The sequence below is a fragment of the Anaerobacillus sp. ABR4_321 genome, from assembly GCF_056158505.1.
In genome coordinates this window covers 283,496-1,206,241 of record NZ_JBSWTK010000001.1, presented here as the reverse complement: position 1 = coordinate 1,206,241, position 922,746 = coordinate 283,496, and the positions used below count along the sequence as shown (strand labels likewise).

Genomic DNA, 922,746 nt, shown 5'->3' with positions numbered 1-922,746 from the left:
TTCTTGAGGAACGACTCCAATCGCTCTTCTAAGCTCTTCAACCTGTATTTCGTTTAAATGGACTCCGTTCCATTTGATTTCACCTGAATCTGGTTCGTAAAGGCGTGGGATAAGCTGTATTAGCGAAGTCTTCCCAGTCCCTGTAGAACCTAAAATACCAATGAATTGCCCTCGCTTTAAACTAAAAGTAATATCCTTTAACACCTTTGTATCAGGGTATGAGAAATGGATGTTCGAAAATTCTAATGTGCGTAGAGGCAACGACAAAGGCTTGCTAGAGCCCTGAGTATCTGTCTCTGTCGCAAAGACCTCATCCATACGATGAACAGAAGCTCTAGCACGTGAAAGAATCATTAAGATGAAAGAAAACATCGAGAGCGCAACCGTTATCCGTGTGCCATAGGTAATGATAGCAGCAACATCTCCAACTCTCGTACTTCCACCGATAATTTTGACCCCTCCAAACCAAATAACAGCTACGATCGCAATGTTCATAATGATCAATAATACGGGTGTCGCTAGTTCGATCAGTCGTAAAGAAGCCACGTTTCGGTCAAACAGATCGTCATTCACTACTTTGAACCGATCTTGTTCGTATCTGCTTCGCCTTAGCGCTTTTATTAAACGAATGCCTACTAAATTCTCTCTCATCACGCCGTTCACTCGATCAAGCTTCTCCTGCACGAGTGCGAATAAAGCGATTCCTTTTTTCATGACATAAAAGAGAAAGGCGATAACGATCGGTATAGCGACCGTTAACAAAAGAGCAATTTGCCAATCTACAATAAGAGCCATCACAATCCCCCCTACAACAAGAAGAGGTGCTCTCACCATAATTCGAAGTCCCATAAAAATAACAAGCTGGACCTGGTTCACATCATTCGTAAGCCTTGTGATAAGAGAAGATGTTGGAAAACGATTGAAATCGATAAAAGAGAACGATTGAATCTTTTCAAACAGCGCCTCCCTCAAATCATACGCGAATTGCTGACTGACATAAGAGGCAAGGTACGTATTGATGATCGAGGTAATAAAAGAAAAAATCGTAAGACCGAGCATGAATAACCCGACTGATTTAATGACAGATAGGTCCCTCTCTATAATGCCGTTATCGATGATGTCGGCCATTAATAGAGGTAACCACAGTTCGACCGCTAGCTCCACAAGCATTAGTAAAGCAGCGATGATCGCAGCCTTACGATAAGGATAAATAAAAGAAAAAATTTTGCGCATGACCCCTCCAAAACACTCTGACATCTCTTACACTTTACCATATTTTTCAGAATATTTAGGGCTACGAAAATTATGACACCAAAAAAAAGAAACCGGCTAAAAAGCCGATCCCTTACCTATTACTTTTAGAAACCATCAGTTCGAGCTCACCCTCAAGTTCAAACTCATTCATAGTCGATGGGATGATAAAATGATCTCCTTGTTTTATAAAGTGTGAAGAACCTCCTGAAGAAATTTCACCTTCACCACTCAATACGCTTACTAATAAGTAGCGTGCATCCAGTTTATTCGTAAATACCCCATCGATCTCCCAATGATACACTGTAAAATAAGTAGAGTCGATCAGCTTTGTTTGCCTTAATCCTTCTTGATTTGAAACGATTGGTTCAAACTCAGGATCACGATGAGGGATTGTAGAAACTTCTTTGGATCTCTCGATATGAAGCTCGCGCTTATTGCCTTGATCATCCGTACGATCATAGTCATAAACACGATACGTCGTATCAGAACTCTGTTGCGTTTCAAGAATCATCGTTCCTGCTCCAATCGCATGGATCGTACCACTCGGAACAAAATAGAATTGCCCTGGCTCGATCGGAACACGTCGAAGCAAGCTATCCCACTCTCCATTATCGATCATCTCTGTAAACTCCGATTTTGTTTTAGCATGGTGACCAAAGATAAGCTCAGCACCAGGGTCACAATCGATGATATACCAGCATTCCGTCTTACCGTATGCTTCATTTTCAACGTTCCTCGCGTATGTATCGTCGGGATGAACCTGTACAGATAAATCACGATTTGCATCCAAAATTTTCACTAATAATGGAAAGTGATCTCCCTCTTCATCTCCGAATAAATTTCGATGTTCATCCCATATGTTGTTCAATGTTTGACCTTCGAGAGGTCCGTTCTTAATTTCACATGGTCCATTCTGATGAGCGGAAATCCCCCAGCATTCACCAGTTGTTTCAGACGGGATATCATAGCCAAAAATATCATTAAGCTTAGTGCCACCCCAGATTCGATCTTTGAATTCAGGTTTTAGAAAAAGCGGTTCATGTTGATACACAATTATTCCTCCTCATTTTGTTCTTAGTTCTTTTCGTTTATTCCAGCCATAGCAGCTCCAATCAATCCTGCATGATCTCCTAGGACCGCAGGCTCGATGACTACTTTTCCACGTAACCCTTCATATAGATAGCCGTCCACTTTTTTTCTAAGGAGCGAGAACAGCTCGTTTTGGGCATTCATTACGCCTCCACCAAGGATAAATACTGATGGGTCAAGTGTATGAACAAGGTTTGCGATTCCGATGGCAAGTGCATCCATCGCTTCACTTATGATCGCGATAGCAGCTTGGTTCCCTTCATCCGCCATGGCGAAGACCTCTTTTGCTCCGCCCTCAATTCCAAGCCTCGCCTTGCCCTCTCTACCGATTGCAGTTCCAGAAGCCAATGCTTCGAGGGAACCTGCATTCATATTAGCATGCTTCGGACCATTCAGCTTGATGATCATGTTTCCGATTTCTGCACCATAGCCATGTTCTCCTTGCACGATCTTATTCTGTAACACGTATCCTCCGCCTACTCCAGTACTGACCGTAATGTAAAAGGAACTTTGTTTGCCCTTTCCCGCTCCATACATCGCTTCACCTAGAGCAGCGGCGTCAGCATCATTTATTAGGAGAGTTGGAATACTCACTTCTTTCTGAACGATTTCCGTAATCGGAACATCCTTCCACCCTGGCAGGTTAGGTGGTGACATAACGATACCGTCGAAAGGATTTAACGGTCCAGGTGACCCAATCCCTATTGTTTCTACTTTATAAGTATCGGTCAACTCTTTTATCAAGTCGATCATTCTTGCGATAATAGAAGTGTAGCCAGACGTCGCGATCGTAGGGATTTGCCTGACTTGAAGTAAATGTCCTTGTTCATCTGTTACGCCAACTCGAAGGTTCGTTCCTCCTAAATCTATACCCATATAGTAGTTTCCCAAAATATCCCCTCCTGCCATTTCTTATTTTTATATGCTACCATGAATTGCGAAAAGATATAGCACGTATTTACAATTCTTTCAATAACCATCACACATCGTCATAAATTGCTAAATTTTGAAAAATTTCTAGGAATTTCGTTGACTACTAGTAGTGCTCTGATAAACTATTATTAAACTAACAAATTAGGTGACAAACATGGTATTTGACGGTATTTTACTAGCCATTCTCATTGGTTTCCTAAGAAAAGGGAGCTTAAAAGGCTTTGCGTATTTATCCTTCCGCGCTGGGTGGATATTCCCACTCTTACTTCTGATCGAGATAGGAGTTTTTGTCTATCAATCTTCCTATGCATGGATTGGAAAGTATAGTGGAGTACTATTTATGCTGATCTACGTCGTCGGCATGGCTTTTCTGTGGTTAAACCGCAAGATGAACATTGGTATTCCAATCCTATTGCTAGGTGTATTACTAAACTTTATCGTCATGGCACTGAATGGCGGTCGAATGCCAGTATCACTAGAAGCTGCTGCCATATTAGATCCTGCATATGCAAGCGCTATCCAAAACGGGTTATATGGAAAGCATGCAGTCCTTACCGATTCAACGTTATTAGGATTCCTTGGCGATGTGATACCAATAACCGACCCTTATCCAAAAGATCAGGTGATCAGCTTTGGCGACATCGTCATGAATATAGGTATTTTTATCTTTATACAGCGAGTCATGGTAAAGAATCGACATCCAGAAGGTTCATCTTCCGCGACTAAGACGCTGTCTACTTAAAGGAGGTGACAGCATGGAAAGAAAAGAAGGCATTAAGCTAACTGGTATCATCGTTAATATTGCTATTATTTCTACCGCCTTAATCGCACTAACTTCTGGATTTAAATTAGTTTAATTGATGAAGAGGAGCACCCCGTGCTCCTCCAACTTCAAACTAAATTTAAATGAGAGTGGTGGAAACATGAAGGGCATATTTCAAAATAACAACTACCTAGTGAACGTATACCTTAGCGCGGTATCTGTTGCTGGAATCTTATTATACATCTCAAGCTACTCTATGACGCCACTTAAATGGAGTCTGGCCTTCACGTTTATTACTGCGATTCTCCTCCTAAACCACTATACGATTTTGTTGCCTCCAAGCGGTAACTCCTTATCTATGGATTCAGCGATTTACCTGGCAATTCTGTTTGTATTTGGTTTAGATATGTCGCTTACAATCTTACTATTCACTTCTCTTATCTATGCTGTGTATCAAAAGCAGGTCGTTTGGTGGAAACACCTCTTTAACTTTTCGATCTACGTTATCATGATCGTCAGCACGTATCATTCTTTTTTATTAACCGGTGGAGAACTCAGTTCAATAACGGTTTTAAATATTTCTTCATACCTTGCGTCTTTTAGCGTTTACTTTCTCTTAAACGTATTATTTATCGGTCTATTTTTTCTTTTAACTCAAACTCAGAGCTTATTCATGGTGATTAAAGGAATGCTAAAAGAAACAATATCAAGCTATCTGATCACCCTCGTACTTTCATTGATACTTGTACTATTAATGAAGCAACAGGTGTTTCTGGGTATTTTTCTATTTACGCTCGTAGCGATCCTTTTATCTGTCTCATTTAAACAGTACTTTCAGCTTTACCAGGAAGTTTCAGAGAAGGCAGATATGGATCACTTAACGGAATTATATAACCATGGTTATTTTAAGAATTTATTAGAAAAAGAGATCGATAAAGCTAAACGATCAGGGGAGGCTCTTTCACTCGGCCTATTGGATTTAGATGATTTTAAGAAATACAATGATCTTCACGGTCACTTGCAGGGTGATCGTTTACTCAAGCATTTCGGTGCTGAAATGAAGAGGATGGCCAAGTCAGATTTCACTGTGGCAAGATATGGCGGCGAAGAATTCGCGGTGTTGATGCCTGGGCTATCTCAGCTAGAAGCTTATCGTTTTATTAATCAGCTGAGAAAACAAGTCAACGATATCTACTTTGAAGGAGTCGAGGTTCTCCCTCATGGCTGCCTATCTTTCTCAGCAGGCGTGATCGAATACAGCCTTGAGCTCTATAATTCAACTGAAATGATTGAAAAAGCCGATCAGGCGATGTACTTTGCGAAAACAAAAGGAAAGAATAACGTGTCCCTCTACGATACTGAAAATCTTCCTGTGGACACGTTTCAATATCAACAGGAAATGGACCACCTTGAACAGCAGCTACGTATCTTCTTATATAAAGATGTCTATACGTATCGTCACAGTAGACGAGTTTATGAGTATGCCATTCAATTCAGCAACAAGTTAAACCTGAATATGGCAGACCGCAAAACGCTCATTATGGGAGCTCTTATACATGATATAGGAAAGTTAGAAATCCCGAGAGATGTGATCAATAAAAAAGGGAAGCTTACAAAAGAAGAATGGGAAATGGTTCAAAAACACGTGATCTGGGGAAGAGAAATCGTTTCTACCGACCGAGAGCTTCACGACCTGCTGCCTCTTGTCGAACTGCATCATGAACGCTTCGATGGAAAGGGATATCCATATGGAATGAGCGGCTATGAGATTCCTAGACTCGTTCGTATGCTGACTGTAATCGACTCGTTCGATGCAATGACAACCGAACGACCTTATCAGGAAACGAAATCTTTCTCGGAAGCAATCGATGAATTAAAGAGTTGCTCAGGGTCTCAATTTGATCCACAGCTTGTTGAAGCTTTCATCGAAGTGATCGAAGAGTCTCCAACACTAGATACGGGTAAGATTGACCAAGAACAGCCTGTACAGGCAAACCCATAAAAAAAGCAGAGCATGAGCGCTCTGCTTTTTTTATATCTTTTAAACTTTTGCTTCTGCTATCGTATTGATCATGATTCGAATGGAATCTCGAATACTATTGAACGGAAACCCTGTATGAGCAGAATGGTGTAACGTCATTTCAAAAGTCGGTGGCACATGCACGAATCCTGCTGGCGTGTCGATGTTATTCTGTTCAAGAACATGAAGCACACTGTACATAACGTTATTACATAAGTACGTCCCTGCCGTATTAGAAATCTCTGCAGGTATTCCATTTTGCAAGAGAGCATCCGTCATTCGTTTGATAGGCAACGTTGAAAAGTATGCGGCTGGGCCGCCTTCTACAATTGGTTCATCTTCAGGAGCGTTCCCTGTGTTGTCCTCAACACTATCGTTCACATTGATCGCAATTCGTTCAGGTGTAATCTTTGTACGATCTGCGGCTAAACCAAGCATGATGATCGCACTTGGCTTACATTCTTCCACATACGTGAGCAATCTTTCAGAAGCCTGTTTAAAATCGACTGGCAATACACGCCCGATAATCTCAAATCCTCCAACCATTTCTTCATCCATCTCACGAACAATGGATTCAGTAGGATTATGTCGATGTTCAAGAAAAGGTTCAAACCCTGTTAATAATAACCTATCCATTCTATTCGCCCCTTTCATCTTGGGGTCAGGCACTTACCAGTCCCCCAATAAATAAAATTAAGAAAACAAGTGAAAGGCCTACAAGAAACGTAATTCCCAGCTTTCGTATAGCAGGCGGGAATCGTTCCGTCATCGGAACTCGAATAAGAAAGATTAAAATTGCTAAAGAAAGGATTAGTAGCAGAAAGTATCCCAATACTCTAACACCACCGTTTCATTCTTACTACTATACCTTCCTCTTCCCTATTACATTTAGTTTTAATCGGGTATAAAAAAAGTCATGCAAACCTACGCATGACCTTCGTACTATTATGTCAAACTCTACAATGAAACGTGATTTTTCTTATACCCTTGAGGGTGGTGCTGGTGCCAATTCCATGCATGCTCAACAATTTGTTGAAGCTCTGGATATACAGGCTGCCATCCGAGTTGCTCGATCGCTTTTTGAGACGATGCGATCAATATAGCGGGATCACCTGCACGACGAGGCGCTTCTTCTGCTACTATCGCTGTTTGGGTTACATTCCGGCATGTGTCGATCACTTCTTTTACAGTGAAGCCTTTTCCATTCCCTAGGTTAAAAATCGCACTCTCATCAGTTGTCTTCATTCGCTTCAACGCTAGGTAATGCGCTTGAGCAAGATCTAACACGTGAATGTAGTCTCTGACGCATGTGCCATCCTTTGTCGGATAGTCACTACCAAAGATTGAAACTTTCTCACGTTGTCCAAGAGCAGCTTGAAGAACGATCGGAATCAAGTGAGATTCAGGATCATGATCTTCTCCAATACGCCCTTCAGGATCAGCACCTGCTGCATTAAAATACCTAAGCGATGTAGATTTCAAACCATAAGCCTCATCACACCAGCGAAGCATGTTTTCAATGGCGAGTTTTGTTTCCCCATACGGATTCGTCGGAACCGTAGGATCACTCTCTTCGATCGGCGTTCTCTTAGGGTTTCCATAAGTTGCGGCAGTTGAAGAGAAAACGATGTACTTCACTTGATGCAGAACGAGCTTAGAAACAAGAGCATGAGATCCAGTCACATTGTTACGGTAGTATTCTAATGGATTTGCTACGCTCTCCCCGACAAGTGAACTCGCAGCAAAGTGAATCACAGAATCAATGTCGTGATCATTGAAAATTTGATCTAAAACTTTTCCATCCGTTAAATCTGCTTGGTAAAAAGGAACTTCTGTAAAAGCTTCTGTATGCCCCTTCGATAAATTGTCGAGTACAACGACTTCTTCTCCTTGCTCTTTTAAATACATAACAGTATGACTACCTATGTATCCTGCTCCCCCGGTTACTAAAATTGCCATTTTTTATCCCCTCCATCATCATAGTACCTGTTATCTCGCGTCGAATCTACACGTTATTTCCCGGAAAATATGTAACTTCACATTTTTTAGCTATTTTTAAATTATAAAGTTCTTACAAAAAGGGCTTTTCACAAGGGAGGTTAAAGTTGTAGAAGTTTTGACACTATAAATTCAACCAAAATTATAGTGTCTAGTGATTGGGCTATACTAACAAGAAAGTTTTTCACAACAAGTTAGTAATATTAAATTAAGTATAGAAGGAAAATAGAATATGTTGTCGAATTTCTTTTTGTATAATTACCTTTATATCATGAAATTCTCAGCGTATTTTTAGCATTGCAAAGAAGAAAATCTCAGAATATGTTAATATAAGTAAGTGATTGTTAGATAATACTGAAATTATTTGTTATTGGGAGGACTTCCACAATGAGAGTTAGAAAAGCGATTATACCAGCAGCTGGGCTAGGAACCCGATTTTTACCTGCTACAAAAGCACAACCTAAAGAAATGTTACCTATCGTTGATAAACCAACAATTCAATACATTGTTGAGGAAGCTGTTGCAGCGGGGATTGAAGATATCATTATTGTAAGTGGTCGTGGCAAACGTGCTATTGAAGACCATTTTGACAAATCTTATGAACTAGAAGAAACTCTTATTAAGAAACAGAAAAAACAAATGCTAAAGGAAGTCCAACAAATATCCAGCCTCGCAAATATACACTATATTCGTCAGAAGGAACCGAAGGGATTAGGACATGCTATTAATTGCGCAAGTCGCTTTATTGGAAATGAACCCTTTGCTGTACTTCTTGGGGATGACATTGTTAAATCAGAAAGACCGTGTATTGGTCAATTGATGGATAGCTATAACCGTTACCGAACTTCAATCGTTGGGGTACAACAAGTTCCCCAAAACGACGTATCTAAATACGGTGTCATTGCACCTAAAGGAGAGCAAATAGACAATGGGATTATTCCCATCCAATCACTAGTTGAAAAACCATCACTAGATGAAGCACCTTCAAATTATGCAATTTTAGGACGTTATATTCTCACCCCTGAAATTTTCTCAATCCTTGATACACAAGCAACAGGCGCCGGTGGTGAAATTCAGCTAACTGATGCGATCAAGCGTTTGAACGAACAACAAGCTGTTTTCGCTCATGAATTTGAAGGTGATCGTTACGACGTTGGAGATAAATTCGGTTTTATCAAGGCAACGATCGACTTCGCTTTATATCGTCCTGAACTTCGAGAGGATGTTATGAACTACTTGAAACAAGTAGTCGAACAAGAACTCGCTACAAAGAAATAATGAAATCCGCATTCCATTCTCGGAATGCGGATTTTTAAAACTTCGATAAGATTTGCACGCTTTGCAGGAATATTGCTAATTCATACGAAATTATAGTATTTATATACTTTCGTATGCAAAATTATTCAACGGGGCGTGATGATACATATGCTGGAAGATTTACCGAACGTTCAAAAGGGTTTTAACCCTTCTACATTCAGTCCGATTACGATTTCAAGAGAGAATGAAATCGACACTTTTCATAGATTATTAGTAGGAAAAAGCAGCGGAATCCTTTCGATACATGGTCACTCTGGGACAGGTAAGAGTGAATTACTTATGCACTTCCGTTTAAAAGCACGACGGAACGGAACACCTTTCTACCTCGTGAATGCCCAATACACAAGAGCTGACCCAACTTCATTTTCACACGCATTACTCGAGCAAATGGGGCCAGCTTCTCCTTCTGTTTCACCACTTGAGGCGATCTTCATGCACATTCAACACCTTGAGAAAGAGGGAATTCGCACGGTTATCGCTATTGACTCATATGAACATTATGAAAAGCTAGATGAATGGTTTCGACAGTCCTTTCTCCCCTCCCTACCTTCATCGATCATTTTCATTTTTTGTGGAAGAAAACCACTTAATACTTATTGGAAATCTTCTATATGGCACCCTTTTATTAACACGATCGAGCTTTGTTCGTTAACGTATGAGCAATTTCAACTTATGATCAAAACGTCAACAGATAGTTATTTACAGAAAATTTGGCACCACTCGAAAGGAAATCCTTTTGCCATCTCACACCTTGTCTATTCCTCTAATACAGCTCTTAAATTAGATGAAAAACTCGTACAAGAAACCTATCAGTATGTTGTGCGAGAATGGATGAGAGAAGTTACGGACGATAAGATGGTGCCTTATATAGAGGCAGCTGTATTTGGAATTCAGATTTACCAGGAAAAGATAGAAGCGATCCTTACAACCTCCTTATCTAGAAGAGAGTTCGAGCGGCTCACCTCATATTCTTTTGTTGAAGAAACCGCGGATGGTTGGAAACTTCAACCTCTTTTCCAAAGTGCTTTGAAAGCAGACCTAATGAAACGAAAACCAACGTATTATCATGAATTATGGAAAAACGCGCTGATGTATTGTCGAAAATTCATCGAACAAAACGACCACGTGATTAGAATTAATGAGGTCAATGACTTTTTCTATCTTTTAAAAGATCGGATGATTCATTCTTCGCCGTTCAACAATGAAAATATTTCGATGTATTCTCTCACCTCAGCTCAACAAGAGGACTGGAGTGACATTCATTCTTTCCTTGATAAAGATAAAGAGCGCTTCTCGAAAGGTTCTTACATAACAAAGGAATCACTTGATGACATTGGATTACAACACATTAAACTTCTTAGAAATGAAAAAGGAGTCGTGCGAGGGATGACCGTTACGATTCCGATTCAATCAACTACGATAGATTTATTAAAAGAAAGCTTCGTCACTCGAAGCTACTTTTCAAAGTTGTCAAATACTGAAGAAAAACGAATCCGCCATGCTAGTGAGCCATGCGGTTGGGTTATCCGATACCTCGATGTGAAAGATAAAAGCCAAGAAGACGAGCTGTACGCATTGCTTTATCATCTCCTTCCGCTTGTATTGACCGAAGGAATACTCGTTGCTTCTACCCCTGTCGTCTACTTTCAGAACCTTCTCGAACAATTTAACTTTGAAGAAATTCCTGAAGCATCTCACGATGATTATGGAATGCACGCACGTTCGAAAACGTACGAGCTCGACTTAAAAAACAAGCGTTTATCTCAGTATCTTGATAATTTCGCACGCGCGATCGGCGTGTCATTCAATCAGACGCCGTTGGATCGCTATGGATTCACTCCTCGTGAAAAAGAAGTAGCCAATCTCGTCATCGAAGGGAAATCAAATGCGAGAATTGCGAATGAACTATCTTTAACTGAAATCACGGTAAAAAAACACTTAACTCGAATTTATGCAAAGCTTCATGTAAAAAACCGAACAGAACTAACAAAACGAATATTAGGAGGTTAGTATGGAGCGCACAACAATCTATTTCGTGCGTCATGCACATTCTACCTACACGCCAGATGAGTATGGTCGTGGACTTTCACAAAAAGGAACTGCTGATGCGAATAAAGTAACGGAATTAATGACGGAACATCAAGTGGACGTGGTGCTTTCGAGCCCTTATCGTCGTGCGATTGCTACTGTTGAAGGAATCGCAAAAGAGATCGGTAAAGATGTGATCGTAGTTGAGAATTTAAAGGAGCGCCTTTTAGCTGGCAAGCCTGTAGAGGACTTTAATGAAGCGATCGATGCGGTTTGGAGCGACGAAACGTTCTCCTTCGATGGAGGAGAATCGAATGTGGATGCCCGTCAAAGAGGAGTACATGAATTAAAGAAAATTCTTCGTACGTATGAAGGTAAGAACGTGGTAATCGGTACTCACGGAAATATTATGGTGTTACTCATGAGTTATTTTGACGATCGTTATGATGTAACCTTCTGGAAGAGTCTTGATATGCCTGATATTTACAAACTATCATTTCACGCGGAAGACCTTGATCATGTAGAAAGAATATGGAGTGCACCACAAAAGCAAACAACCTTATAGTCGACACCAAACCCCCGTTTTGAAAGAGAGCATACTCTTTTAAAACGGGGGTTTCGATGTTAAACAAACGTTTGATTGAGGCTACTCCCATTCGCTCCTGAGTAAACCCATAATGACGGTATCATAGTACTTTCCATCAACGTACTCATTTTGGCGTAATCGACCTTCTACCTTGAATCCGCACTTTTCATATACTCTGATCGCACGAGCGTTTCCACTCCATGTGTCTAGCTGGATGCGCTGCATGTTTAATTGATGAAATAAATAACGAATCATAACCTTAATCGCATCACTTCCGTACCCTTTTCCCCAATAGGCTTTATCGCCAATCGTAATGCCCATCACGGCGGACCTCGTAATGATGTTCACATCACGGTAATCTGCAATCCCTATTATTCTACCTTCCAAATCGAGAATAGAAAATACGCCATTCTCCGCTCGATCCATTTTGACGATCGTTTCATACGTACTTTCTACTTGTTCACGAGATACGTGTGTTAAAAGAGGAGAATTGCCTACAGCGAAGAGACTCACCTCATCATCGTTTCTCCACTGATAGACATCTTCCATATCTTCAAGCGCAACAGCGCGTAGTTGAGTTAAGCTTCCATTCATAATTCCTTCATCCTTTTCTCTAAAAAAAGAGGCACTCTATTCCATCAGTCCCTCTTCGATTAATTTTGCTTCAAGCTTAGGTGTTAAATTTCGATTTGCAGGGGCTTGTGGTCCTCGACCTACAAAGTCTTCACTACAATGTGTTTCCGTGATGTAGAACGCATTATAAAGAAGTCGCCTGTCTTTGATCGTTATACCCCCGTTAGGAAAAAGATACGTACAATTCTCATCGATTTTCGTACGTTTGTCTTTACGATCTACATAGTAAAACTCATCTGTAACAGTTCCATATTCCATTTCTTCAGTAGAAGTTAGAAACATGCCATTCTTATCGTAACGAATGACGGTGAACCCTTTTTCCTTTTTTAACTTTGGTGCTCCCTCTACATTATAAACGGTGATCAATTGACCTTCGAAGCCTTCTGGAATCAAATGCAGCGTATCTGTTTTGTCATGGTTAGTAGAAGCTTTAGACGAACATGAAACCGTACTTACAACCACAAGTGTCAAAACAAGTAGCTTGCTCCATCTCATTTCTGCTTCGCCCCCATTATATAAACCAACTCTATGAATAGTTCGACACCTACAAGAAAGTTCCTTCAGTTCAAGAACGGTGCCTGTCACCCCCCGCTATTTGTCGAAGAAAATATCAGACTATGGACTGATACGAAACCATCCTCGTGACCGGTTTAATCCAACTAATTTCTGCGTACACTGGAAGTAGAAAGAAAGAGATAACACAGGAGAGAGCTACCGGAGAATCTTTAATAAACAGGCTGTTAAATGAATAAGATGAAAGATAAAAGGAGGGTATACTATGATATTTCTAATGAAGAATTTCTTCAAACCACAACCAAAACTCAAGGAAGCATTTAGAAAACATCGCGACCGTCACATCGACCGGCTTTCCGATCACCAATACCATATATAAACCCCTGGATCTTTGCTAAGATCCAGGGGTCTTTTTATCACTTCACTGTTTTCGTCATTTCTTCAAGCTTTAAAATCGCATGGAACAGTTCCTCTGGTGATACCTGCTTCGTAATATGAATCGTCTCTTCCTCTTTTGTTGCATATTTTGATACCGCTTTAGCCTGGACATTGCTAGTGATACCAAGTTCAGCGAGTGATAATGGTAACTCTACTAACTCATAGAAAGGGATCAACTCTTTGATCTCATCCCATCGCTCTTCTAAAGCGAGCTGGGCGAGTATCCCATATGCCACTTTTTCCCCATGGAGAAAAGAGTGTGTTTCAGGCTGATGCGTTAATGCGTTATGGATGGCATGCGCTCCAGCAACCCGCCCATACTGATCGCCGAAACCTCCTACCATTCCGCTTGTTAAGAGATTTGTTTCGATCACTTTTATAAACGATTCACTTAGATGGTTGTTTCTCTGATCGACCAATGCTCTCTCTCCATGTTCTAACAGCACATCACGACAGCTTTTCGCAGCAACATACGCAAAATGAATCGGTACTGGATGTGAAGGAAGCGTTTCGATGATGCTTCTCGCTTCATACCATTTTGCGAGTGTATCTCCAATCCCTGCACGTAGGAATTCAGGCGGTGAGTCGAGCAAGATTTCAGGTTCCACTAAAACAAGGTGCGTGCTCCGTGAGTAAACAATATGTTTTTGGAACTCTCCTTCCTCTGAATAAATCACACTGAGAGGCGTACACGCTGCACATGTTGAAGCGAGCGTAGGTATAAGTGCAGTTTCAATCAATAGTTCATTCGCAACTGCTTTTGCAACATCAAGAACCTTACCACCTCCCACACCGATGATAAGATCGGCACCATGAAGTCGAGCGAGCTCAGCTTGCCTTGTTATCTCAGCATTTGAGCACTCTCCTCTGTACCTCGAATACGCTGCTTTGAATCGGGAGAGATCAGGTAGATAAGGAGCAGCTGCTTCCCAAGATTTTTCTCCGTGAATAAGAAAAATGTTTTGGAACCCACCTTGCTCCAATCGATCTGGAAGTTCATCCAAAACACCTTGCTGACACTGATAGTGCCCCGGGGTTGCTCGAACATGAATTGGTTCCATAAGAAAACTCCTTTCGTGAGTCTAGTCCTTCTTAAGCCGTGCTGCCATTACATTACCGAGAGATTGAAGCCCCTGAACGAGTACGATCAGCAAGAACACCGTTACGTACATCACGTCGACTTCGTAACGAAGATGCCCATAGCGATAAGCAAGGTCACCTAACCCTCCTGCTCCGACAAGCCCTGCCATCGCGGTGGCTCCGATCAATCCAATCGTCGCAATCGTAAGTCCTAATACGATGGAAGATCGCGATTCTCTTACAAGTACATGCCAAATGATATGACGTGTCTTAATCCCCATCGCCTCATATGCTTCAACAACGCCTCGATCCACCTCAAGAAGAGCGGACTCCATCAACCTTGCTATGTATGGAGCAGTAAAGACGACGAGCGGCACGATCACGCCTTTCACTCCGATCGTAGTGCCTGCGATAAACTTTGTAAAAGGCAGGATGAAAAACAATAAGATGATGAACGGGATGGACCTGATCACATTGATCACAGCGTTTAACAAACGAAAAAGGATCTTGTTATCTAGCGCCTTCCCAGGTCTTGTTAGCACGAGAAGCACACCGAGTGGTAGTCCTAACAGCACTGAAATTAACAGCGAGATCCCTACCATCTGGAACGTTTCGATGATCGCACTCCAAATATCCGCGCCCCATAGATCGATAAATTCCGAAATCTTAGCTGACATGCGCGTTCACCTCCGGTACATACCCTTCTACAAAAATTCCTCGTTCTTCTAAAAACATAACCGCTCTCTTCGTTTCTGAATCTTCTCCTTCAAGATGAACGACTAATCTACCAAAAGGTTGATTCTTAAGCTGCGTGATATTCCCTGCAAGAATAGATGGATAAATATCAAAGTTTTTACTAAGGAGGGCAAGTGCAGGCTTTCCTGACGATTCTCCTACGAAGGAAAGCGTCACGATTTGTCCCTTCGACTCAAGCTTCTTCACGAGGGATTCAGGAACGTCATCTTGAAACAGCGATTGTACGAATCGTTTTGTCGTAGGCGTCATTGGTCTACTAAATAGATCAACAACTGGTCCTTGTTCAATGATGCGTCCGTTTTCCATCACGGCCACTTCATGACAAATCTTTTGAACCACGTGCATTTCATGTGTAATGAGTAAAATCGTTAGTCCGAACTCCTGGTTGATTTCCTCTAGTAAAGATAAAATCGACTCAGTTGTGTCAGGATCGAGCGCGCTCGTTGCTTCGTCACAAAGAAGAACTTCTGGCTCATGCGCTAGCGCGCGTGCAATCGCTACTCTTTGTTTCTGTCCACCTGAGAGCTGTCCAGGATACACGTCCCGCTTATCTTCTAGTCCTACAATCTGTAGATACTTTCTTACACGCGAATCGATTTCCTTTTTTGAAACGCCAGTGAGCTTAAGGGGGATGGCGATATTTTGATAAACCGTCCCCGTTTTTAATAGATTGAACGACTGAAAGATCATTCCGATTCGCTGACGTGTTTTCTTTAACTTGCCAGCTGATAGACCGGTTAACTCTACATCATTAATGAACACTTTCCCTTCTGTTGGTCTCTCTAACAGATTGACCGTTCGAACGAGGGTACTTTTACCAGCGCCACTATAACCGATCACACCATAGATCTTTCCTTTTTCAACGTTAAGGTCAACGCTATCCAGAGCCTTCGTAACAGTAGTTCCGGTTTGAAACGCTTTTGAGATATTTTCTAGTCGTATCATTTCCTTCTCTCCTTTACCGAAATTACCAGGATGCTATGACTGAGCCGTTGAATTCTTCTTTAATAAACTTCTTAACTTCATCTGACTGATAATAGTCCACTAGTTTATTGATTCTCTCGTCGTCTTTATTATCGGTTTTTGTTGCGATTACGTTCACCCAAGGAGAATCTTCCGGTTCCATTACGAGAGAATCTTCAGTTGGAACCCGACCGCTTTCCATCGCATAGTTCGTGTTGATCGCAGCGATGGCAAGCTCACCTAGCTGTCTTGGAATCTGCGATGCTTCAAGAGGAACAAACTCAAGATTCAACGGGTTCTTCTCAATATCCTTAATCGTTGCTTCAACACCTACACCGTCTTTTAATTCAATGATCCCTGCTTCTTCAAACAACATGAGAGCTCGGGGTTCTCCAGTAGAGTGATTCGGTAGTCCTACTTTGTCACCTTTCTTCAAATTATCAAGGTTCTCATATTGATCGGAATAGATGCCCATCGGAAAATTAATCGTCGTCGCAACCTTAGATAACTCCATCCCACGCTCTTCTACAAAATCATTTAAATACGGTTCGTGCTGAAAAACATTCGCATCGAGCTCCCCTTCATCAAGAGCCTTGTTTGGCATAACGTAATCGTTGAACGCCACGACATCGATCTCGAAACCATCTTTCTCAGCAACTTCTTTTACTTTCTTCATGACATCTTCATGCGGACCTGCTGTTACCCCTACCTTTAGCGGCCCTTCATTTGAATCACCTGACTCTGCACTGCCAGAACACCCAGCTGTGATGATTAATAATAATGCACCTACTAGTAGCGATAGTTTCTTCATTCTCCTAACTCCCTTTCTCTCCTATAGTCATTTAAAGCGTCTTTGCACTAAATTACGTAAGCGTACGATAACACTAGAGCGTCGGTTCCCTCCTTTGTTTCAAACCCCATAAACGAAAAAACTCTCTCTGATGAACAGAGAGAGTTGGGTGTTTTGCACTATGTAACTCTCTCTCATCTTTCAAACGATCGCTCGTTTGCTGGAATTAGCACCTTTCTCACGAACTGAGATGGTTGCCGGGCGTCAATGGGCCAGTCCCTCCGCCACTCTTGATAAGAGTTTGAATTATTCATATTGTTTAACTATTCTCAACAGTATAGTACCTCACTCACCGAACGTCAAGGGCTTTTTCGACGTGGTACCGACGTGGTACCGACGTGGTACCGATGCGGTGCCTGTCACCTCTCACATTATGTCGATTAATTTTTCTCGCTTTCGAGGTGTTCATCAAACCAGCCGACCAGATGGTTCAATCGCTCTACCCTTAACTCAGGATGTCCGTTTCTTGAAAGGTTGTGATCTGATTCTGGGAATCTCACAAACTTCGTCTTCTTCTCACGGTGCTTCAACGCAATGAATAACTGCTCACCTTGCTCGATCGGGCATCGGTAGTCCTGTTCGCTGTGGAGAATAAGAAGCGGTGTTTTGATTTGATCGACATATTTCAACGGTGAATGATCCCATAGCTTTGTTGGATCTTCATCGAGGTCAGCTCCCACTTCCCACTTTGTGAAGAAATACCCTATGTCGCTTACTCCGTAGAAACTTAACCAGTTCGAGATCGAGCGCTGCGTTACAGCCGCTTTGAACACATTTGTTTTGCCAACGATCCAGTTCGTCATGAACCCGCCATAGCTGCCGCCTGTAACGAACAATTTCTCAGAATCTATGAAGCTCGTTTGCGCGACAGCTGCTTCTATCCCTGCCATGACATCGTCATAGTCGCCGCCACCATAGTCGCCACGGCATCCATTCACGAACTCCTGACCATATCCTTGACTACCGCGAGGATTCGTATAGACTACTGCATATCCTCTTGATGCAAGAAGCTGAAATTCGTGCATGAATGAATTCCCATACATCATGTGGGGACCGCCATGAATTTCTAAAACTGTTGGATACTGCTTCCCTTCCTCGAAGGAAGTCGGTTTCATGATCCACCCCTGTATGTTCAGTCCATCTCTGCTTTCATAGGTGTACGGTTGTGGAGTGGAAAGCGAATCCGCACTCAACACCTCTTCATTACAGGAAGTGATTCTTTCTATCGAGCTTTCTCCTTCTAAGGATAGCGTATAGATATCACCAACATCCACCGGATCACTGATCGCTACCGCAGCTTCACCACCCGCTAAGTGAAGTGCGTAGTGGTGCCTGTCACCCCCCGCTATTTGTCGAAGGGTGCCATCTAGATGAATAGAATAAATTCCTGTGTTTCCATGTTCACTCGCAAGGAAATAGAGTGTCTTGCCGTCTTCGTTCCACACCGCTCCAGACGGCTCAATTCCCCAATGGAGATCTGAAATGAGAACATCTGAACACTCGAGGTCGATTGTTTCTGTAAGGCACGTAAAGGTTTTCGATTCAATCTTAACTGTCCAAACTTTATTTAGCGTCGCACTCTCATACTCAAAATTATGTCCAATGAAAGATAGTGATGAACCATCTGGAGACCATCGTGGAGCTATGAAACTACTTCCTTCAGAATTAAGCCGCTCAGCTTCACGTCCCTCTTCAAGATTCTGAATAAATAGATCCGATTGGACATATGAACCTTTCTCTTCCCGTCTACTTCTTACGTATGCAATCTGTTTACCATCAGGAGACCAGCTAGCGTCCGAGTGATTCAGGTCAGCATCCGTCACCCAGTTTTCGTCCCCAGTCTTTCGATCGATTACGACGATCTGTGTATGTTTCCCATTAAGAAAACCTTTTCCATCTGCTTTGTAATGCAATTCTTCGACGACGAGTGCTTTCTTGCTTTTTTCATCCTTCTCATCTTCACCTCTAGGGGTGCTCTCACTCATTACGAGAAGTTCAGTCCCGTCAGGTTTCCACACCGGACGACTTGCTCCATTTTTTAGAAAGGTTACCTGTTCGGCTTCACCTCCGAAAGCAGATATGGTCCATATTTGATTTTCTCCCGAACGGTTTGAAACAAACGCGATTTCCTTTCCATCAGGAGACCATCTTGGAGAAGAATCAAGATGCCGAGACCCGGGAGATGTCCAGGCCACTTCTTCACCACTCTCACGATCGATCATGACGAGATAAGAAGCATACTCTCGATCCTCAGTAATTTTTTTCTTCACATAGATCACTTTTTTACCGTCAGGAGAAAGCTGAGGGTCTCCTACAAATACCAGGTCATATAGTGACGTTGCCTGGAGATTCTCTTTCTCTATCTTTGTTTTCATCTAAACACCTCTCCTCATCGTTTCAAATAAATAGAAATACACCTGCTACTGACATTCCTGTAAGTCCGGTGCCTGCTCCGTAACATATAAGAATTCCACTTATGAGCACTCGTTCCTTCCAATCTGTAAAAATCGGGTCCCTCTTCACCTGCTCATCGACACGTTCCATGGAGCGTGACCGGGGCACGATCATTCGGTGGATCTTAGAATAACCTTCGAACAATAAGGTTAGGAAGCCACTTTTTAACACCACTAAAATCGTTCCAACCGTTAGCGCAATAATCCCCCAATAAAATGAACGATTAGCAAATTGAATAGCGTCGCCTTGAATAAACCAAAACATGATCGCCACTACGTAACAGCGTCCAAGCAGATGTGGAGGCTCGTGATTATCGCAATGACGGCAACAAGGTTCAGTGAATACATAACCTTTTGAAGGAGGGAGCACCTTTGTACATTTTTAACCTGATCACCCTGTCGTAAGAATCGAAAACTTGCTTCAAAGGGCTGTACTCGCAGTTAAGCATGGGATGGATCCGTCAGATGCATGGAAGTCCATCACCTTACAGGCTACCAAGCATTTAGGTGTAGCAGATAGGGTTGGATCACTAGAAGAAGGAAAAGATGTAGATTTGGTCATATGGAGTGGTGACCCTTTCGATACGAGGAATGAAGTTGAAGCAACATATGTAAATGGGGAAATCGTCTATCATCAGGAAAGTTAAGAAAAATAGTTTAACATAACGTTTAAGGTTGAAAAAGGCGGGTATATACCTAATAAGAGTAATGCTTACGTTTACTGTATAGTCGCATAATTGGTGGAAATGAGCTGGACAATTAGAGCTAGACATAAGCCAAAGAGGACTAGGAGACCCCTGGTTCTTTTTGGCTTTTTTTAATCCCCAAAATATCAAGAAAAGGAACGACGTTATGTTTGGAATTAGTGATTTTCTCAAGTTATTACTATCTGCTTTTATTATTCTACCTATGGTTTCAATCATTAGAGAAGGCGGCTACTTATTAACTAGCTACTTTCTAGGCGCTAAAAACTCGAAGGTCGTAATCGGATGCGGGCCCCGAATCTTCAACATAGGCATATTTGAATTTCGCAAATATTACTTTATGTATAGCTGGTGCAGCTACGATAATTTACGTTATAAAGAAAACTGGGCACAGATCCTTGTTTATGCTTCTCCAATCGTTGCGAACATCGCCGTTGCGCTAATTGTAAATTTTGCGCTTTCTTTTGGATGGCTCGACATGAAGGAATTCGGTAAACAATTCATTTATTACGCCTTTTACTTTGTACTGTTCGATCTATTGCCAATTTATTATCCAGATGGGCAGCCGAGCAATGGAAGAATCGTGTATGAACTCTTTCGATACGGTCAATTCCCAGAGTATGAAAAAGAATGAGTGAACGGCAAAGCACTAGACAGGTTTGCATGAAAGGGGAACGATGCCGCTCCCTCCTCCCGCCTAAACATGACTTTCGACTAGTTCAACAATCGCACTGCTCAACTTTTGTTTTGTTTCGGTAAGCTTCGTATCATCCTCGATACAAACTTCTCCGTTTTCTATGTAGAAGGTGGAGAATGCCTGACCTTCATACCTCGGCACGAGATGCATATGATAATGCGTTAACTCGTTAAATAGTCCACCGTTTTGACAAATCGTTATTCCGTCGGGAGCATACACTTTCTTGATCGCTTTTGACAAAAGAATCGATGCCTTCATCACTTCGGTTGCCGTTTTATCATCAAACTCCTCTACATCGTGAAAGTGGGATTTTGGCAAGATCATAACGTGACCTTCATTGAAAGGTTCATGATCTAGAAAACAAGTTAAGTATTCATTTTCATACACAACGTGAACGGGTTCACGTTTGTTGGCTAAACGACATCCTAAGCAATTCAATCGACCACTTCCTCTAGTTTGTTTTGGAAATTTCATAGATTTATTTTATCATTCGTCTTCAAGCTAGGCATGTTTTTATATTTAAGCACGTGACCTTCCAACCCAAGACTTTTTTACTACAAATACGAACATACAATCTTGTTTTAGAGGAAATTTCCTGAACGGTCCCTCACTTTAATCACAATTACACATCGGTTATATACGATATATCTCAAAACGGTATTGTATTGATCTCATTTTGAGATATATAATGATAGTAACAAATTGAAAGCGGTTACAGACGCTTAACCATACAAGGAGGATTTACAATGAGCCAGAAAGCAAGAAACCAATTTATTGAACGTTTGACGACGAAAACGACAATGAATAGGGACGACGTTCTGAAAATGTCCGATGCAGAAATCGAATACTTCCACTGGCTCTATTTCGATGAATCACCGATGGAATTGATGTAAATAAAAAATCCGCTGCAAATGCAGCGGATTTTTTATTTACATTAGGCCCGAACCCGATTCCACATTCTTGTTTTATCATTAACTGAAACAACTTCACCATTGTCCATTTCATAAACTATATCGCAGTTTTCAATAGTACTTAATCGGTGAGCGATAATGATTAGCGTTTTTTGACCCTTTAATAAATCTATCGCACGCATGATTTCTTTCTCTGTACCGTTATCTAACGCAGATGTGGCTTCGTCCATGAATAGAATTTCCGGGTTGGTATACAGAGCCCTAGCTATGCCAATCCGCTGCCTTTGACCACCTGAAAGCTTTACTCCTCGCTCTCCCACCATTGTGTCTATTGATTCTGGTAGAGTTTTAACATAATCTTTTAGCTGCGCTTGTTCCAAAGCTCGCCATACTTCCTCGTCATCTATATGCTCTTTTTTCAAACCAAATGCTACATTATTTCTAATTGTATCGTCAGACAAAAAAATTGATTGAGGGATATAACCAATTTTTTGCTGCAGGGTACATTGTTGTTCTTTGAGAGCCTTGCCGTCAATCAGTACTTCCCCCTTTTCAGGTGAAAGGATTCCTAAAATAATGTCTACGATGGTTGTTTTTCCAGCTCCTGATCTCCCAACAAAAGCTATAGCGTGACCAATTGGTATTGTTAAAGAAACATTGTTGATCGTCAACTTCTTGTCATTTGGATATTTAAAGCTGACGTTAATTAAACTTATTTCATCTTTGTACGTTTTTTCGCGTGCGTTTGTTCCATTAACTTGAGGAGTGATTGCTTCTTGCTTTTGAACCTTATGTTTTAAGTCAAGATCTTCAAACACCACTGCAAGAGCAGGGTAATTATAACGAATTGCTGTTATCATATTGAGGATTCGATTGATTGACGGCAGTAATCTGAAAGCGGCCATGCAGAAAAGAGCCATAGTTGATACGATTTTTGAGGTTTCTAAATTTTGATAAAAGATAATTAACATCGTGACTAGAACAACGGTGATAATAATAGTTTCAATAAAAGGTCGCGGAGCATACTCCAACATCTTTATATAGCGATTGTTAACAGAGATTATTTTACCTTGATCTGAATAGGCGTTGACAAAATAATCTTCCTTTCCAGTCACCCTAACTTCTTTTCCTGCGCCTAATCCTTGCTTCACCCATTTGATCATTGAACCATTTAAGTCTTGTTGCTCTTTGCCAAGAAATGATATCTTGGAACGATAAAATTTGTAGAATAATAATACACTTGTACTCAATATAGCTGAGGCTGTAAGAGTAGCTATAGGGGAAACGAGAAACAAAAGCATAAGGATACATAGAGCTACTAAGAACTCCGTAACTAGCTGGAAGGATGAAACAATCACTTTTCTATATATTTTTGGTACCTCAATTGTTATATTGCGGAGTAAATCTGCTGAATTCCGTTGCAAATGAAAAGTGTACGGCTTAGTTAAATAAGTCTGGAAGAGTTTTGCTGAAAGGTTAATTTCCTGGTTGAATATAAGTTTATACTGTGCATGCTGAAAGAGAATTAAATAAACGTTTTTCACAATAAAGATAGACAAAAACATGAGCACCGTAAAAATCACAAACGAGTTTGTCGACATAAACCCTAAATTGTTATAGATATATGAGAGAATCGCAATATCATGAATATTCTCAGGGTTTGTAATGATTCCTACAAAAGGGATGATTAACCCGATACCTAACGTTTCAAATAACGCTGCAATGATCATCATGAAAAATAAGATGGTCAATTTTTTCTTTTCTCTTCTCTCGAAGAGCCTCATCGTTTTTTTTATCGTATCAATCATACCTTCCCACCTTTACTATCGTAGATTATCTTTCTACGAATATCTTTGGTTTTCCTAAAGTCTCCAGTTCATAGCTTTCAAAAATTTTAATCCACTTCATCAAGTCAATCGGTTTATCACTATAAGTTAATATCTCTTGTAACCTTAAAAACAGAAACTCTAGATAAAATAAATAACGATAATTGTGATGAGGACTGAGTTCCTGTAAAAAATTTACTTTCTTTTGTAAGTATTCACTGAAGTGAGAGATATCCTCTTCAATTTCGGATGCTAGCTTCCGTCTATCGTCTCCTTTCGATCTTGATACTCGTATAAATAAAAGAAAATAGAGATCGAAGTAACAACTTCTTTTACCAAGGGTGCTCCAATCAATGATTTTGAACTCTCTATTATTTCTTAAGATATTAACATCACAGAAGTCGCCATGAGAGAATACCAATGGGAGGCGGTCAAGTCCATTCGAATCATAATGACTTTGGAGATAAGCAATAAAATCAAACAACCTATACAACGAATGATCATCATCTTTATAGTAGGTAGAGCCGTATTCATAGATTTGCTTGCATAGCTTCTGGAAATAAGACTCAAATGAAACTTCCTCCGGATCACTTGTTGTAAGGATATCTTTTAGAAGAGGAAACACCTCTATATACAGCTCTGAACGACCAATTTTTTGATAAGAAGGTGCTCGATAATTTATATAACTTTCAATAATATATCGATTATGTAGATCCCAGCTTTTAACCTCAGGAGCTAGTGCACACAATTGTGCCTCTATAAGATTATTAACCTGTCTCTCAACCTCGTTAAGCTGGATTTTCTCTGGAAAAATGGTCACAACTTCATTGTTTTTAAAGTTAATTATTTTGTATTCACCCTGTCTAAGGGTTAATAAACAGTGTCCGTTCACGTTTGTGGTCAGTTCTAGACATGTGTTAGATCTGGCTTCTAACCTCTTTTTTTTCTGGTAAAAAATTGTGGTATATTGTAAAACTCGAATTAGCCTAACGACTGGTAGGAACCTGTTGATATAATCAAGCTTTTGAAACCGATCAAGAAAATAGAACGACTTCGCCCCGAACAACAAATACCAAATGACCGTTACTACTTTTGCATTTGCGTTGAAGTATAATGTTTTGTGGATATGCAGATACTTAAATTCTTTATCCCCCATACCAGCTCTCCTTTATAATTGATATTCCCACACAGGAAATTCTTAATAAAGAACAAGTCGATAAGTTGATCCCTTCACTATAAAATTCACGTTCATATTTATTAAAAGGGATACTCCTTTTGGTTCATTCTATATAGTAATAGTTTAGTTCTATATAAAGAACAAGTCAACAAAGACTTATAATTTTATGTAAATTTTATTACAAAATAAAGAAAGAGCTCTTCCCCTTAGCATTAGAGCTCTTTTTCATAAGCTTTATCTTTTCTCCACATCTCTCATAACCTCTGCAAAGTTTCCATCCTTTTGATCAAGGATTGCACTTGCTTCTTTAGCTCCGAGCTTTAATAAAAGCATGATAATCGCAACACGAACATCTCCCTTGGCCTTTTGACAAGCCTCTAATGCTGCTTCTTTATCAAAACCAGTGATTTCTTGCACAATAGCAACAGACCTCAGTCTAAGTTTTTCATTCGAAGCTTGCACGTTAATCATCAGGTTTCGATACACTTTTCCAAGCTTGATCATCGATGCTGTGGTGATCATATTCAAAACCATCTTTTGGGCTGTTCCTGCCTTCAAGCGCGTGGAACCTGTGACCACTTCAGGTCCAACTGGGACTTCGATCGGGTAGATCACGTTTTGTGATAAGGGGGAACCTGTATTACATGCGATTCCCGCTGTCGGTATCCCGAGTTTCGTCGCAGCATGAACAGCTCCTAAAACATATGGCGTTCTTCCACTTGACGCGATTCCGATCACCATATCCTTTTTCGTCACATGTTTGTGAACATCTGCCGCTCCTGTCTCAGCACTATCTTCGGCCCCTTCGATCGGGATACGAAGTGCACGATCACCGCCTGCGATGATACCGTTTACTAGATCATGCGAGACACCAAAGGTGGGCGGGCATTCAGAAGCATCAAGGACTCCAAGACGCCCGCTCGTACCGGCTCCAAAATAAAAGAGTCGACCGCCACTCTTCATCACATCGACAGCCCGATCGATGACCTTCTCAATCTGGGGCAAAGCCTTCTTCACCACTGAAGGTACACTGTGATCTTCTTCATTCATCAATTCGATGATCTCTAACGTCGAGAATTGATGAAGTTGTTCTGATTTTGTATTTCGCATTTCTGTATTCAAGTTGTTCACATCCGTCATATCTGTACCTCCATCAGGTATAGCTGTCCTCACATCGAATGATAGGACGACGTTAGATTTTTTTTCATTTGTTCAGTCAGTGCCCCTTTTGTTAGGAAAGCACAAATACATGCTCCCGATGCAGGGGATAGATCTGGAACGACCAAACGGTGGTTCAGACCGTTACATTGCACGTTTCTTTCGAACATCTTCCTGAATAGATCTGATTGAAACAAGCCTCCACTTAGTACGATCGATTCTGCATCATGCACAGCTTCTACTAATTTCCTTAAACTATCACAAGCATCCTCAAGAATAAATAACGCAGTATGATTCCGTTTGTTTCCTAGCTTTATAACGTACGCTGCAAGTGACGCGATTTTCAATCGCGGATAGGTGTCTTCATAAATACTAGTAATGATGTCTCGAACATCGTTCAACGCTAATGACGATAATATTCCCTCAATAAACCGCTCATCTTTTTCTCGTATGCCGTCATGCATCTCGGAAACTACTTTCAGCGCTTGTCGTCCGATCGCATACCCACTTCCATCATCTCCGAATAGGTATCCCCAGCCTCCAGCACGTACAGGTGGCTGACCACGAGTGATCGAGTAGGCGATCGATCCGGTCCCTGCGATGAGGACAGTTCCTTCCATAGAATATGTTCCGCTAGCAAGTGCCCCGTAGGCATCGTTTGTCACCATTATCGTTCCATTGAATTCTGGTAAACTTTCAAGAAGCCACTTCTTCCAGCGCTTCTGATCTTCTGCTCTGTCTCCTCCAGCTGCTGAAACATAGATCACGTCTACATCACTCTTTACAAGGTTACGAGTTAGCGGTTCGATCACCTGCTGTATTTCCTTACGAACTTCTTCTTCAGAGCGAGATTTGATATTCGTTGATCCTGAACGACTTTTCGCTACGATCGTTCCGTCTTCATTGCATAGCAAGGCTTCCGTTTTCGTTCCACCACCATCAATTCCGATAACATACGTTTTATTTGATCGCACCTTGGGTGAGTCCCTCCATAAATTGTTTTGAAGCAATGAAGAAGAGGACGATCATCGGCAGTGAAGCAAGGGTGAGACCGGCGAATAGCGCCCCCCAATCTGCAGAATACTCTCCGAAAAGGGAAAGCATACCGACTGGAATTGTTCTTTTTAAATCATCCGTAATGAAGATCAACGGAAAGAAGAAGTCGTTCCATGATTGGATGAATTGAATGATCATCACAGTTCCTAGTGCTGGTCTCATAAGAGGTAAGACGACGTTCCATAGAATGCGAAGGTTACCAGCGCCATCAATTCTCGCAGCTTCTTCAAGCTCGCGAGGCATTGTTCGGAAGAAACCTGTCAATATAAGAACGGATAGCGGAATCCCCGTTGCAACATACATGAAGATTAATGACCATAGTGAGTTTAATAGCTGCAAATCTTTCATCAAGATAAACAATGGGACGATTCCAAGCTTGATGGGAAGCATCATTCCCATAAGGAAGAAGAAGAAGATCATGTTATTCCATACAAACGTAAAACGGGCGATATAAAATGCTGCAAGAGACGATGTCACGAGTATGAGCGTCACGGAAACAACACTAACGAGAACGCTGTTCATGAAGTATGTCATGAAAGGAACCTGGTCTAGTAAACTTTTATACGTATCGAGCGTGAACGTCTCAGGTAACGAGAGCGGATTTGTAAAGATTTCAGAACTCGACTTAAAAGAAGAGAGGATCATCAATAGAATCGGATAGATGCTGATCGATGCGACTAAAAAAGCAAAAACATAGTAAAACGGCTTTGTCCAGATTGTATGATTCATCATATCCCTCCTATAGATCCACTTGTCTTTTCTGCATATACTTCAGGTACAGTGCCGTAAAGAACGCGATGAAAATAAATAGTACGACTGCGAGAGCTGAGCCTAGACCGACCGCAGTAGTAGAGCCGCCTGCCGAACCGCCAAATGCCAGTCGATAAAAATAAACGGCGAGCGTATCCGTAGAGTGGTAAGGTTCTCCTTGTGACCCTTGCATCGCGTAGACGAGTTCGAACGCTTCAAACGACTGAATGAACGTTAACACCGTCATAATCATGATCGAAGGTACCATGAGCGGTAAAACGATTCGTCGAATCATCGCAAAACCACTTGCCCCATCAAGCTTTCCTGCCTCGAAAAGCTCTTTCGGAATCGATTGAAAACCGGCAAGAAAGATTAGGACTCCAAAGCCAAGTCCATACCAGCAGTTCACGAGAATGATTGAAATGAGCGCCGTATCGGGGTCTCCGAGCCATGCCTTCTGCAGGTGTTCAAGACCTACTTTTTCTAATACGACATTCAACGCACCATAGTTCGGATTGAGGATCAGCTTCCAAAGAAATCCTACTACGATGACGGAAAGCAGACGAGGTAAGAAGTACGCGATTTTTAGAAACTCAGAACCTCGCACTCTTTTATAAATGATATAAGCAAGAATGAAAGCAAGACCGTTTTGAAATATCATTTGAAGGACAAAATACAGGATGTTGTGACCAAACGCATTCCAAAACAAGTCTGAAAACGGTTGAAGGGTGAAGAGGTCCTTAAAGTTCTTAAACCCTACGAATTCTCCCCTCACGATCCCGTTCCAATCGAAGAAACTGTATGTAAGTGCTGCAAACAAAGGATACACAATAAACAATCCATAAATAATCAAGGCGGGAATAGGGAAAAGGTGAATGGTCCACCTTTTCCAGTTCCGTTGCTTTTTTATCGTCACAGGTGTATGCATTGCTGGCTTCATATTCTCCGCCCCTTATCGATTATTTTAAAGGTTCATACCAAGACTTCGCGCTATCTTGAACAGCATTTGCAACATCTTCAGGTGACCGCTCACCTAAATACATGCCTTGAAGTTCAGTTTCAATAACTGATTTTGTGGAAGGATTTCCTCCAGCAAAATGAACGAGCATCATGTAAGGCGTTGACCTCTCTTCTACGGCTTTTCCGAGATCATTCACAAGCTGATCATCAGATGAAATACCAGGAATGGCACTGATCATCTTAAATTCTTCTGTGAACATTTCACCGAATTCCTCTGTCGTCATAAATTGAAGGAATTTCTTTGCGGCCTCTGTGTTTTCTGAGTTAGCATTGATAGCATAAGATCCGTCTACCCATGTTGTGATGGTCGGTTCCTTTCCAACGGCAGATGGCATCGGGAAGAAGCCTAGCTCAAGGTCAGGATTCATTTCACGAAGCACTTCGATTTCCCAGCTTCCTAATGGGAACATCGCAGCGTCTCCTGTAAAGAACATCGTACGAATATCTTCCATTCCAAGACCTTCATAGTTTTCAGGGAAAAATTGCTTCAATTCATCCATCGCTTCGATCGAACGGTTGAACTCTTCACTTGAGAAGTCGGTCTCACCAGCCGTGACATTATCAACAAATTCGTTCGCCCCGTAGTGTGCCGGGCCAATAATACCGTGGGAAAGTGATAGGAGCCATCCTTCCTTCGTTCCAAGAGAAATAGGCGTGTAGCCTTCGTCTTGCAACGTCTTATTCAGCGTCATAAACTCTTCCCACGTTTGTGGCTCTTCAAGACCTAGCTCTTCGAAAATCTTCTTATTGTAAAACATTTGCGTTGTACTGATATTTAAAGGTACGCCATACTGCTTATCGTCTGTTCCTTTTGAAGCAGCAAGTGTTTCTTCTGGATACTGATCGAGTCCTTCTAATCCATCAAGCGGTTCGAGATACCCTGCATCAGCTAGCTCAATTCCGGGCGCATACGGACGAAGGTGGATGATGTCTGGACCTTCACCGCTTTGGAGAGCCGTGTTTAGAATCGTGTTATACTCCGTATTTTTAGAAGGGTTAAATTCTACCGTAATATCTGGGTACTCTTCGTTAAATTTCTCAATCACCTTTTCATAGCTTGCTTTGTCTTCCGTTCTCCAACTGCCGATCGTTAACGTTGTCCCGTCCTCACCGCCGCTTTCACTACCTGTATTCGAGCTGCTGCAGGCCGAAATGACTAGGATGATCGCCAAGAATACAAACGCTTTCATTTTCTTCATACCATTACTCCCCCTTAATAAAAGTTGAATGAATCAAGGAATGTAGATGAGGTCGAATCACCTTCATATTATGTTTTCTTCCATAGTGAACGATGTTCGTCAAAAACGTGACGACGAGGTATTCGACTGGATCAACCCATAAACTTGTTCCTGTAAAACCGGTATGGCCGAAGCTCCCGATCGACCACCTCCCTCCACACGAAAGGTTGGCTCCTTTCCCGCTCCACACTTCAAATCCTAACCCTCTGTTACCTACTACATGTTTCTGAGCTTGTCGTATTCTCTTCTCTGATAGCACAGTTTGCCGCTCTGGATAAAGAAATAGACTACCGAATTTCCCAACATCATTTGAAGTTGAAAACAGTCCAGCGCTTCCGCTTTCTCCACCTAGGTGTAAGGCTTTTTCATCATGAACGACTCCCTGAATGTAAGAGCCATCGTACGTTTCTGTAGATGCAATATTAGTTTGATCTGTAGGATGAAAGCCAGTGGACTCTAACCCCCACGGACGATACAGATACGTATCTGCGAATGTTGAGAGAGATAATCCGCTTATTCTTTCAATCACTTTTCCAAGCAAAATCATGCCTGAATCGCTATAAAGGACTTTTTCACCCGGCTTATGAAGAAGAGAGAGTGCAGTGATTTCTTCAAATACCGGACGCCACTCGCTTCTGTTCATACGTTTCAGATCAGCGGCAAGTCCGCTTGTGTGAGTAAGGGCGTGTGAAATTGTTACTTCTTTGTGTTTGAACTCTGGTATGTAAGTCTGGATGGAATGGTCTAGTTTTAGTGAGCTGTTGTCTAACAGCCAAAGAATTGAAGGTAGTGTCGCCATGACTTTTGTCAGAGAAGCGACATCGAATTGTGTGGTTTTCGTGATAGTAGATAAGTTGTTTTGACGGTCATGGTAGGTTCCATAAGCTTTGTGAAAAACGGTTCTACCGTGATGCTGAACGTGTAACGTGGCGCCTGGCAGTTCACCATTGTCGATCAGCTGTTGGAGATACTGATCAAACATGCTTCTTTGCATCCTCTAACGCTTTCCGAGTTCGCTCGAGTGCAGCGACACTATCACTATAGCTCCTGCTAGTAAGACCAACATAAAGGATGTCGATCACATTGAGTTGCGAAATACGTGAGCTCATTGCACCGCTTCGAATGCTCTTTTCAAGTGAGCTCGTAAAAAGTTTGATATCAGCAAGTTGAGACACAGGATTCGTTCCATACTTCGTAAGCGTAATGACAGTCGCACCATTTTCTTTCGCAATCGACAATGACTGAATAATATCGTTTGTTTGACCGGAATAAGAAATACCGAATACCACATCTTCTTCACTAAGGTTCGCGCTGATCGTTCCTTGTGTATCATAGTCGGTTGCGGCTTCACACCAGCGATTGATACGAGAAAGCTTTTGTTTAAAATCTTGTGCGATCAGTCCTGATGCTCCAATGCCGTATAACGCGATCTTCCTTGCTTTTCCAAGCACTTCGATCGCCTTCTCCACCTCGTCACGTGATAATACTGAAAGGGTATCATTGATGGATTGGATGTTATTGTTCGATATATTCGCGATGAAAGAATCGACAGTACCGTCGATTGAGATTTCTTGATAAGAGTTACTGCTGTGCTTCGTAGCAAGATCACCAGCGATGCGCAGCTTTAATTCCTGAAATCCCTTGTAGTTTAGCGTTCTAGAAAGCCGAATGATCGTCGCTTCACTAACTTCAGTCCGATGTGCAAGTTTTTGAATGGAAAGATTAATCACTTCCTCTGGGCGATTAACAATATATTCTGCTACTTTTCGTTCTGAAGGTTTAAGTGAGGCCATCGATTCTTGAATACTGATTAATCCCCCGTTCATCATTCACCCTCCTTTTTGATAGAATTTTCTAATAAGTTTATTCTAGTGTATCAAGTTTTATTTATTATTCAACTACTTTTTATGAAGTTTTATTACAAAATACAAGAAAAAGCACCCGCAAGTGCTTGCTGCGAGTGCCTTTCTACGTTATTTATACAGTAAATAATTCTTTCTAACTTTTTTAAAAGCTTTCAGATCATCTTCCCATTTCTCCTGCATCTCTTCTACACTTTCTCCTTGCTCGATCGCTTCACGTATCCATCCATTCCCAACAAGTAAGTCGAAGAATGAAATGCCGCTGCTGTTTTCTGCTCTGAACTCAAACTCTTCAGGGTATAAATCGTGAATCGTTTTTACGAGGCTAATACCAGTAATAACCGGTTCAAATTCTTCTTTATCCGTAACATGAAGTTGAACCCCGTGTGATAGGTTTCCAGCATGCTTCGAGAAAGAAGGTGTAAAGGACGCCGCTCTAAACTCTACTCCCGGTAAATCGAGACGGTTTAATTCAGAAGCGAGTTCTGTTGATTGAATAAAAGGTGCTCCGATCAGCTCAAATGGCTTTGTTGTTCCGCGTCCTTCCGATACGTTTGTTCCTTCAATCAATGCCGCTCCTGGGTAGACGAGTGCTGTGTCTAACGTCGGCATATTAGGCGATGGCAGTACCCACTCGAGTTCTGTATCATCATAGTACATATTCCGGTCCCAGCCTTCCATTTCAACGACAGTTAAATCTGCGCCGATGCCAAACTCATTGTTGAATAGCTTCGCAAGTTCTCCGACCGTCATACCGTGACGCAGTGGAATTTCATATTTGCCTACGAAAGAAGAATAGTCATCGTTTAGAACTGGTCCTTCAACCGCTTCTCCGCCAAGTGGATTCGGACGGTCTAGAACGATAAATTCAATGTTGTTTTCTTCTGCTGCTTCCATCGCATACGCCATCGTATAAATGTACGTATAGAAGCGAGTCCCCACATCTTGAATGTCAAAAAGCAACACATCGATGCCTTCTAGCATTTCTGGTGTAGGTTTTCGAGTCTTTCCATAAAGGCTATAAACAGGAAGTCCAGTCTGCTCATCCGTGTAAAATTCCACGTACTCGCCGGCCTGCGCACTTCCTCGAACCCCATGCTCAGGTCCATAAAGAGCAGTAAGGTTCACGTCTGCGTCATTATGAAGACGATCGACGATGCTAGTCAACTCTTGATCGACTCCAGTTGGATTCGTGATCAAGCCAACGTTTTTCCCTTCGATCAAATCTTTTTCTTCATCTAGAAGCACTTCTACTCCAAGTTTAAAATCGTTGTGCTTCTTTTTATGATGGCCATGTTTATTTCCTTTACCCTCGCTATCAGCTAAAGCAACCGAAATACTAGACATAACAAGAACAGACATCAAAAGCATGACAAACCATTTTTTCATACGTAAAACTCCTCCCCCGGGAGAGAGCGGAAGGCTCTCTCAGATTAGTTTAGTATGTTAAACCGTGGCCAAATGGATAGAGAACGTCATTTTCATTCGCTCCTGGAATCGTTACAGGAAGCTTTCCTGAAGGTGTGTTCTCACCAAAGATGGCTGCAGCCGTCGCTTCAAAACTTGCTGTTCTGAAACCGTATTGTGCAAGGTAACTATCGATTTCAGGATAAGCCATGATGTCATATGGATTACGTATTCCAACCCCAATTAGTTCTGCTTCTGATGTTTCCATCAAGTGATTGACGAGTTTCATTTGTGGATGGTCTTCTGAACGAGTTCCAACACTGTACGTATACGTCCCGACAATGATCTTATCAGCCGATTCAACGACTTCACGCTGTTCTTCTGTTAATTCGTAATTCGAAGCGAGGCTGATCACCGTTGCATTTGGCTGATGCTTTTTAACTGCCTCTCCTAGAGAATCAATAAAACTTCTCCCCAACACGACAACGTTTTCGTCACTTTGTTTTGTAAGAGGAAGGACGTTTTCATTCTTAATAAGTGTGATGGATTTTTCTGCTGCAGTTTTTTCAACAGCTTTGTGCGCATCTGATCCAACCGTTTCTTTAGCTTTTTGAATTTTTTCATCTACGTTTTCGGGATCCTCTGATTTAATGATCCCTCTATTTACTTTCAATGTTAAAATTCGTTCGACAGACGCTTCGATTCTTTCATTAGAAATTTCCCTAGATCGAACTGCTTCTAGTAACCCATCAGCCACTTCAGGTAAGCCAACCGGCATCAACACGATATCGGTGCCTGCTTTCACAGTACGAACTGCAGCATCGACAGCACCAAAATGTTCAACGATCGCACCCATGTTCATCGCATCTGTGATGATGACGCCTTCATGACCCATCTCTTCACGCATCAGTCCAGTCAACACTTTTTCGGATAACGTAGCTGGCAATGAGATCTCTTCACCATCTTTTTTGGATATCACTTTTGTGTCATCGATTTTCGGAAAAGTTACGTGTGCGGTCATAACGGCATCGATTCCTGCTTCCATCGCCTGCTGAAACGGATAAAGCTCTACCTTCTTTAGACGCTCCTTGTCATGAGGAACTTCAGGCAATCCGAGATGAGAGTCTACCGCTGTGTCCCCGTGACCAGGAAAATGCTTTGCTGTTGCTGCCACTCCAGTTTCCTGAAGTCCTTTTATATAAGCTATCCCTTGGTCCGCAACAAGCTCTGGATCTTCGCCATATGAACGTACGCCTATTACAGGGTTGTCAGGATTATTGTTCACATCGAGCACTGGAGCTAGGTTCATGTTAATGCCAAGAGAAGCAAGTTCCTCACCGATTACGCGCCCAACATCCTGTGTCACTTCTTCAGATCGTGCTGCGCCGAGAGCCATGTTTCCTGGCATATCAGTGCCAGATTGAAGGCGCGTTACAATTCCACCTTCCTGGTCGATCGTCATCAACAATCCATATTTCTCAGACGCTTCCTGGTAATCAGATACGAGCTTAGCTGTTTGCTCTGTCGTTACAACGTTTTCTCGAAACAAAATGACTCCACCAAGATGATAGTCCTTCACCTGCTGCTCGATCTCAGGCAGCATTTCCGTCACATTTTCACCGTTCCATTTTCGATAATCCGGCATCAACATCTGACCGACCTTTTCTTCTAGCGTCATCTTATTGATGGCATGTTGGATAATGTCGTACTTCATTCCTTTTTCTTTGATTAGCTTCGGAGACTTCGAACCATGAATGGCAATGCGATCGCGATCGTTACCATCTGAAACGTAAATAAACGTGCGACCAGGATGATCCTTCAGCGTCACCTTTCCAGTCTTATCAACAGACGCCACATTTTTATTTGAAGAGTGCCACGTGAGCTCGTCTGATGTTTTCATAAAATGACCGTCGTCATAAATGTGAAGAGCACCTAACTGAATTGTCTTCCCTTCAACGTTTGTTTCTACTTCAGGAACATTTTGCATAATGATCAAATCGGTCTGTCCTTCATCCTTCTTTGCTTGAGCTTCACTAGGATTCATCCAGCCTTGCGACACGATCAATGCGAATGCTAATAAAAAAACGAAGTTTCGCTTTAATTTCCTAGGCATGACTTCCCCTCCTATTTTATGAATATCAATATGAGCGTTTCATCCACTCATCACTTGTGAGATGGAGACGTTCTCCGTTCAGTTCTACCTCATCGACATACCATCCTCGTTTATTAACAGAGGAATCCGTATCATAAGAAAATCGGATATAGTTTGTTCCTTCTGGTACCATCAGCTGTTTCTTTTCCCACTGATCACTATTGCCAGTAAGCTCCGTTAAAGCTGTCCAATTTGCTCCATCATTGGAAACTTCAATTTTTCCTACATCATAGTTTGCTTCCAATTGATACCATGTATGAAACGATAATGTAGAATTTTTGTTCACATCGATATTTGCAATAAGGTGCTTTACTGCTTTGTCACCATAACCTGCAAACCACGGGTCAGCTTTCTTCGGCATGTCTACTGGGATGGCATCTGCCACCTGTCTTGCAAAAGCTCTCCTTGTGGGAGATGTTGATACCGTATCTCTCGTAGGGTGAACGCGGTTTGTTAAAAGAATCGCGATCGTTTGATTCGATGGACTGATGACAAGAGACGTACCTGTGTAGCCTGTATGTCCAAGGGTCGTGCTTTCAGTCAGCGCATCCATGAACCATCCTTGCTGAAGTTCAAACCCTAATCCATGATCGTCACCTGGAAACTGTGGTATGCGATTTTCGGTAAGTAGGGCTACTGTTTCCGGTTTCAGTATCCGTTCACCCCCGTAACGCCCATCCATCAAAAACATATGAGCGAACTTGGCAAGGTCTGTTGCCGTTGAAAAAACCCCAGCATGACCGGCTACTCCATCTAAAGACCAGGCATTCTCATCGTGTACCTCGCCCCAGACGAGTCCACGATTTGTCCATGGCTGGTATTCTGTTGCGGCAATGCGGTTCTTTAATTGTGGGTCAGGATTGTAAAACGTATCATTCATACGAAGGGGCTCTGTGATAGTCTTTTGCACATACTCATCAAGACGCATGCCAGATAACTTTTCAATTAGGGCACCGAGCGTAATCATGTTGAGGTCGCTATATGTATACTCTGTACCAGGCTCTGATCGAAGCGGGTATTCTAACACATACTGCATCCGTTCTTCCCGATTTCCATCGATGGTATACAAAGGAACCCAAGGTTTGAACCCAGAAGTATGTGTCATGAGTTGCTCGATGGTAACGCTCTCTTTTCCGTTCGCAGCAAACTCAGGGATATACTCAGCTACCGGATCATCGAGTTCGAACATTCCTTTTTCATAAAGCGTCATCGCAGCAGTTGTAGTGAAGATTTTACTGATTGAAGCGAGGTCAAAGATCGTATCTTTCTCCATCTTTAGAGGGTCATCCATTTCAGTAAACGAATCATCAGTATACCGAGCTTGATACCCGTAGGCTTCTTCTTTCACGATATGCCCTCGCCTTGCAACGAACGCTACCGCTCCTGGCATGACTTGCTCTTCGATCGCTGTCTCTAAAACATCATCGATCTCGTTCAATGGTTCAACACGCATGCCTGCTCCTCGAACTGATCCTTTGTGAAGTACTGCAGAAGTAGGTCCCGGCTCCCCCCAAGAAAAGACAGGGTGAACTTTCTCAGAAGACTGATGCTGATTATGTTTCCCTTTTGTTTCGATCGTCGGACCCTTCGCGTCTGCCTCTATACCAGGTAGTAATAAAGAGGTTCCAAGTACGGTGGATAAAACAATAGACATCGTCTTTTTTCTCATTTGCTCCTCCTTTTTACATAAATGAAATGCGTCAAAACCCCTAATAAGTAAAGAGTAACGCTCTTCCATTATAGTCGTCTATACCACCTTAGTACTGCATGGGAGGAAATAGGTGGTTTTTAGAGGACTATATATCTATGAGATTTGAATTATTTTTGAATATTGTGACATTTTAGAGCTAAACTGTATGAAACTTTATTACATGACAAAGATCGGGTGGTGCCAGGCACCACCCGATCTTTTCTATGCACGTAACGCACCAACTAGCAATCGCCAAAACCCTTCATAGTCAAGCTCCGTTGCAAACTTTACGTTCGGCTCTCTACCTGTCACATGCAAACGGTCAACGCACGTAGTTCCGTAGGTGTACGTTCCTTCCGTCTCTATATCAACTCGCACCTTCTCAAAATCAAAGATCGTTTCATCGATTAAGTACGCAACTGTACACGCGTCATGGATCGGTGCACCGTCAAACCCAAACACCTCTTTGTACGTGGTAGAGAAATAGGCTAATAGCTCACTTACAAGATTCGAAACAGGATTTCCGATTTCAGAGATTTGTTTCAAAATCTCTTCAGTTGCTATCGTTTGGTGCGTAATATCGAGACCGAACATCGTCACAGGTACCCCGCTATTAAATACGATCTCAGCAGCTTCCGCATCGACATAAATATTAAATTCAGCCGTTGGCGTCCAGTTTCCAAAAGTCCCTCCACCCATCACGACGATTTCTTTTATTTTTTCTGTGATGAGTGGTTCTTTCTGAATAGCTAAAGCGATGTTTGTAAGTGGTCCTGTCGGAACAAGGTAAAGGTCTCCATCTGAATCCATCACTTTTTCAACGATTAAATCTACTGCGTGTTGATCACTAACTTCTTTTCTCGGAACATTAGGAAAATGTGGCCCATCGAGACCTGTCTTACCGTGAATCGTAGGTGCGATTTCTCTTTCTCGAATGAGGGGCTCGGCTGCACCTTCCGCAACAGGAACATCTAACCCTAAGATGTCACACATTCTTAGAGCATTTAGCGTCGTTTTTTCCACTTCCACATTTCCGGCGACAGTCGTGATCGCTTCAAGTTGAATGTGCGGGTTGGAAGCGGCAAGGATCATCGCGATGGCATCATCGTGACCCGGGTCACAGTCTAGTATGATTTTCTTCGGGTTTAGCATCTGTATAGTTCCTCCTTTTTATAAAAAAAAGCAAACCCTGATCGCTCAAAAGAGATCAGGGTTTATTCATTATTTAATAGACTCATAAACTAGATTCGCGATATCCTTCGATAATCCTCCAGTGCTTGGGTAAGAACCACTTTCTAACGGACCGTTATTTTGTTTGTTGGTCAGTACGATAATTTGCAAATCGTATGCTGGATCGAAAATCACTTGCGTCCCAGTAAAGCCTGTATGACCAAATGCACGTTCAGAGTGCCCTTCACCCATGTACCAGCTTTTATTCAATTCAAATCCGTATCCTTGTCCAAATCGCTGAGGTTTCGTGAAAGTAGAAAGAGTAGATTCATTATACAATGTGGTTTTCCCGTAACTTCCACCATTCAGCATCGTTTGCCCAAGAACAGCGAGATCACGGGCCGTCGAGAATAGTCCCGCGTGCCCAGCTACTCCACCATTCGCATAAAAGCTATTACCATCGTTTACTTCTCCAACAAGCGTGTACTGACGCCAATCTGAAAAGTCATCTGCTTCTTCAGGGACGTAGTAACCGAAGTTCGGATCATCGATCATCTTATATTCAAAGGGATTTCCCCATGACGTAGCAGCAATCTTTTTATCAAGTTTATCAGGAGGAGTGAACATCGTATCCTTCATTTTAAGAGGGCCATATACCTCTTTCATAAGGTATTGGTCTAAACGCTGACCAGTTACGTGCTCAATAATAAATCCTAACGTCATGAAACTAAAATCACTATAGCGTCGATCTGTACCTGTTTCGTACTCTAAGGACATGTCCGAAATAGTCTCAAGAACGTCTTCAGAATCTTCAGCTTCTAAATAAGTAGGCTGCCAAGGTGTTAAACCAGATGTATGCGTTAATAGGTCAGCAACTGTGACGTCTTCCTTACCATTCTGTCCGAATTCAGGTATGTATTCCGTCACGCGATCATCAACAGAAATTTTCCGCTCGCTTACTAGCTTCATAATCCCTTGGGTCGTACCCATTACTTTCGTCAGGGAAGCAAGGTCGAACATCGTTTTTTTCTTCATCTGACGGGGGTGGTCGAGTAACGTCCCCATATCATACTTCTGTGCATAGCCATAGGCTGACTCTTTCACGATCGTTCCGTCCTTCGCGATTAAAACGACCGCCCCTGGCGTTACCTCATTTTCAATTGCGTCTTCGACAACGTTGTCGATCTCATCTAAGGCGTTCATATCAACACTTTTTGCACTCCCATGCCTAAGCTTATCACCGTATCCCTTTGCGTTAGCAGACTGAAAAGGAATACTGGTAATTAACGTAACGACCAGTAGCATCACAACTACCTTTCCTACTTTCACACTAGCCTCTCCTTTCCAAATGCACGATTTCTGGATTTTTCGAATGTAACCCTCGTACAAGTGCAACGTTCGCTCGAGTGACAAATACTTGCGTTCGAAAAGCATAAACGGCGGTATCCCCAACAGAAACCGGTGTTCCTCGCTCAAGCCTTCCATAATAATCGATATACTCGGATGGCATAGGCTTTTCTTTTAAAAAAGTACGAAAGATGGTTTCAGGGTTATGTCCTACATATGCGCCCGTCACTTTCCCCCGCTCATAAAACCCGCCTCCAAGAACGTAAACATTGTCATCATCTTGATGGGATACTTCTGAAAGATAGATGATCGCTGGCCTCTCAGGAAGAGTGCGAACCGCATGAAGGGGAGTTGTCCCCGTCAACGCATGGCCAGGCTCACCATGGGTGATGCCTGCTCGTTTCAGCATCGGGATGGTTTCCGTACTCGTCGCACTCGGTCCGTTTACCTGTGTGATCGTGAAACCCGCTGACTCTAATTTTTCCTTCGCGTTTAGAAGCGTTTCTAAGTTTTTCGTAAACGTCATCTCTCCTCGATCATCATCCATCAACAGTAGTGGAAATGACGTGATGCCGACGACCTCAATTCCAGGAAGATCTTGTAGAATTAAGATTTCTTCATCGAGTCGATCTAAATGAAACCCACCCCATTGACCTGGATAGATGGTATCACCATCTTGAACAACACGAAGGAGAACGTCCTGCTTCCTCCCTAACCTTACCGCAGCATCCGATACCTGTTTGGCTCGTTCTATTGTAAACACGGTCACAACTTCAGGGTTAAACGAAAGGACATCTTCCCACTGGTTCTTCCCAGGTTGCACGAGGTGCCCCACATTCCCAAGTGCAACCCCTGATTTGTGAAGTCTCCTCGCTTCTTCAAATTCAACCGCTACTGCTTTCTCGATTCCATGTTCAGCAATCCATTTCCCTAGCTCACCCATCCGACCGAGCTGCTTACTCATAAAATATAATGAGAACTCATTCTCTTCAGCTGCACGAGCCATCTGTTCCACGTTCTCCGCTACGGTATCGAGGTCGATGACATACGTATTGGGAGGAAGCTCTCCAGTTTGATGGAGGTTAACACCAGTCTTTATGAGCTCTGGATTCCTTTCCTTCGTAAGTGTTAGAAACAATCACAGCACCTCCCGTTTAATCTACTACAACTCCTCCATCACGTTGTTCAGAATTTCAACAACCGTATGCGCGCCTGCTTTCATCGGATTGATCCTCAACCCATAGTCTAAGAGATTCGGGTTATTCTCTAGAAAACTACCAGACACGCGATAGATCATCGGTACGAGCTCATATCGTGATTCCGCCCCGACCGGGTACGTCGCAGCTCCGAATGTTTTACTTCTCTCGATGACGTTTTTTGCAACAGGGTCGATCAACTCGACGATGACATTCTTTGATTGAGAGTTCGTGATGGTAGCATTCTTCACGCCTGAAACTGCCCCTCGATTTAACAGCTCGCATAAGTGATCGACTTGCTCACTTTGAATGGCAAAAGATACAGGAGCAAACGGAATGGCACGGAGCAGCTCCATCGCTTCAGGACCTTGCACCTGGCTTCCTCCTGAATAATTCCTTTGATGGACAATTTCGATCGCATCCTTTTTCCCTACGATGACACCCACACCTTCTGGACCTAGCAGCTTAAATCCTGAAAAGGTTGAATAATCTGCCCCAAGCTCAACGCCGATCTTTGGCATTTTTAACGCACAGTAATTATCATCGACCACAACATCGATCGTTGGATTCACTGATTTGACCGTTCGGATCACCGCTTCTAGTGAATACGTATCGTTCGGTTGCTGCCGCGCGTGCTGTACGTAAAAGACCTTTGCTTTTGTTGAAGAGGCTATTTCTTTAACAGCATCCAACTTATTGAAATCGACCTGTAGAGCTTGAAGCCCCAACATACGAAATGTTTCCTTTGTTGTCGTATATATTGGAGCCGAATGGACGATGATCTCGTCCCCCGGACCTAACAAAGCACTCAACAGAGAGCGAATGGCTCCCGTACCAGATCCCCTGACGAGTGCACCATGCTCAACGTTAAAAACATCGGCAAAAACACGTTCTACTTTTGCAGTAGTTTTCGGGCGTTTGTAGGTTGGATGGAGCCCACGATCGCCGTCCTGAAACATGTCGTTATCTGTAAATTCCTTTGTCATTCGATCGACGATTTTAAATTGATAGCGCTTGGCTTCCTCAATGGCCATTTGATCTAAAACGGATGCTACATCAATCATGAGCAAACCACCTTCTGACAAAAAGCACGTGCGGGATTTTCAATAAGAAGCATGTTCATGTCACGATCAGAAAAACCATGCTCTTTTAAAAGTGGCACAAACGAATTGAGCACGTAATAGTAGCCGATTCCTCCGTACTTATGCCAGTGAGATTTTCTAGTTAAGTCAGCAGATAGAAGAATACGAGATCCAAACCCTCGTTCGAACAAATATTGAAGCGATTGAAGACGCTCCGTGTCGGGACGATAATTGTTTTTTCCAATCGTATCGAACGCGACATACGCTCCTGCCTCTAAAACGGCAAGAATGCGAGCATCATCTGTATTGAGGTCCTGGTGTCCGATGATGAGCTGCTCCATATCGAGTCCAAGTTTTAAAAAGAGCTCAACCTGCTCGACACCCATCGTACCGAGGGTTGTATGGGTCGTGACTGGCAATCCACTTTCGATCGCCGCAACGCCAGCACCCATCAGCAGCTCCCTTTCAATCGGCTTAATTTCATTGTGACTGCTGCCGATCTCACCAATAACGCCAGGGTACACCTCTGTTCCATCGATGCCATAACGAATTTCATGAAGCATATGCGAAGCAAAATCATCACGGTTCCAAGACGACGACCGGGTCGGAAGAAATGGGTCTTTATAAAAACCAGTACTCGCGATAATGTGGACACCCGTCGCTTCACTAAGTTTCTTTAAAAGTGATGCATTTCTACCCATCCCCTCATTTGTGACTTCAACCATCGCTTGTCCCCCAGCGAGTTTGAAACGACGAAGTTCTTCTTCCATGCCTCCAACGTCGTCAAGGATGGTGTCGGGATCATTTTTTATTCGTGAGAGATCGATACAAAGATGTTCATGAGCCGCGCATACACCTAATTCTGACGAAGAAATCTTACCGGTTACAGTTTGAATCATCGTGAATCCACCTTCCTTTTTACAGCTGCATGATACCAAGTAACACGAGAATATTTGCAAGAATTCCTACAGCGATCGCTCCGATTGGGCCAACTGCCATCCTCACTATCGGACGACCTGCAATTTCATTCAATAAGTAAAAACCAGCGATAATGAAGAAACCGAGGCCAGGTGCAATCGCATTCGCCGCATTCGCTCCACCGATCAAGAGTGCCACTTCTAATAGACGCGTCATCGCCGTACGAATGTTTTCACCCGACTGGCGAACACCTGGATACTTATCGAGAAAACGCGCTACTTTGCTAAGTAGCATGACTTCTAGAAAGATCGTAATGGCTCCAGCTACTAAAGCGACCCACACATTTGGAACGAGTAAGCCTACGACAAAAACAATGGTAAATCCGACGGGACCATACACGCCCGTTGCGATCGCGGTACTCGCCACGAGAGGAATAAAACCAAGCGCACGAGCTCCTGCTGCAATCGCACCGTCCGTTACTTTTCCTTCAGCGATTAAATTAAGTGAAATCGGATCACCCGCCATGATCAATAGATTCGTAGCTGCAGCGATCAGTCCACCCATGATCATAAAATACACAACGTGTTTCTTAATACGGTTCACCCGTTCACTAAAAACGGAAGCAAGATCGATCCCACTTCCTTCTGAATCTGACTTCTGACGCACAGCATAGGTGATCAAGAAGATCATGCCTGCGATCAGCGCCATTCCTTCCTGGTTCAACGTGACGGCTGTGCCGCCAAACGTCAAGACACCGCTTTCATTTAACCAAACGGCTAGCTGTCTCACGATTGCCGAAACGATAAACGTGAGTACACCTTTTTTTACACTAAACTGTAAGGCAACAGCGAGGGCTGGGAACGCCATGAACGTTACGACTACGGGTGATCCTACCTGCCCCATCGCATCGAGAAAGTTCAGCGGCAGTTTTTCAAAGAGAGCTACAAATCCTTCTAACCCTACTAATAACCCTGCACCATAGGCACCACCAATAACTGCAGCCACTGGTGTACCCCACTTGTTTCTTGGTGTCATCAACCCAATGATGTCTGTTCCGAGGAGAATACTATGTATCAAAATAATGCTTGCTGTGATCGTAAATGGAATACCAAATCCGATAACGAGTCCAAAACTCATCGCAAAGGCTGTGACACCGAGCTCTTTACGCCCCATACGACCTTCCGTGTTTTCTGGTACGATCGGCCGCAAGCCATCATTGAAAACAGCCAGGTTCAAATTCGCCAAAACCGCCGCCATCGCACCGATCAGTATAATGAGCACCATTTCCATCATGCGATTCTCCTTTCAGATTATCGTGCTTTAATCGCCTTCATAATCATAGGTACGGCCGTTTCGATGTGATCGGATGTAAAACCGAAAGCTTTCTTCCCTGCTTTTACAGCTTCATTGATCTTCTCCTCATTTGGCTTACGTCCCGGCATAGATACTGTCACGCACTGTGGCTTCCCTACGATCGCGATCGCCATGGCTAACGCGCCGCCACCACCCGTATGACATGCTCCAACGTAATAATCTGCTTGCCCTGTCTTTACTGCCATCGCAGCTTCAACATCCGATTTGATCGATGTCTCGACTCCTTCTGGTCCATACTCTTTTACGAGTGCTTCTACCTCTTTTTTATCAACTTGACCACCGATTACAATTTTCATTGCGATTGATCCTCCTTCAATTCTTGAAAAATAGATACATAGTGAATCTTTAAAAATGCGATTTCTGCTGGAGGAAGCTTTTCCCCCCAAACTGTTTCCACCCACTTGATTTCATCTAAAGCCGACTGCACGTGCTCATTTTTGTCCACCTCTGAAACTAATACCTCAGCCGGTTGATCGATTTTTTCTCCTCTAGACATTCGGGTGAGCGCTGTGGCAAGATGCGTCACAAGCATTTCAAGCTTGTTCTGAGGAAGATCAGTAGACTTACTTATTAACCGTTGTACAGCTTTTTCCGCTATCAGCGCCGCTTCAGGGCTTATCACTTTTCCCTCTTCCAGAATGTTGAGTCGCTCATTAATCGTCGTCAATGCATATAACCTCCAATATACAATATTTAGTATATTTGTTCCGTGATTAAGTGACGTTCTACTCTTAATACCTTGGATAACGTTTTCTATCTTCAACCTGCTGTTGAATGCGAATAACATTACTCAATGAAAGCTCACTTAAAAACTCATAAAGTTCGCTTCGATCTCGGTGTAGGAGCAAGCAAGCCTCGTTTACTTTTCTACTGATCTCAACAGCTTTTTGTGAGCGAAAAGCTCTTTTTCCTAAGCCTTCAGAGAGTGCAGTTTCATCTTTATTCCATACAGCAGCATCGATCTCGTGGTTTTTGAGCATCTCCATCAACTGCATATAATTCACTTCGACGAGCTCAACATCTAACCCTTCGACTTCATATTGCGTCATCATATGCTGGTCCGCTGAAGAGTAGTCGATCCCAACTCTCATCCCAGGTTTGATTTCAGTAACCTTGCGATCTGCAAAAAGAATTTCATGACCAGAAACATAGGAATAATTCCCGAAGGATTTCACGATTTCAACAGCGTTTGTTTCTTCAATCGCAAACTCCGCTGCAAGGCGTGACACGATTACAAAATCATACCTGCCTTCCTTCAGTGCGTCGATTCTATTCGATGACCCTCTCATGAATGCCAAATTAAAAGGGATTTTCATATCCTCAAACACTTGCACGAGCCCTGTTGCTAACCCTTCATATTTTCGTGAATATGGTAGCGGCATCGCACCCATAACAGCGCCAAGACCCGCAACTTCCCAAAGCAATTTCTTGTTCGTCTTAACCAGAAATGTCCCGAGGTGCCCTCTTGCTTCTAGTTCGATCGCCCCTATCTCTTGTAGTAATCGAAATGCTCCTTGAATCGTCCCCCTTCCAAGAGATGTTTCTGTAACGAAATCACTGACCCGAGGAATTCTGCTTCCTGGCTCGATGGATAACAATCTTCCAGCAATTCTCCTCGCTGCCAGACCATTCTTGTTGTATAATTTCTCCCACTTGCCGTCCAACGTCTCCACCTCAATATACAGTATTTTGTATTTTATAACGTCAGTGTAACGTAACGCGACTTTTATTTCAATGAATTTTCTGATTATTTAAGCGCTGCGCCTAGAATAGGGACTTCCCACCTAAAGTAAACAATTCAAAATATTAGTGACTGCCCTTCTTATATGATAAAATTTAGTCAAATCTCGAAGTACGGTATACGGTCTTCATTAAGTGAAACACTTAATAAGATCAGCGCATACGTTTGATGTGAATGATAGAAGGGGCAACAAAATGGAAACAGATACGGTCATATTATTTAGTGCGTTATTTTTAATAGGTGGCGTGATGATGGCGAAGTTCTCATCACGAGTAGGTGTGCCAGCTCTTGTTCTTTTCATTATCGTCGGAATGCTCTTTGGAAGTGACGGGTTTGGGTTCATCTATTTCGATAACGCTTCATTAACCCAATCATTAGGGATCCTCGCACTTGTCCTCATTTTGTTCGATGGTGGTCTTCAGACTGAATGGCGAAGAACAAAAGCAGTCCTCCCTATTTCGTTATCGCTCGCAACGATAGGCGTTCTGATCACAGCAGGTCTCTTCGGGGTGGCAGCAAAGCTGCTTCTCGATGTCACGTGGAACGAAGCTCTTCTTTTAGGTGCAATCGTTGGTTCTACAGATGCGGCTGCTGTGTTCTCTGTATTGAAAGGAAAAAATATTAAGACTAAACTTCAATCAACACTCGAGGCGGAGTCTGGATCGAATGATCCGATGGCAATGTTCTTAACACTTTCTCTTCTTCAAGTGGCGATTGGAGAAAAAACGATCGGAGCTTCAGTCGTTCTTTCCTTCTTCTGGCAGATGGGTGTTGGACTCATATTCGGAGTTCTCCTAGGATACGCAGCATCCTGGGCCATGAAAAATATCGATCTTGGTTCGAACGGTTTATACCCTGTGTTCTCCATCGCCATCGCTCTGTTTACATACAGCGTGACAGACCTCATCAATGCAAGCGGGCTTTTAGCTGTTTACGCTGCTGCACTGGTACTCGGGAATACGAAGAGTCTTCCTTATGGTCAGTCGATCTTCCGTTTTCATGATGGCATCGCTTGGTTGATGCAGATCCTTATGTTTATCATGCTTGGTCTCCTCGTCTTTCCTGCTGAGTTATTCTCTACATGGATCGTATTAAAAGGACTAGCATTATCAGCTATACTCATTTTCATCGCACGGCCAGTTGCCGTTTTTATATCGAGTATACCTTTTAAATTCACTTTAAAAGAAAAGGTGTTTCTCTCATGGGCTGGCTTAAGAGGAGCTGTTCCAATCGTACTCGCAACGTTCCCATTGTTGGCTGGTCTCGAAAACAGTCAGCTGTTCTTTAACCTCATTTTTTCAATCGTATTGACGTCAGCCTTGTTTCAGGGAACTACCATTCCTTTTATCGCAAAGCGTCTTGGTCTTACAGGACCAGAAGTTCATGTTCCATCTCATTCACTTGAGCTTGTTTCATCGACCACGGTAAACGCAGAGATGATTCCTTACACCATCACATCGTCTTCAAATCTCGTTGGACGAGAGCTATCAAACATTTCTTTTCCAGAAAAGGTTCTAGTGAGTGCGATCATTCGAGCAGATGAACTGATTGCGCCTTCTGGTGAAACGAAGGTGCAAGTAAACGATGTTCTATACATCCTTGTTGAAAATCAAAAGCGATCAGAACTTGAAAAAGTTCTCGGTATTCGTAAAACGATAGGCGGATAAATAAAAGGGATCAAGTTGGACTACACCAACCTGATCCCTTTCTTTTATAGTTCGACGAGCTGCTTCTTACGCTCCTTAAAAATCGTCCAGTTCTTAAATCCAATCTCTTTCAGTGTTGCTCGAACTTCTTCAAATTCTTCTCCAACACGATCAGGCCAGTGCGCATCTGAGCCAAACGTAACGCCTACGCCGTAGTGGTGTGCCATCTCTAACATATCGTTAGCTGGATACCAGCCCCCACAGTCTTTATGCTTACCAGAAGTATTCACTTCGATCGTTGCTTCTACTTCGCCAAGTCGCTTCAACGCTTTTTCCACTTCAGGAGTATGAACGTTTGTGAAGTCTGGGTAAAAGCCCTTCATCGCATCGATATGTCCAAGAATATCGAACACACCACTTTCTGCAGATTCAACGATCAGTTGATAGTAATGCTCCTTTTCTTTTCTAACGTCCTCTGCCGTAACGTTTTCCCAACGCTTTTTATCAAAAATATTGACCTCGTTACTGTAGTGAACAGATCCGATGATGTAATCAAACGGGTATTGATCATAAATGCTCTTATATAACGAATAATGTTCCCTGAAGAAATCTGATTCCACACCTAACAATACGTCAATTTTACCGCTGTATTTTTCTTTTAGTTTCAACACTTCTTCAACGTAAGAAGAAAATTCACTTTTCGCCATCGCTATACGCGGCTTCGCTCGATCTTCCTCACTCGCAAAAAAAGGTGAATGATCAGAGATACCGATCATCTGCAGATCATTTTTTATCGCAGCTTGTATGTAATCCTCAATCGTTGCCTCTGCATGACCGCAGCGTTCATGGTGCGTATGAAAATCGAATTTCATATAGATTTCCCCTTTCCAAAATATAGGTCTTTTCATCATTATCCTATCACACAGCTAAATTAAGAGAGAGAGAAATGCACAATATTTATTATTTTCTAACTTATACACCCGTTTTACCACTAGGTGTGTGAAGGAATTATTAATTTTTTTGAGAGGTTTGATCTACCCACCTTACCTAAAAAGCCATTACCATCCACCTGCATAATTCCATATTTATCTATGAAACATGATTCGATCTAACCATTTCACATAGATTCTGTTGTGCGGATCAGGTGTCTGTGCTAAATTCCTGTTGTTCAAAACAGCCCTCCGTTCCCTGCGGTAAGGCGTTTTGTAAAGAACCATTTACATTGAGCACTTAGGAGGATGATTAGATTGAAGCGTCTATTTAATTTAGCAATACTGTCTCTTAGTCTACTATTAGTAGCTAGCATGATTCCTGGTACAATCGTATCGGCGGAGGAAGAAGCATCCCTTCTAGATCCAAATAAACGATTAAACGTAGCTCACAGAGGGGCTTCAGGTCATGCACCTGAACATACAATCCCTTCATACAAGCTTGGTGAACGAATGAATGGCGATTACATTGAAATCGATCTACAGATGACAAAAGATGGTGTCCTTGTTGCGATGCACGATGAACGTGTTGATCGCACGACTGACGGAACAGGTCTTGTAAAAGATTATACGCTTGAAGAATTAAAGAAACTTGATGCAGGAAGCTGGTTTAACGAAGAAAATCCTGAGAAGGCGAAACGTGCTTACCAAGGTCTTGAAGTTCCAACTCTTGAGGAAGTGATCCAGACGTTTGGAAACGACTCTCACTACTATATCGAAACGAAATCCCCTGAAGTCTATCCAGGCATGGAAAAAGAATTGCTTCGTGTACTAGAAAAGTATGAGCTTACTCCAAAATATGAGGAACGCGGAAAAGTTCTCGTGCAATCCTTCAGTAAAGCGAGTCTATTAAAAATGCATGACCTTGCACCTGACATGCCGCTAGTACAGCTAATTTCTTATAAAACGCCAGCTACGATTACGGAGCAAGAGCTAGCAGAACTCAACCGATACGCTGTTGGTGTAGGAATGTCACACACAAAAATTGATCAAGAATACGTTGAGAAAGTAAGAGAATCTGGCTTACTGATCCACCCTTACACAGTCAATGAAAAAGAAGACATGAAGCGCCTACTTGACTGGGGAGTAACTGGAATGTTTACGAATTATCCAGACCGTTTGGACGATGTTATGGATGATTTTGATGATGAAGATGAAAAAGGCGAAGATGATGATGAGAATGAAGAGGATGAAGATTGATCGATCATTCTATTCGTTTATAAAGTCCTGCATGAGTTCGCTTGTGCTGGGCTTTTTTTAGTTGGTTTTAAAAGCGAATTCTTTTTCGTCTCCTACTAGGATAATTGCTCTCTCAAGAAAGCACATCTAGCCTCTTCACTTTTTTACACTCACTTGCTCAATATTTCACATAAAATGATTCAACTGTGATATACTGAAACCGCTCCTAAATATTGGTTACGTGATTTCTGAAAGGATGCGTGTTTTATATGCTAAAAAAGAAAGCCTTGATCACTGGATTAACAGTCATTACTTACATATTGTTCTTAGTTATAACTGGATTCTTCCACTCTGATGGAGTGGCTACAACCTTTTTGTTCACCTTTTACGGCGTCCCCATCATGCTGATGATCGGTACTCCAGTGAATATATTGGCTGGTTTCATTACTAGAAATCTAGTTCCGTTCCGCTTTTGGGTAAATTTAATGATCCATATTATCCCCGCCTATATTGCGGGAATACTCCTTTTTAACGGATACCTCTTTCAAGGGGACGGCGGCTTTCTTCAACTTTTCCCGCTCGGCATCGCGTGTATTTATTTTATATACGATGAATTGATTTTCCATGACGGACGTCATAAAAAGAGTGCCCTTCTATTGCCGCTCGTACCAGTTGTCATATTAGGGACTGCTTACATGCCCATTTTGATTGAAATCTACGCGCAGGAAAAAACAGTCGATCGTATAGAGGAAAGCGGGCCACCTGTGGCGGAAGTCACGCTTCAAAACGACTCAAAAGAAATCAGTACAGATTATTGCACGGAAGGATATACATACAATAGTTGCCACGAAGAGACGAAGCCAACCATCTTACCACTGGCTGATATAGGTGATACGACATTCATTTATAATGGACCTGCACAATTGTCTTTTGAGGTAACCAATGCAAAGAGCGTTTCATTTGAATACGTTGTGACATACTACGTAAACAGCAAACAAAAGCAGCTGAAATCAAAGACGCTAGCTAGCAACACCGTGACGCTTCCAGCAGACATTCCAGAACAAATCATAAAAGTCGAAGGTTACGGAAACAAAGACGAAAAGATCACCTTCTTTGTAGGCTTACGGAACGGCGTTCGCTATAACCCAGAAAACGAGGGAATCGAAAACATCGACTAACCTTTCGACATAATAACAGAAAAAACGGGTGGTGCCAGGCACCACTCATTCTTTTGGCTCAGGTACTTATAGCTATTTTGAGTAATATTCTGAAAACTTATGTTTCCTGTGTTTACTGAGTTCGCTTCTTTCTGTATACTGAAAATCGAAACGTTTCACCAAAAATTAAAAGGATGTGTAGTGATGAAGAAAATCTTTTTTCTATTGCTCGTTTTTGGGTTGATCGTAGGCAGTTCTTTACCTTCCACTGCTGGTGCTCATGGCCCTTCTAAAGGGAAAGAGTATGCTTTCTCCAAACAATTGGAAGCGATTTCAAAGAAAACATATCGATATTTCGAAGACTTTACTGATGAAGAAACGGGACTTACTTATGATGCCGTTCGAATGAACGATGGTGAAATGGAAGTGCAAGATTTTACATCACCAACCAATATCGGAATGTACTTTATGAGCACCGTATCCGCTGAAGAGGTCGGCATTATCTCTAGAGAAGAAGCAGTATCTCGCATTCAAACGAGTTTAGACACGTTAGAAGGCCTTGAGAAATGGAATGGCCTCTATTATAACTGGTACTATACGAAAGATGGTTCATTGATGAAAGACTGGGGAGAGTTCATCTCTACTGTCGATAATGGTTGGCTTTCAGCTGGGCTGATCGTTGCCGGGCAAGCTTATCCAGAACTGAACGAACAAACGAGTGAACTGGTAGAAGCAATGGACTATTCAACGCTTTATGACCCAGAAGTTGGACAAATGCGCGGTGGCTATGATGTGAAAGCAGGAAGCGTTACAGAACACCATTATGGCGCTTTTTACACTGAACCCCGCGTTGCTAGCTACATCTCCATCGGAAAAGGTGATGTACCAAAAGAACACTGGTGGAAAATGCACCGTACGATGCCTGATAGCTGGGATTGGCAGTCTCAAAAACCTGAAGGATACACAGAAACATATGACGGTGTCGAGGTCTTTGAAGGGCACTATACGTACAACGATCAAAAGTATGTACCTAGCTGGGGCGGTAGCATGTTTGAAGCGCTCATGCCAGGACTTGTATTAAAAGAAAAAGAACTTGGGAAAAATGCTCTTGGTCTTAACAACAAGCGCCATGTTGATATTCAAATTGAGTATGCTACAGAGGAAATGGGCTTCGAAGCATGGGGATTATCTCCAGCAGCCACTCCAGAAAACTATTCTGAATTTGGAGCTACTCCTCTTGGAATGAGCGGCTACAGTGCTGAAGGGGCAATCGTGACACCACACGCTTCCTTCCTCGCACTTGAATATGCACCTAAAGAAGTGTACAAGAACCTGAAAACATTGAAAGAGTTTGGAGCTTACGGGAAATATGGATTCCTTGACTCCGTTAACGTAGAAACAGGTGAAGTAACGCAAGCTTACTTAGCTCTAGACCAGGGAATGTCTATGGTCGCAATGGCCAATTATCTTAAAGATGGTGTAATAAAGGACTATTTCCATCAAGATGAGATTGGAAAAGATCCTGAAAACTTATTGATCAAAGAAACATTCTCAATTAAATAGAGCATTACTAAAAGCCGCTGATCTCAATCAGCGGCTTTTTTTCGAAACGTTTTGATTTTCAAACTAACGCCAAATCTCGATAATGTTATCTTCTTCTTTTAACAACGTTTCAACCAAATCACGTTCAAGCATTTCACCGCCGTGTCGATACCTATTGATGGTTGTTTCAGTCTCCATGGCTGTACCGTTTACGAAGACTCGCCTTTCCCCTTTATTAAGGTGATAAATAAAGGTGATCGGTTTATTCCAAAATTTAAATTGAAACTGTAGTCCATCTAGCTTTTTCGGTAAAACAGGATCGATGACTAGCTTACCAGCTTCCTGTCTGACACCAAGTGTGTTCATAATCAATTGATTCATATAGATTCCAGGGCCACTAGAATAGATTCGCCAGCCGCCTTTTACTGGAACAGTTCCCTTTTTCAATTCACTGAAATGCTTTTCTGCTTCATAACGCGTTTTGAACTTTCCATCCGAGCTGCTGAAATAAGCGTTACTTTGACGTTTTTCAGCGTTCGGCACAACATCAGTTATGCCAACAGGGTTAATGACCTCTAACCCGTGCCAAACCTCATCCTCTTTTCCAATCTTCGCCATCGCCTCAACATAACGAATGTGAGCATGCACATATTGTAGACCGATCTCTCTACCGAAATTTGATGCTTGCTCAGCTCTCTTGAAATGAGTACTCACTCCCCCATGGTAATGAGCTGGCCGGTCCATCAACCGGACACCGTCAGGACAATACAGGTGATCTTTGATTATATTGTAGTGTGTTTCTACCTCTTCTGCCGACAATAATTCACTGATCATACCTCGAATCATAGGTAGCAATCGGTAAGAAATACCTGTTTTTGTATCATCAGGATGAAGCATTTTGTTAGGATCGTTTTTGTCCTCCATATACAAAAATCCTGGAAGTGCACTCGAGTTCAATAGGAATTTCTGATAGTCACGCTCAATACCTTGCGCAAGCTCCAGCAAATCACGACTTAATTCATTTCTACTACCAACTGCTTCAGATAATTTCTTCATTGCCTGATAAGTCAAAGCGACCGTCCAGCTACTGACCATGTACTTTTTTAATTGAGAGTTCGCGGGTTGTAGCGTATCATCCCAATCACCATCCCCATATGAGGAAAGATACGTGTTATGGAGAAAGTTGCTCTTAATATAGGCAAGCTGCTTCTCAATATGTTCTCTGAGAGTATACACGTTACGTGTGAATGAAAAATCTCCTTGCCTAGTAAAAGGGATTTTCTCTTCTAAAATGTCAACGTCGCCCGTTGAAGCTATATAATCTCCAACGACCTTCAACGGCCAAACGATGACGTCTCCATGGCTATGATCTTGCTGAACAGCAGCATACTCATCAAACATAAACCACTGCGGCCAATTGCCTTCTTTCTCGTATTGATGAGAGTACACTGTCTGGATGATCTTTTTAACAGTTTGATAGTTTTGGGTAGCAAGAAAATACTCCGTCGGTCCCTGGCAAACATCACGTGTTCCCCAAGCAGCACCAATGTATTGCTCAAGACCTCTTGGTACAGAGAAATGAACGAGCATATTATGGGTATACCACCACGCAAGTGCATTTACTTTTGCAAAGTCTTCCCCTGCCATTGTGACTTCAAAATCATTCATCACTCGTTTATAAAAAGCTCTGTATCGCTCGATCTCAACTTCGGCTTCGTTTTCTAATATCGAGCACTCTCCATCCCGTGAACCTTGTATGACGACTGACCACTTATCAGTAGCGCTAACTTCCATAACAGTAAGCGATGCTGAACCTGAAGGAATATGATCGCCAAGTAATCGTTCATCACCAACCTGCATTGAAGCGCCAAACAACTGCATATGATAAGAAAGATCAGGAGCAGACTTTCTACTCGGCCCATCTTCTCCCGCCTTAATTGTGAGTTTGTCTCCGTTGTGTTCCGTGATATAAGAGCTTTCATACTCGAGGTTGTTCATTGTAATCTGATTCGTAACGAGAAACCGGTACTCTTTTCCGCGTTTCGAACAAACGTCAAGCTGTACTTGTTGAGAATCTACCGTTGTAAAATTCGTAACGACAAGCACGTCGCCTTCCAATTTGTAATACCACCTCGCATAGTTAAAGCCCAACTCAAACATGGATGGCATCGCGAGCAGTCTGTACTCACAGTCTAGCTCGATATAAATTCGCTGTCCTGAAGTCTTCAATATATTAAGCGGGTTTCGAGCATTGCTAAGCATTTTATGGAACGAAGTGTTCCCTAGCGAAAGCTGCGAGTTGAATATCCCATACATATATGACGTTGTCGAAATTACATTCTCATTCAATCGATCGTTCTCACCTGACATGAGGATATGTCCATGTGGCCGTTCAACAAGGAGTTCCTTTTCCTTTAACACCACATGTTCGTAAGTATCTGTAAAGAAGGAGAGTAACTGATTGTCCTCCCGCTCCTCTTGCACGCGATTCGGGAACAACTGCTTTACATCACCCTCTGTCATCGGAAGCGATTGAAGCGGACGACCAGCACGAAGGTGTACTTTCTTCCTACAGGTATCTTTTCTTTCTATCGATCTCTGTACTTGTTCCCAGGCTTCTTTTACCTCTTCCTCATACTCGCGTTGAGTCACTGCTTCTTGATGATCTTCTTTATACAACCCATAAAAAACGAATCTCTCTACTCCTTGGATTTGAACACGTTCAGATTGAAGCGCCGTATATCCAAATTCGTATTGATAAACCTCGTTTGCAAGCGACCCTCGTTTCAACGCTTCGGGTTCATGCGTTTCTTTATATGATAATCCAAAGAATTGAAAGCCATCTGTTGAATAGCCTGTTAGGTTCCCGAGAGAACCTTGCTGCAGATATGGAAAAGAATCGTGCTGTGGTTGATTTTGTCGCGTACATACAGCATAGCCTTTTTCCGTTTTAAACACAGTGTGGTCCATATATTGTGACATATAAGCTTCGTTTGTCCTTACTGCACCCCGTTCAGCTAATCCGAGGTCTTGCCCATAGATGACGTCTACCTCGACGCCGCTTCCTTCTACTGTCACATCCCAAAACCAACTATTTCTTTCAGAAAGCATGAAGGTGACCTCGTATGTCAATCCTGAAACTTCACCCGTCCAACTTACACTAGAATCGCCAAAGCTTACGTTGCTGTTAGAGTGAACACCGATCAATGGATATGACAGAGTCTCATGACCTGTAAACACCCTTAGATAAAGGTTACTAAGCGCACCATCAATCGAATTTGACAGTACCTGATTAATCAGGATATTGTTCGAACTTAATTCATATAGATCGCCACTGTTCAAAAAGATCGCTTCAATTTCCCCTGCGCGCAAATGCGTCTTGTACTCATCTGTCGTTTTTAACACTCTGTCACAACCCCTCTATTCACTAATTGAAACGGCAATTCAATAACATCTCGACTGTTGGAGCCAATATACGCACTAAAGGCTCCAGCATCACTTTTATAGGTTAAATCCGCATGATGATAGCGAAGTTGTTTCTCATTCAGAACAAAGGTTACTGTCTGAACTTCTCCAGGTTGTAACAATACTTTCTTAAAATCTTTTAATTCTTTTATGGGCCGAACCACTTCCCCTGAAAGATCACGAACATAAAGCTGAACAACTTCTTCTCCTACGCACTCACCCGTATTTTCAACCGTTACACTGATCTCAACTTCCTCTTTCATCACATCATCTGAAACCATAGCATTACGATACGTAAATGAGGAATAACTTAAACCAAAGCCAAACGGAAACAACGGCTCATTCGGCACGTCAAGATACTGAGAAACATACCGTACTTGGGCATCAGGTGCACCTTTTGGACGCCCCGTATTAAAGTGATTATAATAAACGGGCACCTGACCAACGGAATACGGAAAAGACATCGCTAACCGACCTGAAGGATTCGCGTCACCAAACAATAGATCTGCAATCGCATTTCCTCCCTCTGTTCCTGGATACCACGCTTCAAGTACTGCATCAGCTTCTTCAATTACGCCGTGTAAATCGAGCGGCCTCCCATTGAATAAAACCACAACGACCGGCTTGTTCAGCTCTTTCATTCGTTCGACTAGCTTAAGCTGCGCATAAGGTAAGCGAATATCAGCTCGACATCCTGCTTCACCACTCATTTCTGAGTCCTCACCTAATGCAAGCACAATAACATCTGCTTCACTAGCTTTATTAACAGATGCTTCTATATCTTTCTCCGTCCAGCTCTCGATCTCACAACCTTTTGCTAAGTGAAGTTGTGTTTCTTTTAGCTTTGATAACATACCTGCCTTTAAAGTTACTGTTTCTTCACCAGATCCAAGCCAGGACCACGGCCCAAGGATATCCTCACTTTCAGCAAACGGTCCGATTAACGCTACCTTTTGGTCTTTATGTAATGGGAGAATCGAATCGTTCTTCAATAAAACGCTGGATTTCTGAGCTAGAACTCGTGCCGTTTCCCTGTGATCCTCACATAGAACAATCTCATTCTCCAGGGTAGGATCCGCTCCCCTATAAGGATTCTCGAACAACCCTAGCTTCTTCTTCAATTTCAAAATTCGAAGCACTGCTTCATCGATCATCTCTTCTGTAACGAGGTTTTCGGTCACTAGCTGCTGCAGGTTGTGAACATAGGTTGATGTCATCAGTTCAATATCGACGCCAGCCTGAATCGACTTTAATGCTGCTTCACGCTCGTCTTCAGCGACTCCATGTGGAATGAGTTCTTTTAATGCTCCCCAATCAGAAATGAGAACTCCATCGAAGCCCCACTCTTCCCGAAGCAAGTCCCTCATCAACCGTTTATTTCCACTCGCCGGAATCCCGTCTACCGTATTAAACGCAGTCATCACCATTTCACAGCCTTCGTCCAATGCTGCTTTGTATGCAGGTAAATACGTTTCACGCAGCTCACGCTCAGACATGTCGACCGTGTTATAATCACGTCCTCCTTCGACAGCTCCATAAGCAGCAAAATGCTTCACACATGCTGCAACTTTTTCCATATCATTCGTTAAGTCATTGCCCTGATAGCCTTTTACAAACGCGCGAGCAAACTCACTGTTTAAATAGGGATCTTCTCCAGTCGACTCCATCACACGACCCCATCTTGGATCACGCACGAGATCGACCATTGGGGAAAACGTTACATGAATCCCTGAAACCGCTGCTTCTCTGGCCGCTGCTTCAGCACTTTTTTCAGCAAGGTCTAAATCCCATGAACATCCGATGGCAAGAGGGATGGGAAAGATCGTTTTATACCCATGCACAATATCAGACATAAAGAGTAATGGAATACCAAGTCTGCTTTCGTCAAGGTAGGTTCTCTGGATATTCTTAATGTTTTCTGCGCCAGAAGCTCCGAGCACGGACCCGCTATTCCTTACATGTTCTTCTTCTATGTCCAACTGTTCTAACGGCCCAGTGATCTCTCCAGAATCCATCGCACCTTTGTAAAAAGGGGTTGCGAGTTGCATTAACTGTGCCGACTTTTCTTCAAACGTCATCTTCTCTACTAATACCGTTAAATCTGAATAAGCCATACATTCCCTCCTTCTACTTATCGAAACGTTTCGATGAGTCTTATACAAAAATAATAGACTACGACACAAACAACAGTCAAAGCTTAATTTATTATAAATTCCAGTAACACTAAGCTATCGGCACTCAATCGACAATATTTTAAATTTTTTAACAAAAGTATTGAAAGCGGATACACGTTTGATTATAATCGTGTTATCGAAACGTTTCAACGACTTATGTAAGTTTTTGATAAGAGATGAAAAACGCGGAACGAAAATACGTTTTAGAAGGAGTTGGAGTGAAATGAAGAAAACGTCCAAACTTTTAGGAGTTTGCATCCTCGCTTTCTCAATGATTCTTGGAGCGTGCTCAAATAGTGACAACAGTTCTTCGGATGGATCGAAGGAAATCACCGTCTGGGCAATGGGTGAAGAAGGGAAAAAGCTAAGTGAACTAAGTAAGAAATTTGAAGAAGAACATCCAGATATTAAAGTGAACGTTCAAGCAATCCCTTGGGAAAATGCACATGATAAGTTATTAACAGCTGTCGCATCACAAAAAGGACCGGACATTGTTCAACTAGGAACTACCTGGGTACCTGAATTTGCTGATGCAGGTGCGTTACTTGATTTATCTCCACATCTTGAAGATTATCCTGAATTTAAGCCTGATAATTATTTCGAAGGTGCCGCTGAATCTATGACCTTTAATGATGAAGTAATCGGCGTACCATGGTACGTAGAAACACGCGTACTGTACTATCGAACAGACTTATTAAAAGAAGTTGGGTACGAAGAACCGCCAGCTACGTGGGATGAACTAAAAGATGCTGCCACCACTCTTTCTGACCGCGGTGATGACCAGTTTGGGTTAGATATTGACCAAAATGATCAGATCACTCCGTTCATCTTCGCATGGCAAAACGGCTATGAAATGGATGTAGAAAATAAAGATCTCAATTTTGATAGTCCAGAATTCAGAGAAGCACTAGAATACTATCACAGCTACTTTGCAGAGGGAATTAGCCAAACAACAGAGGGTGTAGATATGGTACAAGCCTTCAAAGATGGCGTAAAGCCAATGTTTTTCAGTGGACCGTGGATGATCAACATCCTTAATGATCAAGCTCCAGACCTTGAAGGTAAATGGGACGTAGCTGTGATGCCTGAAAAAGAATCAAACACTTCGAGCATTGGAGGATCCAACCTATCGATCTTTCATAACTCTGAGAATGTCGATGAATCTCTTGAATTCCTTTCTTACATGAACGAAGTTGATACGCAGCTTGAATGGCTCGAGATTTCAAATACTCTCCCTTCACGAGTAAAGGCATGGGATGATCCTAAATTAAGTGAAAATAAAATGCTAGCTACATTTGGAGAACAACTTAAAGAAACTAAGGCTGCCCCACAACTAAAAGAGTTTGAAAAAATGGCTCAAGAACTTCTTTCATCTATTGAACGAATCAATGTTGGTGGCGCTGATCTTGATAAAGAGCTAGACGATTTTAGTAAAAAAGCGAACGAATTGATAGAAGAGTAATCACGACGGAGATACAGGCAGGCGCTGCCTGTTCTCCTTTTTTACAGAAAAGCGCTCTGAAGGTAGGTGGGGTTATCATGAAAGCTATTTACAATAGGGTTTTACAAGCTAGACACGGACTTATGTTTATTGCTCCTGCTGTTCTCATATTATTTGTTTTTAGTATTATCCCAATCATTATCGCTTTTTTCATCAGTTTCACAGATTTAAATCTAAAAGGACTTGCTGACTGGTCGAATATTAGTTTCATAGGTATTGAAAATTACGTTGACCTTTTCTCAGATGAACTGTTTCATAAATCTATTATCAATACCATTTTCTATGTAGTGATCGGGGTTCCACTCGTGATCCTTTTCTCTCTAGGTATCGCTCTTCTATTAAATTACGGGACTTCGAAACTGTTTACAGTCTTCAGGGCTGTATACTATATGCCTTCCATCACAAACATTATCGCAGTGGCGGTAGTGTGGGGATATCTTTATAACACCGAGTATGGTCTTTTCAACTACTTGCTATCACTGCTTTCAGTAGATAAAGTTCCATGGCTCACGGAACCAACCATTGCGAAATTGTCTCTTATCATTCTTGCTGTGTGGAAAGGAATCGGAATCAACATGATCATTTTCCTTGCTGCGCTTCAAGGTATTCCGCAGTCCTACTATGAAGCAGCAAAGATTGACGGAGCGAATCGTTTTCAAATGTTATTCTATGTAACGATTCCGCTACTGAGGTATGCGACTTTCTTCGTTACGGTTACGACGTTGATCGGTTGGATGCAATTCTTCGAGGAGCCATTTGTCATGACGAACGGCGGCCCACTAGATGGTACGATTTCGATTGCATTGTTCATCTATAAAAACGGCTTCCAGTTCAGCGAATTTGGCTATGCAGCAGCAGGATCATTTATTCTGTTCATTTTCATCATCATCACGACACTCGTTCAGTTCAAAGTGCGTAAGTCTGACACGGAATATTAAAGCGATCGGATCGGAGTGATACAGTTGCAATTAAAATCATTTTTACAAAAAATCGAAAGACCATTCGTCGCGCTCTTCCTCGTTGCTGGAGGTGTGATCGTTTCCGTTCCATTTCTATGGATGATCTCAAGTTCATTTAAGCAGGAGAGCGAAGTATTAAACATCCCACCACAGTTGTTTCCATCAAACCCAACATTTGAAAATTACATCAACCTCTTCCAAAGCTTAAACTTTGGAGTTTACTTAAAAAACACGTTGATCATCGTCTTGTTTTCATTTCTCGGCCTTCTATTGAATGCGATGGCTGGGTATGGGTTTGCGAAATTCGAATTCAAAGGAAAACAGAAGCTGTTTTACATCGTCCTTGCTACGATGATGATTCCAGCACAAGTAACAATGATACCAGTGTACCTTTTATTAAATGAAATGGGTCTTACCAATACGATGACAGGAATTGTCCTACCTGGCCTAGCAGTTGCGTTCAGTATTTTCCTTTTCAGGCAATTCATGACGACGATTCCAAACGACTTGATCGAAGCTGCAAGACTAGATGGGGCTGGAGAATTTTATATTTTCTTTAAGCTCATCATACCGATTGCAAAGCCGATCTTTGCTGTTCAGGGTATCCTAACCTTTATCGGTGCGTGGAATAGTTTTTTGTGGCCTTTGATTATCGCAAATGATGAAAGCCTTTATACTCTCTCTGTAGGTCTTTCTCTCTTGCAAGGTCAATATGCGAATAACTATGCGCTACAGATGGCTGGCGCAGCATTTATGGTCGTACCCATCGTCATTATCTTCTCATTTTTCCAGAAGTATATTGTTGAAGGGTTTACGATGTCTGGCTTGAAGTAATGCTTTATACTATAGGTAAGAGCTTTTTAAAAAACTTGAACGGATACAAACTTAACGATGGTAGACCTGTCTAGTTAGAGGATGTGAAATAGAATGGCGACAATAAAAGACGTAGCGAAATTAGCTGGCGTTGCAGTATCTACTGCTTCTTATGCGTTGAATAATATTAAAAAAGTGAGCCCTGCCACTGTAAAAAAAGTGCACGATGCCGCAAGAGAACTAAACTACCAGAAAAATGGCCTGGCATCTGACCTGAAACGAACGAAAACGAATACGATTGCACTTATTCTAAAGGACCTTTCTGGGCCCTATTATTCCGAACTGATCAAAGGCGTTCAGGAAGTGACGATGACGAACGGCTTCGACTTGATCGCATGTAGTTCAATCGGCGGTGAACAGTCAACAGCAGTTAAATTTTTGAAGGAAAAACGTGTGGATGGTGCGATTATTCTCGCTCAGAACATTACAGATGACATCATTGTTGAATCCGCTAGAGAAGGGTTTCCAATCGTTGTTCTCGATCGAGATATGGATAATGAACACATCATTCAAGTAGAAGTAGACAACATGCAAGGTGGGTATCAAGCGACCGAACACTTGATTAACATGGGGCATAACGAAATAGCGTACATTAGTGGACCTTATGACTCCCACGATAATGACATGCGATTCAAAGGCTACCAAAATGCATTAGATGCTCATAACATTCGGTATCAATCTCGTTGGAAGTTCTCCGGAGATTTTACCCGGGAAGGCGGTTACCGCGCTACCAAAATGCTAATCGCACAAGGAAACCTGCCAACAGCTGTGTTCTTCGCAAACGATGAAATGGCACTTGGTGGACTTCAAGCATTCAATGAGTATAACATCTCTGTTCCGAACGATATTTCAATGATCGGCTATGATGATATTCAACTTTCCGAATACATCTCTCCAGCACTGACAACGATTAGACAACCAAAATACGAGGCAGGCGCTCTCGCCGTCCATCTCATTTTCCAGCAGCTATCACTTGAGAAAGTAGAGCGCTATTACAAACTGCCAACTGAACTAATCGAAAGAAAGTCTATTAAGAAGCTAAATTGAGGAGGATGGTGCCTGGCACCACCCGCTTTTTGTCGAGGGATCTTGGTCTTGCAAAATCCTTTATCACACAATCACACAACCACTACCACCCGTAATTGACAAGGAGTTCCTCGATTTCTTTATTCTCTCCAGCTAGCTTCATTACTTCTTCTCTTTCCTCATCAGACTTAGCGAATGCTCCATAACTAAGAAGCACTTCTACTAATTCTGCTTGATTCCTTTCGATCGCTTTATGTAGTAAGGATTGGTCTTGAATGACACTATTTGGGTCTCCGCCCTTGGCTAGTAACATCGTTAACAAGTCCGCAGATCTTTCTGCAACTGCGATAGATAAAGCGTTATCCCCGTCTTCAACAGCAAAGTTAGGATTTGCTCCAGCATTAAGAAGCATCGTTATTAACGATTCGTCTCCTCCCTTAATCGCATGGTTAAGGAGAGTGGTGTCTTTGCCCTCACTCGTTACGAGCTGATTAGGATTATACCCATTATGTAAAAGAATGCGAATCAACTCACGATCAGTCTCTTCAAAAGCCTGAATCAACTTCGCTTCATTCCCAACTTCGAAGTGCGCTCCACTCTTCAACAAGGTATCTATAATTTCATAATGTTGTTTGGCTGCAGCCACCTCTAAAAGTTCATCAAGAGCGTGACTCGTATTTCCAGCTCCTGACTGTATTAACACTTGCACAAGATTGTTATCCGCTTTTTCTACCGCATAACCCAAAGGGGTTTGTCCATCGCTGTTCTTTTGATTCGGATCGACACCACCTTCTATTAAAGAAGCCACTTCGTTTAGAACATCGCTATTACCTTCAGAAGTAATTAGACTCCATAGTCGCTCTTGATCAGAAACCTCGCTCACTTCAAACTTCTTAGTTTCTTCCGCACTAGAAACCATTTGTGAATTAGGAGAGGACTCGATATACTCACATCCAACAATAAATGAAAGAAAAAGTATTCCCACCAGTCGTTTACAGTTCACCTTACTCTCCCCCTGCATCCTACTTTTTTACTATTCACCTTCTAGTATAACCTTAATTAATGATTAGATGGTTAAATAATCAGAAAAGAGAAACTACTTTGAATGGGACAACTCAAGTAGCTCATACACTTTATTAGTCAAGCCTCAAGGAGGGTAACTACCTTGTCGCACTTCAAAACTCGCCGTCAGCCTGGCGGAGGCGCAAAGTTCTTAATCATCGTCATTATCATTTTATTATTAGGCGGAAGCGTAACGATATGGATTCTGCAGCAACCGAGAGCGAGAGCTGCCGATGCTGTAAGGGAATTTTATAAATATGAGCAAAAAGGGAACTACACTCAATCCTGGAATTTATTCCATTCCGAAATGAAGAACCGCTTTTCAGACGAGCAATATAGCAAATTGCGCGCTCAGTTTTTAACACAAGATACATTCTCTAAGTCATTTACGTTTAAAGTTAGTAAAATGAAAGCAAAGAAAAACTGGAAGACGCCTGGAAGCGGGCTTGTGCTAAAAAAAGTCTACGTAACAACGGTCACACAAACCTTTAATAACGATTTTGGAAAGTTTAACATCGTGCAAGAGGTCATCATAGTAAAAGAGGATGGGAAGTATCGGATATTGTGGAATTACAACTAATTCCTTGGTCAATCAAACGTTTGTTTAATAGTGAGTGAGGTGCTTAATCAGTCACCTCACTCGGAATCTGAATTTTATGCCTGTTATAAAGTAGGATTTAGTAGATCTTTTCGTAACACATTCACATAGTTACGATACTCAGCTCTTTTCTCCCTTACCGTTCCTGGATACCCTTCTAATAGGACGGAAGTTTTGAGATAAGGAATGGCCCGATAACTATTGTAGTAATAGCGATAGCTTGACCAGCGGTAATCTTCAGGGCGAATACAAATGCCTGCTTTAACAGGATTTAAATGGATATATCGACTCACCTCCAACATATCGCCATTCGTTTCTAGGATCTCGCCAAAATATCGCTTTTCAAAAACATGCCCCGTTAATTCATAACGCAAATTAAAATAAGTCGCATAACGTTTGTTGATCAAAGCCATGATTTTGGAAACAGGAACATGCTTTGACCGAAGCTGAAGGTGATAATGATTGCTGAGTAAACAGTATGAAGAAATTTCAAAAGGGTGGGATTCGAAGACTTCTTCGAGGATATAGAAAAAAACACGGTAATCTTTATCGTCTTGAAACAATACCTCCTTACGGTTTCCTCTACTTACGATGTGATAAAAGTGATTGGGAAGCCAAACTCTGCGTTTCCTTACCATGGGGATGGAACGTTGGTTGTTCGATTGAGGGTAAAGGTGGAACGGGGATGATGCTTGCTTCTCACTTTCTTCTCTCCTTCGTGATTAGTGGTGGTTCAATGGATCCCTCCTTTCGTATTAGATTCAGATTACTTCGCTCTCACAATAAACGTCAACATAAACTCTCCGACACCGTTCGAGCTTGTTCGGGTGGTGCCTGTCACCCGACCTTGTTCGGCGGCTCTTCCCCTTCAAGAACAGCAAGTAAATTGGTTGCTGCAAGATCCGCCATCTTCATTCTCGTTTTTATGCTTGCACTCCCTATATGCGGCAGTGTAACAACGTTTGGAAGCGTAAGGAGAGGGTGATCTAAGCGTACCGGCTCTTCCTCGAACACATCTAGCCCCGCTGCCCAGATCGACTGTTCTTTTAACGCTTTGTACAGTGCCTTTTCGTTTACGATCCCTCCTCTTGCTGAATTAATGATAATCGCACTTTTCTTCATAAGATCTAGTTGTTCAGTATCGATCAGGTTGTTTGTCTCAGGCGTGAAAGGCGTTAACACACAAACATAATCACTTTCACGTAACAAGGTGTTTAATTCTTTAAAGTGAAGATCAAGCCTTCCTTCAGCCTCATGATTACGACTTCGATTGTGGTAGAGTACCTTCATATCAAACCCTTGAGCGCGTTTCGCAACAGCCTCGCCTATTCTGCCGAGCCCAATAATACCTAGTGTCGCTCCATGAATATCTTGCCCTGTTAGCTGCATCGGAGACCATGTGTTCCAATTTCCGTTCCGCAAGTACTCAGAAGCCTCTGGAATTCTCCTAGCTGTCGCCATCAACAAAGATAAGGTGAGGTCTGCAGTCGTTTCTGTGAGAACACCTGGCGTATTTGTAACGATAACGTTACGTTCCTTCGCAGCTTCAACATCGATGTTGTTATAGCCTACAGCCATATTTGAAACTACTTTAAGCTTCTCCGCACGGTCTAATAACGAAGCATCGACTTGTTCAGTTAGTAAACAATAAAGACCATCGACCTCTTTGATCTCCTCTTGAAGCACTTCTCGCGGTACAGGGGTTTCTTCCTCTTCCCACATTCTCACTTCGCAACCCTCGTTCAACCGTTGAACAATATGTTCTGGTAGTTTTCTAGTTACATATATTCTTGGTTTCATGAATGGTATGTCCACTCCTTTACATTTAGATAAGTACTAACATATACGTTAAGCTTTTATCATCTCTAATCCTGCTCATCACAAAAAGATTTCTATTTTTCAACGAACACTTCAAACAGGAAAAAGAGCGGATTAAACTGACCGCTCTTTCGACATATAACGGGTGGTGCCTGTGATTCCCCCATTATAATGGACACATGAGGTTTCCATAAAGATAGAAACAAGTGCGTTTAAGGGAAATGTTGATGGCAAGAAAACTACAATCCACATTGAATTAAGAAAAAAAGCTATTGATCAGATTCTATGAGAAAATAAAATCTTTCAGAGTAGCGGAAGACACCCAATTATCCTGTTCGACTACTTTGCCAAGTATTAATTGTATCGCTTAGTGTTTTCTATACGTCTTTATAGCAAACCAAAAAAGGATGTCACGTAAAGCAAACTGTTGTTCAGATAATGCCATAATAGAGAGCCATTTCTCTCATCTCAAGATTCAAATCCCGTTCTTATATTCCGATATAAAGGGGGTCACTTTATGAAGTAACTGCCAATCATAAATTCGTTATACAACACAAAGCGAATCCAACAATATTTTGGATTCGCTTCGCCATCTGATTTCAAGCAAGCACGCCGATCTGCCTCACTACCGCTTCATCAATCGACCAAACAGGTTCAATCTATCTTTCCCTGGTCCTAAAAAGTCAATCAATATTTTTTCTTTCTCTTCCTCGTCATGGATCATTGTCTTTTGATACTTTTCTTTGAACGTTGTGGAGGTGTTTTGAGCATGGACGATAATCGTGTAATTTCTTGGTTTGAGGATACGATGCGGCATTTCGATGATGGCCCGATGCCCTTTCATTTCGTATCTGAAGCCCTTTAGGAAATCTTCAGTTTTATATATTAATGTATAGAAGGGAGGTGATTTAAAGGATGTTGTGGCAAGACGGTCCTGAAGCGCATCATACACATAACCTTGCTGGTTGATCAATACTTGAATTTGTTCATCCCCATCATTCTTAAAATTATGGAGTTGTTGGATGAAAGAATGATGATAGAGGTCATCTGAATCTAGACGGACGAAATAGCCATACTCTGCGTCTCTTATATGATCTTCGAATTGTTGTTTCAATTCACTATGCCGGATCATCTTAATGTTTGCCGGAAGCTTTTTGTATTTCTTTAGTGCCTTCATAACGAGAGATTCGGTATGGTCATCGTATTGTACGAGTGCTGTAAAATCTTGATTCGTTTGATTCTCTAAACTTCTAGCCGTGAACTGCATGAACACTTCCATTCTTCTTTCGATCCACGCTTTCGTCCACCGCTCATTGTTCGTATCATTCAATGCCCAGTTATTAAAAGCGATATCTATAACAATAGATTTATGTTTCTTCGACATATTTTCCCCTCCAATGAACTAAAATTAGAACTCTCTCCTATTCATATAGCTATGTAAGAACCAAGAAATAACATTTCCAGCTCACATTATAACATTCCCACTCTTTCTATTGCTGCACAACATCCTCCAATACAGAGATATGCGTTCCAAACATTTCCTCACTTGTCAATCAACTGTGCCACAACATCCACTCTATATTCTTCTTTACTCCAGTATGCCTAAAAGCCATTATCAAACTCACGCTTATTTAATTGGAAGAATCATTAAAAGAAACACAAAAGAAACGAAATCTGAAAAGCTTATCTGGGGCTCTTCAAAGTAGTATCTATCGCTTTCTACGCTACTATCAGTTAATAAAAACAATGAGCTTCACACCAAGTGTGTCACATTTTGAAGAAACAGCCTATCATATTTTCGTTATTACAACACAAAGCGAATCCAACAAAAACTTGGATTCGCTTCATTATCAAACTCTATATAAACTCTAAAAACGCGAATTAACATTTTGGCATTTTCCTTTGTCCATATTTAATGGGTTTAATCACTGTCACCCAGTTTTCTCTGCAATCCTTAATGCCGTCTTATAAAGGAGGTTCACTCCTTTCTCGATATCATCCATTTCTGCAAACTCAAGCGGATTGTGACTGATGCCTTTCTCACATCGAACGAAGATCATGCCGTAGTCACTTATATAGGACATGAAAAGTGCATCATGAAACGGTCCACTCATTAGAACTAGCGAATCGAGATCAAGCTTTTCATCTTCCTCTGCCATGATTTCTTTAATCCAGTCCGCACAATACCTTGGATTACTTTTTGTATCTTCTCTTATGCTATACGAAAGCTCATAAGCAGTCGACGTATCTTCAATAATGGTATATAGCTCTTGTTCAAGCTTCGTGCGGTGCTCAAGGTCGATATCGCGTAAGTCGATCGTAAATTCTACTTTTTCAGGGATGATGTTTCGAGAGTTAGGAAAAACCTGTACACTCCCAACGGTTCCAACCGTCGTATCTTTTCCTTTTTCTTTAACCATCCGATCAAATTTAGAAATGATTTCACTTGCCCCTACCATCGCATCTTTTCTCAAATTCATTGGAACAGATCCAGCGTGACCAGCAAAACCTTCGAGCGTAACTGTGAGCCAGATCGGCCCTGAAATACCAGAAACGATGCCGACCGGCTTATTTTTTGATTCGAGCACAGGACCCTGCTCAATATGAAGTTCTAGGAACGCCTCGATGTCACCTTTTTGATAAACAGGACTCTCTTTCAGATCAGTTTCTACACCGAACTCTTTCAAAGCTTCTCTCCTTGAGACACCGCTTTTGTCCTCGCGCTCAAGTTCTCCTTCTTCAAGCATGCCAACAAGTGCACGAACACCGAAAACACCTTTATTAAATCTTGAGCCTTCTTCATCGGAAAAGCAGACCACTTCGATCGTTCGCTTCGGCTTAATCCCATTATCTTTCATCGTTTGAATGACTTCGATAGCACCTAGCGCTCCGGCTGTTCCATCAAACCTTCCTCCATACGGCTGAGAATCAATATGTGAGCCAAGCATTAATATAGGAAGCTCATGATTTTCTCCTTCGATTCTTCCTATCAAATTTCCGAAACCATCGATTTTAGCTGATAACCCAGCCTCCTCCATCCAACCCTTTACAACATCCACTGCCTGCCGATCTTCTTTCGAATGTGCGAGACGGCAAACGCCTGTATCTCCGATCTTCCCTATCTCTGCAAGTTCTTCTAAATGACGTCGTAGACGTGAGCGGTTAATGGACATAACCTCACCACTTTCATTGGTTTTAGTCCACTATAGCAAAGCAAGAGTAGCCTTACATTTTACACTTTGTTGGATTTTTAAACTCTCCATTTGATATTATGTCTAACTCAAATCCTATTAGGTTGGCATTTCGTTGTATGTAAGTCCCTTAGTTCAAATGACTCATTTCTAAGTAACTGCTTAATAAGCAGGTAGAAGACATCCTACTAGAAAAGCTTATTTTAATATAGCGCTTTCATATTTTCTTTCATTTTCATGAAACCCTATTTTAAATTTACAAAGATTTTAAATAGGTGAACTTTTACGATGAATCTTTAAATTGACTAATAATTTGCTAAAATGGGGAAGTGTTATAAAACAACATGGAGGTTACAACATGGACACCACAGCAGAAAGCAACGTTAAACCCCCTACGGGGAAAGGGAAACACCCTCCCGGTTTATACTTGCTATTCATCACAGAAATGTGGGAGCGTTACAGCTACTACGGGATGAGATCCATTCTAATCCTTTATTTGACGGCTGAATTAATCAGCGGTGGTCTCGGAATGGACAAGGCATCTGCACTACATCTTTACGGTATTTATACTGGTCTTGTATATTTCACTCCTCTTATTGGAGGTTATTTGACTGATAAACTTATCGGTCTCCGAACAGCCATCACTATTGGTGGGATTACGATGGCCCTGGGTGACTTTACCCTATTTGCTGTTCAAGAACAATGGGGCCTATATCTAGGTCTTCTATTATTGATCCTAGGTAATGGTTTTTTCAAACCCAACATCTCTACCCTTGTTGGTGAACTATACAGCAAGAACGACCCGCGTAAAGATTCAGCATTCACAATTTTTTATATGGGGATTAACCTTGGAGCACTAATTTCACCATTAGTCGCAGGTTTCCTTTATGCTGATCTTTTCCACTCCACTACTGGTGGGATTGAAACATTCGGATTTAAATATGCTTTCCTTGCTTCTTCAATCGGTATGATTATCGGTCAGCTTACATTTAACCTATTAGCGAAAAAATACCTTGGTGATGTTGGTACGAAACCATCAGCAACTCGTGTTTCCCCAACAGCGAAAGGAAAAGCAAGACCACTAACTAAGATTGAAAAGCAACGTACTGCAGTCATTCTGATTCTAGCAGTATTCGTTGTAACGTTCTGGGCTGGTTTTGAACAGGCTGGAGCATCATTTACACTCTATACACGTGATTTCATCGATCGAACTGTATTCGGATACGAAGTACCCGTATCTTGGTTCCAATCGCTGAATCCATTGTTTATTTTATTACTTGCACCAGTTATCTCTGCTCTATGGATCAAGCTTTCTAAGTCAAAGCGCGGCGACTTTGCAATACCGACTAAAATGGCATTTGGACTTATTTTACTCGGGTTAGGATTTATGGTAATGGTGCCTGCGGTTATTATGACAGGTAGTGACGATGGAAACATTGCAGTAAAAGCAAGCATGCTCTTTATGGTTTTCACCTACTTACTGCACACGCTTGGTGAGTTAGCACTATCACCAATCGGACTATCACTTGTAAGTAAAATGTCACCAGTTAAAATTGCATCTCTCCTAATGGGAGTATGGTTCTTAAGTAACGCAGCTGCAAATTACCTGGCTGGACACATTGCATCACTGACAACATCAGCAGGTTATCTCGAAATCTTCGCATACCTTGGAATCGCAGCACTTGGACTAGGAGTAATCCTCCTTCTACTTTCAAAGAAACTTCAGAAGTTGATGCATATTGATGAAGATGTAGATGGTAATCCAATTAAACAGGCAAGTTAACAAAGGTTTGTTAGAGGTCCTTCCATTTGGAAGGGCTTCTTTTATACCCACATTTATTCACCCTCTAGCGAAACTCTCTGATGCCTGCTAGGTTGACATTTTGGAAAATGAACTTGAATGTTTTTGAACACGATAGCAATCAGATGATAAAGAGTCCGTATTTACAGTTACGGTATTACACAGGAAAATCATTGGAAAATTAGAGATATTCCTGCTAACAATCTGTATAATAATTTTATGTGATTAAATGTTTTGGAGGAAAATTATGGTTTTCAGTAATCTGGTGTTTTTATTTGCATTTTTACCTATTGTTATTTTTTCTTATTTCTTTGCACGAAAGAACTTTAGAAATATCGTATTACTTATTGCTAGTTTAGTCTTTTACGCGTGGGGAGAACCACAATATGTATTCCTCATGTTATTTTCAATTTTGATGAACTATGGTTTTGGAAGAGGGATTCACTATTATCAAGGTAGATTAGTCCCAAAGAAAATATTGTTAACACTATCAATAATTGGAAACTTAGCAATATTAGGTTATTTCAAATATGCAGGGTTCCTATTTAGTAATATAAACAGCTCATTTGGAACGAATATACAATTTGCTGATCTTCCACTTCCAATTGGTATATCATTCTTTACTTTCCAAGCAATGAGTTATGTCATCGACGTATATCGAAAAGATGCTCCTGTCCAGAAAAACATTTTTTCTTTAGCTTTGTACATTGCTCTCTTTCCTCAATTAGTTGCTGGACCAATCGTACGCTATAATACAGTGGATCAACAAATCAACTCACGTACCATTACCGCGGACAAAGTTCATGAAGGCATCAAGCGATTTTTAATTGGCCTTTCTAAGAAAGTGCTTCTTGCAAACAGTTTTGCTGTGATTGCTGATCAGGCGTTTAGTACACCAGCTGGAGAAATGAGTGTCATGATGGCATGGATTGGGATAATTGCCTATACACTCCAAATTTATTTTGACTTCTCAGGATATAGTGACATGGCAATCGGATTAGGTAAAATGTTTGGGTTTGATTTCCTTGAGAACTTTCGGTATCCATACATTTCGAAAAGCATATCGGAGTTTTGGAGAAGGTGGCATATTTCTCTCGGTACATGGTTTAAAGATTATGTCTATATTCCTCTCGGAGGAAATCGTCATGGTAAGTTAAAACAAGTGCGCAACCTATTAATCGTTTGGACGATAACCGGATTTTGGCATGGGGCAAGCTGGACTTTTATGGCTTGGGGATTTTATTACGGGGCAATTATCGTTATTGAAAGCCTTGGATTTGGAAAATGGTTAAGTCGATTATGGTCTCCACTGCAGCACGCATATGTCTTATTCCTAGTTATGATTGGTTGGGTCTTTTTCCGTGCAGATAATTTCACATATTCATTTGAATACCTCCAAACAATGTTTGGCTTAAATCAAACAGCATTTACTGATTCAATGTTCCTGTTGCAATGGAATGATAACTGGTTGTTGTTCATTGCTGGAATTATTTTTAGTACACCATTCATTGCAAATATCGGGAACCTCTATCGAAAACTATCTGTCAAAGCAAAAGGGCTGCAGATTGTTTCGGTTTTCTCAGAACCCGCTATTTTTATGATGTTAATGATCTTCGCTATGATAAAATTGGTGAACTCTAGCTATAATCCATTTATTTATTTCAGATTTTAATGCATATAAAGGAGCTTTAATATGATTCAGCGACTCGAAAAAGTAAGAAAATGGGTTCTTATTATTTTCTTCTTTGCATTTATTTTTTCTGTTTTCTTTTACTTGAACGTATCTGCAGATATTGAAGAATCGCAAATTGAAAAGAGGGAACTTGCACAAAATCCTGATTTATCTGTTGAAAATATTTCAAACGGTGACTATATGAAGCACTATGAAGAGTATTTTCTTGATCAGTTTCCCGGTAGGGATCTATGGTTAAAGTCTTACCTTCAATATCAGAAGTTGACAAATAAAACGTATATATATGATTTTTATGTATCAGATACGGATTGGATTTTCCCCAAACCAAACTATAGCGACCCTTCTAAAAAAATTGACAGTGCCGTCCAGAATGTAAATCAGTTTGCGAGTGATTTGAAAAAAGAAGGGAAGGAAGTGTATTTTGCTTCCTTGCCACATAAGGTAAATACGCTCGATATCCTTCCCTCCTACATTGACGAAGGGAATGGGTTACAAAAAAAAGAACAATTCTTTGCAAATTTTGATCACGAGAATATTCCATTTGTTGACGTAGGAAAAGAATTTAAAGAAGAATACTCTAAAGAAGAGTTAAAAGAATTCTATTTTAAAACAGATCACCACTGGAACATTAAAGGGGCATTTAAGGGTTATCAAAAAATTAAGGAGCTACTTGCAGCCTCAGAACATTATACTGAAGCAAACGAAAATGAAGATGACTATGAATTAAACTGTCAAAATGATAAACAATTCAATGGGAGCTATAATATCCAGCTTTATTTAACGGTTGATTCATCTCAGGAGAAAATATGTCATATACTCCCAAAAGATTCTACGTTTAATGATTTCAAAATAACGTGGAGTGGTAAGAACCGTGAATTTAAGCAAGTATATGGTACAGACCTATTTAGAGATCTTAACCCAATAGATTATGGTGGCCTTTATATGAATAACACAGATAAAATTACGATTGATAATCCAGCTATAGAAAATGAAAGTAATTTATTAATCTTAAAAGACTCGTATGCTAATCCAATCGCATTCCATATTGCTCAGCATTTTTCAAATACAACTGTTTATGATATTCGCTACAATGATGATGAAGTCTTAACAGAGTATATGGAAAACAAAGATTTTGATGTTGTGTTGTTTTTATATAACGATACATTGCTACAGGGTGAACTCTACCGCTTTTCTGAACAAATGAAGTAACAATGGTGCCAGGCACCAGAACTTCTTGCCAAGTCAGGTAGAAGTGCATATAATAGGAGTAGATATCATAACGTAAAAAAAAGAACGCTGGTGCGTCAACACCAGCGTCCATACAGCTGCTCCGCAAGAAGAGCGGCGGCTCAAAAGGCAAATTAATGAAGTAACTCACCTTAAACCTTGGCCGGGGCAGGGTGGGTTACTTCTTTTTATTATTACCTGAAACCGTAATAATCGTGATCACAAGAGAAGCAAAGCTAATCATCAACACCAATGCCTCATATGTGGTCATCATTATAGGCAGCACCCCCTTTCGTTCTTGGGGTACCACCGCCCACCCTGCTTTACAGCTGATAAGGTTATTTTACCACAGACGGCAAGGTGAATAGCATGGGCAATTAGTCATCATGCATACAGTGCCTCTTCAAGTGATGCTTTTATCCTGCTACTTATTTATGTCTATAAAGGTGAGGTACTCTGCTATCAAAAATAGGGACGTCCTTTCGAACCTGCTTCACTTTTTCTAGATCCAATGAAACGGAGAACGATTTTTCTTCCTCTACTTCACCTTCTTCAAGAACATCCCCCCACGGGTCGATCGCCATCGAAGTTCCTGCAAATTCAACGCCATCATAGCTGCCAACTCGATTACAAGAAACAACATACATCTGATTCTCAATTGCTCTTGCAAGCTGCAGCGTACGCCAATGAGAGCGTCTAGCAAGCGGCCACTCGGCTACAACATGGAGAACTTGAGCACCTTCTAAAGCAAGGGTGCGAATGATTTCAGGGAAGCGAAGATCATAACAGATTATAACTCCCATCTTGATTCCATCAAGTTCAAAGATTGTGGGAGCTTTTGTGCCTCCTGAAAGATATGCTGGCTCATTTAACATCGGAACAAGATGAACTTTATCGTACTGATATACAAGCTCGCCTTTTCGATTAACGATCAATGAGGAGTTATAAAATTTGCCTTCGATTTTGTTCGCAACGGAGCCTCCGATGATGTTAATATCATGCTTCACAGCTAATTCACTTAAAAACCCCTTCGTCGGTTCAGCATTTTCATCTGCATAGAGGTTAAGGTCCGAAAGCGTATAAGCGGTTGTCCACATCTCTGGAAGAACAATCGTGTCAGGATTTGCACTCGCTACCTCTTTCTCTACCCACTCACTTACCTTCTGACGATTTCTTTCTGGATCACCTGCAATTATGTCCATCTGGTAAATTGAAAACTTCATTTCTTTCCCTCCTGTTTCTATAGTAAATACACTCTTCTTCATGATTAAGTCTGCCAAACGTTATCTCTTCCCACATCATACATCTAAATTTTCAGAAACATCAAATTGTTTGTACTAAAAATCGACAGGTACCAGATACCTGTCGACTACTTTACGCTTTCCACATGTTCTCTAACACGAGTGCCTGGGTTTCTTCATGCCGCTTCACTGTTAATAAGCTTACGAGCACATATGACACAAATGAGATTAAGACTGGCAGTACAACCGTATGCATGCCGAACGCATTAGGCAAGAAGGTGTTGAACAAGATATAGCTCCCTACACCCGTCAGCAGTGACGCCATCGCTCCGCTCGCATTCCCTTTCTTCCAGTATAGTCCCATCACAACTGGCCAAATAAAGGCTGCTTCTAAGCCGCCGAAAGAGAAAAGATTCAGCCAGATCAGAAGGTCAGGAGGGTTTACGGCCATCAGGAATACGAGAATACCGAGCACTGCCGTAACTCCGATACTAAATCGCTTGATCGTTCGATCGCTCGCATCAGGCTTCACGTAGTTTAAGTACACATCTTTCACCACTGCAGAGCTTACGAGTAAAAGCAACGAGTCCACCGTTGACATGATTGCTGCCATCGGTGCTGCAAGAACGATCCCAGCGACCCAAGCTGGAAGAACTTCCATTGCAATCCGAGGCATAACCGTATCACCCACTTCGATACCAGGTAAAACGGCTCTCGCAAAAACACCAGTGAGGTGCATGCCGAGCATGATAAATCCAACAACCACTGTTCCGATGATTAAAGCGCGGTGCATTCCTCTTGAGCTTTTATAAGACATCGCCCGCACGGCAACTTGTGGGAGACCTACCACTCCAACACCTACGAGCAGCCAGAACGATGACACGTAAAGCGGTGTTAAAGAGCGGTCAGGACCATAAGGCGAAATCAAATTTGGATTTTCAGCTGAAAGGTCTGACATAATGTTTTCGATTCCACCTCCAGCAATCACTGTCCCCACAAGGATGACGAGAGTTCCAAAAAACATGATGACACCTTGGATCGTATCTGTGATCGCGACAGCACGAAAGCCACCAATGATCACATAGACAAGAACGGATACAGCAAAAATAAACAGCGCTGCAGTATAAGAGAGCCCTGTTAACGATTCGATCAAGCGTGCTCCACCGACCCATTGAGCTGCCATTGCGGAAAATAGGAAGATGATGATGCTGAGTGCTGATAGAATCACCACTGCTTTACTTCGATACCGTTCTTTCAAAAAGTCGATCAGCGTAACGGCCTTGATTTTTCTTGCGACGATCGCAAATTTTTTACCGAGAACAGATAATACAAAATAACCTGTCGGCAACTGCGTCATTGCGAGTAACACCCAGCCCAAACCCATTTCATACGCTACGCCAGGACCTCCGATAAAACTGCTCGCACTTCCATAGGTTGCGACCATCGTCATCGCAAGAATAAATCCTCCGAGCTCTCGGCTGCCGAGAAAGTATTCATGAAGAAAGCTAGACGTAACAGAGAGATGTCTTGATGCATAAAAACCAACGACGAAAATACTACCTAGAAAAATGAGGAGTGGAATGACGACTTCCCAGTTCAATTGTTCTCCTCCTCATCAAGAGGCACTTCTTTATATAGATACTTTACCGAAAGGATGACTAATAAGAGTACCAAAAGCGTTACAACGATACAGCTATAGCAAAACCATGCGGGCAATCCCCATATGTAGTGATAGTCTTCTACAGGTTTAGACCCTAAACCGTAAGCAGTCCCATACCATAACGCAAAATTTAGTAATACAAGCCCAACCCCTATAAGGGCTTCACGATTCGCTATTCGAAAACGTGGATCCTCCCCACCTTTTCGCTTTCCTTTATTCATTCTTATCCCCCTCAACACTACCGCTTCTGCTTCTGTACGTGTCCTATTCTAAATAACATCACAACAGAAAGTCTATAGAGATGATCGTAATCCTATCTTTTGTCTTTTAAATTGATCCTATGAAGCATACAAAAAAAAGCTTTTGGCCGCAACTCCCGCCAAAAGCTTTTCTTGTTAAACAAACGTTTGATTGAAAGGGGGGTGTTATCCTTCAACCTCTACAGACGTCGCACCATCCACATTTCTTAGCAGCTCATAAATATCAGTTGTGTGGTGCTTTTCAAAAGTTAACAGCTTGAGCTCAATTTGACGGTTGTGATCTTTTGTATCACGAACGCGTACGTGCTTAATATCAAAATCATGTTTTAAAATAGCCTTCATAAATAATGTCACATCTTGATCTTCATGAAACGTAATTTTCGCACGCATTTCACGCTGCCTAAGCTGCTTCGGACCAATTTTCTTAATAATGATTGGTAGAACATTGACACTAAACAGGATGATGGCTGCACCAACAAATGCTTCATAGTAAAATCCAGCCCCTGCTGAAATCCCAAGACCAGATGCTCCCCAAATAATTGCGGCTGTTGTAAGGCCTGAGATCGCATCGTTGTTTCTTCTAAGTATAACACCTGCTCCTATAAAACCTATTCCTGACACGACTTGAGCAGCGAGTCGCATCGGATCTGTTCGAATGTTCGTTGAAAACTCAGCGAACTTAACAGAAGACTCAATTGAAACAATAGTTAATAAACAGCTGCTGACTGCAATTACCATACATGTCTTAAGGCCAAGTGGCTTATGCTTTAACTCCCGTTCAATCCCAATCATCAATCCTAATAGTGCTGAAATAGCTAGCTTTGCAAGTACAATCATTGTCATAGGAGTCATCTCCAACTCTTTTCTTTATCAATCAACATTCTTTAAAACCGTGTGAATTTCCTGCGATATACTTAATTTTTATGTGTATATACTCCATTTATGTATGACCAAAAGAACAAGTCTTTTGGCTGATTAATAAAAAACAAAGCAAAAGTCAGTATAGAAAAACCGTTGATCACGGTGGTAAAGATGGGTGATTTCACCCGAAGGCTCTCCCTGGATCATATTCTCTTAAGTCAAGCTCTGTTTCTTCTTTGGCTACCACTCTCGCTATCTCTGCTCCGAGAAATGGTCCACTCGTTAATCCAGATGCGCCAAGACCATTCACTACATAGAGCCCGTTCACATTAGGTACGGCACCCGCGACAGGAAGGTTTCCAGGGGTAAACGGACGAAAGCCAACTTTCGTTTCGACATACGTGCTAATTTCTAATCCTGGGGCAACTTTCAGTACTCGCTCAATAATATGGTTGATTCCGCCCATCGTCACACGCTCATCAAATCCAGCTTCATCTTCCTGCGTTGCACCAACAACGATTTTTCCATCTTCAAAAGGTAAGAAATATTGAACGAACGGCGGCATCACGATCGGCCAGTCACCGGTCTCTGTTCCTGGCAGCTGTAAATGAACGATCTGAGCCTTCTGAGGTGAAACATGAAATGTCATCCCGAGTGGCTCGATCAATTCTTTTGCCCACGCTCCACCGGTTACGATGACTTCGTCTGCTAGATACTCTTCATGATTCACAAAGACACCTTTGATCTGTGAACCTTCCCATTTCAGTGAAGCGTCTCCTCCTATCAAGCGTGCACCATTTTTTTCTGCCGCACGAATAAGAGCATCCCTGAGCGCAGCCCCATGGATTCTTGCCGCTCCTCCGACATACACCGCTCCAAACCGATCAGACAGCGGCGGAAACATCGCCTTCGTTTCTCCTTTCGATAGTTCCCTTACCTCGCCCATCTCTGGCGTATCTTTTCGCCTCTCGAGCGCCATATTCAATTTTTTCTCTAACTTCGTTTCACCAGAATAAATATTGATCGCTCCAACACGCTTATAACCTGTTTCACTCTCACCATCATTTTTTAGCGCTTCGATCAAATGCGGATAATACCTCGCCCCCGCTTCCACAAGTCTATAAAACGGACCGTTCTTTCGATTCGTAAGCCAAGGACAGACGATACCTGCCGCAGCTTCCGTTGCCTGTCCACGATCGTTTCGGTCGATCACGGTAACGGCAAACCCTTTTTTAGTGAGGTGATAGGCCGTAGATGCTCCAACAATACCTGCTCCGATGACAATAACTGATTTCATGACATACACCTTTTCTTCTTCTTTCTTTCTAGCTATTTTACAGGATAACCTTCATCCCCTCAATTCACCCTAATCACCCATAAATTGGTTCAATCAAACGTTTGATTAACAAAAATTCAGAAGGATTTACATTTTAATAGGCGTTTTGTAATCGCTTGTTAACACAGGATTTACACATGTTCGTTACAATGAGGCTGACTTCATAAAAGGAGGCAATACATTAGATGCACAAGCTAAAAGCAGTTTTTGCAATCATCATGATGCTAGTATTGATCGCACCATTTTCTGCTTTATCAGCAGCAGAAAGTTCAATAGATACAGTCGGAAAGCGTGACGGAGGGATTGGCAACACGACGAATTTTACCGACCTTGCACCGAACGTATCGGTTGATAAAAAGATCAACGATATCATCTATCCCCTTTTCGCTACACCCGCAATAAAGAAAAAGGGTCAGGTCTTAACGATGCAGATCGATACCCACGGGAAAGAAGCTGCTAGTTGGGATGTTATTTTAAAACCAAATAGTAATTCAGCGATAACAGAAACTCATAACCTACCAGTGAAAGATATCTCGATCGGGAAATCACATTGGAAGGATAGTGAGAAAATCTATGATGTGACTGTTACGATTCCTGAAGACATACCCGAAGAGCTCTATGATTTACAGGTTGAGTATACAGCGAATGGTCAGCGTCATTCCGATGAGCAGCCCCATTCAGTCAACGTTGTCGATGAGTTTGAGAAAGACTTTGAGTTTTTACACCTGACAGACACACATATCGGTTCGCCTCGTAATCTAGGTAACCAAGATGATGTTTCTACAGTAGACCCTGGTCGAACGAAGGAAGCTGGCATGTGGAGTCCTAAGGAAGAGGATCGCTGGCTTTACCTTCAAAAAGCGATTAAAGAAGTGAATCTGAAGAATCCAGATTTCGTAGTCGTGACGGGAGATTTGATGTATGGGCAGATGAACCCGCAAGAATACATCTATGAATATGAAGAAACGTACCGCATGCTTCAACAGCTGGAAGTCCCAGTGTACCTTGTTCCAGGTAATCACGATTACTACGCGCAAGATGCGACACTAGCAGACGGAGCGAAATATTGGGAACAGTATTTTGGACCACAATACTTCTCATTCGATTACGGTCCTTACGCTCACTTCATCGGATACAACTCATTCGACTGGCACAAGTTTGACCGTCAAGGACACGGAACGGTGTCGGTTCCAACTTGGGGCGGACAAATTCGTGAGAAGCAGCTCGATTGGGTAAAGCAAGATCTTGAGAAAAATGCTCAAACCGCACAGCCAAACCAAATTAGAGGGCTGTTCTCTCACCATAATCCGCTATGGCGAGACCGTGACATCTGGCCAAAAGAAGATCCTGATGTACAAAAGTACTGGGAGCAATATGACGCGAAACACAACCCTCAGTCGTTAGAAACACTAGTACTTGGAGAAAAGCTAGGCATTCAATATGATCAGCAGTGGCACGGTGAAAACGCCCATGAACTAATCGATGTGATGAAACAGCACAATGTGGACATTAGCTTACATGGTCATACTCACATCGATAACGTTACGAAAGAAGACGGCATCCTTTATACAACATCAACTTCTCTCGAGCTTAGCGGTAAGCCATACGTCGGCTTCCGTCCACTTGAAGTAAAAGATGGCGACATTGTGAATTATAACTACCAGGATCCTCATCACTCTGTACCGGTTTATGAAAATGGTGATACGGAGAGCGGTGTGATGTCTCTTGAATCCAGCTATAAAAATAGCAATGATGGGCATGCATCGGATCAAACAGCGACGATCACAAATCGTCTTGATAAAGCAATGACAGTAACGGTTCCATTTTATTTAGTAAAAGGAGACTACAGCGTTTCTGAAGGAACTGTAACGCAAAACACGGCATCTGGAGACAAACAGCACATTGAAGTTGAAATCACGGTACCTGCGAAGAGCTCAAAGGAGATCGTCGTAAAATAAGCAGAAAGAGCTTATAAGGCAATCGCCTATAAGCTCTTTTTCTTTGTACTATGATTTTTCGGAGCCGCAGCCCAAAGGACCCACCAGATCAAAAGCGGTTGAAAGAGAAGTCTGATCCACAGCAGTGTCTCGTTCGCTTCTTCCTGACCTGGAGCGGGTATCCCAGCGATGGCGGCATAAATATTCGCTGGAAAAATCGCCACCAGATAAACCGCTGTCCAAAAGCGTGCTTGTTTTCGAGTAGCGGGCAACAGAAGGAGAACCGCAAGAAGAATCTCGATGATCCCCGTTACATAGATGATTCCTAAGCGAAACGGCACCCACTCTGGCAACATGGAGGCGAACCCTTCCCCTTGAGAAAAGTGAGCAACACCTGCGAATATGAAAAAGAGTGCAAATAAGACAAGTGCGATGATGCGTATGATGTGCTTCATAATAATCTCCTTTTTTGGTGATACACCTATTGTAACGCTTGGAGATCTAGTAATCAGCTAATGCGGCTTGCCTATTCCCTCTCACGACTTATCCTGAGTTTCTGGAATACTATTAAAAAAATTTAACAGCTGATCAACGCATTCTTCACTCGTAAACTTTCCGTTCCCCGTCTTGACCATCTGCAGGTTAGCGTACGTAATCATGAGCGCACTCTTTGCATCTGATCCGTCTAACTCCGTAATCCGTTTTTTCATTTGTTCCAAACTTAGCATGTCGTTCTTCCTTCCTAACGTGTTGAAATGCATTCATCAAAAAACGTTAACACTTTTCGATAAACGCTCATCTCATTTTCTTTTTTCGAGAATCCGTGTCCTTCATCATCTAAAACGAGGTAATCTACCTTTCTACCTTTTTGCTTTAACGCCTCGACGATTTGATCGGATTCCGCTTTCACGACGCGTGGATCCATCGCTCCCTGAATGACGAGCATCGGTTTCGTCATCGTAGAAAGATACGTATGAGGGGATGCTTCGATTAGCCCATCTTTGTTTGTAATCGGATCACCGACTAGCTTCTTCGTCGCTGGTTTCCAGTGCTCAGGCACTGTATCGAGGAAACTGAACAAATTACTCGGCCCAAAAATATCGACGACTGCTTTAAAATAGTCTGGGTGTCTACCGTGTAAAAGAAGCGCCATGTAGCCACCGTAGCTACCGCCCATCAATAGAATCTTATCCCGGTCGACATGGCCTTCATTAAGTAACCATTCGATTCCATGAACATTATCAAGACGTGGACCATTGCCCCAATCGCCTTCGACCATTCGTTTAAAAGAGAGCCCGTACCCAGTTGAACCACGGAAGTTCGGCGCAAAAATACTATACCCTCTGTGGAGCAGGAATTGAAACAGTGAGCGGAAAGACGCTCGTTCAGCAACTTGAGGACCTCCGTGCGGCCAAAAGATCACATGACCGTTACTATTTTCTTCTTTTGCTTTAAAATACTGTGCTTCGATCTCAAGTCCATCAAACGAAGCATACTTGATGACGTTTGGTTCGACCATATCTTCTTTTGCTACACCAGGTACGGTGTAGTTCGTAAGGTTCGTCCACCCATTGGTGGTTCTTTTATAAATATTGGACGGAACCGTAGGAGAGCTTCCTTTAAGATAGACGCCTCCTTCACCACCGACGATTACCTTTTCAATTACGCTAACGGGCGTTTCGATTTTCTCGAGTTTTTCAGAATCAATCTGAAACTGGTAGAAAAAATCTTGAACACCTTTTTCGCTCGTGAGGTAGAGTGTGTGACTCTCACGGTCAAATACGATGTCCGTAAAACTTTCATTCTCTAGCTGAAGCACTTTTTGAAACGTCTTCGACTCAAGATCGAACTTCGCCAAGTACGAAAAATCTTCGCCATAGTTCGTTATCAAATACACAACGGTTTCTGAAGTGAAAACTGCACCATCAAAGGTATGCTCGGTGTCTTTGTCAGGCGTTAATAGAATGTGTTCATCTTCACGCTTCACGTAAGGAAGTGAGTATGTATTCGTATAAAATTCTCCATAGAGAAAGCTTTTCTCTTCGGGACTTTTATCGAAAAGAAATACCATGGCGTCCTTTCCCTCTAGAACCGTATCTTCTTCCCCTGTTTCAAGGTTATAAGAGTAAGTTTTCAAGAAGGTTTCGTTCTCTTTGTTCGACGTATAATAAAGGCGCTTGCTATCGTCGGATAGAAACGGCATATCATGGCGATGCCCTTCTGCTTCTCTTAAAGCTTTCACCTTTCCACCATATGTAGGAATCGCATAGATCTGTCCGTTCTCATCACCGTCTCGATCCATTACTGCCACGATAAAAGATCCGCTTTTATCATAAAAGACCTCCTGACAGCCCTGGTTCTCAAATGATATCGGGTAAGGAAAAGTGTGTGGAAGATCCATCGCCCATAAATTAAACGTTCCATTTAAGTTTGTACTGAAGACCATCTGCTTTTCATCTGGACTAACAGCAAATGTCTGAATGCCTAGCGTTTGAAAAAATTGTTCTACATCTGGCTTTTCGAATTCAATCATTTCGTGATCCCTCCAAGTATAATTGCTGCAACCTGTATACCTATTTCGAAACTGAGAGAGAAACTCCTTGTCCGTTAACAAATATATCCAAATAAAAGATGAACTTCCTAATGTGGAAGTTCACCTTCTAAGTGTTAGAACAAAGCTTCAGTTAATCTTTCGTGTAGAGGCAACTACCCCAATCCCTGCCTCCAGACAATAAACCAGGGGTTCGTTAAGTCCTTCTTGTTATATTCCAGGTGCCTGTCACCTGTCGAATTTGTCGAATGAACCACTTTGCCACCTGCACCCTGAACAACGGCATGACCTGCTGCGGTATCCCACTCCATGGTTGGAGCAAAGCGTGGATAGACATCTGCCGCTCCTTCAGCAACGAGACAAAGCTTCAATGAACTTCCTGCTGAAGTGACAGCAACTTTTCCATACTTCTCCTTCAAACCATCTAGGAACTCCTTCGTTTCAGGTGATGGATGAGAGCGGCTCGCTACTGCTGTGATCATCCCTTCCTTTCGAACGTGTAAAGGAAGGCGGTGACCACTATCACTTTCGATCAAAGACTTATAGGAAGAATAGCTCCCCTCTGAAACCTTCTCGATCTTATAAGACCCTCTATCTCCATCCCCAACGTACACTGTGTCACTTACAGGTACATAGACGACGCCAAAAACAGGATTCCCCTTATGAATAAGAGCGATGTTTACCGTGAATTCTCCGTTTCGCTTAATAAACTCCTTCGTGCCATCGAGCGGGTCGACAAGCCATAAACGTTCCCATTTCTTTCGCTCATCGTATCCTAGATGCCTTCCTTCTTCACTCAGAATCGGGTAATCTACGTTTAGCGCGTTCAATCCCTTCACGATCGTGTCATGCGACAACTTGTCAGCGACCGTTAAAGGCGATGCATCGCTCTTTTTCTCAATTTGAAAATCACTGCTTCCATAAACCTTCATAATCGCTTTTCCAGCATTCACTGAGGTATGAATAACGTTAAGTAAGTCCGTATCACTTACCAATGCGCCCACTCCTTTCCGAAATCATGGTGAGGCACACCTCATCCCTACTACTGTATGCAAAGGGGCTACGCGCGTTCTAACATGCGGTTCAATGCATCCTTTGCAAACTTCGCTGTCTTTTCGTCAACTGAGATTTGATTCGTTTTCCTACCTGCGTGAACTTCTTCAAGAGACCAAAGAAGGTGCGGTAGGTCGATCCGGTTCATCGTTAAACATGGGCACATATTCGGATTCAGTGACACGATGTTTTTATCAGGATGCTCCTGAATAATCCGATTCACGAGATTCATCTCTGTACCGATTGCCCATGACGAGCCTGATGGTGCTCGCTCAATCGTCTCGATGATCATCTTCGTAGATCCTGCAAAATCAGATTTCTGTACGACTTCAAATGTGCACTCAGGGTGAACGATAACGTTTACACCTGGCATGTCACGCCGTACTTGTGCAATATTATCGAGCGTGAACTTTTCATGAACAGAACAATGCCCTTTCCAAAGAATCACCTTCACATTCTCGTAATCTCCGTCGTACTCAAGACGATCTGAGATCGGATCCCACACCGCCATCGCTTCTAGTGGAATGCCAAGGTCGTACGCTGTATTTCGTCCTAAATGCTGGTCAGGCAAAAAGAGAATGCGCTCTTTTTGCGTGAACGCCCACTCGACCATAGCCGTGGCATTTGATGACGTTACAGTCGCTCCGCCGTTCTCCCCAACAAACGACTTGATCGCTGCGGTCGAATTCACGTACGTTAACGGAAGGATGGTCTCTCCCAATGAATCCGTCAACATTTTCCATGCCCGCTCCGTCTGATGAATGTCAGCCATATCCGCCATCGAACAGCCTGCTCTCATATCTGGAAGAATGACCGTTTGATGTTCCTCTGTTAAAATATCTGCCGTCTCCGCCATGAAGTGGACCCCGCAAAAGACGATCGTCTCTGCTTTCTTGTTTTTCGCGGCTAGCTGAGCAAGCTGCAGCGAATCCCCTGTATCATCAGCAAATTGAACGACCTCATCTTTTTGATAGTGATGAGCAGGCAAGTAAAGACGGTCACCGAGCTCCTTCTTGATCTCACGCACGCGCTGAACCATTTCTTCTTCTGATAGCGCGTGATACCTCTCTGGAATGCCAACCGGCTTCGTTAATGCATCGAGTATACTCATAGCTATTCCCCCTTCATTCGAAGACTAATATCTAGACTTTTAACAGAGTGCGTCAGACAACCGAGTGAAATCATATCGACACCACAATCCTTATAATCGATAAGGTTATCGAGCGTAATGCCACCCGACACTTCTGTCACGATCGACTTTGGCACGAGTCGATTATAAAAAGTCGCTTCATCTGGTGAACAGTTATCAAACATGATGATGTCTGCGTTCGCCTCAACAGCTTCCCTAACCTCTTCTTCGCTACTCGTCTCCACTTCGATCTTCGTCATATGACCGACCTTTTTTCGCACTGCTTCAACGGCGTGTTGAATACTTCCGCACTGTGCAATATGGTTATCTTTCAGCATGACGCCACCATCAAGCGTGATGCGATGATTCACCCCTCCGCCGCAGCGGACAGCATATTTCTCGAGCATTCGCAGCCCTGGCGTCGTTTTCCGAGTATCACAGACGCGCGTAGGTGAATCACCAAGCAAGTAAATGGCATGACTCGTCATCGTTGCGATCCCACTCATCCGCTGAATCAAGTTCAAAATGACGCGCTCACCCGTGAGAATCGCTTTTACCTGACCTTTAACCTGCGCGATTACATCTCCATTTTGTACGCGATCCCCATCTTGCACGTACACCTCAACAGAACAACCTCCGTCTAACATGTGAAAGCCTAGCTCGATCACATCTTGACCACAAAATACGCCATCTTCCTTTGCTATGAAATCTGCAACACCTTGTTCTGTTGAATCGAATAGCAGCTCACTCGATAGGTCTCCTACACCGATATCTTCATTAAAAAATTGCTCGAGATTTTTTCTCAGTAGTAATCCATTCATCTTTAAAGATCCCCCTGGTTATCCTTTTTTGCTGGAAATGCTGTTTTGGTAGAGGAAAATCAGTACGAAAATGTCCCCCACGACTTTCAGTCCGCATATATGCTGACGTCGCCATCAGCCAGCTTGTTTGCAGCATGTTGAACGTCGTTATCTCCTCAATACTCGAGGCAGGTTTCTTCCTGCTAGTTAGATAGAATTCGAACGCATCGATCGCTGCTGAGAGTCCATTTTCATGTCTCGTAATACCCACGTGATCATTCATTAAGTTCCGCAACATGCAGGGCTCTGGCAGGGACCATGGTATGTGAAGAGGTTGAAAACCGGTATCTAAATTCATCCGAACAGGCTTATGATTTCGTATCCAAGTCGCCGCCTCATTCGCAAAGACGACCGCTTCAAGAAGGGAGTTACTCGCGAGTCGATTCGCACCGTGAACACCAGTGTTCGCCACTTCCCCAATCGCAAAAAGGTTCTCGACCGTAGTTCTTCCGTAACGATCCGTTTCCACCCCACCCATCAAAAAATGTGTTCCTGGCTGGACAGGAACTTTTTTTGATGAAGCATCGTCTCGTGTTAGGTACGATGCGATCGTTGGAAAACGTTGATCAAAATTTGGGACTGGAGATAGATCGAGGTAAACCGGACTCTGCTCCGCATAAATGCCGCGTGCCACGATGTCTCTTGGCGCGAGATCGAGAAGTTCGTGCTTTCCTTCCATCAAACGCTCCCCTTTTGACGTGACCAAAACGCCGCCTTCGCCTCTTACTGCTTCAGATATGAGAAAAGAGTTTCCATCACCCGCATACATCGTTGGGTGAAACTGCATGAACTCAAGGTCAGAAACGCGCGCTCCTGCTCGGTAAGCCATCGCGATACCATCACCCGTCACCGACACATCGTTTGACGTAACGGGGTAAAGCTGTCCCGCGCCACCGGTAGCAAGGATGACGTGATCTGCTCTGACAGTCAGATGCTTTCCTTCATAATCCATAAACCAGGCACCTGTACAGGCTCCGTTTTCAACGATGAGATCGACCGCTGCATGATGTTCAATGATCGTACAGCTCTCTTTTACTCTTTTTAAAAGCGTTCCTACGAGCTCTTTACCAGTTGCATCTCCGCCGGCATGCAGGATTCTAGGCACACGATGTGCACCCTCACGACATCTCGAATAAGACCCATCACGATTTCGGTCAAACGTCACACCTAGGCCGATCAAATCTTGAATTCGCTCGCCGCCTTTTTTTACTAAAAGCTCTGTTAACTCCTCATTATTATGAAAAACACCCGCTTGAATGGTATCGAAAAAATGATCTTCCCAACGATCATCATCCGACGTGACCGCCGCGATGCCACCTTGCGCAAGCCTGGAATTGCTTTGTCCTAGCTTAGACTTTGTGATAACCGTCACATTCTTATCCGCAGAGAGAAGCTCAGCAGTCAACAAGCCTGCCACCCCACTACCAATAACAAGTACTTCTGTATAAAAGTTACCCATGTTACCTTCTCCTAAATTGATGTTGTCCTCTGTAAAGTTTACATGTGTCTTGACACTAATAGTTACATAGATTTAAATAAAGTACAAGACAGAACTTTATGAGGAGAGCGAAATGATTTATTTGGACTATGCAGCGACTACCCCGATGTCAGACCTCGCAATCGAGGTTTACACGAAGGTAGCACGTACGTATTTTGCGAATTCACAAAGCCTGCACGATGAAGGAACTTCTGCTGCTCAGGTACTAGAAGTAGCGAGGCAAACCATCGCTCAATCGATCAACGGACACCCTTCAGGCGTGTATTTTACATCTGGCGGCACTGAATCAAATATTCTAGCGATAAGAGGGCTAGCTAAAAAGCATACCTCAGGTCACATGATCACTGCGAAGGCTGAACACTCTTCCATCCTCCATACATTTCAACAGCTCGAAAAAGATGGATTCGACGTCACGTATCTCTCGTATGATGACAACGGTAGGCTCAAGTTTGATGACCTGATCGAAGCGATTCGAGACGATACGATTCTTGTATCGATCGCTCACGGAAACAGCGAAATCGGAACGCTCCAGCCAATCGAAGAAATCGGAAAGGAACTCATGGAAAGAGGCATTCCATTTCATACGGATGCGGTCCAAACGTTCGGAAAGCTACCGGTCGATGTCAAAGAGATGCACCTTACTGCTCTCTCCGTATCATCGCATAAACTATACGGACCTAAAGGCGTAGGAGTATGCTACATCGATCCGTCACAGTCATGGCAGGCAAGCTTACCTGGAGCCGTTCATGAAAAAGGATTTCGACCGGGTACAGTGGATGTACCAGGGATTTTCTCTTTTACAGCAGCGGTAGAAGAAGCGACCACAAATATGGAGCTCGCTCATCAACAAAGTAAGACGTTAAGAGACTATTTATTGAGTCAGTTGAACGGAACAGATGTGGTCATCGAAGGTGGAGATGATGAAGGGCTTCCTCATATCGTAGGACTTCGGCTCAAGGGGATTGAAGGACAGTACGTGATGAATGAACTGAACCAGAAGGGCATCGCCGTCTCAACAGGCTCCGCATGTTCCATCGGACAGCAAAACCCTTCCAAAACATTAAAAGCGATCGGACGAACCGATGACGAAGCAAGAGAACTCGTTCGAATCAGTTTTGGGAGGCACACGACGAAAGAAGAGTTAGAAAAGACAGCATTAGTGATTCACAGCATACTAAGCACACGGCATTACACTTCACAGGCACCACCCGGATAATGTCGAAAAAACACCGATCATCCTAACGATGATCGGTGTTTATCATACAGGTCTTATTTTCTCTACCCTCTACAAAACGGGCTACCGCAAATACTCCTCAAGCACAAGGTCATTATTTTTCATATACGTCGCGATGTTCTTTCCTACATAACGTAAGTGCCAAGGCTCATACTTGTAGCCTGTCACATGCTCTTCTCCTTCAGGGTAACGGATGATGAACCCATATTCATGTGCATGCGCATCGACCCATTTCCCTTCATCGGTGTATGCGAATTCTTCGACCAATCTATAATCTACATCCGGACTCGTCACATCCATCGCTAGACCGGTTTGGTGCTCACTATGGCCTGGCTTTGCACTTACTCGATTCGCATACTCTTCTCCATGTTCCTCAACATTTCGTTCATAGATTCGCTTTTGTCGTTCATACGAGCGATAGCCTGATTGAGCATAGAGGTCGAGTCCTGCTCTCTCTGCTCCATCAAACAATGCTTCCAAGTGAGCAACAGCAATTGTGTTCATCTTCCGCTTATTGTGTTCATAATCGAACGGAAACGGAACGTTCGGCTCCTCTAACTCTGCAGGAACATACGTTGATGGCAAATCACGCTGCTTGTTCACTAACAACAGTTGGATCGGTAACGAAACTTCCGTATCGACGTATTCATCGATCGCGTCATAGCCCCCAAGGACCGTAAACTTCGTTAATCCTTTATCAGCTATATAAAGCTTCGCAGGATTCGGTACGTAGTTTTTTTCGATCAACAGGAGAGAGTCATCCGTTTTTGCCGCTAAAACGGAACCCGCTAATGCATCTGCAAAATCCATACCAGTTGCTAAATAGGCTTCATCTGCACTGCCCTGTGGAAATGCGTCCGCAACAGCACGGGAAGTTTCATAACGATCACTTCCAGCAATTCGCATCGAATTTGGAATATCCTCCTCTACGTCATTCGGGATAACTCCAGTGCCTCCGATTACATAATTTCGTTCATTAGATTCAATGCGATTTTCTGTAACAGTTGGAAGGCTATCTTCTAACGTGAGTAAAATTGGATATCCTCTGTACGCTGCATAAGGTGCGATCGATAACGCATCTGGAAAATTCTCACCACTCACAACGGCCGCTCTTCCACTTGGATGCATCCGGTCAGCGATCAACGCTGCCGTTTCAAACCGATCGCTTCCTGAAATACGCTCTACTGTTATATTCATGTCATTTTTTATGTATGTTTCTACTTCATTTGAAACTGCAGTAGGTCCTCCAAGTATGATAATGACTTTCGGATTTAATCGCTGAATTTCACTCTTCGTCGCTTTTGGTAGTTTCGTAGATTTCGTCAGCAAAATTGGAGCATTTTCTTGGTAAGCAAGAGGCGTTCCTGCAAGCGCATCAGGGAAGTCGTTCGCTCTCGATAAAAGAATTGTTTCACTTCCATCTGGCCAACCGTTCTTAGAAACTTCAACAGCTGTTTCAATTCGATCGCTTCCTGAAATTCGATCAATGTCAATTGCCTCAGTGACACCTGGAAATAGTAACACTAGTACTATTAGACTAATGACAGACAATAATCCTAACCTGAAGTTGCGTATAAGCATAATTAATCACCCCATAGTCCCCGTTCCCGTAATAATTGTAATAAAACTCAAATGACAACAGAAAGCTAAATTTAGTAAATTGTTCTTAAGTCTTAATTACAAAACATAAAAAAAGAGCCTCTTTTAAAGGCTCTTCCTTCATACAATAATTGTTCGACAAAATATTTCAAATAACGGGTGGTGCCTGTCACTCAAATAGTTCTTCTTCCACACGTATTCCAACAGCACTATCGCCTCCTAAAATTGTGTAGTAAGAAGTATTCTGTTCTTTTAAGAATTGTTTCGTACTAGTAGGTAGACTATTTTTCTTTGTAAGAATCATTGGTTCACCGTACAACGCCGCAAGTACAGAGCCTGAGAGGGCATCAGCAAAGCCTTCACCTGTTGCCATAAAAACATCCGAAGTTGGCAAGTTGAGTGTTTTTGCAATTTCAATTGAAGTTTCATAACGATCATTTCCGTTTAAACGTGTTGCCAAAGGTAGCTGCCTTTCTACCGCTTCACTAATTGCAGCAGGCCCCCCTACTACATAGGTCTTGTTATAAGAAGATAGTGCCTTCTTCGTAGCGCTTGAAAGCTCATCCTTCTCAGTTAGAAAGATTGGAAGACCGTACATAGCTGCATATGGAGCTATTGATAGCGCATCAGGGAAGTTCCCTCCATAGGCTACGACAGCCTGTTTTGTAGGAAGGAGGTTTTCCGCAATCTTTGTTGCAGTTTCATAGCGGGTAGCGCCGCTCAAACGTCTAACTTCAAGTTTCATAGTATTCTTTAAGTAATTTTCAATCTCCGAAGAAATGGCACTTGTTCCTCCAAGAATGGTAACCTTTTTCACATCCAGGTCTACTAATAAATCTCTTACTCGACTATCAAGCTTCGTTTTAGGTGTTAGTAGAATTGGAGCATTTAATTGAAAAGCGAGAGGAGCGCCTGCAAGCGCGTCAGGAAACGTTAACCCAGTTGCAAGCACAGCATTATCCGTCCCTTCTGGCCAACCCGCTTCAGCTATTTTAATCGCTGTTTCATATCGATCGTCACCAGAAATTCGTTCGATGTACTCCATATTGTAGGCAGACAATGCATAAATATCATCTTCGCCACCGCCGTTTTCATCCGTCGCTTTTATGTAATAGATCCCTTCTGGAATTGTATAGACTTGAAACTGGGCACCTTCATAATAATCATAGTAATCAGGATCGATCCACTCTCCAAAAGCATCGGCTAATGCAAAATTTAGATCGATATTCTGCTGAGAAGAACCAGCAACAACAAGCTCGATAGGATTATTTATATCGATTTGATACATGTCTACATCATTCACATCGAAAGTACCATACACAACATCTTCCATAGGTAGAAAGTTAGCATGTGTAAAATCATTATTTGGTTCACTCTCTAAATAGTCAGCAAGAGTTTTGATACTGCTTCGATCTTCAGATAGCTTTTGTTTTAGTTGTTCTTCTATTATCTTTTTGTCTGCTTCAGAGAAAGAGCGCTTTTCCTTTTTCTCTTCCGTTATTTTTTCTTTTAAGCCGTTAGATTCACCACTAGCAGCAAATACATTTCCTGCCCCTAAAAACCCGCTAACAAGTAGCGTGACAAATACAAAATAAGTGATTACCTTCCTCACTTCATCCCCGCCTCTTTTAACATAGTGTGTAGCATAACTTTTATTATATAAGTATTAAGAACTAGAATCTATAAAAGATTCTGTCGAATTGTGTCATAAGTACTAGAATCATATCTTCTTCGACAAAAACCGGGTGGTGACAGGCACCGCATTCTTTATTTTCTGAAAATACTAGAAATTTAGAATAAAATGGGTTATCATGGCAATTAACAGCGAAGAAATTGTATACAATATATGAACACAATCGAGAGGGATCAATACAAATGAAAAAAAAACGAAACGAAGAACTCGCGTACGAGAAAGTAAAGCGAGCAATCATGCTCAAGAAGTTAAACCCAGACCAGCGCGTAACAGAGGAATGGCTAAGCCAGGAATTGAAAATGAGTCGGACTCCAATTCGCTCTGCCTTTAAACGCCTCGAGAGTGAAGGCCTTCTCACGCTGATCCCTCATCGAGGGGCATTCGTGTGCAATCCTTCTGACAAAGAGCTCGAGGATGTGTTTCGCCTGCGCGTCGTCATCGAACGGTATGCTGCTGAGCTAGCAATCGAAAACATGACAGATGAAGACGTTGTTGAGATGGAGAAGTTATTGAAGCGTGAGCTTGAGGCATACGAATCAAAGGATTTTGAGGCATTTCTAACCATCAACTCCCTCATTCACGCCTTCCCTGCTAAACTCTCAAACAACACGTTTCTACTTCAGGAAATCGAGCGTTTAAACCAATGGTCTGATTGCTACCTGATCTTGAAAGACGAATTTTACACCATACCAACTGAAGAAGCGAAGTCCATTCCTGAACATCATGCGATCTTAGAAGCTTTTCGAAACCGAGATGTAGACAAGATGTGCGATGCGATTGAAACTCACTTACTTTCAACGCTCGACGACTTGTCTGAACGCAAATCTATTTTTAGCTAAGGAGAGATTTTCTATGAGACATGCATCGATCAATACCCCTCTTCCAGGGCCAAAAGCTAGTGACCTATTAGAACGCAGGAAAAAAATCGTTCCTGACGCGGTTAGTTACGGCGTTCCAACTTTTGCTAGAGAAGCACATGGGGCAAAAGTTACGGACGTCGATGGCAATACGTTCATCGATTTTGCTGGGGCAATCGGTACGATCAACGTTGGCCACTGCCATCCAAAAGTGAAGGATGCGCTTCATGATCAAGTAGAAAAGTACATCCACACTGGTTTTAACGTCATGATGTACGAGCCATACATCGCCCTAGCTGAAAAGTTAGCTGAACTCGCACCTGGCGCGCACGATAAAAAAGTTCTTCTCCAAAACAGCGGAGCTGAAGCTGTAGAAAACGCAGTGAAAATCGCTAGAAAGTACACTGGTCGCCAGGCGATTGTCACATTTGCGAACGCTTTCCATGGTCGAACGCTTATGACGATGTCGATGACGAGCAAAGTTAAACCATACAAATTCGGCTTCGGACCGTTTGCTCCAGAAGTGTACAAAGCTCCTTTCCCTTATGCATATCGCCGACCTGCGACTATGACAGAAGAAGAATATAGTGCACACATGATCGAACAGTTCAAAGACTTTCTAATAAGAGAGGTCGCTCCAGAAACGATCGCAGCAGTTGTGATGGAGCCTATTCAAGGGGAAGGCGGATTCATCGTACCTGACAAAGCCTTTGTAAAAGCTGTTAAAGAAATATGCGCTGAGCACGGCATTATTTTTATAGCGGACGAAATTCAAACAGGCTTTGCAAGAACAGGTACCTACTTCGCGTCAGAGCATTTTGACATTACTCCTGATCTCATCACCGTATCAAAGTCACTTGGTGCAGGCATGCCGATCAGTGGCGTAATCGGCCGGCAAGAAGTGATGGATGCCGCGAACGGTGGTGAGCTCGGCGGAACATACAGTGGAAACCCATTAGCATGTCGCGCTGCTCTGGCTGCGATCGACGTGATTGAAGAAGAGAAACTGAACGATCGCGCAAACGAAGTCGGTCAAAAAGTAAAAGATACCTTCCAAACATTATCTAAAGAAGTAGGTTGTATCGGCGATATCCGCGGAATCGGAGCGATGGTTGCAGTGGAAATCGTGAGCGACTTAGAAAAGAAAACCCCTGCTAAAAGCTTAGCCGCTCAAATGATTTCTACCGCTCAACAGCAAGGACTTCTCGTACTTGGAGCAGGCGTCTATGGCAACGTCATCCGCTTCCTCATGCCACTTGTTATTACGGATGAGGAGCTTGACGAAGGCTTGTCCATCATTTCAGACGCAGTTCGAACGGTTTGGAATAGCACGTTAGTCACTTCAGAAGGATAGGAGGTTTCAAGCATGCAAGAAGGACAACAGTTAAAGAAAGTTCTGTCGAGGTTCGACCTCCTCTTCCTCGCACTAGGTGCGATGCTCGGTTGGGGATGGGTCGTGTTATCTGGTACTTGGATTACATCCGCTGGCTCGTTCGGGGCCGTTTTAGCATTCGTGATCGGAGGATTTCTAGTCGTCTGTGTGGGACTGAACTACGCTGAACTCGCCTCCGCCATGCCAAAGGCTGGTGGAGAGCATGAATATGTGCATAGAGCACTCGGCGAAAATATGTCTTTCATCGCGTCATGGGCAATCACACTCGGGTACGTGTCAGTCGCAACGTTTGAAGCCGTTGCGTTACCGACCGTCATCGACTACCTCATCCCTGATTACCAGTCTGGTTACTTATGGACCGTTGCAGGATGGGATGTTCATCTAAACTGGGTATTGATCGGCTCAGGCGGGGCGCTCATCATCACCGCGATCAATTACATAGGACTTAAGCAAGCAGCTGCCATGCAGACATTTTTCACGATCGTCATCATTGGCGTCGGACTTCTTTTAATATTCGGGTCAGGTATCCACGGGGATCCATCGAACCTCGCTCCCGCTTTCGTTGGAGGAGCCGGTGGTATCATGACCGTGCTCGTCATGGTCCCATTTTTATTCGTAGGATTCGATGTCATTCCTCAGGTTGCTGAAGAAGCGAACTTGCCGCAACGCCAGATCGGGATGTTCCTTGTCGTTTCCGTAGTCGGAGCGATCTTGTTCTACCTCGCGATTGCGCTTGGGGTTGGACTTGGGCTTAATCAAGAGCAGCTAGCCGTAACAGAACTCGCATCAGCAGACGCAATCGCAAGCTTATTCGGATCAGACCTATTTGCTCAGATCTTAATCATTGGTGGTGTAGCTGGGATCATCACGAGCTGGAACTCGTTCGTCATCGGAGGAAGTCGTGTTCTTTACGCGATGGCAAAGTCCGGTATGCTCCCAGCCTGGTTTGGACGACTGCATCCAAAGTTCAATACGCCTTCAAACGCCGTGTTGTTCATCGGAATCTTGTCTATGCTAGCACCGCTATTAGGACGATCTGCGCTCGTCTGGATCGTCGATGCTGGCGGACTTGGAATCGTTGTTGCATATTTCCTTGTCGCACTATCATTCATTGTCCTTCGTAAAAGAGAGCCGAATATGGAGCGTCCTTTCCGGGCTGCAAAATCGCCTGTTTACGGTTATCTTGCACTCATCCTTAGCTTCGGTTTCATCACACTCTACTTACCAGGTATGCCAGCGTCTCTCATCTGGCCATACGAATGGATTATGTTTGCCGGCTGGGCAATCGTCGGATTGTATTTCTTTATGAGGATGAGGAAAGGCGTTTATAAAGAAGTGAGCGCAGAACAAAACAAAACATTTTAGTGAGGGTGCCTGTCACCACCCGTTTCATGTCGAATAGCTTCAGCCAAGGCTGAAGCTATTTTTCTATTCATTTGAACAGCCTAAAGTTCATTCGACAAATACCGGGTGGTACCTGTCACTCGTCACCTTATCGCCGCATAGAACCCGTCAGAATAATCCCGATCACACTCCAGAAGTAGTGAAGCAAGCTCCTCGCTCTTCTCCCTTGTAATCTTACCCTTGTTCTCCTTCTTCACGTAATGAACAAAGTCTTGAATCCGAAAGATCGGACACTTAGCATCCTGTTTCCCCATCCAAACACCCCGTGAATTTGTCATAATAACGACCGGTTCGACTTGAAAATAATAGCCATTACGTCTCAAATACTTCCTGAGATGGTTCGCATGATAGATCGATTGCCCCTGTGGACTTTTTACGATCGTTTTCTTTATGACCTTCCCTCTACTGTTGTATGGATACCATAGCCACCCTTCTCGATGAGGATAGAATCTACCAGTAATGTCTTTGGTTTCGATACAATAGATTTTCTCTGGGCCAATCAAGACGTGATCGATTTGAGTTCCATTTCGACCATTCGGTACGACAAGGTCATTCATCAATGTAAATGAGTCAGGTAACCACCCCTCTATCACGTCAGACACCTTGCTTTCCCCTTCTTCACCAGGCTGCAGCTTGATATGTTTCCCTAAATTTTTAAGCTGATTTCTTCTATCTCCACACAACTTTCGTAAGAGCAGTTCACGACCTACGAACCATCCTAGAATAAATCCGATCGGGAAAATAAAAAACAATGCGATTCCAAGTGCAAACATCCATAGGATCGATAAAAAGAGGATGTCCTTTTTATTCTCTCGCTTAATCCGATCAATCTCGCCTTCTAACCTTCTCTTCATAAAGAGTGACTCTTCTCTCGTCTGCTGAAGAATCGTCTCCCTTTTTGCAACCCTCGCCATATCGTCACCTTTTCTACCCGTCTATTTTTACAGCAGTCTTAATTCTTCTTAAGTATACTTTTACATCCAACAACTGTATATATATTCCAGGACACACCTTTACGAAAAAATAAAAAGCGAGTCGCCCCCATGCAACTCGCTTTTCTCTACTGGATTGTATAAACCACGCCGAACGAATCCCCTCGTTTATTCCGCTCTATCAATCTTAGTTTCCATCACCTCCACCCGGCGTATGTTGTGGTGGAAGATCCTTATCGCTTAAAGGCGATGTACCGCTAAGCTCTATCGGTTCTCCACCGCTGCTTCCACCAGTGAAATCGATTAGAAAACCCCCTAATAGCAAACCTGTTACAAGAAAAACACTAACTATTATTTTCTTCACGCGATTATCCCCTCATTTTGAAGCTTTTATGTAGTATGTTTCATTAGTTTAACCGAACTAGGGACAAAGACGTGTTTCTGTTTAGAGACTATTACCTATATATAGTGGTGTTATTTCTTACAAATTCTTCATTATCCTTCATAAATATAACTTCAGGAATTTTTGGTGCAATACGTGAATATTGCCTCCTTTAAGACTAATCACCTCATACTCATGATAAACTATCATCAACCACACTCTCCCGGAGGTCACAGCCATGCAAATCCACGCAACAGATAAAATAGAAAAAGCAATCGAGCTATTTTCGAACGAAGACGTTCATGCGTTGGAAGTAGTCGATGAAAACGGCGCATCGCTTGGGCATATAGAAGTTGAGGAGCTGGTGCGCGCCCTGCAAGAAGACGATGTTAGTACGTCGATCGGACAGATTTTACGAACGATTGCAGATCGCCACCTCCCTATGCACGAACACACCATCAGTCAAAATGAGTACAGTGCGCTCCTTGAAGATCCAGTGTTCACGGACATCATCAACTCCCTATACGATGGGGTTTTCATCACAAACGGTGATGGCATTCCTGTGAAAGTAAACAAATCGTACGAACGAATTACAGGTCTAAAGGAAGAACAAGTCCTCGGCTACCATATGGAAGACCTCGTGAAAGCAGGATACATTTCAAAATCAGCTTCACTACAGGTTCTCAAAAATAAGAAGCCGATCACGCTCATGCAAACGCTCTCGAACGGTAGAAAGATCATCGTCTCCGGCACACCGATCTTCACACCTGATGACGAGATCTTATATATCGTCAATAGCGTAAGAGATATCACGGAGCTATTAAAATTAAAGCTCCAGATCGATGAACTTCAGGATTTGAAAAACCTTAGACAAAACACGAAACAAACGCTGAAACAGCCTGAGCAGTCTTCTCTCTTCTTCGGTGAAACGATGAACGAGCTGTTTTCCCTCATCAATCGTGCAGCGAAAACGGATACGAAAATCCTTCTACAAGGAGAGACCGGCGTCGGAAAAACGATGATTGCGAAATACATCCATGAACATTCTAAGCGCTCGAGCGGAAGCTTTTTAGAATTAAACTGTGGCGCATTTCCCTCGAACCTTATTGAAGCTGAATTGTTCGGTTACGAGGGTGGAGCGTTTACTGGTGCGCTATCGAAAGGAAAAAAGGGTCTGTTAGAAGTCGCTGACAACGGCACATTGTTTTTAGACGAAATCGGCGATCTTCCTCTCGAAGTTCAAATAAAACTTTTGAAAGTCATCGAGGACCAAGCATTCATTCCGATCGGTTCTTCTAAACTAAAACAGGTGAACGTACGCACCATCGCGGCTTCTCATAAGAACTTAAAGAAGTTAGTCGCTATGGGACAGTTTCGCGAAGACCTCTACTATCGCTTGAGCGTCGTACCACTAGAGATCCCTCCCCTACGTGCTCGTCGTGAAGAAATCATTCCGCTCGCTCAGCATTTCATGGACCTGTTTAATACTGAACACGACACAGAGCGATCATTTAGCATCGAAGCACTGGACGCGCTCCATGAATACGAGTGGCCAGGAAACATCCGTGAACTCAAGAACGTCATCGAGCGGTTAGTCATCTTGAGCCCTCAACCTAAGATTCAGCTGGCAGACTTACCTGGTGAGCTACTACACTTTAAGACCGACCCCTTAAAAACCGAACAAGATGAGATCATTCCACTAAAACAAGCACTCGAATGTGTTGAACGTGATTTGATTACGAGGGCGATGAAGAAATACAAAACGACGAGGAAAGCAGCGGAAGTACTCGAGGTGAGTCAATCGACCATCGTTCAAAAGATGAAGAAATGGGAGCGTTGATTAGGTTTTAAATCAATGCTCCTTTTTTGATCAGCATTTAACTCATATCACATATAGTTTTTAACAATATTGCGAACAGAAACGCTGTAAAACGCTTTCTTATAAGGATGAAGGAAAGTTGGCATGGGAATTGCAACAGTTATAGGCAAATGCTCGAAAGGAGAATGTCGTTTGGCTATTTCAACGTTCAAAATCGCTAACAAACTAATTACAGGAAAAGGGGCAACGGAAAAACTTACGGAAGAAATTAAGCGCTTACACATACATAACCCGCTTATCGTTACAGATGAGATCCTCCAAAAGATTGGAATGGTGGATCAAATCACTCCCCTCCTAGAAAACGTACGGTATGAAGTTTTTACAGGAGTAAAACCAGATCCTGAACTCACGATCGTAGAAGAATGCACCAAACGATTTACAGAAGGAAACCACGATGCCCTGATCGCGATCGGCGGCGGGAGCGCGATCGATATCGCAAAAAGTGTTTCTGCTTATTCCGGCTACGAAGGACCATTGTCCGATTTAATTGGGACTGATCTCGTTCCTGAGAAAGGGTCTCCGATTATCGCACTACCTACAACCGCTGGGACAGGCTCAGAAGTAACGAACATCTCCATCCTTTCAGATTCGGAGGCACAGCTGAAGAAAGGGATCGTAAGCGATCATCTACTCCCTGATGTCGCGATCGTAGCACCCGAGATGACGGTAAGCATGCCAAAGTCCGTGACTGCCGCAAGCGGCATCGATGCCCTCGTTCATGCGATCGAAGCCTATCTATCGGTCCACGCATCGCCGATCACAGATGCTCTCGCGATACAAGCCATGAAGATGATTTCGACCAACCTGCCAAAGGCTTATGCAAAAGCAGATAACGTGGAAGCACGGGAACAGATGGCAACGGCGAGCTTGATGGCCGGAATGGCATTTGGAAATGCAGGAGTCGGAGCCGTTCATGCGCTCGCATATCCGCTAGGCGGCCGCTATCACATTGCTCATGGTGTGAGTAACGCTCTACTTTTACCGTACGTGATGGAATGGAACAAGCTAGCGTGCGTCGAGCGATTCAGAGACATCGCGACCGCTTTAGGTGAAAAAGTTGAACATCTATCTGATTCGGATGCTGCCACGAAAGCAGTCGATGCGATGAAACGCCTCTGCTCTTCCGTCAATATCCCGACAGGACTCCGTTCATTCGATATTCCAGAAGAAGCGATTACGGCGATGGCAGAAGACGCAAGCAAAGTGGAGCGTTTGCTCAAAAATAACCCTCGCCAGCTTAGCAAAGATGACATTGAAGAAATCTATCGCTCTGCTTATTGATGCAATACCAAATAAGGGGGAATTAACATGTGGAAAAATCGTAAAGACGGTGAAGAATCACCATACATCCCGATGGGGCCTTTTAAATTAAGGCTTCCTTTCATTCACTACAAATTCGAGTGGCCGGATTATGTACAAGGGCTACTCATGTGTGCGGTCGACTTAGCTGCGATTCCTTTGATGATCGAGCTATTAGGAATGCCGTTCGAAGTTGCATTAGCAGTTGTTCTCTTGAACGGACTTCTGTATTTAACGCACCACCTTCTAGGTGATCCTGTTGTGCCAGGATGGATCACTCCTGCCATCCCGCTGATCATGGCGTACGTTTCAACGTTCCCTGAAGGAGCTGAACGTGTTCACGCACTCGTCGCCTTTCAGCTGACGCTAGGTTTGTTCTCGATTCTTCTTGGGTCTACAGGCCTTGCTAGAAAAGTTGTTACCTTCGTTCCGCCCGCGATTAAATCAGGCATCATACTAGGTGCTGGATTTGCAGCCGTCATCTCAGTATTCGAAGTAGGCGGTCGGTTTGAATCGTTTCCTTGGACGATTTCAATTGCCGTAGGAATCGCTTTTTATATCATTTTTTCAAAACACTTTAACAGACTTAAAACTCAGAGTTCTCTATGGGGCTTGATCGGAAAGCTCGGTATCTTTCCAATTATCATTTTAGCCGTTATTATCGGTCCACTTTTCGGCGAAGCACCATGGCCAACCATCGAATGGGGACTGATCAATCCGGACTTCGGAACACTTTGGAGTGAATACACGATCTTTGGGTTAGGATTCCCGCCACTTATGCTGTTTGTGACTGCAATCCCAACCGTACTTGCAGCGTATATCGTTCTCTTCGGTGATGTCCTGCAAAGTAAAGCGCTCGTTGAGGAAGCAGAAGATTATCGACGAGATGAAAAAATCGATTACAATCCGAACCGCGCTCATTTGATCTTCGGTGGCCGTAACTCGATTATGAGTATTCTTGGACCGGATGTTACGATGGCAGGTCCACTATGGGCGGCGATGCAGGTTGTCGTCATCGAACGGTTTAAAGAAGGAAAGAAAGCGATGAACTCGATTTTTGGAGGATCCGGTTCTTTCCGCTGGGGGACGAACACAGGTCTACTCCTCCTTCCAATCGTAAGTCTCGTACAGCCAATTCTCGGCATCGCATTGGCATTAACCCTATTGATTCAAGGTTATGTAAGTGTAAAAGTTGGAATCCTCGAATCACGCAGTAACCGTGATCTAGGAATTGCAGGAATTATTGGAGCTGTTCTCGCTACGAAAGGCGCAACATGGGCGTTCGCAGTTGGTATCCTCCTTACGTTCTTGATCTATGGAAAGAACTTCTTTAAAGGAGAGAACGATGAAATCTTTACGAAAGACCTTGAAAACGATAGCGAAAAGAAAATCTCGTAAGCAGGAGGATTATCATGAAACATTACTATATGAGAATCAATGACGAAGAAATAGGTGCAGATTTACCAACGATCGACATTACCGACCCTGCTACTTCAGACATTATTGGAACGATACCGAACGGAGGGAAAACGGAAGCTTCGATGGCGGTCGATGCCGCATCTGAAGCCTTTCGCCCCTGGTCTCAGCTATCCGCTTTTGAAAGAAGCGCTTATCTCACAAAGTGGCATCAGCTAATCAACGATCATAAAGAAGACCTCGCACGTTCGATGACGTTAGAACAAGGAAAGCCTTTAAAAGAAGCACGTGGGGAAATCGATTACGCGAACGGCTTCATCTCCTGGTATGCAGAAGAAGGTAAACGAGTGTACGGGGAACAGCTTCCTGCCATGCAACAAAACAAACGCCTTTTCGTAAACAAGCAGCCGGTTGGAGTCGTGGCAGTCATTACGCCGTGGAACTTCCCAGCCGCAATGATTACACGTAAAATCGCACCAGCTCTCGCGACAGGTTGTACAGTCGTCATCAAGCCAGCTGAACAAACGCCGATCACCGCACTGAAACTAGCAGCACTAGCTGAAGAAGCAGGTATTCCAAAAGGTGTGATCAACGTTGTGACAGGTGATGCAAAATCGATTGGAGAAGCCTGGTTATCTGATGAACGAGTGAGAAAATTAACGTTCACCGGTTCAACGGAAGTCGGTAAGCTACTCATGAAAGGATCTGCTGAAACGGTGAAGAAGGTTTCCCTTGAATTAGGGGGCCACGCTCCAGCGATCGTCATGGAAGACTGTGACCTCGACAAAGCAGTTGAAGGCGTCATCGCTTCGAAATTCCGAAACGCAGGTCAAACGTGTGTCTGCACGAACAGAGTGTATGTCCAAGAATCCATCGCGGGGCTTTTTACTGAACTGCTTGAAGAAAAAGTAAAAGAGCTCAAAACAGGGAATGGTTTTGAAGAAGACGTTGCCATCGGCCCATTGATCGATGAGCATGCAGTTGAAAAAGTGCAGAGCCATATCGATGACGCTCTTTCCAAAGGAGCCTCCCTTGTGACAGGCGGCGGAATGAAAGAAGGGTTGTTCTATGAACCAACGGTAATAAGAGACGCAACCGATGACATGCTTTGCATGCGAGATGAAACGTTCGGCCCTCTCGCACCCATCGCTACGTTTAAAACAGAAGAAGAAGTGATCGAACGTGCAAACAACTCCATCTATGGCCTTGCCGCTTACTTATTTACAGAGAACTTATCGAGAGGCATTCGAATCAGTGAACAGCTAGAGTACGGAATCGTCGGATTAAATGACGGTGCTCCTTCCACCCCACAAGCTCCGTTTGGAGGATTTAAGCAAAGCGGACTCGGGCGCGAAGGCGGGCATCATGGAATTGAGGAGTATTTGGAGGTTAAGTATATTTCGGTTGGGTTGTAACGAGAGCCTTCTAATTAACGATAGAACATAACAAAACAAGCCCTTAATCAAACGTTTGATTAAGGGCTTGTTTTTTGTTTCTCTTATAAACTTTGTTTAGTTCTCTCTTTCACGCGTATTATTTTGCTATAATAATCTAGTAATTACAAATTATTACATATTTAAAACTCAATAGAACGTTGGAGGTAAGAGAAATGTCTTTTATTAAAAATGTATTCAATATCTTAACAGATCATAGGGAATTGAAAGAACCTATCATCTATAAAGATATTGAAGAGATCTCTCATCAACAAAAACAATTACTAGATTTAAAAGAAAGCAATAAGCCAAACCTGGACATCAAGAAAATTGACGATCACCTAAAACTCTTTTCAATCGGACACGCCGGAGAAAAAAACGTGATGTTCGAACTTCAAAATTCCATGCTGCCCCTCCTTCTCCTCCATGACATTCACTTAGAGTTTGAAAACTATAAAGCTCAATTTGATTTTATCATCGTTACCCACAAATTCATTTTAATCCTTGAAGTTAAAAAGTTATTTGGAAATATCCGTATTACTGACAAGGGCGAGTTTCAGCGTATTATCACGAAAAGCAATCGAGTTGTTAACAAAGAAGGCATGTACAGCCCTATTAACCAAGTTGAACGACATATGAATATCCTAGAAAAATTTCTTATCTCAAAAGGCGTCATCACGAAGTGCCCAATTCGAGGTGCGGTTACATTTGCTAATCCTAAAACGATTATAGATGTGTCTCCAAATGCTCCATCAACCATACAAGATTCAGTGATTAGACATGATCAGATCATGCCGTTTATTAAAGAGGAATTAGATAAAAAATCACCCGTTAAGATGTTAGATCAGTCTCTTCATAATATTGCTCAAGTCATCCTTCAAAATAACGTAGAGCAAAAATTCGCCTTCGAACAGTACATTGTCCAAAAGCAAAAAGAGACTACGAAAAAGCCCAGCCAAAGTAAACCTCTACCTAAGAAAGTTTCTGTACGTACGAATGAGAATCTTAAATCAGCACTGATCAATTTTCGATCTCAGCGCTCAAAAGAACTCTCTATTAAACCGTACTTCATTTTCACAAACAAAGTACTAGATGAGCTCCTACAAAAGAAACCAATGACAGCTGAGCAACTCCTTAATATTGAAGGGTTTGGTCCAAAGAAAGTTGAAGATTACGGAGAGGGTATACTAGCTATCATAAAACAGAGTAATTCAGCACAAAAAGCGAACAATACCGGTTCTCTATCACAAAATGAGGACTCTAATGTGATAAACAATAAGATTTTAAAAGACTCCCTAACTGCATTCCGTACTATGAAATCTCAAGAATTAAATGTAAAGCCCTATTACATCTTCACAAACAAGTGTTTAGAGGAGCTTCTTATTAAGCAGCCTAAAACGGTAAAAGAGCTTCTCACAGTCGAGGGGTTTGGACCGAAGAAAACGGAAGAGTTTGGTGAGAAATTGATTAAACTTTTTACTCATAGTAAATAAAAAAGAATCCCTCTACTTTACTCAGAGGGATTCTTTTTTTGGAGATACATTTTTAAAAAACGATACCACTATCTGTACTTTGGCGGAATACTCTGCGGAAATTGGAAGACGTTTCGTGGATCATATTTAGCTTTCACTCTTTGGAGTCGATCAAAGTTCGTTCCATAGTAGGCTGGTCCAAAATTTCGAATAAACTGATCTGGTACGTTGACATAGGAACCTTCTACGAATGGTTTTAGTCTTAAACGGGTTTCTTCTACCAAGGCGAGGTTTCTTGCCTGGTCAGACCGATCTGTCCACGACGCGTTCCATTCCATATAGAACTTTGCGTTCCTCCAGTAAAATGCCGTTTCATTAGGAGACGGTTGATTCAGTGCTCCTCCAGCATTAAGGAAGAAAAAGTTTGTGTCTTCACTTTGCGATTCTTCTAAGAACTGACGCATCACTTTAATGGCTTCATCAGGAAGAAGATCTTGTGCCCAGTTTGAGGAGAATTTTTTGTTAGCATCTGCTCGTCCAGGTATTTTTTGAGTTGGGATCAAATAGTCCACTGCGTCTTGGTAGGTAAACATTTTTACAAATACCTTCGTTGGCGTACCTGCATTCTTTAACGGTTTTAAAAGTTTTTCAAGCTCATCCTTATGTCCAAGAAATAGACCTGTGGAACGAAGCGTGCCATTCTTTTTCGAGAAGAGTTCTAAGATCGTACCAAGCCGTGTATCAACATCCGGAGCCCAATTTTGCCATGCTTTAAAGACGGTTTCTAGTTGATCCCAAGGCCAATCAATTTCAAACACCGTGGCTTTTTCAGGAGCTTTGTGCAGCTTGTACACGTATTCGGTGTTCACGCCGAAGTTACCTCCGCCCCCGCCTCGTGAAGCCCAAAGCAGATCTTCATTTCTATGATGATCCGCTTGAATCAAATTACCATCGGCATCGACCATCTTCAATCCGATGAGGTTGTCGCTGATCAAACCAATCGATCGTTGAAGGAGTCCAATTCCTCCTCCCATCGTGATTCCACCGACTCCAACAGTCGGACTGTCTCCAAACGGAAGCATGTACCCCTCTCTTGCTAATGCTTTAACCGTAGGGCCTACGTTACTTCCTGTTTCAACAATCGCAATTCCTTTTTTTCGATTGAATCGAATCCTCTTCATTTCACTAACGTCGATGACAATCCCGTCTTTCACTTCATTAAGACCCTTATCTAATGCGTGACGACCGCTACGGAAACGAATCGGAATGTTATTCTCACATGCCCATGAAAGTGCATTTTGGATATCTCTCGTTTCTTGTGCAAACACGAATACTAACGGAAACGTATCCACGAACGGGTTCCAATTCTTCCGAGCTTTATCATAACCAGGGTCGCCCCTAAAAATCACTCTACCAGTTAATCGATGTCGAGATTTCATTCTTTCAACTCCTAAATCATAAAATAAGTTTATATAGTTTATTTCTAAAGAGTTGTGACTGGAACGGCAAAAGTGATAGGAAAATCGCACATTCGTCAACTAGAAGTAGAAAAAACTGATAGTTTAGAGGTTCATTCTAGTAATCTTGTCTATTGAAATTAGGAAATCAATAGAAGCTTTTTATGCAAAAAGGGAGCAATAAATTCTCCCTCTTTCCTGCTCAACGAAAAAATGATTTATTTTATAACGAGCAAGTTCTTCTCAACATACGCCCAGTTCTGTGGAAACGGAAACCGCAACCGCCAGTAGGTCGCTCCGAGCAAAGAATACACTTCCATCTGCTTATATTTCGCAATCATGCTTTTAATGTCCTCATACCAAACGATGTGGTCTTTGTTCAACAATTGATACCGGTAGTGAGGAGCCTGGGATCTTTCATCATATTGAATAGGAATCCATGAATCGATCGCTCTGTTTTGGAGCGTTTGAACGGGTAACATAGCGGCACCTACCCCTGCCTGAATCGGAACTGTCCAATCATACCCGTATAAACTCAACGCCATCATGATCTTCCGACGTTCAATCAGTCCAGTCGCATACATTAACACCTGTTCGATCCACCATACAGGTGTAATCGGATCAGGAGGTCCGATCGCATATCCATAGTCAATGGTCATAATTGAAACGATATCGACGATTTTTCCTGCTTCTTTGTAATCAAGAAACCCAACTAATCGATTTGTCGGCATGTCGCTGCTCTTTGCATGCGCGTTTAACTGAAGAACTAAATTGCCAAGACCCACTTTCAATTCTCGTAAAAAAGCTGTGAAATCATTCCTTCTCTCAGGAGGAACAAATTCAAAATCGATACTGACTCCTGCATACCCTTTTGCCTTTACGATGCGAACAAGATTTTGGACCAATACTTTTCTTTGATCCGGACTCTGAAGAACATCATTCGCTAAATCAGGACTGAACATGTTCGCTTCATAATTACTAATAACAAGCAGCGGCTTTATGTTCAGCTCTTTCGCTCGTTGTAAAACCTGAGCATCATCGACTCCAATTACAGTTCCATCTCGTGTGAAAGAGTAAGTGAATATCGCTAAATAGGAAATTGATCCTGCAATAGTATTGAGTGTATCTTGATAAGGCGTACCTGCTAACGCATCAAAAAAGACTAATGATTGCATCCGATATTTCTCTCTAGAAGGAATTCGTATACGGACCCCGACCTGTAGAGCATTTGGATTTGTGTTTGGGTTTGCTTCAATGATCGCTTGGGTGGAAGTATTAAACTGCTGAGACAGCTTCCAGTACGTATCGCCTGGCTTAATCTGATAATACTGTTCAGGAAGATTTTGATCAGGAATGTATAAGTTTAGCCCTGGAACGAGTCGATCTGAGACGAGTCCATTTACAGCTCGTATCGTTGGTATCGGTACACGATAAGTCATGGATATACGCCATAAGTTATCCCCAGCTGTTACCGTATGGATTGCCATTTGATCAGTCCTTCTCTTATAAGGTATTATTGAGAGTCTATTTTCAGATACCACTAATATGAGGGAATTTTAAATCTCTATTGATCCAAACTGTAAGAAATTGAATTGGAGGAGTTTCGAACATTTGACTTCACCCGTTTCCTAAACCTCACTCATCCAGATTTTAATTTAAGACTTATACTTGATTCCAAACATATCCATTAGCTTTTAATCGAATGATTGCCCTCTAATCTTAATTGAATAACTCTCTTCTTCACTCCTTCGAATAAATGAACTTCTTAACCATAATAAAAACACCTTCAAAGTTTTTTCTACAACTTTGAAGGTGTTTTATTTAGCCTAAGTTTATTTGAACAATCTAGTTTGATTAAGGGCTTTTAGTGTCTGACATGATAATCTTTTCACCTAATGAATAAAATTATTTTTCTTTCTTTTTTCCAAGCCCTGCTGTCAGAGCAAGAAAGATGTATGGAAATGCTAACAAGATCAACTCTAGAAATCCAATCTTCTGGAATACAAAATTACTAGGTGCTTCTTCATCAATATAATAGCCAGTTCCAATAATATAAAATCCAACAAGCAAATAGGAGAGCAGGGATATAACAAGTGTCACAATTGTTAATGCGTCTAGCTGAAGTCTAATTATAGTAAGAGCGAAGTAGACCAGATAAACAATTCCTAAAAAAACCAAAAATAATGAGATATATCCTGGCTCAAATAACGATTCATTAGAATTAACGAACATATGAAATCATCCTCTTATTATTGTTTGTAATTTTTCAAATGAGTTATTTCGGGTTACATAACGATGTATATGTTGACCAAAGCGATACATCTGGTCGCCAAGGCTCTAAATTCCACGAAGACTTGTATATTGTTGATGGGTTTACAGCGTGACAAATAAATTGATCTTTAACTCTTCCTTCTCTAGAACTTGATACATTTGGAGAGAAAGAAGCATCAGCTCGAACTTCACTCCACATATCATTCATTAACGAAGATTGAGAAAAAGCTGTTAAAAGACCTGGTCCTAAAGCCCAATTAGCAGTAATATATGCTTTCGTACATCCTCTTGTAACAACTGATAATGTCCCTTTTCCTCCAGCATAACTGCTATCCCATTTTGTAGCAGTATTATCGATAGTGTCAGAACAAAACAAAGGATCCGCAGTTAGTGGATAGTTACTACCTGTGTAATCAACCTTTTGATATAAAGAACTACCCCTTTGTTCAAAGGTACTTTCAACGAAATCGCCATTACTATCCACTGCCCAGGCCTTACCGATATTAAAAATCGTTTCACCTTTATTATTTTCAACGAAATATAGTCCATCTTTCTCTACTAATTTACTACCTTTGTTTAATTTAATATCTATTTTGAAAGTTTTAGGAGAAGACTCAGATTCAATAGTAAATAGCTGTCTGAATCCACCATCTAGAAGCTGATTATCAACTGTGTAACCAGCTTTTTCATTTTCGTAGACAATAGTACCGTCACGATTTTCAACATACTCCAAATTAGGATCGTCCAACGAAATTGATACTGTGTTATCTTTGGAATCTGTAAATGTAATCTCATTTTTTTCAAGGTCAACACTTGAAGTGAAATCTTCTGTTTCAACGATTGATTCATTGTTCTTTATTTGTGAATCCATTACTTCTACATCATTAATTAAATCATAAGATAACTGATCCATATTTGTTATTTTAACATCACTTTCTGCATAACCTTTCTCACCAAACCCAACTAAGCTTAAAGATACCATGCTAACTACCCCTAATACTTTCAAACCTTTAAAACTCATTTTCATCCCCCTAATATGCAATTTTTAACAACTCCTACATATTACCATTTGGTTATTTTGTTTGAATAGGTAGAATATTACTGTTTTACCTTCATCACAATACAGGGATTATGAACTATTTTACAATAGTAATTCATGACTTAAGTATCTTACTAGAGAATTTAATTTACGGGTAAAAAGTCACGGTTATATATAAAACACAAACCAATAGACATTAGTCCATGTTTATCAAGAGTGGATTATACAGATAAGAATGTTTATTGAAAGCGGTCTAATTACTGTCATACTCACCTATACCGGACCGTTTCATTTTAAAAATGGTGGGAATATAACAATAGATGGTTTAAAATAAGGCAAAGCTTCACAAAAAGGTAGTGATAAAGAAGAATGTTATATATATGGGATATAGAAAAGATTATTAAACATACATTAGAAAAACACCAATTAGACATTAATTACTTATTCAATAACGATCTGAAATCTCCAATGAGTTATAACGTATCAACAAATACGATCAAGTTTAACTACTTAGAAATAAACGGCTATATAGCAAAAGTGAAAGTTGGCTTAAAAGAAAATGAAGAAAACATCGCACTCATTCTTCTCTACCATGAGATCGGGTATTATTTAGACTTTAAGAAGCACCGACACGATTTAAGAATCCTAATGTATGAGGAAGAAGACGTGCAACAAAAGCTCATTGCTGAAATTGAAGAAAACGCCTGGGAGTTTGGACGGAAGTTAGTTCCAGAGCGTTTGAAGAAGTCTTACGATAAGGTGCGTGAGCTAGATCAACAGTTTCAAAATAGTTAATCCAATATAATAAAGCAGTGGTTAATCAAACGTTTGATTAACCACTGCTTTATTCTTTAAAATCTCAGTGAAACACCTCTGAAAATGCTTCTTCTGTTCTCCCTAATTCTATTAATAACGGATGATTGTAATCTGTTGAGACCTCAAGAAAAGCCTTAGAACACCCTACTATAGTGAAGTCTTCTTTCTTAATCTCACTCTTCGTGGAATTTTCCAATATATGCAGCGCTTTTATAAACCTCTTCTGAATTAATTCCATCATACTTGATGGGTTATCTGTGGACTCAGATTCAATAAAAGGAATGGTACGCATGACTTGTAGCTCTAGCTTTTTTAGCTTGATAGGATTCATTACTGCCTCCTTCATATTCATACGGGATCTTTTTACCATAATTTTAGTGAACATGGTGCTGTCCTAGTGTCTCTTTCCTGTGCTATACTCTTTAAATCTGGTTTTTTAACTTATTGTTGATAATTCGAAGATTTGAGCAGAGAAGGAGAGACACATCATGATATTATCACAAGCCCTCATTCAACAACCCATGGCAATTTTTGCTTATTTAATCGCAATTGTCGGAATTGTATTTATGCTTTCGACAGTTCAATATGGACCGATTAAAAAGTTCTTCGGCTATTTACCGCCGTTGATCTGGATGTATTTCTTGCCGATGCTCTCAACGACGTTCGGTATCATCCCTCAAAGTTCTGATCTGTACAGCTTCTTGAGCACTTATATGCTTCCAGCAGGTCTATTGCTGTTAATGATCAGTACGAACGTACCTGCCACGTTTAAACTTGGCGGAAAAGCCATCCTAGTTTTCTTAGCTGGTACACTTGGTGTCGTTGTAGGTGGACCAATCGCCTTTTTCCTTTTCCAAGGTATCCTTCCAGATGAAGCATGGCGTGGTGTCGGTGCCCTTGCCGGAAGCTGGATCGGTGGGTCAGGAAACATGGGTGCGATGATCGAAGCGTTTAAGACTCCTGATGATATTCTTAGTCCGATCATCTTAACAGACACGCTAGTTGGAATTGGCTGGATGGGTGTTATGATCTCACTTGCTAATTTCCAAGAACGATTTAACAAATGGAACAAGGCAGACAACTCAACGATCAAACGAGTAAATGCAGAGATTGCAACAGATGTAGAAAGAAACGCAAAACCTCTACAGCTGCCACAGCTTTTCGGTATTCTTGCAATTGGTTTTGCTGGATCTTACTTAATCCGTCTGTTTGCTGACCTGTCTTTCATTCCAAAATCAGACGTGATGAGCACGTCCACATGGACTTTTCTTATCATTACAGCCGTTGGTATTCTTCTATCATTTACAAAAGTTCGCAAACTTGAATACTACGGTGCTAGTAAATTCGGTTATATGGGAATCTACTTATTCCTAACAGCCATCGGTGCTCAGGCAAACTTGATGGACATCGTTCAAGCTCCTCAGTTTATCCTGATGGGAATGGTATGGCTCGCAATTCACGTACTGTTTATCTTTATCGCTGCCCGCTTACTGCGCGCACCATTGTTCTTTGTAGCCGTTGGTTCACAAGGAAATATCGGTGGAACAAGTTCCGCTCCAATCGTTGCTTCTGTCTTCCAACCAGCGCTTGCACCTGTTGGACTATTGATGGGGATACTCGGTAACGTCGTCGGAACGTATGCCGCTCTTATATGTGGTCAGTTGGCGCGGATGATTGCAGGGGGCTGATGGGAATCAGCAAATAGGTCATAGATTAAAACCAGGTATGCTAACGCTATCGTTTAGCGACCTGGTTTTTTAGTTGACTATTTCTAGAAACGAATTACAGAATCGCCACAGTAAGCCTTTAGATATTAAGCAAGATCTAATCGCTTAAGTAATAAAAACCATTCGTCCAAATGTGAGTTAGGTATTAGTACTTCATACTTCTCTCCAAAGGTATGGTTATGAATAAATTCTATAAAACCATTGGCGACTTTCAATAACTTTTGCTCATCTTTATAGAGATACACTGCTTCAGTTTCTTTATTTATAACTAACGGTTCATATAAGACCTGCCCTACTTCAATCCACTTCGCATGACCTCCTGAGATATCTGAGACACGATATTGATGTGAAGACAACTCTTCATATGACCAGATATCTATTCCTCCACACCTTGCACCATTTGATATCTCAAGAAAATACCAATAGCCTAAAGGTATTGTGGAATTTTCTTGAGTTTTTTCTATGCCTTTATTCAGCTCACCAAAGATGATACTGTTTGGATCTTTAAACAATTCGTTTTTAACTTTTTCAATGTTTACTTTTAATAGTTCCTCCATATAACTCGTTCCACCTCTGCAACGCTCTCTGGACCTATCAACCTATTAATAGCAGCATCCTCGCTAATAGAAAGCCATGTCCTATTTCATTTTAAAAAGTTTAATTCGTCTGGAGCCCTAATTCTCTACAAGCAATGATGCTCCTAAATCGCCTTCTACTCCTAATACATTAACTCCAACAGGTACCACTTGATCTGTATTTTCTAACCAATTCTTTGTACTGGTTTGGGAGTTTCACTTTTAACTCCTCTTCTTCTTTTACCAGTCCATAAAAATCTTTTAGATTTCTATCATCTTACCTATCATATAAGAAACGCTCAAACCATTATTAATGTATGTATTCCTTTATCTCTAATTAATAATTCTTCAAGAGATGGTGCAACAAACTCCGCTTCTTCTAAATCCAAACCACCAAAACCAATCAAATATAATCCATATCCTTTCTTTCCTTTAAGATAGATTAATGCTCTACCGCCTTCATCATCTCCTACAGCAAGCGAGTTAGGGATATATTGTTGAATATTATATGCTTCATTCATTTCAATAGCCCCTAAAGCCCCCCAAATTCTAATAGTCATGCTGTTGTCTACAATGAATTCGATTTCTGTAGCTTTACTTATTAACTCCATATAATCATCCGGCACATCTATTGGAGAGGTTTTTTTAAGGTTGTTTATATCTTCTTCTTCAGAAGGATTTTTTAAGGAAGCTATTCGGTAACTATCGCTAATATTTCTTAATATACTCATACCTAACGATCAATCCTTTCAGATCTGTCGAATATCAGAAGTCTAATTCTTTCTCATTCCCCTCATAGTCAACTAACATTGCTCCTTCCTCTAGACCATCCATTAACCATTCAATGAAACCAATCCAACTCCTAGGAATTTCACTCTTTTCAATATCCCATTGAACAATTTGCGCTTCATATTCATTATTCTTTGCTAAATCGATACAGATTACGTCACCATAATTGAGTTTGGCAATAGGAAGATATTGCTCTGACCAATTCACTACTTTATCACCCATGTTAAAATTTGGATTGAGATAAAAAACCCCTTTTACTCTTGGACTAACTTGAGGAATGTACACTTCAGCCAATACAGTTCCAGGAATAAAAATTTCTCCTCCATTACTAATTTGAAGAAAGTCTTTATAAACTCTGGGCAAATTAATTTGATGATTTCCTTCAAAGTGATGGATTTCTTTTAGAGATGCACCTTTATTTAAATGATGAATCCCCTCAGAATATTTGTTAATTTCATAATAAAAGGATTTTAAATCTTTATGATTAGTATGAAAATCAGACATTTATATGCCCCCTAAAAAATAGATTGCACGATTCTTCGTTTCCTATTTAATACCGCTTACTAGTATGCTGGATACCCTCGAGTGAGCACCCCAGTGTTTTCATCAATGACAAAATGCCAGTCATACCATCCATCTACTTTTCCTTCAGATGAAGAGCACACTACCAACATTTCATTGGTTGCACCTTCTGTTAAATAAGAATACATAAAGTGATCAGGGGCAGGCACTTCAAATAGAAATTCACCTTCAAGAGAATATCCTTTCAAGGTATCTGGAAAATCCTTTTCACCAGAAAGAGCAATGATTCTTTCCCACTCTATGTAAAAGTTTGCTAGGTCTAGTTTAGGTATTTCAATTTCCTTCTTTCTTCCATTTAGTTTATATTTAATCTTGTTAGTTTCTTTGTTTACGTTGAATCCTTTTACCGTTATTAAATTCAGTTCTTCTCTATTACTGGTCATCATACGCGTCTCCTAGTGAGTTGAAATTACTTCTCAACCAATACCAATACTGCCCCTTGTTTTCAATGAGCATCTCCAGTAATTCTGTAAAAGAAGTAGCTACAACGCTTGTCTCGCCTACAAGCCCGTGACGCTCAAAGTAACTATCATAACACCTTCCGAATCTCTTTTTATCAAGATCTATGGTTAGAAATTCATCCGCACCATCGTTACAAATGATATACCAGTTCGATGAAATATCTTCTTCACATAATTCACCTATAATAATTGGGTTTGCTAGTTTGAATTTTTCAGGTGGTACAATTTCTATGGTATAGTCTTCATTCTCAAACAAAACCGCTCCTCCACAAGTACTATAAAACTCTTTTACATCTTCAGGGAGTGTGTGCTTTGCCTCATCAATATCAGGAAGACCTACAGGTTCATAAACACGACATTGAGATAGCAGACTTATTTTAGTAACGTATTTGTTTACTTGAGTCATTTATTCTACTCCCTCAATTAAAGATTTTAGATTATAAGGACGGATCAGTTAATCAACATTTAATAAAACAGATAAAACCAGGTAAGCTATACAAACATAGTTAGCCCCCTGACTTATTAAGAAAACTACTATTTGTAGAACTTCTCTTAAAGAGTGAATCACATTAACCATTTTAAAAATACCTAAACTATTGTATTAAACTATAAAAATATTCTCCTTCTTCATCTATTTTCCTTAAGAACTCCTCCAACGAGTCAGCAATTTTAGTATCTACATAATAAACAGGGCTTTCCTTTTTGTTATTTAGTTCTATAGAAAAGTATAGACCTTCTATAGCTTCAAAGAATACTAACTTGGTAAAGTCCGAATAAATATCTAAATCCGGATCGGATTCATAAATATCTTCTCTATTTCTTATGTCTGCAACACTCTCAGGATCTAACAACCTATTGATAGCACTAGACCGCCGATTTAAGAAACCATAACCAATTTCTTTATAAAAAGCCTTTAGTTCATCTGGAAACTGTGTCTCCATTCTTTCCTCTGCACTTTTAATTGCAGTTCTTTCTAAGCTGAAAAATTTATGTTTTTCATTTGATTCATCATCCTCTAGAGAAACATACTTCGATAGAAAACGAAAACTTTTCATTCAGTTACTTACCTCCTTGGAAGTTATTTTGATGCAGGAAGTAAGAGTAGGTAAAGGTTTGCTAGATTTAAATTCGGAATATGAATTTCCTTCTTTCTGCCATCGAGTATATATTGAATTTTGTTATTTTCCTTGTCTATTTTCATTCCTAATCTTCATCGAAAGTGAATTTGTTTGATCTCTATTACTGGCCATCATACGCCTCTCCTAATGAATTAAAATCACTTTTTAACCAATACCAACACCTCAGAGACTCTACAGTATTTCTGTAAATACGTCGTATTTTATTATGATTAATAATTAATTTACTTTTGTTATCTATTACTATCTAGAACATCACCGAGTTATAACAATGTATCTTGATAACCAACTTCCGTAACTTTCTCATTTACAAATCTAACTCCTAGTCCATGTTCAATGTCCCATGAACAATCACAAATAAATCCTGCTTCCCTTTTATTATCATTAAATAATAACGGGAACATGATCTGTCTTGGAGTAACTAAATTACTTAACTCATCTTTTCTCGTAAGTTTCTCTCTATACTGAAGGCTTTCCGAATTGTAATAACTTAAAATAGCATTCTCAGCATCCCTTACCCTTTGGTCAATGGAACGGAAGAAGTTTTTATAAGTTTCAATCTGCAATTCTTCAAATTCACCGTCTTCTTCAGCATCAATGACAACTTCTATTTTTCTCCTAACCCCAAACATTTCTAGCTCTATTTCTTTTACAAAACCTGCTTTAAAAAAGATTTCTCCAAAAACCTCATGATTTAGTTTGTTTTTCATTACTATTCTTCCTTTTACAGTTATGTCTCTTAGTTTTATGCCGGGTTGTTGCTATCTCGTATCGGGTATCCATCCTTCTGAGGGACGCTGGGACAGGTACAGTGTCCCTCCCATCAATAGTCTATGTGGGACAAGGAACCTGTCCCTACGTCCCTCCCAGCCCGTCCAATCATCTATCAATCTACTGAATAAACTAGTAACACCTTATGAATATAGGAGGTGTTATCTATACAATGAACTATTTACCTGATCGTTTTATAATCGGGTTTTTACCTGGCGTTATACCAAGTACCGCCCTTCGTATCATTTCGCAAGTTGGTGGTCTTACTGTTATCGATACAATTCCAGTTCTGAATGTTTATGTTGTAAAAGTTGCTCCGTCTTTGTTAAATATTAAAATGACGATCATTTCTAACTTTTCGGGTGTTGATTATGTTGAGTATGAAGGCATTCTAAATGCTACACTTACACCTAATGATCCGCTCTTTTCTCAACAGTGGGGGCTTCTCAAAATAAATTCAGTACGAGCCTGGAATGTTACACGTGGTTCAACTCTAGTAAATATTGCAATATTGGATACCGGTGTTCAAACTAACCACCCTGACTTAGTGGACAAGATTATTTTAAGCCAAAACTTCTCAGCGTCTTCAACTGCAGAAGATTTGAATGGTCACGGTACACATGTAGCAGGAATTGCAGCAGCTACAACTAGAAATGACCTTGGTGTTGCTGGACTCGCCATCAATCCAAAGATTATGAACATCAAAGTATTAGATGACAGTGGAAGTGGTTCTTTTAGCGACGTGGCACAAGGAGTCATCTATGCAGCACAAAACGGTGCAAAGGTTATCAACTTAAGTCTTGGAGGACCTATGGCGAGCGCCACACTCCAAAATGCTCTTCAATACGCAAAAGATAATGGCGTGCTTAACGTCGCAGCGGCAGGAAACTTAAATTCAAATAACCTATTTTTCCCAGCTGCTTATGCCCAGTGCCTAAGTGTTGCAGCTTTAGATCAAAATGATAACAAGGCATCATTCTCAAACTACGGTGCTTCATGGGTGGATGTTGCTGCTCCAGGAGTCAATATCCTCTCCACACTTCCTACGTATGCAAACAGCCAAGGAGCAACTGATTACGGCTCATTATCTGGAACATCAATGGCAGCGCCATTCGTGGCTGGCCTCGCAGCACTCATGCTCTCTCTCAATTCTGATATAAATGCCGTTCAGAATGCAATTGAGACTACGACAGTACAACTAAATGGGACAGGTACTCTTTATCAGAGAGGTAGAATAAATACGTATGCGGCTCTGTTAAATATATAGATTTAACAAAAACGGAATCCTTTTAAGGTTCCGTTTTTTAGTTTGAACGACCACATCTGGTAACCACTAAAGAAGTACGAGACATTATAAAAAAAGAGAAAAGCACAAAGGGCTTTTCTCTCAAAAAGTATTACTATTCGTTCACTGGAACTTTCGCCATAAACTCATCGAGCATCTCACGCACTTCATCCGTCGTTTCTGTACTCATTAATTTATGCCTCAACTCACTCGCTCCGCGGAAGTCACGAACGTAAATTTTAAAGAAGCGGCGAAGTGGTTTGAAGAGACGTGGCTCCAACTCTTCGGAATACTTATCGTGAAGATCGAGCTGTAGACGTAGGAGGTCTAAAAGTTCTTCACTCGTATGCTCTTTCTTTTCTTTTTCGAAAGCAAATGGGTTGTGGAAGATTCCACGACCAATCATTACGCCATCTACGCCATATTTCTCAACAAGTTCAAGTCCCTTTTGACGGTCAGGGATATCACCATTGATCGTAAGAAGCGTATGAGGAGCAACTTCGTCACGAAGCTTCTTGATCTCTGGAATCAACTCCCAGTGCGCATCGACGTTACTCATTTCCTTTTTCGTACGAAGGTGGATGGATAGGTTGACGATATCCTGCTCAAGAAGGTGCTTAAGCCAATCGTGCCATTCGTCCACTTCCGTATAGCCAAGGCGCGTTTTCACACTTACAGGAAGGCCTCCTGCCTTCGCTGCCTGGATGATATCTGCCGCAACATCTGGGCGACGGATCAATCCGCATCCTTTCCCTTTTGCTGCAACGTTATGCACTGGGCAGCCCATATTGATATCTACCCCACGAAAGCCCATCTCTGCCATTCCAATACTCATCTCTCGGAAGTATTCGGGCTTATCTCCCCAAATGTGAGCAACGAGCGGCTGCTCATCTTCTGTGTACGTTAAACGTCCGCGAACGCTCTCTCTTCCATTTGGATGACAAAAGCTTTCTGTATTCGTAAACTCTGTAAAAAACACATCAGGTCTTGCTGCTTCACTTACGACATGACGGAAAACAACATCTGTGACGGCTTCCATCGGTGCCAAAATAAAAAACGGCTTCGGCAACTCATGCCAAAAATTTTGTTTCATATCTATCTGAACCCTTTCCTTAAGGAGAACGTAATCTCCAAATTAAAAAGTGACAAGTTAGTCTATCCATTACCATTTATGATGGATTTCAACCATTATATACTTTAAGACGATTTGACAAAAAGTGCAAGTGGTAATCGGGACAGAGGGACAGGTACATCGTCCCAGCAGGGATGGGAAGGGGGGACATGGGGACAAGTTCCTCGTCCCATTTAGGCTTATACTTCATTATCCGCTCGGATCATTTATCTCCGGAAGCGCCCCTTTAGTAACATGATGTTCTTCTTTTCCAATTTAGTGTCGCTGACCAGCTTCAGATGAAAGAGCAACTCGTGCTGACTCTCCAAGTTCTTGTGGCGAACGCGGGAAATATGATTTGGGTGTTGAATTACCCAACACACACCAGAAACCACAGCATAATAAAGCATCGGCCCAATTGTCATCAGAATAATTGTCCCTTCCTTTCCAACCATACCAACAACAGACGCAGCAGCAACAATTTTTTTTAAATTCTATACTGAATTGAGCAATGAATTAGCCTTCATTTTCTTATTTTGAAAAACAGTTGAGCTAACCATATGTATGGTTAGCTCAACTGGTATTTTACTGTTATAGTGGTTATTTGCTTAAGCGCTCCATGATTCTTTAAAGAGCAGAAATGATACCACTGCTAACACCGACTTTTCAATGGTAAATACACCTCTTGCACCCACCGCCTAAACTTCTCCTGTGCATCCTCATAATGAAATGCTTCAAAAAGCTACAGTTCCGAATCGTCATCCACTTCATACCCTATCGCAAGGAGCCTTTTCAGAACCTCCTCACTTTCTTCTACTACCATAAAATAGACTTCCCACCGATAATCATCATTTAGATAAGCCTGAGCAAACAGCTCTTGACCTGATTCTTTATTACGACAACAAATCTCATGTTGCTGCTGCTCATAAACAAGTTCAATCGGTGCAGAAATGAACTTATTATTCTAAAAGGCTCTTAACTCTTTCATTCATTCTTCTCCCCGCGTAATCTCAACTAGGGAGACAGGAACAGGTAGATCGCCCCGCTTAAAAACTTATTGAATACCTTACTAATAAAAGATGGGAGATTTAAACACCCCCAGGTACCAGTTTATTATGTAGGCTGTGATTGGTATGTTCATTTGCAGGCAGCCGAATAACAATCAGGGACCGCCATCTTGCATCACCGGATCGGCTTCACAGATTTATGAGAATATCATGCTCAAAAGTAAGGTGAAAGAATCAAACACATGATTTGTTCACCATAAAGTTATGACTTAATACAGTCGTTCCTTTATGTAGGCTCTGTGAAATTCACTGATTCATGTCGACAAGGAGATTAACAATAGCCATTTTAACCAGTTTGGGAGACATAGAACCTTCTCACCTTTGTCGCGCACCTGAATGGCCTAATGGATTACCTTCAGATATTCATATCAAATAAATGTATTAGTTCTTATTTCACCAATTACAATCTTCTCATTAAAATTATCCAATTCTTCTAATCCTGGGACCTCTTGATAATAATTCATCGAAACTCCTCCTCTATAAATTTCTTATCATCATGACCATAATAAGCAAAGATACTGTGATGTTTGTATATCCTCTTTTATTACACGCTTCTTTAATGGCAGAGAAATTAAAGCGAATTTCATTACGCGTACTACCTGATGATCGCTTATATGAAGGTAAAAGAACTCTCACTTCTTTTAGTTTTTCTTTCCCAGTAGTAATTAATAACTGATTAATCATCTCTTGCTCTTCTGTCTTACCATGTGACATCGTTTCAGAAAGTGACATTAATTTACTAATATTATTTGTATATACAGCTAAACCTAAGGACTTATATAGGAACTTACTTTCAAAAGCCATAAGTGTAACACAAACTTCTTCAATATCTTCTAGATTGTAATGAGAATGCTCTTTTTCTATAATCATGTCATTTCCTCCTACACCTATCCTGTAATAGCACCTGAAGTGCTCCATTTAGCCAGGGATCGAATCTTATTAATATTTGAAGTCCATTTGTTTTCTTTCTTAAGAATAGATTGAAATATACGTTCGTTAGCAAGTCGCATGCCATCTATATTTTTGGCAGCTGGTCCTAAGCTTAGTGCACTATGTGCGCTTGCAATAAATAGATTTTCTGCATCTTTGACTTCCAAGCTTTCATCGTTTAAAACTGGGAAACTCCCATACCGAACGATGCTAGGTGATATTAATGGAAGCTTACTAGGCTTTATTCCATTTGCCATAACAATCATATCGGCAGTTATTTCTGTTCCGCTACGCAAACGAAGTTTTCTGCTAGACACCTGTTCTATTATTTCGTCAAACTCGTGAATTTCTAGGAATCCTTGCTTGCAGAATTTCCTAAATAAATAAAAGTGCTCCGGCATTGCACTTCCGTGGTAAATGTCCGACAACTTCTCATTTCGTTTGTGAAGTGGTAGCTTTCCAAATTGGGATAGTCCCTCATAACGCCAGAATTCATTAGGAATATCTGCGCAGCGATAGTATTGTTCATTTCTGAGGATCCAATTAACTTTCTTTCCACTCTTTATCGCATTCAAAATTACATGAGCAGCTGTGTTTCCTGAACCTACTACACACACAGAGTTAATCGAATCTTTACAGTACGAAAGATGATTCGAATGTAGAGCGCTGACAGTCGGTATTTCTATGTTTTCTGGTAGATCAATAGTGTTAATGTCATTCCCAAGAGCCAAAATAACGTATTTCGCTTTAACGGTTCCATCGTTATCGGTTTTTATTTTCCAAAACTCATCACTTTTTTTAAGTTCAATAATATTCATCTGGAAAGCTAAGCTGTTTAAGTTATGCGTATAAATAACCTCTTTAGTATGGTTTAGAAACATATCCAGTGGAGGCAACCCTCTCTCACCCAACCGATCTAGCTTTAATTGCTTTTTTTCATCAGGGGTCAAATCGTTATGGTTTAGCCTAGCAAAATTGCTTAGTGAAATATCTTCCATTGGAGCTAAATGGTGTTTATAAGGACTCCTCATGATTTTCTGATTGATATTTTTTGTTCTAGACACAAAATTTTGAGCAAAAACGCTATTTGCGTCATAAATTGCCATATCTTCTTTTCTATAACCAAGATGCCATGCTCTAGAAGCTAGAGCGATTCCAGCCAAACCAGCTCCTATAATTGCGATTTCTACCTCTTTAGGACTCTCACTAGATGGCCTTAATGAGGGCATTTTAATATCCATGTTCCGACTTGGAGTATGAGTGATCAAACTTAGGTTTGTATTTAAACCTAAAACTGAATCACAATCATCAATAAGCTTCATTAGTCTATTCCTCCCGTTAGATCGTTTTTTCAAAAGGTTCTAATTCTGAAATAGGTAGGTTAACTGTTTTATAAAGAATCGTAATAATCACCGTGATTATCATAAGCACGAATCCAATTAGCAACGCAATTGAACTACTCGAGAACTCTGCAACAACACCTGCAATAAAACTTCCCAAGAGTGCTGCTGAACCAGAAATCACATATCGTGAGCTACTTACTCTAGAAAGGTAATGATCCTCGGTCACAGCTTGCGTCGTACTTCCATGCACAACAAAAGCAACAGATAATGCTCCGTCAAATAATAAAACACCAAAGAAAGCAACCCAAAAAGAAGTAGTAAGAGAAAAAATTAATACACCACTAGCAGAAAGCAATATTGTAAAGGATAATAACGTAATCCATGGTAGTCGATTAAATTTGGGAAGTAGTAGCACACCTAGGATATTTCCAACTCCAGCTGCTGTAATTAATAATCCTGTTTCTGTTACATTTAAACCCAGTGTTTCTTTTCCATGAATAATAACGAGTAGCATAATAAAAACCGTTGAGAAATTTAGGGTGAAATGATTAATAGTCAAGATTCTTTGAATCCTGTTACCAAATATATATGCAAACCCTTTTTTCGCTTCAAGGAGAAAAGGAGACTTTTTTTCTTTATTTATGATATCTTGCTCTTTAATGCGACCAAATAATTCGCTTTCTTTAATAGTAAGAATTGTGATCATCGAGATAAAAATAACGACTACATCTACAGAGAGAGCAATGCCTGCTCCAAAATGGGTAAATAGTAGTCCTGCTAAAACTGGACCGATTAATGTACCAACTGCGTCGGCACCTTCAATATAGTTATGAGCTCCAAGTATGTTTTTTCTTCCTGCTACAGAAGGAATCATAGCGTTAAATGAGATACTATAAGTCAATCCTGTGAATCCTGTAATTAGTAATACAAATGCAATTAAAGGAAGAGTTAAACTGCCCATAAATGCCGCTATAACTAAGATAAGCATAGTGCTTCCTCGTATGCATTCGGATATAGCTGCAATGTTTTTTTTATTTTTTCTTTCAATATATGTTCCTGCTGGAATAGAAAATATTAATGGTGATATCTGTGAGCAGATAGTAATGATACTAGTTTTTAATGGAGAGCTTGTTTGTTGTAGAACGATCCAAGGAATCACAAGTGCGCTAAAACGATTCCCAATTAATAACCACAACTTACCGATCCATAAAATGAAAAAATTCCGATTTTGAAGAAGAGTCATCCTTACTACAACTCCTTTATAAAAAAGGCTGCTATAGACTCCTCTATAACAGCCCTTTCAATTAAATGGATTTAGTTATTTTGTAATGTCTTAATTTCATCAGGTGCATTAATTTTACTTACAGGTACTTCCACTTCCACCTTTGGAAACTCCTTACCAAAAGAAGCATCTTCTAACATTTGATTGATTGCACCTTCATGACGTGGACATGCACGATTATGAGATAATACTACTTTATTGCTAATAACATTTAGTTTTGTATATTTAAGGATTGCGTCTCCTGGACGAATCTCAGCGTCCCCATAAAATACAACTGAGTTCTGTTCAGGGAAGTATTTACTATTTGCGAAGTGACGAGACATCAGTAAATCAGGTTTATCTCCATCAAGTGCTACTGTAGCACCTTCTCCAATATTGATCTGCCATCCAGTCCAAGGCTCATCTGTAATATTTACTTCTGCTTTAATAATTGTCCATTCGCCTTGGCTTGGTACTGGTATGCTTAGTACAATACTATGATCGTTTCTATCAATGCTCCCAGTTAAAAGAATAATTCTGTTCTCTTCATCAATTGCTGCTCCCATGTGAATATCGTGTGCTCTCATAATAAAAGTCCTCCTAAAAAATTTTTATATTCAAAGGCTAAGGCCTTTGGTAACTAGAATAATGTTTACTTAACTCTTTAAACCACGTCTTATCTTTTAATTGAAGGGCTAAATCTATTAAACAATTTAGATCTTCCTCTAAAAGCTCTGTGCTCAACTTAATAGCCTCTTCTTCTTTAATGGTCAAACATTTGTTAACCAAGTACTCTGGTTTGCTAAGACGTATAGAGAGTTTGTTTCCATCCGGATCGTTATAAACATTGATTACAAACCCTCTGAAATTTTCTCTATTCTTCAACTCCACCCAGTCTCCGGTAGATACTTTCACTATGTGACACTCCTTGGCCATTTAGATTTTCTGACCTGGTACTGGATCAGGGTAATCATCTTCTGCTGCATTTTGATCCCCAACAGGAACATTAGCTGCAAATAAACTGAGTACCAATAATAGTAATGAGATTTTTTTCTTCATATGAATTCCCCCAGAATAAAGAATATTGCCAAAATTAATAATGTTTTCTGGCTTAATTCCAATGTAGCACAGGACATTTCACTTGTGTATTGAGAAAGCAATCGCATCAATCGTAGTCTTACAATCGATTAGTTAGTACAACTTGCTTGCATAAAAAAAAGCCTTTCGGCTTTTTAAGAAAGTGTGTTTAAACTCTTAAAATTAGTTATTAGCTGTTTATAGAGCTTGTTAGCTTTCTTATAATGGAAATTCTCTTCATAATACTGTGCTAACATTTCTGTATATCTTACTACTTCTTCAAATGCATTTATTTCTTGAAAGTAAGGTATTACTTCATCACTCAAGTAACATTCCAAATCTTCAATACGTTCACCTAATAAGTGAGCTAATATAGTGAGGTGATATATATGGCTTTGTTTGTTATTCTCTTTTGCAAAGGTAAGGCCCAATTGGCACCATTTTATTCCTTGCTTTTTATTATTAAGATTCAAATACTCTTTAGCTATCGCATGATATGTTTGACACTTGCTTAAATCATTTTCATTCTTATTATTTAGGCTTTTTTTGTAATGTGTAATCGCTTCTTTGGATTTCCCTTCTAATGTGAATAAAAACCCCATATTGTGAAAAATTTTACCTAACAGAGCGTTATCACCGATAGATTGTGCTATTTTAAGAGCATTTTGGAGGTATTCATTGGCACCTTGGTGATTTCCTATACGCCTGAAATTAATTGATAATAAGATGTTGCAGTTAATACTACTATGAAAGTTATAAATCTTATTGTAAAAGTTCAGGGACTCTTTAACATAAAATATACTTTCGGATACCTTGAGCATCCTGCTTAAGGATAATGCAATATTATAATAGAGGTCATACTTTTCTCTATCTTCAAGTAATATCTCCTCAAGTATTTTCTCAGCCCTTCGAAACGAATCAAGAGACAACTCAAATTCATTAGTTAAATAATGATACTGCCCAGAGAACTTTTCAAAATAATAATTCATATTTAAATCAAACATATCTGAAAGTTGTTTTGATAAGTCGATAAACATCTTAGCTTGACTAAAATCTCTCAATAAAAGATAGTATCGAATGCTAAACAACTTAAAATAAATTGAGACTTGGGGATCTACTAAATGATTTCCTATTATTTCTTGTAATTGGTTATAACGTTTTTCGGCTTCATCCAAATTTTTGTCCTGCATGGAATGATAGAATTTCCATACATCTTCAATAACCTCGTTATTATTTAAGTATTTGGAATTAACATTAAGTTTTTCCATTAATAAATCCAAAACTTCCTCACTTGGAACAACCTTTAAATTCTCCATCTTACTTAAATATGGAACAGAACAAATCCCATGAGCTAGTTCTTCTTGTGATATATCCTTCTCCTTACGCAAGCTTTTTAGAATCTTTAACTTTTCTTCTATATTCAATTTACATCTCCCCTATGAAAGCAACTTATTACGTTAAATCTATTATCACCCTTCGTTTCTCCATCGTTGTTTCCCAATACAAATAAATCCAGTTGAGTGATATATTTCAATTAGCCCCTCATCGAGGCCTCAACAAGGGCAATGAAAATACAGGAGGAATTCTAATGGAAAACAAAAAAAATCAAACGATCGAAGAAAACATCAAGAAGTTTGCTGACAACCATTTCAAACCCGCACAAACAAATGCTTCTGTGGTAGTTCAGCGTATGCAACTGCATGAATCTGACAGTGAATAAAATTTCAAAGCGTGCAAAGAAACCCTTTGCACGCTTTATCTAAATAAAGGAGGAAAACCTATGGTTGCAGTTCTAGATAAAAAGAAAAGCATCAATCTCCCTTACTTAAATAAAGAAAATATACTTAATAATATGAAATCTATTATTAATTTTACCAAACCGGATAATGATTACAACTCACTTCTATTAAAGGAGAGTTTTTTTGAATCTCTACATACGCTACAGTATGCAAAAATACCTTTTAAAGAAGATAAGATATTAGTAGAGTATCGAAATGAGGAATTATGTAAACATCTTGTAAGCATGGGGATGCTGCTACCTGAAGAGGTTGAAGACGATAAACATCTCTTTTCATTAAAAGAACAGCAGGAAATCAGCAATAATATTGACAAAGCAATAGGATTATTAAAGGTTCTTCATCCAGAACTTAAAAACCTTATCGAAACCCTGATTGGTACAATCATTTGCTTCAAGGTTAAAGGGTTCGGTGGTGGCTCAGCCTCTGGAGCGTTAGGACTAATTTGGTTAAGCCCCAAGAAAAAATGGACGGTAATTGATTATGCGGATGCAATTTATCACGAATTCATTCATAACAGCATTTTTCTTGATGACATGATTAACGGAATTTTGCCTTCACAAGACGTATGTGAGCAAGAAGATGCATTGACCACTTCTGCTATCCTGAAGAAGAAACGCCCACTGGATAGAGCTTATCATTCAGCAGGTGTAGCTATCGGTTTAATGCACTACTACCACCTCTTAAACGATCACAAAAAAGCTATGTCTTTTTTAGAATCATTAAAGATTACAATAAATGACTTAAAGACGAAGGAGGAATTTATTAAACCCCATGGGCTTCAGACTTTAAGGGAGATGGAAACCTTTTTAGACTCACTTAATTATGAAGATATTACAAAATCTTTGAATTAAAGCACTCTATTCCTTACAGAGTGCTTTTTTTGAAATAGAAAGGAGAAAAAGAAATGGTTACTGCTGATAAACTCGCTATCCATTTTTTAAATACTGAAAAAGTAATAACGAACATGGAAGCTTTGGTAAATTATAAAAAATTTAATAATAAAGAATCATTAAAAGAAAATTATTTTGAGGTGCTAAACAACTTACAAAATATTGATATTCCATATCAAGAAAAAAGCCTCTCAATTAAATATGAAGATCAAGAGCTTTATCATCACTTTCTCAAAAAGAAATTCTTAGAAGATAGCGATTTAGAAAATAATAAACATATGTTTTCTTCATCTGAACAGAGAACGATAACATCTAAGATAAATCAAGCTTTAATGATTCTTTTAGAGATCAATCCAGGTCTACATTTTGCAATTCACCAGCTTCTAGGGACCATCATTTGCTTTAAGAAGTACGGACAAGGTGGAGGATCTACATCTTGTGCACTTGGTTTAATCTGGTTAAACCCTCAAAAAAGCTGGACAGCAGTCGATTATGCAGAAAACATCTATCATGAATTTATTCATAATAGTATTTTCGTTGATGATATGGTAAATAAAATTTTTGTTAATTTAGAGCAATGCCGTACAGTAGAAGCGTTAGTCACTTCAGCCATTCTAAAAGTAAAAAGACCTTACGACTTAGCTTATCATGCTGCAGGTGTAGCAATAGGACTCGTGCATTTTTACCTAAAGCTTAACGATACCCAAAAAGCTTTATCTTATGTTAAACCCTTAAAAGAATCTTTGTATGAACTGAAGAAGAAAGAATATTGTTTAACACAGCATGGTAAAGAAAGTTTAAACGGAATGATTTCCTTTGTTGACACATTAGACTGGGAATTGATTGATAATCACTTGGTCCTTAAGTAGAAGGTGATACTATTGAAAAATTATAATAAATCTTTTCACTATTTATGGATAGGCCAAGCATTAGCAAACGCTGGCGATGTATTTTATATCGTTGCACTGATGGACATTATTTATCGTGCTACTCAGTCGGCAACCTTCATGGCGTTAGTTCCCTTTACAATTACCTTCTCTCAATTCATTAGTGGTTTGTTAGCTCCACTTATGTTTGATAAATTCACATTAAAAAGAATTCTAGCCATTTCCCAATTTGCAAAAACAATAATACTAGGTATCGTTGGGTTGTTAATCTATTTATCGTTTGATGCTAGTTTTCTATTTATTATCTATATTGCAATCTCTTGTATTGCATTTTTAGATGGATGGGCTTTACCTTCTAGAAACTCTATGATTCCGAGATTAGTGCAAGAAAACCAGTTAACAAAAGCTAATGGTTTCCTATCTATAGTCGACCAAACTATCCGATTATCCGGTTGGGCTGTAGGCGGTATTTTCGTTGCGTTTCTAGGAGGAAATCTTTTGTTAAGCTTTGTGATTCTCCTGTTTGTTATATCAACCTTATTTATGCTTCTTATAAACGATCATCATAAGGAGACACCAAGCAAAAGTGATAAGAACAAAATGGACTCTCTAAAAGAAGGATGGTCGACAATATTAAATACGCCGAAATTAAAAACCATCAGTGTAATGAATGTTGCAGAAGGCGTAGCTAGTGGTGTTTGGATTGCAGCAATACTTTACATTTATATTGAACAAGCTTTACAAGTAGGTGAGCAATGGTGGGGGTTTATTAATTCAACTTTTTTCTTAGGACTAATGTTCGGTGGTATTGTAACTTTTAGATTTTCAAAAACAATAGACAATCATATAGGCAATACTATAATTATTGGTAGCTTCTTAAGCTTTTCAATTACGTTTGTTTTTGGAGTCATTTCACTCCCCTGGCTAGCTTTACTATTATCCCTATTATTTGGGGTCTTTAGCCAGATGAAAGACGTAGCACAAAACACGTTATTTCAAAAAAGTTGCACATTACAAACCCTTCCAAAAGTCTATTCTGCTCAGGGAGTAATTTTTTCACTAACTTTTGGCCTATCTACCCTATTACTAGGTAGCTTAACTGATCTATTTGGCGTTCGATTTACTTTCTTGTTCTCCTCATTATTATTACTAGTTTCTACTCTATATGCAATTTACAAAAGAGAAGAAATCAAAAATGCGAAGGGTGTTTACCATGTACATAAGCTAAGTAATTCCATTGATTAGCTACTTATATTTAACAGAACGGAATTGTCATTCTCATGATGATTCCGTTCTATTAATTAACGGGAGGGTTCTACGGATTCATCGCTTATAAATAGCAATAAATGATTTGAGATAACCAGTAAATTAGTCACCGATAACAACAAATTGGAACCTGGTTCTTGACAACTTCTAATTCCATTTTTATGAAGAAAAAGCTTCCCCTTCCTTAAGTAGGATGTGAATGTGTTTACTCATTTGCACCGGAAACATGACTCTTGTTAGATTTGATTTGTATTTCAAAACAGAAATAATTGAGCGGAAGATCCTAAGTAACTACACGGACATGGGGATTCATTGCAGCTATAAGTAATTCTAATACGCTGAGCAAGTTTATTGTATTCTAACGGGACTGAGGGACAGGTAAAATGTCCCTCAGTCCACAGATTTACTCCATAGTAGACGATGTTTAAGTGGGACGAGGAACCTGTCCCCATGTCCCCTTCCCCATTTTTAGCTATTTTGTACCTTCCCCCAATCATCAAGTAATTCTATGAATAAACTAGTAATGCCTTACAATGATAGGAGGTGTTACTTCAGTGAACTACTTTCCAGATAGATTTATAGTTCGATTTATCCCTGGTGTTTCAAGGCGACGTGCTTTAGAGATTATTCAACAAGTGGGTGGACTTACTCTTTTAGATGAGATACCAGTACTGAACGTCTATACGGTAGGAGTTGATCCACTTCTCTTAAATATCAAGATGACGATTCTCTCTAACTTTTCTGGAGTTGATTATACCGAGTATGATGGCATCTTAGCGACTCAGTTGACACCGAATGATCCGCTCTTACCTAACCAGTGGGGGCTTCTTAAAATAAATTCGACTAGAGGATGGAACGTCACACGTGGATCAACATTTGTGAAAATCGCAATTTTAGATACTGGTGTTCAAACAAATCATCCTGATTTAGTGGACAAGATCGTGTTAAATAAAAACTTCTCAAATTCTTCAACGTATGAAGACTTACAAGGTCACGGAACGCACGTAGCAGGAATCGCAGCTGCTACCACGAAAAATGACATTGGTGTCGCGGGACTGGCCATTAATCCAAGAATCATGAATGTGAAGGTGTTAGACGATACCGGAAGCGGAGCGTACAGCGATGTTGCTCAAGGAGTTGTTTATGCCACAGATAATGGAGCAAAAGTAATCAATATGAGCCTTGGCGGTACTTTTTTTAGTACAACGCTTCAAGATGCAATACAATATGCGAAAGACAACGGAGTGTTGGTCGTGGCTGCTGCCGGAAATTATAATTCAGACGACCTTTTCTACCCAGCCGCATATCCTCATTGCCTTAGCGTTGCAGCTTTAAACCGAAACGACACGAAAGCATCGTTCTCAAATTACGGCTCTTCCTGGGTCGATGTTGCCGCCCCTGGCGTCGACATCCTATCTACTCTTCCAACCTACGAGAATCAAACCGGTCAAACCAACTACGGTACGTTATCAGGTACATCGATGGCTTCACCATTTGTAGCTGGTTTAGCAGCCCTGATGCTTTCTCTTGACCCGAGCGTGAACAACGTTCAAAATGCGATTGAGACAACAACTGTTCCATTGAATGGGACAGGTTCTCTATATGAAAGAGGGCGTATTAATACGTATACTGCATTATTGAAAATTAAAGGATAGATAATAGATTCTGAAGGACGATGTTTAATCTAAAAAAGTGAGGCGAATCGATACGCTTCACTTTTTAGATTATAAGAAAGTTTTCTCATTAACTTGTTAAAATTATTCCAACCCAAGCACCTAGCTTTTTGGGGAGAGGCTTTTTAAGTTTGAAGGGGTCACGAGAACAATATCCATGATGCTTTTAGTTCCTCTTTTTCCAAAACACTGAATCAGCTTCAATTGTTAGTACATAAACATCATCACTCACATCTACTAGTACTAATCGTAGGATATTTTCCTCAACAACACTTATATGATTTATCTCAGCCCCAACCACCTTCTCGGTGGATTGAGTTTCGTCCAAATGGAATCGATTAACGTTGTTGAATACCACTTCTATAATACCTGTTTCTGGGTCTCCTTTACTGAAGAACGCTTGTTTCCAAAAGCAAAAATCAATAAACAATTTCACAGATTTGTCCGAAGAATGTAACTGGATGTTTTCTATCGTACTATCATGAAGATTAATCGTCGAAATAAATTCTTCGAGAGTCAATGTTTCTATTCTCCTTAATCACCTTATATATTCAAAACCTAAAGTCGAGAGGTTACTTTTAATATTTTCATCCAGGTCATGATGATCTTGAAAGACTACGTGGAATGGAGTGGGCTCTGTTGGAAACGAATCATACTCTCTTCCACCAATCCACTCACGTACAGTGTCTACTATGAATTCAACAAAAGTTGCTAACCCTTCTTTATCATTCGATAAAACCTTGGAGAAGTCTTGTACAAATACAACATAGCTCATTGCATCCAACCAATCTAAATCATTCATACATTCATCAAATGCAGCCCAATTCCCGCCAAAGTATGAGGGAAACTGAAATGAAGTTGCCCATTCACCAAATAAGTCTTCTACTGTTTCACAGTGACTACCGTTTATTAAGGCAACAAAAAGATCTGGATCATGGTGTTGCATGAATGTTTCAGCGAGTGTCGTTAGGTCTTTTTTTGTACCAATAAGAAAATGAAAATATGGTTTCTTATTAAGCGTTAATTTTTTTAACATCGGTTCATTCCTTTTTATTCAAACTCAATATATACTTTTTTAGCAGAGCTTCGTGTTGCACTATACGTATTGTGCGGTTTATCACATACTATTATCACCTAATTGTTTATTGTTATATACGGAATAGATAATACTCACTATACACAATAGGGTGATGAACATGAATGCTATAGAACTTTTAACCGCTTTAACACCTGTACTCGCTGTATTTATTCTTCTCGTTCTTTTGAAACTTCCGGCAATGAAAGCAATGCCGGTTAGCTTCTTGCTGACCGCCGTACTGTCGCATGTCGTATGGAAACTACCTCTTGTCCAAATTGCAGCGGCTTCCATTGAAGGACTAATCATATCAGTATCTATTCTTTGGATCGTATTTGGTGCAATCTTGTTATTGAACACCTTACGTAATAGTGGTGCCCTCGATGCAATCCGAACTGGGTTTATGGGGATCTCAACAGATAGAAGGGTACAACTCATTATTATTGCATGGTTGTTCGGGGCATTTATAGAAGGGGCCGCTGGTTTTGGAACTCCTGCAGCCATAGGAGCGCCACTTCTTGTTGCACTTGGCTTCCCACCGCTAGCTGCGGTGGCACTAGCGCTTATCGCAGACAGCAGTCCCGTATCATTTGGAGCTGTTGGAACGCCGATTATCGTAGGTGTTGACCAGGGACTTCGTCAGGGTCCTGCTGTTGCTGATCAAGTGGCAGCAACACTTGGAAACCAATCAATGGGGGACTATTTGCAATCAGTCACACAAAGCGCCGTGTTTATCGATTTATTCGTAGGTACCTTCATTCCATTAATTCTCGTCATGATGCTAACACGTTTTTTTGGAAAAAACCGTTCATGGAAAGAAGGACTCGTAATATGGAAGTTTGCGCTATTCACTGGACTGAGTTTTACCCTTCCTGCATTCATTGTTGCAAGTTTACTAGGACCGGAATTTCCTTCTATCATTGGAGGGCTAGTAGGCCTTGCCATCGTCATACCTGCCGCCAAACGAGGTTTTCTACTTCCTAAGGAGTCATGGGATTTTGAAGGAACTACAACAAGCATTCCGAATAAAAGTAGACCCCTTCCGCTCTGGCTTGCATGGATCCCTTACCTACTCGTAGCTGTTTTCTTAGTGTTAACACGGTTAGACGTTTTACCGATAAAAGGATGGTTGAAGTCAGTAAAGGTTGGTTGGCAACAAATTCTTGGTACAGAGATTAGCACATCATTTGAACCGCTCTACTTACCAGGCTCAATTTTCATCGTGGTGATTCTCATAACAATCGTCATCCATAAAATGACGTTGGAAGCAGTTAAAATCACCATAACGGATTCCCTAAAAACAATGGTAGGTACCATCATTGCGTTAAGTACAGCTGTACCAATGGTTCGAATCTTTATAAATTCAGAAGTGAACGGTGCGAATCTAATGAGCATGCCAATGGAACTTGCTACGATGGTTGCGAACTCCGTTGGAGATGCCTGGCCTCTCGTCTCGCCATTCATCGGTGCGCTCGGTTCATTTATCTCAGGAAGCGCCACCTTCAGTAACATGATGTTCTCACTCTTCCAATTCAGTGTTGCGGACCAGCTACAGATGAACGAGCAACTCGTCCTTTCTCTTCAGGTTCTAGGAGCAAATGCAGGTAACATGATCTGTGTGTTGAATGTTGTTGCTGCTGCCTCTGTGGTTGGAATGGTTGGAAAAGAAGGGACGATAATCAGGATGACGATTGGACCAATGCTTTTTTATGCGGTGGCTTCTGGAGTGTTGGGGTACTTTATGATTGTATTTCTTTAAATTCTTGATTCTATAAAAAATACAGCCGATCACTGAGGTGAGTGGCTGTATTCTTTGTTCAGAACCATCAAAATAGTTGGAACGATTTAAACGAACCGAGAACAGTAGTTGTATAAAAACACCCCTTCCATCAGTTATTCATTTAAGGGCAAGGAGCCTATCCAGAGACCACAACATTTTTACACCACACATCATTTTCCTTGTACCATTTAATCGTTTCGAGGATTCCTGTATCAAAATCATAATGAGGTTTCCAACCTAGCTTTTTTATTTTAGAGGGGTCAATCGCATATCGTTTATCATGTCCGAGTCGATCTTCTACATATGTGATGAGTTCCTCACTTTTCCCTAAGCTAGTTAGAATGCTTCGCACAACTTCCAAATTTGTTCGTTCATTATTACCGCCAATGTTGTATACTTCTCCCACCTCTCCACTGTGCAGGACAACATCCAGGGCTGAACAATGATCATACACATGAAGCCAATCCCGAACATTTTTCCCATCACCATAAACAGGAATCTTTTCATCGTTCAGTGCTTTAGTGATTACAAGAGGAATGAGCTTCTCTGTATATTGATAAGGGCCATAGTTGTTAGAACACCTCGTAATAACAACCGGCATGCCAAACGTTTCATGATAGGAACGAACGAGCAGATCTGATGAAGCTTTACTTGCGCTATAGGGGCTGTTTGGCTGAAGCGGTGTGTTTTCTTGAAAAAGCTCTGTTGAGTTAAGTTCCATTTCACCATACACTTCGTCTGTAGAAACGTGAAGAAATTTCGATACACCGTACGTTTTCGAGACATCCAGCAAGACCTGAGTTCCAAGTACGTTCGTTCGAACGAAAACTTCAGGGTCTATAATTGACCGATCAACATGACTTTCTGCAGCAAAATGAACGACGTAATCGAAACGATACTCTGAGAAAAGCGCCATTATTTCTTTTCGGTCTGCTATGTCCGCCTTAATAAAATGATAGTTTTCACTGCCCTTTAGATGGTTGTGCTTTAGTAAGTCACCAGCATAAGATAGAACGTCCACATTATAGATAGTATACTCTGGATAGTGCTTATGCATATATTGAACGAAGTTCCCTCCGATAAAGCCCGCTCCACCGGTTACTAAGAGATTTTTCCTCATGTTTTGCTCACGCTCCCACACAAACTACTTATTATTCTTCCACTTGATATAGGAAATGACTTCACGATACTCATATAAGTGGTCACTCTCAATACCAGCTTTCTTCGCTTCTTCAATAAATAGGTCCCAGCTTTGTGCCTCCACAGGTTGGCCCTTATCTTCCTTCATCGTGATAATATGGTTGATGTCTACATCTAACTCTTTCGCAAGGCGATTGATTACATTGATCGAGGGGTTACTCTTTATATTCCTTTCGAGACTATTAAGATATGATTTCGAAACACCTGCTTTCTTGGCTAGCTCTGTCAACGAAATCCCTTTTATCTGTCTATACTTTTTAATGTTTTGTCCGATCATCCATCACCCTCACTTTCTAACTTGTTGCCCCTCTCTCTTTACTTCATTGCGATCGAGCGATTAAGGGTCGACTTCCACGCCTCCAAAACGAGGCTCTCAGGAATATCCACGTTAGAAAACTCTAGCATTTCTCCTTCTTCAACCGGCTTCTTTATTCTGGCCTTCCTCACTAACCCGATTGGAAGATGGTTTGGGAAATCATCGATCAAAACTGCCTCCCCTCTAACATCAAAACTGCCAATTCCTTTTTCGATCACCTCACCTACTCGAAGCTTTCTTTTTGCAATCGTACAGACACTCACGTGTGGCATTTTGCTGTTGTTCAGCAATACTCCCTTTCCTTCCAACACTCTCCGGATTGTTTTTAGAATTTCAAGGTGGCACAAATGATAGTTTGTTAGTAAGTTATAATATGGACCAGTTCCCATTTTGAAATAGCGAAGAGCGTCATGCTGCTCGTCATCATGCGTAGCGGTGAGGAAGACGCCCGCAGGAAGTTTTGAACTCAAAACATAATCACTAATTGCGGTCTTATTCTGCTCTGCTATCCTCGCAAGCTGCGAACCGCCCTGAACAAGATCGTCGGTACGAGGCCCTATGAGACCCGATTTGGCTATCGATGCCCCAAGTCCGTTGGCGACAAGAGCTTGTTCGATTTGCAGCTTTGTACCGTCCGTAAATGAGGTCGTCATACCAATCGACGTTCGGTTTCTACTTGACCAGAACTCCATATCTTCTCTAGAAGGGTTTTTATTGAGGAAGCCCTTTATATTCCCATAAACAAGTGGTTTAAAGCCCATTTCCCGTGCGTTTTCATTGAGGGCTGCGAGGCATCCTGGCTGATCCCCCTCTGCTTCTGTGATAAAGCCCTTCCTTGCAAAATAGGAGCCTGTAGTCACCTGAAGCTCTGCGTTCATCGTAATAATAGGGAGCCCATCATTCATGCATTGATCAATGACTTCGCTGCCATACCGTACGTCACCGCTGCATTCGACAACAAGATCAGAGTGTTGAATGAAATCGTGAACTGAGTTGGTTAACCGATCGCTCATTGGAAAACCAGTCATCTCAGGAATTCTTCTTCTCGTCAACACACGTGAAACCGTCATATCATTCTGCCTACTTAAAAGCTTAACCAGCCCTCCCCCTATCAAACCAGTCCCGATTACCCCAATTCTTGCAGACTGCATTCCTTCCCCTCTCTTCTATCTGAATTTCCTTTGAACTAGCATAGCTATCACACATACTCTTATTAAACGTTCACCTCTTCGCTTTCAAAATTAATCTCTGCATCCTTCAGAAGTGGATGGAGTTGATCTTTGTTTGAAAGAATCGGAACTTGAACAGGCCAATCGATTTTGAGTTCAGGGTCATTCCAGATGATGCCCCGATCATGTTCAGAGGAATAATACTCATCTACTTTGTAACAGACGTTTGTTCCTCTTGTCAGCGTACAGAACCCATGTGCAAAACCTTTCGGAACAACCAGCATCCGGTGGTTGTACTGACTTAAGATATAACCCTTCCACTGCTTGAAAGTCGGCGATTCTCTGCGAAGATCCACCACAACATCGTAAATCGCGCCTGTTATAACACGAACTACTTTTTGCTGAGCTTTCGGATTCAACTGGTAATGAAGCCCTCGAAGTGTCCCAGCTTTCTCTGAGAGGGAATGGTTATCCTGTAAGTAGTTTGTATCTAAACCAAGCTCCTCAAAGCTACGCTCATTGAAGCTTTCCAAGAAAAAACCTCGTTGATCACCATACACCGTCGGCTGAAGAAGCTTAACACCGTTTAAAGATGATTCGATTATCTTCACGATTCTACTCCTTTCCTAAAGCGATTGCTTTTCTATGATCGACCACTAGTGTTCTATATTTCCATTATAACGTTCATTATTAAGAACACAAGAAAAATTTAAGCACTCTCTAACGAACAGTCTAGCAATCAATCAAGCTAACATATGAAGCCTGCCTTCCTTACAATGAACCATGGATTTAGTAGTTTCTCTTTGTTATATACTAGTGGGTTCTCTGCTTCCGATTGGACAACAACGCCCTTTGCACCTTCTACGATCGCATGTCCTGCAGCTGTATCCCACTCCATTGTCGGCGCAAACCGCGGATAAACATCTGCTCTTCCTTCTGCAATCAAACAAAATTTAAGTGAACTTCCAGCTGATAATAATTTAACTTCTCCATGTTTTCGCTGTAGTGATTGAATAAACTCCTCCGTTTCACCCGATAGATGAGACCGACTAGCAATCGCAATAAGATGATCTTTCTCATTAAGCAATGGTAGCTTACTAACCTTAGCCATCACCTCTTTATATGACTCATCCTTTAAAGCTGAAGCATGATCGAGTTTATATGCTCCATACACCTCACCTCCAAAGTAGAGGACGTCGTAGACTGGGGCGTAAATAATGCCGAATATAGCCTTTCCTTCATAGGTTAATGCAATATTGACCGTAAACTCTCCGTTTCGTTTAATAAATTCCTTTGTTCCATCCAGCGGATCAATGAGCCAGAGGTAAGGATAGTCCTTCCTATTATCGTAATGAATGTGACTACCTTCTTCACTTAAAATGGGGATGTTGCTCTCCAACATATCAAGCCCTTGCACTATTCGATCATGCGACACTTTATCTGCCATTGTGAGTGGTGAGTGATCCTCCTTCATTTCCACCTGAAAATCCTGTTTTTCATATACCTCCAAAATACCCTTTCCTGCTTCGATTGCTGTTCTGATTAAGATGCCAAGGTCACGCTTCAATTCTAGCAATTGCTTTACCTCCTTCAAATACGCTTAAGATATTTTTGTCTTCTTTGCCACGCTCTTCACCTGCGTACGCTTCCCCGTTGTTAATAGAGGTGCGAAACTTGGGAGCGGTGTATTCTTTAATGCAAGTGCCCTCTTCTCTACAAGGTTCCAGGAAAACATTGCACAGAGAATAGCGATTGGCATTGCAAAGATAAAGTTAAGTAAGGGTGTCATCCCTTCTCCATAAAGAAGAACGATCGTTTGTTGAATAGGAAAACCGAACAGAAAAACACCATAGGAATAATTACCAAGCTGATGGGAAAATGGAACTTTTAAACTTGGGACATAAATAAAATAAAACACCATGTATGTTCCAAAAAACACGAATAAGTCGGTGAAATGATTTGTAAGATAACCGATATACAATCCGACCACAGATAAAATAAAAAGTGAAAAATGGAGTGGAATCACCTTTTTGAATTGATAAACGATCATTCCTGCCATAAAAAATCTGAAATAATCAATGAACATTTCACCAAATGGAAAGTTTGTGAAATGAAGAATATGAATGACGATGAATAATCCCAGTACTACGTATTTTCTATTTAAAACTTTAGTAAAGCCCAGGATAGCGACCGCAATGTAATAGATGGCTTCAGGATAGATTGTCCAGATTGAACCGTTTACCGCACCTCCAAAAGGATTTTGCTCGAAGACACCTGGGAGGTCATACTGAATATTGTAAAGTAATATAGTTCTTAAATAATCATACGTTTCCCCATGAGTGAAGTACTCTCCCACCGATAACGTCGTGACCAACGGACCTAACAAAAAAACGGTTAGAAAAACAACCAGAATGAGCGCAGGTAATATTCTCAGCACCCTTGCTTTAAAGTATGTTCCAAGATTGTTCAACCGATTGTAACTAGCAGAAATAAAAAATCCACTGATGATAAAAAACATCATGACTCTAAATAATTCAGTGCTATCTTCTATTCCAACTAGCCAGTGCGAATGAGAGTAGACGACAAGAGTAGCAAGGGTAAACCGAAATAGATCTAAGTTGTTGTTCCTTCCTTTCCTGACCATATAATTCTCAATCGATTTGTGTTTCACATGCTTCCTCCCCTTTATCTATCTTGTTGTTAGCAATGATGAATAAAGGACATCGTCAGCAGTTTCGGTGGACTGTTAATAGTAAAAGATTAAGTAAGACCTCCTCACGTCTCGTTCTTACCTATGATTATTCTATATAACGAACGAAACTCCTTGTACAAATTTTACTACTTGTTCGTTAAAGTGTACAAACCGCTTCAATTAAGCAATAAATTTGCTAATTACGCAAAAAAACGCCCTTTATAGAGAGCAGGGCGTTCCATTAAACATTTTTATCGTGCAATATAAAGAACATCACAGCGTAGGTGTATAGCACGATCTACCAATCACTACTTGTATAATAGTGTTCACTAAATGGAAGGGTATTCTCCTTGATAAAGGCGATTTCACTTTCAGTAAGAATGCTCTTCCACCTCTTCGCATTCTCTTTACTATTTCTCTGAAGCACATGGGTTTTGTTGTTTTTAGGGTCTGTCGGATTAGTAGGACTCGTCCACTTCACGATGGATTCTTTGATCTCCTCTGTATACGGAATATCCAAACGTTGATACAGCCTTTCGAACTCTTCTAATGGAGACTCCGATATATCTTCATGTCTCACAACAATAAATTGAGGATTTCGCTTCACATATTGATCGAGAACGTAATAGATACAGTTCCATAAGATGACACCTTGTTCAAGCGGTGAGAGTTCATTTAGATCCTCAATCGTTCGATCAGCAGGAAGTACATTCCTCAAATAGGTGTCCATCAGCTCACGTTGATCCTGAAACGTTGAAAAATCAAACGTCCATCCCAGCCTCTTCAAGCTCCCGGCAAATGCCGCTGGATGTCTAAAGATGACAACCACATCTACGTTATACTCACTATGCAGCCATTCACTCGACATACATGCAATCGGATCCTTCAGCAAATACCGCTTCACGTTATGTTTGGTAAGCTGTGAGAAATCATAATTCGCTCGATTTCCGTAAAGCATACGTCCGATTAAATGAACAGGATCTAATTTTCCTTCAAATAGAGGAATTCGTTTAAAACGAGCTCGTCCATTCAACAGGTTCTCAATCGTTCGTGAATATTTCCTATTGTTCTGTCGATCGACAGAATCTGAAACATACATAAACCACCTATCAAACTGCTTCAATCCATTCCGATTATTAAACGGCTCTGACACATAACCAACAGAATTATGTAACGCCAAGACTTTTCCGATGAACGTAGAACCGCTTCTGTGTGCACCTGTCACAAGAATATGATTGCTCACTTCTTCACTCCACCTACTTTCCTATTGTGTTCCATCTGATAGCCTATAGTCTCAGTTTTATAAACGCTTCAGTGACATAACCTCTTTTCGGCTTGTTAACTTAGCGTTTAGTATAAGTTTCTTCAGTAATGTGGCTTTTCCTTTTTTATTCTCTTGGATGCCTTCAGAAAAACTCAAGCTCCTGTACTCCTAATATGAGCTTTAACTTGTAGCGGTTCACTATGTAACAGAAGATGTGAAAGGAATTTAAAATGGTTCAGCAATAAAGCTACTTACATCTCTATAAACTACCTCTTAAATTACTTATACTCAATTCGTATCATTATGCTTTATAAACAGTAATTCCTCTCCTTGCACCAATCATTTTGAGAGTATACAGTCCATGTGGAATAAAGTCATTGTTTGCTACATAGGTATTTAACTCTTTCTCTATAAAAGGTATAGCTTCTAGCTTTTCAATTTCTAGGACTTTATCTTTAGCTACTCGACCTTTTATATGCTCTTCAAACGTGCCATCTAAATCAACAGAACAAGTAAGTCCAATTTCAAAGTTTTCTCTCTCTAAGAAAAGGTCATGAAATTTAATATCTGCATTTAACTTATCTAATTCATATCCATCAAGACCAAGCTCTTCTTCGAGCCCTCTTCTTACACATAAATCCAACCTTATTTGTTTTGAGTAAGAATCATAATCCGTCTGAGAGAGTCCCTCATTTATTGAAACATGCATCTTTTGCCTATTTTTATGATAAGCTGCATGTTTTGACCTTTGGCTTAAAACCATTTCTTTTCCTTTGCCTGAATCAACTACAACCAAAGCATTGATACCAATAGAATTCGTAAACATATTATACTTTGATAATTCACTTATTCCCGTCTCGCCAATTGGATGACCTTTCCCTTTTAACTCTTGATAAATAGAGTGGAAGACTTTTTTAGTAAAATAATCTGTCTCATATAAGTCTAAATCTAGAGTAGCATCCTCATCTTTACCACTTCTATTGAAAGGATTATTAATCGAATACAACCCGAACTTCTGACCATTAAAATAAAATCCATCGCTTCTTTTTATTACTTGTTCAGCAATAATTTTTCTGTGTTTATCGATTAGTCTTGGCAAATCTGGTATATTAGCTCTTTCGGCAATGTCATTAAAATCACTAGATTTATTAAATGAACAATCTTCTTGAAAAGTTATTTCACTACCTTTTAAATTATTTGTCTCATTTAGTAATTCTTTCATCTCTTCAGGAAATCCAACAAACAGAGACTTATTGATCTTAGCAACTCGTAGATCTTTTTTCTCAAAATGAGGAACCGCATTTATTAAACTTTCTACATGTAGGTCGTCCTCTTCCATTATTTTTATAGCTTTCAACCTTTTCTTTATAGAACGCAGCTTTTTTTTACTTCCTAATACTTTAAATCCCCTGTCAAACATTACACCAATTAAGCCACCTAAAAATAATAAAATAACATCTGAAATCCCCATCTTCCCCTCCAAGTAAAAGCAATTCTATTAGATACTATTTTACCACCTAGACCATCTTTGGAAAAGATTAACATACATACATGCAAGTAAGCTTTATGAAGGCCATTTCAACTATCTAAACCCGAAAATTGGCACCCTAATATTTCATATATCTGCTATACTAATAGTACATTTTACAAAATATTACACATAAGGATGTGTAAACTTCCAAAATAGCTTATAGTATTATCATTAAAATTACATACTACGGTCTTTTTTAAAAGTTTTAGCATCAATGAGAATTGATCGGCCTTTGACCCCAAGTAATTTCGGTTAGATGAACATGACTTCAAAATTAAGGAGTGAATGGACCTGAACATTATAGATGATTCTGTAGTTATTCCTGATAATTCTTCTATTGGACATTTTTCATTAATAGAGAAAAACGTAATCATTGGAGAGCATGTGCAAATTGGAAATCGGGTTACGATTCATGAAGGGACTGTTATTGGAGCAGGTACTAAGGTTTCTGATGGGACTGTTTTAGGTAAATCACCTAAAGTTGCAAAGACAAGTACTTTAAAGCTTACATCAGAATTAGAGCCTCTTGTTATCGGCAGGGAGGTTACAGTTGGGGCGAATGTGGTTATTTATCGTGGAGTTCGTATCGCTTTTGGAGGGTTTGTAGCTGACCTTGCTTCAATTCGTGAACAAGTTGAGATTGATGAACAGGTTATTGTAGGCAGAGGTGTTTCAATCGAGAACAACTGCTACATTGGTGCAAAAACAAAGATACAAACCAACTCTTATATCACAGCTCACTCTCATTTGGAAGAGAACGTCTTTATTGCTCCATGTGTTACCCTATCGAATGATAATTACATGGGTCGGACTGAAGAACGTTTTGAAAAGATTAAAGGAGCTACAGTTAAAAAAGGCGCTCGAGTCGGTGCTGGTGCAATCCTCTTGCCGGGTGTAACTGTTTCAGAAGAGTGTTTCATCGCTGCAGGCTCTCTAGTAACAAAAGATACGGAGCAAAATATGGTATACAAAGGAATCCCTGCAAAATCGTATAAGAAGGTTCCAGTAAAAGAAATGCTTGAATGAGCTTATAATAATCAATTTAATCAAACGTTTGTTTAACTGCTCTCTCTTCATAAATACTGCCCTGAGAAACTTTTTTAATCGCCTTAAAACCAATAATATCCATTTTTTAAACGCTTCAAAAGTAGGTAGAAAGAAGCAGACTATCTTCAGACTCACTTTAAAAGGTCAGTCTATAGAGTTTCTAATAGTCCCAAAAACCAGGTGCGCTAATCCAAAGATTAGTCTCCTGGTTTTTTCAAACATCATTTTAAATGTAAGGAATTAATGAGAAATAACAAAAAAGAACCTTGTTTCTTTGGCATCATCATTGGAACGGTTATACTTCTTGTAAAAAAGTTGAGCTATTCAAATGAAGAATTAGCTCAACTGGTGTTTTAATATTATTATGGGTTACTTACTTAAATTTTTAATGAATAATAGGAACTGCCCATCTGATCCTTTAAAAACCAGAAAAGATTCCCCTAACACCGACTTTTCAATGGTAAATAGACCTCTTGCGCCCATCGACTAAACTTCTCCTCAGCATCAACATAATGAATTGCTTCAAAGAGATACAGATCTAAATCATCATCCACTTCATACCCCATTGCAAGGAGCTTTTTCACAACCTCCTCACTTTCTACTACCGTAAAGTAGACATCCCATTGATGATCATCATTCAAATAAACCTGTGCAAACAGCTCTTGACCTGATTGTTCATCACGATAACGAATTTCACGTTGCTGCTGCTCATACACATACTGAATAAACGCTTCATATTGTTCGAGAAATACATAATTACTCAACCAGAGAGTTAATCTGCCCATCATAGAATAATAGACGTTCTTAGGAATCAAGCTAGCTTCTACACTCAATTCTGTTCCATTATCCCGCTCTACTAACTGATAGCGAGTAAAGCTTGTGCCTTCTTTTGTTACAGTTTTCATCGCAATCTTATACGGAGGTTCGTGAATAAGCACTTCTACACCAAAAGTAACTATTTTTTTGCCTAGCTTCTGCTTCGAAATAAAAGTCGAGCCTGCTTTCATCTCATCTTCAGATCCCTCATAGATATGTTCTACAATCATGTTATTCCATTTCAGAACATGCTTGTCCTTATGTAGACATTCATAAACAAGATCAATCTGTGCTGAAATAAACTTATTATACTGAAATGCTGTTAACTCTTTCATTCATTCTTCTCCCTGCTTAATCCTACTAATGAGATTCATTTGATTACAACAAAAACGACTTAACCACTGAATACTTAGTAGAATTATTAACTCACATAGTAATACTGTGTAGGAATCAAGCTTATTTGGTAATCTTCTTTACAGGTCCTGTCGTATAATTTTTACACCTTGCTTCTTGCGCTGTTTGCATTGCTTTCTAAATTCTTTACTCGCTTCTTTATTCTCCATAATAGTTAGAGTGGTTGAAAATTCATTTTTATTTATAGAGCGATATAAGGCATTAATCTTTCGTTTAATATAGCTCGCAAAGTAAAAGGTAAGAATTGTTCGATCACACTCAAAGTCTTTATTGTTAACAAACCAATCAACTAACCGCTCAAGATGAATTTCATCGGGCATTAAAAACGCTCCGTCCAAATATTGAGCTGAGCCGATAATTGTATTAACAGTATTATTTACAGATACACCACAACTTTCTCCTAAATGATCATAGTGTTCTTGACCTTTATATTGGATAGCATGATGTTTAATTATATTGATTGCTTCGTACTTATCAGTTTTAAAATATTGGATATCTTTAGGAGTAAGTTTTATAGCTACACTCATTTTCTATCCCCCATCGTAAATTTTACCATTTTGATAATTTTACCATATTAACAGAACTGGTTATCTAAAAATAAACCAGTTCACACCAAGTAACGCTTATTAAAATGCTACTGATATCCTACCCTCTAGGTAAAAAATTCGGCTTGACGGCTCTACTGATAATTTTTCTGCACAACACCAAAACCAGGTTAACTACTCGGGTTAGCTAACCTGGTTTTCAATGGAATAATAACTTACTCTTTGAATCATCAGAACCGTCCCCGTGATGCTATAATACCTACAGATCCCTACTCTCAACTTCATCCGTTTTAATCAACTTCACTATCTTCGGTCCCTCCGATGTAACCCTCACCTCAAAATTGGTGCGGAACGATTTATATTTGCCTGACCCGTCGCTGTAGTAAATCTCGTACTCATCAAATGTTTTAACTGAGTATGTATTTTCTCCAATTTTGTCTACGGAAACCACCTCTATATTGATAAGATCTTCTGTAATCCCCTTCTCAGCAAGGTAGTCAATATAGTCGGAGAATTCCTTGCGATAGCTCTTTGAAGAAGAATCGATATGATTCGAAACGATTGAGAAATCCCTTAAATTTATCGCTTTAACAGAAGTAGTTACGAACGTTTCAACAAACGAGGAAATAACAGTTGTCGTACTCACCTCTTCTGAAGAGTCTGATTCTGGTACTACAGGCTCAATTTCCTTAGACTTATCAAACTGTTTCTTTAAATCAGCATAATCGATATCTAATGTCTTTAAATTCTCACTCGGATCTGTATAAGGCCTCAAGTCATCTACAATCCACCCCTCGTTTGAATCGTAAGTTAGTATGTAACCACTGTTATACACCGATTCTGAAAAGGGTGAAATGTTTCCATATTGATCGTAGTTATCCATCCATTTCTCAATAATTCCTACTCCTACTGTCAACTTACCATCAAATTCCTCTAACACGAACGTATCCCAATCCACCTGAACATCTGTCACGTATCCTTTATAGTTAGTATCAAGGTCCAACAAGTTATGGATAGAGGAGCGTATAGCTTCTGATACGGCTGAATGATTAGTTAGAAAATCGGGATCCCGATGAGCGATTGCAAGAGAAAAGTTCGTTATATGTTGCGCTAAGCTTTTTTGCACAAGTTTTTTTTGATCATCAGTCAAATTCGCTTCAATATGGAGGTGATTACTGTCAATTGCAACATTTTCACTTTTCACTTTGCCGAATGGCGTGTCTGCTTCAATACCTGCTTTCATAGAACCGTCTATGAGAACTGGCCCTACCTCAGCGTTTTTTCCATTAGCAAAGGAAATTCCAGTGTCTTTTCCGTCAATTGTAATGGTTCCATTTTCTAGATTTGACCCAATTGAAATGGTGTCTACGTCAAACATAAGCTCCGTATATTCATCACCATTAAAATGGCTAACTTGTGCCTCCTTCGTTAAATCTAGGAATTCAGATGCAAGCTTTCCTTCTACCTTGTATTCACCAGGTAAGTAACTTCCTAGATTGATAATATCGCTTTCGATAGAAAGAGGGGAAACCTTTTTTCCGTCAACATAATACGTAATGTCATTCATATTCGAAACAATGAGAAGAGGAATTGATTGTAGGACAAAAGTATAATTGTCATAAAGGAAATACTTTTTACCCTGCTGCTCCATTTTGATAAGCTGGCCATCTGAAGCAGCTGATTCTGCATTTACGGGCCTTACTATGCCAATTTCCTTCACATCTTCCTTCAAGCGGTTCAACAACATCTCTTTTTCTTCAGGGTATTCTTCAAAATATCTAAGCAAACTATTGATATGTTTGTCCGATATGTTCAGACTAGAATCCGATGAACTGAGTAACTTAGATAATTTATCAGCATCGCCTTTATTCAAATGCTCTTCAAATTTTGCTACTAAGTTATATTTATCTGTATAGTGATCACCCGTTTTATATAGTCCAATACTTATAATAATGAGAGCAAGGATACTAACAACAAGTAACTTCATTTTACGAGATAGAACAGGCAGCGATTGTTTCTCTGTATGGTGTTTATTAAGCTGATTGTTTTCCACTTTCGTTCCACAGTGTTGACAAAAAGTCTTAGACTCCTCCAGTTTTGCTCCGCATGACGGACAAAATTTCATTTCTCGTTCCCCTTCCAAAGGTTATATTATACCATTATGGATGAAGACCTTACTCACAATGGAGTAAGGTCCACCTTAACCTATTACACCTCTTTCTGGTGGGTAGTTAAGACAACGGCTACAGCACAAGTTGCGAAAGCAAGCAGCCCGCTTATAAAAAAGGTACTAAGTGTTGAGAAACTGTACGAAAACATAAAAGAATCGCCCAGACTTGATATCACCTCTAACCTTGAAATAGACACAAAGATGGCATTGACCAAACCGAACACGAAACCATAAACAGCAAGCTCATAAAGAAGATTTCCAGATGAACCTTTTCGGAGCTTCTTCCCTGCCCATATATGGAGTAGTATCGGCAGACAAATGAACAACCATATTATTATGCCGATTTCCTCTTCGATTAAAGCACCTATGCCTTCCCCTTCCATACTACTACCTCTGAGTATCGAGTAACTGGTTATTCCATCAAAACTACTCCTCTCCTCCAAGGTGCCAAACTGAGCGATATTCCAAAGGTGTCCCCCATATTGAACACCACTAACAGCCTTAATAAACACAGGCTCTGATTGCAGTTCTTCATTTGTACTAATATAGATCGTGCTAATCAGCATCATAATCATTAACCCAATCACAGAGTGTTTAAAAGCAGTGGATATGGATAGACCAAACTTATCGTTATTGTATCGCTGATAATCACGGGGCCCCATTGTAGATCCTATTGTGAGGAATAGAAAGCTAATAAAAAATGCATTTACGACACTTTCAAAAAAAGTAAAATCTTTATTAATAGTAATGTTTCCTATGATTTCATTAGGAGTGATCGTTGTAACGGGACCACTTGCAATTAAGCTTAGGATTCCGATCACGGCACCATAAGAACCTGCAAGAAAGAGATTGATGATAAGACGATCAGAAATTGAATTTTCTTTTCCTTTTCTACCCACATAGAAACCCACCACGGTAAACAAAATTGCAGGAACGAAGAGATGTAATAGGAAGCTACTAGTTGTCGTCAAGCTCCCTTCAAACCATTCTGATACGATACTATAATCAAAACTGCTCATATTAGCTAACATTAACAGATCAAGAGTTGATACAACCTTCAAACCTTCAATACGAAAACCAAGATAAGATTCGAGTTCTTCTATAATAAAGAGATTGACAGTCGAACTTGTTATAAGTGAAGCGATCAACATCAAAACGGAAGAAATCAATGTAAGCAGAGAGATCTGAATTAACCATTTCTTACTCATGAATTTCGCAACGGAGGAGTGGTTACTACTTTCTTGGGATACTCTGTTTTTAATAGTATATATACTTGAATCTTTAATCCTTACCTTCTCCATCGTTTGCCCGCAGGAATGGCAATATGTATCACCAGGCCCGATGCTATTACTGCACGATTTGCAGAAATGAACAGAATCTCTGTATAACTCCACCTCAGCATTCGATTGCTGTAGTGCGGCCCCATCGTGAATACAATATAGCGCCTGTTCATCATTACTTGCTCCACAGTTTTTACAGAACAAGTCACTCACCACCTTCCCTTATTGCTCAATGACCTTCATCCCACAGCATGGACAGAAGTTTGATCTCTTCGGAATTACTTCTTCACAGGTGTAACAAGGCATCATATCCACTTCTTCAGATAACTCCTTTATCTCAATCCTTTCTCCGCATCCTCCGCAAAAATTAGCATTCTCATCGTTTTCCATTTCACATTGCGGACAAATTCGCCCATTAAATGCTCCGCTTTTTGTACTCAGCTCTCTAATTCTTAAGGTAGCTTGATAGATTGTATGATCCAATGTAAGAATGCGGTTTGTTAACTCACTCAACTCCTCATCCTTCAAACCTCCATTCCGTATCTTTTTGTACGTCAGCTGACCAACTTCAAGTAGGATTCTTGACTTTGCTGCCGATGTCTCATTCACTTCTCTTTTCAGACGGTTTACCTCTTGATTCACTTGCAGCTTTTGCTTCCCTTGTTCAATTCCCCCTTGAACCTTATAAAGCCCTTCACCTAGTTTAGAGTGCAGTTGATTGGACAAGTTGTTCACTCCCCTTTAAGTTTTTAAATTTTATTTGCAAACAAAAAAATCACCAATGTATTTATAATGCATGAAGAGTAAAATTATTACTTTTTTATTAATGAAATGGAATTGGATAGGTGGATATTTTTAAATCATATACTTTGTAACATAAACTTTTACTTTTAAGACTTTATTTTTAAGACAAGAAGCTAAATTAGTCTTTGCGAATAATTCCAGTCAATTTACAAAAAGCCATTCCTCCACTCTATAAAACTTTTTGATATGTTTTAAAATAACTGATAATAATTCTTTATTAAGAACACTCAAGTGAAAATATTCCCATTTATCTGCTATCATTAGAAATTCGATACCATACTCATATACCCTTCATTTATACGAGAGTAAAAAATTTTATTAATAATCTAATATATGTTTCATCTTCCTCCGGAAAAATGTTTAAGAAGTAACCATTTTTAAAGTTTAATGCTGGTTGTAACCCAATTACTAAAAGAAAGATCTTTATCTTTTGACCACATACTCAGTGGTCAGAACAGCATATCTTGTACCCTTATTCAAATCACCAGTACTTTTATTCTTAGGACCTTCTCCTTCCTAACTTTTGCAGTTTTACCGTCACCGTATATGTCCCTCTGAATTACTACTACACTTCTGCAAGTCTTCAATGGACCGTGACATATGCTATTTCGATTTGAACAACAAATCATAGTAATTACCTCAAATTTTACAACTAATCTTAGAGAAGGACTTATATTGGCCTCACCTCTGCCATCATAATATGTGTATCGGTTATTTAAAGTAATATGCAACCCCAAAAATCATTCTAATTAAATGAACAGAAATCCTGTAATCAGGTATATTTATCAAGTTGCATTAACCTCGTTTATCAAAAATCTATTGTTCTTTAAAAAGAACAAATATATAATGAATAATAGGAATTAATTGGTATGTATAAACCTTTTAAAAATATAAGGGGGGATTTTGAACATAAAGTGGTGGGTTTTTTGTCTCTTCTTTTCGTTTACTGGAACATTGGGTTACTTCAGTTTTACTAATTTCTACGGGGGATCTACCTTAACAGCAGCAAAAGAGGGAGAGATTCAAACCTACTCTTAGAAGGACTGGAGACTGAAAGACAGCCACTGAAAAACACAAAAACACTTACTAACGGAAATGCCAACTTCGCAAACAGATTCAAAACTTTCGGTGTTAAACTTGGAGGCTTGGTGTTCGAGGTGAGTTTTTTGGTAGACAACCAGAATAACTTTATACACACTTTGAATCTTTCCCAAGACACCTTAAAACCAGATAGATCTGTACTATAGGTATGGGGAAAGATCCCCTTATTCTCAATAATTCAATACAAACCTTGTTAAAAAAACAGTTATTATTGATAACTGAACTATGTGGCTGGCAATGTTCACGGTATCATCTAGCAATATACAAAAATTGTAAAGGGTGTGGGTTCGTGAAATGTTATAACCATTATAGTCTTAATGCGGTCTCAACTTGTCAAGAGTGTGGAAAAGGACTTTGTCCTGAATGTACAAATCGTTTCAACAGTTTTTGTAGAAATTGTGTGGCGGGAACTATTAATAAAAAAACTGGAGACGTTGAAAAAGAGCTAGGTATTTTTATAGGATTATTCGCAGGAGCATTTACATTCATGCTTTTTTTTAACAGTGTCGGAGTTCCTATACTAAAAGGAGACAATTTTTTCCCCGATTTAAGTAAAATACTTTTTCTGTCTATTGTTTACGCCTACCAAATAGCTGTAATTCCAATAGGGTGGCGATTATTTAGCAATAAAAATACTCATTATTACTTTGTTCCCACTATCCCGTACTATTTAATAAGGTTAATCCTTTCAATCGTTATAGGTGTGGTTATTGCACCTTTTGTCCTTATTAGATTGATTAAGGAATATAGAACATTAAGAAAAAATAAACAAATTGTATCTTCTAGTTTGTAATGTGTAATGTATAATTTATTAATATTGTCAATAACGGTCTAAATTCCCTACCAGCATTTGCTTTTTCTCTTAATCTGTAAGAATCTCTCTTTACATTTAAGGTAGTAGAGTGAGATACAATACGATCTAACATTGCTGTTGCTATTGTGTTATCTCCAAAGATTTTTCCCATTTTAACATACTGTTTGAAGTTAGGATCAGGAGATGTTTTTATAAACTCCCAGTGATTCAATACAGTCAAAAATAGGCTTAAGATAGTAAGCTTTATCACCGAAAAATTCATTTATATGCAACCCTGACTTTCTTGTTTTTTCTAATTTTTCGTCAAACACTTTTCCATCTACGTGAGCTCCATGATCTACACAAACTTCGTAATAATGCATGCTTCGGTTGTCACCCTATACTCCATTTTGTAACCATAGAATCGTTTCGTTCCACTTTTGTGTCGTGTTTCTTGATAAACAATAGAACGTACTACTTTAAATTGAACCTCAACACCCTTGTAATCAGGTGTGCTTGGAATGTATGTGCGGCTGTATGAGTTGTACCGCAATTTAGCCCTGTATATTCAATGATCCCTGTCCACACAGAAGGTTAATCGTCTCCAAAATCTTATCAAGCAATGAATCTCCTAAACGGTGAACCCTTAACTTTGATAATAAACTCGGATCAGGCAACTCACCCTCTGGGTTTATACCTAAGAAGTATAAATACAGCAGTTAAAAGAAGCTTCTTCTATTAAGCGTTCATTGATAACTCATAAAATATTGTAGAACTATCAACTTCACCATTTGTTCAGGCTCTTTCGCTGGTCTGCCATAGTATTTAGAATAGGAATCTTTAAGTAATTCGTTAATAAAGCTAAAATCAATTATATGATATGTAATATAAACTAGCTTGCTTCCTGGGAGCGAGCATAAGAAAAAGCCTCCCATTTGGTAGATGGTTCCTAGTCTATCTCACCAAATTTAGGGGTTTTTTCTTTATCATTTAATTTCTCACTATTTTTAGAAGTCACTTCCATATCACAATAAAAAATACATATCAGATTGCGCTATGCGGTCTGATATGTATTTTGATTATTGTGCATCCTTCATGTTATAGACTTCCTTGGTTTCTTGATTAACAGCAAAGTACCCGTAAGTATTTGCGTGTCCAGCACCTGAATCAGGATCATCGATCACCATTTGGAAAGCCCAGAATACCCAATGTCCGTTTTCATTTGTATAGTTATACTCAAACTCTATACTTGAGCTGTCTGACACATCTAAATGTTCTTTTACTAAATCTATTGCTTGTTCTTTTGTTAGAGGAGAAGAAGCTTCTGGTTCAACAAGAATTTGATATGGACCTCTTTCAAAATCCCAACCACTATCCCCTGAAGGTGATACATATTCCCTTTGCTCTGCACTCGTATCAGCAATAATCCCAAATTTATTTCCCTGTGTATCTTGAAAAACATATATTTTTTTCTTTTCTTCACCTTCTACTAAAGGAAGATTCACCTCATTTACGTAGGTGTAACTTCCTCCCCCGTCATAATCGTATTTTACGAAATTTATAGCTTCCTGCTTGGTAAGATTGAGGTTCCCAGTTACATAGGTTAAATCACTAAAAAGCCATTTCCCGTCTTTGAAAGTTCCAGAAATGCTAATCGTTATTGGACCTAAATAAGTAGTACCTGCTGATACAGTATTAATTTTGAAATTGTTCAACGTGTTTTCTGTAATAGAAAATCTGGTGTTTGTATGAAGAAAACTTGGTAGATATGTTTCTTTACCTATAAAATAACCTGCTAGATCATTCTTTATATACTTATCGAAAAAACCTTCTGTTACAAGCCCTGAAAGAGCTTCCATCACTGGTGCGGCATCAATTTCAGGGTAAGATGAGCTGTTCCTGCTTTCTTTACTATATATATCAGCTCGCTCTTTAAGAATCCTAAAGATGTTTTTATAGTGACTCCTTACTAATGTTTTGATTTCTGATTCACTTAATTTTTCTGGTTTTTTAAAATCCATTATTTCAATTGGAACAACAACTTCCACCTTGCTCATATCTTTTCTGGTACCTAGAGCGGTTACACCAGTCAATGTATCAGGCACCTTGTACGTGATTTTCAACTTTGTTTTAGGCTTCATTGGTCTTTCAATCACCTTTACGTATAATCTAGTTGTTCCGTTTGAAGTAAGTTCTTGTACTTCAACAACATCTTTATCGGTTAGCTCCCAACTTACATCATTAAAATCTTTTAAAGATGTAATTACTTCGTCTAATGTAATGAGATCTGTATACCCAGCAGTAATTTGCAATTGTTTACTTTCACCATTGCGAAGGGAGACTTTATTCGGTGCCGCTTCGAAGACGTTGTAGTGATTGCAGTTCCCTAGCGTAAGCTTAGGTGGTAAATCTAAATCAGGGGATGATTTTTGAAACAGAATTTTTTCTCCCAACGTATCTACTATGACAGAAGCATTAACGAATAAGTTCGCTTCACCCTTGGCACAGGCATACAAACCATTCTCATAATCCAACCCAGCAGTTACTAGTCCCTTGGCTTTGCCCCCAGTAAGTCCCTCAACACCTGCGCCAAGAACCTCAAGTGCACTAATGCCGACAAATATAGCTGGTCCTGTTTTGAATTCTCCTATCCCATTTCCTTTGATACCCGCATTCACATCAAGATTATTATCAGAAGACATCGTTACATTTTTTCCCTTAATGTGTAATCCTGTTTCCTCGATATAATCAAACTCAAAAAACACTATTGGCTCCGCATCAATTCTCCATTCAACTACAAGATTAATGTCACCCTCAATGAAAACGCCTGGAGCACTTGTAGGAATGTTGATTCCACCTATTTTTTTTCGGACCACTTCCTTTTTCTTGAGTTTTCCTTTTCTGATATCGTATTTTTTTGTTGAGTCCTTATCCACTTTTTTTAGTTCTAAGATTGCTTCTGAATTCATGTGGTTTTGCACTAGCATCGTTCCTTTGATATAAGGAAGAATCCTCAAATCAACGTCAATATCCGTTCCAAAATCAAGTTCACCCGACAATACAAAATCTTTGCCTATTTCAAAGTCTTCAAATTCAATGTTTACACCGTTATCTCTGTGTTCTAACTCAAGACTTGGCCCTTTTTTCTTCTTGTTTTTCTTTATATACTCTTCGCGATTCTTGTCTTTTGTATTAGCAGCAGCTACTTTCCCTTTGCTATGATAAGAAGTATTTTCTGAAATACTTACACCTTCTAAACCATCGGTTAATTCAACGTTCTTAGTTGTAACTTCATAAGTTTTATGAATATCCAATTCATCAAACAATTCAAAGAACTCTGGTCGCTCGGTTTCAATCACATAGCGGTTCCGTTCTTTTTTAACCCCTTTTACTTTAAGAGCCTTTCCTACCGGATTTGAGTTAGTTGGAATAACAATAATATCGCCAACCTCTATTGCAGGTGAAACATTTTCAGAAACAACCAGAGATTCCTCATCGTGTGAAATCACATCTTCGGTTGAGGTGTTTATAATACTTTCTTTAAGTTTTATATCTTCTACTTCTTCTCGATCTATAACCAGCAGTTCTTCATAGGGTGAGGACACATCAGTACCATCTGTATACTTAATGTTCTCGATAGCTAATAGATATTCTTCTCCCTCTTTATAACCTTCTTCTGGGGGGGATATCCTGATTGTCTTGCCATCATCTACTAGAGATATCGATACTTTCATCTCTTCCTCTTCGTTATTAAGAACGATAATGTTTGCAGATACAACCGAATTAGGATCTAAGGCATTGGTAAACGAATACTCCCAATCCACTGTTGGACTCACATTGGTTGTTATTGGAATCATTTCATCTTCTGTTACAGTTACAATCTTTTTTTCAGTTTCACTATCGATCCTTTCACCTGGTTCTTCGGCTGCTGTGAATGTAGCTGTATCTATGCTGTTTCGATAAAATAAGAACGCTACAATAAGACATAGTAATACACCAATCAATGAATATATCCACTTTTTGTTTTTCAACCCCCGCAACTCCTCCTTAAAGTATTTTTATATAAATAGGGTGCCAACAAGCGCAAATTACTTAACAAATTATTTCGATTATTGATCCTTCACTTTTCAGTGTAATTCTAAGCGGATAGATTTTAAAATCCCCTTGGGGAATGAGTACCATTTTAAAACTATGTAGAATCAAAAAACATCGAAATAGTTTTCATGATCACCCTCCAATATTTGGTTATTAAATTAGTGAATTCTACTATGTCGACCGAAAATCCTTTTACTTTTATTTAAAAACAATAAGGGCATACTTCTACAAAACATAGAAACCAGGTGAACTAATCATAAGAACGATTAGCCTCCTGGTTTTTGTTTGAATCAGATTATGGGATACCTGTTTAATCTCTGATATGAATCACGAGAACCGTCCCCGTAATTCTTGAGAGTGAAGAGGCATACGGAAACGGGTTCTTCGAAACTACTTTTATCGATCCAAGCGATTATAACAAAATATTAATATACTTGAACAACATCCCAGCATCACAATAAATCGAACCTAACTAGTCATATTTGCTCGTTGTGATAAATTATCCATTCCTCTTTTGACCTGTTAAAGAATGAAGCATAGTTATGTATCTTCTTTTGAAGTGCTTTTTTGGTTCAGCGTAACCTTTGACGGTATTTCGCTTAATCAAACTATGATCCTGCAATAATTAATGAAGATATAAGAAACAGTCCGGCTCATAACGAGTACCGGACCGTTTTCATCAAATAGCGGACTCAAACGAGCCCTCTCCCGAATAGCCTAAAGAAATCCTATACTACCAAATAGATTTATCATTTTCTTTTCTGAGAATCACTTTGTTATATATTCCCAATATAACAAACAGTATCCCTAGTAGAGGCAAAATATATTTAAGCATAAATAATCCTGCATCGGGAAATGTTTCTATTAAAAAGGCATTTACTGATACACTAAGAAAAAGTAAAATCGTTACAACTTTAAAAATAAGAATCCCTCTGACTTTTTTTTTAAATAAATATGTCAAATAAATGGTGCTAATTAGCGTTAAGATTCCAAAGACATAAAATGGCGTATATTCAATTAAAGTATACACAGTTTTCACCTCTCATCTATTTAGATCTTAAAGATGCTGGTAAATAATTAGAAGGTCGCCATCCTGTAGAGTAATTAACAAAAGCGAAGGCACTGCTTACAACCACAGTAGCTCCTATTCCAATTAAGATGCCTGGCGCACCTATAAATGCCAGTATCCCCACAGTAACCACTGCTGCTACCAAATTATTAGTAATTCCTTCAGCAAAAGTGTCTCCGTTATGCATGTCTATAGCAGTTCCTAAAAACATTCCGGCTGGTCCAATTTTTGCAAGAGGTTTAAAAGGCTTTATTGTTTCTTTTCCAACTTGATTTACAGCTAAATAGTTGTTATTACCAATTTTAGAAACACTCTTAGTGGTTTTATCAGTAAACTTTTTGGGGTAATGACTTTCCGCTTTGGCATCCGCAACCGATCCACCTGCAGCAGCTCCAGAAGAAATCGCAGTCCCTTTTGCAGCCTGTTTATATTTATACTTCTCATAATCCTTCCTCCAATTCTCGTTCCCCCCAAGTCCAATATGGACTTGTTTATAACCGCTAGAATCAGAAAAGTTCACTGGGTTATTTATGGAATATGCAAATATATTATGTGATAATAGATCTCCAACCTCACCAATTAAAACATCCGCATTTAAAAACCTTCCCCATTCAGGATTATAGTAACGAGATTGAAGATAATATAACCCGGTCTCGGAATCATAACGATATCCTCTATAACGGTAAGGATTAGCGTCACCGACAGTATCTTTTAAACTACCGGTAATGGATACTACTTTCCCCCAGGTGTCATAAGTATAAGACACCACTTCTGTACCTTCTTGGTCTATCAGGCCTGTAATATCTCCTTGCGCATTTTTGATATAGTAATACTCTTCACCATTTCTATTCATGCTGAGCAGATGACCTGTTGAAGTGTAGGTATAATAGATTTCACTATGGCCATCGGTCTCATAAGTCACTCTATCACCATCCAGATGGTAAAAAGTGGTTCCGTATGTGGAAGATTTTTTTGTTCGAATTCCATCTGAGTTGTATTGGAAATTTACTGTTACATTACTATTCGTGATTCTAGATAATTGTCTTCCCATCTCCCATGAATAAGTATTCCCACCATATGTTAGCGGATTCCCGTTTCCATCATAGGTTATCGTTTTCCCATCAAAAGAAATCAACTTATCTTTCCAAACGGTATTGTATTCATACGATATTGTGTTTGTAGGAGAGGGTAAAGTGCCTGTTGTTGTATATTCATACTCTGTCTTGTCTTGGATATTCCCTCCTACATCGTAACTATACTCGATTGTTTTCCCTAATATTTGGTTGTTTTCTCGAGTTACTTCATTTAATTCATTATACTCATATGAAATAATTTTTCCGTCTGCATGAATAATCTCTTCAATATTTCCATTATCATCATACTTATAATTGATTTCTTTTCCATCGTTAGTGATGGATTCGACCATCTTGGTCGTTGCCCCTGTACCAATGGTGCTTGATTTGTATGCATATTCAGTTTGGTAGGATGACTTTCCAGTTTCAATTGTTTTATGTGTCATTCTACCAATTGCATCGTAATCATAGTCTATACTTGATCCTCTTCCTTTTTGATAAATATAAGAGATATCCTCATCGATTAAATCAAAAGGCGTATAACTGAATTGATCAAGGTGTCCATTTAAATGGCCTCTTCCAAAAATACTACTTCCGAGCGCTGACTTCGCTCCTGTAAAATCTTTAATGTCAGTAATCGATGCCGTGTATTTTTTATTATTTAAAAAGAGTGTAGTGTCTAAACTGGATCCATTATCTTTCCATTTTAAAGCTACAAAATACCATTTATCCGTCTGTATTACCTCATCTGTTATGAGATATCTCTTAACACTTCCTGCACTATTTCTTGTTGAAATCTTTACCTTATCGTCATCATCATCTATATAAATGTTGAATAACTCGCCATTTTCTCCTTCTGTTCCTATAATATGTCTAGCTGTTCCTAGCTCTTTGGTATTAAACCAAGTTGTAAATGTTCCAGATTCTTTATTTAACCCTAATTCGTAGACATTTTTAGAGTCATTTGACGTAGAAGTAGTAAAAGGAGTTGAAAATTTTTCCTCTTCAAGCTGAACTCCATCAAATCGTACCAAATCATTATCTTTAATAGAACTTCTTACTACTGCACGTATTTTTTTTGTACCGGAAGGACAAGAAAAAGTATGACTTACTTTTGTCCATTGGTTTTTTGGGATAGGTTTTTCATAGTTCTCATATGGGTCAATCAATCTACTTCCGTTGGAATCATAACATATTAAAGATAACTTAGGCTGTGATGCCCCAAGGCGTTTGGCATGTGCGCTTAAACTATAATTTTTAGTTGATGTCAATTCAGAAGGAAGTGTATACCAGTCATCTGCAACAACATTTTTTGACTCTCCATTCGGAGAGGAATCATAAGTTTCTATGCTGGTTGTTCCATGCACGCCATCATTTACAATCCTCCATGATCCTGAAGAATTTCCCCAATCACTTAGTGCCCATCCACTCGCATTATTTTCAAAAGAAGGGTCTTCAGAAAGTAAATTTGTACTTTCTTTAAACGCAGCAAGAGAGATTCTACCTTCGCTCTCTTTCTCGAAGGTTGCATTTGAGGAAACAGGTTTTGTTCCATTTGAACCAACCAAGTCGCCTTTCAAATTGAATATTTCTGTTTTTGGAAGGCTATTATTCCTTTGTGAATACGCAACATTATTAATTAGGTTATCTCTGGTGTAACCGTAATCCGTTTGATAATAATACCCATTTATGGATTCTTTGAGTTTACTAATATTACTATTTGCATCGTAATCATACGAAGTGCTATTTCCATTATTTTTAACAGTACTCACAAGTCTGTTAGATAAATCATAAATGTAACGGTAGCTAGCATTGTTTACTAAGTCATTGTGATATCCAAGATTACCACTTCCATCATACTTATTTTCGAACCTTGTTTCTCCATTATGTTTTATGGCTTTCACGCGATCTAAATCATCATAACTATAACTTATCTTCTGTCCATTACCGAAAACGGTTTCTTTTAATTTCCCGGTTTGTATCATAGTACCGTTCTTATCAAATTCTTCGTAGCTTTGAGAAAGTAAGCTTTTCCCCCCAACGGATACTCCAGTCTTATTGCCCATTTCGTTATAATCGAGTGAATAAGTAAATCCGTTGTGAGTGATTGATTTAATCTTGTCATTTTCATAACCATAGCTATTTTTGGCTGTTGCTTTATCTACCAATTTAGTGACTTCTTTCAAGCGGTTCAATTCATCATAGCTACTGTAATTCGTAGGGTTACCTTTTGCGTCGATTTCCTTATCCAGTTCATCTTCTGATTCATCCCACACAAAATTAACCTCTTTACCTGATGGTTGTGTCAACGTTTTTAAATAATTTTTACTATCAGTATAAGTAGCCGTTGCCTTCGCGAAGGTCCCTTCGTTCCCCACCTTTGCAAAATTAGGATTTCCGTGACTGTCATAATCAAAGGTGTAGATCACATTATTGGAAGAGGTGGCATTTAGTAAATTATGATTGGAGTCATAATCATAATTAATATCATAGCCTTTGGGGTCTACTGATTTAATAAGGTCATTGTTCTTATCATAATCAAAGCTTGATTTTTCTTCTGCCAATTTCTGAGTAGAAGTAACGTTTCCTTCATCGTCGTATTGATAGCTAGTGCTGAATTCTTCTTTATAAAGTTGGAACCCATCAAAGTAAGCACTATTCTCGTTAAGGTAATATAATCCAAATAATTGGACGCTTTTATAGTCACTGTCTGCTATGGCTACTTTTGAAAGATATTGCCAATCGGTAGAGTCCTTATTAAATTGAACAGGAACCCACTGCCAGGTACCGTCTAATCGTTCAATACCGATGTCAAGTGCAAAATATCGCTTTGACCCTGCAGTTAGTGGAACAGAGTCACCTTTCGCCCATCCCGCAAAGACAATGGGATCATCTTTTTTACCTGTTATGTTAACTGTTTGATAGATATTTTTGTTTTTAGAAGATTCACCAGTGAACTTAAAAACATTCTTATCTAAAGAAATTGGATTAGAAGAATCAGTGGTTAATTTATCGGAGCTAGTATTCGCACTACCCTGAGTCCAATTTTCTGTACCGTATTGAAAATCTGGATTCTCTAGTAGGTTATATCGATTAGCAATAGAACCTTCTTCTACTTGAAATGCATCAAAATATGCAACACCTGATTCCTCTACTAAGGCAGGTCTAATGTAAACTGTTTGGGAAGTGGCATCAGAAGGTAAAGTGAAAGTAGTTTCCAAACGCTTCCATGGTTTTGTGCCTGTCACGTAGTTAGAATAAGCTCGATGCCATGCACCACTACCATCTTTGTAGGATACAAATATAGCCGCACCCTTATTGTTTGAGTTTGATACCCCTTCAGTATTTACATAACCGGAAAACGTGTATGTTTTTCCTTTTTCTAGCGTTAATACTTGGTGATACAACTGAATGTCTTTTTTATTCGTTTTTTCTATTCTTAAAGACTTATCACCTACATAGCTTTTGTCTGTAGTATATTTATTGTTCCCCTCTGAAGCATCCAAACTCTGTGCATCCCAATGTTCTATTCTTTCTGCACTATGATTTTTCAATAAGTTTATAATTGTTTTTTGAAGTTTAGATTGAGAAGAAAGTTTATTCTGCTTACCATTATCGTCTAGATACTCGTAATATTGTGCGTATCCCTCTGAATCTTTTATGTTGAGGGTATTGCCTGCATTGTTAAACTGATAAACATTCTCCCTACCTTTATAATCCTTAAAAGACGTTGCATTGTTACCATAGTTAACCGTTAAGTCTTTACCTAAAGTACCATTAGCATGCTTTTCTTGAACACTCTTCACTCTGAAGGGACTGGAATTATAATAGGCGTACTTTATCTGGTATCCATCTACATCTTCAGCCACATTTAAGTTATTGTTGGAATAATAAGTGAATTTTGTAGTTTTATTATCAGGATAGGTGATACCAGTTAATCTTCCTGAGGTATACTTAAACGTCGTCTTTTTCCCATCTGGTTTTTCTATACTTTTCAAAAGCCCATTTTCGTATGTGAAATCTGTTAATCGCCCTGCCCCATCAATTACATAGTTTAGTGTAGTACCACTATATTTAAGTTGTATTTCATTTCCATTCTTGTCCTTAATACGTGCAAGGTAGCCTCCAGAAGTAAAGCTCAACTGATTATCTTTTTTATCTTTAATAATAAAATGTTCTATTGAGTTACTTTCATCAATGGTCATAGTAAGATCTAAACCAGATTCATCTTTAAAAGTATTGGTTGAGCCATCCTCTTTTAAATAATGAATAGTTCCATCTTCATCAGTATATAGATAATAATCTACTCCACTAATATTCTTTAATTCTATTTTTTGTTGAAGATTTAGCCTCCAACCCTTACCATATCCTATATCATTGTTTCTATCGTGACTGTTAAAGATGTGATTAATTGTAACTGGCATTCTACTTCCGTTCATTTGCACATCATTGTGCTCAAAGATTAAATTTCCATTGTAATCGTTAATATAACCTGTCCCTACTCTTCCAACCTTCTGAGAGTGGTAGGTCCAATAGTTCTCTAAACCATTATTATTAACGTACATAAAAGAAACCTGAGGTCTAGCAAGTTCATATTCATCATGAATATCAGCTGATGCAAAAGCAGTGTAGCTTCCATTCTCATTATGCGCTTTAAGCATTAAACCGTTATTACTTTCTGAAACATACCAGTTCTTAACTATATCTGTTATGTTCCATAAAAAGTTAGTACCACTGACTCCATTAACTTTTTGATAGTCTTCTATACTAGTTGAATTGTATTCCGGTTGATTACTCCAATCTATTGTTGAAGAGTTCCAACTCTCATTTACTTCATGAACATCTACCTGAGTAGTACTAGTTTTATCGCTAAACAGAGTCATATCTAAGTATGCATCTGTTATCATATCTGAAGGACCGATAGATGGTAAATCGAACGAAACATACGTTCTGTTTTTACCCGAAGTACTACCTTCTCCAACTTTAAGAATATGACTATTATCAAAATCACCAGAGACGTTACTGGAGACATGAACATCATCAATCGAGTTTCTCTCTACCGAAGTTTTTACAATGGGATCAATTGTTACTGGGAAAGCACGATTACCATCATCTAACCATTCTTCATTAGGTATGTAAGTTAATGTATAACCATCCTTTTGCTCCTTAAGTTTAATTTCGATTTCATAACTCATTTGCTGATTATCATCAAACATAAAAGGTGCAGGCATGTCGAATACTTCTTTTTCGTTCTTGGCATCAAGGAGAGCAATTGAATTATCTTCGCGAACTACTGGGATGAGGTTCTTTAATTTTAGATTAAACTTTAATGTGGGGTAATCCATTTTTTCTTTAATAATAATGTTTTCTTTGACGCTATCGGGTTTAACTGAATAGGAGAAGTCTACACCAGGGAAGACATTTTTATAATCAACCACAGAAGTAACATTAGGTAATATCTTTATTTTTTGATTATTACTCATGTTCTCAGGAAGTTGATCTTTAGAGCGGATTTCGGCTTTTGATTTCGAAGCATTCTCTATATTCCAAGAAATTTCGTATTTATCTTGTTTGATATTAACTAATTTGGATTTGTTAGCATGCTTAGCTAATTTAATTTTATACTTATTGTTTTTATTTTGAAGAACTTTCTCTGAATCCTGCTTAGAATTTTTATCAATCACTTCTGTTAAAGAGTTATCTATATCCTTCCACTTTCCATTATCCTTGTAATGTACACTTTCTGGATACACCACGGCTTCATAAGAATTGTTTTCTTTTAAAAAATGCTTAACATTTTTTTCTCTTTTACCAACATCTTCACCAACAATATCGTACTTTTTTTTCTTTTTTAAATTAGTTCCAGGCTTTACCTCAGTTTTGGTTTACTATTTGCATTGGCATACGCCAGCATTGAGAATTGAGGCATTATCAATGAAAACGCTAACAATAGTACTAATACTTTTTTAAAAAACAAAACTATATTCCCCCTAAAATTTTTATATTACATGTTCATTTCATCTATCCCCCTTTAATCTTTGCTACTATACAACATTACAATAATTTCAATTAGATTACATCAATAATTTGAAAAATAAAAATTCATTACTACCATGGGGGGGGACAGGTGACAGTCCCTCTATTTAAGTGGGACCCGGAACCTGTATCAACAACGGTTAAAAATTCCCTTTTTAAAATAGGAATAAATTACATAAAACTAATGTCTCTTAGCAGGCTGTATGCCAGCTTTTGCTTTTTCTCTAGTATGAACTATTCAATCTAACAAGGCTGTTGCTAGTATGTCATCTCCAAAGATCTTTCCCCATTCACCGTACGATTTGTTGGAAGTTAGGATCATAGCTTCATTTTCATATCTTTCAGATATAACCTGAAACAGTGTAAGTACACTTTAATTATCAAATGTGAAATAACCTATTTCGCCAATTATGAGAAAATCTGGGCGAAAATAACGCTTGATTTTTCTCTGAATTAGCCCAGTTTTTGTGCCTTCTGGCAATCAAAGATAAAGTGAATCGCAGTAATAAAAAGAGCTGTATTTCCTTGTGATAAAACTTCGTAGACCATTGATATTTCTAAATGACGCTTACCCACACCATGAGGTAAAAGAATAATGTCTCTTCCTATTAGTCCTTCGTTCACTCTTTTTTGATCTAAGCTTGGTTGGAAAAAAATCAAAATCGTGAATGATTTTGGCATTGTAAACGCTAGAATAAAGTTGACACTTTTTGCTCGATAGGAATTTACACTTTTGCTCAATCAACCTATTACTCTAGTAAAATAGATCGTAACGTTATTTTACTGGAGGTTGGGATTTTGGAGGAGAAGTTAGTGTTACATATTATATTCAGGAATTACATAAGAAAAAGTTTAAAGTGGCACAAATAGCTAAACGAATCACGGGGACGGTTCTCATGATTCATTACCTGGTACAACAATTAACCACACCTGTTATTGAATACATACTTAATCATTCAAGCCCTATAAATCAACGTCTGCGAAACTCCCAAGATCCTCACCATCTGCCTTTGCGATAACCCCTCTACACCTTTCAACCTTCGAAAAATCGTATCCCGGTTCTCTTTAGGCAAACTTTTCACCTGAGCGATTTCCACCTTTCCAAGTAATCCTTTAATCACAGCTCTCGCTTCATCATCGGTCAACCTTTTGCTGTCAGATTCGAAATCCTCTAAACACCGATCATCGTTTACTGTCTTGTTAAACGCCTTGAACCTCTCAATAGCCATCGCTCGGTCTTTTCCAAACATGTTTAATATCATATCACAATCTGCCAAACGCGTTATAGAAGTTAATTCATAATACTGCCGACAGCTACTCCACTCCCATTCCTCCACAGTCCTTACCATTCTAGCTTTTAGAGGGTTTTGATGAATGTAGCGAACGACGGTAGGGAGATAGTCCACTGTCTCGACATCCTCACTTTTAAATCGATCCTCGAATAGATGGCCGGTTGTGTTGTATTTAAAGTGATAGTATTTGACGAAGCTTACCTCGATGCGCTTGATGGTGATCGAGATGTCTTCGTTCCCTTCTTGCATTAGAAGATGAACGTGATTGCTCATTAAACACCACGCATAGATTTTTATATTGTACAGGCTTGAGTACTTTTTGAGGGTTTGGAGAAATTGGAGTCGGTCTTGTTCATCGTGAAAGATTTCTTGTCTGTTTGCTCCTCTATAGATAATATGATAGATTCCTGTATGGCTTTTTTGTCTCGCTTTACGTGGCATGACGAATGACAGTGACGTTTCTATTGGTAGTGCACATTATGGTTTTCTCCTGTGAGTGATTTTTTGTGGAAAGATTGGATTGAGCGAAGAGATAGTTTCCTTAATAGTAGGGCTTCTTCAATGGCTTCATCTGATATAATGTCATCGCCTTTCAAGTCAGCGATGGTCCTCGCTAGTCGAATAATTTTGATTTGGACGCGATTGCTGAATCCCTGTGCACTTGAGAGGGATTGGAGGTTCTGTTGCTGGAGTGTTGTTAGTGGGCTACTGCTTGTGAGCTGTTCAAATGAAACGCTCCCGTTGCAAACTTCTTTTCCATAACGATCATACTGACGTTCTCTTGCATGAATTACCCGCTTTTTCACTTCTTCTGATGATTCGATACCAATAACTTTAAATTAACGGGTTTTAACGAAAGTAAAATATCGATTCGATCCAAAACGGGACCAGATAAGCGACTTTTATATGCTTTGATTTGTTTTTCTGAACAGGTGCAGTAGTGGTCACTTGAGCCCCAATAGCCACAGGGACAGGGGTTCATGGCGGCGATAAAGATGAATTTCGCAGGATACGTAACGGTGGAATGCACACGGCTGATCGTCACCTTTTCATTCTCCATAGGTTGCCGCAACTTATCGAGCGTTTTCTTTGAGAATTCACCTAGTTCATCGAGAAACAACACACCTCGATGGGCTAGCGATACTTCCCCTGGCTTTGGATTGGTTCCTCCACCAATAATCGACACAGATGAAGCGGAATGATGGGGGGTGGCGATAGGATGGCAAAGTGAGCGAGTCGTAGGGTGCACCTGCTAATTGGTACAAACTGATTTTTTCAAGCTGTGCTTCTTTTGATAGTGGCGGGAGGATGGATGGATGGGAACGTTTCAGCTAAAAGACTTTTACCGCAACCTGGCGGTCCATCCATGAGAAGATAGTGCTCTCCGCTTGCGGCAATTTCTAAAGCTTTCTTAGCGAAGTTGTGTCCTATTACTTGATTTATATTTCGTTGAAAGTGAATGAGTTCATCTGTCGATTCTTTTGGCTTCGTCACTGGCATAATCTGTTGACCGGAGAGTAGATCAACTACATCCTGAATTGTCTGGATGTATACCAATTCCAGCTCGTCAATATCTACCAAAGGAATTGTGGGGTCAAAAGGAAGGAATAATGTTTGAAGTCGCAACTTTTTCGCGGCCAGAATCGCGGCAAACATCCCCTCAACCGGTAGTACCGTACCATCTAGAGATAGTGCACCAATAAATCCGGTGTTCGGAGGGATCTTCTCCTTAATCGCTTTAAGTTCTTTCAGAATAGCAATAGCGATAGGAAGATCAAATAACGGACCATTCTTTTTCTGTTCAGCTGGCGAGAGATTAATGACAACTTTTGAATCGACTAAAGGAAAACCGATACTATAAAGCGCAACTGACACTCGTTCTTTCGATTCCTTAACAGACGCATCTGGTAGACCAACAATCACAACGGACTCGATCCCTTCCGTTACCTGGACTTCTACCTGGACACGGTAACCTTCTAAGCCTTTTAATCCAATGCTTGTGACTTTTGCGGACATTGCTTGTCTCCTTTTTATTTAGTTTTTTGTTTTATTTTCAATAGTTGGTTTTATAAGGCATTTTGGGAGGGGTGCAATTCAAAGAAAGGAATGTGGAGTGGTTGTGATGTTGGGATATAGAATGAATTATGAGGGTTAGCAAATAATAGGATTGCTCTTATACTAGGGGTATTCGAAACATTATAATTGAGAGGATATAATAAATAGATTGATCTTTTTCACCTGGAAAAGGTTAGGAGGGATTAGTCACTTAGATGAATAGTTGATGAATTGTTAATATATTCTCTGTTTGTACAAGAAATCCTTCAATAAGATCATTACAAACGATTCTTTAATTTCAAGTTCCAATACTCAACATAAGCCACATACCTCTGCTTATCAGTAAAATAGGGTAAGAGTTGCTCTCCTTTTAGTTTATACGATTGGATTGTAGAGATATCTTCTCGATATGCTTTTTCAATTCGATGATTTCCATCAATGATTGCATACATACCAGGTCTAATTTCAGCTTGAATTATCGGTTTGTTGACGTCAACCGTTGGAAGATGTTCCTCGTTTATTCTGCTATGAAAGTGATGTTGGAACCACTCTTTTACGTCAATTTTAGCTGCTTCTACTTTAAGAATACCGGATTGGATGTGCTCTACTATTCGAGAAATATTAAAATGAAAGAATCCATTTCGAAAAACTTCATCTCCTATATCGCAAGGGAGCGGCAGATAGTTTTGGTTCAACTGAATTATTCTATGCACCATTCTTACTCTCCTTTCTGGTGTTGTTATTTACTTTTAGTTTATCACTCCTCCTACTAAATTGAGGAGTCATCTTTAGAAAAGTGGTTCAATCAAATGTTTGTTTCAAGGTGTGGTTGTTTGATTTCAGAGGGAATATGATAGTGGCTCAATAGTAGCACGAGTGGATCAAATAGATGGCAGGGGTGGATCTATCCTATGTCCTTTTCAAAAAGCCATTCAATCAAACGTTTGTTTAATAACCTGGTTGTTTCCAACGAGAGTAAATAGTTATAACCACTCTTTGATACATAACACTAAAATCTCCGATTTAATAGACTTGCAACTTGTTGTGTTAGTTTATTATATCGGAGATTAGTCCTTATAATGCCCTAGGCCGATCAATAATATGGCATTGCTACGTCTATAGTCTTTGTCTCTATTTAAGCTGTTATTGCAATATAGAATCATGAGAACCGTCCCCGTGATTCTGTATGAACAATTCCTTGTTGGAACCTCTTTTGTACTCCCCATTTCGTACCCCTTGATACCAGTTAGATAAAAAATCTAGGGATAGTCTTAGATAAAATTCAAAACGCTAAATATAGATAAAAATGGGCATTTTTTATCTAACCATAGTAACTATTCAGGACTTTTGAAGAGTAGTGAAAGAGTCGTGTTTAAAATGGACAATATAGCCGCCTGAAAATATACAAAATCGTCGTCATAAATTTCGACAAACTTCATAATTAGATTGAATCCTAAGAGGAGGAGATTTGATTCATGAAGTTGGAGGGAGAGCGACGAAGAGTGAAAGAATTTTTGGAACGAGGTATGTCACATACTGATATAGCAAAGATGTTGGGGATGCATAGGCATACTGTGAAAGCGTTAAGTGAACGAGAGAAAAATCATGTACAGAAACGTGTAAAAAGAAGATCTAAGCTAGATCCTTACAAAGACTACCTTATTAAGCGCGTGAAAGAAGATCAAGTGTTTAATTGTGAGAAGCTTATCCTGGAGATTAAACAACGAGGCTATACAGGAGGTAGTACGATATTAAAAGAGTTCGTACAACCCTATCGCAAGGCCTTTAAAGAAAATCATACCCGTCGGTATGAAACGGAACCAGGTGAACAAATGCAAGTTGATTGGAAGGAAGCTGGACTTTACCAGATCAATGGCGAAATCATACCCCTAATGATTTTCGTGGCTACACTTTCCTACTCTAGAATGAGTTATGCATGTTTTGCCGAAAGGCAAGATAGAGAACATTTATTGCATTGTCTGACGAATGCTTTTGAATACTTTGGTGGCGTTACTGAAAAAGTTATGTTCGATAACATGAAAACGATTATTAACCGAAGAAGTGGTCCAGAAGTCGAATGGAATGACAAGTTCTTAGACTATGTTGATCACTATGGCTTCAAGCCAACGGTACATCGTCCTTATCGTCCTCAAACCATAGGGAAAGTTGAACGGTTTATCGGTTATATGCATGGTTGGTTAGAGACTTCATCGTTCAAATCTTTACATGAATTGAATCTCAGGCTTATGAGGTGGGTAGAAGAAACAGCTACTCAGCGCACACACGCTACTACGGAACGAAAGCCGGTAGAGCTTTGGATGAATGAGTCCCTGCAGCCACTTAACTCCTCTAAAAAATACGATTCTAGTTACATTACCTATCGTAAGATCGGAAAAGATGGGGTTATGAATTATCATTCTAGAAAAATTCTGATGAGCTCAAAGTTTGCAGGACAAGAAGTCATGATTAAAGAAACGCTTGAGGGTAAGATCACCGTATATTATCGTGGAGAACCAATTTTAACCTATACAAGAGACGACAAGATTCTACCACTCTCCGAACAAATAAGAAAAAAGCAGCGTTCAAAGGCTGGCACCTTCCACGCTGCACAAGATGTAGAGGTCGCTATTCGCCCACTAAGCGTATACGACCAATTCCTTCAAGAAGGAGAGCGATAGAAGATGAATCAAGTTATTGATACATATTGCGAATCGCTCAAATTATCCACCATTCAGTCTGAATGGAGAACCCTTACTGAAGAAGCTTCTAAAAATAATATACCATATCACGCATTCTTAGAGCGAATACTGGAAGTAGAAAATCAAGCCAGGATAGCACGTAGTAGGCAGACGTTGTTAAAGCTCTCTAGACTACCTTTTAAGAAAACCTTAGATACCTTTGAATTCAATAAAGTGAAAGGCGTGTCCCGAAGGGACATTGAAGAATATATGAATCTTAGTTTCATAGAGCAAAATCAGAACCTGATTTTCCTTGGCCCACCTGGAGTGGGAAAAACCCATTTAGCAGTCTCTATTGCTTTGGAAGCCATACGTAAAGGTTTAAAGACGTACTTTATGACAGCACAGGAACTCGTTACTACCCTTCAAACAGCAGATTCTTTAGGTAAGTTAGATAAAAAAATGAGAGGGCTTGCCAAGCCTTCTCTCTTGATAATCGATGAAATGGGATACTTGAATTTATCCAATAACGGTGGACATTACTTGTTTCAAGTGATTAGTCGGAGGTATGAGAATAGCTCAATTATATTAACGTCAAATAAGACATTCAGCCAGTGGGGAGAAGTATTAGGAGATGGAATTATAGCAACGGCAATTTTAGATCGATTACTCCATCACTCTAGAGTATTTTCCATGGATGGACCGAGCTACCGAATGAATGAAAAAAGCACCAACTAAGGTGCCACTTTTGTATAATTTTAACCCGACGATTTTGTATAAGATTATACGTCCTTGACAGTAGGGCTGTTAGATAAATAAAAATGGCCAAAACAAAAAAGCTCATAACGATTAAAGTTATGAGCCAAATCAAACTGGTTTATATATTTAAACAACCTATAAAGGCGTAAAAGTGTTAAGCGTTTTATTACCAATACTAAAATTCCAATTCCACAATAATCTTCTTTGCTAATTTATTTATAGCAGACCTATTAGATCCCTCAACATAGATAACATCTTTATTATCTTCCCTAGATTTTTCATAGTCCATTTGGGACCAAGCAATTTTATCATTCAACTTTGAGAACTCTTTTATAAATAATTCTTTCAACTTTCTGTAATAGTCTTTTTCATCCTTGGATTCTTCAATTTCATGATCTGCTCTCATAAAGACCTTTTGAAAAACCTTTAATAACGCGCCAATTCCTAAGGTTTTAGATAGTTGAGACTTTTTAGTTTTCAAAACATATTTAGCTATTTCATCCCCATCAGAATTATCAGCTGGCACAGGCCAATCATTTGGGAAGACTTCTCTAACCGCATCAAAATAATTTAATAATATATTGAATTGAGCATTGACACTTAAATCGGAAAGAATACCATCGTAAAGTAATGGATAAATTTCTTCTACTAAAAATGCTTGCGAAATAGCTCCTTGGCCTGTCCCTAGCATTCTAATTTGCTTATAAAATGGAGATTTCTCATTATTATATAAGTTGACACAAATACGGTGACAATTTTGTATTATTTCAATTTCTCTATTTTTTAATTTCATGGACTGATTTGTATCTAACATCGGAGCTAAGTCATAAATCAATGATTTTTCTACTGCTTTTTGCGTTGAATTTATATCTACAAATACTTTTGCGGAGGTTGATAAAGATACACCAAATAAAAATACAACAGGTAGTTCCATATCATCAACTTCTTCATCTTTACTACTAAACAACCCTGCTAACCTATGCTGGCCATCGATCGCTGTTAATTCATAATCATCGTTAAGCTCTATGCTGTACACACTCAAATCTTTATCTACTGGTACTATAAAATCTTCATAACCTTCTTCTATGCTTCTATTCTCTATCTTTTTATTAAAGCCGCCTAGAATTAATGCATTAGGTAAAAAATTATCACTTTGTCTGATATACTTTGAAATCGATTCTAATTTAGCCAACTGTAACTTTCTTTGGACACTTTCATTACCAAAGGATACTTTCAAACCCTTTTTTTCCATACTCTTTAAATATTCTACAAATTTTTGTTGATCTTGATCTTTCAAAGTTTCTAAATATGGATAACGAAAATTTAATACTACAAATTTTTTCAAATCTTTGACTTTTAATTTTGATATGTATATGGATTCTTGTTTTTGAATTACTTTTATTAAAGGTACTTTCATAAATTTTATAACACCTCTTTTCTAAATAATCTCTATTTCTTCTTGCATATCCTCAACCGCTTGCTGCTGCCCTAGCATAAGTGAGTTATCAAAACTATCGATTACCCCTTGAATATTTCTAATTGATATCATATTTTTATCACTAGTTCTTCTTAATAGAAAGTAAATTAAATCGATTAGCAAAACTAATCCTGTTCCAGCTATTAAATTTACAATCAACGGTAAGTTAAATAAATACTCAACCTCATTATTATTTGAAGAAATATCTTCCCATTTAGAAAATAAATATGTGCTACTCACTAGAAAAAAGAACAGTGTAATTATATACTTTATACTTTCCGATTTAGATAAGAATGAATTTTTTTCTAAATCAGTCTCAATAACATAATTATCTCCATGGATATCCTTTGTTAAATAATCATATGCATAGATTTTACATTTAGACGGTATTAAGAATTGAAACTTTATTTGTTTTTTTACTTTCTTTTTTATTACTTCATAAACTGACGAAATTGAATTTTCGATTTGCTTACCTTGAGTCAAAATTATTATTGATAGTGTCTTACTCTCATTTCCTACTAATCCATCTTGGATATCTTTATATATAAAATATTCAAAGTCTTGTTTTTTGTCATATACTACAAGTTGTTTAATATCGTATAAAGACCTCATTTTTTCATTTAAATTATTCCAGCACTTTTTTAAAAGGTTATTATACTTTTGTTCGGTGAATTCATTATCTAATATACCTTGAGAACATTCATTGATGTATATTTCTTTCATCATAGTAGTTAATTCTTTTCTTTTCCCAAAAGAAATCTTTGGCTTACTAATTAAAGCCTTAAGTTCTATGACTAGCATTCATTATCGTCTCCTCAACCAAAATCTTCTATTTACTTCAATTATACATAAAAAAATCTCTGCGCAATATACAACAATTCTTTGCTATAATTATACTATCATTTACAAAATGTTACATATATTGGGGTTATAAAATATTCTAGTAATCTAGATAATAATAGGATAGCGAGGAGTAGTATGTCTTTTCTGAAAAATTTCTTCAATGTATTAACTGAAAAAAGAGAAATTAAAGAACCAGAAGTCTATAAAGAATTTAATGAGGATTCTACTTTGGTAGCACATTTAACTAAATTGGCAGAAAGTAATGATCCAAATTTAGATATTAAAAAAATTGGAAATCATTTAAAGTTATTTTCCATAGGTCAAGCAGGGGAAAAAAACGTACTATTTGAACTGCAACATTGGATGCTACCATTGGTTGTTCTACACGATGTATACCTTGAGTTTGAGGATTATAATGCTCAGTTAGATTTTGTAATTATCACACATAAGTTTATTATGGTTCTCGAAGTTAAAAAACTCTTTGGTAATATATACGTAACTGATAAAGGGGAATTTCAAAGGGTTATTACAAAGAATAATAGAGTTGTTAATAAAGAGGGGATGTATAGCCCAATAAACCAAGTGGAAAGACACGTAGCAATTCTTGAGAAACTCCTTAAAGATAAGGCAACTATAGAAAGTTGCCCAGTCAAATATGCTGTTACTTTTGCAAACCCTAAAACGATTTTAGACATTTCTAAAAATGCACCAGCAAATATACAAACGAGCGTTATTCGCCATGATCAAATCAAGACCTTTATAAAAAATGAATTAGAGAAAAAATCATCTGTATTAATGTCAGACAAACATCTGTATGAAATAGCTGATACAATTCTAAAATATAGTAAAGAAAAAACATTTAACATAGAGGATTACACGATAGACACACCACAAACATCACATAAAGATTTAGCAAGTGAAACACCTAATGAAAGTAAGGATAGTAGCAGTATTGATATTAATTTAAAGGCAACTCTTACAGATTTTCGCTTAAGACGTTCTAAAGAACTCAATGTCAAATCTTACTATATTTTTACTAATAAAATATTAGATAGCCTTCTAGAGAAAAAACCTATAACAATAGATCAACTTTTAGAGGTTGAAGGTGTTGAGCATAAAAAAGTAGAGGAATTTGGCAAGGATTTAATATCTATCATCCAAATCACTCTTACAAAAGAAAACTTGCCATTGAACAATGAAACCGCCCAAATAAATAAAAATAAACCCTCAAACAAAATGAAATCGAGTGTTCAATCTAATATTGATAGCATTAAAGATTTGAAATTAGCCTTAACAGCATTTAGAACTTAACGTTCAAAAGAACTAAATGTTAAGCCATACTAAATCTTTACCAATAACACTTTAGAATCTATTCTTGATAAAAAACCGGGTACAATAGATAACTTACTAAAAATAGAAGGTATTGGTCCCAAAAAGGCTGAGGAATTTGGACAAGAGATCTTAGATATTTTACTAAATAGCAATAAAATTTAACTACAAAAAACAAAAGAACATTTAGCAAAAAAAGCATCCCTCGAAGTAACAGTGTAATCTATACACACAAACTTGGCGGGTTGCTTTTTTATTTTCCTCATTCTTAAAACTGTTCCCGGTTAAATTCACATTATATTAGCAATCAATTCTTGAACCCTTTTTTTACTAAATTCCCACTCAACTGGAATTTGATCGGTTTGACCCTTGGCAACTCCACTATTCCAAGTATGTTTTACCCTTAAAATCGTGTTACCATGCCCACCCCTACTCTGTTTCATGTGCTCACCTATTTCTTCTGGTGTGGCCAAGTAGACTTTAGGCGATTGACCTTTTTCTAAGTCTACACCTTTAAATTGCACCAAACTTACCACAGTATTACCTGTATGCTTGTTAACCCATAAGTCTATCGCTTCAGGATAAGATTTATCTTTTTTAAGGCTTTGCGTTAAACCCCAGCCTCCATCTTTACTTCCTTTTACAGACACCTTGAGCATTTTCTCCCTACATACAACTACTAAGTCATATTCCGGTTGGTTTGCTCCATATTGCACTGAGATGTCAAATCCTGCCCATGCAAAAAGAGTAGCAGTATAAGACTCGGCTGCAACACTTACCTGGTGAGAATTCATTCTAAAACGCCCCTTTATGTCAGACACTTCTTAGTTAAAATGAATGCCATCATCTCTTAATAATTTACATCCAGTACCATACTTCGGTTTTAAGGCGCCTTTGAATTCCCGTTTATCAGCTCCTTTAAATGCCCCCTTCCACAAATCATAAACATTATGGTTTTCCGCTTTCCTTTCATGGTTCGTTAACTTAACAATATGAAATCCGTATTCATCATTACATCTAGACATCGGTCGTTGCTGTCTTAATGAAATGATTTCACCTGATTCTGTAATTTCATAAAGACCCTTGTAACTCTGTATCTCTTTTCTTTCTTCATTCATCTTTATACTGCTCCTAATTCATCTATTTCTTTTTCTAGCTTACTAATCATTCTCTTCACACCAATTTTAGGGTTATTCTCAATTGCACGTTATAAGTTTTCTAACGCATTTATATTATCATTAAATGTATGATAAATTTCGCCTAAGCGTCTATATACTATAGCCTTTTGATACGAAGATATATCTTTCTCTACTGCAGCAGCCAATAATTCAATAACAGGTTTATAATCGCTTAGTTGCAATTGGTTATTGAAGACTCTAAGCTATTTATCTTTTCTTCAGCTATATCTATTAACTGATAACCATTTAGTGTTCCCAACCATGCCTGGTCCCATTGTTCTTTATCTACTAGTTGACCCGAAAATGTATAGCGATATAGGCCTTTATCACCATAATGAAGGATAATTTTATTCTCTTTGGTATCAAAGGTATAGTAGTCAGCCCATCCTGTTTCAGGTATCCATCTATGTAATAATTCATTGGTTTTTGTATCAAAGATTAATAGGCTACCTCCATCTGGGTGATCAGAATTATTTGCATTTTGACAACAAACATACCTTCTATCCTCTGATATACCAAATGATTGTACGTTGGCATTTACTTTTTTCTTTATAACAGGCTTTCCATTTGGTCCGAAACAAAAAAACTCGTTAACTAACTCTTGTGAATTGCCAATATCTATAACTATAAAATAAAGGTCATCCGTGATGAGTAAATCAAATGAACTTAAATTACCTTTAAAGATATACTCATAAACTAGCTCATTTTTACGGTGATCAACTACTACTAAATCTTTCTTATTTGACGCAATAAGATATTTCCCACTAGGTGATGATATCGCTTTACCAAAAAAATCTTTCGAATCGATTGAAATAAAATAATCACCATGTGTATATCCTGAAATTCTAAGATCATTCTTCACCTTGGGCTTTTGAGTTGCCTTTACGCTACCTTTTTTAAACAAATTAAAAAGTCCTATTCTGCTCACCCCTTAATAAACGAATATAATGACAGCCCATCTATAAAATAGATTACGACATGTATGCACTAATATCTTTATTTTTACATAATTTAACTCCTTTGAATAATAGGACAAATTACACAAGTCATAAGATGTTCTAAGGGGGAACAACTATGACAACAAGAATTCACAACATACTCCTTTCCGAAATCAAGCCTATTGAAAATCTGCATGTTTCCAAAGCTTATATAGCTCGGATGAAAAAATATTATAAAGACTTGGATGAATATGATTTTTATCATCTTGTAGGGGGATTAGATCGGTATTATTTTTTGGTTAATCACACGAACAGAAATGCAGCTCCATGTATAGTTGAAGAGGACAGCGTTACTAATGGTGGTCGTAATTTGAAGTTGTTAAGAAGACTCTTTAATAGAGGAGGTACTGGAAAAGAAAATAAACAAACCTTATTAAATCTTTTAAGTAGGGCAAATGTAAAAATAGCGGAAATTGTAAGTAAAACAGGGTTTACAGACAGTAAGGTTCGAAATGAATATGAATTCCATGAAGATGTAGATTCAGAATTAATAACTGATCATACTGCGATTAAAACTGCCAATTGGATTATTGGACTAAAGCTCAAAAAAGAAACAGAAACATTTCTATTAGAACGGGCTGGATTACCTCAAAGAAATCCACAGCGTCTCACCTATGAAAGTATGAAACTTATAAACCAATACTTCAAAGAAGATCGTTTTCGATTTGACAGTTTAACTCCAAGCCAACAAAAGAAGGTTTTAAACCAAGCAATTATTTTTAAGGGTATAATGGTAAGTTGGTTAAAGGGAATCGTTGATGATTTTTACAAGGAATAGAAATTCAATTGCATACATTGCCAAAGCTTTTATAATTAAGAGCCGAATGCAACACAAAGAACCCACCAAGTATCCATCAAAAACCTAGACGCTTACTCGGTGGGTTGCTAGTTTTCCGCTATTTTCTTTTCTTCCTTCTTGGTCGCTTCACCTTCAACTTGTATGAGAGTTTGTCTTCTAGAAAACAATCCCATTCAATACCTGTGCTAAGTTTATAAACAATCCGGCCATCGGGATGAATGGTTCCACTTTCAACAAGTCGTTCAAAGATATCCTCTCGGAAAGCGATGCGGTGCTTCAGTGGATCAAACTCTGGTATGGCCTCTAGCTCATTCATAAGCCACTCTAATTCAGTTCGGTACTTTGCAGCTTGTTCTTGTCGTTCCTCAAATTCATCAAGTTCATTTTTCAACTCCACAATTTCATTCGTTAAGGCTTCGACCCGCTTTGTATCTTGTCTAGCTTGATTGAGCTCTTCATCTACAGCTTCGTATAATTCTTGGTTGAGTTGCTCCATCATTATCTCTATTTCTTCGATCTCGGTATGTTCTTTATTAGTTAGGTCTGTTCTTTCCGCTACAGCTTCTGCTTCAAGTTGAGGGAGATCATTTGATTTCATTTCTAGCAAAGCACTCATAAAGTTATGCCCCACATATTCTTCACGAAAACTGGGGGAAGTGCATGTACCGGAAAAGTTCTTACCATTGGCGACCCTACATCTCCAATAACGGCGAGCTTTCTTCTTGTTTGCATCCTTTTGTCTATCGTAATTTTCGTACTGACTGATAATCCCTCCATGAATCAGCGGGACGGTTCTACTGATTCATTTGTACACTAAATACAATTAAACCAGGTGAACTAATCAAGTAGATTAGTTCACCTGATTTTTCTTTTAGATTGAAGAGATTTAATAATCATGGAAGTGAATGACGAGAACCGTGCCTGTGATTCGTTAGTTGATCAATTTCTTGTCTTAAGTGGATCAAAAAGATGGCAGAGGTGGGTCTAACCCATGTCTTTCTTCAGTATACCGAAGGTATAGGGAGAGTGTATTATTGTGTTCATTTTTATTGAGCAGAAAGTGTTCACTTTATTCTAGCGTTTACACAGGGATGGTTCTACTAATTTATTTATACAATAAACACAAATAAACCAGGTAAACTAATTATACTAATTAGTTTACTCTGTTTTTCTGTGAGATTTAAAGTATTTTGTTTAACATGAAAATGAATCAGTAGAACCGTCCCCGTGCTTCTAAAATATTATAAGTGGATTTCTTTCTGTTTTCTTCGAAGCTAATACTAGACTTACTTTATTGGGGTTATACTTCGGGAGCATCTCTAAAATAGGTTCAGAGTTTCTTGTATGAGTATATGTAGTTAATTTGTAATGGCATAAGGGAGTTAATAAACCTTGTTCTTCATATATGTCGTAGTCTTCTTTAGTAATTGGATCATCAACTAATTCAAACCATGAAATTTTCATACCCCTTTTATTCACTTCATCTAATAAAGCCTCTAGCTTACCGTACTTCTCCAATGCCTCCCTGAAATCATGAAACTCGGAATCTGTAAGCTCCTTTATACCATGTAGATGTAAAATCAATTCATCTCCGTCAAGCACTAAGAAAAAACTGTTTCTATAATTTTTCATTAATTTTGAAGGCTCAAGCTTACTTAATAAATACAACTCATAATAACTAGGACTAGTTTTTTTATATCCATTTCTATATTTCATTTCACGACAATATGTAATTGAACTAAAATTAATATTTACACCCTCACCATTTTCAACCATATTATTTTTCAAATCAACTTCATAATTATCCTTTATACTTTCAACCATTTCAGAAAGACATTTACTTTGTGTGTTATTTTTAAGCTCTTTAATTAATTTTATTATGAAACCTACTCGGTTTTCTTTGAGTTGATCAATGTAACGTTGCCATTTAGCTGGTATCCATATTTCTTTGCAAGTCAGTTCAGCACCTGTCCGTAGCAAGTTTATAAGCCCTTCAACATGATCAGCATCTGCATGAGTACATACCATTAAATCCAATTGTTTAATTCCTGTATTTAAAAACTTCTTTGGAAATACGTTCCCACTGTCCTTTCCGCCATCTATTAATATAGTTTTATTATCTTTTTCAAGAAGGAAAGCATCTCCCTCTTTAACATCAAATGCCGTAAATTTCATCATTTTTATCTCTCCGTTTCACCTATTAATAATTCATTCCCGTAGATAAGATATTTCATGATAGGTAAAAAATAACTTAACAATTTTCTAGTAGAGATATGCTGCCCTAAACTATTAAGAGATTGGTATATTCCTTAGAAAAATTAAAAAAAGGGACACTATCTACTATTGTGATTGTGATGGGACGCATAACCTGTCCCTGTGTCCCTAGGTTCTTCTTTATCCTGACATATGTTCATGTTGCCCACGAGTGTCGTGACAAGGCAAGGAGTAAGAGAATCAGCGGGGCGGTTCTTTTGATTCAATATCGTTGTTATGAGAAAGAAAACTATTAATCAATGCCTATTTAGGATTGAATCGTGAGAACCGTCCCCGTGATTCCCAAAATCATTCGACTAGCGAGAATCATCGCGGACCTGAGAGGTGAAGCCATCGAAGAAGCCCTCCATCTACGCAATTTATCCTTCCCCTCATCTGCACATCGACCATAAAAAATCGTAAAAGGAGAAAAACAGGATGCTCGTTACTAATGATTATATAAGAATAATGGGGCAACGTCGCGCCACGTAAAGCCAGAACAAAGAGCCGAACAGGTATTTATCACATTATATGTAGAGGTGCAAACAGACAGGTGTAAACGCTAAACTAGAGTTAACAGTTTTCATCAGATAAGATTAAACAGATTTCCACAAATAAGAATCAACAGTTACTGGTCAATCTAGTAACACTTTCAATATACTTAAAGCAGTTTATTGAAGGTGGTGAGGACACAGGAGTGGAAAGATATATGATTTATCACGAGATTCATCAATTGAAAAAAGAAGGTTTCACTAATAGTGCAATTTCTAGGAAGTTAGGGGTATCAAGAAACACAGCCATCGAGTATTTAGGATTGTCAGTAGACGAGTTTATGGCATTCGTTCATTCCTTACAGACTAGAGAAAAGAAACTTGATCCCTATCGAGATCACATTCTGACCTGGTTAATTGAACACAATGATTTGAGTAGTGCCCAAATTCATGATTGGCTTCAGGAGAAACTAAACGTTAAGCATGTTTCAGAGGGCACCGTGAGGAAATATGTAAAAGAAATTACAGAGCTTTATCATATTCCTAAGCAGGTATCTACCAGAACATTTGGAGCGATACCAGAGCTGCCGATGGGCAAACAAATGCAAGCGGACTTTGGAGAAATGAGAGTTCCTAGTACAAACGGGGATTCAGTAAAGCTCTACTTTGTAGGCTTTGTGCTTTCACACTCTAGATTCAAATACGTTGAATGGTTGAACCGTCCTTTTCGAACAGAAGACTTAATACATATGTAAGAAAATGCTTTCCAGCATTTTGGGGGCACAACAGAAGAGATTGTTTATGATCAGGATCGTTTACTAGCTGTTAGTGAAAATGCAGGAGATATCATCTTCACAGCTGCTTTTACAAAGTATCACCAAACAAGACAATTCAAAGTATACCTCTGTAGGAAAGCCGATCCTCAATCAAAAGGAAAAGTAGAGCAGTTAGTTAAATACGTAAAACAAAACTTTGCCAAGAATCGTACATTTGATAATCTTCTAGACTGGCAATCTTCTTGTATGAAGTGGCTTGAAAGAACCGAAAATTATAAAAAACATCATAATACGAAAAAAAGACCAGTTGAAGTGCACGCCCTGGAAAAGCCGCATCTTCAAAAGGTCTCTGGTACCTACATTTTCAAAAATATATCTACAGACATTATAACAAGAAAGGTACACAAGGACAATGTCATTCGTTATGAGGGAAACCGTTATAGCGTACCGTTAGGTACTTTCAGAAATGACCATCATAACCATGTGTATCTACAAGTCGAAGCACCCTATTTAATCATTTGAGAAGAAAGAAACGGGCAATTGATTGCCACGCATACGATCTCTCCTGAGAAAGGTTTAGTCATTACGAGTCCAGAACATCGTGAACGCAATCGAACAAAACGTGACCTTCTCATTCAACAACTATATTAGAATCTACCTAACGAGGATCTGGTTACTTGGCTAGTAAAGGAATTACAAGAACAGTATCCACGCCATCTAACAGATCAATTAAATGTTGTTTTAGATATCTCCAAGCGTTATCCAGACTCAATCGAAGAAGCCATCATAAAAATGAAAAAACTTCAGATGAAAAGTTCTCATGAGCTCAGGGACATTGCGGTCTCACTTGAAGTTGAAAAGAAAAAACAAGTTAAACTTATAGGGACCGAAAATGAATAGTATAAAAGTCTAGCTGCGCCTGAACGGCATGAAGACATCTATCTTCATGTCTTACAAGGAGGGCTTAAGTAATGAGTGAATTATACGAGTCATTACAAGAAAAATGCAGAGCCTTACGACTCGCAGAAACGGCCAAAGAGCTGCCACGCTTTTTAAGAGAAGCAGAGGCGAAAAGCTGGACTTACCATGAGCTTATCTATGAGATCCTGACATATGAAACCCAGTGTAGAGAACGTAAAAACAGTGAGAAATTGATGAAATGGGCTGAGTTTCCTGAATACCTCACATTTGATCAATTTCGCCTTGAAGAACAGTCAGCAATTGCTGAAAAACAGCTTAATGTACTAAAAGAACTATCCTGGATTGAGGAATGTTTCACACTGATTATGATGGGTCCTACAGGAGCTGGCAAAACGCACCTCTCAACAGCACTCGGTATCCACGCCATTGAGAGTGGATACCAGGTATCGTTTGTTTCAATGGAGCGATTAATTTATGTATTAAAATCTAAAGAATATATCAGTAAATCAAAAACCAGATATAAACGCATTATGAATTCAGAATTAATTATTATTGATGATGTCATGTATATGGCTTATGAGCCTCAGGATGCCCGTTTATTCTTTCAATTTATTTACGAAATGTATGATAAAGCAGCGTTTATTCTTACATCAAAAAAAGGCCTAACGAATGGGGAAAGTTTTTAGGAGACCCTACACTTACAACAGCGATATTAGATCGTTTACTTCACCGAAGCGAAATTCTTACATTTAGTGAAAAACAACACAGCATACGTATGAAATACCGAAAGGTATTGTTCGAAAGCCAAGGGGTTGATTCTTAATTATTGGAAACTGTTAAATCTTATTTACTGAAAACTGTTGATTTTTAATTGACCGTTACATTCCTTCCAATCAACTTGCATTTGTTCACCTGGTTCCGTTTCATACCGACGGGTATGACTTTCTTTAAAGGCCTTGCGATAGGGTTGTACAAACTCTTTTAATATCGTACTACCTCCTGTATAGCCTCGTTGTTTAATCTCCAGGATAAGCTTCTCACAATTAAACACTTGATCTTCTTTCACGCACTTAATAAGGTAGTCTTTGTAAGGATCTAGCTTAGAGCCTCTTTTTACACGTTTCTGTACATGATTTTTCTCTCGTTCACTTAACGCTTTCACAGTATGCCTATGTATCCCCAACATCTTTGCTATATCAGTATGTGACATACCTCGTTCTAAAAATTCTTTCACTCTTCGTCGCTCTCCCTCCAACTTCATGAATCAAATCTCCTCCTCTTAGGATTCAATCTAATTATGAAGTTTGTCGAAATTTATGGCGACGATTTTGTATATTTTCAGGCGGCTATATTGTCCATTTTAAACACGACTCTTTCACTTATGGCACGAGTGGATCAATTCCTTGTCTTAAGTGGATCAAAAAGATGGCAGAGGTCGGTCTAACCCATGTCCTTCTTCATCTAAAGGGTTCAAACGTAAGATAGATGCGGCAGAGATGACACAGAGCATGTCACGAGTTGGTCGATGTATTGATAATGGACCAATGGAATCTTTTTTGGAACTCTGAAGTGTGAGAAATATTATTTGAACAAATGTAAGGAATTTGAGGAACTTTCTATTGCGATAAATGAGTACATTCATTTTTATAATCATGAAAGATACCAAAAACGATTAAGCGGCCTCAGCCCTATAGAATATAGAGCTAAAGCCGCTTAAATCATTTTTATTATTTCCACTGTCTACTTGACAGGGGGCAGTTCAATAGCTTAGCGGGGAATTTTACATTAACACGTTCTGAATTATAAACACTAATAAAAAAATTCAATTGTTATAAAGTTCAGTAATAACCAAATTGCCGAACTCTTTTGCACCTTTTTCATTTAAATGGTCTTCATCACTGAAAAGTTCTTGATTTTCAGCAAACACTCTTCTATAATCAAAAACCTCCAAATTATGATTTTTCTTTAGTTTTTCAATAATATTATTAACACGTTCGTCAACATTTTTATCAATTAATTCTAAATACTTATTTGATAAGGGATATCTAATTAATACAACTCTAACATTGTTGTCTTGAGCTAGTTTAATTATTTTTTCATAATAATCGACCATATGTTCATTCACTAAAAATTCATTATACACATGTTGATTTACCCTTTCTTTTGCAATATTTTCCCTTTCTTCAGCTGTCTTATCAATAAATTTTTCCTTACTATATAATGTACCATTTTTATTTATGACTGGTTTATTAATGTCTCCACTTAAATAGTCAATAAAGGTACGTATTACAATTGGTTTATAATTAACTTGTAATGAATATAGTGGAATATTAAACTTATTATCTACATTGGGATAGTATCCAAGTTCAGGGTTTACCTTTTCATCAATATAATCTTTATATTTAATAGTAATATGCTTTATATTATTAGTTCTGTAGGAAGAAAATATATGGTAGTCCATTTGTAAGAAAAGAGTATCCATGTTTTCGACATTTTCAACCAACCATTTAAATTTGAAATACCATATTGGTATAGGCTCACCAGAGATCCCAAAATTAAAATACTTATTACTATTAATATCTAAGCCATTCATAACATGAGAATCCCCTAAGCCTATAACTTCTAAATCCTTCTTTTTATTTTCAATCATTATTTCTTTTTGAGCAATTATATCATTCGGGATTAAAACATTCCTCGTAAAAACCTCTAAGGTCAATATTATTGTAGTAACTACAAAAAATATTGTAAATAATGAATAAAGTACAAATCTCTTACTTTTTCTCACCTGTTAAGCAGCTCCCTACTAAAAGTTAAAATATAAGAACTCACTTTTTCCAGTCATATAAATCATATAGATCAAGTTGAAGGATGTTAAAACTATGAATGCAAATGCAATTTTAATGCTAGGTTTAACTTGCTCACATATTTGCACAGAATTTTTAAATAAAATTGTTATTAAAAAGCCAATGAAAATTGCTATTACTGCTTTCATTATTGCAAAGTCATTCAAGAAAAAAGAAGAGAACTCAATACCATAATTGTTTAATATAATTAGTTTCCCACTAAAATATTCAGGTATTGTAAAGCCATTTATTCCAAACATTCCCTTCAAAACTTTGATTGCATCCTCCCAAGTAGTTGCTCTAAAAAAGACCCATGCAATATTCACGAAATTAAAGGTAATAAACCAAGCAAGGTATTTATTTAACTTAAGACCTAGTGTCTTCCAAAAGCGGCTAATAACCGAAGCTAGACCATGTAAAAGACCCCAAAATATGAATGTCCAACCCGCTCCATGCCAAAAACCACTTATAAGGAAAATAATTAGTATATTAACATATGTCCTAATTTTACCTTTTCTATTACCTCCAAGAGGAAAATATATATATTGGGTTAAAAAACGACTAAGAGTTATGTGCCATCTTCTCCAAAAATCTTGAATATCTAATGCCTTATATGGCGAATTAAAGTTAATAGGCAATACAATGTTAAATAGTAATGCTGCTCCTATTGCCATATCGGTATAACCGCTAAAATCAAAATACAGTTGGAATGTGTAAGATAGAGAAGTGATCCACCCCTCAAAAAACGTCAAGGTTTGGGTTTGATCAAAGCCTTGTGTAGCCCAAACAGCAAATGTATCTGCAATTGCTACTTTTTTAAACAATCCAATAGAAAAAATGGAAATTCCCAGAAAAATATTTTTGTAGTTAATAAATTTATTACGTATATTTTCAAATTGAGGCATCACTTCTTTATGATGAACAATTGGTCCAGCAATTAACTGTGGGAAAAAGGTGACAAATAATGCATAATTTAAAAAATCATACTCACTTGTTTCGTTTCTAAACGCATCAACTAGATAAGCAATTTGTTGGAAGGTAAAGAAACTAATAGCCAATGGCAAAGCTAATTGCAAAAGTGCTATATTAGTTGTAAAGAATGTATTAATATTAGCTATAAAAAAATCAGAATACTTAAAATAACCAAGTAGCCCAACATTAAAAAGTATCCCTACAATTAGAAGAACTTTTCTACTAACTTCTGATTGTTTTTTACCAAGTGAAGACCCTACTGCATAGTTAAAAAATAGAGAGGTAAGTATTAACGGTAGGTAAGCAACATTCCACCAACTATAGAAGAACAACGAACTACCCACTAACCAAGTCTTTGATGCTATTATCAACTTCTTTTTATTAAGAAAAAAATAAACTAGAAATACTATCGGTAAAAAGGCAAATATAAATTCAAATGAGTTAAACAGCATGGTAATTCTCCATTCCCTAACATTATATCCATTTATTATTTTGATTGAGTTTTTACTGTTGTCTCACATTTAACCATGTTAGTTAAACAATAAACTGATTCTTGTTGACATAACCAAAATATAGATACATAGTTTAACCTCTAGGGTATAAATATTATAAATTAATATCTTTAACTCTTAAAATTTGAAAAGCAATATAATAGAAGAAATAGCAATTTATTTCTCCATTGAATAAATAAATTAAGTCTATTACTATAACTGTGTCCTAGCATAAACAAAGTTTTTTAACTAAAACAAAGCCACAGAGACAAGGTTTGAAAATATCTCAATATATAAAATATACCGGTTTTCAGATCTAAAAATTGGTGAGTTTAGCACTTATTGATTCATCTGTTCCTAATCTTTTTATAGATGGTCTTCCAATAGAATGGTATTCAACTCCTGTTTCTCTCATCTCAGCAACTTTATATATATTTCTTCCGTCATATACTAAAGGAGTTCTCATCAACTGCTTATATAATATTGGATCAAGCGCTCTTATCTCTGCCCACTCAGTGAAAATAAAGCAGACATTAGCTCCTTCTAAAGCCTCTTCTATACTTTCAACATATGTTATTTTACCGTTACCATTATCACCTTCAGGATAAACTTTAGCAAAATTTTCTTTGCCAACAGGGTCAAATACATAAATGTCTGCCCCTTGCTCTAATAATAAAGGTACATTCTCAAGTGATGCAGCTTCTCTTAAGTCATCAGTTCCAGGCTTAAATGTCAAACCTAAAACAGCAACCTTTAGGCCGTTAAAAGTAATAAGCCTTTCAGAAGCTTTTATATATAACTTTGTTTTTTGTTCTTTATTAACATCAATCGCAGCCTTAACGGTTTTAAGCTCGTAACCATTCTGTCTCGCTAAATATTCTAGAGCTTTTGTATCTTTTGGAAAACATGATCCACCAAAACCAATCCCAGCATTTAAAAATTTACTCCCAATTCGATCATCATAACTCATTCCTTTTGCAACATCTTGTATATCCGCACCAACCAGTTCACAAAGATTAGCAATATCATTCATATATGATATTTTTAGAGCTAAAAAGTCATTTGATGCGTATTTAATCATTTCTGCTGACCTTCTATTTACAGAAACAATAGGTAAACGGAATGGAGAATAAATCTTCATTAGTAACCCTTCAGCCCACTTACTTTCTGTCCCGATAATAATTCTTTCCGCGTATAGCGTATCATGAACTGCAGAGCCTTGTGCCAAGAATTCTGGATTAGATGCCACTTCCACCTTCACATTATTTACTAAGAAATCGTTAATAAATTGTTCAACTTTATCATTAGTACCAACCGGAACTGTTGATTTGACTACGACTAAACAGTCCTTTTCTATTGTCTCAGCAATCTGCCTTGCTACTGTAGCAATATATGATAGGTTAGCGGAACCATCTGGTTGTTCTGGAGTACCTACACCTATAAAGATGGCATCTGCATCTTTATAGGCTGATTTATAATCTGTTGTGTAATTAATTCTTCCAGCAGCAAAGTTCTTCTGCATTAATTCTTCTAACCCTGCTTCATAAATGGGGGAAATGCCGGATTTCATTAAGTCTACTTTTCTTTCATCAATATCAACACAGGTTACTTGATGACCTATCTCAGCAAAACAAACTCCTGCTACTAGGCCAACATACCCAGTACCCGCTACTGCTATTTTAAACATATACATGCCTTCCTTTACCTTAATAATTTTTCCAATACTTTTAAGTTTAATCCGTGCTATCTTAACATGATCTAATAAAACACTTTTATATTTTTAAAATTCTCGGGACATTCGAAATTAACTTAAGAATGATATTCTTTTAACATTTTTTTATAAATAAGCTACTATATCAGTCAGGTTAATAAAAACAGAATGAAAAAGAATGCAATTATTTATTTTGAAATAACTCTGTAGATAATGTAGTTAAGCAACCGAAAAACGTTAACTTCCCCTTATTTTTAATGAATAAATTTCAATATATACTTAAGTGAAAAATTATTTTTCATCTTTAAAAATAAGAGAATCCTCTAATAGTACTTGATGCATTTTACATATCATAAAAACCCTGAAAGCAAATTTGTGAGTGTCCATTAGCATGCTATTTTTTCTATTTTTGTAAAGGAATTTGTTAATGTAATGTGGAAAATTATTAAGTATAAATTTTTTTAATTTCTTTCTTCCTGCATATTTACTTTCTGAAGTATTTTTATTAGAGAGTGATTCTATCGTATAATTTAATATCTCTACTGAAATAATTCCATTATTCTTTTTAGCATTTTCTAATTCTCTTATAAGAAATTCTCTGAACTCTTTTCTTTTTAAAATAGATCCAGTATCTTCATTAGAGTCTATACTTGCAAATTCAATATCAGGATTTAAATCGTTCACTATTCTTTTAAATAAGACTTTATTTGTCCTATATTTTTTATCTAATCGTTTAACAAAGTAAATAATCTTATTTGATAATAGAGGATTTGCAACTTCAACGTATGATAACTTCGCTTCATTTAATGCAGCTAAAATATACGGGATTCTAAACTCATGGTACAACCTATCTCGCCAATCCTCTAATCTTTCATTTCCCTTTTTTTCTAAATTACTTGGGATTTCTTGTTTATTTAACTCATTTATTAACTCAGGGGGGATATTCGAATAGTCAGTTAGTAAACATAGCCCACTTAATGTACGTGCATGTTTCGAGTCATATACGGGCTTCCAGCCAAAGCCTTCATCGCCTCTTAATATCCCTTCAACACCTGAATTATAAAGGTCTTTCCATAAAGACATTCCATCCATATATCCAGCTATATGGTCAATTCTCCCTTCACTCGCTTTAATAAATCTATTTAATATTTTTGCTAGACTTTCATTACTTTTATTTGTCACATAGTATTTATGATCAAGCTCGTATTTATCTACTAATTTTTTTGCAACAAAAGCGTCGCTGCCTTTCTTAGTTATGGAATCTTTTTCGCCCCATGTTATACATTTAAGTTTAATATTTTTATACTTGTTAAATAATAACAATAATGCTCTACTGTCTACACCACCGGAAAGTGGTAAACTCCAATAATTAAAATCTTTTTTATAATTACTAAATGTTTCACTTAAAACATTTTGCAATTGAGCTTTTTCTTTTCCAAATTTTGATACCAATTTGGGTTCTTGATTAACATTAATAATTCTCCTATTATTCAATACCCATCTTTTTCTATCAAGTATAATTTTTGAGCCATGTTCTAAATTTTTTATCCTTTCATCCCAGGAATAACCCGGTCCTAAAGTCCCGCTGCTTAATATCCATGGTAAAACATTTTTATTAGGCTTATAATCTCCTAAAAAAGCTATTATAGCCCTTTGTGATGTTGAACACAAAAAAATATTTTCATCCATGTAATACCATACAGTTCGTGAGCCAACACTGTCTGCAACTAGTTCTATTAATTCGTTATTACATCTGAATAGGGCATAGTCTCCATTTGGAATGTTAGATAATGGCCTCCACCATGTATCTTCGCAGTTAGTAATTGTGCCTAAACATACACTACCATTCTTTAGAACTTGATTTTTAAATGGGTTAATTATTCCAAATTTACACATGCTATCAACATTGTTTATTAAAGGCTCTTTAGGAATTACGTTATCCGGAGATAATTTATTTGAAAGTATTTTTATCTTGTTTTTAAACTCTTCATCTGTATTATCTTGATTCCTGTAACATACCAATATAAGCTTTGACATAACATTCCACCTGTTTATTTAAGATAAAAGAGAGTCATACAAATCACTTGTCTTTTTAATTGTATTTTTAATTTGAAACTCTTCTTCAACTCTTTCTCTTCCTAATTTACCAATTTCCTCTAACTTATCGTTGGTAAATTCACTTAAACTCAATAAATTTTTTGTTAGTAAATCTTCTCTATTTGGTGGTATTAAAAAACCAGTTTTCGAATCCTGTATTACTTCAGAATTTCCTCCTACATCCGTTGCCAATACAGGTAGATTTGCGGCCATAGCTTCTAACACAACATTCGGAAAACCTTCCCAATTTGATGACAATACAAAAACATCTGATATAGAAAGAATTTTCGGAATATCCTTTCTTATCCCAGTAAAGATTACTCTATCCTCTATTTTCAAGTCTTTCACTTGCTCTTCTAGATTTTGTCTTAGGTGCCCATCACCAACTATTAAAAGAAAACTATCAGTATTATTATTAGTTAGATTTGAAAAACTTTTAATGAGTAATTGATGGTTTTTTTGTTCCTCCAGCCTACCGACCGTAACATATAGCTTTGCATTTTCAGGAATTCCAAACTCTCCTCGTAATATACACTTTTCTTTTGTTTGAATTTTATTAAATCCTTCTAATTCAATTCCATTGTGTATCACATATAATTTTTCCTTTGAAAAACTACCTGCATCTGATTGCCTTTTTCCGGCTCTATAGCATACTGCAGTAACCTTATCTACCATGAAATCAGTTAAACCCAAAACTTTTTCTCTAGCACGTCCACCTATTTTCTCATTGCGTATAGATGATATAATAATTTTTACGTTACATATATAACCAGAAATTCTACCTATAACATCTGCGTGAAAATTATATAGGTTCATAATTTCTGGTTTTTCACTTTTTATTATTTTCATCAATTGAATTAGGCATGTTGGTTTAGGGATTCCTCCCCTCTTCATATTTAACGAATATACCTCAATTCCTAAATCTTTAATTAAGTCTCCAACTTTGCCTGGCGGAATTAAAGATACTACTACATGTTCATATTTTTCATTTTCCCATCCTTTGAGAACCTTATACAACATCATCTCTGCTCCACCAACATCTAGACCAGTTATTACATGCATAACCTTATGTTTCATTTTAATCTCCTATAAAATTTCTTCGTATTTTTGTAAAATATTCTTTTTATTAAAGTTAATCTTTAATAAATCAAAACTGTTCTCAGACGGCTTTTTAAATAAGTCCGGATTACTCCAGACTATTTCCTTGACGAATCTGTTTTTTTGCCCCGTTATTTCCAGGATTTCTTTTGTGCCCCCAGGATGCTCTGTGCAGATAACCGGACACCTACAAGCAATTGCCTCTAGTAGAACATTTGGAAGACCTTCATACAATGAGCACAAAACAAATAAGTTTGAATACCTTAACCATGGTATGATATCAGATTTAAATCCTAAAAAATGAATGTTCCTTTGTAATCCTAATTCCCTGACCTGATGTTCTAGTTCAGTTCTTAACTTTCCTTCGCCTAATATCCATAAATGTATATTTGAATCTTTATATATTTCACTACTTATAGATCTTATCAATTTATTATAATCTTTAACCTTTTCTATCCTACCAATTGCTACAACATTAATTGAATTTTCTATTGTATAAGGAGATTTGCTCATCTCTATATCCTGTTCGATCTTCTCAAAATCTAGTGGATTATAGATTTTCAGTACTTTCCTTTCGTTAATTCCAAAATTCTCAACGAGATCTCTAAGCATAAACTCCGATTGACACACTATATTATCTGCAAAAGAATAGACATTCTTATATAAAAATTTCCATAATAAGGGATGTTTTTCATGTTTAAGCTTTTCACTGACAATTGTTGATTCCCTAACAATTAACTTTATTTCTTTTGGGAGGAATAAACTTAATATTATTAATAATATATTTAAATGACCTAGGGTAGAAAAAACCGTATCAGGTTTTATTTTTTTAACTAGTTTATATAAAGCTACTGCTGATTTTCTTACTCTTTTAACCCCTAAATCATAAACATTGATTTGGTTAGGTAATTCTTTTATTAATTCTCCTTTTCTTTCAAGAACAGCTATACTTAAATCATATTTTTCTGTATCTAAAGATTTAAGTAATCTTATAACTACTTTTTGAGCCCCTCCTCCATTAAATGAAGGGATTATAAACAATACTTTTTTTTTCATAATTATACCCCTCTAATCTAACTTTTATATTTGGTATAATGTCTACTAATCTGAAGCTTTGATCCAAATAAAATTAGATATATAAATATTACGAACAATAAAAAAAACTGTTGAAAAAATACCCTTGGTTCTCCGCTTTGTATTCCACTTCCCCATGCATACCCAACTAAAATATAGAAAAAGATGAACCAAGTATCTTGATTGTTTCTTAAACCATTCTGTAGTAGTGATTGAATAAATCTACCTAATATACCTGTTAAAAATGAACCAACTACAATTCCAATCCACCCGAGACTATAGTAATTAAGTGCAATAATTCCTGGTGGTATTGTAGATTTGAATTGACCAATCAAATAGTAAGTGTTTAAGTAAGCAATTGTCTCAGGCACACTTATATTAATTAACCTTTCAGGTAAATACGAAAGAAAGCCATATATCCAATCAGAAAACAACCTATAATCATAATATCCTGTGTTTATAATGGCAGCTTTTAATGAATCTATTCTGTGTTGAAAATTATGCATTAAATTAAAAATCTTCATTTCTATTGGACTGTCGTTTGAATTTATTGTTAAGTTTTGAATTAAAGTACTAATAAAGGAGCTTTGACTGGTATTAAGAGACCTAAGACTTAAAAATAGAGCATCTCCTATTGCTAGAATAAATGGTGTCATAATAGCTAAGGGTAATACATTACTTATCTTAATTTTTTTATATTTAATAGTAAAAACTAAAAAGAAAATTAACACATAAAGAATTATATTACCTCTGCTGGCGCTAATCAGAAAACCAAATATAGTAACTATTACAGAAATGATAAAAATAAAATACAGCAGAACATCTCTCTTTTGTTTTTTATTAAAAAATAAAATTGCAGCCAAAATAAAAGATGCGTATTGAGAAGCTAATATGAAGCGCTTAAAGAAAACAAGGCTACCGCCTTCAACAAATCCACCTCTAATTGCTGAAGCGTAACTTATTGCATTCGATATTCCACCATATTGACTTGAGTAAATAAAGATTGAAATAACTGATAATAAAACTAATCCTATACCAGTAATAATGTAAAAATTATAACTTTTGTTAGGAGTAATTTTAATATTATTTCCTAATAAATCTGCTTTTTTAGAGTTAAACCCCAGGATTAAACTTAAATACCCCATTATAAATGCTATAACTACTTTAAATTCTAATTCTAAATCACTATTATTATTAAAATAAAGATCTTCGATTTTTATAAAGATAAAAGAGATTGGATAATATACAACAAAAAACAAGTTGAATATTGTTAAAAAATCAATCTTATATAATTTCTTGCGTTTTACTTCAAAAACAATAATAAATAGAATCAAAAGAATAGATATTAAAACTAACATTCAAATACCTCAGATCTTTAAAGACTTTATGATCGTTTCCCATTTATCTATGATACTCTCAATATTGTAATTCTCTTCAATTTTGGAACCTTTATTAGAAAGTTGCTCCCTTTTATTTTTATCCATCATAAGTAACGACAGACCATTTACCATTGAATCCAGGTCATTTAACTCGACTAATAATCCATTTTCCTTACCTAATATTTCCTTACCTCCTGAGGTTTTAGTAGATATAACTGGTAATTGGCATGACATTGCTTCTAGCATAGAATTTGGGAATCCTTCATATAAAGAAGGCATAACAAAAATATCAGCCTGCTTTAGAATCGGAAAAGGGTTTTCTACTCTACCGGGCAAGTTAACCTTATCTTCTAACTTGAAATTAACAATAAATTCTTCTAATTTTTTTCGTTCTGGTCCTTCCCCTAATATGGTTAATTGCCAACCAGAATATTGCTTTGAACAAATGTTAAATGCTTCAATTAAAGATTGGAAATTTTTAACTCCCACTAATCTACCCATAGCAATTATGTGATTTTTTTTATTATCTAGATAAATAAGAGGTTCTTCTGATTTTTTTCTTTCAATATAGTCAAAGTCAATTGGATTGTGAATCGTAACAACATTTGTTTTATTATTTGTAATCTCTAAAGCCCAGTTTTGTACACTTTTAGTTTGTACCACTATGGTATCTGCGGTTTTATATAAGTTTTTTTGTAACATTTTCCAAACTAAACCTATATCATATTGTGTTGGGTCACTTCTTTCAGAAATTATTATTGGTATATTAGAGCCTAAAATAGAAGTTAGCGTAAGAATATTAGTTTTATCCATGAAACTTATAACAACATCAGGCTTTTCAGCCTTTATATTTTCCCTTATCTTCTTTATCCGATTGAAATTATTTTTTATAACTTCAAATATATTACTTGATGGTCTTAACACATCCAAAGGTATTCTTTTTACTTTTTTATCTAATTGGTAAAAATCTCTAGACTCATTATCTAACGTTATTACTGTTACTTCTACGCCTTTTTTAGACCAATAGTTTACAAGTAGTGTTAACACTCTCTCTGCGCCTCCAGAAGACAGTGATGAAATAACGAAACAAATTTTGAAATTTTCACTAATTTTACTGTTTTGAACCATTTGCATAACTTCCTATCCAATGTTTTCTAGTTACTTTTATAGTTCTTAATGTAAAGTATATCTTTAATGTGATTACTGTAATAACTTGTACACCATATGCTAAGATTACTCCTAATAATTCATACTCCTTGCCTAGTAGAATTGCAAGAGCAGTAAAAAGTAAGTTTGCAATCAAGATAATTATTACGTTTTTCTTTACTAAACCTAATGATATAAACAAAGGATGAATACTAATAAAACTAATTGATACTCCTTTAATCAATAAATATATAAATAATAAATTCCAGTAATCTGCATAAAGGTTTCCAAATAATACAAGCCACCATTGAGATGTAAATGAAGCAAAAATTATAACAGGAAAAACAATTATTGCTAATATAACACTAACTTTAGTAGCCAGATTAAGCGCTGCACTATTATCAGATTTTGCTACCATTTTAGAAAAGTCTGGAAAAATAACCTGATATATTGGATTAGCTAGTTTTGTTAGTATTTGCGCGATTTGTTTAAATACTTTATAAATAGCAACTCCTTCGAAGGACATTACAGTAGCAATAATAATATTATCTAACCGTCTAACTGGAACATCTAAAGTTGAAGTTAAATTTGTCCAAAATGCAAAACTGAAGAATTCTCTATTGAATTTAAATGGTTGTTTAACCCAAGCATCTAAACCATTATCCTTTAATACTTTATTTGCTACATAAAGTAATAATAGGTTACCTGTTACTTCTGCAATAATCCAAGATAATAGAACCAAAGATAACCCGCCATCATAAAATATGACTAAAATTATCCCTAGTAATCTAATAGTTGCAACATAAATCTGTTGTATACTTTGAATTCTGTATTTATTATAAATTCTAAGAATACCTGTTGGAGTTCCAGTAAGGTTAAATAAAATAGTAAGACTGTAAAGAGCAACTAATACATAGTACTCTTCATCAAGATTTAGAATAGGTGCTGAAAAACCAAAAAATAAAATTGCAAAAAGTGTGGCTATAGCAGCACTAGATATATCAAAAAATGAGCTTAATTTAATAAGTTTTTTCAATCCGATAAAGTTTTTCTTCTCTAGCTCTCCAGTTCCTAGTTTTATCAATGCTTGCCAAGATTGAAAGTTGAATATTTGATCAAAAACCAAACAGTAAGTTTGGATAATTATTATAATCCCAAAATTTTTAGGTCCTAAATGATTTGTTGTCAATACTAGGCTTATTAGTCCGATAATATTTGCAAAAATATTTCCTTTTAGTAATACACCAGCATTTTTAGCCACATTTAAAAATACTTTGTCTTCTAATATTTTTTTCATTTTCATAAGTGCATCCCATCTTGGTTACAAACTAACTTTAAATTAAATCCCTTTTCATTTGAAAAGGGATTTTCTTTAAAGCCTCCATAATGTTATTCCAGTTGGACATTCAGCTTTGGATAATTTACTCTTAATATCAACAACTATGCCTTTTCCATGCTTCAATAGTTTTTCAAACTGTTCCCAACCTTGACTAATATATTCGTTATGGGGAACAGCAAAAATCACAGCATCTGCAGGACTTAGTTTATCATAGCTTATTATTTCTACACCAAATTCCCTGAATGCTTCCTCGCTATCTGCATAAACATCAGTAATTTGCACTTCTACCCCAAACTCCTCAAGCTCAGTTATAACATCAATTACTTTAGAATTCCTTAAGTCTGGAACATTTTCTTTAAAGGTTAAGCCTAAAACAGTAACTTTAGATCCTTGAATTGGCATATTCTTCTTTATCATCTCTTTAACAAGTGAAGTGACAATGAATTTACCCATATTATCATTAATACGTCTCCCAGCTAGAATAACTTCGGGATGATAACCTACAGCTTCAGCTTTATGAGTTAAATAATAGGGATCAACACCAATACAGTGTCCACCAACTAAACCAGGCGAGAAAGGAAGGAAGTTCCACTTCGTTCCAGCAGCTTTTAAAACTTCATCAGTATCAATTCCAAGCTTATCGAAAATAACAGATAACTCGTTCATCAATGCAATATTAAGGTCACGTTGTGTATTTTCAATAACTTTAGCAGCTTCCGCAACTTTTATAGAACTTGCTCTATAAACACCAGCCTCAACAACTGAGCCATAGACGCCAGCAATAATTTCCGTGACTTCCTCATTTTGACCCGCAACAACTTTTGTAATTTTTGTAAATGTATGCTCTTTGTCACCTGGGTTTATACGTTCAGGCGAATAACCAACAAAGAAGTCCTCCCCACACTTCATCCCTGATAATTCTTCTAACAATGGTACACAAGATTCTTCCGTTACACCCGGATACACAGTAGATTCATAAACAATAATTGAACCCTTTTTCATGTTCTTTGCAATAGTTTCTGAAGCCTTTAACATCGGTGTAAGATTAGGTTGTTTAAACTCATTAATAGGTGTAGGGACTGCTACTATGATAAAGTCTGAACCGGCCAACTTACTAGCATCACTAGAGAAATCAATATCAGCTAATTGAAGTGTTTCTGCCTCGACTTCATTTGTATAATCATGACCTGCCTTTAAAGTTTGAATCCTTTTCTCATTTACATCAAAACCAATTACTCTTTGCTTTTGTCCAAAAGCTACAGCTACTGGCAATCCGACATATCCTAACCCAACTACTGCTATGTTTCTATTCATCATACAATTCTCCAATCCATATCTTATTTATTTACTTTGTAATAGTCTAAATACCAATTAATAAAATTACTAATTCCATCTTTAATAGAAGTTTGCGGGCGGAAATCTACATCACGAAATAAGTCCTCAACATCTGCATATGTCTGGGGTACATCTCCAGCTTGAAGTGGTAAAAAGTTTTTCTTAGCTTCAATCCCCAATTTTTCTTCTATAGCTTCAATAAAGTCCATTAGCTTAACTGGATTGTTGTTACCAATGTTATAGACCTTATATGGTGCGTAACTTGTACCTGGGTCCGGGTTACTCCCGGTCCATTCTTGATTAGGCTCAGCTGGTTTAAATGTGAGACGGTAAATGCTTTCTACAATATCATCTACGTAAGTAAAGTCTCTCATCATATTGCCATTATTAAATACTTTAATCGGTTCTCCTTCAAGAATAGCTTTAGTAAATAAGAACAACGCCATATCGGGTCTCCCCCATGGACCATATACCGTAAAGAAGCGTAGACCAGTAGTTGGTATATTGTATAATTGACTATACGTATGTGCCATTAGCTCATTAGCTTTTTTAGTTGCTGCATACAAACTCATAGGATGATCAACATTGTCATGAACTGAAAAAGGCAAACTAGTATTAGCACCATAAACTGAACTAGATGAAGCATAAATCAACTGCTCTACTTTATGATGACGGCAACCTTCTAAAATATTTGTAAATCCAACGATATTAGCTTCTATATATGCATGTGGATTTTCAAGACTGTACCTAACACCAGCTTGAGCTGCTAGATTAATAACGATATTAGGTTTAAAATTTGAAAACACTGATTCAACTCGATCTTTATCTTCCAGAGATACCTTTTCAAAGCTAAAGTTCTGTTCTGTTTTTAATAGATCTAAACGTGAATACTTTAAATTAACATCATAATAGTTATTGATATTATCGATACCTATAACTTCGTACCCTTCTTTTAGTAAACGTTTTGAAAGATGAAAACCAATAAATCCAGCAGCACCTGTAACTAATATTTTTTTCATTATTATTCCTCCATTTATGTTTATTTCATAAGGTATGAAATGGGAATCTATCTATAATTTAAATAAATCTAGATTAATCCCATAATCTCCATAATCGTTTTATTAACAACTTTAACATCATATTTTTCTATTACAATTTTCTCACTTTTAGCTCCCATTATTCGGTTAGTATCTGGATTGCAAACCAAGTATTCCATTTTATCTACCAATACTTGTACATCTTTAACTGGGACCAGAAAACCATTTAAGCCATCCCTAACAGTCTCTCTACAGCCCGGTGCATCACTCGTAATAATTGACCTTCCCATAGCCATAGCTTCAAGTACCGTTTTTGGGGTACCTTCGTGATAAGATGGTAATACGTATGTGCTACATTGACCAATGAACCGCCTTACGTCATTCTGCTCACCAAAATATTCTACCGTTCCATTATTAATATATGGCTCTAGGTCTTCTGGTTTTATAGCAGAAGGGTTACTATCATAAGGACCTACCAATAAGCAACGAACCTTTGGATATTTTTTTTTCACTGCTCTACACGCTTCTAAATATTCCAATATTCCTTTATCCTTTATTAGTCTACCTATGAACAGAAATACTGTATCTTTTGGTAAAGCACACGCTTTGAATTTTTCAAGATCTACTCCCGATCCGTTTACAATAAATGTCTTATTTTCATCTATCAACCCATTGTTAATAAACTCATTTCTATCATCGTGATTTTGAAAAAATACTTTTCTACTACATTTACAAGCAATCCAGTATTCCAGCTTCATTATTCCTTTTATAATACTATTTCTAAAACCCTCACCTCTAAATATAGAGCCAAGCCCAGCTATTAAAGGATAAATTTCAGAAATTCCAGACATTTTAGCAGCAATACTTCCATAAACCACAGTTTTTGCTTGATAAGCAAATACCTTATCTGGTTTTTCTCTTTTCATAAATTTAAGAAGTGATTTTAGTGTTCTTAAATCCTTTAGTGGGTTTATTCCATTTCTATCAACAGGTAGTTGTCGATAATCTATACCATTCTCCCGGAACCTTTTCTTCCATTCAGCTTCCGGCTCAGAACCTAATGCTATAACTGTATGGCCGTCTTTTATAAAATCCTTCATCATATCCATACGAAACCAAAATAATGATGATGTATGGCTTGAAAGAACTGCAATTTTCATTATGATAAATCTCCTATACTTGATTAGTTATCTTATATACTTTAATTGGTTATTTTGATGATTTATTTGTTGATTTAGTAGCTGCAATCTCTTTTTTACTAGATATTCCTGTTCCACCTTCAAGTACACCATCACTTTTAACAACACTAACAATAGTACCAAAAAAACACTTAACATCCATCCAAAGACTAATTCTCTTAACGTATTCTCCATCTAGCTTAGCTTTCATATCTATTGGGAGTTCATCTCTACCATTAATTTGAGCCCATCCAGTCAATCCAGGCGGAACATTATTAGCACCATACTTATCTCGTTCTGCAATAAGATCATATTGGTTCCACAATGCCGGCCTTGGCCCCATAATACTCATTTCACCAACAAAGATATTCCAAATTTGCGGTAGTTCATCAAGAGAAGTTTTTCTTAAAAACTTACCCATTTTAGTAATGTATTGCTCTGGGTTCTCTAATAAATGGGTTGGAGTGTCCTTAGGCGTATCTATACGCATAGTACGGAACTTTAATATGTTGAAATGTGTTTTGTTTATTCCAACACGCTTTTGTTTAAACAGAACCGGCCCTCTTGAATCAATCTTAATAGCAATAATTAGAATTAAAAAAATCGGCGACAATATTATAAGTCCAATTAAAGAAAGGATGATATCTATCAACCTTTTAATCTTCATATACATCCAGCTACACTCCTTTATATTTGTTCTTTAGTAGATTAGGACTTAATTAGAATCAGCTATTCTAATCAGCTATTCTAACCAACTACTAGACCACTAAAATTGTTATCTACTACTGATAGCCACCTCGTAATATCTATTCAATCTACCATGCAAATACGAAATAGATATTCTTGCATTTGTCACCCTAAACAGAGTTTCTTCCTAATTGTATATACCATTCAATCAATCTATAAATCTCACTAAAAACGTCTCAAACCCTTATCTCGTAAGGTTTCTAGCACTCAATCTAACTACGATAGTCAGTTCCCTAACTACATTCACTAGTTTTCCATATTTCTGGTTGTCAAAAAGCCCGTCAAATTAACGTTTTCAAAATTCAAAACACACGATTTTAGCCATTTTATCTTTATATACTAACAAAACGGTACTATGTTATATGGATAAATACTTTATATTGTATACTTTTGCGTTTTCGACTGTTTCTAACACAATATGTTGTGGTCATTTATTAACCATTCTGACTTCCCTATCCTTAATCAACCCTTTCACACTAACCACCCTTAAGAGCATCTCACCCCGAGTTTCTTCATATTAAATAGTCCTCCATTCAACCACCTTCCTCACCAATTTCAGCCTAAGCAAATTCAACCTACAAATACGGAACCTCCTCACCTTCTCCTCCCTCACCATGCACACTACAATCAACCTCCCCGATTCCTCACTATGCTCCAGACCTTCTAAAACTAACTCATCATGATACCACTTTAATAATTGTTCTCGATTGACCAAACAAACATCTTCCTCTGTTTGCTGGCGCAAATTATGTAAGGAGAGTCCAGCAATTGAAGCCTGTATACTTAATATAGTTACTACTGACAGAATCTCTATAAGAGAAAAACCTCTTTCATTACTAAGTCGGTTACGTGTTAACATAGCAATATCCTCCAAATAGGCATTCGCTTTCAAATACTTATAACAACGTTTACACTAACAATTATCTTTAAAATAAAAGGGCATCTAACCCCACCTCACACCAAACCACCGTCAACACGTTGTGACTAAGGTATACTAATACACCCTTAGTTCAGCCGAGTATCTACATTAATAACGGTAAGTAGACATCACCTAAACGATTTACTTTTACTTAATAATCTCTTGTTTCTACTACTTTTAGTAAACAAACAACAAACTACTAAAAACAGACATAGAAAACCCCCACCAAAGTATGATCAACCTATACGATTTGGCGGGGCGCTCTTTCTCCTCCACAAAGAATATCTTCACCGAATTATTTTGCTACCAATACTCCCTGATTCTCACGAACTCGATCATGAGCAATATCCAACACCATAGTCCTCACGCTCAGTTTGTCCAACTGTTCAAACTGTTCTACAAAATCATTCACGATGCTAAGATCAGCATTCAAAGACTTCCCAACATAAATCTTCGGATACACCTGTTCATCATGAACCTCATCTTTATCAAGAAGTTCTTCATACAACTTCTCACCAGGCCGAACGCCAGCAAACTTAATCCCAATTTCCTCTACTGAATAACCCGACAGCTTAATAAGATTCTGAGCAAGATCTACAATCTTAACCGGCTCACCCATATCAAGAACAAAGATCTCTCCACCCTTTGCCATCGCACCAGCCTGAATGACTAACCTTGATGCCTCGGGAATTGTCATAAAATAACGAATCATATCTGGGTGAGTAACCGTAACTGGGCCGCCTTTTTGAATTTGCTTTTTAAACAATGGAATCACGCTACCACGACTGCCAAGAACATTACCAAACCGAACTGCTACAAAACGAGTTGAGCTGATTGTATCCATTTGTTGGACAATCATTTCCGCCATTCGTTTCGTAGCTCCCATCACACTCGTTGGATTTACGGCTTTATCCGTAGAGACCATAACAAACGTTTCCACAGATGAAAGACTTGCAGCTTGAGCCACATTCCTAGTACCAATCACGTTATTCTTCACGGCTTCATGAGGATTCGCTTCCATTAAAGGAACATGCTTATGAGCAGCGGCATGATAGACGACGTTTGGGCGATAGTGACTCATGACATCTTCCAAACGCTCTAAGTCTTGAACGTCAGCAATGACAGGAATGATTGTAATCGATTCTCCGTATAATTCTCTTAATTCCATTTCGATTAAGTAGATACTATTTTCTCCGTGTCCTAATAGAAGCAATTGGTTTGGTTTAAACTTAGCAACTTGACGACAAATTTCTGAACCGATCGATCCGCCCGCGCCTGTTACTAACACCGTTTTTCCAGTGATCGTTTCAGCAATATTTTGAGTATCCAACTGAACGGGCTCACGTCCAAGTAAATCTTCTACCTTTACATCTCGAAATTGGTTGATGGATACATTTCCAACCATTAAATCCTCTATCATAGGGATGATTTGTGTTTTTGCTTTTGTTTTTGAACATTCTATATAAATACGATTTAGTTCCTTTTTCGATAATGAAGGAATAGCAATTACAATATTGTCTACTTCAAATTCTTTAACGTATTTGGTGATTTCCTCAGTAGAACCAAGAACTGGTACACCCATAATTTCAAGCTGGTGCTTTTTAGTATCGTCATCGATAAACCCTACTGGATTCAGTTCTGATTCTGAACTCTGCCTTAACTGCCGAACAATCATCATTCCTGCTGAACCAGCACCGATGACAATTACGCGTTTCTTTTTATTCTTCGTATTCATATATGTATCTCGGAACATCCTCCATGCAAAGCGAGATCCACCGATGAGTAACATATGAAGCATCCATGTGATCGTTAATGCTCTGAAGTAAATGTCTTGTAGCATAACGAACTGGACCAATGCTGCAAGTAATAATGAGAACGTAACAACTTTGAAAATGACGACGAGCTCCCCGATGCTCGCGTATTGCCAGGCTCGTTTATATAGTTTGTAATAGTAAGAAAAGAAATGATGGCCTAATAGAATTACAATCGAGCTTGCAATAATTGGTTTCGATGATAAAAAGTCGTTATAATTAAGAAGAAAGCTACTAATAAAAATGGCACAAGCTACAATAAATGAGTCAAACAAGATTAAAGAGGATATCCTTTTTCGATAGGTCACTTATTTGCACCCCGATTCTGTTTTTGTCATTCTTTCTTCAATCGATCTGTTAAGTAAGCTTTGAATCCCCTTCAACTTTTGCTCAGGTGCGTCTTGCTTAATGTAACGAACAGCTTTACGAATCGATTTTGGCAATTGATCCGTCCCCCTCATTCCATCACTCCCTTTATCATAACAATCGTGACTTTACCCCCAATACTAAAGTCACGATTTATCCTTAAAAAAACACTCCTTATAGAAGCATTTTTTTATTTTTGAGCGTAATAGTAGTAATAACTACCATCTTTCATTTTTTTCCTATTAAGAACGACACCTAGTAGTTTTCCTTTAGCTGACTCCAAACGTTCTTTTGCTTTCACTGCTACTTCACGCTCTGTTGTACCACTACTTACGACTAGAACTGTTCCTTGCACTTTATTTGCAACAATTTGTGAGTCTGCCACCGCAAGAATCGGCGGGCAATCGAATAATATGACATCGTACTCTTCTAACGCCTCTTCCATCAATTGATCCATGCCTTTTGAACCAAGTAGTTCAGACGGATTTGGTGGAATTGGACCGCTAGTTAGGACGTCTAGATTCGGTACTTCTGTTTCCAGTGTTACTTCTGTTAATGATGCTTGTCGAGTAAGAACATTCGTAAGCCCTCTCGTATTCATCAAACGGAATGTGTAATGAACCGTTGGTTTCCGAAGGTCAGCATCAGCGATGAGCACACGTTTGCCCTGCTGCGCCATGACGACCGCTAGATTTGCAGTAGTCGTTGATTTCCCTTCCATCGGACCTGAAGAGGTAACCATAATCGTTCGGATTTCTTCCTCTACTGCTGCAAACTGAATGTTCGTACGAATTGTACGGTATTGTTCAGCGATTGGAGACTTTGGGTTTTGATGGGTAAGCAAACTTCTTTCCTTCGTTGATTTAATAAAACTACGATCTTTACGACTCAACAGCTTCACCTCTAACTGACTTTTTTCTAGAACCTGATTTTGAATCTCCGACTTCTTTGTCTTCAATTACTGCAATCGTTCCCAGAACAGGTACCCCAAGAATCTTTTCAATATCTTCTTCATTCTTAATCGTGTTATCAAGATACTCTAGTAAGAATGACAATCCAACTCCAACCATCAATCCAACGACTAACGCAATCGCGATGTTCAATAATGGCTTAGGGTTTACCGGCGCTGGTGTTCCTTCGAATTCTGCAGGCGACAAAATGCTAACATTGTCAACATTCATAATATTCGTAATTTCTTTCTCAAATACGCTTGCCGTTGTGTTCGCAATCTCTACAGCGAGCGCAGGATCAGGGTCTTGTACAGAAACGAGAACAACCTGCGAATTTTGTGCATTACTTACTGATATTTTGCTGTTCAATGCATTTTTGGACATATCAAGGTCTAATTGATCGATAACATCGTCAAGTATGGTCGGACTCTTCATTATGACGCTGTATGTATTAATGAGTTCAACATTGGTCTTAACCTGGTTGTAATCGAATGAACTTTCACCATCATTTTTTTGATTGACCAAAATCTGGGTTGAAGTCTGATAAATTGGGGTAAGAAAGAAATAAGAGACAACACCGCTAGTGACGGCTGCGAGAAATGTGATTAGGAGAATAAGAGACAAGCGTTTTTTCAATACTTCAAAAATTTCCTTTAAGCTAATTGTTTCTTCCATAGATGCCTCCAACGCATAGGTAATGTATTTTACTTACAGTCATTTATTTCTAGAGCAACTATATCATAGAAACCCATTAAAATTTAGGGTTTTTTTGTATTAAAAGTATTATTACGTCAAATAGTAAAAAATGTTCATAGAACTTTGTCGCACCTTGTCGAAGAAAGCGCTGTCTTTACAAACTTTTAATCTTTCTAAAAATTCATTAAAAAACACCACTCGGAAGTTGGTTTTACCCCTGTCAAGTAGACAGTATAAAAAAACTACGCTGCCAACGCGTGTCGATATTCAATCGGCGCGCGTTGTTTTAATTTCTTTTGGAAACGTCTGTAGTTATAGTGGTAGATGTAATCCTCGATTGCTTGTCTGATCTCATTTTCTGTTTTACACTGTTCGATATACAACTTCTCTGTTTTGAGATGCGAAAAGAAGGACTCAATACAGGCGTTATCTAGGCAGTTTCCTTTGCGAGAGTGGCTGCCCTTAACGCCATATTCTTCTATTCGTATGTTGTATGCCTTAGACGTATACTGAAAGCCTTGATCCGAATGGAGAACGGCTTCAGTTACGTCTTTTTTCTTTGTCCATTGGGCTACTGTATCTAATACAAGTTTTAAATCGTTTCGTTTAGAAAGCTGCCAACTTACGATCTCATTGTTGAATAAATCTTGGATCACCGATAAGTAATAGAATCGTTTACCATCTGACACATAAGTAATGTCCGTCACCATTTTCTGATTCGTTCCCTTGGCTTTAAAGTTGCGTTTTAACCTATTTGGATAGACGACAGACGGGGTGTATCCATGCCTTTTTCTTTTTTTACGGATTACCGATTGAATGCCCATTTCTGTCATCAAGCGATACACTTTTTTGTGGTTAATGTGGTAACCACTTTCTTTTAATAAACGTGTCATGGTAGGATAACCTGTTTCCGGGTGAAGAAAATGAATCCCCATCATATGCATTTGGATGTCATGATCTTGATTGGCCTTTTCATCTCGCTTTGCTTGACTGGCTCTCCATTTGTAATAACTTGATGGTTGGAGGGAAGCAATCTCTAATAACCAAGTGACAGGTGCTTTGCCCCTTAAGCCTTCCACGGTTTCATACTTTATTTTTTGCGTGATTTTTCCTCCTTCCCGAGATTTTGATACTGCTTTTTTAAGTAATCCACCTGCGCTTTCAGGTAATCTCTCTCTTCTTCAATTGTGTTAAAGTTTGTACGCGGCCTACCATACATAGGATTTTCTCCACTGCGACTTCGAATATCAAACGGCTCACCATTCTTCCACTTCTTGACCCACACTTTAAGTTGTGTACAATTCTTTATTCCCAATTCTTCCGCTAGAGCTTTATAACTTTGGGAACCGTTAATGTATTTCATCACGGCATTATGTTTAAAATCGTCTGTATACTGTTGAAACGTTTGTCCTTTTTTAGCCATAGAAAAATCCCCTCCAAGTATCATCCTTTCCTCCACCATATCATGGAGGTTTTTTTGAATGTCTACTTAAAGGGGATAATATCAAGTCCGAGTGGTGTTTTTTAAAATAGACCAAGAATCTTCTTTTTTTGAATTCGTTGAGGAATCTCTTTTGCTACCATTTTTCCTTCAATAACAAGATCTGCATTTTCTTGAATGGTATATCGCATCGAAACGCCAAACTCTTTTTCGATTGTTTCATAGGCTTCCCTTAAATCAAATGGTCTTGTCGTCGTATTGTGTGCGTCTGATGCAATCAGATGTGCCTGGTGATGAAAGATCAGATCGAGAGACATCTTCTTGATTTTCTTCCCCATTTTCCCCGTAACGCTAGATGCCGTTAACTGGCTAAGTGCACCTTCTTTAATGAGCTGGTACAGCTTCCCTGGATTTTCACTAATTTCACGGTTTCTTTCAGGGTGTACGATGATCGGAACAAATCCCTTCATTTGAAGGTCGAAGAGAAGCTTGTTTGCATACCTTGGCAAATGACTTGAAGGAAACTCGATAAGAATATAGATCCCCGTATTATTTACCGTTAGCAACTCTTCCCCACTCGTCTCCTCAACAAGCTCACCGTAAATTCTTGTCTCTTGCCCTGGGAGAATTTCAATATCGATGTTCTCTCTAGCTAACTCTCTATTTAGGAAAGAAACCTCTTGAATGATAGAGTTCTTGCTATTATCAAAGCTACCATTTCGATGATGTGGTGTTGCAACAATCGTGGTTATGCCTTGCTGTTCGGCCTGTTTTGCCATCTCTAGGCTTTCTTCAATCGTTCGTGGTCCATCGTCCACCCCGGGTAGTATATGACAGTGAATATCGATCATGTTCTTTCTCCCTCCTCGTATCATGAGATGAATGGTGTTTTGGCACAAGAGCCTCGCTCTTCCGTTCTTATTGAAGAACAAATCTATACCTTATATTACCATAATTACGTATTTTGTACATTAGTCCTTTCGAGAAAATGACAAGTATTTACTTTAACGAATCTTTCGACTTATAATGGATACTAGTATATCGCATGAACGTCTATTACTCTATAGAAAGCTGGAATGTTATTTTGAAGAAATTTTGGATTGTTTTTGGAGTAATTCTAGGAATTCTTATTGTATCGGCTGGTGGTTATGCCCTCTACCTTTATACTTCTGTGAAAGATACAGCGAGTAATATGCATGAGCCAATCAGTCGCGAAACTTCTTCGATGAGAGATGAAAAAGTCGATATGAAGAAAAGAGAGCCCATCTCCATCCTCTTGATGGGCGTTGACGAGCGCGAGAACGATCAAGGACGCTCAGATACGATGATTATGATGACGATCAATCCTAATAAAGATTCCATGTATATGTTCAATATCCCTAGAGACACACGTACTGAAATTATTGGACGTGGAACGATTGAAAAGATGAACCATGCTTATGCTTATGGCGGGGTTGAGATGACGATGGATACAGTCGAGAACTTTCTCGATGTTCCGATCGACTATTACTTTAAAGTCAATATGGAAGCATTTCAGGATGTCGTATCTGCATTAGGCGGGGTCACAGTCGAGAATCCACGCGCATTCGACTATTCAGGCTACTCATTTCCAAAAGGGGAAATTGATCTAAACGCACAGGAAGCCCTTGCTTTCTCACGCATGCGTTACGAGGATCCAAAGGGTGACCTCGGGCGAAACGATCGCCAGCGCGAAATTATTAAAGCGATTATTGAAGAAGGTGCAAGCATCGGAAGCTTCAATAAAGTCGGCGGCCTACTTGATGCAGTCGGCAGCAACGTCAAAACAAACATGACGTTCGAAGAAATGAATAACATCTTTAAGAACTATAGGAGCGCTCGTCAGAATATGAATACGTTCGAGATCGAGGGGCAGGGACAACGCATTGATAACCTATGGTACTACATTGTTTCCGATCAAGAGAAGCAGTCGATCTCTTCAAAGCTGAAAGAACATCTTGAAATTAACTCGTAAATACAGAAGTCGAGAGAAAGGTATCTCTCGACTTCTTTTTTTATGGATCACCCGATACCTTTTTTAATACATGAATGCCTTTCATGTATTCCGATAGAATTCTTTCAAGCTCTCGATCGCACCGATATTCAAATTCATTCCATGAAATACTATGGTAATACTCATATAAATCATCTGCGAAGGTCGCATTCTGAGGATCACAAGCGAATCCAACCCCTTTGTCTTTCACCTGTCTCCCCATATAAGAACCTGTCCGACACAGCTGAGGGATATAAAGCGCCAGTCCATCGTAATACTTATTTGCCATAGCAGGCTGCATCCTTTTGTCGTTGTCGAATACGTTGTGAATGATGTCTGTTTCGCTTGCGAACAAGTAACGTTCTTCTGGGAGATACTCTCCGTGAAAAAATACGTTCGCAATGTTGTTAATCCTGCAGTGCTCCTTTAGGTTAGCCGCTGTTTCCTGCTCTCTGCCATGATAGTGAATCTCGTATCTCTCATCATTTCCTAGACGATCAATCATCGCTTTGTTAACGGATTCGTGACGGATGAATCCCCAGAATCGAATCCGAATGGGGGTCTCGTCTCGCGTAAGTCTTCTTCGCACCTCTCTGTGATCCATACTATCTAATAATAGATTATGCGAGGTGTAGATTCTGTCGCTTTTCGGTAAATAAACTCGGAATGCATCTGAACTCACGAAGGTTGCCATCGAATGATGAACAAGCTTATGAATAATGCGTTTGTAGAAGGTACTATTTTCATGGGTCACATCACGGTAGTCTAAAATATAGTTAGTGCTGTAATGCTTTTTTAAAACATCATAGAGGAGAACGCCTGGTAAAGTATGCATGATCACGATGCGATCGAAGTTTTCTTCTTTTAACACCTTCTTAGCAAACTTTCGATATTCGTGAAAGCTTCTTACCTTTTTAATGTTCGCGACTTGGTCTTCTTGGTACCGTTTGAACTCATGCAGCTTCACCTTGTAAGGAAGCGTAATGTCATCTTTCTCATTTCGGTTCCAGTACAACACATGAACATCGTGTTGCTCACTAAATTGATTAAGATAAAAGTTCATATACGGCATGTATGCAAGCTTTGTAAAACCTATCAATGCAATTTTCATTTCTGCATCTCCCATACGAATCGCTTCATGATAAATCATCCTCCTAATAAAAACTGCCACCATAGAAGCAAGATGCTTTATGATGACAGCTCGATTATCCTAAGGCTTTACAGGATCTTGAATCCGCCCCGCCTTCATAAGCTCTGATTCAATCCATTTGTACGTGTCCTTCCTAAGACCTTCTCGAACGGAAAGCTTCGGCTCCCAATTTAGAACTTCTCGAAGCTTGGAGTTATCACTATTACGTCCACGAACTCCCTGAGGCTTCGTAAGATCATGGTTCTTTTTAATCGTCTTACCAGCTACTTCTGCAACGATGTCAACAAGCTCGTTGATCGTCACCATCTCATCTCGCCCAAGGTTCAATGGCTTCGTGTAATGGGACTGCATGATACGGTAGATTCCTTCTACACAGTCATCGACGTGCATAAAGGACCTCGTCTGTTCACCGTCTCCCCAAACTTCAATTTCACCACCATCTTCAGCAAGAGCGATCTTACGGGAGATCGCTGCAGGTGCTTTTTCTTTTCCACCGTCATATGTACCGAGCGGTCCATAGACGTTATGGAAGCGAACAGCGCGGGTTTCCATGCCGTAGTCTTCGTTATAGTACTGACACATCTTTTCCATGAAGAGCTTCTCCCAGCCGTATCCTTCTTCAGCATCTGCTGGATATGCATCTTCTTCTTTAAGTGGTGTAACATCAGCATTCTTTTGAAGATGCTGTGGATAGATACAGGCAGATGACGAGAATAGGAATCGCTCAACGCCGTTCAATCGAGATGCTTCGATCATATGAATGTTAATCATCGTATCGTTACGAGCGATGTCAGCATGATACGCTGTGATGTATCCGATGCCGCCCATATCCGCTGCAAGGTGATACACTTCCTCAACGTTTCTCGTTGCGATCAAACAGTTATCGTAGCGGCGCAGGTCAAGCACTTCAAACTCATCTGCAGCCGTTGCTTCATATTCTGGTTCCTTACAATCAACTCCACGCACCCAGTATCCTTTGTTAACTAAGAATTTTACTAGATGATGCCCAATAAACCCTCCAGCTCCAGTTACCAATACTCTCTTTTTCATAGTGTCTCCTCCTTGGGTATAGCTGTTTTATTTTGTAAAACGCGCTCAAACTTATTGGTGATGCTCGTTATATCAAAATGCTCTTCTGCATAATTCCGAGCATTAACACCCATTCTTCTTCTAAACAGTTCATTCATGACGAGCTGATTCGCAGCTCGTTTAAAGGCTTCTAGATCACCTGGTGCTGCAACGAGGCCGCTCTGTACGTCATTTACAATCCTTGCTGATAAATTTTCCTCAGGGACAGAAAGCAAAAGAGCCTTTCCAGCACAGTGGTACGTTAATACCTTTGAAGGAACTGAGAACGTCCCTGCATCTGGTTCAAGAATAGCAATGAGTACATCCGCTGAACCAAGAACGAATGGAACATCTTTAAAGGGTTGAAAGCTTTTTAAGATCAAATTATCCAGTCCGAGCTCGTCCTTCTTTTTCTTCAGCCACTCGGCGCCTTGTCCTTCAGAAATGACAACAACTCTAATGTGACTCATCTTGCGAAATTGTAAGGCTAACTCTAGTAAGAGGTTGGGGTTATGTTTCATGCCAAGCGTTCCAGAGTAAACGAGACACGTTTTATCTTCTAAACCATGATCCTTCGACCATTTGTTTTCTTTTGGTGCTAACGGAACCTCTTCAAGAGGGGCCCAGTTTTCGATGACATGAATTTTCCCACTTGGTATTTTGGCTTTTGCAAGGTGGGCTCGAAAATCCTGAGTGATCAAGACGATTTCATCACTTTCGTGAAGAAGACGCTCCTCAAGTTTCATATAATAACTACCAGCCCAACCTCCTATGACGGGTAATTTCCCACGAAGGAGGCGGTCTACGGCTATGCCGTAGAAGTCCTGTACCCAAAAAACAAAACGGCTTCTATTTTCTCTACACGTTTTTTGAATGATTTTCTGTGCTTCAAGCGGAGTGTTCCCTGAAATCACGACATCAGGACCGAAAAGCTTGATTTCTCTAGCCAGAAGCTTTCCGTACTCCCTTTCTTGAAGCACACGTTTGAAGTAGGAATTCTTTTTGATGACGCTAGTCAATTTGATTCCTTTAATCTGTAGATTCTCCGCATCATCATCTTCTCTTTGAAGTGAGCCTTGAGGTGTAAGCGTCGACTGCGAATAGCAATGGGTGACATGGTGACCCCTGTTGGCTAACTCTCGACTTAGTTGAATTTGAAACGGATGACCTGCATAATCATGAACAAGCACCCTCAATGATCTCACCTGCTTTCTGATAGTTTAATAGGGAAGGCAAACCTTACGTGCTTTATAACGAACATGCGGATGTAAGATGCTTAGGCAGAATTTTAAAGAACACGGAAACCATAACTATGGAAACAAAGCGCACACCATTTAGAACGAATCGTTCTTTATAAAGTACTTCTCGTTAAAAGGTGGTTTTCCTCTAAATAATCTACAATTTTCTTCAAAGATTCTTCCAGTGAGAGTTGATCCGTTTCAATTGTAATCTCTGGATTTACAGGAGGCTCATAAGGAGAATCTATCCCCGTAAATTCTTTGATTTCACCACTTCTTGCTTTTCTATACAATCCCTTTGGATCACGTCGTTCACATTCAGTAAGATCACACTTCACATATACTTCAACGAACTCCTTCTTCTCTAGAAGCTCTCTCACCTGAGCACGATCTTCACGGAATGGAGAAATAAATGCAGAAAGGGTCAATACCCCTGCGTCAACGAGGAGCTTGGACACTTCACCAATGCGTCTAATGTTTTCTTTACGATCTTCTGAGGAGAATCCGAGATTCTTGTTTAACCCATGACGAACGTTATCACCATCAAGTATATACGTTCGAACCCCTCTCTTATGAAGCTCCTGCTCAAGAGCTACCGCTACCGTTGATTTTCCTGCACCAGAATATCCAGTAAACCAGAGGACTGCGCTTCGGTGCTCATTCAGTTTTTGCCGATCTTCCTTCTTCACCTCTGCTTGATGCCACACCACATTTGTTGCTTTCATACTTTTTTTACCTCCTTTTATTATAGAATCCAAACGACGTGAATCATTGTAATCGTGATGACCATGACGATGAGGCTAAGAGGGAAACCAACTTTGAAGTAGTCTAGAAACCTATACCCTCCTGGACCGTAGACGATGAGGTTCGTCTGGTATCCGATTGGAGTAATGAAGCTTGCAGATGAAGCGATCGTCACGAGAACAGCGAGTGCAATCGAAGAAACATCCATCTGAAGAGCTACCTCCATCGCAATCGGAAACATCATAACGGCTGCTGCGCTATTCGTAATGATTTCTGTGAAGATATTGGTCACGATATAGAGAAGGATGAGTACAGCAAGGAGACCAAAAGGTTGACCGATCGATACGATGCCTTCTGCAACCATTTCGGCTGTCCCGCTTTTCACAATCGCCATTCCAATACCAAATGCAGCGGCGATCAGAAGCAAAACGTTAAATTGTATCGAATGTTTTGCTTCCTCTGGCGAGATAATTCTGGTGAAAAGGAGCGTTACGACAACTAGACACATCGCTTTGAACATCGTCAAAACATTGAATGTAACAAGTAAAATCCCAATTAGCATCGCAGCAAGCGTCACCCATCCTTTTGTTTTACTTTCAAATAGATGAGGTGAATTCAGCGGCGTGACAACGTAAAAATCGTTTGTGACGGATGTTCTCTTTTGAAAATCGGGCCCACAGAGGAGGAGCAGCGTATCACCAGCTTTTAATGTTATATCTCCTACCTTCGAATTAACACGCTCACTGTTTCTATGAACTGCAATAACTCCCGCATCGTACCGACCTCTAAATTCTGTATTACGTATTTTTTTATAGAGGAGCGCTGACTGGTGCGAGACAACTGCTTCGACGAGCTGCGTATTTCCGTTCTTTAATGTATCAAGATTTAACCCTGACTCTGTTTCAAGCTTCAAACCCTTCATCTGCTGTAGCTCAGCGATCGTAGAGATCAACCCCGTAAAGATAAGACGATCTCCGCTTTTTATCCTCGTATTGGACTTGACTGAAGAAATCCTTTCGTTTCCCCTTATAATCTCGATAAGATAAAGCCCCTTTAAGCTCCTTAACCCTGCGTTCTGAATCGTTTCATCGATATAAGGGTAGTTTGGTTCAACGACCATCTCTGATAAGTACTCTCTTGCCTGAGTTTGAACGGTTTCCGTTAGTACCTTGTGATTTGGAAGGATTCGATATCCAATGGTTACGATATAGAGAATACCTAGAATAACAGCTGGAACACCGACGATGGCAAGCTGAAAGATTGAGAAGCCTTCCATCCCAAAGTCCAACATGAGTCCATGAACAACGAGGTTCGTTGACGTCCCCATCAGTGTCAGCATGCCGCCGAGAATGGTTGCATATGAGAGCGGGATGAGAAATTTCGATGGAGATATTCCTCTGTCAGCGCACCATTTTCTAATGATCGGTGTGAACGTGATGACGATCGGCGTATTGTTAAGGAAAGCTGAGAATCCAGAGACAGGAAAAAGCATTCGAAGCATCGTCACTTGTCCGGACTTCCCGCTTCCTAATAGCGCGTTCGTTGATTGTTGGACGAGTCCGGACTTCTGTACAGCACCCGCAATGATGAATAATAGTGCGATCGTCAACATTCCCTGATTCGAGAAGCCCATCAACGCTTCCTCTGGAGTCAGCACCCCTGTAAGAAGAAAGATCGTTAATGCAACGAAAACGACCATGTCCGGTCTTGCTACTTCTAGGATCAGACCTAGCATCATTACGCCAAGGATCAGCAGTACAAACATCATCTCAAACGTCATTGCTGTCACCTCCTTCATGGATCATTTAGGACATCTGCAGCTATTCTTTCATCCCTTTGATCAATACCGCCGCAACTTCAGGTCTTGTGAATTCAGCCGGAGGAACGACGCCGTTTCGAAGCATTTCTCTTACCTTTGTGCCACTCAAATGGAGGCGATCCTCAGGGCCTGCAGGTGACGTTTTCGCGGTTGCCATCGTTTTCGTTTTCTTACAATAGAATGCGTGCTCAAATTTCAAGATTTCAATGCCGAGCTCTTCTTTGCTAAATTGGTTGAAGATCTCTTGTGCATCGTATGTTCCATAATAATCACCAACTCCGGCATGATCTCGTCCCACGATAAAGTGTGTACATCCGTAGTTCTTACGTACGACGGCGTGCAAGATCGCCTCACGTGGCCCGGCATATCTCATCGCTGCTGGGTAGATAACGAGTCTTGTGCGTTCCGTCGGAAAGTAATGCTTCAGAATGACTTCATAGCTTTCCATCCGAATCTCGGCAGAAATATCATCGCTTTTCGTTTCCCCAACAAGTGGATTTAAAAGAAGCCCGTCGACAATTTCCAAGGCGCACTTCTGGATATACTCATGCGCACGATGAACGGGATTACGTGTTTGAAACCCGACAACCGTTTTCCAGCCGAGGTCAGCGAACATCGCTCGCGTATCCATAGGATCGCTGTAATATTTCTCGAATTTATTGGTGTTTGGACGTTGAAGAAGCGTGATTGGACCTGCAAAATACACGTCACCCTTTTCATAAATTTTCTTAACTCCAGGATGGTTACCATCTGTTGTTCCATAGACATATTCTGCTTCCCGGTTTTTATCATACGTGTAGGCTTCCTGCAGTTGCAGCGTGCCATAAATCACTCCGTCGTCTCCTTTTAGCGCAATGTCTTCACCTACTTCAAATTTCTCTGCTTCTTCTTTTGTCACGGGAAGCGTAATCGGAATACTCCAGATCAATCCGTTTGATAGCCGCATGCTTTCAACAACACCTGCATAATCTTTCTGATTCATGAAGCCGTTCAAAGGGCTAAACCCACCGATTGCGATAAGTTCGAGGTCTGATAAGCTCCACTCTGAAAGTACGAGTGCATTCATACCTCTCGCTAATTCAAGGAGTTCGCTCTTTCTTTCGTCGGTAGCGATTCGATCAATCAGCACCCCTCCATGAGGAATACTCGTGAACGGTTCTACTTTTTCTCTTGTAATAGCCATTTTGTCGTCCTCCTAATAACTAGTTATCATTCTTTATTAAGAACAAGAAAAGCCACTCTCTTACCAGTCGCTATTCTGTTCATAGCCTAGCTCAACCAGTAGCTCCCCTGCCACATGCTTCATTTCCCTCTTATGTTGATCGGTGAATATGTTTTTCCACCCCCCTGCTTTTCCACTTCGAAACGTATGAGATTTTTCAGGCGAAATATTCTCAATGGCACTTTGGACCAGCTCATCCTCGTAATATTGAAGTGATGTCTTGCTCATGTAGAAGCGCATCATCTCACGGATTATGTCTTCTCGTTTCTCTGAAATTAAATCTTCAAACCTAACCGGAAAGACGTTTTCATGAAGAATCCATTCCTGATAGCGCGCAAAACGCTTTTGAATGTTTGGGTAAGGATACGGGAAATTCTCTTTTGCACCAAGGATGGAAAATGAGATTCGGTCTTCATCGGTTGGCAGGGCTTTAAAATACTTGTGAAGTCGGTGCCACCTGTTCATATGTGTTAAGTAATGAGATTCAGATACAACAACGTCTCGAGGATCTCTGTAGATGAAATAATGAACAATGTTTTTTTCCTCTATGATCGAGTGATATTCTTCGTTGTAGTAAAGATGAGCCGATACAAGTTCTGAAGGAATGCTTTGAGAGAGCATACGCTTAAGGAAAGATGGCTCTCTCTCTTGAAAAGGAATTGTAGGCGTCGTTGCGATGAATGCGCCGTAATTCTGGTATCCTGGAATCGCACTCAAAATCTGGGTCAAGAGGTGGGTACCACTTTTAGGAAATGAATTTGCTAGAATCGGCGGACAAAGTTGATAATCTTCCTCCTTCGCCTGCAGACCGTTGATCCTCCTTGGAACGCGATTGATCAACTTTTTAGACTTTCGATAAACAACGTTTTTCATGAATTCCTTCCCTCCTAAGATACCTTTTTATTGAGATGAGTCGTGTACAAGCCTTTCATTTTCACAACGGCTCCAACTAGATCAACATCCGCACGAATTGAGTGAACCCTTCTGACAATGAACCACATGAGCCACTGTGCGAGTGCATTCGCAATCAAATAGCCGGTCGCGACGCCTGCTCCGCCGTATAACTTCCCTAGTGTTATCCCCATTATGATTGAGAGAGCACCAGATAGAATCGTGATGATCATTAGCATATTCTGGCGTCCCGTCATGACCAGAATCGTCCCGCTCGCACCATTCCAAACGATAATCAGCTGCTTAATGCCGAGGATAACAAGAATAATCCAGCCGCTGCTGTAGTAATTTCCAAACACGATACCGAGGAGGGAAGACCCAAAAAGGATGAATGCTAGCAGGATCATAAGGGCTGGAAACCCTGCTCCTGTTGCTCCAAGCCTCAACATGCTTTCAAGCTGTTTCAATTTACCCTGCGCATGTTTCTCCGCGATCATCGGGGGTACAACGGCGTTGAAAATAATGAGCGGCATCCCTATGATTGCAACAAGCTTTGCCGCTGCCCCGTAGATTGCAACAGCTTCTTGGCCTCTAACAGCACCGATAATCCAAAGGTCTGATTGATTGAGAACGAACAAGCTGATATTGACGATTAGTAACGGCGTCGTCGTGTAGAGTATGGTCTTTGAAGTAAGCGAGCGCTTGTAATCGCCACCTTCAGAAAACTGTCGCTTAATCTTTCGAAGCTGCTTTCCTAAGAAGAGCGTTCCAGTTAAGCAACTGACAAGAAGTGCTACAATCATAAGCATAATCGTCGATGAAAGATTGATCGCAATCAGGCTGTACTTCGAGACGAGGAGCAGACAGGATATAAAGATTACGCTAGACATGAATCCTCCGAAGAGAGCGGCAAAGCGAATGTCCTGAAAACCTCGAAACGACTCTGCTATTAATCTCTGAAAAATGTTCACTGTAATCCAAAGCCCAACGAATAGGGAAAGAGCTGCGAGCTCCCCTGAATGAAAGACACTTCTTGCGATCCAACCGCCTGTCATGTAATAGAAAACGGCTATGAAGATGGAGCTTCCTAATGCGAGTAAGAACGAGAGTCGTAGAATGTAAAAGATGTTGCCTACTTTTTTCTGTCCGAGACTGCTTGCGATATAACGAACAACTGTCTGGTTTAACCCTAGCGTTCCGATCGTACTCCCTAGCATCACAACATTGAATGCGAGAAAGTAAACGCCGAGCTCAGCTGGGGTTAGCATCCGAGCAAGAATCGCATTGATCCCAATCGTGAAAAAGGCGGTCGATACTTTCCCGATAAATGCCCAGAACCCTCCTGACATCAGCTTTTGAAATAGGATTCGAGAAAAAGAATTCGTTGCCATAAGCATCATCACCGCTTTCAGTCCAGTTCCATACTATCTTCTCTACGAGTTTCCCATCATTGTCTTATCGGGCTGTTCTGATGCTTGCTGTATTGTGCCAGTGGATAGACAACCTGGCTTGCCTTTGTAGAGGCAGCTTGGTCTACCTTCTTTTTCTCAGGTTCTTTTACAAACAAAATCCCAAGTATTAAACATAAGTAAAAGGTGTGAGCTTGAAGCAATGCACCCGTTAAGATTGAATAGTTCACAAAGAGAACAACCGATAAAATTCTGTACATATTGTTATAGAAGAACGAGTAAATAATTAAGATACTAAATGGGATGCCTGCTAGGAGACCATACTCGATCAACAGTTTTATATAGGCATTCTCATGCGCATGCCACAGCCCTGAATCTTCACTAAAGGAGTATAAGATGCCACTGAACGTATCAAGTGTTCCTGGACCGTTACCAAGCAATATATTTTGAAGTGGGCTTATTTTCAAAAATTCGAAGTAGGCCAGATATGGTGCTACGAACCGGATGTAAGCTGAGCTCGTTGGACTAGTAAATTCCGCCGTTCGATCCGTCATAATGGCGCCATAGCCACTTTCAAAAAAGAAGTAAACAGGTACAAGGGCAAGAACAGCTAGAAAAATCACCTTCTTTATTCCTAATAAACGAATGATTGGGATTGCAGCGACGAGCAGGATGATCAATCCTGTCCCAGAGAAGCTGAACAAGTATCCGACTATAAACAGAAAGATGATTTTCATCCGTTTGAACACGAGAAATTCAATGACGATCGCCGTCGCGATGAACTTAGAATAAAAAGAAGGCTCTAACAAAAAGATTCCATTCGATTTAATGATTCTCGCACCATAGTACAACGGGTTATGCGTATTATAGTTCTCCATCATGAATTGAGGTGGAACGTATTCGAGCGGATCGAGAAATTGGAATCCGACTACCTGTAGCATAAACTGAACGATACCGATGACAGCGATGATCATGATGCAAAACTGGTAGCTTGATAAAAGAAAGGTAAAGCTGCTGTTGTCTTTGTAAATGAAGATGATAGGTAAGTAGAATGCTAATAAGTAGAATAAGGAAGTGAAACTAAAATCATTGCCAGCGAACATAGCCCAGAGACTTGAGATCAAAATGAACACGAGCGAGATGACGATGAGAATGAATTTCTTCGGATCAATAATTAACCGATTGTAGAAAAATAAGATCAAGATGATCGGAAGTCCCATGCAAAAAATTAGAGGGATTTTCATGGCTCCTACGGTTAAGGCAAGTCTCATACCGAAGATGAGCGTTATTAATAATAGAAGAATTAAAAACCTTTCAACCGTTAACGTCTTATGTTCATCCATATTTCTCTCCTTACTCGTTTAGTCAATGAGCAAAAGAACTCTCGATAGAACAACTTGTTCTTTTTAGAGAACTATATGATTCATTATAACCATATCTCCTACATATGGAAAGACCCTATGGAAAATAAAACAGAAAAGTTTGTATTTCATTTTGATAAAAAATAGACTGTCGCGGTGACAGCCTATTCTCTGTTCCTACTCAATCCTTACCCACTCATAAGAGCTGCCTTTGTTCATAAGAATGTAAAGCTCGTCCTGATCTCCCCTCTCAATGAGATACATCGTTCCTCTTAGCTCTTTAGACGGTGGCGGAAGCTCTGATCCTTGGTGAACCCCTAGCTTCTGATGATAGTTATCATCGTTGAATTTCTTTAGCACTGGAGAACCATCAGCATTTAGCTGTCCTACGATACCAGACTCTGTTACATCCCCATCGAATCGAGAAACGTCGATTGTGTTTTCCTCGCCTGACACCGTTTGAAAGATCGATGTATCTCCATCACCTACATTTTTCGTTCGTACTCCGTGATAGCCATCAACCGAAAGGCTTGCATTCCCATATACTTTGTAGATAGAAGCACTGTCGTGCACCTGATTGTTAATCATGCGATTGCCCATGATTTTTACGTTTGAGTTATTGATGTCATAGAAAGCGGATCCTTCCTGGTAAAGATCGGTTCCTTCAATGTGGGGACTAATCATCACGACGTTCCGGCATGTTCGAAATTTAAACGCAGACGTAATATTCGACCATTCCGCGTTCACTTGAATCAAAGTCAGTTCCCCTGTATTTTGAAAAACAAACGGAATGACTTCTTCTTCATACCTATTATCACGGAGACCATTATGGGTGTAGAAATTCTCTATTACGTTTCCAGAAAGACCTCCGCTGGAAGGTACAAAATGGATGGCGTTTTTCGCGTAGTTATACACGTAAATATTTCTCATGTTCACTGAGAAAGCGTTAAATACTTCGTCCTCTGATTCCTTAATATGAAAGCCACGATAGACCGAGATCAACCTAAGGTTTTCAAATACGGAATGCGCGACTCTTTCTTGAAATTCAATTGCGTTTCGGTTCTTATGCTCATCCTGGTTCCACCCTTCATACTGAAGAGCGAGATCTCGTATATCGTTATTCGCTCCCTTCATGATAAAAATTGGAGCATTTGCCTTACTAAGGATGGTGGAGTGCGTCATACCGACGCCGTGAATTTTTTTCTGAGAAATTTCTAAGGCCTCTGATATAACATACGTTCCTGCTGGAAAGAAGAGATAGTGGCTTTCTTCCAATGCTTTCTTGATTGCAGCCGTATCATCCGTTTTTCCGTCACCAGTAGCACCGTAATCCATCACATTGATCATACTCACCTCGTTAACTTCTTCTTTCGCACCAAGTGCTACTGAAGAGGTTAACTGTCCGGGTTCTTCTTTTGGTATTAACATGACGGTTAACACCACAAGAAGTATCAGGATTGTGGAAACTATCCCCCACTTTTTCATAAGCCCCTGCCCCCTCCTATCCAGCTGTCCTCCAGTATTCCATTACTGAAATCTTCCTGATTTTAATCTTAGAGCGTCTAAAGCTCCTCTAAAGATGAGTGAGCTCCGTATTCGCTTGCTATCCTGGTTCTTTACAAAGATGCGAAGATGATGCTTGATCACCTTCCAACCCATATTTAAAAAGGCAGTTATGATCACGATTCTCTTTTGCGTTTTCCGAATCATTAAGTACGAATTTCGTACGTTATAATATGCAAAAAACGGAGCAACACTTTTAGACTGTGTAGAACTGGATACTTTATGGTGAACGATTGATTCAGGAACAAAAAGAATCTTCCATCCTTTACTCGCTGCTCGTATGTTCCAATCTGTATCTTCGTAGTAGAGGAAATAATCTTCATCAAGATAGCCAACGCTTTCGAGGATCTCGCGACGGATCATAAGACTACAACCTACGATGAATTTGACTTCCTTTTTCTTGTCGTATTGCCCTTCATCTTTCTGCTTATATCCAATGTTATGGGTCGAACCTGCATAACGGTTCAACTGCCCGCCTGCAAACCAGAGAAGGTTTGTACCAGCAAAGTAAATTTTGGAGCCAACGATTCCAACACTCTCATCAGCTTCCATTTCGTTCACGAGCGGAGTAAGTACATCAGGTTCTACGGTTGTATCATTATTTAATAGCCAGATATAGTTGTATCCATCATCGTAGGCTTTCTTCATACCAACATTGTTGCCACCCGAAAAACCTAGATTGGCTCCTGACTGTAGGAGCGTAACATCAATGTTCAGTTGCCCCGATTCGATGAAGCTCTCCAGTTGCTCGTATGACCCATCCTGGGAATGGTTATCAACCACGTATACGTGAAAAGCATCGTATCTGACCTCATCGAGTGAGAGGAGGCATTCATACGTGTCTTCATAACTATTCCAGTTTATTAGAATAATCGCTACGGTTGGACTACTTTTGATATGCATGATTAACTCCTCACTTTTTTAGCAGATATACCAGAATGAAGGGCTTTTCTCCAATCTCGCAGCGGTCCGATACCTGCTCTAATCAATTCTGTTTGACCGAGAACGCTGTACCTTGGTCTGCTAGCGATTTGCTGTGTTGGTTCACCCCTAATGATCTCCGAATTAACATCAGCAATTGCCAGGATTTCTTCAGCTAACTCATACCTTGTACAAAACCCAGTATTCGTTACATGGTAGGTTCCATAACGACCAGATTTAATAAGCTCCACGATCGTGGTCACTAGGTCGTAAGAATAAGTTGGGCAGCTGATCTGATTATCAATAACGCTCACTTGCTCGTTGCCCCTGGCATTCTCAAGGAATCGCGTGACAAAATTTTGTTGATGCTCGCTAAAGACCCATGATGTTCGGACGATATAGTAGTTTGTTAAGATATCTTTGATGTATTGTTCTGCTACTAGCTTTGTTTTACCATATACGTTGATTGGGTTCGTATCATCGAACTCCTTATACGGTTCTCTATCTTCTCCATTAAACACGTAATTTGTACTGAGCTGTACGAGTACTGCCCCACTATCTTTAATCACTTCAGCTAGGTTTTTAACAGCATATGCATTCACTTCATAAGCAAGTTCAGGGTTGCTTTCAGCTCCATCTACATTCGTTATGGCAGCACAGTTAACGATAATATCCGGATTGATTTCTTCCATTAGACCCTTCATATTCTTGTAATTCGTAATGTCTAACTCACTTCTCGTTAGCGCAATCACTTTATATGGCGCATTCTTTAAAATTCGGACAAACTCTCTCCCCACCTGACCGCCAGCTCCAATGATCACCATCTTCTTCTTCAAGATACACCCTCACTTCTATCATTTAATCAATGCTGTTTCTCTAGCAAATAGCGGACTGAAGTCAACATCTTGAACAAGAGAATTTGCTTTCGTAAGAGAAGAATGTGTACCCGCATCAGTCCAATAGCCGTCAAGAGTGTTATAAGTAAGCGATCCTCTTGCAATGTATGCATTGTTTACGTCTGTTATTTCCAGTTCTCCCCTCCTAGAAGGCTTTAGCGTATCGATAATATCGAAAACACTTGAATCATACATATATATACCTGTTACAGCGTAGTTCGATTTAGGGGCTACAGGCTTTTCTTCAATGGAGGTTATCAAGTTTCCAGTCAGCTCAGGAACCCCGAAGCGCTCTGGATCTTCAACTCTTTTGATAAGGATTTTGGCACCATGCCTTTGTTTTTTGTAGCTGTTCACGTAGCTTGCAATATTATCCTCAAAAATATTGTCACCAAGAATGACCACCATCGACTCATCATGTACGAAAGTTTTTGCAAGGCCAAGTGCTTCCGCAATGCCTCCTGCCTCATCTTGAACACGGTACGTAAAGTTAACATCGAATGTCGCACCGCTTCCAAGAAGGTTCACAACGTCTCCCATATGATCCTTACCTGTGACGATCAATATATCTTCAATACCTGCTTCCTTCAGCTTGTAGATCGAGTGATAGATCATTGGATACTTTCCAACTGGCAGTAAATGCTTGTTCGTCACTTTTGTCAATGGAAATAGTCTCGTTCCTTTTCCGCCTGCAAGAATTATTCCTTTCATGTTTCCACCTCATTCATCAAATTTTCAAGCTAATATGCTCCACGTTTCTTAATGACTGCACTAACTGTGTTTACAAGAATCTTTAAATCTAGCAAAATCGATTGATGATAGACGTAATAGAGCTCAACATCCACGCGATCAGGGTATCCTACTGCACTTCTTCCGCTAATTTGCCAGTATCCTGTTACCCCCGGTTTCACTGATAGAAAGTGCTTCTTCCGTTCTCCATACTCAGCTAGCTCATCCTCTACAACTGGACGAGGTCCTACAAGACTCATCTCCCCCTTTAGCACATTGATGAGCTGAGGAAGTTCATCAATGCTCGTACGCCTTAGAAACCGCCCTAATCTAGTAATCCTCGGATCTTCGTTTGGTTCGAGCTTGTAATTATTCGATACATACTTCCTGTAGAGGGTCCTATTTGCCTTTAGTACTTCTTCTGCATTCCACACCATAGACCGGAACTTATAGATGGTAAAAATCTTCCCGTTCTTTCCATATCGCTTTTGTTTAAAGAAAACGGGGCCCCGATCAAATAGATAGAAACAAGTGATCAAAGCTAGTAATGGTGAGAGAATAAACAGCATGAATAAGGAAAAAATAATGTCTATGAGTCTTTTCGTTGTGTGGTAACCAGGTGATAACGCAACAGGCTCTTGCCGTAGGTTTTTAATTTTTTCATTGATTTCGTAGTTGGTTTTTGACATATAATCACCTTTCCACCATCAATTGTTCTTCGTACGATCTCCCTTCGTTCTTATTAAAGAACAAAAAGGTGAACTTTTATTTAACAGGTACACATTGCTCTTCAACTTCCTCCCAAGTTACACAAATCTGTTCCATATCCTCATCAACAAGACCAGGTCCAAACTGCACCTCAACAACCTCCATATCAGATAGGGCTTTTATTCCGTGTCTTGATCCGAGGGGGATCTGAAGTACATCTCCAGCATGTACCTTCTTGATTTCATCGTTAAAAGCAAATAGTCCCTCCCCTTTAATAATCGTCCAAACTTCGCTACGTCTCTCGTGCTTTTGGTAACTCACATTTTTGCCCTCTCGTATCCCCAACCTCTTTGTCAGTACCTCTTGACCGTCAGAGAATGTCATATGATCTAGAACTCGATAAGAACCCCAGCTCTGTTCTTCATATCTTGGTCTCTGACCCAAACCTTTTATGAGCTGCTTGACGTTAGGGCTTTGCTGTTTATCCGTTACTAAAATCCCATCAGGGCTTACAGCTACTACGGCATCTTTGATGCCGAGTACTGTGACAGGAATATCGAGTTCGTTAATAATATGAGTATTTGATGAGGATGTACACATTCTTCCGTACCCTAATTGCTTAGTAGACATTTCTTCTGTCAGCGTATTCCAAGTACCAAGGTCCTTCCAAGATCCACTATATGGCACAGCCACGATACGCTTCGCTTTTTCAACCACTTCATAGTCAAAGCTATTTTTCACGAGACGATGGTACTGCTTTGAAAGCTCATCATAATGGATAGGCAGCCCCTTTTCTTCAAGCATCGAAATAATATACTCAAGCTTGAATGCAAATACTCCGCAATTCCACAGAGCCTTTTGCTCTAGTAAAGCTTCCGCTTGCTGTGCTGAAGGCTTTTCTTTGAAATGACTAACAGTAAAATAAGGTACGGTCGCTTTACTTAAATCTGGGACGATGTATCCATACTTTTCAGATGGGTACGTAGGGTTCACTCCTAGTAAAGCAAGCTCAGCGTTAGATGATGTCAAAACGTTTTCTAGCTTTTGAACTCTTTGGAAAAAGTTATCATGTACATATGGATCAACCGGTAATACGCCTACAACCTCATTCAGACTTACACCTGCGATACTATAAAGGTAAGTGGAAGCAAGGGCAATCGCCGGAAAAGTATCTCTTCGATCAGGCTCAATAATTAATGGTACTTGACCCCCTAGCTGACTTTGAATCATATCCACCTGGCTTTTGCTAGTTGCGATATACGTTGATTCCTCTAAGTTGACTGACTGAAGTTGCTTCCATACTCTTTGTACCATCGATTCTAATTGCCCTTCTTGATTCTTTAACACTTTTAAAAACTGCTTAGAACGTGATTCATTCGATAGAGGCCATAGTCGTTTTCCAGAACCTCCCGATAAGAGTACAAGCTTCATGCAACCATCCCTTTCTTCACAAGTTTTATCTATATAAGAAAATCAGATATAGCTGCTTCAAGGACACTTGTTATTCATTATAAAGAACGACACCGAGTATACATCCCAATAAAAATCTTTATAACGAACAAAATGTCATCAGTTAGTCCCATAATAATAGAGCGATTTGCTACGGCGAAATTTCTTTCGATTTAATATGACGCCGAGGAGTTTTGACCTCGCATGTTCGATCGCTTCTTTCGCCTGTAACGCTGATTCTGTATCCGTTTTTCCTGAATTCACAACGAGAATTGAGCCTTGGCAACGATTCGCTAAGATCTGAGCATCAGATACAACGAGCACTGGTGGTGTATCGACTACAACGATGTCATAGTGATGTCGGGCTTCTTTCAGAAGTGCTTCCATTTGAGGAGATGCTAATAGCTCTGAGGGGTTAGGTGGTACTGGTCCGCTTGTTAAAATATCAAGATTAGGAATATCTGTTGTAATAATCGCTGACCTAAGCGAAAGTTGACCAGTTAAAACGTTCGTCAATCCCTTATAATTATTCTTTAAGAAATAGTAGTGAACGGAAGGTTTTCTTGTATCACCATCAATAATCAATACTTTTTTGTTCTGCTGTGCCATGACGATTGCGAGATTGGTAGTTGTTGTTGTTTTTCCTTCACCAGCACTTGCTGATGTAACCATAAAGGTTTGGATTGTCTCATTTATACAAGTGAATTGGATGTTCGTTCGAATGGTACGATATTGCTCTGAAATCGGAGACTTTGGATCGAGGTAAGTGATAAGCGATTGACGTCTATCATACTTTTGCCTGTTTTGATTCAATTGTTTTGCCCCCCATCTGCTTTCTTTTCATATTTGAAGTGTGGTTCGCCTTAATATGTTTCGTATCTTTAATTACAGTAATAGAACCAAGTGAAGGAAGGTTAAGCTTTTGTTCAATATCTGCCTCTGACTTAATCGAGGTATCGAAATACTCTCTCGTAAATGCTATCCCTATGCTCACAAAGAAGCCTGCAAGTCCTGCAATAATCATATTAAGAACTGGCTGGGGCTTAACTGGACTAGGATTTTCCTTCAGTTTCGCTGGAGAAAGGACACTAATATTGTCAATCTTCATGATATCAACGACTTTTTCTTGGAAAACAGCAGCAATGGAATTTGCAACCTGTACTGCTTCGGCTGGATTCTCACTTTCTACCGAGATCACTACGACTTGAGATTCGTCTTGGTTATGAACAGATACCCTGCTAAACAACCCTTCATAGCTCGCTTCAAGCTTCTCTTCGCTGATCACTGTCTCCAAAATGATAGGACTCTTAATAATAACGTTGAACGTATTGATAAGCTCTAAATTGGTCTTAACGTTGTTAATGTCAAACGGATTCTCTGAATCAGCTTGATTCACTAAAATTTGCGTTGAAGATTGGTAAACAGGTGTAATAAAAAAGATAGATACTACTCCACTTGCCACCACAGACAGAATTGAAATGATCATAATCATCACTATATTCTTCCGTATCATTCCATAAATGTCTCTTAAATTAAGTTTCTCTTCCATAATGCCCCTCCAATAATTCGATATAGATTACTAGAACCCTAAGTTTGTTCTTTTTTAAGAACATAAGTGTGTGAGGCTAGATTAATTTAAGCATAAAACTTTGTGCCTGAATATCCGACCGTTCTTTTTAATGAACTATAATTCTATTATATTGTTTCCTATATAAAACACAAGGGGTATTTGGAATATTTGGACAAATAAATCATGGATTTGCACTTTAGCTTCTAATAAAAAAGAATAAAATCCGTCTTGAATTATTGGGATATTATGTCTATTTATTACTTCTATAAACTATTAGCCGGCACAAATTAATAGTTCTTTTAATAGTATAGATATTAATAGTAAAAATTACCAACATCTACTAAAGGAGGCTTTTGTTGGATGACTGCTATTGTGCTTTATACACAACAGGTTACTACAGGGACTAAATATACCCTCTCTTTTAAAGCAAAAACAACGAATGGTGGTTGGATTGGTGTAAGAGTCTATCTTGAAAATGACAAAGAAATTCTAAATGAATATTTTTCAGTTAACCCTAATACCAGTTCGCATGAATTTACCTTTACTCCAACTAATGATGGCAAATTAATCATCACGGACTTTAGAGGAAAGGGTCATGTGAAATTAACAGATATCACATTCGAATATGAGTCGGTACCTCCTGGTGATCCTGGTGACCCTGGCGACCCTGGTGAACCTGGCGATCCTGGCGACCCTGGTGATCCTGGCGACCCTGGTGACCCTGGTGATCCTGGTGATCCTGGCGATCCTGGCGATCCTGGCGATCCTGGCGATCCTGGCGACCCTGGTGATCCTGGCGATCCTGGCGATCCTGGCGATCCTGGCGATCCTGGCGACCCTGGTGATCCTGGCGACCCTGGTGAGTTTAGTATTAACGGAATAGTAAACGTTCGCGACTTTGGAGCGAGTGGTGATGGAGAAAAGGATGATACTGCAGCTATTAAGAATGCACTAGATGCAGGTGCTTATATTTTTTTCCCATCCGGTAAATACAAAATCAATGATTCGTTAACGCTTGATGGACAGAAGGTTATCGGGGCAGGAGTCGACCATACGACAATCTTTTCGATTGCGAACAAGCCTATCTTCAATGTAAGAGGTCAATTTGGTCAATTAAAAGACATGAGATTACAATACTCAGGCTGGGATCAGACTAATAATACGAATCGAAATGCGATCCTTTTTGTTGGAAAAAATGCCTATCACGTATTTGAAAACTTGAGGTTTGTTTCCGTTTATCGTGCATTTCACATCACGCAGGACTCTAGTGAGACGCATAACGCTTTTTCTATTATTGTAAGAAATATCTATTGTTTTGCTTATTGGAAAAACGTAATCAATATGATTCCTTCTAGAGGAGGACTATCTGGATCTTTATTTGAAAATATTTACTGCCACAATGGACTTAGAGACAAGCGTTATGAACAAATCGTTACTCCTTATGTTTTCCATAATACAGGTGAAATCACTCTTATTCAGCTTAATGCCGAATGGTCAAACCTTGAAAATGCGTTTGAATTTGATGAAGTTCGAAATGCAGTATTAATTTCTCCCCATATTGAAGGAACAGACTTATATGGCGATGCATGGTACAACCTCGGACTAAACTCTCATGTGCAAATATTAGGAAACCGAAACATTAACAACCATGTTTATTCTAACGGAGCCGTTTACAAAGTCCGTGGGGGCTCTACACTAAAATCAACAAATGTTAATGATGTAACATTATCGATTAAGTCAGGTTCTATGAGGATTGTTAACACTACTGGTGGACAAGGTAATAGCATTGAAATTGATGGTTTCAAATCTACAAACATTACTAACCTTGGAGATCGTCCAATGAATGGAAATGAGCCGGTAGTGAAGAGATACAATTACGATTTCATGTATATGAAGAACATTATTAATTAAAAAAACCAGGTCCCGCTTCGCTAGGCGGGAGACCTGGTTTTTCTATTAATCTGTATTTAGAGTAGATAGATTAATATTTTTTATAAGAATCTCTCTAATTTGGTCGATATAAGGTCTAGCTTCACCTGTATGCTTCTCTTCTGCTTCAACCTGCTTTACGAATTTCTCCAGCTCTCCCCACATCTGGTTTGAGCCTGACTTCCCTTCCATTATTGCGATACCCCTTTCGACGCTTTTCTTTTTTTCAAGATTATACCATTTAGTTGCTATACATTTATATAACTATTTAAATTTTCTCTTACAATCATTTCATAAGGCATATTTCTTATTTTGAAGGGTAAAATAATAGTGTTAGCTTATAGCATGAATATGCAAAACATGCTGTTTTCTTTTTCATAGAACGACAGCCTTTGATAAGACCACTCATGTAGAATAAAAGAAGGTCACCCTGCTTGAAACTGGATGAACTTTCCTTTGAAGGGGATGAGGCTATGTATGGCCATGAAGAAAACGATTTTGCAAAAGGAATCATTTGGGGTGTTTCAATAAGCATTCCACTGTGGATTGCGTTGCTTGGATGGGCTCAACTGATATTTTAAAAAGAGGAATCATAGATATAACGGATTCCTCTTTTTATTTTTCGTCCTATTATACTAGCTGCTCAACCCAATGTCTGAAATATTCCCCATAATAAGCTTTTGCAAACACTTCTAATATAACTATTCATCTCTACGTTTGCTTTTTTGTACATCAAACTAACGTGATGCCCCCAACTCTCGAGTTTCGAGCAAGTCTCAATGTTTTATGGTTATAGCAAAATGGTGTGACGTACATTCCTGACACCTATACTCCAAACACTTCTAGTTCTTAAATACCTCTTTCAACAAATATTCCTCCAGTTATATTTTCGAACGAATAACGAAGAAAACGTGAGAACTCCACTATGTATTCACTCCTAGTAACTTCAGAGCATAAACAGTTTATCTTCCATTAATCTTTACAATCAAACTAAAGCAGTTAAAGAAGATTACAGTATGGATTAATCTATCGATTACTAGCTTAAAGGAGTATATAAAATGAGTACGGACTGGAATTTGGTTTTTCTCATCGGACTGTGGATTTTTTTATTCTTTCAATTCGCTATCATGATCTATTTCATAAAACAGGGTATCTATTTTCTCAACCAATTTAACGTGAGTATGTTTGATAAAAAGTCTATACGAATTGGAAATCACGCACCTCTATTTCACTTAGATGACGAAAGTACTCACCTTAATTCTATGAATATATCTAACGGTAAACATACTCTCCTACTCTTCAGAAGTGCAACATGCCCTACTTACTCCGCAATGATGACAGATGTAGCACATCTCAATCAGCAGTTTGAGGCGAACTTGTTCATCGTTACACAGGAAAAATTAGAAGAGGAATCTTGCCCTAACATCCCTAATTCTTCTTACATCGTCGCTCCAGAATTATTTGAACTCTATTACATAAAAAAAGTACCGACCATTTTCATCATTGATCCAGAGGGTTACGTCGTTGCTACGGGCGACTTGAACGAACTAGACAATGTCATACGCTTAGTACCGAAAAGAAAAGCTGGCTCAATCGCACAGTAGAGACAAGGAGGATCTACATGGTACGTTCTTTCTTCACAAGAACCGCTATCCAATTCATACTCACTTCGATAGGGATCTTTCTCATCGGCTCCCTTCCCTATCTTCTTTTCAACATGGAGTCGCAGCTTGAAGTCCTCAAGATGATCGAACGGAAAGAGCTCAATAATACGCTCTTTCTATCAGATAACATCGTGATGAATGTAGGTGCGTATGTTACGAACATCATCGATACCTTCAAAGTGATCTTCTCAGGAAATGCCGATCAGTACTATGCGCGTGGTGGCGTGTGGCCGCTGTTCCCTGAGTTTTGGGAGGCCTATCTTCAGTCGATGCAATATTTGATCGCATCTCTATTCATAGCGCTCGTAGCAGCAATTCTCCTGACGATCTTAACGATGTTATTACCCACTCACAGAAGGAGATTACCGAAAGCGTTCCTTTTTGTAATGGAATCATTGCCTGATATTTTTATTATTCTCATTACCCAGATCGCGATCATTTGGATTTATAAAAAGACGGAGATCCTGTTATTTAACATTACGAGTGGGTTCGGAGAACAAGCGATTCTTCTCCCGATCCTTGTCCTCTCATTTCTCCCTGCCCTCTACATCTATAAATACTTGTTGCTATCGTTTGAAGATGAAGAGAAGCTTCTCTACGTGGAGCTTGCGCGAGGCAAGGGATTGAACCGTAGTCGCATCTTACTCATACATATTTTCAGAAATTCGATCTTCACTCTATTCAACCATTTCAAAGGCATCTTTCTTTTTGCATTAGCGAACCTTTTGATGCTCGAAGTGATCTTTGAAATAAAAGGATTTATGACCTTTATTTTTCAAAACGGGGTTCTCAATAACGAGATCGTTACGATGGGATTATTTATGGTATTCCTTCCATCGTTTCTCTTTTTTACGGTTACACAATGGTTCTTAGAAAAATCTTTTAATGTGATGGGTGATTCTTGATGAAGAAGCTGATCAAACAACCGATTGTCACTGGAGGGATCTTGTTCATCGTCCTCCTTCTCGTTGGAAGCTTTTTATATAGTGCGCTGGGTCAAGCTCCGAAACCGGAAAAGGTTCTCTACGACAGTAATGGGGATATCATTGCATTAGCCCCTTTCCCACCTTCAGCACAGTTCCCTCTCGGTAGTGACATCGATGGAAATAACTTTATGCTGAAACTTCTGGAAGGAGCGAAGTTTACGATTGGCCTGTCGATTCTCGTGGCGTTAGGAAGGATCGTTCTTTCTGCGATCGGGGGCTATTTACTGTTCTTACTCCCGGGTTCTTTTCGTAAATTTCTCGCTGGTCTCGCAGATACGTTTCACTATGCTCCTGTTACGATCTTTACGTATGTACTGATCGCACCCGTCGTGATGACGTTCAGCTGGAGCTACAGTACGCCGACAAAGATCATATTCCCTATGCTCGTTCTCGTGCTCATCAGTGTCCCAGTGCTGTCGCTTTACGTACAGAAGGAGCTCGACCTCATCGCGCAAAAGGAGTTTATCGATAGCGCGAAAGTGATGGGAGGAAGTCACTTTCATATTTTCAAAGCCCATATGGCCCCGTTCTTAAATCCGAAGCTGCTGATCATTTTCATTCAGCAAGTCGGACAAGTACTGATTATCTTTGCCCACCTCGGGTTATTGAAAGTGTTCATTGGGGGGACAGACGTTAGAGTGCTTGAATATGACATTGAGACTGGAGATGCAACGACTGCTTCATTTTCTATGTCAAACGAATGGGCAGGCTTGATCGCGCAAAACTTTCAGTACGTGAACTCGTTCCCATGGATGATTCTTGCACCAGTGACGGCATTTGCGCTGACGATTCTTGCAATTAACGGCATCGTGTATGGATTGAAAGCGAGTCCGACTTATAGAAGAAAGAAGAAGAAGGCTAAAGCATCTAGTGCGAGCTATACCGTTAGTGCGGAGAGCTTTGAGTTGCGGAATTGATGATGAAGGGGATCAGGCATGTGCCTGGTCCCCTCTTTTAAATTCAACTCTTACTTTTTATGTAATTAAATGAAATAATTAGACTATTAAACCAAGGAAACGGTTCGCTATGTAAGAACATCCAACCTATAGAGGGGGAGAGTTTTAAAGGTGTTAACGATAAAAAATGATGAAAAGCAGATTAGCGATAAACTAGTTCTCCCAGCGTTTGATTTGATTATCGAAAAAGCCGAGACCGTTGCACTTCATTCCAATATGAGTGTCATTAGTGAATTGCTTAAAGGTTTCACTAGTCGTGACCCAATTTTTCATAGATCTATTCAACTAGATGGAAAGAACATTTCAAAACACAATTCTGATATTGGCGTGTCCTTCTTAAAAGGTGGCGTTTATGAACGACTAAGCGTGCTCGATAACTTTAAGTTTTTTAAAGGACTATACAATTCGAATACACGTATTGAAGATGTTCTTCACCTTGTACAGCTTGAAGATAAGAAGAATGTAAAAGTTAAAAATCTTACGTATTCAGAAGAAAGAAGGATCCAATTCGCTCGCTCCCTCTTTCAGAATCCGCTGCTGTTTATTTTTGAAGAGCCCGATCAGAATGTCGATATGGAAACGAAACGGGTATTTCTCAAACTTGTCACCTATTTAAAGCAACAGGAAAAATGTGTATTGATCCTCACCGGAAACATAGAAAGCGCGATTACACTTGCGGACATTCCATATCGACTGAATGAAAATGGATTACACGCATTAGAGGTGGATGACACCTCCTCTGAGCAGTCGGACGAAGAAGCTGAGCCGAACGTTTCACCCCCTATTCACTTTAGGAAGATTCCTGCCAAAATTGAAAAGAAGATTCTATTGTTTGATCCGACGGAAATCAACTATCTCGAGAGTTCTGGAGGTGACGTCACCATTCATGTGAACGGTGAGGAGTTCCAGGGGTTTTTCACGTTAACCGAATACGAAGAAAAGTTAGCTTCATACGGTTACTTCCGCTGCCACCGCTCGTATCTCGTAAACTTAGAGAAAGTAACTGAAGTCATCACTTGGACAAGGAATGCGTATGGCCTCATCCTCGAAGATTCATCAGAACTTCCACTGTCTAAGAATAAAATGGCGACATTAAAAGAGATTCTCGGCATTTAACGTGTTCCATTCGGATAAAAATAGACACCACTCATCCCTACCAATGCTCCATTTAACCTTTTCAGCCTCCGTTTGACGGGATTTTAATGCCTCCTTATCAGTCGTTCTGTAATCTTAGGTTACAAACAACGAGGAGGTATGATGTTGGAGAATATCATAGAAGTACGTTCAATGATGAAAGCATTTGGTAATCAGGTAGCATTAAATGAAGTGGATTTCTCAGTAAAGAAAAAAGAAATCTTTGGATTTCTAGGGCCAAGCGGTTCTGGAAAAACGACGACGATTAAAATTTTGACGGATCAACTTTCACCTACAGATGGTGAAGCTACTGTATTCGGTATCAGCACCAATCGAATAACGAAGGAAGGTGCTCATCGCAGAATCGGAATTCTAACCGATAATAGCGGTCTGTATAATCGACTATCGATCTACGACAACCTTAATTTGTACTGCGATCTTTATGGGGTTCCACATGCTCGTATCACTGACGTGTTAGAAATCGTAAATTTACAAGATGAGCAGAAGAAACTTGTTTCCCGTCTTTCAAAGGGTATGCTGCAACGCGTTCTTCTTGCGAGAGCCCTTTTGCATAAACCGGACCTTCTTTTTTTAGATGAGCCGACTTCAGCCCTTGATCCTGCTAACTCGAGACATATTTACCGTGGCTTGCGTGAGCTGAATAACGAAGGAACAACGATCTTTTTGACGACGCACGACATGAGTGAAGCAGAGTTACTTTGCGATCGAGTCGCGTTTCTTCATGAAGGGAAGATTCAGTTACTCGATGAACCGAAGAAGATAAAAAGACAGTTCTCAGATTCAACGATTACGGTGGAGTTAAACGATGGAAGGAAAGTTGTTATAAAGAATGGGCCGGAAGATGCTGAACGAATGCATCAGTATATGTCGAGCAGCCAGGTCGCCTCGATTTATTCAAACGAACCTACGTTAGGAGACATCTTCATCAACGTGACAGGGAGGGAATTGGTATGACTTTTTCAATGAGGCGCGCGTATGCGATCTTCCAAAAAGATGTCAAAGATTTAACGAAAAATTTATTCGTCATCACGACCGCACTTTTACCGCTAATATTAGCCGTTTTCTACGGTACATCTGATCTTATATCGATCGAAACTCACTACACCGTGATCAACCTTACGTTCGCTGCAGTAGCCGTCTTTATTCAGAGTGCTTTGATCGCTGAAGAGAAGGAGAAGAATACGTTAAGAGGACTCATGCTTTCCCCTGCCACACTATCAGAGATTCTGGGTGGCAAAAGCGCGCTAACGTTCCTTTTTACAATCGCGACGATCGTTGTTTGTTCCTTCATTACTGGGTATGAGCCTTCGAATCTAGTTGTAGTAGGATTTGCTATTCTTCTTTCCACGGTGTTTTATATTGCGCTGGGTACGCTTGTGGGATTGCTATCGAAGTCCGTCATGGAAGCCTCGGTGATGGTGCTGCCGGTGATGTTTATTTTCGGATTCGGGTCGGTCCTGCAATCCTTCGCGGACAAATATGCGATTCTAGCATTTATCGAATATATGCCGAATGTGCAGCTTATCGAGTTAGCGAACAAAGTGGAGAATGGTGTAGGTATGACTGAATTCTTGCTATCGTTATTCGTCATCGCAGGTTGGGCGGTTGTTACCGGCATATGCGTAGTCATAATGTATAAGAAAAGAGCTTTGGATGATTAGAAATTATGAAGAGCGAGGGTCAAGCACTGACCCCCGCTCTTTTTCATTTATTCATAAACCATTCGATAAAAAGAATATATCCTGCAAAAACAGCAAGTGCAAACCATAGGAACCAATCTGGTACGTACTCCCATCCAAACATCGTTTACCTCCAAATGAAAACATTTGTGGAAGATTGTTGTGACGTCTTATTCATTATAAGCCTTATACCAATGATATGGCTGAATCTCCTGCAGCGTCTTATATATGAGCTCGCCTTCAGGATGATAAACAGCAGCTTTTACCTCACTTCCCCAATAAAAAAGCCGCTCCTGACATACGCCGCAGGGAGTGAGAATTGTATACGGAGCGTTCTCATCTTCTCGAACTACACAAATCGTATGCGTAACCTTTGTTTCTAGCTTGTGAGCTTCTAAAATCGCTCCAGTTTCAATACATAGTTCTGTTGATGCATTGATGACTTCTGGCGATACGCTTGTTAGGATTTGGCCGTCACTCGTATACATAGCCGACGCTCCTCCCCAGCCTGAGGGATATCTCTTTTCGATTAAGTTTACCGCTTCGTCGTAAAGTTGTTGTTCGATGTTCATAATACCCCTCCATCGCTTTTCTAATTCGTATGCGCTAGCTGAGAATAACTCCGTTCCGCTCTTAAAAGTACGAGAGTCATCAGGACACCAATAAGCGCTAATCCTCCAAAGAATAAGTACACAACGAAAATATTAAAGAAATCATACAGATACCCGCCAACAAACGTACAAAACCAGTTTCCGATTCCATTCCCAACTGCAGCATATAACGTTACGGCAGTTGCATCCATATTGATTGGAGCGATTTCCTTAACATACTGAAGACCAGCTGGAATAAATAAGCCTAGGGAGAACCCTTGAATGATCGTCGTTGCGTAGATAATCGTTAAGCTTGGTTCAAAGAAATAAAGCACCCATCTTAGCATGGAAGCTATTCCAGCAAATAATACTACCATAAGTAAGCCATACCGCTGAATCCATTTTCCTGAGATTCGCATGAACGGAATCTCGAGTAGAACTGCGAGCATAAACGCGAGTCCGATCCCTGCATACGTCCCTCCGCTATCTTCAACAAACAATCCAAAGTACGTATTATTTGATAAGTTCGGTCCGAAGATCATGAATGTCACGATGAGAAACAGAAGAAACTTTCGATAGACTAGTAGCTTTCTCATTCCATTCTTTAGGTCCACTTTCTTCGTCTGACGCTCACTCGGTGAACGCCATGCGAGGATAGAAGCTAGCGTAAGAGAAATCAAGAATGCGTAAAAGATAACCCCTGGTCCTAAGACTGACTCTGATAGTTTTCCCATAATGAAAACGGCTAGACCGAAGCCTAGCGAGCCAAACAGCCGTATGTTTCCATAGTTATAGTTCACCTTACCCGTGTACTTTAAGGTAATACTGTCTGAAACGGGAATGATCGCACTCTGAAAGATTGCGACGACGATAGCGATCACGAGAAACCAGTAAAAGCCATCAAAAACAAGGTATCCCATTCCGGCGATACCCGTTAAGAGTGCTGTTAAGGTGAGGACTCGAGTAGGTGACTGCGTGGCGTCACACACCATCCCCCATATTGGTTGAAAGAAAATCATGATGATCGGTCCGAGTGACATGATCATGCCGATTTGCGAACCATTCAGATTTTCTACTTGTTTTAAATAGACGCTCAACAACGGAAATAAGCTTCCCACCCCGAAAAAGGCGAGTAAGTAGAATCCTTGTAGCGTAAGTATATTTTTCTTTGCCTCCTGCATCGTGCACCTCCGTAATGAGCTACCTTATATTGTAAGCCCATCTTGGAAATAGTCAATAGCGGGGGGCAGGAAGGTGCCTAGCTCCTCGTTAAAAAATATAAAAACCACACTGCATGGTTCTGTTCATCCGCCGCTGCTCGCTTAAAGACCTCCTTGATATAGGGATCCTGCGTTTGATCCGCGATGTCGAGGTAAAAGTCGACAGCTTTTTGCTCATCTTCAATTGAGTACTTTAATCCAGAAATGTAAGCAGTCGGACACTCTTCGATTAATTGCGGTGAATGCTGTTGTCCCGTTAACTGTGTATAGATGTTTGTGAACGCTTGATAATGATTGATTTCATCTTGTCGAATCTCTAGAATTTGATTCCTCACCTTTTCATTCGGTGACAGTTGAGCGAGTATGTCATAACACTGAATGGCGCTATACTCTCCATTGATGGCAGTCGCGATATCCTCAACAAGTGTACGGTATACGTGATGCATGCTGTTCTCTCCCTTATTGTAGACACAAGATAGAACAGTATATGTGGGAAGCCTATTAAATAGTGAAAAAAGCAGGCATGGGAAAAACATTTCCCCTGCCTGCTCCCACTATTAAACAATTTATTCTTCCACCGTCTTTAAGAAAACTTTGTTAGAGAAACCGCCTCGTTCTTTCTTCTTTTCCTCTCTTGCAACTTCTATATCCTCATACGTTTTTCCATGAACACCCGTTAAAGCACGAATCACTTCCACCACATCCCCAAGTTCTGAGATCGCCTCTACATCTGAACTCGCCTCAATATACTCGTTCACTTCCTCAAGAAGCTTTCTTCTCAGCTCTATCTTGAATGCTTCGTCAGATAGCATGATAGCATCATAGGTTTTTCCATTCTCTGAAATGATTTCAGGAATTCGATCTCGGACTAGCTTATTGTATTCCGGCATGTTTCTTCTCCTGAACGACCTTATGAAACAGATCTGTTAATGGGCCAGAGCAAATTGTCACCCCGCTCGTATGGTAAAACGAACTTGAAGTCACAGGATCCTTTATCTCCTCTCCAGAGTAAAGATAGACAGGAATACCGAGACCAAGCGCGATGCCAATCTCGATGTGCGTCCCTTTCCCACCAGGGAGAAGTGCGATAAGAAAATCGGACTCTTTCACTGCGTCGAGTTCTGAAGTGCCTATTCTCCCAAGTTCCTCAAACGTTGTCGCTCTCTCATTCTTCGTCCAATCATATGTATGTGTGTACCCTTCATTCTTTAATAAATCACGAAGCTCTTGAACTTGCGCTTTGTTTTGAAAACTTGATGCGATATAGAATTTCATTGTCCTTCTCCTCACCTTTCCTTCATATCTATCCTGATTTTACAGCAAACTGCTTGTTCATTTCCTTTTTTAGCTTCCTTTCCATCCTCTCTTCATACATCGGTGACTTCTTCATCTTCTTCACCCGCATCTTCCCGATTACATATCGAACAGACTCATTTTTCGTGATGAGCGGCTTCGCTTCAGGCATTTTTGTAAGGTCTACAAACCACGCGAATGCCATGAGTGCGATGATGTTTTCTTCAATCTTCTCTTCATCAGGCGCTTCTCCTCCGCCAAAACCAAAGATTCCACCTAAATTTGCGAGAATCTCAAGGAATAGTTCCACGTGCCATTTCCTCCCTCTCTTCTACTCTTATTTTTATATACGGACCATCTAGGTCATTTGTTTCATAAAGGGAGAAAGAGCATTGAAGCTTTGTTTAAACAATTCATTTCCGAGGTATACTCATGTGAATTGTTTTCCTTTCCAACCATTTCATTTATTGAGATGGTTGGCATCCTACAGCTTAAAAAGGAGTGACGTGATGAGTATTCAAAAGAGTGCAGAGAGTTCGAGTCTTGCAGAAGTGATCGACCGCATCCTTGATAAAGGCATTGTCATCGATGCATTCGCGCGTGTTTCGCTCGTTGGGATCGAGATTCTTACGGTTGAGGCAAGGGTAGTTATCGCAAGTGTCGATACGTGGTTACGTTACGCGGAAGCCGTCGGACTACTTCGAGATGACGTTCAGGAAGATGGTCTTCTTCAGCAATCAAACGAGCGCGCACAGTTTAGCATGTAGTACCTTGTAATCATTTTTCGGAAAATTGAGTAATTCGTACCACGGAGGGGGTATCTCATGAGTAAACCCTTTGGAAAAGCGCTAGATAAAGTCACGGAAAAAGTCGTCGAACATACGCCTGAGCACATTAAAGAAAAGGTAAAGAACACGGTTCAAGATCATGCACATGAAACGTTTAAGGAAAACGTACAGGAAGGTGTTCAATCGAAGGTAAATCAGGCGTCTGAACAGCTTCAAAGCACAAAAGAAGAGAATGCTTCCAAGGTTCACAGCACAGCAGAGAAAGCGAAAGAAAAAGTGCAGGACGCTCTTCTCTCTGTAAAAGAAAAGGTGTCGACGGCAAAGGAAGCTGGTGAGGCATTTCAAGAGGAAGTCTCCTCTTCTCGAGAAAGTAAAACGATTAAAGGCGTGCATGACATCAAGAGTTCAACAAACATCAAAAGCTCTACGAATATCAAAAGTTACCAGAACATTAAAACATCCAAAGACATCAAAACGATCAGTTCGTAACTACTGAAAGGAGAGAACATCATGGCTATTCAAAAAAGCGCAGAAAGTTCAAGTCTTGCAGAGGTAATCGACCGCATCCTCGATAAAGGAATCGTTATCGATGCGTTCGCAAGAGTTTCAGTTGTAGGAATTGAAATTTTAACAGTTGAAGCACGTGTCGTCATTGCAAGTGTGGATACTTGGTTACGTTACGCGGAGGCCGTTGGGTTACTTCGTGACGACGTACAAGAGAATGGACTAGCGAATCAGCAGAACGAACGTAGCCCTCAATTTAGTATTTAATTCAAACCGGGATTGGTGTCTTAAGAAGGCACCTTTCCCTTCCATTACGTTTGCAGGAGGCCACTATGGAAATTAAACAGATCATGGGCAATGTTGCCGAGTTTCTTAATGAAAACGTTGCTCCCGTTCATAAGATTACCTCAGTTGAGGCGAATGAAAACGAAGGCTGGAGAGTTACGGCTGAAGTCATTGAAGAAAAAGAATATATGAAGCGATATGCAAAGGATGAATTGGTCGGCTCATACGATGTCCTTTTAAATGAAAACAAAGAAGTCACGTCGTTCAAACGCCGAGACGTTCGTTATCGCAGTGCGATCGGCGAGGAAGCATAGCGAGATCAGGAGGTCGACACGATGTCAGTTTTAACCCAAAAGATGAAAAAAGATAAACATGCATTACTTGAAGACGACGCAACTAAGAAGCTTATCGACCGCTCGCTAACCTACATTGAAGCAGGGTACCCTGTTCATTTCACCGGTCCATCAGGGGTTGGGAAGACAACGGTTGCACTTGCACTAGCCAAGAGACGAAAGCGTCCTGTCATGCTGATGCATGGCAATCACGAGTTGAACAATCGCGACTTAATTGGGAATTTCACGGGTTATTCAAGTAAAACCGTGATCGATCAGTACGTTCGCTCAGTCTATAAAAAGGATGAAAACGTTTCTGAAAAGTGGCGGAACGGGCGGTTACTTGAAGCGGTGAAGAACGGGTACACGCTCGTATACGATGAGTTCACTCGCTCAAAGCCGTCGACGAACAATCTTTTTCTATCCATTTTAGAAGAAGGCGTGCTCCCTCTATACGGTACAAAAGCAACTGAACCCTTCGTTCGTGTTCACCCAAAGTTTGCGGTTATCTTCACGAGCAACCCTGCAGAATATGCAGGCGTTTATGAGACGCAGGATGCGCTGCGCGATCGCTTGATTACGATCAACATGACGTTAAATGATACTGACAAAGAGGCTCGCATTCTTGAGAATAAATTCGATCTTTCTTCAGATGAAGCGAAAGCGATCACCTCTCTTGTGCATCAAATTCGGAGCCACTACTCAAATGAAAACCACGGGCCAAGCATACGCGCCTCTCTTATGATCGCACGTCTAACAGAGGAAGCAGACATTCCAATTCAAGGGAAGCACCCAGAATTCCAACGCTTATGCATCGATATTTTAGCAGATGGGTTGAGTCGGGAATTGGATTCTGAGAATCCGATCGCTGATGCGGAAGATCAAATCGTAGAGGCATGCAGCAATATGAGACACCAGTCGTAAAGGAGCGGTTTAAGAATGAGCCAAGACACAGGCATTTATATTTTTTGTGCGATTCAAACAGAGAAGAAACAGCAATTCGGCGCAGTGACGATCGAAGGCGTCGATCATGAAACGTTTACGATTCACTATCAAGACGCTGCCATGGTTGCAGCGGAAGTACCGATGAAAATTTATCATCCGAAGAAAGACAATCTGATGATGCATCAGAGTACCGTTTCTCGTGTGATGGAAGAAAGCGATACGGTCCTTCCGATCAGCTTCGGGAACGTTTTTCATTCAGAGGAAGATGTAAAAGTCCTTCTCGAAAACCTTTACCCTCAATTCGAAAAGCTTTTTCCTGCCATCAAAGGGAAGATTGAAGTTGGGCTAAAAGTAATCGGCAAGAGCGAATGGCTCGAATCAAGAGTGAACGAAAATCCAGAGGTTGAAAAGATGGCTTCAAATGTAAAAGGAAAATCCGAAGCGGCTGGCTACTACGAACGAATTCAGCTCGGTGGAATGGCGCAGAAGCTTTTTGCTTCCCTTGAACAAGAAATCAAAGAAGACATTTTTAACCCATTAGATGAAACGGCTGAAGCCTCAAAAGCAAATGATCCGATTGGAGAAAAGATGTTATTGAACGCTTCGTTCCTCGTTGACCGGGAGAAAGAGGAAGCATTCGATGCAGTGGTCAATGAGGCGCATGAAAAGTGGAAAGACAAAGTTGAGTTTCGTTATACCGGGCCTTGGCCTGCCTACAACTTCGTCAATATTCGCTTGAAGGTTGAAGAAGGTGCATGATCCATAAACTGGTGACCTCACCCATCAACCTTGTGATCAAAGTCGGTGAGAAAATAAAAGAAGAAGCAGACAAAGAACTATACGACCTGCCTACGATTCAGCAAAAGCTGATTCAGCTGCAGATGATGTACGAGCTAGGCGAAATTCCTGAAGAAGCGTATGAAGAAAAAGAAGAAGAGCTGCTCCTACGTTACGAGACAGCGAAGCGTTTAGAAATGGAACAGTGGGAAGAATTAACGAAAAAGAAATGAGGGTAATCGATGAGTCTTCTCTATTTATATAGCTTTATTCCAACAAGTGAATCTAACCAGCCGCTCCCCTCTTTAAAAGGATTCGATGGTGATCGCGAACTATATATGATCTCGATCAGTGACGTGACCGCAATCGTGTGTGATGTCGCGGCGTCTGAAGAAACGATAAAAGATAAGATGGATCAAGATGTAACGTGGCTTCAGGAAAAAGCGTTCCACCACCATGAAACCGTGCTGCAGCTTACCAAAGTCTATACGTTAATTCCGTTAAAATTTTGTACACTGTATAAATCAGAAGACAGTTTGCGAAACACCGTCGAAAGCAACCAGGAAAAGCTGCGGGAAACTTTCTCCCTATTAGAAGGCAATGAAGAATGGAACGTGAAGATCTACTGCGATGATGAAGTGCTGCGAAAGCAAATTAGCGAACAAAGTCCTTCTATACAAGCAAAACGAGAAGAAATCGAGGCGCTTTCGCCAGGGAAAAAGTTTTTCGAGCGTAAGAAAATGGATCAGTACATTGAGCAGGAGCTTGAGAATGAAAAAACCTCATTCTGTGAAGGAATTCATGAAGCGTTAAAAACACATTCGATCTTAGGAAACATCAAGAAAAACTGGAACAAAGACGTGACGGGACGACAAGAAAAAATGGCTTGGAACAGCGTATTTCTCCTTCCCCAAGATGAGGTGGAAGCCTTCATTAACACGTTTAAAGAATATGAAGAGAAATTCACCGCCTCAGGGTGGCAATTCGAGGCCTCAGGTCCTTGGCCTGCCTATCATTTCTCTAGTTTCACTTCATCATAAAAAAGGGAGGATGCGCCATGCCTGTGAAAGAGTCCCTCGAAAACAAAGACATTGCACTTATCGATATTCTAGACGTGATACTCGACAAGGGCGTTGCCATAAAGGGCGATTTACTTATATCCATTGCGGGCGTTGATCTCGTGTACTTAGATTTACGAGTGTTGATTTCATCTGTTGAAACGCTTGTCGAGCAGCAGGTGGATGCAACACTTACTTCAGAGCGATTAGATGAAGAAAGGGAGGATTTGATTCATGCAACTGGCCAATTCGACAGATGGAAGGATTAATATCGATCAAGAAAATGCTGAAAAAGGATTAGCTCAGCTTGTTCTCACGGTAATCGAGTTACTAAGGCAAATCGTTGAACGAAATGCGATGAGGCGCGTCGAAGGCGGTTCCCTTACCGATGAGCAAGTTGAAAACCTCGGCGTTGCTCTTATGACGTTAGAAGAAAAAATGGAAGAGTTACGTGATGTATTCGGTCTTGAAGCGGAAGACCTGAACATCGATCTCGGTCCACTAGGAAGCTTGCTTTGATATTCATGGAGATGTGGAGGTGTCACGATGGGAGTTGAACACCCGGTACAATCGAATACGATTGTCGATGTATTAGAAAAAGTGTTGGACAAAGGCGTCGTTGTTGCTGGCGATATCCGCGTTGGAATTGCGGATGTCGAGCTTTTAACAATTAAAATTCGTTTGATCGTTTCCTCGGTTGATAAAGCGAAGGAAATCGGAATGGATTGGTGGGAAAACGATCCTTACTTAAGCTCGAAGGCAGCCGACCAGAACACGAAGGCGCTTGAGGAGGAAAATAAAAAGTTGCATGAAAGACTCGAACAGCTTGAAAGAAGACTTGAAACGAGCGAGGCGAAACCACGATACTAGCCGTTAACTTGAAGGGAGAATATAATTATGAGCGTTGAAACAGCTGCTACAACTGAAAAAGACAGTGTTCTTGAATTTTTCGTACAAGCATCGAACAAGCACGACTTCTCTTTAGACATCACGTTGAATCTAAAGGGCGCAATGGTGACAGGCACCCTTGTTTCTGCAGGTGAGTACTTTTCGACACTAAGTGAATCGTTTGAAGATGAAGGTGACGTTTCTCAGAAGCTAAGTGAAGAATTAACGAAGGCGGGGGAAGCTGTTGAAGGCAGCAGTGTTCCGGATGCACAGTTCATTCATTTGAAAAATGCGAGGGTGTATTGCGGAGATACGAAACCCACTCCATCAAAAGGAAGCATCCTATGGAGAGGCAAACTCACGGAAGTCGATGGCTTCTTTCTTGGAAGAATTTCAGAATCGAAGTCAAAGGATCAGCAGAATGGGTGAAGTGTCAGCGGTGCCGGAATGGGAGCTAGCCCCACTCCGGCACCACTACTTTACAACTTCCCTTTTTCATAATCTTCTTTCCACACCTCATCTGGTACTAACCTTCCACCAGTCGCCCACACGACATGTGTCCCTTTCCCGCTACCTTGTTTCGCTACATGAACAGGACCTATCATCCCTGCTAGTGCGGATGGCTCGAGCTTGATTCCTTCTGCGTTATAGAGCATATGCAGGAGGCGGTACAGCCTCTCATCCTCAATCGTATACACACCATCAATATATGTCTTCACCCGCTGACCTACATACTTCGATGGGCGACCCACTGCAAGGCCGTCTGCAGCTGTCAGGTTGTCGATGCCAAAGTCTTGCACACATACCTTGTCGTGCTGGTTCGTCATTAACCCGATCAGCATTGAAGGTGAATGCGTCGGCTCTGCGAAGTAGCAATGTACGTGATCACCGAAGACTTGATTGAGTCCAAAGGCGATGCCGCCAGGTCCTCCACCTACACCGCATGGGAGATAAACCGTTAACGGGTTATTTTCATTAACCTGTATGTTCCGTTCATCTAACTGCTTCTTCAAGCGTAATGCAGCTACTGCATACCCCATGAAGAGATCTTTCGAATTTTCATCATCGACATAGTAGCAGGTGAGCTTTTCTTCACACTGCACCCTACCTGCATCGACCGCAACACTAAAGTCTCCTTCGTGCTCGATTACGGTTGCACCTTTTTCTCGCAGTAAATCTTTCTTCCATTGCTTTGCATCACTCGACATATGTACCGTAACGTTGAATCCAAGTTTTGCAGATAGAATGCCGATACTAAGGCCAAGGTTTCCCGTCGAACCTACCATGATCGAAAAGGCTGAAAAGAACTCTTTAAACTTTTTGTCAGCTAGCACACTATAGTCATCGTTTTTCGATAAGATGTTATGACCGAGTGCGAGCTTCTCTGCCTGTTTGATCACTTCATGAAAGCCTCCTCTCGCTTTAATGCTTCCTGCGATGGGAAGGCGGTCATCTTGTTTGAGTAGGAGCTTCCCATTTAATGTTGCGCCGTACTCCTTTTCAAGTGCCGTTTTCATTTCGTCGATCTCGGTTAAAGGCGATTCGATCACGCCATCCGTTTCAGGGAATACCTTTTTAAAATAAGGTTCAAATCGTTTGAAGCGCGCCTCTGCTTCTTTGATGTCCTCGAGTGTTAAATCAAGTCCGGAAGGTGAGGAATCTTTGCTAGGATTTTGCCAGAAGACTTCTTTATATTGGATAAGGTCGTTCAATAATGGGTATTCTGCTTTCCATAATGTTAGAGATTTTCCTGCAATGTTCATAAAAACTAGTTCCTCCTTTGTTGAATTTTCAAGAGGTTGATAGGTATATCCCTTAGCCCTCTCCTTAACCATTCCATCATATTCCTCTTTCTACACTTACTTCTTATCCCCTGTCCTTCCCTTTCACTAATAAACATAAAAAAAGAGAACCAGATAAATTTCTAGTTCTCTTGGACGTTACTATTCTTTCACCAGACCTCTCAGTTCATCTACTACACTTTCTTCCACGACATTATTTCCACCAAGTATTGTAAAGTAACGGGTTTCATGAGTCGTAAAGTAGTTTTTAACTGAAGATTCAAGTTGAGATTTAGGCGTTAATAGTAATGGTTGACTGCTTTTTGCAGCATAAATAGAACCTGTTAACGCATCGGCGAAGCCTTCCCCTGTTGCCACGGTAGCAAAGTTCTTTTTCAAGTTAAATTCATTTGCCACAGCTATAGAAGTAGCGTATCGATTTTCGCCAGCAATTCTAGTAGGGTTTGGCAGTTGGTTTTCTAGGACGTTTTTACTGATTACACTTTCGCCACCAATTACATACGTATCTTCAAAGTTTTTCAATGCTTTTTTAGTAGCTTCCGGTACTTCGTTTGTTTTTGTTAATAGAATCGGCATCTTATTCTTTGCAGCTACAGGTGCAATCGATAGTGCATCTGGGTAATTCCCTCCATAAGTTATGACAGCCGTATCTGACTCTGGAAGCTCTTTCGCAACTGCGGCTGCTGTTTCATAACGATTTGCACCTGCAATTCGCTCCACGATTAAGTTCAGGTCCTCTCGTAAATAATTCTCCACCTTATTAGAAACTACATTTTCACCGCCAATGATTGTAACCTTATCTATTTCTTGGTCTATCAATACATCTTCTGTAATGCTAGGAAGTTTGTTCTCTTTTGTTAAAAGGATCGCAGCATCAAGGTGGTAAGCAAGCGGCGCTGCTGAAAGAGCATCAGCAAAGTCTGTACCTGTTGTTAATACTGCGTTTCTAGGAGAATTCCAATATCCACTTTCATATCGCTGTAGATAAGCCACTAACGCTGCTGTATCATAACGATCCTGGCCATAGACCCGATCAAACCATGGCTCTTCTGCTTCTATTTCCGTCCCATACAACAAGTAGTTCTCATCATTATTTACATTTGCTTGGTCAGATATCTTTATATAATGGACGCCTGGTTGAAGTTTAAATACACCAAAGAAATTAGAGTTCTCTGTAAAAAAACGGTTCGGTTCTATTTTGTTTTTACTATCATCATAGAACGCTACTTCGAAATCCATTTTATTGGTAGGGTAATTTTCATTCTGAAGCGTAAATAAATATTCGATCGCCTGATCTCAACTCACTTCTAGCTTATAAAAATCTTCATCATGATCTGTAAAGGTCCCTATGTATTTAGCATCTAGAGGAGGAATTTCATTTGCTTGTTCAAAAGAATCGTTTGGCTCTTGTTCATTTGTGTAGTCTTTACTACTTGCAGCTTCTAGGGAGGTAACTTGCTGTTTTGCAAACTTTACCTCTTCATCCTGGTTGCCTACAGCATATGTAGACGGGCTTACTAGTAAACTTACAACTAAAATTAATGCGAACAACGTACTAACTGTTTTTCTCACTACATCCATTCCTTTCAAAGTGTTTTTTTCCAGTAATTAACTACTAGTCCACTATACTACACCTATTTTGTAATGTAAATGTAACAATTGTAATATTGTTACATTTTTTTGATGTTGTGCACTTTTTAATGGTTCATGAATCTAACAAAAAACGAGTATCCCAATAGACGGGACACTCGTTATCTATCAATCTATTCTTTTGCTCAACAATTGTTACTCAAACAAACTCCAAATATCATCTTCTACAGTTTCACTAATAGCGTTTGTTCCACCGAGCAATCTAAAATAAAATGTTTCGTTGTCCACAAAGTACTGTTCGACTTTTGGATCAAGATTTTTCTTAGGAGTCAGGAGAAGAGGCTCGTTCAACGTTGCTGCATAAACAGAGCCCGAGAGCGCATCTGCAAAGTTGCTTCCAGTCGCAAGGACTGCAAACCCACGATCAAGCTCAAATGCTTCTGCCACTGCAACCGAGGTGCCGTAGCGGTCTTCCCCTGAAATACGCTCTGCGTCAGGAAGATTCTTCAAAACTTCATCACTGATCACTGCTTTCCCTCCAACTACGATACTTGAATCATAATTTCGGAGTGCCTTTGTTGTTGCTGAAGGGATGCTATTCTTCTCAGTTAATAGTATCGGCATCATGTTCTGAGCAGCAACTGGCGCAATTGATAGAGCATCAGGGAAGTTCTTTCCGTCTACAACAACCGCCGGACCTCCTGCGAAAGGAAGCTCATTCGCAATCTTTTCAGCCGTTTCGTAGCGATTCTTACCACTAATACGAACAACATCAAGCCCTAATTCTTCCTCAAGGTATTCTTCTACCTGCTTCGAAATAACACTTGTACCACCAATAATTGTAACATGAGACGTGTCTAACAAATCCATTGCAATCTCCGTATAAGCTGGCAATGAATTCTTGCCTGTTAATAGAATTGGTGCATCCATCGAATAAGCAAGTGGCGCAGCCGCTAGCGCATCAGGAAAATCATTTCCAGTCGCAAGTACCACGTTCTCATTCGAATAGCCTCCATGTGAACGAATCGCGATCTTAGCAGCTGTGTGATAACGATCATCTCCGTGAATACGTTGAACGTAAGTTTCTTGCTCAAAGATATAGGCATTAAACCAATATTCTTCTCCATTTGTAAGGTTCGCTAGGTCTGAAGCCTCGAGATAATAAACGCCTGGCTCTAGTGTGATCCCAGATAAGTACCCTTCCTCATCGGATACTTCAAAGTCACCCTCGAGTTCTTCCATGTCCTGATTGTAGAGATTTACATTTAGCTCCATTTCAGTACCATTTTCTTCATTAGTGTAAAGAGAAATAACGAAATCTACTTCTTTATTACCGGTAATTTCTACTTTGTAGAAATCTTTATCTTGATCTGTAAATGTTCCCGTTACATAGTCATCGATCTCAATCGCGTTTGCTTGATCAAAGGTATCGTTCGGCTCTTCTTCTTCATACATACCATAATCATTGTATCCCTGTAGTTCGACAGTTTGTTCAAGCTGCTTTTCTTTCTGAAGCTTTGTCACACTTTCTACCTCTAGCTTTTCACTTGCTGCTGAAGCAGCCGGGCTTGCTATCAAACTAGCAGCCACAATAACAGACGACATCATACATAGAACTTTCTTCACTGCATTCATTCCCCCGAATTAGTTGTTTTTTGGAGATTTAAAGAAAAAAAGTACGCCTATTTCCCGGCAGCTTCACCTTCCATTTCCTATTGCTAAGAGGATTATATACGAGATTCCAAATAATTACTATCTCTTTTTTTCGATAAATTTCACCAATTGAAAAAGCACCTAAATCAGGTGCTTTTTTGATTTGTAAAACTCCAATGATTTGATAAATAGGCAGCGAATCTCTTAATGAGCCCGTTTAGCCCCAAGGTATCTCGGTGACCAATAGCTTGAATCCAAACTACTGATCGTAACGCCTGTTGAAGAACCTGCATGGATAAACTTGTTGTTTCCGATGTAGATGCCGCCGTGCGACGCACCAGGCTTATAGGTTTCAAAAAACACGATGTCCCCTACAGATGGGCTGCTGACTGGCGTTGTCACATTCCACATCTGTGCCATTGTACGCGGCAAAGAAACTCCCTGCTTTTTGAATACGTAAACGAGAAAGCCACTGCAATCGAAACCAGACTGCGGCGTATTGCCTCCCCACGTATAAGGAACACCAATAAACTCAGAAGCATCTGCGATTAGGTCCATCACACTGAACGAACCGCTGTCGGAACTTCCAGTACCACCGCCGTCGTACGAAGTTCCTTGCTTAAGTTTCTCCCATGTTGATGAATCTACTATTCCATTAGCTGTTAGCTTATTACGAGATTGGAACGTCTTCACTGCTCGCTCTGTAATCGGACCGAAAGCGCCGTCTAACCCACCGTTATAGTAGCCGAGTGCTTTTAGCTTCGATTGGAGTTCAACAACAAGCTCCCCTTTTGATCCAACTTTTAAGACATCGTCATTAGAGGAGTCTTGTGCTGGTGGGTTAACGACTGAACCGCTCGAACTAAGCACATCAAGGGTCTCCTTCGTTGCTGTTCCAGTAACGGTAAGCCCTTTCGCTCGTTGGAAATCCTTTACCGCCTTTTCAGTAACGGGACCAAAGTATCCTGTTACACCAACATGAAACGTTCCTGCTGTTTTCAAATCCTGCTGAAGTTTTGAAACGTTTTCACCTCTTGAACCTATTTTCATAACTGGTTCAGTTTTCTTCGTTCCGCCTCGAGACTTTAACGCATCAAGTGTGGCATCATCTGCAACACCCGTTACCTTAAGGCCAACTACGCTTTGGAATTCTTTCACTGCTTTTTCAGTAATCGAACCAAAGATGCCATCGACGTTGTAGTTATAATAGCCGCGATCCTTAAGACCCTGCTGCAGTGCAGTGACTGCACTCCCCCTTGCACCGATGGTGAGGCCAGTCGCACTCTCTTCTTTCTTCTCTTGAACTGCTGCTGCGCCCGAAAGCTTTTCCTTCGTCTTACCATCGACCACACCAGTACTTGATAAGCCATTCGCACTCTGGAATTGCTTCACAGCTTTTTCTGTGATCGGCCCGAAGATACCGTCCACTGCATAGTTGTAGTAGCCTTTGTTCTTCAGTTGCTGCTGTACCGTAGACACTGCAGCGCCTCGAGCGCCTATTTTCAAAGTTAGACTAGCTTCGTTTGAAGAATTAGAGGTCTTATTCACTGCGGAATTAAGTGCATTTTCAGTTGCTTGATCAAATACCCCTGTGACAGAAAGACCTTTCGCAGATTGAAATTGTTTCACTGCTTTTTCCGTAATCGGGCCGAAGATGCCATCGACAGTATAATTGTAATACCCTTTGCTCTTCAATTTGGATTGAAGATTCGTTACAGCATGACCACGTTCTCCAATCGAAAGTGTTTGAGAAGAGGTGGAAGCAGCTTTCGTCGCAGAACTTCCTTTTAACGCACTCAGCGTTTCTGCATTTGCTATTCCTGTTACTGGTAATGATACTGCTTTTTGAAAGTCGCTAACGGCTTTCTCGGTGATCGGGCCAAAGTATCCTGTTGACGTATGATATGTAAAGTAACCCTTTTCTTTCAAAACGTCCTGCAGTTCTTTAACATCGGAATTGTTCATTCCGAGCTTTAATTCTTGATTACCAAGGGCGGCTTCTACTTCCCCGGCTTGAACATAAAAAAAACCAGACAAAAGAGCTGATCCAACTACCGTTTTCTTAAGCGTAGAACCTTGCATGCATATCCCCCTTAATAGTTTCACTGCAATAACAAACCGACAATTGCTATATAACAATATCGGCTAATATTCGCTAAAATTGAATAGTTTTCCTTTAAAAATTTATAAATATTTACTTTTTCCTAAGAGGAACATTCGAAAAGTGACGAATCCTAGTATTTCGTAGTAGGTAATAAGACACAAAAAAGCCACCGTCCCTTTTTTCGGGACAGTGGCCCTGTGTATTTCTACTTGTTTAAAAGTAGGTTGGCAAGATCGCCTTCTACATTAATCACATCTTCACCGCCAAGTAGTGCAAACCTGTCGAACGACGTGTCTTCTAAGTAACTTTCCGTTTCCGTTCGTAGCTTAGTAGGCGTTGAAATAATTAATGGCGCATCTTCCTTTGCTGCTAGCACTGCTCCAGTCAATGCATCTGGAAAATTTGTACCCGTCGCGACAAAGGCTTTATTCGTTCCTAGAGGGAGATTATGATTGATATCAACATTTGTTGCATAACGATTAAGCCCAGCATAGCGCTTATAGTTCGAAATACCTTCTAACGCTTTATCCGCTATAACCCCGTTACTCCCGACAACGATAACCTTTTCGTAAGACGTGAGAGCTTTTTCAGTAGATTCTGGGAGGCGGTCAGTCAGTGTTAGGTAGATTGGATACCCGTGTTTCGCTGCATAAGGTGCAATGGAAAGTGCATCCGGGAAGTTAAGACCATAAGCGAGAATAGCTGTATTCCTCTTTGGAAGTTCTTTCCCGATCATTGCGGCGGTCTCAAAACGATTTTCTCCACCGTAACGCACTACTTCAATGTCCATACCTTCAATTTCACTTTTCACCCTATCATGGATCGCGCTTTTACTACCCAGAAGGATCACTTTCTTAGCCTTCAATCGCTCTAGCTCTTCCTTTGTAGCTCCTGTTAGCTTACTTTTCTCTGTTAATAACATTGGTGCATCTAGCTCATACGCTAGAGGTGTTCCTGCAAGTGCATCAGGATAGTCGTCTCCTCTAGCAACGACCACCGTATCTGCACCATTTGGCCACCCTTCCTGTGAAATGGCATTAGCGGTTGTGTATCGGTTCGCTCCTGATAAGCGTTGGCCGAGTTGAAGCATATCGCCTGAAGAGATGTAAGCTTCTTTTCCGTTCTCAGTTGTTGTTTTATACCATACATAATGTTTGTATATCATCTTTTTATCTTTAAGACCGTTTTTTGTTGACTGGTCATAAATACGATCGCTCGTGATTGTGATTGGCACCCTGCTCGCATTAATCTGAGTTGTCGAAGTATTATAAGTAGACGGAAATTCTCTAAATTTAGCATTTGCAGCTGTTACAAGAATATCCTGATTTTTATAGTTTTGAGATGTTTTATGCAGAGATTTCTGTGGCAAATTATATTGATATGTCTCGAAATATAACTCATCATCATCTCCATAACTAAAATCTTTTAATTCAAATTTAAATGGGATAGGTTTATAATTTTCTTCTGAAGTTATTCCATTATATACCATCATGGCTTTGTAAACTTTTTCTTGATATGCATCCATATTGCGATCCGTAGAATTTTCACTAAGATAAATCGGACTGTTAACCTGAACCGCACCACTATAAGCTAATATGGCGAAATACCAACTTTCAAGTAAATCCCGATTCCCATCATTAACTAGAGGCAACTTCCCAGCTTCGCCTTTATACTTTCCATCAAGAATCTTCAATCCTTCTTGAATATTGAATCGAATATCTTCTTTTAATTTTGTTTTATATACTTCTGTTTCTTCAGGTTTATATACCTGCATAATTCCAATTGCGCCGACACTTGAAACCTTTTGCTGGTTCCAATCGCTTTCAATTAAAGCAATTGCCTTCGCTACCTCAGGTGGAATATCCATTTTAATAGCTTCTTCAGTAAGCATCTGTCCAATTTCTGCGTATGTAACGTCATCGGTAGCGTGAACCTTGTTACTAAGCTGTAAGCTGCCAAAGCTGCTAACCACAAATAGCGCTATAATGCTTAACGTCAAATATTTTTTCACGTTACTCTCCCCTTCCCCTTTTACCATCTTTTTCAAGTGTAACATGAAAGGGGATCAGGTAGGAGACTGTATCCTACCTGACCCCCTTATGGAATTAATTAATCGATTCAAGGAGAGATTCTACGTTTTGATTTACAGCTCCTTCACCGCCTAGAATAGTAAAGTGCCTTATTCCTAGTTTACTAGCTGCTTCTGAGATCGAAGCATCCACGCTAGTCGGTGGTACTAGTAGAAACGTGCTTTCCTCTTTTGCTGCAAGTACTGATCCTGTCAGCGCATCGGCAAAGTCTGCGCCTGTTGCGACGAACGCCTTATCAGCAGGGTTCAGCATCATTGCGACCTTGGCAGACGTTTCATAGCGATTATGTCCACCATAGCGCTCCCCGCCTGGCAGGTTTGTGAACACCTCTTCAGAAATTACACTTGTTCCCCCGACTGCGATGGAAGCTTCAAACCCATCTAGCGCTTTTATCGTTAAAGATGGGAGCTCCTCCTTCTTCGTCAAGAGAATCGGATAGCCATTTTCAGCAGCATATGAAGCGATAGAAAGAGCATCAGAGAAGTTAAGTCCGTTTGCTACAATGGCTTTCGCCGGATCGCCGTCGAGCACTGCAGCAATATTCGCAGCCGTTTCAAATCGGTCTTCTCCTCCAATTCTATCAACGTCGAGTCCTAAGCCTTTTAGCTCATTGTAAACATATGTTGAAATCGCACCTGTTCCTCCGAGAACATATGCCTTCTTTGCTTTCAATCTAGCAATCTCCTCTTTCACCGATTGAGGAAGCGTCTCGCCAGTTAGCAAGATCGGTGCATTCATTTTATATGCAAGAGGAGCTCCTGCCAGCGCATCAGGGAAATCGTCTCCTCTTGCGATAATGACCGTATCAGCAGATTCCCAGCCTCTTTCAGAAATGGCGACGGCTGTGTCAAAGCGATCTTTTCCTGAGATACGATCGACTTTCACTGGTACTACCCTCTTGATCATCTTCCAAAATTCTTCTGCAATAACCTCATATCCCGCTTGACCAGGATGAACATTTTGAGGGTTCGGTAAGTATTTCGCATAATCCATTGCGATTGCATCATACGTCGGTACGAAACCACTGCCTGATCCTTCTGCAATTGCTTCGATCATTTGATTTAAAGCTACCATCAGTTGGGTTAATTGTGCTTGCTGTTCAGGAGGATATGCATAAAATGGGTTATAGTAACCTTGTAAAAAGACAATGGCATCAGGATTTAACGTACGAATGATGCCCATAATTTTACTATAGTTCGTTTCGACCTCCTTAAATAGCACATTTATTTTCTCTGGATCATTAAGATCTTCCGGGCTATTTTGCAACACGTCAAGAAAGTCATTCGCTCCGATTGTGAGCGTGATCAGGTCAGCACTTGCCACAGCCTGTTGCGTTTCTACATTCATTGATAACTGATCAAAAAGACCCTTAGTCGTTTGGCCAGGAAAGGAAAATTTCTTTGTGTATGCTTCAAGCTGATTAATGTTTTCTAAGTCATCGGCTATGTAATCCGCATAACTATCGCCCGGTTTCCCATCCGATTGGATGCCAAAGGCCAATGAGTCACCAAGGGCGACATAGTTCCATTTTTCAAGAGCGGACTCAGCATGGACAAGAGACGGAACAAATAGCATCAATACAAGGGACAGAACAAAGAACAACCGTGTTTTTCTAACGTTTTGCTTCAATCGATTCCCTCCTTTGATTGCTGTTCTTTATCGTATGCATGATAAAGAACATCGCTTTATACTATTTGCTAAACCCTCCATAAGTCCTGCAACGAATAAAAATAAAAGAAGCGCCGCAGCGCTCCCTTTAGTATCTCTTTATTTTGAGAGGTTATTAAACACATCTTCACTTACAGCATTCGTTCCACCTGTTACAGTGAAGTCATATGCTTCTAGATCATCGATTGCTTTTTCGGTCTCTTCAGGAAGCTTGTTCGGTTGAACAAGTAGGATGGAAGCATTTTGCTTCGCTGCAAGAACGGATCCTGCTAGTGCATCTGCAAAATCCATTCCAGTTGCTACGAATACGCGAGCTGAAGGATTGAGATCAGTTGCAATTGTTGCAGCAGTACTGAAGCGATTTTCCCCAGCATAGCGCGTTGCTTCTGGTAGCATTCCTTCTACTTCTTCATTAATGACAGTAGTACCACCAGCTACGATCGACTCATCGACATTCGTAAGTGCACGTTTGGTCACCATCGGAAGCTCGTCGTTTTCTGATAATAAGATTGGGTAGCCGTTACGAGCTGCGTATGATGCGATGGAAAGGGCATCAGGGAAATTCTGACCATTTACAACAATTGCTTTCTCAGGCGTTCCGCCAAGGCGTGCAGCAATGTTTGCTGCCGTATCGTAGCGGTTTTCACCACTAATTCTTTCTACGTCGATGCCAAGCCCTTCAATTTGATATTCCACATAGTTACTCACGGCATTAGATCCTCCAAGAATCACTACGTCCTTCGCGCCTAGACGTTTGATTTCTTCCTTTACCTGCTTATTAAGAGAGTCCTTACCGGTTAGCAAGATTGGAGCATCTAGATCATAAGCAAGTGGTGCACCTGCAAGTGCGTCCGGGAACGAATCGCCACGTGCTAGAACAACCGTATCTGCTTTATCCCAGCCAGCTTGAGAAACTTTTATAGCAGTTTCATAACGATCATCACCAGAAATACGAGTTGCTTCTTCTTCAACGATTCTCGCTTCTTGGCCCATTTCAATCGTTTTACCGTCGATGTATTCAACAAATAGTTCGTAGTCAACGAAGAAGAGTTCTTCCATACGACCTTCTTCAGCTGCTTCACCCATTACTGTGTAGCCATCTCCACCAGTTGCGATGAACGAGTTTGTTGCAACAGTGTACGTTGCTTTTGGATCGATGTCTTTGTAGCCTTTTTCCGTTTTCACATTAACATCTAGAATACGCTCGCCTACTTCTGCTTCTTCATCGTATGAGTACATGATGCCAGATACTTGAGGGAAACGTCCTTCTCCGTCCTGAATACCGCTCACACCATGCTCAAGAGAATCAATGATTTCTTGACCCGTTAAATCAAGTGTTACAAGGTTGTTACCGAATGGCATCGTTGTTAATACTTCACCCATCGTGATCGGTCCTTCGTCGATGGAAGCACGGATCCCGCCGCCGTTTTGAATTGCGATCGTCGCATCTGTAAATTCTTGTGCTTTCGAAAGCATTGCGTCTGTAATCAAGTTTCCAAGGTTCGTTTCACCAGCACGTACTGTATCACGCTCTCCATCAAGGAATACGTCTGTATGTCCAACGACTTCTTTCTCAATTTCTTCTAGAGGTTTTTTCAGCTCTTCATAAAGCTTCTGAGCTTCAGGATCTGGTTCCATCGTTCCTTTGTAATCAACGCGTACGAGGTTTTCTTCCCAGTCTGTAAGAACACCGTTCGCATCAAAGCTTACTTGAAGGTCACCAAGGTATTTGCTGTATTCGAATGCTTGTACAACAACAGTTGGCTCAGTGTCTTCGTTTACAACGATTCCTTCATCAAGCTGCGTATGGCTGTGCCCGCCAACGATTACATCGATCCCTGCAACTGCTTCAGCAAGATCGACTTCCGCGTTCTTACCAAGGTGAGTAAGAGCGACGATTTTGTTGATGCCCTTCTCTTCAAACATCTTCACCATTTCTGCAGCGTGCTCCTGATGGTCTTCAAATGTAAGCGTATCTCCTGGTCCAGAAAGTTCAGGTGTTGCTTCAGTCGTTAGTCCGAATACTCCGACCTTTTCACCGTTCACATCAAGGATAACAGCTGGGTAAATCGTACCACCGTCTCCTGGTGTACCAACTTCATCTTTATAGAGTGGATTAAGATCTTCATTCTGACTGTAATCGATGTTTGAGCTTACGATTGGGAACTGAGTCTTTTTCACGAAATCAGAGAATGTTTTTGGACCTTCATCAAATTCATGGTTACCAGGTACCATCGCATCGTATTCCATCATGTTCATGAACTGAACGTCAGCAAGTCCTTTGTATTTATTGAAGAAAAGCGTCCCTGAAAATACATCTCCACCATCTACTAAGATCGAGTTCTCCCGCTCTGCACGAATGTCTTTGATTGCAGTCAAACGTTTTGGAGCGTTTTCTAGGTGAGCATGCGTGTCGTTCGTGTGCATGATCGTTAAGTCAAAATTCCCTGTAGCCGCTTCAGAAGGTGTTGCTGGTGCAGCAGCTGCAATCCCCATTGCAAGGGCAGCAGATGATAGTACGGCGATAATTGGCTTCTTCATGTTCATATGTTTAGACACTTCCTTTTTCTTTTTATTAAGTATGCTAGATTGCTAGTTGGGCGGGGCACTGCTGTCAGCACATACCCCCGCTCCTTCTATTACTTATTAAGTTGGTTCATAACGTTTTCACTTACTGCATTCGTGCCTCCGAGAATGCGGAAATTCTTAATGTCGAGTTCATCGATTGCATTCTGAGTTGACATTGGCACCTGATCTTGTTGAACGAGGAGCGTGACAGCATCTTCTTTGGCAGCGAGTACTGAGCCAGATAATGCATCTGCAAATTCGCTTCCTGTCGTAATGAAAGCATTGTTTGATGATCCAACAAGGTCGGTTGCAATGGTAGCTGCGGTCTCATAACGGTTGTCTCCGCTAAAGCGCTTCGGATTCGGCAGCTCATCAAAAACGTCTGCTCCAATTGCCTTCTCACCTCCAACAACGATACTTCCATCGATGTCACGAAGAGCAGTTTTTGTTGCAGAAGGTAATTCTTCATTGTTCGTTAATAAAATTGGATAACCTTGCTTAGCAGCGTATGATGCTACAGCTAGAGCATCTGGATAGTTGTGCCCATCAGCGATTACAGCTTTCGTGGGATTACCATCAAGGCGAGCTGCAATGTTTGCAGCTGTTTCAAATCGGTTTTCACCCGATATTCTGTCTGCTTTTATACCAAGACCTTCAATCTGGTATTCTACATAGTTTGATATTGCGCTCGTTCCACCTAGAATAATAACTTTGTCAGGCGATAGGCGATCAAGCTCAGCACGTACATCATCATTCAATTTGTTCTCAGGATTCAGAAGGATCGGAGCATCATACTTATAAGCGAGTGGTGCACCTGCAAGAGCATCCGGATACGTGTCACCGCGAGCGATCACTACTGTATCTGCCTGCTCCCAACCTTCTTTTGAAACTTCGATCGCTGTTTTGTAGCGATCTTCCCCACTCGTACGATCAACTTCTTTACCAAATTGGATCTGAGCTAAAACTGGATCGTGATCACTCGCGCGCCCATCAGCTTCACTAAAGTCTGAATTGATGTTAATGCTGTCGATCGCCGTATGTTTTGCTAGATTGTTTGTTACGAGAATATGGTCGAGAACTTGAGAGTTTCCTTGATAGATGTACGTGTAACGCTGTTCAGGAGAAAGTTTCTCCATCATATTCGTTAGTACATCGCCTTCAAGCGTGTTGATCGGATCAGAGAACTCAAAGTCGTTCAAGTCGCCTAATACGATTACATTTGCATCTTCCATCGTTTCGACTGCACTGTTAACGAAGTCATTGATAACAGTTGCTTGTTTCATACGCTGAACTTCACTTCCAAGAACGACAGGGTGTTCGCTACCGAATAGTCCGCCGTCTCCACCTTTAGAATTAAAGTGATTAGCGATGACGATTACCTTTTTACCGTTGAATGTAAATTCTCCAGCGAGTGCTTTACGAGAATCGTCGAACGCTTCGTTCGTTGGATCGATACGCCCAGGGTTATGCGTAAGGCCATCTTTGTCGACACCGACAGCAGTCGTTGCATCTCCAGCAGGCTTGTCTGAGAAATCAACGCGATCAGGATTGTAGATGAATCCTACGCGGATGTTTCCTCCCGGCTGCCCGCCGTCCGTTTTATCAAGTGGTGCGATATCTGCGAATTCATACGTTGGGCCGCCAGCTGTTTCGATCGCTTTGATCAGCGCTTTGTAAGACTCACTTGCATCTGTCGTGCCATCGTCAGTCGGACCGTTGTTATCTTGTACTTCAACAAGGCCGATGATGTCCGGTGTTTTCATGTTTGAAACGATCGACTCTGCAATTTTTTCTGCTTTATCTGTTTGAGGAGCACGGAAGTTTTCGATGTTGTATGTTGCTACCGTAAGCTTCTCATCTGAAACTTCGATTTCAGTCGTTTCTCTTTCAACTCCACCGTCGATCACGGATGGGAATGTATCTGTCGGACGAATTTTAAAGTTGCTATAGTCATAGCTAACGTTACCTAGGATAGAACCATCGAACATATCTCCAGTTTTTACAGTAACGTCGATTCCATCAACATCGATCAGCATGCGTTCAGGGTTGTAATCTTCTGGTGAGATTAAAAGCCCGTCAGCGCGCGTACGCAGTTGATCGTCGCTTGTATTTACGAAAACAGGAACTTCATCATATTTCTTTGGTCCAGAAATCGTTGCATCAGGAATCTCGATCAGCATTCCTTCTAGACTTTCATAAAAATCTAATCCGTCTGTTTCGGGATCAAATGTTGTCATACCGTCATCTTCAATGTTTTCCGTTGGAGGCGTGCGGTCTGTTCCAATTACGATCGGAGCAGGTACCTCTTGATCAGATGAAACAACAGTGACGTTAGATGCTGAGATTTGAGTTGTTAATAGATCTTTTGCATCATCATATCCATCTTCTCTCCACTCGGAGACTTTACCGTCAACGGATACTTTGTCGCCAACTTTTACAGAATTACCTTTGCTATAAACAAAGATTCCTTCTGATGTTGCGATGCTTTCGTCAGGCGTATCACTCTGCATGTAGAAGCCGTTCGCACCAGCTTTCGCTGTTACGATTCCTTGTACCTGTGATACTGGCTTGTCCTTATAAGGAGATTCGTGTCCAGCACCTTGGATATCATGAATGTTCAGTTTGTCTGCTGGCTTCAGTACTGTGTAGCTGAACGTTCCGACTTCGCTTGTTCTGCCATCTTTTGAAGCGATCGCTTTAATCGTTGTATCTTTTGTAAGTGTGATCGGTGCTGTATATTCAGTGCTTTGGTCTGTTGGAGTTGAACCATCCATTGTGTAATGGATTTTTGCTCCTTCAGTTGCCGTTTCAAGCGTCACCTTCGTTCCTTCTGTTACTGAACCAGCACCAGGGCTAGCCACAACAGAGAAAGCGTTTTCAATGATGTCTGATGAGCTACGGAAAACGAGCTTGTATTCACCAAAGTCATAGTTGATGACGCCACGAAGAATCTCGTAAGTTTTCCCTATCTCAAGGTTGTCTGCATTAGGGTTATCGATTTTGAATTCGCCAACAGAATCAGTTGCATTAAACTCGCCATATCCTGCGTCTGATTTGATCGTAACGTTTTTAAGTTCTACGAATTCTCCTTCAACGGCTTCACCGTTTTCGGCTGTTAGATTACTAGATTGGATCGATTGTGGTTGTGGAATACCTGCATTTTGCGTCGTAATTGCGATATTTGAAGAAGTTGTGCTGATCTGTGCCATACCTTTAAAATCACTCAGGCTGCCCTCTACAGTGACTTCATCACCAGGGTTTGCTTTGATTCCTTCAGCACGCACGATGATTCCAGCTGTGTTGTCTTGGATGTATAGGTTTGTACTGCCTCCAGCGAGAAAGGAAGCTGTTGCAATCCCTTTTACTTTCACTGCTGAACCGACTGCTTTTGAACGTGCATCAGCGATCGATGAAAGCTCGACAGGTTCAGGGTCTGTTCCACCGTCTGAAAGATGAGAACCGAGATATGTCGTTGTATCTGTCGCGTGGGACGTCCATTCTGATGATGCATCGAATGCGTCGTTCGGGTTCGTATCGCCCGATTTAATGGAGTCGTTACGAACGAGAGTAACGTCTTTCGCGTAATCAGTGCCATTTGCGATTTGACCAAATGAATCGACAATCGTGCCGTTCTTTTTTAGCGTAATCGCATCATTGCCGTTGAATTTAGCTAAACCATGTGTTTTGTCAGCTTGACCTAAGATAGCTTGGTTGGCCGAACTATTAGCAATGACGTATACTTCTCCGTCCTCTAGTGTACCTTCTAATGTTAAGGTCTCACCAGCATCAGACTTCTCATTAAAATATACTTCTAATGTATAGTCTGATAGATTAACTGAACTACCTGTTCCGTTGTAAAGCTCGAGTGCCTTGTTGTTTGACGTGCCCTCTATGTATTCAGAAATGATAACATTCTGAAACGTCTCTTCAGCAGCCGATGCATACTGAGAAACAGGAGCAGCAAAAAAGCTCAAAATCATCGAAAAGATCAGCAAGAAGCTAATCGTGTGACTCGAAGACTTCCTTTTCAACTTATATCCCCCCGGAATTAGTCAGATTATGGCGAAAATTATCCGCCTCTTGCAGTATACAATAAAATCCAAGAAAAATCTGTAATTTCCATGTAAATTGTTTGTTGAGGGAGGGAATATCGGACCTGACCTTAAACAAAAAGAAACCACTAGGTCGATGGCTCGATCTAGTGGTCTAGGGGAAGGTTTATCTTCTTCTCTTTCTCATCAACCCTGATGGCTACTAGCCACCATGCTCTTGTAGGGAGATGGGCTTGAAGATCCTAGAGGGATCACTGCGGAGGTACTGAAGGGTAAAGGGTTTATAGAGGTTGGGTATAAGCAAGTAACGTAGTGATGCTAGAGTTCGTTCAACACCGCTTCAAAGGCTGAAACTCCTGGATAAGGTTCAAACCCGTCCTCTATTGAACAGCCTGGTATCTGTTCAGATAGCGCATCACTACGCGGAAGCATGAAAATTCTTCGATTGTGCTTTCGTGCAAAGCGGGCGGTGGACAGTGCACCACTTTTCACGCCAGCTTCAATGACAACTACGTGACTCGACCACGCACTGATCAGCGCATTTCGCTGTATAAATTGCTTTGGGGTAGGACGTTTTCCAGGTGCGTACTGAGAAATCACGGCTCCTTTTTCAATAATCGCTTCGTAGAGCGAGCGGTGCTCTTTCGGATAGCAATGATCGACCCCACTTGCAAGGAAGGCGATTGGTACACCACGATTTACGAGGCAGCCAACGTGTGCAGCTCGATCGATTCCTTTCGCTAGTCCGCTGATCACAGGAATATTTCTATTAGAAAGTGTGTACGAAAGTTCTTCGGCAGCCCGTCTTCCTTCCTCTGTACAATTTCTAGAACCTACGATTGCTACAGAAGGAGTGAATGAACGTATAAGGCCTTTATAATACAATAGTGCTGGTGACTCCGGTAAATCTTTAGCATACGACGGATAAAGGGGGTCATCCCGGGGCAAAAGCCAGATCTCTTCTTTATGAGCACGCTCAAGAATACGCTTACAATCTTCGAGTGACCGAGCCTCTAAAACAGCTTCTCGGACACGCTTAGAAATTCCCTTCACTTCTTGCAGCTCTAAAGAAGAAGCTTCATAGATTTGCTCAGGACTTCCAAATGCAGTCAGTAGTTTCTTTTGAGAAACAGGACCAACATGTCGGATTGAACAAAGCCAAATCCAATGCTCCATTCTTGTCTTCTCTTTCTTTATGGATTTTTAACTACATCTTTTGAGAACGTGTTATACAGAATACAATGTTCTTCATAGCTATAGACTTCATGTTAACTGGCTTCTAACTATGGTCTCTGCTACCTTTCTAGGAGAATATGTATGCGGAATCTACGAGCAAATCCTTTATGTATGAAAGATGAGCACCATAACGACTCCAGACATTGTTGGATGGAAAACCATCTCATTGACTAGATACAGGTATAATGATTAACTTAGGTGGTTTCCATACAAAAGGGAGTCAAGCAGGTCAGATGTGTAGCGGGTTTGAAGTACGTGTCCTTAGCCATATTTCTTATTGGAATTGCTGGCGTTGATGATTTCATGATTTCACCTGGTGGGTAATCGAAGGTTTCGATGGAGAGTTGCACATGGTTCGTCATGAGGCAGTATACGTGTAACGGAAAGCGGTAAAAACTTAGAAACTTTGTAAATCCTTTCACTTGTTAGACTGATACTTTTCGATTCCTTCGGCAATCGATATGATCCTTCGCCTCCTGGAAATCGAGTCATTCGAAATGCGGTTTTAAGAGAGGAAGATGGGGATTTTATACTATTGCGTGGTCGATAGTTGTAGTATATCACTTTCTATAATTTGGGAATAGTAAAATTTTAAAATATTTGGAAATATTTTAAAAAAAGAATGGAAAGGGAGTCAGATACGCATCTGCCCCCCTCGAAAACTTATTTACTGTTCTATCATTTCCCTCACGACTTCTTCGTTTACTGCGCCTGTTCCCCCTAGTATTGTAAACTCATTTGCTTCCAAATCTTTAATCGCTTGCTCAGTAGATTGTGGTAGGTTGTTAGGTTGAACCAGGAGCATCGCTGCATCTTGTTTTGCTGCAAGTACTGATCCAGCTAGTGCATCTGCAAAATCCATTCCTGTTGCGATAAACACATGCTGTGATGGATTCAGTTCAGTTGCTACTGCTGCTGCTGTACCAAAACGATCTTTTCCAGATACTCGTTTTGAACCTGGTAGTGATTTGAGAATACTATCCTCTACTACATGAGGTCCTCCAACAACAATAGAAGTCTTTACAGAGTTTAACGCTTTCTTCGTTTCTAATGGCACTTTATCTTTTAGTGTAAATAAGATTGGTGATCCTTGTTCAGCTGCATAAGACGCTGCAGATAGTGCATCAGGGAAATCTAGTCCGTTTACAACAACGGCTTCATCAGAAATACCCATCCGTGCTGATATATTTGCCGCTGTTTCAAACCGATCCTTCCCGCTGATTCGATCCACTTTTACTTTAAGCCCACGAAGCTCATACGCAACGTAATCGGATACTGCTGCCTTCCCACCAAGAATGATGACTTTCTTAGCTTTCAAGCGTTTGATTTCTTCTTTTGCAACGTTTGTTAAGCGATCCTTTCCAGTTAATAAAATCGGCGCATCTAGTTTGTAAGCATACGGACCACCTGCAAGCGCATCTGCGAAGTCGGTTCCGTTAGCTAAAACAACCGTATCTGCTTGATCCCAGCCTTTCTTTGAGATCTCAACCGCTGTTGAGTAGCGGTCTTTTCCGAACAAACGGTCTGGCTCTGCTGGCTCCCCGCCACCCGATGTAACCGTCCACGTGTATTCTTTCGTGTTCTTCGCGATCGCGCCACCATCATTGTTAAAGATCTCAGACTTGTTCTCTTCCGATGGTTCAATCGTGATTGGGATGTTGTTTTCACCATTTTCAAGTTTCACTTCATGGCTGAACGACATATCGTCATTCACTGTTACATTTTCACCATTAATCGTTAGAACGCCTTCTTTGATCGCATTTCCTTTGAACGTGACGGTGTCACCATCTACTTTTGCACCGTTTTCTGGTGCATCGACAACGACCGGCATGTCGATCCATCGAAGAATTTCATCTTCAACGACCATCTTGTTGCCACCTTGATTAGTGACAGTGATGCTTAAATCCGTCCCGATCGCACCATAACCATAGTAACTAACGTCGTCGTCCGTCTTATCAGAACGTGTATGATCCGCTAGCCCTTCTTGATCCCACGATTCACCTTTCGCGTACTTGTACGTTAAGATCGTGCCTTCAGGGAATGTTTTGGTAAGTTCCCAATCAGCTGTAACCGCTCCGTTACGTGACATTTCCCACGCACTCGTGTTCCATCCGTTCTCACTGCCTGGCATCGTAACCTTCGCGCTTAGCGGCGTGTAATCCGGAGCATGAACTTTGAACGTCACATCGACCATGACGATATCTGGTGTAATCGTTACGGCATTCGAAACCCTTTTGTTTCCTGAGCGGTCGTATGCCACTACTTTGTACTCATACGTTTTACCATTCTCAACAGCAAAATCTGTGTAGCTTACTTTTTCTGCATCATTCAGTCTCTCGATGATGTTACCATCTCTTTCGATGGCAAAAAGATAAGGGTCGTCTGCGCCACTGAGGCTCCAGTTCAACGTGACTTGTCCAGACTCTTTTAGCGGTTCTTCAAGCGTAACTGACTCAGCAGGCGCTTTTGTATCATTCTGGTTTTGCGACAACGTCACTTCTTCTACGTTCGTCGATTTCCACGTTTCACCACGATCTGTTGAAAATGCAAGGCGGTATTGGTATGTTCCAGTTTCAATCGGGCGGAAGTCAGCCGTGAATAGGTTATATGCATTTCCGTCCCCACTTTGTCCTTTATAGGTCGCTTTTGAATCGGTCCATTCGCCGTCTTGCTTCACCTGTAACTTCGCCGTCAAGCCTTGAGCTAAACCTGATTCAGTCGCGCCGTCAATTTTTACTCCTGCTTCGATCTTAAATGTGTTGGAAAGATCGAGCACACCGTCTTCGATTTTATTAACATCTGTCAGATCATAGCTTCCATCTTTCCACTCATAGTGCGGAACTGCTGCTTTTGTCGTTTCAGTCAAAGGTGATTCATTTCCTTCACCATCTACTGCCGTCACAGCAAAGTAGTACGACTGACCATTTGTTAATCCATCGATGACGATCGATGTTTTATCTGTCGTCCCCACTTCTTCGAACATCGCACCTTGTAAAGTAGATCGATAGACTTTGTACTGCGCTGCGTCCCCCGTCCAGCTAAGCTCTACACTTCCTTCTAAAGCTTTCGCATTAAGGTCACTTACTGGTTTTGGAAGCTCAAAGTTCTGGCCGCCATCAGCGATCAGCATGCGTCCTGTCATCGCAGGTACAGTCACGCTCATCTTGCCGCTTTTTACAGCTGTACTGTAGTCCTTCGCAAGTCCGTCGGTGAACGAAATAGTGTTCTTTACGATACCTTCTACGTCTAACTCAACTGTTTTGTTATCGTTTCCGCGATTCACCGCGACCACTGCTGCACCTTCTGCATTCGTACGGGCATAAACATATACATCGCCATCAGCATGTAACGTTTTTAGATCTCCATATGCGAGTAGATCGGCATTCTCTGATCTTACCTCACCAGCACTTTGATAGTGCTTCACTAACGCTTCGTTTTCTTCACCCCATGGATACGTGCGGCGATCGTCAGGGTCTTTAGATCCTGTTACTCCCGCTTCATCACCATAGTAGATCGTCGGCGCGCCTGGGTACCCCATCTGAAGTACTGCCGCTAGCTTGAGTCGCTTTACCCCAAGCTCATGATTATAGTTCGGATCGAATTCAGCACGCTCATACGTGTCTGTCCCACCACCGAGGATATACACAGCACGAGGCGTGTCATGAGATCCCATCAAGTTCATGAGAGCACGAAACGCTTCATCAGGATAGTCCTCCTGCACAGCCTTCAGCTTCTCATCTGCACTCGCAGCGTTACCATTTTTCAAGAAGTCTAAAATCGCTCCTTCAAAACGATAGTTCATAACCGAATCATACTGATCTCCAAGAAAATACTTAGACGCATCATCCCAGATTTCTCCGAGAATCAATGGTTCTTCTCCTTCTTTAAGCGTTGCACCCGCGCCTGCAATGCTGTCTGATTTCAGCTCATCGCGGAATTCACGCCAGAACTCCATGTCCACTTCGTTCGCTACATCGAGTCTCCACCCGGATGCACCGTTTGTGATCCAGCTTTTCGCTGCTGAATCGTCATCATACATGATGTAATCCGAGAATTTCTGGTTGTTAAGTTCACTCGCATAATCGACGGCATCGCCCTCGATGCTTTTAATTTCAGGAAGCGAGTCATAGCCCCACCACGCCTGATAATCGTAGCGTTCGTTTCCGTTCTCATCCGTCACGATTTCATTTTTAATATTAAACCAGTTGTGAAAACCATATTCATCATTGAATGTCTGGCCTTCTTCTTCAAGCTGTTTACGTGCTTCTTTTTTCGCATCTTCTTCAGACAGTCCCTTATCATTCATAAGATCATAGATGAGAGACCAATACTCGTACGCGCCAACAACGTCATATTTTCCGTAACGATCAAAATAGATCGAATCATCACCTACGTGGTTAAACACCCCGTCCATGATCAGATGCATGTCGCGCTTCTCGAGCTCTTTTGTGAATGCCTCAAATTCTTCAGGTGTACCGAACAATGGGTCGATATCCTTCCAATCCGTTGCATCGTATTTATGGTTCGATGCAGCTTCTGCGATCGGATTGAGGTAAATCGTATTAACACCTAACGATTCGATGTAATCTAGCTTTTCATGAATCCCTTTCACGTCACCGCCAAAGAAATCATTGCTCCAGATTCCATCTCCTTCATATCCAGAACGATCAGCTAGCCTCGGATTATCAGGTAGCTCATCCCATTCTTTATGTTCGATCGGCTCATCACCACGTGCATATTTCTTTGCATCATCGTTCTTCTCATTTCCGTTATAAAAACGATCAGGGAAAATTTGATAAACGACGGCTTCCTTCATCCAATCAGGCGTTTTGAAGCCAGGGTCAAACACAGTGAGTTGATACAGTTCTGCGTTTGCATCGGTCGCTTTTCCTTTCGATCCCTGCTGTGTATCTTCACCATACTCAGCTTTTGCTGCACCATCACGTACAATAAACTTGTAGCCATAAAGACCTTTGACTTCTGGCTTTACGTCTGCCTCAAAAAAGTCCATTCCGTCAGAAGTCGCCGCTTTTTCCATCGGAACAAGCTTACTTGTACCCGTATTTTGATTCTTGATATACAATTCTGCTTTTGTTAGATCATCCTTTTTGGCTGAAAGACGAAGCGTAACGGTTTCGCCTTCTTTTACAGCACCAAACGGAGCTCGGTATGCTTCTTCCCAGGAGTTATGTAGAAGTTTTTCTTTGTTGATCGCTCCATCAGAACCCTCAGGGCTATAATCAGAACTAACATTTTTCGTTTCAGCGTTAAATTGGAACGTGATCGTTGCATCAGCAATAACGTTTAGTGCAACGTTATTCGAAGGATACTCTTCGCCCCAGTCGCTTCCTAACACAACTTTGTATTCATAGTTTCCTTTTGGAACATCTGAAGTGTATGTGTAAATATTATCGAAATTATCATCGGTTAATAACGCAGTCGATGTTTTCGGACTCCACTCATCTCCAGCATCGATCGCAGGCTGGATAGAACCTACTAATCTCGGTTGTTTTTCATCGGAAATCTTACTGTAAAAAGTGGAATCTGCTATTGCATGCGTGCCATCATGGTAATAGAACGTTACTTTCGATGCTTCAGAAAGCTCTAGCGGAATGTTTCCTCCATCTTTCCCATAGCTTTCCCCCCAAGATTGATTGATCGCAATCTTGTATTCATACTTACCAGCAGGAAGCTCTGCCGTAAATTCATAGAATCCATTCCCTTTGTCTTCCATGATCGTTTCAGATGCATCAGGCTTCCAATCAGCTTCTGCACCTAGCTCATCTTGGAGATCACCGACTAGTGTAACGGTACGTTTCGCATCCGCATCGCCGATTTGAAATTCGCTGTTTTCTCCTCCATTAGAATTGAGAGGATCCTTCATCCATTCACCATCGACGATAAACTTGTACTGGTGCATTCCGTTCGATAGATCATCGACTTTAAGGCTCCAGACATCTCCCTCACCTTTCGTCATCTCAAGAGCGCCGTTTTCCCAATCCGTAAAATCACCAGCGACTTTGACAGACGTCTTGCTACCGTCTCCCTGATAGTTGAACGTTGCGCTCGATCCTTCGATTACCGGACTCGTAAGCGTTGCAGCTTCGACACCCGGCATTGCTCCTGCCAGCAACTGCAACACGAGTACGATTGCTAGCGACAAAGAAAGCCGTTTTCGATTACGCCGTTTCATCGATATCCCCCTTTAATTTAAATCTACAGTTTGTGAAACCGTTTGCACAAAAACGTTAGTGAAATCGATTGCGCAAAGTTGCACAAAAACCATCTCACTAAATAAGCAAACGCTTTCAAACTTATGATGCCACAGGTTTGGCAGGTAATCAACTCCTTTTGGTTAAATGTGCTAATTTTCATACATTTCGATAGGTAATTCGTCTGGATCTTGAAAAAAGGTGAACCGCTTCCCTGTTAACTCGTCTACTCTAATTTCTTCAACGCTAGTGACACCTTTCCTTCTAAGCTCCTGTGCAGCCTATTCGATGTCGTCCACTTCAAATGCAATATGCCGAAGTCCACGTGCTTCCGGATAGCTTGGGCGCAGAGGAGCGGAATTGAAGGAGAACAGTTCGATTCGCGTATGCTCTCCAACCGCTAGATCAAGTTTGTATGACTCTCTTTCGTTCCGGTACGTTTCTTCTAATACCGTTAATCCCAGTACATTCACATAAAAATCTTTCGAGCGTTGATAATCTGAACATATGATGGCAACATGGTGTACCTTTTTAAACATCTTCAATCACCTCTATACCAACTTAGCGACGGTTCGTTCTTACGTCAAGCTACAGAAGTGACTCAGCTCCATCAACGTACATCGCTGTTCCCGTCACATGACTCGATGCATCTGAAATGAGAAAATAAACGACATCAGCGACTTGTTCAGGCTTTCCTGCTTTTTCTTCTAACGGGTGGCTACCTTCTGGATACTCTACAGGTATTTCAATTTCTTTAACACTTTCCTTTTGATCCGTATTTTCATCGATATTGGTTTCGATCGCTCCAGGACAAATCGCGTTCACTCTTATGTTATAGTTCGCTAGTTCAAGCGCAGCCATCTTCATAAACGCAACTTGCCCTGCCTTCGATGTGCTGTATGCAGACATCCCGAAGTTCGAGAACGTTCGATTTCCATTGATCGAACTTGTGATGACCATACTCCCTCCGTTCTTCTTCATATATGGAACAGTATGCTTCACCATGAGAAACGTACTTCTCAAGTTCGTTTGAATCGTTTGATCCCAATTGTCTACACTCATTTCTTCAATCGGTTGAAGCGTCCCGTTGATTCCAGCATTGTTAAAGAGATAATCGATCGCACCAGTTTTTTCGCTTACTTCTTGAAGCTTACTGACAACCTGGTCTTCATCAGACACATCGACTTCATATGCGAACGCATCACCGCCTAGGGAGATGATCTCCTCTTTTACTTCTTCTGCACGACTTTCTTCTACATCGAACAAACAAACTGTGATGCCTTCCTTTGCGAACCGCTTTGCAGCTGCTGCTCCAATACCAGATCCGCCACCTGTAATCACCGCAATTTTCTTCATGAATATCCCTCCTCGTCTTCCTTCTATACCCATTCTTTCGGTGGGTCAGTCTAAAAACATCACTAGTGTTCTTTCGTGTTTCAACGGTACTTTTTAAGAAATGACAAAAAAAGTTGTTTTAGCTTCCAAAAAACAACAAATTTCTTAAAACATTCATACTATGATAAGAATATGACATTATCCGTATACATAGTTCTAAAGTAGTGGATATCCTCCAGTAAAAGGCAACCTACTTTGAAAAAAGTAGATCGCAAAGTTATCAGATCTAAGGGAGTCTGTATATGATTCCTAAGATGGCTGAACTACCTGGAACTTAAAGGAGGAGTGAGGATGAAAACAAATGAAAAAGTAAGGCTTGATGATGAGTGGGTATTCCTAATCCTTTCTGCCAAGGAATTAGGTTTATCAGTAGAAGAGGTGAAAGCTTTTATTAGAAAGGAAAAAAAGTAAAAGACTCTAGGGAGTGGAGAGTGGAGAGTGAGTAGTGAGCGATTGCCGCTTTTGTTCTATTTACGGAACATAACCATACTGATATAATACTTAGTATCTGAGAGTGACGTAGAAGTATGGGAGGGTAAGACATGATAGGAGAGCAAGTAAAGAAGTATCGATTACGTAAAGGCCTCTCACTTTCTGAATTAGCTGAACGCGCTAGTGTAGCAAAATCCTATTTGAGTTCAATTGAACGAAACATACAATCTAACCCTTCTATTCAGTTTTTGGAGAAGATTTCAGGAGTATTAGATGTTTCTGTAGAGGTACTTCTTCAGGGAGATAACCTCATTCATCAAAGTGAATTGGATTCAGAGTGGAGAAAACTTGTTAAAGAAGCGATGAATTCTGGTATTAGTAAAGAACAGTTTAAGGAATTCCTTGAATTTAACAAGTGGCGTGCAAAGCAAGGAAGCGACAAATAATCGATTCATACGGGAGCCTCAAGCGAAGGCTCTTTTTACTATATCAAAGTAAAAAGAGCCAGTAAGAGTGATAAATTATTAATGCAGTATAAAGTACTGTTGCAACGATCAACAGTACTCTTACTAACCGCGATTGGAATTTAATCTTTATGCTCCCTATAAACACAAGTAAAATGGACAATGTTATTTTAAAACCTAAAAAGACAAATGGATGAATCGTAAATAATAAGTTCATCAGTGGATTTGCCTCTTCTATCACGTTGTTCTGTACGCCCCAGTATGTAATGACGCCATCGATGGCATTACAGGATGCCAAATAGTACATGGTGGATTGAACAAAAGGTTGCGAAAATCTACTCATTCCAAGTTCGAGGATATAACCTGATTCTTAATGATCTCTCTTAATTCGTTATAAAGTTTCCGCTCGTCCTCAAATAGCCATCTTCTATTATCCTCATGTAATTCGAGCTCCTTAATCTTGTTAAGAATAAAGTCTAAGTCACAGCGCCCTTTGTATTCATCATTAATATAAAGCTTGCCGGCCCTTTCATCGAGTGCAACAACCTTGATTCTCTTTCCCGTGATGTAGGATACAAACGTGCGATCTCCTAGCTTAATCATCTTAATTCCCCCTTATTTTTTTGAGGAATTATCCAGGAATTGTCTAATCTCTTCTTTGCTAAGCCCTAACTTTTTTGCTTTTGAAATAAGGGTGATCCACTCTAAGTCTAATTTTTCTCCACCATACGCCCTCATGTTTTACCTCCTTACTTTTTTCTCCATAAACCGACATTATAAAGAACATATTGTTCTTTATTTAGAATATAACTCTAATATAAGCCTACCGGAAAGAATATAAAAGACTGAAAATTCTTTATTTTAATTGTAATTTAGAACAAATTCTGTAATTTACTAATTTATACTTTATTTTTCTTATAATTCCATTTATTATGCATTATTTTGAGACTTTTGTTCTGTTTACAGAACATTACGTTCTTGATAAGATAATAATATACAAATACTAATAAAGTTGAGGTATTGGGGATGATAGGTGAAAAAATTAAGCTTTATCGAAATCGCATGGGGCTTTCATTAACTGAACTAGCGAAGCGAGCTAACGTAGCAAAATCATACCTCAGCTCGATCGAACGCAACCAGCAGGCGAACCCATCCATACAATTTCTCGAAAAAATTGCTACTGTATTAAAGGTGCCTATGGATGTGTTCATTCAAGATGGTGAATTCGAAGGCAGAGAGTCCAATCTGGACCCAGAATGGCAGTTGTTGATCGAAGAAGCGATGCGGTCTGGCATCACGAAAGAAGACTTTGAGGAATTTCTCGAGTTTAGGAAGTGGCAATTAAACAAGAAAGACTAATGAAAAACTCCCGCCTGGAGTGGACGGGAGTTTAACAACTTATTCAGCAGAATTCTCAGAGTTAGTGGATCCGTTGTTCGAAGCAGGTTCTTCCGTATTACTTCCGTTATTGGTCGTATTATTGTTTCCTTCTTCTTCTCCACCGCTACAAGCAGTGATGAGCATAACAGCTAGAAACGAAGTTGCAATTTTGGCCATGAATTTCTTATTCATTATCAAAATTCCTCCCTAACCAAGTTTGACCGCGGCTACTGAATAAGCGGTTGACCAAATCATAACAACAAAATTCTCCCATGTGTGGCAATTAACAGAGTCTCAATAAAGCCTTTAAATGCTTAACAAAATCGCACAACGTTTTTACAATTGAACTAAAAAAAGCACCTCGAAATTCGAGATGCTTGAAAGATCGTTATTTGAGGGCAAACATGATTTCCGCTTCCGCAGCAACTTCACCATCGACCGTCGCTGTCGCTTTTCCTTTGCCCATAGGTCCTTTAATACGGATGATCTCAACTTCTAAGCGGAGCTGATCACCTGGCTTAACTTGTCTCTTAAAGCGGCATTTATCGATGCCTGTAAAGAAAGCAAGCTTCCCTTGGTTCTCTTCCTTCTTAAGCATAGCAACCGCACCTACCTGCGCAAGTGCTTCTACAATTAAAACACCTGGCATGACAGGGTAATCAGGAAAGTGACCGTTGAAAAATTCTTCGTTGGCTGTAACGTTTTTAATTCCGATCGCTCTCACTTCTTCCTCTACTTCAACGATCTTGTCGACAAGTAGAAAAGGATAGCGATGTGGAATGATCGATTTGATATCTTGAATGTCCATCATCACGAGTGCTCCCTTCTTTTACTCCGTTTCTTTCTTAACAATATCAGAGATCTTCACCCAGGTCTCTTTTTTGAAAATGTCTCCCGGGCTCCCTTCTCCGATGACCCCGTATCCAATCATAGCTCCTGCAGCCAGTGAAAAGGCAAGAAGCAGTACAACGAGAATAAGGCGCAGCCAAATCGGGATCAACCGAATTCTAGGCATACGCTCTTTTATTTTCTTATTCTTTGTCTTTTTCTCCTCATCATTCATGTTGATTTCTGAGGTTTCATTTACGTTTTCATGGTTGTTCGCCATCATGATAACACCCTTACGAATAGTTTCCGTTACCTAAGAACTTCCGATAAGTTAGACTAGTTTCTTTTTAGCGATTTTGTCCATATGTTCTAGCATTAAGCCTGTCCCTTTTGCAACGCAGCTCATTGGTTCTTCAGCAACTAATACAGGAACCATCAATTCTTCAGCAAACAATTGATCGATTCCATGAAGAAGCGCGCCTCCACCTGTCATGATTACGCCGCGATCGATGATATCTGCCGAAAGTTCAGGAGGAGTACGTTCAAGAACGCTTTTCGCTGCCATCACCATATGAGAGATCGGTTCTTGTAACGCCTGCTGAATTTCATCAGATTTCACTGTGATGGTTCTAGGAAGTCCAGTAACCATGTCACGTCCGCGTATGTCGAGCTCTTCTTTCCGACCACCTGGAAATACCGTTGCAACATTGATCTTGATCTGTTCTGCCGTTCGTTCACCGATCAATAGCTTGTACTCTTTCTTGATATAGTCTAAGATCTCGTAATCGAACTTGTCCCCTGCCATCTTAATGGAAGAGGCGGTGACGATATCGCCCATCGATAGTACTGCGATATCAGTCGTCCCACCGCCTATATCCACTACCATATTTCCGCTCGGTTGGAAGATATCCATTCCAGCACCAATTGCGGCAACCTTTGGCTCTTCTTCTAGGAAAATTTGTTTCCCACCGCTTTTTTCAGCAGCTTCTTTGATCGCTTTTTTCTCAACCGATGTGATGTTAGTCGGTGTACAAATTAAAATACGCGGCTTCGATAAAAAGCTTTTCACATTGATCTTGTTCAAGAAATGTCTAAGCATCACTTCTGTAATATCGAAGTCAGCGATGACCCCATCCTTCAATGGACGGGTAGGAACGATGTTTCCAGGCGTCCGGCCTACCATCTGCCTTGCTTCTTCACCTACGGCAAGTGCTTTACCCGTTGTGGTGTCGATCGCTACAACAGAAGGCTCATCAAGGACAATCCCTTTTCCCTTTAAATAAATCAGTACGTTCGCAGTACCTAAGTCAATCCCTATATCACGTGATAACATGATCTATCCTCCCTGTGTTCAATCACTCATCTATAGTTCCATTCCTAGTATGTATAGAGTTCATATCCATTAGTATATTGTATCACAAAAGTGAACATGGAAGAAAAAGATTTAGAAAAAATTGTCGTTTTTCACCTATTTTACAGCTTCTTCCTTCTCAGTATCCTTTCTATATTTTATTCTAGTCGCTTCCCCGCCTCGAAGGTGTCGTATCGATTTATGATACTCAAGAATTTCTTTCACCTCGTTGGCCAGGTCAGGATTGATTTCTGGGAGTCTTTCAGTAAGGTCTTTATGGACGGTGCTTTTTGACACTCCAAATTCTTTGGCGATCACCCTCACCGTTTTCTTCGTCTCCACGATGTAATTTCCAATCTTGATGGTTCGCTCTTTGATGTAATCGTGCACACCACTCGCCTCCCTAAATTGGATGTGAGAGATGCGAAATGAGACTGATAAAGTGATCATGCTACGAAGCTCAAGTCATCAAGTCGATCTACATGATGTCAGGAGAATTGTGTACAAGAATACTTCGAAGCCTTACCACAACTTCTCACCTCTGCCCCTCATTTACTAAGTTTTGTAACATTTTATTAGGGGTTGGATAGTTATATACCAAAAAGTCAAGAGGGACAAGTGATTTTATTAAATTTTATTTAAAATAATAGCCATTATCTGTGAGTAGTGGTTGATATACGCTGCAGGTGCTCGCTTTAGCTCGGTGGGCGTTGAGCCACCTGCGAAGACCTATGCGCCTCTGGGGTATCACCTGTCCCACTAGTCCCGCAGAAGGCGAGCACCTTCCGCTCAAATCAACTTTGAAGTATCGTATTAACAAGTTTTCTTCAATCTTCTAAGCACATCTATAGAAAAGATAATAAAAATAAAAAGCCCCGGATACCATGGTATCCGGGGCTAGCACGTTAAATGACTTCATCATCTTTCCATACTTCGCCATCTTTGTACTTCAATTGTTCAGGGTATCTTAGGTCCAACACCTCTTCTTGCGTTTTCTGTGATGGTGGGGCTGTGCTTAGTGAAACAATGATATTCGTTAAGAAAGCAGCTACCGCGCCGAACACGCCTGCTCCTGTGTCGATGATTCCAAATACTGTAACTCCACCAAACTTCGCTAGGAAGATATAAGTTAAGGTTACGAGAAGGCCCACAATCATTCCAGAAATAACTCCATATGCATTTGCACGTTTCCACCATACTCCTAATATGAGCGCAGGGAAGAACGTACCAGAAGCGAGCGCAAACGCCCAGGCAACGATTTGAGTGATTACCCCAGGTGGATTCAAAGCCACAAGGCCTGCTACGATCGTTGCGATCAGAATCGACCAGCGTGCGACGGCCATACGCTTCTTCTCAGAGGCATTCGGATTAATAATACGGAAATAAATATCATGTGAAAAGGATGAAGAAATGGCCATCAGAAGTCCGCCTGCGGTTGAAAGAGCTGCAGCCATCGCCCCAGCAGCTACAAGGCCGATCACAAAGATTCCTAAATTTGCGATTTCCGGAGTAGCCATAACAACAATGTCATTACTGATGGCAATTTCTTGCCACTGAAGAATGCCATCAGAGTTTCCGTCTGCCATACTGAGTAAGCCTGTGTTGATCCATTTCTCAGTCCAGCCAGGTAAGTTATCAATCGGACTACCCGCTACTTGTTTCATCAAGATGAAGCGAGAAAAAGCAGCGTACGCTGGTGCTGAGAGATAGAGTAATCCGATGAACAACAGTGCCCATGCACCACTCCATCTAGCAGCTTTCATCGTCGATACAGTATAAAAACGGACGATGACGTGCGGTAATCCTGCTGTTCCGGCCATCAAACTAAACATCAGTGCGAGAAACTGCCACTTTGAACCGGTATCGAAAGGCGTAAAATATTCCGAAATTCCGAGCTCCCGATCGAGTTCTCCTAATTCAGATACGATGTTTCCGTAACTTAACCATGGTAGTGGATTGTTCGTGATTTGAAGAGACATGAAGATGATCGGAACAAGATAGGCAATGATCAAGATGATGTACTGAGCTACCTGAGTCCAGGTAATCCCTTTCATCCCGCCCATCGTTGCGTAGATTGCAATGATTACAACCCCGATCATAACGCCAATCTTCGCATCTACTTCAAAAAGTCTCCCGATAACTACGCCTGAACCTGCGAGCTGACCGATCGAGTATGTAAAACTGATGATAATTGTTGCGATCGCCGCAATAACGAGTGCTGTTTTACTTTGAAACCGATCTCCGATGAACTCTGGAACTGTGTATCGCCCAGATTTACGGAGTTGAGGTGCTAATAGAAATGTTAGAAGCAAATAGCCGCCTGTCCAGCCCATGATGTAAGCAAGTCCATCATAGCCGAGTACCATAACGGTTCCTGCTAAACCGATGAATGAAGCTGCACTCATCCAGTCAGCGCCGATCGCCATCCCATTATAGACCGATGGAACCCCACGACCCGCTACGAAAAATTCTGACGTTTGCTTAGCTCTATTGTAAACGGCTATTCCAATATACAATCCAAACGAGGCAATAATAAGTAGTAATGATACTAGAAACTGAGAATCCATTCATATCCTCCCTCTTATTGACTAAGTGTTTGTCCCTTTACATTCTTACTCTTTTTCTCTACTAGATTGTATTTCTCATCGATACGGTCGCATATGTAAGCGTTAACAAATAATAGAATGATAAACACGACGATCGAACCTTGAGCACCCATGAAATAATGCAGTGGAAAGCCGTTGAACGTATACTGCGCTAGCGTTTCAGCAATCAAGACCATGCCGAACGAGACGGTCAACCAAATGATTAATAGAACAGTGGTCAGACGAAATCTAGCTTTTATATAAGCATCTGCAGTCTTTTTATCAATCTTCTTCACTCTACTTCCACCTCCAATTATTTTAAGTTAAAAATAAGTTCCACAGTTTCTCCAAAACCAAGAGGAACTCTGGCAATTTCAACAATGAGATAAACACCCAATAGGCCGATGGGCATCAATAAAAATAGAGGCTTTCTTTTCTGAACAGTAACGACGATGCTAATCAATACCGCGACGATAAAAACGTATAAAATGGTAGGGTCTCCTTTCGTCTAAATTATCTGAATATTTAAATCATATTTTACATTATCAAGTTATTACTCCTATAAGTCAAGATTAATTTTCCACAAATCTTCCAATCGTTCATGAATATCCTACATAAAACCACCTCCTATTTCCCGGGAAAGGTCGATTATTGTTGAAAATATTCATTGATAACAGAGAAAAAGCCCCCGATCGCTCGGAGGCCTGTTTCTTATTGAGAGTCTTTTGACCCTTTTTCATTGTTGGTGTTTGAGTCTTTCGAACCTTTTTCATCTGCATCTTCTGTGTCTTTTGAACCTTTTTCTTCAGTAGCGTCTTTTTCAGCTTTCTCTTCAGCGTCTTTCTCAGAGTCTACTCCCTGATTTCCTTCTGAAGCAGAAGGATTTGTTACAGGGTTACCAGCTTTCTCTTCACTATCCTGTACTTCTACAGCAGAGGATGGTTGGTTGAATACATCAAGCGGGTTAACTGGTGTACCGTCTTTACGTACTTCAAAATGTACATGTACGCCAGCATCAGTGTCGAATGTGTTCGTTCCAGCTGTACCTAACTCATCACCTTGCTTCACTTTGTCGCCTTCAGCAACTTCAAGCTTATCAAGAGACTCATAAACAGTTACAACGCCATCTGCATGTTCGATGTGTACAACGTTACCAAGCAACTGATCTTTTTCTGCTTTCACAACTTTACCACTCATTGCAGCAACGACTTCAAAACTTGCTCCATCTTCTTTCGCATAGTCGATTCCTGAATTCTGGTAGTAGGTATTATTATAGAATACGAGAGCAGCTTTTTGTTCGTCAGTGCTAGCTTCAGCGTCGTAATATTGCTTTTGAACAAATACGCCACTATCTTCAGAAGCAGGTACTTTAAAGACTTCAGAATCTCCTAGAACCGGGACAGACTTTTCATCAGCATCATAGGCACTTCTGTCAGAATCAATACCACTCAAGTCACGGGGCTCTTCTGCATTTTCTTGACCGCCTTGCATCCAAAGCACTGCTGTTAGTACTAGTGCTGCGAATCCAAGGTATACTGCTGGATAAATCCAACGCTTTCTAGCTAGCTTTTGCCATTTAGAAGCGCTTTTTTCAATAGGATGAGATTTTTTGTTTTCATCTCCCATTTATCATCACCTCAGCAACCATTGTTGTCAGGTTACAAGGTTTCTATACACATTCCTGAAAAAATATCTATTTATTTTTCGACAAGTCCGTTATTTTTATGCATTTTCTTTTCATTTTCTCAAAATACGCCGTCCTAACAAGCAAAAAACCGCATTGCTGCGGCTGTTAACGATGTGCTGTTAAGTTATCAACATAGCGGCCCATCTCACTGATCGCCACACCTTTATAGTAGTGTTTCACGATTTCATCGTAGTCTCTTCCTTCTTCAGCCATTCCATTTGCACCATATTGACTCATTCCAACGCCGTGTCCATAGCCTTTCGTAGTGACAGAAATTCGATCTCCATCCCGCTCCCAGGTGAAGTCAGAAGACCTTAAACCTAGTAGGTCTCGAATTTCTCTTCCAGTAAATGATTTACCAGCTACTTCAACCTCCCCAACCCGCTTCCCAGTCGTGAGGTTCTTTATCGTTCCGACCGATCCATCCGATGGAAGGGTAACACCAAGCTTTTGTTCGAACTCACTTTTCGAGAACGACATTTCGTCGGAGTACTTAGGCGACTGCTTATCCCAAGGACTTTCTACGCTTCTAAGATATGGAGCAGCATTTTCCCAGTAGTCTTCCGAGTTCTCCGTGTATCCGTTGCTCGTTGAGAAAAATGAAGCGTAGATCGGATTGCCTTCATACGTTAAAATCTGACCAACTGTTTCTTCAACAGCCTTTTCGATCTTCGCATACTTACTCTCAAACTCTTTTCCCCATGCTTTCTTCAACTCATCGTTACTTTTATATACCTGGTGTTGGATCGTGTCAGTGACGATTGCGTTCCCAGGAAGTTCTTCTGTGGGATTTGCAAGCCTCGTAACGACGAACGTTCTTGCTGTCAACGCCTGCGCCTTCAGAGCTTCTAGATTAAACTCTGCTGGCATCTCAGCTGCTACTACTCCAGTTACATATTCTTCAATTGGAACGTTCACCGTCTTCTCAAGCTGTGCACGATAGACCGGTACATCGACATTCACGGCTTTTGCAGTTGGCATATTGTTACTTTCTCTTTTCGAGTCAGTAGTCACTGGTGATCCCCCAGATGATCCATATGGTAGCACTAACATAGATGGCAAAAGAATTATAATGCCAGCAAATAAGATAAGGATAAGAAGGATCTTTTTCATTCGCATGCCCCCGTCATCTAAATTGTATCTCCACTAACACCTTATGGAAGTGGACAACCATTTAGAACAGAAACGAAACGAGGTATCGGTGTAATGGTGAGGTACGTGAGGAAGGGTTTGTTAACGGTTTTACTCGATATTTTTCTTTTGTTGAAGCTTTTATCATGAAGCTCCTTACGTTTAACTTTTAATGAATATTTTATAGGGGAGGAGCTTCCATTCATAACAAAAAAACCGTAGCTCATCGCTACGGTTTTCACTTACGCTAATTTTGGTTTAACGTCTGTTTCTTCAGCTACAGTTTCTGCTGTTTGCTCTGTTTCTTCAAGCTTGACGCGTTCAACGTCAGCTCCAAGAGCAGCAAGCTTCTCAGCAAAGTTCACATAGCCACGATCTAAGTGCTTAAGCTCATCTACACGCGTGTAGCCGTCAGCAACTAGACCAGCAAGGATCAGTGCAGCTCCAGCGCGAAGATCAGTAGCTGATACTTCAGCACCTTGTAACTCAGAAGGACCTTCAATGATTGCGGCACGACCCTCGATCTTGATGTTCCCATTCATGCGACGGAACTCTTCAACGTGCATGAAGCGATTTTCAAAGACTGTCTCAGTGATCACACTTGTACCCTTTGCCTGAAGCAACAGTGCCATCATCTGTGACTGCATATCTGTAGGGAAACCAGGGTGTGGCATCGTCTTAAGATCAACTGGTTTGAGTGTTTCAGGACCGATTACTCGTAGTCCGTTACCTTCTTCTGTAATCTCAACTCCCATTTCCTGCATCTTTGCAATAAGAGGGCGTAGGTGTTCAGAAACAGCGTTCTCGACAAGAACGTTTCCGCCTGTAATAGCAGATGCTACCATAAAAGTACCTGCTTCGATGCGGTCAGGAATAACAGTGTGTTCAGCACCGTATAGCTTCTCGACACCTTCGATTCGAATCGTACCTGTACCAGCTCCGCGTACTTTTGCACCCATCGCATTCAGGTAATTCGCTAGACAGACGATTTCCGGCTCTTGCGCAACGTTCTCAAGAATCGTTGTGCCTTCCGCAAGAACTGCTGCCATCATGATGTTCTCAGTTGCTCCAACACTTGGGAAATCAAGGTAAATCTTCGCTCCTTGAAGTCTTCCTTTAATTGAAGCTTCAATAAATCCATTACCGATTTGAACCTCTGCACCCATTGCTTCAAAGCCTTTAAGATGCTGATCGATCGGCCTTGATCCAATTGCACAGCCACCAGGAAGTGCGATGCGGGCATGACCCACGCGGGCCAATAATGGTCCCATAACTAGAAACGAAGCTCTCATTTTACGTACTGCTTCGAAAGGTGCTTCTGTTTTTAGTGGTTTTGTTGCATCCACATGAATTGTATTTCCATTTATCTCTGACTCTACGTTCAAATAACTTAATACTTCGCTAATCGTGTGTACATCTGAAAGGGCCGGCACATCTTTTAACGTGCTCGTGCCTTCATGTGCTAATACAGATGCTGTGATGACGGGCAAGACTGCATTTTTAGCTCCCTCGACTCTTACAGAGCCAGTCAGTCTCCTGCCACCTCGGACGATGATTTTTTCCAACGTATTCCCCTCCGCGTCCAATTTGTATATTAATATTCAGTCGTAATTATCGGTGTGCCAATTGTGACGGTAGTTGCGCCGCCCATTCCTGTATCTCGTAATGCTATCTGTAAGTTCATTCTCTGGTTGTTCGTTGTAATTGTTTCTTTCCACTTCTTATGGTATGCGGAAAGTGATACAAACGTCTCTTCATTAACTTCTTCAACTTTCGAGGCTTCAAAATCGTTCAAAAGCTTGTCCGCCTCTTTGTACAAAACAATGTTCATTTTATCATCTTTTACCCCTTTAAAACAAGTGAAGACAGGGGCATCTTCATGGAAAAATTGTGACTTTTGTGACGTAAAGTGTTCGTAAGCTGTTCGCCATTCCTCCTGGTGGAATCCGGAGACTTCCATATTATAGATAAGATAAGAGCTATTACGATCATTCTCCGGATAAGTAATAAGGGTTACAGTGTCTTTGATGCCCAATTTCGAATCCAGTTTTGTGCCAATGAACTTCACAATGCCGTCACCGTCCACCTTTTCGATCCAGTTATATTCTGGCGAATCGGCTTGAAGCTCCGACGTAGTTAGTCTCTTCCCTGAGGAAATACTTTTAAAACCCATTTTTCCTTTTGTATGAAGTGACCAACTTTTTATTGTGACATCATTGTCTATTAAAATGTTCGCAATCTCGGCTGTCTTTGCTTCCGTATCATCTTCAAACGTTACTGATGTACCATGTGAAAAGCTTCCAAGAAGCATGACTGACAGTAATCCGATCATAAGCTTCATCTTAACCCTCTCCCCGTTCAGGTCTCTTACTTTCATTGTGACCATTGAGGGCTAGGGCATACATGGAATTTGTAGTCATTAACCGACAAATTCCAAATGTGACTTTTAAGTTAGAACAAGTATTTTAGGCGGATGGACCAGTTGTAGTAATCGAGAAAGAAGCTACTAGTGAGGGAACCGATGCTGATGGTCAGGAGTATCATGAGGACTTTGGCTTGTGGACTATTCGGCTTCTTAACAAACACATCGAAGCGAACAGTTTGTAGCGCCCACCAGGTGATCAATAAAAACACCAGGTGAATAAAAATCGAAAAAATCGACTGCTGCGCAAGTGCTTCCGTCATCTCTCTACCCCCTCTCATTTGCACACTTGTATCAATTTCTATTTGCTAATTATAAAAGATATTGTACGTAATGAATATCGGACTTTAACCCCATAAATATAAGTTCTAAATTACATTTTACCATCAATTTCGACAATATTTTTATTTTTTCCTAAATCTCAATAAAAAAACCGCAATCCCAATGTGATATTATCCCCTTTAAGTAGACATTCAAAAAAACCTCCATGATATGGTGGAGGAAAGGATGATACTTGGAGGGGATTTTTCTATGGCTAAAAAAGGACAAACGTTTCAACAGTATACAGACGATTTTAAACATAATGCCGTGATGAAATACATTAACGGTTCCCAAAGTTATAAAGCTCTAGCGGAAGAATTGGGAATAAAGAATTGTACACAACTTAAAGTGTGGGTCAAGAAGTGGAAGAATGGTGAGCCGTTTGATATTCGAAGTCGCAGTGGAGAAAATCCTATGTATGGTAGGCCGCGTACAAACTTTAACACAATTGAAGAAGAGAGAGATTACCTGAAAGCGCAGGTGGATTACTTAAAAAAGCAGTATCAAAATCTCGGGAAGGAGGAAAAATCACGCAAAAAATAAAGTATGAAACCGTGGAAGGCTTAAGGGGCAAAGCACCTGTCACTTGGTTATTAGAGATTGCTTCCCTCCAACCATCAAGTTATTACAAATGGAGAGCCAGTCAAGCAAAGCGAGATGAAAAGGCCAATCAAGATCATGACATCCAAATGCATATGATGGGGATTCATTTTCTTCACCCGGAAACAGGTTATCCTACCATGACACGTTTATTAAAAGAAAGTGGTTACCACATTAACCACAAAAAAGTGTATCGCTTGATGACAGAAATGGGCATTCAATCGGTAATCCGTAAAAAAAGAAAAAGGCATGGATACACCCCGTCTGTCGTCTATCCAAATAGGTTAAAACGCAACTTTAAAGCCAAGGGAACGAATCAGAAAATGGTGACGGACATTACTTATGTGTCAGATGGTAAACGATTCTATTACTTATCGGTGATCCAAGATTTATTCAACAATGAGATCGTAAGTTGGCAGCTTTCTAAACGAAACGATTTAAAACTTGTATTAGATACAGTAGCCCAATGGACAAAGAAAAAAGACGTAACTGAAGCCGTTCTCCATTCGGATCAAGGCTTTCAGTATACGTCTAAGGCATACAACATACGAATAGAAGAATATGGCGTTAAGGGCAGCCACTCTCGCAAAGGAAACTGCCTAGATAACGCCTGTATTGAGTCCTTCTTTTCGCATCTCAAAACAGAGAAGTTGTATATCGAACAGTGTAAAACAGAAAATGAGATCAGACAAGCAATCGAGGATTACATCTACCACTATAACTACAGACGTTTCCAAAAGAAATTAAAACAACGCGCGCCGATTGAATATCGACACGCGTTGGCAGCGTAGTTTTTTTATACTGTCTACTTGACAGGGGTAAAACCAATGAGACTGCGGTTCTTACTGATTAAACACTTCCATGAATTGAAAGTACTCTTGTATGAACGTTAATGCCGTTGACGGAAAAATTCCAATCACCAGTGTAGCTGTAGCTGTGATCGTCAATACAGCTGTCACCCCTGCTGAAATCGTTATCGGCTTCTTATCTGACGGTCTGAAGTACATTTGAACGAACAAACCGAAATAGTATACGTACGACAGAACGGTTCCTAGAAGCATCGCTGCCGTTAGAAAATAACGCTTTGGCTCTGTTCCCAGCGCACTCATGAATATTTCAAATTTCCCAATGAATCCCGCCGTAAACGGTATTCCAGCAAGAGACAATAGAAAGATCGTCATCGTGATCGCAATGAACGGTGAGCGTCTAAACATTCCTGCAAACGAAGCGATCGTCACGTCTTCTCTTTCCTTCGTTACAGCATGAATCACAGCAAATGCCCCAAGGTTCATCAGGAGATACGCCAATAAGTAGAACCATACGACTTCAAACACCATCTCCGATAATGCCGCAAAAGGAATAAGGATGTAACCTGCATGAGCGATACTCGAGTAAGCGAAGAGGCGTTTAGCATTCAACTGCCTAAGCGCAATAATATTACCGATGATGATGGTTAAGATCGCTATGATCGCTATGTATGGGCGAACAGATACGAGTAGCGATTCAAAACTCATTCCCTCAGGCGTAATTACTTTTCCTGTCCCAGGTGCAAAGACGAACGGTACCATGAGGAGACGAAGGATAATGGCAAACCCAGCTGTTTTTGAAACGACGCTTAAAAAAGCGGTGACTGGAGTTTCAGCTCCCTGATAGACGTCAGGTGCCCACATATGAAACGGAGCTGCTGCTATCTTGAATAGTAGTCCGATAAAGATCATTAGAAATGCAAACACGATGAGAAACCGATTATCTGCCACGATGTCGCTTGCCATAGCAGACTGAATCGCATACAGATTCGTTTCACCTGAAAGTCCATATACATAACTCATCCCAAACAGTGTGATCGCTGTAGCGATCCCTCCGTTGACGAGGTATTTAAAGGCAGCTTCGTTCGCAAAATGATTCGTTTTACGAATTCCAACAAGGATATAAGAAGATAAGCTCAATAACTCAAGACCGACGAATAATGTGATAAGGTCAGCGCTCGACGCCATCATCATCCCACCGAGAAGCGCCGTTAAGATGAGATAGTAGTATTCCCCTTTTACATCCTTTAGATCATCCTTAGATGGAAGGCCGAGTAATAGGACAAAACCTGTACCGATCAACATGAGCAGTTTGAACGCTTTCGCAAACGAATCGAGCCTGAACGTTTCACCTAAAATCGAAACGACACCGTCGTCTAACTGCAGGAAAAGAAAGATCGTAGCTAATCCAACACCCGCTAGTGCAAACCATACGAGCATGGTACGACTTTTTTTCGTCGTAAATAGATCGATCAAGGAGATTGTGACGGCAGTAATGAGAATAATAAATTCAGGCATCATACTTCCCCAGTTGTATTGCATCAAAGTCGACATATTCATTACGCTAACCCCCTATCCCAATCGTTCTCAGCGTGTTAGACAAGATTGCTGGATAAACGCCGATCCAGATGATCAGGATCAGTAATACTGCTGATGAAACGACTTCAGTTGCGGATAGATCCATTTTCCGATCAAAGGATGGTCGCCGTTCACCGAAGGTCACCGCTAGTACGGCTCGCAAGATGTAAACAGCAGTTAGTATGATACCTAAGACACCAATCGCACCGATCACAGGCATCGTTTCAAATAATCCTAGAAACGCTAGGAATTCACTAATAAAGCCGCTCATGCCTGGTAACCCTAGAGATGCAAGTCCTGCCGCTAAAAAGAAACCAGCAAATAACGGGGTCTGACTAGCAATGCCTCCAAGTTCACTGATTCTCGTCGTCCCAAATCGGTCGAGGAGAACTCCGATCAGTAGAAAGAGGAGTGCTGCAATGAGACCATGTGAGATGGTTTGAAAGATTGCACCCTGAACACCAACTGAATTGAACGAAGCTAATCCGAGTAATACGATGCCCATATGGGATATAGACGAATAGGCAAGCAGCGCTCGAAGTTCAGTTTGAACGAACGCGATGAATGCACCATACAACAAGTTGATTAATCCAAGAATGGCAAGGACAAGTGAGATGTCCTGCAGCTGTTCTGGGAAAAAACCTCCTCCGAAACGAATCAATCCATATGCACCAATTTTTAATAACACTCCTGCATGAATCATCACAAGAGCGATCGGCGCTTCTACGTGTACGCGTACCATCCATGAATGAAGGGGTACGATTGGAAGTTTGGTCCCGAATGCGAGGAGTAGTAGAACCAACAACCACATTCTCATGTTATATGAGAGAAACTCAAATGAATCCGTTTCTTTCAGCATCGAAGTAATTTCCGTGATATTCGTCGTATGCAGTTCGACAAAGAGAGTGATGATAACGATAAGAAGCAGCACCGATCCAATCCCGTTGTAGATTAAGAATGAAAAAGCAGCCCTTTCTTTATGAAAACCACCCCATCTCCCGAGAAGTAAGAACGTGGAGACGAGCGTTACTTCAAAAAACAAGAAAAAGAGGAACAGGTTCTCGCTCGAGAAAACACCAAGCATGCCGAGTTCAAGTGCTAGAAATAATATGAAGAACCCTTTTGTTCCACTCGTTATTCGATGGACTGCAAAGGAAGCAAGAAACGTAATGAGAGAGGTTAAAAACAAGAATAAAACCGATAGTCCCGTGACGCCAAGCTCATATGAGATGATATAAGGCTCATTTGGACTGATCGACGTCATCATTTCAAACCACGTAACCGTCTCTTGGAACTGAATCCCTTCAACGCCTCGTTCAAACAATGAGTACACGACAATGGCGAGAAGAAGCGGTAATGCCGTAGCGAGTGTACCTATCCGTTTTACCAAATGACTTTCAGGAGAGAGAATCGCAAGTAGAATGATTCCTAAGAGCGGCGAGAACACAAGAATTGAAAGCAAACCGGTCATTGGAAATACCCCCCTAACGCCGCGATGACTAGAAGAACGAGGACGAGTCCTGAAAACGCAACGGCACTGTAAGTCTGTACCTGACCAGACTGAACTTTCACACCCGTTTTACCAAGTTGTGAGACGAGTCCCTTTACTGCAGCGGCCCCTCCTTCAACGATGAATCGATCAAAATAGCTCCAGAAGTAGCTAAGCGCATAGAGCCCTTTTACAAATACAGTGCGGTAAAGTTCATCAACAAAATACTTTCGATACAGTACGTGATGTACTTCTTTCATCGATCCATATAGCCAATTTCTTGGGATACTTTGTTTTGCATACATGAACCATGCGAGAGCGATTCCTCCGATCGACAACGCGCTAGCCAGAATCATTATCCAATAAGGCGCATCGATGGAACTGAACAGCACTGGATAAGGAGTAGTTTCAAGCCAATCACCGAGAAACGTTCCGAACCAGTGCGTGTGAATAAACCCTGAGAAAACGGCGAGCACGGCCAGAACCATCATGGGAATGAGCATCGTACGAGGAGATTCTTTGATTTCTTCATTACGCTCACGCTCTCCGCTAAAGACCAGAAAGTAAAGGCGGAACATGTAAAAAGCCGTGAGAAACGCTGTAAGAAGAGCTAATCCAAAGAGAATATAGCTTCCGTTCGAGAAGGCAGAAGCCAATATTTCATCCTTACTAAAGAAGCCGGAGAACAGCGGAAATCCAGCAATCGCTAAACTCCCTATTAGAAACAGGAGTGCCGTTCCTTTCAACTTTTTACCGAGTCCACCTAACTTGTGGATGTTTTGTTCATGGGCTGCATGGATCACACTTCCTGCAGCAAGGAACAGAAGTGCTTTAAAGAAAGCGTGCGTTGTGAGGTGAAAGACTGCTGCGGTATACCCCGCCGTACCTAAGGCAAGCATCATGTACCCAAGCTGACTGATCGTGGAGTATGCCAATATTCGTTTGATATCGTTCTGAACAAGAGCGATGGTCGCTGCAAAGACTGCCGTAACACCACCAGTGATTGCTACAGTCATCATCGCAACGTCAGATGCTGTGAAAAGTGGAAACATCACCGCTACAAGATAAACACCAGCCGCTACCATCGTAGCTGCATGAATGAGCGCGGATACTGGTGTAGGACCTTCCATCGCATCAGGAAGCCACGTATGAAGTGGAAATTGTCCCGATTTCCCGACTGCTCCTACGAAAATGAGGATCGCCGTTAACGTAATCACTGCTGGCGTTAGTTCACCCGCTTCTGCAGCGCTAAAGATTCCGTCTAGTTCAAGCGTTCCCGTCTGCCAGTACAGCAAGAATATCGCAACAAGTAATCCTACATCTCCAATCCTCGTTACGATGAACGCTTTCTTTGCTGCCGCCTTTGCTTCAGGTTTATAAAAGTAGAAACCTACTAATAGGAACGAACACACTCCAACAAGCTCCCAGAAGAAATAGATTTGAAGAAGGTTCGGTGACAACACAAGAGCCGTCATCGAAAATGTAAAAAGCCCTAAATAACCGAAGAACGTTGCGATCCGTTCGTCATTTGCCATGTACCCCATCGAATACATATGTACAAGAAAGCTAACGAGGGTAACGATGACGAGCATGAGTGCGTTCAATGGATTCACTTCTAATCCGACCGTTAGAGTGAGTGCGTCGATCGATAGCCAATTTCCTTCTACTAGGAAATTACCGTTTTTGAGATGACTGAAAAGAACTATGAGTGCTCCAACAAAAGCAGCGCCGGAAAACAGGGTACCTACGATGCCAGCTTTTTTATAAATGACCGGCCTGGTAAACAAAATGATTAGAAAGGATAGAAGTGGTAGAACCGGAATCAGCCAGACATAATCCATTTATAACCCCCCTTTGCTACTTTTTTAATGTGTTCATTTCATCGACATTAACCGTTGCTCGATTGCGATACAAAGCGATCAGAATAGCAAGCCCGACCGCAGCTTCTGCGGCTGCTACCGTAATCGTGAACAACGAGAAGACTTGCCCACGAATTGAAGCACCTACGCCGTATTTAGCAAAAGCAACAAGGTTTACGTTCACAGCATTCAGCATGAGCTCGATCGATATCAGAACGATTACGGCATTTCGTTTCGTTAGTGCACCATAAAGTCCCATACAGAAAAGTAATAACGCCGTGACAAGGTAAGCAGAAAGCGGTATCGAACTCATGACTGCTCACCTTCTTTCTTGGTTTCCTCTTTCTTAGCGAGGATTACCGCTCCGACAAGAGCGACCAGTAGAACGACCGATACGAGCTCGAACGGGATGACATATTCGGTGAAAAGCATGATCCCGATTTGCTCCGTATTGTTTTCATGCAGGGTGGTGGCCTGACCGCCTAGTGATAGATCTTTAACAGCAAAAAACATGATTAAAAAGAAAGCGGTTATTCCAGATAGAACGATTCCTTTCTTAACGAAGCCTGTCTTCTTCTCTTCACCGGTATGCTTCGTGAGCATAATTCCGAAAAGCATGATGATCGTGATGGCACCGGAGTAGATTAAAATCTGAACAACAGCTACAAACTCCGCTGCGAGCATAACGTAAAGTCCAGCTATGCCTAGAAACGTTAGAACGAGCGCCATCACCATATGAACGACTTTTGAGAGATTTAGCATGAGCAAGGCACCGGTGATCGTGATTAGAAAAAGGATGACGAAGACGATTAGCTCTCCATTCATACCTTGTTTTCCTTTCTAAGATTCGTATCATTTTCGTCCAGCCACTCTAGGTTCTTGAACAGATCGTCTCTACTATAAGAAGCGAGTTCAAAGTTATTCGTCATAATAATCGCCTCCGTTGGACAAACCTCTGTGCAGAGATCACATAGAATGCAGATTTCAAAATTAATGTCGTACGTATCGATGATCTTCCCTTTTTTCGAAGGGTCAGGATGCTTCTTTCCCGTTAAGGTGATGCAATCTGTCGGACAAATCGCTGCACATTGATTACAAACGATGCATTTCTCAGGGTAGAATTTCTGAATGCCTCTAAATCGATCGGGCATTTCGAGCGGTTTCTCTGGATAGCCATACGTAACTTTTTCCTTCGTTAGGTTCTTAAGGGTGTAAGCTAACCCTTTCGCTAGTCCTCGCATGCTCTGCTTCCTCCCTTTTTAAACCGAATCTGATTTAAAACGACCGGAATAGTTCGATTAAAATCGTCGTAATAAAGATATTTGCTAGTGCGAGTGGAAGGAGTACCTTCCATCCAAATGACATTAATTGATCTGCTCGAAGACGTGGAAATGTCGCCCTGATCCAAATCATGACGAATACGATGAAGATGAATTTAAGTGCGAACCAGATAAATCCAGGTACAAAATCTAAAAACGGAACCGCTTGCCATCCCCCTAAAAAGAGAATGGTAGTTAACGATGCCATGGCAAAAAGATAGACGTACTCAGCGAGCATGAAGAATGCCCATCTGAACCCCGAATATTCAACGTGATAGCCTGCTACGAGCTCTGACTCGGCCTCTGGTAGATCGAATGGTGTTCGATTAAGCTCTGCTACAGATGCGATCAGAAAGATGAAAAATGCGAGCGGCTGCTTGAAGATGAACGCGACGTTTTCCTGCGCCATAATAATTTCGTTCAGATTAAGAGTGCCTGTTAATAGAATGATTCCGATGACACTCATGACGAGTGGGATTTCATACGAGATCATTTGAGCCGCTGATCGCATGCTCCCTAACAACGCATATTTATTGTTCGATGCCCACCCTCCAGCAAGAATGCCGATCGTTGTGATCCCTGATATCGCAATGTAAAATAGCAATCCTACTCCGATATCTGCAAACGAAATCCGTTCGGTGAACGGTAATACGGCGATTATGATGAAGGCAGGAGCAAACGCAATGACAGGTGCGATGATAAAAAGCGGACGATCGGCGTCTCTTGGAATGGTATCTTCTTTCAATAATAGTTTCAGAACATCTGCAACCGTCTGAAGAAGACCAAACCTGCCGCCGACTCTGTTCGGACCGTGTCTGAGCTGCATGAAGCCGAGCACTTTCCGCTCCGCTAAGATGGCATACGTTACAAATCCAAGAACGACCATCAGCATTGCTGTACCAGCAAGGAAAAACCCTCCCGTTTGCCAGTATCCTGGTGTGGAAGTGAGCCATTCACTCATCAACCATCCACCTCCCCGAGAACGATATCGATCCCTCCTAAAATTGCGATCAAGTTGGATATATTTTCTCCTTCAAGTAATTCAGGAAGAATCTGAAGGTTATAAAAGGATGGCCTTCTAAACTTGAGGCGATACGGCTCTTTTTTCCCTTTGGATGCTATGTAACAGCCGATCTCACCACGTGGAGATTCGATCCTTACATACGTTTCACCAGCAGGAGGTTTAATAATTCTCGGCACTTTCGCCATGATGGCTCCTTCCTCAGGAATTTGATCAGCAGCCTGCTCAACGATTTTCAACGCTTCTTCAATTTCCCCCATCCGGCAGTAGTAACGTGAAAGGGCATCACCTTCATGAAAGACTGGCACATCAAAGTTAAATCTTTCATAGATGGAGTAAGGTTCATTTTTTCTAAGATCCCAGTCTACCCCTGTACAGCGCAAGTTCGCTCCGCTAAGAGAGTAAGAGAGTGCCGTTTCTCTCGAATAGGTTCCGACTCCTTTTAACCTAGCCATGAAGATTTCATTTCCTGTAACGAGATCGTGGTAGCCTGCTAGCTGCTCTCTCATATATGGCACAAATTCACGCACCTTAGTAAGCCAGCCTTCTGGTGCATCCCACTTCACACCGCCCACCCTCATATAGTTGAACGTGAGACGTCCTCCAGATATCTCATTCAATAGATTAATAATGACTTCGCGCTCTCGAAACGCGTAAAGAAAGGGGCTCATGGCTCCAATATCTAAGAGATACGTACCGAACCAGACAAGGTGGCTCGCTATTCTTCCAAGTTCCATGACGATCACTCTCAAATATTCTGCTCGTTCTGGTAGTTCCATCGCCATCATCGTTTCTACAGCATGACAAAGGATATAATTATTTGTCATCGCAGCGAGATAATCCATTCGATCTGTATATGGAATAATCTGCGTATACTGTAGGTTTTCAGCAATCTTCTCAGTTCCTCTGTGGAGGTAACCGATAACAGGTGTTGCCTCTTTGATCACTTCACCATCAATCTTGAGGACGATGCGAAACACGCCATGTGTACTGGGGTGCTGCGGCCCTACATTCAAAAGCATTTCCTCAGTACGAATCATCGTTACACCTCCACATCGTATGGCTCGTAATCTTTTCTAAGAGGATGCCCTACCCAATCATCAGGCATCATGATTCTAGACAGATTTGGATGACCTTCGAACACGATGCCAAGGAGGTCGTATGCCTCACGCTCTGGCCAGTTTGCTCCTGACCAAAGTGGTGTGATCGACTGTATCACAGGGTTTTCACGATCGATTTTCACTTTAAGTGCAACACTCTGTTTATTTATATAAGAATAGAAATGATTGTAGATTTCCATATGTGTTTCAAAGTCTGTGCCGTGCGTTTCGGATAGGTAGTCAAAAGCGAGAAGTTCGTTAAATTTCAGGAACTCTGCTAATCGATAATACGACTCTTTCTTTGCTACGAGCGTCGGCACATCTTTCGCAAGGCGGTTAATATAAGCATCCTCGACCAAATCATCACCTAAGTTTTCTTTTATTATTTCGAGGTAGCGATCTAAGAGAGGTTGATTTGGAGAGGGCTTGACCTCTTCTGCCTCCTCTTCCTTTGCCTTTCCTTTCGCTTTTGCCGCTGCGGCGGCTTTTGCTTTTGCCTTGGCAGCTGCGACTGCTTTTGCTTTCTCATTTTCACCAGATCCAGACTTTTTCTTCAGAGCAGCTGCCTTCGCTTTCGCCGCTGCAACTGCCTTTTTCTTTGCAAGATCTGGGTCTTCTTCCGGCTCTGACGCTTCACCCTCCTGCTCTTTTTTCTTCCTTAACGCTGCTGCCTTTGCTTTTGCCGCTGCGACTGCCTTTTTCTTTGCAAGATCTGGGTCTTCTTTCGTTTCTGACGCTTCACCCTCCTGCTCTTTTTTCTTCCTTAAGGCTGCTGCCTTTGCTTTTGCCGCTGCAACTGCCTTTTTCTTTGCAAGGTCTGCGTCTTCTTCCGTTTCTGACGCTTCACCCTCCTGCTCTTTTTTCTTCCTTAACGCTGCTGCCTTTGCTTTCGCTGCTGCAGCGGCTTTCTTTTTCGCTAGCTCAGAATCTTCTTCCTGTGATGCTTCTATTCTATCCTCTGAATCCTCTGCTTTCTTTTCCTCTCGAGCTTTCCGTAATTCAGCTGCTTTTCGTTTCGCTTCTTCTACAGCTTTTCGCTTCTGTTCAGCAAGGTCTTCACGTGAATCATCCGTCATTTATTCGTCACCCGCTTTCCGGTCTTTGCTTCGTAACGAATCTTTTCCTGTAATTTATTTATTCCATAGATGAGTGCTGCAGGGTTCGGTGGACATCCCGGTATGTACACATCGACCGGTACGATTTGATCGACTCCTTTCACAACGGCATATGAGTTGATATACGGTCCTCCTGCAGTTGCACATGAGCCCATCGCAATTACCCATTTAGGTTCTGGCATTTGATCATAGAGACGCTTCAATACAGGTGCCATTTTCTTTGTCACCGTACCTGATACGATCATCACATCTGATTGTCTTGGAGACGTTCGAAAAAACGTCCCAAATCGATCTAAGTCATAATGCGAAGCTCCGGACCCCATCATCTCGATTGCGCAGCACGCAAGGCCGAACGTAAGCGGCCAAAGCGAATTACTACGTGCCCAGGATTTTACTTGTTCTAGTGTTGCGAGAAAGACATTCTGCTTCATTTCCTCGAATTCTTCGGGCGTGATATCTTCTATTCTTATATCCATTTCAACACCTTCTTTTTCCAAGCATAAATTAACCCGATTAGAAGCATGACGATGAAAATCATCATCTCAATAAACGCAAAGAAACCGAGTTTCTGATAAGCGACTGCCCATGGGTATAAGAAAACGGTTTCTACATCGAATATGACAAATAGAAGCCCGAATAAATAATATCGGACATTATACTGTATCCAGCTTTGATGGAACGGCTCGATGCCGCTTTCGTAAGTTGTTTGTTTTTCTGCGGTAGGCTTATGGGGGCGGAGGATTTTCCCGGCTGTGAGTGCGACAATAGGTAGTAATAAGCCAAGAAGAAGGAACATCAGCACCAGGAGGTAACTATTTTGGTACACGTTAAGCGATTCACCCAAACAGGATCTCTCCTCTCATCATGCGGTTTACTACTCTCGTATACTAATTCAACATTTTTACCATTATTCTTGCTTTTCTGAAAAAGTTTTTTTAAAATTTCGAACAGAGGTGATCAGTATTTCGTATAAAGAAATGAGAAAAGTAACAGAAAAACTTTGGGCAAGAAATAAATATAGTGTGATGGCGAAAGGATATGAGCACTACAAACGAATCGGTGCTGCTTTTAAAGAGGCGCATTCGATCGATGATTTGTTTAATGTATATACGATGATTGGAGAAGCTGAACAGTTGCCTCATACTAAAAAAGGTATGCGGACGACCCTCGAGCATATGTGGGGTTATTTTAAAAAACGTGCAGATGAGGAAGAAAAGCAAGTGTTCTTCAGGACAATGAATACCGTTTTAGAGAGTGAACAAAACCTTTCGAAAGAAAATATTGCTCAGCTAAAAACTCTAGTTGAAAATTTATTGGAAAAATACCCTTCAGACTATTTATCTCAAAGTCATTTCATAAAAGTAGATTCTGGGTGGAACGTTGTGTTTCATGAAGATAATCTTGAGGGTATAACAAAAGAAGATTATAAAAAAGCATCAGAGAATAAACTCTGATGCTTTTAGCGTATCTGTATTATTTCTTTGCAAGATCTAGACGGTTTACTGCACGCTTAAGTGCTAGCTCAGCACGTCTAAAGTCAACATTATCCTGCTTTGCCTGGTTCAGGCGCTGCTCTGCTCTTTCCTTTGCTGCACGAGCGCGTTCAACGTCGATTTCAGAAGGGTTTTCAGCAGATTCTGCAAGGATTGTTACTTGCTTAGGTCTTACTTCAACAAACCCACCGCTAACGGCCAGTACATGAGTATCAGCTCCATTTTTGAAGCGAACTGCATTGATGGTAAGAGGGGCAACAAGCGGAATGTGACCAGGTAAAATGCCGAGCTCTCCGCTCTGCGCTTTTACACTGACTAATTCAGCTTCCCCTTGGTATACCGGGCCGTCAGGGGTGACTACACTGACTTCCAATGTATTCATCGTACCCCTCCCTGGGTGTGGTAATGATTGAAAAGCGTAAGCGCCTTGGTCACCCCCGACGAGCTTAAGGCGAGCATCAATGTGGCGTTCTTTGCCGCAATGATGATTGACTTAAGACCTAGAGGGGGTAGGCGCTGGAGCTAGACATCGGTAGCGTGGGCTAGAGAAGTCTCTTTGCGCCGTTGCTCCATGTCTAGCTGCGGCTCCCAGGCCCTCGAGTCGCTTCACCTTTTCAATTGAACGCAAAGAACGTGTTCCCTTGAAAAGGCTCCAGCGCTTGTCGGGCCTAGGCGGTCGCCTCCGCTTTTCTTTAATGTCTAGCTGCATGAGCCAAATCCTCCGGCTGTTTCGCCCCTTCGGTTGAGACACAAATCGTCTCATCCTCACGGGCTCCAACATCCTACGGATTTAAACGGCTCATTCCGCTTTTCTTTATGCCATTTGTTCTGCTTTTTCTACTACTTCTTCGATGCGGCCTACTAGACGGAATGCATCCTCAGGGATGTCGTCGTGTTTGCCGTCAAGGATTTCTTTGAATCCTTTGATCGTTTCTTTAACCGGTACGTAAGATCCTGGCTGACCAGTGAACTGTTCAGCAACGTGGAAGTTCTGAGAAAGGAAGAACTGAATGCGACGAGCACGCGCAACAGTTAGCTTATCTTCGTCAGAAAGCTCATCCATACCAAGGATTGCGATGATATCTTGAAGCTCTTTATAACGCTGTAGCGTCTGCTGAACTTCACGAGCAACAGTATAGTGTTCTTCACCAACAACTTCTGGAGAAAGTGCACGAGAAGTTGATGCAAGTGGATCCACCGCTGGGTAGATACCTTGCTCAGATAGCTTACGCTCAAGGTTCGTCGTAGCATCAAGGTGAGCGAACGTTGTCGCTGGAGCCGGGTCAGTATAGTCATCGGCTGGCACGTAAATTGCCTGAATGGAAGTTACGGAACCTTTGTTAGTCGATGTGATACGTTCCTGAAGTTGGCCCATCTCAGTTGCAAGTGTCGGCTGGTAACCTACTGCTGATGGCATACGGCCAAGCAATGCGGATACCTCAGAACCTGCCTGAGTAAAGCGGTAAATGTTATCGATGAAGAGTAGAACGTCTTGTCCTTGCTCATCACGGAAGTATTCTGCCATTGTCAGACCAGAAAGGGCAACACGCATACGTGCACCTGGTGGTTCGTTCATCTGACCGAATACCATTGCAGTTTTCTTAATAACTCCGGAATCTGTCATCTCGTAGTAAAGGTCGTTACCTTCACGAGTACGCTCACCAACACCTGCGAATACGGAGATACCGCCGTGTTCCTGTGCGATGTTGTTGATCAGTTCCTGGATAAGTACTGTTTTACCTACACCTGCACCACCAAACAGACCGATCTTACCACCTTTTACGTATGGAGCAAGAAGGTCTACTACTTTGATTCCTGTTTCAAGGATCTCAGTAGATGTTGCAAGGTTTTCAAATGTAGGAGCTTGACGGTGAATAGGGTCACGACGAACGTCAGCACTTAGTGCTTCGTCAAGGTCAATGTTTTCTCCTAGTACGTTAAATACACGTCCTAGTGTAATATCTCCAACTGGAACGGAGATCGGTGCACCTGTATCAATCGTTTCAACTCCACGTACAAGACCATCTGTTGAACCCATCGCTACGGTACGAACAGAGTCATCGCCAAGGTGAAGCGCGACTTCAAGCGTAAGATCCATGCTCTTCTCGTCACCGGATTCCGCTTTATAGTTAACTGTAAGGGCGTTGTAGATTTCTGGAAGCTTTCCGCTATCGAACTTTACGTCTACAACCGGACCCATAACCTGGGTAATGTATCCCTTGTTCATCCTGTTCCCTCCTAACTTGCTTTAAGTGCTTTTGAAATAAAGCATTTATCTCAGATAAGTGTCTAGCTACAGTGGCCAGTCCCTCGATCGCTTCACCTTTTAACCTGAACACAAAAATCGTGTTCATTTTAAAAGCTTCCAGCGCTTTTCGGGCCTTAACGGCCACTTTCGCTTTTCGTTATTATTCTAATGCCGCTGCCCCACTAACAATCTCAGTTAATTCCTGAGTGATCGCTGCCTGACGCGCACGGTTGTAAGAAAGTGTAAGGCTGCCGATGAGGTCGTCTGCATTGTCAGTCGCACTTCTCATCGCTGTCATACGGGAAGCGTGCTCTGCTGCTTTTGCATCGAGAAGCGCACCGTAGATCAAGCTTTCAGCATATTGAGGAAGCAGGACTTCAAGAATTTCTTCTTCAGAAGGCTCGTACTCATAGCTAGCGAGTGACTTACTTTCACCTGTCTCAATATCCGTTAACGGAAGAAGCTTCTTCTCCGTTAAATCTTGCTGAATGGCACTTACATAGTGGTTATAGTACATATAAAGCTCATCGAAGGCACCATCTTCAAACATCTTAACCGTTCTAGATGCAATGTCTTTAATGTCTGCAAAGGAAGGCTGGTCAGCAAGACCAACGATGCTTTCCACTACAGGCATATCGCGTTTTTTAAAGAAGGATAGTCCTACTTTACCAACTACGATGATGGCATACTCGTCTTTTGAGCTATGACGTTCATTGATCGTTCGATATACATGGCGTAGAACCGAGCTGTTGTATGCGCCCGCTAGACCACGGTCAGATGTGATAACAACATAACCTGTCTTCTTGACGTCACGACTTTCAAGCATCGGATGACTAGCGCCGCTTGACCCAGTAGCGATACTAGCTACAACATCTTGAATCTTTTCCATGTAAGGAACGAATGACTTTGCATTCATTTCTGCACGGTTAAGTTTCGCTGCTGAAACCATCTGCATCGCTTTTGTAATCTGCTTTGTCTTCTTAGTCGATGTAATTCTCGACTTAATATCGCGTAAAGATGCCACTCATTTTCACCACCTTTTAAGCTGGCCGCGGCGTTTCCGCCGCATCCCTCTTATTCAGAAACTGCGAAGCTCTTTTTGAATTCTTCGATTGCTGCGTTGAATTCTTTTTCGTCTGGAAGAGCTTTTGTTTCGCGAATTGTATTGAAAAGATCTTTCTTATTGTGTTCGATCCAAGTCATCATTTCTGATTCAAAACGCTGAATGTCTTCAACAGGAATATCATCAAGGAATCCGCGAGTCAATGCGTAAAGGATCGCAACCTGCTTCTCTACTGCTAGCGGCTTGTTAAGTCCCTGCTTCAGTACTTCAACTGTACGTGCACCACGGTTTAGCTTAGCCTGAGTCGCTTTATCAAGGTCAGAACCAAACTGAGCAAATGCTTCTAGTTCACGATAAGATGCAAGGTCAAGACGGAGTGTACCCGCAACCTTCTTCATCGCTTTAATCTGAGCGGATCCACCTACACGGGATACGGAAAGACCTGCGTTAACCGCCGGACGTACACCCGAGAAGAAGAGGTCAGATTGAAGGAAGATCTGTCCATCCGTGATGGAAATAACGTTTGTTGGGATATAAGCTGATACGTCACCAGCTTGCGTTTCAATAAATGGAAGGGCTGTTAGTGAGCCTCCTCCTTTTGCATCACTAAGCTTCGCTGCACGCTCAAGTAAGCGGGAGTGAAGATAGAATACATCCCCTGGATATGCTTCACGACCTGGAGGACGACGTAGCAATAGGGAAAGTTCACGGTATGCAGAAGCCTGCTTTGTTAAGTCATCGTATACAACAAGAACGTGCTTGCCGTTATACATGAAGTCTTCACCCATCGTTACACCAGCATATGGTGCTAGGAAAAGAAGTGGAGCCGGCTGAGATGCAGATGCCGTTACAACGATTGTGTAATCAAGTGCACCCTGCTTACGAAGTGTTTCAACAACACCACGAACCGTAGATTCTTTTTGCCCGATCGCAACATAGATACAGATCATGTCTTCTTCTTTTTGGTTAAGAATTGTATCGATCGCAATTGATGTCTTACCAGTCTGACGGTCACCGATGATCAACTCACGCTGTCCACGTCCGATTGGAATAAGAGAGTCAATCGCTTTGATTCCTGTTTGAAGAGGCTCGTGTACGGATTTACGATCCATAACACCTGGAGCCGGACTTTCGATTGGGCGTGTTTTTGAAGTACCAAGTGGACCCTGTCCATCAACAGGCTGTCCAAGAGGGTTAACAACACGGCCAAGAAGCTCTTCACCAACTGGAACCTCCATAATACGGCCAGTACGACGAACTTCGTCACCTTCACGAATATCCGTGTAAGGTCCAAGAATAATGATACCTACGTTATTTTCTTCCAGGTTCTGAGCCATACCCATTACACCATTTGAAAATTCAACAAGTTCTCCTGCCATCACGTTATCAAGACCGTGGGCACGAGCGATACCGTCACCAATTTGGATTACGGTACCTACATCATCAACTTTAATATCAGCTTGATAATCTGAGATCTGTTGCTTTATCAGAGTACTGATTTCTTCAGCATTGATGCTCATGCATATTCACCCCTATCTTCTAGCCTTTCGCTGAAACTAATTGACGTTCCATGCGTTTAAGTTTACCGCTGATACTTCCATCAAAAATGCGATTTCCGACACGGACTTTGATACCACCGATCAAAGTTGGGTCGATCACGTTTTCGATTTGAAGTGTTTTCTTGCCTACTCGTTCTGCAAAAACTGCAGAGATCTTGTTCTGCTCTTCCTCTGAAAGAGGCATTACAGAATACACTTTAGCTGCAGCTGTTTGCTGCTGCTCATTTGCGAACATATGATAGTGGTTGATGAGATCGAAAACGATCGCGATACGATCTCGTTCAACCAATGTGAGAAGCGTATTTAAAACTGGCGCTGAAAGTGACTTTCCAAAGCTGTTTTGGATGACTTCTTTCTTTTGCGCATTTGTAAACTTAGGATGTGCGAACACTTCCATCAAGTCGTCAGTTTCATTGAATACATCGTTAACGACTGCAAGCTCTTGCTTCACTTGCTCAACGGTTCCTTGCTCATGAGCAATTTCAAAAAGAGCGTTAGCATAACGTTTTGCGATTACTTCAAGGTCCCTGCTCGTTTCTGACCGCCTGCCTGATAAAGGTAGTCATCGATCAGCTTCTGCTGTGAACGCTCGTCCAGTTCCTTCTCAACAACTTTGGAAGCGATCATTACAGATAGAGATGCAACCTGCTCGCGCAGTGATGCTACAGCAGTTTCACGTTCACGAGCGATGTCAGCTGTTGCTGCTTCTTTCAAGCGTTCAGCCTCAAGACGTGCTGCTTCAATCATTTCCTGACCTTTTTGGTCAGCCATTTTCTTTTGGTTCTCAAGCATAGTTTGCGCTTCTTGACGAACACGCTTCATTTCTTCGCGCTGTTCATTTAAGTAAGCTTCAGCTTCTTTACGGTTCTTTTCAGCAGATTCGATTTCATTAGCGATATGCTGTTCTCGTTCTTTCATGATACCCATCAACGGGCCCCAAGCGAACTTTTTCAATAGAGCAAGAAGCACGATAAATGCGAAAAGCTGATAAAGGATATCACCAGCGTGAATTCCTGTGCCAGCTCCAAGAATTAGACTGTTGAACAACGTGTTCACTCCCTTCAGAGATCATACAAAACGAATGGCGAAGGTTTCATTTCGAAACTTTCTCCGCCATCATGAAACGTTACGATTTTTCTATAAAGTTTCGTAAGTAATTATTGACCCATTACGATAAATGCGATTACTACACCGATGATCGGAAGTGCCTCAACTAGTGCGATACCGATGAACATTGTAGTTTGAAGAGTACCTCTAAGTTCTGGTTGACGAGCGATTCCCTCTACTGTACGTCCTACGATAAGACCGTTACCAATACCGGCACCTACTGCCGCTAGACCTACTGCAATTGCAGCTGCGATTAAACCCATGCTAAATTTCCTCCTTAATATTCATAAAAATAGATTTTTTATATAATGAAAAGTTCATTAATACTGTTCTTTAGTGGTCGTCTGCCACTTTGTGTGCCATGTAAACCATGGTTAGCATTACAAAGATAAACGCCTGAATTGTACCGACAAAGATACTGAATCCTTGCCATGCGAGCATAGGAAGAAAGGCTCCAAGCGCTCCGCCGATTCCTGCAGCTCCAAGTCCAGCTAGGAGTCCAAGCAAGATCTCACCGGCAAATATGTTTCCGTAAAGACGAAGACCAAGCGTCAATGTGTTTGAAAATTCCTCGATTAACTTGAAAGGAAATAGGAATTTCATTGGGGTAAAGAATCCTTTACCGTATTCCTTTGCACCTTTCATTTTCACACCGTAATAGTGTGTGAGCACCACGACCATCGTTGCTAGTGTCAGCGTGATCGTCGGGTCTGCAGTTGGAGACTTCCACCATAGTTCGTCATTAAACGAAATGGCGAATGGAAGACCAAGCATGTTTGAGACGAAGATATACATGAGTAGCGTCATCCCAAGAAACAAGAATCGTCCTCCTGTTTGCCAGTCCATGGTGCTTGAGATCAGACCTTTCACAAAGTCCATCACCCACTCGATAAAGTTCTGCAAACCAGTTGGTCGCATTGCTAGTGAGCGAGTTGCTACAACTGCAAGGATGAAAACGATAGCGGATGCGATCGTGATCATGAGTACATTGGAAAGATTAAAAGTAATGCCTAATATTTCGCCAGTTGTAGGTGCATTATGTTCCAACAGCTTTTCACCTCTCTTCCTACTTAAAGCGTATTTGAAGTATTGAATCTATGAGAATGATAATGTAGGTCACCATCAACCCAATTACCACACCTAGCAAGTTGAACAGTTCCGGATATCGAGTCGCGATTGCAACAGCTAGTCCAGCCACAGCTAACCTTGTTAAGAAGCCTAGAGATTTTGCTTTCTTCCCTTCTTCAGCAGCTTGTCCAAGTCGATTTATTTTACGGAACATGTTGAATAGGTTATAAATACTAAATATGGTTCCTAGTATTAACCCGAGGAATAATGCTTTGCTTGAGGTAACTCCCCAACCTAGAACGAAGATTGCGAGCAGATACAGGGTGTATTGTAAGTAGCGGCGGAAATGTTGTTTATATTCTGTCATTTAATCTTCCCCTGTAAACTTATGTAGAAGACGAACTAGTCCATATATTCCTCCACCGAGCCCTAATAGGAGTCCGATGACAAGAAAAAGTGGAAAAGTGTCGAAAAGGCTGTCCATCCATTTTCCAAGGAAGATCCCTGTGAGTATCGATCCGACAAGGTAAGACAGGATGGTTGAGTAAAGTGCCATCGCCTTCAAATGAAGCGCCCCTTTTCTGTTGAGGTTAGTTTAGGGAGAGATCGTCTCTCCTGCGCGGATGAAAACCTTATCACTATACCCTTTGTAAGGATACAATAGGCATCCAACCATGTCAATGTGTTTCAAGCAAATGGTGTGATGAACTTCACAAATCGAAATGCGTCCCAAAATCCCCATATACACAAGGATTATAACGCTTTCAAGTCTTCTGCGAAACCTTATATAGAAAAGAGGTAAAATTTAGCGGATAAACTCGAACAATATTGTCACTTTTTTTTCACATTTTATGTGAGTGGGACAGTTTTTAAAACAAAAACCGTTCTAATTAGAAGAGGGTTAGCTTGTAAGATTTTTATAATCTTTTCAGTTTGTGAATAGTACAGACCCCAACAAGATAAAGCGAAGCTAACCTTTCCTTCAACGTTCAAGTAACTACTTTTTACTTCTGTCACTAATTTGCTTTTAAAAGGACCGGGTTTGAGTGAAGTTTAGTGACATTGATTTGGAGGGGAAGGATGGTCGACTCCTGCGGAATGTGCGGGACGGGTCCGCAGGAGCGTTAGAGACGAGGAGGCTCCCTCTGCCCCGCGGAAAGCGAGCATCCTGGAGCGGAAGTCACTACATTTCTGATAGCAAAAGAAAAACCTCTCCATGTTGGAGAGGTTCTCGATTACTTCGTTCCATAAAGACGATCACCAGCGTCGCCTAGTCCAGGAACAATATATCCTTTTTCGTTTAGTTTTTCATCGAGACCAGCGATGAAAATGTCTACATCTGGATGAGCTTCTTGAAGAAGTTCAACACCTTCTGGAGCTGCGATCAAGCACATCATCTTGATGTTTTGTGCACCGCGCTTCTTGATCGAGTTGATCGCTTCAACAGCGGATCCGCCAGTAGCAAGCATCGGGTCGATCACGATGAATTCACGTTCCTCAATGTCTGCAGGGAGCTTTACGTAGTATTCAACCGGCTGAAGTGTTTCAGGGTCACGGTAAAGTCCAACGTGTCCTACTTTTGCAGCAGGAATAAGCTTAAGGATTCCGTCTGTCATACCGAGTCCAGCTCTTAGAATCGGAACAAGTCCGAGTTTTTTACCTGAAAGGACTTTCGATTTCGCTTCAGTTACAGGAGTCTTCACAATGACTTCCTCAGTTGGAAGTTCTCTCGTAATTTCATAAGCCATCAGAGCAGCAACTTCATCGACCAATTCACGAAATTCCTTAGTGCCTGTTTTCTCGTCTCGAATGTATGTAAGCTTATGCTGAATCAATGGATGATCGAACACGTATACTTTACCCATTTGTACAATCTCCCCTTCTCATTTTAGTATCGTTCCACAATCTTCTTCGCAATTTTACAGAAAAACGAGGACTTATTCAAGGTTTTCTAAGATGATAAAATATTCGCACTCATTGATCGAAAATAGGTCATATGCAATGCGAAGACAGTAAAAAAAGGCTATCGAATGTACTCGATAGCCCCTGGGTGTTTTCAATCTTTACTATTAATAGGAAAGATCTTCATACATTGGAAATTTATTTGTTAGATCAATGACACGCTGCTCCGCTTTCTTAAGCACAGCTTCGTCTTCAATGTTGTGAAGAACGTCGCTCATGATACTTGCGATTTCTTCCATTTCTTGCTCACCGAAGCCACGTGACGTAACTGCAGCCGTTCCGATACGGAGTCCGCTCGTTACGAAAGGACTTTGTGGATCGAACGGAATTGTATTTTTATTCGTAGTAATACCGATATCATCAAGCGCTTTTTCAGCAACTTTTCCAGTAATGTCTAAGCTTTGAAGGTCTAATAGTACGAGATGGTTATCCGTTCCATTTGAGACTAGGTTAATGCCTTCCTTTTCAAGAGAAGAAGCTAGTTTTCTAGCATTCTTGATGATGTTCTCAGAGTATTGCTTGAATTCATCAGATAGTGCTTCTCCAAAAGCCACTGCCTTTGCAGCGATCACGTGCATGAGAGGACCGCCTTGAAGACCTGGGAACATAGACTTATCGATCTTCTTCGCGAATTCTTCTTTACAAAGAATCATTCCACCGCGTGGACCGCGAAGCGTCTTGTGAGTCGTTGTTGTTACGAAATCTGCATATGGAACTGGATTAGGATGGTGTCCAGTTGCGACAAGGCCAGCAATGTGCGCCATATCGACCATCAAATAAGCATCTACTTCATCAGCGATCTCTCTAAAACGCTTGAAGTCGATCTCACGAGGGTATGCACTCGCACCTGCAACGATCAATTTCGGACGATGTTCTTTTGCTTTCTCAAGCACATCATCGTAATCGATGCGATGTGTCTCTTTATCTACACCGTATTCCACAAAATTATATTGAACACCACTGAAGTTTACAGGGCTTCCATGTGTGAGATGACCTCCGTGTGAAAGGTTCATACCAAGAACCGTATCTCCATGATTTAGAACAGTGAAGTACACGCCCATGTTTGCTTGTGCGCCAGAGTGAGGCTGTACGTTAACATGGTCTGCTCCAAATAACTGCTTCGCGCGATCTCTTGCGATGTTTTCAGCTACATCTACATATTCACAACCACCGTAGTAACGGCGCCCTGGGTAGCCTTCTGCATATTTGTTCGTTAGGACAGATCCTTGCGCTTTCATTACAGCTTCAGAAACAAAGTTCTCTGATGCAATTAGTTCAATTTTGCTACGTTGTCTACCTAGCTCGTCCTGAATTGCCTGAAATAACTCTTGATCATGCTTTGCTACTTGTTGCATTGATATCCCCTTTCTATCTCACACATATTTCTATCCTTATAATTTGAATAGTCGTGAATCAATCTCGCTTGCATTGTATCACAGATTTTGAAGACCGTATATTAAATCTCAAAATGTTTCGAATGTTCGCCTTTTCACTTACTGCTTTTGTACCTATTGCTGCTATAAGAAGGATATAGCCTTCTCCTGATCACTATTAATACCTCTTAGAAACAATGTTCATTCTTACTTGGATAAGATGCTCGTTCTCCCCCGATCAGCTTAGGACGAGATCTTGCCATCGTTAAGTGAGCATGTCCGATCATCTTGTGTCTGCCTCTGACTGGAACGGCCACGTGCCTAATATGCATGCCGATAAACGTATCACCGATGTCGATCCCTGCATCTGCTGAGATAAATTCAACGAGGACAGGGTCAGTCATTCTTTGAAAAGCATACGTCGCCATCGAGCCACCCGCTTTTACAGTCGGTACAGCGGCTACAATTTCGTATCCTCTTGCTTCCGCTGTTTCACGTTCTACAACAAGGGCACGATTTAAATGTTCACAGCATTGAAAGGCGATGCTAACACCAGTCTCATTCTGAAATGACCCAATGCTTTCATAAACAGCTTCAGCAGCAAAAGTAGTGCCTGCTGTTCCGATTCTTTCTCCCATCACTTCACTCGAACTCATCCCTACCACTAACAGATGCTGTTTAGACAAGCGTGCATCAACTTGTAAATCATCTAGTGCTTCACGGGTATGCAGAGAAATCTGCTGAGCCATTTTCTCATCCATAGCTCATTCCTCCTTTAATTCGTTTCGTAAGCAGTGATCTTACCAACGCGCTTTGCGTGACGACCGCCTTCATACTCTGTTTCAAGCCACACTTTGGCGATTTCTTTCGCGAGTCCTGGTCCTATGATTCGTTCGCCCATCGCAAGTACATTCGAATCATTATGCTGGCGCGTTGCTTTTGCACTAAAAAGGTCATGAACGAGCGCACATCGAATACCTTCAACTTTATTGGCTGCGATCGACATGCCGATGCCTGTACCACAAATAAGGATACCGCGGTCCGCTGTCCCATTCGCAACATGCTCTGCTACTGGAATCGCATAGTCAGGATAATCCACCGATTCTTTACAATCACACCCAAGATCGATGACCTCCATTCCTAATTCTTTTATCACTCCAATAATGTCATCCTTAATCATAACTCCTGCGTGATCCGCCCCGATTGCTACTCTCACCGTTCATCCTCCTCATTATCTTCCTCTTTTAATCGTTCGATTAATCGTTCGATTGCATCTTCAATTTCATTATATGTTTCATGATAGTGCTCTAACGATCCACCGAAGGGATCTGAAATATCGATCGAAGGTAGGCTACTCTCTAACTTTTCCAATTCCTTTATTTCTTTTATAAGCTCTTGTTCAAATTCTTTTCTTTTCTTCTCTTCTTCTTCACCACTCAGTCCATTCAGTTCATGTACAAAAGTGGCACGCTTCGTTTCGAGTTCTGCTGCTTTTTTTTGATAAGGATCATACATCTCTTCTCCAAACGCATACTCTTTTAACGTACTTACTTTATGCGATAGCTCTGGGAAATCTCTCAAAACTAATGCTTTATGACTTTCTGTCATCGTAAGGAGCAGGTCCCCCCATTCTGCAAGCTCCCGGTCTAGTAAACGAGCACTATGAGAAAAGGAAATGTTCTTATCTTTTAATAAGGTTTCAACCTGTTGGCTCGCTGGGGACCCATTTGCAGCGAAGACGCCTGCAGATTTAACTTCTATATTTCTGTTTTTATGTTTTACGATCGCTTCCGCCATCGGACTTCGACATGTGTTCCCTGTGCAGATAAATACTACTTTCAACATAGCCACTCTCCTTCTACCTTTATTATGAGAGATGTCAGGCGATAAATCCACCCTGTTCAACTACGTACAATCTGTGAAATAATTTTTAATGTAAATGAAACTTTTTGTAACAAGTAAACGTAATACTTGTTACAAGCAAAACCAAGGGGGGAAAGTCAATGTCACAAAGAAGAATAGCAGTGATCGCCGGATCTATCGTCCTGTTTCTAGTGCTTGGACTCGTTCTCGTTACGAGCTGGTATACGGTCGATGAATCCGAACAAGCTGTAATCATGACATTTGGGAAAGTAGATGAAGAGATTAGCGATGCTGGCCTTCATTTTAAGTTGCCATGGCCAATACAAAAAGTTGATATATTACCGAGAGAAACGTTTAGTTTAACGTTTGGATACGATGAAAAAGATGGAGAGATCGTAGATTTTCCAAAAGAAACGAAAATGGTAACTGGAGACGAAAACATCGTTCTCGCTGACCTCGTCGTACAATGGCGAATCACGAATCCTAAGAAATACCTTTATTATTCTGATCAGCCTAAAGAAATCCTTTATAACGCAACATCTGCTTCACTGCGAGGAGTTATCGGAAGCTCAGAAATCGATGAAGCGCTCACCTCTGGTAAAGCCGAAATTGAAGGAAGCGTTCGTGAAATTCTCACGAAGCTTATCGATGACTACGAAATCGGCATCTCGATCCTGGACGTAAAGCTACAGGATGTTGAGTTACCAAACGACGAAGTTCGAAAAGCATTCACAAACGTCGTTGACGCTCGTGAGCAAAAGGAAACGACGATATACGGGGCAAGAAAATACAAAAACCAGGAACTAAGCGTTGTAGAAGGACAGAAAGATGCGCGTATTTCTAAAGCACAAGGTAAAAAGGCGCAGCGTATCGAGCAAGCGCGTGGTGACGTTGCAACATTTAATGCACTATACAACGAGTATAAGAATAACCCTGACGTAACGAAAAAACGTCTCATCCTAGAGACGCTAGAAGAAGTTCTACCTGATACGAAGATCTACATTACCGATGAAGGCGGAGACACTGTGAAATACCTTCCGATCCAGCCTGGTAAAACTGAAACAAAGACTGAAACGAAGCCGAAAGGAAGTGAATCGAATGAGTGATAATAACGTTTTTAATATGGATGAGCACCGAAAGAACATCAACCCATCTAAACTGATTAAAAGCGCACTCCTCATCATCGCACTTCTTCTTATTATCGGCGGAATCTTCAGCTCCATCTTCGTCGTGAAAGAGGGCGAATACAAGGTTGTCCGTCAATTCGGTGATGTTGTTCGAATTGAAACGAGCCCTGGCTTAAACTTTAAGATTCCTTTTATTCAATCGATTACGACACTACCAAAATATCAAATGCTGTATGATGTGAATCCAGAGGAAATCACGACCAAAGATAAAAAACGGATGACTGTTGATAACTATGCGGTGTGGTCTGTCAAAGATCCACAGAGTATGATCAGTAATGCTCGAACGATTGAAAATGCTGAAGCGAAGATGGGAGAATTCATCTTCTCCGTTATTCGATCAGAGCTTGGTCAGTTAACATACGATGAAATTATTAATGAAGAAAAATCTAGCCGAGGTAGTTTTAACAACCGTGTACGCGACCGCGTAAACGAATTACTCGATCGAGACGCGTATGGAATTAGAGTTACTGACGTCAGAATGAAACGGACCGACCTTCCGGATGCGAACGAAAAGTCCGTTTTCCAGAGAATGATTTCTGAGCGTGAATCGAAAGCGCAAGAATACCTGTCTCAAGGGGACGCTGAATCAGACCGAATCAAAGCCGAGACAGATAAAGAAGTAGCTACGATCCTTGCGAAAGCCGATGCTGATGCGCAAGAAATCGTCGCAGAAGGGGAAGCTGAAGCAGCTAAGATCTATAACGAAGCGTTCAGTCAAGACCCAGAGTTTTATGAGCTTTATCGAACGCTGAAGTCTTATCGTACAACACTAAATGATGAAACAGTCATCATGCTACCTTCCGATTCTCCTTATGCTCAACTTTTACAGGGAATCTCAGAATAACACTATGATGTCGCCTTAGGGCGGCATCATCTTCTATATAACGAGAAGCTTTAATCCAAACCCGAACAAGATACATCCACCGAATAACTCACTATATGATCCTATTACGTTCTGAAACTTTTTTCCTATGATTAACCCAGCCCACGTCAACATCATACTGATCAGACCGAACAAGACGATCGTAACGACTACTCTTGCACCATAAATACCTAGACTCAATCCAACCGAGAAACTATCCAAGCTCACACTAAGAGAAAACAATAGTAACCCGATGCCGAGCGGTTTTACAAAAGGCTTATCATTCGATGTAAACGAAGAGAGACACATCTGCAATCCTAAGATGAGCAGCAAACCTCCTCCAATCATCGATGCGATACTGCCGAAATGAACGGAGATCACTTTTCCGATCAACAAACCAGCAAGGGGCATCCCCATATGGAACAACCCGATTACGATACCAATCTTAACAATCTGACGAATACGAAGCGGAATCATTCCCATACCTAGTCCAACTGAAAAAGCATCCATTCCGAGAGCCAATGCCATGATACTCAATGTCGCGAGCTCTCCAATAAGCGCCGTGGAAATCATACTCTCCCCTCCCGGGACGTGCTATTCCACTTTTATGCACGTCCACTTGAAAATAGAAGAGAAAGGCGCAATAATAGGTTAAGAGTCGTAGGATAAGGGAAATGATTCTAGGATAAGTCAAACTTTTGGAGGCTATACTCAATGAGCGTACACAGAGACATTTCATCACAGCTTGGAAGAAAAAATCGTGAAATCAACCTATTTATACAATTAGATAAAGAACGAGAAGCAGCAATCGAAAAGGCAATCGAACATTGTCATGCTAATGAACCTTATTCACTCGACCGAATCAACGAATTAACTTCCGAAATAAACGAACTCGCTAAACAAGGATCGATTCCAACACGTTCTTACGTAACTAAAATGATGATTGAAGAATTTGTTCAGAAAAAGCGAAAATAGGACTAGCACCCAAAATCACCCGGCGTTCGGGTGATTTTTATGTTGAGAATAAGAAAAGCGAGCACCCTAGTTGGATGCTCGCACTTTACTATTCTTTTATTACGTTTCCGCTAGCAGCTTTTGATAACCGGTTCATTACTGCAGCACCAACGCCCTCTTCTGTGAAAACTTCACTGTAGATCTCATCTACTTCAGCTTCGTCGAAGTTCCGAAGAACATCGTACAAGCGATTAGCGACTGTGACGAGATCACTTCTTGATCCACAAGGTATCACGACATCTGCTTGATATCCAGATTCTGATTCTTCCGTTGCTAATATGCCTACTTTCAAACCCTGTTTCCTCCGTTTATCAACAATCGCTTGGAGAAAAGAGCTCGTCCCATCCACAAGTGTTACTGGTGCAGACGGTGCATAATGTTTATATTTCACACCTGGAGATTTAGGTTTATGACTTTCATCTGTTAGCGCCGGATCGATTTCAACATGACCGACCACTTCTTCTAACTGTTCTTTCGTAATTCCGCCTGGTCTCAGGATTGTAATCGTATCACCAGAACAATCAACTACCGTGGATTCGAGTCCTACTCCTGTTGCTCCACCATCCACAACACCAGCAACCCTTCCAGTTAAGTCATGAATAACGTGCGCTGCAGTCGTAGGACTCGGTTTACCAGAAAGGTTCGCGCTAGGCGCAGCTAACGGGATATCTGCTGCTTCTAGTAAAGCAAGCGCGACCGGATGATCAGGCATGCGAATAGCCACTGTATCAAGCCCAGCGGTAACGTTCGTCGCAACCCCTTTTCCTCCACGTAGGACGATCGTTAATGGACCTGGCCAGAAAGCATCCATCAACTGAGCCGCTTCGCTCGGAATTTCAGGTACTAACTTTTCCACATGTGGACGACTTGCAACGTGAACGATGAGCGGATTGTCGGCTGGCCTTCCCTTCGCTTCAAAAATCTTTGCGACTGCCTGCTCTGAGAGTGCATTCCCGCCAAGTCCGTATACCGTTTCAGTTGGAAACGCAACAACTTCATTTTGTTTTAACACTTCGGCTGCTTCTGCAATCTGTGGATAATGTTTATCTATATCCACATCACCATCCACATACCAAACATTTGTGTGGATACCTCCCACGTTATTCACCCTCTTATACACATATTGCCGATAAACCCATTGGTTTCGGGATAAAGAGAGGTTATTCAGCAGGATTCTACATGATTTGCAGAAGCACTTTCTTCATTCTCAACAAATTAGTCCACATAATGTGGATAAAACACGATCGATCTGTGTATAAATCTGTTGATGGAGAAGTTAGAAGTTCAACTGGCGCCTCATGATCACCCTGTTCGAAGAATTCTCTCTGAATAACCTATTTTGTTTTATGTCTACAGATAGTTCTTCGCGACTAATTGTCGAAAAACCAAAAACTTGAAAGAAAAATGATTCCTCATTCGAGGTTAGATAAAGCTCTTCTAGCTTACATTTCTTCGCATATGCAATCACTTGATCGAAGAAACGTAAAAGTCGTTCAGAAGTGGACTCAGCACTATTTAACACAAGCGCACGAAGCAGACCCGATCGCCCGTGTTTCTCAAGTCCAATGACCCCGAACAATTCTTTCGATTCCGTTTCTGCGATCAAAAATGATTCTATATCAGGAAGCAAGTCCACTTCAAGCCCTGATCGTTTCACAATATTTTTCACTGCTTCTTCATCTTTGGAAGTCGCCTCTCTTACAAGAAACAAATCTATCATCCTCCTTTTCGATGCATAAAAGTTGTTCTGTTAACGTTTTATGCGAAAAAGAAGGATAATAGAACAGTTAAGCGAACAATCCTTTGATCCAATCTATCAAATCCTGAATCACTTGTACTAGAAAGAACTCTACTTCTACTTCCTCAGCCTCTTCTACAGGCTCAGCTGTTTCAGCCTGTACTGCATCACCATTTGAAAAATCTAGAAAACAAAGTGGAGGAAACAATACACACCACCAGTTATCGCCAAGACCCTCACCAATCGTGATCAGTACCGCTTCGTATGTTCCAGCTGGGTATACCATATCTCCATAAAGCTTAGTAGGAAAAGCGATTTCTCCGAATTCCACCTTAAACGTATCGTTACTGCCAATCGCCTCTAGCTCTTTCTTAACGATCGCTTCAATTTCGTTCAAGTGTCCCTTGATCACCGTTCTAGAAGCTTCGATCGACGTTAAGTTTGCAACCCAAGCATTGATCGAATCGTTCACTTCATCGCGGATACGGCGCTTTACATTTTGATCCGCTTCACTGTTGCTATTTGCTAATATACGAAGACGAATCGCTTCGTCTGGAATGATCTGCTGCTCTGTTGCAAGACTAGTTGACCCTTGAAGACTTGAAAAAAGAATAAAAGATGAGATTAATAGATTTATAAGTCCGCTTTTCATTTGTATCCCCGTCCCTTCTAGCACTCATTCTGGCCAGAATACAATGTTTTAAACATTGAACTCTTCACCAGATTGCGAGCCGATTCGACGGGGCTATTTTATCGTGCCGAACACCATGCGTTCTTTACCGCTTATATCGTTTACAACGTCTACTTCTATGCGATCTCCGAATGAAACACGAAGCATTTCAGCAACCGTACGTGCCTGTTTCTCCCCTACTTCAAATCCAATTAGACCAGGACTTGCCATTACGTCTGGCAGGTCATTTGCAAGGCGGCGGTATAAATCATATCCATCTTCACCACCCACAAGGGCAAGAATTGGCTCATGATCTTTCACAAGGGAATCTAGCTCTTCATACTCCTCTTGTGAAATGTATGGTGGGTTCGAAACCACAATATCGAACTGCTTTCCTTTAAGAGGATCTACTAAATCGCCGTGTAAAAAGGAAACCGGTGCTTTCAGTATCTTCGCATTTTCTTTCGCTATAGTCAGCGCTTCTTCAGAAATATCGACTGCCGTTACAGAAGCACGGTCAAGCTCGAGCGCTAAACTGATTGCAATCGCTCCGCTCCCCGTTCCGATATCAGCGATAGAGAGCGACTTTTCACCAAATAACGCTTGTCCGCGAGAGACGATTCCTTCTACTAACTCCTCCGTTTCAGGTCTAGGTACTAACACATGCTTGTTCACCCGAAACGTTCGCCCATAGAATTCCTCTCGCTCCACAAGATGCTGAATTGGTACTCCTGATGCATGAACGCGTATTTTTTGTGCAAAGCCCTCAAAGTCAGGCATTTCCTCTCTCATTCTAAGCAGCAACTCTGTTCGTGATACATTTAACTCTTGCTTCAGCAGCCACTCAGCTGAAGAAGCTTCTCGTCCATGGTCTTCTAAAAAAGAAGAAGCCCACGTAAGGGCTTCGAATACTGTCTTCATAAGGTCACTCTCCAGCTTCAGCCATCAAGCGAGTTTGTTCTTCTGTAATCAAAGCATCGATAAATTCATCCATCTTACCTTGCAGAATTTGATCAAGCTTTTGAATCGTCAAGTTGATACGGTGATCCGTAACTCTGTTCTGTGGGAAGTTATACGTACGGATTCGCTCAGAGCGATCCCCTGTACCTACAGCTGATTTACGATTCTCATCGTACTCTTTCTGAGCTTCTTGTTGGAACTTATCATATACACGTGCTCTAAGAACTTTCATTGCTTTCTCTTTGTTCTTGATCTGTGACTTTTCGTCCTGACAAGATACAACGACACCAGTCGGTTCGTGTGTTAAACGGACAGCTGACATCGTCGTATTAACACTCTGTCCTCCTGGTCCGCTCGAAGTGAACGTATCCACGCGGATATCTTTCTCATGGATATCAACTTCCACTTCTTCTGCTTCAGGAAGTACCGCAACCGTTGCAGTAGATGTGTGAATACGCCCTCCTGATTCAGTAGAAGGCACACGTTGCACACGGTGAGCACCGTTTTCGTACTTCATTTTAGAATAAGCACCTTCACCGTTTACCATGAAGATGATTTCCTTAAATCCACCTAGCTCTGTGTAACTTGCTTCGATCACTTCAGATTTCCAGCCCTGTGCTTCTGCATAACGGCTGTACATGCGATAAAGGTCACCAGCAAATAAAGCAGCTTCATCTCCACCAGCTGCTCCACGAACCTCGATGATAACGTTCTTATCATCGTTCGGATCCTTAGGCAATAGGAGAATGCGAAGTCTTTCAGCGAGCTCTTCCTCCTGCGGCGTAAGTTCAGCAAGTTCAGCCTTCACCATTTCGCGCATTTCAGGATCTTTCTCATCTTCAAGCATCGCTTTCGCATCCTTGATTCCTTGAAGCACTTCCTTATACTCACGATACACCTGTACCGTTTCCTCAAGACTTGATTGTTCTTTGGAATATTCACGTAACTTCTGGGTATCACTGATCACTTCAGGATCACTCAATAGCCCGTTCAATTTGTCATAACGTTCTTCTACAGCTTCTAACCGTTCTAACAAGATCTTTCACCTCGTTTTCGTTGCATAACATTCTAATTATAGTATAGGATAAATGGCTCGTCAAAAGCAAAAATAGCTTGAACTTTCTATGAATAGGGTAAACTAACTACAGTATTTTTTACTTAAAAGGAGTTGTTTCCATGAAAGTCGTGATTATAGGTGGAGATGCTGCAGGTATGAGCGCAGCGATGCAAATCGTAAGAAACGATGAAGAAGCAGAGGTCGTGACACTTGAAAAAGGAAATATTTATTCATACGGCCAATGTGGGCTACCTTATGTGATTAGTGGAAAAATTGAATCCACAGAAAAACTGATCGCGCGAACTGTCGATACGTTCCGTGAGAAGTACGGTATCGATGCAAGAGTCTATCATGAAGCAACAGAGGTCGATACGGAAAACAAGATTGTGAAGGGAAAGAACCTTCAATCGGGTGAGAACTTCCAAGAAAGCTACGATAAATTACTGATCGCAACAGGCGTTAGTCCCATCAAGCCAGACTGGAAAGGAATTGACCTCGAAGGTGTACATACACTAAAAACGATCCCAGACGCAGAAAAGGTGATGGAAGATACAACAGAATCGATAAAGAACGTTGCCATCATCGGCGGCGGGTATATCGGTCTCGAGATGGCAGAAACATTTCGCGAGATTGGTAAAGAAGTACGCATCATCGAACGAGGTCCCTATCTCGGCGGCATCTTTGATGAAGATATGGCTGAACACATTCACGAAGAAGCAGAACGAAATAACGTTTCTGTTCACACGAATGAGTCTGTCGAGGAACTGCAAGGTGATTCACGGGTCAGAAAAATTGTCACAGATAAAGGGGAGTATGATGCTGACCTCGTTCTCGTTTCGATCGGAGTAAAACCGAACACAGCTTTCGCTCAAGAATGCGGGCTTCATACTGCTAAGAATGGCGCCATCCAAGTAAATCGTTATATGGAGACGAGCATAGAAGATATTTATGCTGCAGGTGATTGTGCAACACACTACCATCGTGTTAAAGAGCGCGATGACTTCATCCCTCTCGGCACAACAGCCAATAAACAAGGCCGTATCGCAGGACTCAATATGATCGGACACTCAAACACGTTTAAAGGAATCGTAGGCACGTCCGTTATTAAATTCTTCGACTTAACATTAGGACGAACTGGATTATCTTCTAAAGAAGCAGAAGAGCTAAATCTACCGTTCACAAGTTGCTCAACTCGGGCAACTGATATTGCTGGATACTACCCAGACGCGAGAGAGCTTAATGTAAAGCTCATTTACCGCGATGACAACGAACGCATTATAGGAGGTCAGTTTATCGGAAAGCATGGCGTGGATAAACGCGTCGACGTTCTCGCCACTGCCCTTTTCCACCAAATGACGCTTCATGATATCGAAGACCTTGACCTCGCATACGCTCCTCCATATAACAGCGTATGGGACCCGATTCAACAAGGAGCAAGAAGAGCACAACATTAAAATGACCCTCTCCCACATAGTTGGGAGAGGGCTTTTATCTAGCTCGAACGTGCACTTTGTATCTTGGCACCGCTTGATAAATTTTCTTAGCTAATCTTCGTCGCTGCTCATTCAAATCCATCGCTTCTACGGATTCAAACTTCACATTCACCCACACGTGATTTCCATTGATCGAAACAGCGCCAGCATCTAGCCCTTCTGCTTCTACAACTTCACGTATTTTGTTCTGGTCATCACTGATCGTCGGCTTTTCTACACCCATATTTCGGTACGAATTTGGGTTCAGATTGATATCCGTGTTCAATTGTTGACCTTCACCAGCTGCACCATTTGATTCAGGTGGCTTAAGAGGGGAACATGCCGAAGTGAATAACATTAGTGATGAGAGTAAAACTGCGCAAACCACTTTCATTCTAAAACACCTCCTGTTCTTAAGGTGTCCGACTTTATAGGAGGGTAAAGCAGTTAAATTATGTTAGTTAGAGGGCGATTTCGAGTTGCTGTGAGGGGTTTTGTGCGGGAATGGGGGTTCTTGGGCCGGAGTGGGCAGTGTTTATTGTCCAAAATCGTGATTTATTGTCTAAAATGAAATTTTATTAGCCAAATCGGGGTTTAATTGTCCAGAATGAGTTTTTATTAGCTAATTAGAGTGATTATCGTTTGGGAGCGGGTCTAAGCGGACGCTTCCGCTTTTATGGGCTAGCTGCAGTTCGCAGAAACTCCTATATTTCACTCTCTAAATGGAACACAAAGAACGTGTTCCTTTTCGAGAGCTCCAATATATCCGTTTCTAAACGCTCACTTCCGCTTTTCTTGGGCTAGCTGCAGCGTCCAGACCCTCGTGGCGCTTCACCTTTTCAATTGAACACACAAATCGTGTTCCCTTGAAAAGCTTCCACCGCCTTCGGGTCTAAGCGGACGCTTCCGCTTTTCTAACTTCCAACTAAAAAAACCCGGTTCCCCGGGTTTTTCTTCTAACTATCTTGTAATTTCTTCTTGTTGTAAATCTCTAGCCGTTGGTTTGCCTGGAACCTTGTGGCAGTGGCGGCACCGTGGCTCATATGACTCTGAAGCTCCAACTAGAATGATCGGGTCGTCGTAGTGAGCTGGCTTGCCGTCGATCAGGCGCTGTGTTCTGCTTGCTGGTGAGCCGCAGACTACGCAAATGGCTTGAAGCTTTGTAACGGACTCAGCTACTGTGAGAAGCTCTGGAACCTGTCCAAATGCTTTACCACGGAAATCCTGGTCAAGACCTGCCACAATGACGCGCACGCCTTCGTCAGCAAGCTGCTGGGCAACTTCCACAATTCCATCATCAAAAAATTGCACTTCATCGATTGCGACCATATCTGTATCTTCAGCCACACGATCAAGTATCGCTGTTGAGTCGTTTACCGGCACAGCAATAACCGATGTGCCATTATGAGACACAACGGACTCTTCACTATATCTGTTATCAACTTTTGGTTTGAAGACCTGAACTTTCTGTTTCGCATAAGTTGCTCTTCTTACACGGCGGATCAATTCTTCTGATTTTCCAGAAAACATGCTACCGCAAATGACCTCAATCCAGCCGTTGTGTTTCATGACATGCATGCAACCGCTTCTCCTTTCTCCCTACCGAAAAGACATCGTCTAATCTATATATTCCCCTTTTAAAGGTTTAAAACTCCTTGAAGTGTTAAAAAAACAGGCAAGAAGGATACTTGCCTGTTCTTATCATTAACCGTTAAGGTTGTATTTTTTTCTAAACTTATCTACACGTCCACCAGCGTCAGCAAACTTCTGACGTCCTGTGTAATACGGGTGACACTCTGAGCAAACCTCAACGTTGACCCCGTCTTGTTTTGTAGATCCTGTTTCGAATTCGTTACCGCAAGCACACTTAACCATTACTTTCTCATAACCTGGGTGAATTGCTTGTTTCATGAATTTCATCTCCTTCCGCCCTGATTCCTTAGGAAACAGAGTTATCTAAAACCGACAAACGAAGCTGACGGTTTTCTGCACATACAGAAGTATTATAGCAGGGAGCATACCACAATGCAATCGATCATAAGAAAGCCATTTTCAGTTGTCTTTCCGCTGGGTATCTAGCTAAACAGGCTATACCCTCGTGTTTCGTGTTCCTTCGAAAAGGCTCCACCGCTTGTCGAAGTCCAGCTACACAAGCCAAATCCTTCGGCCGTTTCACCCCCTCGGGCGAGACAAAAAACGTCTCATCCTCGCGGGCTCCAACGACCTACGGATTTAAACGGGCTCGTTTCGCTTTTCAGGTCTTAACGGCCAGCTCCGCTTTTCTTGATCCAGCTGCGCTTGCCAGACCCTCGTGGCGCTTCACCTTTTCGATTGAACACACAAATCGTGTTCCTTCGAAAAGGCTCCACCGCCTTCGGGTCTTAACGGCCAGCTCCGCTTTTCTCTTTCTCAAACAAGTTGAACATTTCTTCGTTTGTTTTTGTCTTTCTTAGTCGCTTCAGGAAGTTATCGACAAATTCAAATGAGTCGTCCATGCTCTTTCTGATCGTCCAGAGCATTTCAAGCTGTTCTTTTGGAAGAAGAAGTTCTTCTTTTCTTGTTCCGGATCTGCGAATATCGATGGCTGGGAACATGCGGCGCTCAGCAAGTTTGCGATCGAGGTGAAGCTCCATGTTACCTGTTCCTTTGAACTCTTCATAGATGACGTCATCCATACGAGAGCCTGTCTCCACAAGTGCAGTTGCAAGGATCGTTAAGCTTCCGCCTTCTTCGATGTTACGGGCAGCACCAAAGAATCGTTTTGGTCTATGGAATGCTGCTGGATCGATACCACCAGAAAGTGTTCTTCCACTTGGTGGAATCACAAGATTATAAGCACGAGCAAGACGTGTAATACTATCGAGAAGGATGACAACGTCTTTTTTATGTTCAACAAGACGCATCGCACGTTCAAGGACGAGCTCGGCTACTTTAATATGGTTATCTGGCGTCTCATCGAACGTCGAGTGAACAACGTCTCCATCAACAGAACGTTCGATGTCCGTTACTTCCTCAGGTCGTTCGTCGATCAGAAGAACGATGAGCTCCGTGTCAGGGTGGTTCGTTGTAATACTATTTGCGATTTCTTTTAGAAGCATCGTTTTACCAGCCTTAGGAGGTGCAACGATTAAACCACGCTGACCGTATCCTACAGGCGCGATCATATCGATGATACGAGTCGAAAGGTTATTGGACTTGTTTTCAAATTCCATTCGCTTCTCAGGGTAGAGAGGCGTTAGAGCCGGAAAATGAACGCGTTCTTTTGATGAATCTGGGTCATCCCCATTAACTGCTTCTACATGGAGAAGACCATAGTAACGTTCGTTTTCTTTCGGTGGACGCACCTTACCAGATACGCGATCCCCGTTTCGAAGGTCGAATCGACGGATTTGAGATGCAGATATATAAATATCTTCGGCACTCGGTGAATAGTTGATCGGACGTAAGAAGCCAAATCCTTCAGATGAAATAATCTCAAGAATTCCTTCCATGAAAAGAAGACCAGACTGCTCTGCCTGCGCTTTTAGTATCGCAAATACAAGTTCCTTTTTGTTCAGCTTACTGTAGTAGGAGACTTTGTATTTTCTAGCCTGCTCATACAGTTCTTTTAAATTCATTTGTTCTAAATCAGATAAATTTACTGCCATGTTGACACCACACTTTTAATTTATAATAATGCTAGTTTTTCCTAGAAAAAAGGATTAAAGGAGAAGAGAGTACTACGAATATGAATAGCTGTTATTGCTTTCTAACTAAAATTACGTACGAAAAAAGAAAGAGTTTGTGAGATCCCATGAGAGGCTAGTATTCTTTTCCATGCAGGTATCTCTTATGTGAGAGTAGAGGAAGTGCACAACGAAGGTATTGCTAAACGATCGTTTCTCTTGTGCTCAATTAAACATAGTTTAAAATTTTATAGGTTAAACCTCATGATAGGGTTAAATCTTCTTAAAGTACAGCAAAATAATGTAGCACCTTATAGTTTTACCAGATTCTTTAAGAATATTCAACATGAAATGAGCGATGCTGCTATCACAGCACCACTCTTTCCAAAAATTAAGGCTTTATCACTAAGTCGGGTTTCTTTTTCAAGCTATGTTTGCCATCGATGAAGCGAACGGTTCCAGATTTTGCTCGCATAACAACAGATTGAGTCGTTCCAGCCGTTCCTTTGAAGCGAACGCCTTTCAATAGCTCACCGTCAGTCACGCCTGTTGCAGCAAAAATGGCGTCTTCTCCTCTAACGAGGTCTTCCATGCGCAATACGCGAGAAACGTCTACGATTCCCATCTCACGGCAGCGGCGCATCTCTTCTTCGTTCTGTGGAAGCAGTTTACCTTGGATCTCACCACCGAGACACTTGAGTGCAACTGCAGCTAAGACACCTTCAGGGGCTCCCCCTGAACCAAACAGGATGTCGACTCCAGTATCTTCAAAAGCAGTATTGATCGCAGCCGCGACATCTCCATCTGTGATGAGCTTGATTCTTGCACCAGCAGAACGTACCTCTTCTATAATCTGTTCGTGACGTTTGCGATCCAATATGACCGCCACGCAGTCTTCGATGTCTTTATTTTTTGCTTTTGCTACTGCTTTTAGATTATCTAGAACAGAAGCATTAATATCGACTTTTCCAACAGCTTCTGGTCCTACCGCGATCTTGTCCATGTACATGTCAGGTGCATGAAGCAAGTTTCCATGGTCCGCAACAGCAAGGACAGCGAGAGCATTCCATGTACCGGCAGCTACAATGTTTGTTCCTTCGAGTGGATCGACAGCAACGTCCACACGTGGACCATAACCTGTACCTAGCTTTTCACCGATATAAAGCATCGGTGCTTCGTCCATCTCTCCTTCTCCGATCACGACGGTTCCTTTCATCGGAACGGTATCAAACACATCGCGCATAGCAGACGTAGCAGCATCATCTGCCTCTTCTTTTTTCCCACGACCCATCCAACGAGCAGAAGCAAGTGCGGCAGCTTCTGTTACTCGAACGAGTTCCATCGACAAACTTCTTTCCATTATGCTCTCCTCCCCAAAGTACCCAGCAGTAAAACGCTTTCATTTTTATTAAAAACAGAAAAGCGGCTCAAACCGCTTCTTCTGTTTCTTACGTATTCTCTACTTCTTTTAGCTCTTCTTGATCCAACTTCTCACGCCAAACGCGTGCGCCAAGGTCACTGAGCTTCTCCACAAGTCGTTCATAACCACGATCGATGTGTTCAAGCCCAGATACTTCCGTTACGCCTTCAGCCATCAATCCAGCTACGACGAGGGCAGCTCCTGCGCGAAGGTCTGATGCACGAACCTTTGCACCTTGAAGTCTCGTTGCTCCGTTGATAATGGCAGAACGACCTTCAACTTTAACATTCGCTCCCATTCTACGAAGCTCATCAATGTGCTTAAATCTCGCTCCGTAGATCGTATCGGTTACAACACTACTACCCTCTGCGTTTGTGAGGAGTGAGGTGAACGGCTGTTGAAGATCAGTTGGAAAACCAGGATATACAAGCGTTTTGACATCGACGCTCTTCCACCCTTGACGTGGTGAACTGATGTACACTTGATCTTCATTCGTTTCGACCGTTACGCCCATTTCACGAAGCTTCGCGATGAGTGACTCTAAGTGTTGCGAGATCACGTTGTCGATTACGACCTCGTCCCCCATTGCTGCTGCCATGATCATGTAGGTGCCCGCTTCGATACGGTCAGGAATTATAGAATGATAGCAACCGTTAAGTTCGTCGACTCCATCGATTCGAATAACGTCCGTTCCAGCACCCTTGATCTTTGCACCCATGCTAGAAAGCAATGTGGCAACGTCGATGATCTCGGGTTCTTTTGCAGCATTTTCAATCACTGTTCGTCCTTTTGCACGAACGGCAGCGAGCATAATATTGATCGTTGCGCCAACGCTAACTACATCAAGGTAAATACGCGCGCCTTTCAATTCGTCGGCACGAAGGTAGATCGCACCTTGCTCATTCGTCACCTTCGCACCGAGAGCTTCAAAGCCTTTGATATGCTGATCGATCGGACGTGGCCCTAGGTTACATCCACCAGGCAGGCCTATTACTGCTTTCTTAAATCGACCGAGCATCGCGCCCATCAAATAATAAGAGGCACGTAGTTTCTTAACTTTTCCGTTAGGCAACGGCATGGCAATCATTTCTTGAGGGTTTACCGTAAGCGTATTGCCATCCAGCTCAGCTTGTCCCCCAATTTCTTCTAAAAGATCACGTAGGATTCCAACGTCTGATATGTTAGGCAGGTGGTCGATCGTGACAGTGGATTCGGCTAATATAGCCGCCGGGATGAGTGCTACCGCACTATTCTTGGCCCCGCTCACCTGAACGGTTCCACTTAAGCGATGGCCTCCGGCGATCATCAACTTTTCCATAATGGTCTCCCTTCTTCGTCCGCATCTTATTCCTGGCAATGGATTTGTCGAAATGTGAAACTCCATAAGAATAGTATGGGCAAAAACAGGAAGTTCATGCCAATTCCATCTCGATTAATCCAAGTCTTTTTGTACTTCGTTCCAATCAGAAAGAAACTTATCGATACCTTTGTCTGTAAGAGGGTGCTCTAGCATTTGTAGAACAACTTTCAGTGGCATCGTACCAATGTCTGCTCCTCTTAATGCTGCTTCAGATACGTGAAGCGGGTGGCGGATCGATGCGGCAATGATTTCAGTTTCAATTCCATGTACAGCAAATAGATCAGAAATCTCAGAGATTAAATCTAACCCGTTGTGTCCGATGTCGTCTAGTCTTCCAAGAAACGGTGATACATAAGAAGCACCGGCACGAGCTGCAAGTAGCGCTTGATTTGAAGAAAAGACTAGCGTTACGTTTGTTTTTATTCCTAACTCAGAAAATGCCTTAACTGCTTTAAGACCTTCCTGGTTCATCGGTACTTTTACAGTGATGTTCGGAGCGATGTTTGCAAGCTGTTTGCCTTCTTCGATCATATCCTCAGCTTTCATGGATACGACTTCAGCGCTGACTGAGCCTTTCACCAAGTCTGTTATTTCTCTCAAACGATCATGAAAGTCTACGTTTTCCTTAACAACAAGTGATGGATTAGTCGTTACTCCAGCTACAACTCCCATATCATAAGCTTGTTTGATATCATCTAAATTAGCAGAATCTATAAAAATTTTCATTGTGTACGTCCTCCTCTGTTGTTTAGAAAGCGTTTACTAAAAAATTTTAACATAAATTTCTATCTGATTTACGGGTTTGCCTAAAATTAGTTGAAAAATAGTCGTCAAGTAGGTGGAAGGGGAAGTTTATGGAAATTATAAACCGCCCGGATTCGAGCGGTTTATACGATCTCCATCTTTTATGAAGATTTATGCTTTTTGAGAAGAACCGAATTCACGCATTTTACCGATTACTGTTTCTTTAATCGCATCACGTGCAGGTCCCATGTATTTACGTGGATCGTATAGTTCTGGCTTTTCTTCTAGTACAGAGCGAACTGCTTTTGCAGAAGAAAGCTGACTTTCAGTGTTAACGTTAATTTTCGCATGTCCAAATTTGATCGCTTTTTTCACGTCAGCAGTTGGAATACCAGTACCACCGTGAAGAACTAGAGGAACACCAGTCATCTTGCTGATTGTTTCCATGCGGTCAAATCCAAGGTTTGGTTCACCTTTGTATGGACCGTGTACAGAACCTAGTGCTGGAGCGAAGCAATCCACACCAGTTTCGTTGATTAGACGCTCACACTCTTCAGGGATTGCGTATGCAGCTTCTGCATCACTAACGATCACGTCGTCTTCTTGTCCGCCGATACGGCCAAGCTCTGCTTCAACTGAAACGCCTACTGCGTGTGCAGCTTCAACAACTTTTGAAGTTAGAGCGATGTTCTCATCTAGCGGGTAGTGAGAGCCGTCGATCATAACAGAAGTGAAGCCAGCGTTGATCGCTTGCATACACTTAGCGAAGCTTGATCCATGGTCAAGGTGAATCGCAACAGGAACTGTTACGTTGTATTCTTCCATCAATGCGTTCACTAGAGTCGTAACGGTTTTGAAACCACCCATGTAGCGTGCAGCACCTTCGGATACTCCAAGGATTACTGGAGATTTTTCTTCCTCAGCAGCCTGAAGGATCGCTTGAGTGAACTCAAGGTTGTTCAGGTTAAATTGGCCAACAGCGTAGCCTTCTGCTTTAGCTTTTTCTAGCATTTCTTTCATAGAAACTAAAGGCATGGTACTTCCTCCTTGATATTAAATAAGATTGCTCGGTCGGAACCTAAAGCATCGTTGTTAAAGAGATACTTGTTGTTAGAGCTCACAAAATGCCTTCTCGAAATAATCGGTCTTATTCAAGATGGCACAAACACATAAATTTTATGTATGTACCGTGAAATTTCAATCGTCACTTGTGCAAACACTCCAAAAACACGGTTCTATTATAGCATATCAAATCTACAAAAGAAGGGGAAAAAGCTTGATTTAATAGGATTTGTTTATGTAAGCGCTACCTCTTCTACTAAGAGATCGCAGACAATTCTTTTTTTACAGCTTCTGTAATTTCATCGATATCAAAAGGTTTCGGGAAGTGCGTGATCGCTCCGAGATCCATCGCCTCATGAATCATGTCTAGCTCACCGTAAGCAGTCATGATGATGACGAGTGCTCTTGCTTCCATCTTCTTAATCCGTTTTAAGATTTCCAATCCGTCCATGCCTGGAATCTTCATATCCAGAATCACAAGATCAGGATCTTCATTCTTCACGATATCCAATGCTTGAACTCCATTGGCAGCTTGATAAGTTTGGTAGCCTTCTTTTTGAAAAATTTCATTAAGGAGGATCCGTATTCCGTATTGGTCATCAACTATTAAGATTTTCTTTTTCATATCATTGCCTCCCGATTACAGATTCTATTTAGTATGAATTCGCTATTTACAAGCATTATCCTTCTTAGCACGGCTCGCTTCCATCTTGCTATCACGTTATAATATGTATCGAACCATTTTTAAAGAAAGGCAGTGACCTTATGCTAAAGATATTTACAACGCAATTGATGGGTAAGTTCAAACATATACAAGATAACCACGAGATGGTCATTGAAGATATATCACGCCTGTTAGCTCAAACGATTACCGGTGGCGGTAAGGTTTATTTTAAAGGGCAAAACGAACTTCAGGGCGTTGCTCTCGAAGCGATCGATGGAGCGGACGCTCTCCCATCATGCGCTATTCTTGAACCGAACACAGAGCTGACTGATCGCGATACCGTCTTGATGTTTGGCAAGTTTAATGACGACTCATCATTTGCACAGCTCGCTACAGAGTATAAAGAAAGTGGAGCATCCGTCGTAGGTGTTGCCGCAAGTCGTAAAGATGAAGCTCAAGCTCTCGAAGACACGGTTCACTTTTATATTAACACAGGGCTTACAACAGGACTCGTTCCGGACGAAGACGGTGAACGGATCGGTCACCCTTCCCTTCTTGTCGCGCTGTTTGTATACCATGCGATTTATTTAACAACAAAGGAAATTCTTGATGAGCACGGAGTCGAGATATAGAGAAAACAGGGTGTCAGCTGACACCCTGTTTTTTATTATTGATTTTCAATTGATGCACCGATAAATTCTTTGAACAATGGCTGAGGGCGAGTTGGTCTTGATGTGAATTCAGGGTGGAATTGAGATGCCACGAACCAAGGATGGTCCTGAACTTCCACAATTTCAACTAGGCGGCCATCAGGGCTTGTACCTGAGAAGATGAATCCTGCTTCTTCCATTTCAGCTCTATACTGGTTGCTGAACTCGTAGCGGTGACGGTGACGCTCGTAGACAACTTCATCTTCATAAGCTGCGAAAGCTTTCGTTCCTTCAACAAGCTTACAAGGATAGAGTCCGAGACGAAGCGTTCCACCAAGATCTTCAACGTCTTTTTGTTCAGGCAAGAGGTCGATGACCGGATATTTTGTCGTCGGTTTAATTTCTGCAGAGTGAGCTCCTTCAAGGTTAAGAACGTTTCGTGCGAACTCAACAGAAGCTAGCTGCATACCAAGACAGATTCCAAGGAAAGGAACCTTGTTTTCACGAGCATATTGGATCGTCGTGATTTTCCCTTCGATTCCACGATCTCCAAATCCACCAGGCACAAGAATACCATCAACATCTGATAGCAATTCATGTACGTTTTCAGGCGTAACATGCTCAGAGTTTACCCATTTAATATCCACATCTGCATCGAACGCGTATCCTGCGTGCTTCATGGATTCAACAACGGAAATATAAGCATCCTGTAAGGCAACGTATTTACCAACAAGGGCAATCTTCGTTTTCTTAGAAAGGTTTTGTACCTTTTCAACAAGCTGCTTCCACTCTACCATGTCTGCTTCCTGACAGTTTAGCTTAAGGTGGTTACACGTAATCTCATCTAGCTTCTGTGCTTGAAGAGAAAGTGGTACTTGATAAAGTGTTTCTTCATCTTGTGCTTCGATTACAGCATGAGGATCGATGTCGCAGAACAATGCGATCTTATCCTTCATATCTTGAGGAACCGGCTGCTCTGTACGCACGACGATTACGTTTGGCTGAATACCAAGACTACGCAATTCTTTCACACTGTGCTGAGTTGGCTTTGTTTTCATCTCACCAGCAGCTTTCAAGTATGGAACGAGCGTACAGTGAATGTACATCACGTTTTCTTTACCGATATCGCTCTTGATCTGACGAATCGCTTCTAGGAAAGGAAGACTTTCAATGTCACCGACTGTTCCACCGATTTCAGTGATCACGACATCAGCATTCGTTTCGTTACCCGCACGGAAGACGCGCTCTTTGATTTCGTTCGTGATGTGTGGGATTACCTGAACTGTTCCTCCAAGGTAATCTCCTCTACGCTCTTTACGAAGAACGGATGAGTAGATTTTACCAGTCGTTACGTTCGAGTTCTTCGAAAGGTTAATATCGATGAAACGCTCATAGTGCCCAAGGTCAAGGTCAGTCTCCGCTCCATCGTCTGTTACGAATACCTCACCGTGCTGATATGGACTCATCGTTCCTGGGTCAACGTTGATGTAAGGATCGAATTTTTGAATTGTTACGCTGATTCCGCGATTTTTTAGAAGGCGGCCGAGTGATGCTGCTGTAATCCCTTTTCCAAGTGACGATACAACCCCGCCTGTTACAAATATATACTTCTTCTGCTTACCTGTTGTCATATTTATGCCCCCTCGTTGTTAGTATTCTACCCTTATAAAAAGGGAAAGGATTCATTCGATTGCCATTGTTTCTTAAAAGACGATTGACCGACGTGTTCCTATTCGAATGTATTGTCAGGTGCTTTTTAATAAAATAAAAAAAACAAAAGTGACACCTGTCCCATAGATGGGGGGCACTTTTGTTTTATATTAATCATTATATTATTCGTTTATTGGTGAAGCCCAAAAATGATTCTACCGACTTCGAGCCTGAAAGTCAAGAACTGACACAAATTATTTGGTGTCTTCCTCGTCATCTTCAAAGTCGTCATCATCATCATCGTCGTCATCGTCGATATCTTCATCATCAAACTCTTCTGCATCATCGTCATCGAAATCTGCATCGAAGTCATCGTCAAGATCGTCAACTTCTAGATCATCCAATTCGTCCTCAAGGTCATCATCGAAAACGTCTTCGTCGTCTTCAGACTTCTTGCGTTTCTTTGGCTTGATCGTCGTAGCGAGCTCTTCCTGGGATTGCTCAACAGGGTACCAGCTTTTCAGACCCCACTGATTATCGCCAAGTGTTACGAAGCGGCCATCTGTATTTAGGTTCGTATAAACTTCAGCAAGACGTCCCTGAACCTCTTCAGATGAAAGTCCCTTCATATCTCCAATCTGGCTCATTAGCGTGTAGAAAGAAACTGGTTTTCTCTCATCTTGCAAAATATAAAACATAATATCGATCATTGATGTCTCTTGAATGTCATCAGCAGACAACTGATTTAAGGTACTCATAGTATCGGCACTCCCTTTCAATTCTCTCCTCTGAATACTTTACCCGAATGATATGAAAAACAAGCTATGTTAGGTATCCAAATAGATAGTTTTTCTTATTTTATAAAAATCATACCATTCATTATAAACAAATTTCCTCAATCTATGCTACGATTTTTAAACAAATCTAGTTCAATCGAAGGATTTGTCCAAAAAAGGCGTCTATTCGCAAACGTAATAGGAGGAAGGACTATCCTTCCTCCTACAATAATATGAACCGATTCGTTTGACAAGCTATTACCCGTCTACATATTTCGACGGTATTTCCCACCGACATCATAGAGCGCAGTCGTGATCTGACCGAGGCTCGCCACTTTTACCGTTTCCATCAATTCTTCAAAGATGTTTCCTTTCGTAAGAGCAGCTTGCTTCAAACGGCGAAGAGCATCTTCCGTTTCACCAGCATTTCTTTCCTGGAATTCCTTAAGGTTTGAAATCTGCTGTTCTTTCTCTTCTTTACTTGCTCTTGCAAGCTCCATGTTCCACTCTTCCTCAGCAGGTGGATTTGGATTCTTGTATGTGTTCACCCCTACGATCGGAAGGTCACCCGTGTGCTTCAGCATCTCATAATACATCGATTCTTCTTGAATCTTACCGCGCTGATACTGAGTTTCCATCGCACCGAGAACGCCTCCGCGTGCATTGATGCGTTCGAATTCTGTCAGAACCGCTTCCTCAACGAGATCCGTTAGTTCTTCAACAATAAAAGATCCTTGAAGTGGATTTTCGTTCTTACTGAGTCCGTGTTCTTTTGTAATGATCATCTGAATCGCCATTGCTCGGCGCACGGATTCTTCCGTAGGTGTCGTAACCGCTTCATCATACGCGTTTGTATGAAGTGAGTTACAGTTATCCTGAATCGCCATCAGCGCCTGAAGCGTTGTACGAATGTCGTTAAAGTCCATTTCCTGTGCATGAAGAGAGCGTCCTGACGTTTGAACATGGTACTTAAGCTTTTGACTTCTAGCGTTCGCACCATATTTCTCCCTCATCACAGTCGACCAGATTCGTCTTGCTACACGACCGATCACCGTATATTCAGGATCCAATCCGTTACTGAAGAAGAATGAAAGGTTTGGTGCAAACTTGTTGATGTCCATTCCTCTACTCAAGTAATACTCAACGTACGTAAACCCGTTCGCAAGTGTAAATGCGAGCTGCGAAATCGGATTCGCGCCAGCTTCAGCGATATGATATCCGGAAATAGAAACCGAATAGTAATTTCGAACTTCGTTATTAATGAAGTATTCCTGAATGTCACCCATCATACGAAGTGCGAATTCAGTAGAGAAGATACACGTATTCTGCCCCTGATCTTCTTTTAAAATATCAGCTTGAACCGTTCCACGAACGGTGCTAAGCGTCATCGCCTTAATTTCGTTGAGCTCTTTGTCTGTCGCCTTACGCCCTTCTTTTTCTTCAAAGCGCTGAACCTGCTGCTCAATCGCAGTGTTCATGAACATCGCGAGGATGATAGGCGCAGGCCCGTTGATCGTCATTGAAACGGATGTTGATGGCGCACAGAGGTCAAAACCGGCATACAGTTTCTTCATATCATCGAGTGTACAAATGCTTACACCACTTTCCCCAACTTTCCCGTAAATATCAGGGCGGTAGTCAGGGTCCTCTCCGTAAAGCGTCACGGAATCAAAAGCCGTACTCAGACGCTTTGCGTCATCATCTTTCGATAGATAGTGGAAGCGGCGATTCGTCCGTTCAGGAGTACCTTCACCAGCAAACTGGCGCTTTGGATCTTCTCCCTTTCTCTTAAACGGAAACACGCCAGCAGTGTAAGGGAACGAACCAGGAACGTTTTCTTTTAATACCCAACGGACGATTTCTCCCCAATCTTCATACTTTGGAAGAGAGACCTTCGGGATATTGATCCCTGACAAGCTCTTCGTCGTAAGCTCCGTTACGATCTCTTTGTCACGTATTACAGAGACAAATTCTTTACCGCTATACTTTTCTTTCACCTCTGGCCAGCTCTCAATAATTTTCTTCGTTTCAGGATGCATGTCATCCATGTTGTCATCCTTCATCTTGGAAAGCATCTTGATCGTTTCTTCGTTTTCTTCTTTCCCTTCAAGCATCTCGATTGTACCCTGAAGCTGGAAGGCTTTACGTGCGAGCTGTACCTGCTTCTCAACATACTCATGATAGCGGCGTACAGAGCCTGAAATGTCTTGTAAGTACTGCTGGCGTTGTGGAGGAATGATCAGGTTGAGCTTTTCAACGATCTCACTCGTTTCGATATTGGTTGCCCAGTCATTTCCACACTTCCGCTGAATCGTATCGATCAAAGCTTTGAACAGCGTGTTCGTTCCAGGGTCGTTGAATTGACTCGCGATCGTACCATACACAGGCATCTTATCGAGGTCCTGTTCAAACAGCATATGACTGCGCTGGTATTGCTTTTTCACATCACGAAGTGCATCCTCTGAGCCTTTTCGCTCATACTTATTGATTACGATAAGGTCAGCAAAATCGATCATGTCGATTTTTTCTAGCTGCGAAGGGGCACCAAATTCACTTGTCATCACGTACATTGAAACGTCCGCGATCTCAGCGATTTCTGCATCGCCTTGCCCGATTCCACTCGTTTCGATAATGATGAGATCATAGCCAGCCGCTTTGACGACAGCCATCGCCTCTCGAATGGAAAGAGATAGCTCTGTCTTAGACTTCCTCGTAGCAAGGCTCCGCATGAAGACGCGATCGTTATGGATTGCATTCATACGAATGCGGTCACCAAGAAGTGCACCACCCGTTTTTTGTTTCGTTGGATCGATCGAAAGGATCGCAACGGTTTTCTCTTCATATTCATTGATAAATCGACGAACCAATTCGTCCGTTAATGAACTCTTACCCGCACCACCTGTACCGGTGATTCCGATGACAGGCGCTGATGTTTCCATTCCTTTAAGCTCTGTGAAGACTTTCTCAGCCGTTGCAGCTACTTCTTCAGATCGCTCAGCACCAAAACTCTCTGCAAGAGTGATCAAGCTTGATACAGCTTGAGGATCACGCTTGCTCACTCGCTCAAGCTGATTATCGATTTGCTTGAAGGTAGGGAAGTCACATTCCTTCATCATAAGATCGATCATGCCTTGAAGACCGAGGTCACTCCCATCGTCCGGAGAGAAAATTCTCGAAATCCCATATTCATGAAGTTCTTTGATTTCCTTTGGAATGATAACACCGCCGCCTCCACCATAAATGCGGATATGAGACGCACCATTTTTTTTCAATAGATCGTACATGTATTTAAAATATTCCATGTGACCGCCCTGGTAAGAAGAGATCGCGATTCCTTGAACATCCTCTTGGATGGCAGCGTTTACAACTTCTTCTACGGAACGATTGTGACCTAGGTGGATTACTTCTGCACCACTCGCTTGTAGAATGCGGCGCATGATGTTGATCGACGCATCATGACCATCGAACAAGCTAGAAGCCGTTACAAAACGGACATGGTTAACAGGCTTTTTCGTTTCAGTTACACTCACACTGTTTCCTCCTTCACGTTCTATTCGCAGTATTAATAGGGTTAAGCGCTTGAATGATGAACGCTTCTTGCATCTTCGTAAATTCTTCGATCGTGTAATGAGAGCGGAGCGCCCAACGCCTGAACGCCCACATCTGCCCTTGCACAAGAATGTTGTGGGATGCTCCGTATACTTCTTCTTCAGTTAACTGAAGCATTCCTTCATCTACACAATCTTGAATCAACTTCTCAAAGATTTCTGCCATTCCAATCTCTTTCTTCAACACGTAAGGCAGCGTTTCATTCGGCAATGACTTCGCTTCTTGATACATGACGAGCACTTCATCTTGAAAGTCATCCATCACTTGATAAAACGCATGCAGCGCCTGCTTCAAACGATCGATTCCCTTCACACCTGGCTTGATCTGTTCTTCTAACCGCTCTCTAACTTCATCATAGATACTGTCACATACGAGATAGAGAACGTCTTCTTTTTTTCGAATGTATTCATAAAGCGTTCCGATACTGAAGCCCGCTACCCGAGCGATCTCCCGCGTCGTCGTTCGATGAAACCCTTTTTCTTTAAAAAGGCTCACAGCCGCTTTTATCATTTGTTCCCGTCGTTTCTGGATCAGCTTTTCATCCTTCACCATCGAAGGAACGTTCTTTCTCACCGCATACCCAGCCCCTTCCCGTCAGCTTTTGTCTACTTTTTCTCCGTAATAGTCATCCAGTAGTCTGACTGCAGCTGAATAAGGGTCGATCGACCCCTCCTTAACTTCTTCTACCCAGCTTCTGTTCTCTTTCTCTTGCTCGATTAGCCGCTTCATCATCTCAGCATGAACGACTTCGATCACTTCACGTTCTAGCGATGTTTTACGGCGTCGCTCTCGCTCACCAGACTTTTTCAAATAAGCGAGATGCTCCTTCAACCGCTCCCATACCTCATCGATGCCTTGGTTTTGAACCGAGACCGTCTTCACGATCGGTGGGCGCCAATCTGCATCGTGCTTTACAATATCCAGCATGCTTTCAAGCTCTGCTAGTAATTTCGGTACACCTGACAAATCCGCTTTGTTCACGATGAACATGTCTGCGATCTCCATGATACCAGCTTTGAACACCTGCACCACATCACCACTTCCAGGATTCAATAACACAGCAATGGAATCAGCGATCTTCATGATGTCTAGTTCTGACTGTCCGACTCCTACGGTTTCTATCAAGATGACATCGAATCCGTACGCATCCATTAGCCGTACCGTTTCTTTTGACGTACGTGATAACCCCCCAAGACTACCCCGTGTACCCATACTTCTAATAAAGACTCCTGGATCAGTGAAATGCTCTGCCATTCGAACGCGATCTCCTAGAAGCGCACCCCCACTGAATGGACTGGTTGGATCGACTGCTACAACGCCAACAGTGAGATCAAGCTTCCTGAGGTAGGTGATGAGTCGATTGACGAGTGAACTCTTCCCCGCCCCAGGAGATCCTGTTAATCCGATGTAATGTGCGTGCCCTGTCATCGAATGAATATCCTTTAACAGCTCTAGTTTTCCTTCTGCATCGTTTTCAACTAAGCTGATCGCTTTCGCAAGTGCACGTTCATCGCGTTTTGAAATTCGTTGTGCAAGAGAATCCATGCTACTCATCCTTCTTAATCAGCCAATAGCATCCTTGAAATAACTAGACGCTGAATTTCGTTTGTTCCTTCGTAGATTTGAGTGATCTTTGCATCTCTCATAAAACGTTCAACCGGGTAATCTTTGGTGTAGCCATAGCCTCCGAACACTTGAACCGCTTCTGTTGTTACTTCCATCGCGATATCGCCTGCATACAACTTGGACATCGCAGACTCTTTTCCATACGGAAGTCCTTGACTCTCTTTCCAAGCTGCCTGGTAGGTTAATAGTCTTGCCGCTTCGATCTTTGTCGCCATATCAGCAAGCTTGAAGCCGATCCCTTGGTTTTCACCGATTGGTTTCCCAAACTGCTTCCGTTCTTTTGCATATGCCGTAGCAGCATCTAGTGCTCCTTGAGCAATTCCAACTGCTTGAGCCGCAATACCATTACGACCACCATCTAGCGTCTTCATTGCGATTTTAAACCCTTGCCCTTCTTCGCCAAGACGGTTCGCAACCGGAACACGGCAGTCTTCAAAGATGATTTCAGTCGTTGGAGATGAACGGATTCCTAGTTTCTTCTCCTTTTTCCCTACAGAGAACCCTGGCGTATCGCTCTCTACGATAAACGCTGTGATCCCTTTATGACGCTTTTCTTTGTCCGTTTGTGCAAAGACGATATAGATTTCCGCTTCGCCGCCATTTGTGATAAAGATCTTTGAGCCATTGAGGATGTAATGATCTCCGTCTAGTTTAGCGGTCGTTTTCATGCCGCCAGCATCTGAACCAGAGCCCGGCTCCGTTAAGCCATATGCCCCCATCATCTTTCCTTCTGCCATCGGACGAAGGAACTTCTGCTTCTGTTCTTCCGTTCCGAATGCATTTACTGGCCACCCAGCGAGAGACGTATGTGCTGAAAGTGTAACCCCTGTCGAAGCACACACTCTCGAAAGCTCTTCAACAGCAATCACATAGCTCAAATAGTCAGACCCAATGCCGCCATATTCTTCTGACCATGGGATACCTGTTAAGCCAAGCTCAGCCATATGCGTAAAATGTTCACGGTCGAAGCGTTCTTCTTCATCACGCTCACCCGCTGTTGGTTCTACTTCTTTCTTTGCAAAATCACGGACCATTTTCCGTAGCATTTCGTGTTCTTCTGAAAGTTGAAAGTTCATATGAGGTTCTCTCCTTTTGATTTAGGTGTCGGTAGAGCGTTTTGTCATGGTGATCGTCTTGGTTGCGGCTCCTGGATTAGCGTTTTGACGGTGCGATGGACAGGTTATTGTCCAAAACTGAGATTTATTAGCTAAAATGAGAATTTATTGTCCAAATTCGAGATTTATTGTCTAGAATTTGATTTTATTAGCTAAATAGGATGAATCTAGGATTGAGCGTGGGATGTGGGTTCGCCTCCGCTTTTCTATCTCATCATATTCCTACTAATCACCATTTTCTGTATTTCACTCGTGCCTTCGTAGATTTCGCAGACTTTTGCGTCTCTGAAGAGGCGTTCTACTGGGTAGTCTTTTGTGTAGCCGTAGCCTCCGTAGACTTGGACGGCTTCGATCGATGCTTTTACGGCTGCTTTTGAGGCGAATAGTTTGGCCATGGATACTTGTTGCATGCATGGGATGCCTTGGTTTTTGAGATCTGCTGCGCGATAGGTTAGTAGTTTGGCAGCTTCTACTTCAGTTGCCATGTCCGCAAGCTTGAAGCCAAGACCCTGGTTTTGGCCGATCGGCTTTCCGAATTGCTGTCTTTCTTTTGCATAGGAAACGGCGTAATTTAATGCAGCTTCTGCAATTCCAAGAGATTGTGCGGCGATTCCGATCCGGCCGCTCTCGAGGTTTGCCATTGCGATCTTGAAGCCTTGCCCTTCTTCACCGAGGCGATTTTCAACGGGTACGCGAGCGTCTTCGAAAATGATCTCCACTGTATTTGAACCGTTCAAGCCCATTTTCTTTTCCTTTTTTCCAATACTGAATCCTGGGGTGTCTTTTTCAACGATAAACGCTGTAACACCTTTACTTCCTTTTTCATCCGGATTCGTACGTGCGAACACGACGTATGTGTCTGCTTCGCCTCCGTTTGTGATGAAAACTTTGGACCCGTTCAGTCTATAGTGATCACCGTCTCGAACTGCACGTGTTTTCATGCTACTCGCATCAGATCCTGAGCTAGCTTCAGTCAGTGCAAACGCACCAAGATACTCACCTGAAGCAAGCTTCGGAACAAAGCGCTGCTTCTGCTCTTCTGTCCCGAAATTAAGAATCGGAAGAGTGCCGACAGAGGTATGCACCGAAAGGATGACACCGATTGTTGCGCTAACCTTTGAAAGCTCATGGATCGCGATGATATAAGACGTATAGTCCATTTCAGCTCCACCGTATGCTTCTGGAATAGGGATTCCCATCAAACCGAGTTCGCCCATTCGCTTGATGATGTCGCGCGGGAACTCATCCGTTTCCTCCATTTTTTCTACAAATGGCGCAATTTCTTTTTCAGCAAAATCTCTGACCATCTTCTGCATCATCTTTTGTTCTTCTGTAAAAACAAGCTCCATCTCTGTTCCTCCTCGTGATGTTAATCCTGATACTGGTAGAATCCTCTTCCAGTCTTACGTCCTAACCAGCCGGCCTTCACATATTTGCGGAGAAGCGGGCATGGGCGGTACTTATCGTCCCCAAAGCCTTCATGGAGCGTTTCCATAATATATAGACACGTGTCGAGTCCAATAAAATCAGCAAGAGTAAGCGGTCCCATCGGATGGTTCATACCGAGCTTCATCACTTGATCGATATCTTCTGGTGAAGAAACACCTTCATAAACGGTATAGATCGCTTCGTTGATCATCGGCATCAAGATGCGGTTCGATACGAAACCAGGAAAGTCATTTACTTCAACTGGAGATTTTTTAAGGTCATGAGCAAGGTTTTCTACAGCAGCGAACGTCTCATCAGTCGTTGCAAGACCCTTGATGATCTCGACTAACTTCATGACAGGTACAGGATTCATGAAGTGCATGCCGATGACTTTTCCTGGACGCTTCGTCGCTGCCGCGATTTCAGTGATCGGAAGTGATGATGTGTTCGTTGCAAGAATCGTATGGTCTTTTGAAATTTCATCAAGTCGTGAAAAGAGGTTGCACTTTACTTCCATGTTTTCAACTGCTGCTTCGATGACGATATCAACTTCTTTTGCATCATTTAGATCAGTCGTACCTTGCAGGAGATCCATCGCTGCGACCAAATCTTGTTGGGAAATACGCTCTTTTTTCACCTGTTTTGAAAGGTTGCTTTCAATTCTTGTAAGGCCTTTATCAATAAACTCCTGCTTAAGGTCGTTTAAGTAAACCTTGTAGCCGGACATCGCACATACCTGCGCGATCCCAGATCCCATTTGTCCTGCGCCGATCACCATTACTGATTTGATTTCCATGTTCATTCCTCCCTTTCCGTTATACCTGCACCATGATTGCGTCGCCTTGACCGCCGCCACTGCAAATCGCTGCGATACCTACGCCACCGCCGCGTCTTTTTAGCTCGTGTATCAATGTGATCAAGATACGAGAGCCACTCGCTCCGATCGGATGGCCTAGTGCCACTGCACCGCCATGAACGTTCACCTTCTCTTCATCTAACGAAGCGATCTTTCCGCTCGCAAGTGCTACGGCTGCAAATGCTTCGTTAATTTCAAACAAGTCGATTTCTTCAAGTGTTTTGCCTGTTTTCTCTAATAGTGCATTGATAACAAGCCCTGGCGTTTGTGGGAAGTCCTTCGCTTCTACTGCGATCGCTGTATGAGCGAGAATCGTAGCCATCGGCTGCTTTCCTTCTTTCGCGGCACGTTCTTCAGACATCAGCACAAGAGCACCCGCTCCATCGTTCACACCAGGTGCATTCCCTGCAGTGATCGTACCGTCAGCACCAAAAACAGGCTTCAGATTACCAAGCTGCTCAACAGTCGTTCCTTTTCTAGGCGCTTCATCATGCTCCACCAATAGAGGATCCCCTTTACGCTGAGGTACTTCGACAGGTACGATTTCTTCTGCAAAAATCCCCTCTTCCATTGCCTTCACAGCACGCTCTTGGCTTCTGAACGCCCATTTATCCTGCTCTTCTCGAGATACTTCATATTCTTTTGCTGTCGTATTTCCGTACACGCCCATATGACATCCATCGAACGAACACGTCAGGCCATCGTGCACCATAAGGTCGACGATTTTTTTATCACCCATCCGCATGCCCCAGCGCGCGTCCTTCAAAATGTAAGGCGCATTGCTCATCGATTCCATTCCACCTGCAACGATCACTTCTTCATCACCTGCGCGAATGATTTGATCCGCCATCGTGACACTGCGTAAACCTGACGCACATACTTTATTGATCGTTTCTGTCTTTACTTCCCATGGAATTCCTGCGTGTCTCGCCGCCTGACGCGAAGGAATCTGACCTTGACCACCTTGGAGAACGGAACCCATGATCACTTCACCGACTTGATCTGCCTCGATACCAGCTCGTTTCAAGGACTCCTTGATCGCAATACCGCCTAGCTCCGGAGCTTCTAGTGACTTGAGTGCACCTCCAAATTTTCCAAATGGTGTTCGAACACCGCTTACGATTACTGTTTTGCCCATCTTGAAAACCTCCTCAATATAGTTGAAAACGCTGTCAAAATACGAGTTCTTAAGCGACTGAACGCTCGTTCACCGCCTATCCACCTCATAACACACAAAGGAAGGAGCTCATGCCGGAGTTCCTCCCGCATAAGCTACCTTTTGTGCGTAACTATTGAACGATTTCACGCTGCACGATCGAACGTTCAAGAATTTCGACGATATCGAGCGTTGAAACATCTTCTTCTACTTCTTTTGCTTTTGTTCCGTCACTCATCATCGTTAAGCAATAAGGACATGCACTTCCGATGACAGATGGTTTAACGCTCAGTGCCTGTTCAGTTCGTGTTACGTTGATTCGTGAACCAGTGTCTTCTTCTGTCCACATGAGGCCACCGCCTGCACCACAGCACATTCCATTCTCACGGCTGCGATCCATCTCGATCACTTCAACCCCTGGAATACTGCGTAAGATTTCACGTGGAGGATCATAAACCTCGTTATATCTTCCTAAATAACAAGAATCGTGATAGGTGATTCGTTCATTCACTTCGTGCTTCGGCTTCAGTTTTCCTTCTTTAATCCAGTCATATAAAAGTTCTGTATGGTGATAAACCTCAGCTTCGAGTCCAAACTCTGGATACTCATTTTTAAGTGAGTTATAAGCATGAGGATCGATCGTAACGATTTTAGAGATGTTATGCTTTTGGAACGTTTCGATGTTCTTCTGTGCAAGATCCTGGAACAAGAATTCATTTCCGACACGACGAGGCGTATCTCCGGAGTTCTTCTCTTTGTTACCGAGGATTGCGAATGAAATCCCTGCTTCGTTCATGATTTTAGCGAATGAAGCTGCGATTTTCTGGCTTCGGTTATCGTAAGAGCCCATCGAACCTACCCAGAAGAGGTACTCAAACTCTTCCCCTGCTTTTTCTTTCTCTTTTACTGTAGGCACGACGATATCATCACGCATATCGCGCCAGTTTTCACGCTCTTTACGACTGATTCCCCATGGGTTACCCTGACGTTCGATATTTGTGATCGCACGTTGAACGTCGCTGTCCATCTTACCTTCCATCAAGACTAAGTGACGACGCATGTCGATGATCTTATCTACGTGTTCGTTTTCAACCGGGCACTGGTCCTCACAGTTACGACACGTTGTACAAGCCCAGATTTCTTCTTCAGTGATAACGTTTCCAATCAACTCATCACTTACAAGACCTTCCGCTGCAGCTGCTGTTTCCTGCTGGCCGCGCGCTTGATAAGCGAGTTGATTGCCAGATGTATCTGAGAAAGCATATGCTGGCATCCAAGGTGTTCTTGACGTTACCGCTGCACCTTTTTCTGTTAGATGGTTACGTAGCTTTACGATCAGCTCCATCGGGGAAAGGATTTTCCCAGTTGCTGTCGCCGGACACATATTTGTACAACGGCCACACTCTACACACGCATAGAGATCGACGAGCTGCTTTTGGTTAAAATCTTCAATCGTGTTAACGCCGTATGTTTCTTTGCTTTCATCTTCAAAATCGATCGAAGCAAGCTGTCCAACCTTATGTGTACGACCAAGAAATACGTTTACAGGTCCAGCGATTAAGTGAGCATGCTTGGACTGAGGTACATACACAAGGAACGTTAACAGTACGAGAAGGTGAATCCACCATGAGAAAAAGAATAGTGCGATAGCCGCAGTCTCGTTGATCCAAGAAAAAAGAAATGCGATCGCAGATGCGATAGGTGCGCTCCACGAATAGCCGATTTCATGCCAAATGATTTCCATCCCGTTCCCAAAAAGAACAGAAACCATCAACAATCCGATGAAAAGTAAAACGAGTCCTGCTTTAAATCCTTTTTTCAAACGAGCGATCGCTTCGATGTATCGTCTGTAAAACGCCCAGATTACGGCTACGAGGATCATGACGGTCACAAGTTCCTGGAAGAACGTAAACGCTGGATACAGTGGTCCGAGCGGTAAATGAGATCCAGGCGAAAGACCTTTGATGACCATGTCGATCGCGCCGAATTGGACGAGAAGGAATCCATAGAACATCATGACATGGATCGTTCCACTTTTCTTATCCTTTAACAATTTCTTTTGCCCAAATACTTTTACGACGATCGCTTCGATGCGTTCTTTCATGGAGCGATCGAATTCTGCTTTCTTTCCTAGCTTAATAAATTCATAACGCGTTTTAACAACGTACCCAAATAAGAAGAATGCGTAAGCGGTTACAACAATGAAAGCAATCCAGTTGATGATCAATAAAACATCCATGTTGGCAAAATCTCCTTTCATGTCATTCCTTCTTGTAAGAACGCTTTACCTTGGATGTTGAACAAGAGTTGTGCTCCCCGACTGTTCGAACATTTTATGAAAACGCTTTTAAGTCAGAATGAAAGTAATTTTCTGAATAAAGTATAACATATTTTTCACTGAATGAGCATTCAGTCAGGGATTTTTTTAGTTTTTATTATTTTGGGCAAACTATTTTTATGGATTTTAGTTGAATCGAGGTGTGTTGAATGGTCTTTTTATTAGTGATTGCTTTCGTGTTATGGATCGGATTGGACCTTTTTCTAGGTGCAAGAAAACGAAGAAAAAACGGTTCGTCTATGAAGTCTGTACCGGCCGACCTGGAATTTTTCGCAGATGGTGACGATTTCTTTCGATCACTGCTTAAAGACCTTGATGCAGCCGAAAATACCATCCATATGATGTTTTTTATTATTCGAGATGATAAAACAGGAAATGAGTTCATCGATAAGCTTTGTGAAAAAGCGTCATCAGGCGTGAGCGTAAACGTGTTAGCTGATTTTATAGGAAGTAAAAGCATCAAACGTTCGACAATTAAACGGATGAAGGAATGCGGTGTGCGCTTCTCATATTCTAAAAAAGCATCATTTCCTCTTCTGTTTACGTCTTTAAACGAACGAAATCATCGGAAGATTACCGTAATCGATGGAAGAATCGGGTATATGGGCGGTTTTAATATTGGAAATGAATATGCAGGAAAAGATCCGAAGTTCGGCTACTGGCGTGACTACCACTTGCGTCTAAAAGGGGAAGTGGTCCACGAACTTCAAAAACAGTTTTTCAAAGACTGGTCACTTGAAAATCCTGATGCCAAACTAGCTGATGCCCTATTTCCACCCTTAACTAAAGGAGAAACAACTGTGAAACTTCACGTTACGGATGGGAACAACGTCGAAGAGGTGTTTTGCTCTCTTATCGACAAAGCTACGAGCACCGTCTATATCGGAACACCTTACTACATTCCAGGATCTCAATTACAGAAAACGATACTGAATGCGATTCATCGAGGCGTGAGTGTGAAGATTATCCTTCCGATTCGAGCGGACCATCCTTTCGTGCAAGAAGCATCGTATCCTTATTTGACAGAACTTATTGAAGCCGGCTGTGAAATTCACCAGTACATGAATGGATTTTTTCACGCTAAAGTGCTGTTGATTGATAAAGAAATATGTGACATCGGAACAGCTAATTTCGATCGAAGAAGTTTTACGATCAACGGTGAAATCAACTGCATTTTTCGTGATAAAGAGATGCTCAAACAAATCAAGGAAACGATCGACAGAGACATCGTTCAGTCAGAACCACTGGATATGAAAAGGCTCAAAAATCGGACGTTGAAAAACCGCCTGATCGGACCGCTTGCGAGGGTACTTTCTCCGTTTCTATAAGCGACGCTCTACGAACGGTTTCGCTCAACTGTACGAGGGAATGAAAGTAGTAACACACATGAAAGGATGCTCTTAATGAAACTGCGGTTTGGCTATGTCTCACATGCACTTGCACTATATGAAGCAACCCCTGCTCGAACGATGACGTTTGCTCGCTATAGTAAACTTTCTGAAGAAGAACGAATGGAAAAGCTTCTTTCCGTTACGGATGCAAACTTAACCAATACATTACGTGCACTACATTATAATATCGCACATGAAATAAAAGTTTATCGAATGTCTTCTTCAATCGTTCCCCTCGCTACACATCCTGAAGCGAAGTGGGATTATAAAACGCCTTTTCGAGATAAGTTTAAAGAAATTGGTGACCTCGTTAAAAAACATAACCTTAGAGTGAGCTTTCACCCGAATCAATTCACACTTTTCACAAGTCCTAGGAAGCAGGTAACCGAAAATGCCATCACAGACTTGGATTATCACACGTCCATGCTTGAACTGATGGGACTCGATAATCGATCGATTACAAACATTCATATAGGTGGTGCATACGGTGACAAAGAAGAAACGCTAGGACGTTTTTATGAAAACTTCAACTCAGTATCGGACCGAATAAAGGAAAGGATTACGCTTGAGAACGACGACAAAACCTACGACGCCGAAGAAACACTTGAAGTTTGTGAAAAAACGGGAGTACCGTTTATTTTTGATTATCACCATCATAAGGCCAATGAAGGAAACGGCCTATCAAATGATTTTTTCGAACGAGTTGAAAAGACGTGGCAAGGTCGAGGCGTCCCGGTGAAGTATCACTTATCGTCACCTAAATCAGAAAGTGCCTACCGGAGCCATGCGGACTACGTTGATTCAGAGTTCGCCATACCTTTTATAAAAATGCTTAAGGAACATGGTGAGGATGCGGATATTATGATCGAAGCAAAGAAAAAAGACCTTGCAGCCCTTAAACTGGTAGAAGATCTTTCATCGATTCGTGGAGTTAAACGATTGGATGGGAGTACGCTTTTATGGAAGTGAGAAATGCGAGTACTGCATGATTGAATTCTCTAAATGATTTTGTTGGTATTTCATGAAATGTATTTGATACCCTAACAGTTTTTACAGAAGGAACAGCTTTTTCATACATCGTCTGATAATGATGAAAATAAAATGCAAATTCACCCGTTAAATGTAATAACGGAATGTGTAAATTGGGAAGCTTTTCTACACAGGTGTACAAGCGCCCTTTCACATAAAACTGTTTTAATACCTCCCGATCTGTCAATTGAAAATAAGATCGTAGTATTCGAAACTCAGCCTCCGTTTTTGCATGGCTTTTCGCTACAATCCAGGAAAGAGCCTTCAGGTTATATGCAAGAGAAATTCCTGCTTTAAACTCCAGGTTAAGAAAAGGGTCATTCACCTCAGGGAAGCCTCCACATAACACAAGGGCAACTACGCGATGTTGATGATTAATGGCAAATTCCTGAGCGATACTGCCTCCACTGGAATAACCAATAATAACAGCTCGATCGATATGAAGAGCATCCATGAAGTTTATCAGATCATCTGCAAGCAGGGAGATTGATAGCTCATCGTTACCAGATGAGCTCTTTCCATGTCCCCTCATATCAAACAGAAGAACACGAAAAAAACGTGTGAGTTCCTTCTGTTTATGGAAAACAGCATGCCCCATTCCAGGAGGATGAAGAAAAATTAATGGCAAACCTTCTCCTTCGTCTTCATAAAATATTCTGGTGTTTTTCGAATGTACATATGGCATATCATCAGTCCTTATCTTGAATACATAAAATGCTTTCGTCAGGTTTGAACGAAAGCATTGTTATCTTACAAAATAATTGTTAATTAAAGAAAGCTCCTGAGAAATACTCATAAGCCCTAAAGCCAAGGTAAATACCAATAATCCCTGCAATCCCTGCAAATGCTGGAGGAGCAGGAATCGGTAGCTTAAAAATCGCAAATACCAAACCGACAATAAATCCGGTCAAAATTGCAAGTAAAACCATTTTCATAAAAATCGCTCCTTTTATTTAATAGTATCCCCGTAGTTAAAGAGGAATATGAAGACGTTTGAAGCACTCTGGCTTTCAAAAGCTTGGTTGTTAATCCGCTCAAAGTTGCAACTTGACTATTCTATCAAAAACATTACCCTTGAAGCCATGGAATTATTTACATAACGTTGTCGCTTACAAAAGATACTAACGATAGGTATATCCTCTTCTTTGTCTAATAGTGTATTACAAGGAGTGTGGTGAAGATGACACATGAAGACTGGTTAAAAGAGGCGATTAAGCTTGCAACAAAAAGCGTTGTGACCAATCAAGGCGGACCTTTTGGTGCCATCGTTGTAAAAAACGGACAAATCGTTGGTCAAGGGAATAATGAAGTGACGTCTATGAACGACCCTACCGCTCATGCGGAAGTTGTTGCGATACGAAATGCATGCACGAATATTGGATCTCATCAGCTTACTGGATGCACGATCTATTCTAGCTGCGAACCATGTCCGATGTGTCTTGGAGCCATTTACTGGTCAAGGCCCGATACGGTATATTTTGCTGCTACTCGACTTGAAGCTGCAGCGTCAGGTTTTGATGATGCGCTGATCTATAATGAAATAGAAAAACCGCCTGAGAAACGCATCATTCCCTTTCATCACATCGGTTTAAAGGAAAGCAAAGATCCTTTTGACGTGTGGGGAAGCAACAATAGTCGAATCCATTATTAAGTACAAAAACGTCAGGAGCAATCCTGACGTTTTTGTGTGACTTACATTTTTTCAGGTGCTGTTACACCGATGATTTCAAGCGTGTTTTGAATCGTTTGTTGAACTGCCTTCATCAATTTGAAGCGAGCTGCACTAAGCTCTAGATTCTCAGGATCTAGTACGCGCTCCGCATTGTAAAAGCTATGCAGCGCCGCCGCAAGTTCGAACGCATAGTTCGTGATGCGGTGTGTCATGCGTTTTTCAGCTGCTTCAGAGATTGCTTCAGGAAGCTCTCCAAGTTTCTTCAGAAGGTCGATCTCTTTTTCTGACGTGATGAGTGAAAGATCTGCATCATCACTAAGATCCATCTCTCTTCCCTGACGAAGCATGCTGCACACTCTCGCATGAGCGTATTGTACATAATAAACAGGGTTTTCGTTTGATTTAGATACAGCGAGATCCATATCAAAATCAAGATGAGAGTCTGAGCTTCTCATAGAGAAGAAATAGCGCATCGCGTCGATGCCAACTTCGTCCATCAATTCACGAAGGGTAACGGCTTTACCGGTACGTTTACTCATCTTCATCCTTTCGCCGTCTTTAAACAAGTTGACCATCTGAATGATTTCCACTTCGAGCTGTTCTTTTTTATATCCTAGCGCTTCGATCGCCGCTTTCATTCTAGGAATGTAGCCGTGGTGATCTGCACCCCAGATGTTGATCAGCTTATCGAAGCCACGATCGAGCTTATCTTGGTGGTACGAGATGTCTGGTGTTAGGTACGTATATGAACCATCGCCTTTGATTAAGACACGGTTTTTATCATCGCCATATTCAGTTGAGCGGAACCATGTAGCGCCGTCTTCTTCAAATGTTTCTCCGCGCTCATGAAGCTTTTTAAGTACCTTATCGATCTTACCGGACGTGTAAAGAGATGTTTCAGAGAACCAAACATCGAACTCAACGCCAAATTCAGCAAGGTCTTTTTTCAATTTCTCAAGTTCGCGTTCAAGTCCGTATTCACGGAAGTAATTGTAACGTTCTTTTTCTTCGAGCTCTAAAAGACGGTCGCCTTCTTTCTCGGCTAAATCTTTTCCGAACTGAACGATGTCTTGACCTAGATAGCCATCTTCAGGCATTTCTTTTTCTTGACCGAGAGCCTGCATGTAACGTGCTTCAAGAGAAAGAGCCAGGTTATGGATCTGATTACCTGCGTCGTTGATGTAGTACTCTCTTGAAACGTCATATCCTGCACGGTCAAGGATATTACAAAGCGTATCACCGTAAGCCGCACCACGTGCATGGCCTAAATGAAGACTGCCTGTAGGGTTAGCTGAAACAAACTCTACTTGGATCTTTTCGTTTTTGCTGGCAGATTTCCCGTAATCACTGCCCTTTTCTAAAATCGTCGGAATAAGCTCATTCAAGTAGCTCGTATCCATAAAGAAGTTGATAAAGCCTGGGCCAGCGATATCAATTTGCTTGATTGATGCTTTGTCCATATCTAGATTCGCTTTAATGTCTTCCGCAATCGCTCTAGGCGCTTTTTTCGCAATACGCGCGAGCTGCATCGCCATGTTCGTCGCATAGTCCCCATGCGCCTTATCTTTAGGTGATTCTAGAATGACTTCTGGAATCTCATTTTCACTTGCGAGTCCAGCTTGAATGACGGCAAGTTTAATCTGCTCTTTTAACTGTTCCTTCTTTTGTTCAACACTATTCATTGCCTTGCTCCTTTCCAGCTTAACGACAGCTCGTGTCGCTGTGTTTCATCTTCTTCTAGATAAAGAATATAGCGAAGGGTCAAACGCCCTTTGTTTTTTTCTCGATCGACCAGCTGCTCGATTCGTTCTGTACGAATCTGCATCGGCATGGAACCGAACGGCGTTTTATATAAACTTTCAGAGAGCTGTCCAGGCGCAAATCCCTGGCGCATCGAAAGTGCTCCTCTACGGATCACCGTTACCTGCTCGTTATCTATTTTCACAGTTGTGGAAACCTGTCCAATCTCAAGGTTTTCTTCATATCGCAGATACAGGGAGTCGCCCTTCTCAACGAGTTTACCTTGAACGGTATGATTAGAAGATTCTTTTTCTCTACCTGATTGAATTCTAGATTCAATCGTTAAATCGATCGGATGATCACTCATCGCATTCACGTCCTTACACATCGTTAACTTTCTTATTATATGAGAAAAAGAGGCTGTATTCAAATTGAATACAGCCTCAGTCCAAATTTATTCCTTATGAGTCCAACCAAGCAGCATTTCACGAATAAATTTACTTGCTGCGATCGGCGTTTTTTCTGATGGATCATAAACCGGTGCAACTTCCACTAAATCGGCACCAACTACGCGTACGCCTGCATCTGCGATCATTGTGATCGCTTCTAGCAATTCTTTCGATGAGATGCCTCCAGCTTCAGCAGTACCTGTCCCTGGTGCGTATGCTGGATCTAATACATCGATATCGATCGTGACGTAGACGTTGCGTCCTTCTAGAGATGGAAGAACTTTCTTCAATGGTTCAACCACTTCAAATTTCGACATGTGCATGCCAGAATCCTTAGCAAATTGAAATTCTTCTCTCATCCCAGAACGAATTCCAAACGAGTACACATTCTCCGCTCCGATCAAACCACAGATCTTTCGAACAGGTGTCGAATGGGATAAAGCTTCCCCCTCATATTCTTCACGAAGGTCAGCGTGAGCGTCGATGTGGATGACCGCAAGATCGTCATACTTCTTGTTGAAGGCTTTTATAATCGGCCATGTCACAAGGTGCTCTCCACCCATTCCTAATGGAAACTTCCCTTGATCGAGTAAAGAATCGATATACTCTTCGATGAGTTCGATGCTTCGCTCTGGATTTCCGAAAGGCAGTGGAATATCACCAGCATCGAAATATCGAATCTCTTCAAGGTGCCTGTCCATATATGGGCTGTACTCTTCAAGGCCTAACGAGGCTTCTCTAATGCGGGCAGGGCCAAATCTTGAACCAGGACGAAAGCTTACTGTCCAGTCCATCGGCATGCCATAGATCACAACATCACTATCATCAAATGAAGGGTTGCTTAAAATAAACACGTTTCCAGAATATGCTTCATCGAATTTCATAGCTGCTCTCCTTACTTCAGTAGATCCTGCACAAATTTAGGTAGTGCAAAACAAGCTTTATGAAGATCTTTCGTATAGTATTTCGTGTCGATGTCATGGAAACGGCTTTCTTCTACTTCAAGTGGGTCAACTTTTTTGGAGCCTATCGTAAACGTCCATAGTCCGCTCGGATACGTTGGGATATTTGCTGTATAAAGGCGCGTGATCGGGAAGATTTCCTTCACGTCGCTCTGCACTTGTGAAATGAGATCCGCTTTGAACCAAGGGTTGTCCGTTTGAGCAACAAAGATGCCATCTTCTTTTAGGGCTTTTGAGATTCCCTCATAAAAGCCTCTTTCAAAAAGCTTCGCAGCAGGGCCAACTGGCTCAGTAGAATCGACCATGATCACATCGTAGTCGTTCTCGCTTTCAGCAATATGCATAAATCCATCAGCTACTAGTACTTCGACACGCTCATTTTCAAGTTCGCCAGCAATTTCAGGTAAATATTTTTTAGAGTACTCGATTACTTTCCCATCGATTTCAACTAATACCGCTTTTTCTACGGAAGGGTGCTTTAGAACTTCACGAATAACGCCACCGTCTCCCCCACCTACCACGAGGACATGTTTCGGGTTCGGGTGTGTGAACAAAGGCACATGCGCTACCATCTCATGGTAAACGAACTCATCTTTTTGAGTCGTCATGACCATTCCATCGAGAACGAGCATGTTTCCAAACTCTTCTGTTTCAATTACATCGAGACGTTGAAAATCCGTTTGTTCAGTATGCAGCGTTTGTTTGATCTTTGCCGTTATTCCAAAACGCTCCGTTTGCTTCTCTGTATACCATAATTCCATCTCTATCACTCCTCAATTCTATCTCTTTATCTAAGTTCCCGATTCAGATGACTCAAAACAGGATTAGTATAACGCAAATGACTGTATGTGAACCGAAAATCTTTCATGTTTTTGCAGCTTCATCAATCGTGAAGCACAAGAAAAGTATAGTTCACTTTTATAAAAAAGCAAGAGGATTTTTCATCTGGTTTTAGAAAAGAATCATCCATACGATACCTGCAAGAATAAACCGATAGATTGCGAACGGAATGAGGCGGACCCGCTCGATAAAACGGATAAATGTTACAATAGCGATAAGTGCTACGATAAATGACACGAGGAAGCCAACCGCGAAAACCGGTATGTCTGAAACCGTTAAGTATGGGTAGCTCTTCAGTAAATCGTACCCGCTCGCAGCAACCATCATCGGTACTGCTAAAATAAATGAGAATTCTGCTGCCGTCTTATGTGTTGTTCCTAGCAACACACCACCAGAGATCGTTGCTCCTGATCGTGAGAACCCAGGCCAAAGTGCGAGACATTGAAAGACGCCTATCGAGAAAGCCTGTTTTAACGTCAGTTCATCGAGGTCATTCGTAACTGCAGCTGTCCTCTTCAGGTCAGCTAAAATCATAAGAACGCCTCCTAACACGAGTCCAATGACGACAGTTGAAGGTGAAAAGAGATACGTTTTAATGACTCCGTGAAGTAAGAATCCTGCTACGATCGCAGGTATCATTCCTAGAATAATGTGCATGAGAGAAAGTCCCCCCTTATTATCATCGAGGGAAAATAAATCTATAAATCTTTTTCGATACACCACAACTACCGCAAGAATCGCCCCTAGCTGGATGACGATTTCGAAGGTTTTCGCTCGTTCATCTACAAAGTTTAACCAGTACCCTGTCAGAATTAAATGACCTGTAGACGAAACTGGTAAAAATTCCGTCAACCCTTCCACTATTCCAAGAATGATCGCAATCAATAATTCCACTGCACTCTCTCCCTTTGTAAAAATGAACTCATTCGTTTTATCCTATTCAAAAGTTGGACAATTATTTTTATAGATTGGCGTGTTTAAGAGTTTCTTGATTGTCACATACTAGATTTAAACAAGAAATGTGGGGGTGAACCACATGAAACCAATGAGTGAACGTTTTACCTATTGGAAACGCTGGGGGAAACTATCTTTACGTTTGATGGTTATCGGCTTACTTTTTATCGGTCTTTCCTTTGGATCGATCTATTTGCTTGCCGTTTTCGTTGGTGCTCCACCACTTCAGGTGCCACAAACAACGATTTATTATGATACGGAAGAACACGTTATAGGAGAAAGCAACCAGAGCGGTCAGAATCGCTACTGGGTTCAGCTGGACGAGATTTCGCCGGCTTTGGTAGATGCTACACTCTCAATCGAAGACCGAAGTTTCTACGATCATTTCGGCTTTGATTTTAAACGGATCGGAGGAGCGGTTCTAGCTGATTTAAAAGCGATGGCGAAAGTGCAGGGAGCAAGTACGATCACACAGCAATACGCGAGAAACTTATTCTTAGAACACGATAAAACGTGGAAACGAAAAGTACTCGAAGCGTTCTATGCCTATCGACTCGAAGTTCACTACTCGAAAGAAGAAATTCTCGAAGGGTACCTGAACACGATCTACTATGGACACGGAGCGTATGGTATTGAAGCAGCAGCGAGGTCTTACTTTGGAAAAGGTGCGGATGAACTATCGGTTTCTGAGTCAGCCATGCTCGCTGGAATTCCAAAAGGACCGAGCTACTACTCCCCATACGCAGATGCCGATCGATCAAAAGAAAGACAGTCGACCGTATTGAACGCGATGGTCGCAACGAATAAGCTCTCAAAGGCTGAAGCGATCCAGGCTGAAAACGAAACGATGGCACTACAGGCGTTTAACGAAGAAAAAATAGAGTCCGAAACGGCTCCTTATTTTACAGCAGAAGTGAAGAAAGAATTACGAAATAAACTTTCATTAGATGAGCGAATTATTGAAGAAGGCGGACTTCATGTCTATACGACATTAGATTCCGAGATGCAAGTTAAGGCTGAAGATCTTGTGGCGAATTCCATTGAGGAAAAAAGCGACATCCAAGCCGCGCTCGTTGCAATGGATCCAAAATCCGGAGCGATCAAGGCGATGGTTGGTGGACGAGACTACAAAGAAAGTAAATTCAATCGAGCTACCATGGCAAAGCGTACTCCTGGATCGACTTTCAAACCTTTTCTCTATTATGCTGCGATGAACAACGGCTTCACACCATCAACGCTCGTAAGAAGTGAGCCCACGAACTTTTATTACGACGGTGATAAAAAAACCTATTCTCCTCACAACTATGGGGATGCATATGCGAACGATGAAATTACGATTGCGCAAGCACTCGCCCTATCTGATAACATCGTCGCTGTCAAAACACATATGTTTCTAGAAGAAAAGACTCTCGTTGAAACAGCAAAAACATTCGGGATCGATAGTAAGTTATCAGCGATCCCATCCCTTGCACTCGGCACGAAACCTGTAGGAATCTTAGAGATGACGGAAGCCTACAGTATGCTCGCAAACGGAGGGTTCAGTGTTGAACCTCATTACATTGAAAAAGTAACAGACCGTGATGGCAAGGTGATCTATGAGCACAAGTCGAAGAAAGAACTTCGATTAAAGCCAGAAGCTGCATTCGTCACAACGAGCATGATGACAGGGGTTTTCGATGAATCACTGAATGATTATACAAAAGTAACGGGATCTGGTGTCGATCATTTGCTAACGAGACCTGCCGCTGCAAAGACCGGTTCGACGTCGACAGATAGTTGGATGGTCGGCTTCACACCACAACTCGCTACATCCGTATGGATCGGATACGATGAAGGCAAGAAACTGAATTATCGAAACGATGGGTTCTATGCGAAGAAAATTTGGGCTCAATTTGTTGAAGGTGCACTCGAAGGGGAAGAAGCAAAAGAATTTAAAGCTCCTGAAGGTGTCGTAGGAATCGACATCGACCCGCAAACAGGGAAGATCGCAGGTGAAAACTGCCCGAACAAAAGGCTCACATACTTTATAGAAGGAAGCGAACCGCATGAGGTTTGCGACGTCCACGTCGGCCCATCTCACCAGCAAGACATTCAAGAAAACAAGAAAGGATTCTTAGACCGCTTCTTTAACTGGATAAGATAACGAATATAAAGCTGTCGAGAACTTCTCGGCAGCTTAAGTTTGTCTTATATAGTTGAATTGAATAGAAAGGCCAATCCGATTTGGGTTCATTGCAAACTAGTAGGAGTGACTACCGCTTGACTACCGCGGAAGAACGGGCGACAGAGACCCCGGACCGGACCGCTTTTGTCCGGGAGGAGGCTCGGGCGCTCGTCCGCAGGAAAGCAAGCGGTAGTCATACTCCTACGGCAACGGGAGCACAGTAATATGATTTTTCAGGATTTTCCCTATCTCTTCACTTCTGGATCAGGCTTAATCAGTGAATCCAAATCTTGTTCGATGCTCATCCACTTCTGTTCTGTCATCGTAATCGCATCCTTTACGCCTGCGTTATAAAAGGATGGACCTAACTCAGACATAACAAAATGAAGAAAGTTCTCTGCAGCGAGCTCACCGATCTCTTCATCACGCTCATTATAAAAGTATGTTTGAATTCGCTCGATCAAGTCTTGTTTTTTCTCACGGGGAAACTGTTTCCACATGTCGACCACTCCTCTCACGTTTAAGAAAAGTATAACATCTCAATACAAAAGGACCCGGAGACATTTCTCCGGGCCCTTTTGTGTCCTAGCTATATGTGTTGTGTATCATAATTTTAATCCTACTTCATCGAAAGCTCAAGCGATTTCATAACTTTTTCAAAAAAAGGTCATAACTTACTTCTCAAGTGCCTCTTTCAACTCATCACTAGAGCGGTCGTAAACACCTTTATCGAAGTCGATCAAGTAGTTACGAAGCATTTCTCTAGATTTATCATCCATATTGTCGACGATGACCTTCCCTTTCATCGACTTATCCATGTTGTTCACGTGTTCAGGCATACTCTTCCATGCACGCTTCGCCTCTGCGTTCAAGAAGAACTCACATGCTCCGATCCCATGATAAAACGGGCCTTCCTCACCTCTTTGAAGCGTTACCCATACGATCCATGCCGTATGTCCATCAGGAACTTCTTCTTTCGTTTTGACGAGCTTTTTACGCTTTTCAAGTGCACTTCTTGCGTGCAGTGCACCTATATCTACATAAACCTCGTCCGTCGTAGGATCGACGATAACAGGGGATACGTTGTCTAAATTAATGGTTCCGACCCCATATCCTCCATGACCATCCGTAGAGTCACCACTCAAAATATTAAAGCCTGTTGAAGGCTTTTTCTTAGGCTTCTTTTCTTCATCTTTTGCCACGTTGAACGACCTCCTTTATTCATTATTCTCCGCTAACATTTTATCATATACACACTACAGTATTCATCCTGCAGCAATCGTGCCGATATAAAAAAGGAATTTAATAATTTTCCCTTGCTAAAAAATCTTTTTACGAATAATATAGAGATTGTGTTTAAAAATCGTTCGTATTTACAGGAGGTATTCCATGCTAAACTCCTTTTTCAAACTAAAAGAAAATGGAACAAGCGTTAAAACTGAATTATTAGCAGGTATCACCACATTCTTAACAATGGTGTATATCGTTATTGTAAATCCTATTATCCTTTCATCAGCTGGTGTGCCATTCGATACGGTGTTCATGGCAACCATCATCTCAGCTGTTGTCGGTACCCTTTGGATGGGTCTATTCGCGAACTACCCGATCGCAATCGCTCCAGGTATGGGCTTGAATGCTTACTTTGCCTTCTCCGTAGTAGGCAGCCAGCCCGGCGTATCGTATCAAGTAGCATTTGGAGCTGTTTTTATTGCAGGAATCCTATTCATTATTCTTTCACTAACCCCGTTTCGTGAAAAATTGATCGAAGCGATTCCTACGAACCTAAAGCTTGGTATTACTGCAGGTATCGGTTTGTTCATCGCGTTCATCGGATTACGCATGACAGGAATCATCGTTGCTGACAAAGAGAATCTCGTTACACTCGGTGATCTCCATTCTCCAGAAGTATTACTCGCACTCGGAGGGTTAATCATCACGCTTATTCTGATGGCCCGTAATATTCACGGTGCGTTATTCTTTGGAATGATCGCTACAGCGATCATCGCTATTTCGACAGGACAGCTTGAATTTAAAGAAGGGATCGTTGGATCACCTTCGTCTCCAGATCTATTTATTTTCGGAAGTCCGCTACAAGCATTTAAAGATATGATCGAGTACGGACTATATGCTGTTGTCTTCTCTTTCTTACTCGTTACGCTTTTCGATACTACTGGCACCATGGTAGGCGTCGCAGAGCAAGCTGGTTTGATGAAAGGGAAGAAAATGCCACGTGCACGTCAAGCGCTTCTCGCAGATTCAATCGGTACAACAGTTGGTGCTGTTTTCGGAACGAGCCCGACTAGTGCTTATATCGAATCATCTTCAGGCGTAGCATCTGGTGGTCGTACCGGCTTAACGTCTGTTGTGGTTGCAACCTTATTCATCGCCGCTGCTTTCTTCGGTCCACTAGTAGGTGCTGTTTCAGGACTTGCTGCGATTACTGCTCCAACCCTGATCATCGTCGGAAGCTTAATGATCAGTGCAGTTGGAAAGATTGAGTGGCATGAGTTCGATGAAGCATTTCCTGCTTTCTTAATCATCTTGACGATGCCATTAACATCAAGCATCGCGACAGGAATCGCACTTGGCTTCATCACGTATCCTGTTCTTAAATTAGTAAAAGGAAAAGGACGCGAGGTACACCCGCTTCTCTATCTGTTTGCCGTTCTCTTCTTCTACCAACTCGCATTTCTTCCGCATGCTTAATCACATGACCTGCTCTTCAGCAGGTCATTTTTTCATTTAATTAGCGTTCCAATTCCCTTGAAATTCCACTATAATATTTATTTAAGAGAATAGTAATAAATTTCCTGTTGGAGGTATAACGTGGACGTATTTATCGGGCGTCAGCCGATCTTAACAGTCGATAAGCAGCTTTTTGGTTACGAATTGCTGCACAGGACTGGAAATCTTAATTCGTTTGATGGCTTAGACGGTAATCAAGCAACAGCTGAAGTCATCTCCAATTCCTATTTGACGTTTGGATTAGATAAATTATCAGATCATAAAAAATGCTTCATCAATTTCACGAAAGAGTTGATTCTTGATGAAACACCACTCCTCTTCTCTCCTGACTCAATCATTATCGAGCTGCTTGAGGACATTGACATAACGGGAGATGTGATTGAGAAGTGTGAAAGCTTTAAAGCGAAAGGATACACCATCGCAATCGATGACTTCACTGATTTCGGAAATTACGAAAGCATTCTACATGTGATCGATATCATTAAAGTTGATTTCCTTGGAACATCAAAAGAAAAACGGATCGAGATCATGAATCGTTTTCGTCATCTTCCGATTCAGTTTCTAGCGGAAAAAGTGGAGACATTAGAAGAATTTGAAGAAGCCAAAGCGCTAGGATTCAGACTATTTCAAGGTTATTTCTTTAGCAAGCCTTCTATCCTTTCTACAAAAGATTTGAAACCAATGCCCCAGCTTTATATTCAGATGCTGGATGAAATCAACAAGCCTATGCCTGATATCCAGGCAGTCGCTACTCTTGCTGAAAAGGACGTCGCACTTTCTTATAAGTTGTTACGCTTGATCAATTCCCTCGGCCTTCAGGTAAAAGTCAGCAATGTTAGACAAGCAATCGTTCTATTGGGGCTAGCCGAAGTGAAAAAATGGATTCTGATCCTCATGTTTACAAAGGATTCTAATCAATCTACTGAAATTCTGCACCTGTCTCTTACGCGTGCAAAACTATCAGAGTTAGTAGCAAAGAAAGTAAACGTGAACCCGCACCAAGCCTCTCTCGTCGGAATGTTTTCGTTGCTCGATACGATCTTGCAGCGTCCGATGGAAGAAGTTCTGAATGATTTACCGATAGATGACACATTAAAAGAAACCTTAACGAACGATCGAGAGACGGTTTATCATCACATTTTAACTATGATTAAAGCTCTAGAACGGAACGACTGGCAAACGGTAGCCTCTTTCCTAAATGAGTTCAATCTAGCGAGTGAAGATCTTCAAAGTTCTTATATCGACGCTCTTAAATGGTCCGACTCTATCATTCAAGTAGCAGTGAAAGTTTAGAAAAAAAGAGATGGCTCCTTGAGCCATCTCTTCTACTTCCATTCAACCGTTCGATTGTTTTCACTACTCTCTAGCGCCAGCTCGATACATTTGATGACGTTCAGCGCTTCATGAGCCGTAACGGGTGCTGGTGCTTTCTCTTTGATCGATCGCACGATAGCTTCATAGTAATGGTGATAAGCTCCTTGAACAGTAGGAACTTTTTTCTCATTATCTCCTATAGTAAGCGTGCCATAACTCTGTTCAGAGTCTTCACCCCATCCAGACTCGCCTGGAATGTGACCTTTCTTTAGCGCATCTTCCTGCGGATCAATTCCCCACTTCACGTACGAACCTTCCATACCGTGTATTTGATAGCGCGGTCCGTGCTTGTGAACGAGTGAACCTCCATGCAGAATCACTCTCTTCTTCCCATACTTCAGTACGAGATGAAAATAGTCATCAGTCTTTGCGCCTTCACGCTGTGCGACGACGTCTGCCATCACGCTGTCAGGTTCTCCAAATAACGTAAGAGCTTGATCGATCAGGTGAGAACCTAAGTCAAAGAGGATACCCGAACCTTTCTTATCTTGTTCTCTCCAACGCTCGCGCACTTCGCTCCGAAAACGATCATAGTGAGCCTCATACGTAACTACCTCACCTAAAGCACCGTTTTCCAACAGTTTCTGTATCGTAAGAAAATCGTTATCAAAACGTCTATTATGATAAACGCTTAGTAGACATCCATACTGTTCTGCAGCATGGATGAGTTCTTCGCATTCTGAAACACTTACTGCAAAAGGCTTTTCAAGAACAACATGCTTTCCTGCGTTCAGTGCTTTCATCGCCATAGGATAATGAAATTCATTTGGTGTCGTAATGACCACAAGTTCGATTTCGTTATCATCAAGAACGTCTTCGATAACAGGTACAACCTCCGCATCAGGCAAGGTATGCTTTACCTTCTCAGGGTTTGAAGAAACTACCTTTGTGATATGCATGTCTTTTACAGCCTTCATCACCGGAGCGTGAAACGTTGCCCCTGAAAACCCGAAACCTACGATCGCACATTTTATTTGTTCCATGAAGAACACTCCTTTACTTCAATATGAGTCTTTTGAACCTTTTTTCGTAATTTACCTAAGCTCGACATAATTCTGCAATATCTTCTGCAATGGAGGGATTATACTAGTCTTCAATAGGGTATTTATTGTAATAGTTTCGAAATAATTGTAATAAAAGGTGGAGATCGATGATGAAAGAACGTTTAGTTTCACCAGTGACAATCGGGATAGGAATCGGTATTCTAGCCACTCTGATGTATGTACTGTTGTTAGAAGCCGGTAACTTTCAACATAGCGTGATGAGTGGCAGCATCGCTCTTATTCTTGTTCTTATCATTTTTTCAATTCTAGGTATTGCTTGGATGCCTTCTCTCATCGAACGAAGAGAATCATTAAGTCTTTCTGCCGGCATCACCTTTCATGTGCTATCATCCTTCTCGATCGTCTTTCTATTAGCAGAATCGATTCCTGGATTACAGCAGCTCATCCTTCCCTACCTAAGCACATTGATCTTTTCTCTCCTTATGATAGGGCTAATCATTCTGAACGGCTTTGTTCTAACGAAAATTAACTTCAGCAAGCTACAAACGAGTCTTTCAAAAAGAATTCCAATAAAAGGTTAGACAAAAAGGTGCCGAATCAACTTCGTGCACCTTTTTCTATTGAACTCTTATTCTATTGAAGCAAGCGATTAAGACTAGAGATAAACGTATATGCCTCTTCGATCTCATCACTCGAGTAGTTTTGCTTTCGTTTGATCGTCTGAATCTTATCGATCACTTCTTCTTTCGTAAGTTTATCGAAAAACAACACTGTCGAAACAAGCTCTAGAAAACGTGAGCTTTCTCCATTCATTCTACAAATACATTCATTTAAAGATGGAAAGTCATGGTTATAATGGCTCAGGAATTCAGTTCCTTGATCCGTTACGGAATACTTGTATTGATAATAGTTCCCTTTGCTTTCCTTCACTTCTCTGACGAGTCCAAGGTTGCATAGCTCTTCCACTCTGAGCGTCAATTCTTCGGAATAAGGTCCATAAAAGTGAAACTGATACTTCTCGTTAAATGGGAACTGTAGTTTTTTACAAATGTAGACGATTTTCTGAAGCTTTTTCCGTCCGATGACTTCTCCCGCTTCTTTTAATACAGTGATGACTTTCGCATGATCTTCTAGCAACCTGTACCCCTCCCCAATTTTCTTTTTACAGGTTGTCCAAAAAGCTTTCTTTATCTGATTTGGTTAGACCTGCAGACCATGCAGGTTTCTTTTTGAACAGGTTAATCTAATTGAAGCAATGACTTTATGCGACGAGTTACGTTCGTATCCCCCTTCAGGATTAAATCTGCGGGATAATAGAGCTTGTGATCTGTACGCTTCTTGCCTGAGATCGCTTCGACAACTTCGGATTCTCGAGAAAGTTCCCGAAGATCGCCACCTGGCTTAAGGAGATGGATTGGAAGCCTTTCTTCTTCTTCTCCAGGTCGATAGAAATCATATGGAAGATCTGAGGAAGAGTCTACTTCAAGGTAATAGTCTGGATCGATGCCAGCTTCTTTAAATGAATCGTATAGCTCTCTCCAATCGTTCATCTTCTCCATCGGATTGAATTCAACATACTTGAATAGCCTTCGATTCATAAATCGCTCGCAAAGATCGCTAAGAATCTCGTCCTCTTCCTCTTGCCACATTTGGAAATAAAACATCGCAACAGATTCATCAAGCTTAAGAAAATCTTCAAGACTGATATTCTCATTAAACAGTGAGTAGAAATGGATCGGTTCGTACTTAAAGGAGTAACCTTCGAGATAAAGTTTCTTTGCACGATGTAAGATCTTGCTTAAAATAACTTCCGCACTTCTTGTCACGGGGTGAAAATAAATTTGCCAATACATCTGATAACGACTCATGATGTAGTCCTCTACCGCATGCATCCCACTCTGTTTGATGACGATCTGATCATCACCAGGTCTCATGACGCGCAAGATACGCTCGATATCAAACTGACCATAGCTAACGCCTGTGAAGTAAGCATCACGCAATAAGTAATCCATTCGATCCGCATCGATCTGGCTTGAAATAAGGGAAACAACTAGTTTGTTGTCATGCGTTTTTGCAATCACGTCTGCAACTTCTTCAGGAAAACGATCGCTCACTTTCCGAAGGATGCGATTGATTTCCGTATCACCCAATATGACCATGCGGGTAAAGTCTTCGTGATCGAGTCCAAATACCTTTTCGAACGAATGAGAAAACGGGCCGTGTCCAACATCGTGAAGAAGCGCAGCACACATACTTAACAATCGATTTTCTTCGTTCCAACCGTCATATTGAGAGAAGATTTCGTTAATCCTCCTGACGATTTCATAAACACCGAGTGAATGACTGAAGCGACTATGTTCAGCTCCGTGAAACGTTAAATAGGTCGTCCCTAACTGTCTAACTCTGCGAAGACGTTGAAACTCCTTCGTTCCAATCAGCTCCCAGATTAAACGGTAGCGAACATGTATGTAGCGATGAACTGGATCTTTAAAAACTTTTTCTTCGTTTAATCGTTCGAGCACAGCGTTGGACTCCTTCCGTCAAATTCATCCCCTTATTATATCTCAAATTATACCAAAAAGAAACCTTCCACTACCCGTCAAAAAGACAGGTAATAGAAGGTTTTTGTAAGGAGAATATTCATCTGTTTACTGTTGTAGGTTATCCTTCAATCTCAGCAGCAGACGTTGTATTCCCATTCCTTTTTTCTTCTGATTTTGTTACATAGAGAGCACAAGCCGCATCACCGGTAATATTAACCGCTGTACGCGTCATATCGAGCAATCGATCGACGGCAAGAATCAAGCCGATCGGCTCAACCGGGAGACCAACTTGGTTTAGAACCATCGCAAGCATGATAAGTCCTACACCAGGAACACCGGCTGTCCCAATACTTGCGAGAGTAGCAGTGACAACGACGATGATGAGCTGTGTGAAGGTTAGCTCAACACCCGTGATCTGCGCGATAAAAACAGTCGCAACACCCTGCATGATTGCAGTTCCATCCATATTGATGGTTGCCCCTAGGGGCTGAACAAAACTACTGATTTGTTTTGGAATCTTCAAGTTTTCCTGAGCAGTTTTCATAGAAACAGGAAGTGTACCACTACTAGATGAGGTACTGAATGCAACTGCCATTGCTGGTGAAAAAGCTTTATAGAATTTAAGCGGATTCTCTTTACCCAGCAAGTAAATCGCACTACTGTATGTGACGAGTGCATGTATAAACAGTCCAGCCAGTACGACGATAAAGTACATACCCATGGATTGAAGTGCTTCTTTACCTTGACCACCGACAGCAGAGGCGATCAAAGCGAACGCTCCATATGGAGCAGTTTCCATAATGATTTTAACAAGATACATCATCACATCGTTACCTTGTTCCATAAGGTCTCGCAATGCTTTCGTTTTGTCACCGAGTACCGCAAGCGCAAAACCGATGAAGATCGCGAAGGCTATGATTTGAAGCATGTTCCCTTCTGTCAACGCCTGAACAGGATTCGTCGGGATGATATTAAGAATCGTATCCATTACAGGAGGTGCTTCTTCTGCTTTAAAATCACTTTGACCAGTGAATGAACCTTCCACACCAGGCTTGATTAAATAAGCAAGTGCCATAGCGATCGAAATAGCGATCGTCGTCGTGATTAGGAAAAACCCTACTGTCTTTCCTCCCATACGACCAAGTTTCTTAGGATCACTGATTCCTGCTGTACCTACTACGATCGAGAAGAACACGATCGGCACAACTAGCATCTTAATTAAGTTTAAAAAGATCTGTCCTACAGGACCAAGAAAATACTTATCTACGGGTCCAAACGCATCTGGTGCAAACAAGTTAAAGATGACACCAACTAAAATACCCAATACTAAACCGGCGATAATCTTAACCGTTAGCTTCATGGACATTACCCCTTTCGTGAATGGTTTATATGCAAGTCATTCGTTTGCTGTCTTGTTTTTATGAAAGCACTTCCACATTGTGATATTGTTCGCTTTGCTTGCTCTCTTTCTCGCTAACTAGTAAACACACAAACATTATTATAGCATTTTCACTAATTCTCGCAAAATTATATTTACTTAGTTAGTTTACAATTCCCCTGTTAAATAAAGGTTTTATAGCTAAAAAACCTTTAAAACTAAGAAGAAAGTACGAGATAAATTTCCCGTACTTTCCAATGTTGAGGTGCTATGCTTTTATGCCGCATTAAAGGTATTATTACCACAACTTGGACAAGGTGGTAACTGATCACTCTCTTTCTCGATCGTCATTTCTTGACCACAGTTCGTACATTTATATGTACCTTCACCGGGTCTATCGGTCGCACGTGGCATCCCTTCACCTCCCATATTTATCTAGTATGTATATTCCACAAGTTTTACTATGTTAAAACATCATAATATGTCATCTCCCGGGAAATATTGTCGCAATCTGTATTCTGAATGCTAGTATTTCTCGTGCTATAATAGCTAAAGATGATTTGTAACAGAAAGGAAATAGCTATGGCGAATGACTCAGTACTATATCAGCCAGAATGGCGAATAATAGATCAATCTACTCTTGGACCGTCTTTCGATGCACTTCAATCGTTTGCAATGGATGATACGCTCTGCAACTCAACAGGTAGCGGGGATTCTTCACCAGTCATGCGATCCTGGGTACACCATGATACGGTTGTCCTTGGCATACAAGACACACGACTTCCTTACATCGAACGTGGAATCGCGTACTTAAAACAACAAGGATACAAGGTCATTGTTAGAAATTCAGGCGGACTTGCAGTTGTACTAGATAGTGGTGTTTTGAACCTGTCTCTTGTTTTTGCAGAAAAAGAGCAGCAGGTTGGAATCGACAAAGGATATGAATCGATGGTCGATTTTGTACAGGAAATCCTTTCACCATATGGGGTTAATGTTGAAGATCGTGAGATTGTAGGCTCTTATTGCCCGGGCCGCTACGATTTGAGTATAGGCGGGCAGAAGTTTGCAGGAATTTCCCAAAGACGCCTTCGAGGAGGCGTTGCGGTTCAAGTTTATCTCTGTGTAGATGGAAGTGGGTCAGAGCGGGCAGCTTTGATCAAGGAATTTTACGAACGCTCCCTCGGTGGCGAAGAAACGAAGTTCACGTATCCACGTATCGTTCCGGAGACGATGGCATCGTTGAGTGAATTGACGGGAGAAAGTTTGGCGGTAAGTGACCTGATGATGGGAACGCTTAAAACGCTGAATAAATACGCAGGGACTTTGACGACTCAACACCTTTCGATTCCAGAGTTATCCCTTTACGATTACAACTACCAGCGTGTGTTTACAAGAAATGAGAAAGCACTTTACTAATATTAGAGAAAAAGCACCCGAACTTCGTTTCGGGTGCTTTTAATATGACGTGAGATTAGTGGTATATCCGCGATTATGGAGATTTATCCGCGATTTTTTAATTATATCCGCTAAATCTAACCCTATATCCGCGAAAACGAGAATATATCCGCGAAACTACCCTTTCATCCCTAAAAAAAGACTGCCGATCGAGTGTCGACAGTCTTCAACGAACCTTATAACGTTTGCATTGCTGTGATCAAAGCAAGCTTGTATACATCTTCTTCACTACAGCCGCGAGAAAGGTCATTTACAGGCTTGTTAAGACCTTGTAGAACTGGACCTACTGCTTCGAATCCGCCAAGGCGTTGAACCATTTTGTATCCGATGTTTCCTGCTTCGAGGCCTGGGAATACAAACACATTCGCTTGCCCTTCTAGCGGGGATTCAGGTGCTTTTTTCTTTGCTACTTCAGGGACGAATGCAGCGTCGAATTGGAATTCACCATCGATAACAAGCTCAGGTGCTTTTTCTTTCGCAATCTTTGTAGCTTCCATGACTTTTTCTGTTTCAGGGGAAACAGCAGAACCTTTTGTTGAGAAGCTAAGCATCGCAACTTTTGGATCGATCCCAAACATTTTCGCAGTTTCAGCACTAGAAACAGCGATTTCAGCAAGGTCGTTGCTATCAGGAGCAATGTTGATCGCACAGTCTGCGAACACGTACTTCTGATCGTCCTTCACCATAACAAAAGCGCCTGATGTCTTCTTGATTCCTTCTTTTGTCTTGATGATTTGAAGTGCAGGACGGACCGTGTCACCAGTCGAGTGTGCAGCTCCACTTACAAGGCCATCAGCTTTTCCTGTATGAACAAGCATCGTACCAAAGTAGTTCACATCGAGAAGAATCTCTTGTGCTTGTTCAGCTGTTGCTTTTCCTTTACGGCGTTCTACGAACGATTCAACAAGTGCGTCCATGTCTGAATAGTTTGCAGGATCAATAATTTGTAGATCTTCATGAAGAGCAACGTTTAAAGATGACGCTTTGTCCTTTACTGCTGCTTCTCCACCGACAACGATTGGTTTTAGGATGCCATCTTGAGCGAGACGATTTGCCGCAACAAGAACTCTTTCATCTGTTCCTTCTGGAAACACGATCGTCGGTTGGCCGTTTCTTACCGTATCTTTCATGCTTGTAAAAAGATCACTCATTGTATTCACCTCATTAATTTGATTTCCAATCCCTACGATACTCTTTTTTCCCTAAAAACAAAAATAAATCCGTAGTTGTAAACCCTTCCATTTAAAAGTTCTACTTTTCTGACTAATGAGCCGTTCCAAGAAACTCCTACATTGAGTAATATACTATAGAAATTGCTAGATATAGGAGGTGGCATAAAGAATGAACTACTTACCTAATCGTTTAATGGTGAGCTTCATTCCCACTCTTTCTCGAAATAGGATTCTTGAAATTTTTGATATGCTCAACACTCCTATTATTGATGAAATTCAAGAATTCAACACATACACCATTTCAACTGAACCTCATTTACTCAATATCATTGCTAAGCGCCTATCAAACTTCTATGGTGTAAAGCATGTAGACTATGATGGAATTATGGAAGCACAGCTTATTCCAAACGACCCTCTTTTTAAGTACCAGTGGGGAGCCTTGAAGATAAATTCAACTAGGGCGTGGAATGTGACGCGAGGTTCTACACTTGTTAAAATCGCCATTTTAGATACTGGTATCAACACAAGACACCCGGACATTTATGGAAAAGTAATTTTAAGCAAAAACTTTACGCTTTCCCCTACATCTCAGGATTTAAACGGACATGGAACACATATTGCTGGTATCGCGGCTGCCATGACAAGAAATGATGTTGGTATCGCTGGTATCGGGATAAACCCTAAAATTATGAACGTAAAAGTATTGGATGATAATGGACAAGGAAGCTTCAGTGACGTGGCTCGAGGAATCGTCTATGCTGTAAACAATTGTGCAAACGTAATTAATTTAAGTTGCGGAAGTGTTACGTCAAGTACCGTTATTCAAAACGCCGTTCAGTATGCACAGGATAAGGGGGTTCTTTTAATAGCCTCAGCCGGAAACGCTGCTGCAAACCAACTTTTTTACCCTGCAGCATATCCTCAGTGTATTAGTGTTGCTGCATTAGAACGAAACGATACGATCGCTCCTTTTTCTAATTTTGGTGCCCCATGGGTTGATCTCGCAGCACCTGGGGTTAGCATCTTATCTACTTTACCTACTCGAGAAAATAAAACTGGACAAACTGATTACGGATACCTTTCTGGTACATCTCAAGCAACAGCATTTGTAAGTGGGCTCGCTGCTCTTATGCTCTCTCTTAACCCAAATCCCAACATTGTGAGAAATAAGTTGAAAGCAACGACTGTCAAGATCGATGGTACTGGAACGCTTTATCAAAACGGTAGGATCAACGCGTATATTGCCCTATTACATGTTCAGGAATAGAATGTGCACATATCTTACGACCACAAAAAGCGCCAACTCTTCTATAAAAGAGTGGTAAAGTCAGCATATCAAATTCTCTTTGGAGACTGGTTTGCTGTCTTTTTTCCTTTTTCATCAAATCTGGAACATTCTTTATGACAGATAGATCGTTCCACGCCTCAATCGCTTTCAAACAAGCAGAACTATTGGTATAGTAGAGGGTGGAGATTGATTGGATAATTATTAAGGAGTGGATCATATATGAACCAAGCAGCAGTAACTCTTGACGGCTGGTATTGCCTGCATGATTTCCGTTTGATGGATTGGACTGCATGGAAGCAGCTATCTAGCGAAGAACGTGACAACGCAATGAATGAATTCTATTCTTTCCTTGAAAAATGGGAAGCTACAGCGAATTACAAAGAAGGAAGTCATGCGCTTTATTCCATCGTGGGACAAAAAGCAGACTTTATGTTGATGCTCCTTCGCCCAACAATGGAAGAACTAAATGAAATCGAGAATGCGTTCAATAAAACAACACTCGCTGAATATACAATCCCTGCTTATTCTTATGTATCTGTTGTAGAGCTCAGTAACTACATGGCTGGCAAAGACAGTGACCCTGAGAATGACCCTCGTATCCAAGCACGTTTGAAGCCAGAGCTATCTGAAGCACCTTATGTTTGCTTCTACCCTATGAATAAAAAGCGTGAGGGTAACGATAACTGGTACATGCTATCAATGGAAGAGCGTCGTGAAATGATGCGCAGTCATGGACTCATCGGTCGAAGCTATGCTGGTAAGGTTAAGCAAATCATCACAGGATCAGTCGGTTTTGATGACTGGGAGTGGGGCGTTACCCTATTCGCTGATGATGTTCTTCAGTTTAAAAAGCTTGTGTATGAAATGAGATTCGACGAAGTGAGCGCACGTTTCGGCGAATTCGGGAGCTTCTTTGTTGGAACTCATCTGCCGAAAGAACGCCTGCCTCAATTCTTATACGTTTAACTAATATGAGCCAACGAAAACAGCTGTTTTCGTTGGCTTTTTTATGTGCAATTCCCGTTTATAAAAAGGCATATCATCCATTATCGAACATACAATGAGTTACGAAGGGTCATGGCATTTTCCTTTATCTTGAAGCAGCGAAATGGATGGGCGGCTTGCTCGAAGCGTCCCATGCCACTCGGCAAGTCATGCACTGTGGTTCTTTAAGCCTTCAGGAACTTGCCCTATTGTACGATCAACTGATTTCAGGAAGGTTTAAAGCTCACTGCTTTTATCAACCTACCGAAAGTGAGTGCTCAGAAGTTTACTATGGCTAGGAGAACGCTTAAGGAGGGTTACGATGAAAAATAAGCTCTGGAACAACGGTGGCGGCGGCTATGGACAGATGCCGCAGCAAGGACAAAATGGAATGGGGCAGATGGGTCAAATGGGACAGATGGGGCAACAAGGCCAGGGGCAGATGGGGCAGCAATCTTTTCCATCAGGATACCCGACGCAGGGCCAAGGGCAAGTACAGGGCGCAATGCAAGGGCAAGGATTTCCAGCTCAATTGGCAGTCGAGCAATCGTATATAGAAAACATTCTCAGGTTAAACCTTGGAAAAGTCGCGACGATCTACATGACGTTTGAGAACAACGAAAAATGGAATGCGAAAGTATTTAAAGGGATCGTGGAGGCAGCTGGGAGAGATCATATTATTATTTCTGATCCTCAGACTGGAAAACGCTATATCCTGTTGATGGTTTATCTTGACTATATTACGTTTGATGAAGAACTTGAATATAACTACCCTGTTCAACAAATGACCTCATATTCTCCAAGATAAATCAAAAAACGGCCTGAATGCTCAGGCCGTTTTTTTATAACTTTAATGCAGCAACTGCAAGAAGAATCCAAGCAGTGATGAATGCGAGACCTCCAAGAGGAGTGATCGCACCAAGAATTTTAATTCCACTCAAGCTCAACACATAAAGGCTACCTGAGAAGAGGATGATCCCTGCAAACATGAGCCATCCAGCCCAGTTGATGAGCCCCGTTGATTGAAGCTTGTCTGCAACAACGGCAATGCCGATCAAACCAAGAGCATGATACATGTGATACTGAACACCTGTTTTGAACGTCTCTAACATTCTTTCTGACAATCGTCCTTCTAATCCATGAGCGCCAAAAGCGCCAAGACCAACTGCTAGGCAAGCGTTGATCGCACCGATGATCAAGAAAAGTTTCATGAGTAACCCTCCGTATTGTTTCATTCCATCTTCATCATAGCTAAAAGCGATTCATGCCACAACGTTTTTCATAAATGTTCATACATCATTCACTCCTCGCGCTTATCTTTTTCTAATTTCATCGCAAACTCCTCAAAGTCAGGTACATCATCCACCTTGTATTTCCCCACTGCTTCGCACACCTTCACGAACAGCTCCTGGCGCAGGTCGTCTCTCGCTCCAAACGACGTCTGTCTTAATTCTGATTGTATCTTTTTCTCAAATGTTTGTAGGATGTGGGAGAGTGCTTCCTCATCCTGCTTCTTAGCACGTTGTAAAAGATTATATAATCTGCTTTCCATAATTATCCCTTCTTATCAGATTCCTGCTCTGCAATCACGTTCGATAAATTTTCAACTTTTCTCTCGAGTCTAATGAGTAGATACAGTGATACAACGATTGGAAAACCTAAGTCACCGATCATCGTATTAATAATGTTTGTGATATTCATCGGATTCCCTCCTTCACGACTTCTCTTAATTTCTGCAGAGCACGTTTTCTGCGTCGGCTTACGGCCTGTTGAGAAACCCCTGAATCATTCGCTATCTCTGTGTCTGTTGCACCTTCACGATAGTAAAGGGTCAACACTTCTTTCTGCTTCGTAGTGAGTCTCTTGTACGCTCGGAACAGTGAATAGGACAGGAACTGCTGCTCAACTTCGTTTGAAGTATAGATCGGTGCACCTGCCATGAGATCGACCCAAGAATCTCCACTTTCCTTAATGGGTTGATCAAGCGTGAGCGGATACCTCATGCTGTTTAATCTACGTTTTCTGTCATAGTTTATCGCCGTATAATGGACTAAACGTGATACATATGCAATGAAACGAATTTCGGCGTAAAACATGTGAAAAAGTTGATTCAGTCGATTTAGTGCTTCGTTATCATTATCGTTAATCACATCGAGATAACATCTCCAGCTTTCTTCATCTTGAATAAATGACCGGAAAAGGGGGTTTTTCATGAGCTCTCCATGAGCACCCTTTATCATAGAATATGGACACTTTTGCTTCATCCTCACCTCTCCCTTCTCTTTTGTGTAGGATAGAAAGTATCCTTTCTTGCAAAAATCACAACCACGAATTCGAACGTATGTTCTTATTTTAATTATAAAAAAACTCATGTGTTCGCACATGAGCAAATACTTCCTATTTTTTCTAGTATAAACGACCTAGAGCATTAAATCTACCAACAGACCTTTTACTTCTCCTACGAGTGATAACACGTGCACACCTGACTTTTCTTTTTGTAGTATTTCTTCTTGAAGATCGACTAACTTCTGCTCAACTGTCTCGACGAGCTTATATGTTCTGTTTCGCCCTCTGTGGTCCATGCTGTTCTTTTCAGATAGTGACAAGCCCTGACCAACTGCTTCTTCAAGGAAGTGCTTCACTAACCGTTTGTATGCCGTTAGGTTTTGGAGTGTTTTTTCTTTTCCTAGTACCTTGCCTTGTTCTTCAATCTGATGAAACAGCCGCTGAAGTGCAGAGCCTTTCAACTCTTTTGCTGCTTCATTCATCACACCGTTGAACGGGTTAGGTGAAGATGATTTCATCGTATCTTTCTTAAGTGAATCGAGCATCACTTGAGTTGATTGCTGTATTTTCATAGCTGTTGAGACCTTCCGTGTATATTGACGATCAGTTCGACTTCCCCAATACCGCAGTTCAAGAACTTTGCAATTTCTGTCATCGTAAAGCCTTCTTTGTATAGCTTGAGTGCTTGCTGCTTTCGATCGTTCCTCACTGAAGGGTGCTGAAGCACAGCCGCTGGCTTCTGATATGGCTGGTTTTCTTTCGGCTGCTGCGCCGGTACGCTTTCCTGAGGTGCAGCTTTCGACTGCTCAAGTACTCGAAGGCGCAAATCGATTTGCCCCTCTCGTTTTTCAACGAGTGTTTTCACTCGATCGATCAATTGATCGTTTTCTTCCTCGAGCTGTTCGATGTACGACTGCATACTCGACCTGACTTCTTCTTTTAAATTTGAACCTTTGGACTGCTTAAGGAATAAGAGAACGATACACAAAAAGCTAACGAGATGTAGTGCTATGCTGATAAAGATGAAGATTACCATTGTATTCACTCCGATTACATGGATTGTACATGTTCTTTATTCGCTCGAAGGGCACCTTTCATTCGTAGCAACGCTTTTGAATGAAGCTGAGAGACTCGACTTGTAGAAAGCTTTAAAATTTTCGCGATTTCTGTTAGAGTCAGCTCCTCAAAATATACGAGCGAGATTACTAGTTTTTCTTTTTCAGGTAGTCGATCGATCGTTTCGGTCAGAATTTCTTTAATAAAATGCTCATGAATATGCTTTTCAGGTGAATCTGCACGTTCATTCTCGATCACGTTGTACCGTTCGATCTGCTGTTGATCTTCTTCATATACAGGTTCGTCAACTGAAATCATAATCGAAAGAGAGGCGTCCTGTATCGTTTGTTGCACTTCTACTACCGACATCCCGAGGTGCTTTGCGACTTGCTCATCTGTGCAAGATTTTTGGTTCTCTTGCTCCAATAGCGCATACGCTTCTTCGATCTTACGTGCTTTATCTCTCACAGAACGTGGTACCCAGTCGTTTTGCCTTAACCCATCGATGATCGCACCTTTTATCCGCCAGTTTGCATATGTCTCAAATTTAAGATCGCGCTCTAGTTCAAATTTGTCGATCGCGTCGAGTAGGCCATTATAAGCAAAACTACTGATATCATCATGATGGACAGAGGATGGAAGTGCAGCCATATACCGTTTAACAGCATAATCCACAAGTGGTCGATAGAATGACACAAGATAGTTACCAGCTGCTTCATTTCGCTCGTTCTTCCATGCCTTCCAATATTCAATTGTCTGTTCGTCCATTTTGGATTTCATGGGATTCACCACCAATGTCTTCCATTTATTTATGAAACAACGTCTTCATAAGGAACCCTTTCACGCCTAACTTATATTGTGTAGGAAGGTCAAGGTACGTCCTTGCGATCTGATTAACTGCTTCTGAGGCTTTCGAACGTGGGTATTGCAACAAGTATGGCGTTTGTGCCATAACGGCTTTTCTTACTGCATCATCATCTGGAATGTAGCCAAGCACCTCGATCGGCTTGTTAAGAAGCTGTTTAGAAGCTCGTAAAAAGTTTGCCGATGCCTGTTCTCCTTCAAACTCGTTGATCGTACGGTTGACGATGAGCTTGATCGGTAGTTGATCATTCTTCATATGCAAGGCCTTCAGCACTGCATAGGCATCCGTGATTGAAGGCGGTTCTGGGTTAAGAACGATAAAGATGTCATCGGCTGCCTGAAGAAACCTCATGCTTTCCTGGGTAAGGCCTGCGCCCGTGTCCAAAATGATGTAGTCGACTTTACCTTGTAGACTACTAAATTCATGAAAAAAGTGGTGAAGCTGATCCTCACTCATCGAAAACACCCGTCCGATTCCATTACCCCCAGCGATGTAGGTTAGTCCGTTGACCCCAGTTTCAAGAACTTCTTCGAGTGGAAGTTTTTCTTCAAGCATCGAGATCAATGTTCCTTTTGGCGTCACGCCCATCAATACGTCAACATTCGCCATGCCTACATCAAGATCCAGAATCATTACTTTTTTATCGAGTGCTTCCATACTTAACGCTAAGTTCAAACAAATATTAGATTTGCCCACCCCGCCCTTACCGCTCGATACTGCGATCACTTTTGTCTTCCGATCGCGAGGAGTAGACTGAGTCTGACTAGTAACCTTCTCTCGTAGTTTGTTAGCTTGATCTGCCATACATCTTTTCCTCCATCACTAGATCAACAAGTGTTCCTTCTGTGGTCTTCAACATATCATCAGGCACGTTCTGTCCATTCGTAATGAGTGTGACTGGCAGCTTGTAATCTTCCATCAAGTTAAAGATCGGGCCTCTTGCCCTCGTTTCATCCATTTTCGTTAAGATGACTTCCGTTACACCCACGCTCTGAAAATTATCTGTGATCACTTTTAAATCGTTGTATCTGTGCGTCAAACTGAGAACGAGACTAATCGCGATATCATTACTCGATACAAGCTCCTCAAGCTGGGAAATATACTTATACTGCTGATAGTTCCGTCCCGCTGTATCCATTAAGATGGTGTCACACTCAGAGAGCTTTCTGATTGCAAGAGCAAGGTCATCAGGTGATTGAACGACTTCTAAAGGAATCCCTAGAATATCAGCATACGTTCGCAGCTGATCGACCGCCGCTATACGGTACGTATCAGATGTGATCAAGCCAACTGACTTATGTTCATTTAAAATAATATCTCCCGCAAGTTTTGCGATCGTCGTCGTTTTTCCTACACCTGTCGGACCAACAAAGCAGCGAATTTTCTTAGAGGAAGTTGTCATATCAGGGTATTCTTGTGTACGTTTTTGAAGCCCTTGTTTCATCCAGGTGAATGCATCTTCTTTTGAAAACCCTGGAGAAAGTTTCGCTTTCATGAGTAAATCTGCCATAACCGAGGAACGGATCGACTTTGAGAATTCATGGTCTTCGAGAAAGGCGTTAACAGGCTTCAGATGCACCGGTAACCTTTCTGTTTCCATCATCTGCATCATCATTTCCTTCATGGACTTTAGTTCACCCATCACATGGTGATCGTCCTCTTTCACGGGTTCGGGCTTTGGTTCTTGTCGTACCTCTTGAAGAGGCTCTTTGAAAGGTTCAGGTACTTGCTGTTCTCTTCGCTTTTTCTCTGATTCGAGCAGCGTCTGAAACTCGTCCTTTTTTTCTTTTTCTGCCTTATCTTCATCTAGTACAGCGAGGACTTCTAGTTTCGTCTTCTGAAAAAATCCGAGAAAGCCCCCTACTTTTATCTTCTTCGTATTTAAAATGACTGCGTCTTTCCCAAGATCCTTTCGAATCATAGGCATAGCTTCTCTCAAATGGTTAACGGTATATCGTTTAATTTTCATGGCAGATTGATCACCCCTACACTCTGAACTTCAACATCAGGTTCTAATTCGCTGTAAGATAGAATGGTTAAGTCAGGCATATATCGCTCAAGAAATTGTCTTAAATACATTCGAATAGCAGGAGAAGTTAATAAGATCGGCTGAATGCCAGATTGCTGCAGGCGGTTTACTTGCTGCAATACTTCCTGGTAAATAGCCTGAGACGTTTCAGGATCAAGTGCTAGGTAGCTGCCTTGATCAGATTGCTGCACAGATTCTGCAAATCGCTTTTCAAGTCTAGCACCAGCAGTTAGTACTTTTACCGCTTCACCAGGGGCTGCGATTTGAGCCGTGATCTGCCTTGATAACGCCTGTCTCGCGTATTCGGCTAACACGTCGGTGTCTTTTGTTCGAATACCATTATCAGCAAGTGATTCTAGTATCATATCGAGTGACCTGATCGACACTTTTTCTTTTAGTAACCTCATCAAAACTTTTTGAACATCACCGATCGTAAGCACATTTGGGATGAGCTCTTCTAACACAGCGGGTGACGTTTCTTTAACGTTATCTAAGAGATTCTTCACTTCTTGTCGACTCAGCAGTTCGTGCGCATGCTTTTTGATCACTTCAGTTAAATGGGTCGATACGACCGATGGCGGATCCACGATGGTATAACCGGAAAGCTCAGCGCGATCCTTCATCTCTTCAGTCACCCAGAGAGCAGGTAGCCCAAAGGCTGGTTCCACCGTTTCGATTCCCGTAATCGTTTCATCTTCCACGCCACTGCTCATCGCAAGATACTGGTTTAGCAAAAGCTCACCACCAGCAACACGGTTTCCTTTGATCTTGACCACATATTCATTCGGCTGCAGCTGAATGTTGTCTCGAATGCGGATAACCGGTACAACGATTCCTAATTCAAGTGCGATCTGTCGACGAATCATGATGACACGGTCAAGCAAATCTCCGCCTTGCTTTTGATCTGCGAGTGGAATTAAGCCATAGCCGAATTCAAACTCAATCGGATCAACATGCAGAAGTCCTGTCACACTCTCTGGACTCTTCATTTCTTCCGCTTCTTCTTCACCTGCGGCGGTCTCTACTTCCTCAGCGGTTTGGTCGAGATTTCGTTGCATCAACCAGCCTGAGTAGATTAGCAACCCTGCGATCGGAAAGGTTAACAGCGGATTGATCGGCGTCGCGATTCCAAGGAGTGCCACTACGGCACCAACGATGTACAACAACTTTGGATATGCAAAGATCTGCCCAGTAATATCCGTTCCAAGGTTGCCATCAGAAGCAGCACGAGTAACGACGATCCCGGTAGCTGTCGAAATTAAGAGTGCTGGTATTTGACTGACGAGGCCGTCACCTATCGATAGAAGTGTAAACGTCGCCGCCGCATCTCCAACCGCCATTCCGTGAACAACCATCCCGATGATAAGTCCACCGATGATATTGATGAGCGTGATGACGATACCTGCGATGGCATCTCCTTTTACGAATTTACTAGCACCATCCATCGCACCATAAAAGTCTGCCTCTCGTTCGATCTTTTGACGACGTTCACGGGCTTCACGGTCTGAAATCATTCCTGCATTTAAATCTGCATCGATACTCATTTGTTTACCTGGCATCGCATCTAGCGTAAAACGTGCTGCTACTTCAGCCACACGTTCGGACCCCTTCGTTATGACAATAAATTGAATGATAACAAGAATAAGGAAAACAAGGAGCCCTATTACAACACTTCCTCCAACCACGAATGATCCAAACGTTTCAATGACCTGTCCACCCGTTTTGTTTGTCAAAATCGATCGGGTAGTGGAGACGTTAAGGCCTAGCCTGAAAAGGGTTGTAAGCAACAGTAAAGAGGGGAAGATCGAAAACTGCAATGCCTCTTTCGTATTCATCGCGACAAGAATGATCGTCAGTGCCAGACTGATGTTCATCATGATTAAGAAATCCAGCAATAGTGGAGGAAACGGAATAACCATCATGATCACGATCATGATGACTGATACGAGTACGGCATAATCCTTTAATTTCATGGTTAGTTTCCTCCTCCCGGATAGCCTTTGATACTGTAAACATAAGCGAGCACCTCAGCCACTGCTTTAAACAAATCCTCAGGCACACCTTCACCAATATCCACTTGGTGATAAAGCGCGCGTGCTAAGGGAACATTTTCAGACATCACGATGTCATGTTCTTTCGCTGATTCTTTAATTTTTTGAGCTACGTAATCCATCCCTTTCGCAACGACGGTCGGTACGTCCATTTCGTTCGGGTCATACCTAAGCGCAACTGCAAAGTGTGTTGGATTCGTAATCACCACATCCGCTTTTGGAATTTCTGAAATCATACGATTCATCCCAAGCTCACGCTGCTTTTCTTTGATGCGTGATTTGATGAGTGGGTCACCCTCACTCTTTTTATGTTCATCCTTAATGTCTTGCTTTGACATACGGATGTTTTTTTCAAAGTCATATTTTTGATAGACGTAATCAAGGATCGATAGAAACAACATGAGAATCGCTACCGCTAATCCTGTTTGAACGATCAATGAACCAATTAACTCAAGGGCATCCCCCATCGAAATCTGGGAGATCACCATCATCTCTTCTCGTTTCCTCCATAAGACGATGAACGTGACGGCTGAGATGAATGTTATTTTAATTAACGATTTTAAAAGTTCGACTAGTGTACGAGCCGAGAAAATCCTTTTCGCTCCCTTTATAGGGTTGATTCTCTCAAGCTTTGCTTTTAGTGGGTCTGTTGCGACTAGAAAGCCTACTTGCATGTAGTTTCCGATCACTCCCATAACGAGTGAGATGCCCATCAATGGCGCTGCAATAATCGCTGCTTGCCAAACGTTCTCTTTCATCAAGAGGTCGAGGTTCTTTTCTGTGAGTTCCCATTCTGGAATTCTCATGATGTTTCCCTTGATCATCGTTTGAAGTCCCTCTACCATCCACCCGCCTATAAACGACATGAATAAGAACACGCCGATCATCATCAAAGCAGATGGAATCTCTGCACTTCTTGCAACCTGCCCCTTCTTCCGAGAATCCTGCTTCTTCTGAGGGGTCGCTTTTTCTGTCTTTTCTTGAGAAAAGAACTGTAGATTCATTTTCAAACGGTATGTACCCATCGCATTAACCACCCAGAATTTGAATAAGCTGGCCCATCGTATCGATCATGTCTCTAAACACTCCTCTTAATAAAAAGAAAAAGGTCGGAATTGTGACTAGGATCAACACAAACCCTACAAAGATCTTCAGGGGAAGGCCGACAACAAAGATGTTCACTTGAGGAACTGCTCTCGCTAATAGACCAAGAGCAACATCGACTAGAAATAACGATGCGACGATCGGCAGCGCCAGCTGAAATGCTGAGAAGAACATCCCTGAAAAGACTTCTGCTATAAATCTAGCAAGCGAATCACTCTCTGCCTGTCCAAGGAGCGATTCGGCTGGAAGAAGTTCATAGCTTTTAACGAGGCCATCGAGCATCATATGATGACCATCGACAGAAACGAGAAAAAGCAGCGCGAGCATGTACTTGAAGTTCCCTATGATCGGCACCTGAGTACGCGTTTGGGGATCGATTACATTCGCCATAACAAAGCCCATCTGAAAATCAATAAATGCCCCAGCAACTTGGACCGTGTACAAGATAAGGGTTGCGATAAAGCCGAGAGACAGGCCGATAAATAACTCTTTTATGATCAATAGTATGAATGCGAGATCTAGCGTCATGCTCTCAACTGAACCGATGCCCGCCGTTACTAACAGTGCGATAAAAAATCCAAGGCTTACTTTGAACCGTGCCGGAACGCTTCGGGTTGAAAAAACCGGGGCAACGATGAAGAAGGAGGTCGCCCTCATGAATACGAGTAAAAACAATGGCAGGGCGTTTATGACACTTTCCATTTACCTTACCCGATGAACCTATAGAGGTTTTGATAGAGATTCGTTGTATAATCTAGCATCATCGTTAACATCCACGGTCCAAAGAGAACGATGGTCAGCAGTACCGCAATGATCTTCGGTATGAATGCGAGCGTCTGCTCTTGTATTTGAGTCATTGCTTGAAATACGCTGACGATCAAACCGACACCGAGTGCGATGAGCAGTAGCGGTGCAGATATAATGATGACCGTGTACACAGCGTCTTCAGCAATCGAAATAACCAAATCCGGTGACATGTCGTCCTCCTCAGAAGCTTAATAAAAGTGACTCGACAACTAAATACCAGCCATCGACGAGTACAAAAAGCAAAATTTTGAATGGTAAAGAAATCATAACGGGTGGTAACATCATCATCCCCATCGCCATCAGCGTGGACGCGACGACCATATCGATAATAAGAAAAGGAATAAAAATAACAAAACCTATTTGAAAAGCTGTCTTTAATTCCGATATAGCAAAGGCAGGGACAAGTGCGGTCAATCTGATGTCTTCGACCGACTCCGGTTTTTCTAGATCTGCATACTTATAAAAGAGCGCTAAATCTTTTTCACGCGTATGTTCTGCCATAAATCTTTTGATCGGCATCTCAGCAGCATCTAGCGCCTCTTCCTGCCCAATTTCTTCGTTCATATAAGGTTGCAGGGCTTCTGCATTGATTTCTGACAGAACAGGCGACATGACGAAAAATGTCAGGAACAACGCAAGACCAATCAACACCTGGTTTGGCGGCATCGATTGCGTAGCGAGCGCAGATCTAACAAACGAAAGGACGACTACGATTCTAGTAAAGCAGGTCATGAGCACAAGAATTGCGGGGGCGATCGAAAGCACAGTCAGCAACAGGACGAGCTGAACGGTTACTGATACGTCTTCAGGTGCACTCGACCCAAAATCAAGGCCAGGGATCGATAAACCGATAACGAAATCCATCATAGTCGATCTCTCTTATCAGGATCGTGATCTTCCATATCCCGCTCCCATTTCGTTCGTTTTGAACGTTGACGGTTCAAACTGGATTGAAACAAATCCTTCAAGTCTTCTGACTGCTTTCGATTTAGAAAAGGAACGGTTTTCTGTTCTTCAGCATGAGCCATGATGACGTTCATTTCTTCTTCATCCTTAATTTCTTTTAATAGATTGATATTCTCCCCAACACCGAGCATATAGAGTGAGTTTCCTGCTTTTATCATTTGAACTGACTTGTTGTTCCCAAGCGGGGAGCCCCCTACCGGTGTGAAAATGGAATGTTGCTGCATTTTTTGCTGTCGCTTCGCTAGAAAGCGAATAAGAAGGTAGATCAGTCCAACGACAACAACCGTGTAGAAAACGAGTTTTATCAAGAGAACAAAGATATTTGTGTCCTTGGATTCTACTTTCGGAGGCGTTTCGCTTTCCTGCTCTTCAGCTGGCTTTTCTCCATCTTCATTAAGCCAATCGGTAACGCTGCCGTTAACCGCTTCTACGTGTGGAGTCATAACAAAAAAGCTAAGCACGAGTGCCATGATGACTACGTAACGCTGTTTCACTCTCTAACACTCCTTGTTTTACCGCAACTTTGATAATCGCTCTGCTGCACTTAATATATCTGTCACACGGACACCGAAGTTCTCGTCGATCACGACGACTTCTCCTTTGGCAATGAGCTTCTGATTGATAAGAATATCGACTGGTTCACCAGCGAGCTTATCGAGCTCAAGGATCGATCCATGTGAAAGCTCTAGAATATCTTTGACGATCCGCTTCGTGCGACCGAGTTCTACAGTGACTTGAAGAGGAATATCGAGCAGCATATTGAGATTCCGCTCTTCGGAATAAGGGTTTTGCTTTTGATTAAAATTCGTAAACTGCACGTTCTGAATTGCTGGTTCATGCTGTTTCACTTTTTCATCATAAGAACGCTCAGGCTCCTTCCATTCGCTTGCTTGTGTTCGTTCTGTTGGAGGCGCTTCTTCCACCATTTTTTCTGTTGTTTGTTCCTGAAGGTCTTCTTCACTTACGAGCAATTCTGAGATTTGTTTTCCGATCGGTGCAGGCAGCACGTGGTGCACTGTCGTTTGAATGATCGAGCCTATCGAAAGGTCGAACGACGTATCGATCAATGCTCCACTTTGATTCAGTACGGAGTTGCTCCACTCCGATACAACTTGCAGGTTCAAGAATGTCCCATTAAATGAAGATCCTGATGCCATACTCAGTCCTTTATGTAAGCTTTCCATGATGTGCGTGACGACCGATGTTAAACTCTTATCGATATTGTCTTCGTTCTCATCTCCGCTTACCACAGCCCAGATGTCGGCAATGTCCTGGGCATCTGGAGGATTCAACATGAACACCGCTTCACCTGAAGCCGCTCCTTCATAGCGGGTTGCTGCTTCTACATATGGAAAGGACACTTCAGAAATGCCCTCCTCTGATAATAGGTTTGTATGGATGTTTGATACGGTTACTTCCTCCATGAAAATAGAAGAAAGTGATGTAGAAAGGGTTCCTAACGAGACGCTGAACAACTCGTTCAATGCTTCTAACTCTACCTCTTGGAATTGTATTGTAGATCCTTCCTTACTAGCTGCAGTTTCCTGGAACAGAGCATTCAGTTCTTCTTGTGAAAGGCGATCATCTGTCATTGCCCGCGTCCTCCTCTTCCTTAACCTCTGTAATTTGAATGGCCATACGGCCTTTCGAAGTTCCTGGATACCCATGGAACTTTTCTCTGTCATCTACTTTAACGATGAGGGGATCTGAAACATTTTCGTTCAGTCGAATCACATCGCCGATTTCTAAATTCAAAAACTCTTCGATCGTCACTTCTGAATTGCCCAGTTCAGCAATAATCGTGAGGTCCGTCTTTCGAAGCCTTTTTTGCAACGCTTCACTCTCGAGAGGTTCAGGGTCTTTCTTTTGGTTCGATAGCCAGTGATGCGCTGATAATCTTGGCATGATCGGTTCAAGAACCACGTGCGGTAGGCAAACGCGCACCATCCCAGTCACATCTCCAACACTCACTTTGATCGTAACCGTGACAACCGTCTCGTTAGGAGAAACGATTTGAAGAAAGTGAGGATTCACTTCAAGCTCTTGCAGTTCCGTATTCAGCTTCAAAACCGAGTTCCACGCATCCTGAAAACTCTCTAGTATCTTACTGAAGATACGCTCCATCACCATCGTCTCGATCTCCGTTAAGTGAGATAGCTTATCTGGCTGAAGCCCCATTCCCCCGAGCATACGATCGAGCATAGCAAAGGCGAGGTCTGGGGATACTTCGAGCACCATCTGTCCTGATAGCGGCTTTGCGACAAAAAGACTTATGATCGATTGGTCTGTAAGAGATTTCACAAACTCTTCAAACGACATTTGATCAACTGATTCAACGGAAGCTTGTACGATCGACCGAAGCTGTGCAGATGAGTATGTCGTCATGAGTCGTGCGTAGTTTTCATGAATTCTTGTTAGAATTCGAATATGGTCCTGCGAAAAACGAAGGGCACGTTTAAAGTCGTATGTTCGGACACGTCGCCCATCCAGCGGATCAGGACCTTTAGGTTTATCATCGATCGCAGATAATAATGCGTCGACAGTTTCAGGAGATAGCATATCAGACAACGTTGTCACCTCCGTTCCTTTTACTAGCCACTATTTCAACACGTGTATATCACGATAAAATGCCGTTACTCTTCTTTTCACTTCATCAACTGGCTCGAGTACAACATAATGTTTTCCGTTCGTAAGGAAAATCATCGTATCTGGCGTTGCCTCAATCTTTTCGATATAAACTGCGTTAAGCGTAAAAGGTTCTTTGTTTAGTTTCGTAAGTGTAATCATAAGAACAGAACGAGCCGAGAAAGGGAACCTTCCTCAGCTCTTACCTCCTATCGTTTTAAGTTGACGATTTCTTGAAGGATTTCATCTGAGGTGGTGATGACTCTTGAGTTAGCCTGGAACCCTCGCTGCGCAACGATCATTTCCGTAAACTCTTCTGTAAGGTCAACGTTAGACATTTCAAGCTGTCCAGAAACCACGCGGGATGCTTCTGGGAGACCTTGAGTGAAATCGCCTGATTTAGGGGTTTGCTCGAAAGCAGATCCCCCATCTTTTGATAAGCCAGAAGGATTATTAAATGTTCCCATGCTAATTTGCTGTTGAGGAATCGGTTCTCCGTCGTTGCCAATTTCGTTGATTTGTCCCTGTCTATTAATCGTATAAGGGTAGTTGATTTCGATTTTCTCTCCAGCTTCATCAAGTACAAAGTACCCCTGAGACGTAACAAGAAGGTTGTCATCATTTACATAGAAGTTTCCAGAACGTGTATACAGATTCTTTGTCGTAGTAGTTCCTCCTATGTTAACTTCTCGTTGCACTTCAAAGTAGCCATCTCCTTCAATAGAAAGATCCGTCTGCACGCCAGTCGTCATAAACGACCCCGTTGTGTGTAACGTATCGATCGAGCCTTCTGTTACCCCAAGTCCCACTTGCGTTGAGTTAACCTGTCTATCACCCATGTTCTGGCTGAGCAAGTCTTGAAACATCACGCGGCTTTTCTTAAATCCTACCGTGTTTACGTTTGCGATATTATTACCGATGACATCTAACTTTGTATTAAACCCTTTCATACCTGACACACCTGAATACATAGAACGTAGCATGTGTTTTCCCCCTAGATTATAAGTCGCTGCTTCAATCGGTCCACAGCGTTAGGCCTCCAATTGGTCCAGCCTTTTAAATGATGAGTGCAGAATCGATCTTTGTTACGATTTGATTTTCCATCCGGTCTTGCTTCATCGCAGTGATTACCTTGTTGTTCTTCACACTTACTACAAAAGCAAGGTCTTTCATAAGCAGAAGCGAATCTTGAGCTCCTTTTTCGCGAGCCGTTTCAACTCCTTCATTCAGCTTTTTCAGCTGAACATCAGATAGCGAGATACCTTGCTGTGACAATCGTTCTTTTGCATGATGACTGAAGGATACTGGTTTATGTAAGGATTTCTTCAGCTGTTCTGCAAATGTCGACGCCTTCTTTTTTGGGGCTATGAGCGGTTGATTAGGATGGTACCTCTCATGGACGTGTATATTCGTCATCTCACTCCCCCGTTTCAATTCGTTCTAACGAGGAGATGTTCACCTGTTTTCCATCTTTAAGTTCTGCAAGAATAGCGCCTTCTTTGTACACTACTGCTGATACCTTTCCAGCACTTAGTACTTCGTTCTCTTTCCACTTCACCGTTTTTCCAATGAGATGAGCATGATCGGTTATTGAACTCTGCATTTGATTGTTTACAAATTGCGTGAGTGAACTGTTCATATTCGTCATTTGCTCAAGAGAACTGAACTGCGCCATCTGTCCGATAAATTCAGTATCTTGCATTGGCTTCATGGGATCCTGGTTGCCTAACTGTGCTACTAAGATTTTGAGAAAGTCATCCTTCCCGAGTTGTCCAGGCAGCTGCGGACGCTGTTGAGCAGATGTAGTTGCATTAGTAACTGAGCCTGTCTTCATACCACCCCTCCTAAACGGAATAATTTATTCCTATCGTCTCTTCCTTTTCATGCTCATGAGTGACGACTGGATTTTCTTCAACTTCATACTGACCGGACTGTTTCTCCCGGCGATTTCCCTGCCCAAACTGGCGTTGTCCCTGCTGCTGACTTTGCTGGTCTTGTAAAAGTGATTGGGTTGACTGCTGCACGACTTCTACTTTGTCGAGCTGAATCCCTTGCTGCACGAATGTTTGTCGCAGCTGATGTAACTGTCCCTCGATCATTTCTTTCGCTGCTGCAGTGGAAGTCGCGATTTGGGCTGTTACTTTTCCATCCACCGTCGATAATCGAATATCAAGCTGCCCTAGGTTTTCAGGAGAAAGCTTGATACGAAGCTGAGATTCTTTTCCGTTCTTCATCACTTGCATTCGTTCTAATAGCTGACTGAACTCACTTGTGAATTGGCGAGCTTTGATCACGGGCGTTTCTTCTTTCACCGTTGTCTGCGTAAGCGTTTCGTTTGGTTTAACTTGAACCTGCTCATTTTCTTCAGGTATTCGAACTGTAGCGGTTTCGATCGGAGCAGCTTGCTCTTGATTCAACGCTTTACCGGTCAAAGAACTTAAATCGATACCGTTTCGCTTTAAGAAAAGATGAAGTTCTGACTGCGATTGTTTTAGTAACGCAGGCTCTGTTTCAGCCAATTTCATCACCTTCACGTTAGCTTCAGATTCTTCACTTATATTTGACGTACTTACGGTTTGGAGACTTTTCTGTTGTGCTGATTCAAACTTGAGCAATTCTTCTTTCGTAAATCCATGTACCCCCGCTTCAAAAGACCCATTCCCTTTCGAGCTCCCTAAAAGGAGTTGCTTAAGCTTCGGGTCATCCGCTAACTTTTCCGCTAACTGAATCGCTTGTGCGTGTGAGTTGCTAGGTTTGGTTTCGCCCGAATCGAGTGATGGCTCTTCGGGTACTGCCTCTGCAGGTTCTGCTTCTGCAAGTAAATTCACGCTTTTCTTTTCCAAGGTCTTTCCATCTGCAAGCATCGTCAATAGCTTCTCAAAATTAGAATCGCCCTTTGCGGTCTCGCCTTTTTTTGCAGGAGCTTTTGTTCCATTCATAAGGGGTTGAATCGTATTACTCACATTTTCACCTCCTTTTAAACTCAATCGGCTAACTCTGCTACATAGGTAGACGAAACCGATTCATCCATTTCTGAAAGAATGAGCGTCCGCTTCGATTCGTTGAGTGCAGAAAGGATTCCAACAGCAACTTCCTTTTCCTCTTTCACTTCGCTCATCGCTTCTAAAATGCCGGCTGCTTTCGTTTCTTCCATATCCTCCATTTGCTTTGCGAGATCTTCGATCGGTATCGAACTTTCTTTCCGCTCGATCGCATTCATCAGTAGGGAGAGCCTTTCCTGCATCGCAGCTACCTCTGGTTGTTCTGCTTGATCAAGGTCTCTTAGAGCAATCGTAATATCGGCCGCGATCGCCGTGTTCATTTTTCCGAGAATCGCAGCTTTTTCAGTACTCCCCATCCTATCGAGAAGGACCGCTGCTTCGTTTAAGGTAAGCTTCTCGATGATTGCGGCTGACTTGGATGGCGTCATCCCTTCGTACATAGAGGCGAGGTTTTGCTGTTTTTGTTCTAAATCCTCCGCTTCTTTTGCGTTTTGTTCCATTTCATTCGTTAGTTTTTTGATTTCACTCTCGTAATCAGAGATTTTGCTTTTTTGCTCTTGCACCGTTCGAGTGAGTCTCTCGATCTCTTGCTCTTGTTCTGCGATTTTTTTCTCGAAATCAGGCGCTTGCTCATCATCGTCTAGCTCTGCCGCAAACGTATTCTGGATAAACGCGAGTGGTTTTTCACTTACGGTTGAAGCGATTGCCTTGAGGTCATAGCCCATAAACGGAAGAATGATCAACAGTACCGTCACTACGAAAGTAAGCGGCAGAAGAATGTTATGTATGATGACTTCTTTGATCGATGTGGTCGTCCGCTTCTTTCGCACCCTTTTTCACCCTTTCTACGCGCTAGCCATTCTTTAATTGCAAGTAAGCTCTAACTGTATTGAAGCTGTCCAATTCGTTCTGTTCGATAAGTTTAATTTCGCGGTTGTGTTCTTCACGACGTTTTTCCTTGATCGACTGCCACGTCTTTTCTTCTCTTACCTTCTCAGCTAAGTTTTCTTGATGACCAGAAACCTGCTCATCTAACTGTCTGAGAGCGTCTTTCTTTTCATTGAGCTTTTGATCCCAAAAGGAAACGCGCGCTTCTTCTTCAATCAATTCAGTAACGGAAAGACCTTCAAACTGCCTTTTTTCAAGGGTTTCACGGAAGCTATTCACTTTCTGTTCGAGCATCGCTATTTCTTGTTCAAGATCGCTCTGAACTTTTAAGGTCTCCGCCATCTCGAGCTGTACTTTTTCTTTTTCGTTTTCTTTTATATCGAGGATGCGCTGAAACGGAAATTTGTAAATCGCTAATCACCCTTTCCAAACTTTGATAGAAGCAGCTCCTGACTCTCTTGAAATGTTGCTAATTCGTCTGTTCCTTGTTTGATGTAGCTCTCGATCTCTGCATGGCTTGCGATCGCTTTATCAACCTTGCTGTTAGTACCTGATTTATAAGCACCAATATTGATAAGGTCTTCAGAAGAGTTATAAACAGAAAGAAGTCGCTTCAATTCATTCGCTGCTTCCATATGTTCAGGAGGTACGATCTCCTTCATCACCCTGCTCACACTTTGCGAAACGTTAATCGCAGGGTACTGCCCTTTTTGTGCGAGCTTTCGGTCTAGCACGATGTGACCATCAAGAATCCCACGAACGGCATCTGCAATCGGTTCGTTCATATCGTCTCCATCGACGAGAACTGTATAAAAGGCAGTGATCGATCCATGATGTGACGTTCCTGACCGTTCTAACAATTTTGGTAATAATGCAAAAACACTAGGTGTATACCCCTTACTTGTAGGCGGTTCACCGATCGCGAGCCCGACTTCACGCTGAGCCATCGCAAATCGCGTAACGGAATCCATCATCAGCATGACGTTCTTGCCTTCATCACGGAAATACTCAGCGATCGAGGTTGCAGTGAGCGCCCCTTTTATCCTCTGAAGTGGGGATTGATCAGAAGTTGCTACGACGATAACAGATTTCTTGAGACCTTCTTCACCAAGGTCACGTTCGATAAAATCTCGAACTTCTCTTCCACGTTCACCGATAAGAGCAATGACGTTCACATCAGCTTCAGAGTTTCGTGCTGCCATTCCCATAAGCGTACTCTTACCAACACCACTTCCAGCGAATATGCCGATTCTCTGACCATGTCCAACAGTAAGCAGCCCATCGATCGCTCTGACTCCGAGCTGAAAAGGAGTCGAAATTCTTGGTCTTGTCATTGGATTTGGCGGCTGTCTGTTCGTAGTGACTGATTTAAGCCCACTAGGTAGTAGGGTTTCATCTAGTGGTTTTCCTCTACCGTCAAGAATACTTCCGAGAATCGAATACCCTACCTTCACCTCTAACGGTTGTCCCGTTGCAACAACGAGGCAGCCTGGTCCAATTTCTGAAAGATCATCCATCGGCATGAGGAGAACTCGGTTTTCTCGAAATCCTACGACTTCTGCCTCGATCGGGGTGTGACCTGGACCTGGATGTAGATAGCAAAGCTCACCCATCTTCACTTCAGGGCCCATCGATTCAATGGTCAATCCGATCACCTGCGTTACTTTTCCATACTTTTGAACGGATTGAATCGATTCAAGGTGAGAAAGATAACGATCGACGTTAATGCTCATCGGTATCATTCTCCTCAAATAGTGCAAATAGCTCCTTCTTGATCTCCTTTAGCTGGCTGTGTATGGAAATGTCATAACTTCCGCTCGGAGTATGGATCATTCCGGAACCTGGCGGGAGATCACTCATCGGAACAAGCTTTAAGCTCGCATGACCATCAAGCTGTTTCTCGAGTTCTTCCACCATAGGTGTTATATGAGCATAATCTTCAACTGAAACTTGAAGAACAACTTCTCCTCGGTCCTGAACCGTTTGCAGCGTCTTTCTGACCATCTCAGCAATCAACTCAGGGTGTTGTTTCAGTTCATTCATCATGACCTTCTTTGCAATCGCAGTACTGAGTGAGAGTAGGAACGGCTCAGCACTTTGGATCAATTCATCTCTTTTCTTGTAGGCCTCGGTTAGAACCGATTCCATTTCTTTTCGTTTTTCTTGAAGCTCGAACTGTACTTGTTGGAGACCAGCCTGGTAGCCTGCTTCAAACCCTTTATCTTCAGCTTCCCTGTACTTCTGTTCAGCGAGCTTTTCCCACTCTTGTTCCTTTTGTAGCTGCTTCTGTTCTAGACTCGATAACACGTGATCTTCTTCATTCTGTAACCTTGTTCGAATCGTGTGGTATTGATCTTCGAGTCGGATCATCTGTTGAAGTAATTGAGCTTTCTTTTCTTCGACTGTTGATTTCCGTGATTGCAGCACACGTTGTTTCTTAGGTTCTACGATGTCTCGTTGACCGATCACTTTCGGTGCATCGTCTACCCCTTTATACGACTTTGGAATGATATTAGACAATCACATCATCTCCTCCACCACGTGCGATCACGATGTCCCCTGTATCTTCTAGGTAACGAATGACAGAAACGACGCGTGTTTGAGCTTCTTCAACTTCGCTAAGACGCAGAGGTCCCATCAATTCGAGTTCTTCTTTTACTGTTTCAACTCGTCTGTTAGACATGTTTCGGAAGATGAGGTCTTTCACTTCTTCGCTAGCAACCTTAAGTGCGATCGATAGATCATCATCCTTCACTTCACTTATCACAAGTCTGATCGAACGATCATCGAGTAGAACGATGTCTTCAAAGACGAACATCCGCTGCTTGATTTCTTCAGCAAGCTTCGGATCGTCCTTCTCGAGAGCACTTAGAATCGTTCTTTCTGTACTACGATCAACGCCGCTCAGTACTTCTACGATCGATTCAACCCCACCTGTAAACGTGTAATCCTGTGAGCCGCTCGCATTTAATTTTCTTTCGATGATGTCTTCTAGCTTAGTGATCACTTCTGGTGACGTACTTTCCATCAAAGCGATTCGCCTAGCGACATCCGCCTGTCGTTCTTGAGGAAGAGCCGACAAGATCTTCGATGACTGCTGCGCATCCAAATACGAAAGAATAAGCGCGATCGTTTGAGGATGCTCTTGTTGAACAATGTTTAAAATTTGCTCTGGATCTGCTTTCCTTGCGAATGCAAAAGGCTTCACCTGTGTATTCGACTGCAAGCGCGCAAGGATTTCCTCAGCTTTCTTCGGGCCAAGTGCTTCCACTAACACGTGTCTTGCAAAATCAATACCACCTGCAGCAATATAGTCTTTCGCTTTAACCATATGGATGAATTCATCCATTATGTTTTCACGATCTGCCGACTCAACCCTATTCAGTTCAGAAATCCCTAATGCTAGTTTATCGATCTCCTTCTCAGTCAAAAGCTTGAACGTTTGAATCGAGAGTTCAGGACCGAGAGATGTAAGTAAAATTGCTGCTTTTTGTGTCCCAGAAATTTCTTTTGTTTTACTCACGCCACCGCTCCTCCTAATCTTCGTTCATCCATACTCTTAGTAACTTAACAAAGTCCTCTGGATTTTCTTTTGCGAGTTTTTCAATTTCATCTTTACCCATGATCACTTCAGGTGTCAGGTCGACTTCCTTTTCTTCTTCTTCACGAGGTAGATAGTGATCTTCCGATTCACTCGGTGCATACGTTCGTTCGAACTCCTCGTATTCTTCTTCACCCTTTCCTCTTCGGCGGAAAAGGAGCATCGTACCGGTTATGAGAAGAATGCCTACACCTGCTCCAGCTGCGTAAATCGCCCATGGCGGGAGGATGTCGAGTGTACTAGAGAAAAAGTTCTTTTCAGGCGCAACATAGCCAGGTTTTCCTCTAAATTCATTTGCAAATACCGAGATTCGATCTTCTAAATCGGCATCTTCAAGAGGTACGTCACTTCCACTCAAGGAAGTACGGACAACATTTTTTAGTACGGTGCGAATATCTTCTATATGTGCTGCTGTAAGCGACGTCATGTCGTCTGCGACCGGAGGTTCAACACCGACGTTGATCGTAACGTCATCGATCACATAAGGACTTTCTTCGATTTCTTTATGGATCCGATTGACTTCTCGATTGATGCGTTCTTCGACCTTTTCGTAAGATCCATCGCCCTCGGCATCAGGATCATCAGCATTATAGTTTGGAATCTCACCCTCGGCAGTTCCTGTACCGTCAGTAGCAACATCAGGATTACCCGAGTAGGTTTCCATGATTTTTTCAACGCTGATATCGATTCCTTCTCCTGTTTCTTCATCTACAGGTTCAACTAAATCTTCAACACGCTTTTCTTTTGTGAAATCGACGCTCGTCATGACAGATACGACTACTTTGTCTTGACCTAGGAGTAATCCAAGCATTTGTTGAAGGTCTTTTTGCATGTCTTTTTCGATATCACGGCGAATTTGCTCCTGCTGCTGATACGCTGTGAGGGAAGAGTCAACTTTACTTTCACCATAATCAAAAGATGAGCCGTTCTGGTCCATCACGACAATGTTTTCGATCGGAAGGTTCGGAACACTCTTACTGATCACATGGTAGAGGCCGTTCACTTGTCCCTGATCGAGATTGAAACCAGGCTCTCTTGTCACCACGACTGATGCAGTTGCTACATCGCCTTCTTCATTTAGCCAAACACTATCTTTTGGTAAGGTGATCATGACTTTCGATTGCTGAATGCCATCGATCTGTTCGATCAGATAACTCAGTTCATTTTGCATCGCATCTCGTTCGACAACATCGAAATGCTTATCGGTCATTCCCATCCCCATGTTTTCGCTAAAAATACTATAGTTAACATTACCGCTTTTCGGAATTCCCTCAGCTGCCAAGCTCACTTTCAAATCTGAAGCATCTGCTTTCGGGACGCTGATCGTTGTTCCATCAGACGAAACTTCTACTGCGATTCCTCTCTGCTCGATCGCTCCTTTGATCTCACCAGCCTCTGTTGGAGTAAGATTGGAATAAATTGGCGTCAAATTAGGTTTAGACATCCAAAAAACGAGGAAAGAGAGAAGTAGGAGCGTTACTAAAAACGTCACACCTATCAACCATTTTGTTTTAGAGGAATAACTACTCCACGTCTCGCCCCAGCGGCTTTTCATTTTTAGTAATTGTTCATTCATCTGCCATCCATCCCTGAAGAACTACATTTGCATACGCATGATTTCTTGATAAGATTCGATCACCTTGTTTCGAACCTGTACAGTTAAATTAAGTGAAAGAGAAGCTTTTTGAGCTGCGATCATCACCTCATGAACGTTCTGTACCTCGCCTGTTACGAGCTTTTGAGACATTTGTTCGGATTCAACTTGATTCTTGTTCACCTGCTGAATCGCATCTTTTAACATGCTTCCAAAATCCCCTGTAGCTTCTTTTGGTTGAGATGAATTAGGAGCTTGAAGCGTTGGGCTTTGAAGCGCATTGATCGTGTTCATTTTTTTCCTCCCAAAGAGCTATTAAACTATTTCCCAAGTTCAAGGGCTTTCATATACATACTTTTCGTTGCGTTTAGAGCCGTCACGTTTGCTTCGTAAGACCTTGAAGCCGACATAAGATCGGCCATCTCCTTCACCATATCAACGTTAGGCATTTCCACATATCCATCGTCATTTGCATCTGGATGAGTCGGTTGATAAACAAGCTTGTTCGGTGCTCGGTCCTCGGTTATTTCGGAGACTTTCACTCCAGAAGAAGATGAATTCCTCTGCCCCATCGCAGATTGAAGCTGACTCTCAAAAGAGTTTTCTTGAAGTTGAACGACTTTTCTCTTATACGGTTGCCATTCACCATCTACTAACTCTCCCCGAGTCGTTTCAGCGTTGGCAATGTTGGACGAAACGACATCCATTCGTAAACGATTTGCTGTAAGACCAGAAGCACTCGTATTGAATCCATTAAACAATTTCATTTCGTTCAGCTCCCTCGAATAGCAGTTTGCAGATCACGAAACTGGCTGTTTGTTTTCTCGATCATCGAATTGTACCAGAGCTGGTTCTTGGCGAGCTCTGCCATCTCAACATCCATGTCGACGTTATTTTCGTTTGATTTACTTAAGGTGTTTCGATCCGTTTTCACAGTGACGTTTGGTGATTGTTGTTCTGTACTAAAAGACACATGGTTGGGGTTTGATTTGTAGCTTTGGAAGCGCTGATTTACGGCCTCCTGCAGGTTATCCTGAAACGAAACGGTTTTCCGTTTGTAATTAGGGGTATCAACATTTGATATATTTGACGTTATTGTCCGCTGCTGAGTCATTGAAGCATTCAACGCATGTTGCATTGGATTTATCGATTGAAATACCTTCACGAAGCATTTCACACTCCTCATGAAATATTGGTTTATTTGTTAATATTTGGTAATCATTCCATAATCATCTTCATTCGACAATATTTTCTCTGTTTTTAGCATAGCACTGTCAAAATTAATAGTAAATGAGAGTTTTAACCTAATAAACTACTTTTTTCACTTATTTTTTCCAAAAATCAACGGTATAATGGAAATAATATCTATGAAATGATAGTTAAAAGGAACTATCTAGGAGGCTAGGAGGAAAAAATGTTTAGAGGAATGTACACTGCAACATCAGGAATGATGGCGAGTGAACGAAAACAGCACTACCTCACAAATAATTTATCGAATGCACAGACTCCCGGTTTTAAACAAGATCAAGCTGTCATTCGCTCTTTTCCTGAATATTTATTAAAAGAACGTAATACGGACTCTCTCAAAAGTAATAAACAAGTGGGAGAACTCTCTCATGGTGTCTATACGCAAGAAGGCGTACCACTCTTCTCTAGCGGTACCTTGAAGGAAACAGGGAATAACACTGATTTTGCTTTGCTCGATGATCGCCTCCCGATCGATGAAGAAACCGGCCAGAAAGGGATCTCCCTTTTTGGAGTGCGAACCGATGATGATACGATTCGATATACAAGAAACGGAAACTTTACACTAAGCGATGACGGTTTCTTGACTACGAGTGAGGGATATCGCGTTTTAAACGCGAACCTCGATCCAATCCAACTTTCCAGTGAACAATTTACGTTAAAAGGTAGCAACCTGATCGAGGCAAACGGAAACGAGCAAGAGCTCTGGGTCGGATATACTGGTAATCCAGAAGGATTGACTCAACTTGGGAACGGAGTTTTCGAATGGTCTGGAGATGAAAATAATGCTCCTCGTGACATTCGAACTACTGAATTCAACCAGTTTAAAGTCGAACAAGGATTTCTTGAAGGATCAAACGTCGACCTTACGACGACGATGACAGATATGCTCAACACGTACCGGATGTACGAGGCGAACCAGCGTGTCCTGCAAACCTATGATCAGAGTATCGACAAATCTGTTAATGATATCGGTAGAGTCTACTAGGAGGGTATTGAATGAACATCGGGATGTATAGTGCTTCTTCATCATTGAGCCAGACACAGAAGAAGATGGATACAATCGCGAACAATATCGCGAACGTGAACACAGTTGGGTATAAGAGACGGGAAGCAAGCTTTCAAAACCTCTTAACGCAGCAATATCAAAATAATACTGGCGAAGCAACGGAACCAGGACGACTCACCCCTGAAAACTTACGAGTTGGTTACGGGGCGAAGATTGCGATGACAAATCTCCGTACAGATCAAGGAGCTGCGAATGAAACAGGACGGAACCTCGATGTGATGTTAGAGGGAGAAAACGTCTATTTTCGAGTCCAAAATGGTGACAATGTTCATTACTCAAGAGATGGCGCTTTCCAGCTTCAAAACACCGAGGATGGAAGGATTAATCTTGTAAACAGCAACGGCAGCAATGTTCTCGATAAAAATGGAGATCCTATCTCATTTAGCAGCGAACCAACCAACATCGTCATCTCGGATTCTGGTGAGATCAGCGTTGAACCTACTAACGAAACGTTCCAGTTGAGCGTTGCTAGAATCGATCGTCCTCAGTCACTTCTAAACGAAGGCGCGAACGAATTTCGACTGCGTGAAGGAGAAGGGGAGATTGTCGATACAGGATTTAACGTGAAACAAGGGTTTCTAGAAATGTCTAACGTTGATCTTGCGAATGAAACGACAGAGATGATCACCACTCAGCGACTTTTACAGTTCCAAAGCCGAGCGATGAAAATGGCAGATGAAATGATGGGACTTGCGAATACGATCAAGCGATAACAAAAACACTCATCCAAGTTGGATGAGTGTTTTTGTTAGAAGGTAGAGAAAGTCTTGGGGCTGCGAAAAGAGTAGTCAATCATTTCCTTTCCAAATAACGTTGATGGATATAAGGAAGGTCAAAATTGCCATATTCGTCTGTTAAACTATTGGGACGGAGTATTGATTTTGGATTTAATCTTTCAAGTAGGAGAGACGATCGCGGAAAGCATGCGATCGTCATCAACTACGGCATAGGGAGCACTGAATAATGACATAGATACAAGCTGAAAAACACTCATCCAAGTTGGATGAGTGTTTTTATCTAAGGAAATCCATTAGAGAAGGCTGAATGATTTTTGCACTCGATGCTAGTGAAGCCTGGTATACACTTTCTTCAGACTTTAGCTTCATGATCGCCTCCGCAATATCCACATCTTCGTTTTTGGAAACAAGCTTTTGCAGCGAAACGTTTTCTTCCTTGAGGCGCTGTGACAAGCTTTCCACTCTCGATTGCTTTGCCCCAAGAGATGTCCACTTGTTGAGCACTTGCTCGGATCCTTTTTCGATTTGACCGATCGCACTTTGCAGAGCATCTCCATCACCACTTTTTAGTGCGGTAGATAAAGCATCGAGTGACTTAAACAGGTTGGTTTCTCCGCCAAAAACTTCACCTGCATGAACGTTGATCGTCATCGAACTAAACGGGGACAAACGCTGTTTGAGCGGTTGGTTATCGTGAGTGATGTCACCAGATGCGCTTATTTCAATCGCCTGATCTGTTTTCTGTCCATTGAAGATGTATTTCCCGTCAAGTTTCGTATTGGCAAGATTCTTTAACTCATCCCGAAGTTGATCGATTTCTTTACCCATGTTCTCCAATTCGTCAGGTGAATTGATTCCGCTAGCACCCTGCAGACCAACTTCGTTCGCCCGTTGAAGAAGATCAGATACGCTGCTCAATGACTGCTCGGTTACTTCTAACCAGGACTGCGCGTAATCCGCATTTCGCTCAAACTGTACGTTGTTCGCAAGCTCTGATGAGAGCTTCAACGATTTTTCCGTTCCCATCGGATCATCAGAAGGTTTATTGATTCGCTTCCCTGTCGATACTTCTTCATTCGCTCGCTCTAAGCGGGACAAGTTTCGATTCATCTGATTCGTAACATTTTGAGTTAACATTTGCTGTGTAATTCTCATCATATGACTCCTTTTCCCGTTAGACGCCCATTCGGTTGATGATCACATCTAGCATCTCGTCCGTTGTACTTACGTATCGAGCCGCTGCGTTATACGCATGTTGAAATTGAACGAGATTCGCCATCTCTTCGTCGAGTGAGACGCCGCTCACCGATAATCGGTTTGATTCGATCGACTTAAGAACCGTCTCATTGTTCCCAACAGTCCGCTCGGCAGACTGTGTTTTTGATCCGATATCTGAGATGAGCATGCTGTAAAAGTCGTTCGTCGTCGCATCGACTTGATCTTCTGAACCTGCTAAATCGAATAATAGTGTTTTGTCTTTTAATTCACTTATCTTTGCAGCGAGGTCACCGTTACTTACCGTTCCCTCCGTTGAGGAAGCTGCTAGATTCGCTGGATTCGATTTCACATCGTTCGATACACTTAGGCGTTCAAGGTAACTTCCATCTCCTGTAGCTTCTGTGAATAGCGCTTTTCCCTGCTGCATCGTGCCATTCACTTTCACGAGCGAATACCCTGATTCTGCAAGGGTATTGATCTCGGGAGCTAGTTGCGCAAACACCGCGTTCAGATTTGTTTGGACATTTTCCGTCAACGCAGCAGCTTCTCCGAGACCCTTAAGCTTCCCCGCCTTCGGGTTAGCTGTATCGTAATTCACCTCGAGTGCACCGTTACTCTTCTCTGTCACGTCGACACCGATGAGGCTAGATAGTTCGTCGATCAGCTGATCACGCTTGTCCTTCACATCATTTGCGCCGTTCGTACGAACGACTTCCTTGTTCAATTCGTTGATCTGCTTTGACAACGAATCGATGTCTTTAAGAACCGCATCAGTCTGTGATTGTAGACTTTCTGATAGATTCTGAAGGTCTTTGTTGAATGCCTTCCCTTTATCCAGCACCTCTTCTGCCCGTGAAACGACGACAGATCGAGCAGCTAGGCTATCAGGGTTGGCTGAAAGATCTTCGAAAGCAGACCAGAGCTTGTTGAGAGACGCATTCAGTCCGTTTTCACCAGGCTCTGCTGACATCATCTCGATTTGCTGAAGCGTTTCTAACTTCATAGATTCTGAGCCGAGTGCTGCGTTTCGTTCCCGATATTGTGTATCAAGGTACTTTGAGCGGATCCGTTCGATGGACCCAACGCTAACACCCGTTCCGAGCTCAGAGGATGTACCGCCCTGATAAGGATTCGTAATCGACGACGTCGCCTCCATATTCACACGCTGTCTGGAATAACCTGGAGTGTTTGCGTTCGCGATATTATGACCAGTGGTCGATAGTGCCGTTTGCTGCGTATACAAACTTCTCCTTCCGATCTCTAACCCATGAAATGTTGACGTCATATTGTCACGTTCCTTTCTAAACCTATGCTTTTGTGTCGAAGTACCCTCTTGGTGTCGATGATGCCTGTTTTTGGTTTGGTCTTGAGTATGTAAGGGATTGATCAGGCGATGCAGTTAAATGCCCGATCATATGATGAACGAACGCCATCGCGTCTTTTAGTAGAACATCGTTTTGTTCGTTCAACGTTTGTAATGCTACTGCCTTTTCTTTTAATGTGGTCGCTCTATTTTCGATCATTCTTCTAACGGCAGGGCTTAGCTTTGGTAGCACCTCTTTAAGCGTGCCCGATCCGCCAAGCTCCTCAACAAGTCCCTGGCGTTTCTCCTCTTCCAAGCTTAAGGCCTGCAGAAGCTCCCTTTCCGTCTTCATCAAATCTGATAAGCTGTTCACATTTCTTTCGATGAGCGCTTCTTGCTTCAGCTCTCCGAGTGATAGCAACTTCTCATGTAGAGTTATCATGTTGCTCATTGTAGCCAGTAATTGTTGCCCCATCGTGCTGCCTCCTGTTAAAACAACTGATCAAACAGTTTTTCGGCTGTTTTTTTACTGTCGACACTATACGTTCCATTTTCAATCTTCTTTTGAATTGCATCTAATTTGGCTTCGCGCTTTTCTTCAGCCTTCATCGTGTATAGTTCTCTCGCTTTGTTTGAGATTTGCAGCTCATCTTCACGAGGAGCTTTTTTTGCTTGCTCGACTTTTGTAACAGGATTGTGCTTTTTGTAAGGGTTAACAAATGGCGGTGCTGACGGTTTGTTAACGTTCAATCCGTTCACCCCTCTTCGATAATAGTAAAACTACTCCTATTCTATTATTCGTACCCTATTTTGAGCATCTTACCGTTAATATCGGAAAATTCTTTACAAAAGTTTACTAGTTACTGAATTTTGAAGTCGGTTATGAGTACTCGCTCGATCTCCCCATCTTGCAGGACTTCATTTATTTGTTCTCTGATGCTCGATTCGAACGTCTTGAGTCCTTCTGCGCCCTTCAAATCATTTCTTGAAGAGTTTGCAAGAGTAGCGATGACGATCGACTTTAACTCTGGGATACGAACCTCTAGTTCATGGTAGCTCTCTCCTCCGTCCGCTAACAAGTTTAGCTGAACGACAGCGTAGTGATCAGACAGTAGGTTCGTCGTGATCGGGTCCATGCTGTAGCTCCTTTCTGCTAGCTCCTCAGCAGTCGGTTCTTTCTCTTCCTGAGCAAGTACTTTTCCTAGATCGATATCTAGAAAGAACACTGCTGCAATGGCACCCCCTGCAACGACACCGAGAGTTGCCAAAATAATCAATAGGATACGTTTCATCTACTCTATTCACCTCAACTGTTAATTTTCAACATCGTAAGGCAGGATCAACACTTCTACGCGTCTATTTTTCGTTCTGCCTTTCTCACTGTCATTCGAGGCGACCGGACGATACTCTCCATAGCCTGTGAAACTAAAAAGCTGTGGATCTAGCTTACTGTTTTTTAATAGCTCCGTCATGAAGTTCAGCGCTCGATCTGAGCTAAGGTGCCAGTTTGACGGATACTGAGATGTTTTGATCGGTTTGTTATCTGTATGACCTGTCACAGTAATGTTTCTCGCAGGATCTGTGACGAGAAAACGAGAGATTTCACTTGCGATCCCCTTCGCATCATTCGTTAAGTAGGCTTGCCCGCTATTAAATAGCGCAGCTTCTTTTATCGTGATCAATAACCCTTCTTCTGTTAAGCTCGTTTGTAAATACGAATCGAGGCTCTGCTTCGAAATATACTGGTCGATTCGCTCTTTTAATTCCTGAAGATTATGGAGATCTTCCTCAAGCTTTTCTTCATCTTTCTCTTCAGGTAGTTCCTCTACATCTTCTTTATCCTCAACTTCTTCTGTTAACCCAACGAACGAATCATCTTCAGGCTTCATGACCGATGGCTCGCTTTCGAGCACACCCGTACCACCGTTCAAGACTTCTTCAAACGATCGTGTGATCGCTTCATATTTTTTTGCATCGACCGTACTCGCTGCGAATAGAACGATGAAAAGAGCAAGAAGCAGCGTGAGCATATCGGCATACGGAATGAGCCAGCTTTCATCGACGTGCTCGTCATGCTCTTCATGCCTTTTCTTACGCATCGGCACCTACCCCTTCTCCAACTTTGACGTCACTTGATTTCTTCATTTCATCAAGATTCCGCTCTTTCTCCGGAAGGTAGACGAGTAGTTTATCTTCTACCATCGTAGGTGTCGCGCCTGACTGTACCGCTAGCAAACCTTCAAGCATGATCATCTTGATCTTCGCTTCCGCGTTCGACTTTCGTTTAAGCTTGTTCGCAAACGGATGCCACAGGACGTATCCTGTAAAGATTCCGAACAACGTCGCAATGAATGCTGCAGCGATCGATTTTCCTAAAAGCTCCATATCACCGAGATGACTGAGTGCAGCGACGAGTCCTACGACGGCACCAAGTACCCCAAGCGTCGGTGCATACGTTCCAGCTTGCGTGAAGATCCCCGCTCCTGCTTTATGACGTTCTTTCATCGCTTCAATATCTTCTACAAGGATCTCTTCGATAATTTCCCTAGAATGACCGTCGATGACCATTTGAAACCCTCTTCTTAGGAAATCATCTTCTAGTTTATCGAGGTTATCTTCTAGTGACAGCAAGCCATCTCGACGAGCGATCGTTGCCCACTCACGGAACATCGGAATGATTTCCTTAGCAGAGACTAACTTTTGATTCGTAAAAATAATCTTTAATAAAATCGGAAATTTTTTGATTTCGGAAAACGGAAAACCGATCAACAATGCTGCGGCTGTCCCGACAAAGATGATGACGAGGGCAGCTGGATTAAGTAGAGCAGCTGGATTGGCTCCCTTCAAAATCAACCCGCCTACGAGGACGGCAAAGCCGAGCAATAATCCGAACAAAGATGTTTTTTCCAATGCTTTCACCCTCTATACTGCTTATTTCTGTTCCATCGCTTCTTTCCAAGTATTTCGAAACTCTTCTGCTAGCTCTTCAACTTCTTGCAGCTTCTCAATATTGTTATTGATGTTTGCAGACACGAGCTGCTCGATCATGAACGCATATAACGAATCCATCGATTGTGACAGATCCATGTCCATATTGAGTGTTGCGCGTAGTTCTTCAAGAATGTTTTGTGCTTTGATAATATTTGTATGCTTGCCTTCCACATTGCCTTTTTTCATCGCGATCGCTGCCATCCGGATAAATTTAAGACATCCGTTGTACAGCATGAGCGTCAATTCCTGTGGAGAGGATGTAGCGACTGAATTTTGTTGATACGTCTGATAAGGATTTTGCATTGCCATCGAACGTTCCCCCTATTTTCTCTTATCGAAAAATGCTCCGTCTGTGTAAGCTTGTCCAGAGTTATATTTATTCGCTGCTGTCTTTCCTTGCTGCAAACGCCTCATCTGCTCAGAAAACGCTGCATAAAGATCGGACAGACGAGGTTGGATCGTTTCTTCAAGCGTACTCAACTGCTGAAGCATGAGCTGCTCTTCCTCTGTCCAGTCGGTACCCTCTTGCTTCATCGCTTTATCTAGAAGCTGAATCGTTTCTTCTCGTCGGTTGATCATGTTGTTGATTCCATCTAATTCTTCAGGCCCGTTTTCATCCATCGAAGGATTCAGTCCATCAAGCGATTTTACGATTTGATTCGTCACAACGTGCATCTGATTCAGTGCATCAATTCTTTTCATTTCTACATCCCACCAAGTAAGTTTTGTTGTACCCACATGCTTTGCTGATTCATTTTATCCATCGCTGTTTCTAGCGCGGTAAACTGCTTCCAATAGCGGTCTTCGATAGAGCCGAGCTTATCTTCCCAGCGATCCATCTGCTGGTTGATGCTATCCAACCTTTTGGATAAGAAGCTGTTATCGACAAGAACACCGGGCGTTCCAGCCTTTTTACCGAGACGATCGATCCCTTCGTTCACCTTCTCATAGATTCGATCTCCGATTCCAGCATCCCCTTTTGTAAAAAGGTTCATCACTTCTTCTGGCTTTTGTGAGATAGCCTCTTTCAACTTCGCTTCATCAATAAAAAGTTTTCCGCCATCACGATAAGACCCCGTATTGATGCCGATTTCTGAAAGCATCGACAGTTCCCCAGCTGGAATACCGTTTACAGGCGTCATCCAGGCACTGCGAAGGTCGCTCGCAATCCCTCTCACCGTTGCATCGCTTTGGAGAAGACCACTCTTCGCCTTCTCTTCCCAAAGCTCGATTTCTTTGTCTGAAAGATCCTCGCGCTGCGCATCTGTTAAAGGAGGAAAATCTCTATAGCGCTTTTCTGTAAGTAGCCCCTGTGTTTTCTCAACAAGGTCGTTATATTTCTCAACGAAAGATTTGATACTTTCAAAAGGCGCATCCGGATTGCTTTGAATTGATACTGTCGACGTGCCTTTTTCAACAAGGTTAAGCTTTATGTTATTGATCGTCGTTTCGTTTGTTTTCAGGTTATTTACCGTGATGCCGTCGAAAGTGACCGAACCATACGAACCATTCGCAGTGGTTGCTCCTCCAAATAGGCGGTTTTCAACACCTGCATCACTAAAGTTCGAGAGAGTGATCGATTCATCTCCACCCAACGCTTTTGTTGATAGAAAAAAGCGTGACGTTGTATCATCAAAGTTTGCTCTCATACCGAGCGTTTCACCCGTCGTATCATCTGTTGCCTCAGCTATCTTTGTAGCAAGACTTTTAAACGTATCTGCTGCCGTTATCGTGATCGTTGTTCCCTGCCCTTTTCCGTTCGTAAGGGTAAACGTTGTGTCGTTTGCGCCAGATTGCAGAACTCGATCAGTTCCTTTTGCTGCAGCACCAGCTTCGTTCGTAACTGCCTGCGCTGACGTTAGCTTGGCACTCTCAGCAAGCCCATTCACCACAACTGCATAAGAACCAGGGGCCGCAGTAGGCATTGCTTCTGCCGTAACAGCAGCTCCGTTCGATGAACCTGCTTTATATGCGTTAAACGTTGACTGAAGTCTTAGCTTCGATGCAGCACTTCTCATATCCGACATCATCGTGTTGAGTTCACGATATGAATCCTTCTGCCACTCAACAGTTTGTTTTTGCTGTGATAGTTTATCGAGCGGTATGCGTTCCGCCCTCATCAGATCTTTGACCATCTGATCGATATCCATTCCCGATGCAAGCCCGGAAATCCTCATGAACATCTCCTCCGTTCATCACTCATACACATACTATCGGCAAAGATCCGCTCGGTTTTAAGATGTAAATAGTACTATAAAAAAGAACCTTCGTTTGTGAAGGTTCTCAGCATTTTATATTTTTTGGTCCACCATAAAGCCAAGCAGTTCAGCAGTTGCCGCATATCGATCGAGAAAATCCTTTGACGGAATCTCTCTTATGACTTCATCACTCGTGCTATCTACTATCTGAACATAGAACTCATTCAACTTATCGTGCAGCTGAAATTTAAGGTTCGTTTTTACAGGCATAATGAAATCATTCAGCTGTTCGATCTGTTGAACGACCTGTTCCTTTGTGTGAACCTTTTCTTTCTGTTCCTTCTTCTCTTCTTTTAGTTCCTTTACTTCAATGGGCTGTTGCACTTGCTTCCCTATACCAGGTATTTGATTTGAAATTGATTTTATTTCCATGGTCCGATCCCCTTCAATAAGAGTTACTTAAACCCGACCTCTAATGAGATTATTTCTTTATATCGATTGAACCTCCAAGATGAGGCTGTACCGACTGCTCCATCATCTTCACTAGTCCATTCGAATTTTCCTGTGCTTGATTCAAAGCTTTTTTGGTTAACGATACATCAACCTGCTGCTGGACCTTTGCTTGATTCAGCACCACCGAAAGCGCTGCAATATCCATCTCAAAACACTCCCTTCGAATAAAAAGGCCTTAGATGAGAGATCTAAGGCCTTACTTGTTAGAAATTAACGAAGAAGCTGAAGTACTTGCTGTGGATTCTGGTTAGCCTGTGCAAGCATCGCTTGAGCAGCTTGAGCTTTTACGTTTTCTTTTGTCATCTGCATCATTTCTTTTGCCATGTCTACATCTCTAATACGAGACTCAGCGGCTGTTAGATTTTCGTTAGATGTATTTAAGTTATTGATTGTGTGGTCAAGACGGTTTTGCAATGCACCCAAGTTACTTCTTTCAGATGATACTGTTTTAATAGCATTATCTAAGCTAGCAATATGTGCATCAAAATCTGTAGATGAGTAGTTCGCTCCAGATACATCGATTGTATCAATTTGTAAAGCATTAGCAGTCATGTTGTTGATTTGAATTGACATTTGTTGAGCAGCATTTGCACCAATTTGAAGATCCTTTGAGCCACTATCAATATCAAAAGTGTTAGCAGCGCCAGCGTCCTTTATATTACTTACATCTGTGATCAATGCCTTAACTTTAAAATCAACACCTATTTTATCAAAGCTGATTGTTTGTCCTGCTTTAACGTCAGCAGTATCTTTAATATAAACTTTTTGAGTATCTCCACTTACCGTATTTACAAGAGTAAGTGAATTATCAATATCATCTGTTGCATTGGTAATTCCTAGTTTTGCAGATACATCATCAAAACCTGCACCGGCTGTTCCAACCTTGATTTGAGATTGTGAGTCTTTTCCATCAGTGCCTGAAGTAATTACCATTTTACCTTCGATGTTTTCAACTTTTACTGACTTTACTGCAGCATCACCGGTAAGGTTGTTGGTTGTATTATACTGAGTAATTGCAGCATTGATGTCTGTCTGTAAATTTGTTGCTAGCTCGTCGTAGCCACCTGTTCCAACTGTAGCATCATCATAATCTTTAGATTGAACAGTTGTTAATGCGACATCCCCAATTTTATGTCCATCAACCTCAAGATTAAGGCCTAAATCATCAGTACCCGCTGCTGTTTTTTGTACAGCAAAGTCTGTATTAGCGGTAGCTAACCCAGCAGTACTTGTAATTTCTGCTTTACCAGATCCACCACCTACTCCAGTCGTTAACTTATATCCATCCTGTACTTTCGCACCATTTACAATAATATCGAACTTACTTGTAATATCACCAGCTGCTGCAGTATCTACCGTAGCACCAAAAGTACCATCTAAGAGTTTCTGGGAGTTAAATTCTGTTCGTTGAGCCGTTTTAGTAACTTCCGTCTGTAGCTGTTTAATCTCTTCTTGAATCTTATTTCGATCATCTTCAGTGTTTGTTCCGTTATTTGCTTGAACTACAAGTTCACGCATACGCTGAAGCATATCGTGAGTTTCGCTTAAAGCTCCTTCAGCTGTTTGAATTAATGAAACTCCATCTTGAGCGTTACGACTAGCTTGATCTAACCCTCTAATTTGCCCACGCATTTTCTCAGAAATTGACAAACCAGCTGCATCATCAGAAGCTCTGTTAATCCGTAGACCAGAAGATAACTTTTCCATCGATCCACTAGCAGCATTTTGATTGACACCCATTTGACGGTACGTGTTCAAAGCACTAATATTATGATTAATTCTCATTCTAAATTACCTCCGTGTAATGTGTTTTCTAGAAAGCCCACATCCGTTTGGACTTCCTGATATTTTCATTATCGGCTGGAAAATTCAGTTGTTTATAGTTTTTTGAAAAATAAATTAAAAAGAACCGCTATTTGCTTTATAGCGGTTCTTTGCCTAACGTTTCAATTGAAAGTTTTGTAATTCACTTAGATTAATCTCTTGTGAGGATGCTAGCTTATTCTCCTCTTGAATCTCCACGTACACTTCTTTCCTATGTATGCTAATGTTCTTCGGAGCCTTCACCCCCAGTTTCACCGTATCGCCTTCAATACTGATGACCTTCAGCTCGATTTCATCATTAATGATGATCGACTGATCTTTTTTACGTCCGAGTACAAGCATCTTATCTGCCTCCCTCTACCGCACTCACCAATGGCGCTTTAATTTGAAAATCCTTACTGAGTACGATTTGCTTCCCTTTTCCGCTCGAAAGATTCAGGATGATCGGGGCTTTTAAATTTATCGTCGCATCTTGTAATGATCCTTGTACGGTGAGGACGGATAGTACCATCGCCTCCTCTGGCTTTTCAATCGCTAACTCTTGCAACAAGTCTTCTTCTAGATTAATTTCATAATCCGGGTAGAAAGAAAATGAATCAGCTAGAATAAAGCACAAACTGCTTTCCTCCGTTGATTGCAGAAAGAAAAACGGCGACTCATTCTGTTCATCAGCGGGTAATAGACAGTATGTGGTGTATTGTTCAAGGCCGGGAATTCCGTTCGAAAAGGTGATGAGAGAATCTTTGTTCACTTCTAGTTCACCGAAGCGGGTCGTGAGGATTTTCATAGAAAAAACTCCTTTATCTGTAAAAGTCTATCCTCATTATAAGTCTTTTGTCGTCTTTTAACAGGTTGAATTTGTTGAAAATTTTAAAATTCGATACACTTAAAGGAGGAGCTTATGAGCGATCAAAACACGTTTCTAAAGAAACTTAAAAGCGTTGGCCCTGGCGCTATCGTCGCCGCAGCTTTTATAGGACCAGGAACCGTTACGACCGCTACTCAGGCAGGAGCAGGATTTGGATTTGCATTGATGTGGGCACTTGTTTTCTCGATACTCGCAACGATTACCCTTCATGAGATGTCAGCGCGACTTGGAATCACGGCGAGAATGCAGCTTGGCGAAGCGATGAGAAAGCAGTTCAGCAGTCCGTTGATGAAAGGAATCAGCATCATTCTCGTTCTTGCAGCGATCGGTGTAGGAACGGCCGCCTACGAAACGGGCAACATCCTGGGCGGTGCGCTTGGTCTTTCTACCATGACGGGCATTTCAGTGAACATATGGGGACCAGTCATCGGAATCATCGCTGCGATTCTTCTATACTCAGGAAATTACAAAGCGATCGAAAAAGTGTTCGTGGTTCTCGTGCTAGTCATGAGCGTTTGCTTTGTAGCGACTGCCATCGTCATTAAGCCGGATCTCGGGGCAATGTTTAAAGGCGCTTTCGTGCCATCGTTCCCTAGTGGCGGAACACTGTTTGCGATCGCCTTGATCGGGACGACGGTCGTTCCTTATAACATCTTTCTTCATTCTTCTACAGTTCAAGAGCACTGGCGTGGGAAGGAAGGGTTAAAAGAAAGTCGTTTTGATACCGTTTTCTCGATCATCGTCGGAGGCTTGATCTCACTTTCGATCGTTGTATCGGCTGCAGTTGCTTTTCCGCTCGGTACAAACATAACGGATGCTTCTGAAATGGCCGTTCAGTTAGAACCCCTTCTCGGATCATGGGCGAAGGTGTTCTTTGCGATCGGATTGTTATCTGCTGGAATCACATCTTCTATTTCCGCTCCCCTTGCAGCCGCTTATGCGATCAGCGGTGTTTTCGGGTGGTCGATGGATCTGAAAGCAACGAAATTCAGAGTGATCTGGGGAGTCGTTATTTTAATCGGAATCGTCGGTTCAGCTCTTGGGATGAGTCCTACGACCGTCATTCTTTTCGCACAGTATGCAAACGGCTTAATGCTGCCGCTCATCTCTATTTTCTTACTTTATGTTATGAATAATAAAGAACTACTTGGTGAATACGTCAATCGCACACTCTCAAATATTTTGGGCGGTATCGTATTACTCGTAACGCTCGTTCTCGCCCTTCATTCGCTTGGAATACTAGAACTTTTCTTGTAATTACGAAAGGAGTCTATCGAAATGAACGTCACCTTACACCCGCTCGGTGAAGCTTGCGTAAAGCTTACGTATCATGAAGAAGTGTCTCATTCCCTCACTAGCCGCATTCAAGCTTTTTGCCGTGAACTTGCGTCTCTTAACATAAAGGGCATTACTGAATGGGTACCAGCGTACGATTCTGTCACCGTTTATTACGAGCCGTGGGTACTGACCTATGAAGAGATAACGGACATATTGGAAGATATCACAGCAGTTGCAACAGAGGCGTCTGAAAGAAAAGTGATCGTCACGATCCCGACCCTTTATGGCGGAGAGCACGGACCAGACCTTGAAGATCTTGCAAATGAAAAAGGAATGTCCCAAGATGACATCATAAAACTACATACAAACGAAGACTATCTTATAAACATGATTGGCTTTTTACCTGGCTTTCCGTATCTAAGCGGACTGAATGAGCGTATTGCAGCGCCTCGTCTTGAATCGCCAAGACAAAAGGTTCCTGCAGGCTCAGTTGGTATTGCTGAAGCACAAACTGGGGTTTACCCAATCGAATCTCCCGGGGGATGGAACATTATCGGCCAGACACCGCTTCGCCTTTTTCAACCTGAAAAAGACGATCCATTCTTACTGAATCAAGGTGACTATCTCAGGTTCCAACCCGTTAGTAAGAAAGAGTTCAATCAAATTTTAGAGCAACTGGAGCAAGGGTCTTATGAAGTTCAGCGCGAGGAGGTTTCTAGATGACGACGATCGACCTTAACTGTGATCTTGGTGAAAGCTTTGGTGCTTATTCCATCGGGCAAGACGAAAAAGTACTCGAGCTCGTTTCGTCAGCAAACGTAGCATGTGGTTTTCATGCGGGCGATCCCCGCATCATGAACCGAACGGTCAAATGGGCAAAAGAACATCACGTTGGGATCGGGGCTCATCCTGGCTTTCCTGACTTAACAGGGTTCGGAAGGAGAAAGATGATCATCACACCTGAAGAAGCCTATACGCTTGTTCTTTATCAGATCGGCGCACTGCATGGGTTTTGCAGTGCGCATGAAGTCGAACTGCAGCACGTGAAACCTCATGGAGCTCTATATAACATGGCATCAAAGGATGCTGAACTTGCGAATGCGATCGCACAAGCTGTGAAAGACTTTGACTCTGAGCTGATCCTGTTTGGACTTGCTAACTCAGAACTGATACAAGCGGCTAAGCTTTCAGGCGTTCGGTATGCTTCAGAAGTGTTTGCTGATCGAACGTATCAGCCAGATGGTACCCTCACTCCACGAACAGAAAAGAATGCGATGATAACAGACGAGCAGGCTGCGATCGACCAGGTGATTTCGATGGTGAAACATGGCATAGTGAGAGCGGTAGATGGCACATCGATTTCGATTGAGGCTGACACCGTATGCGTTCACGGCGATGAACCGTCGGCACTTGCCTTTATCCAGTCACTAAGAAAAAGATTTAAGGCAGAAAATATCCTGATAGAAAGGATCGGAAACCGTTGAAGTTATTTTCAGTAGAAAAACCAGGCGTTTATACAACGTATCAAGATTTAGGAAGAACAGGTTATTTAAAATACGGAGTCCCGGCTTCTGGTGCACTCGACCGCTTCGCCCTTCAAGTAGGGAACATCCTAGTCGGAAACCCACGGAATACAGCAGGACTTGAAATTACGATGCAGGGTCCAGAATTGGTAGCAGAAGTGGATGCAGTAATTAGCATAACAGGTGCCGATTTATCACCAATGATCAACGGTGAACGGATTCAAATGTGGAAGTCTCTCACCATTAAAAAGGGACAGGTACTTGAGTTCGGACGCCCAAGAATCGGGGTTCGTGCCTATTTAACGGTAGACGGTGGGTTTGAAGCAGAAGAGTACATGGGGAGCAAATCGGTTTATGAACCAGCTGGACTAGGCCGTAAGCTAGAAGCTGGGGATGAACTACATGGGAATCCTAAGAAGCAAAAAACAGGAATCGGCCTCTTTCATACCGAGATTCCTGCATATGACCGCGACGCTATCGTTCGCGTTGTAAAAGGACCTCACGATGATAAGCTCAGCCCTGAAGTATTGGAGCAATTTTTTACGAATCGGCATGAGGTGTCCCCGCAATCGAATCGTATGGGATACCGGTTGGTGAGCGACGGTATCAAAACAGATCATGAAGGCGATATACTATCTGACGCTGTGCCGCTTGGCGGCATTCAGCTGCCGGCAAACGGTGAGCCGATCATCCTTTTGGCAGACCGGCAAACAACGGGTGGTTACGTTCGTATCGGTACAGTCATCGGTCCTGACCTTCCATTGATCGCCCAGCTCCCTCCTGGTGGTTCGGTTCGTTTTAAAGAGATCACGGTTGAAGAAGCGCAAGAGATCGCGATCGCTCAGGAACGTGATTTTAGGGTTTGGGAGAAAATCGTTCGCTAAGGATGACCTAAATAACTGTGCAGTTCATCGATGACAAGCTCACCTTGATCGAGCTCTGTCATCTGGAGGCGGTAATGGTCACCCTCCACCTCTGCTTGGAAGTTGTAGAAGCCTTTATTATTTAAATAGTCGCCTACATCTTCTATTTTTTCTTGCTGAGAGAACAAAATTTTATTGCCGATATAATTATCATTCACATATACATTGTAGCTCTGTTCATTTTCTATAAAATCATCCGTTGAATAAGGATGTAGATCCGGCATTCTGTCTCCCTCCTTTCTTTGGGATTACTATCAATTTGTCCCCTCACACGTTTTTTATGTTGGAAATCTTTCACTGACTGAATCACGTTGTGAGGGCTTCAGGACTTGCGTTACTCGTGAAGTAAAGACACATAAGGAGGTGTTGGCATGATTGAATTAAGAGAAGAATTGAAAAGTGATGTAGAGGGAATTGATGACATCGTAAGGAATGCATTTGATGGAGAAGACGAAGTTGCATTAATTCACCGGATTAGGAATTCGCAGCACTATATTCCAGAATTAGCACTGATCGCGCTTCATAATCGAACGACTCCGGTTGGGCACATTCTATTAAGTGAGATCGAAATCGAAGCAGAAGATACCATCACATCCCTTGCTCTTGCGCCAGTCTCTGTCTCTCCTCCCTTTCAAAATGAGGGAATCGGAACGTTCATGATCAATGAAAGCCTCAAGCGAGCGACTGCCCTTGGCTATCGCCATGTCATTGTTCTTGGACACAGCGCTTATTATTCAAAGTTTGGTTTTATACCGGCTTCTGAGAAAGGGATAACTGGTCCGTTTAAAGAGGCAGGAGATTCCTTCATGGTAAAAGAACTTAAGAAAGATGCGTTGCCTAAAGAAGGACACGTACATTACCCAGCGGCATTCGGTATATAAAAAAACGTATGTCACTTTGGACATACGCGTTTAGAAATCAAAGATTGAATCTTCATTTGCATCATCATCCTGCATCGGCTTTGATGGAGATTGGATGGGCTGCACTGGAGCCGTGTAAGCTGGTTTCTTTGGAGAAGGGGTAGGCGCTTCTTTCATACCATTTGACGCCTGTAAAAGCATCTCGCAGTATGTTTTAATCGCGATAAGATCTTCACGGATTCCATTGACATCGGCATCATTTTCTTCAACATTATAAGTAAGCTGTTTCATTTTGCTATTCATCTGTTGAACAAGTTGTTCAATAGGGATATCCTTCATATATGCATACTCCTTTTTCATTAGGAAGGGATTCTTGCTTTAAGTGTACCAGAAACAAAAAGGAAATAAAAAATCAACGTAGGAGGAATTTATTTCATGGAAACATTAAGTGACATTCTAGAATTCAATAAGAAATTTGTTGAGAACAAGGATTATGAACCTTACATAACGTCAGGTCTTCCTGATAAGAGAATGGTGATCCTTTCTTGCATGGATACTCGTTTAGTCGAGCTGCTTCCTCGTGCGATGAACTTAAAGAATGGCGATGTGAAGATGGTTAAGAATGCAGGAGCTTATGTAACAGATCCACTTGATAGCGTTGTTCGCTCCATCCTAATCGGTGTGTACGAACTTCAAGCTGATGCTGTTCTTGTCATCGGTCATCATGACTGCGGCATGGGTAAAGTTGATCCTGCAAAACTTCGCGATAAAATGGCGAGCAACGTTTCAAAAGAAGTGGTTTCAACACTTGAGCATGCAGGCATCGATGTAGAAAATTGGCTTCAAGGTTTTTCAACTGTTCAAGATGGCGTTCGCCAAAGTGTGGAAACGATCAAAAACCACCCTCTATTGCCAGAAGGCACGCCCGTTCACGGTTTAGTGATCGATCCAAAGACTGGAAAGCTTGATCTTGTAGAAAAATAAAAGTAAGAAAGAGGCTGGGACATAACTAGCCTGAAATAACGAAAAAAAGGTTCCGTTCATCGTTTTGTGATGAACGGAACCTTTTTTGGTTGATTCTTTCCAAAAATATTGGGTTACTCTGCACTCATGGCGGTGTACCTTTCTTAAGTTTACCGCCATGAGCGCAAATCCTATTTCATTTTTGACATTCTCTTTCCCTCTTAGGGACATCCTATTGAAACCCAAAATAGCCTTCAGATAGCCAAAAACTGGTTCCACATCAACTTTTCGTTGACCGTAGAGTTCCCCTGTTTTTTCGTCCGAAAGCAGCTCTTTTACCTTATTCTTTTGTTGTTCCCACTTAGTATTGTAATAGATTCTCCGATTCGTGCCTTCTTTGGTCTTTGTACATTGTTGACGCAAGGGACAACCGGTACAATCTTCGCATACATAAACGTTAAATTCTCGTTTGAAGCCACTCCGGTCAGTGCGATGAGAGACGTAACGGAACGGCAACGCTTTTCCATTTGGGCATATGAATAAATCTTCTTCTTCATTGTAGTCCCAGTTGGATACGCGAAACGTATCTTTCCTAACGCTCTTCTTTTTCTCTTTGCGATAGGTATTGTACGTGATGAGAGGGATTCGCTTCCGATTTTCAAGGACATCGATGTAGTTTTCTTCGCTTCCATAACCGGCATCCGCAACGATATACGTTGGAAGTTCAAAGAAATCATTCTCCACGCGATCTAGAAAGGGACGAAATGTGCGCGTGTCCGTTGGGTTCGGGAAGATATCGTAAGCGAGCGTATATTGCCCCTCCGTCGCAACCTGGAGATTGTAACCGGCTTTGAGTTGCCCATTTCTCATGTAATCATCTTTCATGCGCATGAACGTGGCATCGTGATCGGTCTTTGAATAACTGTTCCGTTCTTTGAAGATGGTCATATCGTTTTCATATTTTGTTTTGCGCAATACGAAATCCTTCATTTGTTTAAGGAATTGCTTTGGTCCTTTTCGCTCTGAACGAAGCTTTTTTCGTTCGGTTATATCGGCACTGGATTCAATCTTTTCGTTATATTCTTCGACTTTTTCTTCTAGCTTTTCTTCTATTTTAGAAAGTTCTTTGATGGAAAGTTGTTCTGGATTTTCTCGTTCGATTTCGGGAATGACTTCGTTTTCGATCAACTCATCGTACATCGCATTCGACTTTTTGATCAGACTCTCGCTGTACCTTTCAACAGCCTTGCGCCACACAAATGTAAACTTATTGGCATTCGCTTCGATTTTTGTACCATCAATAAAGATCGCTTCATGATCAATAAGGTCTTTTTGAACGAGCTGACAACGAAACTGCACGAAACACTGACGAAGAAGTTCTTTGACTTCGGGGTGGACACGAAACCGATTGATTGTGCGGTAACTGGGTTCATACCCTTGCGCCAACCACATCATCCGAACACTATCTTTGAGGAGGCCTTCGATCTTTCTTCCTGAAAAAGCCGATTGCGTGTACGCACACAAAATGACTTTCATCATCATGCGAGGATGATAAGCTGGACATCCTGTATCACGCAAGAATCCAGTAAAAGCTTCATCTGGAATCTGTTCGACCAACTCATGGACGGAATAGGCGATATCATTTTCTTGTAATTTCATTTCTAAATCCAGGGGCAAAATCACTTGATTCATGTTATAATCTTTAAACATAAGGGCACCTCCGATGGTTATTGTGTGGTAACTCTAATTTTATCAGAGGCTGTCCTTATATTAATGTTAAATTAAGATGAAAAAATAGAAAGAGTGGCCCCTCGGACAATTTTATTGTCCGAGGGGCCACTCTTATTTTAATTTACTGGGTTTTGTCCCAGCCTCTTTTTTCTTATTGCGATGCAAGAAGATCTGCGAACGCCTTCCCATAAGGTGGTAGATCTGGCGGACGTCTTGCGGATACAAGATGGCCATCGACGACAACAGGTTCGTCGATCCATGTTGCTCCTGCATTCTCCATGTCGTCACGGATGCCCGGAGTACTCGTCACTTTCTTCCCTTCGAGGATACGTGCAGAAATCAGCACCCATCCTGCGTGACAGATCTGACCGATCGGCTTTTTGTTCTCTTCCATATGCTGCACCATCTTCAACACCTCAGGAAAGCGGCGAATCTTGTCCGGTGCCCATCCACCGGGTACAAGGATGGCGTCATAATCTGAAGGGTCGATGTCGCTGTATGCATAGTCAGATACAACGGGAACCCCATACTTTCCAACATACTTCTCTCCAGCTTTTTCACCTACATAATGAACAGTTGCACCTTCCTCGATCAATCTGTAGTAAGGATACGTTAGCTCAAGGTCTTCAAATTCATGATGTACGAGACTGATTACTTTTTTATTCGATAATCGCATGCTTTCACCTCCACCTTAACGATATACCATTTTGTGCTCATTTCAAAACGACGGGTTTCTTGAAACCTTTTGAGGGTATTAAAAACGTAATGTAACCATTCCCTCGGTGTGTATTTTTTCCCATAGTCTGAACATACCTTTCAACATATGACTTTGGGATAAACAGCGGCCATAGTAAGGTCTTAAAAATTGGGGAGACTAATTAGTACTAAAGGAGAGATCGTCATGGATGCTGGACTAATACTTGAATACGCATGGGTGCTTCTTGTCTTGATTGGGCTCGAAGGCATACTTGCAGCAGATAACGCGCTTGTTATGGCAATCATGGTCAAGCATCTTGAACCAAATAAGCGTAAAAAAGCGCTTTTCTATGGTCTAGGCGGTGCCTTCGTTTTCCGCTTTGGTTCACTCTTCATCATTTCCTTCTTAGTTGATATTTGGCAAGTGCAGGCGATTGGTGCACTTTATCTGTTATTCCTTAGCATCAATCACCTCGTGAAGAAATTCTTACTAAGCGATGATAAGAAGAAAACAAAGAAAGAAGATAAACCGAACAACGAAGGGTCAGGATTCTGGACGACGGTACTTAAGGTAGAGCTAGCTGATATTGCGTTTGCAGTCGATTCCATTCTTGCTGCAGTAGCGCTTGCACTCACTCTTCCCACCACAAACTTTCCAAAAGTTGGTGGGTTAGATGGTGCTCAATTTGCAGTTATTCTTACCGGTGGAATTATCGGACTGATCATCATGCGATTCGCAGCAAATTATTTCGTTAAGCTTCTCCACCGTAAACCAGGACTTGAAACAGCTGCGTTCATCATCGTAGGTTGGGTCGGTGTAAAGTTAGCGATCTATACGCTCGCTCACCCGAGCCTCGCTATTCTTGAAGAATCCTTCCCGAAAGAACCAGCATGGAAAATCACGTTCTGGGGCGTCCTCGTCGCGATTGCTCTTGGAGGATGGTTCCTCTCTTCTGAGCGTGATGAGAGTGAACGTGAAGACGAAAACGAAGATACCTTAGAAGAAGAAAGTGAAAAAGCGAAAGACTTTTCATAAAAAACAGGTGCCACGCTGGCACCTGTTTCCTGTTTAACTTAAAAACGCTTCTCTAATTTCTTCCATTCTCTTTTTGTTCACGCCCATGTCTGAATAGCCCATACGTGATGCGGAACGAAAATGCACGGTTTTTGATGTTTCATCAAGGTAAAATTCAATATCATCAACAAACTTAAAAAGCTTCGATTTTTCTTCAGCTCTTATGTAGTTTGCTTCTTCTTTTACGACTTTCGTACGTTTTCTGTTTTGTAAAATGCTTTTCAGTTTAGCTAGCGCTTCTCCTTCTGTCACGCTGTATGAAAATGATTCCATCTTATTCTTTTCATCTTCGCTCTGAGTTGAAACACAGTTTGGTTTATTCGGACAAGGTGCTAACTTGCCATCTCTTGCACCTAATTGTTCTTCGCTCATCGGTTTCGCCTCCTTTTTTACCGTTCTTCTTTGTTATACCCTTTTACGGCTCGTTATGCACTTATTGTAACCAATTCACGAGCTCAACTCTCAATCTTATGTTTATTTCTTCAGCAGAGCGTCTATATTACCTATGAATTCAGATATCCAAGGAGGCATTGACCATGAGTAGACCATTAGTCCGTGAATACCAGAACGATGAAAAGCTAAAGGCTGACATTGAAGAGCTAAGCAACATCGGAATTTCAAAGGATGATATCTACGTCCTCTCTCACGACGATGATCGTACAGAGCGCGTTGCAGACGGTGTAGATGCCAACACGATCGACAGAAAAGAAATGGGTCTGAAAAGCCTTAAGAACGTATTCAGTAGAAAAGGCGACGAACTACGTAACAAGATGGAAGAGATCGGCTTCTCTGAAGAAGAAGCGGAACGGTATGAATCAGAAATGGATAAAGGAAAAATCTTTATGTTCGTAACGGATACGGATAAAGTAGCGCAGTGGAAATAGAGATCAAAAGGAGTTTGGCTCGTGCCAAGCTCCTTCTTTTAATGGAAGCATGCGCCTGTCCACAAAAAATATTTATGAATAAATAGGACAGTTAGGGTCTGCCAACTGCTTATTCTGCATATATTTGTATGGCAATAAAAAATTCTTCTTTCAAAGGGAGTGCTGATTATGTTGGATCGTACATTGCTTTTCGTAGCTGCTATGATTGCTGGTTTTGCAATGCTTCGATTATCTGAGGCTGATTCTTTCCTTTCAAGTCTCAACCCGGTATTCGAAGTGGTTGGATACTTAGCGGCGCTGCTATTTGCACTTGTGTTGATCTACAAAGGCATCAGGGCTGTTCTTCCGTCAAAATCGTAAGCGCTTACCTACTCTTGAAAGAAAGAAAAAAAGCGGGGTTCCAAGCCCCCGCTTTTTTCATGCTTATTTAGGTGAAATCATTTCTTCAGGTCGTACGATATCATCGAACTGCTCAGCTGTCAGATGACCACTTTCAAGTGCAGCTTCACGAAGTGTCGTACCATCCTGGTGAGCCTTCTTCGCAATACTCGCTGCATTCTCATATCCGATATGAGGGTTCAGTGCCGTAACGAGCATCAGTGAGTTCTTTAAGTATTCACCTATCACTTCTTCGTTCGGTTCGATACCGACCGCGCATTTGTCGTTGAAAGACTTCATGCCGTCTGCAAGCAGTCTTGCAGATTGAAGGAAGTTATAGATGATAACGGGTTTGAAGACGTTTAGCTCAAAGTTTCCTTGGCTTGCAGAGAAACCGATCGTCGCATCGTTCCCCATCACTTGAGCTGCTACCATCGTAAGAGCTTCACTTTGTGTTGGATTCACTTTACCAGGCATGATCGAGCTTCCTGGCTCATTTGCTGGAATCGTTACTTCGCCGATGCCACAGCGTGGACCACTTGCTAGCCAGCGCACATCGTTTGCAATCTTCATCAGATCCGCCGCTAGTGCTTTCAGTGAGCCGTGTACATGAACGATTTCGTCATGACTCGTAAGTGCATGGAATTTGTTAAGCGCAGAACTGAACGTACGATCAGTCATCTTGCTGATTTCTTCTGCAACCATGTCACCGAAATCAGGATGAGCGTTAAGGCCAGTACCGACTGCAGTTCCACCGATCGCAAGTTCCTTCATGTACTTCACGCTTTCAAGAAGCATGTTTTCACATTTCACAAGCATGCGATGCCAGCCACTGATTTCCTGTCCAAGCGTAAGAGGCGTTGCATCCTGTAAATGCGTACGACCGATCTTGATGATGTGATCGAAATCTTGCATCTTCTGATAAAGCGTTTCTTTTAATTCAATCAGATTTGGATAAAGGTGATCTTCGACTGCCAAAACAGCTGCTACATGAAGCGCCGTTGGGAATGTATCGTTCGAGGATTGTGATTTGTTCACATCATCGTTCGGGTGAACTGTCGCGTCACTACCTTGTTCTTTCAATATTTCATTCGCACGGAATGCGATGACTTCATTCATGTTCATATTCGATTGTGTGCCGCTTCCTGTTTGCCAGACAACTAGCGGGAAGTGCTCGTTATGTTCTCCATTGATCACTTCGTTTGCAGCTTGTACGATCGCATCGGCTTTTACATCTTCAAGCTTTCCTAGACGCTGATTCGCTAGTGCTGCACCTTTTTTAAGGATAGCGAATGCTTTCACAACCTCGATCGGCATTTGTTCGTTACCGATTTTGAAGTTTTCTTTGCTTCGTTGCGTTTGTGCACCCCACATTTTGTCTGCTGGTACTTTTATTTCTCCGATTGTGTCGCGTTCAATTCTATAATCCATTGTGATCCTCCTTTAAGTAAAAGACTAACAAGATTCACTTCCATAAAAAGAAGGCTAAACCTTCTCACTTTTTTATGACGACGCTTTCATCATATCATATTTTTACGAAGGTATCGTTACAATTTACATACAAAAAAAGATGTCGAGAAAGTCTTAAGAACCTTGGTGCTGATGGATTTGCGCTCCAGGATACTCGCTTTCCGCGGGGCGGGCGGTGTGCCTCCTCGGCGCTCTGACGCGCGCCTGTGGGGTCACACCTGTCCCGCTAGTCCCGCAGGAGTCGAGCATCCCTCCGCTCCAATCAACGGTAATTTACTGTTTCAATTGTGAAAAAACCATTAATAAAAAGGTAGACAATTATTGTAGATAACACCTTCTAAATGACTTTAACTTTGTGTCATAGTGCTTTGTTTAACATAGAATCTTTAGATTCCGATCCATATGAAAGACAATACCAAACACTTTTTCACATAAAAAAGCCGCTCAAAATGAGCGGCTTTTCAAATTACGCGTTCGCAACTTGCTTTTTATCTTGGTCGTCTCGTTTGATTACAAATTGTAGAACGAGTAGTGCGATGAAGAGACCTAGGCCGTAAAGGTCTGTAGATCCTTCAGGGTAGATCAGCATAATACCAGCAGCTACGCCAGCGATACGTTCGATGGCATGCGTTCTTCTGTACCAGTACCCGATCATACCTGCACCGATACTGATCATACCAGTTAGTGATGTGAACAGTACCCACAGAAGTTCTTGCCACGTTGTATCGATCATCATGAGCTCCGGCGATAGCACGAAAATGTATGGAATGATAAACGCGGCGATGGCGAGTTTGGCTGAATTGACCCCGGTTCGGAGCGGCTCACCCCCAGATACACCAGCTGCAGCAAAGGCCGCAAGTGCTACTGGTGGCGTAATATCAGCTACGATACCAAAGTAGAATACAAACATATGAGCAGATAGTTCAGGCACAGATAGCACAATTAGTGCTGGTGCCGCTATCGTTGAGGTAATAACATAGTTCGCTGTTGTCGGTGATCCCATCCCAAGGATGAGTGATGCGATCATCGTAAAGAACAGCGTGAGCAATATGTTTTCACCAGATAGTGAAACTAGGCTGTTTGCAAGCTTCAACCCAAGTCCTGTTAACGTTACAACACCGACGATCATACCTGCGGCTGCCGTTGCAGCTGCTACACCGAGTGCGGTACGTGCACCGTTTGCTAGCGCGTCGATGAAGTCACCGATTCCCATTCTCGTTTCTTTGTTGATCGCACCAACAATGATTGACGTTAAAATCGCATAAAGCGCGGCTCTTGTAACAGACGTACCTGACATCAAGAAGAAAATAACAGCTGCGATTGGAAGCAGTAGGTAGATTTTCATCAATACTTGCTTACGATCTGGCATTTCATCTTCTGTAAGACCACGTAGTCCGATACGCTTCGCTTCAAAGTGGGTCATGATCCAAATTCCTGTAAAATAAAGAGCTGCTGGGATTGCTGCTGCTTTTGCAATTTCCCAGTACGTGATGCCCCCTCCAATGAATTCGACCATTAGGAAGGCTGCGGCACCCATGATCGGTGGCATGAGCTGTCCACCAGTCGAAGCGGCCGCTTCAACACCACCAGCGAATTCCTTTTTGTAACCGAGACGTTTCATCATCGGAATTGTGAAGGAACCTGATGTCACAACGTTCGCAACCGAGCTTCCACTGATCGTTCCCTGTAGTGCACTAGAGAAGATCGCAACTTTTGCAGGTCCACCGACTCTTTTTCCTGCAATCACGAGCGCAAGGTCATTGAAGTACTGCCCCACGCCAGTTTTGACGAGAAAAGCTCCGAATAGGAGGAAGAGGAAGATGAACGTTGCCGAAACGCCTAGTGGCGTTCCGAGTATCCCCTCTGTTGTAAAATACATCGAGCGGATAATACGATCGATGCTCAGTCCTCTATGCTGTAAGAACCCAGGCATATATGGTCCTAAATAAGCATAAAGAAGGAAGATCGATGTAATGATGGTGATTGGCAGTCCCACGACACGTCTCGTTGCCTCAAGGACGAGAACGATTGCTAAAAATCCAACGATTAAATCAAGCGTCGTCAAACGACCAACACGAAAAACAAGTTCTTCGAAATTGAGCGGCCAGTACATACCGACATAAACACCGACGAGCGCAAGCAGTCCATCATACCAGGCTACTTGAAACCTTCTTTTCTTATCCTTAAGACGCTTCTTTGAAGCAGGAAACAATAAGAAGATCAGACCAAGTGCAAAAGCTAAGTGGATGGAACGCTGCAGTTGAGCGGTAAAAACTCCAAATATTGCAGTATACAATTGGAATACAGAGAATCCAACGAGTCCAATAACTGAAATCCACCCTAGAACGCCGGTAAGCGTACGGTGTCCTGCTTCTGGGTCGAATTTCGCCATTAAGTCCCTGGATTGTTCTTCTGTAAATTCTTCGTTTTCTTCACGATCTATTGGTTTATCTTTTTCTTTGTCTTTGTCACTCAAGCAAATTAACTCCTTTCATCCACTTCCACAAACTTATTGTTCCCGATTCCATGTGAAGCCATGAGCCAGGTTCAATAACCTTGCTAAGCTTCACTTCTTGATCTTCCACAAGAAGCGTATGATCTGCTACGACCTTACCCGTACGCAAGTCGATCGAAGGAAGTTCACGATTCATGTCTTTAATTTTGTAACCCTCTTCGTCTTGAATAAACCGCTCTCCTTCACCCGCATTCGCCGGCATTCCAACTGCAAAGTTTTCATATGAAAGTTCATATTGAACAATCGTACCGTCCTCTGAAATGTAGTAAGACTCTAAGACGGGTGTGCGGTGTACAGAGTGCGTGTAGCGGATATCAAAATCTTCCGGGGCAGAATCGATCGGAACATAAGCTAGAAACTTACCTGTCTTTCCATTCTCAAGGCCCATCACGGTAAAAAAGGGGTACGTAAAAACAACCATAATCAGAACGATCGCCAAGCCTGTGTGAAACAGAAACTGTCTGGTTGAGGTTGATAGTATCATTGTAAGAAGACGCAGGCTGCTAGCAGCCTGCGTCCATCACATCCTTTTTTATAGATTATAAAGAAGCTTACTCGCTTTTGACTCCTTTTTCATCAAAATACTTCTTTGCACCTGGGTGAAGATCGATTCCTACACCGTTAAGTGCACTATCAGCTGTGATGAATTCACCTTTAGCATGTGTAATTTTATCTGCATTGTCGAAAATAGCTTTCGTCATGTTGTAAACATACTCTTCATCAAGGTCAGAACGAGCAACAAGCATTGCAAGTACTGCAACAGTCGTTGTATCTTCTTCAAGTCCATAAGTACCGCTCTTGATTGTGTCTTCTGCATAATAAGGGTACTTCTCGATCAACTTATCGATCATTTCTTGCTCGATCGGTAGTACGTTAACAGGTTTCACTGCAGACAACCCTTCTACTGCACCAGTTGGCGTTCCAGAAGTAATGAATGCTGCATCGATGTTACCATCTTGGATTCCTTCAGTAGACTCATCGAATGCAAGGTGCTGTGCATCGATGTCGTCCATCGTGATGCCATGAACTTCAAGAACTTGCTCAGCGTTTGCATATGTTCCACTTCCAGGTGCTCCAACAGAAACCTTCTTACCTTTAAGATCTTCGATTGAAGCGATTCCACTTTCCTTCAGTGTTACAACTTGAATCGTTTCAGGATAAAGCGTTCCGATAGCTTGTACATTATCAACTTTTCCATCTTCAAACATAAGCTCGCCCTTTGTCGCATAAGCAGCGATGTCTGTTTGAGTGAACGCAACATCTGCATCTCCGCTCTGAAGTGTCTGCATGTTTTCTACAGATGCACCTGAAGACTGTGCGTTAGCACTTTCAATGTCTGTGTTGTCTTGGATAGATGTGGCGATTTCTCCACCAAGCGGGAAGTATGTACCACCAGTACCACCAGTTAGTAGGCTTAATTCTTTAGGCGATCCACTAGCTCCATCGCCACCTCCAGATCCACATGCTCCAAGAATCATGGAGATCGATAATAATGCTACGAACAAACTGAATACTTTTTTCTTCGCCATTCATTTGTCCCCCTTTTGAAATTTTAGACACATTCCGAAAATAATTGTAACACATTTCTTTTGATTTTAATACAGTAAGGTGGTACAGAAGCCTTATATTCTACTGTTGTAAAACACTGGAAGCGCTTTATGATAGACTTTTTTGGATTTTACAAAAATTTTATTTCCCAACGTTTTAACTCGGGCTCTTTCTGAAACGTATTCGAGTTATAAATGAACGTCCACGGCATCGCACAACGTGGTGGAACGACGAGAGATGAATGTGAGAAAGTATGTACAGCGACCAATTCACCTCTCTCACGATAGTGAAGAATTGTGTCATTCAGCTTCCATTCACAATCGTGGCCGTTCAAGACTAGGACGGTTGCAAGAAGTGATCCACGATGATTGATGGCGATTCGTACTGGTGCGAACGCTACCGTATGTAACTTGATCGGATACTGCTTGTATATTTCATAGAAAAGCATTCGATCTTTCTCGGAAATCGTTCTCTCCCATTTCTCCTCAAACTTCAGCGTCATGATGACGACTCCTTCTGTAGTGACGTAATTCTTTTTGCTCTAGCATATAGAGATCATCGAGTACATCGTTGAGAGATAGAAGTTCGAAGATGATGATCATCTTATCATCAAAATGATGACGGGAAGTTGATGAGATCGTTCTTGTATCATCGAGCTCATGAAAAAGCTGATCAAGCTTTTCTATTTTCAAAAGGTGTTCTTCCCCGATCTGATTCGTTGGATCATGGAAGGCTTTTGAGATCGAACATCCTGCATCGATGATCGTTTCATAGTCACCTTCATCAAACCCTTTTTTTGTATCGACGAAAAGCATGTTTCCAAGGTGATAGAGGATTTTCTGCATATATTCGAGCTTTTTCAGGATGACGGAAAAACTTCTCACCTCCTGCATGCTGTGGCGGCGATACTTCCATTCTTCCCTCTGGTATTCAATCAATTGATACGTTCGCTGAAGTTCGCGGCTCACGCGTTGGTACACCATGTTTTGCTTTCGTGCGTGTGGAAGGTCTTTCATAATTTGATCAAGAAGATCGCCGGCACTGTGATACAGCCCTTCAACGCTCTGGTTGATCATCGAGTGAAATTTTGGAGGCATAACAAAATAGTTTACCGCAGTGGACACGACAATCCCGATCAACGTTGTACTGAGTCTCAGTACGAAGGTCGTCATATGATCCCCCGTCGCATCTGGAATCATCGCAACGGCGGTAAGTGTTGCTACGAGCATGCCCGAATCGAGATGTAGTTTGTGACATGCGATGAGTGTAAGTGTTGCTGCTAGTGCATAAGTAAAAGGAGATTGGTGGAGGAACGACTCAAAGATCATCGCAAAGCCTGCGCCGATCGCCGCTGCTGGGAATCGTACGATTCCTTTTTTTATCGAGTCAGAAGCGGTGGGCTCAACCGTTACGATCGCTGTGATAACAGCAAAAAGAACAGGCAATCCAAGTGCATCGCAAATCCATGCCGTAATGAACGCGGCAAGGCCCGTTTTTAAGATTCGTCCTCCTACAAATTTGAATAATTTTTGTTTTAAATCCATCGTTAATCAGTCCATTTCTGTCCCTTCATTATATCTTACATAAGAGTTTACATAAACTAGATCTGCACATACAGTAGGCTTATAAAGCGGAAAGGGGTAAACGCAGATGACGTTATTCATTGGAATCGACTTGTCAGGACCTTCCAACACGAAAGATACTTCTATAGCTATTTTTAAAGAAGTTCAGAAAGAGCTACATATACAAGAATTACTAGAAGGCGCTTCTGACATGGACATTTATAACCGTTTGATTAGTGAAGAAGAAGAAATGGTGATTGGAATTGATGCACCGCTCTCTTATCAACCTGGTGGAGGCGACCGCCCAGGTGATCAAGCACTCAGGAAGCGGATTAAAGAAGTAGGAATGAGAAGCGGATCTATAATGACACCTACAATGACCCGGATGGTTTATCTGACATTAAGAGGGATATCATTATCAAGAGGACTATCGACCACCCACGCTTCTATTATAGAAGTTCATCCTGGTGCAGCCATTGGATTGAGACATGTTGATTTAAACTCTGTATTAACCTATAAATCTAATGATGCAGCAAAGCGAAAGGTCAACGTTTTTTTAGAAAACGAACGTGTAGTAGGAATTCCTGAAAGAGCAATACAATCCACTCATTCATTCGATGCCTGCTTAGCAGCATATTCAGCCTGGAAATGGAAAAATGATGAAGCCGTGTTTTCGTGTCCGGCACATCCTCCTTTCCACCCTTTTGAATTTGTATGTTAAAAAACGAACAAAACTCTTAATCTATTTTTTATGTATATATTCTACTTTTCTGGACAAGCTAGCAAATAAGCTATTATTAAGGAGGAAGTAGAATGAGTAAGGAAGCTTTGTTACCGATCGTTCCTTTTGAAACGTATTTGGAGAAGACGCAACATGGTACTGAGGTACAATACGAATATGAAAAGTATGAACTTTTATCTGGCAATCACGAAGGAGTAGCAACGTATTTTCTCATTGATTATCATACTGGATTAACCTATCACGTAGATTCTGAAACGGCTGGTTATTTTATTAAACTATACGCCTCTCGTAATGAGCAAATGTTGTTAGAAGAAATGACTTCACGTATTACCCCCACTACAAATCACTCATATATTTAAAAGACCCTGCATATGAGCAGGGCCTTTTTCTTAATTTCTTAACAAGCCATATTCTTTTAATATACTGACAGTTATTTCTTTTGCTTTAGAACCTGTTCCATCAATTTTTGTGACAAAAACGTATGCTTTTCCTTCTGATTCAATATACCCTACATACCATCCTAGACCAAAATCAGTAAGACGAGTACCTGTTTTCCCGTAGAGAGTATAGGAATCTTTCTCTTCTTGAATCATCATTCTTTTTACTATTTTCATAGTTCTTTCATCTAGAGGAAGTTCCTCTTTATACAGTCTTTCAATAAAATACGCTTGTTCCACAGGAGTGATTTTTAATGAACTATTTAACCAAAAATGATCGATCCCTCCGCTACTATCACTATTTCCATATGCTAGCTTATCAAGCCAACCCTTCATCCTCTCAGAGCCGATATCTCGAGCTACTTCTTGGTAGTACCAGATGGCCGAATCTCTCATTGCGGAACCTAGCGTATGGTCCTGATTCCAGCTGTCAAACTCTCTTTCAATTCCATCCCAGCGCTTTATATCATACTCGTCTTTTACAACTTCTAACTGGAGACCTATGAGTGCATTTGCGATTTTGAATGTAGATTCCGGGGTGTCTTGAATGTCGGCAAGTTTTTCATTATATACATAAGATTTTTCACTCTTTATATCTCTTAAAATAAATACTCCTTCATAGTCTGTAAAAAACTCACTCACATCCATTTGCTTCATATTGGGAGGCTTGTTGGGTGTATCATGACGTGCAATGACAGAAGGACATACTGACCCAGCAATAACGACAAACGCAAACATGCATAGCAACACCTTTTTCATAAAACACCTCGCAAATTTTTTATTCAAAGTAAGTATACTTGTAGCAGGGTTTGATTGGATGCTAATAAAGTCCTTATTATATGTGGGAGAATGGGCTCAAAATGGTGGAATAAAAAAACGCTGCGCTTAGTTGCGCAGCGTTTCCTGAAACACTTTAGGAACGATGTCTCGGAAGACCATGTATATCAAACTAATGAAAAACGCTGTGATTGCCATTGCAAACGAAGGAAACACATCCCATTCTCTGTCCATGCCCCAACCGCTGAGCATCGCTCCTGAAAACGTTCCAATCATATAGCAAAACGGAATCCACCATTTCATTTTGATATCACCTCATAGGTGATATACCCGCATCCGACAAAAATTGAACCTCAATCAGAGCATTCCTTCGACATCTTTCTTCAATTCTTGTGGCTGTGTTTCTGGGGAATACCGTTTAACAACGTTTCCACTCTTATCGACAAGAAACTTTGTGAAATTCCAAGGAATGTCGCCGTGTTCGACTTTAGGTGCCTCGTGTGTTAAATACTTGTACAGCGGGTGAGCATCGTCACCGTTCACATCGATTTTTGAGAACATAGGGAAATCAATGCCATAGTTAAGCGAGCAAAACGATTGGATCTCTTCTTCAGAACCAGGTTCTTGACTACCAAACTGATTACATGGAAAGCCTAGAATTTCAAAAGGTTGTTCTTCTAATGTTCGATAGAGCTCTTGAAGGCCTTCGTACTGAGGTGTTAAGCCGCATTTACTAGCCGTATTTACAATGAGAAGAACCTTCCCTTCATATTCTGATAGCTGAACATCGTTGCCTTCGATCGTTTTTACCGTAAATGAATGTACAGTCATCTTACCCCTCCTATTGGTTTCCCTCTACACATACCATAAATTTGAGAGATTCACCAACGATCAGCGTGCTCTTGCAATAATTCCGTTATGAACTTTGATATAGCCGTTCCTTAAGATCTCGAATCCATTTTCGTAAGCGTATAGTCCCATCTGACGAATGTCCATCAATTCACGATACGTGTGGTTCATAATATCCGCCATAATGTGATAGTAGATTCTCGATTTCACTTGATTTCGTGGAGTCGTCATGATGACATAGCCGCTTGGCTTCACAAATTTCCTATGCCATTCTAAGATGTCCGGCTTAAATTCGTCAGGAACGTGCTCTAGTAATCCAACACTTAACACAATATCAAACTCGTTTTGAAAATCGAGGTCACGAATATCTTTTACTAGATACGTAATGTTCATCTCGTCTTTGTACCAGACTTTCGTTGCGCCTGTTTGTGGATTCGTTCCAAGAAAAGGGTACGTGTCTGGAAATTTGCCGAAACGATCGGTTTTACAAAACGCATCATAATCCACCATCACGACTTCTCCTCCAGGATACATCGCATGAAGCTGCATCGCTTCGTACCCTTCAGCTGCCCCTAGAAATAGAATCCGCGGTTTTGACACATCCAATCCTTCAAACAACGCCCGCTTTCCTCTTGGATCCCAGATGCCGTCTTCGATTCGATGAACGTAATTCCATAGTGATAGTCGAATCATCTCGCCGAGCCCGTGCTTTACATCCTGCATTCGAAAACCTTTGAAACTATCTTTCAACTCTGCTTTGAGCCTGTACTGTTCTGCAGGGACATCTTGCATGAACAAACTGTGGAAGGAACGGTTAAAATGCTCCCAGGAGGTTTTAACAGGCATCGTCGTATCGTTTCTGTGTTCCCACTCCACACGATCCTTTGCAAGCTTCTTAACTTCGAACGGCCTTCCTACTTCTTTCCAGGACAGCTGTGACCAGTCGCTCACACCGGCATTGTGAAAGAGATCGCGTTTTTCATCACTACCTCTTCTGAGGTCAACACGATAATGTGGCAAAAGCGCAGTGTACTCAAGGTCCTGTTCCGTAAACGGATGTTCCCTCGTTACAGAAGCGATTTCCAAAACTGTCACTCCTCTTTTTTTATGACTCTTTTCTAAAAGATTGTTGCAATGAGGAACCACACTTAGTTGATGGGAGCGCAAATCAACCACTCCTCTTATAGCAGCAAAGTTTACGAAAAGAGCCATTTTTATTTATCATCTCACGGAGTTTCACTCGCTTCAACTATTATTCTGAATAATCAGACGTTTAAAACTGATTATTTTTGATCAAGAGGTGCTATAATTGTAGTGATTAATTTTACAGGAGTTGGAAAGATGAACGTTGTTGTTAGTACGCTGAATGCCAAATATATTCATACATGTCTTGCTCTACGCTACCTGAAAGCTTCTGCCGCACCGGAATTCGTTGTAAAGATGGCTGAGTATACGATCAAAGACCCCGTTATGAATATTGTTAGTGACCTTCACTCCATGAAGCCCGATGTCCTCGGGTTCAGCTGTTATATATGGAATATTGAAGAAACGCTCCCAGTAATCGAGATGCTGAAAAAAGTGAACCCTTCTCTTAAGATCGTACTTGGCGGTCCTGAAGTTTCGTATGATGTATACGATTGGCTCGATCGGATCCCTGAGGTGGATTACATCGTCATGGGAGAAGGGGAAGCTACGTTTAAAGAGCTTCTAAAGCGTATTGAAGCTGGTGAGTCAGTGGACGACGTGAAAGGCATCGCTTTTCGAAAAGATGGAAAGAATCATATCACCCCTCCTGCTGTGAAGCTTTCGTTGAGTGATATCCCTTCCCCTTTTCGCTTTGAAGAGGACCGCGCAGAATTAGGACGGCGTGTAACGTATGTAGAGACGAGTCGAGGGTGCCCTTATTCCTGTCAGTTTTGCTTGTCCTCCATTGAAGTGGGTGTTCGGTATTTTCCAGTCGAGCGCATGAAAGATGAACTTCTTTACTTGATGGATAATGGAGCAAAAACGATTAAGTTTGTTGACAGAACGTTTAACATCCGAAGAAATTACGCGATCGATCTGTTTCAATTCCTTATCGACCATCACCGACCTGGGTGCGTTTTTCAGTTTGAAATTACGGCAGACATCATGCGACCTGAAGTGTTGGAATTTCTTAACCGTGAAGCACCTCCTGGCCTGTTTCGTTTTGAAATCGGCATTCAATCTACGAACGATGCGACGAATGAGCTCGTGATGCGAAAGCAAAACTTCGAAAAGCTTGCGAGAACCATTACGATGGTCAAAGACGGCGGAAAGATCGATCAACACCTGGATTTAATCGCTGGACTCCCTGAGGAAGATTACAACTCGTTTCGTAAAACGTTCAACGATGTCTTTGCGTTTCGACCAGAAGAGCTACAGCTTGGTTTTCTAAAGATGTTAAGAGGCACCGGGGTTCGGATTAATGCTGCAAACCATGGTTACCTCTACATGGACCACTCTCCGTATGAAATACTAGGGAACAATGTGCTGTCCTTTGATGACATCATCCGAATTAAGCAGGTTGAAGATGTGTTAGAAAAGTACTGGAATGATCATCGCATGGATCGTACGATCGAGTACCTTGTCACAGAGGTTTTCGATTCTCCGTTCGACTTTTTCCAGGAGTTTGGAAGCTACTGGGAAGAAAACGGATGGTCTCGGATCGGTCATCAGCTTGAAGATCTGTTTAAAAGACTTGCGACTTTCCTTAGGAGCCGAGCACCTGAACAAATCGATCAGATCATTGCTCTTATGAAGATCGATTACTTAACGAACGCTAAAACGAAACCACGAACGGTTTGGTGGGAAAATCGTCTTGAGAAAGCAACTCAGCTATCTCTTCTTCATACACTTGCAGATACGCCTCATATACTTGGGGAAAGGTTCAAATCGTTGAGCCTTACACAGAGAGAACTTCAAAAGCATACGATCGTCGATACGATGATAAATAACGGTGAAAAGGAGCTTCTTGTTGTTTACTATGATCCGAAAACCTCAAGAAGTGAACTCTTTCAGTCATCTCTTCCATCTCAGCACTCTGTTTCATAATCGGAACTAGCATTTCGTACGTTACGAAATGCTTTTTTTGTTGCCGTTCTGTCGACATTCTTCGAGCATATGTGAGTGGTGCCTGTCACCTGTCATTTAAAGGATTATGTTGTTAGGGGACGAATTAATTAAGTAAACCTTGTCGGGGCTCAGTCCGACACGATGGAGGGATAAGATGTCACTAGTAGATTTGGATGCCGTTTCCCTGTCAAAGAAGATTGCAAGTAGAGAAGTTTCGTCTTCTCAAGTTGTCAAAACGTATATCGACCAGCTTAAATCGATCAACCCTACTCTGAACTGTCTGGTTGAAGACCGTTTTGATAAGGCGCTCGAAGAAGCCAAACTTGCTGATTATACTCTTGCAACTAAAAAGGCAGAAGGTCGTTTGTTCGGTGTTCCGATCAGTGTGAAGGAATGCTTTCACGTGGAGGGGATGTACACAACCGGAGGACTTAGCTATCGTACAACACATCGTGAAAAGCAAGATGCCCACGTTGTGAAACGCTTAAAGGACGAGGGTGCGATCATTTTAGGTAAATCGAATACTCCGCAACTTTGTTTTTGTCAGGAGACGGATAATAAACACTATGGAAGGACAAACAATCCCTGGGACATCTCTCGAACGGCTGGGGGATCAAGTGGTGGCGAGGCAAGCTTGATCGCTGCAGGAGGTGCAGCTGTTGGAATCGGATCAGATATCGGAGGATCAATTCGGATACCTGCTCATTTTAATGGTGTCATAGGGTTCAAGTCTGGTAATCGCCAAGTATCCCACGAAGGAACCTTTCCTTTCGTTCACATTCGTGAACAGGAGCGGATGCTTGGGATTGGGGCGATAAGTAAATCCGTTAGAGATGCACGATTGATCAACCAGATCATCACAGATGAACATTCGGAAACATCTTGCTTGGATGAATTTAAACTCGTTTTCCCAACTCCTCATCACCGTATTCCGATTAACCGTGAGACGTTTCAGCTTCTCTCGAGTATTCGTGATACATTTACAGAAGAAATCGACACCGAGCAGAATAACCCTCCATTCTTTAATGAAGCAGCACTTCTTTGGCAACAGATCATGTCGATCGACGGTGGCGCATCTCTTGCTAAACTTATGAGTGAAGATGGAAGCGCCGTACCGATTGCAGAATACATGAAGGAGAAGTTTTTCAAAACCTCTTCTGTTCATTCCTACTTATCGTGGGCATTAATCGGAGCAAAACTCTTTAAGCCGAATCGAAAACAGACGGACAACATCATCATGATGATCACCCGTGGTGAGGATCTCATTCAAGAGTATTTAGATAGACGCATACTAGTATTGCCGGTCTATCATACACCTGCTCCGCTGCATGGTGAACTATACCAAGAAATCTTCTCGATCAGAAGAACATTCTTAAACTATATGCCCTACGTTGCATACGCAAACGTATGGGGACTCCCCTCGCTCGTGGTCCCGATCGGAACGAGTAAAGAAGAAGGTTTACCAATCGGTGTTCAGCTTGTTAGTCGAAATGGAAACGAAGAAGCACTTTTTCAAATGGGAGAGAAACTTGAAGAGAAGTTTGGAGGATACAGAAGGTGTGATGCGTTCGATCAGCATTTGAATGAAGAAGCTGAAGCAGAACTCGTTTAATAGCTTACTAAGAGAGAGAAGGAATACTGTTGTCTACTTCCCAACAAAAAAAGTCGTATGTGGCGATCGCAATTGCGGTTGCTTTTATTTCAACATCAGCGGTTATGGTTAAGCTAACGTCCGCTCCTGCCTCGATCATCGCGATGTACCGCCTGATCTTTGCGACTTGCTTGATGGTGCCTCTCGTAATCTTCCGGTACCGAGGCGATTTCAAACGAGTTAGCAAAAGAGACTGGGGTTTTGGAACCCTTGCAGGCATTAGCCTCGCTTTTCATTTTATACTTTGGTTCGAGTCACTCAACTACACTTCCGTTGCAAGTTCTGTTGTACTCGTAACGCTTCAGCCATTATTTGCTTTTATCGGTACTTATCTATTTTTTAAAGAAAAACTATCTTGGCCTGCAATTGTTGGTGGAATGACCGCCATTGCAGGTTCTATTGTGATTAGCTGGGGAGATTTCAGAGTGAGCGGCATCGCCCTTTTCGGCGACATGCTTGCCCTCACTGCTTGTGCGATGGTGACGGGTTATTTGTTATTCGGTCAAAACGTTCGGAAACGTCTCGACCTTATCCCTTATACATTCATCGTATATGGAATTGCGGCGATCACACTCATCCTCTATAATGCTGTACTCACGTACCCCTTCATCGGTTACGCAGGATCAGATTGGATGATGTTTGTTCTTTTAGCGGTCTTTCCTACTTTACTAGGACATTCACTATTAAACTGGTCAGTGAAATGGGTCAGTGTTAACGTTATCGCCATGAGCATTCTATTTGAGCCCATCGGAGCTAGCATTCTTGCATATCTCCTGCTCGGCGAGACACTGCACCTCCTGCAGTGGGTAGGAGGCGGGATCATTTTGACTGGACTCTTCATATTCACAAGAACGTATCAGCGAGAGGTCCTATATGATGAGCACACAGTTCGACAGAGTTCAACATAAACCGGGTGGTACCTGTCACTTCATCTTAGGGCATGTTTTGCAGCAGCGGCCGTCATCTGACGCTTGATCGAAAAGACAGCAGGTTCTTCGAAAGCGTTGTTTGCCGTTCGCTGTTTCTTCTTTTTCTGTGTGATATTGAATGAATGGATTCACGCCACACGTAAAGCTTGTGCACTGAAACTCTTTTAGTAGATAGTGAAAATCTTCTTGGATCCTAGCTAGTTGTTCTTCGTCCGCATCCTTCTGAAGCTCCGTTTCATACAACCAAAATAAATAAATCGCAGCATTTTCCCATAGAATCGTAGGTGAAAGTTTTGTAGATCCTACGATGGTCTCGATAAGTGGAGCAAGGTTTTTATTGATCAACTCATCAGCAAGTTTTGCTCTCATCTCGCTTCTCGTTGCTGATTTACTCATCGTGTCTTTCGGCAGAACAAAGTTCATCATCCATGGTGTCGTACTTGTATCGACGTTGTACTTAAGCATTTCTGGCCCAGCGACAATAGGCTTATTCCATTTCGTGAACGAATACAAGAAAGGGACGAGAAGCATGAATGCATATCGCTTTACAAACTGCGATCCTGCGACGATCAAGGAAGGAAAGTGGCCTTCATCTACAAGTTTCTGAAGGAAACGTTTCAGATGATCTGCATCTAGTAGATCTTTCACTTCTCCGAGTTGACCGGTAGCTGAAGGGTCCATTCCAACATGTAGTCTTAGCTTCTCAAGTATCGCCTTTTCTTCATTACTAAACGTTTGCGGTTTGGCTAGCATGAATGTTTCTCCCCTTTCCATGTGGTACACATAATGGCGTCCCAAAGAGCGGATCCTCTAGTATGTTGCAGTCCAGTCCGAATACATCCTTCACAAGGTCGACTGATATAATATCCTCAGGTTTTCCTTGGTCATAAATCCCTTTATCTTTCACTGCGATAATGTGGTCTGCATACCTGCACGCAAGGTTCAAGTCATGCAGAACCATAACGATCGTACGGTTATCGCGTCTGTTTAATTCAAACAAGAGATCCAGCACTTCGACCTGATGAGCAAGGTCGAGGTACGTTGTTGGTTCATCTAACAGAATAATATTTGTATCCTGAGCGAGTGTCAGCGCGATCCACGCTCGCTGTCGCTGTCCGCCTGACAGAGAATCAACGCTACGCTCTGCTAATTCTTCAAGATTCGTAGACTTTAATGCTCTCTGGACGGCTTCCTCATCTTCTTCCTTCCACTGATTCAACCAGCTTTGATATGGATAGCGCCCTTGCTTGACGAGTTGAAGCACAGTAAGACCTTCAGGTGCAACCGGACCTTGAGGAAGAATAGCCATCTTACGTGCGATCTCTTTCGTATGCATGCTTGAAATTGCTTCTCCATCAAGCACAACTCCACCAGAATGTGGTTTTAAGAGACGCGCTAAACTTCTCAGTAGCGTTGATTTCCCACATCCGTTCGCACCGATCAATACACTCAGTTCCCCTTCAGGAATAAGCAAATTCAGATCTTCTATAACGGTATGTTCACCGTATCCCAATGTAAGGTCTTTTGTCTGCAAAGCATACATGGCTTTCACCTCGTCAATTTATAAGTTTCTAGAGCGATAGAGTAAGTAAACAAAGTAAGGGGCTCCGATCGCTGCTGTAAACACACCCGCTGGAACTTCTAGAGGTGAAAACAGCGTCCTACCGATCAAATCCGCAATGATGACAAGCATACTTCCTACCAGTGCTGAGGCAGGAACGAGGACACCAAAGGACGCCCCGACTAGTTTTCTTGCAATGTGTGGTGCCATCAAGCCAACAAAGCCGATTCCTCCTGCAAATGCGACTGCACCACCAGCAAGCCCAGTACTGATGAACAAAAGAACGATTCGGTCTCTCATGAGAATGGCCCCTGCGCCTTTTGCGACATCGTCACCTAGCTCCTGGAGGTTAACGCGCCTTGAATACACCATCAACACGAGTAGTAATATCGCGACCCATGGGAGAAGAGTGAGAACATCCTTCCCATTCGTCCCATGAACACTCCCTGTAATCCATATATTTGCATCTGAGGCTCTGTAAATAGGTCCAACAATCATGAGAAGCGTCGTGAGTGCTTGAAGAACGGCGGCAAGCCCTATTCCGATCAACACAAGCCTGATTGGAGAGATCCCATTTTTATATGAGAGAACGAACACGAGAAATCCAGTTGCGATTGCACCAATGAATGAAGCAAGAGGCAGCCATTGGATACTGACAGTAAGGGCGTTTGCTCGATCGCTAAAAATCGTCAAGAATCCAATCGTTGCAAGAGCTCCTCCCCATGTGATCCCTAGTATGTCTGGTGAAGCGAGCGGGTTTCGTATCATCCCTTGCAGAATGGCTCCAGAAACAGCTAACGCTCCACCTGCAAGGATCGCCATGGCTACTCTTGAAAAACGAAACTGTTTTACTACGAGTTCATTCATCTCAGTTCCATATCCAAAAAGCGCTTTTCCAACTTCGACAGGCGTCATAAAGATCTCACCGACTCCTATACTGATCAGCCCTGCCAAGATAACAAATAAACCGAGGATGAATGTCATCCACACTGCTCTTCGATCGATTAAATATGAAAATAATTTCGTTCTGAAGGAAGCATATTTCATCATAGCTTTGTAAACTCCCTTCGAGCGATATAGATAAAGAACGGAGCTCCGATGACAGCGGTCAGCACCCCAACAGGTGCCTCTAGTGGCATGATGACATACCGTGCTGCAATATCTGCTAGTAACAGGAGAACTGCCCCAAAGATAGCGCTGTATGGAATCACCCAGCGATAGTCAAAACCTACAACATAGCGCGCTAGATGGGGTACGACGATTCCGATCAAGCTGATAGGACCCGCGATCGCAACCGATCCTCCTGCAAGCAAGACGATAAAGATGGCTGCCATCACTTTAACAAGAATGGTTCGCTGTCCAAGCCCAACCGCAACATCTTCTCCCATAACGAGTGTGTTGATTTTTGAACTGATCAGGATGGAGCCGATCAAGCCGATACAGATGTAAGGCAAAACCGAAATTAGAATGGAAAGACTACGTCCTTCAACAGATCCAGCTAACCAAAAAAGAACGTCTTCTAGCGCTTTCTCGTTCAGTACGAGCATCCCCTGTGTTAGAGAAGAGAACATCGCAGCGATCGCTGCCCCAGCGAGCGTTAGCTTCATTGGAGTAAGACCTTCTCTTCCTAATGATCCAAGCGCATACACGATGACTGAAGCAACCGCTGCTCCTAAAAATGCTAGCCAGCTAAACACTGTGAGTGAGGACACAGAAAAAAACGTCACTGCAATGACGATCATAAAGCTCGCTCCTGCATTCACACCTAGTATTGAAGGAGATGCAAGAGGGTTTCGTGTGATCGCCTGCATCAGTGCACCAGCTACCCCAAGACTAGCTCCTACCGTCGCTCCTATAAAAGCTCGTGGCACGCGGTTTTCTCTTATAATGATATGTTCATTACTTCCATCAAATTTAGTGAATGACTTCCAGGCCGTTTCCCAGGAAATGCTCGTTAGACCGTAGACAACGCTCATCGCCATCAAGATCATTACGATAATTACTCCAAAAGCAATTCCCAGCCACCTTAACGTCATAGGTTTTATGCTAGTCATTTTATTAGTCCCTTTCTAAACCTTCCAAATTAAGTGTAGAAAAAGTTTGAAAGCGTGTCAATGATTTTGAGAATCACTATCAATTAAATGTTGACACATGTTTGACAATTAAGTATCATAAACATCGTAAATGAAAATGATTATCAATTCTACATAAGGGGGGTACAAGCTATGCTTAAAAAAGGATGGATGATTACGTTACTAGCAGTCATGATGATCCTTGCAGCTTGTGGAACTAACGGAGGAAATACAAATAACCAGGAATCAACAGGAGATGACTCTTCTGAAAGCTCAGAAACTCGTACAGTGGAACACGCAATGGGTGAAACCGAAGTGCCTGCTGAACCAGAGAAAGTCGTTATTCTAACAAATGAAGGGACAGAAGCTCTTCTTGCACTAGGTGTAACACCAGTTGGTGCCGTTCAATCTTGGTTAGGGGATCCTTGGTACGAACATATCTCTGAAGATATGAAAGACGTCGAAGTAGTTGGAACAGAAAGTGAAGTTAACCTTGAAGCAATCGCTGCTCTTAAACCTGATCTCATCATCGGTAACAAGCTACGTCAAGAAGCTGTTTATGATCAACTAAGCTCAATCGCTCCTACTGTTTTCTCTGAAACGTTGAAAGGCGACTGGCAAGAAAATTTTAACTTCTATTCAAAAGCAATGAACATGGAAGACAAAGGGAAAGAAGTTATGAACGCTTATAATGAGCGTATCGATTCAATGAGCTCTGATCTTGGTGAGCAACTAGACAAAAAAGTCTCTGTTGTTCGTTTCCTTGCAGGAACAACAAGAATCTACTATAAAGATTCATTCTCAGGTGTAATTCTAGAACAGCTAGGCTTTGATCGACCTGAATCACAGCAAAAAGAAGACTTTGCTGAAGAAGTAACAAAAGAACGCATCCCAGAAATGGATGGAGATGTCCTCTTCTACTTCACTTATGAAGCTGGAGATGGTGAAGCTAACTCAACAGAAGAAGAATGGACGAACGATCCATTATGGAACAACCTCGAAGTTGTTAAAGAAGGAAATGTTCATGAAGTGAGCGATGCTATCTGGAACACGTCAGGCGGCGTTATTTCAGCAAACAAAACACTTGATGACATCGAAAAAATTTTCTTGAAGTAATCTAAAACCCGGTCTGTGACCGGGTTTTTCATTTTTTATCAAGCTAGACAACCTTTGACAACCCTCCACAAATTTTTCTTTGCAAATATAGCAAGAAGACAGGTCTATCTCAGGTATAATAGAAGAAAGACTTCAATAGGAGGGGACATACAGATGCCGAATGTTTGGACGCATATCCTGTTCGGAGAAGATGCGATGACGGAATCCGGCCTGTGGAATTCGATCAAATGCCACCTCCCATATTTTCGCCTTGGAGCTCAAGGGCCGGACCCTTTTTTCTATCATAATTTTTGGCCATGGAAAGAAACACCCGTTCAAGAGATCGGTGAGGTTCTTCATAAAAAAGAGTGTGGTCCATTCCTCATCGATATGATCGAATACGGAAGAAATGGAGATGCGCGACTGCAGGCTTATATTCTTGGTTTCGTTACTCATCATATCCTTGACCGCAATACTCATCCTTACATTCATTATCGAGCAGGGCTTGAAGGAAACAAGCACCAACGTCTCGAGATCATCATTGATACACTCTTGATGAAAGAATATAAAGACATCGATACATGGAAAACACCCGTTTACAAAGAAATCGATATCGGTCCTTCGCTTTACACTCCTATCGAACAGATGCTTTCTGAGCTTGTTCAGCGATTTTATCCCGAGAGCGCAGCTCGTATGCCCGCTCGCTACATCGAGCAATCTTATCACGACATGGTCCTTGCACTAAGGCTCTTATTCGATCCATACGGCTGGAAAAACAAAGTGCTGAGGAAACAGGTGTCCTCTTTTTCATATAGGAAAAAAGTGGGCGATGAGGACTATCTAAATGAAGAAGGCAACGAATGGCTCCATCCTTCTGTGAAAGAAGAGAAGTCGAGCGCAACTTTCGAAGAACTTCTTGAACAGGCAACCGATGAGGCGACAACGATTCTCCCTCTCATTCATGACTATTGGCACAACGAGGAAAATTGTACGAGAGATTTAAAGGACCTGATCGGTAACCGCTCCTATGATACTGGGAAGGACTGCACGCTCCCTCTACCACTCAAACACTTTAGCCCGATCGTATAAAAAAACGCCTTTCCCCATTCATTGGGAAAAGGCGTTTTCTATAGGTGTATGCCTTCTTGAACCATCGCTTCCCTCGCTTCTGCTTTCCCTTTGTCGATATTCACCTTATGCAGCAGAATGATCCCTGCTATGAAAAAGAAGACGATCGAGAATATTCCGAGACGACTAGATCCGGTTAGCTGCCCGATAAATGCGAATAAGAAAGGTCCGAATATTGCAGAGAATTTTGCTGAGATTCCGTAAAATCCGTAAAACTCTGCATGACGATGCTCCGGCACCATACTTCCGAAAATGGAACGGCTAAGAGCCTGTGCTCCTCCTTGGACGAACCCAACCATAAAAGCAAGGATATAGAAATGGAGAGCCGTACTCATGAAGTACCCCAGAAAAACGATGACGACATATATCCAAAGTGAGAACAACAGCGCTTTTTTTGGCGTGATCTTCTTCGCCAACCATCCAAAGAAAAACGCACATGGTATCCCGACGAACTGAGTGATCAAAATGGCGGCAATAAGATCATTCGCATTGATTCCAATGTCGCGACCGTAGATCGTTGCCATTTTGATGATTGTCGAAATCCCATCGTTATATAGCCAGAAAGCAATTAAAAAGATTAGGAGATGTTTGTATTGATTGATTTCTTTGAACGTCGTTCCAACCCGTTTGAACCCTATGGTCAAATATGAACCATTTAATTGCGGCTGCGTCTTCTTCTCTTCTTTCACATTCTTGAACATGGGTATGGAAAAGAAAAACCACCACAATCCTACAGTCACAAAAGAGACCTGCGTCGCTACAAGTGTATTCGGTAAAAAGAACCAAGAAGGGTTTAATATCATCAATAGATTAATAAGAAGTAGGATCCCACCACCGATATACCCAAATGCATACCCTCTAGCAGATATCCGATCGATTTCTCCCTCTTTCGCTATTTCAGGTAGGAACGCGTCATAAAAGACGTTGCTCCCAGAAAACCCGATCGTCCCTAAAATGAGTAATAGAGATGCTAAAAGGTACCCACCTTCCCCAACAAACGCCATGAGTATGCTTGAAAGAATACCCATATAAGCAAAGAAGCGGAGAAATTTCTTTTTGGAATTTGAATAGTCAGCGATTGCACCGAGTAATGGAGCTAGAATAGCAACGATCAAGACAGCGATCGATTGAGAGTACCCCCAGTAAGAAGATGCTAGACTTTTGTCTATATTCTTAGCTGCAACATCATAGTAAAATACCGGCAAGACTGCTGCCATCATCGTTGTGGCAAATGCAGAGTTCGCCCAGTCGTACATCATCCAGCTTCGTACTTCCTTATTGTTCATATCGTTCCCTCCATCGGCTAGTTTGGGGTATTCCTAGCTATCTATGATATGAAATGATTAATTACTCTTGTCATGCCCATTTAGTCCGAGTACACTAACGGTAGATTAGGGAAACGGAGGGTTCTCATTGGACCGTAAAGACATAGAAAAAAAAGTAATTGAAAATTACCAGCGTGATGAAAATATGATGATTCTTGTATTTGCACAGTGGTGTGTAAATAACGATTTAAACCCTGAATCACTCTATGAAACGGCTTATCCTGATCAAATAAAAAACCCGGCACTAAAACAAAGTCTTGAACTGATCGTTGCAAAAGAAGAATCCGAGCATATACCTGATCAAACTGTTTTAAGTATCCTCTCTCTTTACGGAAACGACGATCTTGCTTACGTCGTTTCTGAAGAAATCGAACGAAAATCAAAGAAAAAATAACGCTACAACGATTATTTCCCTGAAAATACTAAACTCGTATCAGTATATTCGTTACTACGTTGAAACTTCCCTTCTCAAATATAGGAACCTGTGCGATACAGGTTCCTATTCATCTCGAAACAACGTAACGAGAGCGTGCGTGCCGTTATCTTCTCCTCCTCTTTCTGCTAAGTCTTCATACAATTTCTTAGAAAGCTCCAGTCCCGGCGTTAACATTCCCATCTGCTTTGCGGATTCGAGCGCAATGGTCATATCTTTTATAAAGTGCTTCACGTAGAAGCCCGGTTCCAACTGGTTAGCAATCATTCTTGGCGCAAGGTTACTTAAAGACCAGCTCCCTGCAGCCCCCGACTCGATACTCTTCAAAACCGTCCTAGGATTTAGCCCAGCCTTTTCAGCATAGACGATCGCTTCACATACACCGATCATGTTCGTAGCAATTGCGATTTGATTGCACATTTTCGTATGCTGTCCTGCTCCTGCTGGTCCCTGCAAAACAATATTTTCGCCCACTACGTTAAAAATGTCCTCAACTTGTTCGAATACTTCTAGTTCTCCGCCTACCATGATAGACAATCTTCCTTCTCTTGCACCGACATCTCCACCTGAAACAGGAGCATCGAGGGTATATAGCTTATTCGAGAGGCCGAGTTGATAGATTTCTTCAGCTAGAGCTGGACTCGATGTCGTAAAATCGATCAAAATTGAACCTGGACGTGCGTTCGAGATGATGCCTTGATCTCCAATATAAACTTCTTCCACATCACTCGGATAACCCACCATCGTCATGACGACGTCTGAAGCAGAAGCAAGTTCTGCAACGGAGCTTTGCCACTCTGCTCCCTCTTCTAACAGCTCGGAAGCTTTCTCCTTTGTTCTCGTGTAGACCAGCGTGCGATAACCTGCTTTTAGTAGATTTCGTACCATACTTTTACCCATTACGCCTGTACCAATAAAGCCTAGTACTGGTTTTTGTTTCTGAGAATCCATTATTTTCGCCTCTCTCTCCCATAAATTTCTTTCTTCTATCCTCTCTTCATCGTACACTAAAAGAGAGGTGAAATCATGATGAAAACAAGTAGTTTTGCGGGTCTATTTTTATGGGTCGCTTTTGTAGTAACAAAGCTCCTCACTACTCCGATCGATACGCTGCAGTATGTGATGATGCTCTTGATGTTTGCCTATCTCGTTCTCGTTCCGCTGACACTTCACTTAGTTCAGCAAAAGAAAAATATCTTTTATCGCTATGCAGCCAGACTGCAGCCTTTAGCTGCTATTTCAGCTGGTGCTTCATTCTTTTTAGAGCAAGGCACACTCGCTGTCATCCTAGCAGTACCGTGGTTAGTAACCACAATCCTCATCGCACTCTATGGGGTTAGCTTGGTCTTGCAAACGTGGAAGAAAATCAGAACCAATAGCGTATTGATTCAGCTCGGGCTTATGTATATTAGCATTGGAGGCTTTTGGCTCGTCCTGCACAGATCAGGCGTTCAAGTGCTACACTTTAGTGATGTGATCGTCCTGCTTACGTCGATTCATTTTCATTATGCAGCATTCGTCACACCGATCATGATGTCTTTTCTAGGAAAGCACTTGATTACATATGCACCAAACATAAAGCCGTGGTTTACAATTATCGCTGTTCTTGTTCTGTTAGGTCCGCCCTTCATTGCAGTAGGAATCACGTTCTCAAACACATTGCCAGTTCTTGAATTCATTTCTGTAGTGGAGTTCGTGACACCTTTGATCGTTTTTGCTGTCCTTTGTCTCGTATACCTCGTACCAAAGCTTGAGTTTTCCGTTCAGATGCTTTTATCGGTTTCATTCATGTCGCTTTTGTTTTCGATGAGCTCTGCGATGATTTACGGTTTCGCTCATGTGAATGAAACTGTTATTCTCGGGATTCCGCTCATGGTCTTCTTTCATGGCTTTGTAAACACGTTTGGATTCACGTTATTTGGACTTCTAGGAGTAACGGTCCTTCAAGAAGCAGATTCACTATCTACTAAAAGAACCAGCATCTCGATATGAGATGCTGGTTTGCAGTTTGTTAAGGAACCTAGAATTATGTTCACCCTACAACGTAGGAGTATGAAGACCTCTTGCTTTCCTGTGGACGAACGCCCGAGCCTCAAAGCGGACAAAAACCGTCCCCTCCGAGTCTCAAACGCCCGTTGGACCACGGGAGAATTCCTGTCAGAAAAGGAATCCTCTATTGCATACAAAAAAGCCCTCCGTTATGATGCATTCGTACCTAACCAAAGTACAATCATCAAAAGGAGGGCTCTTTTTGGATAATAAACGCAATCAACGATTAAATCAAGTGACAAATCAAACTCTCGTCATTGGCATCGACATCGCGAAACACACTCATTATGCGTGCGCAGTTGATGATCGCGGGAGGGAATTAAATCAACCTTTCAAGTTCAAACAAAGCGAGGATGGGTTTCATTCCTTGTATCATGAACTTCATAGCTTACTTCGGCAACATAAAGAAGATAAGATTTTAGTTGGATTTGAACCTACAGGTCATTACTGGCTAAATTTAGCTTCGTTTCTTTTAAATTATGATGTTCCTTTTGTGGTCGTTAATCCAATGCACGTCCACCGAACGAAAGAATTTGATGATAATCTACAGACAAAGCATGATAAAAAAGACGCAAGAATTATAGCGAAGCTCATTACAGGTGGCCACTTTAGTTTTCCTAGAATACCTGATGGCGTTGAAGCTGAATTAAGGACAGGATCTACGTTGAGATGGCAACTTAAAGAAGAACAAGCTAGATTAAAGAATCGAATGATTCGTTGGCAGGATCAATACTTCCCTGAATTTTCGACGGTCTTTAAAAGCTTTGGCCAGCTGGCTTGCGCCATCTTAAAACATACGCCTTTACCAGAAGATATCGTTGGAGTAAGTTCGAAAGAACTTGCGAATGTATATAAGGACAAGGCAGGCCTCTATGCGCCGTCTCAAAAGAAAATTGAGAAGCTACAGCGATTAGCTGAGCACTCTATTGGGGTTACGAATGGTATAGAGATGGGACGATTTGAAATAAATAGCTTGATGGATCGTTTTACCTTCCTCAAAGATCAGCTCGAAGAGTTAAATCAGCGCTTATCTGTATTAGCCCAAGAAATGACCGAGTTTGAGTACCTAGCCTCTATTCCAGGAATTAGCGAAAACACGGTTGTTGATTTACTTGCCGAAACCGGATCCTTTACACAATATGAAAATCCACGCCAACTCATTAAGCTAGCGGGATTAACATTACGTGAGAACTCTTCTGGTAAGCATAGGGGGCAAAAGAGAATATCCAAACGAGGGAGGAAAAGGTTGAGGAGTCTCCTCTACAAGGCTGTTCTTCCTTTACTTCAAAATAACCCTGTATTCTTTGATTTGTACTCGTATTATATTTCGAGAAAGGAAAATCCTCTGAAAAAGAAGGAAGCGATGGTTGTGTTATGCAGCAAGCTACTTAAGATCTTTTTCGGTCTTTCAAACCACCATGTATACTTTCAAGAAGATAGAATGAGGAATGACCTCCACTGTCTTAAAAACGTATCATAGCGACTACTTTTAAGCTCGATCAAACACATAGGCATGACACAGAGAAGCTGGCGCAGATCTTGACTTTCAACCTAGAGTTCATACGGGAGAATAATGCCGGCCTCTGCCTTATGATGAGACCTAACGAAGGAATGTAGACGCATGACGTCAAGAGACATGGGAGGGTTCGTCCTCATAAGCAAGCAGAGATTAAATGTGCACATATATATTTCTGTAAAAAAATTACATGGTTCAGCAGGTTAACACGTCATCCACTTCCTTATATTCCTAAATAAGGAATTCCCTGTAGGGACTTAGTTCCTACAGGGAAATTTAAAAAGATTTTTAACCCTAATAAACACTGGTACATCAACATTTCCGGAGGGAGTCAAGAGGCCTTCACTCCTACTAGAATACTATTAAACCATGTTAAACTTTCCGACCTATTATGCTAGCAAATTCTTCTCACCCTCATTTTGAGTTTGTATATTTATAAAAAACACCTTATAAAACCGTACCATAACGCTCTAAGGAAGTTCGACTCCTGCGGTGCGGGACGGATCCGCAAGAGCATAGGCGAGGAAGCTCAATTCCAGCCCCGCTGAAAGCCACCAACACTACTTTTCCTTATTCAAGATATCTCTGAAGACATTCTCAACAAACTGAAAACCAGCATCTCAGTATAAGATGCTGGTTTCGTCTTTTATATATTCTTTAATGCGCCAGCTACTTTTGCTACGCGTGCACCGAGTCTGCTAGCCATTGTTAATTCTACTTCTACAGGTGTTCTTGATCCATCAGCTCCTGCAACGGTCGATGCTGCGTAAGGTGAGCCGCCGATGCCCTCAGTCGTGAGCTGCTCTGGATTTTCACCATACGGAAGACCAACATAGATCATACCGAAGTGCATCAGAGGCACGAACGTTGTGACTGCAGTAGTTTCTTGACCTCCGTGAATGGATCCAGTACTTGTCACTACAGCTGTTGCTTTACCTTCTAGCTCACCATTCATCCAGAGTGAACCAGCAGAGTCAAGATACTGCTTCATTTGTGCTGGCATCGAACCATAACGAGTCGGGATGCCCCAAATGATGCCATCAGCCCAACGAAGGTCGTCATGTGTCGCTTCAGGAATGTTATCTTGTGCTTCCTGTGCATCAACGTATGGTTGCTGTGCAGACATCGCTTGTTTAACCGCATCGAATTCCGGAATTTTTACTAACTTTACTTCTACATCTCCAGCACCTTTGGCACCTTCAGCTACAGCTTGCACCATCTGATAAATATGACCATAAGCACTGTAATACGGGATTAAAATTTTTGTACTCATTACGAACACTCCCTATTAGAAATAAATTTTTTAAATCACTCGGACTCAACTATCTCTACTTCAAGATACTTTCCCTGCAAATGTAACTTTAAACATGAAATACACTCTAATTCAAGAATCTTTAATTTGAGATAAAAGGGCGAAAGAAGCTTAAAGCTTCTCCGCATAGTGACCTAGCTTCTTCATCAATGAGATGGCTGTTTCTTTTTCAGATTCATCTAGCCCAGCAAAAATTTTCTGAAGCTTCAACTCATGCTCAGGGAAGATGCGATCCATTAATGCCTTCCCTTCGTCTGTTACCACCGCATGTGTGATTCGACGATCATTCGGGCAAGGATTTCTTTTCAAATAGCCTTTAGATTCTAATTTATCTACCACATACGTAATACTTCCACTTGCAAGTAGGATTTTCTCCCCTATTTGTTGAAGTGGTTGACTACCTTTGTGATATAGAAGTTCCAATACTGCAAACTCTGTTGGATTTAAACCGTGATTTTGAATGTCCATCTTCACTTGATCGGTCACTGATCGAGTGGCCCTAGCCATAACAATAAACAGCTTTAGTGATAATTCTCTGTCTAATGATTCACTCATAATGTTCACCCTTATCAATCGTTGCTTTTATCTTGAATTCAAGATAATTATACAAAGGTTGGTATCCATTGTCAAGAAAGTCATAGATAGCTTTTCATGCAGTTATCGCTATACTAAATAGTAGAAGAACGAAGGACGTGATGAAACTTGCTTACCGTTACAACTCACAACGATGTTACTGCAATTAAAGGGTCTGTCAAACGCGGAGGAATCTCCATGAGCGTTTATCTTTACATGGTGGATCAGCTTCTTATCGATACAGGTCCTGCAAGGTTACACGATGAACTGAAACAGTATATTGAAAAACAACCGATCGATAAAATCATTCTCACACATCATCATGAGGACCATACTGGCAATGCACACCTCTTTAGTAAAGGTATACCGACCTACATTCATTCAACAGGGATACAGTACTGCGAGCAAAAGCCGAGCCTTCCTTTTTACCGTAAAATGTTCTGGGGAAATCGAAAAGCGTTCACCCCAACAATACTAGGTGATGAGATTCATTCAGAACACCATGCGTTCGATGTCATCCACACGCCAGGACATGCACCTGATCATGTGGTTCTTCTCGAGAGGGAGAAAGGTCTCCTTTTCTCCGGTGATCTATACGTAATGAGCAGACCGAAAAGTATTTTTGCATTTGAGTCGATTCCAGGTATTATCGATTCGATCGAAAACGTCTTAACGTATGACTTCTCTACGATGTTTTGCTCTCATTCCGGATATATACCTAACGGACGGAACCGTCTAGAGGAAAAGCTAACGTATTTAAAAACCGTGCAACATGATGTACTTAGAAAATACCAAGAAGGAAAATCGGCTTCAGAGATTCAAAAAGAGCTCTTTCCTTCTGCTCACGCTCTTAATTATTTTTCACTCTTTGAAAACTCTCCAAAGCATATCGTGACTTCGATCATCAAAGATAGCGCACAGACTGTATAATAAAAAAAACTGCCGAACAACGGCAGTTTTCTCTATGTTTCAATCAATCTTTTCATCAACTCGTCTGCAGCTGCAAGGCCTGAGCGCGCTGCGCTTTCTACCCTTGTTCTGCCCGAAGAGTCGTCTCCGTAAAGAAATGCGTCGCCTGCTACGATAACATCTTCTTCATCTGATACGGCGAGAAATGGTGCTGGATGAACGTTTTCTGCCTGCGCATATCGCCATTTCTTTATTTGGTATGCCGTAATCGTCTCAGGCCGAATAATCGTTGAGGTCAGGTTTAACAAATCCTCTTTGATCGTTGCGTCACTTTTATCATACAATGCTTTTGACCGCTCAGGCGTTGCATAGATGCTGATGATTCTCTCATTCGATATCCCTTTTGCATAGCTATCCGTCACCCGCTCAATTCCTTCAGATAAGTGAGTATCCTGATGACCTGAATGAGGAAGCCCCGTTTCTTCCTCTTTGTTCACCGTTAACAGCGCAACGACCGCAGGACTAAATCGTAAGCTCTGAAGAGTTTCCTCCGCCTCTTTACTCATCCGGAGGTCGCTTTGTTTTAAAAGCTGTGCCGTTTGTGGAGCTGGCGGGGTCATTAGGACCGCTCTTGCCCTTACTTCGCTCTCGTCCTCTGATCTTAGTACATACTCGTTATGTTGTTTTATGATGTGGTGCACTTTGAATTGAAGCTTCAGTGGAATGCCTTGGGATACGTTTTTCACAAGCTGGTTCATGCCTTCTATCCCTTTGTATCGAGCGTACTTCTCACCGAACCATCGTTCCACCCAGCCTTCCTTTCTCCACTCATCGACATGAGATTGAAACTCGGATGATCTTACTGTGAAAAATTGTGCACCATGGTCAGCTCTTCCACCATCGATTCGCCTCGTTGCCATTCGGCCACCGACACTTTTACTCTTATCGATTACAATGACAGAGAGTCCTTGCCCCTCCAATTTTCTAGCTGCAAGAACGCCAGATAATCCTCCACCTACGATTGCGACATCATATGTTCTCATTGAAACAACACACGATATTCGCCGTAGCCTTCTTCCTCTAACTGTTCTTTCGGAATAAACTTCATCGCTGCAGAATTGATGCAGTACCTGAGTCCGTTCTCACCTGGACCGTCATTAAACACGTGACCAAGATGGGAATCCGCTTCATTACTACGTACTTCCGTACGAATCATAAAGTGAATGAAATCCTTTTTCTCTTTTACAAAGTTTTTGTGAATCGGTTGTGTGAAGCTCGGCCACCCACATCCCGCGTCATATTGATCAGTTGAACTGAATAAGGGCTCTCCTGAAACGATATCAACATAAATTCCTTGTTTTTCATTATCATAGTATTCGTTTTGAAAAGGACGCTCTGTTCCATTTTTTTGCGTTACTTCATACTGGATATCGGTTAGCCGCTCACGAAGCTCATCGTCATTCTTCTGAAATGACCAGTTATTTTCGATGAATGCTTTTCTCCCTGACCCTTTTTTATAACGATTGTAGTGAGCAGGGTTCTTCTTATGATAATCCTGATGGTAATCTTCAGCAGGATAAAAAGGTTTTGCAGGAAGAATTTTTGTTACGATTGGTTTTGAAAAACGACCGCTTTCTTCTAGCGCTGTCTTTGATTGTTCTGCTAACGTCTGCTGGTCCTCGTTATGGTAATAAATTGCGGTTTTATACGTATCACCACGATCGAAGAATTGCCCCCCATCATCAGTAGGGTCGATTTGGCGCCAAAAGAGATCAAGGAGCTTACTATATGGGAAAATAGTAGGGTCATACGTAATCTGAACAGCTTCTACATGACCGGTCTCTTTAGAAATCACTTCCTCATAAGTTGGATACGGTTTTTCTCCACCCGTATAACCTGATACTACACTTTGAATTCCTGGCAGCTCATCGAACGGTTCTACCATACACCAGAAACATCCTCCGGCAAATGTCGCTACTTCACTTTTTGGGTTATTCATTCTCTACCACTCCAATACAGAGGATTTACTAATAAGATATCCTGAACACCGACTATTTTTCCAGAAACTTGTTTCAAGATAGCGCTTTCAATAAATATTCACTGCTTCCCAATAAATCTGATAAACTGAACTTGTATGATTATAAACGGATAAAGGAGATTATATATGACCACCTTTCATGAAAATTTACAAAAGTATGCTGACCTTGCCGTTAAGGTCGGGGTTAACATCCAAAAAGGACAAACCCTTGTCGTAAACGCACCGCTTACTTCAGCTGATTTTGTTAGAAGAATTGCTGAAAGTGCCTATGACGCAGGAGCTAAGAACGTACACGTCGAGTGGAATGATGAAACATTAACTCGAATCAAATACGAAAAAGCTCCAGATGAAGCATTCAAAGAGTTCCCAATGTGGAAGGCAAAAGGTTTTGAAGAACTAGCAGAAAACGATGCTGCTTTCCTTTCGATCGTTTCTTCGAATCCTGACTTATTGAAAGGCATCGACCCTGAACGCATATCGAATGCCAGCAAAACGGCGGGTAAAGCCCTAGAAAAGTACCGTGATTACATCATGTCAGATCACAACAGTTGGTCAGTTGTTGCTGTTCCTTCTAAACAATGGGCTGCTAAGGTTTTCCCTGATTCGCCAGAAGATAAGCAAGAAGAGCTGTTATGGGGAGCTATCTTTGACGCAACGCGCGTCTCAACGGGAGATCCGGTTCAAGCTTGGAAAGAACATAGCGCAAACCTCGAGCAAAAAGTAGATTACTTAAATGAAAAGCATTACAGCAAGCTTCACTACCGTGCACCTGGAACTGACTTAACGATCGAGCTTCCTGAAGCTCACCAGTGGGTAGGTGGAATCAGTGAAAATGTTAAGGGAGACCACTTCGTCGCGAACATGCCAACTGAAGAAGTGTTTACGATTCCGCACAAACATGGCGTTAATGGTGTCGTGACCTCAACGAAACCACTAAGCTATGGTGGTACTGTAATCGAAGAGTTTTCATTAACGTTTGAAGGAGGACGCATCGTCAAAGCAGAAGCAAAATCGGGTGATGAGACCTTGCAACATCTACTCGATACGGATGAGGGTGCACGATACCTAGGAGAAGTTGCTCTCGTGCCCCACAACTCCCCGATCTCGAACGTAGATACGATCTTTTTTAACACCTTGTTCGATGAAAATGCTTCGAATCACCTTGCAATCGGAAATGCGTATTCCTTCTGTTTAGAAGGCGGAAAAAACATGTCGAAAGAAGAGCTTGAAGCAGCAGGTGCCAACGAAAGTGTGACGCATGTCGATTTCATGATCGGTTCTGAAGAAATGGACATCGATGGAATTAAGAGCGATGGTACGAGCGAACCGGTCTTCAGGAACGGCAACTGGGCTTTTTAATCGTAGACTTAAAGCTAACGAGATTACTCGTTAGCCTTTCTTTTGAGCAGTGCCAAACTGTATCTGCCTCACTGCCGTCACGCTAGGAATTTTACTCGATTTGCTTTATACTTGAGTAAATCTATAGGAATTTCTGTCATTCGTAGAGGAGGCAATATCATGAGTGCAAAGGTTTATATCATACATGAGAATGAAGAATGGACGGAACCTTTAAAAGTTCATCTAGAAAAACTCGGAGTTCCGTTTGAAGACTGGTTTTCACACGAGGGATCGCTTGATTTAACAACTGTTCCTCCAGAAGGAGTTTTTTATAACCGAATGAGCGCTTCTTCACACACAAGAGGTCATCGCTATGCGCCTGAATATACGGCTGCAGTGCTCTCCTGGCTTGAAAGCCACGGACGTTTGGTACTGAACGATCGTCGTGCGCTAGCACTTGAAGTAAGTAAAGTTGCGCAATACAATGCGCTCAGACAACACGGAATTACAACACCAAAAACCATTGCCGCCGTAGGTAAAGATCCGCTTATCGAAGCAGCCGACAACTTCGATGGTCCGTTCATCACAAAGCACAACCGGGCAGGGAAAGGCCTCGGTGTCCAGTTATTCCAAAGCAAGGATGCATTGAAGCAGTATGTAGAAAGCGATGACTTTGAAGAGTCGATCGATGGGATCACGCTTCTCCAAGATTATATTGAATCTCCTGACTCCTCGATTACTCGGTGTGAATTTGTCGGCGGTGAGTTTTTATATGCCGTCCGCGTAGATACATCTGAAGGATTTGAACTTTGCCCAGCAGACGTTTGCCAGGTTGGCGATTCGTTTTGCCCAACTACTGAAAAACCAAAATTCGAGATCATCAAGGACTTCGACCATCCTATTTTGAAAAACTATGAATCTTTCTTGAAAGCGAACGGTATTACTTTCGCAGGAATCGAGTGCATAGAGAACAAAGATGGCGAATTATTCACGTACGATGTGAACACAAACACAAATTACAACCCAGATGCAGAGAGAGTAAGTAATCTTTCTGGAATGCGAGAAATTGCCAAGACGCTAGAACATGCACTAGCGCAAGTGCAACTATAATTCCTAAGCTGTCGAGTAGCCTCGGCAGCTTCTTTCTATGTATAGATGTCTATACCTCTAGTTAGGTAGGATGTGCGTATCATCTTCTCACTTTGAAACTCGAGCATACACTTTAAGAGTGAGGGAGGTGTGTACGTTGAATAGATTACTAGCTAATATAAGCCTTATGCCTAAGAAGAAAACACCTCCGTATTGGAAAGACCTTAAAAAGGAGTTAAAAGAAGCGCTCAAAGGAACTCACCTAGAAAAGACTAAGAAGCTTTCACAGGAAGATAAAAGGGTGTTACATGCGATCAGAACCCAAACCAAGCTTGCTAATCGTGACAATATCACTCGGACAAACGCTTATTTACGTTTCTATTTGGAGTACGAAGAAATTCACTGGTCTCTTCTTGCGCATATGGTTTCAAGAAATGCAGGTTGGACGATGACAGACTTAAAAGGAGAGTACTTGCCTATCATTCTCTCTCCTTCTAAACGAGACGATTTCTTCTCGTTTTTAGAACGGGGAAACTGGTTGATCTTTCAAGATGCGTACCCTCAACTATTGATCTACAAATATAGTATTCTTCAGTCGAAACCGCTGTTTTACCTACTGCCTCATCTCCATGTTTCATCGTTTATGGAAGTGATCTGGACTTACTATTGGAAAACCAATGACCCTCACTTGCTTACAAGTGCATTAATCATCAATGAACAAAACTATATCGATTCCCGCATCATTCAGAATAATCATTTCAAAACTGCTGTCTTGAATACATTAGCGTTTCAGCTTCAGGATGTACTGAATACGAATACGATCTTGTTCCCGATGAAGGATGGAAAGAACGTGTTGTTATCAGGGGCAACCGTACACCACTTTTCGCATCTAAGAGAGCGAATCAAGTTTGGAAAGCATCTCTACTATCTACTGTTCTCAAAGAAAGCTACCACGGATGCGGTCCTTGATTGGTGCGTACACCACCCTCATACAGGGTCTAGAAAAGACTACTGGAATCATCTTTTTCACCATGTAAAAGAAGGAATTCCAGGTGAGAAAAGGGTATTAACTAATTGTGAGGTTCAAACCGGACCTCGTATTTTTAGTCCTGAATTAACAGTCTGGAAGGAAGTCGCGCATCAAACACCGACCATACATGACTGGTTCAAAAGTGGGGACTGCATAAACGATCTTATTCCGTCAGAAATCGATTCAGCTGGTAACATTCAGCGAATTCACTGTCGTACTCTTGAAATGCTCGAAAAAATCACATTACTACATACGATTGGGTTGATTCCATGACGTTTGCGGCACTAGGCATCGAAATCAAGAACCTAAGAAAATATAGAGGATTCTCTCAAAAGGAATTAAGTAGAGGCATTTGCTCTCAGGCTCAGATCAGTAAGATTGAAAAAGGGGACGTTTATCCACTGGCTCCAACTCTCTACGAACTTTCAAATCGACTCGGTGTCGATATTAATTACTTCTTCGAAAGAACGTTGATCGAAAGGATCGATTATGTTCATGAAGTCTATCTTCAAGTAAGAAATGCGATTAAAGAATTTGACTATAAAAAGGTTGTGGAGATCGTTCGAACAGAACTTCGCAATCCACTTTATCATCAAAACTTGGAATTCAAGCAGTTCATTATGTGGCACAACGGTATTTGTCAGTATCACCTCTACCAAGAAGCGCATTCCGCCATTTCTATGATCGACCAGGCATTTAAGCTAACGTATACGAACAAATATTATAGTGAAAGAGAGATTGAAATTCTAAATAGTAAAGGCATCATCTATTTACTTACAGAACAACTCTCGCTAGCTATTTCATTGTATAAAGAGCTGATCGAACAACATAATCGCTTGAAGCGAGTACTCGATCATACAGTTAAGATACGGTTGTTTTACAATCTTGCGAAAGCCCTTAGTAATAATAATGAACATGATGAATCGATTACGATCTGTAAACGGGGGATCGATTATTGTATCCATACCAACAGCATGTATTTATTTGGACAACTGCACTTCCAGATTGGCTTTAATCACCATCTAAATGGAGAAGAAAGGGAATCCATCAAGCATCTCGAAAAAGCGCACACGATATTCGATTTACAAAACCAAGAAGAACTTAAAGCACACGTGGAGAAGGAATTTCTTCAGGGGCACGGTGTGAGGCAAACGACATGAGCTAACGATTAAAGCAGGCCGTTTAGGTTTTCTAAACAGCCTGCTTTTATTTAAAAGAAGTCCATGAAGTTCGTTTTTTGATTCGATACAATTCTTTCAAGTTTTCTTACGTCTTGCTCAGGTCCTTCGATTAAACCTGCTTCATAAAGAAATGCTGGCTTTTGATATCCCATCATCACTGCTGTTAAGGTATTGATGTTGCAGCGAAGCCCTCGCTTTGGCGGGTGGGCACATGAACTATTCTGGTTATCTCCACGGAACACCTTCACCTTGTCTTCTTCAAGTAGAAATGTGCCATTGTTCCATTCTGCATGTTCATCATATACATGTAGAAAGAGGGTTTCTCCCCCTGTGGTCAGGGGATACTCGTTAAGAAAGCCTTCAGCATCTACGATTCGAGCCATAAAATATGGTTCTACTTCCGTTTTAAGCTTTGGATTTTGAAGTAGGTATGGCAGCTGATCGCTTTCGTCTAACAATAGCGTTCCACCATCGACCATCGAGTCATGCTGACATAAGTAGTTCCACAAACCTCTTCTAGCATCTCCATCGAGGGCAACGAATTCTTCCACCTCAAGATTACGATCTTTCGCTTTGTAAAAAACATACCCCATCAATTTACCTTCACCATTTCGATACGTTGCGAACTGATAACCATCAGAATAAACGCGAGTCTTCCACCAGTCATCATCACGTTCTAACATTCCATTAAATTTAGCAGCGAACGCCTCGTAGATGGGGTTGAGCTGCTCGAACATATCCTCGATTGCAATCCTTCGAACGGTTCCACTTGCAGCAGGAAGTTGTTTAAAATCCTCTTTTTTTAGCGTGACTTTCTTCCAATCACTAAAGATCTCCCACCCGAACTTACGATAAAAGGCGATGTTAAATGGATGTAGGAACGATACCGTTTGCCCATTCTCTTTCATCTCTGATAGCGAATGGCGAAGGAGCTTTGCAACCTTTCCGCCTCTTCTATACTCTGGGTATGATGCTACAGAAGCGATCCCTCCCATTGCAAACCGCTTTCCTGCTATCCACGTGTGCAGATCGATAATATGGATTTTTGCTGCTAAGTTTCCATCTTCAAACTCTCCCCACACAGTATGCTCGCTGTATGCTTTTAGCTTTTTATCTAGCTCTTCTTTCGGTACATCATATTGAAACGCATACTCTGAGAGGCGTATGACATCCATCATTTCAGACTTATTTAGTTTTCTCATGACTGCTCCCTCCATTTCCTTATCCTTAGACAATCATAACAAGCGTTTGATGTTTCGATAATATGTGTAGAATTTTCGAACATTTATGGTATACTAATTGTAACAAAACATTCACAATTAAATGTTGAGTTTAGTTTATAAATACTTTTGAAAGCGGTATCAATTAAGGAGTGGATCTCATGGACGTATTTATGGTTTACTTATTTGTTATTACAGCAACGCCATTATTTCTTTGGAAAGACTATCGAAAGCTTGCATATATCCACACGCCATTCATAGTTGCCAACTGGGCTCTTCTCATCTTCTATATTGGCGGAGGTATGACACCAGCTGCTCATACAATCTTTATCACACTGTTTGTGATCAATGTATTGTTTGCTCACCTAGCTGCATTCCTTCTGTTTGCGCTGCCAATTATCCGCGAACGTGCAGCTGCAAAAAAAGTATCTTCGATGGAATAATAAAAAACACCGTCCACCCCTTGAGGTGAACGGTGTTTTCGTCTTACATAGGCATATGCATATGATCCATACCAAATGACATAACCCAGATCGAACCGGCTACTACTGCAACCGCGATAAACAAGGAGTATAGAATCGTTCCCACTTGATACTTACTATCTTCGCTCTCTGAAATATGCATAAACATGATGAGCTGGATAGCCGCTTGAAAAAGCGCGAGTGCAACGACAACAACGATGATCATCGTGTTGCTTAGTCCAGATTCAAAGCCTACCCATAGTGCAAATAAGGTCAAGATGATTGAAAGAGCGAATCCAATAACGTGACTCCATGGGAAATGGCTGTGAGTTTGCTCGTTATTCGCCATCTTACATCACCATCCCTAGTAAATAAACTGCTGTGAAAATAAAGATCCATACAACATCAAGGAAATGCCAATAAAGACTTGATATAAATACTTTTCTTGACGTGTCTGGAGTTAAACCACGTTGCTTTAACTGAATCAAGATAAGAGCGATCCAAGCGATACCCATCGCAACGTGGGCACCATGCGTACCAGTCAGTACGAAAAATGCAGACCAGTAAGCGCTAGTCGTTAATGCCGCTCCTTCATGAATGTAATGAATGAATTCATATATTTCAAAGCCGAGGAACGATAGTCCAAGAGCCAGGGTAATCCCAATCCATAGGACTAGCCCTTTTAATGAATGACGTCTCATATAATGAATTGCGAGTCCACAAGTAAAACTACTTGTTAACAGCAAGAAAGTCTCGATTAGTACACCTTTTACTTCAAATAGATCTGCCGGTACAGGACCACCTGCTGTGCGCCCGTCTAATACAAAATAGGTCGCAAAAAGCGTGGAGAAAAGCGCGATCTCTGCACCAAGAAAAATCCAGAAGCCGAGAATATTCAGACGACCCGTTTCCGTCTGGTACTCTAAAGGCGTATTTGGAGAATGTTCAACTGCATCCATCTGTCACGCCTCCTTTATTTGGTAGTCTGTTCAAGTTTTTCAATTTCTTCTACGCTCACGTAGAAGCCTTTATCATAATCAAACGAACGCATCACCATCGTTGCTAGTACTCCAATTAGTCCAGCAATCGACATCCAGTGCCAAGAGAAGACCATACCGAATCCAGAGATAAAGAAGAACGTACTCATGATGACCGGTACACCAGAGTTACTTGGCATGTGAATCGGTTTATATGGCTTCTTAATTTTATCTGTTCCTTCTTTCTTTGCGATCCAATAAGCGTCATGTCCTTTAACTTCAGGCACATGTGCAAAGTTATAGAACGGAATTGGTGCTGCAGTTGACCACTCAAGCGTTCTACCATCCCAAGGATCTCCAGTTGTCTCACGTGGAGAGTAACGGAAGCTATAGTAAATGTTATAAACAAGAATCAAGAATCCGATTCCCATTAGAATACCACCCATAGTTGCTAAAACGTTCAAACTCATCCAACCATCTGCTGCGCCATACGTGTAGACACGACGCGGCATTCCCGCAAGACCAAGGAAGTACATCGGGAAGAAACATAAGTTGAATCCTGCTACGAAGATCCAGAATGTCCACTTGCCTAGCTTTTCGTTTAAGCGGTGGTTGAACATTTTTGGATACCAGAAGTGTAGACCTGCAAAACAAGCATACACAGTACCCGAGATCAATACATAGTGGAAGTGAGCGACTAGGAAGTACGTATTATGGTACTGGTAGTCAGCTGCTGCCATTGCAAGCATGACTCCTGTCACCCCACCGATAACAAAGTTTGGTATGAAGGCGAGTGACCATAGCATCGCTGATGTGAATCGGATCCTACCTTTATACAAGGTGAATAGCCAGTTAAAGATCTTCACACCCGTTGGCACGGCAATGAGCATCGTCGTGATGGAGAAGAACGAGTTAACTGCTCCTCCTGCTCCCATCGTAAAGAAGTGGTGAACCCAAACAAGGAAGCTCAGCCCTGCGATTACGACCATTGAGTAAACCATTGCTTTGTATCCGAAAATGGTTTTACGTGCAAACGTACTGATAATTTCTGAGAACATACCGAACGCTGGAAGAATAACGATATAGACTTCAGGGTGACCCCAAATCCAGAAGAGGTTTGCCCATAGCATCGGCATACCGCCGTCCATCAATGTAAAGAAATGACTTCCGAACAAACGGTCGAATGTCATAAGTGCTAGAGCTACTGTAAGCACTGGGAATGCGAAGATGATGATCACACATGTGATCAAGGTTGACCAAGTGAAGATCGGCATCTTCATAAGCGTCATTCCAGGTGCTCTCATTTTCATTATCGTCACGAGGAAGTTAATTCCTGTTAACAATGTACCGATACCCGCGATCTGTAAGCCGAGTAAGTAATAGTTTTGTCCTACGCTTGGACTCAGCTCTAGTCCTGCTAATGGAACATAGCTTGTCCACCCAGCAGAAGGAGATCCTCCGATAACGAATGAAATATTAAAGAGCATTGCTCCCATAAAGAACGTCCAAAAGCTTACCGCGTTAAGAAACGGATAGGCTACGTCCCTCGCTCCAATTTGGAGAGGAATAACGACGTTCATTAAACCAATTAAGAACGGCATGGCCATGAAGATAATCATGATCGTACCGTGAGTTGTAAAAATTTCGTTGTAGTGAGTGGAGTCCAGGAATCCTGCGTCCGGAACTGTGAGCTGCGCTCTCATCAAGAGGGCATCTACACCGCCTCGGAATAACATAAGGACTGCAGCGATCACATACATGATACCTAATTTCTTATGGTCAACAGTCGTGAGCCACTCTGTCCAAAGCCACTTCCATTTCTTGAAATATGTCAGAACAAAAATGACGCCGATCAACGTTAACGCAATAGAAACATCGGCACCATATATAAGTGGATCACCTGTGACGAAAAATTCATCCCATTTCATGGTGACTTCCTCCTTCCTTAGTGCGACTCAGAGTGAGTGCCTTTATCTTCAGATTTCGAATGTTCATCATGGTTTTCATGTCCTTCATGGCTGTCATGACTTTCATCATCTTTGTGATCTTTATGTTCGTCGTGACCCTCATGTCCACCGTGAGATCCATGTGAATTTCCTTCTTTATACTCATCTAACGGGAGACCATTCCGTACTCTTGTTGCATATTCTGCATCCATACCGTGATCGACCCATTGAAGGTGCGTTGAGGAGAATGTCATTTCTTCAGCATGACCCTTTAACATCAACTCGTTGTATTTTTCTTGAGTTAATTCAGGCGCGTCCTGTGCCTCATCAACCCATTCTGCATACTCTTCTTCCGTTTGAGCTGTGACAGTAAACACCTGCTCTGTGAAGCCTTCACCTGTGAAGTTCGAGTTTCGGCCTCGATACTCTCCTGGTTCATCTGCCTGTAAATAAAGTTCTGTCATCATTCCGGACATCGTATATTCCTGACCACCTAATGATGGAATCCAGAATGATCCCATTGAATCAGCAGAAGCAAGCTTGAATAAGATAGGACGATCTTCTGGAATGTGGATGTAGTTAACCGTTTCGATATCCTCTTCAGGATAGCTAAACACCCACTTCCAATCGACGGAAGTCGCATGAATAACAACAGGTTCTTTGTGAGCCGTTGCTTCAGGAGGCTCTTCTAGCGCATAGATTGTTTTTACTGTTGGGATTGCAAGTGCAATCAAAATAATAATCGGAATAACCGTCCAAACAATTTCTAAAAATACATTTCCTTCAATTTCTGGAGGTTCATATTCAGGTCCGCTTTTTCGCTCTCTATATTTTACAAGTATGACTGTAAACAGAACGAAAACGACAACAACTATAAACAGCATTAATCCAATGGAGAAAAGAATCAGATTTGCTTGTTGTTCCGCTACGGGTCCTTTTGGATCAAGCACAGTTAAGTTGCTACAGCCGCTCAGAACAATGACAGACATGAACAGGGCGAAAGCTAGCATCGACTTTATTCGCTTCACCGCAAGGCCACCTTCCTTTCTTTCTCTATAGTAAAATCATAATTTCAACCTGATAAAACCGCTTAATGACAGTGCTTCGCAGTATCAACTATTATTCTAGCAGGGCAATAATAAAAATGTGATACACATCACAATGTGTCAAAAGTTGCTCAAGTTTCTATCACTTTTTCGACACATTTCGTACAAACTTTGTACATAATTGTGGAATTTTTTAACCTTAGTAGGCGAGTTTTTCCTAGGGCAGGCAAGTTTATTGAACAACTGTATTATTGTTTGATACAGTTGTCGAGGAACAAAGGTTGTTTGAAAGGAGATTATCATGGATTTACAAATGAAAAATAAGCTAGCCGTCGTTACGGGCTCTACTTCTGGAATCGGAAAAGGTATCGCCGAGGTATTGCTTAAAGAAGGAGCAAACGTCATCGTCAATGGTCGTTCAAAGGAACGTGTAGATAGTGTGGTTAAAGAGCTATCTTCATTCGGAGAGGTGTACGGCATTGCAGCAGACCTTTCACTACAGGATGAAAGTGAGCGTTTTGTTGAAGAAGTACACAAACACGGCGCAGTAGATATTCTTGTTAACAATATGGGAATGTTTGAAGTCAAACCGTTCGATCAAGTGACAGATGAAGAATGGATGACTTATTTCCAAACAAATGTCATCAGTGCAGTGAGACTTACTCGAAACTTCCTGCCATCTATGCTTGAAAGGAATTCAGGAAGAGTGTTGAACATCGCAAGTGAAGCGGGAGTAAAACCACTTTCTCAAATGATTCCATATTCCGTTTCAAAAGGTGCGATGATCAGCCTTTCACGTGGCCTTGCTGAAACGACGAAAGGAACGAACGTTACTGTTAACTCCGTTTTACCAGGACCAACCTGGACTGAGGGGGTAGCTGGCTTCATGAAAGGCGCTGCTGCAGAAGAGAATAAAGATCTAGAGCAATTTACGAAAGATTATTTCAAAGACAATGAACCAACATCTCTTATCCAACGCTTCGCAACAGTAGAAGAAGTTGCAAACACAGTGGCATACCTCGCATCTCCATTATCTTCAGCGATCAATGGATCAGCTCAACGAGTTGAAGGCGGCATTATTCGATCTGTATAACAAAGAGCCTGGCCATTCGGCCAGGCTCTTTCATTTTATATGGTGATATGGTTCTTAATGTTCCATTTCGTTACTTCAATCTTAGACTCACCTTCGGATTTAAATAGAAGGCTCTCATCTTCTTCAGAAGGAAAGTAGCGCGAAGTGAAAACTTCTTCCCCACCGTTAATAAACACCTCGATCGATGAAGAATCCACATAAAAACGCAGTTGTGTAACAGAATCGATCTTACAGCTTCTAGACTCTTCCGTTCCATCAACAAAGCTATTCCGTTTAAAAGTAAGCAGCTTTTCATCAGCATCGTATACCATCTCTGCTGCGTTTCTAAACGTAACCGAGAAAGATCCCTTTACCTCTTTTACGTTGACGAGCAACTCATATACCTTGCCATTGAGCTCTTCTCGCTCCATCTGCTCATTGTAGAGGCTCGCTTCAATTTCCGTTTTGTTCTGACGCATGTCGTTTAGCTCTTCCACCGGTAGTTGAATCAGCTTTCCGTCTCGGTAGTGAAGCTCCCGAGGAATCGTCAGCGTATGGATCCATTTATGCTTTCTCGTCGGATGATGCTCTTCATCCTGTTCCGGTACACCCATCCATCCGATAAGGAGACGTCTACCTTCTTCATCCTCGGTCGTTTGAGGTGCATAAAATTCAAATCCTCGATCGAGCTCAGTAAAGGCATCATGATCAAGGCGCCCTGTTTTATAATCGAGCTTTCCTGATAGATAACCTGTTTGATATACGTTTTGATAAGCGTAACCTTCTGGTTTAAGACCTTGAGGGGAAAAGAGCAGTACATCGCTTCCATCTAAGTGAAATAGATCCGGGCATTCCCACATGAACCCAAATTCACCAAGCTTCTTGTGTTTGGATGCTGTAACATCACCCTTCAGACTCCAGTTTCGAAGGTCAGTTGATTCGAATAGGACAACTCGCCCTTCTTCTTTGTTATTTTGTGCGCCAATCACCATGTACCAAGTATCTTCATGCTTCCACACTTTAGGATCTCGGAAGTGTGCCGTGTATCCTTCTGGCAAATCAAGCACCACACCATTTTTCTTAAAATGAATACCATCGCTCGACTCTGCAATACATTGATAACTTTCACGATTTCCGTTTTCATCTTTCACGTTACCTGTATAAAACAGCAACATTTTATCGTCATGGCATATCGCACTACCTGAATAACATCCATCTTTGTCGAACCAGTCACCTGGAGACAATGCCGGGGAACGCAATGTCCAATTCACTAAATCATTTGATGTGTAATGACCCCAGAACTTAGCACCATGTCCTGTTTTAAATGGCATCCATTGGAAAAAGACGTGATATTCCCCATTCCACTGAATAAAACCATTTGGATCATTAAGAAGTCCAACAGGCGGCATAAGGTGGAAGTGCGGAAGATGCGGATCAGACATCACCGTGTCTCTGTGCACCTCCATGTCTTCAATCGCTAACTGAATTAGTTCCTCATTTCTAGTCGTCATTTCGATCACCTAACTCGTTTATATTTGTAAAAGGGAGTCTAGGCAGACCCCCTTCATAAAAATTATTTATCTAGCATGCTATCTTTGAAGCCAAAAATCCACGTTAAGGCGAAGGCAATTCCAATCGCGATTACATTTACAAGAATATAAAGGAAGATTTGGCTGTTCAAGAACAATAGCGTACCTGGAATAACTGTTACAGCAAGTCCTGTAGCTTTTAACTTGAATAATGAAGCGAGGAATCCACCTACCGCTCCGCCGATTAGTCCCATTACGAACGGCTTCATGTAGCGAAGGTTCACACCGAAAATCGCTGGTTCAGTAATTCCTAAGAAAGCAGAAAGCGACGATGGTAACGCAAGTGCCTTAAGTTTCTTAGACTTCGTCTTCATACCGACTGCAAGTGCAGCACCACCCTGAGCTGCGATCGCTGCTGAAATGATCGGGTTAAACGGGTTAAAACCAAGATTCTCAAAAAGCTGAATCTCTAGGAAGTTAAAGATGTGATGCACACCTGTGATAACGATGATCTGGTGGAAGAATCCAATGATCAAGCCACTTAGACCAAACGGAAGATCAAGAATGAATACAGTTCCATCCATGATGTACTCTTCAACTGTGTGGAAGATCGGTCCAATTGCAAACAGTGATAGTGTAATCATGATCAGTAATACTAGAAACGGCGTTAATATTAAATCTAGTGATTCAGGAACCATCTTTCGAATCCGTTTCTCAAGTTTCGCACCGATTAAACCTGCTACGAATGCTGGAATAACCGATCCCTGATACCCAACTACTGGGATAAAGCCAAGGAATTTAAGAGGCTCAGCATTTCCTGCCGCTACCTCCCAAGCATTTGGAAGGGCTGGCGTTACGAGCATCAAACCAAGGACAAGTCCAATGGTCGGATTACCCCCGAACACCCTGAACGTTGACCATGCTACTAGCGCTGGCAGGAAGATAAACGCTGTATCCGTAAGCACTTGGGTGAACAATACGAAGTTATCTGAAATATCACCAGGCGTTAACCCAAACAATGCGAGTATTTCTTCTTGAAGAACGAGTCCACGTAGTCCCATGAATAAACCAGTAGCTACAAGAGCTGGAATGATTGGAACAAATACGTCCCCGAACGATCTGATCGCGCGTTGAAAAGCGCTTCCTTGCTTAGCTGCTTCCTCTTTTTGTTCCGATTTTGTTGCTTCCGCTAAACCGAGGGCAGATACCTCATCGAAGATACGGTTCACAGTACCCGTACCAAAAATAACTTGGTATTGACCGGAATTGTAAAAGGCACCTTTTACTTTTTCTATATTTTCTACTCTTTCTTGATCGATCTTTTCTTTGTCTTTGACCATGATTCGGAGTCTTGTTGCGCAATGTGCAACAGATTGGATGTTCTCTTCTCCTCCGATCGCATCGATTACTTCTTGTGCAATCTCTCTATTTGAAGCCATTTTCCTTACTCCTTTCTAAGTGTGGTATCGATTCCACAAAGGTTATTTTATTGCGAGCGCTTACAAGCACTCGTTAACTTCTTTCCTTATTTCCAGATTGAATCAATTTGTGTGAACGATTCCACATCAGTAGAAAAAGATATGGTATCGTTTTCATTTGCTACTATACACTATCTCTTTCAATAAGTCTATAACTAAGTTTAATTTTTTGGTTTTCAAGGCTTTTTCCTTTTAGCTGCTTTAAAATGAGCTGCGCTGTTTGACGTCCCGCATCTTCATTAAAATAATCAACCGTGGATAAAGCGGGTGTAACATGTTTTGAGAGATCAGATGCACCAATCCCGAAGACGGCCATGTCCTCTGGTACTCGAATATCCTTCTCTTTCAAACACCCGAGCGCACCGATCGCCATTCGGTCTGTTACGGCCAAAATAGCTGACGGCATGCTAGTACCACTCGTTAATCTTTCAGCTGCTTCATACCCGGATTCAAATGTGAAGTCACCATACTGAATCCACTCTTCATCGATCGATAGGTTATGCTTTTTCATTGCATCTTTGAATCCCTCTTTACGAAGAAAACCAACAGCATGATCGGTTTCTTGCACACCAATGAAGCCTATGCGCTGATGTCCTTTTGAAATTAGGGACTCCGCTATAGAGAATGCAGCATTATAATCGTCATACACGACAGAGGTAACGCCTTCGAGCTCCTGACCGAGAGCTACAAATGGACTGTTCGTTTCTTTTATCGTCTGCAATAATTCTTCATTCCGATTGGTAGCAAGTAAAATAATCCCGTCTACTTGACGACTTCTTAAGAGTTTAATATTTTCTATCTCTTTTTCTGGTTTTAGCTGTGTATTTGTAAGTAGAATTTGATAGCCGTTCTCTGCTAGTTCTTGCTCAATTCCATTGACTACCCTACTCGCAGTTTCCGTACTGATCCTTGGAAGAATGACTCCGATTACACCAGAGCGCTTCGTTCTCATCGTTTTCGCATGGGCGCTAGGAATATAACCCATTTCTTGGACTGCTTTCAAAACCTGCTCTCTTGCTTCCTGGCTCACGTAACCATTATCGTTCAATACTCGAGAGACGGTGGTTCTTGAAACACCTGCCCGTTTTGCTACATCTTTGATGGTGGTCATATTCTTCACCCCTTTCGCGAGATTTACCAATCTAATCATAATAGATTATCCGCAATTTGTCTATAACTGGTAAAAGCGTTTACTATGAGGCTAGTTAATTTACATCACGGACGTTCCATTCTATCATTAGATGGTACTAATTATTTCGAGTTCCTAAATAGAAAGAAGGGTATTCATGCCAGATTCACATATAAGCAAGGAATTCACGCCGAACGAACGAAAACGATTGATCATCTTGGTGTGTACCATTCTTGCCTTTGCCGTTATGAACGGTACGATGTTTAATGTTGCAATACCAGATATTGCAGCTGCATTCGATTTAAGTCCGTCTGAAGTGAGCTGGGTACTAACGGGATATATTCTCGTTTTCGCAATCGGTTCACTTATGTATGGAAAGCTAGCGGATATGTATCCGATCAAAACTCTTTTCACGATCGGAATTAGTATTTTTGCGACCGGAGCATTTATTGGGTTTATCTCTCCCAATTACGAAACACTGCTTCTAGCAAGGTTATTACAAGCTGCGGGTGGTGCCACCATCCCCGCACTCGCATTCATTGTTCCGATTCGATTCCTTCCAAATGAAAAAGGACGCGTATTCGGACTCATCTCCTCAACAGTTGCATTCGCTTCTGGTGTAGGTCCGATCATTGGAGGCGTCGTCGGAGGCACGATGAATTGGAGGGTTCTTTTCCTTTTTTCAGTAGCGACGGTTTTTGCGATTCCTTTGTTCCGTAAATGGTTACCTAATGAAGAAAAGCGGAAGGGTTCCGTCGATATTCCTGGAGCGTTATTGATGGCTGCTTCAGTAGCAGCGTTGCTCATTTATATCACGACTTTCTTGTGGTACTTACTTGCTTTATTCGTACTATTGTTCGGGTTGTTTCTATATCGTACGTTTACCATCGAGAAACCTTTTATCGATCCACTTATTTTAAAAAATACGAAATATACGATCACAGCACTTACAAGCTTTCTCGGCACTTCAGCACTATTTGGCCTTATTTTTGTTATTCCGATCATGTTACGTGATTTAAACGAACTGTCTACGCTATCGATCGGGCTCGTATTATTCCCTGGTGCTATGGCAGCCGGGTTAATCGGTCAATTTGGTGGAAAGCTTATTGAGCAAAAAGGCGCTACGACAGTAGTTAAGCTCGCACTACTACTCATTGCGAGCGGAACCTTTTTTATCTCAACATTCTCAGGTTATGCAGCCTGGATCATCGTTCCATGTTTGCTGATCGCTTACCTTGGATTTCCATTGATTCAGAGCTCTACTGCTGACTTGATTTCTTCCATTTTACCCGAGCATCAAAACGGAGTGGGAATGGGTGTCTTCAACTTATTAAACTTCATGGCAGGCGCATTCAGTTCAGCGATATTCGGTCGTCTCCTGGACATGCAAAATGTGTCCTTAGCCTTAAATCCACTAGCGAAATTAGGCGACAATATCATCTATAGCAACCTCTATATCGGATTAAGTCTTGTAGCGATTGTGGCGTTAAGTGTTTTCACATTGAAGTTCCGCTTGAAGCATGAAAGGAAATTGTCTGAGCGACCTATTTCATAGACCATTAGACCGGCCCAAAAGGCCGGTCTTTATATATGTTCTGCAGTATAAAGTCCGCTCGCCGCTGCCTGTGACAATGAATGTGTTTCGCCGGAACAATCTCCGATTAGATAAAGTCCTTCCACATCCGTTTCAAACCATTGATTCGTCTTGATTTTCGGCTCATAAAATTTGGCGTCTATCCCATATAACAGCGTATCGTGGTCGATCGACTCACCAATAAGTTCTTCTAACGATTGTAAGAATTCTAGTATTGCCGTAATGTATTTCGCTGGCACTTCTTCTCTTAAATCTCCTGGTTCTGCTGACAAAGTAGGACGTATCGTGTTCTCCATAAGGGCTTCATCTGTAGTAGCGATTCTATCTAACAAGTTCTGAAGTCGCTGGACGACTACACGCCCTCTCTCCCGATTAATACCTCCGATAATGTGTTGAGCAAAAGCATCCGCTTCTTTTTTAGAAGCAAAGATTGTAGGTACAAAAAGAGTGAAGTTAAGGTTTTGACTCTTCCCTTTTTCTAATTGATTCTGACCGTCAGGCATAACAAGGCCATGTTGATGTTTTCGTATGATACGACCATTCGGATTCATACAGTACGTTGTCGCTTCGTAATCAGTACCTTTTAAGTGGAGCTTTGTTTCAAAAGTATCTTTTAAAATTGTTTGGAGCTGATCTCCCCTCATCTCAACTCGGATCCCTAAGTCTAACCGGGATGGGCCTCTACGAAGTCCTAACGCCTCGCATTTCTCTAACATCCACTCACTGCCGCTGCTTCCCGTTGAAAGGACAACCTTTTTTGATCTGAAAGTTCCATGATTTGTTCTCACTGAAAAATCACGTTCCTTCGACACTTCCACGACATCCGCTTCGAATAGGAAATCGATGTGACGGTTCAAATCATCATATAAGTTTTGGAAAACTTCTGTTGATCGTTTCGTGCCGAGATGGCGAACGGTCGTTGATAGCACTTTTAATCCATGCTGCTCCGCTTCGGAAGCTAATTGTGGATTATGCGTTTGATAGCTCGGTACAGTTCCTCCTCCATACGAGCAAATCACGTCATCGACTTCTTTCATCAAAAGCAGCGCATTCTCGTTGCCAATCTTCATTCCTAAGCTACCACCAAAATCATTCGTATAGTTAAATTTCCCTTCTGATTTACCAAGCCCGGCAAAACCTATGTATTGATCACAAACTTCACAGTCGCAACCGTCTCCCTGACACGTTCGCTCATGAAGCTTTTTTCCTTTATCGATCATCAAAATACTGGCGTTAGGATGCAGTTTCGTCAGCTTATGAGCCATGAATATGGCGCTGACTCCTGCTCCGATTATAATGACATCATACATGTGACCCCTCCGGTTCCTACCTTTTTAGTCAGCATACCATATGGCGACCGTTCCTTACCCATATAAAAAAAGGAAAAGGCCCGTCACGTCATTCCTGACGTTCTTGGACCTTTTCGTCTTCACCTCGTTGCTTTTCAAGCTTTTGCTGGATACGATTAAACTCTTTACTCGGAGGCATTAAACTAACGACGACATCCCCTGCTTCAGCGCTCGACTCGAAGTCATGTGAGAAGAATTCGAGCTTTCCTGAAGGCTTTTTGATGAACAGCTGTACCGTTTCTTCATCAATTTCCTCTAGGTATTGGTCATAGTTATATTGCTGAGTGATGTTCGTCTTACGTAATACATAGCCACTTTCAACTTTTCGATTTAAGTGTTCCCAAGTCGCTCCCTCACGAAAAGCAATCCGCCCTCCAATCGTATGGACGAGCTCCTCGATGTCATCACCTCTGTCATTTCGAAGGCTGAGTTGATAGAGGTTGTTCCTTCCTATTTCCGGAACGAACGTTGTACAAACGAGCGCGTTGTATGAATCAAGTTCTGTGGCGGCAATCATATATTCGTACGGAGTCAAATCTAACCGATATTCCGTTTGCTCTGAAAGAATTTCTCCTCGATAAAAAGGAACCCCTGCTTTTCTAGCCGTAATCAATCTCTTCCAAGATGAATCAGTAACTAACACAGGTACTTTTAACTGTTGAAGCGTACGTGAAAGAGCGGTACTGAATGAGCTCCCTCCCACGATGACAACACCAGGCTGCTCGTCACTCGCTAGATTTAACTTTTCAGCTGTCCAGCGAATAGAGAAACCATGAGCAACAACTGTTGCGAAGACAAGGGCAAAGGTTAAGGAGATCAGTATCTTTGCATCCTCAAATCCTGCATCGAGCAGAACACTGGCAAAATAACTTGCAACCGTTAATGCGACGATTCCACGAGGTGCAATCCATCCGACAAGCGTTTTTTCCTGCCAAGAAAGATCAGTTCCAAGTGTAGACAGCCAAATCGATAGTGGTCTTACAATAAAGAGCATCAACAGTACGAACGCTAAGATCTGCCATTGGAAGATCTCCAATAACGTTTCGACGGATAGAGATGCCGTTAGCATGATAAAGACAGTCGATATGAGTAAAACAGAAATGTTCTCTTTGAAATGCCTCATATCATCGATCGACGAGATATGCATATTTGCAATCGTGATCCCCATTGCAGTTACTGCTAATAATCCTGTTTCATGTGAGATCTCATCCGCTACTGTGAAACATAAGATCACGACACCAAACACTACTGGAGATTTTAGAAATTCTGGTACGTACCCTTTCTCAAACATCCATCCGATTCCGCGTCCACATAAGAATCCAAACAGTGTCGCAAAGAGGGATGCTAAGAAGAAGAAGAGAAGGACCGTAGGCGTAGCTTCTTCAAGTTGAAGAAACTTGATGATTTCAAACGCGAATACCGCAAGAAGTGCACCGAGTGGGTCTACGATGATTCCTTCCCACTTTAATATCTTGGCTGGTCTTGGCTTAAGTTTCGCCTGTCTCAACAACGGTAAGATGACGGTCGGTCCGGTCACGATAAACAAACCACCGATCACAAACGCTACTCCCCATGATAACCCTGCCACATAATGTGCAGACAGAGAACCTAATAACCATGCTAGAAAGGCACCCACGGTTACGATTCTACCCACAGGTTTTCCTAGTCCCTTTATTTCGCGAAAATCTAAATTCAAACTTCCCTCAAATAAAATAATTGCAACTGCGATAGAAACAAATGGATCGAACAACTCTCCAAAAACGTTATCTGGGTGTAGTATTCCGAAGATCGGACCTACAAGCAGTCCGATGATGGACATGACTACGATGGCTGGCATGTTAAAGCGCCAGGCAAACCACTGTGAAAATACACCTAGGACGCCGACAAGCATGATATTAAACAAGATCGAATCTACCACAGGTAGCCTCCTTATCAAATCAGTTCTTTTATATTTAAGTATTCTATAACTTTAAATGATTTCAGTAAAATTGTATGGATTTCTGCTCACGTTTTTTTGAAATTAGTAAATAGTGCTCCTACAACGTTTTTCTTTTTAATTGTATTTGTAAGGACCTTTCGATCATTCGTAGCATGTTCTCATCTGAAGGAGTAGCAAGTGTAACGGCTATACCTTGAGCTCCCCCTCGCGCAGTCCTTCCAATCCGATGAACATAACCCTCAACATCGATGGGAATGTCATAGTTGATCACATGTGTCACCGCCTCGATATCAAGACCTCTTGCCGCAATATCCGTCGCAATAAGAAATCTCATCGTTTCGAAATTCCTCAACAACTTGTTCCCTTTTAGCTTGAGAAAGGTTCCCGTGGAATATCCCACATTTGTAGTCTTTTTCACGGAGAGATTCGGCTAAACGATCCACCCTTCTCTTTGTTCTAAAGAATAAAACGGCTTTATATGGCCGAAATTGGTGCAGGATCATCAATAAAGTCCCCAGTTTTTCCCTGGCTTTTGTAACAAAAACGGTTTGTTTGATATCTGGAACCTTCAAGACGGAATCGTCATAACACTCTTCAGGAGTTTTCAGAAATTTGTTCGAAAGCTCTTTAATAGGTTCGGGCATCGTTGCGGAGCAAAGAACTGTTTGTCTATTTTCCGGTAGAACGCTCATCAGCTCCATCACTTCTGGTAAAAAGCCGATATGTAACATTTGATCCGCTTCGTCCAGAATGGTTAATGATACTGAACTGAGGTCAATCGTTCCACGCCTCAAGTGATCAAGTAGTCTTCCTGGTGTTCCAACAGCTATCGTCGCTTCCTTAAGACGGTCGATTTGGATTTGAATAGCTTGCCCACCGTATACTGCAACTGCTTGTTCTTCTCTTGGTAAAAGTCTCATCACTTCATTCGTGATCTGAATCGCTAACTCTCGAGTAGGTGTCATAACAAGCACGTTTACCCTATTTTCAACAGATTTAAGCCTTTCGACTGCAGGAAGAAGAAAGCCAAACGTCTTTCCTGTACCTGTTCTAGCCCTTACGATCGCATCCTTTCCCTCTAATATCGAAGGAATCATCTTTCTCTGTATATCAGTAGGCGTCTCTATACCATCTTCTATTAGAACTTCGATCGTTTTCTTATCTATACCCATTTTGATAAACTCATTCATCACTTACCCTGCTTTCTATCGAAAAAGAAGCAGGCGTACCTGCTTCTTACTTATCTTGATCAAGCTTCAATTTCGAAAGTGCATCAGCTAGAGCCGTATTGACCGGTTCTTCTTTTTGCTGACTCTTCATGTATTTCGAAACATCACGCTTAGATGCTTTATGATTCTTTTCATTGCTTTTTCGTTTGTTGAACGAAGAAAGCTTCTCTCTATGACCACACTTACAAATAAATGTTTGAGCTTCACCCTGTCCATGCAGTTCTAGTTTTTTCTTACACTTCGGACAGCGCGCATTCGTCACTCTACTCTTTCCTTTTCGGTAACCACATTCTCTGTCCTGACAAACAAGCATCTTGCCTTTCTTGTTCTTCACTTCTAACATCAGATTACCGCAATCAGGGCACTTTGTACCCGTAAGGTTATCGTGTTTAAATTTCTTCTTGCTATCTTTTATATTCTGCACCGTTTCTTCTGCATAAGCCTTCATTTCTTTGATAAAAGCTTGTTTTGATAGCTTGCCTTTAGCAATCGCTTCAAGTTTTTGTTCCCATTCAGCGGTTAACGCTGGAGATTGAAGCTCATCTGGAACGAGTTCAAGGAGCTGTTTTCCTTTTGCTGTTAATGTAATGTCTTTACCCTTCTTTTCGATAAGAAAACTATTGAAGAGTTTTTCAATGATGTCCGCTCTCGTTGCAACTGTACCGAGACCACCCGTTTGACCAAGCGTTTTGGCAAAGCGTTTGTCTTGCTTCTCTAAGAATTGCGCTGGTTTTTCCATGGCAGTTAGTAATGAGCCTTCATTGAAACGCGCCGGTGGATTCGTTGTTCCTTCTGTTCTTGTGAGGGAAAGAACCTTAAGCTTCTGGCCTTCTTGAAGCTCTGGTAGCAGTTCGTCCGACTCTTCGTTACCATACACTTCCTTCCAACCTTTAGAAACCACCTTTTTCCCTTTTGCTTCAAACGATTCGCCGTTGATCTTCGCTTGAACTGTCACCTGCTCGTATTCATAAGGCGGGTACAAAGCAGCTACAAAACGCTTCACGATCAGATCGTACACCTTACGATCTTTGTCACTTAACTCTCGAATGACTGGATGCTGCTCTGTTGGAATGATCGCATGATGATCAGATACTTTCCGATCATCGATAATATGATTCGCCCTAAGTGGTTGTGATGTGATCTTTTTAGCAGTTTTTTCATAGGAGGAAACGGCTTGAAGTCGTTCTTTAAGCGTTTCTTTCATATCTGAAGACAAGTAGCGTGAATCTGTTCTCGGATACGTGACAAGCTTATGTTGCTCATATAACCTTTGCGTAGCTGACAGCGTTTCTTTTGCCGAAAATCCATACCTTTTGTGGGCTTCTCTTTGTAGTTCTGTAAGATCGTAGAGGCCAGGTGAATATGTTTTCTTCTTCGTCTTATCGATTGCTTGAACAGTCGCATCTTCATTACTCGTTTTATTCTTGATATCATCGATTTTGCTTCGATCAAAAAGGTTACTTTCGTTATTGCTGCTACGCCATTTGAGTGAGAACCCGTCTACAACAGCTACAAGTCCATAATACTTTTCAGGCTTAAACGATTTAATTTCCTCTTCACGATGCGCGATCATGGCAAGAGTTGGCGTTTGGACCCTTCCGCTAGAAAGCTGAGCATTAAATTTCGTTGTTAACGCTCTTGAAGCATTTAAGCCAACGTACCAGTCTGCTTCAGATCTTGCGACTGCCGATTGATATAATGCTTCATAGTTCTTTGCGTCTTTTAAGTTTTTGAAACCTTCTCGAATCGCCTTATCTGTAACAGACGATATCCAAAGTCGTTTCATCGGTTTATTCACTCGTGCTTTTTCGATGATCCATCTTGCTACAAGCTCACCTTCACGTCCTGCATCAGTCGCAATGATAATCTCGTTTACATCTTTACGGTTCATTTGAGCTTTAACGGCGCTAAATTGCTTACCGCTTCGTTTGATGACAACAAGTTTTAGCGGCGAAGGCAGCATCGGTAAGTCATCTAAGTTCCACGTTTTGTATTTCTCATCATACACTTCTGGATCTGCCAAGGTCACAAGGTGTCCTAATGCCCATGTGACGATGTAGCGGTCTCCTTCTAAATACCCGTTACCTTTCTTAGAACAATTCAGTACTCTAGCAATATCTCGTCCAACTGAAGGTTTCTCAGCAAGAATTAATTTTTTACTCACTATACCAATCTCCTCAACAATACCTATACTTTTCTATCATCATACCAGCTACATTGTTGCACGTGAAACATTCTAGTTAAAAGAAGCATTTCTTTTACTAGCTGAAAGATAAAAGAAAGCTGCTTCAGACGCAGGTCCGAAACAGCTTATCGATTAAATTCTATACACTCTTGCTTCATATGGTTTTAGGACTAAAGCTGTGCTCTCACTTTTTTCGATGTCGTAATTATGAAGCAACAGGTTTTGATGCTTCAAATCTAAGTCAGCCGTAAACTCTGCTGCTTCAGTCGAAAGGTTCGTGATCACCACGACGCGATCGTCACTTGTCGTACGCGTATAAGCGTAAATTTGTTTATGATCTTTAAGGATCAGATCATAAGCTCCATACGTGAAAACAGGATTTTCTTTTTTTAGAGAAATCATATCCTTATAGAATGAAAGCACGGATCCTTCTTCTTGTTCTTGTTTTGCAACGTTGATTTCCTTGTAGTTAGGGTTCACTTTCATCCAAGGAGTCCCTGTTGTAAATCCAGCGTTCGAATCCGTGTTCCACTGCATCGGTGTACGACTATTATCTCTGGACGATGCCCAGATCACTTTCATGATATCTTCATGAGATACGCCTTTTTCTCGCTGAATACGATAGCGATTTTTATCAGCTACATCATCATAATCATCGATCGATGGGAACTGAACGTTCGTCATTCCAATTTCTTGTCCCTGGTAGATAAAAGGCGTTCCTTGCATGAGGAAATACATCGCACCCATTGAAGTCGCGCTTTCCTTCCAGAATTCTTTGTCATTTCCCCATGTAGAGACGACACGCGGTTTATCATGATTCTCTACGAAAAGAGCATTCCATCCATCATTCTCGAGGCCTTTCTGCCAACGAGTCAACACTTTCTTCAATTCAACGATATCTAATTCACTGTTTTCTTCAGCATCCCATAGTCCAAGGTGCTCAAACTGGAATATCATGTCCATCTTACCTTGTTCTTTACCGACCCATTGATCTGCTTGATCGATCGAAACACCGTTTGCTTCACCGACTGTCATAACATCGTAGTTTGCGTACGTCTTATTCTTAAATTCTTCAAGGAAAAGCTGAATGCCTTCCTGATTCATATGCATATCGAAAGATGAAACATACTTCTCATCTTTAGGGTTAGGCATATCCGGTAGACCAGGGCGCTTTTTAATATGACTGATCGCATCGATGCGGAAGCCATCGATTCCTTTATCGAGCCACCAGTTTACGGTTTCATATAAGGCATCACGGACATCTGAGTTCTCCCAATTTAGGTCAGGCTGTTTCGTTGAAAAAACATGCAGGTAATACTGATCAGTTGTCTCATCGTACTCCCACGCAGAACCTCCAAAGATACTTTCCCAGTTGTTTGGTTCATGTCCTTCTTTACCATCTCGCCAAATGTACCAATCACGCTTTGGATTTTCCTTTGAAGAACGAGATTCAATAAACCATCTGTGCTCGTCACTCGTATGGTTCAGTACAAGGTCGATGATCAACTTCATTCCACGCTTGTGCACTTCACGAAGTAGAAGATCAAAATCCTCCATTGTTCCGAAGTCGTCCATAATATCTTGATAATCCGAAATATCATACCCATTGTCATCGTTTGGAGACTTATACATCGGACAAATCCAAATGACGTCGATCCCTAAATCTTTAATATAATCAAGTCGTTCTATAATCCCTTGCAAATCACCAATTCCATCACCGTTGGAGTCCTGAAAGCTGCGGGGATATATTTGATAACCGACTGCTTCTTTCCACCAAACTCTATTCATTCTCCTACACCCCCATCAATTTATAAAAAAGAGTTACCTGTAAGTGCAAACGTTTGCTCAATTGTGTAATAAAAAAAGCGCTTCTATGATATCGCTTACTTAATTCTACTCGCAATCTCCATAATTATCAATATACTTGTAAAAGTAATTTTAGAAGCATGAATTGACGTTGCGATGGAGAATGTATAGAATACCTTATTAATCGCTATCAGAAAGCTTCGTATAATTTTGGAGATAAGGTCCAAAAGTTTCTACCAAACTACCGGAAATGGTTTGACTACGATGATCACTTACGTATCATCCCCTGTCAGGCTGGAGAATTCCAGAACGAGAGGAGATATCACAAGAATGGAACAATTTATTAAAAGAATTCAAACCGCATCAGGTGACCGTGCTGCAGATACCGTTATTAAAAACGCAAGGATATTAGATATCTATAATCTACGTCTCATTGCCGGCGATGTTGCGATTACAGATGGAAAGTTTGTTGGGATAGGGGCTTTTGAAGGAAAAGAAACGATCGATGCCAAACAAAAAATCCTCATCCCAGCTCTAATCGATGCACACGTCCATATCGAATCCGCCATGGTTTCCCCTTCACAATTCTCAAAAGCCGTTCTCCCACATGGTGTCACAACTGTTATTACTGACCCTCATGAAATCGGTAATGTGCTTGGAGCGGAGGGGATTTCGTATATGATCGATGACTCAGAGAACATACCGATGGATGTCTTCTTCATGCTTCCATCTTGTGTTCCATCCACGCCTTATGAAAACGCTGGAGCCACCCTAACCGCCAATGACTTGAAACCTTTTTACAATCATCCTCGTGTTCTTGGTCTCGCTGAGGTTATGGACTACCCTTCCGTCAAACATACAGACCCATCGATGATGGATAAGCTTCTTGATGCCCACCGATACGATAAGAAAATCGATGGACATGCAGCTGGTCTTCCTAGCCATGCACTAAACGTATATAAATCTGCAGGCATCAATACAGATCATGAATGTGTGTCAGCTGAAGAGGCATTAGAACGCATACAAAGAGGCATGTATGTTTTGATACGTGAGGGCTCAGTCGCAAAAAACATGAAGCAGATCTTACCAGCGGTCACTCCTCAGAATGCAAGGCGCTTTCTGTTTTGTACGGATGATAAACATATGGACGACCTTATTTCAGAAGGAAGTGTCGATCATAATATTCGTCTAGCAATCAAACATGGGATCGACCCCTACCTTGCCATTCAAATGGCTTCACTCAATGTAGCTGAATGTTATGGACTTAATAAAGGAGCCATCGCCCCTGGTCTAGATGCAGATTTTCTAGTGATGAACGATCTAGAAACGTTTGATATCTACCAAGTCTTTCGAGAAGGAAAACTTGTCGCCGAAGACGGTACGACCTCATTTAAACCTAAACCTCTCTCCTCTCAAGAGATTCGTAACACAGTAAACATACAGACGATCACGCAAGAAAGCTTACGTATTACACTTGAAAGTAAACGTGCGAACGTTATTGAGATTGTCCCTAACCAGATTGTGACAAAGCACCTCACACTTGACGTGGAGACAACTGAGAACACATTTATACCTTCCAAAGAAGCTGACCTTATGAAGTTAGCCGTTATTGAAAGGCATCATCATACAGGAAACATAGGTCTTGGAATTGTGAAAGGGCTCGGTTTTGAGAAAGGTGCGATCGCCACTACAGTCGGTCATGACTCCCATAATGTAATCGTTGCGGGCACAAACGACGAGGATATCCTATCAGCAATCGATGCTCTTAAACAAATAGGCGGAGGACTAGTGGTTGTAAGGGATGAGGAAGTAATCGGTGAATTGCCGTTACCGATTGCAGGTCTTCTTTCAGACAAAGGGTACCAAGCTGTTAACAAAGGGCTGCTTGAGCTAGACATCGCTCTGAAAGAAATAGGCGCTCCCGAACATTTCAATCCCTTTCTAACTCTCTCTTTTCTAAGCCTTCCAGTCATTCCGGAACTAAAGCTCACTGACAAAGGTCTATTCGATGTAACAGCATTCAAACATATTTCGATTGACGAGTAAACGAAACCCGCCAGGCATGATGCCAGGCGGGTTATTCTATGAAATGATCGCAACTTCAGACTCTTGCTGCACAGAACGATAAGATGCTTCCATCAACACCGTTAGATCGAGTGCTAGTGCAATGTTTTCATCCGTGCGTTTGTTATGTTTCACATGTTCTACCCATTGGTTGAATGGAGAAGGTCGATCAGCTGGGATTGAAACTTTCTCGAATCCATTTCCAGTGTTTAGTAACAAATGACCTTCATCTGCCCTATATAAAACGGACCCTTTCGTTCCATGCAATTCAATTGTAAAAGGAGAATGAGGGTTAACGAATCCTGTTTCAATAATGCCATATGAACCTGATCCATATTGAAAGGTTACAACAGCCTGGTCTTCAACTTCTATTCCAGTCATATACCCAAATTGCGCAGAGATCCGCTGAGGCATTCCTTGAAATAGCCTCGTTAAGTAAACTGGATGACATCCTAAATCGATTAGCGCTCCACCCTGGCACGTTTCTACGTCATAGAAATGATGCGGTAACCAGTCTGCTATCGCTCCATCATGAGCAAGACGCACTCTAGATTGCGTGATGTCACCGATCTCACCTGAGGCGAGGATATCTTGTATCGCTTTCGTATAGCCGTCATACACTCTCGGCAATGAAACGAACAGCTTTACATCCTCTTGCTTCACCGTTTCGATGATTTCTAGTGCTTCCTCTTCTGTTGCCGCCAGAACCTTTTCTGTAAAAATGTGTTTTCCCGCTTTGGCTGCTTTTATTATAAGATCTTTGTGCATGTTCGTTGGAGATGTAACGACCACTCCATCGATCGTATCGCGTCTTAGAAGATCGTCGATACTGTCTATGTACTCTGCTCCCCACTTTTGTGCTTCACTTCTTCCTCGCTCCTCATATTCATCCCAAACCGCTGTAATATGTGTTTCAGGATGATCGAGTGCTTCTTTCGCATAATCCTTTGCGTGAACGTGCCAAAAACTTAACATTGCGAGATTCATAACGGAAGCCTCCTATAAATACAAAATGATAACGCTTTTATCAATTGTATAGGAGTTGGTTGCGATCCATCAATTATAGAGGTAAAGAAATTTAAATAAATTAAAATTAGTGTGCATTTTCTATTTATGATATAATAGTAGTTGTGCTATAATTAAATATTTTGGAGGTGGGCGCTTGTTTGAGGTAGGCGACAAAGTTTTTTATCCCATGTACGGTGCAGGTGTAATTGAAGCTATTGAAGAAAAAGAGATTCTGGGCGAAACACAGCTCTATTATATTCTTAATATTTCATTTCGCGATATCCAGGTGATGATACCGAAGGATAAAATGGAGAATTTGAATATCCGTGAAGTGTTGGATTCGAGTAAAATGGACGATATTCTAACAACATTCCATGCTGATGCTGAGCTTGATGCTGAACCAAATGCCAATCGAAACCAGCGATACCGCGATAATATGAATAAGCTTAAAACCGGGGATATTCGTAACCACGTAGAAGTGATTCGCGAACTGGTTACCCTCAACAAGAAAAGACCACTAGGAACAGACGATAAAAAGCTGCTTGAAAACGCTCAGCAGTTTCTCATAAGTGAAATCGTATTAACGAAAGACGTTAAGCTCGATCAGGCTACGTCGATGTTACATGAAGCCATCTACCAGTAAGCTAAAAGGACAGCACCGAAGCGGTGCTGTCCTTTTTTCATCATTTCCCTAATACGTTCGTCTGAAATGCTGAAATAGCTTTATATTCTTCAGTTAGCTTGTTCGAAATACTCATGTAAATCGGTAATAGTTCAGCATATAATTTCACGCTTTCTTCTTCAGGCTGGTGCGCATACGTGCTACCAACGAGGTCTGATACGATTTTGTAAGAATCGATTTCTCCTAACGCCTCCATCCCTAGGACGATTGCACCAAGGCAAGAGCTTTCGTAACTTTCAGGAACGATGACTTCTTCATTAAAAATATCCGCCATCATTTGACGCCACAGAGCTGATCTTGAGAAACCGCCAGTCGCTTTAATTTGCTTCGGTTCGCCGATCAGTTCCTTTAGAGCCTCTAGGACACTATATAGATTGAAGATAACGCCTTCTAAAACCGCTCGAATCATATGCTCTTTCTTATGGTGCATCGCAAGACCGAAGAAGCTGCCTCTTGCATCTGAGTTCCATAGTGGAGCACGTTCTCCCGCAAGGTAAGGGTGAAAAATTAACCCATCTGCCCCTGGTCGCACTTGCTCTGCGATTCTAGTTAAGATTTCGTACGTGTCGATACCAAGACGTTTCGCCGTTTCCATTTCAGAAGCTGCGAATTGATCTCTGACCCAGCGGAACGTTATCCCCCCATTATTGACAGGCCCTCCGATCACCCACTTGTTTTCAGTGAGCGCATAACAAAAGATTCGTCCATGTGGATCTGTGACAGGTCGATCAGTGACAGCACGAATAGCTCCACTCGTTCCGATCGTTACCGCTACAACGCCTGGCTCGATCGCATCAACACCTAGGTTTGATAAAACCCCATCACTTGCTCCTACGATAAATTTAGTAGAAGCACTTAATCCTGTTTCTTCGATGTATGGTTCTTTCAATCCCTCTATGACCCTAGTAGTCGAGACTGGTAGAGATAGTTTCTCTTCAGTAATACCTGCCACGGATAGAGCCTCTTCATCCCAATCAAGTTGTTCAAGGTTGAATAGTCCCGTTGCAGATGCAATCGAATAATCGACTACGTACGTATGGAAAAAGCGATAGAACACATATTCTTTGATCGAAATAAACTTGGAAGCTGAGGCAAATAACTCCTCTTTCTCGTTTTTTAGCCATACTAATTTTGATAAAGGAGACATCGGATGGATTGGAGTACCTGTCCGCAAGTAAATGTCATGCCCATTCATCTCTGACTTGATTTTTTCAGCCCACTTCGCACTTCTGTTATCCGCCCATGTGATGCAGTTTGTCATCGGCTTCCCTTCAGAATCGACAGCTATCAGACTATGCATGGCAGAACTGAAAGACACGAATGAAATGCTCTCTGCAGAAAGACTCTCCTCAGTCAGTACTTCTCGAATCGACTTTACAACCGCAAGTAAGATCTCTTCGGGGTTCTGTTCAGCAATACCTGGTTTAGGGGTTAAAAGCGGATATTCAACGCTATGCTTTGTAACTGGATGACCTTTTTCATCAAATAAAACAGCTTTGGTACTCGTCGTTCCAATATCAACGCCGATCATAAATCTATTTTTCAAAGGAATCTCCTCCTCTAGTTAGGTGTAATAACAAAATGCGAGCGTAACGCTCGCATTCGACTTCTATTATCCAATAAAGAAACTACATACAAACACAACGGCGAATCCGACTAGACCGATTAACGTTTCCATAACGGTCCACGATTTTAATGTGTCTTTTTCATTTAATCCTAAGAATCTATTCACTAGCCAGAAACCAGAATCGTTCACGTGAGATAAAACCGTTGCACCAGCTGCAATGGCAATCACCATCATACCTAATACTGGTCCTTGCATATCCATGCTTGTGATGAGTGGTGACATAAGACCTGCAGCGGTTACCATCGAAACGGTGGCAGAACCTTGAGCAACACGTACAGCAGCAGCGATTAAGAAAGCCAATAGAATTGGAGGTAATGGTGAAGAAGCCATCTTTTCACCTAATACCTGTCCAACACCGGAATCGATCAACACCTGTTTGAAAACACCACCTGCACCTGTTACAAGAATGATGATTCCCGCAGGCTCAAGTGCTTTATTCGCTATACCCTGCACATCTTCCTTCGTATACCCACGTAATGTTCCAAGTAGAATGAATGCAAGGATTGTCGCGATCGTCAATGCCACGAAAGGATGTCCCATAAACGTTAAGAAAGAGCGTAATGGAACGAGCGAGCTTCCATCTTCAATCAGAAGATCAGATAGCGTGTTCGCTAGAATCAACACGAGCGGAATCGAAATCAAGCTCGTAACGAGCCAAAAGCTTGGGAGCTCTTTATCATATTCTTTTTCTTCGATTTCCATGTAATCTGGTACTGTCGCATGAATTTTCTTACCGATATAACGTCCGAATAAAGGACCTGCAATGATCATAGAGGGGATACCCGCTAATACACCAAAGAGAATCACCCAGCCAAGATCAGCTCCAATTAAATCCGCTACTGCGATGGGTCCTGGAGTCGGCGGAATAAAGCTATGCGTAACCGCAAGTCCTGCTAATAGCGGAATCGCATAATGGAGCAGCGACTTCCCTGTTTTTTTTGCGAGACTATAGACAAGTGGGACAAGGATGATAAAACCAACATCAAAGAAGACCGGAATCGCTACAATAAAGCCCGTTAAACCAAGTGCCCACTGAGCTCTTCCTTCTCCGAACTTTTTGATAAGCGTTTGTGCAAGGCGTTCAGCACCACCAGAAACTTCTAGCATCTGTCCGAACATGGCACCTAAACCAACGACCACAGCTACGAACCCAAGGGTTCCACCCATACCGTTCTTAACCGATTCGATCACACCATCTAATGGCATACCTGCCGCAATTCCAACTAATAAACTTACTAGTAATAATGAAACGAACGCGTGTAATTTTGTTCTGATAACTAGAAATAAAAGTACAAAGATAGCAAGAACGGCTAACAGAATCAGCATATTACCCGACATGATTTTATCCTCCTTTATTTTCCTGTGTACTAACCTCTTCGATCGCTTCGTCAATAATTGCGACGTCAATGAGGAATCGCTTACATAAATGAGTAAAGTGTCAAAATTGGAAAGCTATGTACATTCTGGAAAGAAAAAATATTTCCTATAAGCGAATTATACAATAAATATTTTTTATTGCAACCGCTTCCAAGAAATCTATTTTCATTAATTATGTAATCGGTTACAATAAGGAGATAAAGTATCGTGAGAGGAGAATGTTAATGTCTAGCACTGAAACCCGTCACTGTCTTCCTAGAATTCGCTCATCCTACTCTCAGTTTAGTGAAAAGGAGCGGCAAGTAGCGGATTACATCTTAAATCACTCAAGCAAGATCATACATAGCACGATTAATCAGGTTGCAGAAGACTTAGGAGTAGCTGATGCAACGGTTTTTCGGTTTTGCAAACGGATAGGCTTCAAAGGGTTTCAAGCGATGAAAATCGCGCTTGCAGCGGAAATCGTCAACCCGATTCAAGATATTCATGAAACCATATCAGAAACCGATTCAAAAAAAGATATAGCAGAGAAAGTTCTTCGTTCAAATATTAGAACGCTCGAAGATACGCTACACATTCTCGAGAACAGTAGTATAGAAAATGCTGTAGAAGCCCTTCTTAAAGCTGATCGGATCGAGTTTTATGGAAACGGCGGCTCAGGAATCATCGCTATGGATGCTCAGCATAAATTCATTCGCACAGGTTTAAGAACAGCTGCGTACAGTGACGCGCACTTGCAGATCATGAGTGCTTCTCAACTAACGGAAAGTGACCTTGCGATTCTCATTTCTCACTCTGGCACGAACAAAGACATGATTCGGGTAGCCGATATTGCAAATGAAAGTGGTGCTACGACCATTGCAATAACAAACCTTGCCACCTCCCCACTAAGTAAAAAAGCTGATATTTCACTATACACTGTTTCACAAGAAACAGAATTTCGCTCTGAAGCATTTGCATCGAGAATTGCTCAACTAAGTCTCGTAGACGCTCTCTACGTAAATGTCATGATCGCGAGAAAAGAGAAAGCGAAAGACTCTCTCCAGCGCATGAGAGAAGCAATTTCTACGAAAAGGCTATAATGAAAAAACCCCGCATGATTGCGGGGTAATAAGAGATTAATTTAAAAGCAAGAAAACGATTGCCTATGATTAATTTTCATATTTAATGTCACTATGTTATTTGTTTAGCTGCATTAATTTGCTTTCGTTCATCTTAACCTTGTAATATCGATGATTGGAGCGGAAGGATGCTCGACTCCTGCGGGCTGAGCGGGACAGGTGTGACCCCACAGGCGCGCGTTAAGAGCGCCGAGGAGGCACACCGCCCGCCCCGCGGAAAGCGAGCATCCTGGAGCGGAAATCCCACTTATTATGTCAAAAAAATCACCCCGCATAGAAGCGGGGTTTCTTGTCATCTTCAGCCTTTAATTTTCTCGATAAAGACGACTTTTAAATAACCTCCTTCTCGAAATTCTTTCGTTGTACGAAAATCTTCAGGAAGAGAGTATTCCTCAAGCAGCCGATATCTTCCACCGGTTTCTTTAAACGCCTGATCAATAAACGTCTTAAACTTCCTCATATCATAACCACTATAATTGGTTGAAGCGACGATAATCCCCTTATCTTCTGTTATGGCGATCGTCTCTTTCAAAAGATTCTTGTAATCCTTTGCTGCACTGAACGTATGTTTCTTGGAACGAGCAAAGCTAGGTGGATCAAGAATGACCATATCAAACTTAAGGTTTTTCTTCACAGCGTACTTAAAGTACTTAAATACATCCATCACTAAAATGTTTTCTGATTCATAATCGATACCATTCAAACTAAACTGCTCGATCGTTTTATTTAAGCTTCGATTCGCAAGATCAACACTCGTCGTATGGGTCGCTCCACCTAACGAAGCGAAGACTGAAAACGCTCCAGTGTAAGAGAACGTGTTTAAAACCCGTTTCCCTTCAGCATATTTATCTCGAATGATTTTCCTGACAGGCCGCTGATCTAAGAACACGCCGACCATTGCACCTTCATTTAGGTATACGGCAAAATCCACACCGTTTTCTTTTACGACAAGTGGGAATTCACCACGTTCACCCGCAACGAAATCATCGTCTTCAACATATTGCCCTTTTGAATCAAATCGTTTTTTCTCATAGATGCCTTTAAAATCCACGAGTTTCTTTAACGCACTCACAACATCATTTTTAAACGAGTAAGCACCTTCACTATACCAATTGATCAGGTAATAATCGTTAAAACGATCGATCGTAATACCTCCGAGTCCATCTCCTTCACCATTCACAATACGAAAAGCAGTCGTATTTGAGTCTTCGAAGAATGGCTTTCTGTATTGAAGTGCTCGCTGTAGTTTGTTGACAAAAAATCCTTCATCAATGGACTCGTTCGCATCCTGGGTTAAGACCCATCCATAACCCTTGTTCTGCCTTCCATAGTACCCTTTTCCAATAAACGTTCCATTGGTATCTACTAGTTGTATAATCGTGCCCTCTGTTTTTAACTTCTCCGGGTTTACCAAGGCTTCTTTAAAAATTAATGGGTATCCGTTTAGAAACTTTTTTCTGTGCTTCGGCTGAACCTGCACGCGCTCTTCGTTTCTCATCTTGTCATCCTATCTATTCTAGTTTTTCATTCTGACTGCATTATAACATGTTGCGATGTCACCACATAAATCCTTATGAACGTTCAAAAACTAAAGAAAAGGTGGTGGATACGATGAAAACGAAATCCGGAACGGATATCGAAGAAGTAAAGAAGCTGAATGCAAACTCTGGCCTAACGTATAATCAAGCAAAGCAAGAACTCGCAAAACGGTTGGGAGCAAAAAAGAAGGGTGACAACCCGTCAAATGGGACTCTGGTATAGAGAATGGTTTACAATAAGCTGGTGTTGTTTCATTAAAGCAGCACCAGGAGGTTTACAGCATGACGAATCATGAAAACGGCTATTTTCGTACGATCATCATACTAAGCGCAGCTGTATGGCTCGTTGTTATGAATACAACGATGTTCAACGTAGCGCTTCCAAACATCTTGAATGAATTTCAACTGAGCCCAGCTGACGGAGCCTGGATCGTTTCGGGTTATTCCATTATCCTGGCTGTCTCAACGATCACGTATACGAGACTTTCAGATTACCTCCCGATACGGCGTCTCCTCATAACAGGTATCGTTATTTTTGGTATCGGATCATTACTTGGTTTTTTCGCGGAAAGTTTTGCGCTATTACTTACATCAAGACTGTTACAGGCCACTGGCGCTTCAGCAATTCCTGGACTGTCGATGGTATTTGCAGGCAGGTTTATCCCACTGAAAAAAAGAGGACGAGCAATGGCGTTCATCGCATCGGCATCTTCCCTCGGGTTCGGTCTAGGGCCTGTGATCGGTGGTATTATTACGGAATACCTTGATTGGAACTATTTATTTGTTGTTACGTTATTCGTACTTGTGCTGATCCCTGTTTTGTTAAAACGTCTTCCAGAAGAGGGAGTAAGCAAAGGAACATTTGATTTTATTGGTGCAGTGCTAACAGGGTTGTCCGTTACTAGCTTTTTGTTGTTTATATCAACATTTAACCTACTCTATTTAGTAGCTGGGGTCGCTGCGATCGTGTTACTCGCACTTCGGATAACGAAAACAACCGTTCCTTTTATCCAACCTGACTTATTTAAAAAGCAGGGATATCGTCTTCTTCTTTATATGAGCTACTTGGGTTTCACGACACACTTTGCAATCTTACTCCTTATGCCCCTCATGTTACAAAACGTGTTTGGCAAAGGACCTTCGATCATAGGTTATATTATTTTTCCAGGTGCTATGTTATCAGCTGTGGCAGCCGTTTATGTTGGAAAGATGCTCGACCGTTACGGCAACATGAAGGTGATTTATCTCGCACACCTTCTACTCTTAATCTCAACAGTCATCTTTTATTTCTTATCACCGATCAATCCATACATGACGATGTTTGGCTATATGTTTACAAGCTTTGGATTTTCAAGCTTATCGTCGAGCACAACGAACGAAGTCTCACGCATCCTGCCTTCGTCCCAAACCGCTACAGGCATTGGGATGAAGCAACTCGTACAATTTGTTGGTAGTGCCTCAGGGGCAGTTCTTGGAGGTATCCTCCTTGAACTAAAAGGATTGACTTACAGCGCGAGCTCATTTCAGCTAACGTACCTTTTTCTTCTCGTCATTATGGTTCTATCGTTAGGAATGGCGTTTCTCTATGCTAAGAAACATGTTTAAATCAGTAACGAGGCCTTTCAACAAATGAAAGGCCTCGTTTTCATGTTATTCCAGAACAAATCGAACCGCTTCTTCAAACACTTTTGGGAAGTCCTGAGGGAATGTATGACCCATTCCTTCCTTTACGATTAACTTGCATGGAACACTGTGCTTTCGAAGTAAAGAAACCGCTTTCAAAGCTGTTTCATAGAAAGGATCTTGATCCCCAGTGATCACGCAGCCTCGCACATTTGATTTACTATCGATTGCTAGTTTCTCTAATTTAGCTAAGTCTTCAAACGCTGGCACCACAGCGATGAAATACTCGAATTCTCCTTTTTCTAGAGCTAATTCTACTGCTCGACCGCCCCCTTGTGATGCACCAGAAAGAATAACTGGCTTTTGACCCCTTACGTGTTGATTTAAAAACTGAGAAGTCATTTCTTCAACATCTCTCTGTGTTTGCTTAGGATCATCCCATGAGAAACAGCCATAGCTAAACAGCTGAGAAGACTGAGGAAACGCAATATGATACTTGTTAAGTATTCGATCATCTTTCCATTCTAGCGAAAAGTCCTTTACGTTAGATCCTTTCCAATGCAAAGACATCACTGAAACTTCGGCATTTGGATTTCCATCAACTTTTAAAAGTGACTCAGCCTCTTTAAGATTTTCATGAAAAAGTGTTTCACATTGATCGATAATCCTCTTAAATCCTTCTGTTTCTTTTAATAAGTTCAGTTCAGGGTCAGTCGTTAAAATTTCTGGATTCCACCAAAAACCATTGTCGATGGCACTCTGTAATTCGCCGATCGCTTCTTTGGTTTTTCCTTGTAGACAATAGACGTTGGCTTTCCAATGTCCTAAGCGGTCACGTTTTTCTGAAAACTGTGTTTTGGCCTCCTCCATAACCTCTAGTGACTGATCATAACGGTTGTTTTGAACGAGATCGATGACTTTCGTTTGACATTCTACAAAAGTTTGCATAAAACCCCTCCCCCATCAGTTAGTTCAATAATAATTGAACAGATTAAACAGGTCAATACATTTGTAACTCTATATCTTAATCGTTATTACAATGGTAGAATAAAAAGAAAAACAGGAGGAGTTTCAATGGCCTTCGATGTAAAGATGCTCTATTCCCCTGCACATGAATTACTATTAAGTTTCTCGCTATATAAAAGGCAAACACAAATGAAATACTTAGCGTTAAGTGCTACATGGCCTCAAGAAGTAGATAACGTTATCACTTCACCTTTAAAAGAACGCATCGCTTCAAAAAAAGATCTCTACTTCGAAGATTTGTCAGTTCTATTTATGAAGGAATGCCCTGCAGAAACCATCGAAGGTTTCTTCGAATGGTTACAATCCCAAACTGCCGGGAACATGTATGAGCTTCTTTCACCCTATGTGAAAAGCGCTCTACCATCAGACCTCGAGTTACAACGAGATGAGTTCATCTCATTACTAAAGGAATGGAAAGTTCAGTATTTTGATAAAATCGACCAGACCATTCTGGAAGATTTACGAAAAGATGCATTACAGAAAAGTCATCTGCTCGAAACGTCGACACCAGCTAGGATGATACAAAAAGCAAGCCGATTCATTATCTCGAATGAACACATTCGTACCGTCTATTTAATTCCAGGTTCACACTTTTATCCGATGTCTCTCATCGATCAGTTTCATGAGACAGTATTTATTACCTATCCAGTAGGAACAAAGGAAAGTGATCAAGCAGAACTTCTAAGGGTCACTAAAGCGTTGAGTGATGAAAGAAGGATTGCGATCCTTCGTTTTCTTTCCACAGGAATCTACACGTTCACGAACATCGTCTCGGAAATCGGGATGGCAAAGGGGAACATCCATCATCACCTCTCGATCTTACGAGCAGCAGGACTTGTTGACATTCACATCACGGACGATCCACACACATTCTTTTACGGCACAAATCCGGACATCACTTCAAATTTATCGTCTAAACTAGATACTCTGCTCAAATAGGATTGGTACAGTAAAAAAAGAAGCTCCTCAACTAGAGGGGCTTCTCTTCAATCCATATTTCCAAATAAGCGGTGTAACGACTAGCGTAACTGCTAGATAAATCCAAACACCGAACGGAATTAATGTTGCACCAAAGTGAATCAACCCGAATACAGGTATCAATAGCGTAAAGGGCAACGTCTTCCATCCATCGCTTTGACTCCAGCTCTCAAAAGGCTCAGAGAAAGGGAGCGTCCCTTTGATGATCTTAAAGCAAATAGCACTGTAGGTGAGCGTCACGAGCAGAACGATAAGAAGGTCAGGGAGAATACGAACACCGAATATCAACAAATAAATCACACTTACCGCGATGTACACCGGTAGAAACAAACGAACAATGAGTGCTTTTAGCGTACCTTTTATACTGTTTGTTAAATCAGTCACTGGCGAAACGTGATAAATCCATGCTCCTTTACTTTTACTCGAATACTGAAGCATAATGACAACACCTGGAATCATCATCAATGCGGCATAAATCGATAAATACGATCTACCGCTTCCTAACGCCTCGAATGAACCTGCGGCTGTATAATTATTGTAAAGAAAAACAAACGGAAAGATCATCGCAAAGCCAAGCGATGGATAGATCTTCAATTTTAACTCTCGTTCGTTCTTAAGCATCTTTTCAGCGAAATGATAAAAAGCATGCTCTTCCTTGCTTCGAGTAACGAAAGAAGCGATTCGTTTAAAGAGATCAAATCGCCCTCGCTTCGAAACCTTGGTCGTTTGATCCATTAGTTTCACAAGATTTTCTTCATAGGCAGGAAGAATCTTCAAATAAGCAACAAACGAAAGAATCGGAACTAGAAGAGCAAGTGCTGTCAGTACATAATAATAGATTCCTGCTTCACCGTTCAATACGATGGCGAACGGAGCACTAAACCATACCGGAGGCAGAAATAGAGTCCACCATTCAGGTGTGAAGGTTGCCTCTAAATCTACGAACTCAAACGCACGTGCAACAACTTGATAACCAAGTACGATCGTAATCGACAAGCCGATCTGTACATAGTTGATCATATCTCTCAGCCGCTCTCCTCCAAAGAACTTTAAAATTAAGTAATAGAGCATAGCTGTAATCGCTACAATAAACAGATCACTGAGCAAGATTGTGAATACTAGTAACAAGCCAAATAATACACCGTGACGAATCGTACCGATAATGAGAGGGATGCTTATGATTGCAACGGTTACGAAGAATAAATAAATCGTAACGTGAACTGCTTTTGAAGCACTGATCGTTTTACTTGTAATCGGTCTAGTTCCTAGAATCGTTTGATCTCTCACATCGAGAAGGACCGAAGAGAAATCAGAGATCATCGTTGTCATGATCAAAAACATGAACACTCCGAGGACCAAACTCACCTGAAACATGTAGTTTTCACCAAAAAACAAGATTGGTACTAGCGTCAAACCAATAAACGCATAAAACCAGAGTGATTTTAAAAATTGATTACTGTCACTCTTGCTTTTCCCCATGTTCTGACTCATTACTGTCGAGGTTCGTCTGCCATCCATCGTAAGTTTAACCTGCAGAATGCGCCGCATCGTACTGTAGTCGATGCCCGCTTTTTCAAAGAGTCCTTTAAACACATCTAACAGCTGCAACGATTTGAAGTTTTTCACCTCTTATCACGCTGTACGATTTGTACAAACTCCTCAGATAAATCCTTATATTCCTTAAACCCAGTCAGCTGGTTAAAAATTTCTTCTAATGAGCCTTCCTTATTCTGTTGCCTAAGCTCCTCGAAGCTTCCATCCGCAACGATCTTTCCCTCGTTAAGAAGCAAGATCCGGCTGCTGATTTTTTCAACGACCTCCATAATATGTGAAGAATAGAAGATTGTTTTACCTTGTTCAGATAGTTTTGCGAGAATTTCTTTGAAGATCATCACACTATTTGCATCGAGACCATTGATCGGCTCATCGAGAAACAAGAGGTCAGGATCATGCAACAGACTCGAAATGAGCAGCACTTTTTGTTTCATACCCTTAGAATAGGATGAGATACGAGAATCAAAGACTTCTTCGAGATCAAATATGCCCATTAACTCTCTCGCTTTTGTCTCTGCCTGTTCAGCGTCCATTCCGTACAATTCTCCTGTAAACGAGAGGTATTCTCGAGCAGATAAATTATCATAAAGATCAGCCATTTCCGGTACATAGCCAATCCTATACTTGTAGTCCACGTTATTCTGCTTTATATTTTCACCGAATATCTCTACCTCACCTGCATATGTTGCTTCAAGTCCAAGCATGATCTTTACTGTTGTGCTTTTTCCTGCACCGTTTGGCCCTATGTAACCGATAATCTGCCCCTCGTATACATCGAGGTCGATGTCATCTAAAACAAGTTTGTCACCGTACCTTTTTGTTAACCCTTTTAAAGAAAGAACTCTATCTGGTTTTTTATCCATAGCATATCCCCCGTTTCATTTACCTGTTACGATGTTCTACGTAATTTTCCACAAAAGGTTTCAGGTGTTTCCTCGTTAAAGAGGATTATAGGCTCAGCCTATAAGGGTATATGACAAGTAAATAATTTTGAGGAGATCGACCAAATGAAGTCATGGTACAAGAAAAAACGTTGGATCGCATTAAGTATCTTTCTACTTATTTATAGTGGTGTGCTAGTCTATCACCGTTTCAAACCTCTTCCTGAAGGCATTTCATACGCCGGAGACGTGCACTCTTTACAAGGTGATGACGTTGAATTTCTATACGACTTAACGTACGACAAAGACGGAAAAGAAGTTTATGATCACTCTATTTTCGATGAAGTGAATAAGACGATTAGAGAAGCTGACGAGTTTCTCGTATTAGACCTTTTCCTTTTCAATGGATTCACGAATGAGAAAAGAGATTATCCTACGATCAGCGAGAACCTATCAAATTCGGTCATTGAAGTAATGGAAGAAAACCCATCATTGAAAGTCGTTTTGATCAGCGATGAAATTAATACGACGTACAATTCTCACGAAGCTCCTCAAATCGATAAACTAAGAGAGATGGGGGCTGAAGTGGTCTATACGGACCTTAATCGTTTACGTGACCCTAACTTGTTTTATTCAGGATTATGGCGCATGACGTTATCATGGTTTGGTCAAAATGGAACAGGCTGGATTCCTAACCCTTTAGCACCTACAGCACCAAAAGTAACGATGCGTTCCTACTTAGATTTATTCAACATTAAAGCAAACCACCGAAAAACAGTCATGACAGAAGATGAGGGTATCATCATGTCAGCTAACCCTCATGATGCGAGCGGATTTCATTCAAATATCGCTTTTCGAGTAAAAGGTTTCATACTGAATGATTTGATTCGTTCAGAGAAAGCGGTAGCTGCTTTTTCCGGGGGAGATTTATCAGAGTTTCCTAAACTTCCTGCAGTAAAGTCATCAGATAAGGAAAGCGACTCAGACATCAAGGGTAGGATCGTCACAGAAAGTAAAATTCAAGATAGCGTAGTAACTGCGATCGATAATGCACAGGAAGGTGATGAAATTAACATCGGCATGTTTTATCTCGCCGATCGTGACATCATCGATGCGATCGTTGACGCAACTGAGCGGAAAGTAAACGTCCGTATGATCCTTGACCCTAACCAAAATGCATTCGGACACCAGAAGATGGGCTTGCCTAACCTCCCTATTACCGGCGAGCTTCATAAACAAGGAGACGACTATTTAACGATTCGATGGTATGACACAAATAAAGAACAGTTTCACACTAAGATGCTGTATGTAAAAGGGCAAGAAGAAAGTACGATCATTGGAGGATCGAGTAATTATACTTCGAGAAATCTGGACGACTACAATATGGAGACTAACATTCACTTAAGTGCCCCAAATGATTCTGAGCTAGTAAAGGAAGTCGATCGGTACTTTGAGCGAATGTGGGATAATGAGGACGGTGTCTATACAGTAGATTATTCTAAGTATCAAAACACATTGTCAGCATTTAAATACATCATGTATATTCTTCAAAAGCTGTTCCAGGTTACAACGTACTAATACACAAAAAACCCCGGGTTTACCGGGGTTTTTTACATACGCTTTGCTTTACTTTTATTTCTCATCTTTCTTACGATCGGATAGATGATCGGGCCGTATTTAATCGCTCGTTTGATTAACTTCTTCATAACGAATGCCTCCCTTTGTAAGAGTGCTATTCCCGAATTCAGCAATCATAAACCAATCGATCAATCCTCATCCTTAACATCTGGATCTTCTGGAAGTGGTTCGTTCATCTCTTCTTCCATTCTCTGTTTATATTTCTCTAGTTGTTCTAAGTGCGTATTGAACTGTTCTTTATAAATTAAATATTGTTCTCCATCATGAAGGACTCGAATACGTTTTTCTTGGATCAGCGTTTCGATGTACTCTTCGGGTAACGATAAATATTCCGCTGTTTCTTTTACTGAGAGATACAAAAAACTCTCCTCCACTTCCTTAAAGGATCACTATCTTTATAGCATTGGTATCCTTTGTTTATAGGTATCGATCAATTTCTTATTGTGTAAGTCCGTTCCGTCGATATTCCCGCTCTGAAACACAGGTGGTTCCACGCCTCGACGGATCAGCTGATCGATCACTTTGGCAACGATCCCATCTAGTAGCGCCATTCCAACTACAGAAGAAAGAGGACCATATGAAAAGCTATTTTCTATAGAAAACGCAGAATCTCCAGGCTCAATATGATTATCAAGTATAAGGTCTGCAACGTCTTTTAAATACAGTCCCTCGTTATGGCGCGAAGACTCCTGTTCGCTCGCTGCCAATGAAGTCATCGCAATGACAAATGCGCCTTGTTGCGCACTGATACGTGCCACATCAACTGGGACTGGGTTGCGTCCTGAGTTAGATACGACGATCACGACGTCTCCACTCCTGATATCCTGTTGTTCCATGAAGGTCGTCGCATACCCGTTCATCCGTTCATACTCTGATGCTTTGCTGCCACCTTGATGTAGCATCAATTCTTCAACAAATATAGGACGAACTGCCGCAATTCCCCCAGCGCGATAAAACATCTCTTCTGCCATCATGTGTGAATGACCACAACCAAAAACATGAATGATATTACCAGATTCCACAACGTCAGTTAGGACGTTAGCAGCTTTATCTATGTTTTGACGTTCCTGTTTTTCAATAAGATTCAACACTTTGGTTATTGCTGAAAAGTATTCTGAAAGCACAGCCATACCTCCTGTAAAAGGTTATCGCTTCATTGTAATGGTAAATTTATAGCGATCCGCCCTATAAGATGACTTCACCACTTCAAGCGGGGTGTCATCAGCAAGCTTCGTGTTTCTTTGGATAAGGAGGATCGGTGAACCCTTTTTTATTTTAAGGTACTGTGATTCCTGCTGCGTTGCGATAGACGACTCTAACACTTGTGTTGCTTCACCAATTTTGATCGAAAGGTGGTTTTCAATATAATCATACAATGACTGACTAACCGTATCCTCTGTTATGCCCTTTACAAGGTTTGCAGAAATAAAAGTAGTCTCTAGCGCCATCGGAATTCCGTCAGCTAGCCTCACACGCTTTATCTCATACACTGGAGCATGCTCCTGGATGTTCAATTGCTCAGAAATAGAGGCTGGTGACGATACGATTTCGAAGCTGATCAGCTTGCTGCTCGGGACCATTCCTCTACTCTGCATATCTTCTGTGAAGCTGGTCAGCCCTACAAGCTGCTGTTCGATCTTCTTCTCAGCCACAAAGGTACCGACTCCTTTTTGACGAAAAAGGTAGCCTGAATTAACGAGCTCTGTGATTGCCTGTCTCACAGTCATTCTGCTGATTTTGAATCTTTCTGCATATTCTCTTTCAGAAGGGAGAGAATCACCTGGCTTAAGCTCTCCCTTGTCAATCATCCCTTTAATCAGTTCTACAAGCTGATAATATATTGGTAAAGGGGATGTTTTATCTATCATCAATACGATTCTCCTTTCAGCCGTGTGGAACGTCTGACAACGCTTTTTGATCGGCAATTATTGTAACGTTTTGGTGCGTTGTTAAAATAGAAGCTGGAAATTCTTCTCCAACGTCCCCATGAAGTAACTGTCGAAGTGCGTGAGCCTTTTCTTCTCCTGATACTAGCAATAGAATTTCCTTACTCTTCATAATCGTTGAGATTCCCATCGTAATCGCTTCTCTTGGGACCTCATCAATACCATTAAAAAACCTTGCATTTGCTTCACGCGTAGATTGAGCAAGTTCTACGACATGAGTTCTTGCATGAAACGATGTCCCAGGTTCATTGAATCCGATATGGCCATTGCTCCCTAAACCTAGAAGCTGAATATCGATTCCCCCGGATTCCTCAATCAACCTTTCATAATTCAAACATTCGCTTGTTATATCCGAAGCCACACCGTTAGGCAGATGCCTTTGTTTAGCAGGAATATCGACCTTATTAAATAGATGGGTTTTCATAAATTGATGATAACTATTAGGGTGGTCCGCAGGTAACCCAACATACTCATCTAAATTAAACGTGCTCACACGGCTGTAAGAGGTGTGGTTTTTGTAATAATCTTCTGCCATTCTTTGATACGTGCCTCTCGGTGTACCGCCTGTAGCCAACCCAAGCGTGACCTCTGGGTTTTCTTTTACCCTTTCAATAAAGAAGTCAGCTGCGAGATGACTAAGTTCCTGATAATCAGTTGCTTTTATGATTCTCATACTGCCCCTCCTTATGTTGACTATGAACGTACACCTTTACAGAACGTAGCATAAATTTCTCCTTCTTCATCAAGAAGGATGAGGTCTGCATCTTTTCCTACTGCGATACTTCCTTTACGATCAAAAACACCTAATTGGCGTGCTGGGTTTTCAGCTGCCATCTTGAACGCACTTTGTAGAGAGCAGCCCGTAAAGGTTTGAATGTTCTTCAAAGCTTGATTCATTTTTAATACACTTCCAGCTAGCGTACCGTTTTCTAACAATGCCTTCCCATCCTCTACGGAAACGTCCTGACCACCAAGGTCATAGCTTCCATTCTTCAAGCATTTCGCACGCATGGAATCTGTGATCAATACGATTCCCTCATCGTTTTTTTGGCGATAAGCTAAATCGATCATTTCAGGCCGCACGTGATGCCCATCCGCAATGATCTCTGCTTTCAGTTCTGGAAATAGCAAAGCAGCGCCGACAACGCCAGGCTCTCGATGGTGAAGTCCTCTCATTCCATTGTAGAGATGTGTTACATGAGTTGCACCATTTTTAATCGCTTCTTGAACATCCTCGTATGTTGCATCAGAGTGACCAATCGAAGCAACGATTCCTTGCTTGGATAAGTAACGAACAAGTTCCATTCCACTGCCTAACTCAGGTGCTAACGTCACGAGCTTTATAGTGCCTTGCGCCAATTCGTTCCATCTCTTAAATACAGAGATATCCGGCTTCTGAATCGCTTCAGAAGGCTGCGCTCCTGCGCGAATGTGATTAATGAACGGTCCCTCTAAATGAACGCCTATAATCTCTGCGTGTCCAGGAGATTGCTTATTTAGTATATAATCTCCTACATTTGATAACGCTGTCTCGATTGCAAGATCATCGTTCGTGATCGTAGTAGCAAGAAAGCTTGTCGTTCCTTCAGAAGGAAGTGTTCTCGCGATCGTTTCAATCGCTTCAGGAGTAGCGTCCATTGTATCTGCTCCATTGGCTCCATGAATGTGAACATCGATCATTCCTGGCAATAAACTATGGTTTTTCGGGGCCTGATAGACCGGTTCATCAGGGCTTGTCTCAAGGGAGTTAGAATGCCCGATCGCTACGATCTTTCCATTTCTAACTTTGAGATAACCATTCTGAATCGTTTCATCTTCAGCATATATTTTCACACGATTTATAACAAAGCTATCTCCATTCATACGATCAAACTCCTTGTTTGGACTTGTTATATAAATTTTATCACCGCAAAGTACAGTTGTCTATACCAGATAAAGCAGCCCAAGATAATTTAGGTCTAAATTGGTATAGACAACTATATTTAAATGTTGTTATGATTGTTTTGGAGTTAAAACGTTTTCAATACGACTAAAAGGAGGTAGAAGTTGTTATGTTAGGAGCTTTACAAAGAATAGGTAAATCATTGATGCTGCCGATCGCTGTATTACCAGCGGCTGCTCTATTGCTTCGTTTAGGACAGGATGACCTGCTGGGAATTCCGTTCGTAGCGGCTGCCGGTGGAGCTATTTTCGATAATCTTGCACTTATTTTCGCGATAGGGGTAGCCATTGGTTTCTCAAAAGACGGAAGCGGTGCTGCGGGACTAGCAGGGGCAATCGGTTATCTTGTCCTTACGCAGGGGTCAAAAGCCATCGATGATAATATCGAGATGGCCGTACTTGGTGGTATTATTTCCGGGCTCATAGCCGGCTTATTGTATAACCGTTTTTATAATGTCAAATTACCTAGCTGGCTCGGTTTTTTCGGTGGAAGACGATTTGTACCAATCGTAACCGCAGCTACAATGGTTATTTTAGCTGGAATATTTGGGTTTATATGGCCACCTATCCAAGATGGAATCAACGCTCTCGGACAGTGGATCATTGATGCTGGTGCGCTTGGAGTAGGGGTATTCGGATTCTTAAATCGACTCTTGATTCCATTTGGATTACACCACGTGCTAAACAGTCTTGTTTGGTTTGTATTCGGTGAATACAATGGTGCAACGGGAGACCTGAACCGTTTCTTTGCAGGAGATCCATCAGCCGGTATCTTCATGACGGGCTTCTTCCCGATTATGATGTTTGGCTTACCTGCAGCATGTCTAGCCATGATCGCAACTGCAAAAAGGGAGAGAAGAGCAGAGGTAAGTGGTATGCTTATCGGGATCGCTTTCGCATCATTTCTTACGGGTATCACGGAACCGATCGAATTTGCATTTATGTTCTTGTCACCATTCCTTTACGTCATTCACGCGCTTCTAACGGCAAGTTCCATGGTGCTTGCATACGTACTTGATATCCATCACGGATTTGGATTCTCGGCCGGAGCGATCGATTACTTTCTTAACTATGGATTAGCTCAAAAGCCACTACTGCTGCTTGGTGTCGGAATAGCCTATGGTATCTTATACTTCATCATCTTCTTTTTCCTTATTCGAGCATTTAATCTTAAAACTCCTGGACGGGAAGATGACGATATGATTGCACAGGATGACACTCCAGCTGAAGGTGATAAATACGATCTTATGGCTGGTCACTTTGTAAGAAGTATCGGTGGAATTGAAAACATCTCATCGATCGATAACTGTACAACACGACTCAGGTTACAAATTAAAGATGCTTCACTAGTGAACGAAGCAGAGTTGAAGAAATACGGAGCAAGAGGTGTGGTGAAAGTGGATAGCCGCAACCTGCAGATCATCGTAGGTACGGACGTTGAGTTCGTTGCTGACGCTATGCGAAAGCTTTAATGATATTGCCCGGAAAATATAACGTAAAGAGGCAGGAGAGATCTCCTGCCTCTTTATTTATTCATTTTGTCTAAGAAACCTCCAAGCAAATCTTCATCACTCTCAGGTTCTTGCTCGACTGATGAACTTTGCTCTTGTTTTGCGTGCTCCCAGTCGAAATTCATTAGATCATCATCGTTCCGTGTAACTTCTGACTCAGATTGACCTTCTTCAACACGTTCTTGTGTAGGTGCGGCTTGTGAGCCGTTCTCCTGCCAGTAAAGGGCTTCTTCAATATCTAGAGAACTACTTGTAAACGTGGCTAATACCGATGCTGCACGAAGAGGATCTGATAAAATCTGATAAACAATATTGCCTAGAAGTGCCTCAGAGTGTTCATGCTTTAACCAATCCCGCTGGGCTTTGCTCAAACTTTTTGGTAGAGGAACAGTAATGGCCTCTTTATCTCGCTTAATCGTTTGAGTGACACCTTCAAGGACATACTCTGCAATCCGACTCGAGAAATTTCTCTTCTCTTCTTCTTTTAATTTCTGCAATTGTTTCAGAATGTGATCAGGTGTGTCAGAAGGCAGCCGAAACGTGATGGCCTGACCCCTCTGAATCCCTGTCATCCCCGCCTTTTTCATCAAATCACCCTAGTTCTTGACCTTGTGCTTTTCTTCCTTTTTCTCTTTTGAAGACTCTTTTTTAAGCTTTCGATTGTAGTCTGAAATCAACTTATAGTAAGCATTAGACATCATCCAGATGCTTTCTTTTTCATCTTCAAAGAAGTCGATATTATAGCCGTCCAGGTTGTTGTTTAATGTCTTAAGGTAATCTTTAAGGACGATCGAGCCACCACCTACAAAGTAGCAAATTTCAGTTTGAGAGTTCTTTTGCCACACATTACGAAGGTGACGGTACTGTTTCTTTGCAAGTTCAAGAAGAATACGGTCTGTAATATCATGAACACTCGTGCGACTGCCTCGAACCATGATGTGATTACGATCATTTTTCTTGGTGATGATATCGACTACATCGCGTCTGCTGTCTAGCTCAACGCCGTGTTTAGAACGGATTTCTTCACGAATCAATTCTAGCGATTCCGCTACTCCGATGTTAAAACCTTGTGCTTTGTCATCATCAACGTTTCTATTCTTGATAACTGCGATATCAGTAGATAGACCACCAATATCTTGAATAAGAATACGCTTATCGATTAGATCCTTATTTATGATGTTTAGGTCGTTATCCATTACTAGATTGATATAAGCAGCAAAGCCTTCAGGATAAACTTTTACTTCATCAAACTTAATATTAACCTTCTTACCTTGGTGCTTAGGCGTTACTAAGAACTCTACCTGGTGCACAGATCCTAGTAGTCTTGAGCGATAACCTACATCCTTACCTTCCTTCACTTCACGAAGTGGAAGTCCAGTACCGAGTGTATAATTCGCATCGATTACGCCATTCTGATTCTTGAAATTTGCCGTGTTCTTCTCATCCACTGCATCCAACGCAAGTGATGCAAAAAGCATGATCAACGTTTGGTCTTCTTCTGATTTAGCGCTACCTGGATCAAGCTCTGTAGGATTATCACTAGTTGTCGCAAGGTTTCCTACTCGGTAAATCGCATTGTTATCTTGAAGAGCAGGGGAGTGTACTCTGATGTGGATTCCATCAAGAGGATCCTTCGTATCAAGTTCTTCAATACCAATTACAGGACGGTCCTCAATATCTCTTGCTATCACGTTTGGTATGTATAAGTCGGATTCAAGTTTTCCATAAATTCCTTTTAGAGAATCATTACCAACATCAACTGCTGCAATTCTCGAATTACTCATAAATCGATCCACCCTTTCAAATTTAAATGAATCTAGTATTTCTACTATTAAGTTAAAAGTTATAGAAGATTTCGTTTTTCGTCAATGAGTCATTCTATCTAGTTTACAATTATGTATACTTGTGTACAAATTTGTTTACATGTATACATTTTTTGTTTACTTGTTTACAAATACGTACACATGCCGTCACTAAGCCATGTATACAATAAAGTAAACAAGTGTACATATTACGTATACTTGTAAACAGAATTGCAAACAAGTACACACTTTTGTATACTTTTATTTTTTCATTGCAAGTCTCCCCCCTCTACTCTATCCATGCAATCTTTATGTAAGGCCAAATAAAAAGCCAGGCGATCAAAATGCGCCTGGCTAGAATTTATTAGCTATACACGACTTCCTGTTGATACAAACCGAGTGTGTTAGCAGTTGAAGTATGAATTTCTTTAAAAAGTTCAGGGTTCTCAGCTAACGACTGGCCGTAGGAAGGGATCATTTCTTTAATTTTAGGCTCCCAATCTGCCAAATATTGCGGGAAACAACGTTCAAAAAGCTCAAGCATTACATGAACAGCTGTAGAAGCACCCGGAGAAGCACCAAGTAGAGCAGCGATCGAGCCATCAGAAGCGTTTACAATCTCAGTGCCGAATTGAAGCGTCCCCTTGCCACCAGTTTCCGTATCTTTGATAACCTGCACACGCTGACCTGCTACAACAATTTCCCAGTCTTCAGATTTAGCATCTGGAATAAATTCACGTATCTCTTCCATGCGCTGCTCGTGAGACTGCATCACTTGTTGAATCAAGTATCTTGTAAGTCCCATCTCTTTCATTCCTGCCGCCATCATCGTTAACACGTTGTTTGGTTTAACAGAGCTGATCAGATCAAGATTTGAACCGCCTTTTAAGAATTTTGGCGAGAAACCAGCAAATGGGCCGAATAGCAAGCTTTTCTTATTGTCGATATACCTCGTATCCAGGTGTGGAACAGACATTGGAGGGGCTCCTACTTTGGCTTTACCGTATACTTTCCCATGGTGCTGCTCGATTACCTCTGGGTTTTTACACACCATAAAGAGTCCACTTACAGGAAACCCGCCAATATGCTTCGATTCAGGGATACCCGTCTTCTGTAGCAAATGAAGACTTCCCCCTCCACCTCCAATGAAAACGAAGTCGGCGGAATGGTATTCCAAGTTATCGTTTTCCATATCTTGAACCTTAACTTCCCATTGTCCGTCTTTCTTACGCTTAATATGTTCTACACTATGATTATAATTGATGGCAACGTTTTCACTTTCTAAATTCTTAAATAGTAAACGCGTTAGCGCACCAAAATTAACGTCTGTTCCGGAGTCGATTTTCGTAGCTGCAATTGGTTCAGTTGATGAGCGTCCGTTCATAATAAGTGGCATCCACTCTTTAAGCTTCTCAGGATCATCTGAAAACTCCATACCTTGAAACAAAGGCTTCTTTGACAACGCTTCCATCCGCTTTTTCAAGAATGCCACATTCGCCTCACCATGTACGAGACTCATATGGGGAATCGGCATGATAAACTCTTGAGGATTATCGATCAAGCCTCTGTTTACGAGATGAGACCAATACTGTCTTGATAACTGAAACTGCTCGTTTACTTTAACAGCTTTACTAATGTCGATCGATCCATCTGCTTTTTCAGAAGTATAGTTGAGCTCACAAAGCGCAGCATGGCCTGTCCCAGCGTTATTCCACTCATTAGAGCTTTCCTCTCCTGCACGGCTTAGCTTTTCAAATGCTTTTATGTTCCAATTCGGTGCTAACTCTTTCAGTAATGATCCCAAAGTGGCACTCATGACACCAGCACCAATTAAGATAACGTCTTTTTTGTGATTGTTACTCATGATATCCTTCCTTATCTCTAATAGTAATAAAGAGTATGCGCACAAGCTTCATCAAAGCAAGGCGTCACTTTGGCACTTTCTTTTTCTATCTCCATTATAACCATTTTATAGATTTATTTCACAATTGTAAAAAATATCTATGAGTTGCAATCCTAATGGAAAGGGAAACGGCTATCATAGGGAGGAAGTTTGCAGTAATATAAAAGCGTTTCTCCTATTAGAGAAACGCTTTAGTAGACTTTCATTACTTATGATACGGTTCACCACGGTTAATCTTGAACGCGCGGTAGATTTGCTCGACGAGAACAAGCCTCATAAGCTGATGAGGGAACGTCATCTTAGAAAAGGATAGTGTATCATTCGCTCTTGTCATAACGTCCTCACTCAAGCCTAGAGAGCCTCCTATGACGAACGCTACTTTACTTTTACCATATGTGGCGAGCTGATCCAGGTCTTTCGCCAGTTTTTCAGAGGTTTTCATGTTTCCTTGAATCGCTAATGCGATCACGTGAGCGTCTGGAGAGATTTTCGATAGAATTCTGTTCCCTTCAGCTTGTTTAACCTGTTCCATTTCAACTTCACTAAGATTCTCAGGTGCTTTTTCATCTGGGACCTCGATCACTTCTATTTTTGCATAAGGTCCAAGTCGTTTCGTATACTCAGCAATTCCTTGTTTAAGGTATTTTTCTTTTAATTTTCCTACCGTCACGATGCTGATATTCAAATCGATCATTCTCCTCCCACAGTCGTTCTATATACAGTACATCCACAATTAATAAACATGTTATCAACAGAACTTATCCACATATACACATTTTCTATCCACATGTCGTGACCGAATATTAGTTCGACACCATATATACGGCAGGTTTACTGCAATATTTACATGTTGTGGACAAGTTTCCATCATTCTTTTCAAGCTTTTCTAAAACAGGAAACTGCTCCGTTTCATCTACAGTCACATCTAAAGCAAGCTCTACATGCTCTTCACAACAATGAATCTTCATTTAAGCCATCCTTTCTAGTTATCCACTGTGCATAACTCAAACAGTAAAACAGGAGAGTTTCCTCTCCTGTTAATAAGTGATTTATGAGGTTTGTTGTTCAGATAACGTTACCTTTACATTTTGCTTTTTTCCTTCACGATAAATCGTCATCGATACTGTATCCCCGATTTCTTTTTTGGAATAAAGAAACTTCCGTAAGTCTATTGAGTTCTTGATCGTTTCTCCGTCTATCGCAGTAATCACATCCAACTCTTTAAGTCCAGCCTGATATGCTGCTGACGTTGGAAATACACTCATGATGACAACACCGTAATCAATATCCATTGGAAGCTTTAACGATTCACTCCAATGGTAAGTTGGTATTTCAGATAACGATTTCGTTCCAACCCCTATTTGAGGTCTTCTGACTTCACCATAAGTCTCTAAGTCGTTAATGATCGGTTCTGCGATATTGATAGGGATCGCAAATCCAATTCCTTCAACACTCGACCTCGCAATCTTCATCGAGTTAATACCGATCAACTGGCCAGAAATGTTAATTAAAGCTCCTCCACTATTCCCTGGATTGATAGAGGCATCTGTTTGAATAACATCGGCATTCCAATCGATCGTTCCGTTTTGGTCTGTATCGACCGGAAATGAGCGCTCAGGATTACTTACGATACCTTGAGTGACAGTGCCTTCAAGAAAGCCGAGTGGATTACCGATTGCGACCGCTGGCTCTCCTGGCTTTAATTTATCCGAATCTCCAAAATCAGCTACCATCGTAACGTTATCAGAAGGTATTTTTAATACAGCAAGGTCCATTAACGGATCGGTCCCGACAAGCTCAGCAGCCACACGTTGTTCTGCGCTTAAACTAACTTCGATTTGACTCGCACCCTGAACAACATGATTGTTTGTAACGACGAACGCTGTATCGCCCTTCTTCTTGTAGATAACACCTGAACCAGCCCCAGCTTCACCGTAATCTTCAGCCCAGAAATCTGTTTTCTGAAGGTTGATGACCCCTACAACAGCTTCATTGACCTTTTCAACCGCAGAAGTAATATCATTCGTTACATCTACACTGATACTTTTTGTTATCGGATCCTGGTCAAGCTGACCGTTCGATTCCTCTTCAGGTGCGGGAGATGTTACTTCTGGTAATACTCCAAGCCCAGACAAGGCTGGAACCGTAAAAAGGATGATCAATGCACCTAAAATAGCACCAAGAAATCCAGCAACAAGTGCACCACCACGGTTTCCTTTTTGTTTAGTGGTCCGGTTATAATCCTCACCATCATAAAAGCCCAATTTTTTCACCTTTCCTTTCCTATCAAAAAAGGTGGACCTAATTGAGACTATCCATCCAACCTTGAACAGACATCATACTTTTGTTAGAAGCGTAGGGGTTGTAGGATCTGTATCATAGAGATCGAACTGTTCACCTACAGCAAAACCATTTTGTTCAAGAGACTGTTGAACTGACAATCTTGCCAGGTCCTTCATGTTATTATCTTTACTTAAATGGGCTAAATAAATACGCTTCGTTTTATCACCGATGATATCTGCGAGGGCTGCTGCTGCATCTTCATTCGAGACGTGTCCCATATCTCCAAGAATTCGTCTCTTAACGTTCCAAGGATACCTTCCCATCATCAACATATTGATGTCATGGTTTGCTTCAAAGATAAGCATATCCGAATCCCGAATCGTCCCCTTGATCCGTTCACTAACATAGCCAAGGTCGGTTGCTAGACTCAGCTTCTTCCCTTCATGATGAAACACGTAAAACATGGGCTCAGCCGCATCGTGAGAAACACCGAATGATTCTACATCTAAGTCGTGAAATGTTTTAACAGTCTCCATGTCAAAATGGAACTTCTGGTCGAGAGGAATTTCACCGATCGACCGCTCCATTGCATTCCATGTTTTTTCATTTGCATAGATCGGTAGTTTGTAACGACGAGCAAAAATCCCTAGACCTTTAATATGGTCACTATGTTCATGAGTTACGAGCAAACCATCTATTTCTTTAGGATCGATGTGAGCTTTGGCGAGTAGCTCTTCAAGCTTCTTCCCGCTCAACCCTGCATCTACCAAAAACTTTTGTTTCTCTGTACCGACAAATAGTGCATTCCCCGTACTACCACTTGCAAGCACGCTAAATTTAAGAGACATATTCCATTCCTCTCCTACTTTTCACCCGAAGAAGGTTGTGGTGTTGAAGGGTCCAGATCTTTCCCTTGATTATCACCGTTACCATCCTCTTCACTCTCTTCAATTTCTTCGTCATCTTCCGTAGCACTAAACACGTTCTTTTCAATTGCGTCTACATAGTAAACCTCAGGCTCTTGCTCTTCATTCTTTGAATTCGTTAAAACAACGCGCCACGTTGGAACAAACACGATCTTCTCTCTTTCGTCCTCATTCGTTACGGTATAGTAGCCGAGAGAGACATCTTCAACAACGTCGTTTAATTCGATGTACTGTTGGTTTAATAATACTTCGATTGCATCAGAAGCAGGATCGATCTTTCTCTCCTCCGTAATGGAATTGAGGTCAAGATACGTTTGTGTATATGAGGTGACTTTATTGTCTTCCATACTTACGATCAGCATCCCAGAATTTTGATTGTAGATCGGGCGATCATCTTTGTACGTTTCTACGAAATAGATAATATTCTTATCATCTGCTGAATGAGAGTATTCATATTTTGAACCTTCATACACATAAGTCTCTAAGAAGATTGAAAAGGCTGAAGCTCGAGTTGGGTCGTTGATGGGATAAGGCTTCTCGAGCGTGGAGATCAGCTTATTCCCATCTAACTCAATTTCCTGACTCGTCCCTTCTTCCAATGTTTTTTCTTCTTTTTCATTGAATTCATGGACTTTACCACTTATATAAGGCATGTTTTCAGTCTGAACAGTTGGCTTTTTCTTGTAGGTAACGTTAAAGCTATCAAGCTTTTCTTCGAGAGTTACCTGCTGAAGCTGCTCAAGACCACTAATATCCGTTCGTTTTGAAATCAAATCACTGAGTAGAAAAATGTTAAAAACAAGGAAGGTTAGGATGAGTATGGTTTTCGTTCTATTCCAATCCAAATTCATTCCCTCCTTGCTCTAAATTCTCAAGCGGCGTCCATGATTGGTTCAACTTAACATACCACTGAGGCATCAGAACGAAATCCTGGTTACTGTTTTCATCTCGATCAATCGTATAACCGATCGTAAAATTCGTTATCGCACTTTTTTTGAAGTTCCCTTCATCTATTAGCGAGACTACTTTTTCGTAAGAAGGTAGCCCTCTTGTTTCAATGTCATTGGCGAATTGGACCACCTTCAACATGCGCTTATACGTACTGATCTCGTTGTTCTTTAAAGTTACATTTATTTCATCTAAATCCTCTTGGTATGGACTGAAAACAGGGTATCCTTCCGTATTCAATCTAAAGGTAATTCGGTCTGTCTTCGTCTTCGAAGATGTGACCCATTCGCTCAGAAAATAGTCATCATTCGGATCACTTATCTGAAAACCAAAGTGCTTATTAACAAATCCATAAGCATTCAAAATCGGAGCTTCATTCGCCACAAATTTACTTGATGTAGAAGGTGGGTTAATAAAGCCCATATAATTATTCGTCTTATCATAATTCAAATCGCGACTTCCATCCGTATATAAAGAAGAGGAATTAATAACCGTGTTTTCTTCTACAGCATTTTCATCTGGAAATAGAGCTGTGATAAAAGCGTCTATATTGGTTAATTCATCGGTTCTAACATCATACAGCCTCATCTGAATTTCATTTGTAGGTAAATAAAAGATCGGCGTATTTTCGTTAGGTTGATAAGAACGAGCACGCGTTATTTTTCCGTTAGATTCCAGAAGAGAGGAGAAGTCTTCACTGAACCACTCTTTCATATCTCTAGACACGTCGACCGTTGCTCTCATCCCAATCTGACTAGAGCTATTTAAAAAGATAACTTCATTGTTTTTCCCAGATTGGGCTGAAGGAACGATAAGTCGATCGAATACTTCTAGTGGAATGTCACCCTTTGCAACACTCACAAGACTTTTTAACACATCGTTTGAGAGTGAAGTCGGAAAAATGAACTCAATGCTTTCTTCACGATTGATCAGACTGTCGATATTATCTACCATCGTTACAGACTTAATCCTTGTACCGGAGATGAAATCCGTATAAAAGGAATCGATGGTTTCTCTTTCAAATGACGTGTAATGGCTATCGTTTTGATGAAACACAATTTGATTCGGTTTAACGACCTGACTTAGATCAACTTCTTTGACACCTACCGTTCTATTCTCAGAAGGCGTTGTTTCCCTCTCATAATCCGGCTCGAAGGTCCAAATCTGCCAGGTTAATACAAGGCTCAATACGACTAAAACGTTCAATAAAATCGTTTTGATCGTCTCCAAATGTTTCTTAGTCATTCTCATTCTCTTCGACCTCCCTTATTCGCTTATAAGGAAGTGTAAAGTAAATTGTCGTTCCTTTACCCCACTTACTTTCTGCCCAGATGTCTCCATGGTGCGCATTGATCATTTCTTTTGCGATCGCTAATCCAAGACCCGTACCGCCTAATTGACGAGAGCGCGCCTTATCGACTCGATAAAAGCGATCGAATATTTTAGACAAGTTGTTCTTTGGAATTCCAACACCCTGATCACTGATACTAACACGAACTTTTTTACCGATCGTCCAGCAGCGAGCTGTGATCGTTCCACCTTCAGGCGAATATTTGATGGCATTGGAAATGATGTTGTCGAGCACCTGAGTCATCTTATCTCGATCGATTCTCGTATAGATTGCAGCAGTAGGAAGCTGACGAACGATCTCAATGTTTTCACGCTTAGACATCTCGAACCGATCTAGAACTTGATCAAACATCTCTACAAAGTCAACCTCGCTAAATTCAAGGCGATATTCCTTTTTATCCATCTTTGAGAGTTGAAGAAGGTCGTTTACGAGTCTGATCATACGCTCTGTTTCGTTCTGAGTCACACTTAAGAAGCGTGGCGCAATCTCTGGGTCAGAAAGAGCACCATCTTGAAGAGCTTCTAAATAGCTTCTCATCGTTGTAAGTGGTGTACGAAGCTCATGAGAAACATTCACAACGAATTCTCTACGTTCTTGCTCTAGCTGCTCTTGTTCTGTAATATCATGCAGAACGGCAATTAGACCATTGATCGGTCCATCTTCTTTATGAATGATAGAGAAGTTCACGCGAATGATAAATGTTTGATGTTCATTACTTAAATCGAGGATAACAGAGTCTGGACCATTATAAAGATCATCCCACGTTTTTTCCTCAGCGTATTGGAGAACCTTATTTAACGGCGTACCTAAGGCTGTTTCACGCGAAACATCCATCATCTCCTCAGCTCGATCATTCATAAGGATGATCATCCCTTCACGATCTGTTGCGATAACACCATCTGTCATATAGGCAAGAACGGAAGTTAGCTTACGACGCTCACCTTCTGTAATCGCATTCGCTTCTTGTAACCTTCTAGTTAAATCGTTAAAAGCTAGCGCAAGTTGACCGATTTCGTCTTCTCCGTATACCTTTACCTTACGAGTAAAGTCTCCGCGTGCCATAACAAGTGCCTGTTTACGCATATCAGAGATCGGCCGCGTAATCGTACGAGAAATAACGATTCCTAATAAACCTGTTAAGACAAGCGCGATAAGCGCAGATTGAGCCAATAATTTATTTACCTCGTTCGCTTGCTTAAATACATGTTCCATATCAGCTTGAATATAGACAGCACCTACAGTTGAATTCGTATCGCCTACTACCGCCACACTGTAGACGAAAAACCGCTCTCCATCTTCATCCACTAATATTTCTTGATCATCAATTCCATTGAGAGCACTATTCACGTACTCATTTGTTGAAAGCGATCCAACTAATTCATCATCATAGAGAGAACCTACGATCTGACCAAGTGAATTGATGACATAGATTTGGCGAATCTCCTTTTGGTTAAAATTCGCTATTAATTCTGCTATCGAATTGCTTTCCTCATCACTCTTACTGTTGATTTGACTCGACACATTTTCAGCCAGCAGCTGAGCACGGTCTTTCACTGAATTCACATAGTTCTGTTCAAACTGTTCTTCAAGCTTGTCGTTAAAATAGACGGAAATAAATTGGATCGCGATAAGGATAAGAAGAACATATACGATTGCAAATTTAAAATGTATGGATTTAAAAAAGCCCACTTTCCCCATTTATATCAGACTACTCCTGTTCCGGCTCACGCATATAGTATCCAACCCCACGGCGAGTAATGATCCATGATGGATGACTAGGGTTATCTTCTACCTTTTCTCGAAGTCTGCGCACAGTGACATCTACTGTTCTTACATCACCAAAATAATCATAGCCCCACACTGTTTGTAATAGGTGCTCACGGGTCATTACCTGGCCAATATGCTTCGATAGATAGTGAAGTAATTCAAATTCTCTATGCGTTAATTCGATCGACTCTTCTCGCTTTGTCACTAGGTACGCATCTGGATGAATCGTCAACGCACCTACGTTAATAACAGAGTTTGTCGATGATTCCTTTTCAGGCTCCTGTTGGCGTCTTCTTAAGTTTGCTTTCACTCTCGCAATTAACTCTCTCGTACTGAAAGGCTTCGTAACATAGTCATCTGCCCCTAGCTCAAGACCAAGCACTTTATCGATTTCAGAGTCTTTTGCAGTAAGCATAATGATCGGCATTTCGTATTTCTTTCTCACTTCTCGACACACTTCCATGCCATCACGCTGAGGAAGCATGATATCAAGAAGAATCATGTCTGGATTTTCTTCTTCAACTTTTGCAATTGCTTCATCTCCATCGTAAGCGCATACAACGTTAAAGCCTTCCTTCTCAAGATTAAACTGAAGTATATCAGCGATCGGTTTTTCATCATCTACAACAAGAATTTTCTTGTCCATTATGAACGCTCCTTTTTATTAATACAGGTAATATGTATTCTCAAGTAAAAGTCATGTCTTATTTCGTCTATTCTATCATATTATAACTATTTTATTTATCCTCTACCCTTTACCTTCAAATGTAAAAAGAAAACCTTCAGCAAAAACTGAAGGTTTTTCTTTCCTATAGGTAATCCATTGGATTTTCAAGGTTACCATTTTTATATACTTCAAGGTGCAGGTGAACTCCCGTTGATTTACCAGTCGTACCCATCACACCGATCTTGTCACCTTTTTGAACAGTATCTCCGACAGATACCGAGATGGATGATAGATGAGCGTACGTTGTTTTCATTCCGTTATTATGGTTGATCGTAACTTGGTTACCGTAACCGCTTCGCTTACCAGCTGCAGTGACTGTTCCATTATCTACAGTCTTGATCGTCCGATCAGAGACGCCTGCGATATCGATTCCTTTATGGAACGATCCCCAACGTTCTCCCTGTTTACTTGTTATCGTACCACCAACTGCAGGCCACGCGAATGATCCTGTACCTTTAGAAGGAATCTCTTTTGTACCGATCGTAACCTTCTCCTTAACGGGTTCCTTCGTCACTTCTTCTTTAATAATTTCTTTGTTAGTGATTTCACCATTTTCTCGTGAAATACTATACGTTACCTTCTTCTCACCTTTTTCCCCGGTTTGAGTAACGTCTTTCTTTCCTTTTAGAAGAGAATCACTTTTAGTGGTTTCTGTATCGAAATCAATCTCTTCATCTTTCGTAACTTCTTCTGTTTCTAGTACTTTTACGAATTGTTTCTCTTCTAGAACCGTTACCTTATCCCTCTCAAGCTTATCGTCTTCTGCAAGGTCATTTAGTTCTCTGATCTCTGCTTCTTCCATGTCATATTCATCCGCAAGATCAGCGAGCGTTTCATCTTCCGAAACTTCTATCTCAACTTCTTTAAGATAACCATCCTCAATTTGCGTGACGCCTTCTTCTTCAGTCAACACATTATGCTTCTTCGCTTCAACTTCCTCAATAGAGAAGTCAGAAGAAAGCTCTAAGTAGTCAGCAGGATGTTTCTCGTTATCTTCATCGATTTTACTTTCGATCTCTTTGACCTTATCATCTGAAAGAAATGGCTTTGCGTATACCCAAAGCGCATCTTTCGCGCTAGATTCACTCGAGAAGATGCCGACAGATTCATTCTCAAATGACAGTTCATAGCCCTTTGCAACGAAAGTGAGCTCACCTGCAACCTTATCTAACGTCTCTTCATTATCATATGAAGGCTGAAACAAGCGTTTTGGGACGATTTGAAGATCGTTTTCGACCATCAAAGTTAACTCACCTGTTTGTTTTTCTTCTTTAATCTTGTCCACTTGCTCTTTCAATTGCTCTTTATCATCGATCGTTCCTATATTACTACCATCTATGTATACGTGATAGACTGGTTTCATCATATTATATACAGTAGCACCCGCTGGCTCGATACCAGTCACCATGCTAACGCTTATCAACGAGACCAAAACAGCGGATTGACATATTCGTTTTACTACTTTAGGTGTTGCCATAATGTTTCCTCCTGCGATTTGCCTACGCAAAAAATTAACTCACGATTTGAATCCTACCATATATATAAAGTCAATAGGGTATTACTCCCCAATTTGTAACAAGAATGTAGTCTATTCGTCATGATTGTGGTATTCCTTGGGAAGATTTCTAGTATTTTCGGGTATGTTGGAACATAAAAAAGCATATCTCAAAGGAGATATGCTTGTATCTTAAGCGATTATAAGTTAAAAATGGTGGCTCCGGACGGAATCGAACCGCCGACACGTGGATTTTCAGTCCACTGCTCTACCGACTGAGCTACAGAGCCGTTTTAAGAATTAAAATGGCGGTCCCGACGGGAATCGAACCCGCGATCTCCTGCGTGACAGGCAGGCATGTTAACCGCTACACCACGGGACCACATGAGAAAACATTGTTCACTTACGTTTGTTGAATGCAAGCTAATTGTTAACTGTTTAGGTTGTCCTAAAGGACTACAATAAAATTTTAGCACGGAGGATTATCCGACGTAGGTAAAATTTTGGTTGCGGGGGCAGGATTTGAACCTGCGACCTTCGGGTTATGAGCCCGACGAGCTACCGAACTGCTCCACCCCGCGACGGTAAAAAAAGATTAATGCTAACTTCTTTCACAACTTATGTATCTTTGCGGAAAGAAAATGGTGAGCCATGAAGGACTCGAACCTTCGACCCTCTGATTAAAAGTCAGATGCTCTACCAACTGAGCTAATGGCTCATTAAAGGTTTCTTTAATGACGACAAGTTTTATATTATCACTGCTTTATGAAAAAAGCAAGGATTCTTTAAATAAAAATAATAAAGGTGAAGATAACAGGTGATGCTGTTACCTTGTCTCACCTTTTTTCCTTAGTTTTTCTCTCATCATTTCACGGATTTCTTTCTTACGCTTGTGACGATGTATCGCGAAACGATTAACTTCTTGGAAGACAAGGGAGGACTGCTTTTCTGTTTTTAGATAGAATTTTACACCATAGCTAAAGTTACCTCTCGTGTTAGGATCATCTGGGTTGTTTGCTTTTAGCCATAGGATTTCACCAGTTACCTTAAATAGTTCTTCGTTCAATTTCAACTCAAACTCTAAGTCTGTATGTTTCGCTAACTCAGGATCTGAAGAGAAGCCGATACCTTCAAGGCCGATGTCGTGAATATAAATTTTATGATTAAACTCTTTACTATCAGGTTCGTCACCATTCAATACCCTCATTTTTGCTGCGAGAGGTACGGAGAGTTGGTGCCGAAAGACTTGCCTTTTATCCCGGTTCATTAAGCCCACCTCATAAAAAATAGGAAATTCTAACAATATCAATCTTATCATATAAAAATAAACCGTGCTTTTGTTTTATAGTAATAACGCCTAAAAAAAGCTGGCAGTATAAACTGCCAGCTAAAAAACTATAGTGTTGCGCTCCCTATAACGCAGGAGTTTGGATTCCTCTTGCTTTCCTGAGGACGAACTTATGCGAATACACCGCGTACCATGTTTGTTTGATTACGGTCTGGTCCAACAGAGAACACAGACAACGGAATACCTGTAAGCTGAGAAACACGCTCAATATAGTGCCTAGCGTTTGGAGGAAGCTCTCCAAGATCTTTCACACCTGTAATATCTTCATTCCAACCAGGCATCTCTTCGTATACTGGTTCACACTCAGCAAGGACTTTAAGGCTAGCTGGAAATTCCTCGATCACTTCGCCTTTATATTTATATGCCGTACAGATTTTCAACGTATCGATACCAGTCAGTACATCGATGGAGTTTAGAGATAAGTCTGTAATTCCACTAACTCTGCGGGCATGACGAACAACGACACTATCAAACCAACCAACACGACGAGGTCGTCCTGTGGTCGTACCGTATTCGTTTCCTACTTCACGAATCTTGTCTCCAATTTCATCATGAAGTTCAGTTGGGAAAGGACCATCTCCAACACGTGTCGTATACGCTTTTGAAACGCCTACCACGTGATTGATCTTACTTGGTCCAACACCAGAACCGATCGCAACACCACCTGCGATTGGGTTAGATGACGTTACATAAGGATACGTTCCCTGATCGATATCAAGCATAACGCCTTGTGCACCTTCGAAAAGAACACGACGTCCTTCATCGATCGCATCATTTAACACAACAGATGTATCGACAACGTACTTTTTAATCTGCTGTCCATATTCATAGTACTCTTCAAGAATATCTTCTTTTTTGAAGCCTTCAGCTTCATACATACGCTCAAGAAGACGGTTTTTATCTGCAAGGTTACGCTCGAGCTTTTCTTCAAAAACATCTTTATCGAGAAGGTCACAAATACGGATACCAACACGTGCAGCCTTGTCCATATAGGCAGGCCCGATTCCTTTTTTCGTCGTACCGATTTTGTTTGCACCCTTGGACTCTTCTTCTACAGCATCTAATCTAAGGTGATAAGGTAGAATCACGTGAGCACGATTGCTTATACGAAGGTTGTCCGTACTAACGTTACGCTCGTGTAAATATGCAAGCTCTTCTACAAGCGCCTTCGGATCAATAACCATACCGTTACCAATCACGCAAATTTTATCATCGTAAAAAATACCTGATGGTATCAAGTGAAGCTTGTATTTCGTATCGTTGAATACGATTGTATGTCCAGCATTGTTACCGCCCTGATAACGAGCAACAACTTCTGCATTTTCAGAAAGGTAGTCAGTAATCTTTCCTTTACCTTCATCGCCCCACTGCGTTCCTACGACCACTACTGATGGCATTTCAGCACCTCCAGATGCTTCATTCGAATTCGTTCGGTGAAGCATGCACTTTTTTAAAAAACCCAGAGTAAGTGTACCAATTCGTGTTAATTAAGTCAACAAAACCGAACAATTTATCGTTGTTTACTTTTTATGTTCGTTATTAGGGTTAATGTACCCATTTTTCTTCCAACTTATAAAAGAAAAAGCCCCTGATCGGGACTTATTACGCACCTGGAGGAATGTCACTCTCATCGTGACGTCTCTCAAGATTAACGAATTTATTGAATTCCTTTACGAAAGCAAGTTCTACTGTTCCAACTGGTCCATTACGCTGCTTCGCAATAATGATTTCGATGATATTCTTATTCTCTGATTCTTTATCATAGTAATCATCTCTGTATAGGAAAGCAACGATGTCGGCATCCTGCTCGATACTCCCTGATTCACGGATGTCAGACATCATCGGACGTTTATCCTGTCTGGATTCTACGCCACGAGACAGCTGAGAAAGTGAAATAACAGGAACTTCAAGTTCCCTCGCGATTCCTTTTAGTGCACGAGATATCTCTGATACTTCCTGCTGACGGTTCTCGGTAGAGCCGTTACCTCTAATCAGCTGCATATAATCGATCAAGATCATGCCGAGTCCTTTTTCTTGCTTCAAACGTCGGCATTTTGACCGAATGTCTCCAACACGAATACCTGGTGTGTCATCGATATAAATACCTGCGTTCGATAAACTCCCCATCGCCATCGTAAGCTTCTGCCAGTCATCACCTGTCAGAGCTCCAGTACGAAGACGCTGTGCATCGATGTTTCCTTCCGCACAAAGCATACGCATTACGAGCTGTTCTGCACCCATCTCCAGACTGAAGATCGCTACGTTCTCATCTGTTTTCGTTGCTACGTTTTGGGCGATATTCAAAGCGAAAGCCGTCTTACCTACTGAAGGACGTGCAGCCACGATGATCAGATCGTTTCGCTGAAATCCTGCAGTCATGCGATCTAGCTCTGAGAAGCCCGTAGGTATACCAGTAATGTCTCCCGTGTTGTTTTGGAGCATTTCGATATTATCATATGCATCGACAAGAACGTCTTTAATGGAAATAAACGCACCGGTGTTCTTGCGTTGTGATACTTCCATAATGGATTTTTCTGCTTCTGATAGAAGGTTCTCTATTTCATTTTCCTTCGCATAACCGTCTGAAGCAATATCAGTTGCCGCTCTGATCAAACGTCTTAAGATCGATTTCTCTTCTACGATCTTTGAATAGTATTCAACGTTTGCAGCAGTTGGCACCGAATTAGCCAAATCACTTAAATAAGAGACACCGCCAATTTCCTCAAGGAGTTTTCGATCTTGAAGCTCAGAAGTTACCGTTACAAGATCAACCGGTTCCCCTTTCTCGGATAGCTCGATCATGACAGAAAAGATCTTCTGATGTGCCGCACGATAAAAATCTTCTGGTTGGAGAACCTCAGTAGCGGTCGTTAATGCGTCTGTCTCTAAAAACACCGCCCCTATAACGGCCTGTTCTGCTTCTATATTTTGAGGTGGCGTACGATCAGCAAATAAATCACTCATGTTGTTTTCCCCCTGAGCATTTCGCTTTTTCCACCCGTTAACACCTATTATTGCTCAACGACATGAACTTTAACTGTAGCAGTCACATCCTGATGCAATTTGATGGGTACATTTGTGTAACCAAGTGAACGGATTGGTTCATCTAGTTCGATCTTTCTTTTATCAATTTTGATGTCATGATGCTTCTTAAGATCCTCAGCGATGTTCTTACTCGTGATCGATCCGAATAAGCGGCCACCTTCACCAGATTTCGTTGAAATTTCAACCTCGAGGTTTTCGATTGTTTCTTTAAGAGCCTTCGCTTCATCTAGTTCTTCTTGTGCTTTCTTTTCATCGCTGCGCTGCTTCGCTTTTAACTGCTTCATATTTGCATTATTCGCTTCAACAGCAAGATTATTCTTTAAAAGATGGTTACGAGCATAGCCATCTGCTACATTTTTAACTTCACCTTTTTTACCTTTACCTTTTACATCTTCTAAAAATATTACTTTCATGACTCTTCGTCTCCCCCTTCTAGATAGTCATCTACGACTTCTTTAAGCATACTTTCTGCTTCTTCTACTGTATTTACATCTAGCTGCGTGGCGGCATTTGTTAAATGGCCTCCACCTTCTAGGCCTTCCATGATGATTTGAACGTTTACTTCACCAAGAGATCTTGCACTTATGCTTACTTTACCATCATCTCGCTTTGAAATGACAAAGGATGCAATAACGCCGCTCATAGAAAGCAACGTATCAGCAGCCTGCGCGATCATGACCTGGTCATACGTCTTATCATTTTCACCGAGTGCAATGGCGATTCCGTTACGATAGATGTTTGACTTTTCGATAATACGCGCTCGACGAATATATTGAGCGATGTCTTCGCGAAGAAATTCTTGCACTAGAACCGTATCCGCACCGTGTGCTCGTAAATAAGAAGCAGCATCAAACGTTCTTGAGCCAGTTCTAAGCGTAAAACTTTTTGTATCGACGATGATTCCAGCTAACAATGCTGTCGCTTCTAATATGTCCATTTTAAGACGCTTTGGCTGATATTCAAAGAGTTCCGTTACAAGCTCGGCTGTTGAGGAAGCATACGGCTCCATATAGACGAGAACGGGATCTTCAATAAATTCTTCCCCTCGTCTATGATGGTCGATCACAACTACGCGATCAAGCTTTTGAAGAAGTTTTTCTTCCATGACGAGTGAAGGTTTATGTGTATCGACCACCACGAGAAGCGTGTTCGATGTTGCCTTCTCAAGTGCCTCTTCAGGATCCTGAAACCGAGCCCAAAGTTGCTCATTTTGCTGTATTTCTTCGATTAACCTCGATACACCACTCGTTTTTTGATTTTGATCAAAAACGATATTTCCTTCTTTCCCGTTCGCCTGAGCGACTTTCAAAATACCGATCGACGCTCCGATCGAATCCATATCAGGGTTTTTATGCCCCATTATAATAACCTGATCACTATCTAAGACCAATTCTCGAAGAGCGTGAGAAATAACACGCGCTCGAACCCTCGTTCTTTTCTCGATCGGATTTGTTTTCCCACCATAAAACTTAACCTTACCGCTCGTTTGTTTAATCGCGACTTGATCACCGCCACGGCCAAGTGCTAAATCTAAACTAGATTGTGCTAGCTGTCCTAGCTCTGTTAACGTGCTATGACCGCTGCCGATTCCTATGCTTAGCGTTATATGAATATTTTCCTTCGACGTGACGTCACGAACTTCATCAAGAATAGAAAACTTATTCTTCTCTAGTTCTTGAAGGATTTTTTGGTTAAGGACTGCAAAAAACTTTTCTGAAGAACTACGTTTAAGAAAAACGCCATGTTCATCGGCCCATTTATTTAAAATCGACGTGACAGCACTATTTAAATTACTACGTACTTCATCACCTAAACCTTGAGTTACCTCTTCATAATTATCGAGATAAATAATCCCTACTACGGTTTTTTCCTCATTGTACCTTCGTTTGATATCGATCTTCTCAGTCACATCAAAGAAATAAAGTAAACGTTCTTCCTGTTTGAAGTAAGTTTTATACTTGCGTTCATTGATGGTCAAGATTTCATCCTCTGCTTCAGACTTAAGAAACGGGATGATTTTTTCTGAAATCTCATTTAACGAAAGACCGATCAGAGGCTCCTGCTTCGTTACGGTAGGCATGTAAGGATTTGTCCATTCGATGTGGTAATCCTCATCATACAACAATATACCGATCGGCATCTCCATCAATGCCTCATCGCCCACCTTTTTCACACGATGCGAAAGTGTGGACACATAGTCGCGTAGAGCTTCCTGAAAATTCGATTCAGCACGGATCGCTAAATAAACGAGGAGCGTTGTCACAATGACGCTTACAATTCCAATTATCCAGTTGTAATAAGTAATAATGCCGATAAAAAGGATGGAAATGACGAACAAGGCTACCACATGATAACCATGCCACCGTTTCGTTAAAAACTTTGGCATATTTTCAGCTCCTACCTATGATTTCATTCTCCTTCGCAGTTCAAAACCTAGATCGATGATTCCAATGATAACAACAAGTGACGATAGTGCGAAGCCAAGAAATGTGAAAAGTATCGGCACCGCGATCGGCCAACCTTTTTTGTGGCTGTAAAAGTATATAACTGCTAGTCCTTGCACAAAAATTAACGCATTCAATACTGAATAGACATTAATAGAAGCTACATAAGCAGCAGAACCTTCTTCTAAACCAACCATCATTAGAATGGTAACAACTAAATAATACCATAAAAAACTCTTAGGAAATGCCCATTCTCGAATCGGTTTAAACACCGGAGGTTGAAATCCTCCTACCCTCTTCAAGACAGGAATAGAAATAAGTTGTGAGACTAAAGCCATCAAAACACCTAAAATAACAAGGAGAGTAGGAACCAAATATCTGATGATCTCGATTTGCTCAAACATCATATCGAACTGCTCAGTATTTTGCCCTAATGCTTCACTTATTGATTCAGCCTGTTTAAATGACTGGTTTAGCATTGAGATCGCTAAATCGATTGGGTTCTCACCTATCAGTAGTATACTTCCGATAAAAAGGATTAGCATCGTAATCACATAACTGATCCCACTACCGATCAAAACAGTAAGCGCAGATTTACGTTTCTCATACAGATAACCAGCTGTTAAGCCCCCTACTCCAAATGGAAACGAGGCGGCGAGGGATGGAAATCCAGCGATGATTAACCCTAATACAGTGGCAACACCCCACATCACAAATCCACTGCCAAGACCATTTCGTACAACCATCAAAATAAAAGGAATAGGCAAGACCCAGAACGTAATGGATCCAAGAATCGGAACGAACGTTGTGATTAAAAATAATACAGCAAATACAGCTGCTAGCGCAGCTCCTTCCACTAATTGCTTCACGGTTTGATTTTTCAAGTTTTTAGACCTTCCTTATATCTAATAAAAAACGGGTCGAAATCCCCTTACTATATTGTAAGAATTTCTGCCCGCAACAGCAAATTTTTCATTTATAAATAAACTAACATATAAAAAAGGCTGTTACCACAACAGCCTGGTCTCACCTACATGAATGAAAGAGGTTGATCTGTAGCACCCTTTGTTTCACTCTTCAGCAATTCACTCAACGTCTGAGTTGCACTCATTGCATCACGCCCTTCAGCGATTAAAAGGATCGTATCCTCCTCATTGACCATCAGATTGAAAGCGATGACGCTCGTAAGACTTTTTCCGTTTATGCTATGTCCATCGTGATAGAGAGTGATATGGCTGCTAAACGATTTTGCCTGTTTCACAAACGAAATGAGCGCGTTCATACTATGCTGTTTATGTACTGTTAATTTTGTAGTTTCCATCATTGGTATATCCCCCTTACAAGCGATTGTAAAGAACATATACCTTTTTCCAAGTAACGTTAAACCACCTTGCTTTTTCCAATATAAAGAAAAAAGACAGCAAGATCAAATCCTGCTGTCTCTTCCTTATCAAGTTACTCTCCTACTACGTAAGGGAGTAGTGCCATTTGACGAGCACGTTTAACCGCACGAGTCAATTGACGCTGATATTTAGCGCTAGTACCCGTTACACGACGTGGAAGAATCTTTCCACGCTCAGATACGAAACGCTTAAGAAGATCTACATCTTTATAGTCGATGTAAGTGATTTTATTTACTGTGAAGAAACAAACCTTTTTACGACGACCTCTACGTCCACCTGGTCTTGCCATGGTTAGTACCTCCTTTGCTTTTAAATTTGTTCTCTGTTTTCACCGCTCGAAACAGAGAGTATTAGAACGGCAAGTCATCATCCGAAATATCGATCGGCTTGCCATCGCTCGCAAACGGATCATCTCCAAAGTTGGACTGATTCCGATTGTTGTTGCGATCTTGGTTCTGATTTCCGTAACCGCCGCTATCTCTGTTTGGAGAGCCGCCACCGTAGTTGCCGCCTCCGCCGCCCTGGCTTGCGCCTTTTGGCTCGAGAAATTGGACACTTTCAGCCATCACTTCTGTCACAAACACACGCTGTCCCTGGCTGTTATCATAAGAACGAGTTTGAACTCGTCCATCTACACCAGCAAGGCTGCCTTTTTTCAAGAAATTGGCTGCGTTTTCTGCCTGTCTGCGCCATACAACAATGTTGATAAAATCTGCTTCACGGTCTCCCTGCTGGTTCGTAAACGGACGATTCACTGCAAGAGTGAAGTTCGCAACCGCTACGCCGCTTGGGGTATAACGCAATTCAGGGTCTTTTGTTAAACGTCCAACTAATACGACGCGATTCAGCATCAGAACCCCTCCTATTTATAAAACAATTACTTTTTAGCTTCTTCAAGGTTAAGTGTCATGAAACGAAGAACATCGTCGTTGATTTTCATCAAACGGCTGAACTCGTTGATCGCTTCGATATCACTGTTGATGTCAAGAACAATGTAGATCCCGCTGTTGAAATCGTTGATTTCGTAAGCAAGACGCTTTTTGCCCATTTGCTTGACTTCATTAATTTCCGCACCGTTATCAGTAAGGATTCCGTTGAAACGCTCGATAAGAGCTTTCTGTGCATCCTCTTCGATATTTGGACGGATAATGTACATAATTTCGTAGTTACGCATTCCGTTCACCTCCTTTTGGTCTAACGGCTCTTAAATAAGAGCAAGGAGTAAGTATACAAAGATAATTACTCACAGCTTTAGATTATAACAAAACGAACCTATATTAGCAAGGTTTATTCATTAAACGTTAAAACGGAAGTGAATCACGTCTCCGTCTTTCACAATATATTCTTTTCCTTCTAGGCGAACTTTTCCTTTTTCTTTCGCAGCACCCATCGTTCCCGCTTCGACTAGATCGTCATACGCAACCACTTCAGCGCGGATAAATCCACGTTCAAAGTCTGTATGAATAATTCCAGCTGCTTGAGGAGCTTTCATTCCAAGACGGAACGTCCAAGCACGAACTTCTTGTTCACCAGCAGTGAAATACGTTGCAAGGCCTAATAGGTCGTACGAAGCTCTGATCAACTTGTTAAGACCTGGCTCAGCGATACCGATGTCTTCTAAGAACGCATCTTTCTCTTCGCCATCAAGCTCAGCGAGTTCAGACTCGATCTTTGCACAAACTACGATTACTTCTGCGCCTTCTTTTGCCGCATATTCACGCACTTGTGCAACGTGTTCGTTATCTGCTGGATCAAGTAGATCATCTTCATCAACGTTTGCAACATAAAGAACAGGCTTCTTCGTAAGAAGGTGTAGACCGTAAACGATCTTCTCTTCTTCTTCTGTAAGTTCAACGCTACGAGCAGACTTTTCTTCTTCTAGCGCTTCTTTTATCTTTTTCAGAACGTTAAATTCAGCAAGTGCTTCTTTGTCTTTCTGTTTTGCCATCTTCTCCACACGGCCGATGCGCTTATCGACTGTTTCAAGATCGGCAAGGACAAGCTCAAGGTTGATCGTTTCAATATCAGAGATCGGATCTACCTTACCTGATACGTGAGTGATGTTTTCATCATCGAAGCAACGCACAACTTGAGAGATTGCATCTACTTGACGAATGTGTGATAGAAACTTGTTTCCAAGACCTTCACCTTTACTCGCACCTTTTACGATACCTGCAATATCAGTGAATTCGAAAGCTGTCGGAACAGTTTTCTTAGGATTAACAAGCTCAGTTAGCTTCTGAAGACGCTCATCTGGAACTTCGACGATTCCAACGTTTGGATCGATCGTACAGAACGGATAGTTAGCAGATTCTGCACCTGCTTGTGTGATTGCATTGAACAATGTTGACTTCCCAACGTTCGGAAGTCCTACAATACCGGTGGTTAAAGCCATCTCGGTCACTCCTTCTATAAATCAGCCGTGGGGCATCTATTTTGTATAACAGTAAAAACAGCTTACAGAAGCTGTTTTTGATATTACTTTTTTAGTGAATAAACTAGAGACATACCTTTTCCAATTATAGAGATTCAGAAGGTAAAATACAAGCTTCCCAGAATTGTTCCCACAAAAAAAGACCGTCAAAGCGACGGTCACGAATCAGCACGTTCTAGGACTTTCTTAATTTTTCTAGAAAATTCTCTTCGAGGTAGCATCACACTGTGATCACAGCCCAAACATTTGATCCGGATATCTGCGCCCATGCGAATGATCTTCCATTTGTTTTCACCACATGGATGAGGTTTTTTCATTTCGACGACATCGTTTAGCTCAAATTCCTTCTCGTTCACAAAGTTCCATCCCTTCTATACTTTTTCCTGAACCTCTGCTTGCTCGTCCCGCTGATACATGACAAGACGAGGGAACGGTATTTCGATTCCTCTTTCATCAAGACGCTGCTTGACTGCTTTTCGAACTTCTCTCCCGATACCCCAGTGTTCCATAGGTCTTGTTTCTGAGATGATGCGTAGGACAACTTCTGAAGCTCCTAGGGTTTGAACACCAAGGTACTCAGGCTTTACGATCATGGCATCATATTGGTCATAAAGCTCGTCCAATAATTCGATGATGATTTCTTCTGCCTCGTGAATCTGTTCTTCATAAGCAATGCTAACATCAACGACGGCGATACTGTTGTGTATAGAAAAGTTTGTAACCTGGTTTATGTTTCCATTCGGTATGATGTGAAGTTCTCCTGTCCAGCTTTTTACTTTTGTAACTCGAAGACCAATTTCTTCAACAAATCCTTCGATTCCTGTGATGCGAACATAATCTCCTACTGAAAATTGCTTCTCAAAAATGATAAAGAAACCTGTAATCACATCTCGGACGAGGTTTTGCGCTCCAAAACCTACTGCGAGGCCGACGACACCAGCACCTGCGATCAAGGTTCGAACATCCACTTCAAATTCGCTCAAGACCATAACGAGCGCAATAAAGTAAGTGACGTACGTCAACACGTTCTCGATCAAGCGTATAAGAGTGGTTTCTCTACGCTCAGACAAACGAAGTGGGCTTTTCAAACGAATGGCAAAGATATGATTTAAAGCTGACTTAGCTAAACGAAGGAACAACCATGTTCCTATAACGATGGCAAGTATTTTAAAAATCCTTTTAGAGATATCGATCCAAAAATCTCGATTGGCTAGAAACTCAAAAACCGTTTGCCACAGTCCTTCTAACGCACCCATACCTCATCTCTCCCGTTCCTATCAAATTCTACTGTTATGATAACAAATCATAACGCTTCAGAACGGGAAAAATCAAGATAGAAGCCAAAATATAAAGGTTAAGTACCCCGTATAGAGGGTATAAAAAAGCAACTAATGTTGAAAACCCAAACGTAGTAAACGGAATCATCACAGCTACGATGATAAAAGCAATGAACCAAAGTGGAAGACTGACCATATCGCGGAACCGTGCTGTGAGACCGAAAACGCCACTGACTGCCGTTGTGTAGATCGCTGTCCATAACAAGAACGACATGATCAGCACCATATAGTAAGGATAGCTTTTCAGAATAGCAAACAAAGGAATTTCATAGACAAGTAAATCGTGCGCTACTTGAATTAACGATTGATTATATAAAAACGACAGGCCACCTAGTATCAAACCGCTTCCTATGCTCGCAATCCAGATTTCGCCTTTGTGTTTGATCTGATGACCGATAGCAGATAGAACCGCAACGAGAGGCAAAATATTTAGAGCTGTAAAGGTAAATGCAGCTGGCCAATTCGATTGCTTCATCCAATCGAATAGGATCGCGTTCATATTTGATTTGATAAATAAAAGAAGAACCGCGAGTAGCAAGATAATGAGTAGAGGTAAGATGATCGCATTCATTGAAAGCATGCCATTGATATCCCAAAAGAAGAGGACGACGACAAGGATGGCGAGAATTCCGATGCCCATCCAATAGGGGAGATGCAACACTTCCATCGTAGCGCCTCCTCCTGCTAGCATGACGATGGTAGTGGTAAACAGATAAAGGATGATTAATAGATCGTACAGTCCAGTCAGTTTCTTTCCAACTAACTTTTCGAGAATCGGTAAGTAATGTGATGATTGTGTTTCGTAGCTAATCTTCATGATGACATAACAGCAGATACTGAACATGATCGTGAACAGCACGATAGCCAGGACACTTTCATGGCCAAAAAATTGCCAGAGTTCCCTTCCTGAAGCGTACCCCGCTCCAATCATCGTACCAAGAATGAGGAACATCCACTTCATCCCACCGTTAATCATGGCATTCTCTCCTTTGCCAGTTCTTCGACTAATTTCCATTTATGTAGAAGAAAAACGAAGCTTTATGTATAGATCACCTCAAGTTTCCGTATACTGTTACTACTATTACAAAGGAGAGAATCCTATGAATCTTCGAGACAAGTTTTTTCAAAAAAAGCCTGTAGCATATCGAATCCATCATGAGGATACTCTTGCCATAAAAACGACTGGCGAAAAGGTTATGAGCATGCTTCCCAAAAAGCGTACAGAAGAAATCGTAATCGTGTGCATCGGTACCGACCGATCTACCGGAGACGCTCTTGGTCCCCTCGTAGGAAGCAAACTAAGCCAGCTAAAATTAAACGCTTCTGTATATGGTACGCTAGAGTCTCCCGTACATGCTGTTAATTTAAATGACGTGATGACAACGATTGAAAAGTCTCACCATAACCCTTTTATTATCGGGATCGACGCTTGCCTCGGACGCCTTCACTCGGTAGGTATCATTACGGTTGGAGACGGACCAGTCAAACCAGGCGCAGGCGTTAAGAAAGAGCTTCCTGAAGTTGGAGATATCCATTTGACTGGGATTGTGAATGTCAGTGGGTTTATGGAATACTTTGTCCTTCAGAACACACGCTTGAACCTTGTTATGAAGATGGCTGATATAATGGCCGAAAGTTTGAACGATGCAATAGAAGCGTATTACTCTTCAACAGAGCATGAGAGTAAATTAAATAAGCAGATCAAATCATGGAGCGATGATCTTTTTCAAATCCCATAGAAAAACCCCTTTTCTCGGAATGAAGTCCGGAAAAGGGGTTTTTTATTGAATGAAATATAGCAGCGATACGAGACCTGCTGCTACCAGTAGTCCTGGGAGGAAATTCGCAACTCTAATTTGCGTTAAGCCTAGCAGATTAAGGCCGATCGCTAAGATCATAATGCCTCCTGCAGACGTGACTTCTGCAATAAATGCATCAAGCAAAACTTGCGGAACAAATCGATCGATTTGAGATGCGAAAAGGGCTATAAATCCCTGGTAGAGCATAACTGGGAAGGCAGAAAACAGTACACCATATCCAAGCGTAGCCGTAAACATAATCGCCGTAAAACCATCTATGAGTGATTTCGTAAAAAGAACAGAATGATCCCCGCGAAGTCCACTATCGAGCGCCCCGAGAATCGCCATCGCTCCAACAACATAAACGAGTGTCGCCGTTACAAATGCTTGTGCTACACTTCCTTCAGAGGCAGCTCCTGTTTTACGCTCGATCCATTTTCCGATACTCTTTAACTTCCCTTCAAGATCCCAATACTCCCCAAGAATTCCACCGACTACTAAACTACCGATTACGACGAGGAATTGTTCACTCTTCATCGCCATCTGAAGTCCAATTACCGCAACAACAAGTGCTAACCCTTGCATAATCGTCGTTTTCATTCGCTCTGGTATTCTTCTACTAATTGTGCCGATCAATGTTCCGAGTATAATCGCAAGGCCATTGACTACTGTACCTAATAGGACCATCTTACCTCTCCTTAGCCGAAATATCCCTCTACTATTTCCTGCAACGCTAGAATGACCTGATCGATCTCTTCTTCTGTATTGTATGGCCCTACACTGATTCTTACAGCACCGCACGTTCCTATCGACTCATGGCCGATAGGAGTACAATGAAGCCCTGCTCGTACCGCGATATCATAATGCTGGTCCAATATAATCGCGATTTCTTGTGAGTCGATTCCTTCGATGGTAAATGGAACGACTCCAAGGCGATCGGAATGTGGACCATAAACTTTGAGATAATCGATTGAATGTAAACCTTCAATTAACTTTTTTGTCAGACGCTGTTCATGACGATGAATCTCATCAAGACCTAACTTTTTTACAACTTCGAGACCTGCAAGGAGTCCTGCGATACCCGGTGTGTTCAGCGTTCCGCTTTCAAGATATTCAGGGTATTCCTCTGGCTGCTCGATCGATTCGGAGCGGCTGCCTGTTCCTCCGTGAAAAACAGGTTCGAGCGAGACTTCTTTCCCAACCATAAGAACGCCTGTACCTTGAGGTCCTAGCAGCCCCTTATGACCAGGAAATACGAGTAGATCGATATTCATTTCTTCTACATCAATAGGTAGAACACCAGCTGTTTGCGCAGCATCGACAAGAAACGGTACCCCTTTATCCTTCGCAAGTTTTCCTATCTTTTTGATAGGTACAATCTTTCCAGTGAGATTCGATCCATGAGAGACAACGATCATTTTTGTTTGAGGAGTAATGGACTCTTCAAATGCGTCCATGTCGAAGTCCTCGGAGGTACCTGAGTCAAAATACGTTATCTCTATGCCCCTCTTCCTTTTAATGTCCTCAAGTGGACGGCGTACGGAATTATGTTCATAAGACGTTGTTAACACGTGATCGCCGCTTTGGAATGGGAACCCTTTTAAAGCCTGATTCAGTGCAGATGTTGCATTTGACGTAAAGCATACGCGATTAGGATACTTGAACCCAAAGAAGTGAGCGAGCTGTTCCCTTGCTTGACTGATCACTTCATTCGCCTTTACAGACATCTTGTGTCCACTTCTACCTGGGTTTGCAGCGTATTCTGTTAAAGCCTTCGTCATCGCTTCCACTACTTCTGGTGGCTTCGGAAATGACGATGCCGCTTGATCGAGATACATATTACAAAACACCTCTCCAACGTATAGTAGTCCCTATAATAAAAGCATAAACTGCTTCACAGTTTATGCTGACTATTGTTCACCTTTTTCTAAGACATCAAGAATGCGGTCTAAATCTTCTTGAGAAAAGAATTCGATTTCGATCTTACCTTTTTTCTTAGTCCGTTTGATCGATACTGAAGTACCGAACCGTTTTCGAAGAACATTTTCTTTATCCTTTAAAAAAGGATCAGGTGCTGCTTCTTTTTTTGTTTCACGTGAAACGTTCTGGTTCATTCCATTGATGAGCGATTCAAGCTGTCTCACATTTAGCTTCTCTTCGATCACACGCTTCGCTAATGGAAGTCTCGCATCTTTATTTTTCAGACCTAACAGAGCTCTACCGTGCCCCATCGTTAACTTACCTTCTGCGATATGATCCTGGATTTCAGGTGATAGTTGGAGCAACCGTAAAAAATTAGCTAAATGAGGTCTGCTTTTTCCAAGCCTCTTCGATAACTCTTCTTGCGTAACATCGGTTTCCTTCATCAACTTCTGATAAGCCATCGCTTCTTCGATGGGATTCAAATTCTCTCTTTGAAGGTTTTCGATCAATGCGATCTCCATCATTTTTCGATCTGTGAGATCTCGAACGACAGCAGGAATGGTTGTGAGTCCAGCTTCCTTTGAAGCTCGGTAGCGTCGCTCACCTACTACGATCTCATACCCTTTTATGCTTTTTCTGACGATCACAGGCTGTAGGACTCCATATGTTTGAATGGATGAACTCAGTTCTTCAATCGCCTCTGCAGCAAAGTTCTTTCTCGGTTGATATGGGTTAGGACGTAGTTCGTTTATAGGAATGTCTTTCACCGTTTCGTCTTCCTTTTGGGAAGGAAAGAATGCATTGATTCCTTTGCCTAATCCACGATTAGCCATATCCTAACACTTCCTTTGCAAGTTCTAAATAGACTTCCGCTCCTCTAGATTTAGAATCATACGCTATAATTGGTTTGCCATGGCTTGGCGCTTCTCCTAACCGAACATTTCTTGGAACGATCGCTTTATAGACTTTCTCTTGAAAGTACTTCTTCACTTCTTCAATGACTTGAATTCCTAAGTTCGTCCTAGCATCTAACATAGTGAGTAGCACGCCTTCTATTTTCAAGTCCGTGTTTAAGTGCTTTTGTACAAGTCGAACAGTATTTAATAGCTGACTTAATCCTTCTAGTGCGTAGTACTCACATTGAACAGGAATAAGGACAGCATTAGCAGCTGTTAGAGAATTGATTGTTAATAAACCTAGTGATGGAGGACAATCTATTATAATATAATCATAGTTTTTTTCAACTTTCGCTAATGCCCTTTTCAATCGTACTTCTCTCGATATGGTCGGTACAAGCTCGATTTCAGCACCGGCTAGCTGAATGGTTGAAGGGATAACGTGAAGATTCTCAATCGAAGTCTGCTTCATAATATCGATGGCATCTTTATCGTCGACAAGGATATTGTAGACACAGTGATCGATCGCACCCTTTTCAATCCCGACACCACTCGTTGCATTTCCTTGAGGATCGATATCGACCAGAAGTACTTTTTTACCTAGTGAAGCAAGACAGGCACTCAAGTTTACAGAGGTTGTCGTTTTTCCTACCCCGCCCTTTTGATTCGCAACAGCAATAATATTAGCCAACGTTTCACCTACTCCTTAGAACGACATTTCTATCTCATATTTTATCACGTTTAGAATTTTTTGGATGTTCTTTTAGAAAATAGACTACGCTCAAATTAAAAACTCACCCTCTTCGGATGAGTTTTACTTCTTCTTCGGAATTCGAATTGTAAATTGGTAATATTCTTCATGTTCTTCTTCGTCGGTATCGATCGATAAACCGCTCTCCGTTACCATATCAAGTGATTGGCGAATGGTGTTTACTGCAAGACGCATGTCCTTACTGAAGGACTTCTTTGTAGGCTTCGGCTTTGGCGTGGTTCCTTCAAGCATCCGCACAACTCGATCCTCAGTTTGCTTAACGTTCCACTGTTTCTCAATTACTTCTTCGAGCACCTTCACTTGATTCTCAGGGTTCTTAAGAGGAATCAAGGCTCTTGCATGTCTTTCGGTGATCTGTTTATTTAAAAGTGCTTGTTGTATAGGTTCCGGCAACTTTAACAAACGAAGCTTATTTGCAATCGTTGATTGTCCTTTTCCAAGGCGTTGCGCGAGGCTTTCTTGCGTCAAATTATGAAGCTCTAATAGCTGAGAATATGCCATCGCTTCTTCAATGGCAGTCAATTCTTCCCTCTGTAAGTTCTCTATTAAAGCGATCGATGCTGTTTGCGAATCATTAAACTCTTTCACTATTGCAGGAATTCGCTCCCAGCCAAGCTTTTTCACAGCTCTCCAGCGACGTTCCCCGGCAATAATCTCATATTTGCCTTCACGTTCTCGCACGACGATCGGCTGGATAATACCATGTGTTTTAATAGTCTGAGATAGTTCAGCGATTTTTTCATCTATAAAAATTGTTCGAGGTTGGAAACGGTTCGGAACAATTTCTTCAACGAGGATGTGCTTTACTTCATCCTGTTCAGATTCCATTCCCTCATTTTTTTCTTCGTTCAATCCGAAAAGACGTGAAAACGTATGTTTCATCGCCCAACACCACCTTTAATCGACTCCTTAACTGATTCGTTACCTTGAACTAAAAATCCTTCTATACGTAGCGTTCCACGTGGAACACATTTCCGTTCAAATGCAGACTATTTCTATTATAATGGATTTTTATTAGGTGTGCCTGGCTTTCTTGGATATTTTTTTGGTGTCGATTTGATTTTTTTGATCGTGACGATATTCCGCTCGCTCTCTTCAAGGGGCAAAGATAGTTTCTCGACCTTTTGTGTCTGCCCACCAAGTATGGTTATAGCTTGTTTTCCAGCTTTTAATTCTTCCTCGACATTTGGACCTTTTAAAGCAACAAAATAACCACCTGGCTTCACTAGCGGTAAACAGAGTTCTCCTAGAACGGACATGCGTGCGACTGCTCTTGCTGTAACAACATCATACTGTTCGCGATACGTTTTATTCTTACCGAACAGTTCTGCGCGATCATGACAAAAAGAAACACCTGTCAGATTTAATTGTGACGCTAAGTGCTTTAAGAATCCGATCCGTTTATTAAGTGAATCGACGATCGTTACGTTTAGGTGGGGGAAGCAAATCTTTATCGGAAGGCTTGGAAATCCTGCTCCTGCTCCAACATCGCAAATATGTAAATCAGAGGAAAAGTCAAACGAGAATGCCGCCATAATAGAGTCATAAAAGTGTTTCTCATAAACCTCTTCTTTATCAGTTATGGCCGTTAAATTCATTTTTTCGTTCCATTCCACCAAAACATCATAGTATGTCTGAAATTGTTGAAGCTGCTCAGGAGAAAGGGTTATCCCCTTCTCCTCTAGCAACTCCATGAATTGTTGTTCGTTCATGGCTACCTCACTTTATCGATTATTTTGCAATCTTAGCTATTTTTCCCTGCTCAATATACACAAGTAAAATAGATACATCTGCTGGATTAACGCCCGATACACGTGAAGCCTGGCCAATAGATAGAGGACGGACCTCATGTAGCTTTTGTTTTGCTTCACTAGCAAGTCCATTAATCGCAAAGTAATCAATATCATTTGGAATCTTCTTCTCATCCATTTTCTTCATACGTTCAACTTGCTGTAGACTTTTCGCAATATAGCCCTTGTATTTAATTTGAATCTCCACTTGCTCAGCAACATCTTCTGGAACGTCGTACTCAGCTGGAGTAAGTTGTTTGATCGCTTCATAGTTTACTTCAGGACGCTTGATCAAGTTACCAGCGTGTGCGGCTTCTTTCAGCTCAGATCCGTATTTCTGCAAAATGTCATTCACTTCATCAGTTGGCTTGATCACAACAGATTCTAGACGCTTAATTTCCTTTTCGATCAATTCCTTTTTCGCAATGAAACGATCGTAGCGTTCTTGAGGGATCATTCCGATTTCGTAGCCAAGATCGGTAAGTCTCAGATCAGCGTTATCATGGCGCAGAAGCAGTCTGTATTCTGCACGAGATGTTAGCAAACGATACGGTTCATTCGTTCCCTTCGTCACGAGATCATCGATCAAGACGCCTATATACGCATCAGAACGGTCTAGAATGACAGCTTCACGATCCTGTGCATTTCGCGCAGCGTTAATTCCTGCCATGATCCCTTGCCCTGCAGCCTCTTCATAACCTGAAGTACCATTAAGCTGACCTGCAGTGAAGAGGTTCTTAACTGTTTTTGTTTCTAATGAAGGCCAAAGCTGTGTAGGTACGATCGCATCATACTCGATAGCATAGCCTGCACGCATCATTTCAACGTTTTCAAGACCAGGTACTGTCTTCAAAATTTTACGCTGCAAGTCTTCAGGTAGACTCGTTGATAGTCCCTGAACATAAACCTCTTTCGTATTACGTCCTTCAGGCTCTAAAAAGATCTGATGGCGAGGCTTATCATTGAATCGAACGATTTTATCTTCGATCGAAGGACAATAGCGCGGACCTGTACCTTCGATCATGCCGGAGTACATAGGCGAACGGTGAAGGTTATCGTTGATAAGCTTATGCGTTTCCTCGCCAGTGTACGTCAGCCAGCACGGAAGTTGGTCAGTAATATACTCAGTTGTTTCATATGAAAAAGCACGCGGCTTTTCATCACCTGGTTGAACCTCAGTCTTGCTGTAGTCGATCGACTTGTTATTCACACGAGGTGGTGTTCCTGTCTTAAATCGAACCATTTCAAAACCAAGCTCTTGTAGATGATAAGAGAGGTTTACTGAAGGCTGCATGTTATTTGGACCACTCTCATAAGAAAGGTCTCCAAGAATAATACGACCGCGAAGGAACGTACCTGTTGTAAGAATCACGGACTTCGCTTCATACTGCGCACCCGTCTTCGTTTCAACTCCAGTACATACTCCGTCTTCAACGATCAGCTTTTCAACCATGCCTTGCAGTAATGTTAAATTCTCTTGTTCCTCAAGCGTTTTTTTCATTTCGCTTTGGTATAAAACTTTATCAGCCTGAGCACGCAGTGCGCGTACAGCTGGCCCTTTACCTGTGTTCAACATTCTCATCTGAATGTGTGTTTTATCAATATTTCGCGCCATTTCGCCGCCTAATGCATCGATTTCCCTAACGACGATCCCCTTTGCAGGACCTCCTACACTAGGGTTGCAGGGCATGAATGCAACAGAGTCAAGGTTCAGTGTGAGCATGAGTGTCTTTGCTCCCATTCTCGCTGAAGCTAGACCTGCTTCTACACCGGCATGACCTGCGCCGACGACGATAACATCATAAGAATCGGCTTTGTAACCCATTGCCGTATTCCTCCTTTTATATTCTTATTTCCCAAGACAGAATTGCGAGAATAACTGGTCGATCAAACTCTCAGATACCGTATCACCTATGATCTCTCCTAGTAGTTCCCATGTACGAGTAATATCAATCTGAACCATATCGACAGGCATTCCTGCTTCGATTGCGTCGAGCGCATCTGCTAGTGTTTTTCTTGATTGCTCTAACAAAGCGATGTGTCTAGAGTTTGATACATACGTTAGATCCTGTGATTCAACAGCACCTTCAAAGAAGAGTTCAGAGATAGATTGTTCGAGCTCATCCACTCCTTGTTCATTCTTTAGGGAAGTTGTAATAATCGGATGCTCATCAGCTAGCCGCTTTACTTTCTCTAGATCAAGCTTTTCTTCCAAGTCGGTTTTGTTAACGATCACGATAACATCCATTCCCTCGACTGCTTTGAAAAGCTGTTCATCTTCGTGAGTAAGCTCATCGTTATAATTTAAAACGAGTAGGATGAGGTCTGCCTGCTTTAAACGCTCGCGTGATCGCTCTACCCCTATTCGTTCGACAAGATCTTCCGTTTCACGTATCCCTGCTGTATCAACGAGCCTTAAAGGTACGCCCCTTACGTTCACATACTCTTCGATCACATCTCTGGTTGTACCAGGTACATCCGTAACAATCGCTTTGTTTTCATGAACAAGACTGTTTAATAAAGAGGACTTCCCTACATTTGGTCTTCCTACGATGACAGTCGATAGGCCCTCTCTCAGAATTTTACCTTGCCGGGCCGTTACGAGAATTCGTCTGATCTCTTCTTCTACTTCTTTTAACTGATTTGTTAAAAGCTCCTGCGTCATCTCTTCTGCATCGTACTCAGGGTAATCGATATTGACTTCAACATGCGCAACTGTTTCTAGTAATTGCTGGCGAAGCTTTGAAATTAGTGTTGAAAGACGTCCTTCCATTTGGTTCAACGCAACATTCATCGCTCTATCAGTTTTGGCACGAATGAGATCAATTACACCTTCTGCTTGAGAAAGATCGATTCTACCGTTCAAGAATGCTCGTTTTGTAAATTCACCTGGTTCAGCTAATCTTGCCCCGCTTCGTAGAACAAGTTCAAGGACGCGATTGACTGATACGAGTCCACCGTGACAGTTGATTTCAACGATATCTTCCCTCGTAAAGGTGCGAGGCCCCCTCATGACAGAAACCATTACCTCTTCCGCTACCTCGTCTGTGTCTGGGTCGATCAGATGCCCATAGTGGATCGTATGAGACTCTACGTCTCTTAGCGGTTTTAAACCCTTGTATAGCTTATCGGCTATGTCTACCGCTTCAGACCCACTTAACCGTACGATCGCAATCGCTCCTTCTCCCATCGGAGTCGATATCGCTGCTATCGTTTCGTATTCCATTTCGTTCACCTCTCTTATCTATAAAAATGCTATATTTGCTCTATTTCTTATATGAATGAAGACTAGTATTAGTTTAACCAATTATCCACAGTGGATAACTCCTTCAAAATGACAGAGATTAATCCACAATACCTTTTAGTGTAACCCATTTTTGCAAAAAAAGAAATAATAAGGCCCTGGAACAGGACTGCTTTTCACCTAATGTTCACGTTTTCTAACGACTCAAGAGATCCACATAAAAAAACCTCCGGACAACAGCCCGAAGGTTTAAATTTGCTTATTACGTGGAACTATAACCACACGTCTATGCGGATCGTTCCCATCAGAGTGAGTCGTGATTCCCTTCTTATCTTTCAGATAAAGATGAATCACCTTCCGTTCAAGCGACGGCATCGGTTCTAACTGCACTTCCCTTTTCGTATAGATCGCTTTTTCAGCGAGACGATCTGCTAGCTTTTTCAGCGTATCTTCTCGTCTTTGTCGATAGTTCTCTGCGTCGAGAACGACTCTAACAAAACGATCTGAAAATCGGTTCGCGGCGAGGTTTGTCAAATATTGCAGCGAGTTAAGAGTTTGGCCGCGTTTCCCAATTAGTATAGCAATTTTCTCACCAGATAAAGTAAAAAATAGATCGCGATCTTTCTTTACTCCTTCTATTCTGGCTTCGACTCCCATATTACTAATTACTTTTTCTAAGAAAGCTTTTGTTTGCTCAAGCACGTCAGGCTTTTCGACAACCTTGATACGTGCTGGTTTTCCTCCAAATCCTAAGAAACCTTTTTTAGGCTCATCGATCACTTCAATATCAACTTGTTCCTCTACAGTTTCGAGTTGATTCAACGCTTCTTGCAGCGCATCTTCAACTGATTTCCCCGTTACCGTAACGCTTCTCACTTCTTCGCTCCCTCCGTATCCGTACTAGCGGTTTTGGTGGTAGGTCTCATAATAAAGTAAGTTTGAACAATCATAAAGATATTTCCCACTACCCAGTAAAGCGCTAGAGCTGAAGGAAAATTGATTGCGAATACGATAATCATGATCGGCATAACGTAGAGTAGCATTTTCATTTGAGGCTGTACTGCTCCACTGCTTCCCATCATGATCTTTTGTTGAATAAACGTTGTTAAACCAGCTAGTAATGCAAGCGTAATATCTGCATCTCCCAGGCTGAACCATAAAAAGTTATGCGTCGCAATAGCTTCTGTCCTCATGATCGCATGATAAAAACCAAGTAGTATTGGCATTTGAACAAGAATCGGAAGACAACCCGCTAGAGGATTAACGCCATTCTTCTGGAAGAGCTGCATCATTTCCTGCTGAAGCTGCTGTTGTGTCTTCTGGTCTTTACTGCTGTATTTCTCTCGCAGTTCTTTCATCTGAGGCTGCAGATCCTGCATAGCCCTTGAGCTCTTTGTTTGCTTGATCATTAATGGAAGCAAAACGAGTCGAATCAAAATCGTAACGATGATAATGGAAAGACCATAGTTCTCATTACCTGTTGCATCTGCGAAAAATGTTAATAACATCGATAATGGATATACGACATATTCGCTCCAAAATCCAGTACTGTTTGCATCGATTGGATCGTTGATATTACATCCGGCCAGTACCGCAACGAGACCAATCAATAGAAATGCGAGGGTTACTTTTTTCCTCACGCTTCATCCTCCTTGCAATCAAACTCGACAATGACGATACCTTATGTAAGTAAAGCAATGCCTTAATTCTTTTTATCTGGAACTGGATCAAATCCTCCAGGATGAAACGGATGGCATTTCGATATTCTCCTAACCGTATACCACGTACCTCTTAGAAACCCATGCTTTTGATAAGATTCCAAGCTGTATTGGGAACAAGACGGGTAAAATCGACATGATGGAGGAGTCAAGGGTGAAACAAACTTCTGGTATCCACGAATCAGCAACATAGCCAGACGTTTCATCTTGTACCCCTTCCTTTTCCATTCCGCTTTGCACCTTTATATACACGTGCCCGTTTCAACACGTGAATCAAGCTGCTTTTCACTTCTTCTAAATTCATTTCCGATGCAGGCTTTCGAGCGATTACGACAAAATCGTAAGGAACGTCAATTTGATCTGAAAGCTGGTGAAAAGATTCACGAATGAGTCGCTTCACTCTATTTCTAGTAACTGCATTCCCTATCCGTTTGCTTACCGAGAGACCTAATCGAAAATGAGGTTGATCGTTTCTTTTCATTACATAAACTACAAATTGTCTATTTGCAGTAGAGTTTCCTTTTTTAAAGACACTCTGGAACTCTGAATTCTTCTTAATCCGGTAGTTGCTATTCAATCCGCACACTCCCAGTGTTGCTTGGATAAGCACATTATAAACCTTATCTTGAAAAAAGACCACTGATGATCAGTGGTCTATGCAGACAATACTTTTCTACCTTTACGGCGACGACGAGCAAGAACTTTACGTCCGTTAGCTGAGCTCATACGCGCACGAAAACCGTGAACTTTTTTACGTTTACGTGTGTTTGGTTGAAACGTTCTTTTCATTCTATTACACCTCCCTGAGGATAAACTGTTATAAAGACAGTCTAAGTTATTATAAGAAAGGGAGCGTCTAAATGTCAAGTTCTATTAAAAACTCTTTGGTATTTTAATCGTGATCAACTACAACATTTAGAAAAACACGAGGAACGTTCCTCCTCGAAATTCATTCTACAAATTCCCCCACCAAAACCGTGTGGATAACTCATTTCGACATTTTTCACTTATTCACACATGTTATCGACAGCTTCTACACAAAATCTAGCGCTGTGGACATCTCAAATCCACAAGATATGCTCTCTGTGGATAACTTATCGAAAAGCATTGCAATACAGGGATTCTTTTGTTATGATATTTGTGTTTTAACTCGTTGACAAGACGATCAGCCAATAATTAAATCCACAGCTTGTGGATAATTGTGTGGACAGTTATTCAGAGTTGTTTATGAGCCTGTCCACAAACCTGTGAACACAGTCGATAATTCGACTTTCTTCTATATTATATGACTTACGTTATTTTTGTGGACGGTATATTTATTACTTTATATTCATGTAGTTATACAAAGGTTGTACGTTGGTAGATTAGGCGATTAACGCCAGCGGTGACAGCCTGTTTTTATTTTGCAAACAAAAGGAGGGACTTCGTTGGAAAACATCACGGATCTCTGGCAACAAGCGCTAGCGGAAATTGAAAAAAAACTAAGTAAACCGAGCTTCGAAACGTGGTTAAAGTCAACTTCCGCCAACAGAATGGAAGGCGACACCATTATCATTACAGCACCCAACGAGTTCGCAAGGGATTGGCTAGAATCTAGATATTCAAGTCTGATTACGGAAACACTCCTTGAATTGACTGGTAGTGAACTTAGGGCTAAATTCATCATTCCTCAGACGAACTCTGATGATGATCTAGATATTGAACAAGCGATGAAGAAAAAACCTAAAGCAAAGCCTGCTCAAGAAGAAAACCCACAAAGCATGCTTAATTCCAAATATACATTCGATACGTTTGTTATTGGTTCTGGAAACCGTTTTGCACACGCAGCATCTCTTGCAGTAGCGGAAGCCCCAGCAAAAGCATACAATCCACTGTTTATATATGGTGGCGTAGGACTAGGGAAAACACACTTGATGCACGCGATCGGCCACTATGTAATTGATCACAATCCGAATGCCAAAGTAGTTTACCTATCGTCCGAAAAGTTTACGAATGAGTTCATTAACTCGATTCGAGACAACAAAACGGTGAATTTTCGCAATAAATATCGAAATGTCGATGTCCTGCTAATCGATGATATTCAGTTCCTTGCTGGAAAAGAACAAACGCAAGAGGAATTCTTCCATACGTTTAACGCTCTTCATGAGGAAAGTAAACAGATCGTCATATCAAGTGACCGACCTCCGAAAGAAATTCCTACGCTGGAAGATCGTCTTCGTTCTCGCTTTGAATGGGGATTGATTACAGATATCACGCCTCCTGATTTAGAAACACGAATTGCGATCTTGAGGAAAAAGGCGAAGGCTGAAGGACTAGATATTCCTAATGAAGTGATGCTATATATCGCAAATCAAATCGATACGAATATTCGTGAGCTTGAAGGGGCATTGATTCGAGTCGTCGCTTATTCGTCTCTGATCAACCAGGACATGAATGCAGACCTTGCAGCGGAAGCATTGAAGAACATCATTCCTTCTTCTCAGCCAAAAGTCATCACCATCCATGATATCCAGACGGTTATTGGGGAGCATTTTTCTGTTAAGCTTGAGGATTTTGCTGCAAAAAAGAGAACAAAATCAGTCGCATTTCCTCGTCAAATAGCGATGTATCTATCTAGAGAGCTCACTGATTTCTCACTTCCGAAAATTGGTGAAGAGTTTGGCGGGAGAGATCACACTACTGTTATCCATGCTCACGAGAAGATTTCAAAGCTACTCGATTCCGACCAAGAACTTCAGAAAAAACTACAAGATGTTATTGAGCAGCTAAAGAACGGATAATCTACGTTTTGTGGATACCACTGAATAGTGTGTGCACAGAATGCACGAGTTACTAACACACTATCCACAGGTGGATAACTTTCGTATCAAGGGGTTGTGTATACTTATCCACACATTCACAGCCCCTACTAGTAAGACTACGATATTTTTAAATAATAATTATATGAATGACGTTCATTTATTTAGGAGGTAAATTATGCGTTTTACGATTGAAAGAGAGCATCTTGTATCGAACGTATCAGATGTAATGAAAGCCGTATCTTCAAGAACGACTATTCCTATTCTTACAGGGATAAAAATTGTTGCTAGTGATGAAGGGGTAACATTAACGGGAAGCGACTCCGATATTTCAATCGAATGCTTTATACCGTCAGAAGAGAATGATAAACAAATCGTAGAAGTCTCAAAGATGGGAAGTATCGTACTTCAAGCAAGATTTTTCTCTGATATTGTAAAGAAACTACCAGGTGATCAAGTAGAGATAGAGGTATTCGATAGTTTAACGACTAGAATTCGCTCTGGCTCTTCTGAATTTAACCTGAATGGATTGGATCCGGAAGAATATCCGCGTTTACCAGAAGTGGAAGCTCAAGAAGGGTTTCAAATTCAAGCTGATCTACTAAAGAATATTATTAGACAAACCGTATTCGCTGTTTCTACATCTGAAACTAGACCGGTGTTAACAGGTGTAAACTGGGAGTTAGAAAACGACGAGTTGAACTGTACTGCAACAGATAGTCATAGACTTGCTCTACGATCTGTTAAAGTTGAACCGAATAGCAGTGAAGTTGCGTTTTCTAACGTTGTGATCCCTGGTAAAAGTTTAAGTGAACTTTCAAAAATCATCGATGACAACGAAGATTTAGTCGACATCACTGTGGCTGAAAACCAAATTCTCTTTAAAGCGAACAACCTATTGTTCTTCTCAAGACTTCTAGACGGTAACTATCCAGATACAAGTCGTTTGATCCCGAACGATAGTAAAACTAACGTAACGGTTTCAGCGAAAGAACTACTTCAAGCGATCGACCGTGCGTCTGTGTTAGCTCGAGAAGGTCGAAATAACGTCGTGAAACTTGCGAGTCTTGAAGAGTCATCGCTTGAAATTTCATCTAACTCACCTGAAATCGGTAAAGTTATCGAGCAAGTACAAGCTCACTCGTATGACGGTGAAGAATTAAAGATTTCATTTAGTGCCAAATACATGATGGATGCTTTAAGAGCGATGGACTCTAACGAAGTAAACATCAGCTTCACTGGAGCGATGCGTCCTTTCTTGATCAAACCGATCGAAGGCGCAGCAATCATGCAGCTGATTCTCCCGGTGAGAACGTATTGATCTTTTAAATACAGCTATCAACAAGCTGCCAAGGACGTGATCCTGGCAGCTTTTTTTTGTAGTCTTAATAATTTTTTCGCCTTTTTCTCATGCGTTTTTAGTGAAAAAGAGGTATAATAAACTATTGGCATCCTTGAAACTGAATATGAAAAAGATATTCAAAAGGACAATTGAGGTGAATGGTATGGAACAAGTAAAATTACTTAAAGAACATATTACTCTCGGACAACTTCTTCAAGAAACCGGGGTTATCGATACTGGTGGTATGGCCAAATGGTTTTTATCAGAGTATGAAGTATATGTGAACGGAGAATTAGAAGATCGTCGAGGTAAAAAACTCTATGATCAAGACAAAGTTATGATTCCTGGAGTAGGAGAGTTTGTTGTAACTAGCTGAATGGGGGTATCCCGTTGCATCTAAACACGTTAACAGTTACGAACTACCGTAACTACGGTAAGCAAGAGCTTGCATTTGAGAATAATGTAAATGTTTTTCTGGGAGAGAATGCTCAAGGAAAAACAAACATCATGGAAGCAATTTATGTACTCGCGATGGCACGGTCTCATCGAACACCAAGAGATAAAGAATTAATCAATTGGGATGAGGAGTATGCTAAAATAGAAGGTAGAATAGAAAAAAGAAACGGTCCCCTATCCCTCCAGCTGGTCATTTCCCATAAAGGTAAAAAAGCGAAACTAAATCAATTGGAACAGCAAAAGCTTAGTAACTATATAGGCGCATTAAATGTGGTTATGTTTGCACCTGAAGATTTAAACCTTGTAAAAGGAAATCCAGGTGTTCGTCGGCGTTTCATTGATATTGAGCTTGGTCAGGTACAACCTGTCTACCTTTATTACCTTGGTCGGTACCTTAAATTACTTCAACAGAGAAACAGCCTGTTGAAAGATCTTCGCTATCAAAAAAATCCAGATTACGTGATGTTGGAGATTCTTACCGATCAATTAATCGAATCAGCTGCGAATATTTATGAACGAAGAGTTAAATTCGTTCAACTCCTCCAAAAATGGGCAGAACCCATTCACTATGGAATCAGTAGAGGGCTAGAAAAGTTAGAAATCAAGTATAATCCTACTATTGAGGTATCAGAACCTGCTGATTTGTCGAAAATAGTAGATGGATATAAAGAAAAGTTTGATAAGATAAAAGAAAGAGAAGTGGATCGCGGTGTCACGCTCGTAGGTCCGCATAGGGATGATTTGTCGTTTTTTGTCAATGGGAAAGACGTTCAGACCTATGGCTCACAGGGGCAGCAGCGAACAACTGCTTTATCGCTTAAGCTCGCCGAAATTGAATTGATCCATAGTGAAGTTGGTGAATACCCTTTGCTTCTTTTAGATGATGTCCTGTCAGAATTAGACGATTACAGGCAGTCTCATCTTTTAAATACAATTCAAGGTAAGGTACAGACGTTTGTTACAACGACTAGTGTAGAAGGAATCAACCATGAAACGCTAGAGAAAGCAACGACCTTTCATGTACATGACGGGCTGATCGATAAAGTGAAATGAGGTGAAGAGGTGTTTATACACTTAGGCGAAGATGTCGTCGTGCAATCTAGAGATGTTGTTGGGATTTTCGATTGGCACGCAATGGAGGAAGCTGAAATTACGACTGAATTCCTTCATAGGCATTCAAAGGATAAGCTTGTAGAAGACATAGGTGGCGATTTAACGAAATCAATCGTCATTACGACGGATATGGTGTTTTTATCCCCCTTATCTTCACTAACGTTAAAAAGAAGAGCATACACCGTATCAGACAGTGTAGAAACAACGATTCGAGGAGAATCATCATAAAGCCAGTTAACAAACTGGATCAGAGTCTATCTTTGATAGAGAAATGTAGGTGATCGATATGACATTAGAACAGCAATCTAATAAACAAACATACGATGAAACCCAGATTCAAGTTCTCGAAGGGCTAGAGGCTGTTCGAAAACGTCCTGGTATGTACATCGGATCTACCAGTGGACGCGGACTGCATCATCTTGTCTGGGAAATTGTTGATAATAGTATTGATGAAGCACTTGCGGGCTACTGTTCGGAAATTACTGTAAGTGTAGAGAAAGACAACAGCATCACGGTCCAAGATAACGGGCGAGGAATTCCAGTTGGGATTCATGAGAAGATGGGCAGACCTGCGGTTGAAGTCATCATGACCGTGCTGCATGCAGGCGGTAAATTCGGCGGCGGCGGATACAAAGTTTCTGGTGGACTGCACGGAGTAGGTGCATCAGTTGTAAACGCACTATCTTCAAAACTTGAAATCACTGTAGAGCGGGATGGCAAGGTCTACTACCAGAGCTATACAAGAGGAATTCCTGATGAAGATTTAAAAGTCGTCGGTGAGAGTGACAGAACAGGAACGACGATTCACTTCATCCCAGATGAGGAGATTTTCACTGAAACGATCGAATACGATTTTGATATTCTTTCACATCGTTTAAGAGAACTTGCATTCTTAAACCGTGGAATTCAGATCAATTCACAGGATAAGCGACCAGAAGAAGTGCGTCGCTTTGAATACCACTACGAAGGTGGTATTAAATCCTACGTAGAACATTTGAACCGTACACGTGAGGCGCTTCATGAAGAGCCGATCTTTGTTGAGGGTGAACGTGAGGGTATTTCTGTTGAGATAGCTGTTCAGTATAACGATGGCTTCTCAAGTAACATCTATTCGTTCGCAAACAATATCAACACTCACGAAGGCGGAACGCACGAATACGGTTTTAAGACCGCTTTAACGAGAGTGATCAATGATTACGCACGAAAGAACAGTTTGTTCAGAGAAAATGATCCTAACTTGACTGGTGATGACGTACGTGAAGGTTTGACTGCGATCATCTCGATCAAACACCCGGATCCACAGTTCGAAGGACAAACGAAAACAAAGCTTGGGAACGCAGAAGCTAGAACGATTACTGAATCTGTTTTCGCAGAAAAGTTTTCTACATTCTTATTCGAAAACCCTCTTGTCGGAAAGCAGATTGTTGAAAAAGGATTGATGGCTTCAAGAGCCCGTGCAGCTGCAAAGAAAGCTCGTGAACTCACGAGAAGAAAAGGCGCACTCGAAGTCAGCTCGTTACCTGGTAAGCTAGCGGACTGTTCGTCGAAGGATGCTTCTATTTCTGAACTTTACGTTGTAGAGGGTGACTCTGCAGGAGGATCTGCAAAACAGGGGCGTGACCGCCACTTCCAGGCGATCTTACCGCTGCGAGGTAAAATTATTAACGTTGAAAAAGCGAGACTAGATAAAATCTTGTCTAACAATGAAGTTCGTGCGATCATCACTGCACTAGGAACTGGAATCGGTGAAGACTTTGATCTTTCAAAAGCTCGTTATCATAAAGTGATCATCATGACTGATGCAGACGTTGACGGAGCGCATATTCGTACACTGTTACTAACGTTCCTATACCGTTACATGCGTCCACTGATCGAAAATGGCTATATCTATATCGCGCAGCCACCACTTTACAAAATTACGCAAGGTAAGAAGATTACGTATGCATACAATGAACGTGAACGAGACGCTATCTTAGCTGATATTCCACAGAGCCCTAAGCCTGGTATTCAGCGTTACAAAGGTCTAGGTGAGATGAACCCTACACAACTTTGGGAAACAACGATGGATCCAGAATCTCGTACGGTACTGCAAGTGAATATGCAGGATGCGATCGAAGCAGACGAAGTCTTCAACATGCTGATGGGTGACAAGGTAGAACCAAGAAGAAACTTTATTCAAGATAATGCTCATTACGTTAAAAACCTTGATGTATAAGTAACAGAAGTAAAGGGGATCCACTCCCCTTTTTCTTCTTGTAACTATGAAAATGATGGTTTTCAAAGTTTCTAACAAAAGAGCAATAGAAAAGATGAACAAGAGTACAATTGGAGGTTTTCCGTATGTCTGATATGGAAAGATCGAGAGTAAAAGAAATAAATATTAGTCAGGAAATGCGCACCTCCTTCATGGATTATGCGATGAGCGTTATCGTTAGCCGCGCTCTACCTGATGTACGTGATGGCCTAAAACCGGTACACCGTCGTATCCTGTATGCGATGAACGACCTTGGAATGACATCTGATAAAGCGTATAAGAAGTCAGCACGTATCGTAGGTGAAGTTATCGGTAAGTACCACCCGCACGGTGACTCTGCCGTTTACGATACGATGGTTCGAATGGCGCAAGACTTTAGCTATCGAAACATGTTGATAGACGGACATGGTAACTTCGGATCCATCGATGGAGATGCAGCAGCTGCAATGCGTTACACAGAAGCTAGAATGTCTAAGATCTCTATGGAAATGGTACGAGACATCAATAAAGATACGATCGATTACCAAGATAACTATGATGGTTCTGAAAAAGAACCCATCGTTCTTCCTGCGAGATTTCCGAACCTTCTTGTGAACGGTGCATCAGGTATCGCTGTCGGTATGGCAACAAATATCCCACCGCATAACTTAGGTGAAGTGGTGGACGGCATTCTCGAACTCAGTAAAAATCCAGAGATGACGATTCCTGAACTTATGGAATTTATCCCAGGACCAGACTTTCCAACTGCAGCGGAAATATTAGGTCGTGAAGGAATCCGTAAAGCATACACTACCGGAAGAGGCTCTATCATTCAGCGTGCGAAAGCTGAGATTGAAGAAAACGCAAGTGGTAAGAAGAGCATCATCGTAAATGAGCTCCCTTATCAAGTGAACAAAGCTCGCTTAGTTGAGAAAATCGCTGAACTGGTACGTGACAAGAAGATAGAGGGAATCACCGATCTTCGAGATGAATCTGACCGTAACGGTATGCGAGTCGTGATCGAAGTACGTAAAGACACCAATGCGAACGTTCTATTAAACAACTTATATAAACAAACGGCACTGCAAACTAGCTTCGGCATCAACACACTCGCCCTAGTAGATGGACAGCCAAAAGTATTGACTCTAAAAGAATGTCTCGAGCACTATCTAGAACATCAAAAGGTTGTAATTAGAAGAAGAACTCAGTTTGAACTGAATAAAGCTGAGGCAAGAGCACATATTCTTGAAGGATTACGGATCGCTCTTGATCATCTAGATGAAGTTATCGCACTCATTAGAGCTTCTGAAACAACAGATATTGCAAGAGAAGGATTGATGACGAAGTTCTCACTCAGTCACGATCAAGCTCAGGCTATCCTAGATATGCGTCTACAGCGTCTAACAGGACTAGAGCGAGATAAGATTGAGAATGAATATAAAGAGTTGATGGCGAGAATTGCTGAACTAAAAGCAATCCTTGCTGACAATGAGAAGGTTCTAGAAATCATCCGTGAAGAGCTCTTGGAAGTAAAAGAGAAATTCGCAGATCCTCGCCGTACAGAAATTACGGTTGGATTTGATATGATTGAAGATGAAGACCTTATTCCGAAACAAAATATCGTTATTACGCTAACGCACAACGGTTACATTAAACGTCTTCCGATCGACACGTACCGTAGTCAAAAGCGCGGCGGTCGAGGCGTACAGGGGATGGGCACGAATGATGGTGATTTCGTTGAGCACCTTTTCACCACGTTGACCCATAACACGATTCTCTTCTTTACGAATAAAGGGAAAGTGTACAGGCTGAAAGGTTATGAAGTTCCAGAGCTCAGTAGAACAGCTAAAGGAATCCCTATTATTAACTTGCTTCAAATTGAAAAGGATGAGTACATTACGGCAATCATCCCTGTCGAAGAATTCGTTGATGATTGGTACGTCTTCTTTGTTACGAAGCAAGGTGTTGTAAAACGTTCTCCTTTATCAGCGTTTGGAAACATTCGTAAAGGCGGCTTGATCGCAATCAACTTTAAAGAAGACGATGAGTTGATGGGCGTCCGTCTAACAAATGGTTCAAAAGAGCTTATCATCGGAACAAAACAGGGGATGGCGATCCGTTTCCATGAGACCGATGTTCGATCGATGGGACGAACTGCAACTGGCGTAAAAGGGATCACACTCCAAGAAGACGATAAAGTCGTTGGAGTAGGGACGCTAGATGAAGACCAGGATGTCCTAATCGTAACTGACAAAGGATATGGAAAACGAACTCCGATAGAAGAATACCGTGTTCAAACTAGAGGCGGTAAAGGAATTAAGACGTGCAACCTTACAGTCCGAAACGGTGTTCTAACATCATTAAAAACCGTAACGCTTGATGAGGAATGTATGATCATCACAGAGAGCGGAGTCGTGATTAGGATCGACGTTAAAGATATTTCTCAGACTGGCCGTAATACGCAGGGTGTAAAACTGATTCGCGTATCTGAAGGCGACTCTGTTGCGACAGTTGCTAAGGTTGAAATCAATGAAGAGGGTATTGAAGGCGAAGATCTAGAAGAATCGTTAGAGTCTGATTCTGTCGTTGAAACGATAGAAGAAGTAAATGAAGAAGATGCTCCTACAGCTATTGAAGAGAACGATGATTCGTCCGACGATAGCGAAGCGTAACGAATAGATAAGAAGAGGGGAAACCTTCTTCTTATTTTTTGTTTTACCCCCTTGCGTCAGATCAACACGCATGATAAGATGTAATTCCGTCGCTTTGAGAGGCCCATTTCAAACCTTTCAAAATGAATTAAAAAAACTTAACGAAAGTTATTGACGGGATCATGCTTACCATGATATATTATTTAAGTCGCCGATAAACACGGCGCAAATGAAAGAAACAAATCGATCTTTGAAAACTGAACGAAACGCCATGCAAGAAATTGTTTCTACGGAAACAAACATTGTTTTTAAGCTAGATTGAACTTTTCTATCGGAGAGTTTGATCCTGGCTCAGGACGAACGCTGGCGGCGTGCCTAATACATGCAAGTCGAGCGGAGAAATGGGAGCTTGCTCCCATTTCTCAGCGGCGGACGGGTGAGTAACACGTGGGCAACCTGCCCTACAGACTGGGATAACTCCGGGAAACCGGAGCTAATACCGGGTAACACGTAGCATCGCATGATGCAACGTTGAAAGTTGGCCTTTGGCTAACACTGTAGGATGGGCCCGCGGCGCATTAGCTAGTTGGTAAGGTAACGGCTTACCAAGGCCACGATGCGTAGCCGACCTGAGAGGGTGATCGGCCACACTGGGACTGAGACACGGCCCAGACTCCTACGGGAGGCAGCAGTAGGGAATCTTCCGCAATGGACGAAAGTCTGACGGAGCAACGCCGCGTGAGTGACGAAGGCCTTCGGGTCGTAAAGCTCTGTTGTTAGGGAAGAACAAGTACCGTTCGAATAGGGCGGTACCTTGACGGTACCTAACCAGAAAGCCACGGCTAACTACGTGCCAGCAGCCGCGGTAATACGTAGGTGGCAAGCGTTGTCCGGAATTATTGGGCGTAAAGCGCGCGCAGGCGGTCTCTTAAGTCTGATGTGAAAGCCCACGGCTCAACCGTGGAGGGCCATTGGAAACTGGGGGACTTGAGTGCAGAAGAGGAGAGTGGAATTCCACGTGTAGCGGTGAAATGCGTAGATATGTGGAGGAACACCAGTGGCGAAGGCGGCTCTCTGGTCTGTAACTGACGCTGAGGCGCGAAAGCGTGGGGAGCAAACAGGATTAGATACCCTGGTAGTCCACGCCGTAAACGATGAGTGCTAGGTGTTGGGGGGTTCCACCCTCAGTGCTGAAGTTAACACATTAAGCACTCCGCCTGGGGAGTACGACCGCAAGGTTGAAACTCAAAGGAATTGACGGGGGCCCGCACAAGCAGTGGAGCATGTGGTTTAATTCGAAGCAACGCGAAGAACCTTACCAGGTCTTGACATCCTCTGCCACTCCTAGAGATAGGACGTTCCCCTTCGGGGGACAGAGTGACAGGTGGTGCATGGTTGTCGTCAGCTCGTGTCGTGAGATGTTGGGTTAAGTCCCGCAACGAGCGCAACCCTTGATCTTAGTTGCCAGCATTCAGTTGGGCACTCTAAGGTGACTGCCGGTGACAAACCGGAGGAAGGTGGGGACGACGTCAAATCATCATGCCCCTTATGACCTGGGCTACACACGTGCTACAATGGACGGTACAAAGGGCAGCAACACCGCGAGGTGAAGCGAATCCCATAAAGCCGTTCTCAGTTCGGATTGCAGGCTGCAACTCGCCTGCATGAAGCCGGAATTGCTAGTAATCGCGGATCAGCATGCCGCGGTGAATACGTTCCCGGGCCTTGTACACACCGCCCGTCACACCACGAGAGTTTGTAACACCCGAAGTCGGTGAGGTAACCTTTTGGAGCCAGCCGCCGAAGGTGGGACAAATGATTGGGGTGAAGTCGTAACAAGGTAGCCGTATCGGAAGGTGCGGCTGGATCACCTCCTTTCTATGGAGAATTACGAGGCAACATTGGTTGCCAAACTTGCATGAGCGTTTCGTTTAGTTTTGAAAGAATGATTGTATTCTTTCATGTTCCTTGAAAACTAGATAGCACAAACAACGACATCCAATAATTATTATTTTTTGCGTTATAACTTAGTTAGTCACATCTAACGATGTGCACCGATGACGTTAGAACACTGTTTCTAACGAAATCTAAGGTTAAGCTACTAAGGGCGCACGGTGGATGCCTTGGCACTAGAAGCCGATGAAGGACGGGACGAACACCGATATGCTTCGGGGAGCAGTAAGTACGCTTTGATCCGGAGATTTCCGAATGGGGGAACCCACCATCCGTAATGGGATGGTATTTACTTCTGAATACATAGGAAGTAAAAGGCATACCCGGGGAACTGAAACATCTCAGTACCCGGAGGAAGAGAAAGCAATCGCGATTTCCTGAGTAGCGGCGAGCGAAACGGAAACAGCCCAAACCAGAGGGCTTGCCCTCTGGGGTTGTAGGACGTCTCATTGGAGTTACAAAGGCACGGATAGACGAAGCGACCTGGAAAGGTCCATCAGAGAAGGTAACAATCCTGTAGTCAAAATCCGCTGCCCTCCGAGACGGATCCTGAGTACGGCGGGACACGTGAAACCCCGTCGGAATCCGGGAGGACCATCTCCCAAGGCTAAATACTCTCTAGTGACCGATAGTGAACCAGTACCGTGAGGGAAAGGTGAAAAGCACCCCGGAAGGGGAGTGAAAGAGAACCTGAAACCGTGTGCCTACAACTAGTTGGAGCCCGTTAATGGGTGACAGCGTGCCTTTTGTAGAATGAACCGGCGAGTTACGATCCCGTGCAAGGTTAAGCCGAGAAGGCGGAGCCGCAGCGAAAGCGAGTCTGAATAGGGCGAAGGAGTACGTGGTCGTAGACCCGAAACCGGGTGATCTACCCATGTCCAGGGTGAAGTTCAGGTAACACTGAATGGAGGCCCGAACCCACGCATGTTGAAAAATGCGGGGATGAGGTGTGGGTAGCGGTGAAATGCCAATCGAACCCGGAGATAGCTGGTTCTCTCCGAAATAGCTTTAGGGCTAGCCTCGCGGCAAGAATCTTGGAGGTAGAGCACTGATTGGACTAGGGGTCCCTACCGGATTACCGAATCCAGTCAAACTCCGAATGCCAACGATTTATCCGCGGGAGTCAGACTGCGAGTGATAAGATCCGTAGTCGAGAGGGAAACAGCCCAGACCACCAGCTAAGGTCCCAAAGTATACGTTAAGTGGAAAAGGATGTGGCGTTGCTTAGACAACCAGGATGTTGGCTTAGAAGCAGCCATCATTTAAAGAGTGCGTAATAGCTCACTGGTCGAGTGACGCTGCGCCGAAAATGTACCGGGGCTAAACGTATCACCGAAGCTGTGGATTGTCTTACGACAATGGTAGGAGAGCGTTCTAAGGGCTGCGAAGTCAGACCGAAAGGACTGGTGGAGCGCTTAGAAGTGAGAATGCCGGTATGAGTAGCGAAAGACAAGTGAGAATCTTGTCCGTCGAAAGCCCAAGGTTTCCTGAGGAAGGCTCGTCCGCTCAGGGTTAGTCGGGACCTAAGCCGAGGCCGAAAGGCGTAGGCGATGGATAACAGGTTGATATTCCTGTACCACCTCCTTTCCGTTTGAACGACGGGGGGACGCAGAAAGATAGGGAGAGCGCGCTGCTGGACATGCGCGTCCAAGCGATTAGGCTGGTGAATAGGCAAATCCGTTCACCGTGAAGGCTGAGTCGTGATGGCGAGGGAATTTAAGTACCGAAGTCCCTGATTCTACACTGCCAAGAAAAGCCTCTAGTGAGGAAAGAGGTGCCCGTACCGCAAACCGACACAGGTAGGCGAGGAGAGAATCCTAAGACGATCGGGAGAACTCTCGTTAAGGAACTCGGCAAAATGACCCCGTAACTTCGGGAGAAGGGGTGCTTCCTCGGGTGAATAGCCCAGGGGAGCCGCAGTGAAAAGATCCAAGCGACTGTTTAGCAAAAACACAGGTCTCTGCCAAGCCGCAAGGCGATGTATAGGGGCTGACACCTGCCCGGTGCTGGAAGGTTAAGAGGAGGGGTTATCCCTTACGGGAGAAGCTCTGAATCGAAGCCCCAGTAAACGGCGGCCGTAACTATAACGGTCCTAAGGTAGCGAAATTCCTTGTCGGGTAAGTTCCGACCCGCACGAAAGGTGCAACGACTTGGATACTGTCTCAACGAGAGACCCGGTGAAATTATAGTACCTGTGAAGATGCAGGTTACCCGCGACAGGACGGAAAGACCCCATGGAGCTTTACTGTAGCCTGATATTGGATTTTGGTACAGCTTGTACAGGATAGGTAGGAGCCATAGAAGCCGGACCGCTAGGTTCGGTGGAGGCGTCGGTGGGATACTACCCTGGCTGTACTGACATTCTAACCCAGCACCGTGATCCGGTGCGGAGACAGTGTCAGGTGGGCAGTTTGACTGGGGCGGTCGCCTCCTAAAGAGTAACGGAGGCGCCCAAAGGTTCCCTCAGAATGGTTGGAAATCATTCGCAGAGTGTAAAGGCACAAGGGAGCTTGACTGCGAGACCTACAAGTCGAGCAGGGACGAAAGTCGGGCTTAGTGATCCGGTGGTTCCGCATGGAAGGGCCATCGCTCAACGGATAAAAGCTACCCTGGGGATAACAGGCTTATCTCCCCCAAGAGTCCACATCGACGGGGAGGTTTGGCACCTCGATGTCGGCTCATCGCATCCTGGGGCTGAAGTAGGTCCCAAGGGTTGGGCTGTTCGCCCATTAAAGCGGTACGCGAGCTGGGTTCAGAACGTCGTGAGACAGTTCGGTCCCTATCCGTCGCGGGCGCAGGAAATTTGAGAGGAGCTGTCCTTAGTACGAGAGGACCGGGATGGACACACCGCTGGTGTACCAGTTGTTCCGCCAGGAGCATAGCTGGGTAGCTACGTGTGGAAGGGATAAGTGCTGAAAGCATCTAAGCATGAAGCCCCCCTCGAGATGAGATTTCCCACAGCGTCAAGCTGGTAAGATCCCTCAGAGATGATGAGGTTGATAGGTTCGGGGTGGAAGCGTGGCGACACGTGGAGCTGACGAATACTAATCGATCGAGGGCTTAACCTAAAACATATTGGAATACGTTGCGAGTGCTATCTAGTTTTCAGGGAATGAAAAGAAGTTCGACTAAGTTCCACCACGTCCTGTGGTGAACATCGAACGACTTACATCCTGTAAGTCTAGTGATGAAGGCGAAGAGGTCACACCCGTTCCCATGCCGAACACGGAAGTTAAGCTCTTCAGCGCCGATGGTAGTTGGGGGCTCTCCCCCTGCAAGAGTAGGACGTCGCTAGGCAAATGAGAAGTCAGAGCATTGAGCTCTGGCTTTTTTGTATGCTTTTTTGGTTTTTATTGCGAGACCGTAAGGTAAGTACCTTCATTGAGAAGAAAGAAAAGGGCATCTTCGAAAGCTTCGTAGGGGTGGGAGAAGCAAGAAATTCGAGGAAGCAAGTGAGGCTGGACCGGAGTAGATATTCGGAGATCTATGAGGATCCAGCATCGCGCAGCTGACGAAGAAGTTCGCCGCTTATCGCGCCCCGTATGAGAACACGGAAGTTAAGCTCGCGCGCCGATGGTAGTTGGGGGCTCTCCCCCTGCAAGAGTAGGACGTCGCTAGGCAAGAGAGAAGTCAGAGCATTGAGCTCTGGCTTTTTTGTTTTGTCTGAATGCGGGGTTGAGTCATCAGGGGCTCTTCTTGAAATGTGGTTCGCGGATATATTCTCAGAATCGCGGATAAATGCCCCGGTTTCGCGGATATAAATCGAAAAGCGCGGATATATGATGATTATCGCGGATAAAATGAAAATTTTGCGGATATCGCCCCAATTCACGCCCCAAAAGGTTTTATCTGAATGTGCTTTTAACAAATCAAAAGTTACAAACAACGCTTCGCTGATAAAAGCGTAAAATCGCCGATAAATCCAAATTATCGATGATAAAAGCTCTAATCAATCCCCCCCACTAGACCCAATCAACCTTTACTGCACCTAACTCCCCATTCTCAAAGCCCTCTTAATCCCTCATACTTGCCCCATCAAATACTCATACAACATCTTCGGAACCTTATTCGATGTTACATCTAAGAACTCCAATATATAAGGAAGATCGTTTGACTCTCTTGCATGGAATAAATCTCCCCACCATTCAGTTTCATACCGACAGATCATACTGAGATTATACAGTAAGAGGTAGTGAACCATTACTTCATTAATATCATTATATTGAGCACGATGAGCAGGGAGGAAGACGTCATCTCCCATATGTAATAACGGTCGACCACTCAGGTTAACAAATAGCCCATCTAGCTTCACTGACAATACTCCACGAGTAGAAGAAGAGATGGACGTTACTTTTACAGGAACATGCTGGTTAAGGTAATTTTCAAATCGCTCGCTCGTCATATTGAGGGTATCTAAAATACTCGATGAAACTGTGAAAGAGTTTGGTGAAGTAGGGTTAAGCTTATAGCTTTGTGTCTTATTAGACAGCACTTCAAATAGCGAATTCATTTCTGGAATGAGACTAAGAAGATCATTCATTTGATACTTCTCTCCTTCGACTTGTTTCACATGAAACATTTTCCTTGAAAAGTATTCGAATAGCCCATTCTTCTGTCCTTTCACTTCATCCTGCAGAAAGGAGTACTGACGTTTTTTACGCTTTCTTGATGTGACGCCATGAGCTAAAACGAGCGTATCTCCAGGATAGTTCGGATCTAGAGTGAGTAAACATCCTTTTAAAAGCTGGATCATGCCGTAAAAAAGCAGGATCGGTTTTAACTCCGTATCCGCTGTATTGGCGTGTTTAAAGTAACGATCGCCGTATTCCATAAAATATATAAAGCGGTAGCAGTTGTCGTAGCTCTTCCTCTCTGAATCATCAAACCCTAGTTTAGAATAGCAATCATTGAGATACTGTTGAACAAAGGTAGATGAGTGAAAAGCATGCCATGTTGTTTTGTATGGTTCCATGTATCTCATAAACAGCCTCCCTGTTTGATAATTCAAACTTATTCAATCTTTCTTGACACTAGTTTAACCAATTGATAAGCTACTAATAAATTTTTCGAAACGATCAATAGAGGAGGACGAAAGGGATGTGGGAAACAAAATTTGCAAAAGAAGGGTTAACCTTCGATGATGTGTTATTAACACCAGCTTTTTCTGATGTGCTTCCAAGAGAAGTATCTGTAGAAACAAAGCTAACAGAGAACTTGAAGCTGAATGTCCCAATAATCAGTGCAGGCATGGATACTGTGACAGAAGCTCCTATGGCGATTGCAATGGCTCGTCAAGGTGGACTTGGTATTATTCATAAGAGCATGTCGATTGAAGAACAAGCTGAACATGTTGACCGAGTGAAGCGTTCTGAAAGTGGCGTTATCACTGATCCCTTCTTCTTAACACCAGAGCATCAAGTATTCGATGCAGAACACCTCATGGGTAAATATAGAATTTCTGGCGTTCCGATCGTGAACGATGATCGAAAACTAGTTGGAATTCTGACTAACAGAGATCTGCGTTTTATTGAAGATTACTCGATTCAAATTAAAGAAGTTATGACAAAAGAAAACCTTGTTACGGCTCCGGTTGGAACGACGCTAAAAGAAGCAGAGCGTGTGCTTCAACAGCACAGAATTGAGAAACTTCCTCTAGTAGATGATGATGGTACGCTAAGAGGTCTGATTACGATTAAAGACATCGAAAAAGTCATTCAGTTCCCACAATCAGCGAAAGATAGCCGTGGACGTCTACTCGTAGGTGCTGCAGTAGGAAATACAGCTGATGCGCTCATGCGTGTAAGTAAGCTTGTAGAAGCAGGTGTCGACGTCATCGTGCTTGATTCTGCGCATGGACATACTGCTGGTATTATTAATAAGGTTCGTGAAATACGTGAAGAATATCCAGAGCTTTCAATCATTGCAGGGAACGTTGCAACAGCAGAAGGAACGAAAGCACTCATCGAAGCTGGAGCAGATGTTGTGAAAGTCGGAATCGGACCAGGATCGATCTGTACGACGCGTGTTATCGCTGGTGTCGGTGTACCACAAGTCACTGCGGTTTATGAATGTGCAACAGAAGCAAGGAAACACGGAGTAAGTATCATTGCTGACGGTGGTATCAAGTTCTCAGGTGACATCGTAAAAGCGATCGCAGCTGGTGGACATGCTGTCATGCTCGGAAGCCTTCTTGCAGGCGTAGATGAAAGTCCTGGTGAACGTGAAATTTACCAAGGTCGTCAGTTTAAAGTGTATCGAGGCATGGGCTCAATCGGGGCGATGGAAAAAGGCAGTAAGGACCGTTATTTCCAGGAAAATATGTCTAAGCTCGTTCCTGAAGGCATCGAAGGCCGTGTTCCATACAAAGGGCCGCTAGGTGATACGATTCATCAGCTCTTAGGTGGTATCCGTTCTGGTATGGGCTATTGTGGCACAAGAACGCTAGAAGCGTTACGAGAAGAAAGTCAATTTGTCAGAATTACTGGAGCAGGGCTTCGTGAGAGTCATCCTCATGACGTTCAAGTGACGAAAGAAGCGCCAAATTATTCCGTTTGATAGTACTTTTGAAGGAAGTTTTATCAGGTCTGTGACAAATTAAACTAAATACGTTAGAAAAGTAGATAGGGGACTTTCCTCTATCTATTTTTTTAATTTTAGTTGTGATAAAATAGCGGTTATGTGAGACTCAGTTGGAGGTGTAAGGGTTGAAAAACCTTGGTTTTAAAGCCATGATTTTAACCATGGCATTTGTTTTACTTTTAGCAGGAACTTTCGGTACTAGCCATGCAGAAGCTGCAGAGGCACCCGATATTAACGCAAAAGCAGCGATTTTAGTAGATGCCGAATCTGGTAAGATTCTTTATCAAAAAGATCCAGACTTAACGCTCGCGCCTGCAAGTATGACAAAGATGATGACAGAATACTTAATACTTGAACAAATTCACGAAAAGAAGATTAATTGGGACGATCAAGTAAGCATTAGTGAGAATATACATATTCTTTCTCAAAATAGAAGTCTTTCCAATGTACCCCTTCGTTCAGATGCTCAATACTCCGTCAAAGAGCTTTATGAAGCAATGGCGATCTATTCAGCAAATGCTGCTACGATGGCTCTAGCAGAGCACGTTGCGGGGACTGAGACGAAGTTTGTCGAGATGATGAATGCCAAGGCGAAAGAAATGGGTATGAAGGAATACCGTTTCGTTAACAGCTCTGGTTTAAATAACAAAGACCTTCGTGGAAATCACCCAGCAGGTGAACCGAACGAAGAGAATATGATGTCTGCTCGATCGACTGCACTTCTTGCCTACCACTTGATCAAGGACTACCCTGAAGTGCTTGATACGGCAAGCATCCCAGTGAAGAACTTCCGTGACGGCACGGATGATAAAATCGTCATGAAGAACTGGAACTGGCTTCTTCCTTCACTTGTTTATTCAAACAAGTATCCTGTAAAAGGGATCGATGGTTTGAAAACAGGATCGACTGACCTTGCAGGATATGCGTTCACAGGTACTGCAAAGCAAGGTGACATGCGCCTGATTTCAGTTGTGATGAAGACAGATTCTTATGAAGCACGTTTTGAAGAAACATCAAAACTACTTAACTACGGATTTGATAATTTTGAAGCAAAAACAATCATTACTAAAGGTGATCAAGTAGAGAAAGATTCTACGATTCCCGTTGTAAAAGGGAAAGAAAAGCAAGTAGAAGTAGCTGCTGGTGCATCGTTTAATGCGATCGTTCAGAACGGCACGGAAGAAGCTTATAAAGCGAGCTACAAGCTGAACGATAAATTACTCACTGAAGATGGTGAATTAACAGCACCGTTAAAAGAAGGTGAGGAAGTAGGCCAGGTTATGCTAAAAGTAACTGGTGAAGAGTTCGGATACATTACAGGCGAACAAAGTTCTTCTGTACCACTTGTAACGACAGATTCAGTTGAGAAAGCTGGTTGGTTCACGCTCACCATGAGAGCGATCGGAGGCTTTTTCTCAAGTATCTGGAGTAGTGCAGCTGGAGCTGTAAAAGGACTTTTTAGCTAATATTTTTCAGGAAATAAGGTGAGAATACTCTTCAAATGCAAATTTGGAGAGTATTTTTAAAATCTTTTAGGAAATCAAAGCGAAGACGATAGGACAAGTCTTCAAAAAATGTTACAATAGATACGTTTAATGTAGGTTATAAAAAAATATCACTTATCTATTATAAATATGGGAGGAATATAGATGAATCAACAAACAGGTACAGATCGCGTAAAACGTGGTATGGCTGAAATGCAAAAAGGCGGCGTCATCATGGACGTTGTGAACGCAGAGCAAGCAAAGATTGCAGAAGAAGCTGGTGCAGTCGCTGTAATGGCACTTGAGCGCGTTCCATCCGATATTCGTGCAGCTGGCGGGGTAGCTCGTATGGCTGATCCTACTATCGTAGAAGAGGTAGTAAACGCAGTATCGATCCCAGTAATGGCAAAATGCCGTATTGGTCATATCGTTGAAGCTCGTGTTCTTGAATCAATGGGTGTTGACTACATCGATGAGAGTGAAGTACTAACTCCAGTTGATGAAGAATATCACCTTGATAAGCGTAAGTACACTGTTCCTTTCGTTTGTGGTGCTCGTAACCTAGGTGAAGCACTGCGCCGAGTAGGTGAAGGTGCTGCGATGCTTCGTACGAAAGGTGAACCTGGAACAGGTAACGTTGTTGAAGCTGTGCGTCATCAGCGTCTTATTCAATCCCAAATCCGTAAAATTTCAAGCATGTCTGAAGATGAGCTGATGACTGAAGCGAAAAACCTTCAAGCGCCATTTGAGCTTCTTCTTCAAATTAAAGAGCTTGGACGTCTTCCAGTCGTAAACTTTGCTGCTGGCGGTATCGCTACTCCTGCAGATGCAGCGCTAATGATGGAACTTGGTTCTGACGGTGTATTCGTTGGTTCTGGTATCTTTAAATCAGATAACCCAGAGAAGTTTGCAAAAGCAATCGTCGAAGCAACAACTCATTATCAAGATTATGAGTTGATCGCTAAGATTTCTAAAAACCTTGGTATCGCGATGCCAGGAATTGAAATTTCTTCACTACAGCCTACTGAACGCATGCAGGAACGCGGCTGGTAATTCATTCAATCACCCCCACCTGAGCAATCCAGGTGGGGGTCTTACTTAGATATAGATTAAAGGAGTCGAAAGCAGTATGGTGAAAGTTGGAGTCCTCGGACTGCAAGGTGCAATTCGAGAACACGTGAAAGCATTAGAAACAAAAGAAGCGGAAATCGTTGTTGTAAAACGCATCGAGCAGCTTGATGACCTCGATGGTCTTGTGCTGCCTGGAGGCGAAAGTACAACGATGCGCCGCCTTATCAATCAATATGGATTTCTTGAGCCTTTAAAAGCTTTTGCTGCTGAGAAGCCAATCTTTGGTACATGTGCTGGCCTCATCCTGCTTGCAGAGCGTATTGACGGGATGGAGGAATCTCATATTGGCGTCATGAATGTAAAAGCAAAGCGTAACGCGTTTGGACGTCAAAGAGAAAGCTTTGAAGCACCGTTATCCGTTGTAGGACTTGAAGAGCCTTTCATCGGTGTCTTCATCCGTGCGCCTTATATCGAAGAAGTTGGAGAAGGTGTCGAAGTTCTAGCGACGTTCAACGACAAAGTGGTTGCAGCACGCGACGGACGCTTCCTTGCATGTGCGTACCATCCAGAGTTGACGGATGACGATCGCATGCATCAGCTCTTTATCGACATGGTCCTTGAGTTTAAAAAAGAAGGGCTTGCAACCGAGTAAATTTTCGTGTAAATTATTACGTACTAGGAAGCAGGGCATAAAAACTCTGCTTGTGATACAAGATATACGAAAACGTTGACGGGAAATAGTAATAGATGTTCAATGCTAAGAGAGTCGATGGCTGGTGAGAATCGACCGTTGAACCCTGTGAATCCATCCCTGAGTAGAAAGCTGAACGTTAGTAAGCTTTCTCGGAGCAGACCGTTATTCTGTTAAGAGGCAGGCAATTGTCTGCAATCAGGGTGGCAACGCGGGTAGCTCTCGTCCCTTTCCAAGGGGACGGGGGCTTTTTTGTATTCCTAAGACGCTTATCGTAAAAAAGGAGGAAAAAGCATGATTGATTTAAAGGTTCTACGTAAGAATTTTGATGAAGTAAAAGAAAAGTTATCAAAGCGTGGGGAAGATCTTGTTGGTCTTGACCGTTTTGAAGAGCTTGATCAGCGAAGAAGAGATCTCATCGCGAAGACTGAAGAACTTAAAGGAAAGCGTAATGAAGTTTCAAAGAAAATCGCAGAATACAAGCGTGAAAAGCAGGATGCTGATCATTTGATCAAAGAGATGCGTGAAGTTGGGGACGAAGTGAAGACGCTTGATGAAGAGCTTCGCGGTGTAGAAGGGGAGTTAGAGGAAATCCTCCTACATATTCCTAATATTCCTCACGAGAGCGTACCTGTTGGTGAAACAGAGGATGACAATGTTGAGGTGCGTACATGGGGAGAAAGAAAAGACTTTTCTTTTGAAGCAAAGCCTCACTGGGATATTGCGACTGATTTGAACATCATTAACTTTGAACGAGCATCTAAGGTTACAGGAAGCCGTTTTGCTTTCTATAAAGGAGCGGGAGCACGTCTAGAGCGCTCTCTTATTAACTTCATGATGGATCTTCATGAATCTGAGCATGGATACGAAGAGATTCTACCTCCATATCTCGTGAATCGCGAAAGCATGACAGGAACTGGTCAGCTACCTAAGTTTGAAGAAGATGCTTTCAAAATTCGTGAAGAAGATTACTTCTTGATTCCAACGGCAGAAGTACCTGTTACGAACTTCCACCGTGATGAAATTCTTGATAGCGCTGATCTTCCACTTGCATACACTGCATTTAGTGCTTGCTTCCGTTCAGAAGCAGGATCTGCAGGTCGTGATACGAGAGGATTGATTCGTCAGCACCAATTTAACAAGGTTGAGCTTGTTCGTTTTGTAAAGCCTGAAGAGTCTTATGATGAGCTTGAGAAGCTTACTGGACACGCTGAGAAGGTCCTTCAGTTACTAGAGCTGCCTTACCGTGTGATGAGCATGTGTACAGCAGACCTCGGCTTCACAGCGGCAAAGAAATACGATATCGAAGTATGGATCCCGAGCTATGGAACTTACCGAGAAATCTCTTCTTGCAGTAACTTTGAAGACTTCCAGGCGCGCCGTGCAGGAATCAGGTTCCGTAGAGAAAAGAACGGAAAACCTGAGTTTGTTCACACGTTGAATGGCTCTGGGCTAGCGATTGGAAGAACGGTTGCTGCTATATTAGAAAATTACCAGCAAGAAGACGGTACGGTCATTGTACCTGAAGTGCTGCGTCCATATATGGGTGGCCGTGAAGTTTTAAAATAAAGGAAAAAAGGGGGAGAAAATCCCCCTTTTATATAAAAAATAAAAAATCTCATTCAAAGTGTTGACTTCATACCGAACCGGTGATAAGATATTATTCGTGTCACCGAGTTATTAAGCAACACACACGGAGGAATACCCAAGTCTGGCTGAAGGGATCGGTCTTGAAAACCGACAGGGGCTTAACGGCCCGCGGGGGTTCGAATCCCTCTTCCTCCGCCATTAACTAATTGAACTACCAACGCGCATATAATTTGGAGATTATATGACCGCTGTCTCTTGCAGACAGCGGTTTTTTTATGTTTTATACCTATATGAAAAAGGAGCTATCCGCCGGATAGCTCCTTCTTTATTTATCTGCTCAATAATGGAATCTGGTTAAATTTCTGTTCGATTCTTTTTAGAATCAGTTCAACTGAAGACGGGTCGTTCACAAGGTCATATTCATTGATGTTAAGTCTAAGGATCGGGCATGCGTTGAAGCTATCGATCCAATTGTTGTAGCGCTCATACATCTCTTCCCAGTAAGCAGTTGGCGTTTGCTGTTCCATCGGACGTCCGCGTTCCTTGATACGATCGACAACATCCTCGAAAGATCCTTCAAGATAGATCATTAAGTCAGGATGTGGGAAGAAAGGCGTCATGACCATGGATTCAAAAAGGTTCGTGTACGTTTCGTAATCGACGCTCGACATCGTTCCTTTTTCATAGTGCATTTTTGCAAAGATGCCCGTATCTTCATAGATCGAACGATCCTGTACAAAACCTCCACCGTACTCAAACATTCTCTTCTGCTCTTTGAATCGTTCAGCTAGAAAATAAACTTGTAAGTGGAAACTCCAGCGGGAAAAGTCATTATAGAACTTCTCAAGGTATGGGTTATTATCAACTTTTTCAAGTGATGTTCTAAATTGCAGGGCATTTGCAAGTGAACTTGTAATTGTAGATTTACCAACTCCAACAGTACCTGCAATCGTTATGACGGCGTCCTGTGGAATGTTGTATTTTTCTCTTAAATTCATACAGGGTCTCCTTCTTTTAAGGTTAATTCGAGGGATTCAAAAATGGTCTGCAAATCTTGTTCATTTGCAACGAAGTCCATCTCATCGCCATTGAACCGGAGAACAGGTATATCAGGGTGATGTGCTTCGAACTCCTGCATAAACCGTTCATAGTCAGACGATAATCGCTTAAGGTAAGAGGGGTCAATGTCTTTCTCTATTTGACGACCTCTCTGTGAAATACGATTCAATAACGTTTCGAGGCTAGCATTCAAATAGATGATCACGTTCGGCTCAGGCATGCCCTCGGTTAAAATATCGTAGATCTTCATATATTTAGAAAAGTGCTTGTCACTCAGTGTCTGTTGGGCAAAAATTTTATTTTTAAAAATGTGGTAATCAGAGATGACTGGACGTTGTTTGGATAGATAGTGTTTATCCATCTCTTCTAACTGTTTGTATCGATGGCTAAGAAAAAACATCTCGGTTTGGAAGCTCCACTCTTCAATGTTGCCGTAGAACTTACCGAGGAACGGATTTTCTTCTACGATTTCTTGAAAAAGTTTAAACTGATAGTAATCAGAAATAGCGCGGGAGAGAGAGGTCTTTCCAATACCGATCGGGCCTTCGACGGCAATAAATGGGGTCTGGTTCATACGTATCCTCCTCCGTCGTTTCCTATGCTAACCAGATCTTGCTCTCTTTTTTATAGACAAAGATAATTGTAGCATAGACCAAGAACTGTGGACAGGGTTAAAACCATTGACTTAAAGGTAAAAAAAACCTTCCTGTTTTATATTTGGATGATGGGGAAGAAACGTTATGGAAAGGGGGAGAAGCATGGGATCTCATCATATTCTAATCTTATTATTCATAGGTTATCTGGTTTATACGATCGACACGAAACAGAAGAACTTTCCTGCACCGTTAGTTCTCTTACTCATTGGAATTAGTTTGTCTTTTATTCCCTTCTTTCAATCTGTACATATAACAAAAGAGATTCTTTTTGAATGGTTTTTACCAGCACTGCTATTTATCTCCGCATATCAGTTCCCATTCGATCACTTTAGAAAGCATGCAGGCATCATTTCTATGCTAAGTACACTCGGCATTATTGTGAGTGCAGTTCTTTTAGGAGGAGCAATCTTCTTATTGAGCGACCCATTTCTTTCTCTTTCATTTCTTGGCGCATTACTAGTCGCTTCCATTTTGACACCGACTGATCCAGTATCTGTCGTTTCGATCTTAAAGAAAACATCGAAAGACCCTAAGATCGCAGATGTTGTGGAAGGCGAATCGATGGTGAACGATGGGACGAGTATCGTTCTTTTTAGCGTGTTTGCAGGAATGCTGTTGCAGGGTCGTACTTTTTCTGTGAGTTCTTTCATCTATGATTTCATTCTCGTATCCATAGGGGGAGTAGCGATCGGTGCGATTTTTAGCTATCTTGTTTGTCGTGCGATTCGTCTTACCCATCATCGTCAGTATCAGGTCATGTTAAGCATCGTTCTTGCTTATGGAAGCTTTTATGCAGCAGAAGCCCTTGAAGTATCAGGCGTACTTGCCGTTGTTGCAGCTGGAGTAGTCCTTTCTTATGAGCTTGATCGATTGATCAAAGAATCACACTACAGAGAGTACTTAAACAGCTTTTGGGAAGTTGTTGAACCGAGTATTCTTGCATTGATCTTTTTGTTGATCGGAATAGAAACGACAAATTATTTGGCACTTGATCATTGGCTGTTTATTACTCTTGTGTTTTTAGCTTCAATCATCATTCGGTTCCTGGTTTTAAAGAGTATCATAAAGATGTTTAAAGCTTGGCGTAGTGAGTTCGATTGGAAAGATATTTCGCTTGTGACTTGGTCTGGCATACGAGGAACGATGTCAGTCGCATTGCTCCTTAGCTTAGAAGTCGATAACGCATCGATCGATCACGATATCCTGTCCATTACGTTTGGAGCAGTCCTGTTATCTCTCATCATACAAAGCATGACGATTTATCCTATCTCTCATTTATTTGAAAAGAAAACCGACATCGAGTAAAGCGCACCAATACAGGAAAGCGTTATGGCTTTAATAGATACTCTTGAAAGGTTTGTGAAAAAGATTTACGTTTAAGCTGGTTGACTAACAAAAATTGGAGGGATTTGCGTGCAGGAACAAACGTTGAATAGTAGCCAGCAGGATACCGTAGATTTTTTCCCGGTGCATGATGTCGATTATCTTGAACTTTATGTTGGTAATGCAAAGCAATCAGCTCATTACTTTTGTAAGGCATTCGGTTTTAAGCCAGTCGCTTACTCTGGACTAGAAACAGGTGATCGCGAGAAAGTATCCTATGTGCTTCAACAGAATAATATTCGACTCGTTCTAACAGGTGCTCTTTCAAATGATCATCCAATCGCAGATTTTGTCAAACTTCATGGAGACGGCGTTAAGGACATTGCTCTTACTGTGGAAAATGTTGAAAAGGCTTACAAAGAAGCTGCAGAGCGTGGAGCGATCGAACTTAGCCCTCCGAAAGAATACAACGATGAGTTTGGAACAGTAAAAAAAGCTGTCATCGGTACATATGGTGACACGATTCATACATTAGTCGAACGAAAAGAGTATGAGGGCGTGTTTTTACCAGGATTCAAACAGTTCGAAGGTGATATTCCATCACAGACGACAGGACTTCTCGGTATCGACCATTGCGTAGGGAACGTGGAGTCGATGGAGGAATGGGTTTCCTACTATGAAAATGTGATGGGCTTTAAACAAATGATTCACTTTGACGATGAAGACATCAGTACGGAATATTCCGCTTTAATGTCCAAGGTTATGCATAACGGTGGTCGAATTAAATTCCCGATCAATGAACCTGCAGAGGGAAAGAAAAAGTCACAGATTCAGGAATACTTAGATTACTATAATGGCCCTGGTGTGCAGCATATCGCTGTTTTGACGAACGACATCGTAACAACAGTAGCGAAATTACGAGATGCAGGTGTAGAGTTTCTAGAAGCTCCTGATAATTACTATGATGTGTTAACGGAGCGAGTTGGTGAGATCGATGAAGAAATCGACAAGCTTCGTGAATTGAAAATATTGGTAGACCGAGACGATGAAGGCTATCTTCTCCAAATTTTCACGAAACCTGTCGTCGACCGTCCAACGCTATTTATTGAAATCATTCAGCGTAAAGGTGCAAAAGGATTCGGTGAAGGGAACTTTAAGGCGCTTTTCCAGGCGATTGAACGTGAACAAGAACGAAGAGGCAACTTATAAAAAACGAGAAAATGGTAGAAAAGGAGTTGCCAGTATGAAAGTTCAACCAGATACACTTGCATGGAAAGATGCATACAAATTACTGATCGGTTCCGTTCTTCCTCGCCCCATCGCCTTTGTCTCTAGTATCGATCGTAACGGCAGAGAAAACCTTGCACCATTTAGTTTTTTCACTGGAATATGTGCGGATCCTATGATGGTTTGCTTTGCACCGATGCGAAAAGCGGGTGAAGGTGATAAGAAAGACACCCTGCTGAATATAGAAGAAACGAAGGAATTTGTGATCAACATCGTAGGAGAAAAGATCGTTGAGCAAATGAATGAGTGTGCGACACCTTTCGATCGTGAAACAGATGAGTTTGTTGAAGCTGGTCTAACAAAAATTGAAAGTGAGTGCATTACCCCGCCAAGGGTGAAAGAGAGCGATGTGCAGCTTGAATGTGTACTCGATCAGATCGTTGAATTTGGGGACCGTGAAGGGGCAGGCAGTCTCGTGATCGGGAAAGTCGTGATGGTCCATGTTCGGGATGAGTTATATGAAGATGGCAAGATCAAGACAGAACTTTTGAAGCCTGTTGGAAGACTTGCAGGGCAGGAGTACACTCGAGCTACAAGCGATACATTTACACTCAAAAGGAAAACAACGGCTGAAGGAAAGAGCTGAGGACATTGAAATTCGTCACGTATGAGTTGCAAGGTGAAGAGCATGCAGGGGTTTTAAAGGGAGAAAAGGTGTATAACGTCCATCAAGCTTCTAACGGCAAGGTGCCAGATGACCTTTTAGAAATTGTTAAAGGAGATTATGCACTTGATCGTTTAGAATTAAATGATGGGCACGACCTGTCCCATGTGAAGCTGAAAGCACCTCTTCCTTGCCCTGCTAGTATAAGAGACTTTTATGCGTTTGAAGAACATGTCATTACGGCTAGACGCAAAAGAGAACTTGATGTGGTGCCTGAATGGTACGAGATTCCCGTCTTCTACTTTACAAATCATCATGCTGTAAAAGGTCCAGATGAGGTTATTGCCTCACCAAAAGACTGTGAAAAACTAGACTATGAACTAGAAATAGCTTGTGTCATAGGGAAAAAAGGTAGAAATATAAAAGCGAGTGAAGCAAGCGACTATCTATTCGGCTACATGATCATGAACGATTGGAGTGCGCGGGACATACAAGCGAAAGAGATGAAAGTAGGGCTCGGGCCAGCAAAAGGGAAGGATTTTGCAACTTCTTTCGGACCATATCTTGTTACGCCGGATGAATTATTGCTGCATGGGGAACTCGACCTTAAGATGGAAGCTTATGTGAACGGTGAACGTTATTCCGTGGGAAATGTGAAAGACATGTACTATTCATTTGGGGAATTGATCGAACGAGCGTCGAAAGATGTCACGCTGTATCCAGGGGAAGTAATCGGATCGGGTACCGTGGGCAGCGGATGTATCCTTGAGCAAACCGGACGTGATTGGTTGAAGGCTGGTGATCGAGTGGAACTCTCTATTACTCATCTCGGCAGCCTGATCAATGTTGTTGGAGAGGAGGAATAAGAGTGGCTTTTTACCAGAAGATGGGGGAGGTCCCTCATAAGAGACACACGATGTTTAAGAAAGAGGATGGATCCCTTTATAGAGAACAGGTGATGGGGACAAAAGGATTCTCAGGCATTCAGTCCATCCTCTACCACCATCATTTTCCTACAGCAGTAAAGGAAGCGAATTATTTAAAAGATGCTTTACCAGAGTATGAGAAGCAGGATGCATTGAGGCATCGTCATTTCCGTACAGCAGCATACGACAAAAAGGGGGATGCTGTTGTCGATAGGTGTTATTTCCTGGGGAATGAGGATGTTTTGATCGGAGTTGTGAATCCTGCAGAATCGATGAATTACTTTTACCGCAACAGTGATGGAGATGAGCTTTTCTTCGTTCATCATGGTACTGGTAAGATTGAAACGATGTTTGGTGAGATCACCTATGAGCCGGGCGATTATGTGTTGATTCCCATCGGCACGATTTATCGCGTCTTTCCGAACGACGAGAACCGCTGGTTAGTAATCGAGGCAACGAGCGCCATCACAACCCCTAGACGCTACCGGAATGAATACGGTCAGTTGATGGAACACAGCCCTTTCTGCGAGAGAGATATCAATGGGCCTGAGCGCCTGAATACGTATGATGAGAAGGGTGAGTTTGAGGTCGTTACAAAAGCACGTGGCAGCTTGCATCGACATGTGTTCGACCATCATCCATTGGATGTTGTTGGGTGGGATGGCTACCTTTTTCCGTGGAAGTTCAATATCCGTGACTTTGAACCGATAACGGGTCGTATTCATCAGCCGCCACCGGTTCACCAAACGTTCGAAGGACATAACTTCGTTGTATGTTCATTCGTGCCAAGATTATATGACTATCATCCAGAGTCGATACCAGCACCTTACTTTCATAGTAACGTCGACAGTGATGAAGTGCTTTATTATGTAGAGGGAAACTTTATGAGTCGTAAAGGGATCGAAGAGGCTTCGATCACCTTGCATCCATCTGGTATTCCTCATGGCCCGCATCCAGGTAAGATCGAAGGAAGCATCGGCAAAAAAGAAACGCTCGAGCTTGCTGTCATGATCGACACGTTCCGACCGCTCAAGACGATTGACAAAGCGAAGGATTATGAAGATCAAGCTTACATGAAAAGCTGGGTTACCGAGTAAACGATCAATTGGGGGAAACGAACGGAAGGCGCGGCTAGAATAATAGCCGCGCTATTACTTTTCATACATTCCCTTTTATTGTATAATAAAATCCATTCGGCCCCGTAGCTCAGGGGATAGAGCAACGGTTTCCTAAACCGCAGGTCGGAGGTTCGATTCCTCTCGGGGCCGCCATTCTTTTAATAACATACATAGATCTAGTAACACTCGAACAAAAATTTGTTCGGGTGTTTTTTTATACCCAGAGTTCAAAAAAACAGGCTTGTTCAACTAGGGACAAGGATGGAATTTAAGAGCACATATAGGCCTATCCACCACGACATGTACCCTTTCTATGCATAAACCTATAGGAAGTGAATATTAAGGAGGAAGAATAGTGTCATTTCCGAACGAAAATCAATATACATCCGTGCCTTTGGGATCAGGTTTTTATTTTGATGTGTTCAATGATGAATCTCCGGCAGCAGTAGATTTAGTCGGTGATACATCAAACCCATCGTTCGCCATCGCGTATGATGATACAAATGTCTACTTTCGTTTACGTTTAAACGATGACCCGCGTAATAATAAGAAAACAGGCTTTCAAAATTTTTCATGGGGTGTTTTATTCAATACTGGAGGACCGCCGGGAACGTACCAATGGCTTTTAGCTGTAGATGGGCTAAGTGGGGAGCTCGTTCTCATTGAAAACACAAACCAAGAAGTCAACTCATGGAATGATCCGGCTGAAGGAACCGATGGCAGAGGGAAACCAAATTACTCGCAGCCGATCATAAACTTCGATATTGCGAGGGTTACGCCAGCTGACACAACGTTTGGTGGGAATAACAACGTCTTTCTGGACTTTTTTATACCAGCCAACATTTTATTCGATTTTCTAAACATAACTGAAAACACACCACTGCAGCTTATATCGTTCACCTCGACGAATGCGAATAACTACAATAAGGACTCTTTGAGGATTTCTGAAGGTTTTCAGTTCACCGATGCTTTTTCTGATCCGATCTCAGTAGAGGATACTAACGTAAAAGCAAAACTAGATCTTCAAAAAATACTAGTGAGTGGTCCTACTACAGTCGGGGCAGGAGATGAAGCAGTCTATACTGCTAGATTAGTTGTAGAAAACACAGGCCAAAGCAAAGCGAAAACTGTTAAATTGCAAGATGTGATCGAGTTTGATTTAGTGAGTGGATTTTCAATCATTAGCAGCTCTACAGGTAATGCGTTTTATAATGAGAACACAAATACCCTGGGGTGGGAAATTGGAATTTTACCGCCTGGAGAAACGGCAGTTCTCGAATTTGAAGTGAGTGGATTCTTCACGACGGATGGAGAACGTGTTCTTGAAAGAGCAAGAGCGATAGGGACGGATGGTAACACTGGTGCGAGGATATCATCCGATACGGTTACGACGGTTATTACTGTAACTAGTAATGGAGGAGTTACCGGGATCGTTAAAAACCACACAACGGGTCTTCCTTTAGCGGATGTTGTCGTGGAACTAAAAGATGGCGCAACAACGATTGCTGTAACGACAACGAATGACAGAGGAGAGTATTCGCTTACTGAGATAGCGCCTGGGTCATACACGATTGAATATTCTAAGCCCAATTTCATTACAAATATCCAGACGGTGGTAGTCAGTTCAGGAGCGATCACAAGGAAAGATGTTTTTCTAACGGAGCTCCAAGGAGCCGTAGAAGGAACTGTTACAAATGGAAGTGGCGGGGCAATTGCGAATGCTACTGTTTTACTCGTCGATTCTGCTGGAAACGTCATCGATGAAGGTACCACGAATGCGAGCGGGGAATATAACTTCCCATCGGTAAAGACAGGATCTTACACAGTTGTTGTCAGCGCGTCAGGGTTTCAGTCGGCTGAACAAGGCGTAATGGTAAAGGGGGGTCAAACGTCGACTGCAAACTTTGTCCTTGAACCGAATCCAGGAACGGTACAAGGCACTGTAACAAATGAAGCAGGTGACCCACTGAGCGGTGCGTTAGTGGAGGTATTGAATCCTGCCGGAACGACAATCGCTAGAGTGTCGACTGATGCTTCTGGTAATTATGTTATCGATGATTTAGCTCCAGGGGATTATCAATTACGAGTAAGTAAAGATCTTTATCGAACATCCGTTGTTGGGTTTAATCTTGATGCTGGAGAAACAAAGAACGTGAACGTAGAGCTAATTGCAAACCCCGGGGCACTGGAGGGAGTTGTGACTGACTCTGCAACATCTGATCCGCTTCCTGGTACAACCGTTCAAGTTGTTGACGCTCGCGGCGTTACAGTAGCATCCACTATTACTGCTGTTGATGGCTCATATAGCTTTTCTAACCTTGCTCCGGGACAATACAGTGTGACGTTTATAAGCGATGGTTACGGATCGAAGACTGTTGGAACAAAAATACGTTCAAACGAAACAACACAACTTAACGTAAGTCTCGATCAACTAGTAGGGGGAATTGCAGGTCAGGTAACAGATAACGATGGGAATGTCCTGACAGGAGCAATAGTCGAAGCATTCTTCAACAATGTTCACGTTGCAACTGTTACAACGGATAACAATGGTTTGTATGAAATCAATAATCTTAGTCCAGGATTTTATACGATCACTGTCTCCAAGGTGGGATATTCTACGGAAACGGTTGGTGCATCTGTTGTTGAGAATGAAGTGACTCGGGCAAATGCAACTCTTATTCCTAATCCAGGAACGCTAGGAGGGACTGTGCTATCTAGCGGTGACCCGATTTCTGGAGCTGTCATCACCGTTCGCGATGATCGCACGGAAGCTATTATTACGCAAGTCATCACAGATGATCAGGGCAGATATACGGCACTTGGATTGGCACCAGGACCTTACACGATTATTGCGTCAGCTGAAGACTTTCAAAGTCAATTTAAAGGTGCGACGATCGTTTCAGACCAAACGACTACTGTAAACTTCTCATTAGAGCCAAATCCTTCAAGTGTTTCAGGCACAATCATAAACGGAGATACTGGCCTTCCAATCACTGGTTCTATGATTGAAGTGCAGATTTTTGATGCAGCTGGAACGTTAGTAACAACTGCATTTACGAATCTTAATGGAGAATACGAAGTAACGGATCTTCCACCAGGAATTTATAACATTACTGCGCATGCAGCTGATTTTCAATCGAACTCAGCTACTGCTTCCCTATTACCAGGAGCATCGACGGTAGTAGATATTGAACTTACGCCTGCACCGGGTAATATTGTCGGCACAGTAACAGATAGTGATGGAAACCCGCTTAGTAATGTATCTGTGAGGATCATTGATGATCAGGGACTTTTAGTAGGAACGATCTTAACTGATTCAAATGGAGGTTATGTGTTTAATGGTTTAGCACCAGGAAATTATACTGTTACAGCAATTGCTTCTGGCTTTCAGTCCTCTTCTACGGGGGCTATCGTAGAACCTAATGAAACAACAATCGTGAACCAAAGTTTAGAGAGTAACCCGGGCAGCATTTCAGGGACGGTATCTCCTGTCGTTGAAGGTACTACGGTTACGCTAAGAACATCAGATGACCTTTTTGTTGCAACAACACTCCTAAATGAGGCTGGAGAATTTACGTTCAGTAACCTCGTTCCCGGAGAATATATTGTTTCCGCCACTGCACCGAATTACCGTGTATCTACCGCGGGTTCCACGGTTGTCGCAGATCAAATAACGTCTGTTGATTTAACGATGCAGCCTAACCCTTCAGAAATGAGCGGTACGATTACTGAACCTAGTGGCAATCCGATTCCAAATGCTACTATTCAAATTATCGATACGAACGGTAGTATATTAGGCTCAGGTGCAACGGACCAATCCGGGCAATATGTGATTGGAAACTTACCGCCTGGATCTTTTTCAGTCATTGTCAGTGCACAAGACTTTGCTTCCACAACTGGTGGGATCACATTAACACCTGGTCAAACTGTAACGGATGCAGATTTTGTCTTGATTCCGGATCCAGGAACCATCGTCGGGCAAGTGATCGACACTTCTGGGAATGGCATTTCTGGTGCCACTGTCATCATTCGAACCTTTGATAATAATCAAATCAAAACGCTTACGACGAATGAGTTTGGAGAATTTATCGTTGAAGGGCTCGCCCCTGGTTCTTATACGGTAGTCGCAACGGCCACTAACTTTTCAACGGAATTTGTCGGTGCAGTAGTTGCGAGTAACGAAAATACGATCGCAACGTTAACGCTCGAGAGTTTAGTAGGGAATATTTCAGGATCAGTCGTTGATAGTGATGGCAATTTAATCACAGGTGATAATATTGGCATCAAGTTATTTAGTGCTAGTGGAGCCTTACTTCAAACGTTTGTTGCAAATTCAGACGGGACATTTTTCATTAGTGCGCTACAGCCTGGACAGTACAATGTGAATGCAACCGCCCCTTCTTATACTGCAAACACAGCGAGTGCAAGTGTTATTGCTGGAGCGACAGAAACGGTAACGATTCCTCTTCAACTTTTACCTGCTACTCTTACAGGAAGGGTAACGAATACTGCGACAGGGGAAGGGATTACCGGCGCTGTTCTAACGTTTACAACTTCAGAAGGACTACCGATCGCAACTTCGATCTCAGGCTTGAATGGCGAATATATTGTAGAAAACATCCCAGCAGGCACGGTAGTACTAAGCGTAAACGCAACTGATTTCGGTGCGAAATCCTTGACGACAGTGGTTGAGCCAGGAGAAGTTAAAACGCTAAATGTTGATCTTGAACAGAGTTTAGGATTTTTGACAGGTTATATTACGAATGTTGACACTGGAGAAGCGATTTCTGGTGCAGTCATCTTAATCAATGAAAATGGAGAACAAATCGCAACGATTACTTCTGATGACTCTGGACAGTTTTTAACAGAAGGATTGAGTCCTGGAAACTACCAAGCAGTTGTCGCTGCAGAAGGTTTTACAAGTCGTACAGCTAGCTTTAGTATCGAGCCGAACGAAACAACCGTACTCAGCTTCGCGCTATCACCGATCCCTGGAACGATTACTGGAAGAATCACTAACTTTAATACTGGAAGTCCGATTTCTGGAAGTACAATCGTTATACGCGAACAATCCCCGAGTGGTCCAGTAATCGCTACTACGACTACGAACTCTAATGGCGAGTATATCGTGAATACTCTATCTGCAAGCACATATACGGTCACTGCTTCAGCTGAAGATTTTGGTGCTGCAGAGGCAACAACAATTGTTGGCCGCGGTGAAACCAAAACAGTCGACATTAAGTTGATACCGGACCCAGGAGCTATTCAAGGTACGATTAGAAATGCGAATACAGGTCTTGAGTTATCCGGAATAACGGTAGAGCTATTTAATCAAGATGGCATGCTTGTCTTCACAACAAACACCGATGAGAATGGCTTCTATCAATTTACGGAACTAGAAGCTCTTCAATATAGAGTTGTGACGAGAAACCCAGATTTTCAGACTCAAGAAATTGGCGTCATCGTCACTTCTGGAGACACAGAAATCGTTAATATCAACTTAGACTCAAATCCAGGAAGTATTACTGGTACGATTGTCGATGCAGACACAAATACAAGGCTAGTCGGCGCAGAGGTCACAGCATTCTTCGCTCAGGATCTTGTACCAATCGCTACGACCACGACGAATGGTTTGGGAGAGTATACGATTTCAGGTCTTGTTCCAGGAACGTATACGATCGTCGCGAATGCGGTTGGCTACACTGAAAATTCTACGGGAAGTACCGTTTCGGCAAATGCGACAACACTCACAAATCTATCATTAACAGGTATCCCTGCTAGTCTATCTGGTACTGTGCTAGATGAAAATGGGCAGCCACTCAAAAATGCTGTTGTTAAAATTATCGATGTGAACGGTGTTGTAATCGGAACAAGTGCAGTTGATGAAAACGGAAACTATTCAATAGGAGGATTGAAGCCAGGGACTTACAGAATTTTAGCGTCAGCTCCTGGAACATCTGCACCTGACGTGGGCAGCGCATCGACAGGGGTATCGCTCGTCGCAGAACAAAACAGAGTCGTTAATTTCGTGCTTAGACTAAATCCAGGAAGAATATCTGGAATGGTGTTCGATGAAGTTACAGGAAATCCGGTCGTAGGAGCTAACGTCAACATCCTTGATAGTAACGGGCTAGTCATTGCCACAACGGCAACGACTACAGGTGGAAGTTATTTAGTAGGAGGGCTTGAAGCAGGAAGTTATACCGTTTCCGCTACGAAAGCTTCCTATGCACGGAAAACAGCTGGGGCCATCGTTGAACCTGATCAAACAACGACAGTTGATCTCTTTCTTAGAAGAACGACTGGTTCAATCTTCGGCAAACTTCAGGATGAGACTGGACATCAAATAATCTCAGATACGGTTGGGGTTCGATTGCTTGATGAAAAGGGATTGCTTCTTCAGTCTACCGTCGCTTCGCCAGAGTGCGAGTTTAGTTTTAGTGACTTAGCTCCTGGTCAATATCTTGTAAGCATCAGTGCTAACGGTTATCAATCTAAGGTTGTCCCTGTAACGGTCGTCGGAGGAGAAGTCAGTGAGTTGACCATCACCCTCTTCCGTAATGCGGGAATTATAACTGGTACGGTAACGAACATGGATACTGGAAATGGAATCGCTGGAGCAACTATTCAAATAAAGGACGCTGCGAATATTACCCTTGCCAATGGAGTCACGAATGAAGATGGCAGCTTTACGGTTCAAAATATCCCACCAGGATCTCAGGTAGTCACTGCATCACGGGATGGGTTTGGAACGGGATCTACAGGTGTAAATGTCGTTGCCAACGAAGTATCAGAAGTCACCATTTCATTAACTCCTAATCCTGGTAGCATCGGTGGAAGCATTACAGACGAAGCAACAGGCTTGCCGGTTCCCAATGCAAACGTACAGGTAATGAACGAAGCGGGTACGATCATAGCAACCGTACTCAGTCAACCGGATGGTCAGTACCTTGTTTCAGATATCCCTTCAGGCGTCTATGAAGTGATCGTCAGTCATCCTGAGTATGGCATAAAGCTTGCAGGCGCGATCGTTGAAAGTAATGAAAAAACTACCCTTGATTTCGCCCTGAACCCAAATCCAGGAAGCCTTAGCGGAATCGTTGTTAATCAAGAAACGAAAGAAAGAGTTTCAGGTGCGATCGTTGAATTAAGGTGGTTGAGCCCTGATGGGGAACTTGTCGCTTCTACTCTAACAAACGAAAATGGAGAGTATTTAATAACTGGACTTACACCTGCCATCTATATGGTGGTTGCATTTGGCGGGGGTCTTGGAAGTGATTTAGCTTCAATCGAAATACGCTCCAATGAAATGGTTGTCCAAAACCTTGGATTGTTTCCACTTCCAGCTAACGTGAGAGGGAACGTAAGAGATGCAGCAACCGGCTTGCCAATCGAAGGTGCACTTGTTCGGTTGGTCACGTCAAGCGGTGGCTTCCTGCAAAGAGGGCAAACTGATCGTGATGGGAATTATTTAATCGAAGGGTTTGACCCGGGCGAGTATACGCTCGTTGTTCGAAATGAAACGTATGACTCAACGGCAAAAGAATTTACAGCAGAGCCTCTCGAAACAGCTGAAGTGAACTTTGCATTATCTTTAAGTCCAGGATCTGTTTCAGGTAGAGTGAAAGACGAGAACACATCAAGATTTGTAGCAGGTGTCTCAATTATTGTTCTAAACGAGTTGAATGTACCGATCGCGAACACACTTACTGACCAAAACGGGAACTATGTGATCAATGGGTTAGCACCGGGCCGTTATTCAATTAGAGCTTTAGCAGTCGGCTGCGATTCAAACGCCAAAGCATTGACGATCATAGCAGGAGAAACCACTACGGTTAACTTCTTACTAACTGGTGACCCATCAATCGTTAGAGGGAACGTAACAGATGAAAATGGAAATGCACTTAATGATGTAGGGGTAACGGTTTTTGACAGCAATGGAAATGTTGTAGGAAGAGGCGTGACAAGTCGAGAGGGCGTTTATGTAATCGGTTATCTTCCAGCAGAAACATTAACTTTTGTTGCATCCTTGCCTGGATTTACACCGGATGAGAAAGTCATCACGTTATTACCTAACAGTGATCGAACTGTTAATTTTGTACTCGGTGCAGCAAACCCAGGTATCCTTTTCGGAAGAGTAACGAGTGAGAGAACGGGTGAGCCAATCGGTGGTGCAACGATCACTGCGAGGAGAAATAATGAGATCTTCGCGGAAGTTTCTACTCGTCAGGATGGAACGTACTCGATGGAGCTTCCAGAAGGTGATTATTTAATACGCGCAGCTGCACCATCATTTGAACCTCAAACAGAACCTATATTTATTCAAGCGGGAGAACGTGAAGAGCTAAACTTCACATTACAAGACGGCTCGCCACCACGAGATCAGTATTATCTATTTAGCTGTGAGAATGGTGAACCTCTAAATGTGTCCAATAGTTTTGTGCCGACGCCGTTCACCTTGCTGACGATCGATAGAAAAACAAACTGTGGCTATTTCTCTTATATCGATCTTGGCACAGAAAGAACATTAATCGTTTGTCTAAGCTGCTTTACAATCAGTAGAATCGAGTAATGACATAACCGATGAGTGATCACTCATCGGTTTTTTGTTTTTCTACGAAAGTTTACGATTTAACGTTCATTGTTAAAAAATGCAAGCTAAAGAATTGTAAAGGTGATATGATAGAGATAAAAGATTGCTAGGTTGGGAGGCTATCACGTTGGATGAGTGGAAAGGTGCAGCGGCCGATGTGTTTCGAGCCGTACGTATCAATTTAAAATCCGAGCTTTCTCCACTGGTTGATGGGGTGCAAACCCTATTTTCAGACAACCCATGGGGGCAGCTTTTCTTATTATTGCTATCACTTGTGGTCCTAGTGCAGGTCATTAGTCTAGTAGCACGTGCATATGACCGCGCATTTCGGCAGACCATCGAACGTAAGATGGAGACGAACTCGAACATTAATCGTTTTTTTAAGGGTTTCTTGCATCATAGAAGGTCGGACGGATGGATGAATGATACTTCGTGGCTGCAAAAGGAACTGCAGCGCTTCGATCTGTACGAGCTTGAGTGGTTGAAAGCAGAGCTTACAAGTGCTGAGAATGATTTTCGAGATTATCGTCCGCAAACGTTACTTGCTGGAATTCTTTTCTCAATCGTTACGCTACTTCTTGTATGGTATTACGAGTGGACGATTTTTGAGCAAGAGATCCTATCCTATGTCCTGCCTGTCCTCATTATCACGTGGTGTATCGGACTCGTATCCTATAAGGTAGGAATTAAGAAGCGCTTTTATCGTTCTTTAACGACGAATGTAGAACTTGCGATCCCTACTAAAAAAGTTCAAGACGTGATGAAGTATATCGATTCTGATTTGAAAAGGTACAAGATCGAGCATTCAATTACGGATGGTGGATATTATGAGGTCATTCGGTGTATGACGTGTACATACCATTCAAAGTATCTAGAAGAAGTGCGTTTTCAAATCAATGATACGTTCCTTTCTTTTAAGGCGGATGAACGCGCAATCGAAGTGACGGTAAGCAGTGAGTATAACCATACATTTACCATCGACCGCCTTGAGTTTAAAAATGGATATTGTCAAAGTCTCAGAAAGGGAAGTAAGCTGTTTGACGATAAACTGATGGTAACGTATTTGAATGCTGCCTTCGAGCAAAGACCAGCTTATTTCCAAACGAGCTCATAATCGACGAGAACCCCTTCTATAGTAGAGGGGGTTCTTCATTATCCTTCATAGGAGGTAACAGTGTTCTTGTCATCAGCTTTTTGCATGATTTCTTTCAGGTCTAGTTCGGTTGAAGGTTGGATGTTTGCCTTTAGATTTCCTTCCATAAGTTTTAATGCATAATCGTTATCTTCCTTCACGTTCGAAGCGCTACAGTCACTTGGGATGTATAGTTCATATTCCCTCATATATGCATCGTTGGCTGTGAATAAGACACAGATATTCCCTGCAAATCCAGTCAGAATAAGGGTGTGTACTTTTAGATATTTTAATAAGGAAGAAAGTGGTGTTGAAAAGAAGCCAGAATGCTTCGGTTTGACTACTGTGTAGTCGTCATCATCAGGCGCTAGCCGGTCGACTAGGTGCTTTCCGTTCGCTTCTGCAGCGTAGTTAACGACTTTATTAAAATTCGATTGCCACATACCATAGTTATCGTTCACGTAGATGACCGGCATCCCGTTTTCTTTTGCACTCTTTTTCAAGGATGCAATGCGATCAGCGGCATCTTCTGTATATCTAGCTAGTAATTCTGAGCCTTTGAAATCCATTGTATTGATAACATCGATTAATAGTAATGCGACGGATGATTGCTGGTGTTCGGATTTTGTATGTTCTTTACTCATAAGAACTCCTCTCCTTATAATAGGTGATAGAATTGGAAATTGTATGTAGTTTACCCAAGAGTGTAAAGAAATAAAACATTGTAAGAAGGAGCTACTCTAATGGAAGATGCACAGTACGGCGATGGTTATTTTATGCAAAAAGCAATTGAAGAAGCAAAAAAAGCTGAGGCAATTGGGGAAGTTCCGATCGGTGCAGTCATCGTAAAAGATAATGAAGTGATCGCATCGGCATACAACTTAAGAGAATCTGAACAGCGTTCTGTCGCGCATGCGGAACTTTTAGCTATAGATGAAGCTTGTAGAGTGACCGGAAGCTGGCGATTAACAGGGTGTACTCTCTATGTGACGCTTGAACCCTGCGCGATGTGTAGTGGTGCGATCGTACTCTCTAGAGTTGAACGAGTAGTATATGGCGCGAGTGATCCGAAGGGTGGGTGTGCCGGTACGCTTATGAACCTTCTCGACGATAGTCGCTTTAACCATCAAGCAGAGGTAACGTGTGGTGTCATGGAAGAAGAATGCGGCTCGATGTTATCGACATTCTTCCGTACATTAAGAGAACAGAGGAAGGAAGAAAAGCGCAGAAGGAAAGAAGATAACGTTTGATACGAACAACGCATAGATGTTATATTATTTCTTGCAATCGATAGATGGAGGCGTACCCAAGTCTGGCTGAAGGGGGCTGACTCGAAATCAGCTAGGGCGTTCACGCGCCGCGGGGGTTCGAATCCTCTCGCCTCCGCCATCTTACAAAAGTTGGAGTATTGGATCTATTGATATTTTCGCTTCGATGCGATATACTAGATTTTGCACGTTAGACGTGCACTAAAAATGTTATCAAATTTGCCGTGCTAGGTGGGGAATTAGCGGTGCCCTGTACTCGCAATCCGCTACAGCGAGACTGAATCCCTTCCCGAGGTTTAGCTACTGCAGGGTCTGCCCTGAATAAGTGGTGTTGACATTCGGGTCCTGCGCAACAGAGTCCTACGAACCCTGTCAGGTCCGGAAGGAAGCAGCAGTAAGTAGGTTCCCTCTGTGTGCCGCGGGAGTGCCCGGATCGAGCTAACTGTTCAGGTAACGCTTGTGGTGGCTTTATCGAAGGAAGGTGCACGGTTTTAATACTTAAATGCTCAACTCACTCTCTAAAGAGTGAGTTTTTTCATGTATAAATTATAAGATTGTTTTTTGAATTAGAAACAACGAAACGGTATAATAGAAAAGGATGAAGAGGTTAGGAGGAGAGTAGGCGAATGAGTTATCAAGCGTTATATCGTGTTTGGCGGCCCCAAACGTTCGAAGACGTAGTCGGCCAGAAACATGTTACACGAACAATTCAAAATGCACTGATGCAGCAAAAAATCTCTCACGCCTATTTGTTTACAGGACCTCGAGGAACGGGAAAAACGAGTGCTGCGAAAATTATTGCAAAAGCAATTAACTGTGAGAAAGCGCCAGTAGCTGAACCTTGTAACGAATGCTCAGCATGTTTAGGAATTACAGATGGCTCGATCTCAGATGTTATCGAAATCGATGCGGCTTCAAACACTGGTGTCGATGATATTCGAGACATTCGCGATAAAGTGAAATACGCGCCGAGTTCTGTTTCTTATAAGGTGTACATTATCGATGAGGTTCACATGCTGTCGACGGGAGCATTTAATGCGTTACTTAAAACACTTGAAGAACCACCAAAACACGTGGTGTTTATCCTAGCGACAACGGAGCCACACAAGATTCCATTAACAATCATATCAAGGTGCCAGCGCTTTGATATGAGACGAATCACGGCTCACGACATCGTAGGGAGATTACAAACAATCATCGAAGCACAACAGATCGCTGTTCAAGAAGATGCCCTCTATCAAGTAGCAAGAGCCGCGGATGGAGGAATGCGAGATGCATTAAGTATCCTTGATCAAGCAATATCCTATAGTGAAGCGGAAGTTATTCTTGACGATGTTCTCGCAGTCACAGGTAGTGTGTCTCAGAAAATGATCTCTCGAATAGCTGGTGCATTTTACGAGAAAGATGTAGCTGAGGCGCTAAATGCAGTGGAAGAGCTTATGGAGCACGGAAAAGATGCAGCGCGGTTCTTAGAAGATTTAATCTATTACTTTAGAGACCTTCTCCTTTTCCAAACTGCACCTCAGCTTGAAGAAGTAGAAGAACGAGTGAAGGTAGATGAATCGTTTCAACACCTTGCGAAGAATAGTTCGAAAGAGTGGGTATACAAGGTTATCGAAACACTTAACCGCAATCAGCAAGAGATGAAGTGGACGAATCACCCACGCATATTCTTAGAACTGGCGCTCGTTCAAATTTGTCAGGAAGAGACAGATAGTCAAGCAACTCAAGATCAGAGTGACCTTCTTGACCGTATTCAAAAACTTGAAAGTGAACTCAACGAGTTGAAGCAGAAAGGAATCGAGGTCAAGCAAGTAGAATCTGAACAAGAAGCTAAACCGAAGAAACAATTTAAACCATCGAGACAGAAATCTAGTGTATCTCATGGTAAAATAAAAGAGATCCTCAAAAAGGCAACGAAACAGGACCTCATGAAGGTAAAAAGTGTCTGGGGAGAAGTAATGGAAAACGTGCGTCAGGAAAAAGTGTCTGCTCACGCGTGGTTAAAAGACAGTGAGCCGGTTGCTGCGACAGAAAAAACGTTCCTGCTTTCGTTCCAATACGAAATGCACTGCCAGATGGCTGCCAAGGATAACATACGAGGGACTGTAGAAAGTGTCCTTTCAAGAACGCTTGGCAGAACGATGGAGATGGTAGGAATTGTTGAGGATGATTGGCAGCAAATCCGTAGCGAATTCCTGAAGACAAGAGACGAACCTGATACAGGCGAAGGTGAAAAATCAGAGCAATCAGGTGAAGATCCACTCGTCTCTGAAGCAAGACGTCTTGTAGGCGATGATCTACTCGATATTCAATCTTAAAAATTCAACTATAAATAAGGAGGAATTGTTTTATGAAACGCGGAATGGGTGGCATGAACAACAACATGATGAAACAAATGCAGAAGATGCAAAAGGATATGGCGAAGGCCCAGGAAGAACTAAAAGAAAAAACTGTTGAAGGTTCTGCTGGTGGCGGAATGGTCGTTGTAAAAGCAAACGGTCATAAAGAAGTGCTTGAGGTAATCGTGAAAGAAGAAGTTGTCGATCCAGACGACATCGATATGCTTCAAGACTTGATCCTTGCTGCAACAAACGATGCTCTTCGTAATGTAGATGAACTCGTAAACAAAGACATGGGTAAATTCACACAGGGACTTAATATACCTGGATTAATGTAGGGGGTATGCAGGTGCATTATCCTGAACCAATATCAAAACTAATCGATAGTTTTATGAAATTGCCGGGAATCGGACCAAAAACGGCGGTCCGCCTGGCTTTTTTCGTGCTAGAAATGAAAGATGATGATGTGTTGGATTTCGGTAAGGCGTTAGTAAATGCAAAGCGTCAATTAACATATTGCTCAGTCTGTCATCACATCACTGACACGGATCCTTGCCGAATTTGTTCAGATAGCCATCGAGATGAGACGGTTATTTGTGTCGTACAAGATGCGAAAGATGTTATCGCAATCGAAAAAATGAAAGATTACACTGGTTTGTACCATGTTCTTCATGGTGCGATCTCTCCGGTTGATGGGATTGGTCCTGAGGACATCAAAGTGCCTGAGCTATTGAAGCGTCTACAAGACGATAAGGTTACTGAGATCATCCTTGCAACAGATCCTACCATTGAAGGAGAAGCCACAGCCATGTATATCGCCCGGCTCGTTAAACCAACGGGTATTCGAATCACGCGTATCGCGCACGGTCTTCCTGTCGGAGGCGACTTAGAATACGCTGATGAAGTGACACTCTCTAAAGCATTAGAAGGACGACGTGAACTATAGCAGCAGGGGGGAAGAATATGTTCTTCAAGCGGAAAGGCTACCTGAGAAAAGAAGCCGATGAGCATTTGATTCAAGCTCTGCAAGAATTAAAAGAAGTTTGGAATAAACAAAAAGAAATAGTAGGTCGCAGCGTGGAACCTTCTGGAGCTGTTCTAGCCCGGTTGAAGCTTGATGAAGCCAAGTACTTCTTCCTATTAAAAGAAGCGAAGCGTAGAAAAATAAGAATGGGGAAGCCATAAACTTCCCGTTCTTTTTTATTTGGACAGACATACACTTTAATAATTCTTGAAAAGAGCGGGGGACTTTTATGGATCCTAAACTCGTCATCGGATTATTTGCTTTATGTATTGTTCTGTTACTGTTCATCGGAGCACCTTTGAAACCCATGCGCTGGGTTGGTCACGGATTGATCAAGCTCGCCATCGGTGCACTGCTATTATTCTTCTTGAATACATTCGGAACACCCTTTGACCTCCATGTACCGATCAATTTAGGAACAGCAGCGATTTCAGGGTTTCTAGGAATCCCTGGTCTAGTTGCTTTAGCTGCTATTCAGCTCATTATAATAGCGTAAAGAGAGAGGAACTCGTTCGTATAAGAGTTCCTTTTTGTTTTTCTAAAATAATTTTTCAAAAAGGGTTGCGTTCTAATCGATGTGCTGTTAATATTATAGAAGTCGCCGATAAGACACGGCAGACGCAAAGAAATGTTTTAAAAAGTTGTTGACGGCAAACGAGTTAATATGATATATTAATAAAGTCGCTGAAAACGACATTGAAAGAAACAAATCGATCTTTGAAAACTGAACGAAACGCCATGCAAGAAATTGTTTCTACGGAAACAAACATTGTTTTAAAGCTAGATTGAACTTTTCTATCGGAGAGTTTGATCCTGGCTCAGGACGAACGCTGGCGGCGTGCCTAATACATGCAAGTCGAGCGGAGAAATGGGAGCTTGCTCCCATTTCTCAGCGGCGGACGGGTGAGTAACACGTGGGCAACCTGCCCTACAGACTGGGATAACTCCGGGAAACCGGAGCTAATACCGGGTAATACATAGCATCGCATGATGCAACGTTGAAAGTTGGCCTTTGGCTAACACTGTAGGATGGGCCCGCGGCGCATTAGCTAGTTGGTAAGGTAACGGCTTACCAAGGCCACGATGCGTAGCCGACCTGAGAGGGTGATCGGCCACACTGGGACTGAGACACGGCCCAGACTCCTACGGGAGGCAGCAGTAGGGAATCTTCCGCAATGGACGAAAGTCTGACGGAGCAACGCCGCGTGAGTGACGAAGGCCTTCGGGTCGTAAAGCTCTGTTGTTAGGGAAGAACAAGTACCGTTCGAATAGGGCGGTACCTTGACGGTACCTAACCAGAAAGCCACGGCTAACTACGTGCCAGCAGCCGCGGTAATACGTAGGTGGCAAGCGTTGTCCGGAATTATTGGGCGTAAAGCGCGCGCAGGCGGTCTCTTAAGTCTGATGTGAAAGCCCACGGCTCAACCGTGGAGGGCCATTGGAAACTGGGGGACTTGAGTGCAGAAGAGGAGAGTGGAATTCCACGTGTAGCGGTGAAATGCGTAGATATGTGGAGGAACACCAGTGGCGAAGGCGGCTCTCTGGTCTGTAACTGACGCTGAGGCGCGAAAGCGTGGGGAGCAAACAGGATTAGATACCCTGGTAGTCCACGCCGTAAACGATGAGTGCTAGGTGTTGGGGGGTTCCACCCTCAGTGCTGAAGTTAACACATTAAGCACTCCGCCTGGGGAGTACGACCGCAAGGTTGAAACTCAAAGGAATTGACGGGGGCCCGCACAAGCAGTGGAGCATGTGGTTTAATTCGAAGCAACGCGAAGAACCTTACCAGGTCTTGACATCCTCTGCCACTCCTAGAGATAGGACGTTCCCCTTCGGGGGACAGAGTGACAGGTGGTGCATGGTTGTCGTCAGCTCGTGTCGTGAGATGTTGGGTTAAGTCCCGCAACGAGCGCAACCCTTGATCTTAGTTGCCAGCATTCAGTTGGGCACTCTAAGGTGACTGCCGGTGACAAACCGGAGGAAGGTGGGGACGACGTCAAATCATCATGCCCCTTATGACCTGGGCTACACACGTGCTACAATGGACGGTACAAAGGGCAGCAACACCGCGAGGTGAAGCGAATCCCATAAAGCCGTTCTCAGTTCGGATTGCAGGCTGCAACTCGCCTGCATGAAGCCGGAATTGCTAGTAATCGCGGATCAGCATGCCGCGGTGAATACGTTCCCGGGCCTTGTACACACCGCCCGTCACACCACGAGAGTTTGTAACACCCGAAGTCGGTGAGGTAACCTTTTGGAGCCAGCCGCCGAAGGTGGGACAAATGATTGGGGTGAAGTCGTAACAAGGTAGCCGTATCGGAAGGTGCGGCTGGATCACCTCCTTTCTATGGAGAATTACGAGGCAACATTGGTTGCCAAACTTGCATGAGCGTTTCGTTTAGTTTTGAAAGAATGATTGTATTCTTTCAAAGTAGGCTATTCGATGAAGTCGAAGTGCGCCTGCGTCTGCGAGTATCGCTAACGATGTTAGCTTCCTCGGCGCATGGCAGCAAAGAAGCGGATTCAAGTAGTAGCCATGTTCCTTGAAAACTAGATAGCACAAACAACGACATCCAATAATTATTATTTTTTGCGTTATAACTTAGTTAGTCACATCTAACGATGTGCACCGATGACGTTAGAACACTGTTTCTAGCGAAATCTAAGGTTAAGCTACTAAGGGCGCACGGTGGATGCCTTGGCACTAGAAGCCGATGAAGGACGGGACGAACACCGATATGCTTCGGGGAGCAGTAAGTACGCTTTGATCCGGAGATTTCCGAATGGGGGAACCCACCATCCGTAATGGGATGGTATTTACTTCTGAATACATAGGAAGTAAAAGGCATACCCGGGGAACTGAAACATCTCAGTACCCGGAGGAAGAGAAAGCAATCGCGATTTCCTGAGTAGCGGCGAGCGAAACGGAAACAGCCCAAACCAGAGGGCTTGCCCTCTGGGGTTGTAGGACGTCTCATTGGAGTTACAAAGGCACGGATAGACGAAGCGACCTGGAAAGGTCCATCAGAGAAGGTAACAATCCTGTAGTCAAAATCCGCTGCCCTCCGAGACGGATCCTGAGTACGGCGGGACACGTGAAACCCCGTCGGAATCCGGGAGGACCATCTCCCAAGGCTAAATACTCTCTAGTGACCGATAGTGAACCAGTACCGTGAGGGAAAGGTGAAAAGCACCCCGGAAGGGGAGTGAAAGAGAACCTGAAACCGTGTGCCTACAACTAGTTGGAGCCCGTTAATGGGTGACAGCGTGCCTTTTGTAGAATGAACCGGCGAGTTACGATCCCGTGCAAGGTTAAGCCGAGAAGGCGGAGCCGCAGCGAAAGCGAGTCTGAATAGGGCGAAGGAGTACGTGGTCGTAGACCCGAAACCGGGTGATCTACCCATGTCCAGGGTGAAGTTCAGGTAACACTGAATGGAGGCCCGAACCCACGCATGTTGAAAAATGCGGGGATGAGGTGTGGGTAGCGGTGAAATGCCAATCGAACCCGGAGATAGCTGGTTCTCTCCGAAATAGCTTTAGGGCTAGCCTCGCGGCAAGAATCTTGGAGGTAGAGCACTGATTGGACTAGGGGTCCCTACCGGATTACCGAATCCAGTCAAACTCCGAATGCCAACGATTTATCCGCGGGAGTCAGACTGCGAGTGATAAGATCCGTAGTCGAGAGGGAAACAGCCCAGACCACCAGCTAAGGTCCCAAAGTATACGTTAAGTGGAAAAGGATGTGGCGTTGCTTAGACAACCAGGATGTTGGCTTAGAAGCAGCCATCATTTAAAGAGTGCGTAATAGCTCACTGGTCGAGTGACGCTGCGCCGAAAATGTACCGGGGCTAAACGTATCACCGAAGCTGTGGATTGTCTTACGACAATGGTAGGAGAGCGTTCTAAGGGCTGCGAAGTCAGACCGAAAGGACTGGTGGAGCGCTTAGAAGTGAGAATGCCGGTATGAGTAGCGAAAGACAAGTGAGAATCTTGTCCGTCGAAAGCCCAAGGTTTCCTGAGGAAGGCTCGTCCGCTCAGGGTTAGTCGGGACCTAAGCCGAGGCCGAAAGGCGTAGGCGATGGATAACAGGTTGATATTCCTGTACCACCTCCTTTCCGTTTGAACGACGGGGGGACGCAGAAAGATAGGGAGAGCGCGCTGCTGGAAATGCGCGTCCAAGCGATTAGGCTGGTGAATAGGCAAATCCGTTCACCGCGAAGGCTGAGTCGTGATGGCGAGGGAATTTAAGTACCGAAGTCCCTGATTCTACACTGCCAAGAAAAGCCTCTAGTGAGGAAAGAGGTGCCCGTACCGCAAACCGACACAGGTAGGCGAGGAGAGAATCCTAAGACGATCGGGAGAACTCTCGTTAAGGAACTCGGCAAAATGACCCCGTAACTTCGGGAGAAGGGGTGCTTCCTCGGGTGAATAGCCCAGGGGAGCCGCAGTGAAAAGATCCAAGCGACTGTTTAGCAAAAACACAGGTCTCTGCCAAGCCGCAAGGCGATGTATAGGGGCTGACACCTGCCCGGTGCTGGAAGGTTAAGAGGAGGGGTTATCCCTTACGGGAGAAGCTCTGAATCGAAGCCCCAGTAAACGGCGGCCGTAACTATAACGGTCCTAAGGTAGCGAAATTCCTTGTCGGGTAAGTTCCGACCCGCACGAAAGGTGCAACGACTTGGATACTGTCTCAACGAGAGACCCGGTGAAATTATAGTACCTGTGAAGATGCAGGTTACCCGCGACAGGACGGAAAGACCCCATGGAGCTTTACTGTAGCCTGATATTGGATTTTGGTACAGCTTGTACAGGATAGGTAGGAGCCACAGAAGCCGGACCGCTAGGTTCGGTGGAGGCGTCGGTGGGATACTACCCTGGCTGTACTGACATTCTAACCCAGCACCGTGATCCGGTGCGGAGACAGTGTCAGGTGGGCAGTTTGACTGGGGCGGTCGCCTCCTAAAGAGTAACGGAGGCGCCCAAAGGTTCCCTCAGAATGGTTGGAAATCATTCGCAGAGTGTAAAGGCACAAGGGAGCTTGACTGCGAGACCTACAAGTCGAGCAGGGACGAAAGTCGGGCTTAGTGATCCGGTGGTTCCGCATGGAAGGGCCATCGCTCAACGGATAAAAGCTACCCTGGGGATAACAGGCTTATCTCCCCCAAGAGTCCACATCGACGGGGAGGTTTGGCACCTCGATGTCGGCTCATCGCATCCTGGGGCTGAAGTAGGTCCCAAGGGTTGGGCTGTTCGCCCATTAAAGCGGTACGCGAGCTGGGTTCAGAACGTCGTGAGACAGTTCGGTCCCTATCCGTCGCGGGCGCAGGAAATTTGAGAGGAGCTGTCCTTAGTACGAGAGGACCGGGATGGACACACCGCTGGTGTACCAGTTGTTCCGCCAGGAGCATAGCTGGGTAGCTACGTGTGGAAGGGATAAGTGCTGAAAGCATCTAAGCATGAAGCCCCCCTCGAGATGAGATTTCCCACAGCGTCAAGCTGGTAAGATCCCTCAGAGATGATGAGGTTGATAGGTTCGGGGTGGAAGCGTGGCGACACGTGGAGCTGACGAATACTAATCGATCGAGGGCTTAACCTAAAACATATTGGAATACGATGTTGCGTGCTATCTAGTTTTCAGGGAATGAAAAGAAGTTCGACTAAGTTCCACCACGTCCTGTGGTGAACATCGAACGACTTACATCCTGTAAGTCTAGTGATGAAGGCGAAGAGGTCACACCCGTTCCCATGCCGAACACGGAAGTTAAGCTCTTCAGCGCCGATGGTAGTTGGGGGCTCTCCCCCTGCAAGAGTAGGACGTCGCTAGGCAAATGAGAAGTCAGAGCATAGAGCTCTGGCTTTTTTGTTTTGTCTGAATGTGGTGTTGAGTCATCAGGGGTTCCTGAAAAGTGGTTTCGCGGATATAAATCGAAAAGCGCGGATAAATGGCCTGGTTTCGCGGATATAAATTGAAAAGCGCGGATATATCATGATTATCGCGGATAAAATGAAAATTTCGCGGATATCGCCCGGACCGCTCGCCCTCAAAAGGTTTTATCTGAATGTCCTTTTAACAAATCAAAAGTTACAAACAACGCTTCGCTGATAAAACCAAAAACTCGCCGATAATAGTGCCTTTTTCGCTGATAAAAGCACTTTTCCATCCCGATCAACCTCCATTACACCACTCCAGCACCCTATTTTGTTATTTTTTATCTCTTTTACCTTAAGACAGACACGGGATAGGCAGGTGTAACATATCCTTAGAAAGGAACCTTATATTCCTGCTGAGAAATGATAACTGTAATGTATATCTAACATACAATTGGGCAAAGCTTTTATCATGGAGGTGGGACGATGGAGAATTCGGTAAGACAGAGTAAGGGAGAAATCTGTCTTGTTTGTGAAGAAACGCGTTTAAAAGGAATTCATATTTGTGAGCGTTTTATTTGTTATGATTGTGAGAGAAAGGTTATTGAAACCGATACAAGTCATGCAAATTATCAGTACTACTTAGAAAAACTACGTAAATTACGACTCAGTCGTTTAGCATAAGGGGATAGCTGAAAAAGCTGTCTTTTTTTTGTTTATAAAACTGGTACATACCCGTGTTATCCCTCTACCTTTACTTCTCGTCTTTGCTAGATAATGATAGAATAATAGTATATGGGTAACGATATTTTAATAGATAGAAGTGGGATAGATGAGAGACCAAAACAGAGTACCACTACTAGAAGCATTATCAGTTTGGAGCAAGAGGGATCCAATTTCTTATCATGTGCCAGGCCACAAAAATGGTGCGATCATTCCAGCTATGGAACAGGCAGAAGAAGTATTTAAGCATGTGATGGCGATCGATGCAACGGAGCTTACTGGGCTTGATGATCTGCATGATGCATATGGAGTGATAAAAGAAGCTGAAGAGTTAGCTTCTGAACTATACGGCAGCGCACAAACTAGATTTTTAGTTGGAGGTTCAACAGCAGGAAATCTAGCGATGATGATGGCGGTATGTCAGCAGGGTGACACTGTTTTCATTCAAAAAAACTGTCACAAGTCTATAATAAATGGACTGAGGTTAACAAAAGCAAAGCCTGTCTTTATTTCACCGGAAATGGAACATAGGAGTCAGGTTGCGACTGGGATTACAGTTGGAAGTCTTAAAGAGGCAATAAGAATGTACCCAGAGGCACGTACACTAGTGCTAACAAACCCTAATTATTATGGAATGTCGGTTGAAATAGAGAAAGTGATTGCGCTCGCTCATGAGCATCATCTTACAGTAATTGTAGATGAAGCGCACGGAGCCCATTTTGGAAAGTCTGGCTATTTCCCAAAGAGTTCGATCGCACATGGTGCGGACCTTGTTGTCCATTCTGCTCATAAGACCCTTCCTGCGATGACGATGGGAGCGTACTTGCATGTTGTGAATGAAGACTACCGTTCGAAGGTAAACGACTATTTACAAATCCTTCAGTCTAGCAGTCCATCTTATCCGATAATGGCTTCACTTGATTTAGCTAGATATCACCTTTCGTCCTTAACTCATGAACAGTTAACACAGATTGTTTCTGAGGTCGATTGGTTTAAGAAAAGTCTAAATCATATAGATGGTGTTACTGTAATCGATCATGCTACTTCATCAGTCAGTACGATTGACCCGTTGAAAGTAACGGTTCAAGTGAAGGGGTTATCAGGCTTTCAATTAGCTGATGAGTTAGAACAAGAATCTATTTTTCCAGAGCTAGCAGATTCGTTAAACGTTCTCCTCGTTTTACCACTTGCGCCAAAACAAGAAAATTATAAGAAGACGATTCAAGTATTCAAGGAAATCGCATTAAAATCTCGAACGAATCCCGTGATTTCCTACAATATAGAAATAGATAAAGAAATCTCGACTCCTGCTTATTCTTTTGAAGAATTGGAGAAAATGAGCAAACGAGAGATCGAAGTAAAGGAAGCAATAGGAAAGATTTCTGCAAAAGCAGTGATTCCATATCCCCCAGGAATTCCGGTAGTTATGCCTGGTGAACGTTTTACAAGTAAACATGTTAAGTTCCTTCTGAACGTTTTATCCGAAGGTGGTCATGTACAGGGGATGATGGGGAATACTATAACGATTGCACTAGAAGAGGAGTAAAGCATTGAAAGGTTTATTTATAACGTTTGAAGGTCCTGATGGAGCAGGGAAATCGACACAGGTCCAAAAGCTTGCCGAGTATTTAAGTGAGGAAAACATCCCTTTTATTCATACAAGAGAGCCAGGAGGAACCGCGATCAGTGATAAGATCCGATCGCTCATTCTAAATCCTGAGCATGCCGAAATGGTTGATGAAACAGAGGTATTATTGTATGCCGCTTCTCGATCTCAACATGTAAACGAAAAAATCATTCCAGCACTAGAGGAAGGTTATGTTGTGTTATGTGATCGTTTTGTTGATGCATCGATCGCCTATCAAGGTGTTGGCCTTGGTTTGGATGTCGAATCGATCAAGATGATCAATGAATTTGCGACAGGGGGGTTAACCCCAGATCGGAGTTACATGATCGATCTTCCTGTAGCAATAGGGAAAGAACGTATGGTTGCTAGGAACCAACTCGATCGTATCGAGCAAAAAGGAACAGACTATCATGAGAAAGTGCGCGGCGCTTTTCTAGAACTATACGACCAAAATCAAGAAAGAATTACACTTGTGGATGGCGATAACGAAGCGAATCAGATTTTTCAGGTGATAAAAGAGGATTTTGTAGCGCTTTGGGATAACTATTGTAGTAACAAAAAATAACGAGGTCATGCTCGCCGCCGAGGAGGGATTATCATGAAATTAGTGATGGCAGTCGTACAGGATAAAGATAGTAATCGCTTATCGAATGCCCTGGTTGACCATAATTTTCAGGCGACCAAGCTTGCGACGACCGGTGGATTTTTACGAGCAGGTAATACGACGTTCCTTATAGGAACTGAGGACCATAGGGTGCAAAAGCTTCTTGATATCATTAAGGACAATTGTCAGAGCAGGGATCAAATGGTGGCACCTGTTTCACCTATGGGTGGAAATGCTGACTCTTACGTGCCGTACCCAGTTGAAGTATCGGTTGGAGGCGCTACTGTTTTCGTATTACCTGTAGAAGCGTTCCACCACTTCTAAAATGTGTTTGGAATGAGTGATTGAAAATGACGGATTGGAAGCAATTAGAAGAGCGACAGCCAACTGTCGTACGGATGGTTATGAATAGTTTCAAGAAGGATAGGCTCTCTCATGCGTATTTATTCGATGGGGGAGCTGGCACTGGCAAAAAGGATATTGCCGTGCACATGGCAAAAACCTACTTCTGCCAAGAGAGAGATGGTATCGATCCTTGCCAAACGTGTAAAGATTGTAAACGAGTCGATTCGGGTAATCATCCAGACCTTCATCTGGTTGAGCCTGATGGCCAATCGATTAAAATAGATCAAATTCGTAAGCTTCAAAAAGAATTCTCTTATTTAGGTGTAGAATCGAATAAGAAAGTTTATATCCTTAATCATTCAGATAAAATGACGACGCAGGCTGCTAATAGCTTGCTAAAGTTTCTAGAAGAACCTGGTAAAATGACGATGGCCATCCTTTTAACGGAACAAAAGCAGCATATACTTCCAACGATTTACTCGAGGTGCCAAGTGCTGACGTTTCGACCTTTATCGGTTACTAATATCGAAAAAGAACTAGTAAACGAAGGAATCACGTCACAGTTAGCGAAACTAGCGTCACAATTAACGAACGATAAAGGAAAAGCGAAGGAACTTGCGACCGATGACTGGTTTGCACAGGCAAGAGCGATAGTGATACAATTGACTGAAGAGTTAAAGGAACGGCCTCATCAGGTTTTTCTTACGATCCATGATAAATGGCTCGCGCATTTTAAGGAGAAATCACAGCTAGACATGGGGCTAAACCTTATGCTGTTTTGGTACAAAGATTTGATGAAGATACAGCTGCAAGATGAGCGGATTGTCTATGCAGATTATAAAGATAAGCTCGAACGTTATGCCCTTCAATTCCCAAGGAAGAGAATAAGCGAGCATATGATGGCGATACTTGATGCCAAAAGACGTCTGAGCGCCAATACGAACCCGCAGTTTGTAATGGAACAGTTAGTGCTCAGGTTACGGGAGGGATAAGTTTGTGTATGAAGTAGTCGGGGTCCGTTTTAAAAAAGCGGGAAAGATCTATTACTTTGACCCGAATAACCTCCAGGTCTCTAACAAAGAATTTGTAATTGTAGAGACAGCACGCGGAGTCGAGTTCGGAAAAGTAGTAATAGCAAATAAGAAAGTTGACGAAGAAGACGTAGTTCTTCCGTTAAAGAAAGTGATACGCATCGCTGATGAGAAAGATCGTTTAGCGGTTGAAGATAATAAGAGCGCAGCAGAAGAAGCATTTGAAGTATGCGGTGCAAAAATTGAAGAGTACAAGCTGGATATGAAGCTTGTTGATGTAGAATATACATTCGATCGCAATAAGATCATTTTCTATTTCACAGCCGATGGAAGAGTAGACTTTCGTGATTTAGTTAAAGGTTTAGCTTCAATCTTTAGAACGCGAATCGAACTTCGCCAAATCGGTGTACGAGATGAGGCGAAGATGCTTGGCGGTATCGGTCCTTGTGGCAGGATGCTATGCTGTTCGACTTGGTTAGGAGATTTCGAGCCTGTGTCGATCAAGATGGCGAAAGATCAAAATCTCTCATTGAATCCAGCGAAAATATCTGGACTATGTGGACGCTTGATGTGCTGCTTAAAATATGAGAACGATGCTTATGAATCAGGCAAAAAAGAACTTCCTGACGTTGGAAAAACCATCAACACAGGTCAGGGTAAAGGTAAGGTTGTAGGGTTGAATATTCTCGAACGCCTTGTACAGGTTGAACTTTTTGAATTAAATCGTGTGACAGAATATACATTAGATGAATTAATACAAGACGGCGCAGTGTCTACGCAAGCCACAGAGTGATTGAGGTGGAACGGAAGTGGAGAAAAAGGAAGTTTTTTCACGAGTAAGCTCAATGGAGGAACAGATTGGTGACTTATATAAACAACTTGGCGATTTAAAAGCACATCTAGCAGCGATGTTAGAAGAAAATCACCATCTCGAAATTGAGAATCACCACTTGCGAGAGCGGTTGGAGCAAACTTCTGAGCCGAGAGGGAAGTCATCTGGCAGGAAGAAGCGCGGAAAGCCTGAAGTTGGTGAGGGATATGATAACCTTGCCCGGTTGTACCAAGAAGGCTTTCATATTTGCAACCTTCACTACGGGAGTATTCGGACGGAAGGCGATTGCCTCTTCTGTCTATCGTTCTTAAATAAAAAGTAGTGGTACGGTCTTTCCTTTTCTGGAAAGACCTTTTTTTAGACGTTGTTTATCAATAATGAGTTAGGAGAACACGATGATGAAATTAAACGAAGATGAACGTTTGGATTATATTGTAGAGAACGAACTCAGTATTATTCAAAGTCCAAACGTGTTTTCATTTTCACTCGATGCCATCCTGCTTGCTAATTTTGCTTGGGTACCTATTACACGTGGCAAAACAGCTGATCTTTGTTCAGGTAATGGAATTATTCCGCTGTTGTTATCTAGGAAAAGCAAAGTAGCGATCGACGGGTTGGAAATACAAGAGAGACTGTTTGACATGGGGAAACGGAGCGTAGCACTAAATGAATTAAGTGATCAGATCACGCTTTATAATGGAGATTTGAAGGAGCTTCCGGTAGAAATGAAGCGCGAATCTTATGATGCGGTCACGTGCAATCCTCCCTATTTTAAAAGTAAGAAAACGGAGCAGCGTAATCTGAATGAACATTTAACGATCGCGAGACATGAGGTGTTATGTACGCTTGATGATGTGATTCAGGCGTGCAGCAGTCTTGTAAAACAAGGCGGGAAAGTATCCATTGTTCATCGCCCAGAAAGACTGTTGGATATTATGACAGTGATGAGGAAGTATAGAATTGAACCTAAACGGATGCAGCTCGTCTATCCAAAAGCGAACAAAGAGGCAAATATTCTTTTAATAGAAGGAATAAAGGACGGAAAGCCTGATTTAAAAGTACTTCCTCCGTTTGTCGTTTACGAAGACAATGGCAACTATACGAACGAAATGAAAGAATTATATAATGAGCTGTAAGCATGTCGTTTATATATTGAGATGCAAAGACGATAGTTTTTACACTGGGTACACAACAGACCTAGCTCATCGTATATCTCAGCATGAGAGTGGGAAGGGTGCTAAGTATACACGTGGAAGAGGACCGTTTTCACTCGTCTATCATGCCACATACGATACGAAGCGCAAGGCACTTCAAGAAGAATATCGTATTAAACAATTAACCCGAGCTCAGAAAATGTCTCTGATTGAAAAGGAAGTGTACGAGCATGTGGAGTCAACAGAGTTACAAGGAAAGCGAAACAGGTAAGTTATATCTCGTCCCAACGCCTATTGGGAATCTAGAGGATATGACGTTTCGGGCGGTGAAGATACTAAAAGAAGTAGATCTGATCGCAGCAGAAGATACGAGGCAATCGAGAAAATTAACGAATCACTTCGAGATCGAGACGGCACTTACGAGTTACCACGAACATAATAAGGATACGAGCGGTCAAAAGTTAATAGAGAAACTACGGGATGGCCAAAACATTGCCTTAGTCAGCGATGCGGGTATGCCGGCTATTTCAGATCCTGGTTATGAACTTGTCTGTGCGTGTGTGGAGGAAGAGATACCTGTTATACCATTGCCAGGTGCGAACGCAGCAACGACTGCATTGATTGCATCAGGTCTTAAAACGCAACATTTCTATTATTATGGCTTTCTTTCTAGACAGAAAAAGGAAAGAAAAAGCGAGCTTGAGCAGCTAGTACCTATTAGGTCACCAATCTTGTTCTATGAAGCACCTCACCGTTTGAAAGAAATGATCAAGGCGATCTTAGAGGTTCTTGGAAACCGAAAAATCGTTATTGCAAGAGAACTTTCCAAGCGATATGAAGAGTTTGTCAGAGGCACAGCTGAAGAAGTATTAGCATGGTGTGAGGATTCGAATGTTAGAGGCGAGTTCTGCGTGATTGTAGACGGTGGGTCTGGTGAAGATGTTACGCAAGAAGCATGGTGGGAAGGTTATTCGTTAGAAGAACATGTAACCCACTATATTAATGAAGGAACAAAGAGTAAAGAGGCGATAAAGCTAGTTTCAAAGGACCGAAATATCCCAAAACGGGACGTTTATCAAGCTTATCATGTCGATTAAAAACTCTATATCAAAATAAAAGCTCCTGCATCGCAGGAGCTTTTTTGTAATTACTTATTCGTTAGTGCTTTTTGAATTTCTTCAAGTACTTGTTCTGCACCTTCACGGCTTAGAACGATCTTACCGTTGCCGATTGCAAGGTTGTCATCAGAAACTTCTCCAGTTACTTGGCAAGTCATGTTTGGCTTATATTTCTTAAGTACGATGCGGTCGTCATCCACATAAATCTCAAGAGCATCCTTTTCAGCGATGCCAAGAGTACGACGTAATTCGATCGGGATTACAACACGGCCTAGTTCGTCAACTTTACGTACAATTCCAGTAGATTTCATGATACATTTCTCCCCTATTCCCAATTTTTTTATTAAATACGTCATGATTCGACAAATTTCTCTATTTATGGTTTATATAATACCAGTGTTTCCCATAACCGTCAATCCTTTTCAAAGGGTAAATATTTCCTAATATGAAGGTGTTTTTAACGGTTTTTGTGAACTGATACTATGAAAATACGAACTCTTCATGCTATGAAGTTTCGACATATTTTTCGAGATTCCTTCGACAAAATGGGGGTTTGTCGATTCGGTTTTGCGAATCAGTGACATTCTTGCATTTCTACCTTAAATTAGGTATATTTTGATGAAGAAGCACTACCAGTAACCAGCGATAAAGCTTAGGCTATAATGCTAATTGAATTTGTTGAAGAGAGTTTTGAATGCTCTCGTCCTGTTTGGACGGGGGCTTTTTATCCCTTATTAAAAAAGAGTTGCAAAACAGTGTTAACTAACGATCATTAGCGTAAATAAAAGGGATTTACCTTTTGTTTCACTAGATAATTGTATGATTCAAGGAGGAAAGCGACATGGGTGACAAAACGTTCTACATTACGACCCCGATTTATTACCCGAGTGGTAAGCTGCACATCGGCCATGCATATACAACTGTAGCTGGAGATGCGATGGCAAGATACAAACGATTGAGAGGATTTGACGTACAATACCTCACAGGAACGGATGAACATGGACAAAAGATTCAAAAGAAAGCCCTAGAGCAAGGCGTTACTCCTCAACAGTATGTTGACGATATCGTCTCAGGGATCAAAGACCTTTGGGACAAATTAGATATCAGCTATGATGATTTTATTCGAACAACTGAAGAGCGCCACGAGAAAGTTGTCGAAAAGATCTTTCAAAAGATGTACGAGAAAGGTGATATCTACCTTGATCAATATGAAGGTTGGTATTGTACCCCGTGTGAATCCTTCTTTACAGAGCGTCAGTTAGTTGACGGAAAGTGTCCTGACTGCGGTAGAGAAGTAGAAAAAGTTAAGGAAGAATCGTACTTCTTTAAAATGGGTAAGTATGCTGATCGACTTTTGAAATTTTACGAAGATAACCCTGAATTTATTCAGCCTGAGTCTCGGAAAAACGAAATGGTAAATAATTTCATTAAACCTGGACTTGAAGATCTAGCTGTTTCAAGAACTTCTTTCGACTGGGGTGTTAAAGTCCCGGGCGACCCTAAGCATGTCATTTATGTTTGGATCGATGCTCTATCGAATTACATCACCTCCCTTGGTTATGGAACAGACGATGAAGAGCTGTACAATAAGTTCTGGCCAGCCGATGTTCACCTGGTAGGAAAAGAAATCGTTCGCTTCCATACGATTTATTGGCCGATCATGCTCATGTCTCTCGAGCTTCCTTTACCTAAAAAGGTATTCGCACACGGTTGGCTCCTCATGAAGGATGGCAAGATGTCGAAGTCGAAAGGAAATGTGGTTGACCCTGTAACGTTGATCGATCGCTACGGACTCGATTCTCTACGTTACTATCTACTGCGTGAAGTTCCATTCGGATCAGATGGGGTTTTCACTCCTGAAAGCTTCGTGGAACGTATCAACCATGACCTAGCTAATGATTTAGGGAACCTCTTAAATCGTACTGTGGCGATGATCGATAAATATTTTGATGGACAAGTTCCAACGTATAGCGGGTCTGTAACGGAATTTGATGACAACCTTGTAGCACTAGTTGAACAAACGGTAGAAAAGGTTGAGCAATCTCTTGATAATATGGAGTTCTCAGTAGCATTGACGTCCATTTGGCAACTCATCAGCCGCACGAATAAGTATATCGATGAGACACAGCCATGGGTGCTTGCAAAGGATGATTCAAATAAAGAGAAACTTGGAGCTGTTATGGTTCACCTTGCTGAATCATTGAGACAGGTTGCGATTATGCTTCAACCATTCTTAACTCAGACGCCTAAGAAAATTTGGGCTCAGCTCGGTATTGAAGAAGGAGAGCGTACGAGCTGGGATTCTCTTACGTTTAAGCCTGGTTATGGTGGTACTAAGGTTCAAAAAGGTACACCATTATTCCCTCGCCTCGACCGTGATGAAGAAGTAGCACACATTGTTGAAGAGATGGGCGGCAATCAAGTTAAGGAAGCACCAGCTGTCGAGAAACCTGACCTAGATGAAATAACGATTGAAGATTTTACGAAAGTAGACCTTCGTGTTGCACAGGTATTAGAAGCTGAACCTGTTAAGAAAGCGAACAAACTTCTTAAACTTCAATTAGACCTTGGTTATGAAACGAGACAAGTTGTTTCTGGTATCGCAAAACATTACAAGCCAGAAGAACTGATTGGTAAAAAAGTTGTATGCGTCTCTAACCTGAAGCCTGTAAAACTAAGAGGCGAACTGTCAGAAGGCATGATCCTTGCTGGAGAACATGACGGTGAACTGAAGCTGTCAACAATAGCTGACAGTTTACCAAATGGAACCCAAATTAAATAATTGTGTGAGACTCGGTCCTTGGACCGGGTCTTTTTTACTTTTAATTTCACAATATATTCCTTGCAATAGTTCTCTTTTACCATCAGCAATTCCTTTTTAATAACCAAAAATAGTTTTAAGTTAACAATAAAAATGGGTGTTATTTGTCGTTTGTAACGGAATTGTAATTGAATTGAAACTGTTTAGCATTAGAAAATAACTAGTACATTTGATACACTTGCTTCGTACTATACGGAAAAGGAGTTTTTTCATGCTATTCGACACGCACACCCATTTGAACGTTGAACAATTTTCCGAAGATAAGAAAGAGGTTATTGATCGCGCTCGAGAAGCTGGGGTAAGTAAGATGATTGTCGTTGGTTTCGACCATGAAACAATAACGAATGCTATGAAGCTTGTTGAAGAGTATGACTTTCTATACGCTGCAGTAGGTTGGCATCCAGTAGATGCTGTCGACATGAAAGAGGAAGACCTGGCGTGGATTGAAAAACTCGCAGAACATCCGAAGGTAGTTGCCATAGGCGAGATGGGACTTGACTATCATTGGGACAAGTCACCACATGACATTCAAAAAGAAGTTTTTCGAAAGCAAATACAACTTGCAAAGAAAGTGAAACTACCGATCATCATACATAACCGTGAAGCGACAAGGGATGTTATCGATATTCTTAAAGAAGAAGATGCATCTGAAGTTGGCGGCATCATGCATTGCTTCGCAGGCACAGTTGAAGAAGCGAACGAGTGCTTGGACATGAACTTTTATATTTCTTTAGGTGGTCCAGTAACATTCAAAAACGCAAAACTACCAAAAGAAGTAGCGAAGGAAGTGCCTCTTGAACGCCTTCTTGTCGAAACTGATTGTCCATTTCTTGCCCCTCATCCTTACAGAGGGAAACGGAACGAACCATCGTACGTTAAGCTAGTAGCTGAACAGGTTGCTGATCTAAAGGATATGGAATACGAAGACTTGGCTAAAGTAACTTTCGACAATGCGATCCGGTTATTTGGAATACAACGTTAAAAAAGAAACTGTCGATCGATGATAAGTTAGGCTTTTTGAAATAAGATATTCACCCTATAAAAGTGAAACCTATTTCTTTATGATTTCCCCTTCATTTTGCGAGGAAAATAGCGTCAAATCTATTAAACTTGCAAAGTGCGGGACTTGTGTGAGAGTGAATGAAGCTTTTCTTTATGAAACAAAGACGGTTCTAGGAGGACTCTAAAACGATGAAAACCAAGATGCAAAGTTTTTCCGCTAACACCGGAAAGAAAATTTTTATGGCGCTATTGAGCGTGGTTGTGCTAGGTTTAGTCTCCGGCTTTATCGTGTTTGAAACTACAAAAGCTTCAGTAACACTTGTCCTAGATGGGGAAGAGAAGCTAGTTAAGACGCATGCAAATACGGTTGGAGATGTGTTAAAAGAACAAGAAGTCGATGTTGGAGAATACGATTATGTAAACCGTGACCTTTCAGCTGAGTTAACTAGAGGGAATCGAATCATCTGGAAACCTGCGATGGAAGTTACGATAAAGGTGAACGGTAAAGAAGAACGTGTTTGGACTACGAAAGATACAGTTAAGGAATTACTAGCAGAAGAGAAGATCAACTTAAGTGAACATGACCAGCTATCAGTTTCGATGGGCAGTGAACTTAAGAAAGACATGGAGATTTCAATTACTGAAGCATTCCAGGTAAATGTCAATGACGGCGGGAAACAAACGGACGTTTGGACCACTTCGACTACGGTCGCTGACTTTTTAGAACAGCAGAATATTGAACTCGGAGAACTCGACCGCGTTGAGCCAGGTAAGGAGACTAAGCTTAAATCAGGATCTGACATCAACGTTGTAAGAGTAGAAAAAGTCACCGATGTAGTGGAAGAATCGATTGATTTTACAACAGTTACCAAGAATGATAGCTCAATGCAAAAGGGCAAAGAAAAGGTTATCAATTCAGGTAAAAATGGTAAGGAAAAGAAGCACTATGAAGTGGTTCTTGAGAACGGTAAAGAAGTCTCGAGAGAGCTTGTGAAAACAGAAGTAGTTGAAAAAAGTAGCGATCGTGTTGTTGCAGTTGGTACACAGGTGATCAAGCAGACAGCAGCTAAGAAAAAGACGGCTACAACCGCTTCAACAACGAAGAAAAAATCTACTTCATCATCAAAACCTTCAAGTGGTAAGGTCTTATATGTATCAAGTACTGCTTACACAGCGAATTGCTCTGGATGCTCAGGCATCACGGCTACTGGTTTTAACTTGAAGTCTAACCCTGGTGCTAAAGTTATAGCTGTTGATCCTAGTGTCATACCTCTAGGTTCAAAAGTACACGTTGAAGGATACGGTACAGCTATTGCAGCGGATACTGGTGGTGCGATCAAAGGAAACAAGATCGACGTATTCTTCTCTTCAAAATCAGCTGCCTATGCTTGGGGACGTAAGTCAGTGAAAATTACGATTCTAAATTAGGACAAGATCTATGATATGCTAGTAACACAGAGGGGGATTTTTCTCTCTCTGTGTTTTTTATATGAAAAATAAAAGACTGTGATGGACATAGCTATTAATATAGACGAATTAGGAATCGAAAAGGTTTCATTTCTGGAGGACGTATTGTGAAAGTTAAAGAAATCATTATAGTAGAAGGAAAAAATGATTCACTCGCTATTAAACGAGCAGTTGATGCTGATACATTAGAGACGAATGGTTCTGAGATAAGCGAAGAAACGCTTAAGAGGATCGAACTTGCTGCGAAAAAAAGAGGGGTTATCATTTTTACAGATCCCGACTATCCAGGCACTCGTATAAGACAAATTATTAGTCAAAGGCTTCCTTCCTGTAAGCATGCCTTTTTAAACAAAAAGTATGCGATTTCTGCGAATGGAAAAAAGGTTGGTATCGAACACGCCTCATCTGAAGCGATTCGTGATGCAATCCTCACGGTAAGAGAAGAGTTTGAGGCACCAGACATTTTGATCGAATGGGAAGATTTAATCGACGCTGGTCTCGTAGTAGGTCCAAAAGCTAAGGCGAGAAGGCAGGCGCTAGGTGAAAAGCTTCAAATGGGCTATATGAATGGAAAGCAGCTCTATAAAAGACTACAAATGTTTCAGATTTCAAAAGAAGAGTTTATACTCGCATTTGAAGAAGTACTACAGGAGGAACAAGAATGAATAAAGAAATCTCAACACCTGTGAGAACGAAAGCAATATTAGAAAAATACGGTTTTACATTTAAGAAAAGTCTAGGACAAAACTTTCTGATCGATTCGAACGTCCTTACAAAGATCGTTAATCAGGCAAACCTTACGGCTGGATCTGGCGCAATTGAAATTGGCCCGGGGATTGGTGCGTTAACAGAGAAGTTGGCTAAGCAAGCAAATAAAGTAGTCGCGTTTGAAATTGACCAAAGGTTACTACCGATTCTCGCGGATACGCTATCTCCATATCCGAATGTCACCATACGTCACGCTGATGTTCTAGAAGCTGATGTACACAAAGTGATCGAAGAGGAGTTTGAGAGCGGCCAAGATTTAATGGTAGTTGCAAACCTTCCTTATTATGTGACGACACCTATATTAATGAAACTTCTAGAAGAGAAGCTTCCTGTGCGTGGTATCGTCGTGATGATACAGAAAGAAGTAGCTGAGCGTATAGCGGCCAAACCAGGTTCAAAGAACTATGGCTCACTTTCTTTAGCTGTACAGTACTATGCTGAAGCAAAGACTGCACTTACCGTACCTAGTACAGTCTTTGTACCAAAGCCAAACGTAGACTCGGCGGTTTTACACTTAGAGCTAAGGAAAGAGCCTCCGGTAGATCTACTTAGTGAGAAGCACTTTTTTGAAGTGATTCGTGCAAGCTTTGGACAAAGAAGAAAGACGCTAATGAATAATCTGCAAAATAATTTATTAAGTAAAGATAAAAAGCCAATGATTGAAGAAGTTTTAAAAGAAACTGATATCGAAGGCAGTCGACGTGGTGAAACGCTCTCTATGGAGGAGTTTGCAAAGCTGAGTAACGCTTTTTATCGTCGATTAGAAAGTTAGGACACTTCAAATGAAGTGTCTTTTTTTATGTCCATTTAGAAATTGCCCGTTTCAAGCTTTTCCTACGAGTTCATCTTTTTACTGAGCTTTCATATAGTAAAAAAAGAGTGATGCTTTAAGCAAAGAGGTAAAGCGGCCTGGGGGGAAGACAATGACAATGAAAGAAGGAGATATCGTAGCCAGGCGTTCATATGGCTGTGATTTAATTTTTAGGATCACTAAGGTGAATGAATCAACTCAAATTGTTGAGCTTGTAGGAGAAGATATGAGGTTGATCGCTGACTCGCCAGTTGATGATCTTGTGCTGATCGATACGAAGGAGCACAAGTCGAGACAAGAGCAAATAAAGGAAAAGGAGGACTATTCTTTTCGATTGTTTCGTCAAGATTATCAGCTTTTACGAATGAAGAGAGAATATACCGCGACAAACCACTTTAAGAAGGAAACAAGTTTTTTCGAAATACCAGGGAAGATCCTTCATATAGACGGCGATGCATTATATTTAAATAAATGCCTAGATATGTATAAGCGGTTAGGTGTGCCCGTCTATGGTATTTATATGAAGGAAAGTGAAATTCCTGAGAAAATCATCAAGCTGGTAAACAACGTCAGGCCAGATATTCTCGTGATCACAGGTCATGATGCATATAGTAAACATAAGGGTGAGAAAAAAGACTTACAATCCTATCGAAATTCACGATATTTTGTTCGTGCTGTAAAAGAAGTGAGAAGTGTTTTTCCAAATCTAGACCACTTAGTTATTTTTGCAGGAGCTTGTCAATCACACTTCGAATCGTTGATTCGCGCCGGTGCAAATTTTGCGAGCTCTCCTTCAAGAATTAACATTCATATGTTGGATCCGGTGTTTATCGTTTCAAAAATTGCATTAACATCGTTCACTGATCACGTAAATGTGTGGGATGCTCTCAGGAATACATTAACAGGAGAAGATGGTCTTGGGGGAGTAGAAACAAAGGGAATTCTTAGAACTGGTATGCCGATGAAAGACCACGAGGAATATTCAGAATAGGATGAAGGATGGTGATCTCACCATCCTTCAATCGCGTATTGGAAGATTTTTAAGCGCATTCACATATTTTTCGACAAACTTGCAAAGACTAAAATTACACATCTTTGATAAATAACAATTGACATAGTTTTTAATTGGTTGTTATAATTTAAGTTTTATTTGACAAAACAGCGCAAAAGATGTTATAATTTGTCTAAGTGAGGTGGATGTTCCTATGGCAAAAACGATCGTAGAGATCAAACAGACGTTACAATCCCAAGTTGGCAAACGGTTGACCTTGAAGGCAAACGGAGGTCGCAGGAAGACAATTCAACGTTCAGGCATCCTTGAAGAAACCTACCCGGCAGTGTTCATTGTTAAGCTAGACCAGGACACAAATGCGTTTGAACGTGTCTCTTACAGCTACACGGACGTACTGACCGAAACAGTACAGTTAACATTTAACGAAGAACAAGCAGCAGTAAGCGGTTAAGGCGATCGGTCTAACTGCTTTTTTTGCTTTTTTAACGAGCTATTCGTTGCAATGCTTCCCATTATTGGATACATATTAAGGGGATAGCAACTTCTTTCGATTCTAACACTAAGAGTGTCACAGGATTGAAAGGAGCTGAATTCGCATGGGCAGACATAAAGGAATCATGTCAGACCATTTGAAGGAAGAAATTGCGAAAGAGCTTGGATTTTATGATACGGTTCAGAAAGAAGGTTGGGGAGGAATCAAAGCTCGCGATGCAGGTAACATCGTGAAGCGTGCTATTGAAATGGCACAAGAACAGCTTGCAAACCAACAAAAACACTGAACCCTGTGACGAGGGACCCCGGCAAATTGTCGGGGTTTTTTGTTTGGGGTTGAGAGATTCTTGAGTGATTGAATTAGAGCTATAAAAGTGAACTCTCCGTTTCTAAGCGCTCGTTTCCGCTTTTAATGTCCAGCTGCAACTCGCAGAAACTGCGATATTTCGCTCTTTCACTTGAACACAAAAAGCGTGTTCTATTTCAAGAGTTCCAATATCTCCGTTTCTAAGCGCTCGTTTCCGCTTTTCTGGTGTCCAGCTACAACTCGCAGAAACTGCGATATTTCACTCTCTCAACAGAACACAAAGAGCGTGTTCTATTTCAAGAGTTCCAATATCTCCGTTTCTAAGCGCTCGTTTCCGCTTTTCGGTTGTGTTACAATTATTCGGAGAAATAAATTTGTCGAACGGTAGAACTAAAATGAAGGTGAACGAGATGAAGAAATTAAGTGTGAAGGCACCGGCGAAAATCAATTTGGCGCTTGATGTGTTGTATAAACGGTCTGATGGTTTTCATGAAGTAGAGATGGTGATGACGAATGTAGATCTAGCTGATCGCTTGGAGCTTTCTGAGCTAAGGTACAATAGCATTGTTCTTGAGTCAACGAGTGGCTTCGTTCCAGATGATAAGAGAAATTTAGCTTATCAAGCAGCGGCCTTATTGAAAGAACGCTTTTCGATCAAGAAAGGGATATCGATTAAGATCGATAAACAAATTCCAGTTGCTGCGGGATTAGCAGGTGGGAGCAGTGACGCTGCTGCGACTCTTCGTGGATTGAATGAGCTTTGGGAGTTAGGCCTCAGTTATGATGAACTTGCTGAGCTTGGATCAGAAATAGGCTCTGATGTAGCGTTCTGCGTATATGGTGGCACAGCAGTTGCGAGAGGAAGAGGAGAGATCATTACACCGATCGACGCACCTCCGCCGTGCTGGGTCGTTCTTGCGAAGCCTTCGATCGGAGTTTCAACTGCCGATGTGTATAAGAGACTAAACACATCGAATATGATTCACCCTGATATTAAAGGGATGATAAATGCAGTTGAATCAAAGGATTACGATTCAATCTGTGCTAAACTCGGGAATGTACTAGAGGATGTTACACTCGAACTTCATCCTGAAGTCCGTCAGATTAAAGAAAAGATGGAACAGCTTGGTGCTGATGGTGTCTTGATGAGTGGTAGCGGTCCAACTGTATTTGGGTTAACGAGACATGAATCGCGCATGCAGAGAATTTATAACGGATTACGAGGCTTTTGTGATCAGGTTTATGCTGTTAGGCTGCTAGGCGAGAAGAACCCTTGATAAAATCCGTATGTTAGTGGTATATTATTGTTAATTATTCGGATTTTGGAGGTTCTTCTATGAAGATGAAGCGAAGTTCTCGACTGGTGGACATGACAAGGTACCTACTTGAGCATCCGCATCGGTTAGTATCATTAACAAATTTCTCTGAACGATATGGAGCAGCTAAATCCTCCATTAGTGAGGATCTGGTAATCATCAAAGAAAACTTTGAGCAACAAGGTGTAGGCTCATTGTTAACTGTCCCAGGGGCAGCGGGGGGAGTGCGGTACATCCCATTGATCAGTCGTCCCGAAGCAGATAAAGTCGTTTCTGAACTCTGTGAGTTTTTAGAAAGTCCAGAACGGTTATTGCCTGGTGGATATTTATATTTAACAGATATTCTTGGAAATCCAGAAATGATGAATCAGGTAGGGCGCTTGTTTGCTTCTGTTTTTGCGAATCGAGACATCGACGTGGTTATGACGGTAGCTACAAAAGGGATTCCGCTCGCATACGCAGTGGCAAGTCATTTGAATGTACCAGTCGTGATCGTTCGTCGAGACAGTAGAGTTACGGAAGGTTCTACTGTGAGCATTAATTATGTCTCAGGGTCTTCGAAACGAATCCAAACGATGGCTTTAGCGAGAAGAAGCCTGCAGCCCGGGGCAAACGTATTAATCGTTGATGATTTCATGAAAGTAGGTGGAACCATTCAAGGAATGGTGAATCTTCTTGAAGAATTTCAGGCTGAAGTAGCGGGAATCGGTGTTCTCGTTGAAGCAGAAGGTGAAGGAGAAGAAAGGTTAGTTGAAGAATATGTATCGATGATGAATCTCGGTGGAGTCGATATGAAACAGCGAACCATTCAAGTAGCTCCAGGGAACTACAGAGATTTTCTCGAGAATTCAACACAAGGAGTGGAAACCGAATGAAGAACGTGTTTACGCAAGAAGCACCAGAAGCAATTGGACCATACTCTCAAGGAATCATCGTGAACAATTTATTTTATAGTTCAGGTCAAATCCCGTTAAAGCCAGATGGAACCATGGTTGGTGAAGGAATCGAAGAACAGACGCATCAAGTATTTGCTAACGTTAAAGCTGTTCTTGAAGCTGCTGGCTCTTCATTAGAAGACGTAGTGAAAACGACGGTATTTATAAAAGATATGAATCAGTTTGGCTCTATCAATGAGGTATATGGGGAGTATTTCTCAGAACATAAGCCGGCTAGATCGTGCGTAGAAGTAGCTCGCTTACCAAAAGACGCATTAGTAGAAATGGAAGTCATCGCTCTCGTTCGATAAAACACTCAATTTTTGGGTGTTTTTTTATATCTAAATAAATTTTTATAACATTTTTTATTTTTTGAAGAAGGGATTTTTGTAAATAAGTTGAATATTGCATATATGCTCTAACTAATGGAAAAAGGTGGTGTACTAACAGGTGGAAATTACAGATGTTCGCCTACGTCGTGTGAATACGGAAGGACGCATGCGCGCAATCGCTTCCATCACTATGGATCATGAATTTGTTGTTCATGATATTCGTGTTATTGATGGAAATAACGGCATGTTTGTAGCGATGCCAAGCAAAAGAACTCCAGATGGAGAATTTCGCGATATCGCTCATCCGATTTCCTCGAATACAAGGGAAAAAATTCAATCAGCTGTCCTAGCTGAATATCATCGTGTTGGAGAAATGGAATCCGCATATGAAGAAGCAGGTGCTTCTTAATAGGTGAAAGCCCGGTCAATCGACCGGGCTTTTTTATATGCAAAAAGGATCGGTCTCTACATTAATATGGAAGAGTTGTTTCAAGAAATTGACGATTATTTCGTTTGAAATGTAAAATGCTTGATATTTAGGGAACTTCCTTGAAAATAAGGGGTTTTTAAGATATAGTCATAGTGGAAAAAAAGGATACAATGGAGGTTCCATATACATGAATAGATACGCAGTGGTATTGGCAGCAGGTCAAGGTACACGTATGAAGTCAAAGCTATACAAAGTCCTTCACCCTGTTTGTGGAAAGCCGATGGTAGAACATGTCGTCGACCAACTTAATGCGCTTGAGCTAGAAAATGTTGTGACTGTTGTTGGGCACGGAGCTGAAATGGTAAGTGAACAGCTAGGGAAGCGGTCTGAGTATGTTCTTCAGGAAGAACAGCTTGGTACAGCTCATGCGGTTATGCAAGCTAAAGATATCCTTTCTGATAAGGATGGAGTAACGCTAGTTGTATGTGGTGACACCCCTTTGATTACGAAAGAAACGATGGATTCACTTCTTTCATATCACGAAGAGCAAGATGCTAAAGCTACGATTCTGACTGCGAAAGCAGATAATCCGTTTGGTTATGGCCGTATTATCCGTGATGATCATGGAAGCGTTCAGCGTATCGTCGAACAAAAAGACGCAAACGAAGCAGAACAAAAAGTAACTGAAATCAACACAGGTACATACTGCTTTGATAATAAGACACTCTTCGAGACGTTGCAGTTAGTGAATAATGAAAATTCACAAGGTGAGTACTACTTACCAGATGTCGTTGAAATTCTTCAGCAAAAAGGAGAAATTGTTGCTGCTTATCAAACGGCAGATTTCAATGAAACCATGGGAGTTAATGACCGCGTAGCACTTTCTCGTGCAGAACAAGCTATGAAAAAGCGTATTAATGAGAAACATATGCGTAATGGAGTTACTCTTATCGATCCAGATGCAACGTATATTTCTTCTGAAGCGGTTATCGGACAAGACACTGTGATTTATCCTGGTACGACTATTAATGGAGAAGTTGTTATCGGTGAAGAGTCTGCTATTGGTCCGAACAGTGAAATTAAAGATAGTAAAATCGGTAGTAAGAGTGTAGTGAAGCAATCTGTCGTTCATAATAGCGAAGTAGGCTCAGAAGTGACGATTGGACCTTTTGCACACGTGCGTCCTTCCTCTCAAATTCACGATGGCGTAAAGATCGGGAATTTTGTAGAAGTGAAGAAGTCAGTAATGGGAGAAGGAAGTAAAGCCTCTCACCTCAGCTATATCGGCGACGCTGAGATCGGTAAAGATGTGAACCTCGGCTGTGGTTCAATCACCGTAAATTACGATGGTAAGAATAAATACCTCACAAAAGTAGAAGATGGAGCGTTTATTGGCTGTAATGTAAATCTCATTGCACCTGTTAATGTAGGTAAAGGAGCTTTTGTAGCAGCAGGCTCAACCATCACAGATGATGTGCCTGAACAAGCCTTGTCAATTGCACGTTCTCGTCAAACAAATAAAGAAGACTATGCTTCGAAATCAACCGAAAAGTAATTTTTGAAACAATAAGAAAGCAACGTAGTGCGAATCAGCGCTCTGTCACCTGAGCGTTTGTACTTTTCTTATTAAATAATGGAGGGGTAACGGCCAATGGCTAATTATTTAGATCCAAACTTGAAAGTGTTTAGTTTAAACTCGAATCCTGACCTTGCGGAGGAAATTGTTGAACATATTGGTGTTCATATGGGAAAGTGTTCGGTAGTTCGTTTTAGCGACGGCGAGATTCAGATTAATATTGAAGAAAGTATTCGTGGTTGTGACGTGTATGTTATTCAGTCCACATGTTCACCTGTAAACGAAAACATCATGGAACTTCTTATTATGGTTGATGCTTTAAAGCGTGCTTCTGCAAAAACCATCAATGTCGTGATTCCGTATTACGGCTATGCACGTCAGGACCGTAAGGCAAGATCAAGAGAGCCTATTACGGCTAAGTTGATGGCAAACTTGCTCGAAGTAGCAGGTGTTTCCCGTTTGATCACGCTCGATCTTCATGCGTCTCAAATCCAGGGATTCTTTGATATTCCTGTCGATCAACTACTCGGTGTACCAACACTTGCTAAACATTTTGAGGAGAAAGATTTAGATGATATAGTAGTCGTTTCTCCGGATCACGGTGGTGTAACAAGAGCTCGTAAGCTTGCTGAACGTCTAAAAGCACCAATCGCAATCATCGATAAGCGTCGCCCGCGTCCGAATGTGGCGGAAGTGATGAACATCGTCGGAAATATCGAAGGCAAAACTGCGATCATTATCGACGACATTATCGATACTGCAGGTACGATTACGCTCGCAGCAAATGCCCTCGTAGAGAATGGTGCGAAAGAAGTATATGCTTGTTGTACACACCCTGTTCTATCTGGACCGGCAATCGAAAGGATCGATAATTCCAAAATTAAAGAATTAGCTGTAACGAATACGATCCCGCTACACGAAGAAAAGCAAATCGATAAGATCACTCAACTATCAGTTGCTCCGCTACTAGGCGAAGCGATTATCCGTGTTCATGAGCAGCTTTCTGTCAGCAAACTCTTCGATTAAGAAAAATAAGATTTAAATACAAGGTTTATTACTTACTGGATAAGGGTATTCATATAGAAGACATAAAACCTATTCAGGAAGGTGATTTCCAAATGGCAGCAACATTAAAAGCATTAGATCGTAATACAACAAAGAGAAGCGAATTAAGAGTACTACGTGAAGAGAAGGAAGGTCTTCCGGCGGTACTATACGGCAAGGATCGTTCAAGCGCACCGGTGTCAGTCGATGCTCTTGAATTTGTCAAAGTCTACCGTGATGTAGGTAAGAACGGTGTTATCGAGCTTGATTTTGAAGGACAGGGAAAATATCCTGTAATGGTGTATGACTTACAGGTTGATCCTCTGAAAAACCAAATCTTGCACGTAGATTTCTATTCAGTAGACCTTGATAAAGAAGTTGAAGCTGAAGTTCCTGTTCACTTAAAAGGAACTGCACAAGGCGACAAAGACGGTGGCGTTGTACAGCAAATGCTTCATGAAATCACAGTAAAAGCAAAACCTAATGATTTCCCAGATAGTATCGACGTTGATATTACTGAATTGAATGTAGGAGACGCTGTTCTCATCAGTGATCTTCCGACAAGTAATAAATACGAGATTGTGGTTGATGGAGAAGAACCGATTGCATCTGTCGTTCCTCCAACGAAAGAACCTGTTGAAGATGAAGAAGAAGCAGATGAAGTGGCAGAAGAGCCACCTGCTGACGAAGTTGAAGAAACAGACGATGAAACAACGAAAACAGAATAAACAGCAAAGACGTAACCTGGTCGGTTACGTCTTTTTTACAGAATTAATTTCTTCGATCGATGAATATTGAATGGTTTTTTTGATACGATAGAAGAAAAGTAACGAAAGGTAGGACGTTAACAGTTGAAACTTATAGTAGGCCTCGGAAATCCTGGTAAAAAATTTAATAACACACGCCACAACGTTGGGTTTATGGCGATAGATGAACTTTCAAAGGAGCTCGGCATCTCCGTCGACCAAAAAAAGTTTAATGGGCTATATGGAAAAGGTATGGTGAATGGAGAGACGGTCTTTTTACTCAAGCCGCAAACTTATATGAATCTATCCGGTGAATCGGTTAGACCCTTGATGGAATACTTTAATATTGAGGTGGATGACCTTCTTGTCATTTATGACGACCTCGATCTACCGACTGGTAAAGTGAGACTTCGTCAGAAAGGAAGCGCTGGTGGCCATAACGGGATGAAATCAATCATCGCTCACGTTCACACCCAAGAATTTAAGAGAGTGAGAATTGGAATTGACCGTTCTGGTAGAGACTCTGTTATCGACTATGTGCTAAAACCATTTTCAAAAGAAGAACAACCACCAATTCAAGAAGCTATTGAGCGAACAGTAAAAGCTTGCGAAGCTTGGACAACTGAGTCCTTCCCGGAAGTGATGAATCAATACAACGCTTGAATATCCGTTCTTTCTCCCGTCAATACTAAAATTAGGTAATGACAGGGAGGAAAAACGATGACTATTCATTATGTATGTCGCCATTGCGACGTGCAGGTTGGCACACTGAATCAAAACGATTGTTCAGCAGAAGGATTGGGCTTTCATCAGCTTACTCAAGAAGAGCGGCAATCGATGATTGAATATAAACAGGATGGTACAATTACAGTGAAGACAATTTGCGAGGATTGTCATGATGCGATGGAAAGAACACCATCTTACCATGAATTAGACACATTTATTCAATAAGAGGCTTTGGGCGGAAACCAAAGCATTTTTGCGTTCTTAAAAGTGATTCGCTGCTTTTAAGAATGAGAGGGGAGAATAAGCAAACGATGTTAGGCCTAAGAGAATATTTTAGTAAAGGTGATGAGTTTCAGTCTATTTTTTCCGGTGTGAAAGAAGGACTCAAAGAGCAGCTCGTAGCAGGCTTGTCTGGTTCTGCACGGATGCTTTTAATGGCTTCCCTTTACCACGAAACAAAACGTCCCCAGCTCATCATTACCCATAACTTGTTTCAAGCTCAAAAACTATATGAGGATATGAGTGAACTGGTTCCGGCGGATGAAGTCTACTTATACCCGGTAAATGAACTGATCTCTTCAGAAATTGCGATAGCTAGCCCTGAGCTCAGAGGTCAGAGAATGGAAGCCTTGAATTATTGGATCAAGAACAAGAAAGGAATCGTAATCGCACCAATATCTGGTGTTCGTCGCTATTTGCCTCCAAAAGATATTTGGGAGAAAAGTCAGGTTACGTTTAATGTTGGAGATGACATCCCTCTAGATGAAACGCTCAATAAATTTGTATCGCTTGGATATGACAGAGTACCTATGGTATCTTCTCCAGGCGAATTTAGCGTGCGTGGTGGTATCATCGACGTCTATCCACTAACAGAAAACAATCCAATTCGTATTGAACTTTTTGATACTGAAGTAGATTCGATACGGTTCTTCGATATTGAATCGCAGCGTTCTGCTAATAAAACAGAACAAATAACGATTGGTCCTGCAGAAGAAGTCGTGCTGTATCCTGAACAATTTGAAAAAGGGGCAGAGCGACTGCAGAAAGAACTACAAGCTTCCCTTAAGAAGGTAAAAGACCAGAAGGCCAAGGAAGCGATGCATCAGAACATCACATATGAAATCGATCAGTTAAAGAACAACCAAAATTTTCAAGGTATCATTAAGTACATGGACTTTTACTACGATCAACCAGCCAGTTTACTAGATTATTTACCGGATGATGGTCTGGTCGTTTTTGATGAAGTCAGCCGTATACAAGAAATGTCTTCAGACCTGGACAAAGAAGAAGCTGAGTGGCAAACTGCTTTGTTAAAACAAGGAGAAATCGTTTCTTCTGTTTCGTTATCGAGGTCTTATGATGCGTTATTTACTCAACCTGAACACGTTACTCTATACTTATCGATTTTTTTGAGGCATGTTCCTTATACAAACCCTCAAAACATCATCAATGTTTCTTGTAAAGCGATGCAGAATTTCCATGGACAGATGAAGGTGTTAACGAGTGAAATCGAGCGCTGGAAGAAAAGTGGAATGGCCATTGTTTTTCTTGCAGCTACCGAAGAGCGGCGTAAACGCTTAGAACGTGTGTTAGAGGATTATGATATCGAAGCGATGGTGGTAGAACAAGATTCACCGATCTCACATAATAAACCGCAAATGTTGATCGGCAGTCTTAATGGAGGCTTTGAGCTTCCAATGCAAAAACTTGCTGTCTTAACAGAAGCAGAAGTGTTTACTAAGCAGTCTAAAAAGCCACGTCGCTCACAAAAGATGTCCAATGCTGAACGGATTAAGAGTTATTCCGAGTTAAAAGTCGGTGACTATATTGTTCACGTAAACCATGGTATTGGAAAATACCTTGGCATAAAAACGCTTGAAGTGGGAGGAATCCACAAGGACTACCTCTATGTTAGCTATGCAGGGAATGACAATTTATACGTACCGGTAGATCAGATCGACCAGGTTCAAAAATATGTGGGGTCTGAAGGAAAAGAGCCTAAGTTATATAAGTTAGGCGGAACGGAATGGAAGAAAGTTAAGCGAAAAGTACAATCATCTGTTGAAGATATTGCAGATGATTTGATCAAGTTATACGCGGAACGTGAGGCAAGCGTCGGTCATAGCTTTGAAAAAGACACGCTTGAGCAGAAGGAATTTGAAGCTGCCTTCCCATACCAAGAAACTGATGATCAACTAAGAGCGATCCAGGAAATTAAAGAAGATATGGAAAAGTCTCGTCCGATGGACCGTCTCCTATGTGGTGACGTAGGGTATGGGAAAACGGAAGTGAGTATTCGTGCGGCATTTAAAGCAATTATGGATGGAAAACAGGTTGCTTTACTCGTTCCTACCACAATTCTTGCGCAGCAGCATTTTGAAACGATACGAGAGCGTTTTGCTGACCACCCGATTAATATAGGGTTACTAAGTCGCTTCCGTTCAAGAAAAGAGCAAAATGAAACGTTAAAAGGTTTGAAGAACGGAACGGTCGATATTGTGATCGGGACGCATCGTTTGCTCTCGAAGGATGTTACCTATAGTCAATTAGGATTGCTGATTGTGGATGAAGAACAGCGATTTGGCGTCACACATAAAGAGAAGATCAAGAAACTTAAAGCAAATGTTGATGTTCTTACATTAACTGCTACTCCTATTCCGCGAACGCTTCACATGTCGATGCTTGGAGTGCGAGATCTTTCTGTCATTGAAACTCCTCCAGAAAATCGTTTCCCAGTCCAAACGTATGTGGTTGAACATAGTGGAACGTTAGTGAGAGAAGCGATTGAGAGAGAACTTGCGCGTGGAGGCCAGGTTTACTTCCTATATAATCGCGTCGAGTCGATCGAGTATATGGCAGATCAAATCCAAACGCTCGTGCCAGAAGCAAGAGTAACGTTCGCACATGGGCAAATGGGTGAAAATGAGCTGGAATCCGTTATGATTGATTTTCTCGATGGAAACTATGACGTACTTGTAAGCACAACGATTATTGAAACGGGAGTAGATATCCCTAATGTGAACACGCTTATCGTTTATGACGGAGATAAGATGGGACTTTCACAGCTTTACCAACTAAGAGGACGTGTAGGGCGATCGAATCGAGTGGCTTACGCATACATCACGTATCAGCGTGACAGAGTCCTAACAGAAGTTGCAGAGAAAAGGTTGCAAGCGATTAAGGAATTTACTGAATTAGGTTCAGGATTTAAGATTGCGATGCGAGATCTATCCATCAGAGGAGCCGGAAATCTTCTTGGAGCTGAACAGCACGGCTTTATCGACTCGGTAGGTTTTGATTTGTATTCTCAAATGCTTAAAGATGCCATTGAAGAGCGAAAAGGAGAAAAGCCGAAAGAGCCTGAATTCACGGTCGAAATCGATGTTGAAGTCGATGCGTATATTCCAGGTACGTACATTAGTGACGAAAAGCAAAAGATCGATATGTATAAACGCTTCCGTTCAATCGAATCGTTAAAAGACATCATGGACCTTCAGGATGAGATGATGGATCGATTCGGTGATTTCCCTGAAGAAGTCGATTACTTGTTCCAAATCTCCCGACTAAAAGAAATGGCGAAAGAATTGAAGGTTGAAAAGATTAGTCGAAGTAAAAAAGATATCAAGCTTCTCTTCCATGAATCTGCACGCGATGCGATCGGGGGAGAAACGATATTTGAAGTGGCCAATGAATATGGAAATAAATTAGCCCTAGGTGCAGACGGCAATAAAGTCTCGATCACAGTTAAAGGAAGGGGTCTTGAAACTAAACCTCACCTTCAGCTCGTTGAACAAGTGCTAAAGAAAATTAAAAAAGCAATGAAGCAGCCGATGAATGCGAAATAAAGGCGATTTTGGGTGAACAACATAAATTTGACAGTTTTATGAATAGAACTCAATAGACGAAAAGATACTAATGGAAAGATATTGTAGATCAGCTAATCATCAATGGTTGAAGAAACTTACATTTCTAGAAAGCGAGGCAACTTAGATGAAAGCAACAGGTATCGTTCGTCGTATTGATGACTTAGGTCGTGTTGTCATACCAAAAGAAATTCGCAGAACCCTAAGAATAAGGGAAGGAGATCCATTAGAAATTTTTGTGGATCGTGAAGGAGAAGTTATTTTAAAGAAATACTCTCCGATTAGTGAGCTTGGTGATTTTGCAAGAGAATACGCTGAATCCCTGGCAGAGCACTCTGGGCATATTGCGTTGATCTCTGATCGAGACGTGTACATCGCTGCTGCAGGCGGTCCAAAGAAAGAGTACTTGAACAAGAGCATTGGGAGCACTGTAGAAAAGTCTATGAATGAACGTAAGTGTCTTTTGAATCCTGCTAGCGCAGAACTTATTGACAGTGTTCCCAATGACACTGGACACGTTATCGCTCCGATCATTGCGAATGGGGACCCGATCGGATCAGTTATTCTACTAGCGAAAGAAGCAGAGCAAGTCACAGAATTAGAACAAAAGCTCGCAGAAACTGCAGCTGGCTTTTTGGCCAGGCAGATGGAGCAATAGGACAAGCTATGGAGGCCGTGTTGCCTCCATTTTTTATTTGAAAAAGATGATCGTATGATATAATTCGTACATATTAAGAAGTTGTAAGCATGGCGGTGAATATGAATACAAGTAGTGTAAAAGGTTTTTGGCACGGCGCTTTTTTGTTAACTGCTGTAGCACTCTTTATGAAGGTGTTGAGCGTCGGGTATCGAATTCCTTATCAAAATATTGCAGGAGACATTGGCTTTTACGTCTACCAGCAAATTTATCCCTTTTATTCGATTACGATTATTCTAGCTACATATGGATTTCCGGTCATCGTGTCTAAGCTCGTGTCCGAGAAGGTAGCCAATAACGAGTATGAGAAAGCAGAAGAAATCTCTCGGTACAGCTATATTACACTCGTCGTGTTTGGAGGACTAGGGTTTATCTTTCTTTTCTATGGCGCGCCTTTACTAGCAGGATTAATGGGAGACAGTGACCTTACCGTTCCTCTTAAAGCGACTTCGTTTTCCTTTCTATTGATGCCGGGAATCGCATCGATTAGAGGCTATTTTCAAGGCAATGAAAATGTACTGCCGACAGCCTGGTCTCAAGTAACAGAGCAATCCGTCCGAGTAGCAGCCATTCTTGTGATCTCCATTACGTTAGTGATGAATGGTTATAACGCGTATGCTACTGGGACAGGTGCCGCTATAGGCTCTTTAATCGGAGGATTATCAGCGCTCTTCCTTCTTGTAGTACTTAGGCTAAAACAACCGAATAGAAAGTCGGTATCGATCAACATCCCTCAATTAGTCTACGTTGGCCGCAGACTCTTATCAGAAGGTACATTGATTTGTGTTAGCGTATTGATCATGGTCCTTTTTCAATTAATGGATGCATTAACGATCGTTCCCGCTTTAGGAGAATACGGGTTGAGTGCTTATCATGCAAAAGAAACAAAAGGAATATTCGATAGAGGACAGCCGCTGATTCAAGTAGGAACCGTTTTAGCAACATCACTTTCTTTATCAATCGTCCCTGTTATCGTAAAAGCTGTTTCTCAAGAAAACCTTCAGCTGATTAGGGAAAAAACAGGCCTTTCACTAAAAATCAGCTTCGTAACAGGTGCTTCTGCATCTGTTGGACTTGCACTTATCATGAGAGAAACAAACACGATGTTATTTACAGATGATTCGCTCTCGGTGACATTAAGCATTTTAACAGGTGCCATCTTATTCGGTGCGATTGCTATGACTGCAGCAGGCATTCTGCAGGGCCTCGGTCAAGAACGATTAGCTGCTAGGTATACGATCATTGGTGTGATGATAAAAGGGTTAGGGAATGTTGTTCTCGTTCCTGTGATCGGGATAAATGGTGCTGCATTATCAAGTGTATTAGGCTTTTTTGTAGTTGCCGCTTTAGCTACTAGAACGGTGCATGCTCAAGTTGGATTAGAGACATATGCGTTTCGCTTTTGGCGGTTCCTTTTTGCTCTTGCAGTGATGAGCGGTGCAGTAGGTTTGCTGTGTTTCATTATGCCTTCTAGTGACTCCCGACTACTTTCAAGCATTACTGCACTATCTGGGGCAACGATCGGAGTGATCGTTTTAAGTCTTACTGTTATCTGGATTCGAGTGTTTACAAAAGCAGAATTACTCCAGTTCCCAAAGGGAGAGAAGCTCATTTCTCTACAACAGAAATTCAGTAAAGGAGCCTAAAGGTATGAATAATAAAATTACAATCATAGGCACAGGTGCTGGTGATTTCGATCAGCTTTCGATTGGAAGCTACCGTACGTTACAATCAGCCGAAAGAGTCTACGCAAGAACGTTAGATCATCCAGTCATTCAGGAACTGATGAATGAAGGGTTAGAAATACATGGCTTCGATCATATATATGAAGGAAATGAATCCTTTGAAGAAACGTACCGTACGATAGTAGATAACCTGTGGGCTGAAGCTAAGAAGGGTTCACTCGTTTATGCAGTGCCTGGTCATCCGATGATGGCTGAAGCGACTGTACAATTATTATTGAATGAAAGTGTGGACCAAGGTATCGATGTAGAAGTTGCGGGAGGACAAAGCTTTCTTGATGCATTGTTCACTGCAGTGCGCATCGATCCGATCGAGGGATGCCAAATCCTTGATGCAACGCGTTTCACGCGAAATGAAGTACAGGTGAGGAATCATTTGATCTTTGTTCAAGTCTATGATCAATTTACAGCATCAAACGTGAAGTTAACCCTGATGGAATTGCTTCCTGATGACTACGAGGTAACTGTTCTGCAAGCTGCAGGTAGTAAAGAAGAGAAGGTGACCTCTGTTCCTTTGTTTGAACTCGATCGAACAGTGGAAGTGAATAATTTAACAGCCGTTTATGTACCGCCTGTGCAAGAAGAAGCACTGTTATATCGCGATTTTTCATGGTTAAGACAAGTCGTTGCAACATTACGTGGTCCTGAAGGATGCCCTTGGGATAAAAAGCAAACGCATGAGTCACTAAAGAAATACTTATTAGAAGAATCGTATGAAGTAATTGAAGCGATCGATTCTGGAGATGTCGATCATTTAGCTGAAGAATTAGGAGATGTACTGCTGCAAGTCATGCTGCATGCTCAAATCGGTGAAGATGAGGGAATGTTCTCAGTTGATGATGTTATTTATTATCTAAATGAAAAGCTTATCAGAAGACACCCTCACGTGTTTGGTGAAGAAAAAGCTCACACTGCAGAAGAAGTTGCAGGTCTTTGGAACAGCGTGAAGGCACAAGAAAAAGAATCGATGCCTTCAAAGTTAGATGGAATAACAAAAGGTCTGACAGGCTTAATGCGAGCTTCAGAACTTCAGAAGGCTGCAGCAAAAGTTGGATTTGACTGGGATGAAGCTGAACCGATTTGGGACAAGGTCAAAGAGGAGTTAGACGAGTTTCATGATGCGGTGACTCATCAAACGCACGAGTTGCGTGAAGAAGAACTTGGCGATTTGCTTTTTGCCATAGTAAACCTCGCACGATTTTATAAGATAGATCCTGAAGTAGCCGTTCATCGAACGAATCATAAATTTGAAAAACGATTTCAATACATTGAGAAGTGTGTAGAAGAGAATAACGAGAAGATTGAAGATTTAGCGCTAGAAGTGCTTGATCGTTATTGGGAAGAAGCCAAAACCAAAGGAATTAAATAAAGGGGAGATAACGATGAGATTAGATAAATTTCTAAAAGTATCTAGATTGATCAAACGTCGTTCGATCGCAAAAGAAATCTGTGACAAAGGCAGAATTGAAGTGAACGGAAACAAAGCGAAAGCTGGAACGAATGTAAAACCTGGAGACGAGCTTGTTATTTCGTTTGGACATAAAAAGGTAACTGCTCGAGTAGATGAATTGAAAGAGACGACAAAGAAAGACGAAGCAGGAAACATGTTCACGATTTTAAAAGAAGAAGCTGCAGGGGAATAAAAGGTCGAGAACGGCCTTTTTTTATTGTGAAAAAATGAGATTAATACTGTCATGATCAGAGTGATACAGCTTGTTCTAAAACATCTTTTCTACTCATAGTAATGTATCGAGAAGAGGGGGAGAGCGATGGATAATTACTATGAGTATGGCTCTTACGAAAATTCAGCGAGTACACCTGATCATGATCTTGTTATGAAAGCCCGTAAATCACTTGAGATCACGGGGGTTAAACATGTAGATAGTTTTGATAATGAGGAATTTCTTCTCGAAACTTCGATGGGATTTCTTGCGATTAGAGGACAGCACCTCAAGATGAAAAATCTCAATGTTGAGCAAGGGCGTGTTTCGATTGAAGGCAAGATTTTTGATCTCAGCTACCTGGATCACCATGAAGGGGATAAAGCTAAAGGGTTCTTTAGCAAGTTATTCAAATGACGCTTACCGTTCAATTCTATACAATGGTTGCCATGGTGGCTATGGGGGTGTGGCTGGGAATAGCCATGGATACCTATAGCCGTTTTCTTCATCCAAGGAAGAGTAAAAGTCTATGGCTTTATCTCAATGATGTGGTTTTTTGGTTGCTGCAAGGATTATTGACCTTTTATGTATTGTTTATAGTGAACGAAGGAACGTTGCGATTATATGTGTTTTTAGCGTTATTGTGTGGGTACGCAGCATACCGTGCATTATTTCAACAGCTATACCGCAATTCATTAGAACGAATGATTATTATAACGGTGAACGTCGCTAATGTCGTTAAGTCTTTATTTACGAATCTCGTCTATCGCCCAGTATTGTTTATATTGAAACTTCTATTGAGCTTATGTATGATGTTAATTAGTATGATTACAACCATTTTTTGGTTTATTATCAAGCTCTTTTGGGTACCGGTTAAGTGGAGTTTTTTGTTGTTATGGAAATTGATTCCTCGGTCAATTCGAGCTAGGCTAATAAAAACAGCAGGAATTGCCGATACAATAAAGAACTACATAAAAAACTGGTTAATGAAATTCAGAAAGTGAGGAGGGAAGAGCTTGGTTACTGCGAATAAGCGGAAGCCTAAAGTAACAGAGGTACACTCGGATTATCATAAGGAAAAACAGCTACAAGATAAAGTCAAAGAGCGTAGACGTAGAGGTCTTATTCGCCGCCTTATAGCATTCGCGGTACCTGCTTTAGTCCTAACTATTCTATTTATCTCCGTATTCACTTCACAAGCTGCAACGATCAAGGAAAAACAAATACAGCAAAAGCAGGCAGAAGAAGAATTAGTTAAACTCGAACAACAAGAAAAATATTTGAAGGAAGAGATTAAAAAACTCAATAATCTGGATTATATAGGTGAATTAGCAAGAAGAGATTATTCGATGTCAAAACCCGGCGAGACAATATTCAAGCTTCCTTCTTCATCAAATTGACACGTTGTTTTGGAAAGAGGTATAATTAAAATACGACTGATCTTTTAAAGATTTTAAGGAGGAGCTTTTTTTAAAATGGCAATCGAAGTAGGCAGCAAGCTACAGGGAAAGGTAACAGGTATTACTAATTTTGGCGCATTTGTTGAGCTGCCAGATGGAAAGACAGGTCTCGTTCACATCAGTGAAGTCGCAGACAATTATGTCAAAGATATCAATGATTTTCTATCAGTAGGTGACCAGGTTGAAGTTAAGGTAATTCAAGTTGAAAACGACGGTAAGATTGGATTATCGATCAAGAAGGCAAAAGATCGACCTGTATCAGAACGCCCACGTAGTAGTGGCAGACCTGGTGGAGGAAGACCCGGCGGCGGTGGTTTCAAAGGAAAGCCACGCGGTGGCGGACGCCCGCAGGTAGAATCGTTTGAGGATAAGATGAGTAAATTCCTTAAAGACAGCGAAGATCGCCTTTCAACCTTGAAAAAACAAACTGAGTCTAAACGAGGTGGGCGTGGAGCTCGACGCGGCTAGACCTTGTTGTCTACTAAATATATGTGTAACAACCTAAACAGACGTGCAAAGGCACGTCTGTTTTTTTATACAAAAGATATTTAAAAAACTAGTTGACACATACTTTCTAGGCATGTATTATATATCTTGTGCTTATAAAAGCCACAGATAATATGGCGGTGTAGCTCAGCTGGCTAGAGCGTACGGTTCATACCCGTGAGGTCGGGGGTTCGATCCCCTCCGCCGCTACCATCTTTATCTTTGGCCCGTTGGTCAAGCGGTTAAGACACCGCCCTTTCACGGCGGTAACACGGGTTCGAATCCCGTACGGGTCACCATTTTTATTCGAGGAAGATACGGTATCCTCACCCAAGGGTTCCCCTGCAGAGGTTATCTCAAGACGATAAATCAGCAGGACTAGCTAACGCGTCGGAATCCCGTACGGGTCACCATTTTCTAATTAATCAAACTAAAACTAATAAATATACCCTGCATTAAGAAATTAATGCAGGGTTTTTTGTGTTTTTTATCCTCTTTTCTCACTTCTTTTCGACGTTTTTATCCCCGTTAGTCTTTTCTATGAAAAAATCCAAATTAGTCTTTGTCCCACTTCATTTATTGTGGTTTGGGTGCATGGACGCTGCTTCCAAGTGTTTACAGATTTCTTCCTGTGTCTACATTTGATTGACAAGCTTCACACGAAGAAGTCGAGAACTTTTATTCGTTTCGGCTTCTTTTTTTGACAAAAAGTGAATATGCCCTGTGATTTAATGGATTACACAAACTCACTTGTAATGTTCGGAAATAAAATATGAATCATGAAAGCAGGTGTGGGAATGCAAAGCGAACTGGTTTTGGAACGATCGAGATCAAAGGTAGGTAAGTGGGTTCAAGGGTTAAAAGAAAAACTTGAACTATTATTGTTCCAAAGAGGTCTTTTATTGTTTGCAATCGGCTTTCTTCTTGGACGAGCAGTGATCCTTACGCAGGTTACACCATTTGCGCTTCCTTTTTTTGGAGCGGTATTCTTTTTGAAAAAAGAAAGAACGGTCATGATTATCATGGCTTTACTAGCTGGTGCCGTTTCAACCTCGAACCTCGAGAATACAGGTTTTATCATGATTGGAATCTTATTCTTCCTTCTCATCAATCGTTTTATCAAACTTTCATCGCTATCGCTTATAAAAACACTGCCTGTTTTAGTTTTCATAACGAGTATGGTAGGAAGGCTTATACTTAGCTTAATTATGGAAGGCACTCTCGCGAATACAAATTGGATATTGGCCGTTGTAGAAGGTGCTTTAGGAATGATCTTGACCATCATCTTCATCCAAAGCATTCCCGTTATTTCAGTTAAGAAAAGAACCCAGGCGTTAAAGAATGAAGAAATCATCAGTTTTATCATTCTTCTTGCTACGATGTTAACCGGTACGATCGGGTGGGTAGTATACGGGTTCTCGATTGAAAATATATTATCTCGCTATCTTGTATTGATATTTGCTTATGTGGGCGGCGCAGCCATTGGATCAACGGTTGGAGTTGTAACAGGTTTGATTCTTGCGCTCGCAAATGTCGCCAGCCTCTATCAAATGAGTATGCTAGCTTTTTCAGGGTTACTAGGTGGACTTCTGAAGGATGGAAGGAAAATAGGAGTTGGTTTGGGGCTCCTTATTGGAACACTATTAATTGCGCTTTACGGTAGTGGTCCGGAGCTGTTGTATCCTAATTTGATAGAGTCTGGCATCGCGGTACTTCTTTTCTTCTGTACCCCTTCTCGAATTACATCACAGTTATCTAAATACATTCCTGGCACCGTTGAGCATGCGAATGAACAACAACAATATCTTAGAAAAGTAAGGGATGTTACCGCTAGTAGGGTCGAACAGTTTTCAAGCTTGTTTCAAGCGTTGTCTACGAGTTTCTCTGACTCAGATACAGTGCCTGAAGAACAGTCGGAGCGAGAAGTAGACTACTTCTTAAGTCATGTAACTGAGAAAACGTGTCAGACATGTTTTAAGAAGGAGACGTGTTGGGCAAGGGATTTCGATACAACGTACTCTCACATGACGAACATCATGGAAGAGCTTGAACATACGACTGAGCTAAATAACCATAGTTTAAAACGTGATTTTGACCAACATTGCATTAAAGCCAATAAAGTAATCGATATTATTGGAAAAGAAATGAGTCATTATCAAGCGAATCGGATGCTGAAAAAACAAGTTCGTGAAAGCAGAAAAATAGTAGCAGATCAATTGCTAGGGGTCTCACAAGTGATGGGAGACTTTGCAAAAGAAATACAAAAAGAAAGAGATAACTTGCATCAACAAGAGGACCAAATCATAGATGCAATTCAAAGCATGGGTCTTGAGGTAGGGCAGGTTGAAATCTATAGTCTTGAGGAGGGTAATGTTGACATCGAAATGAAAATCCCAGCGTGTGGAGGGCGCGGTGAAGGAGAAAAAGTCATAGCTCCGATGCTTTCTGATATTTTAAAAGAAAATATTATCGTAAAAAAAGAAGTGTGTGCCGAACATGAACATCAAACGTGTCATCTTTATTTTGGATCTGCAAGAGAATTCCTTGTTGAAACCGGCGTTGCAAATGCTGCGAAAGGTGGTGCATGGATTTCTGGAGATAGCCATTCCACAATTGAGCTTGGAGCTGGAAAGTATGCGATCGCGATAAGCGATGGAATGGGGAATGGTGAGCGGGCACATAAAGAAAGCACAGAAACGATTCAGCTTCTCCAAAAAATTCTTCACTCTGGTATCGATGAAACGGTAGCGATTAAATCAGTTAACTCGGTACTATCTTTAAGAAATACGGATGAGATCTTTTCTACCCTTGACCTTGCAATGGTAGATTTGCAAGATGCTTCAGCGAAGTTTTTAAAGATCGGATCGATACCAAGCTTTATCAAACGTGGTGATCGAGTGATGATGGTGGAATCTGCAAATCTACCGATGGGAATTATTCCAGAGTTTGATGTGGAAGTCGTCAGTGAGCAACTGAAGGCGGGAGATCTTTTAATCATGATGAGCGATGGAATTTATGAGGGAGTCAAGAATATTGAAAACCCAGAGTTCTGGATGAAGCGTAAGATCAGAGAGCTAAACACGGATAAGCCTCAAGAAGTTGCCGACCTGATCATGGAAGAAGTGATCCGTACGGAATACGGTAGAATCGATGATGATATGACTGTCGTCGTAGCAAAGGTAAAGCGTAACATACCGAAGTGGTCTACAATCCCTATCTATTCAGCACCTTCTTTCAGAAAGAAGAAAGCACAGTGATGAGGTGATCACTGATGTATAAACTTCCCTCCTAAAGGCGATGCTTGTAACAGCAAAAGGAGGGAGTAGGACGAGATGAAAAAAGGAACGCTGAGACAGATTTTGTTGATCACGGACGGATGCTCCAATCAGGGAGAAGATCCGGTAGCGATGGCTGCGCTTGCAAGAGAATACGGTATGACAGTCAATGTTATTGGAGTGCTCGATGAGAATGAGCGGACAAACGGAGGCTTAAAGGAGATCGAGAACATCGCTTTATCAGGCGGGGGTATTCACCAGTTGGTTTATGCGCGCCAACTATCGCACACTGTACAGATGGTTACTAGAAAAGCAATGACACAGACGATTCAAGGCTTTATTCATAAAGAGTTACAAACGATTTTAGGTAGTGATAAAGAGATAGAAGATTTGCCGCCTGAAAAAAGGGGTCAGGTGGTAGAGGTAGTGGATGATTTGGGGGAAACGATGGACTTAGAAGTGTTGATTCTAATCGACACAAGCGCTAGTATGCAGCATAAACTGCCTACGGTCGAAGATGCCTTGCTCGATCTTTCTATTAGTCTCCATTCGAGAATTGGTCAAAATGAATATACCCTGTATGCATTTCCAGGTCGGAAGAAACAAGTCGAACAGCTAATGGATTGGACGCCACAAATGAAAGACATTCATAAGGTCTTCCCGAAACTATCATCTGGAGGCGTAACGCCGACGGGGCCTGCATTGAAAGAAGCGATCGATGCATATCAGAAAAAGCGCTCAAAGAGAGGACTGCTAGAAGATGACGGATACATCGAAGAGTCAGGCAGTTAATGTTTCTTATGGAACAACGATAAGAGGCAAGTGGAACAAAGAGAGTTACCAAATTGAAAAAAAACTCGGCAGCGGAGCGCTCGGTACAGTCTATCTAGCAAACTCTCGAAAAGGCCATGTAGCTGTTAAAGTGGGTAATGATACCATGTCGATTTCTTCTGAGGTGAACGTTCTTAAACAGTTATCGCAGGTCCAGGGATCCGTTCTTGGGCCGTTTTTCTATGAGATGGACGATTGGGAAGTGGGTGGAAAGCGATATCCTTTTTACGTGATGGAGTACATTCACGGAGAGCCGCTTTTCTCGTTTATACAGCGGAGAGGAAAAGAGTGGCTCGGAATCCTCATGTTACAGCTGCTTAGGGACTTGTCCGTGTTACACAGAGAAGGCTGGGTGTTTGGGGATCTAAAACCAGATAATCTTCTAGTAGAAGGAGCACCTCCAAAGATGAGGTGGTTAGATGTTGGAGGAACGACAGTGATCGGTAGGTCCGTAAAAGAGTTCACGGAATTCTTTGATCGTGGGTATTGGGGATTAGGCTCGAGAGTAGCAGAGCCTTCTTACGATCTGTTTGCAACAGCGATGGTCGTAATAAATGCTGCATACCCAAAGCGCTTTGAACGTCCTAAGGAGAATGCAGAGGCATACTTAATGAGTAAGGTCGATGCATCCTCTATTCTCAAACCATACAAATCGATTCTTAGAAAAGCGTTAAAAGGCAAGTATCAAAATGCGTTAGAGATGAGGAACGAACTTTTTACACTCCTGCAGGATGATAAACCTAAGGCGGCACCAAAGGTTAAAGCAACTTCAAGGGTGACCGCAAGAAAACGAACGGTTAAAGCGAAGAATAAAAGGATCAGGTGGGTAGAAACGGTGCTGTTGTTTGCTTTTATTCTAACTCTCTATACTTTATACTTAGTTGGGTATGGGTTCTAAACACAAGGAAGTAGAGAATAGACTAATTTACTCTGTAAATACCCAGCAAGAAAGGAAGACGTGATTTTGCAGCAGGATGTTGACCGATTTATCCAAAAGCATGACTTACTACATGAAGGTGATGTTGTTGTTGCAGGCGTTTCTGGAGGTCCTGACTCTGTAGCACTTCTTCATTATCTAAATAAGTTAGGACTTAAGCTCATCGCGGCTCATGTCGATCATAAGCTACGAGGCACTGAATCCGCTGAAGACCTTTCTTTTGTAAAACGTATGTGCGAAAGAGAGGGGATACAATTTGAGTCAGCTTCCATCGATGTGGAGAAATATAAAAAGGAAAAGGGTGTTTCTACCCAGGTCGCTGCAAGAGAGTGCCGTTATGACTTTTTCCATCAAGTGATGAATAAATACAATGCAACAAGTTTAGCGCTCGCGCATCACGGGGATGATCAAATCGAGACGATGTTGATGAGGCAAGTGCACGGAAGTATTTCTGGGCTTTCAGGCATCGCAGTCAAACGGAAATTTGCTAGTGGTCTTCTTATTCGTCCTTTATTAGGGGTGACAAAAGAGCAGATTCTTTCGTACTGTGAAGAACATTCACTTCCATTTCGTATTGATCCTTCGAATGAGAGCGACAATTACATGAGAAATCGGTTTAGAAAGCAAGTTCTCCCATTTCTAAAGGAAGAAAACCCAAACGTCCACGTGAGATATCAACTTTATAGCGAACGTATGCAGAGCGATGAAGACTATTTGATGGAGCTTGCAGGCAGCCGTTTGGACGAAGTAATCATCGATCAAAATGACAAAATTGTGAAGATCGATAACAAGTCCTATCATTACTTGCCTATTCCTTTACAAAGAAGAGTGATTCATCTAATATTAAACTATCTTTACAAAAGCAATGCTCCTTTTTCTTCTATACATATTGAGGATTTGCGGTCTTTGCTCGATTCTGAGCATCCTTCAGCTTCCCTTGATTTGCCATTGGAATTAAGGGCAGTAAAATCCTATGACACCTGTTGTTTTACATTTGAAACCTTTAGGGAAGTAGAGTCGTATACAAAGCAGTTGGATAGTCCTGGTTCGGTTGAAACACCTCTAGGGACTATTACAGCTACATTAGTGGATGAGCTACCTCTAAATTTATCAGGCGAGGATTTAATCATTGAGAGTACTATGTTCCCAGTCACCGTACGTTCAAGAAGAGCGGGTGATCGAATTCAGCCAAAAGGCATGATTGGAACGAAAAAGGTAAAGGATATTTTTATTGACCGTAAAATAAACCGTTCAGAGCGTGATAGTTGGCCCATCGTGGAAAGTTCAGATGGAACGATTATCTGGGTAGCAGGACTGACCCGTTCTGAAAAAGTTACACTACCTGCAAAAAGGAAAAAGCTCGTGCATCTGCACTACGAAAAAAATTATCTACATAGGCTGGGAGGACAGGATCACAGATGCTAAATGAAATACAAGAAACATTGATCAGTGAGGAAGAAATACAAGAGAAATGCCGCGAGCTGGGTAAACAGCTTTCAGATGAGTACGAAGATCGTTTTCCACTAGTAATTGGTGTGCTAAAAGGTGCGCTGCCTTTTATGGGAGATCTAACGAAGCGTATTACGTGCCATCTTGAAATGGACTTTATGGATGTCTCAAGCTACGGCAATTCAACTGTATCTTCAGGAGAAGTTAAGATTATTAAGGATCTTGATACTTCGGTAGAAGGACGAGACGTACTGATTCTCGAAGATATTATCGACAGTGGTTTGACTTTGAGCTACCTAGTTGACCTGCTGAAATATCGAAAAGCTAAATCGATTAAAATCGTAACGCTGTTGGATAAGCCAACAGGCAGAAAGGTCGATCTTAAACCAGATGTTGCCGGATTCATCGTACCAGATGAATTTGTAGTAGGGTACGGCCTAGACTTCGCTGAAAGGTATCGAAACCTTCCGTTCATCGGTATTCTTAAACCCGAAATGTATCAAGGTTGATTTGTTGTAGTTCAATGTGCCAATATGGTAAGATAATCTATGGTTTCCTGTTCGTGGGAGGAGGTAAGGAATGAATCGTATCTTCCGAAATACAATATTTTATTTATTGATTTTCCTCGTCGTAGTAGGTGTTGTTAGCTTTTTTAACGGATCCACCAACGAAACGAATGTTTTAAATTACGGCGAATTTCAATCGAAACTTAGTAATGGTGAAATTCAAGAATTAACGATACAACCTGAACGTGGCGTTTACACTGTTCAAGGTACACTAACTGGTGAGACTGAAGAAGGTGAAGAAAACACCTTTGTAACGAACGTACCAGATTCTGAGAATGCAGTGGAGAACATCTTATCTGCTGCAGGTGAAAACACGGATGTTACTGTTGAAAAGGCTCCGGAGCAAAGCGGCTGGATCACTTTCTTCACATCCATCATTCCATTTGTAATCATCTTTATTCTATTCTTCTTCTTACTTAACCAAGCTCAAGGCGGCGGTGGCCGTGTCATGAACTTTGGTAAGAGTAAAGCAAAGCTTTATAGTGAAGAAAAGAAGAAAGTAACATTTAAAGACGTAGCAGGAGCTGACGAAGAGAAACAAGAGCTTGTTGAGGTCGTAGAATTCCTTAAAGACCCTCGTAAGTTCGCAGCAGTTGGAGCTAGAATTCCAAAAGGTGTTCTTCTCGTTGGACCTCCAGGTACTGGTAAAACGTTGCTTGCACGTGCAGTAGCAGGTGAAGCAGGAGTGCCGTTCTTCTCGATCTCTGGTTCAGATTTCGTTGAGATGTTCGTAGGTGTCGGTGCATCACGTGTACGTGACCTATTCGAGAATGCAAAGAAGAATGCTCCTTGTATCATCTTCATCGATGAAATCGATGCTGTAGGTCGTCAGCGTGGTGCAGGTCTAGGTGGCGGACACGATGAGCGTGAACAAACACTTAACCAGCTACTAGTAGAAATGGATGGCTTCAGTGCAAACGAAGGAATCATCATCGTTGCAGCTACGAACCGTCCTGATATTCTTGACCCGGCGTTACTACGTCCTGGACGTTTTGACCGTCAAATTCCGGTTAACCGTCCCGATGTTAATGGTCGTGAACAAATCCTTGGGGTACATGCCCGTAATAAGCCTCTAAGCGATGAGATCGACCTTAAGACAATTGCGATGCGTACACCTGGTTTCTCTGGTGCAGACCTAGAGAACTTGCTGAACGAAGCTGCACTTGTTGCCGCTCGTCATGACAAAAAGAAAATCGACATGAATGACATCGATGAAGCTACTGACCGTGTCATTGCTGGTCCAGCTAAGAAGAGTCGTGTCATCTCTGAGAAAGAAAAGAACATCGTTGCATACCACGAAGCTGGCCATACCATTATTGGTACCGAGCTCGATAATGCAGACATCGTTCATAAAGTAACAATCGTACCACGTGGCCAGGCTGGTGGTTATGCCGTAACGCTTCCTAAAGAAGATCGTTATCTCATGACGAAGCCTGAGCTAGAAGATAAGATCATCGGCCTACTTGGCGGTCGTGTAGCAGAGGAAATTACTTTCGGTGAAGCAAGTACCGGAGCAAGTAATGACTTCCAACGCGCAACGGCTATCGCTCGTAGTATGGTGACGGAATACGGAATGAGCGAAAAACTTGGACCGATGCAATTTGGTTCAAGCCAGGGCGGAAATGTCTTCCTTGGTCGTGATATCCAGAACGATCCTAACTACAGTGATTCGATCGCACATGAAATCGATCTTGAGATTCAGAAGATCATCAAAGACGCTTATGATCGCTGTCGTCAGATTCTTACTGACAACCAGGATAAGCTTAATCTAGTGGCAGAAACGCTTAAAGAAGTTGAAACGCTAGATGCAGAACAGATTCGCTCTCTTGTTGAAGACGGAAAATTACCTGAAGGTCATCATGCTACAAGTTCAGACGATGACGTGAAAGTAAACATTTCTAAAAAAGAAGAGAAAGATTCTGAAGAAGAAGATTCAGAGTAAGTCATAAAAGCAGGATGTCGTTCAGGCATCCTGCTTTATTTTATGCGTTAAACCTGGTAAGCGCTTTCCAAAAAGTGCTTCGTGTTTACGGTCAATCTGTGGTATAACTATAGAGAGCATGACCAAAGCTAAATATTTAAATAAGGTGATAATATGATACTTGTGCTTGATGTAGGAAACACGAACATCGTTCTCGGTGTATACGAAGGTGATGAACTAACGCATCATTGGAGAATCGGAACGAGCAAAAAGCAAACGGAAGACGAATATGCAATGGTCATTAAGGGGCTATTCTCTCATGAGGATCTAACTTTTGATGATATAGAAGGGATCATTATCTCTTCAGTCGTACCTCCAATAATGTTCGCTCTGGAACGAATGTGCCAGAAGTATTTTCATCATAAACCATTAGTTATTGGGCCTGGGATTAAAACAGGGTTGAACATAAAATATGATAATCCAAAAGAAGTTGGTGCAGATCGTATTGTAAATGCGGTAGCTGGGATTCATCAATATGGATCACCCCTGATCATCGTTGATTTCGGAACGGCGACTACGTATTGCTACATCAACGAAAATAAACAATACGTTGGTGGTGCCATCGCGCCGGGTATTAACATTTCTACTGAAGCATTATATATGCATGCAGCAAAGCTTCCTCGTATCGAGATTGCAAAACCAGACCACATCGTCGGAAAGAATACCGTTAGTGCAATGCAAAGCGGTACACTTTATGGATATGTAGGTCAGGTAGAGGGGATCGTATCGAGAATGAAGAAACATGCGACGAAAGAGCCGACTGTTATCGCAACTGGAGGTCTTGCATCGCTGATTGCTGAAGAGTGTGACCTAATAGATGTGGTAGATCCGTTTTTAACGTTAAACGGTTTACATCTAATCTATAATAAGAATAAAGAAGAATTAAACGCATACCGCTAAGGGATGCGTTTTTCAATTGCTTTCCTTTGTAAAAGGCACATAAGATAGCATAGATGGTACTAAGCAAGGGGACTTTAAATAAAATAGTGAAGAGCACGCAGGTTTCCATAATGGAAGTTCTGATTAAAATCATGTATGTTGTAAGTGGGCATATGCTCATTTGAAAGGAGATTCAAACGAAATGAATGATTATTTAATTAAAGCACTAGCGTTCGATGGGAATGTTAGAGCTTATGCGATATCAAGTACAGAAATGGTTGCAGAAGCACAGAGGCGTCATACAACATGGCCAACTGCATCTGCTGCAATGGGGCGCGCAATGACCGCTTCAACGATGATGGCTTCCTCATTAAAAGGAAAAGAAAAAATCACTGTTAAAATAGAAGGTGGCGGACCGATCGGCGCAATTATCGTCGATGCTAATGCACAGGGAAACACGCGTGCATACGTGAGCAATCCTCATGTGCACTTTGATTTAAACGAGCACGGCAAATTGGACGTAGCAAGTGCAGTCGGTCGTGACGGTTTCCTATCAGTCGTTAAGGATATTGGTATGCGCGATAAGTTTACTGGTCAAGTTCCAATCGTATCTGGTGAACTTGGAGAAGACTTCACGTACTATCTTGTCACATCAGAGCAAGTTCCTTCTTCTGTTGGTGTTGGCGTATTGGTGAATCCTGATAATTCAATCCTTGCAGCTGGAGGCTTTATGATTCAACTTCTGCCTGATGCTGCAGAAGAAACGATCAAATTCATCGAGAAGCGCATTCAAAACATTCCTCCTATCTCAAAATTAATTGAGAAGGGTTATACACCTGAAGAAATCCTCGCGGAACTGTTAGGTGAAGATAATATAAAAATTTTAGATAAAATGCCTGTCTCATTCGAATGCAGTTGTTCGAAAGAACGTTTTGCGAATGGAATTATAGGGCTTGGTAAAGAAGAGATCAATAAAATGATCGAAGACGATGGCGAAGCAGAAACGGTTTGTCATTTCTGTAACGCTCACTATCACTTTTCTAAGGAAGAGCTAGAAGAATTATCTGCAGAAAGTAAGGTTTAAGGGTTTTGGATTGACGCTTTTTCCCCTTGATGCTATCTTTAAGGAAATTATTCCTATAAAATCACTTGGGATTGGGAGGCGAAAGAGATGAGAGTTGCAAATTCAATTACAGAATTAATCGGTCAAACTCCAATCGTTAAGCTAAACCGTCTAACTGGAGAAGATCATGCAGATGTATACTTGAAGCTAGAATTTATGAACCCGGGAAGCAGTGTCAAAGATCGAATCGCATTAGCTATGCTTGAAGCTGGCGAAGAGAAAGGTGAACTTAAACCAGGTGACACGTTTGTAGAACCTACAAGTGGAAATACTGGTATCGGTCTTGCTATGGTAGCTGCAGCAAAAGGGTATCAAGCCGTTCTTGTTATGCCTGATACAATGAGTATGGAACGCCGAAATCTTTTAAAAGCTTATGGCGCAAAACTCGTATTGACCCCTGGGTCTGAAGGAATGGGCGGCGCGATTCGTAAAGCTGAAGAACTGTCTAAAGAACATGGCTACTTTATGCCTCAGCAGTTCCAAAACGTAGCGAATCCAGAAATACACCGTCGTACGACAGGTAAAGAAATTGTAGACCAATTTGATGATCTCGATGCTTTCATAGCAGGTATTGGAACTGGCGGGACAATTACTGGTGCTGGAGAGGTGTTAAAGAAACACTTCCCTTCAATTAAGTTATACGCAGTTGAACCGACGGATTCACCGATTTTATCAGGAGGTAAGCCTGGTCCGCATAAAATTCAAGGAATTGGAGCTGGGTTCGTACCATCGATCCTAGACACGAATATTTACGATGAAGTGATTCAAGTGGAGAATGAGCAAGCGTTCGAATGGGCAAGAAAGGCTGCAAGAGAAGAAGGTGTTCTTGGAGGCATCTCTTCAGGTGCTGCAATATACGCTGCACTTGAAGTTGCTAAAAAGCTAGGGAAAGGTAAGAAAGTACTCGCAGTTATTCCAAGTAACGGTGAGCGCTACTTAAGCACCCCGCTTTTTCAATTCGATGATGAATAACAGTCAATAACAGGCAGTCCTTTTCGGGCTGCTTTTTTCTATAAAAAATTTTCATGAGAGGGATCGTGTGCGGTTATCCTACTGAATAGATGGAGAACAACTCTATACAAAAAGGATGAAGGATTTTTCGTCTTCATGTAAAATAGAGGCATAATCCGAAGGAAGTGTTGATACTTCCGAATAGGGGTGTAACGATAGTGGCGCAACACCAAGAAAAAACAACCCGCATTCCAATATTTGAAACGCTACATTTATCAGGAGATAAATGGTTTTCAAAATATAAACGGTTTGTATCCGACCTTTCTGAACACACCCTTTTAGATAGCACAAGAGGAGGCCGCTACAGCATGTTCGGCATCCTGCCGATGGCTAGTCTAGAAGGTAAGGAACGTACCCTTTCAATAACTGAGAATGGTATAACAAGAAAGCTTGAAGGGAACTTGCTCGATTTAATGCGAGATTACATGCAACAACATGTAGCGGAAACAGATGATCGGCTCCCAGACTTTCAGGGGGGAGCGATGGGCTTCTTAAGTTACGATATTGCCCGTCAGATTGAAGAACTCCCACATCATGCTGAAGACGATTTAGGACTGCCTGAATTATCGTTTATTGTCTATGAAGATGTTGGAGTTTATGATCATGAAGAGCAAGTGCTGTGGTTTATTTCTCAAGTAGAAGAAAGCAAGTCAGAAATTGCTCGTGCCCGATTGAAGCAGTACAAGAATGAATGGCTCGAGGCTAGTGTGACTACAACGCATCATTCAATTAGTACAACGAAAGAAGATGAACGTCACTTCTCAATGGATGAGGACTCATTTGGGTCAGCAGTTAAAAAAGTGCAAGAATATATCTCAAGTGGAGACGTATTTCAAGTGAATCTTTCTCTTAGAGAAACGAGGACGCTGCATGCAGAGCCCCTTCATGTATATGAAACGTTAAGAACGTTGAATCCTTCACCTTACATGTCGTTCATTCACTCAGAGCGATTCGATCTTGTAAGTGCATCACCAGAGCTTTTGGTAAAGAAGAAAGGCAGCGAGCTCAGTACTCGACCAATAGCTGGCACACGATCACGTGGTAAAAATGATGCACAAGATCAACAGCTCGCTAGAACGCTGATCGAAAATGAAAAGGAACGTGCAGAGCACGTTATGCTTGTAGACTTAGAGCGTAACGATCTTGGCAGAGTATGCCGATACGGATCCGTAGAAGTAGACGAGTTCATGGTGATCGAAAAGTATTCTCATGTTCAGCATATTGTTTCGAATGTCCGAGGAGTTTGCGCTCCTGAATACGATGCTTTCGATGCGATCAAAGCGACGTTTCCCGGAGGCACGATCACAGGTGCTCCAAAGATCAGGACGATGGAAATAATCGAGGAACTTGAGCCTGTTCGCCGTGGCATATACACTGGGTCTATCGGATGGATAGGATTTAATGGCGATATGGAATTAAACATCGCCATCCGGACGATGGTGATCAAAGATGGTTTTGCCCACGTCCAAGCTGGTGCTGGAATCGTAATCGATTCCGATCCAGAAGCAGAGTATAAGGAATCGTTAAAGAAAGCTAGAGCCCTTTGGAAAGCCAAAGAGTTGAGTGAAGAGCCTAGAAGAGTTGAGCAGAGGAGGAATAAAGTATGATATTAATGATTGATAACTACGATTCATTTACGTATAACTTAGTACAGTACCTTGGTGAGATGGGGGAGGAGCTTGTCGTTAAGAGGAACGATGAGGTCACAATCGACGAAATTGAAAGCATGAACCCTTCATTCCTCATGATTTCCCCTGGACCGTGCAGTCCAAATGAAGCTGGGATCAGCATGGATGCTGTTAGGCATTTTGCTGGCAAGATTCCGATCTTTGGCGTTTGTCTTGGCCATCAATCAATCGCGCAAGTATTCGGTGGAGATGTTGTGAAAGCTGAGCGGTTGATGCACGGTAAGACATCTGAAATGCATCACGATGGAAGAAGTGTTTTTAAAGGAATGGAGAATCCATTCACCGCTACTAGGTACCACTCTTTAATCGTGAAGAAAGAGACACTTCCTGAATGCTTTGAGGTAAGTGCTTGGACAGAAGAAGGAGAAATTATGGCTATTCGCCATAAGGAGCTTGCAGTAGAAGGGGTTCAATTTCATCCTGAGTCTATTATGACAGCAGTAGGCAAAACGCTTTTAAAAAACTTTATCGATACACATAAAAACGAGCTATGTATATAAACGTAAATGGCGAACTGATGCGTGAAGAGGATGCTGTGATATCGGCATACGACCATGGTTTTTTATATGGATTAGGCGTATTTGAAACATTCCGCACCTATGACGGTCACCCCTTTTTGTTCAACGATCACATCGATCGCCTGCAAGCGTCATTAGAAGAGTTGCAGATTGAGCTTGAAACGAATTCAGATGATTTGCTGCATGAGGTGAAGCGAACCCTTGTAGCAAACAATATGAGAGATGGTTACATTCGTCTTAATGTTTCAGCAGGTGCAGGGAATATAGGGTTGCAGACTGAACCTTATCAATCACCTACACGAATCATCTATGTTAAGTCGCTTGGTGCTCCTGTTCGAAATGAAAAGGACGGGACACTTTTATCATTAAGAAGAAACACACCCGAAGGAAACTATAGATTAAAGTCACATCATTATCTGAATAACATACTCGCCAAAAGAGAGATTGGAAATGATCCAAAAACTGAAGGGATTTTTTTAACAGAAGAAGGTTATGTAGCAGAAGGGATCGTTTCAAACTTATTCTGGGTAAAAGGAGATACCCTTTTTACTCCCTCTTTAGGGACAGGCATTCTTAACGGGATCACTCGTCAATATGTGATCCGTACTGCAGAAAAGCTACGTATCTCTGTTGAAGAAGGGTACTATAAGAAAGAGTGCTTACTCGACGCGGATGAAGTATTCGTAACGAACTCTATTCAGGAAATTGTCCCATTGCGAAGCGTAGATCGTGTCTCTATGCCAGGTAAAAATGGTACTGTTACCAGCAAGCTTATCCTGCACTATGAGAAAGACCGCACTTCGTTATTCAGCAGCAAAGATGTAACGAGATGATTTTATGCAATAAAAAGGAGTGAGCTTGGTGGCTACGGTAATCAAAAAGCAAACAAACCACCCGATGATAATGGAGTGGCGGGACAAAGTAATCGACTGGAACAAGAAAACCTGGGTCATGGGGATATTGAATGCAACCCCTGATTCATTTTCTGATGGGGGGAAGTATGATACGCGTGACAGAGCGGTGGAACATGCTGTGCAGCTTGTGCAGGAAGGTGCTGACATCATCGATATCGGTGGTGAGTCTACACGGCCTGGAGCTGTTCCTGTTTCTCTCGAAGAAGAACTTGAGCGGGTTATCCCTGTGATCAAAGCAGTACGTGCAGCAGTTGACGTTCCGATCTCAATCGATACGTACAAAGCGGAAGTAGCTGATCAGGCCGTATTAGCAGGAGCGGATATCATCAACGATGTTTGGGGTGCAAAAGCTGACCCGCTGATGGGACAAGTTGCTGCAAAGCATGAGGTGCCTATTATCTTAATGCATAATCGCCTAGGTACAAACTATGATGATATTATGGAAGATATCAAAGTGGATATCGAGGAAAGTATCGCCATTGTAAAACGTGCAGGCGTACTTGATCGTAACATCATCTTAGATCCAGGCATCGGCTTCGCAAAAACATATGAACAAAACCTCGAGGTTATGCGCAGGTTGGACGAGTTCTCAGCATTAGGATATCCCGTATTATTAGGAACTTCTAGAAAGTCACTTATAGCAAAAACATTGAACACACAAGCGAATGATCGTGTAGAAGGTACGGGAGCAACAGTGTGCCTCGGCATTGAGCGTGGGTGTCAAATCGTTCGCGTTCATGATGTGAAACCGATCGTTCGAATGGCAAAAATGATGGACGCAATGCTAAAACAAGATATCATCACTAACTAGGAGCGTGGTTGGATGGATAAGATTCACCTGAACGGAATGGAGTTTTATGGTTACCATGGTGTTTTCCCTGAAGAAAACAAGTTAGGTCAACGATTCTATGTAGATCTTGTATTGGAAGCGGACCTCTCTAAAGCGAGTGCGTCCGATGATCTTAACTATACGGTGAATTACGCAGATGCGTACAATACCATTAAAGAAATCGTTGAGGGCGAGCCTAGAAAGTTAGTCGAAACAATCGCAGAAGAAATTCCAAAAGCAATGTTCGAAGCGTTTGAAATTGTGAAGGTCTGTACAGTGAAGGTAATTAAACCGGATCCTCCTATCAATGGACACTATGATTCAGTTGCGATCGAGATGAAGAGGGAACGTAATGAATAGCGTATATGTTGGGATTGGTTCCAATATTGGAGACCGCGAAAATTATATAAAGACTGCGCTTGAGAGAATTGAAGAGTATCCAGATATCACTGTTGCAGACGTCTCGTCGCTATACGAAACTGAGCCTGTAGGAGTAACGGAACAAGCTGCATTTTTAAATATGGTCGCACTTCTACAAACAGATATGAACGCTTTTCAAGTACTTGAAATCCTACAGGGAATCGAACAAACTTTGGGTAGAGAAAGGGATATACGTTGGGGGCCGAGAACGATAGACCTTGACATATTACTTTATAATCACGAAAACATTGTAGCTGAAGGCCTTGTTATTCCACATCCACGACTTATTCAAAGAGGATTTGTTATCATCCCATTACATGAACTAAATCCTGAAGCAGTCATACCTACTACGAATAAACGAATAGAGTCGTATATTGATCATATAGAAGACAAAGAAGGTGTACGTCTATGGAAGCAGAGATCTACGGGAGGCGTATTCGAGCTTTTCGAAAGCTGAAAGGTTTTACTCAAGAAAGATTAGCAAGAGACTTAGGTGTCTCAGTGTCCGTCCTTGGAGAGATAGAGCGGGGAAACAGGGCGCCATCATATGACTTTTTGCTACTTGTCGCGAAACAACTTAATGTTTCTCTTGAAGAACTATTCCCAATAGACCAGTTAAGGAAATAAATGAAGACACATTGAAATTATAAATCTGTAGTTTGACTTTCTAACTACCATTTTTTATACTACACCTATGATTAAACCAACTGCCAGGATCGTTGACTGGCAGTTTTCTTCTTATAATGAGCGACACACCCGGCGCATTTGTCAATGAAAACCATGCCGTGAATACTTGCTATTCATGCTGCTTTCAGATAAAGTTATAGCGGGATAAACCTAGATTTGACAGGAGTGATAGTGATGAGTCAGGAGCTAGAACTAAATGATCTTCTTCGTGTAAGAAGAGAAAAGCTCGATACACTTAAAAGTAACAACATAGATCCGTTCGGTCATCGTTTTGATCGTACTCATACAGCAACACAAATGGTTGAGGAGTTTGATTCCTTCTCAAAGGAAGAGCTTGCCGAAACAGAGAAGACGGTTTCTCTTGCAGGTAGAATCATGACGAAGCGTGGAAAAGGAAAAGCTGGATTTGCACATATGCAGGACCTTACAGGTCAGATCCAAATGTATATTCGTAAAGATACTGTTGGCGAAGAGCAGTATGACTTATTCGACTCGATGGACATTGGAGACATTGTCGGAGTTACGGGAGTAGCTTTTAAAACGAAAGTAGGAGAGCTTTCTATTAAAGTAAGCGATCTTCACTTGTTATCTAAGTCCCTTCGTCCACTACCAGATAAGTTCCATGGTCTTAAAGATGTTGAACAACGTTATCGCCAACGTTACTTGGATCTCATCATGAGCCCGGAATCGAAAGAAACGTTCATCTCTCGAAGCCGCATCATTCAATCCATGCGACGTTATTTAGATGACCAAGGCTTTCTTGAAGTAGAAACACCGATGATGCATTCTATTCCAGGTGGAGCTTCAGCCCGTCCATTCGTTACTCATCACAATGCTCTTGATATGGAGCTTTATATGCGTATTGCGATTGAACTTCATCTAAAACGCCTTATTGTCGGTGGACTTGAAAAAGTATACGAAGTAGGTCGCGTATTTAGAAATGAAGGTGTATCTACACGTCATAATCCAGAATTCACAATGCTTGAACTTTATGAAGCATACGCTGACTATAAAGATGTGATGTCTCTAACAGAGAATTTAATCGCTCATATCGCAAAAGATGTGACTGGTTCAACTACGATTACGTATGGTGACCAAGAAATCAACTTAGAGCCTGAATGGAAGAGACTTCATATGGTAGATGCGGTAAAAGAAGCGACTGGAGTAGACTTCTGGAAGGAAATGACTGATGAAGAAGCTCGTGCTCTTGCGAAAGAACATGGCGTCGAAGTCAAAGAGACAATGGAATTCGGACACGTTGTTAATGAATTCTTTGAACAAAAAGTTGAAGAAACATTGATACAACCAACGTTTGTATATGGACATCCAGTTGCCATATCTCCATTGGCTAAAAAGAATCCAGAGGACCCTCGCTTTACGGATCGCTTTGAACTATTCATCGTAGCTCGCGAGCACGCAAATGCATTTACCGAGCTTAATGACCCGATCGATCAAAGAGAGCGATTCGAAGCTCAACTTGTTGAGCGTGAACAAGGTAACGATGAAGCTCACATGATGGATCATGATTTCATTGAAGCATTAGAATATGGTCTTCCTCCAACAGGTGGACTTGGAATCGGTATTGATCGCCTCGTTATGCTATTAACGAATTCTCCATCTATCCGCGACGTACTGCTATTCCCACAAATGAGAAATACGGAACGATAGAAAAGAAGCCTTCGGGCTTCTTTTTATTATTTTTTACGAAAAACCATTGCGCTACTTTGGAGTACATGGTATATTAATACTCGCCGTTAAAAACACGGCAACACACGAAATAAAAAAACAAAAAAGATGTTGACTTCGGACAAGTTAATGTGTTACATTAATAAAGTCGCTGAAAACGACATTGAAAGAAACAAATCGATCTTTGAAAACTGAACGAAACGCCATGCAAGATATTGTTTCTACGGAAACAAACATTGTTTTAAAGCTAGATTAAACTTTTCTATCGGAGAGTTTGATCCTGGCTCAGGACGAACGCTGGCGGCGTGCCTAATACATGCAAGTCGAGCGGAGAAATGGGAGCTTGCTCCCATTTCTCAGCGGCGGACGGGTGAGTAACACGTGGGCAACCTGCCCTACAGACTGGGATAACTCCGGGAAACCGGAGCTAATACCGGGTAATACATAGCATCGCATGATGCAACGTTGAAAGTTGGCCTTTGGCTAACACTGTAGGATGGGCCCGCGGCGCATTAGCTAGTTGGTAAGGTAACGGCTTACCAAGGCCACGATGCGTAGCCGACCTGAGAGGGTGATCGGCCACACTGGGACTGAGACACGGCCCAGACTCCTACGGGAGGCAGCAGTAGGGAATCTTCCGCAATGGACGAAAGTCTGACGGAGCAACGCCGCGTGAGTGACGAAGGCCTTCGGGTCGTAAAGCTCTGTTGTTAGGGAAGAACAAGTACCGTTCGAATAGGGCGGTACCTTGACGGTACCTAACCAGAAAGCCACGGCTAACTACGTGCCAGCAGCCGCGGTAATACGTAGGTGGCAAGCGTTGTCCGGAATTATTGGGCGTAAAGCGCGCGCAGGCGGTCTCTTAAGTCTGATGTGAAAGCCCACGGCTCAACCGTGGAGGGCCATTGGAAACTGGGGGACTTGAGTGCAGAAGAGGAGAGTGGAATTCCACGTGTAGCGGTGAAATGCGTAGATATGTGGAGGAACACCAGTGGCGAAGGCGGCTCTCTGGTCTGTAACTGACGCTGAGGCGCGAAAGCGTGGGGAGCAAACAGGATTAGATACCCTGGTAGTCCACGCCGTAAACGATGAGTGCTAGGTGTTGGGGGGTTCCACCCTCAGTGCTGAAGTTAACACATTAAGCACTCCGCCTGGGGAGTACGACCGCAAGGTTGAAACTCAAAGGAATTGACGGGGGCCCGCACAAGCAGTGGAGCATGTGGTTTAATTCGAAGCAACGCGAAGAACCTTACCAGGTCTTGACATCCTCTGCCACTCCTAGAGATAGGACGTTCCCCTTCGGGGGACAGAGTGACAGGTGGTGCATGGTTGTCGTCAGCTCGTGTCGTGAGATGTTGGGTTAAGTCCCGCAACGAGCGCAACCCTTGATCTTAGTTGCCAGCATTCAGTTGGGCACTCTAAGGTGACTGCCGGTGACAAACCGGAGGAAGGTGGGGACGACGTCAAATCATCATGCCCCTTATGACCTGGGCTACACACGTGCTACAATGGACGGTACAAAGGGCAGCGACACCGCGAGGTGAAGCGAATCCCATAAAGCCGTTCTCAGTTCGGATTGCAGGCTGCAACTCGCCTGCATGAAGCCGGAATTGCTAGTAATCGCGGATCAGCATGCCGCGGTGAATACGTTCCCGGGCCTTGTACACACCGCCCGTCACACCACGAGAGTTTGTAACACCCGAAGTCGGTGAGGTAACCTTTTGGAGCCAGCCGCCGAAGGTGGGACAAATGATTGGGGTGAAGTCGTAACAAGGTAGCCGTATCGGAAGGTGCGGCTGGATCACCTCCTTTCTATGGAGAATTACGAGGCAACATTGGTTGCCAAACTTGCATGAGCGTTTCGTTTAGTTTTGAAAGAATGATTGTATTCTTTCTTTAATATCGTCAATCAAACCTTTATGGGCCTGTAGCTCAGCTGGTTAGAGCGCACGCCTGATAAGCGTGAGGTCGGTGGTTCGAGTCCACTCAGGCCCACCATAAAAGCTAAATTGACGAAATGTTTTGTGATTTGTTATAATGTTATCCTACATTTAAAAACGGGGCCTTAGCTCAGCTGGGAGAGCGCCTGCCTTGCACGCAGGAGGTCAGCGGTTCGATCCCGCTAGGCTCCACCATTTATTTCTTCTATATAAAAGAAGGAAAATGTTCCTTGAAAACTAGATAGCACAAACAACGACATCCAATAATTATTATTTTTTGCGTTATAACTTAGTTAGTCACATCTAACGATGTGCATCGATGACGTTAGAACACTGTTTCTAGCGAAATCTAAGGTTAAGCTACTAAGGGCGCACGGTGGATGCCTTGGCACTAGAAGCCGATGAAGGACGGGACGAACACCGATATGCTTCGGGGAGCAGTAAGTACGCTTTGATCCGGAGATTTCCGAATGGGGGAACCCACCATCCGTAATGGGATGGTATTTACTTCTGAATACATAGGAAGTAAAAGGCATACCCGGGGAACTGAAACATCTCAGTACCCGGAGGAAGAGAAAGCAATCGCGATTTCCTGAGTAGCGGCGAGCGAAACGGAAACAGCCCAAACCAGAGGGCTTGCCCTCTGGGGTTGTAGGACGTCTCATTGGAGTTACAAAGGCACGGATAGACGAAGCGACCTGGAAAGGTCCATCAGAGAAGGTAACAATCCTGTAGTCAAAATCCGCTGCCCTCCGAGACGGATCCTGAGTACGGCGGGACACGTGAAACCCCGTCGGAATCCGGGAGGACCATCTCCCAAGGCTAAATACTCTCTAGTGACCGATAGTGAACCAGTACCGTGAGGGAAAGGTGAAAAGCACCCCGGAAGGGGAGTGAAAGAGAACCTGAAACCGTGTGCCTACAACTAGTTGGAGCCCGTTAATGGGTGACAGCGTGCCTTTTGTAGAATGAACCGGCGAGTTACGATCCCGTGCAAGGTTAAGCCGAGAAGGCGGAGCCGCAGCGAAAGCGAGTCTGAATAGGGCGAAGGAGTACGTGGTCGTAGACCCGAAACCGGGTGATCTACCCATGTCCAGGGTGAAGTTCAGGTAACACTGAATGGAGGCCCGAACCCACGCATGTTGAAAAATGCGGGGATGAGGTGTGGGTAGCGGTGAAATGCCAATCGAACCCGGAGATAGCTGGTTCTCTCCGAAATAGCTTTAGGGCTAGCCTCGCGGCAAGAATCTTGGAGGTAGAGCACTGATTGGACTAGGGGTCCCTACCGGATTACCGAATCCAGTCAAACTCCGAATGCCAACGATTTATCCGCGGGAGTCAGACTGCGAGTGATAAGATCCGTAGTCGAGAGGGAAACAGCCCAGACCACCAGCTAAGGTCCCAAAGTATACGTTAAGTGGAAAAGGATGTGGCGTTGCTTAGACAACCAGGATGTTGGCTTAGAAGCAGCCATCATTTAAAGAGTGCGTAATAGCTCACTGGTCGAGTGACGCTGCGCCGAAAATGTACCGGGGCTAAACGTATCACCGAAGCTGTGGATTGTCTTACGACAATGGTAGGAGAGCGTTCTAAGGGCTGCGAAGTCAGACCGAAAGGACTGGTGGAGCGCTTAGAAGTGAGAATGCCGGTATGAGTAGCGAAAGACAAGTGAGAATCTTGTCCGTCGAAAGCCCAAGGTTTCCTGAGGAAGGCTCGTCCGCTCAGGGTTAGTCGGGACCTAAGCCGAGGCCGAAAGGCGTAGGCGATGGATAACAGGTTGATATTCCTGTACCACCTCCTTTCCGTTTGAACGACGGGGGGACGCAGAAAGATAGGGAGAGCGCGCTGCTGGAAATGCGCGTCCAAGCGATTAGGCTGGTGAATAGGCAAATCCGTTCACCGCGAATGCTGAGTCGTGATGGCGAGGGAATTTAAGTACCGAAGTCCCTGATTCTACACTGCCAAGAAAAGCCTCTAGTGAGGAAAGAGGTGCCCGTACCGCAAACCGACACAGGTAGGCGAGGAGAGAATCCTAAGACGATCGGGAGAACTCTCGTTAAGGAACTCGGCAAAATGACCCCGTAACTTCGGGAGAAGGGGTGCTTCCTCGGGTGAATAGCCCAGGGGAGCCGCAGTGAAAAGATCCAAGCGACTGTTTAGCAAAAACACAGGTCTCTGCCAAGCCGCAAGGCGATGTATAGGGGCTGACACCTGCCCGGTGCTGGAAGGTTAAGAGGAGGGGTTATCCCTTACGGGAGAAGCTCTGAATCGAAGCCCCAGTAAACGGCGGCCGTAACTATAACGGTCCTAAGGTAGCGAAATTCCTTGTCGGGTAAGTTCCGACCCGCACGAAAGGTGCAACGACTTGGATACTGTCTCAACGAGAGACCCGGTGAAATTATAGTACCTGTGAAGATGCAGGTTACCCGCGACAGGACGGAAAGACCCCATGGAGCTTTACTGTAGCCTGATATTGGATTTTGGTACAGCTTGTACAGGATAGGTAGGAGCCATAGAAGCCGGACCGCTAGGTTCGGTGGAGGCGTCGGTGGGATACTACCCTGGCTGTACTGACATTCTAACCCAGCACCGTGATCCGGTGCGGAGACAGTGTCAGGTGGGCAGTTTGACTGGGGCGGTCGCCTCCTAAAGAGTAACGGAGGCGCCCAAAGGTTCCCTCAGAATGGTTGGAAATCATTCGCAGAGTGTAAAGGCACAAGGGAGCTTGACTGCGAGACCTACAAGTCGAGCAGGGACGAAAGTCGGGCTTAGTGATCCGGTGGTTCCGCATGGAAGGGCCATCGCTCAACGGATAAAAGCTACCCTGGGGATAACAGGCTTATCTCCCCCAAGAGTCCACATCGACGGGGAGGTTTGGCACCTCGATGTCGGCTCATCGCATCCTGGGGCTGAAGTAGGTCCCAAGGGTTGGGCTGTTCGCCCATTAAAGCGGTACGCGAGCTGGGTTCAGAACGTCGTGAGACAGTTCGGTCCCTATCCGTCGCGGGCGCAGGAAATTTGAGAGGAGCTGTCCTTAGTACGAGAGGACCGGGATGGACACACCGCTGGTGTACCAGTTGTTCCGCCAGGAGCATAGCTGGGTAGCTACGTGTGGAAGGGATAAGTGCTGAAAGCATCTAAGCATGAAGCCCCCCTCGAGATGAGATTTCCCACAGCGTCAAGCTGGTAAGATCCCTCAGAGATGATGAGGTTGATAGGTTCGGGGTGGAAGCGTGGCGACACGTGGAGCTGACGAATACTAATCGATCGAGGGCTTAACCTAAAACATATTGGAATACGTTGCGAGTGCTATCTAGTTTTCAGGGAATACCTGAATAGTCTAGTGATGAAGGCGAAGAGGTCACACCCGTTCCCATGCCGAACACGGAAGTTAAGCTCTTCAGCGCCGATGGTAGTTGGGGGCTCTCCCCCTGCAAGAGTAGGACGTCGCTAGGCTTAGATAGTGGAGGATTAGCTCAGCTGGGAGAGCATCTGCCTTACAAGCAGAGGGTCGGCGGTTCGAGCCCGTCATCCTCCACCATTTATTTTTTTGCCCGGAAGGGCTCAAATAGTAAACTACATAACCATTTGCCGGTCTAGCTCAATTGGTAGAGCAACTGACTTGTAATCAGTAGGTTGGGGGTTCAAGTCCTCTGGCCGGCACCATCTTTTCTATGGAAAAGAGCCATTAGCTCAGTTGGTAGAGCATCTGACTTTTAATCAGAGGGTCGAAGGTTCGAGTCCTTCATGGCTCACCATGTTTTTGCGGGTGTGGCGGAATTGGCAGACGCGCTAGACTTAGGATCTAGTGTCTTACGACGTGGGGGTTCGAGTCCCTTCACCCGCACCAATTGCGGAAGTAGTTCAGTGGTAGAACACCACCTTGCCAAGGTGGGGGTCGCGGGTTCGAATCCCGTCTTCCGCTCCATTTTAATAAAACTTATTTGCGCCCGTAGCTCAATTGGATAGAGCGTCTGACTACGGATCAGAAGGTTAGGGGTTCGACTCCTCTCGGGCGCGCCATTTTTAATAACATAGTCGGGAAGTAGCTCAGCTTGGCAGAGCACTTGGTTTGGGACCAAGGGGTCGCAGGTTCAAATCCTGTCTTCCCGACCACTTATAAAATGGGGCCTTAGCTCAGCTGGGAGAGCGCCTGCCTTGCACGCAGGAGGTCAGCGGTTCGATCCCGCTAGGCTCCACCAAATTTCTTCAAAAAAGTTGTTGACTTCGAACAAGTTAATGTGTTACATTAATAAAGTCGCTGAAAACGACATTGAAAGAAACAAATCGATCTTTGAAAACTGAACGAAACGCCATGCAAGAAATTGTTTCTACGGAAACAACATTGTTTTAAAGCTAGATTGAACTTTTCTATCGGAGAGTTTGATCCTGGCTCAGGACGAACGCTGGCGGCGTGCCTAATACATGCAAGTCGAGCGGAGAAATGGGAGCTTGCTCCCATTTCTCAGCGGCGGACGGGTGAGTAACACGTGGGCAACCTGCCCTACAGACTGGGATAACTCCGGGAAACCGGAGCTAATACCGGGTAATACATAGCATCGCATGATGCAACGTTGAAAGTTGGCCTTTGGCTAACACTGTAGGATGGGCCCGCGGCGCATTAGCTAGTTGGTAAGGTAACGGCTTACCAAGGCCACGATGCGTAGCCGACCTGAGAGGGTGATCGGCCACACTGGGACTGAGACACGGCCCAGACTCCTACGGGAGGCAGCAGTAGGGAATCTTCCGCAATGGACGAAAGTCTGACGGAGCAACGCCGCGTGAGTGACGAAGGCCTTCGGGTCGTAAAGCTCTGTTGTTAGGGAAGAACAAGTACCGTTCGAATAGGGCGGTACCTTGACGGTACCTAACCAGAAAGCCACGGCTAACTACGTGCCAGCAGCCGCGGTAATACGTAGGTGGCAAGCGTTGTCCGGAATTATTGGGCGTAAAGCGCGCGCAGGCGGTCTCTTAAGTCTGATGTGAAAGCCCACGGCTCAACCGTGGAGGGCCATTGGAAACTGGGGGACTTGAGTGCAGAAGAGGAGAGTGGAATTCCACGTGTAGCGGTGAAATGCGTAGATATGTGGAGGAACACCAGTGGCGAAGGCGGCTCTCTGGTCTGTAACTGACGCTGAGGCGCGAAAGCGTGGGGAGCAAACAGGATTAGATACCCTGGTAGTCCACGCCGTAAACGATGAGTGCTAGGTGTTGGGGGGTTCCACCCTCAGTGCTGAAGTTAACACATTAAGCACTCCGCCTGGGGAGTACGACCGCAAGGTTGAAACTCAAAGGAATTGACGGGGGCCCGCACAAGCAGTGGAGCATGTGGTTTAATTCGAAGCAACGCGAAGAACCTTACCAGGTCTTGACATCCTCTGCCACTCCTAGAGATAGGACGTTCCCCTTCGGGGGACAGAGTGACAGGTGGTGCATGGTTGTCGTCAGCTCGTGTCGTGAGATGTTGGGTTAAGTCCCGCAACGAGCGCAACCCTTGATCTTAGTTGCCAGCATTCAGTTGGGCACTCTAAGGTGACTGCCGGTGACAAACCGGAGGAAGGTGGGGACGACGTCAAATCATCATGCCCCTTATGACCTGGGCTACACACGTGCTACAATGGACGGTACAAAGGGCAGCGACACCGCGAGGTGAAGCGAATCCCATAAAGCCGTTCTCAGTTCGGATTGCAGGCTGCAACTCGCCTGCATGAAGCCGGAATTGCTAGTAATCGCGGATCAGCATGCCGCGGTGAATACGTTCCCGGGCCTTGTACACACCGCCCGTCACACCACGAGAGTTTGTAACACCCGAAGTCGGTGAGGTAACCTTTTGGAGCCAGCCGCCGAAGGTGGGACAAATGATTGGGGTGAAGTCGTAACAAGGTAGCCGTATCGGAAGGTGCGGCTGGATCACCTCCTTTCTATGGAGAATTACGAGGCAACATTGGTTGCCAAACTTGCATGAGCGTTTCGTTTAGTTTTGAAAGAATGATTGTATTCTTTCATGTTCCTTGAAAACTAGATAGCACAAACAACGACATCCAATAATTATTATTTTTTGCGTTATAACTTAGTTAGTCACATCTAACGATGTGCATCGATGACGTTAGAACACTGTTTCTAGCGAAATCTAAGGTTAAGCTACTAAGGGCGCACGGTGGATGCCTTGGCACTAGAAGCCGATGAAGGACGGGACGAACACCGATATGCTTCGGGGAGCAGTAAGTACGCTTTGATCCGGAGATTTCCGAATGGGGGAACCCACCATCCGTAATGGGATGGTATTTACTTCTGAATACATAGGAAGTAAAAGGCATACCCGGGGAACTGAAACATCTCAGTACCCGGAGGAAGAGAAAGCAATCGCGATTTCCTGAGTAGCGGCGAGCGAAACGGAAACAGCCCAAACCAGAGGGCTTGCCCTCTGGGGTTGTAGGACGTCTCATTGGAGTTACAAAGGCACGGATAGACGAAGCGACCTGGAAAGGTCCATCAGAGAAGGTAACAATCCTGTAGTCAAAATCCGCTGCCCTCCGAGACGGATCCTGAGTACGGCGGGACACGTGAAACCCCGTCGGAATCCGGGAGGACCATCTCCCAAGGCTAAATACTCTCTAGTGACCGATAGTGAACCAGTACCGTGAGGGAAAGGTGAAAAGCACCCCGGAAGGGGAGTGAAAGAGAACCTGAAACCGTGTGCCTACAACTAGTTGGAGCCCGTTAATGGGTGACAGCGTGCCTTTTGTAGAATGAACCGGCGAGTTACGATCCCGTGCAAGGTTAAGCCGAGAAGGCGGAGCCGCAGCGAAAGCGAGTCTGAATAGGGCGAAGGAGTACGTGGTCGTAGACCCGAAACCGGGTGATCTACCCATGTCCAGGGTGAAGTTCAGGTAACACTGAATGGAGGCCCGAACCCACGCATGTTGAAAAATGCGGGGATGAGGTGTGGGTAGCGGTGAAATGCCAATCGAACCCGGAGATAGCTGGTTCTCTCCGAAATAGCTTTAGGGCTAGCCTCGCGGCAAGAATCTTGGAGGTAGAGCACTGATTGGACTAGGGGTCCCTACCGGATTACCGAATCCAGTCAAACTCCGAATGCCAACGATTTATCCGCGGGAGTCAGACTGCGAGTGATAAGATCCGTAGTCGAGAGGGAAACAGCCCAGACCACCAGCTAAGGTCCCAAAGTATACGTTAAGTGGAAAAGGATGTGGCGTTGCTTAGACAACCAGGATGTTGGCTTAGAAGCAGCCATCATTTAAAGAGTGCGTAATAGCTCACTGGTCGAGTGACGCTGCGCCGAAAATGTACCGGGGCTAAACGTATCACCGAAGCTGTGGATTGTCTTACGACAATGGTAGGAGAGCGTTCTAAGGGCTGCGAAGTCAGACCGAAAGGACTGGTGGAGCGCTTAGAAGTGAGAATGCCGGTATGAGTAGCGAAAGACAAGTGAGAATCTTGTCCGTCGAAAGCCCAAGGTTTCCTGAGGAAGGCTCGTCCGCTCAGGGTTAGTCGGGACCTAAGCCGAGGCCGAAAGGCGTAGGCGATGGATAACAGGTTGATATTCCTGTACCACCTCCTTTCCGTTTGAACGACGGGGGGACGCAGAAAGATAGGGAGAGCGCGCTGCTGGAAATGCGCGTCCAAGCGATTAGGCTGGTGAATAGGCAAATCCGTTCACCGCGAATGCTGAGTCGTGATGGCGAGGGAATTTAAGTACCGAAGTCCCTGATTCTACACTGCCAAGAAAAGCCTCTAGTGAGGAAAGAGGTGCCCGTACCGCAAACCGACACAGGTAGGCGAGGAGAGAATCCTAAGACGATCGGGAGAACTCTCGTTAAGGAACTCGGCAAAATGACCCCGTAACTTCGGGAGAAGGGGTGCTTCCTCGGGTGAATAGCCCAGGGGAGCCGCAGTGAAAAGATCCAAGCGACTGTTTAGCAAAAACACAGGTCTCTGCCAAGCCGCAAGGCGATGTATAGGGGCTGACACCTGCCCGGTGCTGGAAGGTTAAGAGGAGGGGTTATCCCTTACGGGAGAAGCTCTGAATCGAAGCCCCAGTAAACGGCGGCCGTAACTATAACGGTCCTAAGGTAGCGAAATTCCTTGTCGGGTAAGTTCCGACCCGCACGAAAGGTGCAACGACTTGGATACTGTCTCAACGAGAGACCCGGTGAAATTATAGTACCTGTGAAGATGCAGGTTACCCGCGACAGGACGGAAAGACCCCATGGAGCTTTACTGTAGCCTGATATTGGATTTTGGTACAGCTTGTACAGGATAGGTAGGAGCCATAGAAGCCGGACCGCTAGGTTCGGTGGAGGCGTCGGTGGGATACTACCCTGGCTGTACTGACATTCTAACCCAGCACCGTGATCCGGTGCGGAGACAGTGTCAGGTGGGCAGTTTGACTGGGGCGGTCGCCTCCTAAAGAGTAACGGAGGCGCCCAAAGGTTCCCTCAGAATGGTTGGAAATCATTCGCAGAGTGTAAAGGCACAAGGGAGCTTGACTGCGAGACCTACAAGTCGAGCAGGGACGAAAGTCGGGCTTAGTGATCCGGTGGTTCCGCATGGAAGGGCCATCGCTCAACGGATAAAAGCTACCCTGGGGATAACAGGCTTATCTCCCCCAAGAGTCCACATCGACGGGGAGGTTTGGCACCTCGATGTCGGCTCATCGCATCCTGGGGCTGAAGTAGGTCCCAAGGGTTGGGCTGTTCGCCCATTAAAGCGGTACGCGAGCTGGGTTCAGAACGTCGTGAGACAGTTCGGTCCCTATCCGTCGCGGGCGCAGGAAATTTGAGAGGAGCTGTCCTTAGTACGAGAGGACCGGGATGGACACACCGCTGGTGTACCAGTTGTTCCGCCAGGAGCATAGCTGGGTAGCTACGTGTGGAAGGGATAAGTGCTGAAAGCATCTAAGCATGAAGCCCCCCTCGAGATGAGATTTCCCACAGCGTCAAGCTGGTAAGATCCCTCAGAGATGATGAGGTTGATAGGTTCGGGGTGGAAGCGTGGCGACACGTGGAGCTGACGAATACTAATCGATCGAGGGCTTAACCTAAAAAATTGGAATACGATGTTGCGTGCTATCTAGTTTTCAGGGAATGAAAAGAGGTTCGATTAAGTTCCACCACGTCCTGTGGTGAACATCGAACGACTTACATCCTGTAAGTCTAGTGATGAAGGCGAAGAGGTCACACCCGTTCCCATGCCGAACACGGAAGTTAAGCTCTTCAGCGCCGATGGTAGTTGGGGGCTCTCCCCCTGCAAGAGTAGGACGTCGCTAGGCAAGAGAGAAGTCAGAGCATTGAGCTCTGGCTTTTTTGTATGCTTTTTTGGTTTTTATTGCGAGACCGTAAGGTAAGTACCTTCATTGAGAAGAGAGAAAAGGGCATCTTCGAAAGCTTCGTAGGGGTGGGAGAAGCAAGAAATTCGAGGAAGCAAGTGAGGCTGGACCGGAGTAGATATTCGGAGATCTATGAGGATCCAGCATCGCGCAGCTGACGAAGAAGTTCGCCGCTTATCGCGCCCCGTATGAGAACACGGAAGTTAAGCTCGCGCGCCGATGGTAGTTGGGGGCTCTCCCCCTGCAAGAGTAGGACGTCGCTAGGCAAATGAGAAGTCAGAGCTTAAGGCTCTGGCTTTTTTTGTTTTGTCTAAATGTGGTGTTGAGTCATCAGGGGTTTCTGAAAGTGGTTTCGCGGATATGTCCTCAGAATCGCGGATAAATGCCCCGGTTTCGCGGATATAAATCGAAAAGCGCGGATATATCATGATTATCGCGGATAAAATGAAAATTTCGCGGATATCGCCCCAATTCACGCCCCAAAAGGTTTTATCTGAATGTGCTTTTAACAAATCAAAAGTTACAAACAACGCTTCGCTGATAAAACCAAACGATCGCCGATAAATCCAAAATATCGCTGATATCCTTCCTAAAAGCGCAAATAACCCATTCCAGCATTCTACCCTAAAACAAACCCAGTGCATCCTTTCTAATCTCTCCCAGTTCGAAGCAACATTCAATACATTCCACGTTAAACTTCACTAATAGAAGGGTAAAATACATCAAAAGAAAACAGAGAAAGGGATCTATTATGGAAGTATTCGACATCACACTAGCAGACAATTTCGATACAATATCGATACGGATTTTAATCGCAGCAGTATTAAGTGGAGTTATAGGAATCGAGAGAGAGTTTAAAAGGCACCCAGCAGGTTTTCGAACTCACATTCTTGTTGGGGTTGGAGCGTGTTTGATGATGCTATTATCTCTATATGGTTTTGAAGAATATAATGAGACTCACGCTAATATTAACTTTGACCCTTCTCGTATCCCCTCATATGTCATAAGTGGTATAGGGTTTTTAGGTGCTGGAACAATATTAGCAAACGGTTGGACCGTGAGAGGACTAACAACTGCAGCATCGATTTGGGTAGTTGCTGGTATAGGGTTAGTTGTCGGAGTAGGAATGATCTATGAGGCGATATTGACTACACTGATCGTTGTATTGAGCCTCGTTTTCTTAAGCAAAATCGAGAAGCTCTACCTATCTAAGTCACAGCATTGGGTGAATCTCTTTGTTGAGGAGGGGCTTTCGTTAAAGTCTGTCATAGAAAAGATAGAGGAAATGGATATAAGTGTTCTAGAAATGAAAACGGATGATCCAAAAAAAGCGCGATATGAAGGAGACAAGAAAATCTATACGTATTCAATCTTAGTGAATACAAATAATGCAACGAAACTCTCAACACTAGTCGATCACCTTAAAGAAATCGAGAAGATAAAAAGAATTAATTGCAAGGAATGAATGCCATATATATGGGAATGATGGTAAGGTTCAAGCAAAGAATTGAAGAGACATGTTACTTTCCAATCCATTTAAAAAACGTTATAATGTATTTAACGTCAAATATAGTCAAAGTCAGTTTGGAGACGGAAGGGAGGCAGCGATGTGCGGAATGTTTCCGATGTAATTGAAGCATACATTAAGAAAATCTTGATGGTAGAAGGTAGAGATGCTGTTGAGATAAAAAGAAGTGAGATTGCTGATAAGTTTCAATGTGTTCCTTCTCAAATTAATTATGTGATCAACACCCGCTTTACGATTGAAAAAGGATATATTGTGGAAAGTAAAAGGGGTGGAGGCGGTTATATAAGAATATTAAAAGTGAAGCCTGAGACGCATGCAGATTTAATAGATGACATGCTGAATATGATTAAGACCCAAGTGCCACAGGCGGTATCTGAAAATATTATTCTAAGGCTGTTAGAAGAAGAGGTTATTTCAGCACGAGAAGCGAAGTTAATGCTAAGTGTTCTCGATCGAACAGTCATTACGATAGAGTTGCCGCTGAGAGATCACCTTAGAGCTAATATGCTGCGTGCAATGCTGACATCACTAAAATATAAACAATAGCATTTGTGTACAAATAGGAGGGTTGCCCTATGACGTGCCAGGAATGTGGTGAGCGTCCCGCTACGCTCCACTTCACTAAGATAGTCAATGGACAAAAAACAGAGTTCCATATCTGTGAAGTGTGTGCCAAAGAAAAAGGTGAGGTTGAGCCAGGCACTAACCATTTTTCTATCCATAACTTATTATCGGGGTTATTAAATTTTGAAACACCTTTAAGTGAAAGTTCTTCACACCCTATTTACAATAGAGAACGGCAAAGTTGCCCGAAATGTGGATTAACGTATCAGCAATTCACACAAATCGGACGATTTGGTTGTTCAGAATGCTACACTACGTTCTCAGAGAACCTCGATCCAATACTTAGAAAGGTTCATGGTGGTAATACCGTTCATTCTGGCAAATTACCAAAACGTGCTGGAGCAGCGATCGAGATTGAACGTAAGGTACAAAATCTTCGCAGTAAAATGCAAGAATACATTCAGCAGGAGGAATTTGAAAAAGCTGCTGAAACGAGAGATTTAATTCGATCCCTCGAACATAAAGCGTCGGAAGGGGGAGAATGATGTCACTTCAGCGTTTTATCAGTGAAGCTGTTAGTCCATGGATGCAAGATGAAGGACCAGATTCAGATATTGTCATGAGTAGTAGAATAAGATTTGCTCGAAATCTGAAGAATTATGTTTTTCCGGTTCTTTCTAACGGGCAGCAAAATTTAGAGGTTCTAGAAAGTATCAAGAAGAAATTTAATGAAGCTCCGAACGAAGAAATTGGGAAGCTTGAACTGATCGAGATTGAATCGCTTAGGCCTACTCAGAAAAGAGTTCTTGTAGAAAAACATTTGGTTAGCCCAAATCTTGTAGAACAATCAAAAAATGGAGCAGTCTTACTCAGCGAGAATGAAACGATCAGCATAATGATAAATGAAGAAGATCATTTTCGTATTCAGTGCCTTGAAGCAGGGTTTAGATTGAAAGAAGCCTTAAACCTCGCGAATGCTTTGGATGACTGGATTGAAAGTAAGGTAGATTATGCGTTTGATAAGCGAAAAGGATATTTAACGAGCTGTCCAACGAATGTTGGCACAGGGATGAGGGCATCTGTTATGATGCATCTACCTGCTTTAGTGCTAACACAGCAGCTAAATCACATCATACCTGCAATTAACCAGCTAGGTCTTGTTGTTAGAGGGAGCTACGGTGAAGGAAGTGAAGCTCAAGGAAACATTTTTCAAATATCAAACCAGATTACATTAGGTAAGACCGAGAATGATATTATTGAGGACCTCCAGGGTGTAGTGATGCAAGTCATTGAAAAAGAACGATCAGCAAGAAGGATGTTGCTAGATAATTCAAGAATTGAATTGGAAGACAGAATCTATCGTTCTCTTGGAACTCTTGAGAATAGCAGAATCATTCAATCGAAGGAAGCTGCGAAGTGTCTTTCAAATGTCCGGTTAGGAATCGATATCGGTCTTGTAGCTGGTATCTCGAAATCAATTCTTAACGAGCTAGTAATTCTAACTCAACCAGGTTTTCTTCAGCAATATGCAGGTGCAAGCCTTAATCCTGCAGAACGTGATATTAAACGTGCCACATTAATTAGAGAGAGACTTGAACTAGAAAAACAAACGAAGAAATCGGAGGGTGATGAACGATGATGTTTGGACGATTTACAGAGCGTGCTCAAAAAGTGCTCGCATTAGCACAGGAAGAAGCGATTCGTCTTGGTCATAACAATGTCGGGACTGAACATATCCTATTAGGCTTGATTCGTGAAGGCGAAGGAATTGCTGCTAAGGCATTGACTGCTCTTGGTCTTGGCTCAGAAAAGATTCAGAAAGAAGTAGAAAAGCTGATTGGTAGAGGGCAAGATTCTGTCCAGTCTATTCACTACACACCTCGTGCTAAGAAAGTAATCGAACTATCGATGGATGAAGCACGAAAGCTAAGCCATTCTTATGTTGGTACAGAGCATATCCTATTAGGTTTAATTCGCGAAGGTGAGGGCGTAGCAGCAAGAGTGCTCAACAACCTTGGTGTTAGCTTGAATAAAGCTCGTCAGCAAGTTCTTCAACTTTTAGGAAGCAATGAAAGTTCTTCATCTAGTCACCAGGGGGCAGGAGCTAGTGCTAATACCCCAACGCTAGATGGTCTTGCTAGAGATCTAACAGTCATTGCACGTGACGGCGGACTGGATCCCGTAATCGGTCGTAGTAAAGAAATCGAACGTGTTATTGAGGTATTGAGCCGTAGAACGAAGAATAACCCAGTTCTTATCGGTGAACCGGGTGTTGGTAAAACGGCCATTGCAGAAGGTCTAGCACAGCAGATCATCAATAACGAAGTTCCTGAGACACTTCGTGATAAGCGCGTCATGACATTCGATATGGGTACAGTAGTAGCTGGTACAAAATATCGTGGTGAATTTGAAGATCGTCTTAAGAAAGTGATGGATGAAATTCGTCAGGCAGGAAACATCATCCTATTCATCGATGAACTTCACACCCTTATCGGTGCCGGTGGAGCAGAAGGTGCGATCGATGCATCTAACATCTTGAAGCCAGCGCTAGCACGTGGAGAGCTTCAATGTATCGGAGCAACTACGCTAGATGAATATAGAAAATATATCGAAAAAGATGCAGCATTAGAGCGTCGTTTCCAACCGATTCAGGTAAACGAACCGACGAGTGACGAGTCAGCTCTTATTTTAAAAGGTCTACGCGACCGATATGAAGCACATCATCGCGTAACGATTACAGATGAAGCGATCGACGCTGCGGTAAAACTTTCAGATCGCTATATTTCAGATCGTTTCCTTCCAGACAAAGCGATCGATTTGATCGATGAAGCTGCTTCAAAAGTGCGCCTACGCTCTTATACAGCTCCTCCGAACCTAAAAGAGCTAGATAAAAAGCTTGAGGAAGTTCGGAAAGAAAAGGATGCAGCTGTACAGAGTCAAGAGTTTGAGAAGGCAGCATCTTTAAGAGATTCTGAACAACGCTTGAGAGAAGAACTCGAGCAGACTAAGAAAGAATGGAAAGAAAAACAGGGTAAAGAAAACCAAGAAGTTTCCCCTGATGATATTGCGATCGTCGTAGCAAACTGGACGGGAATTCCAGTATCAAAGCTTGAAGAACAAGAAACAGAGCGGCTGTTGAAAATGGAAGAGATCCTTCATAATCGCCTGATCGGCCAGGAAGAAGCTGTTAAATCTATTTCTAAAGCGGTTCGAAGAGCTCGTGCCGGGCTAAAAGATCCTAAGCGTCCGATCGGATCATTCATCTTCTTAGGACCTACGGGTGTTGGTAAAACAGAACTCGCTAGAGCCGTTGCTGAAACGCTGTTTGGCGAAGAAGATTCAGTGATCAGAATCGACATGTCAGAGTATATGGAAAAACACGCAACTTCAAGACTAGTAGGTTCGCCTCCAGGCTATGTGGGCTATGAAGAAGGCGGTCAACTTACAGAAAAAGTTAGACGTAAGCCATACTCTGTTATTTTGCTTGATGAAATTGAAAAAGCTCACCCAGACGTCTTTAACATCTTACTTCAAGTACTAGAAGATGGGCGTTTGACAGATTCTAAAGGGCGCGTAGTCGACTTCCGAAATACAGTCGTTATCATGACTTCAAACGTAGGAGCAAGTACGCTGAAGCGTAATAAATATGTTGGCTTCACAACAGGCTCTGAGGGCGAAGAATACAATGATATGAAGAGTAAAGTGATGGATGAGCTGAAGAAAACGTTCCGTCCAGAATTCTTAAACCGTATCGATGAGATCATCGTGTTCCATTCCCTTGAGAAGAAACACTTAAAAGAAATCATCGTACTGATGGCGAACCAGTTAAAAACTCGCCTCTCAGATCACGGTATCGAATTCGAACTTTCTGATTCTGCTCTCGACAAGATTGCAGAGGAAGGATACGATCCAGACTATGGAGCTCGTCCGTTGAGAAGAGCACTTCAACGTCACATTGAAGATCGTCTTTCTGAAGAACTGCTAAAAGGCAGCATCGAAAAAGGTCAGCGCGTGAAAATCGACTACAAGAACGAAGATTTCGTAGTTGAAACGCTGTCTGAAGCAACGTCTAAGTAAAATGTTTCTACCGGAAGGCTGCTGTCTTCCGGTTTTCTTTTTTTATAGGCATGTTTTGTCTCAATAAAGGGAAAAGAACAGCGAGTATTTCCATACATAGGCAAGTGCTGTAAGGTCATAGGACCTTGAAAATTGTGATATGATGATATAAGAAAAAGTGTTCGGTACATTGAAGGTGGGGAAGAAGATGGCTAAGAAAAAAACGAAGTTTATGTGTCAAGACTGTGGTTATGAATCTGCGAAATGGATGGGGAAATGTCCAGGATGTCATCAGTGGAATACGATGGTAGAAGAGTTTGTTCCATCTGACACTGATCGTAGACGATTTGTAACCTCTAATGATACGACAACAAGCAAACCTGAATCGATCCGAAATGTGAAAAAGGAGAAAGAGGATCGTATTTTAACAGGAATCGTAGAACTTGATCGCGTATTAGGGGGAGGGATCGTTCCAGGCTCTCTTGCTCTTGTAGGAGGAGACCCAGGGATCGGAAAGTCTACGTTATTATTACAAACTTCATCAAAACTTGCAGAAAGAGACCACCCAGTTCTTTATATTTCTGGTGAAGAGTCTGTGAAGCAAACGAAGCTCCGAGCAGACCGATTAGGGGTAGATGCAGAAAAACTATTTGTATTAGCTGAGACTGATTTAGAGTATATTAGTAAAGCGATAGATGAAATTGAACCACAACTCGTCATTATCGATTCTATTCAGACCATATTTCGATCTGAAGTTACATCTGCGCCAGGAAGCGTCTCCCAAGTAAGAGAATGTACTTCACAATTGATGAGAATAGCGAAAACACGTGGAATTGCGGTCTTTATCGTTGGTCACGTAACAAAAGAAGGATCGATTGCAGGACCTCGTCTACTTGAACATATGGTTGATGCAGTTTTATATTTTGAAGGAGAACGCCACCATACGTTCAGAATTCTAAGAGGCGTCAAAAATCGATTCGGATCAACGAATGAAATAGGTGTTTTCGAGATGAAAGAAGAGGGTCTCGAAGAAGTTCTTAACCCTTCAGAAATCTTCCTTGAAGAGCGGTCATCAGGTGCAGCAGGTTCCACTGTTGTCGCTTCGATGGAAGGGACGAGGACTGTATTAGTAGAGATTCAAGCGCTCATATCACCAACAAGTTTTGGAAACCCTAGAAGAACAGCAACGGGTATTGATCATAATCGAGTCTCACTACTGATGGCGGTTCTAGAAAAGCGGGTCGGACTACTCCTTCAAAATCAGGATGCATACCTAAATGTTGCGGGTGGGGTAAGATTAGATGAACCGGCGATCGATTTAGCCATTGCTATCTCAGTAGCTTCCAGTTTTCGTGATAAACCGACGAGAGCTACAGACGTCGTTGTTGGAGAAATTGGCCTCACTGGAGAAATCAGACGAGTATCCAGAATCGAACAACGTGTGCAAGAGGCAGCAAAGCTTGGCTTTGAGAGAGCAATCATTCCTAAGAAGAATATTGGTGGATGGTCATTTCCAGAAGGGATTCAGGTAATAGGAGTTCAAACCGTAGATGAAGCATTAAACGAAGCATTGGGAGGTTAACTGATGGAGATAGAAAAAAAGCAGGAGGTAATCAATGACATCTTAAAGATTGTGGCGCCCGGTACGATGTTACGACAGGGCATCGATAACATATTACGAGCGAAAACGGGTGGATTGATCGTTGTCGGCTATAACGGAAAAGTGCAAGATTTAGTTGATGGTGGATTTTCCATCGACTGTCGTTTCACTCCAGCCTATCTATATGAACTCGCTAAAATGGATGGCGCGATCATCATCAATAAAGAGGCAAACAAAATTCTTTATGCAAACACGCAGTTAATACCGGATACCACGATTCCCTCAACAGAAACCGGGATTCGCCATCGAACGGCAGAGCGTGTCGCCAAGCAAACAGGCAATCTAGTGATTTCGATCTCTCAAAGACGAAACGTTATCACGCTTTACCAGGGCAACATTCGCTATTCATTGAAAGAGATCGGCGTTATTTTGACAAAAGCGAATCAAGCGATGCAGACGCTCGAAAAGTATAAATCAGTACTAGATCAAGGGATAACCGATCTTGGAGCTCTTGAATTCGAAGAGCTTGCCACCTTGCAAGAGGTAGCGCAAGTTATTCATAGAATAGAAATGGTTCTTAGAATCAAGCAAGAAATATTAAATTATATAAACGAGCTCGGTACTGAGGGACGATTGATCAGCATGCAGATGGAAGAACTCGTAACAAATCTTGAAGCAGAGGCAAGATGGCTGATCGGAGACTATGTTAAAGATGTCGACGAAACACCAGCAGATGTTATGAAGAGGTTGAAAAAACTAACGAGCGATGATTTGCTTGAAGATCATTCAATCATGAAAATATTAGGGTATGAAGAACAAAACGAAGCTGTAAAACCAAGGGGATATCGGATCTTACATAAGATTCCTCGGTTACCTTCAAATATCATAGAGAACCTTGTTAGTAGTTTTGGGAACCTAAATGATATTGCTACAGCTTCTATAGAAGAGTTGGATAAGGTTGAAGGAATTGGAGAAATTCGGGCGAAAAAAATAAAAGCGGGCTTGAAACGCATTCAGGAACAGTTGTTTGTAGATCGGCACATATAGGGCGAACAAATAGACATTCAATAGGGGCTGTGCTACTCTATAATTAATTTATATGCATAAAAGCTAACCTATTATCATACTATAAAATTCGCAAACTTCAAGAATAACGTTTCAATTTTAGTAAATTGTATATAATGATAGAAGGAGGTGAAAACGTCGATGATAAAGTGGATCATTCAGTTATTTTTTATCATTTTAGGCGGCGCGCTGGGCTTAATTTACTTACCAGAACTCATTCAATTACTCAATATAGGTGACATACCAACCGTTTTCAGTAATTCTTATGCTGGTGCTGTGATCGGAGCGGTTCTATTTTTCCTAGCAACTTTTTGGATAACAGATTATATAGTTGATTTTATTCGCATCATTGAAGAGAAGGTTGTTAAAGCTCCTGTTGGTGATGTTTTATTTGGGACAATTGGGCTGATTATTGGACTTATAGTTGCATTTTTAATTAATATGCCTCTGGCTGAAATTAAGCTGCCAGTCGTAAGCAATGTTCTGCCTATATTCATGACTGTACTTTGTGGTTATTTTGGGTTTCAAGTTGGGTTCAAGAAACGTGATGAACTTATCAACCTATTCAATAACAACAAAGGTAGAGAGAAGAAGCGAGAGTCTGAAGAACCAGAGATCGATTCTGGCTCATCAAAGCTAAAGATTCTCGATACAAGTGTCATCATCGATGGACGAATCGCTGACATATGTCAAACTGGCTTCCTCGAAGGGACGCTTGTCATTCCGCAGTTTGTCCTTGAAGAACTCCAGCATATTGCTGATTCTTCAGATGTATTAAAGAGAAACAGAGGCCGACGAGGTCTAGATATTTTAAACAAAGTACAAAAAGAGCTCGCAATAAATGTTGAGATCTATGAAGGCGATTTTGATGACATTCAAGAGGTGGACAGTAAGCTAGTGAAGCTTGCTAAGCTTGTGAATGGAATGGTTGTTACGAACGACTTCAATCTTAACAAAGTGTGCGAACTGCAAAAGGTTCAAGTGCTTAATATCAATGACCTTGCAAATGCAGTTAAGCCCGTTGTCCTTCCTGGAGAAGAGCTTAATGTACAGGTGATCAAGGACGGGAAAGAATACAACCAGGGAGTTGCATACCTGGATGATGGTACAATGATCGTAGTAGAAGACGGTAGAGACTACATTGGTAAAACAATCGATGTTCTTGTGACGAGCGTACTGCAAACATCTGCTGGACGTATGATTTTTGCCAAGCCTAAATTGCTTGAAAAGGCGCTCTAGGGGATAGCTAACGGGGGTTCTAGGTTTGAAGTATTCTGTTGTTATACCTGCAGCAGGCCAGGGGAAGCGTATGAATGCAGGTAAAAATAAACAATTTATCATGCTTGATGAAAAGCCGATTATCGTGCATACGATATCGGTTTTTCAGAGTGATAAGAACTGTGAAGAAATTGTATTAGCAGTAAATGAACGAGAACATGAGGATTTTCATTTATTGATCAGGGAGTACAACCTTACGAAGGTTACTAGGGTCGTCACAGGTGGTAGAGAACGGCAGCAAAGTGTATACGAAGGCCTTAAGGCGCTAGATGGCGAAAAGGTCGTTCTCATTCACGATGGCGCTCGTCCTTTCTTTACACTTGATATGGCTTCTAGTTTAGCGGAGGCTGCCTCTACATATGACGGCGCAGTAGTGGCTGTGCCAGTAAAAGATACCGTAAAGCAGGTAAGTGATTTAAAGGTTGATAAAACCATTGATCGATCAAGCTTGTGGGCAGTTCAAACTCCGCAGGCTTTTCGTCTTTCTATCATAAAGGACATTCATCGTTGGGCCGAAGAGAACAATATCGTTGGGACAGATGATGCAAGTCTTGTAGAAATGAACGGAAGGACCGTTAAGATTATTCCAGGCGACTATTGGAATGTTAAATTAACGACTCCTGAAGATTTAATTTTCGCTAGGGCTATATTAAGAGAGAAGAAGGAGAGTGGATCCTAATGCGAATCGGGCATGGATTTGATGTACATCAGCTTGTCGAGGGACGCCCTTGTATCATTGGTGGCGTTACAATTCCCTTTGAGAAAGGGTTACTAGGTCATTCAGATGCAGATGTCTTGCTTCATTCTGTGGCAGATGCCTGTCTTGGAGCTATTGGGGAAGGAGATATCGGGAAGCATTTTCCTGATACGGATGAGGCATTTAAAGATGCGGATTCGAAAGAACTTCTGCGCCATGTTTTTCACATTGTGAAAGAAAAAGGCTACGTTCTTGGAAACGTAGACTGTACGATTATTGCACAAATGCCGAAGATGGCTCCTCATATCTCTGCGATGCGTGAAGTCATTGCAGAACTCCTTGAAGCAGAGCTTGAACAAGTGAATGTCAAAGCGACAACTTCAGAGAAGTTAGGGTTTACAGGTAGAGGAGAGGGCATCGCGGCAGAAGTAGTCGTCTTACTACAAACCAGTTGACCGATAATTTGACTCTAATGGTAAAATAATAAGACAGTTAAAGATAAAATTAATGGTGGTGTATAAAATGGGAAACGAAGTTAGGGTGCGTTATGCGCCGAGTCCAACGGGGTATCTACATATAGGGAATGCTCGTACTGCATTATTTAACTATCTGTTCGCAAGAAGTCAGAACGGTAAATTCATTATTCGAATCGAGGACACTGATCAAACTCGTAACGTTGAGGGTGGCGAACAGAATCAACTCGATTACTTAAAATGGCTAGGTATGGATTGGGATGAAAGCATCGACAAAGAAGGAGAGTATGGCCCTTATCGTCAGATGGAACGTCTTGATATTTATACAAAACATACGGCTGAACTTCTTGAAAAAGACCTTGCTTACAAGTGTTACTGTACGGAAGACGAGTTAGAGGCTGAGCGGGAAGCGCAGCGTGCACGAGGAGAGATGCCTCGCTACTCTGGTAAATGTCGCCATCTAACTGAAGAAAAGCGTGAAGCGCTAGAAGCGGAAGGCCGCGAGCCAAGTGTTCGCTTCGCAGTACCTCGCGACAGAGAATTTTCATTCGACGATATTGTAAAAGAACGCGTTTCGTTCGATTCCAATGGCATCGGTGACTTTGTTATTGTGAAAAAGAATGGGATTCCAACTTACAACTATGCGGTAGCGCTAGATGATCATTATATGAAGATCTCTCACGTGCTGCGCGGAGATGATCATATCTCAAACACACCGAAACAGCTGATGATTTACGATGCGTTCGGGTTTGAACCACCTAAATTTGGTCACATGACTCTGATCGTAAATGATCAGAAGAAGAAGTTAAGTAAACGCGATAAGTCCATCGTTCAATACATTGAGCAATACCACGACCTTGGCTTCCTACCAGAAGCGCTGTTTAACTTTATTACGTTGCTCGGTTGGTCACCGAAAGGCGAAGAAGAAGTATTTACGAAGGATGAGTTGATCGAAATCTTTGATGCGGAGCGCTTATCAACGTCTCCAGCAGTATTTGATTCACAAAAACTGTACTGGATGAATAACCAGTATATTAAAGCTGCTAGCCTTGATCGAGTTGTGGACCTTACACTTCCACATCTTATTGAAGCGGGTCGTTTGTCGGAAGATATGACAGATGAGCAGCACCAGTGGGCGAAAGAGCTTATTTCTCTTTATCAAGAGCAGCTTCATTATGGAAAAGAAATTGTCGAGCTTACAGAGTTGTTCTTTAAGCAAGAAATTAATTATAATGAAGAAGCAATGGCCGTACTGAACGAAGAACAAGTGCCTGAAGTGATGGAAGGTTTTCTTCATCAGCTTGAAGAAGTAGCTAATTTTGAGCCAGCTGAAATCAAAGCTGCAATTAAAGCAACGCAAAAAGCTACGGGTCATAAAGGCAAGAAACTATTTATGCCGATTCGAGTTGCTACTACTGGCGAAACTCACGGACCTGAGCTGCCGAATGCGATTTCCCTGTTAGGTAGGGAAACAGTAAAGGCGCGTTTGAATCAGGTTATCGGATTAAGTCAATCCTAAGAATAAAATACAAAACGATGATGAGGAGAAGTAAGTGAATCGCATCTTATTAGAGAGAGCTGTCTCGGCTGAAAGCGGCTTAAGATTGTCTTCACTGAAATGCACCTCTGAGTCTTCTACAGAACTTCTGTCAGAAAAGTATGTAGGAGCGGTAACCGCCGTTAATGGTGAAAGGTATTTCCTTATAGGAGATATAAAACAGAGTGGAACCACGCGAAAGCGTCTCTGTGTGATCGATATAATCACACAGAGACGCTTTTTTTAATAAGCTGTTTTTGATGAAAAAGGGGAGGGATGAATTCAGTGTGGAAGACAATGAAACAGGATATAGATGTCGTCTTTGATCAAGATCCGGCTGCAAGAAGTTACTTTGAGGTGATTTTGACCTACGCAGGACTTCATGCGATCTGGTCACATAGGTTCGCTCATTGGTTTTGGAAGAAAAAGTTCTTCTTCTTAGCACGATTCGTTTCTCAAATCAGTCGCTTTTTCACTGGGATCGAAATTCACCCCGGTGCAACGATCGGGCAACGTTGTTTTATCGACCATGGAATGGGTGTGGTTATCGGGGAAACCTGTGAGATTGGGAATAACGTAACACTGTTCCAAGGAGTCACTCTTGGAGGAACAGGTAAAGAAAAAGGGAAACGGCACCCTACATTAGAGGATAATACGCTTGTCGCTACTGGAGCGAAAGTTCTAGGTTCGATTACGATTGGAGAGAATTCGAAGGTAGGAGCGGGGTCCGTCGTGTTGCAGAATGTTCCTGCAAATTCAACGGTCGTCGGTATTCCAGGAAAAGTTGTGATTCAAAATGGCGTCAAAGTGCCTCATGATCTTGAGCATCATAATATGCCTGACCCAGTCGCAGATAAATTTAAGCAGATGGAAAAGGAAATGCGTTCGTTACAAGAACAATTAGAGAAGCTAAGGAGTGAAAAAGATGGCGATTAGACTATATAACACTGTGACACAAAAGAAGGAAGACTTTCAGCCAATAGAAGAAGGTAAGGTAATGATGTATGTGTGTGGCCCTACCGTATACAACTATATCCATATCGGAAATGCGCGCCCAGCGATCGTATTCGATGTTGTTCGTCGCTATCTAGAATATAGAGGATATGATGTGCGATATGTTTCTAACTTTACAGATGTAGACGATAAGTTGATCCGTGCTGCAAATGAGCTAGGAGTAGAAGTTCCGGAAGTCGCTGAACGTTTCATCGATGCCTATCATGAGGACGTTGGCGCACTAGGAGTACTCAAAGCAGATGAGCATCCTAGAGTAACGGAAAACATGGAGGAAATCATCACCTTTATCTCCGCTTTGATCGAGAAAGGGTTCGCATATGAATCTGAAGGTGATGTCTATTTTAGAACGAGAGAATTTGAGGGATATGGTAAGCTTTCTCATCAATCGATCGACGAACTCAAACTGGGCTCGCGAATTGTCGTAGGTGAGAAGAAAGAAGATCCGTTAGACTTTACGCTATGGAAGCAGGCTAAAGAAGGAGAGATTTCGTGGGAAAGCCCATGGGGAGCAGGTCGACCAGGCTGGCACATCGAATGCTCTGCGATGGCAAAGAAATACCTTGGTGACACGATCGATATTCATGCAGGTGGTAAAGACCTCGCTTTTCCACACCATGAGAACGAAGTGGCACAAACAGAAGCACTAACAGGAAAGTCTTTTGCGAATTATTGGCTGCATAACGGGTATATCAATATTAATAACGAAAAAATGTCTAAGTCACTCGGTAACTTTGTGCTCGTGCATGATCTGATCAAACAGCATGATCCAGAGGCTATCCGATTCTTTATGTTATCTGTTCATTATCGTAATCCAATCAACTTCAATCACGAGCTTCTTCAAAGTGCGAAGACTGGTTTGGTGCGTATCAAGGATACTGTAGAGAATTTAACACATCGACTTGAAAATAGTGCGGATCTTGCAAAAGATGCGGATGAATGGAAGCGAAAAATCAAAACGTATCATGACCGTTTCGTTACAGAGATGGATGATGATTTTAACACAGCAAACGCGATCTCCATTTTATTTGAACTATCGAAGGAAGCAAATCTTTATTTGCAAGAATCAAATTCATCAAAAGATGTACTAGAGATGTTCTTAGAGCGATTTAAGGACATTGGATCTGTACTTGGTCTTTCGTTTGAACAAGAACAGGGCCTCCTTGATGAGGACATCGATCAATTGATCGAAGAACGAAATGAAGCTAGAAAGCAACGCAACTTTGCAAGAGCGGATGAGATTCGCGATGAATTGAAGGAGCAGGGGATTCTTTTAGAAGATACACCACAGGGCGTTCGTTGGAAGAGGAGCGAGTAATGAAAGAACTAGACGTAAAACAGCTAAATTCATTAGCTTTGGCTTATATGGGAGACTCAGTGATCGAAATCCACGTTAGAGAACGGCTTTTATCACTGGGTCATATAAGACCGAACCAGCTTCATAAAACAGCAACGAAATATGTATCTGCTAAAGCACAGGCGGCGTATCTTCACGATCTTTTGGACAAGGATGATCTCACAGAAGAAGAAATAGGGGTCGTGCGCAGAGGAAGAAATGCGAAGTCAGGAACCGTTCCTAAAAACACGTCAGTGAGCACGTACAAATATTCCACGGCTCTAGAAGCGTTGTTTGGGTACTTGTACTTACAGGGGAATGCAGAACGACAGCATGAGTTGCTTGAGAAATTTTATAAATTTGTGGAAGAACCGAAGAAAGAAGTGAAATCTGATGGGTAAAGAGTTTATCGTAGGCCGAAATGCAGTGTTAGAAGCACTAAAGTCAGGTCATGAAATTAATAAAATCTGGATTAATGAAGGATCGCAAAAAGGGCCGCTTCAACCTATTGTACAAAAGGCAAAGGCGCAAAATGTTCTTGTTCAATTTGTGCCAAAGAAGAAGTTAGAGCAACTCTCAGGAGAATCAAATCATCAAGGCGTAGTGGCTTCGATTGCTGCATACGAATATGCAGATCTTGAAGATCTCTTTCAGAAGGCGGAGGAATCTGGTGAGCAGCCTTTGTTCTTAATTCTTGATGAAATCGAAGATCCTCACAACCTTGGATCCATTTTGAGAACGGCTGATTCAGTTGGGGCTCATGGTGTGATTATACCTAAGCGGAGAGCTGTTGGACTCACATCGACAGTTGCAAAGTCATCAACCGGGGCGCTCGAATATGTGCCAGTAGCGAGAGTGACGAATCTTGCTCGTACGATGGATGAACTAAAGGATAGAGGAATCTGGTTCGTAGGAACAGATGCTAAAGGTGGACAAGATTACCGAGAAGCGTCATACGACATGGGGATTGGACTTGTTATTGGTAGTGAAGGTAAAGGAATCGGTCGCTTAATAAAAGATAAATGTGACTTTCTCGTTAGCCTTCCGATGGCTGGTAAAGTTACGTCACTAAACGCCTCAGTAGCGGCAGGGCTAATGATGTATGAAGTCTACCGACAACGTCATCCCCTGGGGGAATAGACATGGATGTGCTGCTTGTTGATGGCTACAACATTATCGGCGCCTGGCCTGAACTCAGGAACTTAAAGGACAATGATTTTAGCAAAGCCCGTGAGTTATTGATCGAATATATGGCTGAATATCAAGCATACACAGGGTTTAGGGTGATCGTCGTATTTGACGCTCACCTCTCCCGTGGTGTGGAGAAGAAAGATAGTTTGTATGGTGTAGAAGTCATCTATACGAGAGAAAACGAGACTGCAGATGAACGGATTGAGAAGCTTGCGCGCGAGCTTAAAGATATTCGTACACAAGTTCATGTGGCTACCTCTGATTATACTGAGCAATGGGCCATATTTGGCCAAGGTGCACTGAGGAAGTCAGCTCGGGAGCTATACAATGAAATGCAGCGAATCGAAAAAGGTATTGAAAAAAGAGTAGATCATGTTAATAGAGAAAATCGCAGCTCAGGTTTGTTTTTAACGGATGAAGTTAGCGAAATATTTGAAAAATGGCGAAGAGGCGGTAAATAGTAGGTTGACGATTTTTCGACATGTCCTGTATAATATTTCTATATAGCGTACTGGTCGGGGGGAACGCATATTGAGCACAGTAGACCTCAAGGAAAGCACGGTAGATAATGAGCAGCTGACAGCAGGCCAAAGACACCTGGAAGAAGTAGCGTTCGATCAACTTGATGATGAATTGCTAGTAGTGATGGTTCATGAAGGTCATAGTCGAGCGTTGGAACATCTGATTACGAAGTATAAAAATTTCGTACGCGCTAAAGCGAGGTCATATTTTCTTATTGGAGCAGACCGCGAAGACATCATTCAAGAAGGAATGATCGGTCTCTACAAAGCTATTCGTGATTTTAGAGGAGACAAGTTCTCATCTTTTAAAGCGTTTGCCGAACTGTGCATCACCCGGCAGATGATTACAGCGATCAAAACTGCAACGAGACAAAAGCACATTCCGCTAAATTCTTATGTATCGTTAGACAAACCAATCTACGATGAAGAATCTGATCGGACGTTGCTAGATGTCATTTGCGGCACGAAGGTCACAGATCCTGAGGAACTCATCATTAATCAAGAAGAATTTGATGATATAGAACTTAAAATGTCAGAAATTTTGAGCGATTTAGAAAGAAAAGTGTTGATGCTTTATCTTGATGGACGTTCTTATCAGGAAATTTCTGTGGATTTAAATCGTCATGTCAAGTCAATTGATAACGCGCTTCAACGTGTGAAACGTAAGCTCGAACGCTATTTGGAACTGCGTGAAGTAAGCCTTTAATATGGACAAGCCTCAAGCAGGGGAATTCTTTCCCCTGTTTTTTCTTTGGTAGTGTCCTTCCAGCCTTTATTGACACTCTGAATCGTGCTGTGATAAATTGATAGATGTACTAATATGTACTTTTTGCTAGATTTTTCAACGAACGTCACAGCGTCACTGAACGTTTTTTTATTTTTGTCTTTTTTATGCTGTATAAATGTATGGATTTATATAAAATAAAAGGTGAAGCTAATGTCATACCATCAATTTCGGTATGATCGGCTTATCAAACTTCAAACTGCGTGGCTTAGGAAGGTGTCATTATGCGTAAAAAAGTAGCACTAGCATGTGTCCAATGCAATAGCCGTAACTACACAACTATGAAAAACTCTCAAGCAAACCCAGCCCGCATCGAAGTGAACAAGTATTGTAAATACTGTGATGCGCATTCAGTGCATCGTGAAACAAAGTAAAGGGCGTTCGAATATCGGACGAACAATTATAATGATTCTCGGGGGAGTTTATTTCCACCAGACAATTGGGGGTAGCAGGTAATGGCAAGTATTGTACAACGTTCTGGTAAGTTCTTACGTGAAGTGACAAGAGAAATGAAGCGAGTGAGTTGGCCTACGCGCAAGGATCTAACACGCTATACGATCGTAACGGTTTCAACAGTTATTTTCGTAGCGGTATTTTTTGCTTTGGTTGACCAGGGTATTTCTTCACTTATCCGCCTCATTTTAGGTTAATTCGTTATAAATCTTTCACTATCAGGTTAGAATGATAGAGTAAATGAGTTGGGGAGGGAAGGACGACTAGTCCTGTATATATGGAAAAAAGATGGTATGTTGTTCATACGTATTCTGGGTATGAAAACAAAGTAAAGACAAACCTTGAAAAAAGAGTTGAATCAATGGGCATGACAGATAAAATCTTTCGTGTTCTTGTACCAGTAGAGGAAGAAACTGAAGTTAAGAACGGTAAGAAGAAAACCGTTCTAAAGAAAGTATTCCCTGGTTATGTTATAGCTGAAATGGTTATGACAGACGACTCATGGTATGTAGTTCGTAACACCCCTGGGGTAACTGGCTTCGTAGGATCAGCAGGTGCAGGTTCAAAGCCAACAGCACTTCTTCCTGAAGAAGTTGAAAATCTTCTGAAGCAGATGGGGATGGAACAGCCGAAAGCGGATGTTGATTTCGAACTACAGGAAAAAGTTAAGGTTAAAGAAGGTCCTTTCGCTGACTTTGTCGGTTCGATCGAAGGCATCGACACAGACAAAGGCAAGGTGAAAGTACACGTTAACATGTTTGGTCGTGAGACTCCTGTAGAGCTTGATTTTGGACAAGTTGAGAAGATCTAAAAGAAAAGCTCTTGAAAAACATTTTTATTAATGATAGAATTTTAATGTTTCATGAGTCTCATACCAATCGAGACATTATTTGATATAAAGGTGGGAGGGTGAAAACACCCAAATACCACATCACGGACTTAAGGAGGTGTGTCGCGTGGCTAAAAAGGTAATTAAAGTTGTTAAGTTGCAAATCCCGGCTGGGAAGGCGAATCCCGCACCGCCAGTTGGACCTGCACTAGGTCAGGCTGGAGTTAACATCATGGGATTCTGTAAAGAGTTCAATGCTCGTACTTCTGACCAGGCTGGCATGATTATTCCAGTTGAAATCACGGTTTTTGAAGACCGTTCATTTACATTTATCACAAAAACTCCACCAGCTGCAGTTCTTCTTAAGAAAGCAGCAGGTATCGAGTCAGGTTCTGGTGAACCTAACCGCAACAAAGTTGCGACTGTAAAGCGTGATAAAGTGCGTGAGATCGCTGAAACAAAGATGCCAGATCTTAACGCAGCTAATGTTGATTCCGCAATGCGTATGGTTGAAGGAACTGCACGCAGCATGGGAATTACGATCGAAGACTAATGTGTCACAAGCTGTTGCGATTAAAAGGGATTCCTGCCTGTAACTTTACAGGTTCGCAACTTTTATTATGATATCGGGTAATCCTGGTGTCATAAATAGTGGGAGGTTAATCCGCTAAACCACATTCAAGGAGGAACACAAAATGGCAAAAAGAGGTAAAAGATACCAAGAGGCTGCGAAGCTAGTTGATCGTACAACTTTCTACGAGCCTCAAGAAGCAGTAGAACTCGTTCAAAAGACTTCTATTGGAAACTTTGATGGAACAGTTGAAGCAGCAGTACGTCTAGGAGTAGACCCTAAGAAAAACGACCAACAGGTTCGTGGCGCGGTAGTACTTCCTAACGGAACTGGTAAAACTCAACGCGTTCTTGTATTCGCGAAAGGCGAAAAAGCTAAAGAAGCTGAAGCAGCAGGCGCTGACTATGTTGGAGATGCTGAGTTCATCAACAAAATCAACCAAGGTTGGTTCGAGTTTGATGTAATCGTTGCGACTCCAGACATGATGGGCGAAGTTGGTAAGCTTGGTCGTGTACTAGGACCAAAAGGCTTAATGCCAAACCCGAAAACTGGAACAGTAACATTCGACGTTGAGAAAGCTGTTAACGAAATCAAAGCTGGTAAAGTAGAGTACCGCGTAGATCGTGCTGGAAATGTTCACGCACCAATCGGTAAAGTATCTTTCGAAGCTGATAAGCTAGTTGAAAACTTGAATACTCTAGTTGAAACGCTTATCAAGGTTAAACCTGCAGCTGCAAAAGGAACTTACATCAAGAACGTTTCTGTAACATCTACAATGGGACCTGGTGTAAAAGTTAACGCTTCTAGCTACCGCTAATAAAATTAGCTATTGACTTTAGCGTTTAAATTTTATATACTTTAAAATGTTGTTTGATAAGTTAATACTTTCTGTACCGTAGACAGCAGGGGTGCTAGGCACTTAATATCCTGCCGAGGTGTGAAGTGTTTCGATACAAGTGATCGTTAATGCCTTCATGTCTTCGGATGTGAAGGCTTTTTATATGACCTCATACTCCGGAACGGTATAGACACATTTCTATAGGAGGTGGAACAATGAGCAGTGCAGTTGAACAAAAAAAGAAGCTAGTTACGGAAATTGCAGACAAACTTCGCGATAGCCAATCAACAATATTTGTTGACTACCGTGGACTTGATGTAAGTGAAGTAACTGAACTTCGTAAACAATTGCGTGATGCAGATGTTGAATTCCGTGTTTACAAAAACACAATGACTCGTCGCGCTGCAGAAGAGCTTGAACTTACTGATTTAAATGAACACCTTGTCGGACCTACGGCAGTCGCGTTCAGTAATCAAGATGTTGTTGCTCCTGCTAAAATCTTGAACAACTTTGCTAAAGATCATCAAGCTCTTGAAATCAAGACTGGTGTCATCGAAGGTAGCGTTGTTTCATACGAAAAGATCAAGGAACTTGCGGATCTACCGAACCGCGACGGACTACTTTCTATGTTGCTATCTGTGCTACAAGCACCTATGCGCAACATGGCATTGGCTACAAAAGCTGTTGCCGATCAAAAAGAAGATCAAGGCGCGTAAGTTTACGGCCTATCAATTCGGTTAATAAAAAACAACTATTAAGGAGGATTTACTCATGAGTAACGAGCAAATCATTGAAGCAATCAAAGAAATGACAGTTCTTGAGCTTAACGACCTAGTTAAAGCTATCGAAGAAGAATTTGGTGTAACTGCAGCGGCTCCAGTAGCAGCAGCAGGTGGCGCAGCTGAAGGTGCTGCAGAAGAGAAGACTGAATTTGACGTAGTACTTGAATCTGCTGGAAGCAGCAAGATCAAAGTCATCAAAGTCGTTCGCGAAATCACTGGTCTTGGCTTGAAAGAAGCTAAAGAACTAGTTGACGGTGCTCCAAGCCCGATTAAAGAAGGCGTATCAAAAGAAGAAGCTGACGAAATGAAATCTAAGCTTGAAGAAGTTGGCGCTGCAATCGAAGTTAAGTAATTGGTTTGAAACAAAAAGCTCGCTTTTAAAAGCGAGCTTTTTGTAGTTTAAAAGTAATTGTAGGTTATGAATGGTTTAAAGCTGGATATGCTTGTAGATGATGGCAATGAAAAGAGGGATTGCGATGGGAGAGCATTACTATACGAGGAAGCCCGAAGTGAAAAGTCAACCCAACCAAATCACGGAAGTTTTGCGAGGGTCTAAGTTTCAATTCACGACGGATTCCGGAGTTTTCTCGAAGAAGGAAGTTGATTTTGGCAGTAAACTTCTTATTGAATCATTTGTAGATCCGGAAGTAGAAGGAGATGTTGCTGATGTTGGTTGCGGATATGGACCGATTGGAATATCACTCGCATCTCAGTTTCCTGAACGCCGATTTTACATGTTGGACATTAATGAGCGTGCAGTCGATTTAGCGATGTCGAATGCAGCTCGCAACAACGTGTCGAATGTATCCGTGATGACAAGTGATCAGCTTAGTTCTGTAAAAGACCGAACATTTGCGTGCGTTATTACAAACCCGCCTATTCGAGCAGGCAAACAAGTCGTGCATGGTATTTTTGAAGAAGCCCACGGTGTATTGAAGGAAAACGGAGCCCTTTGGGTCGTGATCCAGAAAAAACAGGGTGCCCCATCCGCTATTGCAAAGCTTGAAGAAATGTTCCAAACGGTCGAAACGGTTGTCAAAAAGAAAGGATACTATATTCTTAAAGCAGTCAAGTAAAATATTAGATTATCCTTTGACTTCGTAGACAGGCTGTGCTAATATATTATAATGCCAATGATGGATTTTCCAGGCCTTTTTTGTGTCGAAAAGACGCGAAGTATATTATACTTGAGACTGGGAAAACTAATATAATCGCTTATAGATAAGGGGAAAAACTAATTTATGCCCTTTTTCTTTTTTGTCCAACGATAGTTTTCTTTTTATAGAGGAAATCGAGGGGCAAAAAAAATAAATACGCTGGATTTGAGGGGTGAATCATTTGACAGGCCAACTAGTTCAGTATGGACGCCACCGCCAAAGAAGAAGCTACGCGCGAATCAAAGAAGTATTAGATTTACCAAATCTAATTGAGATTCAAACGGCTTCTTATCAATGGTTTCTTGATGAGGGTTTACGAGAAATGTTCCAGGATATTTCTCCGATTGAAGATTTCACTGGTAATCTTGTGCTAGAGTTTGTTGACTATAGCCTAGGTGAACCAAAGTATCCCGTGGAAGAAACCAAAGAGCGAGATGTGACATACTCTGCACCTTTACGAGTAAAAGTGCGCCTAATCAATAAAGAGACGGGTGAAGTTAAGGAACAAGAAGTATTCATGGGTGACTTCCCGTTGATGACTGAAACAGGTACTTTTATTATTAATGGGGCAGAACGAGTCATCGTATCTCAGCTTGTGCGTTCTCCAAGTGTCTACTATAGCAAGAAGATTGATAAGAACGGCAAAAAGGGATATACAGCTACTGTCATTCCAAACCGAGGAGCATGGCTGGAATTTGAAACTGATGCCAAGGATATTGTCTACGTACGGATCGACCGTACTAGAAAGCTACCGATTACGGTATTGCTCAGAGCGTTAGGGTTTGGGTCTGATCAAGAAATCATAGATCTCCTAGGTGAAGATGAATATCTTCGCAATACCCTGGAAAAGGACAACACGGACGGAACAGAAAAAGCGCTTCTAGAAATCTATGAACGCTTACGTCCTGGTGAGCCACCGACTGTCGATAACGCAAAAAGCTTACTTGATTCCCGCTTTTTTGATCCGAAGCGTTATGACTTAGCAAATGTAGGACGCTACAAGATTAATAAAAAGCTTCATATCAAGAACCGTCTATTCAATCAACGTTTAGCAGAAACGCTCGTTGACCCTGAGACAGGCGAAGTGATTGCGGAAGAAGGCGCGATTCTTGATCGCCGCCTGCTAGATAAGATTCTACCTGCTATTGAAACAAACGTTGGATTTAAAAACGTTGAACCTCATGGCGGGGTAATTGAAGATGATTCTATAGGATTACAATCTATTAAGATATATGCACCTGACGATCCTGAAGGTGAACGTGTGATTAATGTTATGGGTAATGGTGGAATTGACTCCGGAGTGAAAAACATCACGCCTGGAGATATCATTTCTTCTATCAATTACTTCTTTAACCTTCTTCACCAGGTTGGTAACACAGATGATATCGATCATCTTGGTAACCGCCGCCTTCGTTCAGTAGGTGAATTGCTACAAAACCAATTCCGTATTGGTTTGTCCAGAATGGAACGTGTAGTAAGAGAGCGTATGTCAATCCAGGACACAAATGTGATCACGCCACAGGCGCTAATCAACATTCGTCCGGTAATTGCATCGATCAAAGAATTCTTTGGTAGCTCACAGCTATCTCAGTTCATGGACCAGACAAACCCGCTAGCTGAGCTTACTCACAAGCGTCGTTTATCTGCTCTTGGACCGGGTGGACTAACTCGTGAGCGTGCAGGATTCGAAGTTCGTGACGTTCACTATTCTCACTACGGAAGAATGTGTCCGATCGAAACACCAGAGGGTCCAAACATCGGACTGATTAACTCCCTATCTTCATACGCGCGAGTTAACAAGTTTGGGTTTATCGAGACGCCTTACCGCAGAGTAGATCCTGAAACAGGAAAGGTAACAGAGTTTATCGATTACCTTACTGCTGATGAACAGGATAATTACGTTGTGGCACAGGCAAACGCTAAGCTAAACGATGATGGATCATTTAAAGAAGAAGATATTGTTGCGCGTTTCCGTGATGAAAACATCATCATCAACCGTGACAAGATCGATTACATGGACGTATCCCCGAAGCAGGTTGTTTCGGCTGCAACGGCTTGTATCCCGTTCCTTGAGAACGATGACTCCAACCGTGCACTAATGGGTGCGAACATGCAGCGTCAGGCTGTACCTTTGATGGTTCCTGAATCACCAATCGTAGGAACAGGGATGGAGCACGTTAACGGAAAAGATTCCGGTGCTGCTGTCATCTGTAAACACGACGGTATCGTCGAGTATGCGTCTGCTGCAGAAATTCACGTTCGTCGTATCTCCGTTGTAGATGGTCAGGAAGTGAAAGGCGACCTCGATCGCTATCGATTACTGAAGTTTATCCGTTCCAACCAAGGAACTTGCTATAACCAGAAGCCGATCGTAGACGAAGGTGACCGCGTCGTTAAAGGAGAAATTCTTGGTGACGGTCCTTCAATGGAAAAAGGCGAAATGGCACTCGGTCGTAACGTCCTTGTCGGATTTATGACATGGGAAGGTTACAACTACGAGGATGCTATTATTATGAGCGAACGTCTCGTAAAAGATGACGTTTATACGTCAATTCATATTGAAGAGTATGAGTCAGAAGCTCGTGACACGAAGCTTGGACCTGAAGAAATCACTCGTGATATTCCTAACGTTGGGGAAGACGCTCTGCGTAACCTTGATGAGCGAGGAATTATTCGCATGGGTGCTGAAGTAAAAGACGGCGATATCCTCGTTGGTAAAGTAACGCCTAAGGGTGTTACGGAACTTACGGCTGAAGAACGTCTCCTTCACGCAATCTTCGGAGAAAAAGCTCGTGAAGTACGTGATACTTCATTACGTGTCCCTCATGGCGGCGACGGAATCGTGCTCGACGTGAAGATCTTTAACCGAGAAGATGGCGATGAGCTTCCTCCGGGAGTAAATCAGCTAGTTCGCGTATATATCGTACAGAAGCGTAAGATTCATGAAGGAGATAAAATGGCGGGACGCCACGGTAACAAGGGTGTTATCTCAAGGATACTTCCTGAAGAAGACATGCCATACTTACCTGATGGTACGCCGATCGATATCATGTTGAACCCGCTTGGTGTTCCGTCTCGTATGAATATCGGACAGGTGTTAGAGATGCACATCGGAATGGCAGCGCGTGCGCTTGGCATCCATGTTGCAACTCCAGTATTTGATGGAGCCCGCGAGGAAGATGTGTGGGAAACGCTTGAAGAAGCAGGTATGCCACGTGATGGTAAAACTGTTCTTTACGATGGTCGTACAGGTGAACCATTCGACAACCGCATCTCTGTCGGTGTCATGTATATGATCAAACTTGCTCACATGGTTGATGACAAACTTCACGCACGTTCTACAGGACCATACTCACTCGTTACACAGCAGCCGCTTGGTGGTAAAGCACAATTCGGTGGACAGCGTTTCGGTGAGATGGAGGTATGGGCACTTGAAGCATACGGTGCCGCATATACACTACAAGAGATTCTAACTGTTAAGTCGGATGATGTTGTTGGACGTGTTAAGACTTACGAAGCAATCGTAAAAGGTGAAAATGTTCCTGAGCCTGGTATTCCTGAATCGTTTAAAGTTCTGATCAAAGAATTGCAATCTCTAGGTATGGACGTGAAAATGCTAGCTAGTGATGAGCAAGAGATCGAAATGAAAGAGTTAGACGATGAAGAAGACCAATCCAGTGAGAAATTAAACTTGAATGTTGGGTCAAATCAGGCGAGTGAGTAAGGGTTAAACCTGAATTCTAAAGGGAGGTAGGCCCCTTGATAGATGTCAATAAATTTGAGTATATGAAAATCGGTCTGGCGTCACCGGATAAAATTCGCTCCTGGTCAAGAGGAGAAGTGAAGAAGCCAGAAACCATTAACTACCGTACCTTAAAGCCAGAGAAAGATGGACTTTTCTGTGAGCGTATCTTCGGCCCTACTAAGGACTGGGAATGTCACTGTGGTAAATACAAGCGTATCCGTTATAAAGGAGTCGTTTGTGACCGCTGTGGAGTTGAAGTAACACGTGCAAAAGTACGTCGTGAGAGAATGGGGCACATTGAGCTTGCTGCCCCTGTCTCCCACATCTGGTACTTTAAAGGGATTCCAAGTCGTATGGGACTTGTTCTTGACATGTCTCCACGCGCACTTGAAGAGGTTATTTACTTTGCTTCTTACGTTGTAACAGAAGCAGGTGACACGCCTCTAGAGAAAAAACAACTTCTTTCAGAGAAAGAATACCGTGCATATCGTGAGAAGTACGGGAAAACTTTCTCAGCTGAAATGGGTGCCGAGGCAATCCGTAGATTACTGTTTGACATCGACCTTGATAAAGAAGTAGATGTTTTGAAAGAAGAATTGAAGACGGCTCAAGGACAGCGTAGAACAAGAGCGATCAAACGTTTAGAAGTACTTGAAGCGTTCCGTGGCTCTGGTAACAATCCAGCATGGATGATCCTAGATGTTCTACCGGTAATCCCGCCAGAACTTCGTCCGATGGTTCAGCTTGATGGTGGTCGTTTTGCGACGTCTGACCTTAACGATCTTTACCGTCGTGTGATCAACCGTAACAATCGTTTGAAGCGACTTTTAGATCTTGGGGCACCGAGTATCATCGTTCAGAACGAAAAACGTATGTTGCAAGAAGCAGTAGACGCTCTAATCGACAATGGTCGTCGTGGCCGACCTGTTACAGGTCCTGGTAACCGTCCATTGAAGTCTCTTTCTCACATGTTGAAAGGTAAGCAGGGACGCTTCCGTCAAAACCTTCTTGGTAAGCGTGTTGACTACTCAGGCCGTTCCGTTATCGTCGTAGGTCCACACCTTAAGATGTACCAGTGTGGTCTACCAAAAGAAATGGCACTTGAACTATTCAAGCCATTCGTGATGAAGGAGCTTGTATCGAAAGGTCTTGCTCACAACATTAAGAGTGCTAAGCGTAAAGTTGAAAAGGTTCATCCTGAAGTTTGGGACGTACTCGAGAACGTTATTAAAGAACACCCTGTTCTTCTTAACCGAGCGCCAACTCTTCACCGTCTTGGTATCCAGGCGTTTGAACCGATTCTTGTAGAAGGACGTGCTATTCGTCTTCACCCGCTCGTTTGTACAGCATACAACGCTGACTTTGATGGTGACCAAATGGCAGTTCACGTTCCACTATCTGCAGAAGCTCAAGCTGAAGCACGTATCTTGATGCTTGCAGCACAGAACATTCTAAACCCTAAGGATGGTAAGCCAGTTGTAACACCATCACAGGATATGGTACTAGGTAACTACTACCTTACTATGGAACGTGAAGGAGCAATTGGAGAAGGTTCTGTATTTAAAGATACAAACGAAGCGCTGATCGCATACCAGAATGGATATGTACACCTTCATTCTCGTGTTGCAATCCCAGCTTCTTCTCTTAATAAATCTGCATTTACTGAAGAGCAGAATAAACAGTTGTTAGTTACAACGGTCGGTAAGCTGATCTTCAACGAGATCTTACCGGAGTCGTTCCCGTATATTAACGAGCCAACGACGACTAACCTTGAAGTAGCAACTCCTGAAAGGTACTTCCTTCCACATGGTGTAAATGTGAAAGAAGAGATCGCAAAGCGTGAGATCATCACTCCGTTCAAGAAAGGCATACTCGGTAAGATCATCGCTGAAGTATTCAAGCGTTTCAAAGTAACGGAAACTTCTCGCATGCTAGATCGAATGAAGGACCTTGGATTCAAATATTCAACAAAAGCTGGTATTACAGTTGGTGTATCTGACGTCGTAGTACTTGCTGAAAAGCAAGAAATCATTTCTGAAGCTGAAGAAAAAGTAGAAAAAGTTCTCAAGCAGTTCCGTCGTGGTCTAATCACTGACGATGAGCGTTATGACCGAGTTATCTCGATCTGGAGTGGTGCAAAAGACCGCATCCAAGAGAAACTGATGAAGACTCTTGAAACAGATAACCCAATCTTTATGATGAGTGATTCAGGAGCTCGTGGTAACGCATCTAACTTCACACAGTTAGCTGGTATGCGTGGTTTGATGGCTAACCCATCTGGACAAATCATCGAACTACCGATCAAATCAAGCTTCCGTGAAGGTCTAACGGTACTAGAATACTTTATTTCTACTCACGGTGCGCGTAAAGGTCTTGCCGATACAGCACTTAAGACAGCTGACTCAGGTTATCTGACTCGTCGACTTGTAGATGTTGCGCAGGACGTTATCGTTCGCGAAGACGACTGTGGAACAGATCGTGGACTTGAAGTTAGTGCGATCAAGAACGGTAACGAATTGATCGAAGGGTTATACGATCGCCTTGTTGGACGTGTAGCGTTCAAAAAAGTGAAACACCCAGAAACGAACGAAGTTCTTGTGGAGAAAAACTCTCTTATCACGGAAGACATTGCTGGGGCAATCGTCGAAGCTGGTATCGAGAATGTTCATATCCGTTCTGCCTTCACATGTAGCACACGCCACGGCGTATGTAAAAAGTGTTATGGACGCAACCTTGCGACTGGTACTCGCGTAGAAGTTGGAGAAGCAGTTGGAATCATCGCTGCACAATCTATCGGAGAACCTGGTACACAGTTGACGATGCGTACATTCCACACAGGTGGGGTTGCCGGAGATGACATCACTCAAGGTCTTCCGCGTATCCAGGAGCTATTTGAAGCCCGTAATCCAAAAGGTCAGGCGGTTATTTCTGAACTTGATGGAACAGTCATCGATATGGCTGAAGTCAAAGAGAAGAAGGAAATCGTTGTACAGGGTGAAACCGAAACTCGTAATTACCCAGTACCTTATGGTGCACGCCTTAAAGTAGCAGTAGGAGATGTCGTTCAGGCTGGTCAAGCCTTAACAGAAGGTTCAATCGATCCTAAGCAGCTCCTAACGATCAGCGGTATCGACGGCGTACAAGAATACCTCCTAGCAGAAGTGCAGAAGGTATACCGTATGCAGGGTGTTGAAATCGGTGATAAGCACGTTGAAGTAATGGTTCGTCAGATGATGCGTAAGATCCGCGTTATCGATGCAGGTGATACGGAAGTACTTCCTGGATCACTTGTTGACATCCATCAGTTCAAAGATGTGAATAGAAAAGTTCTTGTTAAGGGCGGATTGCCAGCTACTGGACGTCCGGTACTTCTCGGAATTACGAAAGCATCTCTTGAGACTGAATCCTTCTTATCTGCTGCATCATTCCAGGAAACAACTCGTGTCCTAACTGATGCTGCGATTAAAGGTAAACGTGACGAACTTCTTGGTCTAAAGGAAAATGTTATTATCGGTAAGCTTGTTCCGGCAGGTACTGGTATGCAACGTTACCGCAGGATCAATGTTGCTGGAGAAGCGCAAGAAGCAACAGAACATCTTGAGCAGGACGAAAGTGCTTTAGTGAATCAAGAATAAACAGGGGAAGTGTTGACATCGGGAGTACAGGGTGATATTATATCCAAGGTGCTCCCGATAATCCTGTTGCTTTGGAGGATATATCTGTGTCTTATGAAAAAGTATCACAGGCAGATGAATTAATAATCGGGACAAAACAAACTCTTAAGGCCCTCCAGATTGGGGAAGCGAAGGAAGTATTTGTTGCTGACGACGCTGATCGCAGGGTTACTTCTAAGGTTGTTGCTCTCGCTAAAGAGAAGAGCATTCCTATACACCGGGTTGATTCAATGAAAAAACTTGGCAAGGCATGCGGCATCGAAGTAGGGGCGGCAACAGTAACGATAAAAGCATAACCGTTTTTGTCTGGTTCAGTATGAACTGACCGGCAAAAACTTTCCTTTTATCTATACATGAACCACCTGGATGTGTGGGCTTGCTAATCACTTAAGAAGGGAGGAAAACAAAATGCCAACTATTAACCAACTTGTTCGCAAGGGACGCGTTTCTAAGACTAAGAAATCTGACTCTCCTGCATTGAACAAAGGATATAATAGCTTCAAAAAGACTCATACAGATCTTTCATCTCCACAAAAACGTGGTGTATGTACTCGTGTGGGTACAATGACTCCAAAGAAGCCGAACTCTGCATTGCGTAAATACGCTCGTGTTCGTCTTACTAACGGAATCGAAGTTACTGCTTATATCCCTGGTATCGGTCACAACCTTCAGGAGCACAGTGTAGTGCTTATCCGTGGAGGACGTGTTAAAGACTTACCGGGTGTACGTTATCACATCGTACGTGGTGCACTTGACACTGCAGGTGTTAACGATCGTATGCAAGGTCGTTCTAAATACGGTACTAAGAGACCGAAAGCAGCTAAGAAGTAATAATCTTAAACAACAATTGAGAAAGGGGGTCTTCCCATGCCACGTAAAGGTCCAGTAGAACGTCGTGACGTATTACCAGATCCAATTTACAAATCCAAGCTTGTAACTCGCCTAATCAACCGTCTTATGGTAGACGGCCAAAAAGGTAAGGCACAACAAGTTCTTTACAAAGCATTCGATCTTATCCAGGAGCGTACTAACACAGAAGCTATGGAAGTATTCGATCAAGCTTTGAAAAACGTTATGCCAGTACTTGAAGTACGCGCTCGTCGTGTTGGTGGTGCTAACTACCAGGTACCGGTTGAGGTACGTCCAGATCGTCGTACAACTCTAGGACTTCGTTACCTTGTTAACTATTCTCGTCTTCGCGGTGAGAAAACAATGGTAGAAAGACTAGCATACGAAATCATGGATGCAGCTAATAACACTGGTGCTTCTGTTAAGAAGCGTGAAGAAATGCACAAAATGGCAGAAGCAAACAAAGCGTTTGCTCACTACCGCTGGTAATCGCCAGTTAAATAAAACTACTATCTTTATAAAAGGAAGGAGAAATACTAATGGCAAGAGAATTCTCCTTAAAAGATACACGTAATATCGGTATCATGGCACACATCGATGCTGGTAAAACAACAACAACCGAGCGTATTCTTTTCTATTCAGGGCGTATCCACAAAATCGGTGAGACTCACGAAGGTGGCTCTCAGATGGACTGGATGGAGCAGGAGCAGGAGCGTGGAATCACGATCACTTCTGCTGCTACCACTGCCCAGTGGAAAGACCACCGTGTTAACATCATTGACACGCCTGGTCACGTAGACTTCACGGTAGAAGTTGAACGTTCTTTACGTGTATTAGATGGAGCAGTTGCGGTACTTGATGCGCAATCAGGTGTTGAACCGCAAACAGAAACTGTTTGGCGTCAAGCTACAAACTACGGGGTTCCACGTATCGTATTCATCAATAAGATGGATAAACTAGGTGCGGACTTCCTATATTCCACAGGCACACTTAATGAACGTCTGCAAGCTAACGCTCACCCTGTTCAGCTACCAATCGGTGCTGAGGATGAGTTTGAAGGTATCATCGATCTTATTTCGATGCAGGCTTTCTACTATCTTGATGAACTAGGTTCTCGTACAGAAGCTCGCGAAATTCCTGCTGAATACAAGGAACAAGCTGAAGAGTACCGTACGAAGTTGATCGAAGCTGTAGCAGAGCTTGAAGAAGATCTAATGATGAAATACCTTGAAGGTGAAGAGCTTACAGAGGAAGAAATCAAGGCTGCAATCCGTAAAGGAACTTGTAACGTTGAATTCTACCCTGTACTATGCGGATCTGCATTTAAGAACAAAGGTGTTCAACTAGTTCTTGATGCTGTTCTAGACTATCTTCCTTCTCCATTAGATGTACCTGCAATCAAAGGACATCTAAAAGATTCTGAAGAAGAAGTACTTCGTTCTGCTGACGATAACGGTCCTTTCTCTGCACTTGCATTTAAAGTAATGACTGACCCTTACGTTGGTAAGCTTACATTCTTCCGTGTTTACTCAGGAACGCTATCTTCAGGTTCTTACGTTAAGAACTCTACAAAAGACAAGCGTGAACGTGTAGGACGTATTCTTCAGATGCACGCTAACTCTCGTGAAGAAATCTCTACTGTATACGCAGGAGATATCGCAGCGGCAGTTGGTCTGAAAGACACTTCTACTGGTGATACTCTATGTGACGAAAAGGATACAGTTATCCTTGAGTCTATGGACTTCCCAGATCCAGTTATCTCGGTTGCGATTGAACCAAAAACGAAGAGTGACCAAGATAAGATGGCAGTAGCACTTGCTAAGCTAGCTGAAGAAGATCCAACTTTCAAAACTGAAACAAACGAAGAGACTGGCCAAACGATCATCTCTGGTATGGGTGAGCTTCACCTTGATATCATCGTTGACCGTCTACGTCGTGAGTTCAAAGTTGATGCAACAGTTGGTGCTCCTCAGGTTGCATACCGTGAGTCTATTAAGAAGGGTGCTAAGGTTGAAGGTAAATTCGTACGTCAGTCTGGTGGTCGTGGACAATACGGACACGTATGGGTTGAATTCGAACCTAACGAAGAAGGCGCTGGCTTTGAGTTTGAAAACAAAATTGTTGGTGGTGTAGTTCCACGTGAATACGTACCTGCAGTTGAAGCTGGTCTTCGCGATGCAATGGATAACGGGCTACTAGCTGGTTACCCACTAATCGACGTTAAAGCTCGTCTTGTCGATGGTTCTTACCACGACGTTGACTCAAACGAAATGGCATTTAAAGTAGCTGCTTCAATGGCTCTTAAGAAAGCTAAAGACCATTGTGACCCTGCACTACTTGAGCCAATGATGAAGGTTGAAGTTGTAGTTCCAGAAGAATACATGGGCGATATCATGGGCGACGTAACAAGCCGTCGTGGACGCGTAGAAGGTATGGCTGCTCGCGGAAACGCACAGGTTATCAACGCGTTCGTACCACTATCTGAAATGTTTGGTTATGCAACTACACTTCGTTCTCGTACTCAAGGGCGCGGTACTTACACAATGTCCTTCGATCACTACGAAGAAGTGCCTAAATCAATCTCTGCAGAAATCATCAAAAAAGCTACAGGCGAATAATTGTAGCAAAGCAAGTTTTGTTGTAATCTAAGATAGGCGAGAATTATATTCATACGCCTATCTTGGCATAGATAATTCTTTGGTAATTAAAGGAGGAAACACTAATGTCAAAAGAAAAATTCGACCGTTCGAAACCCCACGTTAACATTGGTACAATTGGACACGTTGACCATGGTAAAACTACTCTAACAGCTGCGATCACTTCTGTGCTTCACAAGCGTTCTGGTAGCGGTACTGCTATGGCTTACGACCAAATCGATGGTGCTCCAGAAGAGCGTGAGCGTGGAATCACAATCTCAACTGCACACGTTGAGTACGAAACAGAAAACCGTCACTATGCACACGTTGACTGCCCAGGTCACGCTGACTATGTTAAAAACATGATCACTGGTGCTGCACAAATGGACGGAGGAATCCTTGTAGTATCTGCAGCTGACGGCCCAATGCCTCAGACTCGTGAGCACATCCTTCTTTCTCGTCAGGTTGGTGTACCTATGCTTGTTGTATTCCTTAACAAGTGTGACATGGTTGACGACGAAGAGCTACTTGAACTAGTTGAAATGGAAGTTCGTGACCTTCTTTCTGAGTACGACTTCGATGGCGACGAAGTTCCAGTAATCAAAGGTTCTGCACTTAAAGCTCTAGAAGGCGACGATGAGTACGAAGCGAAAATCTTCGAACTTATGGACGCTGTTGATGAGTACATCCCAACTCCAGAGCGTGACACTGACAAGCCATTCATGATGCCAGTTGAGGACGTATTCTCAATCACTGGTCGTGGTACAGTTGCTACTGGACGTGTTGAGCGTGGACAAGTTAAAGTCGGTGACGAAATTGAAATTCTTGGTCTTCAAGAAGAGAGCAAGAAAACAACAGTTACTGGTGTAGAAATGTTCCGTAAGCTTCTTGACTATGCAGAAGCTGGCGACAACATCGGCGCACTACTTCGTGGTGTAGCTCGTGAAGACATTCAGCGTGGACAAGTACTAGTTAAGCCTGGTACTGTTAAGGCTCACACTAAGTTCAAAGCTGAAGTTTACGTTCTTTCAAAAGAAGAAGGTGGACGTCATACTCCATTCTTCGCTAACTACCGTCCTCAGTTCTACTTCCGTACAACTGACGTAACTGGTACAATTCAACTTCCAGAAGGCGTTGAAATGGTTATGCCTGGAGACAACATCGAAATGACAGTTGAACTTATCGCTCCGATCGCAATCGAAGACGGAACTAAGTTCTCTATCCGTGAAGGTGGACGTACTGTAGGCGCAGGCGTTGTTGCAACAATCATCGAGTAGTATCGATATTTTAAAAGCACCCGGATATTAACCGGGTGCTTTTTTATATGAAATATTGCGAAAATAGTAATGCATCTTGCAATTTTTAAAGTAGCCCGTTATAATATTAAAAGTGTGCGATCGACATATTCATTATCTAGACAAAAGCCTTGCGTAAATGCAGAGGTTTTAGTATAATAAGAATGTTGGTCATAAACAGCGATGAAGTGGAAGGTTGCTGACACACCCGGCCCCTTTGCCATGGCGAGTGTGTTGGGGTTATTTTCACGGAGAACTGTCTATTAAAATATGGGCGAAAAAGGAGGGGAAATAATGGCAAAGCAAAAGATTCGTATTCGTTTAAAGGCATATGATCACCGTATTCTTGATCAATCTGCTGAGAAAATTGTAGAAACAGCAAAACGTTCAGGTGCAAAAGTATCCGGACCAATCCCGTTGCCGACGGAAAGAGCTGTTTATACAGTTCTACGTGCGGTTCACAAGTACAAAGATGCTCGTGAGCAATTCGAAATGCGTACGCACAAGCGTCTAATCGACATCATTGAGCCAACACCACAAACGGTTGATTCTCTAATGCGTTTAGATCTACCGTCAGGCGTTGACATTGAAATTAAACTTTAATAGAACGCTATATAAAACTATTTAAAACACATTTAGGAGGTGTGACTAATGACCAAAGGAATCTTAGGAAGAAAAGTAGGCATGACTCAAATCTTTGCTGACAACGGTGATATCATCCCAGTAACTGTGGTTGAAGCAGAACCTAACGTTGTTCTTCAAAAGAAAGCTGTTGATACTGATGGCTACGAAGCAATCCAGCTTGGATTCGCTGACAAGAAAAAGTCTCGTTACAACAAGCCTGAGGAAGGCCATGCTACAAAAGCAAGCACTACACCTAAGCGCTTCGTGAAGGAAATTCGTAACGCTGAAGGTAGTTACGAAATTGGTCAGGAAGTCAAAGTTGATATCTTTAACGAAGGTGACGTAGTTGATGTAACTGGTACGTCTAAAGGGAAAGGTTTCCAAGGTGCTATCAAGCGTCATAACCAATCTCGCGGACCAATGACTCACGGTTCTCGTTACCACCGTCGTCCTGGTGCTATGGGTCCTATCGATCCGATGCGCGTAATGAAAGGTAAACTTCTACCTGGACGTATGGGCGGAGAGCGTGTAACAGTTCAAAACCTTGAAATTGTTAAAGTTGATACAGAACGTAATCTACTTCTAGTAAAAGGGAACGTGCCTGGAGCTAAGAAGAGCTATGTGACTATCCAAAGTGCAACTAAAGCACAAGAAGCTAAGTAAGAAAGGAGGATATCCAAGTGCCTAAAGTAACTATGTTCAACCAATCCGGAGCACAGGTAGGCGATGTAGAACTCGCTGAAGCGATCTTCGGAATCGAACCAAACGAAAGTGTTATGTATGATGCGGTAATCATGCAGCAAGCATCTTTGCGTCAAGGTAACCATGACGTAAAAAACCGTTCAGAAGTACGCGGTGGTGGAGCTAAGCCATGGCGTCAAAAAGGAACAGGTCGTGCTCGTCAGGGCTCAATCCGTTCACCACAATGGGTTGGCGGTGGAGTAGTATTCGGTCCAACACCAAGAAGCTATTCTTACAAGCTACCTAAAAAAGTTCGTCGTTTGGCGATCAAATCTGCATTGTCTTCTAAAGTACAAGAAGAAAACTTTGTAGCTGTAGAAAGCCTTTCTTTTGATGCTCCAAAAACAAAAGAAATGGTAACAGTTCTTTCAAATCTTTCTGCAGATAGCAAAACGCTAATCGTTACGGGTGACTATAACGAAGCAGTCGCATTATCTGCGCGCAATATTCCTGGTGTTACTGTTGTAACTTCAGCTGGTATCAACATCCTTGATGTCCTTAAAGCTGATAAACTAGTTATGACAAAAGACGCTTTGGAAAAAGTAGAGGAGGTGCTAGCGTAATGAACGCTCGTGACATCATCAAGCGCCCCGTTATTACTGAAGCTACTACAGACGTAATGGCAGACAAAAAATATACGTTCGAAGTTGATACTCGTGCTAACAAAACTCAAATCAAGAGTGCTCTAGAAGAGATCTTCGGAGTTAAAGTTGCTGGAGTGAACACTCAGAACTATATGGGTAAAAAGAAACGTGTTGGCCGCCACAGCGGATTTACACCACGTCGTAAAAAAGCTATCGTGACGCTTACACCGGATAGCAAAGAATTGGACTTCTTTGAAGGCTAAGAACAATTGTGAAGGAGGGAAATGAGAATGGCGATTAAAAAGTATAAACCGACCACTAACGGTCGTCGTGGAATGTCAGTATCTGACTTTGCAGAAATCACGACAGACAAGCCGGAAAAATCGTTGCTTACGCCGCTTCACAAGAAAGGCGGACGTAACAGCCAAGGTCGCTTAACTGTTCGTCACCAAGGTGGCGGTCACAAACGTAAATACCGTGTTATTGACTTTAAACGAGACAAAGATGGAATACCAGGACGCGTTGCTACAATCGAATACGATCCAAACCGTTCTGCTAACATCGCTCTAATCAACTATGCTGATGGAGAAAAGCGTTACATTCTTGCTCCAAAAGGATTAAAAGTAGGAACTGAAATTATGTCTGGCCCAGAAGCTGACATTAAAGTAGGAAACGCTCTTCCACTAATCAACATTCCAGTTGGTACAACAATTCATAACATCGAACTTAAACCAGGTCGGGGTGGACAGCTAGTACGTTCTGCTGGTGCAGAAGCTCAGCTACTAGGTAAAGAAGGAAAGTACGTACTTGTACGTCTTCGTTCTGGAGAGACTCGCATGATTCTTTCTACTTGCCGTGCTACTATTGGTCAAGTTGGTAACCTTGAACATGAACTTATCAACGTTGGTAAAGCTGGACGCTCTCGTTGGATGGGTATCCGTCCTACAGTTCGTGGTTCTGTAATGAACCCAGTCGATCACCCACACGGTGGTGGTGAAGGTCGTGCGCCGATCGGACGTAAATCACCAATGTCACCATGGGGCAAACCAACTCTTGGTTTCAAAACGCGTAAGAAGAACAAAGACTCCGACAAGTACATCGTACGTCGTCGTAAGAAGAAAAAATAATGCGATTAACCTACGGTTCGCAGGGGCCGTAGCTTAATCACAAAAGGGAGGTTCACAAATGGGTCGTAGTTTGAAAAAAGGACCTTTTGTCGACGATCATTTAATGAAAAAGGTCGAAGACTTGAATGAAAAGAACGACAAAAAAGTTATTAAAACTTGGTCTCGTCGTTCAACAGTATTCCCAGAGTTTATTGGACACACTTTCGCAGTATACGATGGACGCAAGCACGTACCGGTTTATGTTACAGAAGACATGGTCGGACACAAGCTTGGTGAATTTGCTCCGTCTCGCACATATCGCGGGCATGCTGCAGATGATAAAAAAACTAGACGTTAATTTGAGGGGAGGTACAACGAATGCAAGCTAAAGCTGTTGCAAAACACGTGCGTATTGCTCCTCGTAAAGCACGCTTAGTCGTAGATCTCATTCGGGGAAAGCAAGTTGGTGAAGCTATTGCCATTCTTCGCAACACAAACAAAGCTGCTTCTCCATTAGTTGAGAAAGTGCTTAATTCTGCTATTGCTAACGCAGAACACAATCTTGAACTAGAGCCGAACGATCTTACGGTTTCTCAAGTGTTTGTAGACGAAGGAGTAACAATGAAACGTTTCCGCCCACGTGCTATGGGTCGTGCTAGCCGTATTAACAAGCGCACTAGCCATATCACAGTAGTGGTATCAGAAAAGAAGGAGGGATAACGAGTGGGTCAAAAAGTTAATCCAGTAGGACTTCGAATTGGCGTTATCCGTGATTGGGAGTCTAAATGGTACGCAGACAAAGATTACGCTGACCTTTTACACGAAGATATCAAGATTCGTGAATATATTGAAAAACGCTTGAAAGACGCATCTGTTTCAGCTGTTGAAATCGAGCGTGCAGCAAACCGAGTAAACGTAACAGTGAAAACTGCTAAGCCTGGTATGGTAATCGGTAAAGGTGGTTCTGAAGTTGAGTCTCTTCGTAAGTCTCTTACAGAACTAACAGGCAAGCGAGTTCACGTTAACATTTTCGAAATCAAGCAAGCTGACATCGACGCAACTCTAGTTGCTGAAAACATCGCTCGTCAACTTGAAAACCGCATCTCATTCCGTCGTGCTATGAAGCAAACGATTCAACGTGCGATGAGAGCTGGTGCAAAAGGTATTAAAACTGAAGTATCTGGACGCCTAAACGGTGCAGATATTGCTCGTTCTGAATCATACAGTGAAGGTACTGTGCCTCTTCACACACTTCGTGCTGACATCGACTATGGTACTGCAGAAGCAGATACTACTTACGGTAAGCTTGGTGTGAAGATTTGGATCTACCGTGGTGAAGTCCTTCCAACGAAAGGAACGCAAAAAGAGGAAGGGGGAAAATAAATCATGTTGTTACCTAAACGTGTTAAATACCGCAGAGAACATCGCGGAAAAATGCGCGGACGTGCTAAAGGTGGCACTGAAGTAGCTTTCGGCGAATACGGTCTACAAGCACTAGATGCTAGCTGGATCACAAACCGTCAAATCGAATCTGCTCGTATCGCTATGACTCGTTACATGAAACGTGGCGGTAAAGTATGGATCAAAATTTTCCCATCTAAGCCTTATACTGCTAAACCTCTAGAAGTTCGAATGGGTTCCGGTAAAGGTGCTCCTGAAGGATGGGTAGCTGTAGTAAAGCCAGGGAAAATCATGTTTGAAATCGCAGGTGTTTCTGAAGAAGTAGCGCGTGAAGCTCTTCGTCTTGCTTCTCACAAACTGCCTGTTAAAACTAAGTTCGTAAAACGCGAAGAAGTGGGTGGTGACACAAATGAAAGCTGAGGAAATTCGTAACTTGACCACTGCTGAAATCGAACAGAAAGCGAAGTCTTTCAAAGAAGAGCTTTTCAATCTTCGCTTTCAACTCGCTACAGGTCAACTGGAAAACCCAGCCCGCATTCGTGAAGTCCGTAAATCAATCGCTCGCGCTAACACAGTGTTGCGTGAGAGAGAGTTAGGAATCACAAACGGTTAATATGAGGGGAGGTTTGCGAAATGAGCGAACGCAATAATCGCAAAGTATATGTAGGTCGTGTTGTCTCAGACAAAATGGATAAAACAATCACAGTTATGGTTGAGACTTATAAAATGCACCCACTATACGGTAAACGCGTGAAATACTCTAAGAAGTTTAAAGCGCATGATGAAAACAACTCTGCAAAGATCAACGACGTAGTACGTATTATGGAAACTCGTCCGCTATCTAAAGATAAGCGTTTCCGTCTTGTTGAAGTTGTTGAAGAAGCTGTAATTATCTAAATGAACTCGGATCATTTACTCATGTCCGAAGGGAGGTCTATCTAAATGATTCAACAGGAATCTCGTTTGAAATCTGCAGACAACTCTGGTGCTCGTGAATTGCAATGCATTAAGGTTCTCGGTGGTACTGGTCGTAAAACAGCTAACATCGGTGACGTAATTGTTTGTTCGGTGAAACAGGCAACACCTGGTGGCGTTGTTAAGAAGGGTGAAGTTGTCAGAGCTGTTATCGTACGCAGTAAGAGCGGAGTTCGTCGTCCAGATGGTTCTTACATCAAGTTCGACGAAAACGCAGCGGTAGTAATCCGTGATGACAAAGGACCACGCGGAACTCGTATTTTCGGACCGGTTGCTCGTGAACTTCGTGACAACCAGTACATGAAAATCGTATCTCTTGCTCCAGAAGTTCTTTAATCGTTTGAAAATAGATGCCTTGTAAGGAGGTGCGCAGGACGTTATGCACGTTAAAAAAGGTGATAAAGTAAAAGTTATCTCTGGTAAGGACAAAGGAAAGCAAGGTGTGATCCTTGAAGCTTACCCGAAAAAAGATAGAGTAATCGTGGAAGGTGTTAACCTTGTTAAGAAACATTCCAAGCCTTCTCAAGCTAACCCACAGGGTGGAATTGTTGAACAAGAAGCAGCTGTCCATGTTTCTAACGTAATGGCACTAGATCCGAAATCTGGTGAACCTACTCGCGTTGGTTATAAAGAGGAAAACGGCAAAAAAGTTCGTATCGCAAAAAAATCCGGTGAAGTACTCGATAAGTAGTTTTTAGCGAAAGGAGGTCTATCCGATGAACCGTCTTCAAGAAAAGTATCAAAACGAAACAAAACCTTCTCTTATGGAGAAATTTAATTACTCTTCCGTTATGGAAGTGCCAAAAGTTGAGAAAATTGTAATCAACATGGGTGTTGGTGACGCTGTGCAGAACCCGAAAGCTCTAGATACGGCTGTAGAAGAGCTTCAGTTACTCTCAGGTCAAAAGCCTGTCATCACGAAAGCTAAAAAATCCATCGCTGGTTTTAAACTTCGTGAAGGTATGCCAATCGGTGCGAAGGTTACACTTCGTGGCACTCGTATGTATGATTTCTTAGATAAGCTAGTATCTGTATCACTACCTCGTGTACGTGACTTCAGAGGTGTTTCTAAGAAAGCATTCGATGGCCGTGGTAACTACACACTAGGCATCAAAGAACAGTTGATTTTCCCTGAAATTGATTACGATAATGTAAACAAAGTGCGCGGAATGGACATCGTTATCGTAACAACAGCTAAAACGGACGAAGAGAGCCGTGAAATGTTGACACAACTAGGTATGCCATTTCAAAAGTAAGTAAGGAGGGAAAATTGTGGCGAAAAAATCAATGATCGCGAAACAAAAGCGCCAAGCTAAGTTTAACGTTCAGGAATACACACGTTGTGAGCGTTGTGGACGTCCTCATTCAGTTATTCGCAAATTTAAGCTTTGCCGTATTTGTTTCCGTGAACTTGCATACAAAGGTCAAATCCCAGGCGTTAAAAAGGCTAGCTGGTAAACCCGAGATAGGGAAGGAGGTAATTACTAATGGTCATGACTGATCCAATTGCAGATATGCTTACACGTATTCGTAACGCAAACACAGTGCGTCACGAAAAACTAGAATTACCTGCATCTAATTCAAAGAGAAACATTGCTGAAATCCTCAAGCGTGAAGGTTTTGTACGCGATGTTGAAATCGTTGAAGACAACAAGCAGGGCATCATCCGTATCTTTCTTAAGTACGGTTCTAACAACGAGCGCGTTATCACTGGCTTAAAGCGAATCAGTAAACCTGGTCTTCGCGTTTACGCTAAAGCTGACGAAGTACCACGCGTACTTGGCGGCCTAGGAATCGCTCTTGTTTCTACTTCTAAAGGAATTATGACGGACAAAGAAGCTCGTCAACAGCAAGTAGGCGGCGAAGTACTCGCTTACGTTTGGTAATTCTTAAAAGCGGAATGGAGGTGTAATTATGTCACGTGTCGGACTTAAACCGATTGAAATCCCAAGTGGTGTAACAATTGATATTAAAGACGACGTTGTAACAGTAAAGGGACCGAAAGGTGAACTTTCTCGTACGTTCAACTCCGATATTAAAGTAACTATCGAAGATAACGTGCTAACTGTTGCTCGTCCTTCAGAAAATAAAGAGCACCGTGCTCTACACGGAACAACTCGCAGCCTGATCGCAAACATGGTTGAAGGTGTGACTAAAGGTTTTGAAAAAGGCCTTGAAATCATCGGGGTTGGTTGGCGTGCTAACAAATCCGGTCAGAAACTAGTGCTTAACGTTGGTTACTCTCACCCAGTTGAGATCGTACCAGAAGAAGGCATCGAAGTTGAAGTTCCTTCAAACACGAAGGTTGTAGTAAAAGGTATCGATAAAGAGCGTGTTGGAGCTGTTGCAGCTAACATCCGTTCAGTACGTCTTCCAGAGCCTTATAAAGGCAAAGGTATCCGTTATGAAGGCGAATATGTTCGTCGTAAAGAAGGTAAAACTGGTAAATAGGTAAAAACCTAGCGGAAAGGAGTGACATTTCATGATCACTAAAGCCGATAAAAACAAAGCGCGTCAAAAAAGACACGCTCGCGTTCGTCGTAACGTATCCGGCACAGCTGAACGTCCTCGTCTAAACGTTTTCCGTTCAAACAAGAACATTTATGCTCAGCTTATTGATGATGTTAAAGGCGTAACTTTGGTATCAGCATCTAGCATGGAGCAAGGAATGGACGTTAACAACGGCGGTAACACTGAGGCTGCTACTAAAGTCGGAGAAGCAATTGCAAAGCGTGCTGTTGAAGCAGGTCATACTGAAGTGGTTTTTGACCGCGGTGGGTATCTATACCACGGACGTGTTAAAGCTCTTGCAGACGCAGCTCGTGAAGCTGGACTGAAATTTTAATAAAAAGGAGGTTAACCCATGCGTAGCATTGATGCTAACAAACTAGAACTTGAAGAACGCGTAGTTACCGTTAACCGTGTAGCGAAAGTTGTAAAAGGTGGACGTCGTTTCCGCTTTGCAGCAATCGTAGTAGTCGGAGATAAAAACGGTCACGTTGGCTTCGGAACTGGTAAAGCGCAGGAAGTTCCTGAAGCAATTCGCAAAGCTATCGAAGATGCGAAGAAGAACTTGATCACTGTTCCTGTTGTTGGAACTACAATCCCTCACCAAATTACAGGTCATTTCGGAGCAGGTAATGTACTATTGAAGCCAGCTTCTGAAGGTACTGGAGTTATCGCTGGTGGACCTGTACGTGCGGTATTAGAACTTGCTGGTGTAGGCGACATTCTATCGAAGTCTCTTGGATCTAACAATCCGATTAACATGGTGCGTGCAACACTTAACGGCCTTGAAAACCTCAAGCGTGCAGAAGACGTTGCAAAGCTTCGTGGAAAATCTGTAGAAGAGCTATTAGGTTAAGGGAGGGATAACAGATGGCTAAGAAATTAGAAATCACCCTCTCACGTAGTGTGATTGGTCGCCCTCAAGACCAACGCGTGACGGTAAAAACTCTTGGACTGAACAAGATGCATCAAACGGTTGTTCATAACGACAACCCTGCTATTCGCGGTATGGTTAACAAGGTATCTCACCTTGTAACTGTTAACGAAATCGATGCATAAAAAATCTATACATTGAGGAGGTGCCCACATTGAAACTACACGAACTAAAACCATCTGAAGGTTCTCGTAAAGAACGCAACAGACTTGGTCGCGGTATTGCAACAGGTAACGGTAAAACATCTGGTCGCGGTCAAAAAGGTCAAAAGTCTCGTTCTGGCGGCGGAGTACGCCCAGGTTTCGAGGGAGGACAGCTTCCGATTTTCAAACGTCTACCGAAACGTGGATTTACAAACATGAACCGTAAAGAGTTCGCGATTGTTAATCTTGATTCGCTAAACCGTTTTGAAGATGGAACTGAAGTATCCCCAGAGCTATTGCTAGAAACTGGCGTTGTCAGCAAAGAAAAAGCTGGAATTAAGATTCTAGGTAATGGTAAGCTAGAGAAAAAGCTTACCGTGAAAGCCCACAAGTTCTCAGCTTCTGCTAAGGAAGCTATTGAAGCGGCAGGCGGAAATACTGAGGTGATCTAATGTTCCAAGCAATCTCCAACATTATGCGCGTAGGTGATATTAGAAACAAAGTCATTTTTACGCTACTCATGCTTGTCGTGTTCCGTATCGGAACATTCATACCGGTTCCTGGTGTGAACAGAGAAGTATTAGAATTTCAAGATCAAATGAGTCTCTTCGGAGTACTCAACACCTTTGGCGGTGGAGCGTTGCAAAACTTCTCCATCTTTGCCATGGGAATCATGCCTTATATCACTGCTTCAATCATTGTGCAGCTTCTACAGATGGATGTCGTCCCTAAGTTTACCGAATGGTCAAAACAGGGCGAAGCCGGGCGTAAAAAGCTCACTCAAGTTACTCGATATGGAACGATCGGTCTTGGATTTATCCAGGGTATCGCGCTATCTATCGGTTTCAACAACATGGTTGGAGGCCAGTTGATTTCAGATGCAGGTTTCTTGACGTACCTTAATATTGCTCTAGTTCTTACAGCCGGAACGGCTTTTTTGATGTGGTTAGGCGAGCAGATTACTGCTAAAGGCGTTGGTAATGGAATTTCCATCATCATCTTTGCCGGAATTGTAGCTGCAATTCCTCCTGGTCTTAACCAGTTGTACGCACAGATGTTTGAAGGAGCGCAAGATGAGCTGTTCATTAACATCGTTACACTTGCTATTATTGCTCTAGCAGCATTAGCGATCGTCGTAGCTGTTATCTTTGTACAGCAAGGTCTACGTAAGATTCCAATCCAATACGCTAAGCGTACTGTTAACCGCAGACAAGTTGGCGGTCAATCAACACACTTACCGATCAAGGTAAATGCAGCAGGTGTTATTCCAGTTATCTTTGCAATTTCACTTATCATTACTCCTCCAACAGTTGCAAGACTGTTCGGAAGTAATTCGGTAACAGATTGGATCGTCAGAATCTTTGATTACACACAGCCTATCGGCATGGTCGTGTATGCGTTACTCATCATTGGCTTTACGTATTTCTATACGTTTGTCCAGGTGAATCCGGAGAAGATGGCAGAGAATCTGAAAAAGCAGGGTGGATATATTCCTGGTATCCGTCCAGGTAATGCTACGGAAACGTACATTACACGCATTCTCTATCGTTTAACATTTGTAGGAGCTCTATTCCTTGCAGTTGTATCGATTATTCCGGTGTTTTTCACAACCGTAGCAGGACTGCCGCAAACGCTGCAAATCGGCGGAACAAGCTTGCTGATCGTTGTTGGGGTAGCGCTTGATACGATGAAGCAAATTGAAAGTCAATTAATTAAACGTCATTATAAAGGCTTTATTAAATCTTGAGGATAAACTGGGAAGAACTTTCTTCCCCTCCTTCATCCTCGATTGGGTGACGTATGGAGGGATTAGATGAATCTAGTATTAATGGGGCTCCCGGGTGTCGGAAAAGGAACCCAGGCAGAAAAGATTGTCGAAAAGTATGGCATCCCTCATATCTCAACAGGAGATATGTTCCGAGCAGCGATTAAAGAAGGAACACCTCTTGGTATAAAAGCAAAAGAGTACATGGATTCCGGAAATCTCGTACCCGATGAAGTAACGATTGGTATAGTACGAGACCGTTTAGGAAAAGATGATTGCGAAAAAGGTTTTCTCCTTGATGGTTTCCCAAGAACAGTAGCTCAGGCAGAAGCTCTTGAGAAGATCCTCTCCGATATGGATAAACAACTAGATTATGTTGTTAATATCGCTGTTGAAGAAGATCAACTTATGAAGAGGTTGACTGGGCGTCGTGTTTGTAAGAACTGTGGAGCAACTTATCATGCGATCTTCAATCCTCCAACGGAAGAAGGAGTCTGTGATAAGTGCGGAGGAGAACTTTATCAACGAGATGATGATAAAGAAGAAACTGTACGCACACGCCTCGATGTCAACAAGCAGCAACAGCAACCGTTGTTGACCTTTTATGAAGGCAAAGGCTATCTAAAAACCATTGACGGCAACAAAGACATCAATGTGGTGTTTGAAGACATCGATCAACTCCTCGGAGGGTTGTCGTAATGATTATTTGCAAGACTCCTCGCGAACTTGATATCATGCGAGAGGCGGGCAAAATTGTCGCATTAACGCATCAAGAACTACAGAAGCACATTAAGCCTGGAGTTACGACAAAAGAGCTGGATACGATTGCCGATCGGTTTATTCGTCAGCTTGATGCAATTCCTTCCTTTAAGGGTTACAATGGATTTACTGGAAGTATCTGCGCTTCTGTAAACGAAGAGCTGGTACATGGTATTCCAGGAGATCGCGTGTTGGCGGAGGGAGATATTATCAGCATCGATATCGGTGCTAAATATAAAGGTTATCATGGCGATTCAGCCTGGACCTATCCTGTTGGCACTATCTCAGAAGAAGACGAACGGTTGTTAAAAGTTACCGAGGAATCGTTATATAAAGGATTGGCTGAGGCGAAAATCGGGAAAAGACTTTCCGACATTTCTCATGCAATTCAAACGTATGCGGAAGCTGAAGGTTTTTCGATCGTACGAGAATATGTTGGTCATGGTGTAGGACAGGACCTTCATGAAGATCCTCAAATTCCTCATTATGGTCCTCCAGGAAAAGGACCTAGGCTCAAACAAGGCATGGTCCTTGCGGTTGAGCCAATGGTGAATATGGGCTCTCGGTATGTTCGGACGCTTTCAGATAACTGGACTGTAGTAACAACTGACGGTAAAAAATGCGCTCACTTTGAGCATACTTTTACTGTTACAGAAGAAGGATATGAAATTTTAACAAAGGCCTAAGTGAAGGTGATGGTTCTTGAAAGAGTCGGAAACCGTGCCCGAGATCGGTCGGATCGTGCGGAACAAACGGGGAAGAGACGCTGAACAATATAGCGTGATTGTTGAACTGATAGATGATCGTTATGTTTTCATCGCAGATGGCGACAAACGAAAATTTGATCGTCCAAAGCGAAAGAACCTCGCACACCTGGAGCTAACGAATTATGTATCCCCTGAGGTAAAGCGAAGTCTTGAGGAAACGAGCCGTGTCACAAATGGCAAGCTGCGTTTCGCGATCTCAAAGTATATGAATGAATATGTCATTGATTTAAAGGAGGGAGAGCAAGTAGATGGCTAAGGAAGATGTTATTGAAATGGAAGGCACAGTTATCGAACCTCTACCGAATGCAATGTTTCGAGTAGAACTCGAAAACGGTCATAAGATCCTTGCTCACGTATCCGGGAAGATACGCATGCATTACATTCGTATTTTGCCAGGCGACAAAGTAACTGTTGAGCTTTCTCCATATGACTTATCACGTGGTCGAATCACGTATCGATATAAATAAAAAGTTAATCTCCGAATACAAGGAGGGTAAAAAACAATGAAGGTAAGACCATCAGTAAAACCAATTTGTGAAAAATGTAAAGTTATTCGCCGTAAAGGTAAAGTAATGGTTATCTGTGATAACCCTAAACACAAGCAAAAACAAGGTTAATATATAAGGAGGTGCAACGTAATGGCACGTATTGCTGGTATTGATGTTCCACGCGAAAAGCGCATCGTAATCGCGTTAACTTACGTATATGGAATCGGTAAAACTACTGCTAAACAAGTCCTAGTTGATGCTGGTGTATCTGAAGATACACGCGTTCGCGACTTGACTGAAGAAGAGCTCGGAAAAATCCGTGAAGAGGTAGACAAGATTAAAGTTGAAGGTGACCTTCGTCGTGAAGTTTCCCTTAACATTAAGCGTCTAATCGAGATCGGTTCATATCGTGGTATTCGCCACCGTCGCGGTCTTCCTGTCCGAGGCCAACATACGAAGAACAACTCTCGTACTCGTAAAGGCCCTCGCCGTACAGTAGCAAACAAGAAGAAGTAAGGGAGGTAAACTAACAAATGGCTAAACAACGTAAAGCTAATACACGTAAAAAGCGTGTCAAAAAGAATATTGAGAGTGGAGTAGCTCACATTCGTTCTACTTTCAATAACACAATCGTAACTATTACTGACACTCACGGAAATGCTGTATCATGGGCTACTTCTGGGAACATGGGCTTCAAAGGTTCTCGTAAGTCTACTCCATTCGCAGCTCAAATGGCTGCAGAAACAGCTGGAAAGACAGCTCAAGAGCATGGCATGAAGACGATCGAAGTTTCCGTTAAAGGCCCTGGTGCTGGTCGTGAAGCTGCTATTCGTGCGCTTCAAGCTGTAGGTCTAGAGGTTACTTCCATCCGTGACGTAACTCCAGTACCTCACAACGGTTGCCGTCCGCCAAAACGTCGTAGAGTATAATTAATAGAGAATTCAAACGTAGATGTTCCCTTAGGGTGAATGCCTGGTTTTGAAAAATCTCTTATAGAAAGATTCAATCTATCGGTATACAATTAATGAACATGTCAATAATGATAATGTATAAATTGTTGACGGTTGACGAATCATAATTAGGTTGTTGGTAATGGAACCGCCTAAAGGGATTATTCGGTTAGACACAATGTCTAACCGAAGTTCGACGTTTTGAAGGAGGGTTTGTTGGATGATCGAAATCGAAAAGCCAAAAATTGAAGCGGTAGCTATCAACGAGGATGCTAAATACGGAAAGTTTGTTGTAGAACCATTAGAACGTGGTTATGGAACTACACTAGGGAACTCCCTACGTCGTATCTTGTTATCATCTCTTCCAGGTGCCGCTGTGACATCCGTGCAAATTGAAGGAGTACTCCATGAGTTCTCTACAATTGAAGGTGTACACGAAGATGTAACTACTATTATTCTCAATCTTAAGAAGCTAGCAATGAAAATCTACTCTGAAGAAGAGAAAACATTAGTAGTTGATGTGCAGGGCCCTGGAACGGTAACAGCTGGTGATATTACTCATGACAGCGACGTGGAGATCTTAAACCCTGACCTTCATATTGCTACCCTTTCTGCAAGTGCTCGCTTCCACATGAGAATTACTGCAATTCGTGGAAGAGGTTATGTACAAGCGGAAGGAAACAAGAATGATGAACAGCCAATTGGTGTAATTCCAGTTGACTCGATCTTCACTCCTGTTTCTCGTGTGAACTACCAGGTTGAGAACACTCGTGTCGGCCAGGTAACAAACTATGACAAACTAACCCTCGACGTTTGGACAGATGGAAGCATTCGACCTGAAGAAGCGGTATCGTTAGGTGCAAAGATTTTAAATGAACATTTAAATATTTTTGTTGGCTTAACGGATCAGGCTCAAAATGCTGAAATCATGGTCGAAAAAGAAGAGGACCAAAAAGAGAAAGTGCTTGAGATGACAATCGAAGAGCTCGATCTCTCAGTTCGCTCATATAACTGCCTGAAACGTGCTGGCATTAATACTGTCCAGGAACTTACTCATAAGTCTGAAGAAGACATGATGAAAGTTCGTAACCTAGGACGTAAATCTTTAGAAGAGGTTCAAGAGAAGCTTGAAGAGCTTGGACTTGGACTACGCAACGAAGAATAGATATACAAAGTTGTTGATCTAAGAAACAACAAAGGAGGGAATACTTCATGGCATACCAAAAGTTAGGTCGTACAAGTGATACGCGTAAAGCGTTATTCCGTGACCTTGTTACAGATTTGATCATTAATGAACGTATTGAAACTACAGAATCGAAAGCAAAAGAGCTTCGTTCTTTCATCGACAAAATGATTACACTTGGTAAGCGCGGTGATCTTCACGCTCGCCGTCAAGCAGCTTCTTTCGTACGTAACGAAATCGCGGACAAAGAAACTGGCCAAGACGCACTACAAAAACTATTCAGCGATATCGCTACTCGTTATGCAGAGCGCCAAGGTGGTTACACTCGTATCCGCAAACTTGGACCTCGCCGCGGTGACGGTGCTGAAATGGTCATCATTGAGCTAGTCTAAATCGCACTTTATTAAAAAGGGCGGGACAGGATCTCGACTATGGATACTGATTCTATGCCCTTTTTTAGTGCGTTTTTTTAATTCGCACGATAATGTTTTAAAAGAGTGGTAGCATGCTGGTTGCCATTATGAAAGCCTGGCAGACGCCAGGCTTTTTTTACTAACACCTTAGAAGGTATTGCTTCTAGTGAAGGGTATCTTATGCTGATAGGAAAAAGTGGCGGTGTAAAAGACCCGCCATTTTTTCGCACCAGCATACGTATAGAGTTGGTTATACTAGCAGAGACATAGAGTCAGGAGGAACGAATATGAGCGATTTAATATCCGTTCAAAACGTATCATTTCGTTATCAAGAAGAGCAGCCTTACGTGCTTAATAACGTTTCATTAACAGTTCAGAAAGGTGAGTGGCTTGCGATCGTAGGTCATAACGGCTCAGGAAAATCTACGTTAGCCAGACACCTGAATGGCTTGTTACAGCCTGAGAAGGGTGACGTTCTTGTCGAAGGATACAATAGTAGAGATGAGGAAAGTATTTGGGAAGTAAGAAGAAGAGTTGGTATCGTTTTTCAGAACCCAGATAATCAATTCGTTGGTACTTCAGTAAGAGATGACGTAGCGTTTGGTCTTGAGAACAATGGTGTTCCTCGAGATGAGATGATTGAACGCATCACCGAAAGTATCAAGAGAGTGAAGATGGAAGAATACATGGACCAGGAGCCTCATCGTTTATCAGGTGGGCAAAAGCAAAGGGTAGCGATAGCTGGTATTGTGGCTTTACGGCCATCGATCGTTATTCTCGATGAAGCTACTTCGATGCTTGACCCTGCAGGAAGAAAAGAAGTGCTAGAAACGATGAGAGAGTTGAAAGAGGAAGAAGGAATGACTGTAATCTCGATCACACACGATCTTGAAGAGGCTGCAAAAGCAGATCGAATGATCGTGATGAATAAGGGTGAGGTCATTGATGAAGGACTTCCGAAAGACATCTTTCAAAAAGGGGATATGCTAGAGGAAATCGGTCTTGATTTGCCATTTCCTTTACAGATGCACCGTGCATTGAAAGAGAGAGGATTTCCTCTTGATTCGCTCACACTATCACAGGAGGAACTGGTAGACGAGATATGGACATTACAATCAAAGATTTAGAACATTTATATAGTAAAGGCACACCGTTTGAAAGGATCGCATTAAAAGATGTGGACCTTTCTATTAAGCAAGGGACGTTTCTCTCCATTATTGGACATACAGGTTCAGGAAAGTCCACTCTCATTCAACATTTAAATGGACTTTTAAAACCTACTTCAGGAAGTATCCAAATTGGAGATTTCCATATTAAATCGGGAGAAAAGGAAAAGCGTCTCAAAGACTTGAGAAAACATGTGGGTGTTGTTTTTCAGTACCCAGAACATCAGTTGTTTGAGGAAACAATTGAAAAAGACATTATTTTTGGTCCAATGAATTTTGGAGTAGCAGAAGATGAAGCAAAGAAGCGCGCTGCACATCTGATTGACCTTGTTGGACTCGATCAGTCCTTTTTGCAGCGTTCACCGTTTGACTTAAGTGGAGGTCAGATGAGGAGAGTAGCGATCGCAGGTGTGCTTGCGATGAAACCTTCTATCCTTATTCTCGATGAGCCAACTGCAGGTCTCGACCCACGTGGAAGAAAAGAGATCATGGAATTGTTTTATCGACTGCATAATGAAGAGAACCTTACTACGATTCTCGTGACTCACAGCATGGAAGATGCAGCACGGTATTCTGACCAAATCGTCATCATGGAAAAAGGCACGGTTGCTCTTCAAGGTACGCCGGTAGAGGTCTTCAGTGATGCAGATGCTCTCACAGCTCTAAGCCTAGATGTTCCTGAGACGATGCAGTTTATTCACCGTCTTGAAACGCGGTTTGGTACGAGTCTTCCAAAGAGTGTTTTCACGTTAGAAGAAACGGTTGAAGCGGCTGTCTCCCTTCTTAGAAAGGAGGAGCGCTCATGATGCAAAACATTATTATTGGTCAATATGTACCTGGAAAATCATATGTTCACAACCTTGATCCCAGAGCGAAACTATTAACAACGTTTTTGTTCGTTATTATTGTCTTTCTTGCGAATAACTGGATTTCATATGCATTACTCGGCGCGTTCACGTTGAGTGCGATTGGGGTATCGCGCATTCCAATACGGTTTATCTATAATGGGTTGAAGCCAATTCTATTGATCATTATACTAACCTTTCTTCTTCATGTGTTTTTAACAAAAGAGGGTCCACTGCTTTTCAGTCTAGGATTTATCGAGGTGTACCAGGGAGGCGTTGAGCAGGGGGTATTCATTTCCATGAGACTCTTGTTTCTCATTATGATCACCTCTCTCCTCACCTTAACGACAACACCTATCGATATAACGGTAGGACTTGAAACCCTTCTTGGACCATTTAAACGATTTGGCCTTCCAGTCCATGAATTTGCGCTCATGATGTCGATCGCGCTTCGCTTCATTCCGACACTTCTTGAAGAGACGGAGAAAATCATGAAGGCACAGGCTGCACGAGGTGCGCAGTTCTCTACTGGTCCGATCAAGGAGAGGCTTAAAAGTATCGTACCTTTACTCGTTCCTTTGTTTGTTAGTGCGTTTAAGCGTGCAGAGGACCTCGCGATGGCGATGGAAGCGAGAGGGTATCGAGGCGGTGAAGGAAGAACGAGTATCCGCTTGCTAAAATGGGATGCAAAGGATAGTCTATTGTTCGTACTCCTTCTGTTGCTCACAACTGCTTTGATTTTGTTAAGGAGCTAGGAGGATAGGATGACTAGGGTAAAATTAAAGATTTCATATGACGGCACCGCTTTTAACGGTTATCAGATTCAGCCTAACGGACGTACTGTTCAAGAAGAACTGCAACGAGCACTGCAGAAGGTTCATAAAGGTAAGACCGTGCACGTAACGGGTTCAGGGAGAACGGATGCTGGTGTCCATGCAGCGGGGCAAGTCGTGCACTTCGATACAGACCTCGCTATTCCGCTTGATCGGTGGCCGAAAGCATTGAATACACTCCTTCCGAACGATGTGAGAGTTCTTGAAGCAGACGAGGTTTCTTCCACGTTTCATGCAAGGTACGATGTTGTACGGAAGTCATATGTCTATCGTGTTGATAACGATACAACACCTAATGTTTTTCGAAGGAACTTTGCTCTGCATGAGCCACGCACTCTTAATGTGTCGGCAATGAAGGAGGCTGCAGCACTGCTTATCGGTGAACATGACTTTACTTCGTTCTGTTCAGCACGATCTGAAGTCAAAGATAAAGTTCGAGAGCTGTACAAGATCGAAATCGAAGTGGTGAATAACGAAATTACTTTCCTATTTGAAGGCAACGGCTTTTTATATAATATGGTGCGAATCTTAACGGGTACCCTCTTAGAGGTAGGAAGAGGCGAAAGAGGCACAGAAGAAGTGGTCGAGATCTTAAAGGCAAAGAACCGCGATGCAGCTGGAAAAACCGCTTCTCCACAAGGGCTATATTTGTGGGAAGTCAATTATTGTAATTAATAAGTTATTGATTTAAATAACCTTGACATTTGCCCTTGTTTGTTATAAGATATTCTTTGGTATTTCTACATCCACTAGCCCCGGATTTAGAAATCTAACTGACAACCGACAAATAATTTTAGGCAGTTTTTAAAATACATGGAATGATTTTAGGAGGGAAACTCATGCGTACGACATTTATGGCAAAAGGCCACGAAGTAGAACGCAAATGGTATGTCGTTGATGCTGAAGGTCAAACACTTGGCCGTCTTGCAAGTGAAGTAGCAGCGATCCTACGCGGAAAGAATAAACCAACATTTACACCTCACGTTGACACTGGTGATCACGTGATCATCCTTAACGCTGAGAAAATCGAACTTACTGGTAAGAAGCTTACTGACAAGATGTACTACCGTCACAGCGGACACCCAGGTGGTTTGAAATCAAGAACTGCTCTTGAAATGCGTACTAAGCGTTCTGAGCAAATGCTTGAAATTGCGATCAAAGGTATGCTTCCAAAGAATAGCCTTGGACGCCAGATGGCTAAGAAGCTTCACGTATATGCTGGAAGCGAGCACAACCATCAAGCACAAAAGCCTGAAAAATACGAACTAAGAGGATAATAGAAGGAGGGACCCATTTTGGCACAAGTACAATACAACGGCACTGGCCGACGTAAAAACTCTGTAGCTCGCGTACGTCTACTTCCTGGTAACGGACGCATGGTAGTTAACGGTCGTGAACTAGACAACTATTTTGACCTTGAAACACTTAAACTTATCTCTAAGCAGCCACTAGTTGAAACTGGCACTGAAGGCACTTACGATATCTTCGTAAACGTTAAAGGTGGCGGCTTCACAGGACAAGCTGGCGCAATCCGTCACGGAATTGCTCGTGCACTTCTTGAAGCAGATCCAGAATACCGCGGAACTCTTAAGCGCGCTGGATTCCTAACTCGTGATGCTCGTATGAAAGAACGTAAGAAATACGGTCTTAAAGCAGCACGTCGTGCACCTCAGTTCTCAAAGCGTTAATATCTTTACTCAAAAACCTCTGGCATTCGATTGCCGGAGGTTTTTTGCGTTCAGCCAAATCACATACGAAGGTAATTATTCCACGATGCCTGAATGAATTACCAGTAGCATTTCCGAATACTCTCTCTTGCTCGTTGAACACTAAATGGTAAAGAGCAGTGAGAGGGTGAATGACTTGGATAATGTGATTACAGTATTTAAAGAAAGACAGAGACATAAGCGGATCGAATTCGAGCGGCGTATTTTGACAGAGGTGTCCCTTACTGAACTAACTGAGGATATAAAAGAAATGTTTTCTCCATTCTTTTCTGATGCGATTATTTATAAAGGTGATGTAGAAAACGTGTGTATCGATATTGCGATCGAGGCATACTTACTCGGAGCAGAGTACAGTAAGTTTTCAAGTCACGGGGAGCCGATGAGAAAGGTTCAGGAGAGGTGTTTCCTGTTAGAGAAGGCTTTGATCGAAGCGCTTTTTGAGTATTGGACCTTCTGGCGTTCAAGCAGTGGATATGAAGACTCCCTTCAGATCGCATGTGACGTATTTGTTTCAAATTGGTGGAAGAGGGGCTATGAAAAAGGGGTTATGAGACGGCGTCTTCGCCTTCACTAACTTCTTAAAGCAATTCAATACTATTTCCTTCACTCGTCCCATATAAATAAAAATAGGACAGGGAGAAGGGCGGTGTTGGAACAGTATGAAGAAATGGTGGAAGCGGCTAGGTGTTGCAGCAGGTGTTCTCGTTTTACTTTTTATCATCAATTATAAGTTTGCCATCGACCATTCATGGGATGCCTGGCACTTGCCGTTATCTGGTCAAGTAATCGTGATCGACCCAGGACATGGCGGTCCTGATGGTGGAGCGGTAGGGAACAACGTCGTTGAAAAAGATATTTCTCTAGACATTTCTCTCAAGTTACGTGATTACTTGCAAGAAGCGGGGGCACTCGTCATCATGACGCGTGAGACGGATACGGATTTAGCATCTGAAGGAACAAAGGGACTTAGCAACAGGAAGGCTGAAGATCTTAGAAAGCGCGTTGAAATAATCAATGATTCAAGCAATGATATGTTCATAAGCATACATCTTAATGCGATCCCTTCTTCTAAATGGAGCGGCGCACAAACGTTTTATAATCCTGCGAATGAAGATAGTAAAGCTTTATCACGCTTTATTCAATCCGAAATTAAGCGAAATCTTGAGAATACAAACCGATTTGCGAAGAACTTAGATAGTGTTTATCTACTAAGAGAGGCTGATATCACGGGATCACTCGTCGAAGTTGGCTTTTTATCAAACCCGACTGAGCGAGAACTACTGAAAACGGAGACGTACCAAAACAAAGTCGCTGCTTCGATTTATCAAGGCATCGTTAGATTTTCAACAAATGAACCAGTACCTGAAGAGTAGGTGCTGGTTTTTTATTTAGTAAAGCATGCAAGCGCTACTCTCTGAATGCCTGAGAACATATGTTATACTAGCAATGTAATCGAATTCAAAGAAGGTGGTGCCCCAATGTTAACGAAAGATCAGGTCGTTGAATTATTAAATAAGGTGCAAGATCCTATCTTACATAAAAGTATTACAATTCGTGATGTGAAAACGAAGGAAGGCTATGTAAGTGTCAAAGTAGCACTTGCTCAAACTGAAAATGCTGAACAAATGAAGGTGCAGCAAGAAATCGTAAATATTCTAAAAGGAGCCGGCGCAGAGTCAGTTGGGTTACGTTTTGAGCAGCTTGCAGATGATGAGCTGCCTGAAGGAACGTCTGCAAATCCGGATTTACCTCCTTTGTTATCTCCTGAAAGCAAAACTCAGTTTATCGCTGTAGCTAGTGGTAAAGGTGGGGTGGGTAAATCCACTGTAACGGTTAACCTTGCAACATCACTAGCGAGATTGGGGAAGAAAGTCGGCGTCATCGATGCAGATATTTATGGGTTTAGCGTTCCAGATATGATGGGTATTGAAACTCGTCCAAAGGTCGTATCGGAGAAAATCTATCCGGTAGAACGTTTTGGCGTGAAGGTAATGTCGATGGCGTTCTTCGTTGAAGATAATGCCCCTGTCATCTGGCGCGGACCTATGCTTGGGAAAATGTTGAACAACTTCTTTAGTGAAGTGGAGTGGGGAGAGCTTGATTATCTACTTCTTGATCTTCCTCCAGGTACAGGGGACGTAGCATTAGATGTCCACACGATGTTACCTGCTTCGAAAGAGATCATTGTAACCACTCCACATGCAACGGCAGCATTTGTAGCGGCTAGAGCGGGTGCGATGGCTTTGAAAACAAAGCATGAAGTTCTCGGAGTAGTCGAAAACATGGCTTACTTTGAAAGTAAAGTAACTGGTGAGAAAGAATATGTATTTGGTCAGGGAGGCGGAGAGAAGCTTGCTTCTGAACTATCCACCGATTTACTAGGTAAGCTGCCTTTAGGTCAACCTGATTATGATGAAGAGGACTTTGCTCCATCTATTTATCAAACGGATCACCCGATTGGAAAACAATATTTAGAGATTGCAAAAGAAATCATCACCAAAACGGAGTAACAGTCAAAAGGACATGCGAGGCATGTCCTTTTTTTATTCCTGTCCACCTGATTCTTCGCTACCGCCTTTTTCTTTGCTTTTCTCGTCTTCGCCTTCGCCTTCTTTACCACCTTCAGCCTCTTTACTTTGTTCAGGGCTTGCTTTCATTAATATTTCCTGTATCTTTGCTTGGAATAAAGGACTGTCTAACGTTTCAGTGATTAGTTCTTTCATCTGTTTTCTTGATTGGTTACTTTCTAAAAGTTGAAGGTAATGTTTCTCCATCTCAGGATCTTGTAGCAAATCCATCATCTTTTCTTGGAAATCTGGATCATCCATAAGTGATTTGAATAGCTTTTCGTTTTCACTCTGAATGTTTTTTGCAAAGTTCTCAACGAACTTAGGATCTTTGAGCAACTCTTGCCAGTATTTCTTTCCTTCTTCTGAAGTCAGTACTTTTTGAATGGTTTCTTTTACAAAAGGTTGTTCCATCACAAGCTGCTGTTTCATTTCTTCATCTGACATAACTTCCTGGATGGCTTTTTTTCCATCATCCGTCTTCAATAAATCCACAAGCATTTTCTTAGTTTCTTCATAATTTGCTTCAGAACCCTCTGCAGCTCCTGAAGCACACCCGGCTGTAATCAGAAGGAATGCTAATCCGATAGTAAGCAGATTCAATCGTGAACTCATATCGCTTATCCTCCTTTCAGGATAGTCTTATCCTTAATATTAGGCGATTTTTTGAAATTATACGCGTAGATTAAAGGAAAGGTGGTAATTTGTATAAGGCATTGGTACAATTCTACAGAGAAGGAACATTATTAATATCGGGGGCTTGAATGTGAAGACAAGAAATCTTGTTTACTTATTCTTTTCAACCCTTCTGATTGGCTCAACAGCAGGTATGATTGCTGGACTTGCTATGGAGTGGACGCAATATTGGAATGATCTTAAGAATGGAGAATTTGTTTCGTTCTTGATCGTTATGCTCTGGCTCTTAGGTGTATCCAGTATCTTTAGTTTGATTAGTCAGATGGGGTTTTTCGCATATTTAACCATTCACCGTTTCGGTCTTGGGATTTTTAAATCCGTCAAACTGTGGAATACTATACAGGTTGTACTGATAGCGGTAGCGCTATTTGACCTCGTTTATTTCCGCTACGTTATCTTTGCAGAACCAGGAGATAGTTTATTGGGATACATTGGGGTAGCACTTCTTCTATTGGTGGTCGGTCTTGGCACGGCTTATATCAAGAGTAAAGAAACCAATAAACATGCTTTTATTCCAGCTCTATTCTTTATTGTCGTCGTAACGATTTTAGAATGGATTCCAGGTTTGCAAAGCGACGATCAGAAGTGGGTCTGGTTAATCTTTATTCCGCTATTAACGAGTAACGTGTGGCAGATCCTTACATTACACCGAATTACTGAAACGAAAAACACGTAAATAAAGCAGCTCTGCGTAAGTAGCAGGGCTGCTTTATTTTACTTCTTTACTATTTATATTCGCATTGGAAATTAGTTCATTCACTGTAACGAGTTCATAGCCTTTCTTTTTAAGTTGAGTGATCAGTTCCGGTAGAGCGGCACTCGTTTGTTTCGCTGAGTCGGATGCATGAAGAAGGATGATATCCCCAGAATGTGCTTCCTTTACTACATTAGTAATAATTTCTGTTGCACCAGGGTTCTTCCAATCATTAGAATCTAAGCTCCAGTGAATGACAGTATGATTAAGCTTATTGGAAACCTCCAATACTCTCTTATTAAAATTTCCATTCGGTGGCCTTATCAACTCTGTTTGCACACCCGACACTTTTTTTATCGCTTCTTGAGCACGAATGATATCCTTTCTTATTTCTATATCTTCCATAGAGGTATAGTTTTCATAACGATAACCAAGACTCCCAATTTCATGCCCGCCTTTTACGATTTGTTCTACAATTTCTGGATGTCGTTCTGCCCAAGCTCCAGAGATGAAGAAAGAAGCTGATATGTTTTGTTTGTTAAGTTCCTCAAGTATAGGAATAGCCTTAGTCTCTCCCCAGCTGATATCAAAGGTCAATGCCAGCTGTTTACCTTGGCTTTTTACTTGATCGACTGCCAATGGTGTTCCGTTTGAAGTAAAGACAGCAAGATCTCTACCTTCAACAAATAAAATGAGTGCCGCAAAAAAAGCAGCTGCTATAATCACCATGCTTTGTTTGATTCTCTTTCCTCTCCACACCCAAAAAAACTTCATTTCGCACCCCCTTTGTCCCATTCATATGCGCTATAGTAAACAACTATGTACAAAGTCTTTTTGCCAACTCATAAAGGGTAGGAAGGATGGTCATAATGGTTTGAAAGGAGGGTATTACATGATCGGATTTCTACTGAGTGAAAAGGAAGGCAAAGAAATAGAGTATCTCCTTAAGCGGGAGATGGAAGAAATGCTGATGAGTCTTGATGATCATCGATTAGAGAAAATTGTTAAACGGGCTATGGAAGAGCGCTACCTCTTGCTCTTAGGTATCTATAAAAGGACAGCTTCAGCTACTGATGTATCGAAGTATAAAAGGATACTAAAAAAAGATACGAATTAATTTTTAAAAACCTATTGCAAAATAGTAGTTCGGGCTGTATAGTTATAAAGGTCGCCGATAACAAACGGCCGACACAAAAACGAATTAAAAAAAGATGTTGACTTCGGACGAGTTAATGTGTTACATTAATAAAGTCGCTGAAAACGACATCGAAAGAAACAAATCGATCTTTGAAAACTGAACGAAACGCCATGCAAGATATTGTTTCTACGGAAACAAACATTGTTTTAAAGCTAGATTGAACTTTTCTATCGGAGAGTTTGATCCTGGCTCAGGACGAACGCTGGCGGCGTGCCTAATACATGCAAGTCGAGCGGAGAAATGGGAGCTTGCTCCCATTTCTCAGCGGCGGACGGGTGAGTAACACGTGGGCAACCTGCCCTACAGACTGGGATAACTCCGGGAAACCGGAGCTAATACCGGGTAACACGTAGCATCGCATGATGCAACGTTGAAAGTTGGCCTCTGGCTAACACTGTAGGATGGGCCCGCGGCGCATTAGCTAGTTGGTAAGGTAACGGCTTACCAAGGCCACGATGCGTAGCCGACCTGAGAGGGTGATCGGCCACACTGGGACTGAGACACGGCCCAGACTCCTACGGGAGGCAGCAGTAGGGAATCTTCCGCAATGGACGAAAGTCTGACGGAGCAACGCCGCGTGAGTGACGAAGGCCTTCGGGTCGTAAAGCTCTGTTGTTAGGGAAGAACAAGTACCGTTCGAATAGGGCGGTACCTTGACGGTACCTAACCAGAAAGCCACGGCTAACTACGTGCCAGCAGCCGCGGTAATACGTAGGTGGCAAGCGTTGTCCGGAATTATTGGGCGTAAAGCGCGCGCAGGCGGTCTCTTAAGTCTGATGTGAAAGCCCACGGCTCAACCGTGGAGGGCCATTGGAAACTGGGGGACTTGAGTGCAGAAGAGGAGAGTGGAATTCCACGTGTAGCGGTGAAATGCGTAGATATGTGGAGGAACACCAGTGGCGAAGGCGGCTCTCTGGTCTGTAACTGACGCTGAGGCGCGAAAGCGTGGGGAGCAAACAGGATTAGATACCCTGGTAGTCCACGCCGTAAACGATGAGTGCTAGGTGTTGGGGGGTTCCACCCTCAGTGCTGAAGTTAACACATTAAGCACTCCGCCTGGGGAGTACGACCGCAAGGTTGAAACTCAAAGGAATTGACGGGGGCCCGCACAAGCAGTGGAGCATGTGGTTTAATTCGAAGCAACGCGAAGAACCTTACCAGGTCTTGACATCCTCTGCCACTCCTAGAGATAGGACGTTCCCCTTCGGGGGACAGAGTGACAGGTGGTGCATGGTTGTCGTCAGCTCGTGTCGTGAGATGTTGGGTTAAGTCCCGCAACGAGCGCAACCCTTGATCTTAGTTGCCAGCATTCAGTTGGGCACTCTAAGGTGACTGCCGGTGACAAACCGGAGGAAGGTGGGGACGACGTCAAATCATCATGCCCCTTATGACCTGGGCTACACACGTGCTACAATGGACGGTACAAAGGGCAGCGACACCGCGAGGTGAAGCGAATCCCATAAAGCCGTTCTCAGTTCGGATTGCAGGCTGCAACTCGCCTGCATGAAGCCGGAATTGCTAGTAATCGCGGATCAGCATGCCGCGGTGAATACGTTCCCGGGCCTTGTACACACCGCCCGTCACACCACGAGAGTTTGTAACACCCGAAGTCGGTGAGGTAACCTTTTGGAGCCAGCCGCCGAAGGTGGGACAAATGATTGGGGTGAAGTCGTAACAAGGTAGCCGTATCGGAAGGTGCGGCTGGATCACCTCCTTTCTATGGAGAATTACGAGGCAACATTGGTTGCCAAACTTGCATGAGCGTTTCGTTTAGTTTTGAAAGAATGATTGTATTCTTTCATGTTCCTTGAAAACTAGATAGCACAAACAACGACATCCAATAATTATTATTTTTTGCGTTATAACTTAGTTAGTCACATCTAACGATGTGCACCGATGACGTTAGAACACTGTTTCTAGCGAAATCTAAGGTTAAGCTACTAAGGGCGCACGGTGGATGCCTTGGCACTAGAAGCCGATGAAGGACGGGACGAACACCGATATGCTTCGGGGAGCAGTAAGTACGCTTTGATCCGGAGATTTCCGAATGGGGGAACCCACCATCCGTAATGGGATGGTATTTACTTCTGAATACATAGGAAGTAAAAGGCATACCCGGGGAACTGAAACATCTCAGTACCCGGAGGAAGAGAAAGCAATCGCGATTTCCTGAGTAGCGGCGAGCGAAACGGAAACAGCCCAAACCAGAGGGCTTGCCCTCTGGGGTTGTAGGACGTCTCATTGGAGTTACAAAGGCACGGATAGACGAAGCGACCTGGAAAGGTCCATCAGAGAAGGTAACAATCCTGTAGTCAAAATCCGCTGCCCTCCGAGACGGATCCTGAGTACGGCGGGACACGTGAAACCCCGTCGGAATCCGGGAGGACCATCTCCCAAGGCTAAATACTCTCTAGTGACCGATAGTGAACCAGTACCGTGAGGGAAAGGTGAAAAGCACCCCGGAAGGGGAGTGAAAGAGAACCTGAAACCGTGTGCCTACAACTAGTTGGAGCCCGTTAATGGGTGACAGCGTGCCTTTTGTAGAATGAACCGGCGAGTTACGATCCCGTGCAAGGTTAAGCCGAGAAGGCGGAGCCGCAGCGAAAGCGAGTCTGAATAGGGCGAAGGAGTACGTGGTCGTAGACCCGAAACCGGGTGATCTACCCATGTCCAGGGTGAAGTTCAGGTAACACTGAATGGAGGCCCGAACCCACGCATGTTGAAAAATGCGGGGATGAGGTGTGGGTAGCGGTGAAATGCCAATCGAACCCGGAGATAGCTGGTTCTCTCCGAAATAGCTTTAGGGCTAGCCTCGCGGCAAGAATCTTGGAGGTAGAGCACTGATTGGACTAGGGGTCCCTACCGGATTACCGAATCCAGTCAAACTCCGAATGCCAACGATTTATCCGCGGGAGTCAGACTGCGAGTGATAAGATCCGTAGTCGAGAGGGAAACAGCCCAGACCACCAGCTAAGGTCCCAAAGTATACGTTAAGTGGAAAAGGATGTGGCGTTGCTTAGACAACCAGGATGTTGGCTTAGAAGCAGCCATCATTTAAAGAGTGCGTAATAGCTCACTGGTCGAGTGACGCTGCGCCGAAAATGTACCGGGGCTAAACGTATCACCGAAGCTGTGGATTGTCTTACGACAATGGTAGGAGAGCGTTCTAAGGGCTGCGAAGTCAGACCGAAAGGACTGGTGGAGCGCTTAGAAGTGAGAATGCCGGTATGAGTAGCGAAAGACAAGTGAGAATCTTGTCCGTCGAAAGCCCAAGGTTTCCTGAGGAAGGCTCGTCCGCTCAGGGTTAGTCGGGACCTAAGCCGAGGCCGAAAGGCGTAGGCGATGGATAACAGGTTGATATTCCTGTACCACCTCCTTTCCGTTTGAACGACGGGGGGACGCAGAAAGATAGGGAGAGCGCGCTGCTGGAAATGCGCGTCCAAGCGATTAGGCTGGTGAATAGGCAAATCCGTTCACCGTGAAGGCTGAGTCGTGATGGCGAGGGAATTTAAGTACCGAAGTCCCTGATTCTACACTGCCAAGAAAAGCCTCTAGTGAGGAAAGAGGTGCCCGTACCGCAAACCGACACAGGTAGGCGAGGAGAGAATCCTAAGACGATCGGGAGAACTCTCGTTAAGGAACTCGGCAAAATGACCCCGTAACTTCGGGAGAAGGGGTGCTTCCTCGGGTGAATAGCCCAGGGGAGCCGCAGTGAAAAGATCCAAGCGACTGTTTAGCAAAAACACAGGTCTCTGCCAAGCCGCAAGGCGATGTATAGGGGCTGACACCTGCCCGGTGCTGGAAGGTTAAGAGGAGGGGTTATCCCTTACGGGAGAAGCTCTGAATCGAAGCCCCAGTAAACGGCGGCCGTAACTATAACGGTCCTAAGGTAGCGAAATTCCTTGTCGGGTAAGTTCCGACCCGCACGAAAGGTGCAACGACTTGGATACTGTCTCAACGAGAGACCCGGTGAAATTATAGTACCTGTGAAGATGCAGGTTACCCGCGACAGGACGGAAAGACCCCATGGAGCTTTACTGTAGCCTGATATTGGATTTTGGTACAGCTTGTACAGGATAGGTAGGAGCCATAGAAGCCGGACCGCTAGGTTCGGTGGAGGCGTCGGTGGGATACTACCCTGGCTGTACTGACATTCTAACCCAGCACCGTGATCCGGTGCGGAGACAGTGTCAGGTGGGCAGTTTGACTGGGGCGGTCGCCTCCTAAAGAGTAACGGAGGCGCCCAAAGGTTCCCTCAGAATGGTTGGAAATCATTCGCAGAGTGTAAAGGCACAAGGGAGCTTGACTGCGAGACCTACAAGTCGAGCAGGGACGAAAGTCGGGCTTAGTGATCCGGTGGTTCCGCATGGAAGGGCCATCGCTCAACGGATAAAAGCTACCCTGGGGATAACAGGCTTATCTCCCCCAAGAGTCCACATCGACGGGGAGGTTTGGCACCTCGATGTCGGCTCATCGCATCCTGGGGCTGAAGTAGGTCCCAAGGGTTGGGCTGTTCGCCCATTAAAGCGGTACGCGAGCTGGGTTCAGAACGTCGTGAGACAGTTCGGTCCCTATCCGTCGCGGGCGCAGGAAATTTGAGAGGAGCTGTCCTTAGTACGAGAGGACCGGGATGGACACACCGCTGGTGTACCAGTTGTTCCGCCAGGAGCATAGCTGGGTAGCTACGTGTGGAAGGGATAAGTGCTGAAAGCATCTAAGCATGAAGCCCCCCTCGAGATGAGATTTCCCACAGCGTCAAGCTGGTAAGATCCCTCAGAGATGATGAGGTTGATAGGTTCGGGGTGGAAGCGTGGCGACACGTGGAGCTGACGAATACTAATCGATCGAGGGCTTAACCAAACGAAAAGTAAAGCAGGCTTGGTCATATTCAGAGACCATTGGAGCTCTTGAACAGAAGGCGTTTTCCGCCTGAAGTGAAAGAGTGAAATGGGCAAGAATATAGCCTGCGGCACTAGACATCGCGAAAAATGTTATTGGAATACGTTGCGAGTGCTATCTAGTTTTCAGGGAATAAAAAAAATTCCTTGATTTTCTTTCAAGCATATAGTAATATATATCTTGTCCTTGGTTAAACACTTTGTGGTGGATCAACCATTGATTAGTCTGGTGATGAAGGCGAAGAGGTCACACCCGTTCCCATGCCGAACACGGAAGTTAAGCTCTTCAGCGCCGATGGTAGTTGGGGGCTCTCCCCCTGCAAGAGTAGGACGTCGCCAGGCTTGTCATTATTCCACAGTAGCTCAGTGGTAGAGCAATCGGCTGTTAACCGATCGGTCGTAGGTTCGAATCCTACCTGTGGAGCCATTTGCTTCCATAGCTCAGCAGGTAGAGCACTTCCATGGTAAGGAAGGGGTCATCGGTTCGAATCCGGTTGGAAGCTCCAAGACAACATGGCCCGTTGGTCAAGCGGTTAAGACACCGCCCTTTCACGGCGGTAACACGGGTTCGAATCCCGTACGGGTCACCATTTTCAAAGAAGCTTACGGGCTTCTCACCCAAGGGTTCCCCCGCAAGATGCAATCTCAAGAAGATTCGCAGCGGGACTAGCTAACGCGTCGGAATCCCGTACGAGTCACCAACTTAATTTATTGTTTTACTCTGTGGAGGATTAGCTCAGCTGGGAGAGCATCTGCCTTACAAGCAGAGGGTCGGCGGTTCGAGCCCGTCATCCTCCACCATTTCATTTATAATGAAGATTACATTCTCAGGAGTACTCTAAACAGAGTGCACTGTTTTTTGTTTGTAAGTTCAGATATACTTCGCCGGTCTAGCTCAATTGGTAGAGCAACTGACTTGTAATCAGTAGGTTGGGGGTTCAAGTCCTCTGGCCGGCACCATCTATTTGTGGAGGGGTAGCGAAGTGGCTAAACGCGGCGGACTGTAAATCCGCTCCCTCAGGGTTCGGCGGTTCGAATCCGTCCCCCTCCACCATTTAGAGCCATTAGCTCAGTTGGTAGAGCATCTGACTTTTAATCAGAGGGTCGAAGGTTCGAGTCCTTCATGGCTCACCATTTTTCGCGGAAGTAGTTCAGTGGTAGAACACCACCTTGCCAAGGTGGGGGTCGCGGGTTCGAATCCCGTCTTCCGCTCCAATATCATATGCGGGTGTAGTTTAGTGGTAAAACCTCAGCCTTCCAAGCTGATGTCGTGGGTTCGATTCCCATCACCCGCTCCATAATGGGGCCTTAGCTCAGCTGGGAGAGCGCCTGCCTTGCACGCAGGAGGTCAGCGGTTCGATCCCGCTAGGCTCCACCATTTATCCTTATATATCGGTATAAGGTTTTTTTTATGTCTAAATTTCCTCAACTATTAAACCTCTTCTCGGAATTACTTCTCCTCTTGTACTTATAAATATCCGAAAATTCGTAGAAATGTTGTCATGACATGAATACTTATTCAAAAAACTGTCCAGTTGAGTCATTAAAAACGGAATGGTTACAATATAGGTAGACATAACTCTAGGAGGACGAGATATGAATAATCAACTATCGATAATTGGAGTACCTATGGATTTAGGTCAAATGAGACGTGGGGTCGATATGGGACCAAGCGCAATAAGGTACGCAGGAATTGTAGAACGATTAGAGAAACTGAATTATGATATAGAAGATCTTGGAGATATTGAAATCGGTAGACCTGAGCAACGTCCAGAGAATCAAGACCATCAGTTAAAGAATCTAAAAGAAGTTGCAGATGCTAGTGAAAAGCTTGCTTCAAGGGTTAACGAAGTGATTGAACGTAAGCGCTTCCCGCTCGTATTTGGAGGAGATCATAGTATCGCAATTGGTACACTCGCAGGAGTTTCGCAGAGCTATAATAATCTTGGTGTGATTTGGTACGATGCTCATGGAGATTTAAATACTGCTGATACATCACCATCCGGTAATATCCATGGTATGCCGCTTGCGGTGAGTCTAGGTATTGGCGATGAGTCGTTAACAGGAATCGCAGGTTACAGTCCAAAGATTAAACCTGAGAACATCGTCATTATCGGAGCTCGTTCTCTTGATGAAGGTGAGCGAGTGTTGATAGAGGAAAAAGGAATCAAAGTGTTTACGATGCATGAAATCGATCGATTGGGAATGACAAAAGTGATGGAAGAAGCAATTGCCCATGTGTCCAATGGCACAGATGGTGTTCATCTAAGTCTTGATCTTGATGGACTAGATCCTCACGATGCACCAGGTGTTGGTACACCAGTTCTTGGAGGAATCAGCTATCGTGAGAGCCACCTCGCTATGGAGATGCTTGCGGAATCCGATATCCTTACTTCTGCTGAGTTCGTTGAAGTGAATCCTATTTTGGATGAGAAGAATAAGACAGCAACAGTAGCTGTTGCACTGATGGGATCTTTATTCGGAGAAAAATTAAAATAACATGATTAACGGCTCTCTAAGAAGTTAGAGAGCCGCTGTTTTATTATTTTTACATTCATCGTATTTATTCAGTAGGTTATCAAGATAAGTGCTGATTTCTACTATTTCTGAGGAACTTAATGGCTGCTTTCTTGCTAAGAGATTCATCTTCTTACGAGAGTCTTCAATTTCCTTAAGTAAAATTTCTTTTTCCCGCCCCTTTGCAAAATCCATTTGCAGACCATCCCTTTCATTCATTTTCCTCTATATACCCGATATGTATGGATTGAAAACCTCTTTTTTAGAAATATATGTATTTTGGTTATTAATAAAGTTTTCTCGTGCTAAAATAGGGGAGGATAAAAAAATTATAAAAAAAACGAAACTTTATTTTTCCTGGAACGTATTGAATAATAGCCGCAGGGAATAGCGGGGGTTGGATATATGGATGCCATTGTAAAAAGAATAATAGTACAAGTAAGGAAAGGGGACCACAATGCTTTTGGTGAGCTTGTGGAGCTCTATAAGGATCGTGTTTTTGCACTTACTTACCGAATGCTTGGTAACCGTCAAGAAGCTGAAGACGTGGCGCAGGAGGCATTTATTCGAGCTTATACAAACATTGATCGCTATCAAATCGATCGGAAGTTCTCAACATGGTTATATCGCATTGCAACAAATTTGGCGATCGATCGAATGAGAAAGAAGAAGCCGGATTATTACCTTGATGCTGAAGTCTCCGGCACTGATGGCCTAACGATGTACTCACAAGTAGCTGCTACTGATCAATTGCCTGATGATGAAGTTGTTTCTCTTGAAGCACAAGAGGGTATTCATCAAGCGATATTAAGTCTTCCTTTGAAGTATCGTTCTGCTATTACACTTAAGTATATTCAAGAGCTTTCACTAAAAGAGATTAGTGAAATTCTTGAATTACCAGTCGGTACTGTGAAGACCCGTATCCACCGTGGGAGAGAAGCACTTAGAAAGAAGTTACGTGAGTGATGTGAAAGGGGGAGAAACTATGAAATGCCCTGAAGAAATTGTACGAATGATGCATGACGTACTTGATGATGAAGCAACGAAAGAAGAACAACTTACGGTGCAAAACCATTTAAAAACCTGTGCTGACTGTAAGCACCATTATGATGAACTTAAAAAAACGGAATCATTTCTCCTCAGCACGCCTTCTCTTAAGGCACCCGATGGTTTTACATCAAAGGTAATGCAGCAACTTCCTCAAGAAAAGAAGACCGTTTGGATTAAGAGATGGATGAAATCTCATCCGCTGATGGCAGCTGCAGTTCTCTTTCTAGTATTAATGGCAGGATCAGTATATTCTTCATGGACGAGTGAAGATCAAATGACAGCATTATCTGGTAATCTGACGTTTGATAAGGAAACAAATACGGTTATCGTTCCGGAAGGTGAAGTAATAAAAGGAGATTTAACTGTTAAGAACCGCAATCTTGAAATCGAGGGGAAAGTCGAAGGTGATGTTCTCGTTATTAATGGAGAGCAATATATGGCTTCTGCGGGTCAAGTAACAGGGGAGATCGAGGAAGTCGATCATATTCTTGATTGGACATGGTATCACTTAAGACAAGTATTTATAGATATTGGTGATGTGTTTTCATCTGATAAGTAATCACACTTAAAACCGCTCTTAACCGAGCGGTTTTTTGTCGATTTTAAATCGATTTGAACAAACACGGTTGACTTTGAACATACTAAAAATATGATATAATTAAAAAGTTACCAACGTTTTCAAGATGTGTAACGGTTAGGAACCACAGGCTAAATTCACTATGTTTGGAGGAAGAGCCGTGCTGCCTGTTGCTAATGTGAATGTACTTGACTACATAACAGAAATTATAGATATTTTGCTAGTTACTTATGTGATTTATAAAATTATCATGTTGATTCGAGGGACTAAGGCTGTTCAGCTTTTAAAAGGAATCACCGTTATTATTGCGGCATGGTTTTTGAGTAGCTTCTTTGAACTTAATACGCTGCATTGGATTCTGGAGCGGGTGGTGCTTTACGGATTACTCGCGATCATCATCATTTTCCAGCCAGAACTAAGACGGGCATTAGAACAGCTTGGTAGAGGTCGATTGTTCACTCGTTCTGCAGTAGAGGAAGAAGAAACGAACAAAATGATCGAAGCGATTATCAAATCTACCTCTTATATGGGGAAGAGACGCATCGGTGCATTAATCTCGATCGAAAGAGAAACGGGGTTAAACGATTATGTAGAAACTGGTATTCAGATGAATGCAAAATTAACTTCTGAGCTTCTCATCAACATCTTTATACCGAATACTCCGCTTCATGATGGAGCTGTTATTTTAAAGAAGGACGAAATTTTGGCAGCTGCCTGCTATCTCCCATTGTCTGAGAGCCCCTTCATTTCGAAAGAACTCGGGACGAGACATAGGGCAGCATTAGGAATAAGTGAAGTGACGGACAGCTTGACTCTTGTTGTTTCTGAAGAAACTGGTAGTATTTCACTCGCTAAAAATGGAGAGCTTCATCGAAATGTATCAGAGGAGGTACTTCGCGACCTACTCACTGGAGAACTCAATACGGCTGTTACGAAGAACGATACTTCCAATCGTTGGAGTAGTTGGAGGGGGAAAAAATAATGGACAAGTTGCTGACAAGTAATTGGTTTGTCAAGATTATCTCGTTTCTTCTTGCCCTCATGCTCTATACTATTGTTGCTATGCCAGACGCTTCAACTTCTGGAGGGGATGGATTGCTCAATCCTGAGGGAGACTCCTATCCTATATCTGATATGAAGCTAGAAGTGCTTTATGATGAAGAAGAAGTCGTCGTTTCCGAACTGCCAGAAACGGTAGACGTGATCGTAGAGGGTAGAACTGATGGAGTAATGATCTCTAGGATGACCAATAAAGAGGTTTACGTCGATCTCCGCAATCTGACTCCTGGACAGCACCTTGTGACGGTTAAACATCGAGATTTCCCTGAGAACGTCGATGTAACGATTGATCCAGCGAGAGTCTCTGTAACGATCGAAGAAAAGAAATCGAACACGTATCAAGCTGGAATCAATCTGTTGAAAGCAGAAGAACTGCCTGAAGGCTACCAAGCTGAAAACCCTGTTGTCACTCCTGAAACAGTAACCGTAACAGGTGGATCTTCAAAACTCGAACAAGTAGCATTTGTAAGAGGATACGTTGATGTGAGTAATGCAAAGGAAGCGATTAACGCTCGGGTTACGCTCAACGTGTACGATGGAAATATGGACGAGATCCAAGGGCTTACGATCGAGCCGGCTATCGTGGATGTCGAAGTGCCGATAAGTAACCCATCTAAGAAGGTTCCTGTTGAAGTAGAGCAAGAAGGCGAGCTTCCTGAGGGATTAAGCATTTCTTCAATTACGGTCGAACCAAAAGAAGTAGCTGTGTTCGGACCGCTAGAATCGCTTGAGAAATTAGAAGTATTGAATGGGGCATCGATCGATCTTTCGGAGATTACAGAAGATACGACGGTGGAGCTTGATGTGCCTGTACCTGATGGAATGACGAAAGTAGAACCACAAAAGGTTAAGGTGAAAATCGTATTGAGTGATGAAGGATAAAAAGCATTTGATGATATACCCATAAAAGGTAGGGGGCCAACGGATGGTCTTACTGCAACCGTTGCTCATATTTTTTGCGGCTTTATGAGGTATATCTTGCATCCTTGTCAACAAAAGCTGCTTTTATGATATAAAATCGTTAACACATAACTGAACTGCGCGATACAAAGGAGAGAAATTACGATGGGTAAATATTTTGGAACCGATGGTGTTAGAGGTGTCGCAAATACTGAATTAACACCAGAGCTTGCATTTAAATTAGGACGTTTTGGTGGGCATGTACTAACGAAAGGCGCTGAAAAGCCAAAGATTTTAATTGGTCGAGATACACGAATTTCAGGGTACATGCTAGAAGGTGCGCTTGTAGCTGGGCTACTATCGATCGGAGCGGAAGTCATGCGATTAGGTGTGATTTCCACACCAGGTGTCGCCCACTTAACAAAAGCTCTTAGTGCTCAAGCAGGTGTCATGATTTCGGCATCTCACAACCCGGTAGGTGACAACGGTATTAAGTTCTTCGGACCAGATGGGTTTAAACTTTTAGATGTACAAGAAGAAGAGATCGAGGCACTTATCGATAGTGATGAAGATACGGTTCCTCGCCCTACAGGTGAAGATCTTGGAATTGTTAGTGATTATTTTGAGGGCTGTCAGAAGTACCTACAATACTTAAAACAAACAATCGATGAAGATTTCTCTGGCCTTCATATCGCGCTCGACTGTGCTCATGGTGCAACTTCTTCGCTAGCACCTCACCTGTTTGCTGATTTAGAAGCGGATATCTCAACGATTGGTACGAACCCTACAGGGACAAACATTAATGCTGGCGTAGGCTCTACACATCCTGAGGCACTAGCAGAATTCATGAAGGATAAGAACGCAGATCTTGGCTTAGCGTTTGATGGAGATGGTGATCGTCTTATTGCGATCGATGAGAATGGAGAGATCGTTGATGGCGATCAGATCATGTTTATTTGTGCGAAGTTCATGAAAGAGCAAAAGAATCTTCGTCATGATACGGTTGTTTCAACCGTCATGAGTAATCTTGGTTTCCACAAAGGGATGGAAGAAGCGGGAATTACTTCTCTCAAAACAAAAGTTGGCGATCGCTACGTGATGGAAGAAATGCGTAAGGAAGGGTATAACCTTGGCGGTGAGCAGTCCGGCCATATTATCTTCCTCGATTACATCACAACAGGAGATGGCATGTTATCCGCACTTCAGTTAGCGAATATCATGAAAGTGACACAGAAGCCATTGTCTGAGCTTGCAGCTGAAATGAAGAAGTACCCTCAATCGCTTGTGAATGTTAGAGTGACTGACAAAACAAAGGTTGATTCAAACGAACGTATTCAGGAGACGATCCAACAAGTTGAGAGCGATATGAACGGTGAAGGACGTATCCTAGTACGCCCATCGGGAACAGAGCCTCTCGTACGTGTAATGGCTGAAGCACCTACAAAAGAACTTTGTGATGAGTATGTACAACGTGTCGTATCGATGGTTGAGGAAGAACTAGGAGCGTAATCGACACAAAAATGGATTTAGTACGAATGGTATGCGTGTGTAGCACACAACAAGCTATACATGCATACCTTTTATTATTTAAAAGAAAACTACTAGTAAATCGGACGGAACTAATTTTCGTTTTTTGAAAAAAAAGGATTGACCATTATTTTACATCTAATGTATTATTGTAGTTATGTTTAATCCTATTCAAGAAGGGAAAGTGAGGGAAGCGGGTTTATTAATTCGATAAGCGCCTGGACTGCTCTCGAGCGGTAGAGAACAGTTGACGAGGAAGAGGTTCATCGAACATCGGCGGATACCTCTCGATTGCTCACCACAATCGTACGGTTTTGCGTTAAAACAGGAAGGTGACTTTCTGTACAAAACCAAAACCTTGGTGAAGAAACGTACTTGATAATCGGAAAAGAAGGGGCAGGTCTGCCCCGAGGTACACCTGTTCCTTCAACTGAAGGAGGACTTTTTATGTGTGGTATTGTTGGATATATTGGAAATAAAGATGCTAGAGAAATCTTATTGCGTGGGCTAGAAAAACTTGAGTATCGTGGTTATGATTCAGCCGGTATCGCTCTTCTTAATAACGAAGGCTTGCACCTTACGAAAGAAAAGGGGCGTATTGCAGATCTTCGTAAACAAGTTGATGAGAGCGTAGAAGCGACTACTGGAATTGGACATACACGTTGGGCAACACACGGTGAACCAAGTCAAATAAACGCACACCCGCATCAAAGTGCATCAGAACGTTTTACGCTCGTGCATAATGGTGTAATTGAGAACTATCAACAAATCAAACGCAACTTCTTATCCGAAACTGAATTCGTTAGTGCTACTGACACTGAAGTCGTGGTACAACTGATTGAGACATTTGTAGTAAAGCACAACATGCAAGTAGAAGAGGCATTTCATCAAGTGCTTCAAGAACTTCACGGTTCTTACGCACTAGCACTGATCGATAATGAAAATCCTGACACGTTATTTGTTGCAAAGAACAAAAGCCCGCTTCTAGTAGGAGTAGGTGATGAATTTAACGTGATCGCAAGTGATTCGATGGCGATGCTTCAAGTAACGAATGAATTCATCGAATTGATGGATGAAGAGGTCGTTCTTGTAACGCGTGATTCAATCACGATCAAAGATATGGATGGAAAAACGGTTGAACGTGAGCCATTCACTGCTGAAATCGATGCAAGCGATATTGAAAAGGGTACGTACCCGCACTATATGCTTAAAGAAATCGACGAGCAGCCGTTTGCAATCCGAAATATCATCACGAAATATAAAGATGAAAATGACAACATCAAGCTAGATGAAGATATTCGAAACGCTGTTAAGGATTCGGATCGAATCTACATCATTGCTTGCGGAACAAGTTACAATGCTGGTCTTGTTGGAAAGCAGCTTATCGAGAACATCGCTCAAGTTCCTGTTGAAACGCATATTGCGAGTGAGTTCCTCTACAATATGCCACTCGTTTCAAAAAATCCACTATTCATCTTTATTTCACAAAGTGGTGAAACGGCAGATAGTCGTGGCGTTCTTGTAAACGTGAAGAAAAAAGGCTACAAGTCACTCACGATTACAAACGTTCCTGGATCAACGCTTTCACGTGAAGCAGATTACACGCTTCACACACATGCGGGTCCTGAGATCGCTGTAGCATCGACAAAAGCTTATACAGCTCAGATGGCGGTATTAACCATTCTTGCGGTTGATACGGCACAAGCTAAAGGCATTAAGCTTGATTTCGATCCTCTTCAGGAATTAGGAATTGTAGCAAATGCAATTGAATCGATCGTCGATCAGAAAGAAAAGATTGAAGCGGTAGCTCGTGAATTCCTTTCTGTAACGCGTAATGCATTCTTCATCGGTCGTGGCGTAGACTACTATGTATGTCTAGAAGCTGCACTTAAACTAAAAGAAATCTCTTACATCCAGGCTGAAGGATTCGCTGGAGGAGAGCTTAAGCATGGTACGATTGCACTGATTGAAAAAGGTACGCCTGTTATTGCGATCGCAACTCAGAAGCACGTGAACGGAAGCATCCGCTCAAACGTTGAAGAAGTAGTTGCTCGTGGCGCGTCTCCTTGTATCGTAACGACGAAGAGTCTTGAAGAGGAAAACGACTCAATCGTAATCGATGAAGTGCATGAGCACTTAACACCACTTGTTTCTGTAGTACCACTACAACTGCTTGCTTATTATGCAGCACTTCACCGTGAATGTGATGTTGATAAGCCAAGAAACCTTGCTAAATCTGTAACTGTAGAATAAATAGAAGCGTCCGTTACCAGTAACAACAAGTTATTTGGTAAAGGTCAGCTAAATTAAAACGTTCCTAAGAGTAATTACTTTTAGGAACGTTTTTATATTCATGAACGTTTGTGTGGTGAAAAATTCTTTAACAGTCTCAGTAATCAATGATTATAGGGATTTCTTCCTATCTACTTGCTAATCTTGCAGTCTATAAGAAAAAGGCGTGATTCTGTTAGGGATTACGCCTTTTACTATTAAATTGAATAGATTATTGAAGTGCTTTATCTAAAGTGTCCAGGTTGTTACGCATCAGGCTAAAGTAATCTTCTTCATTTGCAATATCCTCATCCGTCAGGACTGAGAGATTATGAAGACGTAGAGCCTCTGCGCCAATTTCTTTTTGCAGGCTCTTCGAAACCTTCGGCGTTACGTTTTGCTCAAATAGTACATATGATAAATTCTTTTCTTTTGCGGTATGAATGATTTCTTCTAATGCTTTTTGTGATGGTTCATTGGACGGTGAAAGGCCAGAAATCGCAATTTGATGGATTCCGTATCGCTCTTCCCAGTAGCCATAAGCTGCGTGTGAAACAATCATTTCAGGCTTATCTTTTGAATCAGTTAAGCTTTCGAAATCATTATCAAGCTTTTTAAGGTCTGCTTTTACTTCTTGAAAATTGGCTTCGAAATCCTCTTTTGCTTCAGGGTGTAGTTCAACTAAAGCATTTTTTATGTTTTCTGCAATTGCAATTGCTCTAACTGGATCCAGCCATACATGAGGATCTTTGTCCCCATGATGATGGTGTTCATCTTCTTTAGCATGCTCTTCCTCTTCAGAAGCTCCGTGGTCATCATGGTGTTCACCTTCTTCAGCATGTTCCCCATCTTCAGAAGTTCCTTGCTCTTCATGATGGTTATCTTTGTGCTCAATTGCTTCGATTCCGGTAGATGCTTCAAACATTTTTACATTATTTCCTTCAATTGAGTCAGCGATTGCCTCTGCATAGCTTTCCAACCCAAGACCGTTGTATATAAAACCATCGGCTTCAGCAATGCTTACCATGGTTTTTGTAGTAGGTTCATAGGTATGTGCGTCCGATCCAGGTGGCAGGATTGATTCCACGTCAACATGGTCGCCACCAATTTTTCTTGTGAAATCCTCAATAGGAAACAATGTGGTATAAACGATTAACTTTTCATCTGAATCGCTGTTTTCCATAGCTGTTGAACTAGCCTCATTGCTGCCACATGCTGCTAGAAGCAATACAACAATTAGCATTATCGATGCCATACTTCGGCGCTTGTACGTCATAATATCTCCCCCTTAGATATACATATAAATCATATTATCGTAATAGTTACGATTTGTAAAACGAAATTATTACGGTTTAAAATAAGAATAGTCTCGCATAAGACTGGACCTAGTAAAAGATTTAGAAAAAATGGAATAGGTGGAGCAAACGATCATTCTGGCTGAAGATGAGATCAACGAGGAGGCATTGAACTAGAATCTTTAAAACTAACACTTCTCATTTTTGCTAAATCTAGCAGCATTCTTTTGTTGTATTTTGTTACTAATTCATATACACTATAAATCGTAATCGATACGATTTGTGGAGTGGTGGATATGTATAATTGGATTATTATAGGTGGAGGCATACATGGTTGTACGATTGCAGCAACACTTTTGAAAAGCGGGAAAGTCAAAAAGGAAGAGCTTCTTATGATTGATCCTCATTCAGTTCCGCTTGCAAGATGGAAAGAGAGAACAGGGCGTATTCAAATGCCTTTTCTTAGGTCTCCATCTGTACATCATATTGATGTTCCTCCATTCAGTCTGGAGAAATATGCAAAGGAAAAATCGTATACCAATCCTTTTTATGGCTATTATGATCGCCCGGCACTAAATCTTTTTAATGAACATGCAGATTCAGTCTTACGTGAAGTCGGCCTTCAAGAGGTTTGGTGTAGCAGTAAGGTTGTAAATGTTGCGAAAGAGGGTCCATATTGGGAGATTGAAACAGAAGATGGACGCATTTATTTTGCAAAGAACTGCGTGATTGCAATAGGAAACAATGATCTTGCCTATCCGGCCTGGGGAGATAAATTGAAAAATGCCTGGCACCTTTTTGACCCTCGTCTTGATATGGAGAAAATTACTCCTCCGATTGCCATCGTTGGGGGTGGCATAACAGCAGCACACGCAGCCATTTCAATGGCCTACCGGTTTCCAGGTAAAGTAAGTCTTATTACGCGGCATCCGTTCAGAGTGCATAATTTTGACAGTGATCCTGGCTGGATTGGTCCAAAATATTTAAACGGTTATGAGAAGGTAGCGTGCTATAGAAGAAGACGGAGAATGATCAAGGAAGCACGTCATCGGGGATCCATCCCTTCCGAACTCCATCAGAAATTGAACTGTTTGGAGAAACAGGGGTCCCTTTCAATAATCCAAAGCAATGTGACATCTGTTTGTTGGAAGTCCAATGCGCTTTTTATAACTGAAGGGAGCATGATGCCTGCAACAACGCTTTTTGCCACAGGATTTCAAGCAAAGATGCCTCAGCAGAAGTGGCTGCAAAACCTCATCGAAAAGGAAGTGCTTCCATGTGCAGCGTGTGGCTATCCAATTGTAGAAAAGACGCTGGAATGGAGCTCACGTTTGTTTGTTTCAGGACCTCTTGCTGAGCTTGAAATCGGTCCTGGCTCACGAAATATCATAGGGGCGAGGAAAGCAGCTGAACGCATTGCAAAAAGTATATGAATTAAATCGTAATTATTTTGATTTAAAGGAGTGGATATGCATGGGGAAAATCCCTGTTACTGTTCTGAGCGGATATTTAGGTGCAGGAAAAACAACGCTCCTAAACCACATTCTCGCAAACAGAGAGCAGAGAAGAATAGCAGTCATTGTAAACGATATGAGTGAAATCAACATAGATGCAGAATTAATCAAAAATGGCTTTTCTAGAACAGATGAAAAATTAGTCCAGCTACAAAATGGATGTATCTGTTGCACCCTAAGAGAAGACCTGATTCTTGAAGTGAAAAAGCTGATGGAAGCAGGGGAAATTGATTATCTTGTGATTGAGTCTACTGGTATTTCAGAGCCCATTCCAGTGGCACAGACATTTACATATATGGATGAGGAACTTGGCATCGACCTCAGTGAGACGTGCAGACTGGATACGATGGTGACGGTTGTTGATGGAAACCGGTTCTGGCATGATTATCATTCCGGTGACTCGTTGCTAGACCGCAAAGAAGGTGCCGATCAGAGTGATGAACGTGATGTTGTTGATTTGCTTGTTGATCAGATTGAATTTGCGAATATACTCCTTCTTAATAAAACGGACTTAATGGAACAAGAAGAAATAGAAAAATTAACTTCGATTCTAAAAACACTGAATCCTGATGCTCTGATTAAGACCAGTACCTATGGAAACGTGCATCTTGATCAAATAATCAACACTAACCTGTTCGATTTTGAACAGGCAAGTCAAAGTGCAGGCTGGATCAAGGAGCTGAATGAAGAACATACTCCTGAAACAGAAGAATACGGGATTTCATCATTTGTATACCGCAGAAAGCGGCCTTTTCATCCTGAAAGGTGGATGGCATGGCTCGAGCAATGGCCGAAAGATGTTGTTCGTGCAAAAGGCTTTTTTTGGCTCGCTACCCGGAATGATATCACTGGCTTGCTTTCCCAGGCAGGGCCATCGCTTAGCATTGAATCTGCTGGAAAATGGGTGGCAGCCTTTCCTGCTAAAGAGCAAAAGGAAGCCATGAGAGATGACCCGGACCTTCTTGAACGTTGGGATGACCTTTACGGGGATCGTCTTACCGAACTTGTGATGATTGGTCTTCACCTGGACCAGGAGCAAATTGAACAGTCACTTGACCAATGCCTTCTAACAGATGAAGAAATGAAGCAGGATTGGTCTTTACTTTTAGATCCATTGCCAGAATACCAATAAGAAAGGAAGATGAATATGGCGAAGAAATCAAAAGTCGCAAAAGAAAAGAAGCGTCAGGAGCTTGTTCAGAAGTATGCGGAGCTCAGAAAGGAATTAAAAGCAAAGGGGGACTATGAGGCTCTACGTAAGCTTCCGCGCGATTCTTCACCAACGCGCTTAACAAACCGCTGTGAAGTAACAGGAAGACCGAAAGCTCATCTTAGAAAGTTCAAAATGTCGCGGATCGCATTTAGGGAGTATGCGCACAAAGGGCAGATTCCTGGAGTGAAAAAATCTAGCTGGTAAAAGGCGGGTGAAGAGAGGTGAGAGTAAACGAGCACCTGCTTAGAATTATTGTTAGGGATGCTATAGCTAAACTCCCGAGGCAAGAAAGAGAGCTGTATGAGTGGATTGATAAATTGGAAACATCCCTTATCTCCAAAAGTGATTCCCCTGGCGCTTATTTAAATCTGCTTCAAAAGCATAGTCCTTATCATGAAGCAGGGGCATTCTTTCATATGAACCCATCAAAAGTGAGGAAAATCATGCAGCGGGTAGAAGTCTATCTCTCTGATCAGGTGGAGGAAAAAATCATCACGAAAAAATGGTTGGAAGCTCCTTCCTATCACTCTAATCGAAAAAAGTTTACGCTTTACATTTAATATGTACAGCGAATGACAGATTGATCACTTTTGACGAGTGCCCAGTTGATGCTTGTGCAAAAGGTGAATAACCAAATAGCTATCGAACGTTTTTGCGCGTGTCATTATGATACGCGCGTTTTTAAAAATGAAATAACATATTGAATTCCAACAATCATGTTCGTTTAACAATGTTTATAACGAAGTCTTTATAAAGTACCTCTTTCTCTTTAATACTTCTGGACATGCTTGAATAGGATGTTACGAAGGAGGGGACGGAGATGAGCATTTATTTTAGTTATATCTTGTTAGGTTTATCACTATCTGCGCCTGTAGGTCCGATTAATGCTGCACAGATGGACAAAGGAATTCGGTATGGTTTTTTGAATGCGTGGTTTGTTGGAATAGGTGCGATGGTTGCAGATGCAATCTTCATGCTGCTGATTTACATAGGGATCGGACATATTGTGGATTCTCCATTTATGAAAACGTTCCTCTGGCTGTTTGGATTCTTCGTGTTAAGTTTTACAGGTGTTGAAAGCATCGTGAAGTCGAGAGTTCAAAAGAATAGGAGTGGCACGAAGAGTGAAACGAAGGGTAAGTCTTTTCGAACAGGGTTCTTTATGGCCTTTTCAAACCCATTGAACATCTTATTCTGGCTAGGTATTTACGGATCCATCCTTGCTCAGAACGCAAATAACTTAGGCACTTATCATTTCTTGATCTATAGCACGGGTATCTTTATTGGAATCACAATATGGGATTTAACAATGGCTAGTATTGCATCAGGGGCAAGAAGGCTCCTAAACCCTTCTATGCTTCGGATGATATCGATTCTCTCGGGTATCGTGCTTATTGCATTTGGATTGTATTTTGGAAAGCAAGCGATGACTATGCTCCTTAGTTAGACAGACACCTAATGAACATTCTCTCAATAGGATACCGTGTGTAGCTATTGGGAGGGATGTTGATGTTATTTACAAAGAGTATGATAGATGAGAATAGTGAAGCGTTGGAGGGTTGGAATGTGTTAGCCTACCAACAATTTTCAGATATGATGTGCAATGAATCTGAACCCTATCCATGTGTTCCTGGGAAGATGGGCTTTATCGATAACTCTCTCAGGTTTGGGTTTGCGGATCCTCCATGGGAAGAGCTTGCTTCTCGGCAACTTGCGGCCATTTTAAAGGAGTATGGGGAAATTTCACGGGAAACAGGGAAGTACGCTTCTTTAGTCGTGTTCTTTGAGGCTGATCATCAAGATGGCAAGAGTATTGAGGACTATCAGGATACGTTTTGGACGTTATTAAACGACGTCCATCAACTAGACGAAAAACCATGGCCTGAAGACATACCGACAGACCCACATAACCAGGCATGGGAGTTTTGTTTTGACGGTGAACCCTACTTTGTATTTTGTGCGACACCAGCTCATCGCGTGCGAAAGAGTCGAAGCTTTCCTTATTTTATGCTTGCTTTCCAACCGAGGTGGGTTTTCGAAGAAATCAATGCTTCAACATCTCTCGGGCAAAAGTTAAAGAAGGTCATAAGAAACAGGCTGGTTAAATACGATGGCAAGAAGCCTCACCCTGCTTTAAAGTGGTATGGACAGCAAGATAATTATGAATGGAAGCAGTATTTTCTCGATGAGGAAGACACGACTCTATCTAAGTGTCCTTTCATGGCAATGAAGAACAAGATAAAGAACTTGCATCCTTAATGCTTTCTTTTTAGTTTAATGACAGTCGCTAACGCGATGAGTACAATAAATCCAATACTTACAAAGAAACCAGGCCTGCTAACCTTATCGAACAATGTGCCGGTGATTGCGAAGGCAATCAATGTAAAAGCAACCCATATACCGATCGTGCTTTTTAACGATTGATCCATAAGCTTTCGGAAAGACAACAAAATAAACATCCAGTTGTATAAAAGCATAAGTCCAGCTGCAGTCGTAAAATATTCGAAAATCTTTCCGGGTACTAAAAGCGCGATGATGATCGAGATCGCAACTACGATACACGTGAGAATGAAAGCGGGAAGGGGAACTTTCTCCTTCTCACTTTGCGCAAAAAGCTTCGGTGCGTCTCCTTCTTCCGCAAGTGTCAAGAGCATCGTCGTAACAGCATAAAGAGAAGCTACCATCGTTGAGAATCCTGCGATGATGAGGATGCTATTAAAGATGTGCGGGACGAAAACAGGAAGTTTATATGAGATTAATACCGTTAGAAAAGGACTCTCATCTGGCGTGATCGCAGAGGATGAAGTCAGTTTTAATACAAAATAAAATGATAATAGGTAGAGGGAAGTTAGCACGAGTAACATGATATTTCCGGATTTCTGTGCATCTTTAGGGTCTTTTAAGTGTTCAGCCATGAGTCCCATAATTTCAATTCCACCAAAGGCATAAAACGCATAAAGAAGAGCGGTCCATAACCCAATCCCGCTTTGTGGGAATAAGTCAGTCAGCGGAGAAGAGGATGGAGTTGCTCGTTCAAGGGGATTGATCAGCCCGCTTATGACTGCGATCGAAATGATGAGAAACATGGCGATCGCTGCTACTTTCATAATTCCAAATACATTTTCCAGTTGTTCGACTTTGTGAACGCCCATGAGTATGATTGAAAGCCCGGCGATGGCAAAGATCGTTGCGAAAATCCATAGCGGAGTATTCGGAAACCAGTACTGTGCAAAGATCGAGAGAGCCGTTAACTGACTACCCATGATCAGCATTTCAGATGACCAGTATACCCACCCGTTACTAAATCCTGCCCAATCTCCAAATGCATGTTTCGCATAGGTACGGAATGAACCTTTAACAGGGTGGTGAGCGGTTAATTTCGCAAGGGCCTGAAAGACAAACCATGTCCCTAGCCCTGCGATTGCGTATGCGATCAAGATGGCATTATCCGCTTTCTGAATCGCAATACTAGAACCAAGGAAATAACCTGTTCCGATAATGCATCCGACGCCGATCAAAGAAAGCTGCCACCATTGAAGATTTTCAGATTTTGTAGTTTTTCTCATGACCCATTCTCCCCGTTCATAGTTAGTCTTAGTGTGAGAAGGAAAGCAATGGAATATGTGTTCTTAACCGTTTTGGGATGGTTTTATATGGTGAGGAGATAGTAATAAAGTAAATCTTTTAAAAGGAGATTGCTTTATTATGAATTTATCCCCAAATTGTTGGAATGAATATAGCGAGTTAAAAAGTGTCATCGTTTGTTCCCCGTCTTCTCTAGATGTACCAGATAAGAAAATAGCTTCTTATATTCAGTGGGAAGCTCCTGTTAACCATGAAAAGGCATGTGAACATCACGAAAACATGGTAAGTGGGCTAAGAGATTCTGGAGTCAATGTAGTGAAGTATGATGCGTTTTTATCACAAAAAGATCTAGCTTTTCATAAGCAGTTGATCAATCGAGTCTTTGTGCGAGACCTTGGCTGCGTCTTTGGCAATCATATTTTACCAGGTGAGGCTGGTACGACGATGAGGAAGCCGGAATACGTGACATCACACCTACTCTTCCAACAATGGTTCGATGAAAATACATTTTCCATCAAAGGAAACAACGATTGTAAAGCATTAGAATTTGGAGATGTGATGATTGTAAATAAAGATGCTGTATTCATTAATTCTGGAGTGCGGACAAGTATCGATAGCATCGAAGCGATCAAAGAGCAGGTCTTCGAAGCAGGTTTTTCAGAAATTGGCGTCATCGATCTGCCAAGAAGAGCAGATACGCTTCACTTGGATATGAATTGCAACGCAGTGGGACCAGATGTATATCTTGCTAAGAGCTACATGAGATTTTTTCCTGTGAAAGTCTTGTTACAAGGGTCGTCTAAGTACATGATGGTGGAAGCGTTTTTAAATCGTCACGGATGTGAAGTTGTCTGGACGGATGAAATCACCCATACGTTAGCTGATATTAACTTCTTGAATCTAAATCCAGAAACACTCTTGATCAGTACAAAAGCTAACAAGAAAATCTTTAAAAGCCACCCAAAGTTAAAAAAGATGAAATTAGTAGAAGTAAATGTAGGTGAACTCGAAAAAGGTGGGGGCGGTATTCGCTGTATGACGCTACCGATCGAAAGACGATAAAACAGAAGAAGGGTTATTCTTCTGTTTTTTTATTTTGCTCATATATTTTAGTGGACGTGGTATGAGCTTGCCCTATAAAAAGGAGGCAGATTGATGTTTTCCTTATTAACGAACCTTTTCCTTGTTGGCATCAGTGGTTTACTTGTTGGAGCAGCTGTAGGCAGAGGAGCGTATCGTCATTATTCACATAGAATGGAAGAACTTTATTTACTGTGTGGTGGCATGCTGATCGGGGTCATCGTATTTGAATTGATTCCTGAAAGCATGCATTCATTTGAGCCGATGGGCATTCTTTTAGGGGCATTGTTGTCTTTCTTATTGTTCGTATTGATTGAAGCAAGCTTTCATAATCGGCTTGTACATAATAAATATGTGCCTGTTATTGCATTTGTATTTGCTCTCCTTTCACATAGTATTCCAGTTGGAGTTGCGATTGGTATCAATGGAGATGGAGGGGAATTCGGAGGGGTGTTACTGTTAGCACTCTTCATTCATCATATCCCTGAAGGTGTCGCATTAGTTTTGTTCATGGCTATTTCAGGATTAAAGAGTAGGTATTCGATCTTAGCAGCTGCATTGATTTCCTTCGCGTTGGTTTTATCTGCAGCTCTTGGTACACATGTTGCGCCTTCTTATACCGTTAACGGATTTCTTACAGGTGTTGCGATCGGGTCACTTTCTTATGTGGCTTGGTATGAGATCATTTTAAAGGTAAAAGGACGTGTCTTCCTCAGAACTTTATTTTTATATATCTCAATGGGCATACTTATAATCGTTACATATATGAAGATCGTTCATAAACTTTTTTGACAAATCGCAAAAGAATCAGTAAAATTATAAACATCATATATGAACACATGCTCATATATAGAATATAATGACATAAGGTTCCTAATAGAGGAGTGGAAAGCGAGATGAAAGAGTATCGCTTAAAAGGCTTATCGTGCCCAAATTGTGCTTCAGATATGGAGCAACAAATTCAAAAATTAGATTACGGAAAATCGGCTCAAATTCAGTACAACTCGGGAAAGATTCAACTTGATGAGAAGATCGATCTCAAAAAGGTGAAAAAGATTTTAGCAACCGATAATGCTTCGTTACTAACTGAAGAAGATGAGCATGGTCACAGCCATCCATCATCGATTAAAATCTATCTTGGAATTGCTACTGGTGTGTTTATTCTTGCACTTCTAGTGGATGGAATGACTAGTTTTACAGCTGTACCATTTTACATTACCGCAATTATACTAAGTGGTTATCAAACATTTATTAAAGGGTTAAAAAACCTTGTTCGATTGAAATTTAATATAGAAACCTTGATGACGATCGCATTGGTCGGTGCTGTTGCGATTGGAGAATGGAGAGAGGGTACCCTCGTTGCCATTCTGTTTGGTTTAAACGAATACTTAGAAGGATTAGGCATGCAAAAAGCTAGAAAATCCATGGCTTCACTTCTTAAAATCGCCCCAAAAGAGGCTGTTATCATTCGTAACGGCTCAGAAGAAACAATTCCGATTTCTAATCTAAGTGTAAATGACTTGGTACTCGTGAGGTCAGGTGAAAAGATTCCCTCTGATGGTGTGATCGAAACTGGAAACAGCTCGGTCAATGAAGCAGCGATTACAGGAGAGGCCATGCCCGTTGAGAAAGCCGTTGGAGAAAGTGTATTTGGAGGAAGTATTAACAATGAAGGTGTTCTACGAATTAGAATTACAAAGGCGTACAAAGATTCCTCTCTTGCGAAGATTCTTCATCTTGTAGAAGAAGCTCAGGAAACGAAGACGCCGACAGAACAATTTATTAATCGTTTTTCTAAATACTATACCCCGTTGATCATGATCATTTCAGCACTTGTCATGATTGTTCCACCCGTTTTCTTCAATGCAAGTTTTGGCGAGTGGTTCTATCAAGGATTAGCCGTATTAATTGTTGGGTGCCCGTGTGCATTGATCTTATCTTCTCCTATCGCAAACATATCTGGAATAACGAGAAATGCTCGAAATGGCATTCTTATAAAAGGGTCCGTTCATTTGGAGCAGCTCGGCATGATCGATACGTTAGCGTTTGATAAAACGGGGACGCTGACGAAGGGAACACCATATGTTGAAAGAGTTGAGACATTTGATCACGCAAACTTCCTCACGGTTGCTGCAGCCATCGAAAAGCATTCTTCGCATCCTTTAGCAAAAGCGATCTTGAATAAGGTGAGTGAGTTCCCTTATCGAGAAAAAGAAGCAGAAGAACTCGAAGCAGTTGCAGGTCAAGGAATCGTGGCAAAGATTGATGGGAAACGTTATCGAATTGGAAATGAGAAGAGTGTGGAGGGGGCAGCTATCGATGAGAGTGTTCAGTCTCTCATCACGTCTATGAAGGAAGACGGGTTAACCTTAGTGCTGGTTGCAGATGATACAACTATCTTAGGGATGTTCGGGATTTCAGATGAGATTAGAGAAGAAAGCGAATCAGTGATGAGTGCGCTTCATTCTATAGGAATAAAAAATACAGTCATGCTGACTGGTGATCATCAAAAGACGGCAGAGAAGGTTACAAAACGAGTTGGCGTGCGTTCTTACTATGCAGGTTTGATGCCTGAAGATAAAGTAGAGAAAGTAAAGGAGCTAACAAAGAACGGTAACGTTGCGATGGTTGGAGATGGTATTAACGATGCTCCTGCTCTAGCGACAGCTGACTTAGGCATTGCTATGGGGAAAGGGACCGATAGTGCGATTGAAACAGCAGACATCGTGCTGATGCAAGATCACCTCGGGAAGTTACCTGAAGCAATCGGAATTGCAAAGCGAGTCAATCGTACCATCCGGTTCAATATCGCTTTAGCTCTTGGCTTAAAGCTTGTTGCATTGCTCTTAACGATTCCTGGTCTCCTTACGCTCTGGATCGCTATCCTATCAGATATGGGTGCAACCATACTTGTCACATTGATTAGTTTAACCATTCTATGGAACAAGAAAGAAAAGAAATCTGATGGAAAGCCTTACCCAGAGCTACAGCATTCGTAAACGGAAACCCCTGGTCACGTGCTAGGGGTATTTAAATTCGAAGAAATGAAAAATTTGTACCCTTTTCACATTAGGGGCTTGTGTCGTTGGTTATACAATTCTACTATTAGGATATGACACTTATGTCATGATCCATAAAGGATGGGAAGGGGAACACATCATGTACAATATTTTTTATCAGTCTCACGCAGGTTCATGGGCAATTCTTGTGCTTTTGCTATTCGTTAGCTTTTTTGCCTACAAGCAGAACATTTCAATTATGATTCAAAGACTCTTTTATCTCATAATGATTATTTCTGGTGCAGGAATGATCGTTCTACAATTTACAATGGGGTCATTTCCAATTCTCTATATTTTCAAAGGAATCGTTGCGATCGCTCTAATCGGAGTGATGGAGATCATCGTAGGGAAACGAAAGCGGTCAGAATCCACCAAAACACAATGGATTCTATTTGTAGTATTGCTTCTTATCGTACTCTTGATCGGATATGATGTAATAAGCTTCTAACCTAAAAAACGACGTCCAATTAGGACGTCGTTTTTTTTATTCCCAAGGCCGTTTTGTTGTTAATAGTCCAGCAAGTTCTTTACTTGCCTGACGATGTTCTCGTCTTTTTTCAGCTCGTGCGGGAGCGGTGTTATGAAGATTTTTTTCTTCTTCTGTTTCAGGGATAATCTGCGGTACTTCTAAAGGACGCTTATTTTCATCAAGAGCAACAAATGTCAAAAACGCAGTAGCAGCAATTTTTCTTTCTCCTGACAAAAGGTGTTCCGCAATCACCTTCACAAAAACCTCCATCGAGGATTTTCCGGTATAAGAAACATAAGCCTCTAGACAGACGGAGTCATCGGGTGTAATGGGATGTAGGAAATCAACAGAGTCGGTCGAGGCTGTTACCACTTCACTTCTGCAAAGTCTCATAGCTGCAATAGACGCAAGGTCATCGATATCACGCATCAACTGACCACCGAATAGTGTGTTGTGATTGTTTGTCGCTTCTGGGAACACGTGGCTCGTTTTTACCACAAGCGTTTCTCTGATGTATCTTTTTTCCATGTTGTCCTCTCCTTTTCGTGCAAAATAACTAGTCTAACTTTACTATGCCCTTCAACACTTTGAAGAAAACATGTGATGAAAGATTAGGTTATACATTCATGAAATTCGATTATGCTGGGAATTTTAATGGAAAGGAGGTTTGTTGAATGAGAATTTTGTTTCTTACTATAATCGCGCTAAATGTCCTGTGGTCTCCGACTTATGCAGAGAGCGGGGGGCGTTCTGAACTTGCGATCGTAATCGATGATCTTGGAAATAATATGGGTGGAACAGAGGAAATGCTTGAACTTCCTGTACCATTAACGGTTGCAATCATGCCTTTTCTTTCAACTACAAAAGAAGATGCCAAGTTAGCTCACAAAAAGGGGCATGAAGTGATTGTACATATTCCTATGGAACCACTAAGAGGAAAGTCGAGCTGGCTTGGACCAGGCGCGATAACAACGAACCTCAGTAATAAAGAAATAAGAAAAAGAATTTCGCGTGCGATCGACGATGTTCCATATGCGGTTGGGATGAATCATCATATGGGATCAAAAGCAACCGCAGATGAACGCGTAATGAGAATCGTGTTGGATGTTTGTAGGGAAAGAGGGTTGTATTATCTCGATAGTAAAACAACGGATAAAAGCGTTATTCCAAAGTTAGCGAACGAAATAGGAGTCCCTTATCTCGAGAATGAACTGTTCTTCGATGATATTTATACGATCAGTCACATGAGTAAGAAAGCAAGAGAGCTTGAGAAGCTTCTTAATGACGACGAAAACCATATCGCGATAGGACACGTAGGGATAGCTGGGAAGAAGATGGTTCAAGTGTTAAACGAATACATCCCTATCTACCAATCAGACGCAACGATCGTCCCTTTATCTGAATTAATTCCAAGCTTTGATATGATCGATAAGCAAGTTCCGTAACGATAGTTTGGATTTTAAACTGATCTAATGACGTAAACGCATCGTTAGCTATGAAAACATTAAATGAGGTGCATAATGTGAATCGTAGAGTAGAATGGGGTCTTTTGGCAGGGCGGTTAATATTAGGAGTGATCATGTTTGCTCATGGAATCCAGAAACTCGCTGGCATGGATAATACGGTTGCACTATTTGGAAAAGATAGGACAACCTGCTTGGCTTGCTTATTTTACTGCTATCGTTGAAGCAGCAGGTGGGGCCGCACTTATCCTTGGTGTTTTCGTTGTTCCTTCTGCAATCATTCTAGGATTGACGATGCTTGGAGCAATCGTCCTTGCGAAGCTTCAGATGGGGTTGATTGGCGGGTTTGAGTTTCCATTATCATTACTAGGGCTGTCTATTATTTTAGCTGTAACAGGAAGTAGGAAATTTTCGATAGCTGAGATCATAACGAATGAGAAATCATAGCATTCAATCAAACGTTTGTTTAACAGAATAGTGTTCATAAAGAAAGCGTCCGGAATGTGCCCGGACGCTTGTCTTTTATGGAATGTCGTGGCCCATAGAGCTAGTGAGGATGTCAAACCATTGGTCACGTGTTAAGGATAACGAAAGCGCACCAATCGCACTATCGATGCGATGCGTTTTACCTGATCCAACGATCGGCATAATGTCCGCTGGATGGTTAAGAAGCCAAGCATAAAGGACTTGGTCGATTCCCTCCGCACCAATTTCTGAAGCAACCTTTTCTAATGTCTGGCGTAAACGAGCTGCCTTTTCGTCAGTTGCGCTAAATACGTTTCCTCCAGCAAGAGGAGACCAAGCCATCGGTTTTACGCGCTTTTCCTGACATAAGTTAAGAGTGCCATCTTCAAAGTTTTCCAGGTTATATGCCGACAGTTCGATCTGATTCGTGATGAGTGGGTGATCGACATAAGATTGAAGCATATTGAACTGATGTTGCTTAAAGTTCGATACACCGAAATGGCGTACCTTTCCGTCTCTTTGGAGAGTAGAGAAGGCTTCTGCTACTTGTTCAGGGTCCATAAACGGATCAGGACGATGAATAAGGAGCGCATCGATATAGTCAGTGCCAAGAGACTTCAGTGATTGCTCTGCTGAAGCAATGATATGTTCTTTGCTCGTGTTGTAATGGTGAGATGTATGAGAAGGGCGGTTTGGAGATTCGAGAACGATGCCGCACTTTGTTACGATCTCCATCTCTTGTCTTAAAGACGGCTTAAGAGCTAACGCCTTACCGAATAGTTCTTCACACTCGTAACTACCATATATGTCTGCATGGTCAAAAGTAGTGATCCCACGTTCAAGGTTGTGTTCAATTAGGGCTAACGTTTCTTCGCTCGACTGATCCCAGTCTGCAAGACGCCATAGTCCGTGAATAATACGTGAAAAAGATAGATCTCCGCCTAGATTAACGCGCTGCATAGATAAACCTCCTGAATGAGCTATAGTTCGTACACCTACTATCATAGAAAAATACAAGCGTTTGCACAACTATAATGAACTAACACTTTCATTGAAAATGCTTCTCATTATCAACTATGGATGATATAATAAGTTAAAATTTAGACGAGAGGTGAGATGATGGTAGAAACTATACAGCTGTTATTGTTTTTCATGATTCTAATTGCATCGTTTGCTACATTTGCATTCATTCTGAGATCGGAAGCCAAAAAGAGTGGATATTTACGAAATAGAAGCACGCGACTTATAGAAAAAGTACCTCACCTAACAATTAAAAAAGGCTATTGACTTTTTAATTGATAAAGATTATCATTATCACATAAGGAAATGAAAATGAATTGTGTTCCCCGACATTGTTCATTTCAAAGAAGAAGAGAAGTTCCCCCTTCAAATAGCTGCCTGCACCGGTAGCTATTTTACTTAGTTGCGAACATTCACCTTTTATATCTTGACGCTGCTTCTGCAGGGTCTTTTTTCTTTTGGGTTGTGACAACTTATCAAACGTTAGATAGGAAAAGTTGTGCAAAGGAATACATATCACGTATGCTATAGGTGGGCTTTATTAAGTATGCTGTCATATAGATTAGACCATTATATCGTTTAAGAGAGGTTACACGAATGAGTTACGAAAATAAGAAAGAGTACTTATTGTTTGGTGCCTGGGCCACTGCAGTAATGGCTATGGCTGGAAGCTTGTACTTCTCAGAAATCCTGGGGTATGAACCTTGTGTGTTATGTTGGTATCAACGCATCTTGATGTATCCTCTAGTGATCGTACTTGGAATAGCAGCTGTAAAGAAAGATGCAGGACAATGGCTGTATGTTCTTCCGATTTCGCTTATCGGGGCTTGCGTTTCGTTCTATCATTACTTGATTCAGAAAACAACCTTCTTCGCTGAGTCCTCTCCGGCATGTGGAAGAGTTCCGTGTACTGGTGAATATATTAACGCATTCGGATTTATTACAATCCCGTTCTTAGCTTTAACTGGGTTTACCATTATTAGTGTTATTATGGTCGTATTGGCTATGCAGAAGAAGGAGGAAGGAAAATAATGAAAAAAATCATCATATTCCTTGGAATCATCATCGTATTATTCGGTGCCTTAGCTTTCATTACAAGCTATTCCAATAGTGAGAAGAGTGAAGACAACCCTTATGGAAAAGATTCATTAGAGCAAGGAACGATCGATCAGCTAGATGATCCTTTGTACCAAAATCAAATCCTACCTGAAGAATTAGATGAAAAGCTTTCGAATGAAGAAGACGTATTTGTTTATTTCTATAGTCCTGATTGTGTACATTGTCAAAATACATCACCTGTATTAGTACCTCTTGCAGAAGACATGGGCATCGACCTTAAGAAATATAACATCCTAGAATTCGAACAAGGTTGGAACGACTACAGAATTGAAAGCACACCTACAGTGGTTAAATTCGAAAATGGTGAGGAAGTCGATCGCATTGTAGGCTCACAGCCTGAGGAAAACTTTAAGACATGGATCGAATCAAATAAATAAAGTGTTAGACTGTCGATACGTTCGGCGGTCTTTTTTTATGTTTCGTTTTAAGTATTGATCGTCATCATAGCTTGTTTACTTTTTGCATAGAAATGAGGTAGTAAGGGAGTGGTTTTCGATGGGTCTTTTACATGAGTTCCGACAGTTTGCAATTAGAGGTAGTGCAGCTGATATGGGAATAGGAATGGTCCTTGGTGCGGCTTTTAGCAGCTTTATAGACTCGCTCGTGACTGATATCATCCTTCCGCCAATAGGTCTCTTACTAGCGAGAATCAATTTCTCTGAGTTATATATAAGCTTGAACGGGCATACCTACTCTTCCTTAGCGGATGCTAGAGAAGCTGGCGCCGCAACGATCAACTATGGGTTGTTTTTATCTACTGGTCTTCGTTTCCTCATTATTTTCTTCGCCGTGTTTCTTGTTGTACGGCAGCTTAATCGATGGCGAAAACCAGGACAAGATCCAATGAACGCGATGACACGCAAAGAGTGTCCTCTTTGTTGTACTGCGATCCCCTCGAAAGCCATTATTTGTCCAAACTGTTCAAGCTCATTGCGGGAAGAGCCACACGAACGCTATACACCGAAAGTTTCATTCAGAAAATAGGGAGAATCTTGATCGTTCACAGGTGAATCACTGCTGGTGATATACTAGTAGTACACGATAACTTGTGAAAGATGAGGTTTTGATCATGGTAGGATGTATGTTGATTCATGGATTTACTGGTGCTCCATATGAGGTAGAACCTCTTGCAGATTATCTTAGGGAACATACCGATTGGAAAATTTCTGTTCCTACGTTACCAGGCCATGGAGAGTACGAAACATTACATGGCGTATCCTTTCAGCAATGGATCGATACAGCGGAAGAAAAACTTAAAGAGCTCCTAGAAGCGTGTGACACCGTTTATCTCGTAGGGTTCTCGATGGGCGGAGTGTTAGCAGGATATCTTGCTACAGCATACAAAGTTGAGAAACTTGTATTGTTGAGTGCAGCCTATCGCTACATCCATCCCGTTCAGATGGTAAAAGATATCGGCAGAATGGTGTTAGATACGAGCAGAGGGCAAATTAGCCAAAATGAACTTTACATTCGTTATAAAGAGAAACTTAAAGTAACGCCATTCCAAGCATCCCTTCAATTCAGAAAGCTCGTTCAGAAATTAAGACCCTCATTTCGCGATGTAAAGGTACCTACCTTGATCCTGCAAGGGAAGCTCGATAGTATGGTACCTTATAAAACAGCACATACCATTTACCAGACGATCGGTTCAAAACAAAAGCAATTTCACGTGATGGATTGTTCACGCCACCTAATCTGTCATGGTGATGATCGCGATGATGTTATTCAAAAAGTGTATCAGTTCTTAACAAATGGAACGGACCAGTCTCATCATACGCTTGCTCCTTCTTAGGGTCTCGTTATAAAAAGGAGAAGGAACTTATGTTAAATTCCGAGATAACGCCTATAAGGTTTGCTACATATGCAAAAAGATTAGTGAATCGCTTGAAGACTCCTGCACTACGAGGGGTTATAATAACAGGCAGTTTTGCCAGGGGAGAAGCGGGCCCGAAATCAGACTTAGATGTATGGTGCTTCTATCATAAAGAAGTGATGAAGCCACTTTATCTACCTCAGCTTCCTGGAGTTCCAGTCCATCTCAGAAGCATGACGATTGAAGAATACGAGCTAACGATGAGTGGAGAAAAAGACGTGGTAGCTCCATATTTCGAACAGCTTGTTTTATATGGCGATACGCCTTTTCAATTACCAAAGAAAGAGTCCATTCAATCAGGTAAGATCAATTTGTTACATTCGATTGAATCCAGGCTGAATACGAGCGCTACAAATGAGGAGATGTATGATCTTCTCAACGGTGTTATGTATGTGATGCGAATCGAACGATATTTATCCATGTTGGAATATCCGCTGACGATTTCAGACTTGTATTCAACTGAACAGGATAAAACGAATCGCAAGTTGATCGAATGCTTCTCTACTTGTTTGTTAGGTGACGAGATTCAAGATTCAGCTCACATACTCTCGTTGCTTAAGGAATTCGTTATGAAAAGAAGTGAATGAGCAGGACTAATAGAGAAAGAGGTCGAAGGCATTACTTATCTTTTTATAAAGGCAGGTAGAGAGATGGCAACGTTTGAAGATTTTATGAAGCTAGATATTCGAGTTGGAGAGATTGTTGACGTAGAAACGTTTGAAAAAGCAAGAAAGCCGGCTTATAAACTAAAGGTCGATCTTGGTGACGAGGTCGGTGTGAAGAAGTCTAGTGCTCAGATTACAGATCTGTATGAAAAGACAGACTTAATCGGAAAGCAGGTGCTAGCTGTCATTAACTTTCCACCTCGTCAAATCGCAGATTTCATGTCTGAAGTATTGGTGTTAGGTGTGTACGGAGAAAGTGGAGTGGTCTTAATCCAGCCAGATATGAAGGTGAAGAACGGGGACAAGCTAGGTTAACAGAAAAAGACGGGGCGATATGCCCCGTCTTCTTAACGTTGTGTTGTTGGAATGGATTGCGGTTCGAACGCAATCTTTGCTCCTTCATAGATGGCTCGTTTGGCATCTAATTCTCCAGCAAGTCTTGCGCCACCAATAACAGCTACTTGAATGCCCTTTTCGGTCAATCGATCATATTCTTGTGGAAGATTAGACTCTTGACCTGCTGCTAGAATAACAGCATCTGCTTTTAAAAATTCTTTGTTATTCGTCTCACCATCCGTAATCACGAGCCCCTCCTCGGTGATTTCTTCATAGTGGAGGTTTGTACGGAACTTTACTCCATGTTTCTTAAGATCCTGCAGCATCGCCCATTTCGTTGTTTTACCGAGACCTTCTCCCATCTTTCCGTTACGACGAAGCATCAATATTTCGTGATCTCCTCGTTCGATCAAGTAGTGAGAGAGGTCGCATCCGATGCCCCCTGCACCGATAATGATGACTTTCTTTCCTACGGTTGCCCTGCCTGAGAGTACATCTGGGTAAGGTATAGCAAATTCGACGCCTGGGATAATAGGCTTTCTTGGTACAACACCAGTTGCAATGACGACAAGGTCAGGAGAATGATTCAACAGGTCTTCAGTAGAAGGTTTGTGATTGAGGCTGATCGATACGCCTAATCGTTTTAATTCAGTTGTATAATACCTAACCGTTTCATCGAACTCTTTCTTGATTGGGATTTGTCGAGCTAGATTGAACTGTCCCCCGATCGAGTCACTCGCTTCATAAAGGACGACGGAATGGCCGAGTTCGGCGTGTGCTCTTGCTGACTCTAGACCAGCAACACCGCCACCGACTACAAGCACTTTCTTCCGTTCGCTCGCTTTCTTATAAACCCACTTGTATTCTCTTCCCGCTCTTGGATTCACAAGACATGAGACGGCTTTTCCTTCAAACGCATGATCCAGACAAGCCTGGTTACAAGCGATACATGTATTGATTTGATCAAGAGATTGAGCCTGAGACTTATGCAATAAGTTAGGATCTGCAAGAAACGGCCTTGCCATCGAGACCATATCTAACTGCTGTAAAAGGTCATCAGCAAGAACAGGATCATTGATTCGGTTGCTACCGATAACAGGTATCGATACTTTTTCCTTAATATCGAGGGCAATTTGAATAAATCCTGCCCTTGGTACCATCATCGATATTGTAGGAGTAGTGGATTCGTGCCAGCCGATCCCTATGTTTAATACGTCTGCGTCGTTCTCTTCAACTAACTTTGCAAAAGCAAGGGTTTCTTCATGTGTAGTAGAGTTTGGTACAAGATCCATTCCTGAAAGGCGATAGATAATGGGATAATCATCTCCAACAGCTTTTCTTACAGCATTCAGCACCGCTAGCGGAAAGCGCGTTCTCTTCTCAAAGCTTCCTCCCCAATAATCTGTACGTTTGTTTGTAGCTGGTGACATGAACTGGTTAATAAGATAACCTTCTGACCCCATAATTTCGACAGCGTCAAACCCAACTTCCTTAGCTTTTCTACCTGCTTCCGCGTAAGATTCAAGCAGGTTGAGAATATCAAGTTCAGTTAGCTCAGTTGGAGTTTCCCTATGAATCGGAGATCTTATCGGCGATGGAGCAACTGCAGGAATACCGGTCAACTCAGAATAAGCGTATCGACCCGCGTGAAAAAGCTGAGCGGCGATGCGTCCACCTGCTTGGTGCACACGTGTTGTTAACCGTTTCATCGTTGTTAGGTCTTTTTCTCGATAAAAGCCTAAAAAATGATGTCCCCCGTCTCCTTCAGGGGATACCGAGATGCCACCGGTAACCATCAGTCCGGGCCCATACTTCCCAGCACGTTCCGTATAAAAAGAAATCATTGCTTCTTCTTTTTCGGGAACGCCTTCAATGCCTAGGTGCATCGAGCCCATCATGACTCTGTTAGGCAAGGTAAGCTTACGAATTTTGATCATTTCAAACAAACTTTTCCATTTCATATACAAATCACCACACCTTTTTGTTTATGACTGGATTCGCTGAATGACCATTCATTTCCTTTAAAAGTACTAAAAAAAAGAGCGCGAGGGGCGCTCTTAACTCTAGTCGATCTAATTTTTTTTGAAAGCAACAAGAAGGCCGCCTTCACCAGCATAAGTGCCGATCAAAGGTCCCATAGTCGAGAGGACTACGCGTTTAAACTTGTACCTTTCTTGAATTTGTTCCATTAGAGCTCTTGCTTTGTCTTCACAATTACTGTGTGCAATCGCGACTACTTTGTCTTCAAGATTATGCCCGTATTCACCAACTTTTTGGATGAATTGACGAATGGCCCGTTTGTTTCCGCGCACTTTATCGAGTACCTCTAGTGAACCATCATCGCCCGCTCTCATGAGCAGCTTAATATTAAGCGCAGAAGCGATCGTACCTTTCACTCGATCAAGCCTTCCACCTTTGATAACGTTCTCTAGCGTATCGAGAAGAAACATCGTTAGCGTTTCATCTGTATACATTTCGGTTTCCCTAACAATATTTTCAAAGCTTTCACCGTTCTGAGCCATTTCTGCAGCATGACAAACGATAATACCAAGACCTGATGACGCTGTTTTTGAATTGATCACTTCAACATCTCGATCAGGATGTTCCTCATGAAACATCTGCTTTGCCAATACGGCATTCTCATAAGTGGTGCTTAATGCCTTGGACAACGAAATAACAAGTATTTTATCTTCTGGTTCGGATTGTTCAAATTTTGTTAGGAAGTCCTGTGGTGACGGGGCAGAAGACTTCGGTAGTTCTTTCGCTTGCTTTAATTTCTGATAAAACGTCGGTGTATCGATATCAACCCCAGCTTTGTATTCTTTCTCTCCGAAAAGCAAGTTGAGTGGGACAACCGTTACGTTTAGGTCAGCTAGCATTTCTTCAGGAAAGTCGATGCTGCTGTCCGTAATAATTCGAATCGCCATGGATATTACCCCTTTATACAAATTACCTTTACCAGGTATTACGTTTATTGTACCACGCTTCGACAGAAAATTGATTGTAACCTACAGTTATGAAACAAGAAGGTTTGGAAAGTCTAAGAAAACGACCAGTTATTGGAGGACCAACATGACAATTATAAGACTTGGATACGTAGCAATGAGTATGGAGCTAAAGAATAGTTCTCCTTCTCAGACAATGACGTATACACAATTTCAGAAGCTCACGAACCGCGAAGCAGGTATTCGTAAGCTTGAACGAATTGCTAAATCAAACTTGGAGAACTGTCTGCGTCTTTTGAAACACAACAAAGGGAACGAAATTTCTTTCTTTCGCTTTAGTTCTAGATTAATTCCACTCGCTAACCACGAAGCATTAGAAGACTGGAGTTACATGGAAGCTTTAGAAGATGAACTTTACGCATTGGGAGACTTTGCTAAGAAAGAGAAAATGAGAGTCGACTTTCACCCTGATCACTTTGTATTACTTAATACCCCAAAAAAAGAAACATTAACAACATCTACGACTACACTTGCGATGCACGTCAGGTTGCTAGAGAAAATGGGGATCGATTCGAAACACCGGTGTGTGCTACACGTTGGTGGGGGATACAACGACAAAGAAAAAGCGTTAGAACGTTTTATTCATAACTGGATGTATATCCCTCGAAAAATTCAAGAGACCGTCATGTTAGAGAACGATGATACGACGTTCACAATGCTTGATACCCTTTATTTATGCGAGAAACTAGGGATCCCGCTCGTATTTGATTACCATCATCACCTGGCCTGTCACAGTGAGGAAGAATGGGAGAAAGACTGGTCTAGAGTTGTTTCTACATGGAACTCATCACCCTTACCAGTGAAAATGCATATTTCTTCTCCGAAGAGCGAAAAGGAGTTTCGGAGTCATGCGGATTATGTAGATTGTGATATGTTTTTTCAGTTCTTGAACGCTGTTAAAGGAAGCACACCGCAAATCGATTGTATGATTGAAGCAAAGCAAAAGGATCGAGCATTGTTTCAACTTATGGAAGAGGTAAAGAGAAGGGATGATATCGAAGTAATCGATCAATCTACGTTTAAACTAAAATAAAAACCGGGGACTCCCGGTTTCTATTCAGTGATCTTTTTATCTTTTTGTTTTGTAGATGGATTTGTTTCGTTAGCATGTTCAACAGCTTGAGCAAGCTCTTTTTTCATTCCGCGTTTCTTCTTCTTTGACATGATACCCCCTCCTTACCAAGTATCGTTTCCATGAAGAAGCGGTTTATGCGGACATAGAAAAACGGCGCTTCAAGACGCCGTTTTAGTCATATAAGCTTTGATTGCATGTAGGCATAGGTCTTTGTATGTTGCATGTTGATCGTGATCACCAGTCATCAACCATTGAACCATAAATCCATCGATTAAGCTTCTGATCGTTTTTGAAGCATGATCAATATCACCCACGGTAAAACGACCTTCTCCTTGTCCATGATGGAGGATTGTTTTACAGATCGAAGCACAATTTTGATAAAAGCGTGCATTGATCTCTCTATAACGCTCGTTCCGAGTCGCTTGAGCGAGAAAATCTAAATAAACTTTGTAAAAACGTTCATTCTCAAGAGGACCAACGAACACGGAGTTCACGTATGCTCTTAACATGGCTTCTGCCGACGTTTCTTTTTCGACAGCCATTTTTTCTTTTTCATAGATTCGTTCAGTAATCTGTATTAATAAGTGAGCTAGAACATCTTCTTTATTTTTGAAGTAATAGTTCGATACCCCTTTACTGACATCCGCGTATTCAGCGATGTCTTGGAGAGTAACGGCTTCATACCCTTTATCAGCGACAGCCTCAAAGGCTGCTTTAATGATTTGTTGTCTTCTCATTTCAGCTTTTTGCTTCATTCATCACAACTCCTTGCACTAATCATTATACATAATTGGGTAATGAAGATAAACAATTCAATTTATTTGACCGGTCAGAATAATTTTTGTTACTGTTAGTTCATAACGAGTTTAAAGGAGGATTATTTTGGCACAGTTTAAAGCACTCGTAGTAGATAAAGTAAATGAAGATACAAATGTATCAGTGAAGGATGTAGAAAAAGAAGATCTGTCGACTGGTGACGTTCTTGTTAAGGTGCACTATTCAAGTGTGAACTATAAAGATGGGTTAGCAACACATCCAAAAGGTAAGATCGTAAAGGAATACCCTCATGTTCCTGGGATTGACCTTGCAGGTGAGGTCGTTGAGTCCGACAGCCCGGAATGGAAAGAAGGAGACAAGGTTATCGTAACAAGCTACGATTTAGGCGTTTCCCATTCAGGTGGCTTTAGTGAGTACGCACGTGTGAAATCAGAGTGGATGGTTCCTCTTCCAGAAAACTTAACTCTAAAAGAAGCGATGGTATTCGGAACAGCCGGATTTACAGCTGCCCTTTCTGTCCATCGATTAGAGCAAGCTGGTATCACTCCTGAGAATGGACCGATTCTTGTAACAGGAGCAACTGGCGGAGTGGGAAGTATGGCAGTTTCGATCCTAGCGAAGAAAGGATATGACGTAACTGCAAGTACAGGAAAAGAATCAGAGCATGGCTACCTAAAAGAGCTAGGCGCTTCCTCCATCATCAGTAGAGATGAAGCAGCACCCGAAGACTTTAAACCACTCGGCAAGCAAAAGTGGGCTGGCGCCGTTGATCCTGTTGGAGGCTCAACACTTGCGGCAGTTCTTAGTAATCTAAAGTATGGTGGAGCGGTAGCTGTAAGCGGGTTAACAGGCGGCACGAAAGTTCCTACATCCGTTTTTCCATTTATTCTTCGAGGTGCAAACGTGTTAGGAATCGATTCTGTCTATTGTCCGATGGATGTGCGTAAAGAGGTTTGGAGTAAGATCGCGAGCGAGTACAAACCATCTCATCAACTAGAGGCAATGACAAATGAAGTAACGATCAATGAACTACCGGACGTATTGAATACAATTCTAAAAGGACAGGTAAGAGGAAGAACGATCGTTTCTTTCAACGATTAAAAGTCATTTAACTAAAAAGCCTTCTAGCCATTTTACAGGTTAGAAGGCTTTTTTATTATTCTGCTTCCTTTACTCTTCCAACTGTAAGACCGTCGCATAATGGAAGAATGATCGATTCGAGACGTTCGTCGTTTGCCATCTTCAGGTTAAATTCTCTGATTGCTTCTACATTGTCATCCTTGATCGTTTCGTCAAAAACTCTGTCACCTTGGAGTGTATTGTCAGCAGCGATGATAGCCCCTGGCGATGCAAGCTTGATGGCCATTTCAAGATAAGCAGGATAATTCACCTTATCAGCATCGATAAAGAAGAAGTCATACCTTTGACCTGCATTATAAAGAGATTCCATGTTTTGAAGAGCGGGACCAATGACATACTTTACTTTCTCTTTTAGTCCAGCTTTTTCTAAGTTACTATGAGCAACAGTTGCATAGGATTGTTCAAGCTCTAGTGATGTTAATGAGCCTTCCTTACCAAGTGCTCCGGCAAGAATGATTCCGCTATACCCACCTAACGCTCCAATTTCCAAAACATGACGAGGGTTTCTCATCTTTACGAGTATGGAGAGTAAGCGGCCTACCTCAGGTTTAACTGAGATGGATGGCATTCCATTTGCTTTGATTCGCTCGTTGACCTCTTGAAGAAGGGGATCTTCAGAGCCAAATAATAAATGAATATAGTCATCGTGATTTGTTGCCATGCGGATCTCATCCTTTCAACGATCTATTCGCTATTATTGTTGTCTAGTTAGTAGCTACTGTCAAGAAACTTTCCTGAACCAAGGAATTTTAGAAATAAACCCCTGGGAAAATAAGGGTTAAAGGGACTTTAGTCCCTTTCTTTTTAACGAGAGTTGGGAAACTAAGAAATGAAAGTCGCAAATAATGAGTCAAAAGTTATTGCTATTTCCCAATACCCGCTTATATCATTCAATGTTACACTAGTACTAACAGCAAGGATCGGTCTTAAATATCCAACCTTTTTCCTGTTATCGTTGAAAAAGGCGGCTGACTATGGAGGGGGAATTAAGAAAATGGCATACGGTAACAAAGCGTTATACGAAGAACAGGACCCTTTAACCGTTGCGCAACCTATCGATCGGGTCAATGTACCTAAACTACCGATTACTAGTGATGAAGGTTATTCAAATGTTGTCAAAGACGCAAATCATAACTATTGGTTCTCAAAACAATTAGCCCCTAACCATTTTGAGGTGTATGTTTTCATTCATCGTCTCGCTCAGCTGCGCACGTTTCAGGTTAATGGTAGTCCGAGTTTCTATGAGTATCACAATAGCATCTGCATCGCATGCGAAGGTGAAGAGTGGAATGGGTGGATTTATGAGTTTTCAAAAGACGACCCCCGCATCACTCATCAATGGCATGTGAAGGGAATATTTTGTGATTTGAAGCGAAAGGGAAATAAGCTGATCGTTTCCTCTTATTGCGTGGAAGAAGATAAAGCACTACTTACGGTGTTTGGTGAGAATGGGAAGAATGTCATTGAGTTAGAGAAAGGATATTCTCCAGTGAACATGCTTGTTGAAGATCATGGTATCTATATCGCGGCTCTTTCGATATCGGCAGCTCAACAAGATAAGATTCTACTACTAGATGGAGAGTTTCGTGTTCAACAATCTTTCCTTCTAGACTTCTCCCCACGTACGATCTATTCATGGAACGGCTGCTTGATCGTACATGGTCTGAACGGAAGAACGGGTAAAAGCGATCAGCTCGTCTATATTTGCGCGAAAACAGGCGTCCAAGAAAAATGTTCGATTCCAAGCGTTGAATTGATCGACTGTACGGAGAAGCACCTTACGTTTTATGATGCAGACGATAAAGTTCTATCACTTTGGGACCATCAACTAAAAGAAATAACGAGTATGAGGGAGTCTGAACGACCACATGTTTCAACCCTCTTTTAGATGTTAAAGCCTGAGCATTCGATGCTCAGGCTTTTATTTATTCAAGTAAGAAAGACTCTAGTGGTCATTTATAGATAGCATAAAATAACAGTGATATACTAATTGAAGATATGATGTACTAGATATGCAAGAAAGCGAGGTAAGAGATGCGACCTGATCCTTCAAAAAAAATAGATCGAAGAGGATTAAAAGTATGGCAGATAACAGGTGTCATTCTTTCAATTCTTCTACTCGGAATTGTAGCCGGGATGTTCAGCTTGCACTACTTAGTGGTTAAACTTCCAATTTGGAGTTTGGTTGCAACCTGTGTTGTTGTAGCCGTGTTAATCATGCTACAAATTTGGATACTACCGCTTCTTCGCTACAAAAAATGGCGGTATGAAGTAAGTGAACACGAAATTGAACTAAAACATGGCGTTATCATCGTCAAGCGTACATTGATACCGATGGTACGGGTTCAGCACGTTGATACGAGGCAAGGACCGCTACTGCGCGCTTATAAGCTTTCTTCCGTAACCATTTCAACAGCAGCCACCACACATGAAATACCTGCTCTCTCTAATGAAGTTGCTGATGAGTTAAGAGATAAAATATCGGTACTTGCAAGGGTGACCGAAGATGATGTCTGAGAAAAAACGACTGCATCCTGTTGCCATGCTGCTTGCTTTCTTAGCTTCATTGAAGGAAGTAGCACTTCCACTCATTATTTTCGTCTTTATTGGTAGAGGTGGAGAAGGATATTCATGGTGGCACTTTTTGATCATGGGTGCCTTCTTGTTATTTACGTTAGGAAACGGTGTTTTATCATGGTGGTTTTATACGTATCAAATAAGAAACAACGAATTACAAATTCATCAGGGCTTTATTTTTCGAAAGAAGCGATTTATTCCACGTGAACGAGTCCAATCGATCGATACATCTCAAGGAGTGATCCAAAGGATCTTTGGACTAGTAAAGGTTCAAATCGAAACGGCTGGCGGTGGAGGAGAACCAGAGGTGGTCATGTCAGCTCTAAGTCGTTTTGATGCTGAACAATTGAGATCAGAACTATACAAATCCAGAAGGCCGGAAGAGGCTGAGGAAACGTTCGTAAATGAACCTCCTGTAAAGGAATATCGGTTATTGAAGAAAGACTTAATCATCGCTGCATCCACGTCTGGAGGTATAGGGGTATTCTTATCCTTCATCGCTGCGATCGGTTCACAGGTGGATAATATCCTGCCTGATGAATTCTACTCGATCATTACTGAACGAGTCATGGATGCGACACTCACATTTATCTTAGTGATCGCTTTAATTGTTTTACTCCTATCGTGGATTTTTTCTGTATTAGGAACAGTACTGAAATACGGAGGGTTTGTCCTTTCTCGAACAGAGGACGACCTTATTATAAAAAGAGGGATATTAGAGCGTCGCCAATTGACGATTCCTGTGCAACGTGTTCAGGCAATAAGGGTAGTTGAAGGCTTGTTAAGGCAACCTTTTGGCTATGCTACGATCTATGTTGAAAGTGGAGGCGGTGGTGGAAAGGATGAACAGTTTTCAACGATCTTATTTCCACTCCTGAAACGTAAGAGAATCCAAGCATTTTTAGAAGAGTTAATTCCTGAAGTACCTGTCCATCAGGAGCTCACGCCGCTTCCTCGGAAGGCAAGAATTCGTTATATGATACGGTTCATGCTACCGTCACTCATTCCTGCTTTGTTGATCACTTATTTCGTTCCATTTGGTTATCTTTCATTTAGTATCCTTCCGGTCGCTTGTTTTCTTGGTTACCTTCACCATAAGGACGCCGGCTGGAGTATAAAAGACACGACATCGCTCCTGCAGTTCAGACAGATCGGCAGGGTTCGTGTTTATGTACCACGTAAGAGGATCCAGGCTATGGAGCTAAATTCAACGCTGTTTCAAAAGCGTAAATCGTTGACGACAATACAGGTTTCAATTCTTTCTAGTCTTGCAGGTAAACAATTTAGGGTTAGAGATATTGAGCTTTTGAATGGACATGACCTGTTGAACTGGTATTCTTACAATAATAGTACGAAAAAGAATCATCATTCGGATGAATAAAAAGTAAGGAGGAAATCAATGTACATTGTGAACTCTGTCATCAACGTACCTAAAGAAAAAGTGGACGAGGTCATCGGGATTTATCAGAAACGTTCAAGGAGAGTCGATGAATTCGATGGTTTTAAATCCTTTACTTTACTACAAAGTGAACACCGCCCAGAAGAGTTGACCGTACAGATGCAGTGGGAGACGAAGGAGCACTTTTTCAATTGGATGAGAAGTCCAGCTTATAAAGAAATACACGAGTTAGAAAAGAAGTATCCAGATGCAGAACTTGCTGCAGTTAAGCCAAAAGTATATCGCTACAAGGTGGTTGCAGAATGAGAAGCACCATCGATCAGGTCGTTGAACGAGTTGTAGAAGGAATATACAAAGATATGCCAGAACTTCTTGAGAAATTCGGTGAACGAGGCAGATCCAAATGCATCGAAGATAACTACCATCATATGAAACACCTAGAGTCTGCTCGCAATTTAGATGCAGATGAGTTCTTTATCGACTACGCACTTTGGCTCAATAATCTCTTAACAACAAGAGGAATGGAAACGAAGCATGTCATAGATAATTTTGAACGGCTTGAACGAGAAATATCGAAAACGACTTTCGAAAATAAAGAGGACTATCTAAGAATTCTTTCAAAAGGTAAAGCTGAGTTAGAAGAATTGAATGTAGACAGTCCTTCATTGTAAAAGAGGTGATCATTTGCCTATAGATATCGAAAAACTAACCAATACCCTTCTAGAAGGGGAAGAAGATCACGCGTGGGAACTGATCGAAAATAAAGCAGAGCTAATGGAAAATAGTCACCTCACTTTCGAAGTGTTAACAAGCGCCATGCAACTAGTAGGGAAGCTGTGGGAGGAGAACAAAATCACTGTTGCTGATGAGCACCTAGCGACGACAACGTGTGACTATGTTCTTTCTCGATACGCATATACAAAAAAGAAATCGAAACAGTCTCCCAACGGGAAGCGTGCACTTTTCTTATGCATCGATCAAGAGCAGCACTATCTAGGTTTGAAAATGATCTCGCTATTATTTGAAGAGCATGGTTGGGAAACAAGGTTATTAGGGGCAAATCTCCCTCTTGAATATGCGGTTCATACCGTCAAAAAGTGGCAGCCTTCGGTAGTGGGGATATCCGTCGCAATTCTGTATCATGCTGAACAGTTAAAGAATTATGTTTCCGAGCTCGGAACCCTGCAGTCTCAACCAGAAATCTTGGTAGGTGGAAGGCTTGCGTCGAATTACGATCTAACCAAGTATTGCTCTGAAAATACGGTGTTAGTTCCTGGTCTTAAAGAAATTAAATTGTGGCTTGAAGAACAGAAAGGTGATGTCTCTAATCATGGTTGACTTTACTCATCATCCTTTACCTGCATTTCTTGTTGATCACGATTTAAATATTAAGGGGCAATCACGACTGGCAACAGAATTGTTCTCTAAACCTGATTCTTTCCTTGATTTCGTTGACTCCGGAAGCAAGCAGAAAGCACTTGAACTAATAAAGGATCAAGAGGAATTCGAGCTTGTACTCAACACCGTGGAGTCACCTTACATGCTATTTAAAGTGTTTGCACGTTGGCATGACGGCGAAGGGCAACTCTTGTGTGTTAGACAAGATTCTCAAATTATGGAACTTTCTTCAATGCTCCAAATGCAGCGTGATCGGTTAGCAGAAACCAATTTTGATTTACTTGATAAAAAAGAAGAGCTGGAAGAAGCGATGAGTAAAATTAAGAGGTTGTCGAGTCCTTTTCTTCCGATTTCGTCATCCTTAAGTGTTATTCCACTATTTGGTTCTCTTGATGAGGAATTATTTTTGATCAATGAACAGCAATTACTTTCGACCCTTCAAAATGGAAATTATGAATATGTCATTCTAGACTTTAATGGCATAGGTGAAATAGAGGAGAGAGGCGTTTTTGCATTTCAGTCTTTTTACCGCATGATTCAGTTGATCGGCGTTTCTCCAATCCTAAGTGGATTAAAGCCTCAGCATGTTTTTCAATTGATGGAAAATGATTTCAATGTGGATCAAACGTTCCACATCACTGGGAGCTTAAAAGACGCAATTTCACAATATAACCTATCTTGAAAGTAAAGAAACCGGGAACCCACTGGGCCCCCGGTTTCTTTGCCTTTATAGATACCTTCCGATAAAACCAAGTAAGACAAGAACGATGAAAATTCCCCATAGCACTTTTGAAACAGAGCTTTGTCCGCCTCTTGGTCTTCTTCTTTTCCATCTGTTCGGTTTGAAGCGGATGGATCCTGGATCATCTGAATACCGAACCCTCACCATACCTCGATCAACGAAACGACGAGCATTTATTAGTAGCATAGGCGCTAGCGCAGCACCACCTAGGAATCCAAATATATGTCCAAGAATATTGATGTTCGGACTGATGAAGGTCATCAATAGACCGATACCGAGAATCATAAGGATTAACTGTGAGTTAGCCTGATCGATCAGTTCTTTTCTGTAGAACGCCATATAAAAGTAAATCCCAAACAGCCCAAATATTGCCCCAGAAGCTCCAACGTGACTGAAATAGCTGTCCTGGAGGTAAAATGTAGCGATATTAGCAATGATTCCAGCACCAAAGTATCCGATTAAAAACTTTGCCTTGCCGAGCATTTGTTCAAGAGCTGGGCCGAACAAATAGAGTGAAAAGGAATTGAAGAGTACATGAGCAAATCCTGCATGAAGAAAGATCGGTGTAACGAGTCTCCAGTATTCCCCCGCTTCAATATATCCGTTAACTCCCGCTCCCAGGTTAAAGATGGACCGCATACCCAAAAGGTTTATGAGAAGAAAGAGGAGGATATGTATACCAATAAGTGTGGAGATGATAGGATAATAACGAATAAATGAGCGAAAGTCTTCATTTCTCAAGAACATGAAGTCGACCACCTTTAATAAGAAGTATTGAAAAGATGCCTGGTATAGGCTTATCTACTATATAAGTAATTCTAGTTTAGCATAGCTGCTAGAAGAGCACTATTATTATAACTATGGTGCATTACATAGGGTTAGAACAATTGGAGGAGTAAGATGATACAAGGTATAGGCATTGATATGATCGAGCTAGATCGAATTGAAAAAGCGGTTGAACGAAATGAAAATTTTCCTAAGCGAATTTTAACAGAGGAAGAACTTACTCAGTTTAACAATCTTAAGGGCCATAGAAGGATCGAGTTTCTAGGAGGACGGTTTGCTGCGAAAGAAGCATATGCGAAAGCAGTGGGGACTGGTATTGGGAAACTAAGCTTTCAAGACATATCTGTTCAAAAATCGAAAGAAGGAGCACCAGTTATTCGTGGAGCGGGTGGAAAGATCGTTCATGTCTCGATCTCACATACGAAATATCATGCTATAGCACAGATAATTATTGAAAGCTCGTCAAGCTAGTCTGCATATCATCGAGAGTTGTCTCATATATTTTATCACGGTCAGGAGGGACCTGTTGTGAGAATCGTATCCGGGAAAGAAATGTATGAAGCAGACCGGTTTGCCATGGAGGAGATCGGCTTAAGTGGTGCTATGCTTATGGAAAATGCGGGGAAAGCGTTGTTCGAAGCGATGAAGGAAGAGTTGAAAGGTCAAAGGATTGCAGTTGTCATAGGGACCGGAAATAACGGTGGAGATGGTTTTGTGCTTTCTCGATATTTAAAAGAACATGACTATGACGTAGATGTCTGGGTCGTCCCCTCTTTAGAGAAGCTAAGGGGCGACGCAAAGACTCACTTTACCATCTTCCAACGTTCAGGCTTTGAATGGAAAGCCTTGAATCAAGGTAATGAATGGCTCAGTCATCTTGATCGTTATACCGTTCTTATCGACTGCCTTCTTGGTCTTGGACTATCAGGCCCGATTCGTACTCCTTATAAGGAGTTGATTCAGCGTATGAATGAATCGGATATCTCTATCTATTCAGTGGATTTACCAAGCGGATTACGATCCGATGGTGGGTATGAAGGAGAAGTAGAGCCTATAAGAGCTGATCGAACCTATACACTTGAAGCTCCTAAAACAGGTGCTTTCCTCCATCCAGATGCTGACTATTATGGAGAGCTTGAAGTTCTACACATTGGCCTTCCTCGAAAAGCATTTGAGAAAGCGCAATCCAAAAAGATTTGGACCGATCGGGATGTAGCAAGCACCCTTAGTGATCGAGCGGCGTCCTCTCATAAAGGTAGCCATGGAAAAGGGCTGGTTATTGGTGGTTCAAGCGGAATGGCTGGGGCTCCTATCATGACGGCAAAAGCAGCATATCGAAGTGGAGCAGGATTAATCCACGTTGCAGTGCCAGAAGAGATTCTTTCGGTTACAGCTGGTGCGCTGATTGAAGCGATGTTTCAAGGTTGGCCTTCTGAGGGTGGACATTTCAACGGAACTATTCCAGAAGCGCTTTCGTTTGATGGAATAGCAGCTGGACCAGGTCTTGGACGAGAAAAGGGCGGGAGAAAGCTCGTTCAGACCTTGATGGAAGAAGATTGTCTGCTTGTCCTCGATGCTGATGCTCTGTTTCACTTGAGGGGATTAAAAAATCAGCTTTTACAAAGGCAAGCTCCGACCATATTAACGCCTCATCCAGGGGAAATGGCAAGGTTAGCAGATTGTTCAATTGCAGATGTGCAACGCAATCGTTTTGAGTTATCCTACCAATTTGCTCGGGAGTATGGCGTGTATCTCGTGTTGAAGGGGCCTTATACTCTTGTAACTGATCCTAATGGTAACCAGTTCGTGAACCCGACTGGGAATCCAGCTCTAGCAAAAGGTGGATCAGGAGATGTATTGACAGGTATGGTGCTTAGCTTTGTTATGCATAGTAATTCCATTCAAGAGGGAATCAGTAATGCAGTTTATTTACACGGAAAAGCAGCAGATATGCTCGTCCAGTCTGCGCATTCTACGCTTGATGTACTGGCAACCGACGTCATTGAACAGATTCCGGCTGTTCTGCATTCATTTCTGAAACATCATTACGGATAAGTTTTTCATTACGCAGGAACCTTCTTTGTCGTTTTAAATGAGGCAAAGGAGTTGAATACAGTGAAAAGGTTCAGTTCCGTTTTACTTCTTGGCGTATTGATGATGGTCGTGCTTATAGGGTGTGGACAAAAAAGTCAGCAGGATGTGGTGGATTCACTCGATCGAAAGCTAAATGAGATGGATAGCTATAAAGTCAACGCCAAGATGACACTCGAGACAGGTGAGGAGCCGCAGCGTTACGATGTTGAAGTATGGTATCAGAAGCCATCTTATTATCGCGTTGAATTAAAGAATGCGTCAAAAGAACAAAGTCAAATCATCCTAAGAAATGATGAAGGGGTTTTTGTTCTTACCCCGGCTCTGAATAAGAGCTTCCGCTTCCAAAGCGACTGGCCAGAGAATGGAAGTCAAGCGTATCTATACAACACGCTTGTACAGGATATTCTAAATGATTCTACGGCTAAGTTTGAAGCGAGGGATAAAGACTATGTGTTTACAACAAATACGAACTATCAAAACAAAAACTTATCGAAGCAGTCTATTACCCTCAACAAAAAGGATCTTGCTCCTGAAAAAGTTTCAATCATGAATCAAGACATGAAGCCGCTCGTAACGATCGAGTTTTCTGATATGAAGTTCAACGCTTCATTCGATAAAGGCTCGTTCGACATGGAACGTAACATGACGGCTGCTCAGTTAGAAGTACCAGTGATCGCAGCTACGAATGAACCATTCGAAGTCGTGTATCCAATGTATGAGCCACAGGGTACAGGGCTAACTGATGAAAAAGAAGTGTCTCAGAACAAAGTCATCCTAAGCTTCACAGGTGAAAAATCCTTTACGCTTATCGAAGAAAAAGGTGAAGCGGCGCTAGAAACGAGTACGCCAGTTACGATGAGTAATGGTGAGCCGATCGACCTTGGATTTACGATGGGTGTTATGACAGATACAACGATATCCTGGCATTATGATGGAGTCGACTTCTTCCTTGCATCGACCGACCTATCGATGGAAGAAATGGCGGCAGTCGCACGGTCAGTATATGGTAAGACGGTAATTAAATAAGACTTCATGAGGGTTCAGCTGTGAGTACATGGCTGAGCCTTTTTTCAAAAAACAAGATTTCCATTTGACGGCTTGAGTGATTTTTAGGAGTTCTTAAATTGGGGGTTCGCGGATAAATTCTCAGATTAGCGGATAATGGCCCTCGTTTCGCGGATATAAATTGAAAAGCGCTGATAAATCTAATTTATCGCGGATAAAAAGAAAAAATTCGCGGATATCATGCAGATTCCTGCCCTCTCAAGGTTTTAAAAGTAGCATCTTTTATCAAAAACTCCTAAAATAGAAGCCAGAGTGATTCGCTTCTGATGGAGGAAATAATTATGGAAAATCAATCGTTCTATCGAGAGACATGGGCAGAAATTGACCTCGATGCAATAACCCAAAACATTTTATCATTTAAGAAACACGTACCTGACCATGTTTCGATCATGGCAGTTGTGAAAGCAGACGGATACGGTCATGGAGCAGTGGAAACCGCTAGAACTGCGCTCCGAGCTGGAGCGAAATATCTTGCTGTCGCTATTTTAGACGAGGCGCTTAGCTTAAGAAAATCTGGTATCGATGCTCCGATTCTCGTATTAGGCTACGTACCAGCAGCATACGCCGATCTTGCATCTGAACACAATATTACACTTACAGCCTTTCAAAGCGAATGGATCGATCAAGTTTCGGACGTGCTAGATGGAAAAAACCTTCGTGTTCATCTGAAAGTGGATACAGGGATGGGAAGATTAGGTATAAAGGGTGAAGAAGAAGCAAAACATATAGGAGAATGTCTCAAGCGTAATCCTTCTATTATTCCTGAAGGTCTTTATACGCATTTTGCAACTGCAGATGAGCCTGAAAATCCATTCATCGAAACACAGCTCAAGCGGTTTGAAAGGTTCGTTACGATTCTTAAAGAGTTCGGAATCAATCCTAGCTGGATTCATCTTGGAAATAGTGCGGGTTCTATGCGAATTCCGGATCGCATCGGTAATCTTGTTCGAGTCGGTATTTCGATGTACGGACTCATCCCTTCACCAGATATGGAAGAGGGAAAGCCATTTGAGCTAGAGCGAGCGTTTAGTCTTCATAGTCGTCTTGTTCACGTGAAGCAGATGAATGAAGGTGATCCGATCAGCTATGGGTCTACCTATACAACGTCAGCAGGAGAGTGGATCGGGACAGTTCCAGTTGGTTATGCTGATGGGTGGATCAGAAAGCTTAACAAAATGAGCGTGTTAGTAAACGGCATTAAGGCACCTATTGTGGGAAGAATCTGTATGGATCAATTTATGGTGAGCCTTCCACATGAACTACCTATTGGAACACAAGTTACATTAATAGGATCACAGGGGTCTCAAGAAATTACAATAGACGACATTGCGGAACAGCTAGAGACGATAAACTATGAAATTCCTTGTATCATCAGTCATCGTGTCCCTAGAGTATTCATTGAAAATGGAGAAAAAAAAGGCGTAATGAATACAATTTTAAAAAAATAATAAAATATAAACAGGAATTTGCAAGAATTTGTTGAAATAGTTTTGTGGAAAGTTGTTTTGCAATGAGACGCTTACAATGGTAGTATTAATAGTGGAATTATATTATGAGTAGCAGTGCTTCGGAGGTGTATGTTTGTGACAGAGGCAAACAAAAAATCGATTGTTGTAACTCTCCCACAACATATTTTGAATGAGGTGGATGGTATTATTCAACAGGAACAGGTCGATCGTAACGAGTTCATTTCACAGGCCACGTCAATGTATATTCGCGAACGAAAGAAGCGGCAGATTCGTGACGCCATGCGCCAGGGGTACATGGAGATGGCAAAGATTAATTTGAACCTTGCAGCAGAAGCCTTTCTTGTTGAGGAGGAAGCAGAGCACACCGTGGACCGCTTAGTAAGCGGGGTGTAACGGCTTGATTGTCAAACGAGGTGACGTGTATTTTGCTGACCTTTCTCCTGTTGTTGGTTCTGAACAGGGAGGAGTACGTCCTGTCCTAATCATTCAGAACGACATCGGGAATCGTTTTAGTCCAACTGTCATCGTTGCCGCAATTACTGCACAAATTCAAAAGGCAAAGCTCCCTACGCATGTAGAGATCGATGCCAAACGGTACGGATTTGAACGTGATTCGGTTATTTTATTAGAACAAATACGCACGATTGATAAACAGCGTTTAACTGATAAAATCACTCACCTTGATGAGGGTATGATGCAGCGGGTGCAAGAAGCCCTGCAAATCAGCCTTGGGCTTATTGATTTTTAACAATTTGATATTCGCAAACGAAGCTGCTCTAAGAGCAGTTTTTTTGTTTATCTTCCCTATTATTAAGCTGTAAAACTTTTCATGTTTATTAAAGAAGGGAATTTTCTAGCTCTGTCGAAAAGTGTGTTAAGATAAAAGTGATGAAATAGGTGCATATTCGGTAAGTATATTTATTGCGAGTCGTTACTCGTAATGAGAAGATAGAAGGTAAGCACGTTGATTGTAGGGAGGAGCACCATGGACAAGCTAATCATTCAGATTTTGAACGAAAGTCGCCAGCGCATCTATACCATGTGGATGGATGAAATGGACCGAGTACGTGAAGATCATAGGCTGCAGTCGATTACAGACGCAACTTATGAAGATACAAATAAGGAACTTTTTGAGATTATTTATACACACATCGAACAAAATGTTCACAAACCCACTGAACGGATGACAGAGTTTGCTGAGAGATTATTAAAGGTTGGCTGGAGACTGAGTTACATCACACAAGGTCTTCAAACATTCCGTAGAATTATCTTAGCGGTTCTACTCGATGCAGATCATTCGAATGAAAAAGTCTTCAATATGTATGACGAAATCGACCGATGGATCGATCCGATCATCAACCAATTGATAAACGAGAGCGCAAAAAACTGGGAGAACACGGTTTCGATTCAGAAAGTAGCTCTTCAGGAATTATCGGCTCCGTTGATCCCTGTTTTTGAGAATATCAGTGTGATGCCACTGATTGGAACGATCGATACAGAGAGAGCCAAGTTAATTATGGAAAACCTATTGACCGGCGTGATCAAGCACCGCTCTCAAGTCGTGTTGATCGACATTACTGGTGTTCCGGTTGTCGATACGATGGTGGCTCATCATATTATACAGGCTGCAGAAGCAGTGCGTCTGGTCGGTGCTCAGTGCATTCTCGTTGGTATCAGACCAGAGATTGCCCAAACAATTGTTAATTTAGGTATCGATCTAGGACAGTTTCCGACAAAGAGTACCTTATTCAAAGGTATGAAAACGGCTTTAGAAATGACAAAACGACAAATGATCGACCTTGATGAATAGGGGGATATACCGTGCGAATTCCTATTTTAAAACTCAATGAATATCTATTAATAACAATTCAAGTTGACTTGGATGATAAGACTGCCCTGCAATTCCAAGAAGATTTGCTCGAGAAGATTCATGAAACAGGAGCAAAGGGGGTTGTCATCGATCTTACATCTGTCGATATGATTGACTCCTTCATCGCAAAAGTACTGGGCGATGTTGTGCGCATGTCGAATTTAATGGGGGCTAGAGTTGTATTGACGGGCATTCAACCTGCCGTTGCAATTACTCTGATCGACTTAGGTATCATGATGAAAAACGTCCCTACAGCATTAGATTTAGAACAGGGGTTAGAGAAATTACAACAGGAATTGGGGGGATAAGCAATGAATATCCAATCCTGTGTGGAAGTCCGAAACGAGTGGGATATCGTTAAAGCGAGACAGTCGGGTAGAAACATTGCTAAAGAACTGGGGTTCGGTACAGTGGATCAAGCTAGAATCACTACTGCAATCTCAGAACTCGCCCGTAACATTTATCTCTATGCCGGTAAAGGTGAAGTATTGATTGAGCGGACCGAGACTGGAAGCAAGATAGGTTTAAAAATTGTTGCTGCTGATTCTGGTCCTGGTATTAAAGATATTAGAAGAGTAATGGAAGATGGTTTCACCACTTCTGGAGGTCTCGGAGCAGGTCTTCCTGGTGTGAAGCGACTGATGGATGAATTTACGATCGATTCAAAAGAAAATGAAGGTACTAACATTACAGCAATAAAATGGCTCCGGTAAGGAGGATAGGCAAGAATGGATGACCGAGATCTTCAGTATGAAAAATACAAATCTATATTAGAAAACTATTTAGAAGAACAATCAGAACAGACGCTCTATAAAGGACAGCAGTTCAGCAGAAAGATGATTGAACAGCAAATTTCTCCTGAAGAAGCGGTAAGTCTTCATGTTAGCGTCCTTGAAGAGCTCTTTCCTGATTTGCCTGAGCCTCTTAAGAACTCGTATGATTTTCTCCTGGAAATGATGATTGGCTACGGTTTTGCCTATCGTGAACATCAAAGTCTTCGAAATAGACAGCAGCAACTTGAATCAGAAATTGAAGTTGCTGCTAACATGCAGCAGACCCTTCTGGCTGGAAAAAAACCAGAAGTAGATAGCCTGGATATCGGAGCGATCAGCAAGCCTGCCAAAAAGATGAACGGAGATTATTATCACTTTGTGCAGGATGAGAACGATTGTGTAAGTGTTGCGATCGCAGACATTATAGGCAAGGGGATTCCTGCTGCACTCTGTATGAGTATGATTAAATACGCGATGGACAGTGCCCCTGAGCAGCGGATGCAGCCTGGTGCAGTACTAGAGAATTTAAACCGCGTCGTCGAACAAAATGTTGATCCCAATATGTTCATCACAATGTTTTATGGTTTGTATGATTCCAGGGTTCATTCATTTTATTATGCAGGCGCCGGTCATGAACCGGGCTTTTTTTACGACTCGGAAAAAGATCAATTTGAGGAACTCTTCACAAAAGGTCTTGTGCTAGGGGTTTCAAAGAAAACATCTTATCGAGAATATCAGCGAGTACTAAATGGGAACGATATGGTTATCATGCTCTCGGATGGTGTAACGGAATGTCGGTCGAGCCAAGGATTCATCGAACGCGATGAAATCGTTGCTATGATACGCAAATACATTCACCTCTCTGCGCAAGAAATCGTGGATTCTGTTTACAAAGAACTTGAGCGACTGCAAGAATTTGAACTACGAGATGATTTTACATTGTTAATTTTGAGAAGAAAGGTTTAGATTTCTCTCAGACGTGGAATAAGACATTAGTATTCATTTCGTGAAAATATCATTATGTAACGACCTATAAGGGGGAAATGTTATGAATTTGCAGATCAAACAAGAAGATCAAGGAAATACACATCATTTATATATTGCAGGAGAAGTTGATGCATATACTGCACCCCAACTGCGAGAAGCTTTGCTTCCGTTAACAGGCAAGGAAAGTCATGAAACACTCGTTCACCTTGGTGATGTTAATTATATGGACAGTACAGGGCTTGGCGTTTTCGTCGGTGCACTTAAATCCTCCAAAGAACACGGTAGTACTCTGAAACTTCGTGGGATGACATCTAGAGTTCAGCGTCTTTTTGAAATCACAGGGCTTGATGAAGTGATTGATATCGAAGACGTAAAGGGGGGATCAAAGTGATCAATATTTCTGATTTTGTTGAAATGAAAATACCAGCTCAGGCTGAGTTCGTAGGTGTAGCTCGATTAACAGTATCGGGTATCGCGAACCGAATGGGCTACTCTTATGATGAAATCGAAGATATCAAAATTGCGTTATCAGAAGCATGTACGAATGCTGTTAATCACGCTTATAAAGAAGACGAAAAAGGACAGATCACGATCGGTTATGGAATTTACGAAGACCGACTTGAAATGATGGTTCTAGATCGTGGACAAAGTTTTGATTACTCTAAGGTCTCAGAGAAGCTCGGACCTGTTGATAGTGAGAAATCCATTGACCAACTCAGTGAAGGAGGATTAGGGCTCTTTCTTATAGAATCGCTGATGGACAAAGTGGAAATCAGTGGAGAGGATGGGGTTGTTGTCATGATGACGAAGTTCCTCCACAGAGATGGGGTGGAAGTAGATGCCAGCACAATCTCATCAACCCCAAAATAAAGACAACAAAAATGAAGTATACGAATGGATTGAACAATATCAAAATGACCCGACGAATGAAGAGGTTCAGCTTAAATTAGTCGAACGGTACGAAGATTTAGTTCAATCACTGGCACGAAAGTTCTCAAAAGGGAAAAGCATTCATGACGATCTATCTCAAGTGGGCATGATCGGATTGCTAGCAGCACTTCGACGTTTTGATCCTTCTTTCGGAAGAAGTTTTGAGTCGTTCGCAGTCCCAACAATCGTTGGGGAGATCAAGCGATTCATTCGTGACAAAACTTGGAGTGTACATGTTCCGAGAAGAATTAAAGAGCTTGGCCCGCGCATTAAGAAAGCTGTAGAGGACCTTACAAACGAATTGCAACGTTCGCCAAAAGTAGATGAGTTGGCTGAATACCTAAATGTATCTGAAGAAGAAGTACTTGAAACGATGGAAATGGGCAAAAGCTACCAAGCATTGTCTGTTGACAGTTCGATCGAGGCAGATCAAGAAGGCAGTACAGTTACACTCCTCGATTTGGTTGGAGACCAAGAGCAAGGCTTTGATCTTGTTGACCAGCAAATGGTTCTTAAAAAGGCGTTTGCTGTATTGAGCGAGCGAGAGCAAGAAATATTAAACTGTACGTATTTCGAGAACATGAGCCAGAAAGAAACCGGCGAAAAATTAGGCATCTCCCAAATGCATGTTTCTCGATTACAGCGTAGGGCTCTAGAAAAGCTGAGGCAGGCAATTCGTATTGAACCTACGGAGGCCTTTTAGATATGTTTGAACAACACGAATTTGACCAGTTGACTGTTGCAGCATATCAAAAGCCGAAAGATGGCAATCAGATGTGTGGAGATAGCTACTTCGTGGAAGAAACGGAAGAGCATTTCATCTGTGCAGTAGCTGATGGACTTGGAAGCGGCGATCTAGCAAGAGATTCGTCGCTCGCCGCTATTAACGTCGTTAAAGAACATCAGGATAAAGATGTAGAGACATTGATGAAGCTCGCGAATGAAGAGATGAGAGGAAAAAGAGGATGTGTGTTATCAGTATTTAAGTTGAATCTTCAAACACGACAAATGGAGTTCAGCGGCATCGGTAACATCAACTTGATTGTTTTCCACCCTGATGGTCGCGTTATTCGCCCGATATCCTATTCAGGCTATCTTTCAGGAAAGCTTCAAAAAGTGAAAGTCCAAACAATAGAATACCCAAAAGGTTCTTCGTTCGTTACGTTTTCTGATGGCGTTCAAATCAGTTCAAGAAACCATGCGATGATTGCGAAGTTTGACACAGTGGAAGAGTCCTTCCGCCACTTAACAAATGCATTACCCCCTACGAATGATGACGTGACATTACTCGTAGGCAAACCTGTCTAAATAAAAGTTCTTCCGTAACGATGGAAGGCTTTTTTATTTTGGATAGACTTTTATCAAAGGGTCTATTCCTGTAAACTTATACTACTATGTTTTTGATAAGGAGGAATGGATTTGGGAATTACCGCAGAAAAACAACCGGAACTTTTTAATAAAGTAGGACAAAAGCTGAAGATATCAGAGGAGCGTGTACGTCAGGTCATCACACTTTTAGATGATGGAAACACTGTTCCGTTCATTGCGAGATACAGAAAAGAACTCACAGGTGGTCTTGATGAGGTTGAGTTAAGAGAGATTCAAGAGTCTTGGACATATCTCCAAAACCTCGAAAACCGAAAAGAAGAAGTCATTCGTCTTATTGAAGAACAAGGCAAGCTAACAGATGAGTTGAAAGGTAAGTTAGTAAAAGCAGCAAAACTTCAGGAAGTCGAAGACCTTTATCGTCCGTACAAACAAAAGAAGCGTACACGAGCTACTGTTGCAAAAGAAAAAGGATTAGAGCCTTTAGCGGAATGGTTATTGAATGATGGAAAAGGTAATCCAGAAGAAAAAGCTGCAACGTTTATCTCTGAGGAAAATGAAGTGGCGACAATAGAAGATGCGCTTCAAGGTGCAAAAGACATCATCGCAGAATGGATTTCTGATGATGCGGAAGCGAGAAAGTGGATCAGAGCGAAAACATTTCAAAACGGGACGCTTCAAACAAAAGTGAAGTCTGAGGAAGATGACCCTAAGAAAATCTTTGAAATGTACTACGAGTACCAGGAAGGAATCGCAAAGATTGTTCCTCACCGTGTGCTCGCCATCAACAGAGGAGAGAAAGAAGGTGTCATAAAGGCTTCGGTCGCTTCACCTACTGACACAATCTTTGAATACCTACGTAAAAAACTAATTCGTCAAGAGAGCGAAAGTGTTTCTATATTAGAAGAAACAATTGAAGATGCGTATAAACGTTTGATTCAGCCTTCCGTAGAAAGAGAAATTCGTAAGGAACTTACAGAAGTGGCAGAAGACCAAGCGATACATATCTTCTCAGAAAACTTAAAGCATCTATTGCTTCAGCCGCCTCTAAAAGGAAAGCGAGTACTTGGATTAGATCCGGCTTATCGAACAGGTTGTAAACTTGCAGTCGTTGATGATACAGGGAAGATGCTCCATGTTTCTGTTATTTATCCAACTCCACCTCGATCAGAGGTTGAAAAATCGAAAGAAATCGTCAAAAAGCTGATTAAAGAATTCGATATTGAGATGATCGCAATTGGAAATGGTACGGCCTCAAGAGAGTCGGAGCAGTTCGTTGCAGAGGTTATTAAAGAAGTAGATGATGAAGTCGTGTACTTAATCGCCAATGAAGCTGGAGCGAGTGTGTACTCTGCATCAGATCTTGCAAGAGAGGAGTTTCCTTCCCTTCAAGTAGAAGAGCGCTCAGCTGTTTCGATCGCAAGGCGCGTTCAAGATCCACTAGCGGAATTAGTGAAAATTGATCCCAAGTCAGTAGGTGTTGGCCAATACCAACACGATGTTTCACAAAAGAAGCTGAATGATCAACTGACGTTCGTAGTAGAAACAGCAGTAAACCAGGTAGGCGTGAATGTGAACACTGCTTCTGTGTCTCTCCTCCAATATGTTGCCGGACTTTCTAAATCGGTCGCAAGTAATATTGTGAAAAGAAGAGAGGAAGAAGGGAAGTTCACAAGCCGCGTTCAGTTGAAGAAGGTTCCGAGGCTTGGAGCGAAAACCTATGAGCAGTGTATTGGTTTCCTACGAATAATGGAAGGAAAGCAACCACTTGATCAAACAGAGATTCATCCTGAAAGCTATGATGTGACGAAAGCATTGCTTGTCCAAATCGGGTGTGACCCAAATGACATTGGTTCAGATAAACTTGTTCAAGCACTTTCCACCCTTTCGATTAAAGAAACAGCACAGGCTCTTGAAATTGGTGAGCCTACTTTAAAAGACATCATTAAATCACTTCAAAAGCCTGGAAGAGATCCTCGTGATGAACTTGCAAAACCACTATTGAAAACGGACGTCTTAAAAATGGAAGACCTTGAAAAAGGAATGGAGTTAGAAGGTACGGTACGGAATGTCGTTGATTTTGGCGCGTTCGTCGACATCGGTGTCAAACAAGATGGACTCGTGCACATCTCAAAGTTATCAAACCGCTACGTTAAAAACCCGATGGATATCGTGCACGTCGGTCAGGTTGTGACTGTCTGGGTAGACAGTGTCGATCTTCAAAAGGAAAGAATCGCTCTTACAATGTTACAACCATCATAAGCACTGCCCTTAGGGGCGGTGTTTTCTTTTGTAGAAAAACCAGCACTGATTTAACAATTTGATTTGGTAGCGGTCTTTCTGTAAATAAGCCTGTTGAAGCTGTCTCTTAAACCAGACAGGCATCAGGATCTCCTCCTTTTAATCTCGTGACACATTTGATAAGATGCTGTAAATTAGTTTATGAAATACTGCTTGTAAGTGTTCGAATCACAGGAGGGGCGTTTATGGATAACAAAAGCCTGCAGCTAATGGTAGAAAAAACATCACTTGAATCATTCGGATTGCCTTTCCTTCACGAAGCAACGTTTAATCCACGTTTACGAACAACGGGCGGTCGGTATTTATTAAGATCTCATAATCTCGAATTCAACCCTAAGCATTATGAGGAGTACGGTTTTGATGAGCTGATCGGTATCATCAAGCATGAGCTCTGTCATTACCACCTTCATCTTCAAGGGAAAGGATACAAACATAAGGATCGAGATTTCAAAGCACTCCTGAATCGTGTAGGCGGCTCGAGATACTGTCAGGCTGTTCCTGGCCAAAGGCGTACGGAGAAAATCAAACACATCTATCAATGTTCGAATTGCAAGACCTCCTACAAACGAAAAAGGAGAATAGATACGGCGAGGTTTGTCTGTGGGAAATGCAGGGGGAAACTCTTATTAACTTCTTCTAATTAATTATTGACGGTGTAAAAGCTATGTGTTAAATTAATATAGTCTCTTTGAGAGACTTGTCCGAAACGCATCATTAGCTTCTCAAAAACAGCCAAAAAAACTTTTGAGAATATGTTGACTTTGCTTTCTGGATGGGTTATTATATTAAATGTCGCCGATAACGACGGCAACAACAAACAACATATTATTCCACAGTAGCTCAGTGGTAGAGCTATCGGCTGTTAACCGATCGGTCGTAGGTTCGAATCCTACCTGTGGAGCCAAACGGAGAAGTACCCAAGTGGCTGAAGGGGCGCCCCTGCTAAGGGTGTAGGTCGCGTGAGCGGCGCGAGGGTTCAAATCCCTCCTTCTCCGCCATTTTTATGGCCCGTTGGTCAAGCGGTTAAGACACCGCCCTTTCACGGCGGTAACACGGGTTCGAATCCCGTACGGGTCACCATTTTTATTCGAACAATGAACAACAAAAACAATAGCATGATAAGGTCCCGTGGTGTAGCGGTTAACATGCCTGCCTGTCACGCAGGAGATCGCGGGTTCGATTCCCGTCGGGACCGCCATTTATTTTCACATCGATATTGGGCTATAGCCAAGCGGTAAGGCAACGGATTTTGATTCCGTCATGCGCTGGTTCGAATCCAGCTAGCCCAGCCATTATCGAGCCATTAGCTCAGTTGGTAGAGCATCTGACTTTTAATCAGAGGGTCGAAGGTTCGAGTCCTTCATGGCTCACCATTTTCATGCGGGTGTGGCGGAATTGGCAGACGCGCTAGACTTAGGATCTAGTGTCTTACGACGTGGGGGTTCGAGTCCCTTCACCCGCACCAATTCAAACAAAGAAATACGTTTTCGCGGTTGTGGCGGAATGGCAGACGCGCTAGCTTGAGGGGCTAGTGGGGGAGACCCCGTGGAGGTTCGAGTCCTCTCAACCGCACCAACTATATAATGCGCCCGTAGCTCAATTGGATAGAGCGTCTGACTACGGATCAGAAGGTTAGGGGTTCGACTCCTCTCGGGCGCGCCATTTTTAATAACATAGTCGGGAAGTAGCTCAGCTTGGCAGAGCACTTGGTTTGGGACCAAGGGGTCGCAGGTTCAAATCCTGTCTTCCCGACCATCTAGAAATGCGGGTGTAGTTTAGTGGTAAAACCTCAGCCTTCCAAGCTGATGTCGTGGGTTCGATTCCCATCACCCGCTCCATAAAGATGGGCCTGTAGCTCAGCTGGTTAGAGCGCACGCCTGATAAGCGTGAGGTCGGTGGTTCGAGTCCACTCAGGCCCACCATCTTTCTTAAAAAAAGGTGTTGACGCGACTTCGCAAGATGTGATACATTAGTAAAGTCGCTGAAAACGACATCGAAAGAAACAAATCGATCTTTGAAAACTGAACGAAACGCCATGCAAGAAATTGTTTCTACGGAAACAACATTGTTTTAAAGCTAGATTGAACTTTTCTATCGGAGAGTTTGATCCTGGCTCAGGACGAACGCTGGCGGCGTGCCTAATACATGCAAGTCGAGCGGAGAAATGGGAGCTTGCTCCCATTTCTCAGCGGCGGACGGGTGAGTAACACGTGGGCAACCTGCCCTACAGACTGGGATAACTCCGGGAAACCGGAGCTAATACCGGGTAATACATAGCATCGCATGATGCAACGTTGAAAGTTGGCCTCTGGCTAACACTGTAGGATGGGCCCGCGGCGCATTAGCTAGTTGGTAAGGTAACGGCTTACCAAGGCCACGATGCGTAGCCGACCTGAGAGGGTGATCGGCCACACTGGGACTGAGACACGGCCCAGACTCCTACGGGAGGCAGCAGTAGGGAATCTTCCGCAATGGACGAAAGTCTGACGGAGCAACGCCGCGTGAGTGACGAAGGCCTTCGGGTCGTAAAGCTCTGTTGTTAGGGAAGAACAAGTACCGTTCGAATAGGGCGGTACCTTGACGGTACCTAACCAGAAAGCCACGGCTAACTACGTGCCAGCAGCCGCGGTAATACGTAGGTGGCAAGCGTTGTCCGGAATTATTGGGCGTAAAGCGCGCGCAGGCGGTCTCTTAAGTCTGATGTGAAAGCCCACGGCTCAACCGTGGAGGGCCATTGGAAACTGGGGGACTTGAGTGCAGAAGAGGAGAGTGGAATTCCACGTGTAGCGGTGAAATGCGTAGATATGTGGAGGAACACCAGTGGCGAAGGCGGCTCTCTGGTCTGTAACTGACGCTGAGGCGCGAAAGCGTGGGGAGCAAACAGGATTAGATACCCTGGTAGTCCACGCCGTAAACGATGAGTGCTAGGTGTTGGGGGGTTCCACCCTCAGTGCTGAAGTTAACACATTAAGCACTCCGCCTGGGGAGTACGACCGCAAGGTTGAAACTCAAAGGAATTGACGGGGGCCCGCACAAGCAGTGGAGCATGTGGTTTAATTCGAAGCAACGCGAAGAACCTTACCAGGTCTTGACATCCTCTGCCACTCCTAGAGATAGGACGTTCCCCTTCGGGGGACAGAGTGACAGGTGGTGCATGGTTGTCGTCAGCTCGTGTCGTGAGATGTTGGGTTAAGTCCCGCAACGAGCGCAACCCTTGATCTTAGTTGCCAGCATTCAGTTGGGCACTCTAAGGTGACTGCCGGTGACAAACCGGAGGAAGGTGGGGACGACGTCAAATCATCATGCCCCTTATGACCTGGGCTACACACGTGCTACAATGGACGGTACAAAGGGCAGCGACACCGCGAGGTGAAGCGAATCCCATAAAGCCGTTCTCAGTTCGGATTGCAGGCTGCAACTCGCCTGCATGAAGCCGGAATTGCTAGTAATCGCGGATCAGCATGCCGCGGTGAATACGTTCCCGGGCCTTGTACACACCGCCCGTCACACCACGAGAGTTTGTAACACCCGAAGTCGGTGAGGTAACCTTTTGGAGCCAGCCGCCGAAGGTGGGACAAATGATTGGGGTGAAGTCGTAACAAGGTAGCCGTATCGGAAGGTGCGGCTGGATCACCTCCTTTCTATGGAGAATTACGAGGCAACATTGGTTGCCAAACTTGCATGAGCGTTTCGTTTAGTTTTGAAAGAATGATTGTATTCTTTCACGTTCCTTGAAAACTAGATAGCACAAACAACGACATCCAATAATTATTATTTTTTGCGTTATAACTTAGTTAGTCACATCTAACGATGTGCACCGATGACGTTAGAACACTGTTTCTAGCGAAATCTAAGGTTAAGCTACTAAGGGCGCACGGTGGATGCCTTGGCACTAGAAGCCGATGAAGGACGGGACGAACACCGATATGCTTCGGGGAGCAGTAAGTACGCTTTGATCCGGAGATTTCCGAATGGGGGAACCCACCATCCGTAATGGGATGGTATTTACTTCTGAATACATAGGAAGTAAAAGGCATACCCGGGGAACTGAAACATCTCAGTACCCGGAGGAAGAGAAAGCAATCGCGATTTCCTGAGTAGCGGCGAGCGAAACGGAAACAGCCCAAACCAGAGGGCTTGCCCTCTGGGGTTGTAGGACGTCTCATTGGAGTTACAAAGGCACGGATAGACGAAGCGACCTGGAAAGGTCCATCAGAGAAGGTAACAATCCTGTAGTCAAAATCCGCTGCCCTCCGAGACGGATCCTGAGTACGGCGGGACACGTGAAACCCCGTCGGAATCCGGGAGGACCATCTCCCAAGGCTAAATACTCTCTAGTGACCGATAGTGAACCAGTACCGTGAGGGAAAGGTGAAAAGCACCCCGGAAGGGGAGTGAAAGAGAACCTGAAACCGTGTGCCTACAACTAGTTGGAGCCCGTTAATGGGTGACAGCGTGCCTTTTGTAGAATGAACCGGCGAGTTACGATCCCGTGCAAGGTTAAGCCGAGAAGGCGGAGCCGCAGCGAAAGCGAGTCTGAATAGGGCGAAGGAGTACGTGGTCGTAGACCCGAAACCGGGTGATCTACCCATGTCCAGGGTGAAGTTCAGGTAACACTGAATGGAGGCCCGAACCCACGCATGTTGAAAAATGCGGGGATGAGGTGTGGGTAGCGGTGAAATGCCAATCGAACCCGGAGATAGCTGGTTCTCTCCGAAATAGCTTTAGGGCTAGCCTCGCGGCAAGAATCTTGGAGGTAGAGCACTGATTGGACTAGGGGTCCCTACCGGATTACCGAATCCAGTCAAACTCCGAATGCCAACGATTTATCCGCGGGAGTCAGACTGCGAGTGATAAGATCCGTAGTCGAGAGGGAAACAGCCCAGACCACCAGCTAAGGTCCCAAAGTATACGTTAAGTGGAAAAGGATGTGGCGTTGCTTAGACAACCAGGATGTTGGCTTAGAAGCAGCCATCATTTAAAGAGTGCGTAATAGCTCACTGGTCGAGTGACGCTGCGCCGAAAATGTACCGGGGCTAAACGTATCACCGAAGCTGTGGATTGTCTTACGACAATGGTAGGAGAGCGTTCTAAGGGCTGCGAAGTCAGACCGAAAGGACTGGTGGAGCGCTTAGAAGTGAGAATGCCGGTATGAGTAGCGAAAGACAAGTGAGAATCTTGTCCGTCGAAAGCCCAAGGTTTCCTGAGGAAGGCTCGTCCGCTCAGGGTTAGTCGGGACCTAAGCCGAGGCCGAAAGGCGTAGGCGATGGATAACAGGTTGATATTCCTGTACCACCTCCTTTCCGTTTGAACGACGGGGGGACGCAGAAAGATAGGGAGAGCGCGCTGCTGGACATGCGCGTCCAAGCGATTAGGCTGGTGAATAGGCAAATCCGTTCACCGTGAAGGCTGAGTCGTGATGGCGAGGGAATTTAAGTACCGAAGTCCCTGATTCTACACTGCCAAGAAAAGCCTCTAGTGAGGAAAGAGGTGCCCGTACCGCAAACCGACACAGGTAGGCGAGGAGAGAATCCTAAGACGATCGGGAGAACTCTCGTTAAGGAACTCGGCAAAATGACCCCGTAACTTCGGGAGAAGGGGTGCTTCCTCGGGTGAATAGCCCAGGGGAGCCGCAGTGAAAAGATCCAAGCGACTGTTTAGCAAAAACACAGGTCTCTGCCAAGCCGCAAGGCGATGTATAGGGGCTGACACCTGCCCGGTGCTGGAAGGTTAAGAGGAGGGGTTATCCCTTACGGGAGAAGCTCTGAATCGAAGCCCCAGTAAACGGCGGCCGTAACTATAACGGTCCTAAGGTAGCGAAATTCCTTGTCGGGTAAGTTCCGACCCGCACGAAAGGTGCAACGACTTGGATACTGTCTCAACGAGAGACCCGGTGAAATTATAGTACCTGTGAAGATGCAGGTTACCCGCGACAGGACGGAAAGACCCCATGGAGCTTTACTGTAGCCTGATATTGGATTTTGGTACAGCTTGTACAGGATAGGTAGGAGCCATAGAAGCCGGACCGCTAGGTTCGGTGGAGGCGTCGGTGGGATACTACCCTGGCTGTACTGACATTCTAACCCAGCACCGTGATCCGGTGCGGAGACAGTGTCAGGTGGGCAGTTTGACTGGGGCGGTCGCCTCCTAAAGAGTAACGGAGGCGCCCAAAGGTTCCCTCAGAATGGTTGGAAATCATTCGCAGAGTGTAAAGGCACAAGGGAGCTTGACTGCGAGACCTACAAGTCGAGCAGGGACGAAAGTCGGGCTTAGTGATCCGGTGGTTCCGCATGGAAGGGCCATCGCTCAACGGATAAAAGCTACCCTGGGGATAACAGGCTTATCTCCCCCAAGAGTCCACATCGACGGGGAGGTTTGGCACCTCGATGTCGGCTCATCGCATCCTGGGGCTGAAGTAGGTCCCAAGGGTTGGGCTGTTCGCCCATTAAAGCGGTACGCGAGCTGGGTTCAGAACGTCGTGAGACAGTTCGGTCCCTATCCGTCGCGGGCGCAGGAAATTTGAGAGGAGCTGTCCTTAGTACGAGAGGACCGGGATGGACACACCGCTGGTGTACCAGTTGTTCCGCCAGGAGCATAGCTGGGTAGCTACGTGTGGAAGGGATAAGTGCTGAAAGCATCTAAGCATGAAGCCCCCCTCGAGATGAGATTTCCCACAGCGTCAAGCTGGTAAGATCCCTCAGAGATGATGAGGTTGATAGGTTCGGGGTGGAAGCGTGGCGACACGTGGAGCTGACGAATACTAATCGATCGAGGGCTTAACCTAAAACATATTGGAATACGTTGCGAGTGCTATCTAGTTTTCAGGGAATACCTGAATAGTCTAGTGATGAAGGCGAAGAGGTCACACCCGTTCCCATGCCGAACACGGAAGTTAAGCTCTTCAGCGCCGATGGTAGTTGGGGGCTCTCCCCCTGCAAGAGTAGGACGTCGCTAGGCAAATGAGAAGTCAGAGCATTGAGCTCTGGCTTTTTTGTATGCTTTTTTGGTTTTTATTGCGAGACCGTAAGGTAAGTACCTTCATTGAGAAGAGAGAAAAGGGCATCTTCGAAAGCTTCGTAGGGGTGGGAGAAGCAAGAAATTCGAGGAAGCAAGTGAGGCTGGACCGGAGTAGATATTCGGAGATCTATGAGGATCCAGCATCGCGCAGCTGACGAAGAAGTTCGCCGCTTATCGCGCCCCGTATGAGAACACGGAAGTTAAGCTCGCGCGCCGATGGTAGTTGGGGGCTCTCCCCCTGCAAGAGTAGGACGTCGCTAGGCAAGAGAGAAGTCAGAGCATTGAGCTCTGGCTTTTTTGTTTTGTCTGAATGTGGTGTTGAGTCATCAGGGGTTCCTGAAAAGTGGTTTCGCGGATAAAAATCGAAAAGCGCGGATATATCATGATTATCGCGGATAAAATGAAAATTTCGCGGATATCGCCCGGATCGCTCGCCCGCAAAAGGTTTTATCTGAATGTGCTTTTAACAAATCAATCGTTACAAACAACGCTTCGCTGATAAAAACGTAAAATCGCCGATAAATGTCTTCCTTTCGCTGATATTTACCTCAAATTAGCCGATAAATTAGAATTTCCGCTGATAAACCAATAAAAATCGCTGATAACCCATGTTTTAACGCTTTTTCTGAATAAGATTCTGTCTAATTAATGCTCCATAGCTGAACTCTTCTTTCAAATTGCTTACGCATCTCCTCTACTGAAATTATTTTTGAATATTCCGACCGCCTTACTTGATAAATCACGCTAGAAGACTTAAGGTTAATGAAAAAGAATTTCAGAATAGAGAGGGGAAAGTAAATGAGTTTTCATTTTGACACCAGGGCAGTTCGATTTCCTAAAAAAGAAACAGCTGAAACTGTAAGTAAGGCTAAACCAATCTACCAAACATCTTCTTTTGTATTTGAGGACCTAGAAGATTTAGAGTCTTTCTATCAAGGGAAGAAAGATTATTTATATACGAGGGTTAGTAATCCAAACACAGATGATCTCGGAATGGGTGTAGCAGATCTTGAAGGGGCGCCTAAAGGGGTAGCAACTTCATCAGGGTTGTCAGCTATTCTTGCTGGTGTGCTAGCTACTGTAAAAGCTGGAGACCACATCGTCGCATGCGATGACTTGTATGGTGGTACTTACTCGTTGTTTGAGAGTGAACTAAAAGATTTCGGTATAGATGTATCGTTTGTAGATTATGCAGACGTTGAAGCAGTTGAAAGTGCGATACAATCGAATACGAAGCTCCTATATACAGAATCGGTTACGAATCCGCTTCTAAGAGTAGAAGATTTGCATCAACTTGCTAGCCTAGGGAAAAAGCATAACCTTGTAACGATGGTTGATAATACGTTTGCGACGCCATTTCTACTCCAACCGTATACGATGGGAATCGATCTTGTCGTGCATAGTGCTACAAAGTACATAGGTGGACATAGCGATGTAACTGCTGGTGTTGTTGTGGGGAAAGAGAACCTTATTGCTAAAGCGAAAGCAAAGGTCATTAATCTCGGAGCTAATCTAAGCCCATTTGAAGCATGGTTAGGATGTAGAGGACTGAAAACGTTAAGTGTCAGAATGGAACGTCATGTGAAGAATGCACAGTTCCTTGCTGATGAGCTTAAACGGGTAGAGGGAATAAAGAGTGTCTACTATCCACGCTATGTTTCTGAGAGAGGAAATGGAGCTGTCGTATCGATTGAATTAGAAGATAACGTTAATGTTGATACGTTCTTCAAATCACTCGGTTGGGTGAAAATCGTACCAACGTTAGCCGGTTTGGATACATCAGTGTCTTATCCAATTGCCACATCGCATCGCACAGTACCTGATGAAACTAGAGCAAAGCTCGGTATCACAAAGCAGCTTGTCCGTATTTCTGTAGGTATAGAAAATGAAAACGACATAACAGATGCATTTAAGCAAGCAGTTGAGAAATCCCTCTAATGAAGGGGGATTTTTCTTTTTCTCTCAATGCTTGCATAACCTGTTTTTATCTGGTATAGTATTACTTGTGACGTTAGATAACGTTATTAACTATGCGCATCATAAGCATTAATTTTATACTATCGTCGCGGGGTGGAGCAGTTCGGTAGCTCGTCGGGCTCATAACCCGAAGGTCGCAGGTTCAAATCCTGCCCCCGCAACCAAAATTTTCGAATTCTAACTACGTCGAGTTGACTTCCTTGCTAGAATTCAATCGAAGTACTCGATAGAGTGCAATCAAAATTTTAACTACGTCGATTAATCTTCCGTGTTAAAATTTTATCGAAGTCCCTTTAGGGGCAACCTAAACACTTAATTACAGTTTTCTGTAACTAACGTAAGTGAACATATAAGTGGTCCCGTGGTGTAGCGGTTAACATGCCTGCCTGTCACGCAGGAGATCGCGGGTTCGATTCCCGTCGGGACCGCCATTTTAGTATTTTCATAGAGCGAGCGAATCGCTTTTTTTTTATTTTATAAAGATAAACTGAATTTAAAAACCGACTGCACATCTGATTTTTCATATTGGATGTGATTTTTCTTGAAATTAAGATAAACTGTTAGAAGGAGAGCCTTAGGATGAAATTCCTAAGGTTTTTTTATAAAATGGAAAGTGAGATGAGTTTGGTTGAAAGATGAATTTGAGTTTATACGATCAATTAAACCAGCTTATACAAAACGTGAAGAATTGATAGAAGGAATCGGGGATGACGCAGCCCTTTATCGTGTTGCTTCAGAGTGGGATGAGATTGCCTGTGTCGATACGATGGTGGAAGGTGTTCATTTCACGAGGGATACGATGACGCCGGAACAGATCGGAAGTAAAGCTCTTGCGGTAAATATTAGTGATATTGCAGCGATGGGCGGAGTCCCTCTCTTTTATTTAGTGTCTATCTCAATCCCTAAAACAGGGTGGTCAGATGAGGAGCTCGAGCAGGTTTACCGTGGTCTGCATGCGATTGGCAATGAGTTTGAGATGGACATGATCGGTGGAGATACGGTTTCGAGTAGAGATGCCTTAACCATATCCGTTACGGCAATCGGAAAAGTAGAACGAGAAAGAAAACTTTTGAGGAAAAATGCTGTAGCCGGAGATGTGGTGTTTCTTACCGGTGCGGTCGGTGGATCGGCTGCAGGACTTTCGTATCTACTCAAGGAAACGGAACTTGAAAACCCTAATACCCAATCTTATATAAAGGCCCATCAAACGCCATATCCTCATGTGAAAGCAGGAAGGCTTCTGTCGAAGAGTGGGTGTCGTGTAGCATTGAACGATGTAAGTGATGGAATTGCTAGTGAAGCACATGAAATTGCTGAAGCGAGCAACGTTTCCATTGTGCTAGAAGAACATTATCTTCCACGTCCTGAAGGGTTTGATGCTTATTCTTCAGAACAGCGGTTAGACTGGATGTTATACAGTGGAGAAGATTTTGTGTTGATCGGAACAGTGTCAGAAAGTGAATGGGATAAGATCGAGCAGTTGTTTACGAATCAGAACGAACCAATCTACAAGATAGGATATGTCGCAGAAGGCGATGGTTCTGTTCATTTAGTGAATAAGGAAAACAAATATATTTTGGACAAGAAGGGATACAATCACTTCTCGTCTGAGGAATAGGTGATGACCATGAGTGCATATGCTTTCATCATGAAATCTCCAGAAGAAACCATAGAGCTCGGCATTAAGCTTGGTGAAAAGCTTAAGCCAGGTAGCGTATTAACGTTAGAGGGAGATCTAGGTGCAGGCAAGACAACTTTTACAAAGGGAATTGGAAAAGGTCTCGGTGTAAAGAAAATAGTAAATAGCCCTACGTTTACCATCATTAAGGAATACGAAGGGAATATTCCTCTCTATCATATGGATGCGTATCGATTAGAAGAAAGCGATGAGGATCTAGGATTTAGTGAATATTTTGAAGGCGAAGGTGTCACTGTAGTAGAATGGGCGAAATTTATACAGGATATGCTGCCAAAAGAACTATTACGTATCGAAATCTATCATCAAAGAGAATCAGAACGCAGATTGATATTAAGACCTTTTGGGGACTTTTATGAATCTGTTTGTAAGGAGTTGCAAGATGAGAGTACTAGCCATTGATTCATCTAACTATGTAATGGGTGTCGCTGTGATGGTAGATGATATTATCGTAGGCGAACTGATTACAAACTTAAAGAAGAATCACTCGATTCGACTGATGCCAGCGATCGAAGAGTTATTAGAAGAGGTCGGGGTAAAGCCGAATGAGCTCGATCGTATCGTCGTTGCTGAAGGGCCAGGCTCGTATACTGGACTTCGCATTGGCGTGAGCATTGCTAAAACGTTAGCTTGGACGTTAAACATACCTCTTGTAGGCGTATCGAGTCTCGAAGTTCTCGCCCAAAGCGGACGCTATTTCGACGGAGCAATCGTGCCATTCTTCGATGCGAGAAGAGGACAAGTCTATAATGGGGTATTTGAGAAAGGCATGCCACATCCTGTAAGAAAGAGTGACGATCAGATCGTATTGTTTGAAGAGTGGCTTAAAGTAAATAAAGAAAGCCATGAGCAATTCCTATTCATTAGCAATGATCTATCGAATCACAAAGAAACGATTGAAAGTATACTTGGCGATAAAGCGATCTTTGCCCCTATTAGTAGTACCAATGCTCGTCCATCCGAGCTTGCTGTGCTAGGAGCGAAGAAGGAACCGGTTGAGGATGTACACGCGTTTAAACCGAATTACGTAAGGATGGCAGAGGCGGAAGCTAAATGGCTCGCTTCGCAGGAAAAGTAGGGGATTCGTAATGGAAAAGACGATATCGTTTCGTTCGATGACTGTGGAAGATATTGAAGCTGTCATGGAGATTGAGAAAGCAACGTTTCCAACGCCGTGGAGTCGGTCTGCTTTTTACAATGAAGTGGTTGTGAATCAGTTTGCTACTTACCTTTTACTCGAAGTCGGTGAAGAAATCGCTGGATACTGCGGCGTATGGGTGATTATTGATGAAGCCCATATTACGAACATCGCCCTGCATCCAGACTATAGAGGAATGAAGTTAGGCGAAGCGTTGATGAGTAAAGCGATTCGTTTTGCGAAATCGCGGGGAGCGTTGACCATGACGCTTGAAGTTAGAGTGTCGAATACAGTTGCACAGAATTTATATAAGAAACTAGGTTTTGTAGAAGGAGGCATCCGCAAAGGTTATTATTCAGATAACCAGGAGGATGCACTAGTAATGTGGGTGAATTTAAATGGAAAATAAATCAGAAATCATACTAGGAATCGAAACAAGCTGTGATGAAACAGCGGTTTCGATCGTTAAAGGCGGAACAGAAGTTCTTTCTAACGTCGTGGCTTCGCAAATTGAAAGTCATAAGCGTTTTGGTGGTGTCGTACCTGAGATCGCATCTCGTCATCATGTAGAGGAAATGACGGTTATTTTAGAAGAAGCACTTCGAAAGGCTGAAGTGACGATGGATGATATCGACGCGATCGCCGTTACGGAAGGACCAGGACTAGTAGGAGCCTTGTTAATTGGAGTGAACACAGCGAAAGCGTTAGCGTTCGCTCATCAAAAGCCTCTTATTGGAACCCATCATATCGCCGGGCATATCTATGCGAATCAGCTTGTCTCTGAGCTTAAGTATCCATTGCTATCTCTCGTTGTCTCAGGAGGGCATACAGAGCTTGTTTATATGGAATCTGAAGGAGAGTTCACGTTGATAGGAGAAACGCGTGATGACGCTGCAGGAGAAGCCTATGACAAAGTGGCGAGAACGTTGAAGCTGCCATACCCAGGTGGACCGCATATCGATCGTCTTGCACAAGAAGGCACGGAGTCGGTACCGCTTCCTCGTGCATGGCTTGAGAAAGGGTCTTATGATTTCAGCTTTAGTGGATTGAAATCTGCCGTAATCAACACCGTTCATAACGCAAAGCAGCGTAATGAGGAGATCAAGCCTGAAGATCTAGCGGCAAGCTTTCAAGCAGCCGTAGTCGATGTCCTCGTAATGAAAACGAAGCGAGCGGCTGAAGAATATGATGTGAAACAAGTGCTGCTTGCTGGGGGAGTTGCGGCGAACAAAGGTCTTCGAAGAGCTTTAAAAGAAGCCTTTAAGGATTCAGAGATCGAGCTGATCATTCCACCTCTTCATTATTGTACAGATAATGCGGCGATGATTGCTGCAGCAGGTACCATTTCCTATCGAAAAGGGAAGCGTTCTTCCTTACACCTTAATGCAAATCCGGGATTAGAACTGGGAATCTAGTCCCGGTTTTTTTGTTTCTAATTATCCACAAGCAGTGAATATTGTGGACATATTGTCCTATATCTGAAACGAAGGGGATTTCTGCTGTGGGTAAAGATTTGTGGATAACAATTCGTTTAACTGTGGATAATGTTGATAAATTAGAAATATCTCGTTAGATAAACACACATTCTGTGTATAAGTATGTGGATTGTGTGAATATGTCGGAAAATTTTCTATCTAAAGAAAAAACAGTCCACTGTGGACTGTTTAAGCTTCTTGAAGTTCTCCCCATTCTTCCATGAGTTCTTCTGTTCTCGTTCTTAATTTATCGAGCTCTTCATTTAAGACCATCACCTTCTCATGATCTTCAAACACTTCAGGAATACAGAGTTCTGCTTCTATTTCGTCGATTCTAGCTTCTGCCGAATCAATTTCTTTTTCAATTTCGTCGATCCGCCTTAAGATTTGTCTTTCCTGGCGTTTTGCTTCTTTATCTTGTTGAAAACTAGATTTTCCGGAAACTTCTGGCGCACTCGATTGTTCCTGCTGTTCAAGAGCGGCGAGTTCAGCGAGTTCCTCTTTCTTTTCTACATAGTAATCATAGTCACCGAGGTATGATGTGACACCTTCAGTGGATAACTCAAGGACACGAGTGGCGATTCGATTGATGAAGTACCGATCGTGTGAAACGAACAAGATCGTTCCAGGGAACTGGATGAGCGCTTCTTCTAAAATTTCTTTACTATCTAAATCAAGGTGGTTCGTCGGTTCGTCGAGTATAAGGAGGTTTGACTTTTGCATCATCAGTTTAGAGAGCGCGAGTCTACCTTTTTCTCCACCGCTTAGTTCGGATACAATCTTCAATACATCATCGCCGCTGAAAAGGAAGCGGCCTAATACGGCACGGATATCCTTTTCATCGGTTAATGGGAAGTCATCCCATAGTTCGTTAAGGACAGTTTTATTCGATGTGAGATTCGTTTGCTCTTGATCATAGAACCCGACCTGAACATTACTTCCGAAGTTTAATTCTCCGCCTAGGAGGGTTTTTCCTGAGACGATCGCCTGCAGCAGCGTCGATTTTCCGATTCCGTTCGGACCAACGAGCGCAACGCTTTCCTGGCGTTTCAAGTCGAACGTTAGTTGATCATTGATCACCGTATCCGGGTAGCCGATCGATAACTCCCTCACACTCAGTACATCGTTACCTGTTTGCTTGTCGATCGTAAACGAAATGTTGGCTGATTTCTCATCGCCTTTTGGCTTATCGATCCGCTCCATCTTTTCAAGCTGCTTTCTTCTACTTTGAGCACGCTTTGTCGTAGAGGCGCGGACGATGTTTTTCTGAACAAAGTCTTCTAGTTTTGCGATTTCCTTTTGCTGCTTCTCAAACTCTTTGAGCTGCTGCTCATAGCGCCGATCTTTCTCTTCTAAATAGAAGCTATAATTTCCTTCGAATCGTTCTGCACGGTTTCTTGAGATCTCATATACCTTGTTCACGATTTTATCGAGAAAATAGCGGTCGTGAGAAACGATGAGGATGGCACCTGTGTAGCCTGTTAAATAACCCTCGAGCCATGTGAGTGTTTGGATATCAAGATGGTTTGTCGGCTCATCCAGAATGAGTAGCTCAGGTTTTGTAAGTAAGAGTTTACCGAGCGCCAGGCGCGTCTTTTGCCCTCCACTTAGACTAGAAATCGGTGTTTTATAATCGAAATCTTTGAAGTTAAGCCCGTGAAGGACCGTACGAATATCCGCTTCGTATTTGTAGCCGCCTTTGTCTTTGAAAGCGACCTGAAGCTGGTCATATTCTTTCATGATACGCTGGTATTCCTGCTCATTTTCATAGATAGATGGGTCACCCATCTTCTCTTCGTACCGTCGAAGTTCTTTTTCCATACGACGAAGTTCTTCAAAGACGCTAAGCATTTCATCCCAGATCGATAGGTTCGATTCGAGGCCCGTGTCCTGAGCCATGTATCCGATCCGTACATCTTTCGGTTTGATGATATCTCCTGAATCATAGGAGAGCTGCCCTGTGATGAGTTTTAGAAGAGTAGACTTTCCGGCACCGTTTCGACCAACGAGTGCCACACGGTCTCTCGATTGTACTTCTAGCTTAATATTAGATAAAATAGGGTCAGCACCAAATGATTTTGATACGCCATTTACTTGTAGTGCGATCATTGTTTCTTCACCTCGAATTTCTCTCTTCTCGTTGTATGTTGAATCGAGCGATTTGCTTGATCTACCATTGGATTACGTTCCTTTAAGTTTATCGTAGTGAGGACAAGGTGGGCAACTACAGGAATGTTCATTAAATGGTAATAAAAATTCTTGTTAAAAAACAGCAAAAAGGATAGAAATGGTGTATAGTCACAAGTAGCAGCATTCCATTTAACCTTCTATCATCTATAGAAGAAAGGGGCAGCCATGAGTTCATTTACTCATTTTAATAAAGAAGGCCGCGCACAGATGGTCGATATTACAGAGAAAACTCCGACTGCTCGTACAGCGGTTGCCAAAACGAGCGTGAAGGTTAGTGAAGAAATTTATACTGGTATCAAAGACGGAAATATGAAGAAAGGCGATGTGCTTCAAGTCGCCCAAATTGCCGGGATTATGGCAGCAAAAAAAACGTCTGATCTCATCCCTATGTGTCATCCGATAGCGCTTTCTGGCGTTGACCTTCATTTCGACTGGGAAGTGAGCGCTTCCTTTTATGAGCTTACGATTGAAGCTCAAGTGAAAACAAAAGGGAGCACCGGAGTAGAAATGGAAGCGCTGACGGCAGCATCAGCGGCAGCATTAACCGTGTACGATATGTGCAAAGCGCTGGATAAAGGCATCGTTATCGGGGAAACCTATCTCCTTACAAAAACAGGGGGGAAAAGCGGGGATTACAAGCGCGAGTAGGACAACCATAGATTGAGCGCGGAGGTCAATGTGGAGGGTGTTTATGGATATTGATCAAACAAAAATTCCGCAAGCGACAGCAAAACGACTGCCGCTCTATTATCGCTATTTAAAAAATCTTAGTGCATCTGGTAAACAGCGGGTAAGTTCTGCTGAATTGAGCGATGCGATAAAGGTAGATTCTGCTACCATACGAAGAGATTTTAGTTATTTCGGTGCTCTTGGTAAAAAAGGGTATGGGTATAACGTTCATTATCTGTTATCTTTCTTTAGTAAGACCCTAGATCAAGATGAAACGACCAGGGTAGCTCTAGTAGGAGTAGGTAACCTTGGGACAGCGTTTCTGCACTACAATTTCATTAAGAATAACAATACGAAGATCGAACTGGCATTTGATGCGGATGCTGCAAAAGTAAACCAAGAAATTGGTGGTATTCCGGTCTACCATATCGATCAGTTTAAAGAACAGGTGAAGAAGAACGACATCTCAGTCGTTATCCTTACAGTACCCGTTCATGCTGCTCAGTCGATTGCAGATCAAATGGACGAGGCTGGAATTAAAGGGATTCTGAACTTTACGCCAGCACGTTTGACCGTACCAGATCATATTCGAGTGCACCATATTGATCTGGCTGTTGAGCTGCAGGCTCTCGTGTATTTTATGAAACATTACCCTGTATAAACTTACAATCTTAAGGAGGTGACACGCATGGGAATGGGTGGCGCAAGTATCGCTCTAGTTGCAGTTGTTGCTTTGATCATTTTTGGACCTAAGAAACTACCTGAGCTTGGTAAAGCAGCAGGTAACACACTTCGTGAGTTCAAGAACGCAACAAAAGGTCTAGCAGATGACGACGATGATACGAACGATAAGAAAAAAAACGAACAGTAATCGGTTAGGACGGATAGGGAATGGATGAACAAAAACAATCCATCTATGATCACATAGAAGAATTAAGAAAACGAATCATCATCACAGTCGTCGTCTTAATTCTCTCCTTTATTGCGGGACTATTCATCGCAAAGCCGGTCATCGTCTTTCTCCAGAATGCTCCTGAAGCACAGGGTATTCCGATGAACGCTTTTACATTAACAGACCCGTTAAAGGTTTATTTCAGCTTTGCGTTCCTGGTTGCTTTCATTATGACATCGCCCATCGCTCTCTATCAGCTATGGGCTTTTGTTTCGCCAGGACTTTATGATAATGAACGGAAAGTAACGTTATCGTATATCCCAGCAGTCTTTCTCCTCTTTCTTGGAGGAGTTTCATTTTCATATTTCGTCCTGTTTCCTTTTGTCATCGACTTTGTCGGGAATTTGGCAGAAAGCCTCAACATTCAGGAAATGTACGGCGCAAATCAATACTTCACTTTCTTGTTTCAGTTAACATTACCATTTGGCTTTGTGTTTCAGCTGCCTGTGATCGTTCTTTTCTTTACAAGACTCGGAATTTTAAATCCTGCCATGCTTGTACAGATTAGGAGATACGCGTATTTTGGACTCCTCGTCATAGCGGGTATGATCACACCGCCTGAAATTATTTCACACCTCATGGTTTCGGTACCATTGTTTTTACTATATGAATTCAGCATTCTTGTGTCTCGCTATGGTTATAGAAAGAGACTACAAGCAGAGGCGAAGCGTCAATTGGAAGAGCAGGATTCGGAACAGGAAGCATAACAAAAGCGATAGGATAGCCCTATCGCTTTTTGTTTTGATCTTTTTTCTTCAGTTGATTGATTTTCTTTTTAAGTAAAAAGAAGCGAATGGAGTAAGCGAAATCAACTGTGGCGAGCACCATCAGTAGTATCGTCCAAAGGCTCCACATATCTGCATCAGAACGGGCGCTTTGAATCGCAAGGTACGTGAAGATCGAACCGAGCCCTGCGTAGAAAAACCCCATTAGAGTTGGTGAAAATCTCATGTAAGTACTCCTCCAATAAATGATTGCATTTGTTCCGCTTTCTTCTGTAGTTCTGCTAGATCATCTGCAAAGAAGATGTTAATTAAGACAACAATCGTATTCATCGTCATATGAGCGACAATCGGTACGATCAACCGCTTCGTTTTTACATATAGAAACGCGAACGTAAGTCCCATCGCAGTATAAACAAGGATGTGGTCGAAATCCAAATGGATGGCTGCAAAGATAACCGAACTCGCGATTCCAGCGATCCAAAAGTTAAACCGTGTATAGAGTGCCCCGAAAATCACTTTTCTAAAGACGATCTCTTCAAGAATTGGGCCAATGATCGCTATTACAAGGATGAAGATCGGTGATGCCTTCGCAACATCCATCAGCATCTCTGTATTTTCTGATCCAGGTTCGATTCCGAATAAATTGACCTCGATCATCGCTGCGATAATTTGAGCAAAGTAAGCCATGAAGATACCAAGAATGCTCCAGCTCACCGCTTTCCCTGCTGTTACGCGGGTAGAACGTTCAAACGGCTCATCAGGAGTTGAGCGGAGTAGAAACAGCATGATGATGAGTGCTGTAAAAAAGCTCACAACCGAGTAGCTTACGACTGGGTTCGGAACATCTAGGGATTGAAATAGTTTTGCACCCGGATATCCGGAAAGCTGCATAACAATATAAGTAATTAAGATAGTCCAATAGTGTTTTGCCAAGAAGCATAACTCCTTTTAGTGGTTTGCATGCCTAGATAAAGGCATTTTGCATACTTGTATTAGTTTAACACATTTAGGAATGGGAATGCCCTTTAGAAGAGTTTCGAAACAGTGACGAATCTGAAGAGGGAATGTTCTGATAACTAGTACGTAAGTCTTATCTTTTATTTGGAAGAAGTTGATAAATAAAGGAATGCAAATTTTCTGTTAAAAAAATCAACTTTACTACTTGCAAAAGAATAGCGAAATATTTTATTATATACATGTGTTAGCACTCGCCTATGTTGAGTGCTAACAGAAACAATACAAACCATTAATATCCACTGAGGAGGGTGTTTGAGTTGTTAAAGCCTTTAGGTGATCGCGTAGTAGTAGAACCAATTCAATTAGAAGAAAAAACGTCTAGTGGAATCGTACTTCCTGATTCTGCAAAAGAAAAGCCTCAAGAAGGTCGCATTGTATCTGTAGGTAGCGGTGTGTTAACTGATTCTGGCGAGCGTGTAGCTCTTGAAGTTTCAGAAGGCGATGCAGTTATTTACAGTAAGTATGCTGGTACTGAAGTAAAATATGACGGTAAAGAATATTTAATTCTTCGTGAAAACGATATTCTTGCAGTTGTAAGCAAGTAATACAACCACTCAAATAAAATAAGAACTACATAAATTGGAGGGTAACAAATGGCTAAAGATATTAAGTTTAGTGAAGAAGCCCGTCGCTCAATGCTTCGCGGTGTTGATTCTCTTGCAAACGCAGTAAAAGTTACACTCGGTCCAAAAGGACGTAACGTGGTACTAGAGAAGAAGTTCGGTTCTCCTCTTATCACAAATGACGGTGTAACGATCGCGAAAGAAATTGAACTTGAAGATGCATTCGAAAACATGGGTGCTAAGCTTGTAGCTGAAGTAGCAAGCAAGACGAACGACGTTGCTGGTGACGGTACAACAACTGCAACGGTTCTTGCACAAGCAATGGTTCGTGAAGGACTTAAAAACGTTGCTTCTGGTGCTAACCCAATGGTTATCCGTAAAGGAATCGAAAAAGCAACAAAAGCTGCTGTTGATGAGCTTAAGAAAATTTCTAAGCCAATCGAAGGTAAAGAGTCAATCGCACAGGTTGCGTCTATCTCTGCTGCTGACGAAGAAGTAGGTCAATTGATCGCTGAAGCAATGGAGCGCGTTGGAAACGACGGCGTTATCACTGTTGAAGAATCAAAAGGATTCGCTACTGAGCTTGAAGTAGTAGAAGGTATGCAGTTCGACCGCGGATATGCATCTCCTTACATGGTAACAGACTCTGATAAAATGGAAGCTGTTCTAGAAGATCCATATATCCTTATCACTGATAAGAAGATCGCAAGCATCCAAGATGTACTTCCAGTGCTTGAGCAAGTGGTACAACAAGGTAAACCACTTCTTATGATCGCTGAAGACGTTGAAGGTGAAGCTCTTGCAACACTCGTTGTGAACAAGCTTCGAGGAACGTTCAACGCAGTAGCTGTTAAAGCTCCTGGTTTCGGTGACCGTCGTAAAGCTATGCTTGAAGACATCGGTACACTAACTGGTGCTGAAGTGATTACTGAAGATCTTGGTCTAGATCTTAAGCAAGCAAACATCACGCAGCTTGGCCGCGCTTCTAAAGTTGTTGTAACGAAAGAAAACACAACAATCGTTGAAGGCTCTGGCGAAACTGATAAGATCGCTGCTCGCGTTAACCAAATCAAAGCTCAGCTAGAAGAAACAACTTCTGAGTTCGATAAAGAAAAACTTCAGGAGCGTCTTGCTAAACTTGCTGGCGGCGTAGCTGTCATCAAAGTTGGTGCTGCAACTGAAACAGAATTGAAAGAACGTAAACTACGCATCGAGGATGCTCTTAACTCAACTCGCGCAGCGGTTGAAGAAGGTATCGTATCCGGTGGTGGTACTGCTCTTGTTAACGTTGTGAAGGCAGTTCAAGCTGTTGAAGCAACTGGTGATGAAGCAACTGGTGTGAAGATCGTTCTTCGCGCACTAGAAGAGCCAATCCGTCAGATCTCTCACAACGCTGGTCTTGAAGGATCCGTTGTTGTTGAGCGCCTGAAAGGCGAGAAGATCGGTATCGGCTTCAACGCTCTTACTGGTGAGTGGGTAAACATGGTAGACGCTGGTATCGTTGACCCTACAAAAGTTACACGTTCAGCTCTACAAAACGCTGCATCTGTATCTGCTATGCTTCTTACAACGGAAGCAGTTATCGCTGACAAACCTGAGGAAAACGAAGGCGGCGGCATGCCTGACATGAGCGGCATGGGCGGTATGGGTGGAATGGGCGGTATGATGTAATCATGCACCCATGAGCCTTGATATCAAGGGTTTAGCTTCACCCCAAAAGTCAAAAAGATATACTTTTGACATACCTGGCGGAGAAAACACTATATATCTAACAAGCCTCTCATAAGTTCACTGAACTTATGAGAGGCTTTTTTTTCCATGTTTTCAGTAATGTGCGCGTATATATTCATGGTTGTGTTTATATCTCCATGAACTAATCGTTGTTGAATTTCTTTAACTCCTACACCTGCTTCAATTAATAGAGAGGTGTGGGGTAAGTTCCTTATGGATACCACTAATTTTTAATAGACGTCTCATATGGGTGTTTACGGTCTTTAAAAACTCAGGGTATCCAAGATTCTGAACTTCCTTAGCAAAGACAAAATCCAATTGAGAATATTCGTTCTTCATTTTCTCAATAAGATCATCTTGGTGTTCTTTGTGTCTTTTAAGGACCTCAATAACTCCAGCGTCCATTTTTAGCGTTCTGATCGATCCTTTAGTTTTGGAGTCAGTAGTTGATACTCTTTTCTCCTATTGTTGGGGTTGTAATACGTTTTGGTTGGTTACTCTTAGTGTTTTTTATCCATGTCTATATCCGGCAGATAAGCTCACCTACTCGTAGTCCACTATAAGCAAGCGTCAAAAACATGGGGTAATCTTTATCGATTCCACTTTACGTGGAATTTTTGCGAAGTCGCATGGACTATCTTTAATAAAGTTAAACTCTACAGCTTTCCGAAAAACCATTCTACCTGCATGAACTCACTCACGCCAAACTTTACACAAAGGAAAATATGAATGACTACACCAAACCTGAAAAAGAATTTTAGGCGGAAATGACAGCTTACACGGTTGCTTCATTTCAATATTGATACCACCGACTATCACAAATCGAAAGTAAGCTGGACCGAGAGTTCCATGAAGTGAAAGAAAACACCACTTTGGAAATGAAGAGTGAAAAGGTCAATATAGAGGCTTCTCACCAGAAGGAAAAGCAAAAGTAGAGATTGAACGCTAGACAGGGAGAAATTCTCCCTGTCTTTTTTTATATCTAATTTTAGAGAGGAGGAAGTGCTGCATGGCCAAACATGTAAGCGCGAACCAAGTGGAGGTTGCTCGTAATGTAGATCTCATAGACTATCTCGAGCGTAAAGGAGAACCACTGAAAAGGGAGAGGAGGTATTATCGGCACCAAGTGCATGACAGCCTAGTGATTAAAGAGCAAATGTATGCCTGGAACTCCAGAGACGAAAAAGGAGCTGGAGTAATTAACTTCGCCAAAATGTTTATGGCATGAGTTTTCTGAAAGCTGTTCTTGATCTGAATGCACAAGGTTATAAAGTGAAAGACAATTCCCAAGAGCAAAAGCCTAAGGAAATTTATCATTATCCCTCCCATTATGAAGTGAACGATAGAACAAAAGCTAAAGATTATCTTACAAATGAACGAAAGATTCATCCTAAGATTGTTCATTGGCTTGGTAATAAAGACTTAATCGGACAGGACAAGCTTGGGAATGTAGTGTTTAAGTGGAAGCAGGAGGAAGAAATAGTAGACCGCCAAGGTACCTATCAAATGAAAGATGGTCGAATATTTAAAGGAATTGATAGGAACAGCCATGGGTCGACTGGGTTCTCCGTTGATATAGGTAATCCAAATTCTATTTATCTGTTTGAAAGTCCGATTGATGCATTGTTTTACTGGAGTATTAAGAAAGAAAAAATGCAAAACACTCGGTTAGTTCCCATATATGGGCTTAAGCGCCAGACTATGATTGATGAAATCAAAAGGAAGGGTAAGGAAGGTCATAAGGTGAAGCAAATAACTTTCTGTACGGATAATGATAAGACTGGAAGAGAGTTTGCAAGTAAATATAATGTGTTGATAAACAAAAAAGCAAGAATGGATATCCCGTGTGCTAATGACTGGAATGCAGAACAAATAAGAAAAACAGAGGGAAAAAAGTTGATTTAGAGATGGAATACAAGCAGTCCTTCAATTTTTTTCGATTTTAGGTGGAAATTGGTAAAAAAAGGGTGGATATAAATAAAAGCCAAAAAGGTTACTGTACTTAAGGTCGGATTACTTCTGATTTTTGCGTACAGCCTGTATTAGGGGGCGAAAATTGAAAGTAGTTATATGTAAACTACAAAACAAGCAGGTCTAAAGATACCTGTGTTGGAAAAGTTTTCTTCGTTAAACAGAACTAATAAAAGGATATGTTAAACTAATATTATGTCTTTCCATATTTTAGATGAGTAGTTTTTAAGAGGTATAGCGGGATGATAAGAACAACAAAACACACGAAAAATTTTATGGGGTGTAATTCTATGAATGCTATTAATAGAGAAGCAGGCGAACAAGGGAAGGGTTTTCGTCTACAAAGACTAAGAGCCATAAAACTTCTGTTTGATAAAATGGCTGCTTCAGAAAAAGCAATTATATTTGCAGGGACAGAATATTTAGATGATGTTTATCTAAAGACTATGGAAGATGATTATACCGAGGTTTTATCTGAAGGTGATAAGAACTATAACCCTGAAAGATCTTTTACTTTTATGTCAGATGAGGTGAGAAATTCACTTATTATTTTTTTGGACTGTTGGTTTCAAAATAATATTGAAGGTCTAATCTTTTGTTTTTATACTACCGTAAAAATCGGCAAGGAAAATAATACCAAAAGGACCCGGGGACTTGGGGTATCATTACCAAATGAACCTATAATTGAGTTGTTAAGAAGTAGAAAATATAATAATGAATATTTACTTCCAACTGTTAAAGCGGTCCTTATTGATGATTACAAGAATCAATATCAAGATAAACAAGATGAAGGCTATCTATCTGCCATATTGGAAATGAATGATGAATTATGGATGAGCTTCCTAAATAGAATAGATTGGAAGTTTGAAGAAGAAGATGAACTTGGATTGGAGGAGACTATAAAAGAACAAATCAGAAATCAATCTTTTTATAGAATTGACTTTGACGGAAAGGAATCTTACGTTATAGCAGGGTTGTTAGATGAATTTGAAAAAAGGCAAAATATAAAGGATCTTTTTGGTAGGTTAATCAATGATTCGCAAGTTAAGCAAATATTGCTAGAAGTTGGAAATAGCCAATACAAAATTACAGACCCAGTGTACAAGCAATGGAAACAGCTTGACCCTTCGGATAATAGGAATCTAGAAGAAAAAATAGAATCTGTCACCACAGATTATAGTAAAAAGAAACTTAAGATGTTTGCTAGAAAGATCGGCGCAGTAAAAATAGAGTTGTCAAAAATTGACAATAAAGAAAAGGGTTCTTACCTGTACAGAATTTTCGATGCATGCGAGGAGAAGTTAATTGATATGATTAGTTCAGTTAATGATGGAAAGGTAGAACACCAAGTAGTTGATGAATGGATTGACGAGTTAGTCAATTTTGCAGAAATTCATCTTGAGGAGATGTCAAAGGACTTTACATATACTTACCAGAATAAGAATACATTAAGAAGCGCTATCCTCGAGTTGTTTGATAGCTGCTATCTTTCTTTTGATGGGTGATTTTATGAGTGAGAATAATAAAAATGAGCAAACACACATAAACATTAAGAAAAAAATTATGTTTAGCAGGGACGAAGACTACTACTTCATAACGTATAACTTGCTGATTATTCTTAATGTCTTTGGCTGTACAAGTTCAAAAACAAAATGGACGGATTATACTAAGTTGAGCTATCTAATTCCCTTAGTCGCTGATTCAAATTTGTTAGCTACATATTCAAAATATCAAAAAACAAACAAATCTCCTTCGAATGAAGATTATGAGGTTATGAAAGAGATATACATCAAAAGCAGGTTAAGATTAAATCTTATAACTTCTATTATTTTTACTCTCGAATCCGAAAATTTAATTGGGTTAATAAAAAACAACAGACGTCATACGATTGATATTTGGATAAATAAAGATAATATCTCTGAAAAATTATTAAAGTCAAGTTTATTTGAGATTGAAATAAGTAATGCGGAGAGTTTAAAAACTGATATAAGTCGGCTAAAAACTCTTGGAATTAAGACTTTGTTAGAAAGGCTTTATATAAATAATGGAGTGAGAGTATGGGACAATTAGTAATTGAAAAAATTATATATAAAGGCGATAATTATCACTACTTTTCCAAAGATCTGAAAAAGGGAATACAAGTAATAGAAGCTGAAAATGGAGCAGGAAAAACGACTTTTAGTTCTTTTATTAGTTATGGATTGGGCATGTATGTTAAACAATTTGACTTTAGTAATAAAAGTGAAAATCATACTGAAATATATAATGACACTAATAATTATGTATTACTAAAAGTGTTAATTAATGACATACCTTATGAGTTCACGAGGTATTTTAATCCTAAGAGTAACAATATTATTTTCATTAAAGGTCAAAACAGTGAAGGAAGCTACTTTATAAATAGAAATGCAGTTTCTAAAGAGAGTAGGATATTTTCGGATTGGATTTTAAATAAATTAGGTATTGAAGTTTGTGAAATATACCAAGGGATAAAAAAGTTTAAAGTTAACTTTTCTGATCTATTCCGTTTAATTCACTATGATCAAGATACGAACGCTAAAAAAATATACAAAGACCACAGAAATAACAATAATTTCGTTGCCGATTCTATTGCAGTAAGAAAAGTAATTTTTGAACTTTTAATTGGATATAAATTTTCTGACTATTATGCGAAAGTGGGAGATTATAATAGAACAGAACGGGAGAAGAATACCTATAAATCAACATTAGATAATTATATTGATATGGTTGATAAAATGGGTTACAAAGTAAAAGAGTTAAATCAACCCGAAATTAAAAAAATGATAAGAGACTTACAGCTTCAATTGAATAAAATAGAGTTATACAGAGAAACTTTGAAAACAAAAAAATATAAATCAACTGATTTCGATAATTACATAAGAAGGTTACGGGAAAGTCTTTTGGAAGTTGATAGTTCGTATCTAGAACTAAGGCAGAATAAGACAGTTACATCTAGGGAATTAAAAGATTTATTAAAATTAAAAGAAGAAATAATTTTAGAATCAACCCAAATTAGAAAAATAATTTTAGCTCATGAAGAACTCAATCTTTTTTCTCCCAATACCTGCCCATCGTGTCTTAAGAAAGTAAACAGAAAAGAAAACCATTGTATTTGTGGTAATCCTATTGATGAGAGTCAGTATGAAAAGTTTTTTTATAGTTCTGATGAATACTTAGAGATTCTTAAATCTAAACAAAAATCTGAAGAGACTATTGAAACTGCTATCCTCTCCTGCGAAGAGGATTTAGAGGAAATTGAAAATGAGTTAATTAATGCTGAGATAGAAAGAAATAAATTGAAAAATGAACTTTATCACTTAGAGGAAAATGCGTCGTTGGTTAACAATGATATAGAATTAAATCAGGTTAATGATCAAATACTTAAAATTAAAGATGAAATGCAAACTTTAGAACAGAAAATCAAAATAATTGACCAATACGAAAACATAAATAGTGAATTTATTAGCTCTAAAAATAAGATGAACAAATTAGGACAGCAATTAAGGAAAATGGAAAAAGAAGTAGAAAAATTAATGGACGAGCAAGTTAAGAAATTCAATGAAATTTATGAAAGATTCCTTAAAAAAGCTGACCAAAATGTAGAAAAAGCTGAGCTTGATGAGAATTATATGCCTTTAGTTAATGATGGTGAATATAGACAAGCAAGTTCATATGTTCCAAGGAGGTTTTTATATTATGTAACTTTATTAAAAATGTCTATAGATATTAAGAAGGTACCTTTTCCGAAGTTTTTACTAATAGATACACCAGAAAACTTAGGGATTGATGAAAAGAATCTCATAAATTGCATTTCACTTTTAGATGATTTATATGGATACGATAGAAATGAAAGTATCCTTGACGACTTTTTACCCACAGAGCCTAATTTTCAAATTTTGTTAACTACTGGATTAAATAAATATCCTTCAAAGTATGAAAAGTTAGTTGTAGAAACCTTAACGGAAGAAAATAAATTATTAAACAAGAAATAAATTATTGACTCCCCTCGTATTGTATATAATTTTGGGTTTGTTTACTATGAAAAACGATAATATAAGTACAAGTGGAAATGACCATCCACTGAACCTGAACTTATCAACCATGCTAAAGGATAAAATGGGTTTTACATACCCATATACACGTAGACTGAGTTTAACTTTCTCCTAGGAAACTGAATAACTAAACTTTAAAAGACAAGAACTTTCCTACCTGGAGTATCTGAAGATTAAACAACTTTGACAGTTTATATCATTTGATTTAAAAATAAACCTGCCTCGTCAGATTTGCCGGGGCTAGTTATGTTAATAAATTAATGTTTGTTCTCTTCCAAATAAAAAAGAAGCTAGATCATTTCAGTACAGAAATGAAATATATAAAAGAATAAGATAAGTACTAATTATTGTGAACATATCTCTTTAATATCATTTTCATATTATTATATAAAACTTTGGAGGAATAGTAGTGTCATCGATAAGACTTGAATACATAACACAGTGGGAAAATGTAGAGTTAATTAATCGTAGTTTAAAATCTTTCCAAATAGAAGCATTAAATACAGCAATAAAGTATAGGAATTCTAGGTCTGATAAACATGCTCTTATAAAACTTCCTACTGGTACTGGAAAAACCCTAATTATTTATATGCTTGCCAACTTCTACAAAAAGGTGAAAAACACGCTTATAGTTACATCATCTGATACTGTAAAAAAACACATACTATACGAGCTAGAGGAAGGTATCTCAAATAATTTTGAGTTTGGTGATATAATCCAAAAAAAAGTAATTGAAATTTTTCCTAAGGATATTCCTGATAAGTTGGAGGCTAATGATCAAAATATTTATGTAACTACAATACAGGCTCTATCTTATATGAAATCTAATGAAGAGTTAGAAAAAATTGAAGAGCTTAAAGAATGCGTAGATTTAGTGCTATTTGACGAAGGGCATAAAGAACCCGCGTCGAAGTGGAAGAAGGCATTGAGGGAATTAGATAAAAAAGTAATTCTTTTTACTGCGACTCCAATTAGAGACGACAAAAATAAACTACGAATCGATAATAGACATATTTATAATTTTCCTCTTGCAAACGCAATGGAACAAAATTATATACGTACCCCTAATTTTATTGATATTGAGCAAGATGATTTAGAACCCTTTATAGATGAGATAATTGAGAAAAGTCATGAAATAGAAAGTAACGAGAAAGTAATTATTCGCTTTAAAAGTAAGGAAGATATTATCAGAGCTCATAACTATATAAAAAATAGTCATGAGAAGGAAGTGATTTCCATACATGAGGAATTTACAGAAACTAACTATCCTGATGATTCTATGATAAAGAAAGTACCAAAGAACTTAAGAAGCCAAAAATATACATATTGGCTTCATCAATATAAATTAATTGAGGGGGTGGATGATAGCTCATTTAAAATATTAGCTTTGTTTGACGGTTTCTCCAATGCTAGGCCTTTAGTACAACAAGTCGGGAGAATCCTTAGGCAAAGTGAGTTTGGAGGGGAGACAAAAGAGTATTCAACTATCATATATAAGTCATCCTCTAAAATTAATCAAGAAGAATTATGGAAGAACTATCTAATTTTTGAAGAATATCTTTCTAATGATAAATCTTTAATATCATTTGACTTTAATAATTATTTGAATGCAGTGATAAACTCACAGCCAAAAGCAGTTTATTTAGATGGGAAAGTACTACCCAGACTTGAATTGAATACTAACCTCACACAAGAAAATAACCAATATCTAACAAAACTCAAATTACCTCTTCAGGCTAATGTATTAATACAGAAAATAGGATTAGAAAAAACTTTTGAAGAGATACATAGCTATATCCTCAATTATTTGGAAGATAACGATCTCTACTTAATTGAGATTGTACCCGATCATAGTCGCTCTCTAATTTTATGCTTATTTGCTTATTATTCTGATTCTCCATACCTAGCCGATCATTTTTTTATAGAGCCTAAAACAGGATTGTTATTAACTAAGTTGAGTGATAATCACATTTTTATTTATAACAGTTTTAATCATATCCCCCATTTTTTTTATGAATTTTCTCATCCTTTAAACTCAAATGTTTTAGAAAAAGTGTATGACGAAGGTAGTGAATTTAAACAAATCTCAATCCAAAACGGTAATATTAGCAAAACAGAAGTTAAAAGAAGTACTTTTAATGCAGAAGATATGAATTTGATTGCACCAAGTGTTACTGATCGCTATAAATTTGCAACTACAGCAAATGGAAAGATATTAATCTCTGGTAATGAATACCGTAACCGTTATGTAGGTTTTAAAAACGGAAGGATAACAGACTCTACTACTTTCTTCACTGTTAGTGAATACCTTGAATGGTTAGCAAGTTTAGAGTCCAAGTTTGAAAGAGTGGTGGATGGTAGAAATATTTTCGAAAGATATGCTCCTGTAACAGAAAAACCAGAGGATGTTACTCCACGTCAAATTTTGTTAGATATAGATGAGAAATTAAGTTTGCGTAATGAAGATGAAGACGAGATAACTCTAATTAGTAAAATATTAACGATAGAAGATGACACATTTATTTTAAAAGCAGATAATGGGGATGAAGTCTCTTATAAAATAGTGTTCAACGACGATAAAGATAAATATTATATAAGCGCAATAAGACAATCCAATTTTTATCTAATTGATAATACCAGTCTTAGTAAGTTCTTAAGCAATACTCAATCTTTCCATATTATAACTAACTCACCGAATTATATTTATTCGCATAATTTTTTTATTAAAGTCGGTTTAGATAAAGAAAAGCAATCCTTAAGTAAAATTTTAAAGGAGTTTCAAATAAAGGAGAGAATAACTCACCTAACAGAAAAAGGATATACAGAAAAAAGAAAAGTTGAGGAAGGGATTCAATCACAGATTAGTGAGGAGTATAGAGATAATTGGGATGAAAATTCATTATTTTACCTTTTGACTAGTCAAGGGGAAACTCTAGATCAGGAAAACTCTGAAGAATCCAGAAGGATTGTAAATATACTTAATGATTTAGATTACTTAATATGTGAAGATTTGGAATATGAAATTGCAGACTTTATAGGTATAAAAGATTCAGATGGAGAGAGAAAGGTTTATTTTATTCATGCAAAAGCCGAGAAAGAAAAAAAAGGTATAGCTGCTTCATCATTTCAAGATGTATGTTCACAGATCATAAAAAATTTAGATTATGTTCATCCCTTAAGTGAAGAACGGCCTAACTTTTCAAAATGGGAAAGAACATGGAAACAAAGCAGATACAAAGTAGAACGAAAAAGAATTACTACGTTAAAGAATAATCCTAACCTTTCTCCAGCTGAACTATGGGATCTTATAAAGGATATACAACAAGATCAAGAAGGGGAAGTGTACGTTTGGGCTTTACTTAGCAATATGCTTTCTCTAAGGAAGTTTGAGAGTGTAACATTGGGGCATCAAGATGACGAAGGAATTATTCCTCTTATATATATATTAAGCAATACCTGGTCCCAGGTGCAGAATGCAGGTGCTAAATTTGAAATACTATTTAATAAAATTGAAGTCCAATGAAAATGTTTAGAAGAATATCTGCAAGAAACTTTGGTAAGCTTAAAAGCTAATATTGAGCATGTCTATTTGATATGCTCATAGGCAATTCTGTAACAAAGTAAAATGACACACTTCTTGGCATACAATTGTTCATTTATGATTATATCCTTCTGTTTATGGTATTGGGTTTGAGCCTTCTAAAAGTTGCCTTTCCCAATTAAACTAGGTGCTATTTTGCTTTATTTGCATATGAGAATCCATGGGCGGCATGATGTAATAATATAACTCGGTGAATTTGTATGGGAAGTGACAATGTCCCAAACAATCAATTCACTTAGCTATATTGCATCATCCTACGTTCTATAAATCTAAAGAGAAGACGAACAGAATGTTCGTCTTCTCTTTTTTTATTTCTTTAATTCCTCCACCAACGTCTCCAAGTTACCGCTCAACCGCTCCTTCGCCTCTTCATCCAAAATAAACTCATTCCCCTCACCACGCTGAACATGCTGATCAATCACATAAGCACCGCTCAGGAGGTTCGTCGCTCCAAGAGAAGAGAGTACAGGCTTAAGCGCATAATCGATCGCAAGGAGATGCCCGAACGATCCACCGATCATCATTGGGAGAACCGCTTTTCCTTTCAATCCTTTTTGAGGCAGAAGATCGAGATACGTCTTCAATATCCCTGTATAAGAAGCTTTATAAACAGGCGTTAAAATAATAACAGCATCCGCTTTTTCTACTTTTTCATTCGCTTCTAGGATCGTAGCGCTGCTAAAGTTAGCGGTGATTAAATCGGTAGCGGGTAAGTCGATTACATTGATTGATTCATAGGAGATCGAGTGCTCCTTTAAATAACTTTCCGCATAGTCTTTAATTCCTTTTAGTCTCGATTGAAGGGAGTTTCCTCCGTAAATAAGTACAACATTGCTCATCGTTTTCACGCTCCTAAACTAGTGTCATCACATTTTTCTTACACATACTTAGTCAGCAAACACACTGTTCGCAAGACTATACACAATCGCATCGTCTGTCGGCGGGTTATGAAGCCCTGCTCGTACGTTTCGGAAATGGCGCTGTAATGGGTTGCTGGCAGACAGGCTTCTAGCACCGACCACGCGCATCGCTAAATCTACGACTCGGTTCGCACTATTTGTTACGATATGCTTCACTGCTGCTAAGTCCGCTCCCATATGCGGACGCTCTTCAGGGTTTTCACTCCATCTCTTTGCGACAGCATAAAGAACTTCTCGCGCGTTGAATAGCTCTAACTGCATCTCGCCGATCTTTCTCCTTACTTCTGGCACGTCTTTGATCGGACCAGGAAGTGTTGAAGGGGAGAAGGAGGAGGCGAATTCGACCGTGTAGTCCATGGCTGAAGAGGCGATGCCAAGGTAAACGGCTGGAATCTGCAGGTACCATCCTTTCGGAGATGCCTTGTGGTTCTCCTCAATTACCAATAGATCTTCAGGTTTAACGTGGACGTTATGTAGCACGAGATCATCACTCTTTGTCCCTTTCATGGAGATACTGTCCCACGTTTCCTCAACTTGTACGCCTTCAAGTTTGTGATCGATCAGGACAAACCCTTTCTTACCGGATTGATCAACGTCAGCTGTTACGATTGAGTAATCAAGCGCCACGGCCATTGACGTAAAGGATTTTCGCCCATTGATGATCCAGCCCTCCGGCGTTTTTGTAGCAGTCGTTTGAGGAATTCCGCCGCGTGAAGGGCTACCGGTCGCTTTTTCAGTTTGCGCAAGGTTGAGAAGCGCTTTTTCGTTTACGATCAAGTGGCACACTTTTTCGAAAACCGCTTCATCCCACGCTCGCGATTCAGCGATTTCTAAAATAACGCCAAGCTGCCAGCCGAGGGAAAGTGCCGTCGGACCATCACCTGATGCGAGCTGTTCTTGAACTTTCAAGAACTCGTACAAGTTAAGACCAGAGCCTCCATATTCTTTTGGTACAGTGAATGATAAAAAGTTCCTCGCCTTTAAATCTTCGAAGTTCTCGTAAGGAAACCTTTCTTCTTCATCATATTTTGCTGATCTACTTTTAAAAAGTTCAACGAGTTCAGTGAGTTCTTCCTTCAAATCAGGCTGCTTTTCAGTTGCAAATGGCATCAGTATCCTCCTTTTTCTCTATACAAAAAAAGTCTACTTTCAGCTGAAAGTAGACTTAGGCTCATCAACATTCGAACCATACAAGCTTCATCTTTCAGACAAAAAGTCTGCTGGAATGAGCACCTTGCTTAAGATAAGCGGTTGCTGCAGGATCGTTGGACCAGATTCCTCCCCTGACTCTAGATAAATGTATGCGGTAGTGCGTTAAAGAATAGAATACGGACAAATAAACGCAATGTCAACAAGTAATTAGAAAAGAAATAATTTTTTGATTTTTTGTTGACAGGGAATCGATCGGTGCTGTATATTCATCGTTAAATTCAATAAAACAAACTTTCTTATCAAGAGAGGTGGAGGGACTGGCCCTTTGAAGCCTCGGCAACAGACTCGTTTGAGTACTGTGCCAATTCCAGCAAGCGATGCTTGAAGGATAAGAAAAGACAGTTGCTTTTTCACGGCCTCTTCTTTTCTTATGAAGAGGCTTTTTTATGTTTTAAAAAAGAGTGGAGGTTGAGGGAGATGAGTAAACAAATCATTTTGAATGCGTTCGACATGAACAGTTCGATGCACAATTCACATGGGCTATGGAAGCATCCAGAAAGTCAGCGTCATCAGAAATACAAAGACTTAGACTACTGGATCGACCTTGCTAAGACATTAGAGAAAGGGAAGTTCGATGCGGTCTTCTTTGCAGATGTTCTTGGTGTTTATGATGTGTACCAAAAGAGTAAGAATCCTTCAATCCGTGATGGATTGCAAGTGCCAATCAATGATCCCGCGCTTCTTGTCCCTGCGATGGCGAGTGTGACCGAGCACCTTTCCTTCGCCGTTACAGTCAGCACGACGTACGAAGCACCTTTTGGAAATGCGCGCAGATTTTCGACGCTCGATCATCTAACAAAAGGGCGAGTTGCCTGGAACGTCGTTACCTCTTATTTACCGAATGCGGCACGCAACTTCGGACTTGAGAAGATGATTCGTCATGATGAGCGTTATGATATCGCTCATGAGTATATGGACGTGTCCTACAAATTGTGGGAAAGCAGCTGGGAGGATGGTGCTGTGGTTGAAGATCTGGAGGCTGATACGCTTGTTGAGCCGAGCAAAGTTCATGAAATCAATCATGAAGGTCACTATTTCAGTGTTGAAGGACCGCATCTTAGTGAACCGTCTCCACAGCGAACGCCTGTGATCTATCAAGCTGGGACATCAGAGAAAGGGCGAGAATTCGCCTCAAAGCATGCGGAGTGCGTGTTTGTCGGAGGACCGACTCCTGAGCGAATCCACTACTATGCCGATGATATTCGTGAGCGTGCCGTCAAGCATGGAAGAAATCCGGATCACGTGAAAATTTTCTCGTTTTTAAGTGTGATCGTAGGTGAAACGACAGAGGAAGCGGAGGCGAAGTTTGAGGCGTACAACAAGCTATGGAGTGCTGATGCAGCAAAGGCTCAATACGGTGCGAGTGGCTATGATGTAGCAGAGTTTGAAGAGATGGACCTTGATGAGCCGTTTGAATATAAGAAATCAACAGAAGGTGGACAGTATAAAGCGGCAACGTTGACGAAGGATGCGCCGAAAAAGCTGACGGTAAGAGAGGTGTTGAATCGCTTTGAATCGATCGACCGCAACAGCGTGATCGTTGGTAACCCTTCTGATGTAGCGGATGCGATTCAATTTCAATTCGAAGCTTCAGGAGTAGACGGATTTAATTTGAACCACCTCGTAACGCCTGGAGACTTGGAAGCTTTCGTAGAATTAGTCGTACCAGAACTACAGAAGCGTGGTCTTTATAAAAAGGATTATCAAGAAGGTACGCTGCGTGAAAAGCTCTTCAACAAAGACGCAAGACTGCCAGACGACCATCCAGGAAAAAACTATGCTTATCGTAAGGAAGTCGTGCAATGATCGAACTAAGAGAGATTACGAAAGAGTATGGAAAGAAGGACAAGATCGTTGCTGTCGATAACGTTTCTCTTCGTGTAGAAAAGGGAGAGATCTACGGAATCGTTGGGTATAGCGGAGCGGGTAAAAGTACGCTCTTACGGTTTATTAATGCTTTGGAAAGGCCAACGACAGGGTCCGTTCACGTTGACGGAATCGACTTGCTATCGCTATCGAATAAAGAGCTTCGAAAAGCAAGGCAATCGATCGGAATGATTTTTCAAGGATTCTATTTGGTTGCTTCAAAAACAGTCTATGAGAACGTCGCATTTGCCCTTCTCGCTGCCGGAGTTAGTAAAAAGCAGATCGGTGAAAAGGTCGATCATTTATTGAGCGTAGTCGACCTTTCTGATCAGAAGGGGAAATACCCGTCACAGTTGAGCGGTGGTCAGAAGCAAAGGGTGAGTATCGCGCGGGCTTTAGCAAATGATCCGAAGGTGTTGCTGTGTGACGAGGCGACGTCAGCGCTAGATCCTAACACGACAAAATCCATTCTTTCATTGCTGAAAGACATCAATCAAAAACTTGGGATTACGATCGTCATTATCACGCATGAAATGGAAGTGGTGAAGGAGATCTGTCATCGCTGTGCGGTCATGCGTGAGGGAAGAGTCGTGGAGTCGGGCACGACGTTCGATATTTTTTCAAATCCGAAAGATGCATTAACAAAAACGTTCATTCAGAACGTACTAGAGTTCCATCTTCCTGATTCGTTGATCGAACATGTACAAGGGAAGCTAGTGAAGCTCATGTTTCTCCGCGATCTAGCAACGGATTCGGTCGTTTCCGATATGCTGCAGAGGTTTAATGTGAAAGGCAACATTTTGCATGGAAAAGTCGAATACATCCAGGAAACGCCGCTCGGTGTGTTCATCATGGATGTGAGTGGAGAGGATGCTGAAGTGTCTCGAGCGATCGCTTACTTAGAGAAGCGAGTAAACAACGTGGAGGTGATCAACGATGGACCACATTATCGAGCTCTTGCCTGAACTGAACGTCGCATTTTTTGAAACGTTGATTATGGTTGGAATCGCTTTGTTGTTTGCCGTTTTCATTGGTCTCCCGTTAGGGGTCATCCTATTTATCACAGATCGAGGGTTGTTTTTAGAAAATAAATATGTGAAGCAAGCGGTCGGCATCATTATCAACTTGATTCGTTCCGTTCCCTTCATCATCTTGCTCGTATTCTTGCTTCCGGTAACGAGCCTTTTGTTGGGAACAACGATTGGACCTATGGCAGCTTCTGTTTCCCTCTCCGTTGCTGCGATTCCGTTTTATGCAAGAATCGTAGAATCGGCTGCTCGTGAGATCGACAAAGGTGTGATTGAAGCAGCCGTAGCCGCGGGTGCTTCACCGTGGATGATTATAAAACACATCGTCCTGCCAGAGGCGAAGCCTGGATTGATCACAGGGCTCACAATAACGGCAATCAGTTTGATCGGCTACTCGGCGATGGCGGGAACGATCGGCGGTGGAGGAATCGGGGATCTTGCGATTCGCTACGGATACTACCGTTATGATGATACGGTCATGTTCACGACCGTCATTCTATTGATCGTCATCGTTCAGCTCGTACAGTATTTTGGTGATTTTATTGCGAAAACAGTAGATAAGAAATAATGGATGGAGGCTTTTATATGAAGAAAAATACGGTCGTGATGATCATTCTCTTACTAGTAGTCGGGGTATTATCGGCATGTGGGGACAAGAGTAGTGAAGCGAGCAAGTTAGAAAAGAAAGAATTGATACTCGGAGGAACGATTCCGTATAGCGATATGCTAGAAAAGGGTGTTAAACCTTATCTTGAGGAAAAAGGGTACTCGGTTACGATCAAGGAATTTAATGATTATGTTCAGCCGAACCTAGCCTTAAAAAGCGGGTCGATCGATGCCAACTTGTATCAGCATGAGGTATATATGAAGGCATTTGCGAAAGAAAACAATATGGACTTAAGCGGTGTGATCAGAGTGCCCACTGCTCCGATCGGAATCTACTCGAACAAGTATGATTCACTAGACGAGATCGAAAAGGGGAGTACGGTAGCGATCGCTAATGATCCGACGAACCTTGCACGTGGTCTAACAGTTCTACGTGATAATGGAGTCATCGAATTTGATGACGATGTTGATCCTCTAAAAGCTTCAGTAAAAGACATTACGAAGAACCCGAAAGACCTTGTCTTTAAGCCTGTTGAAGCAGCACAGCTTCCAAGAACGCTCGATTCAGTCGATGTATCGGCAGTGAACGGTAACTTTGCGATCGCGGCAGGTATGGACCTAAACGATGCGATCGTGAAAGATAAGCTGCCTGAGAATATCATCAACCAGGTTGTTGTGAACACGGCAGATAAAGATGCGCAGTATGTGAAGGATATTGAAGAAGCAGTAAGGTCTGATGAATTTCGAAAAGTCATAGAAGAAGAGTTCCAGGGCTTTCATCAGCCTGAGTGGTTTAAACAAAAATAACAGTCTGCGAAAGGCTTCGGTATTGAACCGAAGCCTTTTCTCGTTCCAGACACCGTGTTTTGTTTTTGTAATTGTGTGAAAACATAGTAACTTACTAACGTGTTGTTTCCTATTTTTGTTACAATAAGGATATGAGTACTTAGACATTATGTTTAATAGGTAAAGATACCTATATCGAATACAACTACCTTGTAAAAGGTTAATGGAGGAATCGTTCATGAGCTCAGAGTACCAGTACGATACGTACCAACCATCTGTGAAAAAAGTCATAGAAAATATCGAAAATGTCATGGTAGGAAAAAGGGAGGTTACGGAACTTAGTCTCGTTGCACTACTAGCAGGCAGCCATGTCCTTCTTGAAGATGTTCCAGGTGTAGGAAAGACGATGATGGTGCGAGCACTCGCGAAGTCGGTGGGGGCGGGTTTTAATCGTATTCAGTTCACCCCGGATCTACTGCCATCTGATCTAACGGGAGTCTCCGTCTTTAATCAAAGAGAAATGATGTTCGAATTTCGAAAAGGACCACTTCTAGGAAACATTATTCTAGCGGATGAAATCAACCGTACCTCTCCTAAGACACAGTCTGCGCTGTTAGAAGGAATGGAAGAAGGGAGTGTAACGGTCGATGGAGAAACGCACATTCTTCCGCAGCCATTCTTCGTTATGGCGACACAAAATCCAATCGAGTATGAAGGCACGTATCCACTACCTGAAGCTCAGCTCGATCGTTTCTTATTAAAATTGAAGATGGGCTATCCAACGCCTGAAGAAGAGCTCGAGGTGTTGAACAGAACGGAGCACGGTCATCCGATCGATATGATTGAATCAGCTCTGGAGATCGCTGAGTTGATCGACATGCAGAAGAAAGTGAGAGAAGTGTTCGTCGAGCAATCTGTTAAGCAGTACATCATCGACATCGTGAGCCGTACGAGGCATAATACATCGATTTATTTAGGAGCGAGCCCTCGAGGGTCCCTATCATTGATGAAAGCGGCGCAGGCGTATGCGTTCATGCGGAATCGTGATTATGTGGTTCCAGACGATATCAAATACTTAGCACCTTACGTTTTGTCACACCGTGTGCTGTTAAAATCAGAAGCAGCGTTTGAAGGGCAGGAGTCTGAGCAAATTATACGAGAGATCGTTCAACGAGTAAAAGTACCTCTCATCCGAGAAGAGAAAGTGAAATGAGAGAGAAGCTTTCACAAAATCGGGTATTGAAATTCTTCTTTTTATTTCTCCTCCTACTGATCACCTTTTCATATGCGATGTTCCAGGGCGGGTTTGTTAGCTGGTTTCTCTTTTATGCGTTTGTCCCTTTCGTCATTTATTCTCTCGCACTGCTTTTCTATCCACTGGATGGAATCAAGATGACGAGAACGATTAATAAGATGGAATTGGTAGATGGGCAGGAGCTGAAAGTGACGATTCACGTCACGCGCGCCAATCGTTTTCCTCTCTTTTATTTGATCGTAGAGGATCTCTTGCCTGAGCGTTTATTCCCGCTTGCTTCAGAACAGTCGTCTCGGTATCAAAGAGGTTCATTAGCGCTTCTTTTCCCTATGTTTAAAAAAGAATTGACGTATTCTTATCACATTAATCCGATCCCAAGAGGTGAATATCACTTTCACTCGTTGCGGTGTAAGGCGGGCGATATGTTCGGTTTTGTTCAGCATGAAAAGAAGCTGAAAGTCGAGCAATCTGTATATGTTCTTCCAAGCTATCAATCTATTACATGGACGCCTTATCGCCAGCAGCTTTCTGGGACGAGGCCATCTCCTAGAAAAGCAGACTTTGATTATTCAACAGCGGTAAGCGTACGAGATTATGTGCCAGGTGACAAGTTGTCATGGATCGATTGGAAGTCAACTGCGAAAAGCACGAAGTTATTGACAAAACAGTTCGAACAACAGGTGAGTCGTGACTTCATGCTGTTTCTAGATCGCGAGGAAAAACACTACGGACGTGATTATTCGCCCCTTTTTGAGAAGGCGGTTCGACTTGCTGCTTCAATCACGCATGCTGCGTTAAAGCAGAATGCGATGATTGGCGTCGTTTCCTCAGGAAGAGATCACACGGTTTTGAGTGTGAATGGCGGCAAGGCCCAGCGTAGAAGAATCTTTCACCATCTTGCTAGAGTAAGTCCTAATGGAACGTCTTCCTTCGATACCGTTATTAAGAGAGAAGCGCACCATTTCCCGGCAGGAACGGGTGTGTTTATCGTGAGTCCTTCTCTTGATGCCGTCTTTCTTTCTACGTTAAAAGAGCTTGTATCAAGAAAAGTACAGGTGGAATTTTTTTATGTGACAGAAAATATCAAACTCGCTGAGCAAGCAGAACTGAACAAGCTCATTCAATTCGGAGTAAAGGTTCATGCGATATCAGGCGAGGTTTTCAATGAGGAACTAAAGGTAGGTGGGAAACGTGCAACAAACTGATCAGAAATTAGACTGGATTTATTCCCTTCTCCTTTACGGTCTAGGTTTCCTCTTATTCTGGGAGTGGCTGAGGCCTCTTTCTGTCATTTCAGATACCGGGGAAACGGAAGTATTTATCCTATTCACAGCCTTTTTGTTTTTGATGTCCTATTTTCAAATACCATTTTGGCTATCGTTTCCGATTAAGGGAGTCGCGATGATCTATGCGCTTCATTCGCTTTTCTTCCCTGGCAGCTTTTTTGAGATGATGTGGTTTGACTACTTACTCTCAGACCTTGGCAAAAATATCGGTTTGATGTTCGATGCAAGTTGGGGTGAATTATCCAACCTGTTCAGGACACTGTTGTTTTTTATTTTGTTATGGCTGATTAGCTACCTCATGCAGTACTGGCTGATTCAAACGAGGAGAATCTTTCTCTTCCTAGTCGTTACCATTGTTTATATATCTGTGATCGATACGTTCACGGCTTATAACGCTGATGTTGCGATCATTCGCATCTTGATCATTGGTTTTGTATTATTAGGCTTGCTCCAGATTCTACGAATTCAAGAGCAAGAGGGCGTGACGTTTTCTAAAGGCAGATTTCCAGTGTTCTGGCTTATGCCTCTTGTTGTAATCATTGCGTTTTCTTCCGTGTTTGGCTATCTCGCACCGAAGGCTGAACCACAGTGGCCAGACCCTGTACCGTTCATTAAGAAGACAACGTCTTATGAAGAGGGTAGCGATGCGAAAGGAAATGGCATTAGTAAGATTGGCTACGATGAAGATGATTCGAGACTTGGCGGTCCGTTTATTGAAGATGATACGCCGGTTTTTACTGCAAAAACAGAGGAAAGAGGCTACTATCGAGTAGAGACGAAAGACGTGTATACGGGGAAAGGTTGGGACGTTTCTCTCCCTGATCGAAGAATTTTTGAAGGGCGAACCGACCTTTTGTACGAAGAAAGCGTTGAAGTTGAAGCCTTAGATGCAAGGCTATCGATGAGTGGGGAAGAGGAGTATGACTTCATCATCCACCCTGGACAAGTAACTGATATCGACGTACCCGATGATGTGCAGATGTTAACGAACGTCGTTTCAGGAAAAGTGTTCACTCAAAAACTGGCAGAGCCTTTCGTGCTCGATAACTACGCAATGTCCTATGAAAGTCCGACCTTCTCAGAGAAGTTGCTTAGAGAAGCACCTGAAGAGTATCCAGAATCGGTTCAAAATCAGTATCTTCAGTTACCTGAATCACTGCCAGAGCGTGTTTCGGAACTTGCTGAACAGATCGTAGCAGAAGAAGATAATCCATACGATAAAGCGAGAGCGATCGAGAATTACTTTGTTGGTAATGGATTTGTTTATGAAACGAGAGATGTATCGATTCCTGATCAAGATGAAGACTATGTTGATCAATTTCTTTTTGAAAGTAAACAAGGATACTGCGATAATTTCTCAAGTTCCATGGCAGTCCTGTTGAGAAGTCTTGATATTCCGGCACGCTGGGTAAAAGGTTTCACTGAAGGTGAGTACGTGAGCACAGATGGCGATTACGGCGAGTATCAGGTCACAAATAATAACGCGCACTCTTGGGTAGAAGCGTACTTTCCAGGTGTAGGCTGGGTACCGTTCGAACCAACCCGTGGCTTTACAAGCTTAGCTGACTTTGTTTCTGATTATGATGCTGAAGGCGGTGCTGAAGCAGAAGCTCCTGAACCGACTACACCAGAAGAAGAGGAAACTCAGAACCAAACAGAGCAAAATGAACAGCAATCATCTTCAGAAGGTTTCTCATTATCATGGAACTGGACGATCTGGCATACGATCGGCTTAGTCATGGTGCTTGCAGCGTTCATAGTCTATGCGTTTAAAAATTACAAGAAGTGGATCAAACGCTTTTTCCTTCGTAAATACCATAAGCGTCATGATAACAAAGCGCTCTCTGAAGCGTACTTTAGGCTTCTATGGTTATTGGAACTTCATGGAATTAAACGCGGAGAAGATCAGACGTTACGCGAGTATGCTGTGAAAGTTGACCATCAACTCGGCACACAAGACATGAAGGTTTTAACGAGACGTTATGAGGAAAGTCATTATCGCGGGAAACCTTCAGAATCTAGTTGGAACGAAATGAAGGAATTATGGGAAAATTTAATTAAAAAGATGCAATCTTGACCGCTTGATAGACGGTTGATAGAATGAATCCATAGTTTTAGCGAGAATAAGAGTCACCTTCGTATATCCCTGGGAATATGGCCCAGAAGTCTCTACCGGATCACCGTAAATGATCTGACTATGAAGGCAGATATTCCTAGTTAAAGCCAGGATTCTGCCTTTGTACCATGGCAGAGTTCTGGCTTTTTTTATAGTACAGGGCAATTTTTTTATTAGAGTAGTTAAAGCTAGACGAGACAAAACTACTGAAGACTAAATAGAAGTGAGGGAATTAGATGTTAGAAGAACAGGAATCCATTATTGTCCTCGACTTTGGAGGACAGTACAATCAGCTAATCGCAAGACGTATTCGTGACCTCGGTGTATTCAGTGAATTACATCCAAACACCATTACTGCTGAAGAGGTAAAGAAGATCAATCCAAAAGGGATCATTTTCTCTGGCGGGCCAAACAGTGTGTATGGTGAAGGAGCACCTCGCTGTGATGAAGAAATTTTTGATCTTGGCATTCCGGTTCTTGGCATTTGTTATGGTATGCAGCTTATGACGCACCATTTTGGTGGAAGCGTAGAAGCAGCGAAACACCGTGAATACGGGAAAGCGATGCTCGACATCACGCACCAATCGCCGTTATATGATGGCCTTCCAGAAAAGCAATCCGTTTGGATGAGTCATGGTGATCTTGTAAAAGCACCACCAGAAGGATTCGATGTCGCAGCAACAAACCCATCTTGTCCTGTCGCTGCAATGAGCGATTCTTCTCGTCACCTTTATGGCGTACAGTTTCATCCAGAAGTTCGTCACACCGAGCACGGGAACGAACTACTGAAGAACTTTGTTTACAAAGTGTGTGAATGTGAAGGAAACTGGTCGATGGAAAACTTCATCGATGAACAGATCGAGACGATCCGCGAATCTGTTGGCGACAAAAAAGTTCTTTGCGCACTAAGTGGTGGCGTAGATTCTTCAGTCGTTGCGGCCCTCGTTCATAAAGCGATCGGTGACCAGCTAACGTGTATGTTCGTCGATCATGGTCTTCTTCGTAAAAACGAAGCGGATAGTGTGATGAAGACGTTCGGAGAAGGGTTCGAAATGAATCTGATCAAGATCGATGCTTCTGACCGCTTCCTATCTAAGCTTAAGGGCGTAACAGATCCAGAGAAGAAGCGTAAGATCATCGGGAACGAATTTATTTACGTGTTTGAAGAAGAATCTGAGAAGCTTGAGAATATGTCTTTCCTTGCACAAGGTACGCTATACACGGATATCGTTGAAAGTGGAACAGCAACGGCACAGACGATCAAATCCCACCATAACGTAGGTGGTCTCCCAGAAGATATGAAGCTCGACTTGATCGAACCGTTAAACATGCTATTTAAGGATGAAGTTCGTAAAGTGGGTACAGAGCTTGGCCTGCCGGATGAAATCGTGTGGAGACAGCCGTTCCCAGGACCAGGTCTTGGTATCCGCGTAATCGGTGAAGTAACAGAAGAAAAGCTGAAGGTCGTCCGTGAATCTGATGCGATTCTTCGTGAAGAAATCAAAAAAGCCGGCCTTGATCGTGAAATCTGGCAGTACTTCACCGCGCTTCCTGACTTCCGTAGTGTCGGCGTCATGGGTGATGCGAGAACATATGACTACACGGTTGGCGTACGTGCTGTAACATCGATCGATGGCATGACATCCGATTGGGCGCGCATTCCGTTCGAGGTTCTTGAAATCATTTCAACTCGTATTGTGAATGAAGTCGACCACGTAAACCGCGTAGTGTATGATATTACGTCCAAGCCGCCTGCTACAATCGAGTGGGAGTAAACACGAACGAAAGATAAGTATATATTAAAAATGTTCGTATTTACTGTTGACGCGTAAAGTTGTAATTGATATACTGCAAAAGTAAATAAAAGAACGACAATCCATCGTATAACATCGGGAATAAGGCCCGAAAGTCTCTACCAGGTTACCGTAAATAACCTGACTACGAAGGAAACAGTGAGAGAAGTGAACCGTTTGGCTCTTGAAGCATAACGGTTTGCGATCTTTCTTTTCCTATTAGTCCGCTCCGGGTAGAGAACCCGGAGCTTTTTTTATTTTTACGACGGATGTTGAAATAAGGGGGAAGTAAGATGGAGCGATTTTTTCGCTTTCAAGAGCACAACACAACGTACAAAAAGGAATCGATTGCCGGTTTAACAACCTTTCTTTCGATGGCATACATTCTGTTTGTTAACCCATCTATCCTAGCGGATGCTGGAATGGATCAAGGAGCCGTTTTCGCAGCGACGGCGTTAGCAGCTGCACTCGGTACGCTGATCATGGGTCTACTCGCTGGCTATCCAATTGCATTAGCACCTGGAATGGGATTGAACGCATTCTTCACCTATTCCGTTGTAACGGTAATGGGAGTACCTTGGGAAACGGCACTTGCAGGTGTTTTAGTTTCAGGACTTATTTTTATCATCATTACGATTTTTAAAATTCGAGAAATGATCATCAACGCTATCCCGATGGAATTAAAATACGCAGCAGCGAGCGGAATCGGACTCTTTATTGCGTTTATCGGACTGAAGAGTGCTGGAATCGTTGAGAATAATGACTCAACGCTCGTTCAGTTAGGAAATCTGTTATCTGGTTCAACGCTACTAGCGGTATTCGGCCTTATCATCACGGTAATCCTCATGGTTCGAAACGTAAACGGCGGAATCTTTTACGGAATGGTGATCACAGCGATCGTAGGAATGATCTTTAATCAGGTGCCAGTTCCGGATAGCGTCGTAGGAAGTATTCCGAGTCTTGAGCCAACGTTTGGTGTAGCACTTGGTCATCTTGGTGACTTGGTATCGATCGACATGCTAGTTGTTGTTCTTACGTTCTTGTTCGTCGATTTCTTCGATACAGCTGGAACATTGATCGCAGTTGCGACGCAAGCAGGAATCATGAAAGACAATAAGCTTCCTCGTGCAGGAAAAGCGTTGTTCGCTGATTCATCTGCAACGGTACTTGGTGCTGTACTAGGAACATCAACGACAACAGCATACATCGAGTCTTCATCAGGTGTAGCAGCAGGTGGACGGACTGGTTTCACTTCGGTCGTAACGGCTGGACTGTTTCTTCTCGCATTATTCTTCTCACCATTATTAGCTGTTGTAACACCCGCCGTTACGGCTCCTGTTCTAATTATCGTAGGAGTTCTAATGGTCAGTGTTCTTGGTAAAATCGAGTGGAATCGTTTTGAAATCGCTGTGCCAGCATTCCTAACGATTATCGCAATGCCGCTGACGTACAGTATCGCAACTGGAATTGCACTCGGATTCGTTATGTATCCAATCACCATGCTAGTAAAAGGTGAAGGAAAGAACATCCATCCGATCATGTATGTGTTGTTCTTCGTATTCGTTGCGTATTTTGCATTCTTAGCATAGATTACGAGTTTAATAGAAAACAGACAGCAAACCGCTGTCTGTTTTTTTATATTTATTTTCCAATATTTAGGGTTAAGATGTTCTTTCTCTTGGGTATAAAGTTATAAAAACTATGGATCGATCAGAGCATTATCGGTGACTTTTTTCGTCTTTTTCTGGAAAATCCATTTTATGGTCGATTCGCACACAAAATTTTACACTTTTATGCGAATATAGCAATGTGAAAAAAATTAGGAGTAGGGAGATTATATGAAAATCGTACTTGATGAATCACTAGGGCTTCAATCACTCCAAAGCGAGAACATACGTATGAAACCGATCAATATTAAGGGTGCTGATGGTTTAGAAAACTTTCTCGAAAAGGATGATGCAAAATTCCTACGATCAAAGAAGGTTCCGATTGCCAATTGGCAGCTAGAAGAAGAGATTTCCTACTTCATCGATCGATTCCCATCAGGTAGTCGGATCATTTATTTCTATGATCCTCATGTCCAACCGGCGGATGAACTTAGTAAGTTATCAAACTGGCTCATGAATGAAAGGTCTGTGATCACGATTCCAGCTCCCGATAACCGAGCGCTGCTCTACATGCTCGTTGAAAAAGTTCAAGCTTTAACCAATCCAACGAAACAGGAAGTCCTGCGTTGGGTTGAGTGGCAGGTTCGATCTGTATCGGGAACGGTCATCTCTCAAAAGCCAGCCGTTTTCTCGAATGGAAGGATGCTTCGTACATATCGAGCACCGAAGAAAGACATCTACAAACGAGCAGTTTGGAAAAACGAAGCACTAACTGTAGAAGGATCTGGGAGTCTATCAGGATTATTAGAAGCCGCCACTACTTCGGCTGACTCAGAGTATTGGGTTGTGAAAAAAGGAGTGTCTGACTCACTGAGAGCAGATCATGAGATCGAGATCGCGAAGCCCCATCTTCCAGTTAACATTCCATTTATTCATATCGCTCGTATTCCTATTACGAATCGTTGGGGTGAATCAAATGATTGATGCAAAAAGAAAAGCACTTATCTTTCTTACACTTGCTTTTATACTTGCCGTCGTCGCGGCTGGCTTTATTTTAAACCAAATTCGAATGGCTCAAGAGTCGCTCGGTGAAACGGTGAAAGTCGCAGCGGCAGGATCTGATATCCGTTCCTATACGTCTCTTGAAGAAAGTGATATCGAGTGGGTGGAGATGCCGAGAAGCAGTCAGGTATCCTCATTCATACAGGATGAGAAGGACCTAGAAGAAGCCATTGCGGTCGTGAACTTAAACGATGGCGATATCCTTACCAAGAACGTCGTGAGGAAGAAGCTGGATATCCCTGCTGAGAATCGGGTCGTGTGGTTGAATCCAACTTCTAATGTCGTGATCGACCAAGCGATCACAGAAGGTGATCTTGTTGATGTGTATTCCGTTATGGAAACAAAAAGCGGTGTAACAACTGAGCGCTTGCTTGAAACGGTTCCAGTCGTTCAACAAGAAGAGCTTCAGACGGATAACGACGATGAGTCGTTTGGTCCTGCAATCAGAGTATCGCTGGACCTAGAACAAGCTGAAAAGCTGATACATGCTCAAAATGCTGCCAAACAGATCCGTATTCTTCGTGTGAATCAAATTGCAGCTGAAGCTGAACAAGCGAAGAAGGAAGCTGAAGCAAAGAAAGCGGCGGCTGAGAAGGAAGAAGAAGCGAAAGCAAAAGAAGCTGCTGAAAAGAAAAAAGAAGCTGAGAAAAAAGCAGCCGAGGATGATGCTGATGAGGAGTAAAGCGGGGTGGATGAGATGAGTTCTTCGTATAAGTCATTAATTTTATCTAAGAAAGAAGATGTTATTGAATCGGTGAAAAGGGAGCTTTTAGAAAGCGGAGTCGATGTTGTGACTCAGGAAGAATGGAAACCTTCTTTCTCTGAAACCTTTCAATTTTACTTTGTAGATAGTGATGAGCTTGAGGCTCTGCAAGCCATTACGGTCCCTACTTCAAGTTTTGTAATCGGAATTACAGAAGATCGTTCGTTTGATGAAGGTAGACGGTGGGTGAAGGCCGGTGCCTATGACGTAATGGTCTTCCCAGATGAGATCGATCGTTTGAGTCAACTAATTGTCGATATCCAGCAAAGTCTTGAATTAACGGAGCAATCATTTAATCGCGATTCTGGGAACGGCATCGTTCATGCCTTTTATAGTGCAAAGGGTGGCAGCGGCACGACGTTACTATCGATCTTAACTGCTCAGTCACTTCGCATTCACCATGATAAGCGCGTTATTCTCATCGATTTAAACGCGCAGTTCGGCGGGGTTGAACCAGCACTTGGGCTTGAATTTTCAAGGTCGTATTATGATTTACAGCCTGTCCTTCAAGAGCTCTCGTTACACCACATCGAGAACGTATCGATTAGAGATGAACGGACGGGTATCGATGTGTTAACAGGGCCCGCAAATCCAGCTAAGGCAGAAGAGATTAACGAAGAGTTGATCACGAAGGTGATTCGAACGTGCCGAGCTCACTATGATCATGTGATTCTAGATGTGCCTTCAGCGATCAGCACGATTAGTTTTACAGGTTTATCAGAGTCGACGGCGATTCATTATATTCTGACCCCGGATAGCCTGGGGCTTCGGGCTTTTAAAAATGCGATGGATCTATTCGAGCGTTTCCAATTGAGTGGACGCAATCACCCTGTGTCATTGCTTTTAAATCGAACGCATCCAAAAGGTGAGCTAGCGGAAAAAGATATCGCGAGACTTCTTTCAAAAGAAGTGACTGCTTCGGTTCGTTCAGATTACTTCGGCTTACAACCGGTTCTGAATATGGGAGAGCCATTTTATAAAAAGAAAAATGATCGTGGGCAGTCGAAAGCAACGAAGGATATGAAGCTCTTTGTTGACAAAGTGCTGATGTAGAGGAGGTGAGTGTATGTCTTGGTTACAACGAGCATCGAATCAAAGTACGCCTCGGTCGAAAGAGTGGGAAGTGACGAACAGCCCTGAAGAAAAATGGGTGAGGCACTACAAAAATCGTTTGATCAAGGAAGCGAATCTTGAAAGTATTACGACCCTTCCCCCAACTGAACGAAAACAAACGATCGAGCGACTCGTAAAGCAGATGATCGATGAAGAGAAAGTAATCATTCCTAGTCAGGAAATGGAGAGGATCATTCAACAGATCATCAACGAATCCGTAGGGTATGGACCTCTTGAAGCATTGCTTCAGGATGATGGCATAACCGAGATCATGGTGAACGGTGCGAACGAAGTGTACATCGAACGCGGCGGAAAGATGCAGGAGACAGATATTCAGTTTAAGGATGATCAGCATATCCGCCATATCATTGACCGCATCATCGCCCCGCTCGGAAGACGGATCGATGAAAGTTCCCCGATGGTAGATGCGAGACTTCCAGATGGAAGCCGTGTGAACGCGGTCATCCCGCCCATTTCACTTGATGGTCCGTCGATTTCGATTCGTAAATTTAACAAAACGCCGTTCACTCTTGAAGACCTTCAGAGTTTTGGGACGTTTACGGATGAAATGGGGCGGTTTCTTCAAGCGGCGGTACAGGCAAAGACAAATATCCTCGTATCAGGAGGAACAGGGAGCGGGAAGACGACGTTACTCAACGTTCTCTCTGATTCGATCCCGCTCGGGGAACGAGTCGTAACGATCGAGGATATGGCAGAACTTCGCTTTTCTTATGAAAACCTTGTTCGGCTAGAAGCGAGGCCTCCTAACATGGAAGGCAAGGGTGAAGTCACGATCCGCCAGCTTGTAAAGAATGCTCTACGCATGCGTCCTGATCGCATTATCGTTGGGGAGGTTCGTGGTTCTGAAGCGATCGATATGCTTCAGGCTATGAATACCGGACACGAAGGATCTCTTACAACCGTCCACGCGAACTCACCTAAAGATGCACTTGGTCGTTTGGAGGCGATGGTTGTCATGTCTGGTCTACCGATAACTGTTGAGATCATTCGTGGTTATTTCGTTGGTGCTCTCGACTTGATCGTGCAAACGTCAAGACAGCCCGATGGTGGACGTAAGGTTGTGAGTATCGCAGAAATTACTGAAGGTGATGGAGAGATCGAAATACATGACATCTTCCGGTACGTACGCGAAGGCGTTACTGCAGATGGCAAGGTGAAAGGGCACTTTGAAGCGACTGGATATAAACCTAAACTAGTCGATCGTTTTAGAGCATATGGTGTTGAACTATCCGATTCGCTGTTCCTTGAGGGGGCGATCGTATGACAATCGCTCTCCTAGCGCTTACCGCTGCGTTTCTTTCATTCTTCCTATTTATCTATTACGTGATGGAAAGCCGCCGAGCGAAGCAGTCAGTAAAGAAGATCGATGAATGGTTTGAAACAGGTGAACAGAACAGAAAGAGTTTCGTAATTCTAATCGGTGATAAATATGATGAATCGGAATTGTCACGAGATTTGGAAAAGAAGCTTGTTCAAGCGAATATTCGCTTGAAGCCGTCGGAGTATATGGGGATCTATTTACTTACTCTTGCCGTGATATGGTTCGTGGGGTTTTTCTTACTAGGTTTACTTCCGCTTATCGCGCTGTTGATCGCCTACTTCTCGGTATGGATCGGGTCGAGACTCTTATTAAACGCGAGGCAAGATAAATTGAACGAAAGCTTCAACAAACAGCTTCCTGAAATATGCAGGATGATGTCAAATTCGATTAAAGCTGGTCAAACGATTCCTCAAGGGATCGAAATGGTAGGTTCAGAGGTGTCAGAACCAGCGGGTCCACAGTTTAGAATAATGGATCAGCAAATAAAGCTTGGAGACGACGTTGAAGAAGTGATGGGACGTTTTCGTGAGAGGTATTCAAGTAAAGAAATCTCAATCTTCGTTAGTACGATCTTGATTCAACGACGCGTGGGGGGGAACCTCGCTGAAGTGCTAGATTTAATGGCTGGAACGATCGAAGAAAGAGGGCGTGTACAAAAAGAAATCCAAACCGCAACAGCGGAGTCGCGTTCGATCGCGTACATCCTTGTGATCATGCCATTCATGATGGCGATCATGATGAACTTGTTCATCGAAGGCTTTCTAAACGTTCTATTCACCACATGGGGGCTACTTCTTTTCGCGATATTTTCACTCATTATGTTTGCGGCTTTCATTCTGATCAAACGGATTTCAAGGATAAGGGTGTAACCTATGAGTTCATTACTAAGTGTATATGCCGGCTTCTTATTTACTTCCATTCTATTCATTTTACTCATCGGATTTATTTATATCTATTTGTATATCAGCAAGAAACATAAGCTAGTTGATCAACTGAAGGTAGAGGAATCTGTTCGACAGAGGCGAGTGAGTTTCAGGCGAAAAATGAGTGACCGCCTCATAAAAGCAGCTGAATATGCAGGACCTACAGGTGTTAAATACGCGTTTTTCTCAGATCGAGAGAAGGATGAAAACCAGCTGATCCAAGCAGGGAACCCGATGGGGCTCCGGCTAGAGAGCTTTTATGGTCTCAGGTTTTTCCTAGGACTGTGCGGGATCGTCGCTGGAATGCTTTACCTTCTTCTAGGACTGCCGCTTGCTTTTGCGATGTTTCTACTTTTGCCGCTCGGGGGCTATTTAGGGCCGAATCTATGGCTATTATTAAAAGCTCGTGAGCGACAAGAAACGATCAGCATGATGATGCCGGACTTTCTCGATACCGTCAGCGTTACGCTTCAGGCAGGTGTTGGGTTAGATGGCGCGCTCCATCAAGTGACAAGGCAGTTCGATGGACCGCTGAGCGAAGAGATCGAACGATTTAATCGAGAAATTGATCTCGGCGTTCCGAGGAAAACCGCTTATGAAAATCTAATCAATCGAAATTCATCTAGAGAGCTAGAGATGCTTGTGAACTCTCTTATCCAGGGATCTACTCTAGGTGTCCCTGTTTCTAAGACATTTGCCATTCAAGCGGATGACCTTCGCGCGACCAGAAGCTTTAAAGCGAAGGAGAAAGCAGCGAAGGCAAGTCCTCAAATTACGTTAGTCACAACATTTTTCGTATTGCCGGGTGTGTTCATCTTGATCATTGGATTGCTTGCTCTGAACGTGATTTACAACCCTGGCGCATTTGGTCTTGATACCTTCTTCAATTAGAAGGTTCAAATAAAAACTAATTACCTAAAAGGAGAGGTTATGATGTTAAACAAACTCGTAATAAAGTCTAAGGAAACGATGAATCAGTACGTAAACAATGAAGAAGGTGCACAGGCTCTTGAGTGGGTAGCACTAGGACTAGTCGTGTTAGCAGTAATGGCAGCTGTTGCTACTGCGGTAGATGGTAATGGAGACGGAATTGCATCTGCTATCGTTGATCGTATCGCTCAAATGATCAGTGACATTTAATTCGCGATGAGAAAGCTTACTTCTTACCTAAAAAATGAGAAAGGGTCACAAACGATTGAATTTTTAGCTGTATTCCCGCTTGTGATCGTGGCGTTTATGATCATCTGGCAGATGGCGCTCGTTGCATATGCGGTTGTTGTCACAGAGTCAGCTGCCAGAGATGGTGCCAGAGCAGCATCGGTAGGTGGGAATGCCCAACAAGTAGCGGAACGATCAGCAGGCGGTTTACAGATTCAATCCGTCAGTTCAGTTGAATCGGGAGAGGACGTTACCGTAACGGTCGTTTCAAGAATACCGACCGTTTCGATCCCTCTCGTTGGTCAGATCAAACTGGATTTTGATGCAGATGCAACGATGCCAATGGAAGAGGATGACGACGAAGGAAGTTTGCCATGACAACATTACGTTCTTATCTAAAAAATGAACAAGGCAACAGTATGCTGCTGATCATGGTAGGCTTACTCGTCGTTTCCATTTTTATCAGCTTCGCTTTCTTTGATTTCTTTAATGTGTTCATCTCAAAACGCGTCAGCCAAACGAGTGCGGACTCGGCGGTACTAGCCGCAGCAAAAGAGGCGAAGAACTCTTATGATAAAGAACTTCGTGAGGAACTCGAAGAGCGGTTAGAAGAACTTGAAGACCGTTTCTCAAGTGAAGAATTAACAGATGACGAGATTGGGAACTGGCTTGAAGATGAAATTGAAGGGAGCGATGATTCGTATCGGTCAACAGTTGAAAAATGGCTTAAAGAAGGTGACAGTGTTGACCTGGATGCGAATGAACTGCTGCTCTTTTTATATGAAGAAGACGAAATTAGCGAGATCGCATGCGACGCTGTAAGAGGAAACATGTCTGATATCGAAGACGCCGCCAATCGCTATGCGAAGAAAAACGGTGCTGATCGAAATGTAAGGGTTGAATTCGATGAGGAAACGTTCAGCATTTTTGTAGAATCAGAACGCAAAGGTTCATACGTGACGGTCGAAGATTCGCAGTTCGACGGCATCAAAGCAGATGCCTCTGCTGGAATCGGTACACCGGTGGGGATCGATATAACATGTAAATAAGTTGAGGGGAGAGGGTGCAGAGTGGCGTTTAAACGACTGATATCTTTCGTGATTCTTCTCTTCATGCTTGCTGCAAGTGTATCTCCCGTCGCTTTAGCCGAGGTTGGGGAACTCGACTATAACAATGATAACCTCAACAAAACGGAAAGTGATGGAGATGCCACTGTAAATGACGGTAAGAAAGATAGTCATTGGTGGGAAGAAATCGGGAACGATATCGGAGACGCTTTTAATAAAGGAAGAGAGTTTCTAGCCCCACTTTTTGATACGGTCGGGGATATGGGGGATGTCATTGCTGGCGGCTGGGATAGGTTCACTGATTGGTCGAGTGATACATGGAATGACTTCAGTAACTGGTCACAAGACACGTGGTCGTCCTTCACAGATTGGTCGGCGAACACATGGGATTCATTTACGGACTGGTCAGCTAACACGTGGGGCGCTTTCGTCGATGGCACGGTCAATACATGGAACGCTTTTACAAACTTCACATCGAATGTCTGGGATGCGACGCCAAACTGGGTAAAATCAACCTTGAGCTTTGTAGGCGTTGGCGCCGGAATCGTCGGTGCTGTCGCTCTTGGCGTAATCAGCGCACCAGTTGCGATCGCAGCTGGAATCGGAGCAGGTATCGCCGGTGGCGCGTATTATCTTATGAATCGAAACAGCGACTATAGTTTTCTAGGCTCACTTGGCTGGACAGCTGGAGGTGCCCTGTTAGGCGGAATTGGACAGGCTACTGGGGCGATTGCGGCTGCTGGGAGAGGGTTGTTGAGTTTAGGGAAGAGTGCATGGGGACATTTGCGATTAGCATATGGAGCCGGTGGTGTGCTTTCAACTATGGCCGAGGGTGCAATCATAGGTGGAGCAGGATCTGGTGTTATTTCAGGCGTAAAAAGTTTTATAACTGGTGATTTCACCTTTGGAAACTTCATGATCGATATTGTTTCAGGGGCTGCGATTGGGAGTTTATTAGCGCCTATGTCCGTATTCGCAGGAAGCCTACTTTCAGCTGGGAAATTCGGCCAATATGCATCTTGGGGGCTCCCGATTGCAACGATTGGAGGGTTAGAGAACTTTGTAGTTGAAGGTCTGAAAGGTGAGTGGGCTTTTGTAGATAACTTTGTCTCTGGCTCTATTGCGGCTATCGCAGGTTACGGATTAATATCTCATATAAGTAAGTGGGTCTTCAGTAATCAAAGGGTGAGTGATTTTCTTAGAAACCCTGCTTCTACAGATGTTTATGAAGAAATTTTTAACAAAGGAACTGAAGATATTATTAAGGATAATGTAAAAAACAATATGAGTGATTCAGAAAAACCGAACCTTAATGATAGATTACAAGATCATAACCAAAACAATGGGAAAATAGATAACTCGGATAAAGCAAGGGATTTAAATAAAATGAGAGATATACACAACTCAAAAACGTATAATATGAAAACCTCAAACATGAAAAATTAGTTATGAAAAAAGGGGGTGTTTAAATGTGGAAAAAAATTTCACTAGCATCGAAAATCTTTTTTGTAGTGACAATAGGTATAGTTTTTATCTATTCTAAATTATTTATAGAAAATGGTAGGTTAGATTTTAATGATAGAATTTTTTTACTGATGGTGATCGTTGTATTTATTTTTGTAGGAGTTATATCAAGTATTAACCTTACTTCACAACATGGAAAAAATATCACATTTCGTTCTGTTATCGGCGGCATTGTTATATTCTTGCTCTTTATTATGTATCGAGCAGCAGTGGAGTTTTTATAAATAAAATTATGTTGATCGATTGATCTCATCAACTTCACAGTTAAGCCAATAAATCTTTGCTGAACTCTCAATCATCTTTAATTATGGAGTGAGAAGTAATTGTGGAAATACTTATCTAAAGCATCAACTATTGTATTTATAGGTGTTATTGTCGTTGTTGCAATTTATTCTCAATTGTTTATTAAAGATGGAGTGTTAGACAACAGCGTTTTTGTGGGAGTCATGGTTGCGGCTTTGTTTGTAAGTGTCATTTCTGGAATTAATTTAACAAGTGAAAATGGGAAAAAGATAACATTCAAATCTGTAGTAAGTGCAATAATATTGCTCGTAATCTTTCTAGTTTATAGGGTCATAGTAGAATTCTAGTTATATATAGTATTCAGCTAGAAATTTTGAAGGCAGCAGAGTTTCTTTAAGGGCGGAGGATAGTTTGTGAAGTGGAAGACGTTATCAAAACTTTCCAATTTTTTATGGATAGGCGGCATCTTATTTATGTTCATTTATGGAGCCGTGTTTATAGAGGATGGGAAGGTAGATGCTACTGACAAAACGGTAATGATTGGTGTAGTGGCAGTTATGCTTTTTGTGGCGGTAGTTTCTAGTATAAACCTTACTAGTGAAGGTGGTAAGAAGATAACAAAGAAGAGTGTGATTGCAGCAATAATCTTTTTGATTTTTTTCACCTTATACCGAATGTCAGTGCAGTTATAGATAAACCCTTAAATAGAATATAGGTGAATGTTAATTGAATAAGGTGTGGGGTGTCATTGAGTCAGTGTGTGTAATAATCATCTTGGGAAGCACAGCTGGACTAGTATTTTCATTGGGAGAATCACAGGGTGGCGGAGTCTATAAAATGACGGAACGTCCACCTTGGTTGATATATGCTGTAATTGGTCTTGGAACAACAATAGTTGTTGGTGTCTTTGCCCATATTAGTAGAAGAGCCGAGGGCGTTAGTATGAAAGTGCGTATACTTCAAACTGCATTGCTTGTATTATTTTTTGCTGGTGCAATAGCTCTTGTTAATATGTTTAGGTGATAAGAGGAAGTGCGAAAGGTTTTAATTTATTAGACGTTTTGGAGAGAAAGTATGAAAAAGTGGCAAAAACTATCAAGGTTTTCTACCTTTCTATTAATTGGAATATTTATAATGATTATTATTTATTCTGAAATGTTTATTAAAAATGGAAAATTAGACTATAACGATAAGTTATTCTTTGCTGTGGTTATTATTGTTTTCCTATTTGTTGGAATCATTTCATCAGTCAATCTAACAAGTCGAAATGGTGAGCAGATAACACGTAAATCTTTCGTTGGTGGAGTTGCGTTATTTTTACTATTTGTACTTTATAGATTAGCTGTAGAGTTTTTATAAGAATTAGCAGTTGGTGAGATGAAATTAATTTTCCTTTCTTATGCACCTGTTTATTTATTTAATAACTCCACGGGCAATACTTCAAGGAGGATAATGAATGAGATGGGGATTAATAGAAGCTATTTCAGGTATTATCGTTATTGGTAGTATCGTTGGGATAGTCTTTACAACAGCAGAACCGACTGGTGGGGGTGTCTATAAAATGACTGAGCGCCCTCCATGGTTAATTTATGCCTCAATGATTGTATTTGTTTTTGCTGTGTTGGGTGTGTTTGCTCATATGAGTAGAAGAAATCCGGGGGATAGTATACTAGTACGTCTAATTCAAACGATATTGATGATACTTTTCCTTGCAGGTATTGTCACCGTGTTAAGTATGTTTAGGTAAAAGTTATTTTTAAAGATAGCTCGTTTATTAACATTATAGGAGGTGCTTACATTTGAAGACATATTCTGTTTTTCTAATTGGGTTAGTTTGTTTACTACTAGCAGCTTGCTCTAATAACGAAGAAAGTGCTAGTCAAAATAACAAAGATAATAAAGATAATAAACAAGAGGAACAGCAGCAGGAAGAGAAAACAGACTTTCCTGAAGCTGCAACAGACGCGGAGAGTATTGTAAAAGGAAGTCCAGGATCCTTAATCAAAAGTGGTAGTGGTAAACAATCCATTAATCCCGATGACATTTTAAAGGAAATTCCTTCTTCTGCTGATGCGGAGACGGCATATAACGGGTTAGTCTCTATGCTTCATGCCGATTACAGTGAGGTTCACGCGGCGTATGAGGATTATAATCCTGAATTTGCAAGTCTTACATCTGATGAAGAAAAGATTGATGAAGAGAATGTTGTGATTTTATTGGATTCTAGTGGGAGTATGGCAGGGCAAGTAAGCGGAGGAACGAAGATGGATCTCGCAAAGGATGCTTTAAAGCGATTTTCTAGTAACTTACCTGAAGAGGCGAATATACTCTTGAGAGCTTACGGTCATAAAGGGAGTAATGATGATAGCGATAAGGAACTCTCTTGTAGTAGTAATGAAGTGTTTTATGATTTGGATACATATGATGAAAACACGTTCAACGAAGCTTTAGGTCAATTCAAACCTACAGGATGGACTCCACTAGGGGATGCGATTGGCTCTGTTCAGTCTGATTTAAAAGGGAAAACTGGAGAACGTGTGAAAAACACAGTTTATATAGTGAGTGATGGTGTGGAAACCTGTGATGGAGACCCTGTGAGTGAAGCGGAAAAGCTTCATCAATCTGATTTAGAGGTAACGGTAAACATCATCGGATTCAATGTAGATACTGAAGGTCGTAGACAGCTTGAAGATGCGGCAGAAGCAGGCGGTGGAGTTTACAAGACTGTTAATTCAAAAGTTGAGCTAAATAACACCCTCAATCAATTATTGAACGATGCCCATAAATCAATTCAAGCAGATCTTGCATCAGCGAAGGCTGATATTGCAGTAAACAAAGAGCATCTTCAAAAGAATAAAGAGGTAGACGAAATCAGAGCAACCTTTAATGATATCGTTCAAACGGAAGAAGACCTATTATATAAAGCAGCTCAAGAGTTGTACTTTGAAGAAAAGATTACAAAGGAAGAAGTAGAGCTCCTCAAAGAGAAAATTACTCAGCGTTCAGATACGCTTCTCGACTATAGCGAGAAAAAGCATGATGAGTTGAGTGAGTCAATAAAGGTAGAGAAAGAGAAAATGTTCGATAAGATCGACGAGAAAACAGCGAGTTAAACAAACGTTTGATTGAATAAGAGAGACCGTACAAGCCAGAGCCGATTTGCTCTGGCTCTTTTTTTAAAAAGAATATCAATCTATGTATTGACCCACTCTATTTTAGCTGATATAGTAGTAAACGTTGTTGCAAAGACAACATCACTTAATTAAAAAAAGGGATTGACACTACTTCGGTAGTCATGTATTATTAATCACGTTGCTTCTTACGGAGCAAACAGATTGTAATAACAATCTCAAAAAAGTTGTTGACAATGACTTAGACGAAATGTTATATTAGTTGAGTCGCTGAAAACGACAAACGAAAGAAACAATTGATCTTTGAAAACTGAACGAAACGCCATGCAAGAAATTGTTTCTACGGAAACAACATTGTTTTAAAGCTAGATTGAACTTTTCTATCGGAGAGTTTGATCCTGGCTCAGGACGAACGCTGGCGGCGTGCCTAATACATGCAAGTCGAGCGGAGAAATGGGAGCTTGCTCCCATTTCTCAGCGGCGGACGGGTGAGTAACACGTGGGCAACCTGCCCTACAGACTGGGATAACTCCGGGAAACCGGAGCTAATACCGGGTAATACGTAGCATCGCATGATGCAACGTTGAAAGTTGGCCTTTGGCTAACACTGTAGGATGGGCCCGCGGCGCATTAGCTAGTTGGTAAGGTAACGGCTTACCAAGGCCACGATGCGTAGCCGACCTGAGAGGGTGATCGGCCACACTGGGACTGAGACACGGCCCAGACTCCTACGGGAGGCAGCAGTAGGGAATCTTCCGCAATGGACGAAAGTCTGACGGAGCAACGCCGCGTGAGTGACGAAGGCCTTCGGGTCGTAAAGCTCTGTTGTTAGGGAAGAACAAGTACCGTTCGAATAGGGCGGTACCTTGACGGTACCTAACCAGAAAGCCACGGCTAACTACGTGCCAGCAGCCGCGGTAATACGTAGGTGGCAAGCGTTGTCCGGAATTATTGGGCGTAAAGCGCGCGCAGGCGGTCTCTTAAGTCTGATGTGAAAGCCCACGGCTCAACCGTGGAGGGCCATTGGAAACTGGGGGACTTGAGTGCAGAAGAGGAGAGTGGAATTCCACGTGTAGCGGTGAAATGCGTAGATATGTGGAGGAACACCAGTGGCGAAGGCGGCTCTCTGGTCTGTAACTGACGCTGAGGCGCGAAAGCGTGGGGAGCAAACAGGATTAGATACCCTGGTAGTCCACGCCGTAAACGATGAGTGCTAGGTGTTGGGGGGTTCCACCCTCAGTGCTGAAGTTAACACATTAAGCACTCCGCCTGGGGAGTACGACCGCAAGGTTGAAACTCAAAGGAATTGACGGGGGCCCGCACAAGCAGTGGAGCATGTGGTTTAATTCGAAGCAACGCGAAGAACCTTACCAGGTCTTGACATCCTCTGCCACTCCTAGAGATAGGACGTTCCCCTTCGGGGGACAGAGTGACAGGTGGTGCATGGTTGTCGTCAGCTCGTGTCGTGAGATGTTGGGTTAAGTCCCGCAACGAGCGCAACCCTTGATCTTAGTTGCCAGCATTCAGTTGGGCACTCTAAGGTGACTGCCGGTGACAAACCGGAGGAAGGTGGGGACGACGTCAAATCATCATGCCCCTTATGACCTGGGCTACACACGTGCTACAATGGACGGTACAAAGGGCAGCGACACCGCGAGGTGAAGCGAATCCCATAAAGCCGTTCTCAGTTCGGATTGCAGGCTGCAACTCGCCTGCATGAAGCCGGAATTGCTAGTAATCGCGGATCAGCATGCCGCGGTGAATACGTTCCCGGGCCTTGTACACACCGCCCGTCACACCACGAGAGTTTGTAACACCCGAAGTCGGTGAGGTAACCTTTTGGAGCCAGCCGCCGAAGGTGGGACAAATGATTGGGGTGAAGTCGTAACAAGGTAGCCGTATCGGAAGGTGCGGCTGGATCACCTCCTTTCTATGGAGAATTACGAGGCAACATTGGTTGCCAAACTTGCATGAGCGTTTCGTTCAGTTTTGAAAGAGCAATAGTTCTTTCATGAAAAGGTTTGTTTTGATGAAGAGCAAGTCTCTTCTAAGAAACACCTCCGGCTAATGGCTATGTCGGAGTATTTACCTTTCTTTTGTGGGCCTGTAGCTCAGCTGGTTAGAGCGCACGCCTGATAAGCGTGAGGTCGGTGGTTCGAGTCCACTCAGGCCCACCATAAAAGAATTTCTGGGGCCTTAGCTCAGCTGGGAGAGCGCCTGCCTTGCACGCAGGAGGTCAGCGGTTCGATCCCGCTAGGCTCCACCATTTATTTCTTCTATATAAAAGAAGGAAAATGTTCCTTGAAAACTAGATAGCACAAACAACGACATCCAATAATTATTATTTTTTGCGTTATAACTTAGTTAGTCACATCTTACGATGTGCACCGATGACGTTAGAACACTGTTTCTAGCGAAATCTAAGGTTAAGCTACTAAGGGCGCACGGTGGATGCCTTGGCACTAGAAGCCGATGAAGGACGGGACGAACACCGATATGCTTCGGGGAGCAGTAAGTACGCTTTGATCCGGAGATTTCCGAATGGGGGAACCCACCATCCGTAATGGGATGGTATTTACTTCTGAATACATAGGAAGTAAAAGGCATACCCGGGGAACTGAAACATCTCAGTACCCGGAGGAAGAGAAAGCAATCGCGATTTCCTGAGTAGCGGCGAGCGAAACGGAAACAGCCCAAACCAGAGGGCTTGCCCTCTGGGGTTGTAGGACGTCTCATTGGAGTTACAAAGGCACGGATAGACGAAGCGACCTGGAAAGGTCCATCAGAGAAGGTAACAATCCTGTAGTCAAAATCCGCTGCCCTCCGAGACGGATCCTGAGTACGGCGGGACACGTGAAACCCCGTCGGAATCCGGGAGGACCATCTCCCAAGGCTAAATACTCTCTAGTGACCGATAGTGAACCAGTACCGTGAGGGAAAGGTGAAAAGCACCCCGGAAGGGGAGTGAAAGAGAACCTGAAACCGTGTGCCTACAACTAGTTGGAGCCCGTTAATGGGTGACAGCGTGCCTTTTGTAGAATGAACCGGCGAGTTACGATCCCGTGCAAGGTTAAGCCGAGAAGGCGGAGCCGCAGCGAAAGCGAGTCTGAATAGGGCGAAGGAGTACGTGGTCGTAGACCCGAAACCGGGTGATCTACCCATGTCCAGGGTGAAGTTCAGGTAACACTGAATGGAGGCCCGAACCCACGCATGTTGAAAAATGCGGGGATGAGGTGTGGGTAGCGGTGAAATGCCAATCGAACCCGGAGATAGCTGGTTCTCTCCGAAATAGCTTTAGGGCTAGCCTCGCGGCAAGAATCTTGGAGGTAGAGCACTGATTGGACTAGGGGTCCCTACCGGATTACCGAATCCAGTCAAACTCCGAATGCCAACGATTTATCCGCGGGAGTCAGACTGCGAGTGATAAGATCCGTAGTCGAGAGGGAAACAGCCCAGACCACCAGCTAAGGTCCCAAAGTATACGTTAAGTGGAAAAGGATGTGGCGTTGCTTAGACAACCAGGATGTTGGCTTAGAAGCAGCCATCATTTAAAGAGTGCGTAATAGCTCACTGGTCGAGTGACGCTGCGCCGAAAATGTACCGGGGCTAAACGTATCACCGAAGCTGTGGATTGTCTTACGACAATGGTAGGAGAGCGTTCTAAGGGCTGCGAAGTCAGACCGAAAGGACTGGTGGAGCGCTTAGAAGTGAGAATGCCGGTATGAGTAGCGAAAGACAAGTGAGAATCTTGTCCGTCGAAAGCCCAAGGTTTCCTGAGGAAGGCTCGTCCGCTCAGGGTTAGTCGGGACCTAAGCCGAGGCCGAAAGGCGTAGGCGATGGATAACAGGTTGATATTCCTGTACCACCTCCTTTCCGTTTGAACGACGGGGGGACGCAGAAAGATAGGGAGAGCGCGCTGCTGGATATGCGCGTCCAAGCGATTAGGCTGGTGAATAGGCAAATCCGTTCACCGCGAAGGCTGAGTCGTGATGGCGAGGGAATTTAAGTACCGAAGTCCCTGATTCTACACTGCCAAGAAAAGCCTCTAGTGAGGAAAGAGGTGCCCGTACCGCAAACCGACACAGGTAGGCGAGGAGAGAATCCTAAGACGATCGGGAGAACTCTCGTTAAGGAACTCGGCAAAATGACCCCGTAACTTCGGGAGAAGGGGTGCTTCCTCGGGTGAATAGCCCAGGGGAGCCGCAGTGAAAAGATCCAAGCGACTGTTTAGCAAAAACACAGGTCTCTGCCAAGCCGCAAGGCGATGTATAGGGGCTGACACCTGCCCGGTGCTGGAAGGTTAAGAGGAGGGGTTATCCCTTACGGGAGAAGCTCTGAATCGAAGCCCCAGTAAACGGCGGCCGTAACTATAACGGTCCTAAGGTAGCGAAATTCCTTGTCGGGTAAGTTCCGACCCGCACGAAAGGTGCAACGACTTGGATACTGTCTCAACGAGAGACCCGGTGAAATTATAGTACCTGTGAAGATGCAGGTTACCCGCGACAGGACGGAAAGACCCCATGGAGCTTTACTGTAGCCTGATATTGGATTTTGGTACAGCTTGTACAGGATAGGTAGGAGCCATAGAAGCCGGACCGCTAGGTTCGGTGGAGGCGTCGGTGGGATACTACCCTGGCTGTACTGACATTCTAACCCAGCACCGTGATCCGGTGCGGAGACAGTGTCAGGTGGGCAGTTTGACTGGGGCGGTCGCCTCCTAAAGAGTAACGGAGGCGCCCAAAGGTTCCCTCAGAATGGTTGGAAATCATTCGCAGAGTGTAAAGGCACAAGGGAGCTTGACTGCGAGACCTACAAGTCGAGCAGGGACGAAAGTCGGGCTTAGTGATCCGGTGGTTCCGCATGGAAGGGCCATCGCTCAACGGATAAAAGCTACCCTGGGGATAACAGGCTTATCTCCCCCAAGAGTCCACATCGACGGGGAGGTTTGGCACCTCGATGTCGGCTCATCGCATCCTGGGGCTGAAGTAGGTCCCAAGGGTTGGGCTGTTCGCCCATTAAAGCGGTACGCGAGCTGGGTTCAGAACGTCGTGAGACAGTTCGGTCCCTATCCGTCGCGGGCGCAGGAAATTTGAGAGGAGCTGTCCTTAGTACGAGAGGACCGGGATGGACACACCGCTGGTGTACCAGTTGTTCCGCCAGGAGCATAGCTGGGTAGCTACGTGTGGAAGGGATAAGTGCTGAAAGCATCTAAGCATGAAGCCCCCCTCGAGATGAGATTTCCCACAGCGTCAAGCTGGTAAGATCCCTCAGAGATGATGAGGTTGATAGGTTCGGGGTGGAAGCGTGGCGACACGTGGAGCTGACGAATACTAATCGATCGAGGGCTTAACCTAAAAAATTGGAATACGTTGCGAGTGCTATCTAGTTTTCAGGGAATGAAAAGAAGTTCGACTAAGTTCCACCACGTCCTGTGGTGAACATCGAACGACTTACATCCTGTAAGTCTAGTGATGAAGGCGAAGAGGTCACACCCGTTCCCATGCCGAACACGGAAGTTAAGCTCTTCAGCGCCGATGGTAGTTGGGGGCTCTCCCCCTGCAAGAGTAGGACGTCGCTAGGCAAGAGAAAAGTCAGAGCATAGAGCTCTGGCTTTTTTTGATTTGTCTGAATGTGGTGTTGAGTCATCAGGGGTTCCTGAAAAGTGGTTTCGCGGATATAAATCAAAAAGCGCGGATAAATGGCCCGGTTTCGCGGATATAAATCGAAAAGCGCGGATAAAACCTGATTATCGCGGATAAAATGAAAATTTCGCGGATATCCCCCGGATCCCTCGCCCTCAAAAGGTTTTATCTAAATGTGCTTTTAACAAATCAATCGTTACAAACAATGCTGCGCTGATAAAAACTTAAAATCGCCGATAAAAGTACCCTTTTCGCTGATATAATCTCGATTTCGCTGATATCTGCTAAGTAATCGCCGATATGTCAGCAATTTCGCCGATATCCGGTCAAAAAGCAGCTGCCCAAGCACCCAACTGCATCCGAACAATACTAATGCTCACCACAACCCTCAAAAACCCACTAAAAAACAGCTACCGCCCGAACAAACGATAGCCGCTCTCCTTCTATTCTTCACCCGCCTCAGCATCTTTGATCTTTAGACGCTTCTTATCTTCCTTCGAATCGATCAGACGATGGAGGTGAACCATCAGAATACCTCGCTTATACGTCGCATCGATCGGCTTTTCTCTTACTGGGAAAGGTAGCTCGACAATTCGTTCAAATGGTCCGTGCTTATACTCTTCCTGTACATTTCGGTACCCTTTTAGCACCATCTTCGTCTGTCCTTTTACTTTAAGCGTTCGGTAATGGATATAGACATCCACATCCTCAATGTTCGAAACACCAGGGAGATAAACGGTACAGATCAATTCATTACCCGATTCGTACAGGTTCACAAGGGGTCCATTCGATACGAACATATCCTGAAAATCCGTCCAGAAATCATCTCCCATGAATTTGTTCATCTTGTTTTTCCAATCGTACATCTGACTCCAGTAGTCTCCCATGCCGTTCCCTCCTGGGCTTTTTGACAGTATATGCTCCTTCGGAAACTTTGTTAAAACGAGGGTCGTTTAGAAAATAGAAAAAAGTGAATGGAATAGAAAGGACGGATAAAATCAAGCTTGGAAAATTTTTTAAGGAAATTCAAAAAAGAACGCATGCGGTTTTATTATTCGGCGTGTTATGCTAGGTGAAGTTGGAGTTTTATGATTTTGAAAGATGAAGGAGGATCAGTATGTTAGAAAATGGGTTAGTGATGGTAGCCATAATTTTTCTCATTAATATTGTTTATGTATCATTTCTTACGATGCGAACAATACTCACATTAAAAGGACAGCGTTATTTAGCTGCAGCAGCAGGAACAATGGAGATTGCGATCTACGTTATCGGTCTTGGACTTGTACTAGATAACCTTGGTGAAATACAAAATATAATCGCTTATGCACTTGGTTTTGGTGTCGGTATCATCGTTGGAATGAAGATCGAGGAGTATCTTGCGCTCGGGTATATTACGGTCAATGCCATTACGACGAAGCTTGAGGAAGACATTCCAAATAAGCTAAGAGATGTTGGATACGGGGTTACGCATTACCTTGCCCACGGAAGACAAGGAGAGCGTCTTGTGATGCAGATTCTAACATCAAGAAAGTCAGAACGAAAGCTGTATCAAGCCATTGAAGAACTTGATCCGAAAGCATTCGTTATCTCGTATGAGCCGCGTACCTTCCATGGAGGGTTCTGGGTTAGAAAAATTCGGAGGTAGTGTATGGAGAAAAAGCCAAAGAAAAAGAAATTTGAAGTTATGGAAGACGAGTCTTTATCGGATTGCCTGAAGAGAATGGACGATGAAGGGTATATGCCGGTAAGACGTACGGAAGAACCTGTTTTTATCGAACGAAAAGGTGCGAAAGAACCAGAATTATATGGAAGAAAAACAGTGTTCGAAGGGAAATTGAAGTAAAAGACGAACGTTATAATTGAATATAAACGCATCGTTCGATTTTTCGTTGACATTTGAATAATCCTCTTGTTACTATGAAAGAGGATAACAAATCGATACCTCATATAATCTTGGGAATATGGCCCATAAGTTTCTACCCGACGACCTTAAATCGTTGGACTATGAGGGTGAAGTCGTATTCTGTTCATTTCTGTGTCTACAGAGTTGGATGATGATTTTTCGCCCGCGTAGAAGCTTCTTCTAAAGGTTATAGGAGAATTCTATTCGGGCTTCTTTTTTGTTTAAATAAATCGAAAACGAACCTTCCAATAAGGGGGATATAGCATGCAGGCACAAATTGGCGTGATCATGGGGAGCACATCTGATTGGGAAACGATGAAACACACGTGTGAGGTTTTGGATGAACTACAACTACCGTATGAGAAGAAGGTCGTTTCTGCTCACCGTACACCTGAGTTAATGTTTGAGTACGCGGAAGATGCTAGAGGCAGAGGGTTAAAAGTCATCATTGCTGGTGCAGGAGGCGCAGCTCATCTACCAGGAATGGTTGCAGCGAAAACGACACTTCCCGTCATTGGCGTTCCTGTTCAATCGAGAACGTTGAACGGATTAGATTCGCTTCTTTCGATTGTACAAATGCCAGGTGGTGTACCGGTAGCAACAGTCGCGATCGGAAAAGCAGGTGCGAAGAATGCTGGCCTATTAGCAGCTCAAATTCTAAGCACGTTCGATGAAGGTGTTGCATCTCGTCTTGAGGACTATCGTTTGAACATGAAAGAATCGGTACTAGAAAGTAGTGAGACACTATGAGCAAAACGATTTTACCAGGAAGTACAATTGGAATTCTAGGTGGCGGCCAGCTTGGAAGAATGATGGCACTGAAAGCGAGAGAGATGGGCTACCGTATTGCGGTTCTTGAACCGAAGAGTGGTTCGCCTTGCGGTCAAGTTGCGGACGTTGAAGTCGTGTCAGGGTATGATGATCTAGACGGTGCGAGAAAACTTGCTGAAGTGAGCGATGTGATTACATATGAATTTGAAAACATTGCCCATGAAACGGCGAAGTGGCTTGAAGAGAATGCGTATATGCCTCAAGGCGGCGAATTGCTTCGAACGACACAGGATCGCTTTGTAGAGAAAACATCGATCCAAAATGCGGGACTTGAGGTTGCTCCTTTTCAGAAAGTGGATTCGAAAGAAGAGCTTGTCCGTGCATGTGAAGAGATCGGTTTTCCAGCTGTCTTAAAAACACGTACTGGTGGTTATGACGGTAAAGGACAATGGGTCATCAAAGAGAGTGCTGATATCGAAGGGATTGCGTTTCCTGACGCAGCCTGTATCGTTGAAAGCTGGGTTCCGTTCCAAAAAGAGCTATCCGTTGTTGTGACGCGTAGCGTAACGGGCGAGATGACTACATTCCCCGTTGGAGAAAATATTCACGTGAACAACATCCTTCATCAAACGATCGTACCTGCTCGGGTCGATGAATCGATTCAGCAAAAAGCGAGCGAAATCGGAAAGAAGCTTGCTGAAGATATTGACCTTATTGGGACGCTTGCGGTCGAGCTTTTCCTTGAAGGAAACGAATTGTATGTGAATGAGCTTGCACCGAGACCTCATAACTCTGGTCATTATACAATGGAAGCCTGTGAAACATCACAGTTTGAGCAACATATCAGAGCGATCTGTGGTTTACCTCTGGGGGCGACGGAGTTATTGAAGCCCGTCGTGATGGGTAACATACTTGGCCAGCATGTTCAGCCTCTTATGGAGAGCATGAGTGAGCTCAAAAGTGCTAAACTTCATTTGTACGGCAAAGATGAAGCGAAACAGAATCGAAAGATGGGTCATATTAATTTTCTAGCTTCAACGACTGAGGAAGCGGAAAAACAAATGGCGCAATGGAAATTATGGCAGTAGGACAATTGACTAGGAGGATTTAACATGATTGAACGTTATACACGCCCTGAGATGGGTGCGATTTGGACAGAGGAAAACAGATACAAAGCGTGGCTTGAAGTAGAGATCTTAGCATGTGAAGCGTGGGCTGAGCTTGGAATCATTCCGAAAGAAGACGTACAGAAAATTAGAGAGAACGCTGACTTCGACGTAGCGCGTATTCATGAGATCGAAGCAGAGACACGTCATGACGTTGTTGCGTTCACACGAGCTGTTTCAGAAACACTTGGTGAAGAGCGCAAGTGGGTTCATTACGGATTAACGTCGACTGACGTTGTTGATACGGCTCTTTCTTATCAGCTGAACCAGGCGAACGATCTATTGATGAACGATATCGAGAAGTTTATCAATGTATTGAAAGAGAAAGCGCAAGAACATAAATACACAGTGATGATGGGAAGAACTCACGGGGTACATGCTGAACCAACAACATTCGGTTTAAAGATGGCGCTGTGGTATGAAGAAATGAAGCGTAACTTGGAGCGTTTCAAACATGCTGCTGATGGCGTTCGCTTCGGTAAGCTTTCAGGGGCTGTTGGAACATATGCGAATATCGATCCGTTCATTGAACAGTATGTATGTGAAAAGTTAGGGCTGCAGCCTGCCCCGATCTCGACTCAAACGCTTCAGCGTGATCGTCACGCACACTATATGTCAGCACTAGCTTTGATCGCAACTTCGATTGAAAAGTTCGCAGTTGAAATCAGAGGCCTTCAAAAAAGCGAAACGCGTGAGGTTGAGGAGTTCTTTGCGAAAGGGCAAAAAGGCTCATCAGCAATGCCGCATAAGCGTAATCCAATCGGATCTGAGAACATGACGGGAATGGCGAGAGTGATCCGTGGCTACATGACAACAGCATATGAGAACGTACCACTCTGGCATGAGCGTGATATTTCACACTCCTCAGCTGAGCGTGTCATTCTTCCTGACGCAACAATTGCTTTGAACTATATGCTTAACCGCTTTTCAGGTATCGTTTCGAAGTTAACCGTGTTCCCTGAGAACATGAAGCGTAATATGACGAGAACATATGGATTGATCTACAGTCAGCGTGTGTTATTGTCTCTTATCGACAAAGGCATGACTCGTGAAGAAGCCTATGACCTTGTTCAGCCGAAAGCGATGGATGCATGGGAGCGCGGCATTCAGTTTAGAGAATTAGTTGAAGCTGATCCAAAGATCACGAACCAGCTGTCTGCTTCAGAGATCGAGGATTGCTTTGATTACAATTACCATCTGAAGCCAGTCGATATGATTTTCGAACGTCTAGGGTTATAAATCACACGTATCGGAGGAGATCACCATGGGGAAACAAGAGTTGTTGTACGAAGGAAAGGCAAAGAAGATTTATGCGACAGAACATCCTGAGGTCGTTCATGTGGAATATAAAGATTCCGCGACGGCTTTTAACGGAGAGAAGAAAGCGACCATTACAGGTAAAGGGCGACTGAACAACGAAATTACGAGCCTGTTGTTTGATTATTTGAAAGAAGCTGGGATCGAAAGTCATTTTATCGAGAAAGTTTCTGAAACGGAGCAGCTTGTAAAGCGTGTGACGATCGTGCCACTCGAAGTGGTCGTCCGAAATGTCGCAGCAGGGAGCTTTTCTAGAAGAACTGGAGTAGACGAAGGAAAGCTGTTGAAGCAGCCGATCGTTGAATTCTATTACAAAAACGATGACCTTGGTGATCCTCTCCTTACGGTTGATCACGTGCTTGAGCTTGAACTTGCCGATGAAGCGACGGTTCAAGACTTGAAAGAACGTGCACTGCATGTGAATGACCGCCTACGAAGCTATTTTCTTGAGCGGGACGTAACGCTTGTTGATTTCAAGCTTGAGTTCGGTGTTACACCGTCTGGTGAATTAATGCTTGCAGATGAAATTTCACCAGATACTTGTAGACTATGGGACCGGAAAACGAATGAAAAGTTAGATAAAGATGTGTTTCGAAGAGATATAGGAAATTTGACCGAAGCTTATGAAAAAATCTTAACTCGTTTAGGGGGATCCGCATCATGTACAAAGTAAAAGTTTATGTAACGTTAAAAGAGAGTGTGCTAGACCCGCAAGGTAGTGCTGTGAAGAATTCACTTCATAGCCTTTCTTATAATGAAGTAGAAGATGTACGTATCGGCAAGTATATGGAGCTTACGTTAAATGAGACGGCGAATGTAGATGAGCGCATTAAAGAAATGTGTGAGAAGCTGCTTGCGAATACGGTGATCGAAGACTACACGTATGAAGTCGAGGAGGTCGTCGGGCAGTGAAATTTGCGGTGATCGTGTTTCCAGGTTCGAATTGCGATGTAGACATGTACCATGCGATTCAAGATGAACTTGGCGAAGAAGCTACTTATGTCCGATACGATGAACAGAGTCTAGCAAACTATGATGCGATCCTTTTACCGGGTGGTTTTTCTTATGGTGACTATTTAAGAAGCGGCTCGATCGCCCGTTTTGCTCCGATCATGAGCGAAGTGGTAAAAGCTGCTGAAGAAGGAAAGCCAGTGCTTGGTGTATGCAACGGATTTCAGATTTTATTAGAAGCAGGTCTTCTTCCTGGAGCGATGAAACGAAACAAGAACTTGAAGTTCATGTGTCGTCCTGTAACGCTTGTTGTTCAGAACAATGCGACGATGTTTACTTCAGCTTATGAAAATAGTGAAGAAATTACGATTCCGATCGCACATGGAGAAGGAAACTACTATTGTGATGATGCGACTTTAGAAGAGTTACAATCATCTGGAAGAATCGTTTTTACCTATAAAGATAATCCAAACGGCTCGATAGATGACATCGCAGGAATCATCAATGAGAAGGGCAATGTCCTCGGGATGATGCCTCACCCTGAGCGTGCGGTCGATCACTTGTTAGGAAGTGCGGATGGCTTGAAGATGTTCAAATCACTACTACGTAACTGGAGGGAATCCCATGTCACACATGCATGAACCAACACCTGAGATGATTAAAGACCAGAAGCTTTATAGCCAGATGGGTTTAACAGATGAAGAGTTCGGCATGGTGGAAGAGATTCTTGGCCGTACCCCTAACTATACGGAAACGGGTTTGTTTTCAGTCATGTGGTCTGAGCACTGTAGCTATAAGAACTCAAAGCCAGTTCTTAAAAAGTTTCCTGTTACTGGTGAGCGCGTACTTCAAGGTCCTGGAGAAGGAGCGGGAATCGTTGATATCGGTGACGAGCAAGCGGTTGTGTTTAAGATCGAAAGTCATAATCATCCATCTGCAATCGAGCCTTATCAAGGAGCGGCAACAGGTGTAGGTGGAATCATCAGAGACGTGTTCTCGATGGGCGCACGCCCCATTGCTTTATTAAACTCGTTACGTTTCGGAGAGTTAAGCAATCCGAAAGTGAAATATTTGTTTGAAGAAGTTGTTGCAGGAATCGCTGGGTACGGAAACTGTATCGGTATTCCTACTGTAGGTGGAGAAGTACAGTTCGATTCTTCTTACGATGGAAACCCTCTTGTGAACGCGATGTGTGTTGGGTTGATCGATCACAAAGACATCCAGAAAGGTGTCGCGTCTGGCGCTGGAAACACTGTGATGTATGTAGGTGCGAGCACAGGACGAGACGGCATCCACGGTGCGACCTTCGCATCGGAAGAATTGACAGATGCTTCTGACGAAAAGCGACCTGCCGTACAAGTAGGTGATCCGTTTATGGAAAAACTTCTTCTTGAAGCATGTCTCGAGCTTGTGAAAAGTGATGCGCTCGTCGGTATTCAGGACATGGGAGCAGCGGGTCTTACGTCTTCTGCTTCAGAAATGGCGAGTAAAGCAGGCATGGGAATCGAGATGAACCTTGATGAAGTCCCGCAGCGTGAAAAAGGCATGACGCCATATGAAATGATGCTATCTGAATCACAGGAGCGTATGCTCGTTGTTGTGAAGAAAGGTAGAGAAGCTGAGATCAAAGAAATTTTTGATCGTTGGGGTCTTTTATCAAAGGAAGTCGGTGTCGTGACAGACGATAAGAAGTTCCGTCTTCTTCATAAAGGCGAAATGGTGGCTGAAGTACCGGTCGATGCTCTTGCAGAAGAAGCACCGGTCTATCATAAACCATCGCGCATTCCTGAGTATTTCATTCGAAACCAGCAGCTTCATAAGCCGATTCCAGCGGTAGAAGATCCGAAAGAAATGCTGTATACGTTGCTAGGTCAGCCTACGATTTCAAGCAAAGAGTGGGTCTTTGATCAGTACGATTATATGGTTCGAACGAATACCGTCGTATCTCCAGGATCGGACGCAGCTGTTGTGCGTGTAAGAGGCACACGAAAAGCGCTAGCGATGACAACCGACTGTAATTCCCGTTACCTGTACCTTGATCCTGAAGTTGGTGGGAAGATTGCTGTTGCTGAAGCAGCACGTAACATCGTTTGTTCAGGTGGTGAGCCGCTTGCGATCACGGATTGCTTAAACTTCGGTAATCCTGAAAAGCCTGAGATCTTCTGGCAGATCGAAAAAGCAACGGACGGTATGAGTGAAGCGTGTCGTATGTTAAATTCGCCCGTTATCGGTGGTAACGTATCCCTTTACAATGAGACGAATGGCGTAGCAGTTTATCCGACACCAGTTGTTGGAATGGTAGGACTAGTTCATGACCTTGATCATGTTACGACTCAACAGTTTAAAGAAGAAGGAAACTTGATCTACTTACTTGGTGAAACAGGCGAGGACTTCGGAGGAAGCGAGCTTCAGAAGGTTGTGGATGGGAAGATCTCGGGGCAAGCGCCTTCGCTAAATCTTGAAGTGGAAAGAGAACTTCAGCAACAGGTTCTTTCAGCCATTCAAGATGGACTTGTTCAATCGGCGCATGATGTTTCTGAGGGTGGCCTGAGTGTTGCACTTAGTGAATCGTTAATCGGTACAGATCTTGGAGCGATCGTTCGAATCGAGGGCGATGTGACGACGTCGCTGTTCAGTGAGTCTCAATCTCGTTTCCTCATCACGATCAAGGGTGAACACCAGCAGGTCTTCGAGCAGAGAACCGGAGCGAAGCTTATCGGTGAAGTAACCGGTACTGGCATCTTGACGATGATGCACGAAGAAGAAAATCATCTATTCGATGCACCGGTCAGTGAGCTCGAAGCGGCCTGGAAAGGAGCAATTCCATGTTTGGTGAAATCAAAGGCTTAAACGAAGAGTGTGGTGTATTTGGTATCTGGGGTCACCCAGATGCCGCTACGCTCACATATTACGGGCTTCATAGTCTTCAGCATCGCGGTCAGGAAGGTACTGGGATCGTCACGACTGATGGCGCAAGACTTAACCTTCATAAAGGGCTTGGGCTCGTGAACGATGTCTATGGAGCGGCCGATTTAAAGGCACTCGATGGCAATGCAGCGATTGGTCATGTTCGATACTCAACGGCAGGAGGAGGAGGCTATGAAAACGTTCAGCCTCTTTTATTTCGCTCACAGAATGGTGGATTGGCGCTCGCGCATAATGGGAACCTTGTGAACGCGAATGCGTTGAAGCATCAGCTCGAAGGTCAAGGGAGTATTTTTCAAACGACTTCAGACACAGAAGTGCTTGCCCATTTGATCAAGAGAAGCGGCTATTTGAACCTTAGAGAAAAGGTGAAGAACGCTCTTACGATGGTAAAAGGCGCGTATGCTTTTCTTTTGATGACAGAAAACGAGATGATGGTCGCTCTTGATCCACATGGACTACGACCACTTTCTTTAGGTCGACTAGGAGAAGGTTATGTAGTTGCATCTGAAACGTGTGCGTTCGATCTCATCGGAGCGGAATATATTCGTGATGTGGAGCCAGGTGAACTTCTTATCATCAATGACGCAGGCATTGAATCGGACCGTTTCTCATCACCGATGTCGCGTGCGATCTGCAGTATGGAGTACATTTATTTCTCAAGACCCGATAGCAATATCGAAAACATCAATGTTCACACGGCTAGAAAGAACCTCGGTAAACAGCTCGCGCAAGAAGCTCCGATCGAAGCAGATATCGTGACGGGTGTTCCGGATTCTAGTATATCTGCTGCGATCGGATATGCAGAGGAATCGGGTATTCCGTATGAGATGGGTCTGATCAAGAATAGATATGTAGGCAGAACGTTTATTCAACCTTCACAGGAGCTAAGAGAACAAGGTGTGAAGATGAAGCTTTCACCTGTTCGAGGCGTTGTTGAAGGAAAGCGGGTCGTTATCGTGGATGATTCGATCGTACGTGGAACGACGAGTAGAAGAATCGTGAAGATGTTAAGAGAAGCAGGTGCAAAAGAGGTTCATGTTCGCATAAGTGCACCTCCGATCGTCAGTCCTTGTTACTATGGGATCGACACGTCCAATTCTGGTGAGTTAATCGCAGCGAAGATGAGCGTTGATGAGATTTGTGAAGAAATCGGTGCAGATACGTTAAGTTTCCTATCAACAGATGGAATGACAGAAGCAATCGGTAGAGACGATGAAAGCAGCTCGTGCGGACAATGTCTAGGCTGTTTTACAGGATCGTACCCGACTGAGATCTATCCTGATACCGTTCATCCATACGAAAAAGTCTAACTGGGGGTTCATTATGGCGGATGCTTATAGAAGTGCTGGAGTAGATATTGAAGCTGGTTATGAAGCAGTTAACCGAATGAAAACGCACGTAAACAAAACCGTTCGACCTGGCGTCATGGGAGGTCTAGGTGGTTTCGGCGGAATGTTTGATCTATCTGAACTTCCTTATGAGAAGCCAGTTCTCATTTCAGGAACCGACGGTGTGGGTACGAAGCTCATGCTTGCGATTCAGATGGATAAGCACGATACAATCGGAATCGATTGTGTCGCTATGTGTGTGAATGACGTAGTCGCTCAAGGTGCTGAACCTCTTTACTTTTTAGATTACATCGCGACAGGTAAACTCAAACCTGAGAGGATTGAAGAAATCGTAAAAGGGGTTGCGGATGGTTGCTCGACTGCTGGGTGTGCCTTGATTGGTGGCGAAACAGCAGAAATGCCTGATATGTATCAGGAAAACGATTATGATCTTGCTGGATTCACGGTTGGGGCTGTCGAAAAGTCTAAGCTGATTCAACCGACTGATGTGATGGAAGGGGACGTTTTAGTTGGCCTTGCATCAAACGGTATTCACAGCAATGGCTTCTCTCTTGTTAGGAAAGTAGTAAAAGAGAACAACATGGATCTTAATCAAACGTTTGATCAACTCGGTACGACGCTTGGAGAAGCCTTGTTAGCTCCTACTCGTATCTACGTAAAGCCGGTCTTGAACGTGCTCGAATCTTATCCTGTTCATGGGGTTGCACACATTACAGGCGGCGGCTTCGAAGAGAATATTCCTCGTATGCTACCTGAAGGCCTCACAGCTCAGATCGATTATGGCTCTTGGCCCGTACCACCGATCTTTGACCTGATCGAAAAGAAGGGGAACTTATCTCGACGAGAGATGTTCACCACGTTCAACATGGGCATCGGAATGGTTCTAAGCGTCCCTGCCTCTGAAGCTGTTAACGTGATCAAACAGCTTGAAAAAGACGGTGAGCAGGCATTTGTGATCGGTCGAGTAACAAAAGGTGATCAAATCAATTTCGGCGGTGGTGATCTATCGTGAAGTTAGCAGTTTTTGCATCTGGGAGTGGATCGAATTTCGAAGCGATCGCATCTGAAATCGAAAAGGGTGCACTCGATGCCAAAATCGCATTAGTGGTCTGTGATCGCCCTGGTGCCAAAGTAGAAGAAAGGGCAGAGCGCTTCGGCATTCCTGTCCTTTCCTTTTATCCTAAATCCTATAACTCAAAAGCAGAGTTTGAAGCCTTCATTCTTCAGCAGCTGAACGACGCAGGCGTAGAATTAATTGTTCTTGCTGGATACATGAGGTTGATCGGGTCAACGCTTCTTCGTGCGTATGAAGGGAGAATCATCAACATCCATCCATCTCTTCTTCCGTCTTTTCCTGGAAAAGATGCGATTGGTCAAGCTCTAAAAGCAAAAGTGAAAGTCAGTGGTGTGACGGTGCATTATGTCGATGAAGGGATGGACACGGGGCCGATCATTGATCAAGAAACGATTCGGATCTCAACAGAAGATTCGAGAGAAGAAGTTGAGAAAAAGATACAGGCTGTTGAACATCAGTTATATCCAGCCGTTATTAGAACGCTTCTTAAAAACAAAACAATTGGTAGCAGGAGGTAAGACGATGACGATCAAACGTGCACTGATCAGCGTATCAGATAAAACAAATATTACCGAGTTTGCGAAGGGATTATCAGAAAAAGGGGTCGAGATCATTTCGACTGGAGGCACAAAACGTGCTCTTGAGGAAGCGGGCATCGATGTTATAGGAATCTCAGATGTTACGGGCTTTCCGGAAATTTTAGACGGACGTGTGAAAACCCTCCATCCGAATGTACATAGTGGTCTTCTAGCTGTTAGAGACAACGACGACCATCAAAAGCAACTAGAGGAGCATAACATCACACCGATCGACTTGGTTGTTGTGAACCTATATCCATTCCAAGAAACCGTCGCAAATCCTGATGTAGCGTACAGTGACGCGATCGAGAATATCGATATCGGCGGACCAACGATGTTAAGGTCAGCTGCTAAGAATCATAAAGACGTGACGGTTGTCGTTCATCCTTCTGACTATGAGCGTGTGCTTCTTCAAGTCCAGGAGAATGGAGATACAACAGACATACTTCGTCAGGAACTCGCAGCAAAAGTATTTCGTCATACCGCTTCCTACGATGCGATTATTTCAGAGTATTTAACAGGAAAATCTGGAGAAGAAGAGCCAGAGTCGCTTACTGTAACGTTTGAGAGAAAGCAAACCCTCAGATACGGAGAAAATCCGCATCAGAAGGCTGTATTTTATAAAAAACCTCTATCAAAAAATGCATCGATCGCATCTGCTAAACAACTGAACGGTAAAGAGCTTTCTTATAACAATATTAACGATGCGAACGCGGCTCTTAATATCGTTAGGGAATTTGAAAAACCTGCCGTTGTTGCGGTTAAACATATGAACCCTTGTGGAGTTGGTACGGGTGAAACGATTGTAGATGCGTATCAAAAGGCATACGAAGCAGACTCTACATCGATCTTCGGCGGTATCGTCGCATTGAATCGTGAAGTTGATGAAGAAACGGCACTGAAGCTGAAGGAGATTTTTCTAGAGATTATTATGGCACCTTCTTTCACTGAAGAAGCACTTGCTGTTTTGACTAAGAAGAAGAATCTTAGACTATTAACATTGGATGTTCAGGCGTCTGGCGGAGTGGAGCATCAGCTTACATCTGTTAACGGCGGGCTGTTGCTGCAGGAACAAGATCAATACGGAATCGATGAAGCAGATCTAACCGTACCAACCGATCGAAAACCTACGGATGAAGAGTGGGATGCGCTGAAGCTTGCATGGAAAGTAGTTAAACACGTGAAATCGAATGCGATCGTACTCACGAACAAAGATCAAACTGTTGGCGTTGGAGCTGGACAGATGAATCGCGTTGGTGCTGCTAAGATCGCGATCGAGCAAGCGGGTGAGAAGGTGAAAGGTTCTGTCATGGGATCAGATGCGTTCTTCCCAATGGATGACACTGTTGAAGCTGCTGGAAAAGCGGGCATCACAGCGATCATCCAGCCTGGAGGATCGATTCGTGATGAAGATTCGATCAAAAAAGCGAATGAATATGGCATCACGATGGTGTTCACAGGCATCCGACACTTTAAACATTAAGAGGGAGGGAATTCGATGAAGGTATTGATAATTGGACGAGGCGGTCGAGAGCATGCGATGGCTTGGAAAGCTGCAGAGAGCGCTTCTGTGGATCAAGTATACGTAGCACCAGGGAACGCAGGTATGGAAGCTGTTAGTCAACTCGTGCCGATCGATGAAGGTGATCACGATGGGCTTATTGCTTTCGCACAAAAAGAAGGCATTACACTCACCTTAGTCGGTCCAGAGCAGCCGTTGTTAGATGGAATTGTAAATCGCTTTGAGGATGCAGGTCTTCGCGTATTTGGTCCTACGAAAGAAGCTGCGTTAATCGAAGGAAGCAAAACGTTCGCGAAAGAATTGATGGCAGCAAACGGTATCCCGACCGCCGATTCACAATCCTTCACGGATTACCAGGAAGCTCGAAAGTATGTTCAAAAGGTCGGTGCACCGATCGTACTGAAAGCGGATGGACTTGCAGCCGGAAAGGGTGTCGTCGTTGCGATGACGTTGGAGGAAGCACTCGATAGTCTTCATAATATGATGGTCAACAATCAGTTTGGAGAAGCTAGTGAACAAGTTGTTGTAGAGGAGTTTCTTGAAGGTGAAGAGTTTTCGCTCATGGCATTGGTGAATGGGGAAGATGTTTATCCTCTCGTTATTTCACAAGATCATAAGCGAGCATTCGATGGAGATAAAGGGCCGAATACGGGTGGAATGGGCGCATACTCACCAGTTCCCCAAATCTCTGAGTCAGTGGTAGAAGAAGCGATTCAATCGATTTTACTTCCAGCTGCAAAAGGGATGAAGAAAGCAGGCAGGACGTTTACTGGCGTTCTGTATGCCGGATTAATCCTGACGAAAAACGGTCCTAAAGTCATTGAGTTCAATGCAAGGTTCGGCGATCCTGAAACACAGGTCGTCCTGCCTCGTCTCACATCAGACTTCATCGAAGCCATTCAAAGCGTGTTAGACGGTAAAGAGCTTGAGCTCAAATGGAGTGAGAAAGCTGTGATTGGAGTTGTCATTGCATCCGGAGGGTACCCTGGTGATTATGAAAAAGGGAAGACCATCACAGGTTTGAACGATGTGACTTCACTTGTGTTTCATGCAGGTACAGATAAGATAGGCGATCAGTTTGTAACGAATGGTGGACGCGTGTTACTGCTATCTGCTTCAGGAGAATCCCTCCAGGAAGCAAGTGCTTCAGTTTACGAAGAACTTCAGATCGTGCAGGTAGAGGATGGGTTTTATAGAACGGATATTGGACATAGAGCTATTTCACACGTTTCTTCTTGATGTAAGCAAACGATATAGCAATAATACTACCGATCAATAATGTGTAGATGACCCAAGTGTCTGTAATGTATTCAAGCACAACGTTACCTCCTTTTGTTATGTTACGAAAACTTCCCTGGAATCAGGGAAGTTTTTTTATAGCCATGGTTAAGAGGGGTTAATAACTTTTTCAAGAGCTGTTTCATCAGGATCACGATTTTCTTCTTGGTTCATCAGGTCGACGATCGGGCAGTATCGCGTATGACCTTCTGCGATCTTCAAAGCTCCTGCAGTTGCAAGCAAAAGCGACGTTGAGACGTTTTCGTTTTTACAAAGTTTTGCGGTAGACCAGGAGAGGAGTGTAAATCCTGCTGTTAAACGAATAAATGCATTCATCATGCTAATGTTCGGTCTCATTTCAAAAAACTCCCTTCAATGGTTTAAATCAGCACTATCAACTTTTCTAAATTATGTTAAAATAGAGAAAACTTATTGAAACGAGGGTTGGACATGCCTAAGCGAAACTATTTATGGACGAAGCAGCAATTGAGACAACAAGTACAGGTTGTGTCCGGTGAACTGCCTCCATCAATCGTCTTAACAAATGCAACGTATTTAAACAACGCATTAAAAAAATGGATCACCTCACATATATGGATCTATAAAGATCGAATTGTATACGTAGGAGATGAATTGCCTGAAAAACATTCAGCAACAGAATGGATCGATTGTGAGGGATCGTATCTTGTACCAGGATACATTGAACCCCATGCCCATCCGTTTCAACTTTATAATCCCCTATCACTTGCGCGCTATGCATCTAACAGGGGAACCACCACCATGATCAATGACAACTTGTTTTTTCTCTTAGGATTGCCACAAAAGAAAGCGCTTACAATGTTAGATGAGTTGGATAAGTTTCCGGTATCGATGTTTTGGTGGGCAAGGTACGATTCTCAAACACAGCTGTTGAATGAAGAAACCATCACGAATAAGAAAGTTAAGGAATGGCTCACCCATCCGCTCGTTATTCAAGGTGGTGAACTTACTGCGTGGCCTGACGTTATAGCAGGAGACGATGAGATACTGGAATGGATGCAAGAGACACATAGGTTGGGTAAACCGGTCGAAGGGCATCTCCCTGGCGCTTCGTTGAAGACATTAACGAAGATGGGACTTTATGGTGTTTCCTGTGATCACGAAGCGATGACAGGTGAAGAGGCTCTCCGTAGACTTGAGATGGGCATGATGACGTCTCTACGGTATTCTTCCATACGTCCTGATTTACCGGTCATACTCGAATCGCTGATTGAAAAAGGGGGCGATTGTTTTGATCGAGTGATGATGAACACCGATGGATCGACGCCTTCTTTCCTTGAGCAAGGGTTCACGGATAAGCTCATATCCATCGCCCTGGAAAAAGGAGTACCGGTAGAAGATGCTTATGCGATGGTGTCATATAATGTCGCAAACCACTACGGTATAACGGATACACATGGTATGATAGCACCTGGAAGGCTTGCGCACCTCAACTTTTTGGAATCAAAGCACAATCCAACACCAGTCTCTGTCCTCGCTCGAGGAGAATGGATTAAGAAGGATGGCGAAGAAGTTTATGACGAGTGGTCATTCGATTGGGAAGACCATGGTCTTGTTCTAAACGAACAGAACTGGGGGTTAGAGGAAGACGATTTAACTTTCTCAGGTCCAGCTGGAATCGAAATGATCAACGCCGTCATCACAAAACCATATAATCTTTCATACGAAACGGCGGTGGATGAACTCCCTACAGATCATGATGAGAGCTTCATGATGCTTCTTAGTAAGGAAGGCAAATGGCGAGTGAATACCGTTGTGAAGGGTTTTGCTAATAAAGTAAAAGGCTTTGCGAGTAGCTTCTCGAATTCTGGTGATTTCATATTGATCGGGAAGAAAAAATCAGACATGGTTGCTGCTTTAGAGCGAGTGCGGTCGATCGGTGGTGGAATCGTCCTCGTTGAAGATGGTGAAGTCGTTGTTGAAATCGAACTGCCTTTGATGGGCAAAATGTCACCGTTACCACTCGAAGACGTGATCGAGCAAGAGAAGAAGATGGTCACAGAATTAAAAGAACGTGGCTATCCATTTGGTGATCCTGTTTATAGTTTGTTGTTCTTTTCTTCCACACATCTTCCGTTCGTAAGGTTGACTCAACAAGGAATTTATGATGTAAAGAGAAAGACGGTACTTTTTCCTGCGATAATGCGGTAAAATATAAAAGGGAAGACTTTATAAGCGAAGGGGGCGTGAAGACGTGGGGAAATTGCGCGTCTCACTGGCAGTTATTTTGTCTGTAGGATTACTCGCTGGCTGTTCACAAAAAGATACCGCTCAGAAATCTGGAGCAGAATCAGCCGGTGTTGAAGAATCGTCTATGAATAAAGAAGTTGATCAAATTCAAGGGGAAAAAGCTCCTCTTACCGGGGTGGCTACTGAAAACAGCGATCAGCGTGTCATCAGTGTCGTTGTGAATAATCACCCGAAAGCAAGGCCGCAGTCTGGACTTCATAAAGCAGATATCGTATACGAAATGCTTGTAGAAGGTAAGATCACAAGATTGTTAGCGATATACCAAAGTGATTATCCAAACATTGTAGGACCAGTTCGGAGTGCGAGAGATTATTTTATTGAGTTAAGCGCAGGGTTTAACGGCATTTTCGTAGCACATGGTTATTCGCCTTCTGCTCAAGCGATTTTGAATTCAGGCGCAGTCGATCACCTGAACGGCATGCAGTATGACGGAACGCTGTTTGAACGAGCTTCATTCAGGAAGGCGCCACACAATTCATATATTACGACTGATAGTATAAAAAAAGGTGCAACTGATAATGGGTATGAACTCATGCAGATTGTTGAACCACTTACATTTGGCGATAAAGAACTAGTTTCAGAAGAAAAGTCATCAGTAGCAATCGGTTACAGCAATACGTATCGCGTAGCGTATCGATACAACGATGGGGTATACAAGAGATTCGTGAACGACGAATTGATGGAAGACCGTGAGACAAAAGATCCCATCGCATTGGAAAATGTACTGATCGTTGAAGCAAATCATCACATCATCGATGATTATGGCAGAAGAGCGATCGATATAGAATCTGGCGGAGAAGCCATTTTATTACAAGAAGGTGTAAAAAAGGAAGTAAAGTGGAAAAATGAAAATGGACGCATTACCGCGGTGAAAGACGGAAGTCCTGTTCCACTTGTTCCAGGAAGAACTTGGGTAAATATCGTACCTGATCTAACTATGATTACGAGTAATCAGTAAGGAGAGTGCTAATCTATGCAAATTGACAAACTACGAGGGAAAACACTCGATCAACTTTTTGAAGCGATTCTTTCATTGAAAGATTTAGAAGAATGCTATCTATTTTTTGATGACCTTGCAACAGTGAACGAAATTCAGTCGTTGGCACAGCGTTTAGAGGTTGCTAGAATGCTTCGTGAGGGCTATACCTATCATAAGATCGAGACAGAAACTGGTGCTAGCACAGCGACAATTTCTCGTGTGAAACGTTGCTTGAACTATGGAAATGATGGTTATCAAATGACGCTCGATCGCGTGCATAACAAAGATTAATTGATATATGAAAGATGGGCCGGTTTACGGCTCATTTTTTTGTTTTTGGGGGAGAGCATGATAAGCGTGTTCATGTGAGAAGGCCCCAGCGCTTTTCGGACCAAAACGGCCACTTCCGCTTTTCGTGTCTAGCTGCGGGGCGCAGGAACTCCAATATTTCACTCTTTCACAGGAACACAAAAAGCGTGTTCAATTTGAAAGGCTCCAGCGCTTGTCGAGCCTAACCGCCCACTTCCGCTTTTCGTATGTCTAGCTGCAGTGGCCAGGTCCTCGATCGCTTCACCTTATCAATTGAACACAAAAAACGTGTTCATTTGATAAGGCTCCAGCGCTTATCGGACCTAAACGGCCACTTCCGCTTTTCGGTGTTCCTCTGATATAATCCAACTTATGAGGAAAAGTAGGAGGAGCGGTTTGATGTTTGATTATAGTAGTTGGAAGCATGTGTTTAAGCTTGATCCTAATAAGGTGATTGAAGATCATGATCTGGAGTTGATTTGTGAGTCGGGTACGGATGCGGTGATTGTTGGCGGGTCTGATGGTGTGACGTTAGACCTTACGCTTGATCTGCTTGCTAGAATTCGTCGGTATGCTGTACCTTGTGCGCTTGAGGTGTCTTCAGTAGAAGCGGTTACGCCGGGATTCGATTTTTATTTCATTCCGACCGTGATGAACACAAAGGACAGTCGATGGGTCACTGGATTGCATCATGAAGCAGTGAAAGAATTTGGTGAGGTCATGAATTGGGATGAAATCGTTATGGAGGGCTATTGCATCCTTAACGGTGATTCGAAGGTGGCTGCATTAACGTCTGCTGAAACGGACCTTGCTGCTGATGATGTTCTGGCATATGCTCGGATGGCAGAGAAGATGTTTAAGCTGCCGATTTTTTACGTGGAGTACAGCGGCACTTACGGTGACGTTGAACTTGTTGAAAGAGTGAGTGATGTGCTAAATGACACACAGCTTTTCTATGGAGGCGGGATCGATTCTCCTGAGAAAGCTAAAGAGATGGCTGCTCATGCTGATACGGTGATTGTTGGGAATAGTATTTATGACGATGTGAAGAAGGCATTGAAAACAGTAGCTGCTGTTAAAGGAAATTGATTCTCTCCTATTGGTCGGGTAAAATAGGAATTAGAACATATGTTTGTAAGGGGTGCGGAACATGCAACGATTAGTTGATAAATTATTAAACGGATTGAATCCTGAACAGCAGGAGGCGGTCAAGCATACGGATGGCCCGCTATTGATCATGGCTGGAGCGGGAAGTGGGAAGACACGGGTTCTTACGCATCGTATTGCGTATCTACTAGTAGAAAAACAAGTTGCGCCTTGGAATATTCTCGCAATTACGTTCACGAACAAAGCTGCAAGAGAAATGAAGGATCGTGTTCATACGATTGCTGGTCCAGTGGCGGAAGATATTTGGATTTCAACATTCCACTCGATGTGCGTACGAATATTGAGAAGAGACGGCGATCGAATTGGAATTAATCGTAACTTCACGATTTTGGATTCTGGTGACCAGCTGACGGTTATAAAGAAAATCCTTAAAGATCAAAATATAGATCCAAAGAAGTTTGATCCTAGAAGTATTCTAGGAAATATCAGTTCAGCGAAGAATGAACTTTTAACACCGGAAGAATATAAGACGAAAGCGAAAGGGCCTTTCGAAGAAATCGCTGCAGATGTGTATGAACAATATCAGAAGCAGCTTCGTAAAAACCAAGCGCTAGATTTTGATGATCTCATTATGCGTACCATCACACTATTTAAGAAAGTACCTGAAGTTCTTCAATACTATCAGCGTAAGTTTCAATATATTCATGTGGATGAGTACCAAGATACGAACAAAGCACAGTATGTACTCGTTAAATTGATGGCAGAGAAATATCAAAACCTTTGTGTTGTAGGAGATTCTGACCAGTCGATCTATCGTTGGCGTGGTGCGGATATCCAGAACATCCTCTCATTTGAAAAAGATTATCCGACCGCTCGCGTGATTCTATTGGAACAAAATTATCGTTCAACGAAGAAGATTCTTCAAGCGGCAAACGTTGTGATCGACAACAATATGAATCGTAAACCTAAGAAGCTATGGACGGATAATCAAGATGGGCCATCGATCACATACTATCAAGGGAACGATGAACATGATGAAAGCAGGTTCGTAACAGGAAAGATTCTTGATATGGTGAAGAGTGGCAAGCGCACAAATTCAGAGATCGCCATTCTTTATCGTACGAACGCCCAGTCGCGTGTTATTGAGGAAATACTCAACAAATCCAATATCACGTACAATATCATCGGGGGAACAAAGTTCTATGATCGTAAAGAGATCAAAGACTTGCTTGCGTACTTACGTTTGATCGCAAACCCAGACGATGATATAAGTTTGCTTCGAATTGTGAACGTACCGAAGCGAGGTGTAGGTGCTTCCACGATGGACAAAGTTGCACGTTACGCGGCTGATCAAGATATCTCTATTTTCACGGCTCTACAAGAAGTAGAACAGATGGGACTAAGCGCTCGTTTTACAAAAGCACTTGGAAGCTTTGGAAGCTTGATCGCAAACTGGACGCAGATGCAAGAGTACCTTGCTGTGTCAGAGTTAGTTGAGGAAGTTCTCGATAAGTCTGGATACCGCGATTCACTTAGAAACGAAAACACGATCGAAGCGCAGTCTCGATTAGAGAATATAAATGAATTCCTTTCTGTTACTCAGGAATTTGAAAAAGCGAGCGAAGATAAAAGCTTGATCGCGTTCTTAACGGATCTAGCTCTCGTAGCGGATATCGATAAGCTCGATGAAGACGAAACGGAACAAAAAGAAGCGGTTACGCTCATGACTCTTCACTCTGCAAAAGGACTTGAATTCCCTGCAGTGTTCCTAATCGGAATGGAAGAAGGGGTTTTCCCTCATAGTCGTTCACTTTTTGAAGAAGAAGAGATGGAAGAGGAACGCCGCCTTGCGTATGTAGGGATAACGAGAGCGGAAGAAGAGCTGTACTTAACGAATGCTCGGATGCGAACGTTATATGGTAAAACAACTACGAATCCAGTTTCTCGTTTTATTGGAGAAATCCCTGAAGAATTGTTGGAAAAAGAGGGACAAGAAAAGCCTACACCGTTCGGATCTAGTACAAACTCCCGTTCAAGTAGACCTGCTGCGCCTAAGAAACCTCGCCGTCCACAGCTTACGTCAAACGGTGGAGAGGCGCTTGCATGGAAAGTGGGTGACCAGGCGAGCCATCGAAAATGGGGTGTTGGAACGGTCGTCAGCGTTAAAGGTGAAGGAGATTCAACCGAGCTTGATATAGCGTTTCCTGCTCCAGTAGGCATCAAGCGACTACTCGCTAAGTTCGCCCCTATCGAGAAAGAATAGCGATCCTGAAAGGTGAGGGTTTCATAGTGGAAAATGAGAATGCCAGTAAGCGTATTGAAGAACTTAGAGAACTACTAAATAAATATAATTATGAGTACCACGTGTTGGATAATCCAACTGTGCCTGACGCTGAGTACGACAGAATGATGGATGAGCTCTTAAAGCTAGAGGAAGAGCACCCTGATCTACGTACTGAAGATTCCCCTACACAGCGAGTCGGGGGTCCTCCATTAGAAGGATTTCAAAAGGTTGAGCACCGAGTCCCGATGCTTAGCCTTGGAAATGCTTTTGGTGAAGAAGACTTACGGGACTTCGACCGACGTGTACGTGACCGTATAGGCGAAAACTTTTCATATGTATGTGAACTGAAAATTGATGGACTTGCTGTGTCGCTAATTTATGAAGATGGTAGGTTTGTTCGTGGTGCAACCCGAGGTGATGGCACGATTGGTGAAGACATCACACAAAACTTGAAGACCATTCCTGCTATACCTCTTCGTCTTAGTGAACAGGTAAGCATGGAAGTACGTGGCGAAGCGTACATGCCGAAGCCTTCTTTCATGAAGCTAAATGAAGAGCGTGAAAAGAATGAACAAGATTTATTCGCTAACCCAAGGAATGCGGCTGCAGGGTCCCTTCGTCAGCTAGACCCGAAGATTGCAGCTAGTCGGAATCTATCGATCTTCGTATATGGAGTAGGCACCGTCGATGGAAAAGAAATCGACTCCCATTCAGATGGACTCGATTATCTTAGTGACCTTGGATTTAAAACGAATCCTGAATGGAAACGTTGTGATACGATCGATGCTGTTATCGATTATATTGAAGGCTGGTCTGAACGAAGACCTGACCTATCCTATGAGATCGATGGGATCGTTGTAAAAGTCGATTCACTCGAACAGCAAGAAGAACTTGGTTTCACCGCTAAAAGTCCTAGATGGGCGATCGCGTATAAGTTTCCTGCAGAAGAAGTTGTCACGAAGTTGCTTGATATCGAGCTTAACGTAGGGAGGACGGGTGTCGTAACGCCAACAGCGCTGCTTGAACCAGTTTTAGTTGCTGGTACGACTGTACAACGTGCTTCTCTTCACAATGAAGATCTCATTAAAGAAAAAGATATTAAAATCGGTGATTATGTTGTTGTGAAAAAAGCCGGCGATATCATTCCAGAGGTCGTCTCAGTGCTTGAAGAGCGTCGAACTGGAGAAGAGCAAGGGTTTGCCATGCCTGAAACGTGTCCAGAGTGTGAGAGTGATCTCGTGCGTCTTGAGGAAGAAGTGGCACTTAGGTGTATTAACCCAAAATGTCCTGCCCAGCTTCGTGAGGGATTGATTCACTTTGTGTCAAGAAACGCAATGAACATTGACGGTCTTGGAGAGCGTGTGATCACGCAACTTTTCAGAGAAGAACTCATTCATGATGTGGCAGATATTTATCAGCTAACGCATGAACAACTGATCGAATTAGAACGAATGGGTGAGAAGTCTGTAGCCAATTTATTAGAAGCCATCGCTGTTTCAAAAGATAATTCGCTTGAGAAGCTATTGTTTGGCCTTGGCATCCGACATGTCGGGTCGAAGGCAGCAAAGACACTTGCACAGCAATTCGGTACGATGGACAGCATGATGGAAGCTACTGTAGAAGACCTTGAAGCGATCAATGAAGTCGGTCAGAAGATGGCAGACTCTGTTGTGAGATATTTTCAGAACGAAGAAGTTCATGAACTTGTGGATGAGCTTAAAGCTGCTGGGGTCAACATGACGTACAAAGGGCCAAAGCCTGTTTCAGTAGAAGACATCGATTCCGTATTCGCCGGAAAAACCATCGTCTTAACAGGTAAGCTCTCGCAAATGAGTCGTGGAGATGCAAAGAAGAAGCTTGAAGAACAAGGAGCAAAGGTAACGGGCAGTGTAAGTAAAAGCACTGATTTACTCATTGCTGGGGAAGATGCTGGTTCCAAGCTTGAAAAAGCTGAATCGTTAAATATAGAAATATGGGATGAAAACAAATTCGTCGAAGAGTTAGCAAAATGAGGAGAGGGAATTAATGCGAAAGATGCGAGCGATCATCGGTAGTATGATGGCTCTTTCGCTGGTTTTATCAGGCTGTGTTCCTAGTTTCATGAAGGACGAGCAGAATGACACAGTGGAAGTGCCTAATTCTAAGGATGAAGAAAGTGAAGAAATGATCGTCAGTGAAGATATTAAAACATCTGAAAAGTATTACCGTTCCGTACTTGAGAAAAAGGGAGATAAGAACTCTTTAGATGCGTCAGAAGTAAGAGGGCTTATTACAGCTGGAGTGGATAACAGACTCGATGTGGATTCTCTTGAGATGGGCCTGATCCGTCTTTCCCAAGAACATTTTGATCCAGAGAAGTACTTTTTTAAAGAAGGTCAGCTATTTGACTCTGAGCAGATTCACAATTGGTTGTATCGAAAAAAGGGAGACAGTGAGGGACTTAACCCTGCTCTAGGAGTAGAGGATGATCCTAGCCAACACGAGAAAGTCATCGAGGCTGAGAAAAACAATCCTAAATTCCTTTCCTTTATTCATGAACAAGACTACTATGTTCAAAACAAAGATGATGAACTCCAACTAGGCGGTATTTCGATTGCCTTATCCTTATATTCTGAGTATCCCTATTCCGTGTTAGATGAAGAAGGGTTGAAATACACTGGCAACGTTAAATTAAATCGTGAAAAAGTTATTCAGCAGGGTAAGGAAGCGATCAAGCCGATCATAAAGAAAATCCGTGAAGAACATGATGTTCCTGTTATGTTTACGCTCTTTATCGAAGAGCCGAGACAATCGGTCGTTCCTGGAAACTTTGTTGCTTCGACAATTGTTGAAGAAGGAAAAGCGAGTGCAGGTTCTTGGAAAGATTTAAACGAGGAATATGTGGCATTTCCATCTGATAAAGCAGAGAATGAGTTTCCAGCTGATGCTGAAAAGTTTGCAGACTTTACTCGTGAAGTTCAGGATTTCTTTCCTAACTTTGTAGGAGTTATCGGTGCTGGCTTTTACAAGCAGGATGAACTTCGACAGTTGAAGGTGGAAATTCCTATTCAGTTTTATAGTAAAGCTGAAGTCATTTCATTTACTCAGTTTGTTACTGGGCTTGTCAAAAAGCGAAACGATACGTTCCAGCAGAATTTACCGGTATCGATTTACATCACGAGTAATGGAAAGCCGGAGAGTATCATCGTAAAAGACCCGAATCAAGAAGAACCGTTCGTTCATATCTACAGCTAATGAAAAAGGCTTCTACGGAATTTCCGTAGAAGCCTTTTCGTGTTATTCGCTCAGTGCTTTCTCTAGTGTTTCAATATTCTTCTTCATGAGAGAAAGGTAAGTTTCTTCATTCTTAATATCATCTTCAGAAAGTACAGATAGGTTATGGATGCGAAGTGTTTCTAGTCCTAGTTCTTTCTGTACCGTTTTTGCAGGCTTAGGGGTAACGTTTTGCTCGAAAATCATATATTGCAAGTTAAACTGTTTCGCGGTCTCAATGATTTCCTCCAACTGCTGTTGAGTAGGTTCCTGTGATGGAGAAAGACCTGTAACGCTCAATTGTTCTAGCCCGTAGCGTTTTTCCCAATACCCATAAGCATCATGGGAAATGAGAAATTCTTTTTTATCGGCATTGCTTACCAGCGTTTTAAACGATTCATCTAACTCAAGTAAGTCATTTTCAAGCTCAGTAAAGTTCGCTTCAAATGCTTCTTCTTGGTCTGGTTTTAACTCGATAAGAGCATCTTTGATGTTTCTAGCTTGCTCTATTGCAAAAATAGGATCGATCCATACATGAGGATCTACATTACCATGGTCATGATCGTGGTGCCCTTCATTTCCTTCATCATGACTATCGTGGTCCTCGTGTTCATCTTCATGGTCGGCATGCTCTTCGTGACCTTCTTCCGTTTCAGCGAGGTCAATACCTTTTGAAGCTTCAAGAGTCGTAACGCCTTCTTTGTCTAAAATATCTTTTGCAGTATCCGCAAAACCTTCTAGACCTGCGCCATTAAAGATAAAGAGGTCAGATTCTGCAAGCTCAGTCATCGTTCTAGTAGTTGGATCGAAACTATGTGCATCGCTCCCTGGAGGGAGGATCGACTCAGCTTCTACTGCATCGCCACCGATTCGCTCAGCGAAGTATTCAGTTGGGTATAACGTTGTATAGATCGTAAGCTTGCCTTCTGATGTAGTCTCGTTATCGTCACCTGAAGCACAGCCAACTAACAGAAACGTAAATAAAGATAGCAGGAACGCTACCGAAACGTATCTTTTCATAATAAACTCCTTTTTACCTTTTACTGTTTACTGTAGTTCATTATATAGGAATTTAGTCCACTTGCAAATAGTAATCTTTTCGATTTACGATTAAATAAATAGGATGAAAATCAGGGGTTTAGTAGAAAGCAATTCAGGATACACCCAATATATAGCAATAAAAAAACATGCGATTCTATCAAAAATTGTGGCAATATTTTCTTTGTTTGAAGAATTGTGTTATCACATGATAGAATGGTAGATGTGAAAACGTTTTAATCGACAAGGAGGCTGGATTTACATGGTAGTACCTTACAAACATGAGCCATTTACAGACTTTACGGTAGATGAGAACCGTAAAGCGTTCGAGGCAGCGCTTAAGCAAGTTGAAGGCGAACTTGGAAAAGATTACGATCTTCTCGTAGACGGTGAGAGAATTAGCACCGAAGACAAGATCGTTTCTATTAACCCTGCGAACAAGGAAGAAGTCGTAGGTAGAGTTTCTAAAGCGAATCAAGATATCGCGGAAAAAGCGATTCAAGCTGCTGACAAAGCTCTTGAAGGCTGGAGAAAATGGTCCGCTCGTGCTCGTGCGGATTTACTATTCCGTGCTGCAGCGATCGTACGCCGTCGTAAGCATGAATTTTCGGCGTATCTAGTAAAAGAAGCAGGTAAGCCATGGAAGGAAGCAGATGCTGATACAGCTGAAGCGATCGACTTCATGGAATACTATGCGCGCCAGATGATTGATCTTGGCGAAGGGAAACCAATAAACAGTCGCCCGAATGAACATAACCGCTATGTTTATACTCCGGCTGGTGTGTCTGTCGTTATCCCACCTTGGAACTTTGCGTTTGCGATTATGGCTGGAACAGCAGTAGCTCCACTCGTAACGGGTAACACCGTTCTACTGAAGCCTGCAAGTGCGACACCAGTAATCGCTGCTAAATTCGTAGAAGTGCTTGAAGAAGCAGGACTACCTAAAGGTGTACTTAACTTTGTACCAGGAAGCGGTAAAGAAGTAGGTGACTATCTTGTAGATCACCCTAAGACTGCTTTGATTTCATTTACTGGATCGCTTGAAGTCGGTACACGCATTTATGAGCGTGCTGCAAAGGTTCAGCCTGGTCAAAAGCACTTGAAGAAAGTAATCGCTGAGATGGGTGGTAAGGATACGGTAGTCGTTGACGATACTGCTGATCTTGAACTTGCTGCTGAAGCGATCGTTGTTTCAGCATTTGGATTCTCTGGACAAAAATGTTCAGCTGGTTCCCGTGCCGTTATCCATCAGGATGTATATGACGAAGTACTCGATCGCGTCGTGAAGCTTACAAATGAGCTTTCTGTCGGCGAAACGAAAAAGCCTGATGTGTATATGGGACCAGTGATCGATCAAGGTGCTTATGATAAGATCATGAGCTACATCGAGATCGGTAAAGAAGAAGGCCGTCTCGTTGCTGGTGGTACTGGAGATGACTCGAAAGGGTTCTTCATTCAACCGACAGTATTTGCTGACTTACATCCTGAATCTCGAATGCAACAAGAAGAGATCTTTGGGCCAGTTGTCTGCTTAACGAAAGCAACAGACTTTGATAACGCTCTTGAAATCGCCAATAACACTGAATATGGACTTACGGGTGCTGTTATTACAAACAACCGTGAGCACATCGAACGCGCGAAGGAAGATTTCCATGTAGGTAACCTTTACTTCAACCGAAATTGTACTGGCGCAATCGTTGGATACCATCCATTCGGTGGGTTCAAAATGTCAGGTACTGACTCCAAAGCGGGTGGCCCTGATTACTTGATCCTTCATATGCAGGCGAAAACAATTTCTGAAATGTACTAGAATAAATGAGACTGAATAAGCACTCTCGCAACGTTCGAGAGTGCTTTTCTTTTTTTTTTGTTTTAACGTTTTGCATGTAATGAATTAAAACGGGATATTATAAAAATGCCAAAATACTAAAGAATATTTCAGAATCAAGATTAACATGTCAATTTGGTGGGTAAATGTTACTAGAGTGTGTCTTATCATTACATATTTCTCAATTAATTTTAATTAATTTCATTGAATACTTATTCTAGATCGTTCTATATGGCAGTGTATGGAAGGATATTGGTGAATAATTATTCATAAAAAAGTTTATGATATAAGATTTTAATTGTTCTGAAAAATATTTTATGATATAGTAATCATTGGTTTGTAAAAGGACTTATGGTCTATAATGAAAATTTTAATTCTCAGGAAAATGCATACCTGTGAATAATGACTTAAAGGAGGTGAAAGTGTGGAATACACCTTAACAACAGCAACTTGGTTCTGGCTGCTTATACCGATGCCTTTATTAGTCATACTATCCATAATTACATTTTTTACCGAAAGGAGAGAATAGTACTAGATGAGTATTGAAACGCCTACGTTAGTCACGTTTATAGTATATCTTGTCGGAATGCTTGCGATCGGTCTAATATCTTACCGACTAACAAGCAACTTATCAGATTATGTTCTTGGAGGAAGAAGATTAGGTGGATCTGTTGCAGCACTTAGTGCGGGTGCATCAGATATGAGTAGTTGGCTCTTACTCGGACTGCCTGGTGCAATGTACGCAGGTGGTATGAGCCAGATTTGGATCGGGATTGGGCTCGCGGTCGGAGCTTACCTGAACTGGCAATTCGTTGCAACACGTCTTCGTCGTTACACTGAGGTAGCAAATGATTCCATTACGGTTCCAGATTATCTTGAAAATCGTTTCCGTGATAAATCAAAAGCTCTTCGTGTTATCTCAGCAATTGTCATTCTTGTATTCTTTACATTCTATACGTCTTCAGGTCTAGTTGGGGGCGCAATCCTGTTTGAAAGCTCGTTTGGCATGAGCTACGAAAGTGCTTTGTGGATCGGTGCAATCGTAATTATTTCTTATACGTTCCTCGGCGGTTTCTTAGCAGTTAGCTGGACGGACTTCTTCCAAGGAATCTTGATGTTCCTAGCTCTAGTTGTCGTACCAATCGTTGCGATCTTTGAAATGGGCGGTTGGGGCGAAACAGTGAATCAAGTTGGTGAGATCGATACAACTTACCTTGATATCTTCACTGGCATGAGCTTCATGGGTATCATTTCCCTTCTTGCTTGGGGACTTGGATACTTTGGACAACCTCATATCATCACACGTTTTATGGCAGTTAAATCATCAAAAGAAATTCCAAAAGCGCGCCTTGTTGGTATGACTTGGATGGTTGTTTCTCTATTCGGTGCGATCTTCACAGGTTTCATCGGTATCGCATTCTTCTCAGGCGGCCTTGAGAACTCTGAGACAGTATTTATCGAATTCACTCAAATCCTATTTAACCCTTGGGTATCAGGATTCTTGCTTGCAGCAATCCTATCTGCAATCATGAGTACGATTGACTCTCAGCTTCTTGTATCTTCAAGTGCTGTTGCAGAGGACTTCTATAAAGCGATTCTACGTAAGAATGCAAGCCAGACTGAGCTTGTATGGGTAGGTCGTATCGCTGTACTTGGAATCGCATTGCTAGCAATCCTATTAGCTTATAACCCAGAAAGTTCTGTGCTTGGTCTTGTAAGTTACGCTTGGGCAGGATTTGGTGCTGCATTCGGACCAGTAATCATTCTAAGCTTGTTCTGGAAACGCATGACTCGTAATGGTGCACTTGCAGGTATCCTTGTAGGTGCTGCGACAGTAATCATTTGGAAGCAGCTTTCAGGTGGTCTGTTCGACCTTTACGAAATCGTACCAGGATTCATTCTTTGCTGGATCGCTGTATTGGTATTCAGCTATGTTGGTAAAGAACCTGGAGAAGAAATTGAAGCAGAATTTGATGAAGCGAAATCTTCTCAAGTTTAATTGTTACACTAAGACTCACTCCAATTGGAGTGGGTCTTTTTTTTGTTCTTATACAAGTACTTCGAACGGTGAGGGCAATATAAGGTGTGTTAAACAAACGTTTGATTGAAAATCTGCTTAATATTGACAAAACGGCATTCTGTTGCTTAATGAAGTCTGTTTTTGGTATCATCTATATATTGCAGGTTGTTCGAATTTTACGGAGGTGAAAGAGATGTCCAGAATTACAAATGAACAGGTTAAGCATGTTGCGAACCTGGCGAGACTTGAAATGGATGAATCAGAAGTCGAAAAGTTTACAACTCAGCTCGATGACATCATTTCGATGGCAGAGCAGCTGAATGAACTAGATACAGAAAATGTTGAACCAACTACTCACGTTCTTGATCTGAAGAATGTTCTTCGTGAAGACAAGGTACAGCCGTGGCTTTCACGTGAAGATGCACTTAAAAATGCACCAGATCAAGAAAACGGACAAGTGAAGGTTCCATCAATTTTAGAGTAAGGGAGGTACGAGATACCGATGTTTGATAAAAGCATAAGCGAGCTCCATAGCTTGCTACACAAGAAAGAACTATCAGTTAGTGAACTTGTTCAAAGTTCATTTGATCGTATTAACTCGGTTGAAAACAAAGTAAAAGCATTCATGACCTTGAACGAAGAAGGGGCTATGCAAGCTGCAAAATCCCTTGATGATAAGCTTGGAACGGAAGATGCAAGGGGTCTACTTTTCGGACTGCCGATCGGGGTTAAGGATAACATCGTCACGAAAGGTCTTCGTACAACAGCTGCGAGTCAGCTATTAGGAAATTTTGAACCATTACATAACGCAACAGTAGTTGAGCGTTTGCAAGCAGCTGAAACAGTTACAGTTGGGAAATTAAATATGGATGAGTTCGCGATGGGTTCTTCAAACGAGAATTCAGGTTTCTATGCGACCCGTAACCCATGGAATACAGACTATGTACCTGGTGGCTCAAGCGGTGGCTCTGCTGCATCTGTAGCAGCTGGAGAAGTATTCTTCTCACTTGGTTCTGACACCGGTGGATCGATTCGTCAGCCGGCAGCATTTTGCGGTGTAGTTGGGTTGAAACCAACATATGGTCGTGTTTCTCGTTTCGGATTGATCGCATTCGCATCATCTCTCGACCAAATTGGTCCGATCACAAATACTGTAGAAGACAACGCATATCTTCTTCAGACGCTTGCTGGGCACGACAAGATGGACTCTACTTCAGCGAACGTTGATGTTCCTGATTATCTTACAAGTCTTACTGGAGACGTGAAGGGTCTGCGCATTGCGGTTCCAAAGGAATACCTTGCTGAAGGTGTAGATGAAGATGTGAAGAACAAAGTTCTTGCAGCATTGAAGAAGCTTGAAGAACTTGGTGCGACATGGGAAGAAGTTTCCTTACCGCATTCAAAGTATGCCGTTGCAACGTACTATCTACTTTCTTCTTCTGAAGCATCAGCAAACCTAGCTCGTTTTGATGGTGTAAGATATGGCGTACGTGCTGAAGCAGATAACCTTCTTGATGTGTACAAGAAAACAAGAAGTGAAGGCTTCGGTGAGGAAGTGAAGCGTCGTATCATGCTTGGAACGTTTGCACTAAGTTCAGGTTATTATGATGCTTACTATAAAAAAGCGCAAAAGGTTCGTACGCTGATCAAGAACGACTTTGAAAAAGTGTTTGAGGACTACGATGTCATTATTGGACCTACAACACCGACACCTGCATTTAAAGTGGGCGAGAAGATCGATAACCCACTAACGATGTATGCGAACGACATTCTGACGATTCCGGTTAACTTAGCTGGCGTACCTGCTATCTCTGTACCTTGTGGATTGTCTAATGGCCTACCTGTCGGATTACAAATAATCGGAAAGCATTTTGATGAGAAAACTGTTTATCGTGTAGCTCATGCTTACGAACAAGTAACTGATCATCATAAAGCTAAACCAGAGCTGTAAGGGGTGACGACTGAAAATGAATTTTGAAACAATCATCGGTCTTGAAGTTCACTCGGAACTAAAGACAAACACGAAGATTTTCTGTAACTGTTCAACGAATTTCGGTGCGCCTCCTAACACGAACGTGTGCCCGATTTGTCTAGGACACCCTGGTGTTCTGCCTGTCATGAACGAACAGGCTGTTGATTTCGCAATGCGTGCTGCTATGGCACTAAACTGTGAGATTGCAGAAGACACGAAATTTGACCGTAAAAACTACTTTTACCCTGATAACCCGAAAGCGTATCAGATCTCTCAATATGATAAGCCGATCGGTGAAAATGGCTGGATCGATATTGAAGTGGACGGGAAGACAAAGCGAATTGGGATTACGCGTCTACACCTAGAGGAGGATGCAGGTAAACTGACTCACGTTGATGGGGAAAATCATTCTCTCGTTGACTTTAACCGTCAAGGTACACCTCTTGTTGAGATCGTATCTGAGCCAGATATCCGTACACCTGAAGAAGCGTATGCTTATCTCGAGAAGTTGAAGTCTATTCTTCAATACACAGAAGTATCTGATTGTAAGATGGAAGAAGGCTCACTTCGTTGTGATGCAAACTTGTCACTTCGTCCATACGGACAAGAAGAGTTTGGAACGAAGACAGAGCTTAAGAACTTGAACTCATTCGCTAACGTTCAAAAAGGTCTTCAGTACGAAGAAGTACGTCAGGAGAAAGAACTACTTGCAGGAAACGTAATCGGACAAGAAACACGCCGTTACGATGAAGCAGGTAAGAAAACAATCTTGATGCGTGTGAAGGAAGGGTCTGACGACTATCGTTATTTCCCTGAACCAGACCTTGTTCGTCTTTCAATCGACAAAGGGTGGATGGACCGCGTTCGTGCGGATATTCCTGAACTACCGGATGCACGCCGTGAACGCTATGTGAACAAGTACGATCTTCCTGAGTACGATGCCAAAGTTCTTACTCAGTCTAAGAAGATGTCCGATTTCTTTGAAGTCGCAATCGAACAAGGCGCAGATCCAAAACAAGCTTCTAACTGGTTGATGGGTGAAGTGTCTGCCTACTTGAACGCGAACTATAAAGAAATTGACGAAGTGGCTCTTACACCTGAAGGCCTTGGCACACTGATTGCATTGATCGAAAAAGGTACCATTTCATCTAAGATCGCGAAGAAAGTCTTCAAAGATCTTATTGAAAAAGGTGGCGATCCTGAACAGATCGTTAAAGACAAAGGCCTCGTTCAGATTTCTGACGAAGGCGAGCTACGCGGAATCGTTACTGGTATTCTTGATGAGAACGAGCAATCGATCGAAGACTACAAGAATGGTAAAGACCGTGCGCTTGGTTTCCTAGTTGGACAAGTGATGAAAGCAACAAAAGGTAAAGCGAATCCTCCAATGGTTAACAAGCTGATCGTTGAGGAAATGGATAAGCGATAGATTGATTTCGAAAGCCCTCCTTGATTGGAGGGCTTTTTTTATTTGAATGGCTCCAGCGCTTGTCGGACCTAAACGGCTACTTCCGCTTTTCATTGTCCAGCTGCAGTAGCCAGGTCCTCGATCGCTTCACCTTTCAATCCGAACACAAAAAGCGTGTTCAAATTGAAAGGCTCCAGCGCTTGTCGGACCTAAACGGCTACTTCCGCTTTTCACATGTCCAGCTGCGGTGGCCAAACCCTCCGGTCGTTTCGCCCCTTCGGTTGAGACAGAAAGCGTCTCATCCTCACGGGCTCCAACGTCCTGCGGATTTAAACGGGCCACCTCCGCTTTTCGATGTCTAGCTGTGATGGGCAGACCCTCGATCGCTTCGCTCTTTCCCAAGAACACAAAAAGCGTGTTCATGGGAAAGCGCTCCAGCGCTTGTCGGGTCTAATCGCCCATCTCCGCTTTTCATTGTCCAGCTGCAGTAGCCAGGTCCTCGACCGCTTCACCTTTCAATCCGAACACAAAAAGCGTGTTCAAATTGAAAGGCTCCAGCGCTTGTCGGACCTAAACGGCTACTTCCGCTTTTCACATGTCCAGCTGCGGTGGGCAGAAACTGCGATATTTCACTCTTTCACCTGAACACAAAAATCGTGTTCAAGTTCAAGAGTTCCAATATCTCCGTTTCTAATCGCCCACCTCCGCTTTTCATTGCTTTTTCCACCTTAAACGAATATAATCATATCTGAGGTTAATCGGGTTGAGACGGTCACGGTGATGTGGGCGTTTTTTGTTTGTTAAACATTTTTTATTAGTCTTTTCGTTCGAATTTGTCGAGCGGTTAAGGCTTTTCAAATAAGATAAAAGAGACTACTATTGGGTTATAATGGTAGCATAGAATAGAGATATAGAAGATAGGATGATGAAGGATGAAACGTGCTAGACTGATCTATAATCCCACGTCCGGAAGAGAACAGGTGAAGCGTTCGTTACCATATATACTAGAACGTCTTGAAATAAACGGATATGAAACATCTGCACATGCGACGACTTGTGAGGGGGACGCGACGAAAGCGGCTCGTATCGCAGTTGAAAGAAAGTTTGACCTTGTCATCGCAGCTGGTGGAGATGGAACGATTTATGAAGTGATCAATGGCATTGCTGAGCAGCCGTACAGGCCGAAACTCGGTATTATTCCTGTTGGGACAACGAATGACTTTGCTCGTGCGATTGGAGTACCTAGGACGGTTGAAGGTGCGATGGATGTGCTATGCGAAGGTCTTGAAATGCCGATCGATATCGGTCGCGTAAACGATCATTATTTCATTAATATTGCCGGTGGTGGACGTCTAACGGAATTAACATATGAAGTGCCTAGTAAGCTGAAAACGATGCTAGGTCAGCTTGCTTATTATATGAAGGGTATCGAGATGCTTCCATCGATCCGTCCGACAAAGACTAGAATAGAATATGACGGAAAACTATTCGAAGATGAAATCATGCTATTCCTCGTATCGAACTCGAACTCGATCGGCGGTTTTGAGAAGTTAGCGCCGCATGCGTCTCTCAATGACGGCCTATTCGATCTAATGATTTTAAAGAAAACCAATATCGCAGAGTTTATTAGAATCGCGAGCAGTGCACTACGAGGGGATCATATCAATGATCCAAACGTCGTTTATAAAAAAGCGAGCCGTATTAAAGTAGAAGCCGTTGATAAAATGCAGCTTAATCTTGATGGTGAGTATGGTGGGCCTCTACCTGCAGAGTTTACAAATCTCTATCGCCATATCACGATGATCGTCCCATCAAAAACGAATAAGAAACATTCGACAGATGAAGAAGCGATGAGAAACACCTTACCTGAGGAGGAGAAGTCAGAGAGTTGATCTCTGGCTTTTTTACTTGGTGCAAAACTACCCAATTTCTATATCGATTCACACTGTGGTACAATTTTTGTACATGACATTGAACGGAAAAGGACTGAAAATATGAGTATCCAGGAAACACCCGTAACAAAAAACGACATAGTCGAAGTTGAGTTTAAGGATCTTTCCCATGATGGCGCTGGTGTTGCTAAAGTAGAAGGCTATACGCTCTTTGTTCCTTATGGCATCCCAGGAGAAAAAGCTAGAGTGAAAGTAGTCAAAACGAAGAAAGGCTACGGATTCGGTAAGATTCTCGATGTAATAGAAGAAAGTGAAGAACGAAACACGCCGCCGTGTCCGATTTTTTATAAGTGTGGAGGATGTCAAACTCAGCATATCACGTATGATAGTCAATTGAAGTTTAAACTTAAACAAGTAAAGGACGTCATGGAGCGTATCGGAAAAATCGACGTTCCTATTCATGATGTACTCGGAATGGAGGATCCGTGGCGTTACCGAAACAAAGCGCAAGTCCCTGTTGGGGAAGAAGATGGCAAGATCGTTGCCGGTTTCTATCAGCAGCGCAGCCACAAAATCATCGACATGGATCAGTGTCTGATTCAAGAGCAAGAAAATGATCATGTACTAAAAGTGGTCAAGGGAATTGCTGAAAAATATGGCATACGGGCATACGATGAGCGCACGCACCGTGGGACATTACGACACGTTGTTGCAAAGTATGGTAAACAAACGAAGGACGTCATGGTTGTTCTCGTTACAAAGCAAAAAGATTTACCAAACCGCAAGAACATCATTCGTGATATTACGAAACAAGTCCCTGGCGTGAAATCAATCGTTCAAAATATTAATCCAAAGCGTACAAACGTCGTCTTTGGTGACGAAACACGGGTTCTTTGGGGAACTGATTACATTTACGATACGATCGGTGATATTAAGTTTGCGATTTCCGCGCGCTCGTTTTATCAGGTGAATCCTGACCAAACGAAGGTACTTTATGATCAAGCGTTGCAGTATGCAGGGTTAACTGGAGAAGAAACGGTCATCGATGCGTATTGTGGCATCGGAACGATCTCCCTATTCTTAGCTCAAAAAGCAAAAAAAGTGTACGGGGTAGAGATCGTGCCTGAAGCGATTGAAGATGCGAAGCGAAACGCCGAACTGAACGGCATTACGAACGCAGAATTTGAAGTAGGCGAAGCTGAAACCATCTTACCGATGTGGAAAAAGCAGGGCATTGAACCGGATGTTTTCGTCGTGGATCCACCTCGTAAAGGCTGCGATGAGTCTCTTTTAGAGACTATTCTTGAAATGAAGCCAAAGAAAGTCGTTTACGTTTCGTGTAACCCTGCTACGTTAGCAAGAGACCTTAGAATTCTTGAAGATGGCGGGTATGAGACGAAGGAAGTTCAGCCTGTCGATATGTTTCCGCATACGACGCACGTGGAGTGTGTAGCTTCCTTAGAATTAAAATAGACTTCTATAATGTGAAAGAGCATCTGTATGACAGGTGCTCTTTTATGTTTATCACATTTCTATGTAACACTTCGACTCAATCTATTCCTGAAATACTCATACCCATACATAGCTGCAACCAAGATCGCTCCTCCCAAACAATATCCACCAATTACATCAGTAAAATAATGCTCTTCTGTAACGAGACGACTTAATCCGATGACGACGACTAAAATGAGTGCGACGATCAAACTGATTTTCTTGAATGTTGAACGCGTCACATACTGAAAAAGGAAGTAGACGATTAATCCGTACAAGATGACGCCCATCGTTACGTGTCCGCTCGGAAAGCTATATCCTTCCGCAACGGCACCTTCCACTGAGGGGCGATCTCTTTGAATAAGGACCTTAACGTACTTATAAGAATAGTTACCGATGACCACAGCAAAGGTTACTGTGATCAAGCCTAGGATGTTCTTTTTAAACGCTAACACGATTACAAATAAAACTAATAGTGTCACGATAAAAGGTTTAGAGGCGATGTGAGAGACAGCTTCTAAGATTTCAACGGTAGTACTTGGTGATTTTGCGAAAATGTTAGCAATACCTTCATCGATTGCAGGAGTGCGATTGTTTGAGACGATGAATGCTAGAATGATTCCGATGCTGATCAAGCTGATGAATAGGACCGGATATAGAAGTTTTCTTTTCATGTGTTCCTCCTGGATGATGTAGCACTTTTAACAGTTAATCAAACGTTTGTTTGAAAAGGAAGTAGCGTGCTGCTTCCTTTTCAAAACGTGATTGGTTTGAAGTTAGGGAACGGTTGATTCGCTTCCTCAAGTGAAGAGAGGGTGGTCATTTCTGCGACAGCCATAAATTTTTCCCATACTTCCATCACGACATCTGATTGATGAGCCTCATCTTTAGCAGCGATGGATTTCCATTGGAATATTTCTAAAATGGTTCCATCGTTTGCTTGTAAGTGAAGAGGTGTTTGTTCTGTAATGAGACCTTCTCTTCGTAATGTTGGTAAGTGATCTTTCACTACCTTTTGTAGATCCTCTTCCTTACCCGGATGAGGGCGATAGAGTGCAATAGAAACTGTTGGTTCAGACATTCTTTAGCCTCCCTTAATCGTTGTATACAATAGCTCTACTTCTTCCATTACCATTTCCCATGCAAGGGACGTTGTATCTGTCAGCATGAAATGTTCTGCTTGAGGTAGTTCTACCAATTTCACGAAGTCTCCTGCTTCCTGAGCTTCTCTATGATACTGACTGCTGATGCCGATTGGCACATGAATATCTAGTGAGCCGTGGATGAGAACTTGATGAATATCCAAAGGAAGCAGTTCGATAGGAGACGCATCTTTGTATCGTTCAGGGAATTCCTTCGGAGATCCTCCTATTAAGTCAGCTGTAGGATTGTTCGGCTCGAGTGATAACGTTTCATCGCGGTATTCATGAACTTCGTGCATCAGTTCGAGGTCGGTCACACCTGCAAGACTGATGACGCCGGCGATTGGTAAGGGCTTGTCCGTATGTAGCGGGCTTTCGCTTCTGATCTTATGCCTAGCAGCTAACCAGGTCGCAAGGTGACCTCCCGCAGAATGACCAATCGTGATAACATTGCTTAGATCCAGCGCATGTTTTTCCTTAAGGGCATAGAGGTGGTCAGCTGCTTTCGCGACATCTGTTAACGTATCTGGCCATGCTTCACCACGTTCTGATACTCTGCGGTATTCAATGTTCCAAGTTGCGATTCCTTTTTCGGTCAACGCTTCAGCAACGCCAGTCATTAAATCGAGCTTGAATGGCTCTCGCCAAAAACCACCGTGAATAACGATCGCAACCGGGTGAGGGCCATCGCATTCAGGTATGCGTAGTTCTCCAAACTGGTTTTCATCGTTTCCATAAAATAATTTCTCCATCATGTCACCTCGTTATGTTTGTACTCCTATTATTATCTCATATCGGGGCCAATCGGTTCACGATAAAACTCCCCAACCGTATCACGATTGAGGAGCTCTGATTTAAGGTTATAAAATATAGATGAGGCTATTTACACTTAATAGTAATACTGATGAAGTTATTTATAATCATAAATGAACCCGTGTTGCCTCCGCCTGAGCCAGAGACTGTTTTACTAGCAGAGATCGGGGAAATGGTATGAGCGCATTGGACAACGGTACCACTGTTGTTCTCAATGATAACTGGTCCTTTAATTATACAAGGCATGGTCTCACTCTCCTGGTTTATCTATAATAGTATATGGACAAACCGTGAGAGTGCTTGGACAAGAGACCTATTGTAATCGCCTAAATTAAGCGAAATCCTACATACAGGAAGGAAAGCGTTTATGTCATATAACTTTAACCCGTTTCCACTATTACATACCGACCGTCTATGTCTTAGAAAGTTATCGATGAACGATGTCGATGGGATTTATGAGTACCATCGCACGAAACAACATTTTCCATACGTGGACATACCTGAACACCAAAGCGTTGAAGACAGCCGTCACTATATCAACAAGATGAACAAAGGTGTTGATGAGAATAAATGGGTGATTTGGGCACTAACAGAAGCTTCTACGAATAACATCATCGGAACGATTTCCATATGGAACCTTTCAGAAGATGAACGAAAGGGAGAGCTAGGCTATGGATTACATCCAGGTCATACTGGAAAAGGATTTATGGCAGAAGCTCTTGAAGAAGTGCTTCACTATGGATTTCGTACGATGGGGCTCGAAACAATCGAGGCGTATACGAATAAAGATCATCAGCGTTCGATCTCATTATTAGAAAAGAGTGGGTTTACGAAGATAAAGACAATCTCTGAAAAAGGGCCGAGTGGTGAGTATCTGCAGCTTGCGGTGTTTAAGAAAACTTCTGGTAACGGTTAAAACGCTCAATCGCTGAGCGTTTTTTTCTGTCACTCTACCAATAATGAAACGGATTAAAAGAGATATCCTCGATGGTTGTAAAAGGAATTGAGATCAAGGCAGCTCCAAGAAAGAAGTAGCTCGTATCTTCTTCTTCCTTTTGCTTACTACCAAGAGGGCGTAGATAAACGTGTGTTTCATCTACTTGGTCAATATAGCCATGATAAACATAATCATCGTAACAGAGGATCTTTACACATTTTCCAATGTTGTTTGTGAACACATCATGATAGGACATGCTTCTCCTCATTTCTAATAGAGGTTGAAAAGCAGGGAGAGCACTACTTCCCACTGTACGATTAGAATATGAAAGGAATAGGTAAAGCGTTCAATCTGGTGTGAAAGGTATCAATTTTTAAACGAAAAAGAGCCAGGCAAATGCCTGAGCTCCTTTCACTAAAGTATTCCGATTAAAGCTAATCCGAACAAAAAGATACTAGCGAGAACAATTTTTCCTGCGAGAGGAAGGGTCTCCTTGCCGTTCGTATTGATTCGTTCTTCCTCTTCATTAACTGTTTCTCTATATTTAGGATTGCAGCATCCCATTAAGCAACACTGTCCCATCCTGTGATGTCTTCTTCTAATGGAATGTTTGCTGCACGTTGTTTACGAGCGGCGAAGAAGAAGCTGATGATTACACCGATCGTGATGATCGTTGCACCGATATAGGCAATGTTAATCGGTAGACTAAAGCCAATCGGGGCATACAAAATATACGTTGTCGTTGCCATCGTGATAAATACTGCCGGAATCATCGCGATCCAGTAGTTTTTCTTAGCGATGAAGAGGTACATTGCCCCTACCCATAATGCGATCATAGCTGTGGATTGGTTTGCCCATGAGAAATAGCGCCAGAGCAACGTGAAATCGATTCTAGTTAAAGCAAATGCGACAGCGAATAGTGGTAGTGCGATCCATAGGCGGTTCGTAATCTTTTTCTGAGAATACTTGAAGTAGTCTGCGATAATCATACGAGCGCTTCGGAATGCTGTATCACCAGAGGTAATCGGTAGCACGATTACACCGAGTACTGCCAGTGTTCCACCGATCGCGCCAAGCATAAGTGTTGAAGCTTCACTTACGATAGCAGCTGGTCCACCGCTTGCAAGTAGTTCGTTCAATCCAACTGGTCCATTAAATAGACTCATAGCAGCAGCTGCCCAAATCATCGCGATGATTCCTTCTGCGATCATCATCCCGTAGAAGATTCGACGTCCTTGCTTTTCGTTTTGAGTTGTTCTTGAAATGATCGGAGTCTGCGTCGCATGGAAACCTGATAGAGCACCACAAGAAATCGTTAAGAATAGTAGTGGGAAGATCGGTGCGCTGTCAGGGTGTAAGTTTGTAAGACTGATTTCTGGAATTGGAGCGCCAGTAAAGACTAGACCTGCGCCAACTCCTAGGGCACTGATCAATAGTAGTGCACCAAAGATAGGGTAAAAGCGCCCGATGACTTTATCGATCGGCAATAGAGTCGCGATAATATAATAGATGAAGATTGCTCCAAGGATGAGTCCCATCGTGACCCAGCCGTTCATCATGTTGTTTAGTAGTCCTGCTGGTGCGGTAACGAATACTGTACCCGTGAGTAAGAGAAGGAGTACAGCAAATGCGTTCACGACATGTTTCATGACTTTTCCTAGAAACTTCCCTGCGAGCTCTGGTAAGTGAGCTCCGCGATTTCGTATCGAAATCATCCCGGTTAAATAGTCATGTACGGCCCCAGCAAAAATACACCCGAACACAATCCATAGAAATGCCACTGGACCATAAAGAGCGCCTAGAATCGGTCCGAAAATTGGACCTACTCCTGCAATGTTCAAGAGCTGGATGAGTGAGTTTTTAGGTGTGTTCATCGGAAGGTAATCGACACCGTCTTGATGAGTATATGCCGGTGTGTGTCGCGTGCTGTTCACACCGAACGTTTTTTCAACGAATTTACCGTAAGTAAAGTAGCCTATTACGAGAAGTACGATTCCTACTAAAAATGTAATCATGATAACTCCTACCTTTCCGTTCTTTGTATGCGTTTACATAAATTATAGGAAAGATAGGACGAAAGTGGGGAAGATTTGAACAAGATGTAGAAAAAAGCGGGTAAGATGTATGTGAAAGCGTTTAACATGCAATCTATAATTCAAGACGTGACCGAAGAGACTTCACATAATTACGACTGACAGCAAGCTTTTCTGCTATACCTTCTAATTCGAGTTGGTAAGCGCCGTTAAACCATGGTGTCAGCCTTGTAACATACATCAGATTAACGATATAGCTTTTGTGAATGCGAAAGAATGGGTGTGTAGATAATCGGTTTTCTAATTCTTTCAGTGTCATTTTGACTTCGAAGGCATTGTTCTTAAGATAAATTCGGGACACGCGGTCGTCCCGGCAAATGTATAGGATATCGGTCGGATCGATGTAATGGATGTCGCCATCAGTTTCGATGGATAATTTCCCTTTTTTCATTTGTGGTGAAGTCACTTCAGTGTTGGAAGTTACCAGTTTTTCAAGACGCTTGATCGTTTGTTCGAGCTGTTCTTCATCGTAGGGCTTCAACAAATAGTCGACGGCCTCATAACGAAACGCTTCAGCTGCAAATTCAGGATAAGCAGTCGCGAATACGATGAAAGGAGGATTCTTAAGCTCAAGTAGTGCTTTAGCGGCGTCCATTCCATTCATCGCTGGCATTTCTACATCTAGAAACACAACATCAGGCTGAAGCTGGATCGCTTTTACGACAGCTTCTTGCCCTGAGTCTGCTTCGCCAGTAATTTCGATCGAATTAAATTCACCAAGAAGGTGAACGAGTTCCTCGCGGCTATATCGCTCGTCATCGACAACTAAGGTTTTAATTACGTTCATTCGTTACTCCTCCATAGATGGGATCAAAAAACGGACGATTGTTCCGTTGTCTTGTTCACTAGAAATCTGAAGGCTGGCTCGTTCTCCGTAGAGCATGGTAAGACGGCGGTTCACATTATAAAGACCGAGTCCAGTTCCACTCTCTGAGTCCAATGGAGCCTTACCGATTTCTTTTATTCTGTGCTGCGGAATTCCAGCTCCGTTATCTTTCACGCTAACAAGGGTTTCGTTCTGTTGGCAGATGATGCTGATTTCAACGATGCAGTTCGTGTTTTTGTTTTTAATTCCGTGCTTAATTGCATTTTCAACAATAGGCTGCAGCGTTAGCGGTGGAAGTTTCCGATACAGCGTTTGTTCGTCTATCTCATAGTTTACACGAAGTCTGTCTACGAAACGTGCTTCTTCAACCTCAAGGTATGCTTTTACATGTTTCAATTCCTGGTTGAGTGTGGTCATATCAGCTGTTGTCCCTGATAAGTTTTGTCTAAGAAAATGAGATAACGATAGTAAGAGTTTTCGAGCCTTTGCTGGTTCAGTTCTAACTAAGGAAACGATGGTGTTCAATGAATTAAATAAAAAATGAGGACTAATCTGAGCTTGCAGCGCCTTGATTTCTGCTTCTTTTGCAAGCTGATAGGCGTTGTCCGCTTCAGCTATTTCGAGCTGGTTACTTAATAGAACACTAAGACCTGTAACGAGTTCAGTGATAACATTCGTTATCTCTTTTTCAGATTGAAAATAAAACTTTAGTGTTCCGATCGTCTCGCCCCGTTGCTTCAATGGAGCTACGATCGCCGCGCCAAGGGGACAGTTTTTGTCGGCACAATGGATTGTGCGGTCGTTTGCGATCATCATGTCGCCATCTTGAATTACGTCTCTCGTAATGCTCGTTTGAATCGTGTTTCCTGCTTGATGATGATCGTCTCCCATCCCAACATGACTTAAGATATGAGTTTTGTCCGTAATGGCTACAGCGCTTCCCTCGACTTCTCGATGAAGAATTCGGCAAACTTCTGTTGCGGAGACCGTTGTAAGCCCTTTTCGCAGATGGCCGAGCGTTTGATCTGCGATGCGAAGTGTTTTTTGAGCTTGAAGCGCGCCAGCCTTTTCCTCTTCGTTCACGACGTTCTTGATGATCAGTAAGAAGAGGGCGCAGCCGATTCCGTTCGCTAAGATCATTGGGAGGCCGATGACTTCAACTAGCGCTAATGCGTTCTCAAATGGCTTAGATAGTCCAAGGATGATGAGCATCTGAACTGCTTCTGCACCAGCACCGATCATGAAGGCAGACTGAAGTTTGACGTGACGATTTCGTTTATGAAGAGCTCCTGAGATTAACCCAGCGATGATGGCCGCTAATCCGCATGCAAGAGCTGTAAAGCCTCCGAGGAAGTACCGGTGCGCACCTGCGATAATACCAGCACCGATTCCGACGCGATAACCTCCCAGTAATCCTGCGAGCACCACGCCGATGACCCTCGAATTCGCGATGGCTTCATCTGAAGAGACATCGAGCGGCCATGCATTGAATTGGAAGGACTCTGTATTGAACGTGAGTCCAGTATATGTACCGATGATGCCGAAGAACCCAAAGAAGCCGATCGCAACATACTGCTGTTTTCTAGCAAGACGCTCACTGTAGATCATGTCTCTAAAGAAGCGAAAGCGAGTCAACACAAATGCGATCGTTACGATGATCCCAAGGCGCTCAAGCATCGTTAATAGCAGTTCAAACATCTCGAAGCTCCTTTCTGGTGCATCTTCCGGTGCCTGTCACCACCCGTATTGGCTCGAAGAGTGTCGAATAATAGAGGGGTTTCTTTTCATTATACTGGTTTTTACGAGTGAGGGAAAACGAGCGTGAAACAGCATCCTAAATTTAACAATTATGATAAAGTGAGAATTGTAGTCTAGTAAGAATATCGAGGAGTGATTCGATGGCGATTAAATACAACGTTTGTCTTCAATGTGGTGCGAAACAAGCAGCAAAAATCATATATGGAATGCCAACGCATGACGTGAAACCAAAGGTAGAGAGGGGAGAAGTCGTGCTAGGCGGGTGTTCCCTCCCTAAATCGAGCAAGGATTACCACTGTAAGAGCTGTGGATTTGAATGGTCGAGAGAAGAAGCGGTGGATCACGCTTACCAGAAGATTACTAGCATCAAAGCAAATGTTGGCGGCTTCTTCGGGAATAGCTATGAAATCGACTGGCATTTACCAACAGGCGAGGTAACGCATTTACAATGGGAGAATTCAAGAGATGAAGAGCCCATCAGATGGAACACAACTTGTGTTCCATCCATAAACGCTCTTCAATCTACAAACCTCTTAAGATGGAAACGTAACTATCAACCAGAAGAAATGGTGTTAGACGGCACCTCCTGGAGTGTGGAGATCAGAACAGAGGATAAGGTTATCAGAAAGCACGGCTCAAATGCCTATCCGGAAACGTGGGAAGAGTTTTGTGGGGTGATGGAACAGGTGTCAGGGAAAACGTTCAGATAAGCCAATGAGCCGATGAGCCGATGAGCATACATATAAAGCAGGCCATTGGCCTGCTTCATAGTTAAGTATTATCCGCATAATGCTGCGAGGATTTTTTGTACATCGTAGATGCTGTCATCCTTCTTAAACTGCTTTGAAATTGTAGGAGCTTGCGAGCCTGATATCCATATTTTTAGTTCTGCATCGAGATCAAAGTGTCCCGCTGTTTCGATTGAGAAGTGTGAAATGCTCTTATAAAGGACGGAATGGTACTCGATTTTCTTTCCAGTCATGCCTTGTTTATCAACAAACAGTAGCCGCTTGTCTGTGAAAACAATCAAGTCACGTACAAGTTTGAATGCCGCATTAACTTCTTCTGCCTCTGCAAGGATGTTTGATAGTTCTTTCTTTACCTCACCTTTATCCATCGTCGATGCGTTACCCATGAATCCGCTGAGAATACCCATTGCTATTCCTCCTTTCAATCGTATTTTATCAAACGTGGTGACAGGTACCACTCGATTGGTGTCGAAAGGAATAGAGAATGTTTTAAACGATACGAGCGTATTGTGTTAAGTGAATCCAATCTATGTGAGAGTGTGTAAGGAGGGAGAAGCTATGGCATTCCTAAAGCTTGAAGACGGCGTTGAGCTATACTATGAAGATGTTGGGATGGGAGACCCGATTCTCTTTATTCATGGCGTCTGGATGAGCAGTCGTTTCTTTAAGAAACAGCTTCCATACTTCAGACAGAAGTACCGAGCAATATCCATCGATTTAAGAGGACATGGGCAATCGTCCCATGCAGATTCTGGTCACACAGTCGCCACCTATGCGAAGGACTTAAAGGAGTTTATCAAAAAGCTCGATCTTAGAGACGTGACGCTAGTCGGCTGGTCGATGGGAGCGTTTGTTATTTGGGAATACATCCATCAGTTTGGTGAAGATGGAATAAAAGGAACTGTGATCGTAGATGAGCTCGCCTCAGACTTTAAATGGCCAGATTTCGAAATTGGTGCGTTCGATCTTCCTGCATTATCAGGAATGATGCAGCAAATTCAAACTGACCAGAGAGGATTACTACAGGGATTCCTACCGCTAATGTTCAAAGAGGAAGTTTCGGAAGAAGAGTTAGAGTGGATGCTTGAGGAAACAACGAAGCTTCCAGCGTCGATCGCTAGCGCCATCTTATTCGATCAATCGATCGTGGATTGTCGTCCTTATCTTAATGAAATAACAAAGCCGACGCTGTTATGCTTCGGTAAGGAAGAAAAACTGATCCCAGTTGCAGCAGGCGAACATTTAAATAAAGAAATCAAACAATCTAAATTAGAAATATTTGAGGATAGCTGTCACTGTCCTTTCTTGGAAGAACCAGAGCGGTTTAATGAAGTTGTAGATCAATTTATAAGATCACTTAAATAATGTTCTTCATAAGTAATGAGGAGAGGCACCTTTTCAAGGATGCCTCTTCTCATTGGAAAAAAGTATTCAAAAGATTCTCTGAAAAAGTGTTGCTATGTCATATTAAGTGATATATAATGACTTCAACGAAAGCGCTTTCGATAAAGAGGAGATAATCATGATAACAATCTATGACCTTGCGAAAAAGACTGGCTTTTCTTATACGACAGTCTCTAAAGCTTTAAATAATTATCCTGATGTTAGTCAAAAAACAAGACAAGCTATACTTCAAACCGCAGCTGATATGGGATACTTACCTAATGCACATGCGCAGTCTCTCTCTACGAAGAAATCCTGGACAATCGGTGTGATGTTTTCAGAAGCAAATGAAGTAGGCATGAAGCATCCGTTCTTTAGTGCAGTGATTGAGAGTTTTCGAAAGCATGCTGAGAAAGAAGGCTATGATTTGATCCTCGCTTCTAGGAATCTGAGGAACAGAGACACGAGCTACCTTGAACACTTTCTCTACCGTGGAGTCGATGGCATTGTTGTCATAAGCTCTGATCCTAACGATGAACAAGTTCAAGAAATGATTAACAATCACATCCCAATCGTCGTAATCGATATGACGAATGAAAATTGCAGCGTAATCCTATCGGATGATCTATCTGGAGGAAAACTTGCCATCAACTACCTTCACTCATTAGGACACACGAAGATTGCTCATATTTCAGGTGACCCTACAATTCATGCAGGGAAAGAAAGAATTGAAGGTTACAAGAAAGCAATGAGTCAATTGGGATTACCTGTCCCTGATCACTATCTTGTGAATGGCGGCCTTTTTTCCATTAAAGAGGGAAGTGAAGCCATGTCGAAGCTACTGGATCTACCTGATCCGCCAACAGCTGTTTTCGTAGCTGGAGACCATATGGCAATCGGTGCTATGGAGCTTGCCAAATCGAGAGGAGTTAGAATTCCTGAAGACGTCTCGATCGTCGGCTATGATGATATAGAGATGGCTAGCTATGTAACGCCAAAGCTCACAACGATACGACAGGATACAGATGTGCTAGGGGTTAGAGCAGCACAGATTTTAATCAAGCAGATGATTCAGAAAAAGAAGATCGTAACAGAAGAGATCATTCCAGTACAGTTGATTGAAAGAGAGTCCTGTTTACCATTAAAAAAATAAAACAAATTTTTTTAACCCAACACGAAACCGCTTTCGAAATGAAATGCCTTTTTATTTTATGGTAATCGAAACCGCTTTCGAATATTTTTAAACCTATTTCGAAACCGCTTTCGAAAATAATAAACTTAAACCTTAGGGGGAAAAAGCATGAAGAAATTTGTCGGTCTGCTGATGTCACTTGTTCTGGTGCTTGGAGTCATTGCAGGTTGTTCTAATTCAGAGTCTTCGGGTGAAGCGAAAGAAGGAAAGAAGAAAGCTGACTTAAAGGTCTGGTCATTCACAGATGAATTGAAGAAACCAATCACAAAGTTTGAAGAAAAGAATGGGGTTACAGTCGAACTAACAATCGTTCCGATCGCAGATTACCCTACTAAATTAAAGCCAGTACTAGAAAGCGGAGTAGGAGCACCTGACGTTTTCACTGGTGAAATTGCATTCCTGAAGCAATGGGTAAACGCTGGCTACTGGGAAAACCTTTCGGAAGAACCTTATAGTGTAGATGAGCTAGCTGATAACTACGTTCCATATGTATTCGATCTTGGGAAAGACCAGGATGGAAATGTTCGTGCACTATCTTGGCAAACAACGCCAGGTGGACTTTTCTACAAGCGTAGCATCGCAAAAGAAGTGCTAGGAACTGACGACCCAACAGAAGTTGGCGAGATGCTTACTTCAATGGACAAAGTATTCGAAGTTTCTGAGAAGCTGAAAGAAGCTGGCTATCGTATGTTCCCTGATGAAGGTTCGATTCGCTGGTTCTCTCAAGGTGACAACCCTCAGCCATGGGTGAGTGAAGATGGTGAGTTGAAGCTTACAGATCAGAAGATCGAGTTCATGGATTATGCAAAGAAACTTCGCGAAAACAGCTACACTGCTCTTGCACCAGAATGGTCTCCTTCTTGGTTCGAAGCGATGGAGAAGCCAATTAAAGTAAAAGAAAATGGTAAAGAGACTGAAACAGAAGTATTCTCTTACGTTCTTCCAACGTGGGGTCTTCACAGCGTACTTAAGACAAATGTAAAAGAACCAAATGGTGACTGGGCAGTTACGAGTGGTCCTAGCCCTTACTTCTGGGGTGGTACATGGTTAGGTGTTTACAACAAGTCTGAAAACAAAGAACTTGCATATGACTTCGTAAAAATGATGACGCAAGACGATGAGTTCTTAACTGACTGGGCGAAAGAAACGGGTGACGTTCTTTCTTACCTTCCTGTAACGAATGAAATCAAAGATGACTTTAGTGATGAATTCCTTGGAGGACAAAACAACTATCAGTTCTTCCTTGAGCAAGCAAAGAGTATTGAACCAGGTATCGTAACGAAGTATGACCAGCAGCTAGATACGTTTTATGGAAATGCTGTTTCAGAATATGTAGATGGAAAGAAAACAAAAGAACAAGCGATCAAAGAATTTTATCGTAAGGCACAGAATGCCTACCCAGAATTACAAGTACCTAAAAACTAGTAACCATTCATAAGCGGTATAACATCCTTATACCGCTTATCTTAATTTTGAAAGGAGTGCGATGAAATGAAGAACCTAAACCGGTATGGCTATCTCTTCATTGCCCCGTTTTGGATCATCTTTCTCGTTTTTAATATATATCCTGTCGCTCTAACGTTTTACTACAGCTTTACGAATTACAGTGGAAGTGGAGTAGCTGAAGTAGTTGGACTAGCGAATTATCAACGTTTGATCACTGATACCTTTTTCGTTGAGGCATTTTTTAACACCTGGAAGATCTGGGGGATTAACTTCGCACTCCAAATTGCAATCGCGCTCGTTCTTGCAGCGATCTTCTCAGATATGCGTGTAAAAATGAAAGGTCTAGCATTCTTTCGTTCGATCTTTTACTTGCCAAACTTAATTACGGTTAGTTCAGTAGCATTGTTATTTGGAATTCTACTAGATTGGCAGCATGGATCGTTAAACATGGTTCTCATGAACCTCGGACTTATCTCTGAACCGATCAACTGGTTGAACCAGCCAGCGACGGCTCAATTATCCGTATCTCTTATCTTAACGTGGATGTGGTTCGGTCACTCCTTCATCGTTGTGATGGCGGGTGTTTCCGGGATTTCAAACGATTATTACGAAGCTGCACTTATCGATGGAGCGAATCGTGCGCAGACGTTCTTTAAGATTACGCTGCCATTGTTAAAGCCGATCCTTTTATACATCATGATCACATCATTAATCGGTGGTCTTCAGCTCTTTGATTTACCGATGCTGTTAACAGATGGTATTGGTTCTCCAGATGGCTCGTTAAATACGATGGTTCTTTATTTATACAACCAGGCGTTCAAGTATAACAACTATGGATATGCAGCAGCTGTTGCGTATGGACTATTTATTATCACCATTATCTTCTCAGCAATCGTATTTAAATCGATGTACCGAAACGAACGTAAACAAGCGAGGCAGGTGTAAACGATGATAGACAGAACTGAAATCGAAAAAGGTGTCCCTCAGGAGAAATTGCCAGAGAAAACGCTTCTGCCTCATGAAGCGAAAATCAAAAAACGCCGAGCGCTCGTTAAAGGAATTATTTATACGCTCCTGATTTTAATAGCGATTGTCTGTTTCATTCCTTTCTTAATGATGCTTGTGAACGCTACTCGCTCGAACGATGCAATCTTAACAGGCTTCACATTGATCCCAGGTAGTTCACTATTAGAAAACTACAGAACGATGATGGAGTACGTGAATATTTGGAACGGTTTTAAAAACAGTCTAATCATCTCTGTACTTGTAACTGTGCTGACTGGATATTTCTCTGCACTGACTGCATACGGATTTGCTTTCTACGAGTTCAAAGGTAAAAATTTTCTCTTCGTTTTCATGCTGGTCATGATGATGGTGCCTGGTCAGCTAGGACTCATCGGATTCTACGAGCTTAGCAAAACGCTTGGGATTCTGGATACGTTTATTCCACTTATCGTCCCTGCGATCGCGAGTCCATTCGTCGTGTTCTTCTTACGTCAATACATCAAAACAACGCTGCATCCGAGTTTGATCGAAGCAGCTCGAATCGATGGAGCAAGTGAATGGAGAATCTTCCATACGGTAGCGATTCCAATCATGATGCCAGCTGTTGCAACGATGTCGATCTTTACGTTCATCGGATCTTGGAATAACTACATCATGCCGCTCGTTATCTTGTTCTCACCAGAGAAATATACGTTGCCTGTACTGATGGGCTTCTTAAAAGGATCTCAGGTAGCGCAGAATCTTGGTTCTATGTACCTTGGAATTGCGATTTCAGTTGTTCCGATCATGATTGCATTCTTATTCTTATCGAAATACATCATTAATAGCATCTCTGCTGGAGCTGTTAAGGAATAGAGGAGTGAATAGTTATGAAATTTGATAAACACTTTACATTCGGTACGGCAACATCCTCCTATCAGATCGAAGGAGCACACCAAGAAGGGGGAAGAACACCTTCTATCTGGGATATGTTTTGTGATATTCCAGGAAAAGTACATGAAGGTCACAATGGAAACGTAGCGTGTGATCATTACAACCGTTACGAAGAAGATATCAAGATTATTAAAGATCTTGGCGTGGACTCTTATCGATTTTCTATCGCATGGCCGCGAATCTTCCCAGCAAAAGGCGAGTATAACGAAGAGGGAATGGCATTTTATAAGACGCTAGCAAAGCGTTTGCGAGAAGAAGGGATTAAGCCAGCTGTCACGCTTTACCATTGGGACCTCCCAATGTGGGCCCACGAAGAAGGCGGATGGGTGAATCGAGATTCTGTACAGTGGTTTCTTGATTACGCTGAAGTCTGCTTCCGTGAACTCGATGAGTTAGTTGATTCATGGATTACTCATAACGAGCCATGGTGTGCAGGATTCCTTGGCTATCACCTTGGCGTTCATGCCCCTGGACACAGAAATCTTGATGAAGCGGTTCGAGCTGTTCATCATATGCTTCTGTCTCATGGGGAAGCTGTCGATATGCTGAAACAACGTTTTGGTTCAAAAACGTCGATCGGAATCACGTTGAACCTCTCACCTGTCTACCCGAAAACAGACTCTGTGAATGATCGCCTTGCTGCGAACAATTCGGATGGATATTCTAACCGTTGGTTCCTTGATCCTGTATTTAAGGGCAGTTATCCGGCAGATATGATGAATCTCTTTTCTAAGTATGTTCATTCATACGATTTCATTAAAGATGGAGATATGGAGAAGATCTCTACTCCTTGCGATTTCTTCGGAATCAACTACTATAGTCGAGGACTCGTAGAATTTAACGCCGCAAACGATTTTCTAACAGCAGGCGCACACTCTGATTATGAAAAAACAGGAATGGGCTGGGACATTGCACCTGAAGAGTTTAAAGATCTTATTAGAAGATTGCGCAGTGAGTATACGAATCTACCGATCTATATAACTGAAAACGGGGCTGCGTACGATGATAAACTCGAGAACGGCCGTGTTCACGATCAGAAGCGAATCGATTATGTGAATAAGCATCTTCAAGCAGTGTCTGATTTGAATGAAGAGGGCATGAACATTCAAGGCTACTTCTTATGGTCATTGCTCGATAACTTCGAGTGGAGCTTCGGATATGATAAGCGATTCGGAATCATTTATGTAGATTACAAGACGCAACAAAGAATCTGGAAGGACAGTGCACTTTGGTACGCAGAAATCGTTAAGAACAGAGGAACTGTCCTACCTTTGAACGCTTAAAAGAAAGGAGTAGATCGGTGTGAAGACAAAGACGATAACGCATGTTCAAACGGCAAGAGATACAGGAGATCGACTGCAGGAAAAGGAACCCGTTTCCTTTTCCTCAGCAGTCTCACCAAGTGCTGTCGACATTTCAATCAATCCAGATAAAACGTTTCAAACGATAGTAGGTTTTGGCGGTGCTTTTACAGAAGCAGCCGCTTATTCTCTTTCTTTGATCAGTAAAGAAAAGAGACAAGAAATCCTTCACAACTATTTTGATCCCGAAGAGGGTCTTGGCTATCGACTTGGTCGAACTCATATCAATAGCTGTGACTTTTCCTTAGAAAATTATACGTATGTAGAAGAGGGAGATACATCGCTCGAAAGCTTTTCGATCGATAGAGAAAAAGAGCTCGTCATTCCACTCATTAAAGATGCAGCAAAAATCGCGGGTGAAAATATAACGATTGTTTCCTCTCCATGGAGCCCTCCGCACTGGATGAAGAGTAACAAAGAAATGAATCACGGTGGGTCACTTCTCAAAGAATATATGCCTGTTTGGGCTGAGTATTATGTGAAGTACATAGAGGCGATGGAAGATGAGGGGATTCCGATATGGGGAATCACAATCCAAAATGAGCCTGAAGCGAAGCAGGTTTGGGATTCATGTCTCTACACAGCTGAAGATGAGCGCGATTTTATTAAAGATCATCTTGGACCAACGTTAGAAAAGCATGGAAAAAGTGACCTCAAGGTCATTATCTGGGATCACAATCGTGATGTCGTTTATGAAAGAGCAAAGACGGTTCTTTCTGATCAGGAAGCAGCGAAGTACGTCTGGGGAACAGGTCTTCATTGGTACGTGTCTGAGGAGTTTGAGAACCTTTCAAAGGTACACCATGCGTTTCCTAATAAGCACCTTATTTTCACAGAAGGGTGTATCGAAGGCGGCGTCCAGCTAGGAGCTTGGCATACTGGCGAGCGCTATGCCCGTAATATTATGGGAGACATCAATAATTACCTAGAAGCATGGATCGATTGGAACATCGTTCTGAATGAAGAAGGTGGACCAAATCATGTCGGGAACTACTGTGATGCTCCTGTCATCGTGGATACGAAGAAAGATGAAGTTCACTATAATAGCTCGTTTTACTACATCGGGCACTTTAGCAAATATGTAAAGCCTGGAGCAGTGAGAATTGATCATACAAAATCAAGTAATCTTATCCAGTCGTCAACCTTCCGCAATCCATCCGGTGAAATTGTAGTAGTCATGATGAATCAGGGTGACGAGTCAGTAGCTGTAAACATTGACTTAAATAGTGAGAAGTTTAGTGTGGAAATGCCGCGTCATTCTATCTCTACATTCTTAATTTAGAACAATATGAGGAGGAACACGTTCAATATGCGAAATGTATTGTCTGTCATGCTTGCTGGCGTTCTGATTCTAAGTCCAACTGTTCCAACTGCTGCAACCAGCCTAGATAAAGGAAATGGTGAAAAAAGTGAGATGACTGTTAATGCCCCTTTTAAACCAGTTGCAACAAAAGGAAAGATTCCATGGTACAACAAGAGTGAAAGCGCAAGTTGGGGAAGACTTGCATCTTGCGGTGAAGGTATCTCATCAACCGATTCAAGCTGAAGCAGGACAAGCTGTTCCGAAGGACCGTACTGTAACGAACCCTTATCAGTCGGGCGACGATATTTCTGGAGTGGATGCAGAAATTAACAAGTATGTGATGGTGTATGTTCTAAACGAAAATGAAGAAATTGTAGACTATAAACAGGTGAAGCTAAAGAAAAATCAGATTCAAAAAGAAGAGTGGAACATCGTTTGGGAAGATGAGTTTAATGGTGATTCGATCGACCGAACGAAGTGGAATTTCATTGAAGGTGCTGGAGGGTACGGCAATAATGAGCTGCAGAACTATACAGATCGCGAGGAAAATGCTCGAGTAGAAGATGGCTCGCTTGTTATTGAAGCGCATAAAGAAAAGTATGAAGGAAGCGACTATACGTCTGCAAAGTTGACCACACAGAATAAAGGTGACTGGACGTACGGTCGTTATGAGATTCGTGCAAAGCTTCCAAAAGGACAGGGGTTGTGGCCGGCTATCTGGATGATGCCTACAGATTATGATCTTTATTCGGGGTGGCCTGCAACAGGAGAAATCGATATTATGGAGCTTTTAGGTCATGATCCGAATACGATCTATGGAACGCTTCACTACGGAAAGCCATGGAAGAATACTGGTGAAGAATTTGAACTTCCAGCCGGTGATTTTTCAGAAGACTACCATACCTTTACCGTTGATTGGGAGCCCGGAGAATTTCGATGGTATGTAGATGGTATTCTTTATGCAAAGCAGAACGACTGGTTTACAAAGAGTGAGAATGAAGCTGCGGCATACACGTACCCTGCTCCGTTTGATCGAGACTTTTTCTTACAGCTTAATTTAGCTGTTGGGGGCAACTGGCCAGGTTACCCAGATGCTACTACTTCTTTTCCAAATCAGATGCTAGTCGATTACGTAAAAGTATATGAGCTGGACGGTGAATATCGTGAAGCAGGGCCGCGTCCAGTTACGGAAGAGAACGCAGGTGATTTACGACCAGCTGTTGATGGCGACTATGTATATAACGGGGATTTCAATGCTGATCTTGAATACTGGGATTTTCAGCCGTTTGACCCGGGAGCTGGTTTTGCAGGAGAAGGATCAGCCACTGTGGATAACGGTGAAGTGAAGGTTGAAATCTCACAACCTGGTTCTGAGACATATGGAATTCAACTTGTGCAATCGAATCTTCCAATTGAAAAGGGAGAACGCTACAAACTAACATTTAACGCGCGTTCTACTGAAAATCGTAATATGGTAGTTAACGTTTCTAGTCCAGAAAGAAGTTTTACAAGGTATCTAGCAGACAAAACGATTGCACTTACTTCAGAGTCAGAGGCGTTCACGTTTGAATTTGACATGGAAGATTCAACGGATCCAAATGCTCGCATCGAATTCAATATGGGACAAAGCTCAGACTTACCTGTTTGGATCGATAACGTCAGCTTAACGAAGCTACCGAAAGATCTTAATGCATCAAAGAAAGTTCTTCCTGACGGTAATTACATTTATAACGGTACGTTCGATCAAGGAGAGGACCGTATGGTGTACTGGAATCTTGATTTAGATAAGAAGGTAAAGGCCCATACTTCAGTCGATTCAGCTGTCTATCATAGAGAAATGAAAGTTGATGTTAAAAAATCTACTAATCTAGATGATGTACGTCTTACTCAGGATAAGCTGAACCTAGAACAAGGGACTTATGTCCTCACCTTCGATGCAAAAGCGGATGAAGCAAGGTCGATCGGTGTTCGAGTCAGAAGCGAAGATCTTAATACAGATTTAGCTCGTGAAGATGATATCAACGTAACTGGCGAAATGAAATCGTACCAACGAACGCTTCAGTTGGCTGACTCTGATCCTAAAAGTACGTTTGAATTCTTACTTGGCGGTGAACGTTCTGCGGTAACAATCGATAATGTTGAAATAAAGCGTATTTCAGCACCTGTAACGATTGATGGAGCAACAAGGCTAGAAGCAGAAACTTTCCAAGCGATGTCTGGCGTCCAAGTTGGCGAGGACGGCGGCAGCGTTGGGTGGATCGATGAAGGCGATTGGATGCAATATGCCGTAGATGTTAAGGAAGCAGGCGACTATACAGTACGTTATCATGTTGCGACTGATCGAGATAATGGAAGTGTCACATTACTAAGTAAAGCAGGCAACGTTTATAACGGTACACGTGGGATGGGTGAAATTACCCCTGAAAACGCTGATGTTAAAACATCGATTAATGTGGCTCGAACAGGCGGATGGGGTGCATTCAAAACTGTAACCGATACGATTTATTTACATGAAGGTATCCAAACGCTACAGATAAATGCTCCTAATGTGAATGTGGATTGGTTTTCGTTTGCAACTGAATCTTCTACAGATGAGATTGTAGCGAACGGTGATTTTGAACAAGGTGAGGAATACTGGGGAACATGGTGGGGAGACCAATGGAGCGGCGTTGCTGAAGGAGACGCTTCGGTTGTTAACGGCCAACTGGAAGTGCTGATCTCAAAAACAGGTGCACAATCCTATAGCCCACAGGTATACCAGGAGAATTTAGTACTAGAAAAAGGGAAGACGTATCGATTATCCTTTGATGCTGAATCTTCAATAGCAAGAGATATTAAGCTCGTAATCGGTGAGCCTTTAAGTAGCGACCCTTGGTTTAACACTTTTACAGAGCCTAAACTAATCTCCATTACAGAAGAAATGGGAACTCATACGTTGGAGTTTGTCATGAATCAAGATACAAATGTGAACGGAAAACTCGTATTTGAACTTGGTATGGTAAATGGTGAATCAGTACCTGCAACAATCACACTGGATAACGTAAAAATCGAAGAAGTGAAATAGTGCCTGTCACCACCCGCTTTAGCTAGATTATTGTCGAAATAAAACACCCTCTCGAATGAGAATCGAGAGGGTGTTTTATACTGTGAAACGATTAATGGTCTTTCACTTCACCTTTACGTTCCTGGTATTCACCTTTTGATTTATCTCTTTTACCTTCTTCTTGCATCTTAGGGTCGTTTTTTGCATTTCCTACTTGATCTTTTAGCTCACCTTTTGTTTTAGAAACGGCACCTTTTACTTTGTCACTTAAGCCTTTGTTATTGCTCATCTTGTAGCACGCTCCTTTCAAAGTTAACTCATAATCAAAAATACCCTCTAAAGGGATTGGCCAAACTGCCAAATTCCTCAGAGGGTATAGTGTGTATTAGTTAGATTTATCTTGAACTGGTTTATCTGTCCAAATGTCAGATTCTAACCCTTTGATCGTATCTTTGTAGAACTGAGGGTCCAAACCAGCTTTTCGCTGTTCTCGATAATCCTGCAGGGCAGTGAATGCGATCTTACCAATAATCGCGATGACGATTAAGTTAAGAAGTGCCATGAGTCCCATAGATAAATCGGCCATGCTCCAAACGATTCCGAATCCGGCATTCGCTCCGAACATTACCATGCCGAGAACGGCAAGACGATAAATAAATTTCGCTGTTGGACTAGATTTGATGAATTCGATGTTCGTTTCACCATAATAGTAGTTCCCGATGATCGAACTAAAGGCAAATAATAGAACGGCGATGGCTACAAAGATACCTGCTCCGCTGCCAAGATGTTGATTCATTGCTTCCTGTGTTAGCTGAACACCGTCGAGTTTAGAATCGACATACCCGTCAGACATCAAAATCATAAAAGCAGTAGCTGTAGCGATTAAAAGTGTATCGACGAACACGCCTAACGCTTGAATTAGACCTTGTTTAACAGGGTGTGAGACATCTGCAGTTGCGGCAGCGTTCGGCGCACTACCCATACCTGCTTCGTTTGAGAAGAGTCCACGTTTGATCCCGAGCATCATGGCAGCACCAACGCCACCACCAGTCACTTCCTTAAGACCAAAAGCATGCTGGAAAATAAGTGCGAACATGTCAGGAACCTGTGCGAAGTTCACGATCAATACGTAAAGCGCAACGATAACATAAATACCTGCCATGATCGGAACGATGATTTGAGAAACTACAGCGATTCGACGAACGCCACCAAAGATAATGATTGCAGTTGCTACTGTAAGAATTGCACCTAGAACCCAACGGTTAACGTCAAAGGAATTCTCAAAAGCAAGGGCAATCGTGTTTGACTGTACGGAGTTAAATACGAGACCGAAACTAAACGTGATGAGCACTGCGAAGATAATGCCAAGCCATCTCGCTTTAAGCGCACGCTGCATGTAGTAAGCAGGACCACCTCGGAAGTCGTCTCCGTCACGTACTTTGTAAATCTGAGCAAGCGTACTTTCAACAAATCCACTTGCAGCACCTAGTAATGCGATGAGCCACATCCAGAATACTGCCCCTGGGCCACCGATGCTGACAGCTGATGCAACACCTGCAAGGTTACCAGTACCAACACGAGAAGCGGTACTGATGAAGAACGCTTGCAAACTGGAAACGGATTTCTTTCTTCCTTTCATCGTGTCCTTTTCTGCAAGAACATGGAACATTTCACCGAAAAGACGGAACTGTACGAATCGTGAGCGAATCGTGAAATACAATCCTACACCAATTAGGACAAAGATCAAGATATTTGACCAGACGAGGTCGTTCCCGGCGGATACAATAGTCTCCAATATATCCATATGTATTTCCTCCTATTTATTAGATTTTGAGAAGAGTATGATATATTACCCATCTTCCCATTATGAAGTAAAAAATAACTCACTTACTGGAAATTTTTATAAAAATTTAATTTTTCAGATAGTTCGGCTTGACTTTTCTGAAACGCAAAGTCTTATTATACATGCTGAACAGAAAATATTCTAGAAATCATGTCAGAAAACCTGACATTGAAACTTTATCCAATTAAAGGAACAGGAAGCGTTCTTCGCGTTCTTTTCTCCGTCACGATTGAGTGGTAGAATAAAGGTAGGAATAAAATCAGCTCTGCCCGGAGGGATTTGAATGATCGAGCAAAAACAAAGCGTCACACTCATCTCGAATCAGAAGCCTGTCCAACTACGCATCGAACGTTTGGCGATTCATCATCGGATGAAAATTCTAGAAGCAGTGAAGTCGAACGGTAGTAAGTTTTATCTGTTCTTTTATAAAGATGATTTTATCACTGGTAAAAGTATAGAAGTGAAACCTGGATCCCTCATAGAGAAAGCCTTTCAACAGGGTATCGTTCTCAACGCACCCCATCCGTTGATCACAAAATTCTTAGACCCTCAAACCATTGTATTAAAATCCACCAAGCATGTCTTACAATCCATTCAACGAAAATACTCTCCTCAAGAAGTCGTACTCATCTTTTCTTATTTCGAATCCTTTCTTCAAAAAGAAAAAATCATTCATCTACAGAAGAAGTACTTTTATGAATATAGAAGGAACGGCCAGCTTCGTCTTGCATTCAAAATACTTATGATTGCGCTTTATGCGGACTCCACATCAAAGTGGGCTCAGGATCTATCCAACCAGTTAGACTTTCAAAAAGTGAAGTCTATGTACGAGTGGGGTGGCCAAGAGCTTCAAGCAGCCGATTCGTTATACGCTGAGATGGCTACGTATGAAGACCTCGTTTCGGGCACGCCATACCTTGCGTCCCTATATAAACGCGATGGTCGACGGATTGAGCACACTGCTCTCAGCTTACATCATTACCTCGTATCTCCACACGATGAAAATGAGAAAAAACTTCCCTCTTTAGATATCCCTCTCACTAACCATGAACGAGCACTCCTGCTATGGAATATGTATTCCGAAGCACCACATATACCTGCCCTTCGTAAACAGGTTTTTCAATCGCTTATTGATTTAAATAAGAACACTGAAGCAATAAACCTATTACTTTCTAGACAAGATGAAATATCAGAACGAGAGTGTGAACAGTTGTTAAAAGTGTTTGAATCTCCACAGACACATCTAGATGAAATTGAGCTTCCGCTTCTACAGAACTGTTTGTGCATAGAAGAAAATCGTCGACACCTTCCTCTGCTCCTTCAGACGCTTGTACCTAAACTCTTAGAGAGGTATGAGATCGATTTTGTCTTCGAATGGCTCAAGCCGCTTTATGAAGATAATATAGAGTTACCTATCTTAACGACGATTCAGACGATGGCAGAGATTCACGATGATCCTGACAAACAATTTCAGTTAGGGAAGCTTTATCATAAATTAAGACAGTACAATGAAGCGATAAAGTGTTTTGACTGGGAGATGGAGATGCATCCAACTGATCCAACACCAGTTCAGTGGTTAACGAAAGTGTACAGAGAAATGGGTAAGATTGAAGAGTCTGATGCATATATGTCGATTTATACGCAAATGCAGAGGGTATCGAATTAAAGCGCAGGTAACTCCTGCGCTTGTTTTTTGTTTTCGATAAAATAACGACGATGGTCATTTGATAAAGAATAACCTGTTCATATAAACTAATGGTAATATAAAGGTGATTTTATTACTTGTCAGGAGAAATTCATGGAAAAACAACTTACATATACCTACGATGTCATTCAAGTATGTCTACTTGCAGGCAAGGTTATGCTTCAAAACGGTGGTGAAACTTACCGAGTCGAGGATACGATGAGAAGAATAGCGGAAGCTTATGGCGCGGCAAATTCCAATAGTTACGTTACACCAACGGGAATCTTTTTCTCTGTAGAGGGACCAGAGCCATCAAAAACACAGCTGATTCGAATCATTGAACGAACAACAGATCTTCATAAAGTGACTAAGGTGAATAGCATCTCTAGAAAAATTAGTGCCGGGGAATTAACGATACAAGAAGCGTATCTAGAGCTTGAAAGACTAGATAATCAGTCAGAACGTTATACCTTTCCAACGCAACTCGTTGCAGCCGCTATAGCGAGTGGGTGCTTTCTCATTATGTTTCAAGGAAGTTGGGATGATTTTTTCCCCGCGGTATTAGCAGGTGGAGGAGGCTACTTTAGTGTGACGTGGTTTAATCGACTTGTCCCGATCAAGTTTTTCTCAGAGTTCCTTGCATCGTTTGTTATTGGGCTGCTTGCTGTTTTGTTTGTTTATACAGGACTTGGTACCGAGCTTGATAAAATCATTATTGGATCTGTGATGCCGCTTGTACCAGGGCTGTTGATCACAAACGCTGTAAGGGACCTTATGGCGGGACACCTGATATCAGGTCTCTCAAAAGGAGCAGAAGCCTTTTTAACTGCTTTTGCAATCGGAGCTGGAATCGCAGTTGTCGTGTCGTTTTTATAGGAGGGAAGAAAGTTGATGACGTTCCTTGCACAGCTTATTACGAGTTTTATCGCAAGCACCGGATTCGGTGTGATTTTTAACGCCCCAAAACCTTCTTTGTTAAAAGGTGGATTTGTTGGTATGTGTGGTTGGCTCATCTATTTCTTTATGGAGAAGTCTGGTATCGATGCCGTGATCGCTACTGTAACAGCTTCATTTTTCATAGCAGTTATGAGTCAAGTATTTGCAAAGGTATATCGAACACCTGTGATTATCTTTAGTGTTGCAGGAATCATCCCTCTCGTTCCAGGAGGGCTCGCTTATGATGCGATGAGAAACTTTGTGCAGAATGATTATAATACGGCAATCAATTTGGCAGCGAAGGCATTTATGATTTCTGGATCGATCGCAGTCGGACTCGTTTTCTCTGAAGTTATCAATCAAATTATTCGAAATGCCACCATGATCCGCCAGGAAAAGAAGTGAAATAGCTTTGCAATAAGTAATCTTGCTATGATACCTTTGATATAACTAGTTATGTCGAACGATGTCAAAATATATCTTGGGGAGGAACGATGATGAAGACCTACCCCCATATAGGGTTAGTAATGATTCGACTTGCTCTTGGAATCCTTTTTTTCTCACATGGGTTCTTTAAGTTTTCGGACGGAATTGAAAATACTGTAGCATTCTTTGAAACGATTGGGTTATCAGGGTTTCTCGCTTATGTAGTAGGAATCATTGAGTTAGCTGGTGGTGTACTGATGATACTTGGCCTCGGAACACGTATCGTGAGTGTGCTATTCGCTATCATTCTTATCGGCGCGTTACTCACGGTAAAGCGTTCAACAGGAATGTTGGGTGGTTATGAATTGGACCTTGCTCTATTAGCTATGTCGATCTCGTTAATGTTAGGAGGCGGAGGTCCGTTCAGCCTATGGAACTTCTTGAAAAAGAAAGGCTGGACTTTTGAAATGACAGATCAAAAGGTAGAAACAAGAGACTAACAGGAGAGTGGCAAGATGAGGTGGTCAATACGGAGACCAATAATGTGGGTTTTAGGACTTGCTATTATTGGTCTCATTGCTTTTATCCTTTCAAACGGGGCGTCTGAGGCTGGAAGCTTTGATCGTGATCAACAGCCTAGTCTTGGTAAAGCTTCAGCCCCAGTTGAAATCGTTGAATTCGGGGATTACAACTGTTCGTCATGTAAAAAGTTCAATGATAATTTATTCTTACAAATGCAAGAAGAGCTGATCGCCACGGGTAAAGTGAAGTTCTACTATGTTCATCATCCTGTTATCCAAGAAGATTCTAAACGAGCGGCGAGGTTTGCTGAAGCTGTTTATCAAGTCCTTGGCAATGACGTATTCTGGCAGTTTCACCATGTCGTGTTCGATAACCTCCAGGATAAGGGTGAAGAACAGCGTTACACTGATGCGTATTTAAAGCAAACCCTTAACGGATTAGTAAGCGAAGAAAAGACAGAAGAAGTAATGAAGGCATACAATGACGGTACTGGAAGTAACGCAATTGATGATGACATCAGTTATGCAAAAGAGATGAATGTCTCAGATACACCAGTTTTGTATGTCGATGGTAAACCATTTGAAGGTGAAAGCCTTGCTGAACTAAAAAAGATGGTCGAACAAGCCACGCATTAAACGATGGGCACCTAAACGGGTGTCCTTTTTTTGTTCAATCAAACGTTTGTTTAAGAGTAAAACTCGTTATCTTTTATCAAATTGGGGAAAGAGTAATGAAAGAGGAGGGCGTCGAGATGAGCTTTAATTATGATGTGGATTTTAAGAAGGTAGATTTTCGTGAGAACCCAGAAAAGTATCGAGTAGGTCGTGGAGAACAGGGAGTTTTGCTGGTAGAGCCTTACAAAAGTGAAATTTTGCCTCATTGGAGATTTAAAACGCCAGAAATCGCAAAAGAATCTTCGGAGAAAATCTATCAAATGTTTCAACAATATAAGAAAGAAAATGATTTTGTTGGGATGGATATGGCGAGAAAGTTTATACAGATGGGATACACGAGATCTAGAAGATATGCAAATTATAAAGGTGGGAAGAAATATGATTCTGATGGTAATGTGAATGAAAGAAACATAGATGAAGAGAAGGCTGAGTCGGCACGTATCTTTGAAGAGAAGTGGAAAATTGTAAGAACAGATGAAGAGTACTTAGAGAAGAAGAAGGAGCACCAAAACAAGTATAGGTAAAAGGGCGGGGATGTTTAGTAAAAGTGAACTAATTGTGAAATGTTGAGCATAATCATTGCCAACGTATAAGTCCTGTCGTATACTATGGTTAAGGTTAATGTGAAACATTTCACATAACTGATAACTAACATGTGAATACCTTCACAAAAAACAGGAGGAATTTTAAATGAAAGTAGCAGTAGTAGGTTGTACACACGCTGGAACAGCAGCTGTTTCAAATATAGCAAATCTCTATCCTGAAGCTGAGGTTACCGTTTATGAACGTAACGATAACGTTTCTTTCTTATCATGTGGTATCGCACTGTATGTTGGTGGCGTTGTGAAAGATCCAAAAGGGTTATTCTACTCTTCTCCTGAACAGTTAGAAAACATGGGTGTTACGATGAAGATGAAGCATGAAGTGCTTTCAATAGATACAGAACAAAAAACAATCACAGTAAGAAACTTAGAAACAGGTGAACAACTAGAAGATAACTTTGATAAGCTCGTAATGGCAACAGGGTCTTGGCCAGTCGTTCCTCCAATCGAGGGGATAGAGCTCGATAACATCCTTTTATCAAAGAACTATAACCAAGCCAATACCATCATTGAACGAGCGAAGAATGCTAAGAAGGTAACGGTGATTGGCGCTGGGTATATTGGTGTTGAACTTGTAGAAGCTTTTCAGAAGTACGGAAAAGAAGTAACGCTCATCGATGGTGAGGATCGTATCTTGAGCAAATATTTGGACCCTGAATTTACTGATATTATCGAAGAAGACTTTAAAACGAGAGGAATCAACCCTGCATTAAATGAAACGGTAACACGTTTTGAAGGGTATGATGGAAACGTAACAAAGGTTTATACAAATAAAGGCGAATACGAATCTGATCTTGTCATTCTATGTGTAGGTTTCCGTCCGAACACTGAACTTGTAAAAGGCCAGGTCGATATGCTTGATAACGGTGCGATCATCGTCGACGAGTATATGCGAACAAGCAATAAAGACATTTTTGCTGCGGGAGACAGCTGTGCGATCAAATACAATCCAACTGGGGAGCACGCTTATATTCCGCTCGCAACAAATGCAGTTCGAATGGGAACGTTAGTCGGTAGAAATATCGTGAAGCCTACGATTAAGTATATGGGAACGCAAGGTACGTCAGGTCTACATCTTTTTGATCTTAGTATGGCATCAACAGGCTTAACTGAAAAAGCAGCGCTTCGTGCGGGCATGAATGTGAAAACAATCACAATAGAAGAAAATAACCGTCCTGAATTTATGCCGGATTATGAAGTGATCACGCTAAAAGTTGTTTACGAAGAAGGCAGCCGTCGTATTGTAGGGGCACAAGTCATCTCAAAAGCGGACGTTACTCAATCTGTAAATACACTTTCAGTATGTATCCAAAACAACATGACAGTAGATGAACTTGGATTTGTAGATTTCTTTTTCCAACCACACTTCAACAAACCATGGAACTTCTTAAACCAAGCAGGCCTACAAGCCGCTCAATAAATTTTATCCGCCAGTGAAAAGCTGGCGGATTTTTTGTAACTTGCATCATAGAACCAGCTTTTGCATAATAGTAAAAGCGGAAGTAAGCCGTTTAAATCCGCAGGGCGTTGGAAGCCTTTCGAATGAGACGATTTGTGTATCAATCTTGAATACCGTTTTATAAATTAGGAGGACTTAAAGAATGACGCGTATTTATCTCGTCAGACATGGAGAAAGTGAATGGAACGCAGCAGGAGATTTATACTGCGGCAGAACAGATATAGGATTATCTTCTCTTGGTAGGAAGCAGGCAGCTGCTGCTGGTGACTTTTTAAGAAAAGTGACGTTTGATGCAGCTTATGCATCTCCATTAATTAGAGCACGTGATACAGCGGAATTAATTCTAGGCGAACGTCTACCCGTTGAATCAGACGAACGAATCTTTGAAGGAGATTTTGGAGAGTGGGAAGGTAGAGCGAAGAAGGAATTTATAGCAGAAGACCCAGATTCCTGGCATAGCTGGATGGCTAATCCTTGGGAAACGAGAGCTGGAAGAACTGGAGAAACGGCAAGAGAAATGTTTGAAAGAGCTTCAGCCTTCTTTAAAGAGATGGCGAAAAAGCACCCAGACGATACGATTCTTGTCGTAGCTCATAACAATACCATTCGATTCTTTCTTGCAGGAGTACTAGGTATGCCATTTTCAAATTATCGTAAGATCTTTCAAGATAATACTGGGATCAATATAGTAGATGTGTCTGGAGATGAGATCGTCTTAAAAAGCATGAATATCACTACACATCTAGAATTGTAAAAAGCTAACCTCACTGAGAGGTTAGCTTTTTTAATTGCTGTATTAGGTCTTAATCTCTTTATAGGCTTTCTTTACAACGCCACTTAGTGCAACAAGTGCGATTAAGTTAGGAAGCACCATAAAGGCGTTGAACGTATCGGCAAGCTGCCATACGAATGGAACGTTAAGCACTGTACCTCCTACAATGAATAGAAGAACAATTGCGCGATAAATCGGTACCCCTTTCTCTCCGAATAAGAAATTCACATTCGTCTCACCGAAGTACGCCCAACCGAGAATCGTCGTAAAGCTAAAGAACAGTAGACTAAATGCGATAAAGTAAATACCGAAGCCACCTAGTCCACTAGAAAAGCTAGCTTGGGTAAGCTCGATACCGGTTAAATTAGACCCTGCGCCTTCCGTCACAAGGATGACAAGTGCAGTAGCAGTACAGATGATGACCGTGTCGATGAGCACACCGACCATTGCAACGAATCCTTGCTGAGCAGGGTGCTTCACATTTGCGACAGCATGTGCGTGTGGGGTTGAACCCATACCTGCTTCATTTGAAAAAAGGCCTCGTGCAACGCCGTACCTGATCGCTTCTTTAATGGAAGCTCCGAGCACACCGCCGCCTGCAGATTCAGGAGTAAATGCTGCTTCTACGATAAGAGCGAGTGCCGGTAGTACCGATTCGTAGTTTAAGATTAGTATGGCAATCGCTCCAATGATATAGAGAAGAGCCATGACAGGAACAACATTTCCTGCAAACGTAGCGATTCGCTTTATACCACCGAGAAGAATCAGCCCTATCAGCACAGCAACGATGATTCCGACTAGGAGCGGTGGGATGTTAAAGGCAGTATTGAAAGCGTCAGCGATCGAATTCGATTGAACCATGTTTCCTACAAAACCAAGCGCTGCAATGATGGCGATCGCGAAAAAGACGGCTAGCTTTTTACTGCCGAGTCCATCGCGAATATAGTAGGCTGGTCCGCCTTTGACGACACCATTTTCTTTCTTCCGGTATTTCTGTGCCAATACGGCTTCAGCAAATATTGTGGCCATCCCTAGGAAAGAAGAGATCCACATCCAAAAGATAGCGCCAGGACCTCCTGCAGCAATAGCCGTTGCGACACCAGCTAAGTTTCCTGTGCCGACTTGTGCGGCAATGGCAGTGGATAGGGCTTGATAGGATGAGATCCCATCTTTTTTCTTCTTAGAAAAAAGGGGGCCAAATGTTTGACGAAACCCTTCCTTTAATCCTGTCAATTGGATGAAACCAAGTCTAATCGTGAAAAATAGCCCGGTTCCTAAAAGAAGCGATATCATGATCGGTCCCCATAATATGGAATTAATTTCTTCTATAATATTCATGGTTGTCACTCTCTCTCAGAAAAATTAGATTCCCCAATAATAGCTATTTTTTCTGAAGACTTCAACCCTTTAACACGGTATGGTAACTATTTACTTAATAATTTGCTTGTGATTGAAGCTGTTTGTTCGGCTGTCGTTTTGAAACCCACTGATAAAACACTAGAATGCCAGCTACAAAAACAGAAAGGAAGAGATATAGGTTTGAATATCCTAATGAATGAACGATGAGACCAAGCACGTATGATCCGGTAGCTATTCCGATATCGAACAGAGTGAAAAAGGTAGCCGTCGCATGAGCGCTTCTAGAGTCAGGAGCAGCCTGAATGGCTAGAGTTTGAAAGCTAGGAACAATCGAGCCATAGCCGAGACCGATGAGGCCACCTGCAGCAAGGAGCATCCATGATGTATCCGTAAAGCTTAGCGTCAAAAGACCAAATGCATATAACAAAAACGCTGGCGTAATCACAGTGTTTGGTCCAAGCGTATCAAACATTCTTCCAGTGAATGGTCGTGAAACGAGCATCGCGACAGCAAAAACTGCAAAAAAGAATCCAGCAGCATCAAGTAACCCTAAAGACTTGGCATAAAGAGAAATATACGAAATGACGCTTGCGTATGAAAAAGCTAGAAATAATCCAACAAGCGCGATTGGAATCACACGACGTTCGAATAAGTCTTCTATTGTTAAACTTTTCTTTTTAATCGTTTCATGTTCAATTGTTTTAACCCAAATTGTGCACAATAACCCTATGATCATGATGCCGCTGAGGACTAAGAAGATCGTAAGGTATGAGACGAATTGAAGGAGCGTCAATGCTAGGAATGGCCCTGCTACAACCGCTACATTCATACTCATTGCGAAATATCCAAGGCCTTCACCTCGTCGTTCTCGAGGTATGGAATCTGCAGCGATCGCACCGGCAGCTGTTGTAACGATACTAAACCACATACCATGGAAAAAACGGAGTAATAGCAGCGGAATGTACTGATCGGTTATCGGATAAAGAAACGTCGCGACTCCAAACATAGCGGCACTTGCGACAAGCATCTTTTTCTTTCCAAATCGATCTATTAATCTACCAGAAAAAGGACGAACGAAAATTGCTGATAGTAGAAAGATCGTGATGATCAATCCTGCTTGAGACTCAGATCCCCCCATTGCATCTGTAACGTAAATCGGCAGTAGGGTTAGGAGTGCGTAAAAAACAACAAAAATAAATAAATTGCTCACAAAGATGTTAATGAAACTCTTTGACCATATAGGACGTTTGTTAGCCATGTGTAACCACTTCTTTCTCTGACCCAATCTTATTAAGCAGGGTCATGAATTGTTCTTGATCCTCGTTTGATAAATTCTGCAGCAGCGATTCTTCCATTTCCTGAATCGAAGCCTTGATTTCTGGAAGTTTTGATTTAGCATAATCCGTTAAGCAAACGATACGTTCACGTTTGTCTTCACCCTCAGCGCGTTCGATCCAGTTGTTGCTTTCCATTTTAGTAAGCGTTCGAGTGGTGGTGGGTGCTTCAACATTTAAGTATTTCCAGATCTCTGTTTGCTTCATAGGTCCAAACTGATCCAAGCAATAAAGAATTGCCCACTGAGATGTGTAGAGATCAAATTCGTTCAGTTTCTCATTTGCTTCTTTTATGATGAAACGCATTTTTTGGTTTAGTGAATGAAAGATGTCATTAGTTGTGATCATAGAGCCCTCCGTACATTAGTTACCTAGGTAAATAAAATCATAAACTCCAGTCTAACGGCTGAGGAGAGGAATGTAAAGAATAGTAGCTTCTAAGAATAGAGTCGAACCGAATCGATTGTTGAATTATTTCCGCGGAAATAGAGTGTTTCACTCGAATTTTCCATAAAAAAAGAAGCCAGAAGGAAATCCTCCTAGCTAAAAACTATTCGAGCTCATCTGTTAAGTTGGTAAGAGGTCTGTCAGCCGGTCCTTCGATCACTTTACCATCAACCCCGAATCGAGAGCCGTGGCAAGGGCAATCCCACGTTCGGTCTCCATCATTCCATTCGACCTCGCAATACAAATGGGTACAAGTTGTATCGACGAGGTGAACGGATCCTTCTTGATCTTTGTATGCTCCAGCCCTTCTTCCGTTGATACGGACAACGGCTCCTTCATCTTGCTTCAATTCTGAGATTTTCTTTTTTGGAACAGACAATTTCCCTTTCACAAATTGACCAGCCACGTCCGCATTTTGTACGAGGAATGTTTTGATGCTCGGATCCGCATAGAAGCGTGATGGGGAAAACAGGTCTTGATATGGATTCGTATTCCCCATTACATAGTCCTTGAACAAAAGAGCAGCCGTAGTGCCGTTCGTCATGCCCCATTTGTGAAACCCAGTAGCGATCAAGATGTTATCCTGCTTGGATGTAACAGGTCCTATGTATGGAAGCTTGTCTAGCGTATAAAAGTCCTCGGCCGACCAGCGATAGAGTACATTCTTCACTCCAAGCGTTTCCTCTGCAAAGAACTTAAGCGCTTTGTAATGATCACTCAATCTGTTTCCTTGACCGGTCTTATGACTCTCACCTCCGAAGAGTACAAGCTTCTCACCATTAAAGGTATGACTTCTCATCGATCTCTTAGGGTCTTCTGCACTTAAATACATTCCACCAGGGAATTCAGATTTCGTGGATGCTGCTACAACGTAAGAAGCTTCAGCATACATGCGAGAAAAATAGAGGGCATTTCCATCATAGAAAGGGAAATGTGAGCAAGCTAGCACGTGTTTGCATGTAACGGTTGAGCCATTCTTCGTCACAACAACTGGATTCGTCCCTTTTTGAACATCGACCGCGACAGTCTTCTCATAAATCCTCCCGCCATTTTGTAGGAACGAATTGAGAAGAGGCGTTAAATAAGCAACTGGATCGAATTGAGCTTGGTTTGGCATCTTGATGCCAGCTTTTATTGGAAGGTCAAGTGGCAGGCTGTTTACGAACTCTCCATGAATGCCGAGCTGTTGGTACGCACGCATTTCATTTGTTAATTTTCTTGCGTACTCTGGGGTAGTCGCATAAAGATAAGCATCTTCCCCTGAAAATGAGCAAGAAATGGAATCTTGATCAATCGTTTGTTTGATAAATTTCAATGCTTCAACATTAGCACGGTAATACAACTGTGCATTTTCTTTTCCAAAGTGATTTAGAAATTCATCGTAAATCAGGTCGTGCTGCGCTGTAATCTTTGCAGTGGTATGTCCTGTTGTACCGTTCAATACCTGGTTTGCTTCAAGAAGTACAACGCGTAGTCCCTCTTTTGCGAGAAGATAAGCCGAAGTAATCCCTGTAATTCCACCACCAACAACAACCACATCTGTTTCTATATTCTCAGTGAGAGCAGAGTGAGGACTTTGTTGCTTCCCTACCCGCCAAATGGGTTCTGGAGACTGTGGCCACGCATTCTTATCAGTCAATTCAATAACCTCCTAACGTATTCAACGTTCCTATTTTTTCCAAGATGTTTTCATTCATTCAGAAACCAATAAAAAAAGACTTACCCCTAAATGGGGTAAGCCTCGTTAGATGCATTACACAAGTTTGGTCGTCCAGTCTTCGCAATTCCAAACGTCAGTCGCAACATCTTGATAAAATTCAGGTTCGTGTGAGATCAAGATAATGCTGCCTTTATATTCTTGTAGAGCACGTTTTAATTCTGCTTTTGCTTCTACGTCAAGGTGATTTGTAGGCTCATCGAGCACGAGCAGGTTCGATTCGTTGTTCATCAGTTTGCAAAGGCGAACTTTGGCTTTTTCGCCTCCGCTCAGTACTTCTACTTTGCTTTCAATGTGTTTTGTTGTAAGTCCACACTTTGCTAACGCTGCTCGAATTTGTGCCTGGCTGTAGTGAGGGAATTCCTTCCACACTTCTTCTATACATGTATTATTGGATTTCGTTTTGATCTCTTGTTCGAAATATCCGATATAAAGGTAGTCGCCTTTTTCAACTGATCCACTTATCGGCTTAATTTCCCCAAGGATACTCCTGAGAAGAGTGGTTTTCCCAATACCGTTTGCCCCCATGAGCGCGATTTTCTGTCCACGCTCCATCGTTAAATTGAGAGGACGAGATAGAGGTTCTTCGTATCCGATAACGAGATCATTCGTTTCGAAGATCAATTTACCTGATGCTCGCGCTTGCTTAAAATTAAATTCAGGTTTTGGCTTTTCTTTTGCAAGTTCGATGACATCCATCTTATCGAGTTTTTTCTGACGCGACATCGCCATGTTCCGCGTTGCTACTCGAGCTTTGTTTCGTGCTACAAAATCTTTAAGCTGTGAAATTTCCTGCTGCTGTTTCTTGTAAGCTGCTTCTAATTGCTGCTTTTTCACTTCATATACTTCAAGGAAGTTATTGTAGTCACCGACATATCTTGTTAGCTCTTGATTTTCCATGTGATAGATCAGGTTTATTACACTGTTCAGGAAAGGAATATCATGTGAAATGAGGATGAACGCATTTTCATATTCCTGCAAATAACGCTTAAGCCAGACGATATGCTGTTCATCAAGGTAGTTTGTTGGCTCATCGAGAAGAAGGATTTCAGGCTTCTCTAGGAGAAGCTTTGCTAGAAGAACCTTCGTTCTTTGACCGCCACTTAAATCTTGAACATCCTTTTCAAGTCCAATTTCATCGAGACCAAGTCCACGCGCAATCTCCTCAACTTTTGCATCGATGACGTAGAAGTCGTTGTTTGTTAGCACATCCTGGAGAGTACCTGTTTCCTCCATAAGTTTTTCTAATTCATCAGGGGAAGCGTCTCCCATCTTTGCAAACAGTTCATTCATTTCTGCTTCATAATCGAACAGGTATTGAAACGCACCTTTTAATGCGTCGCGAATCGTCATGCCTCGTTCTAACACAGTGTGTTGATCGAGGTAGCCGACTCTTACGTTTTTAGACCATTCGACGGTCCCCTCATCAGGCTCAAGTTTACCTGTAATAATGTTCATGAACGTAGATTTACCTTCTCCATTGGCACCGATCAGTCCAATGTGTTCACCTTTTAATAGACGAAATGAAACATCATCAAAAATTGCTCGGTCACCGAATCCGTGAGTAAGGTTTTTCACGGTTAATATACTCATAGGAAACACCCTTTATTTAATGTTTAACAATCTTCATTGATTATATATGACAAAACGCTTTGATGAAAGGTGAAGGCAGGTTAAATCTTTGGTAACTTCATGAAGTTATCTAGGTCGATAGTCTTCTAAAACGTGCGCTTAGTTCTAAAGTCACGATAAAATTAAGTAACATTTACATCGTGTTTCATTCACCTTAATACGGTACGTTTAATCTAGTAGTAGCCTTAAGCGGGCTATTAAACCGGGGAGGATATTATATGACTACTGCTAGAAATCGTGTACTAACCACTGTCGTGATCATGGTCGCTCTTTCACTTGTCTTTTTGTACATGTCAATCACACCTTCAAACGCGTCTGGTTCTGGAACGGCTGCATCACCGTATTCAGTAGCTCAGGGAATAGCGAATCAAGGGGAGTCAGGTGTAACGGTAGAGGGATACATCGTTGGAAAGCCTGAATCGACGACTTCTGTTTCGACAAGTAACTTTCAAGATGACTATGCGATGGCGATCGCAGATCAAGCGGGCGAATCAAACATGGATGATATGCTGTATGTCCAAATTCCATCACAGTTTAGAAGTGAATTTGGGTTGAAGAGTAACCCTGAATTAATGGGTGAGAAAATTAAAGTAACGGGTTCATTGACTGATTATTTTGCACACCCAGGTGAAAAAAGCGTTACTGCAATGGAGTTAACAAGTAGCGGTAGCGGAGGAAATGACGGAAACGGCGGTTCTGGAGGGGATTATGGTACGTACTATCAATCTGCTGAAGGAAAAACAGGAAATGCATTGAAATCAGAACTCCATATGATTATCGATGACCATACAGAGCTTTCATATAGTCAAGTGTGGGATGCGCTTCGAGTGACTGACGAAGACCCAGCTAATCCTAATAACGTTCTCTTACTATATAGCGGTTGGTCTAAGAGTAAGTATGAGAACGGAGGCAATGTCGACGATTGGAACCGTGAACACGTATGGGCGAAATCTCACGGTGATTTCGGAACTGCGATGGGACCAGGGACAGACATCCATCATCTACGTCCTACTGATGTAACCGTAAACGGTTCAAGAGGTAACCTAGACTTTGATAATGGAGGTTCAGAGAATACTGAAGCGAGAGGAAACTATTCTGACAGTGATTCATGGGAACCACGAGACAGTGTAAAAGGTGACGTAGCTAGAATGATATTTTATATGGCTGTACGTTACGAAGGAGATAGCGGAGAACTAGATCTTGAGCTTAATGATCTCGTTAACAATGGTTCTGCTCCATACATGGGGAAAGTTTCTGTATTAAAAGCATGGCATGAGATGGATCCTGTAGATGACTTTGAGAGAAACCGTAATGATGTGATTTATAATCAGTATCAGCATAATCGAAACCCTTTTATCGATCATCCTGAATGGGTTGAATCGATCTGGTAAAAGAGGACACCTGCTTTCCAAAATGGAAAGCAGGTGTTTTTACATATTCTTCATCAAGCGTTTTGCGATCTCTTCATAATGGTCCCTAGTGATACCCGGGGCAAATTCTTCTGGTAAATCGTCTAGACTAGGGATTTTTGCACCTTGAGGTGTGCCTTCAATAACTTGTAAAGGCATGCCATTTTCAGGATTCGTGCCTTTCCAAATTTGACGAATGCCTTGATACTCTCCATCACTCCAAGTGTAAAGGACGTTATTCAACCCCCGGTCCTCAAATTTTCTAGCGTAGTCGAAACTTGAATTACTTAAGTTTGGCACTGGAAGCATCTTGGTTAAGTCGGTGCCTGTCGCGATTTCTATCGCTTTTGCATATGCGAGGACGTGCGTGCCGCCTCGAACAAGCAGATAGCCAATCATCTCTCTTGCTGTAGGGTGATCGGTCATTTCATAGACGCGCATCTTGTGCGCTCTGGCACCAATTTCGAGGAAGAAGTTATGCATTAAGTCTAAAACGAGGTTTCCGCTACTAAAAACGTAATCCCCTCGCCAGGAGTTTCCCATCGAGTCTGCGCCTAGAGCCGTTTGAGCGGTTGAAACGAATTGTGCGGTGTTTCGAACATCTTTCCCGTTTTGAAGTGGCGTGATATCCGGTGGACCAGGGAAAGAGCTTCCTTTTGTTAATAGGTTGATGGAAGTTGTAACGAGCTCAACATGACCGAATTCCTCAGCAGTAATACTTGCGACAAGGTCGTAGAAGGGTTTTAATTTTTTCTTTTGTCGAAAGTTAAAAGACTGAAACATGTAATTGTTTAGCGTTGACATCTCACCAAATTTTCCGCCCAATAAATCCTGAACCGCTGCAGCTGCGTTAGCGTCACCGTGATCAGGGATGGGAAGTTCAATCAATTGCTTATTGATTCGCTTAAACATAATTGGCCTCCCATCTTATTAGTTAGGAAACACCCAGACGATTTGTTGAATTCGAATAAAAAAAGGAGTCTGCTTTACTTGCACCACGATGTGGTCTGGCATAACGGTTTGTAAGACACCACGAAGTGATCCTCTCGTTGTTTCAACAGTCACCATGCTTCCTGTGATCGATTGGAGCGTCTCATATACATATGGATCAACGAGGCTTGTAAGAGTCGGGTATTGTTCGTTCAAACATTTCCTCTCCCTTCCAAACAGGTTCTACACTTTTCTAACTTACGCTATTGGTGGGTTGTCATAGTCCAAAATGTAAGGAGGGTAAAGAGAGCATAAAAAAATCAGCCTGATAGGCTGATTAAGGCGAGTTACGGGTTTGTTGTCCAAAGTCCTGCTGTTTTGATAAACACACGTTTGTTTAACTTCAACTGAGAAACCATAAACTCCGCCATGTCTTCAGGTTGAAGCATATGATCCTGGTTTCCATCTGTTAAATTGTTTTCAACAGCAAGGTCAGTAGAAACTGTACTTGGTGTTAAGGCACTAACGCGAATATTGTGCTTGCGCACTTCTTGTGCAAGTGATTCTGTTAGTCCGAGCAGACCAAACTTTGAAGCGCTGTAAGCACTCGTTACAGGGGCGCCTTTCTGACCAGCGGTTGAAGAAATGTTAATAATGTCGCCTGTTTCTCTCTCGATCATATCTGGTAAGACGGCGCGAGTAACGTAGTAAGCACCAAGAAGGTTAACCTGGATAATCTTTTCCCAATCAGAAACCTCAAGGTCCATGAAACCTCCAAATTTAGCAATACCAGCGTTATTGATCAGGATATCTGTTTGACCAAGTTCTTCACGAATACGAGATACGGCGGTCGTGACTTCTTCATTGGAAGAAATATCTGCAACAGCATACGCTACTTTCACACCTTTGGCTTCTATTTCTTTTGCTACGCTTTGAAGTGTTTCTTCCGTTCTTGCTATCATTCCGATATTTACGCCTTCTTCTGCTAATCTCACTGCAGCTGCTTTCCCAATTCCTCTAGCTGCTCCAGTAATAAGTGCTGTTTTGCCTTTTAGGTTTTCCAATGGAAACCCTCCTTTATTTCATTTAAAAGAATAGTTTATCTTTCTTGTTTTTAAATGGAAAGAATTTTGCTTTTGAAACAGAGCGATATGGTATGATGAAAGTACAGATTATTCAAAAATGAATTAACTTAATACAGCTATGACAAGGATTGAGACTAAAAATAGAATACTTATTCATAAACGAATAATAGGTGGGATACAATGGATGCTTGGAATGAGTACAAAGCAATTTTCCATTCACTTCAGGATGATATTTTGGTTACAGATCCAAATGGAATCATTGTAAAAGCGAGTGAAGGAACCGGGACTGTCTATGGAGTGAAGGCAAAGGACCTAATGGGCCGCTCAGTATACGAGCTTGAGAAAGAAGGGTTGTTTACCCCTCTAGCTACGCCAATGGTAGTTCGGTCGAATAAGCGAGTGACGTTTGTCCAAACGGGTCAAGATGGTCAAAAACTACTTGTTACAGGTGTGCCGGTGCATGATGAGACCGGGAAGCTGATTCGAATTGTTAGCTATTCACATGATGTTACAGAGCTTATGGAAATAAAAGCTGGAATGGAAGAAATGTCTGCTGAAGTCGAGCGGGTCCGCACCGAACTTAATTGGCTGAAGTCCCAACATACAGAAGATGGAATCGTTGGGCGTAGCGATGAAATGAGGAAGTTAGTTGCTACTGCGAAACAAATTTGTGGTGTCGATGTTAGTGTTCTACTATTAGGTGAATCAGGGGTAGGTAAATCAGAGATGGCCCGGTTCATACATAACAATAGTGAGCGGAGAGACGGATCTTTTATAGAAGTAAACTGTGGTGCGATACCTGATGCTCTTTTTGAAGCTGAGCTTTTTGGATATGAAGATGGGTCGTTTACAGGAGCTAGAAAAGGCGGTCGGATGGGATTAGCTGAGATGGCTGAAGGTGGAACGCTGTTTCTTGATGAGATCGGAGAACTATCTCTTTCAAATCAAGTGAAAGTGTTGAAACTAATCCAGGATAAATGCTTTTATCGTGTAGGAGGCAGAAAAGAAATTCATTCGGATTTCAGGCTGATTAGTGCAACAAATCGAGATTTAGAAAGTGCCGTTACAGAAAAGTTGTTCCGAGAAGACTTATATTTCCGCCTAAACGTTGTACCGATTATCATTCCACCCCTTAGAGAAAGGAAAGAAGATATCGTTCCTCTGATTCATACCTTTCTGAGCAAATTTTGCGAGGAGTATAAAAGAAAACGAGTAATGGATAAGCAGGTTTTACACGAGTTGAGTCAGCTTGATTGGAAGGGGAACGTTCGCGAATTAATGAATTTGATCGAGCGTGTTGTGGTCACCTCAAATTCATCTACTATTCACCTGGATGATTTACCAGATACGTATAGAATCCACCAAGACTCCTATTCAAAAATGAATAATACGAGTGAGAGTCTACAATCTTCGTTAGAAAAACTAGAAAAACAGAGGTTAGAGGAAGCCAAACGTAAATTTAGAACAACGACAAAAATAGCGGAAGCACTAGGGATAAGCCAACCGAGCGTGGTAAGAAAACTTAAAAAATACAGAATAAACTGATAATTGGCACGGGTCTTGCATTAAAAAGAAGCAAAGGAGTAAATCTCTTCTTGCTTCTTTTTTATTAATATGCAAGAATTTGTATTAATATAAAACAGGGGGCGTGACCAATGGAAGCAAAAGAGCAAAAAAATTATTCGTACGAGGGTACAGGGGGAAGTACCGTATCGACTCGTCCACTTAGTCATTATTTATGGTTTCTTATCCCATCACTCATCGGAGTCCTTTTATTCCTTGTTCCCGTACCATTTAATGGGAAGATAACGATCGGTGTAGGAATCATGGCGGAATCGATTCAAGCAGGTCTAGAGCCAGTACTTCCAGGATTGATGACGGCCGTTTTAGTAGTTTCTGCAATCATTCCTATTTTTGTAAAGATCTTTGAACCAAAGTCTATTATGTTAAGACCGTTTTTAAAGCAACTTTTCTATGTGAACTGGTTCTGGATTGCCACTAGAGCAATAGGGGCAATTTTTGCAGTAATGACATTATATACGTTTGGTCCTGAATTCATTATTTCTGACGTATCGGGTGGGACGATGCTATATGCACTCGTACCTGTACTCGCAGCATGGTTTCTGTTTGCTGGCTTGTTGATGCCGCTACTTCTTGAGTTTGGCTTGATGGACTTTATTGGGACGTCACTGCAACGTGTGATGAGACCGCTATTTAAATTACCTGGCCGCTCTTCGATCGATGCACTGGCATCATGGATGGGTGCTGGCACAGTAGGCGTATTGATTACAACAAAACAATATGAAGAAGGCTATTATACAAAACGAGAAGCGGCAGTTATTGCTACAAACTTCTCTATTAATTCCATTGCATTTAGTTTAGTAGTTATTAGTTTCATAGGTCTTGAGGACATGTTTGTTCCATTTTACTTCACAGTTGTCGTTGCTGGACTTGTAGCAGCGGTTGTTTGCCCAAGAATTCCACCTCTTTCTAGAAAAGAAGATACCTATTATGAGGTAACAGGGAAGCAAATTTCTGAAGACGTTCCTGAGGGCGTTTCAAACTACAGATGGGGGTTAGAAAAGGCTCTAGAGAAAGCATCTCAAGTAAAAGGTGTAAAGGCCGTTGCTCGTCAAGGCGTTCATACCGTACTTGATATCTACTTTGCGCTTATTCCGCTCGTGATGGCGCTAGGAACCATTGCATTGATCATTGCAGAATTTACGCCGTTCTTCACGTATTTAGCAATGCCGATCGTTCCAATCCTTCAGTGGATGCAGATTCCTGAAGCTGCTTCTGCTGCACCAGCAATGCTCGTTGGATTCGCTGATATGTTCTTGCCAGCGGTAATAGGTACAGGAATCGAGAGTGAATTAACTCGTTTCGTGATTGCAGCTGTTTCCTTAACGCAGCTCATCTATATGTCTGAAATCGGTATATTACTAGTGAAGTCAAAAATTCCGATCTCTGTGCTAGAATTAGCGATTATTTTCATCCAAAGAACAATTATTACACTACCTATTATCGTCGTTATGGCTCATTTATTTTTCTAATTAACATCTAAGGAGGAGACAAACAATGAACGCATCATTTGAAGAAAGATACAATCGTATGTCGGAACTATTAGCACCAAGTATGGCGAAAGATCATCCTAACCTTCCTGTTGTAAAAGAAGAGGGGTGTTACTATTACGGTGCTGATGGAACAAAATATTTAGATTTCACCTCGGGTATTGCTGTTGCGAATACAGGGCATCGTCACCCAAAAGTTGTCGATGCAATCAAAAGAGGCGCGGATTCACTCATGCATGGACCGTCTGGCGTAATCATGTACGATTCGATCTTAGAACTAGCTGAACGACTGGGTGGCATCATGCCATCAAATCTAGATTGTTTCTTCTTTGCAAATAGCGGAACAGAGGCGATCGAAGGCGCGTTGAAGCTCGCAAAGTATGTTACAAAACGTCAGTACGTCGTTTCTTTCACAGGTTGTTTTCATGGACGTTCTCTCGGTGCGCTCGGTGTGAGTACGTCGAAAAGTAAATATCGAAAATTTTTACAACCGAACGGACTGACTTATCAACTTCCTTATGCAGATGTTAAAGCTTGTCCAGAAGGTCTCGATCCTGCCGAGTACTGTGTTGCAGAGCTTGAGAAAGATGTGGAGCGATTATTTGATCATCAGGTGACACCTGAAGAGGTCGCTTGTATGATCGTTGAACCTGTTTTAGGTGAAGGTGGGTACATTATTCCACCTAAAGAATGGCTGCAAAAAGTTCGTGAAATTTGTGATCGTCACGGCATCTTGCTGATATTCGATGAAGTTCAAACTGGTTTTGGGCGTACGGGGGAATGGTTTGCTGCACAAACGTTCGATGTGAATCCTGACATTATGGCCATCGCTAAAGGAATCGCATCAGGTATGCCCCTTAGTGCAACGGTGGCATCGAAAGAGTTGATGAGCCAATGGCCGATGGGAACCCATGGCACAACGTTTGGTGGGAATCCGATCGCTTGTGAAGCTGCACTCGCAACACTTGATGTAATAGAAGAGGAAAAGCTTCTGGAAAACTCAAGGCAAATGGGAGAATACGCACTAGAGGGTCTTCAAAGAATAAAATCTAAACACGAAGTAATCGGTGAAATCAGGGGTGTTGGTCTTATGATCGGGATTGAAATTATCGATCCGAAAACTGGTGCTCCAGATGGAGCAGGCATGATGCGTATCCTGGATTTATCGCTTGAAAAAGGTGTTTTGTTTTATCTATGCGGAAAGCATCAGGAAGTCATCCGTATGATTCCACCGCTCATTGTATCGAAAGAACAAATGGACGAAGGTTTACGCATTTTTGAAGAAGCTGTCATTGCGTTTGAAAATGAAGCACAGCCTGTAAGTGTATAGAAGAGTTTTGCTCCTGCCCGTTACAGTGTGGCAGGAGCTTTTATTATGTCTTCTCATATTTATTCGTCGGTATGCAACTTAATTTTAAATTTTCCGAAAACATGCTGTTCTTTAGGCTGTTTTATGGTAAGATAAGTTTTCTGTCTCTTAAAAAATATATCTCTAAAGGAGGTAACTGAATTGGATGAAAAAATTCAAAGTGCCTATCGTGAAGAGAAGCAGCAACTCAGACAAATCGCTGCGGAGATCAATCAGCAGAAAGAAAAATTGAATCGATATCCTAAGTACTCAGGGGATGATGTAACAGAGCAAGTACTCGAAAGTATTCGCGAACAAAACAGAGGATCGTTACAAATTGCCGCTAAGGAACCTTACTTTGCTCGTATGGATTTTCAAGAAGATCATAAAGATACGAAGGCTTATTACATAGGGAAGGTCGGAGTGGCAGACGATGAAACCCAGGAAACCCTCGTGGTCGATTGGAGAGCGCCTGTCGCGAGTATGTTCTACTCCTTTACCGGAGGAGAGGAAGAAGCTTACTATGATTCTCCTGACGGCATAGTGGAAGGAAATATTGAACTTAAGAGAAACATCGTCATACGAAATCAAGAGCTCCAACGAGTTGTTGATTCTTATGTAGAAGGTAGTGAAGACTTATCTGGATCTGATGAGTTTCTATTGTACAGGTTGAGTGAAGCAAAGGATAACAGGTTGCGAGATATCGTCTCAACCATCCAAGCGAAGCAAAATGATATTATCCGCGCAGAACGAACCACACCCCTCATTATTCAAGGAGTAGCAGGGAGTGGGAAAACAACGGTGGCACTTCACCGTCTCGCGTATCTTCTTTATGAATATCGTGAAACGGTCATAGCAGATCGTATGATTATATTTGCACCAAACAGAATGTTCCTCGATTATATTTCAGGCGTTCTTCCTGAACTTGGAGTAGGAGGGATCCAACAGTCTACATTTACTGATTGGGTGCTCCAGAAGCTTGAAGATACAGTAAAGTTAGAAGAGTCAGACCTTCTCCTCAGTAAGTGGTTTGAGCCTGAGGGAGAGGACCTATCTTTTGATAAGAGTGAAGGAAGATTAAAGGGATCGATCAGGTTTAAGGATTGGCTAGATTCTGCTCTTACACATTTTTCAGATTCGATAGGAACTCCTGGACCGTTTGAAGCATGGGAAGGTGCGATCATAACAGCTGAAAAGATGACACAATGGATGAAGGACCTCCATGTTTATCCCTTAGGTAAACAACGAGACATGTTGATGAATCGTATAAAACTTTGGATTAAAGACGAAGTGAAGAAACTAGAGGGAAGTCATCTTCAGAAAGAGTATCGTAAAAAAGCGAACGCAGAGCTGAAGAACTATTTTAAGCAATGGCCTAAGCATACTGCTCTCACGTTTTACAAAACGTTATTTCAGAGTAAGCCTGGTTTCACCGACAATGCCAGCAGTATTCTACCAGAGGATATTGTGAAGCAAACACAGAAGAGGCTTAGGAAAAAAGCAGTTTCGACTGAAGATCTAGCCCCTTTGCTGTACCTGCAATTTAAGTTATATGGAGTACGAGACGACGACAAATTGCAGCATGTTGTAATCGATGAAGCGCAGGATTTCTCACCGTTCCAAATTACAATCTTGCAGAAAGTTAACCGAAGTCAATCATTCACGATACTTGGAGATTTAGCACAGGGGATACACGGTTACAAGGGTATTCATCAATGGAGTGAGTTCGGTGAATTATTTAAAGGGAAAGAGCTTTATATAGAACTTGAGCAAAGTTACCGATCTACTGTGGAGATTATTGAGTATGCGAACCACATTATCTCTCATGCGAATGTACCTGTGAGACCAGCAGTACCGGTATTTCGTAGTGGTAAACGTGTCGATGAGAAAGTTATTGATGAAAATTATACGCAAGATTTAGTTCAGACAACGGTGGAGATGCAGGGCCGAGGAATAAATACGATTGCAATCGTCGGTAGAACGGATGAAGAATGTCAGGTTCTTTATAAAGCTTTAGAGAAAGCCCACGTAGAAGTAAACCTTATAACTGCGGAGAATCGTTCTTACTCTGGGGGAGTTTCGATCACCCCAATCTACCTCACAAAAGGGCTGGAATTCGATGCAGTTATACTAGCGGATGCATCAAAAGAGAACTATAAAGAGAATACGCAGGATGCAAAGCTTCTTTATGTAGGCTGTACACGTGCATTGCATGAGTTAAAGGTATTTTATAGAGGTGAATTGTCACCATTAATAAGAAAAGAGATCAGGTAAAGCGAACCTGATCTCTTTTCTATAGAATGCTTTTTACTCTACCGACCTGTCCATCTTCAAGGCGTACCTTAATGCCGTGTGGATGATTAGCGGATTTAGTAAGAATATCTTTTACAATGCCTTTTGTTAATTTACCGGTACGTTGGTCCTTCTTCAAAACAATCTCTACTTCTTTACCGGGCTCGATATTACTTCGATTCTGTCCGTTCATGTTCACTTTCCTCCTTACCATAATATCGTTGTTTATCTTCAGGAAGTGGATCTACAGTATGTTTAACGCTATATCCTTTAGAAACAGCTAGACCGAAGGCTGCAGCTATAACAATCGTCATGATAACAACGACGATAATAACCGAAATGATGACCATCCTATGGCTCCTTTTGCGTCTTTTGAATCTACTTTACCACGATTTGCGGTGAAATAGTAGAACGTAGTGAAGGTTAAACAAACGTTTGATTGAAGAAAATAGACAGGGAAAGAAGGAGAAAAATATTGTCTATATAGTTAGATAATTATGATAATATATGTAAATTATTGTCGAAACAACAAAAATTCATAGTAATATGTGCCTATTTTAAAACTGGAAACGCTTGCTTAATAAATCTTATGTTTAAGCTGTTTACAAACCTATGAATCCCTATTATAATCCCGATTGTGCTTATGAAACGAAAACAAAACAACGGGAGGGATACATGATGCTTCATCACATCAAAACTTATCTGCTTATCACACTAGGGGCGCTCGGCGTAGCTACCCATGTGCATTTTTTCCTATCTCCAAACAGTCTCGCAACAGGGGGAGTCAGCGGTTTGTCGATCGTGATGAACCATCTTCTCCCAAACTTGTCCGTCGGTATGTTTATGATTATTTTGAACGCAGTGCTTTTGTTAGTTGGAATTCTGTTTCTCGGTCCCAAATTCGGAGTAAAAACGATTTATTCAAGCTTTGCTCTATCTTTAGCAGTATGGTTGCTTGAACGATTCATTCCAATAACGGAACCATTTAGTCAGGATATCCTGATTCAACTTATCATTGGCCAGTGTATTGCTGCTGCTGGAATGGGACTTGTTTTTCATCAAAAAGCTTCCACCGGTGGTACGGATATCATTGCGATGATCATCAACAAGTACTTTTCGATCGATGTTGGTAAAGGTGTATTGATCTCGGACATTTCAATTGCAATGCTTTCCATTTTCCTATTCGGTCCTGAAATTGGTATGTATGCGATCTTTGGTGTAATTCTGAATGGTTTCGTGATCGATTATACAATTCAAATGTTTGATGCTAAGAAAGAAATTGTGATCATTAGCAAAGAGAGTGAAGAAATCCGTACGTTCATCGTTAATGAAATAGGAAAAGGCGCGACGATTCATACGGCACGCGGTGCATTTACTTCAGATGAAAAAGAAGTGATCACGACGATCCTAGGAAGAAAAGATCTACTGAAGCTAAAGAAACATGTAGGCAGTGTTGATCATAAGGCGTTTATTACCGTCCATAGTATGAAAGAAATACTAGGACAAGACTTTAAATCTCTAGCATAAACGAAATCCCCTTTCCGGAATGGAAAGGGGATTTATTTATTTCTTAATTTTTCTCACCAAATAGATAAACGTAACTAGTGCGATTACGATCGCAAGGCCATAAGCTGTGAAAACAACTGCTGGTACATCGCCTTGATTACGAACACCGATCCCGATCAATGCCCATACGATCACAAGCGGATACACCCAATCGTTTTCGTATTTCAGGAAATAAAGCGCAAGAACTGAAGCGACGATCATTAGTAGAATAGTCCAGAATGATGCTGAAAGACCAAATCCATTCCAATCGATATACGTTAAGAAGTAGCTGATGTTTGCGATGGTGGCAACACTGATCCATCCGAGATAAACAGAGAAAGGTAAGAGGTCGAGAAACGAGGCGTCTGCCGCTTTTGCCTTCACATAAAGTCGGATGAGCGTGAGAAGTAATAAGATCATTACGAGAACGGAAGCTCCAAAATACTCATAATGCCACATGAAGATCCAGAGGCTATTCAATAAGCAGCTTAAAACAAACAGTCCACTTGTTTCTTGATAGATGGGTAAGTTGCGACGATCTTTAGGAAATTGACGAAGGATCCATAACCCTAGCAGTAGATAGATGAGGCTCCAGATGCTGAAGACATACCCTGCTGGAGTGAACAGTACGTCAAGCTTGTTTGAAATTTCTCCAGTAGTCTGTCCGTTGAGCGGTAGGATATTTGCTAGTGCATTCACAGTGATAACAAGTAGGTAGGCAAGAATATTAAGGAGTAATTTTATCATCGTTGTCCTCCTAAATAGTAGTCTGTTGTTAATACTATTCCTCGAAAAAAGGACAGATAACCAATATGATAGGTTCGTGGACAAAAAGAATAATAAAAATCAGCCCGCTTTCTTCGAAAGCGGGCGACTTTTACTTAATTATGAGGCAATACAGCGATGTCTGGCTCAGCTACCTTTACAATTTGCTTTCCGAGGTTCTTCCCTTCGAAGAGTCCGATGAAGGCTTCAGGAATGCGTTCGAATCCTTCCACGATCGTTTCTTCGTAAGTTAACTGTCCTTCTTTAACCCACTTACCAAGTGCTTCTGCACCTTCTTGGAAACGTTTTGCAAAATCATTCACAACGAACCCTTGCATAAGTGCACTCGATTTGATGAGCTTCGTCTGTACGCGTGGTCCAAGATCTTTCTCAGTTTTATTGTAAGAAGAGATTGCACCACAAACCGGAATACGGGCGAACTTATTGAGTAAACTGAACGCTGCATCTCCAATTTCGCCGCCAACGTTTTCGTAGTACACGTCGATACCATCAGGACATGCGCTTTTTAGAGCTTCATAGACGTTTGATGTCTTATAATTGATTCCTTCATCAAAGCCTAACGTATTCGTTAGATACTGTACTTTCTCATCTGAACCAGCAATTCCGACAACTCTACAGCCTTTGATCTTCGCAATCTGTCCTACAACAGAACCTACTGCTCCAGCTGCTCCAGATACGACGACGGTTTCACCTTCTTTTGGCTGACCGATGTCGAGTAAGCCGAAATAAGCAGTAAGACCAGGCATTCCAAGAACACCTAGATGGGTGCTTACAGGGGCAGCTTCGGGATCGATCTTACGTAAGTTGTCCTCTGCTGCAACAGAGTATTCCTGCCAGCCTAGATGCCCGATGACAATATCCCCTTTGTTAAACTTCTCTGACTGTGTTTCAATGACTTCTGCGATCACGCCACCATCGATCGGTTCATCAAGTTGAAAAGGTGCGACGTAAGATTTAGCATCCGTCATCCTTCCTCTCATATATGGGTCAACAGTTAGATAAAGGGTCTTTAAGAGTACTTCTCCAGTGTTCGGTGATGGAACCTCTGTTTCTACGAAGTTAAAATGCTCATCAGATGGCATACCTTCAGGTCGTTTCGCTAGTTGAATTTGCTTTTGTGTCGCCATTAGTCATCCCTCCAAAAATTGATTGAATGGTCATTCATTATTCTATTTGAACGTTACCACATCGTTGGATCGTAATACAACGTTTTTGCTTTCGATGTGTTATGGAGGCTGTTTATGAATGGAAAGCTTCACATCATATGGGGTAAGCTAGTAAATAGAGCAGGAGGAGATCTCATGAGTAACAGTAACGGTTGGATCATGAAGCAAACCTGGGGCGACCTACTATTTCTTCATTGGCCAGTGGACCCATCTTGGTTAAAGACACTCCTTCCAGAGGAATTGGATGTAGATACATTTGACGGTGAAGCGTGGATTGGAATTGTCCCGTTTGAAATGAGTGGAATTCGATTTAGAGGAATGCCTTCTGTACCTTTTGCTTCAACATTACTCGAATTAAATGTAAGAACGTATGTTAAGTTTGGTGACAAAAGAGGGGTACACTTCTTTAGCCTTGATGCTAATCACAATTTAGGAGTGTGGATCGCCAGAAATTTTTTTCGTCTGCCATATTTTCGTGCGCGTTTAACGAAGAGTGAGCGTGATGGAACGTTTTACTTTAATGGTGTTCGTACACATAGAGGCGTCAAACAAAGTAAGTTTCAGGTCAGCTACCGTCCTATAGGTGAACCGTATCAATCAGAAAAGGAAAATCTTGATTTTTGGTTAACGGAAAGAGAGCGTCTCTTCGTGGTTCATAATGGCAACGTCTTTCAGGGTGATATCAAGCATGAAAAGTGGCCGTTGCAAAAAGCAGCGTTCACGATTTTAGAAGATACGCTTTCTGATGATTATTTCTTTAAGGAAGAAAGAGTACTCGCTCACTTTTCTAAGACTGTTACAACACATTTATGGCCGTTCAAAAAGGTTTCAGATACGTAAAATCCCCCTTCGTGTGAGGGGGATCTTTTTATGATTCGTATGAATGTTTCCGCTGAAGCCCGCCTGGCTGTATGCGACGAAACAGTTTCGTTCTAGAAAGCGTGAAGATCAATAGTGCTACCCATATTAATGTGAAGCTTACTGCATGGTGAGAAGTAAATGATTCTCCGTATAAGAAGATTCCTTGAATAAGCATCAGTGTTGGGGCGATGTATTGAAGAAAGCCAATCATCGAAAGAGAGATGCGGTTTGCCCCAGTAGCAAATAATAAGAGCGGTATCGCAGTAACGAACCCGGCACCTAGAAGTAAAAGCATTGTTGTCGTGTTACTTGCATAGAAAGCTTCTGGCAAGCTGTTATAAGTAAAAACGAGGTAACCGATCGCAAAAGGTGTGATCAACAACGTTTCGATGGTGAGCCCTATCATGGCTCCAAGTCTAGCCGTTTTCTTCAAAAGTCCGTAAAGACCAAAACTCACCGCCAGGATCAACGAGACCCACGGTATTTCTCCAAATTGAAAAACAAGATTTAATACCCCTATTGTAGCAAGTAGAACGGAGATGAACTGCCAGAATGACAGGCGTTCTTTTAGAAATAAGATGCCTAGAAGTACACTTATCAAAGGATTGATATAGTATCCAAGGCTAGTTTGAATCACATGATCGTGGTTTACCGCCCATATGAATGCAAACCAATTTATCGAGATAAAGAGGGATGCAAACGTGATCGATGTCATCTTTTTGGGTTGTTTTATGATTGTAATGAGGTCTTTCCATAAAGTAGAGGCTTTTCCTAACATAAGCAAAATAACGATCATGAATGCAAATGACCAAATGATGCGATGGGCGAGTACAACTTCAGAAGGTACCTCAGAAACAAGCTTCCAATATAGAGGGAGAATTCCCCAAAGAAGATATGCGCCGGCACCACTCATGATACCTATCGCTTGTTCTTTATTAAAATCAGACTTCATAGCTTCCCCCACTTCCCTTGATTGATTTAGTTTATATCTATTTCCATATGATTACAACGAAAAGAAACTGGAAGGCTTGCATATATATGAGGTGGATGGGGAGGGGATCGAGTGTATAGGAATAGGATGTTAATCGACCAACAGGTAGGAGACGTGACAGGTGATGGGTATCCAGATGTCGTGAGTCTGACAGGATCGAAACCTTATCCGGATTCTCCGTTAATCGATCAGGTGGTGCTCTCGATTAAAGATGGGCAAACATCCAATGAAGTCTCGTTTTCGTTACCTGGCAGTAGTGGGTATAACCCAACTTTATACCTTGGCAGATTCACTGATAAGAATGTAAAAGAAATCCTCGTAAGAACGGATTCAGGTGGAAGCGGAGGAATTACGTACGATTTTCTTTACTCCTATTACCAACAGAATTTAAGATTGCTATTTGATAATGAAAGTTTTACGAATGCTTTCACTTACAAAGTAAACTATTTAGACTACTATCAAGCGGAAATTAGAAATGAAACGTTAGATAAGACATATATCGTAAGCTTATTGTATAAAGGTCAGGAGTATCTAGCAGAAATTTATAATTCGGATGGGAAGTTAAAAGAACCGATCAGTGGGTATGTTAATCCACCTGGTGGTGTGTATCCGATCGATTACCAAAGGGATGGCATCGATGAATTGCTCGTCTATCAACGAGTTGTTGGAAGGTATAACGCGGATGGGTTAGGGGTTCTCTCCACCCCGCTCCAATGGCGGAGTGATCAATTTGTACCTATGTATCAAACCCTTTGTATCTATTAGTATGTAAAACGGGGGAAGTCCCCCGTTTTGTTCTATTCTTGCTCTAGGCGACTTCTAAGAATGTGCTTCTTGTACTTCTCAATCTTACGTCCTTCGATGTAACGTACATCTTGCTTTTTAAGTTGTTCAACGTACCAACCTTTGCTATCGATATGCATGTGAAACATCCTTTCTCTATATAGTATTTCGTTTAAGGAGTCATTTTCAAATCCCAATCGATGACTATGGTAACATCATGTGTTTTATCTGAAAAGGGATTTTTAGAAATTCGATTCGAGAAATTTATAACGCATTACTCATGACAAAACGTCTGAAAAAATAGATAATGAATGAAAGGAGGAATGGATCTTGGATATAGCCTGGCTCATAGCGGAGGATAAAATCAGAACTGCTATCAAGAATGGGGAGTTTAACGATTTACCCGGAAAAGGAAAGCGGCAGAAGCTTGAGGATCTATCCAGTATTCCTGAGGAGTTACGAATTGCATACAAAATACTAAAAAACAGTGGCTATCTTCCTGAGGAAACACAATTAAAGAAGGAGCTTTTAACATTAGAAGAAATTCTAGAAAATTGTAATGATGAGGAAGACAGGTTGCATATAAAGCAAAAGATCTCTGCAAAACAACTGAAATATGATCAGCTCATGACGGAAAGGTTATCGAAGCAAGCACCAGAATACGAGGAAAAAATAAGAAGAAGACTAACATGATGAACACTTATCGCAGCGCATGATAAGTGTATTTTTTTATCAAAAAGGGGGTTGAGATATGGATGGATCAATAAAGGTGAATGAGCTCGTAAAAACATATAAAGGAGAGGTTAAAGCTGTACAAGGTGTAAGCTTTGAAGTAAAAGAAGGGGAGTTCTTTGCTTTTCTTGGGCCGAATGGTGCAGGGAAATCGACGACTGTTCAAATCCTTACAACATTAGTTAAGCCAACAGAAGGCGAAATTCTCGTTGGAGGTATAAATGTTAAAGAGAATCCTGAGAGTGTGAGAAGGAACATCGGTGTTGCGCTTCAGGAAACAGGGATCGACTCGGTTTTGACTGGTCGTGAACTGATTGAAATGCAAGCAAGATTATTCGGCTTTTCGAAGAAAGAAGCAAAGGCAAGGGCAGTTGAGTTGTTAAACCTCGTTGACTTAACTGGGGATGCAGACCGTCCTTCAGGAAAGTATTCTGGAGGTATGCGCAGAAGGTTAGATCTTGCGATGACGCTCGTTCATAATCCAAAAATTTTATTTTTAGATGAGCCGACAACAGGTTTAGATCCAATGAACCGACAGGCGATCTGGAAAGAGATCAAACGATTGAACAAAGAGGAAGGTACAACGATTTTCCTAACGACACAATACCTTGAAGAAGCCGATCAGTTAGCAGATCGAATCAGTATTATCAATGAGGGGAAGATCGTGGCCTCAGGAAGTGCTGAAGAATTGAAAAGAACGCTTGGGTTCGATGCGATCCAGCTGACATTTGAAAACCTTGAGGAAGCAGATCATGCGAGCAAGGTTTTAGATGGACTCGGTGAAAACATAGAGCAAACGAAACATGAAGTAACGATCTATACAGAAAACGGCACGAAACTCCTTTCTGAACTTGTAAGGAATTTAGATGAAGAAAATCTGTCTCCGAAAACCCTCAATGTAAAGCCTCCATCTTTAGATGACGTATTTATCAATGTCACGCATAAGAAAAAGGAGAGGGTGTGAAAATGAAGAGTTCTTTCTTCCTGGACACGTTGATCTACTCCAAGAGAAGTATCATTACGATTCTTAGAAATCCTTTCATATTTATTCCGAACCTATTTATTAGTCTTTTTTTCTTGTTGGTATATGAAGGTGGGCTTAGTGGGATTTCAGAGCTTCCAGCATTTGATGGAGCTAATTACTTAGCTTTCATACTTCCTGTGTCGATTGTCTCTGCTGCGATCGGGGGTGCCGGTGGTGCTGGACAGGCGTTAGTGAATGATCTCGAGACAGGTTTTTTCTCGAGGCTGCTGTTAACTCCGTCTTCTCGACTTGCAATCGTACTTGGTCCGATCATAGCTGGTATGCTTCAGCTCTTGGTTCAAACCATCCTGATTCTAATCATCGCCTATTTCCTTGGTCTTGAAATAGCTGCAGGATTTGGTGGGATCTTGATTGTGTTATTGCTAACGCTCGGATGGGGGCTGGCTTTTGCTGGTTATTCTGTTGGAATAGCACTACGAACGAAGAATGCTCAGTCAGCTCAGGCCGGGACATTCATCTTTTTCCCTCTTATCTTCCTAAGTACCACATTCGTTCCATACGAACTTATTGAAGCAAATTGGTTAAAAATCGCAACCGTCATAAACCCTACAACGTATTTATTTGAGGCGATGCGCTCTGTTTTTATTGACGGATGGGAATTCTGGCCCCTCGCTAAAGGATTCCTTGTCATCGCGTTGCTATGCGCAGTAACCATTACATTTTCCGCCATCAGTGCCTCGAAAGCTGTTAGTGCAGATTAATCAAAAAAGAACCCGCCGTATGCGGTTTAAAGCTTGTAGAGGAACGAATTGGGGTTTCTATACAAGCTGACACTCATCCAGGTTGGATGAGTGTTTTTTTAAAGGGTACTCGGTGTTCAAAAAGAGTAGTTGATTCTTTCCTCTTTCCAAATAACGTTGATGGATAAAAAGAAGGTCAGAATTGCCATATTCGACTGTTAAACTATTGGGACGGAGTGTTGACTTTGGATTTATTCCTTCAAGTAGGAGAGACGATCGCGGACTCCTGCGGTCGTACGGGCGGCCGAGACCGGGGTGCGGGTTTCACCTCGGGCTTGGACGTTCGTCCGCGGAAAGCATGCGATCGTCATCGACTACGGCATAGGGAGCACTGAATAATGACATAGGTTTCTCGACAAGCTGAGAACTCGCCGTATGCGGGTTCAAATTAACCTTTGAGCCTAGCCTTAATAATAAATCGGCTTGAAGGAATATCAAGATAGCCTTCTTCTTGAATCTTCAGGTGTATCTTAAACAGCGCATCTCGATAACGTTCTACTGAGAAATCTGGTATTTGCCACGGTATGGCTTTTAAATAATAGATAATCGCCCCTACATCATAAAAGCGTGTTTCTGGAAATGCTTCCTGACCGAACACTTCGAATCCTGCATCCTCTAATTCGTTCACTGCATAAGCGAGGTTCCAATGCTCAAATTCTGTTTCAGTGGATGCTCCAAGAAGTCGATTGAGCTCAAGCATGTCGGAGCCTCCTACCTGTTGTGTGATAAACTTTCCATCTGAAGTCAGAATTCTTTTTAATTCAGTAGGAGAATAAGCCTCATGTTTATTCATGATGAACTCAAATTGGTCATCCGAGAAAGGAAGATGATCATCCTCTTCGAATGCATGAACAGACACCCCTAGTGGTTCCAAGCGGTTCTTAGCAATCGGAACATTTGGAGGATATCCTTCAGTTGCAGCTAGCATTTCTGGGAAAGGTTGAAGCTTCTCGAGAAATTCTCCGCCACCTGTACCCATATCTAAAACACTCCTTGCATTCTTAAATATGGGTAGAACCTCTGAAGTATAGCACCACGGCAAGCGCTCACTATGAATACGTCCTGTATCTTGAATATAAGAAAAGTCCCAACCTGAAAATGGCTTTTCAATCTCGCTCAAGTAAAAAGTAAACAAATCATTTGTCATGATGTACCTCCCATTTATTTCCTCACCATAATTGTATCAGAGTTTATCTGCATATAGATTTAGAATCATGTTGATTAGGGTAAAACAAGATATGGAACTGTTTAAGTGGAGAAAAAGGACGTGACGATAATGAACGATCAAATGATGTATGACTTAGTTGGAATAGGAATCGGACCATTCAATCTCGGAATGGCGGCGCTCGCTGAGGATTTAGACATAGAAGCGATTTATTTTGATCAGAAAGAAGAGTTTAATTGGCATCCAGGTATGTTGATTGAGGGAGCAGATTTACAGGTGCCATTTTTAGCGGACCTTGTAACGATTGCTAACCCAAAGAGTCCATACACGTTTATTAATTATTTGCATGAGAACGACAGACTTTATCAATTTTATTTTTTTAATAAACTCGATATCCCGAGAAAGGAATATAATGCATATACGCGGTGGGTGGCTTCAAAACTTTCTAACTGTCAATTTGGGAAGAAAGTAATCGATGTAACGTATCATAAAGAAGAGCGATACTATGAAGTGATCATTGAAGATATTAAAAGATCTGAGACTCATAAAGTGAAAGCAAAACACGTTGTGTTAGGTACAGGCAGTCTACCAAATGTTCCAGAAGGTTTTGATAAGTATCCAATAGAAGACGTGCTCCATTCAAATCATTATCTGTATCATGAGAAACAGTTAAAGCAGTCTGATTCTGTCACTGTGATCGGCTCTGGGCAAAGCGCAGCAGAACTTTTTTATGATCTACTGAACGACCAGAGGCACTATAAGTACAAGTTGAATTGGTTTACAAGGTCAGCTGGGTTCTTCCAATTAGAGTCGGCGAAGCTTGGTCAGGAAGTTTTCTCTCCAGACTATATTTCTTACTTTCATCGACTTTCATACGAGGAGCGAGAAGAGGCGCTCTCAACGTTAGGTCCGTTAAGAAAAGGAATCGATCCAGAAACCTTGAAAGCCATTTATGATTTGCTCTACCATCGATCAGCTGAAGGGAATTACCCTGAAGCCACGATACAGCCGATGACAGAGGTGAACGGTGTTGAGAAAGTGGACGGAGTTTACCGATTAGCATGTAGACAGTGGCAAGAAGACCATTCGTTTACGGTAGATTCTGAGAAGGTGTTGTTAGCTACAGGTTACAAGCCTCATTTTCCTGAATGGTTTACGAGAATGCACGATGAAATTGAGTGGGAGGATGAAAAGAGGTATAAAGTCACATTAAACCAGCAACTCGTTTTCAAAGATGGGAGAGAAAACCATTTCTTTACCCTCACAAATCTTGAACATTCTCACGGTGCGGGGGCAACAAACCTTGCGCTATCTGTAGAAAGAAATAAACGGATATTGAACACTGTAGCAGGGGAAGAAATTTTTCCAATCAAGACAAACACGGTGTTTCAGCAGTTTTCAAGTAAACAGATGTAATATAAAAAAAGCTGAAGAGTGTGCTCTTCAGCTTTTGATCTTTTCATTGATCCTCTTAAGTTCGTATCCTTCATTTTTCATGACCGCTCGGATTCCTTGTCTAAACGTTGCATAAGTAGGGATAGACGAATCTAAGTCAAGATCGATTAGCCATCTTACAATTCGTGATGTAATCCCCACATAAACCACTTGAATCCCCATCAGACTAAGAGACTTTGTCATCGTTTCAATTATTATATTGGCTGAACGATCTGTGAGATTTGTTAGTCCAGAAAAGTCGATCAGAACATAATCTGTCTTCGTTTTAGCGCAATAGCTGAGTACATTTCTAATCAATTTTTCTGAACGGTTTACAGTCAGCGTGCCGATCAATGGAAGCAGAATAGCATTCTCAAGAACAGTAGGAAGGATCGTATTCGAATACTCCTCCACAAGTTTCCTGTTTTCATCGATCTCTTTTTCCTTTTCAGTTACATCTCGCCAGACAAGTATGTATCCCACTTTTTTGCCGTCTTCGTTTCTATATTCTGAAATAACGATATTGGCAGCAAACTTATTGAAAAGAGTGATCGTACTTTGATAAGGCAAATGATGTAATAGAATATTTTTTTGATGGGCAGGATTCTTATGAAAGTCATGTATGCTTCTTCCGATTAATTGTGAAGGTGAATCGACGGGAAGATAATCGATGATCGATTGCAAAAGATCTTCAGCCTGCTCATTATACCAAGCGATGGTAAAACTTGTATCACATACAAAGATATTGTCCCCAATACTATTTAGCACTCTGATCGTTTCATTATTTTCAAAAAACGAGTTACTTGTCACAATCCGCTTCCTCCGACTTATTCGATTTTAAATCTACTAGTATTATAGAGTAAGAAGCGATGATTGAACATTAATAACGTATTGAAAAAGACTCTTCTTCATGCTTTACTTCCTCTTCATTCGCATTGATCTTATCTACAGAAGAAAAAGCGCTGCCTTTTTCAATCGAAGAAATAAATTGCTTAATCTGTGTTTCATCTCCCTGAGCTTCGATCTCTACAGAACCATCCGTGTTATTTTTCACATAGCCACTTAGATTGTATTTTGCTGCTTTTTGCTGTGTGAATGCTCTGAATCCAACACCTTGAACCTGCCCGCTTACGATAAGGTGATAACGTTTCATGATATTCATCCTTTCAAAGATCTGTTTTATAGTCATTTACCTGTTTTAGGACTGTTTAAACGGACCTCTGTTTTCCGATTAATCATGGCAAATGGCAAGTATAAAAGGTGAAACAATGAAATGGCGATCACTTCTAACGTTACTAAATACCATGGCCAATTGCCTAGGTAGGCATAGATGGTATTGCTCATCGGCTTCTCCATTAGAAACATATAATTCGAGTCAATAAGAAAGTTTAGTAGGAAAATAAACGCTGTATACACATTGAGAAAGATAAATGCTCTCCAAATGGAAGAATAACTTGGTTTGTAACCTTCAACCACGATCATAAACCACGCTGTCAGAACGATTCCGCCATGGGCAACAAAAAAGTGATAGAAACGAAAATGCGGATAGGCATAAATAAGTTCAGGTGTAACCATTGCGAGAAGCGCACTGCTCGAACCTACGAAAAAGGTGATCTCAAACAGAAAATGCCGTTTTAAAAGTAACAATAACAAAGCGAGAAATAGGGAGATGCTACTTAATTGCAGTGGGAGCGTTGTCGTGACACGCCATTCATCGTGATAACTAAACCAAGCATGAAAGCTCGTTTCTGAAAGGAATAATAAAAAGATCAAAATAAAGCGAAACGCTCTGTTATATCGTTTTGTTCGTAGCGTTTTTCTGAATAGGTAGGTAAGGACTAGCAATCCCGTTAAGGTGACTAGTACAAGTAGGTGAGGTAGTGAGAAGAGTGAAAAGGTCTCATTTACCGACCAGGTTAAATAATTCTGCAAAATGACTCCTCCTTTTTAAGCAAAACAGTGTAAAAGGAACTGTGTAATCGTTAAAATAAATATGTGCGAAAGAAAGGAGAATGATATGAAGAGGATACTTGTATTAGACGGCAGTCAAAGACCCGATGGAAACACAGAAACTTTAACAAACCATGTACTGGATGACATCGACCATGCAAAGGTTTACTTAAGGCAATTATCTATCCGCCCCATTCATGACCAACGTCATGCAGAAGGTGGTTTCACACGCGTATACGATGATCACGATAACTTGATTGAGGAGATTATCAACAGCGATATTCTCGTT

The 922,746-nt window shown here is 42.1% G+C and carries 882 protein-coding genes, 45 tRNA genes, 21 rRNA genes, 1 other RNA gene, 3 pseudogenes, 8 riboswitches and 3 other annotated features (2 of these 963 only partly in view); of the genes and pseudogenes, 500 read left to right on the top strand and 452 right to left on the bottom strand.

The features are described 5' to 3' along the window. The 3 genes from ACXADT_RS06330 to ACXADT_RS06320 all read right to left on the bottom strand — a co-directional run. On the bottom strand, positions 1-1,233 hold the 5' portion of the coding sequence (locus tag ACXADT_RS06330) for an ABC transporter ATP-binding protein (RefSeq protein ID WP_474833762.1). The gene continues 498 nt to the left of window position 1, outside the view; only the first 1,233 of its 1,731 coding nucleotides appear in the window; its start codon is at positions 1,231-1,233; its stop codon lies beyond the left edge, outside the window. Between the two features lie 112 nt (positions 1,234-1,345). Continuing rightward, positions 1,346-2,305, bottom strand: a complete 960-nt coding sequence (gene manA, locus ACXADT_RS06325; RefSeq protein ID WP_474810427.1) for a mannose-6-phosphate isomerase, class I — start codon at positions 2,303-2,305, stop codon at positions 1,346-1,348. Positions 2,306-2,328: 23 nt separating this feature from the next. Further along, positions 2,329-3,234, bottom strand: coding sequence for an ROK family protein (locus tag ACXADT_RS06320; RefSeq protein ID WP_474833760.1), 906 nt, complete (start codon positions 3,232-3,234; stop codon positions 2,329-2,331). A 196-nt stretch (positions 3,235-3,430) separates the two neighbouring features. On the opposite strand from ACXADT_RS06320, the gene ACXADT_RS06315 reads away from it, so the two are divergent. Beyond that, positions 3,431-4,018, top strand: a complete 588-nt coding sequence (locus ACXADT_RS06315) for a DUF5317 domain-containing protein (protein ID WP_474810425.1) — start codon at positions 3,431-3,433, stop codon at positions 4,016-4,018. A gap of 181 nt (positions 4,019-4,199) precedes the next feature. After that, entirely contained in the window at positions 4,200-6,041 is a 1,842-nt protein-coding gene (locus ACXADT_RS06310; protein ID WP_270180161.1) for a bifunctional diguanylate cyclase/phosphohydrolase, read from the top strand. A 39-nt stretch (positions 6,042-6,080) separates the two neighbouring features. On the opposite strand, the gene pcp is transcribed toward ACXADT_RS06310, so the two are convergent. Both pcp and galE read right to left on the bottom strand, forming a co-directional pair. Continuing rightward, positions 6,081-6,695, bottom strand: a complete 615-nt coding sequence (gene pcp / locus ACXADT_RS06305; protein ID WP_474810423.1) for a pyroglutamyl-peptidase I — start codon at positions 6,693-6,695, stop codon at positions 6,081-6,083. Between the two features lie 321 nt (positions 6,696-7,016). Beyond that, positions 7,017-8,018 carry a UDP-glucose 4-epimerase GalE gene (gene galE / locus ACXADT_RS06300; protein ID WP_474833757.1) on the bottom strand — a complete coding sequence of 334 codons (1,002 nt, stop codon included), beginning with the start codon at positions 8,016-8,018 and terminating at the stop codon, positions 7,017-7,019. A 426-nt stretch (positions 8,019-8,444) separates the two neighbouring features. On the opposite strand from galE, the gene galU reads away from it, so the two are divergent. The 3 genes from galU (at position 8,445) to ACXADT_RS06285 (ending at position 11,967) form a co-directional block, all read left to right on the top strand. Beyond that, positions 8,445-9,335 carry a UTP--glucose-1-phosphate uridylyltransferase GalU gene (galU, locus tag ACXADT_RS06295; RefSeq protein WP_474833755.1) on the top strand — a complete coding sequence of 297 codons (891 nt, stop codon included), beginning with the start codon at positions 8,445-8,447 and terminating at the stop codon, positions 9,333-9,335. Positions 9,336-9,473: 138 nt separating this feature from the next. Further along, positions 9,474-11,384, top strand: coding sequence for a response regulator transcription factor (locus ACXADT_RS06290; protein WP_474835824.1), 1,911 nt, complete (start codon positions 9,474-9,476; stop codon positions 11,382-11,384). 1 nt (position 11,385) lies between these two features. Next, on the top strand, positions 11,386-11,967 hold the full coding sequence (locus tag ACXADT_RS06285; protein WP_474833751.1) for a histidine phosphatase family protein: 582 nt from the start codon (positions 11,386-11,388) through the stop codon (positions 11,965-11,967). A gap of 81 nt (positions 11,968-12,048) precedes the next feature. Here the strand turns inward: ACXADT_RS06285 and ACXADT_RS06280 are convergent, their stop codons facing one another. The 8 genes from ACXADT_RS06280 to ACXADT_RS06245 form a co-directional block, all read right to left on the bottom strand. Then, a complete protein-coding gene (locus ACXADT_RS06280; RefSeq protein WP_474833749.1) occupies positions 12,049-12,582 on the bottom strand; it encodes a GNAT family N-acetyltransferase in 534 nt (177 codons plus the stop codon). A 36-nt stretch (positions 12,583-12,618) separates the two neighbouring features. Next, positions 12,619-13,116: a DUF6843 domain-containing protein gene (locus tag ACXADT_RS06275; protein WP_270180168.1), complete on the bottom strand. Its 498-nt coding sequence runs from the start codon at positions 13,114-13,116 to the stop codon at positions 12,619-12,621. A 434-nt stretch (positions 13,117-13,550) separates the two neighbouring features. Then, positions 13,551-14,633 carry an iron-containing alcohol dehydrogenase family protein gene (locus ACXADT_RS06270; protein ID WP_474833747.1) on the bottom strand — a complete coding sequence of 361 codons (1,083 nt, stop codon included), beginning with the start codon at positions 14,631-14,633 and terminating at the stop codon, positions 13,551-13,553. A 21-nt stretch (positions 14,634-14,654) separates the two neighbouring features. Next, on the bottom strand, positions 14,655-15,329 hold the full coding sequence (locus ACXADT_RS06265) for a methionine ABC transporter permease (RefSeq protein ID WP_270180170.1): 675 nt from the start codon (positions 15,327-15,329) through the stop codon (positions 14,655-14,657). Beyond that, the gene (locus tag ACXADT_RS06260) at positions 15,319-16,353 is read right to left on the bottom strand and encodes a methionine ABC transporter ATP-binding protein (RefSeq protein ID WP_474833745.1); all 1,035 of its coding nucleotides are present in this window, start codon (positions 16,351-16,353) and stop codon (positions 15,319-15,321) included. Before ACXADT_RS06260 ends, ACXADT_RS06265 begins: the two co-directional genes overlap by 11 nt. 22 nt (positions 16,354-16,375) lie before the next feature. Beyond that, positions 16,376-17,182: a MetQ/NlpA family ABC transporter substrate-binding protein gene (locus tag ACXADT_RS06255; RefSeq protein WP_474833743.1), complete on the bottom strand. Its 807-nt coding sequence runs from the start codon at positions 17,180-17,182 to the stop codon at positions 16,376-16,378. 170 nt (positions 17,183-17,352) lie between these two features. Continuing rightward, positions 17,353-17,461: riboswitch (SAM riboswitch) on the bottom strand. A 140-nt stretch (positions 17,462-17,601) separates the two neighbouring features. After that, a complete protein-coding gene (locus ACXADT_RS06250) occupies positions 17,602-19,596 on the bottom strand; it encodes a S9 family peptidase (protein ID WP_474833741.1) in 1,995 nt (664 codons plus the stop codon). A gap of 22 nt (positions 19,597-19,618) precedes the next feature. Then, on the bottom strand, positions 19,619-19,939 hold the full coding sequence (locus tag ACXADT_RS06245; RefSeq protein WP_474833739.1) for a DUF3899 domain-containing protein: 321 nt from the start codon (positions 19,937-19,939) through the stop codon (positions 19,619-19,621). 151 nt (positions 19,940-20,090) lie between these two features. Between ACXADT_RS06245 and ACXADT_RS06240 the strand changes: the two genes are divergently transcribed. Together ACXADT_RS06240 and ACXADT_RS06235 are read left to right on the top strand one after the other, a co-directional pair. Further along, positions 20,091-20,321: an amidohydrolase family protein gene (locus tag ACXADT_RS06240; RefSeq protein WP_474833737.1), complete on the top strand. Its 231-nt coding sequence runs from the start codon at positions 20,091-20,093 to the stop codon at positions 20,319-20,321. Positions 20,322-20,526: 205 nt separating this feature from the next. Then, positions 20,527-21,012 carry a hypothetical protein gene (locus ACXADT_RS06235; protein ID WP_270180183.1) on the top strand — a complete coding sequence of 162 codons (486 nt, stop codon included), beginning with the start codon at positions 20,527-20,529 and terminating at the stop codon, positions 21,010-21,012. Positions 21,013-21,075: 63 nt separating this feature from the next. Here ACXADT_RS06235 and ACXADT_RS06230 read toward each other — a convergent pair whose 3' ends face one another. Then, positions 21,076-21,549 carry an HIT family protein gene (locus ACXADT_RS06230; RefSeq protein ID WP_474833735.1) on the bottom strand — a complete coding sequence of 158 codons (474 nt, stop codon included), beginning with the start codon at positions 21,547-21,549 and terminating at the stop codon, positions 21,076-21,078. A gap of 272 nt (positions 21,550-21,821) precedes the next feature. Between ACXADT_RS06230 and ACXADT_RS06225 the strand changes: the two genes are divergently transcribed. Beyond that, positions 21,822-21,968, top strand: coding sequence for a BH0509 family protein (locus tag ACXADT_RS06225; RefSeq protein ID WP_270180185.1), 147 nt, complete (start codon positions 21,822-21,824; stop codon positions 21,966-21,968). A gap of 41 nt (positions 21,969-22,009) precedes the next feature. Here ACXADT_RS06225 and ACXADT_RS06220 read toward each other — a convergent pair whose 3' ends face one another. The 21 genes from ACXADT_RS06220 to yhfZ all read right to left on the bottom strand — a co-directional run bounded on the left by ACXADT_RS06220 (position 22,010) and on the right by yhfZ (position 46,082). Next, entirely contained in the window at positions 22,010-23,794 is a 1,785-nt protein-coding gene (locus tag ACXADT_RS06220) for an ABC transporter ATP-binding protein (RefSeq protein ID WP_474833733.1), read from the bottom strand. A 25-nt stretch (positions 23,795-23,819) separates the two neighbouring features. Continuing rightward, the gene (locus ACXADT_RS06215) at positions 23,820-24,968 is read right to left on the bottom strand and encodes a phosphotransferase (RefSeq protein WP_474833731.1); all 1,149 of its coding nucleotides are present in this window, start codon (positions 24,966-24,968) and stop codon (positions 23,820-23,822) included. 255 nt (positions 24,969-25,223) lie between these two features. Further along, a complete protein-coding gene (murQ, locus tag ACXADT_RS06210) occupies positions 25,224-26,129 on the bottom strand; it encodes an N-acetylmuramic acid 6-phosphate etherase (protein WP_474833729.1) in 906 nt (301 codons plus the stop codon). Positions 26,130-26,158: 29 nt separating this feature from the next. After that, the gene (locus tag ACXADT_RS06205) at positions 26,159-27,121 is read right to left on the bottom strand and encodes an N-acetylglucosamine kinase (protein ID WP_474833726.1); all 963 of its coding nucleotides are present in this window, start codon (positions 27,119-27,121) and stop codon (positions 26,159-26,161) included. After that, complete coding sequence (locus tag ACXADT_RS06200; RefSeq protein ID WP_270180190.1) at positions 27,108-27,932, bottom strand: carbohydrate ABC transporter permease; 825 nt, start codon at positions 27,930-27,932, stop codon at positions 27,108-27,110. The genes ACXADT_RS06205 and ACXADT_RS06200 overlap by 14 nt, the downstream gene beginning before the upstream one ends. A 10-nt stretch (positions 27,933-27,942) precedes the next feature. Continuing rightward, complete coding sequence (locus ACXADT_RS06195) at positions 27,943-28,893, bottom strand: carbohydrate ABC transporter permease (RefSeq protein WP_474810395.1); 951 nt, start codon at positions 28,891-28,893, stop codon at positions 27,943-27,945. A gap of 19 nt (positions 28,894-28,912) precedes the next feature. Next, positions 28,913-30,172: an ABC transporter substrate-binding protein gene (locus tag ACXADT_RS06190; protein ID WP_474833724.1), complete on the bottom strand. Its 1,260-nt coding sequence runs from the start codon at positions 30,170-30,172 to the stop codon at positions 28,913-28,915. Between the two features lie 4 nt (positions 30,173-30,176). Then, positions 30,177-31,193, bottom strand: a complete 1,017-nt coding sequence (locus ACXADT_RS06185) for a serine hydrolase domain-containing protein (RefSeq protein WP_474833722.1) — start codon at positions 31,191-31,193, stop codon at positions 30,177-30,179. Continuing rightward, complete coding sequence (locus tag ACXADT_RS06180) at positions 31,186-32,037, bottom strand: MurR/RpiR family transcriptional regulator (protein WP_474810391.1); 852 nt, start codon at positions 32,035-32,037, stop codon at positions 31,186-31,188. The genes ACXADT_RS06185 and ACXADT_RS06180 overlap by 8 nt, the downstream gene beginning before the upstream one ends. A 147-nt stretch (positions 32,038-32,184) precedes the next feature. Next, positions 32,185-33,462 carry an exo-beta-N-acetylmuramidase NamZ family protein gene (locus ACXADT_RS06175; protein ID WP_474833720.1) on the bottom strand — a complete coding sequence of 426 codons (1,278 nt, stop codon included), beginning with the start codon at positions 33,460-33,462 and terminating at the stop codon, positions 32,185-32,187. A gap of 49 nt (positions 33,463-33,511) precedes the next feature. Further along, complete coding sequence (locus tag ACXADT_RS06170; protein ID WP_474833718.1) at positions 33,512-35,593, bottom strand: glycoside hydrolase family 3 protein; 2,082 nt, start codon at positions 35,591-35,593, stop codon at positions 33,512-33,514. Positions 35,594-35,618: 25 nt separating this feature from the next. Continuing rightward, positions 35,619-37,301, bottom strand: a complete 1,683-nt coding sequence (locus ACXADT_RS06165; RefSeq protein ID WP_474833716.1) for a serine hydrolase domain-containing protein — start codon at positions 37,299-37,301, stop codon at positions 35,619-35,621. A 243-nt stretch (positions 37,302-37,544) separates the two neighbouring features. Beyond that, entirely contained in the window at positions 37,545-38,474 is a 930-nt protein-coding gene (locus tag ACXADT_RS06160; RefSeq protein WP_474833714.1) for a nucleoside hydrolase, read from the bottom strand. A gap of 69 nt (positions 38,475-38,543) precedes the next feature. Beyond that, on the bottom strand, positions 38,544-39,821 hold the full coding sequence (locus ACXADT_RS06155) for a serine hydrolase (RefSeq protein ID WP_474833712.1): 1,278 nt from the start codon (positions 39,819-39,821) through the stop codon (positions 38,544-38,546). A gap of 1 nt (position 39,822) precedes the next feature. Further along, a complete protein-coding gene (locus ACXADT_RS06150) occupies positions 39,823-40,977 on the bottom strand; it encodes a YhfX family PLP-dependent enzyme (protein ID WP_474833711.1) in 1,155 nt (384 codons plus the stop codon). Between the two features lie 24 nt (positions 40,978-41,001). Continuing rightward, positions 41,002-42,099, bottom strand: coding sequence for an aminotransferase class V-fold PLP-dependent enzyme (locus ACXADT_RS06145; protein WP_474833709.1), 1,098 nt, complete (start codon positions 42,097-42,099; stop codon positions 41,002-41,004). Then, positions 42,096-43,016, bottom strand: a complete 921-nt coding sequence (locus ACXADT_RS06140; RefSeq protein WP_474833708.1) for a phosphotriesterase family protein — start codon at positions 43,014-43,016, stop codon at positions 42,096-42,098. Before ACXADT_RS06140 ends, ACXADT_RS06145 begins: the two co-directional genes overlap by 4 nt. A 19-nt stretch (positions 43,017-43,035) precedes the next feature. Next, positions 43,036-44,325: a YhfT family protein gene (locus ACXADT_RS06135; protein WP_474810374.1), complete on the bottom strand. Its 1,290-nt coding sequence runs from the start codon at positions 44,323-44,325 to the stop codon at positions 43,036-43,038. A 20-nt stretch (positions 44,326-44,345) separates the two neighbouring features. Beyond that, a complete protein-coding gene (locus tag ACXADT_RS06130) occupies positions 44,346-44,705 on the bottom strand; it encodes a DUF2620 domain-containing protein (protein WP_474833706.1) in 360 nt (119 codons plus the stop codon). Next, positions 44,702-45,076 carry a PRD domain-containing protein gene (locus ACXADT_RS06125; RefSeq protein WP_474833704.1) on the bottom strand — a complete coding sequence of 125 codons (375 nt, stop codon included), beginning with the start codon at positions 45,074-45,076 and terminating at the stop codon, positions 44,702-44,704. The genes ACXADT_RS06130 and ACXADT_RS06125 overlap by 4 nt, the downstream gene beginning before the upstream one ends. 64 nt (positions 45,077-45,140) lie before the next feature. Next, positions 45,141-46,082 carry a GntR family transcriptional regulator YhfZ gene (yhfZ, locus tag ACXADT_RS06120; protein ID WP_474833703.1) on the bottom strand — a complete coding sequence of 314 codons (942 nt, stop codon included), beginning with the start codon at positions 46,080-46,082 and terminating at the stop codon, positions 45,141-45,143. Positions 46,083-46,344: 262 nt separating this feature from the next. Here yhfZ and ACXADT_RS06115 point away from each other — a divergent pair, with 262 nt between their 5' ends. Further along, complete coding sequence (locus ACXADT_RS06115) at positions 46,345-47,817, top strand: potassium/proton antiporter (protein ID WP_474833701.1); 1,473 nt, start codon at positions 46,345-46,347, stop codon at positions 47,815-47,817. Positions 47,818-47,861: 44 nt separating this feature from the next. Here the strand turns inward: ACXADT_RS06115 and ACXADT_RS06110 are convergent, their stop codons facing one another. Beyond that, the gene (locus tag ACXADT_RS06110) at positions 47,862-48,668 is read right to left on the bottom strand and encodes a histidinol-phosphatase (RefSeq protein WP_474833700.1); all 807 of its coding nucleotides are present in this window, start codon (positions 48,666-48,668) and stop codon (positions 47,862-47,864) included. Between the two features lie 375 nt (positions 48,669-49,043). On the opposite strand from ACXADT_RS06110, the gene ACXADT_RS06105 reads away from it, so the two are divergent. From ACXADT_RS06105 to ACXADT_RS06095, 3 genes are all read left to right on the top strand, one after another. Then, positions 49,044-49,985, top strand: a complete 942-nt coding sequence (locus ACXADT_RS06105) for a glycerophosphodiester phosphodiesterase (RefSeq protein ID WP_474833699.1) — start codon at positions 49,044-49,046, stop codon at positions 49,983-49,985. Positions 49,986-50,233: 248 nt separating this feature from the next. Further along, a complete protein-coding gene (locus tag ACXADT_RS06100) occupies positions 50,234-51,142 on the top strand; it encodes a hypothetical protein (RefSeq protein ID WP_474833697.1) in 909 nt (302 codons plus the stop codon). A gap of 183 nt (positions 51,143-51,325) precedes the next feature. Continuing rightward, entirely contained in the window at positions 51,326-52,684 is a 1,359-nt protein-coding gene (locus ACXADT_RS06095; protein ID WP_474833696.1) for a glucoamylase family protein, read from the top strand. Between the two features lie 63 nt (positions 52,685-52,747). Here the strand turns inward: ACXADT_RS06095 and ACXADT_RS06090 are convergent, their stop codons facing one another. After that, positions 52,748-56,068, bottom strand: a complete 3,321-nt coding sequence (locus ACXADT_RS06090; protein ID WP_474833694.1) for a GH36-type glycosyl hydrolase domain-containing protein — start codon at positions 56,066-56,068, stop codon at positions 52,748-52,750. After that, positions 56,062-58,242, bottom strand: coding sequence for a glycoside hydrolase family 3 N-terminal domain-containing protein (locus tag ACXADT_RS06085; RefSeq protein WP_474833693.1), 2,181 nt, complete (start codon positions 58,240-58,242; stop codon positions 56,062-56,064). The genes ACXADT_RS06090 and ACXADT_RS06085 overlap by 7 nt, the downstream gene beginning before the upstream one ends. A 283-nt stretch (positions 58,243-58,525) precedes the next feature. On the opposite strand from ACXADT_RS06085, the gene ACXADT_RS06080 reads away from it, so the two are divergent. From ACXADT_RS06080 to ACXADT_RS06065, 4 genes are all read left to right on the top strand, one after another. Continuing rightward, on the top strand, positions 58,526-59,764 hold the full coding sequence (locus ACXADT_RS06080) for a sugar ABC transporter substrate-binding protein (RefSeq protein WP_474833691.1): 1,239 nt from the start codon (positions 58,526-58,528) through the stop codon (positions 59,762-59,764). Between the two features lie 77 nt (positions 59,765-59,841). After that, a complete protein-coding gene (locus ACXADT_RS06075) occupies positions 59,842-60,741 on the top strand; it encodes a carbohydrate ABC transporter permease (protein ID WP_474810318.1) in 900 nt (299 codons plus the stop codon). 51 nt (positions 60,742-60,792) lie between these two features. After that, positions 60,793-61,596 carry a carbohydrate ABC transporter permease gene (locus tag ACXADT_RS06070; RefSeq protein ID WP_474834660.1) on the top strand — a complete coding sequence of 268 codons (804 nt, stop codon included), beginning with the start codon at positions 60,793-60,795 and terminating at the stop codon, positions 61,594-61,596. A 93-nt stretch (positions 61,597-61,689) separates the two neighbouring features. Then, a complete protein-coding gene (locus tag ACXADT_RS06065; protein WP_474833690.1) occupies positions 61,690-62,682 on the top strand; it encodes a LacI family DNA-binding transcriptional regulator in 993 nt (330 codons plus the stop codon). An 82-nt stretch (positions 62,683-62,764) separates the two neighbouring features. Here ACXADT_RS06065 and ACXADT_RS06060 read toward each other — a convergent pair whose 3' ends face one another. Further along, positions 62,765-63,664, bottom strand: coding sequence for an ankyrin repeat domain-containing protein (locus ACXADT_RS06060; protein WP_474833689.1), 900 nt, complete (start codon positions 63,662-63,664; stop codon positions 62,765-62,767). Between the two features lie 162 nt (positions 63,665-63,826). Between ACXADT_RS06060 and ACXADT_RS06055 the strand changes: the two genes are divergently transcribed. After that, positions 63,827-64,303, top strand: coding sequence for a hypothetical protein (locus tag ACXADT_RS06055; protein WP_474833687.1), 477 nt, complete (start codon positions 63,827-63,829; stop codon positions 64,301-64,303). Positions 64,304-64,386: 83 nt separating this feature from the next. Here the strand turns inward: ACXADT_RS06055 and ACXADT_RS06050 are convergent, their stop codons facing one another. From ACXADT_RS06050 to ACXADT_RS06035, 4 genes are all read right to left on the bottom strand, one after another. Next, entirely contained in the window at positions 64,387-64,959 is a 573-nt protein-coding gene (locus ACXADT_RS06050; RefSeq protein ID WP_270180213.1) for a transposase, read from the bottom strand. Positions 64,960-65,158: 199 nt separating this feature from the next. Beyond that, positions 65,159-66,121 carry a 2-hydroxyacid dehydrogenase gene (locus tag ACXADT_RS06045; protein ID WP_474833686.1) on the bottom strand — a complete coding sequence of 321 codons (963 nt, stop codon included), beginning with the start codon at positions 66,119-66,121 and terminating at the stop codon, positions 65,159-65,161. A 643-nt stretch (positions 66,122-66,764) separates the two neighbouring features. After that, positions 66,765-67,523: a glycosyltransferase gene (locus ACXADT_RS06040; RefSeq protein WP_474833684.1), complete on the bottom strand. Its 759-nt coding sequence runs from the start codon at positions 67,521-67,523 to the stop codon at positions 66,765-66,767. 547 nt (positions 67,524-68,070) lie between these two features. Then, positions 68,071-69,312 (bottom strand): hydantoinase/carbamoylase family amidase, encoded by a 1,242-nt coding sequence (locus ACXADT_RS06035; protein WP_474833682.1) that lies wholly within the window; start codon positions 69,310-69,312, stop codon positions 68,071-68,073. Between the two features lie 376 nt (positions 69,313-69,688). On the opposite strand from ACXADT_RS06035, the gene ACXADT_RS06030 reads away from it, so the two are divergent. From ACXADT_RS06030 to ACXADT_RS06020, 3 genes are all read left to right on the top strand, one after another. Then, complete coding sequence (locus ACXADT_RS06030; protein ID WP_474833681.1) at positions 69,689-71,113, top strand: peptide MFS transporter; 1,425 nt, start codon at positions 69,689-69,691, stop codon at positions 71,111-71,113. A 265-nt stretch (positions 71,114-71,378) separates the two neighbouring features. Then, positions 71,379-72,803, top strand: a complete 1,425-nt coding sequence (locus ACXADT_RS06025) for an MBOAT family O-acyltransferase (RefSeq protein ID WP_474833679.1) — start codon at positions 71,379-71,381, stop codon at positions 72,801-72,803. 21 nt (positions 72,804-72,824) lie between these two features. After that, entirely contained in the window at positions 72,825-74,033 is a 1,209-nt protein-coding gene (locus ACXADT_RS06020; RefSeq protein ID WP_474833677.1) for an alginate O-acetyltransferase AlgX-related protein, read from the top strand. Positions 74,034-74,229: 196 nt separating this feature from the next. Here ACXADT_RS06020 and ACXADT_RS06015 read toward each other — a convergent pair whose 3' ends face one another. The 6 genes from ACXADT_RS06015 to ACXADT_RS05990 all read right to left on the bottom strand — a co-directional run bounded on the left by ACXADT_RS06015 (position 74,230) and on the right by ACXADT_RS05990 (position 79,370). After that, entirely contained in the window at positions 74,230-74,325 is a 96-nt protein-coding gene (locus ACXADT_RS06015) for a putative holin-like toxin (RefSeq protein WP_270180216.1), read from the bottom strand. A 154-nt stretch (positions 74,326-74,479) separates the two neighbouring features. After that, positions 74,480-75,274: a carbon-nitrogen family hydrolase gene (locus ACXADT_RS06010; RefSeq protein ID WP_474833675.1), complete on the bottom strand. Its 795-nt coding sequence runs from the start codon at positions 75,272-75,274 to the stop codon at positions 74,480-74,482. Between the two features lie 151 nt (positions 75,275-75,425). After that, positions 75,426-76,892 carry a sodium/pantothenate symporter gene (gene panF, locus ACXADT_RS06005; RefSeq protein ID WP_270180218.1) on the bottom strand — a complete coding sequence of 489 codons (1,467 nt, stop codon included), beginning with the start codon at positions 76,890-76,892 and terminating at the stop codon, positions 75,426-75,428. Next, positions 76,889-77,173, bottom strand: a complete 285-nt coding sequence (locus tag ACXADT_RS06000; RefSeq protein ID WP_474833673.1) for a YhdT family protein — start codon at positions 77,171-77,173, stop codon at positions 76,889-76,891. Before ACXADT_RS06000 ends, panF begins: the two co-directional genes overlap by 4 nt. A 204-nt stretch (positions 77,174-77,377) precedes the next feature. Beyond that, positions 77,378-78,055, bottom strand: coding sequence for an MgtC/SapB family protein (locus ACXADT_RS05995; protein WP_474833672.1), 678 nt, complete (start codon positions 78,053-78,055; stop codon positions 77,378-77,380). A 199-nt stretch (positions 78,056-78,254) separates the two neighbouring features. Beyond that, positions 78,255-79,370 (bottom strand): NAD(P)/FAD-dependent oxidoreductase, encoded by a 1,116-nt coding sequence (locus tag ACXADT_RS05990; RefSeq protein ID WP_474833671.1) that lies wholly within the window; start codon positions 79,368-79,370, stop codon positions 78,255-78,257. 224 nt (positions 79,371-79,594) lie between these two features. Between ACXADT_RS05990 and ACXADT_RS05985 the strand changes: the two genes are divergently transcribed. Beyond that, on the top strand, positions 79,595-81,367 hold the full coding sequence (locus ACXADT_RS05985; RefSeq protein WP_474833669.1) for a metallophosphoesterase family protein: 1,773 nt from the start codon (positions 79,595-79,597) through the stop codon (positions 81,365-81,367). A 26-nt stretch (positions 81,368-81,393) separates the two neighbouring features. Here ACXADT_RS05985 and ACXADT_RS05980 read toward each other — a convergent pair whose 3' ends face one another. From ACXADT_RS05980 to nadB, 7 genes are all read right to left on the bottom strand, one after another. Beyond that, the gene (locus ACXADT_RS05980; RefSeq protein ID WP_474833668.1) at positions 81,394-81,801 is read right to left on the bottom strand and encodes a DoxX family protein; all 408 of its coding nucleotides are present in this window, start codon (positions 81,799-81,801) and stop codon (positions 81,394-81,396) included. An 81-nt stretch (positions 81,802-81,882) separates the two neighbouring features. Then, complete coding sequence (locus tag ACXADT_RS05975) at positions 81,883-82,074, bottom strand: hypothetical protein (RefSeq protein ID WP_474833666.1); 192 nt, start codon at positions 82,072-82,074, stop codon at positions 81,883-81,885. A 14-nt stretch (positions 82,075-82,088) separates the two neighbouring features. Continuing rightward, on the bottom strand, positions 82,089-83,879 hold the full coding sequence (locus tag ACXADT_RS05970) for a S9 family peptidase (protein WP_474833664.1): 1,791 nt from the start codon (positions 83,877-83,879) through the stop codon (positions 82,089-82,091). Positions 83,880-84,052: 173 nt separating this feature from the next. Further along, a complete protein-coding gene (gene cysQ, locus ACXADT_RS05965) occupies positions 84,053-84,892 on the bottom strand; it encodes a 3'(2'),5'-bisphosphate nucleotidase CysQ (protein WP_474833663.1) in 840 nt (279 codons plus the stop codon). A 65-nt stretch (positions 84,893-84,957) separates the two neighbouring features. Continuing rightward, positions 84,958-86,061 carry a quinolinate synthase NadA gene (gene nadA, locus ACXADT_RS05960; RefSeq protein WP_474833661.1) on the bottom strand — a complete coding sequence of 368 codons (1,104 nt, stop codon included), beginning with the start codon at positions 86,059-86,061 and terminating at the stop codon, positions 84,958-84,960. Positions 86,062-86,063: 2 nt separating this feature from the next. Further along, positions 86,064-86,900: a carboxylating nicotinate-nucleotide diphosphorylase gene (gene nadC / locus ACXADT_RS05955; protein WP_474833659.1), complete on the bottom strand. Its 837-nt coding sequence runs from the start codon at positions 86,898-86,900 to the stop codon at positions 86,064-86,066. After that, on the bottom strand, positions 86,857-88,398 hold the full coding sequence (gene nadB, locus ACXADT_RS05950; protein ID WP_474833657.1) for an L-aspartate oxidase: 1,542 nt from the start codon (positions 88,396-88,398) through the stop codon (positions 86,857-86,859). The genes nadC and nadB overlap by 44 nt, the downstream gene beginning before the upstream one ends. Before the next feature lie 112 nt (positions 88,399-88,510). Here nadB and ACXADT_RS05945 point away from each other — a divergent pair, with 112 nt between their 5' ends. Continuing rightward, on the top strand, positions 88,511-89,653 hold the full coding sequence (locus ACXADT_RS05945) for an IscS subfamily cysteine desulfurase (protein ID WP_474833656.1): 1,143 nt from the start codon (positions 88,511-88,513) through the stop codon (positions 89,651-89,653). Between the two features lie 81 nt (positions 89,654-89,734). On the opposite strand, the gene ACXADT_RS05940 is transcribed toward ACXADT_RS05945, so the two are convergent. Together ACXADT_RS05940 and ACXADT_RS05935 are read right to left on the bottom strand one after the other, a co-directional pair. Then, positions 89,735-91,252 (bottom strand): cell wall-binding repeat-containing protein, encoded by a 1,518-nt coding sequence (locus ACXADT_RS05940; protein WP_474833655.1) that lies wholly within the window; start codon positions 91,250-91,252, stop codon positions 89,735-89,737. A gap of 187 nt (positions 91,253-91,439) precedes the next feature. Continuing rightward, the gene (locus ACXADT_RS05935) at positions 91,440-92,882 is read right to left on the bottom strand and encodes a cell wall-binding repeat-containing protein (protein WP_474833653.1); all 1,443 of its coding nucleotides are present in this window, start codon (positions 92,880-92,882) and stop codon (positions 91,440-91,442) included. A 263-nt stretch (positions 92,883-93,145) separates the two neighbouring features. Between ACXADT_RS05935 and ACXADT_RS05930 the strand changes: the two genes are divergently transcribed. Genes ACXADT_RS05930 through ACXADT_RS05920 form a run of 3 tightly spaced genes read left to right on the top strand, consistent with a single transcriptional unit; the run spans position 93,146 to position 96,578 of the window. After that, on the top strand, positions 93,146-93,802 hold the full coding sequence (locus ACXADT_RS05930) for a GntR family transcriptional regulator (protein ID WP_474833652.1): 657 nt from the start codon (positions 93,146-93,148) through the stop codon (positions 93,800-93,802). A 13-nt stretch (positions 93,803-93,815) separates the two neighbouring features. Continuing rightward, positions 93,816-95,174 (top strand): 4-aminobutyrate--2-oxoglutarate transaminase, encoded by a 1,359-nt coding sequence (gene gabT, locus ACXADT_RS05925; protein WP_474833650.1) that lies wholly within the window; start codon positions 93,816-93,818, stop codon positions 95,172-95,174. A 12-nt stretch (positions 95,175-95,186) separates the two neighbouring features. Next, on the top strand, positions 95,187-96,578 hold the full coding sequence (locus ACXADT_RS05920; protein ID WP_474833649.1) for an APC family permease: 1,392 nt from the start codon (positions 95,187-95,189) through the stop codon (positions 96,576-96,578). Positions 96,579-96,700: 122 nt separating this feature from the next. On the opposite strand, the gene ACXADT_RS05915 is transcribed toward ACXADT_RS05920, so the two are convergent. Both ACXADT_RS05915 and ACXADT_RS05910 read right to left on the bottom strand, forming a co-directional pair. After that, a complete protein-coding gene (locus tag ACXADT_RS05915; protein ID WP_474833647.1) occupies positions 96,701-97,531 on the bottom strand; it encodes a nuclease-related domain-containing protein in 831 nt (276 codons plus the stop codon). Positions 97,532-97,736: 205 nt separating this feature from the next. Beyond that, positions 97,737-97,913: a hypothetical protein gene (locus ACXADT_RS05910; protein ID WP_474833646.1), complete on the bottom strand. Its 177-nt coding sequence runs from the start codon at positions 97,911-97,913 to the stop codon at positions 97,737-97,739. 256 nt (positions 97,914-98,169) lie between these two features. Between ACXADT_RS05910 and ACXADT_RS05905 the strand changes: the two genes are divergently transcribed. The 5 genes from ACXADT_RS05905 (at position 98,170) to ACXADT_RS05885 (ending at position 105,451) form a co-directional block, all read left to right on the top strand. Further along, entirely contained in the window at positions 98,170-99,771 is a 1,602-nt protein-coding gene (locus ACXADT_RS05905; RefSeq protein ID WP_474833644.1) for a sigma 54-interacting transcriptional regulator, read from the top strand. 171 nt (positions 99,772-99,942) lie between these two features. Next, complete coding sequence (locus ACXADT_RS05900; RefSeq protein WP_474833643.1) at positions 99,943-101,091, top strand: iron-containing alcohol dehydrogenase; 1,149 nt, start codon at positions 99,943-99,945, stop codon at positions 101,089-101,091. 27 nt (positions 101,092-101,118) lie between these two features. Beyond that, positions 101,119-102,507 (top strand): hypothetical protein, encoded by a 1,389-nt coding sequence (locus ACXADT_RS05895; RefSeq protein WP_474833641.1) that lies wholly within the window; start codon positions 101,119-101,121, stop codon positions 102,505-102,507. A 14-nt stretch (positions 102,508-102,521) separates the two neighbouring features. Beyond that, complete coding sequence (locus ACXADT_RS05890) at positions 102,522-103,940, top strand: NAD-dependent succinate-semialdehyde dehydrogenase (RefSeq protein ID WP_474833640.1); 1,419 nt, start codon at positions 102,522-102,524, stop codon at positions 103,938-103,940. A gap of 194 nt (positions 103,941-104,134) precedes the next feature. Further along, positions 104,135-105,451 (top strand): HRDC domain-containing protein, encoded by a 1,317-nt coding sequence (locus ACXADT_RS05885; RefSeq protein ID WP_474833638.1) that lies wholly within the window; start codon positions 104,135-104,137, stop codon positions 105,449-105,451. A gap of 68 nt (positions 105,452-105,519) precedes the next feature. Here ACXADT_RS05885 and ACXADT_RS05880 read toward each other — a convergent pair whose 3' ends face one another. The 4 genes from ACXADT_RS05880 to ACXADT_RS05865 form a co-directional block, all read right to left on the bottom strand. Continuing rightward, positions 105,520-106,869, bottom strand: coding sequence for an FAD-binding oxidoreductase (locus tag ACXADT_RS05880; RefSeq protein WP_474833637.1), 1,350 nt, complete (start codon positions 106,867-106,869; stop codon positions 105,520-105,522). A gap of 236 nt (positions 106,870-107,105) precedes the next feature. After that, positions 107,106-108,374, bottom strand: coding sequence for a LysM peptidoglycan-binding domain-containing protein (locus ACXADT_RS05875; protein ID WP_474833635.1), 1,269 nt, complete (start codon positions 108,372-108,374; stop codon positions 107,106-107,108). A 418-nt stretch (positions 108,375-108,792) separates the two neighbouring features. Next, positions 108,793-109,119 (bottom strand): hypothetical protein, encoded by a 327-nt coding sequence (locus tag ACXADT_RS05870; RefSeq protein WP_474833634.1) that lies wholly within the window; start codon positions 109,117-109,119, stop codon positions 108,793-108,795. 43 nt (positions 109,120-109,162) lie between these two features. Then, the gene (locus ACXADT_RS05865) at positions 109,163-110,179 is read right to left on the bottom strand and encodes a DUF2599 domain-containing protein (protein WP_474833632.1); all 1,017 of its coding nucleotides are present in this window, start codon (positions 110,177-110,179) and stop codon (positions 109,163-109,165) included. Positions 110,180-110,566: 387 nt separating this feature from the next. Here ACXADT_RS05865 and ACXADT_RS05860 point away from each other — a divergent pair, with 387 nt between their 5' ends. Beyond that, complete coding sequence (locus ACXADT_RS05860) at positions 110,567-110,992, top strand: hypothetical protein (protein ID WP_474833631.1); 426 nt, start codon at positions 110,567-110,569, stop codon at positions 110,990-110,992. 64 nt (positions 110,993-111,056) lie between these two features. Here the strand turns inward: ACXADT_RS05860 and ACXADT_RS05855 are convergent, their stop codons facing one another. Continuing rightward, positions 111,057-111,344, bottom strand: coding sequence for a hypothetical protein (locus tag ACXADT_RS05855; RefSeq protein ID WP_474833630.1), 288 nt, complete (start codon positions 111,342-111,344; stop codon positions 111,057-111,059). 157 nt (positions 111,345-111,501) lie between these two features. Between ACXADT_RS05855 and ACXADT_RS05850 the strand changes: the two genes are divergently transcribed. Beyond that, positions 111,502-112,701, top strand: a complete 1,200-nt coding sequence (locus tag ACXADT_RS05850) for a DUF819 family protein (RefSeq protein ID WP_270180270.1) — start codon at positions 111,502-111,504, stop codon at positions 112,699-112,701. Between the two features lie 125 nt (positions 112,702-112,826). On the opposite strand, the gene ACXADT_RS05845 is transcribed toward ACXADT_RS05850, so the two are convergent. From ACXADT_RS05845 to ACXADT_RS05815, 7 genes are all read right to left on the bottom strand, one after another. Continuing rightward, the gene (locus tag ACXADT_RS05845) at positions 112,827-113,297 is read right to left on the bottom strand and encodes a hypothetical protein (protein WP_474833629.1); all 471 of its coding nucleotides are present in this window, start codon (positions 113,295-113,297) and stop codon (positions 112,827-112,829) included. A gap of 317 nt (positions 113,298-113,614) precedes the next feature. Next, the gene (locus tag ACXADT_RS05840; RefSeq protein ID WP_474833627.1) at positions 113,615-114,046 is read right to left on the bottom strand and encodes an SMI1/KNR4 family protein; all 432 of its coding nucleotides are present in this window, start codon (positions 114,044-114,046) and stop codon (positions 113,615-113,617) included. 34 nt (positions 114,047-114,080) lie between these two features. Further along, positions 114,081-114,608 carry an SMI1/KNR4 family protein gene (locus ACXADT_RS05835; protein ID WP_474833626.1) on the bottom strand — a complete coding sequence of 176 codons (528 nt, stop codon included), beginning with the start codon at positions 114,606-114,608 and terminating at the stop codon, positions 114,081-114,083. Positions 114,609-114,667: 59 nt separating this feature from the next. Next, entirely contained in the window at positions 114,668-115,069 is a 402-nt protein-coding gene (locus ACXADT_RS05830; RefSeq protein WP_474833624.1) for a hypothetical protein, read from the bottom strand. Further along, complete coding sequence (locus ACXADT_RS05825) at positions 115,059-115,553, bottom strand: SMI1/KNR4 family protein (RefSeq protein WP_474833623.1); 495 nt, start codon at positions 115,551-115,553, stop codon at positions 115,059-115,061. Before ACXADT_RS05825 ends, ACXADT_RS05830 begins: the two co-directional genes overlap by 11 nt. A 187-nt stretch (positions 115,554-115,740) precedes the next feature. Next, on the bottom strand, positions 115,741-116,202 hold the full coding sequence (locus ACXADT_RS05820) for an SMI1/KNR4 family protein (protein WP_474833622.1): 462 nt from the start codon (positions 116,200-116,202) through the stop codon (positions 115,741-115,743). Positions 116,203-116,546: 344 nt separating this feature from the next. Further along, complete coding sequence (locus ACXADT_RS05815) at positions 116,547-116,993, bottom strand: DUF6985 domain-containing protein (RefSeq protein WP_474833620.1); 447 nt, start codon at positions 116,991-116,993, stop codon at positions 116,547-116,549. A gap of 233 nt (positions 116,994-117,226) precedes the next feature. Here ACXADT_RS05815 and ACXADT_RS05810 point away from each other — a divergent pair, with 233 nt between their 5' ends. Continuing rightward, on the top strand, positions 117,227-118,321 hold the full coding sequence (locus ACXADT_RS05810) for a S8 family peptidase (RefSeq protein ID WP_474833619.1): 1,095 nt from the start codon (positions 117,227-117,229) through the stop codon (positions 118,319-118,321). A gap of 133 nt (positions 118,322-118,454) precedes the next feature. Here the strand turns inward: ACXADT_RS05810 and ACXADT_RS05805 are convergent, their stop codons facing one another. From ACXADT_RS05805 to ACXADT_RS05765, 9 genes are all read right to left on the bottom strand, one after another. Further along, positions 118,455-119,432 (bottom strand): tRNA dihydrouridine synthase, encoded by a 978-nt coding sequence (locus tag ACXADT_RS05805; protein WP_474833617.1) that lies wholly within the window; start codon positions 119,430-119,432, stop codon positions 118,455-118,457. A 245-nt stretch (positions 119,433-119,677) separates the two neighbouring features. Further along, on the bottom strand, positions 119,678-119,905 hold the full coding sequence (locus ACXADT_RS05800; protein WP_474833616.1) for a hypothetical protein: 228 nt from the start codon (positions 119,903-119,905) through the stop codon (positions 119,678-119,680). Between the two features lie 1,089 nt (positions 119,906-120,994). Beyond that, positions 120,995-121,387 (bottom strand): hypothetical protein, encoded by a 393-nt coding sequence (locus ACXADT_RS05795; protein ID WP_474833614.1) that lies wholly within the window; start codon positions 121,385-121,387, stop codon positions 120,995-120,997. A 17-nt stretch (positions 121,388-121,404) separates the two neighbouring features. Then, the gene (locus tag ACXADT_RS05790) at positions 121,405-122,769 is read right to left on the bottom strand and encodes an FAD-dependent oxidoreductase (protein WP_474833613.1); all 1,365 of its coding nucleotides are present in this window, start codon (positions 122,767-122,769) and stop codon (positions 121,405-121,407) included. A gap of 16 nt (positions 122,770-122,785) precedes the next feature. Beyond that, positions 122,786-124,033: an MFS transporter gene (locus tag ACXADT_RS05785; protein WP_474833611.1), complete on the bottom strand. Its 1,248-nt coding sequence runs from the start codon at positions 124,031-124,033 to the stop codon at positions 122,786-122,788. Positions 124,034-124,104: 71 nt separating this feature from the next. Next, positions 124,105-124,638, bottom strand: coding sequence for a DUF6423 family protein (locus tag ACXADT_RS05780; protein WP_474833610.1), 534 nt, complete (start codon positions 124,636-124,638; stop codon positions 124,105-124,107). A 37-nt stretch (positions 124,639-124,675) separates the two neighbouring features. Then, positions 124,676-124,966: an IDEAL domain-containing protein gene (locus tag ACXADT_RS05775; protein WP_474833609.1), complete on the bottom strand. Its 291-nt coding sequence runs from the start codon at positions 124,964-124,966 to the stop codon at positions 124,676-124,678. A 21-nt stretch (positions 124,967-124,987) separates the two neighbouring features. After that, the gene (locus ACXADT_RS05770; RefSeq protein ID WP_474833607.1) at positions 124,988-125,110 is read right to left on the bottom strand and encodes a hypothetical protein; all 123 of its coding nucleotides are present in this window, start codon (positions 125,108-125,110) and stop codon (positions 124,988-124,990) included. A gap of 173 nt (positions 125,111-125,283) precedes the next feature. Then, the gene (locus ACXADT_RS05765) at positions 125,284-126,552 is read right to left on the bottom strand and encodes a tetratricopeptide repeat protein (RefSeq protein ID WP_474833605.1); all 1,269 of its coding nucleotides are present in this window, start codon (positions 126,550-126,552) and stop codon (positions 125,284-125,286) included. A gap of 164 nt (positions 126,553-126,716) precedes the next feature. On the opposite strand from ACXADT_RS05765, the gene ACXADT_RS05760 reads away from it, so the two are divergent. The 5 genes from ACXADT_RS05760 (at position 126,717) to ACXADT_RS05740 (ending at position 131,625) form a co-directional block, all read left to right on the top strand. After that, positions 126,717-126,848 carry a hypothetical protein gene (locus tag ACXADT_RS05760; RefSeq protein WP_474833604.1) on the top strand — a complete coding sequence of 44 codons (132 nt, stop codon included), beginning with the start codon at positions 126,717-126,719 and terminating at the stop codon, positions 126,846-126,848. Positions 126,849-126,908: 60 nt separating this feature from the next. Further along, entirely contained in the window at positions 126,909-127,778 is an 870-nt protein-coding gene (locus tag ACXADT_RS05755) for an aKG-HExxH-type peptide beta-hydroxylase (protein ID WP_474833603.1), read from the top strand. A gap of 53 nt (positions 127,779-127,831) precedes the next feature. After that, complete coding sequence (locus ACXADT_RS05750) at positions 127,832-128,686, top strand: aKG-HExxH-type peptide beta-hydroxylase (protein WP_474833601.1); 855 nt, start codon at positions 127,832-127,834, stop codon at positions 128,684-128,686. Positions 128,687-128,698: 12 nt separating this feature from the next. After that, entirely contained in the window at positions 128,699-129,949 is a 1,251-nt protein-coding gene (locus ACXADT_RS05745; protein WP_474833600.1) for an MFS transporter, read from the top strand. A 575-nt stretch (positions 129,950-130,524) separates the two neighbouring features. Beyond that, a complete protein-coding gene (locus tag ACXADT_RS05740; RefSeq protein ID WP_474833598.1) occupies positions 130,525-131,625 on the top strand; it encodes a S8 family peptidase in 1,101 nt (366 codons plus the stop codon). Between the two features lie 184 nt (positions 131,626-131,809). On the opposite strand, the gene ACXADT_RS05735 is transcribed toward ACXADT_RS05740, so the two are convergent. Then, positions 131,810-132,163, bottom strand: a complete 354-nt coding sequence (locus tag ACXADT_RS05735; RefSeq protein WP_474833597.1) for a hypothetical protein — start codon at positions 132,161-132,163, stop codon at positions 131,810-131,812. 18 nt (positions 132,164-132,181) lie between these two features. Further along, positions 132,182-132,679: a barstar family protein gene (locus ACXADT_RS05730; RefSeq protein WP_474833596.1), complete on the bottom strand. Its 498-nt coding sequence runs from the start codon at positions 132,677-132,679 to the stop codon at positions 132,182-132,184. A gap of 160 nt (positions 132,680-132,839) precedes the next feature. Here ACXADT_RS05730 and ACXADT_RS05725 point away from each other — a divergent pair, with 160 nt between their 5' ends. Then, positions 132,840-134,477: an L-lactate permease gene (locus tag ACXADT_RS05725; protein WP_474833594.1), complete on the top strand. Its 1,638-nt coding sequence runs from the start codon at positions 132,840-132,842 to the stop codon at positions 134,475-134,477. Between the two features lie 157 nt (positions 134,478-134,634). Here the strand turns inward: ACXADT_RS05725 and rfbB are convergent, their stop codons facing one another. The 8 genes from rfbB to ACXADT_RS05685 form a co-directional block, all read right to left on the bottom strand. After that, positions 134,635-135,618, bottom strand: a complete 984-nt coding sequence (rfbB, locus tag ACXADT_RS05720; protein ID WP_474833593.1) for a dTDP-glucose 4,6-dehydratase — start codon at positions 135,616-135,618, stop codon at positions 134,635-134,637. Between the two features lie 24 nt (positions 135,619-135,642). Then, on the bottom strand, positions 135,643-135,975 hold the full coding sequence (locus ACXADT_RS05715) for a helix-turn-helix domain-containing protein (protein WP_474833592.1): 333 nt from the start codon (positions 135,973-135,975) through the stop codon (positions 135,643-135,645). Positions 135,976-136,013: 38 nt separating this feature from the next. After that, positions 136,014-137,165, bottom strand: coding sequence for an NAD(P)-dependent oxidoreductase (locus ACXADT_RS05710; RefSeq protein WP_474833590.1), 1,152 nt, complete (start codon positions 137,163-137,165; stop codon positions 136,014-136,016). Positions 137,166-137,227: 62 nt separating this feature from the next. After that, complete coding sequence (rfbC, locus tag ACXADT_RS05705; RefSeq protein ID WP_474833589.1) at positions 137,228-137,794, bottom strand: dTDP-4-dehydrorhamnose 3,5-epimerase; 567 nt, start codon at positions 137,792-137,794, stop codon at positions 137,228-137,230. Between the two features lie 137 nt (positions 137,795-137,931). After that, positions 137,932-138,759: a 3'(2'),5'-bisphosphate nucleotidase CysQ gene (gene cysQ / locus ACXADT_RS05700; RefSeq protein WP_474833587.1), complete on the bottom strand. Its 828-nt coding sequence runs from the start codon at positions 138,757-138,759 to the stop codon at positions 137,932-137,934. A gap of 24 nt (positions 138,760-138,783) precedes the next feature. Further along, complete coding sequence (locus ACXADT_RS05695) at positions 138,784-139,854, bottom strand: acyltransferase family protein (protein ID WP_474833585.1); 1,071 nt, start codon at positions 139,852-139,854, stop codon at positions 138,784-138,786. 319 nt (positions 139,855-140,173) lie between these two features. Beyond that, on the bottom strand, positions 140,174-141,118 hold the full coding sequence (locus ACXADT_RS05690; protein WP_474833583.1) for a sulfotransferase: 945 nt from the start codon (positions 141,116-141,118) through the stop codon (positions 140,174-140,176). 322 nt (positions 141,119-141,440) lie between these two features. Then, positions 141,441-142,610 (bottom strand): hypothetical protein, encoded by a 1,170-nt coding sequence (locus tag ACXADT_RS05685; RefSeq protein WP_474833582.1) that lies wholly within the window; start codon positions 142,608-142,610, stop codon positions 141,441-141,443. Between the two features lie 351 nt (positions 142,611-142,961). Here ACXADT_RS05685 and ACXADT_RS05680 point away from each other — a divergent pair, with 351 nt between their 5' ends. Then, entirely contained in the window at positions 142,962-143,696 is a 735-nt protein-coding gene (locus ACXADT_RS05680) for a DapH/DapD/GlmU-related protein (RefSeq protein ID WP_474834658.1), read from the top strand. Between the two features lie 461 nt (positions 143,697-144,157). Here ACXADT_RS05680 and ACXADT_RS05675 read toward each other — a convergent pair whose 3' ends face one another. From ACXADT_RS05675 to ACXADT_RS05655, 5 genes are all read right to left on the bottom strand, one after another. Next, positions 144,158-144,868, bottom strand: coding sequence for an SRPBCC domain-containing protein (locus ACXADT_RS05675; protein WP_474833580.1), 711 nt, complete (start codon positions 144,866-144,868; stop codon positions 144,158-144,160). Positions 144,869-145,006: 138 nt separating this feature from the next. Next, positions 145,007-145,474 carry a hypothetical protein gene (locus ACXADT_RS05670; protein ID WP_474833579.1) on the bottom strand — a complete coding sequence of 156 codons (468 nt, stop codon included), beginning with the start codon at positions 145,472-145,474 and terminating at the stop codon, positions 145,007-145,009. A 277-nt stretch (positions 145,475-145,751) separates the two neighbouring features. Continuing rightward, entirely contained in the window at positions 145,752-147,617 is a 1,866-nt protein-coding gene (locus ACXADT_RS05665; protein WP_474833577.1) for a TcaA NTF2-like domain-containing protein, read from the bottom strand. An 83-nt stretch (positions 147,618-147,700) separates the two neighbouring features. Then, positions 147,701-149,146 (bottom strand): zinc ribbon domain-containing protein, encoded by a 1,446-nt coding sequence (locus ACXADT_RS05660; RefSeq protein WP_474833576.1) that lies wholly within the window; start codon positions 149,144-149,146, stop codon positions 147,701-147,703. A gap of 18 nt (positions 149,147-149,164) precedes the next feature. Then, the gene (locus ACXADT_RS05655; protein WP_474833574.1) at positions 149,165-149,668 is read right to left on the bottom strand and encodes a zinc ribbon domain-containing protein; all 504 of its coding nucleotides are present in this window, start codon (positions 149,666-149,668) and stop codon (positions 149,165-149,167) included. A 1,468-nt stretch (positions 149,669-151,136) separates the two neighbouring features. Between ACXADT_RS05655 and ACXADT_RS05650 the strand changes: the two genes are divergently transcribed. Beyond that, positions 151,137-151,640 (top strand): hypothetical protein, encoded by a 504-nt coding sequence (locus tag ACXADT_RS05650; RefSeq protein WP_474833572.1) that lies wholly within the window; start codon positions 151,137-151,139, stop codon positions 151,638-151,640. Here ACXADT_RS05650 and ACXADT_RS05645 read toward each other — a convergent pair. From ACXADT_RS05645 to ACXADT_RS05585, 13 genes are all read right to left on the bottom strand, one after another. Next, positions 151,630-151,812: an ATP-binding protein gene (locus tag ACXADT_RS05645; protein WP_474834656.1), complete on the bottom strand. Its 183-nt coding sequence runs from the start codon at positions 151,810-151,812 to the stop codon at positions 151,630-151,632. The genes ACXADT_RS05650 and ACXADT_RS05645 overlap by 11 nt on opposite strands. A 25-nt stretch (positions 151,813-151,837) precedes the next feature. Next, entirely contained in the window at positions 151,838-152,023 is a 186-nt protein-coding gene (locus tag ACXADT_RS05640) for a hypothetical protein (protein WP_474834686.1), read from the bottom strand. Positions 152,024-152,386: 363 nt separating this feature from the next. Continuing rightward, positions 152,387-152,575: a transposase gene (locus tag ACXADT_RS05635; RefSeq protein ID WP_474833571.1), complete on the bottom strand. Its 189-nt coding sequence runs from the start codon at positions 152,573-152,575 to the stop codon at positions 152,387-152,389. Between the two features lie 144 nt (positions 152,576-152,719). Continuing rightward, the gene (locus ACXADT_RS05630; RefSeq protein ID WP_474833570.1) at positions 152,720-155,671 is read right to left on the bottom strand and encodes a hypothetical protein; all 2,952 of its coding nucleotides are present in this window, start codon (positions 155,669-155,671) and stop codon (positions 152,720-152,722) included. Between the two features lie 797 nt (positions 155,672-156,468). After that, a complete protein-coding gene (locus ACXADT_RS05625; RefSeq protein WP_474835822.1) occupies positions 156,469-156,765 on the bottom strand; it encodes a hypothetical protein in 297 nt (98 codons plus the stop codon). A 16-nt stretch (positions 156,766-156,781) separates the two neighbouring features. Further along, complete coding sequence (locus ACXADT_RS05620) at positions 156,782-163,630, bottom strand: DNRLRE domain-containing protein (protein WP_474833568.1); 6,849 nt, start codon at positions 163,628-163,630, stop codon at positions 156,782-156,784. Between the two features lie 521 nt (positions 163,631-164,151). Next, complete coding sequence (locus ACXADT_RS05615; RefSeq protein ID WP_474834654.1) at positions 164,152-164,262, bottom strand: ATP-binding protein; 111 nt, start codon at positions 164,260-164,262, stop codon at positions 164,152-164,154. 104 nt (positions 164,263-164,366) lie between these two features. Beyond that, positions 164,367-164,654, bottom strand: a complete 288-nt coding sequence (locus tag ACXADT_RS05610; protein ID WP_474833567.1) for a hypothetical protein — start codon at positions 164,652-164,654, stop codon at positions 164,367-164,369. Between the two features lie 215 nt (positions 164,655-164,869). After that, positions 164,870-165,646, bottom strand: a complete 777-nt coding sequence (locus ACXADT_RS05605) for a transposase (protein WP_474833565.1) — start codon at positions 165,644-165,646, stop codon at positions 164,870-164,872. 20 nt (positions 165,647-165,666) lie between these two features. Further along, on the bottom strand, positions 165,667-166,011 hold the full coding sequence (locus ACXADT_RS05600; protein ID WP_474833564.1) for a magnesium chelatase subunit ChlI family protein: 345 nt from the start codon (positions 166,009-166,011) through the stop codon (positions 165,667-165,669). Then, positions 166,008-166,391, bottom strand: a complete 384-nt coding sequence (locus tag ACXADT_RS05595) for an ATP-binding protein (protein WP_474833563.1) — start codon at positions 166,389-166,391, stop codon at positions 166,008-166,010. Before ACXADT_RS05595 ends, ACXADT_RS05600 begins: the two co-directional genes overlap by 4 nt. 89 nt (positions 166,392-166,480) lie before the next feature. Next, entirely contained in the window at positions 166,481-167,221 is a 741-nt protein-coding gene (locus ACXADT_RS05590) for a magnesium chelatase domain-containing protein (protein ID WP_474833562.1), read from the bottom strand. Between the two features lie 317 nt (positions 167,222-167,538). Beyond that, entirely contained in the window at positions 167,539-167,976 is a 438-nt protein-coding gene (locus tag ACXADT_RS05585; RefSeq protein WP_474833561.1) for a hypothetical protein, read from the bottom strand. 759 nt (positions 167,977-168,735) lie between these two features. Between ACXADT_RS05585 and istA the strand changes: the two genes are divergently transcribed. Further along, the gene (istA, locus tag ACXADT_RS05580) at positions 168,736-169,938 is read left to right on the top strand and encodes an IS21 family transposase (RefSeq protein WP_474833559.1); all 1,203 of its coding nucleotides are present in this window, start codon (positions 168,736-168,738) and stop codon (positions 169,936-169,938) included. A 3-nt stretch (positions 169,939-169,941) separates the two neighbouring features. Then, positions 169,942-170,676, top strand: coding sequence for an IS21-like element helper ATPase IstB (gene istB / locus ACXADT_RS05575; RefSeq protein ID WP_474833558.1), 735 nt, complete (start codon positions 169,942-169,944; stop codon positions 170,674-170,676). 196 nt (positions 170,677-170,872) lie between these two features. Here istB (ACXADT_RS05575) and ACXADT_RS05570 read toward each other — a convergent pair whose 3' ends face one another. Then, positions 170,873-172,114 (bottom strand): DGQHR domain-containing protein, encoded by a 1,242-nt coding sequence (locus ACXADT_RS05570; protein WP_474833557.1) that lies wholly within the window; start codon positions 172,112-172,114, stop codon positions 170,873-170,875. A 21-nt stretch (positions 172,115-172,135) separates the two neighbouring features. Next, the gene (locus ACXADT_RS05565) at positions 172,136-172,975 is read right to left on the bottom strand and encodes a hypothetical protein (protein WP_474833555.1); all 840 of its coding nucleotides are present in this window, start codon (positions 172,973-172,975) and stop codon (positions 172,136-172,138) included. A gap of 177 nt (positions 172,976-173,152) precedes the next feature. Between ACXADT_RS05565 and ACXADT_RS05560 the strand changes: the two genes are divergently transcribed. Further along, positions 173,153-174,328, top strand: a complete 1,176-nt coding sequence (locus ACXADT_RS05560) for an NERD domain-containing protein (RefSeq protein WP_474833553.1) — start codon at positions 173,153-173,155, stop codon at positions 174,326-174,328. 33 nt (positions 174,329-174,361) lie between these two features. Beyond that, positions 174,362-174,511 carry an HRDC domain-containing protein gene (locus tag ACXADT_RS05555; protein WP_474834652.1) on the top strand — a complete coding sequence of 50 codons (150 nt, stop codon included), beginning with the start codon at positions 174,362-174,364 and terminating at the stop codon, positions 174,509-174,511. Between the two features lie 125 nt (positions 174,512-174,636). On the opposite strand, the gene ACXADT_RS05550 is transcribed toward ACXADT_RS05555, so the two are convergent. The 3 genes from ACXADT_RS05550 to ACXADT_RS05540 all read right to left on the bottom strand — a co-directional run bounded on the left by ACXADT_RS05550 (position 174,637) and on the right by ACXADT_RS05540 (position 176,428). Next, positions 174,637-175,140, bottom strand: coding sequence for a hypothetical protein (locus ACXADT_RS05550; protein WP_474833552.1), 504 nt, complete (start codon positions 175,138-175,140; stop codon positions 174,637-174,639). A 30-nt stretch (positions 175,141-175,170) separates the two neighbouring features. Beyond that, positions 175,171-175,464 carry an NUMOD4 domain-containing protein gene (locus ACXADT_RS05545; protein WP_474833550.1) on the bottom strand — a complete coding sequence of 98 codons (294 nt, stop codon included), beginning with the start codon at positions 175,462-175,464 and terminating at the stop codon, positions 175,171-175,173. Between the two features lie 232 nt (positions 175,465-175,696). Continuing rightward, positions 175,697-176,428 carry a hypothetical protein gene (locus tag ACXADT_RS05540; RefSeq protein ID WP_474833549.1) on the bottom strand — a complete coding sequence of 244 codons (732 nt, stop codon included), beginning with the start codon at positions 176,426-176,428 and terminating at the stop codon, positions 175,697-175,699. A gap of 170 nt (positions 176,429-176,598) precedes the next feature. Between ACXADT_RS05540 and ACXADT_RS05535 the strand changes: the two genes are divergently transcribed. After that, positions 176,599-177,300 (top strand): hypothetical protein, encoded by a 702-nt coding sequence (locus ACXADT_RS05535; protein ID WP_474833547.1) that lies wholly within the window; start codon positions 176,599-176,601, stop codon positions 177,298-177,300. Positions 177,301-177,418: 118 nt separating this feature from the next. Here the strand turns inward: ACXADT_RS05535 and ACXADT_RS05530 are convergent, their stop codons facing one another. Continuing rightward, positions 177,419-177,937: a hypothetical protein gene (locus ACXADT_RS05530; protein WP_474833545.1), complete on the bottom strand. Its 519-nt coding sequence runs from the start codon at positions 177,935-177,937 to the stop codon at positions 177,419-177,421. 617 nt (positions 177,938-178,554) lie between these two features. Then, entirely contained in the window at positions 178,555-179,499 is a 945-nt protein-coding gene (locus ACXADT_RS05525) for an MBL fold metallo-hydrolase (protein ID WP_474833544.1), read from the bottom strand. Between the two features lie 784 nt (positions 179,500-180,283). Here ACXADT_RS05525 and ACXADT_RS05520 point away from each other — a divergent pair. Next, complete coding sequence (locus ACXADT_RS05520) at positions 180,284-180,820, top strand: hypothetical protein (protein ID WP_474833542.1); 537 nt, start codon at positions 180,284-180,286, stop codon at positions 180,818-180,820. 992 nt (positions 180,821-181,812) lie between these two features. After that, a pseudogene (istB, locus tag ACXADT_RS05515) lies at positions 181,813-182,585 on the top strand (IS21-like element helper ATPase IstB). 24 nt (positions 182,586-182,609) lie between these two features. On the opposite strand, the gene ACXADT_RS05510 reads toward istB (ACXADT_RS05515), so the two are convergent. Then, positions 182,610-183,023 (bottom strand): helix-turn-helix domain-containing protein, encoded by a 414-nt coding sequence (locus ACXADT_RS05510; protein WP_474833541.1) that lies wholly within the window; start codon positions 183,021-183,023, stop codon positions 182,610-182,612. 196 nt (positions 183,024-183,219) lie between these two features. On the opposite strand from ACXADT_RS05510, the pseudogene ACXADT_RS05505 reads away from it, so the two are divergent. Next, positions 183,220-183,479: pseudogene (locus ACXADT_RS05505) on the top strand (transposase); the annotation flags it as partial. 105 nt (positions 183,480-183,584) lie between these two features. Here ACXADT_RS05505 and ACXADT_RS05500 read toward each other — a convergent pair. From ACXADT_RS05500 to ACXADT_RS05405, 20 genes are all read right to left on the bottom strand, one after another. Next, entirely contained in the window at positions 183,585-184,547 is a 963-nt protein-coding gene (locus ACXADT_RS05500) for a DUF1574 family protein (protein WP_474833540.1), read from the bottom strand. A gap of 18 nt (positions 184,548-184,565) precedes the next feature. Continuing rightward, a complete protein-coding gene (locus ACXADT_RS05495; protein WP_474833538.1) occupies positions 184,566-186,029 on the bottom strand; it encodes an MBOAT family O-acyltransferase in 1,464 nt (487 codons plus the stop codon). Between the two features lie 355 nt (positions 186,030-186,384). After that, positions 186,385-187,755 carry a UDP-glucose dehydrogenase family protein gene (locus ACXADT_RS05490; RefSeq protein ID WP_474833537.1) on the bottom strand — a complete coding sequence of 457 codons (1,371 nt, stop codon included), beginning with the start codon at positions 187,753-187,755 and terminating at the stop codon, positions 186,385-186,387. A gap of 315 nt (positions 187,756-188,070) precedes the next feature. Continuing rightward, positions 188,071-189,816 (bottom strand): asparagine synthase-related protein, encoded by a 1,746-nt coding sequence (locus tag ACXADT_RS05485; protein WP_474833535.1) that lies wholly within the window; start codon positions 189,814-189,816, stop codon positions 188,071-188,073. An 18-nt stretch (positions 189,817-189,834) separates the two neighbouring features. Beyond that, positions 189,835-190,953 (bottom strand): glycosyltransferase, encoded by a 1,119-nt coding sequence (locus ACXADT_RS05480; RefSeq protein WP_474833534.1) that lies wholly within the window; start codon positions 190,951-190,953, stop codon positions 189,835-189,837. Between the two features lie 9 nt (positions 190,954-190,962). Further along, positions 190,963-192,030 carry a glycosyltransferase gene (locus tag ACXADT_RS05475; protein ID WP_474833532.1) on the bottom strand — a complete coding sequence of 356 codons (1,068 nt, stop codon included), beginning with the start codon at positions 192,028-192,030 and terminating at the stop codon, positions 190,963-190,965. A 17-nt stretch (positions 192,031-192,047) separates the two neighbouring features. After that, positions 192,048-193,406, bottom strand: a complete 1,359-nt coding sequence (locus ACXADT_RS05470; RefSeq protein ID WP_474833531.1) for an O-antigen polymerase — start codon at positions 193,404-193,406, stop codon at positions 192,048-192,050. Between the two features lie 9 nt (positions 193,407-193,415). Next, entirely contained in the window at positions 193,416-194,555 is a 1,140-nt protein-coding gene (locus tag ACXADT_RS05465; protein WP_474833529.1) for a glycosyltransferase family 4 protein, read from the bottom strand. Next, a complete protein-coding gene (locus tag ACXADT_RS05460; RefSeq protein ID WP_474833527.1) occupies positions 194,539-195,876 on the bottom strand; it encodes a lipopolysaccharide biosynthesis protein in 1,338 nt (445 codons plus the stop codon). Before ACXADT_RS05460 ends, ACXADT_RS05465 begins: the two co-directional genes overlap by 17 nt. A 69-nt stretch (positions 195,877-195,945) precedes the next feature. Beyond that, complete coding sequence (locus ACXADT_RS05455) at positions 195,946-197,226, bottom strand: nucleotide sugar dehydrogenase (RefSeq protein WP_474833526.1); 1,281 nt, start codon at positions 197,224-197,226, stop codon at positions 195,946-195,948. 23 nt (positions 197,227-197,249) lie between these two features. After that, on the bottom strand, positions 197,250-198,266 hold the full coding sequence (locus ACXADT_RS05450) for an NAD-dependent epimerase (protein WP_474833525.1): 1,017 nt from the start codon (positions 198,264-198,266) through the stop codon (positions 197,250-197,252). 68 nt (positions 198,267-198,334) lie between these two features. Next, positions 198,335-199,444, bottom strand: a complete 1,110-nt coding sequence (locus ACXADT_RS05445) for a glycosyltransferase family 4 protein (protein ID WP_474833523.1) — start codon at positions 199,442-199,444, stop codon at positions 198,335-198,337. A 49-nt stretch (positions 199,445-199,493) separates the two neighbouring features. After that, entirely contained in the window at positions 199,494-200,135 is a 642-nt protein-coding gene (locus ACXADT_RS05440) for a sugar transferase (protein WP_474833521.1), read from the bottom strand. Between the two features lie 591 nt (positions 200,136-200,726). Continuing rightward, positions 200,727-201,068 carry a type II secretion system protein gene (locus tag ACXADT_RS05435; RefSeq protein WP_474833520.1) on the bottom strand — a complete coding sequence of 114 codons (342 nt, stop codon included), beginning with the start codon at positions 201,066-201,068 and terminating at the stop codon, positions 200,727-200,729. 355 nt (positions 201,069-201,423) lie between these two features. Beyond that, entirely contained in the window at positions 201,424-203,247 is a 1,824-nt protein-coding gene (locus ACXADT_RS05430; protein WP_474833519.1) for a polysaccharide biosynthesis protein, read from the bottom strand. Next, positions 203,248-203,382 carry a hypothetical protein gene (locus tag ACXADT_RS05425; protein WP_474833517.1) on the bottom strand — a complete coding sequence of 45 codons (135 nt, stop codon included), beginning with the start codon at positions 203,380-203,382 and terminating at the stop codon, positions 203,248-203,250. It lies immediately after the preceding gene. 113 nt (positions 203,383-203,495) lie between these two features. Then, positions 203,496-204,197, bottom strand: a complete 702-nt coding sequence (locus ACXADT_RS05420; protein WP_474833516.1) for a CpsD/CapB family tyrosine-protein kinase — start codon at positions 204,195-204,197, stop codon at positions 203,496-203,498. Next, entirely contained in the window at positions 204,187-204,930 is a 744-nt protein-coding gene (locus tag ACXADT_RS05415) for a YveK family protein (protein ID WP_474833515.1), read from the bottom strand. Before ACXADT_RS05415 ends, ACXADT_RS05420 begins: the two co-directional genes overlap by 11 nt. A 263-nt stretch (positions 204,931-205,193) precedes the next feature. Next, positions 205,194-206,374, bottom strand: a protein-coding gene (locus tag ACXADT_RS05410; protein WP_474833418.1) for an IS3 family transposase whose coding sequence is annotated in 2 segments (ribosomal slippage) — positions 205,194-206,083 and positions 206,083-206,374 — 1,182 coding nt in all. Because the reading frame shifts where the segments join, the coding sequence is not laid out codon by codon here. A 101-nt stretch (positions 206,375-206,475) separates the two neighbouring features. Next, entirely contained in the window at positions 206,476-207,243 is a 768-nt protein-coding gene (locus tag ACXADT_RS05405; protein WP_474833513.1) for a tyrosine-protein phosphatase, read from the bottom strand. Positions 207,244-207,437: 194 nt separating this feature from the next. Here ACXADT_RS05405 and ACXADT_RS05400 point away from each other — a divergent pair, with 194 nt between their 5' ends. After that, positions 207,438-208,385: an LCP family glycopolymer transferase gene (locus ACXADT_RS05400; RefSeq protein ID WP_474833511.1), complete on the top strand. Its 948-nt coding sequence runs from the start codon at positions 207,438-207,440 to the stop codon at positions 208,383-208,385. Between the two features lie 40 nt (positions 208,386-208,425). On the opposite strand, the gene ACXADT_RS05395 is transcribed toward ACXADT_RS05400, so the two are convergent. The 17 genes from ACXADT_RS05395 to ACXADT_RS05315 form a co-directional block, all read right to left on the bottom strand. Continuing rightward, a complete protein-coding gene (locus ACXADT_RS05395; RefSeq protein WP_474833510.1) occupies positions 208,426-209,553 on the bottom strand; it encodes a glycosyltransferase family protein in 1,128 nt (375 codons plus the stop codon). A gap of 60 nt (positions 209,554-209,613) precedes the next feature. Further along, entirely contained in the window at positions 209,614-210,603 is a 990-nt protein-coding gene (locus tag ACXADT_RS05390) for an NAD-dependent epimerase/dehydratase family protein (RefSeq protein ID WP_474833509.1), read from the bottom strand. Then, on the bottom strand, positions 210,600-211,811 hold the full coding sequence (locus ACXADT_RS05385) for a glycosyltransferase family 4 protein (RefSeq protein WP_474834650.1): 1,212 nt from the start codon (positions 211,809-211,811) through the stop codon (positions 210,600-210,602). The genes ACXADT_RS05390 and ACXADT_RS05385 overlap by 4 nt, the downstream gene beginning before the upstream one ends. Positions 211,812-211,972: 161 nt before the next feature. Next, positions 211,973-212,584: an adenylyl-sulfate kinase gene (gene cysC / locus ACXADT_RS05380; RefSeq protein WP_474833507.1), complete on the bottom strand. Its 612-nt coding sequence runs from the start codon at positions 212,582-212,584 to the stop codon at positions 211,973-211,975. Positions 212,585-212,604: 20 nt separating this feature from the next. Next, complete coding sequence (locus ACXADT_RS05375) at positions 212,605-214,383, bottom strand: SLC13 family permease (protein WP_474833505.1); 1,779 nt, start codon at positions 214,381-214,383, stop codon at positions 212,605-212,607. A gap of 40 nt (positions 214,384-214,423) precedes the next feature. Further along, entirely contained in the window at positions 214,424-215,605 is a 1,182-nt protein-coding gene (gene sat / locus ACXADT_RS05370; RefSeq protein WP_474833503.1) for a sulfate adenylyltransferase, read from the bottom strand. 60 nt (positions 215,606-215,665) lie between these two features. Then, a complete protein-coding gene (locus ACXADT_RS05365; RefSeq protein ID WP_474833501.1) occupies positions 215,666-216,517 on the bottom strand; it encodes a sulfotransferase domain-containing protein in 852 nt (283 codons plus the stop codon). Between the two features lie 14 nt (positions 216,518-216,531). Further along, on the bottom strand, positions 216,532-217,926 hold the full coding sequence (locus ACXADT_RS05360) for an oligosaccharide flippase family protein (protein WP_474833499.1): 1,395 nt from the start codon (positions 217,924-217,926) through the stop codon (positions 216,532-216,534). Between the two features lie 56 nt (positions 217,927-217,982). Then, entirely contained in the window at positions 217,983-219,287 is a 1,305-nt protein-coding gene (locus ACXADT_RS05355) for a hypothetical protein (RefSeq protein ID WP_474833497.1), read from the bottom strand. A gap of 195 nt (positions 219,288-219,482) precedes the next feature. After that, positions 219,483-220,790, bottom strand: coding sequence for a glycosyl hydrolase family 28-related protein (locus ACXADT_RS05350; RefSeq protein WP_474833496.1), 1,308 nt, complete (start codon positions 220,788-220,790; stop codon positions 219,483-219,485). Between the two features lie 42 nt (positions 220,791-220,832). Then, the gene (locus tag ACXADT_RS05345) at positions 220,833-221,771 is read right to left on the bottom strand and encodes a glycosyltransferase family 2 protein (protein ID WP_474833494.1); all 939 of its coding nucleotides are present in this window, start codon (positions 221,769-221,771) and stop codon (positions 220,833-220,835) included. A gap of 2 nt (positions 221,772-221,773) precedes the next feature. Beyond that, positions 221,774-222,625 (bottom strand): dTDP-4-dehydrorhamnose reductase, encoded by an 852-nt coding sequence (rfbD, locus tag ACXADT_RS05340; RefSeq protein WP_474833492.1) that lies wholly within the window; start codon positions 222,623-222,625, stop codon positions 221,774-221,776. Positions 222,626-222,643: 18 nt separating this feature from the next. Then, positions 222,644-223,396, bottom strand: coding sequence for a sugar phosphate nucleotidyltransferase (locus tag ACXADT_RS05335; protein WP_474833491.1), 753 nt, complete (start codon positions 223,394-223,396; stop codon positions 222,644-222,646). Between the two features lie 29 nt (positions 223,397-223,425). Further along, complete coding sequence (locus tag ACXADT_RS05330) at positions 223,426-224,103, bottom strand: sugar transferase (RefSeq protein WP_474833489.1); 678 nt, start codon at positions 224,101-224,103, stop codon at positions 223,426-223,428. A gap of 76 nt (positions 224,104-224,179) precedes the next feature. Next, complete coding sequence (locus ACXADT_RS05325) at positions 224,180-225,553, bottom strand: sugar phosphate nucleotidyltransferase (protein WP_474833488.1); 1,374 nt, start codon at positions 225,551-225,553, stop codon at positions 224,180-224,182. 138 nt (positions 225,554-225,691) lie between these two features. After that, complete coding sequence (locus ACXADT_RS05320; protein ID WP_474833487.1) at positions 225,692-226,384, bottom strand: CpsD/CapB family tyrosine-protein kinase; 693 nt, start codon at positions 226,382-226,384, stop codon at positions 225,692-225,694. Further along, the gene (locus tag ACXADT_RS05315; protein WP_474833485.1) at positions 226,359-227,120 is read right to left on the bottom strand and encodes a YveK family protein; all 762 of its coding nucleotides are present in this window, start codon (positions 227,118-227,120) and stop codon (positions 226,359-226,361) included. The genes ACXADT_RS05320 and ACXADT_RS05315 overlap by 26 nt, the downstream gene beginning before the upstream one ends. A gap of 381 nt (positions 227,121-227,501) precedes the next feature. Between ACXADT_RS05315 and ACXADT_RS05310 the strand changes: the two genes are divergently transcribed. Then, positions 227,502-229,052, top strand: a complete 1,551-nt coding sequence (locus ACXADT_RS05310; protein ID WP_474833483.1) for a glycosyl hydrolase family 28-related protein — start codon at positions 227,502-227,504, stop codon at positions 229,050-229,052. Positions 229,053-229,097: 45 nt separating this feature from the next. On the opposite strand, the gene ACXADT_RS05305 is transcribed toward ACXADT_RS05310, so the two are convergent. Further along, positions 229,098-229,262 carry a hypothetical protein gene (locus tag ACXADT_RS05305; protein ID WP_474833482.1) on the bottom strand — a complete coding sequence of 55 codons (165 nt, stop codon included), beginning with the start codon at positions 229,260-229,262 and terminating at the stop codon, positions 229,098-229,100. A gap of 242 nt (positions 229,263-229,504) precedes the next feature. Here ACXADT_RS05305 and ACXADT_RS05300 point away from each other — a divergent pair, with 242 nt between their 5' ends. From ACXADT_RS05300 to ACXADT_RS05270, 7 genes are all read left to right on the top strand, one after another. After that, the gene (locus tag ACXADT_RS05300; protein WP_474833481.1) at positions 229,505-229,651 is read left to right on the top strand and encodes a hypothetical protein; all 147 of its coding nucleotides are present in this window, start codon (positions 229,505-229,507) and stop codon (positions 229,649-229,651) included. A gap of 477 nt (positions 229,652-230,128) precedes the next feature. Then, a complete protein-coding gene (locus ACXADT_RS05295; protein WP_474833479.1) occupies positions 230,129-230,674 on the top strand; it encodes a thioredoxin domain-containing protein in 546 nt (181 codons plus the stop codon). A 17-nt stretch (positions 230,675-230,691) separates the two neighbouring features. Further along, positions 230,692-231,639, top strand: coding sequence for an ABC transporter permease subunit (locus ACXADT_RS05290; protein ID WP_474833477.1), 948 nt, complete (start codon positions 230,692-230,694; stop codon positions 231,637-231,639). Further along, positions 231,639-232,637: a hypothetical protein gene (locus ACXADT_RS05285; protein WP_474833476.1), complete on the top strand. Its 999-nt coding sequence runs from the start codon at positions 231,639-231,641 to the stop codon at positions 232,635-232,637. Before ACXADT_RS05290 ends, ACXADT_RS05285 begins: the two co-directional genes overlap by 1 nt. A gap of 150 nt (positions 232,638-232,787) precedes the next feature. Beyond that, positions 232,788-233,792, top strand: coding sequence for a LytTR family transcriptional regulator DNA-binding domain-containing protein (locus ACXADT_RS05280; protein WP_474833474.1), 1,005 nt, complete (start codon positions 232,788-232,790; stop codon positions 233,790-233,792). 144 nt (positions 233,793-233,936) lie between these two features. Then, complete coding sequence (locus ACXADT_RS05275) at positions 233,937-234,785, top strand: ABC transporter ATP-binding protein (RefSeq protein WP_474833473.1); 849 nt, start codon at positions 233,937-233,939, stop codon at positions 234,783-234,785. Continuing rightward, positions 234,782-235,492, top strand: coding sequence for an ABC transporter permease (locus tag ACXADT_RS05270; protein ID WP_474833472.1), 711 nt, complete (start codon positions 234,782-234,784; stop codon positions 235,490-235,492). The genes ACXADT_RS05275 and ACXADT_RS05270 overlap by 4 nt, the downstream gene beginning before the upstream one ends. 188 nt (positions 235,493-235,680) lie before the next feature. Here the strand turns inward: ACXADT_RS05270 and ACXADT_RS05265 are convergent, their stop codons facing one another. From ACXADT_RS05265 to ACXADT_RS05240, 6 genes are all read right to left on the bottom strand, one after another. Next, positions 235,681-236,082, bottom strand: a complete 402-nt coding sequence (locus ACXADT_RS05265; RefSeq protein WP_474833470.1) for a cytidine deaminase — start codon at positions 236,080-236,082, stop codon at positions 235,681-235,683. Positions 236,083-236,102: 20 nt separating this feature from the next. Next, complete coding sequence (locus ACXADT_RS05260) at positions 236,103-237,281, bottom strand: MFS transporter (protein WP_474833469.1); 1,179 nt, start codon at positions 237,279-237,281, stop codon at positions 236,103-236,105. Between the two features lie 77 nt (positions 237,282-237,358). After that, entirely contained in the window at positions 237,359-237,766 is a 408-nt protein-coding gene (locus tag ACXADT_RS05255) for a ferritin family protein (RefSeq protein ID WP_474833467.1), read from the bottom strand. Between the two features lie 120 nt (positions 237,767-237,886). Then, the gene (locus ACXADT_RS05250) at positions 237,887-238,210 is read right to left on the bottom strand and encodes a nucleoside triphosphate pyrophosphohydrolase (RefSeq protein ID WP_474833466.1); all 324 of its coding nucleotides are present in this window, start codon (positions 238,208-238,210) and stop codon (positions 237,887-237,889) included. After that, complete coding sequence (locus tag ACXADT_RS05245; RefSeq protein WP_474833464.1) at positions 238,194-238,595, bottom strand: nucleoside 2-deoxyribosyltransferase; 402 nt, start codon at positions 238,593-238,595, stop codon at positions 238,194-238,196. The genes ACXADT_RS05250 and ACXADT_RS05245 overlap by 17 nt, the downstream gene beginning before the upstream one ends. Positions 238,596-238,623: 28 nt before the next feature. Further along, positions 238,624-238,923, bottom strand: coding sequence for a hypothetical protein (locus ACXADT_RS05240; protein WP_270180316.1), 300 nt, complete (start codon positions 238,921-238,923; stop codon positions 238,624-238,626). 199 nt (positions 238,924-239,122) lie between these two features. Here ACXADT_RS05240 and gvpJ (ACXADT_RS05235) point away from each other — a divergent pair, with 199 nt between their 5' ends. The 12 genes from gvpJ (ACXADT_RS05235) (at position 239,123) to gvpU (ending at position 244,619) form a co-directional block, all read left to right on the top strand. Then, positions 239,123-239,380: a gas vesicle protein GvpJ gene (gene gvpJ, locus ACXADT_RS05235; RefSeq protein ID WP_474833462.1), complete on the top strand. Its 258-nt coding sequence runs from the start codon at positions 239,123-239,125 to the stop codon at positions 239,378-239,380. 57 nt (positions 239,381-239,437) lie between these two features. Further along, positions 239,438-239,890, top strand: coding sequence for a gas vesicle protein GvpQ (gvpQ, locus tag ACXADT_RS05230; protein ID WP_474833461.1), 453 nt, complete (start codon positions 239,438-239,440; stop codon positions 239,888-239,890). 21 nt (positions 239,891-239,911) lie between these two features. Next, positions 239,912-240,172 carry a gas vesicle protein GvpJ gene (gene gvpJ / locus ACXADT_RS05225; protein WP_270180319.1) on the top strand — a complete coding sequence of 87 codons (261 nt, stop codon included), beginning with the start codon at positions 239,912-239,914 and terminating at the stop codon, positions 240,170-240,172. 65 nt (positions 240,173-240,237) lie between these two features. After that, positions 240,238-240,504: a gas vesicle protein GvpO gene (gene gvpO, locus ACXADT_RS05220; RefSeq protein ID WP_270180320.1), complete on the top strand. Its 267-nt coding sequence runs from the start codon at positions 240,238-240,240 to the stop codon at positions 240,502-240,504. Positions 240,505-240,525: 21 nt separating this feature from the next. Continuing rightward, a complete protein-coding gene (gvpN, locus tag ACXADT_RS05215; protein WP_474833459.1) occupies positions 240,526-241,446 on the top strand; it encodes a gas vesicle protein GvpN in 921 nt (306 codons plus the stop codon). A gap of 15 nt (positions 241,447-241,461) precedes the next feature. Further along, positions 241,462-242,226 carry a GvpL/GvpF family gas vesicle protein gene (locus ACXADT_RS05210; RefSeq protein WP_474833457.1) on the top strand — a complete coding sequence of 255 codons (765 nt, stop codon included), beginning with the start codon at positions 241,462-241,464 and terminating at the stop codon, positions 242,224-242,226. Next, entirely contained in the window at positions 242,223-242,477 is a 255-nt protein-coding gene (locus ACXADT_RS05205) for a gas vesicle protein GvpG (RefSeq protein ID WP_474810093.1), read from the top strand. The genes ACXADT_RS05210 and ACXADT_RS05205 overlap by 4 nt, the downstream gene beginning before the upstream one ends. 9 nt (positions 242,478-242,486) lie before the next feature. Further along, positions 242,487-243,284 carry a GvpL/GvpF family gas vesicle protein gene (locus ACXADT_RS05200; RefSeq protein WP_474833456.1) on the top strand — a complete coding sequence of 266 codons (798 nt, stop codon included), beginning with the start codon at positions 242,487-242,489 and terminating at the stop codon, positions 243,282-243,284. A 17-nt stretch (positions 243,285-243,301) separates the two neighbouring features. Further along, positions 243,302-243,571: a gas vesicle protein gene (locus ACXADT_RS05195; protein WP_474833454.1), complete on the top strand. Its 270-nt coding sequence runs from the start codon at positions 243,302-243,304 to the stop codon at positions 243,569-243,571. Then, positions 243,537-243,821 carry a gas vesicle protein K gene (locus tag ACXADT_RS05190; RefSeq protein ID WP_224880182.1) on the top strand — a complete coding sequence of 95 codons (285 nt, stop codon included), beginning with the start codon at positions 243,537-243,539 and terminating at the stop codon, positions 243,819-243,821. The genes ACXADT_RS05195 and ACXADT_RS05190 overlap by 35 nt, the downstream gene beginning before the upstream one ends. 27 nt (positions 243,822-243,848) lie before the next feature. Further along, positions 243,849-244,172 (top strand): gas vesicle protein, encoded by a 324-nt coding sequence (locus ACXADT_RS05185; RefSeq protein ID WP_270180327.1) that lies wholly within the window; start codon positions 243,849-243,851, stop codon positions 244,170-244,172. 27 nt (positions 244,173-244,199) lie between these two features. Next, a complete protein-coding gene (gvpU, locus tag ACXADT_RS05180; RefSeq protein ID WP_474833453.1) occupies positions 244,200-244,619 on the top strand; it encodes a gas vesicle accessory protein GvpU in 420 nt (139 codons plus the stop codon). Between the two features lie 50 nt (positions 244,620-244,669). Here the strand turns inward: gvpU and ACXADT_RS05175 are convergent, their stop codons facing one another. The 13 genes and pseudogenes from ACXADT_RS05175 to ACXADT_RS05115 form a co-directional block, all read right to left on the bottom strand. Next, positions 244,670-245,953 (bottom strand): D-serine ammonia-lyase, encoded by a 1,284-nt coding sequence (locus ACXADT_RS05175; RefSeq protein WP_474833451.1) that lies wholly within the window; start codon positions 245,951-245,953, stop codon positions 244,670-244,672. A gap of 180 nt (positions 245,954-246,133) precedes the next feature. Beyond that, positions 246,134-247,066 (bottom strand): cell wall-binding repeat-containing protein, encoded by a 933-nt coding sequence (locus tag ACXADT_RS05170; protein ID WP_474833450.1) that lies wholly within the window; start codon positions 247,064-247,066, stop codon positions 246,134-246,136. A gap of 222 nt (positions 247,067-247,288) precedes the next feature. Next, positions 247,289-247,564: a hypothetical protein gene (locus ACXADT_RS05165; RefSeq protein WP_474833448.1), complete on the bottom strand. Its 276-nt coding sequence runs from the start codon at positions 247,562-247,564 to the stop codon at positions 247,289-247,291. A 213-nt stretch (positions 247,565-247,777) separates the two neighbouring features. Next, a complete protein-coding gene (locus ACXADT_RS05160) occupies positions 247,778-249,208 on the bottom strand; it encodes a cell wall-binding repeat-containing protein (protein ID WP_474833447.1) in 1,431 nt (476 codons plus the stop codon). 231 nt (positions 249,209-249,439) lie between these two features. After that, positions 249,440-251,317: a C40 family peptidase gene (locus ACXADT_RS05155; RefSeq protein ID WP_474833445.1), complete on the bottom strand. Its 1,878-nt coding sequence runs from the start codon at positions 251,315-251,317 to the stop codon at positions 249,440-249,442. Between the two features lie 227 nt (positions 251,318-251,544). Continuing rightward, entirely contained in the window at positions 251,545-253,350 is a 1,806-nt protein-coding gene (locus ACXADT_RS05150; protein WP_474833444.1) for a cell wall-binding repeat-containing protein, read from the bottom strand. 94 nt (positions 253,351-253,444) lie between these two features. Beyond that, entirely contained in the window at positions 253,445-255,058 is a 1,614-nt protein-coding gene (locus ACXADT_RS05145; protein WP_474833442.1) for a cell wall-binding repeat-containing protein, read from the bottom strand. A gap of 138 nt (positions 255,059-255,196) precedes the next feature. Next, on the bottom strand, positions 255,197-257,644 hold the full coding sequence (locus tag ACXADT_RS05140) for a cell wall-binding repeat-containing protein (RefSeq protein ID WP_474833441.1): 2,448 nt from the start codon (positions 257,642-257,644) through the stop codon (positions 255,197-255,199). Between the two features lie 92 nt (positions 257,645-257,736). Then, positions 257,737-261,696, bottom strand: a complete 3,960-nt coding sequence (locus ACXADT_RS05135) for a cell wall-binding repeat-containing protein (protein ID WP_474833439.1) — start codon at positions 261,694-261,696, stop codon at positions 257,737-257,739. Between the two features lie 339 nt (positions 261,697-262,035). Continuing rightward, entirely contained in the window at positions 262,036-262,893 is an 858-nt protein-coding gene (locus ACXADT_RS05130) for a DNA-processing protein DprA (protein WP_474833438.1), read from the bottom strand. 727 nt (positions 262,894-263,620) lie between these two features. Beyond that, entirely contained in the window at positions 263,621-269,146 is a 5,526-nt protein-coding gene (locus tag ACXADT_RS05125; RefSeq protein ID WP_474833436.1) for an alpha amylase N-terminal ig-like domain-containing protein, read from the bottom strand. 171 nt (positions 269,147-269,317) lie between these two features. Further along, positions 269,318-269,704, bottom strand: a pseudogene (gloA2, locus tag ACXADT_RS05120) (SMU1112c/YaeR family gloxylase I-like metalloprotein). Between the two features lie 49 nt (positions 269,705-269,753). After that, positions 269,754-270,521 (bottom strand): SDR family oxidoreductase, encoded by a 768-nt coding sequence (locus tag ACXADT_RS05115; RefSeq protein ID WP_474833435.1) that lies wholly within the window; start codon positions 270,519-270,521, stop codon positions 269,754-269,756. Between the two features lie 213 nt (positions 270,522-270,734). Then, positions 270,735-270,831, top strand: a riboswitch (cyclic di-GMP riboswitch). Positions 270,832-270,851: 20 nt separating this feature from the next. Here ACXADT_RS05115 and sinI point away from each other — a divergent pair. Then, the gene (gene sinI / locus ACXADT_RS05110) at positions 270,852-270,971 is read left to right on the top strand and encodes a DNA-binding anti-repressor SinI (RefSeq protein WP_474833433.1); all 120 of its coding nucleotides are present in this window, start codon (positions 270,852-270,854) and stop codon (positions 270,969-270,971) included. A gap of 131 nt (positions 270,972-271,102) precedes the next feature. Further along, positions 271,103-271,438 (top strand): helix-turn-helix domain-containing protein, encoded by a 336-nt coding sequence (locus ACXADT_RS05105; protein WP_474833432.1) that lies wholly within the window; start codon positions 271,103-271,105, stop codon positions 271,436-271,438. A 43-nt stretch (positions 271,439-271,481) separates the two neighbouring features. Here the strand turns inward: ACXADT_RS05105 and ACXADT_RS05100 are convergent, their stop codons facing one another. The 3 genes from ACXADT_RS05100 to ACXADT_RS05090 are packed head-to-tail and all read right to left on the bottom strand — an operon-like array spanning position 271,482 to position 272,194. Then, complete coding sequence (locus ACXADT_RS05100) at positions 271,482-271,799, bottom strand: DUF5658 family protein (RefSeq protein WP_474833430.1); 318 nt, start codon at positions 271,797-271,799, stop codon at positions 271,482-271,484. Then, positions 271,796-272,059, bottom strand: coding sequence for a hypothetical protein (locus ACXADT_RS05095; RefSeq protein WP_474833429.1), 264 nt, complete (start codon positions 272,057-272,059; stop codon positions 271,796-271,798). The genes ACXADT_RS05100 and ACXADT_RS05095 overlap by 4 nt, the downstream gene beginning before the upstream one ends. Positions 272,060-272,071: 12 nt before the next feature. Next, a complete protein-coding gene (locus tag ACXADT_RS05090) occupies positions 272,072-272,194 on the bottom strand; it encodes an anti-repressor SinI family protein (protein WP_474833427.1) in 123 nt (40 codons plus the stop codon). Between the two features lie 288 nt (positions 272,195-272,482). On the opposite strand from ACXADT_RS05090, the gene ACXADT_RS05085 reads away from it, so the two are divergent. Continuing rightward, entirely contained in the window at positions 272,483-272,815 is a 333-nt protein-coding gene (locus tag ACXADT_RS05085; protein WP_474833426.1) for a helix-turn-helix domain-containing protein, read from the top strand. A gap of 39 nt (positions 272,816-272,854) precedes the next feature. Here the strand turns inward: ACXADT_RS05085 and ACXADT_RS05080 are convergent, their stop codons facing one another. The 12 genes from ACXADT_RS05080 to ACXADT_RS05025 all read right to left on the bottom strand — a co-directional run bounded on the left by ACXADT_RS05080 (position 272,855) and on the right by ACXADT_RS05025 (position 283,103). Next, positions 272,855-273,028: a hypothetical protein gene (locus ACXADT_RS05080; RefSeq protein ID WP_474810055.1), complete on the bottom strand. Its 174-nt coding sequence runs from the start codon at positions 273,026-273,028 to the stop codon at positions 272,855-272,857. 196 nt (positions 273,029-273,224) lie between these two features. Then, a complete protein-coding gene (gene fabZ, locus ACXADT_RS05075) occupies positions 273,225-273,647 on the bottom strand; it encodes a 3-hydroxyacyl-ACP dehydratase FabZ (RefSeq protein ID WP_224880227.1) in 423 nt (140 codons plus the stop codon). Positions 273,648-273,665: 18 nt separating this feature from the next. After that, the gene (locus tag ACXADT_RS05070; protein WP_474833424.1) at positions 273,666-273,944 is read right to left on the bottom strand and encodes a DNA-directed RNA polymerase subunit beta; all 279 of its coding nucleotides are present in this window, start codon (positions 273,942-273,944) and stop codon (positions 273,666-273,668) included. Between the two features lie 51 nt (positions 273,945-273,995). Beyond that, complete coding sequence (mreB, locus tag ACXADT_RS05065) at positions 273,996-274,997, bottom strand: rod shape-determining protein (protein WP_270180354.1); 1,002 nt, start codon at positions 274,995-274,997, stop codon at positions 273,996-273,998. A 135-nt stretch (positions 274,998-275,132) separates the two neighbouring features. Then, on the bottom strand, positions 275,133-275,405 hold the full coding sequence (gene spoIIID, locus ACXADT_RS05060) for a sporulation transcriptional regulator SpoIIID (protein ID WP_224880233.1): 273 nt from the start codon (positions 275,403-275,405) through the stop codon (positions 275,133-275,135). Positions 275,406-275,920: 515 nt separating this feature from the next. After that, positions 275,921-277,582 carry a sodium:solute symporter family protein gene (locus ACXADT_RS05055; protein WP_270180355.1) on the bottom strand — a complete coding sequence of 554 codons (1,662 nt, stop codon included), beginning with the start codon at positions 277,580-277,582 and terminating at the stop codon, positions 275,921-275,923. Positions 277,583-277,596: 14 nt separating this feature from the next. Further along, on the bottom strand, positions 277,597-277,896 hold the full coding sequence (locus tag ACXADT_RS05050) for a DUF4212 domain-containing protein (protein ID WP_474810050.1): 300 nt from the start codon (positions 277,894-277,896) through the stop codon (positions 277,597-277,599). A gap of 415 nt (positions 277,897-278,311) precedes the next feature. Then, positions 278,312-279,226 (bottom strand): peptidoglycan DD-metalloendopeptidase family protein, encoded by a 915-nt coding sequence (locus tag ACXADT_RS05045; RefSeq protein ID WP_474833423.1) that lies wholly within the window; start codon positions 279,224-279,226, stop codon positions 278,312-278,314. A 166-nt stretch (positions 279,227-279,392) separates the two neighbouring features. Then, complete coding sequence (spoIID, locus tag ACXADT_RS05040; protein ID WP_474833421.1) at positions 279,393-280,406, bottom strand: stage II sporulation protein D; 1,014 nt, start codon at positions 280,404-280,406, stop codon at positions 279,393-279,395. Positions 280,407-280,660: 254 nt separating this feature from the next. Further along, positions 280,661-281,983: a UDP-N-acetylglucosamine 1-carboxyvinyltransferase gene (gene murA / locus ACXADT_RS05035; protein WP_474833420.1), complete on the bottom strand. Its 1,323-nt coding sequence runs from the start codon at positions 281,981-281,983 to the stop codon at positions 280,661-280,663. A gap of 29 nt (positions 281,984-282,012) precedes the next feature. Continuing rightward, complete coding sequence (locus ACXADT_RS05030; RefSeq protein ID WP_270180360.1) at positions 282,013-282,759, bottom strand: YwmB family TATA-box binding protein; 747 nt, start codon at positions 282,757-282,759, stop codon at positions 282,013-282,015. Between the two features lie 110 nt (positions 282,760-282,869). Next, positions 282,870-283,103 (bottom strand): DUF1146 family protein, encoded by a 234-nt coding sequence (locus tag ACXADT_RS05025; RefSeq protein WP_270180361.1) that lies wholly within the window; start codon positions 283,101-283,103, stop codon positions 282,870-282,872. A 268-nt stretch (positions 283,104-283,371) separates the two neighbouring features. On the opposite strand from ACXADT_RS05025, the gene ACXADT_RS05020 reads away from it, so the two are divergent. Then, a protein-coding gene (locus ACXADT_RS05020; RefSeq protein ID WP_474833418.1) for an IS3 family transposase occupies positions 283,372-284,552 on the top strand; the annotation gives its coding sequence in 2 pieces (ribosomal slippage) (positions 283,372-283,663 and positions 283,663-284,552; 1,182 coding nt in all). Positions 284,553-284,603: 51 nt separating this feature from the next. Here ACXADT_RS05020 and nuoN read toward each other — a convergent pair. The 11 genes from nuoN to ACXADT_RS04965 are packed head-to-tail and all read right to left on the bottom strand — an operon-like array spanning position 284,604 to position 294,844. Further along, on the bottom strand, positions 284,604-286,127 hold the full coding sequence (gene nuoN, locus ACXADT_RS05015) for an NADH-quinone oxidoreductase subunit NuoN (RefSeq protein ID WP_474833416.1): 1,524 nt from the start codon (positions 286,125-286,127) through the stop codon (positions 284,604-284,606). 4 nt (positions 286,128-286,131) lie between these two features. After that, entirely contained in the window at positions 286,132-287,616 is a 1,485-nt protein-coding gene (locus tag ACXADT_RS05010; protein WP_474833414.1) for a complex I subunit 4 family protein, read from the bottom strand. Continuing rightward, positions 287,613-289,475 carry an NADH-quinone oxidoreductase subunit L gene (gene nuoL / locus ACXADT_RS05005; RefSeq protein ID WP_474833412.1) on the bottom strand — a complete coding sequence of 621 codons (1,863 nt, stop codon included), beginning with the start codon at positions 289,473-289,475 and terminating at the stop codon, positions 287,613-287,615. The genes ACXADT_RS05010 and nuoL overlap by 4 nt, the downstream gene beginning before the upstream one ends. 16 nt (positions 289,476-289,491) lie before the next feature. Then, positions 289,492-289,806 carry an NADH-quinone oxidoreductase subunit NuoK gene (nuoK, locus tag ACXADT_RS05000; RefSeq protein WP_270180365.1) on the bottom strand — a complete coding sequence of 105 codons (315 nt, stop codon included), beginning with the start codon at positions 289,804-289,806 and terminating at the stop codon, positions 289,492-289,494. Then, complete coding sequence (locus tag ACXADT_RS04995) at positions 289,803-290,318, bottom strand: NADH-quinone oxidoreductase subunit J (protein ID WP_270180366.1); 516 nt, start codon at positions 290,316-290,318, stop codon at positions 289,803-289,805. Before ACXADT_RS04995 ends, nuoK begins: the two co-directional genes overlap by 4 nt. Further along, positions 290,315-290,734, bottom strand: a complete 420-nt coding sequence (gene nuoI / locus ACXADT_RS04990; protein ID WP_270180367.1) for an NADH-quinone oxidoreductase subunit NuoI — start codon at positions 290,732-290,734, stop codon at positions 290,315-290,317. Before nuoI ends, ACXADT_RS04995 begins: the two co-directional genes overlap by 4 nt. 34 nt (positions 290,735-290,768) lie before the next feature. Further along, the gene (gene nuoH / locus ACXADT_RS04985; RefSeq protein ID WP_474833410.1) at positions 290,769-291,773 is read right to left on the bottom strand and encodes an NADH-quinone oxidoreductase subunit NuoH; all 1,005 of its coding nucleotides are present in this window, start codon (positions 291,771-291,773) and stop codon (positions 290,769-290,771) included. Further along, positions 291,773-292,873: an NADH-quinone oxidoreductase subunit D gene (locus ACXADT_RS04980; RefSeq protein ID WP_270180369.1), complete on the bottom strand. Its 1,101-nt coding sequence runs from the start codon at positions 292,871-292,873 to the stop codon at positions 291,773-291,775. Before ACXADT_RS04980 ends, nuoH begins: the two co-directional genes overlap by 1 nt. A 2-nt stretch (positions 292,874-292,875) precedes the next feature. Next, entirely contained in the window at positions 292,876-294,009 is a 1,134-nt protein-coding gene (locus ACXADT_RS04975; RefSeq protein ID WP_474833409.1) for an NADH-quinone oxidoreductase subunit C, read from the bottom strand. Beyond that, the gene (locus ACXADT_RS04970; protein ID WP_270180371.1) at positions 294,006-294,524 is read right to left on the bottom strand and encodes a NuoB/complex I 20 kDa subunit family protein; all 519 of its coding nucleotides are present in this window, start codon (positions 294,522-294,524) and stop codon (positions 294,006-294,008) included. Before ACXADT_RS04970 ends, ACXADT_RS04975 begins: the two co-directional genes overlap by 4 nt. Next, entirely contained in the window at positions 294,515-294,844 is a 330-nt protein-coding gene (locus ACXADT_RS04965; RefSeq protein ID WP_270180637.1) for an NADH-quinone oxidoreductase subunit A, read from the bottom strand. Before ACXADT_RS04965 ends, ACXADT_RS04970 begins: the two co-directional genes overlap by 10 nt. Before the next feature lie 181 nt (positions 294,845-295,025). On the opposite strand from ACXADT_RS04965, the gene ACXADT_RS04960 reads away from it, so the two are divergent. After that, a complete protein-coding gene (locus ACXADT_RS04960) occupies positions 295,026-295,502 on the top strand; it encodes a YbgA family protein (RefSeq protein ID WP_474833407.1) in 477 nt (158 codons plus the stop codon). 19 nt (positions 295,503-295,521) lie between these two features. On the opposite strand, the gene ACXADT_RS04955 is transcribed toward ACXADT_RS04960, so the two are convergent. The 15 genes from ACXADT_RS04955 to ACXADT_RS04885 form a co-directional block, all read right to left on the bottom strand. Next, positions 295,522-295,923, bottom strand: a complete 402-nt coding sequence (locus ACXADT_RS04955; protein WP_270180373.1) for a F0F1 ATP synthase subunit epsilon — start codon at positions 295,921-295,923, stop codon at positions 295,522-295,524. Between the two features lie 432 nt (positions 295,924-296,355). Next, positions 296,356-297,768: a F0F1 ATP synthase subunit beta gene (atpD, locus tag ACXADT_RS04950; protein WP_270180374.1), complete on the bottom strand. Its 1,413-nt coding sequence runs from the start codon at positions 297,766-297,768 to the stop codon at positions 296,356-296,358. Between the two features lie 181 nt (positions 297,769-297,949). Next, a complete protein-coding gene (locus ACXADT_RS04945; RefSeq protein ID WP_270180375.1) occupies positions 297,950-298,813 on the bottom strand; it encodes a F0F1 ATP synthase subunit gamma in 864 nt (287 codons plus the stop codon). Positions 298,814-298,863: 50 nt separating this feature from the next. After that, positions 298,864-300,372, bottom strand: coding sequence for a F0F1 ATP synthase subunit alpha (gene atpA, locus ACXADT_RS04940; protein WP_270180376.1), 1,509 nt, complete (start codon positions 300,370-300,372; stop codon positions 298,864-298,866). A 19-nt stretch (positions 300,373-300,391) separates the two neighbouring features. Further along, positions 300,392-300,925 (bottom strand): F0F1 ATP synthase subunit delta, encoded by a 534-nt coding sequence (locus ACXADT_RS04935; protein ID WP_474835866.1) that lies wholly within the window; start codon positions 300,923-300,925, stop codon positions 300,392-300,394. Next, a complete protein-coding gene (atpF, locus tag ACXADT_RS04930) occupies positions 300,925-301,458 on the bottom strand; it encodes a F0F1 ATP synthase subunit B (protein ID WP_474835820.1) in 534 nt (177 codons plus the stop codon). The genes ACXADT_RS04935 and atpF overlap by 1 nt, the downstream gene beginning before the upstream one ends. A 110-nt stretch (positions 301,459-301,568) precedes the next feature. Beyond that, positions 301,569-301,781 carry a F0F1 ATP synthase subunit C gene (atpE, locus tag ACXADT_RS04925; protein WP_224884350.1) on the bottom strand — a complete coding sequence of 71 codons (213 nt, stop codon included), beginning with the start codon at positions 301,779-301,781 and terminating at the stop codon, positions 301,569-301,571. Between the two features lie 70 nt (positions 301,782-301,851). After that, a complete protein-coding gene (gene atpB / locus ACXADT_RS04920; RefSeq protein WP_270180379.1) occupies positions 301,852-302,565 on the bottom strand; it encodes a F0F1 ATP synthase subunit A in 714 nt (237 codons plus the stop codon). A gap of 19 nt (positions 302,566-302,584) precedes the next feature. After that, entirely contained in the window at positions 302,585-302,953 is a 369-nt protein-coding gene (locus tag ACXADT_RS04915) for an ATP synthase subunit I (RefSeq protein WP_270180380.1), read from the bottom strand. Next, entirely contained in the window at positions 302,954-303,142 is a 189-nt protein-coding gene (locus ACXADT_RS04910) for an AtpZ/AtpI family protein (protein WP_270180638.1), read from the bottom strand. 679 nt (positions 303,143-303,821) lie between these two features. After that, entirely contained in the window at positions 303,822-304,451 is a 630-nt protein-coding gene (gene upp / locus ACXADT_RS04905; protein WP_270180381.1) for a uracil phosphoribosyltransferase, read from the bottom strand. A 204-nt stretch (positions 304,452-304,655) separates the two neighbouring features. Next, positions 304,656-305,903: a serine hydroxymethyltransferase gene (gene glyA / locus ACXADT_RS04900; protein ID WP_474810017.1), complete on the bottom strand. Its 1,248-nt coding sequence runs from the start codon at positions 305,901-305,903 to the stop codon at positions 304,656-304,658. Positions 305,904-306,109: 206 nt separating this feature from the next. Beyond that, on the bottom strand, positions 306,110-306,682 hold the full coding sequence (locus tag ACXADT_RS04895; RefSeq protein WP_474810015.1) for a TIGR01440 family protein: 573 nt from the start codon (positions 306,680-306,682) through the stop codon (positions 306,110-306,112). A 14-nt stretch (positions 306,683-306,696) separates the two neighbouring features. Then, positions 306,697-307,137 carry a ribose 5-phosphate isomerase B gene (rpiB, locus tag ACXADT_RS04890; protein ID WP_474810012.1) on the bottom strand — a complete coding sequence of 147 codons (441 nt, stop codon included), beginning with the start codon at positions 307,135-307,137 and terminating at the stop codon, positions 306,697-306,699. Next, a complete protein-coding gene (locus ACXADT_RS04885; protein ID WP_270180385.1) occupies positions 307,134-307,766 on the bottom strand; it encodes a low molecular weight protein arginine phosphatase in 633 nt (210 codons plus the stop codon). The genes rpiB and ACXADT_RS04885 overlap by 4 nt, the downstream gene beginning before the upstream one ends. A gap of 158 nt (positions 307,767-307,924) precedes the next feature. Here ACXADT_RS04885 and hflK point away from each other — a divergent pair, with 158 nt between their 5' ends. Both hflK and hflC read left to right on the top strand, forming a co-directional pair. Beyond that, a complete protein-coding gene (gene hflK, locus ACXADT_RS04880) occupies positions 307,925-308,890 on the top strand; it encodes an FtsH protease activity modulator HflK (RefSeq protein ID WP_270180386.1) in 966 nt (321 codons plus the stop codon). After that, complete coding sequence (gene hflC / locus ACXADT_RS04875) at positions 308,883-309,815, top strand: protease modulator HflC (protein ID WP_474833402.1); 933 nt, start codon at positions 308,883-308,885, stop codon at positions 309,813-309,815. Before hflK ends, hflC begins: the two co-directional genes overlap by 8 nt. Positions 309,816-309,848: 33 nt before the next feature. Here the strand turns inward: hflC and ACXADT_RS04870 are convergent, their stop codons facing one another. After that, on the bottom strand, positions 309,849-310,406 hold the full coding sequence (locus tag ACXADT_RS04870; RefSeq protein WP_270180388.1) for a manganese efflux pump MntP: 558 nt from the start codon (positions 310,404-310,406) through the stop codon (positions 309,849-309,851). A gap of 141 nt (positions 310,407-310,547) precedes the next feature. Between ACXADT_RS04870 and ACXADT_RS04865 the strand changes: the two genes are divergently transcribed. Then, on the top strand, positions 310,548-310,808 hold the full coding sequence (locus ACXADT_RS04865; protein ID WP_270180389.1) for a DUF2533 family protein: 261 nt from the start codon (positions 310,548-310,550) through the stop codon (positions 310,806-310,808). An 88-nt stretch (positions 310,809-310,896) separates the two neighbouring features. On the opposite strand, the gene ACXADT_RS04860 is transcribed toward ACXADT_RS04865, so the two are convergent. The 5 genes from ACXADT_RS04860 to prfA form a co-directional block, all read right to left on the bottom strand. Beyond that, a complete protein-coding gene (locus ACXADT_RS04860) occupies positions 310,897-311,937 on the bottom strand; it encodes an L-threonylcarbamoyladenylate synthase (protein ID WP_474834648.1) in 1,041 nt (346 codons plus the stop codon). Between the two features lie 186 nt (positions 311,938-312,123). After that, the gene (locus ACXADT_RS04855; protein WP_474810001.1) at positions 312,124-312,558 is read right to left on the bottom strand and encodes a GNAT family N-acetyltransferase; all 435 of its coding nucleotides are present in this window, start codon (positions 312,556-312,558) and stop codon (positions 312,124-312,126) included. A gap of 76 nt (positions 312,559-312,634) precedes the next feature. Continuing rightward, a complete protein-coding gene (spoIIR, locus tag ACXADT_RS04850; protein ID WP_474833400.1) occupies positions 312,635-313,237 on the bottom strand; it encodes a stage II sporulation protein R in 603 nt (200 codons plus the stop codon). Between the two features lie 93 nt (positions 313,238-313,330). Beyond that, positions 313,331-314,176: a peptide chain release factor N(5)-glutamine methyltransferase gene (gene prmC / locus ACXADT_RS04845; protein WP_474833399.1), complete on the bottom strand. Its 846-nt coding sequence runs from the start codon at positions 314,174-314,176 to the stop codon at positions 313,331-313,333. A 4-nt stretch (positions 314,177-314,180) separates the two neighbouring features. Further along, positions 314,181-315,251: a peptide chain release factor 1 gene (gene prfA / locus ACXADT_RS04840; RefSeq protein ID WP_270180393.1), complete on the bottom strand. Its 1,071-nt coding sequence runs from the start codon at positions 315,249-315,251 to the stop codon at positions 314,181-314,183. Between the two features lie 140 nt (positions 315,252-315,391). Here prfA and ACXADT_RS04835 point away from each other — a divergent pair, with 140 nt between their 5' ends. Further along, complete coding sequence (locus ACXADT_RS04835; RefSeq protein ID WP_474833397.1) at positions 315,392-316,726, top strand: CoA-disulfide reductase; 1,335 nt, start codon at positions 315,392-315,394, stop codon at positions 316,724-316,726. Positions 316,727-316,760: 34 nt separating this feature from the next. Here the strand turns inward: ACXADT_RS04835 and ACXADT_RS04830 are convergent, their stop codons facing one another. The 9 genes from ACXADT_RS04830 to ACXADT_RS04790 form a co-directional block, all read right to left on the bottom strand. Beyond that, positions 316,761-317,138: a hypothetical protein gene (locus ACXADT_RS04830; RefSeq protein WP_270180395.1), complete on the bottom strand. Its 378-nt coding sequence runs from the start codon at positions 317,136-317,138 to the stop codon at positions 316,761-316,763. Between the two features lie 566 nt (positions 317,139-317,704). Continuing rightward, positions 317,705-318,322 carry a thymidine kinase gene (locus tag ACXADT_RS04825; RefSeq protein ID WP_474833396.1) on the bottom strand — a complete coding sequence of 206 codons (618 nt, stop codon included), beginning with the start codon at positions 318,320-318,322 and terminating at the stop codon, positions 317,705-317,707. Positions 318,323-318,448: 126 nt separating this feature from the next. Further along, a complete protein-coding gene (gene rpmE / locus ACXADT_RS04820) occupies positions 318,449-318,655 on the bottom strand; it encodes a 50S ribosomal protein L31 (RefSeq protein WP_270180397.1) in 207 nt (68 codons plus the stop codon). 470 nt (positions 318,656-319,125) lie between these two features. Beyond that, complete coding sequence (gene rho, locus ACXADT_RS04815) at positions 319,126-320,391, bottom strand: transcription termination factor Rho (protein WP_474833394.1); 1,266 nt, start codon at positions 320,389-320,391, stop codon at positions 319,126-319,128. Positions 320,392-320,800: 409 nt separating this feature from the next. Then, positions 320,801-321,769, bottom strand: coding sequence for a class II fructose-bisphosphatase (gene glpX, locus ACXADT_RS04810; protein ID WP_270180399.1), 969 nt, complete (start codon positions 321,767-321,769; stop codon positions 320,801-320,803). A gap of 88 nt (positions 321,770-321,857) precedes the next feature. Further along, the gene (locus ACXADT_RS04805; RefSeq protein ID WP_270180400.1) at positions 321,858-323,147 is read right to left on the bottom strand and encodes a UDP-N-acetylglucosamine 1-carboxyvinyltransferase; all 1,290 of its coding nucleotides are present in this window, start codon (positions 323,145-323,147) and stop codon (positions 321,858-321,860) included. Between the two features lie 114 nt (positions 323,148-323,261). Next, complete coding sequence (fsa, locus tag ACXADT_RS04800; protein ID WP_270180401.1) at positions 323,262-323,915, bottom strand: fructose-6-phosphate aldolase; 654 nt, start codon at positions 323,913-323,915, stop codon at positions 323,262-323,264. 189 nt (positions 323,916-324,104) lie between these two features. Continuing rightward, entirely contained in the window at positions 324,105-324,968 is an 864-nt protein-coding gene (gene fba / locus ACXADT_RS04795) for a class II fructose-1,6-bisphosphate aldolase (protein WP_270180402.1), read from the bottom strand. Between the two features lie 283 nt (positions 324,969-325,251). Beyond that, on the bottom strand, positions 325,252-325,620 hold the full coding sequence (locus ACXADT_RS04790) for a response regulator (RefSeq protein ID WP_270180403.1): 369 nt from the start codon (positions 325,618-325,620) through the stop codon (positions 325,252-325,254). A 140-nt stretch (positions 325,621-325,760) separates the two neighbouring features. Between ACXADT_RS04790 and ACXADT_RS04785 the strand changes: the two genes are divergently transcribed. Beyond that, positions 325,761-326,291: a DUF2529 family protein gene (locus ACXADT_RS04785; RefSeq protein WP_474809991.1), complete on the top strand. Its 531-nt coding sequence runs from the start codon at positions 325,761-325,763 to the stop codon at positions 326,289-326,291. Between the two features lie 35 nt (positions 326,292-326,326). Here the strand turns inward: ACXADT_RS04785 and ACXADT_RS04780 are convergent, their stop codons facing one another. From ACXADT_RS04780 to ACXADT_RS04735, 10 genes are all read right to left on the bottom strand, one after another. Further along, the gene (locus ACXADT_RS04780; protein WP_270180405.1) at positions 326,327-327,940 is read right to left on the bottom strand and encodes a CTP synthase; all 1,614 of its coding nucleotides are present in this window, start codon (positions 327,938-327,940) and stop codon (positions 326,327-326,329) included. A 273-nt stretch (positions 327,941-328,213) separates the two neighbouring features. After that, entirely contained in the window at positions 328,214-328,717 is a 504-nt protein-coding gene (gene rpoE, locus ACXADT_RS04775; RefSeq protein WP_474833392.1) for a DNA-directed RNA polymerase subunit delta, read from the bottom strand. 284 nt (positions 328,718-329,001) lie between these two features. Continuing rightward, entirely contained in the window at positions 329,002-332,265 is a 3,264-nt protein-coding gene (icmF, locus tag ACXADT_RS04770; protein WP_474833390.1) for a fused isobutyryl-CoA mutase/GTPase IcmF, read from the bottom strand. 13 nt (positions 332,266-332,278) lie between these two features. Beyond that, the gene (locus ACXADT_RS04765) at positions 332,279-332,896 is read right to left on the bottom strand and encodes a TetR/AcrR family transcriptional regulator (protein ID WP_270180640.1); all 618 of its coding nucleotides are present in this window, start codon (positions 332,894-332,896) and stop codon (positions 332,279-332,281) included. Positions 332,897-332,938: 42 nt separating this feature from the next. After that, positions 332,939-333,889, bottom strand: coding sequence for a methylmalonyl Co-A mutase-associated GTPase MeaB (gene meaB / locus ACXADT_RS04760; protein ID WP_270180408.1), 951 nt, complete (start codon positions 333,887-333,889; stop codon positions 332,939-332,941). A 14-nt stretch (positions 333,890-333,903) separates the two neighbouring features. Next, the gene (locus tag ACXADT_RS04755; RefSeq protein ID WP_270180409.1) at positions 333,904-335,046 is read right to left on the bottom strand and encodes an acyl-CoA dehydrogenase; all 1,143 of its coding nucleotides are present in this window, start codon (positions 335,044-335,046) and stop codon (positions 333,904-333,906) included. A 245-nt stretch (positions 335,047-335,291) separates the two neighbouring features. Then, the gene (locus tag ACXADT_RS04750) at positions 335,292-336,434 is read right to left on the bottom strand and encodes an acyl-CoA dehydrogenase (protein ID WP_474833389.1); all 1,143 of its coding nucleotides are present in this window, start codon (positions 336,432-336,434) and stop codon (positions 335,292-335,294) included. A 20-nt stretch (positions 336,435-336,454) separates the two neighbouring features. Beyond that, positions 336,455-337,309 (bottom strand): 3-hydroxybutyryl-CoA dehydrogenase, encoded by an 855-nt coding sequence (locus tag ACXADT_RS04745; protein ID WP_474833387.1) that lies wholly within the window; start codon positions 337,307-337,309, stop codon positions 336,455-336,457. 19 nt (positions 337,310-337,328) lie between these two features. Continuing rightward, a complete protein-coding gene (locus ACXADT_RS04740) occupies positions 337,329-338,507 on the bottom strand; it encodes an acetyl-CoA C-acetyltransferase (RefSeq protein ID WP_474833386.1) in 1,179 nt (392 codons plus the stop codon). Between the two features lie 151 nt (positions 338,508-338,658). Beyond that, positions 338,659-340,764, bottom strand: coding sequence for a (Fe-S)-binding protein (locus ACXADT_RS04735; RefSeq protein ID WP_270180641.1), 2,106 nt, complete (start codon positions 340,762-340,764; stop codon positions 338,659-338,661). Between the two features lie 248 nt (positions 340,765-341,012). Between ACXADT_RS04735 and cls the strand changes: the two genes are divergently transcribed. Both cls and uvsE (ACXADT_RS04725) read left to right on the top strand, forming a co-directional pair. Further along, complete coding sequence (gene cls, locus ACXADT_RS04730) at positions 341,013-342,191, top strand: cardiolipin synthase (RefSeq protein ID WP_474833384.1); 1,179 nt, start codon at positions 341,013-341,015, stop codon at positions 342,189-342,191. Positions 342,192-342,266: 75 nt separating this feature from the next. Next, complete coding sequence (gene uvsE / locus ACXADT_RS04725; protein WP_474833382.1) at positions 342,267-343,223, top strand: UV DNA damage repair endonuclease UvsE; 957 nt, start codon at positions 342,267-342,269, stop codon at positions 343,221-343,223. Here uvsE (ACXADT_RS04725) and ACXADT_RS04720 read toward each other — a convergent pair. After that, complete coding sequence (locus ACXADT_RS04720) at positions 343,186-343,911, bottom strand: alpha/beta fold hydrolase (RefSeq protein WP_474833381.1); 726 nt, start codon at positions 343,909-343,911, stop codon at positions 343,186-343,188. The genes uvsE (ACXADT_RS04725) and ACXADT_RS04720 overlap by 38 nt on opposite strands. Positions 343,912-344,047: 136 nt before the next feature. Next, on the bottom strand, positions 344,048-344,218 hold the full coding sequence (locus ACXADT_RS04715; protein WP_474809976.1) for a XapX domain-containing protein: 171 nt from the start codon (positions 344,216-344,218) through the stop codon (positions 344,048-344,050). A 245-nt stretch (positions 344,219-344,463) separates the two neighbouring features. On the opposite strand from ACXADT_RS04715, the gene ACXADT_RS04710 reads away from it, so the two are divergent. Further along, the gene (locus ACXADT_RS04710) at positions 344,464-344,934 is read left to right on the top strand and encodes a nucleoside deaminase (RefSeq protein ID WP_474833379.1); all 471 of its coding nucleotides are present in this window, start codon (positions 344,464-344,466) and stop codon (positions 344,932-344,934) included. Positions 344,935-344,975: 41 nt separating this feature from the next. Here ACXADT_RS04710 and argS read toward each other — a convergent pair whose 3' ends face one another. The 5 genes from argS to bacA form a co-directional block, all read right to left on the bottom strand. Next, positions 344,976-346,637, bottom strand: coding sequence for an arginine--tRNA ligase (argS, locus tag ACXADT_RS04705; protein ID WP_474833377.1), 1,662 nt, complete (start codon positions 346,635-346,637; stop codon positions 344,976-344,978). Beyond that, entirely contained in the window at positions 346,634-347,062 is a 429-nt protein-coding gene (locus ACXADT_RS04700; RefSeq protein ID WP_474809970.1) for a YwiB family protein, read from the bottom strand. Before ACXADT_RS04700 ends, argS begins: the two co-directional genes overlap by 4 nt. An 87-nt stretch (positions 347,063-347,149) precedes the next feature. Further along, the gene (gene speB / locus ACXADT_RS04695; RefSeq protein WP_474833375.1) at positions 347,150-348,028 is read right to left on the bottom strand and encodes an agmatinase; all 879 of its coding nucleotides are present in this window, start codon (positions 348,026-348,028) and stop codon (positions 347,150-347,152) included. An 11-nt stretch (positions 348,029-348,039) separates the two neighbouring features. Continuing rightward, positions 348,040-348,867, bottom strand: coding sequence for a polyamine aminopropyltransferase (gene speE / locus ACXADT_RS04690; protein WP_474833373.1), 828 nt, complete (start codon positions 348,865-348,867; stop codon positions 348,040-348,042). A gap of 190 nt (positions 348,868-349,057) precedes the next feature. Further along, complete coding sequence (bacA, locus tag ACXADT_RS04685) at positions 349,058-349,840, bottom strand: undecaprenyl-diphosphate phosphatase (RefSeq protein ID WP_474833372.1); 783 nt, start codon at positions 349,838-349,840, stop codon at positions 349,058-349,060. Between the two features lie 142 nt (positions 349,841-349,982). Here bacA and ACXADT_RS04680 point away from each other — a divergent pair, with 142 nt between their 5' ends. Beyond that, positions 349,983-352,043: a transglycosylase domain-containing protein gene (locus ACXADT_RS04680; RefSeq protein ID WP_474833370.1), complete on the top strand. Its 2,061-nt coding sequence runs from the start codon at positions 349,983-349,985 to the stop codon at positions 352,041-352,043. 266 nt (positions 352,044-352,309) lie between these two features. Here the strand turns inward: ACXADT_RS04680 and ACXADT_RS04675 are convergent, their stop codons facing one another. Next, entirely contained in the window at positions 352,310-352,564 is a 255-nt protein-coding gene (locus ACXADT_RS04675) for a DUF2164 domain-containing protein (protein WP_474809962.1), read from the bottom strand. A 174-nt stretch (positions 352,565-352,738) separates the two neighbouring features. After that, entirely contained in the window at positions 352,739-353,266 is a 528-nt protein-coding gene (locus tag ACXADT_RS04670) for a YwhD family protein (protein WP_270180424.1), read from the bottom strand. A gap of 187 nt (positions 353,267-353,453) precedes the next feature. Here ACXADT_RS04670 and ACXADT_RS04665 point away from each other — a divergent pair, with 187 nt between their 5' ends. Both ACXADT_RS04665 and ACXADT_RS04660 read left to right on the top strand, forming a co-directional pair. Further along, positions 353,454-354,770, top strand: coding sequence for an NCS2 family permease (locus ACXADT_RS04665; protein WP_270180425.1), 1,317 nt, complete (start codon positions 353,454-353,456; stop codon positions 354,768-354,770). Between the two features lie 120 nt (positions 354,771-354,890). Next, the gene (locus ACXADT_RS04660; protein WP_474833368.1) at positions 354,891-356,102 is read left to right on the top strand and encodes an EAL and HDOD domain-containing protein; all 1,212 of its coding nucleotides are present in this window, start codon (positions 354,891-354,893) and stop codon (positions 356,100-356,102) included. 32 nt (positions 356,103-356,134) lie between these two features. Here ACXADT_RS04660 and ACXADT_RS04655 read toward each other — a convergent pair whose 3' ends face one another. After that, positions 356,135-357,166: an oxidoreductase gene (locus tag ACXADT_RS04655; protein ID WP_474833366.1), complete on the bottom strand. Its 1,032-nt coding sequence runs from the start codon at positions 357,164-357,166 to the stop codon at positions 356,135-356,137. A gap of 167 nt (positions 357,167-357,333) precedes the next feature. Here ACXADT_RS04655 and ACXADT_RS04650 point away from each other — a divergent pair, with 167 nt between their 5' ends. Continuing rightward, on the top strand, positions 357,334-357,768 hold the full coding sequence (locus tag ACXADT_RS04650; protein ID WP_270180428.1) for a hypothetical protein: 435 nt from the start codon (positions 357,334-357,336) through the stop codon (positions 357,766-357,768). Positions 357,769-357,820: 52 nt separating this feature from the next. Here ACXADT_RS04650 and ACXADT_RS04645 read toward each other — a convergent pair whose 3' ends face one another. The 4 genes from ACXADT_RS04645 to ACXADT_RS04630 form a co-directional block, all read right to left on the bottom strand. Continuing rightward, entirely contained in the window at positions 357,821-358,324 is a 504-nt protein-coding gene (locus tag ACXADT_RS04645; RefSeq protein ID WP_270180429.1) for a YwgA family protein, read from the bottom strand. A gap of 101 nt (positions 358,325-358,425) precedes the next feature. Then, positions 358,426-359,709, bottom strand: a complete 1,284-nt coding sequence (locus tag ACXADT_RS04640; RefSeq protein WP_270180430.1) for an HD domain-containing protein — start codon at positions 359,707-359,709, stop codon at positions 358,426-358,428. Positions 359,710-359,848: 139 nt separating this feature from the next. Continuing rightward, entirely contained in the window at positions 359,849-361,090 is a 1,242-nt protein-coding gene (locus ACXADT_RS04635; protein ID WP_270180431.1) for a dicarboxylate/amino acid:cation symporter, read from the bottom strand. 294 nt (positions 361,091-361,384) lie between these two features. Next, entirely contained in the window at positions 361,385-361,522 is a 138-nt protein-coding gene (locus ACXADT_RS04630; protein WP_270180432.1) for a zinc ribbon-containing protein, read from the bottom strand. Positions 361,523-361,690: 168 nt separating this feature from the next. Here ACXADT_RS04630 and lipL point away from each other — a divergent pair, with 168 nt between their 5' ends. Next, on the top strand, positions 361,691-362,524 hold the full coding sequence (lipL, locus tag ACXADT_RS04625; RefSeq protein WP_270180433.1) for an octanoyl-[GcvH]:protein N-octanoyltransferase: 834 nt from the start codon (positions 361,691-361,693) through the stop codon (positions 362,522-362,524). 215 nt (positions 362,525-362,739) lie between these two features. Here the strand turns inward: lipL and pta are convergent, their stop codons facing one another. Then, positions 362,740-363,714: a phosphate acetyltransferase gene (pta, locus tag ACXADT_RS04620; RefSeq protein WP_270180434.1), complete on the bottom strand. Its 975-nt coding sequence runs from the start codon at positions 363,712-363,714 to the stop codon at positions 362,740-362,742. Between the two features lie 190 nt (positions 363,715-363,904). Between pta and ACXADT_RS04615 the strand changes: the two genes are divergently transcribed. The 3 genes from ACXADT_RS04615 to gerQ all read left to right on the top strand — a co-directional run bounded on the left by ACXADT_RS04615 (position 363,905) and on the right by gerQ (position 366,815). Continuing rightward, positions 363,905-365,002, top strand: coding sequence for a S8 family peptidase (locus ACXADT_RS04615; RefSeq protein ID WP_474833365.1), 1,098 nt, complete (start codon positions 363,905-363,907; stop codon positions 365,000-365,002). A gap of 240 nt (positions 365,003-365,242) precedes the next feature. Next, a complete protein-coding gene (hemQ, locus tag ACXADT_RS04610) occupies positions 365,243-365,989 on the top strand; it encodes a hydrogen peroxide-dependent heme synthase (RefSeq protein ID WP_270180436.1) in 747 nt (248 codons plus the stop codon). 340 nt (positions 365,990-366,329) lie between these two features. After that, the gene (gene gerQ / locus ACXADT_RS04605) at positions 366,330-366,815 is read left to right on the top strand and encodes a spore coat protein GerQ (RefSeq protein ID WP_270180437.1); all 486 of its coding nucleotides are present in this window, start codon (positions 366,330-366,332) and stop codon (positions 366,813-366,815) included. A gap of 34 nt (positions 366,816-366,849) precedes the next feature. Here gerQ and ACXADT_RS04600 read toward each other — a convergent pair whose 3' ends face one another. The 31 genes from ACXADT_RS04600 to flgB all read right to left on the bottom strand — a co-directional run bounded on the left by ACXADT_RS04600 (position 366,850) and on the right by flgB (position 390,046). Continuing rightward, positions 366,850-367,218, bottom strand: coding sequence for a DUF423 domain-containing protein (locus ACXADT_RS04600; protein ID WP_270180438.1), 369 nt, complete (start codon positions 367,216-367,218; stop codon positions 366,850-366,852). 89 nt (positions 367,219-367,307) lie between these two features. Beyond that, positions 367,308-367,559, bottom strand: coding sequence for a helix-turn-helix domain-containing protein (locus ACXADT_RS04595; protein ID WP_474833363.1), 252 nt, complete (start codon positions 367,557-367,559; stop codon positions 367,308-367,310). 2 nt (positions 367,560-367,561) lie between these two features. Then, on the bottom strand, positions 367,562-367,708 hold the full coding sequence (locus tag ACXADT_RS04590; RefSeq protein ID WP_270180440.1) for a YvrJ family protein: 147 nt from the start codon (positions 367,706-367,708) through the stop codon (positions 367,562-367,564). Further along, positions 367,705-368,271 carry an RNA polymerase sigma factor gene (locus ACXADT_RS04585; protein ID WP_474809941.1) on the bottom strand — a complete coding sequence of 189 codons (567 nt, stop codon included), beginning with the start codon at positions 368,269-368,271 and terminating at the stop codon, positions 367,705-367,707. Before ACXADT_RS04585 ends, ACXADT_RS04590 begins: the two co-directional genes overlap by 4 nt. 156 nt (positions 368,272-368,427) lie before the next feature. Further along, positions 368,428-368,865, bottom strand: a complete 438-nt coding sequence (locus ACXADT_RS04580; protein ID WP_474833362.1) for a YaaR family protein — start codon at positions 368,863-368,865, stop codon at positions 368,428-368,430. Next, positions 368,862-369,329 carry a DUF6115 domain-containing protein gene (locus tag ACXADT_RS04575; RefSeq protein WP_270180443.1) on the bottom strand — a complete coding sequence of 156 codons (468 nt, stop codon included), beginning with the start codon at positions 369,327-369,329 and terminating at the stop codon, positions 368,862-368,864. The genes ACXADT_RS04580 and ACXADT_RS04575 overlap by 4 nt, the downstream gene beginning before the upstream one ends. Before the next feature lie 14 nt (positions 369,330-369,343). Continuing rightward, positions 369,344-370,129, bottom strand: coding sequence for a FliA/WhiG family RNA polymerase sigma factor (locus tag ACXADT_RS04570; protein WP_474809937.1), 786 nt, complete (start codon positions 370,127-370,129; stop codon positions 369,344-369,346). Positions 370,130-370,154: 25 nt separating this feature from the next. Then, entirely contained in the window at positions 370,155-371,018 is an 864-nt protein-coding gene (locus ACXADT_RS04565; RefSeq protein ID WP_474833360.1) for a MinD/ParA family protein, read from the bottom strand. After that, positions 371,002-372,183 carry a flagellar biosynthesis protein FlhF gene (gene flhF / locus ACXADT_RS04560; RefSeq protein WP_474833359.1) on the bottom strand — a complete coding sequence of 394 codons (1,182 nt, stop codon included), beginning with the start codon at positions 372,181-372,183 and terminating at the stop codon, positions 371,002-371,004. The genes ACXADT_RS04565 and flhF overlap by 17 nt, the downstream gene beginning before the upstream one ends. Further along, entirely contained in the window at positions 372,180-374,216 is a 2,037-nt protein-coding gene (gene flhA / locus ACXADT_RS04555) for a flagellar biosynthesis protein FlhA (protein ID WP_270180447.1), read from the bottom strand. Before flhA ends, flhF begins: the two co-directional genes overlap by 4 nt. A 2-nt stretch (positions 374,217-374,218) precedes the next feature. Then, entirely contained in the window at positions 374,219-375,319 is a 1,101-nt protein-coding gene (gene flhB / locus ACXADT_RS04550; RefSeq protein WP_270180448.1) for a flagellar biosynthesis protein FlhB, read from the bottom strand. Between the two features lie 4 nt (positions 375,320-375,323). Then, positions 375,324-376,100, bottom strand: coding sequence for a flagellar biosynthetic protein FliR (gene fliR, locus ACXADT_RS04545; protein WP_270180449.1), 777 nt, complete (start codon positions 376,098-376,100; stop codon positions 375,324-375,326). A 5-nt stretch (positions 376,101-376,105) separates the two neighbouring features. Then, the gene (gene fliQ / locus ACXADT_RS04540) at positions 376,106-376,375 is read right to left on the bottom strand and encodes a flagellar biosynthesis protein FliQ (RefSeq protein WP_270180450.1); all 270 of its coding nucleotides are present in this window, start codon (positions 376,373-376,375) and stop codon (positions 376,106-376,108) included. A 10-nt stretch (positions 376,376-376,385) separates the two neighbouring features. After that, positions 376,386-377,069 (bottom strand): flagellar type III secretion system pore protein FliP, encoded by a 684-nt coding sequence (gene fliP / locus ACXADT_RS04535; protein WP_474814700.1) that lies wholly within the window; start codon positions 377,067-377,069, stop codon positions 376,386-376,388. Then, positions 377,069-377,665, bottom strand: coding sequence for a flagellar biosynthetic protein FliO (locus ACXADT_RS04530; protein ID WP_270180452.1), 597 nt, complete (start codon positions 377,663-377,665; stop codon positions 377,069-377,071). The genes fliP and ACXADT_RS04530 overlap by 1 nt, the downstream gene beginning before the upstream one ends. A gap of 18 nt (positions 377,666-377,683) precedes the next feature. Beyond that, positions 377,684-378,763 carry a flagellar motor switch phosphatase FliY gene (gene fliY / locus ACXADT_RS04525; protein WP_270180453.1) on the bottom strand — a complete coding sequence of 360 codons (1,080 nt, stop codon included), beginning with the start codon at positions 378,761-378,763 and terminating at the stop codon, positions 377,684-377,686. Beyond that, positions 378,753-379,739 (bottom strand): flagellar motor switch protein FliM, encoded by a 987-nt coding sequence (gene fliM, locus ACXADT_RS04520; protein WP_474833357.1) that lies wholly within the window; start codon positions 379,737-379,739, stop codon positions 378,753-378,755. The genes fliY and fliM overlap by 11 nt, the downstream gene beginning before the upstream one ends. 30 nt (positions 379,740-379,769) lie before the next feature. Next, positions 379,770-379,958: a flagellar FlbD family protein gene (locus tag ACXADT_RS04515; protein WP_270180455.1), complete on the bottom strand. Its 189-nt coding sequence runs from the start codon at positions 379,956-379,958 to the stop codon at positions 379,770-379,772. Positions 379,959-380,005: 47 nt separating this feature from the next. Next, positions 380,006-380,779, bottom strand: a complete 774-nt coding sequence (locus ACXADT_RS04510) for a flagellar hook-basal body complex protein (protein WP_474833356.1) — start codon at positions 380,777-380,779, stop codon at positions 380,006-380,008. A gap of 73 nt (positions 380,780-380,852) precedes the next feature. Then, entirely contained in the window at positions 380,853-381,212 is a 360-nt protein-coding gene (locus ACXADT_RS04505; protein ID WP_474833355.1) for a TIGR02530 family flagellar biosynthesis protein, read from the bottom strand. 1 nt (position 381,213) lies between these two features. Then, positions 381,214-381,630, bottom strand: a complete 417-nt coding sequence (flgD, locus tag ACXADT_RS04500; RefSeq protein WP_474833353.1) for a flagellar hook assembly protein FlgD — start codon at positions 381,628-381,630, stop codon at positions 381,214-381,216. A gap of 10 nt (positions 381,631-381,640) precedes the next feature. Further along, complete coding sequence (locus ACXADT_RS04495) at positions 381,641-382,759, bottom strand: flagellar hook-length control protein FliK (RefSeq protein ID WP_474833351.1); 1,119 nt, start codon at positions 382,757-382,759, stop codon at positions 381,641-381,643. Between the two features lie 20 nt (positions 382,760-382,779). Beyond that, a complete protein-coding gene (locus ACXADT_RS04490) occupies positions 382,780-383,628 on the bottom strand; it encodes a MotE family protein (protein ID WP_474833350.1) in 849 nt (282 codons plus the stop codon). 22 nt (positions 383,629-383,650) lie between these two features. Beyond that, positions 383,651-384,097 carry a flagellar export protein FliJ gene (gene fliJ, locus ACXADT_RS04485; protein WP_474834646.1) on the bottom strand — a complete coding sequence of 149 codons (447 nt, stop codon included), beginning with the start codon at positions 384,095-384,097 and terminating at the stop codon, positions 383,651-383,653. Positions 384,098-384,099: 2 nt separating this feature from the next. Beyond that, positions 384,100-385,419, bottom strand: coding sequence for a flagellar protein export ATPase FliI (gene fliI / locus ACXADT_RS04480; protein WP_474833349.1), 1,320 nt, complete (start codon positions 385,417-385,419; stop codon positions 384,100-384,102). Continuing rightward, positions 385,409-386,206: a FliH/SctL family protein gene (locus tag ACXADT_RS04475; protein ID WP_474833348.1), complete on the bottom strand. Its 798-nt coding sequence runs from the start codon at positions 386,204-386,206 to the stop codon at positions 385,409-385,411. The genes fliI and ACXADT_RS04475 overlap by 11 nt, the downstream gene beginning before the upstream one ends. After that, the gene (gene fliG, locus ACXADT_RS04470) at positions 386,199-387,209 is read right to left on the bottom strand and encodes a flagellar motor switch protein FliG (protein ID WP_270180463.1); all 1,011 of its coding nucleotides are present in this window, start codon (positions 387,207-387,209) and stop codon (positions 386,199-386,201) included. Before fliG ends, ACXADT_RS04475 begins: the two co-directional genes overlap by 8 nt. Before the next feature lie 13 nt (positions 387,210-387,222). Further along, complete coding sequence (fliF, locus tag ACXADT_RS04465; protein WP_474833346.1) at positions 387,223-388,863, bottom strand: flagellar basal-body MS-ring/collar protein FliF; 1,641 nt, start codon at positions 388,861-388,863, stop codon at positions 387,223-387,225. Between the two features lie 21 nt (positions 388,864-388,884). Then, positions 388,885-389,175 (bottom strand): flagellar hook-basal body complex protein FliE, encoded by a 291-nt coding sequence (gene fliE, locus ACXADT_RS04460; RefSeq protein ID WP_270180465.1) that lies wholly within the window; start codon positions 389,173-389,175, stop codon positions 388,885-388,887. A gap of 26 nt (positions 389,176-389,201) precedes the next feature. Continuing rightward, a complete protein-coding gene (gene flgC / locus ACXADT_RS04455) occupies positions 389,202-389,648 on the bottom strand; it encodes a flagellar basal body rod protein FlgC (protein ID WP_270180466.1) in 447 nt (148 codons plus the stop codon). Positions 389,649-389,653: 5 nt separating this feature from the next. Next, complete coding sequence (gene flgB, locus ACXADT_RS04450; protein WP_270180467.1) at positions 389,654-390,046, bottom strand: flagellar basal body rod protein FlgB; 393 nt, start codon at positions 390,044-390,046, stop codon at positions 389,654-389,656. Positions 390,047-390,295: 249 nt separating this feature from the next. Between flgB and ACXADT_RS04445 the strand changes: the two genes are divergently transcribed. From ACXADT_RS04445 to ACXADT_RS04435, 3 genes are all read left to right on the top strand, one after another. After that, entirely contained in the window at positions 390,296-391,114 is an 819-nt protein-coding gene (locus ACXADT_RS04445; protein WP_474833344.1) for a flagellar hook-basal body protein, read from the top strand. A gap of 11 nt (positions 391,115-391,125) precedes the next feature. Then, positions 391,126-391,908 carry a flagellar hook-basal body protein gene (locus tag ACXADT_RS04440; RefSeq protein ID WP_474833342.1) on the top strand — a complete coding sequence of 261 codons (783 nt, stop codon included), beginning with the start codon at positions 391,126-391,128 and terminating at the stop codon, positions 391,906-391,908. Between the two features lie 125 nt (positions 391,909-392,033). Then, positions 392,034-392,159: a hypothetical protein gene (locus tag ACXADT_RS04435; RefSeq protein WP_474833341.1), complete on the top strand. Its 126-nt coding sequence runs from the start codon at positions 392,034-392,036 to the stop codon at positions 392,157-392,159. A 49-nt stretch (positions 392,160-392,208) separates the two neighbouring features. On the opposite strand, the gene flgL is transcribed toward ACXADT_RS04435, so the two are convergent. The 15 genes from flgL to fliW all read right to left on the bottom strand — a co-directional run bounded on the left by flgL (position 392,209) and on the right by fliW (position 402,766). Continuing rightward, positions 392,209-393,087, bottom strand: coding sequence for a flagellar hook-associated protein FlgL (gene flgL / locus ACXADT_RS04430; RefSeq protein ID WP_474833339.1), 879 nt, complete (start codon positions 393,085-393,087; stop codon positions 392,209-392,211). A 19-nt stretch (positions 393,088-393,106) separates the two neighbouring features. Beyond that, on the bottom strand, positions 393,107-394,435 hold the full coding sequence (gene flgK, locus ACXADT_RS04425; RefSeq protein WP_474833338.1) for a flagellar hook-associated protein FlgK: 1,329 nt from the start codon (positions 394,433-394,435) through the stop codon (positions 393,107-393,109). Between the two features lie 22 nt (positions 394,436-394,457). Further along, complete coding sequence (locus ACXADT_RS04420; RefSeq protein WP_474833336.1) at positions 394,458-394,928, bottom strand: flagellar protein FlgN; 471 nt, start codon at positions 394,926-394,928, stop codon at positions 394,458-394,460. A gap of 14 nt (positions 394,929-394,942) precedes the next feature. Continuing rightward, on the bottom strand, positions 394,943-395,203 hold the full coding sequence (gene flgM / locus ACXADT_RS04415; RefSeq protein WP_270180473.1) for a flagellar biosynthesis anti-sigma factor FlgM: 261 nt from the start codon (positions 395,201-395,203) through the stop codon (positions 394,943-394,945). A 110-nt stretch (positions 395,204-395,313) separates the two neighbouring features. Beyond that, the gene (locus ACXADT_RS04410; RefSeq protein WP_474833335.1) at positions 395,314-395,745 is read right to left on the bottom strand and encodes a flagellar basal body-associated FliL family protein; all 432 of its coding nucleotides are present in this window, start codon (positions 395,743-395,745) and stop codon (positions 395,314-395,316) included. Positions 395,746-395,766: 21 nt separating this feature from the next. Continuing rightward, positions 395,767-396,552, bottom strand: coding sequence for a flagellar motor protein MotB (gene motB, locus ACXADT_RS04405; protein WP_474833333.1), 786 nt, complete (start codon positions 396,550-396,552; stop codon positions 395,767-395,769). Further along, entirely contained in the window at positions 396,545-397,363 is an 819-nt protein-coding gene (gene motA / locus ACXADT_RS04400; protein ID WP_474809897.1) for a flagellar motor stator protein MotA, read from the bottom strand. The genes motB and motA overlap by 8 nt, the downstream gene beginning before the upstream one ends. A 21-nt stretch (positions 397,364-397,384) precedes the next feature. Further along, positions 397,385-397,753, bottom strand: coding sequence for a flagellar export chaperone FliS (gene fliS / locus ACXADT_RS04395; protein ID WP_474833331.1), 369 nt, complete (start codon positions 397,751-397,753; stop codon positions 397,385-397,387). A gap of 12 nt (positions 397,754-397,765) precedes the next feature. Then, on the bottom strand, positions 397,766-398,146 hold the full coding sequence (fliT, locus tag ACXADT_RS04390; RefSeq protein ID WP_474833330.1) for a flagellar protein FliT: 381 nt from the start codon (positions 398,144-398,146) through the stop codon (positions 397,766-397,768). 2 nt (positions 398,147-398,148) lie between these two features. Next, positions 398,149-399,621, bottom strand: coding sequence for a flagellar filament capping protein FliD (gene fliD / locus ACXADT_RS04385; protein WP_474833328.1), 1,473 nt, complete (start codon positions 399,619-399,621; stop codon positions 398,149-398,151). 114 nt (positions 399,622-399,735) lie between these two features. Next, entirely contained in the window at positions 399,736-400,074 is a 339-nt protein-coding gene (locus ACXADT_RS04380; RefSeq protein WP_474833327.1) for a flagellar protein FlaG, read from the bottom strand. 49 nt (positions 400,075-400,123) lie between these two features. Continuing rightward, a complete protein-coding gene (locus ACXADT_RS04375) occupies positions 400,124-400,300 on the bottom strand; it encodes a YjfB family protein (RefSeq protein WP_270180481.1) in 177 nt (58 codons plus the stop codon). A 65-nt stretch (positions 400,301-400,365) separates the two neighbouring features. Further along, positions 400,366-401,940: a flagellin N-terminal helical domain-containing protein gene (locus ACXADT_RS04370; protein ID WP_474833325.1), complete on the bottom strand. Its 1,575-nt coding sequence runs from the start codon at positions 401,938-401,940 to the stop codon at positions 400,366-400,368. 153 nt (positions 401,941-402,093) lie between these two features. After that, positions 402,094-402,321, bottom strand: a complete 228-nt coding sequence (csrA, locus tag ACXADT_RS04365) for a carbon storage regulator CsrA (protein WP_474833323.1) — start codon at positions 402,319-402,321, stop codon at positions 402,094-402,096. A gap of 1 nt (position 402,322) precedes the next feature. Further along, the gene (gene fliW / locus ACXADT_RS04360) at positions 402,323-402,766 is read right to left on the bottom strand and encodes a flagellar assembly protein FliW (protein ID WP_474833322.1); all 444 of its coding nucleotides are present in this window, start codon (positions 402,764-402,766) and stop codon (positions 402,323-402,325) included. A 114-nt stretch (positions 402,767-402,880) separates the two neighbouring features. Here fliW and ACXADT_RS04355 point away from each other — a divergent pair, with 114 nt between their 5' ends. From ACXADT_RS04355 to ACXADT_RS04340, 4 genes are read left to right on the top strand one after another with little or no spacing between them, the layout of a single operon-like run. Then, positions 402,881-404,104: an Nramp family divalent metal transporter gene (locus ACXADT_RS04355; RefSeq protein WP_474833320.1), complete on the top strand. Its 1,224-nt coding sequence runs from the start codon at positions 402,881-402,883 to the stop codon at positions 404,102-404,104. Positions 404,105-404,125: 21 nt separating this feature from the next. Then, positions 404,126-404,848: a 5-oxoprolinase subunit PxpB gene (gene pxpB, locus ACXADT_RS04350; RefSeq protein WP_474833319.1), complete on the top strand. Its 723-nt coding sequence runs from the start codon at positions 404,126-404,128 to the stop codon at positions 404,846-404,848. Continuing rightward, the gene (locus ACXADT_RS04345; protein ID WP_474833317.1) at positions 404,845-405,609 is read left to right on the top strand and encodes a 5-oxoprolinase subunit PxpA; all 765 of its coding nucleotides are present in this window, start codon (positions 404,845-404,847) and stop codon (positions 405,607-405,609) included. Before pxpB ends, ACXADT_RS04345 begins: the two co-directional genes overlap by 4 nt. Then, entirely contained in the window at positions 405,606-406,532 is a 927-nt protein-coding gene (locus tag ACXADT_RS04340) for a 5-oxoprolinase subunit C family protein (RefSeq protein WP_474833316.1), read from the top strand. The genes ACXADT_RS04345 and ACXADT_RS04340 overlap by 4 nt, the downstream gene beginning before the upstream one ends. Here the strand turns inward: ACXADT_RS04340 and ACXADT_RS04335 are convergent. Continuing rightward, entirely contained in the window at positions 406,529-406,795 is a 267-nt protein-coding gene (locus tag ACXADT_RS04335) for a hypothetical protein (protein WP_474833314.1), read from the bottom strand. The two genes, ACXADT_RS04340 and ACXADT_RS04335, sit on opposite strands and share 4 nt — an antisense overlap. A 147-nt stretch (positions 406,796-406,942) precedes the next feature. Here ACXADT_RS04335 and ACXADT_RS04330 point away from each other — a divergent pair, with 147 nt between their 5' ends. Next, positions 406,943-407,452, top strand: coding sequence for a GNAT family N-acetyltransferase (locus ACXADT_RS04330; protein ID WP_474833312.1), 510 nt, complete (start codon positions 406,943-406,945; stop codon positions 407,450-407,452). Positions 407,453-407,482: 30 nt separating this feature from the next. On the opposite strand, the gene ACXADT_RS04325 is transcribed toward ACXADT_RS04330, so the two are convergent. Continuing rightward, positions 407,483-407,770 (bottom strand): DUF5327 family protein, encoded by a 288-nt coding sequence (locus tag ACXADT_RS04325; protein WP_270180491.1) that lies wholly within the window; start codon positions 407,768-407,770, stop codon positions 407,483-407,485. 96 nt (positions 407,771-407,866) lie between these two features. Here ACXADT_RS04325 and ACXADT_RS04320 point away from each other — a divergent pair, with 96 nt between their 5' ends. Beyond that, the gene (locus ACXADT_RS04320; RefSeq protein ID WP_270180492.1) at positions 407,867-408,415 is read left to right on the top strand and encodes a beta-class carbonic anhydrase; all 549 of its coding nucleotides are present in this window, start codon (positions 407,867-407,869) and stop codon (positions 408,413-408,415) included. Here the strand turns inward: ACXADT_RS04320 and ACXADT_RS04315 are convergent. After that, a complete protein-coding gene (locus tag ACXADT_RS04315; RefSeq protein WP_474833311.1) occupies positions 408,368-410,104 on the bottom strand; it encodes an IS1182 family transposase in 1,737 nt (578 codons plus the stop codon). The genes ACXADT_RS04320 and ACXADT_RS04315 overlap by 48 nt on opposite strands. A gap of 172 nt (positions 410,105-410,276) precedes the next feature. Continuing rightward, entirely contained in the window at positions 410,277-410,801 is a 525-nt protein-coding gene (locus tag ACXADT_RS04310) for a type 1 glutamine amidotransferase domain-containing protein (protein WP_474833309.1), read from the bottom strand. Between the two features lie 225 nt (positions 410,802-411,026). On the opposite strand from ACXADT_RS04310, the gene ACXADT_RS04305 reads away from it, so the two are divergent. After that, a complete protein-coding gene (locus ACXADT_RS04305; RefSeq protein ID WP_270180494.1) occupies positions 411,027-411,857 on the top strand; it encodes a TerC family protein in 831 nt (276 codons plus the stop codon). Between the two features lie 33 nt (positions 411,858-411,890). On the opposite strand, the gene ACXADT_RS04300 is transcribed toward ACXADT_RS04305, so the two are convergent. Beyond that, positions 411,891-412,268: a DUF1499 domain-containing protein gene (locus ACXADT_RS04300; protein ID WP_474833308.1), complete on the bottom strand. Its 378-nt coding sequence runs from the start codon at positions 412,266-412,268 to the stop codon at positions 411,891-411,893. 164 nt (positions 412,269-412,432) lie between these two features. Here ACXADT_RS04300 and ACXADT_RS04295 point away from each other — a divergent pair, with 164 nt between their 5' ends. After that, the gene (locus tag ACXADT_RS04295) at positions 412,433-412,780 is read left to right on the top strand and encodes a YflT domain-containing protein (RefSeq protein ID WP_474833307.1); all 348 of its coding nucleotides are present in this window, start codon (positions 412,433-412,435) and stop codon (positions 412,778-412,780) included. Positions 412,781-412,948: 168 nt separating this feature from the next. Further along, positions 412,949-413,140 carry a hypothetical protein gene (locus ACXADT_RS04290; protein ID WP_224884125.1) on the top strand — a complete coding sequence of 64 codons (192 nt, stop codon included), beginning with the start codon at positions 412,949-412,951 and terminating at the stop codon, positions 413,138-413,140. Between the two features lie 63 nt (positions 413,141-413,203). Here ACXADT_RS04290 and fumC read toward each other — a convergent pair whose 3' ends face one another. The 6 genes from fumC to ACXADT_RS04260 form a co-directional block, all read right to left on the bottom strand. Beyond that, positions 413,204-414,589: a class II fumarate hydratase gene (gene fumC, locus ACXADT_RS04285; RefSeq protein WP_270180497.1), complete on the bottom strand. Its 1,386-nt coding sequence runs from the start codon at positions 414,587-414,589 to the stop codon at positions 413,204-413,206. A 505-nt stretch (positions 414,590-415,094) separates the two neighbouring features. Then, a complete protein-coding gene (locus ACXADT_RS04280; RefSeq protein WP_270180643.1) occupies positions 415,095-417,020 on the bottom strand; it encodes a TRAP transporter permease in 1,926 nt (641 codons plus the stop codon). 76 nt (positions 417,021-417,096) lie between these two features. Then, positions 417,097-417,564, bottom strand: a complete 468-nt coding sequence (locus ACXADT_RS04275) for a DUF1850 domain-containing protein (protein WP_474833305.1) — start codon at positions 417,562-417,564, stop codon at positions 417,097-417,099. Positions 417,565-417,694: 130 nt separating this feature from the next. Next, positions 417,695-418,672 carry a TAXI family TRAP transporter solute-binding subunit gene (locus ACXADT_RS04270; RefSeq protein ID WP_270180499.1) on the bottom strand — a complete coding sequence of 326 codons (978 nt, stop codon included), beginning with the start codon at positions 418,670-418,672 and terminating at the stop codon, positions 417,695-417,697. 149 nt (positions 418,673-418,821) lie between these two features. Continuing rightward, positions 418,822-419,193, bottom strand: coding sequence for an SLAP domain-containing protein (locus tag ACXADT_RS04265; protein WP_474833303.1), 372 nt, complete (start codon positions 419,191-419,193; stop codon positions 418,822-418,824). Next, positions 419,177-420,235 (bottom strand): FUSC family protein, encoded by a 1,059-nt coding sequence (locus tag ACXADT_RS04260; protein ID WP_474833302.1) that lies wholly within the window; start codon positions 420,233-420,235, stop codon positions 419,177-419,179. Before ACXADT_RS04260 ends, ACXADT_RS04265 begins: the two co-directional genes overlap by 17 nt. Positions 420,236-420,341: 106 nt before the next feature. Here ACXADT_RS04260 and ACXADT_RS04255 point away from each other — a divergent pair, with 106 nt between their 5' ends. Next, on the top strand, positions 420,342-420,974 hold the full coding sequence (locus ACXADT_RS04255; RefSeq protein ID WP_474833300.1) for a DUF429 domain-containing protein: 633 nt from the start codon (positions 420,342-420,344) through the stop codon (positions 420,972-420,974). Between the two features lie 92 nt (positions 420,975-421,066). Continuing rightward, a complete protein-coding gene (locus ACXADT_RS04250) occupies positions 421,067-421,354 on the top strand; it encodes a hypothetical protein (RefSeq protein WP_474833299.1) in 288 nt (95 codons plus the stop codon). Between the two features lie 30 nt (positions 421,355-421,384). On the opposite strand, the gene blaOXA is transcribed toward ACXADT_RS04250, so the two are convergent. The 4 genes from blaOXA to ACXADT_RS04230 all read right to left on the bottom strand — a co-directional run bounded on the left by blaOXA (position 421,385) and on the right by ACXADT_RS04230 (position 424,144). Then, positions 421,385-422,191 carry a class D beta-lactamase gene (blaOXA, locus tag ACXADT_RS04245; RefSeq protein WP_474833297.1) on the bottom strand — a complete coding sequence of 269 codons (807 nt, stop codon included), beginning with the start codon at positions 422,189-422,191 and terminating at the stop codon, positions 421,385-421,387. 126 nt (positions 422,192-422,317) lie between these two features. Further along, positions 422,318-422,512 (bottom strand): hypothetical protein, encoded by a 195-nt coding sequence (locus ACXADT_RS04240; RefSeq protein WP_474809855.1) that lies wholly within the window; start codon positions 422,510-422,512, stop codon positions 422,318-422,320. 54 nt (positions 422,513-422,566) lie between these two features. Next, positions 422,567-423,040, bottom strand: coding sequence for a glutathione peroxidase (locus ACXADT_RS04235; protein WP_474833295.1), 474 nt, complete (start codon positions 423,038-423,040; stop codon positions 422,567-422,569). A 60-nt stretch (positions 423,041-423,100) separates the two neighbouring features. Continuing rightward, positions 423,101-424,144, bottom strand: coding sequence for a class I SAM-dependent methyltransferase (locus ACXADT_RS04230; RefSeq protein WP_474833294.1), 1,044 nt, complete (start codon positions 424,142-424,144; stop codon positions 423,101-423,103). A 255-nt stretch (positions 424,145-424,399) separates the two neighbouring features. On the opposite strand from ACXADT_RS04230, the gene ACXADT_RS04225 reads away from it, so the two are divergent. The 3 genes from ACXADT_RS04225 (at position 424,400) to ACXADT_RS04215 (ending at position 428,710) form a co-directional block, all read left to right on the top strand. Then, positions 424,400-426,130, top strand: coding sequence for a B12-binding domain-containing radical SAM protein (locus ACXADT_RS04225; protein ID WP_474833293.1), 1,731 nt, complete (start codon positions 424,400-424,402; stop codon positions 426,128-426,130). Between the two features lie 175 nt (positions 426,131-426,305). Further along, complete coding sequence (locus ACXADT_RS04220; RefSeq protein WP_474809848.1) at positions 426,306-427,763, top strand: amidase; 1,458 nt, start codon at positions 426,306-426,308, stop codon at positions 427,761-427,763. A gap of 29 nt (positions 427,764-427,792) precedes the next feature. Next, the gene (locus tag ACXADT_RS04215; protein WP_474809847.1) at positions 427,793-428,710 is read left to right on the top strand and encodes a DMT family transporter; all 918 of its coding nucleotides are present in this window, start codon (positions 427,793-427,795) and stop codon (positions 428,708-428,710) included. Between the two features lie 15 nt (positions 428,711-428,725). Here ACXADT_RS04215 and ACXADT_RS04210 read toward each other — a convergent pair whose 3' ends face one another. The 4 genes from ACXADT_RS04210 to ACXADT_RS04195 are packed head-to-tail and all read right to left on the bottom strand — an operon-like array spanning position 428,726 to position 432,346. Further along, positions 428,726-429,484 (bottom strand): IucA/IucC family C-terminal-domain containing protein, encoded by a 759-nt coding sequence (locus ACXADT_RS04210; RefSeq protein ID WP_474833291.1) that lies wholly within the window; start codon positions 429,482-429,484, stop codon positions 428,726-428,728. Next, positions 429,459-430,274, bottom strand: a complete 816-nt coding sequence (locus ACXADT_RS04205) for an ABC transporter ATP-binding protein (protein ID WP_270180511.1) — start codon at positions 430,272-430,274, stop codon at positions 429,459-429,461. The genes ACXADT_RS04210 and ACXADT_RS04205 overlap by 26 nt, the downstream gene beginning before the upstream one ends. A gap of 18 nt (positions 430,275-430,292) precedes the next feature. Next, a complete protein-coding gene (locus ACXADT_RS04200) occupies positions 430,293-431,342 on the bottom strand; it encodes a FecCD family ABC transporter permease (RefSeq protein WP_474833290.1) in 1,050 nt (349 codons plus the stop codon). Continuing rightward, a complete protein-coding gene (locus ACXADT_RS04195) occupies positions 431,339-432,346 on the bottom strand; it encodes a FecCD family ABC transporter permease (RefSeq protein WP_474833288.1) in 1,008 nt (335 codons plus the stop codon). The genes ACXADT_RS04200 and ACXADT_RS04195 overlap by 4 nt, the downstream gene beginning before the upstream one ends. Before the next feature lie 171 nt (positions 432,347-432,517). Between ACXADT_RS04195 and ACXADT_RS04190 the strand changes: the two genes are divergently transcribed. Both ACXADT_RS04190 and ACXADT_RS04185 read left to right on the top strand, forming a co-directional pair. After that, positions 432,518-433,480 (top strand): ABC transporter substrate-binding protein, encoded by a 963-nt coding sequence (locus ACXADT_RS04190; RefSeq protein WP_474833286.1) that lies wholly within the window; start codon positions 432,518-432,520, stop codon positions 433,478-433,480. 153 nt (positions 433,481-433,633) lie between these two features. Next, positions 433,634-434,548: a zinc dependent phospholipase C family protein gene (locus ACXADT_RS04185; RefSeq protein ID WP_474833285.1), complete on the top strand. Its 915-nt coding sequence runs from the start codon at positions 433,634-433,636 to the stop codon at positions 434,546-434,548. A 38-nt stretch (positions 434,549-434,586) separates the two neighbouring features. Here ACXADT_RS04185 and ACXADT_RS04180 read toward each other — a convergent pair whose 3' ends face one another. Beyond that, positions 434,587-435,873 (bottom strand): MFS transporter, encoded by a 1,287-nt coding sequence (locus ACXADT_RS04180; RefSeq protein ID WP_474833284.1) that lies wholly within the window; start codon positions 435,871-435,873, stop codon positions 434,587-434,589. Between the two features lie 127 nt (positions 435,874-436,000). On the opposite strand from ACXADT_RS04180, the gene ACXADT_RS04175 reads away from it, so the two are divergent. Next, positions 436,001-436,306 (top strand): hypothetical protein, encoded by a 306-nt coding sequence (locus ACXADT_RS04175; protein WP_270180517.1) that lies wholly within the window; start codon positions 436,001-436,003, stop codon positions 436,304-436,306. Between the two features lie 105 nt (positions 436,307-436,411). Here the strand turns inward: ACXADT_RS04175 and ACXADT_RS04170 are convergent, their stop codons facing one another. After that, the gene (locus ACXADT_RS04170; RefSeq protein ID WP_474814695.1) at positions 436,412-437,335 is read right to left on the bottom strand and encodes an NAD(P)-dependent oxidoreductase; all 924 of its coding nucleotides are present in this window, start codon (positions 437,333-437,335) and stop codon (positions 436,412-436,414) included. 36 nt (positions 437,336-437,371) lie between these two features. Here ACXADT_RS04170 and ACXADT_RS04165 point away from each other — a divergent pair, with 36 nt between their 5' ends. Continuing rightward, a complete protein-coding gene (locus tag ACXADT_RS04165; protein WP_474833282.1) occupies positions 437,372-438,337 on the top strand; it encodes a YndJ family protein in 966 nt (321 codons plus the stop codon). A 259-nt stretch (positions 438,338-438,596) separates the two neighbouring features. After that, positions 438,597-439,874, top strand: a complete 1,278-nt coding sequence (locus ACXADT_RS04160; protein ID WP_474833280.1) for an IS110 family RNA-guided transposase — start codon at positions 438,597-438,599, stop codon at positions 439,872-439,874. A 682-nt stretch (positions 439,875-440,556) separates the two neighbouring features. Here the strand turns inward: ACXADT_RS04160 and wrbA are convergent. Together wrbA and ACXADT_RS04150 are read right to left on the bottom strand one after the other, a co-directional pair. Then, positions 440,557-441,183, bottom strand: a complete 627-nt coding sequence (gene wrbA, locus ACXADT_RS04155) for an NAD(P)H:quinone oxidoreductase (protein WP_270180519.1) — start codon at positions 441,181-441,183, stop codon at positions 440,557-440,559. 150 nt (positions 441,184-441,333) lie between these two features. After that, positions 441,334-441,777 (bottom strand): MarR family winged helix-turn-helix transcriptional regulator, encoded by a 444-nt coding sequence (locus tag ACXADT_RS04150; protein ID WP_270180520.1) that lies wholly within the window; start codon positions 441,775-441,777, stop codon positions 441,334-441,336. Between the two features lie 216 nt (positions 441,778-441,993). Between ACXADT_RS04150 and ACXADT_RS04145 the strand changes: the two genes are divergently transcribed. After that, positions 441,994-442,725 carry an MBL fold metallo-hydrolase gene (locus ACXADT_RS04145; RefSeq protein ID WP_270180521.1) on the top strand — a complete coding sequence of 244 codons (732 nt, stop codon included), beginning with the start codon at positions 441,994-441,996 and terminating at the stop codon, positions 442,723-442,725. Positions 442,726-442,757: 32 nt separating this feature from the next. On the opposite strand, the gene ACXADT_RS04140 is transcribed toward ACXADT_RS04145, so the two are convergent. Then, the gene (locus ACXADT_RS04140; RefSeq protein ID WP_474833279.1) at positions 442,758-443,747 is read right to left on the bottom strand and encodes an NAD(P)/FAD-dependent oxidoreductase; all 990 of its coding nucleotides are present in this window, start codon (positions 443,745-443,747) and stop codon (positions 442,758-442,760) included. Next, a complete protein-coding gene (gene msrB / locus ACXADT_RS04135; protein ID WP_474833277.1) occupies positions 443,744-444,703 on the bottom strand; it encodes a peptide-methionine (R)-S-oxide reductase MsrB in 960 nt (319 codons plus the stop codon). The genes ACXADT_RS04140 and msrB overlap by 4 nt, the downstream gene beginning before the upstream one ends. A gap of 165 nt (positions 444,704-444,868) precedes the next feature. Here msrB and ACXADT_RS04130 point away from each other — a divergent pair, with 165 nt between their 5' ends. From ACXADT_RS04130 to ACXADT_RS04115, 4 genes are all read left to right on the top strand, one after another. Further along, entirely contained in the window at positions 444,869-446,101 is a 1,233-nt protein-coding gene (locus ACXADT_RS04130) for an aminopeptidase (RefSeq protein WP_474833276.1), read from the top strand. Between the two features lie 159 nt (positions 446,102-446,260). Then, the gene (locus tag ACXADT_RS04125; protein ID WP_474833274.1) at positions 446,261-447,190 is read left to right on the top strand and encodes an ATP-grasp domain-containing protein; all 930 of its coding nucleotides are present in this window, start codon (positions 446,261-446,263) and stop codon (positions 447,188-447,190) included. Between the two features lie 136 nt (positions 447,191-447,326). Then, positions 447,327-448,472: a DUF2515 family protein gene (locus ACXADT_RS04120; RefSeq protein ID WP_474833273.1), complete on the top strand. Its 1,146-nt coding sequence runs from the start codon at positions 447,327-447,329 to the stop codon at positions 448,470-448,472. Continuing rightward, complete coding sequence (locus ACXADT_RS04115) at positions 448,469-449,359, top strand: helix-turn-helix domain-containing protein (protein WP_474833271.1); 891 nt, start codon at positions 448,469-448,471, stop codon at positions 449,357-449,359. Before ACXADT_RS04120 ends, ACXADT_RS04115 begins: the two co-directional genes overlap by 4 nt. A 50-nt stretch (positions 449,360-449,409) precedes the next feature. On the opposite strand, the gene ACXADT_RS04110 is transcribed toward ACXADT_RS04115, so the two are convergent. Then, positions 449,410-450,582, bottom strand: a complete 1,173-nt coding sequence (locus ACXADT_RS04110; RefSeq protein WP_474833269.1) for a GNAT family N-acetyltransferase — start codon at positions 450,580-450,582, stop codon at positions 449,410-449,412. Between the two features lie 179 nt (positions 450,583-450,761). Between ACXADT_RS04110 and ACXADT_RS04105 the strand changes: the two genes are divergently transcribed. Continuing rightward, positions 450,762-451,043, top strand: a complete 282-nt coding sequence (locus ACXADT_RS04105; RefSeq protein ID WP_270180529.1) for a spore morphogenesis/germination protein YwcE — start codon at positions 450,762-450,764, stop codon at positions 451,041-451,043. Between the two features lie 43 nt (positions 451,044-451,086). On the opposite strand, the gene qoxD is transcribed toward ACXADT_RS04105, so the two are convergent. Genes qoxD through qoxA form a run of 4 tightly spaced genes read right to left on the bottom strand, consistent with a single transcriptional unit; the run spans position 451,087 to position 454,994 of the window. Next, positions 451,087-451,410, bottom strand: coding sequence for a cytochrome aa3 quinol oxidase subunit IV (gene qoxD, locus ACXADT_RS04100; protein ID WP_474833268.1), 324 nt, complete (start codon positions 451,408-451,410; stop codon positions 451,087-451,089). A gap of 1 nt (position 451,411) precedes the next feature. Further along, entirely contained in the window at positions 451,412-452,020 is a 609-nt protein-coding gene (gene qoxC, locus ACXADT_RS04095) for a cytochrome aa3 quinol oxidase subunit III (RefSeq protein ID WP_270180531.1), read from the bottom strand. Positions 452,021-452,034: 14 nt separating this feature from the next. Further along, entirely contained in the window at positions 452,035-453,966 is a 1,932-nt protein-coding gene (qoxB, locus tag ACXADT_RS04090) for a cytochrome aa3 quinol oxidase subunit I (RefSeq protein ID WP_474833266.1), read from the bottom strand. A gap of 17 nt (positions 453,967-453,983) precedes the next feature. Further along, positions 453,984-454,994: a cytochrome aa3 quinol oxidase subunit II gene (gene qoxA / locus ACXADT_RS04085; RefSeq protein WP_270180645.1), complete on the bottom strand. Its 1,011-nt coding sequence runs from the start codon at positions 454,992-454,994 to the stop codon at positions 453,984-453,986. A gap of 337 nt (positions 454,995-455,331) precedes the next feature. On the opposite strand from qoxA, the gene ACXADT_RS04080 reads away from it, so the two are divergent. Then, positions 455,332-456,123, top strand: coding sequence for an SDR family NAD(P)-dependent oxidoreductase (locus tag ACXADT_RS04080; protein WP_474833265.1), 792 nt, complete (start codon positions 455,332-455,334; stop codon positions 456,121-456,123). A 35-nt stretch (positions 456,124-456,158) separates the two neighbouring features. Here the strand turns inward: ACXADT_RS04080 and ACXADT_RS04075 are convergent, their stop codons facing one another. From ACXADT_RS04075 to ACXADT_RS04065, 3 genes are all read right to left on the bottom strand, one after another. Further along, on the bottom strand, positions 456,159-457,613 hold the full coding sequence (locus ACXADT_RS04075; protein ID WP_474833263.1) for a sucrose-6-phosphate hydrolase: 1,455 nt from the start codon (positions 457,611-457,613) through the stop codon (positions 456,159-456,161). Between the two features lie 62 nt (positions 457,614-457,675). Then, complete coding sequence (locus tag ACXADT_RS04070) at positions 457,676-459,070, bottom strand: sucrose-specific PTS transporter subunit IIBC (protein ID WP_270180535.1); 1,395 nt, start codon at positions 459,068-459,070, stop codon at positions 457,676-457,678. Positions 459,071-459,233: 163 nt separating this feature from the next. Continuing rightward, a complete protein-coding gene (locus tag ACXADT_RS04065) occupies positions 459,234-460,220 on the bottom strand; it encodes a LacI family DNA-binding transcriptional regulator (protein ID WP_474833262.1) in 987 nt (328 codons plus the stop codon). A gap of 175 nt (positions 460,221-460,395) precedes the next feature. Between ACXADT_RS04065 and ACXADT_RS04060 the strand changes: the two genes are divergently transcribed. Further along, a complete protein-coding gene (locus tag ACXADT_RS04060) occupies positions 460,396-461,793 on the top strand; it encodes an MFS transporter (protein WP_474809819.1) in 1,398 nt (465 codons plus the stop codon). Positions 461,794-461,822: 29 nt separating this feature from the next. Here ACXADT_RS04060 and ACXADT_RS04055 read toward each other — a convergent pair whose 3' ends face one another. From ACXADT_RS04055 to ACXADT_RS04030, 6 genes are all read right to left on the bottom strand, one after another. Further along, positions 461,823-463,142: an FAD-dependent oxidoreductase gene (locus ACXADT_RS04055; protein WP_474833260.1), complete on the bottom strand. Its 1,320-nt coding sequence runs from the start codon at positions 463,140-463,142 to the stop codon at positions 461,823-461,825. A gap of 88 nt (positions 463,143-463,230) precedes the next feature. Beyond that, a complete protein-coding gene (locus ACXADT_RS04050) occupies positions 463,231-465,099 on the bottom strand; it encodes a cation:proton antiporter (RefSeq protein ID WP_270180539.1) in 1,869 nt (622 codons plus the stop codon). A gap of 118 nt (positions 465,100-465,217) precedes the next feature. After that, positions 465,218-465,520, bottom strand: coding sequence for a helicase-related protein (locus ACXADT_RS04045; protein ID WP_474833259.1), 303 nt, complete (start codon positions 465,518-465,520; stop codon positions 465,218-465,220). Next, positions 465,411-466,310 carry a DEAD/DEAH box helicase gene (locus tag ACXADT_RS04040; RefSeq protein ID WP_474833257.1) on the bottom strand — a complete coding sequence of 300 codons (900 nt, stop codon included), beginning with the start codon at positions 466,308-466,310 and terminating at the stop codon, positions 465,411-465,413. The genes ACXADT_RS04045 and ACXADT_RS04040 overlap by 110 nt, the downstream gene beginning before the upstream one ends. 46 nt (positions 466,311-466,356) lie before the next feature. Continuing rightward, positions 466,357-468,513: a DNA topoisomerase III gene (locus tag ACXADT_RS04035; RefSeq protein WP_474833256.1), complete on the bottom strand. Its 2,157-nt coding sequence runs from the start codon at positions 468,511-468,513 to the stop codon at positions 466,357-466,359. 153 nt (positions 468,514-468,666) lie between these two features. After that, positions 468,667-470,322, bottom strand: coding sequence for a glycoside hydrolase family 13 protein (locus ACXADT_RS04030; protein WP_270180542.1), 1,656 nt, complete (start codon positions 470,320-470,322; stop codon positions 468,667-468,669). Positions 470,323-470,520: 198 nt separating this feature from the next. Beyond that, positions 470,521-470,622, top strand: a riboswitch (purine riboswitch). A 48-nt stretch (positions 470,623-470,670) separates the two neighbouring features. On the opposite strand from ACXADT_RS04030, the gene ade reads away from it, so the two are divergent. Further along, the gene (gene ade / locus ACXADT_RS04025; protein ID WP_270180543.1) at positions 470,671-472,386 is read left to right on the top strand and encodes an adenine deaminase; all 1,716 of its coding nucleotides are present in this window, start codon (positions 470,671-470,673) and stop codon (positions 472,384-472,386) included. A gap of 36 nt (positions 472,387-472,422) precedes the next feature. Here ade and ACXADT_RS04020 read toward each other — a convergent pair whose 3' ends face one another. Then, on the bottom strand, positions 472,423-473,391 hold the full coding sequence (locus ACXADT_RS04020; protein WP_474833254.1) for a Gfo/Idh/MocA family protein: 969 nt from the start codon (positions 473,389-473,391) through the stop codon (positions 472,423-472,425). Between the two features lie 175 nt (positions 473,392-473,566). On the opposite strand from ACXADT_RS04020, the gene ACXADT_RS04015 reads away from it, so the two are divergent. Beyond that, on the top strand, positions 473,567-474,055 hold the full coding sequence (locus ACXADT_RS04015; protein ID WP_270180545.1) for a CarD family transcriptional regulator: 489 nt from the start codon (positions 473,567-473,569) through the stop codon (positions 474,053-474,055). Positions 474,056-474,095: 40 nt separating this feature from the next. On the opposite strand, the gene gntK is transcribed toward ACXADT_RS04015, so the two are convergent. Together gntK and ACXADT_RS04005 are read right to left on the bottom strand one after the other, a co-directional pair. Beyond that, complete coding sequence (gntK, locus tag ACXADT_RS04010; RefSeq protein WP_474834644.1) at positions 474,096-475,625, bottom strand: gluconokinase; 1,530 nt, start codon at positions 475,623-475,625, stop codon at positions 474,096-474,098. An 81-nt stretch (positions 475,626-475,706) separates the two neighbouring features. Further along, positions 475,707-477,059 (bottom strand): GntP family permease, encoded by a 1,353-nt coding sequence (locus tag ACXADT_RS04005; protein ID WP_270180546.1) that lies wholly within the window; start codon positions 477,057-477,059, stop codon positions 475,707-475,709. A gap of 263 nt (positions 477,060-477,322) precedes the next feature. On the opposite strand from ACXADT_RS04005, the gene ACXADT_RS04000 reads away from it, so the two are divergent. After that, complete coding sequence (locus tag ACXADT_RS04000; RefSeq protein WP_270180547.1) at positions 477,323-478,180, top strand: MurR/RpiR family transcriptional regulator; 858 nt, start codon at positions 477,323-477,325, stop codon at positions 478,178-478,180. Between the two features lie 337 nt (positions 478,181-478,517). Here ACXADT_RS04000 and ACXADT_RS03995 read toward each other — a convergent pair whose 3' ends face one another. Next, on the bottom strand, positions 478,518-479,717 hold the full coding sequence (locus tag ACXADT_RS03995) for a class I SAM-dependent rRNA methyltransferase (RefSeq protein ID WP_474833252.1): 1,200 nt from the start codon (positions 479,715-479,717) through the stop codon (positions 478,518-478,520). A 113-nt stretch (positions 479,718-479,830) separates the two neighbouring features. Between ACXADT_RS03995 and ACXADT_RS03990 the strand changes: the two genes are divergently transcribed. Continuing rightward, positions 479,831-479,980, top strand: a complete 150-nt coding sequence (locus ACXADT_RS03990; protein ID WP_270180549.1) for a hypothetical protein — start codon at positions 479,831-479,833, stop codon at positions 479,978-479,980. A 59-nt stretch (positions 479,981-480,039) separates the two neighbouring features. Continuing rightward, the gene (locus ACXADT_RS03985) at positions 480,040-481,362 is read left to right on the top strand and encodes an MFS transporter (protein ID WP_474833251.1); all 1,323 of its coding nucleotides are present in this window, start codon (positions 480,040-480,042) and stop codon (positions 481,360-481,362) included. Between the two features lie 45 nt (positions 481,363-481,407). On the opposite strand, the gene ACXADT_RS03980 is transcribed toward ACXADT_RS03985, so the two are convergent. Beyond that, on the bottom strand, positions 481,408-482,328 hold the full coding sequence (locus ACXADT_RS03980) for a TPR end-of-group domain-containing protein (protein WP_474833249.1): 921 nt from the start codon (positions 482,326-482,328) through the stop codon (positions 481,408-481,410). A 126-nt stretch (positions 482,329-482,454) separates the two neighbouring features. On the opposite strand from ACXADT_RS03980, the gene ACXADT_RS03975 reads away from it, so the two are divergent. Then, positions 482,455-483,345: an ArsR/SmtB family transcription factor gene (locus ACXADT_RS03975; RefSeq protein WP_474833248.1), complete on the top strand. Its 891-nt coding sequence runs from the start codon at positions 482,455-482,457 to the stop codon at positions 483,343-483,345. A 27-nt stretch (positions 483,346-483,372) separates the two neighbouring features. On the opposite strand, the gene ACXADT_RS03970 is transcribed toward ACXADT_RS03975, so the two are convergent. Further along, positions 483,373-485,010 (bottom strand): hypothetical protein, encoded by a 1,638-nt coding sequence (locus ACXADT_RS03970; RefSeq protein ID WP_474833246.1) that lies wholly within the window; start codon positions 485,008-485,010, stop codon positions 483,373-483,375. Next, positions 485,007-485,801, bottom strand: a complete 795-nt coding sequence (locus tag ACXADT_RS03965; RefSeq protein ID WP_474833244.1) for an ABC transporter ATP-binding protein — start codon at positions 485,799-485,801, stop codon at positions 485,007-485,009. The genes ACXADT_RS03970 and ACXADT_RS03965 overlap by 4 nt, the downstream gene beginning before the upstream one ends. A 144-nt stretch (positions 485,802-485,945) precedes the next feature. On the opposite strand from ACXADT_RS03965, the gene ACXADT_RS03960 reads away from it, so the two are divergent. Next, positions 485,946-487,397, top strand: coding sequence for a phospholipase D family protein (locus ACXADT_RS03960; RefSeq protein WP_474833243.1), 1,452 nt, complete (start codon positions 485,946-485,948; stop codon positions 487,395-487,397). A 188-nt stretch (positions 487,398-487,585) separates the two neighbouring features. On the opposite strand, the gene ACXADT_RS03955 is transcribed toward ACXADT_RS03960, so the two are convergent. Genes ACXADT_RS03955 through nagA form a run of 5 tightly spaced genes read right to left on the bottom strand, consistent with a single transcriptional unit; the run spans position 487,586 to position 491,266 of the window. Continuing rightward, positions 487,586-487,816, bottom strand: a complete 231-nt coding sequence (locus ACXADT_RS03955; protein ID WP_270180556.1) for an excisionase family DNA-binding protein — start codon at positions 487,814-487,816, stop codon at positions 487,586-487,588. A 36-nt stretch (positions 487,817-487,852) separates the two neighbouring features. Continuing rightward, positions 487,853-488,587 carry an SIS domain-containing protein gene (locus ACXADT_RS03950; RefSeq protein ID WP_474833242.1) on the bottom strand — a complete coding sequence of 245 codons (735 nt, stop codon included), beginning with the start codon at positions 488,585-488,587 and terminating at the stop codon, positions 487,853-487,855. 15 nt (positions 488,588-488,602) lie between these two features. Continuing rightward, positions 488,603-489,325, bottom strand: a complete 723-nt coding sequence (locus tag ACXADT_RS03945) for a GntR family transcriptional regulator (RefSeq protein WP_270180558.1) — start codon at positions 489,323-489,325, stop codon at positions 488,603-488,605. A gap of 16 nt (positions 489,326-489,341) precedes the next feature. Continuing rightward, positions 489,342-490,076 (bottom strand): glucosamine-6-phosphate deaminase, encoded by a 735-nt coding sequence (gene nagB / locus ACXADT_RS03940; protein ID WP_474833240.1) that lies wholly within the window; start codon positions 490,074-490,076, stop codon positions 489,342-489,344. Between the two features lie 20 nt (positions 490,077-490,096). After that, a complete protein-coding gene (nagA, locus tag ACXADT_RS03935) occupies positions 490,097-491,266 on the bottom strand; it encodes an N-acetylglucosamine-6-phosphate deacetylase (RefSeq protein ID WP_474833238.1) in 1,170 nt (389 codons plus the stop codon). A 188-nt stretch (positions 491,267-491,454) separates the two neighbouring features. Between nagA and nagE the strand changes: the two genes are divergently transcribed. Then, positions 491,455-492,816, top strand: coding sequence for an N-acetylglucosamine-specific PTS transporter subunit IIBC (gene nagE, locus ACXADT_RS03930; protein ID WP_474833237.1), 1,362 nt, complete (start codon positions 491,455-491,457; stop codon positions 492,814-492,816). Positions 492,817-492,869: 53 nt separating this feature from the next. On the opposite strand, the gene ACXADT_RS03925 is transcribed toward nagE, so the two are convergent. From ACXADT_RS03925 to ACXADT_RS03780, 30 genes are all read right to left on the bottom strand, one after another. Further along, complete coding sequence (locus ACXADT_RS03925; protein ID WP_474809785.1) at positions 492,870-493,442, bottom strand: hypothetical protein; 573 nt, start codon at positions 493,440-493,442, stop codon at positions 492,870-492,872. A gap of 9 nt (positions 493,443-493,451) precedes the next feature. Then, the gene (locus ACXADT_RS03920) at positions 493,452-494,639 is read right to left on the bottom strand and encodes a ParM/StbA family protein (RefSeq protein WP_270180563.1); all 1,188 of its coding nucleotides are present in this window, start codon (positions 494,637-494,639) and stop codon (positions 493,452-493,454) included. Positions 494,640-495,021: 382 nt separating this feature from the next. Then, positions 495,022-496,536, bottom strand: coding sequence for a malate:quinone oxidoreductase (locus ACXADT_RS03915; protein WP_333489732.1), 1,515 nt, complete (start codon positions 496,534-496,536; stop codon positions 495,022-495,024). Between the two features lie 229 nt (positions 496,537-496,765). Beyond that, complete coding sequence (gene rlmH / locus ACXADT_RS03910; RefSeq protein WP_270180648.1) at positions 496,766-497,245, bottom strand: 23S rRNA (pseudouridine(1915)-N(3))-methyltransferase RlmH; 480 nt, start codon at positions 497,243-497,245, stop codon at positions 496,766-496,768. Positions 497,246-497,363: 118 nt separating this feature from the next. After that, positions 497,364-497,528, bottom strand: a complete 165-nt coding sequence (locus ACXADT_RS03905) for a CxxH/CxxC protein (protein ID WP_270180564.1) — start codon at positions 497,526-497,528, stop codon at positions 497,364-497,366. Positions 497,529-497,609: 81 nt separating this feature from the next. Further along, positions 497,610-498,824, bottom strand: coding sequence for a S1C family serine protease (locus tag ACXADT_RS03900; protein ID WP_270180649.1), 1,215 nt, complete (start codon positions 498,822-498,824; stop codon positions 497,610-497,612). A 72-nt stretch (positions 498,825-498,896) separates the two neighbouring features. Next, positions 498,897-499,691 (bottom strand): MBL fold metallo-hydrolase, encoded by a 795-nt coding sequence (locus ACXADT_RS03895; protein ID WP_270180565.1) that lies wholly within the window; start codon positions 499,689-499,691, stop codon positions 498,897-498,899. 14 nt (positions 499,692-499,705) lie between these two features. After that, complete coding sequence (locus ACXADT_RS03890; RefSeq protein WP_474809780.1) at positions 499,706-500,614, bottom strand: two-component system regulatory protein YycI; 909 nt, start codon at positions 500,612-500,614, stop codon at positions 499,706-499,708. Beyond that, positions 500,601-501,968, bottom strand: coding sequence for a YycH family regulatory protein (locus ACXADT_RS03885; protein WP_474833235.1), 1,368 nt, complete (start codon positions 501,966-501,968; stop codon positions 500,601-500,603). Before ACXADT_RS03885 ends, ACXADT_RS03890 begins: the two co-directional genes overlap by 14 nt. Next, positions 501,955-503,766, bottom strand: coding sequence for a cell wall metabolism sensor histidine kinase WalK (gene walK, locus ACXADT_RS03880; protein WP_270180568.1), 1,812 nt, complete (start codon positions 503,764-503,766; stop codon positions 501,955-501,957). Before walK ends, ACXADT_RS03885 begins: the two co-directional genes overlap by 14 nt. 10 nt (positions 503,767-503,776) lie before the next feature. Next, positions 503,777-504,481: a response regulator YycF gene (yycF, locus tag ACXADT_RS03875; protein ID WP_270180569.1), complete on the bottom strand. Its 705-nt coding sequence runs from the start codon at positions 504,479-504,481 to the stop codon at positions 503,777-503,779. Between the two features lie 163 nt (positions 504,482-504,644). Next, positions 504,645-506,039, bottom strand: coding sequence for a peptidoglycan DD-metalloendopeptidase family protein (locus ACXADT_RS03870; protein ID WP_474833234.1), 1,395 nt, complete (start codon positions 506,037-506,039; stop codon positions 504,645-504,647). A 232-nt stretch (positions 506,040-506,271) separates the two neighbouring features. Continuing rightward, a tRNA-Phe gene (locus ACXADT_RS03865) sits at positions 506,272-506,347 on the bottom strand. Between the two features lie 16 nt (positions 506,348-506,363). Then, positions 506,364-506,439, bottom strand: a tRNA-Asp gene (locus ACXADT_RS03860). Between the two features lie 122 nt (positions 506,440-506,561). Next, a tRNA-Met gene (locus tag ACXADT_RS03855) sits at positions 506,562-506,638 on the bottom strand. A 61-nt stretch (positions 506,639-506,699) separates the two neighbouring features. Further along, positions 506,700-506,775 (bottom strand) — tRNA-Lys (locus ACXADT_RS03850). A gap of 108 nt (positions 506,776-506,883) precedes the next feature. Then, complete coding sequence (locus ACXADT_RS03845; protein WP_474833232.1) at positions 506,884-507,324, bottom strand: PilZ domain-containing protein; 441 nt, start codon at positions 507,322-507,324, stop codon at positions 506,884-506,886. Between the two features lie 191 nt (positions 507,325-507,515). Continuing rightward, on the bottom strand, positions 507,516-508,802 hold the full coding sequence (locus ACXADT_RS03840) for an adenylosuccinate synthase (RefSeq protein WP_474809771.1): 1,287 nt from the start codon (positions 508,800-508,802) through the stop codon (positions 507,516-507,518). Positions 508,803-509,007: 205 nt separating this feature from the next. Further along, the gene (gene dnaB, locus ACXADT_RS03835) at positions 509,008-510,369 is read right to left on the bottom strand and encodes a replicative DNA helicase (RefSeq protein WP_270183007.1); all 1,362 of its coding nucleotides are present in this window, start codon (positions 510,367-510,369) and stop codon (positions 509,008-509,010) included. 47 nt (positions 510,370-510,416) lie between these two features. Beyond that, positions 510,417-510,863 (bottom strand): 50S ribosomal protein L9, encoded by a 447-nt coding sequence (rplI, locus tag ACXADT_RS03830; protein WP_270183008.1) that lies wholly within the window; start codon positions 510,861-510,863, stop codon positions 510,417-510,419. Beyond that, a complete protein-coding gene (locus tag ACXADT_RS03825) occupies positions 510,860-512,836 on the bottom strand; it encodes a DHH family phosphoesterase (RefSeq protein WP_270183009.1) in 1,977 nt (658 codons plus the stop codon). Before ACXADT_RS03825 ends, rplI begins: the two co-directional genes overlap by 4 nt. A 15-nt stretch (positions 512,837-512,851) precedes the next feature. Continuing rightward, positions 512,852-513,778, bottom strand: coding sequence for a YybS family protein (locus tag ACXADT_RS03820; RefSeq protein ID WP_270183010.1), 927 nt, complete (start codon positions 513,776-513,778; stop codon positions 512,852-512,854). Positions 513,779-513,924: 146 nt separating this feature from the next. Continuing rightward, positions 513,925-514,218, bottom strand: a complete 294-nt coding sequence (locus ACXADT_RS03815) for an HPr family phosphocarrier protein (protein ID WP_270183011.1) — start codon at positions 514,216-514,218, stop codon at positions 513,925-513,927. 131 nt (positions 514,219-514,349) lie between these two features. Then, the gene (gene rpsR, locus ACXADT_RS03810) at positions 514,350-514,586 is read right to left on the bottom strand and encodes a 30S ribosomal protein S18 (protein ID WP_270183012.1); all 237 of its coding nucleotides are present in this window, start codon (positions 514,584-514,586) and stop codon (positions 514,350-514,352) included. A gap of 61 nt (positions 514,587-514,647) precedes the next feature. Next, complete coding sequence (ssb, locus tag ACXADT_RS03805) at positions 514,648-515,148, bottom strand: single-stranded DNA-binding protein (protein WP_270183013.1); 501 nt, start codon at positions 515,146-515,148, stop codon at positions 514,648-514,650. Between the two features lie 26 nt (positions 515,149-515,174). Next, positions 515,175-515,471 carry a 30S ribosomal protein S6 gene (rpsF, locus tag ACXADT_RS03800; RefSeq protein WP_270183014.1) on the bottom strand — a complete coding sequence of 99 codons (297 nt, stop codon included), beginning with the start codon at positions 515,469-515,471 and terminating at the stop codon, positions 515,175-515,177. A gap of 120 nt (positions 515,472-515,591) precedes the next feature. Further along, positions 515,592-516,692: a redox-regulated ATPase YchF gene (gene ychF / locus ACXADT_RS03795; RefSeq protein WP_270183015.1), complete on the bottom strand. Its 1,101-nt coding sequence runs from the start codon at positions 516,690-516,692 to the stop codon at positions 515,592-515,594. 197 nt (positions 516,693-516,889) lie between these two features. Further along, positions 516,890-517,087 carry a DUF951 domain-containing protein gene (locus ACXADT_RS03790; protein ID WP_270183016.1) on the bottom strand — a complete coding sequence of 66 codons (198 nt, stop codon included), beginning with the start codon at positions 517,085-517,087 and terminating at the stop codon, positions 516,890-516,892. Between the two features lie 15 nt (positions 517,088-517,102). Next, positions 517,103-517,987 (bottom strand): mechanosensitive ion channel family protein, encoded by an 885-nt coding sequence (locus ACXADT_RS03785; protein ID WP_474833230.1) that lies wholly within the window; start codon positions 517,985-517,987, stop codon positions 517,103-517,105. 34 nt (positions 517,988-518,021) lie between these two features. Beyond that, positions 518,022-519,044 carry a YkvI family membrane protein gene (locus ACXADT_RS03780; protein WP_270183018.1) on the bottom strand — a complete coding sequence of 341 codons (1,023 nt, stop codon included), beginning with the start codon at positions 519,042-519,044 and terminating at the stop codon, positions 518,022-518,024. A 124-nt stretch (positions 519,045-519,168) separates the two neighbouring features. On the opposite strand from ACXADT_RS03780, the gene yyaC reads away from it, so the two are divergent. Next, complete coding sequence (gene yyaC, locus ACXADT_RS03775; RefSeq protein WP_270183019.1) at positions 519,169-519,807, top strand: spore protease YyaC; 639 nt, start codon at positions 519,169-519,171, stop codon at positions 519,805-519,807. A gap of 42 nt (positions 519,808-519,849) precedes the next feature. Here the strand turns inward: yyaC and ACXADT_RS03770 are convergent, their stop codons facing one another. The 13 genes from ACXADT_RS03770 to rpmH all read right to left on the bottom strand — a co-directional run bounded on the left by ACXADT_RS03770 (position 519,850) and on the right by rpmH (position 530,999). Further along, complete coding sequence (locus tag ACXADT_RS03770; RefSeq protein WP_474833229.1) at positions 519,850-520,554, bottom strand: DUF554 domain-containing protein; 705 nt, start codon at positions 520,552-520,554, stop codon at positions 519,850-519,852. Between the two features lie 11 nt (positions 520,555-520,565). Beyond that, positions 520,566-521,705: an aminotransferase class V-fold PLP-dependent enzyme gene (locus ACXADT_RS03765; RefSeq protein WP_474833227.1), complete on the bottom strand. Its 1,140-nt coding sequence runs from the start codon at positions 521,703-521,705 to the stop codon at positions 520,566-520,568. 72 nt (positions 521,706-521,777) lie between these two features. Continuing rightward, entirely contained in the window at positions 521,778-522,623 is an 846-nt protein-coding gene (locus tag ACXADT_RS03760) for a ParB/RepB/Spo0J family partition protein (RefSeq protein WP_270183022.1), read from the bottom strand. Beyond that, the gene (locus ACXADT_RS03755; RefSeq protein WP_270183023.1) at positions 522,616-523,377 is read right to left on the bottom strand and encodes a ParA family protein; all 762 of its coding nucleotides are present in this window, start codon (positions 523,375-523,377) and stop codon (positions 522,616-522,618) included. The genes ACXADT_RS03760 and ACXADT_RS03755 overlap by 8 nt, the downstream gene beginning before the upstream one ends. A gap of 123 nt (positions 523,378-523,500) precedes the next feature. Next, complete coding sequence (noc, locus tag ACXADT_RS03750; RefSeq protein WP_270183024.1) at positions 523,501-524,340, bottom strand: nucleoid occlusion protein; 840 nt, start codon at positions 524,338-524,340, stop codon at positions 523,501-523,503. Positions 524,341-524,456: 116 nt separating this feature from the next. Beyond that, positions 524,457-525,170: a 16S rRNA (guanine(527)-N(7))-methyltransferase RsmG gene (rsmG, locus tag ACXADT_RS03745; protein WP_474809754.1), complete on the bottom strand. Its 714-nt coding sequence runs from the start codon at positions 525,168-525,170 to the stop codon at positions 524,457-524,459. Between the two features lie 19 nt (positions 525,171-525,189). Continuing rightward, entirely contained in the window at positions 525,190-527,073 is a 1,884-nt protein-coding gene (gene mnmG, locus ACXADT_RS03740) for a tRNA uridine-5-carboxymethylaminomethyl(34) synthesis enzyme MnmG (RefSeq protein ID WP_474833225.1), read from the bottom strand. 24 nt (positions 527,074-527,097) lie between these two features. Then, positions 527,098-528,474, bottom strand: coding sequence for a tRNA uridine-5-carboxymethylaminomethyl(34) synthesis GTPase MnmE (gene mnmE, locus ACXADT_RS03735; protein WP_474833224.1), 1,377 nt, complete (start codon positions 528,472-528,474; stop codon positions 527,098-527,100). Between the two features lie 267 nt (positions 528,475-528,741). Continuing rightward, positions 528,742-529,368, bottom strand: a complete 627-nt coding sequence (gene jag / locus ACXADT_RS03730; RefSeq protein WP_474833222.1) for an RNA-binding cell elongation regulator Jag/EloR — start codon at positions 529,366-529,368, stop codon at positions 528,742-528,744. Further along, positions 529,365-530,132, bottom strand: coding sequence for a YidC family membrane integrase SpoIIIJ (gene spoIIIJ / locus ACXADT_RS03725; RefSeq protein ID WP_270183029.1), 768 nt, complete (start codon positions 530,130-530,132; stop codon positions 529,365-529,367). Before spoIIIJ ends, jag begins: the two co-directional genes overlap by 4 nt. Before the next feature lie 62 nt (positions 530,133-530,194). Continuing rightward, positions 530,195-530,416, bottom strand: coding sequence for a membrane protein insertion efficiency factor YidD (yidD, locus tag ACXADT_RS03720; RefSeq protein WP_270183030.1), 222 nt, complete (start codon positions 530,414-530,416; stop codon positions 530,195-530,197). Continuing rightward, positions 530,413-530,787, bottom strand: coding sequence for a ribonuclease P protein component (rnpA, locus tag ACXADT_RS03715; RefSeq protein WP_270183031.1), 375 nt, complete (start codon positions 530,785-530,787; stop codon positions 530,413-530,415). Before rnpA ends, yidD begins: the two co-directional genes overlap by 4 nt. A gap of 77 nt (positions 530,788-530,864) precedes the next feature. Further along, positions 530,865-530,999, bottom strand: coding sequence for a 50S ribosomal protein L34 (gene rpmH / locus ACXADT_RS03710; protein WP_048311109.1), 135 nt, complete (start codon positions 530,997-530,999; stop codon positions 530,865-530,867). A gap of 638 nt (positions 531,000-531,637) precedes the next feature. Here rpmH and dnaA point away from each other — a divergent pair. The 10 genes from dnaA to rrf (ACXADT_RS03660) all read left to right on the top strand — a co-directional run bounded on the left by dnaA (position 531,638) and on the right by rrf (ACXADT_RS03660) (position 546,053). Then, the gene (gene dnaA / locus ACXADT_RS03705) at positions 531,638-532,990 is read left to right on the top strand and encodes a chromosomal replication initiator protein DnaA (protein ID WP_270183032.1); all 1,353 of its coding nucleotides are present in this window, start codon (positions 531,638-531,640) and stop codon (positions 532,988-532,990) included. Positions 532,991-533,186: 196 nt separating this feature from the next. Then, positions 533,187-534,329: a DNA polymerase III subunit beta gene (dnaN, locus tag ACXADT_RS03700; RefSeq protein WP_270183033.1), complete on the top strand. Its 1,143-nt coding sequence runs from the start codon at positions 533,187-533,189 to the stop codon at positions 534,327-534,329. 184 nt (positions 534,330-534,513) lie between these two features. Beyond that, positions 534,514-534,726 carry a S4 domain-containing protein YaaA gene (yaaA, locus tag ACXADT_RS03695; protein WP_270183034.1) on the top strand — a complete coding sequence of 71 codons (213 nt, stop codon included), beginning with the start codon at positions 534,514-534,516 and terminating at the stop codon, positions 534,724-534,726. A gap of 14 nt (positions 534,727-534,740) precedes the next feature. Next, on the top strand, positions 534,741-535,859 hold the full coding sequence (gene recF / locus ACXADT_RS03690; protein WP_474833220.1) for a DNA replication/repair protein RecF: 1,119 nt from the start codon (positions 534,741-534,743) through the stop codon (positions 535,857-535,859). A gap of 9 nt (positions 535,860-535,868) precedes the next feature. Next, positions 535,869-536,147, top strand: coding sequence for an extracellular matrix regulator RemB (gene remB / locus ACXADT_RS03685; protein ID WP_270183036.1), 279 nt, complete (start codon positions 535,869-535,871; stop codon positions 536,145-536,147). Positions 536,148-536,205: 58 nt separating this feature from the next. Beyond that, entirely contained in the window at positions 536,206-538,134 is a 1,929-nt protein-coding gene (gene gyrB, locus ACXADT_RS03680) for a DNA topoisomerase (ATP-hydrolyzing) subunit B (protein ID WP_270183037.1), read from the top strand. 125 nt (positions 538,135-538,259) lie between these two features. After that, positions 538,260-540,824 (top strand): DNA gyrase subunit A, encoded by a 2,565-nt coding sequence (gyrA, locus tag ACXADT_RS03675; protein WP_474833219.1) that lies wholly within the window; start codon positions 538,260-538,262, stop codon positions 540,822-540,824. A 307-nt stretch (positions 540,825-541,131) separates the two neighbouring features. Then, a 16S ribosomal RNA gene (locus tag ACXADT_RS03670) occupies positions 541,132-542,681 on the top strand. A gap of 213 nt (positions 542,682-542,894) precedes the next feature. Beyond that, positions 542,895-545,824: ribosomal RNA gene (locus tag ACXADT_RS03665) — 23S ribosomal RNA — on the top strand. A 112-nt stretch (positions 545,825-545,936) separates the two neighbouring features. Next, a 5S ribosomal RNA gene (gene rrf / locus ACXADT_RS03660) occupies positions 545,937-546,053 on the top strand. Together the 16S, 23S and 5S rRNA genes form the textbook arrangement of a ribosomal RNA operon. A gap of 724 nt (positions 546,054-546,777) precedes the next feature. On the opposite strand, the gene ACXADT_RS03655 is transcribed toward rrf (ACXADT_RS03660), so the two are convergent. Then, entirely contained in the window at positions 546,778-547,737 is a 960-nt protein-coding gene (locus tag ACXADT_RS03655; protein ID WP_270182965.1) for a YaaC family protein, read from the bottom strand. 116 nt (positions 547,738-547,853) lie between these two features. Here ACXADT_RS03655 and guaB point away from each other — a divergent pair, with 116 nt between their 5' ends. From guaB to ACXADT_RS03625, 6 genes are all read left to right on the top strand, one after another. Next, positions 547,854-549,311 carry an IMP dehydrogenase gene (gene guaB / locus ACXADT_RS03650; protein WP_270182964.1) on the top strand — a complete coding sequence of 486 codons (1,458 nt, stop codon included), beginning with the start codon at positions 547,854-547,856 and terminating at the stop codon, positions 549,309-549,311. Between the two features lie 173 nt (positions 549,312-549,484). Then, on the top strand, positions 549,485-550,801 hold the full coding sequence (locus ACXADT_RS03645; RefSeq protein WP_474834641.1) for a serine hydrolase: 1,317 nt from the start codon (positions 549,485-549,487) through the stop codon (positions 550,799-550,801). A 183-nt stretch (positions 550,802-550,984) separates the two neighbouring features. Continuing rightward, positions 550,985-551,872, top strand: a complete 888-nt coding sequence (gene pdxS, locus ACXADT_RS03640; protein ID WP_270182962.1) for a pyridoxal 5'-phosphate synthase lyase subunit PdxS — start codon at positions 550,985-550,987, stop codon at positions 551,870-551,872. A gap of 76 nt (positions 551,873-551,948) precedes the next feature. After that, the gene (pdxT, locus tag ACXADT_RS03635) at positions 551,949-552,542 is read left to right on the top strand and encodes a pyridoxal 5'-phosphate synthase glutaminase subunit PdxT (protein WP_270182961.1); all 594 of its coding nucleotides are present in this window, start codon (positions 551,949-551,951) and stop codon (positions 552,540-552,542) included. A gap of 66 nt (positions 552,543-552,608) precedes the next feature. After that, positions 552,609-552,814: a binding site (T-box leader), on the top strand. Positions 552,815-552,875: 61 nt separating this feature from the next. Continuing rightward, complete coding sequence (serS, locus tag ACXADT_RS03630) at positions 552,876-554,150, top strand: serine--tRNA ligase (RefSeq protein ID WP_270182960.1); 1,275 nt, start codon at positions 552,876-552,878, stop codon at positions 554,148-554,150. A 126-nt stretch (positions 554,151-554,276) separates the two neighbouring features. Further along, positions 554,277-554,369 (top strand) — tRNA-Ser (locus ACXADT_RS03625). A gap of 131 nt (positions 554,370-554,500) precedes the next feature. Here ACXADT_RS03625 and ACXADT_RS03620 read toward each other — a convergent pair. Continuing rightward, positions 554,501-555,169, bottom strand: a complete 669-nt coding sequence (locus tag ACXADT_RS03620; protein ID WP_270182959.1) for a deoxynucleoside kinase — start codon at positions 555,167-555,169, stop codon at positions 554,501-554,503. Then, positions 555,166-555,804 (bottom strand): deoxynucleoside kinase, encoded by a 639-nt coding sequence (locus ACXADT_RS03615; protein ID WP_270182958.1) that lies wholly within the window; start codon positions 555,802-555,804, stop codon positions 555,166-555,168. The genes ACXADT_RS03620 and ACXADT_RS03615 overlap by 4 nt, the downstream gene beginning before the upstream one ends. Before the next feature lie 184 nt (positions 555,805-555,988). On the opposite strand from ACXADT_RS03615, the gene ACXADT_RS03610 reads away from it, so the two are divergent. From ACXADT_RS03610 to ACXADT_RS03575, 8 genes are all read left to right on the top strand, one after another. Beyond that, positions 555,989-557,191 (top strand): cation:proton antiporter, encoded by a 1,203-nt coding sequence (locus tag ACXADT_RS03610; protein WP_474833217.1) that lies wholly within the window; start codon positions 555,989-555,991, stop codon positions 557,189-557,191. Between the two features lie 108 nt (positions 557,192-557,299). Beyond that, on the top strand, positions 557,300-558,418 hold the full coding sequence (gene hppD / locus ACXADT_RS03605; RefSeq protein WP_270182956.1) for a 4-hydroxyphenylpyruvate dioxygenase: 1,119 nt from the start codon (positions 557,300-557,302) through the stop codon (positions 558,416-558,418). Between the two features lie 34 nt (positions 558,419-558,452). Then, positions 558,453-559,082, top strand: coding sequence for a flavin reductase family protein (locus ACXADT_RS03600; RefSeq protein WP_270182955.1), 630 nt, complete (start codon positions 558,453-558,455; stop codon positions 559,080-559,082). A gap of 5 nt (positions 559,083-559,087) precedes the next feature. Beyond that, positions 559,088-559,966: a fumarylacetoacetate hydrolase family protein gene (locus ACXADT_RS03595; protein WP_474833215.1), complete on the top strand. Its 879-nt coding sequence runs from the start codon at positions 559,088-559,090 to the stop codon at positions 559,964-559,966. A 20-nt stretch (positions 559,967-559,986) separates the two neighbouring features. Then, a complete protein-coding gene (locus ACXADT_RS03590) occupies positions 559,987-561,123 on the top strand; it encodes a homogentisate 1,2-dioxygenase (protein ID WP_474834639.1) in 1,137 nt (378 codons plus the stop codon). A gap of 98 nt (positions 561,124-561,221) precedes the next feature. Next, positions 561,222-561,297 (top strand) — tRNA-Arg (locus ACXADT_RS03585). A gap of 202 nt (positions 561,298-561,499) precedes the next feature. After that, a complete protein-coding gene (locus tag ACXADT_RS03580) occupies positions 561,500-569,716 on the top strand; it encodes a carboxypeptidase regulatory-like domain-containing protein (protein ID WP_474833214.1) in 8,217 nt (2,738 codons plus the stop codon). Positions 569,717-569,864: 148 nt separating this feature from the next. Then, positions 569,865-570,851 carry a hypothetical protein gene (locus ACXADT_RS03575; protein ID WP_474809735.1) on the top strand — a complete coding sequence of 329 codons (987 nt, stop codon included), beginning with the start codon at positions 569,865-569,867 and terminating at the stop codon, positions 570,849-570,851. Between the two features lie 38 nt (positions 570,852-570,889). Here ACXADT_RS03575 and ACXADT_RS03570 read toward each other — a convergent pair whose 3' ends face one another. Next, positions 570,890-571,513: a cysteine hydrolase family protein gene (locus tag ACXADT_RS03570; protein ID WP_474833212.1), complete on the bottom strand. Its 624-nt coding sequence runs from the start codon at positions 571,511-571,513 to the stop codon at positions 570,890-570,892. Positions 571,514-571,612: 99 nt separating this feature from the next. Here ACXADT_RS03570 and tadA point away from each other — a divergent pair, with 99 nt between their 5' ends. The 21 genes from tadA (at position 571,613) to rsmI (ending at position 588,784) form a co-directional block, all read left to right on the top strand. After that, on the top strand, positions 571,613-572,119 hold the full coding sequence (gene tadA / locus ACXADT_RS03565; RefSeq protein WP_270182935.1) for a tRNA adenosine(34) deaminase TadA: 507 nt from the start codon (positions 571,613-571,615) through the stop codon (positions 572,117-572,119). Positions 572,120-572,165: 46 nt separating this feature from the next. Continuing rightward, positions 572,166-572,258, top strand: a tRNA-Ser gene (locus ACXADT_RS03560). A gap of 101 nt (positions 572,259-572,359) precedes the next feature. Continuing rightward, an RNA gene (gene ffs, locus ACXADT_RS03555) (signal recognition particle sRNA large type) lies at positions 572,360-572,626 on the top strand. Positions 572,627-572,763: 137 nt separating this feature from the next. Then, positions 572,764-574,458, top strand: coding sequence for a DNA polymerase III subunit gamma/tau (gene dnaX, locus ACXADT_RS03550; RefSeq protein ID WP_270182934.1), 1,695 nt, complete (start codon positions 572,764-572,766; stop codon positions 574,456-574,458). A gap of 32 nt (positions 574,459-574,490) precedes the next feature. Beyond that, positions 574,491-574,817: a YbaB/EbfC family nucleoid-associated protein gene (locus ACXADT_RS03545; protein WP_270182933.1), complete on the top strand. Its 327-nt coding sequence runs from the start codon at positions 574,491-574,493 to the stop codon at positions 574,815-574,817. An 11-nt stretch (positions 574,818-574,828) separates the two neighbouring features. After that, positions 574,829-575,425: a recombination mediator RecR gene (gene recR / locus ACXADT_RS03540; RefSeq protein WP_270182932.1), complete on the top strand. Its 597-nt coding sequence runs from the start codon at positions 574,829-574,831 to the stop codon at positions 575,423-575,425. Between the two features lie 17 nt (positions 575,426-575,442). Beyond that, complete coding sequence (locus tag ACXADT_RS03535) at positions 575,443-575,664, top strand: YaaL family protein (RefSeq protein WP_270182931.1); 222 nt, start codon at positions 575,443-575,445, stop codon at positions 575,662-575,664. Positions 575,665-575,732: 68 nt separating this feature from the next. Further along, the gene (locus ACXADT_RS03530; RefSeq protein WP_270182930.1) at positions 575,733-575,999 is read left to right on the top strand and encodes a pro-sigmaK processing inhibitor BofA family protein; all 267 of its coding nucleotides are present in this window, start codon (positions 575,733-575,735) and stop codon (positions 575,997-575,999) included. A 299-nt stretch (positions 576,000-576,298) separates the two neighbouring features. Next, positions 576,299-577,848, top strand: a 16S ribosomal RNA gene (locus ACXADT_RS03525). A gap of 321 nt (positions 577,849-578,169) precedes the next feature. Beyond that, positions 578,170-581,099 (top strand): 23S ribosomal RNA (locus ACXADT_RS03520). A gap of 113 nt (positions 581,100-581,212) precedes the next feature. Beyond that, positions 581,213-581,329 (top strand): 5S ribosomal RNA (gene rrf / locus ACXADT_RS03515). Between the two features lie 528 nt (positions 581,330-581,857). Beyond that, positions 581,858-582,055, top strand: a complete 198-nt coding sequence (locus tag ACXADT_RS03510; RefSeq protein ID WP_270182925.1) for a sigma factor G inhibitor Gin — start codon at positions 581,858-581,860, stop codon at positions 582,053-582,055. 148 nt (positions 582,056-582,203) lie between these two features. After that, positions 582,204-583,640 (top strand): aminotransferase class I/II-fold pyridoxal phosphate-dependent enzyme, encoded by a 1,437-nt coding sequence (locus tag ACXADT_RS03505; RefSeq protein WP_474833210.1) that lies wholly within the window; start codon positions 582,204-582,206, stop codon positions 583,638-583,640. A gap of 4 nt (positions 583,641-583,644) precedes the next feature. Then, positions 583,645-584,286, top strand: coding sequence for a dTMP kinase (gene tmk, locus ACXADT_RS03500; RefSeq protein WP_270182923.1), 642 nt, complete (start codon positions 583,645-583,647; stop codon positions 584,284-584,286). 33 nt (positions 584,287-584,319) lie between these two features. Further along, positions 584,320-584,649, top strand: a complete 330-nt coding sequence (locus tag ACXADT_RS03495) for a cyclic-di-AMP receptor (protein WP_224885500.1) — start codon at positions 584,320-584,322, stop codon at positions 584,647-584,649. Between the two features lie 26 nt (positions 584,650-584,675). After that, on the top strand, positions 584,676-585,662 hold the full coding sequence (holB, locus tag ACXADT_RS03490; protein WP_474833209.1) for a DNA polymerase III subunit delta': 987 nt from the start codon (positions 584,676-584,678) through the stop codon (positions 585,660-585,662). Between the two features lie 4 nt (positions 585,663-585,666). Then, positions 585,667-586,494 (top strand): PSP1 domain-containing protein, encoded by an 828-nt coding sequence (locus ACXADT_RS03485; RefSeq protein WP_270182921.1) that lies wholly within the window; start codon positions 585,667-585,669, stop codon positions 586,492-586,494. Positions 586,495-586,510: 16 nt separating this feature from the next. Next, the gene (gene yabA, locus ACXADT_RS03480) at positions 586,511-586,855 is read left to right on the top strand and encodes a DNA replication initiation control protein YabA (RefSeq protein WP_270182920.1); all 345 of its coding nucleotides are present in this window, start codon (positions 586,511-586,513) and stop codon (positions 586,853-586,855) included. A 76-nt stretch (positions 586,856-586,931) separates the two neighbouring features. Next, entirely contained in the window at positions 586,932-587,669 is a 738-nt protein-coding gene (locus ACXADT_RS03475) for a tRNA1(Val) (adenine(37)-N6)-methyltransferase (RefSeq protein WP_270182929.1), read from the top strand. Further along, a complete protein-coding gene (locus ACXADT_RS03470; RefSeq protein WP_270182919.1) occupies positions 587,659-587,958 on the top strand; it encodes a GIY-YIG nuclease family protein in 300 nt (99 codons plus the stop codon). Before ACXADT_RS03475 ends, ACXADT_RS03470 begins: the two co-directional genes overlap by 11 nt. Next, positions 587,918-588,784: a 16S rRNA (cytidine(1402)-2'-O)-methyltransferase gene (gene rsmI, locus ACXADT_RS03465; protein WP_270182918.1), complete on the top strand. Its 867-nt coding sequence runs from the start codon at positions 587,918-587,920 to the stop codon at positions 588,782-588,784. Before ACXADT_RS03470 ends, rsmI begins: the two co-directional genes overlap by 41 nt. A 50-nt stretch (positions 588,785-588,834) precedes the next feature. Here the strand turns inward: rsmI and ACXADT_RS03460 are convergent, their stop codons facing one another. Beyond that, positions 588,835-589,116: an AbrB/MazE/SpoVT family DNA-binding domain-containing protein gene (locus tag ACXADT_RS03460; protein ID WP_270182917.1), complete on the bottom strand. Its 282-nt coding sequence runs from the start codon at positions 589,114-589,116 to the stop codon at positions 588,835-588,837. 530 nt (positions 589,117-589,646) lie between these two features. On the opposite strand from ACXADT_RS03460, the gene metG reads away from it, so the two are divergent. The 61 genes from metG to rrf (ACXADT_RS03155) all read left to right on the top strand — a co-directional run bounded on the left by metG (position 589,647) and on the right by rrf (ACXADT_RS03155) (position 644,525). Beyond that, positions 589,647-591,587, top strand: coding sequence for a methionine--tRNA ligase (gene metG / locus ACXADT_RS03455; RefSeq protein WP_474833207.1), 1,941 nt, complete (start codon positions 589,647-589,649; stop codon positions 591,585-591,587). Positions 591,588-591,837: 250 nt separating this feature from the next. Further along, positions 591,838-592,608 carry a TatD family hydrolase gene (locus ACXADT_RS03450; RefSeq protein ID WP_270182915.1) on the top strand — a complete coding sequence of 257 codons (771 nt, stop codon included), beginning with the start codon at positions 591,838-591,840 and terminating at the stop codon, positions 592,606-592,608. A 209-nt stretch (positions 592,609-592,817) separates the two neighbouring features. After that, the gene (locus ACXADT_RS03445; RefSeq protein WP_474809717.1) at positions 592,818-594,056 is read left to right on the top strand and encodes a ubiquitin-like domain-containing protein; all 1,239 of its coding nucleotides are present in this window, start codon (positions 592,818-592,820) and stop codon (positions 594,054-594,056) included. 146 nt (positions 594,057-594,202) lie between these two features. Then, positions 594,203-594,760, top strand: coding sequence for a ribonuclease M5 (gene rnmV / locus ACXADT_RS03440; protein ID WP_474809715.1), 558 nt, complete (start codon positions 594,203-594,205; stop codon positions 594,758-594,760). Beyond that, entirely contained in the window at positions 594,757-595,635 is an 879-nt protein-coding gene (gene rsmA, locus ACXADT_RS03435; protein ID WP_270182912.1) for a 16S rRNA (adenine(1518)-N(6)/adenine(1519)-N(6))-dimethyltransferase RsmA, read from the top strand. The genes rnmV and rsmA overlap by 4 nt, the downstream gene beginning before the upstream one ends. Before the next feature lie 151 nt (positions 595,636-595,786). Continuing rightward, positions 595,787-596,665 (top strand): sporulation peptidase YabG, encoded by an 879-nt coding sequence (gene yabG, locus ACXADT_RS03430; protein ID WP_270182911.1) that lies wholly within the window; start codon positions 595,787-595,789, stop codon positions 596,663-596,665. 214 nt (positions 596,666-596,879) lie between these two features. Then, positions 596,880-597,137, top strand: coding sequence for a biofilm formation stimulator Veg (gene veg, locus ACXADT_RS03425; protein WP_270182910.1), 258 nt, complete (start codon positions 596,880-596,882; stop codon positions 597,135-597,137). A 145-nt stretch (positions 597,138-597,282) separates the two neighbouring features. Then, positions 597,283-597,465: a small, acid-soluble spore protein, alpha/beta type gene (locus ACXADT_RS03420; protein ID WP_224885480.1), complete on the top strand. Its 183-nt coding sequence runs from the start codon at positions 597,283-597,285 to the stop codon at positions 597,463-597,465. Positions 597,466-597,895: 430 nt separating this feature from the next. After that, positions 597,896-598,762: a 4-(cytidine 5'-diphospho)-2-C-methyl-D-erythritol kinase gene (gene ispE, locus ACXADT_RS03415; RefSeq protein ID WP_270182928.1), complete on the top strand. Its 867-nt coding sequence runs from the start codon at positions 597,896-597,898 to the stop codon at positions 598,760-598,762. A gap of 59 nt (positions 598,763-598,821) precedes the next feature. Beyond that, positions 598,822-599,676: a pur operon repressor gene (purR, locus tag ACXADT_RS03410; RefSeq protein ID WP_270182909.1), complete on the top strand. Its 855-nt coding sequence runs from the start codon at positions 598,822-598,824 to the stop codon at positions 599,674-599,676. Continuing rightward, positions 599,673-600,047, top strand: coding sequence for a RidA family protein (locus ACXADT_RS03405; RefSeq protein ID WP_270182908.1), 375 nt, complete (start codon positions 599,673-599,675; stop codon positions 600,045-600,047). The genes purR and ACXADT_RS03405 overlap by 4 nt, the downstream gene beginning before the upstream one ends. Positions 600,048-600,186: 139 nt before the next feature. Next, entirely contained in the window at positions 600,187-600,477 is a 291-nt protein-coding gene (gene spoVG / locus ACXADT_RS03400) for a septation regulator SpoVG (RefSeq protein WP_224885464.1), read from the top strand. Positions 600,478-600,685: 208 nt separating this feature from the next. Further along, positions 600,686-602,053, top strand: coding sequence for a bifunctional UDP-N-acetylglucosamine diphosphorylase/glucosamine-1-phosphate N-acetyltransferase GlmU (glmU, locus tag ACXADT_RS03395; protein ID WP_270182907.1), 1,368 nt, complete (start codon positions 600,686-600,688; stop codon positions 602,051-602,053). A gap of 96 nt (positions 602,054-602,149) precedes the next feature. Then, entirely contained in the window at positions 602,150-603,100 is a 951-nt protein-coding gene (locus tag ACXADT_RS03390) for a ribose-phosphate diphosphokinase (RefSeq protein WP_270182906.1), read from the top strand. Positions 603,101-603,192: 92 nt separating this feature from the next. Then, positions 603,193-603,846 (top strand): 50S ribosomal protein L25/general stress protein Ctc, encoded by a 654-nt coding sequence (locus tag ACXADT_RS03385; protein WP_270182905.1) that lies wholly within the window; start codon positions 603,193-603,195, stop codon positions 603,844-603,846. Between the two features lie 123 nt (positions 603,847-603,969). Continuing rightward, complete coding sequence (gene pth, locus ACXADT_RS03380) at positions 603,970-604,527, top strand: aminoacyl-tRNA hydrolase (protein ID WP_270182904.1); 558 nt, start codon at positions 603,970-603,972, stop codon at positions 604,525-604,527. A gap of 57 nt (positions 604,528-604,584) precedes the next feature. Further along, positions 604,585-604,815, top strand: a complete 231-nt coding sequence (locus tag ACXADT_RS03375) for an anti-sigma-F factor Fin family protein (protein WP_270182903.1) — start codon at positions 604,585-604,587, stop codon at positions 604,813-604,815. An 86-nt stretch (positions 604,816-604,901) separates the two neighbouring features. Continuing rightward, a complete protein-coding gene (gene mfd / locus ACXADT_RS03370; RefSeq protein ID WP_474833206.1) occupies positions 604,902-608,435 on the top strand; it encodes a transcription-repair coupling factor in 3,534 nt (1,177 codons plus the stop codon). A gap of 145 nt (positions 608,436-608,580) precedes the next feature. Next, positions 608,581-609,111, top strand: a complete 531-nt coding sequence (spoVT, locus tag ACXADT_RS03365) for a stage V sporulation protein T (protein WP_270182901.1) — start codon at positions 608,581-608,583, stop codon at positions 609,109-609,111. A 101-nt stretch (positions 609,112-609,212) separates the two neighbouring features. Further along, complete coding sequence (locus ACXADT_RS03360; protein ID WP_474833204.1) at positions 609,213-610,796, top strand: putative polysaccharide biosynthesis protein; 1,584 nt, start codon at positions 609,213-609,215, stop codon at positions 610,794-610,796. Positions 610,797-610,800: 4 nt separating this feature from the next. Beyond that, positions 610,801-612,261, top strand: coding sequence for a bifunctional methyltransferase/pyrophosphohydrolase YabN (gene yabN / locus ACXADT_RS03355; protein WP_474833203.1), 1,461 nt, complete (start codon positions 610,801-610,803; stop codon positions 612,259-612,261). Positions 612,262-612,274: 13 nt separating this feature from the next. Continuing rightward, on the top strand, positions 612,275-612,535 hold the full coding sequence (locus ACXADT_RS03350) for an RNA-binding S4 domain-containing protein (RefSeq protein ID WP_270182898.1): 261 nt from the start codon (positions 612,275-612,277) through the stop codon (positions 612,533-612,535). A gap of 126 nt (positions 612,536-612,661) precedes the next feature. Continuing rightward, positions 612,662-612,970 carry a sporulation protein YabP gene (yabP, locus tag ACXADT_RS03345; protein WP_224885451.1) on the top strand — a complete coding sequence of 103 codons (309 nt, stop codon included), beginning with the start codon at positions 612,662-612,664 and terminating at the stop codon, positions 612,968-612,970. Continuing rightward, positions 612,967-613,557: a spore cortex biosynthesis protein YabQ gene (yabQ, locus tag ACXADT_RS03340; RefSeq protein ID WP_442865234.1), complete on the top strand. Its 591-nt coding sequence runs from the start codon at positions 612,967-612,969 to the stop codon at positions 613,555-613,557. Before yabP ends, yabQ begins: the two co-directional genes overlap by 4 nt. A 12-nt stretch (positions 613,558-613,569) precedes the next feature. Beyond that, positions 613,570-613,953: an FtsB family cell division protein gene (locus tag ACXADT_RS03335; RefSeq protein ID WP_270182897.1), complete on the top strand. Its 384-nt coding sequence runs from the start codon at positions 613,570-613,572 to the stop codon at positions 613,951-613,953. A 75-nt stretch (positions 613,954-614,028) separates the two neighbouring features. Beyond that, on the top strand, positions 614,029-614,481 hold the full coding sequence (locus ACXADT_RS03330; protein WP_270182896.1) for a S1 domain-containing RNA-binding protein: 453 nt from the start codon (positions 614,029-614,031) through the stop codon (positions 614,479-614,481). A 154-nt stretch (positions 614,482-614,635) separates the two neighbouring features. Continuing rightward, a tRNA-Met gene (locus tag ACXADT_RS03325) sits at positions 614,636-614,712 on the top strand. Between the two features lie 11 nt (positions 614,713-614,723). Next, a tRNA-Glu gene (locus tag ACXADT_RS03320) sits at positions 614,724-614,798 on the top strand. Positions 614,799-615,296: 498 nt separating this feature from the next. Beyond that, complete coding sequence (spoIIE, locus tag ACXADT_RS03315; RefSeq protein ID WP_270182895.1) at positions 615,297-617,756, top strand: stage II sporulation protein E; 2,460 nt, start codon at positions 615,297-615,299, stop codon at positions 617,754-617,756. A gap of 75 nt (positions 617,757-617,831) precedes the next feature. Further along, positions 617,832-618,566: a vWA domain-containing protein gene (locus ACXADT_RS03310; protein WP_270182894.1), complete on the top strand. Its 735-nt coding sequence runs from the start codon at positions 617,832-617,834 to the stop codon at positions 618,564-618,566. Beyond that, positions 618,535-619,503, top strand: coding sequence for a serine/threonine protein kinase (locus ACXADT_RS03305; RefSeq protein WP_270182893.1), 969 nt, complete (start codon positions 618,535-618,537; stop codon positions 619,501-619,503). Before ACXADT_RS03310 ends, ACXADT_RS03305 begins: the two co-directional genes overlap by 32 nt. A 66-nt stretch (positions 619,504-619,569) precedes the next feature. Further along, on the top strand, positions 619,570-620,967 hold the full coding sequence (tilS, locus tag ACXADT_RS03300; protein WP_474809695.1) for a tRNA lysidine(34) synthetase TilS: 1,398 nt from the start codon (positions 619,570-619,572) through the stop codon (positions 620,965-620,967). Continuing rightward, complete coding sequence (hpt, locus tag ACXADT_RS03295) at positions 620,961-621,500, top strand: hypoxanthine phosphoribosyltransferase (protein WP_270182891.1); 540 nt, start codon at positions 620,961-620,963, stop codon at positions 621,498-621,500. Before tilS ends, hpt begins: the two co-directional genes overlap by 7 nt. Positions 621,501-621,570: 70 nt before the next feature. Then, the gene (gene ftsH / locus ACXADT_RS03290) at positions 621,571-623,499 is read left to right on the top strand and encodes an ATP-dependent zinc metalloprotease FtsH (RefSeq protein WP_270182890.1); all 1,929 of its coding nucleotides are present in this window, start codon (positions 621,571-621,573) and stop codon (positions 623,497-623,499) included. A 153-nt stretch (positions 623,500-623,652) separates the two neighbouring features. Further along, positions 623,653-624,438, top strand: a complete 786-nt coding sequence (locus ACXADT_RS03285) for a type III pantothenate kinase (RefSeq protein WP_270182889.1) — start codon at positions 623,653-623,655, stop codon at positions 624,436-624,438. Between the two features lie 181 nt (positions 624,439-624,619). Further along, positions 624,620-625,501, top strand: a complete 882-nt coding sequence (hslO, locus tag ACXADT_RS03280; protein WP_270182888.1) for an Hsp33 family molecular chaperone HslO — start codon at positions 624,620-624,622, stop codon at positions 625,499-625,501. An 87-nt stretch (positions 625,502-625,588) separates the two neighbouring features. Next, positions 625,589-626,512 (top strand): cysteine synthase A, encoded by a 924-nt coding sequence (gene cysK / locus ACXADT_RS03275; protein WP_270182887.1) that lies wholly within the window; start codon positions 625,589-625,591, stop codon positions 626,510-626,512. A gap of 227 nt (positions 626,513-626,739) precedes the next feature. After that, positions 626,740-628,158, top strand: coding sequence for an aminodeoxychorismate synthase, component I (pabB, locus tag ACXADT_RS03270; protein ID WP_474834637.1), 1,419 nt, complete (start codon positions 626,740-626,742; stop codon positions 628,156-628,158). After that, positions 628,155-628,739, top strand: a complete 585-nt coding sequence (gene pabA, locus ACXADT_RS03265) for an aminodeoxychorismate/anthranilate synthase component II (RefSeq protein ID WP_270182886.1) — start codon at positions 628,155-628,157, stop codon at positions 628,737-628,739. Before pabB ends, pabA begins: the two co-directional genes overlap by 4 nt. Then, a complete protein-coding gene (pabC, locus tag ACXADT_RS03260) occupies positions 628,730-629,590 on the top strand; it encodes an aminodeoxychorismate lyase (RefSeq protein ID WP_474833201.1) in 861 nt (286 codons plus the stop codon). The genes pabA and pabC overlap by 10 nt, the downstream gene beginning before the upstream one ends. 64 nt (positions 629,591-629,654) lie before the next feature. Next, entirely contained in the window at positions 629,655-630,482 is an 828-nt protein-coding gene (folP, locus tag ACXADT_RS03255; RefSeq protein WP_270182926.1) for a dihydropteroate synthase, read from the top strand. Positions 630,483-630,494: 12 nt separating this feature from the next. Next, positions 630,495-630,860 carry a dihydroneopterin aldolase gene (folB, locus tag ACXADT_RS03250; RefSeq protein ID WP_270182884.1) on the top strand — a complete coding sequence of 122 codons (366 nt, stop codon included), beginning with the start codon at positions 630,495-630,497 and terminating at the stop codon, positions 630,858-630,860. Next, positions 630,853-631,377, top strand: a complete 525-nt coding sequence (folK, locus tag ACXADT_RS03245) for a 2-amino-4-hydroxy-6-hydroxymethyldihydropteridine diphosphokinase (protein ID WP_270182883.1) — start codon at positions 630,853-630,855, stop codon at positions 631,375-631,377. Before folB ends, folK begins: the two co-directional genes overlap by 8 nt. Next, positions 631,329-631,547 (top strand): helix-turn-helix domain-containing protein, encoded by a 219-nt coding sequence (locus ACXADT_RS03240; RefSeq protein WP_474809687.1) that lies wholly within the window; start codon positions 631,329-631,331, stop codon positions 631,545-631,547. Before folK ends, ACXADT_RS03240 begins: the two co-directional genes overlap by 49 nt. 234 nt (positions 631,548-631,781) lie before the next feature. Further along, positions 631,782-633,275, top strand: a complete 1,494-nt coding sequence (lysS, locus tag ACXADT_RS03235) for a lysine--tRNA ligase (protein WP_270182881.1) — start codon at positions 631,782-631,784, stop codon at positions 633,273-633,275. Positions 633,276-633,555: 280 nt separating this feature from the next. Then, positions 633,556-635,105 (top strand): 16S ribosomal RNA (locus ACXADT_RS03230). A 109-nt stretch (positions 635,106-635,214) separates the two neighbouring features. Beyond that, positions 635,215-635,291 (top strand) — tRNA-Ile (locus ACXADT_RS03225). Positions 635,292-635,352: 61 nt separating this feature from the next. Further along, positions 635,353-635,428: transfer RNA gene (locus ACXADT_RS03220), tRNA-Ala, on the top strand. A 158-nt stretch (positions 635,429-635,586) separates the two neighbouring features. Next, positions 635,587-638,516, top strand: a 23S ribosomal RNA gene (locus ACXADT_RS03215). Between the two features lie 56 nt (positions 638,517-638,572). Then, positions 638,573-638,689 (top strand): 5S ribosomal RNA (gene rrf / locus ACXADT_RS03210). Positions 638,690-638,698: 9 nt separating this feature from the next. Beyond that, positions 638,699-638,774 (top strand) — tRNA-Val (locus tag ACXADT_RS03205). A gap of 49 nt (positions 638,775-638,823) precedes the next feature. Further along, positions 638,824-638,899, top strand: a tRNA-Thr gene (locus tag ACXADT_RS03200). A gap of 16 nt (positions 638,900-638,915) precedes the next feature. After that, a tRNA-Lys gene (locus tag ACXADT_RS03195) sits at positions 638,916-638,991 on the top strand. Between the two features lie 7 nt (positions 638,992-638,998). After that, positions 638,999-639,083, top strand: a tRNA-Leu gene (locus tag ACXADT_RS03190). A gap of 3 nt (positions 639,084-639,086) precedes the next feature. Then, positions 639,087-639,161, top strand: a tRNA-Gly gene (locus ACXADT_RS03185). An 18-nt stretch (positions 639,162-639,179) separates the two neighbouring features. Continuing rightward, positions 639,180-639,256, top strand: a tRNA-Arg gene (locus tag ACXADT_RS03180). Positions 639,257-639,272: 16 nt separating this feature from the next. Next, a tRNA-Pro gene (locus tag ACXADT_RS03175) sits at positions 639,273-639,349 on the top strand. A 10-nt stretch (positions 639,350-639,359) separates the two neighbouring features. Next, positions 639,360-639,435, top strand: a tRNA-Ala gene (locus tag ACXADT_RS03170). A 169-nt stretch (positions 639,436-639,604) separates the two neighbouring features. Beyond that, positions 639,605-641,154, top strand: a 16S ribosomal RNA gene (locus tag ACXADT_RS03165). 213 nt (positions 641,155-641,367) lie between these two features. Then, positions 641,368-644,297: ribosomal RNA gene (locus ACXADT_RS03160) — 23S ribosomal RNA — on the top strand. A gap of 111 nt (positions 644,298-644,408) precedes the next feature. After that, positions 644,409-644,525: ribosomal RNA gene (gene rrf / locus ACXADT_RS03155) — 5S ribosomal RNA — on the top strand. A gap of 317 nt (positions 644,526-644,842) precedes the next feature. Here the strand turns inward: rrf (ACXADT_RS03155) and ACXADT_RS03150 are convergent. Beyond that, positions 644,843-645,226, bottom strand: coding sequence for a hypothetical protein (locus tag ACXADT_RS03150; RefSeq protein ID WP_474833200.1), 384 nt, complete (start codon positions 645,224-645,226; stop codon positions 644,843-644,845). A 107-nt stretch (positions 645,227-645,333) separates the two neighbouring features. Here ACXADT_RS03150 and ACXADT_RS03145 point away from each other — a divergent pair, with 107 nt between their 5' ends. The 72 genes from ACXADT_RS03145 (at position 645,334) to ACXADT_RS02790 (ending at position 701,474) form a co-directional block, all read left to right on the top strand. After that, positions 645,334-646,047: an MgtC/SapB family protein gene (locus ACXADT_RS03145; RefSeq protein ID WP_270182760.1), complete on the top strand. Its 714-nt coding sequence runs from the start codon at positions 645,334-645,336 to the stop codon at positions 646,045-646,047. A gap of 144 nt (positions 646,048-646,191) precedes the next feature. Next, entirely contained in the window at positions 646,192-646,656 is a 465-nt protein-coding gene (locus tag ACXADT_RS03140) for a CtsR family transcriptional regulator (RefSeq protein ID WP_270182761.1), read from the top strand. 29 nt (positions 646,657-646,685) lie between these two features. Next, positions 646,686-647,219: a UvrB/UvrC motif-containing protein gene (locus ACXADT_RS03135; protein WP_270182762.1), complete on the top strand. Its 534-nt coding sequence runs from the start codon at positions 646,686-646,688 to the stop codon at positions 647,217-647,219. Next, the gene (locus ACXADT_RS03130; RefSeq protein WP_474814670.1) at positions 647,219-648,313 is read left to right on the top strand and encodes a protein arginine kinase; all 1,095 of its coding nucleotides are present in this window, start codon (positions 647,219-647,221) and stop codon (positions 648,311-648,313) included. Before ACXADT_RS03135 ends, ACXADT_RS03130 begins: the two co-directional genes overlap by 1 nt. Further along, the gene (gene clpC / locus ACXADT_RS03125; RefSeq protein ID WP_474833198.1) at positions 648,310-650,751 is read left to right on the top strand and encodes an ATP-dependent protease ATP-binding subunit ClpC; all 2,442 of its coding nucleotides are present in this window, start codon (positions 648,310-648,312) and stop codon (positions 650,749-650,751) included. The genes ACXADT_RS03130 and clpC overlap by 4 nt, the downstream gene beginning before the upstream one ends. Before the next feature lie 187 nt (positions 650,752-650,938). Continuing rightward, positions 650,939-652,312 carry a DNA repair protein RadA gene (gene radA / locus ACXADT_RS03120; protein WP_474833196.1) on the top strand — a complete coding sequence of 458 codons (1,374 nt, stop codon included), beginning with the start codon at positions 650,939-650,941 and terminating at the stop codon, positions 652,310-652,312. A 3-nt stretch (positions 652,313-652,315) separates the two neighbouring features. Further along, the gene (disA, locus tag ACXADT_RS03115; RefSeq protein WP_270182765.1) at positions 652,316-653,377 is read left to right on the top strand and encodes a DNA integrity scanning diadenylate cyclase DisA; all 1,062 of its coding nucleotides are present in this window, start codon (positions 652,316-652,318) and stop codon (positions 653,375-653,377) included. Between the two features lie 159 nt (positions 653,378-653,536). Further along, positions 653,537-654,634, top strand: a complete 1,098-nt coding sequence (locus tag ACXADT_RS03110; protein ID WP_270182766.1) for a PIN/TRAM domain-containing protein — start codon at positions 653,537-653,539, stop codon at positions 654,632-654,634. A 25-nt stretch (positions 654,635-654,659) separates the two neighbouring features. Further along, on the top strand, positions 654,660-655,352 hold the full coding sequence (ispD, locus tag ACXADT_RS03105) for a 2-C-methyl-D-erythritol 4-phosphate cytidylyltransferase (protein WP_270182767.1): 693 nt from the start codon (positions 654,660-654,662) through the stop codon (positions 655,350-655,352). Continuing rightward, positions 655,352-655,825 carry a 2-C-methyl-D-erythritol 2,4-cyclodiphosphate synthase gene (gene ispF / locus ACXADT_RS03100; RefSeq protein ID WP_270182768.1) on the top strand — a complete coding sequence of 158 codons (474 nt, stop codon included), beginning with the start codon at positions 655,352-655,354 and terminating at the stop codon, positions 655,823-655,825. The genes ispD and ispF overlap by 1 nt, the downstream gene beginning before the upstream one ends. A gap of 67 nt (positions 655,826-655,892) precedes the next feature. Next, positions 655,893-657,362 carry a glutamate--tRNA ligase gene (gene gltX / locus ACXADT_RS03095; RefSeq protein ID WP_474814668.1) on the top strand — a complete coding sequence of 490 codons (1,470 nt, stop codon included), beginning with the start codon at positions 655,893-655,895 and terminating at the stop codon, positions 657,360-657,362. 8 nt (positions 657,363-657,370) lie between these two features. Next, positions 657,371-657,592, top strand: a binding site (T-box leader). Between the two features lie 73 nt (positions 657,593-657,665). Continuing rightward, on the top strand, positions 657,666-658,316 hold the full coding sequence (gene cysE / locus ACXADT_RS03090; RefSeq protein ID WP_270182770.1) for a serine O-acetyltransferase: 651 nt from the start codon (positions 657,666-657,668) through the stop codon (positions 658,314-658,316). Beyond that, positions 658,306-659,709, top strand: a complete 1,404-nt coding sequence (gene cysS, locus ACXADT_RS03085) for a cysteine--tRNA ligase (protein WP_270182771.1) — start codon at positions 658,306-658,308, stop codon at positions 659,707-659,709. Before cysE ends, cysS begins: the two co-directional genes overlap by 11 nt. Continuing rightward, a complete protein-coding gene (locus tag ACXADT_RS03080; RefSeq protein ID WP_474833194.1) occupies positions 659,709-660,128 on the top strand; it encodes a Mini-ribonuclease 3 in 420 nt (139 codons plus the stop codon). Before cysS ends, ACXADT_RS03080 begins: the two co-directional genes overlap by 1 nt. Beyond that, positions 660,121-660,867, top strand: coding sequence for a 23S rRNA (guanosine(2251)-2'-O)-methyltransferase RlmB (rlmB, locus tag ACXADT_RS03075; RefSeq protein WP_270182773.1), 747 nt, complete (start codon positions 660,121-660,123; stop codon positions 660,865-660,867). The genes ACXADT_RS03080 and rlmB overlap by 8 nt, the downstream gene beginning before the upstream one ends. A 2-nt stretch (positions 660,868-660,869) precedes the next feature. Then, the gene (locus tag ACXADT_RS03070) at positions 660,870-661,379 is read left to right on the top strand and encodes an NYN domain-containing protein (protein WP_474833193.1); all 510 of its coding nucleotides are present in this window, start codon (positions 660,870-660,872) and stop codon (positions 661,377-661,379) included. A 115-nt stretch (positions 661,380-661,494) separates the two neighbouring features. Beyond that, positions 661,495-662,145 carry an RNA polymerase sporulation sigma factor SigH gene (sigH, locus tag ACXADT_RS03065; protein WP_263623095.1) on the top strand — a complete coding sequence of 217 codons (651 nt, stop codon included), beginning with the start codon at positions 661,495-661,497 and terminating at the stop codon, positions 662,143-662,145. A gap of 302 nt (positions 662,146-662,447) precedes the next feature. Next, on the top strand, positions 662,448-662,597 hold the full coding sequence (gene rpmG, locus ACXADT_RS03060; RefSeq protein WP_270182775.1) for a 50S ribosomal protein L33: 150 nt from the start codon (positions 662,448-662,450) through the stop codon (positions 662,595-662,597). A gap of 81 nt (positions 662,598-662,678) precedes the next feature. After that, positions 662,679-662,873, top strand: coding sequence for a preprotein translocase subunit SecE (gene secE, locus ACXADT_RS03055; protein ID WP_270182776.1), 195 nt, complete (start codon positions 662,679-662,681; stop codon positions 662,871-662,873). A gap of 80 nt (positions 662,874-662,953) precedes the next feature. Further along, the gene (gene nusG / locus ACXADT_RS03050; protein WP_270182777.1) at positions 662,954-663,487 is read left to right on the top strand and encodes a transcription termination/antitermination protein NusG; all 534 of its coding nucleotides are present in this window, start codon (positions 662,954-662,956) and stop codon (positions 663,485-663,487) included. 145 nt (positions 663,488-663,632) lie between these two features. Then, positions 663,633-664,058, top strand: a complete 426-nt coding sequence (gene rplK, locus ACXADT_RS03045) for a 50S ribosomal protein L11 (protein WP_048313309.1) — start codon at positions 663,633-663,635, stop codon at positions 664,056-664,058. 142 nt (positions 664,059-664,200) lie between these two features. Beyond that, positions 664,201-664,893 carry a 50S ribosomal protein L1 gene (rplA, locus tag ACXADT_RS03040; RefSeq protein ID WP_270182778.1) on the top strand — a complete coding sequence of 231 codons (693 nt, stop codon included), beginning with the start codon at positions 664,201-664,203 and terminating at the stop codon, positions 664,891-664,893. A 58-nt stretch (positions 664,894-664,951) separates the two neighbouring features. Beyond that, positions 664,952-665,085, top strand: a sequence feature (ribosomal protein L10 leader region). 44 nt (positions 665,086-665,129) lie between these two features. After that, positions 665,130-665,630: a 50S ribosomal protein L10 gene (gene rplJ / locus ACXADT_RS03035; protein ID WP_270182779.1), complete on the top strand. Its 501-nt coding sequence runs from the start codon at positions 665,130-665,132 to the stop codon at positions 665,628-665,630. Positions 665,631-665,685: 55 nt separating this feature from the next. Continuing rightward, complete coding sequence (rplL, locus tag ACXADT_RS03030; protein WP_270182780.1) at positions 665,686-666,048, top strand: 50S ribosomal protein L7/L12; 363 nt, start codon at positions 665,686-665,688, stop codon at positions 666,046-666,048. Between the two features lie 124 nt (positions 666,049-666,172). Further along, positions 666,173-666,772 carry a class I SAM-dependent methyltransferase gene (locus ACXADT_RS03025; protein WP_474834635.1) on the top strand — a complete coding sequence of 200 codons (600 nt, stop codon included), beginning with the start codon at positions 666,173-666,175 and terminating at the stop codon, positions 666,770-666,772. Between the two features lie 262 nt (positions 666,773-667,034). Then, positions 667,035-670,577, top strand: coding sequence for a DNA-directed RNA polymerase subunit beta (gene rpoB, locus ACXADT_RS03020; protein WP_270182781.1), 3,543 nt, complete (start codon positions 667,035-667,037; stop codon positions 670,575-670,577). Positions 670,578-670,612: 35 nt separating this feature from the next. After that, positions 670,613-674,233 (top strand): DNA-directed RNA polymerase subunit beta', encoded by a 3,621-nt coding sequence (gene rpoC / locus ACXADT_RS03015; RefSeq protein WP_270182782.1) that lies wholly within the window; start codon positions 670,613-670,615, stop codon positions 674,231-674,233. A gap of 86 nt (positions 674,234-674,319) precedes the next feature. Next, positions 674,320-674,568, top strand: coding sequence for a 50S ribosomal protein L7ae-like protein (locus tag ACXADT_RS03010; RefSeq protein ID WP_270182783.1), 249 nt, complete (start codon positions 674,320-674,322; stop codon positions 674,566-674,568). Between the two features lie 112 nt (positions 674,569-674,680). Beyond that, a complete protein-coding gene (rpsL, locus tag ACXADT_RS03005; protein ID WP_270182784.1) occupies positions 674,681-675,103 on the top strand; it encodes a 30S ribosomal protein S12 in 423 nt (140 codons plus the stop codon). A 36-nt stretch (positions 675,104-675,139) separates the two neighbouring features. Continuing rightward, the gene (rpsG, locus tag ACXADT_RS03000) at positions 675,140-675,610 is read left to right on the top strand and encodes a 30S ribosomal protein S7 (RefSeq protein ID WP_270182785.1); all 471 of its coding nucleotides are present in this window, start codon (positions 675,140-675,142) and stop codon (positions 675,608-675,610) included. 50 nt (positions 675,611-675,660) lie between these two features. Then, positions 675,661-677,739: an elongation factor G gene (fusA, locus tag ACXADT_RS02995; protein ID WP_270182786.1), complete on the top strand. Its 2,079-nt coding sequence runs from the start codon at positions 675,661-675,663 to the stop codon at positions 677,737-677,739. A gap of 104 nt (positions 677,740-677,843) precedes the next feature. After that, a complete protein-coding gene (gene tuf / locus ACXADT_RS02990; protein WP_270182787.1) occupies positions 677,844-679,034 on the top strand; it encodes an elongation factor Tu in 1,191 nt (396 codons plus the stop codon). 312 nt (positions 679,035-679,346) lie between these two features. Then, entirely contained in the window at positions 679,347-679,655 is a 309-nt protein-coding gene (gene rpsJ, locus ACXADT_RS02985; protein WP_224885234.1) for a 30S ribosomal protein S10, read from the top strand. A gap of 48 nt (positions 679,656-679,703) precedes the next feature. After that, positions 679,704-680,339 (top strand): 50S ribosomal protein L3, encoded by a 636-nt coding sequence (gene rplC, locus ACXADT_RS02980; protein ID WP_270182788.1) that lies wholly within the window; start codon positions 679,704-679,706, stop codon positions 680,337-680,339. Between the two features lie 17 nt (positions 680,340-680,356). Continuing rightward, a complete protein-coding gene (rplD, locus tag ACXADT_RS02975) occupies positions 680,357-680,980 on the top strand; it encodes a 50S ribosomal protein L4 (RefSeq protein WP_474833191.1) in 624 nt (207 codons plus the stop codon). After that, positions 680,980-681,264, top strand: coding sequence for a 50S ribosomal protein L23 (gene rplW, locus ACXADT_RS02970; protein ID WP_224885228.1), 285 nt, complete (start codon positions 680,980-680,982; stop codon positions 681,262-681,264). The genes rplD and rplW overlap by 1 nt, the downstream gene beginning before the upstream one ends. Before the next feature lie 27 nt (positions 681,265-681,291). Then, positions 681,292-682,128 carry a 50S ribosomal protein L2 gene (rplB, locus tag ACXADT_RS02965; protein ID WP_270182790.1) on the top strand — a complete coding sequence of 279 codons (837 nt, stop codon included), beginning with the start codon at positions 681,292-681,294 and terminating at the stop codon, positions 682,126-682,128. Positions 682,129-682,186: 58 nt separating this feature from the next. Further along, positions 682,187-682,465 (top strand): 30S ribosomal protein S19, encoded by a 279-nt coding sequence (gene rpsS, locus ACXADT_RS02960; protein WP_224885224.1) that lies wholly within the window; start codon positions 682,187-682,189, stop codon positions 682,463-682,465. A gap of 20 nt (positions 682,466-682,485) precedes the next feature. Next, entirely contained in the window at positions 682,486-682,827 is a 342-nt protein-coding gene (gene rplV / locus ACXADT_RS02955; protein WP_270182791.1) for a 50S ribosomal protein L22, read from the top strand. Between the two features lie 3 nt (positions 682,828-682,830). Continuing rightward, on the top strand, positions 682,831-683,490 hold the full coding sequence (gene rpsC / locus ACXADT_RS02950; protein WP_270182792.1) for a 30S ribosomal protein S3: 660 nt from the start codon (positions 682,831-682,833) through the stop codon (positions 683,488-683,490). Positions 683,491-683,493: 3 nt separating this feature from the next. Further along, a complete protein-coding gene (gene rplP, locus ACXADT_RS02945) occupies positions 683,494-683,928 on the top strand; it encodes a 50S ribosomal protein L16 (protein WP_270182793.1) in 435 nt (144 codons plus the stop codon). After that, positions 683,918-684,121: a 50S ribosomal protein L29 gene (gene rpmC / locus ACXADT_RS02940; RefSeq protein ID WP_048313330.1), complete on the top strand. Its 204-nt coding sequence runs from the start codon at positions 683,918-683,920 to the stop codon at positions 684,119-684,121. The genes rplP and rpmC overlap by 11 nt, the downstream gene beginning before the upstream one ends. A 20-nt stretch (positions 684,122-684,141) precedes the next feature. After that, the gene (gene rpsQ / locus ACXADT_RS02935; protein WP_224885215.1) at positions 684,142-684,405 is read left to right on the top strand and encodes a 30S ribosomal protein S17; all 264 of its coding nucleotides are present in this window, start codon (positions 684,142-684,144) and stop codon (positions 684,403-684,405) included. Between the two features lie 45 nt (positions 684,406-684,450). Beyond that, entirely contained in the window at positions 684,451-684,819 is a 369-nt protein-coding gene (rplN, locus tag ACXADT_RS02930; RefSeq protein ID WP_270182794.1) for a 50S ribosomal protein L14, read from the top strand. Between the two features lie 43 nt (positions 684,820-684,862). Next, on the top strand, positions 684,863-685,174 hold the full coding sequence (rplX, locus tag ACXADT_RS02925) for a 50S ribosomal protein L24 (protein WP_224885211.1): 312 nt from the start codon (positions 684,863-684,865) through the stop codon (positions 685,172-685,174). Between the two features lie 25 nt (positions 685,175-685,199). Further along, positions 685,200-685,739, top strand: a complete 540-nt coding sequence (gene rplE / locus ACXADT_RS02920; protein WP_270182795.1) for a 50S ribosomal protein L5 — start codon at positions 685,200-685,202, stop codon at positions 685,737-685,739. A gap of 16 nt (positions 685,740-685,755) precedes the next feature. Continuing rightward, a complete protein-coding gene (locus ACXADT_RS02915; protein ID WP_224885207.1) occupies positions 685,756-685,941 on the top strand; it encodes a type Z 30S ribosomal protein S14 in 186 nt (61 codons plus the stop codon). Between the two features lie 29 nt (positions 685,942-685,970). Further along, positions 685,971-686,369: a 30S ribosomal protein S8 gene (gene rpsH, locus ACXADT_RS02910; RefSeq protein WP_224885205.1), complete on the top strand. Its 399-nt coding sequence runs from the start codon at positions 685,971-685,973 to the stop codon at positions 686,367-686,369. A 28-nt stretch (positions 686,370-686,397) separates the two neighbouring features. Then, entirely contained in the window at positions 686,398-686,934 is a 537-nt protein-coding gene (gene rplF / locus ACXADT_RS02905) for a 50S ribosomal protein L6 (RefSeq protein WP_270182796.1), read from the top strand. A gap of 31 nt (positions 686,935-686,965) precedes the next feature. Continuing rightward, positions 686,966-687,328: a 50S ribosomal protein L18 gene (rplR, locus tag ACXADT_RS02900; RefSeq protein ID WP_270182797.1), complete on the top strand. Its 363-nt coding sequence runs from the start codon at positions 686,966-686,968 to the stop codon at positions 687,326-687,328. 18 nt (positions 687,329-687,346) lie between these two features. Then, positions 687,347-687,847, top strand: a complete 501-nt coding sequence (gene rpsE / locus ACXADT_RS02895) for a 30S ribosomal protein S5 (RefSeq protein WP_048313339.1) — start codon at positions 687,347-687,349, stop codon at positions 687,845-687,847. 14 nt (positions 687,848-687,861) lie between these two features. Continuing rightward, positions 687,862-688,050, top strand: coding sequence for a 50S ribosomal protein L30 (gene rpmD / locus ACXADT_RS02890; RefSeq protein ID WP_270182798.1), 189 nt, complete (start codon positions 687,862-687,864; stop codon positions 688,048-688,050). Positions 688,051-688,079: 29 nt separating this feature from the next. Further along, complete coding sequence (rplO, locus tag ACXADT_RS02885) at positions 688,080-688,520, top strand: 50S ribosomal protein L15 (RefSeq protein WP_270182799.1); 441 nt, start codon at positions 688,080-688,082, stop codon at positions 688,518-688,520. Continuing rightward, on the top strand, positions 688,520-689,815 hold the full coding sequence (secY, locus tag ACXADT_RS02880; protein ID WP_270182800.1) for a preprotein translocase subunit SecY: 1,296 nt from the start codon (positions 688,520-688,522) through the stop codon (positions 689,813-689,815). Before rplO ends, secY begins: the two co-directional genes overlap by 1 nt. A 66-nt stretch (positions 689,816-689,881) precedes the next feature. Then, complete coding sequence (locus tag ACXADT_RS02875; protein ID WP_270182801.1) at positions 689,882-690,532, top strand: adenylate kinase; 651 nt, start codon at positions 689,882-689,884, stop codon at positions 690,530-690,532. Then, positions 690,532-691,278, top strand: coding sequence for a type I methionyl aminopeptidase (gene map / locus ACXADT_RS02870; protein WP_270182802.1), 747 nt, complete (start codon positions 690,532-690,534; stop codon positions 691,276-691,278). The genes ACXADT_RS02875 and map overlap by 1 nt, the downstream gene beginning before the upstream one ends. Before the next feature lie 16 nt (positions 691,279-691,294). Then, on the top strand, positions 691,295-691,615 hold the full coding sequence (locus tag ACXADT_RS02865; protein ID WP_270182803.1) for a KOW domain-containing RNA-binding protein: 321 nt from the start codon (positions 691,295-691,297) through the stop codon (positions 691,613-691,615). Next, complete coding sequence (gene infA, locus ACXADT_RS02860; protein ID WP_113808059.1) at positions 691,608-691,826, top strand: translation initiation factor IF-1; 219 nt, start codon at positions 691,608-691,610, stop codon at positions 691,824-691,826. The genes ACXADT_RS02865 and infA overlap by 8 nt, the downstream gene beginning before the upstream one ends. A 36-nt stretch (positions 691,827-691,862) precedes the next feature. Further along, positions 691,863-691,976 carry a 50S ribosomal protein L36 gene (gene rpmJ, locus ACXADT_RS02855; RefSeq protein ID WP_036787716.1) on the top strand — a complete coding sequence of 38 codons (114 nt, stop codon included), beginning with the start codon at positions 691,863-691,865 and terminating at the stop codon, positions 691,974-691,976. A gap of 21 nt (positions 691,977-691,997) precedes the next feature. Next, positions 691,998-692,363: a 30S ribosomal protein S13 gene (gene rpsM / locus ACXADT_RS02850; RefSeq protein ID WP_270182804.1), complete on the top strand. Its 366-nt coding sequence runs from the start codon at positions 691,998-692,000 to the stop codon at positions 692,361-692,363. A gap of 17 nt (positions 692,364-692,380) precedes the next feature. Beyond that, positions 692,381-692,776 (top strand): 30S ribosomal protein S11, encoded by a 396-nt coding sequence (rpsK, locus tag ACXADT_RS02845; RefSeq protein WP_270182805.1) that lies wholly within the window; start codon positions 692,381-692,383, stop codon positions 692,774-692,776. Positions 692,777-693,017: 241 nt separating this feature from the next. Next, the gene (locus tag ACXADT_RS02840) at positions 693,018-693,962 is read left to right on the top strand and encodes a DNA-directed RNA polymerase subunit alpha (protein WP_224885182.1); all 945 of its coding nucleotides are present in this window, start codon (positions 693,018-693,020) and stop codon (positions 693,960-693,962) included. A 47-nt stretch (positions 693,963-694,009) separates the two neighbouring features. Then, entirely contained in the window at positions 694,010-694,372 is a 363-nt protein-coding gene (rplQ, locus tag ACXADT_RS02835; protein ID WP_270182806.1) for a 50S ribosomal protein L17, read from the top strand. Between the two features lie 308 nt (positions 694,373-694,680). Next, positions 694,681-695,520: an energy-coupling factor ABC transporter ATP-binding protein gene (locus tag ACXADT_RS02830; RefSeq protein WP_270182807.1), complete on the top strand. Its 840-nt coding sequence runs from the start codon at positions 694,681-694,683 to the stop codon at positions 695,518-695,520. Then, a complete protein-coding gene (locus ACXADT_RS02825; RefSeq protein WP_270182808.1) occupies positions 695,496-696,365 on the top strand; it encodes an energy-coupling factor ABC transporter ATP-binding protein in 870 nt (289 codons plus the stop codon). The genes ACXADT_RS02830 and ACXADT_RS02825 overlap by 25 nt, the downstream gene beginning before the upstream one ends. Next, positions 696,362-697,159, top strand: a complete 798-nt coding sequence (locus ACXADT_RS02820; protein ID WP_270182809.1) for an energy-coupling factor transporter transmembrane component T family protein — start codon at positions 696,362-696,364, stop codon at positions 697,157-697,159. Before ACXADT_RS02825 ends, ACXADT_RS02820 begins: the two co-directional genes overlap by 4 nt. 9 nt (positions 697,160-697,168) lie before the next feature. After that, positions 697,169-697,912: a tRNA pseudouridine(38-40) synthase TruA gene (gene truA, locus ACXADT_RS02815; protein WP_474833189.1), complete on the top strand. Its 744-nt coding sequence runs from the start codon at positions 697,169-697,171 to the stop codon at positions 697,910-697,912. 164 nt (positions 697,913-698,076) lie between these two features. After that, on the top strand, positions 698,077-698,514 hold the full coding sequence (gene rplM, locus ACXADT_RS02810; RefSeq protein WP_270182811.1) for a 50S ribosomal protein L13: 438 nt from the start codon (positions 698,077-698,079) through the stop codon (positions 698,512-698,514). Between the two features lie 18 nt (positions 698,515-698,532). Next, positions 698,533-698,925: a 30S ribosomal protein S9 gene (rpsI, locus tag ACXADT_RS02805; RefSeq protein ID WP_270182812.1), complete on the top strand. Its 393-nt coding sequence runs from the start codon at positions 698,533-698,535 to the stop codon at positions 698,923-698,925. A 184-nt stretch (positions 698,926-699,109) separates the two neighbouring features. Further along, positions 699,110-699,538 (top strand): DUF2521 family protein, encoded by a 429-nt coding sequence (locus tag ACXADT_RS02800; protein WP_474834633.1) that lies wholly within the window; start codon positions 699,110-699,112, stop codon positions 699,536-699,538. Positions 699,539-699,623: 85 nt separating this feature from the next. Beyond that, the gene (gene cwlD / locus ACXADT_RS02795) at positions 699,624-700,337 is read left to right on the top strand and encodes an N-acetylmuramoyl-L-alanine amidase CwlD (protein ID WP_474833187.1); all 714 of its coding nucleotides are present in this window, start codon (positions 699,624-699,626) and stop codon (positions 700,335-700,337) included. A 105-nt stretch (positions 700,338-700,442) separates the two neighbouring features. Then, a complete protein-coding gene (locus ACXADT_RS02790; RefSeq protein WP_270182814.1) occupies positions 700,443-701,474 on the top strand; it encodes an Mrp/NBP35 family ATP-binding protein in 1,032 nt (343 codons plus the stop codon). Between the two features lie 33 nt (positions 701,475-701,507). Here the strand turns inward: ACXADT_RS02790 and gerD are convergent, their stop codons facing one another. Further along, complete coding sequence (gene gerD / locus ACXADT_RS02785; RefSeq protein WP_270182815.1) at positions 701,508-702,146, bottom strand: spore germination lipoprotein GerD; 639 nt, start codon at positions 702,144-702,146, stop codon at positions 701,508-701,510. Positions 702,147-702,297: 151 nt separating this feature from the next. On the opposite strand from gerD, the gene ACXADT_RS02780 reads away from it, so the two are divergent. Continuing rightward, the gene (locus ACXADT_RS02780) at positions 702,298-702,903 is read left to right on the top strand and encodes a KinB-signaling pathway activation protein (RefSeq protein WP_270182816.1); all 606 of its coding nucleotides are present in this window, start codon (positions 702,298-702,300) and stop codon (positions 702,901-702,903) included. Between the two features lie 33 nt (positions 702,904-702,936). On the opposite strand, the gene pdaB is transcribed toward ACXADT_RS02780, so the two are convergent. Then, a complete protein-coding gene (gene pdaB / locus ACXADT_RS02775) occupies positions 702,937-703,695 on the bottom strand; it encodes a polysaccharide deacetylase family sporulation protein PdaB (RefSeq protein WP_270182817.1) in 759 nt (252 codons plus the stop codon). A gap of 118 nt (positions 703,696-703,813) precedes the next feature. Here pdaB and ACXADT_RS02770 point away from each other — a divergent pair, with 118 nt between their 5' ends. The 15 genes from ACXADT_RS02770 (at position 703,814) to rocF (ending at position 711,516) form a co-directional block, all read left to right on the top strand. Beyond that, positions 703,814-704,038, top strand: a complete 225-nt coding sequence (locus ACXADT_RS02770) for a hypothetical protein (protein WP_270182818.1) — start codon at positions 703,814-703,816, stop codon at positions 704,036-704,038. A 248-nt stretch (positions 704,039-704,286) separates the two neighbouring features. Continuing rightward, positions 704,287-705,836, top strand: a 16S ribosomal RNA gene (locus tag ACXADT_RS02765). A 213-nt stretch (positions 705,837-706,049) separates the two neighbouring features. Continuing rightward, positions 706,050-708,979: ribosomal RNA gene (locus ACXADT_RS02760) — 23S ribosomal RNA — on the top strand. Positions 708,980-709,242: 263 nt separating this feature from the next. Further along, positions 709,243-709,359: ribosomal RNA gene (gene rrf, locus ACXADT_RS02755) — 5S ribosomal RNA — on the top strand. Positions 709,360-709,369: 10 nt separating this feature from the next. After that, positions 709,370-709,444 (top strand) — tRNA-Asn (locus ACXADT_RS02750). Between the two features lie 3 nt (positions 709,445-709,447). Further along, a tRNA-Thr gene (locus ACXADT_RS02745) sits at positions 709,448-709,523 on the top strand. Positions 709,524-709,532: 9 nt separating this feature from the next. Beyond that, positions 709,533-709,607: transfer RNA gene (locus tag ACXADT_RS02740), tRNA-Glu, on the top strand. 135 nt (positions 709,608-709,742) lie between these two features. Then, positions 709,743-709,818, top strand: a tRNA-Val gene (locus ACXADT_RS02735). 83 nt (positions 709,819-709,901) lie between these two features. Beyond that, positions 709,902-709,977: transfer RNA gene (locus ACXADT_RS02730), tRNA-Thr, on the top strand. Positions 709,978-709,986: 9 nt separating this feature from the next. Continuing rightward, positions 709,987-710,071: transfer RNA gene (locus ACXADT_RS02725), tRNA-Tyr, on the top strand. Positions 710,072-710,075: 4 nt separating this feature from the next. Next, a tRNA-Lys gene (locus ACXADT_RS02720) sits at positions 710,076-710,151 on the top strand. Positions 710,152-710,157: 6 nt separating this feature from the next. Beyond that, positions 710,158-710,232, top strand: a tRNA-Gly gene (locus ACXADT_RS02715). 9 nt (positions 710,233-710,241) lie between these two features. Then, a tRNA-Gly gene (locus ACXADT_RS02710) sits at positions 710,242-710,315 on the top strand. Between the two features lie 4 nt (positions 710,316-710,319). Beyond that, positions 710,320-710,395, top strand: a tRNA-Ala gene (locus ACXADT_RS02705). 218 nt (positions 710,396-710,613) lie between these two features. After that, the gene (gene rocF, locus ACXADT_RS02700; RefSeq protein WP_270182877.1) at positions 710,614-711,516 is read left to right on the top strand and encodes an arginase; all 903 of its coding nucleotides are present in this window, start codon (positions 710,614-710,616) and stop codon (positions 711,514-711,516) included. A gap of 24 nt (positions 711,517-711,540) precedes the next feature. On the opposite strand, the gene ACXADT_RS02695 is transcribed toward rocF, so the two are convergent. Beyond that, positions 711,541-711,729: an aspartyl-phosphate phosphatase Spo0E family protein gene (locus ACXADT_RS02695; RefSeq protein WP_270182876.1), complete on the bottom strand. Its 189-nt coding sequence runs from the start codon at positions 711,727-711,729 to the stop codon at positions 711,541-711,543. A 210-nt stretch (positions 711,730-711,939) separates the two neighbouring features. Here ACXADT_RS02695 and sigW point away from each other — a divergent pair, with 210 nt between their 5' ends. The 6 genes from sigW (at position 711,940) to glmS (ending at position 718,900) form a co-directional block, all read left to right on the top strand. After that, positions 711,940-712,500, top strand: coding sequence for an RNA polymerase sigma factor SigW (gene sigW, locus ACXADT_RS02690; protein WP_270182875.1), 561 nt, complete (start codon positions 711,940-711,942; stop codon positions 712,498-712,500). A gap of 19 nt (positions 712,501-712,519) precedes the next feature. Then, positions 712,520-713,143: an anti-sigma factor family protein gene (locus ACXADT_RS02685; protein WP_270182874.1), complete on the top strand. Its 624-nt coding sequence runs from the start codon at positions 712,520-712,522 to the stop codon at positions 713,141-713,143. A 181-nt stretch (positions 713,144-713,324) separates the two neighbouring features. Further along, positions 713,325-714,143, top strand: coding sequence for a diadenylate cyclase CdaA (gene cdaA, locus ACXADT_RS02680; protein ID WP_270182880.1), 819 nt, complete (start codon positions 713,325-713,327; stop codon positions 714,141-714,143). Beyond that, positions 714,143-715,102 carry a CdaR family protein gene (locus ACXADT_RS02675; protein WP_474814625.1) on the top strand — a complete coding sequence of 320 codons (960 nt, stop codon included), beginning with the start codon at positions 714,143-714,145 and terminating at the stop codon, positions 715,100-715,102. Before cdaA ends, ACXADT_RS02675 begins: the two co-directional genes overlap by 1 nt. A 183-nt stretch (positions 715,103-715,285) precedes the next feature. Next, positions 715,286-716,629 (top strand): phosphoglucosamine mutase, encoded by a 1,344-nt coding sequence (glmM, locus tag ACXADT_RS02670; RefSeq protein ID WP_270182872.1) that lies wholly within the window; start codon positions 715,286-715,288, stop codon positions 716,627-716,629. Positions 716,630-717,094: 465 nt separating this feature from the next. Further along, on the top strand, positions 717,095-718,900 hold the full coding sequence (gene glmS, locus ACXADT_RS02665) for a glutamine--fructose-6-phosphate transaminase (isomerizing) (RefSeq protein WP_270182871.1): 1,806 nt from the start codon (positions 717,095-717,097) through the stop codon (positions 718,898-718,900). A 250-nt stretch (positions 718,901-719,150) separates the two neighbouring features. Here glmS and ACXADT_RS02660 read toward each other — a convergent pair whose 3' ends face one another. After that, positions 719,151-720,194, bottom strand: coding sequence for a metal ABC transporter solute-binding protein, Zn/Mn family (locus tag ACXADT_RS02660; RefSeq protein ID WP_474833185.1), 1,044 nt, complete (start codon positions 720,192-720,194; stop codon positions 719,151-719,153). A 315-nt stretch (positions 720,195-720,509) separates the two neighbouring features. Between ACXADT_RS02660 and ACXADT_RS02655 the strand changes: the two genes are divergently transcribed. The 6 genes from ACXADT_RS02655 (at position 720,510) to ACXADT_RS02630 (ending at position 725,199) form a co-directional block, all read left to right on the top strand. After that, complete coding sequence (locus tag ACXADT_RS02655; RefSeq protein WP_474833183.1) at positions 720,510-721,646, top strand: FAD/NAD(P)-binding protein; 1,137 nt, start codon at positions 720,510-720,512, stop codon at positions 721,644-721,646. 40 nt (positions 721,647-721,686) lie between these two features. Then, positions 721,687-722,859 carry a GTP-binding protein gene (locus ACXADT_RS02650; RefSeq protein WP_474833182.1) on the top strand — a complete coding sequence of 391 codons (1,173 nt, stop codon included), beginning with the start codon at positions 721,687-721,689 and terminating at the stop codon, positions 722,857-722,859. 15 nt (positions 722,860-722,874) lie between these two features. Continuing rightward, entirely contained in the window at positions 722,875-723,144 is a 270-nt protein-coding gene (gene rpsN, locus ACXADT_RS02645) for a 30S ribosomal protein S14 (protein WP_270182867.1), read from the top strand. Positions 723,145-723,161: 17 nt separating this feature from the next. Beyond that, positions 723,162-723,500: a hypothetical protein gene (locus ACXADT_RS02640; protein WP_474814596.1), complete on the top strand. Its 339-nt coding sequence runs from the start codon at positions 723,162-723,164 to the stop codon at positions 723,498-723,500. A 260-nt stretch (positions 723,501-723,760) separates the two neighbouring features. Next, positions 723,761-724,387 (top strand): LysE family translocator, encoded by a 627-nt coding sequence (locus ACXADT_RS02635; protein WP_474833180.1) that lies wholly within the window; start codon positions 723,761-723,763, stop codon positions 724,385-724,387. A 62-nt stretch (positions 724,388-724,449) separates the two neighbouring features. Then, complete coding sequence (locus ACXADT_RS02630) at positions 724,450-725,199, top strand: YqcI/YcgG family protein (RefSeq protein ID WP_474833179.1); 750 nt, start codon at positions 724,450-724,452, stop codon at positions 725,197-725,199. On the opposite strand, the gene ACXADT_RS02625 is transcribed toward ACXADT_RS02630, so the two are convergent. Further along, positions 725,196-726,506, bottom strand: coding sequence for an amino acid permease (locus ACXADT_RS02625; RefSeq protein WP_474833177.1), 1,311 nt, complete (start codon positions 726,504-726,506; stop codon positions 725,196-725,198). The two genes, ACXADT_RS02630 and ACXADT_RS02625, sit on opposite strands and share 4 nt — an antisense overlap. 139 nt (positions 726,507-726,645) lie before the next feature. On the opposite strand from ACXADT_RS02625, the gene ACXADT_RS02620 reads away from it, so the two are divergent. From ACXADT_RS02620 to ACXADT_RS02605, 4 genes are all read left to right on the top strand, one after another. Beyond that, complete coding sequence (locus ACXADT_RS02620) at positions 726,646-727,587, top strand: arginine deiminase family protein (RefSeq protein ID WP_474833176.1); 942 nt, start codon at positions 726,646-726,648, stop codon at positions 727,585-727,587. Positions 727,588-727,680: 93 nt separating this feature from the next. Then, the gene (locus ACXADT_RS02615; RefSeq protein ID WP_270182861.1) at positions 727,681-728,397 is read left to right on the top strand and encodes a ZIP family metal transporter; all 717 of its coding nucleotides are present in this window, start codon (positions 727,681-727,683) and stop codon (positions 728,395-728,397) included. A gap of 104 nt (positions 728,398-728,501) precedes the next feature. Continuing rightward, complete coding sequence (locus tag ACXADT_RS02610; RefSeq protein ID WP_474833174.1) at positions 728,502-730,604, top strand: heavy metal translocating P-type ATPase; 2,103 nt, start codon at positions 728,502-728,504, stop codon at positions 730,602-730,604. A gap of 160 nt (positions 730,605-730,764) precedes the next feature. After that, entirely contained in the window at positions 730,765-731,112 is a 348-nt protein-coding gene (locus ACXADT_RS02605; RefSeq protein WP_270182859.1) for a DUF1516 family protein, read from the top strand. A gap of 36 nt (positions 731,113-731,148) precedes the next feature. Here ACXADT_RS02605 and ACXADT_RS02600 read toward each other — a convergent pair whose 3' ends face one another. Continuing rightward, positions 731,149-731,661, bottom strand: coding sequence for an acyl-CoA thioesterase (locus ACXADT_RS02600; RefSeq protein WP_270182858.1), 513 nt, complete (start codon positions 731,659-731,661; stop codon positions 731,149-731,151). Between the two features lie 146 nt (positions 731,662-731,807). Between ACXADT_RS02600 and ACXADT_RS02595 the strand changes: the two genes are divergently transcribed. From ACXADT_RS02595 to ACXADT_RS02585, 3 genes are read left to right on the top strand one after another with little or no spacing between them, the layout of a single operon-like run. Continuing rightward, a complete protein-coding gene (locus ACXADT_RS02595; RefSeq protein WP_474833173.1) occupies positions 731,808-732,578 on the top strand; it encodes a divergent polysaccharide deacetylase family protein in 771 nt (256 codons plus the stop codon). A 50-nt stretch (positions 732,579-732,628) separates the two neighbouring features. Then, the gene (locus ACXADT_RS02590) at positions 732,629-732,820 is read left to right on the top strand and encodes a DoxX family protein (protein ID WP_474833171.1); all 192 of its coding nucleotides are present in this window, start codon (positions 732,629-732,631) and stop codon (positions 732,818-732,820) included. Further along, positions 732,768-733,043 (top strand): DoxX family protein, encoded by a 276-nt coding sequence (locus ACXADT_RS02585; RefSeq protein WP_474833170.1) that lies wholly within the window; start codon positions 732,768-732,770, stop codon positions 733,041-733,043. Before ACXADT_RS02590 ends, ACXADT_RS02585 begins: the two co-directional genes overlap by 53 nt. A 75-nt stretch (positions 733,044-733,118) precedes the next feature. Here ACXADT_RS02585 and ACXADT_RS02580 read toward each other — a convergent pair whose 3' ends face one another. Continuing rightward, positions 733,119-734,021 (bottom strand): aldo/keto reductase, encoded by a 903-nt coding sequence (locus ACXADT_RS02580; RefSeq protein ID WP_474833168.1) that lies wholly within the window; start codon positions 734,019-734,021, stop codon positions 733,119-733,121. A gap of 657 nt (positions 734,022-734,678) precedes the next feature. On the opposite strand from ACXADT_RS02580, the gene ACXADT_RS02575 reads away from it, so the two are divergent. The 6 genes from ACXADT_RS02575 (at position 734,679) to ACXADT_RS02550 (ending at position 738,053) form a co-directional block, all read left to right on the top strand. Further along, the gene (locus tag ACXADT_RS02575; RefSeq protein ID WP_474833167.1) at positions 734,679-735,113 is read left to right on the top strand and encodes a disulfide oxidoreductase; all 435 of its coding nucleotides are present in this window, start codon (positions 734,679-734,681) and stop codon (positions 735,111-735,113) included. Then, a complete protein-coding gene (locus ACXADT_RS02570) occupies positions 735,113-735,577 on the top strand; it encodes a thioredoxin family protein (RefSeq protein ID WP_270182853.1) in 465 nt (154 codons plus the stop codon). Before ACXADT_RS02575 ends, ACXADT_RS02570 begins: the two co-directional genes overlap by 1 nt. A gap of 118 nt (positions 735,578-735,695) precedes the next feature. After that, complete coding sequence (gene mscL, locus ACXADT_RS02565; protein WP_474833165.1) at positions 735,696-736,184, top strand: large conductance mechanosensitive channel protein MscL; 489 nt, start codon at positions 735,696-735,698, stop codon at positions 736,182-736,184. An 85-nt stretch (positions 736,185-736,269) separates the two neighbouring features. Next, positions 736,270-736,992, top strand: a complete 723-nt coding sequence (locus ACXADT_RS02560; protein WP_474833164.1) for an alpha/beta hydrolase — start codon at positions 736,270-736,272, stop codon at positions 736,990-736,992. A gap of 29 nt (positions 736,993-737,021) precedes the next feature. After that, a complete protein-coding gene (locus ACXADT_RS02555; protein ID WP_474833162.1) occupies positions 737,022-737,660 on the top strand; it encodes a nucleotidyltransferase domain-containing protein in 639 nt (212 codons plus the stop codon). 63 nt (positions 737,661-737,723) lie between these two features. Continuing rightward, positions 737,724-738,053, top strand: a complete 330-nt coding sequence (locus ACXADT_RS02550; RefSeq protein WP_474833160.1) for a tRNA-binding protein — start codon at positions 737,724-737,726, stop codon at positions 738,051-738,053. A 32-nt stretch (positions 738,054-738,085) separates the two neighbouring features. Here ACXADT_RS02550 and ACXADT_RS02545 read toward each other — a convergent pair whose 3' ends face one another. Both ACXADT_RS02545 and ACXADT_RS02540 read right to left on the bottom strand, forming a co-directional pair. Further along, positions 738,086-740,035: a 2,4-dienoyl-CoA reductase FMN-binding domain-containing protein gene (locus tag ACXADT_RS02545; RefSeq protein WP_474833158.1), complete on the bottom strand. Its 1,950-nt coding sequence runs from the start codon at positions 740,033-740,035 to the stop codon at positions 738,086-738,088. A gap of 111 nt (positions 740,036-740,146) precedes the next feature. Next, the gene (locus ACXADT_RS02540) at positions 740,147-741,001 is read right to left on the bottom strand and encodes a DegV family protein (RefSeq protein ID WP_474833157.1); all 855 of its coding nucleotides are present in this window, start codon (positions 740,999-741,001) and stop codon (positions 740,147-740,149) included. A 145-nt stretch (positions 741,002-741,146) separates the two neighbouring features. Between ACXADT_RS02540 and uvsE (ACXADT_RS02535) the strand changes: the two genes are divergently transcribed. After that, entirely contained in the window at positions 741,147-742,112 is a 966-nt protein-coding gene (gene uvsE / locus ACXADT_RS02535; RefSeq protein WP_270182846.1) for a UV DNA damage repair endonuclease UvsE, read from the top strand. A 200-nt stretch (positions 742,113-742,312) separates the two neighbouring features. On the opposite strand, the gene ACXADT_RS02530 is transcribed toward uvsE (ACXADT_RS02535), so the two are convergent. After that, positions 742,313-742,909, bottom strand: coding sequence for a TetR/AcrR family transcriptional regulator (locus ACXADT_RS02530; RefSeq protein ID WP_474833155.1), 597 nt, complete (start codon positions 742,907-742,909; stop codon positions 742,313-742,315). A 124-nt stretch (positions 742,910-743,033) separates the two neighbouring features. On the opposite strand from ACXADT_RS02530, the gene ACXADT_RS02525 reads away from it, so the two are divergent. Then, positions 743,034-744,032, top strand: coding sequence for an NADPH:quinone oxidoreductase family protein (locus tag ACXADT_RS02525; protein ID WP_474834631.1), 999 nt, complete (start codon positions 743,034-743,036; stop codon positions 744,030-744,032). Between the two features lie 55 nt (positions 744,033-744,087). On the opposite strand, the gene ACXADT_RS02520 is transcribed toward ACXADT_RS02525, so the two are convergent. Beyond that, complete coding sequence (locus ACXADT_RS02520) at positions 744,088-744,732, bottom strand: O-methyltransferase (protein ID WP_474833153.1); 645 nt, start codon at positions 744,730-744,732, stop codon at positions 744,088-744,090. 168 nt (positions 744,733-744,900) lie between these two features. Between ACXADT_RS02520 and ACXADT_RS02515 the strand changes: the two genes are divergently transcribed. From ACXADT_RS02515 to ACXADT_RS02485, 7 genes are all read left to right on the top strand, one after another. Beyond that, positions 744,901-745,959 carry a hypothetical protein gene (locus ACXADT_RS02515; protein WP_474833152.1) on the top strand — a complete coding sequence of 353 codons (1,059 nt, stop codon included), beginning with the start codon at positions 744,901-744,903 and terminating at the stop codon, positions 745,957-745,959. Between the two features lie 146 nt (positions 745,960-746,105). Beyond that, on the top strand, positions 746,106-746,588 hold the full coding sequence (locus ACXADT_RS02510) for a PH domain-containing protein (protein WP_270182842.1): 483 nt from the start codon (positions 746,106-746,108) through the stop codon (positions 746,586-746,588). Next, the gene (locus ACXADT_RS02505) at positions 746,578-748,029 is read left to right on the top strand and encodes a PH domain-containing protein (protein WP_474814565.1); all 1,452 of its coding nucleotides are present in this window, start codon (positions 746,578-746,580) and stop codon (positions 748,027-748,029) included. The genes ACXADT_RS02510 and ACXADT_RS02505 overlap by 11 nt, the downstream gene beginning before the upstream one ends. A gap of 18 nt (positions 748,030-748,047) precedes the next feature. Then, on the top strand, positions 748,048-748,353 hold the full coding sequence (locus ACXADT_RS02500) for an antibiotic biosynthesis monooxygenase family protein (RefSeq protein ID WP_270182840.1): 306 nt from the start codon (positions 748,048-748,050) through the stop codon (positions 748,351-748,353). Further along, positions 748,350-748,718, top strand: a complete 369-nt coding sequence (locus tag ACXADT_RS02495; RefSeq protein WP_270182839.1) for a hypothetical protein — start codon at positions 748,350-748,352, stop codon at positions 748,716-748,718. The genes ACXADT_RS02500 and ACXADT_RS02495 overlap by 4 nt, the downstream gene beginning before the upstream one ends. 13 nt (positions 748,719-748,731) lie before the next feature. Next, complete coding sequence (locus ACXADT_RS02490; RefSeq protein ID WP_474833150.1) at positions 748,732-749,385, top strand: cobalamin B12-binding domain-containing protein; 654 nt, start codon at positions 748,732-748,734, stop codon at positions 749,383-749,385. Next, positions 749,378-750,127, top strand: coding sequence for an STAS domain-containing protein (locus ACXADT_RS02485; RefSeq protein WP_270182837.1), 750 nt, complete (start codon positions 749,378-749,380; stop codon positions 750,125-750,127). Before ACXADT_RS02490 ends, ACXADT_RS02485 begins: the two co-directional genes overlap by 8 nt. 45 nt (positions 750,128-750,172) lie before the next feature. Here the strand turns inward: ACXADT_RS02485 and ACXADT_RS02480 are convergent, their stop codons facing one another. Further along, positions 750,173-750,934, bottom strand: a complete 762-nt coding sequence (locus tag ACXADT_RS02480; protein ID WP_270182836.1) for a rhomboid family intramembrane serine protease — start codon at positions 750,932-750,934, stop codon at positions 750,173-750,175. Positions 750,935-751,087: 153 nt separating this feature from the next. Between ACXADT_RS02480 and acpS the strand changes: the two genes are divergently transcribed. From acpS to ACXADT_RS02405, 15 genes are all read left to right on the top strand, one after another. Continuing rightward, positions 751,088-751,444 (top strand): holo-ACP synthase, encoded by a 357-nt coding sequence (gene acpS / locus ACXADT_RS02475; RefSeq protein ID WP_474833149.1) that lies wholly within the window; start codon positions 751,088-751,090, stop codon positions 751,442-751,444. A gap of 57 nt (positions 751,445-751,501) precedes the next feature. Continuing rightward, the gene (locus tag ACXADT_RS02470; protein ID WP_474833147.1) at positions 751,502-753,028 is read left to right on the top strand and encodes an NAD(P)H-hydrate dehydratase; all 1,527 of its coding nucleotides are present in this window, start codon (positions 751,502-751,504) and stop codon (positions 753,026-753,028) included. 60 nt (positions 753,029-753,088) lie between these two features. After that, complete coding sequence (locus tag ACXADT_RS02465) at positions 753,089-754,093, top strand: LolA family protein (RefSeq protein WP_474833145.1); 1,005 nt, start codon at positions 753,089-753,091, stop codon at positions 754,091-754,093. 320 nt (positions 754,094-754,413) lie between these two features. After that, entirely contained in the window at positions 754,414-755,580 is a 1,167-nt protein-coding gene (gene alr / locus ACXADT_RS02460) for an alanine racemase (RefSeq protein ID WP_474833144.1), read from the top strand. Positions 755,581-755,709: 129 nt separating this feature from the next. Further along, positions 755,710-755,994 carry a CopG family ribbon-helix-helix protein gene (locus ACXADT_RS02455; protein ID WP_270182831.1) on the top strand — a complete coding sequence of 95 codons (285 nt, stop codon included), beginning with the start codon at positions 755,710-755,712 and terminating at the stop codon, positions 755,992-755,994. 4 nt (positions 755,995-755,998) lie between these two features. Then, positions 755,999-756,349 (top strand): type II toxin-antitoxin system endoribonuclease NdoA, encoded by a 351-nt coding sequence (gene ndoA, locus ACXADT_RS02450; RefSeq protein ID WP_048312992.1) that lies wholly within the window; start codon positions 755,999-756,001, stop codon positions 756,347-756,349. A gap of 237 nt (positions 756,350-756,586) precedes the next feature. After that, complete coding sequence (locus ACXADT_RS02445) at positions 756,587-757,411, top strand: STAS domain-containing protein (protein ID WP_270182830.1); 825 nt, start codon at positions 756,587-756,589, stop codon at positions 757,409-757,411. A gap of 11 nt (positions 757,412-757,422) precedes the next feature. After that, the gene (locus ACXADT_RS02440; protein WP_224885320.1) at positions 757,423-757,779 is read left to right on the top strand and encodes an STAS domain-containing protein; all 357 of its coding nucleotides are present in this window, start codon (positions 757,423-757,425) and stop codon (positions 757,777-757,779) included. Between the two features lie 3 nt (positions 757,780-757,782). Then, positions 757,783-758,184, top strand: coding sequence for an anti-sigma regulatory factor (locus ACXADT_RS02435; RefSeq protein WP_474814550.1), 402 nt, complete (start codon positions 757,783-757,785; stop codon positions 758,182-758,184). A gap of 15 nt (positions 758,185-758,199) precedes the next feature. Beyond that, positions 758,200-759,210: a SpoIIE family protein phosphatase gene (locus ACXADT_RS02430; RefSeq protein ID WP_474814548.1), complete on the top strand. Its 1,011-nt coding sequence runs from the start codon at positions 758,200-758,202 to the stop codon at positions 759,208-759,210. An 82-nt stretch (positions 759,211-759,292) separates the two neighbouring features. After that, positions 759,293-759,622, top strand: a complete 330-nt coding sequence (locus ACXADT_RS02425; protein ID WP_270182827.1) for an STAS domain-containing protein — start codon at positions 759,293-759,295, stop codon at positions 759,620-759,622. Between the two features lie 23 nt (positions 759,623-759,645). Next, entirely contained in the window at positions 759,646-760,101 is a 456-nt protein-coding gene (gene rsbW / locus ACXADT_RS02420) for an anti-sigma B factor RsbW (protein ID WP_442865232.1), read from the top strand. Beyond that, positions 760,070-760,864 (top strand): RNA polymerase sigma factor SigB, encoded by a 795-nt coding sequence (gene sigB, locus ACXADT_RS02415; RefSeq protein WP_270182826.1) that lies wholly within the window; start codon positions 760,070-760,072, stop codon positions 760,862-760,864. The genes rsbW and sigB overlap by 32 nt, the downstream gene beginning before the upstream one ends. Positions 760,865-760,866: 2 nt before the next feature. Then, complete coding sequence (locus ACXADT_RS02410) at positions 760,867-761,469, top strand: SpoIIE family protein phosphatase (RefSeq protein WP_270182825.1); 603 nt, start codon at positions 760,867-760,869, stop codon at positions 761,467-761,469. A gap of 105 nt (positions 761,470-761,574) precedes the next feature. Further along, the gene (locus tag ACXADT_RS02405; RefSeq protein ID WP_474833143.1) at positions 761,575-763,749 is read left to right on the top strand and encodes a Tex family protein; all 2,175 of its coding nucleotides are present in this window, start codon (positions 761,575-761,577) and stop codon (positions 763,747-763,749) included. A 9-nt stretch (positions 763,750-763,758) separates the two neighbouring features. On the opposite strand, the gene cmpA is transcribed toward ACXADT_RS02405, so the two are convergent. Next, positions 763,759-763,872, bottom strand: coding sequence for a cortex morphogenetic protein CmpA (gene cmpA, locus ACXADT_RS02400; protein ID WP_270182823.1), 114 nt, complete (start codon positions 763,870-763,872; stop codon positions 763,759-763,761). A gap of 101 nt (positions 763,873-763,973) precedes the next feature. Between cmpA and ACXADT_RS02395 the strand changes: the two genes are divergently transcribed. The 24 genes from ACXADT_RS02395 (at position 763,974) to tsaD (ending at position 777,031) form a co-directional block, all read left to right on the top strand. Beyond that, entirely contained in the window at positions 763,974-764,432 is a 459-nt protein-coding gene (locus ACXADT_RS02395) for a SprT family protein (RefSeq protein WP_270182822.1), read from the top strand. A gap of 185 nt (positions 764,433-764,617) precedes the next feature. Continuing rightward, a tRNA-Asn gene (locus ACXADT_RS02390) sits at positions 764,618-764,692 on the top strand. 3 nt (positions 764,693-764,695) lie between these two features. After that, positions 764,696-764,786: transfer RNA gene (locus ACXADT_RS02385), tRNA-Ser, on the top strand. 7 nt (positions 764,787-764,793) lie between these two features. Continuing rightward, positions 764,794-764,868, top strand: a tRNA-Glu gene (locus ACXADT_RS02380). Between the two features lie 42 nt (positions 764,869-764,910). Beyond that, positions 764,911-764,986 (top strand) — tRNA-Asp (locus ACXADT_RS02375). A gap of 19 nt (positions 764,987-765,005) precedes the next feature. Further along, a tRNA-Gln gene (locus ACXADT_RS02370) sits at positions 765,006-765,080 on the top strand. Between the two features lie 5 nt (positions 765,081-765,085). Then, a tRNA-Lys gene (locus ACXADT_RS02365) sits at positions 765,086-765,161 on the top strand. Positions 765,162-765,168: 7 nt separating this feature from the next. Further along, positions 765,169-765,253: transfer RNA gene (locus ACXADT_RS02360), tRNA-Leu, on the top strand. Positions 765,254-765,277: 24 nt separating this feature from the next. Continuing rightward, a tRNA-Leu gene (locus ACXADT_RS02355) sits at positions 765,278-765,363 on the top strand. 10 nt (positions 765,364-765,373) lie between these two features. After that, positions 765,374-765,450: transfer RNA gene (locus ACXADT_RS02350), tRNA-Arg, on the top strand. 16 nt (positions 765,451-765,466) lie between these two features. Continuing rightward, positions 765,467-765,543, top strand: a tRNA-Pro gene (locus ACXADT_RS02345). 9 nt (positions 765,544-765,552) lie between these two features. Further along, a tRNA-Gly gene (locus tag ACXADT_RS02340) sits at positions 765,553-765,626 on the top strand. A 7-nt stretch (positions 765,627-765,633) separates the two neighbouring features. After that, positions 765,634-765,710 (top strand) — tRNA-Ile (locus ACXADT_RS02335). A gap of 169 nt (positions 765,711-765,879) precedes the next feature. Beyond that, positions 765,880-767,429: ribosomal RNA gene (locus tag ACXADT_RS02330) — 16S ribosomal RNA — on the top strand. 213 nt (positions 767,430-767,642) lie between these two features. Beyond that, a 23S ribosomal RNA gene (locus ACXADT_RS02325) occupies positions 767,643-770,572 on the top strand. Positions 770,573-770,628: 56 nt separating this feature from the next. Continuing rightward, a 5S ribosomal RNA gene (gene rrf, locus ACXADT_RS02320) occupies positions 770,629-770,745 on the top strand. Positions 770,746-771,603: 858 nt separating this feature from the next. Continuing rightward, a complete protein-coding gene (locus ACXADT_RS02315; protein ID WP_474833141.1) occupies positions 771,604-772,743 on the top strand; it encodes a trans-sulfuration enzyme family protein in 1,140 nt (379 codons plus the stop codon). A gap of 126 nt (positions 772,744-772,869) precedes the next feature. Beyond that, positions 772,870-772,946: transfer RNA gene (locus ACXADT_RS02310), tRNA-Met, on the top strand. 191 nt (positions 772,947-773,137) lie between these two features. Further along, a tRNA-Asp gene (locus ACXADT_RS02305) sits at positions 773,138-773,213 on the top strand. A 197-nt stretch (positions 773,214-773,410) separates the two neighbouring features. Next, entirely contained in the window at positions 773,411-774,400 is a 990-nt protein-coding gene (gene thiL / locus ACXADT_RS02300; protein WP_474833140.1) for a thiamine-phosphate kinase, read from the top strand. Between the two features lie 9 nt (positions 774,401-774,409). After that, the gene (tsaE, locus tag ACXADT_RS02295) at positions 774,410-774,880 is read left to right on the top strand and encodes a tRNA (adenosine(37)-N6)-threonylcarbamoyltransferase complex ATPase subunit type 1 TsaE (RefSeq protein WP_270182969.1); all 471 of its coding nucleotides are present in this window, start codon (positions 774,410-774,412) and stop codon (positions 774,878-774,880) included. After that, complete coding sequence (gene tsaB, locus ACXADT_RS02290) at positions 774,861-775,556, top strand: tRNA (adenosine(37)-N6)-threonylcarbamoyltransferase complex dimerization subunit type 1 TsaB (protein WP_474833138.1); 696 nt, start codon at positions 774,861-774,863, stop codon at positions 775,554-775,556. The genes tsaE and tsaB overlap by 20 nt, the downstream gene beginning before the upstream one ends. Positions 775,557-775,566: 10 nt before the next feature. Continuing rightward, positions 775,567-776,025 (top strand): ribosomal protein S18-alanine N-acetyltransferase, encoded by a 459-nt coding sequence (gene rimI / locus ACXADT_RS02285; RefSeq protein ID WP_270182971.1) that lies wholly within the window; start codon positions 775,567-775,569, stop codon positions 776,023-776,025. After that, the gene (gene tsaD, locus ACXADT_RS02280; protein WP_474833137.1) at positions 776,015-777,031 is read left to right on the top strand and encodes a tRNA (adenosine(37)-N6)-threonylcarbamoyltransferase complex transferase subunit TsaD; all 1,017 of its coding nucleotides are present in this window, start codon (positions 776,015-776,017) and stop codon (positions 777,029-777,031) included. The genes rimI and tsaD overlap by 11 nt, the downstream gene beginning before the upstream one ends. Positions 777,032-777,280: 249 nt before the next feature. On the opposite strand, the gene ACXADT_RS02275 is transcribed toward tsaD, so the two are convergent. After that, positions 777,281-779,200: an ABC-F family ATP-binding cassette domain-containing protein gene (locus ACXADT_RS02275; RefSeq protein ID WP_474833136.1), complete on the bottom strand. Its 1,920-nt coding sequence runs from the start codon at positions 779,198-779,200 to the stop codon at positions 777,281-777,283. A 246-nt stretch (positions 779,201-779,446) separates the two neighbouring features. Here ACXADT_RS02275 and moaC point away from each other — a divergent pair, with 246 nt between their 5' ends. Genes moaC through tatC form a run of 4 tightly spaced genes read left to right on the top strand, consistent with a single transcriptional unit; the run spans position 779,447 to position 781,609 of the window. After that, a complete protein-coding gene (moaC, locus tag ACXADT_RS02270; protein ID WP_474833134.1) occupies positions 779,447-779,929 on the top strand; it encodes a cyclic pyranopterin monophosphate synthase MoaC in 483 nt (160 codons plus the stop codon). A 43-nt stretch (positions 779,930-779,972) separates the two neighbouring features. Further along, positions 779,973-780,611: a redox-sensing transcriptional repressor Rex gene (locus ACXADT_RS02265; RefSeq protein ID WP_474814535.1), complete on the top strand. Its 639-nt coding sequence runs from the start codon at positions 779,973-779,975 to the stop codon at positions 780,609-780,611. A gap of 27 nt (positions 780,612-780,638) precedes the next feature. Continuing rightward, entirely contained in the window at positions 780,639-780,821 is a 183-nt protein-coding gene (locus tag ACXADT_RS02260; protein WP_224885557.1) for a twin-arginine translocase TatA/TatE family subunit, read from the top strand. Positions 780,822-780,841: 20 nt separating this feature from the next. Then, positions 780,842-781,609 (top strand): twin-arginine translocase subunit TatC, encoded by a 768-nt coding sequence (gene tatC, locus ACXADT_RS02255; RefSeq protein WP_270182976.1) that lies wholly within the window; start codon positions 780,842-780,844, stop codon positions 781,607-781,609. A gap of 19 nt (positions 781,610-781,628) precedes the next feature. Here the strand turns inward: tatC and ACXADT_RS02250 are convergent, their stop codons facing one another. Then, positions 781,629-781,853 carry a YdiK family protein gene (locus ACXADT_RS02250; protein WP_270182977.1) on the bottom strand — a complete coding sequence of 75 codons (225 nt, stop codon included), beginning with the start codon at positions 781,851-781,853 and terminating at the stop codon, positions 781,629-781,631. After that, positions 781,850-782,560 carry a lysostaphin resistance A-like protein gene (locus ACXADT_RS02245; RefSeq protein ID WP_474833132.1) on the bottom strand — a complete coding sequence of 237 codons (711 nt, stop codon included), beginning with the start codon at positions 782,558-782,560 and terminating at the stop codon, positions 781,850-781,852. The genes ACXADT_RS02250 and ACXADT_RS02245 overlap by 4 nt, the downstream gene beginning before the upstream one ends. Before the next feature lie 341 nt (positions 782,561-782,901). Between ACXADT_RS02245 and groES the strand changes: the two genes are divergently transcribed. The 8 genes from groES to ACXADT_RS02205 all read left to right on the top strand — a co-directional run bounded on the left by groES (position 782,902) and on the right by ACXADT_RS02205 (position 794,505). Then, the gene (gene groES, locus ACXADT_RS02240; protein WP_270182979.1) at positions 782,902-783,189 is read left to right on the top strand and encodes a co-chaperone GroES; all 288 of its coding nucleotides are present in this window, start codon (positions 782,902-782,904) and stop codon (positions 783,187-783,189) included. Positions 783,190-783,237: 48 nt separating this feature from the next. Next, positions 783,238-784,878 carry a chaperonin GroEL gene (gene groL, locus ACXADT_RS02235; protein ID WP_270182980.1) on the top strand — a complete coding sequence of 547 codons (1,641 nt, stop codon included), beginning with the start codon at positions 783,238-783,240 and terminating at the stop codon, positions 784,876-784,878. Positions 784,879-785,947: 1,069 nt separating this feature from the next. After that, entirely contained in the window at positions 785,948-786,166 is a 219-nt protein-coding gene (locus ACXADT_RS02230; RefSeq protein ID WP_474833131.1) for a hypothetical protein, read from the top strand. After that, a complete protein-coding gene (locus ACXADT_RS02225) occupies positions 786,163-786,843 on the top strand; it encodes a toprim domain-containing protein (protein ID WP_474833130.1) in 681 nt (226 codons plus the stop codon). The genes ACXADT_RS02230 and ACXADT_RS02225 overlap by 4 nt, the downstream gene beginning before the upstream one ends. 308 nt (positions 786,844-787,151) lie before the next feature. After that, positions 787,152-788,414, top strand: coding sequence for a hypothetical protein (locus ACXADT_RS02220; RefSeq protein WP_474835816.1), 1,263 nt, complete (start codon positions 787,152-787,154; stop codon positions 788,412-788,414). Positions 788,415-788,418: 4 nt separating this feature from the next. Further along, a complete protein-coding gene (locus tag ACXADT_RS02215; RefSeq protein WP_474833127.1) occupies positions 788,419-788,979 on the top strand; it encodes a hypothetical protein in 561 nt (186 codons plus the stop codon). Beyond that, positions 788,967-790,922: a hypothetical protein gene (locus tag ACXADT_RS02210; RefSeq protein ID WP_474833126.1), complete on the top strand. Its 1,956-nt coding sequence runs from the start codon at positions 788,967-788,969 to the stop codon at positions 790,920-790,922. Before ACXADT_RS02215 ends, ACXADT_RS02210 begins: the two co-directional genes overlap by 13 nt. 469 nt (positions 790,923-791,391) lie before the next feature. Next, the gene (locus ACXADT_RS02205; protein WP_474833124.1) at positions 791,392-794,505 is read left to right on the top strand and encodes a DEAD/DEAH box helicase; all 3,114 of its coding nucleotides are present in this window, start codon (positions 791,392-791,394) and stop codon (positions 794,503-794,505) included. 386 nt (positions 794,506-794,891) lie between these two features. On the opposite strand, the gene ssuE is transcribed toward ACXADT_RS02205, so the two are convergent. Further along, entirely contained in the window at positions 794,892-795,422 is a 531-nt protein-coding gene (ssuE, locus tag ACXADT_RS02200; protein ID WP_474833123.1) for an NADPH-dependent FMN reductase, read from the bottom strand. Between the two features lie 48 nt (positions 795,423-795,470). Next, positions 795,471-796,613, bottom strand: a complete 1,143-nt coding sequence (locus ACXADT_RS02195; RefSeq protein ID WP_474833122.1) for an acyl-CoA dehydrogenase family protein — start codon at positions 796,611-796,613, stop codon at positions 795,471-795,473. Positions 796,614-796,697: 84 nt separating this feature from the next. Further along, positions 796,698-796,803: riboswitch (SAM riboswitch) on the bottom strand. 145 nt (positions 796,804-796,948) lie between these two features. Continuing rightward, a riboswitch (SAM riboswitch) is annotated at positions 796,949-797,050 on the top strand. Between the two features lie 82 nt (positions 797,051-797,132). Here ACXADT_RS02195 and ACXADT_RS02190 point away from each other — a divergent pair. From ACXADT_RS02190 to rrf (ACXADT_RS02040), 31 genes are all read left to right on the top strand, one after another. Further along, positions 797,133-798,521 carry an LLM class flavin-dependent oxidoreductase gene (locus tag ACXADT_RS02190; protein WP_474833120.1) on the top strand — a complete coding sequence of 463 codons (1,389 nt, stop codon included), beginning with the start codon at positions 797,133-797,135 and terminating at the stop codon, positions 798,519-798,521. Further along, positions 798,518-799,546 carry a methionine ABC transporter ATP-binding protein gene (locus ACXADT_RS02185; protein WP_474814520.1) on the top strand — a complete coding sequence of 343 codons (1,029 nt, stop codon included), beginning with the start codon at positions 798,518-798,520 and terminating at the stop codon, positions 799,544-799,546. Before ACXADT_RS02190 ends, ACXADT_RS02185 begins: the two co-directional genes overlap by 4 nt. Further along, entirely contained in the window at positions 799,518-800,177 is a 660-nt protein-coding gene (locus ACXADT_RS02180) for a methionine ABC transporter permease (protein WP_474814519.1), read from the top strand. Before ACXADT_RS02185 ends, ACXADT_RS02180 begins: the two co-directional genes overlap by 29 nt. A 17-nt stretch (positions 800,178-800,194) precedes the next feature. Beyond that, a complete protein-coding gene (locus ACXADT_RS02175; RefSeq protein ID WP_474833119.1) occupies positions 800,195-801,022 on the top strand; it encodes a MetQ/NlpA family ABC transporter substrate-binding protein in 828 nt (275 codons plus the stop codon). A gap of 217 nt (positions 801,023-801,239) precedes the next feature. Further along, positions 801,240-802,214, top strand: a complete 975-nt coding sequence (locus ACXADT_RS02170; RefSeq protein WP_270182987.1) for an AAA family ATPase — start codon at positions 801,240-801,242, stop codon at positions 802,212-802,214. After that, positions 802,211-803,461, top strand: a complete 1,251-nt coding sequence (locus tag ACXADT_RS02165; protein WP_474833117.1) for a DUF58 domain-containing protein — start codon at positions 802,211-802,213, stop codon at positions 803,459-803,461. The genes ACXADT_RS02170 and ACXADT_RS02165 overlap by 4 nt, the downstream gene beginning before the upstream one ends. Continuing rightward, positions 803,448-805,619: a transglutaminase TgpA family protein gene (locus ACXADT_RS02160; protein ID WP_474833116.1), complete on the top strand. Its 2,172-nt coding sequence runs from the start codon at positions 803,448-803,450 to the stop codon at positions 805,617-805,619. Before ACXADT_RS02165 ends, ACXADT_RS02160 begins: the two co-directional genes overlap by 14 nt. A 39-nt stretch (positions 805,620-805,658) precedes the next feature. Then, positions 805,659-805,760, top strand: a riboswitch (purine riboswitch). A 134-nt stretch (positions 805,761-805,894) separates the two neighbouring features. Next, a complete protein-coding gene (gene guaA, locus ACXADT_RS02155) occupies positions 805,895-807,433 on the top strand; it encodes a glutamine-hydrolyzing GMP synthase (RefSeq protein ID WP_474833114.1) in 1,539 nt (512 codons plus the stop codon). Between the two features lie 84 nt (positions 807,434-807,517). Next, positions 807,518-807,619, top strand: a riboswitch (purine riboswitch). Between the two features lie 125 nt (positions 807,620-807,744). Then, the gene (locus ACXADT_RS02150) at positions 807,745-809,040 is read left to right on the top strand and encodes an NCS2 family permease (RefSeq protein WP_270182991.1); all 1,296 of its coding nucleotides are present in this window, start codon (positions 807,745-807,747) and stop codon (positions 809,038-809,040) included. A 249-nt stretch (positions 809,041-809,289) separates the two neighbouring features. Next, entirely contained in the window at positions 809,290-810,042 is a 753-nt protein-coding gene (locus tag ACXADT_RS02145; protein ID WP_474833113.1) for a hypothetical protein, read from the top strand. After that, on the top strand, positions 810,035-810,802 hold the full coding sequence (locus ACXADT_RS02140) for a CpaB family protein (protein WP_474833111.1): 768 nt from the start codon (positions 810,035-810,037) through the stop codon (positions 810,800-810,802). The genes ACXADT_RS02145 and ACXADT_RS02140 overlap by 8 nt, the downstream gene beginning before the upstream one ends. A gap of 15 nt (positions 810,803-810,817) precedes the next feature. Beyond that, the gene (locus tag ACXADT_RS02135; RefSeq protein WP_270183004.1) at positions 810,818-811,936 is read left to right on the top strand and encodes a CpaE/TadZ family protein; all 1,119 of its coding nucleotides are present in this window, start codon (positions 810,818-810,820) and stop codon (positions 811,934-811,936) included. A gap of 13 nt (positions 811,937-811,949) precedes the next feature. After that, positions 811,950-813,281: a CpaF family protein gene (locus tag ACXADT_RS02130; protein ID WP_474833110.1), complete on the top strand. Its 1,332-nt coding sequence runs from the start codon at positions 811,950-811,952 to the stop codon at positions 813,279-813,281. Next, complete coding sequence (locus ACXADT_RS02125) at positions 813,278-814,207, top strand: type II secretion system F family protein (RefSeq protein WP_474814501.1); 930 nt, start codon at positions 813,278-813,280, stop codon at positions 814,205-814,207. The genes ACXADT_RS02130 and ACXADT_RS02125 overlap by 4 nt, the downstream gene beginning before the upstream one ends. Positions 814,208-814,210: 3 nt before the next feature. After that, on the top strand, positions 814,211-815,152 hold the full coding sequence (locus ACXADT_RS02120) for a type II secretion system F family protein (protein ID WP_474833108.1): 942 nt from the start codon (positions 814,211-814,213) through the stop codon (positions 815,150-815,152). Positions 815,153-815,194: 42 nt separating this feature from the next. Beyond that, positions 815,195-815,401 carry a hypothetical protein gene (locus tag ACXADT_RS02115; protein ID WP_474814499.1) on the top strand — a complete coding sequence of 69 codons (207 nt, stop codon included), beginning with the start codon at positions 815,195-815,197 and terminating at the stop codon, positions 815,399-815,401. Between the two features lie 6 nt (positions 815,402-815,407). Continuing rightward, positions 815,408-815,797 (top strand): TadE/TadG family type IV pilus assembly protein, encoded by a 390-nt coding sequence (locus tag ACXADT_RS02110; RefSeq protein ID WP_474833107.1) that lies wholly within the window; start codon positions 815,408-815,410, stop codon positions 815,795-815,797. Continuing rightward, positions 815,794-816,468 (top strand): pilus assembly protein TadG-related protein, encoded by a 675-nt coding sequence (locus tag ACXADT_RS02105; RefSeq protein ID WP_474833106.1) that lies wholly within the window; start codon positions 815,794-815,796, stop codon positions 816,466-816,468. The genes ACXADT_RS02110 and ACXADT_RS02105 overlap by 4 nt, the downstream gene beginning before the upstream one ends. 21 nt (positions 816,469-816,489) lie before the next feature. After that, a complete protein-coding gene (locus ACXADT_RS02100; protein ID WP_474833104.1) occupies positions 816,490-817,932 on the top strand; it encodes a hypothetical protein in 1,443 nt (480 codons plus the stop codon). Positions 817,933-817,955: 23 nt separating this feature from the next. Continuing rightward, complete coding sequence (locus ACXADT_RS02095; protein ID WP_377891776.1) at positions 817,956-818,234, top strand: hypothetical protein; 279 nt, start codon at positions 817,956-817,958, stop codon at positions 818,232-818,234. A 99-nt stretch (positions 818,235-818,333) separates the two neighbouring features. Further along, positions 818,334-818,600, top strand: a complete 267-nt coding sequence (locus ACXADT_RS02090; RefSeq protein WP_474833102.1) for a hypothetical protein — start codon at positions 818,334-818,336, stop codon at positions 818,598-818,600. Between the two features lie 66 nt (positions 818,601-818,666). Beyond that, the gene (locus ACXADT_RS02085) at positions 818,667-818,945 is read left to right on the top strand and encodes a hypothetical protein (protein ID WP_474833101.1); all 279 of its coding nucleotides are present in this window, start codon (positions 818,667-818,669) and stop codon (positions 818,943-818,945) included. A gap of 34 nt (positions 818,946-818,979) precedes the next feature. Beyond that, on the top strand, positions 818,980-819,276 hold the full coding sequence (locus ACXADT_RS02080; RefSeq protein ID WP_474833099.1) for a hypothetical protein: 297 nt from the start codon (positions 818,980-818,982) through the stop codon (positions 819,274-819,276). A gap of 51 nt (positions 819,277-819,327) precedes the next feature. After that, positions 819,328-819,612: a hypothetical protein gene (locus ACXADT_RS02075; protein ID WP_474833098.1), complete on the top strand. Its 285-nt coding sequence runs from the start codon at positions 819,328-819,330 to the stop codon at positions 819,610-819,612. A gap of 97 nt (positions 819,613-819,709) precedes the next feature. Continuing rightward, positions 819,710-820,000, top strand: coding sequence for a hypothetical protein (locus tag ACXADT_RS02070; RefSeq protein ID WP_474833096.1), 291 nt, complete (start codon positions 819,710-819,712; stop codon positions 819,998-820,000). 52 nt (positions 820,001-820,052) lie between these two features. Continuing rightward, positions 820,053-821,366: a VWA domain-containing protein gene (locus ACXADT_RS02065; RefSeq protein ID WP_474833094.1), complete on the top strand. Its 1,314-nt coding sequence runs from the start codon at positions 820,053-820,055 to the stop codon at positions 821,364-821,366. A gap of 398 nt (positions 821,367-821,764) precedes the next feature. After that, positions 821,765-823,314 (top strand): 16S ribosomal RNA (locus ACXADT_RS02060). Positions 823,315-823,484: 170 nt separating this feature from the next. Further along, positions 823,485-823,561 (top strand) — tRNA-Ile (locus tag ACXADT_RS02055). A 13-nt stretch (positions 823,562-823,574) separates the two neighbouring features. Next, a tRNA-Ala gene (locus ACXADT_RS02050) sits at positions 823,575-823,650 on the top strand. 158 nt (positions 823,651-823,808) lie between these two features. After that, positions 823,809-826,738: ribosomal RNA gene (locus tag ACXADT_RS02045) — 23S ribosomal RNA — on the top strand. A gap of 110 nt (positions 826,739-826,848) precedes the next feature. Next, positions 826,849-826,965 (top strand): 5S ribosomal RNA (gene rrf, locus ACXADT_RS02040). A gap of 504 nt (positions 826,966-827,469) precedes the next feature. On the opposite strand, the gene ACXADT_RS02035 is transcribed toward rrf (ACXADT_RS02040), so the two are convergent. After that, complete coding sequence (locus ACXADT_RS02035) at positions 827,470-827,913, bottom strand: Hsp20/alpha crystallin family protein (protein WP_270182743.1); 444 nt, start codon at positions 827,911-827,913, stop codon at positions 827,470-827,472. A gap of 230 nt (positions 827,914-828,143) precedes the next feature. Here ACXADT_RS02035 and ACXADT_RS02030 point away from each other — a divergent pair, with 230 nt between their 5' ends. From ACXADT_RS02030 to purD, 14 genes are all read left to right on the top strand, one after another. Next, positions 828,144-828,671, top strand: coding sequence for a DUF2179 domain-containing protein (locus ACXADT_RS02030; protein WP_270182742.1), 528 nt, complete (start codon positions 828,144-828,146; stop codon positions 828,669-828,671). Positions 828,672-828,674: 3 nt separating this feature from the next. After that, the gene (locus tag ACXADT_RS02025; protein ID WP_270182741.1) at positions 828,675-828,869 is read left to right on the top strand and encodes an NETI motif-containing protein; all 195 of its coding nucleotides are present in this window, start codon (positions 828,675-828,677) and stop codon (positions 828,867-828,869) included. Between the two features lie 80 nt (positions 828,870-828,949). Continuing rightward, positions 828,950-829,051: riboswitch (purine riboswitch) on the top strand. Between the two features lie 142 nt (positions 829,052-829,193). After that, complete coding sequence (gene purE, locus ACXADT_RS02020; protein WP_474833093.1) at positions 829,194-829,679, top strand: 5-(carboxyamino)imidazole ribonucleotide mutase; 486 nt, start codon at positions 829,194-829,196, stop codon at positions 829,677-829,679. After that, positions 829,676-830,788: a 5-(carboxyamino)imidazole ribonucleotide synthase gene (gene purK, locus ACXADT_RS02015; RefSeq protein WP_474833091.1), complete on the top strand. Its 1,113-nt coding sequence runs from the start codon at positions 829,676-829,678 to the stop codon at positions 830,786-830,788. Before purE ends, purK begins: the two co-directional genes overlap by 4 nt. 24 nt (positions 830,789-830,812) lie before the next feature. Beyond that, complete coding sequence (gene purB / locus ACXADT_RS02010) at positions 830,813-832,105, top strand: adenylosuccinate lyase (RefSeq protein ID WP_270182738.1); 1,293 nt, start codon at positions 830,813-830,815, stop codon at positions 832,103-832,105. Positions 832,106-832,130: 25 nt separating this feature from the next. Then, positions 832,131-832,856 carry a phosphoribosylaminoimidazolesuccinocarboxamide synthase gene (gene purC / locus ACXADT_RS02005; protein ID WP_474833090.1) on the top strand — a complete coding sequence of 242 codons (726 nt, stop codon included), beginning with the start codon at positions 832,131-832,133 and terminating at the stop codon, positions 832,854-832,856. Continuing rightward, positions 832,844-833,095, top strand: a complete 252-nt coding sequence (purS, locus tag ACXADT_RS02000; protein WP_270182736.1) for a phosphoribosylformylglycinamidine synthase subunit PurS — start codon at positions 832,844-832,846, stop codon at positions 833,093-833,095. Before purC ends, purS begins: the two co-directional genes overlap by 13 nt. After that, complete coding sequence (purQ, locus tag ACXADT_RS01995) at positions 833,092-833,775, top strand: phosphoribosylformylglycinamidine synthase subunit PurQ (protein WP_474814478.1); 684 nt, start codon at positions 833,092-833,094, stop codon at positions 833,773-833,775. The genes purS and purQ overlap by 4 nt, the downstream gene beginning before the upstream one ends. Next, positions 833,759-835,984 carry a phosphoribosylformylglycinamidine synthase subunit PurL gene (gene purL, locus ACXADT_RS01990; protein ID WP_474814476.1) on the top strand — a complete coding sequence of 742 codons (2,226 nt, stop codon included), beginning with the start codon at positions 833,759-833,761 and terminating at the stop codon, positions 835,982-835,984. Before purQ ends, purL begins: the two co-directional genes overlap by 17 nt. Further along, the gene (gene purF / locus ACXADT_RS01985) at positions 835,960-837,372 is read left to right on the top strand and encodes an amidophosphoribosyltransferase (protein ID WP_474833088.1); all 1,413 of its coding nucleotides are present in this window, start codon (positions 835,960-835,962) and stop codon (positions 837,370-837,372) included. The genes purL and purF overlap by 25 nt, the downstream gene beginning before the upstream one ends. A gap of 13 nt (positions 837,373-837,385) precedes the next feature. After that, positions 837,386-838,423 (top strand): phosphoribosylformylglycinamidine cyclo-ligase, encoded by a 1,038-nt coding sequence (gene purM / locus ACXADT_RS01980; protein ID WP_474814472.1) that lies wholly within the window; start codon positions 837,386-837,388, stop codon positions 838,421-838,423. Then, positions 838,417-839,004, top strand: a complete 588-nt coding sequence (gene purN / locus ACXADT_RS01975; protein WP_270182758.1) for a phosphoribosylglycinamide formyltransferase — start codon at positions 838,417-838,419, stop codon at positions 839,002-839,004. The genes purM and purN overlap by 7 nt, the downstream gene beginning before the upstream one ends. Before the next feature lie 4 nt (positions 839,005-839,008). Then, a complete protein-coding gene (gene purH, locus ACXADT_RS01970; RefSeq protein WP_474833086.1) occupies positions 839,009-840,547 on the top strand; it encodes a bifunctional phosphoribosylaminoimidazolecarboxamide formyltransferase/IMP cyclohydrolase in 1,539 nt (512 codons plus the stop codon). A gap of 15 nt (positions 840,548-840,562) precedes the next feature. Next, complete coding sequence (purD, locus tag ACXADT_RS01965; protein ID WP_474833085.1) at positions 840,563-841,825, top strand: phosphoribosylamine--glycine ligase; 1,263 nt, start codon at positions 840,563-840,565, stop codon at positions 841,823-841,825. Here the strand turns inward: purD and ACXADT_RS01960 are convergent. Then, a complete protein-coding gene (locus ACXADT_RS01960; RefSeq protein WP_333489753.1) occupies positions 841,803-841,904 on the bottom strand; it encodes an EYxxD motif small membrane protein in 102 nt (33 codons plus the stop codon). The genes purD and ACXADT_RS01960 overlap by 23 nt on opposite strands. A 68-nt stretch (positions 841,905-841,972) precedes the next feature. After that, positions 841,973-842,221: a YgaP family membrane protein gene (locus ACXADT_RS01955; protein WP_474833083.1), complete on the bottom strand. Its 249-nt coding sequence runs from the start codon at positions 842,219-842,221 to the stop codon at positions 841,973-841,975. Positions 842,222-842,314: 93 nt separating this feature from the next. Here ACXADT_RS01955 and ACXADT_RS01950 point away from each other — a divergent pair, with 93 nt between their 5' ends. From ACXADT_RS01950 to ACXADT_RS01920, 7 genes are all read left to right on the top strand, one after another. Further along, complete coding sequence (locus ACXADT_RS01950; protein ID WP_474833082.1) at positions 842,315-844,054, top strand: adenine deaminase C-terminal domain-containing protein; 1,740 nt, start codon at positions 842,315-842,317, stop codon at positions 844,052-844,054. Between the two features lie 43 nt (positions 844,055-844,097). Continuing rightward, on the top strand, positions 844,098-845,111 hold the full coding sequence (locus ACXADT_RS01945) for a DUF3048 domain-containing protein (RefSeq protein WP_474833080.1): 1,014 nt from the start codon (positions 844,098-844,100) through the stop codon (positions 845,109-845,111). 15 nt (positions 845,112-845,126) lie between these two features. Continuing rightward, on the top strand, positions 845,127-845,423 hold the full coding sequence (locus tag ACXADT_RS01940; RefSeq protein WP_270182726.1) for a YerC/YecD family TrpR-related protein: 297 nt from the start codon (positions 845,127-845,129) through the stop codon (positions 845,421-845,423). Positions 845,424-845,840: 417 nt separating this feature from the next. Continuing rightward, positions 845,841-846,530: a heptaprenylglyceryl phosphate synthase gene (pcrB, locus tag ACXADT_RS01935; protein ID WP_474833079.1), complete on the top strand. Its 690-nt coding sequence runs from the start codon at positions 845,841-845,843 to the stop codon at positions 846,528-846,530. 61 nt (positions 846,531-846,591) lie between these two features. After that, positions 846,592-848,811: a DNA helicase PcrA gene (pcrA, locus tag ACXADT_RS01930; RefSeq protein ID WP_474833077.1), complete on the top strand. Its 2,220-nt coding sequence runs from the start codon at positions 846,592-846,594 to the stop codon at positions 848,809-848,811. 26 nt (positions 848,812-848,837) lie between these two features. Beyond that, positions 848,838-850,844 (top strand): NAD-dependent DNA ligase LigA, encoded by a 2,007-nt coding sequence (gene ligA / locus ACXADT_RS01925; protein WP_270182723.1) that lies wholly within the window; start codon positions 848,838-848,840, stop codon positions 850,842-850,844. A gap of 13 nt (positions 850,845-850,857) precedes the next feature. Further along, complete coding sequence (locus tag ACXADT_RS01920) at positions 850,858-852,066, top strand: CamS family sex pheromone protein (protein WP_270182722.1); 1,209 nt, start codon at positions 850,858-850,860, stop codon at positions 852,064-852,066. Between the two features lie 42 nt (positions 852,067-852,108). On the opposite strand, the gene ACXADT_RS01915 is transcribed toward ACXADT_RS01920, so the two are convergent. After that, positions 852,109-853,104 (bottom strand): metal ABC transporter solute-binding protein, Zn/Mn family, encoded by a 996-nt coding sequence (locus ACXADT_RS01915; RefSeq protein ID WP_474833076.1) that lies wholly within the window; start codon positions 853,102-853,104, stop codon positions 852,109-852,111. A gap of 280 nt (positions 853,105-853,384) precedes the next feature. Here ACXADT_RS01915 and pruA point away from each other — a divergent pair, with 280 nt between their 5' ends. The 7 genes from pruA to rlmD all read left to right on the top strand — a co-directional run bounded on the left by pruA (position 853,385) and on the right by rlmD (position 863,715). Next, entirely contained in the window at positions 853,385-854,932 is a 1,548-nt protein-coding gene (gene pruA, locus ACXADT_RS01910; RefSeq protein ID WP_270182720.1) for an L-glutamate gamma-semialdehyde dehydrogenase, read from the top strand. A 553-nt stretch (positions 854,933-855,485) separates the two neighbouring features. After that, on the top strand, positions 855,486-856,949 hold the full coding sequence (gene putP, locus ACXADT_RS01905) for a sodium/proline symporter PutP (protein WP_442865224.1): 1,464 nt from the start codon (positions 855,486-855,488) through the stop codon (positions 856,947-856,949). A gap of 214 nt (positions 856,950-857,163) precedes the next feature. Further along, positions 857,164-857,454, top strand: a complete 291-nt coding sequence (gene gatC / locus ACXADT_RS01900) for an Asp-tRNA(Asn)/Glu-tRNA(Gln) amidotransferase subunit GatC (RefSeq protein ID WP_270182719.1) — start codon at positions 857,164-857,166, stop codon at positions 857,452-857,454. Positions 857,455-857,466: 12 nt separating this feature from the next. Continuing rightward, positions 857,467-858,921 carry an Asp-tRNA(Asn)/Glu-tRNA(Gln) amidotransferase subunit GatA gene (gene gatA / locus ACXADT_RS01895; RefSeq protein WP_474834629.1) on the top strand — a complete coding sequence of 485 codons (1,455 nt, stop codon included), beginning with the start codon at positions 857,467-857,469 and terminating at the stop codon, positions 858,919-858,921. Between the two features lie 16 nt (positions 858,922-858,937). Beyond that, entirely contained in the window at positions 858,938-860,371 is a 1,434-nt protein-coding gene (gatB, locus tag ACXADT_RS01890; RefSeq protein WP_474833074.1) for an Asp-tRNA(Asn)/Glu-tRNA(Gln) amidotransferase subunit GatB, read from the top strand. Between the two features lie 911 nt (positions 860,372-861,282). Beyond that, entirely contained in the window at positions 861,283-862,242 is a 960-nt protein-coding gene (locus tag ACXADT_RS01885; RefSeq protein ID WP_474833072.1) for a diacylglycerol kinase, read from the top strand. Positions 862,243-862,344: 102 nt separating this feature from the next. Beyond that, positions 862,345-863,715: a 23S rRNA (uracil(1939)-C(5))-methyltransferase RlmD gene (rlmD, locus tag ACXADT_RS01880; RefSeq protein ID WP_474833070.1), complete on the top strand. Its 1,371-nt coding sequence runs from the start codon at positions 862,345-862,347 to the stop codon at positions 863,713-863,715. A gap of 59 nt (positions 863,716-863,774) precedes the next feature. Here rlmD and ACXADT_RS01875 read toward each other — a convergent pair whose 3' ends face one another. From ACXADT_RS01875 to ACXADT_RS01860, 4 genes are all read right to left on the bottom strand, one after another. Further along, a complete protein-coding gene (locus ACXADT_RS01875; RefSeq protein WP_474833069.1) occupies positions 863,775-864,407 on the bottom strand; it encodes a phosphatase PAP2 family protein in 633 nt (210 codons plus the stop codon). A gap of 80 nt (positions 864,408-864,487) precedes the next feature. Continuing rightward, a complete protein-coding gene (locus tag ACXADT_RS01870; protein WP_270182713.1) occupies positions 864,488-864,814 on the bottom strand; it encodes a hypothetical protein in 327 nt (108 codons plus the stop codon). Between the two features lie 3 nt (positions 864,815-864,817). Beyond that, positions 864,818-865,627, bottom strand: coding sequence for an alpha/beta hydrolase family protein (locus ACXADT_RS01865; protein WP_474833067.1), 810 nt, complete (start codon positions 865,625-865,627; stop codon positions 864,818-864,820). Between the two features lie 127 nt (positions 865,628-865,754). Beyond that, positions 865,755-865,934 carry a spore germination protein gene (locus ACXADT_RS01860; RefSeq protein ID WP_270182711.1) on the bottom strand — a complete coding sequence of 60 codons (180 nt, stop codon included), beginning with the start codon at positions 865,932-865,934 and terminating at the stop codon, positions 865,755-865,757. A 121-nt stretch (positions 865,935-866,055) separates the two neighbouring features. On the opposite strand from ACXADT_RS01860, the gene ACXADT_RS01855 reads away from it, so the two are divergent. Beyond that, positions 866,056-866,604 carry a GNAT family N-acetyltransferase gene (locus ACXADT_RS01855; protein ID WP_474833066.1) on the top strand — a complete coding sequence of 183 codons (549 nt, stop codon included), beginning with the start codon at positions 866,056-866,058 and terminating at the stop codon, positions 866,602-866,604. 34 nt (positions 866,605-866,638) lie between these two features. On the opposite strand, the gene ACXADT_RS01850 is transcribed toward ACXADT_RS01855, so the two are convergent. From ACXADT_RS01850 to ACXADT_RS01835, 4 genes are all read right to left on the bottom strand, one after another. Continuing rightward, entirely contained in the window at positions 866,639-866,881 is a 243-nt protein-coding gene (locus ACXADT_RS01850) for a hypothetical protein (protein ID WP_474833065.1), read from the bottom strand. 307 nt (positions 866,882-867,188) lie between these two features. Then, a complete protein-coding gene (locus ACXADT_RS01845; RefSeq protein ID WP_270182708.1) occupies positions 867,189-868,640 on the bottom strand; it encodes a carbon starvation CstA family protein in 1,452 nt (483 codons plus the stop codon). Positions 868,641-868,773: 133 nt separating this feature from the next. Beyond that, positions 868,774-869,505 (bottom strand): LytR/AlgR family response regulator transcription factor, encoded by a 732-nt coding sequence (locus ACXADT_RS01840; RefSeq protein ID WP_474833064.1) that lies wholly within the window; start codon positions 869,503-869,505, stop codon positions 868,774-868,776. A 3-nt stretch (positions 869,506-869,508) separates the two neighbouring features. After that, positions 869,509-871,242 (bottom strand): LytS/YhcK type 5TM receptor domain-containing protein, encoded by a 1,734-nt coding sequence (locus ACXADT_RS01835; protein ID WP_474833062.1) that lies wholly within the window; start codon positions 871,240-871,242, stop codon positions 869,509-869,511. 200 nt (positions 871,243-871,442) lie between these two features. Here ACXADT_RS01835 and ACXADT_RS01830 point away from each other — a divergent pair, with 200 nt between their 5' ends. After that, positions 871,443-872,012: a hypothetical protein gene (locus ACXADT_RS01830; RefSeq protein ID WP_474833060.1), complete on the top strand. Its 570-nt coding sequence runs from the start codon at positions 871,443-871,445 to the stop codon at positions 872,010-872,012. 68 nt (positions 872,013-872,080) lie between these two features. Here the strand turns inward: ACXADT_RS01830 and ACXADT_RS01825 are convergent, their stop codons facing one another. Beyond that, positions 872,081-872,458, bottom strand: a complete 378-nt coding sequence (locus ACXADT_RS01825) for a PH domain-containing protein (RefSeq protein WP_270182704.1) — start codon at positions 872,456-872,458, stop codon at positions 872,081-872,083. Positions 872,459-872,609: 151 nt separating this feature from the next. Here ACXADT_RS01825 and ACXADT_RS01820 point away from each other — a divergent pair, with 151 nt between their 5' ends. The 9 genes from ACXADT_RS01820 (at position 872,610) to ACXADT_RS01780 (ending at position 883,738) form a co-directional block, all read left to right on the top strand. Beyond that, positions 872,610-873,416 carry an alpha/beta fold hydrolase gene (locus ACXADT_RS01820; protein WP_474833058.1) on the top strand — a complete coding sequence of 269 codons (807 nt, stop codon included), beginning with the start codon at positions 872,610-872,612 and terminating at the stop codon, positions 873,414-873,416. Between the two features lie 157 nt (positions 873,417-873,573). After that, on the top strand, positions 873,574-874,587 hold the full coding sequence (locus ACXADT_RS01815; RefSeq protein WP_270182702.1) for a LacI family DNA-binding transcriptional regulator: 1,014 nt from the start codon (positions 873,574-873,576) through the stop codon (positions 874,585-874,587). A gap of 147 nt (positions 874,588-874,734) precedes the next feature. After that, entirely contained in the window at positions 874,735-876,051 is a 1,317-nt protein-coding gene (locus ACXADT_RS01810) for an ABC transporter substrate-binding protein (protein ID WP_474814426.1), read from the top strand. Between the two features lie 66 nt (positions 876,052-876,117). Further along, entirely contained in the window at positions 876,118-877,017 is a 900-nt protein-coding gene (locus tag ACXADT_RS01805; protein ID WP_270182700.1) for a carbohydrate ABC transporter permease, read from the top strand. 3 nt (positions 877,018-877,020) lie between these two features. Further along, positions 877,021-877,932, top strand: coding sequence for a carbohydrate ABC transporter permease (locus ACXADT_RS01800; RefSeq protein ID WP_474833057.1), 912 nt, complete (start codon positions 877,021-877,023; stop codon positions 877,930-877,932). A 14-nt stretch (positions 877,933-877,946) separates the two neighbouring features. Further along, a complete protein-coding gene (locus tag ACXADT_RS01795; RefSeq protein WP_474833055.1) occupies positions 877,947-879,293 on the top strand; it encodes a GH1 family beta-glucosidase in 1,347 nt (448 codons plus the stop codon). 19 nt (positions 879,294-879,312) lie between these two features. Beyond that, a complete protein-coding gene (locus ACXADT_RS01790; protein WP_474833054.1) occupies positions 879,313-880,653 on the top strand; it encodes a glycoside hydrolase family 30 protein in 1,341 nt (446 codons plus the stop codon). A 27-nt stretch (positions 880,654-880,680) separates the two neighbouring features. Then, positions 880,681-880,917, top strand: coding sequence for a hypothetical protein (locus tag ACXADT_RS01785; RefSeq protein WP_474833052.1), 237 nt, complete (start codon positions 880,681-880,683; stop codon positions 880,915-880,917). Further along, positions 880,850-883,738, top strand: a complete 2,889-nt coding sequence (locus ACXADT_RS01780) for a carbohydrate binding domain-containing protein (protein ID WP_474833051.1) — start codon at positions 880,850-880,852, stop codon at positions 883,736-883,738. The genes ACXADT_RS01785 and ACXADT_RS01780 overlap by 68 nt, the downstream gene beginning before the upstream one ends. Before the next feature lie 91 nt (positions 883,739-883,829). Here ACXADT_RS01780 and ACXADT_RS01775 read toward each other — a convergent pair whose 3' ends face one another. Both ACXADT_RS01775 and ACXADT_RS01770 read right to left on the bottom strand, forming a co-directional pair. Beyond that, entirely contained in the window at positions 883,830-884,006 is a 177-nt protein-coding gene (locus tag ACXADT_RS01775; RefSeq protein ID WP_270182696.1) for a CsbD family protein, read from the bottom strand. Between the two features lie 96 nt (positions 884,007-884,102). After that, complete coding sequence (locus ACXADT_RS01770) at positions 884,103-885,521, bottom strand: alanine/glycine:cation symporter family protein (RefSeq protein WP_474814417.1); 1,419 nt, start codon at positions 885,519-885,521, stop codon at positions 884,103-884,105. Between the two features lie 322 nt (positions 885,522-885,843). Here ACXADT_RS01770 and ACXADT_RS01765 point away from each other — a divergent pair, with 322 nt between their 5' ends. From ACXADT_RS01765 to ACXADT_RS01730, 8 genes are all read left to right on the top strand, one after another. Then, positions 885,844-887,226 carry a tetratricopeptide repeat protein gene (locus ACXADT_RS01765; RefSeq protein WP_474833049.1) on the top strand — a complete coding sequence of 461 codons (1,383 nt, stop codon included), beginning with the start codon at positions 885,844-885,846 and terminating at the stop codon, positions 887,224-887,226. 132 nt (positions 887,227-887,358) lie between these two features. After that, on the top strand, positions 887,359-888,120 hold the full coding sequence (locus tag ACXADT_RS01760; RefSeq protein WP_474833048.1) for a threonine/serine exporter family protein: 762 nt from the start codon (positions 887,359-887,361) through the stop codon (positions 888,118-888,120). Between the two features lie 15 nt (positions 888,121-888,135). Then, positions 888,136-888,585 (top strand): threonine/serine exporter family protein, encoded by a 450-nt coding sequence (locus tag ACXADT_RS01755; RefSeq protein WP_270182754.1) that lies wholly within the window; start codon positions 888,136-888,138, stop codon positions 888,583-888,585. A gap of 89 nt (positions 888,586-888,674) precedes the next feature. After that, positions 888,675-889,106 carry a DoxX family protein gene (locus tag ACXADT_RS01750; protein WP_270182692.1) on the top strand — a complete coding sequence of 144 codons (432 nt, stop codon included), beginning with the start codon at positions 888,675-888,677 and terminating at the stop codon, positions 889,104-889,106. Between the two features lie 15 nt (positions 889,107-889,121). Continuing rightward, positions 889,122-889,763, top strand: coding sequence for a DsbA family protein (locus tag ACXADT_RS01745; protein ID WP_474833046.1), 642 nt, complete (start codon positions 889,122-889,124; stop codon positions 889,761-889,763). 116 nt (positions 889,764-889,879) lie between these two features. Then, on the top strand, positions 889,880-890,326 hold the full coding sequence (locus ACXADT_RS01740) for a DUF4385 domain-containing protein (protein ID WP_474833045.1): 447 nt from the start codon (positions 889,880-889,882) through the stop codon (positions 890,324-890,326). A 166-nt stretch (positions 890,327-890,492) separates the two neighbouring features. Continuing rightward, positions 890,493-891,824: an FAD-dependent oxidoreductase gene (locus ACXADT_RS01735; protein WP_474833043.1), complete on the top strand. Its 1,332-nt coding sequence runs from the start codon at positions 890,493-890,495 to the stop codon at positions 891,822-891,824. 181 nt (positions 891,825-892,005) lie between these two features. After that, positions 892,006-892,617, top strand: a complete 612-nt coding sequence (locus tag ACXADT_RS01730) for a histidine phosphatase family protein (RefSeq protein ID WP_474833041.1) — start codon at positions 892,006-892,008, stop codon at positions 892,615-892,617. A 42-nt stretch (positions 892,618-892,659) separates the two neighbouring features. Here the strand turns inward: ACXADT_RS01730 and ACXADT_RS01725 are convergent, their stop codons facing one another. The 5 genes from ACXADT_RS01725 to ACXADT_RS01705 all read right to left on the bottom strand — a co-directional run bounded on the left by ACXADT_RS01725 (position 892,660) and on the right by ACXADT_RS01705 (position 899,085). Further along, complete coding sequence (locus ACXADT_RS01725) at positions 892,660-893,973, bottom strand: alanine/glycine:cation symporter family protein (RefSeq protein ID WP_474833040.1); 1,314 nt, start codon at positions 893,971-893,973, stop codon at positions 892,660-892,662. 94 nt (positions 893,974-894,067) lie between these two features. After that, positions 894,068-895,252 (bottom strand): MFS transporter, encoded by a 1,185-nt coding sequence (locus ACXADT_RS01720; RefSeq protein WP_474833038.1) that lies wholly within the window; start codon positions 895,250-895,252, stop codon positions 894,068-894,070. Further along, positions 895,245-895,676 (bottom strand): MarR family winged helix-turn-helix transcriptional regulator, encoded by a 432-nt coding sequence (locus ACXADT_RS01715; RefSeq protein WP_270182685.1) that lies wholly within the window; start codon positions 895,674-895,676, stop codon positions 895,245-895,247. Before ACXADT_RS01715 ends, ACXADT_RS01720 begins: the two co-directional genes overlap by 8 nt. 202 nt (positions 895,677-895,878) lie before the next feature. After that, positions 895,879-897,414 carry an FAD-dependent oxidoreductase gene (locus ACXADT_RS01710; protein ID WP_474833037.1) on the bottom strand — a complete coding sequence of 512 codons (1,536 nt, stop codon included), beginning with the start codon at positions 897,412-897,414 and terminating at the stop codon, positions 895,879-895,881. A 114-nt stretch (positions 897,415-897,528) separates the two neighbouring features. Next, on the bottom strand, positions 897,529-899,085 hold the full coding sequence (locus ACXADT_RS01705; RefSeq protein ID WP_270182683.1) for an ABC-F family ATP-binding cassette domain-containing protein: 1,557 nt from the start codon (positions 899,083-899,085) through the stop codon (positions 897,529-897,531). 257 nt (positions 899,086-899,342) lie between these two features. Here ACXADT_RS01705 and ACXADT_RS01700 point away from each other — a divergent pair, with 257 nt between their 5' ends. Continuing rightward, positions 899,343-900,515, top strand: a complete 1,173-nt coding sequence (locus ACXADT_RS01700) for an endonuclease (protein WP_474814393.1) — start codon at positions 899,343-899,345, stop codon at positions 900,513-900,515. Positions 900,516-900,554: 39 nt separating this feature from the next. Here ACXADT_RS01700 and ACXADT_RS01695 read toward each other — a convergent pair whose 3' ends face one another. The 3 genes from ACXADT_RS01695 to ACXADT_RS01685 form a co-directional block, all read right to left on the bottom strand. Beyond that, complete coding sequence (locus tag ACXADT_RS01695; RefSeq protein ID WP_270182682.1) at positions 900,555-901,445, bottom strand: manganese catalase family protein; 891 nt, start codon at positions 901,443-901,445, stop codon at positions 900,555-900,557. A gap of 18 nt (positions 901,446-901,463) precedes the next feature. Further along, positions 901,464-901,679, bottom strand: coding sequence for a YuzF family protein (locus ACXADT_RS01690; protein ID WP_270182681.1), 216 nt, complete (start codon positions 901,677-901,679; stop codon positions 901,464-901,466). Between the two features lie 131 nt (positions 901,680-901,810). Next, positions 901,811-902,527 carry a 3-ketoacyl-ACP reductase gene (locus ACXADT_RS01685; RefSeq protein ID WP_474814388.1) on the bottom strand — a complete coding sequence of 239 codons (717 nt, stop codon included), beginning with the start codon at positions 902,525-902,527 and terminating at the stop codon, positions 901,811-901,813. Between the two features lie 201 nt (positions 902,528-902,728). Here ACXADT_RS01685 and ACXADT_RS01680 point away from each other — a divergent pair, with 201 nt between their 5' ends. The 4 genes from ACXADT_RS01680 to ACXADT_RS01665 all read left to right on the top strand — a co-directional run bounded on the left by ACXADT_RS01680 (position 902,729) and on the right by ACXADT_RS01665 (position 909,241). Further along, entirely contained in the window at positions 902,729-904,093 is a 1,365-nt protein-coding gene (locus ACXADT_RS01680) for a sigma-54 interaction domain-containing protein (RefSeq protein WP_474814386.1), read from the top strand. Positions 904,094-904,203: 110 nt separating this feature from the next. After that, the gene (locus ACXADT_RS01675) at positions 904,204-905,601 is read left to right on the top strand and encodes a YjiH family protein (RefSeq protein WP_270182678.1); all 1,398 of its coding nucleotides are present in this window, start codon (positions 904,204-904,206) and stop codon (positions 905,599-905,601) included. A gap of 25 nt (positions 905,602-905,626) precedes the next feature. Further along, positions 905,627-906,949 (top strand): aspartate aminotransferase family protein, encoded by a 1,323-nt coding sequence (locus ACXADT_RS01670; protein ID WP_474814384.1) that lies wholly within the window; start codon positions 905,627-905,629, stop codon positions 906,947-906,949. Positions 906,950-907,141: 192 nt separating this feature from the next. Further along, on the top strand, positions 907,142-909,241 hold the full coding sequence (locus tag ACXADT_RS01665; protein ID WP_474814905.1) for a HelD family protein: 2,100 nt from the start codon (positions 907,142-907,144) through the stop codon (positions 909,239-909,241). 19 nt (positions 909,242-909,260) lie between these two features. On the opposite strand, the gene ACXADT_RS01660 is transcribed toward ACXADT_RS01665, so the two are convergent. Together ACXADT_RS01660 and ytzI are read right to left on the bottom strand one after the other, a co-directional pair. Further along, a complete protein-coding gene (locus tag ACXADT_RS01660; protein WP_270182676.1) occupies positions 909,261-909,452 on the bottom strand; it encodes a YwbE family protein in 192 nt (63 codons plus the stop codon). Beyond that, on the bottom strand, positions 909,430-909,609 hold the full coding sequence (gene ytzI / locus ACXADT_RS01655) for a YtzI protein (protein WP_270182675.1): 180 nt from the start codon (positions 909,607-909,609) through the stop codon (positions 909,430-909,432). The genes ACXADT_RS01660 and ytzI overlap by 23 nt, the downstream gene beginning before the upstream one ends. Positions 909,610-909,937: 328 nt before the next feature. Between ytzI and ACXADT_RS01650 the strand changes: the two genes are divergently transcribed. Next, the gene (locus ACXADT_RS01650; RefSeq protein ID WP_270182751.1) at positions 909,938-910,786 is read left to right on the top strand and encodes a YitT family protein; all 849 of its coding nucleotides are present in this window, start codon (positions 909,938-909,940) and stop codon (positions 910,784-910,786) included. A 36-nt stretch (positions 910,787-910,822) separates the two neighbouring features. Here the strand turns inward: ACXADT_RS01650 and ACXADT_RS01645 are convergent, their stop codons facing one another. Together ACXADT_RS01645 and ACXADT_RS01640 are read right to left on the bottom strand one after the other, a co-directional pair. Next, positions 910,823-911,551, bottom strand: coding sequence for a tryptophan-rich sensory protein (locus tag ACXADT_RS01645; RefSeq protein WP_474833035.1), 729 nt, complete (start codon positions 911,549-911,551; stop codon positions 910,823-910,825). A gap of 134 nt (positions 911,552-911,685) precedes the next feature. Continuing rightward, positions 911,686-912,717, bottom strand: a complete 1,032-nt coding sequence (locus ACXADT_RS01640) for an NADP-dependent oxidoreductase (protein ID WP_270182673.1) — start codon at positions 912,715-912,717, stop codon at positions 911,686-911,688. A gap of 174 nt (positions 912,718-912,891) precedes the next feature. Between ACXADT_RS01640 and ACXADT_RS01635 the strand changes: the two genes are divergently transcribed. Further along, positions 912,892-913,596, top strand: a complete 705-nt coding sequence (locus ACXADT_RS01635; protein ID WP_474814379.1) for a YqjF family protein — start codon at positions 912,892-912,894, stop codon at positions 913,594-913,596. 28 nt (positions 913,597-913,624) lie between these two features. On the opposite strand, the gene rarD is transcribed toward ACXADT_RS01635, so the two are convergent. Then, positions 913,625-914,569, bottom strand: a complete 945-nt coding sequence (rarD, locus tag ACXADT_RS01630) for an EamA family transporter RarD (protein ID WP_474833033.1) — start codon at positions 914,567-914,569, stop codon at positions 913,625-913,627. A gap of 111 nt (positions 914,570-914,680) precedes the next feature. Between rarD and ACXADT_RS01625 the strand changes: the two genes are divergently transcribed. Further along, positions 914,681-915,373, top strand: a complete 693-nt coding sequence (locus ACXADT_RS01625; RefSeq protein ID WP_474814376.1) for a VCBS repeat-containing protein — start codon at positions 914,681-914,683, stop codon at positions 915,371-915,373. Positions 915,374-915,405: 32 nt separating this feature from the next. On the opposite strand, the gene ACXADT_RS01620 is transcribed toward ACXADT_RS01625, so the two are convergent. Continuing rightward, positions 915,406-915,531 (bottom strand): DUF2639 domain-containing protein, encoded by a 126-nt coding sequence (locus ACXADT_RS01620; protein WP_270182669.1) that lies wholly within the window; start codon positions 915,529-915,531, stop codon positions 915,406-915,408. Positions 915,532-915,721: 190 nt separating this feature from the next. On the opposite strand from ACXADT_RS01620, the gene ACXADT_RS01615 reads away from it, so the two are divergent. The 3 genes from ACXADT_RS01615 to ACXADT_RS01605 are packed head-to-tail and all read left to right on the top strand — an operon-like array spanning position 915,722 to position 917,869. Further along, a complete protein-coding gene (locus ACXADT_RS01615; RefSeq protein ID WP_474833032.1) occupies positions 915,722-916,084 on the top strand; it encodes a DnaJ family domain-containing protein in 363 nt (120 codons plus the stop codon). A gap of 58 nt (positions 916,085-916,142) precedes the next feature. After that, positions 916,143-917,087 carry an ATP-binding cassette domain-containing protein gene (locus tag ACXADT_RS01610; RefSeq protein ID WP_270182667.1) on the top strand — a complete coding sequence of 315 codons (945 nt, stop codon included), beginning with the start codon at positions 916,143-916,145 and terminating at the stop codon, positions 917,085-917,087. A 2-nt stretch (positions 917,088-917,089) separates the two neighbouring features. Beyond that, positions 917,090-917,869 carry an ABC transporter permease gene (locus ACXADT_RS01605; protein WP_474833031.1) on the top strand — a complete coding sequence of 260 codons (780 nt, stop codon included), beginning with the start codon at positions 917,090-917,092 and terminating at the stop codon, positions 917,867-917,869. Between the two features lie 427 nt (positions 917,870-918,296). Here the strand turns inward: ACXADT_RS01605 and ACXADT_RS01600 are convergent, their stop codons facing one another. After that, positions 918,297-919,058: a class I SAM-dependent methyltransferase gene (locus ACXADT_RS01600; RefSeq protein ID WP_474834627.1), complete on the bottom strand. Its 762-nt coding sequence runs from the start codon at positions 919,056-919,058 to the stop codon at positions 918,297-918,299. Between the two features lie 141 nt (positions 919,059-919,199). On the opposite strand from ACXADT_RS01600, the gene ACXADT_RS01595 reads away from it, so the two are divergent. Next, positions 919,200-920,489, top strand: coding sequence for a lysine N(6)-hydroxylase/L-ornithine N(5)-oxygenase family protein (locus ACXADT_RS01595; RefSeq protein ID WP_270182749.1), 1,290 nt, complete (start codon positions 919,200-919,202; stop codon positions 920,487-920,489). 27 nt (positions 920,490-920,516) lie between these two features. On the opposite strand, the gene ACXADT_RS01590 is transcribed toward ACXADT_RS01595, so the two are convergent. From ACXADT_RS01590 to ACXADT_RS01580, 3 genes are all read right to left on the bottom strand, one after another. Next, complete coding sequence (locus ACXADT_RS01590) at positions 920,517-921,317, bottom strand: STAS domain-containing protein (protein ID WP_474833029.1); 801 nt, start codon at positions 921,315-921,317, stop codon at positions 920,517-920,519. A 70-nt stretch (positions 921,318-921,387) separates the two neighbouring features. Further along, the gene (locus ACXADT_RS01585; RefSeq protein ID WP_474833028.1) at positions 921,388-921,660 is read right to left on the bottom strand and encodes an acylphosphatase; all 273 of its coding nucleotides are present in this window, start codon (positions 921,658-921,660) and stop codon (positions 921,388-921,390) included. A gap of 32 nt (positions 921,661-921,692) precedes the next feature. Further along, the gene (locus tag ACXADT_RS01580) at positions 921,693-922,439 is read right to left on the bottom strand and encodes a YwaF family protein (RefSeq protein ID WP_474833026.1); all 747 of its coding nucleotides are present in this window, start codon (positions 922,437-922,439) and stop codon (positions 921,693-921,695) included. An 85-nt stretch (positions 922,440-922,524) separates the two neighbouring features. On the opposite strand from ACXADT_RS01580, the gene ACXADT_RS01575 reads away from it, so the two are divergent. Further along, positions 922,525-922,746: the 5' end (the start) of a flavodoxin family protein gene (locus ACXADT_RS01575; RefSeq protein ID WP_270182662.1), read on the top strand. The gene runs 330 nt beyond the window's last position; only the first 222 of its 552 coding nucleotides appear in the window; it begins with the start codon at positions 922,525-922,527; its stop codon lies beyond the right edge, outside the window.

Excerpts from the sequence above, each read along its gene's own strand:
- ACXADT_RS06315 (WP_474810425.1), top strand. The coding sequence starts at position 3,431 with ATGGTATTTGACGGTATTTTACTAGCCATTCTCATTGGTTTCCTAAGA.
- ACXADT_RS06310 (WP_270180161.1), top strand. The coding sequence starts at position 4,200 with ATGAAGGGCATATTTCAAAATAACAACTACCTAGTGAACGTATACCTT.
- pcp (WP_474810423.1), bottom strand. The coding sequence starts at position 6,695 with ATGGATAGGTTATTATTAACAGGGTTTGAACCTTTTCTTGAACATCGA.
- galE (WP_474833757.1), bottom strand. The coding sequence starts at position 8,018 with ATGGCAATTTTAGTAACCGGGGGAGCAGGATACATAGGTAGTCATACT.
- galU (WP_474833755.1), top strand. The coding sequence starts at position 8,445 with ATGAGAGTTAGAAAAGCGATTATACCAGCAGCTGGGCTAGGAACCCGA.
- ACXADT_RS06290 (WP_474835824.1), top strand. The coding sequence starts at position 9,474 with ATGATACATATGCTGGAAGATTTACCGAACGTTCAAAAGGGTTTTAAC.
- ACXADT_RS06285 (WP_474833751.1), top strand. The coding sequence starts at position 11,386 with ATGGAGCGCACAACAATCTATTTCGTGCGTCATGCACATTCTACCTAC.
- ACXADT_RS06280 (WP_474833749.1), bottom strand. The coding sequence starts at position 12,582 with ATGAATGGAAGCTTAACTCAACTACGCGCTGTTGCGCTTGAAGATATG.
- ACXADT_RS06275 (WP_270180168.1), bottom strand. The coding sequence starts at position 13,116 with ATGAGATGGAGCAAGCTACTTGTTTTGACACTTGTGGTTGTAAGTACG.
- ACXADT_RS06270 (WP_474833747.1), bottom strand. The coding sequence starts at position 14,633 with ATGGAACCAATTCATGTTCGAGCAACCCCGGGGCACTATCAGTGTCAG.
- ACXADT_RS06265 (WP_270180170.1), bottom strand. The coding sequence starts at position 15,329 with ATGTCAGCTAAGATTTCGGAATTTATCGATCTATGGGGCGCGGATATT.
- ACXADT_RS06260 (WP_474833745.1), bottom strand. The coding sequence starts at position 16,353 with ATGATACGACTAGAAAATATCTCAAAAGCGTTTCAAACCGGAACTACT.
- ACXADT_RS06255 (WP_474833743.1), bottom strand. The coding sequence starts at position 17,182 with ATGAAGAAACTATCGCTACTAGTAGGTGCATTATTATTAATCATCACA.
- ACXADT_RS06250 (WP_474833741.1), bottom strand. The coding sequence starts at position 19,596 with ATGAAAACAAAGATAGAGAAAGAGAATCTCCAGGCAACGTCACTATAT.
- ACXADT_RS06245 (WP_474833739.1), bottom strand. The coding sequence starts at position 19,939 with ATGTTTTGGTTTATTCAAGGCGACGCTATTCAATTTGCTAATCGTTCA.
- ACXADT_RS06235 (WP_270180183.1), top strand. The coding sequence starts at position 20,527 with ATGTTTGGAATTAGTGATTTTCTCAAGTTATTACTATCTGCTTTTATT.
- ACXADT_RS06230 (WP_474833735.1), bottom strand. The coding sequence starts at position 21,549 with ATGAAATTTCCAAAACAAACTAGAGGAAGTGGTCGATTGAATTGCTTA.
- ACXADT_RS06225 (WP_270180185.1), top strand. The coding sequence starts at position 21,822 with ATGAGCCAGAAAGCAAGAAACCAATTTATTGAACGTTTGACGACGAAA.
- ACXADT_RS06220 (WP_474833733.1), bottom strand. The coding sequence starts at position 23,794 with ATGATTGATACGATAAAAAAAACGATGAGGCTCTTCGAGAGAAGAGAA.
- ACXADT_RS06215 (WP_474833731.1), bottom strand. The coding sequence starts at position 24,968 with ATGGGGGATAAAGAATTTAAGTATCTGCATATCCACAAAACATTATAC.
- murQ (WP_474833729.1), bottom strand. The coding sequence starts at position 26,129 with ATGACGGATGTGAACAACTTGAATACAGAAATGCGAAATACAAAATCA.
- ACXADT_RS06200 (WP_270180190.1), bottom strand. The coding sequence starts at position 27,932 with ATGAATCATACAATCTGGACAAAGCCGTTTTACTATGTTTTTGCTTTT.
- ACXADT_RS06195 (WP_474810395.1), bottom strand. The coding sequence starts at position 28,893 with ATGAAGCCAGCAATGCATACACCTGTGACGATAAAAAAGCAACGGAAC.
- ACXADT_RS06190 (WP_474833724.1), bottom strand. The coding sequence starts at position 30,172 with ATGAAGAAAATGAAAGCGTTTGTATTCTTGGCGATCATCCTAGTCATT.
- ACXADT_RS06185 (WP_474833722.1), bottom strand. The coding sequence starts at position 31,193 with ATGTTTGATCAGTATCTCCAACAGCTGATCGACAATGGTGAACTGCCA.
- ACXADT_RS06180 (WP_474810391.1), bottom strand. The coding sequence starts at position 32,037 with ATGAACGGGGGATTAATCAGTATTCAAGAATCGATGGCCTCACTTAAA.
- ACXADT_RS06175 (WP_474833720.1), bottom strand. The coding sequence starts at position 33,462 with ATGAAAAAATGGTTTGTCATGCTTTTGATGTCTGTTCTTGTTATGTCT.
- ACXADT_RS06170 (WP_474833718.1), bottom strand. The coding sequence starts at position 35,593 with ATGCCTAGGAAATTAAAGCGAAACTTCGTTTTTTTATTAGCATTCGCA.
- ACXADT_RS06165 (WP_474833716.1), bottom strand. The coding sequence starts at position 37,301 with ATGAGAAAAAAGACGATGTCTATTGTTTTATCCACCGTACTTGGAACC.
- ACXADT_RS06160 (WP_474833714.1), bottom strand. The coding sequence starts at position 38,474 with ATGCTAAACCCGAAGAAAATCATACTAGACTGTGACCCGGGTCACGAT.
- ACXADT_RS06145 (WP_474833709.1), bottom strand. The coding sequence starts at position 42,099 with ATGATTGATGTAGCATCCGTTTTAGATCAAATGGCCATTGAGGAAGCC.
- ACXADT_RS06140 (WP_474833708.1), bottom strand. The coding sequence starts at position 43,016 with ATGATTCAAACTGTAACCGGTAAGATTTCTTCGTCAGAATTAGGTGTA.
- ACXADT_RS06135 (WP_474810374.1), bottom strand. The coding sequence starts at position 44,325 with ATGGAAATGGTGCTCATTATACTGATCGGTGCGATGGCGGCGGTTTTG.
- ACXADT_RS06130 (WP_474833706.1), bottom strand. The coding sequence starts at position 44,705 with ATGAAAATTGTAATCGGTGGTCAAGTTGATAAAAAAGAGGTAGAAGCA.
- ACXADT_RS06115 (WP_474833701.1), top strand. The coding sequence starts at position 46,345 with ATGGAAACAGATACGGTCATATTATTTAGTGCGTTATTTTTAATAGGT.
- ACXADT_RS06110 (WP_474833700.1), bottom strand. The coding sequence starts at position 48,668 with ATGAAATTCGATTTTCATACGCACCATGAACGCTGCGGTCATGCAGAG.
- ACXADT_RS06100 (WP_474833697.1), top strand. The coding sequence starts at position 50,234 with ATGCTAAAAAAGAAAGCCTTGATCACTGGATTAACAGTCATTACTTAC.
- ACXADT_RS06095 (WP_474833696.1), top strand. The coding sequence starts at position 51,326 with ATGAAGAAAATCTTTTTTCTATTGCTCGTTTTTGGGTTGATCGTAGGC.
- ACXADT_RS06085 (WP_474833693.1), bottom strand. The coding sequence starts at position 58,242 with ATGGCTTATTCAGATTTAACGGTATTAGTAGAGAAGATGACGTTTGAA.
- ACXADT_RS06080 (WP_474833691.1), top strand. The coding sequence starts at position 58,526 with ATGAAGAAAACGTCCAAACTTTTAGGAGTTTGCATCCTCGCTTTCTCA.
- ACXADT_RS06075 (WP_474810318.1), top strand. The coding sequence starts at position 59,842 with ATGAAAGCTATTTACAATAGGGTTTTACAAGCTAGACACGGACTTATG.
- ACXADT_RS06065 (WP_474833690.1), top strand. The coding sequence starts at position 61,690 with ATGGCGACAATAAAAGACGTAGCGAAATTAGCTGGCGTTGCAGTATCT.
- ACXADT_RS06050 (WP_270180213.1), bottom strand. The coding sequence starts at position 64,959 with ATGGTAAGGAAACGCAGAGTTTGGCTTCCCAATCACTTTTATCACATC.
- ACXADT_RS06045 (WP_474833686.1), bottom strand. The coding sequence starts at position 66,121 with ATGAAACCAAGAATATATGTAACTAGAAAACTACCAGAACATATTGTT.
- ACXADT_RS06040 (WP_474833684.1), bottom strand. The coding sequence starts at position 67,523 with ATGTCGAAGAAACATAAATCTATTGTTATAGATATCGCTTTTAATAAC.
- ACXADT_RS06035 (WP_474833682.1), bottom strand. The coding sequence starts at position 69,312 with ATGTCCATTAACCGCTCACGTCTACGACGTCATTTAGAAGAACTTGCA.
- ACXADT_RS06030 (WP_474833681.1), top strand. The coding sequence starts at position 69,689 with ATGGACACCACAGCAGAAAGCAACGTTAAACCCCCTACGGGGAAAGGG.
- ACXADT_RS06025 (WP_474833679.1), top strand. The coding sequence starts at position 71,379 with ATGGTTTTCAGTAATCTGGTGTTTTTATTTGCATTTTTACCTATTGTT.
- ACXADT_RS06020 (WP_474833677.1), top strand. The coding sequence starts at position 72,825 with ATGATTCAGCGACTCGAAAAAGTAAGAAAATGGGTTCTTATTATTTTC.
- ACXADT_RS06015 (WP_270180216.1), bottom strand. The coding sequence starts at position 74,325 with ATGATGACCACATATGAGGCATTGGTGTTGATGATTAGCTTTGCTTCT.
- ACXADT_RS06010 (WP_474833675.1), bottom strand. The coding sequence starts at position 75,274 with ATGAAGTTTTCAATTTACCAGATGGACATAATTGCAGGTGATCCAGAA.
- ACXADT_RS06000 (WP_474833673.1), bottom strand. The coding sequence starts at position 77,173 with ATGAATAAAGGAAAGCGAAAAGGTGGGGAGGATCCACGTTTTCGAATA.
- ACXADT_RS05995 (WP_474833672.1), bottom strand. The coding sequence starts at position 78,055 with ATGACAATGATTGTACTTGCAAAGCTAGCTATTTCAGCACTATTAGGA.
- ACXADT_RS05990 (WP_474833671.1), bottom strand. The coding sequence starts at position 79,370 with ATGAAATCAGTTATTGTCATCGGAGCAGGTATTGTTGGAGCATCTACG.
- ACXADT_RS05985 (WP_474833669.1), top strand. The coding sequence starts at position 79,595 with ATGCACAAGCTAAAAGCAGTTTTTGCAATCATCATGATGCTAGTATTG.
- ACXADT_RS05980 (WP_474833668.1), bottom strand. The coding sequence starts at position 81,801 with ATGAAGCACATCATACGCATCATCGCACTTGTCTTATTTGCACTCTTT.
- ACXADT_RS05975 (WP_474833666.1), bottom strand. The coding sequence starts at position 82,074 with ATGCTAAGTTTGGAACAAATGAAAAAACGGATTACGGAGTTAGACGGA.
- ACXADT_RS05970 (WP_474833664.1), bottom strand. The coding sequence starts at position 83,879 with ATGATTGAATTCGAAAAGCCAGATGTAGAACAATTTTTTCAAACGCTA.
- nadA (WP_474833661.1), bottom strand. The coding sequence starts at position 86,061 with ATGAGTATACTCGATGCATTAACGAAGCCGGTTGGCATTCCAGAGAGG.
- nadC (WP_474833659.1), bottom strand. The coding sequence starts at position 86,900 with ATGAATGGATTACTACTGAGAAAAAATCTCGAGCAATTTTTTAATGAA.
- nadB (WP_474833657.1), bottom strand. The coding sequence starts at position 88,398 with ATGGGTAACTTTTATACAGAAGTACTTGTTATTGGTAGTGGGGTGGCA.
- ACXADT_RS05945 (WP_474833656.1), top strand. The coding sequence starts at position 88,511 with ATGATTTATTTGGACTATGCAGCGACTACCCCGATGTCAGACCTCGCA.
- ACXADT_RS05940 (WP_474833655.1), bottom strand. The coding sequence starts at position 91,252 with ATGCTTATACGCAACTTCAGGTTAGGATTATTGTCTGTCATTAGTCTA.
- ACXADT_RS05930 (WP_474833652.1), top strand. The coding sequence starts at position 93,146 with ATGAAAAAAAAACGAAACGAAGAACTCGCGTACGAGAAAGTAAAGCGA.
- gabT (WP_474833650.1), top strand. The coding sequence starts at position 93,816 with ATGAGACATGCATCGATCAATACCCCTCTTCCAGGGCCAAAAGCTAGT.
- ACXADT_RS05920 (WP_474833649.1), top strand. The coding sequence starts at position 95,187 with ATGCAAGAAGGACAACAGTTAAAGAAAGTTCTGTCGAGGTTCGACCTC.
- ACXADT_RS05915 (WP_474833647.1), bottom strand. The coding sequence starts at position 97,531 with ATGGCGAGGGTTGCAAAAAGGGAGACGATTCTTCAGCAGACGAGAGAA.
- ACXADT_RS05905 (WP_474833644.1), top strand. The coding sequence starts at position 98,170 with ATGCAAATCCACGCAACAGATAAAATAGAAAAAGCAATCGAGCTATTT.
- ACXADT_RS05895 (WP_474833641.1), top strand. The coding sequence starts at position 101,119 with ATGTGGAAAAATCGTAAAGACGGTGAAGAATCACCATACATCCCGATG.
- ACXADT_RS05890 (WP_474833640.1), top strand. The coding sequence starts at position 102,522 with ATGAAACATTACTATATGAGAATCAATGACGAAGAAATAGGTGCAGAT.
- ACXADT_RS05885 (WP_474833638.1), top strand. The coding sequence starts at position 104,135 with ATGTCTTTTATTAAAAATGTATTCAATATCTTAACAGATCATAGGGAA.
- ACXADT_RS05880 (WP_474833637.1), bottom strand. The coding sequence starts at position 106,869 with ATGAAATCTCGACATCGATTAACTGGTAGAGTGATTTTTAGGGGCGAC.
- ACXADT_RS05875 (WP_474833635.1), bottom strand. The coding sequence starts at position 108,374 with ATGGCAATCCATACGGTAACAGCTGGGGATAACTTATGGCGTATATCC.
- ACXADT_RS05870 (WP_474833634.1), bottom strand. The coding sequence starts at position 109,119 with ATGTTCGTTAATTCTAATGAATCGTTATTTGAGCCAGGATATATCTCA.
- ACXADT_RS05865 (WP_474833632.1), bottom strand. The coding sequence starts at position 110,179 with ATGAGTTTTAAAGGTTTGAAAGTATTAGGGGTAGTTAGCATGGTATCT.
- ACXADT_RS05860 (WP_474833631.1), top strand. The coding sequence starts at position 110,567 with ATGTTATATATATGGGATATAGAAAAGATTATTAAACATACATTAGAA.
- ACXADT_RS05855 (WP_474833630.1), bottom strand. The coding sequence starts at position 111,344 with ATGAATCCTATCAAGCTAAAAAAGCTAGAGCTACAAGTCATGCGTACC.
- ACXADT_RS05850 (WP_270180270.1), top strand. The coding sequence starts at position 111,502 with ATGATATTATCACAAGCCCTCATTCAACAACCCATGGCAATTTTTGCT.
- ACXADT_RS05845 (WP_474833629.1), bottom strand. The coding sequence starts at position 113,297 with ATGGAGGAACTATTAAAAGTAAACATTGAAAAAGTTAAAAACGAATTG.
- ACXADT_RS05840 (WP_474833627.1), bottom strand. The coding sequence starts at position 114,046 with ATGAGTATATTAAGAAATATTAGCGATAGTTACCGAATAGCTTCCTTA.
- ACXADT_RS05835 (WP_474833626.1), bottom strand. The coding sequence starts at position 114,608 with ATGTCTGATTTTCATACTAATCATAAAGATTTAAAATCCTTTTATTAT.
- ACXADT_RS05830 (WP_474833624.1), bottom strand. The coding sequence starts at position 115,069 with ATGACCAGTAATAGAGAAGAACTGAATTTAATAACGGTAAAAGGATTC.
- ACXADT_RS05825 (WP_474833623.1), bottom strand. The coding sequence starts at position 115,553 with ATGACTCAAGTAAACAAATACGTTACTAAAATAAGTCTGCTATCTCAA.
- ACXADT_RS05820 (WP_474833622.1), bottom strand. The coding sequence starts at position 116,202 with ATGAAAAGTTTTCGTTTTCTATCGAAGTATGTTTCTCTAGAGGATGAT.
- ACXADT_RS05815 (WP_474833620.1), bottom strand. The coding sequence starts at position 116,993 with ATGAAAAACAAACTAAATCATGAGGTTTTTGGAGAAATCTTTTTTAAA.
- ACXADT_RS05810 (WP_474833619.1), top strand. The coding sequence starts at position 117,227 with ATGAACTATTTACCTGATCGTTTTATAATCGGGTTTTTACCTGGCGTT.
- ACXADT_RS05805 (WP_474833617.1), bottom strand. The coding sequence starts at position 119,432 with ATGAAACAAAATTTTTGGCATGAGTTGCCGAAGCCGTTTTTTATTTTG.
- ACXADT_RS05800 (WP_474833616.1), bottom strand. The coding sequence starts at position 119,905 with ATGGTTGGAAAGGAAGGGACAATTATTCTGATGACAATTGGGCCGATG.
- ACXADT_RS05795 (WP_474833614.1), bottom strand. The coding sequence starts at position 121,387 with ATGATTATAGAAAAAGAGCATTCTCATTACAATCTAGAAGATATTGAA.
- ACXADT_RS05790 (WP_474833613.1), bottom strand. The coding sequence starts at position 122,769 with ATGAAGCTTATTGATGATTGTGATTCAGTTTTAGGTTTAAATACAAAC.
- ACXADT_RS05785 (WP_474833611.1), bottom strand. The coding sequence starts at position 124,033 with ATGACTCTTCTTCAAAATCGGAATTTTTTCATTTTATGGATCGGTAAG.
- ACXADT_RS05780 (WP_474833610.1), bottom strand. The coding sequence starts at position 124,638 with ATGAGAGCACACGATATTCACATGGGAGCAGCAATTGATGAAGAGAAC.
- ACXADT_RS05770 (WP_474833607.1), bottom strand. The coding sequence starts at position 125,110 with ATGAAGAAAAAAATCTCATTACTATTATTGGTACTCAGTTTATTTGCA.
- ACXADT_RS05760 (WP_474833604.1), top strand. The coding sequence starts at position 126,717 with ATGGAAAACAAAAAAAATCAAACGATCGAAGAAAACATCAAGAAGTTT.
- ACXADT_RS05755 (WP_474833603.1), top strand. The coding sequence starts at position 126,909 with ATGGTTGCAGTTCTAGATAAAAAGAAAAGCATCAATCTCCCTTACTTA.
- ACXADT_RS05750 (WP_474833601.1), top strand. The coding sequence starts at position 127,832 with ATGGTTACTGCTGATAAACTCGCTATCCATTTTTTAAATACTGAAAAA.
- ACXADT_RS05730 (WP_474833596.1), bottom strand. The coding sequence starts at position 132,679 with ATGTTAAAAAAATTAACGCTTAATAAGAAACCATATTTTCATTTTCTT.
- ACXADT_RS05725 (WP_474833594.1), top strand. The coding sequence starts at position 132,840 with ATGAATGCTATAGAACTTTTAACCGCTTTAACACCTGTACTCGCTGTA.
- rfbB (WP_474833593.1), bottom strand. The coding sequence starts at position 135,618 with ATGAGGAAAAATCTCTTAGTAACCGGTGGAGCGGGCTTTATCGGAGGG.
- ACXADT_RS05715 (WP_474833592.1), bottom strand. The coding sequence starts at position 135,975 with ATGATCGGACAAAACATTAAAAAGTATAGACAGATAAAAGGGATTTCG.
- ACXADT_RS05710 (WP_474833590.1), bottom strand. The coding sequence starts at position 137,165 with ATGCAGTCTGCAAGAATTGGGGTAATCGGGACTGGTTTGATAGGGGGA.
- ACXADT_RS05685 (WP_474833582.1), bottom strand. The coding sequence starts at position 142,610 with ATGGGGATTTCAGATGTTATTTTATTATTTTTAGGTGGCTTAATTGGT.
- ACXADT_RS05675 (WP_474833580.1), bottom strand. The coding sequence starts at position 144,868 with ATGAAAGAGTTAACAGCATTTCAGTATAATAAGTTTATTTCAGCACAG.
- ACXADT_RS05670 (WP_474833579.1), bottom strand. The coding sequence starts at position 145,474 with ATGAGTGTAGCTATAAAACTTACTCCTAAAGATATCCAATATTTTAAA.
- ACXADT_RS05665 (WP_474833577.1), bottom strand. The coding sequence starts at position 147,617 with ATGAAATTTTGTCCGTCATGCGGAGCAAAACTGGAGGAGTCTAAGACT.
- ACXADT_RS05645 (WP_474834656.1), bottom strand. The coding sequence starts at position 151,812 with ATGGGAAAAATCTTTGGAGATAACACAATAGCAACAGCAATGTTAGAT.
- ACXADT_RS05640 (WP_474834686.1), bottom strand. The coding sequence starts at position 152,023 with ATGCATTATTACGAAGTTTGTGTAGATCATGGAGCTCACGTAGATGGA.
- ACXADT_RS05635 (WP_474833571.1), bottom strand. The coding sequence starts at position 152,575 with ATGGGAGGCTTTTTCTTATGCTCGCTCCCAGGAAGCAAGCTAGTTTAT.
- ACXADT_RS05605 (WP_474833565.1), bottom strand. The coding sequence starts at position 165,646 with ATGCCACGTAAAGCGAGACAAAAAAGCCATACAGGAATCTATCATATT.
- ACXADT_RS05590 (WP_474833562.1), bottom strand. The coding sequence starts at position 167,221 with ATGTCCGCAAAAGTCACAAGCATTGGATTAAAAGGCTTAGAAGGTTAC.
- ACXADT_RS05585 (WP_474833561.1), bottom strand. The coding sequence starts at position 167,976 with ATGGTGCATAGAATAATTCAGTTGAACCAAAACTATCTGCCGCTCCCT.
- istA (WP_474833559.1), top strand. The coding sequence starts at position 168,736 with ATGAAGTTGGAGGGAGAGCGACGAAGAGTGAAAGAATTTTTGGAACGA.
- istB (WP_474833558.1), top strand. The coding sequence starts at position 169,942 with ATGAATCAAGTTATTGATACATATTGCGAATCGCTCAAATTATCCACC.
- ACXADT_RS05570 (WP_474833557.1), bottom strand. The coding sequence starts at position 172,114 with ATGAAAGTACCTTTAATAAAAGTAATTCAAAAACAAGAATCCATATAC.
- ACXADT_RS05565 (WP_474833555.1), bottom strand. The coding sequence starts at position 172,975 with ATGCTAGTCATAGAACTTAAGGCTTTAATTAGTAAGCCAAAGATTTCT.
- ACXADT_RS05560 (WP_474833553.1), top strand. The coding sequence starts at position 173,153 with ATGTCTTTTCTGAAAAATTTCTTCAATGTATTAACTGAAAAAAGAGAA.
- ACXADT_RS05550 (WP_474833552.1), bottom strand. The coding sequence starts at position 175,140 with ATGAATTCTCACCAGGTAAGTGTTGCAGCCGAGTCTTATACTGCTACT.
- ACXADT_RS05545 (WP_474833550.1), bottom strand. The coding sequence starts at position 175,464 with ATGAATGAAGAAAGAAAAGAGATACAGAGTTACAAGGGTCTTTATGAA.
- ACXADT_RS05535 (WP_474833547.1), top strand. The coding sequence starts at position 176,599 with ATGACAACAAGAATTCACAACATACTCCTTTCCGAAATCAAGCCTATT.
- ACXADT_RS05530 (WP_474833545.1), bottom strand. The coding sequence starts at position 177,937 with ATGAGTGCTTTGCTAGAAATGAAATCAAATGATCTCCCTCAACTTGAA.
- ACXADT_RS05525 (WP_474833544.1), bottom strand. The coding sequence starts at position 179,499 with ATGATGAAATTTACGGCATTTGATGTTAAAGAGGGAGATGCTTTCCTT.
- ACXADT_RS05520 (WP_474833542.1), top strand. The coding sequence starts at position 180,284 with ATGATTTATCACGAGATTCATCAATTGAAAAAAGAAGGTTTCACTAAT.
- ACXADT_RS05510 (WP_474833541.1), bottom strand. The coding sequence starts at position 183,023 with ATGAAGTTGGAGGGAGAGCGACGAAGAGTGAAAGAATTTTTAGAACGA.
- ACXADT_RS05495 (WP_474833538.1), bottom strand. The coding sequence starts at position 186,029 with ATGCTGTTTAACTCATTTGAATTTATATTTGCCTTTTTACCGATAGTA.
- ACXADT_RS05490 (WP_474833537.1), bottom strand. The coding sequence starts at position 187,755 with ATGTTTAAAATAGCAGTAGCGGGTACTGGGTATGTTGGCCTAGTAGCA.
- ACXADT_RS05485 (WP_474833535.1), bottom strand. The coding sequence starts at position 189,816 with ATGTCAAAGCTTATATTGGTATGTTACAGGAATCAAGATAATACAGAT.
- ACXADT_RS05480 (WP_474833534.1), bottom strand. The coding sequence starts at position 190,953 with ATGAAACATAAGGTTATGCATGTAATAACTGGTCTAGATGTTGGTGGA.
- ACXADT_RS05475 (WP_474833532.1), bottom strand. The coding sequence starts at position 192,030 with ATGAAAAAAAAAGTATTGTTTATAATCCCTTCATTTAATGGAGGAGGG.
- ACXADT_RS05470 (WP_474833531.1), bottom strand. The coding sequence starts at position 193,406 with ATGTTAGTTTTAATATCTATTCTTTTGATTCTATTTATTATTGTTTTT.
- ACXADT_RS05465 (WP_474833529.1), bottom strand. The coding sequence starts at position 194,555 with ATGGTTCAAAACAGTAAAATTAGTGAAAATTTCAAAATTTGTTTCGTT.
- ACXADT_RS05460 (WP_474833527.1), bottom strand. The coding sequence starts at position 195,876 with ATGAAAATGAAAAAAATATTAGAAGACAAAGTATTTTTAAATGTGGCT.
- ACXADT_RS05455 (WP_474833526.1), bottom strand. The coding sequence starts at position 197,226 with ATGAATAGAAACATAGCAGTAGTTGGGTTAGGATATGTCGGATTGCCA.
- ACXADT_RS05450 (WP_474833525.1), bottom strand. The coding sequence starts at position 198,266 with ATGAAAAAAATATTAGTTACAGGTGCTGCTGGATTTATTGGTTTTCAT.
- ACXADT_RS05445 (WP_474833523.1), bottom strand. The coding sequence starts at position 199,444 with ATGAAAATTGCAGTTCTTTCAAGCCATACATCATCATTATTTTGGTTT.
- ACXADT_RS05440 (WP_474833521.1), bottom strand. The coding sequence starts at position 200,135 with ATGTATATGAAGATTAAAAGGTTGATAGATATCATCCTTTCTTTAATT.
- ACXADT_RS05435 (WP_474833520.1), bottom strand. The coding sequence starts at position 201,068 with ATGTTAACACGTAACCGACTTAGTAATGAAAGAGGTTTTTCTCTTATA.
- ACXADT_RS05415 (WP_474833515.1), bottom strand. The coding sequence starts at position 204,930 with ATGGAAGAAACAATTAGCTTAAAGGAAATTTTTGAAGTATTGAAAAAA.
- ACXADT_RS05405 (WP_474833513.1), bottom strand. The coding sequence starts at position 207,243 with ATGATCGATATTCACTGTCATATACTACCCGGGGTGGACGATGGACCA.
- ACXADT_RS05400 (WP_474833511.1), top strand. The coding sequence starts at position 207,438 with ATGAACGTCTATTACTCTATAGAAAGCTGGAATGTTATTTTGAAGAAA.
- ACXADT_RS05395 (WP_474833510.1), bottom strand. The coding sequence starts at position 209,553 with ATGATTTATCATGAAGCGATTCGTATGGGAGATGCAGAAATGAAAATT.
- ACXADT_RS05390 (WP_474833509.1), bottom strand. The coding sequence starts at position 210,603 with ATGAAAAAGAGAGTATTGGTAACTGGAGCTGGAGGGTTTATTGGGCAT.
- cysC (WP_474833507.1), bottom strand. The coding sequence starts at position 212,584 with ATGAAAGCAACAAATGTGGTGTGGCATCAAGCAGAGGTGAAGAAGGAA.
- ACXADT_RS05375 (WP_474833505.1), bottom strand. The coding sequence starts at position 214,383 with ATGACGTTTGAGATGATGTTTGTACTGCTGATCCTTGGCGTAATGATG.
- sat (WP_474833503.1), bottom strand. The coding sequence starts at position 215,605 with ATGGCTATTACAAGAGAAAAAGTAGAACCGTTCACGAGTATTCCTCAT.
- ACXADT_RS05365 (WP_474833501.1), bottom strand. The coding sequence starts at position 216,517 with ATGAAAAACGTTGTTTATCGAAAGTCTAAAAAGTTGATCAATCGCGTT.
- ACXADT_RS05360 (WP_474833499.1), bottom strand. The coding sequence starts at position 217,926 with ATGGCAACGAATTCTTTTTCTCGAATCCTATTTCAAAAGCTGATGTCA.
- ACXADT_RS05355 (WP_474833497.1), bottom strand. The coding sequence starts at position 219,287 with ATGGATGAACATAAGACGTTAACGGTTGAAAGGTTTTTAATTCTTCTA.
- ACXADT_RS05350 (WP_474833496.1), bottom strand. The coding sequence starts at position 220,790 with ATGAAAAAGTGGGGGATAGTTTCCACAATCCTGATACTTCTTGTGGTG.
- ACXADT_RS05345 (WP_474833494.1), bottom strand. The coding sequence starts at position 221,771 with ATGCATATCAAAAGTAGTCCAACCGTAGCGATTATTCTAATAAACTGG.
- ACXADT_RS05335 (WP_474833491.1), bottom strand. The coding sequence starts at position 223,396 with ATGAAAGGAATAATTCTTGCAGGCGGAAAAGGAACGAGACTATTTCCA.
- ACXADT_RS05330 (WP_474833489.1), bottom strand. The coding sequence starts at position 224,103 with ATGTCAAAAACCAACTACGAAATCAATGAAAAAATTAAAAACCTACGG.
- ACXADT_RS05325 (WP_474833488.1), bottom strand. The coding sequence starts at position 225,553 with ATGAAGCTTGTACTCTTATCGGGAGGTTCTGGAAAACGACTATGGCCT.
- ACXADT_RS05315 (WP_474833485.1), bottom strand. The coding sequence starts at position 227,120 with ATGGAAGAGAAACTTAATTTAAGAGACATTTATGGAATGATACGGAAG.
- ACXADT_RS05310 (WP_474833483.1), top strand. The coding sequence starts at position 227,502 with ATGACTGCTATTGTGCTTTATACACAACAGGTTACTACAGGGACTAAA.
- ACXADT_RS05305 (WP_474833482.1), bottom strand. The coding sequence starts at position 229,262 with ATGGAAGGGAAGTCAGGCTCAAACCAGATGTGGGGAGAGCTGGAGAAA.
- ACXADT_RS05295 (WP_474833479.1), top strand. The coding sequence starts at position 230,129 with ATGAGTACGGACTGGAATTTGGTTTTTCTCATCGGACTGTGGATTTTT.
- ACXADT_RS05290 (WP_474833477.1), top strand. The coding sequence starts at position 230,692 with ATGGTACGTTCTTTCTTCACAAGAACCGCTATCCAATTCATACTCACT.
- ACXADT_RS05285 (WP_474833476.1), top strand. The coding sequence starts at position 231,639 with ATGAAGAAGCTGATCAAACAACCGATTGTCACTGGAGGGATCTTGTTC.
- ACXADT_RS05270 (WP_474833472.1), top strand. The coding sequence starts at position 234,782 with ATGACTTTTTCAATGAGGCGCGCGTATGCGATCTTCCAAAAAGATGTC.
- ACXADT_RS05265 (WP_474833470.1), bottom strand. The coding sequence starts at position 236,082 with ATGAACATCGAACAACAACTTTACGACGAAGCGGTAAACTTAATCGAA.
- ACXADT_RS05260 (WP_474833469.1), bottom strand. The coding sequence starts at position 237,281 with ATGCAGGAGGCAAAGAAAAATATACTTACGCTACAAGGATTCTACTTA.
- ACXADT_RS05255 (WP_474833467.1), bottom strand. The coding sequence starts at position 237,766 with ATGCATCACGTATACCGTACACTTGTTGAGGATATCGCGACTGCCATC.
- ACXADT_RS05250 (WP_474833466.1), bottom strand. The coding sequence starts at position 238,210 with ATGCCGGAATACAATAAGCTAGTCCGAGATCGAATTCCTGAAATCATT.
- ACXADT_RS05245 (WP_474833464.1), bottom strand. The coding sequence starts at position 238,595 with ATGAAATTCTATATCGCATCAAGTTTTCAAAACAAAGCGCAAGTTCAA.
- gvpJ (WP_474833462.1), top strand. The coding sequence starts at position 239,123 with ATGAGTATTCAAAAGAGTGCAGAGAGTTCGAGTCTTGCAGAAGTGATC.
- gvpQ (WP_474833461.1), top strand. The coding sequence starts at position 239,438 with ATGAGTAAACCCTTTGGAAAAGCGCTAGATAAAGTCACGGAAAAAGTC.
- gvpJ (WP_270180319.1), top strand. The coding sequence starts at position 239,912 with ATGGCTATTCAAAAAAGCGCAGAAAGTTCAAGTCTTGCAGAGGTAATC.
- gvpO (WP_270180320.1), top strand. The coding sequence starts at position 240,238 with ATGGAAATTAAACAGATCATGGGCAATGTTGCCGAGTTTCTTAATGAA.
- gvpN (WP_474833459.1), top strand. The coding sequence starts at position 240,526 with ATGTCAGTTTTAACCCAAAAGATGAAAAAAGATAAACATGCATTACTT.
- ACXADT_RS05210 (WP_474833457.1), top strand. The coding sequence starts at position 241,462 with ATGAGCCAAGACACAGGCATTTATATTTTTTGTGCGATTCAAACAGAG.
- ACXADT_RS05205 (WP_474810093.1), top strand. The coding sequence starts at position 242,223 with ATGATCCATAAACTGGTGACCTCACCCATCAACCTTGTGATCAAAGTC.
- ACXADT_RS05200 (WP_474833456.1), top strand. The coding sequence starts at position 242,487 with ATGAGTCTTCTCTATTTATATAGCTTTATTCCAACAAGTGAATCTAAC.
- ACXADT_RS05195 (WP_474833454.1), top strand. The coding sequence starts at position 243,302 with ATGCCTGTGAAAGAGTCCCTCGAAAACAAAGACATTGCACTTATCGAT.
- ACXADT_RS05190 (WP_224880182.1), top strand. The coding sequence starts at position 243,537 with ATGCAACTGGCCAATTCGACAGATGGAAGGATTAATATCGATCAAGAA.
- ACXADT_RS05185 (WP_270180327.1), top strand. The coding sequence starts at position 243,849 with ATGGGAGTTGAACACCCGGTACAATCGAATACGATTGTCGATGTATTA.
- gvpU (WP_474833453.1), top strand. The coding sequence starts at position 244,200 with ATGAGCGTTGAAACAGCTGCTACAACTGAAAAAGACAGTGTTCTTGAA.
- ACXADT_RS05175 (WP_474833451.1), bottom strand. The coding sequence starts at position 245,953 with ATGAACATTGCAGGAAAATCTCTAACATTATGGAAAGCAGAATACCCA.
- ACXADT_RS05155 (WP_474833445.1), bottom strand. The coding sequence starts at position 251,317 with ATGCAAGGTTCTACGCTTAAGAAAACGGTAGTTGGATCAGCTCTTTTG.
- ACXADT_RS05140 (WP_474833441.1), bottom strand. The coding sequence starts at position 257,644 with ATGAACATGAAGAAGCCAATTATCGCCGTACTATCATCTGCTGCCCTT.
- ACXADT_RS05130 (WP_474833438.1), bottom strand. The coding sequence starts at position 262,893 with ATGGAGCATTGGATTTGGCTTTGTTCAATCCGACATGTTGGTCCTGTT.
- ACXADT_RS05125 (WP_474833436.1), bottom strand. The coding sequence starts at position 269,146 with ATGAAACGGCGTAATCGAAAACGGCTTTCTTTGTCGCTAGCAATCGTA.
- ACXADT_RS05115 (WP_474833435.1), bottom strand. The coding sequence starts at position 270,521 with ATGAAGAAAATTGCGGTGATTACAGGTGGCGGATCTGGTATTGGAGCA.
- sinI (WP_474833433.1), top strand. The coding sequence starts at position 270,852 with ATGAAAACAAATGAAAAAGTAAGGCTTGATGATGAGTGGGTATTCCTA.
- ACXADT_RS05105 (WP_474833432.1), top strand. The coding sequence starts at position 271,103 with ATGATAGGAGAGCAAGTAAAGAAGTATCGATTACGTAAAGGCCTCTCA.
- ACXADT_RS05100 (WP_474833430.1), bottom strand. The coding sequence starts at position 271,799 with ATGAGTAGATTTTCGCAACCTTTTGTTCAATCCACCATGTACTATTTG.
- ACXADT_RS05095 (WP_474833429.1), bottom strand. The coding sequence starts at position 272,059 with ATGATTAAGCTAGGAGATCGCACGTTTGTATCCTACATCACGGGAAAG.
- ACXADT_RS05090 (WP_474833427.1), bottom strand. The coding sequence starts at position 272,194 with ATGAGGGCGTATGGTGGAGAAAAATTAGACTTAGAGTGGATCACCCTT.
- ACXADT_RS05085 (WP_474833426.1), top strand. The coding sequence starts at position 272,483 with ATGATAGGTGAAAAAATTAAGCTTTATCGAAATCGCATGGGGCTTTCA.
- ACXADT_RS05080 (WP_474810055.1), bottom strand. The coding sequence starts at position 273,028 with ATGAATAAGAAATTCATGGCCAAAATTGCAACTTCGTTTCTAGCTGTT.
- fabZ (WP_224880227.1), bottom strand. The coding sequence starts at position 273,647 with ATGATGGACATTCAAGATATCAAATCGATCATTCCACATCGCTATCCT.
- ACXADT_RS05070 (WP_474833424.1), bottom strand. The coding sequence starts at position 273,944 with ATGGCGAACAACCATGAAAACGTAAATGAAACCTCAGAAATCAACATG.
- mreB (WP_270180354.1), bottom strand. The coding sequence starts at position 274,997 with ATGTTATCACGTGATATAGGGATTGACTTAGGTACTGCGAACGTACTG.
- ACXADT_RS05055 (WP_270180355.1), bottom strand. The coding sequence starts at position 277,582 with ATGGATTCTCAGTTTCTAGTATCATTACTACTTATTATTGCCTCGTTT.
- ACXADT_RS05045 (WP_474833423.1), bottom strand. The coding sequence starts at position 279,226 with ATGGGAGATGAAAACAAAAAATCTCATCCTATTGAAAAAAGCGCTTCT.
- spoIID (WP_474833421.1), bottom strand. The coding sequence starts at position 280,406 with ATGCGAATGAAAAAGATCCTTCTTATCCTTATCTTATTTGCTGGCATT.
- ACXADT_RS05030 (WP_270180360.1), bottom strand. The coding sequence starts at position 282,759 with ATGAAGCTTATGATCGGATTACTGTCAGTCATGCTTCTTGGAAGCTTT.
- ACXADT_RS05025 (WP_270180361.1), bottom strand. The coding sequence starts at position 283,103 with ATGACGGAAGCACTTGCGCAGCAGTCGATTTTTTCGATTTTTATTCAC.
- nuoN (WP_474833416.1), bottom strand. The coding sequence starts at position 286,127 with ATGAATATGTCGACTTTGATGCAATACAACTGGGGAAGTATGATGCCT.
- ACXADT_RS05010 (WP_474833414.1), bottom strand. The coding sequence starts at position 287,616 with ATGACCGGTTTGCTTTCAATTCTTGTGTTCTCGCCGCTCTTAGGAATC.
- nuoL (WP_474833412.1), bottom strand. The coding sequence starts at position 289,475 with ATGGATTATGTCTGGCTGATTCCGGTTCTACCACTTCTATCCTTTCTA.
- nuoK (WP_270180365.1), bottom strand. The coding sequence starts at position 289,806 with ATGAGTTCGATACCGCTTTCTGCTTACCTTGTCACGGCGTTATTACTT.
- ACXADT_RS04995 (WP_270180366.1), bottom strand. The coding sequence starts at position 290,318 with ATGAATGGAGAGCTAATCGTCTTCGTCATCCTTTTTCTAATCACGATC.
- nuoI (WP_270180367.1), bottom strand. The coding sequence starts at position 290,734 with ATGCGAGGACTAGCGAAAGGGTTAGCTTACACCCTTAAGAACCTAACG.
- nuoH (WP_474833410.1), bottom strand. The coding sequence starts at position 291,773 with ATGAGTGAATGGCTCACTTCCACACCAGGATACTGGCAAACGGGAGGG.
- ACXADT_RS04980 (WP_270180369.1), bottom strand. The coding sequence starts at position 292,873 with ATGATTCGTACTGAGGAAATGCTTTTGAATGTAGGGCCGCAGCACCCC.
- ACXADT_RS04975 (WP_474833409.1), bottom strand. The coding sequence starts at position 294,009 with ATGACGGATGATTCACGTGAAGACCTTGCTGAACAGAAGCGAAAAGCT.
- ACXADT_RS04970 (WP_270180371.1), bottom strand. The coding sequence starts at position 294,524 with ATGGATATAAGAATAGAAGATATCACGCCCGAAGAATTCGAGGAAATG.
- ACXADT_RS04965 (WP_270180637.1), bottom strand. The coding sequence starts at position 294,844 with ATGTTCCTTCTTCTTGGCTTATTACTACCTATTGTCGCACTCACAGCC.
- ACXADT_RS04960 (WP_474833407.1), top strand. The coding sequence starts at position 295,026 with ATGAGAAAAGTAACAGAAAAACTTTGGGCAAGAAATAAATATAGTGTG.
- ACXADT_RS04955 (WP_270180373.1), bottom strand. The coding sequence starts at position 295,923 with ATGAATACATTGGAAGTCAGTGTAGTCACCCCTGACGGCCCGGTATAC.
- atpD (WP_270180374.1), bottom strand. The coding sequence starts at position 297,768 with ATGAACAAGGGATACATTACCCAGGTTATGGGTCCGGTTGTAGACGTA.
- atpA (WP_270180376.1), bottom strand. The coding sequence starts at position 300,372 with ATGAGCATCAATGCTGAAGAAATCAGTACTCTGATAAAGCAACAGATC.
- atpE (WP_224884350.1), bottom strand. The coding sequence starts at position 301,781 with ATGGGTTTAATCGCAGCTGCAATTGCAGTAGGTCTAGCGGCAGTAGGT.
- ACXADT_RS04915 (WP_270180380.1), bottom strand. The coding sequence starts at position 302,953 with ATGACAGAATATAAACAACATTTCCGCCGCTACTTACAATACACCCTG.
- ACXADT_RS04910 (WP_270180638.1), bottom strand. The coding sequence starts at position 303,142 with ATGGCACTTTACTCAACCATCCTGTCTTACCTTGTCGGATCGATACTC.
- upp (WP_270180381.1), bottom strand. The coding sequence starts at position 304,451 with ATGGGTAAAGTATACGTGTTCGATCATCCATTGATTCAGCATAAGCTT.
- glyA (WP_474810017.1), bottom strand. The coding sequence starts at position 305,903 with ATGCAACAAGTAGCAAAGCATGATCAAGAGTTATTTCAGGCAATTCAG.
- ACXADT_RS04895 (WP_474810015.1), bottom strand. The coding sequence starts at position 306,682 with ATGGATGAGAAAATGGCTCAGCAGATTTCTCTGCATACCCGTGAAGCA.
- ACXADT_RS04885 (WP_270180385.1), bottom strand. The coding sequence starts at position 307,766 with ATGTTGAAAGTAGTATTTATCTGCACAGGGAACACATGTCGAAGTCCG.
- hflK (WP_270180386.1), top strand. The coding sequence starts at position 307,925 with ATGTCACAAAGAAGAATAGCAGTGATCGCCGGATCTATCGTCCTGTTT.
- hflC (WP_474833402.1), top strand. The coding sequence starts at position 308,883 with ATGAGTGATAATAACGTTTTTAATATGGATGAGCACCGAAAGAACATC.
- ACXADT_RS04870 (WP_270180388.1), bottom strand. The coding sequence starts at position 310,406 with ATGATTTCCACGGCGCTTATTGGAGAGCTCGCGACATTGAGTATCATG.
- ACXADT_RS04865 (WP_270180389.1), top strand. The coding sequence starts at position 310,548 with ATGAGCGTACACAGAGACATTTCATCACAGCTTGGAAGAAAAAATCGT.
- spoIIR (WP_474833400.1), bottom strand. The coding sequence starts at position 313,237 with ATGAAAAGCGGACTTATAAATCTATTAATCTCATCTTTTATTCTTTTT.
- prmC (WP_474833399.1), bottom strand. The coding sequence starts at position 314,176 with ATGAAGACAGTATTCGAAGCCCTTACGTGGGCTTCTTCTTTTTTAGAA.
- ACXADT_RS04835 (WP_474833397.1), top strand. The coding sequence starts at position 315,392 with ATGAAAGTCGTGATTATAGGTGGAGATGCTGCAGGTATGAGCGCAGCG.
- ACXADT_RS04830 (WP_270180395.1), bottom strand. The coding sequence starts at position 317,138 with ATGAAAGTGGTTTGCGCAGTTTTACTCTCATCACTAATGTTATTCACT.
- ACXADT_RS04825 (WP_474833396.1), bottom strand. The coding sequence starts at position 318,322 with ATGCATGTCATGAAACACAACGGCTGGATTGAGGTCATTTGCGGTAGC.
- rpmE (WP_270180397.1), bottom strand. The coding sequence starts at position 318,655 with ATGAAACAAGCAATTCACCCAGGTTATGAGAAAGTAATGGTTAAGTGT.
- rho (WP_474833394.1), bottom strand. The coding sequence starts at position 320,391 with ATGGCAGTAAATTTATCTGATTTAGAACAAATGAATTTAAAAGAACTG.
- glpX (WP_270180399.1), bottom strand. The coding sequence starts at position 321,769 with ATGGAAAGAAGTTTGTCGATGGAACTCGTTCGAGTAACAGAAGCTGCC.
- ACXADT_RS04805 (WP_270180400.1), bottom strand. The coding sequence starts at position 323,147 with ATGGAAAAGTTGATGATCGCCGGAGGCCATCGCTTAAGTGGAACCGTT.
- fsa (WP_270180401.1), bottom strand. The coding sequence starts at position 323,915 with ATGAAAATTTTTATAGATTCTGCTAATTTAGATGATATCAAACAAGCT.
- fba (WP_270180402.1), bottom strand. The coding sequence starts at position 324,968 with ATGCCTTTAGTTTCTATGAAAGAAATGCTAGAAAAAGCTAAAGCAGAA.
- ACXADT_RS04790 (WP_270180403.1), bottom strand. The coding sequence starts at position 325,620 with ATGAAAAAGAAAATCTTAATAGTTGATGACCAATACGGAATACGGATC.
- ACXADT_RS04785 (WP_474809991.1), top strand. The coding sequence starts at position 325,761 with ATGCTAAAGATATTTACAACGCAATTGATGGGTAAGTTCAAACATATA.
- ACXADT_RS04780 (WP_270180405.1), bottom strand. The coding sequence starts at position 327,940 with ATGACAACAGGTAAGCAGAAGAAGTATATATTTGTAACAGGCGGGGTT.
- rpoE (WP_474833392.1), bottom strand. The coding sequence starts at position 328,717 with ATGAGTACCTTAAATCAGTTGTCTGCTGATGACATTCAAGAGACATCA.
- ACXADT_RS04765 (WP_270180640.1), bottom strand. The coding sequence starts at position 332,896 with ATGGTGAAGGATGAAAAGCTGATCCAGAAACGACGGGAACAAATGATA.
- meaB (WP_270180408.1), bottom strand. The coding sequence starts at position 333,889 with ATGGATTCTCTTGCACAACGAATTTCAAAACGCGATGAACGTGCACTT.
- ACXADT_RS04755 (WP_270180409.1), bottom strand. The coding sequence starts at position 335,046 with ATGAACTTTCAACTTTCAGAAGAACACGAAATGCTACGGAAAATGGTC.
- ACXADT_RS04750 (WP_474833389.1), bottom strand. The coding sequence starts at position 336,434 with ATGGAGCTTGTTTTTACAGAAGAACAAAAGATGATGCAGAAGATGGTC.
- ACXADT_RS04745 (WP_474833387.1), bottom strand. The coding sequence starts at position 337,309 with ATGGAAATCAAATCAGTAATGGTGATCGGCGCAGGACAAATGGGATCT.
- ACXADT_RS04740 (WP_474833386.1), bottom strand. The coding sequence starts at position 338,507 with ATGGGCAAAACAGTAATCGTAAGCGGTGTTCGAACACCATTTGGAAAA.
- ACXADT_RS04735 (WP_270180641.1), bottom strand. The coding sequence starts at position 340,764 with ATGGATGTTTTATTGATCATCAACTGGATTGCTTTCATTGTTGTAACC.
- cls (WP_474833384.1), top strand. The coding sequence starts at position 341,013 with ATGGTCTTTTTATTAGTGATTGCTTTCGTGTTATGGATCGGATTGGAC.
- uvsE (WP_474833382.1), top strand. The coding sequence starts at position 342,267 with ATGAAACTGCGGTTTGGCTATGTCTCACATGCACTTGCACTATATGAA.
- ACXADT_RS04715 (WP_474809976.1), bottom strand. The coding sequence starts at position 344,218 with ATGAAAATGGTTTTACTTGCAATTTTGACCGGATTTATTGTCGGTTTG.
- ACXADT_RS04710 (WP_474833379.1), top strand. The coding sequence starts at position 344,464 with ATGACACATGAAGACTGGTTAAAAGAGGCGATTAAGCTTGCAACAAAA.
- argS (WP_474833377.1), bottom strand. The coding sequence starts at position 346,637 with ATGAATAGTGTTGAACAAAAGAAGGAACAGTTAAAAGAGCAGATTAAA.
- ACXADT_RS04700 (WP_474809970.1), bottom strand. The coding sequence starts at position 347,062 with ATGAGTGATCATCCGATCGATTTAACGATTGAATCTAGAATTCAATCA.
- speB (WP_474833375.1), bottom strand. The coding sequence starts at position 348,028 with ATGAAATTCGATGAAGCATATTCTGGAAACGTGTTTATTTTAAGCAAC.
- speE (WP_474833373.1), bottom strand. The coding sequence starts at position 348,867 with ATGGAATTATGGTATACAGAGAAGCAAACGGAGCGTTTTGGAATAACG.
- ACXADT_RS04680 (WP_474833370.1), top strand. The coding sequence starts at position 349,983 with ATGAAACCAATGAGTGAACGTTTTACCTATTGGAAACGCTGGGGGAAA.
- ACXADT_RS04675 (WP_474809962.1), bottom strand. The coding sequence starts at position 352,564 with ATGTGGAAACAGTTTCCCCGTGAGAAAAAACAAGACTTGATCGAGCGA.
- ACXADT_RS04665 (WP_270180425.1), top strand. The coding sequence starts at position 353,454 with ATGCTAAACTCCTTTTTCAAACTAAAAGAAAATGGAACAAGCGTTAAA.
- ACXADT_RS04655 (WP_474833366.1), bottom strand. The coding sequence starts at position 357,166 with ATGGAACAAATAAAATGTGCGATCGTAGGTTTCGGGTTTTCAGGGGCA.
- ACXADT_RS04650 (WP_270180428.1), top strand. The coding sequence starts at position 357,334 with ATGATGAAAGAACGTTTAGTTTCACCAGTGACAATCGGGATAGGAATC.
- ACXADT_RS04635 (WP_270180431.1), bottom strand. The coding sequence starts at position 361,090 with ATGAAGCTAACGGTTAAGATTATCGCCGGTTTAGTATTGGGTATTTTA.
- ACXADT_RS04630 (WP_270180432.1), bottom strand. The coding sequence starts at position 361,522 with ATGCCACGTGCGACCGATAGACCCGGTGAAGGTACATATAAATGTACG.
- lipL (WP_270180433.1), top strand. The coding sequence starts at position 361,691 with ATGGCGAATGACTCAGTACTATATCAGCCAGAATGGCGAATAATAGAT.
- pta (WP_270180434.1), bottom strand. The coding sequence starts at position 363,714 with ATGAGTGATCTTTTTACAAGCATGAAAGATACGGTAAGAAACGGCCAA.
- ACXADT_RS04615 (WP_474833365.1), top strand. The coding sequence starts at position 363,905 with ATGAACTACTTACCTAATCGTTTAATGGTGAGCTTCATTCCCACTCTT.
- hemQ (WP_270180436.1), top strand. The coding sequence starts at position 365,243 with ATGAACCAAGCAGCAGTAACTCTTGACGGCTGGTATTGCCTGCATGAT.
- gerQ (WP_270180437.1), top strand. The coding sequence starts at position 366,330 with ATGAAAAATAAGCTCTGGAACAACGGTGGCGGCGGCTATGGACAGATG.
- ACXADT_RS04600 (WP_270180438.1), bottom strand. The coding sequence starts at position 367,218 with ATGAAACTTTTCTTGATCATCGGTGCGATCAACGCTTGCCTAGCAGTT.
- ACXADT_RS04595 (WP_474833363.1), bottom strand. The coding sequence starts at position 367,559 with ATGGAAAGCAGATTATATAATCTTTTACAACGTGCTAAGAAGCAGGAT.
- ACXADT_RS04590 (WP_270180440.1), bottom strand. The coding sequence starts at position 367,708 with ATGAATATCACAAACATTATTAATACGATGATCGGTGACTTAGGTTTT.
- ACXADT_RS04585 (WP_474809941.1), bottom strand. The coding sequence starts at position 368,271 with ATGAAGCAAAAGTGTCCATATTCTATGATAAAGGGTGCTCATGGAGAG.
- ACXADT_RS04580 (WP_474833362.1), bottom strand. The coding sequence starts at position 368,865 with ATGAAAATACAGCAATCAACTCAAGTGATGCTCGATTCACTTAAGAAA.
- ACXADT_RS04575 (WP_270180443.1), bottom strand. The coding sequence starts at position 369,329 with ATGGTAATCTTCATCTTTATCAGCATAGCACTACATCTCGTTAGCTTT.
- ACXADT_RS04570 (WP_474809937.1), bottom strand. The coding sequence starts at position 370,129 with ATGAAATCCAAAATGGACGAACAGACAATTGAATATTGGAAGGCATGG.
- ACXADT_RS04565 (WP_474833360.1), bottom strand. The coding sequence starts at position 371,018 with ATGGCAGATCAAGCTAACAAACTACGAGAGAAGGTTACTAGTCAGACT.
- flhF (WP_474833359.1), bottom strand. The coding sequence starts at position 372,183 with ATGAAAATTAAACGATATACCGTTAACCATTTGAGAGAAGCTATGCCT.
- flhA (WP_270180447.1), bottom strand. The coding sequence starts at position 374,216 with ATGAAATTAAAGGATTATGCCGTACTCGTATCAGTCATCATGATCGTG.
- flhB (WP_270180448.1), bottom strand. The coding sequence starts at position 375,319 with ATGGGTACATACCGTTTGAAAATGAATCTACAGTTCTTTTCTCAAGAA.
- fliR (WP_270180449.1), bottom strand. The coding sequence starts at position 376,100 with ATGGAAAGTGTCATAAACGCCCTGCCATTGTTTTTACTCGTATTCATG.
- fliQ (WP_270180450.1), bottom strand. The coding sequence starts at position 376,375 with ATGTCACCGGATTTGGTTATTTCGATTGCTGAAGACGCTGTGTACACG.
- fliP (WP_474814700.1), bottom strand. The coding sequence starts at position 377,069 with ATGGATTTCGTTATCGGTTTATCGATCCCTGGCCTTGATTTTGGGTCG.
- fliY (WP_270180453.1), bottom strand. The coding sequence starts at position 378,763 with ATGACAGATGATCGCCTTTCACAAGAAGAACTGAATGCTCTGTTCCAG.
- ACXADT_RS04515 (WP_270180455.1), bottom strand. The coding sequence starts at position 379,958 with ATGATTACACTTACGAAACTAAACAAAGAACCTTTTACGCTTAACGCA.
- ACXADT_RS04510 (WP_474833356.1), bottom strand. The coding sequence starts at position 380,779 with ATGCTACGTTCTATGTATTCAGGTGTGTCAGGTATGAAAGGGTTTAAT.
- ACXADT_RS04505 (WP_474833355.1), bottom strand. The coding sequence starts at position 381,212 with ATGACGAATATACACGTCCATGAGAGGTACCATCCTAATCAACCGCTC.
- flgD (WP_474833353.1), bottom strand. The coding sequence starts at position 381,630 with ATGAAGACAGGCTCAGTTACTAATGCAACTACATCTGCTCAACAGCGT.
- fliI (WP_474833349.1), bottom strand. The coding sequence starts at position 385,419 with ATGAGCATTAACGTCGATCGTTATCTTTCTCACCTTGAATCGATTCAA.
- fliF (WP_474833346.1), bottom strand. The coding sequence starts at position 388,863 with ATGAATGAACAATTACTAAAAATGAAAAGCCGCTGGGGCGAGACGTGG.
- fliE (WP_270180465.1), bottom strand. The coding sequence starts at position 389,175 with ATGAACACGATCAATGCGCTTCAAAGCCCAACGCTTCAAGCTCCTAAT.
- flgC (WP_270180466.1), bottom strand. The coding sequence starts at position 389,648 with ATGAAATTGTTTAATGGATTCAATACGAGTGCTTCTGGTCTTACAGCA.
- ACXADT_RS04445 (WP_474833344.1), top strand. The coding sequence starts at position 390,296 with ATGTTTAGAGGAATGTACACTGCAACATCAGGAATGATGGCGAGTGAA.
- ACXADT_RS04440 (WP_474833342.1), top strand. The coding sequence starts at position 391,126 with ATGAACATCGGGATGTATAGTGCTTCTTCATCATTGAGCCAGACACAG.
- flgL (WP_474833339.1), bottom strand. The coding sequence starts at position 393,087 with ATGAGAATTACACAGCAAATGTTAACTCAAAATGTTACGAATCAGATG.
- flgK (WP_474833338.1), bottom strand. The coding sequence starts at position 394,435 with ATGACGTCAACATTTCATGGGTTAGAGATCGGAAGGAGAAGTTTGTAT.
- ACXADT_RS04420 (WP_474833336.1), bottom strand. The coding sequence starts at position 394,928 with ATGGGGCAACAATTACTGGCTACAATGAGCAACATGATAACTCTACAT.
- ACXADT_RS04410 (WP_474833335.1), bottom strand. The coding sequence starts at position 395,745 with ATGAAACGTATCCTATTGATTATTTTGGCAACTCTCGGTGTCGTTGCA.
- motB (WP_474833333.1), bottom strand. The coding sequence starts at position 396,552 with ATGCGTAAGAAAAGGCATGAAGAGCATGACGAGCACGTCGATGAAAGC.
- fliS (WP_474833331.1), bottom strand. The coding sequence starts at position 397,753 with ATGGCAATGCAAAATCCTTATCAGACGTATCAACAAAATTCAGTCGCT.
- fliT (WP_474833330.1), bottom strand. The coding sequence starts at position 398,146 with ATGAAAAGAATTGATGCACTGAATCAGATGCACGTTGTGACGAATCAA.
- fliD (WP_474833328.1), bottom strand. The coding sequence starts at position 399,621 with ATGAGGATTTCCGGGCTTGCATCGGGAATGGATATCGATCAGATGGTC.
- ACXADT_RS04380 (WP_474833327.1), bottom strand. The coding sequence starts at position 400,074 with ATGGAAATAAAATCAATTTCAAATCAAATACCTGGTATAGGGAAGCAA.
- ACXADT_RS04375 (WP_270180481.1), bottom strand. The coding sequence starts at position 400,300 with ATGGATATTGCAGCGCTTTCGGTGGTGCTGAATCAAGCAAAGGTCCAG.
- ACXADT_RS04370 (WP_474833325.1), bottom strand. The coding sequence starts at position 401,940 with ATGAGAATTAATCATAATATTAGTGCTTTGAACACGTACCGTCAAATG.
- csrA (WP_474833323.1), bottom strand. The coding sequence starts at position 402,321 with ATGCTTGTACTCGGACGTAAAAAAGATCAGTCGATCATCATTAATGAT.
- fliW (WP_474833322.1), bottom strand. The coding sequence starts at position 402,766 with ATGAAAATCCTCACGACCCGCTTCGGTGAACTAGAAGTGAACAAAGAT.
- ACXADT_RS04355 (WP_474833320.1), top strand. The coding sequence starts at position 402,881 with ATGAGCGATCAAAACACGTTTCTAAAGAAACTTAAAAGCGTTGGCCCT.
- pxpB (WP_474833319.1), top strand. The coding sequence starts at position 404,126 with ATGAACGTCACCTTACACCCGCTCGGTGAAGCTTGCGTAAAGCTTACG.
- ACXADT_RS04345 (WP_474833317.1), top strand. The coding sequence starts at position 404,845 with ATGACGACGATCGACCTTAACTGTGATCTTGGTGAAAGCTTTGGTGCT.
- ACXADT_RS04335 (WP_474833314.1), bottom strand. The coding sequence starts at position 406,795 with ATGCCGGATCTACATCCTTATTCAACGGATGATTTTATAGAAAATGAA.
- ACXADT_RS04330 (WP_474833312.1), top strand. The coding sequence starts at position 406,943 with ATGATTGAATTAAGAGAAGAATTGAAAAGTGATGTAGAGGGAATTGAT.
- ACXADT_RS04325 (WP_270180491.1), bottom strand. The coding sequence starts at position 407,770 with ATGAAGGATATCCCTATTGAACAACTTGTTCAACAGATGAATAGCAAA.
- ACXADT_RS04320 (WP_270180492.1), top strand. The coding sequence starts at position 407,867 with ATGGAAACATTAAGTGACATTCTAGAATTCAATAAGAAATTTGTTGAG.
- ACXADT_RS04315 (WP_474833311.1), bottom strand. The coding sequence starts at position 410,104 with ATGTTTAAAGATTATAACATGAATCAAGTGATTTTGCCCCTGGATTTA.
- ACXADT_RS04310 (WP_474833309.1), bottom strand. The coding sequence starts at position 410,801 with ATGCGATTATCGAATAAAAAAGTAATCAGTCTCGTACATCATGAATTT.
- ACXADT_RS04305 (WP_270180494.1), top strand. The coding sequence starts at position 411,027 with ATGGATGCTGGACTAATACTTGAATACGCATGGGTGCTTCTTGTCTTG.
- ACXADT_RS04300 (WP_474833308.1), bottom strand. The coding sequence starts at position 412,268 with ATGAGCGAAGAACAATTAGGTGCAAGAGATGGCAAGTTAGCACCTTGT.
- ACXADT_RS04295 (WP_474833307.1), top strand. The coding sequence starts at position 412,433 with ATGAGTAGACCATTAGTCCGTGAATACCAGAACGATGAAAAGCTAAAG.
- ACXADT_RS04290 (WP_224884125.1), top strand. The coding sequence starts at position 412,949 with ATGTTGGATCGTACATTGCTTTTCGTAGCTGCTATGATTGCTGGTTTT.
- fumC (WP_270180497.1), bottom strand. The coding sequence starts at position 414,589 with ATGGATTATAGAATTGAACGCGACACAATCGGAGAAATAAAAGTACCA.
- ACXADT_RS04280 (WP_270180643.1), bottom strand. The coding sequence starts at position 417,020 with ATGGCGAAATTCGACCCAGAAGCAGGACACCGTACGCTTACCGGCGTT.
- ACXADT_RS04275 (WP_474833305.1), bottom strand. The coding sequence starts at position 417,564 with ATGGTTGTTTTTACGTACCCCTTTTTTACCGTGATGGGCCTTGAGAAT.
- ACXADT_RS04270 (WP_270180499.1), bottom strand. The coding sequence starts at position 418,672 with ATGGCGAAGAAAAAAGTATTCAGTTTGTTCGTAGCATTATTATCGATC.
- ACXADT_RS04265 (WP_474833303.1), bottom strand. The coding sequence starts at position 419,193 with ATGACGCTGAAGTTTGAGGAGAAATGGGAGAGAACGATTTCCGAGAAA.
- ACXADT_RS04260 (WP_474833302.1), bottom strand. The coding sequence starts at position 420,235 with ATGGATTTAAAACAAAAATTATTCAAATTTGTAGGAGGACGAATCTTA.
- ACXADT_RS04255 (WP_474833300.1), top strand. The coding sequence starts at position 420,342 with ATGACGTTATTCATTGGAATCGACTTGTCAGGACCTTCCAACACGAAA.
- ACXADT_RS04250 (WP_474833299.1), top strand. The coding sequence starts at position 421,067 with ATGAGTAAGGAAGCTTTGTTACCGATCGTTCCTTTTGAAACGTATTTG.
- blaOXA (WP_474833297.1), bottom strand. The coding sequence starts at position 422,191 with ATGAAAAAGGTGTTGCTATGCATGTTTGCGTTTGTCGTTATTGCTGGG.
- ACXADT_RS04240 (WP_474809855.1), bottom strand. The coding sequence starts at position 422,512 with ATGAAATGGTGGATTCCGTTTTGCTATATGATTGGAACGTTTTCAGGA.
- ACXADT_RS04235 (WP_474833295.1), bottom strand. The coding sequence starts at position 423,040 with ATGACTGTACATTCATTTACGGTAAAAACGATCGAAGGCAACGATGTT.
- ACXADT_RS04225 (WP_474833293.1), top strand. The coding sequence starts at position 424,400 with ATGAACGTTGTTGTTAGTACGCTGAATGCCAAATATATTCATACATGT.
- ACXADT_RS04220 (WP_474809848.1), top strand. The coding sequence starts at position 426,306 with ATGTCACTAGTAGATTTGGATGCCGTTTCCCTGTCAAAGAAGATTGCA.
- ACXADT_RS04210 (WP_474833291.1), bottom strand. The coding sequence starts at position 429,484 with ATGCTAGCCAAACCGCAAACGTTTAGTAATGAAGAAAAGGCGATACTT.
- ACXADT_RS04205 (WP_270180511.1), bottom strand. The coding sequence starts at position 430,274 with ATGTATGCTTTGCAGACAAAAGACCTTACATTGGGATACGGTGAACAT.
- ACXADT_RS04200 (WP_474833290.1), bottom strand. The coding sequence starts at position 431,342 with ATGATGAAATATGCTTCCTTCAGAACGAAATTATTTTCATATTTAATC.
- ACXADT_RS04195 (WP_474833288.1), bottom strand. The coding sequence starts at position 432,346 with ATGACTAGCATAAAACCTATGACGTTAAGGTGGCTGGGAATTGCTTTT.
- ACXADT_RS04190 (WP_474833286.1), top strand. The coding sequence starts at position 432,518 with ATGCTTAAAAAAGGATGGATGATTACGTTACTAGCAGTCATGATGATC.
- ACXADT_RS04185 (WP_474833285.1), top strand. The coding sequence starts at position 433,634 with ATGCCGAATGTTTGGACGCATATCCTGTTCGGAGAAGATGCGATGACG.
- ACXADT_RS04180 (WP_474833284.1), bottom strand. The coding sequence starts at position 435,873 with ATGAACAATAAGGAAGTACGAAGCTGGATGATGTACGACTGGGCGAAC.
- ACXADT_RS04165 (WP_474833282.1), top strand. The coding sequence starts at position 437,372 with ATGATGAAAACAAGTAGTTTTGCGGGTCTATTTTTATGGGTCGCTTTT.
- wrbA (WP_270180519.1), bottom strand. The coding sequence starts at position 441,183 with ATGAGTACAAAAATTTTAATCCCGTATTACAGTGCTTATGGTCATATT.
- ACXADT_RS04150 (WP_270180520.1), bottom strand. The coding sequence starts at position 441,777 with ATGAGTGAATCATTAGACAGAGAATTATCACTAAAGCTGTTTATTGTT.
- ACXADT_RS04145 (WP_270180521.1), top strand. The coding sequence starts at position 441,994 with ATGAGCGTTTATCTTTACATGGTGGATCAGCTTCTTATCGATACAGGT.
- ACXADT_RS04140 (WP_474833279.1), bottom strand. The coding sequence starts at position 443,747 with ATGAGAACATATGATGTCGCAATCGTAGGTGGAGGATTATCTGGCGTT.
- msrB (WP_474833277.1), bottom strand. The coding sequence starts at position 444,703 with ATGAATAACCCAAAAAGTGAAGTAGCGACATTTGCCGGAGGATGTTTC.
- ACXADT_RS04130 (WP_474833276.1), top strand. The coding sequence starts at position 444,869 with ATGACCACCTTTCATGAAAATTTACAAAAGTATGCTGACCTTGCCGTT.
- ACXADT_RS04125 (WP_474833274.1), top strand. The coding sequence starts at position 446,261 with ATGAGTGCAAAGGTTTATATCATACATGAGAATGAAGAATGGACGGAA.
- ACXADT_RS04115 (WP_474833271.1), top strand. The coding sequence starts at position 448,469 with ATGACGTTTGCGGCACTAGGCATCGAAATCAAGAACCTAAGAAAATAT.
- ACXADT_RS04110 (WP_474833269.1), bottom strand. The coding sequence starts at position 450,582 with ATGAGAAAACTAAATAAGTCTGAAATGATGGATGTCATACGCCTCTCA.
- ACXADT_RS04105 (WP_270180529.1), top strand. The coding sequence starts at position 450,762 with ATGGACGTATTTATGGTTTACTTATTTGTTATTACAGCAACGCCATTA.
- qoxD (WP_474833268.1), bottom strand. The coding sequence starts at position 451,410 with ATGGCGAATAACGAGCAAACTCACAGCCATTTCCCATGGAGTCACGTT.
- qoxC (WP_270180531.1), bottom strand. The coding sequence starts at position 452,020 with ATGGATGCAGTTGAACATTCTCCAAATACGCCTTTAGAGTACCAGACG.
- qoxB (WP_474833266.1), bottom strand. The coding sequence starts at position 453,966 with ATGAAATGGGATGAATTTTTCGTCACAGGTGATCCACTTATATATGGT.
- qoxA (WP_270180645.1), bottom strand. The coding sequence starts at position 454,994 with ATGCTAGCTTTCGCCCTGTTCATGTCTGTCATTGTTCTGAGCGGCTGT.
- ACXADT_RS04080 (WP_474833265.1), top strand. The coding sequence starts at position 455,332 with ATGGATTTACAAATGAAAAATAAGCTAGCCGTCGTTACGGGCTCTACT.
- ACXADT_RS04075 (WP_474833263.1), bottom strand. The coding sequence starts at position 457,613 with ATGACGACTAGAAATGAGGAACTAATTCAGTTAGCGATTGAAGACATG.
- ACXADT_RS04070 (WP_270180535.1), bottom strand. The coding sequence starts at position 459,070 with ATGGCTTCAAATAGAGAGATTGCACAAGAAGTAATCGATGCGATCGGA.
- ACXADT_RS04065 (WP_474833262.1), bottom strand. The coding sequence starts at position 460,220 with ATGACCACCATCAAAGATGTAGCAAAACGGGCAGGTGTTTCAAGAACC.
- ACXADT_RS04060 (WP_474809819.1), top strand. The coding sequence starts at position 460,396 with ATGCCAGATTCACATATAAGCAAGGAATTCACGCCGAACGAACGAAAA.
- ACXADT_RS04055 (WP_474833260.1), bottom strand. The coding sequence starts at position 463,142 with ATGTATGATGTCATTATAATCGGAGCAGGAGTCAGCGCCATATTCATG.
- ACXADT_RS04040 (WP_474833257.1), bottom strand. The coding sequence starts at position 466,310 with ATGAATGAGTTTATCAAAATGGGTATAGATAAGAAAACGATCGAAGTT.
- ACXADT_RS04030 (WP_270180542.1), bottom strand. The coding sequence starts at position 470,322 with ATGAATAGAGTTTGGTGGAAAGAAGCAGTCGGTTATCAAATATATCCC.
- ade (WP_270180543.1), top strand. The coding sequence starts at position 470,671 with ATGGAACAATTTATTAAAAGAATTCAAACCGCATCAGGTGACCGTGCT.
- ACXADT_RS04020 (WP_474833254.1), bottom strand. The coding sequence starts at position 473,391 with ATGAATCTCGCAATGTTAAGTTTTTGGCACGTTCACGCAAAGGATTAT.
- gntK (WP_474834644.1), bottom strand. The coding sequence starts at position 475,625 with ATGATCGGCGTTGATATTGGAACGACGAGTACCAAAGCTGTTTTATTT.
- ACXADT_RS04005 (WP_270180546.1), bottom strand. The coding sequence starts at position 477,059 with ATGTCGGGTAATATGCTGATTCTGTTAGCCGTTCTTGCTATCTTTGTA.
- ACXADT_RS04000 (WP_270180547.1), top strand. The coding sequence starts at position 477,323 with ATGTCTAGCACTGAAACCCGTCACTGTCTTCCTAGAATTCGCTCATCC.
- ACXADT_RS03995 (WP_474833252.1), bottom strand. The coding sequence starts at position 479,717 with ATGAGAAACGAAGAGCGCGTGCAGGTTCAGCCGAAGCACAGAAAAAAG.
- ACXADT_RS03990 (WP_270180549.1), top strand. The coding sequence starts at position 479,831 with ATGAAAACGAAATCCGGAACGGATATCGAAGAAGTAAAGAAGCTGAAT.
- ACXADT_RS03985 (WP_474833251.1), top strand. The coding sequence starts at position 480,040 with ATGACGAATCATGAAAACGGCTATTTTCGTACGATCATCATACTAAGC.
- ACXADT_RS03980 (WP_474833249.1), bottom strand. The coding sequence starts at position 482,328 with ATGCAAACTTTTGTAGAATGTCAAACGAAAGTCATCGATCTCGTTCAA.
- ACXADT_RS03975 (WP_474833248.1), top strand. The coding sequence starts at position 482,455 with ATGGCCTTCGATGTAAAGATGCTCTATTCCCCTGCACATGAATTACTA.
- ACXADT_RS03965 (WP_474833244.1), bottom strand. The coding sequence starts at position 485,801 with ATGGATAAAAAACCAGATAGAGTTCTTTCTTTAAAAGGGTTAACAAAA.
- ACXADT_RS03960 (WP_474833243.1), top strand. The coding sequence starts at position 485,946 with ATGAAGTCATGGTACAAGAAAAAACGTTGGATCGCATTAAGTATCTTT.
- ACXADT_RS03950 (WP_474833242.1), bottom strand. The coding sequence starts at position 488,587 with ATGGCTGTGCTTTCAGAATACTTTTCAGCAATAACCAAAGTGTTGAAT.
- ACXADT_RS03945 (WP_270180558.1), bottom strand. The coding sequence starts at position 489,325 with ATGATAGATAAAACATCCCCTTTACCAATATATTATCAGCTTGTAGAA.
- nagB (WP_474833240.1), bottom strand. The coding sequence starts at position 490,076 with ATGAGAATCATAAAAGCAACTGATTATCAGGAACTTAGTCATCTCGCA.
- nagA (WP_474833238.1), bottom strand. The coding sequence starts at position 491,266 with ATGAATGGAGATAGCTTTGTTATAAATCGTGTGAAAATATATGCTGAA.
- nagE (WP_474833237.1), top strand. The coding sequence starts at position 491,455 with ATGTTAGGAGCTTTACAAAGAATAGGTAAATCATTGATGCTGCCGATC.
- ACXADT_RS03925 (WP_474809785.1), bottom strand. The coding sequence starts at position 493,442 with ATGAAAAAGGCGGGGATGACAGGGATTCAGAGGGGTCAGGCCATCACG.
- ACXADT_RS03920 (WP_270180563.1), bottom strand. The coding sequence starts at position 494,639 with ATGAGTAATTCGAGAATTGCAGCAGTTGATGTTGGTAATGATTCTCTA.
- ACXADT_RS03905 (WP_270180564.1), bottom strand. The coding sequence starts at position 497,528 with ATGAAGATTCATTGTTGTGAAGAGCATGTAGAGCTTGCTTTAGATGTG.
- ACXADT_RS03895 (WP_270180565.1), bottom strand. The coding sequence starts at position 499,691 with ATGTCTCTTAAATTTAGCGTGCTTGCAAGTGGTAGTACGGGGAATGCA.
- ACXADT_RS03885 (WP_474833235.1), bottom strand. The coding sequence starts at position 501,968 with ATGAGAATGACTAAGAAACATTTGGAGACGATCAAAACGATTTTATTG.
- walK (WP_270180568.1), bottom strand. The coding sequence starts at position 503,766 with ATGGGGAAAGTGGGCTTTTTTAAATCCATACATTTTAAATTTGCAATC.
- yycF (WP_270180569.1), bottom strand. The coding sequence starts at position 504,481 with ATGGACAAGAAAATTCTTGTTGTAGATGATGAAAAACCGATCGCTGAT.
- ACXADT_RS03870 (WP_474833234.1), bottom strand. The coding sequence starts at position 506,039 with ATGGCAACACCTAAAGTAGTAAAACGAATATGTCAATCCGCTGTTTTG.
- ACXADT_RS03845 (WP_474833232.1), bottom strand. The coding sequence starts at position 507,324 with ATGAACCGGGATAAAAGGCAAGTCTTTCGGCACCAACTCTCCGTACCT.
- ACXADT_RS03840 (WP_474809771.1), bottom strand. The coding sequence starts at position 508,802 with ATGCCATCAGTAGTGGTCGTAGGAACGCAGTGGGGCGATGAAGGTAAA.
- dnaB (WP_270183007.1), bottom strand. The coding sequence starts at position 510,369 with ATGAGTGATTTATTTGCTGATCGTACGCCACCTCAAAATATAGAAGCA.
- rplI (WP_270183008.1), bottom strand. The coding sequence starts at position 510,863 with ATGAAAGTAATATTTTTAGAAGATGTAAAAGGTAAAGGTAAAAAAGGT.
- ACXADT_RS03825 (WP_270183009.1), bottom strand. The coding sequence starts at position 512,836 with ATGCCAAAGTTTTTAACGAAACGGTGGCATGGTTATCATGTGGTAGCC.
- ACXADT_RS03815 (WP_270183011.1), bottom strand. The coding sequence starts at position 514,218 with ATGATGGAAACTACAAAATTAACAGTACATAAACAGCATAGTATGAAC.
- rpsR (WP_270183012.1), bottom strand. The coding sequence starts at position 514,586 with ATGGCAAGACCAGGTGGACGTAGAGGTCGTCGTAAAAAGGTTTGTTTC.
- ssb (WP_270183013.1), bottom strand. The coding sequence starts at position 515,148 with ATGCTGAATCGCGTCGTATTAGTTGGACGTTTAACAAAAGACCCTGAA.
- rpsF (WP_270183014.1), bottom strand. The coding sequence starts at position 515,471 with ATGCGTAACTACGAAATTATGTACATTATCCGTCCAAATATCGAAGAG.
- ychF (WP_270183015.1), bottom strand. The coding sequence starts at position 516,692 with ATGGCTTTAACCACCGGTATTGTAGGACTTCCGAACGTTGGGAAGTCA.
- ACXADT_RS03785 (WP_474833230.1), bottom strand. The coding sequence starts at position 517,987 with ATGGGTGCGTTAGAAGGACTGTGGCAAACGGTTTTTGAGTTTCTAGCC.
- ACXADT_RS03780 (WP_270183018.1), bottom strand. The coding sequence starts at position 519,044 with ATGATTAACGGTGGGATGAAGTGGATGTTCCTCATTCTTGGTACGATG.
- yyaC (WP_270183019.1), top strand. The coding sequence starts at position 519,169 with ATGAATCTTCGAGACAAGTTTTTTCAAAAAAAGCCTGTAGCATATCGA.
- ACXADT_RS03770 (WP_474833229.1), bottom strand. The coding sequence starts at position 520,554 with ATGGTCCTATTAGGTACAGTAGTCAATGGCCTTGCGATTATACTCGGA.
- ACXADT_RS03765 (WP_474833227.1), bottom strand. The coding sequence starts at position 521,705 with ATGTATCTCGATCAAGCGGCATCGTCATTTCCGAAGCCACCAGAAGTA.
- ACXADT_RS03760 (WP_270183022.1), bottom strand. The coding sequence starts at position 522,623 with ATGGCTAATCGTGGATTAGGCAAAGGAATCAATGCATTCTTTCCTTCC.
- noc (WP_270183024.1), bottom strand. The coding sequence starts at position 524,340 with ATGAAACATACGTTTTCACGTCTTTTCGGATTGAACGAAGAAAAAAAT.
- rsmG (WP_474809754.1), bottom strand. The coding sequence starts at position 525,170 with ATGAACGAACAACAATTCATGGAGTTGCTAGAGGAGAAGGGGATAACC.
- mnmG (WP_474833225.1), bottom strand. The coding sequence starts at position 527,073 with ATGGGTTACAAAGCCGATTCTTATGATGTTATCGTCGTCGGCGCAGGT.
- mnmE (WP_474833224.1), bottom strand. The coding sequence starts at position 528,474 with ATGGAATACGAAACGATAGCAGCGATATCGACTCCGATGGGAGAAGGA.
- yidD (WP_270183030.1), bottom strand. The coding sequence starts at position 530,416 with ATGAAACGTCTGGCTATGTTGCTGATTCGTGGATACCAGAAGTTTGTT.
- rpmH (WP_048311109.1), bottom strand. The coding sequence starts at position 530,999 with ATGAAAAGAACGTTTCAACCAAACACACGTAAACGTAAAAAAGTTCAC.
- dnaN (WP_270183033.1), top strand. The coding sequence starts at position 533,187 with ATGCGTTTTACGATTGAAAGAGAGCATCTTGTATCGAACGTATCAGAT.
- yaaA (WP_270183034.1), top strand. The coding sequence starts at position 534,514 with ATGGAACAAGTAAAATTACTTAAAGAACATATTACTCTCGGACAACTT.
- gyrB (WP_270183037.1), top strand. The coding sequence starts at position 536,206 with ATGACATTAGAACAGCAATCTAATAAACAAACATACGATGAAACCCAG.
- gyrA (WP_474833219.1), top strand. The coding sequence starts at position 538,260 with ATGTCTGATATGGAAAGATCGAGAGTAAAAGAAATAAATATTAGTCAG.
- ACXADT_RS03655 (WP_270182965.1), bottom strand. The coding sequence starts at position 547,737 with ATGAGATACATGGAACCATACAAAACAACATGGCATGCTTTTCACTCA.
- guaB (WP_270182964.1), top strand. The coding sequence starts at position 547,854 with ATGTGGGAAACAAAATTTGCAAAAGAAGGGTTAACCTTCGATGATGTG.
- ACXADT_RS03645 (WP_474834641.1), top strand. The coding sequence starts at position 549,485 with ATGATTTTAACCATGGCATTTGTTTTACTTTTAGCAGGAACTTTCGGT.
- pdxS (WP_270182962.1), top strand. The coding sequence starts at position 550,985 with ATGAATCAACAAACAGGTACAGATCGCGTAAAACGTGGTATGGCTGAA.
- pdxT (WP_270182961.1), top strand. The coding sequence starts at position 551,949 with ATGGTGAAAGTTGGAGTCCTCGGACTGCAAGGTGCAATTCGAGAACAC.
- serS (WP_270182960.1), top strand. The coding sequence starts at position 552,876 with ATGATTGATTTAAAGGTTCTACGTAAGAATTTTGATGAAGTAAAAGAA.
- ACXADT_RS03620 (WP_270182959.1), bottom strand. The coding sequence starts at position 555,169 with ATGAATTTAAGAGAAAAATACAACATTCCACAGGACGCCGTCATAACG.
- ACXADT_RS03615 (WP_270182958.1), bottom strand. The coding sequence starts at position 555,804 with ATGAACCAGACCCCATTTATTGCCGTCGAAGGCCCGATCGGTATTGGA.
- ACXADT_RS03610 (WP_474833217.1), top strand. The coding sequence starts at position 555,989 with ATGGGATCTCATCATATTCTAATCTTATTATTCATAGGTTATCTGGTT.
- ACXADT_RS03600 (WP_270182955.1), top strand. The coding sequence starts at position 558,453 with ATGAAAGTTCAACCAGATACACTTGCATGGAAAGATGCATACAAATTA.
- ACXADT_RS03590 (WP_474834639.1), top strand. The coding sequence starts at position 559,987 with ATGGGGGAGGTCCCTCATAAGAGACACACGATGTTTAAGAAAGAGGAT.
- ACXADT_RS03570 (WP_474833212.1), bottom strand. The coding sequence starts at position 571,513 with ATGAGTAAAGAACATACAAAATCCGAACACCAGCAATCATCCGTCGCA.
- tadA (WP_270182935.1), top strand. The coding sequence starts at position 571,613 with ATGGAAGATGCACAGTACGGCGATGGTTATTTTATGCAAAAAGCAATT.
- dnaX (WP_270182934.1), top strand. The coding sequence starts at position 572,764 with ATGAGTTATCAAGCGTTATATCGTGTTTGGCGGCCCCAAACGTTCGAA.
- ACXADT_RS03545 (WP_270182933.1), top strand. The coding sequence starts at position 574,491 with ATGAAACGCGGAATGGGTGGCATGAACAACAACATGATGAAACAAATG.
- ACXADT_RS03535 (WP_270182931.1), top strand. The coding sequence starts at position 575,443 with ATGTTCTTCAAGCGGAAAGGCTACCTGAGAAAAGAAGCCGATGAGCAT.
- ACXADT_RS03530 (WP_270182930.1), top strand. The coding sequence starts at position 575,733 with ATGGATCCTAAACTCGTCATCGGATTATTTGCTTTATGTATTGTTCTG.
- ACXADT_RS03510 (WP_270182925.1), top strand. The coding sequence starts at position 581,858 with ATGGAGAATTCGGTAAGACAGAGTAAGGGAGAAATCTGTCTTGTTTGT.
- ACXADT_RS03505 (WP_474833210.1), top strand. The coding sequence starts at position 582,204 with ATGAGAGACCAAAACAGAGTACCACTACTAGAAGCATTATCAGTTTGG.
- ACXADT_RS03495 (WP_224885500.1), top strand. The coding sequence starts at position 584,320 with ATGAAATTAGTGATGGCAGTCGTACAGGATAAAGATAGTAATCGCTTA.
- holB (WP_474833209.1), top strand. The coding sequence starts at position 584,676 with ATGACGGATTGGAAGCAATTAGAAGAGCGACAGCCAACTGTCGTACGG.
- ACXADT_RS03475 (WP_270182929.1), top strand. The coding sequence starts at position 586,932 with ATGAAATTAAACGAAGATGAACGTTTGGATTATATTGTAGAGAACGAA.
- ACXADT_RS03470 (WP_270182919.1), top strand. The coding sequence starts at position 587,659 with ATGAGCTGTAAGCATGTCGTTTATATATTGAGATGCAAAGACGATAGT.
- rsmI (WP_270182918.1), top strand. The coding sequence starts at position 587,918 with ATGTGGAGTCAACAGAGTTACAAGGAAAGCGAAACAGGTAAGTTATAT.
- ACXADT_RS03460 (WP_270182917.1), bottom strand. The coding sequence starts at position 589,116 with ATGAAATCTACTGGAATTGTACGTAAAGTTGACGAACTAGGCCGTGTT.
- metG (WP_474833207.1), top strand. The coding sequence starts at position 589,647 with ATGGGTGACAAAACGTTCTACATTACGACCCCGATTTATTACCCGAGT.
- ACXADT_RS03450 (WP_270182915.1), top strand. The coding sequence starts at position 591,838 with ATGCTATTCGACACGCACACCCATTTGAACGTTGAACAATTTTCCGAA.
- ACXADT_RS03445 (WP_474809717.1), top strand. The coding sequence starts at position 592,818 with ATGAAAACCAAGATGCAAAGTTTTTCCGCTAACACCGGAAAGAAAATT.
- rsmA (WP_270182912.1), top strand. The coding sequence starts at position 594,757 with ATGAATAAAGAAATCTCAACACCTGTGAGAACGAAAGCAATATTAGAA.
- yabG (WP_270182911.1), top strand. The coding sequence starts at position 595,787 with ATGACAATGAAAGAAGGAGATATCGTAGCCAGGCGTTCATATGGCTGT.
- veg (WP_270182910.1), top strand. The coding sequence starts at position 596,880 with ATGGCAAAAACGATCGTAGAGATCAAACAGACGTTACAATCCCAAGTT.
- ACXADT_RS03420 (WP_224885480.1), top strand. The coding sequence starts at position 597,283 with ATGGGCAGACATAAAGGAATCATGTCAGACCATTTGAAGGAAGAAATT.
- ispE (WP_270182928.1), top strand. The coding sequence starts at position 597,896 with ATGAAGAAATTAAGTGTGAAGGCACCGGCGAAAATCAATTTGGCGCTT.
- purR (WP_270182909.1), top strand. The coding sequence starts at position 598,822 with ATGAAGATGAAGCGAAGTTCTCGACTGGTGGACATGACAAGGTACCTA.
- ACXADT_RS03405 (WP_270182908.1), top strand. The coding sequence starts at position 599,673 with ATGAAGAACGTGTTTACGCAAGAAGCACCAGAAGCAATTGGACCATAC.
- glmU (WP_270182907.1), top strand. The coding sequence starts at position 600,686 with ATGAATAGATACGCAGTGGTATTGGCAGCAGGTCAAGGTACACGTATG.
- ACXADT_RS03390 (WP_270182906.1), top strand. The coding sequence starts at position 602,150 with ATGGCTAATTATTTAGATCCAAACTTGAAAGTGTTTAGTTTAAACTCG.
- ACXADT_RS03385 (WP_270182905.1), top strand. The coding sequence starts at position 603,193 with ATGGCAGCAACATTAAAAGCATTAGATCGTAATACAACAAAGAGAAGC.
- ACXADT_RS03375 (WP_270182903.1), top strand. The coding sequence starts at position 604,585 with ATGACTATTCATTATGTATGTCGCCATTGCGACGTGCAGGTTGGCACA.
- mfd (WP_474833206.1), top strand. The coding sequence starts at position 604,902 with ATGTTAGGCCTAAGAGAATATTTTAGTAAAGGTGATGAGTTTCAGTCT.
- spoVT (WP_270182901.1), top strand. The coding sequence starts at position 608,581 with ATGAAAGCAACAGGTATCGTTCGTCGTATTGATGACTTAGGTCGTGTT.
- ACXADT_RS03360 (WP_474833204.1), top strand. The coding sequence starts at position 609,213 with ATGAATACAAGTAGTGTAAAAGGTTTTTGGCACGGCGCTTTTTTGTTA.
- yabN (WP_474833203.1), top strand. The coding sequence starts at position 610,801 with ATGAATAATAAAATTACAATCATAGGCACAGGTGCTGGTGATTTCGAT.
- ACXADT_RS03350 (WP_270182898.1), top strand. The coding sequence starts at position 612,275 with ATGAGATTAGATAAATTTCTAAAAGTATCTAGATTGATCAAACGTCGT.
- yabP (WP_224885451.1), top strand. The coding sequence starts at position 612,662 with ATGGATAATTACTATGAGTATGGCTCTTACGAAAATTCAGCGAGTACA.
- yabQ (WP_442865234.1), top strand. The coding sequence starts at position 612,967 with ATGACGCTTACCGTTCAATTCTATACAATGGTTGCCATGGTGGCTATG.
- ACXADT_RS03330 (WP_270182896.1), top strand. The coding sequence starts at position 614,029 with ATGGCAATCGAAGTAGGCAGCAAGCTACAGGGAAAGGTAACAGGTATT.
- spoIIE (WP_270182895.1), top strand. The coding sequence starts at position 615,297 with ATGCAAAGCGAACTGGTTTTGGAACGATCGAGATCAAAGGTAGGTAAG.
- ACXADT_RS03310 (WP_270182894.1), top strand. The coding sequence starts at position 617,832 with ATGAAAAAAGGAACGCTGAGACAGATTTTGTTGATCACGGACGGATGC.
- ACXADT_RS03305 (WP_270182893.1), top strand. The coding sequence starts at position 618,535 with ATGACGGATACATCGAAGAGTCAGGCAGTTAATGTTTCTTATGGAACA.
- hpt (WP_270182891.1), top strand. The coding sequence starts at position 620,961 with ATGCTAAATGAAATACAAGAAACATTGATCAGTGAGGAAGAAATACAA.
- ftsH (WP_270182890.1), top strand. The coding sequence starts at position 621,571 with ATGAATCGTATCTTCCGAAATACAATATTTTATTTATTGATTTTCCTC.
- ACXADT_RS03285 (WP_270182889.1), top strand. The coding sequence starts at position 623,653 with ATGATACTTGTGCTTGATGTAGGAAACACGAACATCGTTCTCGGTGTA.
- hslO (WP_270182888.1), top strand. The coding sequence starts at position 624,620 with ATGAATGATTATTTAATTAAAGCACTAGCGTTCGATGGGAATGTTAGA.
- cysK (WP_270182887.1), top strand. The coding sequence starts at position 625,589 with ATGAGAGTTGCAAATTCAATTACAGAATTAATCGGTCAAACTCCAATC.
- pabA (WP_270182886.1), top strand. The coding sequence starts at position 628,155 with ATGATATTAATGATTGATAACTACGATTCATTTACGTATAACTTAGTA.
- pabC (WP_474833201.1), top strand. The coding sequence starts at position 628,730 with ATGTATATAAACGTAAATGGCGAACTGATGCGTGAAGAGGATGCTGTG.
- folP (WP_270182926.1), top strand. The coding sequence starts at position 629,655 with ATGATAATGGAGTGGCGGGACAAAGTAATCGACTGGAACAAGAAAACC.
- folB (WP_270182884.1), top strand. The coding sequence starts at position 630,495 with ATGGATAAGATTCACCTGAACGGAATGGAGTTTTATGGTTACCATGGT.
- folK (WP_270182883.1), top strand. The coding sequence starts at position 630,853 with ATGAATAGCGTATATGTTGGGATTGGTTCCAATATTGGAGACCGCGAA.
- ACXADT_RS03240 (WP_474809687.1), top strand. The coding sequence starts at position 631,329 with ATGGAAGCAGAGATCTACGGGAGGCGTATTCGAGCTTTTCGAAAGCTG.
- lysS (WP_270182881.1), top strand. The coding sequence starts at position 631,782 with ATGAGTCAGGAGCTAGAACTAAATGATCTTCTTCGTGTAAGAAGAGAA.
- ACXADT_RS03150 (WP_474833200.1), bottom strand. The coding sequence starts at position 645,226 with ATGCACTGGGTTTGTTTTAGGGTAGAATGCTGGAATGGGTTATTTGCG.
- ACXADT_RS03145 (WP_270182760.1), top strand. The coding sequence starts at position 645,334 with ATGGAAGTATTCGACATCACACTAGCAGACAATTTCGATACAATATCG.
- ACXADT_RS03135 (WP_270182762.1), top strand. The coding sequence starts at position 646,686 with ATGACGTGCCAGGAATGTGGTGAGCGTCCCGCTACGCTCCACTTCACT.
- ACXADT_RS03130 (WP_474814670.1), top strand. The coding sequence starts at position 647,219 with ATGTCACTTCAGCGTTTTATCAGTGAAGCTGTTAGTCCATGGATGCAA.
- clpC (WP_474833198.1), top strand. The coding sequence starts at position 648,310 with ATGATGTTTGGACGATTTACAGAGCGTGCTCAAAAAGTGCTCGCATTA.
- radA (WP_474833196.1), top strand. The coding sequence starts at position 650,939 with ATGGCTAAGAAAAAAACGAAGTTTATGTGTCAAGACTGTGGTTATGAA.
- disA (WP_270182765.1), top strand. The coding sequence starts at position 652,316 with ATGGAGATAGAAAAAAAGCAGGAGGTAATCAATGACATCTTAAAGATT.
- ACXADT_RS03110 (WP_270182766.1), top strand. The coding sequence starts at position 653,537 with ATGATAAAGTGGATCATTCAGTTATTTTTTATCATTTTAGGCGGCGCG.
- ispF (WP_270182768.1), top strand. The coding sequence starts at position 655,352 with ATGCGAATCGGGCATGGATTTGATGTACATCAGCTTGTCGAGGGACGC.
- gltX (WP_474814668.1), top strand. The coding sequence starts at position 655,893 with ATGGGAAACGAAGTTAGGGTGCGTTATGCGCCGAGTCCAACGGGGTAT.
- cysS (WP_270182771.1), top strand. The coding sequence starts at position 658,306 with ATGGCGATTAGACTATATAACACTGTGACACAAAAGAAGGAAGACTTT.
- ACXADT_RS03080 (WP_474833194.1), top strand. The coding sequence starts at position 659,709 with ATGAAAGAACTAGACGTAAAACAGCTAAATTCATTAGCTTTGGCTTAT.
- rlmB (WP_270182773.1), top strand. The coding sequence starts at position 660,121 with ATGGGTAAAGAGTTTATCGTAGGCCGAAATGCAGTGTTAGAAGCACTA.
- ACXADT_RS03070 (WP_474833193.1), top strand. The coding sequence starts at position 660,870 with ATGGATGTGCTGCTTGTTGATGGCTACAACATTATCGGCGCCTGGCCT.
- rpmG (WP_270182775.1), top strand. The coding sequence starts at position 662,448 with ATGCGTAAAAAAGTAGCACTAGCATGTGTCCAATGCAATAGCCGTAAC.
- secE (WP_270182776.1), top strand. The coding sequence starts at position 662,679 with ATGGCAAGTATTGTACAACGTTCTGGTAAGTTCTTACGTGAAGTGACA.
- nusG (WP_270182777.1), top strand. The coding sequence starts at position 662,954 with ATGGAAAAAAGATGGTATGTTGTTCATACGTATTCTGGGTATGAAAAC.
- rplA (WP_270182778.1), top strand. The coding sequence starts at position 664,201 with ATGGCAAAAAGAGGTAAAAGATACCAAGAGGCTGCGAAGCTAGTTGAT.
- rplJ (WP_270182779.1), top strand. The coding sequence starts at position 665,130 with ATGAGCAGTGCAGTTGAACAAAAAAAGAAGCTAGTTACGGAAATTGCA.
- rplL (WP_270182780.1), top strand. The coding sequence starts at position 665,686 with ATGAGTAACGAGCAAATCATTGAAGCAATCAAAGAAATGACAGTTCTT.
- ACXADT_RS03025 (WP_474834635.1), top strand. The coding sequence starts at position 666,173 with ATGGGAGAGCATTACTATACGAGGAAGCCCGAAGTGAAAAGTCAACCC.
- rpsL (WP_270182784.1), top strand. The coding sequence starts at position 674,681 with ATGCCAACTATTAACCAACTTGTTCGCAAGGGACGCGTTTCTAAGACT.
- rpsG (WP_270182785.1), top strand. The coding sequence starts at position 675,140 with ATGCCACGTAAAGGTCCAGTAGAACGTCGTGACGTATTACCAGATCCA.
- fusA (WP_270182786.1), top strand. The coding sequence starts at position 675,661 with ATGGCAAGAGAATTCTCCTTAAAAGATACACGTAATATCGGTATCATG.
- tuf (WP_270182787.1), top strand. The coding sequence starts at position 677,844 with ATGTCAAAAGAAAAATTCGACCGTTCGAAACCCCACGTTAACATTGGT.
- rpsJ (WP_224885234.1), top strand. The coding sequence starts at position 679,347 with ATGGCAAAGCAAAAGATTCGTATTCGTTTAAAGGCATATGATCACCGT.
- rplC (WP_270182788.1), top strand. The coding sequence starts at position 679,704 with ATGACCAAAGGAATCTTAGGAAGAAAAGTAGGCATGACTCAAATCTTT.
- rplW (WP_224885228.1), top strand. The coding sequence starts at position 680,980 with ATGAACGCTCGTGACATCATCAAGCGCCCCGTTATTACTGAAGCTACT.
- rplB (WP_270182790.1), top strand. The coding sequence starts at position 681,292 with ATGGCGATTAAAAAGTATAAACCGACCACTAACGGTCGTCGTGGAATG.
- rpsS (WP_224885224.1), top strand. The coding sequence starts at position 682,187 with ATGGGTCGTAGTTTGAAAAAAGGACCTTTTGTCGACGATCATTTAATG.
- rplV (WP_270182791.1), top strand. The coding sequence starts at position 682,486 with ATGCAAGCTAAAGCTGTTGCAAAACACGTGCGTATTGCTCCTCGTAAA.
- rplP (WP_270182793.1), top strand. The coding sequence starts at position 683,494 with ATGTTGTTACCTAAACGTGTTAAATACCGCAGAGAACATCGCGGAAAA.
- rpmC (WP_048313330.1), top strand. The coding sequence starts at position 683,918 with ATGAAAGCTGAGGAAATTCGTAACTTGACCACTGCTGAAATCGAACAG.
- rpsQ (WP_224885215.1), top strand. The coding sequence starts at position 684,142 with ATGAGCGAACGCAATAATCGCAAAGTATATGTAGGTCGTGTTGTCTCA.
- rplN (WP_270182794.1), top strand. The coding sequence starts at position 684,451 with ATGATTCAACAGGAATCTCGTTTGAAATCTGCAGACAACTCTGGTGCT.
- rplX (WP_224885211.1), top strand. The coding sequence starts at position 684,863 with ATGCACGTTAAAAAAGGTGATAAAGTAAAAGTTATCTCTGGTAAGGAC.
- rplE (WP_270182795.1), top strand. The coding sequence starts at position 685,200 with ATGAACCGTCTTCAAGAAAAGTATCAAAACGAAACAAAACCTTCTCTT.
- rpsH (WP_224885205.1), top strand. The coding sequence starts at position 685,971 with ATGGTCATGACTGATCCAATTGCAGATATGCTTACACGTATTCGTAAC.
- rplF (WP_270182796.1), top strand. The coding sequence starts at position 686,398 with ATGTCACGTGTCGGACTTAAACCGATTGAAATCCCAAGTGGTGTAACA.
- rplR (WP_270182797.1), top strand. The coding sequence starts at position 686,966 with ATGATCACTAAAGCCGATAAAAACAAAGCGCGTCAAAAAAGACACGCT.
- rpsE (WP_048313339.1), top strand. The coding sequence starts at position 687,347 with ATGCGTAGCATTGATGCTAACAAACTAGAACTTGAAGAACGCGTAGTT.
- rpmD (WP_270182798.1), top strand. The coding sequence starts at position 687,862 with ATGGCTAAGAAATTAGAAATCACCCTCTCACGTAGTGTGATTGGTCGC.
- secY (WP_270182800.1), top strand. The coding sequence starts at position 688,520 with ATGTTCCAAGCAATCTCCAACATTATGCGCGTAGGTGATATTAGAAAC.
- ACXADT_RS02875 (WP_270182801.1), top strand. The coding sequence starts at position 689,882 with ATGAATCTAGTATTAATGGGGCTCCCGGGTGTCGGAAAAGGAACCCAG.
- map (WP_270182802.1), top strand. The coding sequence starts at position 690,532 with ATGATTATTTGCAAGACTCCTCGCGAACTTGATATCATGCGAGAGGCG.
- infA (WP_113808059.1), top strand. The coding sequence starts at position 691,608 with ATGGCTAAGGAAGATGTTATTGAAATGGAAGGCACAGTTATCGAACCT.
- rpmJ (WP_036787716.1), top strand. The coding sequence starts at position 691,863 with ATGAAGGTAAGACCATCAGTAAAACCAATTTGTGAAAAATGTAAAGTT.
- rpsM (WP_270182804.1), top strand. The coding sequence starts at position 691,998 with ATGGCACGTATTGCTGGTATTGATGTTCCACGCGAAAAGCGCATCGTA.
- rpsK (WP_270182805.1), top strand. The coding sequence starts at position 692,381 with ATGGCTAAACAACGTAAAGCTAATACACGTAAAAAGCGTGTCAAAAAG.
- ACXADT_RS02840 (WP_224885182.1), top strand. The coding sequence starts at position 693,018 with ATGATCGAAATCGAAAAGCCAAAAATTGAAGCGGTAGCTATCAACGAG.
- rplQ (WP_270182806.1), top strand. The coding sequence starts at position 694,010 with ATGGCATACCAAAAGTTAGGTCGTACAAGTGATACGCGTAAAGCGTTA.
- ACXADT_RS02830 (WP_270182807.1), top strand. The coding sequence starts at position 694,681 with ATGAGCGATTTAATATCCGTTCAAAACGTATCATTTCGTTATCAAGAA.
- ACXADT_RS02825 (WP_270182808.1), top strand. The coding sequence starts at position 695,496 with ATGGACATTACAATCAAAGATTTAGAACATTTATATAGTAAAGGCACA.
- ACXADT_RS02820 (WP_270182809.1), top strand. The coding sequence starts at position 696,362 with ATGATGCAAAACATTATTATTGGTCAATATGTACCTGGAAAATCATAT.
- truA (WP_474833189.1), top strand. The coding sequence starts at position 697,169 with ATGACTAGGGTAAAATTAAAGATTTCATATGACGGCACCGCTTTTAAC.
- rplM (WP_270182811.1), top strand. The coding sequence starts at position 698,077 with ATGCGTACGACATTTATGGCAAAAGGCCACGAAGTAGAACGCAAATGG.
- cwlD (WP_474833187.1), top strand. The coding sequence starts at position 699,624 with ATGAAGAAATGGTGGAAGCGGCTAGGTGTTGCAGCAGGTGTTCTCGTT.
- ACXADT_RS02790 (WP_270182814.1), top strand. The coding sequence starts at position 700,443 with ATGTTAACGAAAGATCAGGTCGTTGAATTATTAAATAAGGTGCAAGAT.
- gerD (WP_270182815.1), bottom strand. The coding sequence starts at position 702,146 with ATGAGTTCACGATTGAATCTGCTTACTATCGGATTAGCATTCCTTCTG.
- pdaB (WP_270182817.1), bottom strand. The coding sequence starts at position 703,695 with ATGAAGTTTTTTTGGGTGTGGAGAGGAAAGAGAATCAAACAAAGCATG.
- ACXADT_RS02770 (WP_270182818.1), top strand. The coding sequence starts at position 703,814 with ATGATCGGATTTCTACTGAGTGAAAAGGAAGGCAAAGAAATAGAGTAT.
- rocF (WP_270182877.1), top strand. The coding sequence starts at position 710,614 with ATGAATAATCAACTATCGATAATTGGAGTACCTATGGATTTAGGTCAA.
- ACXADT_RS02695 (WP_270182876.1), bottom strand. The coding sequence starts at position 711,729 with ATGGATTTTGCAAAGGGGCGGGAAAAAGAAATTTTACTTAAGGAAATT.
- sigW (WP_270182875.1), top strand. The coding sequence starts at position 711,940 with ATGGATGCCATTGTAAAAAGAATAATAGTACAAGTAAGGAAAGGGGAC.
- ACXADT_RS02685 (WP_270182874.1), top strand. The coding sequence starts at position 712,520 with ATGAAATGCCCTGAAGAAATTGTACGAATGATGCATGACGTACTTGAT.
- ACXADT_RS02675 (WP_474814625.1), top strand. The coding sequence starts at position 714,143 with ATGGACAAGTTGCTGACAAGTAATTGGTTTGTCAAGATTATCTCGTTT.
- glmM (WP_270182872.1), top strand. The coding sequence starts at position 715,286 with ATGGGTAAATATTTTGGAACCGATGGTGTTAGAGGTGTCGCAAATACT.
- glmS (WP_270182871.1), top strand. The coding sequence starts at position 717,095 with ATGTGTGGTATTGTTGGATATATTGGAAATAAAGATGCTAGAGAAATC.
- ACXADT_RS02660 (WP_474833185.1), bottom strand. The coding sequence starts at position 720,194 with ATGACGTACAAGCGCCGAAGTATGGCATCGATAATGCTAATTGTTGTA.
- ACXADT_RS02655 (WP_474833183.1), top strand. The coding sequence starts at position 720,510 with ATGTATAATTGGATTATTATAGGTGGAGGCATACATGGTTGTACGATT.
- ACXADT_RS02650 (WP_474833182.1), top strand. The coding sequence starts at position 721,687 with ATGGGGAAAATCCCTGTTACTGTTCTGAGCGGATATTTAGGTGCAGGA.
- rpsN (WP_270182867.1), top strand. The coding sequence starts at position 722,875 with ATGGCGAAGAAATCAAAAGTCGCAAAAGAAAAGAAGCGTCAGGAGCTT.
- ACXADT_RS02635 (WP_474833180.1), top strand. The coding sequence starts at position 723,761 with ATGAGCATTTATTTTAGTTATATCTTGTTAGGTTTATCACTATCTGCG.
- ACXADT_RS02630 (WP_474833179.1), top strand. The coding sequence starts at position 724,450 with ATGTTATTTACAAAGAGTATGATAGATGAGAATAGTGAAGCGTTGGAG.
- ACXADT_RS02625 (WP_474833177.1), bottom strand. The coding sequence starts at position 726,506 with ATGAGAAAAACTACAAAATCTGAAAATCTTCAATGGTGGCAGCTTTCT.
- ACXADT_RS02620 (WP_474833176.1), top strand. The coding sequence starts at position 726,646 with ATGAATTTATCCCCAAATTGTTGGAATGAATATAGCGAGTTAAAAAGT.
- ACXADT_RS02615 (WP_270182861.1), top strand. The coding sequence starts at position 727,681 with ATGTTTTCCTTATTAACGAACCTTTTCCTTGTTGGCATCAGTGGTTTA.
- ACXADT_RS02610 (WP_474833174.1), top strand. The coding sequence starts at position 728,502 with ATGAAAGAGTATCGCTTAAAAGGCTTATCGTGCCCAAATTGTGCTTCA.
- ACXADT_RS02605 (WP_270182859.1), top strand. The coding sequence starts at position 730,765 with ATGTACAATATTTTTTATCAGTCTCACGCAGGTTCATGGGCAATTCTT.
- ACXADT_RS02600 (WP_270182858.1), bottom strand. The coding sequence starts at position 731,661 with ATGGAAAAAAGATACATCAGAGAAACGCTTGTGGTAAAAACGAGCCAC.
- ACXADT_RS02595 (WP_474833173.1), top strand. The coding sequence starts at position 731,808 with ATGAGAATTTTGTTTCTTACTATAATCGCGCTAAATGTCCTGTGGTCT.
- ACXADT_RS02590 (WP_474833171.1), top strand. The coding sequence starts at position 732,629 with ATGAAAACATTAAATGAGGTGCATAATGTGAATCGTAGAGTAGAATGG.
- ACXADT_RS02580 (WP_474833168.1), bottom strand. The coding sequence starts at position 734,021 with ATGCAGCGCGTTAATCTAGGCGGAGATCTATCTTTTTCACGTATTATT.
- ACXADT_RS02575 (WP_474833167.1), top strand. The coding sequence starts at position 734,679 with ATGAGTTACGAAAATAAGAAAGAGTACTTATTGTTTGGTGCCTGGGCC.
- ACXADT_RS02570 (WP_270182853.1), top strand. The coding sequence starts at position 735,113 with ATGAAAAAAATCATCATATTCCTTGGAATCATCATCGTATTATTCGGT.
- mscL (WP_474833165.1), top strand. The coding sequence starts at position 735,696 with ATGGGTCTTTTACATGAGTTCCGACAGTTTGCAATTAGAGGTAGTGCA.
- ACXADT_RS02560 (WP_474833164.1), top strand. The coding sequence starts at position 736,270 with ATGGTAGGATGTATGTTGATTCATGGATTTACTGGTGCTCCATATGAG.
- ACXADT_RS02555 (WP_474833162.1), top strand. The coding sequence starts at position 737,022 with ATGTTAAATTCCGAGATAACGCCTATAAGGTTTGCTACATATGCAAAA.
- ACXADT_RS02550 (WP_474833160.1), top strand. The coding sequence starts at position 737,724 with ATGGCAACGTTTGAAGATTTTATGAAGCTAGATATTCGAGTTGGAGAG.
- ACXADT_RS02545 (WP_474833158.1), bottom strand. The coding sequence starts at position 740,035 with ATGAAATGGAAAAGTTTGTTTGAAATGATCAAAATTCGTAAGCTTACC.
- ACXADT_RS02540 (WP_474833157.1), bottom strand. The coding sequence starts at position 741,001 with ATGGCGATTCGAATTATTACGGACAGCAGCATCGACTTTCCTGAAGAA.
- uvsE (WP_270182846.1), top strand. The coding sequence starts at position 741,147 with ATGACAATTATAAGACTTGGATACGTAGCAATGAGTATGGAGCTAAAG.
- ACXADT_RS02530 (WP_474833155.1), bottom strand. The coding sequence starts at position 742,909 with ATGAAGCAAAAAGCTGAAATGAGAAGACAACAAATCATTAAAGCAGCC.
- ACXADT_RS02520 (WP_474833153.1), bottom strand. The coding sequence starts at position 744,732 with ATGGCAACAAATCACGATGACTATATTCATTTATTATTTGGCTCTGAA.
- ACXADT_RS02515 (WP_474833152.1), top strand. The coding sequence starts at position 744,901 with ATGAAAGTCGCAAATAATGAGTCAAAAGTTATTGCTATTTCCCAATAC.
- ACXADT_RS02510 (WP_270182842.1), top strand. The coding sequence starts at position 746,106 with ATGCGACCTGATCCTTCAAAAAAAATAGATCGAAGAGGATTAAAAGTA.
- ACXADT_RS02505 (WP_474814565.1), top strand. The coding sequence starts at position 746,578 with ATGATGTCTGAGAAAAAACGACTGCATCCTGTTGCCATGCTGCTTGCT.
- ACXADT_RS02500 (WP_270182840.1), top strand. The coding sequence starts at position 748,048 with ATGTACATTGTGAACTCTGTCATCAACGTACCTAAAGAAAAAGTGGAC.
- ACXADT_RS02495 (WP_270182839.1), top strand. The coding sequence starts at position 748,350 with ATGAGAAGCACCATCGATCAGGTCGTTGAACGAGTTGTAGAAGGAATA.
- ACXADT_RS02485 (WP_270182837.1), top strand. The coding sequence starts at position 749,378 with ATGGTTGACTTTACTCATCATCCTTTACCTGCATTTCTTGTTGATCAC.
- ACXADT_RS02480 (WP_270182836.1), bottom strand. The coding sequence starts at position 750,934 with ATGTTCTTGAGAAATGAAGACTTTCGCTCATTTATTCGTTATTATCCT.
- acpS (WP_474833149.1), top strand. The coding sequence starts at position 751,088 with ATGATACAAGGTATAGGCATTGATATGATCGAGCTAGATCGAATTGAA.
- alr (WP_474833144.1), top strand. The coding sequence starts at position 754,414 with ATGGAAAATCAATCGTTCTATCGAGAGACATGGGCAGAAATTGACCTC.
- ACXADT_RS02455 (WP_270182831.1), top strand. The coding sequence starts at position 755,710 with ATGTTTGTGACAGAGGCAAACAAAAAATCGATTGTTGTAACTCTCCCA.
- ACXADT_RS02445 (WP_270182830.1), top strand. The coding sequence starts at position 756,587 with ATGGACAAGCTAATCATTCAGATTTTGAACGAAAGTCGCCAGCGCATC.
- ACXADT_RS02435 (WP_474814550.1), top strand. The coding sequence starts at position 757,783 with ATGAATATCCAATCCTGTGTGGAAGTCCGAAACGAGTGGGATATCGTT.
- ACXADT_RS02430 (WP_474814548.1), top strand. The coding sequence starts at position 758,200 with ATGGATGACCGAGATCTTCAGTATGAAAAATACAAATCTATATTAGAA.
- ACXADT_RS02425 (WP_270182827.1), top strand. The coding sequence starts at position 759,293 with ATGAATTTGCAGATCAAACAAGAAGATCAAGGAAATACACATCATTTA.
- rsbW (WP_442865232.1), top strand. The coding sequence starts at position 759,646 with ATGAAAATACCAGCTCAGGCTGAGTTCGTAGGTGTAGCTCGATTAACA.
- sigB (WP_270182826.1), top strand. The coding sequence starts at position 760,070 with ATGCCAGCACAATCTCATCAACCCCAAAATAAAGACAACAAAAATGAA.
- ACXADT_RS02410 (WP_270182825.1), top strand. The coding sequence starts at position 760,867 with ATGTTTGAACAACACGAATTTGACCAGTTGACTGTTGCAGCATATCAA.
- ACXADT_RS02405 (WP_474833143.1), top strand. The coding sequence starts at position 761,575 with ATGGATTTGGGAATTACCGCAGAAAAACAACCGGAACTTTTTAATAAA.
- cmpA (WP_270182823.1), bottom strand. The coding sequence starts at position 763,872 with ATGCCTGTCTGGTTTAAGAGACAGCTTCAACAGGCTTATTTACAGAAA.
- ACXADT_RS02395 (WP_270182822.1), top strand. The coding sequence starts at position 763,974 with ATGGATAACAAAAGCCTGCAGCTAATGGTAGAAAAAACATCACTTGAA.
- ACXADT_RS02315 (WP_474833141.1), top strand. The coding sequence starts at position 771,604 with ATGAGTTTTCATTTTGACACCAGGGCAGTTCGATTTCCTAAAAAAGAA.
- tsaE (WP_270182969.1), top strand. The coding sequence starts at position 774,410 with ATGAGTGCATATGCTTTCATCATGAAATCTCCAGAAGAAACCATAGAG.
- tsaB (WP_474833138.1), top strand. The coding sequence starts at position 774,861 with ATGAGAGTACTAGCCATTGATTCATCTAACTATGTAATGGGTGTCGCT.
- rimI (WP_270182971.1), top strand. The coding sequence starts at position 775,567 with ATGGAAAAGACGATATCGTTTCGTTCGATGACTGTGGAAGATATTGAA.
- tsaD (WP_474833137.1), top strand. The coding sequence starts at position 776,015 with ATGGAAAATAAATCAGAAATCATACTAGGAATCGAAACAAGCTGTGAT.
- ACXADT_RS02275 (WP_474833136.1), bottom strand. The coding sequence starts at position 779,200 with ATGATCGCACTACAAGTAAATGGCGTATCAAAATCATTTGGTGCTGAC.
- moaC (WP_474833134.1), top strand. The coding sequence starts at position 779,447 with ATGAGTTCATTTACTCATTTTAATAAAGAAGGCCGCGCACAGATGGTC.
- ACXADT_RS02265 (WP_474814535.1), top strand. The coding sequence starts at position 779,973 with ATGGATATTGATCAAACAAAAATTCCGCAAGCGACAGCAAAACGACTG.
- ACXADT_RS02260 (WP_224885557.1), top strand. The coding sequence starts at position 780,639 with ATGGGAATGGGTGGCGCAAGTATCGCTCTAGTTGCAGTTGTTGCTTTG.
- tatC (WP_270182976.1), top strand. The coding sequence starts at position 780,842 with ATGGATGAACAAAAACAATCCATCTATGATCACATAGAAGAATTAAGA.
- ACXADT_RS02250 (WP_270182977.1), bottom strand. The coding sequence starts at position 781,853 with ATGAGATTTTCACCAACTCTAATGGGGTTTTTCTACGCAGGGCTCGGT.
- groL (WP_270182980.1), top strand. The coding sequence starts at position 783,238 with ATGGCTAAAGATATTAAGTTTAGTGAAGAAGCCCGTCGCTCAATGCTT.
- ACXADT_RS02230 (WP_474833131.1), top strand. The coding sequence starts at position 785,948 with ATGGCCAAACATGTAAGCGCGAACCAAGTGGAGGTTGCTCGTAATGTA.
- ACXADT_RS02225 (WP_474833130.1), top strand. The coding sequence starts at position 786,163 with ATGAGTTTTCTGAAAGCTGTTCTTGATCTGAATGCACAAGGTTATAAA.
- ACXADT_RS02220 (WP_474835816.1), top strand. The coding sequence starts at position 787,152 with ATGATAAGAACAACAAAACACACGAAAAATTTTATGGGGTGTAATTCT.
- ACXADT_RS02215 (WP_474833127.1), top strand. The coding sequence starts at position 788,419 with ATGAGTGAGAATAATAAAAATGAGCAAACACACATAAACATTAAGAAA.
- ACXADT_RS02210 (WP_474833126.1), top strand. The coding sequence starts at position 788,967 with ATGGGACAATTAGTAATTGAAAAAATTATATATAAAGGCGATAATTAT.
- ssuE (WP_474833123.1), bottom strand. The coding sequence starts at position 795,422 with ATGAGCAATGTTGTACTTATTTACGGAGGAAACTCCCTTCAATCGAGA.
- ACXADT_RS02195 (WP_474833122.1), bottom strand. The coding sequence starts at position 796,613 with ATGCCATTTGCAACTGAAAAGCAGCCTGATTTGAAGGAAGAACTCACT.
- ACXADT_RS02190 (WP_474833120.1), top strand. The coding sequence starts at position 797,133 with ATGAGTAAACAAATCATTTTGAATGCGTTCGACATGAACAGTTCGATG.
- ACXADT_RS02185 (WP_474814520.1), top strand. The coding sequence starts at position 798,518 with ATGATCGAACTAAGAGAGATTACGAAAGAGTATGGAAAGAAGGACAAG.
- ACXADT_RS02180 (WP_474814519.1), top strand. The coding sequence starts at position 799,518 with ATGGACCACATTATCGAGCTCTTGCCTGAACTGAACGTCGCATTTTTT.
- ACXADT_RS02175 (WP_474833119.1), top strand. The coding sequence starts at position 800,195 with ATGAAGAAAAATACGGTCGTGATGATCATTCTCTTACTAGTAGTCGGG.
- ACXADT_RS02170 (WP_270182987.1), top strand. The coding sequence starts at position 801,240 with ATGAGCTCAGAGTACCAGTACGATACGTACCAACCATCTGTGAAAAAA.
- ACXADT_RS02165 (WP_474833117.1), top strand. The coding sequence starts at position 802,211 with ATGAGAGAGAAGCTTTCACAAAATCGGGTATTGAAATTCTTCTTTTTA.
- guaA (WP_474833114.1), top strand. The coding sequence starts at position 805,895 with ATGTTAGAAGAACAGGAATCCATTATTGTCCTCGACTTTGGAGGACAG.
- ACXADT_RS02150 (WP_270182991.1), top strand. The coding sequence starts at position 807,745 with ATGGAGCGATTTTTTCGCTTTCAAGAGCACAACACAACGTACAAAAAG.
- ACXADT_RS02145 (WP_474833113.1), top strand. The coding sequence starts at position 809,290 with ATGAAAATCGTACTTGATGAATCACTAGGGCTTCAATCACTCCAAAGC.
- ACXADT_RS02140 (WP_474833111.1), top strand. The coding sequence starts at position 810,035 with ATGATTGATGCAAAAAGAAAAGCACTTATCTTTCTTACACTTGCTTTT.
- ACXADT_RS02135 (WP_270183004.1), top strand. The coding sequence starts at position 810,818 with ATGAGTTCTTCGTATAAGTCATTAATTTTATCTAAGAAAGAAGATGTT.
- ACXADT_RS02130 (WP_474833110.1), top strand. The coding sequence starts at position 811,950 with ATGTCTTGGTTACAACGAGCATCGAATCAAAGTACGCCTCGGTCGAAA.
- ACXADT_RS02125 (WP_474814501.1), top strand. The coding sequence starts at position 813,278 with ATGACAATCGCTCTCCTAGCGCTTACCGCTGCGTTTCTTTCATTCTTC.
- ACXADT_RS02120 (WP_474833108.1), top strand. The coding sequence starts at position 814,211 with ATGAGTTCATTACTAAGTGTATATGCCGGCTTCTTATTTACTTCCATT.
- ACXADT_RS02115 (WP_474814499.1), top strand. The coding sequence starts at position 815,195 with ATGTTAAACAAACTCGTAATAAAGTCTAAGGAAACGATGAATCAGTAC.
- ACXADT_RS02110 (WP_474833107.1), top strand. The coding sequence starts at position 815,408 with ATGAGAAAGCTTACTTCTTACCTAAAAAATGAGAAAGGGTCACAAACG.
- ACXADT_RS02105 (WP_474833106.1), top strand. The coding sequence starts at position 815,794 with ATGACAACATTACGTTCTTATCTAAAAAATGAACAAGGCAACAGTATG.
- ACXADT_RS02095 (WP_377891776.1), top strand. The coding sequence starts at position 817,956 with ATGTGGAAAAAAATTTCACTAGCATCGAAAATCTTTTTTGTAGTGACA.
- ACXADT_RS02075 (WP_474833098.1), top strand. The coding sequence starts at position 819,328 with ATGAAAAAGTGGCAAAAACTATCAAGGTTTTCTACCTTTCTATTAATT.
- ACXADT_RS02070 (WP_474833096.1), top strand. The coding sequence starts at position 819,710 with ATGAGATGGGGATTAATAGAAGCTATTTCAGGTATTATCGTTATTGGT.
- ACXADT_RS02035 (WP_270182743.1), bottom strand. The coding sequence starts at position 827,913 with ATGGGAGACTACTGGAGTCAGATGTACGATTGGAAAAACAAGATGAAC.
- ACXADT_RS02030 (WP_270182742.1), top strand. The coding sequence starts at position 828,144 with ATGTTAGAAAATGGGTTAGTGATGGTAGCCATAATTTTTCTCATTAAT.
- ACXADT_RS02025 (WP_270182741.1), top strand. The coding sequence starts at position 828,675 with ATGGAGAAAAAGCCAAAGAAAAAGAAATTTGAAGTTATGGAAGACGAG.
- purE (WP_474833093.1), top strand. The coding sequence starts at position 829,194 with ATGCAGGCACAAATTGGCGTGATCATGGGGAGCACATCTGATTGGGAA.
- purK (WP_474833091.1), top strand. The coding sequence starts at position 829,676 with ATGAGCAAAACGATTTTACCAGGAAGTACAATTGGAATTCTAGGTGGC.
- purB (WP_270182738.1), top strand. The coding sequence starts at position 830,813 with ATGATTGAACGTTATACACGCCCTGAGATGGGTGCGATTTGGACAGAG.
- purC (WP_474833090.1), top strand. The coding sequence starts at position 832,131 with ATGGGGAAACAAGAGTTGTTGTACGAAGGAAAGGCAAAGAAGATTTAT.
- purS (WP_270182736.1), top strand. The coding sequence starts at position 832,844 with ATGTACAAAGTAAAAGTTTATGTAACGTTAAAAGAGAGTGTGCTAGAC.
- purL (WP_474814476.1), top strand. The coding sequence starts at position 833,759 with ATGTCACACATGCATGAACCAACACCTGAGATGATTAAAGACCAGAAG.
- purF (WP_474833088.1), top strand. The coding sequence starts at position 835,960 with ATGTTTGGTGAAATCAAAGGCTTAAACGAAGAGTGTGGTGTATTTGGT.
- purM (WP_474814472.1), top strand. The coding sequence starts at position 837,386 with ATGGCGGATGCTTATAGAAGTGCTGGAGTAGATATTGAAGCTGGTTAT.
- purH (WP_474833086.1), top strand. The coding sequence starts at position 839,009 with ATGACGATCAAACGTGCACTGATCAGCGTATCAGATAAAACAAATATT.
- purD (WP_474833085.1), top strand. The coding sequence starts at position 840,563 with ATGAAGGTATTGATAATTGGACGAGGCGGTCGAGAGCATGCGATGGCT.
- ACXADT_RS01955 (WP_474833083.1), bottom strand. The coding sequence starts at position 842,221 with ATGAGACCGAACATTAGCATGATGAATGCATTTATTCGTTTAACAGCA.
- ACXADT_RS01950 (WP_474833082.1), top strand. The coding sequence starts at position 842,315 with ATGCCTAAGCGAAACTATTTATGGACGAAGCAGCAATTGAGACAACAA.
- ACXADT_RS01940 (WP_270182726.1), top strand. The coding sequence starts at position 845,127 with ATGCAAATTGACAAACTACGAGGGAAAACACTCGATCAACTTTTTGAA.
- pcrB (WP_474833079.1), top strand. The coding sequence starts at position 845,841 with ATGTTTGATTATAGTAGTTGGAAGCATGTGTTTAAGCTTGATCCTAAT.
- pcrA (WP_474833077.1), top strand. The coding sequence starts at position 846,592 with ATGCAACGATTAGTTGATAAATTATTAAACGGATTGAATCCTGAACAG.
- ACXADT_RS01920 (WP_270182722.1), top strand. The coding sequence starts at position 850,858 with ATGCGAAAGATGCGAGCGATCATCGGTAGTATGATGGCTCTTTCGCTG.
- ACXADT_RS01915 (WP_474833076.1), bottom strand. The coding sequence starts at position 853,104 with ATGAAAAGATACGTTTCGGTAGCGTTCCTGCTATCTTTATTTACGTTT.
- pruA (WP_270182720.1), top strand. The coding sequence starts at position 853,385 with ATGGTAGTACCTTACAAACATGAGCCATTTACAGACTTTACGGTAGAT.
- putP (WP_442865224.1), top strand. The coding sequence starts at position 855,486 with ATGAGTATTGAAACGCCTACGTTAGTCACGTTTATAGTATATCTTGTC.
- gatC (WP_270182719.1), top strand. The coding sequence starts at position 857,164 with ATGTCCAGAATTACAAATGAACAGGTTAAGCATGTTGCGAACCTGGCG.
- gatB (WP_474833074.1), top strand. The coding sequence starts at position 858,938 with ATGAATTTTGAAACAATCATCGGTCTTGAAGTTCACTCGGAACTAAAG.
- ACXADT_RS01885 (WP_474833072.1), top strand. The coding sequence starts at position 861,283 with ATGAAACGTGCTAGACTGATCTATAATCCCACGTCCGGAAGAGAACAG.
- rlmD (WP_474833070.1), top strand. The coding sequence starts at position 862,345 with ATGAGTATCCAGGAAACACCCGTAACAAAAAACGACATAGTCGAAGTT.
- ACXADT_RS01875 (WP_474833069.1), bottom strand. The coding sequence starts at position 864,407 with ATGAAAAGAAAACTTCTATATCCGGTCCTATTCATCAGCTTGATCAGC.
- ACXADT_RS01870 (WP_270182713.1), bottom strand. The coding sequence starts at position 864,814 with ATGTCTGAACCAACAGTTTCTATTGCACTCTATCGCCCTCATCCGGGT.
- ACXADT_RS01865 (WP_474833067.1), bottom strand. The coding sequence starts at position 865,627 with ATGGAGAAATTATTTTATGGAAACGATGAAAACCAGTTTGGAGAACTA.
- ACXADT_RS01860 (WP_270182711.1), bottom strand. The coding sequence starts at position 865,934 with ATGCCTTGTATAATTAAAGGACCAGTTATCATTGAGAACAACAGTGGT.
- ACXADT_RS01855 (WP_474833066.1), top strand. The coding sequence starts at position 866,056 with ATGTCATATAACTTTAACCCGTTTCCACTATTACATACCGACCGTCTA.
- ACXADT_RS01850 (WP_474833065.1), bottom strand. The coding sequence starts at position 866,881 with ATGTCCTATCATGATGTGTTCACAAACAACATTGGAAAATGTGTAAAG.
- ACXADT_RS01845 (WP_270182708.1), bottom strand. The coding sequence starts at position 868,640 with ATGATTACATTTTTAGTAGGAATCGTACTTCTCGTAATAGGCTACTTT.
- ACXADT_RS01840 (WP_474833064.1), bottom strand. The coding sequence starts at position 869,505 with ATGAACGTAATTAAAACCTTAGTTGTCGATGACGAGCGATATAGCCGC.
- ACXADT_RS01835 (WP_474833062.1), bottom strand. The coding sequence starts at position 871,242 with ATGTTTGAACTGCTATTAACGATGCTTGAGCGCCTTGGGATCATCGTA.
- ACXADT_RS01830 (WP_474833060.1), top strand. The coding sequence starts at position 871,443 with ATGGCGATTAAATACAACGTTTGTCTTCAATGTGGTGCGAAACAAGCA.
- ACXADT_RS01825 (WP_270182704.1), bottom strand. The coding sequence starts at position 872,458 with ATGGGTATTCTCAGCGGATTCATGGGTAACGCATCGACGATGGATAAA.
- ACXADT_RS01820 (WP_474833058.1), top strand. The coding sequence starts at position 872,610 with ATGGCATTCCTAAAGCTTGAAGACGGCGTTGAGCTATACTATGAAGAT.
- ACXADT_RS01815 (WP_270182702.1), top strand. The coding sequence starts at position 873,574 with ATGATAACAATCTATGACCTTGCGAAAAAGACTGGCTTTTCTTATACG.
- ACXADT_RS01810 (WP_474814426.1), top strand. The coding sequence starts at position 874,735 with ATGAAGAAATTTGTCGGTCTGCTGATGTCACTTGTTCTGGTGCTTGGA.
- ACXADT_RS01805 (WP_270182700.1), top strand. The coding sequence starts at position 876,118 with ATGAAGAACCTAAACCGGTATGGCTATCTCTTCATTGCCCCGTTTTGG.
- ACXADT_RS01800 (WP_474833057.1), top strand. The coding sequence starts at position 877,021 with ATGATAGACAGAACTGAAATCGAAAAAGGTGTCCCTCAGGAGAAATTG.
- ACXADT_RS01795 (WP_474833055.1), top strand. The coding sequence starts at position 877,947 with ATGAAATTTGATAAACACTTTACATTCGGTACGGCAACATCCTCCTAT.
- ACXADT_RS01785 (WP_474833052.1), top strand. The coding sequence starts at position 880,681 with ATGCGAAATGTATTGTCTGTCATGCTTGCTGGCGTTCTGATTCTAAGT.
- ACXADT_RS01775 (WP_270182696.1), bottom strand. The coding sequence starts at position 884,006 with ATGAGCAATAACAAAGGCTTAAGTGACAAAGTAAAAGGTGCCGTTTCT.
- ACXADT_RS01770 (WP_474814417.1), bottom strand. The coding sequence starts at position 885,521 with ATGGATATATTGGAGACTATTGTATCCGCCGGGAACGACCTCGTCTGG.
- ACXADT_RS01765 (WP_474833049.1), top strand. The coding sequence starts at position 885,844 with ATGATCGAGCAAAAACAAAGCGTCACACTCATCTCGAATCAGAAGCCT.
- ACXADT_RS01760 (WP_474833048.1), top strand. The coding sequence starts at position 887,359 with ATGGAAAAACAACTTACATATACCTACGATGTCATTCAAGTATGTCTA.
- ACXADT_RS01755 (WP_270182754.1), top strand. The coding sequence starts at position 888,136 with ATGACGTTCCTTGCACAGCTTATTACGAGTTTTATCGCAAGCACCGGA.
- ACXADT_RS01750 (WP_270182692.1), top strand. The coding sequence starts at position 888,675 with ATGATGAAGACCTACCCCCATATAGGGTTAGTAATGATTCGACTTGCT.
- ACXADT_RS01745 (WP_474833046.1), top strand. The coding sequence starts at position 889,122 with ATGAGGTGGTCAATACGGAGACCAATAATGTGGGTTTTAGGACTTGCT.
- ACXADT_RS01740 (WP_474833045.1), top strand. The coding sequence starts at position 889,880 with ATGAGCTTTAATTATGATGTGGATTTTAAGAAGGTAGATTTTCGTGAG.
- ACXADT_RS01735 (WP_474833043.1), top strand. The coding sequence starts at position 890,493 with ATGAAAGTAGCAGTAGTAGGTTGTACACACGCTGGAACAGCAGCTGTT.
- ACXADT_RS01730 (WP_474833041.1), top strand. The coding sequence starts at position 892,006 with ATGACGCGTATTTATCTCGTCAGACATGGAGAAAGTGAATGGAACGCA.
- ACXADT_RS01725 (WP_474833040.1), bottom strand. The coding sequence starts at position 893,973 with ATGAATATTATAGAAGAAATTAATTCCATATTATGGGGACCGATCATG.
- ACXADT_RS01720 (WP_474833038.1), bottom strand. The coding sequence starts at position 895,252 with ATGGCTAACAAACGTCCTATATGGTCAAAGAGTTTCATTAACATCTTT.
- ACXADT_RS01715 (WP_270182685.1), bottom strand. The coding sequence starts at position 895,676 with ATGATCACAACTAATGACATCTTTCATTCACTAAACCAAAAAATGCGT.
- ACXADT_RS01705 (WP_270182683.1), bottom strand. The coding sequence starts at position 899,085 with ATGAGTATATTAACCGTGAAAAACCTTACTCACGGATTCGGTGACCGA.
- ACXADT_RS01700 (WP_474814393.1), top strand. The coding sequence starts at position 899,343 with ATGACTACTGCTAGAAATCGTGTACTAACCACTGTCGTGATCATGGTC.
- ACXADT_RS01695 (WP_270182682.1), bottom strand. The coding sequence starts at position 901,445 with ATGTTTAAGCGAATCAATAAGCAATTGATTGAACTTCCCATCCCTGAT.
- ACXADT_RS01680 (WP_474814386.1), top strand. The coding sequence starts at position 902,729 with ATGGATGCTTGGAATGAGTACAAAGCAATTTTCCATTCACTTCAGGAT.
- ACXADT_RS01675 (WP_270182678.1), top strand. The coding sequence starts at position 904,204 with ATGGAAGCAAAAGAGCAAAAAAATTATTCGTACGAGGGTACAGGGGGA.
- ACXADT_RS01670 (WP_474814384.1), top strand. The coding sequence starts at position 905,627 with ATGAACGCATCATTTGAAGAAAGATACAATCGTATGTCGGAACTATTA.
- ACXADT_RS01660 (WP_270182676.1), bottom strand. The coding sequence starts at position 909,452 with ATGAACGGACAGAATCGAAGTAATATCGAGCCCGGTAAAGAAGTAGAG.
- ytzI (WP_270182675.1), bottom strand. The coding sequence starts at position 909,609 with ATGGTCATCATTTCGGTTATTATCGTCGTTGTTATCATGACGATTGTT.
- ACXADT_RS01650 (WP_270182751.1), top strand. The coding sequence starts at position 909,938 with ATGCTTCATCACATCAAAACTTATCTGCTTATCACACTAGGGGCGCTC.
- ACXADT_RS01645 (WP_474833035.1), bottom strand. The coding sequence starts at position 911,551 with ATGATAAAATTACTCCTTAATATTCTTGCCTACCTACTTGTTATCACT.
- ACXADT_RS01640 (WP_270182673.1), bottom strand. The coding sequence starts at position 912,717 with ATGGCGACACAAAAGCAAATTCAACTAGCGAAACGACCTGAAGGTATG.
- ACXADT_RS01635 (WP_474814379.1), top strand. The coding sequence starts at position 912,892 with ATGAGTAACAGTAACGGTTGGATCATGAAGCAAACCTGGGGCGACCTA.
- rarD (WP_474833033.1), bottom strand. The coding sequence starts at position 914,569 with ATGAAGTCTGATTTTAATAAAGAACAAGCGATAGGTATCATGAGTGGT.
- ACXADT_RS01620 (WP_270182669.1), bottom strand. The coding sequence starts at position 915,531 with ATGCATATCGATAGCAAAGGTTGGTACGTTGAACAACTTAAAAAGCAA.
- ACXADT_RS01610 (WP_270182667.1), top strand. The coding sequence starts at position 916,143 with ATGGATGGATCAATAAAGGTGAATGAGCTCGTAAAAACATATAAAGGA.
- ACXADT_RS01605 (WP_474833031.1), top strand. The coding sequence starts at position 917,090 with ATGAAGAGTTCTTTCTTCCTGGACACGTTGATCTACTCCAAGAGAAGT.
- ACXADT_RS01595 (WP_270182749.1), top strand. The coding sequence starts at position 919,200 with ATGTATGACTTAGTTGGAATAGGAATCGGACCATTCAATCTCGGAATG.
- ACXADT_RS01585 (WP_474833028.1), bottom strand. The coding sequence starts at position 921,660 with ATGAAACGTTATCACCTTATCGTAAGCGGGCAGGTTCAAGGTGTTGGA.